Source organism: Aeromonas sp. FDAARGOS 1404, from assembly GCF_019047085.1.
Taxonomy (GTDB): domain Bacteria; phylum Pseudomonadota; class Gammaproteobacteria; order Enterobacterales; family Aeromonadaceae; genus Aeromonas; species Aeromonas veronii.
On sequence record NZ_CP077237.1, the window covers coordinates 3,169,002 to 4,083,588 of the forward strand.

A 914,587-nucleotide genomic window follows, 5' to 3' on the forward strand; every position below is an offset into this window, starting at 1 on the left:
GCGGGGTGCTGACCAGTTATGCCTGCCTGTTGTCGCTGCCAGCGCCACAGTTTGCTCGCCTGTTGGCCGGGGAGGGGAGTCAGGCGCTGTTCTTTGCGCGCCGCCTCTATCACCGTCTCTCGGCCCGCCATCTCAAGGCCTATCGATTGGCGATCGCCACCCCGGATCCGCGCTTTGTCTGCCAGAACGAGCAGGAGTGGTATTACCGGGTGCGGCTGCTGCTCGATTATGTCAGCGGCATGACGGATACCTACGTGCTGGAGGAGTACCGGCTACTCTCGGGGATCTGATGCCCCAAGCTCCCCTTCGGGCAGCATAAAATGCCGTAAAAACGTTTAAAAAGGAGTCGCAAGAGGCTTGTTTTAAATTCGGATATTTTTTAGACTTCTGCAACCTGTTCAACTTTTATCCGGTAAGGAGACGAATATGCAACATCTGATGCTCAATATTGCATTCTCTCGCGGCACTGCGTGCGGCGTGAAATCTCGTGCTCTTTTACCGCGTGGCGTAAACAGGTAACCCCTGTCTTTTTATCACCCGCGGTTCGTCCCGCAGGGTGATATCCACTTTCTCCGGGAGAACCGCATGTTCAACTGGAGAAAGTCATGTCTATCGAACTGGTTTTACTGCGCAGTGTTGAATCCTTGGTCCAGAGAAGGATTGCCCGGGTCGAGCGTCGTCTCGTGCAGGTCAATCTGTCGCCCGCCCTGCTCAGGGATATCGGGCTGGAAGGATATCAGGGTCAAATCGCCCTCGTTCGCGAGCGGGAGTATCAAACCGGCTTCCGCCTCGGGAATCGAATAACCTGATCGCGAAGGGGAGAATAAGATCCCCCTCGCTAGTGAAATGGCAGGCTGCATGCCTGCCATTTTTCCATCTTGCGGTTGATTCCAGGTTCACATGTTGGTGACTCAGTATTATCCTCTCCGCCCTCTTTGTAACAGCTGTGATTGTTTTCTCGCCTTGCGTCGTCAGGATCTGCAAGATTAGAGGTGGCAGCCCTATCTGTTTTACTCATCAGGACAAGACCTTATGCCACTCCTTCGTCAGCTTTTTCTTCCCATTTTGCTGTTGTTTTCAGGCATGTTGGCTGTTGCGGCTCCCCAACCGCAAGATGAGAGCACAAGTAACGAAATTTCTGCACAAAAGGAGCTGCTGGTCGGGGTTCCCCGTGGTGGTTATCCCCCTTTCATCTATCAACTCCCCAACCTGCGTTATGCCGGTCCGCTCAAGGAGCTGGCCTCGCGTATTGCAGCCGAAATGGGCGTGTCATTGCGTTATATCCCCTACAACTCCTACGTAGATGCCCAGATTGCTCTCCAAGGTGGCCAGATCGATGCATTAATCGGGGTCGAACGTAATGCTCTTGAGCTGAAGGGGATAAACCATATCGGCAGTATCGGTTCATATGCCCGCTCCATTTTAATGCATACCCCGGATCAGCAATTGACCCTGGAGCAGGCGCGCAAGTTACGCTGGGTCTGTATTCGCGGGTTTGGCAGTTGTAATGAATTGGCGCGTTTGGGGATCTCTGATGTAACTGAGCTGGAGAGCCGCACTGAGGCGACCTATATGGTCAAGCTGGGCGCTGTCGATGCATATCTTGAGTTGGGGCCAATTGTTACCCTCAAGATGGAGAGAATGCCAGCGTCAATGGGGGTTGTCGCTCCTGGGTGGCTTTCTGGCAGCACGTTGACGATGGCGACCAGTTCCCTCCAGCCAGAACTGAGTGAGAAGCTTTGGCAGGCATATCAACGGATACCCGTTGCAGACTCACGATTACGGTTGCATCAGGAAGATGAACGCGCCAACGCTGGTCTGTTGCTGGAACCAGATGAGGCTAGTTGGCTGAAGCAGAGAAACAAGGTCATCAAGTTCGCCGTTGCCCCCGGATTTGCCGGCATCAGTGAAATCGATGACGAAGGTGAATTGCATGGCTATACGGCAGACCTGATGAAGTTATTGAGTCTGCGCTCCGGGATCCGCTTTGAGCTGGCGTCGACAAATACCTGGCAGGAGTCACTTAAAATGCTGAAAGAGCACAAAGTGGACCTTATTCCCTTGATGACACCGCTCAAGGATCGTCAGTCCTTTGCCTCTTTTACCTCCTCCTATCTGAAGTTCGACAGCTATGTTGTAGCCAGACACGGTGCTCGCCCGCTGAAGTCGTTGGTCGAGCTGAAAGGGCGTCTGATTGGTGGTGTGACGGGCTCTTACGAAGCCTCTCTCATTCACGCGCTGGGCGCCAATATTATCGAAGTAGGCAAAGATGCCGATTTACTGACCTTGCTTGATACTGGGCGAGCCGAATATGTGCTGTTGACCATGACCAATCTGGGACAGCAGGCGATGAAGGGGTTCAATGATAAGTATCAGGTGGTGCTGAGCTCTCCCGAATTTTCCGTACCTATCAGTATGGCCGTCGACAATGCTCAGCCCGAGTTGCTCCGAATCATGGACAAGTTGCTGCTGACCATCACGGATGAGGAGTGGCAACTGCTGGAACGACGCTGGCTCAATGTGTCGGTCAATATCGAGTCTGATTACACCCTGATTTACAAATGGTTGGCCATAGGGGGGGGCGCCTTGCTCGTCAGCGGTTTGCTGGTGATGTTCTGGGCTCGCAGTTTGCGTCGCCAGATTGCGCAGCGCAAAATCGCAGAGGACAAGCTGAACGAACAGTTGCTGTTTGTGCAGACCTTGCTCAACTCACTGCCAACCATGGTGGCGCTACGTGATAGCGAGCAGCGGATCACCTTGTGCAATCAGGCCTATCGCGATGCTTTCCTCGGTGCTGGCAGTAGCAGTGAGGAGCTGCAAAACATGCCAGAGACACTCAGAAACAGTGTGTTGGAAGAAGAGCGTTTGGTGTGGCAGACCGGACAGGATCTGGAGGGGGCAGGCAGTAACCTGCGAGCTGATGGTACGCCCTGCCATGTTATCTATGCCAAACGCCCTTATCGCGATCCCGATGGCAATATGCTGGGGGTGTTGACAGTACTGACCGATGTCAGCCGGATCAAGGAGGCGGAGGAGCGCGCCCGTCAGGCTGAAAATCGCCTTACCCAGATTACCGACAGCATGCCTGGGGTGGTCTATCAGTATTTGTGGCAAGGACCCGGCAAGGGGCGGTTTTTGTATGCCTCTCAGGGGGCCCGCGAGATCCTCGGGGCTTCCCGGCAGGATCTGTTCAATGCCGAATCGGGTGGTGAGGTGTTCGGCTTTACCGAAGAAGCGCTGCAGGATTTTGTCAGCAAGGTGGCCAATCATGCCGAGACTCTGGCGCCCCTCGATCTGGAGGTCAAGGTGGAGCGACCTGATGGAGATCGCTATCTGCAAGTACGTGGCAACTTTGTCAGACAGGAGCAGCAGGCATTGATCCTTAACGGGGTGATTCAGGACATCACTGCCCTCAAGCAACAGGAATATGAGCTGCGCGAAGCTCGCGCCTATGCCGAGCAGGCGATGCAGGCTCGCAGCCGCTTTTTGGCAACCATGAGCCATGAGCTGCGCACTCCCATTTCAGGCATGCATGGCATGCTCGAATTGCTGCAAATGAGCGAGCTCAACGACGACCAGCGTTTTATGGTGCGCAATGTGGTCACCTCGACCAATAACCTGCTCTATCTGGTCAATGACATCCTCGATTTCTCCAAGATAGAAGCGGGTCAGTTGCAGTTGAATTACCAGAGCAGCCGGTTGCAAACGGTGATCTGCGATGCCATTCGTGGCCACGCGGCACTGGCTCATAACAAGGGGCTCAACGTGGTGCTGGAGTGGGAGCATCATGTGCCGGATTGGGCCGACATCGATGGGGTGCGTATCGGTCAGGTCATCTCTAACCTGCTCAATAATGCGGTGAAGTTTACCGAACAAGGGGGGATTACGATTCGGGTCAGCTACCTGAGCGAGCAACTGACCATCAGTGTCAGTGACACCGGTATCGGGATCGCCGAAGAGAAGCAGGCGCTGCTGTTCACGCCTTTTGAGCAGGTGGAGTCAGATATCAACCGTCGTTTTGGTGGCACCGGACTGGGGTTGGCAATCTGTGAGCAGCTGGTATGCAAAATGGGGGGGGCACTGACACTGACCAGCGAGGCAGGAGAGGGCTCCTGCTTCCGCTTCACCGTGCCGCTAACCAATCCGCAGTGGGATCCCCCTGCTCTGGCTGACACAGAATGGTGGTTTTTCAGCGATGACACCAACCTCGAAGCGGCCATGGTACGGCAGGGGGCCAAGCTCAGGTACTTGGGGGCCAATGAGCTCAGTCGCTCACTGGAAGGGTCGCTGTTGGCCGATCAACGGTGGCTTGAGCAAGCGTTGGGGGGGGAATGGCAAAGCTGGCTGCAACACTCTGCGCTGAAGGGGATCATAGCATCACCCGATGAGGCGTTACGGGGTCGGATTGGTGAACAGAAATGGTGGCGCCTGGGTCTATCTCCTCTCTATCCGGATCTTCTGCTGGAGAGCTGCCACGAATTGCTACAGGAGCGGGTCACACCGACCCTCCCTGCGCTTGCAGAGAAGCTGGGTGGCAAAGTATTGGTGGCTGATGATCATCCGGTCAATCGTGCCTTGCTGGCACGGCAGTTGGCCATTCTTGGTATCGAGGCTCAGGTTGTGGAAGATGGCGAGAAGGCTCTGCGGGCCTGGCAGGGACAGCAATTCTCCCTGCTGTTGACTGATTGCCATATGCCGGTGATGGATGGTTATGCCCTGACCAAGGCGCTGCGGGCTGCGGGAGTGACGGCCCCCATCATAGGGGTAACGGCAGATACGTCGGAAGAGGCGAGTGCTCGTATGGTAGAGGCAGGCATGAGTGACATGTTACTGAAGCCCTACCCGCTGGATATCTTGCGCCAGATGCTGGCCCATTGGCTGGCAGAGAGGACGCCAACCAGAAGCGCGGTTGCGCCCGTTGTTGGGGCTACAGGCATGCAGGCTGAGCGCTGGTTGGCGCTGTTTGGTGACGAGCTGACCGCGCGAGCCATGGCGGTGGAGTATCTCGATTCCAACCGGCAGGATGGCGAGGCCATGATGGCAGCACTGATTTGTCATGATGCCAGCGCTTTGGTAGAGACAGCCCACCGGATCAAGGGGGCTGCCCGAATGGTCGGGTTGGAGGAGCTTGCCAGCCAGGCTGCCATGCTGGAATCGGCAGCGCGATTGAAGCGGCTCGACGAGCTCGACGATCTGGTCAGCACAGTGCAGAGGTTGATGACGGCGATTGCCCATGACATTGGATTATGGCTCGATGAAAAAAGCACAACATGAGTTGGTCATCATGGTCGTGGAAGACCATGGATTTCAGCGCAAGGCGCTGCTGCACCAGATCCGCAGCCTGGGTTACCAGAATCTGCTGGAGGCGGTTGATGGTATCGAGGCGTTGGCGCTTAGCCAGCAACACAACGTCGATATCCTGTTTTGCGATCTGCGAATGCCCGGAATGGATGGCATGGCACTGTTGCGCCGCCTGTCGCTGGGTGGTTTTCAGGGCGGCATTATCCTCTCCAGCGCGCTTGAGGGGGATGTGGTGGAAGCCGTATTGCGTATGAGTACCGCTTATGGCTTGCAGGTGCTTGGTCGCATAGAGAAACCCTCAACGCCGCAGCAGCTCCAGCGGCTTATCCAGGCTTGGTCACCCCGGCAGGAACCCGTCAGGGAGGAAGAGGGGCACAGAATAGGACTCGATGAGTTGCGTCGGGCGATCGAGCAAGATCAACTACTGCCCTGGTATCAGCCTAAGGTGAGCTTTGCATCCGGCGAGTGGGTCGGGATGGAGGCGTTGGCCCGCTGGCAACACCCCGAGTTTGGCCTGATCCCTCCCGGGCGTTTTATTTCACTGGCGGAGAGCAACGGGCTTATCGATCCGTTGACCGAGGTGATCATCAGCAAATCTCTGAGTGATGGCCATTTATGGGAGGAAACCGGGTTGTCACTCAATCTGTCGATGAACCTCTCCACCACCTCACTCATTGAAGGGGAGCTTTGCAACTTATTGATTGATCAGTGCAAGCGCTGGAGTATCAATCCTGAGCTCATCACCCTCGAGGTGACCGAGAGCGCATTCGTGCAGGATCTGGGCAAGTCTCTGGAGGTGCTGACCCGGCTAAGGATGCATGGTTTTGGCCTCTCCATCGATGATTTTGGTACCGGCTACTCCTCGATGCAGCAGCTGGCACTGTTGCCGTTCACCGAACTCAAGCTGGATCGCTCTTTCGTCGATCGCTGCCATGCCGATCCGTCACGTTTGGCTATCATCGAGTCCAGTATCGAGTTGGCCCGCAAGCTGGAGCTGAAGTCGGTGGCGGAAGGGGTAGAGGATGAGGCGACCTGGCGAGTGCTGGCCCAACTCGGTTGCGACCTCTGTCAGGGATTTTTCTCTGCCCGCCCGATGCCGCGCAGTGAATTGGCTAATTGGCACCGGACTTGGCAAGATAGATTGCCTACACTGATATCTATCTGATTCTGTTGGCTGGATCCCTCCGTTTGAACAAGGATGTTCATGAAAATCTCAAGCAAGTTGCTGCTCAGCTTCGGTTTTATCAACCTGCTGATCCTGCTCTCCTCCACGCTGGTCTATTACCGGCTGACCCAGATCAATCAGGCCCAACACACCCTGCTGGAGCAGGCGCTGCCCGCCCTGCAGCGGGATGAAACGAGCCAGAAGGCGCTGGTTGCCACCGTTTCCGCCTTGCGTGGCTATCTTATCCTCGGCAAGGATCCGGCTCAGGCTTCCCGCCTCAAGCAGGAGTGGGAGTCGGCCTGGCAGGCCATTGCCCATCAGGCCTTCAGTCCGGCGCTCGCCAAGTCTCTCGAGACCTTCAAAAGCCATCAGGAGAAGGTGTGGACCATCGCCCAGAGTGAAGAGAATCTGCCCGCTCACACCCTGATGCTGCAGGAGGCGGGGCCGCTGGCGGAGGCTGCGCTCGATCAGCTGCAATCCTTTGCCAATGAAGAAGTTGGCACTCCGCAGGATCAACTCTCCGGCGATCGCCGCATGCTGCTCAAACAGGTGGGGGATGCCTACAACAGCCTCGCCAACGCCCTCTCAGCCCTGCGGGATTTTCTTATCTCAGGCGACCCCGAATACCGCAGCAAGTATCAGGATTACTACCAGTTTCATCAGCAGCGTGTGGCTGAGGTTAAACAGCAAGCCGCGCTCTTTACCGACACCCAGCAGAGCCTCTGGCAGCTGTTTGAAGAGATGGCGACCCCTTTCTCCGAGCTGGTGGGGCAGGTGATCGAGAAGCGCCAGGCACCGGATTGGGATCAGGCAAACTACCTGATGGCCACCGACATCGAGCCGATGCAGTCCAGCCTCAGCGAGCAGCTGGTCCAGCAGGTGGGGAAAACCCGTGCCGAGGTGGATCAGATTTCGGCGCAGATGACCGGAGCCGGGAGGGCCATCAACCAGACACTGCTGTTGGCTACCGGCAGCGCCATCGTGCTTGGCATGGTGGTCGCATGGCTCTTTAGTCGCCGTCTGACCCGTGACATTGCCTGTCTGGTGACCCGGGCGGGGCAGGTTGCGGATGGTCGGCTGGCGGCCGAGCCCTTGCCAATCACAGGGCAGGATGAGTTGGGAGAATTGACCGGCTCCATCAACCGGATGTCTGCCCAGTTACATCATCTGGTCGGGGAGTTGCAGGGCGCAGTGGGGCAGGTCGAGGTGGCCTGTCTCGATGTGGGCAGCACCACCAGAGCCATAGTGGCGGATCTGACGGAGCAGGATCAGCGGGTCGATGCGGTGGCGGCGGCTATCGATCAGATGTCAGTGAGTGCTCGTGATGTGGCTGGCAACATTGCCGGTGTGGCGGATGGTGCCCATCAGGTGCGGCAGCAGACCCGTCAGGGAGAGGCCGCGCTGGCACGAATGAGCGATACCATGCAGCAGATTGCCGCCATGATTGGACAGGCCAACGAAGCCATGGGGCTGTTGGAGCATCAGAGTGAACAGGTGGGGCAGATCACCGAGGTGATCGCCACTATAGCCGAGCAGACCAATCTGCTGGCACTCAATGCGGCGATAGAAGCGGCGCGGGCAGGCGAGCAGGGGCGTGGTTTTGCGGTGGTGGCCGATGAGGTTCGCCAGCTGGCAACCCGCACCCATCAATCCACCGCCGAGATCAGCCAGACTATTGCGGCCATCTCCCAGCAGACTCGCCAGACGGTGAGTACCGTCAGCAGCGGCACTCGGTTGGTGGAGCAAGGGCGGGATGCAGTTGGATTGGTGACCGATACCCTGAGTGCCATGAACCAGCTGGTGCAGTCGCTGTCGGGCCAGCTGGAGGCCATTTCGGTGGCAACCGAGCAGCAGTCGCGGGTGGCCGCCGAGGTATCCGGGACGGTCGACGACATTGCCGCGCTCAGTCGGCAATCCTGTCAGCGTAGTCAGCAGGGGGAGGAGATCGTAGCCAGACTGGCTGGCGATACCGGCAAGCTGCAGGCGGTCATCGCCCGCTTTGATCTTGATGCGTGAGATGGCGGGATTATCCCGCCATTGCTATTGCCATTCACCGGGCCGTCTGGCCCGTGGGTTTAGTCCAGACGCCTGAAGGTGTGGTTGTCGAAGCTGCTGGTGGTCTCCCGGTTGAGCAGGCTGACCAGCAAAATCGCCCGTTTCTCTCCATCCGGCTCCATATAGATGGCTTCGAAGCCGGCAAGCGGCCCCTCTTCAATCAGCACCTTGTCGCCCGAGCAGGGCAGGTTAGCGTAGCTGGCTCTCGCCTCATCGCTGTCATCGCGACTCATCAGCTGATAGACCAGCTTGCTGCTGATGGGGGTCCATTCACTGCCAAAGTGGATGATCCGGCTGATGCCGCGGGTCGATTTCAGGGTGACCGGTGTCACCTCTTCCAAATCAACGAAGATAAACAGATAGTTGGGGAACATGGGTTCCCGTACCGGAACTCGCTTGCCCCGGCGCAGCTTCTCGATCTCCACCATGGGGTAATAGGATTCGATACCCTGGGCATCGAGGTGGGCGCGGGCGCGGGCCTCTTCTTTTGGCTTGCAGTAGGCCAGATACCATTTTTTCATGTTATGAGTATGTTCGTGTTGCCGTGCTCGCGGATATGATAGCGGCGCCAATAAAAAAGGCCACGCATTGCGTGGCCTTTTTTGCCGAGTGAGCAATTACCAACCTTTTACCAGGCCGCCTTTGAACAGCTCGAGACCTTTCTTGTAGACATCATCGGTCTGGAAAGCTTGTACGAACTGTTTGACCTTCTCGTCATCCTTGTTGTTGTCGCGGGCGACGATCAGGTTGACGTAGGGGGACTCTTTGTCCTCAACAAACAGGCCGTTCTCGGTCGGGGTCAGACCAATCTGACCGGCGAAGGTGTTGTTGATGATAGCCAGATCCACATCTTCCAGCGAGCGCGGCAGTTGGGCTGCTTCCAGTTCCACAATCTTGAAGTTGCGCGGGTTGCTGGCGATATCCAGCACGGTGGCTTCCAGACCGGCGCCATCCTTCAGGGTGATCAGACCCTGTTTGGCCAGCAGGATCAGGGAGCGGCCTAGGTTGGTCGGATCGTTCGGTACCGCGATCTGGGCGCCATCTTGCAGCTCGCTCAGCGCCTTGATCTTCTTGGAGTAACCGGCGATCGGGTAGACAAAGGTGTTGCCAACCGGAATCAGCTTGAAGCCGCGATCACGCACTTGTGCATCCAGATAGGGTTTGTGCTGGAAAGCGTTGACGTCGATGCTGCCATCGTTCAGCGCCACGTTCGGGGTGACGTAGTCGGAGAAGTTGACCACCTCGACGGTCAGACCGTATTTCTCTTTGGCTACCTTGGCAGCCACTTCAACCAGTTCGGTCTCCGGGCCAGCAATAGCGCCCACTTTCAGAACCTTGCTCTCTTCTTTTTGACCGCAACCGGCCAGAACCAGACCAGCCAGCAGGGCAGCCGCAACGGATTTGATGCCAAATTTCATAAAACCTCCTGTCAGAAATCGACGATTAACGATGATCACATTTGTTGACCAGGCGCTCACCCGCGCTCTGGATAAGTTGAACCAGTACTACCAGGATAACCACGGTCACCAGCATGACGGTCGGGTCAAAGCGCTGATAACCATAACGAATACCCACATCCCCCAGACCACCGCCACCGATGGCCCCGGCCATGGCCGAGTAGTTCACCAGCGTGACGAGGGTAATGGTGACACTGTTGAGGATGCCGGGCAGAGCCTCGGGCAGCAGCACCTTGGTGATAATTTGCAGCGGCTTGGCGCCCATCGCCTTGGCCGCTTCCAGCAGGCCGTCCGGCACTTCCATCAGGGCCCCTTCCACCAGACGGGCAATGAAAGGGATGCAACCGACAGTCAGCGGCACGATGGCAGCGATGGTGCCGATACTGGTGCCGACAATCAGCCGGGTCAGCGGAATGATGGCGACCAGCAGGATGATAAAGGGCACCGAGCGACCCACGTTGACCACCATGCCCAGAGTACGGTTGAGCAAGGGGTTGGCCAGGATCTGGCCCGCCTTGGTCACATGCAGTGCCACGCCGAGCGGCAGACCCAGCAGGCAGCCGAACAGGGCGGAGGCAAACACCATGATCAGGGTGTCGCCCAGGGCCGTGATGAGCAGATTAATCATGGCTTCGGACATAACCCATTACCTCCAGCTGAATGTGGTTGTCGATAAGGAATTGCTGGGTGGCCTCGCACTGGGCTTCATCCCCGAACAGCTCGGCCAGCAGGAAACCGAATTTGACGCCTCCGGCGTATTCGATGTCTGCGCTCAGAATGCTGATGTCGATATTGAAACGGCGGCTCGCCTCGGAGATCAGCGGCGTATCGACCGTGCTGCCGGTAAAGCCAAGCTTCACCAGTGGGTAGCTGCCCGGCACCCGCTCGCTGCTCATCCGATCCTGATACTCCTGCGGTACCTCCAGATGGATGGTGGAGTGGATGAAGTCACGAGCCAGCTGGGTCTTGGCATTGCTGAAGAACCAGGCCACTTCGCCCTGTTCGATCAGACGGCCGTCGCTGATGATGGCCACTTCGTCACAGATCCCTTTCACCACATCCATCTCGTGGGTAATGAGCAAGATGGTGAGCCCCAGCTTGACGTTAATCTCCTTGAGCAGGGTCAGGATCGAGCGGGTGGTCTGCGGGTCGAGGGCCGAGGTGGCCTCGTCACAGAGCAGTACCTTGGGGGCCGGAGCCAGTGCGCGGGCAATGGCGACGCGCTGTTTCTGACCGCCGGAAAGCTCGGACGGATAGGCCTGGGCACGGGCTTCCAGCCCGACCAGCGCCAGCAGTTCGGCAACCCGTTGCTGGATCTTCTCTTTGCTCCAGCCTGCCAGCTCCAGCGGAAAGGCGATGTTGGCAAACACGGTGCGGGAGGCAAGCAGGTTGAAGTGCTGGAAAATCATCCCGATCTGGCGGCGAGCCTGGGTCAGATCCCGTTCGCTCAGAGCGACCAGATCCTGGCCATCAACGATGACTTGACCCTCTGTCGGGCGCTCCAGCAGGTTGACACAACGAATGAGGGTACTCTTGCCGGCACCGGAGGCACCGATCACCCCGAAAATTTTGCCTTGGGGTACATGCAGACTCACATCACGCAGGGCGTGCACGGCGTCACTGCCTGTACCGTAGACTTTGTTGAGACCGATCAACTTAATCATGGATTCTTCCGTGCTAACAGCCTTAAAGCACAGGGCGCTACAGGCGGGGAAATTGGGCAGAGGTTCCACTGGGTTACTCTGTCATCATGGAGGATGATGCTAAGATGTCTGGATGGCCATGTCAACGCATGTTTTTACGTCTAGACGTCTAAAAAAGTGATAAGGATTTCTGTCAGGCGGATAACGATCAGGATGATATTGTTGCTCTTCCAGATCCTGTTTCGTCCCTGCGGCAGATAACCGAATTAAAGATGGTTTATATCGGGTAAATGCTGGTTTTATTAGTGTGTCAGCCCGTTTCTGTCCACATTGGCTATCGAGCCTGATGCTCCTCCATCGTTACACAAATTGCTGCACAAATCGTTCCCTATTCGTGACCGGATCACCTGACCTTCACTTTGTCGGCGTCAACCTTGATGCAGCGCAAGGGGGGCGCGGATAGGGATTGGGTCGGTGGCGCCGGTTTTTTATACTGATGATGTTGACAAGCATGGAGGGCAGTGCGATGAGATTCCAACAGATCAAAGAGTTGCTGCACTATCTTGAGCAGGTTCATCACCAGCTCGGACTCTGTTACGGGCGTTTGACCAGTCAGGTGGACAGCGAACGCAGCCGGATGTTGCTGGTCTATCTGCAAGGGCGTGAGGATGCGGCCAGTGCCCATCTGCACGAATATGCCGCTCAGCTGGGAGAGGCGGTCAGGGAGACCTGGTTGAACCAGAGTTTCAGCGAGGATATGCTGCCTGCCATTACCCACTTCGAGCTGCCGGCATCAGTCCAGACCCAGGATATCGTCACTCAGGTATGTCGCTGGGAAGAGCTGCTGGTAGGCGAGCTGAGTCATCTGGCCAGGGAGTGCCCGACACCGGCCACCACCGCTTTGCTCGAGAATCTGGCCGGGCTGGAGCAGACCCGCCTGACTCGGCTGGTGCACGGGGTGCACCGACTCGACGACATGTAGCGGGTGATAAGCGCCAAACTCGCAAGATGACCGCAAAACAAAAGGGCCCGGCAGCAGTGCCGGGCCCTTTCAATAGGTATCTGCTGATCTGCAGTGAGCGTCGGTCAGCCCTGCTGCTCGGCCGCGTAGAGCGCGGCCCCGATAATGCCCGCCTGATTGAGGCTGGCCGCCGGAATGAGCGGTGCCCGGGTCTCGATGCGATCGACAAATTTATCCAGCTTGGCTGCGCTGCCGCCCCCCAGAATGAAGAGGTCGGGGGAGAAGAGAAACTCGAGGCGCGCCAGATACTTGTTGAAACGCTTGCCCCAGCGGTTCCAGGAGAGATCTTCCCGTTTGCGCGCCGCATCGGAGCAGTAGTGCTCGGCGACCATTCCTTCCAGCATCAGATGGCCCAGCTCGGTGTTGGGCAGCAGATGGCCGTTGACGAAGATGGCGGTGCCGATGCCGGTGCCGACCGTGATGAGGATGATGACCCCCTTGCGATCCTTGCCGGCGCCAAAGCGCATCTCGGCCAGACCGGCGGCATCGGCATCATTCAGCACATAGCAGGGCTTGCCGGTGACATCGGCAAACAGATGCTCGGCATCGGTTTCGATCCAGCTCTTGTCGATGTTGGCGGCACTCTTGGCAACCCCGTTGTGGATGGTGGCAGGAAAGCCGCAGCCTACCGGTCCTTTCCAGTCGAAGTGTTCGACCAGCGCCTTGAGGGTATGGGCGATGGCAGCCGGGGTGGCCGGTTGCGGTGTGGCAATGCGATGGCGCTCGCCAATCAATTCGCCGGTTTTGGTATCGACCAGACAGCCCTTGATCCCTGAGCCTCCAATATCCACTCCCAACATATGCATTTGTGTTGTCCTTGTTGTGTGCCGACCAGCTGGTACTGACTACGGTGTTCTGGTCACTGCGGGTCGGCAGAGCATGAAAAAAGTGCAGCAATCCGGCAAGGGGCAGATCACTTATGCGTGATCCGACAGACCTTTTTCGATGCAGCGGATCAGCAAACGGGTCTTCTTGTTCTCTTCATCCTGACGCCGGGCAAGGGTGGCCAGCGCCCATTCGATATGTTCGGCCACCATGGGCTCGGCCGTGGCCAACCCCTGTTGCAGGGCGGCGATGACCTCGGGGGTTGCCGGGCCATTGCCAAGGGCGACCGCCAGATTGCGGCGCCAGCGTTGATAGCCAATGCGGCGGATCGGGCTCCCCTCGGTCTGCTTGAGAAAATCGCTCTCGCTCCAGTGCCACAGCGCCAGCAGGGGCGGGCGGTGCAGGCTGGGGCGCGGGCTGAAATCGGGTTCCGGGCTGGCATCTGCGTAGCGGTTCCAGGGGCAGATAAGCTGGCAGTCATCGCAGCCGTAGATGCGGTTGCCCATCAGGGGCCGGAACTCTTCCGGAATAGGGCCGTCATTCTCGATGGTGAGATAGGAGATGCAGCGGCGGCCATCCACCACATAGGGAGCGACAATGGCGCCGGTCGGGCAGATGTTGATGCAGGCGACGCACTTGCCGCACTGCTCCTTCTCCACTGGCTGGTCGAGCGGCAGCGGCAGGTTGAGCAACAGCTCACCGAGAAAGAAGAAGGAGCCGGCCGATTCGTTGAGCAGCAGTGAGTGTTTGCCAACCCAGCCGAGGCCCGCCTTGGCCGCCAGTGGCCGCTCGAGGATGGGGGCGGAGTCGACGAAGGGGCGCCACTCACCCAAGGTCTCTTCAGTGCCTTGAAACAGCTCGGCGCAGCGCGCTTCGATGCGATCACCCAGCTGTTTGAGCCGGTTGCGCAGCACTTTGTGGTAGTCGCGACCGAGAGCATAGCGGCTGATATAACCGAGGGTCGGATCGCGCAGGGTAGCGGCGAAGCCCGCCTCGAACGGCAGGTAGTTCATCCGCACCGACAACACCCGCACCGTGCCCGGCAGCAGTTCGTGGGCGCGCGCCCGCATCATGCCGTGGCGCGCCATGTAATCCATGCTGCCGTGATAGCCCGCATCCAGCCAGGCCTGCAATCTCGGCTCTTCGATACGCAGATCGGTGTCGGTGATGCCCGCCTGGTCAAAACCTAGCTCCCGTGCCCAGAGCTTGATATCGTGAGCCAGCTGGTGGAAGTCAGGTGCGCTCATGCGGCTTGGCCTGGCCGGTGTTTGCTGGCGTGGGTCGATTGATAAGAGGCGGGAGCCGTCATGGTAGAGATCATCAGGGGCGCGTTGGGCACAAAAGAGGGGGGCAGTTTACCACAGGGGCTGTGGCAGACTGAACAGATCCGCGCACTGGAGCGCAACTGGGCCGCGCGTGAGGGGCAACCTCTCTATGCCCTGATGGAGCGAGCCGGTGCCGCGCTGCGCACCTATGCCACCCTGCATTGGCCCGACAGTCACTGCTGGTGGATTTTCGTCGGCCCCGGTAATAACGGCGGTGATGGCTATGTGCTGGCCCGCCTTGCCCGCCAGATTGGCATCGAGGTGGTGGTGATTGCCGCCAGAGCACCCGACCAGCTGAAGGGGGATGCCAGGCGGGCCGCCGATGAGTGGCTGGCGGCCGGTGGCCGGGTCTGGCTGGCCGAGCAGTTTGATAAGGACCAGCACTCCGCCCCGGATCTGGTGGTCGACGCCCTGCTTGGCACCGGCGTCAACACGCCCCTCTCGCCACTACTGACAAAGATCGTCGCAACAATCAATGGCTTGGCTGTGCCCGTGCTGGCGGTGGATCTCCCCTCCGGCCTCAACGGCGATACCGGCCGTGCCATGGGGGCTGTGGTGCAGGCCACTCGCACCCTCACCTTTATCGGTATCAAGCAGGGGATGCTCACCGGCGACGGGGTGGATTGCGTCGGCCTGCTCGACTGTGATCCCCTTGGCGTGACGCCTGATGACACTATGCTGCCCGCCGCCTGGCGTATCGATTATCCACTGCTCAGCGCGCAGTTGACCCCGCGCCCGCGCGCTTCCCACAAGGGCTCTTATGGCAAGGTACTGCTGGTGGGGGGCAATCGTGGCATGCAGGGGGCCATCGTGCTGGCGGCCCGTGCCTGCCTGCGGGCGGGGGCCGGGCTGGTGCGGGTATGTCAGCATCCGGAACATCCGCCGGTCAGCCTCTATCAACCTGAACTGATGAGTCTCACTACCGCTGATGACGAGGGGTGGGCGTCGGTGCGGGTCATCGGCCCCGGCCTCGGTCAGGATGAGTGGGGAAGAGCACAAATCGCCCGTTATCTCACCGGACGGCAGCCACTGGTTTTGGACGCCGATGGATTGAATTGGCTGGCGCAATCTCCCCGCCATCAGGATAATTGGGTGCTCACGCCCCATCCCGGCGAAGCGGCGCGCCTGCTGGGATGCACCATTGCCGAGATTGAAACCGACCGGTTTGCCGCCGTGCAGGCGCTGCAGCGGCGTTATGGCGGTGTGGTGTTGTTAAAAGGGGCGGGAACACTTATTTATGACGGCGAGCGGGTCGCTCTCTGTTGTGAAGGCAATCCCGGCATGGCAAGTGGCGGCATGGGCGATCTGTTATCTGGTATAATCGCCGCCCTTTTGGCCCAGGGCTGGTCTGCCACCATGGCAAGCTGGCTGGGCGCCGTGATCCACGGCGAGGCTGCAGATCAGGCCGCCGCTGACGGCGAGCGGGGCATGCTGGCGTCAGATCTGCTGCCGCTGATCCGCAAACTGGTTAATCCCGACACCATTACAAGTTAAAAAGAAGAACATGGCAAAACAGTTGATGATGACACTGCCGGACGAGGCAGCAACCGTGGCTCTGGGTGGCCGTCTGGCACAGGCCTGCCAGCAGGCGACCACAGTGTTTTTGCATGGCACGCTTGGCGCTGGTAAAACCACCCTGACCCGCGGCTGGGTGCAGGGCCTTGGCCATCAGGGCAAGGTAAAAAGCCCGACTTACACCCTGGTCGAGCCCTATGAGCTCGATGGCTGGCAGGTCTACCATTTCGATCTCTATCGCCTGGCTGATCCGGAAGAGCTGGAATTCATGGGCATTCGGGACTATTTTGCCGCCAACACTCTCTGTCTGGTGGAGTGGTCCGAGAAGGGCGAGGGCTGGTTACCGGCTCCCGACCTGGAAATTACCCTCACTTATGTAGGCGAGCAGCGCGAGGTTCTGATAGAGGCCCGCACTGCTATTGGCGAAGCCATTCTGGAACGGTTGTCATCTACGTGCGCTTGATCCTTGTTATTGCTCTCTCTTTGATGGCATTACCCTCCTGGGCGAATCAGCTCAAGAGCGTACGAATCTGGCCATCACCGGATAATACCCGGGTGGTGCTCGATATGAGCAGCGCCCCCAACTTCAACTATTTCACCCTCACCGGCCCGGATCGGCTGGTGATCGATCTGAAAGGGGCGAGCAACGCCGCCAATCTGGCCCGGATCGAGAACAACAGCGAACTGGTGCGCAAGATCCGCCAGAGCACACCGCTGGAGAAGGGCGGTCTGCGGCTGGTGATGGATCTCAGCTCCGCCATCAAGCCGGTGGTCTTTCCGTTGGCGCCAGCCGGGCCTTATGGCCACCGTCTGGTCATCGATCTGCCTTATGAAGAGAAGCGCTCGGCGGCAGCGGTGCAATCCACGCCTGTCGGTGGCAAGGGCAAGGGAGTGGTGATTGCCATCGACCCGGGCCACGGCGGGGAAGACCCGGGCTCCATCGGCCCGCGCCGTACCTACGAGAAGCGGGTCACGCTGGCGGTCTCCCAGAAGCTGGCGGCACTGATCGACCGCGAGCCGGGGATGCGTGCCGTGATGACCCGTCGTGGCGACTATTTCGTTGACCTCAACAAGCGCTCCGAGATTGCCCGCAAGGCGAAGGCGGATCTGCTGGTGTCGGTCCATGCGGACAGCTTCCATAACTCCACTCCGCGCGGCGCCTCTGTCTGGGTCCTCTCGACCAACCGTGCCAACCGCGAGATGGGCAGCTGGCTGGAGAAGCAGGAGAAGCAGGGCGAGCTGCTGGGCGGTGTCGGCAAGGTGTTGGCGGAATCCGATCCTAATCCCTATCTGGCGCAGACCTTCCTCGACCTCTCCATGGACAAGTCCCGTGCCGAAGGGTACGACGTCAGCCGCCAGATCCTGCGCTCCATGGGCAAGGTCGCCCGACTGCACAAGAAGGCGCCGGAACACGCCAGTCTGGCGGTGCTGAAGGCGCCGGATATTCCCTCTGTGCTGGTGGAGACCGGTTTTATCTCCAACCATGCGGAGGAGAAGCTGTTGGCTACCGCCAGCTATCAGGACCAGCTGGCCCGCGCTATCTTCGAGGGGATCCGCAACTACTACCGCGCCCACCCGACCAAGGGGGCCATGCTGACCGGCAAGGGGCAGGTGAGCCAACCTGCCGCTACTCGCCCTGCACCGGTAGCCCGGCAGCCGGTGAGCCAGCCCAGGCAGACACAGTCGCAGCCGGTAGTGTCCAACAAGATGCCCGCCACCGCCCGCGACGGCGGTGCTGGGAGCGGCTCTGGCGCCGGGGTGATCAAGCCTTACTCGGCTGCAGCGCAAGAGAGCGGTGCACCGGTCAGCAGTGTGGGGGACTATGACAAATCGCGGATGCTCCGCCATGTGGTCAAACGGGGTGAGAGCCTCTCCCGCCTTGCCGAGAAGCATGGGGTTAGTCAGTCAACTCTGGTGGAGATCAACCAGCTGCGCAGCCGGGATATTCAGATCGGTCAGACCATCTATATTCCCCAGCAGGGGCAGAGCCGCGCTGCTGCTCCCGTTCGCAGTGACGACAAGTCGCAGATGGTCCGCCATGTGGTCAAGCGGGGCGAGAGTCTCTCCCGCCTTGCCGAGAAACATGGGGTGAGTCAGGCTCGGCTGGTGGAGATCAACAAGCTCAAGTCGCGGAATATTCAGGTAGGGCAGGTGCTCTACATTCCGCAAAACTGACGCACGGGAGCGGGCGATGCCGCTCCCGCTGTTAGCGAATACCATCAGCAAGATTGAAAGTCAGGAGCAAGTGATGCCGATCCGTATATTCCCCCCGATTCTGGCCAACCAGATTCCGGTTGGTGGAGAGGTGGTGGAGCGGCCCTCCTGGAGCCTTAAGAGACTGACCATCCGCAAGATTGAAATTCAGGAGTAAGTGATGCCGATCCGTATTTTGCCACCCATTCTGGCCAACCAGATTGCAGCAGGAGAGGTGGTGGAGCGGCCCTCATCTGTGGTGAAAGAGCTGGTGGAAAACAGCCTGGATGCGGGGGCCGACCGGGTCGAGATCGACATCGACAAGGGGGGCGCCAAGCTGATCCGCATCCGTGACAACGGCTGTGGCGTCGCCAAAGACGAGCTGGTGCTGGCGCTGTCGCGTCATGCCACCTCCAAGGTGGCCACGCTGGACGATCTGGAAGGGATCAACAGCCTCGGTTTTCGTGGCGAGGCGCTCGCCTCCATCAGCTCGGTCTCCCGTCTCACCTTCACCTCCCGTACCGCCGAGCAGTCCGAAGCCTGGCAAGCCCAGGCGGAAGGGCGCGAGATGAGCGTCACCATCAAGCCGGCGGCCCATCCGGTGGGCACCACGGTGGAGGTGGTGGATCTCTTCTTCAATACCCCCGCGCGGCGCAAGTTCATGCGCAGCGAAAAGACCGAGTTTGCCCATATCGACGAGCTGGTGCGCCGCATCGCGCTCTCCCGCTTCGATGCCACCCTGATCCTGCGCCACAATGGCAAGGTGGTGCGCCAGTACAAGGCCGCCAATACCGTGCCGGAGCAGGAGCGTCGCCTCGCCGCCGTTTGCGGCACCCCCTTCATGCACCATGCGCTGGCGGTGGAGAGCGAGCACAGCGACGTGCGACTGTGGGGCTGGCTGGCGACTCCGGAGGGGGCAAGACCGCAGAACGACCTGCAATACACCTATGTCAACGGCCGGATGATGCGCGACAAGCTCATCAACCACGCCATTCGTCAGGCTTATGACGAGCTGCTGCCTCCCGACCGCTTCGCCGCCTATGTGCTCTATATCGAGCTGGATCCCCGTCAGGTGGATGTCAACGTTCACCCGGCCAAGCATGAGGTGCGCTTCCATCAGGCGCGACTGATCCACGACTTTATCTTTCAGGCGCTGTTTACTGCGCTGCGCCGCGAAGGAGTCAGCGCCACTCATCAGGACACTCCGCTGGCCGAAACTCTGGTCGAGTTGCCGGTCAGTCCGCAGATTGAATATCCCGGTCAGGCGCCACGCCCGGAGTGGTACGGTGCCGAGCACAGCTACCGGGCACCTGCACAGGTACGGGAGGGGGCTGGCCGAGCCAGCAATTATCAACCGCCCGAGCCCCCAAGCCGGGAGGCGATGCACGGCATGGGCGCTCTGCTCACTACGCTGCCTATCGCAACTGAGGCTGCTCCTGCGCAGCCCACTGATCCAGTGCCGTCACCCAAACAGGGGGGATGTCGCGCCCTGACACTGGTGGATCAGGCCTACCTGTTGATCGAGCGGGATAATCAGCTGGCGCTGCTCTCGCTGGTGCGCGCCGAGCGGGTGCTGCTGCGCCACTGGCTGCTGGAGACCTGGGGCCAGGGACTGGCGGCCCAGCCACTGTTGCTGCCGGTCTCCTTCAAGCTGCCGAAGAATTTGATCGCGCTGGTGACCGAGCAGGAGCGTTTGCTGAAACGGATGGGGCTGGAGTTGAAAAGCGGGGGGCGCGACACCATGATCCTGACTCGGGTGCCGGCTCTGCTGCGCCAGACCGATCTGGTGCGTCTGTTACCTGAATTGCTGCAAATTATCGAGGGCGGATCTGACAGTGATGCTGGTCAGCAGGCTGAAGTATTATGCCAATGGCTGGTGGAGCAGGGGATAAGCCGCGAGAAGATATACGATTTTTCAACTGCCAGTCGTCTGCTGACGGAACTTGTGACTGATTTCAGTGACCAACTGGCAGACATTCGCATGGTGCGCCCCATTTCGCTGGCGACCGTGCTGGAGGAGTTTGAACATGGCGAGTGACTTGCCGACCGCAATTTTTCTGATGGGGCCGACGGCCTCCGGCAAGACGGATCTCGCCATTGAACTGTGCCAGGCGCTGCCCTGCGACATCATCAGCGTCGATTCTGCGCTGATCTATCGCGGCATGGATATCGGTACAGCCAAGCCGACCGCCGATGAACTGGCACGTGCCCCGCACCGGCTGATCGACATTCTTGACCCCGCCATGAGCTATTCGGCAGCCGATTTTTGCAAGGATGCCCTGCGGGAGATGAAAGAGATCGCCGACCGTGGCCGCATTCCTCTGCTGGTGGGCGGTACCATGCTCTATTTCAAGGCGCTGCTGGAGGGATTGTCCCCGCTGCCCTCTGCCGATCCCGCCATTCGAGCCGGGATTGAGGAAGAGGCTGCCCGCCTCGGTTGGCAGGCGCTGCACGACGAGCTGGTGCGCATTGACCCGGTGGCCGGGGCGCGAATTCACCCCAATGACCCGCAGCGACTCTCCCGGGCGCTGGAGGTCTACCGCATCAGCGGCAAGACACTTACCGAGCTGACGCAGGTGCAGGGGGAGGGCTTGCCCTATCGGGTGCTGCAGTTTGCCATCGCCCCGAGCGATCGCGCCGTGCTGCATCAGCGGATCGAACTGCGCTTTGACAAGATGCTGCAAGGCGGCTTTGAACAGGAGGTTCGTGCGCTGATGGCGCGCGGCGATCTGCACCCGGATCTTCCCTCCATTCGCTGTGTGGGTTATCGCCAAATGTGGGACTACCTGTGCGGTGAAGTGGGGTATGATGAGATGCGTTATCGTGGCATTGTTGCCACACGCCAATTGGCAAAACGACAGATGACCTGGTTGCGCGGCTGGCCCGACGTGACCTGGTTGGAATCTGGTGAGTCTGGCAATCTCGACCGCGTGCTTGCTCGCGCTGGTGCGGCTTGACACTCCCTGTATAATCAGGTTGTTATATTGATATTCGGTGTTTAAAAACAACAAACTATAAGGAAAAGAAAAATGGCTAAGGGGCAATCTCTCCAAGACCCGTTTTTGAATGCGCTGCGCCGTGAGCGGATTCCTGTTTCTATCTATTTGGTGAACGGCATCAAACTGCAAGGTCAGATCGAGTCTTTTGACCAGTTTGTTATCCTGCTGAAAAACACCGTGAGCCAGATGGTTTACAAGCACGCCATCTCGACTGTCGTACCGGCCCGTGCCGTCAATCATCACCAGCCCACTCCGGGTGGCGCGGCTGATGAACAGGGTGATGCCGAGGCGTGATATCCCTGGGCGAGTCGACTCGCCAACTCAGATTCATCATGATTCCTGTTAAGGAGCAAGCGCTTGTTTGACCGTTATGAAGCTGGCGAACAGGCCGTTCTGGTGCATGTCAACTTCAGTGATGAGGGTGAGCGGGAGGATCTGGAAGAGCTCAAGATGTTGGTGAGCTCGGCCGGAGTCAATGCGCTGGGGGTAATTACCACCAGTCGCAGTGCGCCCAGTGCCAAATTTTTTGTCGGCAGTGGCAAGGCTGAAGAGATCGCGTCCCAAGTCCAGATGCTGGATGCCGACGTCGTCATCTTCAACCATGCCCTGACCCCTGCCCAGGAGCGCAACCTGGAGCGTCTGTTCCAGTGCCGGGTGGTGGATCGAACCGGCCTGATCCTCGATATCTTTGCCCAGCGCGCCCGTACCCACGAAGGTAAACTGCAGGTCGAACTGGCCCAGTTGCGCCATCTTTCCACTCGTCTGGTGCGAGGCTGGACCCACCTTGAGCGTCAAAAGGGCGGGATCGGTCTGCGTGGCCCGGGTGAAACCCAGCTTGAAACTGACCGACGTCTGCTGCGGGAACGCATCAAGGCGATTTTGCGTCGGCTCGACAAGGTGGCCAAGCAGCGGGAGCAGGGACGCCGTGCCCGCAACCGCAACGAAGTGCCGACGGTGTCACTGGTTGGTTATACCAACGCCGGAAAGTCCACTTTGTTCAACCAACTTACAGCTGCCAGCGTGTATGCTGCCGACCAATTGTTCGCAACTCTGGATCCCACCCTGCGTAAACTGGTGATCCGGGATGTGGGTGATGTGATTTTGGCGGATACAGTTGGATTTATTCGACACTTGCCCCATGATCTGGTCGCGGCCTTCAAGGCGACCCTGCAGGAGACCCGTGAAGCGGATCTGCTGCTGCATGTGGTGGACTGTGCCGATGAGCAGATGCAGGAGAATATCGACTCCGTGCAGCAGGTGTTGGCCGAGATTGAAGCCGATGACAGGCCCCAGCTGATGATCTGCAACAAGATCGACAAGCTGGCGGATCGTCCGGCAGGTCTGGAGCGAGATGACGAGGGGCGCCCGTTGCGCGTCTGGTTGTCGGCCCAGACCGGTGAAGGTTGTGAGCATCTGTTTACGGCGCTGACCGAATTGCTGGCTGGCTCCATGGTGCATCACACCCTGCAGTTGCCTCCTTCTGCCGCGAGATTGCGCAGTGCGCTCTATCAGCTGAAAGGGATTGAGCAGGAAGGTTTTAGCGAGGAGGGTGATTTCGTGCTGGAAGTCCGCTTGCAAGTGGCCGACTGGAACCGCCTCGTGAAACAGGAAGGTGAGAGTTTACAACGCTTTATCAGGCATTGATTCGTTGATGAAGATGACCCCTTAGGGGCTTCGCGACGTATGACGGCCCGATAGAGATGATATCCATCCGCATGTATTAATGGAGACGCTGATGGCTTGGAATGAGCCTGGTAACAACGGCAAAGACCGTGACCCTTGGGGGAATAACGGCAAGAATCAGGGACCCCCTGATCTGGATGAAATGCTGCGCAAAGTGAGTCGCCGTTTCGGTGGCTTGTTTGGTGGCGGCAAATCTGGCGGCGATGTAGGTCGCTTTGGTATCTCCATCGCGCTGGTTGTGGCTGTGGTGGTGTGGGTCGTCAGCGGCTTCTACACCATTCGCGAAGCGGAGCGTGGTGCCGTGCTGCGGTTTGGCAAGTTTTCCCATATTGTCGAGCCGGGCCTGCGCTGGAAGCCGACCTTTATCGATCGGGTGATCCCGGTGGACGTCGAGTCCGTGCGTTCCCTGCCTGCCTCCGGTTTCATGCTGACTCAGGATGAGAACGTGGTACGGGTCGAGATGGACGTGCAGTACCGTGTGGTCAATCCCGAGCAATATCTGTTCAGCGTGACCAATGCCGACGAGAGTCTGGGTCAGGCCACCGATAGCGCCCTGCGCTATGTAGTGGGTCATACCCGGATGGATGACGTCCTGACTACCGGTCGTGAGAAGGTGCGTCAGGAGACCTGGCAGGTGATCGATGGCATCATCGAGCCTTACCAGATGGGTCTGCAGATCGTCGACGTCAACTTCCTGCCGGCGCGTCCGCCGGAAGAGGTGAAAGATGCGTTTGATGACGCCATCTCCGCTCAGGAAGATGAACAGCGCTTCATTCGTGAAGCAGAAGCCTATGCCCGTGAAGTGGAGCCCAAGGCCCGTGGTCAGGTGAAGCGTCTGGAACAGGAAGCGGAAGCTTACAAATCCCAGATCGTGTTGAAAGCCCAGGGTGAAGTTGCTCGCTTCAACGAGCTGCTGCCCCAGTATCTGGCTGCTCCCGAGCTGACCCGTGAGCGTATCTATCTGGAAACCATGGAAGAGCTCTATCAGCAGGCCAACAAGGTGGTGGTTGACATGCCGGCTGGCAACAACAGCATGATCTACCTGCCGCTCGACAAGCTGTCTGGCAAGCCGAAGGTAACCCAGTCTGATCGTGCCACTGCCGCCCCGGTCACAGAGCAGGTCCCCGTTTCCAACGAGGGTGCCAACTCTACCCCGACAATGCCGCTGCGTAGCGGTGACCGCTTCAGCTCAGGGAGAAACTGATAGATGAAAAAGCTAGCTATTGGTGCAATCGCTGTCGCGGCCATGGTCTGCTTCTCTTCTGTCTTTATCGTTGATGAAGGTCAGAAGGGGATTGTGGTGCAGTTTGGCAAGGTGAAGCGGGTTGACTCCGGTGAACCCCGCCTCTATGAGCCGGGCCTGCACTTCAAGGTGCCGCTCATCGACCAGGTTCGCAAGATGGATGCCCGCATCCAGACCATTGACAGCCAGGCCGACCGTTTTGTCACCTCCGAGAAGAAAGACCTGATCATCGACTCCTACGTGAAGTGGAAGATCGAGGATTTCTCCAAGTACTACCTGGCAACCGGTGGTGGCAACAAGCTGCAGGCGGAAGATCTGCTCAAGCGCAAGATCAATAACGGTCTGCGTTCCGAGATCGGTAACCGCACCATCAAAGACATCGTCTCCGGTGAGCGCAGTACCGTGATGGAAGATGCCCTGAAGAAGATGGCGCGCTCCTCCGAGCTCGGTATCAAGGTGGTGGATGTGCGGATCAAGCAGATCAACCTGCCGGTGGAAGTCTCCAACTCCATCTACCAGCGGATGCGTGCCGAACGTACCGCAGTCGCCCGTGAGCACCGCTCTCAGGGTCGCGAGAAGGCTGAAATCCTGCGTGCCGATATCGACCGCAAGGTGACCGTCATGATCGCCGACGCCGAGAGTAACGCTCGCCAGCTGCGCGGTGAAGGGGATGCGGAAGCCGCCAAGATCTATGCCGACAGCTACAAGAAAGACCCCGAGTTTTTCAGCTTCGTGCGTAGCATGGAGGCCTATCGCAAGAGCTTTGCCGGTGGCAACGACCTGATGGTATTGAAGCCGGACAGCGAGTTCTTCCGTTACCTCAAGTCTCCTCACGGCACCAAGCAGTAATCGCCACGAGGTCACATTCAAAGGGTCTGCATTGTCAGACCCTTTTGTTTTTGGTGCCAACGCCAGCCGTTGACCCGAGGGGCTGGTTGCATTGAAGGAGGTCGGATGCTGACATCCATGCTGATGGGGTTGGGATTGCTGCTGTTGTTCGAGGGGCTCGGCCCGTTGTTGATGCCCAGGGCATGGCAGCAGATGTTGCGGCTGCTGAGCGATCAGCCACCGGAGCAGTTGCGCCGTATCGGCGGCTCGCTAGTGGTGGCAGGTAGCGTGATCCTCTGGATGCTGAGTCGCTGAGTCTGTCGCAATGAACAGTTCAGCAGATAGCAGACAATAAAAAAGAGGCCGAAGGCCTCTTTTTTCATGCATGTCGTTTACTCAGGCACTGCGCTGCACGGCCATGTGGGCCAGTGTTTCCAGCGCGTGCTTGTGCGGGGAGTCCGGCAGGATGGCGAGGGCGGCAATGGCCTTGTCTGCCTCTTCCCGGGCCCGCATGCGGGAGTACTCCAGCGCGCCGGTACGGTCGAGAATCCCGAGGATCTGCTCAAGATGCTCCATGCCGTTGCGGTGCTCGATGGCATCGCGCACCAGCTGGCGCTCTTCCGGCGTGCCCACTTCCATGGCACGCAGCAGCGGCAGGGTCGGTTTTCCTTCGGCCAGATCGTCGCCGACGTTCTTGCCCATCTCTTCGCTCTGGGAGCAGTAGTCCATCACGTCATCGATGATCTGGAACGCGGTGCCCAGATACTTGCCGTAATCGGTCATGGCCTGCTCGACGGGCTCGGGCTGATGGGTCAGCACGGCGGCGAGTCGGGTGGCGGCTTCAAACAGCTTGGCGGTCTTGCAGTAGATGACCGTCATGTAGCTCTCTTCGGTGGTGTCCGGATCGTTGCAGTTCATCAGCTGCAACACTTCCCCTTCGGCGATGGTGTTGGTGGCATCCGAAAGGATCTCCATCACCCGCAGGTTGGAGAGTTCGGCCATCATCTGGAAGGAGCGGCTATAGAGGTAGTCACCGACCAGCACGCTGGCGGCATTGCCAAACATGGCGTTGGCGGTCTCCCTGCCACGGCGCAGGTCGGATTCGTCGACCACGTCGTCATGCAGCAGGGTAGAGGTGTGAATGAATTCGATGATGGCGGCCAGTTTCAGGTGATCCTCACCCTCATAGCCCAGCGCACGCGCAGCCATCACGGTCAGCATGGGGCGCATCCGTTTCCCGCCGGCGCTGACAATGTAGAAACCCAGCTGATTAATCAGACTAACGTCGGACTGGAGTCGGGCCAGGATCAGTTCATTGACCGCCGTCATGTCGGCGGCACAGAGCGCACGGATAGTCTGTTGGTCCATAAGTCTCGTAACGTGACAGCAGCAATAACTGCGATTTTAGTAATGGCAGGGATTCTACACGATTTCACAATGGGTTACAGTTAGGCGTTTATCCACGGCGGCAGATATGCGCACAAAATAAACTTTTTGCTAAATTGGCCTTGCCTGAGCAGATCGATTTGCGTAGAATGCCCGCCCATTGTTATAGGTTTTTGCGCATGTCTAGCCTTGAGCAAAAGACATGCCTTTACGGAGTTAATCAAATGTACGCGGTATTCCAAAGCGGCGGAAAACAACACCGTGTGGCCGAAGGTCAAATCGTTCGTCTGGAAAAGCTGAACGTTGAGACTGGCGCTACCATCGACTTCAACGAAGTTCTGATGGTTGCTGCAGGCGACACTTTTAAAGTAGGTGCTCCTTTCGTTGAAGGTGGCAAGGTTGTAGCTGAAGTTGTGGCTCACGGCCGTGGCGAGAAAGTGACTATCGTCAAGTTCCGTCGTCGTAAGCACCATCGTAAGCAAGCGGGCCACCGTCAGTGGTTCACTGAAGTCAAAATCACTGGCATCAGCGCTTAATTAGAGGAGTCCGATAAATGGCACACAAAAAAGCTGGCGGTTCATCCCGCAACGGTCGCGATTCTGAAGCTAAACGCCTGGGCGTGAAGCGTTTCGGCGGCGAAACAGTTCTGGCTGGCAGCATCATCGTTCGTCAACGTGGTACCAAGTTCCACGCTGGCACCAACGTTGGTCTGGGCAAGGATCACACCCTGTTCGCTACCGCGACTGGTAAAATCCTGTTCGAAGTTAAAGGTCCGCTGAATCGTAAGTACGTTAGCATCGTTGCTGAGTAATTACGGACCGCAAGGATCCGAAGCCCCGCCAACAGGCGGGGCTTTTGTTTTTCTGACGTCTTTCTGATGTCGTTGACGAAAAAACGGAACGCAGCTGACTTTGGCTCTGACGGGCATGATTGGCAAGATGCGTATCGCCCGCAGGGGTCTGTACCACTATAATTGCGTATCGGTTTTTCGAATTAAGGTGACGGTTACCTATGAAGTTTGTTGATGAAGTCCAGATTCGAGTCGATGCCGGTGACGGTGGTAACGGTTGTGTAAGCTTTCGCCGTGAAAAATATATTCCCAACGGTGGTCCGGACGGCGGTGATGGCGGTGATGGTGGCGACGTATATCTGATCGCCGACGAGAACCTCAATACCCTGATCGACTACCGTTTCGAGCGTTTCCATGCTGCCGAGCGCGGTGAGAATGGCCAGAGCGCCAACTGTACCGGTCGCCGCGGCAAGGACAAGATCCTGCGTGTGCCGGTCGGTACCCGAGCGACCGATGAAGATACCGGTGAACTGCTGGGGGATCTGACCCACCACGAGCAGAAGCTGCTGGTTGCCAAAGGTGGTTTCCACGGTCTGGGCAACACCCGCTTCAAGAGCTCCGTCAACCGTGCTCCCCGCCAGAAGAGTAACGGTACTCCGGGTGAAGTGCGTACCCTGAAGCTGGAGCTGCTGCTGCTGGCCGATGTCGGCATGCTGGGTCTGCCCAACGCAGGCAAGTCTACCTTTATTCGCGCCGTTTCTGCGGCTCGCCCGAAAGTGGCTGATTACCCCTTCACTACCCTGGTACCGAACCTGGGTGTGGTGCGTGGTGAAAACTCCCGCTCCTTCGTGATCGCCGATATCCCTGGTCTGATCGAAGGTGCTGCCGAAGGCGCAGGTCTGGGTATCCGCTTCCTGAAACACCTCGAGCGTTGCCGCGTGCTGATCCACCTGGTGGATATCTGCCCGGTTGATGGCTCCGATCCTGCTGAAAATGCCGTGACCATCGTCAAGGAGCTGGAGAAGTACAGCCCGGAACTGGCTGGCAAGCCGCGCTGGTTGGTGTTTAACAAGATGGATCTGATCCTGGAAGAAGAAGCCCAGGAGGTGATGGATCGTGTCAAGGCGGCCCTGAACCACGAAGGTCCGGTCTATGCCATCACTGCCATCAGCAAGGAAGGCACCAAGAAGGTCTGCTACGACATTCTGGATCTGCTGGATACCATGCCCCGTCAGCTGGCGGAAGATGCCAAAGACGCCATCGAGAAGGTGGAGTTTAAGTGGGACGACTACCACAAGAACCAGCTGGCCAAGGCTGAAGCGGAAGCACTGGTTGCCTCTCTTGCCTTCGATGAAGGGCTTGATGATGACGATTGGGATGACGACGAAGATGATGGCGTTGAAGTCATCTACGTCCGTGACTGATCCCCGTCACTCTCATTGAAAACCGGAGCCTGAACAGGCTCCGGTTTTTTTATGTCTATCGAGCAGCAACTCATTAGGTATATTTGTGATGTCACTTATTGCCTGCTACTGATAACCGATTATACTGCCCACCAAAATTAACAATAACGAAACAATCATCTGGCGATGTCGATTGAATCGATATGCGCCGCTGTATCTTATTTTTTTAATGGAAGGTTTACCTGTGGAAATATTTATGCGCAGATTTCTGCCTTAAGGGCTTGTTTGTGCATTTTTTTGGAGTATTCTTGCGCCCGTTTTGCCGGTTAATGCATGAATACGCAGGTTGGCCGGGCTAGGGAAAAGTAACATTAGGGCAGTCATATCATGTTGGAAAAGAGTCTCGAAGCACCTGCGGTCAATACTCGCCGTAATTTGTTGATGTTTCTGGTTCCGTCACTTATCGGGATCCTGCTGTTCATGACGCCGGTCGTCTATGACGGTAACGTCACCATCCCGGTGGCCGTGCTGGCCAAGCTGGTACAGCGCGTTTTTGCCGATTATCTGGTCGCCATGGTCAGTGCGGTGATCACCACCACCATGCTGATGACGGTGATTGCCTGGCTGTTCAAGCCAGCGATTCTGGTGCGTCGTCCTTTCCTCAACAGTTTGTTCAATGTCTCCCCTTTCTGGGCCTGCGTGCGGGTATTGGGCGGTATCTTCGTGCTGCTGACCTTCTTCCAGGTGGGGCCAGAGGTGCTTTACTCCGGCGCAACCGGTGGACTGGTGCTCAACGATCTGCTGCCGGTGCTGTTTTCAGTCTTCATTTTTGCCGGCCTGCTGCTGCCGTTGCTGCTCGATTTCGGGCTGCTGGAATTTGTCGGCACCATGATGACCCGCATCATGCGTCCGGTGTTCCGGTTGCCGGGTCGTTCGGCTGTGGACTGCTTTGCCTCCTGGCTTGGCGATGGCAGCGTCGGCATCCTGCTGACCAGCAAGCAGTACGAAGGGAAGTTCTATACCCAGCGTGAAGCCGCGGTGATTGGCACCACTTTCTCTGCTGTCTCCATCACCTTCTGTCTGGTGGTGATCTCCCAGGTGAAGCTGGAGCACATGTTCGTCCCCTTCTACCTGACCGTCTGTCTGGCGGGGGTGGTTGCCGCCATCGTGGTGCCGCGTTTGCCGCCACTTTGCTGGAAGAAGGACATCTATGCCGATGGCACTCCCCTGTGCCGTAAGCAGGAAGCAGTGCCGCACCAGCACAGCGTGATGAGCTATGGTTTCGAGCGTGCCCTGACCAAGGCTGACAGCATGACTGATCTCGGCGCCGTCGCGCGGGAAGGGGTGAAGAATGCACTGGATATGGTGTTTGGCGTGCTGCCGGTGGTAATGGCTATAGGTACCTGTGCCCTGATGCTGGCCGAACATACCCCTATCTTCAACTGGCTTGGCGCTCCGTTCGTCCCCTTGCTGGAGCTGCTGCAACTGCCGGAGGCGGAAGCGGCGTCCAAGACCATCATGGTCGGTTTTGCCGACATGTTCATTCCGGCAGTGCTGGCCTCGACCATCGAGAGTGACATGACCCGCTTCGTGATTGCCGCCATGTCGGTGACCCAGCTGATCTATATGTCGGAAGTGGGCGCCCTGCTGCTGGGCAGCAAGATCCCGGTCAAGCTGTGGGAACTGTTCGTTATCTTCCTGCTGCGCACTCTGGTTACCTTGCCGGTTATCGCCGGGGTGGCGCACCTGCTGTTCTAAGGACGCAACGCAGTGAAAAACGGTCAACCTCGGTTGACCGTTTTTTTTTCGCAGTGACGGGAGAGAGTACCCCTTCGGTTGGCTCAGCCTGTAGTGATGGGACACTGGATGGTCAGTGAGTGGACTGTGTTGGCGATGCTATAGGGCTTGGCAGCTTGGTAGATTTTCTTCTCCTTGTCATAGCTTCCCCCCAGATACTGGGTGCTGTAGAGCGTCTGCTGACGGCGGTCGGTCTCCTTGTAACCTTGCGGGCAGGTCTGGTTAGCCTGCTGGAAGCAGGCTTTCATGCTGCTGCATTCGATGTAGAAACCGCGCTGGCTGGTATCGGCAAGGTGCACCGGGGTGACGGTGGGGGCGGGGGGAGACAACAGGGCGCAACCGGAGAGCGTCAGTGCGCCCAGCAGAACGAGATGTTTTGACATAGATAACCTGAACAGTGTGGTGTGACAAAAAGTGAGGGGGAGTCTGTTGCTCCCCCTTCGCTATAGGGGCACCGTTATAACCAGCCGGGGGCGATCAGGCCAGCCCGCAAATGTAAGAAAATATGATCCACCCCCGTGCATGCGCGGCCAGCAGGATGATCGTTCGAACAATACTTGCCTGAGATTTGTTCCGTTCGATTGCTGCCGCTTGGCAGGCAGAGTGTGGCAGGAGATAGTGATTCATTCAGGTATCCCGTGCTACATTGCCCCACTTGTTACTGGTGTGTAAATCAATGGAGTGACCCATGTCTGCCATCCCCTATTCCGTGCTCGATCTGGTGCCTGTTGCCGAGGGTTCCGTGCCTGCCGAGTCGTTTCGCCGTTCACGGGATCTTGCCTGCCATGCCGAGGGTTGGGGTTACCAGCGCTACTGGCTGGCCGAACATCACAACATGCCGGGCATTGCCAGTGCCGCCACCTCGGTGCTGATCGGTCATCTGGCCGAAGCCACCACCACTCTGCGGATCGGGGCGGGTGGCATCATGCTGCCGAACCACTCGCCGCTGGTGATTGCCGAGCAGTTTGGCACCTTGGCTTCGCTCTATCCCGACCGCATCGATTTGGGCCTTGGTCGCGCCCCCGGTACTGATCAGCGCACCATGCGGGCGCTGCGACGTATGCGCAGTGGCGAGGTGGATGATTTTCCGGCCGATGTGCGTGAGCTGATGAGCTACTTTGGCGACGAGATCGGCACGGTGCAGGCGGTGCCCGGTCAGGGACTGCATCTGCCCATCTGGCTGCTTGGCTCCAGCCTCTACAGCGCGCAACTTGCAGCGGCGATGGGCTTGCCATTCGGTTTTGCTTCCCATTTCGCGCCCGCCATGTTGCTGCAGGCGCTGGAGATCTACCGCAGCCGGTATCGCCCCTCTGCTCGCTGGCCCAAACCCCATGCGGTGGTCTGTATCAATATGATCGCCGCCGACAGTGAGCGGGAGGCCCGTTTCCAATTCACTACCGTGCAGCAGCAGTTCTTGCGCCTCCATCGCGGTGATGCGGGCAAGCTGCCCGCGCCGGTTGTCCAGCTTGGCGATGAGTGGGCACCTCGTGAGTTGATGGCGATGGAGCAGACCCTGGCCCGATCTCTGGTGGGCGACCCTGAGCAGGTTCGTCACGGCCTCAAGGCGCTGCTGGCGGAAACCCGTGCCGATGAGCTGATGTTCAATGGGCCCATCGTCGATCATCAGGCCCGATTGCGCTCCTTTGAAATTGCCGCCGAGCTGATGCAGAGCCTGTAAGCCATGACGAACCCTACTGTCGCGGTGGATGGGCCGTATTGGAATCCCATGGTACCGGAGCTGTCGGTTACCGATCTGGCTCGATCTCTGGTTTTCTATACCGGTTTGTTGGGCTTCTCGGTCCGCTATCGGCGCGATGACCCTCCTTTTGCTTATCTTGAGCAGCAACAGATACAGCTGATGCTGGAGCAGGTACATCCGGCGGGTTGGCAGGTCGGGGCGCTGGAGCCACCGTTCGGTCGGGGGATCAATCTGCAGATGGAGCTGACCGAGATCCAGCCGCTACTCGACTGCTTGCAGGCCGCCGAGATTGCACTTTTCCGGCAGCCCACTGAGGTCTGGTATCCAGTGGGCGAGATGCTGGCCGGGCAGCGCGAATTTTTGCTGCAGGATCCCGATGGTTATCTGTTACGGTTTGTGCAATATCTGGGGGAACGAGCGGCTGACTGACAAGATAAAAATCTTAACCATCTGATTTTAAAGAACTGTCAGATGTATGTCGGCTATCTGTCGTGTCACCTTTCGCGGCGCAAGCCCTATGCTGGCCCTGTCAATTACCACAAGGAGTTCGAGATGATCGTCAGGAAGTTGAGATTGCAACGGGGTTGGTCTCAGGATCAGTTGGCAACGTTGACTGGTTTGAGTGTCCGCACTATCCAGCGGATCGAGCAGGGGCAGCAACCCGGACTGGAATCTCTCAAGGCCCTGGCCGCCGTCTTTGAACTCGATGTGGCTCAACTGGATGGATCAGAGCAACAGGAGCGCGAGATGAGAGGAAGTGACACTATGGGGCAGGATGCGGTGCAGGTATCGGCAGAGGAGCGGGCGGCAATGCGCTATGTGGAGGAGCTAAAGGGCTTCTATCACCATGTCGCCAGCTACGTGGTAGTGATCTGCGGGCTGTTTGTCATCAACTACCTGAGCAATCCGGAGTACATCTGGGCCTGGTGGCCAACCCTGGGCTGGGGGCTGGGACTTGCCTCCCATGCTGTTCGGGTGTTTCAGCCCTTCAAGCTGTTTGGCCCCGAGTGGGAGCGGCGCCAGATCGAGAAGCGGCTGGGGCGCAAGTTGTAACATCATTCGCCGGAAAACAGGGAACCTAAACAGCAAGCCCGGCAACCAGCCGGGCTTTGTTATTGGAACGGGTTGTAGCCATCCGTGCGGCAGCGATCGCGACCGCCTGATTGCAGTGCTCCCCCTAGCTGGCGTGAACCGGGCAGGGGGTGGCGATCAGGGCATCATCTTCATAACGCCACAGGGTGAGGCTGTTGCCCCAGACACAGCCGGTATCGAGTGCCTTGATATCGCTCTTGCCGGTGTTGCCCATCAGGGCTGCCCAGTGGCCGAACACCAGAATGGGGTCATCCACGTGGTGTTCGCGCTGTTCGAACCAGGGACGCAGCCCCGGGGTCGACTCCTTGGGCCCCTTCTTGCATTTGAAGTCGAGACGACCGTCGAAATAGCAGAAGCGCATCCGGGTGAAGGTGTTGATGATGTAGCGGTAGCGGTCGATCCCGACCAGATCATCTTTCCAGCCATCGGGCTGGTCGCCGTACATGTTGTGCAGCAGCCAGCTGTACTGGTCACCGCGCAGCAGGCTCTCTACCTCGCGGGCGCAGTTGCGCGCGGTGCGGACATCCCATGCGGGGGAGATCCCGGCATGCACCATCATGATGGGGAGATCCGGATGTTCGGCCAGCAGCGGGCGGTGGCGCAGCCACTCCAGCAGTTCATCCCGATCAGGGGCATCCATCAGGCTTTGCAGCTTGTCTTTCTTCTTGAGCGGTGCAACGCCATCGGCGACCGCCAGCAGGTGCAGGTCGTGGTTACCGAGCACGGTGACGGCGCGGTTGCCCAGCCCTTTGACAAAACGCAGGGTATTGAGGGAGTCCGGGCCGCGGGCGACCAAATCGCCGCAGAGCCAGAGCACGTCATTTTCGGGATCGAACGCGGCAAGATCCAGCAGACGGCGCAAGTCGTCGTAACAGCCCTGGATGTCACCAACAAAACAGTTCGCCATGAAACCTCAGTTGATAATATTGGGGATGGCCAGCGTGAAGGGGGCGATAGGCGCCTCGAACTGCTGACCAGAGCCATCTTGCAGGGTATAGCTCCCTTCCATCACCCCGAGCGGGGTCGCCAGCGGCACGCCGCTCTGGTAGCTGTAGGTCTCACCTTCGGCAATGACGGGTTGTTCCCCGACCACGCCCGAGCCTGCCACTTCCAGCATCTTGCCATTGGCATCTGTGATGAGCCAGCGCCGATGCAGCAGTTGCACCGGGCCAGGCCCCAGATTCTCAATCTCGATCAGATAGTGAAACTGGTAAGGGTCTTTGGAGCCCGCCACATACACGGGGTATGGGCGGATCTCGATGTGCGGGAGTGCCACAGGATCAGGCCTGTTGCTGATCCGCCAGCCAGTTGGCGATCATGACAAACTGCTCGAGGGAGAGATTCTCCGGGCGCAGGTTGCCATCGATACCAAGCTCGGTCAGCTGGGCGTCGGTGATGAAGTTGGAGAAGCTGTTGCGGATGGTCTTGCGACGCTGGCCAAAGCCTTCGGTACAGACGCGATTCAGACAACGAATGTCTTTCGCGACTATGGTCGGATTCTTGTGCGGGATCAGGCGAACTACGGCAGAGTCCACTTTCGGCGCCGGTTTGAAGGCGCCCGGGCCCACTTCCAGCACCGGCACCACCTGGCAGTAGTACTGGGTCATCACGCTCAGACGGCCATAAGCCTTGCTGCCCGGACCGGCGGCCAGACGCAACACCACTTCCTTTTGCAGCATGAAGTGCATGTCTTCAACCCGGTCGGCAAATTCGCACAGGTGGAAGATGAGCGGGGTGGAGATGTTGTAGGGCAGGTTGCCGAAGATGCGCAGCGGCCCCTTGCCTTCACCCATCAGGGTGCCGAAGTCGAAACGCATGGCGTCCGCTTCGATGACGGTCAGCTTGTCTTTGAGGGTCGGGTGCTCGCGCAGGCGCGCAGCCAGGTCCCGGTCAAGCTCGACCACGGTCATTTTGTCCATCTGGGCGGCAACCGGCTCGGTCAGCGCGGCCAGACCCGGACCGATCTCCACCAGATTCTGACCCGACTGCGGGTTGATGGCGGCGACGATTTGATCGATCACATACCGGTCGTGCAAGAAGTTCTGACCGAAACGCTTACGGGCCGTGTGGCCCATGTGCACCTTACTGCTCATATCTTTTTTTCTCTACCATCTTGATGGCGTGGTTAATCGCGGTGACAAGGCTGCCCGGATCGGCCAGGCCCTTGCCTGCCAGATCCAGTGCGGTGCCGTGATCCACCGAAGTGCGGATGAAGGGAAGCCCCAGGGTGATATTGACCGAACTGCCGAAGCCCTTGTATTTGAGCACAGGCAGCCCCTGGTCGTGGTACATGGCAAGTACCGCATCCGCATCCTTGAGGTATTTCTCCTGGAACAGGGTGTCGGCCGGCAATGGGCCGACCAGATCGATCCCTTCCTGGCGCAGGATGGCCAGGGCGGGTTCGATCACGTCAATCTCTTCACGTCCAAGATGGCCACCTTCCCCGGCGTGGGGGTTGAGTCCGCAGACGTAAATACGGGGTTTGGCGATACCAAACTTGGTTGTGAGATCCTCGTTGAGGATCCGGATCACCTTGCCGAGGCGATCTTCGGTGATGGCCATCGCTACATAGGCCAGCGGAATATGGGTAGTCGCCAGTGCGACCCGCAGCCCCTCGGTTGCCAGCATCATTACCACATCGGCGGTGTTGGATTGTTGGGCAAAGAACTCGGTGTGGCCGCTGAACGAGACCCCGGCCTGGTTGATGATCCCCTTGTGCACCGGCCCGGTCACCACTGCGGCAAATTCGCCGCTCATGTTGCCATCGCAGGCACGCTGCAGGGTCGCCAGCACATAGGCGCCATTGCCTTCGTTCAGCTCGCCCGGCACCACGGGGGCGCCGAGAGAGACAGAACATACCGTCAGGGTGCCGGCTCGCTGCGGTTGAGCAGGTTTACGGGCATCATAGGGCTCAAGCTCGATGGGCAGTCCCAGCAGGGCCGCCCGCTCGCGCAGCAGCGCCGGATCGGCAATCACCACCAACTGGTGCGGCCAATCCTGCCGGGCAATCTGCAGCACCAGATCAGGCCCAATCCCGGCCGGTTCGCCCGGGGTGACGGCAAGACGACGGCAGCTCATCAGCTACCGGCTCCTTCGATCTGGATGTAGGCCTCGTCACGCAGTTCATCCAGCCACGCCTGGGACTCTTCCACGAAGCGGCGATTGTAGATCAGCTGGTAGGCGCGCTGCTCCTGAGCCTTGTCGGTCGCATCCTGGCTGCGGCGATCTTCCACCTGCACGATGTGCCAGCCATGGCTGGTACGGAACGGGGCACTGATCTGGCCCGGTTGCAGACGGTTGACCATGTCGCGGAACTCGGGGACATAGACGTTGGGATCAGACCAGCCCAGTTCGCCGCCCTGCACCGCAGAGCCCGGATCTTCGGAGTACTTCTCCGCCATGCTGGCGAAGCTGGCCTTGCCGCTCTTGATGTCGTGCAGAATACCATCCAGCATCCCCTTGGCTTTCTCTTCGCTCAGGATAATGGAGGGCTTGATCAGGATATGACGGGCCTTCACCTCGGTCTGCATCACTTGCTGCTGACCCTTGGTGTCGAACACCTTGACGATGTGCAGGCCGGCACCGGAGCGCAGCGGGCCGACGATGTCGCCCTTCTTGGCACCTTGCACCGCTTCCGCCATCAGGGTCGGCATCTCTTGCGGGCTCATCCAGCCCCAGTCGCCCCCTTCCAGCGCCTTGGGACCGTTACTCTCGGCAATGGCCAGTTTGCGGAAGTCGGCACCTTGCTTGAGGGCGGCCAGAATGCGCTCGATCTTGCTCTTGGCGGCATCCAGCTGGGCGGCAGTGGGGTTGTCCGGCAGGGCAATCTGGATATGGCCTACGTGGTATTCGTTCTGCTGTTGACCCTGTTTCTTCAGGATCTCCACCACCTGCTTCACTTCCTGCTCGGAGATGTTGATACGGCGGCGCACCTGGTTGCGGCGCACCTCGTTCATCAGGATCTCGCGGCGAACCTCTTCCCGATACTGGGCATAGGTCATCCCTTCACGGGCGAGCTGGGCCCGCAGCTGATCCAGGGTCATCTTGTTGTCGGCAGCGATGCCCTGAATAGCCTGTTCCAGCTGGGTGTCGCTGATCTTCAGCCCCTGGCGCTCCGCCAGTTGCAGCTGCAGGCTCTCCTGGATCAGGCGATCCAGCGCCTGTTTGCGCAGGGTGGCATCGTCAGGCAGGGACTGGCCGCTCTCCTGGGCGGAGAGTTTTACCTTGTTGACCAGTGCGTCCTGTTGGCTGGACAGCACCACGTCCTTGTTGACCACGGCCAGAACCTTGTCCATCAGCTCGGGCGCTGCCAGTGCGGCCTGGCTCATGGCGCCGAACATTCCCGCGGTCAGCAGGGCAATCAGGGTCTTTTTCATATCCATCTCTCAAGGCTGGGCCAGCATCATTGCTGACCTTTCAGATTAAACGGGCGAACATAGGGCAACAGCTCGGTATCCAGGGTGACGCTGCGGCCACCGGTACCCACGCTGCCAAGTCCCTTCATTTCAAACTGCAGACCAATGACTCTTTCCGAAGTGGGTTTCAGGGTGACGTTGTCAGGCTGATTGTGCCACTCCAGGCTCATGTTGATGCTCCAGCAGCAGGAGTCATATTTGACACCGATCTTGCGGTCAATGTTCACATCCTGCTTGATGTCACGGTAGTAACCGCCATACATCTGCCACTGATCGGCGATCGGCGCCATCATCACCAGACCCGCCTGGCTGAGATCTTCTGCCAGTGCCGTGTTGGTCGGATAGCGATAGTCCAGGTTGCCATCCTTGATGTAGCGGTAGTTGACCTGAGTGGTCAGCTTGCCGGTCCGGTATTCGACCGCACCATTACCAGCCGTAAATTCACCCTCTGAGGTATCGTACTGGGTCCCCGCGTGGGCAAACCACTCATCGGTGATCCGGGCATCCCCCTCAAACGAGAGCAGGGAGCGGGCGTTGGTGCTTTCCGGATCGGACGAGTAGAGGCGCACCTTGGGGGGGGTCATTTCGAAGGCCTGGGCCACTGCCAGACGCAACCGTTCATCACCCACATTGTCATAGACCCGGCTGGTCAGGCCAACGGTGACCCGGTTGGCATCGCTGATGCGGTCGAGACCGGCAAAGCGGCGATCACTGAACAGGCTGTAGTAATCCTGACGGGTGGTGGTGGTGTCGTAGATCCCGATCTCGTCCTGATTTTTGTAAGGGATATAGAGGTACTGGAACTCGGGCTCCAGGGTCTGGGTGCCCTTGCCATCATACCAGTCGAGCGGCCTATCGAAGTTGACGCCCCCCTTGAGACGGAAGGACGGCAGAGTACGGGTAATAGCGCCCTCTTTCAGGGTCAGCTGTTTGCTGTCTGCATCGGTGAAGCGGCTGCGGTCCTGGCTAACCAGATCCTTGGGTACCTCCTGGTTGTAGGAGGTAAACATCAATTTGTACTGACTGGTCAGGTAGTAACCCGGTGCATCCACCAGGGGCACAGTCAAGGTGGGTGCCAGATGCAGACGGGTGGCGGTATAGCGCTCACCGGCCTGCTGGATGGTGGCACTGCCGCTGTTATAGCCAAACTTGGTCAGTTCGCTATTCCAGGCCAGATCGAACCACTTGCCCTGCTGGAAGTAGTTGTAGTCGATACGCGGCAGCATCTCGTGGGGTAGCAGCGCATACGGACTCAGGATCTGGTAGCGGCGCACCTCGGAGGTGAGGTTCCAGTTGTGCTGGTAGTAGCCGGCGGTGAAGGATTGCTGCAACTGGCTGTCGACCTGAGTGCCTACTTGTGGGCTGAAGTCGTTGAAATAGTTGTAATCCTTGTCGCGAACCTGGGTGTAGTCGATGCCCAGACGCAGGGAGCCATCCATCAGGGTGGAACTGTGGCGGACGTTCATCAGGTAACGATGCCCATCGGAGAGGTACGGAGTCCCTGTCGAAGGGTTGGTAAAGCTCGGGTTGCCAGCATCATACTGCTTGTCATCCCTGAGGCTTTCAAAATAGAGGGTGCCGGTGTGGGCGGGGTCCGGCATGTAGCGGAACTCCACCTGCTCCATCAGGCCGCGTTTGTCCATAAAACGGGAGGTGATGGTGGCATCGTAGTTGGGAGCTATGTTCCAGTAGAAGGGCTGGGTGATATCCATGCCGTTGCTGGAGCTTTGCTTGTAACCCGGGTAGAGCAGACCGGTCTTCCGCTCATCCTTGATGGGGAAGTTGATATAGGGGAAGTAGAACACCGGGTAGTCATAGAGCCAGAGGCTGGCGTTCCAGGCTTCGCCAAACACCTCTTTCTGGTCGATGTCGATGCTGCCCGCCTTGAGGGTCCACACTTCCTGACCGGGGGGGCAGGTGGTGTACTGGGCCCCCTCCATGGTGATGTTCTGGTTGTTGTTGGTCATCACCACGCGCTTGGCAAAGCCGCGCACCGGTGAGCCATGCACCTGATACTTGCCCTCTTCCAGTTCGGAGTTCTTGGTGTCCAGATTGGATTTGAGGGTCTTGTCGCTGGTGACGGTTACCTGACCGTCGTTGTAATAGATGTTGCCGATGGCGATGACATCCCGGCTCTTCTGATCGAGCTGGGCATAGTCGGAGTCAAACTTGCGAACACCCTGACGAACCTTGACGTCGCCTTCATAGACGGCGGTGCCGCCCTGTTTGGCCTCGAGACGGTCAGCATCAACCTCGACCGGCTGTGCGTTGGCATCCTGATCCGATGCAGGCTTCTCTATCTTGGGAACATAGTCATAGCAGAGACTATCGAGAATGCCGGTGGCTGGCGGCGCTTCGAACGGAGCCGCCTGCACCATCATAGGGGTGAGTGCGGGGGCCAGGCTGATAGTCAGGGCGATGGGATAGCGGTACCCCAGTGTCCATTTTGTCATGTGAAAGACTCGTGCAATCCGTGATAGATACGGTTGATCCAAAGCATGCATTTTACGACAGGTTTCATCGAGTTGACATTGCATGTCATTGCTTTATGTTAGCCGGCAATGATAAAGCATTATTGCGGCCAGGGCTAACAGCCAAGTGCTGCTTTCCACTTTGGTCCTCTACTTATGCACGATCGCGATTCCCTGCTATTGCAGTGGGCACGCCGTATTTCCGGTGATGCCACTCTCACGCTTACCCTCATTTCCGGTGATGCCAGCTTCCGCCGCTACTCTCGTGGTGGTGGTCTGGTGTGGGTGGATGCCAATCCGAAAACCGAAAAGAATCATGAATTTGTTCGTAACGCGGCGGCCTTGCAGGCGCGTCAGCTGTTGGCGCCAGAGGTCAAGGCGGTGGACTACGAACAGGGTCTGCTGGCGGTCAGTGACTTGGGCGATACCCAGCTGATCAGCTGCCTGAACGAGCACAACGTACTGGCTTGGTATGGCAAGGCGATTGATTTGCTGCCCCGCCTGGGGGCTGTTGAACTGGCGCTTGAACCCTTCGATGCGGCTTTTATGGCGCGGGAGAACAGCATTTTCCCCGAGTGGCTGCTGGGTCATTATCTGCAACTGACTCTGAGCCATGAAGAGCAGCAACTGCTGGACGAGACCTTTGCCTGCCTCACCGCCTGCAATCTGGCCCAGCCGCAGGGGGTGATGCATAGAGATTTCCACAGTCGCAACCTGATGGTGTGTGGCGGGGATACCCCCGAGAGCAGCCGGCTGGCCATCATCGATTTTCAGGACATGGTCATCGGGCCCCTGAGCTATGACCTGGTCTCCCTGCTGAAAGATTGCTACGTGCGCTGGCCGGACGAGGTGATCGATGAAGGGATGCGCCACGGCTTTGCCACCCTGCAACAGGCGGGGCTGCTTGGCGAGCTCGATTATGCCAGTTTCCGTCGTGATGCCGACCTGACCGGCATGCAGCGCCACCTCAAAGCTGCCGGAATCTTTACCCGGCTCTATCATCGCGACGGCAAGTCCGGCTATCTCAAGGATATTCCCCGCACCCTCGGCTACGTAGTGGATGTCTGTCGCACTCACGGTAGCGCCTATCCGGTATTGGCCCGTTTTGGTCAGTGGCTGGAGCAGGTGGTGTTGCCGGGGATCGCCAATGCTGGAGTTAAATCATGAAGGCGATGATCCTGGCCGCTGGCCGTGGCGAGCGGATGCGCCCGCTGACTGACCTGCTGCCCAAGCCACTGTTGGCGGTGGGGGGCAAGCCGCTCATCGTTCATCACATCGAAAAACTCAAAGCTGCCGGTGTGACCGAGTTGGTCATCAACCACGCCTGGCTTGGCCACAAGCTGGTTGAGAGCCTGGGTGATGGCCGTGCGCTTGGTGTGACCATCCACTGGTCAGCCGAGGAGAGCGCACTGGAGACCGCGGGCGGCATCGTGCAGGCGCTGCCACTACTGGGCGCAGACCCTTTTCTGGTGATCAACGGCGATACCTGGCTCGATCTCGATTATCACACTCTGGTCAGCCAGCCCCTTGGCGATGATCTGGCCCACCTCTGGCTGGTGCCCAATCCGCCCCAGCACCCGAGCGGGGACTTTGCCCTTCAAGGGGGGCGAGTCATGGATATGCCAGCGTTTACCTTCAGCGGGGTCGGACTATATGATCCGGCGGCCTTTGCTGGTCTCGCGGGCGGCGCCCGCAAGCTGGCGCCCCTGCTGCGTGACTGGATGGCGCAAGGGCGGGTAGGCGGCAGCCTGCTCGCTGGCGAGTGGCGCGATATCGGCACGGTCGATCGACTGCGCGAGCTGGATGACCAGCTCCAGGCCCGCACTCATTAACTTCAAGAGGTCTTGAACCATGCGTATTTGGGGTAAGGTGCTGGGCGCCTTCTTCGGTTTTCTGCTCGGCAATATCATCGGCGCCCTGATTGGCCTCTGGATCGGCCACCGTTTCGACCGTGGCATGGGGTTGCAGGGGGCGTTTCGTCGCGGCCCGAGTCAGGAGCAGCAAGCCGTCTTCTTCCACGCCACCTTCTCGGTGATGGGTCACATCGCCAAGTCCAGCGGTCAGGTGACCGAACAGGAGATCCGGGTTGCCTCCAACCTGATGGATCGGATGCGGCTGGCGGGTGAACAGCGTGCCCGGGCACAGGAGTCATTTCGTCTCGGTAAAGAGGCCGACTTCCCGCTACGCGAGACCCTGGCCGAGTTCCGCCGTGCCAGTCTGGGGCAGCGCGATATTCTGCGCTTCTTCCTCGAAGTGCAGTTGCAGGCGGCCTTTGCCGACGGGCGGGTGGAGGAGGGTGAGCGCGCCATTTTGCACACCATTGCCGACGAACTGGGCTTCAGCCGCATCGAGTTGGCCCGTATTCTGGCGATGGCCGAAGCGCAGATGAACTTCTTCAATCAGGCCCATGGCCAGTATCAGGGGGGCCATTCCGGTGGCCAGCAGTATCGGCAGGCGGCACCCTCTGCGGATCGCCTCAAGAATGCCTACCAGTTGCTGGGGGTGAGCGAGAGCGACAGCGATCAGGATATCAAGCGCGCCTACCGCAAGGAGATGAGCAAACATCACCCGGACAAGCTGGCTGCCAAGGGGTTGCCGCCGGAGATGATGGAGATGGCCAAGGAGAAGACCCAGGAGATCCAGCAAGCCTGGGAGTGGATCCGCGAGGCCCGCGGCATCCGGTAAGCGCCAACGTCAGGTTGGAACAGACAACAAAAAGCCCCGCAGCAGTGCGGGGCTTTGTTTTGCCGTGTGGCGTAGGCTGGATTATTTGGCCGGAATCGCTTCCAGCACGTGCACCAGCAGTTGCCAGAAACGTTCGACCGCCGGGATATGTACCTTCTCGTCAGGGGAGTGGGCACCGCGGATGGTCGGGCCGAAGGAGACCATGTCCCACTCCGGATAGGCGCTCTTGAACAGACCGCACTCGAGACCAGCGTGGATCACCATGACGTTGGGCATGGTGCCAAACAGGGTCTGGTAGCTGTTGCGTACCAGCTCCATGACGGGGGAGTCCACGTTCGGTGCCCAACCCGGGTAGGCACCGGTGAATTCGCAGCTGGCGCCTGCCAGGGTGAACAGGGAGCGGGTCATCTGTTCGATGCTCTCGCGGCCGGAGTCAATCAGGGAGCGGATCAGGCACTGGACGTACACTTCGCCATCCTGAGTCTTGATGACCCCCAGGTTGGTAGAGGTTTCGGTCACGCCGGGCATGGCATCGCTCATGCGCATCACACCGTTCGGGCAGGCCATCAGGGCATCCTGCAGGCGCTGCTGCAGGGAGACGCTCATCAGCTTGGCCGGTTTGGCGGCGCTGTTGACCAGCACGCTCAGGTTCGGCTCGGTGGCGGCCAGTTCGGTCTGGTAGATCCCGGTGTAGCGGTCAACCAGCGCCTTGAACTCGTTTACGCTGGCTGCGGGCACCAGCAGGGTGGCGCGGGCTTCGCGCGGGATGGCGTTGCGCAGGGTGCCGCCGTGGATCTCGGCCAGACGAACACTCAGCGGCTCTGCTGCTTTGAGCAGGCGCACCAGCAGCTTGTTGGCGTTGCCACGGCCGCGATGGATATCGCAACCGGAGTGACCGCCACGCAGCCCTTTTACGGCCAGTTCGAACGCTTCGCCTTCGCTGGCGTCAACCAGCTCGAGCGGGAAGCGGATATTGGCATCCACACCGCCAGCGCAGCCCATATAGACCTCGCCATCCTCTTCAGAGTCGGTGTTGAGCAGAATTTCGCCCTCCAGCCAGCCCGCTTCCAGACCGAAGGCGCCGGTCATGCCGGTCTCTTCGTCTGTGGTCAGCAGCACTTCCAGCGGACCGTGCTTGATGGTCTTGTCAGCCAGCACAGCCAGGCAACCGGCCATGCCGATGCCGTTGTCGGCACCCAGGGTGGTGCCACGGGCAGTGACCCACTCGCCATCGACATAGGCATCGATGGGATCGTTGGCGAAGTCGTGTTTGGTGTCGGCGTTGGCCTGCGGCACCATGTCGATGTGGGCCTGCAGTACCACGGCTTTGCGGTTTTCCATCCCCGGGGTGGCCGGTTTCTTGATGATGATGTTGCCGACCTTGTCCTGCTTGACCGCCAGACCTTCCCCTTGGGCCCATTGGATGATCCAGGCGCTCAGTTTGGCTTCATGTTTGGAAGGGTGGGGGATGGAGCAGATCTGTTCGAAGAAATGCCAAATCAGTTTGGGAGAGAGAGAGCTAAGCTGTGCCACGTCGGGACTCCTTACCAGCACGGAATTAACAGGGCCCCATCAGCGGGCCGGGGAAGAGGATAACGATAATACAGTCAATCACACAAAAATGTGAGCAATCAGCGCAAATCGCAGGCAGCTTGTGCTGGCTGATGGCAATCAGGCAGTACGATCGTCAGGTTCGGACGACGCTGACCGATAGAAAAGAAAATATGTGACCGAACTCACAAAAACATTGAATTTAATGCACCGACTGGTAAATTAGCTCCCGTGGTTCGCCACCCGTCAGGATGACAATGAAAGCCTCCAGGGAACCGAAGCAAAGCAAGTGCGCCTCCATGGAACCGAGTGTTCGTTCAAGGATTTGAGCCCGCATTAAAGGTACGTAACTTGTTAAGCAATCAGGAGTTTCAATATGCCAGGCAGCAACTCAACCTATTGGTTTGCCCCCTCTTTGTATACCCAGGGTTTCAGCTACCCTAACCCCTTCGTCACTCGTCGCTAAGACGAACTGCCCAACCAGGCAGAGGCGAGAAAGCAGCAGGTGCGTGAGGTAAATCCTCCCCCTGCTATTTTTTTATCTGCGATTTGCCGCACAGCTCATTTGGGCTCGGCAGCAGGGACGGCAGGTTAGTCGTTTGGAGCTCGAGATGTGCCGAATGGAGAGGGTGATGCCGATTTTTCCTGTTTTTGGCATACGTTTGCCAGGCATTTTCTCTGCAAACGGTGCTATCATATCGGCCCAACAGCCTGTCCGCGGTTTGGACACATCATCTAACCGATCGCCGGATAAGCCCATCTTGCTTCCATTGTTATCAGATTTGCTGCCGAGGCTTAGCCCTGAGGCAGCCGAAGTGCAATCTGAATTCAGTCGGGCAAGGGCCACCATTTACTGGCATCCGCAGGGAGAATTGCGGGTGTTGTTATTTTAAGTGATTGTTTTTAAATAACTATTCGAGATCGATAACATGCCGAAAAAGTTCTATGCTCTTTAGTATGGGATTTTTAACATCTTAAAAGGCATTTTATATCAGTGGCTTACGTTGGTTTGCTGGCTCGCTTGTTTCGATAGTGGCGGCAAAATGGCGGCAGGGAAATCTGATGATCGGAAAAGGCGGCAGAGCGTTGGCTCTGCCGTTTTTTTATATCTTGCGCTAATCGTTGACCGCTGGCCCCATAGAATATACGCTGTATATACAACGTAAATGCAGGGGGTGAAGTTGGCACTAATCCTATCGGCTGCGGTGAGAGCCAAACTAAAGGTCAAACATTGTGTTGAAGAGCGCGAGGTCGTCGAGGCCTTTGCTAACAGGGACAAGGGGTTCCTGATTGACACCAGAGAAGATCACCAAACCAATCCCCCTACAGAATGGTTTATTGCTGAAACAGACCGGGGCAGGAAGCTGAAGGTCTGTTTCATGCTTCGAGACGGCGACATTTACATAAAGACCGCGTATGAAGCCAATCCAACAGAGATTGGCATCTATAACAAGTTCGCCGTTTAGTTTGGCTTGCTGAGTGTTTTGCAAGCCGTTTGGTTGTCACGAGTCTGAGGTATAAAACTTGCGAGGGTTAATTGTATGAGCACCCAAGAAAAAGCAATCCTAGGCACAGAAGAAGCGTGGGATTCGGGGGTTCTGGGCAGCGATGAGCAATATGTAGCAGTATCCCACCATTCCACTGATGATTTGATTAACGAAGCCCTCTCATTACAGCCAATCTCGATTAGATTGCAGAAAGGGCTGATCGAAAATCTGAAGACGATTGCGGAGCTGAATGGAATAGGTTATCAACCGCTGGTTCGCCAAGCCTTAACTCGTTTCGTTGACTGCGAAATGAAGAGGATTGCAACCGAAGCTCTGGCCGCCAAGCGTAAAGAAGAGCGGCTGGCGATGGAGATTGAAGCCTCCGAGGGGCATTTAAAAAGGGCCTGATTGATAGACAGATTAAAGTAGAGTCAGAAAGAAGGGAGCGCACATCGGCGCTCCCTTTTGTTTTTGTTATTCCTCGACTTCCGGCAGGTCGTCGATCGCCACTTCGAGGTTGATGGTGTTGGTGTAGCCGCTGTTGGTCAGGCTGTGGCTGACTTTGGTCAGCACCCAGTTGGCCTCGTCGATCTGCGGTTTGAACCCCCTGACTGTGGTGGGTTGTTCCGGGTATAGCTCGGGGCGGCCTTTGGCGAGGGTGATCTCGAACTCGGCAACGCCACGTTGCAGCCGTTCCCACTCGGCGCGGGCGGCGCGCATGGCGTTGGTCTGGTTGGCGTAGATGTGGCGCAGCACCTTGACGTTTTCGCTGTCGCCAATCAGCAGTTCGCGGCCCTCTTTGTCGACGGTGGTGTCACTCGGCAGCGCCTGCTCCAGCTTTGGCTTCTTCTTGCGTTTGCGCTTGAGGGTCGAGCCTTCGGTGGTGGCCTTCTTCGGGTCGTGCCAGTTGGCTGATACGCCGGTGTAAGCGTCACGGTCAGCGACGGCGAAGCGGTGCTGATCGCCGTCATGGCGGGTGATGGTGACGGATGGGAGCGGTTTGCCGCTGGCGGTGAGCCCCTTGCCCTGGCCGATAAAGAGCAGTCGCCCCGATTTGATGGTAGTGATGGCGCCGCATTGACCGGCCAAGCGGGTGAGGAAGGCGGGATCGCTTTCGTTCTGCTGGTCGATGTGGTCAATCTGCATGCCCTTGAAGCGTTCGGCGCAGGCTGGGATCAGGCTGTGGCGCTGGGCGATGGCATCGACAATGCTGCCGACGGTCTGCTGGTGATAGCTGGTCTGGCGCAGCTTGTTGAGGTTGCCGCGCAGATCGGCCGATTTGCCCCGGATGGTGAGCTTGTCCGGGGTGCCGGTGTGCTCCACCTCGTCGATGGTGTATTCCCCCTTATCAACCAGTGGTTGGCCCTGCCAGCCGATCATGACGCGCATTCTGGCGCCACGGCGCGGCATGGCCAGCTTGCCGTCGCTGTCGTCGAGTTCGATGTCGATGGTGTCGGCTTCAAACCCGCGATTGTCGGTGATGTTGAGGCTTATCAGGCGTGGCCGGATGGTGGCGGATACATCCGTGCCGTCGATCAGCAGCTGGTAAGCCGGGGCCGGATGATCGGCCCCGGTGATGCTGAATTGCCCCAGCTGGCTGGTCAGGGTGCTGGTGACAGCCGTCACCACGTTATCTGTCAGGCTCACAGCAGGCCCCCGATCTTGTTGCCGATGGTGCCGACGATGTTGCTGATGCCCAGCCGACTGGCGATGCCACCCACTGCGCGGCCCAGCAGCTTGTTGCCCAGGGTGTTTTCGTCGTCGTCCACCCGCTTGAGGTTCATGGTGAAATCCAGCTTGCGGGCGGCGCCGTCCGAGAAGAATTCGGAGCGGGTGACGCTGGTGCGCTCGATGACGAAATAGCCCCGCATCACGCCATCCCCCTGGATCAGGGGGAAGGCTTTGCCGGTGGCGGCCATTTCGTGGAGCAGGTCGAGGGTAACCGGCCCGCCTGTCAGCTCAGGGTAGAGGGTGCCGGATAGCACGGTGGTTTCATCATCCGGCCCTGTGTACTGGTAGGCCGGACGGGCGCCCACCCGAGGGTTGCCCGGGTGGCGCCATGCGCGGTCATCCTGTTGTGACTGTGGGGCGAAGGTGGAGCGCTGGAACACGAACCAGCCCAAGGTCATCATCATGGTGGTGCCTCCTTAGTTGGTGTCGCGCAGGCTGGCGCGGGAGCGGGCAGATGCCAGCCGTTCGCGGCGGTCCAGTTCGCGGCTTACCTCTTGCGCTACATCGGCGCCGGATTGCCCCGGCTGCTGCACGATGCTGATGGGGGCGTGAATCTGGGTTGTCCCGCCCCCTCTGGCCTGCGCCAGCTTGGGCGGTTGGTACATGGTCGGCCCGTAGCCGGTGGCCATGGCGGGCTGGTTATAGTTGCCCGTCAGGTAACCCGATTGCCGCACGGTGGCCGTGATGGCCGATCCCCCTTTCATCCAGTCCGGCAGAATGTCGGTGATGGATTTCACCTTGGCTTTGAGCTCTTCCCATTTGGCCGAGATACCGCCGATCAGGCCGTCGATGATGGCTTTGCCCGCGTTGAGCGCCCTGGATGGCAGGGTGGTCAGGTAGTCCCAAAATTCACCGGTGGCCGCTTTGCACTGCTCCCAGGTGGATTTGAACCACGGCCCGAGCTGGTCCCAATTCTTGTAGATGAGGTAAGCGCCGGCAGCGATGGCGGCAATCCCCGCGATAATCCAGCCGATGGGGGTGGTGAGGATGGCAAGCCCCAGTTTTACAAAGCCCATGGTTAGCCACTTGATTGGTGCCAGCAGCATAAGGATTGTTTTGCTCAGGAACGTTCCTTTGATCCCCAATATGCCAAATGACAGCCGCATGATAGCTATCGGCCCTAAAATAGCAGCGACAGCCAGCAAAAGCCCGCCAACCGCTATCGTTGCGATTGAGGTGAATGCAGCAACCCTCATCAAGGTATTTGACAGTTCAGGATTGCGCTTTGACCAGTTGCCGATGCGCTCTGATATTTCGCCAATCCACTCGATAACGGATTTCACTTCCGGCGCAATGGATTCGCCAAAGTTGACCATGGTATTTGTGAATGTGCCTGTGGCTGCATCCCATAGGTTTCCCATTGTTCCCAGTTGGGCATTGACCCTTTCTTGCAGCGATGCTTGGGCCTCCATCTTGGCGATAGTCTCTTTGTACCCCGCCAATCCTTTGGTCATCATCAGGGTGAGCGCCTGCTGGGTTTCGCTATCGTCACCCCACACCTGATTGAACACGGCCAGCCGCTTCTGTTCGCTCAGGTTCTTGAGCTTGCCAAGCTGGGCGAACATCTTGTCGAGCCCTCCGAAGTTGCCCTTACCGTCAGTGAAGTCGAGTTTGATGCCATCGGCTTTCAGCAGGTCGTTGGCCTTCGCCATATTCTTGGCGTTCATACTGCGCTGAAATGCTTTGCGATAGGCGTTACCGGCTTTCTCACCGCTCATGCTGGCCTGATCTGCCATCACCAACAGCGGGCTGAGCGCCTTGGCTGCATCGAGACCGTCTTTTTTGAGCAGGTTCAAAACCGGCGACAGGCTGGCGTAGGCCGCTTCTTGGTTGCCAATATCCATGCCCAGATAGTGAGCCCGCTGGATTACATCCATCAGCCCCATCATGTCTTTCTCGGTGGTTCTGGTTGCATCTTGCAGCTTGGATGCTGACTGTGCTGCTTGCTCATATGGCAGTTTTAGCTGCACCCCCAGATAAGCCGTTGCTTCTCCTAAGCCACCAAGAATCGACTTATCCGTCATACCTTGTTTGCTCAAGGTGTTCATCATGTTCTGAAAATCAGCGGTGGTCCCCGGCAGCTTGTTGCCTAGTTGAGTAGCCAGATCACTGATGGCTTGGAACTCTTTTCGAACCTTCCCTCCTTTTTCCATCATGGTGACTTTAAGATCCACGATAGAGGTTTCAGCCTTGGCGAACTCGATCACTGGTTTGAGAGTGGTCATACCCATTGCCGTGCCGGTAGCCAGCGCCGCGGCTCCGTGACCTGCAATCTGTCCGCGCAGTTCTTGGGTCTGGCGGTAGTTGGCTTTGACCTGATTCATGCGCTTTTGCTGGTCGGCTAACTGGCCCAGCTTGGTGCGCTGCGCGTCAAGGTTGGTATTGGCGTTGGCAAGATCGGTTTTGAGGCGGCGCTGTGCTTCGCTCAGGTTGCCCGTCTTGATGCCGGTCTTGCGCATCTCTTCGCCCAGCTGGCCGTGGCGGGTGATCATTTCCCCCTGTTTGGTCTTGAGCTGGTTGAAGGCGCGTTCGGCCTTGTTGAGCTCGTTGATCATCAGGCGGGTTGGTTTGGGGGTGTCGGCAATCTTGCGTTGCAGGTCGTTGAAGGTGCCTTCGGCCTGTTTGAGCTGGGTCTTGGTGACGCCAATCTGGGCGCCCAATTTTTTATATCCGTCAAGCTGGGCGCTCTGGCGTTCCAGATCGCGGACTTTGGCCTTGGTGTCGGCGAGGTCTTTGGCGGTGATGCGGCTTTGGCCGGTGACGGCCTTGAGGGGGGCGGTGAGCTTGTCCACCGCCCCGAGCAGGATTTGTAACTTGAGGGTGCTCATGATTCGTCTGCCCCGTTGATGTGGTTGTATCGCTCAACAAGGCGTTGGTGCCAGCCCATCAGCTCGTCGAGCTCCATGGCTGCCATTTCAGACGGCGGCCAGTGGGCGATGATGGCCAAGTCGGCCATCAGGTCGTCTACGCAGTGAGGTAGGCCAGCTTCTTCGGAACCAAAAAAGAGCCTACCTCATGCCCCAGTTGCACCAGATCAGCCGGATCGAGTGCGCTGGCCTCTGCTTCGGTCAGGGCCGGACTGGTGATGCGCGGCAGCAGCTTGGTGAGGGCGTTGACGTCCATCTGCAGGATGTCGTTCAGGTTGAGGCCGCGCAGTTCGCCGGATTGCGGTTTGCGCACGTTGATCTCGGTGATGGTGGTTTCGCCGCGCTGGATGGGGGTGTCGAGGGTGACAGTGTTCATTTTCATGGTGTTTGTCCTGTTCGGTATGTAGTAACGGGCGGCAGTGCCGCCCGGATGTGGTTTGGTGGATTAGAGGCCCATGGCCTTGCGGTGTTCGGCCATGCGGTCGACGCCATCCGGCCCGATTTCGATCATGTTGACGGTGTCGATTTCGTGGATGACGGCGCCGTTGATGGTCTCTTTGTAGTAGGTGCAGGTCATGCTGACCTTGGCCTGGGTGTTGTCGCCCGCCTTGAAGGTGCCACGGTCGATCTCTTTGACCCGGCCACGGGTGAGGATTTCGACGGCGGAGACTTCACCTGTGTCATCACGCTGGACGGAGCCGGAGAAGCGGATCATGGTGCCGTCTACTTTCGGTTCGCCGACGTAGCCGAGCACCTCGTCGCCATAGCCGCCCAGGGTGAAATCAATATCGAGGGCGCTGTCATCGAGCCCCATGTCGATGTTTGCGACGCCCGGCATGCCGCCGCCGCGATAGGCTTCAAACTTGCGGCTGAGTTTCGGCGGGGTGAACTCTTCGGCAACGCCGATCCAGTTTTCACCCTGACCGAACATGTTGAAGCGCTTGAGTTTGCGAGGTAGTGCCATTGTTGATGCTCCTTATGCTGCGGCCACGCGGGCGGCGAAGTCGACCAGATAGCGGTCGGTGATGCGCTGCTGGAACATGAGGTTTTCAAGCGGCGGCACGGGGGTGTAGTCGTAATCGATGTAGAGCTTGCCCGCCTTGAGGGTGTCTTTGTCGTTGACCTCCTCGTTGTACCAGCAGTTGAAGCCGATGAGGTAACCGAGGGTGACCAGCTCGCGGCCCTTGGCGTTGACACCTTCGACGATGTCTTTGATCAGGGTTGGGGTCATCGGCTTGTCTACCGCCCACATGTGGGCCTCTGCCATGGTGTCGGCGAGGATCTGGGCGGTGCGGGTGTAGTTCTCGAACTGGAACAGGGGGTCTTCCGAGCAGGTGCGGGAGCCCCAGAAGAGGAACCCATTGGACTGGATCAGGCAGGTGATGTCTTTTTCGTTGAGCAGGCCCGCGTCGGTGTCGGGGTCTTGCAGGCTCCAGAACACTTGCTTGGTCAGCCCTTGCACACCAGTGACGGCGACGTTGGAGAGGGTTTTATGCCAGCCAACCTCTTTGTCGATTTTGGCGCGCATGGCCATGGCTTTGGCGGTGGCCCAGACTGGCGCCTCTGCATTGGCTGCGGTATCCCACTTTTTAAAGTCGCCATGGATCAGCATGACTTCGCGCTGGCCGAAGTTCTGGCGGTAGGCCAGCGCCTCGGTCGGTGTGTTGCAGCCGTGGGTTGAGACGTAGGTGAAGGCGCGCAGCTTGACCGCCACGGCGGCCAGTTCAGTGGCAACCGGCAGGGTGTCGAGCCCCGGTGCGCCGATGATGCGCGGGGTGATGCCGGTGGCAGAGCTGGCCCGTTGCAGGGCCTTGAGGCCGGTATAGCTGCCATCCGGCTTGGCGGTGCCGATGACGTTGGAGGTGGTCTCTTCGTCGGTGGCGCCTTTGGGAACGCGCACGACGATGGTGATGGTGTTGACGGTGTCGGCGATCGCTTGCAGCGCTTTAGCCAGGGTGCCCTGGGTTCCTGCCTTGCCAACGGCTTTTTGCACGTCGGTAATGATGACCGGGGTGTTGAGCGGGAAGGTGGTGGCGTCGGCATCTTCCGCATGGCCAAGCAGGCCGATCACGGCGGTGGCTATGGTGCGGATGGTGCGGGTGCCTTCGTTGACTTCGACGACGCGCACGCCGTGGTGGTACTTGTCGAGTGCCATGGTGGCGGTTCTCCTGTGTCCGGACGGAGGTGATCAATATGAGCACGGTCAGGATGCAGGGGCGGCGCAGGTTGGGCGAGTTGGCGCGGGTGTGTGGGGCCACTACACACCCGCAGACGGTGGCGGGCATAAAGAAAACACCCCGCACAGGGCGGGGTGGTTGGTTTGGTCAGATGACCTTTTCCGGTTCGTGTGGCCATTGCGGCGACTCAGGCCATCCGGTTTGTTCTGGCACCAGCGTCAGCTCGTAGCGGTAGCGTTGCCAGTCGGCCAGCAGCTGGGTGTGCTCCGGCTTGGCGTAGCCGCCATCGACGGCTGGCTTGAGGATTGCGATTTGCTGGTTGGCATTGGCTATTTTTGCTGATTGCTCTGTCTGGGCCGCTTGCAGCTTGGCTTGTTGTTCAGCAGCTTCATCCTTTACCCATGCGTCACCATTCCAGTTATCAAATTGCGACCCAGGTGGCAGTAACGTTTTTCCAGCCTGGATAGGGCCTAGTTCAGTCACAACCTCTGGTATTCTGGTTGTGGTGTCATACACAACTTGCCCCCGATGATCTTCAACTACAAGCCAGCCAGCGTCAGTCATTATTACCGCATGCCCGTCTGTTTTTTGCGGTGGTTCATTCAGGAATGCACCAGCAGGCAACCCTGTGCCATAGGATACCCATACCTGCTCGGAGCCCAAGCACTCCATTGTGTTTTGGTTGACTATAAAGGCTGTCAAATAACCTGACTCGGTGGCGAATCCGTTCTTGTCAAAAGTGATTTGTGTATTTTTCATCATGACGCTCTGAATACGTAGTTAACAGCAATGTTATCTGGCCGGTTTTCACCTGCGGTTGGTACAACGCGGGATGCATCAAACGTGATTGTGTCTGATGTGGCGGATTGACCTGTCGTAACTGTTGACACCCCAGGAGTTCCAGCGCCAATTGATACGAGCCCAAATGCACCAGTACCATCAATTACTGCTCCGGCACTCTGGTTGCTAGTCAATGGGCGGGAATACAACTTGGCTGTGATGTTCCTGATTGCGTCGCCTTGATTCGACAACATTGCCCGGCCAGGGTCTACGCCGCGACCATTATCCCATCCGCGAAAAAACTTACCGCGTGGGTCATATGGCACAACTCCGCTTGGCCACAACTTGGCCAGTTTTGGATACTTAACTTTGTCGAATGGCTGGGCCTGTGCCATCAGAAAGCGCTCATTCGGAGGGGCGCTGCCTACCCATGGGATCGGATAACCAATGGGACAGACGATATCCAGCAGCGCTTCCATTGCTGCTTTCATTTCTTTCGGAGCTACGGCTATATCACTCATTAATCCTTCAATGGCTTCTTGTTCAGTTGCCAACCGCAACATTCCTTTCTCTGTTTTTGTTCCAGCTGGATGGTCGCGGCTTTCCTTATGCGCCTTCATCACGTCATCGACATATTTGCGGGATGCCAGCACTACGGCTGGATCAATCTTGAGTTCGACGGCGCTGGTGTCACTGACGATCAGCACCATTCGGATGATTTGGGTGCGGCCCGCGCCACTGGTGAGTAGCGGCTTGTAGGTATCCGGCACATTGGCGACGGCGATCAGAGTGTTGCTGTCATCAAACAGGCCGACGCAGCGGATCCACCATCCGCCCACGTCTTCCGGGATGATCTGCTCGGCTACCAGTTGGGAAGCGGCTAACGGGTCGGCAAACAGGGTGTTGATGGCGGCGCGACGTTTTTCGCCCGGGATGGCTGTCATTGCCGGATCGGGTGTTACTGGTTGGCCGTTGCCATCGCCCACCGCCATCTGGGTGAGCTTGAGCGGAACCCCCAGCGCGATGGCGTTGGCGAGTTTGGCCGCTCCGGCATTGGTCAGGATGGCTCCAAAGTTGCTCATGCTGTCCTCGTGTTGTTGGTAAGTGGGTTGATGGTGATGGTGTCGATGGTGTGGGTGATACCGCCGTGCCAGCTATGACCAGAGACCACAATGGGCCCTGGCTGGTATGGGTAAATGGTCAGTTCCTCCCCCAGATAGCAGGCGGCGCCCAGATAGGCTTTGCCTCTGGTTTCCAGACTGATGGCGAGACCCGTCAGGTGTCTGGTCAGTCCCTTGGCGTCGTCAATGAGCCGTTCCAGTTCGGCGTACATTTCGGCGGTGATGCCGGTGTCGAGCACGCCGACATCGAGCTTGAAGGTGCCCGGCTCGGCGTTCGGGGTTTCTTGGTACCAGTGCAGCACCCTGATCAGGTAGCCGAGTGGTTCGACGGCGCGGCGGATGGCGCCGACTGTGCCTTTATGGCGATGCACGAACGGCGCGTTGGCGATGACCTTGCGCTTGGTTGCCTCCGGCCAGTTTTCATCCCAGCGATCGACCGACCGCTCGGCTGCCAGACTGGGCAGGCGCCAGACCGGGCAGGTGTGCGGGTTCCAGAGGGTGCGCAGCACATCAACCGGCAGATCGCAGGCTTTGGCGTTGACGGTGGCCAGCTTGCGCTCTGTCGGCGTGGCAGATGGTGGCAACAGGTCGGTCATGGTGCGACCTCGACGGTGTAGCCTGTGCAGTAGGCTGCCTGAGTGTCGGTCGGGATGATGTCGGCCCAGCCGACCAGCTCAACCCAGACGACGCCCGGCACATGCAGCACGGCATCAATGCCTGAGCGCGCGATGCGCACGCCGATCCGTTTGCGCGGGTTGACCCATGCGGCCAAGGCGTCGCGGGCGGCGGTCAGTGCCAGTTCTGCCTCGGCACCGGTGAGATCCATGTGCAGTTTTGCGGTGATGGTGTAATGCAGGATCCCCGCACTCTGCACTGTGAGGCGGTCGGCAACCGGGATGCGGTCCTCGTCTCGGCATTCCGCATCGGCTTTGGCGATCAATTCATCGCTGGCGGTGCCGTCGCCCTCGCTGCTGATGATGGTGACCACGGCGACGGCTGGGCTTGGGCTGATTGCTTTGGCGTCGATGATGCGGCCATCTGCCGAGCGGGCCCAAAATTCGTAGGCGCCGCGCGGGCCAGCTGTGCTCATGGCATCCCACGCCATCAGAGAACGTTCGCGCAGAGCTTCGTCGCTTTCCATGATGGTGGGGATCGGCGGGGTGGCGGTGTCGTCACCCTGTTGCACGACCAGCCGTTCGACATCCCAGTTTGCTACCAGCCCATCGAGATCACTGCCTTTTGACCATGCCACCATATTGGCCACGGCGGCACTGTTGATGCGGCCGCGCAGGATCAGCTCACGGTAGGCGTTCTCTTGCAGGTGTTTGGTGATGGGTTCCGATTCGAGCGCCAGCGTGGCGGTGATAGCTGCCTGCTGGTCTGCCGGATAGAGGGCGATTAGGGCCGCTTTACGCTCGGCAAGGATGGCCTCGTAGTCGAGCAGTTCGACGGCATCCGGGGCGGGCAGTTTTGACAGGTCGATGATGTTCATGAGGTTGCTCCGGTCGGTAGCTGGACGGTGCCGGATTCGAGCAGGCCGTTGTCGGCGCGGCGCCATGTGAGGGTGACGGCACAGCCGCCGCCCAGTTCAGGGGCGCCAATCTCGACTTTGGTGATGCGGATGCGCGGCTCCCAGAGGGTGAGCGCGTGAACGGTGGCGGCCATCAGACGCAGGCGCGTCGCGCCGTGCTGGGGCTGGTCGATGAGGCTGAATATCTCGCTGCCGTAGTCGCGGCGCATGACGCGGGTGCCGATGGGGGTGGTGAGAATATCCCGCACCGATTGCAGGATGTGGGCGGTTTCGCTGATGGCGCGGCCATTGGCTGCGTTCATGCCCTGCCAGTTCATACGGGGCCCCCTGATTTATCACTGCCGCGCTGCACGTCTGTGTGTCCGTGGTCGGTCACCTCTATGTCACCCACCTTGGCGGTTTCACTGATGACGCGCTTGGCCTTGAGAAGGTTGGAGCACTCGACCAGCGGGGTGATCAGCTTGACCGCCACGCTGGCGGTGATGGTGGCGGTTTTGATGCCTGATGCGGTGAGTTCACCGGTGCTCGGGTTGTATTCGATGACCGCGCCGTCGGGGTATTCGGTGCGGTCGAGATCGTCGTTGTCATCGTCGGCCAGCGGCTCTGGGTGTTCGTCCTGGTAGATGCCCGCCAAGACAAAGGCATTGCGCAGGTCACCGCCAAGGCTTAACAGGATCACCTGCTCGCCGACGCTCGGGCGCATGCGGCGGCGGGTGCGACCTGCGCGCAGCACCAGATAGGGCCGCCAGTTGGTGTGGTTGCCCTTGGTTTTGACGCGACATTCACCGGATCGCACCTCTGTCACGGTGCCGATGCGGATCAGGTCGTCGATTTTGCTTTGTAGCTCGATCAGGTTTGCGTTCATGTGGGGGAGTGTGTAGCGGCGTCGTTTGCGCTGACCAGCAGCGGCGGGTGTGTGGCGGCGCTACACACCCGCGCTATGTGGTGAGGTGTTTAAGCAGGGCGTCTTCAACGCGGTCAATGTCGGCGTCGGTGATGCCGATCAGTTGACGCTCTGGGTATTGCACCGCTTTGCCGTTGATTTTGTCGCGCAGGCCGAAGTGATGGACGGTGGCGAGCCGGTTGGCGCTGCCTTTGAACTCAACGGCGGCCTCGTTGGTTGTGGCGGTAGCCTTGAACCATGCAGGCTTGACCAGTTTGGCGAACATCTTGCGGCGGGTGCCACCCCGGCGATCGCGCAGCCTTGGCTGTGGCTTGCGCGGGGTCATGGCGGTGCCATCCGGCTGTTTGTTGACGCGGATCCGTTCTGCCTGAGTGGCCCTCATGGTGCGGGCCAGTTCGGCAGCCAGCTTGCGGCGCTCGGTGGCGCTGAGTTGCTGGAGCTGGGCGGCGGCTTGGTCGCCTAGTTGCTGGAGGGCGTCGGCGGCCATGGTTGGTGCTCCCCGCTGATAAAGAGTTCCCAGGTGATGCCGTCATAGGGGTCTTCTGGCGGTTCTGGTACGTGCTGCCAGCCGATCCCCTCTTCTGTCTTGGTGACGATGACCCGCTCGGTGAGGGGGATGGTGATCAGCAGGTCGTAGAGATCACCGGCCAGCAGTTCAGACTCGACCTTGATGGCGTTCTCCCGCTTGTCGGAGTTGGTGAACAGCTCCGGCTGGTGTTGGCGCAGCCATGCCAGCAGCGGCACGACCAGCTGATCTGGGTGGCCCGCAAAGTCGATGACGCCGATGGATAGTGGGTATTGCCACTCGAACGAGAGTGATTTGGCGCCGGTGGCAACGATGCGGCCATCGCCCACGGTGAGGATCAGGCGCTCTGGGTTTTGCGCCAGTTGCGGCGAGCAGCGGGCAAGCACGTCACGGATTGCGGCTGGTTTGAGCATGGTGCCTCCGGTTGCACTGGATCACGTCATCGACCTTGGCCGCGCAGGTTGCCCAAGCGGCCTCGGTGGTGGTCAGCAGGTCGAGCAGATCGCCGTTATTGAGGGGATCCGCTGGCGGCAGTTGGCAGGGGGCCGGAGCGGGACAGGTGAGCCTGATAATCTGCGGCGCCGGTGAGGGCGGGGCGCTGGAGCAGGCCGACAGCAGCAGCAGGCAGAGGGCGATCAGCCCAAGACTTAAGTTCATCATTTTCACGTTTGAGCCTCGCGATGGTTTGTTCACGGGTGGCGGCGGTGGTGGCCAGCTGGTCGAGCTGGCCCTGCAACTGCTGGGCGGCGGTGGCCTGCGCTGCCAGCTCGATGGTGAGGGTGTTGATGGTGCTGTCTTTGGTGCTTTCCCGCCGAGCGGCCTCTTTGGCCTTGTCGTCGGCGGCCTTGAGATCGCTTTGCAGGGTGGAGACTTGCCCCTCAGCCTTGGCGGCAGAGCGGGCCGACAAGCCCCAGCCGCCCAGGGTGACTGCCAAGGCCAGCAGCAGCCAGGCGATTGGTGAGCGCAGTAATTCCATTACAGTCCCCTTCTCGGTATAGGCGGTGGAGGCGGCGGCATTTTCTGAATACCGCCCCTGAACGGGCAGGTCAGACAGCCACCAATCCAACGCAGTTCCAGACACTTCGCATCCAGCTTGGTGCAGGTTTTCCCCACCAAGTGACCGCACTTAGGCCGTGGCATGGCCTACCCCCCAGAAATCCATACCCTCAGCGCGCAGGACGCTGTTGCACGGCATTACCACCACCGTATCAACAAAGGTTTCTGCCTTGGCGAGCAGCTGGTTGATCACTCTGTCGCCCGAGGCGTTCATCAGGTCGAAACCCGGGCGAGGGGTGGTCGTGTAGTAGCCGTTCGGCATGATGGGTATATCAAGCTGGTTTTCATACCAGTCAAACTCGTCAAAGAACCAACAGGCGTCGCTGTCTTTGATGATGGCTTCCAGAATTTCTCGCTCGGCTTTGGGAAGCTCGTTTCGGCGGTTGATGTTGAGCAGGTCGCAGCTGGTGACGTATGCCCCTTTGAGCTTGCTGGCAATGTCCAGAAACACCCACAGGTGATCTTTATCCAGCGGCGACGACAGCACGATGACCACCTTTTTGCCTTCCTGCCGCTTCGAGTTCGCGGCTGCTATCAGGCGGGTTGTTTTGCCCGTCATCCGGCCTGTGATTTCAATGTGCATCTGCCACCTCCTGCACCGGATAGACCTTGGCAAAGTGGTCGTATGCCTCGGCCAGCTTGGTGTCGTAGCGGTTTTCTTTGTAGGCGGGGCCGTTGTAGCGGCGGGCCACCTCGCTCCACTTTCCCGCCTTGAGCACCTTGTGCAACTGCGGGTCCAGCTCGATAAAGCCGACCACGGCGCGCAGGTGCTCGCGCTCGCTTTGCTGCATGGCGGCCAGCCAGTCGTCTGCCGAGGCATAGCCCAGCGCCTGCCAGTGGTAGCCCATCACCTGGAACATGCCCCAGCTTGCCGACTCGATGGCGGCGGCGCGGTGCAGGGTCATGGCGGTTTGCAGGCGGGCCCATTCAGCCGGGCCGCCCTGATAGCCGCCGCGCTTGGTGTTGCAGAGGGCCGGATAGAGGCCCGCGAGGCGGTTGGCCTCGGCTTCGCCTTGCTGCTTGGCGATCTGCTTGAAGAACACATGGCGCTCGAACAGCAGGCGCGGGCGCTGGCAGTCGTCGAACCCTTCGCCAGCGGCCTCGACCTGGGCGAAGGCGGCGAGCTTGGCCAGTTCGACACCGAGGCGATCGGCGGCTTGCTGCAGATCGGTGATGGTGAGCTGGTTGCCAATGGCGGCACCACGCAGGGCGGCCATGGTGCGCGGCCCTGCCTGCCCGATGGCGACGATGAGGTGATCGCGCTGGAAGGCGAGCACGGCTTGCTCGGTGGCGTCACCGAACCAGCCATCGGCGGCCACCTTGTAGCCTGCCCGTGTGAGCAGTTGTTGCAGTTCAGCCACCAGTGCGCCAATGGCGCCTTTTTTGAGGGTCATGGTTGATACCTCCGGTAGATGTCAGCGGCATGGCTGGGGCGCGGGTGGCGGCGCGGTAGCAGGCGCATGACCGAGCCGCGAGAGCCGAGCAGGGCGGTGAGCACCACGGCGGCCAGCAGCACGGCGGCCGGATCCGGTGCAGGCATTACTCCGAGCAGGGCGCGCAGCGGCACGGAGCCCGCCGCCACGGTGATGACCCACGCCAGCAGGGCAGGGAGGGGGCGATAGTCGCCCCCGTTGCGGTTGAAGGTCACCAGCCGGATGGCGATGGCGGCGCAGATCAGGGCATAGAGGATGGTCAGCATGTCAGCCCCCTTTGCGAAGTTTCAGCAGGTCGTCAGGCGCTTTGCGCAAGACCCACTGCAACAGGTGGACGGCCAGCGCCGAGGCAAGCAGGGCGCCGACGGCCTTGGGCACTTCGACGCTTTGCGGCAGGACGCTGGCCAGCATGGCGGCAACCAGCGGGGCCGCCAGCGCACCGGCGACAAAGGCGGCGATGAACAGACCCGCCTTGCGCAGGTTGCCGAGTTCGGCGGTGGTTACGATGAAGATCAGCGCCCCGGCGAATGCGCCAAGGAGCACGCCGGGATCTACGCCGGGGAAGAGTGACAGCAGAGCCAGACCGGTGAGGGCGCTGGTTGCTGCACTGGATGAGATAGGTTCGGGCATCGTGCTCTCCTGGTGCTGTTGTTATCGTCTGCCGCCGAATTGGCGGTCGTGTTGAAATTCGTGGATGGTCTGGCAGTCGGTGCAGCGCTCGCAGCCCCGGATCGCCTCTCTGCGCTCCTGCGGGATCGGGTCGTCGCAGTCAATGCAGTAGTGGGGGCCGGTGCCGCTGATGCGGGCGGCGTGGATTTTTGCCGCGAGCTGTTGCTCGCTGATCTCTGCCAGTCGTTCAAGTTCGTCGTCGAGGCGGCTCATGGTTAGTCCCATAGCTGGATCAGGGGCGCTTCGGCTTGGGTCGGGGTATCCGGCAGGGTGATGAGGGTGCCCATCGGCAGGATGGGCCCCTTGTCTGCCAGCCCCGGATTGAGGGTCAGCACCTGTTCTGTGATGCCCGCGGTGTAGCCGTAGTGCCGGTTGATGATGAGGTCGAGGGTTTCCCCCTGTTGGGCGCGCAGTTGCATCAGATCAGCTCAACCGTGGTGTGGGTTTCGCCAAGGATGTCGCGGATGGCGAAACGGGCGTCGCGGTAGAGGTCGTTTGCGGTCTGGTCGCGGGCGTCGGTGTCTTTGACGGCTTCGGCGGTGGCCGAGCTGTCGAGGTAACGCTCGTAGAGGTTGGCGCGGGCCATGCTGTAGACGGCGCGGCGATACCAGTGAACCAGCACGGATTCGGCGTTGACGGTCTGGGATGGCACGTCGGCCAGCTGTTCGTATCCGTCGCCCTGGCGGTTGATGGCCCAGCCGCTCAGATCGCTGTTGACGGCGGCGACGGCGTCAATCACGGCATGGCGCAGCCGTTCGGTGGTGATGGTGCCGTCGGTGCGCATGATGTCGCGCAGGTCTTTGAGTTTGATGACCGGCCAGAACGGGGCGCTGGATACTTCGCCTTCGCCTTCGTCTTTGTTGGTCGGATTGGTGGGGAGAAATCCTGATGTCATGGCGGCTCCTTGCCCCTGCCCTGTTTGTTGGGCGGTGGTCGGGCCGTCTGGTATGCCGTTGGCATTCGTCAGGCCCGAGCCGCCCAGGGTGCGGGGTACGCTCGGTTAGCTGGTCTCGCCGTCGGCGGGGCCTTGCTGTTCGGTGGTGCCGTTTTCGGCTGCCTGCTGCTCGGCGTCTTTGGCGGCTTGTTCTGCTGCTGCCTGTTCTGCCTCTGCCTTGGCTGCCTGTTCGGCTTCTTTGTCCTTCTTGATTTCGCGCTCGAGCACTTCCAGCTCTTTTTTAATGCCCACCTTGTCGTGCAGTTCGAGGGCGCGGCGGTAGTGCTCGGCTGCCGGCTCTTTGAACCCTTCGGCCAGTGCGGCACGACCCACGGCCTTGTGCAGCTTGGCGTGGACTTGGTCGAACATGTCCGACTCTTTCAGCAGTTCGAGGTAGGCAGAGAGCAGGCCATAGCTCGGGCCGGTGCCCGCCTCTTGCAGTTTGATGGCGGTGTCGGCCACCTCTTCGGCAATTAGGGTGGGGGCGCTGCGGTCGTACTGGTCCGGGGTGTTCAGCTTGTGACGGATCACGTAGTCGGCCATGTCGAAGGCCCCTTCCAGATCGCCGGTGTCGAGGTGCCAGAGCATAATGGTCACCAGCACGTCATCCTGACCGCCGCGATCGGCAGCCAGCAGGCCGTCAATCCACGGTTTGTAGGTGGCCAGCATGGTGCGCTTGGCGTCAATTTTGCGCTCGATGCTCTGGATGCCCTTGAGGGTGCGGCGGTGCTCTGCCAGCTGCATCAGCTGGAGTTCGTAGGCATTGGCGGCGACCTGATCGAACTGAGGATTGGCCGCCCCTTGCAGGGCGGCCAGTTTGCGAGCGCGGTTGCGCAGGGCGGGGCTTGTCATGTCTCCCCCTTATGCGACCGGAGCCGGTTCAACCAGCTGGATGTGTTCGGCCAGCGCGGCGCCTTCGTAGTCTTCGACCACGTAAGCCTCGTTCACTGACTCGTAGTTCTCGATCTGGTCGCGCTTGGCGTTGTCGAGAATGGTGCGGCGGCGGGAGCCTTCCTGCCAGTAGATGGACAGGTTATCCAGACGGGTTACCAGAATGGCGTTGTCCGGGAAGCTGGGCACGCGCACGGCAGGCAAGCCGCCCATGCGTTTCTGGCTGATGATGACATCTGCGGCCATCTTCTCGCTCGGCACCTGGTCTTTGTTGACCATGGGGAAGTATTTGTCGTGCAGCAGTTTGCGACCGACGATGGCCACCAGTTCGGTGTCGTCGCGGTAGGTCGGGCCCAGCAGCTCGGTGAGGTCCATCACCAGTGCATCGAGGTTGTTATAACCGTCAGCCAGCGTTACACCAGCACCGACCTTGATGACATTGGAGCCCGCTTTGACTTCGTCCAGCACGTTCTCTGGCTTGTCTTCACGGATTTTTTGCAGCCAGCCCTTGTTGACATCTTGCAGCAGCGGATTGGTGACCCGGTTGGATTTGGCTGCGCGCTGGATGCCGTTAAAACCGATCATGATGCGGTCGAGGGCCTGACGTTGCAGGATGGCGTCGCGCAGGCGGGTCTGGAAGTCTTTGAACTTGGCCCACGCATCGATCTTGGTGTAACGCAGAGCGGTATCGAAGTTGGTCTGTTCGCAGCGGTAGCGGTTACCGGTCAGGTCAGACGGGTCTACCGCTTGGCGATCTTCTTTGGTGGTGTCGGTGGTACCGGCGATGGTGGTGTTGATGCCAAGGCCCAGTTTCTCGCCTTCCTGCTCCGGCACGCCTGGCATGTTGATCATGCTCAGGAATGCGCTGGATTCCTGGATGCGGGTTTCCAGTGTCTGCTCGACAGACGGGGCGACGGTGAATTTCTCACCGGCGTTTTCAACGTTGTTCAGCTCACAGATTTTCTGGGTGAACTGTTTGAACTTCACGCGGGTTTCGTTACGCATTGGGTATGGTCCTTAGCAGTCGGTGGATAGGGTGGTAGAGCCATCGCCACCGGTGGCGGGATCGCGCTTGTGGCTGAAATCTTCCTGGCGTTCCAGCGAGGCTTTCAGCTCGTTAAAGGCTTTTTCCAGCTCGCTGTTTTTGGCGACGGAGCTTTTCAGCTCGTTGACGGTGTTGGCCAGCTCGTTGAACTTCCCTTTGGTTTTTTCTTCGAGGTTGGTCACTTCGGTGGCTACGGCTTCTACGGCTTGATGCACTTCAGCGAATTGCTCGCCGCTGGCCTGATCGCGGCGGGTGAACATGCCTTTGACCTTTTCGAGCAGGGACTGGCCTTTGTCGCCCTCTTCGGTGAACTCGATTTCGGCTTCGATGGCGCTGGAAAAGAGGTTTGCTTGTTTCTGCTTGCGGGCAGCCAGCGGGCTGTTGGCGCCAGCGCCTGCGCAGAATTGCAGGTATTCGGTGCCAAGGCTGGCCGGACTGTCGGTGACGGCGAGGCCGACCAGATAGGCTTCGCCAGTTCCGGCAAAGTCGAGGTCCAGCTCGATAGAGGTGTAGACCTTCTGACGGGCCTTGGTCAGCTTGATCAGGTCGTCGGTCGGGTCGATTTCGGCAAACAGGGCCATTTTCTTTTCGCCGTCGATTTCGACCTCTTCGGCATAGACGGATCGCACGTCGCCATAGGCGCGGAATGCGCTATCGGGGTAGATGCTGCGGAAGTGTTCGAGGTTGACGCGAGCGCCGTACTTCTCGTGGTTGTAGTTTTTGGCTGCCTGGGTGAGCCATTCCGGTGCGATGGTGCGGCCGTCGGTGGTCTGGCCCGCCACCGCCACCCGCTTGAATTTCGCTTTCTTTGCCATGAGCTGGGATCCCTTTGGTAATTGGGTTTCTGGTCGGGCTCATGGTCTGGCTTGTGCCCCAGATCCTTCAATCGGTTGCGGGTGTGTGGCGCGCCTACACACCCGCGCGGCCATCCTTTCGGCATTGACGGGCGGTAGGCTGTCGCCATGACTACAGCACCCTTACTTTTCCCCCATATCGAACCCAGACGGCAGGCCATGCACCTGTTCTTTCAGGGCTACCCGCTCCGCGCCATTGCTGAATTGCTGCAGACGCCGGAGGGGACAGTTTCGACCTGGAAGAAGCGCGACGGCTGGGATGACATCAAACCGATTGATCGGGTCGATTTCGCCCTTGAGGCGCGGTTGTGCCAGCTGATCGCCAAGGAGATGAAAACCGGCGGCGATTTCAAGGAGATTGACTTGTTGGGCCGCCAGCTGGAGCGGGTCGCCCGGGTCAACAGGTATAGTAACGGCGGCAATGAGGCCGATCTCAACCCGAAGGTGGCGAACCGCAACAAGGGGCCGAAGAAGGCGCCGGTTCGTAACAATTTTGATGAGACCCAATTAGAGAAGCTGGGCGAGTTGTTCCACAGCAATATGTTTGGCTATCAGAAGGTGTGGTATCAGGCAGGCTTGCAGCACACCGAGCGCAACCTGCTCAAGAGTCGCCAGATCGGGGCCACGTTCTACTTTGCGCGGGAGGCACTGATTGATGCGCTTACCACTGGCCGCAATCAGATTTTCTTGTCAGCCAGTAAGGCGCAGGCCCATCAGTTCAAGCAGTACATTTTGGCTTTCGCGCAGGAGGTCGGGGTTGAGCTCAAGGGCGACCCCATCACCCTGGGCAATGGTGCCATTCTCTACTTCCTCGGTACCAACTCCCGCACCGCCCAGAGTTATCACGGCAATCTCTATATCGATGAGTATTTTTGGATCCCCAAGTTTCAGGAGCTCTACAAGGTCTCCAGCGGCATGGCGATGCAAAAGTTTTGGCGGCTGACCTATTTCTCGACGCCTTCAAGCCTGTCGCATGACGCTTACCCGTTCTGGTCTGGCTCGATGTTCAACAAGGGGCGACCGAAGAACGAGCACATCAAGTTCGACGTTGACCATGCGGCTTTACATGGTGGGCGGCTGTGCGGTGATGGCCAGTGGCGGCAGATCGTCACGGTTGAGGACGCGGTACGCGGCGGCTGTGACCTGTTCGACCTTGACCGGCTGCGGCGCCGTTATTCCCCTGATGACTATAACCAGCTGTTGATGTGTCAGTTTGCTGATGACACGGACAGCGTGTTCCCGCTCGCCATGCTGCAACGGTGCATGGTTGACAGTTGGGAGGTGTGGGAGGACTACAAGCCCCACGCGACACGACCAATGGGTAACCGGCCGGTGTGGATCGGCTATGACCCGGCTAAGGGGGTTGGCGGTGATAGTGCCGGTTGCGCTGTGCTGGCTCCGCCTGCTGTGCCCGGTGGCAAGTTCAGGGTGCTGGAGCGTCACCGCTGGCAGGGGATGGACTTCGACGCCCAGGCAAAATCCATTCGCGCTATCTGCTCCCGCTACAACGTGGCCTATATCGGCATCGACACGACGGGGATCGGGGAGGGGGTTTATCAGCTGGTTAAGCAGTTTTATCCGGCTGTGACTGCCATTCAGTACAACCCGAGCGTGAAGATGCGGATGGTGATGAAGGCGCAGGATGTGATGAACAAAGCGCGACTGGAGTTTGACAGCGGGATGACTGACCTTGCGCAGGCATTTATGAGCATTCGCCGCGGGGTGACCGCCGGCGGCAAGATGCCGACGTTTGAGGCGAGCCGTTCCGAGGAGACCAGCCACGCCGATATCGCATGGGCAACCATGCATGCCCTGTTACATGAGCCGCTGGCAGGCGCCAACGGTACCAATACCAGCATGATGGAGATTTTTTCATGACAAAGCGCCGTAATCCGCGCAAGACCCCGCCGGTGACGGCGACCCAAGCGCCCGCCGCTGATGCGATCGAGGCGTTTTCCTTTGGCGAGCCGGTGCCGGTGCTGAGTCAGCGGGAGGTGTTCGATTACCTGGAGGCGATGCACAACGGCCGCTGGTATGAGCCGCCGCTGAGTTTGCAGGGGCTGGCGCGGGTTTATCGTGCCGGGGTGCATCATGCCTCGGCCATTCAGGTGAAGCGCAACATCTTGCGCTCTTGCTTTGTGCCCCATCCCAAACTGAGCCTGACGGCGTTCACCGGGCTGGTGAATGACTATCTGATCTTCGGCAATTGCTACCCCCACGCGGTGCAGAACCGGCTGGGCGGGGTGCTGCGCTATGACCATCTGCGGGCCAAGTATGTTAGGCGCGGGCTGGATCTCGATGCCTATTGGTGGATTGCGCAGCCCGGTAAGGAGCAGCAGATGCCGATCGGGTCGGTGGGCCATGTGATGGAGAGCGATATCAACCAGGAGATTTATGGCATCCCCGATTATGTGGGCGGCCTGAACTCGACGCTGCTGAACGAGTCGGCCACGCTGTTCCGCCGCAAGTATTATGAGAACGGCAGCCATGCCGGATTCATCATGCACATCACCGACGCGGTGCAGAACGAGGACGACATCAAGAAGTTGAAAGAGGCGCTGCGCCAGAGCAAGGGCCCCGGCAACTTCCGCAACCTGTTGCTCTACACCCCAGGAGGCAACAAAGATGGGGTGAAGTTGATCCCGGTGGCCGAGGTGGCGGCCAAGGATGATTTTCTCTCCATCAAGAACGTCTCGAGAGACGACCAGCTGGCGACCCATAGGGTACCGCCCCAGCTGATGGGGGTGATGCCGAACAATACTGGCGGCTTTGGCGATGTTACCAAGGCCGCCCAGGTGTTCGATGTGAACGAGATCGACAGCATGAAGGCGAGTCTACTGCAGATCAACGACTGGGCAGGGGAGGAGGTGATCCGGTTCAACCCCTACAAGCTGGCGGTCGGTACCGATACGGCAGACCATAGCGACCGACTGATCTGACCCCCGCCCCATAGCAAGCAACCCTGCCAGATGGCGGGGTTTTCTTTTGCCCGGCGACCACGCCACCAGAGCGCCTGTACGGCCCGCTGTTGATGCGGCGGCGCTGGGCGTCCTCTTACCCTCGCAGATCCTCACGCGCTCACCCTGAGCGGCTGGCGCAGCCTGCCGACCCCCGCCAGCACCGCTGGCGCGCAATCGGAACCCCGCCCCGCCTGCCCGCTTTATGTGTCGATTTCCATGCAGGTGAAAGACTGGTTCCGGTTATCTGCTCCCCGCGCCAGCACTGGCCGCGCGCAGCTTTTCAGATCCTTTTTGCGATCCTTCAAAATCCGTCAGATCCTTTCACTATCCTGCTCGTATAATTGAACAGGGGGCCGAGGCCCCCTTGTTGGTCGAGTTATGCACAGAATCAGTTAGCAACTATGTGTGCAAGCTGTCGAGTTGGCGGATTCGATACTGACAGGCGGCCCACGATGACAAGGGATCGGATGATGCTTTCTACTCGTCCCTGTTCTTCTGGTGTGCTCGTCTCAGTGATGAGCTTGGCAGTGAACTCGATGTCATCGAAAACAGTATCAACGTCTGGAAACGGCATTCTTAACTCCCGTAGTTTTGATTGTTCGGTTATGGCTTATCGCTGCCACTGGCTTGACCAGTTGATTTTACAAGGTGTCGAATTGCATATCTCTGCATGATTCGGCCCCGATTTGCATAAATGTGAGTTTTTACCTGTCAGATCCTGCAATTGACAGTGTTGTAAACAATAACAACTAGAGCACGGGCGACCCCCTCGATACAGGAGCCGCCCTATGAAACGGAATAGAACTCTCCCCGCGGTGGCTCGGCAGTACCTGCTCGATGCCAAAGCACAACTGAGATCGACGCTCGAGAGCGCCGGTCTCTCTTATGCCGATGCTGCACGGCTTATCAGTGTTCACCCGAGCACGATCGGGCGTTGGCTTGATGACGACACGCCCGGCTTCATCGACCTGGAAGATGCCGTTCTGCTCTGCATGCACCTGGGCATCAGCGTGCAACAGATGATCCCTGCTGCTGGATGGGCGGTGGCAAGCCAAGCTGCTCACGATCAGCGCGCGGTATTCCTGACGATGAGCGACGCCGAGATCGAATGGCTGCTTGCGGTCTGGTCTGGCGCACTCAAGGTTTATCGCTGAGTTATATTTATTTTCAGACAAAATAACTCCCTCCGGCATTGCTGGATTTTTGTTTACGCTGTTTTGGTTGGCGCATCATAAAGTGCAGTCTTATTTATTTGCAAGCGTGTTCATTATTTTATTTTTTCACCTTAACTTTCGTTGCTATAAATTTTGACGACGAAAGAAAATAAAAGCCACCCATCATTGGAAGTACCTCACCCCCTATCTATCCCGCATTGCGCCAAGTTGTTAGAATGTTCACGCAATCTTATCTCGGCAAGTTATTAGGATGTTCACTGCATACTTTCCCGCCTTTTATAAAGGCACAATTTAGAAACTAGCCACCATTGGAAATACCAATTTAATATTTTTTGGCTGGGTGCCCTGCTGATATAAGAAATATATCCTTTGTATATCCTTTTTATATATTTTGGCCTTCATCTGCACAAAAAAGCCCCTGTATGAGGGGCTATTACTGGTTTGCTCGATGGTGATCACTATCTGGCTCGGTACTTTGCCAGCGCCTTGGTGAACACCTCCAGCTCATGGCCTTTGAATGCGCTGCTGTCCAGTTCGGCGGTGGCCAGATGGCCGTTGCGTTCCTTCCACACCGCATAGGCTGCGGCCTTGTCTACCTCTATCAGCGCCTTCTCTGCCGGTGGCAGGTTGCACAGGTTAAAACTCATCGTATCCCCCTTGGTTGTGCTGACATGGTAATTAATGAAATGTGTCCGGTCACGCTTTCGTGACCGGACACATTTTGCAATTACAGCATGGGCACCAGTTGGCAGGTGTTGCGGTTCAACCACTGGCGGCGGCCGGTGCGCAGCTTGCGGACCCACAACCATTCCGGCGCTTTCAGGTGCTCCGGCAATGGCTCGATGACCTTCTTGAAGCCATCAAAGGCCAGCACCTTGTCTGGCTTCTCCAGCACCTCGGCCACAAACTCAACCCGGGCGAAGGTAACATGGCTCCCGTCAATATCCTCGAACGACTCGGCAGGGCGGATCACCCGATAGCGCCCGCCAACGGCGGGCTCGTGTTGTTGTTCCTGTTGCATGTTTCCTCCTTACAGCGCCAGCGTCTTGTCGCCCTGGGTGTGCCAGCATTCGCTCTGGCCATTGAAGGCGCCTCCGCATCCCTTTGGCAGCGCGCAGTTGCAGTGCTGGCAGGTCTGCTTTTGCAGCTCTGCCTCCTGCTCTTGCCACTTCTCCCAGTCGCGGCGGATCAGGGTGCTGATGTACTCGTCGGCAGAGTAGGGTTCATCAGCGCCAGCCCTGGCCGCGCGCAGGGCATCCAGCTGCTCACGCTCGCGGATGGAGAGCCGAACCTCCACCCGCTTGATGCCGAGCACCTTATCGCGCTTGCGCTGGGCCTCTTTGCGGGCCTTGGCATCCTTTGGCGCTTTCATCAGCGGCGCTCCTCATACTTGTTCCGCATCCGCTTGGCGATCAGCTCCAGCTTCTCGGCCATATACCACATGTCGTTATTGTCCTTGCGCGATACTACCTTGCAGCGCTGGACGTTCCGGCCGATCAGTATCTTGGCGGCCAGCAGTACCAGCCATGCCTCGAAGTGGCGACGAACCCAGTCTTTCATTTCGTGGAACATGCGCCCTCCTTCATGTCGAACCGGATGTTATTGAGCGCTCCTTCAACCATATCGCTGACAGACTTCCATTCATCCGGCCCGCAGTCTCTGAGCTCCTTAGCCTGAGCAGTCAGTGCAGCGGCCAGCATCTCAATCTCCTCTTTTGAAGGGCGACCCGCTCTATCTTCAATAGCCTTCATCCCGAACACTACAAACCCCGGCCGCTGGGCGTAGTCTGTGACGTAGGTTATTTGCAATTTTGTAGCCCTGCCTGTATAGCGGGTGCCGTTCCATTCCTTGAGGGTGACAGTGTCACCCTCTTTAAAGTTGCGGTCTGAGTTGTCGCGGATCTCGAACGGCTTGGCGCCGTCCAGTACCGGCTGGAAGTAGCGCGGCATGATTTTCAGTTCGTGGTGCATGCGGCCCCCATTTCAAGCAAGTGCATGGCCTCGGCCCATCCGCCCTGTATCCCGTTGGCAATGGCTACCATGTCCAGAGCTCTTGATAGCTTCAACTCCTTACCCTTCGCTTTCTCTTCCTTCACCAGCTTTTTGGCTTTCTTGCGGCAAAATTCAACAGTATTGCCCGACGGGAATTTCAGGTGATCGTTGTCGTGCTTCATGCCTCACCCCCAACCCGTTGCCGAGCCATCGCCTGCAGCACGCCCAGCGTCATCATTACATCCGCCAAGGCGCGGTGAGCCTGTCCATCAGTCACAACTCCTTGCTGTGCGGCCGCATTAGTCAGGCGCTGCCAACGATATGAACCCTTATAGTCGTTCCAGTCGCCATAGAACTCGGCATAGGCAAGCATTGCGCAGTGAACCCCTGCTGTGGCACTCACTGGCTGTAGCCCATAAAGCGCCGCAGTCTGAGCCATCAGGCGTGTGTCGTAGTCAGCGTTGTAGATGACCAGCGGCTTGCTGCTGACAATCCTGCACACTTCATCATGGATGTCTGCCCAACTCGGGGCGGTAGCTACCATGTCATTGGTGATGCCATGGATGGCGGTGGCCTCTGCCGGGATCGGCTTTTGTGGCTTAACCAGTGAATCAAAAACCACTTTTCCTAACTGGTCGATGATGCTGATTTCTACTATCTCGGCTTGGTCATCAAGTCCGGTGGTCTCGGTGTCCAGAATGTTGCAGTTAAGCAACCAGTTGCTTGCCATCACGCTTGCCTGCTCCTGATCGCTGGTCTGATTCCACTTGAGATGTTGCATACCCTTCTCCTTACTCAACGCCCAGGCGCGCCCGCGCCTTGGCAATCTCTGCGCCGTGGCGCTGGTTGTCGGCTTGCAAGCTCGCGACGCGGGCCTGCTCCTGTTCGGTGGGCTGATAGCGCCCGCGATCCTCTTCGTCATCCACCAAGCGGGTGAGGGTGGCGATCGCCTCATCGGCCTGTTGCAGCGGCAGGCTGGCCAGCCAGTCGGTGACGCTTCCGCCGTTGAGCATCAGCTCGCGGGCCTGCTGTTTCAGCTCGCTGCTGCTGGCGGCACGGTTGCGGGCCAGCTCGGCCTCGACCTCTGCGGTCAGCTGGTCGGCCACCGCATCGCCTGCCCCAGGCCAGTTGCGGGTCACAATCAGCCGATCGCCGACCAGTCGCACATATTGGCCGTCGGCGTTGATGATGCAGCCCCGCAACAGCAGGTCTTCGTTACTCACATCCAGACCCATTCGAATCAGCTCTTTAGCCAGAGCGGATCCTTTAACCCCTGATTTAGATCCTTCCGTACAGTTATTGACAGAACTCCGAGGGGCGCGGCTGCCGCCGCTTGACTGCAACTCGCTGCGCTCGCCAACTGCATGCTCGCGTTGCTCGCCCAAACCCGACACAGCGGCACCCTTGCGCACTATCTGCCAGCCTTCGGTGCGGGTGACGGCGGTGGTCTGGCCCACGTCGGAGATCACCCCCAGCAGGCGCAGCACATCCTCGCCGTATTTGTTGGCGGCTTCGTCCAGACGCTTGGAGAGCTTGATCAGATGGTTTTTGCGCGGGGTTTCGATGCCGCCCATGGCCTCGACAAAACGGCCCCACATCTTGTTATCAGCGGCATAGCGGGCCGCCTCCAGCACGCAATCCCATTCGATCACCTCGTCGCCCAAGCGGCGCAGCTCGCGCCATACCGATACAGACGGCCCGCCGATCTGCTGGAACTGGCGAATGCGCCAGCAGCTCGCCCAGGCGGCGACCGCGATGGTGGTGTGGTCAACCGGCGCCTCGGCTTCGTAGTCCATCCCGACCTTGTGGCCGTCGATGTTCTTGGCGATGTACTTGGCGATATAACCGGTGGCGCTGCCCTTGGTCGGGTCGATCTCCTTCCAGTTCACGCGCGGATTGATGGCCTTAACCACGGCTTGGTCATTCACATCCAGCAGCCACTTGATGCGCGGCATCTTGTTGCGGATTTTCATCTTGGCCAGTGCGTCGAGCTGGTCGCCGTTCGGCATCTTGAGCTCTGCCCGCTCGGCATCGGTGAAGTGGTAGGCCAGCAGGGTCAAAAAGGCGTCTTTGTGTTCCGGGTTGATAAACAGCAGGCAATGCCAGTGCGGCGTACCGTCGTGGTGCGGCTCCACTACGCGAAAGCCAAAGGCCATGATCCCTTCGCGGGCCAGTGCAGCCCGAAAGCGGGCCCACTGCTTGCAGAGCAGGCGATTGGTCTTGGTCGGGTTGCTGCCGTTGAACCCCTCGTTCTGGTAGGTCTTGCTCTTGTCTTGCTTGCCCTGGCGCCATGCGTGATAGCTGGATGGTGCGGTCAGGGTCAGGAATAGCCCCAGCTTGCCCTGCTCCTGCGCCAAATCCTCAAACCCGCGCATCCGCACCATCAGCTCATGGCGGCGGATCTCCGGGTTGGCTACCGACCCCATGATGGCGTCGGCCAGATCGATCTCCTGCCCCAGCTCCTCATTGACGGCGCTCATGCTCTCCATCCATGCCCGCTGGGCCGCCTTGCGCTGGGTGAACTCGCGCACCGCGTGGGCGCTGGCGTAGGGGCTAACCCCCTTGCGCACCTGACCGGTGAGGATGGCGATCAGCTCGCAATAGACTGCCCAGGCTCGGTTTATCTTGCGCAGCCACCACGACTCATCGAGCAGGCGCACCAGCAGGCTGGCTGCAGCCCCTTCGAACTTCTCCACGGCAGGGGCCATCTCGGCCTTCTCTTCTTCATTCAGTTTGCGGCCCAGCAGGCTTTCCGCCTTGTGGCGCGGGTCGGCCGGCAGGGGCGGGCAGAAGTGCCACGCTTGCGCCTGCGCGCCCAGATCGGCCAGCAGCTCTGCAGCTGTTCGCTCGTTCGCACCCAAGGCCAGCATCTGCTGGCAGCGGCGGGCCCACTCGGCAGCGACCAGCTCGCGGCGGATGTCGTTGCGCAGGTGATGCACCGGGATCGGGAAACGGGATTGTGCAGCGGCGCAGGCATCCACCATCCGGCGCAGCCAGATGTTTGCCGTCTTGTGGTTTGCTTGGTAACGGCGCAGGTAGGTCTTGGCCAATGGCTTGGCAACGTGCCACTCGACGCGGGTCAGCTGGTTGGCCGCCTTGCCCATCTGGATGGCATCAAAGCCGGTGCAGTAATTTGGCGGCAGCTGGATGCCGCACAGGTTGGTGAGGGATTCTTTCATGCCACACGCCCCTGTGTCGCTATAGCGCCACTACGCTCAAACACTGGATTGTCACAAAGACCGTATGCGCTGGAGCAACCAACGTCAGGAGCAAGGCGGGCGAACATGTCAAATGTCTTTCCACCCCTGCCAGTCATCGACCACTCAACCACTCGATTTATGTTCAGCAGCTCCTGAGCCTCTTCATGTGTCATCATCTCGACAGACTGACCACCACCCGCGACACGCGGGCCATAGAAGCTGGAGGCGCCGCGCTTGCTGGCCATGCTCACCAGTCGTTCCCACTCTGCGACGCGCTCGATCTCTTCTGGCCAGCGGTTGGCAATTTCACGCAGCTCGTCTTTCCGGCACATGATGCAAGGCATGCAGCCAACACGGCTCAAGCCCTGCTCATAGAGCGGGTTCCATTTCACACCATGCTTGCGGTGAAACTCGAAAACATCCTGCGCAGTCCAGGTCAGGATCGGGCGGTAGTTTATCAGGCCATCACGCACCTCATCTTTCTCAGGCAGTTTTGAACGCGATGTTGACTCATCCGCGCGCACACCTTGCCAGCTCCATACCTCCTCTGTTTTATGGTCTTCCAGCAGAGGGAATAGCACTTGCTGTTGCATTGGGTTGCGCTTCAGTTCTTCGGTGCAGAACCGAGCCATGGTGCTTGGGAAACGCCCTTTCCACAGGCACAAATCCAAGAATGGGTTGCCTGTCGGTTGAAGTGCGACGATGGCACGCTCGATGATTTGTTCACTGACGCCTTCATCTCGCCATTTGGTCAAAACCACATCGCGTTTGCGGATAACCTGTTCAGAAAAGTCAGGCTTAACACGACGAATTACGAGACCAAGCCGAACCTCCAAGTAGTCCAGATAGCCATAAACCTCTGGATGCTCATGGCCGGTATCACAAAAAACTGCTTGCAGGTTTTCGGCGTTCCGCTCGATTGCCAGCAGAAGGGTGGCGGTGGAGTCTTTGCCGCCAGAAACTGAAATAACGTTGTGATTCATTTGCACACCCCACACTTGCCGTTTGTGTATTCGTTCGGTTGCAGATAGCGGCCGCACTGGCCGCAGGTGGGAACTTGCTCCAGCGTGGCCAGACGGTCAGACCAGCAGGCGCGCTCGCAGAAAACGAGACTGGTCAGGCGATCGCCAGACAGGATCACCGGCCGCACATGGCCGAACTCGCCGCAGCAGCTGCACCGCATCAGCGGGCGGCTTGCTGGTTCAACCTTCACCACGGTTTCACTGGCAGCGCGGGCCAGCGGCCAGCAGGTTTCGACACAGTAGGGATAAGCGCGGCGACCATGACGGCCAGCCACCGGCAGGCAAACAGCGGTCTGTTTGCACTTGGTGCAGGGCTCCAGCGTGACCTTGCTTGTGGGGTTGATGCGGAATGCAGGGCGCACGACGCCCAAAGCCGGGGCATGCCCGGCTGTTTTTTGTTGAGTCATTAGATGGCGCCTCCGGTGTGGAGTGAGCGGACTTTGCTGGATGCCGCCTTAACCGAACGGCGGGCCAGACGGCATAGGGTCAGATGGGTTTTTGCCGGAGTGCGCTGGCCGTGTGGGCCGTCTTTGCGCAGGTCGAGCAGGTCACGCTGCAGGTCGCGCAGCTCGTTGCTGGCGTTCAGCATTTTGTTTACCCACACGTCGATCAGCTGTTGATGGCTCATTTGATGATCTCCTCCAGCGTGCGGACTGGGCTGCCAGCTCTAATCCGATATATTTCCTCAATGAGTTTCTCGTCTTGTTCGATTTGATTGATCGCAAAATCAATCCATTGCCGTTCATTGCGGCAGGCAAACAACAAGGCTGATATGGCAAAGCTATTGGTGGTCGGCTTTCGCGACTGGCGCAGGGATACCAGTTGTTTTTGAAGCTGGTGAATAGCTCCTTGCCTTACCTGGATGATGGCCTTACTTGCATCCATGGACGCGATTAACGCCATTTCACTGGTGCTGCCTTCTTGTTCCAACTTGCCCATATCGATCATTTGATGGCTCATGCTGCATCCTCCGCAATCAAATGGCTCAGGCCGTTCGGCAGGTTCACACGACCGCCGTTATCCCAGACAAACCAGCTGTATTCGCAGGAGTCAGACCCGCCATTCACAAAGCGCGGGCGCGGTACCAGGATCGGGGTTTTGTTCGGAAAGCCTACTTCTGCCCAGAACGGCACCCGCTTCTTGCTTCCCAAGAAGTTCACCCGCTGCAAATAAATCAGGGTTCCATCAGGCGCGAGCTCAGACAGGCTCTTTCTCAAAAACTCCTCGGTCAGTGAAAACGGCGGATTGGTGATGATGACGTCGAACTTGCGACCAAAATCCCACGCCAAGTAGTCACGGCCATGGCGGATCTCGGCCCACTCTTTCTGTTCGGCAGGGAGCGGCACAGGGTCAAAGATGTTCCCTTCTGCTCGGCACGGCTCCATAAAGTGATCGCCAGCGCGAAAGCTGATGCGGTTCAGCAGAGCAGCAACGGCGCTTGGCGGGGTAGGGTAGAGCTCGCGCTCGATGACATTGCCGGTTGTGCTGCTCATGCTGCTACTCCTTCCAGAACCCGAGCGCGGCCAGACGGCAGCAGCTCGATGCGGGCGGCGTGACGCTGGCCACGCAGCCAGCTGTTTTTCACGTTGATGTAGCCGTGGCGCACCAGATAGGCGGCGGCAGCGGCCGGTGATTGGGCGGTGTGCTTGGTGGTGATGGCGATCACTTGGCACCCCCTTGCAACTCATGAGCGAAGGGCGGCAGGAACCATGTTTTTGATGCCTCTTCAAAGGCGCGGCGACCGTCTGCACGGCCTTGCTCATAAATGCCTTGGTCGATGCCTGGGAACTGTTTGATTGGGTGAACGGCCGCCTCAGTCCAGCCACGGTTAAACCCCTGGGTGTAGACGGACCCTTCTTTGTTTTCGTGATGGTCTGCGAGCAGGTGCGGCTTGGCTGCGGCCATATCCAGCACCGGCGGCCGCTGGCCACCCTGCAGGATGTCGAGGCGCTTGGTCAGCTCGGCGTAGATGTCGAGCAGGCTCAACTCGTCGGCCAGTTCTGCCAGTGCCTCAAGGCTCGCCTCGACGGCGGTGCTATGGCAGGCGCCCAGCTGGGGGCGATGGGTATTAATGAGGCTGTTCGCTACTTTGCGGATCGCCTGTTCTGCTGTAAGATTGTTCATGAGGGTTACCTCGCTGATTGATTGAAAGCCCCGCTGGTGCGCCAACACCGATAGCGGGGTTTTTTATTGGCCGTTTCCGACCACTTTTCTTGCAACCGCCAAGCGGTTTTCCAATTCGCTGGCTTGAGCGTTCAGCTCTGCCCGGCGCTTATTCTCAAGCTCTGCCTGTTCCAGCTCGCTGCGGGTCGGCCCATCAATGTGGCGGGCGGCGCGGTGCCACTCGCGGCGGTGCAGCACCGAGCCATCAAACTCCCGCAGGGTGGCGAGCAGGTCGCCCAGTGCGAGCCGGATGGCTTCTTGTTGGTCAAACTCGAACTGGCCCAGCTCCTGCGCTGCTGCCGAAGGCGAGATCCCCGCGGCATAGCAGATGACGGCGCGGGCCCGAGTCGGCAGGCGTGACCAGCGGCTGGCCGCCCCATTGCGGCCGAAGCGGGCGCGCATTTCTGCCAGTGCCACTTCTGCGGCGCTTGGCTGTTGAACGAGTGCAATGACCTTTGCTGTGTTCATGGGGTGGCCCTCCGGTTATGCCTGCAGCAGCTGGGTCAGCCAGTGCGGGCGCGGTGTTTTGCCTGGGTGGCGCGGCGCAAAGCGCAGGGTGCCGCGACGGCCTTGATGGTCTTCCAGATAGCTGCCATCAAAGCGGGTGGTGTTGCGCATCACCGGCTCATCGCAATCGCTCACGACGGTGGCGCGGGTCATCAGCAGGAACGGCAGCGGGATCAACCCCGGCTGCTCGGCGCGTAGTCTCATTGGGCAGTCTCCTTTGCCTTGCGTTGAAACTGGGGCAGCACCACGGACGGGTTAGGCATGGCGCTGGGTGAAAGGGTCTCGGTGATCTCGAACAACACCTTGAAGGTGTGGCCGCACTCGACATTGCTGCACTGATAGCGGGCCGAGCCGCTCAGTGGCCCCATATCCCGGCTGGTACGGATGTTGGCGCGGGCGTTGCAGTGGGGGCATTTCAGTCTCATGGTGTTCTCCTATGCTCCCAGGCTGGCGCGCGCGATATCGGCGGCACAGGCGAGGGTGGGGACGGAATTGAATTTCTGTTCGATTTCGGTGGCGAGCAGCACCATGTGCTCGATGCCCGCCATCAATCCGGTCATCACGGCATTGCGATGGTGTTTGGTGACGCGGCCAGTGTTGAGCACCTGGGTAGCCTGAGCCGTCACGCCGAGGATGTTGGCGCCAGCGTTGAGCGCCTGCTGGGCGCGGGCCTCTGGCTGGATCACCGCATCGGAGGAAGGCAGGCGAACGGCGGTGAGCTGGCAATCAAACAGCAGGCCATCAAACAGGGTGTCGTCACCGGTGACGCGGTAGATGTCGATCAGGTCGGTCGCGGTCAGCTTGTGCCGCTCTTGCGCCGGATTGAACTTGTTGCGCAGCACATGGCCGCTCATGCCGATCGCGTGGGCAATGGCCTCAAGGTCGTGCGCTGCTTTAAATCGGTCGCAGGCGCTCGCAAATCCGGTGTGTGCGCTAGGCTTATTGGTAGACACTTTAACCCCCTGTGCTCAATCGCTACCGTTAGGTCAAGCAGCTCGCTGCTGCTTTGACTTGGTGGTTGCAGGTTTGGCTATGCGGTGACGGGAGTTTTCATGTGCCATATGCAGATAGTTGGATGGCTCTTTAGCCATCTCACGCCAGCGCACCAGATTGACCCACGGCTTGTCCTTCGTGCTCAACTTGGGCAGTTGGGGGATGCGGCCATCAGCAATCATTGCCTGAGCGGTACGCACCGGCAGGTCAAACTTGAATTCTTCTCGCAACATCGTCAGGAAGGCTTCCAGCGGAATAGCTGGCAGGACGGAGAGCGCCAAGCTCTGTTTGATGGTCTCCAGCTCGCGCAATACAGCAGCAGCCAGCAGGTCGCCGGATTGGTGAGATTCGTCACCTACTGGTGCGGCAGTGCGCCCTATAGGCTGTTTTTTGATGTCTTGTTGCGTCATACTGCGCTCCTATGCGTCCAATTCTTACCTATCAACAGAAAAACACTCTTAATCCCGACGATTGGTGTGTGTTGCTGATTTAAAGTAAGAATATCCAATGACGCAGAGGTGCGCAACTTAAAAGTGTGAACTTGTGATCAGAGGTGTAATTCCATGAAGATTCTTAACGGCACTGCCTTTGACCTGGAAGCGTTCTCCAGCCGAATGAAACAGCTAGTAGGAAGAGAAACCTACAGTTCTTTCGGGCGTCGGGTGGGTGTTAGTGACGCCGTTGTCAGGAAGTATTGCCTCGGTGAGACCATGCCGTCCGTAGCCTTGGTGTCCCAAATTGCTGGCCATGACCCTGCGCTCTTCGTCTGGTTATGTATGGGTATTGGTGAGGTACCCGAGCAGCTGGCAACATCCCCTATCAGCAAACATTCCTCCACTGATGCAGGCGAGCAGAGCCATGGCAACAGTTCACTTAAAGATGCACAGGCGGCGTACAGCGCCAACGCAGAAGAGATCACCCTCGTCGATAGCTACCACGTATTCGCATCAGCTGGGCACGGTGCCGTTATTGCCGATGAGTTGAAGCTGCCTCCCGAGCCGTTCAGAACTGATGAATTGAAAGGCGATGGTCTCAAGCCTGAGCGACTGGCAATCATCCGAGCTAAGGGTGATTCGATGGAGCCTACCATCAGCAACAACGAGAAGATCCTGATCAGCCTTTGCAACGGTGAGTCATTGAGGGATGGCATTTATGTTTTGCGCATAGGTGAAAGCCTGCTCGTCAAGCGCCTGCAGTTCGACCCGTTTGGCGGCCTCAAAATTATTTCTGACAACCCTGTTTATGGTGAACAGGTGGTCACAAAAGAACAGCGCCAAGATGTTCATATCGTTGGGCGTGTTGTTCGGGTAGGGAAAAAATTCTGATATGTCAGGTGGCTATCTGTGTTTGATATGAAAGGCTTTGCAAAGCGGCTTGAAGCTCTTATTGGCAGGGAAAATTATCGGTCATTTGGCCGTCGTGTCGGTGTCAGTGATGCCGTGCTTCGCAAATACGTCACTGGCGAAACGATGCCATCCGTTGGCTTGGTGGCTCAGATTTGTGGTCATGAGCAGAACCTGTTTCTATGGATGTGTTTGGGGATTGGTGAACGACCTGAGCAGGTTCCCGAACTTCCCGTAGTCCCCTCTTATGTTTCAGGCTCCGCTGATGAAACCTCCGTAGCTGAAGAACCTGCTTCTTTCAACAGCAAGATGCAGGACTACACCCTGGTTGATTGCTATCAGGTGTTTGCTTCTGCCGGTTTCGGGGCGACGGTTTCCGAAGAGCTGAAAACAGAGCCGATGGCGTTCCGCACTGAATGGCTCAAAAAAGAGGGGCTATCCCCCGAACGGCTGGCCGTGATCCGCGCCAATGGCGACAGCATGGAGCCCACCATCAGCAATAACGACATCATCCTTGTTAACCTGTGCAGCAGTGAGGCGCTACGTGATGGCCTCTATGTGCTGCGCATCGGTGACAGCCTGCTGGTGAAGCGGCTGCAATTCGATGTGCTCGGCGGCATCAAGGTCATCTCAGACAATCCCGGCTATGAAACCCAAGTGGTCACCAAAGAACAGCAGGCCGATGTACATATCGTTGGCCGTGTGGCATGGGCTGGGAAAAAGTTTTAATAACTCAAAGAGGGATTTTTTAATGCGCTTGCTACTGGCTACCGTTATCAGCTGCATCCTGTTAACTGGCTGTGATAATTCAACTCACCCCACGGAAACGGCGGCTGCTTCTGAAACCGTTACTGCCCCGGTACTTGATGAGGCGCTGATCTTGAGCGGCTCAGGATTGAAACCGGTCAAAAAATACAGCCTTGATGATGGGCATGGTTTTTACATGCAAGAAAGCCCTGTTGCATCTATAGAGTTCAGAACCTCCCCTGACCGAATCAACCTCTCGCTCAGAACATTTTCTGAGGCCGAGTTCAAAGAAAAAAACGAGATTGCACAAAGCATGGTAACCAAGCTGGCTGCGGTGATAACTGGCACAGATGGTAAGTTCATTGAGCGTGCTTTATCTGGTGACATGACCCCCGGGAAAACAGTGATAAATGGATTGCCCGTCAACGTCTCTGTTGTCGAAAACAGTCTACTTGTAACCATCGATAAGTAATGACAGTCCGCAAACTCGATGACGGCAAGCCGCGCCCCTGGCTTGCCGAAGTCTATCCCCAAGGCCGCGACGGCCCCCGCAAGCGCAAGCGGTTCGCCACCAAGGGCGAGGCGCAGGTGTGGGAAAAGTGGCTACTCGAAGAGAGCAACAGCAACCCCTGGCTGACGGCCAACAAGGTGACCGAAGACAAGCGGCGCCTCTCCGACATCATCGAGCAGTGGTACCGCCTGCACGGCCAGACGCTGGTCGCGGGGGATCAGGTCAGGCGCAAGCTCGACCTGATGGCCGGTGCGATGGGTGACCCCTACGCCGTCGATTTCAACAAGAGCCATTTTGCCGCCTACCGCGAGGGGCGGCTCACTGGGGCCATCATCTTTCCCGGGCGATGCAGAGACAGGGCGGCAGGGCCAAAGACGGTCAACGATGAGCAGCGGCTGCTCAATGCGGTGTTCGGCGAGCTGATCCGGTTGGGGGAGTGGGTCAATCCCCACCCGCTGACCGGGCTGCGCAAGGTGAAGACCCAAGAAAACGAGATGTCTTTTCTGACGGCGGCCGAGATCGACCTGCTGCTGGCCAGCTGTGCCAAGTCCCGCGTTCCGGCCCTGACCACTGTGGTCAAGCTCTGTCTGGCCACCGGCGCCCGCTGGTCTGAGGTGCAGGGGTTGACCCGATCCCAGGTGAGCAAATACCGGCTGACCTTCACCCAGACCAAGAGCAAGCGCAATCGATCGGTCCCTATCTCGCCAGAACTCTATGAACTCATCCCCAAGCGGGGCCTCTATGAGGGCAAACTGTTCCCCCCATGCTATGACGCATTCGAATACGCCGCCGAAAATTCAGGGGTAAAACTGCCCGAAGGGCAACTTTCTCACGTCCTGCGGCATACGTTTGCGAGCCATTTCATGATGAACGGTGGTAATATCCTTGTCCTACAGCGCATCCTCGGTCACAGCACTATCACGATGACCATGAGATACGCCCACTTTGCCCCCGATCACCTTGATGACGCGGTCAGATTAAACCCTCTGGCCAGCCCTCACTCATAGGCAAAAAATGGCGGCAAAGTGGCGGCAGAATTACGTAAGCATTGCATAACACGGCGCACCGTTGCGTCATAACCCTTTGTTTTAACTATAAGTCGTTGAGTTCATTACTATGCCTAAAAAATTCTATGTGTCGTGGGACAACCTGCAACGTGAAGCTCGCCGTCTGGCCCGTCGTCAGCTGCCTGTCAGCCAGTGGAAAGGTATCATCGCGGTCAGCCGTGGTGGTCTGGTGCCCGCAGCCCTGATGGCCCGTGAACTTGGCATTCGTAATGTGGAAACCCTCTGCATCTCCAGCTATGACCATGACAGCCAGCGCGAGCTGGTGGTCGTGAAGGCTGCCACCACCGCCGGTGACGGCGAAGGCTGGCTGGTGGTGGAAGATCTGGTGGACACCGGCACTACCGCCAAGGCGATCCGCGAGCTCTACCCGAAAGCCAAGTTCATCGCGATTTTCGCCAAGCCGATGGGCGAAGCGCTGCTGGACGATTTCGAAGTGGCGATCCCGCAGGATACCTGGATCGAACAGCCGTGGGATATGGCACTGGAGTTCGCCACACCGATCTGCGACGAAAAGTAACGGGATCGGGATGTGACGCTCGCTGCGTCCATTGGTCGCAACCGGCAATAATGGTTTCACAGGGCTCCAATTTGGAGCCCTGTTTTTTTGTGTATCAATCTGTTGCAGGGTGGCTGATGGGCAGTAAAAGTGGTTAAGATGAGCTATTGCCTGATATGAATGGGACACTATCTTGGACTTGAACGAAGACCTAAACCTGACCGAACAGCTCTTTACCCGCGTCAAGAAGGTATTGGAAACATCCGAGATCTCCAACTCCAGTGCGGCTGATCTGGCGCAAGCCGAGTCAGACGAGATGTTTATCGACGGATCCATGTCAAAGAGCTGGTATCGCTTGCTGCGCCGTCCCTCCTGGACCTGGCAGGGGGCAGACCCCATCGAAGTGGAGCAGACCCTGGCCCGTATCGCCATGGCGACTGGCGAGCGCACCCACGATTGCTATCTCGATACCATCAAGGGCTATGTGCCCGGCAACTGGATCTACGAATGGAGTCAGGTGGCTGGCAACTATTTCAAGCAGGGCCGCGAACTGCGCGAGAAGGGTGATCCTTCTGGCGCCTTGAAACAGCTGCTCAAGGCGGTGCGCTACTACTCCATCGCCAGCTATCCCCATCTCAAGGATGACGAGCTGGCGGATCAGGCCCAGTTGCTCGGTAACATGGCCTATCGCGAGGCGGGTCGCCTGTTCAAGGTGCCGCTCAAAGAGATCCAGGTGCCTTTTCGCGGCAAGCATATTCAGGGTTATCTCCACCTGCCGACGACCGAAAAACCGGTGCCGCTGGTGATCATCAGCGGCGGGATCGACTCCCTGCAGCTCGATTTCCTCAACTTCTATCTCAAACGGCTCGAGCCCAACGGTATCGGCATGCTCTCCCTCGATATGCCTGGGGTCGGCTATGCCGAGCATTGGCCGCTGGTGCAGGATACCAGCCGTCTCCATCAGGCGGTGCTCCATTACCTCTCCGAGGTGGCCTGGGTCGATCATCAGCGTATCGCCATGGTGGGAATGCGTCTGGCGGGCAATATCGCAGCCAGACTGGCCTTTATCGAACCGTTCAAGCTGCGCACCGTGGTCTGTGTCGGCGCCGGGGTCAATCAGGTGTTTACCAATCAGGAGCTGTTTGCCAAGTGTCCGCGCATGATGCGGGATAGTCTGGCCAACCGGTTGGGGGCGGATGCGGCGCAGTGGGACGGCATGCGTACCAAGTGCCAGGTATTTTCACTTAAAACGCAAGGATTACTGGGGACTCGCACCTCTGTGCCGATATTAAGTATTGGACACAAGCGAGATTTTATTTGTCCCGAGCAGGATGTACGGGCATTGGCGGCGGCCAGTCGTAACGGCAAGGCCATCGTATTCGACAAACAGCCTTTGCTGGAGGTGTATGACAAGGCACTGGACGAAATCGTCGAGTGGCTGAAACAGCATTTGTGTACCTGACATTGCGCTAAAGAACTGACGCCATCCCGAGGTGGCGCGGCTTGTTTAACAGGGAGGTTAACATGTCTGAAAGAGTGACCTACAAGCGACTGCTGAGGCAGTTTGCTGCCATTGGCCCCTATTTGCGCGAAGATCTCTGCGAAGAGGGGCGTTATCGTTTCGACTGCCTGTCGGTCTGTGTCAGTGCCAAGCCGGCGCCGGACAAACGGGAGTTCTGGGGCTGGTGGCTGGTGCTGGAGCAGGACGATCACCATTTCCGTTACCACTATCAGCTCGGTTTCTACAATGCTGATGGTGAGTGGCTGGACAAGCCGATCCCCAAGAAGCACCAGGTAGAAGTGGAGCGGACCCTCAACCGTTTCTACAAGCTCATCAGCGACAAGCTGGCCGCACTTGAGTGTCACCTGTCTCCTGCCGAGCAGGTCACCAACGAGTTGACCGTAACGGCTGCTTGATCCCTGATGCCCGGCGAGCAGCATCCCGCTGTTTGCCGGGCCATCAGTCAGCCATTTTCCCTTCCGCCCGCAATCATCCGGGCCTTTGCTTCATCTCCTCACCCCGGCGTTAATTGCCTTGCAGGGCTCCATGGCCGTGGGTATAAAGATATTCCTTACTTTTTAGCCTTTATGCTCCCATGGAAAACAGAACCATAGTTGTCAAGTTGGGCACCAGCGTGCTCACAGGGGGGTCTTCCCAGCTCAATCGTGCCCATATGGTCGAGCTGGTCAGACAGTGTGCGGCCTTGCACCGTCACGGCCATCGGGTCGTGGTCGTCACATCAGGGGCTATCGCCGCCGGGCGTGAACATCTGGGCCACCCGCCACTGGCGCCAACCCTGCCCAACAAGCAGATGCTGGCGGCGGTTGGTCAGACCCAGCTTATTCGGGTATGGCAGGATCTGTTCAACCTCTACGGTCTGCATATCGGCCAGATGCTGCTGACCCGCGCCGATCTGGAAGATCGGGAGCGCTATCTCAATGCCCGCGACACCATGCGCACCCTGCTCGATCACCGCATTATTCCGGTCATCAACGAAAACGACGCGGTGGCGACCGCCGAGATCAAGGTCGGCGACAACGACAACCTCTCCGCACGGGCCGCTATTCTGGCGGATGCGGATCTGCTGATCCTGCTGACAGATCAGAAGGGGCTCTTTACCGCCGATCCGCGCACCAATCCAGATGCCCAGTTGATCGAAGAAGTGCAGACCATCGACGATACCCTGCGCTCGCTGGCGGGTGACAGTGTCAGCGGCCTCGGCACCGGCGGCATGGCTACCAAGCTGCAGGCCGCCGATGTGGCGCGCCGCGCCGGCGTCAACGTGGTGATAGCGACCGGCCAGATGCCGGAGGTGATCGGCCGTCTCGCCAAGGGCGAGCGGATTGGCACCCTGTTCCCGGCGCTGGCCTCCCCGCTGGAAGGACGCAAGAGCTGGATCCTGGCAGGCCCGCCCCCTCACGGCGAAGTGCATGTGGATCAGGGGGCTGTCGCCGCCATGAAGGAGAAAGGCTCCAGCCTGCTGCCCAAGGGGATTGTGGCGGTCAAGGGCGACTTTATTCGAGGCGATGTGGTGCGGATCCTCGATCCCAAAGGCGCCGAGTTGGCGCGCGGCATCTGCCGTTACGACCATCTGGAGCTGGACAGGCTGCGTGGCGTCCACTCGGATCAGATTGAGCAGGTATTGGGCTATGGATATGGTTCAGTAGCCATCCATCGAGACGATATGGTGCTGCTCTAATCAGGGCGGCACGGCATGAACAAAGGGAAATGAGATGAGTCTGGAGAAAATGGGACAGGCGGCCCGTGAAGCCGCCTATCAGCTGGCTACCATCAGCACGGCGCAGAAGAATCGGGCGCTGGCCGCCATCGCCGACGAGCTGGAGGCGCGCAGTGAGCAGATCCTTGCTGCCAACGACAAGGATATTGCGGCTGGCCGTGAGGCGGGCTTGTCAGAAGCCATGCTGGATCGCCTGCTGCTCAATCCGGCCCGGCTGGCCGGTATCGTGGCAGATGTGCGCAAGGTGATCACGCTGGACGATCCGGTCGGTGCCGAAATGGATAGTCGGGTGCTGGAAAATGGCCTGCGGCTCTCTCGTCGTCGGGTGCCCATCGGGGTTATCGGCGTCATCTACGAGGCGCGCCCCAACGTCACCATCGACATCGCCAGCCTCTGCCTCAAGACCGGCAACGCCAGCATACTGCGTGGCGGGCGCGAGACCTTCCACTCCAATCTGGAGCTGGTGCGGGTGATCCAGCATGCCTTGGCGGCCTCCGGTCTGCCCGAGGCGGCGGTGCAGTACATCGACAACCCGGATCGGGCGCTGGTGGCCGAGTTGCTGCGCCTCGACCGCTATGTGGACATGATCATCCCCCGTGGCGGTGCTGGCCTGCACAAGATGTGCAAGGAGAACAGCTCCATCCCGGTCATCATCGGCGGGTTCGGTATCAGCCATATTTTCGTCGACGAGAGTGCCGATCTGGTGCGCTCTCTGGCGGTCATCGACAACGCCAAGGTGCAACGCCCCTCCGCTTGCAACGCCCTCGATACCCTGCTGGTACACGAGAAGGTGGCTGCCACCTTCCTGCAGCAACTGGTGACGCTGATGAACGAGCGCAAGGTGACGCTGGTGGCCGCGCCCAACGCCATGGCGCTGCTGGCGGGTGCCGACAACCTGTGCGAGGCGGGGCCGGAGGATTTCGATACTGAGTGGCTCGGGCTGACCCTGGGGGTCAAGTTGGTGGCGGATGTGAACGAGGCGCTGGCCCATATGCGCGAACACAACGCCGGCCACTCCGATGCCATCCTGACCAACGATCTGGCCAACGCCGAGCGTTTCGTCAATGGCGCCGGTTCGGCGGCTGTCTATGTCAACGCCTCCACCCGTTTCACTGATGGTGGCCAGTTTGGTCTGGGCGCTGAAGTGGCGGTCTCGACCCAGATGCTGCATGCCCGTGGCCCCATGGGGTTGACCGAGCTCACCAGCTACAAGTGGGTAGGGCAGGCCGATTACCTCAGCCGCGCCTGATAACCGGTTGTGTCAGATACAAAAATGCCGACTCTTGGGTCGGCATTTTATTTGGTGGATATCGCGAAGATATCAGGCGATCGGGTTATTCCCCGTGATAGAGCGCCTTGTCACCGTGTTTGAGCACATAACCCTTCCAGATAAAGAGGGTGTAGCCGCTGCCCTGCCACGACCAGTTACCCTCCGCACCTTGACGGGTCAGCAGGTGCTGCTCGCCGCTTGGCAGATGCAGTTCGGCCAGCGTCTGGTCGGCATTGAACATCACGAAGGCGCTGCAGGTCTGGCTGGCATCGGTCGGATTGAGCCGGATACCCTCTTCAAACAGGCGCACACATTTGCCAGTCAGCGCTGACCACTGATAGCCCGCACTGCCGATACAGCCGTGGCTGTCACGATCGCCGCCCACCAGATGTTGTTCCGGTATACTGCATGCCGCCAGCAGCAGAGAGGCGGCCATCAGGGTCAAGGTGCGCATGGTTACTCCTGCAGATCCCGTTCGATGACGATGTTGGAGAATCCCAACTCTTTGAAGTAGTTCTCCTGGTAATCCTTCACGCTTTTCTTGTCACGGCGACAAACCTGAGCCAGCTGGGCCTCCATGGCGTGAAAACTGGTGAGATCCAGCCCTTCGGCAGCGGCGATGGCGTCGTAGATGCTGCGGAACTTGTCGTTCGCGTAGCCGATCTCTTTGGCCTGTTTTTTATAGGTGTAGGTAATCTTAAAGGCCATCTTGCCCTTCCTTCTTCGATTTGGCTTGCTTGCGCTGGACGTAGAGGTAGAGGCTTTCGACCTTCTCTCGGGCCCAGGGGGTCTTGCGCAAGAACTTCAGGCTGGACTTGATGCTGGGATTATCGGTGAAGCAGCGGATATTGATCTGCTGCCCCAGCTCTTCCCAGCCGTAGTATTCGACCAGCGCGGTGACGATGGCTTCCAGCGTCAGTCCGTGCAGCGGGTTGTTCTTCTGCGAGGCGTTCGGTTGCTCGCTCATGCCTGCTCCGCCAGCTTGGCAAAGGGCTGACCCATACGGGTGGTGACGCCATTGGCCAGATGGGGCTCGAAACCGGCCAGCATGCCCGGGCCAAACAGGCAGACCACGGTGCTGCCCAGCTTGAACAGGCCCATCTCGGCGCCTTTCTGCAGGGTAATGGCCTCATCGCCGGTGTAATCCCAGCGCACCACCTTCTTCTCTTTGGTCGGCGCAATGTTGCCGGCCCAGATGGTCTCGATGCTGGCCACGATAGTGGCACCGACCAGCACCAGCGCCATTGGGCCGTGCGGAGTACGGAAGGTGGCGACCACCCGCTCGTTGCGGGCAAACAGGTTGGGCACGTTCTCGGCGGTGAGCGGGTTGACGGAGAAGAGATCCCCCGGCACGAACACCATGCTCTCCAGCACGCCGTCCAGCGGCATGTGGATGCGGTGGTAATCCTTGGGCGCCAGATAGATGGTGGCGAAGTCGCCATCCTTGAACGGCGCTACCAGATCCTCATAGCCGCCCAGCAGCTCGCGAGCACTGTAGTCGTGGCCCTTGGCCTGGATGATGCGACCCTGCTGGATGGGGCCGAGCTGGCTGACGGTGCCATCGACCGGCAGCGCCAGAGTCATGGCATCTTCTACCACGGGGCGGATACCGGGCTTGAGCTCGCGGGTGAAGAACTCGTTGAAGCTCTTGTAGTGGGCCGGGCTCTCGTGCAGCGCCTCGCTCATGTCGACCTGGTACTGCTTGATAAAAGCCTCGATCACCTTGGTGGTGATGTTGCCCGCTTCGGCGGCGGCAAACTTGCCGATCAGACGGGAGAGGGCGTGCTTGGGCAGACAGTATTGACCGGCAATTTTCAGGTTGTCAGTAATGCTCATGTTCATCATCAACGTAGGTTTATTAGGGTCACAGGCGCGCTTGCTGGCGACCGTGACGGGCTTCCTGCATGGTTTCCAGGATGCGGTGATAGTTGTGGAAGCGATCGGCGCTGATGGCGCCCGCGTCGACTGCGGCGCGCAGGGCACAGCCGGGATCGTCCTTGTGGGTACAGTCGCGGAACTTGCAGCCACCCAGATAGTCGCGGAATTCGACGAAGCACCAGGTGATGCGGTCGGCCTCCAGATGCCAGAGGGCGAACTCGCGGATCCCGGGGGAGTCGATGAGATCGCCGCCGCTCGGGAAGTGGTAGAGCCGCGCCGTGGTGGTGGTGTGCTGGCCGAGCCCCGAGTTTTCGGAGATCTCGCCGGTCAGTACATCCAGCCCCGGCATCAGGGCGTTGGTGAGCGACGACTTGCCCACCCCAGACTGGCCGACGAAGATGCTGATCTTGTCGGTCAGTGCGGCTTTCAGCTCATCCAGCCCTTCGCCGCTCTCGCAGCTCACCAGCAGCACCTCGTAATCGAGTTTGCGGTAGGTTTCGAGCTGGCTCTCGATGCGCGCTCTGGCGGTATCATCGAGCATGTCGACCTTGTTCAGCACGATGAGGGGGCGGATCTCCACATCCTCGGCGGCCACCAGATAGCGGTCGACGATGTTGGTGGAGAACTCGGGCATCACCGCCGAGACGATGATGATCTGGTCGATGTTGGCGGCGATGGGTTTGACCCCGTCGTAGAAGTCCGGCCGGGTCAGTACCGAGTGGCGCGGATGCACCGCCTCGATGACGCCCGCTGTCGCGGCATTGAGGCCGGGACGCCACACTACCTTGTCGCCACAGACCAGACTGCTGATGCTGCTGCGCCGCAGGTTGCTGCGGTGGATGGTGCCATCGACCGCTTCCACGTCTGCGTGCTGCCCAAAACGGCTGATCACCACCCCTTCGATGGCGGGGCCAAACAGGGTGTCATCCACCATTGTGGTGTGATCTTTTTGCAGCCGCCGTTCGCGGTTGGCCTGGACGCGCCTTTGTTGACCCAGATTGAGTTTTGCTTTCTTTGCCACTCGATTCGCCAGTTTATGAACAGATCCAAAGCCAGTATGATACATGCAAATTGGCAAAATTCCGCCATTCCTCCCAATAGAGAGAGCAATCATGACAGTCAGCGCGCAGAACCTGGTATGGATCGACATGGAGATGACGGGTCTGGACCCCGAAGAGAACGTGGTACTGGAGATTGCCACCATAGTCACCGACAAGGATCTGAACGTACTGGCCGAAGGGCCGGTCATCGCCATTCATCAGAGTGATGAAGAGCTGGCCAAGATGGACGACTGGAACGTCAACACCCATACCAAGAGCGGTCTGGTCGCTCGGGTCAAGGCGAGTCAGCACGATGAGGCGAAAGCCATTGCCGAGACCCTCGAGTTCATTCGCCAGTGGGTGCCGGAGCGCACCAGCCCGCTGTGCGGCAACAGCATCGGTCAGGATCGCCGCTTCATGGTCAAGCACATGGCCGAGCTGGAAGCCTTCTTCCACTACCGCAACGTCGACGTCAGCACCATCAAGGAGCTGGTACGCCGCTGGCAGCCGGAGTTGCTGGATCAGTTCAAGAAGAGCGGCACCCACCAGGCGCTGGACGATATCCGCGAATCCATCGCCGAGTTGCAGTTCTATCGCAGCCACGTCTTCAAGATCTGATTCTCCGGCAAGGGGTTGTCATGCGCTGGCTGCTAAAATCGACAGTTCGGCCAGCTTTTGAGCGAACGCGCGCAACCAGACAAAAAAGCCCTTGCAATTGGAATGACTGCTCTTATAATTCGGCTCCCGTACAGTAGCGCAAGCAACCAAATGCTGTACGGCCTGTTTTAGGTAGTTGCGGGAATAGCTCAGTTGGTAGAGCACGACCTTGCCAAGGTCGGGGTCGCGAGTTCGAGTCTCGTTTCCCGCTCCAAAAATCTGATGATGACACTGGTGCAAACCAGCCCGATGCGGGAATAGCTCAGTTGGTAGAGCACGACCTTGCCAAGGTCGGGGTCGCGAGTTCGAGTCTCGTTTCCCGCTCCAATCATCAGCCAGCCTCAAGACAACCAAATTGTTGCGGGAATAGCTCAGTTGGTAGAGCACGACCTTGCCAAGGTCGGGGTCGCGAGTTCGAGTCTCGTTTCCCGCTCCAAAAAATTTGTAAGTGATATTCCGATGCGGGAATAGCTCAGTTGGTAGAGCACGACCTTGCCAAGGTCGGGGTCGCGAGTTCGAGTCTCGTTTCCCGCTCCAATCACTTGCAGATGACATTCTGTTGCGGGAATAGCTCAGTTGGTAGAGCACGACCTTGCCAAGGTCGGGGTCGCGAGTTCGAGTCTCGTTTCCCGCTCCAAACATTTGTAAGTGACATTCCGTTGCGGGAATAGCTCAGTTGGTAGAGCACGACCTTGCCAAGGTCGGGGTCGCGAGTTCGAGTCTCGTTTCCCGCTCCAATCACTTGTAAATGACATTCTGTTGCGGGAATAGCTCAGTTGGTAGAGCACGACCTTGCCAAGGTCGGGGTCGCGAGTTCGAGTCTCGTTTCCCGCTCCAATCTCTCTTCGAAGTCTTCATAATCCCTCTGAATTGCCCCTCACATCGCACTGCGATGCTTTGTCGTATCTGGCGTTTACTCAGAGTGTCTCAGCCGCCTTCTGCAAACAGGGGGGGGACTCTGTGGGCTGATCGAGGCAAGCGGTTGTAACAGGTGGTGGGAGGCGAGAATTGCGGGCAAAAAAGAGGAGGGGCCTTGGCTCCTCCTGCATGATTCACTGGCGCGGGCTTAGACCAGAGTAACGTTCTCAGCCTGAGGGCCTTTTTTGCCCTGGGTCACAGTGAACTGGACTTTTTGACCTTCAGCCAGGGTTTTGAAACCGGTGCTCTGGATGGAGGAGAAGTGAACGAATACGTCCGGACCCTGGGATTGTTCAATAAAGCCAAAACCCTTGGTTTCGTTGAACCATTTTACCTGGCCGGTGCGAATGTCAGACATGTGCTAAATCCTATCAATAACAAAATGAAACTAAGCCCGTGCTGGGCTGCATTTGCCTTGCAAGCAGGGGTTGGCTCATGACTGACCACGTCTCTTTGTCCCAGTAGCACGTAGAACAATCCCTGTCTAAAGCACAAACGATTGTACGTTAGCGCCGATCCTTGTCAATTTGACCCCTTTCGTTTTTTGAACAAGCTAAAAATATTGTGAAGTCAGTAGCTTATTTGAAGATATTTGACTGAAAAAAACGGGAGGCCAGCGCCTCCCGTTTTTGTTATTCCTTGAGGGCGAATCCTTCGCCCTGCCGGTCGTAGCGGTAAACCGCCTGACCGTAGGAGCGGATCTCCACCCGCTGGATGCGGCGGGTGTCGTCCACCAGGATGAAGATAGAGCGGCCCGATTGCAGGCGGGTCAGGGGGCGATCCGGCCCCTCGATGGCGATCAGGCGGCTCAGCTCGGCACCCGGCAACTCGAATTTACGCCAGATGGAGTAGAGGGTCTCACCCGCCTGCACATCGTGTTGCAGCCAGGTACCGTTGACCTTCTCTTCGACCGGTTTGGCTGCTGCGGGGGCACTGCCTGCCGCGCCATTACCGACAGTTAGAGCTTGAGCAGGCACGGCCAGCGGCACTTCCAGCGAGCCGGAAGGGGCTGCCTTGGGGGCGGATGGTGCCGGCTCCCAGGCCAGCACCAGCAACCAGAGCGGGATCAGGATCAGCAGACCTATGGTGTTTTTGCGGGGCAGCGGGCTGGACAGCTTGAATTTGCCTGCTTTGGCATCCTGGCGACGTTGGCCGAGGTTGCTCATCCCTTGGCCAAAACGTTGGCGCAGGGACAGGGTCGCGGCATTGATGCGATGGAGCAGGGATCCTTGTGATTCGTCTTGGCGACGCTGCTGGGCTCGTCTGTTATGGCCTCGTGGGCGACGGTCCGGGGTGGGCACGGCATTTACCTCTCACTACATTGCCTGCCATCAGGCAAATTCGCCGCCTATGGTAAACGGACTCGCCCCCGAGGGGGAGAGTCCTGAGGCGGAAAATTATCAGCTGAGACGAAATTGACCCAATAATTGCTGCAATTTGTCGGCAGCCTGACGCAAAGCCTGACTGGCTTTGGCCGTTTCGGTCGCATCCTGAGCAATGTCGTTGGCCAGTGCGTTGGTTTTTGACAGGTTGCCCGAGACGGTTTCTGAGACCGAGCTCTGCTCTTCGGCGGCGGAGGCGATCTGATAGGTCATGTCGTTGATGGTGGAGATGGCCTGGTAGATGCTGCCGAGTGCCTCTTCCGCCAGATCCGCTTCGCTCACTGCCTGATGGGTCAGCTGCTGGCTCTGGGTGATGGCATTGACCGCATTGGTGGAGCTGAGGCGGATCTTCTCGATCAACTCCTGGGTGTTCTGTACCGCCTGCTGGGTATTGCCAGCCAGTTTGCGCACCTCGTCGGCCACTACCGCAAAGCCGCGGCCCTGTTCGCCAGCCCGGGCTGCCTCGATGGCGGCGTTGAGGGCCAGCAGGTTGGTCTGGTCGGCAATCCCCTGAATGACGGTGAGGATGCTGGTGATCTGGGCGCTGTCGTGAGCCAGCCCTTCCACCACTTCGGCCCCTTTCCCGGCTTCTGCCGCGACCTTGTGCATCGACTGGATCACCTGCTGGAAGCGCTCCTTGCCCTGATCGGCTGCGCTTTGCGCCTGTTTGGCCGAGTCGGCGGTATTGTTGGCGTGGGTGGCGACCTCCTGACTGACGTAGGACATCTCCTGTACCGCGGTCAGCATCTGCTCCATCTCGGCCTGATGATGCTGCAGGTTGTTGTCGGTCTGACCGGCGATGCGGTCGGTATCACCGGCATAACGGTTCACCTCGCTGGCAGTCTTGAGCACATCCCCGAGCAGCCCTTGCAGCTTGTCGATAAAGCGGTTGATCCCCTTGGCGAGATCTCCCAGCTCGTCCACCGAGCGGGTTGCGAGGCGCTTGGTGAGATCCCCTTCACCATCGGCGATGTCATCCACCAGGCTGACCATCTGACGGATGGGGCCGGTGATGCTGCGGGCAATCACCAGCATGGTGGCCAGCGCCAGCACCAGCACGATAACGGCGCCCACCAATTGCTGGGTCATGGCAGCTTGGTTCATGTCGCTCAGCTGGCTCTCCAGCTGATCGGCCCCCGCCAGTACTACCTTGTAGGGCAGGGTGACGATGATGGCCCAGTTGCGACTCATTCCCGGCACCATGATGGGGACGGAAATACGGAATGACTCGTCCAGCTCCTGACGCTGAACTTCCGGTTTCAGGTACTGCTGCCACTGGTTGCCCAGCACCTTACTTGCGCTGCTACCGAGCAGGCTGGCATCACCGCTGGTGCCTGTGATGACACCGGCGGCGCTGACGATCAGGGTTTCGCCCTTGCCGTCATAGATATTGCTGTTGAGGCTCTTGGCCTGACGGCTGATGGAGTCCACCGCCAGATCCAGCGCGGCGATCCCCCTGAACTGACCATCCACCATGATGGGGGTGGTGATGGTGCTCACCAGCACCTGCTGACCGTTGATATCCACCTGGAAGGGATCGATCAGGCAAGAGCGTCCTTCCCGCTTCGGGCAGGCGTAGTAGTCGTTGGCGGGATTGCCGAATTCGTCCGGGTCGGTTTTTTCGATGGAGAGCAGCAGATCGGTACCGATTTGATCCTTGTCGCGATAGAAGTAGGGCACGAAGCGCCCCTTGTCGTCACTGCCCAGCGCACTCTGGCCAGCAAAGCTGGCATCCTGACCGTCGAAACCGTTGGGCTCGAAGCCGGCGAAGGCGCCATAAAGCTGGGGCTCCAACGCCAACTGTGCCTTGAGCAGGTCGGTGGCCTGCTGGCGATCCAGCGGCAGTTTGCCTTGCTGTTGCAGGGCGAGGGCGCTGGCCATCTGCTGGGTGTAAGAGAGCCCTTTTTGCAGCAGCTGGGTGATGGTGGCCGCCTCGGCGCGGGCATTGGCGCTGACCTTCTGCCATGCCTCCTGCTGCAGCGCTTCACGGCTGGAGCTGATGGTGAGTTGTTGGGTTTGTTTGCCGGAGTATTGGTTGAGCAGGATCAGGATGACCAGGGCTGCGGTCATGGCGATCCCGGCCATCACTAGAATGCGATTCTGGATAGAACGGAACTGCATCGTCTCTTCCTTGTTCGTGAGAAGTGTGGTGAGCGTTATTTGGGTATCGACCGGAGGAGGCAGCTCTCCAGCATTGTGCATAGCAAATCGGAAACGGGGCTTCGGTTTTGCGATCCTCTTCAAATATCAGGCTACAGATGCAAATGGCGACAGATTTAATCCCCTACTTTAGCCCGCAATGGCGTCATGGTTTTCCCATCCGTGATTGTCGGTGCTAAAATGCGACGGTTTTTTCTAACGAATTGGCCCAAGGCCCTCTACACAAGGCTTAAAGATGAAAGTCAAAACCCGTTTTGCTCCCAGCCCGACCGGCTTTTTGCATGTCGGCGGTGCCCGTACCGCACTCTATTCCTGGTTGTTTGCAAAGAACCAGGGCGGTGAGTTTGTGCTGCGTATCGAGGATACCGATCTGGAACGTTCCACTCAGGAGGCCATCGACGCCATCATTGAGGGCATGGAATGGCTGGAGCTGAACTGGGATGAGGGCCCCTACTACCAGACCAAGCGCTTCGATCGCTACAACGGTTTGATCGACGAGATGCTGGCCGATGGCCGCGCCTACAAGTGCTTCTGCTCCAAAGAGCGTCTGGAAGCACTGCGCGAAGGCCAGATGGCCAACGGCGAGAAGCCCCGCTATGACGGCAAGTGCCGCGACCACGCCCACGATCACCCGGCCGATGCGCCGCACGTGATCCGCTTCCGCAACCCGACCGAAGGTTCCGTGGTGTTCGATGACCACGTCCGTGGCCGCATCGAGTTTGCCAACACCGAGCTGGATGACCTGATCATCCGCCGTACCGACGGCGCGCCGACCTACAACTTCTGCGTAGTGGTCGATGACTGGGATATGGAGATCACCCACGTGGTGCGTGGCGAAGACCACATCAACAACACCCCGCGCCAGATCAACATCTACAAGGCGCTGAACGCGCCGGTACCGGAATTTGCCCACGTATCCATGATCCTGGGTGACGACGGTGCCAAGCTCTCCAAGCGCCACGGTGCAGTCTCCGTGATGCAGTACCGCGATGACGGCTACCTGCCGGAAGCGCTGCTGAACTATCTGGTGCGTCTGGGCTGGTCCCACGGCGATCAGGAGATCTTCAGCCTGGAAGAGATGATCAAGCTGTTCAGCCTGGATGCCATCTCCAAGTCCGCCTCAGCTTTTAACACCGACAAGCTGCTGTGGCTGAACAACCACTACATGCGCAGCCTGGATCCGGCTTATGTTGCCAAGCATCTGGCATGGCACATGGAAAACCAGAAGATCGACACCAGCAATGGCCCGGCGCTGGCCGACGTGGTCACCCTGCTGGCCGAGCGCTGCAACACCCTGGTCGAGATGGCTGCCCAGAGCCGCTACCTGTTCGAAGAGTATGAAGCGATCGACGAAGCCGCTGCCAAGAAGCACCTGCGCGGCGTGGCTGCCGAGCCGCTGGCTCTGGCCAAAACCAAGCTGGCTGCACTGGATAGCTGGACTACCGAAGCACTGCACGAGCTGATTGAAGCGACCGCTGCCGAGCTGGATCAGGGCATGGGCAAGGTTGGTATGCCGCTGCGTGTGGCTGTCACCGGTCTGGGTCAGTCCCCTGCCATCGACGCCGTGATGGCGCTGGTCGGCAAAGAGCGCGTCCTGGCGCGTATCGACCGCGCACTGGCTTACATCGAAGCTCGTATGGCTGCCGAGTAAGTGCTGCCGATGTGGCAGACGAGGGGATTACCCCGCTCTGCCACATACTGAATAGCAAAAATCCGAAACCACTGGTTTCGGATTTTTTTATGGCCAGCGCACAGGCCGAGAATAGTTTGGGATAAAAAATGCCAGTCAACTGACTGGCATTTTTATTGGGACAGAGTGCCGCTTAGTGGCTGTCGACCCAGACGAACTTGAGGACGAACAGCAGGGCCACCACCAGCACGCAGGGGTTGATCTCGCGCCAGCGGCCGGTGCCTGCCTTCATCACGCAGTAGGAGATGAAGCCCACGGCGATCCCCTCGGTGATGGAGAAGCTGAACGGCATCATCACCGCAGTCATAAAGGCCGGTACCGCTTCGGTCAGATCTTCCCACTTCACCCGCGTCAGCTCGGAGCACATCAGCACGCCCACATAGATAAGGGCGCCAGCGGCGGCATAGGCCGGCACCATGGCGGCGACCGGAGAGAAGAAGATCGCCAGCAGGAACAGCAGGCCGACCACGATGGCGGTCAGACCGGTGCGGCCGCCAACGGCGACGCCGGAGCTGCTCTCGATAAAGGCGGTAACCGAGGAGGTGCCCATGAAGGCGCCGCCGACGGAGCTCACGCTATCGACCATCAGCGCCTGTTTCATGCGCGGGAAGTGGCCCTTGTCATCGGCCAGCTTGGCGCGGTTGGTGACGCCGATCAGGGTGCCGGAAGAGTCGAACAGGTTGACCAGCATAAAGGAGAAGATGATCCCGGCGAGGCTGATATCGAGCGATCCCATCAGATCCAGCTGGCCGAACACCGGTTCGATGCTGGGGGGCATGGAGACAAAGCCCTTGAAGGTGACATCGCCAAACAGCCAGCCCAGACCCGTGGTGACCACGATGGCGATCAGCACGGCGGAGTGGACGCCGCGAGCGGAGAAGATGCAGATCAGGAAGAAACCGAGCAGACCCAGCAGGCAGGGCAGGGAGGTGAGGTTGCCCACGGTCACCATGGTGGCCGGGCTCGCGACCACAATCCCGGCGTTGTGCAGGCCGAGCAGGGCGATCAGCAGACCGATACCGGCGGTGATGCCGACCCGCAGGGTGAGCGGAATGTTGCCGATCAGCCAGTAGCGCACCCGCAGCAGGGTGAGGATCAACAGACCCATGGCGCCCCAGAAGATGGTGCCCATACCCACTTGCCAGGAGTAACCCATGCCGGCGACCACCACGAAGGCGAAGAAGGCGTTGAGGCCCATGGCGGGGGCCAGCGCGATCGGCAGGTTGGCCAACAGGCCCATCAGGATGCTGCCGATACCGGCGATGAGGCAGGTGGTGACGAACACGGCCTGGGTGTCCATGCCCGCAGCAGAGAGGATCTGCGGGTTGACGAACACGATATAGACCATGGTCAGGAAGGTGGTGATACCGGCGATCACTTCGGTGCGGGCGGTAGTGCCATGGCCTTGCAGGGCAAACAGGCGCTCAAGCAATCCTTGCCCGGCGGCCTGATTGGCAGCTTGGTGTTGTTGATTCATGTTGGATTCCAATAGGTGACGTGAAATAAGCAGCAGAGGAACGGGCTATCCCATCCATGCGGGGTAAATTGCCCTGTTTCTGGCGGTTAAGTAACCAGACTCGTCCTGATACCGTGACAGCGCGCACATTTTTACACAGGCGACGCCGTTTACAAACCCCGGATCTGCGAAGCAGATCAATGAATAGAGCAAAAATTCAAACGTTTGCTTTTTGAGCATGAAAAAAGGTTCTCAGCAGAGAACCTTTTATCGAAAATTGGGGGCTTACAGGGTTTTGAAGTAGCGCTCGACCAGCTGGGCCAGCACAGAATCGAGCCGGTCTTGTACCTCACCCAGCTCGCGGCCGAAGCGGCGCAGAAAGAGACTGGCCTGCTCCTCGCTCAGCTTGAGATCGTTGAGAAAGAACTCCTGCTCCGGCAACTGCTTGTCGTAGCGGGGGATCAGCACCCAGCTCACCAGCTCGGGCTCCACGGCGGCAAAAATCTTGGCGGCAGCGGCACAGAAGGTCTCTATGTGCTCCTTGCCATCCGGCCCGAGGCAACCCGGTTCAACCCGGATCTGGATGGTGAGTTTTTTCTCTATGGGGGTCGTCATCGTGCTACATCCATGCAAAGGCATCCGTCTAGGATTGTAAGTCAAAAGGCAAGAGAAAGGGGAGCCGAAGCTCCCCTCAACACGCAGTCAGCCTTATTTGGCGATGCGCTTGTACTTGGCGCGATGGGGCTGGATCGCCTCGGCGCCGTAGGTCTTCTTCTTCCACTCTTCGTATTCGGTAAAGTTACCTTCGAAGAACTCGATCTTGCCCTCATCCTGATAGTCCAGGATGTGAGTGGCAATACGGTCGAGGAACCAGCGGTCGTGGGAGATGACCATGGCACAACCCGGGAACTCCAGCAGGGCGTTCTCGAGGGCGCGCAGGGTTTCGATATCCAGATCGTTGGTCGGTTCATCCAGCAGCAGCACGTTGCCGCCGGTCTGCAGCAGCTTGGCCAGATGTAGACGACCGCGCTCACCACCGGAGAGTTCGCCAACCCGCTTCTGTTGGTCGGAACCTTTGAAGTTGAAGCGGCCGATGTAGGCGCGGCTCGGGAACTCGTAGTTGCCGATGCGCAGGATATCCTGACCGTCAGCGACCTCTTCGAATACCGTCTTCTTGTCATCCATGCTGTCGCGGAACTGATCGACAGAGGCCAGTACCACGGTTTCACCCAGGGTGATGGAACCGGAGTCCGGCTGCTCCTGACCCGACATCATGCGGAACAGGGTCGACTTACCGGCACCGTTCGGACCGATGATGCCGACGATGGCACCCTTTGGAATGGCAAACGACAGATCGTCGATCAGCACCCGATCACCATAGGATTTGCGCAGGTTGGCCACTTCCACCACCTTGTCACCGAGGCGCGGTCCGGGCGGAATGAACAGCTCGTTGGTCTCGTTGCGCTTCTGGTAGTCGTTGGTGTTGAGCTCTTCGAAGCGAGCCATACGGGCCTTGGACTTGGCCTGACGCCCTTTCGGGTTTTGACGAACCCACTCCAGCTCTTTCTCGATAGACTTGCGACGGGCCGCTTCGGAACTGGCTTCCTGCGCCAGACGGGCGTCCTTCTGCTCCAGCCAGGAGGAGTAGTTGCCTTCCCACGGGATACCTTCGCCGCGGTCCAGCTCCAGGATCCAGCCCGCCACGTTGTCGAGGAAGTAACGGTCGTGGGTGATGGCCACTACAGTGCCTTCGTAGTCGTGCAGGAAGCGCTCGAGCCAGGCCACGGATTCCGCATCCAGGTGGTTGGTCGGTTCGTCCAGCAGCAGCATGTCCGGCTTTTCCAGCAGCAGACGGCACAGCGCCACACGGCGGCGCTCACCACCGGAGAGGTGCTTGATTTTGGCATCCCAGGCCGGCAGGCGCAGGGCATCGGCCGCACGCTCCAGCTGGTTTTCCATGTTGTGGCCACCCTGGGCCTGGATGATGGCTTCCAGCTCGCCCTGTTCGCGGGCCAGCTTGTCAAAGTCGGCATCCGGGTCGGCGTAGGCCGCATAGACCTCGTCCAGACGGGCCATGGCGCGCTTCACTTCGCCAACGGCCTCTTCGACCGCTTCGCGTACGGTCTGCTCCGGATCCAGCTTCGGCTCCTGCGGCAGGTAGCCAATCTTGATGCCGGGCTGCGGACGGGCTTCCCCTTCGATCTCGGTGTCGATGCCTGCCATGATGCGCAGCAGGGTCGATTTACCGGCGCCGTTCAGACCCAGCACGCCGATCTTGGCGCCCGGGAAGAAGCTCAAGGAGATGTTCTTGAGAATATGACGCTTGGGCGGCACTACCTTGCCGACCCGGTTCATGGTGTAAATAAATTGAGCCATTGGCTAATTCTCTTCCTTTTCAGCAGGTTAATGTCTCGGCATTAACAGACTGATGTCGTGGTGGGGCCAGGTCGACACAGGTCAACCGGGTTCCAAAAAACCCGTCGATTGTAAACCAACGGACGAGGGGGGGCAAAGGCGGCACCCGGCTATGTCCCCCCTTTGCCAACGAGGTCACGCCTTGCTGCATCAGCTGTGCAATTTGGGCATGATGTGGGCTGCCATTTTGTTCCGGAGTCCTCATGAACCCATCTCCTCAAGCCCCCCTGCTTGCCACCTTTTTGTGTGCCATGGGATTGGACGCTGCCCTGAGCGAAGCCCTCTGTCAGCGTTTGCCACGGCAGACGCTGCGCGCCGGTCAGGTGCTGTTGGCGCAAGGGGCCGAACAGGAGGCTGCCTTCTATATCGAAACGGGCATCTCTCGTGCCTGCCATTACACCCGGGACGGGCAGGAGCGCTGCAAGGAGTTCTACTTCGAAGGGGAGCTCTGCCTGCTTTACGACAGCTGGCTCACCGGGTCGCCCGCCCGCTACCAGCTGGAGGCGCTGACGGAGCTGCAGGTGGTGCGGGTGCCAATCGCCCTGCTGGATGAGCCCATCTGGCAGCCGGTCTGCATGGCCCTGCTGCGTCAGCAGCTCGGTTACAAGGAGCGCAAGGAGGCGTTTTTGCTGCTCCACTCCCCCGAAGAGCGTTATCGGGAGCTCTGCCACACCTTCCCCCACTGGCCTGCGCGGCTCACTCAGGTGCAGCTCGCTAACTACATCGGTATCAGTCCGGTCACCCTGTCACGGATCCGCAGGCGCATTAACACGGGTTAATGCCGCTCTCCGACCATCCCCTCAAGCTGCGCCATCCAAATGACGGATGAGGTGTGGATGATGTCGCTGTTTCTGTGGTCGCAGCTGGTGGTGAGCCTGGCCTTGTTGCTCGATCTGTTGTCGTTTCAGTTGCGGGATCGCCGCAGGATCCTGGCCTGTCTGGCCCTCTCCTGCGCGCTCAATGCCGGTCACTTTGCCCTGCTCGGGCAGTGGTCGGCCGCCAGCCTGTTGCTGCTGGCCAGTATGCGCTTTGTTGTGAGTATCTGGCTGGTTCGCCGCATCTTGATGTGGTTTTTCATGGGGTTGGCCTGTGCGGCTGCGCTGGCGACCTATCAGGGCCTGCTCTCATGGATCGGGCTGCTGGCGAGCTTGCTGCAAACCCGGGCGGCCTTCTGCCAGGATGATCGCCTGCTGCGGCGCTGGATGCTGCTCGGCACCCTCTGTTGGTTGGCCAACAACTTGCTGGTGGGTTCACCGGTGGCCGCGCTGATGGAGGGGCTGTTTCTGGTCAGCAATCTGGTGGGTTACTACCGCCACTATGGCTTCGATTATTGTGGGCGTGCCCGCCACAGTGGCCGCAGAAAGAGGCGTGTGCCGCCTTCCGATCGGGCGAGCTTCTGATTTTCCGCTCAGGGCTGTTTGTGGCCAGCGAAGTAGAGCACCCGTTTCACATACTCCTGCGTCTCGTCATAGGGTGGGATCCCGCCATAGCGTTCCACCGCTCTTTCCCCGGCATTGTAGGCTGCCGAGATCAGTACCCAGTCGCCATCGAAGCGGCGATCCAGCCATTTGAGATAACTGACGCCACCCTTGATGTTCTGGGCTGGATCGAATGGCCGGGTTACCCCGAACCGTTGCTGGGTTTCGGGGATCAGCTGCATCAGCCCTTGGGCATTCTTGGGGGAAACGGCACGGCTGTTGAGATTGGATTCGGCGATGGCAATCGCTAGTACCAGCCGGGCATCCACCTTATGGTGTTTGGCGGCGTGACGCAGCATGGTGACCAGCTTCTGTTTGCCCGGTGACTGGCGTGCCAGATATGCCTCGACATTGAACGGTGTGCTGGGCAAGGCGGAATAACTCCCTTGTCCGCCGCGCATGCCGACACCGCACTGATCGCCCATGGGGGCATTGCCGACCCGCGGGTTGTAGTAGCGGCTGGCCTGCTGGTTGCCAAGGCGCATTGCCATGGCGAGATAACTGTTAGCCAGCTTGGCGCTGCGAACCGAGGCGGGGCCGGTGGCGAGCAGGCGACCGATCCGGAAATATCCTTCCGGGTTGCCGGTACTGGCGGCCACGCAATAGAGGGCGATGGCTTTTTGCAGATGACCGTGTTGCTGGGCAACTTGACCCTGCTTGATCGCTGTTAGCGCCTTGGGAGCTTGTCTGAAATCCCTGCCTTGTGCCATCGCCCGCGGCGTACCTGCCAGTAACAACGACAAAAAAAGCAGCAAAAACAGTCCGTTTTCGCTGATGTGCCTCATGGGTTATCTCCTGTTTGAGTACAGAAGATATAGAGGAACATGGCTGCTATCGCCACGAACCCAGTGGATCCTGTTGTTATAGCCGGTTGATTTCAGAGAGCAAAACGGTATGGAACTAACGGCATCTCGACAGTTTCACACTATTTTTCATCCGGTTAGAAGTCGTGGTGATACTCCTGCTCATCCAGCACGGCGGGAGGAAGCGTGCGATAGAAGCTGCCAATTTCACTGACAACCCAGAGCGAAAGCAGGGCCAGCAGGCTGAGCAGGGGAAGCAGAGAGTGGCTCTGGGTCAGGGCATAGGCCGCAATGGCGGCACCGGTCAAAAGCAGGGTTCGGATCATGAGGTGGCTCCTTGTCGTCATGGGGGTGTTGCGTGGCCACGGACAGAGCGCCTGGGGTCGGGAGTTGTTCCCGGGTGGCACGAAGCGCGCTGAGTATATCGCGTCATGCCGCTGCCGATCCGTGGTGTCATCACACTTTCCATAGTCATGGGTTTCGTATCGAGTTGAGCCCCGCCAGATGCGGGGCCAGTAATGGTTTGACGGTCAGAAGAAACCGCCGTTGTTATCGTCACTGTCGGCCCAGCCGCCACTCAGGTTATTGTCGTCGAGAAAACTGCTGCCAACATCGGGAGGTGAATCCCAGCCGTCCCAGCGTACCGGTTCCGCATCGACCGGATTGGCGATGGGCGCTGGCTCTATGATGTCGATGATCTCCTCGGGCCGGTTGCTGTGAAACAGTCCGCCGATCATATCGGCCAACATGACGCCACCGGCCACACCCGCGGCGGTTTGCAGGGCGCCGCCCAAAAAGGAGCTGGCACGGGATGCTGGCTGGGCAGGAGCGGATGCCGGTGGCGGCGTAAAGCGCGGAGGAGGGCTGCTTTCGCTACCAAACAGGCCGGAGAGAAAACTGCCACCATTTGGGGCGCTCTGGCTGGCTTCCAGCTCCTTGACCCGCTCGTTGAGGCGGGTAAGGGCAGCCTGCTGAATTAGCAGCGCCTGGGCCATGTAGTAGGGGGCATCGGGCTGCTGGGCCAGATGCTGGTGTATCAGCTGATCCGCTTGTTGGTCTCGCTTGCTATCCCTGGCTTGCGCTTGCTTGAGGCGGTCGAACAGTCCATCGATCAGACCCTGTTCCTGTGATTGCATCTCAAATCCTCGCTATGGTGCGCAGACAGTGCGTTCAGCCATCCTAAAACCCGCGGGGCATCAGTGGTATCTGATTAACTCATCAATGACCGAGGGGTTACCCGCGCTCGTCAGCGGGCGGGCCGGTAGTAGTCGAGATACCAGCGGACAAACTCGGCAACCCCCTGCTTGAGGGGCGTGGCGGGGCGCAGGCCGGTGAGGGTGTGCAGCGGCTCGCTGTCGGCCCAGGTGGCGTGCATGTCGCCTGCCTGCATCGGCAGCATCCGCTTGATGGCGGGTTTGCCGATGGCCTCCTCCAGCGCCTCGATAAAATCGAGCAGCCGTACCGGCTGGCCGTTACCGATATTGAGGATGCGGTAGGGGGCTGCGCTCTTGGCCGCACTCTGCTCGCTGGCGTGCCAATCGGGATTGGGGTGGGGTGGCTGGTCGGCCACGGCGAGGATCCCCGCGACGATGTCATCTATGAAGGTGAAGTCGCGGCTGAGATCGCCGTGGTTGTACACATCGATAGGCTCTCCCGCGAGGATGGCGCGAGTGAACTTGATGATGGCCATGTCGGGCCGACCCCAGGGGCCGTAGACGGTAAAGAAGCGCAGCCCTGTGGTGGGCAGGCCATAGAGGGCAGAGTAGGCGTGGGCCATCAGCTCGCCGCTCTTCTTGGTGGCGGCGTAGAGGGAGACGGGGTGATCCACCTGCTGCGCAGTGGAGTAGGGCATCTGATCCCCCATGCCATAGACCGAGCTGGAGGAGGCGTAGATGAGGTGCTGGATCCCGTGGTGACGACACCCCTCCAGCACCGTCAGCATGCCGGTGAGGTTACTGTCGGCATAGGCGAACGGATTGTCGATGGAGTAACGCACCCCCGCCTGCGCCCCCAGATGGATCACCCGCTCGAAACCATGACGGGCAAAGAGAGCCGCCATCGCTTCGCGATCTGCCAGATCCAGCCGCTCGAAGTGAAAATTGGGGAAACTGGCCAGTTGGGCCAGCCGCGCCTCTTTCAGACTCACCTCGTAGTAGTCGTTGAGGTTGTCGATCCCCACCACCTGATGACCTGCGGCGCACAGCTGGCTGGCCACATGAAAGCCGATAAAACCGGCGACGCCGGTGACCAGATAGATCATGGTTGGGTCTCCGGGTTGCAACTGGTGTTGGCAGGCTGCTTTTTGGCGGGAAGATGTGGCCGCCCGATGGCGTGATAGTCAAACCCGAGCTCGCTGAGCTGGCGCGGATCATAGAGGTTGCGGCCATCGATGATGACAGGCTGGTTGAGCAGCGCTTTCAGCTGCTGAAAATCGGGGGCACGAAACGCCTGCCACTCGGTGCAGATCAGCAGGGCATCGGCCCCTTCCAGTGCCGCTTCCTGAGTCGGGCAGAGCAGCAGATCCGGCCGCTGGCCGTAGATCTGGCGGGCAAGCTCCATGGCTTTGGGATCAAAGGCCTGCACCCGGCCACCGGCAGCCCAGATGGCGGCCAGCAGCGGGCGGCTCGGTGCATCGCGCATGTCGTCGGTGCCGGGTTTGAACGCTAGTCCCCACAGGGCGAAGGTGCGGCCGCGCAGATCCGGGCCGAAGCGGTTTCGCAGGGTTTGCGCCATCTTCTGTTGCTGGCGCTGGTTGACCTGCTCGACCGCCGCTAAAAGCGGGGCGTCGCAGCCGACACTCGCCGCGGTATGGCGCAACGACTTGATATCTTTGGGGAAGCAGGAGCCGCCATAGCCGCAGCCCGGGTAGATAAAGTGGTAACCGATGCGGGGATCGGCCCCCATCCCCTGGCGCACCGCCTCGATATCGGCCCCCAGCTGCTCGGCGAGGGCTGCCATCTCGTTCATAAAGGAGATCTTGGTGGCCAGCATGGCGTTGGCGGCGTATTTGGTGAGCTCGGCGCTGCGCTGATCCATCACCACGATCCGGTCGTGATTGCGGTTGAAGGGGGCGTAGAGGGCACGCAACTGCTCAAGCGCCGCCTCGCTGTCACAGCCGATGATGATGCGGTCCGGCCGCATGCAGTCGTTGACCGCCGCTCCCTCCTTGAGAAACTCGGGATTGGCCGCCACCTCGCAGGCGAGGGTCAGTCCACGCATGGCCAACTGCTGCTCAATATGTTCCCTTACTTGCTGCGCTGTGCCGACCGGTACTGTGCTCTTGGTCACCACCAGCTTGGGGCGGCTCATCAGTCGGCCTATGGTGTCGGCCACCGCCAGCACATGTTGCAGATCGGCCGAGCCATCCTCGTCAGCCGGGGTACCCACGGCGATCAGCAGCAGGTCGGCGTGTGCCACGCCAATGGCGGGATCGACCGTGAAGCTCAGGCGGCCGCTGGCCAGATGGCTCTCGACCAGCGGGGCCAACCCCGGCTCATAGAAGGGGATCTGCCCCAACCTGAGGGCGGCGATCCGTTCATCATCCACATCCACGCAGCAGACCTGATGGCCCACCTCGGCCAGAATGGCGGCCTGCACCAGCCCGACATAGCCTGTGCCAAAAATGGTGACCTTCATGAAAAGTGCCTCGTGCTGTGAATGGGGGATGGCGCGCTTAAACCGCGGCATGCTGCATCTTGGTGCAGCGAGTGTCAATGCCAGATGACAGGCACCAGAATGGGGCGTTCAGCCTGACTGTTGTGATCCTTTTCACAAAAAATAGACTGGACCCCATAACGAAGCCCTGTGGACAGGGCTCGCAGCCCGCCCGCCACGGCAGGCGACAGACACTCTCTCTTTACTTCGCTTGGATACAGGTTATGGACAACACCTCGATTCGCACTGCCCATCCTATTTATGAGGATGTGCTGGCCCTGCTGACGGCGGCCGGCTTTGTTTCCCTCGGCATCTTTCTGTTTCATCAGGTTGGCCTGCTCACCGGCGGGACTGCCGGGCTGGCGCTGTTGCTGCAAAAGGTGACCGGCATCAGCTTCGGCCTGCTGTTTTTCGGCATCAACCTGCCCTTCTATGCGCTGGCATGGCTGCGGATGGGGCCACGTTTTACCTTCAACACCTTTGTCTCGGTGGCGGCAGTCTCCTACATGACCGATCACCTCAACGGTGTATTGCAGATCGGCAAGATAGAGCCTCTCTATGCGGCGCTGATCGGCGGTACCCTGATCGGCATGGGGCTGCTCATCATGTTTCGCCACAAGTCGAGTCTGGGGGGCTTCAACATTCTTGCGCTCTTTATTCAGGATCGCTTTGGCATCCGGGCGGGCAAGCTGCAGATGGGGCTCGATTGCGCCATTGTTGTTGCCTCGTTTTTCGTGGTGCAGCCCTGGATCCTGGCGCTCTCCATCGTGGCGGCGGTTATCTGTAATCTGGTGTTGACACTCAACCACAAGCCGGGCCGCTACCAGATTGCCTGATGAGCGGTAGCCGTGACCCGATAAGACAAGAGTGACCCGATAGCACGAGGCGGCCTGATAGCCGCCTCGTCTGTTTCTACCCTGGGGTTTGTTTGCTGCGCCTAGCTCGCCTGTTCCAGCCTGCTGTCGCTGCTCATGGCGTTGCCACTGATGGCGCTGCCGCTGATAGCGTGATCACCGACGGCGAGCGGGGTGTGGCAGGCCACTTGATGATGGGCCTCATCGCACGCCTCAAGCCTCGGTACCTTGCTCTTGCACAGCTCGGTCGCATGGGGGCAGCGCTGGTGGAAGTGGCAGCCGCTCGGCGGCGAGATGGGGGAGGGCACATCGCCGGTCAGCAGAATGCGCTGGCTGCGCCTGCGCGGGTCCGGCACCGGAATGGCAGAGATCAGCGCCTGGGTATAGGGGTGGCGCGGCGCCAGATAGAGCGACTGGGCATCCGCCAGTTCGACGATCCGTCCCAGATACATCACCGCAATCCGATCCGAGATGTGTTTGACCACCGACAGATCGTGGGCGATGAAGATGATGGAGAGGTTCATCTCCCGCTGCAGGCTGAGCAGCAGGTTGACAATCTGCGACTGCACCGAGACATCGAGGGCCGAGACCGCCTCGTCGCACACCAGCAGCTTGGGCTTGAGGGCGATGGCGCGGGCGATGCCGATGCGCTGGCGTTGACCGCCGGAAAACTCGTGGGGGTAGCGATCCACCGCACTGCCCGGCAGGCCCACTTTCGCCAGCAACTCCTGCACCCAGCCGCGGCGCTGCTCACTGTTGCCTTTACCGTGGATGATAAAGGGCTCCTCCAAAATCTGGCCCACGGTGTGGCGGCTGTTGAGGGATTCCGCAGGATCCTGAAACACCATCTGCATCTCCTGACGCAGGGAGCGCATCTCTTTCGGGCTGAGGGCGGTGATATCGCGCCCCTCGAAGGTGATGGTGCCCGCGGTCGGCTCGAACAGCTTGAGCAGGCTGCGCCCGAGGGTGGACTTGCCGCAGCCCGACTCACCCACCAGCCCCAGCGTCTCCCCCTGTTTCAGGTCGAAGCTGATGCCATCCACCGCGTGAACCGTATATTGCTTGCGCAGGAACCCGCCTCCCAGCCGGAAGTGCTGTTTCAGATCCCTGACCGATAACAGAGTGCTCATACGGTCAACTCCTTCCAGTAGTGACAGGCGACATGGTGGCGCGGATTGAGTTGCTCTACCGCCGGAATGGCGCTGATGCAGAGATCGGTCGCGTGGGGGCAACGGTTGGAGAAACGGCAGCCAGCGGGCATTTCGTGCAGGGCCGGTACCTGTCCCTTGATGGTCTTGAGCAGGCTCTTGGGCTCATCCTCGAGGCGCGGGATCGAGCTCATCAAGCCGTGGGTATAGGGGTGACGGGGGTGGTCAAACAGCTCGAACACGTCGGCCTGCTCTACCGCCCGCCCGGCGTACATCACCACCACCTCGTCGCACAGCTCCGCCACTACCCCCAGATCGTGGGTAATAAAGATGATGGCCATCCCGGTCTGGGCCTGCAGCTCTTTCATCAATTCGAGGATCTGGGCCTGAATGGTGACATCCAGCGCCGTGGTCGGCTCGTCACAGATAAGCAGGTCTGGCTCGCAGGAGAGCGCCATGGCGATCATCACTCGCTGGCGCATGCCGCCGGAGAGGTTGTGGGGATAGACCGCAAAGCGCTGGGCCGGTTCCGGGATCCCCACCTTCTGCAGCATGGCGATGGCCGCAGCTTTGCGCTGGGCCTTGTCATACTCGGGGCGATGGAGGCGAAACACCTCCATCAGTTGCTCCCCCACCGTCTGCACCGGGTTGAGGGCCGTCATCGGCTCCTGAAAGATCATCGAGATGCGGTTGCCGCGCACCTTGTACATCTGATCCGGCGCAAGCGACAGCAGCTCCTCCCCCTGAAAGCGGATGGAACCGGCCACCACCTGACCGTGGGGCTTGGGCAAGAGCCCCATGATGGCGAGCGAGGTAACGCTCTTGCCACAGCCGGACTCACCGACGATCCCTAGTGTCTGACCCGGGGCTACCTTGAAGCTGACCCCGTCGAGGACCTTGATCTTGCCGTCATCGACGGCGAACTCCACCTCGAGATCGCGTACTTCGAGGATTGGGGCTGGGTGCTGGCCGCTATCAGCGGCGAACTCCCCCCCGTTATCCGATACGTCAAGAATGGGGGCCTGGGTGTTGGGCATAACGGCTGCTCCCTTCGCAATGGCCTGAATATCAATGACGTGCATAGGTCTTGTCGAGCAGGTTGATGGGCGCCAGCGCCTCCCCTGCCTCCTTGGCGTTGCGGGTCTCTTCCTTCACCTTGGGATCGAGCCAGAGCAGACCGCCACTACTGTGAGGATAACCGTCCATCGGCCAGTAGAGCAGATCCGGCGTGTTCTTGGTGGCAGGCACTTCCGGCAGCATCACATAACGCCAGCTGCTGGCCCGCACATAGTTGAGCTGCACCCCGGGCACGAAGATGGCGAGGTCATAGATGCGCTGCTGGATCTGCTGGGAGAGCTTGGCCCGCTTGGCCATGTCGAATTCGACGTTGTAGGCATCGATCAGCGCGTCCAGCTCCTTGTCAGCCACGTTGAACAGGTTGTTGGTCTGCGGTTTGTTGGCGTTGGCGGAGTGGAAAAACTCCCAATATTGCGGATAGAGACCGCCGCCGCCCCAACCGAGCCAGGCCGCTTCGTGTTTCTTCTCCAGCATTACCTTGAAACCGGTGGCGCCATCCACCAGATTGAGCTCCAGATCCAGACCCGCCTTCTTGGCCTCCTCTTTCAGCACGGTCAGGCGCTTGGAGTGCTCCTGACTGGTGTAGGTGAGCGCCAGCGTCAGCCGCTCCCCCTTCTCATTTTGCAGGATGCCGTCCGGCCCCGGCTTGTTGTAGCCGCCCTTGGCAAAGTACTCCCGCGCCTTGTCGATGTCATAAGCCCGCTGTGGCAGCGTGATGTCAGTGAACTCGCCAAAGCCCGAGTCGAAGGTTGTGGCTCTGTCGTAATCGCCGCGCAGCACGGTCTCGATCATCTTGTCTATGTTGAAGGCGTGCTGGATGCCGAGGCGCACGTTTACGTCCGCCAGCTTGGGGTTGGCCACATTGAGGTGAACCCCCTGACCGCCCTGTTTGGTATCGGTCATAGCCATCACCTTCTGCACGTAGCCTTTTTTGTACTCCGGGGTGACCGCTTTTTCATGCCACCAGTTGGGCAGGATCATCTCGAAGGTATCGATCTCCCCTTTCAGGAAGTGGCGGAAGGCGATGTTGTGGTCGCGGATCACCTGCACCTTGATGGTGTCGATGTTGAATCTGTGCTGGTTGTAGCGATCGTCTTTTGCCCACCAATCCTTCTGCTTGCTGAAGGTGACCGACTTGCCCTTCTTGACGTCGCTGATCACGTAGGGACCTGTGGTGGGCACCACGGCCCAGTTGTACTGCTTCACCCAGTTGGGGGTCAGCTTGTAGTAGTGCTTGGGCTGGGGCCACAGCTCGGTGGTGTTGAGCAGGTCCATCTTGGCCTTGCGGTTGCCCGCTTTGACCAGGATGGTGTGATCATCGATCTTCTCTACCGCTACCACTTCAGTGGTGTAGTAGTTGTTGAACCAGGGCCCCTTGATGTGTTTGGAGCGCATCATCTCGTAGCCGAAGGTGTAGTCATCGGCATTGACCGGCTTGCCATCCGACCATTTGGCGCGGGGATCCAGCTTGAAGTAGACGGTCTGGCTGTCTGGCGCGATGGCCCAGTGGGTCGCGAGCGAGGGGATGGGGTTGCCGGTATTGGGGTGGAAGCTGATGAGTCGCAACTGGTTATCGAGAATAAAGGAACGGAACGATCCGTTGGAGTCAGGCCCTACGGTGCGGAACGTCAGCGGAAAGCTCTCCACAAACATATTGAGGCTGCCGCCCGACAGCGCCTTGGGGGAGGCGAACACAGGATCCGTGTCGTTGGTCTCCCATTTGAGATCCGCGGGCAGGCTGGCCGCCCAGACCCAGGATCCGTTTACCAGCACAAAGAGAGCACCTATCCATTTGATTTTATTTTTCATGTTTGACTTCCAGGTCTGGCCCCTGCACTGGGGGTCTTGATTGATAACGGGATTATCCCTTGCTCCCGGGACCGCCGATGGCGGCGGCCCGTCCTTCATTTATCACTGTTTGTTATCCGGCGCCAGCCGATGCGCTGGCATCGGCTGGCTTATTGGTAACGGGTAAATTTGCGCGGATCGAACGCCTCGCGGATCGCCTCACCGATAAAGGAGACCATGATCAGCACCAGACTCACCGCGGCCACCACCGAGCTGACGATCCAGATGGCATCCAGATTGTTGATGCCCTGGGAGAGCAGCTCCCCCCAGCTCGGGGTCGGCGGTGCCAGCCCGAAGCCAAGATAGTCGAGCGCCGTCAGGGTGGAGATATTGCCCACCACGGCGAACGGCGCCAGGGTGACGATCATCATCAGGGTGTTGGGCAGGATGTGGTTGAAGATGATCCGCCCGGTGGTCGCCCCTTGTGCCCGCGCCGCCATCACATAGTCCCGCGCCCGCTCCTTGTAGGTGAGGGTGCGCATATACCAGGTGATCCCCATCCAGCCGAACAGCACGTTGATGGCGACAAACAGGCCGAAGTTGGGCTTGGCCAGTGACACCAGGATCATGATGACGTAGAGAAATGGCACCTGGGACCAGATCTCGATAAAGCGTTGCAGGATGAGGTCAAAGCGGCCGCCGAGAAAGCCCATCAGACAGCCGATGGTGACCCCGATGGCGTAACTGGCAGCCAGTGCGATAAAGGCAAAGCCGATGGCGATGCGAAAGCCGTAAACCAGCCGTGCCAGCACATCGCGGCCGCTGGTGTCGGTGCCGAGGAAGTGGCGCTCAGCCGCGCTGGGGGCGTAGGGTGGGTAGGCATCCTCCTTGAAATCCTGCTCGTAGGGGTTCCAGGGTACCGGCGGCAGCAACACCCAGTCGCCCTGGCCCTCTGCGGCAAACTTGGCCTTGAGCTGGCGGTAGTTGGTTTCGTACTCGTAATCGAGCCCGAACTGCTGACCGGGGATCACATCGCCATAGGTGGGGAAATGCAGCTGGCCCTGATAGCTCACCATCAGTGCCCGGCTGTTGACCAGCAGCTCCGCCAGCAGGGAGAGCAGCACCAGGGTGGTGAAGATGATGAAGGAGTAGTAACCGCGCTTGATCGACTTGAAGCGCTTGAGTTTTTTCAAGGTAACCGGATTGAGCTTCATGGTCAGTCTCCAAACCGCACGCGGGGATCAACAAGGGCAACGCAGATATCGGAGACGATATTGCCAATCAGCATCAGCATGGAGGTGATGGCCAGAATGCCCATGACGGTGGGGTAATCCCGCTCGACGATCGCCTCGTAACCGAGCAGGCCGATGCCGTCGATGTTGAAGATGGTCTCGATGAGGAAAGAGCCGCCAAAGAAAACGGTGAGCACAGACCCCAGGTGGCTGGCGATGGGGATCAGGCTGTTGCGCATGGCGTGGTCGGTGACCGCCTTGCGAAATGGCAACCCCTTGGCCACGGCGGTGCGCACGTAATCCGCCGACAGGTTCTCCATCAGGCTGTTTTTCATGGTCATGGTGAGGATGGCGAAATCGCCGATGGCGTAGGCGATAAGCGGCAGCAGGGCGTGGGCAAAGACAGTGCGGATCTGATCCCAGCGGCTCTCCATATATTCAAAATCATCCCCCGGAAAACCGCCCATCGGCAGCCACTCCAGATGGAAGGCGAAGACGGTGATGAGGAAGATCCCCACCACGTAGGCGGGCAGGGCATAGGCCATGTAGATAAGCATGGAGCTCAACGAGTCGAAGCGGCTGTTGTGCCTGAGCGCCTTCGCCACCCCGAGCGGAATGGAGACCGCATAGCTCAGCAGAAAGGTCGCCAGCCCGAAGAAGGCGGTGACCGGGAGCCGATCCTTGATGAGATCCCACACCGGCTCGTAGTAGCGGGTTGATTCGCCCAGATCCAGCACCGCCAGCTTCTGCAGCCACTCCCAGTAGGCGACCAGCATCGGCTTGTCGAGCCCATAGAAGGCCTTGAGCTCCTCGATCTGTTCATCGGAGAGGGCCTGTGCCCCCTTGCTGCCACTGGAGCGGCCAGATTCATTCTGGGAAACCTGGGCTTGCAGCAGCATGCGTTCGACCGGACCGCCCGGCACGAAACGGGTGATGGTGAAGACGAGCAGGGTGATACCGAGAAACGTCGGGATGATCAAAAGCATCCGGCGTAGGAAATACGACAGCATGGTGGAACCTCGTCCTTGTTGTTCTTTTTTGCGGCCAGTCAAATCCGGTGACGGGCCTGTCCTTCCTGGCATTACGCGCTGGATTGGTTGCCAAACAGCAGACAATCCGCTTGGCCACTGTAAAAGCTCTGCAACAAAAATCAAGTACAAGGAAATGGAAAACTGGGACAAATGACCCGCTGAGACCAAAAGCACCGAAAAATGACGTTTTTTATCTGAAAAGTGAAAATCAAAACAAAACGCTACTGCTCAACATTATTTTAAAAAATATAAACAGCTGTTCATTTGAGTTTTAAGTGATTTTAACATGTTGATTTATAATGTTTTTGTTTGTGGTGTGAAATTGAAGGAAAACGATGTCATCTCGACAATTTTATCTGTTATCCCCATGAGAACTGTCAGGTGCAACCCTCATGAAGTTAGTGTTTTATTCTTATTAATGCCAATAAATCAAAATAAGATATAAACAGACAGCACGTTAACTAATAAGTTCATCAATTTTTAATTCAGCGCCATTTATGCCATTTAACAATGTTTTTACATTGTGTGGGTTGTTTTTGGCAGAATTATTCACTAATTATGCCGGGCAAAATTAATACACTCCGCTTATTCTGTGCCTGACTTCGCCATACCCCTGCTCCATTGACGTCGCTAGTCAAAGATTGATAAGCCTTACACATCGCTCCAAAGAGGGCGGTATCAGGAAGCAAACAATAAACAACCAGGAAGGATATAAGCGATGCTTAGGAAGAGCAGAATCTCTGCTGCGATTGCGTTCGCCTTGGCGAGCCTTGCAGCGGCCCCATCCGTATCTGCCGAAGAAGGGCAGAACGTCGAAAAACTGCAGAAAATCAAAGTCACTGGCTCCCGTATCTCCCGTGTTGATGTTGAGGGGGCGACTCCGGTTGTCTCTGTCAGCAAGGCTCAAATTGAACAGTCTGGTCAGCAGACTGTGGCCGATTATCTGAAACAGGCCTCCTACAACTCCTTTGGTGGTTTCTCCCCATCCTCCGGTAGTTCTGCCCAGTCACAAGCCACAGTAGGGCTGCGTGGCTTGGGCTCAGAACGTACCCTGGTGCTTCTCAATGGCAAACGTGTTGCTGGATCCCCCTCCATGGGGGGCACTTCCATCAACCTTAACACCATCCCCATGGCTGCTGTTGAGCGGGTGGAAGTTAACCTGGACGGCGGCTCCGCACTCTATGGTTCTGATGCCATCGGCGGTGTTATCAACGTGATCCTCAAGGAGGGTTTCGAAGGGTTGACATTCCAAGGGCGTCTTGGCTCACCAACCGAAGAGGGCGGTGATGAGAAGAGTGGCTCTGTGGTTGCGGGCGTCAATGGGGAGAAAGGGTCCCTGATGATGGTTTACGAGCACGATGAGAAGGACGTGATCTACTATCGTGACCGTGACTATCTGGCTTTACAAGGTGCAATGTCCCCCAGCGTTGCTGGCCGTAACATCATGGATTTAGATACAGGTGATCTGAAGCAGCTTGCAGGTATCAACTGTGCCAATGTCGGGACCGGCTTTGTTGAGCAGGATGGTTTGTGCAACTTTGATTTCGCCAAGGTCGCAGCTAAAACAGCCTCTCGTTCTCGCGATACTGTCTATGTGAATGGTCGCTATCACATCAATGACAGCGTGGATTTTGTTCCTCAGTTTATCGGCTCTCGGGTGACCAGTTTTGGCCGCTTTGCCCCTGCTGCGGGCTCATTTGTGAGTGATGATCCTGCGTTGTTGGCTGCGAACGGAATCACTGGCGGTCAGGCTGCAATTTTCTATCGATTCAACAATATTGGTCCCCGTGATAACGATGTGACTGACTTTACCGGCAGCATGAACCTGGGCTTTGACGGTGTACTACCTACCGAGGCCGTTGGGGATGTTGAATGGAACGCCGGTTACATGTACTCCAAGACTGACAATACCAGCGATGGTAGCGGTTATATCCTCAAAAGTGCTGCCCGTAATGCAATAAAAGATGGCAAGTTCACCAATGGTGAGTTTGATAAGTCAGTAAATGACCTGTTGTCCTACGATACCTCGCGTACTTCCAAGATGGACTTTTTCCAGTGGTATGGCGGTTTGGGTTGGGAAATGGGCGAACTGCCTGCCGGTCCAATCGGTTGGTACTGGGGCTCCGAGTATAACGACTGGACTTACTCCGATACCTATGACAGTCAGTCTGAAGCAGGCAACGTAATAGGTTCGTCCGGCAACTCCGGTGGTGGTGTACGCGATGTGTTTGCCACCTATATCGAGAGCCTGATCCCCATCACCGAGCAAGTCGAGTTGAACCTGGCGGGTCGTTATGACAAGTACAGCGACTTTGGCAGCGCCTTCTCACCCAAAGCGAGCCTGCGTTACCAGCCGCTAGACAACCTGATGTTCCGGACCTCCTGGTCCCAGTCGTTCCGGGCGCCGGGGCTGGATGATCTCTATGCCGCAGACTCATTCTCTGCTGACTATGCCAAGGACTATGTACGCTGCAATGCTACCGGCACAGCTAACTGTCCTGAGAAACAGTATGACGTTACCCGTCAGTCCAATAAAAATCTGAAGGAGGAGACGGCTGATACCTTCACTATCGGGGCTGCTTACAACCCGCTGGACAACTTGAATCTGTCACTCGATTACTACTACATCAAGATTGATGATGTGATCCAGCTAGCCACGGCACAGACCCAGATTTATCAGGAGCTGAACAGTGGCAGCAACCCGAACGTAATTCGTCTCCCCAACGGTACCATCAAGGAGATCAAGGCTGGCATGGTCAATTTGGGGCAACTCAAGACCAGTGGTGTAGATTTTAAAGCCGATTACAAGTACGACTTCAACACCTTCACCCTGCGTTATGACTTCGGTGGTACTTACATCCTGCAGTACGAAGAGGGGCTGTTTGCCGGTGGTCCGATGATCGACAAGAAGGGCTGGAATGGTAAACCCGACTTGCGCCTTAACTCCGGGATCGGTGCCAACTTCCCGCAGCTGTGGAATCTGGATACCTACCTGAGCGCCAACTATATCGATTCCCAGAGCCAGGACTATGTTGATGGTCAGGAAGAGGGTCATATCGCTTCCAACACCGTCTGGAACCTGAACGTGGCGGTCGATACCAGCTGGAATGGCAAGATCCAGACCGGTGTGAAGAACATGTTCAACCGTGGCCCCTCCCTGTCCAACGATGGCTTCACTTACGATGAAGACCTCTACAGCATCGACGGTCGCATCTACTACATCGATTACACACAGAAGTTCTAATCAACCCCGTTGATATACAACCTCAGCCGGCCCGGTCGGGCCGGCTGTGCCCAACGTCCAAGGAAGTTACGGAGATAGGGTAATCCTATGAAGACAAGGACCATTACAATGAAGAAAGCGCTCCTTGGCAGCCTGGTTTCGGCCGCCTTGTTGACCAGCTTCAATCTGAGTGCCGCCACTGCCGGTCAGGCCGTGGACGCTCAAGCCGCCACCGACAACGCATCCAAAGTTTCCCAGCAGAAGATCGACAGCTATGCCGAATCTGCCGAATCCGCATTGGCTCAGTACAAGGCCGCCCTGCGTCAGGTCGACAGTCTGCGCACCTACAACGAGCAGGTGAGCAAGATGGTCGAGTCCCAGAGCGCCGAGCTGGCGTCGATGCAAAAGCAGATCGCCCAGATTGATCAGACCAGCACCGAAGTGGTGCCCTTGATGCTCAAGATGATCGACTCCCTCGAGCAGTTTGTGGCGCTGGATCTGCCGTTCCAGAAGGTCGAGCGCGAGGACCGCGTGGCGGCTCTGACCGACCTGATGAACCGTGCTGATGTCACCATCTCCGAGAAGTACCGCAAGATCCTGGAGGCTTACCAGATCGAGGAGGGCTTCAGCCGCACCATCGAATCCTACAAGGCGAGCTTGGACAAGGATGGCAGCGAGAAGACCTACGAGTTCCTGCGGGTTGGCCGCATCGCGCTGCTCTATCAATCCCCGGATGGCAATGAGACCGGGATGTGGAACAAGAAGACTCGCCAGTGGGAAGAGTTGCCCCAGGAGTATCGCAGTGCGGTTGAACAGGGCCTTCGCATCGCCAAGAAGCAGGCGCCTCCCGCTCTGATCAAGCTGCCGGTTCAAACTGCGGAGAAAGCATCATGAAAGGAATCAAACTTGCGATTGCCTCCCTGATTGCGGGAGCAACCCTGGTCACCCTGCCGGTGACCGCCGTCGAAAAACCGGTGGATCTCAATGCGCTGCTGAATCAGGTCAAGGCCTCCAGCCTGAGCGAATCCCAACTCAACAAGGAGCGGGAAGCCCGCTTCCTGGCTGACAAGAACGAGCAGGGGGCGCTGCTGGCCAAGGCCAAGGCCGAGCTGGCTGCCGAAACCGCCAAGGGCGAGCAGCTCAAGGCGACCTTTGATGCCAACGACAAGCAGCTGACCGAACTGACCGAAACCCTGCGCCAGCGTTCCGGCAACATGGGCGAGATGTTCGGCGTACTGCGTCAGTTCGCCGGTGAGTTCAAGGGGATCTTCAATGCCTCCGCCCGTCGGGTCGAGCATCCGGAACAGACCGCGCTGCTGACCCGTCTGGCCGAGAGTAAAGAGCTCCCCTCCAGCGACGATCTGGAAGCGTTCTGGACCACCACCCTCAGCCGCATGGTGGACGGTGGCAAGGTGAGCCAGATCCCGGCGACCGTGGTCTACGGCGAAGGCAACCAGGCCGAGAAGACGGTCACCCAGATCGGTGAGTTCAACACTGTCTCCGAAGGCAAGTACCTCACCTTCGTGCCGGAGACCGGCAAGTTCGAGCAGCTTTCCCGTCAACCTGACAAGGGGGTGCTGGAACCGATCGCCGAGTTTGAACAGGGCGGTGACGGGGTCAAACCCATCTTTATCGACCCGTCTCGCGGCGTGATCCTCTCTCTGCTGGTGCAGTCACCGACTCTCAAGGAGCGGATCGATCAGGGTGGTGAAGTGGGTTACGTCATCATGGTGCTCGGTGTGCTCGGTACCCTGCTGGCCATCTTCTGCGGTATCCGGCTGTCGTTGATCGGCTCGTCCATGCGCAAGCAGCTGAAATCCGATCAGATCATCAAGGGCAACCCCATTGGTGACATGCTGGGAGCCTACCAGAGCCATCGCGGTGACAACATCGAGGATCTGGAGTCCAAGCTCGACGAGATCATCCTGCGCAACGTGCCCAAGTTCGAGAAGGGTATCAGCATCATCAAGCTGATCGCTTCCGTCGCGCCGCTGCTGGGCCTGCTCGGTACCGTAGTGGGGATGATCGCCACCTTCCAGGCCATCACATTGTTCGGTACCGGCGATCCCAAGCTGATGGCGGGCGGTATCTCCGAGGCGCTGGTGACCACCATGCAGGGTCTGGTCGTCGCGGTGCCCATGCTGTTCCTCTACACCATTGTGCAGACCCAGAGCCGTCGTCTGATCCAGGTGCTGGAAGAGCAGAGCGCCGGTTTCGTCGCCCGTTATCAGGAACGTCTGCACGCCTCCAAAGCCGCAGCGTAAGGAGTCACCCATGTGGTTCTGGTTGATTGAAGAAGTCGAGTCGGTCCGCCGGTTTTTGGGATTGGGGGGCGATGTACTGGTCGCCCTGTTCTTCCTGACCCTGATGATGTGGGCCCTGTTGCTGGAGCGCTGGTTCTACTTCATGGCGGTCTACCCCAAGCAGGTGAAGCAGACCAAGGCCACCTGGCTGGCCCGCACCGATCATCTCTCCTGGTCTGCCAAGCAGATCCGGCGCGAGCTGGTCTCACGGGTTGCCATGGCGGTGGACAAGGGGATGCCGGTCATCAAGGTGCTGATTGCTCTTTGCCCGTTGATGGGGCTGCTCGGCACCGTGGTGGGGATGGTGCAGGTGTTTGACACCCTGGCCATCACCGGTACCGGTTCGCCGCGGGCGATGGCATCGGGGATCTCCAAGGCAACGGTACCGACCATGGCGGGCATGATCGCCGCCCTTTCCGGCCTGTTTTTTGTCAACCAACTCGATCACAAGGCCAAACTGGCGGTGCAAAAGCTGGAAGACAACCTGAAACACGGTTGATGCAGGATGCATACCCCCGGCGAGGCATGGCCTGCCGGGGGCACAGAACAAGCAAGGAGTTTCTGCTATGAGAAAACGTTACAGCGACAGCGGTGCTGACGAGGCGGCTATCGATTTGACCCCCATGCTGGACATAGTGTTCATCATGCTGATCTTCTTCATCGTCACCACCTCCTTCGTCAAGGAGTCCGGTGTCGAGATCAACCGTCCCAGTGCCAGCACGGCCGAGACGGTGAAGAAGGGCAATATCATGGTCGCGGTGCGCGAAAACGGTCAGGTCTGGGTCGACAAGCGGGTGGTCGAGGTCGGGGCGGTACGCGCCAACATCGAGCGGCTGCGGGCCGAAAACCCGGAGAGCGCCGTGGTGATCCAGGCCGATAACGAATCCCGTTCCGGTCTGGTGGTGCAGGTCATGGATCAGATCCGCATGGCCGGTGTCCAGAACATCTCCATCGCGGCAGACAAGAGCAGCTGATGCCGGAGAGAGACCTATGAGATACCTGATATCGTTGGCGGTCTCCTGTGTGGTGGTGTTCTTTCTGTTTCTGGGAATGAACAAGCTGATCACACCGGATCACCGGGAGCTGGTGGAGAAGGATGACGTCACCATGACCGATTTCATCCGCCTCAAGCCCCAGGAGACCCTGCAAGAGAAACAGCGGGAGCTGCCCAAACCGCCGCCGCCCAAGCGTCCGCCGCCGCCTCCCGAGATGGAAGTGGCCAGCACGGATCGGCCGAAGATGGATAGCGCGCCGATGGACATGCCCAAGCTCGACATCCCGGTCAACATCGGTGGTGGCAACGCGCTGGGTGCCTACAGCACCGGTGGCGGTGGTGGTGGCGTTGGTGGCAACAACGGTGCCATTCCGCTGGCCACCTTCGAACCCATGATGCCCCGCAAGGCGGCACTGGCGGGGCTGGCCTCCGGCAAGGTGCTGGTGGAGTTCACCGTCACCGAGCGCGGCACCGTCAGCAACGTGCGGATCGTCAAGGAAGAGCCGCGCAGCTATGACCTCGGCAAAGAGGCGCGCAAAACCATCGCCAAGTGGACGTTCAAACCGGCCATGGTGGATGGCAAGCCGCAGGCGAGCCGTATGCAGCAAGAGATCGAGTTTGCGGTCAACTAAGGAAGGTGGCGATGAACAAGTTACACAAGATGATCCTCGCCCCGGTCGCCATGGCGGTGCTGCTCAGCACCGCCAGTTGGGCCGCCGAGCAGCCGGCCCTGTCGGATCGGGCTTATCGGGCTGTCAACAAGGCGCAGGAGCTGATCACTGACAAGCAATACGGTCTGGCGAATGCCAGATTGCAGGAGGCACTCTCCAGCGCGGGCGAGCGGGTCTACGACAAGGGGGTCATATTGCAGACTCTCGGTTTCGTAGCCGCCCAGCAGGAGAAATACGGTCAGGCGACCAAGTACTTTGCCGATGCCATCGCGACAGGCGGCTTGCCGCCACAGGTGGCCCAGCAGGTGCGCTACAACCTGGCCCAGCTCTATATGGCGGAGGGCAATTACCAGGGCTCGATCAAGACCATGAAGGAGTGGTTTGCCAACCAGGGCAAGGATGACAAGCCCAACTCCCATGCCTATATCACGCTGGCCAACGCCCACGTGCAGCTCAAGCAGTACCGTGACGCGATCCCGGCGGTGGATCAGGCGATCAAGCTGTCGGCAGGTAAAGCGCCGGAGTCCTGGTATCTGCTGAAGATGGGCGCTCACTACGAGCTGAAACAGTACAAACCGGCGACCGAGGTGCTGACCTCTCTGGTCAACATGTTCCCGGAGAAGAAGAAGTACTGGACCCAGTTGTCGGCCATGCATATGCAGGCAGGCAACGATGCCAAGGCGCTGGCGGCGCTGGAGTCGGCCTACAACCTCGGTATGTTGACCGAGGCCGCCGAGCTGCAGCGCCTCGCCAACTACCTCGCCTTCACCGGCATTCCCCATCGCGCCGCACGGGTGATGGAGAAGGGGATGAAGGACGGGGTGATTGAGCAGAACGCCAGCAACTACAAGACTCTGGCCAACTACTGGCATCAGGCCAAGGAGCTGGATCCGGCCATCGACACCCTGGCCAAATCCTACCAGCTGGCCCCGAGCGCCGAATTGCAGCTGAAAATGGCACGCATGATGATCCAGAGCAAACGCTATCAGGATCTGGTGGCGCTGGCCGCCAAACCGGCCGCCAATGCCAATGGTGAACAGCGTGCTGATCTCAAGTTCCTGACCGGGGTCGCCTATTTTGAGCAACAAAAGCCGAAGGAGGCCCTCAACGCCTTCACCCAGGCGGCTCAGAATGGCAACGTCAGTGGTCGGGCATCCCCCTGGATCAGCTTCCTCAAAGAGCAGAGCGGTGCAGGGGAGGCAGCCGTCCAGTAATTCCAATGACAACTACCTGTAGTCCCTTTTATGGTTGCCTGGTGGCTCCATTAACCGCTCTTCGGAGCGGTTTTTTTATAGCTGAAACCGGCACCGGCTGGTGACCGATGCGCGGTTTTATCCCTCTTCATCCCAATAAAGAGCCTACGTCGACATTGGTTTATCTCCCCGGATGCGACAAACGTTTTAGCTAGGGCTGCAACCGTGAAGCAAGGTGGCGCTGCGCTGTGGTTGACTAGGGCTCGGGTGGCTCGCTGAGAAGCGGGCAGTGCCATTCATCTTTCACTCAGCTGCGACTTGCCAGTGTGGCTTTTGCCCTGTTGATAAGCGTCACACCGAAAACGGCTACTTTTAACAAGAAAAGCAACATATGGAAGTTGAAATTTTGGCCGACTCAGGAAAGAATGCGCGCTCGGTTATTGGCGTCGTGGGGCAGGTTGACCCGCCACCGGCAGACCGAGGATGAGACGGCCCCCGGCCCATTTGGTACAGGAAACCACACAGGAATTTTATGAATCCCCTTCGCACTGCCACTTCGGCCCTTTTATGCACTTTTGCGCTGGTCAGCCAGCAGGCTGCCGCTGTCGAGTACCGTCTGCCTGCGGCCAACAGCCGCCTGATCGGTGAAAACCAGGAATACGTGGTGCCTGCGGACAACCGTCCGCTGGAGCAGATCGCTGCTGACTTCCAGCTGGGTCTGACCAACATCATGGAAGCCAACCCGGGCGTTGATCCCTATCTGCCGAAAGCGGGTAGCACCCTGATCATCCCCCACCAGCTGATCCTGCCCAACGCGCCCCGCGAAGGGATCGTCATCAACGTTGCCGAGATGCGTCTCTACTACTACCCAAAAGGGAAGAACGTGGTGGAAGTGCTGCCCATCGGCATCGGTCAGCTGGGGGTAAACACCCCGGAGAACTGGATCACCAAGGTAGAGCGCAAGCGCGCCAACCCGACCTGGACCCCGACCGAGAACATCCGTCGTCGCTATGCTGCCCAGGGCAAGACCCTGCCGGCAGTATGGCCAGCCGGTCCGGATAACCCCATGGGTCTGCACGCCCTTTACATCGGCAACCTCTATGCCATCCACGGCACCAATGCCACCTTCGGTATCGGTCTGCGGGTGAGCAGCGGTTGCGTGCGTCTGCGCGCTGACGACATCAAGTATCTGTTCGACAACGTGCCGGTCGGCACCCGCGTCCAGTTCGTCAACCAGCCGGTCAAGACCACGGTCGAGCCGGATGGCGGTCGCTACATGGAAGTACACGAGCCGCTGTCGCGCACCGAGGAGGAGTTCAACTCCACCACCTCCGTGCCGCTCCCGATGACACCGGCTATCACCCGCTTCATCGCTCACGCCGAGTCTGACTCCAACGTGGTCAAGCAGGTGCTGGAACAGCGTACCGGTATGCCGACTCGCCTCAATCCCTGATTGAGCAAGTTGGCGGTGCCGCGCGCACTGGCTGAATAAAGAAAACGGCGACCAGATGGTCGCCGTTTTTTTATGGGGCATTCGCCGCTTGCTTACTGCACGCAGACCGGGCAGAAGGCGTAGGTGCCTTGCGGATCGTTGAAGCGGGTGAGCGGGTCAAGACTGCGGTTCACTTCCACCAATGCCTTGCCAAATCCTGCTGGCAGCCAGCTTTGCAACTGGGGGGCCAGCACTTGGGCACTGCTGTCAAACAGCTGGCGCAGGAACTTGTCCTTGGTGGACTCCTCCTGCTCGATGGGGGTCACCTGCCACTCCTTGAGGTTGGCCAGTTCGGCTGCTGCCTTGATGGCGTCATCAAGATTGCCGAACTCGTCCACCAGACCCAAGGCCTTGGCATCTTCGCCGGTCCAGACTCGGCCTTCGGCCGCCTTCTCGGCCTCTTCCGGGCTCAGACCACGACCTTTGCTGACCAGACCGATGAAGCGTTGGTAGGTATCTTCCACGCTCAGCTGGATAGCCTGACCGACGTGATCCGGCAGAGCGCGGGTCGGGCCGACGCCAACGTAATCTGTGGTGCCAACCCCGTCGGTATGCACACCGAACTGGGCCAACGCTTTGTCGATGGTGGCGAACATGCCGAATACCCCGATGGAGCCGGTGAGGGTGGTGGGGGAGGCGAAGATCTTGTCCGCATCGGCGGAGATCCAGTAGCCACCGGAGGCGGCATAGCTGCCCATGGAGACCACTACCGGTTTGCCTGCCTGTTTCAGGGCCAGCAGCTCGGCGCGGATCTGCTCGGCGGCGAAGGCGCTGCCGCCCGGGCTGTCGACCCGCAGGACTACGGCTTTAACCTTGTCATCGCGGCGAGCATCGGCCAGCAGATCGGAGAGGCTATCACCGCCGATAGTGCCGGCAGGCTGGACGCCATCCATGATGGCACCGCTGGCGACCACCAGACCCACCTCATCCTTGCCGCTCTGGGGATATTGTTCCGGAATGGCAGCCAGATACTCTTTCAGGCCGACCCCTTTCCAGCCGTGATCGTCCGCTTCACCCACCTCTTTAATGACCGCCTGGGTCATCTCGTCGCGTGTCGCCAGCTGATCCACCAGCCCGTTGTCGAGGGCGTAGTTGGCGGCATTGCCACCGGCCTTGCGCAGCAGCTCGAGAAAGCGATCCTTGCCCGGCGCGACCGCATCGGGTTCGATCTCCCGCTGCTCGGCTACGTCAGCCACATAGGATTGCCACAGCTGATCCAGCCAGCGCTGGTTCGCCTCCTTGCTCTCGGGGGACATCTCGTCGCGGGTATAGGGTTCGACAAAGGATTTGTAGGTGCCGACCTTGAACACATGCGGGGTGATGTTGAGCTTCTCCAGCGCCGACTTGAAGTAGGTCTGGTAGACCCCAAGCCCCTCGATCACCACGGCGCCGCTCTGGTTGAGCAGCACGTGATCGGCGTGGACCGCCAGCAGGTATTGCCCCTGAGTGTAGAAGTCGGCCATGGCGATCACCGGTTTGCCGCTCTCCCGGAAGGAGTCGATGGCGCTCGCCACCTCCTGCAGTTTGGTGAAGTTGGCTCCCTGCAGCCCTTGTGGCTTGATCACCAGCGCCTTGATGCGCTCGTCATCCTTGGCACTCTTGATGGCCCACAGCAGGTCGGAGAGGACGATCTCGCTCGGCTGCTCGTCGCTGGTGTCCATCTGGCGCAGCAACTGGACTGTGGGATCTGTCTGGGAGCGTTGCTCCACCAGCACGCCGTTGAGATTGAGGGTCAGCGCCCCTTCGATGGGCGCCTTGGGTGCCTCTTTCTGGCTGACGCTGAAGACGATGACCAGCACTACGATGAGAAACAGCAGATTGACCAGCATCAGCCGGGTGAAATTGAGCAGGCGCCACAGGCTGCGGAACAACCAACCCAGACCTTTGAAAATAGACATAGTCGCGTTATCGCCCTGTTAATGGGTAGAGAAGAGCCATTATTAACCAGTTGCGGGCGAAATTGCCATTTCCGACTGGCGGATCCCGCCTATCTTCGTTCAGGGCACGGCTGTTCGCTGAAAAATTGTCCAAACATTTGTTTGAAAAAGAATTTTCGATTCTTTACTCTAGCCTCAGTTTGATAACAAAAAATTAACTGGAGGCATCGTGAGCCGCTATCCGACCCTGCTGACCCCGCTCGACCTTGGTTTTACCCAGCTGCGCAACCGCGTCTTGATGGGCTCCATGCATACCGGCCTCGAAGAGGAGAAGGGCGGTTTTGACAAGCTGGCCGCCTTTTATGCCGAGCGCGCCCGTGGTGGTGTTGGCCTTATCGTCACCGGCGGCATTGCCCCCAACTTGCGCGGTCGGCTGGTACCTCACGGCTCCCAGCTGAGCTTCCCCTGGCAGGTGAGCAAGCACAAGAAGGTGACCAGCGCCGTGCATCAGGAGGGGGGCAAGATAGCGCTGCAGATCCTCCATGCCGGTCGTTACGCCTATCATCCCTTCAGTCTGGCCCCGAGCGCCCTCAAAGCCCCCATCTCCCCGTTCAAGCCACGCGCCATGAGCGAGCGACAGATCCGCGGCACCATTCGCGACTTCGCTGCTACAGCAGCGCTGGCCAAGGCGGCCGGTTATGACGGGGTTGAGGTGATGGGGTCGGAAGGCTATCTCATCAACCAGTTCATCTGCGAGCGCACCAACAAACGCACCGATGGCTGGGGCGGCAGCAGCGAAAACCGGATGCGCTTTCCGGTGGAGATTGTCCGCGCCATTCGCGAGCGGGTCGGCACCGACTTCATCATTATCTTCCGCCTCTCCATGCTGGATCTGGTGGAGCAGGGCTCGACCCTGGAAGAGGTGATCGCCCTTGGCAAAGCGCTGGAAGCGGTGGGGGTGACCCTGATCAACACCGGTATCGGTTGGCACGAAGCGCGTATTCCCACCATCGCCACCAGCGTGCCGCGCGGCGCCTTCAGCTGGGTGACCGCCGAGCTGAAAAAGCATCTCAAGGTGCCGCTTATCACTACCAACCGTATCAACACCCCCGAGGTGGCCGAGCGGATTCTGGCGGGGGGCGAGGCGGATATGGTCTCCATGGCGCGCCCCTTCCTGGCGGATCCCGAGTTTGTCATCAAGGCGGCCGAGAACCGTGCGGACGAGATCAACACCTGCATCGCCTGCAATCAGGCTTGCCTCGACCATGTGTTCAAGCAGAAGCGAGCCTCCTGTCTGGTCAATCCTCGCGCCTGTTTCGAGACCGAGCTTACCTTTGGCCGCGTGCCCCAGCCCAAGAAGCTGGCGGTAGTGGGGGCGGGCCCGGCTGGCCTGGCGTTCGCCTGTTACGCTGCCGAGCGCGGTCATCAGGTGAGCCTGTTCGATCAGGCCAGCGAAATCGGCGGCCAGTTCAACTTCGCCAAGCAGATCCCGGGCAAGGAGGAGTTTCACGAGACTCTGCGTTATTTTGCCAAACGGCTGGAGAAGTGCGGCGTCGAGCTCTATCTCGGCCAGCGCCAGAGTGCCGAGAGTCTGCTCGGCGGCGGTTTTGACGAGGTGATCCTCGCTACCGGTATTCGTCCGCGCACCCCCAATATTCCGGGCATCGAACATCCCAAGGTGATGAGTTATCTCGACGTATTGCGGGATCACAAACCGGTCGGCCAGAAGGTGGCGGTGATCGGTGCCGGCGGCATCGGTTTCGATGTGGCCGAATTCCTTGTGGAGAAAAGGGTCGAGAAGAAGGTGGAGACGGATGCCGATGGGCACCGTGATCACTGGCTCAAGGAGTGGGGCATCGACAAACAGCTTGGCGAGCGCGGTGGCCTCACGGCTCCTGAAATCGACGCCCCCGAGCGCCAGATCTGGCTGCTCCAGCGCAAGGAGAGCAAGGTGGGTGACGGCCTTGGCAAAACCACTGGCTGGATCCACCGTACCGTGCTCAAGAACCGCAAGGTGCAGATGCTCTCCGGGGTGCAATATCTGGGGATCGATGACGAGGGCTTGCACATTCAGGTGGGTGAGACCAAGCAGTGTCTGCCGGTGGATCAGGTGATCGTCTGCGCCGGGCAGGAGCCCCTTAAAGAACTGCAGGCCGGGTTGCAGGCGGCAGGCAAACCGGTGCATATCATCGGCGGAGCCGACGTGGCTGCCGAGCTGGATGCCAAGCGCGCCATCAGGCAAGGGGCCGAGCTGGCTGCGATCATCTAGCCAGCTGTGCCATCCTGCCCTTTATAGTGCGATAAACCCCTGAGCCTCAGGGGTTTTCTTCATTCGGTGCTGTGCTAAGGTAGCGCCATCATTGCCCCAGAGAAGGAATTGCCCATGGATGCCCTCACCCTGTTGCTCAATCGCCACTCCTGTGGCCGTCTCGCCGATCCCGCCCCGAGCGGTGAGGTGCTCGACAATATCCTCAAGGCGGGTCTGCGCGCGCCGGATCACGGTACCCTGACCCCCTGGCAGTTCATTCTGTTTGAAGGGGAGGGGCGTGAGCGGCTGGGCAAGCTGCTGGCCGAGGTGGCCCGTGCCCGTGGCGAAGATGAAGAGAGCATCAAGAAGTGCAGCGAAGCCCCACTGCGGGCGCCCTTGGTCGTCGCCGTGGCAACCCGTTATCAGGATCACCCCAAGGTGCCGAAACTGGAGCAGGAGCTCTCTGCCGGTTGTGCCCTGATGGCGATGCAGATGGCAGCGCAGGCACAGGGCTTCAACGGTATCTGGCGCTCCGGCTGGTTTATCTTCGATGCGCAGATCAACAAGGGACTGGGATTGGCGGCGGAAGATCAGCTGGTGGGTTTCCTCTACCTCGGCACCCCCATGCTGGAAGCGCGTAAACTGCGCGAACTGCCGCTCGATGAGTTTGTCCGCCGTTTCTGACTTTTCGGCCACGTTGCGGTTGAGAGAAGCAAAGCCTCGAGAAATCGGGGCTTTTCTGTTTAACCGTGAATAGTAACCAGAGAAATTGGGGAAAATAAATGGGTCAAAGAGGCTTCGCGCGCCATAGCAGGTAATTATTTAAATAGTGCGATGTACCTCGCAATCCTGTTGTATTTCACTATGTAAAACGTTTGCGCATTCGCTAATATCTTCCTGCCAGTTTAGAAGGGCACTCCTTCTAATTTTTCTGCGATGAGAGTCGCAATTCCGTAGCACCTTTTAACAGCCCAACGTCTTCGTGACATTGGGCTTTATTTTTTATGGGGTGTCAGGGTTGTTGTGAGTTGATGGCGGCATCAAGATGCAGCCAGGTTGGCAGCCTTATACCCTGTTTTTGGCGGGCAGGATCCGGGCCGGATTGCCCGCTACTCTGACCCCGGGCGGTACATCTCTGGTAACGACAGCACCGGCTCCGACGATCGCCTCCCGCCCTATGGTGACGCCGGGCAGCAAGATGGCGCCGCCCCCAATCCAGACCTTGTCTTCAATGGTGACCGGCAGCGCCGTCTCCGCTCCCTGAATCCGTTCATCGGCCTCCAGCGCATGGGCTGCGGTATAGATCTGCACGTTTGGCCCAATCATCACATGGGCGCCGATGCGGATGGGGGCATTGTCCAGCAGGGTGGCCCCCATATTGATGTAGGAGTTCTTGCCAAGCTGGATGTGGCGGCCATAGGTGCAGTAGAGGGGCGGGCAGATAAAGGCATTCTCTGCCAGTTCGCCAATCAGCTCCGCCAGTAGTGCCCGCTGCTCAGCCTCCTCTTCCGCCTGATTGAAACGACGATAGCGCCGTACCGCCTCCCGGCGCAACTGGGCCAGCTCGGGTGTCATGCAGTTGTAAGGTTGGCTGCAAATCATCTTCTGGTATTCGCTCATGAAGGTTGCTTTCCTTTATCTGCCAGGGATTTGGATATTGGCGCCAATACGGCAGAAGTAACGTGATCATCCACCCGATACGGGCAGAACCTGGTTGGCAGGTCTGCCTTCGGCAAAGGCCAGCACATTCTCGAACGCCACGCGAAAGTAGAGTTCGTAGCTGTTTTGCTCCACATAGCCGAGATGAGGTGTCGCCAATACGTTGGGCAGGCGCAGCAGGGGCTCGTTTTGTAGCGTTGCCGGCTCGATGTCAAATACATCGAGCGCGGCCCGTTTTCCAGGATGGGTACTTAGCTCTGCATAGAGGGCTCCCGGCTCGATAAGCTCGGCACGGCTGGTATTGACCAGCAGAGAGTCAACTTTCATGCGGGCCAGATCTGCGCGGGTAACAGCGCCGCGGGTTGTCTCGCTCAGGCGTAGATGCAGCGTGAGGATATCGGCTTGACTGAAGAGCGCCTCCTTGCTGGAGGCGCAGGCATAGCCATCCAGCTCGGCCTGCCTGCGCGAAGCCTCACTGCCCCATATCAGTATCGACATGCCAAATGCCTTGCCATAGCGGGCGATCCGCTGGCCTATCTTGCCGTAGCCCCAGATGCCGAGCGTCAGCCCATGAAGCGTGCGTCCCAAACCGAGGTCACCAGATTGCTGCCATTGGCCTTGGCTTAACGCCTGGCTGTAAGCAGGAATATGGCGGGAGGCTGCCATGATGAGCGCCCAGCAGAGCTCGGCGGGGGCAATAGGGCTGCCGATCCCTTCTGCCACGGCAACGCCGTACCGCTGGCACAGTGCCGGGTCGATATGCTGGCTGACTTTGCCGGTCTGGCTGATGAGTTTAAGGGTGGGAAGCTGTATCAGAAGCTGTTCGTCGATGCGGGTACGCTCGCGGGTCAGCACCAGTGCTTCCATTCCTTCCAGCAGGGCGGCAAGGCGCGTTGTATCGGGTTCGCTCTGGTTGAGGATGGTGACGTCATGACCCGCCAGCAGGGCAAAGCAGGGGAGGTGGCGCACCTGATCCTGATGGTCATCCAGAATGGCAATCCGCATAAGAAATCCTTCTCGGTTGCGTTGGCTCGGACCGCTATCTTACCGGAATAAAAGGTGTCTGTTGTTTTCGAACGAACACTATCAGAAGGGAGGGCGATCAAGCCCATGTCCAAGGACTGGGATGAGCCCGACAGGCCAAAACAATCAGGGCCCCCGAACGGGAGCCCTGATGGCATGAGGTTGGCGTCTATGTTGCCCGCACTTAGCCGTGCTTGCGGCCGGAGAGGCGGCACCACTCCTCCTTGACGGCGGTCGGGTCCATCTCGAACCACTGGCCGTAGATAGTTTCCAGCTCCGGGGCCTGGCTCTCCAGCACGCCGGAGAGGGCCATCAGGCTGCCCGGCTTGCCGTGACCGGCGATCAGCGGTGCCAGTTCGCGCAGCGGGCCGGCCAGGATGTTGGCAACCACCACGTCCGCTTCGACATCTTGCGGCTGGTCGGCGGGCAGATAGAGCTCAATATGGTCGGCGACGCCGTTGCGCGCGGCGTTATCGCGGCTGGCCTGAATGGCTTGCGGGTCGATGTCGATGCCGATAACGCGGGCGGCACCCAGTTTCAGGGCGGCGATGCCGAGAATGCCGGAGCCGCAACCAAAGTCGACCACGGTTTTACCGGTCAGATCCAGCCCGTCCAGCCACTGCAGGCAGAGGGCGGTGGTGGGGTGGGTACCGGTACCGAAGGCCAGACCCGGATCCAGCATCACGTTGACTGCATCGGGGTTCGGCACATCGCGCCAGCTCGGGCAGATCCAGAGGCGTTCGCCAAACTGCATGGGGTGGAAGTGATCCATCCACTCGCGCACCCAATCCTTGTCTTCCAGCTGCTCGACCTTGTAGCCGACGTTTTCGCCGAAGATCTGCTGGAAGAAGGCGATGGTGGGGGTCGGATCGGTTTCGGCATCGAACAGACCCATTACCTCGGTCTCGCCCCAGAGCGGGGTTTCACCTGGCATGGGTTCATAGACGGGCACATCCTTGGCATCCATAAAGGTCACCGCCTGGGCACCACGCCCCAGCAGCATGTTGCTCACCTTGTCTGCGGTCTTGGCAGTGGCGTTGATTCGAATTTGTATCCAGGGCATGGCGTCGACTCTTCATAAATGTGAAACCGCGCGATTCTATCATCATGGGCGTGTGCTGTCGTGGTTTGCCCGTACGGAGCGGGCGATGGCGGTGTCATGAGGAGGCTTTGCCGAATTGGCACGGTTTCTGTATTGCTCTGTAGCGGCGAAGATGACCGGTTTTCGCCGAACGCTTTGCTCAAGTTCCGTCATTTTTCACTGCCACCGTCAGGTGGCATTTTTTATCTGCACTTGTTTGCTTGGTAAACAGTCTGCCAGATAAAAAAAGAGCAAGGTCGGCACCTTGCTCAAGGATGGGCTGACGCCGTTTTGGCGCATTCATGCTGCTGTTGGCACGCCAGATGCAAAGACTAATATGTCCTGCATAAGGATATGTGTGTGATTGTTACCCCAATGTTCAGGTATTCAGGCCATTTCTCGCGAAATGGCCTCTTTTTTGGCTGATTGTCGGACGTTGGCCTGCCACAGGCTGTCATGAGTGTCGTTGGTTGTGCCCGTTTGGGGCATCTCCTTGGTGAACTTATCCCATCATGGTGCGTTGGAGGGCTTAGTTGGCAAAGCCGCTCATGTCGATCACCAGCTTGCCTACCATGCGGCCTGCTTCCACCTCGGCATGGGCCTGAGCCAGCGTGACCGGGGTCAGTGAGGGGATGGTTCTGGTCAGGGTGGTCTGCAATACCCCTTCATCGACCAGTGCCGCCACCCGGCCGAGCAAGCGGTGCTGCTCGATCATGTCCGGCGTCTGGAACAGGGAGCGGGTGAACATGAACTCCTGGCTGAAGGTGACGCTCTTGCTCTTGAGCAGGGAGAGATCCCACGGCTCGCTCGATTCTGCGATGGTGCAGATATGGCCAAACGGACGGATCAGCCCGGCCATGGTGGCCCAGTGTTCGGCGGTGGCGTTGGTGCAGAAGATGGCATCGACCTGGGTGATGCCAAGGGCGGTCAGCTCCTCCTGCAACTTGTGGTGGTTTACGACCTGATGGGCGCCCATCTCGAGGCACCACTCGCGGCTCTCGGGGCGGGAGGCTGTCGCAATCACCTCCATGTCGGTGAGCTGGCGGGCCAGCTGGATGGCGATGGAGCCCACGCCACCGGCGCCGCCGATGATCAGCAGTTTGCCACGGCTTTCGCGGGTAAGAGCGAAGCGCTCGAACAGGGTCTCCCAGGCGGTGATGGCGGTCAGCGGCAGGGCGGCGGCCTCCACATCGCTCAAGGTGGTGGGGGCGATAGCGGCGATGCGCTCATCCACCAGTTGCAAGGCGCTGTTGCTGCCGGGGCGGCTGATATCGCCGGCATACCAGACCCGGTCGCCCGCCTTGAACAGGGTGACTTCGCTGCCGATGGCGATCACTTCCCCCACCGCATCCCAGCCCAGCACCCGGGGCGACCTTTCAATTTTGGCCTTGGGGGAGCGCACCTTGGTATCCACCGGATTGACGGAGGTGGCGGTGACCCGCACCAGCAGATCCCGCGGGCCCGGAACCGGATCGGGCAGGTTGGCGGCGATAAAGCAGTCGGGGTGGTCGCTTGGCAGATAGTGAGTCAGGGCAATGGCTTTCATGGTTTTTCCTTTCAAATCGCTGTGTTCGGGATTGCCACTCACTCTAGTCTGGTTGATTATCAAGATTAAGATGGGTAATCGGTAAAGACTGTTTGAATATATGAACAATGTCGATCTGGAGTTGATGGGGCTGTTTGCCACCGTGGTGGAGCAGGGAAGCTTTACCCGAGCCGCCGAGCTGCTTGGTATGCCCAAGTCATCGGTGAGCCAGAAGATCTCGCGGCTCGAATCCCAGCTCGGGGTGCGGCTGTTGCAGCGTACCACTCGCAGGTTGAGCCTGACCCCGCAGGGGGAGCTCTATGTGGAGCACTGTCAGGGACTGCTGGCTCTGGCCCGCAGCGCCAATTTGGCGATGGCACGGCTGCGCTCGGCCCCGGCGGGGCGGGTGCGGATCACTGCCCCCGAGGCGACCGGTACTCTATTGCTTGGCCGGATCCTCGCCGAGTTTCGCGCCCTCTATCCCGAGGTGGTGCTGGAGCTGACTCTGAGCGATGAACAGCTCGATCTGGTGGGGGAAGGTTATGATTTGGCGCTGCGGGCGGCGCCGCTGAAAGACTCCAGCCTCATCTGTCGGCGTATCGGTCAGGTGGCGCGCCATCTGGTGGCGGCGCCCGCCTATCTGGCGGCCCACGGCATGCCGCAACAGCTGAGCGAGCTGGGCCGCTATGCCTGTCTGGTGCACTCGGCCATGCCGGTGTGGCCATTGCTGGAGGGGGGCTGGCGGCCGCAGGGGGCCTGTGTCAGCAACAGCTTGCTGGCGCTGCGGGAGATGGCGCTTCATGACGGGGGGATTGCCCTGTTGCCCCACCATGTCTGTGAAGGGGATTTGGCGGCGGGGCGATTGCAGAAGGTGTTGCCGGATCAGCCCATTCCGGCCAACCCGTTCTACCTAATCTATCCGAGTCGGGAGCATCTGGCCCCCGCTCTGCGCACCCTGATGGATTTCGTGGCCGAGCGGTTGCCGTTTGCCTGAGTTACCAGCTGCTCTGGCTGGCCGACTCCTGATTAGGTTTGAGGCCGAGCGGGACCGACTGGCGCTCCGCCAGCATGCGGATCTGCCCTTCAATCAGGCTGGCGCTGGGACCCAGCACCAGCACCAGCTGGTGGTCGTTGAGCTGGATCCAGGAGAGGCAGCCCAGGCCCAGCAGGCGAGATTCATCCACCAGTGAAATATCGCGCACCCGCAGGCTGAGGCGGGTGATACAGACACTCATCGCCACCAGATTGTCCATCCCGCCCAGCACCTTGAGGTACTGGATCGCCAGCATCTGCGGGTCTGAGGGGGCAACGCTGGCAAGGCGCGGATGCTCCACCGCGATGGGCTTGCTCGGCATGCTGAGGGGGGCACGCTCCAGCAGTTGGTAAAAGAGCAGGGTGTAGGCGACGAAAAACAGGATACCGACCGGGATTAGCCAGAAGCTGTGCTCCCCTGCCTGATAGCTCAGCACCAGATCCAGCAGACCGGCGGAGAAGTAACTGCCCACCTTGATCCCCAGCCCGCTACAGACCGCCAGTGACAGTCCGGTCAGCAGGGCGTGGGCGAGAAACAGCCAGGGGGCGGTAAAGGCGAACAGAAATTCGATAGGTTCGGTGATACCCACCAGTGCCGAGGTGAGTGCCAGGGTGAGCAGCAGCCCGCCCTGCGGCAGCCGCTGCATCCGCTGGCGGTGCAGCCAGATGGCAAAACAGGCGCCCGGCAGGCCGAACATGATGATGGGGTAAAGACCGGCCACATACCCTTCATGAAGGGGTTGGGCGGTGGCCAGCGCCTGCAGGTTGCTCTCGCCAAGGCCGATGACGCTACCCAATACCTGATGCAGCCCGAGCGGGATCAGCAAGCGGTTGAGGGTGCCGTAGCAGAAGGCGCCAAACGGCGTGGTAAGCAGCTCGGAGGTGAGCAGGGTCAGCCCGCGCTCCAGCGGTGGCCACAGCAGCGAGAGGGGGATGGCGATCAGCAGGCAGGCCAAGGCCGACACCAGCAGGCTGGGAAACTCTCCCCTGGCGATCTGCAGCCAGCGGGGCAGTGTTTGCTGGTGAACCCAGGGATAGATAATGGCGGTGGTGAGTCCCGCCAGCAGGCCGCAGATCATGTCGGCGTGCAGGTTGGGGGCCAGCGTATTGAAGGCGGTGCTGAGCAGCAGGAAGTTGACCGCTCCCGCCAGCGTCTGCCCGCCCAGCTCCTGCCGACTCAGGCCAAAGGCGATCGCCACCGCATAGATAAGCGGCATCTGGCTGAAAATCGCCTGACCGGTGAGGGAGAGCACCGCCAAATCGAGCACGTCGGGTTGACCAAGCCGGTATATCAGCGCCGCCATCGGCAGGATGGAGACGGGCAGCAGCAGGGCATAACCGAGCCGCTGCAGGGCTTGAGTAACGACTTGTCGAGTGGCTTTAACGGGCATACAGCGGCTACGTTCTGTGACTTGGCGCACAGTTTAACCGGAAAACACCTATTTGGGGATAGTTTTGGAACCCCTAATTTATATTTTTATTATTTCTGCCCGAAAAGCTCGCGCACTTCCCGCGAGGGCGGTGCCGTCAGCAGGCTGACCGTGATAAAGACCACCAGTGCCAGCGTGAGGCTTGGCACGATGGCGTGCAGGCCAGCCAGCTTGATCCCCCACTGACTGAGTACCCCATAGCAGACGATGCCGCTGACCATGCTGGCCAGCGCGCCCGGGCCGTTGGCCCGTGACCAGTAGAGACCGAGCACCAGCGGCCAGAGGAACACCGCCTGCAGACCGCCAAAGGCGAGCAGGTTGAGCCAGATGATCATCTCGGGCGGTTGCAGCGCCGCCAGCAGTACCAGGGTGCCCAAGATCAGGGTGCAGAGCAGGGAGAGGCGCGGAATGCGCACTTCCAGCTTCTCCTGCTTTGGACTCAGATAGTTGAGATAGAGATCCTTCACCAGAGTGGCGGAAGCCTGGATCAGCTGGGAGTCGATGGTGGACATGATGGCCGCCATCGGCGCCGCCAGAAAGACCCCGGCCAGCCAGGGGGGCAGCACTTCCATCATCAGAGAGGGCATGATCTTGTCCGGGCTGTCCATGCCGGGCAGGATGGCGCGGCCGAGGGCGCCCGCCAGATGCATGCCAAACATCAGCAGTGCGCTGACCACGGTGCCGATCAGAATGCCGCGATGGAGCGCCTTGCTGTCGCGATAGCCAAAGCAGCGCAATGCCGAGTGGGGCAGCCCCACCACCCCGACACAGACCAGGATCCAGAAGCTCAGCATAAAGGGCTGGGTCAACATGTCGCCGGCCCCCTGCGGGCTCACCAGCTTGGGGTCGATCTCCCTGAGCTGGTGGATGAGGTTCGGCAGGCCGTCACCGGCAATTAAAATCCCCGCCAGCAAGGCGCCGGTGCCGATCAGCATGATGATCCCCTGCAGGGCATCGGTCATCACCACCGCGCGAAAGCCGCCGATGATGGTGTAGAGCAGTACGCAGCTGGCAAACAGCATCAAGCCCTGCTGGTAGGAGAGGCCGGTGGCGGTCTCCAGCAGGCGGGCGCCGCCGATGAATTGCACCACCATGGTCGCGATAAAGGCGAGGATGATAGTAACGGAGCCGAGGATCACCACCGCCTTGCTCTGGTAGCGGGCCCACAGCATATCGTTGATGGTCACCGCATTGACACGGCGGGCGATGATGGCGAACTTCTTGCCAAGCACCCCCAGAGTGAGCCAGACGGTGGGCAGCTGGATCATCGCCAGCAACACCCAGCCCAGACCGATCTTGTAGGCCGCACCCGGCCCGCCGATAAAGGAGGAGGCCGAGGTGTAGGTGGCCACTAGCGTCATCGCCAGCACCAGCCCGCCCATGCTGCGGTTGCCGATGAAGTACTCCTGCACGAAGTTGCCTTCTGCGCGATGGCGGCTGGCCCAGAAACCCACCCCCAGCACCAGTACCAGATAGATGACGAGCGGCAGCATCAGCTCAAGATTCATGGGATGACTCCTTGCCGGAAGGGGTGTGGGTATCGAGGGGGATCTCCACAAACAGCCGGTTCACCATCAGGGCGCAGAGCAGAATGAACAGCAGCGGCATCACCATGCAACTGAGCAGGAACCACAGCGGCAGCCCCCACAACTCCAGCTGGAGCGGGATAAAATAGGCGGTGCCATACCAGGCAAAGAAGTAGAACAGGGTCAGCAGCAGGCAGAAAGCTGCTTCCCGGCGGGCGAGAGCAAAACGGTTCACCTTGGCCTCCGACAAATTTGAGGGGCGCAAGGATAACAAAAAAGGGCCATGTCGCCATGGCCCTTTTTCAGCAGAGGCCCCTTACGGAGCCAACTTCCGGCTGGATTGCAGATAAACAGCTGGCTGCTATCCGGCCAGAAGTGATTGTTCTGCCTGCGAGATCTTACAGACCCAACTTCTTGTGCAGATAGTGGATATTGGTGCCACCGTGCTGGAAGTTTTCGTCTTTCATGATCTCTTTTTGCAACGGTACGTTGGTCTTGATCCCTTCTACCACCAGCTCGTCCAGCGCATGGCGCATGCGGGCGATGGCAATGTCACGATTCTCGCCGTAGCAGATCAGCTTGCCGATCATTGAATCGTAGTGGGGCGGTACCTTGTAACCGGCATAGATGTGGGAGTCCCAACGCACGCCCAGACCACCCGGCGCGTGGAAGCGCTGCACCAGACCCGGAGAGGGCATGAAGGTGGCCGGATCTTCGGCGTTGATCCGGCACTCGATGGCATGGCCACGGATGCGGATATCCTGCTGGGTGATTGACAGGGGCTGGCCGGCGGCGATGCGCAGTTGCTCCTTGATCAGATCGATACCGGTGACCATCTCGGTGACCGGATGCTCAACCTGAATACGGGTGTTCATTTCGATGAAATAGAACTCGCCGTTCTCGTACAGGAACTCGAAAGTACCCGCACCGCGGTAGCCGATCTCGATACAGGCACGCACACAGCGCTCACCGATGAACTTGCGCATTTCGGCGGTGATGCCCGGTGCCGGCGCCTCTTCCACCACTTTCTGGTGGCGACGCTGCATGGAGCAGTCACGCTCGCCCAGATAGAGGGCGTTGCCCTGGCCGTCTGCCAACACCTGAATTTCGATGTGGCGCGGGTTTTCCAGGTACTTCTCCATGTAGACCATGTCGTTCTTGAAGAACTGGCCTGCTTCGGATTTGGTCAGGGCGATGGCGCCCGCCAGTTCCGCTTCATTGCGCACCACACGCATACCGCGACCACCACCGCCACCGGCGGCCTTGATGATCACCGGATAGCCGATGCGCTTGGCAATGGCGGCGTTGTGCTTGGCGTCGTTGTCGACGGGGCCGTCAGAGCCCGGTACACACGGTACGCCCGCTTTCTTCATCGCTTCGATGGCGGAGACCTTGTCACCCATCAGGCGAATGGTCTCGGCGCGCGGGCCGATGAAGATGAAGCCGGATTTTTCGACCACTTCGGCGAAATCGGCGTTCTCGGAGAGGAAGCCGTAACCCGGGTGGATGGCCACGGCACCGGTTACCTCGGCAGCGGCGATGATGGCCGGGACGTTGAGGTAGGATTCAGTACTGGCCGGTCTGCCGATACAGATGGATTCGTCGGCCAGCAGCACATGTTTGAGCTCCCGGTCGGCGGTGGAGTGAACGGCCACTGTCTTGATCCCGAGCTCTTTACAGGCGCGCAGGATCCGCAGGGCAATTTCACCGCGGTTGGCGATGACTACTTTGTCCAACATGGGTGGCGATTTCCCTTATTCGATGATGAACAGCGGCTCGTCAAATTCGACGGCCTGACCATTTTCAACCAGGATCGCTTTGATCACACCGGCCTTGTCAGACTCGATTTGGTTCATCATTTTCATGGCTTCGACGATGCACAGGGTGTCGCCGACATTGACTTGCTGACCCACTTCCGCGAACGGCTTGGCATCCGGGCTGGAGGAGCGGTAGAAGGAGCCAACCATCGGGGAGCGCATCAGGTGACCGCTCGGGGCGGCATCTGCGGCCGGTGCGGCGGCAACTGGGGCGGCAGCGGCAGGTGCGGCAACCGGAGCGGCTTGCTGCATCATCATCTGCGGCATGGCGGTGGTCACCTGACCGGAGAAGTTGCGGCTGATGCGAACGGACTCTTCACCTTCGGAGATCTCCAGTTCGGCGATGCCGGACTCTTCAACCAGTTCAATCAGCTTCTTGATTTTGCGGATATCCATTAGCATTCTCTTTCTTCTTTATCTGATCAGTGATTATCAAGCCGCGCGCAGATGGTGCACGGCCGCGGTTAAAGCGAATTGGTAGCCATCGGCCCCCAGACCACAAATGACCCCTTTGGCGACATCAGACAGATAGGAGTGATGACGGAACGGCTCCCTGGCATGGACATTTGACAGGTGAACCTCGATAAAAGGGATGGCTACACCCAGCAGCGCATCGCGAATGGCGACGCTGGTGTGGGTGAAGGCGGCTGGATTGATGATGATAAAATCCACCTGGCCCATGGCCTGATGGATGCAGCTGACCAACTCATGTTCGGCGTTGGATTGCAGATGTTCCAGAGTGACACCGAGTTCGCTGGCGTTAAGCTTCAGATCGGCGACGATCTCATCAAGCGTCTTGCTGCCGTAGATACCCGGTTCCCGTTTGCCCAGCAGATTCAGGTTTGGTCCGTTGAGCAGGAGAATTCGGTGATTTTGCGACATATTGAGTACATCCTCGATGATAATGCTGCTATCTATCAGCTATCTTGTGGACTACCAGAAATCTAGCCATTTTCTGCGCAAATCGGTGTGCCCTGGCACACAGATTTCGCAATTATATTGATTTCGTGAAAATTAGCAGCATTTTACTGGTCTAATCTCTACATCTGGCTATTTATTGCACGCTTCGGCCTGAGATACTTCGTCGCTGCCACCTTGCTGTTTGCTGGCGGATGAGAAACGACAAAGCCGGCACAGGGCCGGCTTTATTGAGCAACAAACGAAGCGGGATCAGGCAGCTTCCGACTTCTCGCGAATGAGTTTGTCTACTACGCCCGGATCCGCGAGGGTGGAGATATCCCCCAAGCTGTCGGTTTCGCCGGTGGCGATCTTGCGCAAGATGCGGCGCATGATCTTGCCGGAACGGGTCTTCGGCAACCCCTCCGCCCAGTGAATGACATCCGGCGTGGCGATGGCACCGATCTCCTTGCGCACCCACTCCTTCACCTCTTTGTGCAGCTCACGGCTCGGCTCTTCCCCGGAGATCAGGGTGACATAGGCATAGATACCCTGACCCTTGATCTCGTGAGGAACCCCCACCACCGCGGCTTCAGCGATCTTGGGATGGGCCACCAGTGCCGATTCAATTTCGGCGGTACCCATGCGGTGGCCGGAGACGTTCAGTACATCATCCACCCGACCTGTGATCCAGTAGTAGCCGTCCTCGTCGCGACGGGCACCGTCGCCAGTGAAGTAGCGGCCCGGGAAGGTGGAGAAGTAGGTCTGCTCGAACCGCTCGTGATCGCCGAACACGGTGCGCATCTGGCCCGGCCAGGAGTCAGTGATCACCAGGTTGCCCTCGGTGGCTCCCTCCAGCGGCTCGCCCATGTTGTCCACCAGCGCCGGTTGCACCCCGAAGAAGGGGCGGGTAGCCGAGCCCGGTTTCAGGTCGGTGACGCCGGGCAGCGGCGTAATCAGGATGCCGCCGGTCTCGGTCTGCCACCAGGTATCGACGATGGGGCAGCGCTCATCGCCAATGGTGCGGTAGTACCACTCCCAGGCTTCCGGGTTGATGGGTTCACCCACCGAGCCCATGATGCGCAGGCTCTGGCGCGAGGTGCCGGTGACCGCTTCGTTGCCTTTGGCCATCAGGGCGCGGATGGCGGTGGGGGCGGTATAGAGGATGGTGACCTGGTGCTTGTCCACCACTTGACTCATGCGGTTGGTGGCCGGGTAGTTGGGCACCCCTTCGAACATGATGGTAGTGGCACCGTTGGCAAGCGGCCCGTAGACCAGATAGGAGTGACCGGTGACCCAGCCCACATCGGCGGTACACCAGTAGATATCCTCTTCGTGGTAGTCGAACACATATTTGAAGGTGAGGGTGGCGTAGACCAGATAGCCGCCGGTGGTGTGCAGCACCCCCTTGGGTTTGCCGGTGGAGCCGGAGGTATAGAGGATAAAGAGCGGATCTTCGGCGTTCATCGCCTCGGGCGGGCAGTCGCTGCTGACGGTGGCGGTCGCTTCGTGCCACCAGATGTCGCGGTGGTTGTGCCAGGCGACATTGCCACCGGTGCGCTTGAGCACGATCACCTTGTTGACCTGGGTTTCCGGGTTGGTGAGCGCTTCATCCACATTCTTCTTGAGCGGCACCGGACGGCCACCACGCAGCCCCTCGTCGGCGGTGATCACGATGCGCGAGCCCGAGTCGATGATGCGACCGGCCAGCGCTTCCGGCGAGAAGCCGCCGAAGACGATGCTGTGTACCGCGCCGATGCGGGTACAGGCCAGCATGGCGATGGCGGCTTCGGGCACCATGGGCATATAGAGGCAGACCACGTCGCCGCGGTGAACCCCTTGTGCTTTCAAGACGTTGGCGAACTTGCACACTTCGCTGTGCAGCTCGCGGTAAGTGAGTTTGCGATCTTCGGCCGGGTTGTCCCCTTCCCAGATGATGGCGACCTTGTCGCCACGTTCGGCGAGATGACGATCTAGACAGTTGGCCGAGACGTTGAGCTGGCCATCTTCAAACCATTTGATGGAGACATGGCCCGGATCGTAGGAGGTGTTCTTGACCTTGCTATAGGGTTTCATCCAGTCGAGAATTTTTCCCTGCTCTCCCCAGAAGGTATCGGGATCCTCGACGGAGGCCTGATACATGGCGGCGTAGTCGCCCTTGTCCAGCAGTGCATTGCTGCTGATGTGGGGTTTGACCGGGTAGACCTTGCTCTCGCTCATCTGTCACTCCTTTGAATAGATTTTTTAATGGTTTCTTAACAACTTATACCTTTGGTGGCGGGGGGCAATTAGACTTTTGGATAGGCGGCAACAGTTGGTTACAGGACAAAGAGTGACAATTAATCGGCAAGTGGGTAAAAGGGGGCGTGTCGATTAATTGGAGGTCATGATGTTTTCTTTGTTGCTCTGTGCATCCCTCTGGCAGTTTGATGCGCCAGTGCCCGCTGGCGAACCCCCGAAAGAGTTTGCGCTCACCCATCAGGAGGCCTCACCTGCGCTGCGGGATCGGGTGGCCGATCAGCTTGGTCATGCATGGCAGGCCAAAGAGCCTGGTACCAGACTTACCTTCAGCGAGCCAGCCCCCCGTTATGCTGGCGAATCACCGTTGACGCGTATGCTCAATGATCGTGATGATGGTTGGGAATCCCGCTTGCAGATTGAGTGGTAATCCGGTCGGCAGCCAGGAGGCGGATGCCTCCCGGCTGGTGATGATGATTGCCTGCCGCTATGAGACGTAGCGTTGATGCAGGCGATCTCCCATATGTTCTACATGCAGTGGTTTGCTGAACAGATAGCCCTGTCCTTCGCCGCAGTTGAGTGACTGCAAGAAGGCGTGTTGTGCCTTGGTTTCAATCCCTTCGGCGGTGACCTCCATATCCAGACTGTCGGCCAGATTGATGATGGTGCGGCAGAGCTCCCGACTGTTCTTGTCTTCCGGTAATGCCTGCACAAACGCCCGGTCTATCTTGATGCGATCGATCGGCAGGGTCTTGAGCAGACTCAGTGACGAGAAGCCGGTGCCAAAGTCATCGATGGCAATCTGAACGCCGAGATTTTTCAGGCGGGTAAAGAGATCCAGACTCTGTTCGACCCGCTGGATGATGCTCTCCGTCACCTCTATCTCCAGCCGTTCTGGCGGAAATCCGGTCTCGGCCAGAATAGCGGCGACCCGTTCAACGTAGCCCGGGGAGCGCATCTCCCGCACCGACACATTGACCGACAAGCGAGGCACCGGCAGTCCGGCGGCCAGCCAGTTTTGTCCCTGCTCGCAGGCGTTGCGCATCACCCACTCCCCAATTTTCTCTATCAGGCCGCACTCCTCTGCCACCGGAATAAAACGGGTCGGCGCTATCATTCCCTCATTGGGATGCTGCCAGCGCAGCAGGGCCTCCAGTCCACTCAGGTGGCCGTTGGCCAGATTGGTCATGGGTTGATAGAAGATGCAGAGCTGTTCGAGCTCCAGGGCCTTGAGCAGACCCTGCTCAATCTGCATTCGCTCGCGGGCTCGAGCCGCCATGCAGGGGGTATAGAACTGGAATCCGTTGCGCCCCTGACTTTTCGCCTCGTACATGGCGCTGTCGGCGGCACTGACCAGGGTTTCCGGGCTGTCAGCATGATCCGGATAGATGGCGATACCGATACTTGCCGAGATTGCCACCAGCTCATGGGCCAGCTCAACCGGTTCACGCAACACGGTCAGCAGGGTATTGGCAAGGGCTGCCAGCTCGTCAGGCTCCTCCAGATAGGGGATCAGCACCAGAAACTCGTCTCCCCCGAGGCGGGTCGCCAAATCGTTGTGCTGCAGGCAGCCGCGGATCCGCTCTGCCAGCCGCTTGAGCAGCTCATCGCCGACCCCGTGGCCCAGGCTGTCGTTGATCAGCTTGAAGCCATCCAGATCGATAAAGAGCAGCCCCAACCGTTTGCGATTGAGCTGCGCGGTTTTCAGCTCAAGGGCCAGCCGCTCCTGCAACAGATGGCGATTGCCCAGCTCGGTCAGGGGATCGTGATAGGCAAGGTGATTCAGCTCGGCCTCCACCTTGCGAATGGCGCTGATGTCGGAGAGGGCGATCACATAGTGAGTGGTGTTGTTGAAGTTGTCATAGACAGCGCTGATCTGCTGCCAGGAGGAGAAGTAGCTGCCATCCTTGCGCAGACAAACCATCTCGCCATGCCAGGCGTTGTTGCCGGGGCGCAGGTGATACCAGGGATAGTCGAGGTCGGTGTAGCGCCTGGGATGCATGATGATATCCGGGGTGCGGCCTATCACCTCCTCGGCATTGTATTGGGTCAGCATGGTGAAGGCCGGGTTGACCGACAGAATATGGTGCTCGCTGTCGAGGATGATGATCCCCTCGGCAGTGGTATCGAATACCACGTTGGCCTGATGGAGTCGCTCCTCCTGACGGCGGCGGGCGGTGGCATTGTGAATGACTCCCATGACCCGGTGGCCGACCGACTCGGTGGCGGGGACATGGTCGGCATGAATATCGACCCAGTGGCGCTCGTTGAGCGCGGTGAGGTAGCTCAGGGTGAGATGGATGGGGTCATGACTTTGCAGGGCGGCCTTGAGCTGGCTGCCAGATTCCGGTTCAAAACAGTCGACGAACGCTTGCAGCCCGCCGTGGAACTGGTTGGCCTCGATGCCCAGCAGCGGCTCAATCTGGCCGTCGAACAGCAGTCTGTCTTCCGCAACGTGCCACTCCCACACCCCGATTTGGGCCGCTCGCATTGCCAGTTGCAGCCGTTGTTCGGTTTCGTACTGCTCGGTGATGTCCCGCACGATGGCGAGGATGCCGTTCAGCTCCCCTTTCTCATCCCGCATCGGGCTGTAGGTGGCCTGAAAGCGGCGGGAGCTGCTGTCATACGCCGCGGTTTGGCCCGTGATGGCGATATCCACGTAGGGCAGGCCGCTGCGCATGATCTGCTGAAACATGGGCTCCAGGGTCGGGGCCAGCTTGGGAACCACCTCTCTGAGGTGCTTGCCCTGATGCTCCTCGATGCTTTTGCCATTGATGTCGGCCAGCACCTGATTGACTTTACGGTAGCGAAATTCGCAGTCAAAGACGCCGATGCCCAGAGGGGCATTATCCATCAGCTGTTCCAGGACGGTGTGATCTGACAGCTGGGTCAACATTGCCTCGGTGTCGGCGTTGAAAAGCTTCCCATCCATGATGACCTCGGCATTGATTATTTTGTCACTTGCATCAGTTGTCAGTATGGCACGAACTGTTTGCCAGGGAGTCAAGCGGAGTTATCTGGTTGTTTTGACGGCAAGAATAGGTAGAAAAACCTGATAAAAAGGATGTAAAAAGGGGCGAGTGGTTATCCCTTCTGGCGACCAAACGCCTGAATACCGCGCACAAATACCAGCCAGCCGAGCAGATGGAAGGGGAGGGCGAGCAGATAGAGCAGCAGGAAGTGCGACTCGCTGCCACTGCTGTTGATGAAGTCGATCCAGGCGGCCAGCAGCGCCAGCATGCCGGCAATCTGGAAGCGGCGGCGCAACACCACCTCGACGCCGAGATTGGCAAGGTAGAGGGTGAGCAGGATGCCGGCAAAGCCGGTGAGCTGGGCGGTGCCGTAGAGCTCGCGATCAGGGTTGAACAGCAGCGCGATCAGGGGAGTAATGCCCTGATCCAGCGGGATCAGGGCCAGCAGCCAGCATGCAATCAGAAGCAGGGCTGTCTTCATCGCGGGCTCAGTCGGCGGACGGTGCCGGTTTGACCAGAGAGAGGTAGTTGGCATCCATCTTGAGGAAGACCCCCAGCAGACGGGCACTGGCGCCGTAAAAGCCAAACCGGTCGGCGGCGCGACAAGCGCTTTCGAACTTGTCGAACCACCCCAGCAGATGCCCGTGCAGCAGCGCTTCCTGCTCGTCGAGCCAGCGTTCCCGCTCGGCTGCGCTCTTGGCTTCCGCCGCGCGGATGATGAGATTGCCCATCAGATCCAGCTCGATAGCCAGATGGTCGGCAGGCTCTTTGTATTTATCGCTGACATTGATGCCGAGGCGATCGAGGCGGGCCTGCATCTCGGCCATCGGGGCCTGCATCAGCAACTTGGCCTCGCCACGGTAGAGCGATTCGTAGGGCAGGGCGCCCTGCTTGGGATCCACCAGAAACAGACCGGCGAAGTCGGCGGCGAGTTCGAGCTGGCGATCCGGGCGCACCAGCAGGCGGGCGATGGCGTCGTTGAGTTCGGCCACGGCTTCGCGCATCGGATCCAGGGTGGAGAGGCTTTTCAGGAAGCTTCGCACATCATAGGTGTCATATTCGGCGATCTGCTCATCACTGAGTTCGGCGGCGAACAGGGTGGAGAACCACCAGTAGAGTTCGGCCCGGCGTTCGCTGGTAGCCATAAATTCCTGCATTTTTCCTCCGTGGATGGCAATCGGGAGCCTTGATGGCTCCCGATTCTAACGACTTTAAAAATAAAGGAAACTCAAGGGGTCGCTTTCGTCCCCCCGGGGTCAGAGTGCCGGGAACATGGGGTCGATGCCCTTGGCCGATTCCGGCGCGCCGAAGGCAGTGACGGCAGGTGCCTGCCCGCGGAACTTCTCGATCTCCACCAGCGCGGTATGGGCCGTGGTGGCCTGCGCCAGGCTGGAGGAGCCGATGTCGGCGGTCAGCACGTTGGGATCGCCGTAGGTACAGAGAGTCCCTACCTTGCCACCCTCTTGTGGGCCATACCAGGCTCCTTCCTGAATGCGCACCACGCCGGGGGCGTAGTCATCACTCACCACTAGACCAGCCAATACCTGACCGCGGCCGTTGAACACCCGCACCAGATCGCCGTCTTTGAGGCCGCGGGATTTGGCATCCTGCGGATTCATGTAGACAGGCTCGCGCCCCTGCACCGTGTAGGTGGCGCGGTAGTTGTCGGAGGAGCAGAGCTGGCTGTGCAGCCGCTTGTCCGGGTGGCAGGATTGCAGGTGCAGCGGGTACTGTTTGCTGCCCGGCCCGCCGTGAGAGCGCTCGTAGGGTTCGATCCAGACCGGATGGCCCGGGCAATCCCCATAGCCGTAGTCGGCGATGGTCTTGGAGTAGATCTCGATAAGGCCGGACGGGGTACCCAGTGGCTCCAGATCCGGCTCCTGACGGAACGACTCGTGGCGCACCCAGGGTTGGCCCGCCGGGAAGGTGACGAAGCCTTCGCCGTGCCAGAACTGGCTGAAACGGGGCAGTCGAATGCCGATGCCGCGACTCTGCAGGCGGGCATCGTCATAGATGCTCTGGATCCACTCCAGCTTGCTCTTGCCACCGGTGAACTCGGCCTCGCGACCGAATCGACGGCAGAGATCGGCGAAGATGTCGTAGTCATCGCGCGCCTCGAACAGCGGCTCCACCACCTTGTACATGGCCAGAATGCCCGCGTTGGAGTGGGAGCCCCACTGCTCGATGTCGTCCCGCTCATAAGTGGTGGTGGCGGGTAGCACGATATCGGCGAAACGGCAGCTGGCCGTCCACTGGTGATCGATGCTGACCACGGTTTCCAGCTTGCGCCAGGCCGCGACCATCTTGTTGCGATCCTGCTGGTGGTGGAACGGGTTGTTGCCGCAGAACACCGCCATCTTCATGTGGGGGTAGGTGATGGTCTGGCCGTTGAAGGCGATCTGCTTGCCCGGATTGAGGATGCAGTCGACGAAACGGGCCACCGGAATGTATTTGGAGTAGCCCTTCCAGTCGCCGTCATGGAGTGGTTTAACGCCGGGGATGACCGAACTGAAACCTGACATAATGGGGCCGCTGGAGGTGATGGTGCCCGCCCCGTTGTAGTGCCAGCCAAAGCCGTAACCGCCACCTGGTAGGCCGATCTGGCCAAGCATGGAGGCCAGAACCACCAGCATCCAGGCGTACTGTTCGCCGTGGTGCATGCGCTGCACACACCAGCCGCCGATAAGCTGGGTACGGCCGCTGCTCATGGCGCGGGCCAGCTCGCGGATGGTCTCGGCAGGGACGCCACAGATGGCGGCGGCCCACTCGGCATCCTTCACCTGACCATCGCTGGTGCCCAGCAGGTAGGGCAGGAACTTGTCAAAGCCGGTGGTGTAGTTCTTCAGGAACGCTTCGTCGTGGCGCTTCTCGCTGTAGAGGGTGTGGGCGATGCCCAGCATCAGCGGTACGTCGGTCTGCGGATTCAGGGTCACCTGATCGCAATTGAGGTACTTCTGGGTCTTGGATTTGACCGGGTCGACACTGATCACCCTGATCTCACCCTTGGCCACCTTCTCTTTCAGCTGTGCCCAGTAGTCGTAGACGCTGTGATCCGGCACCAGCCAGCCCACCTGCAGGTTTTTGATGGGATCGGAGCCCCAGATAACGATGGTCTTGCTGTGTTCCAGCACCAGCGGCCAGGAGGTCTGCTGCTCATACACCTCCATTGCGCCCGCCACGTGGGGCAGGATCACCTGGGCGGCACCGGTGGAGTAGTCACCAGCCTTGGCCAGATAGGTGCCGTGCAGGTTCATGGCGCGCCCCAGCATGGCACCAGCGGAGTGCAGTTTGCCCACAGACTGCCAGCCGGAGTGACCGGCATAGAGAGCGCTCGGGCCATAGGTCTTCTGCACCCGCTCCAGCTCGTGATAGAAGAAGTCCAGCGCCTGAGACCAGGTCACCCGCACGAAGCGGTTCTGGCCGCGTTCGCTGGTGTTGGACTGGTGCCCCTTGCGCAGCCAGTCCAGCCGCACCATGGGGTAGCGGATACGGGAGGGGTTGTAGACCACTTCACTCAAGGCCTTGAGCATGTCGGTGGGGTGCTTGTCGTGCTCGAACGGCAGGGTCTCGACCCAGCGGCCATTGACTACCCGGGCACGGAAGGCGCCCCAGTGGGAGCCGGACTGCACCAGCTTGTCGCCGGACTCGGCGGCCATCACGGCGCGACCGAGCAGGGAGGGGCCGATCAGGGCAGAGGCACCGCTGGCCAGCAAGCCACCCAGAAAACCACGACGGGAAATATTGATCATCTTGTTATTCCTCTTTCGAATCCGGAGTTAGTGGCTGCCCTGACCACCGGTATCGGCGGCATGGTTTTGCAGGTATTTGAGCAGGGTGCGCTCCTCTTCCTTGCTCAGGCGATAGTAGGCAGACATTGCCTTGAGCCCCGAGATCCAGCCGTTGGCAGTGAAGTGAGCGGGATCCGGCGCGCCGTGGCAGGAGTTGCAGGTGGATTTGTACATCTCGCCGGCGTAATCCCAGATCGGTTTGAGCGAGGACTCAAAGCCCTTGCCATCGACCCAGGCCTGCACCTGAACCTGTTCCCACTTGATATGGGTGGCGCTGTCGGTCTCCTGTTTGAGCACTTTCTCGCTCGCTTTCAGTTCGTCACGGATGGTGGCGACGAAGACCCGCTTGCCCATGTATTCGCTCAGCACCCGGCCCTTGCCGTCGCTCTCGCGCCACCCTTCGATGGTCACCTTGAGGCGATCGCCGCTGCGGTCCACCACGTCGATACGGGAGGCGGGCAGCAGTTTGCCGACCGGGTCGGTGCTCTGTTCGCTGGCATAGAGATCTTTTTCACCCAGGTTGTAGAGGGTCTCGGCGGCTGGCGCCTCTTGCGCGTCGTTGACCAGAGTGGCGTAAGTGGCCCGGAAGCCCCCCGCCATGTTGGGCAGTTCGTGGGCGATGCCCTTGTGGCACTCGATGCAGTTCATGTTCTTCGCCGCCGCATCTTTCATCGCCAGCGCTGCCGCCGGGGACTGCTTGGCGTGATCCATGTTGTCGTAGCTGTGGCAGGACTTGCAGGTCTTGGAGTTCTGGCTGCTCATCCGTGCCCACACCTTCTCGGCCAGATGCAGGCGCCGGTCCTCGAACTTCTCCTGGGTGTCGATGCTGTGGCCTATGTACTCCTGATAGAGGTCGTTGGCCGCCTCCATCTTGCGGGCCACCTTGCCGACGAAATCCTTCGGCTGATGACAGTCGGTACAGACCGCCTGTACCCCTGAGGCATTCTTGAAGTGGATGGACTCCTTGTACTCCGGATAGACGGTGTCTTTCATGGAGTGGCAGGAGATACAGAATTCGAGGCTGCTGGTTTTCTCAAAGCCATAGTGCAGGCCGACGGTGCCCGCTAGGGTGACGCCGACGCCCACCAGAAGCAGCGCCAGTACCGACCAGCGACGGCTGGGGGTGCGCAGGAAGTGCCACAGTTTTTTCATCATGCTCTCTCACATCACTTTTTTGATGGGAGCCATGATAGCGAGGCGTTGTGAACAGGGCTGCCGCCACAAATTAATGAAATAGGGGTATTTATGACAAAATGTGAATAGAATAATCCTCCCTTGTCGACCATCGTGAACCCTGCCCATGAGCTACCACATTCTGGTTGTTGAAGATGATGCGGTTACCCGCGAGAAGCTGACCGGCTATTTCGAGCGGGAGGGCTATCGGGTGACGGCGGTCGAAAATGGCCAGGAGATGCGCGCCGTGCTGGCGGAACAAACGGTCGATCTGGTGATGCTGGATATCAACCTGCCGGGGGAAGATGGTCTGCTGCTGACCCGTGAACTGCGGGCGCGCAGCACGGTGGGGATCATTCTGGTTACTGGCCGCAGCGATGCGGTGGACCGGATTGTCGGCCTCGAGATGGGGGCCGACGACTATGTCACCAAGCCATTCGAGCTCAGGGAACTGCTGGTGCGGGTCAAGAATCTGCTGTGGCGGATCTCGCTGGCGGCCGCCGCGCCGAGCGCGCCTGCGGTGGCTGACGATGCGGTGCGCTTTGGCCCATGGCGTTTTGATATTCCCCGCCGTCAGCTCAGCAAGGACGGGGTGCCGGTTCGTCTGACCAAGGCCGAATATGAAGTGCTGGTGGCCTTTGTCGCCCATGCCGGGCGAGTGCTCAGTCGGGAGCGGATCCTGACCCTTATCAGCCATCGCGGTGATGGCCCGAGCGATCGCACCATAGATGTGTTGATCCGGCGGCTGCGCGGCAAGATGGAAGCGGATCCACGGGATCCCCAGCTGTTTGTCACCGTCCATGGTGAAGGCTATCTGTTTGCCGGCGAGATAGCCTCCTGACCCCGTTGCGGCGGCCTTGACCTGTTTGACCGGGTATCAGACCGGCGGGCGGGTATCAAATTGCGGGCAGTCGTCGCCAATCTGGTGCCAGGGCGCCTTGGAGCCGACAAAGATGTGAAACGCGGGCCGCTGGCTCGGCACATCGTCCAGTACCCCGAGGCGCAGGTTGATCTTGCCGCTGCTGCTCTTCTGGCTGAACAGGCTGGAGCCGCAGTGACGACAGAAGGCCAGGGTGGTCTCTGCCGATTTGCGGTAGCGGCCGATGGCCTCTTCTCCCTTCACTATGGTGACCTTGTTGCCATCCAGTCCGCCGACCGAGGCGTAATCTCCCCCTGAAAACTTGCGGCATTCGCTGCAGTGGCAGTTCCCCATATAGTCGAACTGATCCGGCAGGGTCAGGGCGACGGCGCCGCACAGGCAGCTGGCATGTAACTCTTTCATCTCTTCTCCTTGAGTGTGCTAATCGGATTTGGAACGGCTATTCGACCCGATAGACGGGGCGAAAAGCGCCATCCGAGAGGGAATCGGCGGGGTCGGCCAGCGGCGCAGAGAGCGTCAGAATGGGTGGCCCCATCACCCGCGGGCACTGCTCGGCATTGGCATCAGGGTGTTGCAGCAGGCAGACCGCCTGAGCGACCGCAAGGCGCCCCTGCAGCCGCATCTGATCGCTGTTGGCGGCCAGGATCTTGCCCCGGCGCAGGCCCCGCTGTACCCCATGGCTGAAGTAGGTGCTCAGCACCTGGGGCCTGTCTAGATGGCGCTGCGCCAGCTCGTTGACCGCCACTTCGGCGGCGATGGCCCCTCCCACCAGATAGTCGAGGTCGGGATAGCGGGCCAGCGTCTGCTGCACCAGCGTGCGCTGGATTTCCCGGCTGTTGTCGCCGCGCTCGGTGGTGACCAGCTTGATGGCGCTCCCCTTGATGGCATCGGCAAAGCCCGGCTCGACGAAGTTATTGCCGCCGCTTGCCTGCGGGCCGGGGAAGAGGGCGACCGAGACCGGCTTGCTGCCGGCGGGGTGACGCTGCGCCAGCCAGTGGCCGATTTGCCAGCCCATCTGGTACCAGGAGACCCCCACCTTGGCCTGCACCAGACCGCTGGGCAGATCATTGACCAGACCAAAGACCGGCAGCGGCGTGACCTTGATGGCCTCGCGCAAGCCCTGATAGCTCACTGCGCCGAGCAAGATGGCGTCGCTCCCTTCCTGCACGCAACGCTGCAACTGCTGGCGCTGCTCGGCGAGGGCGCCGTAGCCCCCCGCTTCGTGGATCTGCAGCTTGACTCCCAGCCGCGTCGCCTCGTCCACCATGCCCTGATTGACCGAAAGCCAGTAGGCGTCGCGCAGATGGGGGTAGAGGGCACAGAGGGTCAGCGGTTTGGTTGCCGCAGCGGGTTCCTGCCACTGCTGGCGCAGCGGCTGGCCGCTGAATTCGCCGCCGGGCCAGATATCGACCGCAAAGGCGAGGGCGGCGCGGGGAAGCAGAAGCAACCAGATCAGCAACAACGGGGAGAGATAGACGCTTCGCATGGTCAGGGGTTTTGTTAAAGTGTTGGGCCATATTATCCGGTCAAAGCCGACCACAACCAAGGGACTTCCCGTGAGAATCTTTTCCGGCCTGGGTGGCAAGTTGCTGCTGGCCTTCTCCCTGATGGCGTTGCTGACCCTGAGTGCCTCCCTGCTGGGCTGGGTGGGGCTTAGCCATCTGCGCCAGCTGGAGCAAGGGGTGCAGCAGACCTTGGCCGATCAGGAGCTGGCCCGCACGCTCTCTCGTCTCAGCGGCGAGATCCAGAGCGCGTCGCGACTGCTGGCCACCGCGACCAGCGAGCAGGAGCGGGAGCATCAGGGGCGCTTGCTCACTCTGCAGGGGCAACAGCTGCAGCAGGTGTTGGCGCAACTTGGTCGTGGGCAGGGTTCAACAAGCCTCGATCAGCTCAGTCAGAGCATCATCGGCAATCTGGGTCAGCAGGGCTGGCTGGTGGGGGAAAGATTGACCCTAATGGCGCAGGGGGAGGCACAGCGGGCCCGTCTGGTGGCGGCGGCTGGGCAGATCGCCGAGCTGGCGCGCAGTCAGATGGAGAACGCCGAAACCGTGATGGTGGCGGGATTGGGTTCCCTCTACCAACAGCAAGGTGCGCAGGCGACCCGGACGCTGGATCGCCTGCTGGAGCAGGATCTCGACTGGCTGGAGCAGATGACCGAGCTGCGTCATCGCACCCTGATGCAGCAGCAGCGCATCGAGGAGATGTGGCGCAGCGAACAGCAGACGCAACTGCAAACGCTGCTGCACGATGGGCAACGGGAGCTGGCCATTTTGCAGTTGCGGGCCGGGGCGGTGACCGATCCGGTTCGCCGTCAGGCGGTGGAGCAGGCGCTGATCGTGCTGGCGCAGAGCGACAAACTGGTGCAACTGCGCAGCGACTGGCTCGGCAAGGGGGAGGCGCTGCGGGTGCTGGCCAGCGCCAATGAGGCCCTGATGAGCAACCTCAACCAGCAGGTCGGTGAGCTGGTCAGCCGTGCCCGCGATTCGCTGGGACAGAGCCAGCAGGCGCTAAGCCAGCGTCTCAGGCTGCTGGAGCAGGCGTTGATGGGCATTGGCCTGCTCACCCTGTTACTGCTGATGCTGCTGATGTGGCGCATGGTCTACGGCCGGATCGTCTGGCCGCTGCAACGGGCGGTGGCGGGGATGAGCCGGTTGGCGCGCGGGGATCTGGCCCCCCTTGAGCCGATCGCTGGGGCGGGCCGTGATGAGCTGGCGGAGTTGGGGCGGGCCCTGCAGGTGTTTCGTGACAATGCGGTTGAGCTGGGCCGCTATCAGCGCGAGCTGGAGTCGCGGGTCGAGGAGCGCACCGGCCAGCTCAGCCACGCCAACGAGCGGCTCAATGAGGAGGTGGAGAAGCAGCGGCAAGCCCGCGCCGAGGCCGAACAGGCCAACCGCGCCAAGTCGGTGTTTCTCGCCACCATGAGCCACGAGATCCGCACTCCGATGAACGGCATTCTGGGTGGCCTGACGCTGCTGGAAGATACCCACCTGAGCGATACCCAGCAGCGCTATCTGGCCGCCATCGAGCACAGCGGCGAATCCCTGCTGGAGATCCTCAACGACATTCTCGACTACTCCAAGATAGAGGCGGGCCATGTGGAGGCGCGCCGCGAACCCTTCCCCCTGTTCCAGCTGGTGGATGAGCTCAGCGCGTTGTTCCGGCCAAAGGCAGAGGCCAAGGGGGTCACCCTGGCGCTGGAATATGCGCCCGAGCTGGCGCCTGTGGTCGAGGGGGATCTGGGCAAACTGCGGCAGGTGCTCGGCAACTTGCTCGGCAATGCAGTCAAGTTTACCGCCCGTGGCCAGATTACCCTGACGGTGGCGCCTCTTGCCTGCCAAGGCCCTTGCGCCGAGCCCTGCATCCGCTTCGTGGTGCGCGATACCGGCCCCGGCATTCCGGCCGATGAGCAGGAGGCGGTGTTCGAGGCGTTTCGCCAGCGCAAGCGTGATATAGGCCATCAGGGCGGCACCGGGCTGGGACTGGCGATCAGCCGCAAGCTGGTGACTGCCATGGGGGGCGAGCTGAACCTTGTCAGCGAACCGGGCAAGGGGTGTGAATTCAGCTTCAGCCTGCCCTTGCAACGCTCGAGCGCCCAACTGCCTGCCGAGGCGCAACCGCTGCACCTTGGCCAGTCCCGTGACATCCTGCTGGTGGAGGATAACGAGATCAATCGGCTGGTGGCGCACGGCATGCTGACCCGCCTCGGCCATCGCGTCACCCTGGCAGAGGATGGTCGCAGTGCGCTGGCGCTGGTGACCGAGCGTCCCTTCGAGCTGGCGCTGCTCGATATCAATCTGCCCGATATGGACGGTATGACCCTGCGCGAGGATCTGGCCGCCATCAGTGAGGAGATGCATGAGCGGCCGCTGCCCGCCATCGCCATCTCGGCCCAGATGTATCCGGAGGATATCCGCCACTGCCTTGCCGCCGGGTTTGTCGATTTTGTCGGCAAGCCGGTGCGGCTGGCGGTGCTGGCGAACGCCATAGATCAACTATTTCGGCAAGAAGGGGCCTCTATCGAGCCGCGGGGGCAGTTATCAGTAGCCGTGCCCTCAACTAACCAGCCTGAGTGGGCCAATCCGGTGCTGGATGCCGATCTGCCCCTGCTCGGCATGGCGCGGATCCGCCAGCTGGTCGCGCTGTTTGAGTCGCAAGGGCGGGTGTTGCTGGATAAGTTGGCTCAGGGTGAGGGGAGTGAGCAACGTCAGCTGGCGCACAAGCTCAAGGGGAGTGCGCTGGCGCTGGGGTTGACCGAATTTGCCAACCACTGTGCGGCTCTTGAGGCGGGAGGCGGGGAGCCTGCGGCAATCGGGGCGCAATTTGACGCGGCGGTGAGCGGGTTGCAGCAGTGGCTGGCGGCCAACAGGGATGCGCCGTTCTGATCCCTGCTGGCGATGCACAACGTTTAGGGAGGGGGCCAGTTCCTGCGCTGTTATTCTATTTCGCGAAACAGCACCTGCTTGCACTTGGCGCAGACCCATTCCCGGCGAAAATCGGTCAGGTGCACCATGCCAACCTCCAGCAACTCGTGGTGGCCGCAGTGATAACAGAAGATGATGTCGCCATCGACTGATTCAGGGTGGGCCGCCAGATATTCGGCTTTGGTGGGGAGTTGCTCCCACGAGGTGGTGGGGACATGCTTGCGTTGGCTGGTGTAGTAGACCCAGTAGAACAGAAAAAAGACAGCCAGGATCACGAATGTCAGCAGATGGTCCATCTTGAACTCCTCCGGTTAGGTGCAGCCCCTCGGATGCATGGCTGCAATTAGCTCCATCATTATTAAATTTGTTTCGAATGAGTATGTTACAGGATGGATAAAGAGGGCGTTGTGATCCCCTTCGGGTTTTGCCCGCCCGCGGCGGGATGAAAAATGTGCCGTTTGGCGGGGCGGCCAGGGTATTGAACGGGGAGGGAATCTTGCTTTTTACAACATAAATTCAACATTTTTTTAGGTGGTTGGACTGTCTCTTTGATCCAGCTCACGTTACAATGCCCGCGCCCACTTCACTTAACGCGCAAACGATTTTCAGGAGAGAAACGGATGTTGAAACGTGACATGACCATCGCCAATTATGATCCGCAATTGTGGCAGGCCATCACAGACGAAACCCGTCGTCAGGAAGAGCATATCGAGCTGATTGCGTCTGAGAACTACACCAGCCCCCGTGTCATGGAAGCTCAGGGCTCCCAGCTGACCAACAAGTACGCCGAAGGTTACCCCTCCAAGCGTTACTACGGTGGTTGCGAGTATGTGGATGTGGTCGAAACCCTGGCCATCGAGCGCGCCAAAGAGCTGTTCGGTGCCACTTACGCCAACGTGCAGCCGCACTCCGGCTCCCAGGCCAACAGCGCCGTTTACATGGCTCTGCTGCAGCCGGGCGACACCGTGCTGGGCATGAACCTGGCCCACGGCGGTCACCTGACCCACGGCTCTCCGGTCAACTTCTCCGGCAAGCTTTACAACATCGTGCCTTACGGTATCGATGAGTCCGGCAAGATCGACTACGACGACATGGAGCGTCAGGCTGTCGAGCACAAGCCGAAGATGATGATCGGTGGCTTCTCCGCCTACTCCGGCATCGTCGACTGGGCCCGTATGCGCGAAATCGCCGACAAGGTCGGTGCCTACCTGTTCGTCGACATGGCCCACGTGGCGGGTCTGATTGCCGCTGGCGTCTACCCGAACCCGGTTCCCCACGCTCACGTGGTCACCTCCACCACTCACAAGACCCTGGCCGGTCCGCGCGGTGGTCTGATCCTCTCCGCCGCTGACGACGAGGAGCTCTACAAGAAGCTCAACTCTGCCGTCTTCCCGGGTGGTCAGGGTGGTCCGCTGATGCACGTCATCGCCGGTAAAGCCGTTGCCTTCAAAGAGGCGCTGGAGCCGGAGTTCAAGACCTATCAGGCTCAGGTCGTGAAAAACGCCAAGGCGATGGCCGCTACCTTCATCGAGCGCGGTTACAAGATCGTCTCCGGCGGTACCGACAACCATCTGATGCTGGTTGACCTGATCGGCCGCGAGCTGACCGGTAAGGATGCTGACGCCGCACTGGGCAAAGCCAACATCACCGTCAACAAGAACTCCGTGCCCAACGACCCGCGCTCCCCGTTCGTCACCTCCGGTGTGCGGATCGGTACCCCGGCCATCACCCGCCGCGGTTTCAAGGAAGCAGAGTCCATCGAGCTGACCCACTGGATCTGCGACGTACTGGACAACCACGACAACGATGCAGTGCTAGCCACCGTGCGTGAGAAGGTGCTGGATATCTGCCGCCGCTTCCCGGTTTATGGCTGATAAGCCAGACCGTTCGGTTTGAGACCAATGCCACCTGCGGGTGGCATTGTTTTTTCTGGCTTTTACCGGTTTTGGATGGCCGTGCTACACTGGCCGACCTAGATCCTGGCCCGCCGGGCCGGTCCCTGTTCCATTAACGCCGGAGGTCCGATGCATTGCCCATTCTGTAGTGCGGTTGATACCAAGGTGATCGATTCCCGCTTGGTGGCAGAAGGCCATCAGGTGCGCCGCCGTCGTGAGTGTCTGCTCTGTCACGAGCGTTTTACCACCTTCGAGATGGCCGAGCTGGTGATGCCCCGCGTCATCAAGTCCAACGGTTCCCGCGAGCCGTTCAACGAAGACAAGCTGCGCGCCGGCATCCTGCGGGCGCTGGAGAAGCGGCCGGTGAGCATGGAGGCCATCGAAAAGGCGGTCAACCATATCAAATCCCGCCTGCGTGCCACCGGTGAGCGCGAAGTCGCCTCCGAGCTGGTAGGCAATCTGGTGATGGATGAGCTCAAGAGTCTGGACAAGGTGGCCTATATTCGCTTTGCCTCCGTCTATCGCAGCTTCGAAGATATTCGCGAGTTCGGTGAAGAGATCGCCAAATTGGAGAAATGATGGTATCGGATGGGCAAGTGGATATCCGCTTCGCCCCTCTCTACCTCAGGACACGAAGATATTCGCGAGTTCGGCGAAGAGATTGCCAAGCTGGAGAAGTAAACCGCCATTCTTACCCATGTTGCCGCGTCCGATTACTCTGCGCTAATCGAACCTACGATACTGCGTAAAGCCGAGATGTGTTGTCAAAGGAGCCCGGATGTTTAGTCAAGATGATTACCAATGGATGAGTCGGGCCCTCGAACTGGCCCGCCGCGGCCGCTACACCACGGCCCCCAACCCCTGCGTCGGTGCCGTGCTGGTCAAAGATGGTGTGGTGGTTGGCGAAGGGTGGCATCAGAAAGCGGGCGAACCCCATGCCGAGGTCTACGCCCTGCGCGCCGCCGGTGACAACGCCCGCGGCGCCACCGCCTATGTAACCCTCGAACCCTGCTCCCACCACGGTCGTACTCCCCCCTGCGCCGAAGCGCTGATCAACGCCGGTGTGGCCCGGGTGGTGGCGGCTATGGTCGATCCCAATCCCCAGGTGGGCGGGCGCGGCCTGCGGATGCTCTCCGAAGCGGGGATCAAGACCGATTTCGGCCTGCTGGCGAGTGAAGCCGAAGCGCTCAACCCGGGCTTTTTCAAGCGGATGCGTACCGCCTTCCCGCGTGTGACCGTCAAGCTGGGGGCCAGCCTCGATGGCCGCACCGCCATGGCGAGCGGCGAGAGCCAGTGGATCACCTCCCCGGATGCGCGCCGTGACGTGCAACGGCTGCGGGCCCGCCACGATGCGGTGCTCTCCAGCTCCGAAACCGTGCTGGCCGATGGCGCTTCCCTGACCGTGCGCTGGGACGAGCTGCCCCCCTCGGTCAAGGCGAGTTATCCCAAAGAGACCCTGCGCCAGCCGCTGCGAGTCATCGTCGATTCGCAAAACCGCCTCACACCCGACTTGCCGCTGTTCCAGAGCGAGAGTCCGGTGCTGCTGGCCCGTCATAAGGCGTCCGGCGAGTGGCCCGCATGGGTGCAGCAGTTGGAGCTGCCGCTGCTGGATGGCAAGCTGGATCTGGTCAGCCTCTTCATGCTGCTGGCCAAGCAGAACGTCAATTCGGTACTGGTCGAGGCGGGGCCGCGGCTGTGCGGCGCTCTGCTGGAAAAAGGGCTGGTGGATGAGCTGGTGCTCTATCAGGCGCCCAAACTGATGGGTGACGAGGGGCGTGGCCTGTTCCATCTGCCCGGCCTGACCCGGCTGTTCCAGGCGCCCAAGCTCGCCATCAAGGATGTGCGCATGGTGGGGCCTGATATTCGCATTACCGCCAAAATAGCCTGATCTTTCAATGTTCAAGGGGGCATCTGCTGCCCCCGTCATCAGCAAGGTGATCTGCATGTTTACCGGAATTATCGAAGCGGTGGGGACCCTGGCCGAACTGCGCCGTCAGGGGGAGGACATGGCCCTCACCGTGCACGCCCCGGGCCTGGATTTTAGCGACGTCAAACTGGGCGACTCCATCGCTACCAACGGCGTCTGCCTCACCGTGGTGGCGCTGGGCGACAAGAGCTATACCGCCGATGTGTCGCTGGAAACCCTCTCCCGTACCGGCTTTGCCGCCGCCAGAGTGGGCGATCGGGTCAATCTCGAGAAGGCGCTGATGCCCACCTCCCGCCTCGGCGGCCATCTGGTCTCCGGCCACGTGGACGGGGTAGGGGAGGTGAAAAGCGTCTCCAGCAGCGGCCGCGCCATCGAGTACTGGATCAAGGCGCCGGGGGAACTCTCCCGCTACATCGCCGAGAAGGGCTCCATTGCGGTGGATGGCATCAGCTTGACCGTCAACGCGGTGCAGGGCGACCTTTTCCGCTTGACGATCGTGCCCCATACCGCGCAGGAGACCACCATCGCCAGCTGGAAGCCGGGCCACAAGGTCAACCTCGAGGTGGATCAGATCGCCCGCTATCTGGAGCGGCTGATGATGGGGAAAAGTCAGGAGAGCAGCGCCTCGACCCTGACCATCGAGACGCTGGCCAAGGCCGGTTTTCTCTGACGGTGTGCGCTAAATCTGGCCACCAAAACGATTTTCTGTGATCCCGCTCTGATTGAAATGGAGCCGCTAGCCCCAATCTAGAGCAACATACACTCGCATTTGCGTTGAGCCTGTAGGCTCAACCCCCAAGCACACTGATGGAGTAGCCCATGGCGCTGAGCACAACCCAGGAAATCATTGCCGATATCAAGGCTGGCAAGATGGTGATCCTGATGGATGACGAAGACAGGGAGAACGAAGGGGACCTCATCATGGCCGCCTCCTGCGTCCGTGCGGAGGATATCAACTTCATGGCCCGCTACGGCCGTGGCCTCATCTGCCTGACCCTGACCCGGGATCGCTGCAAGCAATTGGCGCTGCCGCTGATGGTGGATCGCAACAATGCCCAGTTCTCCACCGCCTTTACCGTCTCCATCGAGGCGGCAGAAGGGGTGACCACTGGTATCTCAGCCGCCGATCGTGCGGTGACCGTGCAGGCCGCTGTGGCGCCCAATGCCAAGGCGGCCGATCTGGTGCAGCCGGGCCACATCTTCCCGCTGATGGCGCAGGATGGCGGCGTGCTGACCCGTGCCGGTCACACCGAAGCGGGCTGCGATCTGGCCCGTCTGGCCGGTTTCGAGGCGGCCGCCGTCATCGTCGAGATCCTCAACGAAGATGGCACCATGGCGCGCCGCCCGGATCTGGAGGTGTTCGCCGAGGAGCACGGCATCAAGCTTGGCACCATCGCCGACCTTATCGAGTACCGCAACCAGCACGAGACCACGGTCGAGAAGGTGGCCGAGTGCAAGTTGCCCACCGAGTTTGGCGAGTTCGACCTCATCACCTTCCGCGATACCATCGACAATCAGGTTCACTTCGCCCTGAAAAAGGGTGAGGTGCTGGCCGACCAGCCGACCCTGGTGCGCGTCCATCTGCACGATGTGCTGAGCGATCTGCTGCTGACCGACCGCCACGCCGCCCGCAGCTGGCCGCTGCCCAAATCCATGGCCCGCATCGCTGACGAAGGCGGGGTGCTGGTGATTTTGGGGGCGGAATCCCACGGCGCCGAGCTGCTGGCCCGGGTCAAGGGTTTTGAAGCCGCCGACAAGGGACTGGCACCGGAAGGAGCCAAGTGGCAGGGCACCTCGCGCCGGGTTGGCGTGGGCTCCCAGATCCTCAAGGCGCTCGGCGTGAGCAAGATGCGTCTGCTGAGCTCGCCGAAGAAGTACCATGCCCTCGGTGGTTTCGGTCTGGAAGTGGTTGAGTACGTCGGCGAGTAAAGCTCCACCAGAGAAGTACCATCCCCTTCCGGGCGGTTTCGGTCTGGAAGTCGTGGAATTTACCGGCGAGCAAGTGCGCCGGACTGGTTACATCGCGATCATGGCCGTCTATTGCGGCCATGGTTTTTGTCGTGGGTCTGTTGTGCTAGAATGTGCGCACTTTTGACTCCGGCCCTTTTGATTGCACAGATACAGGATTTCCAATGAAGGTTATCGAAGGAAATATCGCCGCTCCTGAGGCGCGCATTGCTATTGTTGTTGCCCGTTTCAACAGCTTCATCAACGACAGTCTGGTGAACGGCGCGGTGGACGTACTGAAGCGTCAAGGTCAAGTGCAGGACAGCAACCTGACACTGGTAAAAGTGCCGGGCGCGGTTGAAATGCCATTGGTCATCAAGAAGCTGGCCAAGAGTGGTCAATACGACGCCATCGTGGCGGTCGGTACTGTCATCCGTGGCGGCACCTACCACTTCGACCTGGTGGCAAACGAGAACAGCAAGGGCATGGCCCAGGTAATGATGGAATATGAAATTCCCGTTGCCTTCGGTGTGCTGACCACTGAAAACATTGAACAAGCCATCGAGCGTGCAGGTACCAAGGCGGGTAACAAGGGTGCAGAGGCTGCACTGGCAGCGCTCGAAATGATCAACGTCCTGAAAGAACTGGACGTGTAACGAGGAGAAGTACATTGAAACCGTCTGAGCGCCGTAAAGCCCGCCATTGCGCCACCCAGGCCATCTACCAGTGGCAGATGACCAAGGCTAACGTGGGTGACATCGAAGAGCAGTTCAAGATCGATCAGGACACCAAGGGTGTAGACCTGAACTATTTCCGCGATCTGCTGTTCGGGGTAGCCCTCCACTGCAGCGAGCTGGACAAGGTGTTTGCACCTTTCCTCTCCCGTCCGCTGGAAGAAGTGGACATGGTGGACAAGGCGATCCTGCGTCTGGCGACCTACGAGCTGACCCGTCGTGATGATGTACCGCCGCGCGTGGTCATCAACGAAGCGATCGAGCTGGCCAAAGCTTTTGCTGCCGATGACAGCCACAAGTTTGTCAACGGTGTACTGGACAAGGTGATCAAGTCGCTGAACAAGCGTTGATCCTGCTGTCCGTCAGCATCTAAGAGAGGAGCCAGCTTATTGCTGGCTTTTTACTGTATGGGTGAATTTGAGCTGATTGATAAGTACTTCAAGGTCCCCCACGCCCGCAAGGATGTGGTGATGGGCCCCGGAGATGACTGTGCCCTGCTGACCCTGCCCCCCGATACCCAGCTGGCGGTGAGCACCGACACTCTGGTGAGCGGCGTACACTTCTTTCCCGACATGGATCCGGTGGATCTCGGCTACAAGGCGCTGGCGGTCAATCTCTCCGATCTCGCCGCCATGGGGGCCGAGCCGCGCTGGGTGTCGCTGGCACTGACCCTGCCTGCCATCAACGAAGGCTGGGTCGCCGGTTTTGCCGAAGGGTTCCTGGAGCTGGCCGAGTATTACAATGTGGCGCTGGTGGGCGGGGATATGACCCGCGGGCCGCTCTCCATCACCATCTCGGTGAAGGGGTCGGTGCCTGCCGGTCGCGCCCTGATGCGCAGCGGCGCCAAAGCCGGTGACGGCATCTATGTGACCGGCACTCTGGGTGATGCAGCGCTGGCGCTCTCTCACCTGCTGGGCAAACGCACCCTCAACGAGAACCAGCTGGCCGCCGTGCTGCCACGGCTCGACCACCCCCATCCCCGCATTCTGGCCGGTCAGGCGCTGCGCGGGCTGGCGGGCAGTGCGCTGGATCTATCCGATGGTCTGGCATCGGATCTCGGCCATATCCTCAAGGCCTCCGGCGTGCGGGCCCAGATCGATCTCGATCTGCTACCGCGCTCGCCGGTGCTGCAGGATGCGGTGAGCGAGCAGGAGGCGTGGCAACTGGCGTTGGCCGGTGGCGATGACTACGAGCTCTGCTTCACCGTACCGGAGGAGCACCGCGGCGCGCTCGATACGGCGTTGGCCCACAGCGGGGTCAAGTTCAGCCGCATCGGCCGCATCGTGGCGGGCGAGCCGGGCATCGACTATCTGCGTGGCGACCAAGCGGTCGAGCTGCAACTGAAAGGGTGGGATCACTTCGCATGAGTTTGTTCAGGATAAAGCCCGAGCTGACACGACTGGATCTGAAAAATCCGCTTCACTTTTTGGCGGTGGGGTTTGGTTCCGGTCTCAGCCCCAAGGCGCCGGGCACCATGGGCACCCTGGCGGCCATTCCGCTCTATCTGCTGGTGAGCGGGCTGCCGACCCACTGGTTTATCGTCTTGCTGGCGGTGGGTTTTGTCGTGGGGATCCGTATCTGCCAGAGCGCCACCGATGCCATCGGCATGCCGGATCACGGTGCCATCGTCTGGGACGAGGTGATCGGCTTTGGCGTCACCATGATCGCAGCGCCAGCCAGCTGGGAGTGGGTGGTGGCGGGCTTCGCGCTGTTCCGGTTGTTTGATGTGCTCAAGCCCTGGCCCATCTCCTGGTTTGATCGCCGGATCCACGGTGGTCTGGGCATCATGCTGGACGATCTGATCGCCGGCCTGTTCGCCCTGCTTTGTATGCAATTACTGGCATTCTGGCTCGGTTGAGAGCCATCTTCCGGGGGATGACCGTTCTGGCATCCCCCGATTTATATCTGCTTAATTTTCATTCATCGGCATATGCTGCCGTTTATCATCCATTTCACATAAATATTCACTACTCATTCGGGGCTCGTGATTGTTTTGGAAATAGTGATAAATGCTGCTTGTTGCGTTGTTGTTGAAATTAAAGTAATGATACCAATAGAAGTACGGACGCACCGGCCATTTGTGTGATTAAAATCATCATTTATCTCTGCCGAATTGATGATTATCTGCACAAAACATTGCGGAATTGTATAACTCAATCATTTACACCTGTGGTCAAACCGTCTAAGTTACTCGCGGGTTATTCCAAAAAAATGCAAAAAACCCGCCCGGATCGCTGGTTTAACTGCTACATGGATTGAGCATTAATTGCCCTGAGTAGCACCGGCATCTGCGGCTGATTTACGGACGAATTATTTGGGACGGATGTCCCCCGCAGAGGTAAACATGTCCTTGCTCGAAGTAAAGAACTTGCGGATCGAGTACCCCTCCCGCTACGGGGTGCTGGCCGCGGTGAAGGATCTCTCTTTCTCTATCGAAAAGGGTGAGATTGTCGGGGTGGTCGGTGAATCCGGCGCCGGCAAGTCCACCATCGGCAACGCCGTTATCGATCTCCTGAGCCCGCCGGGTCGCATCGCCCGTGGCGATATCTATCTCAATGGCGAGCTCATCTCTGGCAAGAGCCAGAACGAGATGCGGGCCATCCGTGGCTCCCGTATCGGGTTCATCTTCCAGGACCCCATGACCTCCCTCAACCCGCTGTTCACCGTTGAGCATCAGCTGGTGGAGACCATTCTGGCCAATACTGACCTCTCTCGCGAGGCCGCTTTTGCCAAGGCGCTGGAGCTGATGGGGGCGGTGGGTATTCCGCAGCCGGAGCTGCGCATCAAACAGTATCCGCACCAGTTCTCCGGTGGCATGCGTCAGCGGGTGGTTATCGCCATCGCGCTCTCCTGCGATCCGGAGCTGATCATCGCCGACGAGCCGACCACGGCGCTCGACGTCTCCATTCAGGATCAGATCCTCCAGCTTATCCGCGCCCTCTGCAAAGAGCGTCAGGTGGGCTGCATGCTGGTGACCCACGACATGGGCGTGGTCTCCAACGTTACCGACAAGGTGGCGGTGATGTATCGCGGCGATCTGGTGGAGTTCGGCCTGACCGAACAGGTGCTGGGCAGCCCCAATCACCCCTATACCCGCAGCCTCATCTCGGCGGTCCCCCGCTCCGATGTGAAGCTGGTGCGCTTCCCGCTGGTCTCCTATATCGAGGATGCCAGTGCGCCGGATACCAATATCGACCTCAAGACCCACTGGCTCGGCCAGAGTCAGGACGAGCGTGCCTATGAAGGGGCGCTGCTGCGGGTGGAGAACGTCGATCTGAAGTTCGTCACCAAGGACTCCATCTTCCCGAGCCGTCGCCAATATGTGCGCGCCTGCAACAACATCAGCTTCGAGATCTTCGAAGGGGAGACCTTCGGTCTGGTGGGGGAGTCCGGCTCCGGCAAATCGACCATTGCCCGCGCCATCACCGGCCTCTATCCGCCTGATACCGGCAAGATTTTCTTCGAGGGGATCGATCTGACCGCCCTCAAGAGCGAGCGCGAGCGTCGCCCGCTGCGCCGCCAGATGCAGATGGTGTTCCAGAACCCCTATTCGTCGATGAACCCGCGGATGAAGGTGCGCGACATCATTGCCGAGCCGATCCGCTTCCATCAGCTGGCGAGCAGCGAGAGCCAGATTGAGGGGATTGTCGGCGATCTGCTGGATCATGTGGGTCTCGGTCGTGGTGCCGGGGTCAAGTATCCCCACGAGTTCTCCGGCGGTCAGCGCCAGCGTATCTCCATTGCCCGCGCCCTGGCCACTCGCCCGCGCTTCCTTATCTGCGACGAGCCGACCTCGGCACTGGATGTGTCGGTGCAGGCCCAGATCCTCAACCTGCTCAAGGATCTGCAGCAGGAGCTCAAGCTCACCATGCTGTTTATCAGCCACGATCTGCCGGTGATCCGCCAGATGTGCGACCGCATCGGGGTGATGCAGCACGGCCATTTGGTGGAAGTGGCCGAGACCGAGAAACTCTTTACCAATGCCGAGCATGAGTACAGCCGCAAGCTGATCTCCCTCATGCCGGAGTTCAAGGGAATGTCCCGCGAGGGGCTGGAAATCGCAAGCTAGGAGAGCGCCGGTGCGCCGGTCTGCTTGTCAAAAAAAGTGTCATAAGAAAGCCAAAAGCATGGAGAACAAGATGAAGAAAGGATTGTCCAAGATTGCCCTGGCGCTGTTTGCCGCCGGTTTCGCCTTCAGTGTCTCAGCCGCTGATATCAAGGTGGGTGTCGCTTCTGACGCCACTTCGCTGGATCCGCAGGAGCAGCTCTCCGGTCAGACCCTGGAGATGTCGCACCTGGTATTCGATCCCCTGATGCGTTACACCCAGGACTTGCAGTTTGAGCCCCGTCTGGCCGAGAAGTTCGAGCGTGTCGATGACAAGACTGTCCGCTTCCACCTGCGCAAAGGGGTCAAGTTCCACTCCGGTAACGACTTCACCGCAGACGACGTGGTGTGGACCGTCAACCGCCTGAAATCCTCCGTCGACTTCAAGGCGATCTTCGATCCCATCAGCGAAGTGAAGAAGGTCGATGACTACACCGTGGATCTCGTCACCGCCAAGCCGTTCCCGCTGGTGCTGCAGACCGTCACCTACATCTTCCCGATGGACTCCAAGTTCTACACCGGCAAGACCGAAGCGGGCAAAGACAAGGCCGAGATCGTCAAAAACGGCGACTCCTATGCCTCTACCCACGTCTCCGGTACTGGCCCGTTCACCGTCAAGTTCCGCGAGCAGGGTGTGAAGCTGGATTATGCCCGCAACGCCAACTACTGGGACAAGGCCTCCAAGGGTAACGTTGAGAACCTGACCGTGGTGCCCATCAAGGAAGATGCGACCCGTGTTGCAGCCCTGCTGGGTGGCGACGTGGACATGATCTATCCGGTTGCGCCGAACGATCTGGAGCGCGTGAAGAATGGCAAGGACTCCCAGCTGGTTACCCTGTCCGGTACCCGCGCCATCATCATCGAGCTGAACCAGAACACCAACCCGGCGCTGAAAGACAAGCGTGTACGTCAGGCGATCAACTACGCCATCAACCAGGTGGGTATCGTCGAGAAGATCAACAAGGGCTTCGGTACCCCTGCTGGTCAGCTGAGCCCGAAAGGCTATGCCGGTCACAACGAGGCGCTGGTGCCCCAGTATGACCTGGCCAAGGCCAAGGAGCTGATGAAAGAGGCCGGTTACGAGAAAGGCTTCAAGATGACCTTCATCTCCCCGGCTGCCCGCTACGTCAACGACGTCAAGATTGCCCAGGCTGTCTCCGCCATGCTGGCCAAGATCAACATCAAGGTGGATCTGAAGACCATGCCGGTGGCACAGTACTGGCCCGAGTTTGACAAGTGCGCCGCGGACATGCAGCTGATCGGCTGGCACTCCGACACTGAAGATACCGCGAACTTCTTCGAGTTCCTGACCTTCACCAAGGATGCCAAGACCGGTATGGGTCAGTACAACTGCGCCGGTTACGCCAACGCGGAAGCTGACAAGCTGGTGATGGATGCCAACGCCGAGACCGATCCTGCCAAGCGTGCCGAGATGCTGAAGAAGGTCGAAGCCATGCTGATCGAAGATGCTGCCTACGTGCCGTTGCACTGGGAAGATCTGGCCTATGGCGCCAAGAAGAACGTCGACATCAAGCCGGTGGTCAACGTGATGAACTTCCCTTACCTGGGTGACCTGGTGGTCAGCAAGTAAGAGAACGTCGCAAGGAAGGACGGGGCGGGGTGGTCAGCTGGCCACTCCGCCCACTAACAGAAGCCTGTGCCACGACACAGGCCACGTAGAAGGACAAGCATGTTTACATTCCTGCTGAAACGGTTCTATCAGGCCGTGATAGTGATGTTCGTCATCAGCCTGGTCGCCTTCTCCATCCAGGACAACCTGGGTGACCCGTTGCGCGAGCTGGTGGGACAATCCGTCTCCGAAGCCCAGCGTCACGAGTTGCGCGAGAAGATGGGCCTTAACGATCCCTTCCTCATCAAATACAGCCGCTTTTTGAAAAATGCGGTGCATGGGGATTTGGGCACCTCCTATTTCTTCAAGCGACCTGCTCTCGAGGTGATCCTCGACAAGTTGGTGGCTACCCTTGAGCTGGTGTTTGCTGCCGCGCTCATCATCGTGGTGGTCTCCATTCCACTCGGTGTCTATTCGGCGATCCGCCCGCGCAGCATTCCCACCAAGATCATCATGGCGGGGAGCAGTATCGGTATCTCGATCCCGGTATTTTTGACCGCCATCATGCTGATGTACCTCTTCTCCATCCAGCTGGGCTGGCTGCCAGCCTATGGCCGCGGCGAGACTCGCAACCTGCTGGGCTGGGAGTCGGGCTTCTTCACCTGGGATGGTATCAAGCACCTGATCCTGCCGGCGGTGTCCCTCTCTTCCATCATGCTGCCGCTGTTTATCCGGCTGGTGCGCTCCGAGATGCTGGAGCAGCTCTCCTCCGAGTACGTCAAGTTCGCCCGCGCCAAGGGGCTGGACAACAACAAGGTCTACTACAGCCACGCTCTTAAAAACACCATGCTGCCGGTCATTACCGTTGGCGGGGTGCAGATCGGCACCATGGTGGCCTACACCATTCTGACCGAGAGCGTGTTCCAGTGGCCGGGCACCGGTTTCCTGTTCCTCGAGGCGATCCACCGGGTCGATACTCCGCTGATCACCGCCTACGTCATCTTCGTGGGACTGATCTTCGTGGTGACCAACACTCTTGTCGACCTGCTCTACGGGTTGATCAACCCGACCGTTAACCTGACTGCCAAGGGGTAAGCGCATGACTAATGCTGTAACTGCAAGCCCAAGCCGTTGGGCACGTTTCAAGAACTCTGACATCGTCTACTACTTCCTGCGGGACAAGGTAGCCATGTTCAGCTTTGCGGTGTTCGTGGTATTTGTGCTGGCGGCGCTGTTGGCGCCCTGGCTCGCCCCGCACAACGTCTATGACCAGACCAGTTTTGATCTGATGGATGCCGAGTTGCCCCCCTCCTGGCTCGAAGGCGGCGAGGAGCGTTTCTGGCTCGGAACCGACAACCAGGGGCGGGATATCTGGAGTACCATTCTCTATGGTGCCCGTATCTCCCTCACCATCGGCCTGTTTGCGGTGGCGCTGCAGCTGGTGCTTGGTATTGTCATCGGTCTGATTGCCGGCTACTTTGGTGGTCGTATCGACAACCTGTTGATGCGTTTTGCCGACGTGCAGCTGTCGTTCTCCACCATGATGGTGGCAATCATCATCTCCGCCATCTTTCAGGCAACCTTTGGCTCCGAGTTTTACTCGAAGTTTGCCATCATGATGCTGGTTGTGATCATCGGTATCGCCGAGTGGCCGCAGTATGCCCGTACCGTGCGCGCCTCTGTGCTGGCGGAGAAGAAGAAGGAGTATGTGGAAGCGGCCAAGGTGATGGGGTTCCGTGCCCCGCGCATCATGTTCCGCCACATTTTGCCCAACTGCCTGTCGCCGATCCTGGTTATCTCCACCGTGCAGGTGGCCAACGCCATCATGAGCGAGGCGGCACTCTCCTTCCTCGGGCTGGGAATGCCGGTTGATCAGCCCTCGCTCGGTTCGCTTATCAGCGTCGGCTTCAACTACATCTTCTCCGGCTCCTGGTGGATCACCGCCTTCCCGGGCATCTGTCTGGTGGTGCTGGTGCTGGTCATCAACCTGCTGGGTGACTGGCTGCGGGATGTGTTTAACCCGAAGATTTACAAGGGTTAACTCCGGTCAGAAGTAAAGATACAAGAAGGGCGCCATCAGGCGCCCTTCTTGTATCTTCTTTAACTAGCAGCAGGTCAGGCTTGCAGCCAGCTTTCGATACTGCGCTGGATGCCTGTATCGTCCAGACCGAGCAGGGCATAGATCTCCTGCTGGGTACCCTGTTCCACGAAGCGATCCGGCAGGCCGAGGTTGAGCACCGGCTTGCACTGTTTGCTGCGCATCAGCAGTTCGTTCACCGCTGAACCGGCGCCGCCCATGATGGCGTTGTCTTCGATGGTGACGAAGTGATCGTGGCTGGCCGCCAGTGATAGCACCAGTGACTCATCCATCGGTTTGACGAAGCGCATGTCCACCAGAGTGGCATCCAGTGCCTCTGCGGCCGCTTTCGCGTGGTGCAGCAGAGTACCAAAGGCCAGAATAGCTGTACCTTTGCCCTCTCGCAGGATACGCCCCTTGCCAAGCTCCAGCGCCTGCATCTCTGACGAGATGGGAGCATCGCTCAGGCTGCTGCCACGGGGGTAGCGCACCGCGGCAGGCCCCTGATGGAGATAGCCGGTATAGAGCATCTGGCGGCACTCGTTCTCGTCAGATGGCGTCATCACCACCATGTTGGGCACGGTGCGCAGGAAGCTGATGTCGAACGCCCCCTGATGGGTCGGGCCATCGGCGCCCACCAGACCGGCCCGGTCGATGGCGAATAGCACCGGCAGATCTTGCAGCGCTACGTCGTGGATCACCTGATCGTAGGCGCGCTGCAGGAAGCTCGAATAGATGGCGACCACCGGCTTCTTGTCGGCGATGGCAAGACCCGCGGCGAAAGTGACCGCATGCTGCTCGGCAATCGCCACATCGAAGTAGCGATCCGGATATTGCTGGCTGAATTTTACCAGCCCCGAGCCTTCGCGCATGGCGGGGGTGATGCCGACCAGCTTCTCGTCTTTGGCCGCCATGTCGCACAGCCACTGGCCAAAGATGGCGGAGAAGGTGGGTTTGGCACCGCTCGCCTTGGGCAGGGAGCAATCGTCAGGATTGAACTTGGGCACGGCGTGATAACCGATGGGGTCTTTCTCCGCCGGCTCGTAACCCTTGCCCTTCTTGGTCTTGACGTGCAGCAGCTGCGGGCCCTTGAGGTTGCGCATGTTGCGCAGGGTCTCGACCAGCGCCTCGATATCGTGACCGTCGATGGGGCCGATATAGTTGAAGCCGAACTCCTCGAACAGGGTGCCGGGCACCACCATTCCCTTGAGGTGCTCTTCGGCCCGCTTGGCCAGCTCCTTGACCGGCGGCAGACCGGCCAGCACCTTCTTGCCGCCTTCGCGGATGGTGGTGTAGAGCTTGCCGGACATGACCCGGGCCAGATGGTTGTTGAGCGCGCCGACATTCTCGGAGATGGACATCTCGTTGTCGTTGAGGATCACCAGCATGTCTTTATGGACATCGCCGGCGTGGTTGAGCGCTTCAAAGGCCATCCCTGCGGTAATGGCACCATCACCGATCACTGCAACGACCTTGCGACCCAGCCCTTCGCTCTCGGCGGCGACGGCCATGCCAAGCGCCGCACCGATGGAGGTGCTGGAGTGGCCGACGGAGAGCACGTCGTACTCGCTTTCGCCGCGCCAGGGGAAGGGGTGCAGGCCATCCTTCTGCCGGATGGTATGGATCTGATCACGGCGCCCGGTCAGGATCTTGTGGGGATAGGCCTGATGGCCCACGTCCCAGATCAGCCGATCGAACGGGGTGTTGTAGACGTAGTGCAGGGCCACGGTCAGTTCGACCGTACCGAGACCGGAGGCAAAGTGTCCGCTGGAGCGGCTGACAGAGCGCAGCAGATATTCGCGCAGCTCGTTGCACAGCACCGGCAGCCGATCTTTGGGCAAGGAACGCAGCTCGACCGGAGTGTCCGCGAGGGCCAGGTTGGGGAAATTGCTAATATCAACGCTCATATTGTTACTGTTATCCAGCGTTTAGTGGGTTCGCTCGATGATGTAATCGGCAAACGCTTCCAGAATGTCGGTATTGTAGGGCAAGGATTGCAGGGCTGTTAAGGCTTTCCCATGCAGTTCGCGAGCCAGCTCACGGGCATTTTCGAGTCCGAGCAGGGCCGGATAGGTACTTTTTTCCAGCGCCAGGTCAGAACCTTGCGGCTTGCCCAAGGTGGCGGTATCACCTGTGATGTCGAGGATGTCATCCTGCACCTGAAAGGCGAGGCCAATCGCGGCGGCATAGGTTTGCAGGGCAGCCAGCGTGGCGTCATCGACATCGGCTTTGCACAGGGCGCCGAGCGCCACGGCGCATTCAATCAGCGCACCGGTCTTGTGGCGGTGTACCTGCTCCAGTTCGGCAAGCGTGATCTGGCGCCCTTCGGCCTGCAGATCCAGCGCCTGACCGCCACACATACCGAGATAGCCGGAGGCGCGAGCGAGGGTACTCAGCATCCGCACCCGGTTGGCCATCAAGGAGTCGGGCATGGGGTGATCGGCCAGAATGGAGAACGCCAGGGTCTGCAGCGCATCACCGGCCAGAATGGCGGTTCCTTCGTCAAACGCCTTGTGAACGGTTGGCTGACCACGACGCAGGTCGTCGTTATCCATGGCGGGCAGGTCATCGTGCAGCAGGGAGTAGGCGTGGATGCACTCCACGGCAGCCGCAGGGCCATCCAGCAGTTCGCTCTTGACGCCCAGCATCTCGCCGACCGCGTAGACCAGAAACGGGCGAACCCGCTTGCCGCCCAGCAGCAGGCCATAACTCATGGCATCGCGCAGGCGCGGCGCCATGGCGGGCAAGGATTCAAGTTGTGCTGACAAACAGTCGTCAATACGCTGACGATGCAGACGGGAAAAATGGTCCAGCGCCACTCACTCCTCTCCTTGTTCTGGCTGGAAGGGGGCGAGCTGGTCACTGCCATCGGCTTGACTGAGCAGGATCTGGATCTTCTGTTCGGCCAGTTCCAGCTTCTGCTGACCGGCCCGTACCAGATGAACGCCCTGCTCGAACTGCTTGAGTGCCTCTTCCAGGGGTAGGGAACCTTGTTCCAGCTGATGAACGATGGTTTCCAGCTCTTCCAGAGTGGCATCAAAACTCAGACGGTCGATTTTTTTACTGGCCATGTCCATCCTCGGGGATTGAAAAAAACGGCTTATATTAACATCGACCGTCCACAGGGGGGAGGCAGAAAAGCATTGCCCTCTCAAACTCTCGCTAAACTGGCCGATAATGAGCCATCATTCTCAGTGGATGCATGCTTGCCGCATGGGTCGCAATAGCAGAAAATTCAACAGACTATAAATAGACATAAGAACCGGTGACAGGAGTAGGGACGTGGATCTAGGCAGTCTGATAGGGATAGTGCTGGGTTTCGGGGTGGTGGTGTACGGCATGCTGCTGGGTGGCCCCATGAGCATGTATGTTGATATGCCATCGGTCTACATCACTGTATTGGGCTCAATCTTCATCGCCATGATGAAGTTCAACCTTGGCCAGTTCCTGATGGCATTCAAGGTGGCGGGCAAAGCCTTTATGTACAAGGGCGACAAGCTTGAAGACCTGATTACCAAAGCCGTTGAACTGGCTGACGCGGCTCGCAAAGGTGGCTTTCTTGCGCTGGAGGCCGCAGAGATCCCCAATGCATTTATGAAAAAAGGGATCGACATGCTGGTGGATGGTCACGATGCCGAAGTGGTGCGTGCCGTGATGGAAAAGGATATCGACCTGACAGCCGAGCGCCATGTCATTGCCATCAAGGTCTTCCGTACCCTTGGGGATCTGGGCCCAGCCATGGGGATGATAGGTACGTTGGTGGGTCTGGTGGCCATGTTGGCCAACATGAGTGACCCCAAGTCGATCGGGCCGGCGATGGCGGTGGCCTTGCTGACCACCCTATACGGTGCGATAGAGGCCAATATGTTGGCGATCCCGATTGCCGACAAGCTGGAGCTGCGCAGCGGGGAGGAGAAGCTCAGTCGTACCTTGATCCTTGATGCCATTATGGGGATTCAGGATGGCCAGAACCCGCGGGTGATCCAGTCCATGCTGCAAAACTATCTGAACCAGTCCAAACGTAATACTGGCACCGAATAGGGGGCGCTATGTCTGATTGCAAGTGCCCACCACCAGGTCTTCCTGGTTACATGGGAACCTTTGCCGACCTGATGTCACTGCTGATGTGCTTCTTCGTGCTATTGCTCTCCTTTGCCGAGATGGATGTGCAGAAGTTCAAGCAGATAGCCGGTTCCATGGACAAGGCATTCGGGGTACAGAACATCCTTGAGGTGAAAGATATTCCCAAGGGAACCTCGGTGATTGCCCAGGAGTTCAGGCCCGGTCGCCCGGAACCCACGCCGATTGATACCGTGATGCAGCAGACCATCGATCTGACCCAGACCGAACTGGAGTTTCTGCCCGGCGAGTCGGATCAGGCCGGTGGTCAGGACAAGAGTGATGGCAAACAGACGGGGGGCGATACCGCGCAGGATGCGAAGAAGGCGCAAGAACAGTCCAATACCCTGGCCAAAGCACTCGCCGAACAGATGAAAGATCAGATCCAGGATGGCGCTATCGAAATTGAGGCGCTGGGCCAGCAGATCATCATCCGGATCAGGGAAAAAGCATCTTTCCCGGCCGGTTCGGCATTTCTGCAGCCACAGTTCTGGCCGGTCATTCGCAAGGTAGCGACCCTGCTCAAGGATGTGCCGGGTGAAATCACCATCTCCGGTCACACCGACAACGTGGCGACCGAAGATGAGCTGTTCCAGTCCAACTGGGAGCTGTCGTCGCAACGGGCGGTTGCGGTGGCGCACCAGATGCTGAAGGTCCCCGGTTTTGATCAGGGGCGACTGGTGGTGCAGGGGATGGCGGACTCCCAACCATTGGTGCCCAATACGACCCCGGAAAATCGTCGGATGAACCGGCGGGTGGAGATCGCCATCATGCAGGGCAAACCGACTGTTTCGGCCCCCATTTCCGTACCGGAAGGGAAGTAAGTGAAGGGAATGTCGATGACGCAAGTGGGATCTGCATCAGGGGGCTGACGTGGATTTTGTGTTGGCTTCATATTAAGATGCCTCATCCGAACCGATTGCTGCGGCCTCCTTGCAGATGGCCGCAGTTTCTATTTTCAAGCAACCCAGGTTTCGACTATGAATCATACTCCGATGACTGTTCGCGGCGCTGAGAAGCTGCGCGAAGAGCTCGATTATCTCAAGACCGAGCTTCGTCCCCAGATTATCGAAGCGATTGCCGATGCCCGTGAGCACGGTGATCTGAAGGAAAACGCCGAATACCATGCCGCTCGCGAGCAGCAGGGGTTCTGTGAAGGCCGCATTCAGGAGATTGAAGCCAAGCTCTCCAATGCGCAGGTGATCGATGTCACCAAGATGACCAACAACGGCCGCGTTATTTTTGGCGCGACTGTGACTTTGCTCAAGAGCGAGACAGAGGAAGAGGTGGTCTACCGCATCGTGGGTGACGATGAGGCTGATATCAAACAGAACCTCATCTCTGTCAACTCTCCCATTGCTCGCGCCCTGATTGGCAAGGAAGTGGACGATGTCGCAATCGTCAAGACCCCTGCTGGCGATGTGGAATACGAAGTACTGGAAGTCGCTTATATCTAAGCGAATGCTACAGACGATGAAACAGGGGGGCTGGTGCTCCCCTGTTTGTCTTTATCTATATGATTATTGATAAAAATCAGGACAGATACGCCTCGGTAAATGCGTCCTGATGACGCTGAAACAACCAGTGGCGCAGTCGTTCTATGTTGCTCTCGCTCATTTGAAAGCTCAGCGCCCAGGTGGCATGGTCGGCATTGGCTTTGATGCGCCTTACCAGTCGTCCCTGCAGTGGAAGAGGGGCCTCTTGCTCGATGCAGAGCTCGCCGTTGATGGGGGTATCGGCCACCATGTCGATGGGCAAATTTTCCACAATGAGGCCGTTGAGGGAGAGGCTGAGTACCTGAAACAGGCCCAGGTCGCTGCATAGCTTGGCTTTTTGGGTGAGACGCCAGGCGCGCGGTTGCGCAAATCCCAGCTCCCTGATGACCGGTGCCGATAACCGGGGCTCGACGAAGCCATCTTCCCCTTGGGTAAAGCTCAGAGGAAAACGCAGCTGATGGCCTGCGAAGCGGGCTTCGAGTACAAGGTGTTCGGCTTTTTGCAGCAAGCCAAGCATGGGGGCATCGAGGTGACCACTCAGAACATGGGTGTCCTGATTGCTCCCCAAGTCCCGCAGCATGGCCAGCTCATCGTCGGTCAGAATAGGATGGTGAGCCATAATGCGTGTCCGGAAGTATTCATCGCAGGTTAAGGGCTTTGCGACTACTTTGGCAAGCGACTCGGGAAGAAGTGGAATAAGGAAAGAGCGATGCTCTTTCCTTTTACTTGCGGGGCAGCTGGATTTTGGGTTCGTTGGCTTGACGATAGATGGTCAGCACATGACCCATGCTTTGCACCTTGATTGAACCGGTTTCACGGACGATAGCATCCATAACCAGTTGTTTCATTTCGCGATCTTCAGAGGCAACCTTAACCTTGATCAGCTCGTGATGGTTCAGTGCCAGATCGATCTCGGCCAGTACACCTTCGGTCAGACCATGCTGACCCAGCAGGACGACAGGCTTGAGGCTATGGGCAAGGCCCTTGAGGTACTGTTTCTGTTTATTGTTGAGAATCATCGCAATTTCTTCATAAGTCAGGGTTGAAAGGGGCGTATTCTACCCCCACTTAGCCCTTAATACTAATAACCCTTGTGGTTTTTTAAAGTCGATTATCATGACCCAGAAAAAACGTTCCCCCAGTTCAACTCGCTGGTTAAAAGAACATTTCGACGATCAATACGTCAAAAAAGCCCAGAAAATGGGCCTGCGTTCTCGTGCTGTTTTCAAGATTGACGAGATCCAGGGCAAGGATCGCTTGCTGAAACATGGCATGACCGTAGTGGATTTGGGGGCAGCCCCCGGTGGTTGGTCCCAGTTTGCGGTTGAACAGGTTGGTGATTCGGGTCGCGTCATCGCATGTGACATTTTGCCGATGGATCCGATTGCTGGTGTCGATTTCCTGCAAGGGGACTTTCGGGAGGAAACTGTACTCGGCGCCTTGCTGGAACGAGTGGGCCCCGACAAGGTCGATGTCGTGATGTCTGATATGGCGCCCAACATGAGCGGTACCCAGCAGGTGGATCAGGCTCGCGCCATGTATCTGGTCGAGCTGGCACTGGACATGTGCAATCAGGTATTGCGTAGTGACGGCAGTTTCGTAGTGAAGGTGTTTCAGGGAGAGGGCTTTGATGCCTATCTCAATGAAATTCGTAAACTTTTCTCCGCTGTCAAAATTCGTAAACCAGACTCATCCCGCGCCAGATCACGGGAAGTCTACATTGTGGCTACCGGTTTTAAACTGTAGTACCCTAACCTTCATCGTTAACTGTCAGTCTGCGAGGTTACTGATTTGAGTGACATGGCGAAAAACTTAATCCTGTGGCTGGTCATCGCCGTCGTTTTGATGTCGGTGTTCAATAGCTTCAGCCCCAGCGATACCACCAGTCGCCAGCTGGACTATTCCAGCTTCGTTAAAGAGGTGACCCAAGAGCAGATCCGTGAAGTGCGGATGGACGGTAAGGTCATTAATGGCGTCAAGCGTACTGGTGAACGATTCACCACCATCATCCCGGCGCCGGATCCCCAGCTGCTCAACGACATGCTCAATCACAATGTCAAAGTGATGGGCGAGAAGCCGGAAGAGCCGTCTCTGTTGACCTCTATCTTCATCTCCTGGTTCCCGATGCTGCTGCTGATCGGTGTCTGGGTCTTCTTCATGCGTCAGATGCAGGGCGGCGGTGGCAAAGGTGCCATGTCGTTCGGCAAGAGCAAGGCTCGCCTGATGAGCGAAGATCAGATCAAGACTACCTTTGCTGACGTTGCAGGTTGTGATGAAGCCAAGGAAGAGGTGAAGGAGCTGGTCGACTATCTGCGCGACCCGAGCAAATTCCAGAAACTGGGTGGCAAGATCCCGACCGGTGTGCTGCTGGTCGGTCCTCCTGGTACCGGTAAGACCTTGCTGGCCAAGGCTATTGCGGGCGAGGCCAAGGTGCCGTTCTTCACCATCTCAGGTTCTGATTTCGTGGAGATGTTCGTCGGTGTTGGTGCCTCCCGTGTGCGTGACATGTTCGAACAGGCCAAGAAATCTTCTCCCTGCATCATCTTCATCGATGAAATTGATGCGGTCGGTCGCCAGCGTGGCGCCGGTCTGGGTGGTGGTCACGATGAACGTGAGCAGACTCTTAACCAGATGCTGGTCGAGATGGATGGTTTTGAAGGCAATGAAGGCATCATCGTCATCGCAGCCACCAACCGTCCTGACGTACTGGATCCGGCACTGCTGCGTCCGGGCCGTTTCGACCGTCAGGTGGTGGTCGGTCTGCCGGATGTCCGTGGTCGCGAGCAGATCCTGAAAGTGCACATGCGCAAAGTTCCGCTGGCGGATGACGTCAATCCGGCACTGATTGCCCGTGGTACCCCCGGTTTCTCCGGTGCGGATTTGGCCAACTTGGTCAACGAAGCAGCCCTCTTCTCTGCCCGTGAGAGCCGCCGAGTGGTCTCCATGGCCGAGTTCGAGAAGGCCAAGGACAAGATCATGATGGGTGCGGAACGTCGCTCGATGGTGATGAAAGAGTCCGAGAAAGAGATGACTGCGTATCACGAAGCTGGCCACGCCATCATTGGTCGTCTGGTGCCGGATCATGACCCGGTTTACAAGGTCTCCATCATTCCGCGCGGTCGTGCGCTGGGTGTGACCATGTATCTGCCGGAGCAGGATCGCTGGAGCCACTCCAAGCAGCATCTGGAGTCGATGATTTCCAGCCTGTATGGCGGTCGTCTGGCTGAAGAGCTGATCTACGGCGCCGAGAAGGTTTCCACTGGCGCTTCCAACGACATCGAGCGGGCGACCGAGATTGCACGCAAGATGGTCACCCAGTGGGGTATGTCCGAGCGTCTCGGCCCAATGCTCTACGCGGAAGAAGATGGTGAAGTGTTCCTCGGTCGCAGCATGGCCAAGGCCAAGCATATGTCCGACGATACCGCTCGCGTTATCGATGCCGAGGTCAAGCAGGTCATCGACCGCAACTACGCCCGTTCCAAGCAGATCCTGCTGGATAACATGGACGTGTTGCACAGCATGAAAGATGCGCTGATGAAGTACGAGACCATCGACGCCAAGCAGATCGATGATCTGATGGCGCGTCGCGAGGTACGTGCTCCGAGCAACTGGCATGACGAGCACGGTGATACCCCGCAAGGCGGTTCCACCGTGGCTGCCGAGGCCAAGCCGGCCGATGAGGCAGCACCGGTGGTGGATGTCACTATCGACAAAGCCAACGACGCTCCGGCCAAATAATCGTGACTCTCCAAACCCCGGGCTTGCCCGGGGTTTTTCTTTATCAGATGGATGTGAAAATGCAGCTAACCAGCAAGGGGCTCAGCCTCTCTCTCGATCGTCCCCATGTGATGGGGATCCTCAATGTAACGCCCGACTCCTTCTCCGATGGTGGCAATTTCAACCAGTTTGAACGGGCCATGGCCCATGCGCGGCAGATGGTCTCTGACGGTGCAACCCTCATCGACATCGGTGGCGAGTCTACCCGCCCTGGTGCGCCCGATGTGAGCGAGCAGGAGGAGCTGGACAGGGTCATTCCTGCCGTGGAGCAGATGGTCCGTGAGCTGGACGTGATGATCTCCCTCGATACCTCCAAAGCGGCTGTAATGCGGGAGGGTTGCCAGGCGGGTGCCCATCTGATCAACGATGTGCGGGCGCTGCAAGAGCCTGGAGCGCTGCAGGCCGCGGCCGAAGCGCAGGTTCCGGTCTGTCTGATGCATATGCAGGGGCAGCCGAGAACCATGCAAGTCGAGCCGCACTATGACGACCTGATCGGGGAGGTACGCGCCTTCTTTGATGAGCGTATTGCGGCTTGTCTGGCGGTCGGGATCCGTCGTGAAGAGCTGTTGCTGGATCCGGGATATGGCTTTGGCAAAACCCTTGCACACAACTATCAGCTGTTGGCGGCTCAAAAGGAACTGCTTGATTATGGCTTGCCGCTATTGGTGGGGATGTCGCGAAAGTCTATGATAGGCAACCTGCTGGGCCGTCCGGTGGATGAGCGTCTGGCGGGCAGTCTGGCATGCGCCCTTATCGGCATGCAGCATGGGGCCCGCATCATCAGGGTACATGATGTACGGGAGACCATGGACGCATTGCGCGTCGGTTGGCTGGCAATGACGGGACAAGATTTTATTTCCAAATAATAAAGAGAACAGACAATGGCAAGAAAGTATTTCGGTACCGATGGTGTGCGCGGCAAGGTTGGCGAATACCCGATCACCCCTGATTTTGTAATGAAATTGGGTTGGGCTGCCGGCAAGGTGCTCTCCAAGAAGGGCACCAAAAAGGTGCTGATTGGCAAAGATACCCGCATATCCGGTTACATGCTGGAATCCGCGCTGGAAGCGGGGCTCTCTGCGGCAGGCCTCAAGGCCATTCTGATGGGACCGATGCCCACGCCGGCGGTTGCCTACCTGACTCGCACTTTCCGTGCCGAAGCTGGCATCGTCATCAGCGCCTCACACAACCCCTTCTACGACAACGGCATCAAGTTCTTCTCCGCCGATGGCACCAAGCTGCCCGATGATGTCGAGCTGGCTATCGAAGCCGAGCTGGATCACGAGCTCAAGTGTGTCGAGTCTGCCGAACTTGGCAAAGCGGTGCGCATTGATGATGCCGCCGGTCGCTATATCGAATTCTGCAAGAGCACCTTCCCCTCCCACATGAATCTGGATGGGGTGAAAATGGTGGTCGACTGTGGCCACGGGGCGACTTATCACATTGCGCCTTCGGTTTTCCGAGAGCTGGGTGCCGAAGTGATCACCATGGGCTGCGCCCCGGATGGCCTCAACATCAACGATGGGGTGGGTTCGACTGCGCCTGACGCTCTGGTTGCCAAGGTACTGGAGTGCAAGGCTGATCTAGGGGTTGCCTTTGATGGTGATGGTGACCGTCTGATCATGGTTGACCACACTGGCTATCTCATCGACGGTGATGAAGTGCTCTATATCATCGCGCGCGATGCTCTGCGCAATGGTCGCCTCAAAGGCGGTGTCGTCGGCACCCTGATGGCCAACATGGGTCTGGAGCTGGCGCTGCAAACCCTGGGCATTCCGTTTGCCCGTGCCAAGGTGGGTGACCGCTATGTGCTGGAGATGATGGAAGAGAAGGGCTGGCGCATCGGTGGCGAGAACTCCGGCCACATTATCTGTCTGGATCAGACCACTACGGGTGATGGCATCGTAGCCGCCTTGCAGGTGCTTACCGCCATGCGCAGTGCCGAGATGCCGCTGGCCAAGCTGCGCTCCGGCATGAGCAAGTTCCCGCAGGTTCTGGTGAATGTTCGTTTTGCCGAAGGCAAGGATCCGCTGGCCGCTGATGCTGTCATGGCTGAGGTTGCCAAGGTGGAACAGGAGCTGGCTGGTCGTGGTCGCGTACTGTTGCGCAAATCAGGTACCGAGCCGCTGATCCGGGTCATGGTCGAAGGGGAGCATGAACAGCAGGTGCGTGACATGGCTCAGCGCATCGCCAAGCAGGTTGAATCGGCGTTTTAATGAACAACCAGGGCGGCTTTTTAGCCGTCCTGGTTGTATCTTGTTCAAACGATTCAAAAATTTAAAAATAGCACTTGTCAGCTGAGCATCCTCTGGATATTATCAGCCCCGCTTTCGCAAGGGAGTTGCCGATGGGACATCGCAAGCCGTTTGTAGCAGCCAACTGGAAGTTGCACGGTAGTAGGTCGCAGTTAGAGCAGTTTACGAGTCAGTGCCTAAACGGCGTTGACAGAAAAGTAGATGTGGTTCTCTGTCCTTCCCATGTGCATCTCGACTTTAGCGCTTCACTGCTCAATGAGCAGAAAGTAATAAAGTTGGGGGCTCAGAATGTGAGTCAGCACGCTACTGGCGCTTACACTGGAGAAATCTCGTGTCAGATGCTGGTTGAGGCAGGGTGTCGTTACGTATTGGTAGGGCACTCCGAGCGCAGGCGTCTCTTTGGTGAGACCAGTTTTATCGTCGCAGAGAAGTTTGCGGCAGCCAGAGCGGCAGGCTTGATTCCCATCCTCTGTTTAGGTGAGTCAGGTGCAGCGAGGCAGGCGAGAAGAGCCTTCGAGGTGATCGCCGAAGAACTGGATATCGTCATAGAGAAAAATGGCGCGATGGCTTTCGATAATGCTATCATCGCCTACGAGCCGATTTGGGCTGTAGGTACAGGTAAATGCGCCACACCCGAGCAGGCACAAGAGGTTCATTCCTTTATACGTGGTCGCTTGGCGGAGGATACTCCGGTAATAGGTGAGAAAGTTAGAATCATCTATGGTGGGAGCGTAACGCCGACCAATGCGAGAGATTTGTTTGCCCAGCCCGACATTGATGGCGGCCTGATTGGCGGAGCAAGCCTCGATAGCGATGCGTTTTTAGGAATTGTTGAAGCGGCAAAGGGTGCAAGTTAAATGTACGAGATTCTTTTAGTCGTTTATCTGTTGGTGTCACTGGCTCTGATTGGTCTGGTGATGATTCAGCAAGGTAAAGGGGCTGATATGGGCGCCTCCTTCGGCGCAGGGGCATCGAACACAGTATTCGGCTCCGGTGGTTCAGGCAGTTTCCTGACCCGAACAACAGCAATTTTGGCTACTCTGTTTTTCGTTATCAGCCTGGTGCTTGGATCTATGTCCAGCAACAAGGTAAAACAGGGTAGTGAGTGGGAGAATCTGCAACAAACCCAACAGGTTGAGCAGACTAAAGCGCCAGTGAAGAAAGATACTGACGTTCCCGAGTAAGAGTTTTGCCGTGGTGGTGGAATTGGTAGACACGCTATCTTGAGGGGGTAGTGCTCTAGGGTGTGCGGGTTCGAGTCCCGCCCACGGCACCAATTAAGCAGTGAGCTCGGGAAACCGAGTGTATTATAGCCAGTCAGTCTTGTATCGAGAGAGTGAAGTGGCTATAATCTCGCACGATTTCGGACGCGGGGTGGAGCAGCATGGTAGCTCGTCGGGCTCATAACCCGAAGGTCGTCGGTTCAAATCCGGCCCCCGCAACCAAATTTCACGCATTTCCTACGCTCAGGAAGGCGGTCGCTGCGAGGCGACAATCAGGGTAAAGCGCCAAGCCCCGATTTGACATCGGGGCTTTTTGTTATGTGCAATTTACTCTGAATCGATATCTATCTGGGCTTTATGCCCTTTTTTTGTTTTTCGGAGGGTGACTTTGGCTACGTTGGAACAACGTTTGACCGATCTGCTCGAGGCTCCGGTCGTTGCCTTGGGTTTTGAACTTTGGGGTATTGAGTTTATCCGTGCGGGTAAACACTCCACCTTGCGTGTCTATATCGACGGCGAGCAGGGTGTGACTGTCGAGAACTGTGCTGAGGTCAGCCATCAGGTTGGCGCCATCATGGACGTCGAAGATCCCATCACCGAGGAGTACTACCTCGAGGTATCCTCCCCAGGCCTGGATCGTCCCCTGTTCAAGGTTGCCCATTTCGAAAAATACGTTGGCCAAGAGGCGGCGGTAACGCTTCGGATGGCAACAAACAACCGCCGCAAGTTCAAAGGCGTAATCAAAGCTGTGCAAGGCGACATGATCACCCTGACAGTAGATGGTAAGGACGACGTGTTGGCTTTCACCAATATCCAAAAAGCGAACATAGTGCCGAACTTTGGTTAACGAGGCTATCGGATATGAATAAAGAGATTTTGCTGGTCGTTGACGCAGTATCCAACGAGAAAGCGGTACCCCGTGAGAAGATCTTCCAGGCTCTGGAAACCGCGCTGGCGACTGCGACCAAGAAGAAATATGAAGGCGAGATTGAAGTTCGGGTCGAAATCGATCGCAAGACCGGTGACTACGACACTTATCGCCGCTGGGTAGTCATTGCGGATCAAGCCGCGATGGAGAACCCCTATGCTGAAATCACCCTGGAAGCGGCACAAATTGATCAGCCGGAAATCCAGATCGGTGAGTATGTTGAAGACCAGATCGACTCTGTGACCTTCGACCGTATCACTACCCAGACCGCCAAGCAGGTTATCGTGCAGAAAGTGCGCGAAGCCGAGCGTTCACAAGTAGTTGATCAGTTTAAAGATAAAGAAGGCACCATCATCAGTGGTGTGGTCAAGAAGAGTAACCGCGACAACGTCATCCTGGATCTGGGCAGCAATGCTGAAGCCGTGATCTTCCGTGATGACATGCTGCCGCGTGAAACCTTCCGCCCGGGCGACCGTGTCCGTGGCCTGCTGTATGCAGTACGTCCGGAAGCCCGCGGTTCCCAGCTGTTTGTCAGCCGTTCCAGCCCGGACTTCCTGAAAGAGCTGTTCCGTATCGAAGTACCGGAGATCGGTGAAGAGATGATCGAAATCATGGGCGCTGCCCGTGATCCGGGTTCCCGCGCCAAGATCGCGGTGAAGACCAACGATCGTCGTATCGACCCGATCGGTGCCTGTATCGGTATGCGTGGTGCCCGTGTGCAAGCTGTCTCCGCCGAGCTGAGCGGTGAGCGTGCCGACATCGTGCTGTACGATGACAACCCGGCCCAGTACGTGATCAATGCCATGGCACCTGCCGATGTGGCCTCCATCATCGTTGATGAAGACAACCACACCATGGATATCGCCGTGGAAGCTGCCAACCTGGCTCAGGCCATCGGTCGCAATGGTCAGAACGTGCGTCTGGCCTCCCAGCTGACCGGTTGGGAGCTGAACGTGATGACCGTTGAGGACATGCGTGCCAAGCACCAGGCCGAAAACGACCGCATCATGAACCTGTTCACCAGCACTCTGGATATCGACGACGATTTCGCCGGTCTGCTGATGGAAGAGGGCTTCTCTACCCTGGAAGAGATCGCCTTTGTACCGGTCAACGAGCTGCTGGCTATCGACGGTCTGGATGAAGACATGGTCGAAGAGCTGCGCAAGCGCGCCAAAGATGCCCTGACTACCAAGGCACTGGCCAAAGAAGAGTCTTTCGATGGCGTTGAGCCGTCCGAAGAGCTGCTCAATCTGAACGGTCTGAGCCGCGAACTGGCTTACGCTCTGGCGGGCCGTGGCGTGGGCACCCTGGAATATTTGGCTGAGCAAGGTATCGATGACCTTGCTGATATTGAAGGGCTGACTGCCGAGAAGGCAGGTGAGCTCATTATGGCTGCTCGCAATATCTGTTGGTTCGGAGAAGAGCAGTCCGAGTAAGATCAAACGGAGGAAAATGAATGGCAGAAGTATCAGTCAAACAACTTGCCACTGACATCGACACACCGGTTGATCGTCTTCTCCAGCAGTTTGTCGATGCCGGTATCAGCAAGAGCAAGGCCGACGACATGGTCAGCGAGTCTGAGAAACAGGCCCTGCTGGCACACCTGAAGAAACAGCATGGAGGTGACGAGGTCGCCGCTCCTGCCCGCATGACCTTGCAGCGCAAGACCAAGAGCACCATCAGTGTTCAGGGGACTGGCGGCAAGAACAAGGAAGTGCAGGTAGAAGTGCGCAAGTCTCGCACCTATGTAAGACGCTCGGCGCTGGAAGATGAACAGCGTCAGGCGGAAGCCGAGGAAACAGCGCGTTTGGAAGCAGAAGAAAAAGCTCGTCGCGAGGCCGAAGAGAAGGCTCGCCTCGAAGCTGAAGAGAAGGCTCGCCGTGAGGCTGAGCAAGCTCGTCGTGAAGCTGAGGAAAAGGCGCGGATCGAGGCACAATCAAAGGCTCGACAGGCTTTACAGCCCGCCAAAGCAGCCAGTAGCACAGCTCAGCAAGAGGCAGAAAAGATGGCCAAGCGCGAAGCAGAAGAACTGAAGCGCCAACAGGAACAAACAGCTTTGAAAAAAGCTGAAGAACTCGCCGCGAAGAAAGCCGAAGAGGCTCGTCTCATGGCGGAACAGAACGCAGCCCGCTGGGCTGAAGAAGAGGCCGCTCGCGCCAAAGAGAGCAGCGACTACCATCTGACCACCAACAAGCATGCGCAAGCCGCAGAAGACGAGTTGGATCGGAAAGAAGAGACCAGCCGCCGCACTGCTGCAGCTGCCAAGGCACCGAAGAAAGCCGGTCGTCGTGAAGATGATCGCGACTCTCGCAACCCGCGTGCCCGCAAAGGCAAGCGCGGCAAGGTCGCCATGCCGAACGCCATGAAGCACGGCTTCAACAAGCCGGCTGCCGTGGTGAACCGCGACGTCGTCATCGGCGAGACCATCACTGTGGCCGAGCTGGCCAACAAGATGGCCGTCAAGGGCGTTGAAGTCATCAAGGTGATGATGAAGATGGGGGCCATGGCCACCATCAACCAGGTGATCGACCAGGAGACCGCTCAGCTGGTCGCCGAGGAGATGGGTCACAAGGTTGTGCTGCGTCGTGAGAACGAGCTGGAAGAGGCGGTACTGTCCGATCGTGACGAGACCTCCGAAGCCAAGCCGCGCGCACCGGTCGTTACCATCATGGGTCACGTTGACCATGGTAAGACCTCGCTGCTCGACTACATTCGTAAAGCCAAGGTTGCTGCTGGCGAAGCCGGTGGTATTACCCAGCACATCGGTGCTTACCACGTCCAGACTGACAGTGGCATGATCACCTTCCTGGATACCCCGGGTCACGCGGCGTTTACCTCCATGCGTGCTCGTGGTGCCAAGGCGACCGATATCGTTGTTCTGGTTGTTGCAGCTGACGACGGCGTGATGCCGCAAACCATCGAAGCTATCCAGCACGCCAAGGCTGCCGGTGTGCCGCTGGTTGTTGCGGTCAACAAGATCGACAAGCCGGAAGCGGATCCGGATCGCGTCAAGACCGAACTGGCCCGTTACAACGTCATGTCCGAAGATTGGGGTGGAGACTGCCAGTTCGTGCACGTATCCGCCAAGTCTGGCGAAGGCATCGACGACCTGCTGGAAGCCATCCTGATCCAGGCTGAAGTACTGGAGCTGAAAGCGGTGGTTGACGGCATGGCCAACGGCGTCGTGATCGAATCCTTCCTGGATAAAGGTCGTGGTCCGGTTGCTACCGTACTGGTACAAGAAGGTACTCTGCGTCAGGGCGACATCGTTCTGTGTGGTCTCGAGTACGGCCGTGTTCGCGCCATGCGTGACGAACTGGGTCGCGAGATCAAGGAAGCAGGTCCGTCCCTGCCGGTGGAAATCCTGGGTCTGTCCGGCGTTCCCTCTGCCGGTGACGAAGCCACCGTTGTCCGTGACGAGAAGAAAGCCCGTGAAGTGGCGCTCTATCGTCAGGGCAAGTTCCGCGAAGTCAAGCTGGCTCGCCAGCAGAAGGCCAAGCTGGAAAACATGTTCGCCAACATGACCGAGGGCGAAGTGTCCGAAGTGAACGTGGTGATCAAGGCCGACGTACAAGGTTCTGTGGAAGCGATCTGCGATGCGCTGGTCAAACTCTCCACCGACGAAGTGAAGGTGAAGATCGTGGGTTCCGGCGTAGGTGGTATCACCGAAACCGACGCGACCCTGGCTGCTGCTTCCAGCGCCATCCTGGTTGGTTTCAACGTCCGTGCCGACGCATCTGCGCGCAAGGTCATCGAATCCGAGAGCCTGGATCTGCGTTACTACTCCGTCATCTATGACCTGATCGACGAAGTGAAGCAGGCCATGAGCGGCAAGCTGGCCCCTGAGTATCGTCAGGAAATCATCGGTCTGGCTGAAGTGCGTAGCGTCTTCAAGTCTCCGAAGTTCGGCGCCGTTGCCGGCTGTATGGTTACCGAAGGTGTGGTCAAGCGTTCCAACCGTATCCGCGTTCTGCGTGACAACGTGGTTATCTATGAAGGCGAGCTGGAATCCCTGCGCCGCTTCAAGGATGACGTCAACGAAGTTCGCAACGGCTACGAGTGTGGTATCGCGGTCAAGAACTACAACGACGTGCGCGAAGGTGACCAGATCGAAGTTTACGAGACTGTTGAAATCCAACGGACTCTGTAAGCCGAGAGTTAGACAAAATAGGGGGCCGCGGCCCCCTTTTATCGCAGGATAGAATATGGCCAGAGAATTCAGCCGGACCCGTCGGGTCGGACAGCAGATCCAGCGTGAAATCGCGCTGATCCTGCAGCGCGAGGTGAAAGACCCGCGCATCGGCATGGTGACTGTTTCCGATGTGGAAGTGTCCCGTGACCTCAACTATGCCAAGATTTACGTCACCTTCTTGCAGCTGGAAAATGATGCCGAACGTATCAAGGAAGGCTTGCTGGGTCTGACCGAAGCAGCCGGATATATCCGTAGTCTGCTGGGCAGTGCCATGCGTCTGCGCGTGGTGCCCGAGCTGCGTTTCTACTACGACCAGACCCTGGTCGAGGGGATGCGTCTCTCCAACCTGGTGACCAACACTGTGCGTGAAGACAAGCGTCGCATGGCCGAATCCGGCCGTGACGAAGAAGCTGAATCCGCACCGGATGACACGACTGAGGATAAAGCCTGAGATGACCCGAAGACGTCGTTTCAAGGGCCGTGATGTGCACGGCATTCTGCTGCTGGACAAGCCGACCGGCCTGACCTCCAACGATGTGTTGCAGAAGGTCAAGCGCATCTACAACGCCGCCAAGGCCGGTCACACCGGCGCACTGGATCCGCTGGCGACCGGCATGCTGCCGATCTGCCTCGGCGAGGCCACCAAGTTCTCCCAGTATCTGCTGGAAGCGGACAAGCGCTATGAGGTGACCGCCAAACTGGGCGAGCGCACCAACACCAGCGACTCCGATGGTGAGGTTGTCTCTACTCGTCCGGTGAACGTGGCTGTCGGTACCCTGATCGAGGCGCTGGACCAGTTCCGCGGCCCCATCATGCAGGTGCCCTCCATGTACTCCGCGCTCAAGCACAACGGCCGTCCGCTCTACGAATATGCCCGCGAAGGCATCGAGATTGAGCGTGAAGCCCGTCCCATCACCGTATTCGAGCTCAAACTGCTGAGCTTTGAAGGTGATGAAGTGCGCCTTGAAGTGCACTGCAGCAAGGGCACCTACATACGCTCTCTGGTGGATGATCTGGGGGAAGTGCTGGGCTGTGGCGCCCACGTGACTCAGTTGCGCCGTACCCAGGTGGCCAGCTATCCGTACGAGCGGATGCTGACTCTGGAGCAACTCGAGTGTATCTTCGAGCAGGCCAAGGCCGAGAGCATCCCGCCGCGCGAGCAGCTGGATCCTCTGTTGTTGCCGATGGATACCGCCGTAGCAAGCTTGCCCGAGGTGAACATGCTGGCGGTTGTGGCTGCCTATGTGAATCAGGGCCAGGCCGTGCAGGTGGCGGGTGCGCCGCAAAGCGGTCAGGTTCGCATGACGGTCGGCCCGGAGCGCGAGTTCATCGGGGTTGGCGAGATTGATGATGATGGCCGCGTCGCTCCCAAGCGACTGGTGCGTTATCACGACGAGGAGTGATCCTCAGGCGGTATCAGCGCGTCTTTCCCGTTTCGCCTCTTTATCGTTGCGAAAAGGGGCGGGGACGATTATGATACCGCCCTCATTTCACGGCTGAATTAGAGATTGGCTGTGAACCTTTAAACACTCTACTGGAGTATTACCATGTCTCTAAATGCTGAGATCAAAGCTCAAATCGTTGCTGACAACGCTCGTTGCGCCAACGACACCGGTTCCCCCGAAGTGCAAGTTGCCCTGCTGACTGCCCAGATCAACCATCTGCAAGGTCACTTCAAAGAGCACTCCAAGGACCACCACGGTCGTCGCGGTCTGCTGCGCATGGTTTCCCAGCGTCGTAAGCTGCTGGACTACCTGAAGCGTAAAGATTCCGAGCGTTATGCTGCTCTGATCGCCAAGCTGGGTCTGCGTCGTTAATCGACCATCAGATTTCGCGAAAAAGGGGAACCGTCAGGTTCCCCTTTTTTATTGCTCTTCAAGCCGTTGCCTACCTCACAGAATTTGCGTCGCCGCTTACCTTTTGCATCGAATCAAGTATACTTGTGCGCGAATTTAAAGAGCCAAATTGTAAAAAGGAAATTCACGTGAATCCTATTGTAAAGTCATTCCAGTACGGTCAACACACCGTCACTCTGGAAACCGGTGTGATGGCCCGTCAAGCCACTGCGGCCGTTATGGTCAGCATGGACGATACCTGCGTATTTGTGACCGTAGTCGGCAAGAAAGAGGCCGATCACGGCCGTGATTTCTTCCCGCTGACCGTCAACTACCAGGAGCGTACCTATGCTGCTGGTCGTATCCCGGGTGGTTTCTTCCGTCGTGAAGGCCGTCCGAGCGAAGGCGAGACCCTCATCTCCCGTCTGATCGACCGTCCTATTCGTCCGCTGTTCCCGGAAGGCTTCCTCAATGAGGTTCAGGTCGTTGCGACCGTAATGTCCGTGAATCCGGCCGTATCCCCCGACATCGTTGCCATGATCGGTGCCTCTGCTGCACTGGCCATCTCCGGTATCCCGTTTGGCGGCCCGATCGGTGCTGCTCGCGTGGGTTACATGAACGGTCAGTATGTGCTGAACCCGACCACCACCGAACTGCCGCAGAGCGATCTGGATCTGGTTGTTGCCGGTACTGCCAATGCCGTGCTGATGGTTGAGTCCGAAGCGGCCATCCTCTCCGAAGAGGTAATGCTGGGTGCCGTTGTGTACGGTCACGAGCAGATGCAGACCGTGATCAATGCGATCAACGAGTTTGCCGCTGCTGTCGGCACCAAGCCGTGGGACTGGACTCCGCCTGCCGTCAACGAAGCGCTGAAAGCCAAGGTTGCCGAGCTGGCGAGCGCCGAACTGGGTGAAGCCTACCGCATCACCGAGAAGGCTGTCCGTTACGAAACCATCGCAGCCATCAAGGGTCGTGTGGTTGAGCAAGTTATCGCTTCCGGCGTGGAAGAAGATGCCAAGAAGATCGGCGAAGAGTTTCACAGCCTGGAAAGCCGCATCGTTCGTGGTCGCGTAGTACGTGGTGAGCCGCGTATCGATGGTCGCGATCCGGAAATGATCCGCGCCCTGAGCGTAGGTACCGGTATTCTGCCCCGTGCTCACGGCTCTGCCCTGTTCACCCGTGGTGAAACTCAGGCCATCGTGGTCGCCACTCTGGGTACCGAGCGTGACGCCCAGAACATCGACGAGCTGACCGGCAACCGTGCCGATCGCTTCATGCTGCACTACAACTTCCCGCCATACTGTGTCGGTGAGACCGGCATGATGGGTAGCCCGAAGCGTCGTGAAATCGGTCACGGCCGTCTGGCCAAGCGCGGCGTTGCTGCCGTGATGCCGAGCGCCGCCGAGTTCCCGTACGTGGTGCGCGTGGTCTCTGAAATCACCGAATCCAACGGCTCCTCCTCCATGGCGTCTGTCTGTGGTTCCTCTCTGGCGCTGATGGATGCCGGTGTGCCGATCAAGGCCTCCGTTGCCGGTATCGCCATGGGTCTGGTGAAGGAAGAAGAAGGTTTCGTCGTGCTGTCCGACATTCTGGGTGACGAAGATCACCTGGGCGACATGGACTTCAAAGTAGCCGGTACCACCGAAGGTGTGACCGCGCTGCAGATGGACATCAAGATCGAAGGTATCACCAAAGAGATCATGGAGATTGCTCTGAAGCAAGCTCGTGGCGCTCGTCTGCACATCCTGAAAGTGATGGACGAAGCTATCCAGGCTCCGCGTGCCCAGATTTCCGATTTTGCACCGCGTATCCACACCATCAAGATCAATCCTGAGAAGATCAAGGACGTGATCGGTAAGGGTGGTTCCGTGATCCGAGCGCTGACCGAAGAGACCGGCACCAACATCGAGCTGGATGATGACGGCACTGTACGTATCTCCGCTGTGGCCAACGAAGCCGCCATGGAAGCGATCCGTCGCATCGAGGCCATCACCGCCGAGATCGAAGTGAACCGCATCTATGAGGGTAAAGTTGTTCGTCTGGCCGATTTCGGTGCATTCGTCAACATTCTGCCGGGCAAAGATGGTCTGGTACACATCTCCCAGATCACCGACGCTCGCGTGCAGAACGTGGCTGACCACCTGACAATCGGTGACGTGGTCAAGGTGAAGGTACTGGAAGTGGACCGTCAGGGCCGTGTACGTCTCTCCATCAAGGAAGCGAACTCCCCGACCGAAGCAGCTGCACCTGCTGCTGACGCCGCTCCGGCCGCTGAAGAAGCGCCTGCTGCAGAGTAATCTGCTCGCCTGATACCGGATTGGTTCCGGTTGATGTAAAAAGTCCGGCTCCCCTTGGGGAGCCGGACTTTTTTATGGTCAAAACGCGCGATAAGGGATTACTTGCCGAGGATGGCGTATTGCATCTCTTGTAAGGGGAGCACATGGCGGGCAGCTCCCAGCTTGATCGCCTCCTTGGGCATGCCGAAGACCACGCAGGAGGCCTCATCCTGGGCATAGGTGTTGGCACCCGCATCCAGCATCTCGCGCAATCCCCGGGCACCGTCATCCCCCATGCCGGTCATGATGATGCCGGTGGCATTCTTGCCGGCATATTTGGCGACGGAGCGAAACAGCACATCTACCGAGGGGCGATGGCGGTTGATAAGAGGCCCGTCGACCACCTCGACGTGATAGTAGGCACCGCTGCGCTTGAGCAGCATATGCTTGCCTCCGGGGGCTATCAGCGCCAGCCCCGGGATCACCCGGTCATTGTTCCTCGCCTCCCGCACTTCTATCTGGCAGACCCCGTTCAACCGCTCGGCAAACATGGCGGTAAATTTTTCCGGCATGTGCTGCACGATGACAATGCCGGGGCTGACCCGGGGCAAGGCAGTCAGCACGGCTTCTAGCGCCTGGGTGCCGCCAGTCGAGGTGCCGATGGCGATGAGCCGCTCGGTGGTTTGTGCCATGGCGTGCTGGTTGGGCGCCAGCATGGCATCCGCGTTGAGTTTGGTGCTGACCGGCACAGATGAGGGCTTGCCCACGCGTTTGAGGTTGGCCTGGGCCGCAGCACGTACCGCCATGGCCAGGTCGTGGGCAGATTCTTGCAGAAAGCTTTTTATCCCCATGGTCGGTTTGGTGATGATGTCCACCGCGCCGGCAGCCATTGCCTGCAGGGTGGTCTCGGCCCCTTTTTCGGTGAGGGAGGAGCAGATCACCACCGGGGTTGGATGCTCTGCCATGATCTTGGAGAGAAAAGTGATGCCATCCATACGGGGCATCTCCACATCGAGCACGATGACGTCAGGCCACTCTTTCTTCAGTTTTTCCTGGGCAAACAGGGGATCCGATGCCGTGGCTATCACCCGGATATCAGGTTCCTGCTCCAGCACCGCTTGCAATACCTGTCTGACCACGGCGGAATCATCCACCAGCATGACCCGGATCTGCTTCATTCTCGCGACTCCCGTTGATGTGGCAGACGATGATGGCGGAGCCAGACACTGCCGTTGCTGAGCTCAAAGAGCAAGCTTCGGTGGCCGCTATGGCCAAGATGATGGGCTTTGATATCAAGGCCAAGGTGTCGGGTCAGCTGCCAAGCTGCCTGAATATTTTTGGTGGCGACATTGTTGTCGCTCTGTGCGTATTGAGGCTCGGTAAACATGTTGCCCCCCCCGAACAACTTGGCCTCATATTCATGGATGGGGGCGGGATAGTGACTGGCCGCTTGCAGCAGCAAGGCGAGGGCCTCGTCGGCATAGCGCCCATCCAGCTTGGCAGAGGGATTGCGCCGACTTGGAAGCATGTAGTGACACATTCCTCCCTGTTTCTGCTCCGGATGCCACAAGGTGATGGCAATACAGGAGCCCAGTACGGTTCTGACCACCACATCCTCCTTGCCAAAAAAGAGTTCTCCCGGTTGCAGGATCACCTCCCGAGTCATGACTTATCTCTTCTGATATATGGAAGGAGAGACAAGCTGCAGGCCGTGGTGCAGGCCATGCAGGCTCTCGGCGTGGCTCACCAGCAGGTAGCCACCGGGTTTGAGTCTGGGTACCAGCCGCTGCAATACTTGCCCTTTGGTCTCCTTGTTGAAGTAGATCATCACGTTTCTGATGAAGATGACGTCAAACATGCCGATGTCCGGCAGATCCTGATTGAGGTTGATCTGCATGAACTGCACCTTGTCCCGCAACTTGCGATCGATGATGAAGATGCCCTCCTGCAGGCCCACACCCTTGAGGCAATATTTCATCAAAAAGGGCAGTGGAATATTTTGCGCCCGCTCGATGGGGTAGCGCCCGCTCATCGCCTGTTCCAGCACCCGGGACGAGATATCGGAGGCCAGGATCTCCCAGTTGAAGGTGCTGCGTTTTTCCGCGAGGGTCATGGCCAGACTGTAGGGCTCCTCGCCGGATGAGCTGGCAGCGCTCCAGACCCGCAGCGATTGCTCGGGCGGGAGCGCTGAGACTATCTCCCGCGTCAGAAACTCGAAGTGTTTGGGCTCCCTGAAAAAGTAGGTTTCGTTGGTGGTCAGCAGATCGAGCGCCAGCTGCAGTTCGCTGCTGCGATCGTTCATGATGAGCTGGAAGTAGTCGTCATAACTATCCAGCTCATAGTGGCAGAGTCGCTTAGCCAAGCGGCTGGCTACCAGCGCCTTTTTGGCCGGAGACAGCTCTATCCCCGCCGTTTGATGAAGCCAGCGTTGGAAACGGGAGAACTCATCATCATGCAGCTGGGTTTGATACAAAAAACAGTCCCTCTACCTGTGGTGTCGGAGATGGGAGAGGCAACGCCTCTCCCGTGACTAGAACCGGACAAAATCGCCATCGCCGATGGGGCGTTGGACTGTGGCGGCTCGTTCCCGACTGTTGGCATTGCTCTCGTTCATGAAGCGACCTCGGGTATTGGGGTGAAGATGCGAGGTGGCTGCTTTACCTTCTTTGGCGTGGACCTCGAGGGTAAAGAACTCCATGGCCAGCTGCAGCTGTTCAGCCTGGCTGCTCATCTCTTCTGCTGTGGCAGCCAGCTCTTCGCTGCAAGAGGCATTCTGCTGGGTAACCTGACTCAACTGGTTCATGGCCTGATTGATTTGGCTGACACCGGTGGATTGCTCTACCGAAGCGGCACTGATCTCCTGCACCAGATCCGAGGTTTTGTTGATTGAAGGAACCATCTGATCGAGCAGGCGACCTGCTTTTTCCGCCATCTCGACACTGCTGGAGGCCAGCTCACCAATCTCCTGTGCTGCCACCTGGCTGCGTTCGGCCAGTTTGCGCACCTCCGCCGCCACTACGGCAAAGCCTTTGCCGTGATCGCCTGCCCGCGCCGCTTCGATAGCTGCGTTGAGAGCCAGCAGATTAGTCTGGTAGGCGATGTCATCGATGATGCCAATCCGTCTGGCGATCTGCTTCATGGCATCCACTGTCAGTTTGACCGCTTCTCCTCCCTCTACGGCCTCTTTGGCTGCCTTGCTGGCCATGCCATCGGTGACCTGGGCATTGTCGGTATTCTGGTTGATGCTGGCGCTCATTTGCTCGATGGAAGCGCTGGTCTCCTCCATGCTGGAGGCTTGTTCACTGCTGGATTGGCTGATCGACTGGGCGGTCGCGCTTACCTGCTCGGCGGCACTGGAGAGGTTGTCAGAGGCGCCGCGTACTTCGGTGACGATGTTGGTGAGCGAAGCGATGGTCTTGTTGAGCGCATCCTTGGTGGTGCCAAACACACCGGGGTAGTCCGCCTCAATCTGTTGAGTCAGATCACCTTTTGCCAGACATTGCACGACCCGGATGACGTCGTTGAGTGTGCTGTCGATCACTTCGGCAATCTGGTTGATCCCTTCTCCCATCGCCTGAAAGAAGCCGCTCTTGCCAGCAAGTTCCATCCTGCGGTGCAGCTCGCCATTGATAACAGCCTGCACAATGTCGGACATCTCTTTCTCTATCATTACCTCCTTGGTTCTGTCGGCCCATTCGACCACGGATCCCAACCGTTCTCCGGTATCGTTGAAGACCGGATTGGCGATCAGGGAGAAGGTGCGCCCCCCCAGCTGTATCTGGGTGCGGTAGGTGCTGTTGAGTTTGGCCAGCATGGCGCGCTGATGGCCGGGATTTTTATGAAAGCTGTCGATGTTGGCGCCCATCAGCTGATTGGCGTTGAAGCTGTAGAGCTCTTTCTTGATGTCGGTCTCAGCCTGATTGAGCATGCCGGTCACAGCCTCGTTCATATAGATAATGTCGAGGTTGGTATCGGCAATCATCACGTTGGTGCTGGCGCAGTCGAGGGCTTTGCGAACCAATTGGTTCTCATGGAGCAGTACCTGGTTCTTTTTAATGTCGTTGCGGCTCTGTTCCAGCTTGTCGCTGAGCAAGGTGACCACCTCGTTGATGGCATGTCCTACTTCACGAAAGGGACTGTCCATACCGGAAAGATCGAGTTGTGCTGGAACCTGCTCTGCCAGGACTGCGTGTTGCAGCTGGCCAATTGCGTCGAGTAACTGGGTCCGCTGCCTCACTTCGGTGGCATTGTCTCCGAAGAGTTTTCCTAAGAGTGATTGGGTCATGAGCGTTTCCTTATGCTGCATGTCGTGGAGTATGGAGGCCTGTTCAGGAGGGTTGCAGGCTGCCTTGTGGCAACCTTGCCTGTGGCTGGGCCAGTTCGTTGAGTTGAGCCATCTCATCGAGTGACAACACTTTCCCGGTATCGATGAGGATGACAAATTTGCCGTTGACCTTGCCCATGCCGCTGATGAAATCGGCCCGGATGCGGGCACCAAAACTGGGTGGGGGTTCGATATCTGCTTGTGGGATACCCAGTACTTCCGATACGGAATCCACCACAACGCCAATATCCTGACCTACAGGTTCATCGCCCTGTGGGGCCACCCCCTCAATAATGACGATGCAACTGCGGCGAGTGATGACCGAAGGTGCATTGCCAAAGCGGGCATTCAAGTCTACGACCGACACTACCGCTCCTCTGAGGTTGATTACGCCGCGAATAAAACCCGGCATCATCGGAACCGGAGTGATATTGCCGTATTCGATGATCTCTTTGACCCCCAGAATATTGATGGCGAACATCTCGTTGTTGATCAGAAATGTCAGGTACTGGGCATCGCCACTGCTCTCGTCAGCGGCCGCTGATGGCACCGTGATGTCGGTGGATGTATGCATGGTCGCCTCCGGTTAAAAGCGGACAAAATCCGCGTCATCAATGGAATGGGATGATGGTTGATTGGGCTGGCTGGCCCGTTGTGGGGGGGCGATGAAACTGCCTCTGGGAGGCATGCCCTTGTGGCCGGTTTCATTGGGCCTGGTGTTGAGCTGCGCACTTTTCTCCAGAGCAAAAAAGGCCATGGTTTGCTGCAGTTCGCTGGCTTGCGAGCTCATCTCTTCGGCCGTGGCCGCCAGCTCCTCGCTACTGGCCGCATTCTGCTGTGTCACTTGATTAAGCTGGTTCATGGCCAGACTAATCTGGTTGGCTGCGCTGGCCTGTTCACCTGAGGCGGCATTGATCTCTTGTACCAGATCAGAGGTTTTGCGAATGGAGGGGACGATCCTCTCCAGCAGGTTGCCAGCCCTCTCTGCCTTGCTGACGCTGTCGGAGGAGAGCTCGCCAATCTCCTGCGCAGCGATCTGGCTGCGTTCTGCCAGTTTTCTCACCTCGGCAGCAACCACCGCGAAGCCTTTGCCATGCTCTCCGGCGCGAGCCGCCTCGATGGCGGCGTTGAGGGCAAGCAGGTTGGTCTGGTAGGCAATGTCGTCGATGATGCTGACTTTCTTGGCGATTTGCTGCATGGCGGTCACCGTCTGTTGAACGGATTGGCCCCCTTCGGTGGCCTCCAACACCGAGTTGCTGGCCATGCTGTCGGTGATCTTGGCGTTCTCGGTGTTCTGATTGATGCTGGCGCTCATCTGCTCGATAGAGGCGCTGGTCTCTTCAACGCTGGCCGCTTGCTCGCTGGTGGCTTGGCTCAATGCCTGCGCCGTGTTGCTCACCTGATTGGAGGCATTGGTCAGGTTGTCGGCGGCGTTGCGTACCTCTTCGATGATATTGGTCAGCTCAGTGATGGTCCGGTTGAGGCCGTCTTTGGTCTGGCCGAAAATACCTGGGTAGGGCTCATCGATCCGTTGGGTCAGATCACCCTTGGAGAGTGCGGTGGCGATGCGCATCACATCTTCCAGGCTGGTATCTGTCACATGGGAGAGGCGATTCAGCAGCTCTGATACCCGCTTGATGTAGCCCTGACGATCCTCCAGCGCAATCTTGTGGCTGAAGTCGCCCTGTTCGACAGCGGCGGTGACCAGCGTCTCGATATCCGTGATCAAGGCCCCGAGTTTCTTGACCATGTTATCCATCGCCATCAAGAGCTGACCCGCTTCATCGTTGGACTCTATCTGGATCGATACATCCAGATTGCCATCGGCCAGACTATTGGCCACGCGCAGAGCCTGTTCGATGGGGGTGATGATGCTTTTGATCAGCAAGGTGCCAAACCAGGCTGCGAGTGCGATGCCGACCGCGATAACCACCGCCATGGTTAGCAGCATGACGTCATACCAGGATTGCGCTGCGGTATATTCCGACTTGGCCACATTGAGCTGCAGGTTGACCAGCTCGGTGATTTTGTTGCCTATCGGGTCGATGGAGCCATAGAGGGCACCGTCAAAAGTGTTCAGCATGCCAGTAATCATGCCGTGCTGGGTGGCGAGGTATTTCTCCAGCTTGCCAATATCGGTATCGGCCGCGTTGAACAGGGTTGTCGCCTCGGCTGACAAGCGTTGTTCATCCGGTGTGAGGGTGGTGGACTGGTAGTGATGCCACTCGTTTTTGATTGTCTGCTGGGCCTGTTGTATCTGCTTCAAAGCCTCTTCTGCCGGGATCAGCCCCGCATTGGCCTTGTTGAGGTTGTCGATGATCGAGACGGCATAGCTGTCGGAGATGGTCTTCAGCTGCTTGAGGGGAACCACCCTGTCGTTGTAAACGCGCTGCAACCCGGTATTACTGCTCTGCATGTTGTATAACCCGAGGCTGCCAACGGCCAGCAGCAGCAGGCAGAGCATGCAGAGCAGTACAATAAGACGCAATTTGATGGTGGAATTTTTTAACATGATGGTCCCCTCAGTTGATGCTGGATTGAGGCAGGTTGCGCGACACTGTCAACCTGTTGAGCTGATAGGATTCCTGAGTTATTGCGTGCTGGATCAGCGAAGGAATGTCGAGGATCAGGGCGACCTCTCCCCCCCCCAGAATGGTTGAGCCACTGATGCCCTGCAGGCGCTGGAACAATTTTCCCAACGGTTTGATGACGGTCTGGAATTCTCCCAGCAGTTCATCCACCACCAGTCCGGATTTTTTGCCTGCGTGGCTGACCACGACAATGTTCTCGCGCCGCCCCTTGCTGCCATTGGTATCGAAGTAGTGTTGCAGGCGGATAAAGGGCAGCACCTCGCCACGCAAATTGATGTAATTACGACCTTGGGTATCGGCCAGTGCACTCTGGGTCAATTCAACGCACTCGATCACCATATCGAGGGGAATGACGTAGTGGGTATCGCAGACTCGCACCAGGAAGCCGTCGATGATGGCAAGGGTAAGCGGCAGGCGGATCTGCACGCGGGTTCCTTTTCCCGGGATGCTGTCCAGATCGACCGTGCCGCGCAGGGCAGTGATGTTACGTTTGACGACATCCATGCCCACCCCGCGACCGGAGAGGTTGGTTATCGCCTCGGCGGTAGAGAATCCCGGCTCGAAGATCAGGTTGTATATCTCCTGATCAGTCAGCGTGGTGGTTGGGCTGATCAGACCGCGCTCGATGGCTTTTTGCTGGATCCTGGCTTTGTTGAGACCAGCTCCATCATCCCGAATTTCGATGACGATACTGTTGGAGTCGTGATAGGCATTAAGATTCAGGGTGCCACGGGGGGATTTGCCTGCCAGCAGCCGTTGCTCTGCCGATTCGATGCCGTGATCCATCGAGTTTCTGACCAGATGCATCAGCGGATCGCCGATCTTCTCTACCACCGATTTGTCCAGTTCGGTCTCGGCTCCGGAGATCACCAGAGTGATATCCTTGTTCAGTTCCTGACTGACATCGCGCACCACCCGCTGGAAGCGGTTGAAGGTATCGCCGATAGGCACCATTCGCAGGCGCAGTGCACTGTCGCGGATCTCTTCCACCAGCATGGCAATGACCGAGGTGGCTTCCTGCAGTTGGCTTTCGCGGGTGCGTTGGGCCAGCAGATTGGCTCCTGAACTGGCGACTACCAACTCCCCGACTAGATTGATTAGATCGTCCAGCTTGTCGGCATGCACCCTGACGTAACGGCCCTCTTTGCTCTTGCTCTCCTTGGTCTGGTTCTGTTTTTTCAGGGCGGCATCGACGACGGCTTCGTTGACAGCACCCTGCGCAATCAGGATCTCCCCGAGTTTGGGCGCTTGTTCTGCCGAGGTCGCTTGTTGTGCCTGCAGACCGCTGGCTAACTCCTCTGCGGTGAGGGCGCCGGTGTTGACCAACAACTGGCCCAGCATGGTGCTATCTTCCGGTAGCGACTCGATCAGGTTGATGAACTCGGCGATCTTGCTGTGGGGCGGCAAGATGGTGATCTGACAGTCATCTCTGACAAATTCAAAGACATCGCTGATGGCCGTCTTGTCTGCCTGCGAGTCGAAGTCTATCTCGTAGCCGAGGTAGCAATTCTCCGGATCGAACTGTTCCCAATCCGGTAGCGCCTGATGGATGGTCTCCACCGAGCATATGGTTCCTAGTGTGCCGAGATAGCGCAGAAATGCGGCCGGATCCATGCCATTGCGCAGTACATCGGGACCAAAACGCAGTGAGATATGCCACAGGGAGGCGGAGCTGGTAATCCCTCCCTCTTTTTCGATCTTGGGTTCCGGCGTATGTACAGTATCTGGCAGCGTGGCATGGGGGACGCACTGATGACGGGTGAGGGTGAGCCTCAGCCGTTCATCCTGGTTGGCATCGCCCTCGCTTAACGTGCTGCCCTGTTCTGCAACGACACTGATGAGCGTCTGGATATGGTCACAGCTCTCCAGCAGATCCTTGATCAGAGGAGAGGTGACGGTGAGCTGCTGATTGCGGATCTGGTCTAGCAGATCCTCGACGATATGGGTAAACCCGACGATGGGTTGCAGACCAAACAGGCCAGCCGACCCTTTGATGGTATGAGCAGCACGGAAGATGGCACCAATCAGCTCGCTATTGTCAGGGTCAGATTCCAGTGATAGAAGGGCTGACTCCATCTCTTCAAGCAACTCGCGTGCCTCGGCGATATAGGTTTGTAAAGCCTGATCAAGATCGATGCTCACGGTGACTCCTTGTCATGGTAGCTCAGGGCCGTTCGCCATGGGTGATGAGGGTGGGGTCGCCAAAAAAGGCCGAGAGTTGGCAGAGCTCCAGTAGTTCAAGCACAACATGGCTGTGCCAGACCAGCGCCAGGGAGGAGCCTTGCTGCAGAGCGGTTTTCTTCGCGGCCAGCAGCAATTGCAGCCCTGCGCTGTCTATCTCGGATACCGCCGCCAAATTCAGCTCCAGTTCGTTCCCCTGATGCAATAAGGGCGAGAGGGCATCTTTCAGCTCGCTGACTGTATAAATGGTGATCTCGTCCGGCATGGTCACCACTACCTTGTTGTCGAGTAGCTCACTCTGTAGTTGCATGATGCGCTCCGGATCACGGCATGATGAGCTTGGCGACTGCGGCCAGCATCTGTTCGGGCTGGAAGGGTTTGACCACCCAGGCTTTGGCTCCCGCGGCTTGTCCCTCCTGCTTCTTGCTGTCCTGAGACTCGGTGGTCAGCATGATGACAGGGGTAAATTTGTAGTTGGCCAGCTTTTTGGCCTCTTTGACGAAGGTGATGCCATCCATGTTCGGCATATTGACGTCACTGATGATCAGGTTGATCTTCTTGCCATCTAGTTTGTTGAGCGCATCTTTGCCGTCAGAGGCTTCCATGACCTCATAACCGGCGCCCTTGAGGGTCATGCCCACGACTTGGCGAATAGTTGCCGAGTCATCCACGATCAGGATCGTTTTGCCCATATCTCTCCTAGAAAAATGTGATGTCGGCGCTGCTTGGTTGCGCGTTGACAGAACGGGTGGTGCGACCATGGTGAATATTGCGCTGTTCGTCGGTGGCGTATGAGAGTTCCATCTCTGCCAGCCAGCGATTGGCATCGATCTGGATTGGCCCTGTCGCATTGCTGCTCTGCTCCGAAGCAACCAGATGGCTGGAGAGGCTCTCCATGTTTTGTCTGACGTGGCTGAGGATCTGGCTGACCCTGTCTTGAAATTGCAGCGAGACAATGACGCTGGAGATTTCGCGATGGATATCGGTGCTCTCGTTTTGCAGCAGGGAGGCGGATTCCGCCAGGCTGTCAGTGGCATGGCGAAAACGGGCCAGTACCTGTTCGATTGTCTGCTCCGAGTTGAGCGCCGAGGCGTGATCCCGTGCGGCAGCATTTTCGGCAATCTGGAATGCGCGGCCGATAGCAGTATTGATGGTGTCTACCTTGTCGGTCATCTTCTGGGCGGTTTCGCTAGAGAGGCGGGAGAGGTTGCGCACTTCATCCGCGACCACAGCAAAGCCACGGCCTGCTTCCCCTGCACGAGCCGCTTCAATGGCGGCGTTGAGGGCCAGCAGGTTGGTCTGGGAGGCGATTTTGGCCACATCCATGGCCATGGTGTTGAGCTCTATGGTGTAGGTGGTCAGGCTTTTTATCTCACCCAGCATGGCGTCCCGATTAGCCTGGGCGGAATGCAGGATGGCAACCACTTCATTGAGCTGCTGCTGGCTCTCGCTCAAGACTCCTGCCATGCCACGGGAATTGGCATCACCCAATTCTCCGGCTGCCAGATGAGAAGCATTGACTGCTTCTTCCAGCTTGTTGGCCAAGCCGCTGAAGCGTTGAGTCAGGTCAATCATCGCGGCTTCGGTTTGTTGACGAGAGCTTTCAATTTGCTGGGACCAGATAGGTAGAGCCTTCTCGCACACCTGTTCGAGCCCGATGATGGAGTGGGCGAGAGGATCGGTCGCGACGGTTTGTTCCTCTCCTGCACGATGTCGGAGTGTGTGCTGGTGGAAGTGGCTCGATGTCCAGAGCGCGGCGGCAATACCAACTAGCACATTGAGCAGCAGGTAGAGAGGTGACAGCGCATCGGCAAGCTGCAGCAACAGGCAGCTCAGCAGAGCAAGCCCGATGCAGCAAATCCAGCAAACCGGTTCCCAAAGCGGTGTGTTCACGCCACTTTTGTGTTGTGCCATACGTAGCTTATCCCTGTGCAATTATTTGGTAAGAGGTAAAGGCGCGGGACCGAAACAGTCATGGTGCCCCTTGACGCTCTTTTCTTTATTTATAGTTGGCACAATAAGGTTAGCGGAAAAAAATTAATTGGCTGCAAATCGGAGTTGTTTGTATCAGCGATTGCCGTATCAAGCGGCTTGCGAAGTGGGGGGCAGAGCTTGGTGGGGATGAAAAGGAGAGAGGGAGCCTGAGGATTCAGGCTCCTGATGAGGATCAAGCCTCGTTGGCGTGAGCCTTCTGGCAACCTTCCACGGCGTGGGCGATGAGCTCCAGTGCGCTCTTGTCGCACGGGGGCAGTTCGGCATCGCACGCCTTGATGGGGGTGACGCGATCGCCCCACTTGATGATGGCGGCCCCCCAGGTCAGGCCGGCACCGAAAGCGGCGGTCAGCAGATAGGAGTTCGGCTTGACGCGGCCCTGCTCCAGAGCTTCGCAAAGGGCGATGGGCACAGTGGCGGCGGAGGTGTTGCCGTAGTTTTCGATGTTGACCATCACCTTCTCCATCGGCGCATTCATCCGTTTGGCGAGGGTCTCGATGATGCGGATATTGGCCTGGTGCGGCACGATCAGGTCGACCTGCTCCGGCGCAATACCGGCCTGCGCCAGCACAGTGCTGGTGGCTTCCCCCATGCCGCGCACGGCGCGTTTGAAGATCTCCGGCCCTTCGAAGTTGAAGGTGAACAGACCATCGATGTCGGCAAAACGCACCCTATCAGTACCGAAGTTCGGTACGTGCAGGATCTCCCGCGCTTCGCTGTCGCAGCCGAGCTTGTTGGCGATCAGGCCACACTCCTGCTCGCTCGCCTCGATTACCACGGCACCGGCACCATCGCCAAACAGCACGGCAGTATCGCGGCGCGCCCAGTCCAGCAGGTAGGTGAGGCGCTCAGCGCCGATCACCAGCACCTTCTTCATCATGCCGGTCTGCACCAGCGAGGTCGCGACGGAGAGGGAATAGACGAAACCGGTGCAGGCCGCGTTGAGGTCAAACACGGCTGCATTGACGGCGCCCAGCTTCTTCTGCACCGCAGAGGCGGCGCTTGGCAGCAGGTTGTCCGGGGTGGCGGTGGCCAGGATGATGCCATCGAGATCGCTCGCTTCCAGACCGGCACAAGCCAGCGCGCGGCGACCGGCCAGGGTGGCGAGATCCGAGGTGCTGACATGGGAGATCCGGCGGGCCTTGATGCCGGTGCGCGGATAGATCCACTCGTCTGACGTATCCATGATGGTGCTGAGGTCATCGTTGGTCAGCACGGAGGGAGGCAGGCATTTGCCCCAGCCGGTGATATTGGCGTATTTCATCTTGTTACCGCTTCTCAAAGTGGATCGCCCGCGGGCGGAAAATCGTGCAATTATGCCGTACGAGACAACCACTGTCATCTTGTGGTCATGGTTATGTGTAGGGCGAGCGGCTGCGCCATCTGGTCGCAAAGGGCTGCAACGCGCTGAACATGGCAGGAAATTTTGCTTAAAACGCGGGACTCCTCTGTCCTAAGATAGGCATTTCGCCACCGATGAGGGTATCTCCTTGCTCAGAGCCAATCTCAACTTGTTGCCGACCCTCAAGGTGCTGCTGGAGACCCGCAATATCAGCCGCGCCGCCGAGCTGCTGCACCTGAGTCAGCCCTCCATCAGCAAGCAGCTTGGCCAGTTGCGCAGCGAGTTTGATGACGAGTTGCTGGTTCGGGAGGGGCAACGCTGGCTGCTGACGCCACGGGCCGAAGCGCTGGCCGCTCAACTGGCGGATTCTCTCGGTGCGCTGGAGCGGCTCTACGAGGCGCCCGGGTTTGACCCGAGCCGCTGCGAGCGGGTATTTCGGCTCGCCTCCTCCGATTATGTGGCCCAGCATATCCTGCCTGATATCTGCGCCGCGCTCGCCAAAGAGGCGCCGTTGGCGGCGCTGGAGTACAGCCTGTGGGACAAGCGTCAGCTGCCGCAGTTGTGGCAGTCGGAGCTGGATCTGGTCTCTACCATCACCGAGCAGGTACCGGAGCAGATCCGTGGTCTGCATCAGGGGGAAGATCGGCTGGCGGTGCTGATGGGATGTCACCATCCGCTGGCAGGCAAGGCGCTGAGTCTCGATGACTATCTCGCCTGGCCTCACCTGCAGGTGAGTGGCGGTGGTGACAAGGACAGCCCGGTGGAGCAGGTATTGGCGCCGCAGGGACTGAGTCGGCGCTGGTTTGCCAGAGTCCCCTTCTTTCAGGCGGCAGTGGAGGTGTTGCTGCGCACCGATTGCCTGATGACCACCCCGGCTCATATCGCCTGGCAGCTTTCCTGCGGCCTTGAGCTCACCTTTGTCGATCTGCCCTTTGCGACCCGCGACCAGCAGTATCATCTGCTGTGGCACCAGCGCCACCATCAGGATCCGGCCCACCGCTGGTTTCGCGAGCTGGCCTACCCATTCCTGCGGGATCACCTGCAACGTACCGTCGGCGAGAGTCGCAAGCTGCTCGATCTCCGCGGTTAGCCCCGGTCAGTTGTGTGGTGCCATAGCCATTGGTTATGGAATCTATTCATAACTTTCACTACTGGCATAATGGCTCAGCCCGTACCCTGAATGCAGGTCATCATATCGAGCATATAAAGAGGAAATGCATGGAACTGACGAGTTGGCTGGCACTGGCCGCAATCTGCGTGATTGGCGCCATCAGCCCGGGGCCGAGTCTGGCGCTGATCATCCGCAACACGGTGCAGGGCGGGCAAGGGCACGGCGTCGCCACCGCGCTCGGACACGGCCTCGGGGTTGGTATCTATGCGCTGGTCACGGCGCTCGGCCTCTCAATTTTGATCACCCAGACCCCGATCCTGTTTGATCTGATCCGCTACGGCGGCGCCGCATTTCTTGCCTGGCTCGGGGTGAAAGCCCTGCTGGCAAAACCAGCCAGTGACGAAGGGAATGAAGAGGTGCATCAGTTGCGTGGGCGGCAGGGGGCCTTTGAAGGCTTTATGGTGGCCTTCCTCAACCCCCAGCTGGCGGTGTTCTTCATCGCCCTGTTCAGCCAGTTTGTGCGAGCCGATACCGGCTGGAGCGAAGGGGGCATCATGATGCTCACCGCGGGCGGGATCGATGCCGTCTGGTACGTGCTGGTGGCGCTGGTGCTCTCTCGTGGGCCTGTACTGGCGTGGCTTAAAGCCAAATCCTTTGTGATCGATAAGGTGAGCGGCTTGGTGCTGCTCGGGCTGGCACTCAAGGTGGTTATCTAATCCTGCATTTTGCGGATACCTTAAGCGGGATCAAGGCACGCGGGTGGTGAATGGGCTAGAGTAGCGCCCATTTGCTGTCCGCCCTGATCCCGAGACCATGCACCAGAACAAGCACCCGTTAAGCCACAACAACCGGTTGGAGCTGCTGGCTCCGGCCAAGAACCTCGCCTACGGCATCGAAGCCATCAACCATGGTGCCGATGCCGTCTACATGGGGGGGCCGGCCTTTGGCGCCCGCAGTGCGGCGGGCAACTCCATCGAGGATATCGAGGCGCTGGCGCGCCACGCCCACCGTTTCGGCGCCCAGGTCTTTGTCGCCTTCAACACCCTGCTGCACGATCATGAGCTGGAGCAGGCCCGGCGGCTGACCCACCAAATCTATGAAGCAGGAGCAGATGCGCTCATCGTGCAGGATATGGGGCTGCTGGCGCTGGATTTGCCTCCCATCGCGCTCCATGCCAGTACCCAGACCGACAACCGCACGCCGGAGAAGGTGAAGTTTCTGCAGGATGTGGGTTTCTCTCAGGTGGTGCTGGCGCGCGAATTGTCTCTTGCGCAGATCCGCGAGATCAGTGCAGCGACCAATGTGCAGCTGGAGTTCTTTATCCACGGCGCGCTCTGCGTCTCCTACAGTGGCCAGTGCAATATCAGCCATGCCCGTACCGGCCGTAGCGCCAACCGTGGCGAGTGTGCCCAGCTCTGCCGTCTGCCCTGCTCGCTGCAAAAGCCGGACGGTGAAGTGCTGGTGGCCGACAGCCACCTGTTGTCCCTCAAGGACATGGATCAGACCGACAACCTGGAGGCGTTGATCGAGGCGGGGATCCGCTCCTTCAAGATTGAAGGGCGCCTCAAGGGGCTCGACTACGTCAAGAACGTTACCGCCTGGTATCGCCAGAAGCTGGACGCCATTCTGGATAGCCGCTCCGATCTGGTGGCCGCCTCTGCGGGTCGTTGCAGCTACAGCTTCACGCCTGACCCCAAGAAGAGCTTCAACCGCGGCAGCACCGACTACTTCCTCCATGGCCGCCAGCAGGGGGTCGACTCCACCAAAAGCCCGAAATATGTGGGCGAACCGCTGGGGCGTGTCACCAGGGTGACCCGGGACGGTATAGAGATCGATGGCAAACAGGTCCCCCTCAACAACGGCGACGGTTTGGGCTTCTTCAAGCCGAATAACGAGCTGGTGGGTATGCGCCTCAACAAGGTAGAAGGTAAGCAGTTACTCCTGTCAGAACGCATGCCAGGGCTTAAGGTGGGGACCGAAATCTACCGCAACCACGATCAGGCTTTCAGCAAGATGCTGGAGAAGGCGAGCGCGGATCGCCGCATCCGGGTCGATATGGTGCTGGCTGAGTGCGATGAGGGCGTGAGCCTCACGCTCACCGACGAGCAGGGCATTAGTGCCGCGGTGACCCTGCCTTGCGACAAACAGCCTGCCGACAACCCGGAGCGGGCGTTGCAGCAGGTGCGGGATCAACTTGGCAAACTCGGCAATACCCTGTTTGTGGCGCGCAAGATTGAGTTGGCATTCACTCACCCGCTATTTATCGCTGCATCACAGCTCAACGGTTTGCGCCGGGATGGCATCGCCGCGCTGGAGGTCGCACGCGTGGCGAGCTACCAGCGCCCCGAGCGACGCATTGCCCTGCGGGATATCAACTATCCCCAGCACCGTCTCTCCTACCTTGGCAATGTGCTGAACAGCGCGGCCGAGCAGTTCTTCCGCGAACACGGGGTGGAGCGGATTGCTCCCGCCTATGAGGCGAACAAGGAGGAGCGGGAAGTGGTGCTGATGATCACCAAGCATTGCATCCGCTATAGCCAGAACCTCTGCCCGAACGAGGTGCCCGGTCTCAAGGCCGAGCCGCTGGAGCTCAAGATGGGTAAAGACACCTTCCGCCTGCGTTTTGACTGTAACCGCTGCGAAATGCATGTGATGGGTAGCCTGAAACGCTGATCAATTAGCCCCTTTCTCCATCCGGAAAGGGGCAATTTTATATCGCAGGTTCTCTACCCACCTTCCTTTAATTGCCCCTCTCCAGCGCCAGCAGTGCTTTTTTAATCTCCAATCCCCCCGCATAGCCTGTCAGGCTGCCGTTTTGGCCGATCACCCGATGGCAGGGAACGATGATTGAGAGCGGATTGCGGCCGTTCGCCGCGCCCACTGCCCGCACCGCATCGGGTTTGTCGATGGCGCGGGCAATATCGCTGTAGCTGCGGGTCTCGCCGTAGGGGATGTCACACAGCGCTTGCCATACCGCTTGCTGAAAGGCGGTGCCGTGGGCGGCAAGGGGCAGGGAGAAGCGCTGCAAGCGACCGGCAAAATAGGCGTCAAATTCGGCGAGGAAGGGGGCCAGTGCTCCGTGATCTTGCTGCCAGCCACTCATATCGGGCAGTGCCCGCAGGCCCGCCACAAAGTCTACGTGCACCAGACCAGATTCATTGATGGCGACCAGCAGCTCGCCGCAGCGGGTCGGCAGGATATCGTAGCGGATCATGGGGTTATCTCCTGTTGTTGGTTATCCGGCTGGTTTTCGTTGCTAGTGGCATGGATCAGAAAATCGGGCGCTGCACTCATGGCATGCCACAGCCAGCTGGCCGCATAGCTGCGCCACGGCTGCCATGCTGCGCTTTGCGCCAACACCTCCTTCACCGGCAGCTTGGTGCCGCCTCCGAGTGCCTTTTGCAGTACCAGATCGGAGGCGGGGAAAGCATCGGTATCCAGCCCGCAACGCAGCCGCCAGTAAGAGACCGTCCAGGGGCCTATACCCGGCAGCGCCAGCAACTGCTCGTCACTGGCTGTAGTGAGGGGCAGCTCGCCACTGGCCAGCGCCTGCGCCACTCCGCGCAGGGTGCGAATGCGGCTGCCGGGCATGCCGATGCCGTCGAGATCGAGTTCGCACAGCTGGGCGGGGGCCGGTAGTTGCGCCACCCCGAATTGCGCCTCAGTGCGCGCCACCAGTCGCCCGAGTATGGTGATGGCTCCCTTGACCGACACCTGCTGGCCGACGATAGCGCGCAGCATCACCTCGTACTCGTCCCAGCCCCCCGGCAGGCGCACGCCGGGCCAGCGCGCTTGCAAACGGGCCAGTAGCGGATCCCGACCGAGCAGATCACCGATCCGCTGCATGTCGGCATCGAGATCCCACATCCGGCGCACCCGATAGAGCAGATCCGGCAGCGCGGCGAGCGGCAGATCATGGACTGTGAGCAGCAGGCTGTGCCCCTTGCCCTGTGCGATGCGCACCAGCGCGACCTGATCGCCGACCCGGTAGCGCCGCTCATACACCTCGTCATCTACCCGCTCCAGCCTGGGGATCGCCCGCAGCCGATAGAACGCCAGCATGGCCGCCACGTCATACGGAGGGCGGTAGGGCAGTTGCAGCGTCAACCTTGCCCCACGCTGGCCTGAAGCACAGTGGTCGGCCATATCGTCACAACCTTCCTGCTGGCGAAGGGTACGCGGGGCCAGTCCATAGGCGTTGAGCCAGGCGTCATTGAAGCGGCGGATGCTGGCAAAACCGGCGGCAAACGCGATATCAGTGATGGGGAGCCGGGTCTCAGTCAGCAGTCGTTTCGCGAGCAGCAGGCGGCGCGTCTGCTCCACCTGTTTTGGTGAGGCGCCGAGATGTTGCTCGAACTGGCGGCGTAGCGTGCGTTCGCTGATCCCGGCCTCAGCGGCCAGTTTGGCGAGCGTCCCCTCCGCCAGCTCGCCGCGATCGATGCGTGCCAGCATACGTGCCAGTTCAACCGGCAGATCGCCACGGGCGGCGGGGGCCAGCTCAGGGCGGCAGCGCAGGCAGGGTCGCAGCCCATACTGCTCAGCGGCCGCGGCGCTTTGGAAGTAGCGCACATTGTGCTCGTGCGGTGGCCGTGCCGGGCAGACAGGCCGGCAGTAGATGCCGGTCGAGAGCACGCCGGTAAAGAAGCGGCCATCAAAGCGAGCATCGCGGGCGAGCCGTGCGGCATGGCACTGCTCACGGCTGAGGGTGTTGATCACCTCATCTTGTGACGACTCTGGGCTGGGCTTTGCATTCATGGTGTGGGCGGCTTTGCTGGAATAGATGGCAAGAGAGTAAGGGGGCTCAGGGGCTGTGACTAGCCAGAAACGGACAGGGATAGCAAAAATTGGCCAAAGGTTTTTTTGCTCTTTTATTGCACGGCCGGGTTTCACTCTTCGTCACGCTGTTATTCATGTATCGCGGCTCGACAGAAGGGGGCATAACGGACGAGTCGTAGGCACGATTGGCTTAGCTTTATTTGCTTAGCGAGATTAGTTGCGGCGAAAACTGCTTAAAAATTAATAACAGATCACATAACTATCTTTTTTACATTGAGTGTGGTGATTTTGTGTTGTTCAATCGAGTCAGTTAATTTTTGATGATTATTAAGTCATCACATCTGCGGCCTTAGGCCGACCAATAACAACAACACTTGCCAAGGATGATAAGTGAACGACTGTAAGGCATGGCCCCATTGCCGGGGGTTTAGTCTGATCGAGTTGTTGATCGCCATGACGGTTGTCAGCATTCTCGCGGCCATCGCGTTGCCAGCGTATCAGGGTTATCTGCAACAGGGACGTCGTTACGAAGCGCAGCAGCAATTGCTGGAGCAGGCGCTCGCCCTCGAACGTATCTATACCCAACAGGGCCGTTATCCCGATACGTTTGCTACCCCTTCCAACACTGATTTCTACCAGTTCAGCTACAGCCAGCAAGATGCTGGCGACTACCTGCTCAAAGCTATTCCAACGACGCGACAACAGGATGAGTGCGGCACTCTGACCCTCGATCAGACCGGTTATCGCGCGGCCAATCGCCATGACTGCTGGGGATCATAAAATGAATGTGCGCGGATTTACCCTGATTGAGTTGATGATCACGGTCGGCATCGCCGCCATCTTGCTATTGGTCGGGTTGCCCTCCATGAGTCAGCGCCTCGCGGCCGAACGGCTCGATCGCAGTGCGACCGAACTCGCGTCTGCCTATCGCTTTGCCCGCAGCGAAGCGGTCAAGCTGACCCTGCCGGTGGTGCTGCAGGGCACCGAGAACGGTGGCTGGGAGGTGATGGCCGACAGTCAGCGGTTGCGTCAGGCATCGGCTCCCGGTGGCGGCGTGGTGATCAAGCCGTTTGACCCCATCCAGATCGCGCCAACCGGCAGCAGCAGCCACGCCGAGATCATTCTGGCCAATCGCCTCGGTGAGCAGCGGGTCCTCTGCGTGGCCCCGAGCGGCCAGCTGCTGCAAGGGAGCTGCTCATGAAACACGCCGCACTTGCCCGCCAGCAGGGCTTCAATCTGGTGGAGATCATGGTCTCCATGGTGTTGGCGGTGATGGTGTTTCTCGGTCTCGCCAAGGGGCAGGTGGTCTCGTTGCAGCAGGCGCATTACAGCTTGCAGAGCACGCTGGCTACGATCGAGGCGAGCAACAGCGTGGAGCAGATCTGGAGTTCGCTGTGTGAAGTGCAGCGCAAGCCCGAGCGGTTCACCCAGGCCGATTTTCTTGCCCGCTTCACCCTGCACGAGGGCCACCGACTGGTGCTGCCGAACCGTTATAGCGACAACTTTGTGGTCGCTATCGAGTGGCAGGATGAGCGGGTCTCCGGCGCCAAGCGAGTGGAGCTGAACGCAGGATTTCCGCCTTTATGCTGAGCGTCCCCTCACGGCAACGAGGCGTCAGTCTCGTCGAGCTGATGATCTCCATGGTGCTCGGTCTGATGCTGATGCTGGCGATTTTTGCCGGTTACGCCCCGATCAAGAGTACGGTCGAACAGAGCAAGGCGCTGGAGCAGGCGAACGAAGTGCTGCGCTTTGCCACTCTCACCTTTACCAACAGCATCAAGCAGGCGGATCAGCTGATAGCCGTGACCCCTGATCGCCTGACGCTGGCCTTCAAGGTAGAGGGGGGCAATCAGGTGCTCTCCTGCCTTGGCAACCAGAAAACCGCCGATTTTACCGAGCAGTACCGCTTCACGCCGCCGGTACTCAGTTGCGATGACGGAGATGGCCCGCGCCTGTTGCTGGCCCATCTTCAGGATCTTGAATTCGGCCAGCAGGGTGCGTTGGTCAATATCCGCATCTTGCCCGAAGGGCTGCCGAGCTATCTGGCACCGGGAGTAGAGGTGCAGGTGGCCCGTCGCAAAGCGGTCTGGGCAGCAGCGTTGGCCACATCCGGTGCCAACGCCACAGTAGGGGGAGCGGGATGAACAAGGGATTGCAGGGGCAGCGAGGAGCCGTACTGCTGGTTGTGCTGGTGGTGAGCCTGCTGTCGAGTCTGCTGGTGTTTACCAGCATTCAGGAGAACCAGTTGCAGACTCGCCTGAGCGGCAATTTTCACAAGAAGATCAATGCGCAGCTCAGTGCCGAGCAGGGGATGAACGAGAGTTATCGAGCCCTGCATCAGGCCCTTGGCGCTGAACCACGGATAGAGTGGGCTCAACTGGTGCAGAAGGTGCCAAACAAGGGCGAAGGGGCCATGGTGGGCAGCCGCTTCAGCATCGATCAGCTGGATGCCTCCACAGGCAGCAAGCTGGCGTTGCAGAGCCATGGCCGCTATCTGGAGGGCAATGCCAGCCTCAACGCCCTGTTTACCCTCAAGCGCGAGCCCGGCAATCTCATCTTTCAGGATTCGGTGGTGGCATGCGAAGGGCTCAGCCTCTCCGGTAGTGGTTTTATCGACAGCTACGACTCGCGCAAGGGCAAATATGGCGGCACCAACATTAACCAGAATGCCAAGGTGGCGACTGTCAGCGACAAGGCCAATGTGGTGCTCGACGGCAATTCGCCAATTTGGGGCGATGTGCGGGCAACAGGTACCGTGACCCTCAACGGATCTTCTCCCATCTCAGGCAACGTGAATGCCGGGAGTGACGTCATTATCTCCCCCTCTTCGGACAAGATTGTCCGGGTCTCCGGCAATGTGAAAGGTGGCGGTAGTTTGACCCTGAAAGGGGGGCGCATCGGTGGTCAGGTGGCGGTCAATGGCAATGTTTCCATGGACTGGGGTACCAGCATCGACAGCGGCAAACTCAGTTATGGTGGTGCTGGTTTTTTTAAAGATCAGGAGAACAAGAAGTATCTGGATCCCGAGTACCGCAACGATCCTAGGTTGCCACCGGTGGCCGGGCAGGTGTGTGACCCGCTCAATGTGACCGCGCTGCCGAACTCTCCCAAGCTGGCCAATCTGCCGCTGAATGGCCCGTTGACGCTGGGCGCCACCCAGCAGATGGTGCTGACCACGGATCCTGCCACTGGCTCGGTTACCAGCAGCAACCAGCACAAGCCCGGGCTGCCGCTATCCGGCAAGGGGGAGCTGTTTGGCAAGGAGCAGACCATTTATCAGCTCGACAGCCTCAATATGGGGGCCGATGCCAGCCTCACCATCAAGGGGGATGTGGTGCTGCTGATCGACAAGGATTTCACCATGACTGGCAGCAACAAGTTGACGGTGAGCGAGGGGAGCAGCCTGACCCTGATCGTCAGCGGCAAGGTCGATCTCGGGGCCGGTGCTGAGGTGACGGCAGCCAAGCAGGGGCTGACCGCTGGCGGTACGCCTGCTATCTCCATCTATTCCGCCTATAGCGGCAAGGATGGGATCAAGCTGTCGGGCAATACCCCGCTCTATGCCGCCCTCTATGCCCCGCTGACCGAGATGCAGATCAGCGGAAGTGGCGGTCTGTACGGGGCGGTGCGTGCCAAGCACCTGACCGAGAGCGGTGCGGGCGGGGTGCACTATGACGAGGCGCTGGGCATGGCGGATATGGGCGAAGATCAGGGGCCGCCTCCGACGCTGGCACTGCGGCAGTGGCACTTTGTGCAATGAGGCTGGTGAGCCGCTAAAAAGGATCGAACGGGGCGCGCAACTGTGAGAAGGTGGAGATCTGTCCACCCAGCCGTTCACTGTTGAGGAGTGCTCCATGCCAGGCCCCGCTCGCGCCGGTGCCCTGATCTATGCCAAGGATCCGGGCCTGCTGACCCACTTTTACCGTACATTGCTGCAGATGGTGGTCTGCAGTCAGGATGAGCAGTTGGTGGTGCTGGAAAACAGCGATATCCAGCTGCTGATCCACGCCATTCCCGAGCCTTATGCCGAGCAAGTCGTTATCAAGCGGCCGCCAGCACTGCGGGAAGAGGGGGCCATCAAGCTGTTCTTCACCGTCTCCAGCCTCGCCTGGGCAGAAGCGAAGGCGGCGGATCTCGGCGGCGGTTTGCTGCCACAGCAGTGGACGGGGCCCGGCTTTGTGGTGCGCAACGCCTTCGACCCGGAGGGCAATATCCTGCAACTGCGCGAGTTGCTGGGTTCCCCTGATCCTCTCTGAATCCTTTCTTTGTGCAGCATTGCTGTGACGGTGTGCTGTGCCATGCACCGCCATAAAAGCGGGGCCCTGTAGTGGTCAACTAAAAAGGGCCCCGTTCTGTTGTTAGCTTACTGTGCTCATTACTTCAGGTAACGCTGTTCCAGATGCTGGCGCAGCCAGTGCGGGTTGAGCGCTTCACCGGTGGCACGGCGCACCAGCTCGTCGGTGCTGTGCAGGCTCCCCTGTGACCAGATGTTGTGTCCGAGCCAGCCGAAGATCTCCGGCAGGCAGCCCGCCGCGATCACCTCACCCATGCTGCCCAGCTCTTTCTCGAGGGCAAAGCGCAGCTGGGCGGCATACATGGCGCCCAGGGTGTAGCTCGGGAAGTAGCCGAACGAGCCGTCGGTCCAGTGAATATCCTGCATGCAGCCATTGCGGTAGTTGCCCTTGGTGGAGAGCCCCAGCCACTGCTGCATCTTGGTGTCCCACAGCTCGGGGATATCGGCCACCTCGATCTTCCCTTCCACCAGATCGCGCTCCAGCTCGTAGCGCAGGATAACGTGGGCCGGATAAGTCACCTCGTCCGCATCGACCCGGATAAAGCCCGGCTCGACCCGGCTGTAGAGCTTGGCCAGATTGTCCGGCGCAAACGCCGCCTGTTCGCCGAAGTGGTGACGAATGCGTGGTGCCAGCAGCGCGAGGAAGGCCGGATGATGCCCCAGCTGCATCTCGCAAAACAGGCTCTGACTCTCGTGGATCGCCATGGAGCGCGCTTCGGCCACCGGCTGACCCAGCAGATGGCGCGGCAGCCCCTGCTCGTAACGGGCGTGACCGGTCTCGTGCACTATGCCCATCAGGCTGGAGACAAACTCCTGCTCGTTATAGCGGGTGGTGATCCGCACGTCGGTTGGCACGCCGCCACAGAAGGGGTGACTGCTCACATCGAGGCGGCCGTGGGCGAAATCAAAGCCGAGCAGTCCCATCACCTCCTGACCGAGCGCTTGCTGGGTGGGGATGGGGAAGGGGCCTTGCGGCAGCAGCAGGGCATCGCCCTTCTGCTGTTCACTCACGGTCTGGATAAGAGCCGGCAGCCAGCTGGCGAGATCGCCGAAGATCTGATCGAGCCGTGCGCTGGTCATGCCCGGCTCATAGAGCGCCAGCATGGCGTCGTAGGGGCGCACGCCAAGGGCATCGGCCCGCAGTTGCGCCACTTCACGGGAGAGTTTTACCACCTCCTCGAGATTGGGAGCAAAGCCGGCCCAGTCGTTGTTCTTGCGCTGGCTGCGCCAGGCGTGCTCGCACTTGCTGCCAGCGAGCGACAGCGCTTCGACCAGCTCACCGGGCAGCAGGCTGGCATCTTGCCACTGGCGCTTGATCTCGCCGAGGTTGGCCCGTTGCACCTCATCCAGCGGCTCGCTCTCGGCCCTGGCAATCCAGTCACCCAGCTCGGGAGCGGTACGCTTCTGGTGGATTAGCAGACCGAGTTCGGCCATCGCTTCGGCGCGGGCATCGTTGCCCCCTTCCGGCATCATGGCCGCCTGATCCCAGCCGCAGATGGCGGCGAGGTGGCTAAAGCGGTGGATCTGTTGCTGATGTTGTTCAAGCTTTTGATATGACATGGGATTGTCCTTGTTATCGTCCCTGATGGTATGCCGCCCCGTACCTGGCATGCTCGGGGCCGTTCGATGCTAACACCGCCGCTGTATAGTTGACCACCTTCACGCAGGCGGGCCAAAGGCGTGGGGGCGAAACGCGGATTAGCCGAGCCGCTTCTGGTGCCGTTCGCGATTTTCCGCTTTTTTGCGTTCGCTTTTGCGCAGCAGCACGTATAGAGCACCGCTGCCGCCGTGGCGACGCTCGGCGCTGTGGATCGCCATGACGGCGGGCAGTTGCGGCAACCAGGCGCTCACATAGCTTTTCAGCAGGGCGCGCGGGGTGCTGCGCTCCCCCTTGCCGTGCAGGATCAGCAGGCAGCGGATATCCCGGACTTCACAATCTGCAATGAACTGCACTAGCGTCTGGCGCGCCTCATTGAGGGTTTTCTGGTGCAAGTCCAGACTTGCCTGCAGCTCGTATTTGCCGAGCCGCAGCTTCTTGTAGACCCCCTCCTGCACCCCATCGCGTTTGAAGCCGACGATTTCGTGCGGATCGCGCATCTCGATGGCCTCCATGGTGAGGTGGTCGAGGGCGAGTTGTTCGGCGGTGGCAGCCTGACGGCGAGCGAGCTGCGCCTCGGTGGGGGCGGATTTGGCCGCATGGGGATGGATGTTGTCGCTGCGAATGGGCCGCACGTCGGCCACTTCATTCATAAATAGCGAGAGTTCGTCGTTATGAGACACGGCAGGCTCCCCATAAGAAAAAGTGGGGGCCATTATAACGGTCGTAACCGGCACAGAAAACGGGGAAAGGGGGAGGGGATAAGGGGTGCCCAGCATGGACGCTGGTGCAGCCTGGCCCGGGAAGCACAGTCGCGAACCATAAAACAGCACAGGCGGTCAGTGTGAACTGCCGCCTGTGGTCAGAGGATTATTTTCCCTCTTTGGGCTGTTGAGAATGGGGTTGCTGTGAATGAGGCGGTTGCGAGTGCATCACCTTGTAGATGAAGTAGGCCGCGTAAGAGCTGATGAGCAAGAAGGTGCCGATAATCACCAGCATCGACATCAATCCCACGCTGTTGCCAAACATCAGGTCCAGCCAAAAGTCCATTTTATTGCTCCTGTCACCCGGTTGATGACAGGCATGATAAATACCTCTTTGCCCCGTCCGGGATGATCCCGATCAACTCCCTTGCAGGTTGTTTAATAACCAGCGCGATCTGTGATCGTTCTCACTGGACTCCTTGTGACAGAGCCTGCACAGGGCTCGGTGTGGTGAGCGGGGTAATGCGCCACCCTTGCTGCTCCAGCAACGCCAGCAACCCCTGCTCGCCGTAAAGGTGCAGGGCGCCTACCACGATAAAGCTCTCGTTGAGCAGGGTGGACCATTTCTTCAGCCAGTTGTAGTTGCGCTCGGCCAGCAGGGTCTGCTCCATCCAGCTTTGTAGCGCGGGCGGGGCCATCTCCTCCTTGAGCAGATTGATCAGCGTCGCCTCATCTCCCTGCTGCCACGCCTTCATCACGGCGGCGAAACCACTCTCCAGCATCGGTAGCTCATCCAGGGTGCTGGCGAGCATCAGGGTCTGGTTGTCACCCACGCTGGCCAGATAACCGAGCTGCTCCAGCAGGGTTTCAAAACCCACTACCGGTTTGCCCTCTTTGGCGGCCCGGGTAGCGAAGTGCTGGTCTATCCCGAGTTCACTTTTGAAGTCGGAGCGGGCCATGGCGGCCTGGGTCAGGGTAATGGCGGCAAACCAGGGGCGCAGGGTGGCGAGGGTAGCCTCGTCGATGCCATAGTGGGCACCCGCCATCAGGGTGCGTTGATAGAGTTCGGCAGGCAGATGATCCTTGAGCGGTTTGCCATCCACCAGTCGGGTGAGGGAGGCGGTCTGTTGCCACTGATCCGGCGTGATGCTGTTCATGTCCACCTCCATCACCAGTGCGCGACTCTGCAGCCAGGCCCGCTCCACCGGCTCGGGCAGCGGATAGAGGGCAGGCTTGCCCGCATGGATGGAGCCCAGAAGCCAGTGTTGCTGGTTGCCCTTGCTCACCCGATAGAACGCGGGATCGGCAAAAGCGTGCAGCGGTAGCAGCAGGCAGAGCAGGAAGGCAAAGAGGGTGCGATGAAATCTCATGGGGATCCTTAATATGCGCCGGGTGACTTCTCTTGCTGACAATAACTCCTATGATAAGTCCTCATTTCAGATAACCAAGAGGTTTGCCATGCCCCATCTTCGTTTTCGCGCCGTGACGCTCGAGACCCTGCAACAGGTGAGCGGCCCGCTGCTGGCCGAGCTTTGCGAGCTGACCGGCGGCAAGCCGGAGTTTGTCACCATGGAGCGGATTGATAGCTGCTGGATACGCAACGGCGAGCCCGAGGCGGGTTTTCCATTTGTCGAGCTGCACTGGTTCGAGCGGCCACAAGAGATGCAGGACGAAGCCGCGCGCCTTATCACGCGCCATTTGAAACGGGTGCTGGGGGAGCAGACCTATGTTGTGGTGCAGGTGATTCCCTTGGTTAAGAGCGCCTACTACAGCAATGGCGAGCACTATTGAAGAGGGGGGCAAACCAGGTTGGCGGGACAGGTGACGCCGCTACCCGGCTAACGCCACTTGGGCGGCAGGATGCTTGTCGCCCATCACGGGATCAGGCCGATTTGGCCAGCAGTATATCGAGCCAGCGAGTGGGCAATACCCGTCGCAAGAAGGCAAACAGCCGGGTCGGAGTAGTCACTGGATAGCGTGCCTTGGGATGGGCGTGGGTCAGCGCATGGAGCAGCGGCGGGATGCAGGCTTCGCTGGAGAGGGTAAAGCCGCTGGTGGCCCCCTCTTTTTCCAGCCGCGTCAGGGTCTGGCGGTAGGCCGACTGATGACGGCTCTGGGCCGGGTCGATGTGGCGCAAGAAGGCGCTGCGGGCATTGGCACGAAAACGGGTATCGATGGGGCCCGGTTCAATCAGGCTGATATGTACCCCGCTACCCGCCAGTTCGAGGCGCAGAGTGTCGCTATAACCTTCCAGTGCAAATTTGCTGGCGTTATAGGCGCCGCGATACTTCATGGCAACCAGCCCCAGTACCGAGCTGTTCTGCACTATCCGACCCTCTTTGGCTTCCAGCATCGGCGGCAGCACCTGACGGATCAGATGGTGCCAGCCAAACAGGTTGGTATTGAATTGTTCCCTGAGCGCCTCGGTGGGCAGATCTTCCAGCGCCCCGGGTTGGCCATAAGCGCCGTTGTTGAACAGGCCATAGAGGCGCCCGCCCGCCAGATGGAGCGCCGCACTGGCACCCAGCTCGATGGAAGTAGGGTCCGCCAGATCCAGCTGTACCGCCAGCAATCCCTGTTGCTGCAGACGGGCCACATCTTCCGCCTTGCGCGCCGAGGCGATCACGGTAAAACCGTGCTGCCCGAGCGCCTGTGCGGCGGCGAGGCCAATGCCGCTGGAACAACCGGTGATCAGAACAAAACGGGGCATGATGACGTCCTTGTGACTGCTGACAAAAGCGTGCGGGCGGGTGAGTGGATAAAACCCTTATCCGGTTCGCATGTTAGCTTGCCAACCGGTAAAAAGAAAACCGGGCCAAGTGGCCCGGTTTGCTGACATCGTATTGCCTGATTACATGATGGTAAACGGCATGATGATGTGGAACTTGACGTCACGCTCGGAGGTAAACACGTTCGGATAGTCAGTCCAGCCCTTCCAAGTTGATGGCAGGTCATTGTTGTAGTCGGTGTAGTGCAGTTTGAACAGGGTGCCTTTCAGCTTGCCATCCTGCACGGTATAGCTGACATCGAAGTTGGCTGCCCACTCGGTATCGCCTTCAGCAACTTTAGTTCCATCACCTTTCTCCATATCCCAGCCGTAAGCACCGGATACGCCTACAGACCAGCCAGGAGCACCAACCAGGTCATCCAGAGAACGTGTTACACCGAAGAACAGCGCTTTTTCGTTGTTGGCGTTCCAGTCAGAGCGGGAGTCCCACCAAATTTCGTTGGCGCCCTGGGAGTTGCCGTAACCACGGGTCAGACGGGGCAGGTAGTTGCCTTCAACACCCTCAGCTTTGGTCCACATACCTTCCAGACGGAAACCGTACTGCGCATAGTTCCACGCAGCTGTCAGTGCTTGTTGCCATGCCAAGCCATCATAAGTTTCTACATCACGACCAGAGGCGTTTTTGTACGTTTCTGTTTCGGAGCCATAGAATTGGTAGCTGGTTGACAGGCCGCCCAGTACGTCAAACTTGTGAGCCAGTTTGAAGTGGTAGCTATCCATATAATCGGCTGATTGGCCGAAAGAGCCAGTAATGGCTGCGCCATTTTCAAAGGTGTAACGAGCGGCGACGGCATGGATGTAGTCGATCTCGTTTTCTTTATCGAAGGTATTACCCCAAGCTCCGCCCCACGCTTTACTTTTATAAAAGCCTTGGGTTTCTTTGAACCAGGGAGCTTTGTATTCATCTGCGATAGCGTAGGTCAAATAGAGACCACCTACGTTACCTTCAACTTGTCCACCACGATAAGTACCTGGTTGGTAGGACCAGTTAACGCCAATCTGGCCAGGAACATACAATTGGGTATAGCCAGCTTTTGCAGTAAGACCTTCAACCAACTTCAACTTAAGGGCTGCGTTGGTCAGGCTTGCGCCATTTTCTGATTCGGTGTTGCTGGTTCCCCAAGCTCGTCCCCAGAAAGAGAATTCATTCTCGGCGTTGACCGGGTTACTTTCATCAATGGCTAAGTCATAGGCAGTGTATCCGCCCAAGTCCAAGCCAACCACGTCCCATGCATAACCCGAGTTGAAGTTAAGAGCTAATTGAGCGGTCGCATGGCTCAGGTTTGAGCGATATTTTCCGGTGTTATCTGCAGGTACTACACCTGAGTCAACACGGGCGCGATCACGCTGGAAGTAGAACAGACCACCGGTCAGTTTGGAGTCTTTCACGAAGGTTTCATAGGACTGGCCGTATTCCGGGCTCATCATATCCTGAGCAGCCAACGCCATACCGGGGGCGACCAGAGCGGCTACCACAGCGGCACTCAAAGCGGCGCGCTTGAAGATCACTTTTTCCATTTTTATTGCTCCTGATTTTATGGACTTAGCTTTTTTTCCGGCAGTTGGCATCGGGCCTACCGCTCGGTATTGGCATTGCAATCAAAACCCCGAAGGGCAAAAAATCTTGTCTTGGCTACCTGCAAACCCGGATGTCTTGGCACATCTGTAGTTGGCAGTCCTGATCATCACATGTTGTTTTTTTATGTTCCGATTCTTGGCTATCGGACAACCCCAAGAGTACGTTCGCGGTGCGAAATATCAATGAAAAGTTCCCTCAACGTTTCAAAAGTATGACCGAGTGCAAATAATCATGGGCAAGGTCGTAAACAGCCTCATGGCAGGTATCACGGTGATGAGAGCGTTTTCTTGAGGCTGCGGCCAGCGCCAGTGCGGGTTTTCATCCGGTACGGCGGAAGAGGTGTCAGTTAACCTGCCGATAACAGATAATTTTGTGCCACAAAAAAACTTTCCCTCTGGTCGTAGGGAAAGTGATCTGGTGGGGATGCGGGGCGAATAGGGGTCAGCCTTGCTGGCCGAGGATGCGGGGGATCTGCTGCGCCTGATGGTGGATATGGGAGGAGACCTGCACCGAGAGCTGACTCACCTGACGGGCATGCTGATGGATACGGGCGATCAGATCGGCAAAACTGGCCAGCTTGTGTTCCTGACTTTTGGCGTTGTCGGCGCCCTGCAGGGCGATCACTGCGGTGTTGCGGGCGATCTCCCGCACTGCCTGGGTAGTCTGGCGCAGTTGTTCCGCCTGCGCCCGCTGGCGGCTTGATTCGCTGGTGATCCGGTTCAGTACAGTGCCAAGTTGTTCGCCGGATTGGGTCAGGCGCCCCAGAATATCGGTGATCTGGTTGAGGGATTGCTGGGTATTGGCCGAGAGGTGGCGTACTTCATCGGCGACCACCGCAAAGCCGCGTCCCTGTTCCCCTGCACGGGCCGCTTCGATGGCGGCGTTGAGGGCCAGCAAGTTGGTCTGCTGAGCGATATGACCGATTACATCGACAATGGCCGTCACATCGGCAACCGAGCGGGTGAGGGCTTGCAGCGCCTCATCGCTCTCGTCAATCGCCAGTCCGGTCTGATGAGTGGCGTGCAGCATGCTCCCCACCAGATCTTCGCTCTGGCTCATCGCCTGTTCGTTATGGTGGGCATGCTGGGCGATGTCGGCGGCGACCTGATGGACCTCTCCGGCCAGCTGGTTCAGCTCATCCATCATCTGGCCGCTCTCATCGACCACCTGTTCGGTGGTGCGGGTGCTGTGGTGGATCTCGTCAACCTGGCTGACCATCCCTTGCAGACTGAGGGATACCGCCGACAGCTGCCCCTCTTTCTGTTGCTGATCCAGTTGCAGACGACCGATCAGCCGATTGTAGCTGGCAACAATATCGGCCAGCTCGTTGCGATCGCGCCCGGTAGGCAACGGCTCGGCCTGCCCCGTCTGATCGAGTTGCATAAAAGCTCCGCGCAGTCGCAACAAGGGGGTGAGCAGCCAACGTCGTTGCACCAGCGCAAACAGCAGGGCGACTATCACCAGACAGAGCGCTAGCGTGCCGAGGATGGTGGCCAGCTCCTGGTTGACGGCTTGCCGTTCGCGGGCAAGTTGTTCCCCCATCTGTCTGGTCGCTTGCAACATCGCCATGATGTCTTGCTGCACGGTCTGGCGGCCAGCCTGTTGCTGTTGTAGCGCCGTGCGGCTGTTGGCCAGCTCCTGCGGATAGCGGCCCAGCAGCGAGCGTAATTCGCTGCGCGGTTGCTCTCCCAGCTCCTTGCGTACCGGCTCCCCCAGCGTGAACTCATCGGCGGGCGCCTCTTCATACAGGCCGAGCAGCGGCAAGGCTTGCAGCGCTTGGGCCTGTTTTTGCAGTGCCTCCAGCTCGAAGCGGATCCCTTCGAGCAGCTTCTCATTGCCCTGTTCCATATAGCTTTGGCGCAAATGGGCGAGGCGCGGCAGGCCCGCCAGGATCTCGGCTGCGCCGCTGCGATATTGCTCTGCTGCGGCAGATTGTTCCGTGCTGGCGCCTTGCTCCCCATAGCGGATCAGCGCCATGGCCTGGCTGCCCAGCTCACTCTCGGCATTTTGTAGCAGCAACTGGCTGTTGCCCGAGAGCTTGCCTGCTGCCTGATAGTCGTGCGCGATGCGCTGCGCCATCTGTTCGAGTTGCTGCCTGAGCGGGGCCGCCACGGCATCATCCTGAGCGGCCAGCGAGGAGAGCGCTTGCTGGCGGATCTTCTCCGCAGCGGTCAGTTGCTGTGGATCGCCGCTGTTGAGGTAGTCACGCAGGCTGTTTTGCAGGGTCACCGTCACCAGTTGCTGCAGCGTCTCGTGCTGATGCTGGGCCTGATTGGTATGGGCAAGCTGTTGCCAGCCGTGGTAGAGGGCCAGCGCCTGTCCTCCCGCGACCAGTAACAAAATAAGGGAGGAGAGGGTGGCGTAATGGGCGATTTTCACGGGGTAATTCCTGTCAGCACAGACCATGGGGGAGCGTGGCCCGAGCCTAAACAGGGATGATGGCGTTTTTATGACAGCATGGTCAGGTGGCCCTATTTTACCGACTTAACTGGCTGGGGATGCTTGAGCGCTGTTGTGTTGGCCCAGCATACCGAGCAGGGCGCCTCCCATAATAAGTGCCCCGGCCAGCAGATGGCGAGAGGTCAGCTCTTCTCCGTTCAATGCCACTAACAGCAAAGTACTCAGCAGCGGTGTCAGGTAGGCAAGGGCACCGATCCGGCGTGGATCGCCGTCTCGCAGTGCCAGATACCAGGTCACAAAGGCCGCCCCCATCGGGCCCAGCGCCAGCCCGATGATGAGACACCAGTCACTGGTGGGGATCTGCGCGAGTGGCAGGGGCCCCTCCAGCAGACGGGCAAGCAGCAGCGCCAGCAAACCTGCGGGCAGGCAGGCTGCCGCAGTGACGACGGCGGGGGCTGGCGGCAGACGGCGTGATAGCACCGAATAGGCCCCCCAGACGACAGCTGCACCGAGTGCCAACAGGTATCTCGGCAGATAGACCTGCTGCAGTTGCAGCTCGCCATTGACCATCACCAGCATGGAACCCGCCAGACCAAAGGCGCCAGCCAGCAGGTGACAGGCATGGAGTGGATGACCGGGCAACAACAGCGGGGTGAACAGAATGATGCAGAGCGGCCAGAGGTAGTTGATGAGGTTTGCCTCCAGCACCGGGGCATGGCGAAAGCTCATAAAGAGCAGCAGATGGTAGAGCAGCAATGCCGTAACCGTCACCAGCCAGGTAATAGGACGAGCGCGCCATTGGCGCCAAAACGGCAAAGCCCCGCCCCCGCAGAAAAACAGCACCAGCCCGACCAGCACCAGTGGTGACACGCTGGTGACCCGTGACGTCAGCGCCGCCAGCGAGGCCCACAGCACAATGGTCAGCAGTGCAAAACCGGTGGATCTATCCCACCAAGTACATCCGGACATCCAACACTCCTTTGCAAGATGAATGAGCAACAGAAAATTGTGCAGTCTAACAGAGTGACAACCGACAAACAGTTTCGAGGCGAGCGATGACTTGCAAGTTAGTTGTTCTGTCCGAGAATGCTTAGCCAGTGGAAAATTAGCACCGGCAAGGAATTGAAAGCTTGCCCTGCAAAGAGGAAATGATTATTTGGAGCAACTTCTTGCTCGTTGACTGGTTATTTATACTGATTGGGCAAGCAATCACGATTAAATGCACTGCTCTAGGCAATTTATTGCGTGCTTGTGCATTGAATAAGAACTGGTGGATGGTAATTGTTTGATAAATAAGGAATAAAAAAATGGCATGGTCGCTGCTAAAGGTTGGTCGAGTGCTATCTCGTTTAACCAACCTATTTAGGAGCATACACATGCCAACTCCATGTTATATCAGCATCGAAGGTAAAACCCAGGGCAATATCACCGCCGGTGCCTTCACCTCCGATTCCGTCGGCAACATCTTCGTACAAGGTCACGAAGACGAGATGCTGGTACAAGAGTTCCAGCACGTCGTCACCGTCCCGACCGACCCGCAATCCGGTCAGCCTGCTGGTCAGCGTGTCCACAAGCCGTTCAAGTTCACCGTTGCGCTGAACAAAGCCGTACCGTTGATGTACAACTCTCTGGCTTCCGGTGAAATGCTGCCGAAAGTGACCCTGAAGTGGTACCGCACCTCCGTTGAAGGCAAGCAGGAGCACTTCTTCTCTACCGTGCTGACCGATGCCACCATCGTTGACATCGACTGCCAGATGCCGCACTGCCAGGACCCGGCGAAGTCTGACTTCACCCAGCTTATCCAGGTCTCCATGGCTTACCGCAAGATTGACTGGGAGCACACCGTTGCCGGTACTTCCGGTGCGGACGACTGGCGCGCGCCCATCGAGGCGTAAGCCTTGCTTCGGTACTTTGGTATTCCTTGTAAGTAGTAATGTGTCTTTGAGCCGGTTGTTCAACCGGCTTCTTGTACTGTGCATTTTCTCCAGCCTGGCCAACGGGTTGGCTGGAGCTTTTCTGTTTTGCCATCCCCCTGCCGGGGTTTGATGCCCTGCCGGTGAGTGCGGAGGGATGGCAAAGCACTAAAGGGTGTCCTGTGATGCAGACCCGAACCGCTCGTAACCTGTTAACCCCTTTATCTTTGGTGGCCCTTGCGGCACCGGAGAGGGCGGTAGCGTGGCTGCGCGGTGAGGGATTGTATGGGCGCGAGAGTTGGCAAGGGCTCAGGCACTGCTTGGCCGTGACAAGAGGGGAAAGCCATGGCTAATCAAACCGGATTGCAATTTACCGTCAAGGTGGGGGCGTTGCCCGAGAGCACCTTCGTGGTGGCCAGTTTCCAGCTGGATGAGGGGTTGAACCGGCCGTTCAACCTGCAGCTGGAGGTGGCGAGTAGCCAGCCTGATGTCGACTTTGGCGCCGTGCTGGACCAGCCATGCGAGCTGATTGTGTGGTACAACGGCGAGCTGCAACGCCGGGTCTGCGGGGTTGTGAGCGAGTTTGCCCAAGGAGACAGCGGTTTTCGCCGTACCCGCTATCAGTTGCAAGTCAAACCGGCGCTGTGGCGGCTGGGGCTGCGCCAGAACTCCCGCATCTTTCAGGCGCAAAAGCCCGATGAAATCCTCAGTATCCTGCTGCAAGAGCACGGCATCACCGATTACGCCTTTGCGCTCAAGAATGAGCACGCCCAGCGGGAATACTGCGTGCAGTATCGGGAGACTGACCTCGACTTTGTGAACCGCTTGGCCGCCGAAGAGGGCTTGTTCTACTTCCACGAGTTTGAAGCAGGCAAGCACCGCATCGTCTTTGCTGACGATGCGGCAGCCCTGACCGCGGGCCCCGAGCTATTTTTCAACCTCGGCAACCGCTCGCTGGAACAAGGTCCCTATGTGCGCCAGTTCCACTACCGCGAGGCGGTGCGCCCCTCGGATGTGGAGCTGAAAGATTACAGCTTCAAGACGCCAGCTTATGGCCTCTCCCACAAAAAGCAGGGTGCAGAGCTCGAGCACCAACGGGATACCTACCAGCACTTCGACTATCCGGGTCGCTACAAGCAGGACCCGAGCGGCAAGGCGTTTGTCCAGCATCGGCTCGATGCCCTGCGCAATGACGCGGTGGCGGGCAGTGGCAAGTCCAACAGTGCCGCCTTGTTGCCGGGCCAGCACTTTTCATTGACCGAACATCCCAATGGTAGCCTCAACACTGACTGGCAAATCGTTCATATCCGCCACACCGGTGAGCAGCCACAAGCCTTGGAAGAAGAAGGCGGCAGCGGCCCGACCGTCTACCACAACGAATTTGGCGTAGTGAAGGCGAGTACCACCTGGCGCGCCCGTATCGGCAGCCCCGAAGCACCTCACAAGCCGATGGTGGACGGCCCGCAAATCGCGATAGTGGTCGGCCCCGAGGGGGAGGAGATTTACTGCGACGAACATGGCAGGGTGAAGCTGCAGTTCCCGTGGGACAGATATGGCAGCTCCAACGACCAGAGCTCCTGCTGGGTGCGGGTGAGTCAGGGCTGGGCCGGTGGCCAGTACGGCATGATGGCGATTCCGCGCATCGGCCACGAGGTTATCGTCTCATTCCTCGAAGGTGACCCCGACCAGCCTATCGTGACGGGTCGCACCTACCACGCCACCAATCGGCCGCCGTATGAGCTGCCCGCCAACAAGACCCGCACCGTGCTGCGCACCGAAACTCACCAGGGCGAGGGTTTCAACGAGCTGCGTTTTGAAGACCAGGCGGGGCAGGAAGAGATTTATATCCACGGTCAGAAAGACCTGAATGTGCTGATTGAAAACGATGCGGCGTGGCATATCAAGCACGACCAGCACACCGATATCGACAATGAGCGGGTCACCCGCATCAGAAAGATGCCGGGCAAGGATGGCGCTCCGCCCAGCCTCGGTAATGACCACCTGACAGTTGAGGGTGAAAAACGCGACCATATCAAGGCGGACTATTCGCTGACAGTTGATACCTCCCTGCATCAGAAGCTAGGCCAATCTCTCTTGGTGGAAGCGGGTGAAGAGGTGCATATCAAGGTGGGTGACAAGCTGGTGCTGGAGGCGGGCTCCGAGATCACTCTCAAGGGCGACGGTAGTTTTGTGAAAGTTGACCCGAGTGGCATCAAGCTGGTCGGCCCCGCCATCAAGCTCAATGCCGGCGGCAGCCCGGGATCAGGCTCTGGCTGGGCTGGTCAGGCTCCCGTTACTCCCAAAGGGGTTGAGGTGGTCAAAGCCCCAGAACTGGTTGAACTGGTCAAGGCGATTGCCACCGAGAAGGCGATGGAGGCGTTGCTCAAGGTGCTGGAGCCCGATAGCGATTATCAGCCCTCCGCTTGATGTTCGACGAACAACTTAGGATTGAATGACAAAGATGAAAATCGTCTATCCCATGCAACTGGCGGGTGAGAACGGCTCCAGCGAGATTGCATCTCTCGATGAGTTTATCAAGAAGATCAACGGCCTCAAGAGCGGTACCTTCCCGATAGGCCGCAACCGTATCTGGCACGGTGGTATCCACTTCAGTAAAAGCGGAGGCTGGCACCCGAGCGGCGCAGTGCGCGCGATTGCTGACGGGGAGATTGTGGCCTACCGACTGGCGACTAAACCAGCCAAGGCGACCCGTAGCTCCGAAAAGGGCAAACCAGAGGGAAAGATTGACTTGTATACCTCCCCTTCGTTTTGTCTGGTACGTCATCGCTACGAAGCCGGTGAGCAGAGCAAGAATCAGCTGACCTTCTACAGCCTCTACATGCACATCGCCTGTGAGAACAGCTACAACAGTCCCGAGGCTGCGCGAGTAACGGTCAAGGGGACAGGTGTGTCCACCTATAAACCTGTGGTAGAGGGAACACCTCCCAAGCTGATTCGTCGGCTGTCTGGCGATAAACCTGTCTATGCGAAAAGGGGGGCCGAAGTGAAGTTGGTCGGCCAGGAAGTGAAGAGCCTGCTTAACCACAACGATGAGCCCCACGATTACTATCTGGTGCACTACGTTGATGACCCGGACAGCCTGTTCCATATTGCGGCAAGCCAATTACAGCAGGAATTTCCACAAAAGCTGAAGTGGATGACACCACCAGAAGGCAAACCGGCTCGCCATAAGGTCCCAGGTAATACATGGCTACGTAAAAGCGCTGACACCACAGCTGAGAGCTTGGGCTTGCCTGCAGGTAGTGAGGTCGTGATATCTGGTGAGCCGGCACAAATGATAAGCATCAATGGCGGCACGACTGAGTTTCGTAAAGTACAGGTTTTCAAGGTGGGCAGCGGCACTGTCAAAGACAGTGCCAATCAGGTGATGACCAATGCCAGCAAAGGTGCCGTTGGCTGGCTGGCAAAAAGCAAGATGGGGGCCGGACTGACCGCAGAACCGAGTATCCCTGTCGAATTCAAAGACGATGCGGTCGTTGACCGCAGCGCAAACCCGATACCGGTGCAGGCCGGAGAGATCATCGGTCATTGGGGTGAGCATGAGCTAGCCACTGCCGGAGCCAGCGGTTTCGAGAAAGACGCAGACAGCAAAGCCGTGCACTTTGAGGTGTTTGTGGCAGAGAGCGACAAACAGGTGCTTGAAGATTGCATCAATAACAAGGCGCGAGTAACCGGTGGCCAGGGCTACCTGCTGGTAAAGAAAAAGGTCACTACCTATCGTCTCACCAGCGATAGCAAGCATGGTTTTCACGAGGTTGCCAATTTTGGGCCGCTGGTCTTACCGTTGGCGGTGAAAGAGTCTGATATTGTCACTCACGGTGCCAACAACTTTGTGAAGGTACGTGAGCGGACTGCTGCGGACGGGGAGTTGGCTGGCGAGTTCGTATTGCAGGGCGGTGATGTCGAAGTGATCAGTCAGCACGACTGGCACAAGCTGGGCGTCAAGCTGGTCGATGGCAGCAGCGATGACGATGGATTTTTGGACAAGGCTGATACCGAGAGTGAAGAGCCGCAGCAGAAAGAGGCGAGCAAATTTTTTAGTACCCTCTATGACAAGCTGGTGACAGACGGAGACAACGATGGCACCCTGAGCGGCAATGACATCAAGGCCGCGCTGGCCGATGAGGAGTTGGCGGGCAAGTTGCGCATGTTGTTTATCAAGCACAAAAGCGAATGGGTAAAGCCTGGCGATTGGCCGCGTCTAAAGCAGGAGTTAGCCGAGCAGCCGAAGCTCTATGAGTATGCGATGCAGGTACACAACAATATGGCGTGGATGGAAGATGCCAGCGCGATATTGGGTGATACCCAACCCTGGTTTATTCATCCTGCGGGGATGATGGCATTAGTGGGAGAAAGAAAGACATCAAGATCCTGTGATTGTGAAAGGCTTTATGCTGATAAGTTCAAGGTCACTAGATATGGAAGTAAGTATGGTCCTGTCTATTGGGGGACGATAACACTGGCATCGTATTCAGGATGGAGCAATCTCTTAGCTACTGGAAAAATCACTGAAAATGAGAAAGTTATCTTGATCGCCATGTCAGACAATGAAGGAAAAATGGACGCGATACAGTCATATGATAGTGAAGTTGTTACTGCAGGCGCTATGCAGAAAACATTTAAGGATGGCGTTGGCCTTGAGGGGAAAGGGGAGCTTTCAATTCAACTAGCAAAATTTAGAGATAAATATCCTGACTTGTATGCCAATCATATGTCCAACTGCGGTTGGATAGTTGAAGGGACTGGCTCATCCGCAATCACGTATTATGTTGATGATTTGTTGACCGGCGGGGGTAAGGTTACGGGGAGAGATTTGAAAAATCTACTTCGAAAAGGTTGTGATGAAAGTACATTTAATAGTGTTATAAATAGCAAACCTCTCGCTGGTTTATTGAAAGTGATATCCTTGCCAGAGTTTTTAGATATTCAGGTGCTAGATTTTATTGAGCGTCTTCATAGTGCTGAAAGTCATGTTGTTTCTTCTGGCGATATCAGAATAAAGGACTATATTAAAAGCAATTTTGGTCGAGCAGTAGTGTTGGATCACTCGGTAAATAGGCCTGGTTATGTTAAAGACAACTTCAAAATGGCCATCAGTAATTTTCACACTAAAAACCCAAATGTTAGTTTAAATCCTCACGATTGGGCTGGGTCACATGAAATATATGAGAAAAAACTTCTTGAGGAATATAAAATGACAAGAAGCATGACTGACTCAATCAGTAGGTATAATTCTCTAAGGAGTAAGTTACAATGATAAAAAGCATGGCAGTAATTTTTGTTACACCTTTTCTGGTAACTTCAGTTACAGCTCTTGCTGATGTTTCCATTAATTCAAATGATGGCGGTTCATTATTTTTTTCCGGCAAACTAACTGGCGAAAATATTGATGCAAATGCTTGGAGTAAACTTTATTATATATCTGGGAGTAAGAAGGTAGATCTATCTTTACAAGATAGATATTATTTGGAAAATGATGCTGGAAGTATTTCAAAAAAATCTCCAACAGGAAGTTATATATTATTTTATAGTGTTTCAGGTGAAAGGGTAAGCTTGGGGGATGGAACTGAAAAATATGTTGATAGGGCTTACTGTAGCGTAATTGATATGCGTAATGGTTGTATTGTTAGTGACTGGGATGGTGAAGCATGTGGTTATGATTGGTTAAAAAACAAAGACGTATTGGCCAGTTCAGAAGATAAAGATGGTGATGTATTTGATTTTAAAGCAATGCGTCCATCAATAAATATAAAAAGCACCCAGCAGGTGATTGCCAATAAATCCTCATTAGAAAACATGTTGCGTTGCGAACCGCTTAATAAAACTAATGTAAATGCATATCAGTTTTTGCTTAAAGCTAATAAGGAATACTCATCCAGTATAAATGATAACATGCTTGATTACTTATTGTCTCTTTCTGAGAAAGAAGTGAAAAATAAATCAATGCTATTTAGTAAACCTCATGATAATAGTCAGTCTAAAGCATACCTCATTGCCGGTGATAAAGTTAGAATTATCCAAACAAGCACTGATGGTCGATGGGTTAATATTGGTTACATTAATAAAAAAAATAACACGCTGATTGCTTGGATTAAAGCTGTAAACTTGAACTGAGTAATTCAATTATGCTTTCATTCAGAGGTGTACCATTCAAAATAAATACAGTACATCTGCCTTGTGGATAGCTAATGGTGGTCGCCCCCACATTTATATAGGTCTAGATATCACCTGACACCGGCTTAACGTCGGTGTTTTTTTATCGCTACAAATAGTTTTGGTGCAGGATAGCTCGAAGATGTGCTGTATCCAGATGATTTTTCGTTGTGAAGATGGATTTAAGTTTGAATGCGAGATGCAGATCCTGATGATGAAGAAAAGTGATTAGGGGACAAAAAAGAAACCCGCCGTGGGCGGGTGGAAGGATTGCAACACTAACCAGGAGGAGGTGTTACCAGGTAGACCCCACCTCTTCGGTAATAGTTCAATTTTATTGAAGTTTTTTCGTTTTCTGCGCAGGGTTTCCATCGGGATCTGCGGGGGAGGATGGGTTATCATTCTGCTCCCGTCATCCGGTTGCAGAGGATCTATGCCCGCGTTTTCCTGGTTAGCGCTCTTTTTCGGCGCCTTCTATTTTGTCTACGGCGCTTACTTGCCGTTCTGGTCGCTCTGGCTGGAGGGGGTGGGCGTCAGCGCCGAGATGATTGGTCTGCTGCTGGGGGCGGGGATGGCGATCCGCTTTGCCGGCAACCTGATGGTGATGGGGCAGATCAAGGGGGCGGGCCATCTGTTGCCGGTTACCCGGTTGCTCTCCCTGCTCAGTTTGCTGGCCTTTCTCGGTTTCTACCTCAGTCATAACCTCTGGTGGCTGGTGAGCTTGACCCTGCTGGCGAACTTTATCTATCCGACCCTGATGCCAGTGGGGGAGGCGCTGGCGACCCGCATGGTGGTGCAGGCGCACCTCGATTACGGCAAGGTGCGGCTGTGCGGCTCCTTTGCCTTTATTGTCGCCTCGACCTTGGTGGGGGCGTTGGTGGGCAACTTCGGTAGTGACTGGATTTTGCACACCATGGTGGCGGGGCTGGTGCTGATGCTGCTGCTCAGCTGGCTGCCGCTCTATCCGGCGCCACAGGATAGTCAGGGCGAGCGCGCCAAGGCGTCCTTGCTGGCAACCCTGCGCAGCGCACCGGTGCGCCGTTTCCTGCTGCTGACCGCTCTGCTGCAGGGGAGCCACGCCGCCTATTACGGTTTCAGCGCCATCTACTGGAAGGCGCAAGGGTATAGCGGCACCATCATCGGCTATCTCTGGGCGCTCGGGGTGGTGGCGGAGATCTGCATGTTTGCCGCCGACAAGCGTTTCTTGCAGCGCTTTGGCGCCCAGAGTCTCTTTATCGCCGGTGCCATCGGTTGTGTGGTGCGTTGGGTATTGCTGGGTGCCTCGACCGAGTTGTGGGTGCTGGTGCTGGGGCAGCTGCTCCACTCGGTGACGTTTGGCATGAGTCATCTGGGGGCGGTGCGCTTCATGACCCGCCAGCTACCGGCCGAGCAGTTGATCCCGACCCAGGCGCTCTATGCGGCCCTTGGCCTCGGCATGACGGTGGCGGCCCTGATGGCACTTTGCGGTGTGCTGTTCGAGCCTCTCGGCGGCGGCATCTTCTTCTTGATGGTGCTGGTGGTCTTGCCGGTCTTCTTCCTGCGGCTGCGCCCCTTTGCGCCGTCTGCGCAGGAGAGTGTTCCAGCCTGATATTTGTCTATTTGAATCATCACCTAACAAAAGGGAGAGCCACGGCTCTCCCTTTTTCGTTGCTGCGGTTTGCGGCGTTACTGCTGCTCGCCCAGATAGAGGCGGCTGAGGCGGCGCCAGGTGTCCGAGCCGATGGTGCCAGCAAGCAGTTCATTGGAGGCGGCATCAAAGCGGCCATCCGGCAGCCAGCCCAGTTGGGGCAGCAGTTGCGCCAGCGTCACGTCATTGTGCTGCAGCTCCCGCTCCAGCGCTTCCCAGAAGGCGCTCCCCTTGACGTAAAAGAGCGGGTAGTAGGAGCGATCGCCCGCCAGCACCTCGCGAGCCGCCCGATAGAGACCACTCTCGCTATGGGGCAGCTGTTTGCCCCGCTCGGCCAGCTCGTTGACCGCCGTGACCTGATGCAGCCGAAAGCGGCGTAGCGCCTTGATGGCGAGGTACTCGGCGAGGCTCTCGTTGACCCAGGTGGGTTGTGGAGCAGAGTGGCGAGCGCTGAGGATATGCACCGCCTCGTGGGCCGAGGTGCGCAGCAGGCGCAAGGGGGCCTGTGGCGTCGGCTTGCCAGCCTCGGTGGGGTAGTTGGCGACAAACACCTGATTTCCGGCGGCGCCGCCGAGGGAGCGGGTCGCCACATCCCGCCCCAGCCACACCAGTTGCCATGGATGAGCGGGCGGATCCACATCGAGCTGGAAGGCCAGATAGTCGATGATCTCATTCAGTTGCTGCTGCAAGGCCGGCAGATCGAGCTGATTGGCGGTCTCGTCATGGCTCAGCACCAGCCGCGGATCCGGCTTGGTGACGGGCACAGTGTCCATACCAAACGGCAGGATCAGCGGCGGCTGGTTGACATCCGGCAGCGGTTGGCAGCTGCCATCCGGCAGACAGATCTCCCCTTGGCGGCTCCCACGTTGGCGCACCAGATTGCCCCATTCGGTCAATAGCCACTGATTGGGTGCGAACAAAAGCGATTGTTGGGCCGAGGCATCAGCACCCTCTGCCGGAGCCGGTGTGAGCGTGATCTGCCAGCCAACCTCTTTGCAAGAGAAGGGCTGGTTGAGGGCAACCGGCTGGTTGTTTGCAAGGCAGACCAGCGCGGGGGAAACCGGCGTGGCACTGCCCGGCAACTGACGAGCGGGGAGCAGGGTAAAAGGGGGCTTGCCCTGCATGGTGAGGCGCACTTGCAGCACATTGGCGCTGGCGCCCTGCTCGATAAGATAGCGGGGGCCGCTCGCGTCATTGCCAGCGCAGGCCCACAGCGGCAGCAGCCACAGGGCAAACAGGGTGATATGACGACTCATAAGGGGGTTAGCGCTCCTGCTCGTAGCCCAGCAGATCGCCGGGCTGGCAATTGAGTTCACGGCAGATGGCCTCCAGAGTGGAGAAGCGCACCGCCTTGGCGTGGCCATTCTTGAGGATCGAGAGGTTGGCCTCGGTGATGTCGATGCGCTGGGCCAGCTCGCGGGCGGTCATTTTACGCTCGGCCAGCAGGGCATCGAGTCGGATGATAATGGGCATAGGATCCTCACACCGTCAGTTGCTGTTCATCGGCCAGCAGTTTTGCCTCGCGCATGACCAGTGCCAGCGCCAGTACGATCAGTCCCGCCAGCAGTACCCGAAAATCGGAGGTACTCAGCGCTATGGTACCGAGTACTTCCGGGCCTCTCATGGTGAGCACCGTATCCAGCAAGGGGGTCAGGATCAATTCGACCAGGAAGGTTGTACAGAGCAGCAGTCCGATCTGCCGATAGCGGCGGATCTGCTCGAAGGTGAAGAGCAGACCGGCGCGGTAGCCGCGAAACAGCTGACGCAGTTGCCAGAGCATCATCATAAAGACCAGATCCGGCAACAGCTGCACCAGGGTGCCGAGCAGCCGGGTGGAGAAGTGAAGGGGATAGTCGGCAGGATTGATGCCGGGGCGGCTCAAGATGGTGTTGAGCTTTTCCTGCAGAAAATCGGCACCACCGAAGGGGGTCCACACCTCCAGCAAGGTGATCAAAGGGGTCGCCAGCAGTGCCAGCAGCAGCAGCCATTCGATCAGCATGCTCGAGTGTTCGAGTTTGTTGGAGATCATCTCATTCCTCACTGTGATGGTTTTATCTGAAAGGTAAAGTTTATCGTTTATCAAAATTTACATCGGCAATGTTTATTGTTTTGCGATATACAGTCAAGATAAAACTTATTGAAAAACGATAATTTCAATCTGTCCGAAGGGGATGACTTTTGGCTGCAGCCTCTCTAGACTGGCTAGGTTGTATACAAAAAATCAACATGGACAAGGAGTTATCGATGCACCAGGGATGGCTGCTGATCGGATTGTCGCTCACCTATCTGGGGCTGCTGTTTCTGATCGCCTTCGTGGCAGACAAGCACAAACGGCACCGTCTCAAGGGGCAACCGCTGCTCTACAGCCTGTCGCTGGCGGTATACTGCACCTCCTGGACCTTCTTCGGCACCGTGGGGCAGGCGAGCGAATCCCCCTGGTCGCCGGTGCCCATCTACCTTGGCCCCATGCTGGTCTTTCTGTTTGGCTGGCGGCTGCTGGCCCGCCTTATTCTGGTGGCCAAGCGCGAGCACATCACCTCCATCGCTGACTTTATCGCCGCCCGTTACGGCAAATCCCAGCGGCTCGCCATGGTGATCGCCCTCATCGCCATCATGGGGATCCTCCCCTATCTGGTATTGCAGCTTAAAGCCATCGTCACCGGGCTGGATCTGCTGATGGTCAACAGTGGCGGCATCAGCCCGACCAGCAATACCAGCGAGCTGGCGCTCGGGGTCACCCTGCTGCTGGCGCTGTTCAGCATCCTGTTCGGCACCCGCCATCTCGATGCCACCGAGCACCACAGGGGGATGGTGGTGGCCATCGCATTCGAGTCGGTGGTCAAATTGCTGGCCTTTATCGCAGTGGGGGGCTTCGCCCTCTGGCTGATCCTGAGCAAACCGGGCGAGGCTCACGAACAGGTGACCCGCGACTTTTTTGCGCAGGTGGTGGCGGTGAGCCCCGGCAACCTGCTGGAGCTTGCCATCTATACGGTGCTGGCGATGTGCGCCGTTATCTGCCTGCCGCGCCAGTTTCATGTGACTGTGGTGGAGAACAATCAGGGGCAGGACCTGCACTGGGCGCGCTGGATCTTCCCGCTCTACCTGTTCGTGATGGGGCTCTTTATCTGGCCGCTGGCACTGGCGGGCAAGCAGTGGGTCGGTGCTGACATGGCCTCCGACACCTATGTGATCAGTTTGCCGATGGCCCTCGGTTTCGATGGCATGGCAATGCTGGCGTTTCTCGGCGGTACCTCGGCGGCCACCGGCATGGTGATCGTCTGCACCATCGCGCTGGCGATCATGGTGAGCAACGATCTGGTGCTGCCGGTGCTGCTGCGCCGCTTCTGGCGGCAGGGGCGCGACGAGCGGCTGGTACGGCTGCTGTTGCAGGTGCGCCGTGGCGCCATCCTGCTGATCTTGCTGGCGGCCTGGGGGCTCTACCTTTGGCTCGGCGATCTCACCAGCTTGTCGCGCATCGGTTACCTCTCCTTTGGCGCGGTGGCCCAGTTTGCACCAGCCCTGCTGCTCGGCCTCTACTGGCGTCACGGCAATCGCAAGGGGGTCTATCTTGGGTTGAGCCTCGGGGTGAGCCTCTGGTTCGTCACCCTGCTGGTGGAGAGCGGGCTGCTGGCCGGTTCACCGCTGGCCGAGCTGCTGGCGCCGCCGGACTGGCCCGCGTTTCGCGAGCTGAGTCTCGGGGCCTGGTGCATCTTCCTGAGCCTGCTCTTCAACCTGCTCGGCTATGTGGCAGGCTCGCTGCTGTCGCGCCCTGCGGTGAGCGAGCGGTTGCAGGCGGCCAACTTTGTCGGCAAGCCGAGCCGCGATACCGCCGCCCTCTATCAGGCGCGGGTCTCGGTCAAGGAGCTGGAGATGCTGGCGGCCCGCTTTGTCGGTTCAAGCCGGGTCAAACGCGCCTTTGGTCGCTTCGCCGGCGAGCGGGGCGGCACCCTGGCGCCCCAGATGCAGGCCTCGGCCGAGCTGATTGCCCACACCGAGCGGCTGCTGGCGGGGGTGTTTGGTACCTCGTCGGCGCGGTTGGTGCTCGCCTCGGCCCTGCAGGGGCGCAACATGCAGCTCGAGGAGATCGCCACCATAGTCGATGAGGCCTCCGACGTGTTTCGCTTCAACCGCGGCCTGCTGCAGGGGGCGATCGAGCATATCGGACAGGGGATCTCGGTGGTGGACAGGGAGCTTCGGCTGGTGGCCTGGAACCGCCGTTACATCGAGCTGTTCCACTATCCGCCGGGGCTTATTCAGGCAGGGCGCCCCATTGAAGAGATCATCCGCTACAACGCCCAGCAGGGGCTCTGTGGCCCCGGCGATATCGAGGATCACGTGGCGCGGCGGGTCGCCTTTATGAAGCGGGGCAGCGCCCATATCTCGGCGCGGGAGCGCCCGGATGGGCGGGTGATCGAGATGCAGGGCAACCCCATGCCCGCCGGCGGTTTCGTTATGACCTTTACCGACATCACGCCGTTTCGCGATGCGGAGCGGGTGCTGCGCGAAGCGAACGAACATCTGGAGGCACGGGTGGCCGAGCGCACCCGTGAGCTCTCCGAACTCAACCGCCAACTATTGCTGGTGAACCAGCAGGTGGAGCGGGCCAATCAATCCAAGAGCCGTTTTCTGGCGGCGGTCAGCCACGATCTGACCCAGCCCCTCAATGCCGCCAAGCTGTTTACCTCCTCCCTGCTGGAGATGTTGCCCGATGCTGGCGAGCAGGCCCGCATCGCCCGCCATATCGACGATGCGCTGGGGGCGACCGAGGATCTCATCACCGATCTGCTCGATATCTCGCGGCTCGAAGCGGGCAAGTTCAAGGCCAAGAAGCTCGACTTTGCTCTGCGCGATCTGCTCGACAACCTCAAGGCGGAGTTTGGCGTACTGGCACAGGCAGGGGGGATCCATTTCTCGGTGGTGGAGAGCAAGCACGCGGTACACAGCGATGTGCGGCTGCTGCGTCGGGTGCTGCAGAACTTCCTCACCAATGCGTTTCGCTACAACCCGGGGGGCCGGGTGCTGCTCGGTTGCCGCCGGATGGGGGAGAAGGTCCGCATCGAGGTGTGGGACAACGGCCCCGGCATCCCGCAGGACAAGCAGGAGGCGATCTTCGACGAGTTCTCCCGCCTCGATCACTCCCGCACCGCCAAGGAGCAGGGGCTGGGTCTGGGGCTTGCCATCGCCCGCGGCATCTCGCAGGTGCTCGGTCATCAGCTCACATTGCAAAGCTGGCCGGGCAAGGGGTCGGTCTTTGCGGTGACCCTCAATCTGGCGACCCGGCCGGTCACGGCCCATCAGCTGGCGGCGCCGGTGGTGCACGACAGCCAGCTGGAGGGGGTAGCCGTGCTCTGTATCGACAACGAGCGGGACATTCTGACCGCCATGAGCACACTGCTCGGCCGTTGGGGCTGTGAGGTGCGCTGCGCCGTCGATCTGGCCGAAGCCGAGGCGCTGGTGGCAGACGGGTTTGTGCCAAGACTGGTGCTCTCTGACTACCACCTCGACGATGGTAAGACCGGATTGGAGGCGCTCGCTGCCCTCCAGCGAGTGTGTGGCGACGAGCTGGGAGGCATCATCATCAGTGCCGATCGCAAGAGCGAGCTGCAGGCGCAGATCCGCGAGCGGGGGTATGGCTACATCAGCAAACCGGTCAAACCACTCAAACTGCGGGCCCTGATGAACAGTCTGCTGCTGCGCTAGCCACATCCGGGGCGGCTAGCCGTGAACCTGCTCACAAAACCGTACAATGATCCTGTGGCCCGTGGTCATGGATGAATGCCGAAAACAGAGGTTTATTGGCGAAGATCTCTTCATCTTCCTGCGCAATCGCCGCCAGTTACAGTATTGGCTTGCCACTGTCGGTGAACGCCGACAGTGGCAGACCGGATTGGCTCACTCTATAGTCGGGATGCGATTTTTTGCATCGCAAATGAAGTAACCGAAGGGCAAACCGATCGCAAGATCGGGACGCAAAGCTTCCGGTCCAGGGATGAGCCGTACTTGAGATAGCGGGGCCACCACAGGTTGTTGTGCACCTTTGCCAAGAGGCCGCACTGCCGTCTGCGTTACCTGTCAGGGCGTAGCCCTTTTCGTTGCCAACATAACGAAATAGGGAAATATAAAAAATGCTAAGTCCAAAGCCTACCATGCTGGCCCTTGCGGTCGGTCTGTGCTGCGCCTCGTCCGCTTATGCTGCGGCGCCCGGCAAGCCCACCATCGGATGGGGTCCCACCAAGTTTTCCATCGTTGAAGTCGATCAGGCGGCCACTGCCTACAACAATCTGGTCAGGGTAAAGGATGCCGCCGATGTGGAGGTGAACTGGAACCTCTGGAGCGGCGATCTGGGCCAGAGTGCCAAGGTACTGCTAAATGGTCAGGAGGTGTGGTCCGGCCCCTCGGCCGCAGCGGGCAGCGCCAAATTCAAGGTGAAGAAAGGGGGGCGCTACCAGATGCAGGTGGCGCTGTGCAACGCCGATGGCTGTACCCTCTCTGATGCCAAGGAGATCGTGGTTGCCGATACCGACGGCAGCCATCTGGCGCCACTCAAGGCGCCGCTGCAGGAGAACAACAAGCCCTACGCCAACAAGTCCGGCAAGGTGGTGGGGACTTACTATGTGGAGTGGGGAGTCTATGGCCGCAAGTTTACGGTGGACAAGATCCCGGCCCAGAACCTGACCCATATCCTCTATGGTTTCACCCCCATCTGCGGCGGGGATGGCCTCAACGACAGCCTCAAGGAGATCGAAGGGAGCTTCCAGGCGCTGCAGCGGGCGTGTGCCGGTCGCGCCGACTTCAAGGTGGCGATGCACGATCCATGGGCCGCCATCCAGATGCCGCAAGGCAACCTCACTGCTCATGACGAGCCCTACAAGGGCAACTTTGGCGCCCTGATGGCGCTCAAGCAGGCCTATCCGAATCTCAAGATCCTCCCCTCGGTCGGCGGCTGGACCCTCTCCGACCCCTTCTACTTCCTCGGTGATAAAACCAAGCGCGATGTGTTTGTCGGCTCGGTGAAAGAGTTCCTGCAGACCTGGAAGTTCTTCGACGGTGTGGATATCGACTGGGAGTACCCGGGCGGACAGGGCGCCAACCCGAAACTGGGCAGCCCGAGTGATGGTGCCACCTATGTGGCCCTGATGAAGGAGCTGCGGGCCATGCTCGACGAGCTGGAGGCCGAGACCGGTCGCCAGTATGAGCTCACCTCGGCCATCGGGGCGGGGGGCGACAAGATCCAGGATGTGGACTACAAGGCGGCCCAGCCCTACATGGACCACATCTTCATGATGACCTACGACTACAACGGTGCCTGGAGCAACACCGAGCTGGGCCACCAGACCAACCTTTATGCGGCGAGCTGGGATCCCGATACCAAGTACACCACCGACAAGGCGGTCAATCAGCTGCTGGCGCAGGGGGTTGAGCCGGGCAAGCTGGTGGTTGGTGCCGCCATGTATGGCCGTGGCTGGACTGGCGTGAGCGGTTATCAGGGCAACAACCCCTTCACCGGCAAGGCGACCGGCAAGGTGAAAGGCACCTGGGAGGACGGGGTGGTGGATTACCGCGACATCGTCAACAACCGCATGGGCAGTGGCTGGGAGAAGAGCTACGACGAGGTGGCCGAGGCTCCCTACCTGTTCAAGGCGTCGACCGGCGATCTCATCACCTATGACAACGATCGCTCGGTCAAGGCCAAGGGGCAGTATGTGCTGGCCAACAAGCTCGGTGGCCTCTTCTCCTGGGAGATCGATGCCGACAACGGTGACATCCTCAACGCCATGCACGAGGGGCTGGGCCACGGCGAGGGGACGACTCCACCAGCCAACAAGCCGCCGCTGGCCAATGCAGGCAGTGACCTCAAGGTGACCGGCCCGACCGAGGTGACGCTGGATGGGTCGGCCTCCCACGATCCGGAAAACAGCGCGCTCAGCTACAGCTGGAAGCAGATCTCCGGGCCGCAGGCTGGCTTGCTTGATGCCACTCAGGCCAAGGCCCGCGTTGTACTCGATGCGGTGACTGCCGACATCAATCTGGTGTTCGAGCTGACAGTGACCGATGACCAGCAGTTGAGTGCCAAGGATCAGGTTGTTGTCACCAACAAGGCGCCGCAGGCCAATCTGGCGCCGGTGGTGAGTGTACCTGCTACGGCCTCTGTGGAGGCGGGCAAGCAGGTGACCATCAAGGCGACCGCCTCTGATCCGAACGGTGATCCGTTGACTTATCAGTGGAGTGTGCCGGCAGGCATCACCGCAACGGGTCAGAACAGCGCCACTCTGGTGGTCACCGGCCCGAGCGTCACCAGCGACATCGGCTATGACCTGAGCATCACCGTCTCCGACGGCGGGCTGGATGCCAGCGCGGCAACTCGTCTGACGGTCAAACCGGCCAGCAGCGGCGGTGGTTGCACGGCAACCGATCCGGATGCGGCCAACTGGCCAGTCTGGAAAGCAGCCAGCACCTATAACAGCGGCGACAAGGTGAGTCACAACCAGCTGGTGTGGCAGGCCAAGTACTGGACCCAGGGCAACGAGCCTAGCCGCACCGCGGATCAGTGGCTGCTGGTGAGCAAGGTGCAACTGGGTTGGGATGCCAATGTGGCCTACAACGGTGGCGAGCTCACCACCCATAACGGCCGTCAGTGGAAGGCGCAGTACTGGACCAAGGGCAATGAGCCCGGCAAACACGACGTCTGGCAGGATGTGGGAGTCGCCAGTTGTAAATAAGCGTTGAATGGTGGCGGGGCATGCCTGTCATGCCCCGTTTTTTCTCCCCGCTTCGCCACATTCTGGCGGGTCTGCCAACCGGTTTCCCCCAGCTTCTCTCGTGTCCCTGCAAAGTGCTCACTCCTGCCTAGTGATTAATGCTCTCCCCGATAGCTGGCATCTGTGCCGCACGCTGCTCTTTGTGGTAACGCTTGTGTTGGTACATGTCGGCATCGGCTCTGGCAAACGCGGCGGCAAAGTCGCCGCGATAGGGGGCCATCCCCATGCTGCACGAGATAGTGGGGGAGGCGCTGGCCAGCATGGCCGTCAGCCTGGCCATCGCCTGTTGCAGCTCGGTCGGTGTCAGAGTGGTGAGCAGCACAAACTCATCCCCGCCGAAGCGGGCAGCAATCACCCCCTGACCGAAGTGCTGGCGTATGCCATCTGCGATAAGGCGCAGGGCCTGATCACCCGCCAAATGGCCACTGCTATCATTGAGTTGCTTGAGATTGTCCATGTCGATCAGCAGCAGGGTGCCTTCCGGCTGCCCCTGCAGAGCGAGTTCGAATTGCTGGCGATTGGCGAGCCCGGTCAGCTGGTCGGTATTGGCCAGCTGATAGATGCGGCGGGACTGCTGATAGATGGTGATGGCGTGGCGAATATCCCGCGCCAGGATCGCCATCAGGTGGCTGTCGTAGCGGGTAAAGGCATTACGTTTGCTGCTGTCCATATTGATCATGCCGTAGAGCTGACCATCGATATGGATCGGGGTCGCCAGCGTGGCCTGGATGGGCAGGTCGGTGCAGTTGACCAGCAGCTCTCTGTCCTGTTCGGACAGGGGCATGGTGGCATTTATCTTCGACAGGTCGTTGATCAGCAGTGTTTTGTTGCAGCGCCCCTGAGTCAGCTTGTACTGAAAGGTGTGCTCCAGCGGCAGATTGATCCGCCGCAGTTTCACCAGATCCATGCCGATGGCCGCTTCATACCTCAACATGCCTGTGCTCGGCAGCAGCTTGATCAGGCAGCCCATCTCGGCCCCCGGGATCAACATCACGGCTCGTCTGAGCAGGTCCTCCAGAAAGGCCTCTTCGGTCTGGTATTGCGCCGAGTTGCGGGCCAGCTCGGCGGTGGTTTCGTTGATCTTGAGCGCCTCACTCAGATGCTGCCACTGGCGGTGCAGATGGTAGCGGTAGTGGCGATAGAGCCAGAAGGTGCAGATAAGGTAGCTCTGGACTAGCAAGGTGCTGGCAAGCGGCGCCCTTTGCCAGCCATTGAGGCTGTTGATAAGCCAGATCATCCCGGCCAGTGGCAAGGCATAAATCGTCAAACGAACAAATTTGTCGTATCTGGATAACCGGGTGCGTGAGGGCAATTCGCTGGGCATGAAGACACCTGCTGGCCATGCAAAGCGGCGATTATAAATTCATTAGTTGCGATACAGATGGGTCTTTTGTCGCATATTGTTCTTACTCATTGATTTTTCTAAATTTGGTGTGATGCAGATCAAAAAAATGGTGTGAGGTATCTGGTTGGAGGTGATGAGATTATGTCTGCATATCCGGCTGTTTTTTAAACATTAATTTCTTGAAAGTAGGTAATTGTCGGGGTTGGTAACTGGTGGGCTGGCAATGGTCCGATTTGCTTACTTATCAGAATTACCCTACAGTCAATCGGCGATTATTTATCGCCAGAAATAACGTTGTGACAAGGGCAAACCGATTGAAAAGTCGGGACGCAAAGCTTCCGGTCTAAGGGTCAAGACGACCTAGGATAGCGGGGCCACCACAGTAGAATGCAGGCTGCCTTTGCCAAGGGGTGGCCGTTTTTGTGTCACCTGTCGTGTTGCGTTGCCCTTTCGTTTTTCCAATAACGAAAAGGAAAGCAATATGCTAAGTCCAAAACCCGCACTGCTGGCCATGATGGTCGGTACCCTGCTCGCCTCCTCCGCCGCTTATGCGGCAGCTCCCGGCAAACCCGCTATCGGTTGGGGCCCCACCAAGTTTGCCATCGTCGAAGTCAGCCAGTCCGCGACCGCTTATAACGAGCTGGTCAAGGTGAAGGATGGCGCCGATGTGACCGTCACCTGGAATCTCTGGAACGGCGATATCGGCCAGAGTGCCAAGGTGCTGCTGGATGGTAAGGAAGTCTGGTCCGGTCCCTCTTCCGCCGCGGGTACCGCCACCTTCAAGGTGCACAAGGGGGGCCGCTATCAGATGCAGGTCGCGCTGTGCAACGGCGATGGCTGCACCCTGTCTGATGCCAAGGAGATCGTGGTCGCCGATACCGATGGCAGCCACCTCGCGCCGCTCAAGCCTGCCCTGCAGGAGAATAACAAACCCTATGTCAACAAGTCCGGCAAGGTGGTCGGTACCTACTATGTGGAGTGGGGGGTCTATGATCGCAACTTCAGCGTGGATAAGCTGCCGGCCCAGAACCTGACCCATATCCTCTATGGCTTCACCCCGATCTGTGGCGGTGATGGCCTCAACGACAGCCTCAAAGAGATTGCCGGCAGCTTCCAGGCGCTGCAACGTGCCTGTGCCGGGCGCAAGGATTTCCAGGTCGCCATTCACGATCCTTGGGCTGCGCTGCAAAAAGGGCAGGGGTCACTGGTCGCCTGGGATGAGCCCTACAAGGGCAACTTCGGCAATCTGATGGCCCTCAAACAGGCCTATCCGGACCTGAAGATCCTCCCCTCAGTCGGTGGCTGGACCCTCTCCGACCCCTTCTTCTTCATGCATGACAAGGCCAAGCGTGATGTGTTCGTCGCCTCGGTCAAAGAGTTCCTGCAGACCTGGAAGTTCTTCGACGGTGTCGATATCGACTATGAGTTCCCGGGCGGCGACGGTGCCAACCCCAATCTGGGGGACAAGACCAAAGATGGGGAAACCTATGTGCTGATCATGAAGGATCTGCGCGCCATGCTCGACGAGCTGGAGGCCGAGACCGGTCGCACCTATCAGCTCACCTCCGCCATCGGTGCCGGTTACGACAAGATTGAGGATGTGGATTACAAGGCTGCCCAGCAGTACATGGACCACCTCTTCGTGATGAGTTACGACTACAACGGTGCCTGGAGCAATACCTCCCTGGGTCATCAGGCCAACCTCTATCAGGCCACCAACGGCTCGGCCAACAAGCGCTACAACACTGATGCAGCGGTACAGCAACTGCTGGCGCAAGGGGTCGACTCCGGGAAGCTGGTGATCGGTGCCGCCGCCTACGGTCGCGGCTGGAAAGGGGTGAGCGGCTATCAGGGCAACGATCCCTTCACCGGCACCGCCACCGGCAAGATCAAGGGCACCTGGGAAGATGGCGTGCTGGATTATCGCCACATCGTCAACAGCCATATGGGCGCAGGCTGGGAGTACAACTACGACGAGACTGCCGAAGCGGCCACCCTGTTCAAGCCCTCCACCGGCGAGCTGATCACCTATGACGACGAGCGCTCGGTCAAGGCGAAAGGACAATACGTGCTGGCCAACAAGCTGGGCGGCCTCTTCTCCTGGGAGATCGATGCCGACAATGGCGACATCCTTAACGCCATGCATGAAGGTCTCGGTCACGGTGAAGGGGTCACTCCGCCAGCCAACAAGCCGCCGGTCGCCAACGCGGGCAGCGATGTGGCGGTGACCGGCCCGACCGAGGTGACGCTGAACGGCTCCGCCTCCCACGACCCGGAAAATGGCACCCTCACCTATAGCTGGAAGCAGGTCTCCGGCCCGCAGGCTGTCCTGCTAGATGCCACCCAGGCCAAGGCCCGTGTTGTACTCGATGCGGTGTCCGCCGACATCAATCTGGTGTTCGAGCTGACGGTGACCGATGACCATCAACTGACCGCCAGGGATCAGGTGGTGGTGACCAACAAGGCGCCGCAGCCCAACCTGCCTCCGGTGGTCACATTGCCTGCCAGCGTCAAGGTGGAAGCGGGCAAGCAGGTGAGCATCACCGCCAAGGCATCCGACCCCAATGGCGACGAGCTGATCTACCAGTGGCAAGTGCCTGCCGGTATCACGGCGACCGGCCAGAACAGCGCCACCCTGGTGGTCACCGGCCCGGCGGTGGATACCGAAACCGGTTATGACCTCTCTGTGACCGTCTCCGATGGCGCGCTCGATGCCAACGCGGCCACCCGTCTCACCGTCACGCCAGTCAACGAAGGCGGTGAGGGGGGCTCTTGCAGCACCACAGATCCGGAAGCGGCCAACGTTCCCGCATGGCAGGCCAGCAAGGTCTACAACGGCGGTGACAAGGTGAGCCATAACCAGCTGGTATGGCAGGCCAAGTACTGGACTCAGGGTAATGAGCCGAGCCGCGCCGCCGATCAGTGGGCGCTGGTGAGTCAGGTTTATCTGGGTTGGAACGCAGCCGTTGCCTACAACGGCGGGGATCTCACCAACCACAACGGCCGTCAGTGGAAGGCCAAGTGGTGGACTCAAGGCAATGAACCAGGCAAGCACGATGTCTGGCTGGATATCGGGGCAGCAAGCTGTAACTGAGGCCTCCTCACCAATGACGGGGCATGGCGACATGCCCCTCATTCCCGGTAGCAATATGAACGAGAACCCGACAATGACCACAAATGTGACCAGAATCGCAGCCCTCATCATGGCAACCCTGGCGGCTGGCCCCCTGTCTGCCACCACCTCACTCCTGATATTCAATGAGACGACACCGCAAAGCGATCTGGCGGGCAGTCTGGCTGCCAGAGTGCAGTTTGCCCAGAGCCAGATCCTGCCGTCCCATCCCAAAGAGGGGGATCGCCAACCCATCCTGACCAGCCTGCGCAAGAGCCTGCTGCTGGTGAAACCACTCCAGGCCGACGGGGTGACCCCCATGACGGTGGAGGCCCGTGACGGCAGCGACAAGCTGCTGGGCTCCCTGACCTTGTCGCCGCCATCAGCACTGCCCGAGACGGTTTACCACCTCGTGGGGGTTCCCGAAGGCGGAGTGAGCTTCGTCCCTGAGAGCGGCACCACTGCCATCATCAGCAGCAGTGCTGATTTGGCCAAACTGAGCGACAAGAGCGGCTCCTTCCTCAAGGACCGGCTGGCCGGGCGTGCGCTGGTGGAGATCCAGACCGCCGACGGCCGCTGGGTTCGGGATATCTACCTGCCCGTGAGCCCGGAGCTGGAGGGCAAGATGGTGCGGATCCGCTCCAGCGCCGGTTATAACTCGACGGCCTTCTATGGCGAGCGACAGGTGACCGTCTCCCGTGGCCAGACCCTGCAGTTCAAGTTTGCCAATGGGCAGTGGTTCCGCGAGGGGGAGCTGGAGAACAACCGCATCACCTATGCAGCGGATACCTGGAGCGGCGAGCTGCCTGCCGAGTGGATCCAGCCCGGACTGAACCTCTCCGTTCGTCAGGGCAATCTCAGTGGTGAACTGCGTGATATCAAAGTCGGCGCCCCCGGCGAGCTGCTGCTGCACACCATCGACATCGGCATGCTCACCACGCCACGGGATCGCTTTGCCTTTGCCAATGACAAGGAGGCCCATCGCGAATACTTCCAGACCATTCCGGCCAGCCGGTTGATCGTCAGTCAGTATGCACCGCTCTCCCTGCCTGAGGTGATGTTGCCCAATGGCACATTGCTGACCGACTTTGACCCAAGCGAAGGGGGCTGGCATGGCGGCACCATGCGTCAGCGCATCGGCAAGGAGCTTATCTCCCACGGTATCGACAATGCCAACTACGGCATCAACAGCAGTGCCGGTGAAGGGGAGGGAAGCCATCCCTTTGTGGTGGCCCAGCTGACGGCGCACAACAGCCGCGGCAAATATGCCAATGGGGTTCAGGTGCACGGTGGTTCCGGTGGTGGTGGCATCGTCACGCTGGATGATTCGCTGGGCAACGAGTTCAGCCACGAGGTGGGCCATAACTTCGGCCTTGGCCACTATGTGGATGGCTTCCGTGGCTCGGTTCACCGCAGTGCCGATCAGCTCAACTCCAGCTGGGGCTGGGACAGTGACAAACACCGTTTCATCCCCAACTTCTCGCCGACCCGCACCAATGAGGATGCCTGTCTGGATGGCCAGTGCCAGCCACCGTTCGATGGCCGCAAGTTTGGCCACGATGCGATGGCAGGCGGCCGCCCTCTCTCCGGCGCCAACCGTTTCACCCTCTATACCCCCAATTCGGCCGCCATCATCCAGCGTTTTCTGGAGAGCAAGGCGGTGTTCGATGCCAACTCGGCCACCGGCTTTAGCAAGTGGAACAGTGCGACGGCCAGGATGGAGCCCTATCAGCACACAATCGAGGGGATCGAGAAGGTCGATGCCCCCATGGATGCCCTGAGCGAGGCAGGACTGAGTGCCCTGCTGGCGGATTACGGCTTGGTCAGGGTCGCCATGTGGGATGGTCGCTGGACCCGTGATATCCGGGTGCCGATTGCCTCTGCGGACAACCGTGGGCGCAGTCTGACCATCGATCACGGGGCCGGTTACAACAGCCACCTCTTTATCAACGGCAAGGAGACCCTGGTGAGCAGGGGCTTCAAGAAGAGCTTCACCTCGGATGGCCTGAGCTGGGTGGAGGTCTCCCCCATCGATACCAAGGTTGCGCGCAAGCCCGAGCAGTTCGGCGTGCCGGTGACCACCCTGGTGGGCTATTACGATCCGCAAGGAGCCCTGCGCAGTTACATCTATCCGGCTCTGCACGGCGCCTATGGTTTCACCTACCCGGATGACAGCAACACCCTGTCCGGCAATGACTGCCAGTTGCAGGTGGAGACCCGCGATGGTCTGCAGCGCTTCAGGCTGGCCAATCACAGAGCGGCCAGTAGCGTCATGAACAAGTTCCACATCAACCTGCCCACCGCCAGCGAGCCAGGTCGCGCCACCATCCAGTGCCGTGGCCAGACACTGGTACAGCAGAGCTTGTTGCCACCGCAGCAGACCCTCTCCTTTACCGTCAACGGGCGGCCGCTGGAGCAGGGCGTGGTTGAGAACCTGCCTCCTGTGGTGACCGTACCGGCGCAGCTTGGCGGCATCGGCGGTGAGTGGCTGACCATCACTGCCGAGGCGAGGGATCCCGAGGGCGATGCGCTCAGCTACCGCTGGCACTTCCCGGCGGGCTGGCAGGCGGACGGCGAGACCAGTGCCAACCTGCGTCTGTTACCGCCAGTTGTCACCACCAGCGAGCAGCATGAGCTGAGTGTGAGCGTCTCGGACGGGGTACATCAGAGCGAAGGGCGCGTCGTGCTGACGCTGGAGCCCGTGGCCGACGGCTCTTGCAACACCACCGACCCGGAAGCGGCGAATGTTCCCGCATGGCAGGCCAGCAAGGTCTACAACGGTGGCGACAAGGTGAGCCACAACCAGCTGGTATGGCGTGCCAAGTATTGGACTCTGGGCAATGAACCGGGCCGCGTCGCCGATCAGTGGGCGCTGGCGAGTCAGGTTGAGCTGGGCTGGAGCGCTACCGTTGCCTACAACGGCGGTGAGCTGACCAACCACAACGGCCGTCAGTGGAAGGCCAAGTGGTGGACTCAAGGCAACGAGCCGGGCAAGCACGATGTCTGGCTGGATGTCGGGGCGGCAAGCTGCCCCTAGGTTGAGTCCATGATGAAGATGGCGGAGCCTGTTCAGGCGGGCTCCGCCTTTTGCCACAAAACCATAGAGAGCAACAATAATGAAAAAAAACCGCATCACCCTTCTGCTTGCCGGCATGATGCTGAGCGGCCACCTGTGGGCGGCCGAGGCATATGACATCAACAAATCCTATCCGGGCGGCAGCCAGGTCAATTACAACGGCCAGATTTTCGAGGCCAAGTGGTGGGTCAACCCGGGTCAGACTCCCGGCATGGCGGCCGCCAATGAGTGGGATACCCCGTGGAAGCTTGTTGGCGAAGGGGAAGTGACCCCGCCGGATACCGGTGGCGATGACAAGCCCAATCCGCCAACGCCTACCCCGCCGGATGGCAGCACCACCCCCGTCTATATGAGCCAGGCCGAGCTGGATGCCAAAGAGAAGGCGCTGACCGACTTCCCGGCGATGGAAGCGGTCAAGGCCTCCATCGCTACCCGGGACAATCTGGTGGTCGAGGCGGTGCAGCCGGGCCGTGCCGACAACCCGGGCAACGTCAAGCGGGTCGAAAGCCTGCTGAGCGAGAGCCAGTTCAACTACCTGTTCCCGCTACGCGCCCCCGAGTACACCTATCGTGGCCTGTTGCAGGCGGCGGCCAAGTTCCCGGCCCTGTGCAGCGACTACAGCGATGGCCGCGATGCTGACGCCATCTGCCGCAAGACGCTGGCAACTATGTTCGCCCACTTCGCCCAGGAGACCGGTGGCCATGAAAACTGGCGCCCGGAGGCCGAGTGGCGTCAGGCGCTGGTCTACGTGCGCGAGATGGGATGGAATGAGACCATGCGCGGCGGTTACAACGCCGAGTGCCGTCCCGATGTGTGGCAGGGTCAGCAGTGGCCGTGCGGTACGTTCGACAATGGCGAGTTCAAGAGCTACTTTGGCCGCGGTGCCAAGCAGCTCTCCTACAACTACAACTATGGCCCCTTCTCCGAGGCGATGTTCGGCACGGTGCGCACCCTGCTCGACCGCCCCGATCTGGTGGCCGACACCTGGCTGAACCTCGCCAGTGCGGTGTTCTTCTATACCTATCCGCAGCCGCCCAAGCCTTCCATGCTCCATGTCATCGATGGCACCTGGCAGCCGAATGACCATGACAAGCAGAACGGTCTGGTGCCGGGCTTCGGGGTCACTACCCAGATCATCAACGGCGGGGTGGAGTGCGGCGGTCCGGTCGAGCACGCCCAGTCCCAGAATCGCATCAACTACTACCGCGAGTTTGCCAACTACCTCGGAGTGGCGGTGCCATCCGACGAGGTGCTGGGTTGCAAGAATATGAAGGTGTTTGATGACAATGGCGCCGGTGCCTTGCCCATCTATTGGGAGCAGGACTGGAGCTATGTGGCAGAGAACCCCAACGGTGGCAAGAGCTATGCGTGCAAGCTGGTGGGCTACCAGACCCGTTTCAGCGCCTTCAAGGCAGGGGATTACAGCCGCTGCGTTCAGCACTTCTATCCGGAGGTGGTGATCGAGGATAACGGCGGTGGCACCAACCTGCCGCCGGTGGCCAATATCACTGGCCCGGCGCAGGCCGAAGGTGGCAGCAAGGTGACTCTCTCTGGCCAGCACTCTAGCGATCCGGAAGGCAAGCCGCTCTCCTATGCCTGGACTATCCCGGCTGGAGCCTCTGCCCCGGCACTGGATCAGGTCACTCTGGAGTTGACCCTGCCCAAGCCGGCCAGCGATACCAAGCTGGAGATCAAACTGACGGTCACAGATGAAGGTAATCTGAGCCGCAGCACCACCCATAGCCTGCTGGTGAAAGGAGAGGAGGGGGGCGTAACGCCGCCTGACTATCCGGCCTATAAAGAGGGGACTCCCTACAAGGCGGGCGAGCGGGTCAGCAACGGCGGTGCCAGCTACGAGTGCAAACCGCACCCCTACACCGGCTGGTGTGCAGGTGCTGCCTGGGCTTATGAGCCGGGCAAGGGTACGGCCTGGGCCGATGCCTGGATCAAGCTCTGAGCCGTTTCAGGGTTACAAGGCTTGCCGACAAGCCAGCGCACTATTCAGTGCAATGACAATCCGGAGCAATAAAAGATGGGGCCTGCGGGCCCCATTCTTGTTTGGTGGAGTTCAGGTTTGGCCGTGGAACATCTGGCCCGGACAGGACAGCGCCTCGAAAGGGCTGTGTGATGATGTGTGTTGTTTTTTTATTACATTTTCCGTGAAAGGCTTTCAGCAATTACTTGCCGTAGCGGAAGTAGTATTCACGGGTGGAGGGGGCATAGGCATCTTTCTCTACAGCGCCGTTCTTGGTAGTTGCACCGCGCAGGTGGAACAGGACTGCCAGATTCTCAAACATGGTTTACCTCATCGCTCTGTCATTTATGGTTATGGTATGTGACCTGGGTCACGGTTTGATCCTATGGTCATTTGTGAGCCAGATCAACTTTCTGTGTTGTAAATTTACAAAAATCATGGAAAGGGTTTTCAAATGCAATGCCCTTTATGGAAAGGCTTTCCCGAGGTGACGGGGGAGAAGCTGATGATCAGCCTGCAAAAGATGCCTGAGAGCGGGGGCGTTGCACGGGGAAAGAGGCTTGCTGCACGGCCTCTCCTTTATAGGTGCTTGAGCCGATTTATGACATAAAACAGAGAGATAGCACGCGTCTTGCTGGTAAAAACAGCGAACTGCTGCAATTTTGACTAAACGAATCAGTCGCGGTTATTTTAGGGTTGACAGCAAAGCGGGTGATGCCTATCATGCGCCTCCGTTGCCGGAGATAACTTCGTCAGCGCCGAGGTGAGTTGGGGTTATAGCTCAGCTGGGAGAGCGCTTGCATGGCATGCAAGAGGTCCGCGGTTCGATCCCGCGTAGCTCCACCAAATTCTCCTCGAACAATCTGGAATCAAAGGGGTTATAGCTCAGCTGGGAGAGCGCTTGCATGGCATGCAAGAGGTCCGCGGTTCGATCCCGCGTAGCTCCACCAGATTCTTGATTGACATGAAGTACCCAGGGCAGTGTGGTGTGTATCACCCAGGCCGACCTTTGTGGGGTTATAGCTCAGCTGGGAGAGCGCTTGCATGGCATGCAAGAGGTCCGCGGTTCGATCCCGCGTAGCTCCACCATTATTTAGGATGAATGGCTGCCAGAACCATTCATTCAGTACCGAATTTGGGGTTATAGCTCAGCTGGGAGAGCGCTTGCATGGCATGCAAGAGGTCCGCGGTTCGATCCCGCGTAGCTCCACCAAATTCAGAGTGACTGCCGGTCATTCACACAAATCGGGGTTATAGCTCAGCTGGGAGAGCGCTTGCATGGCATGCAAGAGGTCCGCGGTTCGATCCCGCGTAGCTCCACCAAATTCTTGTTACAAGAAGCAGTAAGGCCACCGCATCGCGGTGGCCTTTTTGTTTTCTCCATCATTTATTTTCTCCATACGTCCGCGCCTTTCATTTGTAAATCCAATGACCTGAATGAAAAAGCCCGCGAGACTCGCGGGCTTTGCTTGCACTATTCAAATTCGCTTGTGGTTAACGGCGACGTCGCCAAGCCAGCGGCAACAGGGCCAGCAGGCCGAGTCCCAGCGCACCGCCGCCTGAGGAGGTGTCCGGTTTGGTGGCATCGCTCTCCAGTCTCAGGTCGACGATGATGGGATCATGGTCGGAGGCACTGAAGGGGTTGTCAGACTTGAGCAATGTGCCGGTGTACTGGCTGCCGTATTCGAACAGGGAGCTCTCGAAGGAGTTGATGTGCCAGTCGGCGACACCTGCCACCTTGCTGGCCAGTGCCGGGTTGGCGAGGGCATAGTCCAGGGTGCCCAGCTCCCCGTCGTAGCTGTAGGAGATGGCTTTCTCCTTGTTGAATTTGACGTTGAGATCGATCAGGCCGTAGCTGCGAGTCACTTCGCGACCGAGCTGTTCATAGGACTGCTCACCGATAAAGGTGTGAGAGGCCGATACGATCTTCCGCTCGCTGGTAGCCGGGTTGTAGTCGGTCAGAACCCGGATCGGATCTTCCTTGGCGTAGGAGTTGAAGTCGCCAACCAGCAGCACCTGGCCCGGCAGTTTGCTGACCGCCTCACCCAGCACCTTGGCGGCAGAGACCCGGAACTCGGTGCACTTGCCCTGCAGATCGGCCGGTTCTGTCTTGCCATCGCCATTTTCGTAGCAGCCTGACCCCTTGGATTTGAGGTGGTTGACCACCAGCGTCAGCGGCTCCTTGCTCTTGGCGAGGGTGAAGGTCTGAACCAGCGAGTCGCGCTGACCGGCTGTCTTGGCCACACCACCAGTGGTGTAGCGCTGCTCCGGCAGCTTGATGACGCTGGCATCTCCGCTGGGGGTGAGCAGGGCAGGACGGTAGATCATCGCCACCATGATGGCGTCGCCGCCGAAGAACTTGCCATCGGTAAGGGCAGTGACCGGCAGACGCACATAGGCGTAGTGTTTGCTCGCATCCTTCTGCTGTTCGTTGAGGCGGGTCACCAGATTGTGGAGGGCCGAGTTATCCTCGAAGCCGTTGTTCTCCATCTCCATCAGGCCGAGCAGATCGGCATCCATTGCGGTAATGGCATTGACGATCTTGGTGCGCTGCTTCTCGAACTCGGGCTGGCTCTTGGCACCCCGGTTGCAACCTTTGGCGTTGTCGGCATCCGCCTGATCCTTGCACAGGATATTGAGTGCGCCGCCGATGCTGGAGTGACTGGTGAAGTAGTTGAGCACGTTGAAGCTGCCGATCCGCAGATCGCTGCCAGCGAGGCGAGCCGGCGCGTCTTGACGATCCTCTTCAGGGCTGCGCAGCAGGGCGCCGGCAGTCAGGGTGACATCGCTCGGTACCACCAGACGGAAGGCATCCTTGTTGTATACGATCACCCCCTCCAGCCCGGTCAGTTGATCACCGATACGCAGATATCCCTGATCGGCATCCCAGCTCGGGAACCAGGGCAGTACGCCATCCGGTGCTTTGTAATCAGACTCGACTACCAGACGGTTGCTGCCATTTTTGGTGGCTAGTGCGACAGCGTCCGCACTGTTGGCAACATGAAGTTGGGTCGGTTTGATCAGCGGGGTTTTGTGGGCCAACTCTACGTTGTTGCGATAGACCTTGTAGTCGAAGCCATAGTTGCGGGTCAGGTGCAGGTCACTGCTGCTGTCGAGACGTACCCGCATCCCTTCGTGGCGATTGAGCGCTTGAGCCAGCGTCTCCCCTTCATTGACCAGCAATACGCTGGTCGGCACATTCAGCCCTTGTGCGGTGACTTGCAGGCGGGCTTTGCTGGATTCGAAGGTGGGCTTGAGCTGGGTGCCGCCGTAGTACTCCTCGACCTTGGCTTCGAGGCAGAGTTCAGCCCCCGGTTTGATGTCTTTATATTTGGTCGCGAAGTCCTTGTCGTTCAGATAGACAAAGATGCCATCAGAGGTGGCCGGATTGCCATCGCCCACCGGGTCGGTCAGATAGAACCCCTTGGTCAGGCTTTGGCCCAGCGTCGTCACGATACCGCGAACGTTGAAGGTGCCTGTGCTGATTTTACCGGTCACATTGCCGTTCTTGTCGGTCACGGTCTGGGTGGCCAGCGCGCTGGCGGAGCCTGTGCCCTGAATGGTCGGGATGGGGGTGAGTTGAGCCGGATCGGACGGGCAGACAAATGCCGCATGGGCGCCTGAGGATGCAAGTGCCAGCCCCACGGCCAGCGACAGCAGGGTACGAGTACCTTTCATAGGTGTTCCTTTTTTATTTTTGCCAGTGATTCCATAGCCTTGGCTCGTTGACCAAGGGCGCGCATTGTCACATTTCTGGCATGTCATACCAGTGAGCCAACGCACATTAAATGAATCTGGGAAGGTGCGGGAAAGCGTTTTTATGATCCCAGTAACGATATGATTTTTTTTGATAATTCAATCAATTTTAACCCTGTGATCATGACGCTTTCGTGGCAGGGGATAATTCTCTTTGAGAATAAAGATTGAGGGGATCTTGTCGCCTTCCTATACTGGGTTCGTTCCTCACGGAACCCAGGTAAAGGGCAAACCGGCAGTGATGTCGGGGCGCAATGCTTCCGGTCTCGATCGTGGATCCAGATAGCGGGGTTTCCCTGGGTGAGGGGTGGTTTTTGTGGCAGGTCCATTGCCAGTTGTCTGCGCCCATCATGCAGGTTGCGATTGTTCTTTGCCTTGGTGACCAATGCCAAGACAAAACAAGGAAGATAACAATATGCAACAGCTCTTCAGACCCAGCAGGCTTGCCATGCTGGTCGCCCTTGCGGCTGCGCCCGCCTGGGCTCAGGCCGCTTATCCCGCCTATAAATCCGGTACTGCCTACAAGGCTGGCGATATCGTCAGCAACGTCGGTGCCCTCTACGAGTGCAAAGAATTCCCCTATTCAGGCTGGTGCGGGGCATCCCCCTATCACTATGAGCCGGGGGTAGGTGTGGTCTGGGCAGATGCCTGGAAGCCCTATGGTGGCGAGGTGCCTCCGCCTGCGCTCGGTGTGGCAGTCAGCTCACCGGCTGCTGGTGCCAGCTTCAACGAAGGTACCAGTGTGGCGCTGGCGGTGACCTTGAGCGGCCCGGTAACGGCCTTGGCCCGGGTGGAATATCTTGTCGACGGCAAGCTGGTCGCCACGGCGAGCGCCTCGCCCTGGAGTGCCAGCTGGAGCGCCGCCGGAGTGGGGGCCCATACCCTCAAAGCTCGTGCGCTGGATAAAGATGGCAAGGTGCTGAGCGAGGCGGATTCGCGCTTCAACGTCGCCGCCGTGGTGGCGCCAGAGGCGCCCAAGGTGAGCATTAGCAGCCCGGCCAGCGGCGCCAAGGTGACGCTGGGTCGCAGCGTGGCGGTGAGTGGCAACGTCACCGATGCCAACAACGATGTGGCCAAAGTCGAGCTCTATGTCGACGGCAAGAAGGTGGGCGAAGATACCACTGCCCCCTGGCAGGTGAACTGGACGCCGGATGCCAAAGGGAGTGCCGCCCTCAAGCTGGTGGCCACTGACAAGACCAATCTGAGCGGCGAGTCGGCGGCGGTGACCGTCAATGTCGAGGAGGCCGCGCTGCCGCCCACCGGTGGCAACCTCTTTTGTGACATTCGCCAGATCTATCGCCCGGATGGCTACGAGTGCATGGGGGATGACCATGCCCGCCGGGTTATCGGCTACTTCACCTCCTGGCGCACCGGCAAGAACGGCCTGCCTGCCTATCTGGTGAGCGATATTCCATGGAACAAGATCACCCACATCAACTACGCCTTCGCGGCGGTGGATGAGCAGAGCCACACCATCAAGGTGGACGATGCAGCCACCAAGATGACCTGGGATGGCGTGCCGGGTGCCGAGATGGATCCTGAATTCGCCTACAAGGGCCACTTCAACCTGCTGTCGAAGTACAAGAAGCAGTATCCGGACGTGAAGACCCTCATCTCGGTCGGGGGCTGGGCCGATACCCGCGGCTTCTACACCGCCACTACCAAGGGTGACTGCTCGGTCAATACTGCCGGTATCAACACCCTGGCTGACTCGGCGGTGAGTTTTATCCGCCAGTACGGTTTTGACGGGGTCGATATCGACTACGAATACCCCACCTCGATGAAAGATGCGGGCAACCCCAACGATTTCCCGCTCTCCAACCAGTGCCGGGCCAAGCTGTTTGCCAATTACGAGGTGTTGATGAAGACCTTGCGGGCGCGGCTCGACAACGCCGGTAACGAAGATGGCCGCAAGTATATGCTGACCATCGCCTCACCGGCCTCGGCCTATCTGCTGCGCGGGATGGAGAACTTCCAGGTCACCCAGTACCTCGATTACGTCAACCTGATGACCTATGACTTCCACGGTGCCTGGAACCACTTTGTCGGTCACAACGCGGCCCTGTTCGACAACAATGCCGACCCCGAGCTCTCCCACTGGGGCGTCTATACCCAGACCCAGTTTGGCGGTATCGGTTACCTCAACGCGGCCTGGTCTGCCCACTACTTCCGCGGTGCGCTGGCGGCTGGCAAGATCAACGTTGGCGTGCCCTATTACACCCGCGGTTGGCAGGGGGTGAGCGGTGGCAGTCATGGGCTGGGTGGCAAGGCAGCCCTGCCGAGCCAGAACGAGTGCCAGCCGGGCACAGGTGGCAGCACCATTCCGTGCGGCAATGGGGCGGTCGGCATCGACAACATCTGGCATGATCTCGACAAGAACGGCAAAGAGATCGGCGGTGGCGCCGTGCCCATGTGGCATGCCAAGAACCTGGAGCATGCGGCCAGCCTCGGCATCACCACATTGCCAAGTTATGGCACTGCCTGGGGTCTGGATCCCAACAATCCGGCTCACGTGATGCAGGGCAAGTATGTGCGTTACTACGATGACAAGGCCCACGCGCCCTGGCTGTGGAACGAAGAGAAGAAGGTGTTCCTCTCAACCGAAGATGAAGAGTCCATGGGCCACAAGCTCGACTACATCATCAAGCGCGGTCTGGGTGGCGTGATGTTCTGGGAGATGGCGGGTGATTACGCCTTCGATCCGGCCAAGAACGAGTACGGCATGGGCAGTACCCTGACCACCCTGGCTTATGAGAAGTTTGCCAAGGCAACTCCGTACAACACCAAGCAAAACGATCTGGCCGCGCCGAGCGCCCAGCTCGACATCCAGGTCAGCCTCTCCGGCTTCAAGGAAGGGGACTCCAACTATCCGATCAACCCGAAACTCAAGCTGGTCAACAAGTCGACCCAGACCATTCCGGGCGGCGCGCGCATCGAGTTTCTGGTGCCCACCTCTACCTCTGACACCATCACGGATCAGAGTGGCATGGGCCTGAAAGTGGTGGAGAGCGGTGGCAACGACAACTCGGAAGGTATTGCCAATGAGAAGGATTTCCACAAGGTCGCCATGAACCTGCCGGGTTGGCAGACTCTGGCGCCGGGGGCCGAGATTGAAGTCGCCATGACCTACTACCTGCCCGCTGCTGGCGTGCCGAGCGGTATGCGCATCATCAGCGGCAGCCAGACCATTGGTCTCAAGGCCGAGTTCCCGACCTTGCCGGAGGCTGTGCTGGGTTCGGGGGGCGGCGAGAATCCGGGCACCAGCTGCAGCAGCCAGAACGTCAATCCGGCGGCCTACAAGGCCTATCCGAGCTGGCCGCAGGGGGATCATGCCAATGGCGGCGATCGCATCACCCACAACAAGGTAGTGTGGCAAGCAAACTGGTGGACCAGCAGCGAGCCCAAGGCAACCGATGGCAGCTGGAAGTCTGTCTGTAGCTATTGATTTTAAAATCAATGAGATAAGTGAGGCTTCGGCCTCACTTTTTTTGTCTGGTTGGTCGCTCTGGTTGAAAATGCGCCTGCCTTTCCTGGCGGGCAGCCTCTATAATAGAGTCGATTAATAATCAGATGGATATCAGCGTATGGCGAGTATATTGGATTCCGTTGATCAACGAACTCAACTGGTGGGTGAAAACCGCCTCGAGTTGTTGATGTTTCGTCTCGGCACCCGTCAGATGTTCGCCATCAACGTCTTCAAGGTACGGGAAGTGGTCAAGTTGCCCCATCTGAGCAAGATGCCGGGCTCCCATCACAATATCAGCGGGGTGGCCAATATCCGCGGTACCTCGATCCCGGTGATCAACCTGCGTAGCGCCATCGGCATGCGTCCCATGCCCATCGACAGTGAATCCAACCTCATCATCACCGAGTACAACCGTACCATTCAGGGCTTTCTGGTGGGGCAGGTGGCCAATATCGTCAACATGACCTGGAAGGATATACTGCCGCCGCCGCGATCTGCCGGGCGTGCCAACTACCTCACTGCCATCACCCGCATTCCCGAAGATGGAGTGGATCAGATCGTCGAGATCATCGATGTAGAGAAGGTGTTGGCGGAGATCATCACCTATGACATCCGCATCTCCGAAGAGGTGCTGGATCGGGAGATCCTGCCCGAGATGCATGGCCGCAAAGTGCTGATCGTCGATGACTCCAGCACCGCGCGCAATCTGGTGCGCGAGACCCTGGGCCAGCTTGGACTTGAGGTGATCGAGTGTCAGGATGGCTTGCAGGCGCTGACCCTGCTCAAGGGGTGGTGCGATGCTGGCAAGAAGGTGACTGACGAGATCCTGCTGATGATCACCGATGCCGAAATGCCGGAGATGGACGGCTACCGCCTGACCCACGAGGTGCGCAGCGATCCGCGCATGTCTGACCTCTTTATCACCCTCAACACCTCCCTGAGCGGCAACTTCAACGAAGCCATGGTCAAGAAGGTGGGGTGCGACCGCTTTATCTCCAAATTCCAGCCCGACTTGCTGGTCGGCGTGGCCCAGGAGCGGCTGCGTCAGGTGCTGGAAAGCTGAGAAGTTGCCTGCAGGTTATGCTAAATCAATAACAACACATCCCGCTTCGGCGGGATGTGTTGTTATTGGGTATTGGCGATGGATTGGTTGAATCAAGGTGCCACGCAGAGATCGTCGACCGCTCAAAACATCCGATTTTGGCGGGATGTTTGGTTATGGGACATTGGCGATAGACGGCGGGCTTATTGGCTGAGCAGCGGCTCCATAAAGCGGGCGACTTTATCGCGGATTTGGGGCTGGGCCGCCGGGGTGGGATGAATACCATCGTTCATCATAAGTTCAGGGCGCAGCGCAATATCATCCATAAAGAAGGGCAGCAGCGGCAGATCGTTAGCCTGGGCCAACTCGGGAAAGATCTGTTCGAACTGGCGCAGATAGCGGGCACCGTAGTTGCGGGGTAGCTGGATTTGGGTCAACACCACACGGGTCTGCTGCTCCTTGGCGAGCGCGATCATGCTGGCCAGATTCTGGCGGGTAATGGTCGGTGCGAAGCCGCGCAAGCCATCGTTGCCCCCCAGTTCGATCAGCAGCCAGTCCGGCTTGTGCTCCTTCAGCAGAGCGGGCAGACGGGCCAGCGCCCCCTGGGTCGTTTCACCGCTGATGCTGGCATTGAGCAGGGTGTGTTTGCCCCCCTCCTCCTGCCATTTCTGGTTGAGCAGGGCGGGCCAGCTCTGCTCAACCTGCATCTGATAGCCGGCGCTCAGGCTATCTCCCAGCACCAGCAGGGTCTGGGCCTGAGCCGACGAGAGCAGGCTGCCGAGGCCAACGAACAAGACAAACAGAATACGCACCATCAATTCAACTCCCGCTATGGATTGTCATCAAGGGATTGGAACAAAGGATACAGAGCATGAGTTCAACCCCCATTATTGTCGTCAAGGGCCTCGGCAAATCGGTTCGCCTCGGCCAGGAAAGCCTCACCATCCTTGAAGGGATCGATCTGCAAGTCAATAGCGGCGAGACGGTGGCTCTGGTCGGTGCCTCCGGCTCTGGCAAGTCCACCCTGCTGGGATTGCTGGCCGGGCTCGATCTGCCGAGTCAGGGAGACATCGAAATCCTCGGCAAATCCCTTGGCGAGCTGGATGAAGAGGGGCGGGCCCGATTGCGCGCCGAGCAGATCGGCTTTGTGTTCCAGTCGTTCCTGCTGCTCCCGACCATGACGGCGCTGGAGAATGTGATGCTGCCCGTCGAGCTGCGCGGCGAGCGCGATTGCGAACCAAGAGCCCGCGAACTGCTGGCAGCGGTCGGGCTTGGCGAGCGGTTGCACCATCTGCCGCCACGGCTCTCCGGCGGTGAGCAGCAGCGGGTGGCCATCGCTCGTGCCTTTATGACCCGCCCCAGTCTGCTGCTGGCGGACGAGCCGACCGGCAACCTCGACAGCAAGACCGGCGAGAAGGTTATCGAGCTGCTGTTTGAACTCAATCGCAAGCACGGCACCACGCTATTGGTCGTGACTCATGACCATCAGCTGGCCGAACGCTGCCAGCGGCAACTGGTCATGACGGCGGGCAGACTGGATCGCGAGGTGGCCCATGGTGTGGTGTAACGGGGTGAGCTGCGGGTCAGGCGGGAGATGCAAGGGATGATGCAGTGGCGATTGGGATGGCGACTGCTGCGCCGGGAAGGTTTCAGCGGCGAGCTGCGCTGGTTTGTGCTGGCGCTAGCGCTTAGCGTGGCGTGTGTCTTGAGTGTGGCATTGGTGGCGGATCGGCTCGATGCCGGACTCAAGGCATCGGGCCGCGACTTTATCGGGGCGGATCGGGTGCTGCGTACTGCCGCCGCCCTGCCAGATGGTTGGCTGGAACGAGCGAAACAGGATGGCTTGGCGGTGCAGACCACCGTCAGCTTCAACAGCATGCTGTTTCACGGCGACGCCCTGCAGCTCGCCTCCATTCGGGCAGTGCCCGACGGTTTTCCCTTCTACGGCAAGCTCACTCTGGAACCTGCCCGTGCCCCTGCTCCCGGCGAGATCTGGCTCTCCGCCCGGGTGATGCAGCTGCTTAAGGCCAAAACGGGGGATGAGCTGGAGGTAGGCAATACGGTGCTCAAGGTGGCAGGCCTGCTTGGCGAGGAGCCGGATCAGGGCTTCAGCCCCTTCCTGCTGGCGCCGCGGGCGCTGATCCACAGTGCCGATATCGAGGCGACCGGTGCCCTGCTCCCCGGCAGCCGCCAGCAGTGGCGCTATCTGTTCAAGGGGCCGAGAGAGTCGCTGGCCCGTTACGAGCAATGGTTGTTGCCGCAATTGCAGGCCGGACAGAAGTGGATCAAACCGGATGACAGCGAATCCCAAGTGGGTCGCTCGCTGGCCAATGCCGAGCGTTTCTTCCGGCTTGCCTCGTTAAGCGGGGTGTTGCTGGGGGCGCTGGCGATGGGGATTGCGGTGCGCCACTTTGCCGAGCGCCAGACCAATATGGTGGCGCTGCTCAAGACGCTGGGGGCATCCCGTCGCTCGCTCTGGCAACTGATGGGAACCCTGCTGCTGTCGCTGACGCTGATCGGTGCGCTGCTGGGTCTGGTAGCGGGCACCGTCATGCAGTGGATCACCTTGCAACTGTTGGGGGACCTGCTGCCGCCGGATCTGCCACCCCCCTCCTGGCGCCCCTTTGCGCTGGGGGTGGCGGTAGCGCTCTTTATCACCCTGCTGCTCGCTTTTGTGCCCTTCTTGCGTCTGCTGAAGGTGCCACCGCTGCGGGTATTGCGCCGGGAGCTGGAGGCGGGTATTCCCCCCTGGCTGGCCCTGCCGGTCGGCCTGTTCGGGCTGTTTGCGCTGGTCTGGGGCTTTACCGCCGATGTGCGGCTGGCGCTGGGGCTGGTGGGGGGCATGGGCTTGCTGATGGGGCTGTTGGCCCTGCTGGCAGCCCTGATGTTGCGGCTGGGAGCGAGAGTGAGCGGGCCTCATGCCTTGCGGCTGGCGCTGGCCCACCTGTCGCGCGAGCGCAGCAGCGGCCTGTTTCAGCTGGCGGGCTTTGCGCTGGCATTGATGCTGTTTGGTCTGTTATGGGCGGCCCGGGTCGATCTGCTGGATGAGTTTTCGGCACGTTTTCCCGTCGATGCGCCCAACCGTTTTCTGGTCAATGTGGCCGAGAACGAGCGGGAGGGGATCCTGAGCGAGCTGGCGGCAGCCGGGGCCAACACCTCCGACTTCTACCCCATGGTGCGCGGCAGGCTGACCCATATCGCCGGTGAGGCGGTGGGCGAGGGGGCGAGTAGTGGTCGTGAAGGGGTCGATCGGGAGCTTAACTTCACTACCACGGCGACCCTGCCAATCGACAACAAGCTGGTGGCAGGGAAGTGGCTTGCCGGGCCCGGCGAGGTGTCGGTGGATAGCGAGCTGGCCAAGCGGCTCGATATCAAGTTGGGGGACATGCTCGCCTTTACCATCGAGGGGCGCAGCTTTGGCGCCAGGGTCACCAGTCTGCGCAGCATCAAGTGGGACAATATGCGCCCCAACTTCTACATGATCTTCTCCGAGGATCTGCTGGCACCCTTCTCCCGTACCTGGCTTGGCAGCTACCGGCTGCCCGAGGCGGGGCGCACTGCCGAGGTGGAGTTGATCCGCCGCCACCCCACTGTGAGTCTTATCGATGTGGATGACCTGATTGCGCGGCTCACTCAGGTATCGGAGCAGGTGAGCCGGGCACTGGCGCTGATGCTGGGGCTGGTGACAGTGGCCGCGCTGCTGGTGCTGCTGACCCAGACCCAGGCCAGCATGGCTCAGCGTCGGCGCGAGCTGTTGCTGATGCGTACCTTGGGCGCCAGCAGCGAACTACTGAAAAAGATGCTGCGTTGGGAGCTGGTGGCCAGTGGTGCGCTGGCGGGGCTCTGTGCCGCCATGGTGGTGGAGCTCTGCTCCTTTGGCCTGCAGTGGTGGTGGTTCGAGGGGCAGTGGCAGTTCCACTGGGCCATCTGGCTCGGCCTGCCGACGCTGGGGGCCTTGCTGGTGACGCTGGCGGGGCAGGGGATGCAGCGCCAGCTGCTGGCTGGCACCCTGAGCGATCGGCTGCGGGGTCTGGGCCAGGGGTTGTTGTAATCCCGCCAGCGCGAGCCGATGCACACAAGGCGCAATAGCGCAGCCACAATAAACAAGCAGCCCGGCCATTGGCCGGGCTGCTTGTTATGCGAGGTGCTGACGAGCGGACGCCGCGAGCGGGTGTGAGTTAGCGGGGCTCACGCAGCAGATTGGCGAGGGCGCTCGGCAGCTCAGGATAGCTGAAGTGAAAACCGGCCTGTTGCAGCCGTGCTGGTATCACCTTTTGTCCGGTCAGCAGCAGATCGGCCGCTTCACCCATCACCAGTTGCAGCAGGGGGGCGGGAACGAAAAAGAGGTGCGGGCGGTGCAACGTGGTGGCAAGGGTCTGGCTGAACTCCCGGTTGCTGACCGGATGGGGCGCAGTGCCGTTGAAGATGCCGCTGCACTCTTCGTGCTCCAGCAGGAACAGCATGGCGCGCACCAGATCCTGCACATGGATCCAGCTCATCATTTGGCTGCCCGATCCCATAGGGCCGCCGAGTCCGAGTCGGTAGGGGGGGAGCATTTTGGGCAGGGCGCCGCCATCCATGCCAAGCACCAGCCCGATCCGCACGATACAGACCCGGGTTTGGCGGCTCTGGGCCTCCTGCGCCAGGGTCTCCCACTGCTGGCAGAGCTGGTGGGTGAATTCGTCGTTGGGAGAGCGGCACTGCTCGTCCAGGGTTTCGGTGCCCTGTCTGCCATACCAGCCGATGGCGGAGGCGTTGATCAGCACCTTGGGCGGCGTGCTGGATAGCTTGATGAGATCCACCAGCTGCTCGGTCAGTAGCCAGCGGCTATCGCAGAGCAGCTGTTTGCGCGACTCGCTCCAGCGTCCGGCGGCGATAGGTTCACCGGCCAGATTGATCACCGCATCCACGTCATTGAGGTCATCAAGCCGGTCGAGGTTATCCAATACCTTGATATCGTGACCCAGCAGGGAGTAAGCGCGGCTCCCCTGCCTGCTCAATACCACGACCTCGTGATTGACCTTGAGATGGGCAACCAGCTTGCGGCCGATAAAGCCGGTCCCTCCGGTAATAAGAATCTTCATCGCTGCACGCTCCTGCTGCCGTTTGCTCTACTCTAATGGCGTCGTCCTCCTGCAACAAGTGGACGAGCTTGGCATGTGTTGTTCACTAGACTGGTTTTAACTCTATCTTTTTCTTACCAGATATTGTTCAACAATAGTTTGAATTGATTGATTTTTGTTGGGTGGACATTTGTTGATCAATCGCTATTATGGCGACCCTTTTTGCCTGTCCACCGAGGCTGTCACCCATCATCCGAGCATCAAAGAGGCCGCCATGCCATTTCGTCGTTTGAAACTTCGCCAGCTTTACTCGAGGATTCTTTTGGCGCTGCTGATGGGGGCGGGATCCTGCTGCTGGGGGTTGTTGCCGTTATCTGGCAGACGGTGACGGAGATAGAGCGTGATGCCGATTCACGGTTGCAGCATGCCCGTATGATGTTTGATCGCTCCATCGGCCATGCCCGGCAGGCGGCCATCAATGTGGAGGGGATGCTAGGTCACTCGTGCAAGGAGGCGGCACAACTGCTGCGCGAACAGGTGGCCACTGTGCCCGATGTCCGTTCCGCCAATCTGGCTGTCGGCAGCCACATCTACTGCACCTCGCTCTATGGTGACTATGATGGCCCCTTCAATCCTGACAGTTATGTGGATGGCAGGCTGCAACTGCTGCCTGGCAATGAGGTCACACCGGATCGCCCCTTGATCGTGCTGCGTCATGAAACGGACAAGGGGAGTGTGCTGATCGGTGTAGATGGCTACTACCTGCGCAATACCCTGGAGATCTCCAGCAAGAACTCCCCGATGGCTCTCGTGGTGGGGCAGAGGGCTCTGTTTGGATCAGGTCAGGTCGGGGCGGCGCCCTCTCCAGCAGAAGAGGGCTATATTGCCCTCGCTTCGGCCGATTTCCCCTATCAGGTTGTCACCCGGGTCACGGTACATGACTATTGGAGCCACGCATGGCGCTACTCCAGATATACCTTGTTCCTCTCTCCGTTGCTGGCGCTGCTGATTGGATTCGGTACCTTCAGGCTGATGGGGCGTAGCAGCTCACCAGCGGAAGAGCTCAAGCGGGCGTTGATCGAAGAGGAGTTTATCCCCTACCTGCAGCCGGTGGTCTCAGGTGAGAACGAGCAGTGGCGTGGCTGTGAGGTGCTGATGCGCTGGCAGCATCCCAAGCAGGGGATGATCTCGCCGGATCGCTTTATTCCGCTGGCGGAAGATAGCGGGCTGATCGTGCCCATGACCAGCCTGTTGATGGCGCAGGTGCGCGACTACTTCTCCCCTTATGCCCGCAAGCTGCCGGCAAAGTTCCATTTTTGCTTCAATATCAGCGCCAAGCACTTTCAGGATCTCGATCTGTTGGCTGACTGCAAGGCCTTTCTCGACGCGTTTAAGGACAATCCCGTTGATTTGGGGCTGGAGCTGACTGAGCGTGAACTGCTGGTGGCTGATGAAACAACCGCTCAGATGTTTGCCGAATTGCGCAAGCTGGGCGTGTTGATCTCTATCGATGACTTTGGCACCGGTCACTCCAGTCTCACCTATCTGCAACAGTTTCAGGTCGATGCACTCAAGATTGACCGGAGCTTTGTGGAGATGATCGGCACGGATGCACTCTCCAGCCATATCGTTGAAAACGTGATTGATCTGGCGAAGCGACTTGAATTGATCCTGATCGCGGAGGGGGTCGAGAAGCAGTCGCAGGCGGACTACCTGCGGGCGCGCCACGTTGACTATCTGCAAGGGTATCGTTACAGCCGCCCCATCCCGATGAAGCAGTTTTGCAAGACTCTGTTTGGCTGAACGGGTGAATGGGGAGCATGAAAAACCAGCGATCGCTCGCTGGTTTTTTGTTGATACCGTTTGGCTTGAGAGTTCAGAGCATGCGCTGGAGGGCGCGGGCCAAGCGTTTGACCCCCTCTTCAATGGTCGCTTCATCGACGCAGGAGAAGCTCAGGCGCAGGGTATTCTTGATCTCGGGGCGTACATAGAAGGGGGCGCCGGGTACGAAGGCCACCTTCTCCTTGATCGCCTCGTCAAACAGCGCCATGGCACTGATGTGGGAAGGCAGGGTCAGCCAGAGGAACATACCCCCTTCCGGTCGGGTGTAGCTGACGCCGGGCGGGCAGTGACGGGCCAGCGCGGCCTCCATGGCGGCGCGCTGGCGGCCATAGACCTCCTTGATCTTCTCCAGGTGAGCGTCGAGGGAGTTGTCGGTCAGGAAGCGGTGCAGCACCTGCTGGCTGAAGGCATTGCTGTGCAGATCGGTCGCCTGCTTGGCGATGGTCACCTTCTTGCGCAGCCAGTCCGGCATCACCATCCAGCCCAGACGGAAGGCGGGCACCACGGTTTTGGAAAACGAGCCGAGCAGCACGGTATTGTTTGGCGCCAGCTTGGCAATCGGGGGGAGATGCTCCCCTTCGAAGCGCAGCTCGCCGTAGGGATCATCTTCCACCATCAACAGCTCGTGGCGCACCAGTCGCTCGGCCAGTGCCTCGCGGTTAGCACGGCTGTAGGAGACACCGCTCGGGTTCTGGAAGTTGGGCACGCCGTAGAGCAGCTTGGCATTGGACCCGCTTGCCAGCAGCGCATCCAGCGCCGCCAGATCCAGACCCTCTTCTTCAAGGGTGATCGGCTTGAAGGTGGGCTGGTAGACAGAAAAAGCCTGAATGGCGCCAAGGTAACCCGGCTCTTCGATGATGAGATCCTGAGCCTCGTCGATCAGCACCTTGCCCAGCAGATCCAGCGCCTGCTGGGAGCCGCTGGTGATGAGGATGTTGTCCGGATTGATCTGCATGCCGTGGCGGGCCAGATAGCGGTCGGCAATATACTGGCGCAGCGGGGCGAAGCCCTCGGTCGCCGCATATTGCAGGGCGGCAGCCCCTTGCTCGCGCAGCACATCCTGACAGGCCTGCTCGATCGCCTTGACCGGAAACAGGTGGGGATTGGGCAGGCCACCGGCGAAGGAGATGATCTCCGGATTGGCGGCAACTTTGAGGATTTCACGGATAAAGGAAGGTTCAACCTTCTCGAAGCGCTGGGCAAAAAACGGCTGCATAGACAATTCTCTCGGCATGTGGGCGGTCGCTCCATTCGACCGCCAGGTTATCCGTTTGTATCAGATTTCAGAAATGAGGCAATGATTGTCACAAAAATCGCCAAAAAAGGGCTGGAACGACTCTGCTGCGGATTATATTGGACGGTTAGTCGGTATGGTGATGCCAGTGAAGGCGCAGGGAAGTGGATGGCCGGAATATTTGTTGCGCGAAACACTTGCGCCTTGGGCCTATCTTGGGATAATTCGCTCCCCTGTTTTCGCGGGTCGATGAAATGACGAACCGCGAGCGGTCCCGCTCGGGATCGGACACAAGATGTATTACCCAGATTGATGAAATAACGAGACCATTATGCCTGTGACCCAAGATGTATTTAACGAAGACGGCAAATTCATGCGCAAGATCCGCAGCTTTGTCCGTCGCGAAGGCCGCCTGACCAAAGGGCAGGAGAAGGCCCTGGAAGAGCTCTGGCCGGTCATGGGCATCGATTTCGAGCCAAAGCAGCTCGATCTGGTCGCGCTGTTTGGCCGTGAAGCACCTGTGGTGCTGGAGATCGGCTTTGGCATGGGCGCCTCTCTGGTGGAGATGGCCAAGAATGCCCCCGAGAAGAACTTCATCGGCATTGAAGTGCACTCCCCGGGCGTGGGCGCCTGTCTGGGTACCGCTCAGGAAGCGGGTGTCACCAATCTGAAGGTGATCTGCCACGATGCGGTGGAAGTGCTGGAGCACATGATCCCGAACGGTTCCCTCTCCTGCCTGCAGCTCTTCTTCCCGGACCCCTGGCACAAGAGCCGTCACCACAAGCGTCGCATCGTACAGCCTGCATTTGCCCAGGATATTCGCCAGAAGCTGGCCATCGGTGGCGTGTTCCACATGGCGACCGACTGGGAAAACTATGCCGAGCACATGCTGGAAGTGATGAGCGCCGCCGAGGGTTACGAGAATACCTCTGCCACCGGCAACTGGGTGCCCCGTCCGGACTGGCGTCCGCTGACCAAATTTGAACAACGTGGCCACCGTCTTGGCCACGGGGTTTGGGATCTGATTTTCAAGCGTGTCAGCTAAGCTGGCACGTCAACACACCTAGCGTATCAACTAACTTGAGGAGCTATCATGGCCAATCGTAGCCGCCGCCTGCGCAAGAAACTGCGCGTCGATGAATTCCAGGAAATGGGTTTCGACATCAGTTTCAACTTCCCGGTCGGCACTGCCGAAGAGACCATCGATGCGGTAGTCGATGCGATGATCGATGAGGTTGTTGAACCCCGTAAACTGGCTTTTGCCGGCTCCGGTCACCTGGCCTGGGAAGGGATGATCTGCACCCAGCAACTGGGCAAGTGTACCGAAGAAGACCGCGCTGCCGTCAAATCCTGGCTGGAAGGCAAGGGGATGGAAGCCGTGGTCGTTACCGAGCTGTTCGACCTCTGGTACGGTGAACCGGCCTGATACAAGGCTGCCGCATCTGGCGCCTTGTTGTGGGTAACTGAAAAATCCCGCCGCTGGCGGGATTTTTGTCAGTGGGAATGGGATCTCCACCGCTGTTTTAGTCATGGAATCGCTTATTGCTTATGGTGTTGTCATCCGAATTACTGGCCAGCATCCTTGAAGAGGTGCGCCCGTTGCTGGGACAAGGCAAGGTGGCCGACTACATTCCGGCACTGGCTCAGGTACCGGCCGATCGGCTCGGTATCGCAGTCTGTACCGTCGAGGGGGAGCTGTTCACCGCCGGTGACGCTTTTGAACCCTTCTCCATCCAGAGTATCTCCAAGGCCCTGAGCCTGACCCTGGCACTCACTCTCTATCAGGAGGAGGAGATCTGGGCCCGTGTTGGCAAGGAGCCCTCCGGCCAGCCCTTCAACTCGCTGGTGCAGCTCGAGTTCGAGCAGGGGATCCCCCGCAACCCCTTTATCAATGCCGGGGCGCTGGTGGTGAGCGACCTGCTGGAGACCCGCCTCACTGCGCCCCGTCAGCGTACCCTCGAGCTGGTGCGCCGTCTTTCCGGCAATCCGGCCATCATGGCGGATCAGGTCGTCGCCCGCTCCGAATATCAGCACTCTGCCCGCAACGCCGCCATCGCCTATCTGATGAAGGCCTATGGCAACTTCGAAAACGAAGTGGACAAGGTGCTGCAAAGCTACTTCAATGCCTGTGCCATCCGCATGAGCTGCGTCGATCTGGCGCGGGCATTCATCTATCTGGCCAACCGTGGTGTGCCACTGGGCGAGAGCGTACCGCTGCTGCCCGCCCGTACCACCAAACAGGTCAACGCCCTGCTCGCCACCTGCGGCCTCTATGACGAGGCGGGGGATTTTGCCTATCGGGTCGGCATGCCGGGCAAATCGGGCGTCGGTGGCGGTATCATCGCCCTGATCCCGGGTGAGCTCTGCGTCTGTGTCTGGTCGCCCGAGCTCAACAAAGCCGGCAACTCGCTGGCGGGCACGGCGGCGCTGGAGCTGCTGGCCGAGCGGCTGGGTCGCTCCATTTTTTAACCTTGTTCACTATGAATCGAGAAATCACCATGAAACGACATCTTCGCTTCCTGCAGGCCGCGCTGGCGACCTTACTGCTCTGGTGTGCCCTGCCCGCCGTGGCAGGGGAGTTGCCACCGCTCTCGCTGGCCGATGCCAAGGCCAAACAGGCTGTCATCCTGGATACCCGCGCCAGCTACTTCTATCAGGGGTGGCCGATGGAAGGGGAGAAACAGGGCGGCCATGTGGCGGGCGCCGAGAACCTCTCTGCCGAGTGGAAATACAGCGATGAAGAGTGGCCAAAGGCCCTCGAGATCAAGGGACTGAAGGCCGATCGTCCGGTTGCCCTCTACGGTGCGTCCCGCGAAGTGGCCGAGGTGGCCCGTCTGCTGCGCAAGCAGGGGATCAAGCAGCTGTTCGAGCTGCAAGGGTGGCAAGCCGCACCGCGCGAGTCGCTGGCACGCTGGCAGCAGCTGGTCTATCCGCGCTGGTTGGCTGACCTGCAAGAGGGCAAGCCGGTTGTCGCGGCGCCCAAGGGGGACTGGAAGCTGTTTGAAGTGGATTGGGGTTCACCCAAGGCCTACCTCATCAGCCACATCCCGGGGGCCGGTTATATCGATACCAACAGCCTCGAAGAGGAGCCGCTGTGGAACAAGGTCTCTGACGAAGCGCTCAAGAAGCTGTTGCTGGACAACGGCATCCGTCACGACACCACCGTCATCCTCTATGGTCGCAACACCATGGCGGCCGCCCGTGCCGCGCATCTGATGATGTATGCGGGGGTGGAAGATGTGCGCCTGCTGGACGGTGGTCTGGATGCCTGGTTTATCCAGCACCTGCGCACCGAAACCGGTCTGCCCAACAAATATGAGCCGGTGAAGGAGTTTGGCGTGGCCATTCCTGCTCACCCCGAGTACTACACCACGCTAAGTCAGGCGAAAGAGCTGCTCAAGAAGCCCGATAGCGCCCTGGTCAGCGTGCGTACCTGGGACGAGTTTGTCGGCAACACCTCAGGTTACAGCTACATCAAGCCGAAGGGCGATATCCCGGGGGCCAAGTGGGGTCACGGCGGGGTGGATGCCAACAGCATGAGCGACTTCCACAACCCGGACGGCACCATGAAGCCGGCCCGCGAGATCCTCGCCATGTGGGAGCAGTGGAACATCGAGCCAACTCAGCAGGCTGCGTTCTACTGCGGTACCGGCTGGCGCGCCTCCGAGGCCTTCTTCTACGCCTGGCTGATGGACTGGAAACAGATCAGCGTCTACGACGGCGGTTGGTACGAGTGGAGTTCCGATCCCAAGAACCCGACCGTGACCGGTGAGCGCCAGCCCGCCAAGTCATGATTGCGCTCTTGCGCTTGAAAGAAGAGGCCGGACAGATGTCCGGCCTTTTTGTATCCGCTCGGACCTGCGCCAGCCTGCCACTACACTTTGCTGGTGGCTATCAGGTCGATGGAAGGAGTGGCTGATGAGACGGATATGGACAGGCCTGCTGGTGGCAGGCGTACTGGCACAGGGGGTAATGGCTGCCGAACGGGCTCGTTATCTGGTGCAACTCAAGCCGGGGGCGGAGGCCGCTGTGCTGGCCCAAAGCAAAGGGATGGGGGGCGAGCTGGCCCTGCAACTGCCCGAGCAGCATGCGCTGGCGCTCTGGTTGCCAGCTGCTGCAGCGACAGCGCTGGCGCGCAACCCCAACGTGCTGTGGGTGGAGCCGGATGCCAAGCGTTATGCCAGTGCCGAGACCCTGCCTTATGGCATTCCCATGGTACAGGCGCCACAACTGAGCGATGGTATGGCCGGAGAGGTGCTGGTGTGTATCATTGACTCTGGCTATAGCGGCAATCACCCGGATCTGCCCCATGGGGCGCAGGTGCAGGGTAGTGACAACGCAGGTACAGGCAGCTGGAGCAGTGACGAAAACGGTCACGGCACCCACGTGGCAGGCACCATAGCCGCCATTGGGGGGAACGACATGGGCGTGGTCGGTGTCTTGCCGAATCAGAGTGTCCCGCTGCACATCATCAAGGTGTTTGGCGCCAACGGCTGGGCCTATACCTCCAACCTGGTGGGGGCTCTCAATGCCTGCAAGCAGGGGATGAGCAGTCGTGGCTTTACTCGCATGGTCATCAACATGAGCCTAGGGGGCAATGTGCCCAGCAAGACGGAAGAGCAGGCGTTCAATCAGGCTTACAGCCAGAATGTGTTGAGTGTGGCGGCGGCGGGCAATGCGGGCAACACCAGCAAGTCCTATCCCGCCTCTTACAGCAGTGTGGTGAGCGTGGCTGCTATCGATGGCAGCAAGCAGTTGGCTTATTTCTCGCAACGCAACGATCAGGTGGAGCTGGCGGCCCCCGGTGTTGCTGTGCTGTCGACCGTGCCGAGTGGTTACGCCAGCTACAGCGGTACCTCGATGGCGACCCCTCATGTGGTCGGGGTCGCCACCCTGGCCTGGTCACAGCGGCTGGAGTGCAGCAATGATCAACTGCGCCAGACCCTGCGCAGCAGCGCCCAGGATCAGGGGGCTGTCGGACGGGACAACAGCTATGGCTATGGTCTGGTGCAGGCCAGAGCCGCGGCAGATCGGCTGGCACTTGGCTGTGGTTCCGGTACCGGTAGCAGTGGCAAACCGGGTGGTCGCAAGTAACTGATTTTTGATGGTGATCTCACTTTATTGTGCAAGTTTCCGACTGCCTGCCGGATTGGAGTAGGCTGGATATGACACCCTCGTGGTGAGGGTGAAAGGAGAAGAGTGCGCCTATGAAAAAACTGATGATGATCCTGGTGTGCGCCCTGGGGCTGGTAGCATGCAGCTCCCAATACATCATGAGCACCAAGGATGGCAAGATGATCACCACAGAGAGCAAGCCCAAGCTGGACGAGAGTACCGGTATGTATCGCTATTACGATCATGAAGGGCGTGAGGTGATGATTAATAAAGAAGATGTGACCCAGATCATGGAGCGTTGAGCGCTCATATGCAGTCAGGGCCGCAATATGCGGCCCTTCACATTTTTATCGGCAAATTCCTTCATTTTCTCAGGCAATCGCCCCTCTTTCGCCGCAAATGCGCGTTCGGGTACAGCTTCCGTTATGGTTCGGTCCGTATTATTGCACTCCGTTTTTTATTGGAGGTGTTATGTCCCTGATGTCTATCTGGAATTCCCGTTTTTCCGCGCGCACCCTGCTGGGTGGTGTCTTGCTGGTGGTGGCGTCAGCCAGCCATGCTGGCGATGATCAGTTCACGCTGGGGCGGACTATTTTGCTGGGGGCCGGTGATCATGGTGCGACAATTCCTTTGGTGATTTGCCGTCAGACCAAATATATCAAGGTGAAGGCGGAACGTGATTTGACCCTGGATCGGGTGGTGGTGACCTATGGTGGTGATCGTACCAAAACCATTCGCTTCGATCGGGAGATGAGCAGTGATAAAGAGACCGAGTGGAAATCACTGGGTTCGCGTCGTTGTGTGAAAAAGATCGAAGTGTACGGTAATTCAGAGCGCAGCAAAGCGGGCGTAAAAGTATTCGGCCGTAAATAATCGATGCATTTTGTCTGCACGAACAGATGAGCTAAAAATAATGGCGAGCCGTGGCTCGCCATTATTTTTTATGGTCGGCTTTGCTATTTTTTCGGCCGAAATGGCTTGATGACAGTTTCATCGCACTCAAGATACGGCCCTTCCATCAAATCGATGCAGTAGGGGATGGCGGGGAATACTGCATCCAGACACTCGCGGATCGATTTGGGCTTGCCCGGCAGATTGACGATCAGGGTATCGTCGCGCAGCCCAGCAGTCTGGCGCGACAGAATGGCGGTCGGCACAAACTTGAGGGATTCGGCCCGCATCAGCTCGCCAAAGCCCGGCATCATGCGATCACACACCGCTTCGGTCGCTTCCGGCGTGACATCCCGCTTGGCCGGGCCGGTGCCGCCTGTGGTGACGATGAGACAACACTGCTCTTCATCCGCCAGCCGGATCAGGGTCGCTTCAATCTGATCCTGTTCATCGGGGATCACCTGATAGACAGGTTCCCACTCCGAGGTCAGATAGGCGTTCAGGGTGTCGATGATGGCCTTGCCGGAGAGGTCTTCATAGATGCCCGCGCTGGCGCGATCGCTGACGGTGACGATACCGATTTTTGCCTTGCTCATGGTCTGCTCTTGAATGTCCGATAAAAGTGGCAATTAAAATAACATAATCAGTGAGATATGTTAAATCGTCGGAAGGAGCTACTGGTCATTTTATGGATGATAAAGAGTCGAATGAAGCAAAATTAATTTATCCCGACTTTTATTGGAAATAAAAAACATAAAAAAGCAGCCTAAAATGTCTAAGTGTTTTGCATGCTCTTTCTTTTTTAAGCAAATGTTTGTTTCTGCATGTTATTTCAATGGATGATTTTCATCATGGTTGCCATTTTAATAACGATTACCTGAGTGGTGTGGTGAGCTCTTTGCCGCTCGGTCGTATATAAAGTTTTATATGGCTGGTTCCTCAAGTTGTAGAGCCAGCAATAGTCGCCAAGGAGGGCATATGGAGTTGCCTGATTTTGACACCCTGAAGGAGTTGGCCGCGAGTGAGCCCTCCCGGCTGGATGCGATTCTGGAGCAGCAGATCGACCAGTTGATGGCCCGAGCGAGCCCCGATCAGCAGCGCCGTCTGCGCGGGTTGCAGTTCAAGATTGATGGTCAGCGCAGTCTGGCGAAAAACAATCTTGATAGCTGTATCCGGATTACCAACATGATGCGGGAATCTTTTTATTTGATGCGCAGCGAAATGAGCCAGTTCAGAGAAGAGGGGGACCCTCCGCCTGAAAGCGATGGCAGTGGTAAAATAATCCATCTGGCTGACTATCGACGTCGCAAATAATCTGCAATAACCCCCTTGGTTGATATTTCAGCCAAATCGGTGAGGCCATAATAAAGGGAATTGCTGGCGACCTGATTGTTATGGTTTTTAATGTTAGTCGTAATGTATTTGTGATGTAATTTCTTTTCTCCTTCTTGTAATAACTAATTAGTCAGGTTGTGATAGGGGTGGATGAATAACAGTAAAAGTTAGGCTAATATGGCCGAAATTTTTATTGCTACGACTCGAAGGGATTATGAGAAGTATCACACCAAGACGGGTGTTGTCGCGGGAGCAACAGACAGAGATCACCCGCATTATCGTCAAGGTGGGTCAGATGTTGGCCCAGTTCGGGGCGGAGAGCAGGATCATCGAGCAGACCACGGTGCGGCTGGGGATGGCGCTGGGGCTGGAGAGTGTCGAGATGGCCATCTCTTCCAGTGCCATCGTGCTCACCAGCCTCTATCAGGGGGGCTGTGTTACCACTACCCGGCGGGTGCGCGAACATGGCATCAACATGCAGGTGGTGTGCGAGATCCAGCGGATCTGCATCATGGCGGAGAAAGAGCTGATCGGTGCCCGTGAAGTGCGCCAGCGCCTCGAGGCCATCGTCCCCTTTCACTATCACCCCCGGCTGGTGGTCCCCATGGTGGGGCTCTCATGTGGTGCCTTTAGCCTGCTGTTTGGCGGTGACTGGCCCATCTTCCTGGTGACCTGTTTCTCGTCTGCCGTGGCGATGCGGGTGCGCCAGCTGATGGCCCGCCATCACCATAGCCCGCTCATCAACTTTGCCGCTACCGGCTTTATCGCCACCTTGCTCTCCTCCAGCGCCACCTTCTTTAACTGGGGTGACCAGCCTTATCTCGCCATGGCGGCCAGCGTGCTGCTGCTGGTGCCGGGCTTTCCGCTGATCAATGCGGTCTCAGACATGGTGAAGGGCTACTTCAACATGGGGCTGGCCCGCTGGGGGACCGCGACCCTGCTGACCATCAGCGCCGCCATAGGTATCATTTTGGCCATGTCGGTCACCGGTATCTGGGGGTGGAAAGTATGATGGATTTGCTCTGGCTACTGGCCAAGGATGCCTTCTGGTCCTCCATTCCGGCGGTGGGGTTTGCCATGCTGTTTAATGTGCCACCACGGATGCTGAAGTATTGCGCCATGGGCGGCGCGCTGGCCCACAGCCTGCGTACCTTGCTGATCCACTATGGTATGCCCATCGAGTGGGCGACGCTGGCGGCGGCCACCACGGTCGGCTTTGTCTGCGTCTACTGGTCGCGCCGTCTGCTGGCGCCGCGTCCGGTGTTCAGCGTTGCCTCCATCATTCCGATGATCCCGGGCAGTTATGCCTTCAAGACCATGATTGCGGTGGTAGAGCTCAACATCAACGGCGTGACCATGGAGTTGATCCAGAGTGCGGTGGAGAACGGCCTCAAGGCGCTCTTTATCGTCGGTGCCCTCAGTTTCGGTTTGGCGATCCCCTCTCTGGTCGTGTACCGTAACCGCCCCATAATCTGACAGACGGTGAGAGGCCCCATGAAGATTTCCATGATTGCCGCCATGGCCCACGACAGGGTGATCGGCAAGGACAACCAGATGCCATGGCATATGCCGGCTGATCTGGCCCACTTCAAGCGTGTCACCCTCGGTAAACCGGTATTGATGGGGCGCAAGACCTTCGAATCCATTGGTCGACCGCTGCCCGGACGGCGCAATCTGGTGATCAGCCGCAATCCCGACTATCAGGCCGAGGGCATCGAGGTGGTGGGCTCCGTCGAGGCGGCGCTGGCGCTGTTGGCAGGCAGCTCGGTGGAGGAGTTGATGGTGATCGGTGGTGGTCATCTCTATGCCGAGATGTTGCCGAGCGCAGATTGCCTCTATCTGACGCAAATCGATCTGGCGGTGGAGGGAGATACCCGTTTCCCCGCTTTTGACGATGGCCAGTGGCAACGCGTTGATTGCGAGAGCCACCCTGCCGATGAGAAGAACCCGCACCCCTATAGCTTCGAGACCTGGCAGCGCCGCTGACGGACGAATGCCAATGGGCAAATAACAACAAGGGCATCTTCGGATGCCCTTGTTGTTCTGTTGGGTTTTCAAGACGGGATTAGATGCCTGAGCCGTCGTTCTCGCCATTTTCCTCGTGCAAACCGCACTCGCGCTTGAGGCCGAAGAAGCGGGTCTGCTCCTCGCTCATGCCCGGTTCCCACTTGGCGGTGGTGTGGACATCGCCCACCGAGAGATAACCCTGCTCCCACAGCGGGTGGTAGGGGAGGTCGAACTCCTTGAAGTAGTAGAAGACATCCTTGTTGCTCCAGTCGATCACCGGCAGGAACTTGAAGCGGCCGCGCTGGATGCCCAGCACCGGCAGCTTGCCACGGCTGCCGGACTGCTCCCGGCGCAGGCCGGAGAACCAGGTCTGGGCCCCCAGCTCCCGCAGGGCGCGGTCCATCGGCTCCACCTTGTTGAGCTGGTTGTAGCGGGTGATCCCCTCTACCCCCTGCTCCCACAGGAGGCCAAATCGCGCCTCCTGCCAGGCTGGGCTGAGCTCGGCCCGATAGATCTTGAGATTTAGCGCGAGGCGCTCGGTCAGCTCGTCGATAAAGCGGTAGGTCTCCGGGAACAGATAACCGGTATCGGTCAGCACCACCGGCACATCGGCCCGCTCGCGGCTTACCAGATGGAGCATCAGCGCCGCCTGAATGCCGAAGCTGGAGGAGAGCACATGCTCCCCCGGCAGATTGGCCAGAGCCCAGCGCACCCGCTCGGGGGCGCTCATGGTATCCAGCTCGCGGTTGAGGGGCGCCAGTGCCTCGACTTGCTCCTCACGGCCGAGGGCCAGCAGCGCCTGCAGGTCAAGGCGGCCATCTTCAGTGACATTAAGCGGCAGATTAAGCGGCATAGAAGTCCCTCGCAGAATCGATAACGGGGGCAATTACCCCAACCCGGATCACGAAGTCGCCGAAGCACTCACCCTGATTTCGCTCGGTGGCCCAGCGGCCGATCAACGCGTCCAGTTCGGCCAGGATCTGCGGCTCGGTGATGTTCTCCTTATAGAGGCGCGGAATGCGGGTGCCCTCCAGATTGCCCCCCAGATGGAGGTTGTAGCGGCCGGGCGCCTTGCCCACCAGACCTACTTCCGCCAGCATGGCGCGGCCGCAGCCGTTGGGGCAGCCGGTGACCCGGAAGATGATGGCGTCATCCGCCAGGCCGTGCTTGGCCAGTAAGCCTTCGATGTCGGTGACAAAGGCGGGCAGCATGCGCTCCGCCTCGGCCATTGCCAGCGGGCAGGTGGGCAGGGCCACGCAGGCCATGGACTGCTTGCGCTGCTCGCTCACGCCGTCATCCAGCAGGCCGTATTGGCGTGCAAGCCCTTCGATGCGAGCCTTCTCGCTGGCAGGTACCCCGGCGATGATCAGGTTCTGGTTGGCGGTCAGGCGAAAATCCCCCTGATGCACCTTGGCGATCTCCAGCATGCCGGTTTTGAGCGGCTTGCCCGGGAAGTCAAGGAGGCGGCCATTCTCGATAAACAGGGTGAGGTGGTGCTTGCCGTCGATCCCCTCGACCCAACCGAAGCGATCGCCACGGCTGGTGAACTCATAGGGACGAACCGGCCCGAACTGGATGCCGGCGCGGCTCTCCACCTCGGCCTTGAAGGCTTCGACGCCAACCCGTTCAAGGGTGTACTTGGTCTTGGCGTTCTTGCGGTTGACCCGGTTGCCCCAGTCGCGCTGGGTGCTGACCACGGCAGCCGCCACCTCCAGCACGTGGGAGAGCGGAATAAAGCCAAAGTCGCTCGCCTTGCGCGGGTAGGTGCTGGTGTCGCCGTGGGTCATAGCCAGCCCGCCGCCCACCAGCACGTTGAAGCCCACCAGCTTGCTATGCTCGGCGATCGCCACGAAGTTGAGATCGTTGGCGTGGATATCCACGTCGTTGTGAGGCGGGATCACCACAGTGGTCTTGAATTTGCGCGGTAGGTAGTTGGAGCCCAGGATCGGCTCCTCGTCCTGCCCCAGTTTTTCACCGTCCAGCCAGATCTCCACGTAGGCGCGGGTCTTGGGTAGCAGGTGTTCGGATATCTTCTTGGCCCACTCGTAGGCCTCCTGATGCAGCTCGGACTCCACCGGGTTGCTGGTGCAGAGCACGTTGCGGTTCACATCGCCGGCGGTGGCGATGGAATCGATGCCGGTGCTGTTGAGGGTCTGGTGCATCAGCTTGATGTCGCGCTTCAATACCCCGTGGAACTGGAAGGTCTGACGGGTGGTCAGGCGGATGCTGCCGTAGAGGCTGTGCTCTTCGGCGAACTTGTCGATGATCTGCCACTGGGCCGGGGTGATGATCCCACCCGGCAGGCGGGCACGCAGCATGACGTTGTGCAGCGGCTCCAGCTTCTGGGCGGCGCGCTCCGGGCGGATGTCACGGTCATCCTGCTGATACATGCCGTGAAAGCGGATCAGCTGGAAGTTGTCGCCGTTAAAGCCGCCGGTGAGCGGGTCTTGCAGATCCTGCTCAATGGTGCCACGCAGGAAGTTGCTCTCGCGCTTGAGGCGCTCGTTGTCGGCCAGCGGCCCTTCGACCGGTCCCGCTTTTGGGTGAGAAAGAGGTTGTTTGCTCATCAATAGACATCCCTTTGATAACGTTTGGCACGACGCAATTCGCTCAAATACTCTTCTGCTTCCTCACGGCTCTTGTGACCGTGTTCGGCAATTACATCCAGCAGGGCCTCCTGTACATCCTTGGCCATCTTGTTGGCGTCGCCACACACATAGAAGTGAGCGCCTGCTTCCAGCCACTGGTAGAGCTCAAGCCCTGCCTCGCGCAGACGGTCCTGCACATAAATCTTGTTGGCCTGATCCCGGCTGAAGGCCAGGGAGATCTTCGACAGCAGCCCAGATTTCACATAACGCTGCCACTCCACCTGATAGAGGAAATCCTGGGTAAAGTGGGGGTTGCCGAAGAAGAGCCAGTTCTTGCCCTCGGCCCCCTGCGCTTCCCGCTCCTGCATAAAGGCGCGGAACGGGGCGATGCCGGTGCCCGGGCCCACCATGATGACGGGGATGTCGGGATTGGCGGGCAGGCGAAAGTTGTCGTTGTGTTCGACGAATACCCGTACTTCGCCATCCTCAATCAGCCGATCCGCCAGATAGGAGGAGGCGGCGCCGCTGCGCACTGTGCCATCTTCCTGCGGGTAGCGCACCACGCCGACGGTCAGGTGCACCTCCTCTTCCACCTCGCTCTGGCTGGAGGCGATGGAGTAGAGGCGCGGGGTGAGGGGTCGCAGCTGGCCAACCAGCTGCTCGGCCGTGAGCTCGGTCGGGAAGCGTTTCAGTACATCCACCACTTGGGCAGAGGCGACCAGTGCATTGACCTGGGCCTTGTCGCCAGCCAGATCTTTCAGCGCTGCGTTCTCCGATATGTCAGCGAGTCCTGTGATAAAGCCGCCGTGCAGCCGGGTCAGTTCGAAGTGACCGGTCAGTGCGGCGCGCAAGGTGCCGTGGGCTGTGGCTTCATCGCCGGAGAGGCCGGTCAGGGCCAGCACTTCATTAACCAGTTCTGCATCGTTGTCGAACCAGACGCCGAGGGCATCACCCGGTTGATAGGTGAGGCCGGAGTCGGCCAGATTGATCTCGATATGGCGGATATCCTTGGTGGAATCTCGGCCAGTTATCTTCTGATTGACCGACAGGCGGGCAGGGAAGGGGTTCTCCTTGCTGTACTGGCTGTGGCCAACCGCCTGCTGCACCGCGCTGGCTACGCTGCTGCTGGCTGCTCCGGTAGAGAGGGTTGCGGTGATGGCGTTGAGTGCCTGTTCGCTCCACGCCTTGGCTGCATCCTGATAATCCACATCAAGGCTGGCGAGCTCATAAATGCGCTCGGCTCCAGCGGTGGCGAGGAAGTTGTCAAAATCTTTGCCGGTCTGGCAGAAAAATTCGTAGGAGCTGTCACCCAGCCCCAGCACCGCGAACTTGAGGCCGTCCAGTTTGCCAAGCTTGCCTTTTTTAAGCTGCTCGAACAGATCGACGGCGCTCTCCGGCGGTTCACCCTCCCCGTAAGTGCTCACTACCACCAGCAGGTGGCTCTCTTTCTTGAGCTGCTTGGGTTTGTAGTCGGCCATCGACGCAAGGGTGACCGGTAGACCGCGGGCCTCTGCCTGCGCCTTGATGGCACTGGCGACACCTTTGGCGTTGCCGGTCTGGGAGCCGTAGAGAATGGTCAGGCTGCCGCTGGGTACAGCCACGGCGGCGCTGGCTGCAACGCTCTGCTGACCGGTCTGGGAGAGGCCGTAGAGATATCCGCTCACCCAGGCCAGTTGTTGGGTATTGAGGGTCGAGATTACCTGACCCAGCTGACGTTGCTGCTCGTCAGAGAGGGGGGAGAGGTTGAATGGGGAATCCTTCAATTGCATCACACGCGTCTTCCATGGTCTGATTTTTGGCCAGATTAAAGGGCGTGTTGGATAACAACAAAGAATAAAAATGTCTTCTTTATTCTATTAATGCATTAAAAGGGCAGGGGTACGCCTGCTCCCGCAGCAAAAGAGGGGCGTGGTATAAAGAGCGTTAAATGAGAGCCACTTGATAACACAGGAAGTGCCATGTCGAATATCCGATTGTTTCATGTCAATGCGTTCAGTCAGCAGCCCCTTGGTGGCAATCCCGCGGTGGTCGTATTGGGAGCAGCCCTGCCTGATGCCTGCCAGCTGGCGATGGCGGCCGAGTTCAACCTCTCCGAGACAGCCTTTTTGGTACAACTTGGCAGAGCCCATTATCAGTTGCGCTGGTTCACGCCGAAAGTCGAGGTTGATCTCTGCGGTCATGGCACCTTGGCGGCTGCTCATGTGTTGTGGCAGACAGGGGCGGTAGCTGCACACGAGACTATCCGCTTCGAGACCCGTAGTGGTGAGCTGCTGGCCCAGCGCGAAGATGAGTGGATTTGGCTTGATTTTCCACGTATCGCATTGGCTCCACTGACGCTGGACCTAGCCTATGCTGCCGCGCTCGGCTGCCAACCAAGACAAACCCTAGCGGCCGGAGCCAAGTTCTTGCTGGAACTGGCAAGTGAAGAGGAGATCCGTACGCTTTCGCCTGATTTTCATGCTCTGCGTGCTTTGCCGGGACGGGGGGTGATAGTGACGGCGCCCTCAAACGACTCGAACCATGACTTTGTCTCCCGCTATTTCGCCCCTTGGGTGGGCGTCGATGAGGATCCGGTTACTGGTTCCAACCACTGCGCTCTGGTGCCCTTCTGGGCCGAACGGCTTGGTAAACGGCAACTGCGGGCCCGTCAGATTTCGGCCCGTGGTGGTGAGTTACGGCTTGAACTGCAGGAGGCGCGGGTACTGATGGCCGGTCAGGCCGTCACCTTGTGGCAGGGAGAGTGGCTGCTACCGCCAGCCTCATAAGCGGTAAGCATTCGTCAATTGTTGTGAGCATTATAAAAAAACGCCCCGCAGTGGCGGGGCGTTTTTATTGGCTATCACGCTCGGGATTGACCCAAGGGATGTAGCTGGCTTCTGTGGGCCTTACTTCTGCGGACGCAGGGCCGGGAACAGAATGACGTCACGGATGGTGTGGCTGTTGGTAAACAGCATGACCAGACGGTCGATACCGATACCCTGACCGGCAGTCGGCGGCAGGCCGTGTTCCAGCGCGGTGACGAAGTCGGCGTCGTAGAACATGGCTTCGTCGTCGCCAGCTTCTTTCTGATCAACCTGATCCTGGAAGCGCTTGGCCTGATCTTCAGCATCGTTCAGCTCGGAGAAGCCGTTGGCCAGCTCGCGGCCACCGATGAAGAATTCGAAGCGGTCGGTTACATCCGGGTTCACGTCGTTGCGGCGAGCCAGCGGAGAAACGGCAGCCGGGTACTCGGTGATGAAGGTCGGTTGCAGCAGCATGTGCTCCACGGTCTCTTCGAAGATCGCGGTGATCACGTGGCCCAGCTCCCAGCCCTTCATCAGCTCGATGTGCAGACGCTTGGCAACGGCCTTGGCGCTCTCGAGGGTAGCCAGATCGTCCAGAGTTACATCCGGATTGAACTTCAGGATGGACTCGACCATGGTGAGGCGCTGGAACGGCTGACCGAAATCGATGGTCAGGCCCTCTTCGCCCTCTTTGGCGTAACGGATCTTGGTGTCGCCCAGAATGTCCTGCGCCAGGGTGCGCAGCAGCTCTTCGGTCAGGTCCATCAGATCGATGTAGTCGGCGTAGGCCATGTAGAACTCGATCATGGTGAACTCGGGGTTGTGACGAACCGAGATACCTTCGTTACGGAAGTTGCGGTTGATCTCGTAGACACGCTCGAAACCACCAACCACCAGACGCTTCAGGTAGAGCTCCGGAGCGATACGCAGGTACATGTCGATGTCCAGCGCATTGTGGTGAGTGACGAACGGACGCGCGGAGGCACCACCCGGGATGACTTGCATCATCGGGGTTTCCACTTCCATGAAGCGCTTTTCGTTGAAGAACTTGCGGATACCGGCAACCACCTGGGTGCGGATCATGAAGGTCTTGCGAGACTCTTCGTTGGCGATCAGATCCAGGTAGCGCTGGCGGCAGCGAGCTTCCTGGTCGGTCAGGCCTTTGTGCTTCTCGGGCAGCGGACGCAGCGCCTTGGTCAGCAGGCGGATATCGGAAACGTGAACGGAGAGCTCACCGGTCTGGGTCTTGAACAGGGTACCTTCGACACCCACGATGTCGCCCAGATCCCACTTCTTGAACTGCTCGTTGTAGAAACCTTCCGGCAGGTCGTCACGGGTGACGTAGACCTGGATCTTGCCGGCCATGTCCTGCAGGGTGGCGAAAGAAGCCTTGCCCATGATCCGGCGGGTCATGATGCGACCGGCAATCTTCACCCGTTTACCCAGGCTCGTCAGCTCCTCGGCGCTTTTGTCGTCGAACTCTGCGTGCAGATCGCCAGAGAGGCTGTCGCGACGGAAGTCGTTGGGGAAAGGATTACCCTGGGCGCGCAGGGCGGCCAGCTTGGAACGACGCTCGGTCATCTCGTTGTTGAGTTCGAGAGTTTGGTCGACTTCCGGAGTGATGGTTTGTTCAGACATGGTGATTCCTGCTTGTTTACAGACCTGATTTCAGGCTGGCTTCGATAAACTTGTCCAAGTCACCGTCGAGCACCGATTGGGTATTACGGGTTTCGACGCCGGTGCGCAGATCCTTGATACGGGAGTCATCCAGCACATAGGAACGGATCTGGCTGCCCCAACCGATATCAGACTTGGTCTCTTCCAGGGCTTGTTTCTCAGCGTTCTGCTTCTGAATTTCCAGCTCGTAGAGCTTGGCTTTCAGCTGCTTCATACACTGGTCTTTGTTTTTGTGCTGGGAACGGTCGTTCTGGCACTGTACCACGACACCGGTCGGAACGTGGGTAATACGCACCGCGGATTCGGTTCGGTTAACGTGCTGACCACCGGCACCGGAGGCACGGTAGACGTCGATCCGCAGATCCGCCGGGTTGATCTCGATATCGATATCGTCGTCGATCTCGGGGTAGACGAACACAGAACAGAAGGAGGTGTGACGACGGCCACCGGAATCGAACGGGGACTTGCGAACCAGACGGTGTACGCCGGTTTCGGTACGCAGCCAGCCGAACGCATATTCGCCGGTGAACTTGATGGTGGCGGATTTGATACCAGCCACGTCGCCTTCGGAGCATTCAATCAGCTCGGGCTTGTAGCCGTGGGCATCGCCCCAGCGCAGGTACATGCGCAGTACCATGTTGGCCCAATCCTGTGCTTCGGTACCACCGGAGCCGGACTGGATGTCGATATAGCAGTCGGAGCCGTCGTGCTGACCGGAGAACATACGACGGAACTCGAGATCCACCAGCTTGGCTTCCAGCTGTTCGGATTCGGCGATGGCTTCGTTGAAGGTCTCTTCGTCTTCCCCTTCCACGGCTAGGCTCACCAGCATCTCGACGTCATCCACGCCCTGGGTCAGGGTGTCGATGGTGCCGACCACGTTTTCCAGCGCAACGCGCTCTTTGCCCAGCGCCTGTGCGCGCTCGGGTTCATTCCATACGTCCGGCTGTTCCAGCTCGGCGTTGACCTCTTCTAGACGCTCTTTCTTGGCGTCATAGTCAAAGGTACCCCCTAAGAAGCTCGGTCCGCTCAGACAGCTCCTTAAGTTTATTTAATACGGGATTAACTTCGAACATCGTGAAAACTCTCAGGGTCGATGTGATTTAAAAACGGGATATTCTAGCCAATTGTGGAAGGAATAAACAGGGTTGCCTTGGCTTGTGCGGCTCATGCCGTCAATTTCTGGTGCACTTTTCTCCACCTCGGTAGAAAATATCGCCCGCAGACCCATTTTCAGGTTCAGTTTTGGCCATTCGGGTCGCTAATGACTACGTGTAGTGTTGTGCAATTTAGGGAAAAACCCGCTCCTCACCTCAATAAGAAGAACACATGATGAAAAACCTGTCACTCAAGCAGAAGATACTGTTGTCAGTGGTGATCGCCCTTTCGTTGGTGATTTTGTTGCTCTCCTGGCAGAGCTATAGCAGCCAGAAGTCCCTGTTGCTGCAAGGCAGCCAGGAGCAGTTGCAACGGCTGGGTACCCAGCAGGCCGAGCGTGTCAGCGACTGGCTCGCCGCCCGTCGCGACGTGATCCAGGCGCTCGGCAACAAGGCCGGTGCCGAACCCCTCAATGCCTTGCAACAGGCACAAGTTTCCGGCCGTTTCCAGCTCACCTATTTCGGTGAGAGCAGCGGCAAGATGAATGACTCCGATCCTTCCATCAACCGCGATGGCTACGACCCGCGCTCCCGTGGCTGGTACCAGGAGGCGATGAGCAAAGGTGGCCTGATTGTCACCAAACCCTATCTCGATGTGGCTTACAACATCATGGTGGTGACCCTGGCCCAGCCGGTTTCTGGCGGGGTAGTCGGTGGTGACCTCTCCATCGCCTCGCTGGTGGAAGACGTGACCAAGATGCAGCTGCCTGCCGACGGTTTCGCCATCATGATGCACAAGGATGGCACCATCATCGCCTACAAGGATGCCGCCAAGGCGATGAAACCGGCCAGCGAGATCGACAACGATCTGACCAACGCGCTGATCGAGCAGAGCAAGTCGAGCAAGGATCTGGTGCCGGCCTACTTCGACAGCGAAGGTCGCGACAAGCTGCTGTGGGCGGCTGATATCCCCGACACAGACTGGGAACTGGTGCTGGTGCTGGACAAGGCCGCGCTGGAAGCGCCGCTCTCCTCCCTGCTGATGACCCAGCTGGGGATGGCGCTGCTGGTGCTGGTGGGGAGCATCCTCGCTATCTCCTGGCTGGTCAGCATGCTGCTTGGCCCGCTCACCAAGGTCTCCCAAGCACTGGCCCGCATTGCCGATGGTAATGGCGATCTGACCCAGCGCATCAAGATCGACGCCAACGACGAAGTGGGCCAACTGGCCAACAGCTTCAACCGTTTCGTCGGCAGTCAGCATCAGCTGATCGGCAATATCCGCCAGCTGGCCAACGAGTTGAACGCCGATGCCGAGCGCAGTCTGGTGACCAACCAGGCCGCGGTGGACGAGCTGCAGCGTCAGCAGCAGGAGGTGACCATGGTCGCCACGGCAGTCACCGAGATGGCAAGCGCCACCATGGAGATCGCCGGCAACGCCGAGAACACCGCCGCCGCTGCCCAGCAATCTGCCCAGAGCAGCGAGCAGGGCAAAATGCTGGTCAACAAGACTCGCCAGTCCATCAATGGTCTGGCCGAAGAGGTGGGGCAGGCGACCGAGGTGATCGGCGAGCTGAGCCGCCACGCGCAGGCCATCACCAGCATTCTCTCCACCATTCAGGGGATTGCCGAGCAGACCAACCTGCTAGCGCTGAACGCAGCCATCGAGGCAGCTCGCGCCGGTGAGCAGGGTCGTGGTTTTGCGGTGGTGGCTGATGAGGTGCGTGTGCTGTCGCGCCGTACCCAGGACTCCACCCAGCAGATCCAGTCCACCATCGAGACCCTGCAACAGACCACTGCCCGCGCGGTGAGCCTGATGCAGACCAGTCAGGGGCTGGCGGACAACAGCGTGCAGGATGCCGATCAGGCGGTGCGTGCGCTGGAAGAGATCACCAGCGCCATCTCCCTCATCTCCGACATGGCGGGTCAGATCGCCACTGCTGCCGAGGAGCAGACCCAGGTGACCGGCGAGATCACCCAGAACACCACCGCCATCAAGGATGTGAGTGACGAGATCACCGCCGCTGCCATGCGCGATCTGGATCAGGCACACAGCCTTAAAGGGCGTGCTGCTGACCTGAACCAGCAGGTGTCGACCTTTATCCTGTAAGGTGCACGTCCCGGTCTGTTCCGGCTGAGATAAACAAGCCCCGCCCTCTGTCGAGTGCGGGGCTTTTTGTTGTTTGGAGGAGTGCGGGATGTGGGGATTCCGGGTTTTCTGAGTTGCTCGCGGGCCACCTTGGTGGCGGATGCGAGCCCCGGCTCTGCCTGCGTCAGTTGGCGAGTAGAGAACAAACAAAGAGCCCACCGAAAGGTGGGCTCTGCTCATATACGTCTGACTGAAAGGGAATTACAGGAACGGCATCGCCATAAACAGCTTGATCACCATGGCGTTGATGATGTCGATAAAGAAGGCGCCCACCATGGGCACCACCAGAAACGCCAGGTGGGAGGGACCGAAGCGCTGGGTAATGGCCTGCATGTTGGCAATCGCGGTCGGGGTGGCCCCCAGGCCAAAGCCGCAGTGACCTGCCGCCAGCACGGCCGCATCGTAATTTTTGCCCATCACCCGGAAGGTGACGAAGATGGCGTAGAGCGCCATCGCCACTGTCTGGGCGGCCAGCAGAATGAAGATGGGCAGGGCCAGGCTGGCCAGATCCCACAATTTCAGGCTCATCAGTGCCATGGCGAGGAACAGCGACAGGCTGACGTTGCCCAGCAGGGAGACCTCGCGATCGCTCACCTCATGCCAGTTCAGCAGGGTCAGGACGTTGCGCAGCAGCACGCCGACAAACAGCACGCAGACAAAGATCGGCAGCTCGAAGGCGCCCCCTTTGAGGGAAGCAGAGAGCAGCTCGCCACCCTTGAGGCTGATGGCGATCAATGCCAGCGTTTCGATAACGCTGAAAGTGGTGAGGGGGCGCTCCATATCCGGCATTTCGAAGCCCTGGGGGGCCTCATCCTGATTGTGCTCCTCACCGGGCACCTGCACTTTCTTCACCAGATAGCGGGCGACCGGGCCGCCAATCAGGCCGCCCAGCACCAGACCGAAGGTGGCACAGGCGATGGCGAGCTCAGCGGCGGATTGCACGCCGTACTTCTCGGAGAAGGTGGCACTCCAGGCAGCACCGGTGCCGTGGCCGCCGGAGAGAGTGATGGAGCCGGCCAGCAGCCCCATGTGGGGATCCAGACCGAGCAGGGTCGCCAGACCGACACCCAGACTGTTCTGCACCAGCAGCAGGCCGGTGACCACCATCAGGAAGGTAACCACCGCCTTGCCGCCGCGTTTCAGGCTGGCGAGATCGGCGGAGAGACCGATGGAGGCGAAGAAGGCCAGCATCAGCGGGGTTTGCAGGCTGGTATCAAATTGCAGCTCCATCTGCAGGGTGGAGCGCAGCAGCAGCAGTACCAGCGCGACCACCAGGCCGCCGGCTACCGGTTTGGGGATGTTGAAGGTACGCAGCAGCCCGACTCGGGTAACCAACACCCGGCCAAGCAGCAATACCAGAGTGGCAGCGACCAGCGTTGCGTAGGAATCAAGTTGTAACATTCAGTACTCCCATGTTGATTGGCTGTGTCTTTCATAGCAAAAGACTTACAGATTCAGCCGGGATGAAAACAGTGTGGCTTATGTGCCAGCAAAGAAGGGGAAACATCTCCCCGCCCCAGGAAAGATGGGGCTTGTGCGGGCCTGAAATGCTCAGGCATCCAGATGAGATTTTAGTAAAATCCGGCGGATTGTAGCAAAAAGCATCGTTTAATTCCATCTTTGTCGTATTAATGCTCGTTTTAGTGGTTTATTGTGACATTTAACACTATGTGGGTAGAGGGCAGAAAAGCCGAAAAGGGTGCATGGAACGGCTGTCATTTGGGGCGCCAGTCTCTATAATTCGCCGGTTTCCGCTGCACGCAGAGGCGCTGGCGGGCGTTGACATTGTGGTTCACTCCGACATGGTTCATGTTTTGGCGGTGTTCACTTCATCAAGAGGAGAGGGTGTGAAGAAGTCTATCTACATTGCCTACACAGGCGGCACCATTGGGATGCAGCGTTCCGATCACGGCTACGTGCCGATGGCGGGCTTTATGGAAGACTGTCTGGCGCGGATGCCCGAGTTTCACCGCCCCGAGATGCCGGATTACCATATCCACGAATATGCGCCCCTCATCGACTCCTCCGACATGACCCCGGCGGACTGGCAGCGTATCGCCGAGGATATTCGCGACAACTACGAGAAATACGATGGTTTCGTGATCCTGCATGGCACCGACACCATGTCGTTCACCGCCTCGGCGCTCTCCTTCATGCTGGAAGATCTGCACAAGCCGGTCATCATCACCGGTTCCCAGATCCCGCTGGCCGAGTTGCGCTCCGACGGTCAGCAGAACCTGCTCAACGCCCTCTATATCGCGGCCAACTACCCGATCCACGAGGTGACGCTGTTCTTCAATAACCAGCTCTATCGCGGCAACCGTAGCAAGAAGGTGCACGCCGATGGCTTCCACGCCTTCGACTCCCCCAACTATCCGCCGCTGCTCAATGCCGGGATCGCCATCTCGCTGGAAGCGGGCGAGTTGGGCGTGTCCTCCGCGCGGCCGCTGGTGTTGCACGACATCACCCCCCAGCCCATCGGCGTGGTGACCCTCTATCCGGGGATCTCCAGCGAGGTGATCGCCAACATCCTGCAACAGCCGGTGAAGGCGCTGATCCTGCTGTCGTTCGGGGTCGGCAATGCGCCGCAGAACCCGGCCATGCTGGCGCTGCTCTCCGAGGCTTCGGCCCGCGGCGTCATCATCGTCAACCTGAGCCAGTGCCTGCACGGCAAGGTCAATATGGGGGGCTATGCTACCGGCAACGCCCTGTCGCGGGCCGGGGTGATCTCGGGCTTTGACATGACCGCCGAAGCGGCGCTCACCAAGCTGCACTTCCTGCTGAGCCAGGACTTGCCCTCCCACCGCATTCGCGAGTTGATGCAGCAGTCCCTGCGTGGGGAGCTGACGCCCTGAGAAACTGTCCGCGACCTTACTGCGAAGCCGTGATCAAGGCTCATGTGCTGCTCGCTTGTTTGTGACCAAGAGTGCTCATGTATGCGTATACACTCCGGTTCCTGCGCTGCTCTTCACCTTGCTGACGTCTTCTCGCTACAGGTCGTGAACAGCTTCTGACCTCCCTACCATGGGGAGAGTGGAAAAAGAGGGGAGCCATTATGGCTCCCCTCTCTAGTTGCGGCCGCAGTTGGTGGACTGCCGGATCAGGTTCAGTGGTTGAGGTCGACCCGCACTATCTCTTCCTCGTCGCGATACTGACGCTTGAGCTCGCTCTTGCTCTTCATCACAATCTCGCCGTCACGACCGATGTTCATGTGCTCGGGGTTGTCGAGATGCATCGCCTGCCAGGCCATCACGGCTTGCAGGGAGGTGGCCTTCTGCTCGTCGGTCAGGGGCTTGCCATCGGGCCACTTGCCCAGCTCGACTGCGGTCTTGAGCCGCTCGTACACCTCTTGTGGCATCTGCCTGATAGCTTGTAAAAACTCACCCTGTTGAAACGACATCCGGCCTCTCCTTGAACTATTGAGCCATAAACAGCGGGATCTGATGGGCCATGCAGGTAGACCCTATCGGTCTATGCCGGCAGATCCTGGCGGACTACGCCAGCCATCTGCTCCATCACCCTCACTACCTGACAACTGTACCCGAACTCGTTGTCATACCATACGTAGAGCACACAGTGATCCCCTTCGGCGATGGTCGCCTGGGAGTCGACGATGCCCGCATAACGGGAACCCACCATGTCGGAGGAGACCAGCTCGGTGCTGGCACTGAAGTCGATCTGGCGGTGCAGGGCCGAGCTTAGCGCCATCTGCTGCAGATAGGCGTTGAGGCTCTCCCGATCGGTGGCCTGCTCCAGCGACAGGTTGATAATTGCCAGCGAGACGTTGGGGGTCGGCACCCGGATGGCGTTGCCGGTCAGCTTGCCCTTGAGCTCGGGCAGCGCCTTGGCCACCGCCTTGGCGGCGCCGGTGCTGGTCATCACCATATTGAGGGCCGCGCTGCGACCGCGGCGCTCGCCTTTGTGGTAGTTGTCGATGAGGTTCTGATCGTTGGTGTAGGAGTGGACCGTCTCCACGTGGCCGTGGCGGATGCCAAACCGCTCCTGCATTACCTTGAGCACCGGGGTGATGGCGTTGGTGGTACAGGAGGCGGCGGAGATGATCCTGTCATCCGGGCCTATCACCTCATGGTTGACCCCGAACACCACGTTCTTCATCTCCCCCTTGCCGGGAGCGGTCAGCAACACCTTGCCGGCACCGCGCGCCTTCAAGTGCTCGGAGAGGCCTGCCTCGTCACGCCAGACGCCGGTGTTGTCGACGATCAGCGCATCGTGAATGCCGTAGGCGGTGTAGTCGATGTCGGCCGGGCTATTGGCGTAGATCACCTGAATGAAGGTGCCGTTGGCGATGATGGCGCTGCGCTCCACATCCACCTCGATGGAGCCGTTGAAGGGGCCGTGCACTGAGTCGCGGCGCAGCAGGCTGGCACGTTTCTCCAGATCTCCGTCGCGACCACCGCGTACCACGATGGCGCGCAGGCGCAGCGGATTGGCAGCGCCGGTGCGCTCGATCAGCAGGCGGGCCAGCAGGCGGCCGATGCGGCCAAAGCCGTAGAGCACCACGTCGGTCGGCTGCGGCATCTGGCTGCGGCCAAGGGTCGGTGCCAGTCGCGCTTGCAGATAGTCCTCGATCCCCGCTTCATCCTGATGATCCTGCCAGTAACCAACCGCCAGCTTGCCAAGGTCAACCTCGGCGGCGGTGGGTTTGAGGGCAACGATGGCCTGAAGCAGGGGGAAGCTTTGCTGGATGGGGAGGGGAGCGCCCTGGTGGCGGCGGACGACCCGGTGGGCCTTGAGGATATCGATGGTGGAGGCGTTTTGCAGCGGGCGGCCGTAGAGGGTGATCTCGACCCCTTGTTGTCGGTAGAGGCGACCAATCAAGGGCTGCATGGCTTCGGCGAGCTCCTGGCTCTCCTGCCACGCTTGCAAGTAGTGCTCGTGGGTCATTGACCAGATCCTTTATTTCACGTTGTTGGTGTAAATAGAAAATTCGTCGAATGCAGATCAGTGTAGGGGTGTATATTTCGTTATATTATTCTGCAATCGCGGCCTTATATGGCGCGCGCATTGTAATGGATATGTAACCGGTTTGCTAGCCGGAGGTGGCCCGTAAAGGCGCCAGTTGTTACCAACCCGCGTTACCAACAAGATGTGAACCATGGCCAATTTCCCCCTGCGACAGACCTTCATCATGCTTTCAGTCGGCCTTGCCGTGGCTGGCTGCAATGACGACCGGATCCACAACATCTGCAGCAACCATGCCGAGCTCTGTCAGGATCTGGTGGACGATGGCTGGTGCCGCTACGAGCGTACCGATGTGATCCGCAGTCGCTTCTATCTCAAGGAGGAGGGGACGGATCGGCGCAAGTACGAGCTGATGCGCAACCTTGAGCGCTATCTCAAATGTGCCGAGCGCTCCACCAACATCGAGTACAAGAATGCCCGCGAGCAGAAGAGTCCACGGGTCGAGGGCATGCTGGCGGCCGGGGATCAGTTGGCCCAGCTCGATGCGGCGACCCGCAATTCACAAGATCCCTACCTGCTGCTCTGGCACTGGACCAACAACACCAACGAGTTGGCTCGTCAGCAGTTTATGGCGCTGGAAGGCACCAAGGCGCTGGATGAACCCGAGCTGCAACTGGCGCTCGGCGGTATCTACGCCAAGAGCGACCCCGAAAAGGCCATTGCCACCCTGCAGCACGGTCTCTCCCTCTATCAGGAGGGGGACAAGGTGAACAGCCGCATGTTCACCTCCCTCAGCACCCTCTATATGGGCCAGAAACAGTACGGGCTGGCCTATCTGTGGGGCAAGGTGAGCGAGTCGTTTCAGGATAGCCCCGAGGTCTCAGCCAAACGTTTTGGCATCTACCACACCCTGAGCAAGACAGAGCAGGATGGCTACGATGTGCGGGCGGCTGAAATTGTCGAGCAGCTAAAGCATGGCAACTACCGGCCCTGATACAGTGATGACGACGCTCTCTCCGGCCAGCTGCTGGCCCAATCCGTTCGATCTCTCTTTCGTTCATGGCGAGGTACGTACCGATGGCCGCACCCTGGAGCGCCTCACTGTGCGTGCCGTGGTGCCCCGTGGCGACGAGCTGCTGCTCGTTCACTCCCGGGTCAACGGCGATCTTATGTTCCCCGGGGGCGGCATTGAAGCGGGGGAGAGCCACCATGTGGCGCTCGCTCGCGAGCTGCTGGAGGAGTGCGGTGCCGAGCTGCGGGAAGTGGGGGGCCTGCTTGGCGAGACCCGTGAATATCGCGCCGCCCGCGAGCCGGGGTTCGATGCCTACTGCATCCGCTCGCTCTACTACTTGTGCCGGATTGGCGATCAGCTGGTGGCCCCGCAGCCGCAGCCCTACGAGATCCGCCTTGGCTTCGTGCCCGGCTGGTTTGCCCTCGACGAAGCGCTGCAGACCAACAAGACCCAGCTGGCGGGGCCCTGTCCCCAGTGGACGGCGCGAGAGACCCGGGTGCTGGCCCAGCTGCAACGCTGGCATCAGCAGGGAATCTTCGACCACGGCTACTGAAGTAGATCAAGCCGCAACGGTCAGTGATACCAACAAAAAAGAGCGCCAATGGGCGCTCTTTTTTATTGTGAGGGTGGCGGTTACTTGGCCACTCTGTCGTGCGAGATCATTTGACCTCTTCGCCCTTGGCTTGCAGATCAGCATGGTAGGAGGAGCGAACGAAAGGACCGCAGGCGGCGTGGGTAAAGCCCAGCTCCATAGCGACATCTTTCAGCTCGTCAAACTCTGCGGGCGGCACGTAGCGCTTGACCGGCAGGTGGTGGCGGCTCGGCTGCAGATACTGACCCAGGGTCAGCATGTTGACGCCGTGGGCGCGCAGATCCTTGAGCACCTCGACGATCTCTTCGTTGGTCTCGCCAAGGCCCATCATCAGACCGGATTTGGTCGGTACGTGGGGGTGCATCTCCTTGATGCGGCGCAGCAGCTCCAGCGACCACTTGTAGTCGGCACCCGGGCGGGCGACGCGATACATGCGCGGTGCGGTTTCCAGGTTGTGGTTGAAGACGTCCGGCGGGGTCTCGCGGAACACCTCAAGGGCCTGCTCCATCCGGCCACGGAAATCCGGAGTCAGGATCTCGATGCGGGTCTGCGGGCTGTGCTCGCGGATCTCGCGGATGCAGTCGGCGAAGTGCTGGGCACCGCCGTCGCGCAGATCGTCGCGGTCCACCGAGGTGATCACCACATACTTGAGGTTCATCTCCTTGATGGTCAGCGCCAGCTTCTTCGGCTCTTCCGGATCGAGTGCCAGCGGGCGGCCGTGGGCCACGTCGCAGAAGGGGCAGCGACGGGTGCAGATGGCGCCCATGATCATAAAGGTGGCGGTGCCGTGGTTGAAGCACTCCGCCAGGTTGGGGCAGGAGGCCTCTTCACAGACCGAGTGCAGCTTGTTCTTGCGCAAGGTGCTCTTGATGTGTTCGATCTTCTGGCTGGAGGGGGGCAGCTTGATCCGCATCCAGTCCGGCTTGCGAAGGAGTTCTTCGTTGGGATCCGGCATGAATTTCACCGGGATCAGGGCCATCTTGTCGCCATCGCGCAGCTTGACGCCCGGCTCCATACGAACGGGTTTGCTCATGATTCACTCTCGGTGTTTGTTATTGTTTGATAGCCAATCAGGCGGGCCAGTTCGGCCACCAGAATGGATTGCGCCTCGGCCACGCTTTGCGGGCCGCCCAGGGCGCTGGTCTGGGTCATGGCCATGCCCGCATAGCCGCACGGATTGATGTGCAGGAAGGGGGTCATGTCCATGTTGATGTTGAGGGCCAGCCCGTGGAATGAGCACCCCTTGCGGATGCGCAGACCCAGCGAGGCCAGTTTTGCCTCCATGCCAAGGTCATTTTTCACATAGACCCCGGGGGCATCGGCCTTGGCATAAGCCTGGATATCGCTTTTGGCGAGGGTATTGATGATGGCTGTCTCCAGCGCGGTCACCAGCTCGCGAACCGAGAATTTGCAGCGGCGGACATCCACCAGTACGTAGAGTACCAGCTGGCCCGGGCCGTGATAGGTCACCTGACCGCCGCGATCGCTCTGCACCACCGGGATATTGCCCGGATTGAGCAGGTGTTCGGCCTTGCCGGCCTGACCCTGGGTGTAGACGGGATCGTGCTCGACCACCCAGAACTCGTCCGGGGTATCGCTGGTACGGTTGTCGGTGAAGGCTTTCATGGCGTCCCATACCGGCTGGTAGGGGCGGCGACCCAGCTGCCTGACAATCAGGCTGGACTGGGCGGGGATCTGGGATGACATGGCGTCCTCGCGGCGTGCTGCGGCCAAAAACAGTCGCCCCGCAGAACGGGGCGAGAGAGAAATTACAGTACGTATTTCACCAGCTCGATCTTGCCAAGGGCGTGGTACATCGCTTCGATGTGCTCTTTGCTCTGGGCAGTCACGGTCACGCGGACCGAGTGGTAGTTGCCCTTGGAGCTGGGCTGGACTGTCGGGCTGTAGGTGCCGGGGGCGTGCTGCTGCAGCACTTCAACCACCATTTCCGGCAGTGCCGGGTCGGCAACGCCGAGTACCTTGAACGGGAATTTGCAGGGAAACTCCAGCAGTTCATCAAACTTGGTATTCATTTACTCACCTTTTGCGTCATCACCGGGATGACTTCATCTTGGATGGCTAGTGGCCGATGGCCCGTGGAGGCCGCCATTTCAAGTCTATATGGGCACGGCTCATAACTATATGGGCGCTGCCCGGACCGGGATCAAGGCCAGGATCGGTCAGACAAGGATGGAAGTGCTGCTTTTTACCACAAATCAGGGTAAGGCGGAACCTGCAGTTTACAGGGTTATTCACTGCCTTTGTCCGTCACAGACAGCAGCGGCGCCTGTTGGCGCCGCTGTTTGGTGAGGATTGTGCGTTGGATTACTTGAACCAGCTGGTGACCAGCAGTACCAGGTAGTCCCACAGACGGCTCATCAAGCCACCTTCCTGCACCTCTTCCAGGGCGACCAGCGGCACCTGCTTGATCTCTTTGTCACCCTGTTTCAGGAACACGGTACCGACGCGCTGACCCTTGGCCAGCGGCGCTTTCAGCTCGCTGTCGAGCTGGAAGTCAGCCTTCAGGTTGTTGCCCTGACCGCGGGTGACCAGCACGGAGACATCTTTGTCGACGCCCAGTTTCACTTCCGGTTTGTCGCCCATCCAGATCTTCTGGGTGACCAGCTCGGTGCCTGCCTTGTACGGGGTCAGGCTCTGGAAGAAGCGGAAGCCGTAGGTGAGCAGTTTTTTGCTCTCGGCGGCGCGGGAGGCTTCGCTGCTGGCGCCCAGTACCACGGCGATCAGGCGCATGCCTTCGTTGTTGGTGGCAGAGGAGACCAGGTTATAGCCGACCTGGCTGACGTGGCCGGTCTTGATGCCATCCACCTGCAGGGATTGATCCCACAGCAGGCGGTTGCGGTTGTGCTGGGTGATGCCGTTGAACACGAAGGATTTCTGGGAGTAGATCTTGTACTCCTCCGGCAGGTCGCGGATCAGCGCCTGACCCAGACGGGCCATGTCGTGAGCGGTACTGTAGTGACCTTCCGCATCCAGACCGTGCGGGTTCATGAAGTGGCTGTCGTTCATACCGAGCTTGGCGGCCCAGCTGTTCATCAGGCTGGCGAAGGAGTCGGTGCTGCCCGCCAGGAACTCGGCCATGGCGACGCAGGCATCGTTGCCGGACTGGATGATGATGCCCTTGTTGAGATCATCGACGGAGACCTGCTTGCCCACCTCGATAAACATCTTGGAGGAGTCAGAGTAGTTCTTGGACCAGGCGTTCTGGCTGATGGTCACCATGTCGGTGCGCTTGATGTTCCCCTTCAGCAGCTCCTGGCCGATGATGTAGGAGGTCATCATCTTGGTCAGACTGGCGGGCGGCAGACGCTCTTCGGCGTTCTGCTCGGCCAGCACCTGACCGGAGTAGTAGTCGATCAGAATATGGGCCTTGGCGGAGATCTCCGGCGCGGCGGGAACCACCATGGGCATGGCATTCGGGGTCGGTGTCGGCACCGGCGTATTGGCCTGGGCGGTTACGCTGATCAGTGAGGCCAGAAGAACTGAACGGGCAAATTTGGACATCTTGAAATTCCTGCGAGCCAGATGGGGATAAAATGCGGGCCTAACTATACCAGATGCGCCCGCAGGTTATAGCCTGAGATGGCGATCAGAACTGGTTTTTTATCCATCACTCCCTGTCATCACGCCATAAAACGACGTGATGACAGTGAGTAAGCGGTTAGTCACATCCGCAGCAAAAGGGGACGATCAGGGCACGATAAAGGCCTGTTCCAGCCCGCCCTGACGTACTTTTTCCAGCACACTTGCCTGCTGGTCGGCGGCGACCGGGCCAATCAGCACCCGGAAAATGGCGCCATGGGCATCGATTCGGTAGGGCACGCCGTAACGCTGGGTCATCACCTTGCCCATCGCCTCGGCCCGATCCCGGGAGCCGCTGGCCAGTACCTGGATCATCTTGCCATCACCACTGCTGGCGGGCGCTGCAGCCTTGGCTGGTGCTGGCTTGACTGGTGCCGCTTTGGCGGGCTTGGCGGCGGGAGCCTTGACGGGAGCCTTGACGGGAGCCGGATCGACGGCGGGAGTGGCCATCGCCAGTGCGGTTGGTTCACCCAAGAAGCCATCTTGCGACAGCGTGTTGGAGGCCGCAGCCGGAGTGGTCGGAGTCATTTCGATGGGCTTCATCGGCTCCATGATCACCATCTGATCCGGAGTGTCGCTGATCAGCTCCAGCCGTACTCGGGCCTCACCGCTGTCGACCATCTCCAGCTGCTTGGCCGCTGCGTAGGAGAGGTCGATCAGGCGCGGGCTGTTGAAGGGACCGCGATCGTTGACCCGCACTATGGTCTCCAGCCCGTTGTCCAGATTGGTGACCCTCACATAGCTCGGGATGGGCAGGTTGCGGTGGGCGGCACTGAACAGCTTGCTGTCCAGCACATCGCCGTTGGCGGTCTTCTGGCCGTCCAGATCCGGCGACAGCCAGCTGGCGGTGCCCTCTTCGCTGTAGTGTTTGATGTCGCGCCACACCTCGTGCTTCTGCTTGCCGATCCAGTAGTCCCGGTTGCCGCTGGCACTCAGGGGCTCGGGGCGCGGAATGGCGCCGGTGGCTTGCGGGATCTCGATAACGGGTGGCTTGCTGACCGGTGCTTGTGGCTCTACGGGGGCGCTCTGTTCCGGCTGGCTGCTACAGGCGGCCAGCAACAAGCTCAGGCTGAGCGGGAGGAGTTTGTGACGAAGATGCATACGCTTCCTGAATGGCTTGGCTAAGTTGATACACCGCCATCGCATAGAGTGGGCTGCGATTGTAACGGGTGATCACATAAAAGTTATGCCGTGCGACCCAGTATTCCGGTCCATCGGCTTGGGCAAACGCCAGCAACTTGACCGGCGTCTGTGGGGCCAGCGGCGTGGCGAGCTCAATCCCTGCCGCCGCCAGTTCTGACCACTGTTGTGTTAACTCGGGCTCAGGCCTGAGTAGAGGTTCGACTGCCATCAACCCGATCTGGGCGGGTTCCACCACGGATTCGCCCCAGCGCCACTGGTGGCTGGCAAAATAGTTGGCCACGCTGCCAATGGCATCGACCGGGTTGGCAAACAGATCCCGCTTGCCATCCCCGTCAAAATCGACGGCGTAGTGGCGGTAGCTGGAGGGCATGAACTGCCCCATCCCCATGGCGCCGGCATAGGAGCCCTTGAGGGTATCGAGTTGCCACCCTTCCTCTTTGGCCAGCACCACCAGCTGGGCAAACTCCTTGGCAAAGAAGTCGCTGCGCTCCGGGTAGTGGAACCCCAGGGTGTAGAGGCTATCGAGCACCGGATGACGGCCCATCTGGCGACCGTAGAAGGTCTCGACCCCTATGATGGCCACGATGAGCGAGGCGGGCACCCGATAGGTCTGCTCCGCGCGGGCCAGTGTCTCGGCATGTTGCTGCCAGAACTGCTGGCCGTCACGGATGCGATCCGGAGTAACAAACAGCGGCCGGTAGCGATGCCAGGGTTTGGCCTCCCACGGCTTGCTGATGGTGTCGAGCACCTCCTGCCGTAACTGGGCGCGGGCGACGGCAGCCTGCAATTCCGCCAGCGGCACCTGCTGCTGGTCGGCGAGCAGGGCCAACCGATCCGGCGCCACGGCGGCGGTCGCCATCGTGGTGGCGAGCGAGAGCAGCAATCCGGCCCGTTTCATCAGGCGAGCAGTCTTCTATGAGTCTGGATGGACATCAGGATACCAAAGCCGGCCATCAGGGTCACCATGGAGGTGCCGCCATAGCTCACCAGCGGCAGGGGTACCCCCACCACCGGCAAGATGCCGCTCACCATGCCCATGTTGACGAACACATAGACGAAGAAGGTGAGGGTGATGGCACCGCCCAGCAGCCGCTCGAAGCTGTTCTGGGCCTGCATCGAGATAAACAGGCAGCGGCTGATGACGTAGAGGTAGAGCACCAGCAGTAGGGCAACCCCTACCAGACCGAACTCCTCGCTGAATACTGCGAAGATAAAGTCGGTATGCCGTTCTGGTAAAAACTCCAGCTGGGATTGGGTCCCTTGCAGCCACCCCTTGCCGAAGACGCCGCCGGAGCCGATGGCAATCTTGGACTGGATGATGTGATAGCCGCGGCCGAGCGGGTCCTTCTCCGGATCGAGCAGCATCAGCACCCGCTGGCGCTGGTAGTCGTGCATCAGGAAGAACCAGAGTACCGGCATAAAGGCCAGCATCAGCAGGACCGCCAAGCCGATCAGCCACCAGCTGAGCCCCGCCAGGAAGATGACGAAGAAGCCGGAGGCGGCCACCAGAATGGAGGTGCCAAGGTCAGGCTGGGCGGCGATCAGCAGGGTGGGCAGCAGCACCATGATGAGGGCGATCACCACATGGCTGAACTTGGGTGGCAGCGAGTGGCGACTGAGCCAGGCGGCCACCATGATCGGCATGGAGAGCTTCATCACCTCGGAGGGCTGGAACTTCATAAAGCCCAGATCGAGCCAGCGCTGGGCCCCCTTGCCGATGTGGCCGAATACGTCCACCGCAATCAGCATCAGCACCACCACGGCGAACAGCGGCACCGACCAGCGGGCGTAGAGGGAGGGGGGCAGCTGGGCCAGGCCGATCATCAGGGCAAATGCGAGACCGCCGCGCACCAGCTGGCGCACGATGGAGTCCATATCCTGACCGGAGGCGGAGTAGAGCACCACCATGGAGAGGGTCATCACGGCCAGCAGACCGAGCAGCAGGGGCAAGTCGATATGCAGCTTGTACCAGATGCTCTGCTGGCGGGCAGAATTACTCATTGGGGGCGACCTCACTCGGTTGGGACGGCTTTTCCGGTGCCGGTGGCAGTTGCGGATCAGGGGGCAGCAGATAGGCATCCAGCATCTGGCGAGCAATGGGTGATGCAGCTCGACCACCACCACCTCCGATGGAGTTTTCCAGTACCAGAGCTACCACCGCTTTGGGTGCCTCGAAGGGGGCATAAGCAACGAACAAAGCGTTATCGCGATGCTCCGCCTTGACCGTCTTGATGTTGTAAACCTGATTTTCCTTCAAACCGACTACCTGGGCTGTGCCCGATTTACCGCCTGAGGAGTAAGGCGCCTTGGCAAACGAGTGACGGCCACTGCCTTCACTGCCATGGTTGACTCGCCACATCCCATCCTGCGCCACTTTCCAGAAGCTGTCGTTCTTGAGCTTGAGGGCGATATTGGGGTTGATGGGGGCATCGACCACCCCCGCCTGGGAGGCGGTGCTCTTGAGCAGGTGCGGGGTGACGTCGTGACCATTCTGGGTCAGGATGCTGATCGCTTTGGCCAGTTGGAGCGGGGTGGCGCTCCAGTAGCCCTGACCGATACCGACAGAGATGGTGTCACCCTGATACCAGGGCTGGCGCCAGCGGGCCATCTTCCAGTCACGGGACGGCATGACACCCTTGGTCTCTTCATAGAGATCGACCCCTGTGTACTGACCGAAGCCAAACTTGGTCATGTAGCTGTGGATCTTGTCGATGCCGACCCGATAGGCGAGATCGTAGAAATAGGTATCTGCCGAGACCTCGATGGCGCGATAGACGTCGAGCCAGCCATGACCCCAGCGGCGCCAGTCGCGAAACTTTTTGGTGGTACCGGGAATGGAGAAGCTCGGGCCGCCGAAATAGCGGTAGCCCGGGGTAATGGCCCCCTCGTTGAGACCCATGATGGACATCATGGGCTTGACGGTGGAGGCAGGGGCATAGATGCCCTGAGTGGTGCGGTTCACCAGTGGCCGCGCCGGATCGTTGAGCAGCGCCGAGTAGTTGGCGCTGGAGATGCCGGTCACGAACAGGTTGGGGTCATAGCTGGGGCTCGACTCCAGGGCCAGGATAGCGCCGGTTTTCGGGTCCATCATCACGATGGCTCCGCGCTGGCCAGCCAGCAGTTGCTGGGCCTTGAGCTGCATCCGGACGTCGATATTGAGGTAGATATCCTTGCCCGGAATAGGTGGCTGGAACTTGAGGGTGCGGACAATCCGGCCGCGGTTGTTCACCTCGACCTCCTGATAGCCCGCCACACCGTGCAGCTCATCTTCGTAATACTTCTCCACCCCCTGCTTGCCGATATCCTTGGTGGCCGCGTAGTTGGCGAGTTTTTCTTCCTTCTCGAGGCGCTCTACGTCACGGGTGTTGATCTTGGCCACATAGCCCAAAGCATGGGTGAGGGTGTCACCAAACGGGTAGTAGCGCTTGAGGTAGGCCTCGATGCTGGCGCCCGGGTAGTTATGCTGATTGACCGAGAAGAGGGCCACCTGATATTCGGTCAGCTTCTCGTAGAGGGCGACCGGCTTGAAGCGGCGCTGGCGCTTCACTTCGGCGAGGAACTTCTCCTTGGTGCCTTCCGGCAGACCCAGCAGGGTGATTAGCTGGTCGGCGGTTTTTTCGAGATCTTTGGTCTCTTCCGGCACGATTTCCAGACTGTAGACCGGGCGGTTTTCCGCCAGCAGCACACCGTTGGTGTCATAGATGAGGCCCCGTGGCGGCGCCACCGGTACCACGCGGATGCGGTTGGAGTTGGAGCGAGTCTGGTAGGTGTCGTAGGACTCGACCTGCAGATAATAGAGATTGCCCAGCAGCACCAGCATCAGCACGACGATGCCGATGTAGGCTACCAGGGTGCGCCGGAAGAACAGATTGCCCTCGGCACTGTGATCGCGCATTTCGATGCGTTGTTTCAGCATGCCTTTACCTCAAGACCCTTGGGGGCAATAAGAGCAGGAACTGCATTGTTCACTCTCTGTGATAGGGGTGAATATGAGAGGTGAGACTCCAGAGACGCATGGCTCACTCTCTATGATACGGATGATTGGTGGTGATGCTCCAGGCCCGATAGAGGCTCTCGGCCACCAGCACCCGGACCAGCGGATGGGGCAGGGTGAGCGGTGACAGTGACCAGCTCTGTTCGGCGGCAGCTTTGCACTCGGGGGACAAGCCTTCCGGCCCGCCTACCAGCAGCGCGACATCGCGGCCATCGAGTTTCCACGCCTCCAGCTGGGTCGCCAGCTGCTCCGTGGTCCAGGGCTTGCCCGGAATGTCGAGGGTGACGATGCGCGAGCGCCCCGCAGCCGCCAGCATGGCTTCCCCTTCCTTCTGCAGGATGCGCGGAATGTCGGCATTTTTGCCCCGCTTGCCTGCGCCAATCTCGACGAGTTCAAACGGCATGTCTTTGGGGAAGCGGCGACGATACTCTTCGAAGCCATGCTCTACCCAGGCGGGCATCTTGGTGCCCACCGCAATCAACTGGATCTTCATGGTCGTTACACTTGTGCTCTTATTGCGTATTCATTTGAGCGGCACCGCTCCACAGCTTTTCCAGTTGGTAGAAGTCACGGTGTTCATCCTGCATCACATGCACGATCACCGAGCCCATATCTACCAGCACCCATTCACCGCTCAGTTGCCCTTCCACGCTCAGCAGATCCAGACCCGCGTGGCGGGCCTCGCTGGCCAGATGGTGGGCAATGGCGCTGACGTGACGACTGGAGTTGCCGGAACAGATGATCATGGTGTCAGTAATGCTGGATTTGCCGCGTACATCGAGGGTGATGATGTCGCGGCCTTTCATGTCATCGATCTTGTCGATGATAAAGGCATGCAATTCTTGGCCTTGCAATGAGTCTCTCCTGTATTCCGGCGCGCAGCGTTTGCGTCAGGGCGGCGGATTATATCATGGTCACTCCCGTTTCCCATCGGGTGGGGCGGGATTACGACAGGGGCTAGCGGCGGTTGGCGCGGTAGAGCCCCTGTTGATCAATATAGTGCGCAACCGACTCGGGCAAGAGGTAGCGGGTGTCTTGTCCCGCATCCAGCAAGGCCCGCAGTCGGGTGGCTGACAGTTCGATGGGCTGGTTGTCCGCCAGCCAGATATGACCGGCCAGACGCAGATGCAGCGCGTTGGCATCCGTGGTGTGATGGCGCGCCAGCAACTGCGCCACCTCGGCCGGATAATCCGGTTGCCAGCCCGGCCGTACGTTCACCACCAGATGGGCATAGTCGAGCAGCTCCTGCCAGCGGTGCCAGCTTGGCAGGCTCAGCAGGGAATCCATCCCCATCAGAAAACAGAGCGGGGTATCGGGCAGTTCACGACGCAGCTCGATCAGGGTATCGATGGTGTAAGAGGGCTTGTCCCGTCTCAGCTCCCGCTCATCCACCACAAAGTGGTGGTTCTCCGCTGCCGCCAGTTTGACCATGGCGAGACGCTGTTCGCTGGAGCAGAACGGATTGGCACGGTGGGGCGGGATATGGTTCGGGATCAGCCGCATCTCGGCCAGCCCGAGGGCATCGCGCGCCTCGATGGCCGGGCGCAGATGACCGATATGGATGGGGTCGAAGGTGCCGCCAAGCAAACCGACAGGCGCCTTCAGCATGGCGCACTCTCCATCACCAGCGGCAGCGGGGTGCCATCACGAAAGCCGAGGGCAATGGTCTGCAGCATCAGCCACGCCTGCTCGGTATCGAAGCGGCGCTGGGCATCGTCCAGCTGGGCCATCAGCTGCCACAGTTGCTGCAACTTGGCAAACGGCAGTCGGGTCAGTGCTTGCTGAATGAGCTGCTGGCGGCTCTGCCAGATGCGCAGGCGGCTGAAGTGCTCACCCAGCGGCTGGCCGTTGCGCATCGCCAACGACAGCTCGGTCAGCTGCTCCAGCTCGCGGCAGAGGGTCCAGGCCAGCATCCCTGGCTCGGTACCTTCGGCCCGCAGAGCGGCCAGAATGCGCTGGGCCCGGTTCACCTTGCCCTCCAGCAGGGTATCGACCAGCTGGAACGGGGTGAAGTGGGCGTGGCGGATAATGGTCTCTTGCAGATAGGTGACGCTGATGGGCTGGGGCGGCGAGAGCAGGGTCAGCTTCTCGATCTCCTGACTGGCGGCCAGCAGGTTGCCCTCGTAGGAGTGACACATGAAGTTGATGGCATCCGGCAGCGCCTTGAGGCCGAAACGCGCAAAGCGGGCGCTCATCCAGCGGGGGAAGAACTTGGGCTCCGGATGGTTGACCGGCACATAGGTGCCAATCTGGTAGAGCTTGTCGAACCAGGCTGCCTTCATCTGGGTCTGGTTGAGGCGACCGCCACTCAGCACCAGCAGCAGGTCGGGATGAAGCTGCTTGCCAATTTCGCTGATGCGGGCAGCGAGATCCTTGTCCACCTTGGCGGGCAGCTCCAGCTCGATGATCTGGCGGGCGGAGAAGAGGCTCATCGCCTGACAGGCATCGTAGACCTGATTCCAGTCCAGCCCCTGTTCCACCACGAAGGTGTGGCGCTCATCGAAACCCTGCTTGCGGGCGACCTGACGGATGGCATCGATGGCCTCCAGTCGCAACAGGGGCTCGTCGCCAAAAACGAGATAGCAGGGCCGAAGCCCTGCTTTGAGGTGGTCGCCAAATTGTTCCGGGTAGATCCGCATCAGAAGCTGACCTGACTCAACTGCCGGATCACCTGATTGGCCGCCTGCTCCTGCATTTCGCGGTTGAGCTGCTCCTGCTCACGGGAGGAGGCGAGCGCTGCATCCGGCTTGTTGAGGAAGCTGCGGTTGAAGTTGATGGGGAAGACCTGAGTTGGCTTGCCCGGTACCGAGATAGTGAACTGGGTACCAAAGCCCAGCACATATTCGGTGTCCGTCCCCAGCGCGTTGACCGAGGCGACCTGACTGGTGCTGCCTACGCCGCCCAAAGTGAGCACCGGAATGCCCTCCTTGTCGGCCAGGGTCACGCCAGAGGCCTTCAGGCGGGTGGTGACCATCCGGTAGAAGTCGCTCTTGTTGTCGCCCACGACCTTCATGGTCATCAGCTCGCTCGGAATGCCGTTGCCGCGCATGTGAAAGCCGCAGCCTTGCAGCAGCAGACCAACCAGCACGATGGCCATCCAGCGGGTGAAGATGGTGCCCATAGAAAATCCTCTTTGCATTAAGGGAAAGCGGCGGGCGCAGGGCCCGCCGTTATCATCCGTTTGCTGTTACAGATTGGCAATGATCAGTTGGTAACCAATCAGTTGGCAGCCAATTAGTTAGCGACAATATTGAGCAGCTTGCCAGGTACATAGATCACCTTGCGCACGGTCAGCCCGTCGGTGAACTTCTGTACCGAGGCATCGGCCATCGCCAGCTTCTCGACGTCGGCTTGGCTGATCTCGGCCGGAACGGTCAGCTTGCCGCGCATCTTGCCGTTGATCTGCACCACTACCAGCTTCTCGGTCTCGACCATGGCCGCTTCATCGGCCACCGGCCAGGCTGCGTGATCGATGTCGTCGCCCTTGCCCAGCATCTTCCACAGCTCGAAGCCGATGTGCGGGGTGATGGGGTAGAGCATGACTACCACAGCTTCCAGCGCTTCCTGCATCAGGGCGCGGTCCTGCTCGTCGTTGCCCAGCTTGGAGAGATTGTTCATCAGCTCCATGATGGCGGCGATGGCGGTGTTGAAGGTCTGACGGCGACCCACGTCATCACTCACCTTGGCGATGGTCTTGTGCAGTTCACGGCGTACCGCTTTCTGCTCGTTGGTGAGAGCCGCTACATCGAGTGCGGCAACGGCGCCACCGGAGACGTGCTCGAAGGTGACGCGCCACAGGCGACGCAGGAAGCGCTGGGCACCCTCTACGCCGGAGTCGGACCACTCCAGGGTCATCTCGGCCGGGGAGGCGAACATCATGAACAGACGGACGGTATCGGCGCCATAACGCTCGACCATCAGCTGCGGGTCGATGCCATTGTTCTTGGACTTGGACATCTTGGTCATGCCGGAGTGCATTACCTCACGGCCTTCGTTGTCGATGGCCTTGGTGATGCGACCCTTCTCGTCACGCTCTACCTTGACGTCGGTCGGGCTGACCCAGACGTTGCCGCCCTTCTCGTCTTTGTAGTAGAAGGCGTCGGCAAGCACCATGCCCTGGCAGAGCAGGCGCTTGAACGGCTCGTCGCTGTTCACGAGGCCTGCGTCACGCAGCAGCTTGTGGAAGAAGCGGGCATAGAGCAGGTGCATACAGGCGTGTTCGATACCGCCGATGTACTGATCCACCGGCAGCCAGTGGTTGGCAGCCGCCGGATCCAGCATGCCCTTGTCGTAGTCCGGGGAGCAGTAGCGCGCGTAGTACCAGGAGGACTCCATAAAGGTGTCGAAGGTATCGGTCTCGCGGAACGCTTCCTGACCGTTGTAAGTGGTCTTGGCCCACTCGGCGTCGGCCTTGATCGGGCTCTGGATGCCGTCCATCACCACATCTTCCGGCAGCAGTACCGGCAGCTGGTCTTCCGGTGTCGGCACCACGGTACCATCAGCCAGGGTCAGCATCGGGATGGGGGCACCCCAGTAGCGCTGACGGGAGACGCCCCAGTCACGCAGACGGTAGTTGACGGTGCGCTTGCCCTTGCCGAGCCCTTCCAGCTTGCTGGCGATGGCATCGAAGGCGCCCTGGAAGTCGAGACCGTCAAACTCGCCGGAGTTGAACAGCACGCCTTTCTCGGTGTAAGCGGCTTCGCTCACGTCGACGTCGCCATCAACCGGCTTGATCACAGCCTTGATATCGAGGCCATATTTGGTGGCGAATTCGAAGTCACGCTGATCGTGGGCCGGAACCGCCATTACGGCGCCGGTGCCGTAGTTCATCAGCACGAAGTTGGCGACCCAGACCGGTACCTTGCGGCCATCCAGCGGGTGAATGGCGTAGAGGCCGGTGGCCATGCCTTTCTTCTCCATGGTGGCCAGCTCGGCTTCGGCTACCTTGGTGTTCTTGCACTCTTCGATGAAGGCGGCCAGCTCAGGATTGTTCTGGGCTGCTTGCAGCGCCAGCGGGTGACCGGCGGCGATACCCACATAGGTGACGCCCATGAAGGTGTCCGGACGGGTGGTGTAGACCTCCAGCTGATCAGCATGACCCTCGATATTGAAGCTGATGTTGACCCCTTCGGAGCGGCCAATCCAGTTGCGCTGCATGGTCTTGACCATCTCCGGCCAGCCTTCCAGATTGTCGATATCGCTGAGCAGCTCTTCGGCGTAGTCAGTGATCTTGATGAACCACTGGGGGATCTCTTTCTGCTCCACCGGGGTGTCACAGCGCCAGCAGCAGTTGTCGACCACCTGCTCGTTGGCCAGCACTGTCATGTCGTTCGGGCACCAGTTGACGGAGGAGGTCTTCTTGTAGACCAGACCCTTCTCGTAGAGCTTGGTGAAGAACCACTGTTCCCAGCGGTAGTAATCCGGTTTGCAGGTTGCGACTTCACGATCCCAGTCATAACCCAGACCCAGCATCTTCAGCTGGTTCTTCATGTATTCGATGTTTTCGTAGGTCCAGGGCGCCGGTGCGGTATTGTTTTTGATCGCGGCGTTCTCGGCCGGCAGACCGAATGCATCCCAACCTATGGGTTGCAGCACGTTCTTGCCATTGAGGCGTTGATAACGGGAGATCACATCACCTATGGTGTAGTTACGAACGTGCCCCATGTGTAGTCGACCAGACGGATAAGGGAACATGGACAGGCAGTAGAACTTCTCCTTGTCTACCTTCTCCACGGCCTTGAAGGTTTTCTTGGCATCCCAGTGCTTTTGCACTGCTGGTTCGATTGATTGGGGAACGTATTGCTCTTGCATTGGTGACATCCGGATCTGTGAAATGAATAGATAAATCAGCTGGGAAATCGCAATAGAATACCCATATCCTGCGGCGGCAACAACCGCCAGCGTCCCTTGGGCCTTAAGCCGGGCCAGATCAGGGTTTAGTAGAGGAGTTAGAGCCATGGACAAACGTCAAAAAGGGTACGAAGCCTTCATTGCCGAGCTGCAAAAACAGTGGCAAGAGACTGAAGAGTTCCAGGGGGAGCGCCTCAACCGGATGATTGCCAAGGTGCAGGCCTATCTGGAGGCTGCCAGCGACCTGACTCAGGACGAACTGGCGCTGATCGCCGAGTACGTGAAGCGTGATCTGGGCAACTATGACGAGGGGCGCCATGAGGATAGTGCGCAGGTGGAAGAGTCTGCCTTTATGCTGGCCCTCAAAGACACCGCGTGGTCCTGGCTGGCGGATGTGACCGACCGCGCCCAGGTGGAGTGGCGCGAGCTGGCCGACGAGCTGGAGCACAAGGGTGTTTACGAAGCGGGTGACTGGGTAGGGCTCGGGGTCATGGTGTGCGACCAGTGTGGCTGGCGCCATACCGTGCTACACCCACAGCAGCTCGATACCTGCCCCGAATGCGGCTGCGCCGAGTATCATCGCGAGCCGCTCTCGCCCTGAGTCATACCATCAATGTGGATGAGATATGTCTAGTCCTGAAATATGTTTACACATTTTCAACTAGCATTTCTCCACTCAGAACCTCCTATGTACCGCATCGGGGGTTCTGTATTTCAACGCATGATGCGGTCGCTCCTCGTTGTAAATATCCTGTAGTGGTCTAATCATCCCGGAGACCCTTTTAGGTGGTACAGTCGCCACCATGACCTGAGGTGTCCAATGACAAGATTACGTCGCTCATTTACTGCCGAATTCAAACTCGAAGCCGCATCCCTGGTGCTCGACCAGGGATATTCTGTCCCTGAAGCCAGCCGTTCACTGGATGTCGGTGAAACCGTACTGCGCCGCTGGGTTCAGCAACTGCAATCCGAACGCGGTGGTACAACCCCCACCGGAAAAGCACTGACTCCGGAGCAGTAAAAAATTCAGGAGCTGGAAGCCCGCATCAACCGGCTCGAGCGCGAAAAGGACATTCTAAAAAAGGCTACTGCTCTCTTGATGGCGGACGAGTTCACACGTACGCGCTGAATAGACCGATTAAGGGAGCAAGCCCCCATCACCTTGGTCTGCTGCGCTTTCGATGTTCCCACCTTCTGTTTTTACGATTATCTGGCTCGCAGGCGGACGATTAACCGTGAGCGCATGCAGCAACGCTTTGAGTTGCGCCGGTTGTTCAAAGCGAGCCGGAACTCAGCGGGCAGCCGTGCCTTGATGTCGATGATGCGGGAATTGGGGTATCAGATTGGTCGATTCAAAGTACGTAAGCTGATGAAGGAGGGCGGGTTAGCATCCAAACAGCCGGGCGTACACACGTTATAAGGTGGCACGGTCAGAACGACCGAATATACCCAATCTGCTGGCCCGCGAATTTGATGTCCAGCAACCCAATCAGGTGTGGTGTGGCGATATCACCTACGTCTGGGCCGGTGGTCGCTGGCATTACCTGGCAGCGGTTCTTGACCTGCACACCCGGCGGGTCGTGGGCTGGGCGATGTCTGACAAGCCTGATGCAGAGCTGGCCATCAAAGCACTGGAGATGGCCTATCAGCAGCGGGGTTGCCCATCCGGTGTGCTATTTCACTCCGACCAGGGCAGCCAATATGGTAGCCGGGCATTTCGGCAACGACTGTGGCGTTATCGCATGACCCAGAGCATGAGTCGGCGTGGAAACTGCTGGGATAACGCCCCGATGGAGCGACTGTTCAGGAGCCTGAAGTCAGAGTGGCTGCCGGCTATGGGATATATGAGCTTGCGAGAAGCGAAACGAGATATCAGTTATTACCTGATGGATTACTACAACTGGCGGCGTCCACATTGCCACAATGACGGGATGCCGCCAGCAAAAGCCGAAGATCGGCCTAACCAAGTGTCCGGGTTTAGTTGACCACTACACGTCTGGGCTGCACCAGCAGGCGGTGCTCGGCCAATATCCGAAACAGCCTGTCATGCCCTACCTTGAGCCCGCCATCCTCCTGACCCTGCAGCAGATAATGCAGCTTGCGAGTGCCCACCCGCGGTTGTCGCAGTCGAACCTGACGCACAAAGCGCACCACCTGCAGCCCTTGTGCATGGCGCTCGTCGGCGACCCGATTGCGCTTGTAGTAAGCCTGCCGGCTTATCCCCAGAAACAGGCAAGCCCTGACAATGGTCGGCCTCTCGACTTGCCGCTGCGAGAGGACTTGCCGGGTCGCATTTTTACGATGGAGACGCCGTAGTCGTTCTTCAGTACATCGACGACGGCCTCAAAGAACTGGGCTTTCTGACTCATCAGCGCCAGTTGCTGCTCGAGTTCCTTGATGCGCTGTTCGGGCGTCTGGTTGTCGGGGTCAGGCATGGTGATGCTCCTGCCGGCGCGTACAGAAGCCCCCTGGCTCCAATCTTGCCGACCATGTTTACGCAACCATACCAGAACGGTGGAGCTGCCCTGAATGCCATAACGCACCTGAGCCTGTTTGTAGGTGAGCTCGCCTTTTTCAATCTGCTCGACCAGTGCCAGTTTAAAAGTCAGCGAGTAATCGCGCTGTGTCCGTTTCACACCTTGTCCCATCGGGTTCTCCATTTATGTCGGGGAAAGGTGTAAACCATATTCAGGACGGGACAGTTGAATGAAGAAGCCGCCTCGCAAGAGGTAATGCCAGTCAGTTAAGCACTCTTATGACTAAATATTCGAGATATTGAATATCAAAAGTAGCTCCATGATTAAGGAGTCAAGTTGGCTCCAACCCTTGCTCTGACTGGCATGCAATAAAAGAGGGAGGCATCATGCCTCCCTCACTCGTTAGCCCTTATACCCCGCGGGTTGGGACTCAAATTCTCTTAACTGACTTGTATTACCTCGCAAGAGGCGGCTTTTTTTATGGCTGTTTGGGGCGCAGAGCGGATGCGGTATCGCTATTTCATCAGCTTCTTCACCTCGTCGCTGGCCAGCGCCTTGTTGAATTTGTCCCGCGCCTCTTTCCCCTTGGCGGAGTTGGTAAAGCAGACGTGGAGGGACTTGTCCTCGAGGATCTTGCCGTTGAAACCGAGGTTGGCGGCGACGTCCTTGAGCTGGGGATCGCTTTCCAGCAGATAGGTCATCACATTCTGGTCGATGACCGCCAGATCGAGCCGACCGTTGCCGAGCTTGAGCAGGTTCTGGCTGTCCGAGCTGGTGGCATCAGCCGAGAGTGCCTTGCTGGCCACTTTTTCGTCGAACTCGGTGGTATTCACATAGCCGGTGACGACACCAATTTTCTTGCCCTTGAGGTCATCAAGGCTCTGCCAGGTGACCGGCTGATCGGTTCGCTGGGCAAACCCGAGAGGGCCGTTACCTATGGGGTCAGAGAAGAGGCAGCTGCTCTTGGGGTCGAGATACTCGGGGAAATAACCCAGTACCTCTGGGTTGTTGGTTGCCTCGTCCACGGCCCGTTGCCAGGGGTAGAACTTGATAGTCAGCGGGTCGCCAGCCAGGGCAAAGGCTGCGGTCACCACCTGACTGCTCTTACCCTGTTCAGGCAGGCTGGCGCTGGTGTAAGGGGGCCATTCAAGGCTGGTCAACACCGCCGCCTGAGCGACCGACATGCCGAACAAGGGAAGAGTGGCCAGGGCGAGGTGCTTCCATTTCAGGCTCATAGAGATAACTCCTTGTGGTCAAACACCCCTTAAAGATAGCCCCCGGTGTCGATTGCGGATGCCGGCCATGGCTGACCGGCATCCGTGCCATCTATTTATTGTCGATATTCTCCGACTGCCAGAGGGCATAGCCCTTGCCGGAGGCCGTGGTGGGCAGATCAATCTGCATCAGGTCGTTGCCGATGACGAAGGGGTCCGTGTAGCGGGCGCGCAGATCCTGCGCCAGATCTTTGACCCTGATCTTGCCGTTGAGGCCGATATGGCTGAACACGGTCAGCGCCGGTTTGGCTTCGTTCATTACCCGGGCCGCCTGCTCGGGGGAGGCGAGGTGACCGGCGATCGCCTTGTAGCCGGGGTTGGCCTTCATCTGTTCGGCAGAGGTCATTGAGACGCAGTGCACCAGCAGGTCGGCCCCTTTGGCCTGCTTCACCACTTCGGGGCTGTAGCGGGTATCGCCGGAGAGCACCACGCTGTGGCCGTGATAGTCGATGCGATAGCCGAATGATGGCTTGATGTTGACTCCGTGGTCGTTGTCAAAGGCGGTTACCTTGACCCCGTCATGGTTGTAGACCACCCCGGCGGTGACCTCGTGGCTGTTGATCTCCACCCCGTCCAGCGGCGTTCCCTCATCCTTGACCCGGGTGGCGATGTCGGTGGCGTAGGCCTGCTGCAAGCCACGGGCGAGAGCTGTGGTGCCTTTGGGGCCGTAGAGTTCCATCGGCGTGTGGCGCTGGCCATAGGCCGGTTGCAGCCAACCGGTCAGCCAGAGATCCGCCAGCCCGTTGGTGTGGTCTGAGTGAAAGTGGGTGAGGAAGAAGGCGTTGACCCGGCCGATGGGGATATGCAGCTGCCACAGGCGAGTGGCGGAGTTGCGGCCAAAATCGAACACCAGCTTCTGGTTGCCCGCTTCGACCAGGGTGCTGTAACCGCCCCGGCTGATCTGGGGTACCGGAGTGCCGGTGCCGAGCAGGCTGACCCGAAAGATATCGTGCCGGGCTTGAGTTGCTGAGGCAGGGGCTTGATCGTGGTTGCTGATAAAGCTGCTCTCGGCGGCCTGACTGGCGCCGCTGACCAGCAGACCGACCAGCAGGGCGGCCAGATAGGTGCTTTTCATGGGGATTTATCCTGTGGGGAAGGGACGGCATCACTGTATTGGTAACTAAAAGTTGAATAAATTGGCTAAGATCCATTTCTTACTAAACTTTTGGTTGTGAATTAGGGCCCTTGTCGCGGGCTAAACGGCCTTGAAACGGGCAAAAAGGAGGGGTTGTGGACCGATTGACCAGCATGCGTATCTTCACCCGGGTGGTGGATCTCGGCTCCTACAGCGCGGTGGCGAGCGAAGAGGGGATCAGCGCCCAGATGGTGGGCAAGCATGTGCTGGGGCTGGAGCAGTGGCTGGGGGGAAAGCTGTTTCACAAGACCACCCGCCAGCAGACCCTCACCGAGCTGGGCCAGCTTTTTCTCGCTCGCTGTCAGCGGGTACTGGAGGAGATGGCATTGACCGAGTCGCTCACCCAGAATCTGCTGGCCGAGCCGGCCGGACGGCTGCGCATCGCCGCCCCCCTCAGTTTTGGCCACCACCGGCTGGTGCCGCTGCTGCCTGCTTTTCTCGACCGCTACCCCAAGCTGGATCTGGATCTGCAGCTCACCCCCCGCTGGGTCGATCTGGTGGAGGAGGGGTTCGATGCCGCCATCCGCACCCTGCGCCCGCAGGATGAGGCGCTGATCGCCCGTCCGCTGCTGACCCAGCACTACCGGCTCTGCGCGGCCCCCGACTACCTCAATCGCTATGGCGTGCCCCGTCATCCGGCCGATCTCGCTCGCCACCAGTGTCTGCATGGCAACTGGGGCGAGCACGAGCGCTGGCAATTTGTTGGCGAGGATGGCCAGAGCGAGGAGGTGCGGGTTGCCTCGCGCCTGCGCATCAACCACTGGCCGGCGCTGCTGACGGCGGCGCTCTCGGGGGCTGGTATCACCTTGCAGCCAGCCGAACAGGTGCGTGACCATATCGCTTCGGGGCGTTTGCTGCCGCTGCTTGGCCGCTATCAGAGCCCGGCCAAGACCCTCTACTTCATCTATCCGGCGGCGCGGCGGCAGGTGCTCAAGATCACCCTGCTGGGGGATTTTCTGGCCGAATCCCTGCAAGCTGGGCCCGAGCCTGAATAAAAGGCTGCATATTTTCGCCCCCACGCTTAACCATCGTACTTAACAAAGGGGCGGAGCAGGCCTAACATGGCGGGATGTTTTTTGAGTCAGGACAAAAGGATATGTCTGGGTTGAAAAAGGATCTCGGGCTCTGGCAGGGGATGGGGCTGCTCGCCACCTCGCTGCTCGGCACCGGGATCTTCGTGGTACCGGCGACAGCCGCCTCGCTGGCGGGCGGGGCCTCGCTCTGGGCCTGGTTGCTGCTGATTGCGCTGGTGCTGCCCATCGCCTTTACCTTCGCCCGCCTCGGCCGTCGCTATCCCCATGCGGGCGGCGCGCCGCACCTGATTGGTCTCGCCTTTGGCAACGGCGCCGAGCGCTTCTCCGCCTTCCTGTTTCTGGCAGTGCTGCCGGTGGGGCTGCCTGCCGCCCTGATGATTGCCGCCGGTTTCTGGCACGCCCTGTTCGAGATGGGGGAGTGGACCCTCTGGGCCATCCAGCTGCTGACCCTGCTCGGGGTCTTTTTGCTGGGGCTGCGCGGGGCGCGCTCTTCCGGCAACCTGCAGTTGCTGATCGCGCTCGCCATTTTGGGGCTCACCCTGCTTATCTGGTTCAAGGGGGAGGTGAGCTGGCGCGATGCGGCCCGGCCGCTGCCGAGCGCGGATGAGTGGCCCCCTATGGCCACCGCGCTGGCGGTGATGTTCTGGTGTTTCGTCGGGCTGGAAGCCTTCGCCCATATGGGGGAGGAGTTCAAGCGGCCGGAGCGGGACTACCCCATTGCCCTGCTCGGCGGTGTACTGCTGGCGGGGCTCATCTACTGGGTACACTCGCTGGTGGTGCTCAAATATGGCCTCTACGGCGATGAGGCGAAAAACGCCACCGCCATCCCCTCTCTGCTGGCGCTGCTGTTCGGCCCCACCGCCAAGTGGCTGGTGGCGGTGCTCGGCTACCTTTCCTGCTTTGCCAGCATCAACATCTACATTCAGGGCTTTGCCCGGCTGATCTGGAGCATGGCGCGGGAAGGCAAGTTGCCCCCCTCGCTGGCCGTGCTCACTGCCCGCGGCGCACCGCTGCGGGCGCTTACTCTGGTGCTCGCCATCTGTCTGCTCTGCATCACCCTGATCATCTGGCTGCGACTGCCGCTCGATGAGCTGATCCGCTACGCCAACGGCAACTTCGTGCTGGTCTACCTGCTCTGCATGGCGGCGGGCTGGCGCCTGCTCGGCGGGGTGGGCAAGGGGCTGGCTGTGGTGAGCGTGCTGCTCTGCGCTCTGGTGCTGGTGGCGCTCGCCACTCAGGTGCTCTATGCGGTGGTGCTCAGTCTTGGCTACGGTGGCTTCTCGTTGTGGCGGCGTCATCTGCGCCGCAGTCGTCAGCAGGATGCTCTTCCGGTAGCGAAGTAACGTCTCCCCGATGGTCGAAGAAATGAGAAAGCCCTGATGTTCAGGGCTTTTTGATTCCGGCATATGGGATGTTCATATGAATACTGGTTGGCACGCTATTTGCCGAAAAGTGCGGTGTCGGATCAACTCAACGGCGATTTATAGCCAAAAAAAGTGGGATCCAGCTCCCGTTTTGCTTAAAGTGATCCCTTCCGATCCCGGTGGTCGGAATGCCCGCAAGGATGCCCTTCAGACGTAAACAGGATGGCCTGGCCAGACTGACTCTCAGAGATGTGATTGCTTCGGTTCTCTTTTTATCTGTCACCTGTGGTGATAGCGCCTTGTTCCGTTCAGTCAGCCCGGGTTTTGCGTCTCTCTCATCGTGCATTGTCACCATCTGCAGCGAGTGAATCATGAGCGAATCGGTTTTTGAGATCCACGACTGGACCCTGAGCGTTGACGACAACATGTTGTGTCGCCCCGACCGCGAGGTCTACCTCGAACCCAGACTGGTCAATCTGTTGCGGTTTCTGGCCCACAATGCCGGCACCGTGTTTGGCCGCGATGCCCTGATCAACGAGGTGTGGGATGGCGCCGAGGTGACCGATCAGGTAGTGACCCAGTCCATCTTCGAACTGCGCAAGATCCTCAAAGATGGTCGCACCGATGCGACCGACTATATCGTCACCATACCCAAGCGCGGCTACAAGCTGGTGGCACCGGTGCGGCCGTTGCAGGTGGTTTCTGTGGTGATGGCGGACGAGCAGCCTGCTCCTGCGGTCAATACCGCTCTCTCCGACAACCCGACGCTCTCCGATCTGAGCCCGCCCGCGGCGGATCAGGACGATGATGCACAGCCCAATGTCGCCCCTTTTCCCGCCGGGCCCCTGACCCGCGCCATCTCCACCCATGCCAAGGATGCCCGCAGCCGCTGGAAGATGGTGAGTTTCGATATCTTCGTTGCCATCGTGCTGATCGCCATTGTCAGCATGCTCAGCTACCAGCACACCAGCCCCCAGGTACACTCCATGCTGGATCCCAATCTGCTGGTGTTCCGCTTTCACTCCGGCATGGATGACAACAACGAGAACGTGCGCCTCGCCGATGGCATTACCCGCGCCCTGATGGCCGAGGTGGCGGCGGCGACGCCGCTACGGGTGCAGTACGGCGCCACCACTCTGATGGGGGGCATCATGCCCGGCAAGGAGCTGAGTGTGCGGGTCACCCGCCAGCCGCGCGGCACCTATCTCGATCTGGAGTATCGCAATATCAATACCAACCGGGTGCTGTTCAGCCATCAGTACCAGCTCAGTCGCCACAGTGTGCACGGCGTGTTGCAGGCCAGCAGCCAGGATCTGCTGCGCGCCCTCGACCAACCCGATGCCGAGCCGGGGATGGGCTGGCCGACCGATGATGCCTCCCTGATGGCGATGATGGAGGCGCAGTACTACATCAACAGCCGGGATCCGATCGCCCTCAAGCGTGGGATTGATCTGCTGGAGCAGGCGCTGAGTGCCCATCCGGATCAGCCGCTGCTGTTGGCGGAGCGCTATCTGGCTGGCGAGGCGCTGGCCACCCTGGCGGGCAAATCCGAGAGCGAGCGGCTGCAGGGGATTGGCACTCATCTCGCCAGCGTGGTGCAAAACAGCGGCGCTCTCCCTGCTCGGGTGTGGGAGGCGTTGACCCTGCAGGCGATCCTCAACGGCCAGCAACAGCAGGCCAACTATCTGCTGGAGAAGGCGGCGAGTCGCGGCCGCTCTGTGCTCTACTACATACTGCAGGGCAAGCTGGCGGAGCTGGACGGTCGTCCCGAGGCGGCGGGGGATGCCTACAGTCAGGCCTTTCTGATGGAGGCGACCGAGCAGACCTATCTGCTCTGCCAGCAGCTCGGTTTCTACAGCAATATGGAGAGCCTCACTCCGGCTCTGTTCAATGCGCTGGGCCAGAGCAAGGTGAAGCTCTTCTAACACCGCAGTGTTGGTTCTCCCCCGGTCGGTGCGGTTGCCGACCCCATCCACAGGCTGCCTTCGGGCGGCCTGTGCTGTTTCTGCTTGTTTCAATCCTGCTTGTTTGCCACCGGGGATAGTCGCTCTGGTGCGGCCCGATTTATCCCCCGCAGCTCCCCACTATCCCCATTTGCCTTTGCCTTGCACGCGGCATTCGTTGCACTCGCGTTTGTTCGGCTTCACGCCGCGCACGCAGCTTGTGACATCTGCTCATGGTTGGCGGCGGGATAAGCTGTCCGTCACGACCCATTTCTCATTGCTGACCTGTTATCGCCATTGAGTTTTATCTCTGAGCCTAGATTGTGATGACCCGAGCGGAGGGCCGAACAGGAGGTGAGCGGCCACTCAGGGTGATGATCCGCAGGGCTTCCAAATGGCCGCAAGGGCAGGGGGGCGCAATGGGAGCTGCTTTATCTCGGGTTTATCTGGCCAAAAATATCAAGACGGCGAGATAAGGGGGTTATCAAGGGGCCAAAATGGGGCGGAAGGATATCAAGGTTTTATCAAGGTGGCGGTGTGACCTGATGTCAATTGACTGTTTTTAAATGGTTTTTATCAAAAATAATGAGACAGCGAAAACAGTTGGCTCATATTTTTATCCGTTAGCTGGTCTTTATGTTTTCCGGGGATGAGAGGCCTAGTCTGTGCCCATTCTTTGGCGGGGCGTTCCGCCAAATATGTATGTGACGACCCGACCTTTTATAGAACCGGAGATCTTATGTCCCTAGATACGAGCAAGAAGATTGGCCTTATCGCCTGTACAGGTGTGGTGGCCGGCAACATGATGGGGAGTGGCATCGCGCTGCTGCCTTCGGCACTGGCCACCATCGGCTCCATCTCTGTCTTTAGCTGGGCAATCTGTCTGGTAGGCGCCATGGGCCTCGCCTTCGTCTTCGCCCGCCTGGCTACCAAGAACCCGCAAGAGGGTGGCCCCATTGCTTACGCTGGCGAGATCTCTCCGGTGTTCGGTTTCCAGACCGGTGTGCTTTATTACCACGCCAACTGGATCGGTAACCTGGCCATCGCCATTACCGGCGTCTCCTACCTCTCGGTCTTCTTCCCCATTCTCAACAGCCCAATTCCGGCCGCTGCAGCCACCATCGCTGCCGTCTGGATCTTCACCTTCGTCAACCTGCTTGGCGGTAGCTGGGTGAGCCGACTCTGTACTCTGGGTCTGGTGCTGATCCTGCTGCCGGTTGTCGGTACTGCGGTGATGGGCTGGGGTCATTTTGATGCCACCGTCTACAGCCAGAACTGGAACACCACCAGCGGCAGCGACCTGCATGCGGTCATCAGCGCCGTGCTGATCTGCCTCTGGTCCTTCGTCGGTGTTGAATCTGCCGCCGTCTCTTCCGGCATGGTGAAGAACCCCAAGCGCACCGTACCGCTCGCGACCATGCTGGGTACCGGTATCGCCGGTGTTATCTACATCCTCTCTACCCAGGTGATCAGCGGCATGTTCCCGGCCGGTGAAGTGGCAGCCTCCGGCGCCCCGTTTGCCATGGCCTCTTCCGCCATCTTCGGTAGCTGGTCTGCGCCGTTCGTCTCTGCCTTCACCGCCCTGGCCTGCTTCACCTCGCTCGGTTCCTGGATGATGCTGGTGGGCGAGGCGGGCAAGCGTGCCGCCAACGACGGCAACTTCCCGAAAATCTATGGCGAAGTGGACAAGAACGGCGTAGCCAAGAAGGGTCTGATCCTGGGCTCCCTCAAGATGACTGCCCTGATGGTTGGCCTGACCGCCTTCACTTCCCAGTCCGCTCACGCTGCCGATCTCTTCAACGTGCTGACCACAGATGCGGTGCTGCTGACCATGCTGCCCTACTTCTACTCCAGCATTAACCTGATCCGCTTCGAGGGCATGACCTCCCGCAGCATCGGCGCGATGATCTTCTCCGGTGTGGCCTGTGTCTTCTGTCTGGTGGCCCTGATGGGTGCCAAGGGTTCCAACCTCACCGCTACCTTCGTGGTGTCGCTCATCATCCTGATGTTCTACGCCAAAAAACAGGGTCTGCGTCAGCACGACGCCCTGCTGAGCGAACAACCCAGCAACTAATTCCCCCTTTTATCTTCCGAGCGCTCTTCACTCACCATCCCTGATGGAGAGCGCCCCTTTACGTGTGGAGCATTACGATGAATATCATTGCCATCCTCAACCACCTGGGCGTTTTCTTTAAAGAAGAACCCATTCGCCAGCTGCAAGCCTCCCTCGAGCGCAAGGGTTTCGAGGTTGTTTATCCGGTCGACGTTGCCGACCTGCTGAAACTGATTGAGAAGAACCCCCGCGTTTGCGGCGCCATCTTCGACTGGGACAAATACTCTCTGGGCCTGTGCAAGGAGATCCACGATCGCAACGAGAAGCTGCCGATCTTCGCCTTCGCCAACGACCAGTCCACCCTGGATATTCACCTGACCGACCTGCGTCTGAACGTGCACTTCTTCGAGTACCGTCTTGGCATGGCCGATGACATCGCCCTCAAGATGGGTCAGGCCACTCAGGAGTATCAGGACGCCATCCTGCCGCCGTTTACCAAGGCGCTGTTCAAGTACGTAGAAGAGGGTAAATACACCTTCTGTACTCCTGGTCACATGGGTGGTACCGCCTTCCAGATGAGCCCGGCCGGCAGCATCTTCTATGACTTCTATGGCCCGAACGCGTTCAAGGCTGACGTTTCCATCTCCATGCCGGAGCTGGGTTCCCTGCTGGATCACTCAGGTCCGCACAAGGAAGCCGAAGAGTACATCGCCCGTACCTTCAACGCCGATCGCTCCTATATCGTCACCAACGGCACCTCCACTGCCAACAAGATCGTCGGCATGTTCTCCGCACCGGCCGGCAGCACTGTGCTGGTTGACCGCAACTGCCACAAGTCGCTCACTCACCTGATGATGATGAACGACGTGACCCCGATCTACTTCCGTCCGACCCGCAACGCCTACGGCATTCTGGGTGGTATCCCGCAGAGCGAATTCAGCCGCGACACCATCGCTGCCAAGGTTGCCGCGACACCGGGTGCCCAGGCTCCCCGTTACGCCGTCGTCACCAACTCCACCTATGATGGCCTGCTCTACAACACCGGCTTCATCAAGGAGAGTCTGGATACCCCTTACATCCACTTCGACAGTGCCTGGGTGCCTTACACCAACTTCAGCCCGATCTATGAAGGCAAGTGCGGCATGAGCGGCGAAGCGATGCCGGGCAAGGTGTTCTATGAAACCCAGTCCACCCACAAGCTGCTGGCGGCCTTCTCCCAGGCCTCGATGATCCACATCAAGGGTGACGTGGAGGAAGAGACCTTCAACGAAGCCTTCATGATGCACACCTCCACCTCGCCGCAGTACGGCATCGTGGCATCGACCGAGATCTCCGCTGCCATGATGCGTGGCAACACCGGCAAGCGTCTGATCAAGGACTCCATCGATCGCTCCATCTCCTTCCGCAAAGAGATCAAGCGTCTGCGTGATCAGAGCGAAGGCTGGTTCTTCGACGTATGGCAGCCGGACAACATCGACACCGTCGAGTGCTGGAAGCTTGATCCGAAAGATGACTGGCACGGCTTCAAGGACATCGATGACAACCACATGTACCTGGATCCGATCAAGGTCACCCTGCTGACCCCGGGTATGGGTCGTGACGGCCAGCTGCTGGAGAAGGGCATTCCTGCTTCACTGGTCTCCAAGTTCCTGGACGAGCGCGGCATCGTGGTCGAGAAGACCGGCCCTTACAACATGCTGTTCCTCTTCTCCATCGGTATCGATCAGTCCAAGGCGATGCAGCTGCTGCGCGCCCTGACCGAGTTCAAGCGTGGCTATGACCTGAACCTGACCATCAAAAACATCCTGCCGAGCCTCTATCGTGAAGATCCGAGCTTCTACGAAGGGATGCGCATTCAGGAGCTGGCCCAGAGCATCCACGATCTGACCTGCAAATACCGTCTGCCGGAGCTGATGTTCAAGGCGTTCGACGTGCTGCCGGAGATGAAGATGACCCCGCACGCCGCATGGCAGCAAGAGCTGGCGGGCAATCTGGAAGAGGTGCCGTTGCGTGACATGGTTGACCGCATCAGCGCCAACATGATCCTGCCGTACCCGCCGGGAGTTCCGTTGGTTCTGCCGGGCGAGATGGTGACCCAGGATTCTCTGCCGGTGCTCGAGTTCCTCGAGATGCTGTGCGAGATCGGTGCCCACTACCCGGGTTTTGAGACCGACATCCACGGCCTCTATCGTCAGGCCGATGGCAGCTACACCGTCAAGGTGCTGCGTTAATCGACAGTGACAACAGTCGAAAGTGACAACAACGGGCCGCAAGGCCCGTTTTTCCCTCCGGAATTCCTGTTCTTATTGCGTGAGTCGCCAACCATGAAGCGAGTGCTCTCCATTCAATCCCACGTAGTCTTTGGCTGTGCCGGCAACAGCGCCGCCGTTTTTCCCATGCGTCGCCTCGGGATCGAGGTGTGGCCGATGAACACGGTGCAGTTCTCCAACCACACCCAATACCGTGAAGGCTGGCAGGGGATGGTGATGCCCGGCGGCCATATCCGTCAGCTGGTAAACGGCCTGGCGGAGATCGGCGTGCTGGCCGAGTGCGATGCGCTGCTGAGCGGCTACCTCGGCTCGGCCGAACAGGGGGAGGAGATCCTGGCGGCGGTGGCCCGGCTCAAGGCGCTCAATCCGGCCGCCCTCTATTTTTGTGACCCCGTGATGGGTCACCCCGACAAGGGGTGCATAGTGGCACCCGGCGTCGCCGATTTTCTGAAACATCGGGCACTGGCCTGTGCCGATATGCTGGCCCCCAATCTGCTGGAGCTGGAACAGCTCACCGGCCGCGATATCCGCAATGTGCCGGAGGCCATCGAGGCGTGCCAGCAGCTGCGCGCGCAAGGGGTCAAGCTGGTGATGGTCAAGCATCTGGGCAAGGCCGGCTTTGCCATGGACCGCTTCGAGATGCTGCTGGTGTGCGAGGAGGGGACCTTTCATCTTTCCCGCCCGCTCTACCCTTTTGCTCGCCACCCCATCGGGGTGGGGGATCTGCTGAGCGCCACCATGCTGGCCAATCTGCTGGCCGGTTGTACCCCGGTAGCGGCGTTCGAACTTACCAACGCCAGCGTGGATGCCGTGCTGGCTCGCACCTGGCTGGCGGGGGCCTACGAGCTGCAACTGGTGGCGGCCCAGCACGAGATGGCGCTGCCGCAGGTCTCCATCCGGGCGACTCGCTTCTGAGCTGGTTACGCCAACAGCAGAAACAACAAAGCCCTGATTATCAGGGCTTTTTATATTTCAGATTCGGGGAGAGGGCTTAGTCCTGCGGGCTTTTGAGCGCCTTGACCACATCCTCTTTGGGCTCCAGCTCCTTGACCTGATTGAAGATTTCCAGCTCCCCTTGCGGGCTGACGGTGTAGGCATCGGCATCCTGATAGCTGCCGCTGCCAGCGCTCTCGATGATGACCACCAGCTCGGGCTGCTTGTCGCCATTCAAATCGACCAGTTTCAGCTCCCGGATAAAGCCGTTGCGGGCCATCACCTTGCCATCCTGAAACTCATCCAGTGGAAACTGGGCGTTCTGGCCCGAATAGAGCCGCACGTCATAGCTGCCGATGGAGGCGGGCTCACCGGCCCCCTGCTCCACCCGGATCACCTGCCCGGAGGGGAGGGTCAGTTGCTTGCTAAATCCCTCTTCGGCTTGTGCCGCCAGCGGCAGGGTCAGCAGCCCTGCCATCATCAATGCTCTGTTCATCTTGCAACCTCTTGCTGTCTATTGAGTGCGGGCTCCCGGGGAGCCCGCACTGATGCTGTTACCAGATCTTCACCCGCTTCTGAGGCGGCAGATAGAGTTTGTCCCCCGGCTGGATGTTGAATGCCTCGTAGAAGGCGGGAATGTTCGGCACCACGCCGTTGACCCGGTACTCGGGGGGCGAGTGGGGGTCGGAGCGCAGCAGCATCTGCATCAGCTCGGGGCGATACATCCCCTTCCACACCTGCGCCCAGCCGAGGAAGAAGCGCTGTTCGCCGGTAAAGCCATCCAGCACCGGTGCCTCCTTGCCATCCAGCGACAGCTCGTAGGCCTTGTGAGCTATGGTGAGACCGCCCAGATCGCCGATGTTCTCCCCCAGGGTAAACTGGCCGTTGACGAACTGGCCGTTGATGGGCTCGAAGCGGTTGTACTGGGCCACCAGACGGCTGGTGCGGAAGCGGAACTCCTTGAGATCCTGCGGTGTCCACCAGTCGCGCATCATGCCGTCGCCGTCGGATTTGGCCCCCTGATCATCAAAACCGTGGCCCATCTCGTGACCAATGACCCCGCCGATGGCGCCGTAGTTGACCGCATCATCCGCCGTCATGTCGAAGAAGGGGGGCTGCAGAATGGCCGCCGGGAAGACGATCTCGTTGTTGCTCGGGTTGTAGTAGGCGTTCACCGTTTGCGGCGACATGTGCCATTCGTCCCGGTCGACCGGTTTGCCGAGGCGCACCAGACTGTCTGCGTATTCAAAGGCTTGCGAGCGTTGCAGGTTGCCCACCAGATCATCCGGTTTGATGGCGATGGCGCTGTAATCCTTCCACTTGTCGGGGTAGCCGATCTTGGGGCGGAACTTGGCCAGCTTCTCGAGTGCCTGCGCCTTGGTCTCGGGCGACATCCAGTCGAGCTCCTTGATGCTCTGGCCGTAGGCGGTGCGCAGGTTCTCCACCAGCTGCTCCATCCGCTCCTTGGCCGCCGGCGGGAAGTAGCGGGCCACATAGAGCTGGCCGACCGCTTCACCCAGATGATCGTTCAGCACCCCGAGCGCCCGCTCCCAGCTGGCGCGCTGCTTGGGCGTGCCGCTCAATGTGGTGCCGTAGAAGGCAAAGTTGGCCCGGTCGGTCTCGTTGTCGAGATAGGGGGCGTAGTCGGTCAGCAGTTGCCACTTGAGGTAGGCCTGCCAGTCGGCGATGGGGGTCTGGGCCATCACCTGATCCAGCGCGCTCAGATAGGTCGGCTGGCCGATGATGAGCTCCGGCTGACCAGCAATGCCCGCGGCATTGAGATAAGCCTGCCAGTCGAGATGGGGGGCGAGCCGTGCCAGTTCACTGGCGGGGCGCTTGTTGTAGTTCTTCTCCCGATCCCGCAGGGCCACGTTGTCCCACTGGATGGTGGCGAGCCGGGTTTCGAGGGCCAGAATCCGTTTGGCCTTGCCGCTCGGGTCAGATTCCCCGAGGCGGCTCAGCATGGCGGCGATATGCTGCTGGTACTTCTGGCGCAGGGCCTGACTCTCGGGATCCTGCTTGAGGTAGTAGTCCCGATCCGGCAGCCCCAATCCCCCCTGATAGAGGTAGACCGCATAGTGGTCGGGGGACTTGGCATCGGCGTCGATCCAGATGCCGAACGGTGCGCCGCCGCCCATGCGGCCCGACTGGGCAAAGGCGCGGGCCAGCGCGGCCTGATCACCGATCCGATCGATGTCGGCCAGCGCCGGTGCCAGCGGGGTGAGCCCCTTGGCGTCACGGCCTGCCTGATCCAGATAGCTGGCGTAGAGATCGCGGATCTGCTGGGTCGGCGTGCCGGTGGCGGCCTCCTGCTTGGCCAGCCCCTCGACCAGCACCCGCACATCGGCGAGGGATTTGTCCCGCAGCATGTAGAAAGCGCCATCGGCGGGGCGATCGTCGGGGATCTTGGCGGTGGCGAGCCACTTGCCATTGACGTAGCGGAAGAAGTCATCACCAGGTTTGACCTGGGTGTCCATATTGGCCAGCGCCAGCCCGGAGTGTTTGGGGGAGTCTTGCGGTGCCTGACTGCAGCCAGCCAGCAGGGCCAGTCCAATCAGGCCGGCCAGTAAGCTTTTCTTATTGTTCATCTTGTTTGATTCCAATTCCGATTGTTTGCTTCCCTGCCCATCTTCCTTGCTCCTACCGGTTGTGCGACCGCCTTGCGGCCAGCCTGGTGGAGAGGGCGGGCGAGCCTCACTCTAGCAGCAGGGTTGCAGCTTGATAAGCCCGACTCTGCTAAGATCGGCCGGTCCGTTTTGGGGAAGCCTATGATTTCTCATCTTTATTCTCGCTTTTGTCTGACTATGCCAGCGCCGGAAGGTTCCACCGGTCTGCTGGTGGCCTTCAGTGGCGGCCTCGACTCCACCCTGCTGCTGGTACTGGCGGCGCAGTATGCCCGCGAGCATTGCCTGCCACTTCGCGCCCTGCACGTGCACCACGGCCTCAGTCCCCATGCCGATGAGTGGGTCGCTCATTGTGAAGCCGTGTGTCAGCAATTGGCGGTGGAGCTGCTGGTCGAGCGGGTGACACTGGCCCGTGGCAATGGCGAGAGTCTGGAGGCGCAGGCCCGCACCGCCCGTTACCAACGGCTGACCGCCCGGATGCGGGAGGGGGAGTGGCTGCTCACCGCCCACCATCAGGACGATCAGCTGGAGACCCTGCTGCTGGCCCTCAAGCGCGGCGCCGGTCTGCGCGGTCTGGCCGGCATCTTGCCAAGCCAGCCCTTTGCTGGCGGTCTGCTGCTGCGGCCGCTGCTCGATATGAGTCGCGCCGAGCTGGCCGAGGCGGCGGCGAGCCTCCCCTTTGGCTGGGTGGAGGATGAGAGCAATCAGGACGTGAGCTATGACCGCAACTTTTTGCGCCAGACGCTTATCCCCCATCTCAAGGCGCGCTGGCCCGCCATGGCCCAGACCGCGGCGCGCAGCATGGCCCTGTGCGCCGAGCAGGAGGCACTGCTGGACGAGCTGGCCGAGAGCGACTGGCAGCTGGCGGGCGAGGGGGAGGCGCTCCATATCGGCCCGCTGCACGCCCTTTCACCCACCCGGCGCAACAACCTGCTGCGCTACTGGATCCGCCGTCAGGGAGGCGAGATGCCATCCCGTGAGCAGCTTGCCCGGCTGTGGCAGGAGGTGGCGCTGGCGCGCGGCGATGCCAATCCCCAGCTCAACTGGGGGCGCCAGAGCTGCCGCCGTTTTCAGGAGCGACTCTATCTGGTGAGCCCTGACCTGCAACCCTGCCATCAGCTGTTGCCGCTGACCGTGGGTGAGCCGCTGACCCTGCCGGACGGGTTGGGCGAGCTGGTGGTACGCATGGCGGAGTGCGGCGAGGATCTGCTGCGTGCCCCCCGGCCGGACGAGCCGCTCTCGGTGCGTTTTCAGGTAGCGCCCGGGATCCCCCTCAAACCGGTGGGACGGGGCGGTAGTCGGCGGATGAAGAAGCTGCTGCAGGAGTATGGCGTGCCTTCGTGGCAGCGGGGGCGCATCCCCATCCTCTACTATGGCGAGCAGGCGGCGGCGGTGGTGGGGCTCTTTGTCTGCGACGGTTTTATGGCGCAGGGTGCCGGGCTGGTGTGCCACTGGCAAGGGGGCGGTGCAGCCTCGGTTCTACCCGAGCAGGATCTTGCCTGAGGTGATCGGTGTGAGCGGGGACCCCACAAAAAGAAGCTCCGGTCACATGGCGCGCATGTGCCGGAGCAAAGAAGAGTTCGGGATTATTCGTTAGGGCTGGCCTTGCCTGCTTTCTTGCGGGCGTAGAGGTGGCTGTCGGCCGCCTCGTAGAGGCTCGGCACGTCGACCCCGGATTGCCAGCTGGCGGCGCCAAGGCTGCATCCGACCGAGAAGGTGCTGAGCTCCTTGTTGGTCATCAACATATGCTGCAGTCGCAGCCAGACCGGGCGCCACGCCTCGGGTTCGGCCGGTTGCAGCAGCAGGGCAAATTCATCTCCCCCGAGCCGGAAGGCTTGATCCGTGCTGCGGATGCACCCCTTGAGCAGCTGGGCGAAGCGACTCAGCACCAGATCCCCCACCGGATGGCCCCAGGTATCATTGATCTGCTTGAAGCGATCGAGATCCAGCAGCACCAGCACCAGACCGTGGGGCTCGCGGCTGTGCTGCTCGATGGCGCGACCGATGGCCTCGTCAAAGTAGGAGCGGTTGCCAAGGCCGGTCAGGTGATCGAGCCGGACCAGCTGATCCAGTTTTTCCAGCCGCAGATAGAGGGGCAGCAGCAGGCAGAGCAGCTGATGGTATTGCATCAGTACCCGTTGCTGGCTGCCGCTCAGCGGATGTTCCAGCTCGTAGTGGAGCTGGCCGAGCAGCTGGCCATGCTGACCGCGCAGCTCGAACGGATAGTTGTGCAGGTTGAGGGTGGCCAGCGGCGGGTGCTGGATCAGCACATGGGGCTGGCCACAATCGAGGTAGAGACCGTGGATCCTGACAATTCTTGCCGCACGATCGGCAAAAGTTGTCAGCAGACCGCCGAGATCGCTCTGCCCCAACAACTGCTCGAGCAACTGGTTACGTTCAACGCTGGGCAACGGCGTGAGCCGCTCCATCTGGCGAACCCACTGCTCGATGCCATGGCTAAAGCCATTAAGTGACGACGTATTTTCCATGGTCTTCCACCTGTAACACCTGACTACTGTCTCCTCCTTGCAATTGGCATGCCCAATATATCTTTCCTGCCCGCCAGATCGGCTGACTAAGCTTAAGTCGATAAAAGGAGAGGAAAATTTGTACACCGACCTGTTGATCCTGCTGTTCGCCGCCGTTCTGCTGGTGGCAACTTTCCGGCGCCTCGGCTTGCCGGTGATCCTCGCCTACCTGATTGCCGGCGTCTTGCTCGGCCCCCACGGGCTGGCGGTGATCACCGGCCAGTCGATCATGCAGACCATTGCCGAGCTGGGGATCGTCTTTTTGATGTTCTCGCTGGGGCTGGAGTTCTCCCTGCCAAAATTGCTGGCGATGCGCCGGTTGGTGCTGGGGGTCGGGATGTTGCAGGTGCTGCTCACGTCACTGCTCTTTTTCGCCATCGGCTGGTGGTGGGGGTTGGGTCTGGCCCAGTCGCTGGTGGTGGCGGGGACGTTGGCGCTCTCCTCGACGGCGGTGGTGATCAAGCAGCTCGGCGAGCAGAAGCAGCTCCATACCCGCCGCGCCCAGCTGGGGGTGAGCGTGCTGCTGTTTCAGGATCTGGCGGTGGTGCCGCTGCTGGTGATGATCCCGATCCTCGCCCAGCCGGAAGTGCAGGGGAGCGCCCTTGCCGCCGAGATCGCCTGGGCCACCCTCAAGGGGCTGTTTGCTCTCTTCACTCTACTGGCGGTGGGCAAGTGGTTGCTGCCGTTGTTGTTTCACGAAGTGGCGCGAGCCCGCTCCGACGAGTTGTTCGTGCTGAGTGCCCTGCTGGTGGCGCTGCTGGCAGCCTACATGACCCATTCACTGGGACTGTCGATGGCGCTGGGGGCGTTTCTGGCGGGGATGATGCTGGGGGAGTCCCACTACCGTCATCAGCTGGAGGTAGACATCAAGCCCTTTCGCGACGTGCTGATGGGGCTCTTCTTTATCACCATCGGCATGGCCATGGAGTGGGAACTGGTGGCGCGGGCTTGGTGGCAGGTACTGATCTGCGTAGTGTTGCTGGTGCTGTGCAAATCCCTGCTGGTACTGCTGGCCGGGCGGCTGATGGGGGAGCGCAAGCGCGACAGCATGGCCGCCGGCATCATGCTCAGTCAGGTGGGGGAGTTTGGCTTCGTGCTGCTGGCGCTGGCGCTCCACCACGGCCTACTGGATCAGCAGCTGGTCTCCCTGCTCATCGGCATCGGCATCATCTCCATCGCCATGACCCCCTGGCTGGTGACCCAGGCCCATTCGCTGGCCCGCAGCCTCACCGATCCTGCGCTGCTGACTCGCTCCGAGGTGGCACAGTCGGGCCTGAGCAAAAACCAGCACGTCATCATCGCCGGCTTTGGCCGGGCGGGGCAGACCTGTGCCCGCTTTCTCAAGATCGAGGAGATCCCCTTTCTGGCCCTCGACCTCGACCCTGAGCGGGTGAGCGAGGCCAAGCTGGCGGGGGAGCAGGTGGCCTTCGGCGATGCCAGTCGCCGCGATATTCTGCTGGCCGCCGGTCTGTTGCGGGCACGGCTGGTGATCATCACCTTCGATGACCGCAAGCGGGTTGAGGCGATGCTGGCACTGATCCGCGAACTGGCGGGAGATCTCAAGGTGCTGGTGCGCACCCGGGATGACAGCTTTCTGGAGCAGTACAAGCAGGCGGGGGCCTTCGAGGTGATCCCCGAATCCCAGGAAGGGGCCCTGATGCTGGTCTCCCACCTGCTGCTCAATTGCGATATCCCCATCGGTCGGGTGATCCGCCGGATGGAGCTGGAGCGCAGCAGTCAGTATCGCTTCCTACACGGCTTCTACTGGGGGGATCAGAGTGCCAGCAATCTGGAGGCAGATCAGCTGCTTGAACGCCTCCATCCGCTGTTGCTGCACGATCAGGCGTGGGCGGTGGGCCATGAAGTGCGCGAGCTGCCGCTTGATGAGGTGCGGATCAAGGAGGTGCAGCGCGGGGATCAGAGTCTGGAGCCCAGACCCGAGCTGGTGCTGGCAGCTGGCGATCGGCTGATCCTGTTTGGTACCGTGGTGGCGATGGAGCAGGCGGAGCAGCGTTTGCTGGAGGGGCGCTGAGTCCCCTCGCACTCATCGGCGGCGCCCTTTACTCCCGCTCTTTTGGCAGCCCTTCGATATCGAGGAAGGCGGTGACCCGCTCCCGCTCCCTCAGGGTGTCCTGATAGCCCAGCTTGATCAGCTGCTGACAATAACCCGGATAGAACATCAAAAAGCTGGCCAGACTGCTGGTCTCATCCCCCTTCACACCCAGCACCCGCAACAGGCGGCGCAACTTTAGCGGCAGTTTGCGCAGGTAGGCCAGTGCGATGGTGTCGAGATCCTGACTCGGTTTTAGCACGCAGGTCTCCACCCGTTTCAGCTTGAGGCGATTGCGCTCCCGCTCAGGGATAAGATCCAGAGTCTGGTTGATGCGCCACAGCCGCTCCAAATCAGAGTTGAGGGTGTCGGTAAAGACGGTATCGAGCAGATGGCTGGCGATATTGGAGCTGGTGAGATGGCCGTGATGATGGGTCGGCGCCGAGTGGGCTGGCGGATCCAGGGTGATCAGCAGGATCCGCTCCGCCCCCAGATGGATGGCGGGGCTGAGCGGGCTCAGCTGGTGGATGGAACCGTCGCCGTAGAACTTCTCGCCGATCCGGGTGGCCGGAAAGACAAAGGGGAGCGCCGAGGAGGCGAGCAGGTGCTCCGATGTAAGCACGGTGCGTACCCCGCGCCGTCTGGCCCGCTCCCACGGATGGTGGTCGGCCCGCCCCTGAAAGAAGGTGGTGGAGAGGCCATCGTCGTAATCCGATGCCGTGATGGCCAGCGCCTCCAGACTGCCGTAGAGGATGTTGTCATCAATGCGGTGATAGTCGATGAGTTGATCCAGCAGGCGGTGCAGCGGCGCGTTGTCAAAGAGGTGAAAGGCGTGGTTGGTGTGGGGATTGATCAGCCCCGCCGACCCCTCGTACATCAGCCGCCACAGCAGGCGCCCCGGGTGAAAATCGAAGATGTGGTGAGTCTCGAAGCGGCGCCAGACCCACTCCAGCTTGCGCACCCCCAGATGAAAGCTGGAGGCGTAGCAGGCGAGCGCGGTGACGTTGATGGCCCCGGCCGAGGTGCCGCACAGAATGGGAAAGGGGATGCCGAGATTACGCGGGTAGAGCTCCGCCACGGCTTTGAGGGCGCCGACCTGATAGGCGGCGCGCGCTCCGCCTCCGGTGAGCAACAACGCTGTATTGGGTCTGGCCATATGCTGGCGCCTTATAGTGTTCTGACAAGGATGCTCCCACTGACAAATTAACTATAAGGCGCTGTATCAAATATAAAAACGGGCGCTTGCCCGTTTTTTTCATGGCCCCCGGTCAAAGGGCCCGGAGAGGATTTTCCGGTCGTGCCAGCTGATCGAAGGCGGCGAATACCGGCGCACTGGCAAGAATGCGACCGTGGCCCAGACCCCGGGTGCTTACCAGCCGGGTATGCCCATCCTGGCTGGCACGCAGGGAGTCGCTATGGGGGGCGAATCTGTCCTCCTCGTCGTGCACGATTATCGCCGCGCCGCTGCGACTGGCGAGGCGACCCAGTGGATCGACCGTGCTCAAGGGGTGCTGGTACTCCTGCTCAATCTCCTTGACCACCGCATCGAACAGCCGGATGGAGTAGCCGGAGCGTGCCACCATACCGTAGAGCTGGGGCACATAGTCGAGCACCGGCGAAATCAACAGCAGCGGCAGGGTATCGATACCCGCCTGACGGCTGGAGAGGGTGACGGCGCCTCCCATGCTGTGGGCGATGACCCCGTGCAGTGGGCCTACTTCGCTGGCCAGCTTGGTTGCCAGCTCGTCGAAGGCGCGCACGAAACGGGGCAGGTGGCCAGTGTTGCCTGCGCTCTGGCCGTGGGCCGGATGATCGTAGGCAATGGCGGTGAAACCCTGCGCGGCGATATGGCTCATCAGCGGATAGAACTGGCTGGCGCTGCCGGACCAGCCGTGCATCAGCAGCCACAGCGGCCCCTGACCGAGCCGATAGCTCATCAATACCCCTTCGCTGGTATGGACGGCCTGCTTCACCAGGCCCGCTGGCTCGTGGGCATTCCGCTGGTTGCGCTGGGGGGTGAGCAGCAACTTGCTGGCGGTACGCTTGGCATGGGTGGGGGCGAGTCTGTGGTGCAACCGGGTACCGATCCCCAGCAGCCATTTGCTCGGGCTGAAGCGGCGGGTGTTGAAGTAGATTTTGCTGCTCATGGTCATCCTGTGGTTTTTATGTGCGAACGGTCGTGCTTTTTTGTCGGTTTTTAAAAATTCGTGTTGAACGGATGCCAAAACATCAGCGCCAGCTGCTCAGCAGAGCGTCCACCTCGGGCCAGAAGTGGCGGGCCGGATCCTGACACAGTTCGAGATCGTTGAACACCTGATCCGCCAGATAGAGGCCATAGAGGCGGTAAACGGCGCGCCAGGGATCCATCTCCTGTCGCCACTCGCCTGCGGCCTGACCCTGCACCACCTGACGGGCCAGATAGTCGAGCCAGAAGCGCACCAGTTGACGGGCGGCTTGCTGCACCTGGCTCTTTTGCTCATGGTCATCCTGCACCGAGGTCCAGGCATCGAGGAACATGCAGCGTCCGGCGAAGCAGTGGTTCCACGCCTGCCAGGCGCGCAGCAGGGCGATCAGCTTGTCGTGCTGGCTCTGGTGCTCCTGCTGGCGTACCGGCTGGATCACCCGCAGCCGAAACACTTCGGCGGCGTACTCCAGCACGGCGATCTGCAGATTGTCGCGGGATTGAAAGTGGGCAAACAGGCCGCTTTTGGACATCTCGCAGGCGCTGGCCAGCGAGCCGATGGTCAGGCTCTCCAGCCCTTGCTGGCTCGCTTGCTCAAAGGCGGTCTGCAAAATGTTTTCCCGGGTCAGGCGCCCTTTGCTCATCACTCTCTCCTCGTTGGCGCTGGCAGCATAAAGTACGATCGTGCTAATTGTCGAGCAACAAATAGCCAGCATGGCTGGCTATGTCGTCTCGCACGTGTCGCTATGCGCGGGGGTCAGTTCTCCTTGATATCGAGCTGTTGCAGGGCGATAACCGCCTGAGTGCGGTTTTTGACGCCCAGTTTTCTGAAGATGGCGGTGATATGGGCCTTGATGGTGGCCTCTGAGACGTTGAGCTCCCAGGCAATCTGTTTGTTCAGGCTGCCATCGCGCAGCATGATCAGCACCTTGTACTGCTGGGGGGTGAGGCTGGCTAGCTTGCTGGCGAAATCGGGGCCGTCTTCCGATTCAGGATGTAGCGAGATGCCTTCCGGCACCCAGTTATCCCCCCCGATCACCGTATTGAGGGCGTTGACCAGCTCCTTCATTGGCACTGACTTGGGAATAAAGCCGAGCGCTCCGAGCCGCAGCACCTGCTGGATGATGGCCGCATCTTCCGAGGCGGAGACCACCACGATGGGCAGGTCGGGATATTGGCCGCGCAGGTGGGCCAGCCCCTCGAAGCCATTGGCTCCCGGCATCTTGAGATCGAGCAGCAACAGGTCGACCTCGGGGTGCTCGCCGAGCAGGTTGGTCAGGCTGTCGATGGAGTCCGCTTCCAGCAATTGAGCGTCGTTGATGGCCATGTGCACCGCTTGGTAAAGGGCGCCCCGAAACAGGGGGTGGTCATCTGCGATGACGATGGTAAATTGGCTGTCCATATTTCGGTTAATGGCTCACATTGTTGCTAACTGATTGTTTTGAAAAATCAAACTAGCATCGCTCACCAAGAGGGTCAAACCCGCCGGTGCGCAAATGTGAAGCGAACATCGGATGTTTTGCCATCAGGGCAGATCGGCCGGTCGCAGGCAACTCATGCAGGAGGCAACAGATGGGATCCTTGGTATTGGCGGTGGGCACCGGCTCCACCTGGGCGATGCGGGCGGCACTGGTGCTCGCCATGAGCGGGTTGACGTGGCAGGAGCAGGTGTTCGATCTGGAGGATGCCAAGTCGCTGGCCCGGCTCAAGCGGCTGGCACCGGCCGGTCTGGTGCCCTGGCTCGAACACGATGGCGTGCGGGTTCACGACTCGCTGGCCATCGCCGAATATGTTCACGAGCTCTGTCCCGACCGTCAGCTCTATCCCGTTTCGCTGGCCGAGCGGGCACTGGCTCGCAGCCTCTGCGCCGAGCTGCACGCCGGATTTCGGCAGATCCGTGCTCTGCTCCCCTTCTTTCTTGGGGCGCCAACCCGCAGCGAGCCGCCGGTTGAGGCGGTAGGCGAGCTGGCTCGTTTGCAGGAGATCTGGTCGCAGGCGCGGGGCCCCTTCTACTTTGGCGAGGCGGGCATTGTCGATGCCTTCTATGCGGTGATGGCCTATCGGCTGGCCAGCTACGGCATCCTGTTGCCCGGTCAGGCGGGAGTCTATCAGCAGGCGCTGCTCTCTTGGCCTCTGTGGCAGGAGACCCTGCTCAAGGCGCGGTTGCAGTGGGCGGTGGCGGCGCGCCAGTCACAGTGAGCCTTGGCAGATAGATAAACGAGAGAGGGGAGCCAGTGGCTCCCCTCTCTGTTGCTGGTATATATGGCCTAAGAGTTACTTCTGCCGACCGGCAAAGACCACCACCACCTTGTCATCCCCCTTCTCCCGCACGAAGGCGTAGGGGGCATCCGAGAGTTTCTGGTGGCTGCCTGCCGCAACGGCCGGATGGGCGGCGCGGAACTGGCCCAGTTGCTGCCAGTGCTTGACCAGCTCAGCCTTGTCACCGCTGGCCAGATCCTGCCAGTTCATGTCCGAGCGCAGCGCCTGATCGAATACCCCGCCATCCTTGGCCAGCCCGCGGCCGGACTCGTCGCCGTAGTAGAGCTGGATGCCGCCCGGCAGCAGCAGAAAGCTGTTGGCGACCCGGCGCTGTAGCGGCACATCCTGATAGTCGCCAAAGAACAGCTTGGTGTCGTGGGAGCTGATGTAGCTCAACACGTTGAACTCGGGATCCTGATTGATGCGGCTGGCGTAGCTGGCATAGGTGGGCTCGGCGCTGGCCATGCACTGGGCCTGTGACAGTGCGAACTCGCGCTGATAGTCGAAGTTGATCAGCGAATCGAAGCCGTTCTGATACCAGAAATCCTTGGCTACCCCGTGATCCCACACCTCGCCCACCATGTAGAAGGGCAGATCGTCGAGCTTCTTGGTCGGGTTGGCGGCCTTCCACTCCTTAAGCGCCGCCGTGCCAGCCTGCTTGAGGCGGGCCCATACCTCGGGCTCCAGATGTTTGACGGTGTCGGCGCGGAAGCCGTCGATGCCAAAGCGGCGCACCCAGTCGGTGTGCCAGGCGATGAGATAGTCGCTCACGGTAGCGTTGGGCAGCGCCTTGGCCTTGGTATCTTTTTTTGCCGTCAGCAGCGGTGGCAGCCCCACCGGTTTGGTGGATTCTGTGAGGAAGTCCGGCAGTCCCGCAACCGAGCCGGTGACGTCGTCGGTGCCAGGCTGCGGATAACCGGGCAGACCGGCGCGCACCCAGTCAGCGCTCCACCACTTGTCCCACTTCGGCGACTGGTAGTCGATGAACTGGTTGTAGCCATGCCAGTTGAGGCCACCGCTCGGGCGCCACTGGTTCCAGACGGTTGGCAGTTTGCTGCTGTTCTGGGTCAGTTCGGTGAGCCCGAGATCTTGCAGATCGGCGAGGGTGGCGTAACCGGCGTGGTTCATCACCACGTCGAGGATGATCCGCATGCCGCGCTTGTGGGCCTCATCCACCAGGGTTTTCAGGCTCTCTTCATCGCCGTAGTTGGGGTCGATTTTGGTGAAGTCGAGCGCCCAGTAGCCGTGGTAGGCGTAGAAAGGAAAATTGCCCTGCTCGCCACCGCCGATAAAGCCGTGTACCTGCTCCACCATGGGGGTGATCCAGATGGCGTTTATGCCGAGGCTCTTGATGTAGTCGAGCTTCTCGGTCAGTCCCTTGAAGTCGCCGCCGTGCCAGGTGGCCACCTCATCCTGTCCATCCTTCTGGCGGCCGAAGCTGTGGTCGTTGGCGGGGTCGCCGTTGTGGAAGCGATCGGTCAGCAGGAAATAGACGCTCGCCTGATCCCAGCTGAACGGTGCTGGCTTGGCTGCCTTGACCGGCTCGAGCAGCAGCAGGCCGCCGCTCTCTTTACTCGGGGTCAGGGTCAGTTTGCCCTGTTTGACCACCGCCTCCTGTTTCGAGTAGGCATCCCGCAGTCGGGTGCCGTCGGGCCAGACCCCTTTGAGCGACACAGTGACCGGGCCGCCATCCCAGCTGATGCAGGGCTCTTGTGGTGGCTGGCGTTTGAACTCGCTCTTCTTGGTTGCCCGCAGCACCTTGAGGCTGGGAGTATCCGGGTTGAAGGTGAACTGATACTCCCCGGCCAGCATTACCCGCAGGGTAAAGCTCTGATCCTTGCTGCATTTGTCCATGGGTTGGGCGGTGCCGAAGGGGAGCGGTCTGCTCTCGCTCGGGCCAAAGCTGGTACCGCAACTGTTGCTTGCGTCGCTGATGCGGATCTGGTGGCTCCCCTTGGCAAGGGTGTGGGTCAGCTCCACCGTGCCCTTGTCCAGCACGATCGGGGTCGCCACCGGTTGACCATCCACATAGAGGCGAACCTCGGGGGCGGCCATCGCCTGTTGGATGAACAGAGGGGCGGCCAGCAGGGCAAGCCAGAGAGGGGATAAGTGATGAGCACGACGCATAAGCCATTCCTTGAGCAGGGCAGTTTGGACAAGGGCCCATTCTAGGAGCAGCAAAGCGTGCCTTGGATCGGCAAAATGCCGATTTGTGACTTCAGTTCAAATGGTTACGTTTTCAAGCCGAGGAAAGTGTGACTGAGAGGAGATGGGAGGCTTTGTCGATAAAAATAGCGGCCATAAAAAAATGCCGGTCAGGTGACCGGCATTTGGTGTATCAGGCATCGTCGTCACATCAGACGGTGAAGAACTTGAAGTTGACGAAGGCCACCGCGATGAAGGAGGCCACCATGCCGCTAATGCAGAGCACTGCTGGGCGGATAGCGGGCCAGCGATGGGTCAGCAGAATGATGGCCAGCAGGGTCGGGTAGAGCCCGAACATGTAGCGTGGCATGGCGTTGAGGCCGGTCATCAGCGGGATGGTGCAGCAGATGAACATCAGGGTCGCTTCAGCCCAGCGTTTCTGGCTGAACAGGTAGCCGTTCAGGCACCAGCCGAAGATCACCATGATGGAGAGGTAAGCCTTGCGGCCGCCCAGCTCGAAACCGCTCAGCCACCAGTCCAGCGGGCTGTCCATGTAGCGACCCCATGCCACCTGAATGTGCTTAAAGGCAAAGGCATCGCCGGTCAGGTGATAGAGGTAGACCATGTAGGCAAACAGGCCAAACGGGATCATCCAGAGGGTGAACACCACCTTGAAGGCGCGCTCGGTGAAGCGGAAAAATTCCCGCCAGCCGTAGGCCTGCAGCGCCAGGATCAGCACCGGGAAGACCATCATCACCCCCAGGTTGCGGGTGGCGGAGATACAGACCCCCAGCACGGCCACCATCAGCCACTGCTCCCGATAGGCGAACAGGAACATCCCCAGCATCAGCGCCATAAAGGTCGACTCGGTATAACCGGAGACGAAGTAGGCGGAGAAGGGGGAGAAGGCGAGCAGCCAGACGCCGAAGCGGGCGGTATCGTCCCCCAGCTTGAGCTGACGCAACACCAGCAGCATCAGCGGCAAGCTGGCGAAGAAGGAGAGATTTGTAACAATGATGAGGCCGATCAGGCTCTCGACATTGAACAGGTTGGAGATGGCACCGGAGACCATCGGGTAGAGCGGCATAAAGGCCCAGTTGGCCGCATTGCCCTTGCTCAGCCAGCGCGGGTAGAGGTCGTAGCCGTTTTCGATGATGCGCTGGAACCAGACGCAGTCGAACTGACAATAGGCCTGCAGCGGGCCGATGTCGGGGGAGCCATAGAGCTGGACACCGAAGTAGCCCATGCCATACAGCGCCACCCGGCTCAGCATGAAGGCGGCGATGATCATCAGCCAGTCACGACCGCTGATGCGCAGTGACGGGCGATAGGGAAGTGCAGCCCCGGTTAGCGGGGCAGTATTGGTCATATCATTCATCAGGCAAAAACCCAGACGCGAGAGAGAACGTAAGTGAGGACGGTAACGGTCAGGGTGGCGATGACCACCGGCAGCAGACCGGAGAGCCCCGTAAACAGCAGGCCGCTCAGGATCAGGTTACGCACCGCCAGCGAGAAGAGAGCGACCAGCAGAAACTTGCTGGCGGCTCCCTGCTTCTGGAAGGTGATGTAGCGATGACCAAAGAAGGAGAACCAGAACGCGATGGCAAAAGCCAGCGTGGTAACCAGGTGCTCCGAGATGGTGGGCCAGGTATGAAACAGTGCGATGGAGGTGCCAAGGTCGACGAGGGTAGCCCCCCCGCCGACAAAACCGAAACGTACCAGCCGCCAGAATTCCTCGCGGGAGATCATTGAGGCGCCTGCTCCTGCTGCTCTTGCGGATTGCTGTCAGCGCTCTGCGGTTTGGCCGCATCCTGCTTGGCATACTGGCCATAGACCCCTTCAATGAGGTAGACCGGGCGCTGTTTCACTTCCACAAACATGCGGCCGATGTACTCGCCGATGATGCCGAGCGACAACAGCTGGATACCACCGAGGAACAGCACTACGGACATCAGTGAGGCGTAACCGGGTACGTCGATACCGAAGAAGATCACCTGGGTGATGATTTTCAGGATATAGAGGAAGGCCACCAGCGAGACGCTGACCCCCACATAGCTCCAGACCCGAAGCGGCCAGCTGGAGAAGCTGAGCAGGCCGTCGAGGGCGAAGTTCCACAGTTTCCAATAGTTGAACTTGGTTTCACCGGCGTGACGGGCCGGGCGCTCGTAGGGGACGCCAACGGCACGGAAACCGGCCCAGGCAAACAGACCCTTCATAAAGCGGTTGCGCTCCGGCAGCAGCTTGATCGCCTCGACCACTCGACGGTCGATCAGGCGGAAGTCACCGGCGTTCTCCGGCAGCTTGGTGCTGGTGGAGAGGGCGTTGAAGAAGCGGTAGAAGCCACCAGCAGTCAGGCGCTTCATCGGGGTATCGGCGCTGCGATCGACGCGGATGCCGTAGACGGTGTCATAGTCACCGGTCTGCCACAGTTTGACGAACTCCAGGATCAGGGCGGGCGGGTCTTGCAGATCCACGTCCATCGGCACGATGGCATCCCCTTTGGCCTGATGCAGACCTGCGGTCAGGGCCGCTTCTTTACCGAAGTTGCGTGCCAGGTTGACCAGGGTCACGCGCGGGTCACGGGCGATGGCCTGCTCGACCACTTCACGGGTGCGGTCACGGCTGCCATCGTTGACGAATACAATTTCAAGCTGGTCTTTCAGCGGGGCCAGTTCGTTGTCTATCGCGTTGATGAAGGCATCGATGCTCTCTTCCTCGTTGTAAACGGGAACGACCAGAGAGAGTCGAAAATCTGGATGCGACATAAGAACGTCCTTATTTGGGATAGTTGTTTTTATAAAATGGTATTCGGGGCAAGGATCACTGGGCTACGGTCAAACGTACCGACTGCACATTGATGGGAGTAGGTGCCGAGAGCGCCAGAAAATTGGGGCGCTTGGGATCTGCCGTGAGCGAGTCGCCGGGCAGACTGAGGCGGATTTCGTTGATACCCGCTTTGGCCAGTTTCACCGTGGTGGTGAAGTCGTGACCCAGCGCCACTTTCAACAGGGCACCGGCTTCCGGGCTGTTGATGCGGGCCTGTACGGTAAGTTGATCCGGATTGGCCGCCTGCTTGGGCAGCACAAAGTAGAGACCGCCCTGACCGCTGAGCAGGGTACCTTCGTCGCTCGGCTTCTTGGCCCAGCCTTCGCTTGAGAGAAAGCGGCTCGGCTTGGTCAGATTGAGCTCGTTACCCGGCTGATAGGTCATGCTGGAGTTGTGTTCCCAGAAGCGTGTCTTGCCTTCCAGATAATAGAGTTTGTAGGCCAGGCTCACGTTGGGGTGAGCAGCCAGATAGAGGGTGTAAAGATAAAAACCGCTTAACGCCAGAATGGCAGTCAAAAAACCGAACTTTTTGTACGTCATATCACTCTCTATGCCTGACAGAAGGGGTAGGCCGATGTCGCGCATATGCTAATCCAATTGCAAAAAAAGCATAGTGGATCACAAAAAAATATTTGGTCACATATTAACCCCTTTTTACCCCTGTTCCAAACGTTGCTGTTTCCCGGTTAAACAGGTCTCGCGGGGTGCAGGTTGCCAGTGGCGCTCCGGCGGAGCAATTGGCAAATAGACGTGCTTTGCTGCGTCATTTTCTAGCGGATGCGATAGTCATCTGGCCTCTATCGCCATTTTGCAGGGGGCGATTTATGATGACTCACCTATTCGTCAAGGATGACATATGAAGTGGATCTCTTGCTGTCTGTTGCTTGGATTATGGGCGCCAATGGCATTGGCCAAGGCCCTGTGTCCCGAGCCTATTCAGGTCGGTTACGATAACTGGCCCCCCTACCATTATTACGAAGCAGATTCACCGCAAGAGGTGCGCGGTTATGCCGCCGAGGTGCTGACGGCTGTGCTCACTTCCATGCACTGCAAGGTCCATTATGTGGAGCTGCCCTGGAAGCGGGTACTGCACGAAATGGAGCATGGCGAGATAGACATGGCGATGGAGGCGAATATCAATGATGAACGCGCTCGTTATGCCTGGTTTTCCGACTCCTACAACCCGGGGCGCACTTTGCTGTGGATCCGCAAGGGCAGCCACTATCCCGAGCAGGATCTGGCGAACTGGCTGGCCAGTGGTTACTCCCTCGGCGTCACCAAAGAGTACTTCTATGGCGATGAAGTGATGTCGCTGCTCGCTCGCTATGCCAAACAGGTGAGTGCGGTGAGCGACCAGCAAAATTTTGAGAAGCTGGCCCGCGGCCGGATCGACGGTTTCCTTGGTGACATGCTGGCTACCCCCAGCGCCCTTAACAAGGAGGGGATGAGCGGTCTGTTCACCAGTCACCCCATGGTGGTATCTGAATCGCCGAGCTTCTTTATGTTGGGCAAGCGCAGCTTTTCGCCGCAATTCTTGCAACAATTCAATCAGGCGTTGGCGCGGTTCAAGGAGACAGATGCGTATGACATTATCTGGCAGCGTTATGCCCCCGGGCGCTAGCAAAGTATTGGCCGTTCACGCATCATGAGCGGCCTGAGCATCGGGTCTGCTTGTCAGGCCCGACAGAGTGAACAAACCGTTTTGAGGTACCCATGGGGATGAAGTATTGGCTGGCCCTTGCCAATCTGGTGTGGCTGGGATGTTTGCCCGCTGGCGCGGTACATGCGACCGAAGCACAAGTCGTGGTGGCGGCCAGTGAAACCGGACACGACTGGTATCAGGGCAATCAGGCCGAACAGGCCCGTGTCGAGCTGGAGCAGCAGTTGCAAGAGGCTGTGCTAGCCCAGCTGCACCCCGATTTTTTCACGCTGTGGAAGCGTCTGCAGGCCGCCCCTGCAGACAAGCGTGGTGCCATCTATGACGACATTTTTACCAAGCTGAGCCGTTTCCAGCACGCCTGGCGGGGGATGGATCTGGTCTCTCGCGAGCAGATGAAGACCCTCAAACTCGATTTGAACCGCCCTGTGGTGACCCAGCCCAGCGATGATGACCTGCTCACCCAGGTGAAATCCCTGCGCCCCCAGGTGGCGGAATACGAGGCGGTGCGGGCCAAAGTGCACAAACTGCTGGCGATGCCGATGGCCAGCAAGTGGCCGACCCTCGATATGCCGACCCTGCGTGCCGGAGAGAGCTCCGCCGAGCTCGGCCAAATCCGCGCCATGCTCAACGAGCTGGGCGACAGCGCCCCGAGCCATGGTGATCAGATTTACGATGGTGATACCGAGCAGGCCATCAAACAATTCCAGCGTCGTCACGGTCTCACCGCGGACGGCATCATCGGCCGTCAAACCCGCTCCTGGCTCAATACCGGCCCGCAAGTGCGCGCCAGCCTGCTGCTGCGTAACCTGTGGCGTCGCGATCTGGTGGATCAGCTCGCCGGTGGCCGCTACGTGCTGGTCAATATTCCCGACTACCGCCTGAGCGTGGTGGAGTCCGGCAACGAGGTGTTTACCAGCCGGGTCATCGTCGGCAAGGAGCAGCGGGCCACGCCCATTCTGGCCAGCGAAATTCGCTCCATCGTGCTCAATCCCTCCTGGCATGTGCCGCGCTCCATCCTGAGCAAGGACATCCTGCCCAAGCTGGGTCGGGATCCCGCGTACTTGAGTCGCGAGCAGTTCGAGGTGATCGACAGTGAGGGCAATCCGGTGCAGTTCACCGAAGAGGGGTGGCATCAGGCGCTGGCCGCCGGTTTCCCCTATCGCCTGCGGCAAAAGCCGGGGGATCACAATGCCCTGGGGCGCTACAAGTTCTACCTGCCCAACAATGATGCCATCTATCTGCACTCCACCCCGCGCAAGGCGCTGTTCGAGCAGGGCGCGCGCGCCTTCAGTTCGGGCTGTATCCGGGTGGAGCATGCCGACGATCTGGCCGAGCTTTTGCTGGCCGATTCCCGCTATCAGCCGGACAAGGTGGCCAATATCCTCAAGGAGAGCCAGACCAAATGGTTGCCGCTCACCACGCCGATCCCGGTCTTTACCGTCTACTGGAGCAGCTGGATCGACGAAAATGGTCGCCAGCAACTGCGCAACGATATCTACGGATTTGATCGGGTCAGCTTCCAGAGCCGCCTGCTGTGATCCCTGCCACAGAGTGAAAAGCCCGGCCTGTGCCGGGCTTTTCTATGGGCGATTGAGGTTTGACAGGGCCCCCCGCCGGAGGGTAGTTTCAAGCGCCTGTATCACATTCAATCAGTGATCTTATTCAACTATTTTCGCTTGAATCTGCGATGGACGAACCCCTTATGCTGGAACAAGAGATAAGTCGACGTCGCCTGTTGCTGGGAGCCGGTTGCCTGTTGGGCAGCTCGCTGATCTCCTTCCCTGCACTGGCCAGCCGCAGTACCACCGGGCGTGAACTCAGTTTCTTCAATCTCAATACCGGCGAGCGGGTGCGCGCCAGCTATTGGGAAAATGGCCACTATCTGAACGACGGGTTGGCCGAGCTCAACCACATTTTCCGCGATTACCGGCGCAATGAAGTGTTCAACATCGACAAGAAGCTGTTTGATCAGCTGTTCCTGTTGCAGCACAAGCTGGGTCGGCGCAGCGAAATCCAGCTGATCTCCGGCTATCGCGCACCGGCCACCAATCGCCAGAAGCGTCACAAGAGCCGCGGTGTGGCCAAGCACAGTTACCACACCCTGGGGCAGGCGGTGGATGTGCGGATCCCCGGCGTACAGCTAGCCCATCTGCGCAAGGCAGCGCTCCAGCTCAAGGTGGGTGGGGTTGGTTACTATCCCCGTGACAACTTCGTTCACCTCGATACTGGCCCGGTGCGCAGCTGGTAAAGGGGTTGGCAAGCTGCCAAGCTCTTTCCACCAGAGAGGAGATAGCGATGAAAAAGATAGTGATTGGCGGCCTGATCGCCCTGTTGTTGACCGGTTGCAGCAAGCTCAACCGTGAAAATTACGACCAGTTGAAGATGGGGATGAGTTACGCCGAGGCCAGCACCATTCTGGGCAAGGCGGAGCGTTGTGACGATGCGCTGGGCACCACCAGCTGCCTCTGGGGTGGGGAAGGGAAGAACATCAAGATCCGCTTTATCGCCGACAAGGCGACCTTCTTCAGCTCGGAAGGGATTAACTGAGTCGCAGACCGTCCATGAAAAAAGCGCCGCTCGGGCGCTTTTTTGTTGCTCGCAATCCAACCCGCCTCGCCAGAAGTTGGCGTACTCAGTGGGTCGCGTACTGGTAGTTGAAGGTGGGTAGTCCCCACTTGAAACGTACCGCCAGCAGCCGCAGTACAAAGCCGATCCCGATGGAACCGAACGCGGCCCAGTTGGTCGGCAAGCCCTGATCCAGCGCCAGACAGTAGAGGGCTGCGGTGATCAGCGAAATGGCCGCATAGAGCTCGCGACGAAACACCAGCGGAATGCGCTGACAGAGCAGATCCCGCAGCACACCGCCAAAGACTCCGGTCACTACCGCCATGATGCAGGCAATACCGGCGCCGTGGCCCATATCCAGCGCCCGGGCTGCACCGAAGATGGAGAAGACCACCAGTCCCAGGGCATCAAGGGCCATGAACAGCTTGCCGAGATAGCGCATCAGGGGGGCGGAGACCACTCCTGCCATCGCGGCTGCGGCAACCAGCAGCACATATTCCGGATGTTCAATCCAGAGCAGCGGATAGTGGCCCAGCAGCACATCGCGGATGGTGCCACCACCGATGGCCGTCGCCGAGGCGATGATCACCACACCAAACAGATCCATCCGTCGCCGACCCGCGGCCAGCGCGCCGGTCATCCCTTCGGCCACCAGGCCCACCAAGAAGAGTGCATGTAACATGAGATATCCCAGGGAACGAGAAAGGCCAGAATCCTACCAACTCGTGTCATATGGGACAAGCTATCGAATGCATGCATTAATTTAATTCATGCTAAATGCGAAAAAGGCACCGTTTCGGGTGCCTTTTTCTAATCAATGTTCAAGGGTTAGCGCCCCAACTGCTCTTGCCGGTAGTGATCGACCCACATGGCGGTGGCGCCACAGATGGCAACCGGCATCACGAAGAGGTTCACCACCGGAATGGCGGAGAAGAGGGTCACCAAAGCGCCAAAGCTCAGGCATTTTCCGCGGCGTTGCTTCAAGGCATCGCGCATGGTGATGAAGTCGATCTTGTGGTTGTCGAACGGATAATCCACATACTGGATCGCCATCATCCAGGCGCTGAACAGGAACCAGAGCACTGGCGCCAGGGTCTGGCCCACCACAGGGATCAGAAACAGGATCAGGCAGCCGATGGCCTTGGGCAGGTAATACTTCAGCTTGGTCCATTCGCGGCCGAAGGTGCGTGGCACATCCTTGACGATATCCAGCATGCCGCTGTCATTGGCGGGCTGGCCGGTGAGGATCTGCTCCACCTTCTCCGCCAGCAGGCCGTTGAAGGGAGCGGCTACCCAGTTGGCAACCGAGCTGAAGATAAAGGAGAAGACCACCAGTATGGTGATGAGCGCGATGGGCCACAGCAGATAGTCCAGCCAGTCGAGCCAAGCGGGGATCTGCTGATGGAGCCAGGCGAACAGGCCGTCCAGTTGCAGCAGCAGGGCATAGAAGGCCCCGGCAAACAGCACGAAGTTGACCAGCAGGGGGATCAGCACAAAGGTGCGGATGCCCGGTTGGCGAATGAGGGAAAAACCGCGCAGAAAATAATCTGCACCGCTGATTGAATCTTTGACCATATGGGGTGATTGGCTCATGTGAGCTCCATCTATGCATGGGAGAACTGCCAGCATATTACAAACAAGCCTTTGATTTGGTAAAGTCGCCGACTATTCCTTATTTCGTGCCGCGGCGACCAAAAATCGGGCATGAATGGGGATGATGCCTGCATATTACAAACAAAGCCGGGTCTGGATTTGGTAAAGTCACCTGCCCGCATCCTCTTTATTTAGCCACTGATACAGGTCGCCATGCGTCTGAAACTGATCAAACTCGCCGGCTTCAAGTCGTTCGTCGAGCCGACCCGCATCGAACTGTCGGCAGACATGACCGCCGTGGTGGGCCCCAATGGCTGTGGCAAATCCAACGTCATCGACGCGGTGCGCTGGGTGCTGGGGGAGAGCTCCGCTCGCCATCTGCGCGGTGAGAACATGACCGATGTTATCTTCAACGGCTCCATCAATCGCAGTGCGCACGGGCGCGCCTCGGTCGAGCTGGTGTTCGACAATCCCCACAACCGGGTGCCCGGCGAGTTCGGCCGCTTTACCGAGATCTCGGTGCGCCGCGAAGTGCTGCGCGATGGCTCCAACCACTATCAGATCAACGGCCAGAAGTGCCGCCGCAAGGATGTGACCGACCTCTTCCTCGGCACCGGTCTTGGCCCCCGCAGCTACGCCATCATCGAGCAGGGCACCGTCAGCCGACTGGTGGAGTCACGTCCGGCCGATCTCAAGCTCTTTATGGAAGAGGCCGCCGGGGTTTCCCGTTACAAGGAGCGGCGCCGCGAGACCGAGCAGCGCATTCGCCACACACAGGAGAACCTGGAGCGCCTCGGCGATATTCGCGGCGAGCTGGGTTCGCGCCTTGACCACCTCAAAGCCCAGGCCGAAACGGCCGAGCGCTACAAACAGCTCAAGAGTCGTTCGCGCGCTGCTCGTGCCGAGCTGATTGGCTCCGAGTTGTGGGCGCTGGAGACGCGCCTTGGCGAGGCCAAAACCGAACTGGCGCAGGCCGAGCAGGCGCTGGCGGCGCTCGATGCAAAGCGCACCGCCGATGAGGGGCGCCACGTCACTCTGTCGGTCGCCAGACAAGAGGCGCAAGCCGAGCAGGCGAGCCGTCAGCAACAGATATTTCTCGGCGGGCAGGCCATCGCCCGCCTCGAACAACAGCAACTGCACCAGAGTGAACTGGGGCGCGACTGGCAGGCCCGTGCAGAGGCGCTGGGCGAGCGGATCGCCACTCGCAAGGCGCAGCTGGCCAGCCAGCAGGATCAACTGACCGAAGGGGTATTGCGCGCCGAGCAGGAGAGTGCCCGGTTGGAGCAGTGTGAGCAGTTGCTCACCGAGCAGCTGGAGGCCCGCCAGCACGCCAGCGAGCAGCTGGAGCAGGCCCGCCTGCGCCAGCAGCAGTGGCAACAACAGTTGGCCGGGTTGCAGGGGCAGCTCAACCAGACTCGTACCCGGTTGGGTGGTTTGCAGGAGTTGCAAGCCAAGACCCGGCTGGCCCGCCTCAAGCTGGAAGATGAACGCGCGGGACCCCTCGGCGCTGAGGCCGATGACCTGCAACCGGCCCTCGATGCCCTGAGTGGTGAGCTGGAGCTGACGCGGGCGGCTAATGGCGAGCTGACCGAGCAGCTGGCGCAGGCGGTCGACGCCCATGAACAACTCAAGCAGCAGTATGGCCAGCAGTTGAGCCTGCAGCGGGAACTGGAGGCGCGGCTGGCGACGCTGGATCAAATCCTCGGCGAACAGATGGAGGGGGCGACCCTGGCCGACCGGTTGCAGGTTGCCCCCGAGTGGGCACAGGCACTCGACAAGGTGCTGGGTCGCTGGCTCACCGCAACGCCGGCGGACGAGTGCAATCTGGCGCAAGAGGGGCTCTGGATTGGCCCGGCGCAACCGGCGGTGGCCGGTACGCTGGCGGCGCAACTGGGTGGTGAGCATATTCCTGCCTTCCTCAACGCCATCTGGCTGGTGGAGAGCCGGGAAGCCGCATTGGCCCGTCAGCCAAGCCTTGCGGCCGGTGAGTCGGTACTGACTCCTGCTGGCGACTGGCTGGGGCCAAACTGGGCAGATCTGGGGCAGGGCGCGGCGCTTGGCACCATGGCGCTGCTGGGTGAGCGTGAGCGGTTGCATACCGAGCAGGAGAAGGTTGCCGCGGGGCTGGCACAGCTGAGCGAGCAACTTGTCTCAGCCGATGCCCGGCGCGCCCAGATTGCCAGTGCGCAGGAGTTGTCGCAGCGAACCTTGCGCGAGCAAGAGCAGAAATGGCAACAACTGCGCGAAGCCTGGAGCCTCCAACAGGGTCAGCGGCAGGAGCGGTTGCAGCGGCTCGGTCAGCTCGGCGAAGAGCTGATCCGGCTCGATCAGGAGCAGGCCGAAGAGGCAGAGCGACTGGCCAGCGCCCGTGAACAACTGGAACTCGATGAGGCGCGCCTTGCCGAGTTGCAGGAGCAGGGGGAGCCCCTGACACAAGGGTTACAGGTTGCTCAGGAGCTGCTGACCCGCTGCGAGCGGGCGGTCGACGAGGCCCGTGTGCGCCGCGAGCAGCAACAAGCGGCCTGCCAGCGTTTGCAACTGGAGTTGGGCAATCTGCGCCAACTCATTACCCTGGGTGAAGAGGAGCTGGCTCGGCTCGGGCTGGAGCTGGCCGGGCTGAAAGGGCCGGATAGCGAAGCGGTGCCGGATCTGGCGCCCCTGCTGGCCGAGCAGCGCAATCTGGAGGCGCAGCAGCTCGCCTGTCATCAACGGCTTGCGGAGCTGGAGCGCCAGTTGGGTGAGCTGGAACAGGCCAGAAGTGCCGATCACAAGCAGCTGGTGACGTTGCAGGAGAAGCTGGCAACACTGCGCCTTGAGCGTGAACGCAACCTCACCCGTCGACAGGGGTTGCACGAGCAGTTCGAAGAGCTGGGGGTTCGACTGGTAGATCTCGATCAGGCGGTGCTGATCGCCGCTGATCGCGGCAAGCTGCGGCAGGAGATCCAGACCCTGGAGGCGCAAGTGGAGGCGCTCGGCGCCATCAACCTGGCGGCGCTGGAGGAGTACGAAGAGGCGAAAACCCGGGCAACCTATCTTGAAAATCAGTGTCAGGATCTCGAGCAAGCGCTGGAAACCTTGAGCCAAGCCATTAAAAGAATTGATAAAGAGACACAAATACGGTTCCGGGACACTTTCGATAAGGTCAACGAAGATTTAAAATCCCTGTTTCCAAAAGTGTTCGGTGGGGGCAGTGCCTGGCTTGAGCTTACCTCCGATGATCTTTTGGAGGCCGGAGTGAGCATCATGGCGAGACCTCCGGGTAAGAAGAATGCTACCATTGCCCTGCTTTCCGGGGGGGAGAAGGCGTTAACCGCGCTTGCGCTGGTTTTTGCCATCTTCAGACTCAACCCAGCACCTTTTTGTCTGCTGGATGAGGTGGATGCACCGCTCGATGAAGTGAACGTCGGTCGCTTCTGTTCTCTTGTCAAAGAGATGTCGAGCACAGTACAGTTCGTTTACATCAGTCATAATAAGGTCTCCATGGAGATGGCTGAGCAGCTGGTTGGCGTCACGATGCAAGAGCCCGGGGTTTCTCGCATTGTGTCGGTCGATATCGGTGAAGCCGTCGCTTTGGCTGAGCAAAACTAGAAAGAGAAGCAGCTAATGCAGGAATTGCGTTACATCTTGGTTGCCCTGGGCGGTATTGCTATTGCGGCATTGCTCATTCACGGGTTGTGGAGCAACAAAAAGAATCGTCAGGCACCGATCAAAGAGAAACCGATTGGACGGATGGACTCCAAGTCGCGGGATCGTGATAACGACGCCTTCGACAGCGATGGCATCGGCCAGGTACGCGTGGTCAGTGGTGGCCGTCGTGCCGAGCCCAAGCTGCGCAGTGAAGAGAGCCGCCAGCCGGAACTCGGTCGTCGCCCTGCCGTCCCCGCCTTTGATGATGAAGATGACGAGGACGATCTGCCGCCGCCCGTAGTGCGCAAGCCTGCTGCCCGCCCGGTTCCGCCGCCTCCTGTCTATGAAGAGGAAACATTCGACGAACCGCTGCCCGAGGAGATCGACGAGGCGCCTGCCGCGCCGGTGCGCAAACCTGCTCAGGTCAATCGTCGTACCCCGGTCTACCGTTCCCGTCCCCAGCGCGAGCCCATGATGCAGTCGCTGGATGACGAGCCGCTGGTCGAGCCCGCTTACGCGACCGCCCCGACTTTTGGTGCCCGTGCAGAGACAGTCCGTACCGCCGACACCGTTCGTGCTGAACCGGTGCGTGCTCCCGAGCCGGATTATCAGCCGCAGCCCCGTCATGTTGCTCCCGAGCCTGTTTATGAAGAGCCGGCCTATGTGGCACCTGCACCTGTGGTTGAAGAGCCGCGCATGGCGCCCCAGCCGGTCGAGAAGATCTGGCAGGATGTCTATGTCATCAACCTGATGGGCCGTCCTGGTCACGACTTGCAAGGTGCGACCCTGCTCTCATCCCTGATGGCGCTGGGCTTCAAGTTTGGCGAGATGGATATTTTCCACCGTCACGAAGATCCAAACGGCAAGGGTGAAGTGCTCTTCTCCATGATCAACATGGTCAAGCCAGGCACCTTCAATCCGTACCGGATGGAACAGTTCACCACGCCGGGTGTCTCCCTGTTCATGCAACTGCCGCTGCGCAGCAATGCCGCGTTTGCCTTCGAGGACATGCTGCAGGCTGCCGATCAGCTGGCCAGCGATCTCGATGCCATGCTGACAGATATGGATCGCAGCCCGCTGAGCGACGAGACCATTGCCCGTTACCGTCACGAGCTGGCTGCCTACGAGGCCAGTCGCGACTAATACGCCATGCGGGTCGAGTGAAGAAAAAGTGCGGTACCCTGGTACCGCATTTTTGTTTCTACCCCGGCCGTATGTTCAATCACACTTCGAGACTTTTTCATGAGCGACACCCTCTCCCGCCACCGTCAATTGTGTGAACTGCTTACCGAATATGGTCACCAGTACTATGTGCTGGATAACCCCACAGTGCCGGATGCCGAATACGATCGCCTGATGCGCGAGCTGATCGCGCTGGAGGCTGACCACCCCGAGCTGAAAACCCCGGCTTCCCCTAGCGTGCGGGTCGGCGGTCAGCCGCTGACGGCGTTCAGTCAGGTGCGTCACGAGATCCCCATGCTCAGTCTGGATAACGTCTTTAGCAGCGAAGAGTTGCAGGCGTTCGAACAGCGCATGAGCGATCGCCTCAAGCGGGACGTGCGTTTCACCTTCTGCTGCGAGCCCAAGCTCGACGGTCTGGCGGTGAGCCTGCTCTATGTAAATGGTCAGCTGGTGCAGGCGGCCACCCGGGGCGATGGCGCCACCGGTGAGGAGATCACCGAGAACGTGCGTACCATCAAGGCCATTCCGCTCGCATTGCGGGGCTCTGGTTGGCCCGAGCGGTTGGAAGTGCGTGGCGAAGTCTTTATGCCCAAGGCCGGTTTCGAAGCGATGAACGCCAAGGCGCTGGCAGCGGGCGAGAAGGTATTCGTCAACCCGCGCAATGCCGCTGCTGGCAGCCTGCGTCAGCTCGATTCACGCATCACCGCCAGCCGTCCCCTGAGCTTTTACGCTTACGGTGTCGGTGTTGGCGGCGAGCAACTGGGCGACTCCCACTTTGGCCGTCTCACCCAGCTCAAGGAGTGGGGGCTGCCGCTCAGTCCAGAGGTGAAGCTCAAAGAGGGGGCCGCCGGTTGTCAGGCGTTCCACGACGACATTCTGGCCCGCCGTGGCGAGCTCCCTTATGAGATCGACGGCGTGGTCTACAAGGTCGATGCCATCGCCCTGCAGGAGGAGCTGGGCTTTGTGGCTCGCGCCCCGCGCTGGGCGACTGCCCACAAGTTCCCGGCGCAGGAGGAGATGACTCTGCTTGAGAACGTCGAGTTTCAGGTTGGTCGCACCGGCGCCGTGACGCCGGTGGCCAAGCTTAAACCTGTGTTTGTCGGCGGCGTGACTGTCTCCAACGCCACCTTGCATAATGCCGATGAGATCGAGCGGCTTGGCGTGATGATCGGCGATACCGTGATCGTGCGCCGGGCAGGGGATGTGATCCCGCAGATCGTGGCCGTGGTAGAGGCAGAGCGCCCTGTTGATGCGCGCGAAATTCTCTTCCCGACCGAGTGTCCGGTCTGTGGCTCAGCAGTGGAGCGGTTGGAAGGGGAAGCGGTTGCCCGCTGCTCCGGTGGCCTGTTCTGCGAGGCGCAGCGCAAGGAGGCGATCAAGCACTTCGCTGCCCGTCGTGCCATGGATGTGGATGGCCTTGGCGACAAGATTGTCGAGCAGCTGGTAGACAAGGGGCTGGTGAAGACTCCCGCCGATCTGTTCAGCCTCAATGCCATCCAGCTGGCCGGTCTTGAGCGGATGGGGCAAAAATCGGCCCTCAATCTGGTAGCCGCCATCGATGCGGCGCGCAGCACCACCCTGCCGCGCTTCCTGTTTGCACTGGGGATCCGCGAAGTGGGGGAGGCGACTGCGCTCAACCTTGCCAACCACTTCCTCACCCTGGATGCCCTGCGCGATGCATCGGTGGAGCAACTGCTCGAAGTGGCTGACGTGGGCGATGTGGTGGCCAAGCATGTCTACTACTTCCTGCGTCAGCCGCACAACGTGGAGGTGTTGGAAGCCTTGCTGGCTGCCGGCATCCACTGGCCGGCCATCGAGAAGAAAGAGGCCGCGGAGCAACCCTTTGCCGGCAAGACCTTCGTGCTGACCGGCACGCTGACCACCTTGTCGCGCAACGACGCCAAGGCGGCGCTGCAGGCGCTGGGGGCCAAGGTGGCGGGTTCGGTATCTGCCAAGACCGATGTGCTGGTCGCGGGGGAAGCGGCCGGTTCCAAGCTGACCAAGGCGCAGGAGCTCGGCATTACCATCTGGACCGAAGAGGAGCTGCAACAGGCGTTGCAGGGCTGATAGCCCTCACCAAGCCTGCTAACCGCAGCACCCGATAAAAGAGAACCCGGCATGGCCGGGTTCTCTTTTTTTGTTTCGGCGGTTACTCACGCCAGAGGATCTTGTGGCGCCATTTGTCGGGCACTGTGAGCTGCCAGCGGGCCAGCTCGCTCTTGCTGAAGACATATTCGCCGCGCAGGGCCGCGCGCGGGGAGATGGTACGGGGCAGGGTGCCCGCCAGTATGGTGTTGATGAGGCTGGCTGCCTGTATCCCCTGATCGTGGCCGTCCAGCACCAGCCCACCGATGGCCATCCCCTTGCCGACGGTAAATTCCCAGAAACAGAAGAGCGGCACCGGCGTGTTGGCGCTGGTCCACTCCAGCACCGTCTTTTCGCTCACATGCTTGCCATTGTCATCGACCAGCGTGTGGTAGAGGCCGAGGAAGATCGCCTGATAGCCGTTCTTCTTGGCGTTGAGCACCGCCTCTTGCCAGAGGCTGTAATCCCCCATCAGCTGGCTGTTGATCCTGGTCTGGCCGACTCGCAGCTCGGTCTGGGTCTTGAATTCATCCTCGATGGCGGTGAGGGCCACATTACTGGAATCAAACAGCACCAGTGCCTTGTCGAGCCCCCCCATCATCTGGCTTATTTCGCTGATGTTGCGCTTGAGCAGGGGGCGTTCCAGCACGCCGGTGATCTTGGGGTGGCCGACAAAGCCCTTGAGGCGCGGATTCTCGTTCATGCCAAGAAACACCACCGGGGTACCCAGCGAGGCGATCTCGTTGGCCAGATAGTTGATGGCGTTGTCATCCCCCAGTACCACTAAATCCGGCTTGCTCTTGAGATAAAAGGCGATGGCTTGCTGGGCGATTTCGTCGAACTTCTCCCGTGGATGGCGTTTGGTATCCATATAGAAGTGAGTGATCTTGTGCTCCCCCTGCAAGCCATCGAGCAGCCCTTTGTTGTAGCTTTGGTCCCACAGGTATTCGGGATGGTAGCTGCTGATCACTAGAATGTTGGCAGCCCAGAGCGGCAGAGAGAGGGTGGATAGCAGTAGCAACAGCAGAGAGGTGCGCATGGGTTGTCCCTTGTCGAGGGGGAGAGAGTTCTTGTTCAGTATGGGTGGTTTTGGTTGGCGCTGTCATCTCGAAACCGGTGTGGCGGGGGGCGATTTTTTTCGTGTGGGCGGATCGGACGCCAGCCCGCACCCTGCTTGAGATTGGATTTGAATGGGGCTCTTTTGGGTTGGTCGTGAACTGTCCCGCTCGCTGGAAAACCTGTTCTGGATCAAGAAATGAGGCTTCGCTTTGGTGCCTAATAGACACCACATATAGGGACGCATTCGTTTTTAATCCCTATATGTTGTGTTATTAAGCTGTGTATAAGCTGTTCCTCTCCTATCTTCAGCCCAGGCTTGTCAAGCCTCGGCTGAATTTATTTGCGTCCAGGACGAGATGCCGGGAGGGGAGCCCAACAAGGGTGAGCCAGAGGCAAATGCCTGGCCTTTTAACGGGGAAAATTCATGAAACCGGTTGTGATCAAACGTGACGGATGTCGCGCACCATTCAATGCCCAGCTGATTGCAGAGGCGGTCAGCCGTGCGGCGGAAGCGGTCAATCAGGCCAATCCGGCTCTCGCCTCCCGCATTGCCAATGCGGTGAGTCAGGAGCTGGAAGGGCGTGGTGAAGTTGATATCCACGAGATCCAGAACCGGGTCGAAAACCACCTGATGGCTTCCGACGACAAGGCCATCGCCCGTGCCTATATCGAATATCGCCACGACAGGGATCAGGCTCGCGAGGCGCGCGGCCGTCTGGCGCAGGAGATCCGCGGTCTGGTCGAGCAGACCAACGCCGCCCTGCTCAACGAGAATGCCAACAAAGACTCCAAGGTGATCCCGACCCAGCGCGACCTGCTGGCCGGTATCGTCGCCAAGCACTATGCCACCAGCCACATGCTGCCCCGTGATGTGGTTCAGGCTCATGAGAGCGGTGATCTGCACTTCCACGATCTCGACTACTCGCCTTTCTTCCCGATGTTCAACTGCATGTTGATCGATCTGAAAGGGATGCTGACCCACGGCTTCAAGATGGGCAATGCGGAGATCGATACCCCGAAATCCATCAGCACCGCCACGGCGGTGACCGCCCAGATCATCGCCCAGGTGGCGAGCCATATCTATGGCGGCACCACCATCAACCGCATCGACGAAGTGCTGGCCCCCTATGTGACCATCAGCTGGCAGAAACACCGTGAAGTGGCCGAAGAGTGGGGCATTGCCGATGTGGAAGCCTATGCCATGGCCCGCACCGAAAAAGAGTGCTATGACGCCTTCCAGTCGCTGGAGTACGAGGTCAACACTCTGCACACCGCCAACGGTCAGACGCCGTTCGTCACCTTCGGCTTTGGCTTGGGGGACAGCTGGGAGTCGCGGATGATCCAGCGTGCCATCCTCAGCAACCGTATCGCTGGTCTTGGCAAGAACAAGAAGACCGCTGTGTTCCCGAAACTGGTGTTCGCCATCAAGGATGGCCTTAACCACAAGCAGGGCGATCCCAACTACGACATCAAGCAGCTGGCGCTGGAGTGTGCCTCCAAGCGGATGTATCCGGACATCCTCAACTACGACCAGGTCGTGAAAGTGACCGGCTCCTTCAAGACCCCCATGGGTTGCCGCTCCTTCCTCGGTGCCTACGAGGAGAATGGCGAGCTGATCCACGAAGGTCGCAACAACCTGGGTGTGGTGAGCCTCAACCTGCCGCGCATTGCCCTGAAATCCCGTGACGAAGCGGACTTCTGGGATCGTCTCGATGCCTCCCTGCGGGTCGCCAAGAAGGCGCTGATGTACCGCATCACCCGTCTGGACGGGGTGAAAGCACGGGTTGCTCCGATCCTCTATATGGAAGGGGCTTGCGGCGTGCGGCTGAAGGCGGACGACAACGTCAGCGAGATCTTCAAGAACGGTCGTGCCTCCATTTCCCTCGGTTATATCGGAGTTCACGAGACCATCAACGCCCTGTTTGGTGACAAGGTGCACCTGTTTGACAGCGCCGAGCTGCAACAGAAAGCCATCGCCATCATCGCCCGTCTCAGGGCGGCCATCGATGAGTGGAAAGACGAGACTGGCTACGGCTTCAGCCTCTACTCCACCCCGAGCGAGAACCTCTGCACCCGCTTCTGCCGCATCGATGCCAAGGAGTTTGGCGTGGTATCCGGCGTGACCGACAAGGGTTACTACACCAACAGCTTCCACCTCGATGTGGAGAAGCAGGTCAACCCGTACGACAAGCTGGACTTCGAGGCGCCCTATCCGCCCATCGCCAGCGGTGGCTTCATCTGCTACGGTGAGTACCCCAACATCCAGCACAACCTGGAAGCGCTCGAAAACGTCTGGGATTACAGCTATGACAAGGTGCCCTACTACGGTACCAACACCCCCATCGACGAGTGCTACGACTGCGGCTTCACCGGCGAATTCGAGTGCACCTCCAAGGGCTTCACCTGCCCGCGCTGCGGCAACCACGACCCCGCCAAGGTGTCGGTGACCCGCCGTGTCTGCGGCTACCTCGGCAGCCCGGATGCGCGCCCCTTCAATGCGGGCAAGCAGGAAGAGGTGAAGCGCCGCGTCAAACATATGTAAATCGCTAAAGACTCCCTGTGATACAGGGAGTCTTACTTTATGAAGGTTGAGCTTATGTTTCTAAAACCGATGTCGGAGAAAATGCTGAGGCAATGGGTAGCGCGAGATACTTGGCATGAAGTGCATATTAATGACACCCAATTTTTCTATCGTTTTATTCATGCCTATGTGACAGAGCATGGCTACGCACTAGATGAAGAATTGCTGCGGGATAAGATCTTATTCATGTTGAACCGGAGTGAAGATCAGTATTTCCAGACACTTGCTAGTGAAAGAGTCCGTTTTATGAGTGGTCTGCTGGAATATCTCAAATACACCCAGAACCTTCAGTCATGAATTACCACCAATACTACCCGGTCGATGTGATCAACGGCCCCGGCACCCGTGCCACCCTGTTTGTCTCCGGCTGTGAGCACCAGTGCCCGGGTTGCTACAACCAGAGCACCTGGCGGCTCGATGGCGGCAAGCCGTTCGATGAGGCGATGAGCGATCGCGTCATTGCGGATCTCAACGACAGCCGCATCAAACGGCGAGGTCTGTCGCTCTCCGGCGGCGATCCGCTCCACCCGGCCAATGTTCCCCACGTGCTGGCACTGGTGAAACGGGTGCGCGCCGAGTGTCCGGGCAAGGATATCTGGTGCTGGACCGGCTACCGGCTCGGCGAGCTGTCAGAGGCCCAGCGCGAGCTGGTCGCCCTGCTGGATGTGCTGGTGGATGGCAAGTATGAAAAGGCGTTGGCAGATCCGGGCCTGCTCTGGCGTGGCAGCAGCAATCAGCAGATCCACGACCTCAACGCCTGGCGTGATGCGGGTGAGCGAATTCCCTGTCTGGTTTGCAGTTGAAGTCCGGGATGTTTATGGTTAGCCCATTCCAATCCTGACGACATTCTTGAAGAGGAGAGCCGAGATGAACAATCTGCTCAAGATCCTGCTGGCCATTTTCCTGCCCCCTGTGTGCGCGTTTATCCAGGTGGGCTTTAGCCTGCACTTTTTAATCAACATAGTGCTGACCCTGATGGGCGGTCTGCCGGGCATGGTCCATGCGCTCTGGCTGGTGGTGAGCGACAAGCGCGGCTGATGCCTTCGGCTGGTTAGTGAGCTTATTGACGATAAAAGGACCAACCTCTTGGGGTTGGCCCTTTTGTTCATGTTCATACGAATACTTTTTCGTTAGGATGGGTGACTGACCAAGCGGGCCGCGTTGAGCGCCCTGCAGTCCGGCAACAAGCACCGGCAGAGAACAAGGAGCGTTACATGAATTGGAAAGTCGCAGTATGGTCAGGTCTGGCAGTGACACTGTTGCTGGGGTGCTCATCCCGTCAGGAGGTAGCGCACGAGCGCGCTCCGATCGCTATCCCTCTCGAGCAGTTGTCCAGCTACTGGGTTCAGGAGAAGCAGTGGTCATGGCTTGGCAATGACGAGCCGGCCCTGCCGGCCAAACCGGTCAAGGGGTATGTGGAAGTTCGCTATCAAATCGACGCCAGCGGCACGCCGGTCAAGCCGGAAGTGGTGGCGGCCGAGCCCCCCGGCGAACTGGAACAGAGCGCGCTGGCGACCCTCTCGCGGATCCGCTACAGCCCGGCAGAGGGCAACCCGGATGCCATTCCGGTCGAGGTGACCAACCGCTTCGAGATCGAGATCAACTGATCCCCCATCACTCTTATGCCAGAGAAAGAGAGACCCCGGCCAGGCCGGGGTCACGTTTATTGCTGTTTGCAGTCGTTGTAGGCGGTCTGCCACTCGCCATCCTGATCCCGCAGCTCGACAAAGCCCTCATCCCCCTTGTTCCACCAGACGGCCTCATGTTCGTCCGTATAGCGGGCGCCGGAGGCCGAGACGGCCTGGGGCAGGGTGTAATCCTTGCCGTCCGGCAGTGACAGCTTGATAAAGTTGAGGCTTTCGTCGGAGAGGGAGAAGTAGCGCACCTGCACCTTCTTGCCCTGCTCGCACTGGTAACTGACCGGTTCGCCACCGGTGACTGAGAGGGTATTGCCCTGATTGCAGCCAGCGAGCAGGCCGAGGGCCAGCGCACCAGCGGCCATCATATGTACCTTATTCATGATTACAGCTCCATTGGTGTCATACGGGCGTGAGCCTAACAGGTTGCCGTTATTGTGCAATCCGCACGGCCATTCGGTGCGTCGCTGGCTGTCCGGCATACCGCGCGAGTATGAGAGGGTGCAATCAGGAAGGCATCGCCATCAGTAGAGGCCAAGTCTGGTTTCAAACTGGCGGATCAGCGTCTCATAGATGCCGTTGTTTTTGATCTTCTGCAGCCCCTGCTCGAACTGTTTTGCCAGCGCTTCCCCTTGCGGGTGGTGGCGGGAGAAGGCGAGCCAGAAGCCATCAGTGGAGAGCTTGCCAACCTTGACCACCTTGCCGGTCAGCTGTTTTTGCTGGATCTTGAGGTAGCCCGGCATGCCGTTCATCAGGATGTAGTCGACCCGGCCACGTACCAGCATTTCGAGGATCTGGGCATCGGATTTGGCCTGAAAGCGGGTGATCCTGGGGTTCTCCATAAAATCGGTGGGGTAGGTGTAGCCGAGGGTGATGCCCACCCGCTTGCCCTCCAGCGAGGTGAGCTTGAGATCCCGTTGCGGGTCGCTGGCAAGGGCGAAGATGGCAAGATCCTCCTCGAACATGGGGGTATCGTGCCAATGGTACTGGTAGCGGTTCTCTTCGGTGATGGTGGCGTTGAAGCACCCCGCAAGTTTGCCGCTTTTCGCATCGTGCATGCAGCGGGCGAAGGGGAGGGTGCGAAAGACAATCTCGATCCCTTCGGCGGCGAACACCGCCTTTACCAGCTCAGGCGCCAGTCCGTGGGGCTGGTCATCCTCATTGTCCTTGTCGCGCTCGCAGTAGGGGGCCCAGTCATCTTCGGCACCAATGACAAGCGGGGTGGCCCCGAGCGGGCTGGTAGCCAACAGCATCAGACAAACCAGCCATTTTTTTAACAACGCGACCATAGGTACACCTCATCGACAGCAGCCTTACAAGCATAGCCGTACTTCTGCGCTGAGCTGTGGTGGTGGGGGGATGACAAGGGAGGCACACGAGGGAGAGAAAAAACGCCCCGGCAGGCGACGGGGCGAAAGAGAGCTCATCCATGGGCTGACAACAGTGCTTACAACAGGAAATCAATAACCGAAGCGGGTCGCCTCGAAGCGGTTGAGCAACCGGTGGACGAGGTAGCAGGCCAGCAGGGTGACCACGATGGCAAACAGGATGCTGCTCACCCGGTAGAGGGCGCTGAACACCAGATCGTTGCCCGGGGTGAGGTACTGGCCAAACAGGATGCCGAGGGTAGTGAGGGCGCCAAAGCCGACCCCGGAGCCGCCTGCCTCCTTGACGTGGGCATGGCTGAACAGCATGGCGCCGAGCCACAGCAGTGGAGCGACCAGCAGCAGTTGCCCTGACCAGTCATAGAGCAGCAGTTGGCCGAGCAAGCCGAAGGTGACCCCCAGCAAGGTGCCCATCGCCCGTTTGCGGGCATAACTGAGGGCGCCGTTCCAGTGCATGGGGAACAGCACCAGCAGGGTTGTGGCCTGGGCAGACATGGAGTCGCGCAGGTCAAACACCTGAAATACCAGAAACGACAGGGTGGCCACCGTGGCCCCCAGCAGAGCTTCATGGCGCATCCGGTGCGGCGCCTTGGGGGCCGAGGCGGGCTTGGGTCTGGCCTCCACATCCGGGATCAGCATGGTCATCAGGTAGGCGATCAGCACCGACAGCACGCTCGCCCAGATATTGTTGAGGATCAGGTCGTTGAGGTCGGTCTGCGGATAGCTGGCAAAGTGCAGCATGATGCTGAGGCTCAGCACCCCGTTGGCCCCGAACAGAAACAGGCTGCCCCGCGACATGGCGGCGAAGCGGTAGAGAAACAGCATGAAGGCGATAGGGGTCATCAGCGCCGGGTGGCTGCCAAACAGTCCCCCCAGCAGCCCGACCTCCACCCCACAGACCGCCGCTGCCGCGATCAGCTGGCGCGCGGCATGGCCATTCATCACCGGCACCATCCCCAGCAGCAGCACTGGCGTGACCGTATAGAAGACCCCGTAATTCCAGCCAAACAGCTTGCAGAGCAGAAAGCCCGTGGTGCAGCCAAAGGCGATGCGCAGGCACTGGCGCAACTCGTTGCCGGTGAGGGGCCGATACCAGAGGTGAGTGGCAGCACCACCGGCGGGGTGTGCTGCGGCGGTATTGGCCGACGGGTGAGTGGCGTGGTTAGTAGACATAATGGAGCAGGCTGAGCAGATGGATCTGGCCCCGTGCCAGTATGGCGGTCAGGGCATTGTCCGGCAGCAGTTGTACCGTGGCCCGCGCCCCGGCTGGCAGATGATCGGGGAGCTGCTCCAGCTCGAGGTGCAGCCGCATCCGTTGGGCATCCCGTACCCAGCGATCCGACTCCACCGGCGCCGCCAGTCGACCATTGGCATCAAACTGACCGGCGCTCACTCCGGCATCCAGACTGCTTACCCGAGCAGGATAGAGCTGACCCGGCTCGCCATCGAAGGCGACCAGTGCGCGGGTTTGCGCGCCGACATGGCGCAGGCTCTTCTCCCGAAAATCGGCTATGACGTCCACCTGTTCCGACACCAGCGCCAGCAGCGGGCTGCCGGCGCTGGCGATACTGCCCGGCTTGAGCTGCAGGTTGGTGATGGTGCCATCCTGATCCGCGTGGACCCGGCTGTAAGAGAGGGCCAACTGCGCTTGCGCCAGCTTGTTGCGGGCCTGGCGCAGCAACAGATTGTCCTCACCGGTCACGCCACGACTGGCCTTGATCTGGGTCAGTTTGGCCTGACTGGCGCGCAGGTTGGCCTGGGCGCTGCGCAGGGCGCTGTCAGCCTCATCTTTTTGTTGCAGCGAAACCATGTGACGTTGGTAGAGCGCATCGATCCGCTCAGCCTCGCGCCACTTCTGGCTGGCCAGGGTCTCCTTGGCGTTGATCTCGGCGACGGCGGCGGTCAGGGCGGCATCCAGTTCACTGTTCTGCTGCTCTGCCTGCGCTAGCACAAGGCGGGCCTGCTCCACTGCCAGTTCAAAAGGGGCCGGATCCAGCCTGAACAGCAGATCCCCCTTCTTGACCTGCTGGTTGTTGTGAACGGCGACCTCGATCACCTTGCCGCTCACCTGGGGGGCCAGCTTGGTGACCACCCGGGTCGCCATCGCCTGAGGGGTGAGGGGCATCAGCAGGTCGGCTATCAGAAAATAGGCAAACAGGGTGGCAAAGCCAGCCATGGACCATTTGATCCAGCGGGTAAATTGTTGATCCGGGGTCATCTTATTCTCTCTCTGTGTCGGTCTCGGGAGGGCTTGTATCGCCTCCGGCTTGTCGGTCGTGGTGTTGTTCAATTTTGCTGAGGGCGTTGGCCGAGATCCGCTGCACCGTGGCTTCAAACAGCTGCAGGGTCTGCTCGTCAATGCCCCCCAGCAGCTCCCGGCGGATATTCATGATGCGGTCGGCGATCTGATCGAGCAGGGTCTGGCCAGCCGGGGTCACGCAGACGATGCGGGCCCGCTTGTCCTGACTGCAGCAGTGGCGCTCAATCAGTCCCTGCTCTTCCAGCTGGCCCAGGGTGCGCATCAGGGATGGGAGCTCTATCTCGAGGGCTTCGGCCAGGGTCTTCTGGCTGACATGGTTCCCCATGCGGGAGAGTTTCCACAGCGCGGTCCAGCGGGGATGGGTGAGGCCAAGGGGAGCCAGCTCCAGATCGGCGGCAGTACGCCATAGCCGGTGCATCCGCGCTATCTGCTCGGCGAGCGACAGCTCGCGCAACCTTTCCAGATCCGTCATCTTCTCATCCTCAATGTACTTAGCCTGCTAACTATCATACTTGTTTAGCAGGCTAAGTAAATAGTGTGATACTGATCATGTTTCTGGTCGGATCTTTCGCTGGTGTGAGTTAGCTTCATTCGAGCCCCTAATGTTATTCTCGGGGCTGATCCACTCGAGGCTCTCTTGCCGATTCGGATATTGCGCCGTGAATGGAGGATATTCGGCAGTTATTTTCATGAAATTTTCAGCTTCAGCGAGCAGCTCTTTTTTTATCCGCTAATATTGATGGGGTTATAAAACAAGGGGGAAACGGGTTGTGGATGGATATGACAGTGGATGTGTGTATCTGGCAATTGAAGCGCTGTTGAGTGATGGAGAATATGGTGCAGAGTCACACCATGGCGTGAATCGGGAAGGCGCAATCAGAAGTACCGATATCAGTCATGATTTTGACCCCGCCAATATTCCATTGCTGTTGGCAGAATAGACCTGACCGTGTGTGATCCTTGTGAGTTCAAGCCAGTGCTCTGGTATTCGCTGGCTTGGCTCATCACTATTTCAATCTCCCCTTTTTGCATCTTTCTCCTCACCCTTTTTCATCGTGCGTGCTTCTTGCACGCCGACTCAAACCCTGATGTGGCATGCCGTGGCACTCGCGTCATGGCGATGACATTGCCCGCTGCTTATCACTCACAGGAGCTGTGACGATAAATGGTCGCAGAACTTGTCATCTGGCTCTGTTATTTCCCCGAAGGGGGGAGAACATCGCATCGTTATTACTGCTGATCACCCAAATATCCGCCATTGGGCTCGCTCGTTTTATCGCCCAATTTCCTGGTCAAGCAGGGCATCGATGGTCTGGTGTTCTATTGTGCAGCACGCGTTGGCGGCACCATGATGTTTAAGTTTTTAATGTTTTTATATGGCTTTGCAGTCTGGCTAACCGACAGGAGTGAGGGGGATCAATAAAGTAGCGGTCACAATCACACGCAGAGTACATAACAATGAAAAACCTCTCACCCCTACAAACCACACAAGAAAAGGCCGCCTTGATGGGCGGCCAACAAATTGCCGGTATGCCGCTTTTTATATTTCTGGGGCTGGCGACCTGCGTTCTCTTTTCCGGCTGGAACGGCTCGCTGCCGCTCGGCATGGTCGGTGCGCTGGCACTGATGTTTGTGCTGGGCACCCTGCTGACCGAGTTGGGTGAGCGGATCATGCCGATCCGTGAATATCTGGGGGGGGGCACCATCCTCGCCATCTTCGGCGGCGCCGCCCTGTTCGAATATCAGCTGCTGCCGGTGCAGGCTGGGCAGGTCATCACCAACTTCATGAAGGAGGGAGGCTTTCTCAACTTCTTTATCGCCAGTCTGGTGACCGGTTCGGTGTTCGGTATGAGCGGCGCTTTGCTGAAAAATGCCGCCATGCGCTACCTGCCGGTCATTCTTGGTGGCGTCGCACTGGCACTGCTGAGCGTTGGTCTGGTCGGCTCCCTGATGGGGTATGGCTTCAAGAATGCGGTGCTGCTGATCGGCCTGCCGATCATGGGCGGTGGCATGGGGGCTGGTGCGGTGCCCTTGGTGGAGATCCTCTCCGGCCCGATGCAGATGTCCAGTGCGGATCTATTGTCGCGCATGGTACCGGCGGTGGTGATCGCCAATACCCTGGCCATTTTGGTGGGCTCCCTGCTGGCGCGGCTCGGTCGCCGTTACCCCTCCCTGACCGGCAACGGCAAGCTAATGGTCAAAGAGAATAGCCAGAACATTGCTGACGAGCAGGCCGAAGCGCCGACCCTGCAGAGTCTTGGCATGGGCCTTTTCATCAGCTCCAGCATGTTTGTGCTGGGTTCCCTGCTTGGTAACTTTATCCCCATGCACCCCTTTGCCCTGATGATTTTGGCGGTCGCTTTTATCAAGGTGAGCGGCCTGCTGCCGCGCCGTTATGAGCAGGCGGCGGCCGACTGGTATCAGTTTGTGGTGAGCAACCTCACTCCCTCCCTGCTGGTGGGGATCGGCGTCGCCTATACCAGTATTCCGGAGCTGATCAGCGCTTTTTCCATCAGCTACTTCGTGCTGGTCATGGTCACCGTGATCGGTGGCGCCCTCGGCGCGGCACTGGTGGGCCGGATGATCGGTTTCTATCCCATCGAGGCGGCCATCACCGGCGGGCTATGTATGGCCAACATGGGCGGCACCGGCGACGTAGCCGTGCTCTCGGCGGCCCAGCGGATGAAGCTGATGCCCTTTGCCCAGATCTCCTCCCGTCTTGGCGGCGCCGTGATGCTGATCCTGGCTACTGCTCTAATCTCCCTGTTCGCCTGATACCGGATTGAGGAACAAACAAAATGAACGACATCATGATGGGCACCAGCCTGCCCTATGCTGAACGCAAGCGTCAGGGCGTGCGGGGGCGTATGCCCCACAAGGAGGAGTCCCTCTCCCAGCAGCGGCGCCGGATCTACCGATTGGTCAGCGCCATGCAGAGTCCGTTTGACCAGCATCTGCTGCTGCGTCAGCTGCAGGAGGACAACCCGGTGCTCTTCTACGATCTGGTGCGCCACCACCTGCCGGAGCTGCTGCCGATCATCTACACCCCGGTGGTGGGGGAGGCGTGCCAGCGCCACAGCGATCTCTATCTGCGCAGCCACGGCCTCTACCTCTCCTGGCATGACAGGGACGATCTTGACGACATCCTCGAGTCGGTGGAGCAGGAGGTGGACGTGATCGTCATCTCCGATGGTGAGCGGGTGCTGGGGCTCGGCGATCTCGGTATCGGCGGCATGGGGATCTGTATCGGCAAGCTGGCGCTCTACTCCGCCGCGGGTGGCATCAACCCGGCCCGTACCCTGCCGCTCTGTGTCGATGTGGGCACCAACAATCCCGAGCTGCTGGAGGATGACTCCTACCTCGGTTGGCAATCCCCGCGCATCGACGGCGAGAGCTATTACCACTTTATGGACAAGGTGGTGGCCGCCATTCGCAAGCGCTGGCCGCAGGTGGTGCTGCAGTTTGAAGACTTTGCCGGCAAGCATGCCGCCAACTTGCTGACCCGTTATCGGGACGAGCTCTGCATGTTCAACGACGATATTCAGGGCACGGCGGCGGTTGCCTCCGCCTGCGTGCTGGCCGGGTTGCAGCAGGCGGGTACCACCCTCAATGATGCCCCTGTGCTGATCGTCGGGGCGGGCTCTGCCGGTTGCGGCATCGCCGCCATGCTGGCCCAGCTGGCGGGGAGTCACGACGGCGTCTGGCTGTTTGATCAGGACGGAGTGGTCTGCAGCGATCGTCCCAACCTGACCCGCGCCCAACAGCCATTTGCCCGTGCCGTGGAGGAGGGGAGCAGTTCGCTGCTGGAGACCATCCGCCAGGTGCGCCCGGCGGTCTTGATTGGCGTGAGCGGTCAGGGCGGCCTCTTTACTGGCGAGGTGTTGCAGGCGATGGGGGAGGTGTGCGATCAGCCGGTGATCCTGCCACTCTCCAACCCGACCCGCAGCGCCGAGGCTACCCCCGAGCAGGTATGGGCTGCCACAGATGGCCGCGCCCTGCTAGCCACCGGCAGCCCCTTTGCGCCGGTGACGGTGACGGGGGAGCGGCGGGTAGTCTCCCAGTGCAACAACGTCTATGTCTTTCCGGGCATTGGTCTCGGAGCCTGCGCCGTCAAGGCGCGCCGCATCAGCGATGGCATGTTGCTGGCCGCGGTGCGGGCGGTCGGCGCCTATCCGCTGGTGGCGGGCCGGCTGTTGCCCCCCATCGAGCAGGTGGGAGAGGTGGCCCGCGCCGTCGCCAGAGCGGTGGCGCTCTGCGCCCGCGAGGAAGAATTGGCCGATTTTGTCGGCGATCCGGCTCCTTTGATTGACCAGACCTGGTGGCATCCGCACTATTGGGCAGCGTCCTGACGTTTTAAGGTATGTGCATGAAACTTCGCCACCAGTTGGTCACCCTCTCTCTTGGGCTCTCCCTGCTGCTGATCCTCATTCTGGGCAGCCTGCTGGCCCTCTTTATCCGTCATCTGCTGGAGAGCAACCTGCAGGATAAGGGGAGCGATCTGGCCCGGGTGATGGCGGCGGACACCCGGGTGGTCGAGGCTCTGCGTCAGGGCAGTGATCCTACCCTGCGCGACTATGTGGAGGCGTTCTGCAACCGCACTGACGCCACCTATATGGTGGTGACCGACGAGCATGGTCGCCGCCTCAGCCACCCCAACCCCGAGCTGGTGGGGCAGAAGTTTCGCGGCGAGGATATCTGGCCCGCGCTGCAGGAGCGGCGAAGCTATTGCTCCAAGGATCGGGGCACCATGGGGCCGGCGATCCGCTGCTTCTCCCCGGTGGTGGGCGGTGACGGGCTCGTCATGGGGGCCGTGGTGGTGGGCTACCTGATGCAGCAGGTGGAGGGTATCTATATGGAGCGGGTGGCCCTGCTCATCTGCGCCATAGTAGCGGTGCTGGGGTGCGGCCTGCTGCTGGCACTCTGGGTGCAATACCTGCTGCGCAAGACCCTGCTCGATCTGGAGCCGGAGGCGATCGTGCGCCGTTTCACCCTGCAGGATCTGGTGCTGGAGCACATCACCGAAGGGGTGATTGCCCTCGATGGCCGCGGCAACATCAACATGATCAACAGCACCGCCAGCTATCAGCTGCGGCTGCCGGTCACCGGGCGCCATGCCTTGCAGGGGCAGTCGCTGGCGGAGCTGGTGCCGCCCCTTGTCCCCTGTCTGGAGCAGGAGGGGGGGGAAGTGAGCTTCACCATTCAGGGAGAGTCCTTCGTCGGCCGCTGGCAGGCGGTGCAGGGCAAGGCACCGGGGCGGCTGCTGATCTTCAGCCGTCCGGAGGTGGCTGCCAGTCTGGGGGTACAGGTGACCCACCTGCGCCAGTATGCCGAGATGCTGCGGATGCAGAGCCACGAGTTCGCCAACAAGCTCAGCAGCCTCTCCGGCCTATTGCAGCTGGGCCATGTGGATCAGGCGGTGGAGCTGATCCAGCAGGAGAACGAAGCGTGCCAGACCATGCTGCAGGAGCTGCTGCGGCTGATCGACAACAAGCCGGTGGCGGGGCTTATTCTCGGCAAGTTCAGCCGTGCCCGCGAGCTCGGGGTGACCCTGGAGCTCGATCCCGATTCGGCGCTGGCGGAGTATCCGGCTTCGGTCTCGGCCGATCTCATCACCCTCATTGGCAACCTGCTGGACAACGGTCTGCAGGCGGCCTGGCGCAACCGCCAGCAGCGGCCGCCGCGGGTGCTGCTCTCTCTGTGCGATGTGGGGCGGCGACTGGTGATCGAGGTGGAGGATAGCGGCGAGGGGGTCGACGAGGAGCTGGCCGATCATCTGTTCGATTACGGGGTGAGTCGCCAGAGCGGCGATCACGGGGTGGGTCTGTTCCTGGTCAAGGAGACCGTGGGTCGGCACGAGGGTGTGATAGAATGGCGGCGAACCGCCGAGCAGACCACCCTGTTTGGTATCTACTTGAATAAAAACCAATTAATGTGAGCCATGGACCCAATAATCACGCTTGTTATTGAAGATGACGATCGGATCGGTGCCATCTTGTCAGAACTGGTGGCGGCGACCCCCGGTTTCTCCCTGCTGGGGCGGGCCGGCACCCTGGCCCAGGCCGATGCCATGATGGCCGGTGTGGTGCCCCAACTGCTGCTGGTGGATGTCTCCCTGCCCGATGGCTCCGGCCTTGAGTGGGTGAGCCGCCTGCGCAGCCACAACCGCGAAGCCTACGTCATCATGGTGACTGCCTCGCGGGATGTGGAGACCATCCAGCAGGCCCTCAACCTGGGGGTTCATGACTACGTCATCAAACCATTGCGGCTGTTTCGCATCCAGCAGAGTCTGGACGAGATCCTGCAACTGCACAGCCGTCTGTGCGAGCGGGGTCGGCTGGAGCAGGAAGATCTCGACAAGTTGCTGGGCAAGGGGGGGCGCTCCCAGATCAAGGAGATGCGCGTCACTCCCAAGGGGATCGACAGCATCACCCTGCGTCAGGTGCTGGATCTGCTGGCGGGCGAGCCGGAGAACGTCTTTTCCACCGACACGGTGGCGCTGCGGCTCTCCCTCAGCCGCACCACGGCGCGCCGCTATCTGGAGTATCTGGAGTCGGAAGATCGGGTGGATGTGGATCTCAACTATGGCCAGCGGGGGCGGCCGGAGCGGCGCTACCGCTGGCGCCGGGCGGGGTGAAGTCGGTTCACCGTCGCTAGAACACGATAGAAATGAACAAGGGAGCCAGCGGCTCCCTTGTTGTTTTTTGCATGTTGCCCGTCAGGCCGCATTGCGTTCCGGCAGTGGGACACGCTTTTTCAGCTGGGAGATCATCACGCCCCCCAGAATAAGGCCGCCACCCAGCAGGTGATAGCCGTGGATCGGTTCCCCCAGACCGACGACGGCGATCAGCGCCGTACAGAGCGGCATCAGGTTCATAAAGACCGAGGTGCGCTCGGCGCCCATGCAGGCGAGGCCGCGCATCCAGCAGTAGGCTGCCAGCAGAGAGGAGGCGAGCCCGGCGAAGAGCACCAGTCCCCACCCTTCGGCCGGTACCGCCATCGAGTCGGCGCTGAGGGCGAGCGGCACCAGCAGCAGTACCGCCAGCAGGATCTGCATGTAGAGGTTGAGCCAGGGGCCAAACGGCAGGTGCCAGCGGCGGATCAATAGGCCGTAAAGGGCGTAGCTGGCGGACCCCAGCAGCATCATGCCATCCCCCGGGTTGATGCCGTTATGGAGCAGGGCGAGCGGTTCGCCCTTGCCAAGCAGCCAGAGCACTCCGAACAGGGAGAGACTCATGCCGAGCAGTGCCTGTTTGCCGGGACGCTGGCCGAAGAAGAGCGCCCCTTGCAGCAGGGTAAGCAGCGGAATGAGGGAGCCGATCACCCCCATATTGGTCGCCGAGGTGCTGTGGGCGGCGTAATAGGCGAGGCATTGGTAGAGCACCATACCGAGCGCCGCCAGCACCAGCAGCTTGCCGAGCCAGGGGCGAACCTCGCTACGGCGGCGCCACAGCTGCGGCAGGCAGAAGGGGGTCAGTGCCAGAGCGGCGATCACCCAGCGATAGAAGGAGATAGCCGCGGGGTCGAGCACGCTGGCGGCCGCCTTGGAAACCACGGTATTGGTAGCCCAGATCAGCACAGCCATCAGCGGAAAGAGAAGAGGGGAAAAGATTCGCATCAGAGGCTCCTTATTAACAGGGGGCCAAGTCTACCCTTGTCTTTATATTATCAAGTAGCGTAAAACAGACAGATGACCCAGCAGAAAAGACAACTCTTTCTGATGCACCTTATTTCGGCCCATACGGACTGCGTCTGCCCGCAACTGATGGCTGCTTTTGACCTGTGCCGGAGACCGAGCCAACAGGGCGTTGCATCACGCCTGTTCCTCTCTCTCGCTGACAAGGGGCGCTGATGGCTACTCATCACTTTCAGCCGGTAGATGTCGTTCTGCCCGCACCCAATCCGCTCTATTTCAGTTACCAGCAGATGCTGGCCGACAGCGCGACCGTGCTGCACTCCCACCCCTGGGGCCAGCTCAACATGATCAGCCTGGGGATCATGGAGATAGAGCTGGGGGATCAGCGACTGGTGGCCCCTGCCGACTACCTGATCTGGGTACCGGCGGATCTCGACCATACCTCCTACAACGAGCAGACCCTCGACTACACCTCCATCTACGTCAGCCACGAGCTGGCGGCCAAGCTGCCGCCAGAGCCCAGATTGCTGCTGCTCACCCCGCTGATCCGCGCCCTGCTGAGCGATTTTTGCGAACGGCGGGTAGGCCATATGGTGGATGAGTGGGATCAGCGTCAGGCCGAGTTGCTGGTGGAGCGACTGGCGCGCACCCGCTGTCAGGAGAGCTACCTGCCGATGAGTCAGGACAAGCTGCTGGTTCCCATGCTGGCGGCGTTGCACAGCGATCCTGCCGATCCCCGTACTCTGGCCCAGTGGGCCGGACAACTGCACACCACAGAGCGCACCCTGGCGCGGCGCTGCCTGCGGGAGCTGGGGATGAGCTTCGGTCAGTGGCGGGCGCGGTTACGGCTGCTCAAGGCGCTGGCCTGGCTCAAGGGGGACATGCCCATTCAAGAGATCAGCTGGCGGCTCGGTTACGGCTCCACCTCGGCCTTTATCGCCATGTTCAACCGGGAGCTGGGCTGCTCCCCCCAGCGTTATCGCCTACAGTCAGCCCGATAACAAATCGCCGGACATGTCATCTGATGAAGCAAAACAAGAAGGGCGCCCGCAGGCGCCCTTTCTGATGACGTCTGCTTGCGCTAGAAGAAGCCGAGCGGGTTGATGTCGTGACTCACCAGCAGGTTCTTGGTGTTCTGGTAGTGATCCAGCATCATCTTGTGGGTCTCGCGGCCGATCCCCGACTTTTTGTAACCGCCAAAGGCGGCGTGTGCCGGGTAGGCGTGGTAGCAGTTGACCCAGACCCGGCCAGCCTGAATGCCACGCCCCATGCGCCAGGCCAGATTGCTGTCGAGGGTCCACAGGCCTGCCCCCAACCCGTACTGGGTGTCGTTGGCAATGGCCAGAGCATCGGCCTCGTCCTTGAAGGTGGTGACCCCGAGCGCCGGCCCGAAGATCTCCTCCTGGAACACCCGCATCTTGTTCTGACCGGAGAAGATGGTGGGCTGGATGTAGAATCCCCCCTCCAGCCCGCTCACCTGGGCCGGGCCGCCGCCGATCAGCATCTTGGCCCCTTCGCCGCGGCCGATCTCCATGTAGCCCAGGATCTTGTCGAACTGCTCGCGGGACGCCTGCGCCCCCACCTGAGTGGCGGTATCGAGGGGGTTGCCCTGAACGATGGTGCGAGCACGGGCCAGCACCCTGTCCATGAAGTCGTCATAGATGCTGGCCTGCACCAGCGCGCGGGAGGGACAGGTACACACTTCCCCCTGGTTGAAGAAGGTCATCAGCATCCCTTCTACCGCCTTATCGATGTAGCTGCTCTCGTGCTGCATCACGTCGGCGAAGTAGATATTGGGGGACTTGCCGCCCAGCTCCACGGTGGAGGGGATCAGCTTGTCGGCGGCGCAGCGCAGGATATGGGCGCCCACTTCGGTCGAACCGGTGAAGGCGAGTTTCTGGATCCGGTTGCTGGTGGCCAGAGCCTGACCTGCCTCGGCGCCGAAGCCGTTGACCACGTTGACTACGCCGGGGGGCAGGATGTCCTTGATGAGATCCATCATCAGCATGATGGTGACCGGGGTCTGCTCGGCGGGCTTGAGCACGCTGCAGCAACCGGCCGCCAGCACAGGGGCAAGCTTCCAGGCCGCCATCAGCAGCGGGAAGTTCCACGGGATGATCTGGCCGACCACGCCGATGGGCTCCTTGAAGTGGTAGCTGACGGTGTTCTGATCCAGCTCGGCGGCCGAGCCTTCCTGAGCGCGAATGCAGCCAGCGAAGTAGCGGAAGTGATCCACCACCAGCGGCAGGTCTGCCGCCAGGGTTTCACGCACCGCCTTGCCGTTCTCCCAGGTTTCGGCGATGGCGAGCCGTTCGATGTTCTGCTCGATGCGATCGGCGATGCGCAGCAGCAGGTTGCTGCGCTCGGTGACGCTGGTTTTGCTCCAGCTGGTGAACGCCTTGTGGGCGGCATCAAGCGCCAGCTCGATATCGGCGGCGTCGGAGCGAGCGACCTCGCAGAATACTTTGCCATCCACCGGCGAGATGTTTTCAAAGTAGCGGCCGGCGCGAGGAGCCACCCACTCACCACCGATGAAGTTGTCGTAACGGGACTTGAAGCTGACCAGGGCACCTGCCTGACCGGGAGCGGTATAAATCATCTCATCATCCTTTATGTGTGTGATCCTGACCGGACTGGCTGACAGACCGGTTGCCAGCTGATATCGCAAGGGGCGTGCCAAAGGGTCTGACCAGCAGGCGAAAGGTTACAAAAACGTTACCAAACGGGGTATGGCAGCGTATCTTGGTTAACCAATGACCACGGCTATTGCGATAAAACTGTACCGTTTCTGGACAGTGGCCGAGACAGTCGTGCTGTTTGTGAACAGGAGGCGTGATGAGTGAGTCACTTCAACCCGGTCCCGGTCCGATCCAGCGTTCCTGGCAGCGTTGCCTGCATCAGGGGCTGAGCCGCCAGCAGAGTGCCGATCTGGACTTGCTGCCCCAGGGGGAGCTGTCGGCCCGTCAGGAGCAGCACAGGGCGCTGATTGCCTGCTTCCAGCGCTTCGTGCTGCCGCTGTTTGCCCAGCTGCTGGCGGGTCGCCCCTGTCGCCTGTTGTTGTGTGACGGTGAGGGGGCCATTCTGGCCGCCAGCGGTGATGAGGGGTTCGCCCGCCATGCCGAGCGTATCTTTTTGCGCAGTGGCGCCCGCTGGGGTGAGGCGAGCAAGGGCACCAATGCCATCGGTACTGCGCTGGCCGAGCAGAGCGAAGTGCAGGTGCTCGGCAATCAGCACTTCTTCGCCCAGCACAGCTTCCTCAGTTGCAGCGCTTGCCCGTTGCTCGGGCCGGATGGGCAATTGCTCGGGGTGCTCGACATCTCCACCGATGCGGCCCATCACGATGGCGACATGCTGGGCACGGTGCGGCTGCTGGCCATGACCCTCGAAAACGCACTATTGGCGCGTCAGCCGGGCTGGCTGGTGGATCTCGATCCCCAGAGCCTCTGGTCCGCTCGCCTGTTGCTGGGAGAGGAGGGGGAACTGCTCGGCGCCAACCGGGCAGGCCGACTCTGGCTCGGTCAGCATCCTTTCGATGGCAGGCAACTGCTGCGCGAGGGGCGTGGCTTGCGGCTGTTGCCAGAAGCGGACGCGACATCTTCCTGCACCGCGCTGCCGGGTCACTCAAGCCCGGTGCCACATCCGCAGCAGGTGCCGCTCAAGATGCTGGAGCGCGGCATTTCGCTGCTTATCGAGGGGGAGACCGGCAGCGGCAAGGAGCATCTGGTGCGGGCCCTGCACCGAGCGTCCAGTCGGCGGGAGCAGCCACTGGTGTGCGTCAACTGTGGCGCGTTACCAACAGATCTGGTGGAAGCCGAGCTGTTTGGCTATGTGGGCGGGGCCTTCAGCGGTGCCCGCAGCCAGGGCAGTCAGGGTTATCTGCGCGCAGCCCACGGCGGCATGCTGATGCTCGATGAAATTGGCGAACTGCCGCTGCAGGCTCAAACTCGACTGCTGAGGGTTTTGCAGGAACGCAGCGTGACACCGGTTGGCAGTCACAAGCCGGAGGCGGTGGATTTCTGGCTGGTCAGTGCCAGCCACCGGGATCTGGCGGCCATGGTGCAGAGTGGCGCATTTCGCGAAGACCTCTATTACCGGATCTGCGGCTGGCGCCAGCAGCTGATGCCGCTGCGCCGTTGGCCTGCCGCTGAGCGTCTGGAGCTGATCCAGCGACTGTTGGCGGAGATGGACCCGACCCTGCGTCTGACCCGCGATGCGGAGCAACAGCTGCTGGCCCATCCGCTGCCCGGCAACGTGCGTCAGCTCAAGCAGGCACTGGAAGTGGCCTGTGTGCTGGCAGAGGGGTTGGGTTGGATAGAACCCGCCCACCTGCATCTGCCCAGTGTGGCCAATGAGCCCGGCGCCTTGCCGATGGGGGAGGTGACCTGCTTGCGTGAACAAACCCGGCGGCAGGTACAGCAAACGCTGGCGGCATGCGGCGGAAATGTGAGCGAGGCCGCGCGCCAGCTGGGGATCAGCCGCACCACCCTCTACCGGACGCTGCGCGAAGCGCCTTGAGTGCCACTCCCCCTCATCGGTCGTTTCAAGACGCACATGATGGCTGGAGCCCTGCCCGCCCAGCCGCTATGATGCGCCCTTGCCGGGGCTTTGCGCCCGTTGACTCATCTGTTGAGGTTTTTCTGCCATGTCACAACACATAGGGGCGCTGACCCTGCTGGTGGCTGATTACGATCAGGCTATTCGCTTTTTTACCGAGGGACTTGGCTTTGTACTCCTGGAGGACACTCGGCTCGATGAACCGGGCAAACCGGGCAAGCGCTGGGTGCGGGTTGCCCCCAAAGGCGCCCCCGGTTCCGCGTTGCTGCTGGCACAAGCGGCCAATGCGCAGCAGCAGGCCGCCATCGGCCAGCAGGGCGGTGGTCGGGTATTCCTGTTCCTCGAGACCACTGATTTCTGGGGGGATTACCAGCGTATGCAGGCGTACGGTGTTCATTTTTGTGAACAGCCCCGCGATGAACCATATGGCACCGTGGTGGTGTTTGAGGATATCAGCGGCAACCGGTGGGACTTGTTGCAACGTACTGCTGCCAACTGAATCTGAAAACGTTTATCATCCCGCCTGTCATAAAGTCATAAAAGTGTCACAGAAAATTCTAATAATTGGCGCACCCATCTTCACAGAGGAGAGAGAAGGGATATGGCTAAGCGAATTCTGGTGGTCGAGGACGAAGCACCGATCCGCGAAATGCTCTGCTTCGTGTTGGAGCAGAAGGGATATGAGACGATTGAAGCGGAAGATTACGCCGATGGACTGGCGAAGGTGCGCGAACCCTACCCCGAACTCATCGTGCTCGACTGGATGATGCCGGGCGGCAGTGGCATCCAGTTTATCAAGCAGCTCAAGCAGGATGAGGTGACGCGCCAGATCCCGGTGGTGATGCTCACCGCTCGCGGTGAAGAGGAGGACAAGGTGCGTGGTCTGGAGGCCGGAGCCGACGACTACATCACCAAGCCGTTCTCGCCCAAGGAGCTGACCGCTCGCCTCCATGCGGTGATGCGCCGCGTGTCGCCCACCTCGGTAGACGAGGTGATCGAGGTGCAGGGGCTGAAACTCGATCCTGTCTCCCACCGGGTCAGTGCCGAAGAGAAGGCGCTCGACATGGGGCCGACCGAATTCAAGTTGCTTCACTTCTTTATGACTCACCCCGAGCGGGTCTACAGCCGTGAACAGCTGCTCAATAATGTCTGGGGTACCAATGTGTACGTCGAGGACAGAACCGTGGATGTGCATATTCGTCGCCTGCGCAAGGCGATTGAAGAGACAGGGCACGACAGATTGATCCAGACGGTGCGTGGAGCCGGATACCGCTTCTCAACCCGTCTCTAGAGGCAGTTATGTTGCAACCTTACGCCTGGCGGCGACAGTTGTGGCGAATGGCGTTTTTTTACGCCCCCTTCGCATTGGTTGGCTGGTTGATTGATCATCTTGCCCTCTGCCTGTTGGTGGCGGCAGTGTTGCATCTGGGCTGGCACTATCGCTTCCAGAAGCGGCTCTCTGACTGGTTGTGGCACGACCGCAGCCTGGTGCCCCCCAGCGGCAATGGCAGCTGGGAGTACATCTTCAACGGTATCTACAAGCTGCAGCAGCGTCACCGTGCCCGTCGCCGCGAGCTGGCGGGGCTGATCCGCCGCTTCCGGGAGGGTGCCGAGGCGCTGCCCGATGCCGCCGTGGTGTTTCGCACCGATGGCAGCATCCTCTGGTGCAACCGGCTGGCGGAGCAACTGCTTGGTTTTCGCTGGCCGGAGGATGCCGGCCAGCATATCGGCAACCTCATTCGCAATCCGGCCTTTAACGCCTATCTGGGCAAGGGGGCGTATGACGAGCCTCTCGAGATGCACTCCCCGGTCAACGAGGAGAAGTTTCTCGAGTTTCGCATCATGCCCTACGCCTCCGATCAGGCGATGCTGGTGGTACGGGATGTCACCCGCTTGCGCAGTCTCGAGAAGACTCGCAAGCACTTCGTTTCCAACGTCTCCCACGAGCTGCGTACCCCGCTGACCGTGCTCAAGGGCTATCTGGAGATGACCGAGGAGCCGCCCCCGCCCGCCATGTGGGCCAAGGCCCATCGGGTGATGATGGAGCAGACCATCCGCATGGATAATCTGGTCAATCAGCTGCTCACCCTCTCCCGTATCGAGGCGGCCCCGACCGTGGATCTCTCCCATCTGGTGGACATGCCTGCCATGCTGGGGCTGCTGGAACAGGAGGCGCGAGCGCTCTCGGGCGAACGGGCCCACCAGCTCGAATTTGTGGTGCAGCCCAATCTGTTGGTGCGCGGGGATCAGGAGCAGCTGCGCAGTGCTGTCTCCAATCTGGTCTACAACGCCATTCACTACACCCCGGCGGGGCGAAAAATTACCGTGGAGTGGCGCAAGCAGGGGGCGATGGCGCTGTTTGCCGTGAGCGATGAAGGGGAGGGGATTGCCCCCGAGCATCTGGCGCGGCTGACCGAGCGGTTCTATCGGGTCGACAAGGCCCGCTCGCGCCATACCGGCGGCTCAGGCTTGGGCCTTGCCATCGTCAAGCATGCCCTCAGTCATCACGACTGCCAGCTCGATATCGAGAGCCGGGTCGGCCTTGGCAGCCGCTTCAGCTTTCTCATTCCGAGCCGCATGGTGGTGATTAAATAGTCTTTTATGGCAATGAGTTAGCTGCAAAAGGAGGGCCTTTGAACGGGCCCTCTTTTCATTTGTTCAAATCTGTCGCCATGTCATTAAAGTGTCACATTAAATCCATAAATTTGTCACTGCCAGGTCAGATACTGGCGCCGTCTTAAGAACGGACCTTCTGTAACTTTGGAGAGATTGGATGAAACTCAACAAACTGGCTGGTGTAATCGGATTCACCGCAGCAACCCTGTTTTCTGTCAGCGCCCTGGCTGCCGGTGTGGATAAAGACCTGCCGGATTACACACCGACCAGCGGCATTTCGGGCAACCTGTCCTCTGTCGGCTCGGACACCCTGGCCAACATGATGACCCTGTGGGCCGAAGAATTTAAGCGCTTGTACCCCAACGTCAACGTGCAGATCCAGGCCGCCGGTTCTTCTACCGCGCCGACTGCACTGACCGAAGGTGTTGCCCAGTTCGGTCCGATGAGCCGTGCCATGAAGGCCGGTGAAGAGGAAGCATTCGAGAAGCGTTACGGCTACAAGCCGACTGCCATCCGCGTTGCAGTCGATGCCCTGGCGGTGTTCGTCAACAAGGACAACCCCATCAAGGGGCTGACCATGCCGCAGATCGATGCCATCTTCTCCAGCACCCTGAAGTGCGGCGAAGCCAAGGCTGCCACCAAGTGGTCTGATCTGGGTCTGGACGGCAACTGGTCCTCTAAGGATCTGCAACTGTTCGGTCGCAACTCCGTATCCGGTACCTACGGTTACTTCAAGGAGCACGCCCTGTGTAACGGCGACTTCAAGAGCGGCGTGAACGAGCAGCCGGGTTCTGCCTCCGTGGTGCAGTCTGTCTCTGCCTCCCTGAACGGCATCGGCTACTCCGGTATCGGTTATGTCACCTCCGGCGTGCGTGCAGTACCGCTCTCCAAAGATGGCAAGACCTTCATCGAAGCGACCTCCGATAACGCCATCACCGGCAAGTATCCGCTGTCACGCTTCCTGTACGTTTACGTGAACAAGCATCCGAACAAGCCGCTCTCCCCGATGGAGCAAGAGTTCGTCAAGATGATGCTCTCCAAAGCAGGCCAGAACATCGTTGCCAAAGATGGCTACGTGCCGGTGCCGGCCAAGGTGGTACAGGCTGACCTGAAAAAGCTGGGGATCATGTAACTGCCTGCAGTCAGCATGCCCTGATAAAACGAGCCCCAAGCGGGCTCGTTTTGTTTTTGTCGGCTGTCAGTTTTGTTAATAGCGCTGGATGGATATTTTTCCGCCAGCCGGGGGCCGGCTCCCTTGCGTAGCCGGGCGGCATTTCCGAGAATAGGGCAACGTTATGGCAAAGGATCCCTTCATGATTGCGTCCCTCACCAAGTTTGGCCTGGTAGCCCTCTGTAGTTCCCTGCTGGTCGCCTGCGCCCAGTCGCCGACCGGCCGCAGCCAGATGCTGCTCTACTCTCCCCAGCAGATGAACCAGCTGGGCGCCGACTCCTTCGAGCAGATGAAAAAGCAGGAGAAGGTGAGCAAGGATGCCAAACTCAACGCCTATGTCTCCTGTGTCGCCAAGGCGGTGACCGCCCAGGTGCCGGCCAGCTATGGCATCACCAATTGGGAAGTGGTGGTGTTTGACTCCAAACAGGTCAACGCCTTCGCCCTGCCCGGCGGCAAGATCGGGGTCTACAGCGGCCTGCTCAAGGTGGCCAAGAATCAGGATCAGCTGGCGACCGTCATCGGTCACGAGTTGACTCACGTACTGGCCCAGCACTCCAACGAACGACTCTCGCGCAGCCAGCTGGCGGGGATCGGTCTGGCGGCTGCGGACATTGCCATGGGCACCAGCGAGTATCGCGGCGCCACCATGGCCGCCCTTGGCCTCGGGGTCGAGGTGGGGGTGATGCTGCCCTATGGCCGTACTCAGGAGAGCGAAGCGGATCGGCTGGGGCTTGAGCTGATGGCGCGCGCCGGGTTCAATCCGGCCGAGGCGATCCCCCTGTGGCAAAACATGAGTGCCGCCGCCGGTGGCAACACCCCGCCGCAACTGCTCTCCACCCACCCGAGCAACGAGAACCGGATCGCCGAGTTGCAGGCGCAACAGGCGCAAGTGCTGCCGCTCTATGAGCAGGCCCGCGCCAACGGTCTGGTGCCCCAATGCAAGGCATAAGCCTGCGTATGGCGCGCAGCGACGATGCTGCTGCCATGACGGTGATGCAGCGAGCCAGCTGGCTCGCTGCCTATGGCCAGGTGCTCGGTGCTGACCTGCTGGAGCAGCTCGATGTCACCGCCCATCTGCAGATTTGGCAGAGCCGTCTGGCCGAGCCGGGCCCAAGGCCCATGCTGCTTTGTCTCGATGAGGTGGTGATTGGCCTGCTCTACTGGCAACCACAGCAGGAAGCGGGGCAGAGTCATGCCCTGATCCGCGCTTTTTACCTCCATCCCGACCACTGGCGACAAGGCTATGGTAAACGGCTGTGGCAGGCGGTGGCGATGCAGATGCGCCGCGCCGGTTGCCATAGCGTCAAATTGTGGCTGCTCGATGGCAACCACATCGGCGAGGGGTTCTACCTGCGTCGCGGCTTCGTCTTTGATGGCGAGGAGCGCACCCTGATAAGCCTCGGGCAGCCCTGCCTGCAGCGACAAATGAGCCGTTTGCTCTGATCACTCTCCCGTTTTTCGCCTTCGGTCACTTTATTTTTTTTGCGAATTAATACAATGTCCCCCTTGGAACAGAGTTGGATAAACACGGGCTGACAAGGGAGTGCTGGCATGTATTACGGCTTTGATATCGGTGGCACCAAGATCGCCTTCGCGGTCTATGACGGTGCATTGAACCTCTGCCACGAGGAGCGCATGAGTACCCCGGGCAACGATTACGAGGGGTTGCAGCAGCTGATCCGCTCCCGGGTCGAGCAGGCAGATGCCCGCTTCGGGGCTCGGGGCTCGGTCGGTATCGGTTTTCCCGGTGTCATCAACAGCCACGATCACAGCATAGTGGCGGCCAATCTGCCCTCCATCAATGGTCGCCATCTGGGGGCCGATCTGGCCGAACTGCTGGAGCGGCCGGTCAAGGTGGATAACGACGCCAACTGCTTCCTCTGGTCCGAAGTTCATCAAGGGGCAGCCGATGGCGCTGGCAGTGCGCTTGGTGTCACCATCGGCACCGGCATCGGCGGCGCTGTTTATCTGGCGGGCAAGCTTATTCAGGGGCGCAACTGGCTGGCTGGCGAGATTGGTCACTACCCCTTGCCCGCGACCATGCTGATGAAGTACCCCGAGTTGCCCCGTCCCCGTTGCGGCTGCGGCCGTCTGGTCTGTTTTGAAACCTATGCCTCCGGCACCGGTCTGGAGCGTCTCTATCACCATTTCCATGGCCAGCGCGCCACGGGTCACCAGATTGTGGGGCGCTTCGAGGCCCATGAACCCCATGCGGTCGAGACGGTCGACTGCTGGCTGGAGATCATGGCCGCCGGGCTTGCCACCGCCATTTCGGTAATTGATCCCGAGGTAGTGGTATTGGGGGGCGGCCTGAGCGGCCTGCCCACCCTCTATGAACAGCTGCCGCTGCGTCTGCCCGGTCACTTGTTGCCCGGGGTCGCCCTGCCCGAGATCCGCCAGGCCCGCTTCGGCGGTGCAGGTGGTGTGCGTGGCGCAGCCTTGCTCAATCTATGAGATCAGATGTGGGGTCTGATCTCCCCGAAAAAGGAGTCCTCATGACCCGTCTTGAAATCTGTATCGACAACCTGGAATCCCTGTTTACTGCCCAGCAATCCGGGGCGGATCGCATCGAGCTCTGCTCTGCGCTGGGTCTGGGCGGCCTGACCCCCTCCTACGGTTTTATGCAGCAGGCAGCCCGCCACGCCACCGTGCCGGTTTATGCCATGATCCGCCCGCGTGCCGGGGATTTTTGCTTCAACGACGGCGAGTTCGAGATGATGCTGCAAGATATCGCGGCCGCACGTGCTGCGGGGCTGCAAGGGGTGGTGGTCGGTTTGCTGGATGAGGAGGGGCGGGTGCCTGCCGCCAGGCTCAAACAGCTGGTGGATGCAGCAGGGCCGTTGGGGGTCACCTTCCATCGTGCCATCGACCTCTCCTCCGACTGGCGTCTGGATCTGGAGACCATAGTCGCTGCCGGTTGCGAGCGCATTCTGAGCTCGGGCCATGCGCCGACCGCGTTGGCTGGGTTGGAAACCCTGCAGGAGATGCAACAGGCGCTGGCGGGGCGTGCCAGCCTGATGCCGGGGGCCGGGGTCAATGCCGACAACGTGCGTACCATCATCGAGTTCACCGGAGTGAGCGAAGTGCATATGTCCGGCATGGGCTGGCGCGGTGGCATGGTGCCCCATGGCGTAAATATGGGCACTTCGGATGATGGTCGGGTCAATATCACCGATGGCGCCAAGGTGGCTGCGGTCAGAGCCTTGCTGGATCGCGGTTAATCAGATCGCCGCCGTTGGGCGGCGTTCATCCGCATCTTGTGTGAAGTTCCTCCCACTGACGGGGAAATCAGGGGCGCCCCCGGCAGCACCCCGGCCAAAAGTCTGATATTATCCCGCCTCTTTACTACATGGATCTGGAGCAACATCTCAATGTCCCAATACGACTCTATCGAACAGAAGGCCAGCTATGGCATCGGCCGCAACATGGGTGATCAGCTGGCGCAGCAAGCTTTCGCCGGTCTGGATATCCCGGCCCTGCAACAAGGTCTGGCAGATGCCCTGAATGGTCTGGAGTTCGCGGTCAGCCGTGACGATATCAATGATGCCTTCCAGGTGATCACTGCGCGTATGCAAGAAGAGCAGGAAGCCGCCGCCAAGGCCGCCGCTGCTGACGGCGAAGCCTTCCTGGCTGATAACGCCAAGCGCGCTGAAGTGAAGGTGACCGACTCCGGTCTGCAGTACGAAGTGCTGGTAGAAGGCAACGGTGCCGTTCCGGTAGCCGGTCAGTCCGTGCGTGTGCATTACCACGGTACCTTCACCCACGGTGGCGTATTCGACAGCTCCGTCGCTCGCGGCCAGCCGGCTGAATTCCCGGTGACCGGCGTGATTGCTGGCTGGGTTGAAGCGCTGCAGCTGATGCCGGTTGGTTCCAAGTGGAAGCTCTACATCCCCCACGATCTGGCCTACGGTGCCCGTGGCGCGGGCTCTATCCCGCCTTACTCTGCACTGGTATTTGAAGTCGAGCTGCTGGACATCCTGTGATCCTGCTGGCTTGATGCAAACGGCGACCCTCGGGTCGCCGTTTGTTTTTGGGCTATGTGATAGACAGCATTTGTCGCGACCAGCGGGCTGGAAAGGAGAAAAGGGCTGCTCTTTTGCGCTTTTTACTGGTTTTTTCAGAAACGGGAACAGGCATACTGCGACTCATTAGAGAGGATAAGGAGAACCCGATGAGCAAGAAGATGAAGAAAGTAGCGGGGCTTGCTCTGTTGCTGCTGAGCATTCCGGCCAGTGCTGATGCCATGCGCTGCAAGAACGCCCTGATCACCGAGGGAGACACCACCGCCGAGATGCTGCTCAAGTGCGGTGAGCCGATGTTGCGTGAAGAGCTCAATCGCAACGAGGAGAACCAGTTTGGCAACATGGTGCAGGTCAAATATGGTGAACGCTGGACCTACAACTTCGGCAAGAACGAGTTCATGCGCTTTGTGACGGTGCGCAACGGCATCATTACCGATATCGAAAACGGCCCGCGCGGCCAGTAGCCGGCGGGCAAAGCATGGATGCACAACAGACAGTAGGGCAAGACCCTTTGACTCACATGTCCGGCAAGGGGTCGCGGTGACCAAGTTGTCTGACAGCCAGATTGATCTGGCGAGCCAGTCTTAGCCGCTGGCGGCAGGTCAGGCCATGGAGGCTGATCCTGCCCGCGTTGAATTCAAATGTCCCCAGCGACTCGATGGCAAAATAGCCTCGATGAAAGCTCTTGATGTAGCGAGCGATCTGCCGTGGGGATAACTGCTTGAATACCTTCATCACACGGTTCCCTGATTGCCTGGACAGGGCACACTATGGTGTCGGTCGATGACACTGATATGACGGTTTATAAAGATTTGCATGAATCCTTATTTTGCCAGTGAGCTCGGCAAATTGACGGCATCATCGAAAAAGTTGTGCCATGGCAAACCACCGCACCGATATACTGCGGGCTTGAATGGAACAAATAAAAGGGCCTGTGCGTGGAATGGGTTGATGTGGTGGACGAGGATAACCGGGTGATTGGCGTGGCCGAGCGAGCCAAGGTGCGGCGAGAGAATCTCTGCCATCGCGCCAGCTATATTCTGGTGCTCGACGACGCGGATCGGATCCTGGTGCAGCGGCGAACCCTCAGCAAGGATTTCTGCCCCGGCATGCTGGATGCCTGCGCCGGTGGCGTGGTCACCACCGGTGAGGAGATGGAGCGCTCCGCCCGGCGCGAGCTGGCCGAAGAGCTGGGGATTATGGATGTTCCCCTGCAGGGCTTTGGCAGCTTTTATGCGGAAGGGGAGGGCTACCGGGTCTGGGGCGGCCTCTTCAGTTGCTGTTATCAGGGGCCGCTGCAGTTGCAGGCCGAAGAGGTGAGCGCGGTGCACTGGATGAGCCTGGCCGAGATTGCCGAGCGTGCCAGCGAATTTACCCCCGACTCCCTGCTCGCCATCGCCACCTGGCAGGCGAGACGCTAACGTCTCTCTTTAGATATTTTCTTTTCCAGTTCAGAGACAAGACGGGCAGCCTGATGGCTGCCCGTCTGCCTTTGTGCATTTACTTGGTCTGCTACACCAGCTTGAGGCGCCGGTTGGTGCGCCCGCAAGCGCTCGGCTTGGCGAGCCAGTGCCCTTGCCAGTCGGTGGTCAGACGCAGCAATGGATACTCCAGATCGAGCCGGGTCACCACCAGCTGGCCTGTTTCATCGCCACTCACGGGATTGCCGCTGGCGGGATCGATGATTTCAACGATGCAGCTCTCATTGACGATAAAGCCCTGACCGGGCTGACTCTCGTAGGCCACCACCCCCACATCCTGCCACACCAGACAGTTGAGGGCCGCAATGCCGTGAATGGCGTGCAGTGGTGCCGTTTCGGGATGGGTGGCTTCGCACAATAGGGCGCGGCGCAGCGAGTCGCTCGGGATCTCCGCCGCTTCGGCCGCTTCCAGCAGGTCGAGCAGGGTCACCAGCGGGCCGACATAGCCGGTGGGTTGATAGCGCAGCAGTGCCTCCAGCTGGCGCTGGGTATCGTGGGGGCCGCAGGGTACCACGGGAGCCCCCAGCTGGCGGGCGCCGTTATCGAAGATAAAGGCGGTGGGGCCAGCGTGATAGTCGTGGCCGTTGAGCATCACTTCCCCCGCCTTGAAGCCGGCGGCAAACAGTGCTCGGGCGGCCCCCCACCAGTCTGCCCCCGCATATTCGGGGATGGCCAGCTGGCCCGGACAGGAGAAGACCCGCAACGCCTGACTGGCGGGGCGGCCGGTGAGACCGGCAAAGGGGGGATGAGCCTGCTGGGCGGCAAAGAGCTCTTTGCTGTCCAGCAGTGGCAGGGTGGCCAGCTCTGCCAGATCCTCGAGGCGACACTGGCGATAGGCGCTGGAGTAACCGGCGCAATATTGACTGACATGGGTAAGCTGATGATTGAGCTGCTCCAGTTGCTGTTGTTCGCGCATGGCAGGGGGACGAATTTCCAGACCATCGTAATAGTGTTGCATGGGGCCTCCTGGCGCCGTGAAACCAGCTCAAGAGTAGTCTGCCCAAGGGGAAAATGCCTGCCGCTATCCATGGTCAGGCTCAGAGCCGCTGTTAGGCGGCATCGTCACTCTGGGATAAACTGGCGACTTCCCATCACGACTCAGGACGAGAAATCATGATTGCTGTAGGACAACCCCTGCCTGCTGGCGAATTTACCTTTATCACCGCCGAGGGCAAGCAGCTGCGGGATAGCAAGACGCTGTTCGCCGGTAAAAAAGTGGTGCTGTTTGCGGTACCCGGCGCCTTTACTCCCACCTGCTCCAATGCTCATCTGCCCGGCTATGTGGTGCTGGCCGATCAGTTTATGGCCAAAGGGGTGGATGCCATCTGTTGTCTGTCGGTCAACGACGCTTTCGTGATGCGGGCCTGGCAGACGGCCCAGAATGCCGAGGCGATCACCATGCTGGCGGATGGCGACGGCAGCTGGACCCGGGCGCTGGATCTGGCCAAAGATACCGGCGCCTTTGGTGGCATCCGTGCCCAGCGCTTTGCGTTGATCGCCAACGATGGTGTGGTCGAGCAGCTGTTTGTGGAGGCGCCGGGCAAGTTCGAGGTCTCCGATGCCGCGAGCCTGCTGGCTGCACTGTGAAATGTTAATCACGGTTTGATTTCCCCTTGAAAGGGAAGGTGGCACAGCTACACTGGCGCCACTTTCCCCCATGATGCCTGCCCGTTCGGGCTGGCGCTTCGTTGCAGATAACAAGAGATGAAGATCCTATGACCCTGGCTTTTGTTGCCCTGATTGCCGGACTGGCGCTGCTGGTCTGGAGTGCAGACAAGTTTGTCGACGGTGCCGCTGCCACCGCCCGTTATGCGGGGATGCCGCCGCTGCTGATCGGCATGGTGATCATCGGTTTTGGTACCTCGGCCCCGGAGATGGTGGTCTCCGCGCTGGCGGCGTCACAGGGCAATCCCGGGTTGGCGCTCGGCAACGCCTATGGCTCCAACATCACCAATATCGCGTTGATCCTGGGTCTGACGGCACTGATCAGCCCTATCGCGGTGGCCTCTCAGGTTGTGCGCAAGGAGATCCCGATCCTGCTCGGTATTACCCTGCTCTCCGGCGCCCTGCTGATCGATGGTCATCTGGGCCGGATGGATGCGGTCATTCTGGGGGCCGTCTTCGTTGCTCTGATGGGCTGGTCTATCTGGGCTGGCATGAATGGCAAGGGAGATGCGCTGGATAGCGAGACCACCGAGGATATCGAGAGCGAGGGGATGTCCCTCAAGAGTGCTATCTTCTGGCTGGTGGTCGGGCTGGTGCTGCTGATCGGTGCTTCCCGCCTGCTGGTCTGGGGGGCGGTGACCATCGCTCAGGCACTCGGTATCAGCGATCTGGTGATTGGTCTCACCATAGTCGCGGTGGGAACCTCCCTTCCGGAGCTGGCCTCGTCCCTCATCGCCATTCGCAAGAACGAGCATGATCTGGCCCTTGGCAACGTGCTCGGCTCCAACCTGTTCAACACCCTGGCGGTGGTGGGGATTGCGGCGGGCATCCACCCGCTCGATGTGGCGCCGGAGGTGCTTACCCGTGACTGGAGCATCATGATGGGGCTGACCCTGCTGCTGCTGGTGATGTGTCTGGGCCGCAAGGGCCAAGGCCGCATCAACCGGCTGGAGGGGGGCGTGCTGCTGACCTGCTTCGTCGCCTACACAGGCTGGCTGCTGACCAGTCAGTTTATCTGATAGGGGTTGGTGAAATGAGAGAGGGGGAAGCTCAAGCTTCCCCCTCTTGTTTTTGCCCAGTGAACCTGTTGGCGAGCGAGCGGTGTGCTCAGGCTACTGCCACCAGCTTCTGCCCCTTCTGACTGCTGTCCAGAATGAGGATGCTCGCCTTGGGGAAGAAGTTGAAGGTGGAGGCCGAGGCCCAGGTGTAGGCGCCCATCACCTTGCCAATCACCAGTTCGCCGATAGCCAGATCCGGCAGCATGATGCCATCGCGGATCACATCCACGCTGTCGCAGGTGGGGCCGGAGAGCACCGAGTTGTGCTGCTCGCCGCTGGCATAAGGCGTGCTCACCGGATAGGTGACGTGGTCGTAGAGCTGGCCGTTGTAGCTGCCGTAGAGGCCGTCATCCAGGTAGTACCAGATCTTGTCGCCGCGGTGGGCCTTGCCCATCACGCTTGAAACCGAAGTCATGGCCGGTGCGCTGATAAAGCGGCCCGGTTCGGCAATCTTCTGCACGGTAGCGGGCAACTTGGCCAGCGCTTCGCGGATCGGGGCGCAGAAGCCATCGATATCGAACTCGCCCCCTTCATAATCCACCGGGAAACCGCCGCCGATATCCAGCACCCAGGGCTTGAGCCCGAGCGCCCAGGCCTGCTCCATGATCTCGCGGCAGGCGTCGATGGCCTGCACATGGCGACGGGCATGGGGCACTTGCGAGCCGACGTGAAACGACAGCCCCATCACCTTGATCCCCTTGGCGTGGGCTAGTTGCAGCAGCGGCAGCGCCTGCTCCGGAGTGCAGCCGAACTTCTTGGAGAGATCGACCTTGGTCTCGGGGTTCGGGAAGCTGACCCGCAGCAGCAGTTTCACTTCGTCCTTGTAGGGAATGAACTTCTCCAGCTCCAGCGGGTTGTCATAGACAAACACGGTGCAGCCAAACTCCAGCGCATAACGGATATCGCTGTCGCGCTTGATGGGATGGGTATGAATGCAACGTCCCGGGCGAACCCCCTGACTGCGCACCAGATCCACTTCGCCGTTGGTGGCCAGATCGAAACAGGCCCCCTCTTCCTTCAAGACAGAGACCACCGCCTCATGGGGCAGGGGTTTGAGTGCATAGTGCAATCGTACATCGGGCAAGGCGGCGGCCAGGGCCCGATACTGTTTGCGGACGGCTGCCTTGTCGAGCAGCAGCAGGGGGGAGCCGAATTGTTCAACCAGCTGACGGTAATCTTGTGCGACCACATCTTTTGCAACCAGGGTCTCGTTCATTCTCTTTTGGTCATCCTTAGGGGGCGTGATATGCCCAAGCCATATGCGATTGAACCGGCGACGGCCGGGTCAGGCGAGCGGTCCGGTGGGACCAACCGAACACAGTGCATAAATTGATAACAAAGTGCTTGGTTATGCAGCGGATTATCGGCTTATTGATTCTGTGTGCAAGCATTTTGATTGGATATGTCGGCAAGATTTTCTTGGCGAAACGAGAGGGATCACTGTTCTCTATCCACCATTTTTCCCGTTTGGGCCACATTTGATTCGTGAGAGCCTAACTTGTTGATAGTTAACTAACATTTAACATTCTTGCCGCGGTTTTGGCGGTCACTAAAAAAATATAAATGGGGACGGCCAAGTGCGAGACAGCTCACATTTTTTGGATTAACATGCCGACTTCCTAATCCAAACTAGTTCGGATGAAGGTAGCAGGAGAGCGATGGGCAACCATCCACCGAAGAAGTGAATCTTTCAGGTACCGGGCAACCGGTGTGGACTGCTACTGGACGATACTCTGGAGAGACCCGTTAAATCGGGCGCCGAAGGAGCAAGGCACCATGACTACCCGCAAGGGCAGGCTGGCGCCGGAAACTCTCAGGCAAAAGGACAGAGGGGATGGGATGGTTGTACCTGGGCTTGGCCCGCATCCGATCGCCTTTGGGGATCGCGACACCTATGGGAAGATCATCCTTCTCCTCCTTAATTTCTGTTTCTTAAGGAGGATGCATGTCATCAATTCAATCGGCGTTAACCGCCATCGATAGCTTTATCTGGGGTCCACCCCTGCTGATCCTGCTGGTCGGGACCGGTATCTATCTCACCCTGCGTCTGGGTCTGCTTCAGGTGGTGCGCTTGCCGCTCGCTCTGCGGCTGGTCTTTGGTCGCGATCAGGGGCAGGGCAAGCAGGGGGATGTCTCCAGCTTCGGCGCCCTCTGTACCGCACTCTCTGCCACCATCGGTACCGGCAACATCGTCGGGGTGGCTACCGCCATCAAGCTCGGTGGTCCCGGTGCCCTGTTCTGGATGTGGATGGCAGCGCTGTTCGGCATGGCTACCAAATACGCCGAGTGCCTGCTGGCGGTGAAATATCGCGAGCAGGATGCCAACGGCCAGATGGCGGGTGGCCCCATGTACTATCTGGAGAAGGGGCTTGGCTCCAAGCCGCTGGCCAAGTTGTTTGCCCTGTTCGGCATCGGCGTGGCTTTCTTCGGTATCGGTACCTTCCCGCAGGTCAATGCTATCTCAGACGCCATGAGCCTCTCCTTCTCGGTGCCCCGTGAAGCGACCGCCGTGGTGCTGACCCTGATCGTGGCGCTGGTGACCCTGGGGGGGATCAAATCCATCTCCAGTGTGTCGAGCAAGGTGGTGCCCTTCATGGCCATCTTCTACATCGTCGCCTGTCTGGGCGTGCTGGTGAACAACGCCAGCGCCCTGCCCGATGCCGTCATGCTGGTTATCGAGAGTGCCTTCACCGGCCATGCGGCGACCGGTGGCTTCGTCGGTGCCAGCATCATGCTGGCAATCCAGTCCGGGGTCGCGCGCGGGGTCTTCTCCAACGAGTCAGGGTTGGGCTCTGCACCCATCGCGGCGGCGGCGGCCAAGACCGATTCCTGCGTGGAGCAGGGGCTGGTCTCCATGACAGGTACCTTCATCGACACCATCATCATCTGCACCATGACCGGCCTGACCCTGGTGGTCACAGGCGTGTGGAGCGGCGATGCAAGCGGCGCGGCTATGACCAGTCTGGCCTTTGCCCAGGGGCTCGATGCCCATGTTGGCCAGTATCTGGTGAGCATTGGCCTCCTGTTCTTCGCATTTACCACCATCCTTGGCTGGAACTACTACGGCGAGCGCTGCACCGAATACCTGTTCGGGGTGAAGGCGATCAAGCCCTATCGTCTGGTCTATCTGGCGCTGGTTGCGAGCGGTGCTTTCCTCCATCTGGACATGATTTGGCTGCTGGCCGATATCGTTAACGGCCTGATGGCGGTGCCCAACCTCATCGGCCTGATTGGCCTGCGCCATGTAGTGATCGCCGAGACCCGCGCCTACTTTAGCCGGGATCTGGATAGCGAAGCCGAGCCGGAGCCGCAGACGGCCTGAACGCCTCGGCCCGTTTCACGTTCCCATTGAAAAGAACAAGCCACGACTCCGGTCGTGGCTTGTTTGTGCGCCGTGTCTATGGATGGTGACTTTCCCTCTCCCTTCGGGATAAGGTCAGGATGAGGGGGATAGCCCCTCGCTAAGCAGGTTATCCAGATGTGCTCGCACTTTCTCTACCAGTGCCTGATCGCTACCGCGCCAATCGATGCAGCTTGCCAGCGTGGTGGAGGTTCCCGCCATAAAACGCAGCTCGCCGCCCGCCAATTCGTAGAAGCGGCTCGCCATCCTGGTTCCCTCATCCACATCACCCGCCACCAGCAGCATGGCTTGCGCCAGCACGGCACCCTGGTGATCCTGTCCCGGCGCCAGCCAGCGCTGGGCAGTGCCGGTGATCTTGCGTCCCCCGATCACCAGATTGTACTGACCATCGCAAAAGGAGCCGGGCACGAAGTCATAGCTTCCCTCAAGGCCGTATTCCGCCAGCAGGGTCAGCAGCGGCGCCCCCAGCAGCCGGTAGTAGTGGGCGAGGTCTGTGGTGGTGCGAGGCAGCAGCAGGGATAGGTTAAGGATCCCCGCCCCGTGGGGCACGGCGGTACCGCCACTGTCGCGCACATGCACCGGCCAGCCTTCGTCTGCCAGCTGTTTGCAGGCGGTTTCGTAACGGGGGAGGCGGGTATCTTTGCGAGTGACAATCAGGCATTGGGGCGCCTGCCACAGGTGAGCGCGGGGCTGGCCGTCATGGGCACAGTCGCGCAACCAGCACTGCTCTTGCGCAAGTATTTGTGCGGGTGAAGCGGTATCGGGGAGGGGGGAGTGCAGGCGATAGGACATGGCGGCATCCTCAAAAAAGGCTGCCCAGCACACTACCCGTGGCGACTGGCAAGGTAAAGCCCCGCAGTGCGGGGCTGTTTGCTATCGGTAGGCGGTGTCTCAGGAGTGACGCGCTTCGCGCTTGGGCAGCAGCAGGTTGAGCACGATGGCGGTAATGCCACCGGTGGCGACGCCGTAGGAGAGCACACTCTTGGCCAGCTCCGGCAGGTGTTGCAGCACTTCCGGTACCTGCGCGACTCCCAGCCCCATGGCCAGCGAAACAGCCAGGATCATCAGGGCGCGGCGATCCAGCTCCTCGCGGGCAATGATGCGCACGCCAGCGGCGGCGATGGTGCCGAACATCACGATAGTGGCGCCCCCCAGCACGGGCTCGGGGATCTGCTGTACCAGGCTGGCGACCGCCGGGAACAGGCCGAGCAGGGCCAGCATGGCGGCGATAAAGAGACCGACGTGACGGCTGGCGACACCGGTCAGCTGAATGACGCCGTTATTCTGGGCGAAGGTGGACATGGGGAAGGTGGAGAAAACCGCCGCCAGCATGGAGTTGGCACCATCAGCCAGCACGCCGCCTTTGATCCGCTCCATATAGACAGGCCCTTCCAGTGGCTCGCCGGAGATATCCGAGGTGGCGGTCATGTCGCCGATCGCTTCGAGCGCCGTCACCACGAAGATGATGGCGAGCGGCACGAACAGCTGCCAGTCAAAGCCGAGACCGTAGTGAAGCGGAATGGGCACCATCACCAGCGGGCCATCGAAGGTGGGGGTACTCACTTTGCCCAGCAGCAGGGCCACGGCATAGCCCGCCAGCATGGCGATCATGATGGCGGAGAGGCGCAGCCAGGGGTTGCGACTGCGCTGCAGCAACACGATCAGGCCGAGTACCAGCAGGGAGAGGAAGAGGTTGGTGTGGCTGGCGAAGCTGCCATCAGAGAGGGCTGCATAACCGCCGCCCATGCTGATCAGGCCCACTTTGATCAGGGTCAGACCGATCAGCAGCACCACTATGCCGGTGACCAGCGGGGTGATGATCCGTTTCACCAGATGGAGGAAGCGGCTCATCACCACGATAGTGAGTGCGGCAACCATCATGGTGCCGAACAATGTGCCCAGCAGATCCTCGGTGGGCATGGCGGCCTGCTTGAGGGCGAGACCGGAGGCGATGATGGGGCCGAGGAAGTTGAAGCTGGTGCCCTGTACCGAGAGCAGGCCGGAACCGATGGGGCCGAAGCGACGGGTTTGAATGAAGGAGGCGATGCCGGACATGACCAGCGACATGGAGACGATATAACGGGTGTCGGCGGCAGGGAGGCCGAGGGCATTGGCGATAATCAGGGGCGGGGTAATGATGGCGACAAACATGGCGAGCATATGCTGCAGGGCGGCGAACAGCGTCTGGGGCAGAGGCGGGACATCCTCTATGCCATAGACCAGTTCGCTATGGGCTCGCCTGGGGGGATGGGCCTCTCGATTGGCGCGTGTGACAGCAGCCTGTTCCATAAGTACCTCGAATTGTGTGGGGAGGGGGAGAAAATTGGGCGCTATTGTAGTGATTGAAATGAGGCTTACCAGCGCTAATTATGCAAAAAAAGGTTTATTTTTTGATGGGTTGAAACGTTTGCGCGCTGCGATTATCATCTGTCGGTTTGTGTGATCAACCTCTCCTTTTTATTCTCCCCGCTAATGACATTTTTACCACTTTGTAGGTGTAGAATGAGCCCTCAGTATTCATCGTGGAGACTCTGGATGCTCAAGTTGTCAGAGTTCTGGAGTGCGAGGGTTCACTCCGAAGACTTTACTCGTACTCGCATGGGCTTTATGACGGTGCGTTTGCGCCTGCTGACCTGCTTGCTGATGCTCGGATTGCCCGCCTGGGCCGTGGTGGATTGGTTGACCTTGCCCGCAGTTCATTTCGAGCAGCTATTCCAGGCCAGGATCTTCTGCACCTTGGCGCTCTCGCCACTTATTCCGCTCTCCTACCTCATCCACTTCAAGCGGGAACGGATGAAGCTGGCCCTTGGCTACCTGATGGCCGTGATGATGCTCTTCTCCCTCTTTTGCCTGAACAGCTTTGGCGCCGGACAGGAGTTGCAGGCGGGCTATGCGGTCTTTCCCTATCTGCTGATCACCCTGTTTGCCATCTTCCCCATCCCCCTCTCCCTCGGCTTGCAACTGGCTGGCGTGGTACTGGTGACCATGCTGCTGGGCCACTGGCTGCTGGTGGGCCAGAGCATCTGGAGTCAGGCCACTCTGAATCAGGTGTGGGTGCTCGGCATGTTTACCATGGCCAGTTGCTGGGTGCAGTGTGGCCAGCTCAACATGCTGCTGCGGCTATATCGGGAATCGACCACCGATGAGCTGACCGGCATGATGAACCGCCGCTTGCTGATGAAGCAGCTGGAGCAGGCCAGAATCCGGCTGCAACTCAAGAAGAAGTCCTTTGCGGTGATGCTGCTGGATCTCGATCGCTTCAAGCGGATCAACGATATCTACGGCCATCTGGCGGGGGATGCGGTGCTCAAGGAGGTGGCTACCACCCTGGGGGAGCAGCTGGAGCCTGACATGGTGCTGGGGCGTTATGGTGGCGAAGAGTTTGCCATCCTGATGCATAACTGCGCCGATCCGGCGCTGGCGAGCAAAATGGCCGAGCGGCTGCGCATTGCCGTCGAGGCGCGGCTGGTGAAGAGCCCCACCTCGGACGAATTGCTGGAGGTGACGGTGAGTATCGGGATTGCCATGGCTCGTTCCGATGACACAATCGATATTCTGATCAACCGTGCCGATGAGTGCCTCTATCAGGCCAAGATGGCGGGACGCAACTGCGTGGTGGTCGAGGGGCAGAACCGCGCAAAAACAGATGCCGCCTGAGGGCGGCATCCTGTTGGCAATGAGCTGGTGCGATCAGGCCAGCTTGTACTTGCCGGAGAGCTGCTGGGCCAGCAGCTTGAACATGTTGAAGACCGCCATGGTCTTGCCGGTCGGGGTGCCGTCTTCGGCCAGGAAATACTCCCCCTTGAACACCAGAATATCCCCCTTCTGCTCCACCGAATCGGCGCGCATACCGTGGATGAAGTCTTCATGCTCTTTGATGATCTTGTTGGCCATCTCAAGCAGGGCCGTCTCGGTGATCAGCTCTTTCTGTGGTTGCATGCTCGTCTCCTTAAACGACTACTGGACAGGGAAATCGTGGATCCCTGTCTCTGATTGAAGAGGCGCCCAGCATACTGCAAACAGGGTTTTTCTGTCATTGATATGACCCCGATTTGTGGCTGTTTATCCGATCACCAGATTCTTCAACCAGCAGCGTTGGCGAATACGGCGCTGCACCAGCAACACCTTGCTGAGCTCCTCCAGCAAGACCACCGCCACCACCCAGGAGAGGGGCCAGCCGAGCAGCGTGACCGCCACCCAGGCGAGCGGGATGCCGATGCACCACATGCCGACAATATCGATGAAGATGCTGTAGTTCACATCGCCGCCAGAGCGCAGCACCCCGATGATCCCCACCATGTTGAACACCTTGAGCAGCATCCCGAGGCACATGATGCCGAGCACCTGTCCCGCTTCCGTCATCAGCTCGGGGGGCAGGTTGCCGACCCACTGCAGCAGGTTGGCTTGCAGCAGCCAGACGATGATCCCCACCAGTAGCGCGCCAATCGGTGCCAGCAGCAGGAACAGCTGGGAGTGCTGCCAGGCAATCTCGTACTCCTCGGCCCCGAGCCGGTGGCCGAGCAGGGTGGAGCAGGCCACCGCCAGTCCGAAGAAGAGGGAGATAAGGATGCTCTCCAGCGTACCCAGTGTGGTCATGATGGCCAGCGAATCGGTGCCAAGATGGGCATAGAGAAAGCCGTAAATCAGCATGCCGAAGGCCCAGAGGCCGTCATGGAACAGCAGCGGCAGGGCGATCAGGGTAAAGCGCACCACCTCCTTGCGCTTGAAGGCGGCCAGCCAGTCTGGTGCACGCGGGATCAGGCGCGCCTCATAACGCTTTACGTAGAGCAGCAGCAGGGCTGTCTGCAGCAGCCGGGAAATGGTGGTGCCCCAGGCCGAACCGGCCACCCCCATTGCCTCGAAGCCGAAGTGACCGAAGATGAGGGCGTAGTTGAGGATGACGTTGGCGATGATGGCGATAATGCCGATGCGGGTCGGCGCGGCGGCATTGCCGACCGAGCGCAGGGCTGATTCCAGCGGCACCACGATGGCGGTACAGAGGATGGTGGCGCCGGTGATCATCAGGAATTGATCCGCCAGTGCCCGCAGCGCCGGATCCTGACTGGCAAAGCCGAGTACACTGCCCGGTGATAACACATAGATGAAGGCAAAGGGCAGGGTGACCAGCAGGGCGCCCACTATTGCCAGCGCCAGGGAGCGGCGTACCCCGGCCATCTCCCCGCGCCCAAAGTATTGTGCTGCCAATACCGAGACCCCACCCGCGAGGCCCGCTATCACCAGCAGATTGAAAAAGAAGACCCGGTTACCCAAGCCGACCGCCGCCACAGCCGTGGTGCCAAGCTGGCTCACCATCATGATATCGATGAGGCCGAGCAGGGAGAACATCATGGATTGCAGCGAGACAGGCAGAGCCAGCCGCCACAATCGGGTCATGAACTCGCGATCGGTGGTTTGTTTTAAAATCGCTTGCCAATAATTCATAGTTGTTAACCGGGTATGAGAAAAGCAAGGTTTGTCAGGGGTATGATAGGGGCTGATGAGGCTCTTCTCACTGTGAGTAGCTCTCGATTTTCTTGTGTAAAACTATCCTGTTGAGGTGTTATGCCATTTGCCAGCGAGTGTCTGGAGATAGCGCCAGCCTGTGAAGAGCAGATGCTGGGACGTGAAGGGCTGCCCCTGCTCGGCGAGGCGGGGATCTTCCTGACCGGCCTCTCCCGGGTGCGGGATCACTACCTCATCCGCCGCAATCGCCCCGAGTTTCACATCCTGATGGTGAGTCACGATGAGGGTGGCGCGCTGCTCACCGACGAGGGGGAGCAAGCCATTCCGGCCGGATCGCTGATTTTCCTGCCCGCCGCCGTACCCGGTGGTCTCAAACTGATTGGCGAAAGCTGGCAGATCAGCTGGATTTTGCTCGATGACGTGCCGCGCTGGCAGCACCTGCATCGTCTTGGGCACCGTATCTGGCAAGGGGATGGCGGCGATCAGCTCTACCATCTGCTCAGCCTGATGCAGGGGGAGGGGGTTCGCTCTTCGCTGCAACCTCAACTGCTCAGCCTGTTGCTGGCGCTGCTGGAGCGCACCCTGCAAGGGGAGGTGCGCGGTACCCCTGAACTCAGGTTGCAGGCACTGTTTCGCCGGGTGGAGGCGCGCCTGGACGAACCCTGGAGTGTCGCCCTGCTGGCCCGACAGATGGCCTGCTCCGTTCCCCATCTGCACCGGCTCTGTCAGCAAGCGTTCGGTATGGGGCCGATGGCGAGGGTGACCGAGCTCAGAATGAACAAGGCGCGCCAGCTGCTGCTCTATACCAACTGGCCACTTGGCGAGCTGGCGGCCCGGGTCGGTTACAGCGATGGGGCCAACTTTGCCAACCGCTTTCGTCGTCTGACTGGTCAGACCCCCGGCGCCTTTCGTCGACTGGGTCGCAAACCTTTTGCAACGGATGTGCAAACTCTTTGAAATTAATGAGACAAGCCCCTAGGATCGGCGGGTCCCTGCGTCTAGCTAACCGTTTAGGTACCAAGATCCATGTTTGAAGATAATAACCAGAAACGTCCTCTCTACATTCCCTACGCCGGTCCCGCCCTGCTGGAGACCCCTTTGCTCAACAAGGGCAGCGCCTTCACCAGCGAAGAGCGCAGCAACTTCAACCTCGAAGGTCTGTTGCCCCAGAATATCGAGACCATCGAAGAGCAGGCCGAGCGCGCCTATCGCCAGTTCATGGCGTTTGGCAACGACATGGACAAGCACATCTATCTGCGCAACATCCAGGATACCAACGAGACGCTCTTCTACCGTCTGCTGCACAACCACCTGACCGAGATGCTGCCCATCATCTACACCCCGACCGTCGGTAAGGCGTGCGAGGAGTTCTCCAACATCTATCGCCGCGCCCGTGGTCTGTTCATCTCCTATCCGGATAAAGACAGGATCGATGACATGCTGCAAAACGCCACCAAGCAGAACGTCAAAGTGATCGTGGTGACCGATGGCGAGCGGATCCTGGGTCTGGGTGATCAGGGGATTGGCGGCATGGGCATTCCCATCGGCAAGCTCTCCCTCTACACCGCCTGTGGTGGCATCTCGCCCGCCTACTGCCTGCCGGTGGTGCTGGATGTCGGCACCAACAACCAGCAACTGCTCAATGACCCCTTCTATATGGGGTGGCGCAATCCGCGTATCTCGGGGGATGAGTACGCCGAGTTTGTCGATGCCTTCATTCAGGCGGTCAAACGCCGCTGGCCCGATATCCTGCTGCAGTTCGAGGATTTCGCCCAGAACAACGCCATGCCACTGCTCAACCGCTACAAGAACGAGCTCTGCTGCTTCAACGACGACATTCAGGGTACTGCTGCCGTGACCCTGGGCAGTCTCATCGCCGCCTGCAAGGCCTCCGGTGCCAAGCTCTCCGAGAAGCGGGTTGCTTTCCTCGGGGCGGGCAGCGCCGGTTGCGGCATTGCCGAGCAGATCGTGGCGCAGATGAAGGCTGAAGGGCTGACCGATGCCCAGGCCCGCAGCCGAGTATTTATGGTGGACCGCTTTGGTCTTATCACCGACAAGATCCCCAACCAGCTCGACTTCCAGCGCCGTCTCTCCCAACCGGTGGAGCGCATCGCCGACTGGCCGGTGGGTGACAACATCTCCCTGCTGGAGGTGATGGAGCATGGTCGCCCGGACATCCTGATCGGGGTCTCCGGCCAGCCGGGGCTGTTTACCGAAGAGGTGGTCAAGACCATGCACAAGCACTGTGCCCGTCCCATCATCTTCCCGCTCTCCAACCCTACATCACGGGTCGAGGCGACACCGGCTGACCTTATCCGCTGGACCGACGGTCAGGCGCTGGTGGCCACCGGCAGCCCGTTCGCACCGGTAGAGCACAAGGGCAAGCGCTACGTCATCGCCCAGTGCAACAACTCCTTCATCTTCCCGGGGATCGGCCTTGGCGTCATCGCCTCCGGCGCCACCCGGGTGACCGACGCCATGTTGATGTCGGCCAGTCGCGCGCTGGCAGAGTGTTCGCCGCTGGTGAAAGGGGAGGAGGGTTCTCTGCTGCCGGATCTGGCGGATATCCATCAGGTCTCCCGCTACATCGCCAAGATGGTAGCCAAGACCGCCATGCTGCAGGGCAAGGCGGTGCAGACCCCGGACGAGGTGATCGATCAGGCCATCGACGCCAACTTCTGGCATCCGGAATATCGCCGCTACCGTCGCACCTCGTTCTGATTTCTGCGGGAAGATGCAAAGCAAAAGGGATGCCTCGGCATCCCTTTTTACTGCACGTCTGACATGGTTATCGCCTCAAGATCAACTACTCGCTGCCGCCCTGTACGCCGGTGACGCGCACCTCGACCCGGCGATCCGGCCCAAGGCAGTCGATGAGCGCCGCCTTCGCCTTGATGGCATCACACTGGTTGCCGGTGACCGGATTACTCGCGCCATTGCCCTGGATGCTCACCTTGTCGGCAGGCAATCCCTTGCTGATCAGAAAGTCGGCAACGGTTTGGGCCCGAGCTTCTGACAACCTCTGATTGTTGGCATCCGAGCCGATGCGGTCGGTATACCCCATCACCACCGCACTGCCATCCTTGGGCTGCACGTCGACGATCTGCTGGTAGAGATCGTCCAGCGCACTCATCCCCTCCTGTTTGAGGTCCACTTTGCCAAAGGCGAACAACACATCGGAACTGAGGTTGAAGGTCTGATCCACCACTTCCGGTTCGGCCGGTGGCGGGGGAACCACGACCGGGGCGGGCGTGGGGGCCGCTTCTTTAGGTTGGCTGCGGTTCGGGTGGATCACCAGCTCCAGCGTGGCGGTGCTGATGTCGCTGACCCAGCGCTGGGTACCGCTGTTGGCTTTGCCGTTATCCGGATCATCGCCAACGCGCACTATGTAACGGTAGCGTGCCTGCAGATCGACCCAGTCATGGAGCCGGGCCGTCACTCCCAGACCCGCCAGCGGCGCCAGGTTGTCGTCCCCGCCATTGACCGACTCGACGTGATAGATATAGCCACCGCCCTCGGCAAAGAGCGAGAACATCTCGCTGAGCGGCAGGCGGCCAATGACTGACAGCGTGGCTCCCTTGCTGTTGAAGTCATGGCCGCTGATATCCCAGTCACCGGTGGAGAGATAGCCAATCTCTGCCCCCAGATTTTCCGTGAAGTTGTAGCCGCCAAACAGGGAGAGCGCAGTCGCATCCTTGCCGACATCCTGACTGAAATCATTCAGATTGTGGGCAATGGCCCAGCCACCGCCAATCCCGGCATACCAGTCGTGAACCGGTTCCGCTTGTGCGCCTGTGCTCGCCAATGCCAGTGCAATCCACACAGGTTTTACTCTTATGTTCATCGCGTATCCTCGTCGATGTTTGGTGTAGTGAGGTTGCCTGCTGGTCAAACCCCACACTTATGTATAGGTGACGGGCTGTTTTTAACCACCAAAGAGGTATGGGGGGCGACACGCCGTGAACCATGGATGCGAGACGGGAAGTGGAAGAGCAAAAGAGGGTTACAAGGTGGGCGAATAAGCGGCAAGAAAAAGGAGGCCAGGTGGCCTCCTTGTTATGTCGGACTGCAGGATTATTGTTGTACTTGCTGCACGCCGGTGACGCGTACTTCTACACGGCGATCCGGCGCCAGGCAGGAGATCAGCTGAGCCTTGCCCTTGACGCTGTTGCACTGGGTACCGGTGACCGGATTGGCTTCACCGCGACCTTCGATGGCAACTTTGCCAGCCGGCAGACCTTTGCCAACCAGGAAGTCGGCCACGGTACGGGCACGCGCTTCGGATAGTTTCAGGTTGTAGGCATCAGAGCCGATACGGTCGGTGTAACCGACGACCACGGCGCTGCCATCTTTCGGCTGAACATCAACGATCTGCTGATACAGCGTATTCAGCGCTGCGACACCTTCTGGCTTGAGGGTGGATTTGCCAAAGGCAAACAGCACGTCAGAGCTCAGGGCGAAGTTCTTGTCGACCAGTACCGGCTCGGGAACCGGCTCAGGCGCAGGGGCGGCAACCGGGGCAACATAAGAGGTACGGTTCGGGTGCATCACCAGCTCCAGGGTCGCGACGCTCATGTCGCTCTCCCAGGTTTTCTGCTCGTCACCCAGATTCCACAGATAGCGGTAGCGTGCCTGCACATCGATAAGGTCGGAGAGCTTGGCAGTCAGACCCAGACCCGCCAGCGGTGCAGTGCCGTTGTCGCTGTTGCCATTGCCGTTGACGTGATTGAAGTAGGCACCACCTTCAGCAAACACCGAGAAGATATCGCCCAGCGGCAGGCGGGCGATACCGGAGAGGGTTGCACCCTGGGTTTTGAAATCGGCACCGTCAACGCCCGCTTTACCGGCGTAGAGGTAGCCCAGTTCCGCTGCGTAGTAGTCGTTGAAGTTGTAACCGCCGAACAGGCTCAGCGCGGTGGCGTCTTTGTCAGTGTCTTTGCCAAAATCATCCAGACCGTGGGTATATGCCCAACCTGCACCAACACCGGTGTACCAGTCATCGGCAGCCTGAGCTGTGGTGCCTGCGGCGGCGAGCGCCAGTGCAATCAGGGTAGGAGCCATTTTGAGTTTCATCGGTTTATCCTCGTTGTGTTAGCCCATGTCGGGCAATGCACTTGTTTTTATTGCTGCGAAAAATCGCCAGCAAAGTGGATAGCGAAGGCTTTGGACTCTCATGATGCATTGGCGTCATGGACAACAGACCGGACAAGAAGCGCTTTTTAGTGCTTATCCAATACCTTACAGGCGCAACTACTTTATGCTTTCGAGACGGGGCAGGCAAGGGCAGGGAGGCGGGACTGAGGGATGCAAGCGAGAACGAGACAAACAAAAAGGGATGCCGCAGCATCCCTTTTTTTCGCACTATCTGAACGAGGTCAGATTATTGCTGAACTTCTTGTACGCCAGATACGCGAACTTCTACGCGACGATCCGGAGCCAGGCAGGAGATCAGCTGAGCTTTAGCAGTTACGCCGTTGCACTTGGTGCCGGTAACCGGGTTAGCTTCGCCACGACCTTCGATGGCAACTTTGCTGGCAGCCATACCTTTGCTCACCAGGAAGTTGGCAACGGTACGGGCACGGGCTTCAGACAGCTTCTGGTTGTAAGCGTCGGAACCGATACGGTCGGTGTAACCAACAACAACAGCGTTGCCATCTTTCGGCTGGAACTCAACGATTTGCTGATACAGACCGTTCAGGGCTGCAACGCCTTCCGGCTTCAGGGTATCTTTGCCGAAGGCAAACAGCACGTCTGAGTTCAGGGCGAAGTTCTTCTCTACCACTTGCGGAGCAGGAGCCGGCGCTTCTTCAACAACCGGAGCAGCTACCGGAGCTACGTAGGAAGTACGGAACGGGTGGTATACCGCTTCCAGAGTAGCGATGCTCTGGTTGGCTTTGTAACGCTCACCGTTGGCGTGCAGGTCAGCGACGTCCCACATGTAGCGGTAGCGAGCTTGCAGATCCAGCGCGTCATTTACCTTGTAAGTCACACCAGCACCGGCCAGCGGGGAAACTTTAGTGTCGCTGGTACCCAGACCATCGGTGTGACCCCAGTAGGCGCCGCCTTCAGCGAACAGGGAGAAGTCGTTGCCAACCGGCATACGGGCGATACCGGACAGGGTGGCACCCTGGCTCTCGTAACGGTTGCCGTCGGTGTTGCCACGACCGGTGTACTGGTAGCCCAGTTCGGTACCGAAGTTTTCGGTGAAGTTGTAACCCATGAAGGCGTTGGCAGCAGCCGCGTCTTCCTGGCCTACATTGGTGCTTTCCAGCTTGTTCAGGCCGTTGAAGTGAGTAGCACCGACACCGGCACCGAAGTAGATGTCGTCAGCGGCGTGAGCAGCGGTAGCACCCAGAGCAGCCATGGCGATGGCGATCATGGAAGGAGCCATTTTCATCATAAAAAAATCCTCGTTGAGATCGCACGTTATTCACGTGCTTCACACTTTGTAATTTATGTAAGCTGCAGGCTCCGCCGTACGGCTGGCGTCGAGTCTGGCAGATGACCCGGTATAACCGGGTTGCACACTCTCCTGGTGTGTCGAGTGCGCTGGCATGGCACGCAATGCGTGAGAAACCACTGCCAGGCAACTGATGTCATTCCGATGACGAGGCGCACTCTATGCCGATTTTAAAACATGATCAAGCTCACAAATGAGCCTTGTGGCAAATTGTGTCGTGACCTTAAATGGCTGTTTATCCAGATTAATTAGTGATCCAGATAGGCCCTGTGCAGTTTCTTTTCCAGCTTCATATAAGCCTGAACCCAGTCGCTATGCGGGTTGGCTGGATTCGCTCTGGCGGCAAAGACCGCGAGGTAATCTGTCTGGGTTGCGCTCTGCAGCAGGGGGGTAAATGTCATCAAGAAATGTCGGGCCAGATAGGGGTCAAGGGGCCAGATGTTGAGGATGGCGCGAGCCACAGGCTGAACCGCAGCTGAACAGATGAAATGACGGTGTCCCGCCTCCAGCCAGTCGGCCATCTCGCACATGCCCGATTCGGGCACCAGACCACCATCACCCGAGGTGGTTGCCAGAGCAATTGCCTGACCATTTACCGTGATGAGCTGCCCATTGTTATGCAGGGTGCCGTCGTGGCTGCGCAAGGCCAGGTCCGGGCATGCCTGTTCAAGAAACAGGCTGCAGCTCTCCGGCAGGGCGGCCAGCAGTTCGCTGGCGTGGCTGGACATCAAGGCCGGAAGCCAGAATGCTTCGGCGCGATATTGTTCACCTTGCAGGCGCTGTTGTGCCAGTTCTTCTGTGCTGGATACGGGGTGCAGGCGAGAGATAATGCCGGGAAACGCCATACTTATTCCTCTTAATGGGTATCCGGCGGATTATACGAGTTATTGGGGGGGCCACAATAAAGGTTTCTTTTCGAGACTGTTTACCTGAGGCGGCTGAGCGATTACCATCCCCCCTTGAAGGCAAGGGTTGTCGCCGAAAGGCGCTCATAAGATAGAGGCTCGACCATAACGAGTCCGAACAAAACTGATACACTTGACTACGAGTCGTCGCGAAAAATAAAAGGCGGAGTAAATCCGCCAAACGGAGTATGGAACATTATGAATTCAAATATCGTCACTGTTGGCAAGAAGATCCGTCAGATCCGTGAAGCGGTCGGTTTGAGCCGTCCGAAGTTTGCAGATTTGCTGGGTGTTCCTCCCACCACGCTGAAAAACTACGAGCTGGGTTACCGTGAAGTTGGGGGCGCCTTCCTGGTTGCCCTGGCGCACCACCCGGATCTGCACAAGTTCACCCTCTGGCTGCTGGCAGACAAGAAAGTCGCCGAAATCGGCCAGATTGGCCCGGATGACCTCGCCAAGGCGTGATCATCGATGTGAATAGAAATGCCGCCTTCGGGCGGTATTTTTTTGGGTTGCCGATCGATATTTTGATCTAACACGCTTTGAATTATCCATGCAGGCCAACGAGAATAAGCGGCCCCGAAAAGTGGGCCCCTGGTGGTATCTGGCCACCCGAACACTATTACATTCAGGATGATATGAGCAATCGTATGGAGTATGGGTATGAGCAGTAATGAGTTGGATAAACGCTATGGCCTGATGACTGCCATTGCGATGGTGGTCGGCGTGGTGATCGGCTCCGGTGTCTTCTTCAAGGCCGATGATGTACTGCGTCTGACTGGCGGTAATCTGGCCATTGCGCTGCTGGCATGGGCGCTGGGGGCATTTTCGATGATCTTCGGCGCGCTGGTGTTTGCCGAGTTTGCCCAGCGGATCGAAAAGTCCAACGGTATCGTCGATTATGCCGAAGCGGCATACGGCAAAATGTTTGGTTATCTGGTGGGGTGGTTTAAAGGCGTACTCTATTACGCCCCTCTTTCCGCCATCCTTGCCTGGGTCGCCGCTCTGTACACCATGATCTTGCTCGGTAGTGATAATCCGACCAACTCTGGTGCGACCTGGATACTGGCGGCTGTCTATATGACGGTCACCTATCTGATCAACTTCTATACCCCGGTCCTGGCGGGCAAGCTGCAAGTGGGCTCTACCCTGATCAAGTTGATCCCGCTGATCCTGGTTGCCATTGTGGGCACCATTTCAGGTTTGCTCAATGGTGTCACCGTGACCAACTTTGTGCAGGCAATGGATGGGATAGGAAGCACCGGAGGCACTCTGGCCACGGCCGTGGTTGCCACCGCCTTCGCTTATGAGGGGTGGATCGCCGCCGTGACCATCAACAGCGAAATTCGCGATTCCAAGAAGAATCTGCCCAGAGCGCTGGTGATTGGCACCCTGATAGTCTTTGTGGTCTATGTCACCTATTTTCTGGGGATCGCCAGCGTCTTGCCGACGGACGAGATAGTGGCGCAAGGGGATAACGCGGTCAATCTCGCGACAACCAGCCTGTTTGGCGGGACTGCCTCGACCATTTTGACCGTGTTCGTGATTATCTCCTGCCTCGGCACCCTCAATGGTCTGGTGTTGGCGACCATGCGCATTCCCTACTCGCTGGCGATCCGCAATCAGGGGCCGGCCCCCAAGTGGATGAGCCGTATCGAACCGCATCACCACATGCCAATCAACTCGGCCCTCGCGGCAGCACTGTTGTCGGTGATCTACTCAGTGCTGTGGTACTGCAGCATCAACGAGACATTCGGTCGTTACATCGCCCTGGACGAGATGCCGATCGTGCTGATTTATGGCCTCTATCTGTTCCTCTATGTCTGGTACATGCGCACCTTTACCGAGTTGGGCTGGATAAAGCGGTTTGTGATCCCGACCTGTGCCACCCTGGGCGCGCTCATCATTCTGTATGGCGGTATCACCAATCCCAGTCTGGGACTCTATCTGCTGGTCTCTGTGGGGGTGATTCTGCTCGGGTTGCTCTTCTACCGTAAGGAGTGACCGGGTAAGTGAGTTGAAAAAAAAAGCGCCGAATGGCGCTTTTTTCATGTGTAAACCGCAGCATGTCGACAACTAACTGCCCAGCAACCCGAGGCGGCCCAGTTCATCCTTGAGCTGATCGAGATTGCGCTCGACGCAGGCTTCCCCCTCGTTGATGGCATCGCTGGCGCGATGAAAATCCATGATGGAGAAGCTGCCAAGGCGCGGACAGAGCTGGATCTCCGGCGGATCACCGGCCATCCGGGCGCGGGTGATCCGCTCCTGCATGATGTTGATGGAGCCACTCATCACGCTCCACAGACCCGGGGTGGCTGGCGCGGATTCACCGCGATTGAGCCACTGGCTGAGCAGGCCGCCGCTGCCGGGTTGATCCGGCTCGTCGGTCCAGGGTTGGTGCATATCGGTGTTGAGGTTGACCGCAATCACCACCTCGGCCCCCATGGCGCGGGCCAGCGATATGGGCACCGGATTGACCACGGCGCCATCGACCAGCCAGCGGTCGTTGATCCGGGTCGGGGTGAGGATCCCCGGCATGCCGCAGGAGGCGCGCACCGACTGGCGCAGCGGGCCCTGTTGCAGCCAGATCTCGCGGCCGGTATCGAGTTCGGTGGCGATGCAGGCGAAGGGGATGGGCAGGTTCTCGAGATCGGGATCCCCCAGATGGCTGGCGGCAAGGCCAAATACCTTTTCGCCGCGAAACAGACCGCCGGAGAGGGCCGGGTCGAGCAGGCTGACCACCTGCAGGCGGGTAAAGCCGCGCACCCAGGTTTCCAGTCGATCCAGTTCACCGGCGGCATAGGCGGCACCGACAAAGCTGCCGATGGAGCAGCCAGCGATCAAATCCGGTTTGATGCCGAGACGTTCAAGGGCGCGGATGACGCCGATATGGGCCCATCCTCTGGCGGCGCCGCTCCCGAGAGCGAGCCCTACGCGGGGTTTACGTGGCACGACAGTCCTCCAAAAAAGGGGTTGAGGGCTCAGCTTACTCCGAGAGTCAGGAGGCGTCACCCTGCCATCTTTCGCTGCGGTTGCGACCATTGGCCTTGGCCTGATAGAGCGCCACATCGGCGCGGCGTACCGCTTCGTGCAGGGGAAGGTTCTCCTGGTGGGGCAGATAGTCGAGGCTGATGGTGACCTCCAGCCCGGGTTCGATGGCGGCCCAGTCGTGATCCGCCACCGCCTTTCTCAGCCGCTCCGCCAGCTCGCCGAGCTGCGTTGCATCAGCGCGGCCAATCAGCAGCAGAAACTCTTCGCCCCCCCAGCGGATCAGGCGATCAGTGGGTCTAAGCTGCTGCTGGCAGATCTGCACCAGCCGGATCAACACGATATCGCCGACGGCATGGCCAAAGTTGTCATTGACCCGTTTGAAGTGATCCGCATCGAACATCAGGATCCCCGCTTGCAGCCGGGCCAGATCGCCCGCCTGTTCCAGCAGCACCAGATAGTGGCGGTTGAAGGCACCGGTGAGGGCATCGTGGCAGGAGAGGTAATTGAGCCGCTGGTTGAGGCGGTGGGATCTCAGGTTGGAGAGGGCGGCCAGCAGCATAAAGAGGATGGCGAGCAGGGTCGGCGTGGACTGGCAGAGCATGGCCCACACCAGCGGCAGCAGGGTGACGTTGTGCACCAGTCGCAACGGGGTATCTGGGATTGCCATGGTCAGCTGCAATGCCCCTTGCCGCCATTGGTATTCGTCGGTCGGCTCGGGGTCTTGTGGCACCACGGGCTGGTGTGCGCTGCTGGCCAGCACCTGATGGTACTGATTGAGCAGCAGATACTCACCCAGCGCCGGTGCCAGCTGATTGAGCTGCGATTGCAAGCGTGAGAGCAGGATGTCCATGCTGATCATCCCTACCAGCGAGCCGTCCTTGTAGAGAGGCTGGGACATGGTGACCATGGTGCCCAGTCCGGCAAAATCTTCGTAGGGGCGGGAGAGAATGGTGTCCCGGCTGGGGTTGGGTGACATCAGCGCATCTTGCCAGTAGTGCTTGTCATAGATGCTGCGGGCAAAACGAAACTGGCTGGAGGGGATCCAGGGATAGAGGTAGATAAAGTTGTCCACGCCGGTGAAGTAGGCCCAGGCGATCTCGCTGCCCAGGCGCTGGCTGGCGGTGGACAGCAAGGGGGAGAGGCTCAGGGCCAAATGAAGTTGCGCCTCCCGCGCACTGCCGGGGGGCGGCAGCGGGCCGTCACCGGTGAGGTTGCCCGCCAGTCCGGCTGGTAAATCACCGGGGAGCTTGTCGAGAGCCAGCCCCTCTGGCAGCGCCTCGATATGGCGATAGAGCTGGCGGGTGAGCACCGACTGGGGGTCGCTGCGCAGTCGCTCTTCGGCTTGACCGCGCATCGCCTCCAGAAACACTTCGGTCTGTTTGAACCGATCCCGCAGGTAGATGGCGCTGTTGAGGGTATCGCTCTGGTAGAGGCGTTCTATCTGTTTCAGGCTTTGCCGCAAGGTCAGACCAATCAGCAGGATGACCACGGCGAACAGGAGCCAGGTCAGGCGTGTGAGAAAGCGGTGGTCAGACATTTTGGGCATAGGCAGTCAGTCGGGTTGCGAAGGAAATTGTCGTTAGTGTATGCGATGTGGCGTGAAAACAAACGGCGCGACCTGAAACAGAGTGAGCTTATCCCGCTCTTGTTACGTTTTGTCACATTTATACATAGTCACGGCATAGTCTGGGGCTAAAATGGCCCCAATCTGGATTTACCCTCTCACTCTTCATGGACTGTTCGATGAAAATGCGTATCTGGCTCGGCTTGGGCCTTCTTCTAATCGTGGTTGCCGGCGTCTGGGCGCTGCGTCACAGCGAACCCGCCGCCAAAGCACCGACCAGACAGGTCAATATCCGCACTCAAACCGTCAAGCAGAGTCTGGCCGAGCCGACCCTCAAGCTGGTGGGCAAGCTGGCAGCCAATCGCTCTGTCATCATCAGCCCCGAAGTGACCGGTCGCATCGTCAAGATTGCGGTGCAATCTGGTCAGAGCGTGGCGAAGGGGGAGACCCTGATCGCGCTCGATGCGGGCAAGCAGCAGGCTGAGCTGGCCGAGCAGAGCGCCAGTCTGCGCGACGAGAACCGCAAGCTGGGGGATATGCGCAAGCTGGTGGCCCGTGGCGCCGTGACCCAATCCGAGCTGGAGGGGCAGGAGGCCACCGTGGCCCAGGTGCAGGCACGCCTCGATGCCGCCCGTTACGAGCTCTCCCTGCGTACCTTGCAGGCGCCCTTTGCCGGTACCGTGAGCCTGATTGACTTGAGCGAAGGGGCGCTGGTCAACAGCGGCGATACCCTGCTGCATCTCGATGAACTCGACAAACTGCGCCTCGATCTGGCGGTGCCGGAGCGTTACCTCTCCCTGCTGCGCCCGGGCATGGCGGTTACCGCCACCAGTACCGCCTGGCCGGATCAGCAATTCAACGGCACCCTGACCACCCTAGATAGCCGCGTCTCCAACGATACCCAGAACATCAAGGCGCGGGTGATGATCCCCAATGGCAACGGTCAGTTGCGCCCGGGCATGCTGCTCAATGTGGAGCTGGCACTGCCTGCCCAGCAGCTTACCCTGATCCCCGCCCAGTCGGTGGAGTACGCCGGTGAGCAGCGCTTTGTTTACCGTCTCGAGGCCGATGGCCGGGTCAAGCGGGTGCCTGTGGTACTTGGCGAAACCGAAGGGGAGACCGTCTGGGTCACCGAGGGGCTCAAGGTCGGCGATCGCATCGTGGTCGAGGGGCTGGTCAACCTGCGTGATGGGGTGCAGGTGCGTGATCTGGCCGAGGTGAACGGCTGATGTGGCTCTCCGATATCTCAGTTCGCCGCCCGCTGGTGGCGGTGGTGCTCAGTGCCCTGCTCACCGTGTTTGGTCTGGTCGCCTTCAGCAAATTGACGGTGCGGGAGATGCCGGACGTGCAGATCCCCTCGGTCTCCATCACCACCACCTATGAGGGGGCGGCCCCCTCGGTGATGGAGAGTCAGGTCACCAAGCCCATCGAGGATCAGCTCTCCGGCATCAGCGGCATCAAGAACATCAACTCCATGACCCGCAAGGGGCGCTCGATGATCACCGTCGAGTTCAAGCTCGGCTGGAACATGGTGGAGGGGATCTCCGATGTGCGCGATGCCCTTTCTCGCGCGCGGCCACGGCTGCCCGATGATGTGGACGAGCCGCTGGTGACCAAGGACAGCGGCAACGGCGATGTGGCGATCTGGCTCAACTTCAGCAGCAGCCAGATGGATCGCACTGCCATGACCGACTACGCCAACCGCGTGTTGGTCGACCCCCTGAGTCTGGTGGACGGGGTGAGCGAAGTGGCGCTCTCCGGCGATCTCACCCAGGTGATGTATGTACGGCTGCGGCCTGCGGATATGGCGGCCCGTGGCATCACGGTGAGCGATGTGGAAGAGGCCCTCAAGCGGGAGAATATCGAGCTGCCGGGTGGCGAGATCCGCAATAACTCCATGACCATGGCGGTGCAGATCGCCCGTCTCTATCACACAGCGGAAGATTTCCAGCAACTGCAAGTCACCACAGCCGCCAACGGCCAGAGCGTCTATCTGGCCGATATCGCCGACGTGGAGGTGGGAGCCAAGAACGAAGACAGCGCCTATCAGCGCAACGGCAAAGAGAGTCTGGGTATCGGCATCGTCGCCCAGTCCACCGCCAACCCGCTGGCAGTGGCACAGGGGATCGAGAAGAAACTCGGCGAGATGCAGCGCTTCCTGCCGGAGAGGGCCAAGCTCGAGGTGGATTACGACTCCACCATCTTTATCAAGCAGGCCATCGACGAGGTGTACGAGACCCTGGCCATCTGCGCCGTGTTGGTGGTGGCGGTGCTCTATCTGTTCCTCGGGCAGGGGCGCACCACGCTCATTCCAGCCATTACGGTGCCGGTGTCGCTCATCTCTGCCTTTATCGGCGCCTGGTATTTCGGCTTTTCCATCAACCTCATCACCCTGCTGGCCCTTATTCTCGCCATCGGCCTGGTGGTGGATGACGCTATCGTGGTGGTGGAGAACATCCACCACCATCTGCAGCGGGGTGAACCGCCGCTGCTGGCCGCCTGGCACGGCACCCGCGAGGTGGGCTTTGCGGTCATCGCCACCACCGCCGTGCTGGTGATGGTGTTTGTCCCCATCGCCTTTATGGATGGCATGGTGGGGCGGCTCTTTACCGAGTTTGCGATATTGCTTTCGCTTGCGGTGCTCTGCTCCTCGCTGGTGGCGCTGACCCTGACCCCGGCCATGGGCTCCTGGCTGATGCGCCCGCTGGATAAACCGAACCGACTCACCGCCGGGCTCGATCGCGGGCTGGGCTGGCTGGAGGGGCACTATCGCCACCTGCTGGCGTGGGTGCTGCGTCGCTCCCGCTGGACGCCGCTGGTGCTGCTGCTTTGTCTGGGCGGTATCGGGGCCCTCTTTGCCCAGCTGCCGACCAGCCTTACCCCGACCGAGGATCGCGGCGTCATCTATGTCTTCGTCAAAGGGGCAGAGGGGACCAGCATCGAGCGGATGAAGCGCAACATGCAGCAGGTGGAGTCCGCCATCATGCCGATGCTGGGCAAAGGGGTGGTGCAGGCGCTGAGCTTCAGTACCCCCGCCTTTGGCCGTGGCGGCGATCAGACCGGTATGGTGATCATCCAGCTCACCGATTGGGCGGAGCGCGATGTCACCGCCACCGAGTTCTCCCGCTCGCTGGGTGCCAAGCTCTCCGGCATTCCCGATGTGATGATCCGCACCTTCCAGCCCGGCTTCCGCGGTGGCTCCACCGCACCGGTGCAGTTCGTGCTGCAGGGTAACGACTATGCCGAGCTCTACCAGCAAGGGTTGGCGCTGCAACAGGCGGCGCAGGGCAGCGGCCTGATGCTGAGCCCGGATCTCGACTACGCCGAGAAGACCCCCGAGCTGCAGGTTACCATCAACCGCGACAGCGCCAGCCAGCTCGGCATTCCGGTCTCCACCGTGGCCAACAGCTTGCAGACCCTGCTGGGCGGGGCGAGCAAGACCACCTATGTGGACAGGGGTGAGGAGTATGACGTCTACCTGCGCGGCAATCAGACCGAGTTCAACGGCATCTCGGATCTCGGTCGCATCTATCTAAAAGCCGCTAATGGCGAAATGGTCAGTCTCTCGACTCTGGCCACCGTCAAGCAGGTGGCGACCGCCAATCGCCTCAACCACTACCAGCGGCAAAAAGCGATCACCCTGACCGCCGATGTGCATCCCGACCACACCCTGGGTGAGGCCCTCGATTTCCTCGATGGCTGGGCCAACGCCAATCTGCCCACCGGCATGACGGTGGATTACGCCGGTGATTCCAAGGATTACCGCGACAATCAGGGTGAGATGGTGCTGGTCTTTGGCCTCGCCCTGCTGGTGGTCTATCTGGTGCTGGTGGCCCAGTTCGAGAGCACCCTGACCCCTGCGGTGGTGATGGTGACGGTGCCGCTCGGCATCTTCGGCGGCCTGCTAGGCCTCTGGCTGACGGGGCAGGAGATGAGCATCTACAGCCAGATCGGCATGATCATGCTGATCGGCATGGTGACCAAGAACGGCATCCTCATCGTCGAGTTCATCAACCAGCTGCGCCAGCGCGGCGAAGGGTTCGAGGAGGCGATCATCGCAGGCTCGGTGCGCCGCTTGCGCCCCATCCTGATGACTTCGCTCACCGCCATTATCGGCGCTGTGCCGCTGATGCTCTCCATGGGGGCAGGCTACGAGAGCCGGATGGCGGTGGGGACTGTGGTCTTCTTCGGGCTGTCGCTGGCCACCCTGGTCACCCTGCTGGTGGTGCCCGCCATCTACCATCTGATCGCCCGTCATGCTGGCATGACAGGGGCGCGGGATCAGCAGGTAGACGAAGCGCTGGCCGCCAAGGGGGCAGGGGAGTCGCACCCTCCGGCGCTCTGACCTCAATCCTGACGGAGGCCAGTAAATCAGCCTCATCATCACAAGGGCGCCTGCGGGCGCCCTTGCTATTGCGGGCGGCGGCCTATTCCGCGGGATCTATAGGGACAAAAAGCCATCGCTCCCCTTGGCCGCAATCGGTATAATGCGCGACCCGAATTGTTCCAGGTGGTTAAAATGCAGCCGGTTACCAACCTTTTCTCCTATCCCCGCTATTGGGCCGAGTGCTACGGCACGGCGCCCTTCCTGCCCATGTCCCGCAAAGAGATGGACAAGCTCGGTTGGGACAGCTGCGACGTCATTCTGGTGACGGGGGATGCCTACGTGGATCACCCGAGCTTCGGCATGGCGGTCATCGGCCGGATGCTGGAGGCGCAGGGCTTTCGGGTCGGCATCATCGCCCAGCCGGACTGGTCATCGAAGGATGACTTTATGCGTCTGGGCAAACCGAACCTCTTCTTCGGGGTCACCGCGGGCAACATGGATTCCATGATCAACCGCTACACCTCCGACAAAAAACTGCGCCACGACGACGCCTACACCCCGGGGGATGTGGGTGGCAAGCGGCCGGATCGCGCCACTCTGGTCTATACCCAGCGCTGCAAGGAGGCCTTCAAAGAGGTGCCGGTCGTTATCGGCGGCATCGAGGCATCCCTGCGCCGTATAGCCCACTACGACTACTGGTCCGAGACCATCCGCCGCTCCATCCTGCTCGATGCCAAGGCCGATATCCTCATCTACGGCAACGCCGAGCGGCCGCTGGTGGAAGTGGCCCACCGCATCGCGGCGGGGGAGACCATCGACACCATGCAGGATATTCGCGGCACCGCCGTTATCCGCAAGGAGCCGCTGCCGGGCTGGAAAGGGGTGGATTCGAGCAAGCTCGACCAGATTGGCCGCATCGATCCCATCCCCAACCCCTATATGGAAGGGGCACCCTGCTCGGATGATGCCACTGAAGCGGCCCCTGCCGCGCAGGAGGCCCAGCCTGTGCTGGTGCAGCCGCCCAAGCCCAAGCCGTGGGAAAAAACCTATGTGAAGCTGCCGGCGTTCGAGCGGGTGAAAGAGGACAAGGTGCTCTATGCCCACGCCTCGCGCATTCTGCACCACGAGACCAACCCCGGCTGTGCCCGCGCCCTGTCGCAGGCCCACGGCGATCGCATCGTCTGGGTCAACCCGCCCGCCTTCCCGCTCGAAACCGAGGAGATGGACGGCGTATTCGGCCTGCCCTACCAGCGGGTGCCGCACCCGGCCTATGGCAACGAGAAGATCCCGGCCTTCGAGATGATCAAGACCTCGGTCAACATCATGCGCGGCTGCTTTGGCGGCTGCTCCTTCTGCTCCATCACCGAGCACGAAGGGCGCATCATCCAGAGCCGCTCGGAAGAGTCAATCCTCAAAGAAATCGAAGATATCCGCGACAAGGTGCCGGGCTTTACCGGTGTCATCTCGGATCTCGGCGGCCCTACCGCCAACATGTACAAGCTGCGCTGCAAGAGCCCCAAGGCCGAGCAGACCTGCCGTCGCGCCTCCTGTGTCTGGCCTACCATCTGCCCGCACATGGACACCGACCACAGCCCGACCATCAACCTCTATCGCAAGGCGCGCGACCTCAAGGGGATCAAGAAGATCCTCATTGCCTCCGGCGTGCGTTACGACATCGCGGTGGAAGATCCCCGCTATATCAAGGAGTTGGCCAAGTATCACGTCGGCGGCTACCTCAAGATCGCGCCGGAACACACCGAGGAGGGGCCGCTCTCCAAGATGATGAAGCCGGGCATGGGCAGCTACTACCAGTTCAAGGAGCTGTTCGACAAATACTCCAAAGAGGCGGGCAAGCAGCAGTACCTGATCCCCTACTTCATCTCCGCCCACCCGGGTACCACGGATGAAGACATGATCAATCTGGCGCTCTGGGTCAAAGAGAACCGCTTCAAGCTCGATCAGGTGCAGAACTTCTACCCGTCGCCGCTCGCCAACGCCACCACCATGTATTACACGGAGAAAAACCCGTTAAACAAGGTGAGCCGCGAAGGGGGCGATGTGTTTGTCGCCAAGGGCGAGCGCCGTCGCCGCCTGCACAAGGCGCTGCTGCGCTACCACGACCCCGCAGGCTGGCCGATGATCCGCGAAGCTCTGCTCGCCATGGGCAAGGGCCACCTGATTGGCAACGGCCCGGGTTGTCTGGTGCCGGCAGAAGGTAGGAATGAGCGGCGCAACGAGCGTGCCGCCAGTGGCAAGGGGATGAAACCGGCCCTGACTCGCCACAGTAACATTGCCCATCAGCGAGGCAATGGCACAGGCAACAAGCCGACGGGCGGCAAGCCGGTGGGTTCCCAACTGCAGAAAGGGGCGGCTAATGGCAAACCGGCCGCACAGGGTGAAGGCAAGAATGCTGGCCAGAATGCGGGTAAGAGCAAACCTGCCGGAAAACCCGCCCATAAGGGTAAAACCCCGACCCGCGCTGGCTCTGCCAAGCCGGGGGCCAAACCCGTAGCTCAAGGCGGCAAGCCTGCGGCCAAAGGAAATGGTGCCAAGCGACCGGCTCGGTGAGTGTTTCTAATTGGAAAGCGATAGAAATAAAAAGGCGACCAGATGGTCGCCTTTTTTATTTCAGCTATCTCGGATTTATTAGCTATGGATTATAACGAGTTGTTTTTTACATTCTATGGCCTTATTTTATCTATCACAACTGTTATTGAGCCAAGTACATCATAAGGCTGATGATATCCATAAAATCCTTCTTCATCTGAGTAAAAAATATGACTTATGTCGGGAAATATATCCGGATCAACAGGATGTATTGCATTTGGATTATGATACATGATAAGTCCATCCGACCATGATTCTTCATAATCTTGGTCATCAACATCTTTAGAAAATGGTATTGGGTGAATTGCTTCGGGATCGGGATTATATAGGAATCCATTTCTAATCATTTTCACATTAGCACTTCCTAGTCCTGCAATCTTGCCCATTCGATTGAACTTAGGTATGGTGGCTTGATTGCTAAACATGACTGCACTAATATTTTCAGCTTGTTCTTGATAGAAGAAGCCAGAAGGGATCTCTTTTCCATTCCAACGGTGAGTTTTTATTTTATGAGAGTTTGGTTTGCCATCAATAATTCTATTTCTCATACCATATAAGTATTCAGATAATGCAGTTCTAGACCAAGTCATTGCATTTTCATTATGATAGTCATGAATAGCTAAAACTAATGGGTGGCCTGCAACGTGCTCTTTTTCCCAATATCTTTTTTTTAACTTGCTATAGAGTGGACTTCCAAACTTTATTGGCATGTAATCATTTAATCTTTCCTCTATCTCGTCATATGTTTGAGGTGGTGGAAGATCTGGTCTATTAATGTTTTCTGACGGGTTTACAGTAACAGCTTCTATGAATACTTTTTTACCAAAATAAGAGACTTCAAAGTCTGGAACTGGGTGATTGTTTTCAACCAGTAGGCCTGCATTATGAATATAAACATGTAAATATAATTCCCACAATCTAGCTTGAAAATTTACAGATTGGAACTCTCTTTCGAAATGACCATCATTATCTATAAATGAATTTGCGATCTCTGAAATAATATTTCTTGCTGCCTCATATCTGGGCTCATCTTTAAGTATGAGGTAGCCATTATGTTGCTCTTCTTTGGGTATTTTATCCTTAAACAATTCAAAGCCAGCATCTACTTCATCGTATTGAGGATATATATCCTGTACTTTCCCTAAGTAATTGTTGTAAATCTTGTTAGATAGAGCCTCTCTTGCTTCTTTCGGGGTTGAATAGAATTCTGTTCCAACCTCAATGCAACGAAACAATCTTCTGGTATCTCTACCTAGTAAAATGTATCCATAATCATTGTCGGTTACATCTCTAATTACAGTTCCTAGAAGCTTGTTATCAAAAAATGAATACCACTCAACCTCATCAGCTAAGAATCTGACCATAGGTTGACGGCAATAACAATATGCGTCAAACTGTCTTCTAGTTAAATTTTTACCATAAGTAAAAATGTTTTTAGACTGATTGGCTAGTTTATTTGCTTCATGCAGGGAATGTCTTGATGCTTTTAATTTTGCTTTTAATTTTTTCTTTCTTTTTTCACTTTTAGTGATTTTTGTCATATGTGCCTTCAATATTTTTGATGATTTTTGGGAGCTTGTACTCACAAGGATTTAATCTATAAAAGCTAAATGACTACATGTTTTCTTTTTGCTTTTTTATACTTATCTTTTATCTTATTTGGCTCTAGTGTAAGTCCATATTCCATCAAAATAAAAGAGGCTAGATGCCACATTTTTTCTGGAGTATCTGGTTGTGCTAGCGCATAAGTCCCAAGATCTACAAGAGAAACCCATTTAGCAACATCATCTAGACCTACTGGAGATTGCGCACCATAAATAAGCTTTGTTGATTCTTGCAAATCTAAATCTTGGGATTTGAATACTGGAGGATGCCAACGTCCGCCTTCAAGTGGCATACATACTGCCGGGTCATAAATTAGACCATCAATTTCAATCCAAGAATGATCAAAGTATTTATCACCAGTTTTAACTTCACCAATACATAATGTGTTTTCTATATTTTCTTCATTTAAAATAATATGAAATATAGCTGAGGTATCGTGGCACCCACCTCTATAGTTTATAGCTATTATCCAGTTTAATAACGTGATATATATTTTAGCTACAGTTTTATCTTTCTCAGATAGAGTTTGATTATTTATACCTACTAACCATTTGTGCATGAATTACCCCAATAGTTGTTTATGAGTAAACTAATGATGTCTTTGCTCTGACTAAGATATAAATACGTTTACCCGTGCATTACAGCTTCCAATATGCTCCCTTGACCTGCGCTGGCAGCAACCCATCGCAGCTCAACAGGTTCTGAATGGCCATGGTAAGCCAAACGAAACTGCCGAGGCGAGGCTTAAATTGACTCAACTATCAGAAATTAATCATTTTTTGCGCTTGATCAGCAAATGGAGCCGGAAGGCGGCTTTATAGCCATATCCCGCTTTGGCAAGCAGGGGCGGGGAGTGAATTGGGGCGACCTGCTGGTCGCCCCTTGTTATCGCCATATCCGGCGTGCGAAGGGTTAGCCGTTATAGCCGTAGCAGCGCTTGAGCTCCTCGAAGTCGTAGTAGTGGCTGCCGCTTTGGTAGGGCTGGCAGCCGGTTTTAAAGGCGATCTCCTTTTCGTTATAGAGCATCTTGACCAGCACCTGCCGCTGCCCGTTCTGGTAGATATCCCACTGAATATTGGCGGTATAGGGGGAGACCCAGCCGCCGCGCCACTCGTTGTTCTGCTGGCTGAACAGTTGATCCGGGCTGGCCCCCTGACGGCTCCCTTCCAGCTTCATCAGGGCTGCGAGGGGGATAATGGCTTCGGCGTGGGCAAAGCGCAGGGTGGCCCGTCTGCTCTGCTCGCCTTCCACCACTTGACGTTGCACCTCGCCAAACAGGCCGTCGAGCAGCGGCTGGGCAATGGCGTAGGGGGCGCTCTGGTTGGCAAAGCTCGGCCCCTTCTCGTAGAAATCTTCCGCATCGGAGAGGTAGGAGAACCAGGCAGACTCTTCCGGGGTGAGGAACTGCTCCAGCGCCCAGGGTTCGCTGCCCTGTGCCTGCGCTTCGCGGATCATGCCGGGGCCGATGATAAAGAGGTTGTAGAGCATCAGGGCGGCATCCACCTCGTCGCGCACATAGGTCATGCCGCCATCTTCCGGGTTGACGGCGACAAACTCGACGCCGCCCGCCAGATAGTCGACAAAGCCCTTGCTGTAGATACGCTCCAGCATGCTGCGGGCCATCTCTTTGGTCTTGCTCAGGTTTTTAAGCTGATCCAGCGCCCTGGCCAGCTCGGGGGCTGGGGCGATTGCGGCATCTTCGTCGCCGATAAAGCGCTGGTAGCTCTCATAGGCGGGCAGGTAGCGGGCGTAATCCCCCTCGGGCGTGGTCTTGTGGAAGTAGAGCTCGAACTTGTTGACCAGCTTTTTGTCGATCTTCGAGGGGTCATCCTGCGTGAGGTAGCACTGCGCCGAGTCGCTGACATAGTTCACGTCGCGCTTGAGGCTCTCCATAAAGTAGAAGGCGCTTTCGTTGGCCCTGTCCTTGCCCGAGGTGACCACCTTGATGCAGTGGGGCTCGCTGCTGTTGAGCAGGGACGGCAGCCGCGCCGCCAGCCGGGTGGCGAGATTGGCGTGCTCCTCCTTGCCCAGCGCCGAGAGCAGGCCATAGCCCAGTTTCTGGTTGGCGGCCGTCACCAGATCGACCTTGCCTCCCAGCCCCTGCCCGAGAGTGGTGAGCGCCCCCTGACGCTGTGCCTCTTCCCATACCAGCTTGGTCAGCACGTCATATTTCGGGCTGGAGAGGGAGCGCGAGCCGTGGCGCGCCACCATTTCGGTAAAGACCGGGCTGAATCCCTGAGGCGCTGGCTCGTAACTCTCCGCCTGCTGCTGCGGGCTGTAGACCGCTTTGGTGCTGTATTGGTAGGCGGTTTTGCCCTGGCTGTCGGCAGACGATTCGTTCTCTGACTGGCAGCCGCCAAGCAAGACCAGCGAGACGGCTAAAGCTACATAAGAAGAGCGCGGGAAAGTCATGATGTTCCTTATCTATCCATATGAAAAATAAGTGAAAAACTCTATGGCTTGAAAATGACCGCGGGATGTCAGCCAGATGACAGGCTGATGACTTCTGATAAAGCAGTAAGCAAGGGGAGGGGCAGAGGATGGCTACAGGGAGGGCAATAGAGGCTCAACCAACCACTGCGCCTATCACGGCTGAGTGGTCAGTGAGCGCGTTTGGGATGGGGGCTTATTGTCTTACCTCCTGCCCCTTGGCGTTCTGCAGGGTGTGAAACAGGTAGTGATCGTCCCGATCGTAATAGACGGTAATGGTGTGGCGCTGGGTGTAGTCCGCCGCGACCCCGGCTACTGTCATCGGCACCAGGATCAGCTCCCCCAGCCCCAATGTCACGGCGCTCGCCGTGGCCTGGCCATTGCCGTCAGCGCGCTTGTGGATCTTGCCGAGCACGGTAAAGCGATCGCAGCCCTGCACCTTATCCTCGGTCAGAAAGGCGGCCTGCTGGCAATGCTGGGGCTCGCCCAGCTCGGCGCGAATGGTCGCGCGGGTTTCCCCCGATACAAGGGTGTTGCGAAAGCGCCCCGCGTAGTGATCGATGGCGGCGGCACAGCCGCTTAGTAGCCAAATCAGCAGCAGCGGTGTGAGCCGCAGGCAGGCGCGTATCATGGGCGGGTCCCGCCCTCTGCCAGAGGCGCATCACCCCTCCGCCCGGGTTCGCTGCGATGCAAAAAGGTGGTCAGGGTATCGCGCGGCGGCGTGATGCCACACTGCACCAGAATCCGCCCGATGGCTCCCCTGTGATAGCCGCCATGAGTTACCAGATGGAGCAGCATTTCATCGCGGCTCATCTGCCCCTTGTCACCATCGACAAAGCGAAACGAGAGCGGGGTTGCCCCCTCTTGCGGGCTCAGCGCCGCGACGTAATTCACCAGCCAGTTATCCAGTTCGGTGACTGCGCTGCGCAGGGCGCTGAGGGTCGGTGTCTCCGGCGTATTGGTGGCGGTAAAACCGTGGCGTTCCCCCAGCAGATTGGCCTTGAAGATGGCATCGACCACATGGATATGGTTGAAGATCCTGAGGCAGGTGTGGTGTGCCTCGCCATATTGCTGCGCATCGAGCGTGGCGATGGTATCCAGCAGTTCGCCATCTGCCCAGCGTTTGTAGTGAAAGAGGGATTGCAGTGTCTTGTTGCTCATCGCGTCCTTGCCCTTGTCGCTTCGTGAAGTGCGGCATGGTAGCCAAAATGGGCTCAATACGAAACCCGTTCTGCTGCTGTTCTGCCCCCCGCCATACAAAAAGCCCCGAGAGCAGGGCGCTTTCGGGGAAGAGGAAAAACATCGACAAGGAATTACAAAGGCATTGGGTCAGGCCTGAACGGGAGCAGGCATCGACCTTTTTGACAGCAGTGAGTGCCTAGACTAGCTTGGTTTTCTTATGAGACCCATCAAATCTGTTCACTGTTGACCATAACCGGAAGGATCCGACATGAAAGCGATGACTGCAGCCCTTTTGCTCCCCCTGATTCCCCTTGCCGTTCAGGCGGGTGCGCCCGTGTGGATCACGATTGGGGCCGATAGCGGGGTTGAACTCAAGCAGGTCAATGCCAAGCTCTCCCCCCTGTTCAGTGCCAGCGGGGCGCCCGTCCAGCTGGCCCAGATTGAGGCAAGCGAGCTTGGCTCCCTCTCGCACCTGATGCACGAAGGGCACCAGCGTTGCGGTGGCTATGTGGTGCACACGACCCTGGCCGATGCGCTGCAGAGCATGGCCCAGCCCCTTAGCCAAAACCTGTTCAGCGCACCGCCATTGACCCAGGGGGCCAGTGTCAACCGGCTGCTGTCCCATCTGGATCAAGGCAATATCGCCAGAACCATCAGCAAGCTATCCGGCTGGCGCAACCGCTACTACACCACCCCCACCGGCACGCAATCCGCCGACTGGGTGGCCAGTCAGTGGCAGAGCCTCGGCAGCACCCTGCCATGGGCCAGCGTCAGCCGGGTCAAACATAGCGGCTACCCGCAACAATCGGTGGTGCTGACCCTCAAGGGAAGCCGCTATCCGGACGAGGTGGTGGTGCTCGGTGGCCATCTCGATTCCACCGCAGGCTCGGCCCCCAACAGCAAGACGCTGGCCCCCGGCGCCGATGATGATGCCTCCGGCATCGCCACCCTGACCGAGGTGCTGCGGGTCATCGCCGAACAGGGCCGCCAGCCGGAACGCACCCTGCAATTTATCGGCTATGCGGCAGAGGAGGTGGGCTTGCGGGGCTCCAAGGATATCGCCAGTCGCTACAAGGCGGCTAACACCAGGGTATTGGCCGCGCTCCAGCTGGACATGACCAACTACAAGGGCTCGGCGAACGACATCGTCTTTATGACCGACTACACCGACAAGGGGTTGACCGGCTACCTCACCCAGCTGATCGATGCCTACCTGCCGCAAGTCAGCTATGGCTATGACAGCTGTGGCTATGGTTGCTCGGATCACGCCTCCTGGCACAATCAGGGCTACCCCGCAGCCATGCCGTTCGAGTCACGTTTTAGTGAATACAACCCCAGGATCCACACGGCGCAGGATACGTTGCAAAACTCGGATCCCTCGGCTGGCCACGCTCTCAAGTTTGCCCAGCTGGCGACCAGCTTTGCCGTTGAAATGGGCAAGATAAACTGAATCACAGGCCGCTGCGCAAGCCAAAAGGAAGGAAGTCTCGACTTCCTTCCTTTTTTATCTACCCTGTGCGGCTTTGCCCCTGCCATACAAAAAGCCCCGAGCGCTGGCGCTTTCGGGGAAGAGGAAAAACATCGACAAGGAATTACAAAGGCATTGGGGTCACACCTGAACCGGATCAGGCATCGACATAGAGCACCTGACCGCTAATAAAGCCATCGACGGAGCGCTCAAACGCCTTGCCGACTAAAGCGCCCGGCACCGGCTGGAAGCCCGGCATCATCTCGCCATATACGTCCCACGCCTCTTCCAGTACGGTCGGGTTGACCACATTGATGCGAATGCCGCGGGGTAGCTCGTGGGCCACGCACTGGACAAAGGTATCGATGGCGCCGCTGGTGGTGGCATCGGCAATGGCCAGCGGGATCGGCTTGATATTGAGGATGCCGGAGATCAGGGTGAAGGAGCCCCCCTGATTGATGTAGTTGAGGCCGATATTGACCAGATTGATCTGCCCCATCAGCTTGCTCTGGATGGTTGTTTGCCACTGCTCGTCGCTCATCTCGCCAAAGGGGGCGTATTCGCAAAATCCTGCGGTATTGACCACCGCATCGAAGGAGCCCACGTTTTGGTAGAGCCGCTCGATGGACTCTCTGCTGGTGATATCCACCTGAAAATCACACCCCTTGCCGGAGCGGCTGGCGGTGATCACTTTGTGCTTGCCCAGACCACTGAGGGCGGCTTGCCCCATTTTCCCCTGAGCACCAATCAGAATGACAGTTTTCATCGTTAACCTCGCTTTGCTGGAAGAGCTGCAAGGTTAGAGAGCCACTGATACAATGTAAATCATGGGTGATTTGTATGTGATACAACTGAAATTGGTGAGGTAAGGGTGGAGAAGATCGATATCAGGCAGATGCGGGTGCTGGTGCTGCTGGTGAGATACAAGAGTGTGTCGCGGGTGGCCGAGCTGCTGGAGATCTCCCAGCAGGGGGTGAGCAGCCATCTGAAAAAGCTGCGCGATCTCTTTCCCGCCGAGCTCTTTATCCGCCAGAGCGCTGGGTTGCAGCCGACCGATTACGCCTGCGAGCTGGCCGCCAGGTTCGAGCAGATCCTGGCCGATATCGACGGGGTCTTTGTGGCAACCCCCTTCGATCCCGCCAGCAGCCAGCGTACCTTCAGGGTGATGGCGAACGAATATGCCCAGCTCGCCATTATTCCAAGGTTGGCGAGCGCCCTGCGCACTCAGGCGCCCTCCATCCGGCTCGATGTGGTGGACTTTCAGGCCGAGCAGCATCTGGAGGCGCTGACCAGCGGCGAGGTCGATCTGGTGATTGGCTTTGATGCCTATCTCGACCCGGGGTTGCTGCGCGCCACCCTGCGCCGGGATCACTACTGCTGCGTGCTGCGCCGCGACTCCCGATATCTTCCGGACAACACCCCGCAGGATCTGGCGGCCATCCCCTTTGTGCAGTTTGCCAACAGCGTCGGCAATTTCGAAGGGCAGATGAGCCCGCAGCAGGTTGCCAGCGCGGCGGTGGCGACGCTCCCCTGTTACACCTCGCTGCAAGCTTTTATGTCGGTCAATGACGTGGCGGCTTGCATTCCGTCGGCCATCGCCGCCCTTGGGGATTTTCGCACCGTGGCGATGGCCGGGGCGCCGCAGCCGTTCGAGGTGGTGGTCGGCAGACACCGCAAAAGCCAGGGCAATCTCGCCATCGAGTGGCTGGCCGAGGTGATCAAGTCGGTCTGCGATCTTGCCATGCCTAGATAACATCGCTGTTTGCACAGAGCTGCACACGCCAGCCAGTGCGCTAACGGCAGGCTGGATCTGCGGGACAAATCCTGCGATGGTGCGGGCAGTTATCCGCTTGTCCCGTTATCGAGTGAAAAGGAGTTGAGATGCGCATTGCCATGATTGGTCTGGGGGATATCGCCCAAAAAGCCTATCTGCCGCTGCTTGCAAGCGACGAGCGGGTCACCCCGCTGCTCTGCACCCGCAATCCAGCGGTGCTGGAGAAGCTCGCCCGCCAGTATCGGGTCGCCGAGTGCTTTACCGATGTGGCGGCCCTGCTGGCCAGTCGCCCCGACGCCGTGATGATCCACGCCGCGACCGCCGTTCACCGCGAGCTGGCCGAGCAGTGCCTGCGCGCAGGGATCCCCACCTTTGTCGACAAGCCCCTGTGCGACAATCTGGCCGAAGCCGAGGCGTTGGCCAACCTCGCCATCGCGCAAGATTGCGCCCTCTTTACCGGCTTTAACCGCCGCTATCTGCCCGCCATGGCCGAGGCGCGGGCCCAGCCGCTCACCGAGCTCAACTGGCAGAAACACCGCTTCGCTCTGCCCGGCAAGGCGCGGGATTTTATGTTTGACGACTTTATCCATGTGCTCGACAGCCTCTGCTTCTATGGCGGCGTGCCGGATGGGGAGGTCCATGCGGTATTGCGCCCCTGTGCGCAGGATAACAGCCTGCTGGCCGGGGTGAGCGTCAGCTGGCAGAGCGGCGATCGCGCCATCAGCGGCAGCATGAACCGCAGCGCCGGGATCACCGAGGAGCGCATCGATGCCTATGGCGACAATCTCTCCCTGCACCTTGAGAACTGCACCCGCGGCATCATCGCCCGCGACAAACAGGCGCAGATGCTTAGCCCCAACGACTGGCAGCCGGTACTGGCCCAGCGCGGCTTTGCCGCCATGCTGGATCACTGGTATCAACAGATTGAAATCGGCAAGGCGGATAGCGAGCTGATCGCCTCCTACCTGCATGGTCACCGGCTGGCAGAGCAGCTGGTGGCGCTGGCTGACAAGCGGGGATAAGGCTGGCTGGAAGTCTGAGGGATGTGAATTCGAGGTGCGCGAAGATAGCGCACCAAACACAACGGGGGGCCGCAGTTGCGGCCCCCCGTTGTTATGGGATGAGATGCATGGGATCAGATGCACTTCACCGGTTTGGGCAGGCCACCAATCTTGGTCGCCTGCTTGGCGGGGCCTTCCGGGAACAGCTTGTAGAGGTAGCGGCTGTTGCCCTTCTCGGGGCCGTACTGCTTCTCCATCGCCTTGACCAGTGCGCGGATGGCGGGGGAGGTGTTGAACTCCAGATAGAAGGCGCGCACAAAGCGCACCACTTCCCAGTGCGGCTCCTCAAGCGTGATCCCCTCCTGCGCCGCCAGCACCAGTGCCAGCTCCTCGCTCCAGTCGTTGCTGTTGAGCAGGTAGCCCTTGGCATCGGTCTCGATGAGTTGGCCGTTGAATTCCAGCTGATGTTTTTCGGACGCAGACATGGGGGCTCCTCGCTAATGGGGCTATCAGGATTGGGCGGGCATGGTAGCGCCTTGATCCCCGGTGAGCAACCGGCTCTCGTTGGCCAGATGCAGCAGCTGATCCGCCAGCTCGCTGATCAGGTTGAGCTGCTGGGTCAGCATCAGCTGCTCCTCGCTGCTGTCCGGGCTGCTGTCCGTGCAAAGAAGGGGGCTCTGACCACCGATGGAGCTGGAGGGGTTGCCCGCCAGATGACCGGCGGCCTGCTCCAGGGTGTGGCAGATGTGGTGGCGCACCTCATCCAGCCCGCTGATGGCCTCCAGTTTGTCGCGATGAGCCCCCAGCGCCGAGATGTAGGAGAGCAGGGCGTGGTTGCGCCAGGTGAGGGTAAAGCAGAGATCGAGGAAGCGGCGGCGCTTTTGCGGCTCCACCAGCATGCTCTGCCAGGCGGTAGCCAGTTCGCTGTCCGCCAGATGGGCGCTCTTGCGCGCCACCCGATAGTCGATGGACTCGTCGCGCTGCTGCTTGAGGCTCGCCAGCACCGCCGAGAGGTAGCTGGCGTTGGCCGAGAGTGAATTGGCGATAAGCGTTGGCAGCCGCTTGTACTGCCAGTCCGGCCAGAGCCAGGCCACCAGCCCGTAGGAGATCAGGCAGCCGAGCAGGGTATCGAGCAGCCGTGGCCCCAGAATGGCAAAGCCGATGCCATCGAGCAGGTTGAACGCCATCAGCACGTAGAGGGTGATAAAGCAGACCGCGGCACTGTAGTTGTTGCGCACCTGGGTGAAAAACAGGAAGGCGGCGAGCCCCATCACCACCAGCTGGACGTGCAGCTCGGGGAAGAGCCAGAGCACCGGAATACCCACCAGTATGCCGGCGAAGGTGCCGAGCATCCGCTGCACCAGTCGGCGGCGGGTGGCGCTGTAGCTGGGCTGGCAGACAAACAGCACGGTCAGCAAAATCCAGTAGCCCTTTTCCAGATCAAAGGCTTGCAGTATGCCGTAGCCGATCACCAGACCAAGCGACAAACGCAGCGCGTGGCGAAACACCATGGAGTGCAAGGTGAGGTGCTGCTTGAGCTGGGTCAGCAGCGGCAGGCGGGGTGGCTTGGCCAATGCGGGCAGCTCCTGCTCCGGCTGCTCGGGGTTTTGCAGCACTTCGGCGCTGCCGAGCAGCTGGTTGATGCTGGCCAGATTGCGGCGCAGGAACTTCATCGGCGTCAGCAGGGTTTTCGGGTAGTGCTGCTTGAGATTGGTGAACTCCAGCTGATCGCCGAGGGCCTCCAGCGTCCAGTGAATGCGCTTGTTATGGGCGTAGGGCTTGTGCACCAGAATAGCGTAACCGAGCCGCTGGCACGCCTCTGAGAGCTGCAGGAACACCTCCTGAAATCCTTCCAGTACGATGCCCTGCTTGAGCTCAGCTTCCAGCCGGCTGTAGGGGTAGTGGCTGGAGGTGGCGCGCTCGTGAATTTCCAGCGCCAGCAGGTAGAGGCGCAGCAGGCTGGCAAGCTCGGGGCTCGCAGGATGGCGGCGGCTCAGGCGGGCGTTGAGGGCCGACTTGGTGAGGGTCAGCGCGCTCACCAGATTGATGTTGAGCTGGGCCAGATTGTGGCGAATGGCCTGGGCGCCGTGCTCGTCTGCCGGGAAGAAGCGGGATTTTTCCAGCAGGTAGCGACCAAGGGCGAAGTAGCTCTGGGCCAGCTGCTCGTGCAGGGTCTTGTAGGGCAGCAGCCAGAGCCAGATAAACGAGACCAGTCCGTACCAGAGGGCGCCAGCGCCGAGGGCGAGCGGCTGGTAGAAGAGATCCGGCGCCTTGGCGGCCCCCAGCATGGTGTAGATGGCGATCAGCAGCGAGCCGAAGCTGATGGTGGCATAGCGGGCACCGAGCGCCCCCACCATCACGAAGATAAAGGTGGAGCTGGCGAGCCCAATGGCAAACAGCCAGGGGGTGGGGTAGAGATACTGCACACAGAGGGATGCGAACATGAAGCAGATGAGCGTCATGGCGAGGTTTTTAAGCCGCCCCCACAGGCTGTCGTCGGTTTCGGCGATGGCGCCCGCCACTACCCCGAGGGAGAGCAGCACGGTGAGCTGGATATTGCCGGTGGCCAGGGTGAAGGCGAGCAGACCGAGAATGGCCAGCAGCACCTTGAGGGCGAAGTAGATGTGACTATCGGTCAGCAGTCGGCGCAGCAGGCCAGAGAGATCCATCGGCATGAAACAGGAACAACCCTTGAACGAAACGAGGGCAGGATGTTACCCCGCCAAGCGAGAAGCGGCCCTGATTTGGATCAGGGCCGCTTCGCATCATATCCTTGATTTGCAACTTATCCTGACAGAAACAGGAGCCAATAAAAACCCCGCCGAAGCGGGGTTTTTGATTAGTTGCGGTTGCCGCCAAGCAGGCTCAGCAGGCTCAGGAAAATGTTGTAGATGGAGACATACAGGGTGACGGTGGCGGAGATGTAGTTGGTCTCGCCGCCGCGCACAATCTGCTGGGTGGTCAGCAGGATGGCCCCGGAGGAGAAGAGCATGAACATGGCGGACAGTGCCAGGCTCAGGGCGCTCATCTGCAGGAAGATGTTGGCAATCATGGCCACCAGCAGAACCCAGAAACCGACGAACAGCATGCCGCCGATGAAAGAGAGGTCACGCTTGGTAGTCAGGGCATAGGCCGACAGACCGAAGAAGGTTAGCGCGGTGCCGCCAAGGGCGGTCATCACGATCTCGCCACCACCATTGTTCATGTACATGTTGATGATGGGGCCCAGGCTATAACCCAGCAGACCGGTCAGGGCGAAGGTGAATACCAGGCCCATGCTGTTGTTGCGGTTCTTCTCGGTCAGGAACATCAGACCGTATACGCCGATGAGGAAGATGGCCCAGTGCAACGGCGGCATGTTCATTACGGTCGCGATGCCCGCCACAACGGCAGAGAAGCCGAGGGTGAGGGAGAGCAGCATATAGGTATTACGCAGCACCTTGTTGGTATCGCGTACGGCACTTTGGGTGCCAGTGTAGATAGAACGGGTATCCATCTTGGGTGTCCTCTTGATGTCCGGGTGAGACGGCGAGCAGCCGCCTCGTGATCGCTGTTTGTTACTGCATGTTTACGCATTGTATGTAGAACAAATAGGGATGACGAGGAACAATTTCAAGCCACCTGCCATTTTGCTCCCGCACACTATCCCACAGGAAATATGTATTGCATATGAACAAGGGCTTAGCGTAGTATGCACGCCGTTCGGAGGGGTGGCAGAGCGGCTGAATGCACCGGTCTTGAAAACCGGCGATGGGCGACCATCCGTGGGTTCAAATCCCACCTCCTCCGCCATATTCAAAGAGAAAGCCCAAGCGGTCACCCGCTTGGGCTTTTTTGTATCTGCCGTATCTGGCATTTCAACGGACACGTCACATGGACGATAAAAATGGCTCGGGTTGTCCCTGAGCCATTTTCACCTTGAATGATGGCTAGATCCGCCCCTGATAGCGCAGGGGGAAGCGGCCCTGACTATCGGGCTGGCCGAGGAAGGGGAGCCCTTGTTGCATCTGTGGTGGCAGTGCCGGGCCCGGCTTCAGGGTGCCCTGGAACAGGTATTGGCCATTGGGTTGCAGCTCGAGGCGACCCATGGTCTGCACCGCATCCGAGCCCTGCTTGAGCTCGGCCACCAGTCTGGAGTCGAGGCAGGTGAGTTTCACCTCGGGATCGGCCAGCTCCAGCTTGCCCGCCGGGGTATCGGCGCTGGCGTTGTACCAGTCGAGGTTGCCGTAGAGGTTGTCACACCAGGGGTTGCCCTGGGCAAATTGCTCCACCTTGAGCTGTAGCTGGCCGGTGACGGAGATCGGGATCGGCAGGCGCATCGGCACCCGGCTCAGCAACCAGGGGGCGGGGGCGTTGAGGGTCAGGTCGCGGCCGAAGGCGGCGCCATTCCAGCCGACAACACCCTGACCATTGAGGCCGTTGCGGTCGCCAAAGCGTATGGCCACTTCGGGGGCGAAGCGCAGCAGCGACCAGCCGTTGAGATCCCAGCGCAGCTGGTTCACCGATTCGCTGGCATATTGCAGTCGGGCAATCTGGCCACTCCAGAGGGTGCCGCTCACCCCTTCCAGTTTCAGCAGACTGGCGACGTTGGCAGGCAGCGGCAGATGGCGAGCCACCAGTGCCGCGGGCGGGGTGGCCAGCAGGAAGAGCAGATAGGCGGCCAGAAACAGGCTGGCAATCAGGATGCGTTTTTTCATTGTGGACGACTCAACTGCAAACGTCTGACCTTGACCAGACCCGGGGCCAGATCCTCGCGGGCGATCTCGATGATTTGAACCTGAATGCCGTGCTGCTCCACCAGCGTGGAGAGCCAGAGCAGCAAGTCATCGAACTGGACAGTGTCGATCCACACTTGCAGCTCCTGCGCCTGGGGTTGCAGCCGGGCAATCTTGATCTTGTGGTTGAAGGCGGTGCGGTTGACCACGCCTTCCAGGGTGCCGCTGGTATCGATCTGGCGACCCGAGCCACCCTGCATGGCCAGCACCTCTTCACCCTTCTCCTTGAGCCAGGCGAGGGTCTGCTGCTGGTTTTGCACCTGCCGCTCCCGCTCCGCGATGCGGTTGGCGATGGGCTGCCAGACGCTCCAGTAGAAGAGACCGACCAGCAGCAAAATGCCACCTGCGGCCACCAGCCGCTGTTCCCGTGCGGTGATGCCGTGCCACCAGCCCTGCAATTTTTCCATCATGATGATTTACCCTTGAGCACCAGTGCGCCCTCTACCTTGCCCTCGGTGCTGCGCACCTCGCCTTGCTGTACCTCGAATTGCTTGCCAGCCAGCTCGCGGAACCGCTCGATCTCGGCAAAGCCGGGAGCGGTCACCTGCAGCCTCAGCTCGCGGCGACTGGCATCAAAGCGCATCACCTGTGGTTTCAGACCGGGTACTTCGGCAAAGGTGGGGGCCAGCTCGGTGAGCATCAGCAGCACGCCGTTTTGCGGGGCTTGTCCCATCTGTTGCAGATGCTGGTTCATCTGGCTGCGCACGTTCACGATGCGGCTTTCACCCGGGAAGATGCGGGTATAGACGGCGCGGATCTCCGCTTTCAGCGTCTTGTCCTGCTCGGTGAGCTGATAGAGTTGCACGCCGCGCTGGCCGAGGGCCACCAGCAGCAACAGACCGGCGGTGATGGCTACCTTGCGCCACTGCAACCAGTAGCGGGCATATTCGGTCTGCGGCCGGTAAGGGCCGGTCAGCAGGTTGGCCCGGCAGGTGAGGGCCCCCTTGGCCAGCAGCAGCATGGGGAGTTCGGGCTCCGCCGCCTGCCAGTTGGCGGTGGCAATGGCGGGCACCGGTGTGTGGCTGTGGATGGTGACCGGCTCCGCTTCGGTTGCCAGCAAGATAGCCAGCAGCGGCTCGTCGGCGACGATCCCCTGACAGGGGCCCTGGCGCACCAGCCACTCGCTGCCGAGTTGCAGCGCAGACCAGCCATCAGCGGCCTGTGGCAGCGCCAGCACATCGGGCAGCAGTTGCAGGCTCTTGAGGCCAGCGGCATCGAGCCAGTCGAGCCACTCGGCCATCTTCTGCCGATCCACCGCCATCAGGTCGACCTGTTGACCTTCATGAGCCAGCACCACCAGATGGAGCTCGTCCACGTCGGAGGCGATCTGCTCCTCCAGCAGGTAGGGGAGGGCCGCTGCCGACTGGCGGTTGTAGCGACCCGGCAGGGTGACGCGCCGGAAGATCAGATCGCTGCCCGGCACCAGGGTGACCACGGGGCGGCCACCGGCCCGCTCCTGCAGCTCGCCCAGGGCATCGGCCGAGGGCAGGGTGCCGGAGGCGATGATCTCCTGCTCCTGACCGGACCAGACCAGCCAGGCCACGGGTTGTTGTTTATTGGTCCCCAGTCGGATGACCAGACTTTCGCTCACGCATCTCTCTCCTGCGATACCGGTTTGCAAAGGGCGTTGTGCGCCCTGGCAACCGGTGCGCAGCCCGCAGGCTGCATCCAACATCTCTCGTACCCGCGGGCGATGGCCTGCAGGTGCGCTGTTTATTCGGCGCCACTACTGAGGCGGCGCAGCATCACCAGTTTATTGTCCTTGCCCCGCTGGAACAGGGTTTCGAGCCAGGCCCGGTTGTCGCCGACCTCGGCCACGACTCGGGCTTCGAAGAAGTCGCTCTTGACCACCAGCGCCTCTTTCAGCCCTTTCACCGCATCGACCGGAGCGAGCATGTCCGTCATCAGCTTGCTCTCTTTCCACCCCTTCTGTGGCCGCTCGTTCAGCACCCGCTTGGCGTCATCCAGCCCGATAGTGCCCAGATAGAGGGCGACCAGCAGCTCGGGGCGCTGGGGGGCAAGGGTATTGATATTGATCTTCAACTTGTCGTTGGGCAGGGTGCAGACATAGGGGGCCAGTTTGGCATAGACCCTGGCCGTCACCCCGCGCACCGCCCGCAGCTCATCCTTGCCCAGCATCCACTGATTGGCGGTCAGGTAGGGTGGCTTGAGCCCCTCGTAATAGGCGTCCTCTGCACCAAGGCTGGAGACCAGCACCGTATCCTTGTCGGTCCAGTCACGGATGGCATCGGTGAGCTGGGCCGCCTCGTAATCATCCATCGCCAGCTGCTTGAGCAGTTCGCGAAACACCTGCACCGGATAGGGCTGCTGAGCCAGCTCCTCGCCGCTCCCCGCCTTGGAGGCCACGCTCAGGCTGTTGAGGTTGAAGCAGGATTGCAGGTCGGTCACCTCGCCCTTGAGCTGGCCATCGTCCACCGGAAATACAGTGTTCTTGCGGGCCCAGTTCTGGCTGAGGTTGACCACCTCGGGATTGTCCTTGAAATCCTGCGTCAGCACCTTGCTCACCAGCGCTTCTGCCGAGAGGGCATACCACCACGCCTGTTTGCCGGTGGTGATGTTGGCGGTACGGCGCAGCTCAAGCTGCAGGCGGCCGCTCATATTGCTGGCGATGATCACCATCACCGAGAGGATCAGCAGCACCACCAGCAGCGCCATGCCGCGCTGGCGACCGGGAGCGGCGAGATTAGCCCGCATTGGCGCCCCCTCCGTTCTGGCTGTCACCATTACCGCCATTGGTATTGCCGTTGTTCCCGTTGTTGTTGTTGTTGTTGTTGTTGCCACCTTGGTCGGGGTTGCTGCTCTGGCTGTTCTCTTCGGCGCGCTGGCCGCCGGCGCCAATCAGGAATTGACGGCGAATGGTGCCGTAATCTTCCAGATCCAGCTCCACTGCCAGCCCGTGGGGCAGCACGCTGCGCTGGCTCCACTCCTCTTTCCAGTTGCCTTTGTCGAAGAAGTAGAGGCGAAACGCCGTGACTCCCGCCAGCACCGGCTGGATGCGCGGCTCGGTGCCGATCACCGGATCTGGATAGAGGTAGCTCAGGCGCTCCAGTTTCTGATCCTTGAGGCGCCAGCCGACCCGCTGTAGATGGGAGCGGGGTAGCATGCCGTCCGGGTTGAGCCAGCCGCTGCGCATAAAGGCCATGCCCCAGTCATCGCTCTGCTGGCCGAAGCGGGAGGCCGCCAGCAGCACCTTGTTGTTTTCCCCCTCGATGCGACCGCTGCGCGGCACCATCTGGGTGATATCTCGCTCCAGCAGGGTGAAGGCGAGTTGCAGTTCGTTGAGGCGGGCCTCCTTGCGCTTGGCTACCTCGTCGCTGGTGAGCACCCCTTGCAGCACCTGATAGGCACCCATGCTGAGAGTGGCGAAGATGGCGATCGCCACCAGCATTTCGAGCAGGGTAAAACCGGCGTGACGGACGGGGCGAGGCGTGCGGGCGGATAGCTGGGTCATCGGCTGATATAGGTCCGCATCATGGCGACCGGGTTCTCGGCCTTGGCCTCGGTACGCACTTCCATATCGAGCGCCCGGAAGTTGTTGTCGGCGGTGGCGACGCCGCGATAGCGCCAGTACCAGGTGCTGCCCGCCATCTGCTCATCCCCTTCCACCCAGCTGTCACCTGGCCACTTGTTCTCGAGCTTCTGTTGCACCAGCTGGTTCTCTACCACCCAGGTGGCGAGTGTCTTCTGCTCCAGATAGTTGAGGGCCGAGAGGTGTTCGCTGGCGGTTTTCATTACCGCGAGACCCGCGATGGCAAAGACTGCCAGCGCCACCATCACTTCGAGTAAGGTCATGCCACGCGCGTTCATCGTGCCACCTGTTGAGGGTGTGGTTGACACAGAAGTAGCGCCACCATCACACCTTTCTCAAACAACGTCATGCCGCGGGCGTTCATTCGCTCACCTCTTCATCTTCATCGCCGGTGAGCAGGGTGAGGCGGCCGAACTCGTCCCCCTTGACGATGCGGGTGTAGCGGGCATCCTCATCCTGCTGGGTGAAGGTGAGCACGAACGGGCTCAGCTCGCCGCCTGGGAAGATGAGCAACTGTGGCGTGCGCTCCTTCTCGTCGCGCTTCTGTTCGGTTTTCTCGTCGGAGTCCGGCTGCCAGCCAAAGCCTTCCAGCTCCAGCGCCAGCGTCATGTTCTCGGCCAGTTGCACCGGCCCCAGCTGCTTGTCGCCAGTCAGGGCCAGCCACTTGCGATCTTTGGCCTGACGCTGCATAAACTGCCAGCCGTTATCCTCGATGCGAATGCCTACCAGCCGACCATCCATCACCGCATACTCCTGCGCCAGCTGCAGCGTCGCCATCAGGCGACGCGCCTGCTTGTCCAGCTCCCGATCCCCTCTGGCGCCTCCCATGCTGAGAGTGACGGCGGTGGCCACTAGTCCCATCAGCATAGCGACCAGCAACACTTCCAGCAGAGTAAAGCCGGATTGGCGATGAAAGGAGAGAGAGCGCTTCATGCAGTCAGCTCACAAGGAGTGCGGTGGCGACATATCACTTATTGGAAATCCTTCAGGTTCCAGTTGCCGATGTCGTCATCGGTACCGGCTTCACCATCCAGACCCATGGAGAAGATGTCGATCTTGCCGAACTGGCCCGGGCTCAGCAGCTGGTACGGGTTGCCCCAGGGATCTTGCGGCAGGCGCTTGATGTAGCCGCCATCGCGGTAGCTGCGCGGCGCCGGATCGATAGAAGGCTTGGTCACCAGTGCATCCAGCCCCTGTTCTGTGGTCGGGTAGCGGTTGTTGTCCAGCTTGTACATGTCGAGGGCGTTTTCCAGCGCCACGATATCGGAGACCGCTTTCTGCTGGTCAGCTTTCTCCTTGTTGCCCATCAGGTTGGGCACCACCAGACTGGCCAGAATGCCGAGGATCACGATGACCACCATGACTTCCAGCAGGGTAAAACCGGATTGACGACGTTTGTTCATGAGTTGCTCCGTAACGAATGAGATGGGATAGCCCATCAGAGAGTGATCACTGGGTGGGTTCGACGGGCCGCCAGCGGCGCCACCGAACACCGAAAACTTACATATTCACCATATTGTTGAGCTCGAGGATCGGCTGCAGGATCGACATCACGATAAACAGCACCACCCCGGCCATGGAGACCACCAGCATGGGTTCGAACACCCCGAGGGCGATATTGACCTGGGATTCAAACTCCCGATCCTGGTTGTCTGCCGCCCGCTCCAGCATGCTGTCGAGTTCGCCGCTCTGCTCGCCGGAGGCGATCATGTGCAGCATCATGGGCGGGAAAATCTTGGTCTCGGTCAGCGATTTACGCAGACTGGTCCCCTCGCGCACCCGTTCGGCGGCCTCGAGAATGCGCATTCTGGCAAAGTCGTTGGAGAGCACTTCGCCGGAGATTTTCATTCCTTCCAGCAGCGGCACCGCACTGGCGTTGAGGATGCTTAACGTGCGGGCGAAGCGGGCTGTGTTGAGACCGCGGCTGACCCGGCCAATCACCGGCAGGCCGAGCAGCACCTGATGCCAGCGTCGGCGACGCTTTTCATCGGTGAGCCACCAGCGCCAGACAAAGCTGCCAAGGAATATCAGCAGCAGGAACCAGAGGCCGTAGGCCTGCATCAGTTCGCTGGTGCCGATGAGAAAACGGGTGGTGCCCGGCAGTTGCTGACCCATGTGTTCAAACTGGGCCACCACCTTGGGCACCACGGCGGTGAGCAGGATCGAGATAACCCCGATGGCGACACAGGTGAGCACGATAGGGTAGATCATCGCCTGCAGCAGCTTGGTGCGCATATGCTGGCGCTGCTCGGTGTAGTCGGCGAGGCGGTTGAGCACCTTCTCCAGATGGCCCGATTTTTCACCGGCCGCCACCATGGAGCGAAACAGCTGGTCGAACACATGGGGAAAAGCCCCCAGCGAGTCGGCCAGCGAATAACCTTCCACTACCTTGCTGCGCACGGTTGCCACCAGAGAGCGCAAGTGGGCCTTTTCGCACTGCTCGGCCACCGCCTTGAGCGCCTCTTCGATGGTGAGACCGGCCCCCACCAGGGTCGCCAGCTGGCGAGTGATCAGGGCCAGCTCGGCAGTGCTGGCACCACGCCGAAACAGGGCGAAGCGGGTCGCTTCCCGTTTCGCCTTCTCGGTGGTCTCGTTCACCTCGAGGGGAGTGAGCCCCTGTTCGCGCAGCAGCTGGCGCACCTGACGGGCCGAGTCGCCCTCCATTACGCCGCTCTTGCTGCGCCCCTTGTTGTCGAGGGCCTTGTATTCGAATGCCGCCATCTCAATCTTCCCGGGTCACGCGCAGCACCTCTTCGAGGCTGGTCTGCCCCTTGAGCACCTTGTCGATGCCGTCACGGCGGATGCTGGGGGTGTGGCCGCGGATCAGTCGCTCGATGGCGAGCTCGCCGCTGGCACTGTGAATGGCTTCACGCACTGCTTCGTCGATCACCACCAGCTCGTGAATGCCGGTCCGGCCACGGTAGCCGGTGTGGTTGCACAGCTCGCACCCGACCGGGCGCCACACCTGCTGATCGGGAGCCAGCTCGATGCCCATGGCGAGGCGCTCCTGCTCGGTGATGGGGCGCGGGGCGCGACAATCGGGGCAGAGGGTGCGCACCAGCCGCTGGGCCAGCACCGCCAAGAGCGACGAGGAGAGCAGGAAGGGCTCGATACCCATGTCCCGCATCCGGGTGATGGCGCCGATGGCGGTGTTGGTGTGCAGGGTCGACATCACCAGGTGACCGGTCAGCGACGCCTGCACCGCAATCTGGGCGGTCTCGAGGTCACGAATTTCCCCCACCATCACCACATCCGGATCCTGGCGCAGAATGGCGCGCAGGCCGCGGGCGAAGGTCATGTCCACCTTGGTGTTGACCTGGGTCTGGCCCACCCCTTCGAGGTCATATTCGATGGGGTCTTCCACCGTCAGGATGTTGCGATCCCGCGAGTTGATTTCAGACAGCGCCGCATAGAGGGTGGTGGATTTACCGGAACCGGTCGGGCCGGTAACCAGAATAATGCCGTGGGGCTTGCGAATAAGCTCGCTGATGATGGTGCGGTTGGCCGCGGTCATCCCCAACTGCTTGAGCTCGAGGCGCACGTTGTTCTTGTCGAGCAGACGCAGTACCACCCGCTCGCCGTAGCTGGACGGCATGGTGGAGACCCGTACGTCGACGGCGCGGCCGCCGATACGCAACGAGATACGGCCATCCTGCGGCACCCGCTTCTCGGCGATATCCATCCGCGACATCACCTTGATCCGCGAGACCAGCAGTGAGGCTAGCTTGCGATGGGGGCGCAGGATCTCCCGCAGTACCCCATCGATGCGAAAACGGATCACCAGTGCCCGCTCGAAGGTCTCGATATGGATATCGGAGGCCTCCTCCTTGATCGCCTCGCTCAGCATGGCGTTGATGAGGCGAATGATGGGGGCGTCGTCATCGGCATCCAGCAGATCTTCGCTTTGCGGCAGCTCTTCGGCCAGGGCGAAGAAGTCCATCTCGTTGCCGAGATCTTCCATCAGCTGGCGCGCCTCGGAGGAGTCGCGTTGGTAGTGGGCCATCAGCAGCTCTTCGAAGGCCTCGTTGTCGAGCTGCTCCACCGCGAAGCTGCAACCCGCTACCCGCCGCACCTCCAGCAGGGCCTGCGGGGTGACGCCGGGGCGGCACTGCAGCACGGGGGCGCCCTCCCGCTCAATCAGGATCACCCCGAAGTTGCGGGCAAAGACAAAGGGGAGCTCGGGCAGTGGCGCAGGCCCGACGCTTCCATCCAGATGGTAGGCACTCATCAGGGCTTACTCTGCACAAACGGGGTGGTGGTCTCGACAGTGCTTTGCTGTCTGCTCCGCATCTCGTTGATCTGCTTCTGGATCTCTTTTTGCAGCTCGGGCGACACCATCACATCCTGGCCATAGGCAGGCAATACCTGACGGGCGGGGGAGGTGAGATACCCCTCCTGCGAGGCGGCATTGAGCTGCTCGGCGCGGAACAGGCTGTATTTGTTGCTGGAGACACCGGTATAGACGTCCGCATCACGCAAGATGGTTGGCCGGATAAAGACCATCAGGTTGCGCTTGGAGGTGGTGTTGGAGGTGGAGCGGAACAGATAGCCCAGCACTGGGATATCGCCAAGCAAGGGCACCTTGGAGACCTGCTCCTTGGTCTGTTCGTCCATCAAACCGCCCAGCACCACGGTTTCGCCACTTTTGACCAGCACCGCGTTCTTGACGGTACGGGTGTCGAAGGTGGGGCCAAGGTTGGCAGTACCGGTCGCCTGGGTCTGGGCGACACTGGAGACCTCCTGCTCGATATTGAGCAGCACCGAATCCCCTTCGTTGATCTGCGGGGTCACCACCAGCTTGGTGCCCACCGTCTTGCGCTCGATGGTGTTGAACACCTGATCGCTGGTGGTGGAGCTTTGCGAACCGCTCTGGACCGGGACCTCCTGACCGACGTTGAAGGAGGCCTCCTTGTTATCCATGGTGACGATACTCGGGGTGGAGAGAATATCGTTCTTGGTATTGGAGGCCAGCGCCGTGGCCAGCATGGCCCAGTCGCCGTGATAGAAACCGGCGGCCATGCCGTTGAACTCTTTCAGCAGACCGGCAGCGGTGTCGGTCTTGCCATTCTGGTAATCCTTGCCCGCCGCAATGGCACCGCCGATGGGCAGACCTGAGTTGGTGAACTGGGTGCCACCGCCGTTGGCATTGCCCCACTGGACGCCAAGGGTGAGGCCATCGCCATCCTGCATCTCGACGATGATCGCCTCCACCAGCACCTGGGCGCGGCGGATATCGAGCTTGGCCACCACCTGCTCCAGTTCGGACATCACGTCCGGCTGGGCGGTGATGACCAGCGCATTGGTGGTCTCGTCGGCTGAAATGGCCAGCTTGCCACCGCCGATGCTGGCGCCACCTGTGGTTGCGCCGCCGCCCTTCTTGTCGGCCTCGATGCTGGAGCTGACCCCTTTGAGCACCTCGACCATGTCTTTGGCCTTGCCATATTTGAGGTAGAAGACCCGGGTGTTGCCCTGGCTTTGCAGGTCGCGGTCGAGTTGGCGCACCATCTGGATGATGCGGGCACGCGCTTTGGGCTCACCACTCACCACCACAGAGTTGGTACGCTCGTCGGCCACCACCTTGGGGGATAGCAGCAGGGAGGCGGTGCCGCCCTGGGGGTTGCCATCCTTGTTGAGGTTGGTCACCAGCCGCACCATTTCCCCCGCCGAGGCAAACTTGAGCTTGATGATGTCCACATCCTGATCGCCTGCGCGGTCGACCCGGTTGACCACTTCCACCAGGCGGTTGACCACGGCGGCACGGCCGGTGATCAGCAGCACGTTGGAGGGCTCGTAGTGCACCACGTTGCCACCACCGGCGTTGTCGTTGAGCTGGCGCAGCAACGGCGCCAGTTCACGGACCGAGACGTTGCGCACCGGTACTACTCTAGTCACCATCTCGTCGCCCACCCCCGGGTTGCTGCCATCCACCACCGGAATGGCGGAGGTCTTGGCATCCCGCGAGCGCAGCACCTTGAGCACCCCGTTGTCCATCGGCACCACGGCAAAGCCGTAGACGTCGAGCACGCTCAGGAAGAACTGGTAGTACTGCTCCTCATTGAGCAGGTCGTAGCTGCGCACGTTGATCTTGCCGCGTACCGATGGCTCTATGATGATGGTTTTATTGAGGTTCTTGCCCACCGTATTGATGAACTCTTCAATGTCGGCGTTCTTGAAACTGGCAGAGTATTCGGTGGCCCAGGCTGAGCCCGCCATCATCAGTGCCGCTGCGATAGTGGCCAGACGCCAGCTTTTCCCTTTAGTGGTCATTATTGGTACGACTCCAAATCATTATTCTGACAAGCGCACATAGATGTCGAACTGTTCGCCCTGTCGCTCGACGGTCACTGTCATTTCCGTTGCGCCAGCCATCTGCTGCATCGCCTGCATGGCTTGCATGTTGTCCCGTAAATCCAGCCCGTTGATGCTGATGGCCAGGTCATTGGCCTGCAGCCCGCTCTGGTTGAAAAACTCAGGATTGCTGCCCGGATTGAGGCGATAGCCGGTCATGCGGCCATCCACCTGAACCGGTGAAATATTGAGGTAATCGGTGATCTTGCCCGGATCGGCCATCAGCTCGCTGCGCAGGGAGCCAAGGGGGGCGGCGTTGGTCTGTGGCAGCGGCTTGCCATACTCCTCGCCATCCAGCATCAGGGTCTCGTCGCGGCCATCCCGTTCGATGATCACCCGATCCGGATAGACCTGCCGGATCCGCGCCTGGGTGCCGTCAATCATGTCACCGATCCCGTAGGAGTTCTGGATGCCGGACATGGCGATGATGGCGATGGATTTGGCGGGATCCGAGCTCGCCAACACTCCGTTGAGCTGGGCATTGAGCTGGGTACGCGGCGCATTGGCGGCCACGGCGGCTTTGGCCTGTGCCTTGGGGATCGCCTTGCCAAACAGCGCCAGTCGGCTCACCTCGCCCAGTTCAAGGCGCGGGTTGCTCTGGCCGCTGACCGCCACTGCGGAGGGTTGCCACGGTTGGCTGGTTTGCGGGTTTGCCAGGGTGAGCAGACGCCAGGTGAGGGCGGCGCTCTGTTGGGCCAGTATGATCAGCAGCGCCAGAAAGGCCACCTGGGTGACTCTGGTCATGGGAAGCCGCCGGCACTGGGCCAGCAGCATGGTCAAGATGTCATCCCTGAATCGTAGCGTCATATTAATCAACAAATTCCAGGCTCTGGGGCGGCTGCGTATTGTGTACGGCGGAGTGCTGTGACACAACGGGTCGGGGCGCGCCAAACCGTAAAAATGGATATTTCATCACACCGTAAACCTTTGAATGCTCACAAAAGTGGCACTCAGGTGAGGTGCATCCTGCTTGCCAGCGAACATCAGGGTACGGTGCGTACTCACCCTCGCCAATCCTGCAGCGCCTTGAGGGTCACGCTCTGTCCGGCGACCTGTAGCACTATGTATTGCTGGTCGATGGTGGCGAGCACGACCCCCGGGGCGATTTCGCTCCCTTCCCGGTATTCCCGGCCATTGAGCACCACGGCCCGCTTGGCGGGGTTGGAGGAGAACACATGAGAGCCATAGCTCAATTGCGGTACCTGCTGGCGCACCGACTGGGGTGCCGAGCCCAGCGTCATCAACTGGGCCGGTTGCACGTTCTGGCTGGCGGCGTGTGGCGTCTCCTGCAATGGGGTTTCATTGAGGGCTTTCATCAGCTGCTCGGCCAGACTCAGCGCGGGGGTATTCCCCTGACTGGTCCCTTCGTTTTTGGCCACTGCTCTGGGTTGGGCCACCGGCTCCGGCAGGGGCGGGGGCAGTGGACGGGTCACCATTGCCTTGGGTTCGACCCGCACGAAGGGCGGGGTGATCACCTCTTTCACCTCTACCTTCTCCTCGATGGGGCGCAGGTGGAGCAGATGCCAGCCATAGTTGGCGCCCGCCCCCAGCAGCAGGGCCAGGGGGGCCAGCAACCAGCCGATGCGGCGTGGGCTGCGCTCCTCTTCCCGGGGCATGGGCAAGCCCATGGCTGGAATATGGGCGGAGAGTTGTGGTTGCTGCGCACGGCGCAGCGCCTTGAGCAGGGTAGACATCAGGAGGCCTCCTCCAGTCTGGGCATGGGTTCACCGGAGAGGGCGTTGAGACGCAGCAGGGTGTTGCTGCCCGCGATGCCATCAGGGGTGAGCCCCTGATCCCGCTGGAACTGCTGCAGCTTGTTTTTGAGCTCGCCATCGAAACGGCGCACCTTGCGCTCGGGTTGTTGCAGCGCACGGCTCAGGGCGTTGTCGAGCCACTGGATCTGGGTCTGACCGGCATTGCTGGCGATCAGGCTGACGCCCCCTTTGGGCATGCGCCAGAGCAGGGTGTAGCTGCCGCCCCAGTTGTCGCTGAGCCACTGGCGATCCACCTGCCAGCTCTGGTCACCTATCATCAGGCTGGCCTTGTTCGGCCCCAGATTGACCAGGGTCGCGTAGTAGAGGCCGCCAGTCTGGTCAGTGAGCGTGATCATGGCGGGATACTGCAGGGCGCGCAGCTCGTCAAGGCTTGCCTCTCCTTCCTGGCAGCGCAGACCGGCACGGGGTGCGTTGTCACAGGTTGCCTCGAACGGTTCCGGTTCATAACCCCAGACCCGATAGAGATTCTGCATGGCGCTGTCGGGGTCGATGGCCTGATTGATCGCTTCGGTCAGCTGCTCCTGCTGCTCGGCGGTCTCGTCGATGGTGACCGGCACCTCGACCTTGACTACCGGACGGGTGGGGAACACGCCGAAAAATTGCCAGCCCCACCAGCCTGCGGCCACCAGCAGGGCGCCCGCCAGCGTCACCATCAGACCGGAGGCCCAGCTCCCTTCGTCTCGCACGCCATTGACCTCGAAGGCTGCCTGGCTGATATCGCTGTGGACAATCTTGTAGCTGCCACGGGCGAAGGCGGCGATCAGGGCGCGGTCGCAGATGAGGTTGATGAAACGGGGGATGCCGCCACTCAGGCGATGAAGCGTCTTGATGGCGCGCGGGGTGAAGATGGGTTGTACGCAGCCTGCAACTTGCAGCCGGAAGCGGACGTAGGCATCCACATCGCTGTGAGAGAGCGGCAGCAGGTGATAGCGGGCGGTAATGCGCTGGGCCAGCTGGCGCAGCAGGGGTTGGCGCAGCATCTGTTGCAGCTCGGGCTGACCGATCAGCACCACTTGCAGCAGTTTTCGTTCGTCGGTTTCGAGGTTGGTGAGCAGACGCAGCTGCTCCAGTACGCCGGGCAGCAGGTGCTGCGCCTCATCCACCAGTACCACGCTGCGCTTGCCTGCCGCCAGGTTGGCCAGCAGGTGATCGCGAATAAGGTCGAACAGCCGCTTGATCCCGGCATCTTCGGGATAGGGGAGTTGAAACTCGTCACAGATGGCGGCCAGCAGATCCCGTTCGGTCAGGGAGGGGTTGAGGATGTAGGCGATCTCGGTCTCGGCGGGCAGCTGTTGCAGCAGGCAGCGGGAGACGGTGGTTTTGCCGGTGCCCACTTCGCCGGTCAGCAGCACAAAGCCGCCGCCATCCTGCAATCCATAGTTGAGATGAGCAAGGGCTTCGCCGTGGCGCTCGCTCATATAGAGGTACTTGGGATTGGGCGAGATGGAAAACGGGTGTTCCGAGAGGCCGAAGAACTGTGTGTACATGAGGGTATTCTTTTGTAGCCGGCGACAGATGAAAAATGTCTCCGGATGATAGCAAACCTCGCTTTCATTGGAAGCCATCATTGGCGCCGAAGGGCAAATTGCGGCCTTTTCCTGCCATCTTGTGATCCCGGTTGCGTCATTGGCACGAACTCGGATCACAAAATGACAAAAAACAGCTGTAAATAAAGGGAAATATCAATATGGGCGCGGCGTGGCAAATGCCGCCAGCATGGCGCTGAATCGGCGATCGCCAGACCTGTTTGTGTACAATTTATGACGCCGGTTGCCCTGTCAGCCATCAGGGCAAGCTGGTCGGAATGTACTTGCTCAGTGGTGATCCTGAAACTGCGCGGCAATCTCCCTGAACTGCGCCTCGCAGGCGAGAAACGCCGCGACAATGTCGGGATCAAAATGGCTGCCGCTCCCCTTCACGATGATCTCCTTCGCGTCCTCATGGCTGAAAGCAGGTTTGTAGACCCGTTTCGAGATGAGAGCATCGTAGACATCCGCTACCGCCATCAAGCGCCCGGAGAGGGGAATCGCCTCACCCGCCAGCCCTGCCGGATATCCGCTGCCATCCCACTTCTCGTGGTGGGTGAGGGAGATCTCCCGGGCCAGCCGCAAGAAGGAGTTGGAGCCCAGCTGCGCCTCGGCACTCGCCAGCGCATCGGCGCCGATCTGCGGGTGGCGCTTCATGATGGCGAACTCCTCGTCGGTCAGCTTGCCCGGTTTGAGCAGGATGGCATCGGGAATGCCCACCTTGCCCACATCGTGCAGCGGGGCCGACTTGAACAGCAGATCGATGGTGGCGTCATCGAGCGGATAGCGATCCCAATCACTGCGACTGAGGTATTGCGCCAGCGCCTTCACATAATGCTGGGTGCGGATGATATGGGCGCCGGTCTCGTTGTCCCGGGTCTCCGCCAGCGAGGCGAGGCCAAGGATGGCCACGTCACGGGTCAGGTTGAGCTCGTCGCTGCGGGATTTCAGCTCACCGATCATCTGATTGGTGCTGGCGGCGATAAGGCCAAACTCGTCATCCCGGGTGACCGGCACCCGGGCGTCGAAGTCACCACACTGTACTCTGGCCATTGTGCTGGTCTGCTGGCGCAGGGATAGGCCGAGATTGCGACCATAACCGTGAATAATGAGGGCGAGATAACAGAAGGTCACCGTCATTACGAAGGCGATCTCCCACAGGATGTAGTGCTGTGCATCGACCCTCGGCAGGCTGCGCTCCACCGTCACCAGCCACTCCAGATCCTTGTTGAACAGCAAGAAGAAGACGCCTCCCAGCAGGGTGAGGGTCGCCAGAGTAAAGAGGGTGAACTTGCGTGGCAGCGGCATGGCCAGCGGGTGGCTCAGTGCCAGGCTCTGCTCGGCTTGCCGTGCTCTGGCCCGATGCAAATCTCGCTCCAGAGTCAGGTCGGCCGCTACCAGAAAGCCGAGGGTGGTCATCCCCAGCAGCACCTTGAGGTGACTCTCCAGCGGGAAGTTGTGGGCCAGGGCGTTGTAGCTCGAGAGCAGCAGTGCCCCCAGCAGGTAGAAACCCACCTCCAGTCCAAACCCATCCAGCCCGTTGCGCGGCAGGGGCCGCCTTGAGAGCAGCCAATTGCGTACGGCGAACATGATGGCGAACGTCACCAGGGTCGGCCCCAGCAACTGGGGCAGGGTGAGACTCTCGAGAAACGGGCAAACCTGCCAGCCATAGAGACAAAATAGTGACAGGGTTACCCCGTAGTGCAGGGCGCAGCGCCCCGTGATCCTCTGCATATTCCCACCCATGTTGCTGGTTATTGTTATGTCGGCGGGAGGCCCGCCATTACAGGCGCCGCAGCAGCAGGCTACCGATGGAGTAGCCAGCGCCAAAGGAGCACAGTACGCCGCGAGCCCCCGCAGGAAGGTCGCGATTGTACAGATGAAACGCGATGATGGAACCCGCCGAGCTGGTATTACCATAGCTATCAAGAATGACCGGCGCCTCCTGCTGGCTGGCATCGTGGCCCAGCAGCTTGCGACCGATGAACTGGTTCATGGTGAGGTTGGCCTGATGGAGCCAGAGCCGGTTCAGGCTCTCGGCGGGCCAGCCCTGCTCATCGAGCTGGTTGGCAATCTGATCGCACACCAGCGGCAATACCTCCTTGAACACCTTGCGTCCCTGCTGGCGAAACAACTTGTCGTCGCTGTAGCGGGTACGCGGGCTCAGCCGGTTCAGAAAGCCAAAATTGTTGCGGATGTTGTTGGAGTATTGGGTCACCAGCTTGCTGGCTACCAGCTGCCACGGATTGGCCACCTTGCAATCGGTCTCCCGCTCCAGCAGCACTGCGGTGCAGGCATCGCCGAAGATAAAGTGACTGTCTCTGTCCCGGAAATTGAGGTGTCCCGAGCAGATCTCCGGATTGACTACCAGCGCCAGTTTGGCGGTGCCTGCCGCCAGCATGTCGGCGGCTGTCTTGATACCGAAAGTGGCGGAGGAACAGGCCACGTTCATATCAAAGGCCATGCCGCTCGCTCCCAGATAGTGCTGCAGCTCGATGGCCAGCGCCGGGTAGGGGCGCGGCATGTTGGAGGCGGCGACGATCACCAGATCGATCTCGCCGGGCTCGCGGCCGGCGGCGATCAGCGCCTGCTCGGCGGCGGCTACTGCCATCTCCACCATGATGGAGGGCATCTCATCGGGCCGCTCCGCCAGCAGCGGTTGCATGATGTCGGGGTTGAGCACCCCCTCTCGGCTCACCAGATAACGACTCTTGATGCCGGATGCCTTCTCGATGAACTCGCAGCTGGAGTGCTGCTTGGCGGGGAGCTGGCCGGCGTCGATGGCGGAGGCGTTCTCCTCGTTGTAGAGATCTACGTACTGGTTGAAGGCGGCCACCAGCTCTTCATTGCTGACGGCAAAGGGTGGGGTATAGAGGCCTGAGCCACTGATCACGATAGAGGTCATCTTTGCTCCTCGCCGGGTGCGTTCCCGGCTTGTCGGTTTATAGGGTAGAGAGGGTTACAGCTGGTCGATCGCCGCAGCGAGACCCGCCAAGGTCAGCGGATGCATCCGTCCGCCAACCACGTCATTCATCAGTTTGATGGAGGGATGCCAGAGCCACTCCCGCCGCGGGGTGGGATTGATCCACACCAGTTTGGGAAAGTGCTGCTGCAAGCGGGTGAGCCACACCTGACCCGACTCCTCGTTCCACTGCTCGACACTGCCGCCCGGCCAGGTGATCTCGTAGGGGCCCATGGTGGCATCCCCCACCAGGATAACCTTGTAGTCGCTGCCATAGGTGCGCAGCAGCCGCAGGGTATCGAACCGCTCCTCAAAGCGGCGCTTGTTATCCTTCCAGACGAAGTCGTAGAGGCAGTTGTGAAAATAGAAGTACTCCAGATGCTTGAACTCGTGGCGCAGGGCGGAGAAGAGGCGCTGCACCTCGGCCACGTGGGCATCCATGGAGCCTCCCACATCGAAAAAGACCAATAGCTTCACCCCGTTGTGGCGCTCGGGTCGCAGCTTCACATCGAGCCACCCTTGGCGGGCAGAGCTTTTTATGGTGTCGTCGAGATCCAGCTCGTCCGGGTTGCCCTTGCGCACCCAGCGTCTGAGCTTGCGCAGCGCGAGCTGAATGGCACGCTGGCCGAGCGGTGAGTCGTCGCTGAAGTTGCGATAGTGACGCGCCTCCCACACCTTGGCCGCCTTGCCGTGCAGCCCCTCTCCACCCATGCGAACGCCCTCGGGGTGAAAACCGCCGTGGCCAAACGGGCTGCTGCCACCAGTCCCCACCCACTTGTTGCCGCCGGCGTGGCGCTCTTTCTGCTCGCTTAACCGCTGGCTGAGGGTCTCCAGCAGCTTGTCGAGTCCGCCAAGGGATTTGAGCAGCGCCTTCTCCTCTGGACTCAACAGCCGTTCGAACTCCTTGCGCAGCCACTCCTCGGGCAGGCTCTCCGGCAGCAGGGGGATGGCTTCCAGACCCTCATAGTATTCGGCGAAGGCGCGATCGAAGCGATCGTAGTGGGCCTCGTCTTTTACCAACAGGCAGCGGGAGAGCTGGTAGAACTCGTCCATATCGGCAGCGACCAGCCGGGCTGCCAGCGCGGCGTGCAAGTCCAGCAGCTCGCGCAGGCTGCATGGGAGCTTGTGGCGGCGCAGGTGGGTAAAAAAGTCGATCAGCATGGGTCAGCTGCCGCGTCGGGCCAAAAAGGCGAGCTTCTCGAAGAGATGCAAATCCTGCTCGGTCTTGAGCAGGGCGCCATATAGCGCAGGCACCAGCTTGCCGGGCTCGCGGGCGCGCATCGCCTCGGGGGCGATATCGTCGGCCAAGAGCAGGCGGATCCAGTCCAGCAGCTCCGAGGTGGAGGGCTTCTTGCGCAGCCCCTCTACCTCGCGCAGCTCGAAGAAGAGCTCCATCGCTTCGCCAAGCAGGCTCTCCTTGAGGTCGGGGTAGTGGAGTTTGACGATGGCCTGCATCTCGGCCTTGTCGGGGAAGCGGATGTAGTGGAAGAAACAGCGGCGCAGGAAGGCGTCCGGCAGCTCTTTCTCATTGTTGGAGGTGATGATGACCACAGGCCGCTGGCGTGCCTTGACTCGCTCGCCGGTCTCGTAGACGTCGAACTCCATCCGATCCAGCTCCAGTAGCAGATCGTTGGGGAATTCGATGTCGGCCTTGTCGATCTCGTCGATCAGCAGCACAGGTCGCTGCTCGGCGCTAAAAGCCTGCCACAGCTTGCCCTGGCGAATGTAGTGGCTGATATCGGCCACTCTGGGATCGCCGAGCTGGGAATCGCGCAGCCGGGCCACCGCATCATATTCGTAGAGTCCCTGCTGGGCCTTGGTGGTGGACTTGATATGCCAGGCAATGAGATCGGTGCCAAGATGGTCGGCGACCGCTTCTGCCAGCACCGTTTTGCCGGTGCCTGGCTCCCCCTTGATCAGCAGCGGTTTTTCGAGGGTGATGGCGGCATTGACAGCCATCTTCAATGCATCGGAGGCGAGATACTGGCTGCTTCCTGAAAATCCCATAACGTCGGTTCCTTTGACGATTGGCGCCCGGAGTCAGGGGCCAGAGAGAATAAGCTCTATATGTTGTAATACCATATGGTTATAACGAATAGTCACTTCTCATTCAGAAACCACAGGGTAATCTTGTTTCATCGTCGTAACAAACACAGGGATAGCACCATGAGCAAAATTTTTGAGGACAACAGCCAGACTATCGGTCACACCCCGCTGGTTCGTCTCAACCGTGTTACCAAAGGCCGCGTGCTGGCCAAGATCGAGAGCCGCAACCCCAGCTTCAGCGTCAAGTGCCGTATCGGTGCCAACCTGATCTGGGATGCCGAGAAGCGCGGTATCCTGACCAAGGGTAAGGAGATCATCGAGCCCACCAGCGGCAACACGGGTATTGCTCTGGCCTTTGTCGCGGCAGCTCGCGGCTATCCCATCACCCTGACCATGCCGGCCACCATGAGCCTGGAGCGCCGCAAGCTGCTCAAGGCGCTCGGTGCCAATCTGGTGCTGACCGAAGGGCCGCTTGGCATGAAGGGGGCCATTGCCAAGGCCAACGAGATCCTCGAATCCGAGCCGGGCAAGTATGTGTTGCTGCAACAGTTTGAAAACCCGGCCAACCCGGAGATCCACGAAAAGACCACCGGCCCCGAGATTTGGGATGCCACTGACGGCGAAGTGGATGTGTTCGTGGCCGGGGTCGGTACCGGCGGTACCATTACTGGGGTCTCCCGCTATCTGAAGCAGACTAAAGGCAAGGCGGTGGTCTCTGTCGCTGTCGAACCGGCCGAGTCGCCGGTCATCAGCCAGAAGCTGGCCGGGGAAGAGATCAAACCGGGCCCCCACAAGATCCAGGGGATCGGCGCCGGCTTTATCCCGGGCAACCTGGACCTCTCCCTCATCGATCGGGTGGAGAAGGTGACCAGCGATGAAGCCATCGAGATGGCCCGTCGCCTGATGGAGGAGGAGGGGATCCTGGCCGGTATCAGCTCCGGTGCTGCAGTGGTGGCTGCCAGCCGTCTTGCCGAGCTGCCAGAATTTGCGGGCAAAACCATAGTGGTCATCCTGCCGAGTGCGGCGGAGCGTTATCTCTCCAGCGCCCTGTTTGCCGGGGTGTTCAGCGAGCAGGAACTGCAGCAGTAACTGATCGGAATCTTTCAAAACAGCGGCGCTCCCAGGAGCGCCGCTTCTTTATGGGCTAGACTCAACCCCTGTTAGTGTCACTTGATCCTTATTTTTTGGGGTAAAATAACAAGTTCCGGAGTGAGAAAAAAAGCAGACATTCCGCTCTAAATCTCATATCCTGTGCGGCGTCACGAGGTGTTTGCTGGCTCGGTATCACAAAGTAACAAAGTGTTATTTTTCGTTATAAAATAATTTCAGGCCAGTCCTGATGCGGCTTGTAGCCCAATAACTGAAAATTGCCAACCAGCGCGCCGATTACTGCACAGAAACTTGACCTGGATTAAACCATTGCGGGTCTGCTTTCGTTACTTTACAACATATCCATACTGACACGGTGGGTCAGGTTGCTTCAAAAACGACCAACCCACCAAAAAATATCAATAATATGGGGTGAAACCATGTACGAGAAGTCTGTTGTTATTACTGCTGAAAACGGCCTGCACACCCGTCCGGCAGCTCAGTTCGTGAAAGAAGCCAAAGAATTCCAAAGCGAGATCACTGTGGTCTCCGGTGGCAAGTCCGCCAGCGCCAAGAGCCTGTTCAAGCTGCAGACCCTGGGCCTGACCAAGGGTACCAACGTAACTATCCAGGCTGATGGCCCGGATGCTCAGCAAGCTGTTGAGAAGCTGGTTGCCCTGATGGACGAGCTGGAGTAATCCAGCTTTAGATTCCTCCCCCACAGTCGTTTTAATAGGAAGGATTATGATATCTGGCATTCTTGCGTCCCCCGGTATCGCATTCGGTAAGGCGCTTCTTCTGAAAGAAGATGAAATCGTTATCAATCAGGGCAAAATCTCTGCTGACCAGATTGATGCCGAGATCAACCGTTTCCTCGAAGCACGTACCAAGTCAGCTACCCAGCTGGAAGCCATCAAAGAGATGGCCGGTCGCACCTTCGGTGAGGAAAAAGAGGCCATCTTCGAAGGCCACATCATGCTGCTCGAAGATGAGGAGCTGGAAGGGGATATCAAATCCTTCATCAAAGACAACAAGGCTTCCGCTGACAAAGCCATCTATGAGGTGATCGAACAGTACGCCAAGATGATGGCCGAGCTGGATGACCCTTATCTGCGCGAACGCGCTACCGACTTCCGTGACATCGGTACCCGTCTGGTCAAGAACGTACTGGGAATCGCCGTTGTCAACCTGAGCACCATCGACGAAGAGGTGATCCTGGTCGCCAAAGACCTGACCCCGTCTGAAACCGCTCAGATCAACCTGAAATATGTGCTGGGTTTCGTCACCGACATCGGTGGCCGTACCTCTCACACCTCCATCATGGCCCGCTCCCTGGAGCTGCCGGCCGTGGTAGGCACCAACGACATCACCGAGCGCGTCAAGAACGGTGACATGCTGGTGCTGGATGCGATCAACAACCAGATCATCATCAATCCGACCGCTGAACAGCTGACCGAAGCCAAGAAGTTCCAGGCTCAGTTCCAGGCCGAGAAAGATGAGCTGGCCAAGCTGAAAGATCTGCCTGCCATCACGCTGGATGGTCACCAGGTCGAAGTGTGCGCCAACATCGGTACCGTCAAGGATACCGAAGGTGCCATCCGCAATGGCGCCGAAGGCGTGGGTCTGTACCGTACCGAGTTCCTGTTCATGGACCGTGACGCGCTGCCGACCGAAGAAGAGCAGTTCAAAGCCTACAAAGAAGTGGCCGAAGCGATGCCGGATCAGCCGATCATCGTGCGTACCATGGACATTGGCGGCGACAAAGAGCTGCCCTACATGAATTTCCCGAAAGAGATGAACCCCTTCCTGGGCTGGCGTGCCGTGCGTATCTTCTTCGACCGCGAAGACATCATGCACGCTCAGCTGCGGGCCATTCTGCGCGCCTCTGCCTTCGGCAAACTGCGCATCATGTTCCCGATGATCATCTCTGTCGAAGAGTTCCGTAGCCTGAAAGCCACCGTAGAGACGCTGAAAGCCGAACTGCGTGCCGAAGGCAAAGCCTTTGATGAATCCATCGAAGTGGGTATCATGATCGAGACCCCGGCCGCTGCCGTGATGGCTCATCATCTGGCCAAGGAAGTGGATTTCTTCAGTATCGGTACCAACGACCTGACCCAGTACACTCTGGCTGTCGATCGTGGTAACGAGATGATCTCCGCCATGTACAACCCGCTGTCACCCTCCGTCCTGACCCTGATCAAGATGGTTATCGATGCGTCCCACGCCGAAGGCAAGTGGACCGGTATGTGTGGTGAACTGGCTGGTGACGAGCGCGCTACCCTGCTGCTGCTGGGTATGGGTCTGGATGAGTTCTCCATGAGCGCCATCTCTGTACCGCGTATCAAGAAGCTTATCCGCAACACCAACTTCGAAGATGTGAAGGCAATGGCTGATCAAGCACTGAGCTTTGCCACCGCTGCTGAAATCGAAGCGTGCGTAGATAACTTTATTAAGCAGAAAGCAGTCTGCTAAGATCGGCTGCAAACAGCGACAAATCATCTCTAGGAGCTTTATATGGGTCTGTTTGATAAACTGAAGAAACTGGTTTCCGACGATAGCTCTGACACCGGCGGCATCGAAATCTTTGCTCCGCTGTCTGGCGAAATCGTGCCGATCGAAGATGTGCCTGACGTTGTCTTCGCCGAGAAGATCGTTGGTGACGGTATCGCCATCAAGCCGGCTGGCAACAAGATGGTTGCTCCGTGCGATGGTACCATCGGCAAGATTTTCGAGACCAACCACGCGTTCTCTCTGGAATCCGACTCCGGTATCGAGCTGTTCGTTCACTTCGGTATCGACACCGTTGAACTGAAAGGCGAAGGCTTCAAGCGTATCGCTCAGGAAGGTCAACAGGTCAAGCGCGGCGACACCATCATCGAGTTCGATCTGGCCGTTCTGGAAGCGAAAGCCAAGTCTACCCTGACTCCGGTTGTCATCTCCAACATGGACGAGATCAAAGAGCTGATCAAAATGACTGGTGCCGTGACTGTGGGCGAGACCCCGGTTATCCGTATCAAGAAGTAATGCCCGGCTGGCTCACGCCAGTTGCGCAGTAAAAAACCGAAGCCTTGTGCTTCGGTTTTTTTATGGCCGCGAGTCGGCTTCCCTTTCTGGTGATCACTCTATTCCGTCGAAATGACAACCCGGTTACGGCCCTGATCCTTGGCCTGATAAAGGGCCCGGTCTGCCATCATCAGCAGATAGTCGATGCTCTCCTGCCCCTTCATGCTGGCACACCCCAGACTGATGGTGAGGGAGAGCTGCTTCCCCTGCCATGGCAAGCGGGTGGTACTGACATGCTGGCGCAGCTGTTCGGCGCGCCGTGCCGCCTGTTCAATATCGCAGCCAGGCAGGATCAGCAGGAACTCCTCCCCGCCCCAACGAGCCAGACTCTCCCCCGGCAAGAGCTGGCTCGCCATGGCGTGGGCGACGGCGCAGAGCGCCGCATCACCCGCAGGGTGGCCGTAGCGGTCATTGACCTGTTTGAAATGGTCGATATCTCCCAACACCACCGAGAGGGGCTCACCTTGCAACCAAAGGGCCTGCAGCTGTTGCTGGGCGCCGCGCCGGTTGGTCAGTTCGGTGAGCGGATCGGTGCAGGAGAGGCGGCTCACCTCTTCCACCATGCACTGGAGGTCGTGGATATCGCGAAAGGTGACGATATGGCCGTCCGGGATGGCATCGGCTCCCAGCTGGGCAGTGACGATAAACCAGCGCGACTGACCGCTCTTGCAGCGGATCAGCGCAGGCATTTCGGCGACCTCCAGCCCTTGCGACAAGCTCTGTTCCACCTGGGAGTGCCAGGAGTCGATGATGGTGCGGCGATACCCTTCATCCGGGTAGGCGACCTGAAACCAGGAGGCCATGTCCGGCAGATCGTCAAGGTTGTATCCCAGTTGCTCAATAAAGGCTTTATTCAGGAAGCGGTGGCGCCGCTGCGGGATCATGTCGGGTGAGCAGCCATCGTGACGGGCAATGGATTCGGACACCAGAATAGGCAGCGGGATCACATCGAAGGAGCGAAACAGGATCTGTTGCAGTTCTCGGTCATTCATAGGAAAAGCAGCTCCACGATGCATCTTTTATATGCTTTACCATAGGTCAGACCAGTGTGGTGGTAAACCGATTTATAGCGGTTACGCCGCCGGTTTTTCAGCCAATGGCAAAGGCGAGAAAATGGCGGGGTTGTTTGCCGTGGCCGTATCGGGTGAAAGCTGGGCAGGCTGAGGAGAAGCGGCGGGGCAAAAGGGTCAAAAAAACCCACATGGTCAGGCACATGTGGGTCGGGAAAAACCAGACAGGGTAAAACAGACACTCCCTGTGTCGGTCATCTTCAGCTCAGGTGGAGGTGGTCCATCTGCTGGAGCTTTTCGGGCCAGGGCCCCTGCTGGTGGTCACCAAATCTTCACACGCTCGGAAGGTGGCAGATAGAGCTTGTCTCCCGGCTTGATGGCAAAGGCGTTATAGAAGGCCGGCATATTCGCGACGACACCATTGACCCGGTACTCCAGCGGCGAGTGGGGATCTGTCTTGAGCAGAACGGCAGCGAGCTCGGGCCGGTACTTTCCTTTCCACACCTGCGCCCAGCCGATAAAGAAGCGCTGCTCGGCGGTAAAGCCATCGAGCACCGCTGGCTGGCGGTTGCCCAGGGCGAGCCGGTACGCCTTGTGGGCGATGGTCAAGCCGCCGAGATCGCCGATGTTCTCGCCAAGGGTCAGCTGGCCGTTGACATGCTCCCCCTTGATGGGCTCGAAACGGTCGTACTGTTTCGCCAGTTTTTGCGCTCTGGCGGTGAACTCCTTGAGATCGGCCGGAGCCCACCAGTTGTGCAAGGCACCGTTGCCATCGAATTTGGCCCCCTGATCATCGAAACCATGGCTCAGCTCGTGACCGATGACCGCGCCGATGGCGCCATAGTTGACCGCATCATCCGCCTTCAGATCGAAGTAGGGCGGTTGCAGTATGGCTGCCGGGAAGACGATCTCGTTGTTGTTCGGGTTGTAGTAGGCGTTCACCGTCTGCGGATTGTCGAACCACTCCTCCCGATCCACCGGTTGATGGAGGCGGGCAAGGTGCTCGTTGTAACGCACCGTGGCCGCGCGCTGGGCATTGCCGACCAGATCATCAGGACGGATCTCGATTGCGCTGTAATCCTGCCACTGGTCGGGATAGCCGATCTTGACCCGTACCTTCTCCAGTTTCGCCAGCGCCTGCTGTTTGGTCGGGGCAGACATCCAGTCGAGCCCACCGATCTCCTGGCGATAGGCAGCGATCAGATTGCGTACCATGGTCGCCATCTGTGCCTTGGCTTCGGCCGGAAAGTAGCGCTCCACGTAGAGTTTGCCCACCGCCTGACCCAGATAGTCGTCCAGCACCTCCATGGCCTGCTTCCAGGGCTCCCGCTGCCGGGGGATGCCGCTCAGGGTCGTACCGTAGAAAGCGAAGTGCAGGGCATTGCTCTGGCTGTCGAGATAGGGCGCATAAGTACGTAGCAGATGGAACAGGCAGTAGGATTGCCACTGCGCGATGCTGGTCTCCTGCATCACGGCGGTCAGCTTCTCCAGATAGTCCGGCTCACTGACGATGATCTCCGTTTCCCCGGCGATACCGGCCTCTGCCAAGTAGCGTTGCCAATCCAATGTGGGCAGCAACTGACTGAGGCGGGCGATGGGCAGTTTGTTGTAGGTGAGGTTGTCATCCCGCCGCTTGACTCTGTCCCACTGCAGGCTGGCGAGGCGGGTCTCCAGCGCCAGGATGCGATGGGCCTGTTCGCTCGCCCCCTCGACGCCGGCATGGTTGAGCAGGGCGGTAATGAACTGCTCGTAGTTGGCCCGCACTGCCTTGCTGGCGGCATCAGCTTTCAGGTAGTAGTCCCGATCCGGCAAACCGAGGCCGGATTGCTGCAGGTAGATCCCGTAGCTGTCAGGCTGCTTCTTGTCGGCCATGAACCCGATACCAAAGGGAGCGCCGCCCCCCAGCTTGTTAACACGGGCAAAGTAGGTGGCCAGCGAGGCGTCATCATGGATGGCCATGATCTCGTCACGTAGTGGCTGAATGGGGGTCAGCCCTTTGGTATCCCGCCCGGCCTGATCCAGATAGCTGGCGTAGAGATCGGCGATCTGCTGGCGAGGGGTTCCGGACTGTTGCGGGCGCTTGAGCAGCTCCTCCAGCAACACCTTGCGATCCTCCAGCGACTTGTCCGCCAACAGATTGCCGATGGTCTGCCCCGGCATGTCATCCGGTATCCGGGTCTGTGCCAGCCAGTTGCCGTTGACGTGGCGAAACAGATCGTCCGCCGCGCGCACGCTGTTATCCATGCTGGCCAGATCCACCCCGGAGTGGCCGCTGGCGGCACCGGCGCATGGGGCCAGGCCAAGCAGGGCCAGCGCAATCAGGCTTGCGATCATGCTGCGTTGCTGTTTCATCTTGTGTGTCCTGTATGGGGTGCCAGTAGTGAATTGGCTATACCCGCTGGCCAATCAGCTGCGAACGACCGAGAGGAAGCGACCGTCGTGATTGAAGGTGCAGGTAAAGTCGACCGCATCATCGTCGGTCTCGTACTGGCCATAGACCTTGTATCTGTGGCCGCTCTCTTCTGCCGACTCGGTGGTGATATCGCGCGGGGAGACATGGAATTTGCTGGCCGCTTCCCCCGAGCAGTAACGGGGCATCTTGCTGGTGGCCATATGCTGGTCATCGCTATCGTCATGCTGGCCATCATGCTCGTGTTTGTTATCGCTGTGCTTTTTCCCGGCGTAATAGCCAGCGGCGCCGATGGCACCCAGCGCCGCAGCACCTATCAATACCTTCTTGGTGTCCATATTCTGGCAGCCGCTCAATGCCAGACAGGCTGCTATTCCCATTACCATCAAGGGGTGTTTCATCTCTCGGATCCTTTCAATTATCAAATGAGCAAGTCGGTGTCAGCCGGACGGTGGTCACAGGGCCCGGCGCGGGAATGGCGCCACTTTGCAATGGACAGGATGAAGAGAACACTCAAATAAAATTAAAAAAAGTTATAAAAATCCGGGAGCCTGAGCGAGCGCAGTATGGGGTAAGCGGTGAAGGGAGAAGGGCGCAGGTTTCATCCATGCGGTAAGTAGTGGTGTGGGGCAAGTGTTTGTTTTTAGACTTTTATTTCTCTTTATATTTTATCAAGGGTGATGGCTGTCTGTTATGCGGCGGCCAGCCATGCTGGCAATGGGGAACTGTCTCTATCGCCATAAACCGGGCATAAAAAAGCCGCTCACCTGGGTGAGCGGCTGTTGTCATCAGATCAATGCAGTTCGCTATCAGGCTGGCTGCTTGCCATCTTCCGCGGGCGGCGGCAGAGCGGCGGAGTTGGACTCCACCTTCTGCTCTTCGCCCTGCATGTTCTTGATGTAGACATCCATCTGGTTGAAGGCGATCTCGATGCCGTTCTCGCGGAACAGCTGGTCGATCTTGCGGTTCAACTCGTCCACCGCCGGGTTGCGGTCTCCCAGTTCGCTCACGAAGAAGCGCAGCTCGTGATCCAGAGTACTGGCGCCAAAGGTGAGGAAGTAGACGATGGGGGCTGGGTCTTTCAGCACGCGGCTGTTTTCGTCGGCCGCCTGTTTCAGCAGGGTGCGGGTCAGTTCAAGATCCGAGCCATACGCCACGCCCACCCGTACGATCACCCGGGTGACGGTGTCACTCAGCGACCAGTTGATGAGCCGTTCTGTCATCAGTTGCTGGTTGGGGATGATCACCTCTTTGCGGTCGAAGTCGGTCAGGGTGGTGGCGCGAATGCGGATCCGCGAGACGGTACCGGAGAAGGAGCCGATGGTGACGGTGTCACCGATCCGCACCGGACGCTCGAACAGGATGATGATGCCGGAGACGAAGTTGGAGAGGATCTCCTTCATGCCAAAACCGATACCGACTGACAGACCACCTGCTACCCACTGCAGCTTGTCCCACTGCACGCCCATCATGGAGAGAGCGGTGAGGGAACCGAAACCGATCAGCACGTAGTTGAGCATGGTGGTGATGGCGTAGGCGGTCCCCTGAGCCAGATTGAGCTTGGAGAGCACCAGCACCTCCAGCAAGCCCGGCAGGTTACGCGCCAGTGACCATGCACCGCCGAGCAGCAGAAAGCCGATCAGCACGTCACTCAGGCTGATGGGGAACAGCACGGCGTTGGCGCCAGTGCCTTCACTGCGGTGCCACAGCACCATGCTGTCGAGATAGGAGAAGACCGCGACCAGATCGGACCAGAGCCAGTAGAAGGCGACGCCGAAGATCAGCATCAGCACGGTACGGGTCAGACGCAGGGACTGCTGGCTGACATCCTCCAGATCCATGGGCTGCTCTTCGATGGACTCGCCCCCTTCCGCATCTTCCGAAGATTTGTGCTCACGCTTGGCCACCGCACGACGGTAGGCCAGACGACGGGCCGCCAGCTCCAGACCACGCAGGGCGGTGCGGTAGACCAGGCTCCAGATGATGATGAGGTAGAAGGATTCGATCAGGCGACCGGTCAGCTTCAGCGCGGTGTAGTAGTAACCGAGCACGGCCAGCACGATCAGCGCCACCGGTGCCAGCGCCAGAGCGATGGCGATCAGCGACTTCTGCATGCTCGCCTCGCCCTTGATGCGGGCGCGGGAGATGGGGAACACCAGATAGGCGGCCAGCCCCAGCAGGGTCAGGGTCATGGCCTGGCCGATCACGTCGTTGCCCAGGGTGGAGGGTTCAACCACCGCCTTGGTCGCGAGCATGATGAGCGGCAGCAGTGGCAACCAGATGTAGCGCATGCTGTTGCGCTTGGCCTGCAGCTCCGCTTTCGGGATCCGGAAGTGGGTCTCGGCGATACCGCCCGGGCGCATCACCGCCAGATAGACGCTGAACACCAGATAACCGAGGGCGAGGTTCAGGGTGATCTGGAACATCAGCTTGGGACTGAGCAGACCGCAGTAGGTGAGCAGCAGACCGCCAGCCAGAATGAACATGCTGCCCGGCAGGCGTTGCAGCACGGTATAGAGCAGGGCGCGCGGGGTGTGCCACTGGCTGTCCTGACGGAAACGGCCAAGGTCCTTGGTGATCTTCTTCTCGCGCTCAACCAGCGCCGGACGTTTCCAGACCAGCAGGCCGCCGATCAGCAGCAGCGGGAAGGCGAGCAGGGAGATCCCCAGCAGCTCTTCGCGCCAGCGTTTCCAGTCCGGTTTCAATACCCAGTCGGAGGCCTGTTTGTAGGCCTGGGCGGGCCAGCTGATAAACCACTTGCTGTCGATGGGCTTATTGCTGCTTACCCAGAAGATATGTTGCTGCAGGGTAAACTCGATAGAGGCATAGACCCGTGCCAGCTGCTGCTGGGTCAGCTGCAGGCTGATGGCGTTGGTGAGCTGGCTGTCGAGTTGGCGGTTGAGCTGATCGAGCAGATTGATGCGGGTGTCGAGCAGCTTGGCAAGGCTCTCCTTGTCCTCCTCGCTCACCGGATCCTTGCTGCCGGCGATCAGATTGTCCAGATAGAGGTTTTTCTGGAACAGCTGGTCACGCTGCTGGCTCAGTTCAAACTGGGCCAGATGCAGATCGGCGATCTGCTCTTCCAGGTTTTTGACGGCGATGGTGGGCGCCGCTTCCAGCTGCTGGTAGAGCTGATAGAGGATGCGTGACAGCAGCAGATTGCCCTTGAGCATCTGCACCTGTTCATTGAGGTTGCGCTCGGTCTGGATGCCGCGCTCCAGCCAGCTCTTGGCTTGCAGGTTTTTCTGGACCAGCGAGTTGAGGCTGGTGGTGGCACCGATCAGCTGCTGGCTGAGCTGGTGGTTGAGCTCCTGCTCTTTTTGCACCAGCGGGCTGTCTTCGGTCGCCACCAGTTCACCGGTCTGCTCGGCGGTTTTTTCTGTATCGCCGAGGCGCTTGGCGCTGCTCTGATCCTGCAACAGCTGCAGTTTCTGCTCTTCGCTGGCGAGACGGGCACTCTGGTAGTCGCGCTGCTTGATCGCCAGATCCTGCATGCTGGTACGGTTATCCAGCTCCTTTTGCAGGTGGGCCAGTTGCAGGTCGAGCAGGGCTAGCTCGGCACCGAGCTTCATCTTCTCGGCGCTGGAGACGCTTTCACCGGCGTTGAGGCGGGTACGGATCTCCTGACTGCGCTGGTAGGCGCGGCTCATGCTGGCCTGGGCCCGCTCCGGCAGGGTCTGCAAGCTGGTGAGCTGGCTGCCGATGGCGCCGAGGGCCTCCTGGGCCGCCTGCATGTTGGCCAGCACTTCCGGCTGACGGCTGTCGAGCTCTGCCAGACTCATGCTGGCGTATTCGCTCTTGATCTGCTCGGCACTCTTGCCCTTGGTCAGAGCATCGAGCTTGGCGCTGATCTCTCTGAGTTCGGTGGGCAGGTTGCGGATCCGCTGGGCCTGGGTCTTGGCCTTTGCCTCTTCCTTGTCGATGCTGTCGAGCAGGGCGAGGGTTTCGGTCAGCAACTTCTGATCCGCTTGCTGACTGACGGTCAGGGTCTCTGATTTACCCAGACCATCCAGCGCTCGCTGAACTGCGTTGCGAGAGGGGACATCTTGCGCCATGGCTTGCGGGACGCAGAGGCTGGCGAGGAGACAGAGCAGCGGCAACAAGGTAGCCGAGGCTCTTTTAAAACGTATTGAGGGCATATAACTTCCGGGTTATTACGCGATATTCGGGAGATTTCCCGCATAGATTAAATTCGCGTGGATTCTAACACCGGGCTTGTCAGGTAAGCAGGGGGGAGGGACAAAAAAAACGGCGCCCGCAGGCGCCGTTTTCAACTCGTTCAGCTCTGATTAAAGAACGTGAACAGAAGCGGTGTTGGTGGTGCCGCTCGGTACCAGAGCACCGGAGACCATCACAACCACGTCACCTTTCAGACCCATGCCGATTTCCAGCGCGGCTTCTTTACCGATGCGATAGAAATCGTCGGTAGAGGCGATGCTGTCAACCACGTGAGCAACTACACCCTTGGTCAGAACCAGCTGGGCAGCAGTTTTCTTGTTGGTGGTGATAGCCAGGATCCAGGCTTTCGGGAAGTACTTGCGAATGGCCTTGGCAGACTTGCCGCCTTCGGTAGCGACCACGATCAGCGGGGCGTCCAGCTTCTCGGAGGTCTCTACGGCGCCTTTACATACGGCTTCGGTGATGCGCAGCTTGTTGCTGTCGTTGGCAGCAGACAGGTTGGACGGCATCACGGCATCAGTACGCTCGCAGATGGTGGCCATGATGGTCACGGCTTCCAGCGGGTACTTACCCTTGGCGGATTCACCGGACAGCATGACTGCGTCGGTACCGTCCAGGATGGCGTTGGCCACGTCACCAGCTTCGGCGCGGGTCGGACGCGGGTTCTTGATCATGGAGTCCAGCATCTGGGTGGCAGTGATAACCACTTTGCGGGCTTTGTTGCACTTGGCGATGATCATCTTCTGGGCGAAGATAACTTCTTCAACCGGGATCTCTACACCCATGTCGCCACGAGCAACCATGATGCCGTCGGAAACAGCCAGGATCTCGTCGAAGTTGTCCAGACCTTCCTGGTTTTCGATCTTGGAGATGATCTGGATGTTCTCGCCACCGTGGGCTTTCAGATGCTCACGGATTTCCAGAACGTCTTCTTTCTTACGGATGAAGGACGCAGCAACGAAATCAACGCCTTGCTCGCAACCGAAGATCAGGTCGCGCTTGTCTTTCTCGGCCAGGGCCGGCAGCTTGATGGAGACGCCCGGCAGGTTAACGCCTTTGTTCTCGCCCAGGTCACCGTTGTTCAGCACTTTACAGATAACTTCGCGCTCGGTGATTTCGATAACGTCCAGACCGATCAGGCCGTCATCAACCAGAATGCGGTTGCCGACGCGCAGATCGTTGGCGAAACCTGCATAGGTCACAGCCACTTTGTCTTTGTTGCCAACCACAGTCTGGTCGGTGGTGAAGGTGAAAGTCTGGCCAGCGACCAGCGCAACGTCGTTGCCGCCTTCCAGCTTCATGGTACGGATTTCCGGACCCTTGGTGTCCAGCAGGATAGCTGCGTGCTTGCCGGTCTCGGCCATTACAGCGCGCAGGTTGCTGATGCGGCTGCCGTGCTCGGCGTAGTCACCGTGGGAGAAGTTCAGGCGCATGACGTTCATGCCGGCGTCCAGCATTTTGGCCAGCATTTCTTTGGATTCGGTCTTCGGACCGATGGTGCAGACAATTTTGGTCTTTTTCATGTCAATCTTCATGGTTAAGGAATTTCCGCCGAGCAATATACACCAGTTTTTGGAATCTTTTTATGATCCAGAAACAACGTTTTGACCAGATAACGTTTTCTTTTCAGGGATAACGTTTTCCTGTGAGTCACATTTTAGAGCATACGGCCACAGGTTCGGGCTGAAGGGATACAAATGTTGCCATCTGTGGTTGTTTGGCCGGGTTGAGGTTCAGATGTTGTAAAATGACCACCCGTCCGCTGTCACCGTCTTGTCACCGGCTTGCGCAAAAATGTTAGTTCATTGGCGCAAGGGTGAAGGAGGTCGGGATGAAAAACAGCCATGAAACCGGATGGGCTCTGCTCTTGCTGGGCGCCGCCCTGCTGCTGGTTCAGACACTGCCAGCCCGCTACTGGCCTGATAATGCCAGTCTGCTGGCGATCTTCTCCCATCCAGTGAAAGGGGAGGTGGCCGCCGAGGGATTGGCGTGGCGAGAGTGGCAGGATCACAGTGCAGCGACCCGGATGGCGCTTCGTGTAGCCCGACCGCTGCCGGATGCTCCTCAGCCTTGATATCTATTGCTGTTTACCGGTCGTGAAGGCGTGGAATTATCAACCATTGGTTGATAGTTCTTATCTATCTTGCTGGATTGTTCACCTTTAATGGTGGGAGGATAATCGATTCCAACAGCGATATCCCCTCCGGTATCGCCCCCTGATACTTTGTTGGAGTCCGCTTTATGTCCCTCGCCCCCGTCTGGTTTATCTCTCACGGCGCACCGGATCTGGTGCTGCGTGAGCAACCCGCCACCCGCTTTCTGCGAACCCTGCGTCTGGGTAAGCTCAAGGGGCTGGTGGTCATCTCCGCCCACTGGTTCAGCCGCGAGCTGCAGATCAACGTCGAGTCCAAACCGGCCTTGATGTACGACTTTTACGGCTTCCCCGAGCCCCTCTACCGGATGCGCTGGCCTGCCAGCAGCCCCGAGTGGTTGCAGCAGGGGGTGAGCGACCAGCTGGCACTGGCCGGACTGACCGCCACCCCGGTGCGGCGCGAGCTGGATCACGGGGTCTGGTCGCCCCTATCCCTGATCGACCCAAACAGCGAGATCCCGCTGGTGCAGCTCTCCATTCCCGCGAGCTTCACCCCGGCCCAGTTGTGGCAACTGGGAGAGGTATTGGGGGCGCTGCGTAGTCAGGGGATTGGCATCCTCGCCTCTGGCGCCATCACCCACAACCTGCGGGCGCTGGCACCGGAAGGCTCGCCGGTGCCAGAGTGGGCCAGCCAGTTTGTCGACTGGCTGGAGCAGAAGATGGCCGACGAGGATCGGCTGGCGCTGCTCGACTATCGCCAGCAGGCTCCAGGCGCGGTGGAGTCCCATCCCCACGACGACCACCTGCGCCCGCTCTTTGTGGCGTTGGGGGCGGCCGATGGTGTGGCGCCCACCCGGCTGCACGAGAGCTGGGATGGCGGCAGCCTTTATATGGGCGCTTACCGCTTCGGCTGATAGCCTCTCAACAAGACCCCGCCAATTGGCGGGGTCTTGTTGTTTACGGTGTGGGGGGTGAGCCGAAGGCTCTCAGGGAACCACTACCCGGCTCTCGCCGCCGCCGAGGGCTTCGACCCTGATCTGCACGCCAATCCGCTCCACCAGCGTCTGGACGTGGGAGATGACCCCGATCTGGCGACCGGCGGCTTGGAGGGAGTCGAGGCTGGCGAGCGCCAGATCCAGACTGTCCGGATCCAGGGTGCCGAACCCTTCATCGATAAACAGCGACTCGACCTGGGTCTGCCGTGACGAGAGGCTGGAGAGGGCCAGCGCCAGCGCCAGCGACACCAGAAAACTCTCGCCACCGGAGAGGGAGTCCACCGAGCGCACCTCGTCCCCCATGTCGAGATCCACCACTTGCAGCGCCAGATCGGTGCCGGGTACTCGCTCCAGCCGGTAGCGCGGCGACAGCTCGGCGAGCTGGGCGTTGGCCTCCAGCAGCAGACGCTCGAGGGTGAGGCTCTGGGCAAAGGTGCGGAACTTGGCGCCGTTGGCTTGCCCGATCAGATCGCACAGCTGCTGCCAGTGGTCGGCTACCGCCTGCTGGGCGGCCAGCTCCTGTTGCAGGCTGCCCGCCTTGAGGGCGGCGGCTTCGGCCTGTGCCAGCTTGCTCTTGCACTCGAACAGCTGCTCTTCAAGGGCGCGACAACGGGCATCAAGTGCCGTCAGCTGCTCGCTCAGCTCTGCATCCGGCAGGGCGGCCAGCTCGGGATGGTGCTCCCGATAGCGATCCCGCTTGCTCTCCTCCAGCGCCAGCGCCCGTTGCCGTTCGGCAAGGCGGGTACGCGCTTCACCAAGGGCATCTTCCAGCCCTTGCAGGGCAGAGCGGCGAGCCTTGAGTTCATCGGGGGTGATGGCGAGCAGGCGGCGAAGGTCGTACTCGGCAATGCCAAGGGTGCTGGCGTGGGCAGCCCAGCGCGCCAGCACCTCCCGCTTGCGGCGACTGCTGGTCTGCTTTTCCTGCTCCACATGAGTGAGGCGGGTCTTGAGTTCGGTCTGCCGCTCCCGCAGAGCGCGGGCGCCGCTTTGCATCAGCTCCAGTTCGCTGGCGAGTTGTTGCAGCCGCTGTTGCCAGCGGCTCTCGACCAGCGGGATCTCCTCGCCACCGAGACAGGCGGCGCGGCTGGTGAGCAGCCCCTGACGCTGCTGTTCGTGCTCCTTGTAGTCCCGCTCGAGTTTGTGCAGCAGCTCGCGCTGGGTCTGCAGGCGTGCCTCCTGCGCACTTAGTGTCGGGGTGAGGCTGGCGATCTCGCTGGCCAGTCGCTCCCACTCGCTCTGGCCGTGCAGCCAGGCTTCGCAGGCTCGCTGCCACTCGTGCCACTGCTGGCTGCCGAGCCACTGGCGCCACGGTTGGCCGCCCATCTGCTCGTCGAGGCGGTGGGCGCCTTGCTCAAGGCGCTGGCGCAGGGTCACCTCCTGCTCGCCCATCCCCTTCACTTCCCCTTCCAGTGCGATGCGCTGGCGGTCGGCCTCCTGCCACTGCAGGTCAAACTGCTGGTGCTGGGCAGCCAGTTGGCTCAGTTGCTGACGCACCCCTTGCAGCTGTTGTTGACCAAGCTGGGCCTGACGCAGCTGCTGCTGGCTCTGGGCCAACCCCTGCTCCAGCGCCTGGCCACGGCTAAGCAGGGTGCTCATCAGCTCGTTCCACTCAATGGGGCTCTGGCGCAGCGGCAGCGGATGACCCAGCAGGGTATCGCCCCCCAGCTTTTGCCAGCGCTGGGTCAGCTGCTCGGCGCGGGTTTCCAGCTCCGGCAGATGTTGCTGACGCACCGCCAGCTGGCGGGCCAGCTCCTGACGCTCGCTCTCGCACTGAATGTATTGATGGTTGAGCCGCTCCCACTCCAGCTCCAGACTGCGGGTCCGTTCCGCCAGTTGACCAAGAATGCCGGCCACCTGTGGCTGGCTCTGGCTGTAGGGGTGCTCCCCGGAACCGCACAGCGGGCAAGGTTCGCCATCGCTCAGGATATGGCGATACTGCTCGAAGCTGGCGATGGCACGGGACTGCTCCAGCGCGTGGCGCGCCTCATCCCGCTGCAGAGCGAGCCGCTCGCGGGCGGGGGCCAGCTCTTCGCCAAGGGTGGCGAGCTTGCCCAGCGCCTGCTCCAGCTGGGCAAGCTCCTGCTGCAGGCGGCTATGCTGCTCGCCGTGGTTGCGGCCGTAATCGGCCAGCTCCAGCAACTGGCGCAGCTGACCCAGTTGTTCAGTCTGCTGCTGCCACTGCTCCTGCGCCTTGGCGAGGCGGCTCTCCCACTGCTGCTCTTGCAGCTCGTTCTGTTGCTGTTGCAGCCGAGCTTGTTCATGTTGCCAGTAGTCGCGCTCCTGCTGGCCCTGTTCCAGCTGGCGTTGCAGCTGCTGCAGGGCGCGCAGCTTGTGATCGCGCAGGGTAAGCAGTTGTTGCAGCTTGTCGGCATCCTCGGCCCAATCCTGCATGGCGGTGAGCAGGGGCTGCCACTGGTGGGCAACCGGTGCCAGCTCCTTGTGCTCTTCGAGCCAAAGTCCCCACTGCTGGTGCTGCTGCTTGAGCAGCTCCACCTGTCGGCTCTGCTCGCGCCAGCCCTGCTCGAGGGTGAGCTGCACTTCTCGCTCCTGTGCCCCCTCCTGCTGGATCTTCTGCAACTGCTGCACTTTCTCCCTGATGCGGGTATCGAGCTCTTGTGCCCGCTTGAGTTCGGGTTGCAGGGCGCCCCATTCCCGCTCGGCGGCGATCTTTTCCGCCAGCAACTGCTGTTCGGTCAGCGCGCTCTGCTGGGTCTGCTCTTCGAGCTTGGCAAGCTCCGGCCCAAGCTCGGCGATCACCTTCTCCTGCTGCTGCACTTCCAGAGTGAGACGGGCCAGCTCGTCGTGATCGGCGCGGGCTACCTGGGCCTGTTCGGCACGGGCAAACTCCTCGCGCTCGGGGGCCGCGGCGCCGTGGGCTTGCAGGGCGGCATCGAGCGCCGCCTGTCCCTCGGCGCAGCCCTGCAACTGGGCTGCAATGCGGCTGTTGAGGTCGCGTAAGTCCTGCATCAGCTGCTGCTGTTGCTGCTCGTGCTTGAGGGTGGTCGAGAGGCTTACCTGCTGGCTTACCCACTGTTCGCGGGTCGCTTCGTCCATCAGCGCCACGTCGCCGAGGCGCTGGGCGATGGTGGCCAGCTTCTGCTGCTCTTCCCGCGCCCGTTCATAGGTCTGGATGGAGATGGCGGAGTAGAGTTCGGTGCCTGTCATCCGTTCGAGCAGGGCGGAGCGCTCGTTGGCATCCGATTTGAGGAAGGCGGCAAACTCCCCCTGCGGCAGGATCACCGCGCGGCGGAACTGCTCCCAGGAGAGGCCCACCAGCTCGTCGATGCGATCCTGTAGCTCCCGCTTGCTGCCGGAGAAGACCTGCCCTGACTCCACATCGGTCAGGGTTCTCTCCTGCGCCTGAAAGCGCCCTTCGGCGCGGTTGCGGGCTCGGCGCACCGCCCAGCGGGCCAGCCAGATGCGGCCATCGCAGCCACGAAATTGTACCTCGGCAAAGCCGCTGGCGTGACCGCGACTGAGGATGCCGCGCACGTCGTTGGCCTTGAGCTTCTCCTCGTCATCCATGCGGCCCACTTCGGCCACGTTCTTGCGATTGGCGATAAAGCGCGGCATCTCGTCGTAGAGGGCCAGACAAATGGCGTCGAGCAATGTGCTCTTGCCCGCGCCGGTATTGCCGGTGATGGCAAACAGACCGGCGGCGCCGAGCGCCCCCCTGGTAAAGTCGATGGTGAAGGGGCCGGTCAGACTGGCCAGATTCTCACCTGACAGAGACAAGATTTTCATTGGTTTGACTCCTTCACCTGCTCCAGGATCTCTTCAAACGAGGCAACCAGCCCAGCCTCGGGCTCCCCTTCAAACTGGCGCTGATAGCAGAGGCGAAACACCTCGGTGGGGGAGAGTTCATCGAGCCTGCGCCGCTCGCGACCATCGGCCAGCCCTTCCCCCGAGCCCTGATACTGGGTGCTGATGCGGGCCAGACGCACCGGTTTGTCGGCGATGGCGGCCAGAATGCGCTCGCGGATGCGGGCCTCGGGCTTGGGCAGCAGCAGCCGCACTTCGAGGAAGGGTTGTGCCTCTTGTGGACAAGCTGGCAGCTCGAGCGATGCGATGGCGTTCAGCGCGTCGTCGAGGGTGCTCTGGGGCAGGCGGATCATCTCCACCGCGCGCGGCACCGGGATCCGCTCCAGCCCGGCCAGTTTGCCCTCCGCAAAGGTCACTTCCAGCACCTGATGGTTGTAGTTCGCTTCGGCAAGCGAAAGCGGCAGCGGCGAGCCGCTGTAGTGCACCCCCTCGGCCGGGCTCTGGGCAAGATGGAGGTGACCGAGCGCCGTGTAGTCGGCACCGGCAAAGAGTTCGGCAGGCAGGGCGTGCTGGTTGCCGCCGAGCACCCGCCGCTCCGAAAGCTCGGAGAGCTGGCCCGCCGCCAGATAGGCATGGCCCATGGCGATGAGCGGCAGCGCCTCCCCGCAGCGAGCCCGTCCTTCGGCCAGCACCTCGGCGTAGACCTGTCGAACCCCTTCGATCAGCCTGTCTTGTCCTTCTTCCAACGACTCTACCCGCAGATCGCTGCTGCGCAGGAACGGCACGGCGGCGCACCAGGCGGCAATGTTGCCCTCCTTGTCTTGCAGCGGTACCAGCAGGCGGTCGGTCTCGAGCTTGCCCTCACTGTCGCGGCTGATGCTGCCCACCAGATGCAGGTCAAAGGCGCGCAGCAGCTCGTGGGGAGCATCGAGCTTGGAAGGGGAGTCGTGGTTGCCGCCGATCAGCACCATGTTGAGGTGGGGCATCTCGGCGCGCAGTCTGGCCAGAAAGCGGTAGAGTTGCTGCCAGGCGCTGGCGGGGGGATTGGCGGTATCAAACAGATCGCCCGCCACCAACAGAGCGTCAATCTCGCGCGCCTTGAGGGTGTCGCTCAGCCAGTCGAGGAAGGCATCGTGTTCAAAACGGCGGTCATGACCATGGAGTTGATGGCCAAGGTGCCAGTCGGCGGTATGGAGGATTTTCATTGGAAAGCAGCCCGGTTGCAGGGACGGTGCCTGTGGCACCCGATGAGGACAAGATGAGGATGCCCCGTGCTTTTTTCAAGTAAAACAGGGGGCTGGCATCGATTCAGGCAGGTTCGCAGCACATCCGGTATTGGGGGTGGCCGGTGAGGGGATCGGACTCCTCGGCCTCGATAACGAAGCCGTGGCGGCGATAGAAACGCACCGCCTGATCATTCTCGACAAAGACCCGGGCGTGGAGCGACGCCCCCTGACGCTTGGCCTCCTGCAGCAGGGCGTGGCCGACGCCGCGGCCCTGACGGTCGGGGCGTACGAACAGGGCGGCGAGATAGTTGTCCACCATCGCCATGAAACCGAGCAGATCGCCGCGTTCCTCGAACACCCAAATGGCGGCGCGATCGAGATAGCGGGTACGCAGATCCTCCTGGGCCTGCCACCAGCAAGAGGCATCGACGAAATCGTGGGCCTGCAGGGAGGCCAGCAACCAGATTTCGACGATCTCTTCCATGTCTTCCGGGCGACTGGGCCGCAACATACCTTCATCCTTATTAACAATTTACTTTCGCAGTCTAGGAGAACTTGATGAACAAACAGGTGACATAAATGAGACCCTGTGAGGTCGATCGTCCTTTATTTAGCGAGAATGATTGGCTGATCACAAAGCGCCTCTCTAGTACAATGCCCGCCGGACAATCTAGAGACCGAGGACGCCATGTGGTTTAAAAACCTGCAGATTTATCGCTTTACCCGCCCCTTTGACCTGACCGTTGATCAGCTGGAAACCCAGCTGGAAGCCTGTGCCTTCACCCCTTGCGGCAGTCAGGACATCTCCCGTTTCGGGTGGGTCAAGCCCCTTGGCAAATTCGGCTCAACCCTGACCCACTCTGCCTCCGGTCACATCCTCATTTGCGCCCGCAAAGAGGAGAAGATGCTGCCCGGTACCGTGGTCAAGGAGATGCTGGCCGAGAAGGTAGAAGCGATCGAGTTCGAACAGGGACGCGCCCTCAAGAAGAAAGAGAAGGAAGCGCTGAAAGAGGAGATCCTCCACACCCTGCTGCCCCGTGCCTTCAGTCGTACCAGCCAGACCTTCGCCTGGATCAATCCGGCCGACAATTTGATGGTGGTGGACGCAGGTTCTGCCAAGAAGGCAGACGATCTGCTGGCGCTGCTGCGCAAATCCATCGGCTCCCTGCCGGTGGTGCCGGTGGCCCTCAAGAACCCGCCCGAGATCACCATGACCGAGTGGTTGAACGAGGGCAATCTGCCCGCCTCCTTCACTCTGGAAGATGAAGCCGAGCTGCGCAGTGCCATGGAGCACGGCGGCATCATCCGCTGCAAGCAGCAGGATCTGATGACGGATGAAATCAAGAACCACCTGGCCAACGACAAGCTGGTGACCAAGCTGGCCCTCAACTGGGGCGAGACCGTCAGCTTCGTGCTGGGGGATGATCTCTCCATCAAGCGTCTGAAATTCAGCGAAGAGCTGCGCGAGCAGAACGACGACGTCACCAGCGAAGATCCTGCCGCCCGTCTGGATGCCGACTTCGCGCTGGTGACCGCCGAGCTGTCCCAGTTTATCCCGGCGCTGTTTGCCGCCCTGGGTGGCGAAGAGCAGTCCATCTAAGCGAACTGGCTCTACCTGATTGAAAAAAACCGCCTTCGGGCGGTTTTTTTATGTCTGTTACGGATAGCCATTATTGATAGATGAGTAAGATATTGATCTTGTTCAATAACTTGAGCTACCAGCGCCAATCGTGACATAGTCCCTCTTCATGGTCATAAAACAGACAAGGAGAGTGTCATGTTGCGCAAACCTCTGGGGCTCGCTATCGCCCTTGCCCTGCTGGCCGGTTGTGCCAGTGACAACGGCTTTCACTACACCCCGCCAGCCCAGACCCTGATCGCGCCGGAAGCCGCCAGTGGCTGGACCGACAAGCAGGGTTGGCAGGGCCATGACTTCATGGTGGCGGCCGCCAACCCGCTGGCGGTGGATGCTGGCTACCAGATCATCAAGGCCGGTGGCAGTGCCGTCGATGCTGCCATTGCGGTGCAGCTGGTGCTGACGCTGGTTGAGCCGCAATCCTCCGGGATCGGTGGCGGAACGCTGCTGCTGGTGTGGGATGGCCGCAAGGTGAGTGCGGTGGATGGCCGCGAGACGGCGCCGGCTGCCGCCACCGACCAGCTGTTTATGCAAGATGGCAAGCCGCTGGCGTTTTATGACGGGGTGGTCGGGGGCCGCTCGGTCGGCGTTCCCGGCACCCTGCGCGCTCTGGCTCTGGCCCATCAGCGTTATGGCAAGCTGCCCTGGGCTGCGCTGTTCGAGCCTGCCATCACGCTGGCAGAACAAGGATTTGTGATAAGTCCACGGCTAGCCACATTGCTGGCCAAGGATCCCTATCTGGCACGGGATCCGCAGGCGCGAGCCTACTTCTATCAGGCGGATGGAAGCCCCAAAACGGCAGGCACCCGGCTTACCAATCCGGCGCTGGCCAAGGTGCTGCGCACTCTGGCCACAGAGGGGGTGGATGCCTTCTATCAAGGGCCGCTGGCGGATGCCATGGTGGCCAAAGTTCGCCAGCATCCCACCAATCCCGGGGTACTGGCGGCCACCGATCTGGCCAGCTATCAGGCCAAAGTGCGTGATGGCCTCTGCTTTGACTATCGCCAGAGCAAGGTCTGCGGCTTTCCCACTCCCTCGTCCGGCACCCTGGCGCTCGGCCAGATTTTCGGCATGCTGGAGAGCCGCGATATGGCTGCCCTCAAGCCGATCACCACGAAGGAGGGGGGACTGGCTGCTTCCAGCGAGGCTATCCACCTCTACAGCGAAGCGGCGCGTCTCGCCTTCGCCGATCGCAACCAGTACGTCGCCGACAGCGATTTTGTCAGCGTGCCGGTGAAGGGGCTGCTGGACAAGGGCTATCTGGCCGAGCGCGGCAAGCTTGTCGGTCAGCACTCCATGGGGATTGCCAAGCCCGGTACGCCGCCACTGGCGCTGGCGCGCGGCAAGGATGCGACTCCGGAACTCCCCTCTACCAGCCATGTCTCGATTGTCGACAAGGCGGGGATGGCCATCTCCATGACCAGCTCCATCGAGGATGGTTTCGGATCGCGTCAGATGGTCAACGGCTACCTGCTCAACAACCAGCTCACCGATTTCTCCTTCACCTCGGTGGATGCTGCCGGTCTGCCGGTGGCAAACCGGGTAGAGCCGGGCAAGCGGCCCCGCTCCTCCATGTCACCCTTGCTGGTGTTTGACAAGCCAAGCGGCGAGCTGACCATGACGCTGGGCTCGCCGGGGGGCTCCGCCATCATCAACTACGTGGGCAAGACCCTGCTCGGTACCCAGGATTGGGGCCTGAACCTGCAACAGGCCATCAACCTGCCCAACTTTGGCAGCCGCAACGGCCCCACCGAGCTGGAAGCGGGACGCACCCCCATGTCGGTGGTCGAGGGATTGAAGGCGAGGGGACATGAGGTGGTACTGAACGAGCAAACCTCCGGCCTGCAGGGGGTTGAGCGCAACACTGGCGGCTGGTTTGGCGCAGTGGATCCGCGCCGGGAAGGGATCGCCAAGGGGGAGTGAGGTTCCCATAGCAACAAGGCCAGCATGATGCTGGCCTTGTTGCTGATGGTGCGCTTATTGGATGCCCAACAGCTCCACGTCAAAGATCAGGACTGATCCCGGCGGGATTTTGCCAGCGGCACGGTCGCCGTAGGCGAGGTTGGCGGGGATGTAGAAACGGGTCTTCTCACCTTCCACCATCAGCTGTACCCCTTCGGTCCAGCCAGCGATCACCTGATTGAGGCCAAACTCGATGGGCTCGCCACGGGCGACCGAGCTGTCAAAGACTGTGCCGTCCAGCAGCTTGCCCTCGTAGTGCACCTTCACCTTGCTGGTGGCGGTGGGGTGAACGGTGCCGGTGCCCGGGGTCAGCACTTCGTACTGCAGGCCGGAGGCGGTGGTGGTCACCAGCGGCTTCTCCTTGTTGCTGGCGAGGAACTCGGCGCCAATCCGCACGTTGTCAGCCGCCAGCTTCTTGTTGTTGCTGCTGGAGTAGAAGTAGTAGGCCACACCGGCGATGAGCAGCGCGATCAGTATGAATTTCATCGGTTTTTCCTGTTCCATGAAATGTAAAAAGTGCAATGAGGGCGCCATCTTATCGCGCACCGCCCCTGATGGCGAGCCACAGGGCGGGAGGATGTGAGCGGGCAGGCAAAGCTCGGAGACGCAGACGAAAAAAGGGGCGAGTCGGTGACTCGCCCCTTGTCATGGCGGCTGCGCTTACTTGGCGGCCACCATCATCAAGGCGGGCAGGGCGAAGAAGAGACCCGTCACATAACCCAGAGCCAGCAGCTTGTTCTCGCTGCCTACCCGTGCCAGCCCCTCGGCGGCGCGTACCGGCAGGTCGCGCAGGAAGGGGATGCCATAGATGATGACCACGGCAAAGAGGTTGAACAGCACGTGGACCAGCGCGATGGTCAGGGCCAGCTGGGCACCGGCTCCGCTGATGGCGGTGGCAGCCAGCAGGGCGGTGATGGTGGTACCGATATTGGCCCCTAGGGTGAAGGGGTAGAGCTGACGGGTGCTGAACACGCCGCCGCCGGCCAGCGGGATCATCAGGCTGGTGGTGGTGGAGGAGGATTGCACCATGATGGTCACCAGCGCACCGGAGGTGATGCCGGTCAGCGGGCCACGGCCCAGCGCCTTGTGCAGCAGCTCTTTGGCTCGGCCAACCAGTACCTGTTGCAGCACTTTGCCGAGATAAGTGACGCAGGCAAGGATCAGCAGGATACCGATGATGATGGTCGCGATGGCGGCACCCTTGCCCGGCAGGAAGGCCACGGCGCTGTCAATCAGCTGCTGGGCCGGTGCGGTCAGCGGCTTCATGAAGTCCATGCCCTTCATCGACATGTTGGCGGAGCCTACCAGCAGGTTGGCCAGCCACTCGGCGCTATGTTGCAGCAGACCGAACATCAGTTCCAGCGGCAGGAAGATGAACACTGCCAGCAGGTTGAAAAAGTCGTGCACGGTGGCGGCGGCGAAGGCGCGGCGGAACTCGGCGCGATCCCGCACATGGCCCATGGAGACAATGGTGTTGGTGATGGTGGTGCCGAGGTTGGCACCCATGACCATGGGGATGGCCATGCTGATGGGCAGGCCGCCAGCCACCAGACCAACGATCACCGAGGTGACGGTGCTGGAGGATTGCACCAGCGCGGTAGCGAGAATACCCAGCAGCAGGGCGACAAAGGGGTTGTTGGCAAAGGCGAAGATCTGGGCTGCGCCCTCGGCGCCGCCGGAGAAATCTTTGAAGCCGTGGGAGATGGCGCCCACGGCAACCAGGATCAGGTAGACCAGTACGATGACACTCATCCAGTTGAACAGGGCGCGGGTCGCGGGCGGCTGTGACAAGGAGTGATGGTGTTGCATAAAGCCTCTTGAGACGGTCGTTCCGTCTTGGGTTGTTGATGACCCGCGCATTTAATCAGTGGTTAATGACAGAAATATGACAAGGTGACACTTTTATGATGGTTTTATGACTTGCTTTGGTGGTTTGCTCGCCAATAGATGATGGGGATGGCGAGAAATATGGCTGGTGACGCCATCCGCCCGGTCTGTTCCGTGCCTACCACTACGGGTAGACAGCGGGAGAGTGGCAATAGTCGAGCCCCATTTTCAGCCCGTCAAATAGCAAAAGGGGAGCCATGGCTCCCCTTCTGTCTATCCGTTATCCGCAAAGGATCAGGCGTCAGCCGCTTCCTCGTACTGGCGGAACGGGATACGGAACACCGCCAGACGCAGGAACAGATAGGTCACGCCGAGGCCAGCCCAGATCAGGCCAAGCTCGAGGGAGCTCTGCTCCAGGTTGATCCAGAGGGCGCCGATGGTGGCGGCACCGAGCAGCGGCATCAGCAGATAGACGATGTGGTCCTTGAGGGTCTTGTTGCGCTTCTCGCGCACCCAGAACTGACCGATCACCGACAGGTTGACGAAGCTGAATGCCACCAGCGCACCGAAGTTGACCAGCGCCAGCGCGGTATCCAGATCAAACGACACGGCGGAGAGGGCCAGACCTCCCACCATCAGCACGTTGATGGCCGGAGTACGATATTTCGGGTGGATATAGCCAAACACCCGCTCCGGGATCATCCGGTCACGCCCCATCACGTAGAGGATGCGCGAGACACCGGCGTGAGCCGCCATGCCGGAGGCCAGTACCGCGACCGTGGTGCAGACCAGAACCACGGATTGGAAGAAGGTGCCGCCAACGTAGAGAGCGATCTCCGGCAGTACCGCATCCGGATGCTGGAAGCGGGCGAGGCTCGGGAAGTAGAGCTGCAGGCAGTAAGAGACCACCACGAAGATGATGCCGCCGATAAGGGCAGTCAGCACGATCGCCTTGGGGATCACCTTGCCGGCATTCGGAGTCTCTTCGGAGAGGGAGCTCAGACCGTCAAAGCCCAGGAACGAGAAGCAGAGAATGGTCGCACCGGTAAAGAGCGGTACCAGCTGTGCTGACTCGAAGTGGAACGGACGGCTGCTCATCAGGGTACCAGCCCCTTCACCGTGGTAGATGCCCCACGCCATCAGGCCGATAAAGAGGGTGATGATGGCCAGCTGGATCACCACGATCAGACCGTTGAAGTTGGCCACCAGATTGATGCCGCGCAGGTTCAGGAAGGTCATCACGGTCACCAGACCGAAGATGAACACCCAGGGCTCGACGCCCGGGAACATGGCGGTCAGGTAGATCTTGGCCAGCAGAATGTTGATCATCGGCATGAACATGTAGTCGAGCAGGGATGACCAGCCGACCATGAAACCGACGTAGGGGTTGAACACCTTCTGGGCATAGGTATAGGCAGAGCCCGCAGAGGGGAACTTGCGTACCAGATGTCCGTAGCTGAAAGCGGTGAGCAGGATGCCACCCAGAGCCAGCAGATAGGCGGTGGCGACCCGGCCATCGGTGATGTCACCGACGATGGCGAAGGTGTCGAAGACAGCCATGGGGGTCAGATAGGCCAGACCCATCACAATCACTTGTGTCAGGGTAAGGGTCTTGAGCAGCTTGGCGTTTTGCGATGCCATTACGCTTTCTCCTCAATCAGTGCCGCAGCACGTGCTTGCAACGAGCGCAGGGATACGATGGATTCGCAAGCCTGTACATCAAGGGCGCCGGGGAGGCGCATACCGGGCTGTACCGGCAGGAAAGCATTAAAACGCCCCATTGTTATCCTCTCAACGTCGGGAGATTGTTTGGCAATCTCGAATATCACTTCCGGAAACGTTCCGGCCTCTTGTGGTGGGTTTGTACTGCACTTCAAAAATACAAAAACCGATGTCGCAGTGAACATCGGTCCTTTATTGGCGGCGTATTGTGCATTCGGTCAGCCCCCTTGACAAGCAAAAAAGGGCAGATTAACGCATTTTTTTGCATACGCACGGAGCAGGTAAGTGGTCACTCGCCCCCTGCAGCCGTCCCCGAGCCGCTCCCCCTTTTTCGGGGGGGAAGAGAACCCTGTCATGGCGTATGAAAAATCGGCAAATCGGGGCTGCAGGGTGCATAGCGCCTCAACATTGATCCTGATCATATTTGGTGGCGTTCCCCCGGGCTCGAGTCCTGCGAGCTTATCGGCTGGTGGGGGATGGGAGGGGGTGAAGTGGAAAAAGAGTGGCTGCATATCCATTCACATTAATGACTGAGGATAGAAGGCAACGCGGCTCGGGCCATGGCACGGCGAGCAGTCCAGCTGGGTAGTTATTTGAAATCAGTCACACTTCCTGCAGAAACCGCATTTCTGGCAACCCGTGCTGCTGGCCACCAGAGCACCGCAAAAACAACAAGGAGCCCGCGGGCTCCTTGTTCTCTATCGGGGGGAGGGGCGCCAGCGGTTACTGGGCGATCTCCACCTTGTCGGCGGTATGCAGCGGGATGCGGAACACGGTGAGGCGCAGGAACAGGTAGATGGCCCCCAGCGCCGCCCAGATCAGCCCCAGCTCGAAGGAGGAGGGCTCGAGGTTGAGCCACAGTACCCCGATACAGGCGGCGCCACAGAGCGGCAGCAGCAGATACATCAGGTGATCCTTGAGACACTTGTTGCGGCCCAGCTTCACATAGAAGTGGGCAATCACCGCCAGATTGACGAAGGTGAAGGCCACCAGGGCGCCGAAGTTGATCAGCGCCAGCGCCATCTCCAGATCCAGCGACACCGCAGAGAGGGCCAGCAGGCCGACCAGCAGCACGTTGAACGCCGGAGTCTGCCACTTCGGATGGATGTAGCCGAAGAAGCGGGCAGGCAGGGCGCGATCACGACCCATTACGTAGAGCAGGCGCGATACGCCGGCGTGGGAGGCGAGCCCCGAGGCCAGCACCGCTACTGTGGTGCAGACCAGCACCACCGCCTGGAACAGCTTGCCGCCGACATAGAGGGCGATCTCCGGCAGTACCGCATCCGGATGCTGGAAGCGGGAGATGTCCGGGAAGTAGAGCTGCAGGAAGTAGGAGGTGGTGACGAACAGCACACCGCCAATCAGCGCCGTCAGCACGATGGCGCGGGGGATCACCCGATCCGCGTCCGGGGTCTCTTCCGACAGGGTACTGATGGCATCAAAACCGAGGAACGACAGACAGAGGATGGAGGCCCCCATCAGCAGCGGTGACACCTGGATCTGCTCGGAGAAGAAGGGACGGCTGCTGGCCACGGTCCCCAACCCTTCACCGTTGTGAACGCCCCAGGCGATCAGGCCGATGAAGATGGCGATGATGCTGAACTGCATCACCACGATCAGGCTGTTGAAGTTGGCCACCAGCTTGATGCCGCGCAGGTTGAGGGCGGTCATCACCGCCGCCAGACCGAAGATATAGGTCCAGGGCTCCACGTTCGGGAAGAGGGCTTCGAGATAGATCTTGGCCAGCAGCATGTTGATCATCGGCATGAACATATAGTCGAGCAGGGAGGTCCAGCCCACCATAAAGCCGACATAAGGGTGGAACACCTTCTGGGCATAGGTATAGGCGGAGCCTGCCGACGGGAACTTGCGCACCAGATGGCCGTAGCTCAGGGCAGTGAACAGCATGCCGATGAGGGCAAACAGGTAGGCGGTCGGCACATGGCCTTCGGTGATCTCGGTGACGATGCCGAAGGTGTCGAACACCGCCATGGGGGTGAGGTACGCCAGTCCCATAACCACGACCTGCCACAGTTTGAGGGTCTTTTTCAGACCAACCTGCTGGGCCGCCATTATGCATGTTCCTCATGCAGTGCCAGAGTGGCACGGTCCATCAACGAAACCGGGAGAGAGGCCCGGGAATCAAGGGCGCCAGGGCGGCGCACACCGGCCATGGCCGGTTGGAAAGCATTGAGATGCCCCATGTTGTTCCTCACTAGACTTGGTGTCGGGAGACTGCTGCCAATCTCGCTATCTTTTCCGGGGGTGATCCGGCCTCGTTTATGGGTGTGTTCACTGTCTAAAAAAGAACCGATGCCATTGTTTTACATCGGTTCTTTCAGTGGCGGCGCATTGTGCATTTGCAGGGCCCCCTTGACAAGAAAAAAAGGGGGCAAAATTGCATTTATTTGCACAGGTAAGTGGTCACTTTCCTGCTGGTCAGGCCAGCACGGCCTCCAGTGATTTTTCAAGGAGTTGCAGCCCCTCGTCAATCACTGCCGCAGGGGCTGTCAGGGGGGCGAGAAAACGGATGACATTTGCGCGCACCCCGCATGAGAGCAGGACCAGACCCTGTTTGCCCGCCTCGGCCACCAGTCGTTTGGTAAGGTCGGGATCGGGCTGGCTGGCATCACGGCGTTTCACCAGCTCCATGGCCACCATGGCACCGGGGCCGCGAATTTGACCTATGCAGTCAAAACGCTCGGCTATGCGTTCCAGCCCCGCCTTGATCTGCTCCCCCTGATCCAGCGCTTTCTGGTTGAGTTTCTCTTCTTCGATCACCTGCAAGACCGCCAGCGCGGCGGCGCAGGCGATGGGGGATCCCGCATAGGTACCACCCAGGCCACCCGGCTTGGCCGAGTTCATGATCTCCGCCTTGCCCACCACGGCTGACAGGGGGAAGCCACCCGCCAGACTCTTGGCCAACGTCATGATGTCGGGTTCAACCCCCGAATACTCGGTGGCGAAGGTCTTGCCGGTGCGGCAAAAACCGCTCTGGATCTCGTCGCAGATCAGCAGAATGCCGTGCTGGTCGCAGACGCTGCGCAGCTTCTGCATAAAGCTCGGGGAGGCGGGATAGAAGCCACCTTCACCCTGCACCGGTTCGATGATGATGGCGGCGACGCGATTCGGCTCGATATCGGCGCTGAAGCAGAGCTCGAGGGCGTGCAGGGCATCCTCTTCACTCACCCCGAGATAATCGGCGGGGAAGGGGATGTGGTAGACCTCCCCCGGGAAGGGGCCAAAGCCGGTCTTGTAGGGCACCACCTTGCCGGTGAGTGCCATCCCCATCATGGTGCGGCCGTGAAAGCCCCCCTTGAAGGCGATGGTACCGCTGCGACCGGTGTGGGCGCGGGCAATCTTGATGGCGTTCTCGACCGCCTCGGCGCCGGTAGAGAGAAACAGGGTGCGCTTCGGCGTCGGGCCAGGCACCAGGGCGTTGAGCTTTTCGGCAAGCTCGATATAGCCGGGGTAGGGGGTGACCTGAAAGCAGGTGTGGCTGAACTTTTCCAGCTGCTCGCGCACCGCCGCCACCACTTTGGGGTGGTTGTGGCCGGTGTTGAGCACGGCGATGCCGGAGGCAAAGTCGATGTAGCGGTTGCCCTCCACATCCCACAGCTCGGCGTTTTGCGCCCGGTCGATAAAGACCGGCAGCAGGGTGCCAACGCCATTGACCACTGATGCTTCGCGGCGCGCTTGCCACGCCTTGTTTGATTCTGACTGACTCATCTTTCCTCCCTGAGGGGCCGCAGCCCCCGATATTCCCTGAAAATGTGGCAGGCGTTTTGGCGCCCATCACCGCCGATCAGCCCATCGGGCCAGATCGGCGGCGCCTTGTCTCTCTGTTGCTGCCCTAGCGAATGGCGCCAAAGCAGAGGTATTTGGTCTCCAGATACTCCTCCAGCCCCTCGGCGGCCCCTTCCCGGCCCAACCCCGACTCCTTGATGCCGCCAAAGGGGGCCAGCTCGGTCGAGATGATCCCCTCGTTGATGCCGACCATGCCGTACTCCAGCTGCTCGGCGACGCGCCATACCCGTGCGATATCGCGTCCATAGAAGTAGGCGGCCAGGCCATAAGGGGTGTCGTTGGCAATGGCGATGGCTTCGGCTTCCGTCTCGAAGCGCACTAGCGGGGCGATCGGTCCGAAGATCTCCTCCTGCAGAATGGGGTTGGTTTTATCCACCTTGCCCAGAATGGTGGGGCGGTAAAAAAGGGGACCGGCGGGGTGGGCTTCGCCCCCCAGCAGCACTTCGGCACCGGCGGCGACCGATTGCTGCACCAGCTCGGCCACCTTGCTGGCGGCGGTGGGGTTGATGAGCGGGCCGATCTGGGTGCCCTCCGCCATGCCATCTCCCACCTTGAAGGCGGCGACGGCGGCAGTCAGCTTCTCGGCGAAGGCGTCATAGACGCTGGCCTGCACCAGAATGCGGTTGGCGCAGACGCAGGTCTGCCCGGCGTTGCGGTATTTGGAGGCGAGCGCCCCTGCCACGGCGGCGTCGAGGTCGGCGTCGTCAAAGACGATAAAGGGGGCGTTTCCACCCAGCTCCAGCGACAGCTTTTTCATGGTGTCGGCGCACTGGCGCATCAGCAGCTTGCCGATGCGGGTAGAGCCGGTGAAGGAGAGCTTGCGCACCACCGGATTGCTGCACAGCTCGTTGCCCACCGCACTCGCCTGATGGCTGGTGACGATATTGATGACACCGGCGGGGATGCCCGCCTGCTCGGCAAGCAGCGCCAGTGCCAGCGCGCAGAGCGGCGTTTCGGCGGCAGGCTTGATGACGATGGTGCAACCGGCGGCCAGCGCCGGGCCCGCCTTGCGGGTGATCATGGCAATCGGGAAGTTCCACGGAGTGATGGCGGCGACGACTCCGACCGGCTGCTTGATGGTGGCCAGCCGGCGATCGCCGCTAAAGCCCGGGATGGTGCGGCCATAGGCGCGCTTGCCCTCTTCGGCGAACCACTGGATAAAGCTGGCGCCGTAGGTCACTTCCCCCTTGGCTTCCGCCAGCGGCTTGCCCTGCTCGCAGGTCATGATGCGGGCCAGTTCATCGCTGTGGGCGGTGATGGCGGCAAACCAGGCGTAGAGCTTGTTGCTGCGCTCCTTGGCGGTGAGGGCTGCCCAGGCGGGTTGCGCCGCGTGGGCGGCCGCGATGGCGCGGCGGGTATCCTCTTCATTCATGTCGGGCACCTGAGTGATCACGGCACCGGTAGCCGGATTGGTGACCTCGAAGGTGCGGCCGCTGGCGGCCTCGCACCACTGTCCATCTATATAGGCGCGGGATGTGATCAAGCTGGAGTGGGATGTTGTTCCTGACATGAGAAGCCTCGAGTGTGGGTCAGAGCAGCTGGTTGCCGGAGTGAGCCGGCCCTTCCTGCGCCGCTGCCGTATAAAATAATAAGCACAGGAAGACCATAATTTGAGCTGAAATGTTTTTCAAGTGTTAAATATATTTGAATTGCTGGGGGGCGCCATGCTAGAAAATGGGCTGTGTAGCGCGCTTTCTCCGGTTCACTGGCAGGCTGCAAGTGGGCAGATGACCGGGGGATGGTAAATCAGGTGTGCAAAATAATGAACGGTTTCGCTGTGTAACATAGTGAACGGCAAGGGAAAGCTGGTCGGCTATTTTAACCAGCAGGGTAAACGGGCTGCGCCTGATCCAATGCGATCACGCGCAAGCAGGAGAGGCTGATGATGCAAGGATGCAGACATGGCGCAGAAGGGGGCCTTTCATGAGCGGGCCACAGAGCCGGGAGGACGTGGCTCGACCGGTGAGTGGGACTGACGCCGGGGCGCGCACCATGGGGGAACGGCTGGCGGCGGTACGCCATCAGCTGGGGCTCTCCCAGCGGCGGGCGGCCGAGTTGAGTGGCCTGACTCATGGCGCCATCTGCATGATCGAGCAGGACAAGGTGAGCCCCTCGGTCGCCTCCCTGCAAAAGCTGCTCACCATCTACGGCCTGCCGCTGTCGCGGTTTTTCGCCGAGGAGGAGAGCCGCACTCCGGAGGTGGTGATCAAGGCGGATCAGCTGATCGAGCTAGGCAGTCAGGGGGTCTCCCTCAAGTTGGTGCACAACGGCAACAACCGTCGCCAGCTCGGCTTTATGCTGGAAACCTATCCCCCCGGCACCGACACCGGCGGTCAGGTGACCCATCAGGGGGAGGAGGTCGGCACTGTGCTGGAGGGGTCGGTGATCCTGACGGTGGCGGGCCAGAGTTATCAGCTGGAGGCGGGCGACAGCTATGTGATCGACACCGGCGAGCCCCACAGCTTCAGCAATCCGTCGGGGGAGACCTGTCGCATCGTCAGCGCACACACCCCGGCGAGCTTTTAATCCTGACAGTAGTTTGGCAACCGAACCGGTAAGGAAACAGGGATCATGACCGAACATGTAAACAGTTACTACGCAGCCAGCGCCAATAAACACGCGCCCTATCCGACATTGACCGAGCAGCTGGAGTGCGATGTCTGCGTCATCGGTGCGGGTTATACCGGCCTCTCCAGCGCCCTGCATCTGGTAGAGAAGGGCTACAAGGTGGTGGTGCTGGAGGCCGCACGAGTCGGCTTTGGCGCCAGCGGCCGCAACGGCGGCCAGATCGTCAACTCCTACAGCCGCGACATCGACACCATAGAAGCGAACTGCCCGCCGGATCAGGCCAGGCTGCTCGGTTCCATGTTGTTTGAGGGGGGCCAGATCATCCGCGAGCGGATCAAGCGCTACAACATTCAGTGCGATCTGCAGGAGGGGGGGGTCTTTGCCGCCGAGACCGAGAAGCAGCTGCACGAGCTCAAGGCGCAGAAGGCGCGCTGGGAGAAGTGGGGCAACGACCAGCTGGAGCTGCTCGATGCCAAGGGGGTGCGCGAGGTGGTCGCGAGCGATCGCTACGTCGGCGCCCTGCTCGACAAGAGCGGCGGCCATATCCACCCCCTCAATCTGGCGTTGGGGGAGGCGGAAGCCATCCGCATCCAGGGGGGGCAGATCTTCGAACAATCCGCCGTCACCAGCATCACCCCGGGGCAGCCAGCCTTGGTCAAGACCGCCAAGGGGGCGGTGAAGGCGCGCTTTGTGGTGGTGGCGGGCAACGCTTACCTCGGTAATCTGGTGCCGGAACTGGCCAGCAAGAGCATGCCTTGCGGCACCCAGGTGATCGCCACCGAAGTGCTGGGAGAGGAGCGGGCCCGTTCACTGCTGCCGCAAAACTACTGTCTGGAGGATTGCAATTACCTGCTCGACTACTACCGCACCTCCGGCGATCACCGGCTGCTCTATGGCGGCGGTGTGGTTTATGGCGCGCGGGATCCGGCGGATATCGAGCGGCTGATCATCCCCAAGATGCTCAAAACCTTCCCGCAACTGGCTGACGTCAAGGTGGAGTACACCTGGACCGGCAACTTCCTGCTCACCCTGTCGCGGCTGCCGCAGTTTGGTCGCATCGGGCCCAACATCTACTACATGCAGGGTTACAGCGGCCACGGTGTTACTTGCACTCATCTGGCGGGCAAGCTGCTCTCGGAGGTGCTGAGCGGTCAGGCGGAGCGCTTCGATGCCTTTGCCAAACTGCCGCACTACCCCTTCCCGGGTGGCCGCCTGTTCCGCATCCCCTTCACCGCCGCGGGCGCCGCCTGGTACACCCTGCGCGACCGCTTGGGGGTATAAAGGGCTGCCCAGAGAGAAATGTGGGTTGGTGGGTGCCGCTTAGATAGCGCTGACGTCAACACCAATACCGGAAACAATAAGGCCACCGCGAGGGTGGCCTTATTGTTTATCAAGCAGCAGCGCGCTGATTAGCTGTAGAAGGCTTCAACGGTGCCCTTGAGCTTGATCAGGATGGGCTGACCACGGCGATCCAGCGCTTTGGGGGAGGGGATCTTTACCCAACCTTCGCTGATGCAGTACTCCTCGACATCGGTGCGCTCTTTGCCGTTCAGGCGAATACCGATCGGGTGCTCGAAGCAGGCGGCCACATAGTGAGGGCTGCGGGGATTGCAGGAGAGGTGATCCGGCAGAGCCGGTTTGGTGCTGGTATCGCTCATCGATATAACCCGAAATGAATAAAAAGTGGGTCATTGTAGAGAATGCCGTCATGGCATTCAAGGCGGCCACAAAACAGGCAAAGCGTGCTCGCCATCGCTATGGGAAACCCGCTTAATCCCGTTGCCAATGCATCACCAACTCGGGGTGGCCGCTATGCTCGCATAACTGCTGCTCACCCTCTTTGAAACCGTTGCGGGAATAGAAGCGCCGCGCCTGCTCATTTTCGGCGTAGACCGTCAACTCGAGTCGATCATATTGGGCTTTGAGGTGTTCGATCAGTTGGCGACCCAGCCCGTGTGATTGGTGATCTGGGGAGATAAACAGGGCGGCAACAGACCCCTGATACCAGGAGATAAAGCCCAGTAGCAGTCCATCCTCCTCATAGCCCCAGCTCTGGCTGGCGGGCAGGTAGATATCGCGCATCGCTGCCTGTTGCTCACGCCAAAAGGTGGCGGGAATAAAGTCGTGGGCCTGCACCGATGCCTGATACCAGAGCTCGACGGCGGCATCCAGATCGGTGGCAGATAATGGGCGGATCATATTGGCCTCGACTGTAAAGAGTGGCCGCACGATATGCCCGATCCATGTCGTGTTATCGGGCATATCGTCTATCGCAGGCTGGCTACTATTTGCGGGTCAGCTTGTCGAGGTAGCCCATGGCGAAGGCCGAGAGGACAAAGGTGATGTGGATCAGCAGGTACCACTTGATCTTGTCGTTGGGGAGGTTTTCGGCATTCATAAACACCTTGAGCAGGTGAATGGAGGAGATGGCGACAATGGAGGCGGCGACCTTGTTTTTCAGGGAGCCGGCATCGAGCTTGCCGAGCCACACCAGTTTGTCGCTCTCATCCCCGACATCTAGGCGCGAGACGAAGTTCTCATAGCCGGAAAACATCACCATCACGATAAGTCCCCCCACCAGGGTGATATCGATCAGCGACAGTGTGACCAGCACCAGATCCACCTCTTTCATCTCCAGTATGTTGGGCAGGATATGGAGGATCTCCTGAAAGAATTTCACTCCCAGTGCCAGCAGTATGAGGCTGAGCCCAAGATAAATGGGGGCCATGATCCAGCGGGATGCGTACATCAATCTTTCAAACATGTTTTCCATAGTGCGATTACAGGTCCATCAAATGGTTAACAAACGAGTCGGCCATAGCTTAACCGAGATGCCTCACATCTCAAGCATCTCGATAGCATATTGCTGAATTGGGTGGTGTCAGGCAGGAGTTTTTAACCCTGGGTAGGGCAGTGCAGCGGGTGGCAGAGGGCCCGTGGTCGGGCCTATCCGGTGTCAGGGCAGATCCAGGGTAAAGCGGGCGCCGCCGAGGGGGGATTCATCGACCCGGATCTGGCCGCCGTAGCTGTGGACGATTTCGGTCACCACCGCCAGTCCTATGCCCTGACCGGGTGAACTGTCTGCCCGCACGCCGCGCTGGAAGATCTGCTCCGATTTGGCCGGATCGATACCCGGGCCATCATCTTCCACTTCGATGCGCAGCCGCTCGAGATGGCGGCGTACCGTCACCTTCACTTCGCTGATGGCAAACTTGCAGGCGTTGTCGAGCAGGTTGCCCATCAGCTCCATCAGGTCGCCCTGTTCGCCGTGGAAGAGGGCGTCATCATCGAACTTGAAGTGGGTTTGCAGCTTTTTGTGGCGATAGACCTTGGTCAGGCTGGCCAGCAGTTTTTCAATCAGCGGTACCGGCTCGGTACCCTTGCTGGCAAGGCGCTGGCGGCCGGTTACTGCCCGTCTGAGCTGATACTGGATCATCTGATCCATGGTGAGGATCTGCTCGTTGATGTTGTCGTGGATCTCCCGCCCCAGCTTCACTTCGCGGGTAGTAATCTGGATCAGCGCCAGCCGGGTTTTCAGGCTGTGGGCGAGATCGTTGAGGGCGTGCTGGTAGCGCTGGGTCTGCTGGCGTTCGTTCTCCAGCAGCTGGTTGATGGAGTCGGTCAGCGGGGCCAGCTCCCGCTCAAAATCGCTCGAGAGGTCATCGCGCTTGCCGGCCCGGATATCGTCGATCTGACGGGCGATGGTGCGCAGTGAGCTGAGGCTCCAGAAGGTGGTGAGCAGCAGCAGCCCGGCCAGCAGCATATAGGCGAGCAGCGCCTGTTTGGCGGTCTGGTAGAGATAGGTGCGGGACTCTTCGTGATAGCGTTTGGCCGAGTCGATCATCACCACGTAGTAGGCGGTGGTGCCGCTGCCGGGATTGCGGATAAACCGCAGGCTGTAGACGAAGTAGCTCTCGCCGTTCTTGATGGTGTGCTTCTTGAAGAAGTAGTCGAGATCCATCCCCCCCAGATACTTCATCAGATCGCCGCAGATGGTCTGTTTGGCCTTGATCACCTCCGGCATATGGAGGCTCGACCAGACCAGATCGCCATCGGCGCGGCAGATCAGGGTATCGAGGTTGCGATCCCCTGCACCACGGGATATCCGTCCCAGCTCGACGTTCGACCCCTTGTCATCCGGCTCGGTGGAGGAAAACAGCTTGGCCAGGTTCTCCTGCATCCGGGCGCTGGCCTTCTGGGTCTGCTCCTCGACGTGGCCAAGATAGAGGGCGTAGACGGCAAACCCCATGATCAGCGCGATGACCAGCAGCGAGCTGAGCAGCAGTTTGATGTGCAGTGAGCTGCGGATCATCTTGATGGGGCGCGGCAGATGAAACTGCATCAGTTACAGGAGAGGTTGAAGATATAACCCTGACGCCGGATGGTGGAGATGGGTTGAATCGTCCCCTCCGGATCCAGCTTCTTGCGCAGGCGGCTCACCATCACCTCGATGGTGTTGGGGTCCCCTTCGCCGTCGCCGTAGAGCTGGTCGAGCAGTTGCTGCTTGGAGACCACCTGACGGGCATTGCGCATCAGGTACTCCAGAATGAGGTATTCAAAGCTGGTGAGCACCGCCACTTCTCCGGCGATAGTCAGCTCCTTGCGGGAGAGATCCAGCTCGTAATCACCGGCTTTCACCTTGGGCGAGATAAAACCGGCGCTGCGGCGCACCAGCGCATTGAGTCGGGCCAGCAGCTCATCTTTCTGGAACGGTTTGACCAGATAGTCATCAGCACCTGCTTCCAGTCCTTCGACCTTGTCCTGCCAGTTGCCACGGGCGGTCAGCACAATGATGGGGAAGGGGATCTGCCGTTCACGCAGTTGCCGGATCAGTTGCAGGCCGTCCATATCGGGCAGACCGAGGTCGATGATGGCCACATCAATGGGATAGTCGGCGGCGTAGTGCAGTGCAATCCCGGCCTGGTCGGTGCTGTAGACCTGATTGTCGGCTTCGGTCAGCAGAGAGGAGAGGTGGTGATTGAGCAGCTTGTCGTCTTCGACCAACAGAATTTTCATGATGTGAGCGGTCATAGGGATCCAGGCTGTCAATTAGAAAGTGTATGTCGCTTCGAGTCAATTCGAATCCTAATGCATCCCGGCTGTATCGGGACTGAATCAGCGGGACTTCAGAGTTCGCATCAACTGGTCGTTTAACCATGGTCCGGGTTGTCGATGGCATGCTGGTCGGCAGCCATGTTGCGAAAGGTTTGATGTGATGAGAGAGATGGCCGGAAGGCTGCTGGCGCGACTGCAACAGCGTGAGCGCAGCGACCTCCTCTATATTGTCTGGCTCTGCTGGGGGGCAGCCTTGCTGCTCTACGTGCTGGGGTCGCCCTGTTTTCTGTGGCCAGTGGCGCCGATGCCGCTGGTTCTGCTTGTGTGGTTGGTGGAGAGAGTACGGATGTTTGGAAGAAACAAAGGTGGTGCGGCTACTGCGTCGGCCGGGGCCACTGTGATTGCAGCCGGTGCCCGCTTCAAGGGCGAGTTGCAGGTGGAGGGGGATCTGGAGGTGCGCGGTCAGATCAATGGCACCATCCAGCTCATCGGTGGTGTGCTGCGCATCATGCAGGGCGGCAGTGTTGAGGGAGAGGTGAGTGCGCCCCACGTGATCATCAATGGTCTGCTGGAAGGCACCTGTACCTCCGCCGAGGTGGAGATCCTGGAGAGCGGCAAGATGCAGGGGATCTTCAAGGGGGGCAGTCTCTCCATCTGCAAAGGCGGCAACTTTGTTGGCCAGTCCCAGCCCACCGTGGCCGGCAAGGCCGATCCCGTGTTGCAAGCCTTGTCTGAAAACAGTTCGTCCGGGAGCAAGCAGCCGGAGAGCAAGAACAATGTGAAAAAGCTGCCGCACGAGCCGAAAGGCAAGCCGACTGAGGAGCTGGCCAAGCAGGCGTGATGCCGTTTGCCAGTAGTGCAGATGACGCTTGTTCAGGAAAACAGAGAGGGGGCCACGATGGCCCCCTCTGCATTTCCCCGTTACCCGTTAGCTGCGGCGCGGCGGCAGCATATTGGTGAGGGTGTTGTCTTTGAGAATATGGTGATGATAGAGGGCGGCCAGCGTGTGCAGGCCGATCAGGGCGTAACCGATATTACCCAGCGTCTCGTGCACCTCCTTGATCAGCCCCTTGAGATCCGGACTTGGGGAGAGCAGGGCAGGCAGCTCAAGCCCGAAGAAGGGGATGGGCTTGCCCGCGGCGCTCAGCAGCAGCCAGCCAAACAGCGGGGTGAGAATAAGAAAACCGTAGAGGGCGAGGTGGGCCAGTTTTGCCAGCTTGTGCATGATCGGGGAGAGCTCGGGCACGATACGGGGCGTCGGGCTCATCCAGCGCAGGGCCAGTCTGACAAACACCAGGGCGAAGATAAGCAGCCCCAGCATAAAGTGCCACTCCTTCATCAGGTCCCTGCCAGGGTCCCCTTTGGGGAAGATATCGCGAAATTCGATCAGGGCGTAGACGGCGATCATGGCCCACAGGGTCAGCCAGTGCAGCCCGATATTCAGGGTGCCATAACGTTGTTCACTGTTCATCAGCATAGGTTTGTTCCTTCGAAGTGCTGTCACATCCGTGTGGCATCCCCGCACTCAAACGTGTCGGAGCGAGGCCAGATCCTTTGGCGGCAGCAGCCGGGCTACCATGCTTGCCATACATCGATAGCCTGCTGCTGGCATCAGTCAGAGAGGAGATGCCCTCTGCTGTCTGCATGGTATCACTGGCAACCGGGTGGATAGTCTGATCAATGCCACACAATTTACAGGCTCATTAAGCCCCTTGTGACGTGAAGAAGGCGTGAAATAGCATCCGTGATGTCGGCCCGCCCAGGTTCAGGCGGGCTCGATGGCCAGCACCACGCAATCCGGCTCGCTGATGCGAAAACGGACGTTGCAGTCAAACAACCGCACCCCGTACTCCTTCTCATCGGGCTTGCCCTTCTTGTAGGCGGGGCGCGGATCTTGCGCCAGCACTTCGCTCACCAGCTGGCGCAGCTCGGGGTGAGCCTTGAGCCAGGGTTGCAGCTGTTGCTCTGCCTCGGCACTGAAGCTCACCGCCAGCGGCGGGGTGGGCGCATCGGGGGCAAAACCACCACGGGCATCCGGCAGGCTGTCGGCATAGGGAATATAGGGTTTGATATCGACGATGGGGGTGCCATCGAGCAGATCCACCGCTCCCAGCTCCAGCCACAGCTTGCCACGCTCGCGACCGAGCCCGTGCAGCTCGACCACCGAGAGCCCGAGCGGATTGGGGCGGAAGGTGGAGCGAGTGGCAAAGACGCCGACCCGTTCGTTGCCGCCAAGGCGCGGCGGGCGCACCGTCGGGTGCCAGCCTTGCGCCATGGTCTGGTGAAAGACGAAGCTGAGCCACAGATGGGAGAACTGCTCGATGCCGCGCAGCACATCCGGCTGATCGTAAGGGGGGAGCAGCTCGAGGCGGGCGCGGGCCGATTTGACCAGTCCGGGCTGGCGGGGGATGGCGAACTTCTCCTTGTAGGGAGAGCGGATGATCCCGAGGGTGTCGATTTCGAACTTCATGGCGGATCCTGACTGAAAACCCCGGCAATTTAGCACAGGCGGCCCCAAAACGCAGGTTCGGCCTCACTACGCCCTTTTCTGCGGCGCTGCCGTGATCCCTGTCCCATCCCGGCCAGTCGGGGGCTGTGCCCGCGCGCCAAGTTGCGTAGGGTGGAGGCAACTGGCGTGTCAGGATGAATTATGCGCACTCGCGCCGAAGGGGGAGGGAGAGGGATGAAACTGCTGATTATCGGTGGCACCGGCTTTTTGGGGCGCCACCTCACCGCGCTGGCGCTGGATTGGGGCCATGAAGTGACTCTGTTCAACCGTGGCCTGCACCAGCATCCGGACTGGCGCGATCTGGTGCAGCTCATCGGCGACAGGGACAAGAGGCTGAGCGCCCTGCAAGGGGCCGGGTTGCAGTGGGATCTCGTCATCGATACCTGCTGCTATCGCCCCGAGCAGGCGGCAAGCCTCTCGGCCGCCTTGCTCGGGCGCTGCGCTCGGTTGATCTTTATCTCCACCATCAGCGTCTATCGCGATTTTTCGCTGCCCGGAATGGATGAGTCGGCGCCGCTGCATGCTATCCCCGAAGGGGAGATGCCCACTGACTATGGCCCGCTCAAGGTATTGTGCGAGCAGGAGTATCGCGCCCGCTGGGGCGCTCGGCTCTGCATCTTGCGCCCGGGTGTGCTGTGCGGCCCCCATGATCCCACCGGGCGCATGGCCTGGTGGGTGAGGCGGGTGCAGCAGGGTGGGCCCTGGTTGCTGCCGGGCAGTGGCGAGGATCGCTTGCAGTATCTGGATGTGCGCGACTGCGCCGAGTTTGTGCTGCGCGCGGCCGAACAGCAGTTGTCAGGCATTTTCAACCTGCTCAAACCCGGCATTACCCTGAGTGACTGGCTGGAGCGGCTGAGCGCCCGCTTGCCGCCAGCCAGCCCCATCCAGCCCGAGTGGCTGCCCTGGCCGACCCTGATGGCGGCCGGTATCGAGCCCTGGCAGAGCTATCCCACCCTCTTGCCCTGCGCGCAGGCGGAGTTTGCCGGTTACGGCTCTATAAGTGCCGAGGCGGCCATCGTTAAGGGATTGAACTTTCGGCCGCTGGAGGAGACCGCCGCCGACCTTGCCCACTGGCTGGCCATCGAGCCTGCCGCCGGGGTGGCGGAACATGCCATGACTCAGGCCGAGGAGACTTCGCTGCGGCAGCAGTTGCTGGAACCCAGTCTGCAATAGGAGAGGGGCATCGAGCCGCTGCTGCCGAGCGTGGCGCAGCAGGTGTGAATACAACGAGAGAGGGCATCCCGCGGGATGCCCTCTCTGTCTATCCATGCCTGATGGTTGCCGAATAGAGGCTGACGCGATTCCCCATCACATCGCTGTCGCTCACCGAGTTAGCGAATGGCGGCCCCCGCGGCTACCAGCAGCTCTTTCAAAATGGTGCGATGGCAGCGGGACTCCTGCTCGCAGTAACAGCCCACCGAGAGGTTGGTGGTATGAGAGAGGGCGGCCAGTAGCGCCAGATCGTGCCTGGCGGCAGGTTGCGCCATCTCGGCCTTGTACTGTTTGCCAAACGCCGCCCATTGGGCGGGTGTCTCGGCTGCCTGCCCCAGCTTCATGGTCTCGCAGCTGGGGGCCAGATTGGGGAACCAGACATCGTACCAATGCTGGCTGGCAAATTTGCTCTTGGGTACGCCGCGGGGTGGGCGGCGCACCGTGCCGATCCGCAGCCCCTCATCGGGCAGGCGCGGACTGCCAAGGCGAACGATAGCGAGGGCCATGACAGTGGGTTACTTCTCTTCGGCCACTTTCAGCGCCTGCCCGTAGCAGATCACCTGTTTCAGGCAGCCCGGGGTGTCGCTGAACTCGGCGCACTTGTCGATGGTGACGCCGTTGCCACCCATGTCGGCCGCGCGGCGGCGAGCCAGGGTGCGCGCTTCACCGGCGTTGGGCACCGGCTGGTTGGCATCGGCCTGGCAGGATTCACCCTCGATGGTGCCGAGGTAGAGGTAGTTGAGGTCAGCCAGCTCATCCTGTTCATAGATGCGCACGCTACCGGGTTTGAAGTATTCGTCGAAGTTCTCTTTATCCAGATTGCTGTTGAAGGCGTAGTTGGCACAGCCGGAGGCAATCAGGGGCATCATCAGGATCAGGCGTTTCATCGTCTCGTATCTTGTGTCGGTGATGAGGACAGTAGAAATGCGCAGGCGCTCCATGTCGGCATCTTGTTGAATAATGAGGGGGACATTATAGGGGCCAGCCGCCTGTGGCGACCAGCCCCGTTTTGCGCCCTGTTGTCAGGGTGTGAGCCCCATCAGGCTGATATCAGCCTGATATCAAACAGGAGCCAGTCGCTGATAGAGGCTGCGGTAGTAATCATCCGCCAGCAGCTCGTTGTGAGGGGCGCAGAGGCGGATCTGTCCCTCTTCCATCAGGGCAATCCGGTCCATCTGCTCCATCCCCAGCAGACGGTGGGAGATGAGCAGCAAGGTGCGATCTGCCCCAAGCCGGAACAGCAGATCCATGATCTCCCGCTCGGTCTGGCTGTCTAGCCCTTCGGTCGGCTCGTCCAGCAGCCAGAGCGGCGCATCGTGCAGCAGGGCGCGGGCGATGCCGATACGGCGACGCTCACCACCGGAGAGGGGGCGGCCGCCGTCACCGAGCCAGGCGTCGAGGCCCGCCTCATCTTCCAGCAGATTGGCCAGTCCGACCTGGGTCAGCACCGCAATCAGCTGCTCGTCAGAGGCGGTCGGGGCGGCCAGTTTGAGGTTGCCCCTCAGGGTATCGGCAAACAGGTGCACCCGCTGGCTCACCACCGAGATGGAGGCGCGCAGCGCCCCTTCGCTATAGTCGGTGAGCGGCTTGCCACCCAGCAGGATCTTGCCAGCCTGCGGGCTCCACTCCCGGGTCAGCAGCCCCATCAGGGTCGATTTGCCGCAGCCGGTCTGGCCCAGCAGCGCCAGCTTCTCACCGGCGTGCAGTTGCAGGGTGCAGCCACGCAGCACCGGCTGAGGGTTGCCGGGGTAGCCAAAATAGAGGTCATTGATCTGCAGCGCGCCAGCGGTAGCGTGGGTCTGCTCGTCGCCCCACACGGGGGTTTTTGCCTCTTGCAGGATCTCGTTCAGGCGGCGTGCCGAGGTGAGGCTGGTGGAGAGGTGCTGGAAAGCCCCCGCCAGTGGCATCAGTGCCTCGAAGCTTGCCAGGGTGGCAAAGACCATCAGTGCTGTAATGGGGTCGGGCGCAGCACCCGCTACCCCATGACCGGCCAGCCAGAGCATCAGGGTCAGGGTCCAGCCGCTCAGCAGTTGCACCGAGAAGTTGGCCAGCCCGCTCACCTTGGCCATCCGGGCCTGCGCGACGAGCAGCGCCTGTTCGGCCTGTTGCAGCTCAACCAGCGCCTTGGGGGCGGCGGCAAACATCTGCAGCTCGGCCTGACCATCCAGATAGTCCACCATCCGGGTACGCAGGGTTGATTTTTCCGCAATCAGCGCCTGACCGGGGCGACGGCCGAGGAAGTAGAACACCAGCGGCAGGGCAATCATGCCAAATAGCAGAATGGCACCCAGGGTGAGGGCGAGGCGGCTGTCGAAAAACGACAGGAAGAAGACCAGTCCGGCGGTGCTGAGCAGGGCCGCGCCTATGGGGGTGATCAGCCGCAGATAGACGTGATCCATCGCATCGATGTCGGCCACCAGTCGGTTGAGCAGATCCGCCTGACGGAAACCGGCCAGGGTACCGGTGGATAGCGGCGAGAGTTTCTGCCAGAACCAGACCCGCAGTCGGGTCAGTACCCTGAAGGTGGCGTCGTGGCTCACGACCCGCTCACCCCAGCGACCGGCGGTGCGGACGATGGAGAAGAAGCGCACCCCGCCTGCAGGGGTCATGTAGTTAAAGGCATGGGTCGTCGCAACTGTCATCCCTGCCACGGCGGCGGCGGAGAGGAACCAGCCGGAGAGTGAGAGCAGCCCCATGCCGGCGGCCAGGGTCACCAGCGCCAGCAGCAAACCAATGGTGAGGCTGAGCCAGTGTTGGCGATAGAGGCGCAGAAACGGCAACAGATCACTCATCGAGAGAACCTCCGGAACGTTGGGAGAGCAGGCGGGCAAAAGGCCCCTGCCCAGAACTAAGTTGCTGGAAGTTGCCTTGCTCCACCAACTGGCCGCGGGCCAGCACCATTATCTTGTCCATCTTGGTGAGCTGGTCGAGACGGTGGGTGATCATCAGCAAGGTCTGGCCAGCCATCACTTGCTCAATGGTGGTCATGATGGCGCGTTCGGAGTGGCGATCCAGACTGGCGGTCGGCTCATCGAGCACCATCAGCTGGGTTGATTTGAGCAGGGTACGGGCCAGGGCGAGGCGCTGGGCCTGACCGACCGAGAGGCCGCCCGCCTGATCGCCGACCGGATAGTCGAGCCCCTTCTCCATGGCAAATTCCCACGCCTGTGCCCGTTTCAGGGCATCTTCCAGCTCTGCATCGCTGGCCGTTGGCTTGGCCAGCAGCAGGTTGTCGCGCAAGGAGGCGTGGAACAGCTGCGGGTTTTGCGAGAGCCAGCCCAGTTGCAGGCGCCACTGGCTCATGTCGAGGGTGGCAAGCTCCTGCCCGTTGACCTTGAGCTCGCCGCGATAGGGGGCAAAGCCAAGCAGGGCGTTGACCAGCGAGCTTTTGCCTGCGCCGCTGACGCCGATGAGGGCGGTACGCGAACCGGCTTCCAGGGTGAAGTCGATGGGGCCGACCAGCACCTTGCCCTCGGCACTCAGCACTTCAAGCCCTTTTGCTTCTACCTTGACAGGGCTGTCGGCATGGAACGGCGCCGTGCCTGCGGCCGGTTCGCTCACCTCGGCTTCGAGAAATTCAAGCAGCTGCTCGGCAGCGCCGATAGCCTGCGCCTTGGCGTGGTAGTGGGCACCCAGTTCCCGCAGCGGGGCGTAGAACTCGGGGGCGAGAAACAGCACGAACAGACCGGTAAAGAGGGTGACCTTGACCCCATAGCTACCAAAGTTCAGATGGTCGATATAAGAGAAGCCGAAGTAGACGGCGACCAGCGCGACTGAAATGGCGGCGAAGAACTCCAGCACGGCGGTGCTCAAAAATGCCAGGCGCAGCACCTCCATGGTGCGCTCGCGAAAATCTTCCGAGGCGTCGCGAATGGCGTCACCTTCTGCCTGGGTACGCATAAAGAGTTGCAGCGTGCGCAGCCCCTTCAGCCGATCGAGGAAGTGGCCGGAGAGACGGGCCAGCGCCTGAAAGTTGCGGCGGTTGGCATCGGCGGCGCCCACACCTACCAGGATCATAAAGATGGGGATAAGAGGGGCTGTGCCGAGCAGGATCAGGCCCGCCGCCCAGTTGACCGGGAACACGGCCACCAGAATGACCACCGGAATAAAGACGGCGATGGCCATCTGCGGCAGATAACGGGAGAAGAAATCCTGCATGTTTTCAATCTGTTCCAGCAACAGGCTGGCCCAGCTACCGGCCGGACGGCGCTGGATATAGGCAGGGCCGAGACGACTCAAGCGAGTGAGCACCAGCTGGCGGATGGTCTGGCGCACCGCGCTGCCCGCCTTGAAACTGGCCACTTCGCGGCCGTAGGCCAGCGCCGCTTTGCCAAGCGTCACCAGCAGCAGGGTAATAAAGAGCGTGATGGATTGCTCAGGCGTTGAGCCTTCGATGATAAAGCCGTGCAACAGGGTCGCCAGCAGCCAGGCTTGCGCCACCATCAGAATGCCCTGGCCAAGGCCAAAAGCGATGGATATCGTGATCCAGCGGCGACCGTGACTCGATTGCTTGCGCAACCAGCCATAGAGACGTTTTTGCGTTTTTTTATCCATTACCACCATCCTCGCGTCGAGTGGCGCAAGACTATCCTTGCCGTTTGGCCTTGGCAACCTTGTAAATTATCTGTGTTGAAAATGTTTGATTGAAAAAGCAACCGTCTGTTCAATCCTTGTCCGAACAGATTGATTTATTGAAAAAAGTGGCAAAGGCGCCATTGCGCTCGGCGGCAAAATGCATATAGTAGGAGCCCTGACGCGGGTGTAGTTCAATGGTAGAACGGTAGCTTCCCAAGCTGCATACGTGGGTTCGATTCCCATCACCCGCTCCAAATTTCAGATGCCAGGCGGGCATCGTATAATGGCTATTACCTCAGCCTTCCAAGCTGATGATGCGGGTTCGATTCCCGCTGCCCGCTCCAGCTTCAAAACAAAAAGCCCACTCCTGCGAGTGGGCTTTTTGTTTTTCATCTATCCTGTGCACCGTTCAACGTCACGCTCACGGTTTCTCAGCTTTAAGGCAAACCGCAGAGACAGAAAAGGCGCCCGAGGCGCCTTTTCAGATCAACAGCGTCGCGGGAGCTTATTCCTGCTCCAGCTCACCACAGAAACGGTAGCCTTCGCCGTGGATGGTGGCGATGATCTCCGGAGTATCGTTGACGCTTTCGAAGTGCTTGCGAATGCGACGGATGGTCACATCGACGGTACGGTCGTGGGGCTTGAGCTCACGGCCGGTCATCTTCTTCAGCAGCTCGGCACGGGTCTGGATCTGGCCCGGGTTTTCGCAGAAGTGCAGCATGGCGCGGAACTCGGAGCGCGGCAGCTTGAACATGTCGCCAGTGGGGCTGACCAGGGCGCGGCTGTTGATATCCAGCGCCCAGCCGTTGAACAGGTAGCGCTCAACCAGTTTCTTCTCTTCGCCACCGGCTGCTACGTTCATGGTGCGGCTCAGCAGGTTGCGGGCACGGATGGTCAGTTCGCGCGGGTTGAACGGCTTGGTGATGTAATCATCGGCGCCGATCTCCAGACCCAGGATCTTGTCCACTTCGTTGTCACGACCGGTCAGGAACATCAGAGCGATGTTGTCGTTCTCACGCAGTTCACGAGCCAGCAGCAGGCCGTTCTTGCCCGGCAGGTTGATGTCCATGATCACCAGATTGATGGTGTGGGAAGTGAGGGCTTGATGCATTTCGTCGCCGTTGTTGGCTTCGAGCACGATGTAGCCTTCGGCTTCAAAAATGCTTTTCAGGGTATTGCGTGTGACCAGCTCGTCTTCGACGATCAGAATGTGTGGTGTTTGCATGAGTATTCCCAGATTCTTATCAGTTAATTATCTTAAATTTAACACTCTTTGGCGTTTCAAACCGATTTCCTGACTGATCCTGAAAATTTATTACGTCATCCTGGGTATGAGAGTCAGGTCGGAATATCGCGAATTAGGCATCAGTACCGGCAAGTATCCCTGTGCCACTTATAGGTTCCCGACAAGTCTGGTCGAGCAGAGCCTGGAAAGGTCGTCCATTACGAAAGTGGCCGCATTTTATCAGTTAACAGGAGCATAACAACACTCTTTGCCGTCAGATAGCAACTTTTTAACTCTGATTTGATATAGGTCAAACCCTGGTACAGCTGCATCATACTTGGCCTGAACCGGGTTTTCGCCCCTACAAAATGTAATGGAATGTAACATGTGATTGACATGAATTTGTGGGAAAACTACAAGAAAATCTGCTTTATCGCGCCATTTGAGCCACTAGACTGGTCTGCTTTTGCCATCATCACAGCCTGGAATCCGGCCAGCCAGTGGGTCACACAACGACGCAATATACGGCGGGAACGGGCACTGTGGCGCCATCTGACCGTGGATTTGCAGGTACCCGTGGTGGGGCCGTTTTGGGGATCTGACCCGGACGAACGCTGGCAGGAGTCATCGCTGGCGGTGGCGCTATCCCTGCCACAAGCTCGTCAGCTGGCAGCGAGTTTTGGCCAGAACGCCATCTACTGGGTGGAGGATGGCCAGCTCTGGCTGACACCAGTATTGATGGATAAATCAGCAGTTTGTCTGGGCAATATTGAATCCTTCTGGATTGCCAGAAACCTTGCCTGATGAAAGAATGAACACATTCATGTATCTGAAAGGAATCAAATCATGCTGGATCTCCTGCCCGACCTCTGCGATCAACATGGCGACTTGCTGCAAGTGGCCGACCCGGTGTTTCAGGATTTTGGCGGCAAGGCCCTCTTTTATGGTCGCGCCGTAACGCTCTCCTGTTATGAAGACAACAGTCTGGTGCGGGATCTGGTGACCCGCCCCGGTCACGGCAAGGTGATGGTGATCGACGGCGGCGGCTCGCTGCGCCGTGCGCTGCTTGGCGATCAACTGGCGGTCAAGGCGGTGGAGCAGGGGTGGGAGGGGATCCTGATCCACGGCGCGGCGCGGGATGTGGGCACCCTGGCGACATTGGCGCTCGGGGTCAAGGCGCTGGCGGCCTGTCCGGTCAAGACCGAGAAGCGGGGATTGGGAGAGCTGGGGGCTGTGGTCAGCTTTGCCGGGGTGACCATCCACGAAGGGGATTATGTCTATGCGGATCGCAACGGCGTGGTGGTGAGCGCCACGCCGCTGTTGTGATCATCAGAAATTGAAGCCGACGCCCAGGCTCAGCGCCTGATCGGCAGTGATGGCGCTGACGCCGTAGTTGGCGGTGAGGGAGAGTCTGGGGGTCAGCAGCAGGCTGGAGTTGAGCTCCAGCAGGGTGCTGGCCTTGTTGAGATCGAGATGCCTGATCTGGCTGCCGATATTGAATGCCGGAGAGAGCTGGTAGCGTACCCCCGAACTCATATTGAAACCGGATGTGCGATTCTGATCCGCCACCGCCGGGCCCGCTTCCATAAAGAGGGTCACATCATCCACCACCGGATATTGATAGCCGCTATTGACCAGCCAGAGATCAAAATTGTCGCTGTGATGGCTATGGCCATTGAGCAGCACACCCGAGTAACTTTTGACATAGAGAGACGGGTTGGATTGCGGCTGAACCACTGCCCAGTCGGCGGCCTGTGCGGCCATGCTGGCGCAGGTTGCAAGCAGTGTGATGATGAGTGATTTGACCATTCGTTTCCCCTCCCTGGGTCCGGAACTGAGCCTAAGCATGGCACATGCCAGCTGGTAGTAAAGTGAAGGGAGATCACAATAAAATCCTTTGGCATGGGCGCCAGCCATGATAAACAGGCTGCCGTATTGATGGCTCTAATCATTAAGAGGTGAATCCATGAACAAGAAACTGACTCTGCTGGCCGCGCTGGCACTGGGAGGCTGCGCAATGGCAACAGGTTCCAGCATGGCTCAACTGCAAGCATCCAGCTGGCAGCTGCAAGGCGCCACCGGCGATACCTTCACCCTGCAAGTGGTCGACGGCAAGGTGGCGGGCAAGGGCGGCTGCAACCGCTATTTTGGCGGTATCACCAAGCAGGGGGACGGTGTCTTGACGCTGGGCACCATGGGCTCCACTCGCATGATGTGCATCGGCGACGCCATGAACAAAGAGACCGAGTTCCTGCAAAAGCTGGAGAAGGTGGCAACCTACTCCATCAACGGCAACCAGCTGACTCTGAGCGATGCCAACAAGGCGGCCCTGCTCACCTTTAACGCAGTGCCTGCTGCCAAATAAGGCACGCGTTCGTCTGATTGCCCGACAGCGCTGACTGTGCTGGCGGGTCAAACGCTCTGATACGCCCTCCCTCTTGAGGGCGTCTGTTTATCTGCGATGAACCCTGCGTGGTCGTCCGCTACTGTTGTTCACTCGTGGACTCCCCTTTCTGCCTAGTTTGATGCCAGAACCTCGTATCTTTGCTTCGGTACGTATCTTGATCATTTCAATAATTCTTGTATAGTTGAAATGAAAGGTCGCACCAAGGGGAGTGAAGATGAACAAAGAGATGGCCACCAAGGTCTTTGAATCGCTGGCATCCGGCATCCGGCTCGATGTATGGCGGCTGCTGGTGAAGGCCGGGCTGGAGGGGCGGGTCGCCGGTGAACTGGCCAGCGAGCTCGATATTGCCCCCAATACCCTCTCGTTTCACCTCAAGGCGATGCTCAACACCGGTCTGCTGTCGGTGGAGCAGGAGGGGCGCTTTCTGCGCTACCGCGCCAATATTCCCCTGATGCTGGATGTGATCGCCTACCTTACCGAGGAGTGCTGCGCCGGTCATCCCGAGGCGTGCGGCGTGATGCGTGCCGAGTCAGCCTGCTCCCCCCATGTTCTGCCTGCGCAGCCCTGCTGCAACAAGGAGTAATGCCATGTCCTCCATTCAGATTTTTGATCCCGCCCTCTGCTGCTCCAGCGGTGTCTGCGGTACCGAGGTTGATCAGGCACTGGTCACCTTCGCAGCCGACCTCGCCTGGGCCAAGGAGCAGGGCGTTGCCATCGAGCGTTTCAATCTGGCCCAGCAGCCGATGCAATTTGCCGAGACGCTTGCCGTCAGCGCTTTTCTGACCCACGCCGGGGAGGAGGGGTTGCCGCTGGTGCTGGTGGAGGGACAGGTGGTGTTGACCGGCCGTTATCCGAGCCGCAGCGAGCTGGCTCGTTATGCCGGGCTGCCTGCGCCGCAAGCGGCCATCAAGGGGATCGTCAAGGGCGGCTGCTGCTCTGGCAGCGGTTGCTGCTGAGTCGTGACGCACCATTCGGGAGAGGCTATGTACCATTTTCTGACCAATCCACCGCCGTTTCTCTTTTTCACCGGCAAGGGCGGGGTGGGCAAGACCTCGCTGGCCTGCGCCAGTGCGGTGGCTCTCTGTGATATTGGCAAGCGGGTGCTGCTGGTCAGCACCGACCCCGCCTCCAACGTGGGGCAGGTGTTTGCCACCGAGATCGGTAATCGCGTCACCGCCATCGCTGCTGTGCCCGGTTTGTCGGCGCTGGAGATAGATCCCCCCGCGGCGGCCAAAGCTTATCGGGAGCGGATCGTCGGGCCGGTGCGTGGCAAGTTGCCCGAGAGCGTGGTACGCAGCATCGAGGAACAGCTCTCCGGAGCCTGCACCACCGAGATTGCCGCCTTTGACGAATTCACCGCCCTGCTGACCGACCAAACGCTGCTGGCCGAGTATGACTATATCGTCTTTGATACGGCCCCAACCGGTCACACCATCCGGTTGCTGCAACTGCCGGGAGCCTGGAGCGAATTTCTGGAGCAGGGCAAGGGGGATGCCTCCTGCCTTGGCCCGTTGGCGGGGCTGGAGAAGCAGCGCAGCCAGTATGCCGACGCGGTCGCCGCCCTGGCTGATGCCACTCGCACCCGCTTGGTGCTGGTGGCGCGGGCCCAGCAATCCACTCTGCGGGAAGTGGCTCGCACCCACGAGGAGCTGGCTGCTATCGGCTTGTTGAACCAGCAACTGGTGATCAATGGCCTCTTCCCCGAAGGCGCTATTGCCGGAGATCCGCTGGCAATGGCGCTCTGGCAGCGCGAGCAACGGGCTCTTGCCGATATGCCGCAGGGGATAAAGGGGCTGGCGCAGGATCATATCCCGCTGCTGGCCACCAATCTGGTGGGGCTCGACAGTTTGCGCCAGCTACTGCAACCACAGGATGCTGGTGCGCAGGTATCACTGGCAACGTCAGCTCATCTGCCAACCCAGCCCGAGCTGAGTTCACTGGTGGACGAGCTGGCCGCCGATGGTCATGGCCTTATCATGCTGATGGGTAAGGGCGGGGTAGGCAAGACAACCTTGGCGGCCGCCGTGGCGGTGGAGCTGGCGAGTCGCGGTTTGCCGGTGCACCTCACCACCTCTGATCCCGCCGCACACCTGAGCGAGACGCTGGCAGGTAGCCTGCATCATCTGGAGGTGAGCCGCATCGACCCCCACGCCGAGACCGAGCGTTACCGCGCCCAGGTGCTGGCCACCAAGGGGGCTGTGCTGGACGAGCAGGGGAGGGCACTGCTGGAGGAGGACTTGCGCTCCCCCTGTACCGAGGAGATCGCCGTGTTCCAGGCCTTCTCGCGCATCATTCGCGAGGCGGGCAAGCGCTTCGTGGTAATGGATACCGCCCCCACCGGCCACACCCTGCTGCTGCTCGACGCCACCGGCGCCTACCACAGGGAGATCGCTCGCCAGATGGGAAACAAGGGGCTGCACTTCACCACCCCCATGATGCAGTTGCAGGATCCCAAGCAGACCAAGGTGTTGATTGTGACGCTGCCCGAGCCGACGCCAGTGCAGGAGGCGGCCAATCTGCAGGCCGATCTGCGCCGGGCCGGTATCGAGCCCTGGGGCTGGCTCATCAACCACAGCTTGCAGCAAGCTGCGGTCAGCTCGCCGCTGCTGCAACTGCGGGCCGAGCGCCAGTTGCCCCATATCGAGGCGGTCGAGCAGCAACATGCCAGCCGCTACGCCGTGGTGCCGCTGCTCGCCGAGGAGCCGGTGGGGCCCGATGCCCTGCGCCGCCTCTGCCAGCACCATTGAGTCGCCGTCCCGGTCTGCTGCCGGGGCGGTTTGAATATGCCGTTACTTGTTATAAACCCGTGTTTTGAACCAATAGAAGATGCGGAATTGCGCCGCATCGGGAGCTGTGATGTCTGCAACATGTGATGCCAAGGCCGTGCCTGCCATCGGCTTTTTTGAACGTTATCTGACCGCCTGGGTCGCCCTCTGCATTCTGGTGGGGATTGGGCTTGGGCAGGGGTTGCCGGATCTCTTCAAGGCGATCGGTGCCATGGAGGTGGCCAAGGTCAACCTGCCGGTGGGGCTGCTGATCTGGGTGATGATCATCCCCATGCTGCTCAAGATCGATTTTGGCGCCCTGCATCAGGTGAAGGGCCACATGAAGGGCATTGGGGTCACCCTCTTTATCAACTGGCTGGTCAAGCCCTTCTCCATGGCCTTCCTCGGTTGGCTCTTTATCCGCGTGCTGTTTGCCGACTGGCTGCCGGCTGATCAGCTCGACAGTTACGTAGCGGGCCTGATCCTGCTGGCGGCGGCCCCCTGCACCGCTATGGTGTTTGTCTGGAGTCGCCTTACCAACGGCGATCCCTACTTCACTCTGTCGCAGGTGGCGGTGAACGACCTCATCATGGTCTTTGCCTTCGCGCCGCTGGTGGCGCTGCTGCTCGGGGTCTCCAGCATCATAGTGCCGTGGGATACCCTGCTCACCTCTGTGGTGCTCTATATCGTCATCCCGGTGATCATCGCCCAACTGCTGCGCAAGGCTTTGCTGAAAAAGGGTGAGGCCCATTTTGACGGCGTCATGACCCGCATCCAGCCCTGGTCGGTGGCGGCCCTGCTGCTCACTCTGGTGCTGCTGTTTGCCTTTCAGGGCAACGCCATCATTGAGCAGCCGCTGGTTATCGCCCTGTTGGCGGTGCCCATTCTGATCCAGGTGCTGTTCAACTCGGGATTGGCTTACTGGCTCAACCGCAAGGTGGGGGAGAAGCACTCGGTTGCCTGTCCTTCCGCCCTGATCGGTGCCTCCAACTTCTTCGAGTTGGCGGTGGCCGCCGCCATCAGCCTGTTCGGCTTTCACTCCGGCGCGGCGCTCGCCACTGTGGTCGGGGTACTGATCGAGGTGCCGGTCATGCTGCTGGTGGTGCGGGTGGTTAACGCCAGCAAACCCTGGTACGAAGCGGGGCTGAGCCGTTAACTGATGGCAGCTAACAGATGGCCGCGAACTGATGCTATCCATTTTCTATTCACTTGATTAATGAGAGACACGCAAATGAGTGCAATCACCATCTATCACAACCCGGAATGTGGTACCTCCCGCAACACCCTGGAGCTGATCCGCAACAGCGGCGTCGAGCCCACTGTCATCCACTATCTGGAGACGCCCCCCTCCCGTGACCAGCTGGTGGCGCTGATCGCCGCCATGGGCATGCCGGTGCGCGATCTGCTGCGCAAGAACGTGCCCCCCTACGAGGCGCTCGGGTTGGCGGAAGATCGTTTCAGCGATGATGAACTGATCGATGCCATGCTGGCCCACCCCATCCTCATCAACCGCCCCATCGTGGTCACGCCCCTCGGTACCAAGCTGTGCCGCCCGTCGGAAGTGGTGCTCGATATATTGCCCGATCAGCAAAAAGGGGCCTTCGCCAAGGAAGATGGCGAGCAGGTGGTGGACGCGAGCGGCAAGCGCCTCAAGTAATCATCTGAGTACTCAAGTACGGATTGAAACAGGGCCAGCGTCACGCTGGCCCTGTTTCGTTGTGTAAACAAGTTGAAAAAGTTACTCCGGCCAATCGTTTTACCGCTTTTTCTGTGACGATGATCACTGTACCATCGCCGCCCGACCTGCCACCCGGTCGCATTTCCCCCTGCGACGGCGCTGGCGTCACCCGATACATGCTGTCACCCGGAACGTGAATGACCCCAGGATGGGACCCGCCACTAACCTGTAGGTTTGTGGTCTGCGTGTCGCGTGGGTCGGCACCTCTCCCGCCGGATCGCCCGCGACGCCTGTCTGCAGACTTGCCATATGAAACTCCTCTCTTCATAGGTGCAAGATGACACTGTTATTGAGTCTGGTCGGTATGCTGGCCCTGATGTTTATCGCCTGGCTGGCGAGTGAAAACCGCCGAGCCATCCGCTGGCGAACCGTGCTGGGTGCGCTCGCCCTGCAAACCGGTTTTGCCGCGCTGGTGCTCTATTTCCCCCCCGGACAAATCATGCTCGGTGCCATGAGCAATGGCGTCTCCGCCCTGCTCGGCTTTGCCGACAGCGGCATCCGTTTCGTGTTTGGCGATCTCGCCAGCAACGGCTTTATCTTCGCCGTGCGGGTGCTGCCGCTGGTGATCTTTATCAGCGCACTGATCGCCGTGCTCTACCACTTCGGCATCATGCAGTGGGTGATCCGGGTATTGGGCGGCGCCATTCACCGCCTGCTCGGCACCAGCCGCGCCGAATCCCTGGTGGCCACCGGCAACATCTTCCTGTCGCAAGGTGAGTCACCGCTGCTTATTCGTCCCTTCCTTGCCGGTATGACCCGCTCTGAACTCTTTGCGGTGATGACCTGCGGCATGGCCTCGGTGGCGGGCTCGGTGCTGGGCGGTTACGCCGGTCTGGGGGTGGATCTGAAATACCTCATCGCCGCCTCCTTTATGGCGGCGCCGGGTGGCCTGCTGATGGCCAAACTCTTGGTGCCGGAGCAGCAGCAGGTGAGCGATCAGACCGAGATCACCCTCGACAAGAGCGACTACAGCAACGCCATCGACGCACTGGCGGGCGGCGCCATGGGCGGCATGAAGATCGCCGTGGCCATCGGCACTATCCTGCTCGCCTTTGTCAGCGTGATCACCATGATCAACGCCGGTCTCACCACCGTCGGCGAGTGGTTCGGCTGGGCCGATCTCTCCCTGCAGCAGCTGCTGGGTTATCTGTTTGCCCCGGTGGCCTGGCTGATTGGCGTGCCGGCCAGCGAGATGATGGCGGCAGGCTCCCTGATTGGTCAGAAGGTGATCATGAACGAGTTCGTCGCCTATCTGGACTTTGCCAATATCAAGGCCGATCTGAGCGCCCACACCCAGATCATCATCACCTTCGTGCTGTGCGGTTTCGCCAATCTGGGTTCCATCGCGGTGCAACTCGGCTCCATCGGCACCATGGCGCCGGAGCGCCGTCACGATGTGGCCAATATGGGCTTCAAGGCAGTGTTGGCGGCGACCCTCGCCAACCTGATGAGCGCCACCCTGGCCGGGATCTTTGTCTCCCTCTGATGAGATAAAACGAGGCTGCGCCAGTAAAAAAGCGCCCGCCCCATCTGGGGCGGGCGCTTTGCTTTATGGGCAGGGTGCTAGCGAGCGTTCGCTTCCCCCAGCCGTGGGTTGAGGGAGAGGATCCGGGTCTTGCTGACCCGGTGGCGATAGATCTCCCGCAGATAGAGCAGCGCCTTTTTCACCGACTCACGGCTGAGGCGAATATCGTTGATGGAGACGAACTTCTCTTTCTCGCGGATAAGCTCCCGATATTTCTTCTCATACATGGGCTTGATGGCGTACCAGTTGGTATCGAGGATCTTGGCCGGGTTCTCGAACTCGTTGAGCATGCTGTCGAGCAGCGCATCGTTCCACTCCTCATTGCAGATCATCTCGATCACCGCCTTGTCCAGATGCTCATCGAAGCGATAGTGATCCTTGGCAAAGCAGCGCTTGATAAAGGCCACGATCAGGGTCAGGAAGTCATCGCTCAGGCAGGGGCTCTTGACGATCAGGGTGGTGAGGGAGATGTTGGCCGACGCCCCGATGACCAGCGCATAGCGCTTGAGGGTGGTATTGGGGAAGAGCCCGTTGAGGTGAGACTTGAGCCGGTTGAGATCCATATAGGAGAGCTTGTACTCCTTGGGCAGGGAGATGATCGACACCACCGATGAGCAGTTCTTGAAGAAGTGCAGCTCGTTGAGGTGGGCCGGGTCATGGCCACTTTTCACATAGTCGTCCAGATATTCCCGATAGTTGCCCGCCTCGATGGGCAGCAGACTGATCCCCTCGATGGCCTGGGTCATCTTGTTGAAGTGGGGCAGCTCGATGGAACGGGTGAAGAGATCGTCCACATTGAGCCCGTCTTCCTTGTCAAACAGGCCGCCGGGGGGAGAGATGGACTCGGCATATGCCACCGCCACCGGCCCCGCCAGACTCATAAAGAGGTCGTTGGCATCGAGCCGAATGGTTTCGCTGATATCGATGCCCGCCCGGCGAAAGTAGTTCTCGTCGTAGTCGGTGGTGACGGCCTGAGCGGTAAGAATGTTGAAGATCTGCTGGGAAATGTACTGGTTGGCGTACTTCTCCATGGTGTTGACGTCAACGTGCTGGATCTCGCCATCGTCGCTCTCTTCGGCGTAGCGCATGATGTCGTTGGAGATCAGCATCATGGCATTCCAGGGCCTGATCCGCTTGAGCATGCTGGCATCGCACGCCTGCTCGTTGTCGAAGTGATAGGAGAAGTCCCACTCCTCGGCCAGGTATTTGCACAGCAGGCGCCCCGCGTTGATGTGCAGCGCTTCCGAGATCTCGATACCCCGATCACAGATATTGGGCAGGATGCAGATGCCGCTGGTGAAGATGGGATCGAACATGAAGTGTTCCCCGAGGGAGAGGTGTTCCTCCTCTTCTGACGGGGGCGAAAAGGTCTTGCTCATGTAGGAGTACTGCTGGGCCAGCCCGAACTCGGAGGCCATGCCGGAGCCGGTGCCGCCCCCGGCACTGAAGATGTAGAAATAGAGGCGGGACTGGTTGGCCTTGATGCCGCAGGAGTCGACCAGATAGGTATGAATGGCCTGCCACTCGGAGTTGGCGAAGTAGTGGGGGCTCTTGTTGAGGATGATCTTGGCCAGATACTGGCCCAGGATGGGGGCGTTACCCGCGCCTCCCGCGTGGATCTCCGACAAGTCCATCACCCGCATCTTGGCGTAGTCACGCAAGGAGCCACCTTCGCCGCTGCGATTGGAGTGACGGATGCGGCCATCGATGTCCTTGTCCAGATCCCCCAGCATCACCATGGGCTCGATCAGAAAGACCGGCCGGGCCCCGTTGTTTGGCAGTCGCAGGTTGCGCCGGATCCAGCTCACCGGGCCAAACTCCTTCTCCCGCTTGCGTTGCTCTTCACTGTTGAACTCATTGAGATAAAAGCTGCGGGCGTTGTAGACCAGCGAGGCCACATCCTGCGCGATGTTGGAGCCGCAGCGTCCCAGCCCCACCAGACAGACGGACGGAAAGTTGTGGGGCACGGCGGCGCCCGTTTCGCTCTCTCCGATGGCGGCCGGAAATACCGCGTGGCGCAGCTGCTCCAGATTGGCGAGAATGCGGGCCAGATCCCCTTCGGTGTAGTAGAGGTAACGGTTGCCTGCGTCCTGCTCATCATCCGTGTTGATAGGTAGCAGATCGATATGCTCGGTCATGAAAAAAGATCCCTCTTGGCGGCGAATGTATATAAATCAGCAGCTTTGCACTGCCCGCTAACTCTAGATGATAAAAAGCGGGGGCGCGGTGAGAGGAGGGTGAGAGTTGTGACTGTGTGATCATGGGCACAGCAACACCCCGCAAATCTGCCGGTACTCCTCAACGGACGGATTAGGTGACGGTGCCCCATTCCCCTGAAAAGGGGGACGACTGCACTCAATCATGTGTTGGCCGCGCGCCGGATCATCCCGCTCTGAGCGGACTGTTTCCCTTGCACTGGCGTGGTGGCGCATACATGAAAAAGAATTTTTAGATTGGTTTTAGCACTTCCAATCGATTATTTGATTGGGCAGTAACGGCATTAGCGGTGTCAGATTAGGGGAGCAGGTTGGCCAACGCGCCGTCAGCCAGTCTTTACGCGGTCACACAAGGAGACACTCTGATGGAAACACTTGACCAGAAAATCGACACCATGCGAGAAGCATTTATGCAGCAGGAGCGCAAACAGGCCCACGACAAGTGGCAAGCCAGGGTCGAAGAGCTGCTACAGATACGGGGTGAGGAGAGACAACCGGAGGAGCAGGAAGAGTAGTGCTCGCTCCCGGGCGAAAGTTGAGGTAGCGAACCCTTTGTATCGGCTACCCGTTATCTACCACCGATAAAAAAACCACCGGCATTTTGCAGGTCGGTGGTTTTTTATGGATAGCAGCTGATTGGGTACCCTCACTTCCGGGCCGAGCAATGGGGTCACATCCAGGGGCGTAGGGGCGCGACTACTTCGAATGGGTGACGGGCTTTTCGGAGAGCAACTCGTTAACGAGTCCTGCAGCCAGATGAATATTCGACTCCATCTTGTCGCCATCCACCGCATTCTCTTTCCACGATTCGGGGGCTTCGGGGTGTGGCCCGGAAACGGCCACCTTGCCTTTGCCGTATGAGCTGATCAGCGCGGCAATATGATGGTTTTGAAAATGGGCGATAACCTTGACCTGCTCGGGGCTTGGCACCGGCGTAAATTGCGGGCCAGCTTGGTAATACATCTGGCGCTCTTCACCAAGCCAGCTGATCGGGAAGATCCTGGCGCTAAAGTCGCCGTCATAATCATCGGATGTCGCAGGAACAAGGCCCAGCGCCGGCACAAAGCCCTCTTCTTCAGACCAGCCGGTGGATGCCACAAAGGCACCCCCACAGATCCCGAGGTAGCGGCCGCCGTTCTGCAAATAGGTTTTTAACGCCGAACGAGCGTCCGGGGTGAAGGCGTTGAGGAGCGGCTCAACATCGTCCTCAGTACCGCCAACGATAAACACCCTGGCATGATCGAGCTCTGCAGGCAGCGCCTCGATATTGGAGAGATACCTGACCGGCAAGCCCACCTGCCTGACCACATCTGCAATCGCTCTGGTGCTATCCCCATCAGAAACCGGCCCGTTATAGATCAGCGCATACGGCTCTTGCTGCGGCTGCGCAGAGGCGGCCTCTGCCATGCATCCTGTCATTAACCAAAGGCTGATAACGCTCGCAATCCGCATGACGCTTTTTGATACATTCATCGCTGCCACTATCCCTGTGATGTGAACCGAAGAGACTACTTATCACGATCCCGTTCTGCATGTCAGCCGCTGTTAAATGAACATTTCAAGTTAACGCGCCAACGCTGATTGGCGCTGCGTTTAGCTAACAGCGAACCAATACAGTGGGCGCACTTCACCTTCACTTCACCGAGCGGGGGTAGGGTAGGCTCATGTTTTCAGTTGGAGCTTCATTCTATGCCCACCATAGTCACCCACGCCGCCGCACCTCTCTGCCTTGGTCTCGGACTTGGCAGCCGCATTATCCCGCCGCGCCTGCTGCTGGCGGGGGTCGCCATCGCCATGCTGCCCGATGCTGATGTGCTCGCCTTCAAACTGGGAGTCGCCTACGGCCATGTCTTTGGCCACCGCGGCTTTACCCACTCGCTGCTGTTTGCTTTTGCCCTGCCCACCCTGGCCATGCTGTTTCACCGCCAATTTCGGGCCAGCGCCGCCACCGTCTGGTCATTTTTGCTGGTCTCTCTGCTTTCCCACAGCCTGCTTGATTCCCTCACCACTGGCGGCAAGGGGGTTGGCTGGCTCTGGCCGTGGCGTGACGAGCGTTTCTTTGCCCCCTGGCAGGTGATCCGTGTCGCCCCCTTCAAGCTGGAGGCCTATCTCACCGCCCGAGGTGAAGCGGTGATCCTCTCCGAGCTCTACTGGGTTTGGCTGCCGGGGGCTGTACTGATGCTGGTGTTGATGGGGTGGCGGGTGTGGGGAAGGGGGTCTAGGGGATATTGAGACTGGCGGCCAAGTGATGAAGATAGTCATAACTGTGCCACTGGAGGGCACAGAGGGCGAGCAGGGCTGATGCCCCCAAGGCACCCTGATCTCGGTGTCGGAGCAATACACGCAATGCATGTATTATGCAGAGACCCAGACTCACCAGATATATGAGGGCTAACGCCACTTCAATTAAATCCGATATACCGTAGGGATCATTCGGATTGTGATAAAGCAGGTCATAGCCAAAGGCGCGAAATCCGAGTCTGATCAGATACAGGGAAAAGCAGAGTGTGGACAGTTGTTTTATTTTTCGGCTGATTTCTGTCATGCAACGTCTCAAATATTCCAACACTGATTTTGGGGGCTGAGATGCAGCAGAGCTGGGACATCCATCATTTTGAATGTTGGCTATGTTATGCCTTGTTCAGAAAGGTGGGTGTCCCTGATTTGAGATTTATGTTTTGTCCAGAAAGATGAGCGTTCTAAATTTTGGGGGCCTGATTTAGTGGTTTTGCAATAGAGTTACTTGGTGCATAAGAACGAATAACATTATTTTCACCACTGCTGTATGGCGATTTTTTATAGTCTGAGTGTTTTTTAACTTGAGTAAATTTTGTTCCTTTTAGTTCGAGTGCTGACCAACACTCCTGAGCTCCAGCACCATTGCAGTAGCTACCGTGTAGAGCAAGTATTAGTTGATCTCTACCGCTTTGTTTCTTCCAAGTATGTTCTTGAACTGCAAGTTCACTGTCAAAGGCTATATCCCATTGACCATTTTGTGTTTTAATAAATACGACTAATGGCGTGCCTGCACTACCTCCCAGATAGCAATGTTCACCGTCCTTTTGTGCTGCACCAATATCTAATACGATAATATCATTGCCATCGACCATTTTATGGTAGAGAAATCTTGAATCGTCGATATATTGGTTTGGATAGATTTTCCAGTCATCTAACTTAAGATTGCTACATTCTGTGTAGGCGAGTTGTTCTTTTACCTTTTCTCGGACGATTTGTGGTACTTCTAAGGCTTGCGCGATACCGGGTAATAGCATAATAATAAAAGATATTACTTTGTTCACTTTATTTCCTTTGTTGGTGATTATAATGGGAATTTGAATTTCCTAACTCTCGCGTAATAGGCAGGAAATGCCAAAAAAGCTGAGGCCCTTATTTCGTGTTTTTTGTGATCAGAAAGGTGGACATCCTAATTTTTCACTCGTCTATAATACCATGTTGCTCCAAATAACTAATACCTTGTGTTGTAATGCTTAATTTCTCATTGGAGTACCAGGTTAGTAGGTTTTGATTGCATGCTTGTTCAATGTACTTATCAAGCGTAAATCTATGCATAGATACGTTTAGTATAAGAGATTTATACCATATATAGTCATACTCTCTTCCTTCATAGCATCTAGCTACAGCTTTCATCACTTCTTTAACGCCATCAGCTGATCTATCTGGTCTAGCACTTTCCATTGGTTTGAATGGATTTTCACCGATTGCTGGCTTTTCATATAGCGGGGCATTTAGCAGTGTTCTAAGTAAATCGTCAAAACTATATTCAATATCTGAATTGTTAGAGAAATTGATATATATCTTCGATTTTAAAAACGTTGGACGATAATCAGTTCCTGACTGTCGAATAATTGGTATAACTTTACGGCTATCAATTTTTGATAACAACGAGGATGTCATAATCATTTTTTCATAGCCAACACCACCTTCTCCAGCATTAGCTTTTTCAACATATTTCTCAGTACATATCATAAGAATGTAGTCAGCTGCTTCTAGCTGTGTTTCCATGAAATGGGGTAAATCATCTCCTGGTTTCAAATCCCATTGGTCTAAGACTGCATCAATTCCTCGATTTCTAAGTGTGGTTGCAAAATCTAAAACCCACTCTTTATGTGGGGCTGTATCATGTGAGTATGAAATAAAAGCTCTTGGTGGATTCATTGTCTATCCTGAGGTTTAAACTCGATGCAGTTAGATTTTTCCCTTCACAGGGGAAACGATAAAGCCATCTGCCTTTAGAACTGTGACGCTAGTGCTCTCGCGGTCTGGTTTTAAATATAGAGCATCAGGGGTGCGTAGGACTAGCCATTGCTTGACCGCCTTGTGTCCTTCTACTGGTGAAAATATCTGCTTTGGTTCACTGACTTCAACCATCATTCCCCCAACTTTCATTTGTGCTAATGCGCTAGCAGTGAACTCAGCTGTCGGCTTAGGGGCAAGGATAGGAAGTAGTAGGAGAATTGCCGCCACGCCCAAAGGTGCCCACCAAAATCGAGCCTTGCCCTTTACTCCGCTGGAAAGCCAAAAATACAGATATCCAGCAATGGCTAGGGTGAAGATGATCATTGCGCCGATCAGTACCCATCGGGAGGTGACGTAAGCCACCAGAAGGAAATACGTAAGGAACAACGCGTTGAGTAAAGCGATTAGCCAAAGCATCCACTTTTCAGCTTTTGCGGCAAATAAAATCGCTGCACCGAAAAAACCAAATGAAAGAACTAGATAGTTAACAAAAATATTGCTGGCCAATACACCAAATGCATGTGACTCACTCGTAAAAAGTTCGTACGCGAAGAAGCCTTCTGTTCTCATGTAAACGATCATGCACAGAGATGGGATTGCTGCCACCGTAGCTGAAAGAACTGTTGAGGCCCCCAAGTATTTGATCAGGGGCTCCGCATTGGCAGAAATTGTGCCCTGATTCTCTTTGATTGCAGAAACGATTGCTGTTCTGAAAACCAAAACTAGCATCAGTATGACTATCCCGAGTTCCATGATCGGCTCCAGAAATTTAACAGTAATTAGATAGAAGGCGCTACTAATCAGATAGCAGAGCCTTACATATAACTCCGCTCTGTCCTGATAGTCGCCACGAAAAGTTTAAATTAAATAAAGGTATTATCAGTCATCCTTTGATGCTTGAACGTATTCGGTTTCCCCTTGTTTCTGCCATTGCCACTGTATAAAAAGCTGTTTGGGAGTCAGTTATGGGCAGCGTCGCCAAACCCCGTCTGAGTTCACAGGTCAGGACAGTGATGCGTTTGCATCACTACAGCATCCGTACTGAAAAGTCCTACTGGTACTGGATCCGCAATTTCATACGTTTTAATCAACTGCGACACCCACAAGAACTCGGTGCCATTGAGGTCAATACCATTCTAACTTGGCTTGTTTGTCTCTTCAGGCAAGGCTACCGCCCCTGAGTTTCAGCCCCCAGCCCGCTGCTTTTCACCCGTGAGATAGCAACAATTACTACCATGACACTCTCCCTGGAGATGAATTGTCGTTTGGCTATTTTAAGGGGTCTGATCGAGACTTGGGAAGAGGGGGGTGAGAAAAATCTTAGCTGGTTCAACCAATTAGTGATTGGCTGCTGTTGTAAGTGAGTTTTTGGGTTCGTAGGGAATGTAGAAGTTCCCCTCACCCCAACCCTCTCCCAAGGGGAGAGAGTGCTTGTTCACTATTGCACGGTAGCCTCAGGCGGACACGGTTTTGATCCCCTCTTATTCGCTGAGGCGAGTCCTCTTGTCCAGGCAGCGAGGCAGGATGCCGAGCGAGCGGCACTGGGCCATAGGCAAAATCGGGAGAGGGCGAGCACCGCTCGACCCGATTTGGCGCGAGAACACGGATGTGCGAAGCGGGCTTTGGGCGAAGCCACGGACGGCGGAGGCCAAAGGCCCATCGGCGCGTGCCGTTGGACAAGAGGATGAGCCGAAGGTACCCGACGTCAGTCGGGCGAATAAGCGGGGAGAAGACCTTTGGTGTGATTTGCTAAAGAGAGCGGGTCTTTCCAAAGTCACTCGCCCAGGCCCGAAGGGCGGGCGAAACCCCGTCGAAGGCGGCGCCCTCGTGTCCTGCGTGGCGAAGCCGCGCCATAGCATCAGCATCAATTCCGCGAACGTCTGATTACGCTTCGCTAATCAGACCTACAAGGGTGGCACCAACCAGGGATGGTGGATAACAAAAGGGAGCCCGCTTGGGCTCCCTTGCTTGTCATGGGGGTGGGCGTTTGACTGAACGCTTAGCGCAGGGTCGCGGCCTTCATCCCTTCCACAAACTCTTTCAGGCGGGTGAGCATGTGCTCCGGATTCTGGTGGTGGGTCTCGATGATTTTCACCACGGCAGAGCCGGAGATGGCACCGGCGGCGCCAGCGGCGATGGCCTCACGCACCTGAGCCGGTTCGCTGATGCCAAAGCCGAGCAGGGCGGGGGGGGCGTTGAACTCGCGCAGGGTATTGATCAGCCCCTCCACCGGCATGCCAGCCTTGGTCTCGGCACCGGTGACACCGGCGCGGCTCACCAGATAGGTGTAACCATTGCCGAGCTCCGCCACCTGTTTCAGGGTCTCGGCGTCGCCATTGGGCGGGGCGATAAAGATGCTGTCGATGCCGAACTTGTCGGCGGCCGCCTTGTAGGGGGCGCACATCTGCACCGGCACGTCGGCGACCAGCACCGAATCCACGCCTGCCTGCTGGCACTTCTCGTAGAAGCCGTCAATTTTGCGCACATAGACCAGGTTGGCGTAGACCAGAAGGCCAATGGGCAGCTGCGGGTACTTGGCGCGGATGCGGCCAAGCAGCTCGAAGCAGTCGTCCGGGGTGGTGTGGCTGGCAAAGGCGCGCAGGGCGGCGCCCTGAATGGTGGGGCCATCCGCCACCGGATCGGAGAAGGGAATGCCGAGCTCGAGGGCATCGGCGCCCCCTTCCACCAGCGCATCGACGATGGCCAGCGAGAGTTCAGGAGTCGGGTCACCCAGCATCACGAACGGCACAAAGGCGCCCTGATTGGCTTCATCCAGACGGGAGAAGAGTTGTGCGTAACGGTTCATGACAAGGTTCCTTCTTTCTCGAAAATGTCGGCAACGGTGAAGATATCTTTGTCGCCACGGCCGGAGAGGTTGACGATGAGCACCTGCTCTTTTTCCGGTTCACTGCGGGCCATCTTGAGGGCGTGGGCCAGCGCGTGGGAGGACTCCAGCGCTGGTATGATGCCTTCGGATTTGGCCAGCTCCTGGAAGGCGTCCAGCGCCTCCTTGTCGGTCACCGAGGGGTACTCGGCGCGGCCGATGGCGGCCAGATGGGCGTGCTGCGGGCCGACGGAGGGGAAGTCGAGCCCCGCCGAAACGGAGTAGGACTCCTGAATCTGGCCCTGATTGTCCTGCATCAGGTAGGAGTGCATGCCAAAGAAGACCCCCTTGCTGCCGTGACCGAGCGGCGCACCGTGCTCGCCACTCTCGATACCGTGACCACCCGGCTCGACCCCGATCAGGCGCACCGACGGCTCATCGATAAAGTCGGCAAACATGCCGATGGCATTCGACCCGCCGCCGACGCAGGCGATCACCGCATCGGGCAGTCGCTCCTCCTTCTCGAAGCACTGGGCCTTGGCCTCTTCGCCGATCATCTTCTGGAACTCCCGCACGATAGTGGGGAAGGGGTGCGGGCCAGCGGCGGTGCCGAGCAGGTAGTGGGCCGACTCGTAGTTGGCAGCCCAGTCGCGCAGCGCCTCGTTGCAGGCATCTTTCAGGGTGCTGGAGCCGGAGTGCACTGGAATAACGGTGGCGCCCATCAGCTTCATGCGAAAGACGTTGGGCTTCTGGCGCTCGCAATCCTTGGCACCCATATAGACCCGGCACTTGAGGCCGAGCAGGGCGCAGGCCAGCGCAGTGGCCACACCGTGCTGACCGGCACCGGTCTCGGCGATGATCTCGCTCTTGCCCATCCGCTTGGCCAGCAGCGCCTGACCCAGCACCTGGTTGGTCTTGTGGGCGCCGCCGTGCAGCAGATCTTCACGCTTGAGATAGAGGCGGGTCTTGGTGCCCTTGGTCAGATTGCGGGTGAGGGTGAGCGGGGTCGGGCGACCGGCATACTCGGTCAGCAGGGACTGAAACTCGGCGATAAAGGCCGGGTCATCCTTGGCATCGACGAAGGCTTTCTCCAGCTGGAGCAGGGCCGGGATAAGGATTTGGGGTACATACATACCGCCAAATTCACCGAAAAACGGGTTGAGCAGGGTCATGGCTTCTTCCTTGTATTAGCTAAATCGAAACATCAAAAAGGGTTGCGTTACAGGTTGCGCAGTGCGCCGAAGGCGGCTGCAATCTTGTGCGCATCCTTCTGGCCCGGGGCACTCTCCACCCCGGAGTTGAAATCAAGGCCGAGGCAGCCGACTTGCGCCGCCTGCAGGGCGTTGTCGGGATTAAGGCCGCCCGCCAGCATCAGTTTGCTCTTGTCGAGCGTGGCCAGCATGGCCCAGTCAAATGCCTGACCGGTGCCGCCGCTCTGGCTGCCTACTTTGGTATCGAGAAGCAGGCGATCGGCCGGGTAGTTGAGGGCGGGCAGCGGCTCGCAACTTTCCTTGCCAAGAGAGATTCCGACCGCTTTCCAGATCTGGCAGCCAGTCGGCAGCAGCGGGCGCAAGGTATCGATATAGGCGGCATCCTCATCCCCATGCAGCTGGACTGCGGCGAGCCCCAGCGCATCCACCGTCTTGGCGATGGTGGCGGGCTGGGCGTTGCGAAAAACCCCGACGTAAGAGAGCGGCGCACCCGCCATCACGGCGCGGGCGGCGGGGATGTCCACATAGCGCGGGCTTTTGGCCACAAAAATCAGGCCGCCAAATACCGCACCCGCCTGATGGGCTGCGGCGGCATCTTCGGCACGGGTCAGGCCGCACACCTTGTTCTGACCCAGTACCAGCTTGCGCACAGCCGCTTCCAGATCCGGCTCGGCCATCAATGACGAGCCCACCAGAAAGCCTTTGGCGTGGTGGCGCAGATCCGCCACCTGAGCGCGGTGGTTGATACCGGACTCGCTGATCACCACCCGATCGCTCGGAATATCTTTGGCCAGCTGTTTGGTGCGGGCGAGATCGACGCTCAGGTCGCGCAGATCCCGGTTGTTGATGCCGATGACCGGCGCACCCAGCGCGATGGCGCGGGTCAGCTCCTCCTCGTTGCTCACCTCGGTGAGTACGCCCAGACCCAGCTCCTTGGCCACCGCGAACAGGGCACGATACCCCTCGTCGGTGAGCACCGAGAGCATCAAGAGGATGGCGTCCGCCTGATAGTGGCGGGCCAGATAGACCTGATAGGGGTCAATCATGAAATCCTTGCAGAGCACCGGCTGGCTGACGCGGCTGCGCACCCGCGGCAGGAAGGCGAAATCCCCCTGAAAGAACTTCTCGTCGGTCAGCACCGAGATGGCGGTGGCGTATTTGCCATAGATGTCGGCGATTGCCTCCGGGCTGAAATCGTCGCGGATCAAGCCCTTGGAGGGGGAGGCCTTCTTGCACTCCAGAATAAAGCGGGTGGAGCCCGCCTTGAGCGCGCCGACGAAATCCCGATCGCTTGGGGCCAGCGCGCTCTGGAAGCTCTCCAGCGGTTGGGTCAGCTTGCGGGCGGCAACCCACTCCTGTTTGGCCGCCACGATCTTGCCGAGAATGGTCTGGCTGATGGAGGCCATGTTCAGAAAAGCATGGGGGGCAATAAGGTCTGACATCTCGTTATCCTTGCGAAACTGGCTCTTGCCCTGCGGGCGTTCTGAATGACTGCTGTGCGACGTGGTGGCTGACATCATGCCTCCTGATGGCCCGCTTCCTGATGGCTCAGAGTAGCCAGCCGGGCGGCCAGATCCGCAGCCTTGCCGCTTGCCAGCACCGCCAGCACCTCGGCCGCCGCGCTCTTGAGATCCTTCGCCTTGCCCGCCATCAGCAGCAGCGGTGCCACGTTGGCGGCGATGGCGGCGTTGTGGGCCGGGGTGCCACGCCCTTCCAGAATGGCGGCGGTGATGGCGCGGTTCTCTTCAGGCTCACCACCCTGAATGGCGCTGACCGGATAGGTCTCGAGGCCAAAGTCAGCCGGGGTGATCATAAATTCGCGGATCTCGCCGTCACGGATCTGGGCCACCTGGGTCGGGCCGTGGATGGCAATTTCATCCAGCCCGGCACCGTGCACCACCATACCGGTTTTCAGCCCCAGTGCCAGCAGGGTTTCTGCGATGGGACGCACCAGCTCGGGGGCATAGACCCCCATCAGCTGATAGGTGGGGCGAGCGGGGTTGATAAGCGGCCCCAGCACGTTGAACAGGGTGCGGGTCTTGAGGGCTTGGCGCACAGGCATGGCATGGCGCACCCCGGCGTGGTACTGGGGGGCGAACAGGAAGCAGATGCCGAGCTCATCGAGGCAGCGGCGCGCCTGCGCCGGGCTCATGTCGAGCTTGATGCCCATTTTGTCGAGCAGATCGCTCGAACCCGACTTGCTCGAAACCGAACGGTTGCCGTGCTTGGCCACTTTCAGGCCGCAGGCGGCGGCGACCAGCGCCGAGGTGGTGGAGACGTTGATGGTGTTGAGGCCATCGCCACCGGTGCCGACGATGTCGCAAAACTCGTAATCCGGACGCGGGAAGCCGCGCGCTTCTGCCAAGAGGGCCTCGGCGGCGCCAGCGATCTCCTCCGGGGTCTCTCCCTTGATCTTGAGGGCGGTCAGCAGGCTGGCGAGCACGATGGGGTCCACTTCGCCACGTACCACCTGACCGAAGGCGTCGCGGGTACTTTCACGGCTCAGAGACTGACCCTGATAGAGGGTGTTGAGATGTTGATGCATGTTGGTCTCCTTACCGCACACTGCTTTCTGGACGGGTGATATGGGCGAGCGCCTGGGTCAGCAGACGGGCCCCTTCCGAGGTCATGATGGATTCGGGATGGAACTGGAAGCCCAGCACCCGCTCATCCTGCTGCTCGATGGCCATGGGCATGCCCTGATAGTGGGCAATCACCGTCAGCTCTTCCGGTACATAGGTAGCGACCAGCGAGTGGTAACGGGCTACCGGCAGCGGGCTCGGCAGACCGGCGAAGGCGCCGTGGCCGTTGTGTTCAATCAGGGAACGCTTGCCGTGGACGATTTCGCCCGCCGCACCGACGGTGCCGCCGTAGGCTTCGCACAGGGCCTGATGACCGAGGCAGATGCCGAGGATGGGCACCTGACCGCGGGCCAGCTTGATCAGATCAATCAGGCAGCCCGCCTCGTGGGGGGCGCCCGGGCCCGGCGAGAGCACCAGCACGGCGTCCCCTTCACAGGCGGCGATCTCGCTCATGATGCGGCTGGCCGGCAGGCTGTTGCGGTAGATCCGCACCGGATAGCCGAGGGAACGGAACTGATCCACCAGGTTGTAGGTAAAGGAGTCGAAGTTGTCGAGCAGGAAAATGTTAGTCATGGCTCACGTCCTTATGTTGCTCCTGCTGGGCGCTCAGGGCTTGCAGGGAGGTGCCATGGCTGGCGGCGATGGCAGCCAGCACGGCGGCTGCCTTGGCGCGGGTTTCGTCCGCTTCGGCTTGCGGCTTGGAGTCATAGACCACCCCTGCACCGGCCTGCACATGGGCCACGCCATCTTTGACAAACGCCGAGCGAATGACGATGCAGGTATCCATCTCGCCGGCACCGTTGATGTAGCCGACCGCGCCGCCGTAGCTGCCGCGGCGCTTGCCTTCCACCATGCGAATAAGCTCGCTGGCGCGGATCTTGGGGGCGCCGGTGAGGGTGCCCATGTTCATGCAGGCCTGATAGGCGTGCAGGGCGTCAAGGTCAGAGCGCAAGGTGCCCACCACCTTGGAGACCAGATGCATCACGTGGCTGTAGCGATCCACTTTCAGCAGCTCCTTGACGTAGCGGGTGCCGGGCTCCGAGATGCGGGCGATGTCGTTGCGGCCCAGATCCACCAGCATCAGGTGCTCGGCCACCTCTTTCTCGTCCTGACGCAGCTCCAGCTCGATGCGGCCATCGAGATCCCGGTTGATGCTGCCATCCGGGTTGAAGCCGCGGCGGCGGGTACCGGCGATGGGGTACATCTCCACGTCGCGGCTGGCGGCGCAGAATTTCACCGCGCTCTCCGGCGAGGCGCCAAACAGGGTGAAGCCCTCATCCTGCACGTAGAACATGTAGGGGCTGGGGTTGGTCTGTTTGAGGCGGCGATAGGCGGCCAGGGGGCTCGGGCAGGGCAGGGAGAAGCAGCGGGACGGCACCACCTGGAAGATGTCGCCACGGCGGATAAAGCCCTTGAGCTTCTCCACCTCGGCGCAGAACTGCTTGTCGCTCTTGTCCACGCTCATGCCACCGGTCAGGGGCTGGGTGGTCAGCTCGGCGCAGAGGGGTTGCTGGCAAATCTGTTTGAAGTCGGTGAGCCGTTCGGTCAGGCGGGTGTATCTGTCTTCCACCAGGCTCTCGTCGCTGTCGCCGCCAAAGATGCAGGCCAGCAGTTGAGTGGTGCGTTCGATATGGTCGATGGTGATCAGGGTTTCGGCCACATAGAAGCAGTAGTCGGGGCAGTCGTTGCTCCCTTCCGGCACGTCGGGCAGATCTTCAAAAGAGGCGATCAGGTCGTAGGCGAAGCTGCCGGCCATAAACAGTGCCTCTTTACCCAACTGGCAATCGAGCTCTCGCTGCAGGGTGCGCAGCACGTCCAGCACGCTGCTCCCCTTGAGGCGGGAATCTTCGTCCAGCTCCCGATCGGAGGCCAGGAAGTCGAGTTGCAATTCGCCATCTACCAGCGAGCGAGCCACCACCGCAGGCAGCCGCTCGGCCAGCAGGCTCTGCAACTGGGCACCGTTGTCATTGAGGCTGCGAACCCGCACGGTGCGACCACGGCACTCGATGCGCAGGCAGGCATCCACCAGCAACAGGCTCTGTTTACCCGCCTTGGAGTCGATCTCCACCGATTCCAGCAGCAGGTTGTTGGGGCGGCCCTGACAGAGGCGGGTATAGAGCGCCAGTGGGTAGGCCACATAGGGGGCGTTGAGCTTGAGGGTATCGAATTCACCCAGAGGAAGGCGATGTGTGGCTGTCATAGTGCGTTCCCTTGCGTGTGATGCGTGTTACCGATGTTCATGACGTTGAATTCCTTGAAAATTTAATGGGTCCGGGGTGGCTGGTTCAGGGGCGCCATCGCCAGGTCAGCTTGCTTGTCTGAATTCTCGGTTTCATCACAGGTCCATTTGCCGGATAATAAAAAAGCCCGCTGGGGTCAGCGGGCTTTTTCTTTGGGTTCTTAATTTGCTGTCAGATTACAGGTACAGCAACGACCACACGCCCGCATGTCAGGGAGTGTGCCACCACCAGATGGTCAGGATGGAAGTCGTTTGCATGATAAAGTCCTGTAAAAAGATGTTTGCAATGAAGTGCCTACAGAAAACGATAAAGCCGCGGCCAAGTCAAGTCGCTTTTTAGCCTTCTTTCACCGATTTGCCATGAATGGTGACCTGACCACGAGAGCGGAATAACCTGATGAGATTCGATCTTCACTGCCATACCACTGCCTCCGACGGGGTGCTGAGCCCAGCCGAACTGGTGCGCCGCGCCGCCGAAAAACAGGTCGAAGTGTTAGCAGTTACTGACCACGACACCCTCGCCGGGCTTGATGAGGTGCGTCGCACTATCGAAGCTGAGCAACTGCCGCTGCGACTGGTGAGCGGGGTCGAGATCTCCACCGGCTGGGAGCACCATGAGATCCATATCGTGGCGCTGGGGGTGGATGAAAAAAATCCGCAGCTGTTGGATTTTCTGGCCGGTCAGCTGGCACGCCGTGAGGCGCGCGCGCTGGAAATCGGGCGTCGTCTGGAGAAGTGCCTCATCCACGGCACCTATGAAGAGGCCAAACAGCTCGCCGGTGATGCTGCCGTGACCCGCGCCCACTTTGCCCGGGTGCTGGTGGCACGCGGGGTGGCCGACAACATGCAGAAGGTATTCAAAAAGTACCTGAGCCGTGGCAATAAAGGGTATGCCCCGGCCGAGTGGCCCGAGATGAGCAAAGCCATCGCTGCCATTCACGCCGCGGGTGGGCTGGCGGTGCTGGCCCACCCCAGCCGTTACGATCTCACCGCCAAGTGGATCAAGCGGCTGCTGGTGGCTTTCAAGGCGGCCGGTGGCGATGCCATGGAGGTCTCATTGCCTCAGCAGAGCCCGCAGGAGCGGGCCAATCTGGGCCAGTGGGCCAAGGATCACGACCTCTATATTTCGGTGGGATCGGATTTTCACTTCCCCTCCAACTGGACCGAGCTGGGCCGCCACCTCTGGCTGCCCAAAGAGGGGATGCCCGTCTGGCTGGCCTATCCCGGTCACTTCGGGCTCACCACCGAACAGCATGCCGAGCTGCTGGCAAGCCGGTAACGGCGCCAGCGAAATAGGGAACAAGCCGGGCAAGAGGGGATTCCCATAGTGTGGTTGGCCTATCCCGGTCACTTCGGGCTCACCACCGAGCAACATGCCGAGCTGCTGGCGAGTCGGTAACGGCATCAGCGAAGCGGCCACAAACAGGTTAAGGTAGTGTCATGGGTCTTTGGCCCGTGACCATACGAGCGGGCAGGTATTGCTGCCCCCATTGCGAGAACAAGCTATGAGTCAGCATTTTTACGTACATCCGGAAAACCCCCAGGCCCGTCTGATCGGTCAGGCGGTACAGATCATCCAGAACGGCGGCGTGATCGTCTATCCGACCGACTCCGGTTATGCGCTGGGTTGCCAGATGGGTGACAAGGGCGCGCTGGAGCGCATCTGTCGTATCCGTCGCCTCGATGCCAGCCACGACTTCACCCTGGTGTGCCGCGATCTCTCCGAGATCTCCACCTACGCCAAGGTCGACAACAGCGCGTTTCGCCTGATCAAGAACAACACCCCGGGCGCCTACACCTTCATCTTCAAGGCGACCAAAGAGGTGCCGCGCCGCCTGATGAACGAGAAGAAGAAGAGCATCGGCATCCGGGTGCCGGACAACAAGATTGCCCAGGCGCTCTTGGAAGCCCTCGGCGAGCCGCTGCTCTCCACCACATTGATCCTGCCGGAGTCCGAGATGGCCGAGTTCGACCCGGAAGAGATCTTCGACAAGCTGGGCAAGCAGATCGATCTGGTGGTCAACGGCGGTTATCTGGGCGAGCAGCCCACCACAGTGGTCGATTTCTCTGACGACGAGCCGGTATTGCGTCGTCGCGGCGCCGGAGACCCGACCCCGTTTGAGTGATGTCGCTGAACCGGTGACTGTTCCTTCCGCCGAGACGGGGACTGGCGCCGCACTACCCATCGCGAAAGTCCTGGGGCAGCCCTATCACGAGCTGCCCCAGGACCTGTTCATCCCGCCCGATGCGCTGGAGGTGTTCCTCGATACCTTCGAGGGGCCGCTCGATCTGCTGCTTTACCTCATCCGGCGTCAGCAGCTCGATATCCTCAACCTGCCGATCCTGCAGATCACAGCCCAGTACATGGAGTACGTGGAGCTGATGCAGGGGCTCAACCTTGAGCTGGCGGCCGAATATCTGCTGATGGCGGCCTGGCTGGCGGAGATCAAATCCCGCCTGCTGCTGCCCAAGGCGCCGGAGCTGGAGGATGAAGAGGAGGGAGAAGACCCGCGGGTGACCCTTATTCGCCGCCTGCAGGAGTACGAGCGCTACAAGGTCGGTGCGGAGCGGGTCAATGAGTTGCCAAGGGTGGAGCGGGAGATTTATATCGCAGCCGCCCTGCCCCCCGATTTTGGCGCCCTCAAGCCACTGGCGCCCGATGTTTCGCTGGTTGAGCTCGCCCTTTACATGCAAAGTGTGGTAAAACGCGCGACTCATTTCGAACATCACCAGATCCGCCGCGAGCAGATCCCGACCCGGGTGCGCATGGCGGAGATCCTCGCCATGCTCACCCTGGGGCAGACCCTGCGCCTTGAGCAGGTGCTGCGCGTTGAAGAGGGGCGCATGGGGGTACTGGTGACGTTTCTGGCCCTGCTGGAGCTGTGCAAGGAGCAACTGATCTGGATCCTGCAGGCAGAACCCCTTGGCCCAATCCATTTCGCATTGGCCGAGCAGAGCGAGGAGGGCAACCGTGGCGCTGCCCACTGAACGACTCAAGACCCTGATCGAAGCGGCGCTGTTTGTGGCCGGTCGTCCGCTCAATGTCAGCGAGCTGAAAACCAGCGTGCTGGCCGATTATCCGGTGACCAGTCGCTATGTTCAGCTGCTGTTGGCCGAGATCAGGCAAGATTACAGCTCGCGAGGCGTCGAACTCAAGGAGGTCGCCTCCGGCTGGCGCTTTCAGGCGCGTCAGGAGTATGCCGAGGAGCTCTCAAGGCTCTGGAGTGAGCGGGCGCCGCGCTATTCCCGCGCCGTGATGGAGACGCTGACCCTGATCGCCTATCGCCAACCCATCACCCGGGCCGAGATCGAAGCGATCCGCGGGGTGGCGGTGTCGAGCCAGATAGTGAATACCTTGAAAGAGCGTGGCTGGGTGCGCAGCATTGGCCACAAAGAGGTGGCCGGTCGCCCCGAACTGCTCGCCACTACCAGAGAGTTTCTGGATTACTTTAATCTGCAGAGTCTGGAGCAGCTCCCCGAGCTGGATCCGGAGCTGCAACCCCTGTTGCCCTCTGCGGTGGACGGGGAGAGCGATGCCCGGTGAATGGCGCCCAAGTGTGCCGATGTCACCGAGATATACATTTTTCAACTGTGGCAAACGCTCCAACCGGCGTTTGTTACAGTTAACCCCGTTGCCCCTATTACCTGTGGGCAGCGATCAACAATCAGGTAACCCCGATGAGTGAAAAACTGCAAAAAGTGTTGGCCCGCGCGGGTCACGGCTCCCGTCGTGAGATGGAGGCCCTGATCACCGCAGGTCGGGTCAGTGTGGATGGCAAGGTCGCCACACTGGGGGATCGCGTCGAAGTGAACGCCGTGATCCGGGTGGATGGTCACCAGGTCAAGACCCGTGCCGCAGAGGAAGTGATCTGCCGCGTACTGGCTTACCACAAGCCGGAAGGGGAGATGTGTACCCGTCACGATCCGGAAGGTCGTCCCACCGTGTTTGATCGTCTGCCCAAGATGGAAGGTGCCCGCTGGATCGCGGTCGGCCGCCTCGACGTCAACACCTCAGGTCTGCTGCTGTTCACCACCGACGGTGAGCTGGCCAACCGTCTGATGCACCCGAGCCACGAAGTGGAGCGGGAATACGCGGTGCGTGTCTTTGGCGAGATCACCGAAGCCATGCTGCAGCGTCTGCGCAAGGGCGTGCAGCTGGAAGATGGCACCGCCAAGTTCAACAAGATCAAACCGGCTGGCGGTGAGGGTCTGAACCAGTGGTTCAACGTCACCCTGACTGAAGGTCGCAACCGTGAAGTGCGCCGCCTGTGGGAATCCCAGGAAGTGCAGGTGAGCCGCCTGATGCGTATCCGCTACGGCGACGTCAAGCTGGACCGCGGCATCCCGCGCGGCGGCTGGCAAGAGCTGAAACTGCCGGAAGTGAACTACCTGCGCGGTCTGGTCAACCTGCCGCCGGAGACCGAATCCAAGGTCGATCTGCAGCAAGATGGCAAAACCAGCCGCCACAAGCAGGCCGCCCAGATCCGTCGCGCCGTGCAGCGTCACAAAGAGATGCAGGGCAAAGAGCCCCGTGCCCGCGCCACCACCGCCCGTCGCAAGCCGCAAGCCTCTACCCGCAACTCCGGTACCGGCAGCAAGTAAGCGCCGTTTGCCAGTGACGCACACTGATAGACGTGCAAACTTGCCCAAAAGCCCGTACCAACTGGTGCGGGCTTTTTTATATCCTTAACAATATAACTACCTGGCCAAATAAATATTTATTTGGGTTTTTATCAATAAGGCCGCTTATTTGTTGATCCAAACAGGAAAACGTTTTTCTTGTTTCGTGGTTATTTTTTGTGGCTCAGTTAACAGATAAACGATTCTTTTTTATTCACAACTCCGGATGGATTGGTGAATAATAGGTCAGGGTTCCAAGCGCAGCTTTTCATGCCGGATGCATGCGTTGCTTACGCTGGCAAATAAATCAATATAACTATTTCGGGTTGTTCAGGCTGATGATCTCTTTTCAATTGCGCCCTGTATTGGCAGGGGGCATGTTTTTATTATCACTTTTTTTTACTCTCTATCATTCTCCCTTATTGGCGGTATCACCTGCAGAGCAGCAAGAGATTCAGCAGCGCCAGCGCGCCTTGTTGGAAGAGGCGGCTCGTCAGCGCGAGGAGGTTGCTCGACCTCTGTCACTGCCAACTGAATCTACCGAACAAGTGCCACAAGCCCAAGGCCCCTGTTTCCAAGTGAGCAAGATTCACTTTGAGGGGGCGTCGCAGTTGTCTGCCAGCCAGCAAACCCGATTGGCGTCTCCTTACCTCAATAGCTGCATGGGGCTCATCCACATCAATGCCCTTATTCGCGATGTCAGTCAGTGGTATCTGGCGGCCGGCTTCGTCACCAGCCGAGCCTTTCTGCCTGAGCAGGATTTGGCGAAGGGGACGCTCACCATTGCGGTGCTCGAAGGGCGCATCGAAGCCATTGTGGTTAATGGCGAGCCGGATCCCATCACTCGTACCCTCTTCCCGGGCCTGGTCGGGCAGGTGCTCAATCTGCGTGATCTGGAGCAGGGGGTAGACCATCTTTCTCGCCTGCATTCGCTCTCTTATCAGCTTGATATCCAGCCGGGTCGTGCGCCTGGTCAATCCATCGTCAATTTGAAGGGCACCAAGGGTGTACCGCTACAAGGTGCGCTGGAGTTCGACAACAGTGGTCAGCAGAGCACAGGGGAGGAGCAGGGGAGAATTTCGTTGACTGCCGACAACCTGTTGTCACTGGCCGAGCAATGGACCCTGATGGCTGGCAGTAGCACTGATGGGCGAGCCAGCCACAACGCCACCAACTGGCAAGCCGGTTTCAGTTTGCCCTATGGCTACTGGTTGTTTGATGTCGGTTATCAATTTAGCGATTACCGCAACGATATCGACTCTCGCGGCTATGTCTATGAAAGCCGCGGTGATACCCGTACCACTACTGGCTCTGCCACGCGCACCCTCTATCGAGATGGGCAGAGCAAGATATCCGGTGTGCTGGGCGTGACTCATCGTCAGAGCCGCAACTTCATCATGGAACAGTTACTGGAAACCAGCAGCTACCAGCTCTCGTCCCTGCGGCTTGGCCTTAATCTGGCGACGCGAGTAGACCGTCATTTCTTCACCTTAAACCCTACCTTGACGCTCGGTACCGACTGGTTCGGAGCGGACCGCGACCGTGGCCGCTCGGCTTTGTGGCCGCAGGCCCAGTTTGAGAAATGGGGGCTGTTTGGTAGCTACAGTACGGCGGGTGGTCAGTGGGGATGGCTCTCGACCTTCAATGCCCAATGGACGCCTGACCGGCTCTATAGCGTGGAGCGTTTGTCGCTGGGCGGCGAGGCATCGGTGCGCGGGTTCAAAGAGCAGAGTATCAGCGGGGATGTGGGCGGATATCTTCGAAACGAGCTGAGTTGGCAAGGAACTGCCCCGACCTGGCTCGGTCAATGGCGTACCTGGCTGGCGCTGGATATGGGGCAAGTGGATATGGGCAATCAGGGGGATGAGTGGCGTGGCATGGTGGGCACCGCCGTGGGGTGGGAGCAACGCTATCGCCACTTTACCGGCAACGTCAGCGTGGGCTTTCCGTTAAGTGCCCCCGCCTGGCTCAATGCTGATCCCTGGGTGCTCTACTACCGGGCGAGTGTGGCTTTCTAGCAATAGGATGGCGATGCGTCGAGCGTCGCGAGATGGCAATCAAGACGTGAATGGACGATTGAAGATGGTTGAGATGGATGCAAGCGCAATGAAGAAGCAAGGTGAACCGCGGTTTTCTCTGGTATGTCGGGCCGTGGTGTATCAGCTATGTGCATTGTTGGCACTGCAACCGGCCCACCCGGCATTTGCTGAAGGTATTGCGGTGGCGACTGGCAACACCACCCTCAATCAGGCCGGTAACGGTGTGCCCATCGTCGACATTGCTACGCCCAACGGCGCCGGGTTATCGCACAACCTCTATCAGGATTTCAACGTTGGCCAGGCTGGCGTCATCCTCAATAATGCCACTGGACAGCTGACCCAGACCCAGCTGGGTGGGCTTATTCAAAACAACCCCCACCTCGAAGGCCTAGCAGCCAATCTCATCATCAACGAAGTGGTGGGTGCCAACCCGTCGCAGTTGCAAGGCTATCTGGAAGTGGCTGGTCAGCAGGCTGGTGTGGTGGTGGCCAACCCCAATGGCCTCACCTGTGATGGCTGCGGTTTCATCAATACCCCCAATGTGACGCTCTCGACCGGCAAGCCGGTGCTGGATGTACAAGGCCAGTTGCAGGCACTCGATGTGAAACAGGGCACCCTGACCGTCGGTGGCAAGGGACTGGATGCGACCAGACAGGCATCGGTCGACTTGGTGGCGCGCGCCGTCCAGCTTAATGGCGCACTGCATGGCCAGACCGTCAATGTGGTGGCGGGTGCCAACAAGGTTGACCGCCAGACTGGGGAAATCGTTGCTCAGGCTGGCAATGGCCCGGCTCCGGAAGTGGCCATCGACACCGCCGCTCTGGGCGGCATGTACGCGGGCAAAATCCGGCTGGTTTCGACCGAGCAGGGGGTGGGGGTCAATCTGGCCAACGTGGTGGCCAAACAAGGGGATTTGACCCTTGATGCCAATGGCCGCGTGCGGTTACGTGACAGCAGCAGTGCTGGCAACCTGCAGGTCAGCAGTCAGGGTGATCTGGCGGCCACGGGGACGATCCACAGCGGCGGTGCAGTGAAGTTGGCTGCTGGCAGTGAGTTGACGGCTCAAGATGCCGATATCGCGGCAAAAGGCGATGCCACGTTGAAGGCGCGTGCACAGCAGTTGCAGCAAACCAAGGTCAGCAGTGGTGGCACCTTGGCGCTGCAGGCGAACGATGCGCTGGTGGTGCGAGAAGGCGAGTTGCAGGGTGAGACGCTCCATGCCACGGCGCAACAGTTGGATACCCAGTCGGCACTTACGGCAAAGGATGTGACACTGCAGGCTGAACAATTGCGCCAGGCGGGCCAGGTACAGGGCTCTTCGGTGAAGTTGGCAGCGAGTGCGCTGCGTCATGAGGGCACGACCCGGGCAGCACAGAATCTGACTATCGATGCGACGACGCTGGATAACCAGGGAACGTTGAAGAGTGGGCAAGCGATGAGCGTCGTGCTCGAGGAGCGAGGCTATAACGCCGGCGAGCTGAGTGCGGGCAACAACCTGGCGATACAAGCCGGTACACGATGGGAGCAGGGAGAGCAGGGCAAAAGTCACGCAGGTCAGCGCATCCAGCTGCAGGCGCAGCAGGTGAGCCTGGGGGGGGACCTTGGTGCTCCGACGCTGGATATTAACGCTAATGAGCTGACCGTGGCGGGCAAGGTGAAGGGCAACGCGGTGCAGTTGCAGGCGGGTGTGCTGACCAACCGGGGTGAGGTGCAGGCAGGGCAGACCCTAAACTGGCAGGGTAGCCGACTGGCCAACAGCGGCACTCTGCAAGGGGATAAACAACTGGTGCTCAAGGGGGATGCGTTGCAGAACCAAGGCACTCTGGCGGGAGGCGACAGCCTGACGTTGCAGGCAGACACCCTCGACAACGAAGGGCGTATTGCCAGTCAGCTGGCGACGCTGGCCGGTCGCCAGCTGCGCAGCAGCGGTACCTTGCTTGGGGTCTCCCGGTTGAGCCTGACAGGGGATGAGCTGGCTCTGACGGGGCAGCAACTGACCGACGGTGAACTGGAGCTGGGCAGCCGATTGCTGCAGTTGAGCGGCCAGAGTCTGGTCGGTGGCAAGGCCGAGGTGACGGCCGAGAGAGGCAACTTCGATGGCGTGCTGAAGGCGCAGTCGCTGGTGCTGGCGGTCAAAGAGGCAACGAGCGAAGGCAAGCTGCACAGTAGGGAAGGTATTGCGTGGGAAGGGCAACGGCTTGCGACGGGGAGTGTGAGCGAGCTGCTGGCCAACCATGACGTGAGTCTGAACGGCGACCAGCTGGCACTGGGTGGTACGGTTGGTGCGGGCCAGAATACGGTCATCAAGGGCAAGCAGGTGACACAACATGGTCAGCTTGCCAGTGGCCAGGTGATGAAGGTCGATGCCGATGAACTGGCGTTGGCCGGGCTGGTGCAAGGGGGCTCGATTAACCTGACCAGTGAGCGTGCGACCCAGCAGGGGCGCATCTTGGCCACCGATACGCTGAACTGGCACAGCAAACAGATGGATGGCAATGGCTGGCTGCAGGCCGGCCAGGCCCTGAATTTGAGCGGGGAGCGGTTGACCCACAATGGCACGGCTGTGACAGCCGGCAAGCTGGCGCTCACTTTTGCCGAACTGAACAGCACGGGTGGCCTGTTTGCCAATGAAGTGGCGGTAACGGGGGCCCGCCTGCTGTTGAAGGGGGCGCTGGAAAGCAAGTCATCCGCGCAGATAACGGCCGACGAATTACAACTGGGGGGCGAGCTGCGCACCGGGACTGACCTGGCGCTGGGGGCGACCTTGTTGACGTTGTCCGGGGGGCAGCATGTTGGTGGCGACCTGCAACTGCAGGCCGAGCAGGCCGCAGTGAGCGGAGAGCTGGACGTCGGCAAGCAGCTCAAGCTGGATGCCAAGACGCTTGCCAGCAGTGGCAAGCTGCTGGCAAGCCAGGCTGATATTGCGGCAGTCAACTGGCAACAGCGTGGCGAATTGAGCACCGACAATGCGCTGGTCTGGCGTGGCGATAAGCTGACTCAGGAGGCTGGCGGCGCCCTGCGCGCCGGTGGCGTGTTGAGCCTCAGCGGTGATGACATCACCCTGGCTGGGGATGTGGCAGCCAAAGGGGATGTGGCCGTGGTGGCCAAGGCGTACCAGCAACAGGGGGCCATGAATGCCGCTCAGGAGCTGCGTATCGATGCGACCAAGCTACAACTGGATGGTACTACCCAGGCGAAGGCGGCGCAGCTGCATAGTCAAGTGGGAGGCAGTCGTGGCCAGCATTTGATAGGTCAACAGCTCAACTGGCAGAGCGATACTCTGGCCAATCAGGGGTGGCTGCAAGCGGGGGAGAACCTCGCGCTGACAGGGCGTACGCTTGATAACGAGGGCACGGTCATCGCCGGAGGCGACCACCAACTCAACGCCACGGAACGCCTCAACAATCAGGGCAACTTGGCAGGCAAGACTCTTTCTCTGACGACCAAAGCGCTGCAAAACGGCGGACTATTGCAGGGTAAACAGGGTATTACGCTGCAGGCGGAAGAAGCCACCTTGACCGGGCGTTTGGTCAGTCAGGGGGAGGTCCAGCTGGGGGCAAAACTGCTGGCGCTGGGTGGCAATGCAAACATCGGTGGTGCCCTTACCCTGCTGGGGGATACGCAGCAGCTTGCTGGCGTCTGGCGGGTTGGCGGGTTGCTGCAAAGTACCGGTAAACAACTGACGTTGGCTGGTGACTGGCAAGCGGGGCAATGGCAATTGCAAGCTGATGCGCTCACCAACAAGGGGCGGCTGGCCAGCGAACAGGCAGCCAATTTTAAGGTGACAGAGTGGCACAACGAGCAGGGTGCCACCCTGGTTGCCGCGGGACCGTTGAACCTGACTGGCCAGCGCTTGTTACAACAAGGGAGCTGGCTGGGTAATGGCAGCCAAACCCTGATGGTTGACGAGATAACCCAGCAAGGTCAGTGGCTGGGTGACGGTGCCTTGCAGGTGAAAGGGAGTAAGCTGGTTAACAGCGGCACCTTGCGGGCCGCCGGTCTTGATTTGACCGTGAATGAGCTTGAAAACCGAAGCCGGATGGAGAGCAGCGGTGAGTTTAACTGGCTGGGGGGGCAGTGGCGCAATCTGGGCGCGCTGTTGGCCGGGCATGCCACGCTGACGGGCGATACCTTGCTCAACAGCGGGGATGTGGGTACCCGTCAATTGACCATGAAGGCGGCCACCCGTCTGGACAACCGCGGTGTATTGGTTGGCAAGGAGGGGATAAACCTAGCGGCGGCGACCCTGAACTCGCAGGGTGACATGCTGAGTAATGGTCCCATGCAGTTGGGGGCCTCACTTCTGAATCTGAATGGCCTGACCCAGGCCGACGGTGAGCTCGTTGTGACGGCGGAGCAGGCAGCGCTGGCCGGCAACCTGGCTGCCGACCAACTGCAGTGGCGCGGCAAAACGCTGGTGATGTCGGGCACGGTGGCCGCGCGAGATGTCACCTTGAGTGGTGAACAAGTGACGCTGGATGGCACCCTCAAAGGGGACCATCAGCAGGTGACGGCGACCACCCTCACTACCGGCCAGCAGAGTCAATTGTTGGCCAAAACAGGGCAACAGCTGACGGCTGGCCAGATGACGCTGCAGGGCAGTGCGGTAGCGGGAGGGGCCCAGCGCATCGAAGCCACCCTGTTGTCACAACAGGGGATATTGGCCAGCGGTAGCTCACTGTCACTGCAGGTCGCCGATACCCTGCGCAATGATGGTAAGGTGTCGGCGCAAGCGATAACGTTGACGGCGGCACACATTGACAACGGTGGTGCGCTGGTCAGCAAGGACGCACTGAACCTGAAGACTGGCACCCTGACGAACCGGGGCCACTGGCAATCGGACCAGGGCATCACCTTGACGGCCAACCGGCTACTCAACAGCGGTCAGTGGGTCAGCGGCCTGGGCCAGACATTGACACTGGATGCACTGGATAACAGCGGAACGTTGCTTGCCGGTGCTGACCTTACCATCAACGCTCCCCAGCTGAGCAGCAGCGGCAAGCTGTTGGCCAATAAAGACCTTGTTCTGAATACCAACGAAGCCACGCTGGGCAGTGGCAGCACCACAGCCAGCAATGGCCAGTTGCAACTCCATGCGGGCACATTGACCAGCCAGGGGACACTCTCATCGGCGGGGGATCTGAGCTGGCAAGGCGCGAATTTGGCGCACAGCGGCAGTGCCGTGACCAATGGCGCGCTGACGCTGCAGGGTGAGTCCGTCACCCTGGACGGTGACCTGCAAGGGGAGCGGGTGTTGCTGGACTCCGGCACACTGACCAGTCGCGGCAAGCTGACCAGCCGTGGCGACCTGGCGGTCAATGCCCGTGATGCGGTGCAGCACCATGGCCAACTGCAAGGCAATCAGGTTGTGCTGCGCAGTGCCAGCTGGCAGGGAAGCGGTGGCGTCGGCAGTGGCGGCGCACTTGAGCTACGTACCGGCCAGCTGCAACTGGCCGGTCCGTGGCGAATTCGTGGTGAGGCAGACATTCAGGCCGATACCATGACGCTGGGGGGCTCGCTGGTGAGTGGCGGCAACCTGACGCTTACCAGTCGGGGGGCATTGACCAGTCAGGCGGACAGCCAGCTAGTGTCTGGCGGAGCACTGTCTCTTGATGGCGCTACCCTGACGCAACAAGGGTTGTGGCAGTCGGCGCGTGGCATGAACCTCAAGGGCTCACGGTTCGAGCAGCAGGGTGACTTGCTGGCTGGCGGTGACCTGCGCTTGCGCAGCGGCTATTGGCAACAAGGTGGCAAGACCCGGGCAAACGGGGGGCTGAACGCCGAGCTGACCGAGGGGGCGACCCTTGCAGGTACTGTACAGGCTGATGGCAATGCAACCCTCTCGGCGCCCGCGCTCACCCTCAAGGGGACCCTAGCCGCCAAAGGCAACGTGGCGCTTAGTGCCAATACCCTGATAAGCCAGCTCGGCAACTTGCTGAGCGGCGGCGAACTGGCCATGAATGCCGCTCTCATCGAGCAGCAGGGCCGTATTGAAACGACTCGTCTGCAAAGCGGCGGTGCGCTGCAAAATGATGGGGTGATCTTGGTGACCGGCCAGGGCAGCATCAGCGGTGCGCGGCTGGATAACCGGGGTACCCTGCAGGGGGATGGCCTCACCATCAGCAGTCGCCAGCTCGACAACCGTGGTGCCTTGCTGGGCAATACCCTGACACTGACCCATGACACCCTGCTCAACCGGGGGCGGGTACAGGGCGGCACGCTGAACCTGACGACCCGGCAACTGGATAACAGCCAGGGGGCCGTTCTGCGCGGTCAGCATGTGGGGGACATCACTGCCACAACGCTGACCAACGCCGGTGAGCTCTCCTCGGCCGGCCAACTCTTACTCAAGGGCAGCCAGCTAGACAACAGTGGTCTCATCAGTGCCAATTTACTGGAGGCCTCGCCACTGGCGCGGCTGGCCAACAGCGGCACCCTGTTTGGACAACAGCTGACCCTGCGCAGCGGCGAACTATATGCACCGGGCAAGATTCTAGCGGGGCAGAAGGCGACGCTGGATGCGGGTCGGGTAACGGGCATCGGTGAATGGCTCTCTGGCGGGGACCTGGCACTCAAGGTGGGGTCATCGCTGACCAGCCAGGGCATCCTCAGCGCCAAGGGGTCGTTGGACCTGCAGGTGCAAGGAGACTGGCAACATCAGGGACAGTGGGGGGCTGGGCAGCGTTTCAATGCGGGCGTCACCGGCCAGCTAATCAATAGCGGGGCTCTGGTGAGCAACGGTGTCATGCAGTTGGGTGTCCAGCGGCTGGACAATGGCGGCAGCGTGCAGAGTGGGCAAGGGCTGACGCTCAATACGCAGGGTGAGTTGCGCAACACCGGTATGCTGGCCAGCCAGGGTGACCTGGGGTGGCAGGGTGAGTCGCTGTTTAATGGCGGGACTGTATATAGCGGCGGCAGCCAAATGCTCACCGCAAATAGTAGTATGACCAATGAGTTCGGCACTATCCTAGCGGAGCAAGGGGCTACTCTGCGAGTAAATCATGGAGAGTTAGTTAATGCATCAGGAGTGATGAACACTAAAAATGGAGATTTAAATATATTTTCTGACTCGCTCTTAAATAAACGTCACCATTTTGTTGTTTATAAGACTGGTTCAGGAGAAGAAAATATACCTAAAACCCATGCCGTTACTGGTAAGTCATGGTATAAAGTAATTCCTCGAGGGGGAGACCACTCTGATATTGTGAGGAGTGGTATCGATTTTCCTACGCAGGAGAAGTTAACGCTTGCTGGCAAGTCGGTCAAGGTTGGTGATTTTTCAGAAGCAAGTCAAATAATGTCTGATTCGAATATTTATATATCTTCCGGTCGTATTTTGAATGATGCTTCTAATATATTTTCCTCCGCAGATATTCGTATTGATACCCATGGGATATCGAATGTATCAGTGATTGAAGGTGATTTCTCAATAGAGGCAACTTATCGACGCACTACGGATTATATCTATTACGATCCACGTGGGGCGTATTATAATAATATAATAAAAAAAGAAGAGTATATTCTTTACGCTGTGGAGGAAATTCCTGTTCAAGTAGGTCGAGCATTTAATAGTCTTATATCTGCTGGCGGTAATCTAACCGGTACCGTTGCCGGGATGATCGATAACGTCACCATCAAAGCCCATGCCGGAACGGTCAGCAGCACCACCCAACGCCCCTCCATCTCCTTGCCGCAGGCACAGGGTGCGGGTGCCGCCCCCGGTTTACAGGGCGATGCCCAATACTTGGCGCAGCAGCTAAAACCCGTCGGCCCGGACAACGGCGTGCCCTTGCCTGACTTCCAGTTGCCCAGCGGCGACAAGGGGCTCTTTACCATTAACGGTAATAGCGACAGCCCCTACCTGATTGAAGTCAACCCGCTGCTGGCCAATCTGGGTCAGGCCGGTAACGGTATGATGGATCGCATTGATGCTGCGCTTCAGCAGCAGTTGCAGGGGGCTGGACCGCTCTCCTTCGAGGCGGTTTCAGGCAGTGGTGGCGTTGCTCAGGTTAAAGATCATGGAACGGACTGGACGCTGCCGGGCCGTACAAGTGGTGGGATCAACGCCCCTGATCTGCAGTTGCCAAGCGGAATGACACCGTCAAACAGTGGTCATGTCACCACAGCAGGTCAGTGGCAACAGAGCTTGCAACCGGGATGGCAAGCACCATTGGTCACCGCTGTGACGGTAACGGCGCCTGGCCCGGTTCAAACCGGCCTGCAAACGGTGCCTGCGCTGGCGACCCAGCCACAGATTGAAACCAGCCCGACTCTGACCCAGGTCGACAAATTCCTCGGCTCCAGTTACTTCTTCGGGCAGGTAAATTTTGCGCCGGAAAAAGATATCAAGCTGCTCGGTGATGCCGCGTTTGATACCCGCGTTATCCGCGATGCAGTGCTGGCGCAAACGGGCCGTCGTTTTATCAATGGTGAGATGGGCTCGGATTTGGCCCAGATGCGCTGGCTGATTGATAACGCTGCGCAAAACCGCCGTGATCTGGGTCTGACCCCGGGGGTAACGTTAAGTGCCGCTCAGGTTGCCCAGCTTGGCCGCAGCATGGTGTGGTGGGAGCCGGTCTGGTTCAACGGCCAGATTGTGCTAGCGCCCAAGCTCTATCTGACCGAGGCCGACAAGCGCCATCTCTCAGGTAGCGTAATTACGGCTGCCAATATCGATCTCACTGCTGGTGGCATCAACAACAGCGGCACTCTGTTGGCCGATGGCACACTCTCGCTCAAGAGCGGCACTACCTTGGTCAACCAGGGCCAGATCCAGGCTGGCGGTCGGCTTGAGCTGCTCGCCAAGGGGGATATCCTCAATCAGAGCCTTATCAAGGGTGGGGAGATCGCCATTGCATCGCTGGATGGCTCGGTGCGCAATGAAACCCGGACGGCCCAGCGTCATGTGGATGTCAACGGCATTCTCTCCGATGTATTGAGCGATCAGACCCGCTCTAGCCGCACCGATATCGGCGATATAGCCCGCATTGAATCGGCTGGTAACCTGATGTTGCAGGCAGGGCAGGATATTTCGCTGTCGGCCAGTAACCTGCTGGCTGGGCTGGATATAACCCTCAATGCAGGGCGGGATATCAGCATTGGCAGTCTGGAAGATAGACGCAAATGGGAAGAGGGCAATAGCCGGTTCTCCCGAGTCGAGCAGTTGATGAGCTCCCTTGATGCAGGCCGGGCTCTGCGCCTGTCGGCAGATCGGGATCTCACTATCTCGGCCTCTTCTCTAACTGCAAAAGGGGATGCTTCTCTGACTGCCGGCAATGAGCTCATGCTCAAGACCGCCAATAACGAAGCCAGCCAGTACACCACCCGCCGTAACGGTTACGATAGTGCCCGTCAGCGTGAGGAGGTTGGGGTCAATCTGAGTGCCGATAACATCGCCCTGGGCGCGGTCAGCGATATCGCGATGCGTGCGGCCAAGGTTCAGGCAGAAGGTGAGCTCGCTGTGACGGCTGGTCGCGATCTGCTGCTTGAAGCCGGTGATGCGATGGATTATCGCGAATCCTACACCAGGGAGAGCAAGAAGAAGGCTTTTAGCAAGAAGACCACCACTACCCACGATATCAGCGAGCAGCACATGGCTCAGGCGACCGAGTTGGGAGGCCAGTATGTGTTTCTCAAGGCGCAACAGGATCTGGCAGTCAAGGGTAGCAACGTAGTCGGGGATCTCGGTGCAACACTGCTGGCTGGGCGTGACCTGAACATTGATACCGTGGATCTGCTCAATCGCGAGCTCCATTTCCGTGAAACCAAGCGCTCTGGCCTGATGGGCAGTGGCGGGATGGGCTTTACCATCGGCAAGCAACAGCAGAGCAGCGACATGGTGGGCACCACGCTGATTAGAGAGGGGTCAACCGTTGGCAGTGTGCAAGGGGATGTCACGCTGCAAGCTGGCAACCGGCTGCAGGTTAGCGGCAGCGACATCATTGCTGGCAAGGATCTGCTGCTGGTGGGCAAAAATGTCACCATTGCCTCGTCCGAGCAGCAGGTCACCCGCAAGGAGGAGTTCCAGAGCAAGAGCGGCGGGCTCACAGTGGCCTTGACCGGTGGCGCCGTCACGGCAGTACAGAGTGCCTATGACACCGTCAAGGCCAGCAAGGAGAGCAGCAACGATCGACTGGTCGCCTTGCAGGGAACCAAGGCTGCCATGAATGGTTATCAGGCCTGGCAGGGTATGCAGGCAATGGCTGATGCGGGCGGTGTGCCCGACCCCTCCTTTGTCGGGATTGCTATCTCGGTGGGAAGCCAGCGCAGCCAATCCAATAACCAGAGTAGCGAAACCAATGCGCTGACCTCGGAGCTCAATGCTGGTGGGGATGCGACCGTAGTGGCCAGGGGAGATGCCGACAACAGTACCGGCGATCTGGTCATGGTCGGCAGCAGTATCAAGGGGCAAAGCGTGACACTGGGTGCCACGCGCGATCTGGTGCTGCAATCAGCAGTCAACAGCAGCGATACCAGAGGCAGCAACAGCAGCAGTGGCTGGAATGCCGGTATCAGCTTCGGGTTCACCCAGGGGAGTGCGGGGATCAGCATCTTCGCCAACATGAATGCAGCCAAGGGCAAGGAAAACGGGGATTCTGATCGTTATACCGAAACCAGTATCACTGCCAGCGATACCCTGACACTCAAATCAGGGAGGGACGCCACCCTGCTGGGCGCGCAGGTAAGTGGTGACAAGGTAACGGCCGATATCGGCCGCAACCTGACCCTGACTAGCCAGCAGGATAACGACCACTACCAGAGCAAGCAGAGCAGCATCGCCGCCGGTGGCAGCTTCACAATTGGTTCCATGACGGGGTCCGGCTATATCAACGCCAGCCGTCAGAAGATACGCAGCGACTTTGAGAGCGTGATGGAGCAGACCGGCATCTTCGCCGGTAAGCAGGGTTTCGCCATCCAGGTGGGTGAACACACCCAGCTCAACGGCGCTGTGCTGGCTGGCAGTGATAACGAGAGCAAAAACCGGCTCTCGACCGGCACGCTGGGCTGGAGTGATCTGGTCAACCGTGCCGACTACAAGGTCGAAAGCCAGAGCGTGGGGATCAGTGGCAGTGGTGATAGCACCAAGGGTTTTTCCAGCATTGCAGCCATGGGGTCGCTCGGTGGTAGCAACAGCAGTGGCAGCGCCAGTTCGACCTCCTTTGCCTCGATCAGTGGCGGGACCATAGATATCCGCGACGGCAAGGCTCAGCAGCAGGATCTGGTGACCCTGCACCGGGACCCGACCCAGGCGGCCAACGGTCTCTCTCCTATCTTCGACAAGCAAAAAGAGCTCGAGCGGATGCAAGAGGCTCAGCTTATCGGCGAGGTGGGGCAGCAGGCGACCCAGATGGTGGTAAGCCATCATCTGGATAAAGCCAATCAGAAGGCCAAGGATGACCCCGAGTACGCCAACAGCAAAGAGTACAAGGCGCTGCAGGAAAAATGGGGGATAGGCAGCAACTTCCAGCGTGGCATGCAGGCCGCGACCGCTGCACTGCAAGGCTTGGCGGGGGGCGACCTGACTCAGGCCGCCGCAGGGGCTGCGGCACCCTACCTTGCACAAATGGTCAAACAGCAAACTGATGACGGCCCGTCCCGGGTGATGGCCCACGCGCTGGTACAAGGAGCGTTGGCCGCCGCCCAGAACAAAAATGCCATGGTCGGTGCAACCGGCGCCGCCACTGGCGAACTGGTGGGCATGATGGCCACCCAACTTTACCACAAAGATGCCAGCCAGCTGACAGAGGGGGAGAAGGAGACCGTCTCTACCTTGGCTACCTTAGCTGCCGGATTATCCGGTGGGCTGACCGGAGACAGCACCGCCAGCGCCTTGGCCGGAGCCCAGACCGGCAAGACGGTGGTGGAGAATAATTCACTAGCAGGAGATAAAGCGCGTGAATCTCTGAAAGGAAGTAATGAGTGGTGGAAACAGCGGGTCAGAGACACGCTAGGTGAAAATACCTCATCACAGATCACGAATGGCGTGTTGAATGCATTAGCTGAAGTAGGCGATACAGGGTTACTGGCGGCAGACTCAGCGTTTGACGTTGCAGCTGCATTGGTCACCTGTAGTTTGGGTGAAGCTTATTGCAACCAGGCAAAAAGTGACCTTGGCAAGAAAAATCAAGCAGCCTCGGATGCGATGAATGCGGTCATGAGCGGTGATGCATGGGCTGCAGTAAAAGGTACAGTAGGAAAAGCGGCGCAGGGCGATCAGGTCGCCTTGGAAAATTTGGCGGGTGTCTTGGCCGGTGCACTTGTTCCGGCGAAAGGTACTGGTTTAATTAAAGGTGGTGATCCGGTTGTCACTGTTGTTTCGAAAGAGACTGGTAGTAAGCTGTTAACTGCTGGTGAAAAAGGTGCTGGTCAGGTATTGCGTGAAGTAGAGGTGCGCTCTGGCGGAAAAGGCTCATGGACGAAGGAACTCAATAAACCAGAACCGAATACAATTTATAAGGTTGATGGTAACAAGGTTTATCAAACAGATAGCCTTGGGCGTGTTGAAAAAGTTGAATCCAGTCTCTCGCTGACTAAAAATGACCGAAATACTTATCAGCAATGTGTTACAGGAAAATGTGGTATTAGTGGTGATGAAGGCGGGCACTTAATTGCAAGTGTATTTAATGGCCCTGGTGAGCGCCTGAATTTACTCCCTATGAATGCCAATTTGAATAAAGGGGCCTGGAAGAAGATGGAGAATGCTTGGGCATCTGCTCTTAAAGAAGGGAAGTCTGTTAGTGTTAAGATAGAGCCTATCTACAACGGTTCCTCTGTGCGACCAGATAGATTTACTGTAAGATACTCTATTGGTGGTGATCGTCCAGCAATTATTGATTTTAAAAACTCTCCAGGTGGTATCTAATGACAGATCAAGAAATATATCAAAAAATTGGGCAGCTCTTAGTCGACGCGGGGCCATTAGATGCGAAAACAATAGTTGTCAGAGCAGAGGTTTTTCCTGAAGGTGATGGAGGTAAATACGAGTTTGATTATATTGATGATACAGGTAAGCTAAACTGGTTTGATCCTGATGGTCGCGCCGTGGGAGATTTGACAGAATTATTGGTGGAACTTAGAAAATATTTTATCACCAATGAACTAACTGCTGGCATAGGCATTTGGTCAGGCTGTGAAATTAGTCTGGCTGTAGAGAGAATGAAGCTGAGTGTTGAATTTATATATGATCTTCAGGGCCGCTTGCTCGATTAATGAATCGTAATTGGACATAGGTGAAAGGGGGGGGGCAGGGCCATCGGCTCGATTAGCGCAGCGTGGCGTTGTTTCCCAAATCGATGCCGCTTGAATGGAACTAACTGAGGACTTGGTGATCTGATCACCACCATCCTCTTCAAGTCTGCATCATGGGCATATGGTAAAAGGATAATCTGGGACACCCACCTTTTTGACAGAGGCGTAGTGCTGTTGTTGACTTGAGAGGTCATCGTTGAGGGATGCGCCATGACCATTGCTCGTTCACGTCAAATCAGCTTGCAGGATACGCCTTACTACCACGTGGTCAGTCGCTGTGTGCGGCGAGCTTTTCTGTGTGGAGAGGATCCCCACTCCGGCCAGAGTTACGAGCATCGAGATAATCTGGGACACCCACCTTTTTGACAGCGGCGTAATCCTGTACTTGGCTTAAGGAGTTACTGTCGAGGGATACGCCATGACCATTGCCCGTTCACGTCAAATCAGCTTGCAGGATACGCCTTACTACCATGTGGTCAGCCGTTGTGTGCGGCGCGCGTTTCTGTGCGGGGAAGATGCCCATTCTGGCCAGAGTTACGAGCATCGACGCCAATGGGTGGTCGACAAGTTGGGGCAACTGTCGCGGCTGTTTGCTATCGGCATTTGTGCTTACGCGGTGATGAGCAATCACTATCATCTGGTGCTCAAGGTGGACCCTGATACTGCGGCCAACTGGAGTGAGCGGGAGGTGGCTGAGCGCTGGGCGGCGCTTTTCCAGTGGCCGCTGTTGGTCAGGCGTTGGTATCAGGGGGAGGTGTTGAGCGAGCCTGAACTGGCAGTCGTGCAGCAATTGCTGGCCCAATGGCGGGAGCGGCTTCACTCCATCAGCTGGTTTATTCGGCTACTCAATGAAAATCTGGCCCGTCAGGCCAATCAGGAAGATGGTTGCAAGGGCCATTTCTGGGAGGGACGCTTCAAGAGCCAGGCTTTGCTCACCGAATCTGCCTTATTGGCCTGTATGGCGTATGTTGACCTCAATCCGATACGCGCCGCATTGGCAGATCGGCCAGAGCAGAGTGACTACACCAGTATCAAACAGCGCCTTGACGAGCCTGCTGCTCCTGAGGTTTTGCCACCACTGTTACTGCCGTTTGCCAGCCAGGGGAAGCCTGAAGAACTGCCCTGTGCCTTCACCGACTACCTGATGCTGGTTGATTGGACAGGCCGTGCTATTCGGCCCGACAAACGGGGTCATATTCCGGCTCAACTTGGACCCATTCTGGAACGGTTGGGCCTTGATGGTGTTCTCTGGTTGAAACAGGTGGCGCTATTCAGGCGACAAGGGATCAGAGTGGTGGGAGGCAGAGATCAATGCCAGCAGTTTGCCCGCCACTGTGGCCAGCGGCGATGCCATCAACCACAGATTTGATTGCTTTGCGTTTACCCTGCTGATAGCTCCGGGTATTGCACATAGTCCAGTAAATGGTTGTGCAGGGGCCGTTGCTTTCTAAACCTGAAAATTTCTCCTGCCAGCCGAGTTTTACATGCATCAGTTCGAATGCATACACCCTTATAATGCCTGCAAGCAGTTCGATAGTGGCTTGCTACAAAAGGTGGGTGTCCTAATTGTACTATGAGATCACCGAAGCCATGCTGCAGCGTCTGCGCAAGGGCGTGCAGCTTGAAGATGGCACCGCCAAGTTCAACAAGATCAAACCGGCTGGCGGTGAAGGTCTGAACGAGTGGTTCAACGTCACCCTGACTGAAGGTCGCAACCGTGAAGTGCGCCGCCTGTGGGAATCCCAGGAAGTGCAGGTGAGCCGCCTGATGCGTATCCGCTACGGCGACGTCAAGCTGGACCGCGGCATCCCGCGCGGCGGCTGGCAAGAGCTGAAACTGCCGGAAGTGAACTACCTGCGCGGTCTGGTCAACCTTCCGCCGGAGACCGAATCCAAGGTCGATCTGCAGCAGGATGGCAAAACCAGCCGTCACAAGCAGGCCGCCCAGATCCGTCGCGCCGTGCAGCGTCACAAAGAGATGCAGGGCAAAGAGCCGCGCGCTCGCGCCACCACCGCCCGTCGCAAGCCGCAAGCCTCTACCCGCAACTCAGGTACCGGTAGCAAGTAAGCCGACAACCCGTTGCGAACTGCGCGCCGTCAAAGAGCGCGCAGTCGGCCAAGCAAAGGCCCGCACCAACTGGTGCGGGCCTTTTCATCTCTAGCGGGGGACCTCCAGCTGCCGGCTGGCTCCGGTCATATGGCAATGATTGCTCTCACACTCCTCAGTTGGCCGGTGTAATCCACTCTTTGTTGAAGTCGCGGATAAACATCTCTCCCTCTTCATTGCGGGCGGTGACCAGATAGAAGGTGACGTTCTGGCGAAACAACGAGAGGCGGTAGAGGGCGGCGTTGTCCTCCTCCGAGAGGTTCTTTTTCGAGGTGTCGTTGATGGGCACCAGATCGACTTTGCCCTTTTTCAGCAGCTCAACGCACTGGTTGAGGCGGTTGGTGGTTCTGACTATCAGATTCTGCTCGATGGTCACCCGCTCGATAGCATCGGAGAACCACCCCTTGGGCACGCAGGCGGTTTTCTGCTGCCAGGGTGGGGATTCCAGCCCCTTCTTGTCGGGCGTGGTGTACCAGGACTGGATATCGAAGGCGATGGGGGTACTGAACAACAGGGTGTTGCTGCGCTCGTTGGTCCAGGTAAAGGGGAAGGCGGCGATGGCGTTGCCCAGCTCGATGTTTTTAAGTCCTCTCGGCCAGGGCTGGTAGGAGACCCTCAGATCCGGGTGGCCTGCCGCTTTGAGAGTGGTGAGCACCTTGCTTGCCAGCTCGCCGCCATTGGCCAGCGTCGTTGAAGAGTAGGGGGGCAATTCGCCGGTGATAATCACCGCGCTCTGCACCGTGGCGGCCGGGAGCAGCGAGAGAGCAAACAGGGTGGCAAGAAAGCGAAGGGACGAGCGGAGGCGATAAGTGGCAGAGGGCGTGACCGGATAACGGATGTGCATGGCGGGTGACCTCACCTCTATCGATTGCTGACAGCGTAGCGGTTCTGGCAGGGAAAAAACAGACTCGATAAGTGCTGTTGGTCGCGGCGTATGTCCCCTGGCGTTCCCTTTGGCGGGCGGAAGGGGTTGTGGCGGTTGCTCTGCTCCGGTGAGCTTGTTAGCCTGTGCGGCTCTGATAGAGGAGTGAACGATGAGCAAGGTACTTGATGAGCTGCTGGCGTTGCTGGCGCTGGAAAAAATCGAGGAGGGCCTGTTTCGGGGCCAGAGCCAGGATCTCGGTCTGCGGGCCGTGTTTGGCGGACAGGTAATGGGGCAGGCCTTGTCAGCTGCCAAGCAGACGGTCGAGACCGGCCGTCAGGTTCACAGTTTTCACTCCTACTTCCTGCGTCCGGGGGATGTGACCCGTCCCATCGTCTATGACGTGGAGAATATCCGTGACGGCCAGACCGTCTCCACCCGCCGGGTCAAGGCGATTCAGGGCGGCAAGCCCATCTTCTATCTCAACGCCTCGTTTCAGGTGCCGGCCGATGGTTTCGAGCATCAGGCACAGATGCCCACCGGCATCACTCCGCCGGAGGAGCTCAAGAGCGAGCTTGAGCTGGTGCGCCCCTACGAGAACCTGATCCCGGCCTCCCTGCGCGACAAGATCCTCTGCGAGCAGCCCATCGAGATGCGTCCGGTGACGCTGGTCGACCCTATTCGGCCGACGGTGCAGGATCCGGTGCGCCACGTCTGGTTCAAGGCCAACGGCCAGATGCCGGACGATCTGCGGGTGCACAAATACCTGCTGGCCTATGCCTCCGACTTCAACTTCCTGCTCACCTCGCTGCAGCCGCACGGGGTGTCCTACTGGGAGCCGGATATGCAGGTGGCCACCATCGATCACTCCATGTGGTTCCACCGGGATTTCCGCTTCGACGACTGGCTGCTCTACGTGGTAGACAGCCCGAGCGCCAGCAGCGGTCGTGGTCTGGTGCGCGGTCAGTTCTTTACCCGTGACGGCATGCTGGTGGCGAGCACCATGCAGGAGGGGGTGATCCGCCGTCGCGGCAGTTAAGGCGCAAAGCGGATAGCAAAACGGGGTGGCTTGGGCCACCCCGTTTTCGTTGCTGCCATTCGCGCTGGGCCAGCGGGATCAGCCGCCGCGCTGGTACTTGAAGCGCTTCTTGCGCCGGTAGGGATAGACATCCTCGAACACCCCCACCTTGATGTTGCTCTGAAGCATCTTCCAGTAGTTGGCGTCGAACATCTCCTTGTGCAGCTGCAACATGATCTCGCGCACCTGCGGCTTTTGCAGCAGGAAGGTGGCGAACTCCTCGGGGAAGATGTCGTTGGGGGCCACCGAATACCAGGGCTCGGCGCTCCACTCATCCTCGGGGTAGCGGGGCGGCGGGATCTGGCGGAAGTTGCACTCCGTCATGTAGCAGATCTCGTCGTAGTCGTAGAAGACCACCCGGCCGTGGCGGGTGACGCCGAAGTTCTTGAACAGCATGTCCCCCGGGAAGATGTTGGCCGCCGCCAGCTGCTTGATGGCGTTGCCGTACTCCTCCAGCGCGAGGCGGGTCTGCTGCTCGTCCGCCTTGTCCAGATAGAGGTTGAGGGGGATCATCTTGCGCTCGGTATAGAGGTGCTTGATCACCAGCTTGTCGTCGCTGATGGTGAGTGCCGAGGGCGCCACCGTCTTGAGTTCGGCAAGGAGCTCCGGCGAGATGCGATCCAGCGGAAACTCGAAGTTGGTGAACTCCTGGGTATCGGCCATCCGGCCAACCCGGTCGTGCTGTTTTACCAGCCGGTATTTTGCCTTCACCTGCTCGTGGCTCACATCCTTCGGGGGAGTGAACTCGTCTTTTATCACCTTGAACACCACATCGTAGGAGGGAAGGGTAAACACGCTCATCACCATCCCCTTGATGCCCGGCGCGATGATGAACTGATCCCGACTCTGGGCCAGATGGTGGCGGTAGTGGCGATAGAGCTCGGTCTTGCCGTGCTTCTGGCAGCCGATGGCGTTGTAGATCTCGTAATCGGGCTTGTGGGGCATGATCTGGCGCAGGAAGGCGACAAACAGCGCCGGTTCGCGGGCATAGACCATAAAGTAGGCGCGGGCAAAGCCAAACACGATGGAGGCGAGATCCGGCTCGAAGATCACCGTGTCCACATAGATGCTGTGGCCGGTGCTGAGCAGGGGCAGGATAAAGGGGAAGACCTGATCTTTTACCCGGATCAGCCCTACCAGATAGGCCCCCTTGTTGCGGTAGAACACCTCTTTCAATAGCTCGATGGCAAAGGGCTCATCATGGAGGATTTGCGGGCCGTTCTCGGCAAGATGGCGGTGGATGTCGACAATATCCCGCTGCTTGTCCTCGTAGGGGAGGGTGAAGCTGTAATCCCCCAAAAGCTGGCTCAACGTCTGTGGCAAGTGGGCGAGATCGGTGCGATAGATGCGCAGCAGGGCGCTCAGATCGGGTTTTTCGCCACGGCTGACAAAGGGGTGGATATAGAGGTTCTCGTCGCGGATATTGCGATGGCGAAAGATCCGGCGATAAACGGAGTTGAAGAAGGACTCCGCCACCTCGAAGTTGTCACAACGGGGCAGCAGATCGCTGAAGGCGCTCTTGACCCGCTTGAGCAGCTCCTGGGTGGCGTGGTGCTCCCCCATCATCTGGCGGATGGAGCTGGCGGTAGCCCCCACATGGTGGTCATAGAGGCGAATTCGCTCGCGCCCGGCGAGCTGCACCCCCAGCCAGTCACTGTTCTCGAAGCGGCTCTTGCTGCCCTGGGTTATCTCGAGAAACCGGCTGTAAAACGACTCAAAGCGTTGCAAGATAGTCTCGGCGACGGCCTGTTCCAATGGCTGCTGCATCTCTCTCTTCCTTGTGATCTGTCGGGCCGATAGCGCGAAGGATTGGGTGTAATTTGTTCACACGTCAGGCCACTATCGCAACATTCAAACGTCTGTTCAAGTGGCAATTTTCGGGGATAAACGGTAGATTGCGCCCCTGTTTTGGTGATGGTTTAGCGACTGTTTGCTGTCTGTTTGAGAGGCCGTCCGGCCTGTGAGGAAACCCGATGAAGCTCTATTTTGTCCTGGTGGCACCTGCCCGTCCTGCGAACGTGGGGGCGGCGGCCCGCGCCATGAAAACCATGGGATTCGATGCCATGCGACTGGTGGCGAGCCGGGTACACGAAGAGGAGGAGGCGAGCTGGGTGGCCCACGGCGCCCAGGAGATCCTGACCCAGGCCGAGGCGTTTGACACCCTGTCCGAGGCGCTGGCGGACATGGATCTGGTGATCGCCACCACTGCCCGTGAGCGCGGTCGCTACCAGCACTACCTCACGCCGGGGGAGATCCGCGAGCAGATCCGCAGCAAGCCTTCACTCAACAAGGTCGCCATCGTCTTTGGCTGCGAGGAGTCGGGGCTCTCCAACGAGCAGCTGGCCGAGGTCGACCTCATCAGCTATCTGCCCCTCAAGGTGAGCTACCCCTCCCTCAATCTGGGGCAGGCGATCATGCTCTACGCCTACGAGATGAGTCAGCTGATGGATGAGCTGAACGCCAACGGCGCCGCTGCGGTAGCAGAAAATTTTGATAACGCTGGGCAGGTTCGGGTGCTTAAAAGCAAAACAGCAGAATTGCTGGGTGAACTCGGAGTTTCGCAGGATGAAAAACTGCATCAATGGGTGATGGACCGGGTGCCCATGCTGCCGCAGCGGGATTTGAACATGCTCCACCTGCTCTGCAAAGACCTTGCGCGCAAACTTGGCAAAGAGGTTTAAGTTGACAGCCCATCGCCCGCCGCGGTATTGCTAAAAGCCAGCTTCGTCAACGAGTGTTCGTCATGCAGTTATTCACCAACGTCATCACCACCACCATTATTACCGGTACCACCACAGGTGGCACTGGGGCCGGTTGATGCGCTGACGAACAAGCACAGAAATCAGAAAAGGCCCGTACCCACCCAGTACGGGCCTTTTTGTTGGACTGGTTTTTAGATTGAATTTCATAGATTTACAGGGAGAGAAAGCGATGAGAGTGTTGAAATTTGGCGGGTCTTCACTGGCCGATGCAGAGCGTTTTTTACGGGTGGCCGATATCGCGGTCAACACCCATGGCCAATCTCAGGTAGCCCTGGTGCTGTCTGCACCTGCCAAGGTGACCAATCATCTGGTGGCGCTGGTGGAACAGACCAGCCGCGGCATGGATGCCAGTTCCACCCTGTTTGAAGTGAACGGCATCTTCTCCCGCCTGCTGGCCGGGTTGAAGGCGGCCTATCCGGCGCTCGATGACAAGGCGCTGCTGGCCCGTCTCACCGCCGAGCTGGATCAGGTGGAGCGGCTGATGCAGGGCATCCGTCTGCTGGGCCTCTGCCCGGACAACGTGCAGGCGCGCATTCTGAGCCGTGGCGAGAACCTCTCCATCGCCTTTATGCACGAACTGCTGCGGGTGCGCGGTCTGGATCTGGAGCTGATCGTACCGGAAGAGCTGCTGGTCACCGACGGCGGCTATCTGGAAGCCCATGTCGATATCGAAGCCTCCCGCCTGCGCTTTGCCGCCAAGGGGCTGCGTAGCGACTGTCTTTACCTGATGCCGGGCTTTACCGGTGGCAGCGACAAGGGCGAGACCGTGCTGCTGGGCCGCAACGGCTCCGACTACTCCGCCGCCGTCCTGGCCGCCTGTGTCGATGCCGAGTGCTGCGAGATCTGGACTGACGTCGAGGGCTGCTACAGCTGCGACCCCCGTCTGGTGCCGGATGCCTACCTGCTGAAAACCCTCTCCTACAAGGAGGCGATGGAGCTCTCCTACTTCGGCGCCAAGGTGCTGCACCCGAAAACCATCGCGCCGGTGGCCCAGTTCCATATTCCCTGCCTCATCAAGAACAGCTTCAACCCGCAAGGTCCGGGCACCCTGATTGGCCCGGAGAGCGGCGACGATGACCTGAAAGTGAAGGCCATCTCGGATCTCTCCGGCATGTGCATGTTCAACGTCTCCGGCCCCGGCATGAAGGGGATGGTCGGCATGGCCGGTCGCATCTTCTCCGCCGTCTCCCGCGCCGGGGTCAGTATCGTGCTGATCACCCAGTCCTCTTCCGAGTACAGCGTCAGCTTCTGTATCCACAGCTACGACAGCGAGAAGACCCGCAAGGTGCTGGAGCGCGAGTTCGAGCTCGAATTCAAAAACCAGCTGCTGGAGCCGCTGGATATCATCAGCGATCTTGCGATCATCTCCCTGATCGGTGACGGCATGCGTACCAGCAAGGGGATGGCGGCCCGCTTCTTCACCTCGCTGGCGCAAGCCTCCATCAATATCGTCGCCATTGCGCAGGGCTCCAGCGAGCGCTCCATTTCGGCGGTGGTGCGGGATCGCAAGGTGGCGGAAGCCATCAAGGCGTGCCACCAGAACTTCTTTGGCAGCCAGCAGTTTATCGATCTCTTTGTGGTCGGTGTCGGTGGCGTCGGTGCCGCGCTGGTGGATCAGATCGCCCGCCAGCAACCGGTTTTGGCCGAGCAGGGCACTGGCCTTCGCGTGGTCGGCATCGCCAACAGCCGCCAGATGGCGGTCAACAAGGATGGCCTGAACCTCGCCAACTGGCGCGAACAGTTGGCGGAAGCCCGTGACAGCTTCTCGCTGGAAGGGGTGAAAAAGCTGGTGGAAGATAGCCACATCATCAACCCGGTGATCGTCGACTGCACCTCCTCCGAGGCGGTGGCCGTCCAGTATGCCGACTTCCTCGCCGCCGGTTTCCATGTGGTGACTCCGAACAAGAAGGCCAACACCGGTTCGCTCGATTACTACAAGGCGCTGCGTCGCACCGCCCGCCAGACTCGCCGCAAGTTCCTGTACGAGACCAACGTCGGCGCCGGTCTGCCGGTTATCGAGAACCTGCAAAACCTCATCAAGGCCGGTGACAAGCTGCGTGCCTTCGACGGGATTCTGTCCGGTTCCCTCTCCTTTATCTTCGGCAAGCTGGATGAAGGGATGGCGTTCTCCGAGGCAACCCAAATCGCCCGTAGCAACGGCTTTACCGAGCCGGATCCCCGCGACGATCTCAACGGCATGGATGTGGCGCGCAAGCTGCTCATTCTGGCTCGCGAAGCCGGCATGGCGCTGGAGCTCTCCGATGTCGAAGTCGAGCAGGCGCTGCCGCCCGGATTTGATGTTAGCGGCGACGTGGAAGCCTTTATGGCCCGTCTGCCCGAAGCTGACGGCTGGTTCCGCGACCAGTTCGCCGCGGCCCAGCGTGAAGGCAAGGTGTTGCGCTATGTGGGTTCCATCGAGGGTGGCAAGTGCAAGGTCGCCATCAAGGCGGTCGGTGGTAACGAGCCGCTGTTCAAGGTCAAAGACGGGGAGAACGCGCTCGCCTTCTTCTCCACCTACTACCAGCCGATCCCGCTGGTGCTGCGTGGCTATGGCGCCGGTACCGAAGTGACTGCAGCGGGCGTCTTTGCCGACGTGCTGCGCACCCAGAACTGGAAGCAGGAGCTATAAGCATGAGTTCAGACATGTACCCCTCTTATATGACTGAAGGCGGCAGCGTCGTCGCCTACGCCCCCGCCTCCAGCGCCAACCTGAGCGTGGGATTTGATGTACTGGGGGCTGCGCTCGCCCCCGTGGATGGCTCTCTGCTGGGCGATCGGGTGCAGGTGAAAGTGGCAGACGTTCCGTTCGCCCTCTCAGCCGTGGGCCGCTACGCCCACAAGCTGCCGGACGATCCGAAAAAGAATATCCTGTTCGACTGCTGGGTCGCCTATGGCGAGGCGCTGGAGAAGCGCGGCCTTAAACTCAAGCCGCTTGAAATGGTGCTGGAGAAGAACCTGCCGGTCGGTTCGGGTCTGGGTTCCAGCGCCTGTAGCGTGGTGGCGGCCCTTGAAGGGCTCAACGCCTTTCACGGCGCGCCCCTCGATGAGCACGACATGCTGCTGCTGATGGGTGAGATGGAGGGCAAGATCTCCGGCTCCGTCCACTACGACAACGTGGCCCCCTGTTATCTCGGCGGCATGCAGCTGGTGCTGGAAGAGCATGGCGTTATCAGTCAGGGCATTCCGGTGTTCGATCAGTGGTACTGGGTGGTCTGCTACCCGGGTACCGTGGTTTCGACCGCTGCCGCCCGCGCCATTTTGCCGGCCCAATATCGCCGTCAGGATTGCCTCACCTATGGCCGCCGCCTGGCTGCCTTTGTCCACGCCAGCTACACCGGACAGGAGGGATTGGCGGCGAGCGTACTGAAAGACGTGATTGCCGAGCCCTACCGCGCGGCGCTGATCGAAGGCTTTGCCGAGGTGCGGGCGCAGGCGGCCCAGAACGGGGCGCTTGCTACCGGCATCTCCGGCTCCGGCCCCACCGTGTTTGTGGTGATGAAGGATCTGGCGCAGGCCGAGCGGATGAAAGATTGGATGGAAGCACATTTCGTGCAGAACGAAGATGGATTTGCCCGGGTCTGCAAACTGGACATGGCCGGGGCACGGGTAACAGGAAGCGAGCTATGAATCTTTACAACATCAAGGACAACAGCGAACAGGTGAGCTTCGCGCAGGCAGTGCGTCAGGGCTTGGGTCGCGAACAGGGGCTCTTCTTCCCCGAACAACTCGAGCCGCTCGCCGATGTGGATGCCCTGCTCGATCTGCCGCTGGCCGAGCGCTCTGCCCACATCCTGAGCCACCTGCTGGGGGACGAAGTGCCCGCAGCGAAAGTGAGCGAGCTAATCAATGCCGCCTTCACCTTCCCGGCGCCGCTGGTGAAACTCAAGGATGGCACTTATGCCCTCGAGCTGTTCCACGGCCCGACCCTGGCGTTCAAGGATTTCGGCGGCCGCTTTATGGCCCAGTGCCTTGCGGCCTTTAGAACCAACGACAAAATTACTATCCTCACCGCCACCTCCGGCGACACCGGCGCCGCCGTGGCCCACGCCTTCTACGGGCTGGAGGGGATCGAGGTGGTGATCCTCTATCCCAAGGGCAAGATAAGCCCCTTGCAGGAGAAGCTCTTCTGCACCCTCGGCGGCAATATCCGCACCATCGCCATCGACGGCGACTTCGATGCCTGTCAGGCGCTGGTAAAACAGGCCTTTGACGACGAAGCGCTGAAAAAGGCCATTGGCCTCAACTCCGCCAACTCCATCAATATCAGCCGTCTGCTGGCGCAGGTTTGCTACTACTTCGAAGCGGTGGCCCAGTTGCCCAAGGCCGACCGTGCCAAGGCGGTGATCAGCGTGCCGTCCGGCAACTTTGGCAACCTCACCGCAGGTCTTATCGCCAAGGCGTTGGGGCTGCCGGTGAAGCGCTTTATCGCCGCCACCAACGCCAACGATACCGTGCCGCGCTACCTGAAAACCGGTCAGTGGGAGCCGCACCAGACGGTTGCAACCCTGTCGAACGCCATGGATGTCAGCCGCCCCAACAACTGGCCACGAGTGGAAGAGCTGTGCCGTCGTAAGGGCTGGGCGCTGGAGACTCTGGGCTCCGGCATGCGTGACGATGCCCAGACCCGCGCTGCGCTCAAACGCCTGCACCAGCTGGATTACCTGTGCGAACCCCACGGTGCCATTGCCTGGGATCTGTTGGGTGAACAGCTGGCCGAGGACGAAGTGGGGGTGTTCCTCTGCACCGCCCATCCCGCCAAGTTCAAGGAGTCGGTAGACGAGATCCTCAATCTCGATGTACCGCTGCCCGGCCCGCTCGCCAAGCACGCCGTGCTGCCGCTCTTGTCTCATAACCTGCCAGCGGAGTTTGCCCGGTTAAGGGCATTTTTGGTGGGTTAACTGCCGCTTCGAGATAATCGATAGAAATAAAAATCCCCCGATAACGGGGGATTTTATTTTTTACTTAATGAGATATGAGTTACCCAAATACAACGATGCATCCGAAAATGTTCCAGTGAAGGACTTCTTTAGATAAAACTTAAAATCAGCCCTGAACCTAAATTTTTATGGTTTATTTATATCTACAACGCCAAGAGATAGAGGATTTGATACTTAAATATAAAACATATTAAAGATAGAATTGCGATGAAGTATGGCAATGATATGTCCAAATATTCTGGTCGTCTAAAGATAGCATCTTTTTGGTGTTCAAACTCAACTTTCAATAATTCGTATAAATCTCTTTTTGTCCAACACGCATGGAATTCATTTAAATTAACTTCCTCTGTTGTTATATCATAGCCAGAATCGTAGTCATAAGTTATCCCTCTCTTGAGAATTCCGTTTACTTTATATTTTGGTTCTACTTTGTACTTTTCAAATGAGTGTCCATCAATATTACTTGAACATGAATGATCCTTTAGCTTGCTTAGTAAACCATGAGGTATGTAATCACAGCTATTATCATCAAAGTAATAAACAAGAACCCTTCTGTCTTTCATCATCGCGTTAGCCCAAACATCATATAAGTAAGAGTGATACTTGAAGGCGAACGAGTAGTATCTAATGATTAGAACAATCACACCAAAGAACATCATCCAACCAAACGCTGCTGTGTTTGAGAAATCAATTTTGAAAATGAATGTGTTGGCTTCCTTCAATTGAGCATCGGATAGACTTATAGCCATTAGTAAAATACTCACTACAATCAATTGCTTTCTTTTGGACTGAAATTCACTGTCCTTTTTCATTTTGTCTGTTAGTGAATCTTCCTTTTCTTCTGTTAGTGATACTTTCATTTCTTCTGTTATTCCATATGTTGGGTTAAATCTCGTAGGTTGGTGCTGAACGAAGTGAAGCCCAACGTTTACCGAGAAAGCTAAATTCGGTTTTTGATTTTATATGGTCAAAATTCATCTTGTTTGGAAAGTCATATATCCCGTTTGTTGGGCTTCGCTACGCTCAGCGCCAACCTACAAAACATTCCAAGCCGATTATTCCTGATCCGAGTCACTATCAATGGCCCAATCTGGCGTTATCCATCCTGCGGCGATATGGCGATGAATTGACGAGTAAGGCCAATCGACAGGTTTGGCACAATAACCATGTTTGACCGGATTGAAATGGATGTAATCGACATGGGCTTGCAGCTCCTTGTCATCCCGGATCAGATGCTCCCAATAACGGCGTTGCCAGATACCGCGTTCCCGTTTTCTGACTCGACTCTCCCGTATCCGCTCTGTTTTGGCGAGATTTCGTGAAAATCCTGCCTTGATCAGAGACCAGCGCATGGGATAGTCACTGTCACCCGGCGGTAGTTGCCAAATGGCATGAAGATGATCCGGCATCACCACCATGGCAATAATCTCGAAGGGGTGTTGCTGTTTGACGTGGCGGAGCACTTCGCGCAGCAGGTCGATATGACGTACCAGCAGATCCTGCTTTCGGTCAGCCAGGTTGACGGTGAAGAACCAACATGCCCCACTGGTTGTTGCTCGGCGATAGCGCATGGTTCTCCTTTCCGGAAATATCCAGTCTGTTCGGTTGCACAGAATGGCCACCAACTGACCGAGGACTCGCGTGTTGGGCTTCGCTACGCTCAGCGCCAACCTACGCAATACATCAATCACTGTGCAAAACCCACGCTACCGCCCGTGGATTACAGCTTCCAATATGCTCTATTAACCAGCGATGGCAGCAGCCCATCACAGATGAATAGGCACCGGATGGCTATGTTAAGCCAATCGAATCTGGCCATACCAGTCAAAAAATGACGTAAGTGTCAGTAATGGCTGATTTTTTGCGCTGGCTCAACAAATCGCACTGGCCGGGCACTGGATTCCCATGGCCCTTGATTTTATTGGGGTTGGTGGGTGTGGCGGGAAAGTAGGGGCGGGCTTGCCGCTGAGGAAGGGTTGGCTGGGGGCAATCCCGCTCCGGTAATCGGCGCTATAGTGCGGGCGATGGTTGCCCTGTGCTCCGCTCCCAAGCTGGCGAGGCGGGGGATCTGCAACAACAATCAGCTGTTGCAATCACAGCCATTTGCAACACATCGTCATGCAAATATGACCATGCAAACACATCACCAGATAGAGAGGGGATCTCCCATGAAGCGTACCATCCTGTTCGGCCTGCTCTGCGGCAGCGTGCTGCTGGCCAATCCGGTCTTTGCCAGCGACACAGCCCAGTTGCAGTGCGAGGCGCAGGCCGCAGCCAAAAAGCTTAACGGCGCCGCCAAGACCAGCTTTGTCGGCAAGTGCGTGAAAGATGCTGCTGGCGCCGCGACCGGCGAGTGCGAGAAGGCGGCCGCCGACAAGAAACTGGCCGGTGCGGCCAAGAACAGCTTTATCCAGAAGTGCGTGAAGACGGGCGCGGCGGTGGATCCGGCGGCCAAGTGCGAGAAGGCGGCGGCCGACAAGAAGCTGGCTGGCGCGGCCAAGAACAGCTTTGTCCAGAAGTGCGTGAAGGATAGCGCCGCCAAGTAAGGCATTTTCTCATCCGGTGTGTTTGCGGGGGGCCATCAGGCCCCCTGCGCTTTTTGGGGCGCAGTGATGGCGCAACGCACAAGCCTTGTATCGGGGCGGCAATAGCGACACTATTGACTCCTTTTTGGTTCCGCAGAGGCGCAGCAATGACCTACCGTTACCGGACGAGGCGTTGGCGAGCCCCATTTTTGCGGGATTACGCGGGATAAGGGAGCAAAGCAGGATGATGGAAGGGCAACAATGGCGCTGGCTCAATGAACCAGCCAAGTGGCACCAGACAGACGACGGTTTGCAGGTAGTGACAGACCGGCAGACCGATTTTTGGCGCAGCACCTGGTATGGCTTCGAGCGCCACAGTGGGCATCTCTATGGCTGCGAGGTGGCGGGGGAGTTTACCTTTCAGGTCTGCGTCGAGGGGGAGTTCACCACCCTCTACGATCAGGCGGGGCTGATGCTGTTGCAAGACGACGAGCATTGGCTGAAAGCGGGGATCGAGTACAACGATGCTCAGCCGATGATCGGCAGCGTGCTGACCAATCCGCGCTCTGACTGGGCCACCGGTATTTTTACCGGTAATCCGCGTCGCTTCTGGCTGCGGCTGACCCGGCTGGCGGACTGCCTGCGTTTGCAATACTCCACCGATGGCAAGGTGTGGCCGCTGCTGCGCCTCGCCCCGTTCCCGCCAAGCGAACACTGCTTTATCGGGGTGATGTGCTGCACGCCGGAGCGGCAGGGGCTGGCGGTGCGCTTCTCTGACTTGCGCCTCACGCCGCCTCTTGGCAAGGCGCTCCATGATTTGAGCTAGGCCAGCGGTTTTGCCTGCGCTATTCAGCCAATAAAAAAGCGCCCGCAGGCGCTTTTTTCATTTGGCTGGTAAGGCCTCAATTAGCTGATCAGGCTGGCCCACAGGTCATATTCGTCGGATTCGTCGATCCGCACCTTGACCATGTCCCCCGGCTTGAGGCCGGTTTCGCCGTTGAGGTAGACCAGACCGTCGATCTCCGGCGCATCGGCGAAGGAGCGGCCAGTGGCACCCTCTTCATCCACTTCGTCGATGATAACGGTCATCTCCTGACCCACTTTGCGGGCCAGCTTGCGGATGGAGACCTGCTGTTGCAGCTCCATAAAGCGCTGGAAGCGCTCTTCCTGTACGGCTTCCGGTACCGGATCCGGCAGCTCGTTGGCCAGCGCCCCTTCGACCGGGCTGTATTTGAAGCAGCCGACGCGATCCAGCTCTGCCTTGTCGATAAAGTCCAGCAGCATCTGGAAATCTTCTTCGGTCTCGCCCGGGAAGCCGACGATAAAGGTGGAGCGCAGGGTGATCTGCGGGCAGATTTCGCGCCATTTCTGGATCCGCTCCAGGGTGCGCTCGACCGTACCCGGGCGCTTCATCAGTTTGAGGATGCGCGGGCTGGCGTGCTGCAACGGAATATCGAGGTAGGGCAGTACCTTGCCATCGCGCATCAGCGGGATGACGTCATCTACGTGCGGGTAGGGGTAGACGTAGTGCAGACGCACCCAGATGTCGAGCTTGGCCAGCTCTTCGCACAGGGCGACCATGCTGGTCTTGACCGGCATGCCGTCGTAGAAACCGGTGCGGTGCTTCACATCGACGCCGTAGGCGGAGGTGTCCTGGGAGATCACCAGCAGCTCCTTCACGCCCGCCTCTTTCAGGCGCTTGGCTTCTGCCAGCACGTCGCCGATGGGGCGGCTCACCAGATCCCCGCGCATGGAGGGGATGATGCAGAAGGTGCAGCGGTGGTTGCAGCCCTCGGAAATCTTCAGATAGGCATAGTGGCGCGGGGTCAGCTTGACGCCATGGGCCGGTACCAGACTGGTGAAGGGGTTGTGCTGCGGCTTCTCCACATATTTGTGGACGTGACCCAGCACCTCTTCATAGGCGTGGGGGCCGGTGATCTCGAGCACCTTGGGGTGGATCTCGCGGATCTGGTTCTCTTTGGCGCCAAGGCAACCGGTGACGATCACCTTGCCGTTCTCGGCCAGCGCTTCGCCGATCGCTTCCAGCGACTCTTGCACCGCGCTGTCGATAAAGCCGCAGGTGTTGACGACGACCAGCTCGGCATCGTCATAGCTGGGCACCACATCGTACCCTTCGGTACGCAGCTGGGTCAGGATGCGTTCTGAATCGACCAGATTTTTGGGGCAACCCAAGGAGACGAATCCTACTTTGGGGGCCTGTTTTGTGTTGGACATCGCTCAATCACTCTTAGGTGGCTCTTCTTTAAGGGCGCGGATTTTACCGGAATGGTTAACCAAAAACTATACAGCCAGCATGGCAGAACCGAACAATATCTCCGACCAGGCAAGATTGGGCCGCACCAGCAGTCGGTGATGGCGCGCCCTTGGTAGGGCTATTGCCTCTGCCATGCAGGCTTGTTGTGGGGAAGCTGCTTTGTTGATTTTTCTGTCAATTTTGACGCTGTGGCGGGGAGAGCGTCAAAGGGAGTCACTATACTTCCATCACGGGGTCCCGTTGGAGAAGGCGATGGAAAGTTCATTTGGCGAAAAAATGCAGAGCGTACATGCCACGCTCAGGCAGCGCTTTGACAAGCTGAGTCGGGTGGCCATCGCGATTTACGATCCCCATACCGATCAGCTCAAGACATTTGCCCACAGCACAGAGGGGCCCTCGCCACTGGTGCAGTATGAGGTGAAGCTGAGCGATGTTCCCTCCCTGAGTTATCTGGCGGAGCACAAGCAGCCCCGGGTACTCGGCAATCTGGATGCCCTGCGTGGCTCGGCATCGGAGCACAGCCGCAAGGTGCTGGAGGCGGGTTATGCCTCCAGCTATACCGAGCCGCTGCTCTTCAACAGCAAGCTGTTTGGCTTTCTGTTTTGCGATGCCATGGAGCCGGGATACTTCGAGGAGCCGATCCGCAGCGAGCTGTCGGCCTATGCCCAGGCGCTCTCGGCCATCATTGCGGTGGAGTTTTTCTCCATCCAGACCCTTGGCGGCGCGCTGACCACAGCGCGGGAGTTTAGCCGCTATCGGGATGAGGAGACCGCCAACCACCTGCACCGGATGTCGGCCTACTCTCGGCTGATCGCCAGGACACTGGCACCGAGTTGCGGGTTGAGCGATGAAGAGGTGGAGTTTATCTATCTCTTCTCGGAGCTGCACGACATCGGCAAGATCGCGGTGCCGGACGCCATCTTGCTCAAACCGGGCAAGCTGACCCCGGAAGAGTTCGAGATCATGAAGATCCACCCCGGCAAGGGGCGGGAGATGATCAGTCTGATGATCAACGAGTTTGGTCTCGATGGCATTCACCACACCGACATGCTGACCAACATCATCGCCAGCCATCACGAACGCTTCGACGGAGCCGGCTATCCGCTGGGGCTGGCGGGGGAGGCGATCCCGCTGGCGGCGCGCATCGTGACGGTGGCCGATGTGTTTGATGCCCTGACCAGCGAGCGCCCCTACAAGAAGGCCTGGCCGTTCGAGACGGCGTTTGCCTATCTGGAGGAGCATGCCGGCAGCCAATTTGATCCCGCCTGTGTCGACGCAGCCCTGCACAACAAGGCCGAGTTTTATGCCATCTATCAGCAGTATCAGGATCCGGCCTGCACTGCGAGCGTGGCGGCCAGCGGCGCCGAGCCGGGTTGAGCGCGTGTGATGAGCATAAGGGGGAAAGAGGCGGTTCAAGCATGACGAGGAGTAAATAGAGAGGGGGCACCAGCAGGTGCCCCCTCTCTTTTATACGTCTTTCTATTAAATGCGCCTTTAGTTTGCCGACCTTATCTCTGCGACTATGGCGTTTGCGCTCAGGTTACTGTTTGGGCGTCGGCTCGCTGATTTGATAGAGGTGATCCGCGCAGGCGCTGGAGCAGCCACAGGGGCGTACCTCTTTATCTTCCCGTTTCTGGGCAAGCTGGTATTGGCGCCACCAGATGATGGTGCCCATGGTCAGGATCAGCACGAACGAGGCGAGCAGGCTCAACAACCAGATGGACATGATCTCTTCTCCTTGATGGGGATGACATGCACTGTGATGGCATCAGTGATGATGGCAGCAACCGCCCTGCTGGTTGGCGCCCTCACTGCCGTGGCAACAAGTATGGCCTTGTCGTGAGCTCTCTGCCTGATTGCCACTACTGGCGCAACAGTGATCGGAGCCACTGTTGCAACCACCATGACAATGGCTATGACTCTGGCCTGCGCCGACGGGCTGGATTGCACGGATAGTCGCCTTGCTCTGATGACGGCGAGACGGACGCCCCTGACTGGCCTCGGTTAGAGGTTGCAGATTGACGGGGGCCAGCAGCGCGGGCAGCGGCAGGCGGGCAGAGCGACACTGCAGCACCCGGATATTGGCCGCCAGCAGGCGACTCAGCATCCGCTCGCCGATATTGCGCACCACCACCTGACCCACTTGATGATGGGCGAGGGCGTCGAGCAGCGCTTGCTTGCCGTGGCAGCCTTCGGCGACGGCCGGGTTAGCCAGGGTGGCGATAACGTTCCCTTCGGGGTTAAGAATTTGCAGCTGCTCGGCACGGGTAAAGTGGCCAGCCAGCAGCCCCTGACTCAGCATCAGGGCGCTGTTGCAGGGGTTGGTGGTCATGGTTGTGACAGCATTCATGTCGGATCTTCTCCACTGGTTGGGTGGTCGGGCTCGGCGGGTTGCATCATCAATGCCTTGCCCAGACTCAGACACTCCACCACCTTGTAGCGCCCTTTTTTCAGGATATTGGCCAGGGTCTGGCGGGAAACCCCCATCACCAGGGCGGCCTCCTGCTGCTGCATTCCTTGAAGGTCGACGAGGCGCAGTGCCTCGAACTCGTCAGGGGCCAGCGTGACCTGTTCCAGCTGATGCATGGGGCGGCCGTTGGGTTTGAAGCAGCTGTTGGCGGGGCGGCCACAGATCTGGCGGGCAATCTTGGGTCTTGGCATGGTGGCTCCTAATTGGCATAAGCCATTTATACGCTCATATGTAGCATATGCCAATAATTTTGTCTGATGCAGAGGGTAGCGCCAGTGCTATTCATGGCAGAGAGGGGTAAAGAGGGGGGAGAGGAATACGTACAAACGCTGTGAAGGTGGCAGAAACGACGCAGGCCCGAACATGGTTCGGGCCTGCGGTTTTGCAGAGGATGGTCGGGCAATCCCGGCGAGCTTACGCCTGTTCGGCCTCGGCCACAGGAGCTGCGCTCTCGCTACCGTTGGCGAAGCGATCCGCCCACAGGGCAATCACGCCGTCACCGGTGACGTTGCAGGCGGTGCCGAAGCTGTCTTGCGCCAGATAGAGAGCGATCATCAGGGCGATGGAGGCTTCACCGAAACCGAGCATGGAGGTGAGCAGGCCCAGCGCCGACATCACGCCACCACCCGGGGCGCCCGGGGCGGCGATCATGATCACCCCCAGCATCATGATGAAGGGGAGCATGGTCTCGATGCCCGGAATGGCCAGATGCTCGGAGAGGAACATCACCGCGGTGGCACAGGTGACCAGGGTAATGGTGGAGCCACAGAGGTGAATAGTGGCACACAGGGGCACAGTAAAGTTGGCGATGCCGTCGCTCACCCCGTTGTTCTTGCTCGATTGCAGAGCGACCGGAATGGTGGCTGCGCTCGACATGGTCCCCAGCGCGGTGAAGTAGGCCGGAAGCATGTTCTTGATGAGCTGGGCCGGTGAGCGGCCAAGGGCCAGACCGGTGCCCACGAACAGCACGGAGAGCCAGATCCAGTGCATCAGGATCGCCATCACCAGCACTACGCCGAAGGTTTTCAGAGTGGCGAATACGGTGCCTTCCACCGTCATCTCGACAAAGACGCCCGCGATATAGAACGGCAGCAGCGGAATGATCACCTTGGCCAGCAGGCGGTCGATGATGTCACGACCCTGATCGGCGACTCGGCGCAGATCGGTGGCCTGGGTGGCGCTGATGCCGATGCCAAACACGAAGGCGGCGGCCAGTGCCGACATCACGCCAAACAGCGGCGGGATCTCCAGATTGACGTAGGAGGTAAGCTTGATAGCCGTGGCCGTGGTGGGCTCGGCGGCGGTGGTGAACTGCGGGATCAGGTGGCTCGCCACGGTAAAGGCGAATAGCCCCGCCAGAATGGTGGAGCAGTAGGAGAGGGCCACGGTTTTGCCCAGCAGCTTGCCGGAGTTTTTCGGCAGGCTGGCGATGCCGCTCATGATAAAGAACAGAATGATGAGCGGAATGGTGAAGGTGATCAGCTGACCTATCACTGTCTTGGCCGTAAACAGCACGCGCGCCACCCACTCAGGGGCGTAGAGACCGAGCAAGAGACCGGCAAGGATGCCAGCAATGAGTTTCAGGACAAGTTTCATAAGGAAATCCGGAGTTGGTTGTATTGTCTGTTTTGTTATTAAATTTTGATATTAATCACACTTTTTAACACGTAAGCCGTGTTATGTCTGCCTTTTCTGCGTTAATGCCGAGTTAAATATTGTCGAAAGCCAGGATCGCCGACTAGCTGTCGGCTTGGCGTTGAACGGGAAAATCCGTGATGAATTAGCCCGTTAGGTGGCTTGATGATCGCCACGCAGCAACATGACGTACTGGCTGGCGTGTTGACTTGAGGAATCTGACATACTGGCTGATACGGCTTCCATCGGCGCCAGTTGCAGCGCTATCCCGGATGTGGTGACCAGTTGCTGTAGCTGAGCGTGACTTATCTTGCCGCTTGGCGGCAGGGGGAAGCAGATCGGAGCGCCCGCTTTGAGCAGGGTCGCCAACTGTTGCAACAGGGGAACAAGGGTGGCCGTGTCGCTATCAAGCGGGCGGCTTAGCCAGACGCCATCGTAAGGGAGCACCGAGTGCATCTTCGCCAGCGGGCAGACCCGCACTGCTTGTCCGGATTGCTGCGAAGCAACTCTGGCGTCAGCCAGCACAGCTTCGCAGGCGGTGACCACATACCCTTCTGCACGCAGCCAGCACAGATCCTCCCCCGTACCGCACTGACCATTGAGCAGGTGAGCACCGGATTTGAGGTGCGCCACAAAGGCAGCCCGAGCGTGGGCGTGCTGGTCGTTAAATGGCCGGGAAGCGGGGATGGCGTCAGAGTGTGGCACAGGGGTTACCTCAAGCAGGGGGCGCACAGGGTAACAAATCGGGGCCTGACTGCCAAAGCGTGCGGTCAGGCCCCGATTTGGATGGGTGGGAGTTGCTGGCGCCGGTTAGCGGCCGCAGGCAGGCCCGTGGGGCTGGGCCAGCATGGTGAACATGCTCTCTATCAGGAAGGCGGATTCGCCCTGCAGGTCTATCCGCCCCGGAAAGTGGAGCCAGTTGATGATGTAGCCATCCAGGGTGCAGTGGAGCAGGGTGGCGGCGCGCTGCAGGTTGAGGTTGGCGGGCAGTTGGCCCCGCCGTACCGCATTGGCCAGGGTGGTCTCCAGATCCCGGAAGAAGTTGGCGGACTGGCTGCGGATATGCTCGCGCAGTGAGATGGCTTCCCCCTCCAGCGATTCGAGATTGAACAGTATGGTAAACATCTGCCGCTGGGCCGGATTGTGAATGAAGCTGTGGAGCACCCCTTCGAAGAAGAGGCGCAGTTGCCCGAGCGGATCCGGCTCATCTGGATTGAGGCAGGCATCGAGCTGGTGGGCGAGGGGGCTGCAGAGCTCCTGCCAGAGCGAAATGAAGAGTTCATCCTTGTTCTTGAAGTGCCAATAGATGGCCCCGCGGGTCAGGTCTGCCGCCCTGGCGATGTCGGTCAGGCTGGTCTTGGCCAGGCCCTGAGAGCAGAACAGATCCAGCGCCGTGCTCATGATGTGGCAGCGGGTTTGCTGCGCCTCTTCTTTGGTTCGTCTGGCCATCGAAATTTGTGCCTCATGCAAGCAAAAAGTCACTTACATACATTTATGAATGTATGTATATTGCCTCATCTTTCGACTATTTACCAACAGGGCCCATGCGGCCCTGATTGTTCATTGACTGGCAAAGGCTCAGGTGTTTCATGCATAAACATATTCTTGCTCGTTCAGTTGGTCTTGCCTTGCTGGCTACAGGCTTGCTGGCAGGTTGTGGTGACAAGGGGGGCGCACCCCAGGGACAGGGCGGCATGCCCCCCGCGGCGGTCAACGTGGTGACCCTGCAGAGCGGTCCGCTGATGTTGACCACCGAGTTGACCGGTCGCAGCGCACCGCTGCGGGTGGCCGAAGTGCGTCCGCAAGTGAGCGGCATCATCCTCAAGCGCCTCTTTACCGAGGGAAGCGATGTGAAGGCGGGCGATCTGCTCTATCAGATCGATCCGGCTGTCTATCAGGCGGCGGTTGCCAGCGCCAAGGCCAATCTGGCCAAGGCCGAGGCCAACGAGCAGAGTGCCCGCCTCAAGGCGCAGCGCTATCAGGAGCTGCTCAAGGTCAAATCCATCAGCCGTCAGGACTATGACGACGCTGACGCCAGCTGGAAGCAGGCCAAGGCGGAGATCATGGCGAGCAAGGCGGCCCTGCGCACTGCCGAGATCAATCTCGGTTACACCCGCATCACAGCCCCCATCAGTGGCCGCATAGGTAAATCCGCGGTGACAGAGGGGGCGCTGGTGACCGCCCAGCAGGCTGACAGCCTGACCGCCATTCAGCAGCTCGATCCCATGTATGTGGATGTGCGTCAGTCCACCGCCGATCTGCTGCGCCTCAAGCGACTGGTCGCCGAGGGTAAGCTGACCCAGGACGAGCAGAAGGGGGCCAAGGTGACCTTCCAGCTGGAAGATGGCTCCACTTATGGCGAAGAGGGCTCGCTGCAGTTCTCCGATGTGACAGTGGATGAGACCTCCGGCATGGTGACCCTGCGAGTGATTGTGCCCAACCCTCATCAGCTGCTGCTGCCCGGCATGTTTATGCGCGCGACCCTGCAAGAGGGTGAGCGGGCGCAAGGGCTGCTGGTGCCGCAAACTGCCGTGACTCGCACCCCCAACGGCGGCGCAACCGTGATGGTGGTGACCGCTGATAACAAGGTGGTGCTGCGCAACGTGCAGCTGAGCCGGGTCGTCGGCAGCAACTGGGTGGTGGAGTCAGGGCTCACCTCCGGCGAGCGGGTGATCGTGGCTGGCTTGCAGAAAGTACGACCGGGCGCCGTGGTCAATCCCGCCGAGCAGGGTGCTGATGCACCGTCTGCTCAAGCTGCGTCCAACACCCCGGCCAACAAGTAGGATGGAGTAATCGCCTCATGGCTCGATTTTTTATAGATAGACCCATTTTTGCCTGGGTGATCGCGCTGGTGATCATGCTGGCGGGCAGTCTGGCCATCATCAAATTGCCGGTCGCCCAGTATCCGAGCATTGCGCCGCCCGCTGTCGGTATTTCCGCCAGCTATCCGGGCGCATCCGCCAAAACGGTGGAAGACTCGGTGACCCAGATCATCGAACAGAACATGACCGGGCTGGATCACCTGCTCTACATGTCTTCACAGTCTGACTCCGCGGGGCGGGTGTCGGTGACCCTCACCTTCCAGCCGGGAACCGACCCCGATATCGCCCAGGTACAGGTGCAGAACAAGCTGCAACAAGCGATGTCGCTGCTGCCGCAAGAGGTGCAGCAGCAGGGGATCCGGGTACAGAAGACCTCCAGTAGCTTCCTGATGGTCGCGGCCTTCATCTCCAGCGATGGCAGCATGAACAACGACGACCTGGCGGACTATGTGGTCTCCAACATCAAGGAGCCTCTGAGTCGTCTGGACGGGGTAGGGGACATCACCTTGTTCGGCAGCCAGTACTCCATGCGGGTCTGGCTCGATCCCAACAAACTCAACCGGGTGCAGATGACACCGGGTGATGTGCAGGCGGCCATCAAGGCGCAGAACGCCCAGGTGGCGTTCGGCAAGCTGGGCGGTACTCCGTCGGTGGAAGATCAGCAGTTCACCGCCACCATCATGGGGCAAACCCGGCTCTCTACCGTGGAGCAGTTCAACGACATCCTGCTGCGGGTGAATCAGGATGGCTCCAAGGTACGGCTGAAAGATGTGGCCCGGGTTGAGCTGGCGGGCGAAAGCTATGACGCCGATGCGCTCTACAACGGTCAGTCTACCGCCGCGGTCGCCATCAAGCTGGCGACCGGCGCCAACGCGCTGGATACCGCCGAGAAGGTGCGTGCCAAGCTCAATGAGCTGTCGGATTACTTCCCGGCCAACATGGAGATCGTCTACCCCTACGACACCACGCCGTTTGTGAAGATCTCCATCGAGGAGGTGGTGCAGACCCTGATCGAGGCGATCTTCCTGGTGTTCTGCGTCATGTATCTGTTCCTGCAGAACTTCCGCGCCACCCTGATCCCGACCATTGCGGTGCCTGTGGTGCTGCTCGGTACCTTCGGGGTGATGGCGGCGTTCGGCTTCTCCATCAACACCCTCACCATGTTCGGTATGGTGCTCGCCATTGGCCTGCTGGTGGATGACGCCATCGTGGTGGTGGAGAACGTGGAGCGTCTGATGAGCGAGGAGGATCTCTCCCCGCTGGAAGCCACCCGCAAGTCGATGACCCAGATCACCGGCGCACTGGTGGGGATCGCCCTGGTGCTCTCCGCCGTGTTCGTGCCGATGGCCTTCTTCGGCGGCTCGACCGGCGCCATCTATCGCCAGTTCTCGCTGACCATAGTCTCGGCCATGGTGCTGTCGGTGCTGGTGGCGTTGATCCTGACACCGGCCCTTTGTGCCACCCTGCTCAAGCCGATGAAACATGGCGAGTTTGGTGCCAAGCGCGGCTTCTTTGGCTGGTTCAACCGCGCCTTTGATGCGGGGACCAACCGCTATCAGAGCGGCGTGCGCAAGGTGATCAAGCAGGGCGTGCGCTACAGCCTTATCTACGGCGCCATGCTGGCGGTACTGGCTGTGCTCTTTATGCGGATGCCCACCTCTTTCCTGCCGGAAGAGGATCAGGGGGTCATCATGTCCATGGTGCAACTGCCGGTGGGGGCGACCAAGCAGCGCACCGAGGTGGTGCTGGCGGACATGCGCGACTACTTCCTGAAAAACGAGAAGGATAACGTTGACTCCGTACTGACCGTATCCGGCTTCAGCTTCGCCGGTAGTGGCCAGAACGCGGGGATGGCCTTTATCAAGCTCAAGGACTGGAGCGAGCGCAAGAGCCCGGATCGCAGCGCCAATGCCATTATCGGTCGTGCCATGGGCTATCTGTTCAGCATCAAGGAGGCGCAAGTGTTCGCCTTTAACCTGCCTCCGATCCCGGAGCTCGGGACGGCGACCGGTTTTGACTTCTTCCTGCAGGATCGCGGCGGTATCGGCCACGACAAGCTGATGGCTGCGCGCAACCAGCTGCTCGGCATGGCGGCGCAGGATCCCACTCTGGTGCGGGTGCGTCCGAACGGGATGGAAGATACGCCGCAGCTCGATATCAAGATCGACTACGAGAAGGCGCTGGCGCAGGGGCTATCCATCGCGGATATCAACAACACCCTGGCCACTGCCTGGGGTTCTTCCTACGTCAATGACTTCGTTGACCGTGGCCGGATCAAGAAGGTCTACATGCAGGCGGATGCCCCCTTCCGGATGAACCCGGAAGATCTGAAACTCTGGTATGTGCGCAACAGTGCCGGTCAGATGGTGCCCTTCTCCGCCTTTGCCAGCACCGAGTGGAGCTTCGGCTCGCCGCGTCTGGAGCGTTATAACGGCGTGCCGGCGATGGAGATCGTCGGTGAAGCGGCGCCCGGCAAGAGTACCGGTGATGCGATGGCCGCCATCGAGCAGATGGTGAAACAGCTACCGGAAGGGGTGGGTATCGAGTGGACCGGGCTCTCCTTCCAGGAGCGGCAGGCCGGTTCACAGGCTCCCGCGCTCTACGCCATCTCCTTGCTGGTGGTGTTCCTCTGTCTGGCAGCCCTCTACGAGAGCTGGAGCATTCCGTTCTCGGTGATGCTGGTAGTACCGCTCGGGGTTCTGGGGGCCATTGTGGCTGCCACCCTGCGCGGGTTGGAGAACGACGTTTACTTCCAGGTTGGTCTGCTCACCACCATCGGCTTGTCGGCAAAAAACGCGATTTTGATCGTGGAATTCGCCAAAGAGCTCTACGACAAGGGGATGGGCTTGGGTGAGGCGGTGGTGGAGGCGGCACGCCTGCGTCTGCGTCCGATCCTGATGACCTCGCTCGCCTTTATCCTCGGGGTGCTGCCGCTGGTGATCAGCTCCGGCGCCGGCGCCAGCAGCCGTAACGCCATCGGTACCGGCGTGATGGGGGGGATGATCAGTGCTACCGTGCTGGCCATCTTTTTTGTCCCGCTCTTCTTTGTGCTGGTGATGCGCTACTTCACTAGCCACAAGAGTAAAGAGGCGCGCATGGCTGCAGCAGTTGAGTCAAAAGGTGACTGATGGCATGCAGGTTTAGCTAATTTGAACAGAGTTCAATAAATCGCCAGCCAGCTTTGGTCTGGCTGACAATCAGACAGGGCAACCCCATGGGTTGCCCTGTTTTTTTGTTCAAAAGAGCAACAGACGAAACTAAGTAACAACTTGAAGCTGATGCAATGAAACAGGCATTGTTCATTGAATGGCCTCAATTTGCTCCCTATCAAAACACTTTTAGCTGTTCATCTTCGGGGGAAACGGGATAGAATTCGGCATCAAATCGGGCTGACTCGGTGTGGCAAGCAGTTTCAATTATCGACTGTTTACTTTATCCACACCGCCAAAAACACAATAATGCTGGAGGACATGATGACCAACAGCGTGAGCAATGTGGTGAAAAGCAGCAAACTGGGGGCTGTAACCCAGTGCGGTAGCCATGATCATTTTGATCTTGTGTTTAAAAAACAACCGTTCTGGTTGTTGCTGTTGGGGAAAGTAGTTGATTACTTTGTTAGGTGCATAGACTAGTGCTGCGGCGATGTATCACAGTGTCATCATCATCATCATCATCATCATCATCATCATCATCATCCAGCGATAATGCCTGTAGAGGTGAGTCGCTAAATAGGATTTTCATTAGAGCTACAAGCGACATAAATTCACATTTTCATATAATCATATAAATAAACACGTTTAATCATAAGTATTTTGTTGGGTTTGATAAAACAATTCTTTTCTTAAAGAAAGTGGTATATTTTATTTACTTAATCATTTCTTTTGTCTTTATTGTTAATAGGCGTGGAAACTAACATGGATAAAAAAATAAGAGTAGCAGTAGTTGGTTGTGGTCGTATATCAAAGAATCATTTTGGTTCGATAGAACAGCTTTACAATGAATATGAACTGGTAGCAATTTGTGATAATGACCCAGAGGTGTTAGAGGCGCATCGCAAGCAATATGGGGTTCCAGCCTATCAGTCACTTGATGAAATGTTGCTCAATGAGCAGCTAGATCTGGTGACACTTTGTACTCCTAGTGGTATTCATGCCAACCAAACTATAAAGGCAGCCAAAGCGGGTGTGCATGTCATCACAGAAAAACCTATGGCAACCAAGTGGGAAGATGGTTTGGCAATGGTTAAAGCGTGTGACGAAGCGGGTGTTCATTTGTTTGTTGTTAAGCAAAATCGTCGCAACTCAACCCTACAACTGCTTAAGCGAGCTGCAACAGAAAAACGCTTTGGCAAAATTCATATGGTACACATAAATGTATTCTGGACTAGGCCACAAGAGTATTATGATCGTGCGGCATGGTCTGGCACTTGGGATATGGATGGTGGCGCTTTTATGAATCAGGCAACTCATTATGTAGATTTATTGCATTGGTTGATTGGGCCGGTTGAAAAAGTGCACTCAATGTTATCCACCCATCGGGATATCGAGGTAGAAGATACCGGTGTCGTTAACTTGAAGTGGCGTAACGGCGCGCTTGGTTCCATGGCTGTGACCATGTGCACCTATCCAAAGAATTTGGAAGGCTCTATCACCATTCTTGGAGAAAAAGGCACGGTACGTATTGGTGGCGTGGCCGTTAATGATATTCAAGAATGGAGTTTTGCTGAATCCAAAGACTACGATGCAGAAATTTCAGCAGCTAATTATCAAACCACATCAGTATATGGGTTTGGTCACCCGCCTTATTTTCAGAATGTAGCAGACGTATTGCGTGGCAAAGCGGAACCAGAAACCGATGGACGTGAAGGGTTAAAATCACTTGAGTTGCTTATCTCTATTTATCGTTCAGCAAGAGATAATAAAGAAATTGGTTTGCCTTTAAACGTATAATAGTAGGATTTTGAGATGAATCTGGAAAACTTGAAGATCGGTATAATAGGTTTGGGTTATGTTGGTTTGCCGCTGGCAGTTGAGTTTGGCAAAAAATTTGAGACATTGGGATTTGACATAAAAACAGATCGAGTCAATGAACTACGTAGTGGTCAAGATTCAACATTGGAGTGTTCAGCTGAAGAGTTGCTAGAGGCCACTCACCTTAGCTACACAGATTGTCTCGATGATATCAAACATTGTAACTTTTATATTATTACTGTACCGACTCCTATCACAGAGGAAAATACACCAGACCTGACTCCATTGGAGAAAGCATCGGAAGCACTTGGAAAGATTATTAAACAAGGTGATATCGTAGTTTTTGAGTCAACTGTATATCCTGGTGCAACCGAAGAAGTATGTTTACCGATTATTGAAAAAATATCTGGTCTGAAGTTTAATAATGATTTTTATGCAGGTTATAGCCCAGAGCGCATAAATCCGGGGGATAAGGTTAATCGTTTGACTACTATCGTCAAGATTACCTCAGGTTCAACACCAGCAGTAGCAAATTTCGTTGATGAAGTATATCGTCAGATTGTAACTGTAGGTACCCATAAGGCCTCCTCCATCCGTGTAGCAGAAGCAGCAAAGGTTATTGAAAATACACAACGTGACCTTAATATCGCTGTTATCAATGAGTTTGCCAAAATTTTTAATCGGTTGGATATTGATACTGAAGAAGTGTTAAAAGCTGCGGGAACAAAATGGAACTTCTTGCCTTTTAAACCGGGGTTGGTTGGCGGCCATTGTATCAGTGTTGATCCTTATTATTTGACCCACAAAGCCCAAGAGGTGGGATATCGTCCGGAGGTTATTTTAGCCGGTCGTCGCATCAATGATGGTATGGGTGAATATGTTGCAACGCAACTTGTGAAAAAAATGGCTCGTAATAAAATCAATATTGATGAAGCAAAAGTTTTGGTTATGGGATTCACCTTTAAAGGGGACTGCCCAGATGTGCGTAATACCAAAATAATTGATATCATCAAAGAGCTCAAAGAGTTTAATATGTCAGTTGATGTTTATGACAGTTGGGCGGTAAAGCATGAAGTCCAAGAGGAATATGGAATTATTCTGATTGATGAGCTTGAACCTGCTAAATATGATGCCATTATTCTTGCTGTCGACCATAGTGAGACCAAAGAGATGGGAGCGGCAGCGATTCGAGCATTGGGTAAACCAGCCCATGTGTTATATGACGTTAAATATGTACTGCCATTGGGCGAATCTGATATCCGCCTATAAGTTACATTGCTTTCAATAATATAATATGGCTCGTGTAGATATAATATACTAGCGCGGGTCTATATAATATTCTTCTACATGGGTAGCAATAATGAATTACTTTAAACACGATACCGCTATTGTTGATGAAGGCGCGCGAATCGGTGAGGGCAGTAGGGTGTGGCACTTTGCTCACATTTGCGGTGGCGCCCAGATTGGTGCTGGTGTATCACTCGGCCAGAATGTTTTTGTCGGTAATAAAGTGACCATTGGTGACCGTTGCAAGATCCAAAATAATGTATCGGTTTATGACAATGTATATTTAGCTGAAGGGGTATTTTGTGGCCCCAGCATGGTGTTTACCAATGTGTATAACCCGCGTTCACTAATTGAGCGCAGAGATCAGTATCTTGATACCCAAGTGGGTAAGGGGGCAACGCTAGGTGCAAACTGCACAATAGTGTGTGGTGTGACCATTGGGGAATATGCTTTTGTTGGGGCAGGGGCGGTGATCAATAAAGATGTACCTGCTTATGCGTTGATGGTAGGAGTCCCTGCCAAGCAAATTGGCTGGATGAGTGAGTTTGGTGAGCAGTTGGATTTGCCTATAGAGGGACAAGCACAAATTACTTGTCCTCATACTGGAATCATATACCAGCTTGATGGTAAAAAGTTAAAAAAATGTTAACTCTTATCGGGTTTTAGGAATTGATATGCAATTTATCGACTTGATGGCGCAACAGGCACGGATTAAAGATAAAATCGATGCTGCGATCCAAACCGTATTACAACATGGTTCCTATATTTTGGGACCTGAGGTTGCAGAGCTAGAGCAAAAACTGGCTGAGTTTACTGGGACAAAGCACTGTATCACGGTAGCCAATGGCACGGATGCACTGCAAATCGCGCAGATGGCGTTTGGTATTGGCCCTGGTGATGAAGTGATTACCCCTGGCTTTACTTATATCGCCACCGCAGAAACAGTTGCTTTGTTGGGTGCAAAGCCGGTCTATGTTGATGTATGTCCCAAAACCTATAACCTTGATCCGACCAAGCTTGAAGCTGCTATTACGCCTAATACCAAGGCTATTATACCGGTCAGCCTCTATGGCCAGTGTGCTGATTATGATGCTATTAATACCATTGCAGCTAAATACAATATTCCAGTGATTGAAGATGCAGCACAAAGCTTTGGTGCTAGCTATAAAGGGAAGAGGTCGTGCAATTTGACGACTGTAGCCTGTACAAGTTTTTTCCCTAGTAAGCCGCTAGGATGCTATGGGGATGGAGGTGCTATTTTCACCAATGATGACGAGCTCGCATTGGTTATGCGTCAGATCGCACGTCATGGCCAAGATCGTCGTTATCATCACATTCGTGTAGGCGTTAATAGTAGACTGGATACCTTGCAAGCGGCAATTTTATTGCCAAAGCTGGCTATCTTTTCCGAAGAGTTGAAATTGCGGGATAAAATTGCAGCCCGCTATCAGCGATTGTTAAATAATGTAGGCATCAAGACAACGCCGTTTATTGAGCCACATAATACATCTTCTTGGGCTCAATATAGCATTCGAGTTAAAAACCGTGAGCTGGTTCAGCAGCGATTGCAGCAAGCTGGCATTCCGACTGCGATACATTATCCAATCCCGCTAAATAAACAACCTGCAGTTGAAGATGTCAATGTCAATTTGGTAGTGGGTGATCTAATTGCAGAAGAGATCATCAGTTTACCAATGCATCCATATCTAAAAGACAGTGATATGGATAAAGTTATCGCAGCAATAGCGTTATAAATATCTCTTAAATATTATTAATGATGCAACTATTTTAGCCAATCCAATATTTTGGATTGGCTAAAATCTATGAAAAGATACTTTTTAGAGAAATAAGATGAAATGAAAGTTTTAATAGTCGGGCCTTTATCATCTCCTATTGTTAGAAGAGTTAGAGATGGTCTAATGAGTAAAGGAGTCGATGTCTATGTCGCATCTCACAATGTTGATGATGATGAAAGAATAATAAATCTTGGCGAGCTAAAAAGTTTTTTTAACTATTTTTATTTTTATAAAATAAAAAAAATAATTGATAAAATAAAACCCGATGTGATTCATGCTCACATTGCTAATCATTATGGTTTAATGTGTTTATTTAGCCGTGTTCCTGTTGTGTTGGCGTTATGGGGATCTGAGATTATGATCGACCCATATAAAGGTGGATACATCCGGAAAATGATATTTAGGATGATTAACTTCCTCGTGCTTAGGAGAGCTAATATATGCCATACATCAAGTCAGCATATTCTTGATAAGGCAAATAAGCAGTATCCAAGGACAAAAGAAAAGGGGAAAGTTTTTTATTGGGGATTACCTTTAAATTCTTTATCAAATATTGAATACCACGCGGTTAAAAATAATCTTCTCGTAGAGTTTAAGATTGATGAAGAAAAACTGATCGTTTTCCCACGTGGGCTTGGATGGGTGTATAATCCATCTTTCATGGCAGAGATTATAAATAAACTTACAGAATATAAATCTCTGCCTTATAAAATTGTGGTTTTTTGTGGCTTTGCAGATATAGAGGAAATATCAAAATTCAAATCTATGTTGCTAAACCCTGAAAAAGTATTAATAATAGAAAGGTTATTAAACGATGCGGAGTTATATGTTCTATATTCGAAAGCTAAGTTTCATGTTTCGGTACCTATTTCAGATGCTTTAGGTGGTGGGGTTATTGAACCAGCTATATTAGGAAGTATCCCTATATTAAGTGATTTACCATCATATAATGAGTTTGCCTATGAACATGGGGCATACATTATCAAAGATTGTACTGATAATAGTATAGCCAAGCTATATGATTTTTTACATGATGGCAACGAACGTATAAATTTCAGCTATGTGGACTATACAGATGATGCAGTGTTAGAAAAAATCATTAATTGCTATAGAATGGCGTTGAAAAAGAATGAAACTTAAGTATTTGATGGCTTATTCTTTTGGTGCTGCTGGTAGTGCTGTATTTGGATTTTTAACATTGTTTTTTATGGCTTGGTATATACCCAAGCAAGAAATAGGACTATTCTCATTTTTCCAAACTTTAGTAAATTTACTGGTAATTGTCGTCCCAATGGGGCTAGATCAAGCTTATGTTCGAGAGTATCATGAAAAATACAATAAAAGGAGTTTGTTCTACATTACATTATTTCCAGTCCTTATTGTTTTTTGTATGCTTAGTGTTGGCGGATCATTTTATGCCAATGAAATATCTAGGTATGCATTTTCACGTAATGATCCTAATCTGATTCTCTGGCTTTATATTGCGTCATTTAGCTCAATAATGATCAGATATTTTGCTCTCGTCGTGAGGATGGAAGAAAACGTTATAGCTTATTCACTTAGCCAATTATTACCAAAAATTGTTCTTTTATTATTTGTCATAGTTCTACCATTTTTCAAATTTAGTTATGTTGATGGCTTGACACTGTCCATATTGTATACGGTTTCTTTACTGTTTACGTTGACATACTTTGTCGCAGTCAAGTTTGAATTAATAAAATATGCCGTGAGAGCTGAGATTGGGTCAAGTAAAGAGTTCAGTACGCTTTTTAAGTATTCATTCCCTTTAATGCTTAGTGGGTTGGCATTTTGGGGGCTAACTGCAATGGATCGACTTTTTATTAGTAAACTTAGTTCTTTTGAAGAGCTTGCGTCATATTCCGTTGCTATTACATTTGTATCTGGAGTATTACTCTTACAAACAGTATTCTCAACAGTATGGATACCTTTGGTTTTTAAGGCCGCGGCCAAAAAACGAGAACAAAAAATAATTCAACGTGGTATAGATATCTTCACAGTATTGCTTGTGATTATATGGGGAGTGGTAAGTATACTTTCTTATCTGATACCAAAATTTTTACCATCGGCATATAAAGATATTGATCTTATAGTGATTTCATCACTTAGTTATCCAATACTTCTTATCATGACAGATGTAACATCATTAGGAATAAATTTATCTAAAAGAACATTTTTTTCATTTTTGTCAACTATTGTAGCTGTTTTATTCAATGTTATACTAAATTTCTGCTTGGTCAAAAAATATGGGGCATTAGGAGCTGCCGTCGCAACATCATTATCTTTCTATGTATATTTTGCTACCAAAACATATTTTGCATTTCGATATCATTACAAATTTAGTTTTATTAAAGGCGGGGGAGTAATTACAATTTGTGTGGCATTGTCTTTATCGCCATTAGTATATGATTTATCACCATTGATAATTCTGGTATCTCTATTCTCTATTATTGCGTATAAATACGAGTTAACAAAATATTGGAGCCTATACACCAGGTTCAAACGGTTAAAGAAAATTCGTGCATAGTATCTCAATAATATTGATTTAAATATGTTGGTTGATAACGTTACTACATTATGAGTATTGCAATTGATTTTGAGTGCCATATTTAGTATTGATGAAGTATTCATAGTTAATTAAGGGGGCGGGATGGCTATATTAAGGTTCAGAAGAAGGGGGGGCTATTTTATTTTAGGTTTGTTTCTTATCATCCCTATCTGTGTCATCTCTGAGATCTATGCAGCAACTGAGTATATATCTTTGCTTGCTATGTGCCTTCTTATTTTGATCGTTTTTGCTATATTATTCACTCGTGATGATGGTGTAGTAACTCCATTAACATTATTCTCATTAATGTATTCTGGTTATGCTATTGGCGCAATTTATTATGCGCAAAGTGATGGGTACTTTGGTAAGTTCATTGAGTTCTCTGGCTTGGGGCGACATGTAGTTGAACAATATATGATTCAGTCGCTTCTTCTAGCGATCGCATGCTATTTCACATTTTGGTTTGGGTACGCATTAAATATAAAAAGAGACATTTATTATCTACAGCCCAAGAGTGATGAACTTATAAAGTTCATATCAAAAAATAAAAACCTATTGATATTTCCCTTGATTTTATTTGTGTTTTTATACTGGGTTTGGGTGTGCTTTACAATTTCCGGTGGCGTAATAAATGCTTTGATAGAATTTCAGTTGTTTCCTCATCTGGCAAAAGACAATAATATAACAATAGCTCCATATTTGATTTATTATGCCGCGATTAATATATGGTTTATATGTATGCTTTGTTCACCAAATCAGTCAATTAGTAAGTCGTTTGTTTTCTGGGCTTTAGTAGGGTTTATTATATCCATTTCCACTGCGAGAATAACAATTTCAATATCATATATACTATCGTTATTAGTTTTTGCTTATCTAGTAAAGCGTGAGTATCGAAGTCGTCTTTTAGTTATTGGCTCAACTTTATTGTTGAGCTCATTTGTAATTTATGTGTTAAGAGAATTTAGTAATTACTATTTTCTGTATGGGGATATTAGTAAAGTTGATTTTAATTTTTTGACTGGGCTTATTGGTGGTGGAAATATAACTGATCTGCAGCAGTTAGTTATAATATTGAATGCATTTAGCCTGAATAATAGTTTGCTAGGTAGTAGTTATTTAGATTGGATCAATAATTTTGTTGGTGTATATTTTGGAATGGAACCTAATTCTTTGGGATTGTTAATTCATGAAATGTACATGCCTGATTCTTCTGGAGCGCCTACACCTGGTGCTGTAGGTGAATTATATGCGAATTTTAATATACTTTCACCATTGGTTATATTCTTTATTGGTTTCCTAATGGCTGCGATAAGAAATTTTGTTTTATCAAAAAGCAATATTCTATTATCATTTTGCTATGCTGTATTTTTAGTTTGTTTTGTTTTTATGTATCCTAAAGTGGATTCGACAATGTTTGTGAATTTTATTTGGGGTGTTGTCCCAACATTATTAATTGTTTATTTGTGTTATCCATTATATTTCATTACAGTTAGAATTAATTGCATTAATGCTATTAACCTTAAAAAAGGCGTTTGACAAAATATGGGCAAAAAGATACTCCACTTATCACATACCGATATTAGGACTGATAGCAGAATACTAAAGGAGCTCAAGGCGCTTACGATAGCTGGGTATTCTGTTTTTGCGATTGGTGTTGAGTTAAATGAAAATGTGATCAGAGATAAAAATGTAGCGGGTATAGATATAAAAACAATAAAAATCTGGTCAAAACAACTTACTTTCTTGCCGAAAGCTATATGTCATTTTATGACAGTTATTGAAATTGTATTTAAATTTTTTATCGCTTCAATTCGATTTAGGCCAAATATCATACATTGTCATGATACAGTCGTTTTACCTCTTGGTGTTTTGTGTAAATTATTCACTAGAGCTAAACTCATATATGATGCTCATGAGTTAGAGTCAGATAGAAATGGTCTTTCAAAGACTCTCGGTAAGCTAACTCTTATGGTTGAAAAAAGTCTTTGGTTATTCATTGATGCATTAATTGTAGTGAGTCCCTCAATTGAAAAATGGTACCGTGAAAATGTAGGTGCAAAAAAGTCCATTATCGTAATGAATTCTCCTGAGTATCCCCTATCGGAGAGTAAAGGTGAAAATGCTGATCATGAGTACTTACGTAGGCATTTTGGTATAACAGAGGAATCCAAAATATTTATATATATTGGATTGCTTGCTCCTGGACGTGGAATAGAAATGTTAGTAAATGTATTTTCCTCTGTTGATAATGCCAGTCTTGTTTTTATAGGATATGGTCCTTTATCTGCTGAGCTTAAGACCTATAGTCAAAAAGGAATGAGCATTTATGTCCATGATGCAGTTGCTCATTATGAGGTTGTGCCAATAGTAAAATCTGCAGATTTTGGTTTTTGTCTCATTGAAAATGTATCTTTAAGTGATTACTATTCATTGCCAAATAAATTATTTGAATATGCTTTTTCCGGTATCCATGTGATTGGATCTAACTTTCCTGATATTAAATATGTTATCGAACATTATGGGTTAGGCCAAATATGTAATCTACGTGAGGAGGAGTTAAAAATGTGTGTTGAAGCCGTGATACGTGAGCAACCACCAAAAGTAGATAGACATTCCTTAGTTGAATTAAGTTGGGATAATCAAGCCAGTAAATTAATTTCTCTTTATAAGTATTTTCTAGGTTAGTAATGTTTTGGGGTTTACATTAGGAGGTTTAAAGTGTGTGGTATCTTTGGTATTCTTTCTGAAAAAGCAGTAAATAAAAAAGATTTAACGTTTTTGGCTAATCATGCTAGACAGCGTGGACGTGATTCAAGTGGCCTTTTTGTGCAGAAGTATGAGCAATGTAATATATATAGGGCTGATTATGATATTCTAAAATTAATCTCTAACGTTACTTTTGAACACGCTAAAGTTGCATTTGGTCATAGCCGTCTTATTACTAATGGGCTTTCCGACAACCAACCTGTTGTTAGGGAAAATGTTGCTGTTATTCATAATGGTATTGTTGTTAACGATGAACAAGTTTGGTCGCACATTGATGCAAAGCGAGAGCTAGAGATTGATACTGAGGTTATAGCGGCTATTGCTGAGAAGTATGTTTCTGAGAAGGGGACACTTGTAGGTTTATCGCACGCAGTTCTCTCCTTGTGTAAAGGTGTCGTTGCTACGGCTATCATGCTACCTCAACAAGGAAAAGCGATTTTATTCTCCAATAATGGTAGCTTATACGTAGGTTGGAAAAATAATGATCTTTATTTTTCGTCTGAAGAGTACCCATTAAAGAAGTTAGAGTGTATTAATATAGAGCAAGTTCTCAACCGAGAGATTGTAGTTGATCTTCCTCGCTCTGAGGTGATTGTAGTTCATGATTATAAGAATAGAGACATTAATCTTATTCCTAAATTTAAGATAAATGAATCTGAAAGGAAACAATTGCTATACCCATCTCATCAGTTACAGCGTTGTACAAAGTGTATACTACCTGAAACAATGCCGTATATAAAATTTGATGAGAAAGGAGTGTGTAACTATTGTAATAACTATAAGCCAAGAAACAATCCTAAGCCTAAGGAAGAACTATTTGATTTAGTTGAGCCGTACAGACGTGCGGGTAAATTGGATTGTATAGTCCCTTTTTCTGGTGGCAGAGATAGTTGTTATGGACTTCATCTTATCGTCAAAGAGTTGAAGATGAAGCCTGTAACTTATACTTATGATTGGGGGATGGTAACAGATCTTGGTCGCAGAAATATTAGTAGGATGTGTGCTGAGCTAGGTGTTGAAAACATCATCGTTGCTGATAATATTACTCAAAAGAGACATAATATCGCTAGAAATTTGAAGGCGTGGCTTAATTCGCCACATTTAGGGATGATCAGTATTTTAACCGCTGGAGATAAGCATTTTTTCCGCCATGTTGAATCAGTTAAAAAACAGACAGGTATCAATCTTAATCTTTGGGGAGTAAACCCGCTAGAGATTACCCATTTCAAGTCTGGATTTTTAGGGGTTCCTCCAGATTTTGCTGAAGAGCGTGTTTACAGCCATGGTTGGCAAAAACAGCTGGCATATCAAAAATTACGTTTCAAAGCTATGTTAAAAAGTCCTGGCTATTTTAATAGCTCATTATGGGATACGTTATCTGGTGAGTATTATAGAAGTTTTACAGAAAAAAAGGATTACTATCATATTTTTGATTACTGGCGTTGGGATGAGAAATTAATCGATGATACGCTCATTAATCAGTACGACTGGGAAACGGCTATTGATACTAACACTACTTGGCGTATTGGGGACGGAACCGCTGCATTTTATAACTATATATATTATATGGTAGCGGGCTTTACTGAACATGATACTTTCCGTAGTAATCAAGTTCGTGAAGGACAAATTACTAGAGAAGAAGCGTTGAAATTAGTCGAGGATGAAAATCAACCTAGATATGAAAATATAAAATGGTACTTGGATGTCTTAGGTATGGACTTCACTGAAGTAATTTCTATCATTAATAAAATTCCCAAAACTTATAATCAAAATTGATTTAAATAATTTTATGAAAAAAAATGTTTGGTATATTTCAAAATACTTTGCCACTAAAACTAAAATCGCGCCTGGAGGGCGCGGTTGGTTTTTATTGCAGGGGCTAAAAAGTTTAGGGCATAACGTTGTTGTTGTCACATCTGATTCAAATGCACTAATTGAACCAATTAATTTGAAGCATAAGGTAACAATCAGTGATCATGATGGGTTGACTGTTGTATGGTTGAAAACAATTAAATATACTGTCGCTAAATCTTTTAAGCGCGTACTAAGTTGGTTTGATTTTGAATGGAACATATTTCGTCTTGATAAATCAGAACTCCCAAGGCCTGATGTAATTGTCGTTTCAAGCCTGTCTTTGCTGACTATATTGAACGGTTTTATTCTAAGAAAAAAGTATGGCTGTAAACTGATATTTGAAATAAGAGATATATGGCCTCTTACAATTATTGAAGAGGGGGGGGTTAGTAAGTTTAATCCTTTCGTTTTACTTCTATCTTTTATAGAAAAGCTCGGTTATAAATATAGTGATGCTATTATAGGTACAATGCCAAACCTTAGCTCTCATGTCGTGAATGTTTGTGAAACACCCGCACCAGTTTATTGTATTCCGATGGGTATTTCATCAGAGATGATTGAAAGTGTTGAACCTATAGATGCTGAATATATTAAAAGGTATCTTTCAAGCAATAAATTTAAAGTTGTCTATGCTGGTACTATTGGTATAACCAATGCGTTAGACGTATTGTTTGAAACTGCCAGTCGCTTTAAAGATAACATGGACATTGAATTCCTAATCGTAGGTGACGGGCCCCTTAAATACAGGTACATGGCAGAATATGGTCATTTATCTAATGTGATATTTGCACCTAAGGTGACTAAAAATCAGGTTCAAACACTTCTTGCTTATTGTGATGTTGTTTATTTTTCGGTGTTTCCTTCCAAGGTTTGGGAATATGGGCAATCATTGAATAAAGTAATCGATTACATGTTGTCTGGTAAACCGATAGTCGCATCCTATGATGGTTATCCGTCAATGATCAATGAGGCTGGTTGTGGGGATTATGTTCCTGCTGGTGATGTCGATGCATTACAAGCAAAAATAATTGAATTTTTTACTTTGCCTGATGATATTAGAAATAATATTGGTCGTAAAGGTAGAACTTGGTTGTTAGAACATCGTAGTTATGAAAAGTTATCACGGCAACTTTCTGATATCTTATTTAAATAACTTCTTGGCATTTTTTATTGACAATATGGTGGTAAAGTGAAGCGTTTCTTCGATCTGATAGCCTCCTTTTTTGCCTTGTTACTTCTTTCCCCAATTATAATCTTGGTTGCGTGGAAAATTCGCAAGGATCTCGGTGCTCCTGTCATTTTTCGGCAAGTACGACCGGGGTTGCATGGTAGGCCATTTCAGATGATTAAGTTTCGCACGATGAAAGATGCAGTAGATGCGCAAGGTAACCTGCTACCCGATTCGGAGCGAATGACTCCGTTTGGCAATAAGCTGCGCAATTCGAGCATTGATGAATTGCCTGAACTTTGGAATGTGTTGAAAGGTGAGATGAGCTTGGTTGGGCCGCGTCCGTTGCTGATGCAATATTTACCACTCTATAGCAAAGAGCAAGCTCGACGCCATGAGATGCGCCCTGGTATAACTGGTTGGGCGCAAGTCAACGGACGCAATACGATTAGCTGGGAAGAAAAATTTAAATTGGATATATGGTATATCGAAAACTATTCCTTCAGTCTGGACATTAAAATTATATTGTTAACACTTAAAAAAGTCTTCGCCAAAGAAGGAATTTCTGCTAAAGGACATGTCACCATTGAGCCCTTTACTGGCTCTAAGCAGAAAGGTTGTGACAATGAATAATTTACCTGATTTAAAGTGCGCCATTCTAGGTGCCAGTGGCCATGGAAAAGTGATAGCTGAAATTGCCGAACTCAATGGCTTTCCCGAGATCCATTTTTATGATGATCGCTGGCCAAAGTTATTGCAGGTTGAAAATTGGCCTGTTTCGGGAAACAGCGATACGCTGTTCAAAAAAATTTCGAACTACGCCAATATTGTGGTTGCCATCGGTAATAACGCCACGCGGCTAGAGAAATATCATCGGCTGTTTTCACTAGGGGCATATTGTTTGCCTTTGGTGCATCCCACTGCTGCCGTGAGCCACTATGCTTGTTTAGGACTAGGCACAGTGGTGATGGCTGGAGCTGTGATTAACCCATTTAGCCATATTGGTCGGGCGTGTATCATTAATACTGCTGCCACAGTGGATCACGATTGTTTAATTGCTGATGGGGTCCACATTAGCCCCGGCGCACATCTGGCGGGTGGTGTTGAGGTGGCGGAAGCCAGTTGGTTAGGTATTGGCTGCCAAATTAAGCAACAAGTTAAAATAGGTTCAAACGTTATTGTTGCTGCAGGAGCAACAGTGATTCACGATGTGCTAGCAAATCAGAAGGTCGCGGGTGTCCCTGCTAAATCCATTTGCCGTAAGGAATAATAATTGTGTTAAATACCCCTTTTTCCCCTTGGCCAAGCTTCACTAAAGAAGAGGCCGATGCAGTGAGTCGTATTCTACTGTCGAATAAAGTTAACTACTGGACGGGCAGTGAGTGTCGTGAATTTGAAAAGGAGTTTGCTAGGTGGGTCGGTTGTGAATATGCTATTGCGCTGAGTAATGGCACCCTAGCGCTAGACGTTGCGTTAAAGGCATTAGGAATAGGTATGGGGGATGATGTAATTGTTACACCTCGTACCTTTTTGGCCTCAGCTTCTTCAGTTGTTACTGCCGATGCTAACCCCATATTTGCAGATGTAGATATTAATAGCCAGAATATTACAGCTGAATCGATTCTTGCTGTATTAACTCCTAATACCAAAGCTGTGATCGTGGTACATTTGGCCGGTATGCCTGCTGATATGGACCCCATTATGGCACTGGCGGCCGAGAAAGGCTTCTTTGTGATTGAAGATTGTGCGCAAGCTCATGGTGCCAAGTATAAAGGCCGCAGTGTTGGTACAATAGGGCATGTGGGAGCGTGGAGTTTTTGTCAAGATAAGATCATGACTACCGGTGGTGAAGGCGGTATGGTGACGACCAACGATCACGCATTATGGTCGATTATGTGGTCTTATAAGGATCACGGTAAGAGTTTTGATGCGATTTACAACCGCCAACATGCACCGGGTTTTCGTTGGTTACACGAAAGCTTTGGTACTAATTGGCGAATGATGGAAATGCAAGCGGTAATTGGGCGTATACAGTTAAACCGCATGCCAGAATGGTCAGCGGCACGTATCGCTAATGCTAACAGGTTGGATGCTGTAGCTGCCGATTATCCCGTTTTACGTCTAGTTAAGGTGCCAAATGATGTAGTACATGCAGAATATAAGCACTATTTTTTTGTGCAACCTGAGCTGTTGGCTGAGGGCTGGAGTCGTGATCGGATTATTGATGAAATGTTAGTGCGTGGGGTGCCCTGCTATCAGGGTAGCTGTTCAGAAGTATACTTGGAAAAGGCCTTTGATGATACGCCATGGCGACCACAACAACGTTTGCCTAATGCCAAGTTATTGGGTGAAACCAGTTTGATGATGCTGGTGCATCCCACTTTGAGCGATGATGAAATACAGCGTAGTTGCCAAGCATTGGCTGAAGTGTTGGCATTAGCAAGTCGTTGATATTTCTTATTGGCGATGTTATCCACAGACAGCATCGCCATTTACATAGCACGGTGAATTTATGTTGACGACTTTTATTGGTATACCACGGCTATATAAGCGAATTATTAGTGTATTTGTTGACTTAGTGTTGTTAACGTTGGCTTTTTGGGGTGGCTATTGGGTGCGGTTGGATACCGATATTCCATTGCAGAGTGTGATGCACTGGCAAATGCTGGCGTTGTTACTACCGATCACCATCATAATTTTTATGCGGTTAGGGCTGTATCGCGCTGTATTACGCTATGTAGGTTTCAAGGTGCTGTGGACGGTGTCACTAGGTGTTCTCCTATCTACCATGTCTTTAGTCATGCTGGCGTTTTTTATGGAAGTTCCACTTCCCAGAACGGTTTCGGTTATCTATTTTTCGTTTTCAGTGTTGCTAATAGGTGGTGTGCGACTGTTTTTCCGAGCGTTGGTGCAGCGCAGTGATCCGCTACGCGTGGCTGTGCTGATTTATGGTGCTGGTTCTTCCGGACGGCAGTTGCAACTGGCCTTAAATCAAGGGCAAGAGTACCTGCCAGTGGCGTTTGTCGACGATGATTCCGCATTGGTTAAAACCGTGATCCAGGGGGTTAATGTTTACAGCTCTGACGCTATCGAGGCGTTGATCGAGCGCTTTGATATTAAAAAAATCTTGCTGGCTATGCCGAGTGCTTCGCGTAGTGTCAGGCAAGCGGTGATCAATCGACTTGAGCAGTGCCCATGTGAGGTTCTTTCTATCCCTGGTATGGCAGATCTGGTTGAGGGGAATGCTCATATCGATGAACTTAAAGAGGTCAGTATTGAGGATTTGTTGGGGCGTGATCCGGTTGCCCCAATCCCTGAACTGATAAATGCCAATATATCTGGCAAACGGGTTATGGTGACGGGAGCGGGCGGCTCCATCGGTTCTGAATTGTGTCGCCAGATAATCCGTTGCAACCCTGCGCAACTAGTGTTGTTTGAACTTTCTGAATATGGTCTATATGCCATTGATAAAGAGTTGCAAGAAATAAGCCGGCAAGAAGGGTTGCAGGTTGAGATAGTGCCACTGCTGGGGTCGGTGCAGCGGCAACATCGTTTGCAAGCGGTGATGAGTACCTTCCAGATCCAGACGGTGTACCATGCTGCGGCTTACAAGCATGTCCCTTTGGTTGAATACAACGTGGTTGAGGGGGTGCGCAATAATGTTTTTGGCACTCTTTACTGTGCTCAGGCGGCTATCAGGGCCAAGGTTGAAACCTTTGTTTTGATTTCGACTGATAAGGCAGTGCGTCCAACTAATACCATGGGTACCACCAAGCGATTGGCAGAACTGGTGCTGCAATCGTTGGCAGCTGCGCAGCAGAAAACCCGCTTTTGTATGGTGCGTTTTGGTAATGTTCTGGGCTCTTCAGGTTCTGTTGTGCCACTGTTTCGTAAGCAGATCCGCGATGGTGGCCCTTTGACTTTGACCCACCCCGACATCATTCGTTATTTCATGACCATTCCCGAGGCATCGCAATTGGTGATCCAGGCGGGAGCCATGGGGCAGGGTGGGGATGTGTTTGTGTTGGACATGGGAGAGCCAGTGAAGATCATTGATTTGGCGCACCGGATGATTCGTTTGAGTGGCCTGAAGCTCAAGAGCGACAAATACCCCACAGGTGATATCGAGGTTAAAATCACCGGCTTGCGTCCCGGTGAGAAGCTATTTGAAGAGTTATTAATTGGTGAGCAGGTTGAGGGCACTGCCCATCCCCGGATAATGAAAGCCTCAGAATCGATGTTACCATGGCCACAACTCCGGGTGTTTTTGGCCGAGCTCGATAGCGCGTGTTTCCGCTTTGATCATGAGCAGATCCGTAGCCTGCTGTTAAGTATGCCTACCGGTTTTAATCCTACCGACGGGATCTGCGATCTGGTGTGGCAGGCAAAAAATACTTTGTCGCATGAACCTAGCCTAGGTGTGGTCGAGGACATTGATTTTCTTAATTCAGAGAGTCATCAGCCGATGCATTAAACGGCTTGCCTTACGGCACGCACCATTTTGCGTGAATGATGGGGTTGATAAATGGACAGAGGGACAACATGTTGAGGATCAATAGCTTGTTTGGGCCGACGCTATCCTCCGTCCCCATCAGGGACAATGCGCTTTCAGTGTGTGGCTTTCAACCATGTATTGTAAGTTACCTTTATATTGCAGAAATTCTCGCTTAAATATGTTAAAAATCCTCGTGACCGGTGGTGCCGGCTTTATCGGCTCTGCCGTGGTGCGCCATATTATCCGTGATACCCAAGATTCCGTTATCAATCTCGATAAACTCACCTATGCCGGCAATCTGGAATCCCTGGCCGATGTATCGTCAAGCGAGCGTTATGTGTTTGAGCAAGTGGATATCTGCAACCGTGCCGAGCTAGATCGGGTGTTTGCCCTGCACCAGCCGGATGCCGTGATGCATCTGGCCGCTGAGAGCCATGTTGACCGCTCCATCACAGGCCCAGCTGACTTTATCGAGACCAATATCGTCGGCACCTATATGTTGCTGGAAGCGGCTCGCGCTTACTGGAACGGTCTGGATGATGTGCGCAGGGCGGCCTTCCGCTTCCACCATATCTCCACTGATGAGGTATATGGTGATCTGCCCCATCCGGATGAAGTGGCTGTCGGTGAACCATTGCCGCTTTTCACTGAAACCACCCCCTATGCCCCCAGCAGCCCCTATTCTGCCTCCAAGGCCTCCAGCGACCATCTGGTGCGCGCCTGGCGCCGCACCTACGGTCTGCCGACCATCGTCACCAACTGCTCCAACAACTACGGCCCGTACCACTTCCCCGAGAAGCTGATCCCGCTGGTCATTCTTAACGCGCTGGATGGCAAGCCGTTACCTGTCTATGGCAAGGGCGACCAGATCCGTGACTGGCTCTATGTGGAAGATCACGCGCGCGCGCTCTACAAGGTGGTGACCACTGGCTTGGTCGGAGAGACCTACAACATTGGCGGTCACAACGAGAAGCAGAATCTGGAGGTGGTACACACCATCTGCGATTTGCTGGACGAGATGGTGCCGAAAGCGGGCTCTTACCGCGATCAAATCACCTATGTGGCGGATCGCCCTGGCCACGATCGCCGCTATGCCATCGATGCGACCAAGATGAGCGCAGAGCTGGATTGGCAACCGCAAGAGACCTTTGAATCTGGTATTCGCAAAACCGTGCAGTGGTATCTGGATAACCAGCGGTGGGTGAGTAACGTCAAGAGCGGTGCCTACCAATCCTGGATTGAGCAGAATTACGGGGAGCGTGCCTGATGCATATTCTGCTGTTTGGTAAAAACGGCCAGGTAGGCTGGGAGCTGCAACGCGCACTGGCGCCGCTCGGGCGCATCACTGCCGTTGATTTTGACTCCACTGACTATTGCGGTGATTTCAGCAACCCGGCAGGGGTGGCCGGAACGGTACGTCTGGTCAAGCCGGACGTGATTGTCAACGCAGCAGCCCACACCGCAGTCGACAAGGCAGAAAGCGAGCTGGAGTTTGCCGAGCTGCTCAACGCGACCAGCGTGGCTGCTATTGCCAAAGAAGCGGAAGCATTGGGTGCCTGGTTGGTGCATTACTCCACCGACTATGTGTTTGATGGCAGCGGTGAGCGCCCCTGGGTGGAAACCGATACAACCGCCCCGCTCAACGTCTATGGCGAAACCAAGCTGGCGGGTGAGCAAGGGGCTGCACTTTGTTCCCGTCACCTGATCTTCCGCACCAGCTGGGTTTACGCCGCCCGTGGCGCCAACTTTGCCAAGACCATGCTGCGCTTTGGCAAAGAGCGTAGCGAGATGTCAGTGATCAATGACCAGTTTGGCGCTCCGACCGGCGCCGAGTTGCTGGCCGATTGCACCGCCCATGCTCTTCGCGTGGCGCAGCGCAAACCCGAGGTCGCCGGGCTGTACCATCTGATTGCCTCCGGTACCACCACCTGGTTTGACTACGCCCAGCTGGTGTTTGCCAAAGCCAGAGAGGCCGGGGTTGAACTGGCGGTGACGCAGCTCAATGCGGTGCCGACCAGTGCCTTCCCAACCCCGGCCAAACGCCCCCATAACTCCCGCCTTGATACCGGTAAATTCCAGCGCACCTTCGATCTGGTGCTGCCGGAGTGGACCGTCGGTGTGGAGCGGATGTTGACCGAGATCCTCGGCAAGTAAATCCCTGGTCAGAGATGTGTTGAGTGCATACTTGGCTGGCAAGAGATAAAACGTAAAAGGTGTGGCTGCAAGCCACCTTTTTCTTTTGCAATTTAAAAATAAGAAACAAGCATCATGACCAAACGTAAAGGCATCATTCTGGCCGGTGGCTCAGGCACCCGTCTCTATCCGGTCACCATGGCGGTGAGCAAGCAGCTGCTGCCCATTTATGACAAGCCGATGATCTACTACCCGCTCAGCACCCTGATGCTGGCCGGTATTCGCGATATTTTGATCATCAGCACACCGCAAGATACTCCTCGCTTTGAGCAATTGCTTGGGGATGGCAGCCAGTGGGGGCTGAACCTGCAATACAAGGTCCAGCCAAGCCCGGACGGGTTGGCACAAGCCTTTATTCTGGGTGAAGAGTTCATCGGGTCAGACCCCTGTGCGCTGGTGCTGGGGGACAACATCTTCTACGGTCACGACTTGCAGAGGCAACTGGAGGCCGCAGCGGCCAAAGAGAGTGGCGCTACCGTCTTTGCCTACCATGTGCATGACCCCGAGCGTTATGGGGTGGTGGAATTTGATAAAGAGGGTACCGCTATCTCTCTGGAGGAGAAGCCACTGGAGCCAAAGAGCAACTATGCGGTCACCGGCCTCTATTTCTATGACAACAGTGTGGTGGAGATCGCCAAGAGCCTGAAGCCGTCCCTACGTGGGGAGCTGGAAATAACAGATCTCAGCAATCACTACCTTGCAACAGGGCAATTGACGGTCGCCATAATGGGGCGCGGCTATGCTTGGCTTGACACCGGCACTCACGAAGCCATGATTGAAGCGAGTAACTTTATTCAAACTATCGAAAAGCGTCAGGGATTAAAGGTCGCGTGTCCAGAGGAGATCGCCTTACGCAAGGGATTTATCGATGCCGACCAGTTGAGAGCGCTTGCCAATCCGCTGGCAAAAAATGGATATGGTCAATATCTGCTTCGGTTGCTTGCTACGCGGCCTGATGTGTAAGTCGGGTTGGATTTTCGAGCTGAAGGGGATGTTCGATCTAGGAAGTCAAACAGTAAGCAAGTGGTCATCTGGTTCTTTTTCGCATGGGTTTATCAATGCAATATCGTGCAACATCGCTGGCGGGGGTTATGATCCTTACGCCCAGAACTTTTTCTGATCATCGTGGCCAATTTCGTGAGTGTTTTCGTCAAGATGAGTTTGAGCAACATTGTGGCCATTATCCGCTGGTGCAAGATAATCTGAGCCGTTCGGTCGGGGGTACGTTGCGCGGTTTGCATTACCAACGCAATCGACCACAGGGTAAACTGGTGCAGGTTATCAGCGGGACTATTTTTGATGTGGCGGTTGACATCGGGCCAGCGTCGCCCACGTACGGACAATGGTTGGGTTGTCAATTAAATGCTGAACGTGGCGAGCTTATCTGGATCCCCCCCGGTTTTGCGCACGGTTTCTATGTACTAAGTGACAACGCTGATGTTTTTTACAGATGCAGTGATTATTATCACCCAGATGATGAGGCTGTTATTCGATGGGATAGCCCCAACTTAGCGATAAAATGGCCGTTGTCTGAGCAAAAGCCGTTATTATTGTCTGATAAAGATCGTCTTGCCCCCTGCTTTGCTGGTTACTCTTAGCATCATTCGTCAAAATAGTACTGCGTTGCAGTTGTGAGAGCTTTTACACCTTGATAATCAAGAGAGAACAAATGAACAAAAAAACACCTGTTATTCCTAATCAGTGGGTGCAAGAGTCTCGGTCAGACGAGATCGATTTACGTGAGCTGATGCTGGTGTTGTGGCGCCAAAAGCTGCTTATTATGCTGGTTACTCTGATGTTTTCTGTAGGCGGTATCGCTTATGCGCTGTTGGCTCCACAGCAGTGGTCAGCTTCGGCAGTGGTTGCAGAGCCAAAGCCGGAAGAGATGACACCGATGCTGAAAGTATCAAAGCTGGCAGCGGTATTGGGTCTTGGCGGTTTTCCCAGCGGAAAAGATCTTTACCAGGAATTTATTCTGGAGTTCAACAGTTACGAGAATCGTCGTAACTATCTCAAAGCCAGCCCTTTTTTTGCCGAGGTTGTAAAAAGCCATGGGCTGGATGACAAGGCACAGGTACGCGCGTTGCGCGACTGGAGTAAATCTGTCACGGCTCAGCCTGTAGACAAGAAGGGGGAGATGCCGGGTGTTGAGCTCAAGTTTGCAGCCCCCACCTCCGAGATGTCGCTGGCAATGTTGGAAGGGTATATCGACTATATTGTCAGGCTTCAACAAAAACAGTTGACACACCGACTTGCTGAGCAACGTGATGTGCAGTTGGATGGTATGAAAACTGAGTACCTGATGATGCAGGAGGATACTAAACGTGCCCTGCAACAGGAAATATTAGAATTGGTGATGGCTAACAAAATAGCCAGAGCTGCTGGTGTCAGTGCGCCATTGGAAAACTATAACGTTCAGGATCGTCTCCTCATTTCTCTGGGTTCGAAAGGTTTGGAAGAAAAACTGTCATTACTGAAATCGATCGACCTTGAGGTTTATCAACCAAAATTACAATCTCAGCAGGTAAAGATAGCTCGTTTAAAAGGCATCTCTTTGGACGGTATTGCATTTCGTCCTTTCTCTTATCTGGACGCGCCAGATGAACCTCAGAGTCGCGATAAGCCAAGACGTCCGCTGATAGTTGTGTTGGCTACTCTGCTCGGTGGCATGCTTGGTGTGAGTATTGTGTTGATCAAGCATGCGTTTCGTCGACCTGACGAGGCATAATGCGTTCGGTAATGAAAGCGGAAGTGTAGTGGTCTAATCATCCCGGAGACCCTTTTAGGTGGTACAGTCGCCACCATGACCTGAGGTGTCCAATGACAAGATTACGTCGCTCATTTACTGCCGAATTCAAACTCGAAGCCGCATCCCTGGTGCTCGACCAGGGATATTCTGTCCCTGAAGCCAGCCGTTCACTGGATGTCGGTGAAACCGTACTGCGCCGCTGGGTTCAGCAACTGCAATCCGAACGCGGTGGTACAACCCCCACCGGAAAAGCACTGACTCCGGAGCAGTAAAAAATTCAGGAGCTGGAAGCCCGCATCAACCGGCTCGAGCGCGAAAAGGACATTCTAAAAAAGGCTACTGCTCTCTTGATGGCGGACGAGTTCACACGTACGCGCTGAATAGACCGATTAAGGGAGCAAGCCCCCATCACCTTGGTCTGCTGCGCTTTCGATGTTCCCACCTTCTGTTTTTACGATTATCTGGCTCGCAGGCGGACGATTAACCGTGAGCGCATGCAGCAACGCTTTGAGTTGCGCCGGTTGTTCAAAGCGAGCCGGAACTCAGCGGGCAGCCGTGCCTTGATGTCGATGATGCGGGAATTGGGGTATCAGATTGGTCGATTCAAAGTACGTAAGCTGATGAAGGAGGGCGGGTTAGCATCCAAACAGCCGGGCGTACACACGTTATAAGGTGGCACGGTCAGAACGACCGAATATACCCAATCTGCTGGCCCGCGAATTTGATGTCCAGCAACCCAATCAGGTGTGGTGTGGCGATATCACCTACGTCTGGGCCGGTGGTCGCTGGCATTACCTGGCAGCGGTTCTTGACCTGCACACCCGGCGGGTCGTGGGCTGGGCGATGTCTGACAAGCCTGATGCAGAGCTGGCCATCAAAGCACTGGAGATGGCCTATCAGCAGCGGGGTTGCCCATCCGGTGTGCTATTTCACTCCGACCAGGGCAGCCAATATGGTAGCCGGGCATTTCGGCAACGACTGTGGCGTTATCGCATGACCCAGAGCATGAGTCGGCGTGGAAACTGCTGGGATAACGCCCCGATGGAGCGACTGTTCAGGAGCCTGAAGTCAGAGTGGCTGCCGGCTATGGGATATATGAGCTTGCGAGAAGCGAAACGAGATATCAGTTATTACCTGATGGATTACTACAACTGGCGGCGTCCACATCAACACAATGACGGGATACCGCCAGCAAAAGCCGAGGTTCGGCCTAACCAAGTGTCTGGATTTAGTTGACCACTACATAATTCCCTTGCAATGCCGGTGGACCTAAGGAGGTGGGCTGTAATGTTAACAAGACTCATGATGGTGTCATGCGCACTTTATTGGCTGTTTGGCATGCACTTTTTTATGCATAACCCTGGTGGGGCCGGACTCTATCTACCTTTTAATGCTTGGGGTTGGATCTTCGCCTCACTGGTTATTGGATTGGGATTGTGGCATGTGACCTTGTGCCAGCATCTGATAGTTTCTCCCTTGCAAGCGGGTTTATTAATAGGGGCGAGTTTGCTGCTGCTCCCGATGCTCTATCCTGGTTTTGCATTCAAGGATTATGCCATTCCCAGATTGCTTGGTCTTTTTGCTGGTCTGCTGTTTTTGTTTGGACTCTATCAATGGCGCTTTGATAAGGCGCAGCGTGATCGCTTGCTCTATCTCATCTTTATTGCAATTGCGATGGAGGCGGTATTGGGTCTGGTGCAATTCTATCTGTTGACACCAGGTAACTGGATTGGCTATGACACCAAAGCCAATCGCCCTTACGGGATCTTTCAACAGCCAAATGTGATGGCGACCTTTATGGCCACCGGGATTGCGTTGGCTATTTGGCTGGAGTTACGCAGCAATGAGCATGTCTGGTTGCGTGGGGTTAACTATTGGGTGATTTGGGCCGCCAGTCTATTGTTGATTGTTCTGCAGTCTCGGGTGGGGCAGCTTGGGGGATTGCTGGCGTTTATCCTGCTTGGACCCCAGTTGCATCGTCAAGGTTTATTGGTGCGAATGCTTTGCCTAGTTTTGCTGGGAGCCTTGGTTGGATTAGCTTCTCAGTATTGGGTATCAGGTGTCAGTCGAGGGATGAACGAATATCTCTCTGGTGGTGCTCGGTCAGATATCTGGCCTTTTACATTGTATTTACTCTTTCAAAACTTGTTATTGGGAGTAGGGTATGGTGGATTTGAATCCACATTCTTCCACGCATACACAGAGGTTCGGCAGGTAGATCCAAATATTGGGATGGTAATTTACAATCTAGACCACCCCCACAACGAGTTTCTCTATTGGGCTGTTGAGGGCGGTATTGCCCCCATGGTCGGCATGGTGATCATGGGGGGCGCATTATTATGGCGTCTGGCAAGTGTGCGTTGGGTAAATGCCATGGGACTGCTTGCTCTGGTTACACCGATCTTGCTTCATACCCAGACGGAATACCCGCTCTACCATGCGATCGTGTTATGGTGGCTGTTGCTGACGCTGATTTATATCATCGATACCGAAATTGAAGAGACCAACCTGGCGAGTCAGGGTTTCTCATCATGGTGGGATATGGAGTGCCGCCCATGGTTGTTACTGCGATTTATGGCGATCGCTATCCCGCTGCTGGTCGTTCCCTTTATGCTCACAGCAATTCACACCGCATGGGTAGTCACCAAATATGAACGGGGTGGGTATAAAGAGCCTGCTTTGCTACTTGATATCGTCAATCCCATGGCTTGGTTGACCCGAGTGGAATTTGATGTGAACTCGGTTCGTCTGATGGTGGGCTTGCAGACAAATAACAAGACCGAACTGGAAGCTTATCTGGAGTGGGGGCAGTCATTCGTACGCCATACACCCCGTGCCAACATATACGCCAATATGGTGATCGCGCTTAATGCATTGGGTCGTACAGAGGAAGCCAATACGATGCGAGCGGAAGCGCTCAAGCTCTATCCAACCGAGCCCCTTTTAACTGGATCTGCTTCACAGGCAGTGATTACCGGTGTTGACCAATCAGGCAAGAATATAACCAAAAATAAATAGTGCTATTTGGCTACATAGAAAGCCAGCCCTTAAAAACGGCTGGCTTTTTTATTGTTTACCTTCTGGACGACCAGTATCCGAACAGTCTGTTTTCGGACGCATACGTCTGTCATACGGGCTACGAAAAGCATATTTGAAATGTCATGATTCGCTCTCAACCAATTGATTGATATGTGATTTTATTGGTGGTGTCGAATGGGTTGATAGTCAATTGGGAGTATCCCCCTCATCATCAGGTGAAGGGACAGGTTCTAGACGTGTTCATTGCTAAACAGATAGGCGTAGTCTTGTCACATGATGTTGAACGTACGGTAGAAATGTGCGCTCAGGCTTATAAAGCAGGTTACCGAGTTAGTTTTGTTGGATGCTGAACTGGAAATTAATGAGTCTTGAAATACTGATGTTTCTTGAACACAAGATGGTAATCACCACACTACCCAGAAGATCTGCATTCCAGCCAGTTTGTTATTGATAGTGGCAAGCATTCGATCTTGATGGTGAAATTTAAGAAAAAAAGAACGTTAATATAGAAAAACTGTATGTTCTCGCGAATTGTCCATGCTATTCTGAAACAGTTATCCCTGTAACCGACTTTTTTGTGAGGAAATAATGAACGAGTTTCTGAAAGTTCTGCTGAACATTCGCAGTCTGCGTGCGGCTATTCGTGAGCTGCCGTTTGAGCAACTGCTGGAAGCTAAAGAGAAGTTTGACCTGGTTTACCAAGAGCGCGCCGATTCTGTTGAACAGGAGCGTGCTGAACAGGAAGAGCGTCAGCGCAAGCTGAATGAATTCACCGAAATGCTGCAGCAGGCTGGTATTGATCCTCGTGAGCTGCTGGCGACTGCCGCAGCTCCTGCTGCTGCGGCTGGTGCTGCCAAGAGCAAGCGTGCTCCGCGTCCGGCTAAATACAAGTACGAAGAAGATGGTCAGGAAAAAACCTGGACCGGTCAAGGCCGTATGCCGAAAGCCATTGCTGCTCAAGTAGCACTGGGTAAAGACCTGAACGATTTCCTGATCTAATTCGTCAGGTTCAGAGATTGAATAATGCCGCCCTTGAGCGGCATTATTTTTGCCGTTTTACTCGTGGTTATCCATCCGACCCTTCTCCCCACTGTTATCTACATCCTCGCTTGTATCCTTATTACCGTCGTTTCACTTCACTGTTGCTTTTGTCAATATCACTCATTGTTTGCGATTAATTTTGTCGTGCAGGATTAACTGCGTGATATTGCTATTTGTATGCGTCGTGCAGATATGCGCTTCGGATATGTCTCTCACGATTCACGGGGCGCCGCTCGGCGAGAGTCGAGCTCTCTGCGGATGGAATATCCGGTAATCGTTATCTCCACAGGGTGCGTGAGGGATAGAGATAGCCGCAAGGTATAGCCGGGATATTCTGGGTTGCCGATGCCTGTAATTGGATGGGCTGCCGTAACTGCCCCTGATGATGAGCAATGGCGTTTGTCTGCCGTGTGGGCGAGGGAATTCGGTGCGGTCGATGGCGATGGTATTCCCCACTCTGCCGGCAGAGTGGGGAATGGCCGGGAGAAGCGCTATCGGGGCGTCACGCTATCGCTGCCACCCAGGGCGCGATAGATTTTGGCTGTGGTGGTGAGCTGCTCTTTTTGCTGGGCCAGCAGGCTCTGCTGGGCATCCCACAGCCGGTTCTGCTCATCAAGCCAAGCCTGTACACCGGTCGCACCTGCCTGGAAGCGAGCCTTGGCCAGTCGTTCGGCCTCCTGGGCATAACTCAGCTGTTCCTGCAGATAATCGAGTCGCTGCTGGCCATAGTGGCGTGCGGCCAGATTGTCTTCCACCTCCACCAGTGCGGTGTAGAGCTGTTTGCGAAACTCGGTTTCAGCGATCTGGTAATCCAGCTCTGAGCTTTCGATGGCGAGCTGGGTGCGGTTGTATTCAAGGAAGGGGAGGGCGAGGTTGGCCCCTAGCGTACCAACCGGATTTTGCAGCACCTGCGCTAATCTATCGGATGCGGTGCTGGCGCTGCCGGTCAGGGTCAGGCTGGGGTAGAAGCTGGTGCGGATCTCGTCCCCCTTTGCCAGCGTCTTGCGCAGCCGCAATTCGGCCGCTTTGACATCGGGGCGGCGAGCCAGCACATCGGCTGGAATACCCACCGCAAGTTCAGGAATGGTCTGCTTTGCAAGGGACGCGGGTGCATACTCCAGCGGCCCGCTGCTGCGGCCCAGCAACAGACGCAGGGCATTGCGAGCCTGCTCCTGCTGCGCCTTGAGGGAGGCCAGCTCAGCCTGTTTTCCGGCCAACTGTTGGCGTGCCTGCGCCAGATCGAGCCGGGTGATGGCGCCTGCCTGGTATTTGGTCTGGGTCAGCTGCTCGGTACGGGTCAGGTTGGCCAGCTGCTGTTCCCCAAGGGTGATGGCAGAGCCGAGATAGCCGAGCTGCCAATACTGCTCCAGAGTATTGCCGATCAGCAGCAGTCGGGTGCTGGCGAGATCCTGCTCGCTTGCCGCCACTTCCCAGCTTGCCTGATCTCGCACCGAGGCAAGCTTGCCCCACAAATCTACTTCGTAACTGAGGCTCAGCGAGGGGCCCAGACTGTTGGTGCCTTTGCCGGTTTTCAGATCCTTGTTGCCACTGGCTGCGATAGTGCCATTGACCGAGGGGGTGAGGTTGGTATCGGCCTGCTCGGCGCCCAGTCTGGCGCTGTTGAGCTTGAGGGCCGCCACACGCATGTCCGGGTTGGCGGCCAGTACCGCCTCGACCAATTTGTCGAGTTGGGGATCATGAAATTCCTGCCACCATTGGCCTGCCTGAGCAGCCAGTTGGGCGCCCTCTGCCTGTTGCCATGCGGGGGCGATCGCCAGCTCGGGTCTTTGATAGGTACTGTGCTGACTACAGCCGCTGAGGGCCATAGAGAGAGCCAGCCAGGAGAGTTTGTGCATTGTTATTCCCTCGCCAGTGCGACAACAGGGTCGAGCCGCGCCGCATTGCGTGCCGGCAGGTAACCAAACAGGATCCCGATGAGTGACGAGCAGCCAAAGGCCATCAGGATGGAGAAGAGCGAGAACTGCATCTTGATGGAGTCCACCAGCAGTGAAAAGAGCGCGCCAATGCCGAGCGAGAGGCCAACGCCAAATATCCCCCCCAGCAGGCTCACCATCACAGCCTCAATCAGGAATTGCTGCAAAATATCTGACTGGCGGGCGCCCACGGCCATGCGAATGCCGATCTCGCGGGTACGCTCCACCACCGACACCAGCATGATGTTCATCACGCCCACCCCGCCGACGATCAGCGAGATCACCGCGATGGCCGAGACCATCAGGGTCATGGTGGCTGTGGTTTTCTCCACCGATTTGATGATGCTGTCGCTGCTGAAGGTGAAGAAATCCCTCAACCCGTGGCGCTTGGTGATCAGCTCGATCACCGCCTGTTCGGCCAGCGCCGGTTGTACCCCGTCTTTGACCCGGATGGTGATTTGGCTGAAGTGGTGCTGCGAGATGAGGCGACTCATCACTGCGCTGTAGGGCAGCCAGATATTGACCGACTGGCTGGTGGGGCCGAAGCCGGTCTCCTGCGAAACCACACCGACAATCCGCACCGGCAAGGTGCCGACCAGTACCACCTTGCCGACCGGATCCTCCTTGCCAAGCAGGCTGGTGATGCTCTTCTTGTCCACTACGGCAACGGCGGCACGCTGCTGGATATCTTGCCACTCCAGTAAGCGACCACTGACCAGCGTCATTCCCTTCACCTTGAAATAGTCGTTACCAACCCCGGTCACATTGCCGCTGTTGGTCTTGTTGCGATAGCGCAACTGGCCGGAGCTGCCGATCTCGGGGCTGGCGCCCGCAAGATAGGGTTGTCCCAGCAGAGCATCGAGATCCCCCTTGTTGAGGGTCTGGATGCTGGCCATCTTCTCATCGCCCCATCCCTTGCCCGGGAAGATTTCGATGGTGTTGGTGCCCATCGCATTGATCTGGTCGATCACCTTGGCGCGCGCCCCTTGCCCCAGCGCCACCACGCTCACCACGGCGGCGATGCCGATGATGATGCCGAGCATGGTGAGGAAGGTGCGCATCCGGTGGGCGAGCATGGCATGCATCGCCATCCGTCCCGCTTCCCGATAACGATCCCAGTCGTGACCCATGGCGCCTTTAGTGGGCACTATTTTTTGAGGGGCTACGGCGGTGGCTGGCGCCAACACGGCCGTTTGGCAGGGGCCGCTATCTTGTTCAATCCGACCATCTTTGAGAGTGATGATACGGTCGGCATGGCTGGCCACGTTCATATCGTGGGTGACCAGAATGATGGTGTGGCCCTGAGCGTGCAGCTCCTTGAGGATCGCCATCACCTCCTTGCCGCTCTGGCTATCCAGTGCGCCGGTCGGTTCATCGGCGAGGATCACTTCGCCGCCATTGGCCAGCGCCCGGGCGATACTGACCCGCTGCTGCTGACCGCCGGAGAGCTGGCCCGGGGTATGGTGACTGCGATCGGCCAGCCCCAGTCTACTCAGCAGCTGACGCGCGCGCGCCTGGCGATCCGGGCGGCTGGTACCGGCATAGACAGCTGGGATCTCCACGTTGGCGGCGGCATCGAGATGGGGCAGCAGGTGGTAGCGCTGAAAGATAAAGCCGAAGTGGTGGCAGCGCAGCCGGGCCAGCGCCAACGCATCCATGGTGGCGGTGTCCTGACCGCGAAACAGATACTGGCCGCTGCTCGGGCTATCGAGACAACCCAGCAGGTTCATCAGGGTCGACTTGCCGGAGCCGGACGCGCCGACAATGGCGATCATCTCTCCTGCGGAGATGGTGAGGTCAAGAGGGTGGAGCACGGTGACTTCGCTGTCGCCGCTCTGGTAGCGTCGCTCGACCCCTTTCAGCTGGATCAACGGCAGCTGGTTCAGGGGCTCACTCATAGCATCACCGCCATCTCATCATTGTCGGCGGGGGCTCCGTGATTGAGCTGCACCTCCTCCTTCTCACTCAGCCCGCTGATCACCTCAATGCGGATCTCGTCCTTCATACCGGTCTTGATATGACGGGTTTCGGTTGTCCCATCGTCCTTGCTCACGGTGACTTCATACTCGTTGTCACCCAGCGACTTGCCGAGGGCGGTTTGCGGCACAGTGAGCACCTGCTTGCGCTCGCCGAGCACAATGGTCACCTGGGTGGTCATTGCCACCCGCAGGGTGTGGTCGGGGTTGGGCACATCGAACAGGGCATAGTAGTAGACGGCCGCATTGCTGGTAGTGGTACCGGTTGCAGCCTGATCGTTGATGTTAGTGGGCGCCAACTCCACAGCGCGAAGCGTACCCTGATAGCGGGTATCCGGATCGCCGATCAGGGTGAAGTAGACCGGCATGCCGGCTTTGACCTTGGTGACATCAGCTTCGGAGATCTGCGCCTTGACCGTCATAGTCTCGAGGTTGGCCAGCTTGAGCACGGTCGGCACCGTCTGGCTGGCTGCCAGGGTCTGGCCCTGACGGGTCACAATGCTGATGACGGTGCCATCCATCGGCGCCAGGATCTTGGTGTAGCCCAGCTCGGTCTTGGCCCGATCAACCTTGATCAGGGCGTTGTCGATATTGGCCTGGCTATTTTGCAGTTCGGCGCGGGTGACCGCCAGCAGGGCCTCGGCACTCTCCAGATCGGCCCGTGAGCTCGCCTCCTGCTTGAACATCTGCTGCTGGCGCCGCCAGGCGAGCTCGTTCTGTTTGAGTTGCGCCTGCTTGATCTTGAGCTGGGCGCGGTTGCTGGCAAGCTCCGCCTCGGCCGTCTTGAGGTTGTTCTGGGCAATCAGGGGATCGATCTCGGCCAGCAGGTCTCCCTGCTTGACCTGATCTCCGGCCTCGACGGCCAGCTTGGTAACCTGACCGGAGACCTGGGCCCCCACATCCACCTGCTCCACGGCCTGCAGCACACCACTGGCCAGTACGGTTTGGGCAATATCCTCGCGGGTCACCTGAGCGGTCAGCATCGCCTTGGGTGGTTGACTGGGCCAGAGCAGCCAGCCGAGGAGCACCACGGCGATCAGCATGGTGATGGCCAGTGTTCTCTGCTTGGGGGTTATGTTCATCGATCACCTGAATGGAAACGGAAAAGGTTGTGCGCGGCGATTATCCTGCAGCAAAGCCCTGATAAATAACAGCCGCAAATATGTAAGCAAAGTTATGGCGTTAACTGTCAATAAGCCGAGAAAGGAGTAAGCGAGAGGCCGCAGTCGTGAGCAACATGATCAGCAAGAGGGGGGGAGTGCGGTTGGCGGTGGCGATGAAAAAGCCCTGCGCAGAGGCAGGGCTTTGGAATGGGTGATGGCGAGTGAGGATCAGGCCTTGGCCAGCAGATCCATCACCCAGGGCAGACCCTGCTTCTTGCGGCTGACAAAGCCCGGGTGGTAGCTGGACTCTGCCGGTACTTTGGCGTGCTCGGTAAAGTAGATACGGCTCGCAGCCGCAGTCAGGTCAGTCACCATCAACACGAAGAAGTCGAGCCCTTCGCTCGCCACGCGCTGGGCCATCTCCTGCTGCAGGGCTGGCAGGTGCTCGGCCAGCTGCTGTTCGCTGCCCACTTCGATCTGGCTCATGATGAAGTTCAGACCTTCGGCCTGGAATGCCTTCTCATCCTGCTGCAGCAGTTGAGCCGGAGTCAGGCCGCTCAGGTCGGTTTTCGCCATCAGCAGCTGTTGGCCGAATTCGGCCAGCGATACTTCGGCCAGCGGTGCCAGACGCTCACAGGCGATTTTGTCCTGCTCGGTGGTGGTCGGCGAGGTGAGACAGAGGGTGTCGCTCATGATGGCACCCAGCATCAGGCGAGCCTGGCTGCGGGTCACAGTGCCTTGCTGGCTCAGCAGATCGAAGGCGATGGTACAGGTGCAGCCGACGGCACGGATCCAGGCATCCAGCGGAGACTGGGTGACCAGGGTACCGAGACGGTGGTGATCCACCAGACCCAGTACATTGGCTTGTGCCAGTGTGGCGGGGCCCTGTTCCAGATCACTGAAATCCACCAGCCAGACATCTTCACCGGTCAGATCTTTGGTCAGCAACTCGGGTTCGCTGACGCCAGCCTGCTCCAGAATAAAACGGGTTTCGGTGCGCAGGTCACCCAGACGCCATGAGGTGGCCTGACGGCCCTGGCCATTGAGCCAGTCGGTGATAACCAGCGCACTGCAGATACTGTCGCTATCAGGATTCTTGTGACCAAAAACGTGGATCATAGACAAAGCCTCACAATTGGATACCCATAAAGGGGGGCAACACTATGCGAAATCCGCTACATGAAGGCAACCGGATCCACGCCCATGTTGCTGCCAGCTTCGCCTAACTCGCCATTTTATTGATCTGGGTCGGTAATCCTGACGCGAGTTCAGTTATCACAGTTGGCTATTGGCTATTGGCTATTGGCTATTGGCTATTGGCTATTGGCTATTGGCTATTGGCTATTGGCTATTGGCTATTGGCTGTTGGCTATTGCGGACTGTGCAGGCAATGGTGCCCGCTTGTGCCTGCGCAGTCAGCATGTTCGGTCAGCCCTGTCAGTCGCCATCGCTGCAAAACGCGTTATCACCTGATTCAGCGGCGCAGCAGCTCGCGAGCATTGGCCAGGGTGTTGTCGGTGATCTGGTCGCCACCGAGCAGCCGTGCCAGCTCATTGAGACGGGCATTCTGGTCGAGCGCATCCATCCGGGTTTCGGTGGTTTTGCCATCGGTATGCTTGCTCACCACCATATGCTGGTGGCCGTTGCCTGCCACCTGAGGCAAGTGAGTGACCACCATCACTTGAGTGGACTCGCCGAGCTGGCGCAGCAGGCGACCCACCACGGCGGCAGTCGGGCCGCTGATCCCCACATCCACCTCATCGAAAATCAGGGTCGGAGTGGAGATCTTGCGGGCGCTAATCACCACGATGGCGAGACTGATGCGCGACAGTTCACCGCCTGAGGCCACCTTGCCAAGCGGCTGGATCGGTTGGCCCGGGTTGGTGGTGACCATAAATTCCACCCGATCTATACCCAGCGGAGAGAGGCTGCTCTGGGCATCGGGGCGCACCTCGATGGCAAAGCGGCCATCGGGCATCGCCAGTTCGTGCATGCTGCTGGTCACCTTGGCGCCCAGCTCCTGGGCGTAACGCTGACGGCTCTGACTCAGGGCTTCGGCGGCCTGGACAAAAGCCTGACGGGCCTCGGCCAGCTCATCTTCCATCCCCTCTAACCGCTCTTCATCGGAGTTGAGGCGAGCAAGATCAGAGGCCAGCTCCTGATGGTACTGAGCCAGATCTGCCGGTTTGACGTGGTGCTTGCGGGCCAGATTGATCGCCTTGGAGAGGCGGGCCTCCAGCTCGTTAAAACGCTCGGGATCCAGTTCCAGCCGATCGAGGTAGCTACGCAGTTCGCTGTGGCTCTCCTGCACCCCGATCAGCGCTTCGTTCAGCATCTCCAGTACCGGAGTGAGGCGGCTGTCCATGCTGACCAGCCCCTCGGCCCGATCGACGGCTGATTGCAGCAGCCCTGCGATAGTGGTCTCTTCGTTGTCATAGAGCAGATCGAGGCAAGCCCCGCACTCCTGCATCAACTCGGTACCGTTGGCGAGACGCTGGTGCTCCTCTTCTATCTCTTCGAACTCCCCCGGTTGCAGGGCAAATTCGTCCAGCTCCTGCACCTGGTACTCGATCAGCTGGCGGCGGGCCTCCCGCTGTTGCTGCTCGGCCTTGAGCCGGTTCAGTTCGTTTTGCAGTTGGCGCCACTGCTGATAGTGCTGGCGCACCTCGTCGAGCAGCAGATGGTGACCGGCATAACCGTCGAGCAGGGCGAGCTGGTAGTCGGGTTTGAGCAGCATCTGGTGGGCATGCTGACCGTGTACGTTGACCAGCAGCTGGCCCAGATTCTTGAGCTGGGTGAGGGGGACGGGCACGCCGTTGATATAGCTGCGGGAGCGGCCCTCGGCGGAGATGACTCGCCGCACGATGCACTCACCTTCGTTTTCCAGCTCGTTGGTGGCGAGCCAGGCGCGGGCGGCCGGGTTGTTGTCGAGCAGGAAGCGGGCGCTGACCTCGCTTTTGTCGCTATCGGGGCGCACCATGCCGGCTTCGGCCCGCTCTCCGAGGCAGAGACCGAGAGCGTCGATGGCGATGGATTTACCGGCACCGGTCTCACCTGTGATGCAGGTCATGCCCGGTTGCAGATCGAGTTCGAGAAACTTGACGATGGCGAAGTTGTTGACGGTCAGCTGGGTCAGCATGGTCTCATCCTGTATAGGTCAACATTACTGTGTATGCATCCAGTATATACTGGTCTTATATACAGTAAAGAGGGCTCCGTCATTTTTAACAAAGGAAAGCCGCGCCAGTGCGCTATGGCTATAAGAATGCGGTACTGACCATTGGCACGCGGTACGGATATGAGAGTGCAGGGGCGCGGTTGCTACGAAAGAAAAGAGAAGGGCGCCAGTTCAGGCGCCCTTCTCTGGCAATGCCGTTGTCGGTCAAAGCTGATTAGAACAGCTTGCTGCCCCAGCCGAGCTTGTTGCGCAGCACGTGGAAGTAGCTGTAGTCGAGGGGATGCACCAGATGAAGCTGGTGGTGGCTCTTCTTGATGAGGATCTCGTCCCCCGGGTGGACCGCCAGGGTCACCTGACCGTCACAGCTGACCTGCATGGCATCGTCCTGATTATCCGGCGAGACCAGCAGCCGCACTTCGCTGTCGGCATCGAGCACGATGGGGCGACTGCTGAGGGTATGCGGGAACATGGGCACCAGCGTGATGGCGTTGAGCTTGGGGGTGAGGATGGCGCCGCCCGCCGACAGGGAGTAGGCGGTCGAGCCGGTCGGGGTAGCGACGATGATGCCGTCCGAGCGCTGGCTATACATAAAGCTGCCATCGATATAGACCTCGAACTCGATCATATGGGCGATCTTGCCCGGGTGCAGCACCGCCTCGTTGACCGCAAGATTGCTCGACTTGCGCTCGCCGTGGCGATAGACCGAGGCCTCCAGCAGGAAGCGGTGTTCGCTCTTGTAGTGGCCGGACAGCACCTGCTCCAGCGGCAGCAGATAATCCTGCGGCGAGAGATCGGTCAGAAAGCCGAGGTTGCCCCGGTTTACCCCGATCACCGCCACATCAAAGCGTGACAGTACCCGCGCCGCCCCCAGCATGTTGCCGTCACCGCCGACCACGATGGCGAGATCGGCCTGCTGGCCCAGTTGCACCAGATCCATCACGTTTTCATCGAGGATGCTCAGGGTCTGGGCGACCCGGCTCTCCACCAGTACCCGAAAGCCGCGGGCGGTCAGGTATTGATGCAGGCCGGTCAGCGTCTGGTTGGCCCCCTCATGGTGGGGTTTGCCAATCAGGGCGATGGTTTTGAACGGAGAATCCATAGTCAGTCAGATCTGGGATGGGTATTGCGGGCCAGTATACAGTGCTTTGCTGCGCTTGTGACGCTCTCCCGTGTGACGGGGTTGGCTATCCCCTTGAGGTTACTGGTTAAACGGTGAGCGGCAACCCGGATAAACCGCCGGTTGCGGCTATTCAGCAACCCTGATTGCCCTTTACCCCTTGAAAGCCGGGGATGCATCCCCATAATAGCGCCAACATAGTCGGTCTGTTGTCGTCCGGTCGCTCAACCAGACGTCAGGGCCCTCATAAGTAACCCCGGAATTGGAGATGTCATGAACCACGAAGAGCAAAAGGTTGAAGCGATGGAGCAAGTGGAAGCCCAGCCAGTCGAGCCGACCGATGTAGACAGTGAAGTGACAGCCGAGCAGGCCCGCATTGCCGAACTGGAAGCGCAGCTGGAAACCGCCATCCAAAAAGCGGCGGAAGAGCGTGAACGCGCCCTGCGTACCGCCGCCGAGATGGAGAACCTGCGCCGTCGTACCGAGCTGGATGTGGAGAAGGCGCACAAATTCGCTCTGGAGAAGTTCGCCAATGAACTGCTGCCGGTGCTGGACAACCTTGAGCGTGCCATCGAACTGGCCGACAAGGAGAACGAAGCCCTCAAGCCGATGATCGAAGGTGTCGAGCTGACCCTGAAATCCATGCAGAGCGGCGTGGCCAAGTTTGGTCTGGTGGCGCTTGACCCGATCAACCAGCCGTTTGACCCCAACGCCCATCAGGCGATGAGCATGGTGCCGAGTGCCGATGTGGCCCCGAACACCGTCATTGCAGTGATGCAGAAGGGCTATGACCTCAACGGTCGGGTGATCCGTCCGGCCATGGTGATGATCGCCAAAGCGGTCGACTGATTGGCTGTGGGTGCCCGAGCCCGCCCCGTGGCGGGCTTTTTGTTTCGCAGTGCAGCACCTGTTCATCTTGCCCGGTTTTACGGCTCAACGTGACCGCGCAACCATGACAAAGGGTGTGGTTTTTTAGGGTTGGGGCTTGAAGCTGCGTCCGGCGACCCCATATAGGTAGCAAGGCCACGGCGGCACAAAAAATTTGATGCCGGGAGCTTGAAAGCCAGATTGGCAGCCCCCACCTAGCCGTTAACGCATTAAGGCGAGTTCCTCGCCAGTTTATTCAAAGTATTTGGAGATTCGTCAAATGGGTAAAATCATCGGTATTGACCTGGGTACTACCAACTCCTGCGTCGCTATTCTGGATGGCGACACTGCTCGCGTGATCGAGAACGCAGAAGGCGATCGTACTACTCCGTCCATCATTGCCTATGCCGATGATGGCGAGATCCTGGTTGGTCAGCCGGCCAAGCGTCAGGCCATCACCAACCCGAAAAACACCCTGTTCGCCATCAAGCGTCTGATCGGTCGTCGTTTTGAAGATGAAGAAGTGCAGCGTGACCTGAAAATCATGCCGTACGCCATCGCCAAAGCTGACAACGGTGACGCCTGGGTTGAGGTGAAGGGCAAGAAAATGGCACCGCCGCAGATCTCTGCCGAAGTGCTGAAAAAGATGAAGAAGACCGCCGAAGACTACCTGGGCGAGCCGGTAACCGAAGCCGTTATCACTGTTCCGGCATACTTCAACGACGCCCAGCGTCAGGCTACCAAGGATGCCGGTCGCATCGCCGGTCTGGATGTAAAACGCATCATCAACGAACCGACTGCAGCGGCTTTCGCCTACGGCGTGAACAAGGTCAAGGGCGAGCGCAAGGTTGCCGTATATGACCTGGGTGGCGGTACTTTCGATATCTCCATCATCGAGATCGACGAAGTGGAAGGCGAAACCACCTTCGAAGTACTGGCGACCAACGGTAACACCCACCTGGGTGGTGAAGACTTCGACAACCGCGTCATCAACTATCTGGTAGACGAGTTCAAGCGTGAGCAGGGCATCGACCTGCGCAACGACCAGCTGGCTCTGCAGCGTCTGAAAGATGCCGCCGAGAAAGCCAAGATCGAGCTCTCTTCTGCCCAGCAGACCGACGTCAACCTGCCGTACATCACTGCAGATGCCACCGGTCCGAAGCATATGAACATCAAGGTGACCCGCGCCAAGCTGGAGTCCCTGGTAGAAGACATGGTGAAAGACTCTCTGGAGCCGGTTCGTGTCGCCCTGAAAGACTCCGGTCTGGCAGTTGGCGAGATCGACGACGTGATCCTGGTTGGTGGTCAGACCCGTATGCCGCTGGTTCAGAAGACCGTTGCCGAGTTCTTTGGCAAAGAGCCGCGTAAAGACGTCAACCCGGACGAAGCCGTGGCCATGGGTGCTGCTATCCAGGGTGCCGTACTGTCCGGTGACAAGACCGACGTACTGCTGCTGGACGTTACCCCGCTCTCTCTGGGTATCGAAACCATGGGTAGCGTGATGACTGCGCTGATCGAGAAGAACACCACTATCCCGACCAAGAAGTCCCAGGTGTTCTCCACTGCCGAAGACAACCAGTCTGCCGTGACCATTCACGTGCTGCAGGGTGAGCGCAAGCGCGCCAGCGACAACAAGTCTCTGGGCCAGTTCAATCTGGAAGGCATCCGTCCGGCACCGCGTGGTCTGCCGCAGATCGAAGTGACCTTCGACATCGATGCCAACGGTATCCTGCACGTCTCTGCGAAAGACAAAGAGACCAACAAAGAGCAGAAGATCACCATCCAGGCCTCCTCTGGTCTGTCTGATGACGAGATCGAGCGCATGGTACGCGAAGCCGAAGCCAACGCGGCCGAGGACAAGAAGTTTGAAGAGCTGGTACAGGCTCGCAACCAGGCTGATGGTCTGGTCCACTCCGTACGCAAGCAGATCACCGAAGCCGGTGAAGCCCTGCCTGCCGACGACAAGACCAAGATCGAAGCTGCTCTGAGCGAGCTGGAAGCGGCCATCAAGGGTGACGACAAGGCTGCTATCGAAGCCAAACAGCAGGCTCTGCTGGAAGCGTCCCAGAAGCTGATGGAGATTGCCCAGCAGCAGGCCCAGGGTGCAGCCGGTGCTGATGCCGGTCAGTCCTCCTCTTCTGCCAAGGCTGACGACGACGTAGTCGACGCCGAGTTCGAAGAAGTGAAAGACGACAAGAAGTAAGCCCTACCCAGATGGGCGGAGTCCGCTTCGCCCATCGGCTTGGTCAATGAATTCACGGGCGTTGGGTAACCAACGCCCGTCTGCGTAACCACAGGATGAGTATGTCGAAGCGCGATTTCTACGAAGTACTGGGTGTGGCGAAAGATGCCGACGATCGCGAGATCAAGAAGGCGTACAAGCGCCTGGCCATGAAGTATCACCCGGATCGTAACCAGGGTGATGCCGCATCCGAAGAGAAGTTCAAAGAGGTCAAGGAAGCCTACGAGGTCCTGACCGATGCCAACCTGCGTGCCCGTTACGACCAGTACGGCCATGCCGGTGTCGACCCGAGCCAGGGTGGCGGTGGCCACGGTGGCTTTGGCGGCGGTGCCGACTTCGCCGACATGTTTGGTGACGTATTCGGTGACATCTTCGGCGGTGGCCGTGGTGGTGCCCGTCGTGGCCCGGCCCGTGGCTCCGACCTGCGTTACACCATGGAGCTGACGCTGGAAGAGGCGGTACGTGGGGTCTCCAAGGAGATCAAGGTGCCGACCCTGGTTCACTGTGAAGTCTGTAACGGCTCCGGTGCCCACACCGGCAGCAGTGCCCAGACCTGCCCGACCTGCCACGGCTCCGGCCAGGTGCAGATGCGTCAGGGCTTCTTTGCGGTACAGCAGGCGTGTCCGCACTGTCACGGTCGCGGCAAGATCATCAAGGATCCGTGCCGCAAGTGCCATGGTGAAGGTCGCTACCAGCGCACCAAGACCCTGTCGGTGAAAATTCCGGCGGGCGTCGATACCGGCGATCGCATCCGTCTCTCCGGCGAAGGGGAAGCGGGGGAAGCAGGAGCACCGGCAGGTGATCTCTACGTACAGGTGCACGTCAAAGAGCACGAGATCTTCGTGCGTGACGGCAACAACCTCTACTGCGAAGTGCCCATCAGCTTCACCGCAGCCGCCCTCGGTGGCGAGATTGAAGTGCCGACCCTGGATGGCCGCGTCAAGCTCAAGGTCACTCCGGAGACCCAGACTGGCAAGATGTTCCGCATGCGCGGCAAGGGCGTCAAGTCCGTGCGCTCCGGTCAGGTAGGGGATCTGATGTGCAAGGTGGTGATCGAGACTCCGGTCAACCTCACCGAGCAGCAGAAAGAGCTGTTGCGCCAGCTGGACGAGTCGTTCAGCGGTGCCGCTGCCAAGACCCACAAGCCGAAATCGGAAGGCTTCTTCGAAGGGGTGAAACGCTTCTTCGACGATCTGACCAGCTGATTTCAGCGACCCGAATAAACAGAGCCGGCCTTGTGCCGGCTCTTTTTTTGCCCGCCGTTTAGCCAGGATCCGCCCTATTGAGTGGATCCTGATGAGGGATCCTCCTCACAACTCCCGCCAATTCCTGCTGTACAAATGTTATCCCGCTCACACTGTTGCTGAAACGGTTTAGTTGCTGTATTGAGTTGGCTAAAGCGGTTTAGCTATGCTCTGGCTGTCGATAACAACAGCGCCCGTTCGGGCTACAGATGACAGGTGAGGAAGATGATGATGTTCAAGAGCAAGTTGGCGCTGGCGGTAGCGCTGGGATTGGGGATGAGCAACCCGCTGTGGGCGGCGGATGGCGGTATCGAGGCCCGTCTGGCGGCGCTGGAGGCGCGGGTACAGGCGGCTGAAGCGAGAGCCGAGGCAGCAGAGAGCCGTGCCAGTCAGGCGGAAGTGAAGGCGAGCGCGGCGAGTGAGCAGGCGCAGGTGGCCGACAACCGCAGCCAGAAGGTGGATGAGAAGACCGCCGGTGCCCAAGGCTTCGAATTTCACGGTTACGCTCGCTCGGGCCTGTTGGTAAACAGCAATGGCAACGGTGGGCGCGGCGGCCCCTACATCACGCCAGCCGGTTCGGTGGGCGGGGCTGTCGGTCGTCTTGGCAATGAGGATGACACCTACATGGAGGCCAACCTGCTGAAAACCCAGACCTTCGAGGATGGCAGCTGGGCCCGCTACAAGCTGATGCTGGCAGACGGGGTGGAGACCAGCAACGACTGGACCGCCAGCGATTCGAGCCTCAATACCCGTCAGGTGTTTGCCGAGATCGGTAATCTGGCGAGCTTCGACGGCCCTTTCAAGAATGCGGTGCTGTGGGCGGGCAAGCGCTTTGACCGCGACAACTTCGATATCCACTGGCTCGATTCCGACGTGGTGTTCCTGGCCGGTACCGGCGGCGGCGTCTACGACGTGCAGCTGGCCGACAGCTGGAAGGCCAACTTCTCCCTCTATGGCCGCGATTACGGCGACATCAGCGCCAGTGGCCTCTCCGATATCGAGAGCTACATTCTCACCATGAACAACCGCGTCGGCAACTGGCAGTGGATGGTGAACGGCCTCTCGGCCAAGGACAATGACGCCCGCATCAATGACAAGGGGGCGGGCAGCGAGGCGGCGGACAAGGGGGCACACACCCTGCTGGCCTACCACGGCGAGAGCTTCTTTGGCCTCAACCCCGGTTTTGCGAAGGCGGCGGTGCTGTACGGTCATGGGCTGGGGGCCGAGGTCAAGGGGTTGGGCTCTGACAGTGAGCTGTTGCCGGATGCCGATGCAGTGCGGGTCGCCGTGTTTGGCGCTACCGATCTTAATCCGCGCTGGCGTTTTGCCCCGGCCCTGCTGGCCGAGCAGAGTCAGGATCGCTACGTGAAAGGGGACGAGTACCGCTGGCTTACCTTCAATACCCGGGTGGCGCAGGTGCTGAGCCAGAACGTGGAGCTGGTCTACGAGGCAGCCTGGCAGTACATGGATCTCGACCCCAAGGGTTACAAGGGACGCCAGGCGGTGAACGGCAACTTCACCAAGCTCACCTTCGCCCCCACCTTCAAGGCGCAGACCGCCGGTTTCTTCGAACGTCCCGAGCTTAGGGTATTCGCCAGCTGGATGGACTGGTCCTCCGAGCTCGACAACTACGCCAGCGACGATGCCATGGGCCAGAGCAACTTCACCGCCGGTGGCGAGTGGAACTTTGGTGTGCAGATGGAAACCTGGTTCTAGTTCGTTATCCCGATCACAAAAATGGCAACCGGTGCCGAGATCTGTTGGTTGGCTAAAACGGTTTAGCTGATAATGCCAGCCAATAGAACAGAGTTCGGGTTTGACCGTGGATCCGATGCAGCAGTGGAGTAGCAAGGTGACGAATCGTGTGTGGGTAATGGGGGATGCGGTGGTGGACTTGATCCCGGAAGGGGCGTTGCACTACCTCAAGTGTCCGGGTGGCGCGCCCGCCAATGTGGCGGTTGGCGTGGCACGGCTGGGCGGCGATGCGGCCTTTATCGGCCGGGTCGGTGCTGACCCGTTCGGCCGCTTTATGGCCGATACCCTGAGTGGGGAGGGGGTGGATGTGGCCGCGCTGTGGCTTGATCCTGACCATCGCACATCTACCGTGCTGGTGGCACTGGATGACGAGGGGGAGCGTAGCTTCACCTTTATGGTGCGCCCCAGTGCCGACCAGTTCCTCACGCCGGATGAGTTGCCCCGCTTCAAGGCCGGTCAGTGGCTGCTCACCTGCTCCATCGCGCTAGCCAACGAGCCGGTGCGCACCAGTTGCCTGCAGGCCATGGCAGCCATCAAGGCGGAAGGCGGGCGAGTCTGCTTCGACCCCAACCTGCGTCCCGAGGTGTGGGGCAACCCCGCCGAGCTGCTGCCGCTGGTGCGTCAGGCCATTGCACAGGCGGATGTGGTCAAGCTCTCCATTGAGGAGCTGCAACTGCTGAGTGGCGAGGATGATCTGGCCGCCGGGCTTGCAACTCTCTCTGGCCCGGCGCTGGTGCTGGTGACCAGAGGGGCGGCCGGGGTGGTGGCTCGCCTTGATGGCGAGTTGCTGGAGTGGGTGGGGCAGAAAGTGACGCCCATCGACACCACGGGGGCGGGGGATGCCTTCGTCGCCGGTCTGCTGGCGGCGCTGGCCGGGCGCTCGTCGCTGCCGACGCTGGCCGAGCTACCCGCCATCCTGGCTCAGGCCCACGGCTGCGGGGCGCTCGCCACCACCGCCAAGGGGGCGATGACGGCGCTGCCGACCCGCTCCGAACTGGATGCCTTTTTGCGATCAGACACAAGCGGCCGTTGAGCTGAGGCTAGAAGCCCGGCTCGACAGCCCCTACTCTCATGTGACAAGGGCCCGCCAGCGTGGCGGGTCATAAGAGGAAGAATATGAATATCAGTGCGATAGCCAAGGATCTGGTGCCCCTGCTCGGGGGCAAGGAGAACATCGTCAGCGCTGCCCACTGCGCCACCCGGCTGCGGTTGGTGCTGGCCGATGACAGCAAGGTAAACAAGGCCGCCATCGACAAGCTGGAGGGGGTCAAGGGGTGCTTTAGCAACGCGGGCCAAATTCAGGTGATCTTCGGCACCGGTCTGGTCAACAAGGTCTATGCGGAGTTCGTGGCGCTGACCGGTACCGGCACCGCCAGCAAGGCTGAGCTGACCGACATGGCGACGGCCAAGCTCAACGTGGCCCAGCGTCTGGCGCGGACTCTCTCCAACATCTTCGTGCCCATCATTCCGGCCATCGTCGCCTCCGGCCTGCTGATGGGGCTGCTCGGCATGGTGCGTACCTACGGCTGGGTCAACGCCGACAGCGCCCTGTTCGTCATGCTCGACATGTTCAGCTCGGCGGCCTTTATCATACTGCCGATCCTGATCGGCTTTACGGCGGCGCGTGAGTTTGGCGGCAATCCGTACCTCGGGGCGACCCTTGGCGGCATCCTCACCCACCCGGCGTTGACCAACGCCTGGGGCGTGGCCGGTGGTTTCAAGACCATGGACTTTTTCGGGCTCGATGTCGCCATGATCGGCTATCAGGGCACCGTCTTCCCGGTACTGTTGGCGGTCTGGTTTATGTCCCATCTGGAGAAACAGCTGCGCAAGCGCATTCCGGATGCACTGGATCTGATCCTCACGCCGTTTCTCACCGTCATCATCACCGGCTTCGTGGCGCTGCTCTTTATCGGCCCGGCGGGTCGGGTGCTGGGGGATGGCATCTCGTTCGGTCTGAGCGCCCTCTATGAGCAGGCGGGCTGGCTGGCGGGGCTGGTGTTCGGCGGCACCTATTCACTGATCGTCATTACCGGCATCCACCACAGCTTCCACGCCATCGAGGCGGGATTGCTGGCCAATCCGCAAATTGGCGTCAACTTCCTGCTGCCCATCTGGGCCATGGCCAATGTGGCACAGGGCGGGGCTTGCCTCGCGGTCTACTTCAAGACCCGCGATGTGAAGATCAAGGCCATTACCGTGCCGGCGGCTATGTCCTGCCTGCTGGGCATCACCGAGGCTGCCATCTTCGGGGTGAACCTGCGCTATATCAAACCTTTCCTTGCCGGTCTGTTTGGCGGGGCCTGCGGCGGCGCCTACGTGGTGGCGGCCAAGGTGGGGATGACGGCGGTGGGGCTGACCGGTATTCCCGGTATGGCCATCGTCCAGCCCATGAGCCTTATTCATTACATCATCGGGCTGGTGATCGCCTTTGGCGCCGCCTTCGCCGCTTCCTACCTGCTCAAGTACAAGGTGGAGTGATGAAGGAAAGCGATCTTCTCAACCAGATTGTCCGGTCGTTGCTGGCCGGACAGCTCAAGGCGGCGGCCGATCCCCATCGGCCCCGCTGGCATCTGGCAGCCCCGGTGGGGCTGCTTAACGATCCCAACGGCTTTATCGAGCACGATGGGCGCTACCACCTCTTCTACCAGTGGAACCCGCTTGGCTGCGAGCACCGCAACAAGGGCTGGGGCCATGTCATCTCCACCGATCTGCTGCATTGGCAGCACGAGCCGGTGGCGCTCTTACCCACCGAAGCCTATGAGAGCCACGGCTGCTATTCGGGCTCTGCGGTGAGCGACGAGCAGGGGCGTCTGACCCTTATCTACACCGGCAATGTCAAATACCCTGATGGCAGCCGCACCGCCTATCAGTGTCTGGCTCGGGCCGACGGTGAGGGTGGTTTTGCCAAGCTGGGGCCTGTGCTGGATCTGCCCGAAGGCTACAGCGGCCACGTGCGCGACCCCAAGGTGTGGCACGACGGCCAGCAGTGGCTGATGGTGCTGGGCGCGCGTACCCAGGATGACAAGGGGGAAGTGCTGCTCTATCGTGGCGACACCCTGCAAAGCTGGCAGCGGGTGGGGCCCATCGCCGGTAGCGGTCGAGGGGGGCTGGGTGAGTTTGGCTATATGTGGGAGTGCCCGGATCTCTTCCCGCTGGGGGAGAGTCATGTGCTGCTCAGCTGTCCGCAGGGGATTGCCCCGGCAGGCGAGGATTATCGCAACCTCTACCAGTGCGGCTGGCTTTCTGGCAACTTCGACGGCGAGCGCTTCGAGCACGGGGCTTTTCACGAGCTGGACCGGGGCTTCGAGTTCTATGCCCCCCAGACCACTCTGGATAGCCAGGGTCGGCGCTTGCTGTTTGGCTGGCTGGGTCTGCCGGAGGAGAACGAGATGAGCCAGCCTACGGTCGCTTACGGCTGGATCCACCAGATGAGCTGCCCGCGGGAGCTGTTCTGGCAGGATGAGTGGCTCTGCCAGCGACCGGTAGCGGAGCTCGCTGCATTGAAGGGAGAGTTGACCCGTTTTGAGGGGACGCTTGGCGAATTTCCGGGTCTGGCCATCGACTCGGCCTGGCTCGATCTGGACCTGTGTGGTGAGGGGAGCCTCTGGTTTGGGGCCGTGACCGAGCTGGTGTGGCAGCCGGGGCGCATCACCTTGCGGCGCCAGAACTGGCAGAGCGGGGTGTGGGAGACCCGCAGCAGCCCATGGGCTGGCGGGCGGATCACCGTGCTGTGCGATCGCTCCAGTCTGGAGTGTTTCATCGATGAGGGGCGACACAGCCTGTCTGCGCGCTATTTTCCCGGGGACAAGCCGCAACTATCATCAGGTAACGGCGATGATGGCTGCAAAATTTGCCTCAATCACTGGCCGCTGTCGGCGTGCCTAGTACAATAGCCCGGTTCTAGTCAGCCGGGAGGCCAGGTGGAGAAGAAGAAACGGATCACGATTGCCCAGATCGCCGAACTGGCGGGGGTGTCCAAGGCGACCGCCAGTCTGGTGCTCAACGGGAAGAGTGCGGAGTACCGGATTGCCGATGATACCCGCAAGCGCATTCAGGCGGTGGCGGAGGAGTGTCACTACCTGCCGAGCTTTCATGCCCGCTCCCTGCGCGAGACCCGCAGCTACACCTGGGGGCTGGTGATCCCCGATCTCACCAACTTCGGTTTCGCCCGTATCGCCCGCGCCCTCGAGGCGCACTGCCGGGAGGCGGGCATCCAGCTGCTGATCGCCTGCTCCGAGGATGATCCCGCTCTCGAGCAGCGGGTGGTGGACAACCTCATCAGCCGTCAGGTGGACGGGCTGATTGTCGCCTCCAGCGGCCACAGCGATGACATCTATGCCCGCATCCACGACCGCCTGCCGGTGGTGCAGCTCGACCGCCATATCGGCGAGTCGCGCTTGCCCATGGTGATCTCCGATGCCTGCAAGGCGACCGCCGAGCTGGTGCGGGACATGGCCAGCGAGTGCGGCGAGCAGATCTACTACTTCGGCGGCTTGCTGGATCTCTCCCCCAGTCGTCACCGGCTGGCGGGCTATGAGCTGGGGCTTCATCGCGCCGGTTTTGAAGCCGATGCTGCAAGGGTGCGTCATCGCGACTACCAGCCGAGCTCCGGTTATCAGCTGATGGCTGAGCTGGTGGCCGAGCTGGGAGCGCCCCCCAGGGGGCTCTTTACCGCCTCCTTTACCCTGCTTGAAGGGGTACTGCGCTACCTCAACGAGGCGGGGTTGATGGAAACAGGCATGCGCCTGTGCACCTTCGATGATCACGACCTGCTCGACTGCATTCCCATGCGCATCGACTCGGTGGTGCAGGATTGTCCGGCGCTGGCTCTCGCCGCTTTCGAGCTGATGCAGCAACTGATAGCGGGCAATCCTCCCGCGCAGACTGCCCAGGTGATCCCCCCCAGGGTGCGCTGGCGCAGCCGCAGTTAGTCACATTTCACCCATCCCATATGAGAAAGCCCCACCATTGCTGGCGGGGCTTTTTGCTGTGGGCGGATTGCTCTTTCCTCTGACCAACGGCTCAATCGGTGGTACTGGTGCGCCAGAACACCTGCTTGATATGGGGGTGGATGGCCAGCTTTTGCATCAGGGCATCCAGCTCGTCGCCATCGATGGAGGTAGCCAGCAGCACCGCAGAGATCTCCAGATCCCCCGCGCCAAACGGCTCGATGTCGAGCTCGCTCAGGGGGTAGTTGGCCTGCTCCAGCATCTCTTCGAGCCAGTGCAGCACCTCTTTTTGATGTTCGCGCTGGGTCAGCGCCGTCACCTTGTAGGTGACTTCGGTGTCCAGATTGTCTACCGGGCGACGGTTGATCTGGTTGACCAGCGGTCGCAGCAGGGTGTTGGCGGCGAGCACGAACAGGGCACCCAGAATGGCCTCCATGGCCAGCCCTGCGCCACAGGCGGCGCCGACCGCCGCCACACCCCACAGGGTGGCCGCGGTGTTGATGCCGCGGATGTTGCCGGATTCACGCATGATGACGCCGGCGCCGAGAAAGCCGATGCCGGAGACGATATAGGCCACCACATGGACCACGTTGTAGTTGCCGCCGTGCAGGTCATAGATGCGCTGGGCCAGACTGACGAACAGGGCGGCCCCCACGGCGACCAGCACGTTGGTGCGAAGGCCCGCGGTACGTTGGCGGTACTGGCGCTCCAGCCCGACCAGACTGCCAAGCACAAAGGCGAGCAACAGGCTGGCCAGGGTGTCGAGCAGGGAGATCATGTCGATTTGTTGCCACATCTTCATGGCGTACTCCTTCTGATAAGCGCTGGCTTGGCGCAATCCACGATGAAACGCCGGGAGGCGGATGGATCAGGGGATGATTGCGCGGATGGCCAGCAGAAAAACAATAACGCGGCGTCCCGAGGCGGGAGCATCATCAGATGCCCTGACGCTCGGAGAGGACGCAACAAGCGGGGCCAGCGTGGCTGGCCCCTTTCACTGTGGTTAACGCAGGTGTGCGGTCAGTTGAGTTCGGGATCGCAGTCGATGCGCGGGCGCAGTTGCCAGCGCACCGGATGTGCTACTCCGACCTGATGAACGAACTGCACCAGATAGCGTCGCTGGGGCGGGGTGCACTGCAGGTTGAGCACCAGCTCTCGCCCGCCGCCGCGACCCGGCTTCATCGATTGCATCGGTTGCAGCCCGGCCGGTTGCAACGTGTGGTTCACCATATCCAGCACCTGCTCCATATCGGCGCGATCCTCACAGCGGATCTGCAGCCGGTAGTGGTGCTGACGCGGTTTGCCGCCCAGCCAGCGTGGCAGCATGCCACGGCCGAGCCGGCTCAACAGGGGGTGAGCCCGGGTAGCAACAGAACCTGTTGCGACCGCGCGATCCGCAGCCGGTTTGATTGAGATAAAACGCATAGCAGCCTCCTTGTGGGAAGCAGAAACTATGCAGGCATGGCGACCGTGGCGATTGGCCTCTGGTTGCCAGACGTCAAGTGTAAAAAGGGAGAAGAGGGGAGTGGATTTCCGCTTCTCGCAGGGTTGCGAGTTGCGGCAGAGAAAGACCTGCGGCTAGCTCGCGACCTTGGTACCGACGATGAGGGTCGGTCTACAACTGTCACTTGATGAGTTGCCCACTGATGGTCTCCGCTATTGATAAGAGGCTCGAATGATAGCCGAGGCGGCAGGCAGGGTAAACCCCGCGCCGCCCGCAGCAACATCTTGAAACATAATCGAAAGCCCCGTTTTGCCGCGCAGGGTCGTAAAAAGCAGACCCAGCGAGGGCCGGGTCTGCGGGGTCATTCGGTCTTGTCGATGCCGAGGTATTTGAGCATCAGTTTCTCGTAGATGGGTTCGGTATCCCCCACCTGCATCTTGTGCAGGAAGTACTTCTCAAAGGCGATCTTGGCCAGATGGACCCACTTTCCTTTCTTGAACCAGGCGACGTTGCGCGGCGGGATCTGCGGCATGGCGACGAAGGCGGCACCTGTGTCCCCCATGTCCGCCAGACAGATGGCATTCCACACCGCCTTGGTCACCGGCGGCTGGCCGCTGAGCTCCGCCTTGATGTTGTGGCTCAGGGTGCGCACCATCGCCTCAATCATATAGCCGGTCTTGGGCACCCCGGTCGGTACCGGCGTCTTGTGCGGCGGTGCAATGGCGATGCAGACACCGGCGGCGTAAATCTGCGGGAAGGCGGGATTGCGCTGGTGTTCGTCGACGATGACAAAGCCGCGGGGATTGACCAGCCCCTCGATGCCCCGCAGCGGCGCAATGCCGACAAAGGCGGGCAGCATCATGGCGTGTTTGTAGGGCAGGGTGTGGGTGCGCTTGATGTTGCCCTCATCGTCCAGCTCCTCCACCGTCATCTGGCCATCTTGCGCCGCCACGGTGCGGGCATTGCAGATCCACTGCACGTCGCGCATCCGCAATTCGCTCTCCAGCATCCCCTTGGAGTCCCCCACGCCGTTGAGACCAAGGTGGCCGATGTAGGGCTCGCTGGTGACAAAGGTCATGGGCACATTCTTTCTCACCTTCTTGTCGCGCAGGTGGCGATCGAGGATGAATGCGTACTCGTAGGCGGGGCCGAAGCAGGAGGCGCCCGGCATGGCGCCGACAATCACAGGGCCGGGCTCATCGACCAGTGCGCTGACACTGTGGCGGCACTCTTCGGCGTGGGAGAGGGTACAGACGCTGGTGGTGCCACCGGATTCGGGGCCAGCCCCCGTCACCTCGTCAAAGGCGAGGGCCGGGCCGGTGCAGATTGCCAGAAAGTCGTAACGCAGGGTCTGGCCATCGGAGAGGGTGAGCTGCTGCGCCGCCGGTTGCAGCTCGGTCAGGGCGGCATGGATAAAGCGGATCCCCTTTTTCTTCACATGGGGTTCGATGGGGATCGAGGTCTTCTTGCGCTCCCGCCACTGGACGGCAATCCAGGGGTTGGAGGGGGTGAATTCAAAGTCCGGCTTGTCATTGATGAGGATCACCTCATGCTGCTTGCCCAGTTCGGCCTTGAGTTCGTAGGCGGCAGACATGCCCCCGAGACCCGCGCCGATGACGATTACCGTTGCCATGTTCAGCCTCCTGCGTTTATTACACGCTCATGTGAGCCGGGTCATCCGACCCGTTTATTTAAATCCTATCCGTTTGAGGATCATCGCTGCCGGACAGAAACCGGTGAATGCGCTCTGGATCAGGTTGACCCCGACAAAGGCACTCAACCAGACAAAGCCCGGATGAACCCAGGTGGTAAGGATCAGCGAGAGCAGCAACATGCAACCCGCGACGATTCTGACTCCGTTATCTACTGTCATGGTCTTTCTCCTTCTATACTTTAGATGTTGCTAATTTAGTGTTTTTTTATACAATAGAACAAATATCAGCAATTGCTAATTTACTCTTATGAGCCAATTCGACGAGATGAACAGACATGCGACAGCCGCCGCCTCCCTGCTCAAGGCGTTGGCTCATCCCGAACGCCTGATGGTGCTCTGCCAGCTGGTGGAGGGGGAGAAGGGGGTCGGGGAGCTGCTGGCCCATAGCCAACTCGGGCAGTCGGCCTTCTCCCAGCAACTTTCGGTATTGAAGCGCTACGGCCTGATCCGTTCGCGCAAGGTCTCCCAGCAGATCTACTACTCGCTGGTGAGCGAGGCGGCCGCCGATGTGTTGGGCGCGCTGCAAACCCATTTTTGTCACTCAGAAAATAAGGAATCTTGATGATGGAAAGCCAATGGCTGCTCTCTTTGGGCGGTGGCATGCTGGCGGGGCTGTCGGCCCTGATCCTGATGTTGTTCAACGGCCGGGTGGCCGGGATCAGCGGTATTCTGGCCGGTGCGCTGCAACACCGTGCGCCGTGGCGGGTGCTGTTTCTGCTGGGGCTCGGGGCGGGTGCCTGGTTGGCGCTGACCCTGGGCTGGGCCACCATGCCTGCATTCACCACGCTGCCCGGCTGGCCCGTTGTGCTACTGGCCGGTCTGCTGGTCGGGGTCGGTACCCGTCTTGGCAATGGCTGCACCAGCGGCCACGGCATCTGTGGCATGGGGCGGCTCTCCCTGCGCTCCATCGTCGCCACCCTGACCTTTATGGCGGCAGGCTTTATCACCGTCTTCGTCACTCATCATCTGCTGTAAGGGGCTGATCGCCATGAAGTTGCTGACAAGTTTGTTTGCGGGTGTGTTGTTCGGACTGGGGATGGCCATCTCCGGCATGGTGGATCCCGCTCGGGTCACCGGTTTTCTCGATCTGGCTGGCGCCTGGGATCCCAGCCTCGCCTTCGTGATGGGAGGCGCCCTGCTGGTCTTTATGCCGGGTTACTTCTTGCTGGTGAAACCCCATCGTCAGAGCGTGCTGGGGGAGCCCATCGCCGCCGTACCAGCTCCTCGGCTCGAGCGCAGGCTGATCGGCGGGGCTGCGCTGTTTGGCATCGGCTGGGGATTGGTGGGTATCTGCCCGGGGCCTGCTCTGAGTCTCATTTCCAGCGGGCAGCCCATGATAATGTTGTTTATAGCGGCCATGGTGGCCGGGATCTTGCTGTTTGACAAAGGACTGGCCAGGGTGCTGACCAAGGCGCCAGCTCGGGGAGTGGATAAGGTGCGCCAGTCCCATACCGCCTGATCCCGTGAAGTGACAGATTACGCCAGGGAAGGAGAGTGATGATGGAAAAGATCCGGTTGCTGGGGATCACCATGTTGGTGATGACATCGCAGGCCATGACATCCCCCCTGGCCTTTGCCGCGGACGGGGAGCCAGAGCCCCTGTTGACAGTAGCGCCACAACCGGTGACCGACTGGCTGACGCTGGATGGCACCGTCAGTGCCATCAATCAGGGGACGGTGGCGGCCCAGACCAGCGGTCGGGTCTCCCGCATGCTGGTGGATGTGAACGATCAGGTGCAGGCGGGGCAACCGCTGCTGGAGATCAGCGGCAAGGAGCAGTTTGCCGCCGTCACGGGTGCCGAGGCGCGGCTGGCGCGGGCACAGGCTCAGCAAGTGGAAGCCGAGCGCCAGCTCGCCCGCTTTCAGGCGCTGATTGCCAAGGGGGTGATCACCCGCGCCCAGCTCGATAATGCCCAGGCGACGGATCGCGCCGCCCGCGCCGAGGTGAACGCTGCCGATGCAGCTCTCACTCAGGCCCGCGAGGCCTACGGTTATACCCGCATTCTGGCTCCCTACGCCGGAGTGGTGACCAAACGGCTGGTGGAGTTGGGGGAGACTGTCGCCCCCGGTACCCCGCTGCTCTCCGGCTTCTCTCTCGACACCTTGCGGGTGGAGGTGGAGTTGCCCCAATCCGCCCTGACGCTGGCTCGTGAGCCTGCGGATGTGCAGGTGCTGCTGCCGGATGGCCGGCCTGTTACCCCGGTCAAATTGACCCGCTTTAACTATGCCGACAGCCAGAGCCACGCCTTCAGGTTGCGCCTCGATTTGCCGCCGCAAACTGCCGGGGTATTGCCCGGCATGTGGCTCAAGGTGCAGCTCAAGCAGGGTGAACGTCAGGTGTTGCAGGTGCCGGATCGCGCCCTGCTGCGGCAAGGGGAGTTCAATGGCGTCTATCTGCAGCAGCCCGCTGGCTGGGCCCTGACGCCGGTGCGGGTCGGCCATTGCGTCGAGGGACAGTGCGAGATCCTGGCCGGCCTGCAAGCCGGTGACAAGTTGGCCCCCGATGCCTGGGCGCAGCAGCAGGAGGTGGCCCATGAGTAGCGAGCTGAACGGCAACAAGGAGAGGCTGGGGCCTGCCGGTCGGCTGGCTGCGCTGTTTCAGGGCTCGGCCATCACCCCGCTGCTGGCGCTGGTGGGGCTGTTGCTCGGTCTGTTTGCAGTGCTGGTGACCCCCAAGGAGGAGGAGCCGCAGATCGATGTCACCTTCGCCGATGTCTACATTCCCTTCCCGGGAGCCACTCCGGCTGAAGTGGCCTCTCTCGTTACCACCCCTGCCGAGCAGGTGGTCTCCCAGATAAAGGGAATTGATACCCTCTACTCTTTTTCCCAACCCGATGGCGCCCTGCTGGTGGTGGTATTCAAGGTGGGGGTGAGTCGCGAGCAGGCCATCGTCGATCTCAACAACCAGCTCGACTCCAACCGTGACTGGTTGCCACAGGGGATCGGGGTCGGCCAGCCGCTGGTGAAACCCCGGGGGATCGACGATGTCCCCATCGTCAGTTTGACCTTATGGAGCAAAGAGGGGAGCAAGCAACTGGGGGCCCCCGAGCTAACCCGGGTCGCCCATGAGCTGGAGACCGAACTCAAGCGCATTCCCGGTACCCGCGATATCTACACGCTGGGCAGCCAGAGTGCCGTGTTGCGGGTGATGCCGGATCCGGCGGCCCTCAGCGCCCACGGCATCAGCTGGGGCGAGTTGAGCCAGCGCCTTGCGGCCGCCAATCAGGTGGGCCCGACACAGGCCACCTGGCAGGACAACCGGGAGATCAAGGTGCAGGTGGGGCAGTTCCTGCAAAGCGAGCAGGAGGCCCGCGAGCTGGTGGTGGGGCTGCACGACGGCAAGCCGGTCTATCTGGGGGATGTGGCCAGGGTCTCGCTGGGTCAGGAGACCCCGACCAAGCGCAGCTGGATGGGGCTGGGGGATCGCAGTTATCCGGCGGTGACCCTGGCCATCGGCAAGCAGCCCGGCCAGAACGCGGTCGAGGTGGCCAAGCGGGTGGAGGTGCGGGTTGAGAGCCTCAAGAATCGACTCATCCCGGCTGGGGTCGAGGTGACGGTGACCCGTGACTACGGCGTCACCGCCGAGACCAAATCCAACACCCTCATCGGCAAGCTGATCTTTGCCACCACGGCGGTGGTGCTGCTGGTGCTGGTGAGCATGGGCTGGCGCGAGGCGCTGGTGGTGGGGGTGGCCATCGTTGTCACCCTGGCGCTGACCCTGTTTGCCAGCTGGGCGTGGGGCTTTACCCTCAACCGGGTGTCGCTGTTCGCGCTGATCTTCTCCATCGGCATTCTGGTGGATGACGCCATCGTCGTGGTGGAGAACATTCACCGCCATCGCGGTTTGGGCAAGGGCTCCCTCAAGGATCTTATTCCGGGGGCGGTGGACGAGGTGGGGGGGCCGACCATACTGGCGACCCTGACCGTTATCGCGGCCCTGCTGCCGATGGCCTTTGTCAGCGGCCTGATGGGCCCCTACATGAGCCCCATTCCCATCAATGCCAGCATGGGGATGCTCATCTCCCTGCTGGTGGCCTTTATCTTCTCCCCCTGGCTGGCGAGCCATTTGCTCAAGGGGGAGGCGCACGGTGCCCACGGCGAGGCCAAGGCCAGCCTCTTCCAGCGGCTGATGACCCCTTTTCTGATCGGTGATGGCGCCAGGAGAGCGAGACACAAGCTCTGGCTGGCCATCCTGCTGCTGGTAGCGGCTGCCGCCGCCATGCCCATGGTGCAGTGGGTGGTGCTCAAGATGCTCCCCTTCGACAACAAATCGGAATTCCAGCTGGTGCTCGACATGCCGGAGGGGGTGACCCTGGAGCAGACCGAGCGCACCCTGCTGGCGGTCGGGCGGGAGCTTGCCAAGGTGCCCGAGGTGAAGGATTACCAGATTTACGCCGGCACCGCCGCCCCTATCAACTTCAATGGGCTGGTGCGCCACTACTTCATTCGCAGCGGTGCCAACGTGGGGGATATTCAGGTCAATCTGGTGGACAAACATGAGCGCCATCGCAGCAGCCACCAGATTGCCCAGTCGGTTCGGGAGCCACTGCAGGCCATCGCCAGCGCGGTGGGGGGCAACCTGAAAGTCGTTGAGGTGCCGCCCGGCCCGCCGGTCTGGTCACCCATCGTTGCCGAGGTGTATGGCCCGACTCAGGCCGCCCGTGAGGCAGCCGCTCGCGCCGTTCAGGCCCGCTTTGTGGCCACGGCGGATCTGGTGGACGTGGATATCTATCTGACCGACCCGCAGCCCAAGTGGCGGCTGGTGGTGGATCGCAGCAAGGCGGCCCTGCTCGGGGTCGATCTCGGCGATCTGGTGAACACCCTCAATGGCGGGGTGGGTTATCAGGATGCCAGCTGGCTGCAGGGGCATGGCGCCAAGTATCCGGTGCCGATCCGCATCGAGCTGGCCCCCGGTGACAAACGGGATCTAGCGGGTGTGCTGGCCCTCAAGGTGCGCAGCCTGAGCGGCCAGCTGGTGCGGGTCTCCGAGCTGGTGAGTCGCCGCGATGAGCTGGCCCCCAGCTATATCATGCACAAGAACATGCAGCCCATGGTGATGGTGGTGGCCGACATGGGCGGCCATACCGACAGCCCGCTCTATGGCATGTTTGCCGCCGGTGCCGACATCGACCTGCCCCAATATTATGTACAGCAGCCCGACAAGCTGGGGGAGGTGGCGCTGTTGTGGGACGGGGAGTGGAAGATAACCTACGAGACCTTCCGCGACATGGGGATTGCCTACGGGGTGGGGATGATCCTCATCTACCTGCTGGTGGTGGCCCAGTTTCGCTCCTATCTGGTGCCGCTCATCATCATGGCGCCCATTCCGCTCACCCTCATCGGGGTGATGCCGGGCCACGCCCTGCTGGGGGCCCAGTTTACCGCCACCTCGATGATCGGGATGATCGCCCTGGCCGGGATCATCGTGCGCAACAGCATCCTGCTGGTGGACTTTATCGAACAGCAGCGGGCGAGTGGCGTGGCGTTCGAGCAGGCGGTGATTGCGGCGGCGCAGGTGCGGGCCAAACCCATCATGCTGACGGCGCTGGCGGCGATGATCGGGGCCCTGTTCATCCTCGATGATCCCATCTTCAACGGGCTGGCCATCAGCCTGATTTTCGGGATCCTGGTCTCCACTTTGCTCACCCTGGTGGTGATACCCTTGCTCTATTATGCCCTGCTCTCCCGACGCTCATGACGGGAGTCACTAGCGAAAGGATGCGCGATGAAGATAGGTTGGTTGTGGTGGGGAAGTGGCGCTGTGGTAGCGGTGGCTGCGGCAGCATGGTGGTGGCGACCGCAGCCTACGCCGATCAGGCTGGCAGAGGTCGGGCGGGGGGATGTGCTGGTCACTGTGGTCAACACCCGGGCTGGCACCATCAAGTCGTGCCAGCGGGCCGGGCTCAGTCTGCCCGGTGGCGGCGTGGTGGAGCAGATCGCCGTCAAGGCCGGGGAGCGGGTGGCGCAGGGAGATCTGCTGCTGACCCTCTGGAGTGACGATATTCACGCCGATCTCGCCCGTGCCCGTGCCCAGCAGGCCCTTGGCAAGACCCAGCGCGAGGAGCGTTGCAGCGAGGCGGCCTACTACGAGCGGGAGGCTAACCGGCTGGCCACCTTGCTGGCCAAAAACCTCACCTCCCGCACCCTCGCCGAGCAGGCCCAGAATCTGGCCGATACCCGCCGCTATGTCTGTCAGGCATCCCGTCAGCAGGAGCGGGTTGACGAGGCGCAGGTCGCCCAGGTGGAGGCTCGCTTGAGCGAGCGCCGCCTGCAGGCGCCGTTTGCCGGTGTGGTGGCAGAGGTCAACAGCAAGCTGGGCGAATACATGACCCCCTCACCGCCCGGAGTGGCCATGCCCCCGGTGATCGATCTTATCGACGATCGCTGTCTGTATGTCTCAGCCCCCATCGATGAGGTGGATGCTGCCCGCCTCAAGGTGGGGCAGTCTGCCCGGGTACTGCTCGACGCCATGCCCGGGCGCGATTTTGCCGCCACCGTCACCCGCATCGCCCCCTATGTGAAGGAGCTGGAGAAGCAGGCTCGCACCGTGGAGGTGGAGGCGGCGCTCACTGCCCTGCCCACCGATGTGCCCCTGCTTATTGGCTACAGTGCCGACCTTGAGGTCGAGGTGACCCGCGCCACCGATGTGCTGCGGGTAGCGGCCAGCAGCCGGGCCGACGATGGTAGCGTGTTGCGGCTGGAAGGGGATAAGCTGGTGCGGGTGGTGCCCCGTTGGGGGGTGGAGAACTGGAACTGGATTGAAGTCGCCGAGGGGCTCGCTACCGGTGATCGGCTGGCGGCCCAGCCCGGACAGATTGTCGGGGAGGGCCCTTTCAGCGCCGCCACGGAGCAGACGGATGAGTGATCTCATTCGCCTTGATGCCGTCAGCCGTCGTTTCACTCTGGGGGGGAGCAAAGTGGCCGCCCTCGATCGCGTTTCCCTGCGGGTTGCCGAGGGGGAGTATCTGGCGGTGATGGGCCCCTCGGGCTCCGGCAAATCGACCCTGCTCAATGTGCTGGGGCTGCTGGATCGGCCCGATGAGGGGCGCTACTGGCTGGGAGGGGAGGACACCGCCACCCTGTCAGAGCCAGCGCTGGCCCAGCTGCGCGGCCATCGCATCGGTTTTGTGTTCCAGTCGTTTCACCTTATCTCCCGCCTCACCGCCCGTGAAAATGTCGAGCTGCCGCTGATGCTGTGCGGGATCGCTCCCGCCGAGCGCCATCGCCGCAGCCAGCAGTTGCTGGGAGAGCTGGGGCTGGAGAACCGGGCCGGACACCGCCCTGCCGAGCTTTCCGGCGGTCAGCGTCAGCGGGTAGCCATCGCCCGGGCCATGGCAATGGCGCCGCGGCTGATCTTGGCCGACGAGCCCACCGGCAATCTCGACTCCCGCTCCGGGGAGGAGGTGATTACCCTGCTGGAGGAGCTCAACCGGGAGCAGGGGATCACGCTGGTGGTGGTGACCCACGATCCGCGCCTCGGTGAGCGGGCGGGCAGGCGGATCCTGATGAACGATGGCCACATCAACATTGATAGCGGCGGTGGCTGAATGCGGCGGCCCGATGTGATCCGCTTTGCCGCCGTGGCCTTGTTGCGTCAGCGTTCACGGGCGCTGGTGTTGATCCTGGCGGTGAGTCTGAGCGTCACCTCGGTGCTGCTGCTCACCGCGCTGGGGGAGGGGGCGAGGCGCTATGTGGCCGACCAGTTCAGCTCCCTTGGCAAGGATCTGCTGGTGATGTTCCCCGGCCGCAAGGAGACTACAGGCGGGCTGCCGCCGGTCACCGGCAACAGTCTGCGGCAGATCACTCTCGATGATATGCACTACCTTGGCCAGCATCAGCCAAACGTGCGGCTGGTGCCGCTGGTGATGGGCTTTGCCGAGGCCAAACAGGGGGCGCGCCTGCGCCAGACCATGCTGCTTGGCAGCAGCAACGGGCTGCGCGATACCCACGGGCTGGAACTGCTCTCCGGCCGCTGGCTGCCGGGGGATGCCGCAGAGGATCGCCCGGCCGTTCTGCTCGGGGCCAAGGTGGCCCGTGAGCTGTTCGGTCAGGCCGATCCGGTCGGCCAGTGGCTGCGTTTTGACAATCGCCGCTTTCGGGTGGTGGGGGTCTTCACCAGCCAGAGCAGCAATCTGGGGATGGATATGGCCGAGGCGGCGCTGATCCCGGTCGGTAGCGCCATGCGGCTGTTCAACACCGAGGGGCTGTTTCGGCTGCTGATCCAGCCGCTGGCGGGGCAAGCGGTGCCCCCGCAGGTCAAGCGACTGGAGCAGCTGATGCAGGCGCGCCACGGGGTACTCGATGTGACCGTGGTGCGCCGCGACGCCATGCTGGCCACCTTCTCCACCATTCTCTCGACCCTCACCCTGGCCGTTGCCGGCATCGGTGCCATCAGCCTGCTGGTCTCCGGCATCATGATGATGAATCTGGCGCTGATCAGCACCCGCCAGCGCACCGGCGAGATCGGCCTGCTCAAGGCGCTGGGGGCCGACAGTCGCCAGATCCGCCAGCTGTTTTTGTGGGAGGCGCTGTTGCTGAGCGGCAGTGGCGCGCTGTTTGGCACTGTGTTGGGCTATGCCCTAGTTGGCCTCGCCGGAGTGATTTGGCCCGGATTTCCGGCGGCGGTCCCCTTGCTTGCTACTTTCTGCACCATACCGGCGGCCCTGCTGACCGGGCTGTTTTTTAGCTGGCTGCCCGCCTCCCGGGCGGCACGGCAAGATCCGGTCAGCAGCCTGCGCAGCGGGCAGTGGAGCGGTGGCTGATGCGCGCCGCTGATCTGCTGTTCTGGCTCTGGCGCGCCTTGCTGGCTGGGCGCAGTCGCAGCCTGCTGTCTGCGCTCGGCATTGCCATCGGGATCGCCTCGGTGACCCTGCTCACCGGCATCGGCGAGGGGCTCAGGCTCTATCTGCTCGACAGCTTCTCCCAATTTGGCACCCGGTTGATCGCCGTGACCCCGGGCAAGACCGAAACCGCAGGCGGCCCGCCCGGCATCCTCTCCAGCAGCCGTCCCCTGCTACTGGAGGATGCCGATGCCCTCGCCAGATTGGCAGGGGTAGAGGCGGCGCTCCCTGTGGTACAGGGGCAGGGGGAGGTGCGCAGCCGTGGGCTGACCCGCAGCACCGCTATTCTGGGCACAGGTCCGGCTGCGCTCTCCGGCTGGCGACTCACCCTGGTGCAGGGGCGTTTTCTGCCCGCGGATGACAGTGCCATGCCCCGCGCCTATGCGGTGCTGGGGGCCAAGGTGGCGGCTGAGCTGTTTCCTGGGGGCGATGCACCGGGGAACCTGCTGCGCGCCGGTGATCGCCGTTTTCGGGTGGCCGGGGTGCTGGCCCCCAAAGGGCAATTTCTCGGCTTTGATCTGGACGACATGATCTATCTGCCCGCCGCTCACGCCCAGGCGCTGTTCAACAAGGAGGGGTTGCAGGAGATCGATGTCATCTATCGCACCGGGCAGACGGAGGCCGAGATCACCGCCCAGATCCGGCGGGTGCTGATCGCCCGCCACGGCGCCGAGGATTTCACCCTCACCTCCCAGCAGGACATGCTGACCAGCCTCGACAAGATACTCTCCATCATCAAGCTGGCGGTTGGCGGGCTCGGCATTATCTCGCTGCTGATCGGGGCGGTCGGCATCTTCAGTATCATGAGCATCGCCCAGCAGGAGCGGATCCCCGAAGTGGGCTTGCTGATGGCGCTGGGCTGCCCACGGCGGCGCATTCTATTGCTGTTCCTGCTCGAAGCCGTAGTGCTGGCGCTGCTGGGCGGAGCCATGGGGCTGGCCCTGCTCGGCGGGCTAAAACTGCTGCTCACCCTGCTGGTGGCCGGCTTGCCGCTTACCCTCCATCCTCTCTATCTGCTGCTGGCGCTCGGTTGCAGCGCCCTGGTTGGCCTGCTGGCCGGGGTCGCTCCTGCGCTGCGGGCAGTGCGTCTCGACCCAGTAGTTGCCCTGCGCGGTGACTAGAGCGCCCCTTTCGCAAGAGGCGCGTTACGCTCGGGGCTGAACAGGGGGGGGGCTAGGTGACCACCTCCGCAACCGGCACGCTGCGCTCAGATCTGAACAGAGGGAAGTAGCGGCGATCCGCCTGACTCATGTGGCCGACAACCAGCTCCTGAATGATGAAGTTGAGCAACTCGTCGTTGCCCAGTGTTCCCGCTTTGGCGGCGTGCAGCAGCTGGCCAGCCTTGTTGAGCAGGCGCTGGTGATCCTGACGGTGGCTGACGAGTTCCTGATAGTCGATCTCCGCCAGCATCTGCTCTTCAAAGGCGAAGTGATGGCGGGCCATGTCGAACAGGCTCTCCAGACTCTCCAGAAACGGGGCCGGCTCCTCGTGCTGATCTTTCATCCGCTCCAGCAGCCGGTTAGTCAATACGAAGAGCTGGCGATGCTCGGCATCGATGCGCGGGTGACCGCACTCGTGGCCGGGTTGCCACAGCAGGGCGCCCTGCTCGGGATCAAGGCCTTCGGTATAGAGGCAGACCCGTCCGCGGCCGCGATTCTTCGCCTGATACATGGCCTGATCGGCGTGGTGCATCAGGGTTTTGGCATCCTCCCCGTGCTCGGGATAGAGCGCCAGCCCGATACTGCTGGAGATGAGCAGCTCCTGCCCCTCCAGCTGGAACGGATGGCGCAGCTGCTGGTGCAGCTTGTCGGCCACCGCCAGCACTTCGTCGCCACTCTCCGGCAGCAAGATAACGAACTCGTCGCCCCCCAGCCGCGCCACCAGATCCTGTTTGCGCACGCAGTGGCTCATCCGCTCGGCCACCATATTGAGCAGAATATCCCCGGTCTCATGGCCGAAGGTGTCGTTGATCGGCTTGAAGTGATCGAGATCGATAAACATCAATGCCAGCGGACGGGGTGTCTCCTGCTCCATCAGCTCCTTGAGCCGTTGCTGCAGCAAGCGGCGATTGGGCAACCCGGTGAGGGGGTCGTAGAAGGCGAGGCGGCGCATCATCTCCTCCCGTGCTGCCCGCTCGGTGATATCCCGGGTGACCCCGAGGATCGCCTCCGGCTGGGCATTGTGGTTGCCATGGAGGGTGGTGATGGTTTCGGTGGCCACCAGATGGCCATCCTTGTGGCGCAGTTGGGTGCGAATGACCCGGCGGGTCTGGTCATGTTCTCCCCGTTGCCATGCCTCCAGGGTTGCGGAGATCTCCTCACGCAGCAGTTTCCTTGAGGCATCCGGCAGCAGCTGTTTGAGGGGCAGGGCAAACAGCTCGGGGGCCTCGTAGCCGCTCAGGGGGGCGATGGCCGGGCTGACATAGCGAAAGCGCAAGCTGGCGGCATCCATGGTCCAGATCACATCGGCACTGTTCTCCGCCACGAAGCGATAGTGCTGTTCGCTCTGGGCCAGTTCACGGGTCAGCCGCTGGCGATCTCGCGCCTCCTCGCGCAGGCGCAGATAGAGGTGCAAGAAGATGCCGAGCAGGGTCATCAGGGTAAAGGTGATGAGCATGGCCACCGCCACGCTCTTGTCGAGCAGTTGCCGTTGCTGGCGCAGCCGCTCCTGCGCCGGGTCGTAGATAAAGCGGTCGAGGTTGGGCAATACCGTGAGCATGCCCGCCTCCAGATAGGTTTTGGCGATCTGCAGCCAGCGCTCCTGCTGCATGTAGCCAGGTTCGATCAGATCCGGCTGCATCAGCGTTCTGGTTTCGCGAGCCTCGAACTCCAGCTGTTCACGGCCAGCCCCGGTCGGGTACTGCTCCATGATGAGGTTGATCATCTCTTCGGGGTGGTCCATCGCATAGCGCCACCCCTTGAGGCTGGCCTGCTGGAAGGCGTAGACCCGATCCTGTCGGGTGATCAGCTCCCGCTCTGAGGTAAACAGGTTGTCGCCGTAGAAGTCGAAGTCGATGGTGCGCGGACTGAAAACCCGATAGGGGATCCCTTTTTGTTGCAGATAGAAGGGCTCGGTAGTGCTGTAGGCGCTGATGGCATCCACCTTGCCCGCCAGCAGTGCCTCTATCCCCTGTTTGTATGGGAGGGTGACCCAGTCGCGGCTGCGGGTCTGGTGAGAAAGGTAGGTCAGCAGCTCGTTGGAGCCAGGCTCCAGCATCAGTCGCTTGTTGGCCAGATCGGCCGGGTTGCGAATATCTGGCCGATCCAGCGTGAGCAGGATCAGCGGCGAGTGCTGCAGCAGGGCGGCGAGCACCACCACCGGACGACCGGCAGCCCGATCCAGCAGCAGATCACTGCCGCTGATGCCAAAATGGGCCTTTCCCGAGATCACCTCGCTGACCACATCGGTGCGGGAGTCCGCTTCGCGCAGGGTGACATGCAGACCGGCCTCCCGATAAAACCCTTTGGCGATGGCCGCGTAGTAACCGGCAAACTGGAACTGGTGTTGCCACGGCAACTGGACGATGACCTGCTCGCCGGCTCGCACGGGGGAAGAGGTCAGGGTCGCGATGACCATACCGACCAGCATTGGCATAAACCAGCTGAGGGGCTGGCGGGGGGCTGCGTTCTCCGTCATACAACGTTTCTCTCGGGAGCGGTGTCTAGGCTAGATTCAAGCAATTTTGTGTCACCTGCAAGGGGAGAAAAGGCGTTTGCAATGGGGTATAGGGGGGTTGGAAAGTCATTTTTGTGTCATTCATCACACGGGATGGATACATGCCGTTTTTTTGCAAGTTATGTGACCAATAAGAGAGTCATATGGCCTATCGAAGTGGTCGCATTCTAGCCACTTTTTCCCGTTTTTATTGCTGTCATTGTGGCTTGACTGCATTTTTTCCGTGGTTGCACGTCAAGGTGTGTCGTTATATCAATAGATACTTTTATGGGGCAGTCAGGTGTGACGCAAATGTATCGCGGCTGCTGCGCACCGGTTAATGTGCGACTGCTCAGTGATGGTACCCCGTCAGTGTTATCATGCTGCCCCCAGTTCCGGATAAGGTCTTTTTATGTCCCGCTTGCGTCTGCTTGTCTCCGACTCTCACGATCCCCTGTTCAATCTGGCCGTTGAGGAGTGCATCTTCCGCCAGATGGACCCCGGTCAGCGGGTGCTGTTCCTCTGGCGCAACGCCAATACCGTGGTGATCGGTCGTGCCCAGAATCCGTGGAAGGAGTGCAACACCCGCCGCATGGAAGAAGACGGGGTGACCCTGGCGCGTCGCAGCAGCGGTGGTGGCGCCGTGTTCCACGACCTTGGCAACAGCTGTTTTACCTTCATGGCGGGCAAGCCGGAGTATGACAAGAGCGTCTCCACCGCCATCGTGCTGGACGGGCTCAAGCGATTGGGGATCGAGGCGTTTGCCTCCGGTCGCAACGATCTGCTGGTGGCCACCCCGGACGGGGAGCGCAAGGTATCGGGGTCGGCCTATCGGGAGACTCTGGATCGCGGGTTTCACCACGGCACCCTGCTGCTGGATGCCGATCTCGGCCGCCTTGCCAACTACCTCAACCCCGACTCCAAGAAGCTGGCGGCCAAGGGGATCACCTCGGTGCGCAGCCGGGTGGCCAATCTGTGTGAACTGCTGCCGGGGCTCGACCATCAACAGGTGAGCGAGGCGCTGGTCGAGGCCTTCTTCCACCATTACGGCGCGCGAGTTGAGCCCGAGCATATCTCCCCGGAGCAGATGCCGGATCTGCCGGGCTTTGCCGAGACCTTCGCTCGCCAGCGCAGTTGGGAGTGGAACTACGGTCATGCCCCTGCGTTCAGCCATCTGCTGGAGGAGCGGTTCAGCTGGGGCGGGGTGGAGCTGCACTTTGATGTGGAGAAAGGGGTCATCACCCGGGCACAGCTCTTTAGCGATACTCTGGAGCCGGCCCCGTTTGATCTGCTGGCGGCCGAGCTGGCGGGGTGCGGCTATCGACCGGATGCTGTCGCCACGTGCCTGCAGCCCTGGCTGGCGGCTTTCCCGCAGCAGCAGAGCGAGCTGGCGGAGTTTGCACGGTGGCTGTTGGCCTCCCTGCGTTGAGGGGGCGCCGCGCTGATGGCGGTCTGGTCGTGAGGGCGATGTCAGCCAGGATGGGAGCAAGATCACGAAATATAAAGAGGCGCCTCAAAGGCGCCTTTTTGCCAGCCCTTGTGATGGCTGATACATGACAAAAAGTAGGGTAGGCCATTAGATATTGTCGCTGTCTACCCCGCTGGTACAGGGGTATAACGGCCGCACATTTGCTGTACTAATGGTATAAAAATTAGTGACTTAGTTTATCTGCAAGACGAAAGCGTCAATGCCGTCCACCCCGATTTTTCCGCCCGTTTCGCCACCGTCAAAGCCAACTTTTTCTCGCGCAATCCCGATCTCTGGCCCGTTTTTCGCGAACCCGGATTTGCCACCCTCAACGAATTTCGGGCCCGTGGCCTGGCCCCCAATGCCCGCCTGAACGCCTGGCCAGATGGCCGTGCCCGCCTGGCCGATCTCTGCGAGTCCATGCCAGTGCCCGCCACCATGCGCACCCCGGGCGAGCCGATGGCCGAGCTGCTGTTTGCCGCCGCCCTGTCGAAGGATTGGGAGAACCCCTCCAGCGTCGAGAACGTCATCACCATGTCGGCGGATCCCGCCATCTACGGTGCCCAGCTGGGCATTCTGGCCAACCCCAATCTGGTCTACTCCGAATACGCCGGAGTGGCCGAGGAGCTGGAGAAGAAGGTGGTGCGCCAGATTGCGCTGCTGGCGGGCTACGACCCGGCTCGCGCCACCGGCATCTTCACCCAGGGGGGGACCTTCTGTAACCTCTACGGCTACCTGCTCGGCATTCGCAAAACCTTGCCGGAAGCCAAGCACAAGGGGCTCGGCCACTATCAGGATTACCGCATCATCAACTCCCAGGGCGGTCACTACTCCAACATCACCAACCTCTCCCTGCTCGGGGTCGATATCGAGAACAAGACTATCCGCATTCAGGTGGGGGAGAACAATGACATCGATCTCGACCACCTCGAGCGCACCCTGACCGCCTGTTTTGCCCTGAAACACGTGGTGCCCACCATCATGCTCACCATGGGTACCACCGACACCTTCGGGGTGGATCAGGTGAAACCCGTGTTCGAGCTGCGCAATCGCCTCTGCGAGCAGTTCGAGGTGACGGTCAAGCCGCACATCCACGTCGATGCAGCTATCGGCTGGTCGATGATCTTCTTCCTGGGTTACGACTTTGCTGCCAATCCGCTCGCCATCAACAGCGCCACTCTGGCGGGGATCGAGCGCAACGTGGCACGCTTTGCCGAGCTGAAATATGCCGACTCCTTTACCGTCGACTTCCAGAAGTGGGGCTATGTGCCCTACACCTCCAGTCTGGTGATGATCAAGGAGCAGGATGACCTCAAGGCGATGGAGAATGACCCGGAGAACTTCTCCTACTTCGAGCGGGACATTCAGGGCCAGACCCACCTGCAATCCACCATCGAGTGCTCTCGTGGCGCTAGCGGTCTGTTCGGTGCCTATGCGGCGCTCAACTATATGGGGGTGGAGGGGTATCGCACCGTGCTGGCCCACTGCCTGCAAAATGCCAATTACTTCCGCTTCCGGTTAAGCCAGCTGGGCAACGTCAAGCTGGTGGCGCAGGAGAATCAGGGGCCGAGCGTCGGCTTCAAGGTCTACAACCCCGAGTGGGTGAGTGACCCGGAAGCCGAATTTGCCTTCGAGCTGGCCCGCTCCAGCGATCCCGCCTACAAGGCGCGCTTGCAGCGCAACACCGACTATCACCGCAGCCTGTTCAAGGGGCGCGGCAAGGTGGGGCTCTACACCAACTGGGTGGAGGCGGTGGCCCACTCCGACTATGACGTTCGCGGCAAGTACTCCTATATCGCCGGAGAGAAGGCTGTCTTTATGAACCCCGCCTGCACCCGCGAGCAGATCGACGCCTTTATCGACCATATTCGCGGTTGAGGGCACTCTTCTTGACCACCGATAGTGGCCAGGGTGGTTAGGAACCTCGCCAACAGATAAACAAAGGGCAAGCCAATTGGCTTGCTCTTTTGTTTTTGCAGCACTGTGCGTAATCAGTGGGGAAGGCCTAGTTCAGAGGGCCAGCAGTTGCTCGTTCTCGACAATCTCACACCCGGCGGGCAGTTTCGAGAGGGCGATCATGGCGCGGGCCACCTGACGAGCCTCGATGGCGCGCCAGCGGGCGAGTTTGCCCACCAGCAGTGGCCGAAACAGCGGGTAGATGGTCTGAAAAATCTGCTCGGAGAGGCGCGGTGGCTGGCGATCCCCGAGCAGCATGGCGGGACGCACGATGGCGAGCCGTGGCCAGGATTGGGCCAGCAGGGCCTGCTCCATCTCCCCCTTGGTTCGCGGATAGAGAGCCGGGGACGATGCACTGGCCCCCATGCTCGAGACCACGATAAGGCGCTGACAACCGTGGCGGCGGGCCAGTTCGGCAAAGGCGACCACATAGTCGAGATCGACCCGGCGAAACGCCTCGGCAGAGCCCGCCTCCTTGCGGGTGGTGCCGAGGGCACAGAAGGCGATATCCACCGGGCGGGAGAGGGTGACGCTGGCCAGATCATCAAAATTGACCGGCAGCCAGTGGTGCGCCTCCTTGCCCGGCTTGCGACAGAGCAGGGTCAGTTCATGTTCGGCAGGCAGTTGCTGCACCAGTTCGCGACCGATCAGGCCGCTGGCTCCGGCAATCAGGATCCGGCTCATGGGGATTCTCCCTGTGTCATTCGATGGTGTTGATGCCATGGTGGCTGCTCATCAGCATCAGGCAATTTGCGAGCAGCTGCAATGGGGAGGAATGACTCAGTGTTGTCGGGCAGGATGAATTACGCGGGGCTGGATAAAACAAAACCGGCGCGAGGCCGGTTTTGCGGGATATCAGAGCGGGGTATTGAAGGCTGCTGGCAGTGGGAAGTCACCCGTCACTGTGGTCAGCCTGTCGTTGGCGAAGGTGACAGTGAGCTCTTTGCGCTCCTTGTCGCCGTGGCCCGGCTGGAATTCATAGAGGTAGTACCAGGTGTTGGGATCAAAGCCGTCACGCAGCATGGGGGTCCCCAGCACATAACTGACCTGCTCGCGGGTCATCCCCTGGCGCAGTTTGTCGACCTGTTTTTGTTCCACATAGTTGCCCTGGGGAATATCGATACGATAGACCAGGCTGCAACCGGAGAGGGTGAGGGCGGTCAAAGCCGCGGCAATCAGGTGTTTCATCCGCATATCGAGTTCAGATCATCCATACAGTCTTTTTGGCTCGGCAAATCATACCGACTCCCTCCACGGAAGTAAAAAGCCATTGATCCATCAGCCAATAAAAAGGGCCGCACTGCGACCCTTTCTGGCAATCCGGCAGCCGTTACATCGCCGCGCGGAAGATGGCGACGATCTCTTCGTGGCTCGCCTGTTTCGGGTTGGTGAAGCCACAGGCATCCTTCAGGGCGTTGCTGGCCAGGGTATCGAAGTCATCGGCCTTGACGCCGAGCTGCTCCAGACCGGCCGGGATCTTCACATCCAGCGCCAGCTGCTTGATGGCGGCAATGGCAGCGGCGGCGCCCTGTTCGTCGCTCATGGTGCTCACATCTACACCCATATAGCGGGCTACATCCTTCAGACGAGCAGCGCTCACCTGAGCGTTGAACGCCTGAACGTGGGGCAGCAGCACGGCGTTGCAGACACCGTGGGGCAGGTCATAGAAACCGCCCAGCTGGTGGGCCATGGCGTGCACATAGCCCAGGCTTGCGTTGTTGAAGGCCATGCCGGCCAGGAACTGGGCGTAGGCCATCTGCTCGCGGGCATGCAGGTCATCGCCATGGTGAACGGCGGTGCGCAGGTGCTTGGCAATCAGCTCGATGGCCATCACGGCGCTGGCATCGGTCACCGGGGTGGCGATGGTGGAGACATAGGCCTCGATGGCGTGGGTCAGGGCATCCATGCCGGTGGCGGCGGTGAGACCCGCCGGCTTGGCCAGCATCAGCTCGGGATCGTTGACCGACATCAGCGGGGTAACGTGCTTGTCGATGATGGCCATTTTCACGTGGCGCGCTTCGTCGGTGATGATGCAAAAGCGGGTCATCTCGGAGGCGGTACCGGCGGTGGTGTTGATGGCGATAAGCGGCAACTGCGGCTTGGCGGAGCGATCCACCCCTTCGTAATCCTTGATGTTGCCACCGTTGGCGGCCACCAGCGCGATGCCCTTGGCACAGTCGTGGGGCGAGCCGCCACCCAGCGAGATGACGCAGTCGCAGCCGTTGGCCTTGATCATCGCCAGACCCGCTTCGACGTTGCTGGTGGTGGGGTTGGGTTTGGTCTCATCGAAAACTGCGCTTTCAATGCCATGTTCAGCCAGCAGGGTGGTGAGCTTGGCGACCACGCCGATCTGGTTGAGAATTTTGTCGGTGACGATCAGCGCCTTGCGGTAGCCATAACCCTTGATATCGGCGGCAGCCTCTTGCAGACAGCCGGCACCCATCAGGTTGATTGCAGGAATATAGAACTTGAATGTAGCCATGATGGACTCCCTATAGTTAGCCATTAAGTGGTAATTGGCTGCCACGTTACCATCTTGCTGGGGATGCAAAAGCATCTGTTTTGCAACTTTACGGGGGCGATCACGGGACATTAATTAAGCGTTGAACCGGGCTTGACTTTCCCTGTTACATCCCGATTTCCTGAAAAACGTTTTTCAATTAATTCATCAGGTTAGAAAACGTTTTGCCTGCTCTTTGATGTTGTCAATGCGTGGAAGTGTGAGGCGCTTCAAGGAATTGGAAAGCGCTTTCGACCATAGTTGGCGCCTCCCCGAAGAGGGGGGTAAAGGCTTGAAAGTATCATAAAGAATCATCTTAATTTGCGTCCTGACCATGCTGGCAGGGGGCAACCAGGAGTCCAATATGTCTGATGTATTTCACTTGGGTTTGAAGAAAGCGGATCTGCAAGGCGCCACCCTGGCGATCGTCCCCGGTGACCCCGAGCGTGTAAAGCGTATCGCAGAGCTGTTGGATAACCCGGTACACCTGGCCAGCCATCGTGAATTTACTACCTGGCGTGGCGAGATGGACGGCAAGGCCGTGATCATCTGCTCTACCGGTATCGGTGGCCCGTCCACCTCCATCGCAGTGGAAGAGCTGGCTCAGCTGGGTATCCGCACCTTCCTGCGCATCGGCACCACCGGCGCCATCCAGCCGCACCTGAACGTGGGTGACGTGATCGTGACCACCGGCTCCGTGCGCCTCGACGGTGCCAGCCTGCACTTCGCACCGATGGAGTTCCCGGCTGTTGCCGACTTCGACTGCACCACCGCGCTGGTCAACACCGCCAAAGAGATGGGCTCCAAGCTGCACATCGGTGTGACTGCCTCCTCCGACACCTTCTATCCGGGTCAGGAGCGTTACGACACCGTATCCGGCCGTGTAGTGAGCCGTTTCCAGGGTTCCATGAAAGAGTGGCAAGCCATGGGCGTGCTGAACTATGAGATGGAGTCCGCAACCCTGCTGACCATGTGCTCCAGCCAGGGCCTGCGTGCCGGTATGGTGGCTGGCGTCATCGTCAACCGTACCCAGCAAGAGATCCCGAACGCCGAGACCATGGCGAAAACCGAATCTGATGCCATCAAGATCGTACTGGGCGCTGCCCGCAAGCTGATCTGATAGCACCACAAAGAGTGGGGGGTGGGGGCCGTTGCGAAAGCGCGGCCCCTATCTTTATCCGCCGTTTACCGCTTTTCCTCTCCCGTCACGCCTTTCACTGATCCCGTGGCACTCGCGCTTATTGTTCCTACTTGTTGCACTTAAAAAGGCGCAGCACAGCGCACTTGCATCGGCTCGCCGCTTACCGGATGAGCAAAATCCAGCTCGCTGGCATGCAGCATCAGCCGCGGCGCCTGTTCGCAGCCGGGTGGCAGCAAGCCACCATAGAGATCGCAGCCGAGAATGGGGTGGCCCAGCAGCTGGCTGTGGATGCGCAGCTGATGGGTGCGGCCGGTCTCCGGCACCAGTCGTACCCGGGTCAAAGGCACGTTTTGTCCCTGCATCTGCAACTCCAGCCGCTCAACCACCTGATAGTGGGAGCGGGCGGGTTTGCCACTGGCGGCGCAGATCTTCATCAGCGGAAAGAGGGCCGGATCCTTGGCGATGGGGGCGTCGATAAGCCCTTCGTCGTCAATCAGATGGCCACACAGCAGGGCGCTGTAGGCCTTGCTCACCGCCCGCTGGCTGAACTGCTGGCAGAGCAGGGCATTGATGGCCTTGTTTCTGGCCACCACCATGATGCCTGAAGTGCCAAAATCGAGGCGGTGCACCAGGGTGCAGCCGGGGTAATCCTGCACCAAGCGATAGTGCGCAGAGTCGAGGTTCTGCGGATTCTTGCCCGATAGGCTCAGCAGGCCGCTTGGCTTGTTGATGAGCAGCAGATGCTCATCTTCGAACAGGATCTCGATGGCGGCACTGCAAGGTGGGGCGATAAAGGTGTCGACGATAACAGACATAGGGCACACGGGCTGGAAACGGGGGACGATCATACCCGAACCGGCGCGGCCGGGCGAATGGGCGGTGCGCTGCCTCGGAAAATGAACGGCATGACGCCATGCAAACTTTTGATAGTGAGCCGTGTTGAGCTAGGTGGCGTGCCGTGCAAACCGCCCAGGTCAGCAACAAGGCCCCGTTTTGTGACCCCTTCCCGAGTTCATCCGAGGCTTGCTTGTTAAGGTATGGCTCCCTGTTATGTTGTAAGGACTCATCCCATGGCACTGCCCGTTATTCTTGATTGTGATCCCGGCCACGACGACGCCATCGCCCTCATTCTGGCGCTGGCCAGCCCTGAACTTGACGTGTTGGCAGTTACCACCAGCGCGGGCAACCAGACGCCGGACAAGACCCTCAACAATGCCCTGCGCATCCTCACCCTGCTGGGGCGTGACGATATTCCGGTGGCGGCCGGGGCACCGAAACCGCTGGCCCGCGAGCTGATCATCGCCGACAACGTCCATGGCGAATCGGGTCTCGATGGCCCCAAGTTGCCGGATCCCGCCTTTGCACCGCAGGGGATGACGGGGATCGAGCTGATGGCCAGATGTCTGCGCGAGAGCCCGGAGCCCGTGACTCTGGTGCCGACTGGCCCGCTCACCAATATCGCCCTGCTGCTGGCAGCTCACCCGGAACTAAAGGGCAAGATCGCCCGCATCGTATTGATGGGGGGCGCCGCAGGGGTTGGCAACTGGACGCCGGCGGCGGAATTCAATATTTATGTGGACCCGGAAGCGGCCGATATGGTCTTCAAGTCGGGCATCCCAATTACCATGTGTGGCCTCGATGTGACCCACGAGGCGCAGGTGATGGACGAGGATATCGAACGGGTACGCGCCATCACCAATCCGGTGGCCCAGTGCGTGGCCGGGTTGCTCGACTTTTTCATGATCTACCATCGGGATCCCAAGTGGGGATTTTCTGGTGCACCGCTCCATGACCCCTGTACCATTGCCTGGTTGCTGGCTCCCGAGCTGTTCCACGGGGTCGAGTGCCGGGTCGATATCGAGACCAGAGGGGAGCATACCGTGGGGATGACGGTGGTGGATCGTTATGGTCTGACCGGCAAGCCAGCCAATGCGCTGGTATTGTTGGGGCTGGATCGGGCAGGCTTTATTGATCTGCTGGTGACGCGGCTGCGGGCGTTTGACTGAGCGCCGGTTCATTTTTGCAAGAAGGGGCGGGGAATGTGGAAGAGAGGCTTGGTGCTGCTGGCCGGGTTGCAACTGACAGGCTGTGCGACGCCATTCGAGCGGATGTGGCAGGGGCTGGCGACCTGTGAATTTACCGATCTCTATGTGGATGAGACGGGCAGGCCCGCCAATCTACAACTGGCCAACTACACCCCCTACAAGGTGAGCGACGGCTTTGCCTGGTACAAGGTGCACGAGGAGCTGCACGGCTTGCCGGTGGTCGGCTTTATCGTGCCCGCTTCCAGCTTCGAAGTGCATGCTCTCTTTGTCGATACTCCCATCGCCAATGCCCGCCGGTTGACCCACAACGCCTACGGCAGCGAGTTTGGTGACGAGCAGAAGCATGACGAGGGCTCAGCCCCTCTGCTTTTGCGCGATCCCAACAACCCCAAACGATCCATCATCGACTGCACCCGTGGTGAGTCTGACGGGGAGCTTGAGGATTCGGCCATGCCCGAGTAGGGCGACCTGTTACGCCATCGGCCTGAAAAAAGAGGGGCCAGCCTTGCCGGCTGGCCCCTCTTTAATTTAGAGCAGAGTGTGATTGCAGAGCGGTTCCCGGATCAGGGATAGCTCAGCGTCTCTTTGATAAGCGGCAGTTGAGCCTTGATCCATGCCGGATTGATGGGCCCCCAGTCGCTGATGCGGTAGTGTCCCTGCAGGTGGCGAGCCCCCTCGGTCTGCTCGAAGGCGCAGCTGATGTCGAGCTCGGCCAGCGCCGTCAGTGTATCCTGCGCGGTGCGGCGCGGCATGCCGGTCGCCTCCATGATGGCAGGCACCGTATCCGTGCCCTGACTGATCAGCCAGGCCACGTAGAGTCGCCGGTAAAAGCTGGTGCGGGTCTTGCTCGGCTCACTCATAGCTCGTCCTCAAGACGATCGAAGTAGCGCCAGGTCGCAATGGCTGCCTTGCCCATCACCAGTGCCCAGAGGCCGAACCAGAACCAGCGGAAGAAGCTCCAGGTGGAGGCGTCAGGCTCTGTGCTCTCGATCTTGGTGACGTTGGGGAACATGGAGAACATGTTCACGCGCCAGCCGTAGGAGGTAATGATAGCCAGGCGTTTCTCGAACTCCATCGACTTGGCCTTGGCCTGGACGTCGGCGGCGTTGAACTTGAAGTAGAAGGGCCAGCCCCACTCGGTATCTTCATTGCGAAACACCCGGATCTTCTCGCCGGGGCGCTCGGTGTAGATGTAATAGACGTCGGTGGTGGGGCCGTCAGCCGGGTTTTTCTGGCTGATGGGGCCATCCTTGTCGGTGCGCTTCACCTCGACCCCGGTGATGGTAGCGATGGTGTGCTCCGGCAGGTAGTAGTCGAGCCAGGCGGCGGAAATGAGGGCGATGAGCCCCAGTGCGATAAAAGCGGGTTTCTTGAATCTCAGGCTCATGGTGTGCTCACGTGAGGGGGAGTAACGTGCCTCTACCATACCGATATTTGACAGGGCAGCCCAGCCCCTTATGGCGCCACAAGCCAAAAAATGGCGTTTAAAACAGAGACAAAGCCATTGCTCCATCAACAAGAAAGGCCCTTGCGGGCCTTTTTGTCTGGTTCACTTTGTGCGCTTACAGCTGGAATTGAGCCAGCTGTTTGCGTTGCTGCTCGGCGAGCTGGGAGAGCTCGTTGCTGGCACTGGCGCTCTGGCTGATGCCGGCGGAGCTCTGGCTCACGATCTCGTGAATATTGGTGATGTTGCGGTTGATGTCGGCGGTAACGCAGGACTGCTCCTCGGCGGCGGTGGCGACCTGGGCGTTGGCGTCGTTGATCTGGCGCACGGCACCGGTAATGCCGCTCAGCAGATCCTGCACCTGAGCGGACAAGCGCTGGTTATGGCTGAGGATCTCCAGAGTCTCCTGCACGCCGTTGTTGGCGGATTGGGACTGGCTCTGCAGCCGCTCGATGATGGCCTGGATCTCCTTGGTGGAGTCCTGGGTGCGGGCAGCCAGCATCCGCACCTCGTCAGCGACGACGGCAAAACCGCGTCCGGTTTCGCCGGCACGGGCCGCTTCGATGGCGGCATTGAGCGCCAGCAGGTTGGTCTGCTCGGAGATCCCCTGAATCACTTCAATTACCTTGCCGATCTGCTCGGACTGGGATTTGAGCTGGGCCACGATGGCGGCGGCATCTTCCAGACTGCCTGCCATCCGGCTGTTGGCGGCGATGCTTTCGGTAAAGAGGGCGAGCCCCTGTTCGACCCGGCCATTGGCATCCCGTGCCAGCTCGTCGGCGATGGCTGCATTGTGGTTGACGTTATCAGCGGTGCTGGATAGTTCGGTTACGGCGGAGGCGACCTGTTCGATCTCGCTGTGCTGCTGCTTTGCATTGGCCTCGGACTGGGTCATCACGGCGGCCAGCTCGGTGGCGGCGGAGGCGACGCTGTTGCTGATCCCGGTCAGGTTCTCGATGGTGTTGCCGAGCTGGGTAAGGGTGAGGTTGATATCTTTGGCCAGACGGGTCAGTTCGTTGTTGCCCTCCGCTTTGGCGCGCACGTTGAAGCGCCCTTGCGCCACGGCGTGCATCACCTCTTGCAACTGACCGATGGGGCTGACGATGCGCCCGGAGAGGACCCAGCCACAGATCAGCGCCGCCAGCAGGGTACCGGCGGTGAGCAGCAGGGTACGCAGCAGGGTGGCGTCGTAGTGGGCCTGCTCTTCGACCAGCTCTTGCTGGATCAGCTGGTTGATGTGGGCGGACATGCTGTCTATCTGCTTGATCAGCTGTTCACCCAGCTCGCGGAAATGGAGGCGAGCCGCCTCGTAGGCGACCGGATCGCCGCCACCCTGATGTTTTTGCGCCAGCAGCGGCAGCATGTTGCTGCGGGTATGGCTGAGGTAGGCCTGCAGGGCGGCAGCGACCTGACGGTTATCCTGCTCGGCACCGGGGAGCACCAGACGGCCGAGGATGGCGTTGATCTCCTGCTCGGCGCTGTTGAGGTTTGCGGGCAGAGCGGCAAACAGCTTGGCATCGTAGAGGCCATAGATGGCGCTGGTACGCAGCCGGTAGGTGGCGTGGATCAGTTTGGCAATATCGTCCTTGTGCTGGACCACGGTCTGGGTCGTCTCATCTATGTCATTGATGGCTTCATCCAGACCCTGTTTGCTGATGGCGATCATCACCATCATCAGCAGGCTGGCCAGCAGCAAAGGTATCAAGACCTGGACACGTATTGATAGATTATTCAATGACATAAATGGCTCTAATCCGGAATTGGAGGAGCCGACATCTTACACATGCACGTCAGGAGCTGTCACAGGCTTTTATTGCTGAAATGTGCTGAAGAAAAGGTTTTTTCTTGTGAGAAAGGAGCCATTTAGGAATGATTGAGCGCTTTATCCCCTGAATATGTGGTACAACTGGCTGGGTTGTGTCAATCCTGTCCCGTTTTCGTGATTTCCCGCTCTCGTCATATGGAGGTGTGTTGTGTCCAGCTGGATCGATCCGGCCATTCTGGCTCTGTTTATCCCGACCTTTTTCTTTGTCTCGGTGACCCCCGGCATGTGCATGACCCTGTCGATGACCCTGGGGATGAGCCTGGGGGTGCGCCGTACCCTGCACATGATGTGGGGGGAGCTGATCGGGGTCGGGCTGGTCTCGGTGCTGTCGGTGATCGGGGTGGCAGCCATCATGCTCAACTATCCGGGGATCTTCGCCGCCTTCAAATATGTGGGGGGCGCCTATCTGGTGTGGCTTGGCATCCAGATGTGGCAGGCCAAGGGGAAGATGGCCATTCCGGCGGATCTCTCGGCCGGTCAACAGACCAGCGCCATGGGGCTGGCGCTGCAGGGCTTTGTCACCGCCATCGCCAACCCCAAAGGGTGGGCCTTCATGATCTCCCTGCTGCCCCCCTTTATCTCTGCCGACAAGCCGATGGCGCCGCAGATCAGCGCGCTGGTGGCGCTGATCCTGGTCATCGAGTTCTCCTGCCTGCTGCTCTATGCCAGCGGCGGCCGCACTCTGCGCCACTTCCTCGCCAAGAGCGGCAACGTCACCTTGATGAACCGCATCGCCGGTACTCTGATGCTGGGGGTGGGAGTCTGGCTGGCGCTCGGGTAAGAGCTGTCAGTGACTCTCGCCACAAAAGAAAAATGCCACCGATCGGTGGCATTTTTTATGGGCGCCGAGTGGCTCAGCGAGGCTTGAAACGCTCGACCCAGGGGTTGGCGGTGAGACCGTGCAGGATGACGCTCAATATGATGGTGCAGAGCACGGTGGCGATGATGGGGCGCTGGCCAATCAGGGAGGGCTCGTTTTGCAGCACCATCACCGCAAAGACGATACTGGCAAGGCCCCGCGGGCCGAACCAGCCGATAAAGAGCTTGAGCTCTGGCTTGAGGCCGGTACCGATGAGGCTCAGCCAGACCGGCACCATCCGCAGCAGGGTGAGGCTGGCAATGGCATAGAGCCAGTATTGCCAGTGCAGCAGCTCCGGCAGAATGGGCATCAGGGTCGCGCCAAAAACCATCCAGATCACCACGGAGAGCAGGTCGCCGTAGCCTTCGCAGCTGTCCATATAGGCGTGCTTGTGCTCGCCGAGCCGGTGGCCGATAAAGAGGCCGCCGACAAAGGCGGCGATAAAGCCGCTCCCCCCGAGAGTCTGTGCCAGCGCAAAGCAGAGCAGGGCCAGCCCCGGCATGGTGAGCTGGCGCCAGAGCGGCAGTTGCCAGCCGTTGAGATAGGAGATTTTCAGTAGCCGGATGGTGAGGCTGGTCAATACAAAGGCGACCAGCAGGCCAATGCCGATCTCCTCCAGCATCAGGGTGATAGCCAAGGTGGCGGTGCCTGCGTGCTGCTCTGTGGGGGCGATAAGAGCCAGCAGCAGAAGCAGCACAGGCACGCAGATACCGTCGTTGAGGCCGCTCTCCTGATTGAGCCCTTCACGCACCGGTGCCGGCACCGCGGGGTTGCTTACCACCGCCTTGCCGAGCGCCGCATCGGTGGGGGCAAGAATGGTCGAGAGGATCGCCATCTCCAGCAGTGGCAGGTCGGGGAAGATCCAGTGGCCAAACAGGGCGCCACAAAGCAGGGTGAGGGGCAGGCCAATCAGTAGCAGCCGGATGGGGAGCTGGCGGTTGGCCAGCAATACCTGCCAGTTGGTGTTGGCGGCATCGTTGAACAGCACGATGACCAGCGTCAGCTCGGCCAGCAGCTTGATGCCGGCGCTGTCGATAGAGAGGGAGAGCAGCTCCAGCCCTCCCGGCCCCAGCAGCCAGCCGGTCAGCAGAAATAGCAGGGGGCCGTTGACCAGTTTTGACTCGAAGCGCCCCGCGATCAGGCTGTAGATCAGCAAGAAGGCGGCGATTACCGCCAGATTCTGGTAAAGCAGGTGTGCATCCATACAACCTCCTTTCTGCCCCCGCAGGGGCGGTTTAATCGGTCAGGCAGTCGGGATCGAACACATACTCCCCGTCCAGCCAGCGCACGATTTCGTCGACGCAGGATTGGTCACGAAACGGCAGATAGCGCGCCTTGAGGGCGGCAATCTGCTCGGGGGTGAGCTGTGCCAGCCCCAGATCCTGAAACAGCGGCAGGTCGGCCTCGATCATCGCCGAGATCTGCGGGCCGCAGGTGGCGTTGAGGGCGGCATGCAGCGCCTTGTCGGGGTCGTACTGCTTGCCGAGTCGGTAGCTCATCGGCAGGGTGGCGAGGGGCAGGGCGGAGAGCGCCGCCTGTTTCATCGGGTTGACCGCGTGGCCAGAGACCAGCTCTGCCAGCTCGGCAGGGCGATTCTCGAAGGCGCGCAGGTGCAGGTAGCTGCTCGCCTTGCTGCCATCGTTGACCGGGTAGTTGTCCCACAGGAAGGGCTTGCGGCCGAGCAGTTCGGTCACCTGCTTGAGGTGACTGGCTGGATATTCGCTGGAGCAGACCTTGGGGCCGGTCCAGAAGATCTCGAAACGGCGATCGAGCTGCTCGCCAAGCTCCTCCAGATAGCGGGGAGGCATGGCGCCGAACACCTTCTCCAGCACCGGATCGGTCGAGTAGTAGCTGGGGCAGAAGATGAGGCGGGTCGCCTTGCTGTGGGCCGCGATGTCGTGGGCGATGGTGAGCTGGTGACGGGCCAGATCCGGGGTATCCCCCTTCATGTCGTCAAACAGCACCGCCAGAATATCGGGCTGGAGCATCTCGTCGATGAGGCGCACTTTCTCAAGCAGCGCCGAGCGTTTGCGATCGTAGTCGTGATGAGCCCCCATGGGGCTCAAGCCCACCCCGAAGGCGAGCCCGTTGGCGCGGCACTGGCGCGCCAGTTCGGCGAGATCGGCCAACTGCTGCTCGGGCCAGGGGAGGGCCCAGTGTTTGCGCAGATAGCCATCCTCTTTCGGGGCGTAGATATAGAAACCGTAGCCGTGGCGTGGCAGCCACTGGGCGTAGCGGGCGCGGGCCTGCCAGCTCCATCCCTTGCCAAAAAAGCCTTCAATGACCCCCAGATTGGCTGTGGGGGGCAGGGGGCCGGACAGCAAACTTTGATATGGCATAACACTCTCCCTTCTTGCTGGGGACTTGATACGGGACGGTCGGTCAGACCGGGTCCTCTTCCTGAAAGCGCACCCCGATCTTGCTCGGCACGCTCTCGTCCATTTCGGCCACGGTCCAGATCAGGCCCTGCCATTCGATGTTGTCACCGACCACCAGATTATCGCCCAACTGACTGGCAATAAAATCGCCCAGTGTCTGATCCGCCACCTCGCTCACATCCAGCCCGTAGAGAGGGGCGAGATCCACCAGCCGTGCGGCCGCTTCCAGCAGGAAGTCACCGAAGAAGCGGGGGCCGAGATCCTGCTCCGGCGCCTGACTGAACAGCTGACCGAGGGCTGGGAGGTCACGTTCGTGGCCGATCACGCAGAGGATGTCATCGGCCTGAAGACAGGTACTACCCGAGGGGTGGAGCAGCTCGCGGCCACGAAAAAGGGCGCAGATCCGGGTGCCGGCAGGCATCTGCAGATCCCGCAGTGGCGAGCCGATGCACCACTTCTCCTCCCCCAGCTGGTAGACGAAGGTCTCCCACTGGCTGTCGAGATCGATCTCCAGCCCCGAGCGATTGATGGGCGACGGTGGTGCTGGCACCTCCACCCGCGCCAGTTTTGAGGCCAGCGGCAGCGAGCTGCCCTGCAAAATCAGCGAGACCAGCACCACGAAGAAGGCAACGTTGAAGTAGAGCTGGGCGTTGGGCAGCCCTGCCATCATGGGGAACACCGCCAGAATGATGGGCACGGCGCCGCGCAGGCCAACCCAGGAGATAAACCAGCGCTCGCGGGGGGCGAAGTTCTTGAACGGCAGCAGCCCGATCCAGACCGACACCGGGCGAGCAAACAGGATCATCCACATCGCCAGCGCCAGCGCGGGCAGGGCGATGGGCAGCAGCTTGTGGGGGGAGGCGAGCAGCCCCAGCACCAGAAACATGCCGATTTGGCTGAGCCAGGTCAGACCGTCCAGCACCGACAATGTGGTGCTGCGGCTGCGCAGGGCGAGGTTGCCGAGCAACAGACCGGTGAGATAGATGGCAAGAATGCCGCTGCCACCGACCGCCGTGGTGAGGGCGAAGATCAGCAGACCGCCGCTGACGGTGAGCAGCGGATAGAGTCCCGGCGCCAGACGGGCTGTGTTGATAAGACGCCACAGCAGCCAGCTGCCGCCAAGGCCAATCCCGGCGCCAAGACCAAACTGCTTGACCAGTTGCAGCAGCAGGAAGCCCCCATCCAGCCCTTGTTGGGCGGTGGCGAGCACCTCGATCAGGGTGACGGTGAGAAACACCGCCATGGGGTCGTTGCTGCCTGACTCTATCTCCAGCGTCGCGCTCACCCGCTCGTTGAGGCTGCGTCCGCCAAGCAGGGAGAAAACCGCCGCCGCATCGGTGGAGCCGACGATGGCACCGATCAGCATCCCCTGCATCAGGTTGAGGTCAAACAGCCAGGCGGCGGCGAGACCCGTCAGGCCGGTGGTGATGGCCACCCCGACCGTCGCCAGCGACAGGGCAGGCCAGAGCGCCACCCGGAACGAGGAGACCCGGGTGCGCATGCCGCCGTCGAGCAGGATGATGGCGAGCGCCAGGTTGCCCACCAGATAGGCGATGGAGTAGTCAGCGAAGTGGATGCCACCGGGGCCATCCTCACCCGCCAGCATGCCGACGGCGAGGAAGATAACCAGAATGGGAATACCGAGGCGGGAAGAGAGGGCGCTCAACAGTACGCTGGCTCCCACCAACAGGGCAGCGACAAAAAAGAAACTGTTGATGGTAGCGGCATCCAAGGGCGAACTCCTTCCTGGTAATGTGCAAAGTAGGCACATTATATGCAGTTAGGCCCCCCTTGTGTGGCTTATTTGTGCATCAATTTGCACTTTCTTACATTTTTCATCCCTTTTTTCAGCATGGCCGCGCCATATTCTGACAGTGACGGGGTTAACGAAAGCGGAGTCAAAGGAGCGTCGATTTCAGGATGCGCAGGGAGAAGAAGGTGGAGAAAAGTGAAACGGCACAGCAGAGGGAGAGGGGAGCACAAGGGTGCTCCCCACGGGATGGGGCAGGATTCAGTCGTCCTCGTCATCCTTCACTTCGCGGATCTTGTCCTTGTAGTTGGGCAACTGCTTCTCCAGCCGTTTCATGTCTTTGATGGCATTGAGAAACAGCCCGAGCAGGAACAGCAGCGGCAACCCTATCCACAGCCAGAGATTCATGGGATTTTCCTTTCGTCAGGACAGGTGGTGACATAACGGGCCAAAATTTCATCAAGGTTGGCCAATATGGTCGACTTGCCTTCAATATCCGCCTGTTGCAGGCAAAGCGCCAGTGCCGCGGGATCGAGCCGCAGCTCGTCGGACTCCAGCGAGAAGCTGATATGCCAAGGCTCGTAGGCGACCCCGCTCTCTGCCCCGACCGGTTTGGCATAAGGGAGGAAGAAGCCGAAGTCGCTCATATGGTCGCTGAGCCACTCGCTGAGATCCGCAAACCAGCCCCCGGCTTCATACTCCCACGGCTCCAGTGCCAGCTTGGTGTTGGCGGGCAGACAGTCCGGGTCATAGATGTCGAGATCGGTGCCCCAGTGGTGGCGACTGGTGCCCGGCAGGGCGCTCCAGCGCAGGATGGCGTGCAGTCGCTCTGTCTCGCCCAGTTGTAGGGCATCGATGGGTTGGCTGTTGGCATCGAGCAGCGGCCGTTCGCCACGCCATTTGCCATTCCAGATGGCGAGCTGGCGCTCGAAGCTGCGCCAGCTGGAGGCCGCCTGCAGGTTGAACCCCTCGTAGGAGGCCGCCACCTGCATGTCGTTGAAGGCCGCCGCGGTGGCTGCGGTCAGACGATGGGGGCCGCGCCCCACAACAATAAGGTGGCTCTCATCGAGCCCCATCAGTTGTTCCTGCGTCATGCCAGCAATCTCTCGAGCACCCCTTGGTACATGTCAGCCAGCAGATCCAGATCGTCCACCTTCACGCACTCGTTCACCTTGTGAATGGTGGCGTTGACGGGGCCAAGCTCGACCACTTCGGCGCCGGTGGGGGCGATAAAGCGCCCGTCGGAGGTGCCGCCGGTGGTGAGCAGGGCCGGTCGCTGACCGTTCACCGCCTCGATGGCCGCCACGGCCGCATCGAGCAGCGCGCCGGTATCAGTGAGGAAGGGCTGGCCGGAGAGGGTCCAGCTCAGCTGATAATCGAGGCCATGTTTATCCAGCAGCGCTTCGACCCGCTCACGGATATCTAGGTCGGTCAGTTCGGTACTGAAGCGGAAGTTGAACTGTACCTGCAGCTCGCCTGGAATGACGTTGGAGGCGCCTGTGCCGGCCGAGATGTTGGCGATCTGGAAGCTGGTGGGCGGGAAGTAGGCGTTGCCCTCATCCCACACGGTGGCGGCGAGTTCCGCCAGCGCTGGCGCGGCTTTGTGAATGGGGTTGTCAGCCAGATGGGGATAGGCGACATGGCCCTGCACTCCGCGCACCAGCAAATCGCCGGTGATGGAGCCGCGGCGGCCGTTCTTCACCACATCCCCGACCACGGCGGTAGAGGAGGGCTCGCCGACGATGCACCAGTGGATCTTCTCGTTACGGGCCTCCAGGGTGTCGATCACCCGGGTGGTGCCATTGATAAAGGGCCCCTCCTCATCGGAGGTGATGAGAAAAGCGATGGACCCGGTGTGATCCGGATGCTCGGCCACGAAGCGCTCGACCGCCACCACCATGGAAGCCAGCGAGCCCTTCATGTCGGCGGCGCCGCGCCCATAGAGCACGCCATCCTTGATGGTCGGCTCGAACGGCGGGGTGCGCCATTTGTCCAGCGGCCCGGCGGGCACCACGTCGGTGTGACCGGCGAAGCAGAACAGTGGCCCCTCGCTGCCACGGCGGGCCCAGAGGTTGGTGGTGTCCTCAAACACCATGGGTTCGATAACGAACCCGACACTGGCGAGGCGCTCCGCCATCAGGGTCTGGCACCCTTCATCGAGAGGGGTAACGGAGGGGCGGCGGATCAGATCCTTGGCCAGTGCGATGACATCCGACATCAGTTGTCCTTAGTTGTCCTTAACGGGAAAAGAGGGATTGGTAGTGATCAGCCTTGAAACCCAGAGTCAGTTCGCCGTCACGATCCAGCAGCGGACGCTTGATCATGGCCGGATGTTCCAGCAGCAGGGCGCGTGCCTTGGCGGTGTCGAGTCCTTGTTTGGCCTCATCCGGCAGGGCGCGGAAGGTGGTACCGCGACTGTTGAGCAGGGCTTCCCAGCCGAGTTTTGCCAGCCAGCTGTCCAGATCGTCCGGATTCAGGCCGTCGGCGCGGTGGTCGTGAAAGCGGTAGTCGATACCGGCCTCATCCAGCCACTTGCGGGCTTTCTTGATGGTGTCGCAGTTCTTGATGCCATAGAGGGTGATGGCCATGGGGAGTCCTTCTCTTGTGGGCGCTGGCCGTGGCCGTGCCCGAAAATCCGAATCAACAGAGTGCAAGGGCCCGATTCTGGCATTGTGGCAATCCCATGGCAACGCCGATGGTCTGGCTCGCGGGTTTTACCGGAACTGGTCACACCTGAACGGCGATTTTGAGCACAAGGTCAGAAGCAGTGGGGCTGGCATGCCCAATGAGGTTGGGTATTACGGGAGAAGATCGACTATTGCAGGAGAAAAAGAGAAGGGGGCAAACAGCCAAAACGCGCCAGCGGGCGCGTTTGGGTCGGCATCATCAAGCACCTCAATCAGTGCAGGGTGGTCCACTCATGGTCAAAGACCCGGGCCCGTTCCCAGGGTGCATCAGGCAGGCTGGAAGAGAGGCCAGTGTATTTGCCCACGTCGTCCACCACGATGGCGGAGAGGATCGGCAGGTTGTTTTCGGTGCAGTACATGCGGATGCGTTGCAGCAGGGTGCGCAGTTCATCCTGGCACTGCTCCAGCCCGGCCTGCTTGGCCAGTTTGGAGTAACGAATGGTAGTGCGTTCCTTTGCAGACTCGACGAGGATGTCCCACAGCTTGTAGTCGCAGGTCGAAGCACCTGCGGTGGCTTGGCTTGTCATAACTCTCTCCGGCGCGAAATGGTCGCTATGTGTCGAAGCGCATCTTCGCCAGTTCGGCGCCGTCAGATGTTGATCCAACGCAAAAAAGAGGGGAGTCGCGTCACACAATTCCCGGATATGGGGTGATAAAGGTTTTCCGGCAGTTGAAATAACGAAAAATTGTTACATGGCCGACATATTATGCTAATGAATCACGGTGACGGCACCTTTATTGATAGGGATCAAAGGCAAACAGTGGTCAGATCACTAGATTTCGCTCTTCGATAAATTTATCAGGAGTGAATATTGGAACTTTTATTCGTCTTGCTCGTTCTGGTCGCCGTGGTCTACGGCATCATCAAGGATTACAACCCGCAGGCGGTGCTGGCGCTGGCGGGCATGGCCATTTTTGCAGTGGCCTACTGGTTGGGGCTGCACCCCATTCTCCCCGCTGACAAGAGCACCGGCTTCGCCCTGTTCGACCTGTTCGAAGTGTTCAAGGGGATCTTCTCCTACCGCGCGGCGGGCCTCGGCCTCACCATCATGGCGGTGGCGGGTTTTGCCACTTACATGTCTCATATCGGGGCCTCCCAGGCGCTGGTGCGAGTGGCGGTCAAGCCGGTGGCCGGCATCCAGTCCAGCTACCTGATGCTCTCCATCTGCTATCTGGTAGCGGTATTCGTCTCCCTGTTCGTCACCTCCGCCACCGGCCTTGGCCTGCTGTTGATGGTCACCATGTATCCGGTGATGCGCAACCTCGGCATCAGCCCGGCCTCCGCCTGTGGTGTCATCGCCACCTCCCAGGCGTTTGAAATTGGCCCGACCCAGACCAACGCCATCTTCTCCGCCGGTCAATCCGGCATGGATCCGACCAGCTATTTCGTTGACTACCAGGTCTGGCTGGTGGCTCCCATGCTGCTGGTGACCATGGTGCTGCACTTCTTCTGGCAGCGTCACTGCGATCGCAAGGATGGCTGGGATCCTGCGCTCCATCGCGGCGATCACGCCGAGCTGGACGAACAGGGCACCGAGAGCGTGCAGGCGCCCACCTGGTATGCCCTGCTGCCGATCATCCCCTTCGTGCTGATGATGACCTTCTCCAAGCTGCTGGTGAGCGACATCAAGATGAGCGTGGAGGTGGCCATGCTGCTGTCGGTCTTTATCGGCATGCTGTGCGAGCTGCTGCGTACCCGCTCGGTGCGCACCGCTTTTGCCGGGCTGTCGAGCTTCCTCGACGGCATGGGCAAGGTGTTTGGCCCTGTGGTGGCGCTGATCGTCTGTGCCGAGCTGTTTGCCGAATCCCTCAAAGCGATTGGCGCCATCGACACCCTGCTGCACTCAGCCAGCAATGCCGGCATCGGCAGCGGCCTGATGACCCTGGTGATGGTGGGCCTCATTATGGTGGCGGCGGTCATCATGGGCTCCGGCAACGCGGCGTTCCTCAGCTTCTCGACTCTGGCGCCTGCCGTGGCAGCCAAGTTCGGCGTACCTGCGGTGACCATGCTGCTGCCGATGCAGCTCGCCTCCAGTATCGGCCGCACCGTCTCCCCGATTGCGGCGGTGCTGATCGCCTGTGCGGGCATCGCCAAGGTCTCCCCCTTCGTGGTGGTCAAGCGCACCTGCGTGCCCATGGCGGGGGCGCTGGTGACGGCGTTGACCCTCAACTATCTGCTGTTCATGTAAAAGCTGTGGTTTACAGGGCGGTCGGCCACCCGGATCGGGCTGGCTGACCGCTGTTGGCAAGGCGGGTGTAACAGCCCGCCGTTCCACATTGTTGCAAAAACAATCTGATTTTTTCGCAGATTGTTTCATGGAGAAGATAATGACCAACCTCACGCGCCCGTTTTCCCTCGATACCTATCTGGCCGATCTGGCCCCGCTCATCAACCTCGATTGCGGCACCCGCACCCCGGCCGGGGTGGCCAAAGTGGCCGACATCATGACCGAGAAATATGAGGCCATCGGCTGGCAGGTGACTCGTCACCAGTTCGCCGCCGAGTGCGGCCCCTGCCTTGAGGCAACCAATGCCCCGGGGGCCGATCACTACGACGTGATGCTGGTGGGCCACATGGACACCGTCTTCCCCGAGGGGACGGCGGCCAAGCGCCCGCTCAAGATTGAAGGCAATCAGGCCTTTGGCCCCGGCGTCTCGGATATGAAGAGCGGCCTGCTCTCCACCTGGTATGCCTTAAAAGAGATGGATCCGGCGCAGCTGGCCAAGCTCAGGGTGCTGGTCTGCTGCAACTGCGACGAGGAGATTGGCTCCCCCTGGTCCAAGGATTGGCTGGTGGAGAAGGCCAAGCAGAGCGGCTGCGTGCTGGTGGCCGAAGCAGCGCGCCCGAGCGGCGATCTCATCAGCGCCCGCAAGGGCAATGCCAAGTACCGTATTACCTTCCACGGCAAGGCCTCCCACGCCGGTTCGGCGCTGACCGAAGGGGTCTCCGCCATCACAGAGCTGGCGCACTGGGTGCTGGCCATCAATGAGCAGGTCAATATGGAGACCGGCACCACCATGAACGTGGGGGTGGTGCAGGGCGGCACCGGCGTCAACGTGGTGCCCGACTATGCCGAGGCGATCGTCGATCTGCGCTTCTGGAGCAATGCAGAGGCGGCAGCGGTGCACGAGCGGCTCACCTTTATGGCCAACAACCCCTTCCTTGCGGGCTGTCGGGTCGAGGTGGATCGCCAGACCTTCAAGCCGGCGATGCGCCCGAGTGGCGACACCGAGGCCGTGATGGCGCTGGTGGAGGCGGCTGCGAAAGAGGAGGGGATCACCTTCAACTGGCTGGAGGCCGGTGGCGGCTCGGATGCCAACTTTACCGCAGCGGCGGGTGTGCCGTCGCTGGATGGCTTCGGCCCCATGGGCGGCGGTTTCCACTCGGAGGCGGAATTCCTGCTGCTCGATAGCATAGAGCCGCGCATCCGCCTGCTGCAGCGGGTGCTGGGCAAGCTGGCCAAATAGGTCGGCGTTAAGGACAAGCAAAACGGGAGGCCATCGCCTCCCGTTTTTTATCTGCCGTACCTGCGAAGATTCATCCCGCAGAGCAGTTTTTCTTGCACCCTCAACCCTCATCCTCCAGCAGATAGGCAAGCTGCTCCTGACGGGCAACCTGCCAGTGGCCGAGCACCAGCGGCGCCGCAAAGCCCGGGCCGTCGGTCACCATGGTGTGGTACTCCCCCTGCTCGCCGCAGGCATCGAAGCCCTGGCTTGTCGCCAGTTGCTGCAACTCGGCGAGGGTGGCCGCATCCAGCGTGCGTCCCACCCACTCGGAGGCCAACACTTTGGTATCGACGCAGGAGAGATGGGCGACGATGCCGCGGGTCAGCAGATCCGCCAGCAGCGCCTCGCGGGAGAGTTGCCAGAGAGGGGTGTGAACTTTGATCCCAAGCGGGCGGCAGCGCTCGCGGATCCAGTTAGGCGCGCCGCCCACGCTGTCGATATCGCCGGTGACCACCCCATCGAGTTGCCACTCCTCCTTAAGCTTGGCCAGCGCCCGCTCATAGCCGAGATCGAACGGCGCCTCTATGGTGACCAGCAGATGGGGCAGCGCGAGGGCCGCTGCCTGTCGACGTACTTGCGACAGGGGATGGGCCAGAAAGCGGGGGGCAGGGGGAGCAAAGGTAGCCAGAGCCACCACCTGATGGCCCGCTTCACGGGCATGGCAGAGGGCCTGCATGGCATCCTTGCCGCCGCTCCAGAGCACGATGACGCGAGACATGGGGGTTATTCCGCAAAGAAAAGAGGGGTCATGCTACCCAGAGTGCGGGCGGTTGGCAAAGCAGTATGGTGTGCGCCACCAAAGCACAGGCCCCCGTGCGGGGGCCTGTGGCAGTGATTGAACAGCGATCGCCGGTCAGAGCAGGATGCTGGTCAGGATAAAGCCCAGCGAGCAGGAGGTCACCACCCCGATCAGCCCCGGAATGATGAAGCTGTGGTTGATGATGAACTTGCCGATGCGGGTTGTACCGGAGCGGTCAAAACCGATACAGGCGAGATCGCTCGGGTAGGTCGGCAGCACGAAGTAGCCGTAGCTCGCCGGCAGGAAGGCGATCAGCAGTTTCGGCTCCACGCCCAGCGCCAGACCCATGGGGGCGATGGCGGTGAGGGCGGCGGCCTGGCTGTTCACCAGCTTGGAGATGAGGAACAGCACCAGCGCGTAGGTCCAGGGCTGGGCCTGTACCACGTGGGCCAGGGTCTCTTTGAGCAGCGGCATGTGAGCCTGGAAGAAGGTTTCGCTCATCCAGGCAACCCCGAATACGGAGAAGATGGCGACCATGCCCGCCTTGAAGACGGCGCCGTTGGCGATCTCGCCCGGCTTGACCTTGCAGCGCATCAGGATGATGGCACCGGCGATCAGCATCATCATCTGGATCACCAGGTTCATGGAGAGCGGGCCAGTCTTGTCCTTGATGGTGAAGACGGGACGCAGCGCCTCATCGGCACCCAGCAGCACCACGGCAGCGATGGCGGCGAAGAAGATCCAGGTAGACCAGTAGGCCTCTTTCGGGAACTTGGTGTTGAGCAGGGTCTCGCCACCACCGTAGATGAAGGCGCGCTGCTCCGGATCCTGGATCTTGGCCTGGAACTCCTCGTCCTTGTCCAGATCCTTGCCGCGGCGCAGGCTCCACAGGGCCGCCACGATGACACCTGTCAGGGAGGAGGGGATGGCGACCATCAGGATGTCGAGCAGACCATAGGCCTGACCGATACCGTGGCCGGCCGCCAGAATGGAGACCATGGAGACCACGGCAACCGATACTGGCGAGGCGCAGATGGCCATCTGGGAGGCAACGGAGGCGACAGCCATCGGGCGCTCGGGACGGATGTTCTTCTGCAGCGCGATGTCGGCGATGATGGGGAACATGGTGTAGACCACGTGGCCGGTACCGCACAGGAAGGTGAGGGTCCAGGTGGTGAGCGGTGCCAGGATAGTGATGTATTGCGGGTGACGGCGCAGCAGACGCTCGGCTACCTGCATCATCAGGTTGAGACCGCCGGCGGTCTGCAGGGTGGCGGCACAACCGATCACTGCCAGAATGGTCAGCATTACCTGCACCGGCGGTTCGCCCGGCACCAGACCGAAAACGAAGGTCAGCAGGAAGAGACCGATACCACTGATGAGACCAAGCCCCATGCCACCAAAGCGGGTACCGAGCAGCAAGCAGCCGAGTACCACCAAAAATTCCATCAAGATCATTCCATTACCTCGTGTGATTCAACCCATATTGCCGCGGGTAGCCTGAACCATGAATTGTCATTGTCTGTTTTATTTAGCCCAAAAGGGTTAGTTGCTATTCTGCTCCCCTGAAAAAGTGAAAAAATTGAGTTACTTCAATAACTCGATGAATTTTTGATTAAACCACTTAAAAACCACGTACTAATAAACACATCATTTTTGTCACCAAGTGGTATCACTCGGGGCCAAGCCAGCGGGAGGTCATGGTGGCAGCACAGTGCGGCAACAGGGCTGCAGGGGAGGGGCATAAAAAGGGCTCGATTGCGGCAGAAGAGGGGGAAAAAGCCAGCGCTCAGGCTATTTTTGCCAGCAAGGGCTGACTTCGGTGGGTTGGCTCACTTGGCCGCAGGTGCTTGCTGCAGATAGCGGCGCTGATAATCCTCGCTCAGCTTGGCAATATCCAATCTGGCAATGGCCTGTGCCACCCGTTGCTGCAACGCCTGCTGATCGGGGCGAAACATGATGTGCAGGCTCTTGTGTTCGAGGATCTTCGGGTGAAATTGCAATCCGGCGCTGCTCAGCTTGCGATCATGGTTGATGAGCCAGTGAAAGACATCCCGGTCGATCACCGCCAGATCGAGCCGGTCGCGCTGTAATTTGCGCAGGTTGAGCAGGTCTGCATCGACGGCGGCAGTGTTGAGGCGCTTGCTAGCCATCAGGGCATCGAATTCACGGGTGTTGACGTATCCCTCCACTACGCCGATCCGGTAGGGGGCGAGATCCGTGAGCTGCTGCCAGGGGATGGGGGGGCCTGAGCGCTGCGCCATGCCCAGCACACTGTCGCCTACGCTGGCGGAGCTGCGCCACAGGGTGGGCAGGGTGTCGGAGAGGTACTCGGGAAAATAGCCGCTATAAGGCTGGGTCGGGTCGGCCGCCAGCCGCACTGCCCGTTGCCAGGGGTAGAAGTCGAATGTCACCTCCAGTCCCGCTTCGGCAAAGGCGCGCTTGACGATATGACCGGTAAGGCCGCCATCGGGCAGGCTCTGGCTGGTGTAGGGGGGCCACTCCAGGGTAGTCAGACGAACGGGCTCGGCCCACAGTTGAACAGGCATGCAGGACAGTAGTAGCGAGAGCAGCAGGCGATATCCCATAGGCGACGAGTTCCTTGTGCCGGTTGATCCTGAGTATCATCCATAACGGTGACAATAAAAAAGCCGACCCACAGGTCGGCTTTTGCAATGCAGTGGCAAGATGCCGCTGATCAGAATTCAGCGGTACGCGGAGTACGCGGGAACGGGATCACGTCGCGGACGTTGCCCATGCCGGTCACGTAGACCACCAGACGCTCGAAGCCCAGACCGAAGCCGGAGTGTGGCACGGTACCGAAGCGACGCAGGTCGCGGTACCACCAGTAATCTTCCTTGTTCAGGCCCATCTCGGCCAGGCGGGCATCCAGCACGTCCAGACGCTCTTCACGCTGGGAACCACCGATGATCTCGCCGATGCCCGGTGCCAGTACGTCCATCGCGGCAACGGTCTTGCCGTCGTCGTTGAGGCGCATGTAGAAGGCTTTGATATCTTTCGGGTAGTTCTTCACCACCACCGGAGACTTGAAGTGTTCCTCGGCCAGATAGCGCTCGTGCTCGGAGGAGAGATCGATACCCCAGGAGACCGGGAACTCGAACTTCTTGCCGCAGTTTTTCAGCACTTCGATGGCGTCGGTGTAGTCGATCTGGGCGAAGTCGGAGGAGACGAAACGCTCCAGACGGCCGATAGCATCCTTGTCCACGTGCTGGGCGAAGAACTCCAGATCGTCGCGACGCTCGGTCAGTACGGCGTTGAAGACATACTTCAGCATGGCTTCGGCCAGTGCGGCGTTATCTTCCAGATCGTTGAAGGCCACTTCCGGCTCAACCATCCAGAACTCGGCCAGGTGGCGGCTGGTGTTGGAGTTTTCAGCGCGGAAGGTCGGGCCGAAGGTGTAGACCTTGGAGAGTGCGCAGGCATAGGTTTCGGCGTTCAGCTGGCCGGATACGGTCAGGAAAGCCTCTTTGCCAAAGAAATCTTCGTTGTAGTCCACCTTGCCGGCGTCGGTGCGCGGCAGGTTTTCCATGTCCAGAGTGGAGACGCGGAACATCTCGCCGGCACCTTCGGTGTCAGAGGCGGTGATGAGCGGGGTCGCAACCCAGAGGAAACCCTCTTCGTGGAAGAAGCGGTGGATGGCTTGCGCCAGGCAGTGACGAACGCGGGTCACGGCGCCAACAATGTTGGTGCGCGGGCGCAGGTGAGCCTGTTCACGCAGGTATTCGATGCTGTGGCGCTTGGCGGCCATCGGGTAGGTGTCCGGATCTTCGACCCAGCCGACTACCTTCACCTCGGTCGCCTGCAGTTCGAAAGCCTGGCCGCTGCCCTGAGAGGCGGCAACCACGCCGGTCACTTCCACGGAGCAGGCAGTGGTCAGACGCAGCACTTCATTCTCGTAATTGGCCAGGGTATTGGGGACAACTGCCTGTACCGGATGGAAACAGGAGCCATCGGAAATGGCCAAAAATGAGATCCCCGCCTTGGAATCACGGCGAGTCCGGATCCACCCTTTGACAGTTTGGGTGGTGCCGACCGGATACTTACCGGCCAGCACATCTACTACGGATGCGTGCGTCATCGAAATATTGTCTCCAGCTTGTTCTTGCAGCGCTATTTGCAACACTAGGGAGTCTGGCCCGGGCACAGATGGCCCACCATGGCAGACTAAGCCGTCAATCTTACCCGCGCGGGTTTGATAAACAAGCAAAAATGTCGGACTCTGGTGGGGTTTTCGGCATGGTTCACTCAACAAGAGTGTCACGGGCGCAGGAGAGGTGGGTGAAAGATCGGCGGCATGGGCCAGATTGGCTGACACGGGTGTTGCAGGGGCTGGTGATGCTCTGCTGGGGCGGCTTTATCGTGCTGCTCTCCCTTTACCACTATGCCCGTCCCGAAATTGCCTACGGTTTTCTGGTCTATGGCGGGATCGAGGTGCGCGATTATTGGGACCCGGCCCTTACCCCCTGGCTGGTCTACGGGCTCTGGAGCTGCTGCGCCCTGACGCTGGCGGTGTTGCTGCTGGAGCGCAAGCGCAGCCGCCGTCAGGATGACTCCCGGCATGTCAATCTGGCCATCCTGCTATTGGTGCTGATCGCCAGCTTGCTCTTCTACTACGTCGGTTAAGCGCCCGCCTCAGCGGGGCTGATCCGGCTCCTGCCTGCTGGCCTTGGTGCGCTTGCCGAGCTGGCGCTCCACGCTGTCGAGCATCTGGTTGTAGGCTACCGCCACCCGGCCAATCTCGTCGCCGTCATCCCCCTCCAGCCGGTGGCCGAAGTCGTGCAGGTCGGTGGCCTCTTCCATGGAGCGGGTCAACTGGTTGAGGGGGCGCACGATCCAGGTGCGGATGACCCAGAGGGTCAGCAGCAGTCCCATCCCGAAGATGCCGGTGAGGATCAGCGCCGAGGTGAGGATATTCTGCTCGACCCGGGTAAACAGCGAATCGAGGGAGTAGTCAAAGCGCACCGCTCCAAGCACGGTATTCTCCGGCACCAGATGACAGCTGGTGCAGTCGGTGCCGCGAAAATCCTTCTTGGCCAGCAGCGGTCGGGTGACCACCAGACGGCTGTGCATGCCGTTGTGCACCACCTCCAGACTCCCTTTGCCCACCAGAGCCAGCTCATCAAACTCATCCTTTACCTGTTCGGTCTCCCGTCCCGGCCCAAACTGTTTGCTCACCGCGTCTCCACGGACGATGCGGGCATCCTCCACATGGGCATGGTCGAGAAATTTGCCGCGCAGGGTATCGCGGGCATCCATCTTGCCGGTCAGCATCAGCATGTTGAGGCCGTCGAAATAGGCTTCGGTCTGCTCGCGGCTCTGCTCCTTGATGAGGGTCAGGATGAGATCGCGCTCGCGCACCGCCTGATAGGCTGCGGAGAAGACCAGTACCATGGAGAAGATGAAGAGCAGGAAAAAGTTGATTTTGGCAGCAATGGAGAGGCGCATGAGCAGTCTTTCTTGATGGTAAAACCGCAGCAGTTTACCCCTCTTGGGGCCTCAGGTCTGGTGTTTTGCTCACATTACGGCAAGTGAAACTGCACTGAAGTGGATAAAGTTGCCCTCTTTATATATCAAATGCGGGTAGCCAAACGGGCGGCAGCGATGGCCGCCCGCTGTATGCATTAAAACTCGCCCTCGGTGATGGCCTGACGGATGGCGCCGGTCAATACCCGCAACTCTTCAGGGGTGATGACGAACGGGGGCATCAGGTAGACCAGCTTGCCAAAGGGGCGGATCCAGGCGCCCAGTTCGACAAATTTGCGCTGGATGCGCGCCACATCCACCCGCTCTTTCATCTCCACCACCCCGATGGCGCCAAGCACTCGCACATCCGCGACCGCTGGGTGCAGGGTCAGCTCTACCAGTTCTGTTCGCAGCTGATGCTCGATGGTGCGCACCCGCTCCTGCCAAGGTGAGGTCAGCAGCAGATCGATGGAGGCGTTGGCCACCGCGCAGGCGAGCGGGTTGCCCATAAAGGTGGGGCCGTGCATAAAGACGCCGGCCTTGCCGTCACAGATGGTGCGGGCGACATGCTCGGTGGTCAGGGTCGCCGAGAGGGTGAGGTAGCCGCCGGTAAGCGCCTTGCCCAGACACATGATGTCGGGGCTGATCCCCGCCCAGTCGCAGGCAAACAGCTGGCCGGTGCGGCCAAAGCCGGTGGCAATCTCGTCAGCTATGAGCAGCACGCCGAATTCGTCGCACAGGGCGCGCACCCACTGCAGATAGCGGGGGTGATAGAAGCGCATGCCGCCAGCGCCCTGTACTATGGGCTCAAGCACGATGGCGGCGATCTCCTCGTGATGATCCGCCATGAGTGTCGCCAGCTCCACTACGCACTGCTCATCCCACTCGGCGTGGAAGCGACAGCTCGGCGCATCGACAAAATAGTGTTCCGGCAGAAACCCTTTGTAGAGCTCATGCATGCCGCCATCGGGATCGCAGACGCTCATGGCGCCAAAGGTGTCGCCGTGATAACCGCTGCGCAGGGCGACAAATTTGGCTCTGGGCGTCCCCTTGGCATGCCAGTACTGCTGGGCCATCTTGAGTGCCACTTCCACTGCCACCGAGCCGGAATCGGCCAGAAATACCCGATCAAGCCCCTTCGGAGTGATCTCCACCAGTTTGCGGCAGAGCTCGACCGCCGGGGTGTGGGTCAGCCCGCCAAACATCACGTGAGACATCTTGCCGAGCTGGGCGGTGGCGGCGGCGTCCAACTCCGGCACCTGATAGCCGTGCACGCAAGCCCACCAGGAGCTCATGCCATCCACCAGTTCACGGCCGTCGCTGAGGGTGATGGTCACCCCTTTGGCGCTGGCCACTTCATAGCAGGGCAGGGGGTGAGTGAGGGAGGTATAGGGGTGCCAGATGTGGTGCAGGTCGAATTCTTGATTGGTCATTTGTTGTTCTGTTGTCAATTGGTTTGATCTGGTCGGTGTTGACAGTCTACGCGTGCTCTCTACACTAGCCAACAATTTCAGCCACTTGGCACTGCGCATAACCCTGAGCGCGCGGGCCCGGCGGCGGGTTTTGTGGCCGTCAATCCCAAGATGGCGGGCGCAGGATCCCACTAATAACAACCGGAAGCCATGTATGAATGCTCTCACCGCGGGCGGTCACGCCCTTCGCCATGACTGGACCCTCGCCGAGGTTCAGGCCCTGTTTGCCCTGCCGTTCAACGATCTGCTGTTTCAGGCCCAGACTGTCCACCGCGCTCACTTTGACCCGAACGAAGTGCAGGTGAGCACCTTGCTTTCCATCAAGACCGGTGCCTGCCCGGAAGATTGCAAATATTGCCCCCAGAGCGCCCGTTACCACACCGGTCTTGAGGCCGAGCGGCTGATGGAGGTGGAGAAGGTGCTGGAGCGGGCCCGCGAAGCCAAGGCCAACGGCTCGTCCCGTTTCTGCATGGGGGCCGCCTGGCGCAATCCCAAAGAGAAGGACATGCCCTACATCATCCGGATGATCGAGGAGGTGCGCGGGCTCGGCATGGAGACCTGCATGACGCTGGGGATGCTCACCGCCGATCAGGCGGCGCGTCTTGGCGCTGCGGGGCTCGATTACTACAACCACAACCTCGACACCTCGCCGGAGTTCTACGGCGAGATCATCTCCACCCGCACCTATCAGGATCGGCTCGATACGCTGGAGCATGTGCGTGGCGCGGGCATGAAGGTCTGCTCCGGCGGCATCGTCGGCATGGGTGAGCAGGCCAAGGATCGGGCGGGTCTCTTGATGGCGCTGGCCAACCTGCCGCGCCACCCGGAGAGTGTGCCCATCAACATGCTGGTCAAGGTGAAGGGAACGCCGCTGGAGAACGAGGAGAACCTCGATCCGTTCGAATTTATCCGCACCATCGCCGTGGCACGGATCATGATGCCCGCCTCCCATGTGCGCCTCTCTGCCGGGCGGGAGAAGATGAACGAGCAGATGCAGGCCATGTGTTTTATGGCGGGGGCCAACTCCATCTTCTACGGCTGCAAGCTGCTGACCACCCCCAACCCGGACGAGAACAGCGACATGCAGCTGTTCAAGCGGCTCGGTATTCGTCCCGCCCAGCGCGCCCAGAAACCGGATCAGGTTCAAGAAGAGGAGCTGCTGGCCGAGGTGAGCCGCCAGAGCGAACCTGCCGAAATGTTTTATGACGCCACCCGCCCCCGTGCCGAGGCTGCGCGGTCATGACTGGCCCAGCAGTAACAGGCCCCTTTGGGTTGAGCGCGGCGCTGGCCGGGCGCGAACAGGCCAATCTGCTGCGTCGCCGCATCGCGACCGACGGGGCGAGTGGCGGGCTGCTCAGGGTTGCAGGGCGCGACTACCTCAACTTTTCCGCCAACGACTATCTGGGGCTGGCGGATCACCCCGCCATCAAGACCGCCTTCAACGCGGGGATTGAGCTCTATGGCGCGGGCTCCGGCGCCTCGCCACTGGTGACCGGTTACAGCCGTGCCCACCAAGAGCTTGAGGAGACTCTGGCCGAGTGGCTCGGAGTGGAGGCGGTGCTGCTCTTCAATTGCGGTTTTTCCGCCAATCAGGCGGTGCTCAAAGCCCTGTTCGGCAAGGAGCATCTGCTGTGGCAGGACAAACTCAACCACGCCTCCCTGCAGGAGATCGGCAGCCAGCTCCCTTGCAAGATGAAGCGTTTTGCCCACAACGATATGGCGGCCCTTGAACGGCAGCTTGAGCCAAATCGCGGGCTCATCGTCTCGGAAGGGGTGTTCAGCATGGACGGGGATCAGGGCCCCTGGCGCGAGCTCGCAATCCTCGCCGCCCGGAGCGGCAACTGGCTGATGATCGACGATGCCCACGGCCTCGGTGTGCTGGGGCCTGAGGGGCGCGGCACCCTGGCGGCGCAGGGAGTAAATCCTGCCAACGTGCATATCCAGATGGGCACTTTTGGCAAGGCGCTTGGCGTCGCTGGCGCCTTTGTCGGCGGCAGCCGCGAGCTGGTGGAGTATCTGGTCAACTTCGCTCGCCACTATGTCTACAGCACCCATATGCCCGCCGCGCAGGCCTGTGCGGTCAGCAAGAGTATCCAACTGGTACGCGCCGCCGAGGATGCCCGCGCCCATCTTGGCCAGCTGATCGCCCGCTTCCGGCAAGGGGCAGAGGATCAGGGTTGGCAACTTGGTGCCAGCAATACCCCGATCCAGCCGCTGCTGGTGGGGGAGAGCAGTGTTGCCCTGCAACTGGCTGAACGGCTGCGGGAGCGCGGCGTCTGGGTGAGCGCCATCCGCCCGCCCACTGTGCCAGTCGGTACGGCCCGGCTGCGTATTACCCTGAGCGCGGCTCACCGCGAGCAGGATGTGGATCGCCTGCTCGATGCCTTGGGGGTCTGCCCTGCAGCGACAACGCTTGGGGAGACTCATCATGGCTGAGCGTTTTCAAACGGTCGACAAGGCGCAGCTTGCTCGCCGTTTCGGCGCCGCCGCTCGTCACTACGATGCCCATGCCCGCTTTCAGCAGGAGGTGGGGCAGGCGTTGCTGGAATGGATGCCGAGCAGGCCGGTTGGCACTGATCTGACGGTGAGCGGGCTGGATCTGGGCTGCGGTACCGGCTTTTTCTTGCCCCAACTGGCGAACCGTTGTCAACAGCTGGTGGGGCTGGATCTCGCCCCCGGCATGCTGGCGCAGGCCGCCTTGCGTGACAGCGGTGCTCGCCTGCTCTGCGGCGATGCGGAGCAGCTTCCTTTCGCCGATAACGCGTTCGACTGGGTTTTCTCCAGTCTGGCGCTGCAGTGGTGCGAGCGCCCGGCCCAGGCTTTCGGCGAGCTGCTGCGGGTGGTCAAACCGGGCGGCCAGATCTTTTTCTCGACCCTGCTCGATGAGTCGCTCTGGCAGTTGCGAGCCGCCTGGCAGCAGCTTGATGGTCGCGCCCATGTCAATCGCTTCCTCAGCCTGCCACAATTGGAGCAGGCACTGGCGAGCGCCGGGGTATCTGCTCCCGAGCTGCGTTGTATCACTTGGGATCTCGCCTATCTTGAATTGCCGCAGTTGTTGCGTGATCTCAAGGGGATTGGGGCCAATCAGGTCAATGACAATCAGGGGAGTGCCGCCCCGGCCGGTCTGAGCGGGCGCGCCAGATTGCAGCAGCTGGCGCAGGCGTATGAGGCGTTTCGCCAGCCCGATGGCAGGCTGGTCGCCAGTTATCGGGTGTGCCTCGGCCGTCTCAGCAAGCCTCGCTGAGCGCCGGGAATCGCATTGTGTGCAGGGTAGTCAACGGGCCCTGCCAAGGAGAGAACCGTATGAAATCATTCTTTATCACCGGCACCGATACCGATGTGGGCAAGACGCTGGTGGCGCGCACCCTGCTGCGCGAATTCAGCGCACAGGGAATCAAGTGCGCGGGTTACAAGCCGGTCTCGGCCGGATGTGCTCGCACTCCGGACGGGCTGCGCAACCTGGATGCCGTTCTGTTGCAGGAGGCGGCGAGTCTGCCGCTGCCCTATGAGGTGGTCAATCCGTTCGCCTATGAGCCGCCGATTGCGCCCCACATCGCCGCCAGCGAGGCACGCCAGCCTATCACCATGCAGGGGTTGAGCGAGGGGCTACGCAAGATTGAACAGGCCGGGGCCGAGCTGGCGGTAGTGGAAGGGGCGGGGGGCTGGTATCTGCCGCTCGATCGCAAGCATTTGCTGTCGGACTGGGTGAAACAGGAGAACATGGCGGTGATCATGGTGGTGGGGGCCAAGCTGGGTTGCCTCAATCATGCGCTGCTCACCTTTGCCGCCATTCGCAATGATCAGCTGCCGGTGGCGGGGTGGGTAATTAATCGTCTCCATGGTTCCATGAGCCATTATCAGGAAAATCTGGACACCCTGAGGGGCTTGCTGCCAGCCCCCTTCCTCGGCGAAATTCCGTTTATAAACAATCCGCTTGAAGCCGATTTGCAGGGGCGTCTTGATATCTCGCCGCTACTTTGACGGCATATTCAGCGAACATTCATCGAATCTCCCTAGAATGTCGACATTAACATGATCAGGTGGGGATCCCGAGTGATCCCCGGTCATGTCCCTTATCTTCACAAGGAGTCTATATGAAGCGAATTATGCTATTCCTGGTGACCAACCTGGCCGTCATGCTGGTGCTGGGGGTGGTACTCAATATCCTGTTCTCGGTTCTGGGGATCAACAAGTCCAGCATTTCCGGGCTGTTGGTGTTCTGTGCCGTGTTCGGTTTTGGGGGTTCCTTTATCTCCTTGCTGATGTCCAAGTGGATGGCCAAGCGCAGCTATGGCGTCCAGGTCATCGAGCAACCCCGTAACGAGACCGAGCACTGGCTGGTGAGCACTGTGGCTCGTCAGGCCCGCGAAGCGGGTATCAAGATGCCGGAAGTGGGGATCTACGACTCTCCCGAGATGAACGCCTTTGCGACCGGCGCTCGCCGCGATGATTCGCTGGTGGCGGTCTCCTCCGGCCTGCTCTACAGCATGAGCCGTGACGAGGCGGAAGCGGTACTGGCCCACGAGGTGAGCCACGTGGCCAATGGCGACATGGTGACCCTGACCCTGATCCAGGGTGTAGTGAACACCTTCGTGATGTTCTTCGCCCGTATCGTGGCTGGCGTGATCAGCAACTTCTTCAGCTCCAACAACGAGGAAGAGAGCAGCAGTACCGGCGGTTTTGCCTACATGATCACCGTGTTCGTGCTGGAAATGCTGTTCGGTATTCTGGCCTCCATCATCGTCATGTGGTTCAGCCGTCAGCGTGAGTTCCGTGCCGATGCCGGTGCCGCCAAGCTGGCCGGTCGCGACAAGATGATTGCCGCCCTTGAGCGCCTCTCCCGCGGTGCCGAGCCACAGCTGGAAGGCTCCATGATGGCCTTTGGCATCAACGGCAAGCGCTCCATGAGCGAGCTGTTCATGAGCCACCCGCCCATCGAGCAGCGTATCGCCGCCCTGCGTGGTTGATAGATGCTGAATGACGGGGATACCCTGCATAAAAAACGGCTGCCTTCGGGCAGCCGTTTTGCTTTTCAGCGTTCTTTAAAGCTTGAAGTGCCCCATCTCCTGGCGCAGTACCCGTGACAGCTGCTTGAGCTTGGCCGCCTCTTGCGACACGTGACGGGCGGCATCCCCCGATTGCTCTGAGAGAGAGGTGATGTTGCCGACGGTAGAGACCACCTCGTTGGCGGCGGTGGACTGCTCGCGCAGGGTGTGGCTGATTTCCCCCATCAGGCCGGTGAGGTTGGAGGCGTGGCTCTGGATGCTGGCGATCGCCTCGCCGGTTTGGTTGGCCAGCGTGACCCCGCGAGAGACGTTGTTGACCGTGTTCTCCATGCTGCGAATGGAGGCATCCGCCCCGCTCTGGATCTTGCTGATCATCCCGGTGATCTGCTGGGTTGAGGCCGCCGAGCGACTGGCCAGATTGCGCACCTCGTCGGCGACCACCGCAAAGCCGCGACCCTGTTCACCGGCCCGCGCCGCCTCGATGGCCGCGTTGAGGGCCAGCAGGTTGGTCTGATCGGCGATGCCGCGGATCACCCCGATGATCTCCGAAATCTGCTGGGTATGGCCGTTGAGCTCGGAGATGGTGCTGGCCGCATCCCCCACAGTGGTGGAGATATTCTCGATGCTGCCAAGCGTCTCTTTAATGACCCCCGAACCCTCCTCCAGGGTATTGGCGGAGACCTTGCTCAGCTCGTCGGCATGGGTGGCATTGTCGGAGAGGTGGCTGATGCTCACTACCAGCTCCTCGATGGCGGCGGCCATGGTCTGGGTGCTGGTTTGCTGATCGGTAGCAAACTGGGCGGTCTGCTCGGCGATCTGGGCGATGCTGTCGGCAGAGTGGGATAGCTCCTCGGTGGAGTGGGAGACCTTGGCGATGATCCCCTTGAGGGTGGTCTGCATGCCGCCGAGCAGGCCGATCAGGCTCTCTTTCGATCCTGCCGGCACCTTGATGGGGCGCGAGAAGTCCCCTTCCGCCATCATATGGAGATCGGTCTTGAGCTGTTCGACCGAGGTGCCCACCAGATCGAGCAGGGAGCGATAGGTGCGCCAGAGGAAGAACATCAACACCAGACCGAGGGCGATAAAGAGATAGCGCAGCATATCGGTATTGGCGATGGCGCTCTCGACTGCCTCATGGTTGCGCTGCTCCATCATCACGTAGAAGTCATCGATGGGGGACATGATGCGCCCCTTGTTCTGGTGATAGGCCTTGTCATGCATCATGGCGATGGCTTTTTGCTGGTTGGCAACCGGATCGCCATCGGTCTGCTGCACCAGTTTGAAGGCGGCGACCTCGGTGTTGACCAGCGCATCCGAGTTGTTTTTGGCCTCGTTCAGTTTGGCGAGCTCACCGTCGGTGAAACCGGCATCCTTCATCAGGTCGATCAGGCCACGGCGAACATTGCTGTCGGGGCGGGGATTCTGGCCGTTGGCGGCGACAAAGTCCCAGTAGATACGGTTGTAGCCATCCGGCCTCGGCTGTTCGCCGTTGCGAATGGCCAGGATCCGCATGTACTGCTGCTCGTAGGCTGGATCCTTGGTGATGACATAGGTGCGACCGAGTCGGGTCAGATCATCGGAGGATTGGCGCAGCTCATCGGCCAGCAGGTAGGAGACATATTGTTGTCGATAACTCTCTTCCAGTTGTTTACCCGCCCAGCTGTAGGCGAAAAACACCAGTGACAGCAGGATCAGGGTGATGACGGATAGCAGCAGGTTGAGCTGAAAGGCGGGCTTGTTCTGTTCCATGGTATGGGCGTCCTTTCCCTATGGCTGAGTGTCGTATGGAGCATCGCCAAGTCAATGGCTGGCAAGGCTTTTTGCTCTGAGAGTATAGGAAGGGAAACTCACTGATGAAGGCCGTGGGGACAAATTAAGGGCGGATCAGGTGAACAAGTGTGGATAAAGATGACCGGGGTCAATTCCTCGGTCATCTGGGGGGGGCGTGAGTTAATGCGGCTCGATCACCCGATCATAGGATTTCAAGGTCAGTGAGCGGCACGGCGCAGCAGGTAAGGATCTTGCCCTCGGCCCGCTCGGCGGCGGTGATGGCGGGGGCGTCGGGGTGATCCACCTCGCCCGAGATCAGCGTCTGTTTGCAACTGCCGCAGATGCCGGCGCGGCAGCTCCATGGCAGCTCTACACCTTGCTTTTTGGCCTGATCCAGCACTGTGCCCTGATTGTTGCCGGTAAAGGCTTGGGCGCCGATACGCAGTTGCACCGCCTGATGGGGGCGGGCCACCGAGAGAATGGCGCCGCCAAAACTCTCCTGTCTGATCCGCGCGGCCGGTACGCCGAGGGCTGCCACTTTCGCCGCCGCATCGGCCATAAAGCCGTGGGGGCCACAGATAAAGACCTCTTTTTCGGCCAGCCCTTTGATACGTTGCAGATGCTCATCATTGAGTCGCCCTTGCAGCCCCTGCCAGTGATTGTCCGGCTGGCTCAGGATAATGGTGAGGGCCATACCCTGCTGCGCCATGGCGTGCAGTTCGCTGGCGGCGGGAATGTCCGCTTCGCTGCGGCACAGGTGCATAAAGTGAACCTCTTCGAGCTCCCCGCGCAGGGTCAGGGTGCGGGCTATCGTCAGCATGGGGGTGACGCCGGAGCCTGCGGAGAGCAACAGTAGGTTGCGCTCGGACCCTAAGTGAAACTCACCAGCGGGGTTGGCGGCCAGCAGCCGGTCGCCCACCTGCAGTTGCTGGTGCAGCCAGTGGGAGATGCGGCCACCCTCCACCTTTTTGACGCTGATGCTGTAACGCTCCGGGTGATCCGGCGTGGAGCTCAGGGTATAGCGCCGCTGGATCCGTTCATTTTTGATATCGAGGCTGATGGGCAGATGCTGGCCCGGCAGGTAGTCGGGCAGGGGCTCGCCATCGGTCGCCTCGAACCAGAAGGTCTCCAGATCCCGCGCCAGCGGTTCGCGGGCCACGCAGACCAGCTCCCGCTTCTTCGGCGCGGCGGCGGGATAGACCACCGGACGGGTACGTTCCAGCACCTCGATCTCGCTGCCTGCCTCAATCCATCCCTCGTTCAGCGCCACCAGATTCTGGCCGAAGTAGACCTCGCCATCCTCGCCACGGCGGTAGCGGGTGAGAGTCGCCAGCGGCTCTTTCAGGGCGTTGAAGCGATCGGTGCCCGCTTCCACAGTGGTCATGATGCAGCGGCTGCAGGGCTTGACCACTTTAAATTCCACCTCACCGATGCGGATGCGCACCCAGCTGTCCTCCTCGAAGGGCTGGGTATTGCTTGCCACCAGATTGGTGCGGAATTGGCTCATCTGGTGCAGGGCATCGGAGCGCAGATTGAGATCCTCAAGGGAAGCCTGGCTTATCAGCAGCAGCGGATAACCGTCGGCAAAGCTGACCCGGGTGCCGGTCTTCTCGCGAAAGCGATCAGAGGTTTCACCCAGCCAGAGCAGTTGCACCGTCTCCCCTGCCACCCGGCTCAGCCATCCATCGGCTTTGGGGTCGGTGTGCAGGGCGGTAAAGCGGTCGCTCCAGACTCCGGTAGCTTGCGGGGTGCGGCTGAAGTCGGTCTCTTGCAGGGTGAGCGGTTCAAAGCCCGGATAGCGCAGTTGCAAGCCCCCTTCGATGGGGGTGGCCACGACCTGTTGCAGCTGGGGATGGGTACGGGCTGTGATAAAGGTACCGTCCGGTTTGACCACCATGTAGCGGCGATCCCCTGCCAGTCCCTCTTCGGTCACCCGGGCGCGAGCCAGCGGCATACCTGCAGTCGATTTGATGGGGTAGAGGTGAATGCTGTCTAGCCTGGGCATCTTCATATCCTTGTGACGCGGCGCGATCGCCTGGAAAAAGGGGAACATAACGGTTCCCCGACGATCCGGCAATCCTTTCAAGGGGGCGGTCTATAGTTGGGAAAACAGAACAAGAGGGCATAGGGATGAAAATAAGCTGGTTGCTGGTGGGGAGCCTTTTTTGCCACGGGCTCTGGGCGCAGGAGCTGACCCTGACCACGGGGGAGTATCCCCCTTACTGCTCCGAGACGCTCAAATATCAGGGGCTTATCCCTCATGTGGTGAGCGAGGCATTCAAGAGTGAGGGGGTGAGCGTCAAGTTCCAGTTTCTGCCCTGGAAGCGTGCCTTTCGCTTGTCGGAGGAGGGGGTGGTGGATGGCACAGTCCACTGGTATGAGTCGAGCGAGCGGCGCAAAACCCATCTCTACAGCGATCCCATCCTGAGCGAAACCTACGTCTGGTTCTATCTCAAGTCAGATCCGCTGGAATGGCGTGGCTATCAGGATCTGGCGGATCGCAAGCTGGCTGCGGTCAGTGGCTATACCTACAATGCAGATTTTTTTGCAGCCATCGCGCAGGTGCCGCTGCAGGTGCAGTTCGTCACCCGGCTGCGTCAGAGCTTCGATCTGCTGCTCTCCGGCCGCGCCGACCTGACCCTGGAGAACATCGATGTCGGTTACTACTCCCTGCGTCAGTTCTACCCGGCCAGCACGGTCGATCTCTTTGCAACCCATTCAAAACCCGTGATGAAAGTTGAAGGTCACCTGCTGATCAGCCGCAAGCGCGCCAACGCTGACGAACTCATCAAAACCTTCAATCGGGGGCTCGCCAAACTGAAAGCCAGCGGTCAGCTGGAGAAGATGTTACTTGAGTCACGTTCTGGTCTCTATGAACCATAAAGTGCAACATTTTTTGATCCTGATTCGCTAATCAGTACAAAAAAGCGGCCATTATCGACTCAGTTCCCAGTTTCTAACGCTTTCGCTTCTTCCCCATCCGGCCACCGTCCGCCTCGGCTACACGGTATCAAGCGCCATCGGGTGGGGCCTGTCACACAAAAAGAAGAAAGCAATGTATGAGCAAACAACTGGACATGACCCCATTGCCGGATCTCTCCCTGAAAACGGGAACAGGCCCGGTGCGTACCCGGCTACCCGTCTGGCGGCCGGCCTTGCCACCCTGCAATCACGCCTGCCCGGCCGGAGAAAATATCCAGGCCTGGCTCTCTTTGGCGCAGGCCGGCCGTTTTGAGGCGGCCTGGCAGACCCTGATCGAAGAGAACCCCTTGCCCGCCATTCATGGCCGGGTCTGCTATCACCCCTGCGAGAGCGCCTGCAACCGCGGTCAGGTGGATGAATCCGTCTCTATCCATGCCATCGAGCGTTTCCTCGGCGACGAGGCGCTGGCCAAAGGCTGGCTGCCTGCGCCCCCCGCGCCCGCCAGCGGCAAGAAGGTGCTGGTGATCGGGGCTGGCCCCTCAGGCCTCTCCTGCGCCTGGCACCTCAACCGGCTCGGCCATCAGGTGGAGATCCGCGAAGCGGGGCCGCTGGCGGGCGGCATGCTGCGTTTCGGCATTCCCGCCTACCGTCTGCCCCGCGACGTGCTGGAGCGGGAGGTGGCCCGCATCGTGGCGGCCGGAGTGACCCTCACTCTTAACCACAAGGTGGAGGATGTGCTGCGCGAGCGCGACGAGGGGGGCTTTGATGCCGTCTTTATGGCCATCGGCGCCCATCTGGCCAAGCGGGTCGATATTCCAGCCCGGGAAGCGGGCAAGATCCTCGATGCGGTGAGCTTCCTCGAACAGGCCAGTCTGGCCGAAGAGCAGGGCTTGCCCCCCCCCAAACTGGGACGGCGGGTAGCGATTTATGGGGGTGGCAATACCGCCATGGATGCGGCCCGTACCGCCCGCCGTTTGGGCGTTGAAGAGGCAATGATCATCTACCGCCGCGATCGGGACCATATGCCTGCCCACGCCTTTGAAGCCGACGAGGCCGAGGAGGAGGGGATCAAGATCAACTGGCTGCGCAGCATCCGTCAGCTCGACAACACCAATATCGAGGTGGAGGTGATGGCGCTGGATGCCGAGGGCAAGCCAGTACCCACCGGCAAGTTTGAAACCCTCGAAGCAGACTCCCTTATTCTGGCGCTGGGTCAGGAGGTCGATCTCTCGGTGCTGGAGAGTATTCCCGGCGTGCGGGTCAACAAGGAGGGGGTAGTGCAGGTTGGCGAAAACCTGATGACGGATGTGCCGGGTCTCTTTGCCGGTGGCGACATGGTGCCCTCCGAGCGCACCGTCACCATCGCCACCGGCCACGGCAAGAAGGCGGCGCGCCATATGGATGCCTGGCTGCGCGGTCGCCACTACCACAAACCGCTCTCCTACCCGCTGGTGGGGCCGGAGCAGTTGCAGTTATGGTTCCAGACCCACGCGCCCGCCAGCAGTCAGCCGGTCAAACCGGCGTGGGCGCGGGACGACTTTGGCGAGATCATCGGCGGGCTGGATGAGGTGGCCGCCCGCTTCGAGGCGGCGCGCTGCTACTCCTGCGGCAACTGCTTCGAGTGCGACGGCTGCTATGGCAGTTGCCCCGAACAGGCCATCGCCAAGCTTGGGCCGGGCAAAGGCTATCAGGTGGATGCCGAGCGCTGCACCGGCTGCGGTGCCTGTCACGACCAGTGCCCCTGTCACGCCATCGAGCTGCGCCAACCGGAGGAGTCCCAATGAAACATGAACTGATCATGGTCGACGGCAACGAAGCCGCGGCCCGGGTGGCCTACCAGCTGAGTGAAGTGTGTGCCATCTACCCCATTACCCCGAGCTCGACCATGGCCGAACTGGCCGATGCCTGGGCGGCGGAGGGGCAGACCAACCTGTGGGGCAACATCCCCACAGTGGTGGAAATGCAAAGCGAAGGGGGGGCGGCCGGCACGGTACACGGCGCCCTGCAGGCGGGGGCGCTCGCCACCACCTTCACCGCCAGTCAGGGGCTGATGCTGATGCTGCCCAACATGTACAAGATCGCCGGTGAATTGACCTCGGCGGTGTTCCATGTGGCGGCCCGCTCGCTGGCGGCGCAGGGGCTGTCGATTTTTGGCGACCATCAGGATGTGATGGCGGCGCGCAGCACCGGCTTTGCCATGCTTGCCTCCGGCTCGGTGCAGGAGGCGCAGGACCTGGCCTTGGTCGCCCACAGCGTCACCCTGCAGTGCCGGGTGCCCTTTATCCACTTCTTCGACGGCTTTCGCACCTCCCACGAGGTGAACAAGATCACCGCCCTGCATCGGGATGAAATTCGCGCCCTTATCGATAACGACTGGGTGCGCGCCCACCGTGCCCGGGCCCTCAACCCGGATCATCCGGTGATGCGTGGCACAGCCCAGAACCCGGATACCTATTTCCAGTCCCGCGAGAGCGTCAACCCCTTCTACGAAGCGGTACCGGCGCGGGTGCAGCAATGCATGGACAATCTCGGCGAGCTGACCGGCCGCCACTACCGGTTGGTGGAGTACCACGGCGCGCCCGATGCCACCGACGTCATCGTGCTGATGGGCTCGGGGGCGGCCACCGCCCGCACCACCGTGGATTGGCTCAACCAACAGGATCGCAAGACCGGGGTCTTGGTTGTGCGCCTCTATCGCCCCTTCCCGGTACAGGCGCTGCTCGATGCGCTGCCGCAGAGCGTGCGGCGCATCGCCGTGTTGGATCGCACCAAGGAGCCGGGGGCGGGCGGCGAGCCGCTGCTGCTGGATGTGCAGAGCGCCCTTATCGACGGCTTGCAACGCGGCCTTATCAAGCGGCTGCCTTGGCTCAGTGGCGGTCGCTACGGCCTCTCTTCCAAAGAGTTCACCCCCGCCATGTGCGCGGCGGTGTTCGAGGAGCTGGCATCCGATGCGCCGCGCCCGCGCTTTACCGTGGGGATAGTGGACGATGTGTCGGGCCTCAGTCTTGCCTGGCACCCCATCGGCGATCTGGAGCCTGCCAGCCGGGTGCGGGCGCTCTTCTTCGGTCTCGGTGCCGACGGCACAGTCGGTGCCAACAAGAACAGCATCAAGATCATCGGCGAGCTGGAGGGGTTCCACGCCCAGGGCTACTTCGTCTATGACTCCAAGAAGTCGGGCTCGCGCACCGTCTCCCACCTGCGCTTTGGCCCCGAACCCATCGACGCCCCCTGGCTTATCGAGCAGGCGAGCTTTATCGGCTGCCACCAGTGGGGCTTTGTTGAATCGGTCGATCTGCTGGAGCACGCTGCCGAAGGGGCGACCCTGCTGCTCAATGCCCCCTATGAGGCGGACAAGGTGTGGGGTCAGCTGCCCGAGCGGCTGCGCGCCCGTATCCGTGCCCTCAATATCCGGCTCTACTGCATCGATGGGGATCGGGTGGCCGAGCAAAACGGCATGGGCAATCGCATCAACACCATTATGCAGACCTGTTTCTTCGCGCTAGCCGGAGTCTTGCCGCGGGATGAGGCCATTGCCCTTATCAAGGAGAGCATCGAGAAGAGTTATGCCCGCAAGGGGCCCGAGGTGGTGGCGCGCAACTTCGCGGCGGTGGACGATACCCTGGCTCACCTCTGCAAGGTGGCGATCCCGGCCGGTGAGGAGCAGATCAGCGACTATCCGCTGCCATTGGCTCCCGGCGGCAGCGAGTTTGTCCAGCGGGTGACTGGCGAGATGCTGGCGGGGCGCGGCGATCTGATCCCCGTCTCCATGCTGCCGGTGGATGGCACTTACCCCACCGCCACCAGCCGCTTCGAGAAGCGGGATATCGCCCGCGAGATCCCGATTTGGCATTCGGATATCTGCATCCAGTGCGGCAACTGCGTCTTTGTCTGCCCCCACGCGGCGCTGCGGGCCAAGTTCTACCATCAGGACTGGCTGGCAACCGCCCCCGAGGCAGCGCAGTCGGTGCCCGTCACCGCCAAGGGTTTCCCCGACAGCCGCTACACCTTGCAGCTCTATCCGGAAGATTGCACCGGTTGTGGCCAGTGCGTGCAGGCCTGTCCGGTGCGGGCCGGAGCGGATGAAAGCCATGAAGGCGAGCGAGCCATCGCCATGATGGACAAGGCCCCCCATCTGGCTGGCCAGAAACAGGCACTGCGCTGGTTCGAGAGCCTGCCGTGGCCTGCCCGCGAGCGGGTGGACTTCTCCACGGTGCGCGGCACCCAGTTCCTCGAACCCCTGTTCGAGTTCTCCGGTGCCTGCGCCGGTTGTGGCGAGACCCCCTATCTCAAGCTGCTGACCCAGTTGTTTGGCGATCGCATGCTGGTGGCCAACGCCACCGGCTGCTCCTCCATCTACGGCGGCAACCTGCCGACCACGCCGTGGGCCAAGAACGGCGAAGGGAAGGGGCCGGCCTGGTCGAACTCCCTGTTTGAGGACAACGCCGAGTTTGGCTTTGGCTTCCGTCTCACCGCCGATCAGCATCACGGTCAGGCGGTGGCGGCCCTCGAAGCGATGAAGGGGGAGCTGGGCGCCGAGCTGGTCGATACCCTGATTAGCGCACCGCAGCGGCTGGAGTCGGAGATCCGTGCCCAGCGCACACGGGTGGCGCAAGTGCGGGAGCGGTTGGAGGAGGTGAAATCCGGCAAGGCCCGCGAGCTGCTCTCCTTGATTGATCAGCTGGTGCGCCGCTCGGTCTGGATCATCGGCGGCGATGGCTGGGCCTATGACATCGGCTCATCGGGGCTCGATCATGTGCTCGCCTCCGGGCGAGATGTGAACGTGCTGGTGATGGATACCGAGGTTTACTCCAACACCGGCGGCCAGATGTCGAAATCGACCCCGCTCGGCGCCGTCGCCAAGTTCGCGGCGGGGGGCAAGACGCTGGCCAAGAAGGATGTGGCGCTGCAGGCCATCTCCTACGGCAACGTCTATGTTGCCCGCATCGCCTTTGGTGCCAACCCGCAGCAGGCGCTGCAGGCCTTGCGTGAGGCGGAGGCCTATCCGGGGCCGTCGCTTATCATCGCCTACAGCCACTGCATCGCTCACGGCATCGATATGGAGTTTGGCCTGACCCAGCAAAAACGCGCCGTGGCCTCCGGTCACTGGCCGTTGATGCGCTACAACCCGGTATTGCGCAGATCGGGGCAGAACCCCTTCAGCCTCGACAGCCTGCGCCCCTCCATTCCCCTCGCTGAATATCGGCAGGAGGAGACCCGTTATCGGGTGCTGGCCCAGAGCCATCCGGAGGAGGCCGAGCGGCTGATGCAGGTTGCGCAAAAAGTGGCGTGGCAGAAGTGGGCCACCTACGAGGAGATGGCTACCCGCGAAGCCAGCCATTTCCATCCGCCGGTGTGAGGATGGGGTGAAATCGGTATGAGAAAGCGGGCCACTGGCCCGCTTTGGGGATGCTGAAAAAGCATAATTTTGATTATAGATATACGTATCTATCAATCTGACCGGTAATTATTTGATAACATATTGAATACAAATGATAATTTGTTGATATGTTTGATATCTACAGGCAATATGCTGGGAGCTAAAATATTGTAATGCAACCTGAATATTTAGAGGCCATTTTGGAAACTATTAATTTTTTTATTGAAAACTGGAAAGACGCTATAAGTATTCTTGCTCTGGCTGTAGCAATTATTTCTGCAGTTGCGGCGTTAAAGTCTGCATCTGCGGCAGAAAAATCTGCTCAACTTGCAGAAAATCAACAAAAGTTAATTATTGTCCAGTCAATATCAAGTTCTTTGCAGGCAATATGTCACGGAGTATATGTAGCGAAGGAGATGAAAAAGTCGTTAGATTTTTCTTATGTTGAGTTGGCGGTATGGACTGGTCAAGTTGGTAGTAGCAGATTTAATCTCGCAAAAAGTAAAATAGAGGAACGAGTTTCTGAATTATTACCTTTAGAGGATATTGCACTTGAAAAATTGTCTCAGATCGCCAGTTTATCAAATCTTTCTATGGTTGCTCTGATTTCTGAACAAGCAAATTATGAAGTTTTTAATCAAAGCGTGGCAAGGGAGAATATGTTTTTAAATAAAGAGCTGAACGATGTTATGCAGGCAATAAATACATTTAGAAGTAAGGTTTAATAACTGTGTCTTATATGGGGTTGACTATTATATTATCGATATTTCTTGAGTTTGCCTCAATGTAATTGGAGTAAAGATGAATATTGAACAAGGTGTTTTTCTTATTTACACAGAAGCATTTGAAGAAGACATTTTCCATGACTTTGCTGATGATTTAAATCAGAGTGGAATTCCCACCATGGTCGCATCAAGGCCAGACCCTGGCCCACAAGCTTGTCTTGAGTGGCTGATGCCGACTACTATTGTTGCGGGAATTTCAGCTGGTTTTTTAAGTGAGATGGGTAAGGATTTATATCAACATTTAAAAGTTAAGTTGTCTAATTTAACAATCGAGACAATGAGGAAACCTAAAATTGAGCCGTTCTTAATTGGAACAAAAGGTAAGGTTTTTGATAATAATCCGTACTCGAATGCTTTCTCTATTTATTCTGATGCGACAGACGGAAATAAGTTTAAATTATTGATACCTAAATACTCTCTGGATGCAGATTATAATAAAATAGTTTTTGCTTATTTAGATTTTCTACAAAACTATAATCAAGGTGCTATATCTGCATTAGATATAGGGTATGATGTTTCAAAGAATGGTTATTCTAGTATAGTATTGGTTCACTTTAATGAGTCAACGAATAGAATTGAATGGTTAAGTCCTATACCATCTTATGTTAGAGAGCAGTGAGTTGAAAATATTTTAGTGTAAAATTTCGTAAGGTTAAATGTGTTGTAGTCGAGGTGTAATTGGAGGCGGCATTAATATTCTAGCTGATAATATGTGTCTCCTTTCAAAAGTAAAACATATTAAGTAACTCAGCTTTTGCTTCTTCAACATTTAGTTAGGCTGTGTCAGTGATTTAGGAAAATATGACGTTCTAAGTGTAAATCAGAGACCGCAATTTCATCGGTATTTGTCTATCTACAGACCAAGGCTTCCTTTTCTTTCCAAGGCAGGTAAGCTGCGGGGCACATAGCGTCAAGCAGGAGAAGGGACGATGACAGAACAACATATCGCCGGGACGATCGGCATTCTGGGGGCGGGGTGGCTCGGGCTGCCGCTGGCGCGGGCCCTGTTGGCGGCAGGTAAGCAGGTAGCAGTCACGGTCAGCAGCGCCGAGAAGGCGGCCCGTCTGCGGGGGGAGGGGATCAACGCCTATCCGCTGACGATTTCTGCCCATATGTCGGATGCGTGGCCCATCCCCTGCGAGAGTCTGGTGGTCTGCGTACCGCCCAGCAAGGCCGATGACTATCCGCAGGCGGTAGCCAAGGCCTGCGCGTTGGCCAAAGCGAATGGCACCCGGCGGGTATTGTTTGTTAGCGCCACCTCGGTGTGGGGGGCGGGGCAGCAGGAGGGTGAAGTGCCCCAACCCCGCCATGCCCGTGGCGAGCGGATGCTGGCGGCGGAGCAGGCGGTGCTGGCGGCCGGTTTCGAGGCGGTGATGATAGTGCGTCCCTCCGGCCTTTATGGCCCGGATCGCCATCCCGGTCGCTTCCTCGCGGGCAAGACCCTGGATGGTGGCGCCCAGTCGGTCAATCTGGTCCATCTGGACGATGTGGTGGCGGCTTGCATGCTGCTGCTGGCGCGGGGCAAGGACGGGGATGTTTTCAACCTGAGCGCACCGGTGCATCCGCGTCGCGAGCAGTTCTACCCCTTTGCGGCGCGCCAGCAGGGGCTGCCCGTGCCGGTCTTTATCGAGCCTGCCGGTGAATTTCAGCCCATCGACGGTCAGCTGATTTGCCAGCAGATGGGATTCAACTATCGCTGGCCCGATCCGGCCCACTGGTTTGCCGAGCTCGCCGCCTCGGGCAATTGAGGTTTGCCAAGGGGGAGATCGCCCCCTATCATGCCGCCATCCATGAGAGAGAGGCGGTAATGATGGTAGATACAAAACGTCACCCCGATGGGGAGTTGTTGCTGAGAACCCTGGCAATGCCAGCCGATACCAACCCCAATGGCGACATCTTTGGTGGCTGGATCATGTCCCAGATGGATATAGGTGGGGGCATTATGGCCAAGGAGCTGGCAAAAGGACGTATTTGTACCGTATCCGTCGAAGGCATGACCTTTCACAGTCCGGTCAAGGTGGGCGATGTGGTCTGCTGCTACGGCCGCTGCATGAAGATCGGTCGCAGCTCCATGAAGCTCAAGCTGGAGGTGTGGGTCAAGCCGGTACTGCGGGAGAACGATGCCCAGCGTTACTGTGTGACCGAGGGGATCTTCACCTATGTCGCCATCGACGAACATGGCAAATCCCGCCCGGTTCCGGTGAGTGCCTGATTAAATCAGCCGGGCATTGATGATGGATATTTCCTGCTCAAGCCCGGTTTTTTGCCGTATCATGCGTTCCAGCATCTCTTCCGAGCCCACATATTGCAGGGTGTCAAACAGGCAGAGATCGCATTGAGGGTCCCGTCTTATCTGATAGACGGTGGCCAGCTCCACTTGATGACAATTTCCTTGTTGATCATAAAACGTCACGTTGTACCGAAGTTCTTTCGCCATGAGACAGCGTCCTTCTGGTTGGGTGGAACAGGGACTATCAGCTTAGTCGGCGTGGATGACGTTTGTGATGGTCGCAACAAAAAGCAAAGGCGGGCGGTTGTTAGCCAATGAAAAATAGTTATCGCATTCTTGGCACCTCCCTGCTGACCCTGGGGTTGGTAGGTTGTTTTGAGGTGCCGGATCAGAACCATCTGGTCACAGCTCAAGGGATTGTGCCGGGACTCGACTGCCAGCGTCCGCCGCTGGTAGCGTTGGCGACCACGGCGCTGCCCCGTGAATTCGGGGTGACGGTGTGGAATCTCTACAAGGGCCAGCGTAAAAACTGGCGCGAAGGGATGGACAGTTATGCCAAGGGGCAGGATCTGGTGTTGCTGCAAGAGTCGGCCACCCGTCCCGATATGCTCGACTGGCTGCGCGCCGGTGATTTCCAGTGGCAACAGCTGCAAGCCTTCACCCAGGGCGGCGTGTCGTTCGGGGTAATGACGGTGGCCAAGACCCCGCAGGCGTTCGTCTGTGGCGTGCGCTCCCCCGAGCCCTTGCTGCGCATCCCCAAATCCGGGCTGGTGAGCCTCTATCCGCTGCAGGGCGATCCTGACGGCGTCATGGTCATCAATATCCATGCGGTCAATTTCGAGCTGGGGATGGCCACCTTCCGCGAGCAGCTCAACGATTTGACTGCGCTGGTGCGCCGCCATCAGGGGCCGGTGATCCTGGCCGGTGATTTCAATACCTGGAGCGACAAACGTCAGTTCTGGTTAAGCAAATTGGTGGACGAGCTGGGCCTGCAAGAGGCCGTGCCGGTGCCTGACTTGCGCCGCACCGCCTTCGGTCGCCCGCTGGATCACCTCTACTACCGCAATCTGGATTTGGTCGAGGTGAGTTCACCGGCGACCGACAGCTCGGATCACAACCCCATCATTGCGCGTTTTGCCGCTCAGTCTGTGACTCCCTGACCCCAGTCTGTGACTTCCTGACAAGGGATGGTGCGAGTTCCGTTAATAAAAAATCCGGCGCCTGATGGCGCCGGATTTTTTATATGCTCTGGCGGTCAACCCGCTCGGGATGACCCGCAAGAATTACTGGTAGAGACCCAGATTCGCTTTGGCGTAGGCTTCGAAATCGGTGCAGCCACCGATGTGCTGCTCGTCCAGGAAGATCTGCGGCACGGTATTGACCGGCTTGCCGGCGCTCTTGGCCAGATCTTCTTTGGTGATGCCTTCGGCATGGATATCCACGTAGCGGAATTTGAAGTCATCGCGCTGTTCGGTCAGCTGCTCGGCGATCTGTACGGCACGGACACAGTAGGGGCAACCCGGGCGACCAAAAATCACTGCAAACATATTTTCTCTCCGTTTTTTAAGCCGTTTATGTATGGCCGTTGATATGAGGCAGGCAACAGCATAGCCCTGCCTCGTGGCGACTTGAAGCCGAAATTATCGATACCGTGATTCGAGTGGGCCTATTGGCTCAGCTCTCATCGGCGATCTGGATCGGCTGCTGCTGATAGATGCTCTCCAGCACCCCCTTCTCGAACACAGTCCAGGGCCACGGTGCCTTGCTGGCACGGTAGCGATCATGGGTGGCCGGATCTTGGGACAGGCCACGCTGGAACATCACGAAAGCCTTGCGCTGGCCGCCCGCGGTATCGATAAAGCCCACCAGATTGGAGGTGCCGGTGATGGTGCCGGTCTTGGCGTGCACCTTGTTCTTCATCATGGGGGCGGTGACGCTGCGGCGCCACGCCAGGGTGCCATCCACCTGGGAGCTTGGTAGCAGCTTGATCAGGCCAAGCTCGGCATCATTTTTCTGGATGAAGGTGAGCACCGACATCATCTGACGGGCGCTGATGAGATTGTGAGCGGAGAGACCGGAGCCGTCTGCCAGAGTTGCGTTGCCCAGATCGATGCCGTTCTTGGTCAGGATGGCGCGCACTGCCATGGTGCCGCTGCGATAGCTGCCCGGCTTGTTGTAGTAGTGACGGCCCACGGTTTTGAGGAAGGTATCGGCATAGAGGTTGTCCGATTTCTTCAGCATCTTGGCGAGCATCACCGGCAGGGAGACCGAGTAGTGGGTGCCGAGGGTCTCTGCCCCTTCAGGGGCCTTGTGGGTGACCCGCAGCAGGCCATCATGCTTGATACCGGCACGGTTCATCGCCCAGCGGATGTTGTCCCAGCCCCAGGCTTCCACGTCGTGAATGGCGAAACGCAGCCCCTGCGGCTCCTTGTTCGGGGTGATGCAGCCCTTGAGCTCGTAGAAGTTGCCCTTGGCCATGTCCACTTCCAGTGCGCAGAACTGGCGCGCCATGTCGCCATAGCTCATCACTTCCACGTTGTCGGCACCGATGCCGATGGGGACGCCGGTAGCTACATTGCCCACCGCCGGTTTGCCAATCTGGGTGGCAGTGATGGTGCCGTAGGCGCAGTTCTTGTCGATGATGACCGAGGAGACAGGAGCGGCGAAGCAGAGGGTCTGATCCCCCCACGACCAGCCGTTGCCGCGCTCGTAGCCGTTGTAGGCGCCGGTGTTGACGTAGACGTTGCCCTTGATGCTGGTGACGCCGAGCTGTTTGAACAGGGCCAGCAGGTCCATGCGGGAGAGGGTGGGGTCGCCGACGAAGTTGATCCAGATATCGCCGTTGATGGTGTCACCCTGTTTGGCTCCGGGTTGGGCCTGAATGTCGGTGGCGAAGCGGAAGTCGGCACCCAGCTCGAGGCGAGCTGCCAGTGCGGTGAGCACCTTCATGGTGGAGGCGGGGGCGATCATCTGATCCGCGTGGCGGGCGAACTCGACGCCGTTATTGCCCTGCACCATGATGGCGTACTGGCCACCCTGAGGGGGCGTCAGCGGGGCGGCGTGAGCCGCCAGAGAAGAAAAGAGAGCACAAAAACCAATCAACAGCCGCTGCATAACATCCTCTAACGTGACGAAGGGCCCGGCAGTGGTGCCGACCCTGATAATTCAACCCGCCGATGCGGGATCGACGGGGTAACGCAATTCATGCCATGTATGCCGGTCGCCATCATGCCATCGAGTTGGCGGTACGATAGCGACCCTCATAATCAAAAATTTTCTCTTTTATCTGCCAGAAGCGACCCGATTTGCGGGCGATGACGAAATCGGGATGGCGAAACTGGCTTTCTGCCGCCAGCACGCTCGCCAGGGTGGCAAATTCGGGCTCCAGCCCCGGGGCGGGCCAATGATGACGCACAAAGTGCTGTTGAAACAAGCGCCGTGCGCCCGGGGAGTGAAATCCGAAGTATTCATTGAGGGTCAATCCATCCTCATCGTGGTAAGTCACCTCCAGCCGCTCCCCCTGTTTGCCGCGCCCGGCTGTGAGGGTTAGCCCGGCGCAGCGGATCACCATGCAATCCTTGAGATTGAGCGCCTCTTTGAGCTTGTCGTCAGGGTCCACCAGCAGCTGATCGCAGCTCTGGCAGCGGCGGGCGGCGATGTCGTTCTCCGCACCGCAGCCGGGGCAGATCTTGGCGCGAAAGCGGTAGTCACACTCTTCGCGGTTGCCCTCGTCATCTTCAAACAGCCCCTGACAGCGGCGGCCGTAGTGCTCGATCACCTTGCCATCCTCGTCGGTCTTGCCCCAGAAGGTGTTGGCAAAACCGCAGGCGGGGCAGGGCACCTGCACCGGCTCGGTACCGGCATGGGGGCGGGGCTCCCCCACTTCGGGGGCGAACAGGTTGAAGTTGTTGCCCGCATAGTCGAGCACCAGACAATCTGTCTTGCCCGGCGAGAGGCGCAGGCCCCGCCCGACGATCTGCTGATAGAGCGAGACCGACTCGGTAGGTCTGAGCATCACGATAAGATCGACATGAGGGGCATCGAAACCGGTGGTGAGCACCGCCACGTTGACCAGAAACTTGAGCTCGCGCGCCTTGAAGGCGTTGATGAGGGCATCGCGCTCCGGCCCCGGCGTTTCGCCGGTGATAAGGGCTGCCTGCTGGCCTCTGGCGCCAAGCAGGCCGTGAATTTCGCGGGCGTGTTCGACGGTGGCGGCGAAGATCATCACCCCTTGCCGGTCGGCGGCATACTCCAGCACCTGACTCAGGATATGGGGGGTGACCCGCTGCTGGCGCTTGAGCTCGCCGTTGAGATCCGCCTCGCTAAAGAGGCCGTTCTCCCGTGCCACCAGCTTGCTGAAGTCGTAGTGGACGATGGGGGCATCCACCATGCGCGGCGGCGTCAGGTAGCCGTTTTTCACCATAAAACGCAAGGGCAGCTCGAACACGCAGTCGCCGAACAGCCGCTCGCCGTGGCTTTTGACCATGCCGTGGTAGTGGCGCCGGTAGATCCAGCCCAGCCCGAGCCGATAGGGGGTCGCGGTGAGACCGAGGATCTTGAGGGCCGGATTGGCGGCCTTGAGGTGGTCGATCACCTGATGGTACTGGCTGTCATCATCGAGCGAGACCCGATGGCACTCATCGATGATGAGCAGCGAAAACGCCCCGTCGAAGGCATCCAGATTGCGGGCGACCGACTGCACCGAGCCAAACACCACCTGGGCGCTCGCCTCCTTGCGATCCAGACCGGCGGCGAAGATGTCGGCCTTGAGCCCCCACGCCTCGTACTTGGCGTGGTTCTGCTCCACCAGCTCCTTGACGTGGGCCAGCACCAGTACCCGACCGCGTGCCTTGCGGGCCAGCTCGGCGATCACCAGACTCTTGCCGGCCCCGGTGGGCAGCACCACCACGGCGGGATCCGGGTGTTTGCGAAAGTGGCTGATCACGGCGTTGACGGCGTCGGTCTGATAGGGTCTGAGAACGAACATGAGGGCGTGGCGTTTTGGCATGGTACGGCGCAGGGTGGCGCCATTATAGGGTGCTTGCCGCCACAAAAACAGCGGGCCGGCATGATGCCGGCCCGCTGGGTGCTTTGGTGCTGATCAATGGAACGGGAAGATGTAGTTCATCCAGCTTGCCATGCGCAGCAGCACTTTGCGCATCACAGATACATGGTGGAAGTACTGGGTGTAGACCGCGGCCTGCCCACTGGCACCGGCAATCATCTGATACTTGGCCCACTCGGGGTCGGTGATGGAGATAACCACCGGCAGGCGACCCGGACGCACCGCCGTGGTCTGATCCAGCAGACCGGCGTTGGCCTGCACGTTACCGGCGGCAATGGCCGGAACCACGGCTGTCACCTTGCCTTTGAAGATCTTGCCGGGTACGCCATCGATCACCACTTCGGCCTCATCGCCCACCGCCAGTCGCTGCATGCTGTTTTGCCAGAACCAGCCGACGTAGGCGGTGTCATCCTTGTGGATGAAGGTCATCACCGGACGATACATGAAGGGGGTGGCGATCATGCCGGGGCGCAGGGCCAACTGCACCACATGACCATCGCTCGGGGCATAGACCACGGTTTGTGACTGCTGGTACTTGGCTTCCATCAGCTGGGCCTGCAGATCGTTCAGGGTGGCTTTCTGCTGGTCAATCTGGGCCACGATGTCATCCACGTTGGCCTGGGTGACGTCGAGGTCACGCTGCTTGCCCACGCCACGGCGCATCAGGTCGCTGGCGCGATCCCGATCCAGCCTGGCGGAGCGCAGTCTTGCCTCAATGGACTTGAGGTGCTCGCGGTTGGATTCGACCCGTGCGGTGAGGCTCTCCACTTTCAGGCGGAACGGTTCGTCATCGAGGCGAAACAGCACGTCGCCTTTTTTCACCGGCTGGTTGGCCTGCACCGGAACCTCAACGACCCGGCCCTTGACCAGCGGCACTATGGGGGTGGAGACGTAGTAGTTGCGCGCCATCTCGGAGTAGGGGTGGTTGTAGTTCATCAGCATGATCAGGGTGCCGATGAGCAGCACGCCGCCCAGTGCTGCGGTGGGGACGGTCCACTTGTTGAGTGGGATGCGGAAGATTTTGAATATGGCGACACACAGCGCCGTGTAGGTCAGGATCAGTAGCAGGTCCATGGTTTATCCCTGTTGCTCACTCTGTTCGATAGTGTTGATACGGCTCTTCAGATCCGCTAACTCCTGCTTGAGGGCCGCCAGCTCCTCTTCATCTTTTTGCAGCCGCTGGCTAAAGCCCCAGCCGCGATCGGGGCGATAGATGGTTGCCCAGATCCAGAGGAAGGGCCACAGCACGTGCAGGGTAAACAGGCTGACCCAACCTGCCACGTGAATGGCATCCTGATGAGGGTGATTCCGATGTTTGGCTATCTCGTAAGGAATATCGTGGATAACGATGACTCCATAAAAAATGACCAGCCCGACAAAGACGAGCAGACCAAGTGCAAAATAATCAAGGGCCATTTATAACCTCCACTGGCATGACGCACAGCTTAATCATTGGTTCCAACAAGCACTAAAGCAATTAAGAATCACACATTTATCGTCAGTTCGCCCGGAATCTTAAAGCTATTCGCTGTATTGAAGCTGAAGCCATCCAACAGTTGTCTTATTAGTCTTTTTGTCATTAAAAAAGGCGCCATCAGGCGCCTTTTTGTGCTGCTTTCGCTGCATTTTTTGCTGTTTTTACCCTTCGCTGGTACTGCTGACCAGCGGCTGGCGGAACTTCATCAGGAAGGCCACGGTAATGGCCGCCGTTGCAGTCAGGCCGATGATGGTGGAGGTCCCCATCTCCAGCCCGAACCCGATGGGGGCGTTGGCCAGATAGGTGATCACGACAGCAGTCATGAACATGGCGGGAAGGGTGCAGATCCAGTGCAGCTTGCCCTCTTTGATGAGGTAGGCAGCTGCAGCCCACAGCATGATGACGGCGGTGGTCTGGTTGGCCCAGCCGAAGTAGCGCCAGATCACCCCGAATTCAGCCTTGGAGATGATGAAGCCAAGGATAAACATGGGGATGGCGATCAGCAGACGCTTGGCCAGCGGCTTCTGGGTCATCTTCAGGAAGTCCGCCACGATCAGACGAGCACTGCGAAACGCGGTGTCACCAGAGGTGATGGGCAGGATCACCACGCCGAGGATGGCCAGAATGCCACCGACTGTGCCGAGCAGGCTGGTGGAGACTTCGTGTACCACGGCTGCCGGGCCGCCGTTGGCCATGGTAGCGTTGAGTGCTTCGGTGCTGTCGTAGAAGGATAGACCCAGGGTGCACCAGATAAGGGCGATGATCCCTTCACCGATCATTGCACCGTAGAAGATGAAGCGGCCGGATTTTTCGTTCTGCATGCAGCGCGCCATCAGCGGTGACTGGGTGGCGTGGAAGCCTGATACCGCGCCACAGGCGATGGTGATGAACAGCAGCGGCCAGAGCGGCAGTTCGGTCGGGTGCAGGTTGGAGAAGTCCATCCCGGTGTTGTAGAAGCCTTTGCCGGAGGCGATCAGGCCAACGATGAGGCCGACCGACATGAAGACCAGCAGGGCGCCGAAGATGGGGTAGAAGCGACCGATGATCTTGTCGATGGGGACTATGGTCGCGAGGATGTAGTAGGCAAAGATTGCCACAATCCAGTAGACCAGGTCGGTGGAGGTGAGGTTGGCGAGCAAGCCGGCCGGGCTCAGTACGAATACCACGCCCACCAGCATCAGCAGCACCACGGCAAACAGGTTCATGAAGTGCTTGGCGGCGGTGCCCAGATGCTCACCGACCACGGTTGGCACCGAGGCCCCCTTGGCGCGCACCGACAGCATGCCGGAGAAGTAGTCATGTACCGCACCGGCGAAGATGCAGCCAAAGACGATCCAGAGCATGGCGACCGGGCCGTAGAGGGCACCCAGGATGGGGCCGAAGATAGGGCCGACACCTGCGATGTTGAGCAGTTGAACCAGATAGACTTTCTTGTCCGACATGGGGACATAGTCCACCCCGTCAGCCATGGTGATGGCGGGGGTTTTCAGCTCGGGTTTCGGGCTGAATATCCGTTCGATGAATTTGCCGTATATGAAGTAGCCGGCCACAAGTAAGCCGACACAGAGGAAGAACCAGATCATTGCTACGCTCCTGCATTGTTATTTTTTAGTGTGCAGAGCTAGTCTAAAACGGTTGCGCCTGGCTGGCAGGTGAAACTCCCCGAGCGGCGCTTTGGCGCGCCGAGCGGTCGGCGGCTGTGATCAGGCGCACACTCCGCGGCTCAGTCCAGCCCCAGTTGATCTTTGAGCTCCTTGAGATAGCGACGACTGACCGGCACCCGGGCGCCGCTCGGGGTGACAATCTCTGCCAGCTGGTTATCCAGCAGCCGGATCTCGAAGATGGCGTTGGGGGAGACCAGATACTGGCGGTGGCAGCGCAGCAGCGGGCTCTTTTCTTCCAGCGATTTGAGGGTGAGCTGGGTGTGGAACAGCTCGCCCTGACAGGCCACATGGACCCCGCCCAGATCGGAGAAGGCATATTCCACCTGCGCGATGGGCAGCAGCCTGACCCGATTGTGCAGATAGCCCGGAATATGTTCGATAGTCGGGGCGAGCCGCTCGATGGGCTGCGGGGAGATATCCTGCTTGAGGCGAGCGAGGGTCTTGGCGAGCCGGGCGGGCTCGACCGGTTTTAGCAGGTAGTCGAAGGCGTTCTCTTCAAAGGCCTGAATGGCATATTCGTCAAAGGCGGTGACAAAGACGATGCGGGGCAGGGGGTCGAGCATGGCGACCAGCTCCATGCCGCTCAGCTTGGGCATCTGGATATCGAGGAACACCACGTCGGGCTTGAGGCGCTGAATAAGCGGCAGCGCCTCGATGGCGTTGGCCGCTTCCCCCACGATCTCGATGGCAGGATCGCAGGCCAGCTGTTGCCTCAGCTCTTCGCGGGCGTAGTGTTCGTCATCGACAATCAGGGTGCGGATCATGGTTGCTCCTTGGGGATGGTGATCGAGACCCGGGTCCACTGCTCAGGCTCGCAGGCAATAGTCACGCCATAGCGCTCGCCAAAGGCGCTTTTCAGTCGCCGATCGACAATGCTCATGCCCAGACCGTCGCCAGCGGGGTGTGCTTGCCAAGTGCCTGCATTATCTTCCACATGGATGGTGACGCTGGTGGGATGCTCATCGGTATAAAGGCGAATGTGCCCTTGCTCCAGCAGAGTCGAGATGCCGTGCTTGATGGCATTTTCGATCAGCGGTTGCAGGGTGAAGCTGGGCAGGTGCAGTGTGGCCAGATGGGGCGGGATTTCGTTTATCACCGTCAGCCGATCGCCAAAACGGGCCAGCTCGATCTCCAGATAGGATTGGCAGTGCTCCTGCTCCTCCTGCAGGGTCGCAAGGCCGCTCTGGCGTTTGAGATTTTTGCGAAAGAACAGCGAAAGATGCAGCAGAAGGTCTCGCGCCTTGTCCGGATCGCGCCGGGTGATGGCACTGATGGTGTTGAGGGTGTTGAACAGAAAGTGGGGGTTGATCTGGGCCTGGATCAGCTTGAGTTCGGACTGCACCAGCAGCCGCTGATGCTGCTCCAGCCGACCGGCCAGCAACTGCTGTGACAGCAGGTTGGCAATCCCTTCCCCCAGGGTGTGGTTGATCTTGAGAAACAGCCGCTTCTTCGGCTCGTAGAGCTTGATGGTGCCGATCACTCCTTTGTCCCCCTGCAGCGGGATCACCAGCACAGAGCCCAGCTGGCATGCGGAGGAGAGGCTGCAGCGATAGGGTTGACTGTTGCCATCGGCAAACAGCACCTTGTTCTGGGCGATGGCCTGCATGGTGATGGCTGACGCAATGGGGGTACCCGGCAGATGGTGATCTTCGCCGGTGCCGATAAAGGCGAGGATCTGCTCGGTGTCCGTGATGGCGACCGCCCCCACGCCGGTCTCCTCCTGAATGATGCGGGCAATCTTGTTGCTCGCCTCCGGGGTAAAGCCCTGACTCATGATCCCCACTGTGCGGTTGGCGATATTGAGCGCCTTGGCGGAGAAGACCCGGGAGAACTTCTCATACATCCGCTGCTGGTCGCGGATCATGCTGATAAAGAGCGCCGCGCCGCAGGAGTTGGCCAGAATCATCGGGGTGGCGATGGTGCGCACCAGCAGCAGGGATTTGTCGAACGGGGTCGCCACCAGCAGGATGATGACCATCTGCATGATCTCGGCGTAGAGGGTGGTAAAAAAGGCGATGCGCGGTTCAAACAGGGCATCTGTTCGCCCCGATCGCATCAGTCGCCAGTGCACTATGCCCCCGAGCAACCCTTCACAGGTGGTGGAGATGGCGCAGGCGAGATCGGTAAATCCCCCCAGCGTATAGCGGTGCAGACCGCCGGTCAGCCCCACCAGAAAGCCCACCAGCGGCCCCCCCAATAATCCCCCCAAGACGGCGCCGACCGCCCGGGTGTTGGCGATGGCATCATCGATATCGAGGCCCACATAGGTGCCGAGGATACAAAAGCTGGAAAAGATGATGTATATCAGTATCTTGTGAGGTAGTCTCACTGAATAGTTGGCAAGCGGGCGCAGCAGCGGGCTTTTCGAGAAGAGATAGGCGATCACCAGGCTGACGCTCATCTGTTGCAGCAAGGAGAGGACCAACTGCATAAAAAACGCTCCTCATAAGCCAGCTGAAAAAATAGCCAGCCCGTGAATAAGTGTGATCAGGATCTTGTTCTGTTGGCCCAACTGGGCGTAACGGGCCGTCAGTTTGCCAGAACAAGTGGATAAAACCATATTAAATCAGCATGTTAAATTGATATTTGTGTAAGCGGCAGCGGGTTGATATTGATGGATGGAGCATGAATGTATCCACTGGATACGCCACACGGAGGTGGCATGCTCCGCCCGGCCCCTTGGCTGGGCGTTTTTTATACATGGTCAGTTGGCAACCTTCTGATGGGGGTTTGAGCAATTATTCCGGTTTGTCCAATGAGTTATCCCCAGCTTCTGGGGATAACTCAGAATGCAAAGTAGTAGCAGAAGCGGCGGGTCAGGTTGAAGAACTGCCGTTGTCCCTCATCGAGTTCTTCCTGTTTCAATACTCCGGTAATAATACGCTCGTCTTCCCGCAGGTCGATCATGGCGACCGCTTCAGGCCGCTGGGCCTTGATATAGGGCAGGATCTTCGGCTTGAGGGGCATGGTGGGCTCGGTGGATAGCACCAGCGCAATGCTCTCGTCGGAGAGTTTCACCAGTGATCCCGGCGGATAGACTCCCAGTACTTTGATCAGCAACTTGACCAGATTCTGGTCGAACTTTTTCTGGGATAACTTGTAGAGCTGGCTGATGGCCTGACTCGGCGCGGCCGGGTTGCCGCTGTTGCGGGGATGGAGCAGCTCGTCATAGAAGTCGACCAGCCCGATCAATCGCGCCAGCGGCGGGATCTCGCCCCCCTTGATCCCCAGCGGATAACCGCTGCCATCGAGTCGCTCGTGGTGCAGATGGGCGACCTGACGAATTTTCGGCTCAAAGGCGTTGAGCTGGGTCAGCATCTCCAGCCCGTACTGGGGATGCATATTGAGGAAGTTCTGCTCGGCCTTGCTGAGATCGCCGCGTTTCTGGGTGATTTGACTTGGGATTTTCAGCTCGCCGATGTCGTGGATAAGTCCCGCAAGTCCCGTCTCCTCAATCTCGATGGGGTTCATGCCGAGTTCGCGTGCCATCAGCATGGCAATGAAAGCCACATTGAGGCTGTGTTGCAGCAGGATATCGGTGTGGGGGCTGCGAATAAGGTGGAGCCCGAGAGGCCCTTCGTGCTGACTGAGGGTGAAGGCGGCATTACGGACGATCTGGGCGGTATTGGCCAGCCCTTCATCCGGTTTGAGGTTCAGCGCCCCGAGTGCATCACGCAGCTCGCTCATGGATTGGCCAAAGGCTTTGTCGGCGGCGCGCATGGAGCGGCGAAAGGCTTTCTCGTCAAAGGGGGGCGGGCCCGAGGCAATCAGCTCTTCCAACTCGTCAAGGTCAGGCCCGGCATCCGGGATATCGCCGCGCAGCAGCGGCTCGATGGGCAGATCGCTCTTGTCGGGGTCGACCATCAGCAGGGTGAGGTCAAGATGACGGAGAATGTCGAGTTGCTGCTGATCCTTGATCTTGAAGGTATTGAACATAAACGGGTGGTTAGTCCATCCCGTGGGGAGATGGATATAGTGGCCTACTCTCAATTGCTCTATTGAGGCTTGGATCAGTGCCATCGGTTAACCTGCATTTCGTGAATGCCTACTCAACAAGCTAGCAAAATCCGATGGATAGACAACTAAAAATCCATTTCGGGGCTGCGGAGCACCACGTGCTGTGATGGGGCGCACGAGCGCCGTGCTTCTCCTCTTAATTCGCGCTTAAGTTTTACTTCCTACGCTGGCCCCGTCGTTTTTGTTGGCTTGGCCGGCCCGCTGCACTGCAGGCCGGTATGTAGGAGTTGTTTATGCGTGTAACTCTCGGTGTACTGCAGACCAATCTGTTGCTGGTGCTCTTTTTCGCCCTGGTACTGAACTGGCCAATCTTTTTGCATTTCTATACGGTGCTCAGCGCCCTGACCCATGTCAAAGCCGGATTTGCCATCTCGATCCCGCTGGTGCTGCTCGCTGCGCTCAATGCCGTGTTTATTCCCTTCACGTTCCGGTTTGTGCTCAAGCCCTTTTTTACCGTGCTCATTCTGACTGGCTCCATCGTCAGCTACGCCATGCTCAAATACGGCGTCATCTTTGATGCAGGCATGATCCAGAACATAGTGGAGACCAACAGTGGTGAGGCCGGGGCCTATTTGAATGGCTCGGTTGCGCTCTGGTTTCTGCTGACCGGGCTGCTGCCTGTTCTGGAGCTCTGGTCGCTGCGGATCCGCTATCCGGCTCGCTGGTATCAGGGGTTGGCGTTGCGGGCTGGTGCACTGGCTATCTCTCTGCTGTTTATCGGGGGCGTCGCGGCACTTTACTATCAGGATTACGCCTCGGTCGGGCGCAACAACAAGTCGCTGGCCAAAGAGATTGTGCCCGCCAACTATGTGCACGGCCTCTACAAATATGGGCGGGATGTGCTGTTTGCCACGCCGCTCCCCTACCAGCATCTGGGGACAGATGCCAGGGTGGTGGCCCGGGGAAGCAAGCCGACTTTGATGTTCCTGGTGGTGGGGGAGACGGCGCGCAGCCAGAACTACTCCCTTAACGGGTATGGCAAGGCGACCAACAGCTTCACGGCCAAAGAGCAGGGGGTGGTGTCGTTCAAAGATGTGCGCTCCTGCGGTACTGCCACTGCGGTTTCGGTGCCCTGCATGTTCTCCAACCTCACGCGCCGTGGTTACGATGACCAGCTCGCCAGCTCCCGTGACGGCCTGCTCGATGTGCTGCAACATGCCGGAGTCTCGGTATTGTGGAAAGAGAATGATGGCGGCTGCAAAGGGGTGTGCCGCAATGTGCCGACCATCGAGATCCTCCCCAAATCCTATCCTGCGCTCTGTCAGGGGGAGTCCTGCTATGACGAGGTATTGCTGGAGGGGCTGGATCAGCAGATTGCCGGCATGAAGGGCAACAAGCTGGTGGCTTTTCACCTGATGGGCAGCCATGGCCCGACCTATTTCCGTCGTTATCCTGCCAGCGAGCGCGCCTTTATGCCGGACTGCCCGCGCAGCGACATTGAAAACTGCAGCAACGAAGAGCTGGTCAACACCTATGACAACACCATCCGCTACACCGACAAGGTGGTGGGGCTGCTGATAGACAAGCTCAAGTCGCTGGAGAGCCAGTACGATGTGGGACTGGTCTATCTCTCCGATCACGGCGAATCCCTGGGGGCCATGGGACTCTATCTGCACGGTACGCCATACAAGTTCGCGCCGGATGATCAGACCCGGGTGCCGCTGCTGACCTGGTTCTCGCCTCAGTTACAGGCTGATCGCCAGCTTGATATGGGTTGCCTGGCGGCGGAGGCAAGCAGCCAGCGCTTCTCCCACGATAACCTGTTCCACTCCATGCTGGGGATCATGGATGTGCAGACGAGTGTTTACGACAACAAGCTGGATCTGTTCAAGCCATGTCGGGCGGGCTAAACCGCCAGCAAGCACACAATAGAAAACGGCAGCCAGTGGCTGCCGTTTTGTTATCTCGCAAGATCAGTGTCTTACTTCTGCTCCATGATGATCTGCAGCAGATCTCCCTCCAGCAGGGCGCGCTTGACCAGTGCAAAGCCGCCATAGGTCGGCTGGTTCTGGAAGCGGGCTTTCACGATGGGCAGGCCACGGTGGAAGCTCGGCAGGGATTGATGCTCGACGCAGCGACGGATGGCCGGAAAGAGGATCTCTTCGGCTGCGGTGATTTCGCCGGCGATCAGTACCTTCTGCGGGTTGAACAGGTTGACCGTGATGGCCACCGCTCGTCCCAGATGCTCACCCACGTTCTCGATGACGCTGCGGGCCAGTTCATCGCCTGCCAGTGCCGCCTTGCACACCTCCTGAATGGTGATGTGCTTCTCTTGCAGCGCGCTCTGGTGGCCGCGGCTGATGAGCTCCTTCACCTTGTCGATGATCGCTTCGTTGGAGGCGATGGTCTCGAGGCAGCCGAAGTTGCCACAGTGGCAGCGCTTGCCGAGTGGCTCGACCTGGATATGGCCGATCTCGCCGACGTTGCGGTTCTGACCGAGGAACACCTGACCCTTGGTGATGATCCCCGAGCCCGTCCCCTGGTGGACACTGACCAGAATGGAGTCCATGCAGTCGCGGGACTCGCCGAAGAAGTGTTCGGCCAACGCCAGCGAGCGGGTGTCGTTGCCCACATAGCAGGGGAGGTTGAAGTGGTTCTCAAGCAGCTTCGCCAATCCCAGATTGCGGATCTGGTACTTGGGGGTGTAGATGACCATGCCGGATTCCGGGTTGACCAGACCCGGCATGGTCAGCGCGATGCTGATGAGGTTGCGACAGCGTTCGCGGTTGGCATCGATAAAGGCGCCAATCTCTCGCAGCAGCATGTCGACCACGGGTTGCTGGTCGATCTCGGTCACCTGAATGACGTGCTGGTCGAGCTCCTTGCCATCGAGGTCATAGAGACTCAGTTGCAGGTAGCCGCGGCCCAGCTTGGCGGAGACAAACTGAAAGCGATGTTTGATGGTGGTCAGGGAGATGGCACGCCGCCCGCCTGTTGAGGCTTGCGGAGAGGTCTCCTTGATCAGGCCATGCTCGATCAGTTGCCGGGTTATTTTGGTCACGCTGGCCGGTGCCAGCTGACTCAACTCGGCAATCTTGACCCGGGAGATGGGGCCTTGCAGGTCGATGAGCCGATACACGGCTGCACTGTTGACCTGCTTGATAAGATCTACGTTTGCTATTTGTCCGCCAGTCATGATGTCACTGTTGTGTGTAGTGTCCGTTAACCACGGTCCCACGGACCGTGAAGTCCTGATCGAAGACAGTGAGGTTGGCTACTTTACCGACCTGGATACTACCGAGACGTGAGTCCCATCCAATGGCGCGAGCGGGGTAGAGGCTGGCCATTCTCAGTGCTTCATCGAGCGGTAATCCGACCTGCTTGACCAGATTTTCCACCCCCTCAATCATGGTGAGGGAGGAACCGCCGAGTGTACCATTCTCGTCGACACACTGACCATCGCGTAAAAAGACGGTGGTGCCACAAAAATCAAATTTCTCAAAGCCTTCCGGCGCACCAGCTGCTGCGGTGGCATCGGTGACCAGCACCAGTCGCTCCCCCAGCGCCTTGTGAGCCAGACGCACGTTGGCCCAGTGCACATGGTGGCCATCGACGATGATGCCCGCGTAGACATCCTTGCGATCGTAGATGGCGCCCACGACGCCCGGCTCGCGACCGTTGAGGGTCGGGGTCATGGCGTTGTAGAGGTGGGTCGCAAAGCGAATACCGTTATCGAACCCGGCCATGGCCTGATCGTAACTGGCGGCAGTGTGACCGGCCGAGACCAGAATGCCCGCTTCCACCAGACGGCGGATATGGGCCGGCTCGTTGCGCTCCGGAGCCAGGGTGATTTTGGTGATGGCATCCGCGTTGGCGCAGAAGAAATCGATCATCTCGTCCGCTGGCTGGCGAATTTGCGCGGCAGGGTGGATCCCCTTGCGCTTGAGGTTGGTGTAAGGCCCTTCCAGATGGACGCCCAGCACCTCGTTGGGGTGTGCCGCCATGTAGTCACGGGTCACCGCAACGGCCTGCTTCATATCCGTATCCGGACTGGTGATCAGGGTCGGAAGGAAGCTGGTGGTACCGGATTTGAGGTTGGCCGCCTGCATGGTCGCCAGGGTCTCGACCGTGATCTCGGTGTTGAACATCACCCCGCCACAGCCGTTGAGCTGCACATCGATAAAACCGGCGGTCAGGTTGGCGCCTTTGAGGTCAATCTGCTCGATGCCCGCAGGCAGTTCGGCCAGGTGAGAGATGGCGACAATCTTGTCGCCCTCGATAAGCACCCCGTAGCCGGTCAGCACGCAGCTGCCGGTGTAGAGGGTGCAGTTGGTCAATGCGTACATGACGACTCCTTACAGACGGCCGATGTTGGCGGCTTCCAGCTGCTGGAAGTAGCGAACGGTCTTGACCTTGAGCTCCATGGTGGAGGGCTCGTCGCACACCATCATTCCCTTCGGATGCAGTTGCAGGGTGGAGATGGTCCACATGTGGTTGACGCTGCCTTCTACGGCGGCCTGCAGGGCCAGTGCCTTGCCGTGACCGGTGACCAGGATCATGATCTCTTCCGCATCCATCAGGGTGCCGACACCCACGGTCAGGGCCAGTTTGGGCACCTGCTCCATGTCGCCACCGAAGAAGCGGGAGTTGGCGATACGGGTGTCTTCGGTCAGGGTCTTGACCCGGGTGCGGGAGGAGAGGGAAGAAGCCGGCTCGTTGAATGCGATGTGGCCGTCGTTACCCACGCCACCCATGAACAGGTGGATCTTGCCGTAGGACTTGATCTTGTCTTCGTAGCGCTTGCACTCGGCCACCAGATCCTCGGCATTGCCGTTGAGGATGTTGATGTTTTCGGGACGAATGTCGATGTGACTGAAGAAGTTGTTGTGCATGAAGCTGTGGTAGCTCTCCGGGTGATCTTCCGGCAGGCCGACGTACTCGTCCATGTTGAAGGTGACCACATTCTGGAAGCTCACTTCACCGGCTTTGTGCAACTCGATCAGGCGCTTGTAGGTGTTGAGCGGGGTGCCACCGGTGGGCAGGCCCAGTACGAAAGGGCGATCGCTGGTCGGCTTGAACGCGTTGATGCGGTCAACGATGTAACGAGCAGACCACAGGCCTACTTGGCTGGCAGATTTCAACGGGATCAGGCGCATATGGGATACCTCTGTGTCGGGTTGCGACCGGTTTGGCGGTGGCAATTGGCTAAGACGGATTCAAGTTGTTTTATAGCGTAAATAAAGATTGCGAACTAAGCCACATCTATCCACCACCTTTATCTTGTTTGGGTGATAACGATCACGATTATCGGTTTATTAATTTGCGCAGCGAAATAAAAGCCCTAGACTGCCAATCAAGCCTTGATGGCTTATGCGTCAAACGTGATAAGCACTTAATTTCTAGAAAAACATTAACTAAGGAGAGGAACCGTGAACATTCTCGGTTATTTGCAAAAGATCGGCCGTGCCCTGATGGTGCCGGTAGCGGTATTGCCTGCCGCAGCGATCCTGATGGGGGTTGGCTACTGGATTGACCCGAATGGTTGGGGTGGTGACAGTGCGCTGGCTGCCTTCCTGATTAAAGCGGGCGCAGCCATTATCGATAACATGTCCGTACTGTTCGCAGTCGGTGTCGCTTACGGTATGTCCAAGGATAAAGACGGTTCTGCTGCCCTGGCAGGTCTGGTCGGCTTCCTGGTCGTTACCACCCTGCTGAGCCCGGGCGCTGTGGCCCAGATCAAGAGCATCCCGGTGGAGCAGGTTCCTGCCGCGTTTGCCAAGATCAGCAACCAGTTCGTGGGTATCCTGTGTGGTGTTATCGCCGCTGAGCTGTATAACCGCTTCAGCAGCGTCGAGCTGCACAAGGCACTCTCCTTCTTCTCCGGTCGTCGTCTGGTACCGATCGTAACCTCCGTGGTGATGATCGTCGTATCCTTCATCCTGATGGCCGTATGGCCGGCAATCTACGGTGGTCTGGTCTCCTTCGGTGAGTCCATCGTGAGCCTGGGCTCTACCGGTGCCGGTATCTACGCCTTCTTCAACCGTCTGCTGATCCCGATCGGTCTGCACCACGCCCTGAACTCCGTGTTCTGGTTCAACGTGGCCGGTATCAACGACATCCCGAACTTCCTGGGTGGTCAGGCTACCATCGATGCCGCTCTGGCCGCTGGCAAGAGCCTGGAGCAGGTGAAAGGCGTGGTCGGTATGTACCAGGCTGGCTTCTTCCCCATCATGATGTTCGGTCTGCCGGGTGCCGCGCTGGCCATCTACCACTCCGCCAAGAAAGAGAACAAAGAGAAAGTTGCTTCCATCATGATCGCAGCTGCCTTTGCCTCCTTCTTTACCGGTGTAACCGAGCCGCTCGAGTTCTCCTTCATGTTCGTGGCGCCGGTACTGTATGTCATCCACGCCGTACTGACCGGTATCTCCGTGTTTATCGCTGCCTCCATGCAGTGGATGGCCGGTTTCGGTTTCAGTGCCGGTCTGGTGGATATGGTGCTCTCCAGCCGTAACCCGCTGGCGACCAACTGGTACATGCTGATCCCTCAGGGTCTGGTCTTCTTCGGCCTCTACTACACCGTGTTCCGCGTAGTGATTGCCAAGCTGAACCTGAAAACCCCGGGTCGTGAAGATGACGAAGATACTGCTCCGGCTGCCGCTCAATCTACCAACCGTACCGAGCTGGCCAAGCAATACCTGGAAGTGCTGGGTGGTCAAGAGAACCTGGTCTCCATCGATGCCTGCATCACCCGTCTGCGTCTGACTCTGAAAGACCGCAGTATCGTCGATGAGCGCAAGCTGAAAGCCCTGGGGGCGGCCGGTGTGGTCAAACTCGGTGAGCAGAACCTGCAGGTGATTCTGGGCCCATTGGCCGAAATCATCGCCGGTGAGATGAAAGCCCTGCGTTAATCGAGCGACTCGCTCACCTCAAGTCTAAGTCCATTGTTGACATAACTAAGGGCCCCGCTCAGGGGCCCCATATAAAAAAGCCAAGAAAATCCAACCTTTACTTCAAATGAGAGCAGCAGTTATGAACTTGAAACATTCTCTGTTAGCCATTGCCATGTCTACCGTTTTTGTCAGCCAGGTCCAGGCAGCCGATGCCGCCAAGCAGGCCGTGGTCGACTCCCTCGCCAACAACCTGGTGGTCAAGTATGAGGTGGTCACCAACGACGGTGCCGGTGCCGGCCTCGATTGCCAGGCGCTGGGTTCCGAGTGGGCGAGCTGTGGCGTTGCCAAGCTGCACCTGACCAATACCGGTGCGGACGTGACCTCCAAAGACTGGAGCATCTACGTCTCCTCCATCCGTCGTATCCAGCGTGTGGATAACGACCAGTTCACCATTACTCACCTGACCGGCGATCTCTATCGTTTGACGCCAACCGAGAAGTTCCAGGGCTTTGCCAAGGATGCCACGGTCGAAGTGCCGCTGGTGGTGGAATACTGGGTACTGTTCGAATCTGACATCATGCCGAACTGGTATGTCGCCAGCGAAGGTGCCGAGCCGAAAGTACTGGCCAGCATGAGCAACATCAATGATGCCAGCACCTACGAGAAGCCGATGCCGGCTGATGGCTGGAAGCGTACCAAGGATGACAAGAACATCCTGATGAACAGCGAAACCCGTTTCGCGGCCAACCAGACCAGCACCCTGCTGCCGGCTGGCAAGATTGACAACCAGATCCTGCCGACCCCGATGAAGCAGGTAGTCAAAGCGGGTCCGCAGGTTGACTTCTCCACCATCAAACTCAATGCCCTGGACTTGCCGAGCGATCGCGCCGAGGCCCTGAAGGCTCAACTGACCAAGCTGGGTGTTACCCTCTCCGACACCGGCTACCCGGTGACCATCAAGCTCGGCAGCAAGCTCAAGCAGGCTGAAGGCTATGACATGACCATCGGTCAGAAGGGCACAGTGATCCAGGGTCGCGATATCGACGGGGCATTCTGGGGTGCACAATCCCTGATCTCCCTGCTGGGTGTTGATGACAAGCTGGTGAGCCCGATGACCGTCGAGGATGCGCCGCGCTTTGAATACCGTGGCATGCAGACCGACGTGGCCCGTCACTTCCGCAGTCTGGATACCATGAAGAAGCTGGTTGACCAGATGTCTGCCATGAAGCTCAACGTGCTGCACCTTGGCCTGACCAACGATGAAGGCTGGCGTCTGGAGATCCCGGGTCTGCCGGAGCTGACTCAGGTCGGTAGCCAGCGTTGCCACGACGAGTCCGAAACCAAGTGCCTGATGCCGCAACTGGGTTCCGGCCCGACCAGCGACAACCAGGGTTCCGGTTTCTACAGCAAGTCTGACTACGTGGATCTGGTGCGTTATGCCAAGGCCCGCGGTGTGACCGTGATCCCCGAGATCAACATGCCGGCCCACGCCCGTGCTGCCGTGGTCTCCATGGAAGCGCGCTACAAGCGTCTGATGGCGGAAGGCAAAGAAGCGGAAGCCAACCAGTTCCGTCTGACTGATCCGGCTGACACCTCCAACGTCACCTCCGTCCAGTTCTACGACAAGATGTCCTTCATCAACCCTTGCCAGCCGGGTGCTGCCACCTTCGTGGCCAAGGTAATGGATGAAGTTGCCCAGATGCACCAGGCCGCCGGTCAGCCGCTGACCGCATGGCACTACGGTGGTGATGAGGCGAAGAACATCATGCAGGGCGGTGGCTATCAGGATCCGGCCGTCACCAAGAAAGAAGAGCTGGTCGCCTGGAAAGGTAACGTCGACTCCAGCAAGCAGGACAAACCGTTTGGCAAGTCCCCGATGTGCCAGAAGATGATCGATGAAGGCAAGATCAAGGAAGTGGGCGAGCTGCCGGTTTACTTCGCCAAGGAAGTGGGCCAGATGGTCAAAGACCGCGGCTTCTCTACCCTGCAGGCGTGGGAAGATGGTCTGAAGTACGCCAGCGGTGCCAAGGACTTCGCCACCGACAACACCCGTGTCAACTTCTGGGAAACCCTCTACTGGGGTGGCTTCAACGAAGCGATGAAGTGGGCCCACAAGGGTTACCAAGTGGTGCTGTCCAACCCGGATTACCTCTACTTCGACTTCCCGAACGAAGTACACCCGGCCGAGCGTGGCTACTACTGGGCAACCCGTTTCAACGACACCCGCAAGGTGTTTGCCTTCGCCCCGGAAAACCTGCCGCAGAACGCCGAGACCTCGGTTGACCGCGACGGCAACGCCTTCGTGGCCAAGGGTGACCAGGATCCGGTCAAGTTCAAGGGGATCTCCGGTCAGCAGTGGAGTGAAACCGTGCGTACCGATGCTCAGTACGAGTACATGGTTTACCCGCGTATCTTCTCCGTGGCTGAGCGTGCCTGGCACAAAGGTGGCTTCGAGCTGAACTATGTGAAGGGTCGCGAGTTCTCCGGCGAGACCAAGTTCGTCAACAAGGCCACCCTCAACAAAGAGTGGAACCAGTTTGCCAACGTACTGGGTCAGCGCGTGCTGCCGAAACTGGATCAGGCCGGTGTTGAATACCGCCTCTCCGTACCGGGTGCCAAGGTAGTGAACGGTGTGCTGGAAGCGAACGTGGATCTGCCGGGTCTGCCCATCCAGTACAGCCTGGACGGTACCAACTGGAGTGCCTATGACGCAGCGGCCAAGCCGAGCGTGAATGGCAAGGTCTACCTGCGTACAACCAGCTTCGATGGCAAGCGCACCAGCCGCGTCACCGAACTGAACTGATAGCAGTCAACCGTTAACATGAGGTGGGTCGCAAGACCCGCCTTTCCCAAGGGCGATGGCGCATCGGGTTTGGGAAAGGTTGACTGTGCGTGTGAGCCTTTGTTGTGTGTAATTGTCTGTTTTGTGTTTTTCATCACTTTCAGCCCCGCCTCGTGCGGGGCTTTTTTATGCATTTGGGGTGCAATGTGCCAAGCCACGCCGTTTTTAGCGGCGCAATGGCCGGGAAATGGCCCGGAAGTGCCAAATTCAGGTTGAGACAGCGCCCGTAATAAGGGATCATACCCGGCTTGACGGCGGGGGGATGAGGGTGCCAGCCGGCACAACTTCCGCCAGTGACGCTTTTTTGAGGTGAGCCATGAGTCAGGCGAACAGCCCAACTAACTTTATTCGTCAGATCATTGATGAAGATCTGGCCAGCGGTAAGCACAGCAGCGTGCATACCCGTTTTCCGCCCGAGCCGAACGGTTATCTCCATATCGGCCACGCCAAGTCCATCTGCCTGAACTTCGGCATCGCCCGCGACTATCAGGGCCAGTGCAACCTGCGTTTCGATGACACCAACCCGGTGAAGGAAGATATCGAGTACGTAGAGTCCATCAAGCAGGATGTACAGTGGCTCGGCTTCCAGTGGAACGGCGAGATCTGCTACTCCTCCGACTATTTCGACAAGCTGCACGGCTACGCCATCGAGCTGATTGAAAAGGGTCTGGCCTATGTGGACGAGCTGACGCCCGAGCAGATGCGCGAGTACCGTGGCACCCTGACTGAAGCTGGCAAGAACAGCCCGTTCCGCGATCGCAGCGTGGAAGAGAACCTGGCGCTGTTTGCCAAGATGAAGAACGGCGAGTTCGCCGAAGGCACCGCCTGCCTGCGCGCCAAGATCGATATGGCATCCCCCTTCATGGTGATGCGTGATCCGGTTATCTACCGCATCAAGTTTGCCCACCATCACCAGACCGGTGACAAGTGGTGCATCTACCCGATGTATGACTTCACCCACTGCATCTCGGACGCGCTGGAAGGGATCACCCACTCCATCTGTACTCTGGAGTTCCAGGACAACCGTCGTCTGTACGACTGGGTGCTGGACAACATCACCATCGACTGCCACCCCCGTCAGTACGAGTTCTCTCGTCTGAACCTCGAATACACCGTCATGTCCAAGCGCAAGCTGAACCTGTTGGTGACCGAGAAGCACGTCGATGGTTGGGATGACCCGCGCATGCTGACCGTCTCCGGTCTGCGTCGTCGTGGTTACACCCCGGCCTCCATCCGCGAGTTCTGCAAGCGCATCGGCGTCACCAAGCAGGACAACATCGTCGAGATGAGCATGCTGGAAGCCTGCATCCGTGAAGACCTCAACGAGAATGCGCCGCGCGCCATGGCCGTGCTGCATCCGGTGAAAGTGGTCATCGAGAACCTGGCTGCCGACGAAGTGCTGACTGCCCCGGCCCACCCGAGCAATGCCGAGATGGGGACCCGCGAGCTGAACTTTACCCGCGAGATCTTCATCGACGAAGCGGACTTCAAAGAAGAGGCGAACAAGCAGTTCAAGCGTCTGGTGCTGGGCAAGGAAGTGCGTCTGCGCAATGCCTATGTGATCAAGGCCGAGCGCATCGAGAAAGATGCGGATGGCAAAGTCACCTGCATCTACTGCTCATACGACCCCGAGACCCTGGGCAAGGATCCGGCCGATGGCCGCAAGGTGAAAGGGGTGATCCACTGGGTCAGCGCCACTCACTCCCTGCCAGCGGAAGTACGTCTCTACGATCGTCTGTTCAAGGTGCCGAACCCGGGCGCCGAGGATGACTTCGAAGCCGCGTTGAACCCGGAATCCCTGGTGATCATCGAGGGGGCCCGTGTCGAGGCTTCCCTGAAGAACGCCAAGCCGGAGCAGGCTTACCAGTTCGAGCGTGAAGGTTACTTCTGCGCCGACAACAAGCTCTCCAGCCCGGAGCATCTGGTGTTCAACCGCACCGTTGCCCTGCGCGACTCCTGGGGCAAGGTAGAAGGCTAAGCCGATGGGGCAGGGGAGACCCTGCCCTGTGTGCTGCCAGCGGCCTGCGCCTGACAATAAAAAAGCCAGCTGATGCTGGCTTTTTTATTGTCCGTTATCTGCAAGTCGCGGGCGACTTATTCGTCGTGCTTGCACTCACCGGTAGCACAGTGACCGTAGAGGTAGAGGCTGTGATTGGTGAGACGGATATTGAATTTCTTGGCGATCTCGCGCTGACGCTGTTCGATCACTTCGTCGGAGAACTCGATCACCTTGCCGCAGTCGAGGCAAACTAGGTGGTCGTGATGCTCCTGAGTGGCCAGTTCGAATACCGACTTGCCACCTTCGAAGTGGTGACGGGTAACGATACCGGCATCATCAAACTGGTTGAGAACGCGATAGACGGTAGCGAGACCAATCTCTTCACCCAGGTCGATCAGTCGTTTATAGAGATCTTCGGCGCTGGTGTGCTGGCAGTCCGGCTGTTGCAGGATTTCCAGGATTTTGACCCGGGGTAAGGTGATCTTGAGCCCGGCCTTTTTTAACGCTTGGTTGTTGTCTGCCATATTCTACTTATTCGCATTCTCGAAGGTGGGGTTATTCTGATGGACTGCCGCAGGAATGGCAACCTTGAACTCGCTTGGCCTGTCATTATAGGTCGTAGCCTCCCTAAAAATAAACCCAGCAATTCAAGGGGTTTAGCCATAAATGGCCGGTTGGATTGAAATAATCAATCGTGTCGTCCGACTTGCTGGCATGGCAGATGTTGATAAGATGTAACTTTCATATTTCTGGTCGGATGAGATCCATGGATTGGCTTTTTGACAATGCGGCCTGGGTGCGCCGCGCACTCAACGCCTGGCCCCCTTTCTGGGGCGCTGGTATCAAGATAGAGACCCTGAGCGATGACTTTCGTTATTGCCGGGTGACCCTGAAATCCCGCTGGTGGAACAAGAACGCCAACCGCACCCAGTTTGGCGGCAGCATGTTTGCCATGACGGACCCCATCTATCCACTGATGCTGATGGGCTACTTCAAGAATCGCTATTACGTCTGGGACAAGGCGGGCAGCATCAACTACATCAAGCCGGGCAAGGGCAAGCTGGTGGCCGAGTTCAACCTGACCGAGGGCAAGCTGGCCGAAATCGTGGCGGCGACTGAAGGTGGCAACAAACACTTCCCAGAATTCGAGGTCTCGGTGCAGGACAAGAGCGGCGAGCTGGTGGCGCAGGTCAAGCGCACCCTCTATGTGCGAGCCAAACCGGAGCACAGAGGTGAATAACAGGGAAGAATAAAGGTAGGCATCGCAACAAGCAGATAAAACAAGGGCCCCGTCGGGGCCCTTGTTGTCAGAGGTATGAGGGGAAGCGGATTACTCCAGCTCGCCCAGGCACATCTCTTCGTGCAGCTGCTTGCACCAGCCCTTGACGCGCTCGGCGGTCAGCTCCGGCTGGCGATCTTCATCGATACCCAGACCGATAAAGTGCTTGTCATCGACCAGTGCCTTGGAGGCTTCGAACTCGTAGCCGGCAGTCGGCCAGTGACCGATGATGATGGCGCCTTTTGCTTCGACGATGTCGCGCAGGGTACCCATGGCGTCGAGGAAGTACTCGGAATAGTCTTCCTGATCACCGCAACCGAAGATGGCGACCAGCTTGTTGGTGAAGTCGATTTCGCCCAGATCGGGGAAGAAGTCGTCCCAGTCGGCCTGGGCTTCGCCGTAGTACCAAGTCGGGATGCCGAACATCAGCAGATCAAAGCTCTCGATGTCGGCCTTGCTGCTCTTGGCGATGTCACGGACTTCAATCAGGTTTTTGCCCAGCTCTTTCTGGATCATCTTGGCGACAGCTTCGGTGTTACCGGTATCGCTGCCAAAAAACAGACCTACACTTGCCATAGTGTTTAGTTACCCGTATTTGGTGTTAATGCTCAACGCTCAGACTGCAATGTCCACCGCAAAGGCGGACTCAATCTGTTGTTTCAGGATAGATTGGATCAGCTCGGCTCGGCTGATGTTCTGTTGTAACGCAAGTTGGTTCAGGCGCTCCAGCAACTCGGCCTCCACCTTTAACTCTACCCGCTTCAGCCCATTTTCCCGATCGCGCTTAAGCTGGTTACGCTTGTTGATCTTGAGCTGGGTCTCGCGGGGGAGTGGATTGGTCTTTGGCCTGCCGGGGCGCTTCTCATTTGCGAACAGATCCAGTGTTGTTCGATCAGTTTGCTGTTTGGCCATACATCACAGATGAAAATAAGTTAGCCGAGTCCTGAGCCTTCCCAGCCCAGTTCGATCAGCCCCTTGGCGACAAAACCCGCACAACCCAGAAACAGTACCAACCAGACGATAAAACGACCGAAACGGGGCACGTTGCCGCGCTTGAGCACGTCCTGAATGGCCAGGCCAATCAATATGAAAATGGCCACAAAGAATAACTTGAGGCCCAAACTTTCGATCAGGTCGATATGTTCACTTAGCATGGATTGCGCACACTCCTTATGACGGGCGCACTATATCACAAAGGATTTGAAACTGTTAACCGCCTGTCGACAGGAAATCCACAACCAATTTGTTGAACAGAGCCGGTTTTTCCGCATGCAACCAGTGGCCGGTACCCGCGATGACACGCACCTTTGCCGCCGGGAATTGGGCCAGGGCTGTCTCGCTGTATTGGGGCTGCATATAGTCAGAATCCCCCCCTTTGATAAAGAGCACCGGCCCCTCGAAGCGGCGTTCATCCTCTGGCCAGCCCATGATGTTGGCGTAGTTTTGCTCAAGGGCGGGCACATTGAAGCGCCAACCCCAGCCATGCTCGCCTCTGGCGAAGGATTTGAGCAGAAACTGGCGCACCCCGGCGATCTCGATGTGCTGCGCCAGCATGGCTTCCGCTTCACTGCGGCTTTGCGGCGGCGTGCGCAGTGTAGCGTTGAGTCCGGCAAAGACATTCTGGTGGCGGGAGTGGGGATAGGCGACCGGCGCCATGTCGGCGACGACCAGACGGCTTACCCGCGCTGGCGCCAGCTTGGTGACCTGCATCCCTACCTTGCCACCCATCGAGTGGCCAATCAGGGCCGCTTCGGCAATCTCCAGCCGATCCATCAGGGTCAGGATGTCGGCCGCTTGCGCCGGATAGCTCATCTCGCTGCTATGAAAGGAGGCGCCGTGGTTGCGCAGATCGACGCTGATGACCCGATAGTGCTCGCAGAGGGCACGGGCCAGCAGGCTGAGGTTGTCGAGGCTGCCAAACAGGCCGTGGATCAGAATGACCGCCGGGCCCTGACCCTGCTCCTTGAAGTTCAATATGCTATTTTGTTGCAAAATGACACCTTGTCGGTCGTGGGTGCGTATCGCTGTTTTATTTAACGCACTGGAAAGAAAAGGATTTCGTCCAATGGATTGGGATTTTATGTGGTTTTTTTTCTAAAAAATCCCGTCTGGATCGGCTATCAGTGCGGCTGATCACACACTTGGCCCGCTATTATGCCGTATTCTCGATGAGATTCATGTACATCTGCCAGCCCCTTGCTTGGGCTGTCGGGTTTGCCTATGTATAATCGCCGCATCCGAATTTCGACGAGTCCAGCGCATCCCTATGAAAACCATCGAGCTTGATGACGATCTCTACTTCTATATCGCCAGCCAGACCCGGCACATTGGTGAAAGTGCCTCCGATATCCTGCGCCGTCTGCTGGAACAGCCTGCTCACCAAGGTGTGCCGGTTGCCGAGCCCGTTGCCGTCGCGCAGCCCAGTGCGGTAGCCACCCAACAAGGGCTGCAAGCCCTGCTCGATTCCGGTGAGCTGCAAAAGGAAGAGAAGTCCATCAACCGCTTCATGCAGGTGCTCAGTACCCTCTACCGGGACGATCCGGTCGGGTTTACCCAAGCCACCGAAATCAAGGGGCGCAAGCGCGTCTATTTCTCGCAGGATCCCGAGGCTCTGCGCGCCAGTGGCAGCACCACCAAGCCCAAGCCGGTACCGGAAACCCCGTTCTGGGTGATCACCAACACCAACACCAGTCGCAAGCAGAACATGGTGGCCCAGCTGATGGCCAGTATGGGCTATGGCGAAGAGGTGATCGCGCAGGTGTGTGGCGCAATCTAACGATTCTTCAAGACTCAGGCCTTGCCCGGCAAGGCCGCCATTACGCAAGGAAAACGCCATGGCTCAGCATTCCCACGCCGGTCAACCGGCCCGTTTAAGCGATCTGACCAACATCCCCCGTCTGGTCAGCGCCTACTACCTCAACAAGCCGGACATGAGCCGCCCCGAGCAGCGGGTTGCCTTCGGTACCTCCGGCCACCGTGGCAGTGCCTTGCACAGCGCCTTTACTGAATCTCACATTCTGGCGGTGACCCAGGCGCTGGTGGAGTATCGCCAGCAGGCCGGTATCACTGGCCCGCTGTTTGTCGGCATGGATACCCACGCCCTGTCCGAATCCGCCTTTGCCAGCGCCGTCGAAGTGCTGGCCGCCAACGGCGTTGAAACTCGCATTCAGGCTGGCCTCGGCTTTACCCCGACCCCGGTCATCTCCCACGCCATCCTGCGCTACAACGCCAGCAAGCCTGCCGCGCTGGCAGACGGTGTGGTGATCACCCCGTCCCACAACCCGCCGGAAGATGGTGGCTTCAAGTACAACCCGCCTCACGGTGGCCCTGCCGAAGGGGAGATCACCAAGTGGGTGGAGGACCGTGCCAACGCCATTTTGGAAGCGGGTCTGGCCGGTGTGAAACGGATGCCGTTCAGCGATGCACTCAAGAGCCCGTTCGTGGTCGAGCACGACTATGTCACCCCCTATGTGGATGATCTGAAGAACGTGCTGGACATGGACGCCATAAAGAACGCAGGCATCAAGATCGGTGTCGATCCGCTGGGTGGCTCCGGAGTTGCCTACTGGGACGTCATCGCCAAGACCTATGGCCTGAATATCGAGGTGGTGAACTACAAGGTCGACCCGACCTTCTCCTTCATGACCCTGGATAAAGACGGCAAGATCCGGATGGACTGCTCCAGCCCGTTCGCCATGGCGAGCCTGATTGCCCTTAAAGACAAGTTCGACATCGCCCTTGGCAATGACCCTGACTACGACCGTCACGGCATCGTCACCAAGTCCGGCCTGATGAACCCGAACCACTATCTGGCGGTGGCGATCCAGTATCTGTTTACCCATCGTACCGGCTGGTCTGCCGATGCGGCCGTCGGCAAGACGCTGGTCTCCTCGTCCATGATCGACCGGGTGGCCGGCGAGATTGGCCGCACCCTGAAAGAGGTGCCGGTCGGCTTCAAGTGGTTCGTGGATGGCCTCTACAGCGGCGAGTTCGGCTTTGGTGGCGAAGAGAGCGCGGGCGCCTCCTTCCTGCGCAAAGATGGTACCGTCTGGACCACCGACAAGGATGGTTTCATTCTGGCGCTGCTGGCGGCGGAAATTCTGGCGGTGACCGGCAAGGATCCGCAGGCCCACTACGACGCACTGGAGGCGAAATTCGGCCGCTCCAGCTATCGCCGTATCGACGCCCCGGCCAACAGCGCCCAGAAAGCGGTGCTCTCCAAGCTGGATCCGGCACTGGTAGAAGCCTCCACCCTGGCGGGTGAGCCCATCATCGCCAAGCTGACCAAGGCGCCGGGCAACGATGCCGCCATCGGTGGTCTCAAGGTTGTCACCGAGAACGGCTGGTTCGCGGCGCGCCCCTCCGGCACCGAGTCCATCTACAAGATCTATATGGAGAGCTTCAAGGGCGACGCGCACCTCGACCTCATCCAGCAAGAGGCCCAGCAGATCGTCTCTGCTGCGCTGGCCAAAGCAGGCGTCTAAAACAGGTAGCCACCCTTGAGCCCCTGATGGGGTTGAACGTTGGATATAACAAAGGAGCCATGATGGCTCCTTTTTCATTGTCTGTTTTATGCCAGCGAGTTGTCAGCGTGCTGCCTTCACCGCCAGACCCAGCTGCCACACCGCCATGGCGTAGTGGGTGCTGTGGTTGTAGCGGGTGATGGTGTAGAAGTTGGGCAGGCCGTACCAGTATTGGTAGCCGGTGCCCACATCGAGGCGCAGCAGGCTCGACTCGCTGTGGTTGCCGAGGGTGCTGGTGGGCGTCAGCCCCGCGCGGCGCAGGGTGGCGACCGGGTAGCGGGTCTGAAAGCCATGCTCATAGCCGGGCAGTTGGCCCTGACCGCGCACCGCAACCGGTTGGCCTTTCTCCCAGCCGTGGGCCTTGAAGTAGTTGGCGACGCTGCCGATGGCATCCACCGGGTCCCACAGGTTGGTGTGGCCGTTGCCGTCAAAGTCCACCGCATAGCGCTGGAAGCTGGAGGGCATAAACTGGCCGTAGCCCATGGCGCCCGCATAGGAGCCCTTGGGTTCGGTGGGATCCATCCCCTCATCGCGGGTCATCACCAGGAAGGCTTCCAATTCGCTCGTGAAGAACTCGGCCCGGCGCGGGTAATCAAACGCCAGCGTGGCCAGTGCATCCAGAATGCGGGTCTTGCCCATCACTCGGCCCCAGCGGGTCTCGACCCCGATAATGCCGACGATGATCTCCGGCGGCACCCCGTAGATCTGCTCCGCCCGGTTCAGCTCGCTTGCGTATTCACGCCAGAAGTTGACGCCGTTCTGTACGTTGTCGGGGGTGATGAACTTGGCGCGATAGCGGTTCCAGGCACCGGTCGGGCCGGTGGGTTTGGCGGTGGTCGGTGCCTGGGCATCCATCAGGCGGATGATCCAGTCGTAACGCTCTGCCTGTGCCAGCACCTGATGCAGCTGGGCGTTGTCAAAACCGTGCTTCTCGACCATTTTCTGGACGAACCGGTCCACGTTGGGGCGATTGGCGAAGTCCCCCTTGCTAACCCCTTGTGTATAAACGGGTTTGCTCGATGGCGCCTGATTGATAAAGGCGCTCTTGGGTTGGGGGACGACCACGGGTTTTGGCGCGGGGGCGCTGCTGCAGCCACCGAGCAGGGGGAATAATGACAGAGTGAGAAGAGAGGCAAGGCGACGCATAGGGTTCTCAAAGAGACTGATAAAAGTGTCGCAATGGTAAAACATTGTCATCCCCGTGCAAGTGTTCCGTGCGCCTTGTTTGCCGCCAATTCATCGTGCGATGGATTAGCCCTCCGGTGAGGGCTGTGCTGTTTAGGGCTGGGGGGGACGCAGGGTGTGGTAGCCGCTCCAGAGTCGGGTCAGGGTGGTGATGGCGCAGAGCAGGGCAAAGCCGTAGGCGAGCGGGGCGAAGGCGGCGGGCCACAGGCACATCAGCACAAAGAGGGCGATGGTCTCGCTCCCCTCGGTGAGGCCGCCCAGATAGTAGAGGGATTTGTGGTGGTAGACCGGATTGTCGATCCCCCGCTTGCCCGCCATGATGGCAAACGCCAGAAAGCTCGAGCCGGTGCCCATAAAGGCAAACAGCAGGGTGGCGGCGGGCAGCGCATTGGCAGGGGCGGCGAGGGCAAAGCCCAGCACCACGGCGGCGTAGAAGATAAAATCCAGCGTGATGTCGAGAAAGCCGCCGCAGTCGGTGATGCCGGTTTCCCGTGCCACGGCGCCGTCGAGCCCGTCCAGCAGCCGGTTGAGCAGGATGGCCACAAGCGCCCATGAATAACAGCCAAAGGCCAGCAGCGCCAGCGCCAGCATGCCGATGGCAAAGCCGGTGAGGCTCACCTGATTGGCACTGATCCCGGCGCGACAGAGCGGCTTGGCAAGCTGGGTGAGGGGGCTGCGGATCACGGGGATCAGATGGCGATCAAACAAGGTGAACACTCCTCGGTTAACAGTGGCATTCGGTGAGGTTGAGTATGGTGCCCGGCGCGTCTTCCGCATCGTGGGTCACCAGAATGGCGGGAATGGCCAGCGCCTTGATCTGGGCGAACACCAGCTGGCGAAAGGCGGCCCGCAGCGGCTTGTCGAGGCGGGAGAAGGGCTCGTCCAGCAGCAGGGCGTCGGGTTCCGCCAACAGCGCCCGCAGCAGACTGACCCGCGCCCGCTGACCCCCTGACAGCAACTGCGGCAGCTTGTCAGCCTGATCCGCCAGCGCGACTTGTGCCAATGCGGTCAGTGCCTTTTCCCGCCGTGCGTGTTTTCCCTTGATGGTCGCAGGCATACCGAACATCAGGTTCTCCGCCACCGTCAAATGGTCGAACAGCAGGTCATCCTGAAACAGCATGCCGATGCGCCTCGCTTGCGCAGGCAAGGTGTTGAGTGGCCGCTCGCCGAGCCTTATCTCCCCCTCAAGCCGGATCGGGCCATTTTCTGTCTGCGCGCCCGGCAGTACTCCGGCCAGCCCTGCCAGTAGGGAACTTTTACCGCAACCGCTCGGCCCCATCAGGGTCAATACCTCGCCGGGGGCCACCTGCAGGGCAGGGAGCGAAAGCAGCAGATTTTCATCAAGGTAAAGTCGAAGAGGCGTGGTGCTCAGCATATGGCTGTTTCCATCATCAGAGTTCATCGTGAGCCGCCCCCCTTGAGCGCCGGATTGATCCGCGCCGGCAGCCAGAGTGCCAGCAGGTAGATAATGAGTGGCAACAGCAGTTGCAGCAGGCCGTATAGACCCGCCAGCCGCCGATTGAGGCCGCTGCCGATGGCCACCGCTTCGGTGGTGATGGTGACCACTCTGCCTGCGCCAAAGAGCAGGGTCGGCAGATACTGGGCCAGACTCACCGCCGCCCCGACGCCGAAGGCAAACAGCAGCGGGCGCGCCAGCAGCGGCGCTTTCACTTGCCACCAGGCTCGCCATGGCGTTGCCCCCAGCAGCAGGGCGCTCTGGGTGATCCGTGGATCGAACTGGCGATAGGGGCCGTGCAGACACAAATAGGCATAGGGAAAGACAAACAGCAGCTGGCTCCAGAGCACCCAGCCCCAGCCAATGCCGCTGCTTATCGAGTCATGTGCAAGCCAGTCCAGCCCGAGCCGGATGCCAAACAGCAGGCTCGCCTGCGGCAGCAACAGCGGCAGGCAGATAAGCCAGAGCGGCCAGGGGCGGCGGCCGGCTTGTGCCTCCAGACTCAGCACCGTCATCACCAGTGCAAGGATCCCGCTCGCCAGCGCCAGCAGTGCGCTGGTTGTCAGCAGCGGCGATAGAGTCGGCAGCAGTTCGAGCCAATAGCGGCCGCTCCACTGGCTGGGCCAGAGGGCGGGAAAGGGCCAGCGGCGCGCCAGCGACCAGAGCAGCAGGGCCGCCAGCACCGCCAGATTGAGGGTGATCAGAGTGAATGCAAAGCCCGCTGCGAGCCGGTTGGCAAAGGAATGGGGCGCCGACCGTTTGCCATCGAGCCAGCAGCCTTTGCCCACCTCTTGATGACACCACTCCAGTAATCTGAGCAGGGCGATCAACAGCGCGGTGATGGCTAGCAGCAGCAGGGCGCCGCTGGCGGTGGCGCCGCGCCAGAGCAGATCCGGGTCCTGATACCAGAGCCACAACCGCACCGCCAGCGGGGCGGGGGCATCGGGCCCGAGCAGTTGGGCGAGATCCACCACCGCCACACCGTAGGCCGCCACCGCATAGATGGGCAGGCGCAGGGCAGGCCAGAGCGCCGGCAGCAGCAGGCGCCACCAGGTCTGGGGGGCGCTAAAACCGAGGCTCGCCCCTAGCCACTGCTGGCGTGCCAGCAGGATGGGTTGCTGCGCGGCCATCGCCATCAGCAGCAAAAAGGGGGTCTCCTTGAAAACGAGCAGTGCAATCAGCCCGAGCCCCCAAGGGTCGCGGATGGTCTGCCAATCGGGGGGGAAATCAAACCCCGTCAGCGCTGGCGAGACGAGCCGCAGCAGCCAGCCAGAGGGGGCGAGCAGAAAGGCAAAGCCGATGGCAAAGGCGACGTGGGGCATGGCCAGCATGGGCGAGAGCAGGCGACGGAGCAGCCCGAAAGCCCGGCTGTTGCTGTGGGCCAGCAGCAGGGCGGTCAACAGCAGGCTACCGAGGGTCGAGGCGGCGCCAATCCACAGGCTCAGCGCAGCGGAGTGCCACAGGCCAGGCTGGGCCAGCAGCAAGGCAAGATGAGAGGTGGTCATCCCCTCCATCAGCAGTTGCCACAGCCCCGCCAGCAGAGGGATGACGAAGATCGCCAGATAAATGACCGCCATCCCAATACTCATAATGGGGTGGCGTGTCAACCGGCGCCACGGTCGGGAGCGGGAAAGCGGGTGACCAGCGGCACTCATCAGTGACCGTAACGCTCGGCCCAGGCCGCTTCCAGTTTGAGCTGCCAGCTGGGGTGAGGTTCGGCCACCGCTTTGAAGCGCAGCGCCGGTTGCCCTTTGGCGGAGTCAGGCAGCACATCGGCCCGCAGCACGCTGGGATCACCCCAGAAGGCCGGATTGGCCTTGCGCGCCTGCGCCGCCGGGCTCAGCAGGAAGTTGGCCACCACCTTGGCCCCCGCGCGGGCGTTGGCGTTAAAGGGGATGGCGAGAAAGTGGCTGTTGGTGAGCGCGCCTTTGCTCATGGCGACCGCCTCCACGCTGGGGGGCAGGGCGCCAATCTGGGCGGCACTTTGCGCCTCCTGCGGATTGAAGCTGATGGCCATGGCCAGTTCGCCATCATCGAGCAGTTGGCGGGTTTCGGCGGCGCTGGTGGGGAACAGTTTGCCCTTGCGCCAGAGCGCCGGGTGCAACTCATCGAGCCAGACCCAGAGCGGGGCGGTGAGCTTGGCAAAGTCGCTCTCGGTCGCCTCCCGATAGAGGGGGGCGGGATCCGGGGTCAACTCCAGCAAGATCTGTTTGAGAAAGCTGGAGCCATGAAACTGGGGCGGCTTGGGATAGGTGAAGCGGCCGGGGTGGGCCTTTGCCCATGCAAGCAGGGTCGCTGCCGAGGTGGGCGGGTTGGTGACCTCTTCGGTATCGACCATCAGATTGAGCTGACCGATGCCCCAGGGGGCCTCCAGTCCCTCCACCGGCAGAGTGAAGTCCTCACTCACCGGCAGGCGGTTGTCTACCAGCGCCATGTTGGGCAGCTCGGCGGTAAAGGGGGCGCCGAGCAGCCCCTGCTCCTTGAGCGCCTTGAAGTTCTCGCCGTTGACCCAGAGCAGGTCGATGGGGCCGCCAGTTTGCTTGCCCGCCTGCTTGTTGGCCAGCAGCTGGCTGACGCTCTGGGCGATGTCATCCACCTTTACCTGTACCAGCTTGACCTGATAGTCGCGCGCCAGTTCCTGCCCGGCCCACACCAGATAGGCGTTGATCTCCGGGCTGCCGCCCCAGGCGTTGAAGTAGACGGTCTGCCCCTTCGCCTCCTCAAGGGTCTGTTGCCAGTTGTCATCAGAGCTGGCTAACAGCGGGCCGCTGGCCAGCAGTGGCAGGGCGCACAGCAGGGCATTTAGCCGCTGTTTGAGCTGTGAGTTGAGTTGTGAGAATGGCTTGAGCATAAACGTTTCCCTGATTGTCAGGCGCCACGGCGCCAGCGGTGATAACGGGCCAGCAACGCCAGCACCCGGGTGGGCTGGTGGGCCCGTTTCCATTCACCCGCCACGTATTTGTTCCCCTCCATCAGGGTGGGGTAGGCGTGAATGGTGCCGAGGATCTTGCCTAGGCCGAGGCGGTGACGCATGGCGAGCACGAACTCGGCAATCCGCTCACCGGCGTGAGTGCCCACTATGGTGGCACCAAGGATAGTATCCTTGCCCGGCACGGTCAGCACCTCGACAAAACCGTGGCGCTCCCCATCGGCAATGGCTCTGTCCAGCTCGGCCAGCTCGAAGCGGGTCGCCTCGAAGGGAATTCCCTGCGCCTCGGCCTCCTTGCGATTGAGGCCAACCCGGGCAATCTCCGGCGTGGTGTAGGTGGCCGCCGGAATGACCCGATAGTCGGCCCGAAAGCGCTTGAACTGACCAAACAGGGCATTGACCGCCGCATACCAGGCCTGATGGGCGGCAAAGTGGGTGAACTGGTAAGGGCCCGCTACGTCTCCCACCGCCAGTATGCTGGGGAAGTTGGTGGTAAGAAAACCATCGACCGCTATGGTGCCGAGGGGGGCAAGCTCGACCCCCAACGCTTCGAGTCCGAAGCCGCTCACATTGCCGACTCGTCCCAGTGCCAGCAGCAGTTGATCCCCTTCCACCACCTGTGTCTCATCGCCCCGGCGCAGTTGCAGCCGGATGGGGAGATCCCCCTCGGCGGCGGGCAGATAGTCGGCTCGTTCGGCGCGCCAGCCGGTGAGTAGCTGCACGCCATCGCGGCTCATCTGCCCAGCCAGGGCGTCGGCTACCTCTCTATCTTCGCGGGGCAGCAGTTGCTCCGAGAGTTCCACCAAGGTCACTGGAATGCCGAGCAGGGCGAAGCTCTGGGCCAGCTCGCAGCCGATAGGACCACCGCCCAGCACCAGCAGGCGACGCGGCGGGGTGCGCAGCTGCCAGAGGCTATCCGAGGTGAGGTAAGGCACCTGTTCCAGCCCCGGCAGCTTGGGCTCCAGCGGCCGGGCGCCGGTGGCGATAACGATATGGCGGCTGGCAAGGCGCTGGCCGTTCACTTCTACCTCCCAGGGGGAGACCAGCCGCGCCTCCCCTTCGATGCACTCCACTCCAAGCCCCTGATAGCGTTCGATGGAGTCGTGTGGCTCGACCTCCTTGATCACCTCAGCCACCCGCTCCATCACGGCGGCAAAATCGGCGCGGGAGTGGCTTGGGCTAAAGCCCAGCTCGTCGGCTTTACGCTGCTCTGCGGCAAAGCGGGCGCTTCGGATCAATGCCTTGGAGGGGACGCAGCCGCTGTTGAGGCAATCGCCCCCCATCTTGTGCTTCTCGATGAGCGCCACCTTGGCTTTCACCGCTGCGGCGATATAGCTGGTAACCAGCCCACCTGCACCGGCACCTATCACCAGCAGGTTGTAGTCGTAGCGAGCGGGTTTGCGGTAGGGGGTGAGCAGGCGCCGCTGGGCAAGGTGTGCGGTCAATTTCTTGACCAGCCATGGCATCAGCCCCAGCAGGGTCAGCGCGACCATCAGGCCGGGGGAGAGGATATTGCCGGTGCTGGTTAACTGGCCAAGCTCGCTGCCCGCCAGTACATAGACGAAGGTGCCAGGCAGCATGCCAAGCTGGCTGACCCAGTAGTAGGTGCTGACTCTGATGGGGGTGAGCCCCATCAGCAGATTGACCAGAAAGAAGGGGAAGATGGGGATGAGGCGCAGGCTCAGCAGATAGAAGGCCCCCTCCTTCGCCATGCCGGACTGAAAGGTGGCCAGCTTGTCGCCAAAGCGGACGGTGACCCAGTCGCGCAGCAGAAAACGGGCGCTGAGAAAGGGCAGGGTCGCGCCTATGGTGCTGGCAAAGGAGACCAGCAGCAGCCCCCAGGCGACGCCGAACACAGCGCTGCCACCCAGGGTGAGCAGGCTGGCACCGGGCAGGGAGAGGGCGGTGCTCAGCACATAGATAAGCACGAACAGCAGGCTGGCCGAGACAAAGTGGCTGTCGACCCATTGCGCCACTGCCGCCTGCTGTGCCTGCAAGGCGTCCAGAGTGAGATAACGACCGAGATCGAGGGCAAAAAAGGTGCCGATAAGGCTCCCCATCACCAGTGCAAGCAGCAGGCGGGTCCGGTTCATCAGGCGTCCTTGCTGTCTGGCTGTGCGGGGCGTTCCGGCTGCACCGGCAGCTGACAGAAGCCCTGCGGCGCGATATCGAGGGCGGCGTTGAACTTGGCCGACATGTTCTGGAAGGCGATAAGGCCGGTCAGCTCCACCATGGCGTCGTCATCGAACCAGGGTTTGAGGCGGGCCGCCTGCTCATCGCTCACCCCATCTAGGCCAGTCATCGCTTCGGTATAGTCGAGCACCGCTTTTTCCCGCTCGTCAAACAAGGGGCTTTCGCGCCAGTTGGCCAGCGCCTCCACCTTCTCGCTGGAGCCAGCTCTCTTTACCAGGGTCATGGCGTTGATGTCGACGCAAAAACGACACCAGTTGAGCTGGGAGACCCGCACCGTCACCAGCGAGCGCAGCACGGGATCGATGGGGGAGCGCTTGCGGTTGATGGCGCCGTAGAGGGTGGCGACGGCGGCAAAGAGGCGCGGCGAGCGGCCCCAGCACTTGCCCGGAATAAGCACCTGACCATAGTTGCGCTTTTGCAGCCAGAAAAAGGGGCGGATAAACCAGGCATATTCCCGGTCGGGTTTGACCTCAACGCGCATCAGTTACCTTCTTGTTGTTTCACACTTACGGTTTCAAATTGGGTTTGTAGGCCTGGCCGAGGCGCTCATTCAGGCGGGTCAGGAAATCCTCGATCCGTGCCCGGTTGGTGCCCAGATCGCTTTGCCCCTGACGGGAGGCTGATCGCATATCGATGCGGGTCTCTTTGGGGCCAGCAAAGACCCGCAGCGCCACATCATCCTGAAAGCCGAACCAGCCGGTGGTAACCACCGCATCCAGACCATCCGGGCTGGGTCGCACCTGCCAGCCCAGCTCCTGCATCAGTTCGTTGGCTTCAATCAGCACTTCGGCAGGAGAGGCCCTGGTAAAGAGAGGACCGGGTTTTGCCTCAACTGCTTTCAGCGGTGAGCTATTTATTGGCAGATCCTGCGCCGTTCTGAGCTCTGCCGCCCAGCGTAACTGGGGGGGATTGTAGGGATCTGTGCTCACATCGTTGATCAGCGGCATCCGCAGCGCCTGTGCCACAAAGGTCAGCGGCAGCAGCAGTGGCAAGGCGCCAAGGCCGCTGGCGTAGCGGTTGCGGCTCCAGGGCAGACGCACCAGCAAGATCAGGGAGACAAGGGCTCCGATGAGACAGATCGCAAAACCGATCCACCAGGGCCAGAGATGAAAGCGGCTGCCGAGGGCGCCAGCGAGCGGGAGTAACCAGGCCAGCAGGGGCCACAAGCAAGAGCGGGGCATAGCACGGGATCCATCGTCGAATGTGGACAATGCCGAGAAGGATAAACTTAATTGCCTGATAACGTTAGTAAATTGATGAGAGTTTGGCGTGGTTTTGGTCAGTTTTGCGAGGGAGATGCAGAGGTCGATGAAGCCCGCCTGACGGGAGCTTCACCGAGAAAATGGTCAGTTGCGATGACTTAGTTGCGATAGAGCACTTTGATCAGATGGAAGCCGAACTTGGTGCGCACCGGCCCCAGCACCTTGAGCAGTTCGCCCTTGAAGACTGCATCGTCGAAGGGCTTGACCATATCCCCTTTATTGAACTCCCCCAGATCGCCGCTGCGTTTTGAGGAGGCGCAGGTGGAGAAGCGCTTGGCCATCTGGCCGAAGTCGGCTCCCTTCTCGATCTTCTCCTTGATCTCCAGACACTGTTTTTCGGTCTTGACCAGAATGTGCTGGGCACAGGCTTTTTTCATCGGGGCGCTCCTGGGAGTGATGGCGAAGGTTGTTAACGCCAAGGGTGGTAGCAAATCGGGGCGCAAGAGTACCCCAATTTGCCACCGGCGTCAGCCATCACAGCCCGCCATTTACCGACGCTCGTCAGCCCTGTTATTGGCGAGCGCGGGTGGCCAGCATGGCGCGGGGGCGCGCTTGCCAGATGATCTCCAGCCCGAGCAGGGCGTAGAGGCTCCAGATGGCCAGCGGATTGAGCCATTCACCCCCCAGTTGCAGGGTCATCAGGGCGCAACCTGCCAGCAGCAAGGTGATGCCCGGCAGCCGCCAGTGGACGGGCAGGGGGGCCAGCAGCGCCATCGCCAGCAAAATGCCGAGGCCAAACGGCAGGTTCAGGGCGGTAAAGGCCAGCGCCTGCTGGCCACTCATGCCGGTCAGCAGGGCCAGCAGGGCGCTGCAACAGGCGAGGAAGGTGATGAACTCGAGACGATCGGCAATATAGTCAGCCATCTGTTCGCTACGTGCATGCATGATGTGTCTCCTTCAGTTGATGGTTCAAGTGTGAGGGAGGGACGTCTGCAAAGGCAGCGGGATAATTCGATTGCGCTGAACGAGCAATTCTTAATCACCCGCTACGTCGGGCTTTGGCGTGTGCCGGGCCTGTTAAACGGTGAGGGTGGGGTGATGCCGACAAACTCTGTCGTGGTGGGTTTCTGGTGGTAAAGAGAGGAGGAGAGGTGACAAATGGTGCCTGATGGTGGGGTGAGCCTTATTCAGGGCAGGTCAATTCGCTTCCATCGGGAAAGCGGGCGGCGTCATTGTCACCAAAATGTGTGATTTGTGGTCAACCTCTTAAAAGATATGGCGAATTTGCCAATGGTGCTGCGCTGTCGCTGGCGGATGCCTATGTTAGGATAAGGTTCGCCATTTTTCTGGCGCGCATTTTTGTGTCACGGCCATGCACGGCATGGCGTGCTGCGCCGCATTCGGGGTTGGCCCGAAAGGGCGCTGGTTTCCTTCACCACAGATTCAGGAATATTGACCTTTGACAGGATGCATTTCATCCCTGCTGGCAGGGCGTTCACTGTTCGGCCCTGCGTTTCGCCGCGGCCTGCGGGTTCTGGGAGTGGGCCTGTTGCTGTCGCTGCTGGCTTCGCCCGCGTTTGCCGCCAAGCTCACCTATCAGGTCAAGGGGTTGAAAGGGGAGAACAAGGATAACGTCGAAGCCTACCTCAATGCCCTGCCTGTCTATCAGGAGCGGCAATACCGCCCGGCTCGCGCCAAAATCACCGAGAGCGTGCAAAAGGCGCTGCAGGTTTATGGCTACTACCAGCCGAAAATCACCCTGAGCCGCGACAAGAAAACCCCGTCCAAAGTGGTGATTGAGGTAGACAAGGGGGAGCCGGTCATCGTCTCCCGCCTCGATATTCTGCTGGAGGGGGATGCGGGCAGCGACGAGCTCTACAGCGCCTTGCTGGACAAGTTGCCCCTCAAAGAGGGGGAGCCTCTCAACCACGCCAAATATGAATCCATCAAGGCGGATCTGGGCAGCCTCGGGCTGGCCCGCGGTTACTTTGATGCCAAGCTGAGCAAGAGTCAGGTCAAGGTGTTCCCGGACAAGGGGACGGCAGAGATCTTTATTCTGTTCGAATCGGGCCATCGCTACCGTTTTGGCGAGATCCGCTACGATGCCACCCCCGAAGCGCTTCACCTTATTCGCCCGCTTATCAACATCAAGAGCGGCGACCCCTATCTCGCCATCCGTCTGGCCGAGATGTCGCAGGATGTCTCCTCCACCAAGCTGTTCCGTCAGGTCGATATCAAGCCGGTATTGAGCGAGGCGAGCAACTATCGGGTGCCCATTGCGGTGACGCTGGATAACCGGGTCGATCACGAAATCGAGACAGGTATCGGTTACGCCACCGACGTAGGCCCGCGGATGAGTGCCACCTGGGAGAAGCCTTGGGTCAACCGCTACGGCCACCGCCTGTTTGCCACCGCCAAGGTGTCGGCGCCGGAGGCAGAGCTCAGCTTCGACTATCAGATCCCGGTGGGCAACCCGCTGCGGGACTACTACTCCATCCAGACCGGCTACCAGTACAAGGACAACAACGATACCCGCTCCGATCTCACTACCATCGGTGTGCACCGCTGGACGCGACGGCCGGAGAGCTGGGATCGGGACGTCTTTATCCGGCTGGAGAACGAGATCTATACCCAGGGCGCCGACGAGGGGAACAGCTTGCTGCTGATCCCCGGGGTCTCCTGGTCCCGACTGCGGGTGCGCGGTACCCTGGTGCCCGACTGGGGTGATCGCCAGCAGCTGACGCTGGAGTTCTCCGACCCCAGATGGGGCTCCGACATCAGCTTTATGCGGGTGTGGGGGCGCAGCAAGTGGCTGAGAACTCTTGGCGATAACCACAGATTCCTGATGCGGGCAGAGCAGGGGGCTATTATAGGTGACAGCTTCTCGCTGGTGCCGCCTTCTCTGCGTTTCTTTACCGGTGGCGATCAGACAGTGCGCGGCTTTGGTTACGAGAGCATCTCCCCCACCGGGCCGGATGGCAAGCTGACCGGTGGCCGCTACACCAGCGTGGCCAGTCTGGAATACAACTACCGCTTCAGCGAGAAGTGGCTGGGGGCCATGTTTGTGGATGGCGGCACCTCCACCACCGATTACAGCGAGCCCTGGAAAATAGGTACCGGCGTCGGTGTGCGCTGGGTGACCCCCATCGGTCAGGTCAGGCTGGATCTGGCGGTCGGGGTATCGGAGGAGGACAAGCCCTTGCGGCTGCATTTCGCATTGGGGCCTGAATTATGATGTTGTCTAAACGCTTTTTTCTTTGGCCGCTGCGGCTGTATCTTGCGCGGGGGTCTGCATTGTGATCTGGCTAAAACGTATTTTTCTCTGGCTTATGGGGCTGGTGTTCCTGCTGCTCATCGGCGTCAGCCTGCTGGGCTTTACCCATCAGGGCAACAAGTGGTTGTGGCAACAGGCCAAGGGAGCGCTTCCTTCTCTCAAGGGGGAGCTGGTGGCCGGTCAGCTTGGCTACGGCTGGACCCTGGAAGGGGCCGGCTGGCAGGATGAGCTGGTGGATGTCACGGTGGATCGCGCCGTGCTCGACTGGGATCTCGGCAAGTTGCTGCAGGGCAAGCTCTGGATAAAATCCTTGGCGGTGACCCATCCGGTGGTCAAGGTAGCCGACTCCGAGCCTGCACCGGAAGAGCCTTCCGAACCCTTTGTCTGGTGCCCGCTGCCACTCAAGATCCAGGTCGACAGCCTCAAGGTAGCCGATCTCGATCTGGCAGTGCCCGGCGTGGCCGTGACCCTGGGGTCCCTCGATATCGGCGCCACCCTCAACCGCAAGGGGCTGATTGTACGTGGCCCGGTGCTCGATAACCTGACGGTGACGCTGGACGACGCGGCACCCGTCAACACAGCCAAATCTGCCAAGCAGCCGGCCGCTAACGAGAAGCAAGCCGTGACTGCGGTGGCGCGCAACGACAAGGCCAGCGCCAAGACCGTCAAACAGGGCAAAGGGACGCCAGCTGCGAACACGGCAAAGGCAGCCCCCATTGTCCTGCCCGCCATTCATCTTCCTTTCCCCATCCAGCTGGAAGGGGTCAGCGCGACCCGGGTGCAATATAAGCAGGGCGAGCTGATCGAAGGGCTCGACAAGCTACTGCTGTCGGCCACCGCCGTCGATGATCGCATCGAGGTGCGCGAGCTCTCGCTGCGCCACGCCATGGCCGATCTGGCGCTCAAGGGCCACATCCAGCTCAGTGACGACTACCCGCTGGCGGTGACCCTGGATGCCAAGGCCCGCAAGGGGCTGCTGGATGGCGAGCTGCAGGGTGAGCAGGCCACGCTGGCGCTGAACGGTTCGGTTGGCAAGCTGGGGTTGGCGTTGTCGGCCAAGGGGCCGGTTGCCGCCAATCTCAAGGGCTCGCTGGCCGCCCTCGACCCAGATCTGCCCTTTGATCTGGCCCTCGACTGGAAGATCCTCGGTTGGCCTCTTCACAAGCCAGCCAAAGATGAGCCGAGCTATCGGCTGGACAAAGGGAGCCTGACTGCCAAGGGCAAGCTCTCCGGCTACCAGTTTGCCCTCAATACCTCCGGCAAGGGGACCGATGTCCCCCCCTTCAAGCTTGCGCTGGACGGCAAGGGGGATCTGGAGCGGCTCAGCAAGATAGCCTTGCAGCTCAACGCCCTAAAGGGGGAGCTCAAACTCGATGGCAAGCTCGCCTGGAACAAGGGGGTTGAGTGGCAGGGGACCACCCTGTTCAAGGGGATCAATCCGGCCGAGCTGCTGCCCGAGCTGAAAGGGACGCTGGCCGGTGAGCTGGAGAGCCGTTTCGTGATGAACGACGCGGGTCACTGGGAGCTGAAACTGCCCAAGCTCAAGGTGGATGGCAAGCTCAACCAATACCCGCTGGCCCTCAAGGGGGAGCTTAGCGGCAACGACAAGATGGAGTGGCAGATCCCGGCGCTCTCGTTGCAAAGTGGCCCCAACCAGTTGCAGGCCAAGGGCAGTATCAGCAGCGCCCAGTGGAGGCTTGATGCCAACCTGCAGGCTCCCCAGCTGGGGGGCATCTATCCCGGCCTGAAAGGGGATATCAAGGGACTGGTGAAGGTCAGTGGCAATCAGCAGACGCCAAAAATCGATGCGGATCTCGCCTCCGACCGGCTCTACTATGCCGGCACCGACCTGAAGGGCATTAGTCTCAAGGGCAATGCGGTGATCGGTGCCAAACCGGCCGGTGAGCTCTCGCTGTTGGTGGCGCAGCTGAAACAGGGCGAAACCAAGCTCAGCCAGCTGGCCCTGAACCTCAGCGGCGATATCAGTCAGCATCTGTTGACCCTGACCATGAAGGGTGACCCTGTTGCGGCTAACCTCAAACTGGGTGGCGGCGTGCGCGGGGATCACTGGCGCGGGGCACTTTCCGAGTTGCGGCTGAAAACCCCGCTGCGCCGTTGGGACTTGAGCTCCCCTTGGGCACTGGATCTCGATCTGCCGCGTCAGCGGCTGGCGATGGGGGATCTCTGCCTCGGCTCCCAGGGGGCCAGCCTCTGCGTCAAGGGGAGTCAGGTCTCCGCTGCCCAGGGCACTCTGGAGTTTGCCCTGAGCGAGTTTGATCTCAAGCGGCTGCGCCCCTGGTTGCCGGACAACTTCCGCTGGCAGGCGATGCTCTCGGCCGATGGCCGCGCCAGCTGGCGTGGCAATCAGCCTACCTTGCATGCGGTGGTGCGTACCACACCAGGCACTTTTGTGGCCGATGGCCTCAAGACCGACTATCAGCAGCTGGCTCTGGCCCTTGATTTCGAGCGGCAGCAGGCGGCCATTCGCCTCGATTTTGCCTCCAAGCAGATCGGCAATATCGATACCGACCTGCTGATCAAGGAGCCCGCCGGTCGCGGTCTGCTCGGCGGTCAGCTCAAGTTTGACGACCTCAAGCTTAATACCTTCGCGCCGCTCATCCCTGAGGTGCGCTCCTTGCAAGGAATCATCTCCGCCGATGCCCGTTTCGACGGCACCCTGGCGGCGCCCCTGTTGTTTGGCCAGCTCAACCTGCGTGACGGTGAAGTGCAGACCCACTCCGACATGGTGACCCTGACCAAGCTGGTGACCCGCCTCAAGATCGAGGGCAACCGCGCCGAGCTCGATGGCTCCATGCTGGTGGGCAAGGGGCCGCTGGCGTTGGGCGGCTGGCTCAGCTGGGCCAAGATGCCGGTCAGCGGCAGCCTCACCATTCAGGGCAAGGATCTGGAGGCGCAATATCCGGGCATGGGCCGGGTCAGAGTCTCGCCCGATATCGCGGTGTCGCTGGGGGAGGAGACCCGCATTACCGGTCAGGTTGATATTCCCTGGGCGCGCATTCTGGTCAAGAGTCTGCCGGATTCGGCGGTGGCGGTCTCAGACGATGTGACCGTGGTCTATGACGATCTGCCCCCTGTACCCAAGCAGGCCAGTCTGCCGCTGGCGATGAAGGTGGCGATCCGCCTTGGCAACGATGTGAAGCTCGATGCCATGGGGCTGAAGACCGATGTCTCCGGCGGTCTCAATATCCGTCAGGATCCCGAGAAACCGCTGGCAGGCAACGGCCAGCTGGTGCTGACCAATGGCCGCTTCAAGGCATATGGTCAGAACCTCATCATCAAGGAGGGGCGGATCCTCTTCTCCGGTCCGCTGGATCGGCCCTTCCTCAACATCGAAGCCAACCGGGATCCCGATACCATCGAGGGCCAGGTAACGGTCGGGGTGCGGGTGACCGGCCCTGCCAGCAAGCCTGAGATCACTGTCTACTCCGAACCGCAGATGGCGCAGTCGGAACAGCTCTCCTATCTGCTGCGCGGCAAAGGGTTGCAGACCGGCGGTGAGGATGGCGGTTTCAACGGCCTGCTGGTAGCCGGCGCGGTGAGTCAGGCCAACGGCGTGGTGTCGAGCATCGGCGAGTCGCTGGGGATGAGCGATGTCTCCCTCGATACCGCGGGCAGTGGCGACAACACCCAGGTGACTCTGTCGGCCTATCTGCTGCCGGGCTTGCAGTTCCAGTACGGGGTCGGGGTTTTCAGCCCCATCGCCGAATTCAAGCTGCGCTACGAGGTATTGCCACGGCTCTATCTGCAGGCGATGAGCGGAGTGGCTCAGGCGGTCGATATCTTCTATCGCTTTACTCTGTAACGCTTCATCCCGTAACTGGGCTGATATGAACGTAAACGGGAGGCGCAGGCCTCCCGTTTTTTATTGCGCGATCGGCTGCAGGCAAACGGCGATAAGGGACTGGTGTGCAGAGGAATAACGGATTGGGCAGACCAGAAATGCGAAAACCCGGCGCTAGGCCGAGTTTTCTGAATGATGGTGGAGGGAGAAGGATTCGAACCTTCGAAGGCAGAGCCGTCAGATTTACAGTCTGATCCCTTTGGCCGCTCGGGAACCCCTCCACGGGGTATTGCTTTCAACTGGCTGCACTTGAAATGGTGGAGGGAGAAGGATTCGAACCTTCGAAGGCAGAGCCGTCAGATTTACAGTCTGATCCCTTTGGCCGCTCGGGAACCCCTCCACAAGTGCGAGGCGCATACTAACAGATCTTCCGGTTTTGTGAACCCCCAAGCAGGATTTTTCCATTAAAAGAATTGGATTTGTGGCCGATAACCAGTGAAATCGCCATTTTCGAGAGTTATCTCATGCTGCCCAGTTCAATCCGTAATCACCTGCTCGTCGATGAGGGCCAGTTGGGGCAGCGCCTCAACCGTGACCTGCAACATGGCGATCGCGCTGATTTCCGGTTGCATCTGGCCCTGCTGACCGATGCGGTGGAGGAGCAGCCCTGGTTTGATACCATACCGGCGGCCACTCCCCAGAGCCGTGACTGGCGTCTGCACTTTGATCTGAGACCGGCAGAGGTGCTGGTGACTGAAGGGGCGGGGAGTGACTGCTGTGCCATCAATGAGCGGTTGCAGCAAGGGGGAAGCATGGTGGATGTGCGGCTCTGGCTGGCGCTGCAAACACCGCCGCTGGCGGTCAAACAGCCGCTGCTGGATGAGGCTGTCTACGACAACCTGTCGCCGCTGGCGCGGGAGCGGTTGCAAGAAAAGCTGGCCGATGTGCCGAGGCAGGAGGATCCGCTGGTATTGCTGCCGATCCTCGATCGTTTGCAAGAGGGGGTGGATACCCGGTTGCACTGGCTCAGTTGATGGCGCTTGTTCAGTGGTGTAACGCGATGCTTGTCGGCAAATCACAGGCAACAAAAAGGCGGGTGACCCCGCCTTTATGCTCTTTAGAATTTTTAGCCTTGCGGCATGCAATCAAGCGTCAGCTTCATCCGGTTGCGGCTGCTCTTTGAGGGCGGCATTGGCACGACGGGCAATCGGCTTTTCGGTATGACGGTTGAGTTGGCGCTCCAGTTTTTGCCCCAGTTCGTTGATGGCGGCGTAGAGATCCTCATGCTCTGCCTGGGCAAACAGTTTGCCGTTGGGGATGCCAGCACTGGCTTCGACAGTGAACATCAGACGCTCTTTGGAAACAATCACATGGGGTGTGATGAGAGGCACCTGAAGACGTTCGAGCTTTTCAAAACGGGATTCGATGCGCTCGCGGATAGCCGGGGTGATGTCGATGATTTTGCTGGTAATTTCGATTTTCATATTGGCCCCCTTCGGGTCGTCTTGCTTGTGTCTTCACCTTCAGATTACTCATTGGTAAAGATTGAAATGTGATCCATGTCACATAACCTTCCCTTGGCTATTCAGCAACTTATAAATTGTGATCTTTTCCGGTTTCGTGCCAAAAACAGCTTGAGCTCCATGAAACTGGCAGGCAGTATGACGGGAATAGGATCGTTTCTGTCCCTTCTTGGCAGCACTTCGTGTCGACCTCATGTCCGGTTTCCACTGCTTGATATCGCATGTTTGTACTCTTCCCTCGCAACCTCTGATCTGATGAGCGGATGCAGGGGGCGTTGCTATGCCTGATTGGACATCAAACGTGGTTGGTTGTTGTGTTGGAGTGGTAAATGAAGCAGCAGGCCACGCAAGTCATGTGGTTTTTCGATCGGCAACATGATCAGTGGAGTCTCTCTGATCAGGGGGCCTACCAGCAGTGGCAAGGGGAGGGCAATCATCCCTGGGCCGCTCGCCTGTTACCGGAAGATGAGGCAGGCTTTGCCGACTTTCTCGTCCGGCTTCATGAATCGCATCTGCCCGAGCAGTTTATCGGCCATCTGAAAGATGATCAGGGGCAGCTCAACCATGTGCTCTGGAGCGGCCAGTTTGTGCCCACCCAGCAGATCTGCTGTGGCTGGCTGGCCCCTCTTGATACCGCCAACAGTGCGGTATCCTCCCTCAATCTCTCTTTGCCGTTGCTGCAAACCACCCTGCTTACCCAGTTGGCGCAGGCGCTCTCTGCCCGCACCGGGCTCGATTTCTTCAATACCCTGGTCAGCCAGCTGGCCCATATCCTCAAGGTGGATGCGGTCTGGGTGGGTGAGTTGTGCGGTGCCGACCGGGTCAAAGTGCTGGCCGCCGACGGGCTGGCGCAGAAGGACTATCCGCTGGCGGGCTCCCCCTGTCAGGAGCTCTACAAGCAAGGTGCCATCTGTTTCGAGGTGATCGACGAGTCGCAGGAGTATCAACCCTGGCTGGCGGCCGGGCAGACTTATTATGGTCAGCCGCTATTTGATGCCAGAGGCCAACTTCTGGGCCATCTGGCGCTGCTCTATTCGGCTCCGGCAGATACCAGCAACCTTACCTCGGTGCTCAATACCTTCTCGGTACGGATGGTGGCCGAGCTGGAGCGATTGCAATCAGATGCCCAGATGCGCCTCTCTGCCGTTGCATTCGAGACCCACGAAGGGATCATCATCACGGATCCGGGGTTCAAGATCCTGCGGGTCAACAACGCCTTCAGCCAGATCACCGGCTTTGACAGCCAGTCGGTGCTGGGCCTGCATCTGGAAGAGGATCTCTGGCCAAATCTGGGAGGGCTCGGTTACGAGCTCAACACCCTCAGCCGCTGGCAGGGGGAGACCCAGCGTCGCCATGTCGATGGTCACACCTATCCCCAGTGGGAGATAGTGACGCCGGTGCAGGATGAGAAGGGGGTGATCAGCCACTTTGTCATCTGCTTCGAGGATATCTCCGAGCGCAAGGCGGCCGAGCGACGCATTCAGGATCTCGCCTATTATGACGAGCTGACCGGATTGCCCAATCGCCGTCAGCTCCACGAGACTCTGGTGCAGACCTTCAACGAGGCGACCCGCGATGGCTTGATTGGCGCCCTGCTCTTTATCGATCTCGATCACTTCAAGACCATCAACGACTCCCTCGGCCACGCCACCGGTGACTGGCTGCTCAAGGAGGTCGCCGCCCGTCTCAAACGGTTGGTGCGGCAAGGTGATTGCCTGGCCCGCCTCGGTGGTGACGAGTTTGTACTGCTGCTGCCATCGCTCTCGGCCAGCCCGCCCCAAGCGGAGATGCAGGCCGATATCATTGCCGAGCGGCTTATCACCGAGATTGCCGCTCCTTATACCTATGTGGGGCAGGTGCTGCACATCGGCGCCAGTGTCGGCATTACCCTGTTTCCGGATCGGGAGCAGGGGGTCGATGATCTGCTCAAGCAGGCAGATACCGCTATGTATCAGGCCAAGTCCGCTGGCCGCAAGACCCGTCGCTTCTTCGATGCCTCGATGCAGCAGCAGGCGGATCGCCGTCTGCTTATTCACAACGAATTGCGTAACGCCCTCAGCCAGCAAGAGCTGACCCTCTACTATCAGCCTCAGCATATGGTCGATGGCGGCGATATCATTGGTGTCGAGGCGCTCATTCGCTGGCAGCCGGCCGGTCGCTCGCTGGTCTCGCCGGCAGAATTTATCCCCATCGCCGAGGAGACCGATCTGATTGTCGATATCGGCAACTGGGTGCTGCACGAGGCGTGCGCCCAGTATGTGCTGTGGGAGGAGAACGGCATCCACATTCCGCAGATCTCGGTCAACGTCAGTGCCAAGCAGTTCCATGCCACCGATTTTGTCGAGCGGATCCACGATGTGTTGGCGCAAACCGGCATGGATCCGGCCTGCCTCAATCTGGAGATCACCGAGTCCGTGGTGCTGGGCCATGCCGAGGACACCATCAGCAAGATGACCGAGCTCAAAGAGCTCGGCATCAGCTTTGCCATCGACGATTTTGGCGCCGGTTACTCCTCCCTGAGCTACCTCAAGCGGCTGCCTGCCGATGAGCTCAAGATCGACCGCTCCTTCATTCAGGACATCCCGAAAGATGGTGACAACATGGCCATCGTCGAGGCGGTGATCGCCATGGCGCGACATATGGGGTTCAACGTCACGGCGGAAGGGGTGGAATCCCGCCAGCAACTGGAGTTTCTCAAGGCGCAGGGGTGCAGTTTCTATCAGGGCTATCTCGCCTCCAAGCCGCTGCCGGTGCCCTATCTGGAGAAATATGTACAGCGGCTGACCAGACCGGAGCAACTGCGCGAAATGCAGCTGAGCGAGGCAGAAAAATAGTCCCAGCTCCCCGCTGTAGCGCCGCTCGGCAACGGGTAGAATGAGAAGCAGTAGACCCACCGCCACCGGGCGGTGTATTGCCCTCAATGGAGATGTTCAGTGAAAGCTGTATGGGGAATTGTTTTGTCGGCGCTGTTTGTGCCGACCCTGATGGCGCAGACTGCCGACCAGACGCTCTACCGTCAGGCGTATGACGCCGTACGGGCCAATGATCAGGCCCGTTTCCAGCAAATTCGTGCCCGTTTGACCCATTACCCCCTGCTCCCTTACCTCGATTACTATCAGCTCGCCTTTCGTCCGGGGGCGGCGGATTACAACGATGTGACCCGCTTTATCCGCCAGCATGGGGATACCCCCCAGTCCAACCGACTGGAGCGCAGCTATCTGACCTATCTGGCCCAGAGCCAGCAGTGGTCGCAGTTCCTGCGTTTCTATCCGGCCAAGCCGAGCTCCACCGACCTGCTCTGCATGCACTATCAGGCGCTCTATTACACCGGCAAGCCGAAAGAGGCGTTGCAGGGGGCGGGCAAGATCTGGATGAGCGGTCAATCGCGCCCCGATGCCTGCTCACCGCTGTTCCAGCTGTGGCAGGCATCCGGTCAGCGAACCCAGGAGAAGATCTGGCAGCGGATGACGCTGGCGTTCGAGGCGGAAAATCCCAATCTGATCCGCCACCTTGGTGCGACCCTGGGTAGCGGCTTGCAGAGCTATGGCGATCAGATGGTGACCCTGTTCGAGCAGCCCGCCAAGGCGATGAACCCGGCCTATTTCAGCAGCAATCCCTATTCCCGCAAGCTGCTCTCCCTCGGCTTGACCCGCTATGCCAATCAGGAGCCGGAGTCGGTGCTGCGCCAGCTTGCGCTGTTTCGCAGCCGTTTCGGCCTGACCCAGGCCGAGGTGAAACCGGTAGAGCGTGCCATTGCCCGCCGCCTGCTGCTGGATCGCTCCATTGCCCAGCGTAGCTGGGTCGACAGCACGGTGAAAAAGCTGGCGGATCCCGACATCACCGAGCTGCGGGCGCGACTGGCCATCTGGGAGCAGGATTGGCGTGGCCTCTCCGGCTGGGTGAAGATGATGCCGATGGCCCGTCAGAAAGAGGATCGCTGGCGCTACTGGATGGCGCGCTCCCTTGAAGTGCAGGGGCAGCAAAAACCGGCGCGGGATCTCTATCTGGAGACCGCCAACCTGCGCGGTTTCTACGGCTTTATGGCCGCCCAGCGCACCGGGGTGCCCTATCGCATCAAGAACCAGAGCGTCAAGCATGTACCGGACTGGCGCACGGCCAGTCAGCGCTGGCCCTTCCTGTTGCGGGTGCGCGAGCTGCTGTCGATGAACGAGATTGCGGCGGCCCGCTCGGAGTGGATCCACAACATGGATCGCAATCCGGTGGCCCAGCGCATCGAGTTTGGTCATATCGCCCTCAATCAGGGCTGGCACGAGCTGGCCATTCTCGCCAGTATTCGCGCCGAGGCGTGGGATGCCCTCGACCTGCGCTTCCCGCTGCCGCTCAAGCGCACCTTCTCCCAGATGGCGCAAGAGCGCACCATGAACACCAGTTTGCTCTATGCCATATCCCGTCAGGAGAGTGCTCTCTATCCGCTGGCCCAGTCGCCTGTGGGAGCGCGCGGTCTGATGCAACTGATGCCTGCTACTGCCAAAGAGACTGCCGGCAAGCTGGGGGTGCCCTATCGCAACGAGCAGCAACTGTTTGATCCGACGATGAATATTCGTCTGGGGAGTGCCTATCTCAAGCGCTTGCTGGATGTCTATGATGGCAACCGGATCCTGGCGGCCGCCGCCTACAACGCCGGGCCGGGACGGGTAAAACGCTGGCGAGAGCAGAGTGACAACAAGCCGATGGACGTGTGGGTCGAGAGCATTCCCTACAAGGAGACCCGCAACTACGTACAAAACGTGTTGTCGTTCGATCTCATCTATCAGCACAAGCTGCAGCAGCCGCTGCGCTTCATGTCAGAGCGGGAGCTCAATCACGCCTATTGAGTCGGGGGCCGCCAGCCGGCTCCTGTTTTCAAATTTCCCTGCTGCTGGGTATCATCGGGTAAGGTTTTGTTACCAAAGGAAACATGCCTGGTGACCTGGCTCCGGGAATTGCATCAGGCCGCAGGGTATACTCGGGCGTCGGCACCGACAGGTTCCCCCACAATAAAGGAATGGATAGTGGCAACGATTAAAGACGTTTCTCAGCTGGCAAATGTGTCTATCTCCACCGTGTCGCGGGTTATCAACAACACGGCACAGGTAGCACCGGAAAAGCGTGAGGCCGTACTGGCGGCCATGAAGGAACTGAATTTTCGACCCAACAGTTTTGCCCAGGCACTGGTCAGCAAGCGTTCCAACTGCATTGGCGTGCTGGTTGGCGACCTCTGCGGCGGCCCCTTCTTTGCCCAGATGATGCGTGGCATCGAAACCATGGTCGATCAGGCCAACAAGTTCACCATCGTCATGTCTGGCAACCACGATATCGCGCGCGAGCGTCACGCCATTCAGGCGCTGCTGCAGCGCCAGTGCGATGCGCTGATCCTCCACAGCAAGGCGCTTCCGGACGAGGAGCTGAGCGAGCTGGCGGCAGGCTCTACCCCCATCGTGTTTATCAACCGTCAGGTGCCGGGCGCGGAAGATCGCTGCGTCTGGCTCGATAACCAGGCGGGGATCACCACCGCGTGCCAGCACTTGCTGGATGCCGGTCATCGCAACATCGCCTTTATCACCTCCGATGATGAAGAGTTTGTCGATGGTCAGCAGCGGATGGCCGGTTACACCCAGACTCTGGCGAGAGCCGGGATCGCCTTTGAGCCTGCTCTCGTCAGCCGCGCCTATGCCGACGAAAATGGCGGATATGTGGCGATGAGTGAATTGCTGGCCCGTGGTGTCGAGTTCACGGCCGTGCTCGGTTTCAACGACGGCATGGTGGCGGGGGCTATCTCTTGCCTGCTGGAGCGGGGTTACAAGATCCCGCAGCAGATGTCGGTGGTGGGGTTCGACGATATCCCCTACGCCCGCTACATCTATCCCAAGCTCACCACGGTGCGCTACCCCATTGAGGAGATGGGCAGCCGCGCAGCCGAGCTGGCGCTGCGTCTGCTCGATCACAAGCCGGTGGACGGCTTGGCGCTCAAGTTCGAAGCCCAGCTGGTGGAGCGTGAGTCAGTCGCCTGACGTGCGTCAGACAGTGAACAACAAGGTGGCCCCATCGGGGCCACACTCTTTTCTGCATTATCTCTCTAATCCGCCATTTATCCCGCCAGGGCGATCCGCTGCTGGCGGCGCACCTCCACCCCTTCTGCCACCATATCGAGCAGCTGCCTTGTCTGTTCCCAGCCGATACAGCTATCGGTGATCGACTGGCCGTAGCGCAGCGGTTTGCTGCCGATATCCTGACGCCCTTCGCAGATAAAACTTTCCACCATGATGGCGGCGATGGCATGGCTACCAGCACCCAGCTGGTCGGCAATGTCACGGGCAACCAGCAGCTGGCGGGCATGTTGTTTCTGGCTGTTGCCGTGGCTGCAATCGATCATCAGGCGAGGGGAGAGATGATGCTGGCACAGCAGCTCGCCAGCCTCTGCCACATGACTGCTCTGATAGTTGGGTTGGCGGCCACCGCGCAGGATCAGATGGCAGTCGGGGTTGCCATGGCTGCGCACCAGTGCCAGCTGGCCATCACCGGAAGGCTGGGTATAGAGGTGGGCCGCCCGGCTGGCGAGGATCGCCTCTACCGCGATCCGGATATTGCCATCGGTGCCGTTTTTAAAGCCGATGGGGCAGGGAAGGGCCGAGGCCAGTTGGCGGTGGAGCTGGGATTCGGTGGTGCGGGCGCCGATGGCACCCCAGCTGATGAGATCCCCCAGATAGAGCATGCTGGTGAGATCGAGAAATTCGGTGGCACAGGCGAGCCCTTCCTGTCCAAGTGCCAACAGTAACTCCCGAGCCTGGGATAGGCCCTTTTCCAGTTGATCGCTGCCATCGAGGTCGGGATCGAAGATAAATCCTTTCCAGCCGAGCGTCGTGCGCGGCTTTTCGAAATAGGTGCGCATCACCAGTTGCAGCTGCTCCCCGTATTGGCCCTGCAGTTCAGCGAGCCGGCCACCATAGTCGCGGGCGGCTGCCGGATCGTGAATGGAGCAGGGGCCGATCACCAGCAGCAGGCGAGCATCCTCTCCCTGCAGAATATGGCGGGCTTGCTGGCGGCTACGAGCGATCTGGCGAGCGAGCCGTGCCGGACAGGGTTTGGCCTTTAACATCTCGTCAGGGGTGGGCAGGGTGGCAAGGGGTGAAGCATTCAGAAGTGAGGTGAACATGAGCGATCCTGATGAAAATGGAAATCTGCATGCTCTTTGCTGTCCAGTGGGGATCTTCCCCTTATTCTCTTGGTTAACAGAGCGCGGGCATGGGCCCGCGCTCTGTTATATCGGCCTTGGCTACCTTAGAAGCGGGCTGAGCCGCTGACGTAGTAGCTGCGACCCGGTTCGACGTTCTGGAAGACGGTGTCTTTCTCTTGCAGGCGCACGTCGGTCAGGTTGTTGATCCCCAGTCGCAGGTCAAAGTTCTCGGTGACCTTGAAGCCGGTGCCGAGATCGAAGGTCTGATAGCTGGGCAGCTTGTGCAGTACGACAACCTTGTTGACGGTCTGCTCGGCAAACTGGGTGCCGGTGTAGGTGGTGCCGACAAAGGCATTGACCCGCTCGGTGGCCTGCCAGGTGATCTTGGCGTTGGCCTTGTGCTCCGGGCGCTCGGGCAGAGCCTGACCCTGATCGCCTTCCGCCTTGAGATAGGTGTAGTTGGCGCCAAGGTTGATATTGTCGGTCAGATCGAGCTTGCCTGTCAGTTCCAGCCCCTTGGTGGTGGCTTTCTCCAGGTTGTACCAGGTGCGGTCAGTGGAGTTCGGCAGCTGTTTGAAGGTGAGCATGTCGTCGATGTCGGAGTAGAAGAGGGTGGCGCTGGTTTCCCAGATCCCTTCTCCTGCGATGACACCCAGCTCGTAGTTGGTGCTGGTTTCCGGCTTGACCTTGTCGCTGCCATAGATGCGGCAGCTGCCGCCGCAGCTCTCGATGCTGTAACCGTTGGAGTACTGGTGTGGTGCCGGTGCCTTGAAGGCCTGGCTGACACCGCCTTTCACTGTCACCACATCGTTCATCTCATAGACCAGATAGCCGCGCGGGGTGAAGTGGCTGCCGTAGATCTCGTGGTGATCGTAACGGCCGCCCAGGGTGAAGGTCAGGCTGTCGGTCAGGCCAATTTCGTCCTGAGCGAACAGCGCCTCCTGGGAGTGACTCTCTTTGCCGCCGATATCCTTGTAGCTCACCGCATCCACCAGCTCCCGATCCAGATATTCACCACCCAGGGTCAGGTAGTGGTTGGCCAGCGCCAGGTTGGTATAGCCCTTGAGGGTCAGGGTGTTCTCTTCCAGCTCCCGCTGCTGTGGGGCAGAGTAGCTGGTGTTGAAGTCGTCGATCTGGGAGCTCTCGTAGTTGGCCATGACGGTGGTGTCACCCCAGCTCCAGTTCCCCTTGTGGGTCAGACCAAACAGGTTGCGATCGTTTTGCTGCTGGCGGCTGTGCACCTTGTTGCCGGTTTTGCGGAAGATATCGAGAGGCCGCTCATCCTGGTTGTAGAGGTAATCCAGCTCGAAGCGCTGCTGCTCATCCACCAGCCAGCTCAGGGTAGAGGCGAAGTTGCGGGTCTGCTTGGCTTCGATAAGGGGGATGCCGTCAGCAGCTTCGGTGGGGGTCCAGGCTTGACGGTCATACACCTCGCCGTTCATCCGGATCAGCAGGTTGTCGGTCAGCGGGCCGGTAAAGCCCAGGTTGGTTCTGTGCTGATCGCCGCCATCCTTGCCCTCGATGGCCTTGAAGTCGGCATCGGCCGCCCCTTGCCAGGTTTTGCCCGGCTGCTTGGTGATGATGTTGATGACACCACCGATGGCATCGGAGCCGTAAAGTGCCGACATAGGGCCACGGATCACCTCGACCCGCTGGATCATGCCAAGGGGAACCGGAGTGTTGTCGAAGTTGCCGCCGCGCCACAGAGCATTGGAGGAGGAGAGGCGTTTGCCATCCACCAGCACCAGGGTGTATTTGCCGGACATGCCGCGAATACCAATATCGCTGCGGCCATTGGTGTCAGCCTCAGCCTGAATGCCTACTTCGTGGCGCAGCAGGTCGGCAAGGTCATTGACGGGCGCTGCGGCGATCTGTTCGGCCGTGATGACAGAGATAGAGGCCGGTGCCGAGCGGGTATTGTGCGCCGTGGTGGTGACGGTGATCACCTCATCGACTTGAGGGGCGTTGCTGGCGGCGATCGCTTGCTGGGTCAGCAGGGTGACGATGGTGGTAGCCAGCAGGCTGGGAGCAATAAAACGGGAGGTTGAGGATTTCATTATTTACATCTTCCATAATATACAAATGATAAGCGTTATCATTATCAAGTTGAATTTGCTCCGATCGCAACTCTTTTTTATCGGCGAAGTTCAGTTTCGTTCGTCACCTGCTTTTGACTAAAAAGAAGTTAATGAAATTGATTCTCATTTGTATTGATCGCTTTTTCGCTCCTTGTTAGGATGCCGTTCACCCTGATATCCGGTGAGTCAAATGACTCACCTTAAGTCGTGTCAGGCAGTGATTCATTCCAAGGAGTAGCACCGTCATGTGTGACCATGCACCGGAAGGAGAGTGGCCCGCAGCAACTGCCGGGCTGGATAAAGTGTGCTGTTTTGCCAGCGGTGACCGGGTTCTGGTCGCCTCCGGTATCCACGACAGTTTTACCGGCATCCCACCGGAGAAGCTGCTCGCCCATCTGCGTCAGTTGCGCCAGCAGGGGATGGCCAATCCCATCGCCATCGGCGCCATTCCGTTTGATACCCAATCCCCCTGGCATCTGGTGATCCCGGCGCAATCGCAGTGGGTCGCAAGGGATGCGCTGTTGCCCGCCCGCTGTTGCCAGCTCAATGGTGAGGTGAGTGAAGTGACCGGCTCTGCCCACTATCAGGGGGCGGTGCGGGCAGCGTTGCAGCAGTTCAGCGAGGGGCAGCTCGAGAAGGTAGTGCTGTCGCGCGCCATCGATGTGCAGAGCGCAGAGCAGACCTCACCCGCACACGCCTATGGCTCTCTGCTGGCCCAGAATCCGGGCGCCTATGTGTTCCAGATCCCGCTGCCGGAGGGGGAAACCCTGCTTGGTGCGAGCCCCGAGCTGCTGGTATCGCGCAGCGAGATGGCGGTGGTGAGCAATCCGCTGGCGGGCTCCCGTCCGCACCACGCTTTTCCTGATCAACAGGTGGCCAGTGCCGAACTGCTGGGGGCCCAGAAAGATCGCTATGAACATGCGCTGGTGGCCGATGCGGTCGCTGCGGCCCTCGCTCCCTTCTGCCGCGAGCTGGACGTCCCTCTGGAGCCGCAGGTGATCGCGACCCCTACCATGTGGCACCTCTCGACCCGCATTGCCGGACGGCTCCATGAGCCCTCTCCCGTGCTGGTACTGGCGCTGGCGCTGCACCCGACACCGGCGGTATGCGGCACGCCGCTCTCGGCAGCACGTCAGGCCATCGCCCGGCTTGAGGGGTACGATCGCCGTTTCTACTGTGGCGCTGTCGGCTGGATGGATGCCGATGGCAATGGCGAGTGGGTGGTCACCATCCGCTGTGGCGTGCTGGCCGGCAAGCAGCTGCGGCTCTATGCCGGTGCCGGGGTGGTGGTGGGCTCCTCGCCGGAAGCAGAGTGGCAAGAGACCGCCGCCAAGCTCGGCACCATGCTGCGCGCCTTCGGCCTCGAAAGCCGGGAGCCGGAGGTGACAACATGAAGCCGCTGGTGCCCTTTACCCCCTGGCCCGCCGAGCTGGCGGCCCACTACCGGGCACAAGGTTGGTGGCGCGGACAACCGCTCACTGCCCTGCTCGATGAATCTGCCGAACGTGATCCCGAGCGCACGGCCCTGATCTGCGGTGAACGCACCCTCAGTTATGGCCAGTTAAAGTGTGAGGTTGATGTGCTGGCGGCGCGGCTGGCGGCGCGCGGGCTGGGCCATGGCGATACTGCTCTGGTGCAGTTGCCCAACTGCGCCGAGTTCTATATCTGCTGGTTTGCCCTGATCCGCTGCGGAGTGGTGGCTGTGCACGCCCTCTACAGCCATCAGCGGCGCGAGCTGGTGGCCTTTGCCCGCCAGATTGAGCCCGCCTTGCTGGTACTCAGCCCCTCTCACCCCGGCTTTGCCGGTGAAGGGGGAATCCTCGCGGCCCTTGATGAGCGGGTATCGCCTTCCTGTCAGACACTGCTGTTCGAGCCAGCAGAAGGGGGCGATCTTCAGTCGGGATTTGCATGGCGTCAGTCTGAAACCGTGGCTCATGCTGATGGTTCGCCGCTGGCTGTCATCGCGCCAACTCCTACCCCGGCCGGTCAGGTCGCCTTTTTCCAGCTCTCCGGCGGCAGCACCGGCACCCCCAAACTGATCCCCCGTACCCACGATGACTATGGCTACAGCGTGCGCCAGAGCGTCGCGGTGTGCGGCTGGGATGCGCGGGTGATCTATCTCTGTGCCCTGCCTGCGCCCCACAACTTTCCCCTAAGCTCCCCCGGGGCACTCGGAGTGTTTTATGCCGGTGGCTGCGTGGTGCTGGCAAAGGATCCCTCTGCCGCAACCTGTCTGCCGCTGGTGCAGCGCCATCAGATCAACTGGGCGGCACTGGTGCCACCGGCCTTGGCGCTCTGGCTGGAGGCCGCCAGCCACTATCCGCAGACCTCTCTGGAGTGTGTGCAGGTGGGCGGTGCGCGCCTCAGCCCGGCTCATGCCGATGCGGTGGCGAGCCGCCTTGGTTGCCGCTTGCAGCAGGTGTTTGGCATGGCCGAGGGGCTGGTCAACTACACCCGCATCGAGGATGACCAGTGGCACATCGTCAATACCCAGGGCCGCCCGATGAGCCCGGGCGACGAGGTCGAGGTGCGGGATAGCGACGGACGCCCCTTGCCCGATGGCGAGTGCGGCGAGCTCTGGACGCGTGGCCCCTACACCTTTCGCGGCTACTTCAAGGCTGATGCCCACAATCAGCGGGCTTTTGATCGGGACGGTTTCTACTGCACCGGCGATCTGGTCTGCCGCTTGCCCGGCGGCCATCTGATGGTGGTGGGGCGCAACAAGGATCAGATCAACCGGGGCGGGGAGAAGATCGACGCCCTCGAGATTGAAGAGCTGTTGCTGACCCACCCGGAAGTGCGGCAGGCGGCGCTGGTCGCCATGCCTGATCCCATGCTCGGGGAGCGCAGCTGCGCCTTTCTGATGTGCCGCGAGCCCCTCAATCTGCCTCGCTTGCGCCGTTTCCTGCGCGAGCAGGGGGTAGCCGATTACAAACTGCCCGATCGCCTGGTGCTGGTGGAGCAACTGCCCCACACCCCGGTCGGCAAGATAGACAAACAGACGCTGCGCGAGCAGCTCGCCAAGGAGTGTGCATGACCATTCAATCCCTCGCCGCCTATCCGCTGCCCACTGCTGAGGAACTGCCCAGCGGGCGGGTGAACTGGCCTTTCGAACCGGGCCGGGCTGCCTTGCTGGTCCACGATATGCAGCACTATTTCGTCGACTTCTACGGGCCGGACAATCCGCTGATCAATCAGGTTATCGACCATATCGCCACCCTGATCCGTCAGGCGCGTATTCTTGGCATGCCGGTAGTCTATACCGCCCAGCCCGCCGAGCAGAGTCAGGCCGACCGGGCGCTGCTCAACGACATGTGGGGGCCGGGGTTGACCCGAGCGCCGGAGCGCCAACCCATCGTTTCGGCGCTGGCCCCCGAGCCGCAGGATACGGTGCTGACCAAGTGGCGCTACAGCGCTTTTTGCCGTTCACCGCTGGCCGAGCTGATGGCCGAATGGGGGCGAGATCAGCTGATGATCTGCGGCATCTACGGCCATATCGGGGTGATGCAGACGGCGGTCGATGCCTTTATGCGCGATATCCGCCCCTTCCTGGTGGCAGATGCCATCGCCGACTTCTCCCGCGAGGATCATCTGCTGGCGCTCTCCTACGTCAGCCGCAATGCCGGTCGGGTGATTACCGTGGCCGAGGTGATGGCGGCCAGCAAGCGCCCTCTGACTCGCGAGTCACTGCGTGATCTGGTGTTGGCACGGCTGCCCGCCGAGATGCAGCATGAGCAGCCCACCGAGGATGACAACTTGCTCGACTATGGTCTCGATTCGCTGGCGGTGATGGGGCTGGTGGAAGAGTGGCGTCAGCAGGGGTTGATGGTGGAGCTGGCCGAGCTGGCCCGTAACCCGACCCTGGCCCACTGGTGGGGGCTCCTCTCCCGTCAGCTTAATGTCAGTCAGGGCACGGCTCATCAGGTCAACGAAGGTCATGTCAGCGAACCGGAGTGCACCCCATGAGCGAGTGGCAAGGCAGAACCGTCTGGGTAACCGGTGTGGCACAGGGAATTGGCCATGCGGTGGCACGTACCTTTGCCGAGGCGGGAGCCAGCGTGGTGGCGTTCGATTTGCAACTGGTCGAGGCGCTGCCCGGCAACGTGAAGGGAGTGGTGATCGACGTGAGTGACAGCGAGGCCGTGACCCGCTGCTGCGAACAGCTGCTGGACGAGGGGCTGGGACCCGATGTGCTGGTCAATGTCGCCGGCGTACTGGCAACCGGCAGGATCGATGAGGTGGATGACGCCCTTTTGCAGCGCACCTTCGCCATCAACACCTTCGCCCCCTTCTACCTGATGCGGGCCCTGACCCCCTGGTTTCAGGGGCGGCGCAGGGGCGCCATCGTCAATGTCTCCTCCAATGCCGGTCGGGTGCCGCGAGTGGGGATGGGCATCTATGGTGCCTCCAAGGCGGCGCTGACCAGCCTTACTCAAACGGCAGGGCTGGAGCTGGCCCCCTATGGGGTGCGCTGCAATCTGGTGTCGCCGGGCTCGACCCGTACCCCGATGCTGTACGGCATGTGGCAGGAGGGGGAGGCGGAGCTGCGCGAGGGAGAGCAGCGCACCATCGCGGGTCTGCCCGGGCAATTCAAGCTGGGGATCCCCCTTGGCAAGCTCGGGACACCCAACGAGGTGGCTGCTTGCGTGCTGTTTCTCGCCTCCGATGCCGCCAGCCATATCACCCTGCAGGATCTGGTGGTCGATGGCGGTGCCACCCTGGGGGTCTAGCCCGAGAGCTGCCGACTTGGCAGGCGTGACACTCTCTTTATGGAGGAGGCCTGGCCTCCTCGCTTTTCAGCCATGCGGGCAGGGGCAAGCCGCTGCCCGCTCGATGTTTGCGCAAGGACATTCCCATGGAACAGACAATGGCGATGCGCGCCACCCACCAGCGTGGTGAGCACCCGCGCTGGCCGCTAACCACCGCTCAGGCGGGCATCTGGTTTGCCCAGCAAAAATACCCGCAGAGCCCCGCCTGCAATACCGGCGAGTACTGGCTGCTGGAGGGGGCGCTGGCTCCCCATCACTTCACCCGAGCGGTGCGTCAGACCATCGACGAGATCCCCGGTCTGCACTACGCCTTTGTGGCTACTGCCGATGGCCCGCAGATGGTGACCAACCCCGCCTGCTGGCAACTGACCGAGCGCGATCTGCGCAGCGAAGCCGACCCGCTTGCAGCCGCGCAGGCCGAGATGCGTGCGCAGCTGGCCGTCCCCTTCAATCTGGCTGGGGGGCCGCTGTTTGCCACCACACTCTATCGCCTTGGTGAGGGGCAGTGGGCCTGGTTTATTGCCGTGCACCATATCGCCATCGACGGCTTTGGCCTGAGTTTGCTCTGCCAGCGGGTGGCGAGCTGGTATGAGGCGCTCTGCATCGGCCAGCAGCCTGCCCCCTGTCGTTATGCGACCCAGCAGGAGTTGCTGGCCGAGGAGGCTGCCTATCAGGACTCACCGCGCGCCGCGCGGGATCGCGATTTCTTCGTGCAGCAGCTGGCCGGGGTGGAGAACCCGGCGTCGCTCTCCCGCCGTCCGGCGCAAGGGCCGGGCCCCACATATCGTCTTGAACAGCGCCTTTCTGGCCGCCAGTGGCAGGCACTGGTGGCACGGGCGAGTCGTTCGGCCTGTCACCCCTACAGCCTGCTGCTGGCGGCGGTGGCCAGCTATGTGCAGCGGATGAGCGGTGCTGGCGAGGTAGTGCTGGGTATTCCGCTGATGGGGCGACTGGGCTCAGCGGCGGCCGATACCCCCTGCATGAAGGTCAATGTGGTGCCCCTGCGCATTGAACTGAGCGGCACCAGCCGGGTAGGGGAGTTGCTGGCACAGGTCGAGCGGCAATTTGCCGCCCTGCGCCGTCATCAGGGCTGCCGTCAGGAGTGGTTGCAGCAGCGTCAGCCGGGCCAGCCGCTGTTTGGCCCTCAGGTCAATCTGATGCCCTTTGCCCGCACCCTCAGCTTTGGTGAAGGACACAACGAAGTTCGTGGCGAGGTGCAGGTGCTGGCGGCGGGGCCGGTGGAGGAGTGCGCCTTCTATTTTGCCGAGGAGGCAGGCGCGATGACCCTGACCCTCGAAGCACATCAGGGGCGCTTCAGCCAACAGGAGAGCGAACGTCATCTGGCCCGGCTGGTAGCCTATCTGGCGGCCTGGAGTGAGGCGGATGACGAGGCCGAAGCGGTGCGATTGCCGCTGCTCTTGCCCTGTGAGCAGGCTGAGCTGGCGCGCTGGAACCAGACCGACCATCCGTTGCCGACCACCACCCTGAGCGCACTGCTGGCCGAAGGGCTGGCGGCGGCGGATCAGAGCGCCATCGCGCTGGAGTGTGGCGCCGAGCGCTGGAGTGTGGCCGAGCTGCGCCAGCGAACCCGCCAGCTGGCCAGCTATCTGGCGGGGAGGGGCGTGGGCCCCGGTTGTCGGGTGGCTGTGGTGATCCCGCGCTCTCCCGAGCTTATTCTCGCCCAGCAGGCCATCATGGCGGTGGGAGCCGTCTATGTACCCGTTGATCCGGACTATCCGGCGGAGCGGATCGGCTATATTCTCGCCAGCAGCGAGCCTGCGCTGGTGTTGACCAGTCGCACCTTGCGGATGCCGCTCGATGTGGCCGCGCCACTTGTCTGCCTCGATGCCCCCGGTGTCGCAGAGCAGCTGGCTGCGGTAGAGTTGGCAACGATAGCACCTTGTGAGCTGGCAGCCCCCAAGCCGGAAGATGCGGCCTACATCATCTACACCTCCGGCTCGACCGGTCGGCCCAAAGGGGTGGTGGTGAGCCATGGTGCCATCGTCAACCGGCTGCTCTGGATGCAGCACATGTATCCCATCGGCCCGGCGGATCGGGTGCTGCAAAAGACCCCGGCCGGTTTCGATGTCTCCATCTGGGAGTTCTTCTGGCCCTTTATGACAGGTGCGCGGCTGGTGCTCGCCAAACCGGGTGGCCACAAGGATCCCGCCTACCTTGCCGAGCTGATTGAGCAGGCCGGGATCACCACCTTGCACTTTGTCCCCTCCATGCTGCAGATCTTTGTCACTCAGGCCGAGCCTGCCCGTTGCCGCGCCCTGCGGCAGGTCTTCTGCTCCGGCGAGGCGCTGCCCGCCGATCTGGTGCAACGCTGGTATGGAACATTTTCAGCCCCCCTGCACAACCTCTATGGCCCGACCGAGGCGGCGGTGGATGTCACCTGGTATCCCTGCCGGGCAGACGAGGCGGTGACCAGCGTGCCCATCGGCTATCCGGCCTGGAATACCAGCATCCACATTCTCGACCCCTGGTTGCAGCCGGTGCCCCCCGGTGTGGCGGGGGAGCTCTGGATCGGCGGCGTGCAGGTGGCGGAGGGCTACTTTGGTCAGTCCGAGCTCACCGCCGAGCGCTTTATTGCCAACCCCTTCGGGGCGGGGCGGCTCTATCGCAGCGGCGATCTGGCTGCCTGGCGTGAGGATGGCGCCATCGAGTATCTGGGGCGACTCGATTTTCAGGTGAAGATCCGTGGCCAGCGCATCGAACTGGAGGAGATCGAGCAGGTGCTGCTGCGCCATCCCCGGGTGGCGCAAGCGGTGGTGCAGGCCCCCGAATTTGCCCCCGGCGATCGCCGTCTGGTGGCCTACGTGGTGGCCGCAGATAGCAGAGAGTTGACGCTGGCCGAGTTAGCACCCGCCCTTGGCGCCGCGCTGCCCGACTACATGGTGCCGGGGCTGTTGGTTACTCTGGCCGAGCTGCCGCTCACCCCCAATGGCAAGCTGGATCGCAAGGGGCTGCCGCTGCCCGATATGGCGTCGGCGGTCGGTCAGTCACTGCCGAAAACCCTGCTGGAGGAGCGGCTCTGTCGCCTCTTCGCCGAGGTACTGGGGCTGGCGCGAGTCGGCGCCGACGATAACTTCTTTGCCCTCGGTGGCCACTCCCTGCTGGCGGCGCAGCTGGTGGTGCGCATTGAGGAATCAATCGGACAGGATCTCACTCTGGCCAGCCTGTTCGAAGCGCCGAGCCCAGCCCAGCTGGCGCGTCGTCTTGGTGGTGAGCGGGAGGCCATGCCCATGCTGTTGCCCCTGCGGGCGCCCGGTGCGCCGGCGGGTACATCGGGTCCCACACTCTTTTGCGTCCATCCCGCAGGGGGGCTCGGCTGGTGTTATGCGCCGCTGGTGCCCCATCTGCCGACCGACATGGCGGTCTATGCCCTGCAGGCGCGGGCGCTCTGCCAACCGGATGCGCCGCTGCCCGCCAGCTTCGACGAATTGGCTCTCGACTATGTGACCGAGCTGCGTCGTCAGCAGAGCGAGGGGCCCTACTGGCTGCTCGGCTGGTCGCTCGGGGGCATGCTGGTGCACCGGATGGCCGCCATGCTGCAAGAACAGGGACAAGAGGTGGCCATGGTGCTGCTGCTCGACGCCTACCCCTGCCTGCAGTGGCAGACCCAGCCGCTGCCCGACGAGCAGCGGATGCTCGATGCGCTGCTGCGAATGGGGGGGATTGCGGTTGCGGATGAGGCGCTCGACTCCCTCACTCGAGACGAGGTGGTGGCCCGACTGGGGGCGGAGGGGAGTGCGCTGGCCATGCTCGACGAGCAGGTGGTGAGCGCCATGATTGAGCTGGTGGGCCACAACAACCGGCTGATCCGTCAGCCGGTCGACTATTGCTACCACGGGGAGGTGATCTTTATCGAGGCGTCAGCCTCTCGCCAGCCCTGGCTGGATGGGCGTGGCTGGGTGTCGCTGACAAAAGGGGACATCCACTATGAGCGCTTCCCCTGTCTGCATCAGGAGATGGTGCATCCCGACTGGCTGGCAAAGATCGGCGCCCTTATTTGTGAGCGGGTCGATGGGGTCGGGCAGCAACCGCACATCCGGCAGGAGGAGGACGCATGACCTCGGTTGCCGCCATCCGGGAAGCCTTGCTGGCGGGCAAGCTGGTAGGGCTGGGGGAGCCGCACTGGCACCCGGATTTTATCCGGCGCCAGCACGCCTGGCTGTGTGATCCGGCGCTCTGGGGAATCATGACCGATCTGGTGCTGGAGTGCGGCAACCGCCGCCATCAGGGCTTGCTCGATGCCTGGCTGACGGGGCAGGAGAGCTGGCAGGGTGAGCCGCTGACGCTGGCACGGCTCTATCCGGTCTGGCTCGACTCCTGCGCCTTTCCTGCCTGGATGGCCCCCGAGTTTCCGGCTCTCTTTTCCGCTCTGCGCCAGAGCAATCTGGTGCGCCCTGAACATGTGCGGCTACGGGTGCATCTCTGCGAGCCCTTATTCGAGTGGCAGGAGATGAGCCCGGAGCGGTGGCAGCAACACAACAGGGGGCGGGATCAGGCGCTGGCCGACCATCTTCTTGCACTTCCCCCGCGCGGCGTGGTGGTGCTGGCGGGGGCGCGTCATCTGCTCAAAGCCGCAGGGGATCCCCACTTTGCGCAGCCGACCCTGGGCCAGTTGCTGGAGGTGGCACGGCCGGGCTGGCTGCAGGTGCTTCACCCCTGGCCAATGGCTGATGAGAAGGGCGATGAGGAAGAGGAGCGGGTGTGCGAGTTGGCCGGGATCGCGACTGCCGACCTCTATCCTCACTGGCCGGTGCATCCGCCGCTGGAGACTCTTATCGACAGGCTGGTGCGCGTGGCTGACGGGGGGCGGGAGATGCGAATTTGCCCCACCTTGCTGGCCGAGCCCTGGCGCAGCCGCTTGCTGAGTCGCGCTCACTTGCTGCCAGCTGGCATGGCCAGCCAGCTGCTACACTGGCTGGCGTAACTGCTGGTTGGAGTAACGGCGGACCGAAGTAACAGCTAACTGAAGTAACTGCTGACTTGAGTAACTCAATGGGGGAGCAAGGTTCCCCTTTTTCACATTTGGCATCCTGCATTCAGCGCTGCAAAGTTGCACCATTTACGGCATACCTTGCCACTCATCGCCGAAAATTCAGCTCCTTCGCTACTTTAAAGAAGTTTCTACTGGTCTTACCTGAGTAAATCCCTTTGCTTTTTATTTAACAAGGTATTTACATCTAGGTGTCACCAGCATCGGTGACGCTCACAACGGCAAGGAGCCAGTTATGACCCATGTCGACATCCCTTTCCTTCGTTACCTCGATGCGGAAGGGTGCCCGGTCGCCACCTTACCGACCTGGCTGGACAAGGCGATACTGCACACCTTCTACCGCAATATGGTGATGGTGCGCAGCTATGACAAAAAAGCGATTGCGCTGCAACGAACCGGCAAACTCGGTACTTTTCCCTCCCATCTCGGCGCAGAAGCCGTGGGGATTGGCATTGGTCTCGCCATGCAGCCGCAGGATGTCTACGTCCCCTACTATCGGGACATGCCCACCCTCTATGTGCGGGGCGTGCCGATGGAGAAAAACCTGCAATATTGGGGCGGGGACGAGCGGGGCAGTTATTTTCTCAAACCCGATGGGACTCCCTCTGAAGATCTCCCCATCTGCGTCCCCATCGCCACCCAGATCACCCACGCTTGCGGTATTGCCTCGGCCTTCAAACTGCGTAATCAACCGCGTGTCGCCGTAGTCACTATCGGCGATGGCGGCACCTCCAAGGGGGATTTTCTGGAGGGGCTCAACTGCGCTGGGGTCTGGCACCTGCCGATGGTCATCATCGTCAACAACAACCAGTGGGCCATCTCGGTGCCACGCAAGCTGCAATCGAGCGCTCCTACGCTGGCCCAGAAGGGGATTGGCGCCGGGGTGCGCAGCCTGCAAGTGGATGGCAACGATGTGGTCGCGGTCTACGATGCTGCCCGCAGTGCCGTCGAACGTGCCCGCAGCGGCAAGGGGCCGACCCTGATAGAAGCGGTCAGTTATCGTCTCGGCGATCACACCACGGCCGACGATGCCACTCGCTATCGCGATGGGGCCGAGGTCGAGGCCGCTTGGGCGAAAGAGCCGGTCAAGCGGCTGCGCCAGTTTATGCATAGCAAAGGGTGGTGGGATGAAGAGCAGGAGCAGAGCCTGCTGGCGGAAGCCACCCGGGAGGTAGAGCAGGCGGTCGCCCGTTATGAGGCGATGGCGCCCCAGCCGCCGGAGGCGATGCTCGATTATCACTATGCCAGCCTGCCCGCCGAACTATTGCCTCAGCGCGAGCGAGTGATAGCCAAGGGGATGAAGCAGGAGGTTGGCCATGAGTGAGATCAGTTTGCTGGACGCGGTCAACATGGCCCTTCACTACGAGATGGAGCACGACCCAGATGTGGTGGTACTGGGTGAGGATGTCGGGGTCAACGGCGGGGTGTTTCGCGCCACAGTGGGCCTGCGCGACAAGTTCGGTTTCAAGCGGGTGATCGACACGCCGCTGGCCGAGGGGCTGATCGCCGGGGTGGCGGTCGGTATGGCGACCCAGGGGCTCAAGCCGGTGGCTGAGTTCCAGTTTCAGGGCTTCATCTTCCCCGGGATGGAGCAGATCATCTGTCAGGCGGCGCGGATGCGAAACCGCACCCGTGGCCGTCTCTCCTGTCCCCTCGTCTATCGCTCCCCGTATGGCGCGGGCATCCATTCGCCGGAGCATCACAGCGAGAGCGTCGAGGCGCTGTTTGCCCATATCCCTGGGCTACGGGTGGTTATCCCCTCCAGCCCGAGACGCGCCTATGGTTTGCTGCTGTCGGCCATCCGCGATCCGGATCCCGTGATGTTTTTCGAACCGAACCGTATCTATCGCTCGATGAAATCCGAGGTGGTGGATGACGGTGTCGGCCTGCCACTGGATGTCTGTTTCACCCTGCGCCCGGGCCGGGATATCACGGTAGTGGCCTGGGGGGCCTGCATTCAGGAGGTGATGCGGGCGGCGAACCTGCTGGCCGAGCAGGATATCCAGTGCGAGGTGCTGGATCTGGCCACCATCAAGCCGCTGGATATGGAGACCATCCTCACCTCGGTACGCAAGACCGGCCGCTTGCTGGTGGTACACGAGGCGTGTGGCAGCTTCGGGGTCGGAGCCGAAATCGTGGCGCGGGTGACCGAGCAGGCACTTCCCAGCCTCAAGGCACCGCCCAAGCGGCTGACCGGGGTGGATGCCGCCGTTCCCTACTATCGCAACGAAGCATGTTACCTCATCACCGAGCAGAATATCGCCGATGCGGCTCATCAGCTGATGGAGAACCAGTGGCTATGAAATTTTTCAAATTACCGGATCTGGGTGAAGGGTTGGCCGAAGCCGAGATCGTCGAGTGGAAGGTGAGTGCCGGTGATACCGTTGCGGTCGATCAGGTGCTCTTGTCGGTGGAAACGGCCAAGGCGCTGGTGGATGTGCCCTCTCCGGTGGCAGGGGTGATCGCCCGTCTCTGCGGCGCCGAGGGAGATATCCTCCATATCGGTGCGCCGCTGGTGGAGTTCGAGGGGGGCGAAGATGATGGTACCGTGGTGGGCAAAGTCAGCGCCCATCAGCAACATATCGAGGATCACTTCGTGGTGGGGGCCATTGCCCTGGGGGGATCGCTGGTGCAAGCCATGCCTGCGGTGCGACTGTTGGCACAAAAACTGGGTCTGGATATCGACCGGATCAAGGGAAGTGGCAGCGGCGGCATGGTGACCGAGCTGGATGTGCAGCAGGCATTCGAGGCCCAGCAGAGCAGTGGCAACGAATTCCTCAAAGGGTCACGGCGGGCCATGGCCAAGGCGATGGAGCTCTCTCATCAGACTGTGGTGCCGGTCAGCATCACCGATGAGGTGGATTTGCGTCACTGGCGCCCTGATGAGGATGTGACGGTGCGCCTGATCAAGGCCATTGGCGTGGCTTGCCGCGCCGAGCCCTCGATGAATGCCTGGTTTGATGGCGACACCCTGTCACGGCGGCTGTTCAAAGAGGTCAATGTGGCCATCGCGGTGGATTCAAAGCATGGCCTCTATGTGCCGGTGATGGAGAATGTGGCCGAGCGGGAGGGGGCGGATATCCGGCTGGGGCTGGATCGGATGATCGCCGATGTGAAGGCGCGCGCCGTGCCGCGCGAGATGTTGCAGGGGGCGACTATTACGCTCACCAACTTCGGTGCCATCGCAGGCCGCTATGCGAGCCCCATCGTGACGCCGCCGCAGGTGGCCATCATAGGGGCTGGCAAACTGTTCGAAAAAGTGGTGTTCATCCATGGTGAAGCGCGTCCCGTCAGGGCACTGCCGCTGTCGATGACATTTGACCACAGAGCCTGTACTGGCGGGGAGGCGGCTCGTTTTCTCAGAGCGCTGGTCGAAGCGTTGGAAGCAGCCACCTTATAACGGTTTGTGCCCTGTCATTGGCAGGGCACAAATTTGTTTGCGTAATCTACAAAGCCACGTATAATCCAAACCAGCTTGAAAGGGCGATAGTTATGTCAATGAATACGATGTTTCACATCTTGTCCTGTTGTTCATAAGTTAATCCCGTTTTTTGAGCTTTACCCGCTGAAAAGCATAAGTAATTATTTTGAATACAGGTTTAAAAGATATGTCTAACATGATCACCGGTACCGTTAAGTTTTTCAACGAAACCAAAGGTTTTGGCTTCATCCAGCAAGAAAACGGCCCGGACGTTTTCGTTCACTTCAGCGCCATTCAAGGTAACGGTTTCCGTACCCTGGCTGAAGGTCAGCGCGTACAGTTCTCTGTGACCCAAGGTCAGAAAGGCCCGCAGGCTGAGAACGTAACCGCTCTGTAATTCTTACAGAATTTAAGAAAGCCGTGGTACCTCTGGTGCCACGGCTTTTTGTTTATATGGCTTTTGCTACTAATTCCTATGTGCTGAATCATGCTGCTATCGCTCCTGCTTGCTGCCACCTTGACTCCGACGCCTGATGCGCCGGTACCGGTTCAATCCGCGATGGAAGCGCAGGTGATCTGCCAGCAATTTGTCCAGGTCCGGATGGGCACTGCACAGCAACCCGATGAGGTGAATGCGCGACTGGTGCCTGAAAGGGAGGGGGAGTGGCTGGTGGATGGCAAAGTAAAAGGACCCGAAGGTCCTTTGCTGTTTGCCTGTCATCTTCACCAAGGGGAGCGCTGGGAGCTACTCAACTTTTCACTCTGGGCACCACAGCCGGTCAAAGCGGTTTGAGTGCGACCAACAGATGTTGCAGGTGTTCAACCATGGTCATGCCAAACGGGGTGAGATAGCCGCCATCTTCTGCGCTGATGAGCCCCTGTTGATGCAGACGGGCTGCCGCCTGGCACAACTCTTCAGACATATCGCTGCGTAATTTAATCCCCAGGCTCATGTTGGCCGGATCAAAGCATGCCAGTATTTTCAAATCGTTCACGAATTCGTTAGAAACCTGGTCGATCCCAATCATGGATTTACTCCTTACGCTAAAGATGTATGCAAACTAGCATCCCCGGATCCACTTTAGTGGGCGCTGGCTCAAATTATTGATCTTTGGCTGGATGCTGTGTTTCAAATGCTGTTTTTTTCGGCGTAATCAGATGGTTGGCTGACAGCTTCGCCAAGGGCCGAGCCGGACCAAACGTGGTAGGATAGGGCACTTCTTTATATCGGACGGTCTATTGGTGGCTGTTCGCCCTGTTCAAGGTATCGCTCATGGTCAAGATCACTCTGGTATCCCTGCTGCATTCACTTTGTACCCGCTTTCCGGTTTACCCCGCTGCTTCGTTGACGTCCCTGCTGGATGCCCATCAGGGCGAGGTGTGGTTGCCTGCACGCAAGGGGGCCGACATTGCACTGTTGCGCAAGCATGCCAATGGGGCTCATGAGCTGGCGTCACTCGATGCGGGCTGGTGTGATTTTGCCGCCAGCGACAGCGGTGATACACCCGAGCTGGATGCACTGGCCAACTACGACAGCGAGATGATGGATAACCTGCTGATGTACTGGCACAGCGCCGCCAAGATCAACAGCCCGATCACCGATAACCTGTTCGAGCTGCGTCGCGAAGTGGTGGATGAGGCCCACGGTGCCAAACTCGCTGCCGCCTGGGAGCAACAGCAACAGCAGCGTTTTGAACAATTGATGACGATGGCGGCCAATGGCCGGGATCTGCTCTGCTTTGTCGAGGTGGAGTCCGCCTACTGGCTGCGGCAAAAGCTGAGCGAGCAGCCTGATGTGGAGCTGATCACCCCTGCGCTGTAAAAGGGGCAATATGATGGCTAGCGGTCTCGTTATCGAGGAGGCTGCTCTATCCTTATTTGCGTCATTGTCCTCCCCATCCGGTGCCAAGGGGCTGCAAGCTGGACAAGCTGACGACAAGATGTGAACATGGCGCCCTTTATCGAGAGAGAGACTTGGCCAATGAGCTATGAACTGAGCGACACCGAGCGCAATGCCGCGCTGCAACTGAACGCTGATTACCGTTACGATCACTTCATCAGCAAGCTGGTCGAGCATGAAGAGCTGTTCGTCCTGACTGACGAGCATGGCGTCATGATGCTGACCACCGACGATGAAGATTGCATCCCGGTATGGCCGCACCCGGAGTACGCCAAGGCGTGGGCCGAAGGTGAGTGGGCCGATTGCAAGCCGCAGTCCATCACCCTGAAGGTGTGGCTGGAGCGCTGGGTTGACGGTATGGAGCAGGACGAGCTGTGTGTTGCCGTGTTCCCGACCCCGGATCAGGAAGGCATCGTACTGGAGCCGGCTGACGTGGCTGACGCCATTGCCGAGAAGCAGGCCAAACGCGGCTGATCACCGAGCTATTCGCAACACCGGTTGCCAACAAAGACCCCGCTATCTGGCGGGGTCTTTGTTTTAGGTCTGTTTGCCAAACGAGTTGTGGCTATCAGGGCTGGCGATAGGTGGTGTCGATGATGGGCTCGGCCGGGAAAGTCTTGCCACTCTTGATGGCTGCCCTGGTCTCGGATTTTAGCTCTTCATCGATCCACAGCAGACCGCCATAGCTGTAACCGCTGTTGTCGCCACCGAGGGGCCAGTAGAGCTGCTCGCTCTTGGGCGTTGCTGGTACTTTTGGCAGTTTGATCCAGCGCCAGGACCCTTCCCGGGTGTAGGGCACCTGATAGGCAGGGACGAAGCTCGCCAGCTCATAGAGCCGCTGCTGGATCTGCCGTGACAGGGCCGCCTTTTTGGGAAAGTCGAACTCCTTGTCATACTGCTCCACCAGCGCTGTGATGGCGTCGTCATCGATGTTCATGATGTTGTTGGTCTGGGGCTTGTTGGCGTTGACCTTGTGGAAGAACTCCCAATAGGCGGGATAGCGGCTGCCCGCCCAGGCCATCCATGCGCTCTGGTGCTTTTTCTCCAGCATCGATTTGAAACCAGCCGAGGCATCCATCAGGTTGAGCTCCAGATTAAGCCCCGCCTTCTTGGCCTCTTCCCGTAGCAAGGTGAGCCGCTGGGCGTGCTCCGCCGTGGTGTAGGTGATAGCGAGGGTCAGTGACTGCCCCTTGTCGTTTTGCAAAATCCCCTGCGGCCCCACTTTGTTAAAGCCTGCCTTGGCAAAGTATTCCCGTGCCAGTTTGGGATCGAACGGACGGGCCTTGATCTCGCTGTTGGTAAACTCACCCTGACCTGAGCCATAACTGTTGAGTCGCTGGTAATCCCCCCGCAGCAGGGTGGTGAGCATCTTGTCGAGGTTGAGGGCATGCTGGATCCCGAGCCGCACATCGAGATTATTCAGCTGCGGATCGGCGGTGTTGAGATAGAGCCCCATCGGCGATTGCGGAGTCTGGTTGTAGAACCAGGTGCGCGCGATATACCCCTTCTCGAACTCGGCGGTTTTGGTCTTGTCGTGCCACCAGTTGGGCATCACCAGCGGGAAGGTGTCGAGATCGCCGCGCAGGAAGTGCTGCCAGGCGATGTTCAGATCTCTGAGCACCTTGATCTCGAGCTGCGCGGGGTTGAAGCGATGCTGGAAGTAGCGCTCGTCATCCCCCCACCAGTTTTCAATCCGCTTGAAGGTGACCGATTTACCCTTTTTCACCTGATCGAGCTGATAGGGGCCGGTGACCGGCAACACCTTCCAGTTGTACTCCTTGACCCAGTTGGCGGTGAGCTTGATGGCATGGCTCGGCTCCGGGCTGATGGGCAGTGACTCGAGCAGATCCTGGCGGCTCTTTTCGGTACCGCTGGTGATGGCCAGGGTGTGATCATCAAACTTGGTTATGTCTGCTATCTGGGTGCTGTAGTAGTTGTTGTACCAGGGGTCGTTGATCTCCTTGCTGCGCATCATCTTGAGGGTAAAGAGCCAGTCATCGGCGGTGACCGGCTGGCCGTCTGACCAGCGCGCCTTGGGATTGATGCGAAAATAGAGGGTCTTGTTGTCGGCGCCAAAGGCCCACTCATTTGCCAGCATCGGCATGGGGTTGCCGGTGACAGGGTGGGTGCTCAGCAGTGGCAGGTTGGTTTCCCGCACGTAACCGGCAAAGCCGCCGTTGGAGTCGGGGCCATATTTGCGCAGGGTCAGGGGGAAGCTGGTCATAAAGGTGCGAAAGGTGCCGCCGCGCTTGGCGGCCGGATCGGCATAGAGAGGATCCTGGTTGTTGCTCTCCCACTTCAAGTCAGCGGGCAGCGTGGCACTCCAGCCAAACGGGCTCCAGCACAGGGTCAGGGTGATGGCGGTGGCGCGAATGATAGGGGAGAGTCGGCGCTCCCCGGCGGTGATGGTCGATGGCATGTCCTTGCTCTCCTGAAAATCTGCTTCCTGCAGATCACGCGCTGGTGATGTCAGTCCCGATGGGGACTGGCTCATCATGAAAATTTTATCCTGTCAGGTCAATGAAATAGCGTGAATTAGCGGGTGGCCTAGGCCGCAACGCAGTGCAGGGTGATCCCCTTGGCCGCGATGGCCGCCCGCATGGGGGCGGGCAGGGCATCGTCGGTAACCAGCACGTTGATCTGGCCCGGCGCGCCAAGCTGGCTCGGGTGGATGGCGCCGAACTTGCTGCTGTCGGTGATGACCACATTGGTCATCCCCTTGGCCAGCACACTGTTGACCACGTCGGCCCGCATCATGTCGCGGCCGGTGAACCCCATCTCGGGATGAAAACCATCGACCCCGATAAAGGCCTTGGAGAAGTGCACCTGCTCGATGCAGAGGCGCGTGAGCGGCCCCACCACGCTCTCGCTCTGATGCTGGAAAAGCCCGCCGAGCAGCACCACCTGAGCCGGGGTGTCTTTGAGCAGATGGGCGATATAGCTGCTGATGGTGATGATGGTGACCCGTTTGTGCAGGGCCAGATGGCGCGCCAGCATGGCGTTGGCGCTGCCCCCCTCGATAAAGACCGTCTCGCCATCTTCCACCAGCTGGGCGGCTCGCTCGGCGAGGCGCTCCTTGAGCAGGTAATTGATGTTCATCCGGGCATCCGGGTCATCGGTCTCCAGCGCCATGGCCGAGCCGTGTACCCGTCTGAGCAGTCCCTGTTTCTCCAGCGCGGTGAGGTCGTTGCGCACCGTCACCTCAGACACGCCTGTGTGTCGGGAGAGTTCACTCACGCTCATCTTGCGAGCCTGATGGACCAGAGTGAGGATAAGTTGGTGGCGTGGATTCATGGTGCGCTCACATGCAAGGTGGTGGATAGCGGCAAGCCACCCGAGGGTGGCTTGCCAATCATATGACGTCACAGGCGCCATGGGGAGCGCCCCGTCAGAGACTGTGCTCGGTGCGGGCGATGATATCATCTTGCGCATCCGGGGATAAGGCGGTGAAGAAGGCTGAATAGCCCGCCACCCGTACCACCAGATCCCGGTACTGATCGGGATGGGCCTTGGCTGCCAGCAGGGTCTCCCGCGAGACGATGTTGTACTGCACATGCCACCCCTTGTGCACTTCGAAGAAGGTGCGTAGCAGGCTCATCAGCTTGGCTTTGTCCCGCTCGTTTTCAAGGCTCGCAGGGCTCAGCTTCTGGTTGAGGAGTACCCCGCCGAGAATGGCCGCCGTGGGCAGCTTGCCGATGGAGTTGAATACTGCCGTCGGGCCGAGACGATCCGACCCCGAGGAGGGGCTGGCCCCTTCCGCCAGCGGCGTGCGGGCATGGCGACCATCCGGGGTAGCCATGGTGGCGGCACCGAAGGGCACGTTGGCGGAGATGGAGGAGGTGCCGGCATAGTAGGTGCCGCCGATGGGGCCACGGCCGAAGCGGGTATTGTGCAGCCCCTTGAGCTCGTCGATGTAGCTCTGGTAAGCCTGCACCAGCAGCAGGTCAACCTCGTCCAGATCGTTGCCATATTTGGGGGCGGCGTTGGTGAGGCGCTGGCGCAGCTGCTCCCCCGCCAGTCCGGTAAAATCTTGCTCGAGTGCTTCTGCCAGCTCGTGCTGCTCCACCACGCCCTGCTCGAACACCAGTTTCTTTAGAGCAGCCAGGCTGTTACCAAGGTTGGCGATCCCCACCTGCAGACCTGAGACCCAGTCATAGACGGCGCCCCCCTCCTTGATGGTCTTGCCGCGTTCGATGCAGTCATCCACCAAGGTGCTGCAGAGGATGTCATGGGCTTGAGCCTCCAGCACGCTGTCGACCACGCAGTCGATCTCGATGGATTTGCGGGTGAAGTAGCGCACCTGCTCATCCCAGCGGGCCATCACTTCGTCAAAGTTGCCAAAACTCCCGTCTCGCAGCGACTGGGATTGGGGCAGGAATACCTTGCCGGTGGTGGCATCGCGGCCACCATCGAGGGAGGCCAGCAGGATGCGGGCGAAGTTGATAAAGCTCATGCCGGTGCAGCGGTAGCCCCACTTGCCGGGCACGGCGGTCTCAATGCAACCGATGGCGGCGTAGTGGTGGGCATCCTCCACGCTTACCCCGAGCTTGATGAACTCGGGGATCACCACCTCGTCGTTGTTGAAGGCGGGCATGCCGAAGCCGCAGCGGATCACCTGAATGCAGGCGTCGAGGAAATCCTCGCTCATCCCGGCATGGTAGCGCACCGAGAGGTTGGGCTGGGTGGATCTCAGCTGGCCGCAGGACTCCAGAATCGCGTAGGAGAGGCCGTTGACCGCGTCATGGGCAGTGCCATCCCGCCAGTTCTGGCCGCCGATGGTGACGTTTTGATAGAGCGGGCTGCCGGCGGAGGCCTTGGAGTGGGTGCCGGAGCGGATCTTGTTCACTTCCAGCAATTTCAGCCAGCACCCTTGCAGCAGCTCGATGGCGCGTGTCCGAGGCAGGGATTCCGACAATTCCACCTCGCGGCGATACCAGGGGTAGAGATATTGATCCATCCGGCCGAACGACACCGAGTGGCCATTGGATTCGATCTGCAGGATGAGCTGGATAAAGTAGCAGAGCTGCAGTGCCTGCCAAAAGGTTTCGGGTGGCTGGTGGGCGATGTGGGCACAGTTGAGCGCGATGGTCTCAAGTTCGCTTTGGCGCTCCGGGCGCGGCTCTTGCGCGGCCATGTCACGGGCCATATTGCTGGCGAGAGTGGCGTAGCGCGAGATGTGATCGCTGACTGCCTCCAGGGTGATGGCGACGGCGTGCAGGAACTGCTCGCGCTGCAGATCGGCCCAATCCGCCAAATCCAGCCGACTGCGGCGCTCGGCCACCTTGGCCTTGAAGCCATCGAGACCCAGCGTGAGCAGCTCCTCATAGTTGACCGCGAGGTGGGCATCCCCCGAGGTCATGTTGCCCTCGGCCTTGATGATGCCGCTCTCCAGCAGCGCTTTCTGCTCGTCGGTAAAGAGGCCGAAGCAGCGATCCTGCACCGTCTGGCCGCGCCAGAAGGGGGTGAGGGCGTGGATGATCGCCTTGTCGGTTTCGCTGACTGCAAAACCGGCGCCGGGACGGTCTGCCAGCTCGTCGATCTCCTTCTCAATCCAGCTCACCGTGTACTCAGGAAACAGTGGCGCCGCCCGCACCTGACTGGCCTGATTGCCGACGATCAGCTCGTCGTGCTTGATCCAGATGGTGCGCTCCTTGAGGTGATGAGCCAGCGCAAGAGCGCGGCGCACCGGCAGCGGCCGGGCGAGGTGAGCCTGATAGGCCTCGGTGTAGTGGCGGGCACGCTCGGTGCAGACCGGTGGCTGAACGATGTGGATCAGGCTCTCTTTGTGGGCGCGGATCCGCGGGCTGAGGGTATTGAGGTCGAGCTGGGTCATGATCTTATCCTCTGGTCACAGGGGTCAGCCCCTGACGTTGGGCGTATGCATGGGCAAAGCTGAGTAAATCGGGATCGTCGAGCGGTGTGTCCGGCGCCTGATAGGGCAGATCCAGCAGGGCATATTTGCCCACGCCTAAGGTGTGGTAGGGGAGGAAGTGGATCTCCTGCACCGTGCCGAGGCTGGCGGCGGTGTCGGTGATGGCTTCGATCGATGCGCGGTCGGCATTGAAGCCGGGAATGAGCGGCACCCGGATCTGCATGGGCACGCCGTGCTCGGCGAGGTGTTTGAGGTTTGCGATGGGCAGCTCCACCTTGCCGCGGGTCCAGTGGAAGAAACGTTCTTTATCAACGTGTTTGAGATCCGCCAGCACCAGATCCAGTGAGGGGAGGCTTGGCTCAATCTGGTGCCAGGGCACATGGAGGCAGCTCTCGACCGCGGTGTGCAGCCCTTCGGCCTTGCAGCGGGCCAGCAGGGACGCTGCAAAGTCGGGCTGCATAAACGGCTCGCCACCGGAGAGGGTGACGCCACCGCCGCTGCGCTCGAAGAAGGGGCGATCCCGCAAGATGGTGTCCATCAGGGTGTCCAGGGTTTCATCGCGGCCGCACACCTGCAGCGCTTCGCTCGGACAGAGGCCGCGCAGCCGTTCCATATCATCGGCCTTGAGGGCAGAACGGCTGAGCTGGACACCCTGGCTGTCACGCAAGATTGCCGGACAGGCCTGGCTGCAGAGCTGGCATCCCTCGATGCACTGGCGCCGGTCGAGTAGTATGTCCGGCTTGGGAGAGCGGCTTTCCGGGTTTTGACACCACAGACAGGCCAGCGAGCACCCCTTGAGAAACACCAGGGTGCGAATGCCGGGGCCATCGTGAGTTGAATATCGTTGCAGGTCGAAAATCATACCGCCTCCTTTTGTATTTGCATTCTATTTGCTTTCATTCGAAAGTTGATTTGATTTCGATCAAACTATTTGCGGATGTTTTCTCGCTAGAATGGCGACATATTGAACATCCCGTTAAGGAGTTAGAGATGGAGCTGTATCTCGATACCGCTGATGTGGCGGCAGTGCGTCGCTGGTCACGGATCCTGCCGTTGGCCGGTGTCACCACCAATCCTTCCATTACCGCCGCCGGGGGATTGCCGCTCTGTGAGCTGCTGCCCGCCCTGCGCGACGTGCTGGGGCCCAAGGCGCGCCTGTTTGCCCAGGTGATGGCCAAAACCGAAACCGAGATGGTGCGCGAGGCATTTGCCCTGCGTGAGCTGGACCCAGATCTGGTGATCAAAATCCCGGTGTGCGCAGAGGGGCTGGCGGCCATCAAGAGCCTGACAGCCAACGGTGTGCCGACGCTGGGCACCGCTGTCTATACCCCGCTGCAGGGCTGGTTGGCTGCGGTGGCGGGGGCGGAATATGTCGCGCCCTACGTTAACCGGCTGGATGCTCAGGGGGGCGATGGCATCGCCACCGTGCAGGAGCTGCAACAGCTGCTTGCGCTGCACGTCCCGAACAGCAAGGTGCTGGCGGCATCATTCCGTACCCCGCGCCAGGCGCTCGACTGCCTGCTGGCCGGTTGCCAATCGATTACCTTGCCGCTCGATTTGGCGGAGCAGCTGCTGAACGTGCCGGCGGTGGATGCGGCGCTGGTGAAGTTCGATCAGGATTGGCAGCGCGCTTTCGGTCGCTGATCCCGGTGACAAGCTGATTGCAGTGATTGAGGGGGGAGGGTGAAGACGCGCGGGTGATGGGGATTGACCGACTAGACTGGAAACAGGTGGCCACCTTCGCGGGCCGCCCTGCAGTCTACCGGAGGTATCCCATGAGCGACCATCTGCTACTCCCCCATGGTGAAGATTTGCGTCGTGCGGTGCGTTGGCTCAGCGAGCATCACCAGCACGATATCTCTGCCATTGAAGAGGCCAGCCTGCGTTTTGATCTCTCGCCGCTGGATGAGGAGTTTCTGATCCAGCACTGGCTCGACAGCCAGTGCCAATCATGAAGATCCGAGGTGAGGGATTAGAAGAAGTTGGCGAGGTTGATGCCAAATTCTTTGGGGTCGACCGTGTTTTCGATGCTCTCCTGCACCCCTGACTTGGCCAGATCCAGCCACTGTACCTCGAGGTAGTGACGCTGGGTGGCGTGATAGATCACCTTGACCACTGGCTTGAGCGGCTGCTGCTCGTTGCGCTGCATCACGATAGCCAGGCGCTGGTTTGAGAGCTGTACCAGAGTGCCCACCGGATAGACCCCCATGCACTTGATGAACTTGGTAACCAGTTCGGCATCAAAGTGCTGATTGATCCCCTTGAGCAGAATGCGGAAGGCCTGGGTCGGCTGCATACCTGCTTTGTAGACCCGATCCGCGGTGATGGCATCATAGACATCGACGATGCCGCTCATCCGGGTATAGAGGGAGAGCTGCTCCCCCTTCAGTCGCTGCGGGTAGCCGGAGCCATCGAGCCGCTCGTGGTGGTTGGCGGCCACCTCCAGCATGGTGGGGGTGATGCCAGGGGTATTGCTGAGGATCTCGTAACTGTGCACCACATGCTGGCGCATGATGGCGAACTCCTCATCGGTCAGCTTGCCCGGTTTGTGGAGCACCTCGTCCGGGGTCATGATCTTGCCCACGTCGTGCAGCAGGCCACCCAGGGTCAGCTCCTTGAGTACGCTGCGTTCCAGTCCCAGATAGCGGCCGAAGTTGGCCAGCAGAATGGCCACGTTCATGGAGTGCTCCATCAGGTAGGCATCCTTGGCACGAATACGGGCCAGACAGAGCATGGCATCGCCGTGGGTGAACATGGTATCCACCATCTCTTCGGCGACTTCGGCCAGCGGAGTGATGTCGATGGGCTCACCCGCTTTGAGGTGGCGAATGAACTTGCCTTGCAGCTCGCGCGCTTCCTGATAGAGGCGGCGGATTTTAAGCTCCCGTCCTTCGCCGTTGGCACTGGCCCGGCGTCCCACCTGGGCGCTGTTGGCATTGAGATCGGGGGAGGTAACGGCGTCACTCTCGGCACTGCCCAGTTTGCTGCGGGCCAGATCGATGCGTACCGTGAGCACCCCCTGACGCACCAGATTGGCAATTTGCGCCACGCTGGTCACCAAGCCCATCTGGGCGATCTCCATCCCACCTGTCTGGCTGGCGATAGCAATGACATACATGCCGGGTTTCAGCTGGTTGACGGGAATGACGGGATAGGATGCTTGAGACTTCATGAGGGCTTCCTGACTCTTATTATTATGAGTATCGTTCGGATGGGTCACACCGGAGAAGTGTAACATCGGATGACCAGTTCGTCATAATTGGCAACCCCTTAACAGTGGCGTTGTCGCCTCCGCCCGATATAATGACGCCCCTTTACTTGTTGGACTCCGAGGTTGTGAATGCGGCTTGATAAATTTCTGTGCGATTGTTCCGATTTGACCCGTTCGCTGGCAGGCAAACTGATCCGTCAGGGTGAGGTCATGGTGGATGGCATTGTGGTCAAGCAGCCCGCTTTTCATATCAATGAGCAGAGCCAGATCGAGTTTGACGGCGTGTTGCTGACGCTGGAGCAGCGCAACCGCTATTTCATGCTGCACAAGCCGGAAGGGTATGTCTGCTCCAACGAGGATCCGGACCACCCGACCGTCTTCTTCCTGATGGATGAACCGGCGATGGGCAAGCTGCATGTAGTGGGGCGCCTCGACCTCGATACCACGGGTCTGGTGCTGGTGACCGATGACGGTCAGTGGTCCCACCGCATCACCTCGCCGCGCCACGAGTGTGCCAAGACCTATCACGTCTGGCTGGCCGATCCGGTGAGCCCTGATGCGATCGCGCTGTTCGCCGAAGGGGTCTACCTGCGTAACGAGACCGATAAAACCCGTCCTGCCCAGCTGGAAATTCTCGGCGAGTGCGAGGCCCGACTGACCATCCACGAAGGCAAGTACCATCAGGTCAAGCGGATGTTTGCCTCCATCGGCAACAAGGTCGTTGGCTTGCATCGCGAGCGGGTGGGTGGCTTGACGCTTGACGAAGAGCTGGCACCCGGTGAATACCGCGAGCTGACAGCTGAGGAGATTGCCCTGTTCTGATCTGGGATGGTGCCGGGTATCAGTGAGTGCTGAAACCCAGCACCAGCGCCGTGCCCAGGGTGGCAATCAGTGCCCCCGCCCAGGCGGCAATGGATGGCCGCTCCCCCGAGTGCCACCACAATAGCGGCAGCAGCAGTACCGGCGTGGTAGAGGAGAGAATGGCCACCATGCCCACCTCGCCCTGTCGCAGCGCCATCAGGATCAGCGTCATCCCCAGCCCCATCGCCAGAAAACCGTTGGTGGCAATCATAGCGAGGATATGGCGATTGACCGGTTTGAGCGGCATGGCCAGCGGCAAGCGCCCCAGCCGCAGGACGCAGTGGGCCAGTAGGGCACTGCCCATCCGGATACCCGATGCACTCACCGCATCCACCTCACCACTCATCATCACCGGCTTGGCGATGATGGCTCCCACGCTTTGACACAATGCCGCCGTCAGGCCAAGGCCAATTCCCAGCGCCAGATTGCCACGGATCTGCTCCCACTCATTGCTGCTACTGCGTCTGCCAAACAGGATCGCCAGCATCACGCCGGCAAAGACCAGCACGGCCCCCAGCAGTCGCCAGCCCGTCAGCTGTTCATTAAAGAGCCAGAGCCCAAGCAGGGCGGAAAACAGCGCATGGCAGGAGAAGAGCAGGGCACTGCGTCTTGGCCCCAGCCGATTCATGCAGGCAAACAGCGCCGTGTCGCCCACGAAGATGCCGACCAGCCCCGAGATGGCGAGCAGGGGCAGGGCGCTTGCGGTGAGGGTTTGCCAGCCACCGGTGAACAGACTCATGGTGCCGAGCATCAGGCTGACCAGAAACATGCGCCAGCGGCTGTAGGCAAATGCGCCGAGATGACGGGCCGGTTTGACCGAAATTAGCGCTGCAACTGCCCATAAACTGGCCGACGCGAGGGCCAGCCACTCATAACCCATAAAAACTCCTGAAAAAATTAACCCGAAAGACTCCATCTCCCGGGCAAGCCCGATACAATACGGGGCGTTTTCGGGGATAACAAGAGCGGCATCAGGCATTCATCAGGCGCGCCGTCGGCCTTCCCCTCCTGCAGTGGTTTTATTCGAGGTTTTGTCATGAGGTATGGTTTCTTCCCCAAGCTGGCGCAACGCTGGCTCTCCCCGCTATTGCTTGCCGTGCTGGCAGGGCCCCTGGCCCATGCCACCACCGTTGAGCAGCAGCCTCTGCTTGCCGATCGGCAAACCCTGGTAAAGGGCAACGGTGCCGAGCCGGAGTCGCTGGATCCGGCGCTGGTGCGCTCCGGTTTCCCGGGGGAGGCCGTGCTGGTCGATCTGTTTGAAGGGCTGGTCAGTGATGATGGGCAGGGGAATATCGTTCCTGCTCAGGCCCAGCGCTGGGAGGTGAGTGAAGATGGGCTGGAGTGGCGATTCTTCCTGCGCCCTCAACTGAAATGGTCCAATGGCGAGCCGCTGGTGGCCGCTGATTTCGTCTATGCCTGGCGCCGTCTGCTCGATCCGGCCATCAACTCCCCTTCTGCCGGATTGCTGCTGGCGACGGGGATCAACAATGCGCAATCCATCTATGCCGGTGCGCTGGAGCTCGGCAATCTTGGCATTGAAGCGCAAAGCGATCAGATCCTGAAAATCACTCTGGAGCGGCCGGCTCCCTATTTCCTGCAGCTCATCAGTCAGCGCCCCTTTGTGCCAGTCAATCAGAAGGCGATAGCCAAATTTGGCAAGCAGTGGACCGAGCCCGGCAAGCTGGTGAGCAATGGTGCTTATCGGTTGGCAAGCTGGACGCCGAACGAGCGGATCGAAGCCGAGCGCAATATCCACTACTGGGATGACCTTCACACCCGTATCGGACGGGTCACCTATTTGCCTATCACCTCGCAACATGCCGAACGGCTGCGCTATGAGGCTGGTGAAATCCAGCTCACCAACAAGGTCTCCCTCGGCTATTACCAGAAGATGAAGCGCGAATCTCCGGAGCGGCTCTGGGGCTTGCCGCTGTTTGGCACCTATCTCTATGCGTTCAATCTGAAGCGCCCCGAACTGCAGGATGCACGGGTGCGTCAGGCACTCTCCATGGCGGTTGATCGACAGCAGCTTATTGAATCGGTGAGCGGTCAGGATGAACAGGCGGCATGGTCGCTGTTGCCGGAGATGCCGGGTTACCCCCGGGTGATATTGCCTGTGGCGCTGGAAGATATGCCAACCCGCCAGGCCAAAGCGGCAGCGTTGCTGTCAGCGGCCGGGTATAACAGTGCCAATCCACTCAAGCTGAGCATTACCTACAACAGCGCAGAAACCCACAAACAGATGGCGATGGCCATTGCCGCCATGTGGCAGAAGCTGGGGGTGCAGGTCACCCTCAACAGTCTGGAGTGGGGCGCCTATCAGGTGGTTAAGGATAGCGGTGATTTTCAGGTGGCCAGAAGCTTCCTGTTTGGCGATTACGTGGAGCCGTCTGCCATGCTGGGCAGCTTCCGTTGTCAGGATCTGCGCAACGAGAGCGGCTACTGCAATCCCGACTTTGATCTGTTGCTGGAGCAGGCTGCCAATACGCTGGACAGCGCGAGCCGGGTTGAACTCTACCGGCATGCCGAACAGTTGCTGCTTGAGGAGGCGCCGATCCTCCCCGTGTATCATTACAATCAGATGAGACTGGTCGATCCCGCGCTGCGAGGGCTGCCCAGCCAGAATTTGAAAGGGACGATTGCCACCAAGGATCTCTATTTCAGCCCGCAGTGAGGAGCATTTCATGAAACTTGCCATCATTTCCGACATCCACGGCAGCATCATTGCGTTGGAGCGGGTGCTGACCCAACTTGAGCCCTGGCGGCCGGATCACTATCTGCTGCTCGGCGATCTGCTCAACCATGGTCCGCGCAATCCTCTGCCGGAGGGATATAACCCGGCCGCCGTGGCCGATCGGCTCAACGAGTTTGCACCGCAGATCATCGCGGTGCGGGGCAATTGTGATTCCGAAGTGGATCAGATGCTGTTGCGCTTTCCCATCACCGCCCCCTACAACCAGTTGCTGGTCGATGAGCGGCGCTGGTTTGTCAGCCACGGTCATCTTTATCGCCCGGACGAGGTTCAGCTTCCGGCGGGTAGTTTGTTCCTGAGCGGCCACACCCATGTGCCTGTGCTGGAGTGGCAGGGGGAACGGATATTGATGAACCCGGGGTCAATCTGTTTCCCGCGCGGCGAGTTGCCTGCCAGTTACGGGTGCTATGAGGACGGGGTACTGCGCGTCAATGCGTGTGAGAACGGGCGAGAGCTGTTGCGACTGGAGCTTTAAAACGGACAGCAAAAATGCAAGGCCTGATAAGAGATGTCAGGCCTTGATGCCATAGGAGCGGGTGCCAGAGCGAGTATTACCCTTGGCGTCATAGGTCAGACTGTTGCGATCGCGCAGCTGACTCAGAAAGGTTGCCAGACGACGGTTGGAGACGATGCTCAATTCAAGCAAGCGACCGTTGATATCATTTTGTGCCTGGCAGGCATCCAGTTTTGCACGAAGCTGTGCCATCTCGTCGGGATAGGCTGCCAGCTGCAGTGCCAGTTCCGGCATCTCTGCGAGGGTCTTGTCCAGCGTTTCTATCGCAGCAAGCAACTCTTGTTTGCGCTCGGTCAGTGCGGGCAGGGCCAGTGCCTGATGCTGTTCGAGCAAGCTGAACTCCTCTTCCAGAATGCCTTGCATCTGGCTGAGGTAATCATCTTGGGTGTGCAGTAACGAAGGTAAGTCCATCATCCCAGAACTTTGTCCAGATTGGCCTCGAAACTGAACATCTTCTTGGCCACAGCGTCGCTGTTAACCTGATATTCGCCACTCGCGACGGCTTTTTTCAGCCGTTCGACCTTGCTCTCATTGCCGGTCGAGGCGGTATTGAGGTTTTGTTGCATTTTTTGCAATTGTTGCGCCTCACTGGTCAAGGAGACGGAGTCCAGCTTGACAGTAGCCGCTTTGTTTTCGGGCGATGAGGTGACTGACTTGCTGCCTGTCCCCTGGCTATTAGCGGTATTTTGCAACCGATTATTCGCCAAGTTGTTGATATTGTTGATGGCCATTTTAGTTACCTTCGTCTGCTTTAAGGTTTGCTTACCTGTTTATCGGTGCGGCAGATCAAAACTTTAGAAAAAAGTTGTCAAGGATCCGGATTTAAAAAGTGACCGATACGGCACCTACTGCACTGACTTTACCCTCAACGGTTTTGCCGGAGCGAATATTGACGAGTTTGATGATCTCTCCGAAGCTGCCATCTTGCAAGGCTCGGGCCATGGTTTTGATCTGGAAGTTGCTGTTTTCTGCCGTCAGGGTGACCTGATCCCCTTTGCACACTACACAAACCTGGCTCAAACGGATGGGTTGCCCAGGTTTTAGCTCCCGCTTGCTGCGTACTCCGACAAGAGGGGCTGTGTCAGTCAGGTAGTCACCGCGGATCAGGGTCTGATCCTGATAGGCCAACACCAGCCGGCTTTCACTCAGCAGATCCCCCTTGGCGATGGGGTTGGTTACAGTGACATAGGGCTTTTGAATACTGACCCGCACCGGGAGATAGACGTCCCAGGGTTTGTCTTCTTCACACTTAAGGTAAACTGTTGTATTACGGCGAATTTCCATTTTTGCTGGTAAGCTGATAGTGAGCAGATCTTCGCAGCGGGTCAGTGGGAGCCGTTCATCCAGTGTGGCAGAGGTGACCTCGGCTCTGGCATCCAACGGAATATCCAGCTGGCTGTAAACGAACTCTTGTGCCTTTTCTTGCAGATAAGTAGTGACGTCCGAGGCGTAGCTGGAAGATATGCTGCCAAAAAAGAGGCTGATGAGTAAAAGTCGGTTAATCATTTTCGCTCGTTGGTCGATAAGTTGTTCACGCATATCACCATATTTAACTATGATTGCTTCAGAATCTGTTCGTTGTCACATCGATAGTCTGACGCAATCCATCACGCATGCATGATTAATGCCAAGCGTTTTTAGGGAGTGTTTATGGCCAGTATCCTGGACTCGGTCAACCAACGTACCCAGCTAGTGGGGCAAAACCGGCTGGAGTTGTTGTTGTTTCGTCTCAATGGACGTCAAAGATTTGGCATCAACGTATTCAAAGTGCGTGAAGTGTTGCAGTGTCCCCCCTTGACCGTGATGCCCAAATTGAACTCCTGCATTCGCGGAGTGGCTCATATTCGTGGCCAGACTATCTCGGTTATCGACCTCAGCATGGCGGTTGGCAAACGCCCGATTGATGACCTGAGCAAATGCTTCATTATCATCTCCGAGTACAACCGCTCTATTCAGGGTTTTCTGGTGCATTCGGTCGAGCGCATCATCAATATGAACTGGGAATCCATCCTGCCTCCGCCTAAAGGTGCGGGTCGCATCAACTACATGACAGCCGTGACTGAAGTCGACGGCGAGTTGGTCGAAATTCTTGATGTTGAGCGGATATTGAACGAAATCTCGCCGGTTGCAACGGATGTGAGTGAGGAGTTGGTTCAGGCCAGTGTCGACCACCCTACTCTGGGGCGTCCTGTTCTTGTTGCGGATGACTCCTCAGTGGCACGCAAACAGGTACAACGTGCGCTTGAGGCTATCGGTGTCGAGTGCGTGTTGGCAAAAGATGGCCGCGAAGCATTGAACATGCTGCTGGAAATGACCAAAAATGGTCCTATCAAGGATCAGGTTGCGCTGGTTATTTCGGATATCGAAATGCCGGAAATGGATGGCTATACCTTCACTGCCGAGATCCGGAATAATCCCAATCTCAAGGATTTGCATGTTATTCTGCATACCTCGCTCAGTGGAGTATTCAACCAGGCAATGGTGCAGAAAGTTGGTGCGAACAATTTTATCGCCAAGTTCCAGCCTGATGAATTGGCCAAGGCCGTACAAAACGCACTCTAATAAAGAAGAACAGCTGCATGAAGACACTTTCGGACGACTTATACAAACAGTTCAGCAACTTTCTGGCGGTACAGAGCGGAATTGTGCTGGGGGATAACAAACAGTATCTGGTGAAGAGCCGTCTTTCACCTTTGATGGCTCAGTTTGGCATCGAGAGTCTGTCTGATCTGGTTACCCGTGCAATGAGTGTGCGAGAGCGTGACCTGAAAATGGCCGTAGTAGATGCCATGACGACCAATGAGACCCTCTGGTTTCGTGATACTTACCCGTTTCAGCTTCTTACTGACAAGATTTTCCCCGAGTTGGGGAAAAGTGGCCGACCCATCAAGATCTGGTCTGCCGCATCTTCGTCAGGTCAGGAACCCTATTCCATTGCCATGACGGCACTGGAGCAGCAGATGAAAAAGCCGGGTACCTTGCCTGGTGGCGTGCAGATTGTCGGGACGGATATTTCGACGACCATGCTCAATCAGTGTAAGGAAGGCGTTTACGATAGCCTTGCTCTGGCACGCGGTTTGTCACCGGAGCGCAAGAAGATGTTTTTTGAGCCTTACGGTGACAACAAGATGCGGGTTGCCGAGCGAGTCAGAAAATTGACCACCTTCCGGCCACTGAACTTGTTGGAGAGTTATAGTCTGCTCGGCAAGTTCGACATTATTTTTTGCCGTAACGTGCTCATCTATTTTGCGCCGGAAGTGAAGTCGAAGATCCTCAACCAGTTTGCTGCCAGTCTCAACCCCGGTGGATATCTGATGCTGGGAGCGTCGGAGTCACTGGCCGGGTTGACTGACCGGTTCGAGATGATCCGCTGTAATCCGGGGATTGTCTACAAGGTAAAATAGGCCTGACCGCCTTGATATTCGGGGTCTGCCGGATATTGCCAGTTCATACAAAGAGGGAAGCCGCGAGCTTCCCTCTTTCTTTATCTACAGCACCGTCTTTCTATTTACCTACCATATCTCGCCACTGCAAAAGTGGTTGAAGCCTTAAGGTGGCCAAATGATGCCGTCTGACCCAATGCGCGAGATGCTCCTGCCGTTTTCGGTCTGAAATGTGCTCATACCCAAACCATCGAACTGAGTGATTTGCTTATGGCACACCTCTTGCTAACAAAATATACCAAGCAGGAGGTGTGCTATGGCTCTTTCATTTGACAAGGCATTCGGTGTGCATCAACACACCATAAGCGTTCGCGCCAAGCGTGCTGAGGTGCTTTCCAGCAATATTGCCAACGCAGATACCCCAGGCTTCAAAGCCAGGGATATCAATTTTGCTCAGGCATTGCAGGAGGCTCAGTCGCATCAGGGTTTTGGTTTGGCAACGACCAGCGAAAAGCACTTTGCCTTGAATATGGACGCTCTGGGTACCGTGCAATATCGCAACCCGCTGCAACCGGATACCGGTGACGGCAATACAGTCGATGTGCAGCAGGAGCGCAGCGAATTTCTGCGCAATAGCCTCGAGTATCAAACCTCCCTTGAATTTATGAATAGCAAGATCAGTGGCCTACTCAAGGCACTGAAAGGAGAGCAGTGATGAGTTTGTTCAAGGTCTTTGACATAGCAGGCTCGGCTATGAGTGCACAGTCAGTGCGCCTCAACACGGTTGCCAGCAACATGGCCAACGCGGACAGCGTCAGCTCCAGTGTGGAAAATACTTACCACGCCAGGCGGCCAGTCTTTGCCGCCCAGCTCGATCAGGCGATGTCTGACAAGCAGGGCTCGGTCGGGGTTGAGGTGAAAGGGATTGTCGAGAGCAAGGCGCCACTGCTCAAGGAGTACAACCCCAACCACCCGATGGCGGACAAAGACGGTTTTATCTTCAAGCCAAACGTCAACATGGTTGAAGAGATGGCCGACATGATCAACGCCTCGCGCAGCTACCAGACCAACGTACAGGTTGCTGATTCGGCCAAGAAGATGCTGCAGCAGACGCTCCAGCTTGGCAAATCCTGATAGGAGGGATGCAGCATGGTCGATACAACCAACAGTGCTAACGGTATAAGCCGTACCACGACCCAGACGACAGGCACCACCACGACGCCCAAGAAAGAGCTGGATCAGGCTTCCTTTCTAAAGCTGCTGACCATGCAGCTGTCGTATCAGGATCCTTTCAAGCCTGTTGATAACGCCCAGATGCTCTCCCAGATGGCATCCATGTCGACATCTGAGGGGATCAGCAGTTTGTCCACTCAGATGGGTAAGCTTAATGACCAGATGATCTCCAGTCAGGCACTGCAAGCCTCCGCATTGGTGGGACAAAATGTGCTGTTGCAGAGCAATACCGGCTATCTGGATAAGGAGGGCTCTCTCCCCGGTGTTGTGGCTGTGGGAACGACGAATAAATATTCGAGCGTCAAGGTCACCATCGAAGATGAAAAAGGCCAGGTTATCAAGGAATTCTCTCTCGAAGGGGAGCAGCGAGGCAACGTTGAAGTTGCCTGGGATGGCACAGACAAAGATGGAAAGCGGGTCAAGTCAGGTAAATATGTGATTAAGGCAAGCGGTACTCTGGATGGCAAATCTGAAAGTATTGCTGCTTATGCTTACGGCAAGGTGGATAGTGTGGCGCTGGGCAATGCGAGCAATCCGACAATGCTTAACGTGAAAGGCTTGGGTAGCACGCTGTTGAGTAGCATCTTGCAAATATCAGGAACTAATTCAAACCAGACGGTTACACCGTCAAAAACCACGTCGACAGCATCGATCTAAGGAGCTGGATATGTCATTTAACAATGCCTTGAGCGGTGTCAACGCGGCACAAAAAGACTTGAACGTCACCGCCAACAACATTGCCAACGTTAACACCATGGGCTTTAAAGAGTCCCGTGCCGAGTTTGCGGATGTCTACGCCAACTCCATCTTTGTCAATGCCAAGACCCAGGTCGGTAACGGTGTAGCGACAGGTGCAGTTGCTCAGCAGTTCCACCAGGGGGCGCTGCAATTTACCAATAACGCACTGGATCTGGCTATTCAGGGTAACGGCTTCTTTGTGACCTCTGACGGTCTGACCAACCTGGATCGCACCTACACCCGTGCCGGTGCCTTCAAGCTCAATGAAAACAGCTATATGGTCAACAATCAGGGCCATTATCTGCAAGGTTACGAAATCAACGCTGATGGCACGCCCAAGGCGGTAAGTATCAATGCGACCAAGCCGATTCAGATACCTGACAAGGCCGGTGAACCAATCAAGACAACCAAGATTGACGCCAGTTTCAACCTGCCATCGACAGCGGCGCCCCTGCCCGCAGGTAATGCGGTGGGTGATGCATCTACTTTTGACCCCAAAGATTCGAAAACATATTCCTCTTCAACTTCTGTGGTGATTTATGACTCACTGGGTGAGCCGCATACCATCACGCAATATTTTGTCAAAGAGGCTGACCCGGCAGATCTGACCAAACCCGCCAATCCTACTGCTTGGCGTATGTACCTCTACCAAGGTGATAAGCCTATTGATATTGTCGGTGGTGTCACACCCACTATGGCGACTGGTTTGAGTCAGGCGCCTGCTGGCGCAAGAGTTACCTTCGGGGCTGATGGCAAGATGATTACCCCGACTACACCGGCGACCATCAAGACAGAGCAATTGGGAGCCGCGCCCCCGACAGGCGCTGGCATTATCACCAATGGTGCAGATCCCACTCAGCAGGTGGATATCAACTTCGGAACGGTGACCCAGTATGCTTCACCGTTTGAAGTCAACAAGTTGACTCAGGATGGTTCCACTGTCGGTCGTTTGACCAAGGTGGAGATTACTCCGGATGGTATCGTGTCCGCGACTTACAGTAACGCAACCACCATCAAGGTAGCCATGGTGGCAATGGCCAAGTTTGCCAACTCACAAGGATTGACTCAGGTTGGTGATACCTCTTGGCGTCAGTCTCTGCTCTCTGGCGATGCCTTGCCGGGGACGCCAAACTCAGGGACATTTGGCACCATCAAATCATCCTCCCTAGAGCAGTCCAACGTGGATTTGACCTCGGAGCTTGTGGACCTGATCACTGCTCAGCGTAACTTCCAGGCCAACTCCCGTTCTCTGGAGGTCAATAGTTCGCTACAGCAGACCATCCTGCAGATCCGTTAATTGCACAATACATGATAATGAGAGGGGGCTTGGCCCCCTCTCTGTTTCTGTCGCATTCCAATCCTCCTTCTCCCCCCATATTTCTGCTGTTGGCACTCTAATTGCATTTCTTCTGTCAGAGTCATCTGTTTGACGGAGAATTCCATGGATCACCTGCTTTATATCGCCATGTCCGGGGCCAAAGAGACCATGAACAGCCTGGCTGTTCGGGGCAACAACCTCGCCAATGCCAATACCACCGGCTTCAAGTCCGATTTTGAGCAGGCGAGAAGCATGCAGGCGTTCGGAGAGGGCTTGCCAAGCCGGGTGTTTGCCATGGCTGAGCGCCCGGGGCAGAACCTGCAGCATGGCATGCTGATGACCACCGGACGGGATCTGGACGTGGCGGTGGATGGGCCGGGCTGGATTGCCGTGCAGGATCCCAAGGGCGGTGAGGCCTATACCCGCATGGGGAATTTGCAGGTCAATGCGACCGGCAACTTGCAGACCTCGACCGGACTGAATGTGGTGGATGACGGTGGTCAGCCAATCGTGTTGCCTATGCCGATGGAGAAACTCGAGATCAATCGGGATGGCACCATCAGCGGTCGTCCTGAGGGGGCTGCCGCCAACTTGCCGGAAGATTTTCAGCGGATCAAGCTGGTCAACCCGGCCGCTGATGCGGTGGAGAAGGGCCAAGATGGTCTGTTTCGCCGCAAAGATGGCCAGAATGAACCCGCCTCTGCCAACGTTGGCCTGATTGCCGGCTCCCTTGAGGGGAGCAACGTCAATGTGGTGGATGAGATGACCAACCTGATCCGGCTGCAACGCCAGTTCGAAACCCAGGTCAAAATCATGAAGACGGCCGAAGAGAATGATGAAGCTCAAACCCAACTACTGCGAATCAGCTAATCAAGGAGTTACCTATGAATCCCGCACTCTGGATCAGCAAGACCGGGTTGGATGCACAGCAGACCAATATTTCGGTCACCTCGAACAACTTGGCGAACGCCAGCACCGTGGGCTTTAAAAAGTCACGGGCCATCTTTGAAGATCTGCTGTATCAAAATATCAACCAGCCCGGTGGCCGCTCTTCTGCCGATACCGAGCTCCCCTCCGGCTTGATGCTGGGGGCGGGTGCCAAGGTGGTGGCGACCCAGAAAAACCACAGCCAGGGCAACGTACAAACCACTGACAACTCGCTCGATTTGATGATCAGTGGTCGTGGTTACTTTGAAATTCAGCTGCCGGATGGTAGTGCGGCCTATACCCGCAACGGTCAGTTCACCCTTAACGATGAAGGGACCATAGTGACGCCGGGTAATGGTTACCCGCTGCAACCGGAAATCCAGATCCCGGAAAACGCCCAGAGCGTTACGGTGGGTGAAGATGGCCAGGTCTCGGTGCAGCTCAAGGGCGATGGCGCTTCTCAGGTCGTCGGTCAGATCAACATCTCCGACTTCGTCAACGCCAGCGGCTTGCAGCCGATGGGGGAGAACATGTTCGTCGAGACCCAATCCAGTGGTGCTGCCGCCCAGGGGACTGCCGGTGCCGATGGCTTGGGGGTGATCAAGCAGGGGATGCTGGAGACTTCCAACGTCAACGTGACCGAAGAACTGGTGAATCTCATTCAGGCTCAGCGGGTCTACGAGATGAACTCCAAGGTGCTCTCCGCCGTGGACGGCATGATGTCCTTCCTGATCCAGCGTACCTAATTAGGAGGTGCATGATGAAAGCCGTATGGATGCTGGGATTGTTGGTGCTGGGTGGGTGTAGCAGCACTCCCAATACGCCCAAGCCTGATGATCCCGAGTTTTCCCCCGTCTACGGGGAGTCGGAGCCGGTGTCGGTGCGGCCGACAGGGGCTATTTTCCAGCCGGATCAGGTCAATGGCATCTATTCGGATATCAAGGCGCACAAGGTAGGCGACATCATTACCATCGAGTTGTCGGAGTCGACCTCCGCCTCGAAAAAGGCCAATACCCAGAGTGGCAAGGACAATAAATTCAATCTGGATCCGGTCAAGCTGGGTGGCGTGCCGGTCACCGCCAGCCCCTATGATCTTTCGGCTTCCATTGGTCAGAACAGCGCGTTCAAGGGGCAGGCCAAAGCGGACCAGAGCAACAGCCTGCAGGGCAATATCTCGGTCAGCGTGGCCAAGGTGCTGCCCAACGGCAATCTGGTGGTGCGTGGCGAGAAGTGGATCATGCTCAATAATGGCAATGAATATATCCGGATCACCGGCCTTATTCGCCCGGAGGATGTGACGTCGGATAACAGCGTTTCATCCCAGAAAGTGGCCAATGCCCGCATTTACTACGGTGGTACCGGCGATCTGGCCAATAGCCAGGAGCAAGGGTGGCTTACCAGCTTTTTCAATGGTCCCTGGTGGCCGCTCTAGGAGATGTTATGAAGTCACTCCGTCTTGTCACACTGCTCTGCTGTCTGCTGCCCTTGGGCGTGGCCAATGCGGCCCGGATCAAGGACATCAGCTCGGTTGAAGGGGTGCGTAACAACCAGCTGATTGGTTACGGTCTGGTGGTGGGGTTACCCGGCACTGGCGAGAAGAACAACGCCTTCACCGAGCAGACCTTCCGTACCATGCTCAACAACTTTGGTATCAAGGTGCCGGATAACATCAAGCCCAAGATCAAGGATGTGGCGCCGGTGGCGATCCATGCCGACCTGCCCCCCTTTTCCAAGCCGGGCCAGACCATCGATGTGACGGTCTCTGCCATTGGCGAGGCCAAGAGCCTGCGGGGCGGCACTCTGCTGCAGAGCTTCCTGAAAGGGCTCGATGGGCGGGTTTATGCGGTCGCCCAGGGCAGTCTGGTGGTCGGTGGTCTGGGGGCCGAGGGGGCTGATGGTTCCAAGGTGGTGATCAATACCCCGACCGTCGGGCGGATTGCCAACGGTGCGACCGTGGAGCGAGAGGTGCCCAACTCCTTCAGTCAGGGTGACACCATCACCTTCAACCTTAACCGCCCCGACTTTACTACGGCGCGCCGTCTGGCCGATGTGGTCAACGATCTGGTGGGGCCCAATACCGCTCAGGCGCTCGATGCTACCTCGGTCAAGGTCTATGCCCCGCGGGATCCGGGTCAGCGCGTCTCCTATCTCGCCACCATCGAGAATCTGGAGGTGGATCCGGCCAATGAGGCGGCCAAGATCATTGTCAACTCCCGCACTGGCACCATAGTGATCGGCAGTCAAGTCAAGCTCAAACCGGCGGCCATCAGCCATGGCGGGTTGACGGTGACCATCGCCGAAAACCAGCAGGTCTCCCAGCCCAACCCGTTGGCGGGAGGAGAGACGACGGTGACCAACAACTCGACCATCAATGTCCAGCAGGAGCCGGGGCGGATGTTCAAGTTTGATACCGGTGCGACCCTGGACGATTTGGTCCGGGCGGTCAATCAGGTCGGGGTCGCCCCCGGTGATTTGATGGCCATCCTTGAGGCGCTGCAGCAGGCAGGCGCCATCGAGGGGCAACTGGTCATATTGTAACAAGCGGCAAGTGGTTGCCACGGGTGGCAATGAGGTAAGCAAAATGGCGGAGTTTGACAGCAACAGCGGCATGAATCTCGGGATGGTACAGGACATCAAGAACCTGGACCGTCTGCGCCAGATGAGCCAAAGCAAAGAGGGGCAGGCCGAAGCGCTCAAGAGTGCCTCACGCCAGTTCGAGTCAATCTTTACCCAGATGCTGTTTCAGAGCATGCGTCAGGCCAACGGGGTGTTGACTCAGGACAACCCGATGAACAGCAGCTATACCCAGTTCTATGAAGGGATGCTTGATGAGCAGCGGGTTGCCGACATGTCCAGCAAGGGAGGGCTGGGATTGGCTGACATGGTGGCCAAGCAGCTCTCTCCCGAGACCTTTACCCATCAGGATGGACGGGTGCTCAAGATGCCGCAGCGTACCGAACGGACCTACAAACCCTATCAGCCACCCACGGCCGCTGCCGATGATTTGATCGCGGCATCAAAAGTTGGCAAAGATTTTGCTGAAAGAGAGATGACCGAGGGGGTCAAGGAGAGCCACGCACTCACTATGCCCCGTCGACCGCACCGCAGCATTCCGCCCATGGGACGCATGGCCAGCGAAGAGGGCAGTGCCACCGGTAGTGGGGGCAAAGAGTTCGATACACCGGAAGAGTTCGTTAATCGCCTGATGCCGCTAGCCAAGAAAGCGGCCGACAAGTTGGGGTTAAGCCCGGCGGTACTGGTCGCTCAGGCGGCACTGGAGAGCGGTTGGGGCAAGCGGGTGATCAAGGATGGCGAGGGGCAGGTGACCCATAACCTGTTTGGCATCAAGGCCGATCCACGCTGGGAAGGGCCAAAGGCGGTGGTCAGCACGCTCGAGTATGAGCAAGGCGTCGCCTCCCGCCAGAAAGCGGCATTTCGCTCCTATGAGTCGTTTGAAGAGAGCTTCAACGACTATGTGGACTTCCTCACTTCCGGCTCTCGCTACAAGGGAGCCCTGGCGAAGGTGGATAGTCCCGATCGCTACTTTGAGGCGCTGCAACAGGCGGGTTATGCCACCGACCCGCACTACGCCAGAAAATTGAAACAGGTATTGCGCAGTGATGCCATTGCCCAATACAACGAGATGGAGCTGTAACGTATGGCAAGCGACCTGCTTGGGATTGGTTCATCGGGCGTGCTGGCACAGCAACGCCTGCTGCAGACCACCAGTAACAACATAGTGAACGTCAATAGCCAGGGCTATGTGCGTGAGCGTACGCTGGTGTATACCAATACCATCGGTCTGGGGACCGGTGACATCAAGACCCAGCGGGTGATCAACGACTATATGCAGGGGGAGGTGCGCCGTGATACCTCTGCCTATCATGCCTCCCTGACCCATTATGAACAGCTGGCTGGCGTTGACAGCTTGCTTGGGGATACCAGCAACAGCGTGGGCGCGGCCATCACCTCCTACTTCAAGTCATTTCACTCTGCCAATGAATCGCCTGCCGAGATCGGTGGGCGCAAGGTGGTGATGACGGAGTTGAGTGGCATGGTCAACCGTTTTCATACCCTCTCTGCGCAGCTCGACAAGCAGAGCGATACCCTCAACACCCGCATTGAAGATGAAACCAAGCAGGTCAACAGCCTGCTCACCAGCATCAATGATCTTAATCAGGCCATCATCCGCACCCAGGGGTCACCCGAAGAGAACCTGATGCTGTTTGATCAACGGGATGAGGCGATCCGCCAGCTGTCGGAGAAGATGGATATTCGCACCGTAGCTCAACCCAACGGCAGCATGCTGGTCAATATGAGCACTGGTCATTCGTTGATCCTCGATGGGGGCGTCGCCCAGTTCAAGGTGATTGCAGGAGATCCTGACTCCCGGGATCAGGAGCTGCAGCTGACCCTGGGGGCGAACAAGGCAACCATCGATCACGATACGTTTGGTGGTGCCATGGGGGGGCTGTTCAAGGCGCGTACCGACCTTGAGCCGACCAAGCGCGAACTGGGGCAGCTGGCCGTGGCGATGGCGGATGCGATGAACCAGCAGAACCGCCTCGGGATGGATCTGGATAACGAGATTGGCGGCGATATTTTCACCCTGCCTGCCAGCAAGGGCTTACCCTACGGCAATAACACCGGGACGGTCGGGGCGAATGTCAGCTTCGTGCCGGGCAAGGGGACATCAGTGACCCCGTTTGATTACGAAGTGCAATTTAGCAGTGCCACTGGTTATGAGGTGTTTTCGCTGGACAAGTCTGGCAATCGTACCTTGATCACTGCGGGGGCTACCCCACCAACAACCTTTGAGCTGACTGGGCACGGGATCTCGATCGATCTCACCGGCACGCCGGCTGCGGGTGACAAACTGTTGCTGCAACCCACCAAAAGTGCGGCCGCCGGTCTGGGTCAGCTGATCACTCGACCGGAAGATTTGGCCCTGGCCTCTCCGCTTAAAGCGGAAAAGACCACCAATAATGGCGGCGGGGCGGATATCAAACTGGGTGGCGTATTCAATACAGGTGCGGGGTCAGGTTTTGGTACCAATAGTCTGAGCCCGACAGCGCCTCAGGTGGTCAAAATCGATGGCAGTGGTAACTATCAGGTGTTTCAAGCCGATGGCACTACCTTGATTGGCACGGCCCCCGCGAGCAGCAAGGGGCAAAACCTGATGTCGGCTATCGTTAACCCTTTCCCCGCCGGAGCTGCAGTCTATGCCAACCCGAAACAGGCGCCAGGCTACGAGTTCAGCATCACCGGAACGGTGGATGCCGGTGACAGCTTCAAGCTCAGTTACAACAACAATGGCTTTGCCGATAACAGCAATGGCCTGGTTCTGGCCGAGCTGCAAAACAAGGATCTGGTGCGCAAGAGCACCAATGGTGGGACGACCAACGACAAGATGACCTTCAATCAGGCCTATTCCGGGTTGGTGATGGAAGTGGGTAACAATACCAGTCAGGCAAAAACGCTGCTCAAGGCCAATGAGTCCAAGCTTATCCAGAGCGCCGGCATCTTTGAAAGCGTGTCTGGGGTCAATCTGGAGGAGGAGGCGGCCAATCTGATCCGCTTCCAGCAATCCTATGCGGCATCGGCGCAAATCGTCAGCACGGCCAAAACCATTTTCGATACACTGCTCTCTTCCGTGAGGTAACGTCATGCGCATCACCACCAACATGATCTACGACCGGAATATCTATTCCCTCAACAGTGCCAACGAGCGGTTGAATACTGCCTATCAACAACTGCAAACCGGCAATAAATTTCAGACTGCCGGTGAAGACCCGGCTGGTATGAGCCAGAAGATGGCACTGACCAAGGAGATTGACCTGTTCAAGCAGTACAGTGTCAATGGCAGCTTGCTGGAAAACAGCCTGGGGCATGAAGAGACAGTATTGGATTCTCTGAATACGGCGATGCTCAGTGCCCAGACCCTGATCCAGAAGTCTAATAACGGCTCTATCAGTGACGATGATCGCAAGGCTATTGCCAGCGAGCTTGAAGGGTTGCAGCAGCAGATGTTCGACCTGATGAATAGCAAAAACTCATCGGGTGAATTTATATTTGGTGGCAATCAGAGCAAGACCCAGCCATATATAAAAGACGTCAACGGAAAATATATTTATCAGGGTGATCCAGGTCAGCGAAATATTCAGGTCTCACCCACAGTACAAATCGCTGCCAATGATTCCGGGCAGGATCTGTTTGAAATCGTGGCGACCAGAAGAACTGCCAGTGCAACCACATTAAATATCAAGGTTGGGATAGGCGATCAGGGTAACTTTGATAATTTCTATAAGTCCAATTATAACTCGGCCCTACCCAGCAACACCTATACCGTATCAACCACCATAGGTCCACCGGATACCTATGATATCAAGGATGCCGGTGGCAACACGCTGCAAACGGGTAACTATACTGCTGGCACCAAGATCCCTTTCAATGGGTTGGAATTGACCGTCAGCTCGTCTGCGGGCAGTTCTGAGCAGTTTGCTCTCAATCCACCGAAGAATGACAACATATTGAATGGTATGTCGGATTTTATTACGGCTCTGCGAGATCCGGCTATTTCTGCCGAGGCCTTCGAGCAGAAAATAGCCGATGCCACCGTTCATATGAAAAATGCCCGCCTGAATATTGATCATGGGTTGGGTGAGTTGGGCGGCCGGATGAACAGTCTGGAGCAGGCTATGGGCTCCAATGAGGGATTGAGTACCCTCAACGCCGAGGCGAGAGCCAAGGTGTCGGAAGCGGATCTCTATGAAGTGATTTCCGCGCTGTCAAAAGAGGATGCGGCATTGAGTGCCTCGCAACTCTCTTTCAGCAAAATAAGCCGTCTGACACTATTTGACTATATTCGCTAATTAAAGAAGGGCCCCTTTGGGGCCTTTTCTTTTGTCCAGACTATGAAAATTGGTTCCGTGTCATCTCCTGCCAATTGTAACAAGCTGTTGCCGTTGCCAATTTAATGGTGGTTGCGGGGTTGACCTCCCTGCGGGATTGGATAATCATGCCGCCCGCACAACAGAGGGTTGTGCGAATTATTTGCAGCATCTCGTTAGGCGAGGCTCCTGTATAAACACAGGCCACTGATCTCACGACGTCCAGAGACGCCCAAGATCAGGACAGTTTTCATCGGATTAAGGTGTAAACCCAAGTGGCTTCCGGCATGCCGGATACGTTATACAGTGCTAAAGCTGGTACGTGGGGATGATGACACGCCGAACGGCGTCATTTCCTGCCTATTACTCGTCAATCAAATTGCTGTTTTCTTGTCGTTGCATCCGGCTATTTCCGGAGGCATTCAGGCTCGCCTGAAATCACATGAGGATATCTGTGATGAAGAAAACACATACCATTCTTAACCGTCACCAACTGCTCGATCTGGCCGCCCTGCAGGGTTGGCTGGAACATAATCTGGATCCGGTTCAGCGCGCCGATCAACTGCTGACCCTGCGTCCGGAAGAGCTCAACTGTATCTTTGATACCCTGCCAATTCCGCAAGGTGCCGAACTGCTCGGCTCACTCTCGGCCGAGAGTGCCGGGCGCCTGTTGCAGCGGCTCCATGGCAGCATCGTCAGCGTGTTGCAGGAGGCCATTCCCCGCCGTGAGATGGTCGCCATCCTGCGCAAACTGAGCCGTCAGGATCGCACCATGTTGCTGGCTCGCTTCCCGACCCAGGCGCAGGCCATGTATTACTCCCTGCTGGATTGGCCCACCGAGTCGGTGGGGGCCAACATGCGCCACGAATATCTGGCGGTGCGGGAGGAGGACACGGTCGGTCACGCCAAACAGCTGATCCACGATGCCTGGGACAATGCCCAGCTGTTTCGCCATATCTATGTGGTCAACGGGGATGGTCGTCTGCAAGGGAGCCTCTCCCTCAAGACCTTGCTGATCGCCGACCCGCTGGCCAGTGTCGCGACCCTGATGGATCGGGAGACGGTGCGGATCAACGCCCGTGCGGATCAGGAGTTGGCAGCGCGCCTGCTCATCGACCGCGATCTCTCGGTCCTGCCGGTCGAGGATCAGGGGCGACTGGTCGGTATTTTCCACGTCGATGATGCGGCGGATATTCTGGAGCTCGAATCCACCGAAGATGCCGAGATGCAGGGGGGATCATCACCGCTCGATACCCCTTACTTGCAGGCGACGCCCTGGCAGCTGTGGCGCAAACGGGTGGGCTGGCTGCTCATCCTGTTTGTGGCGGAAGCCTACACCGGCACTGTGCTGCGGGCATTCGAGGAGCAGCTGGAAGCAGCCATTGCGCTGGCCTTCTTCATTCCGCTCCTGATCGGTACTGGCGGTAACAGCGGCACCCAGATCACCACCACCATAGTACGTGCCATGGCGGTCGGGGAGGTGAGTCTGCGCAATCTCGGCACAGTGCTGAAAAAGGAGCTCTCCACTGGCCTGCTCATCTCGGGGGCCATTGCCATGGCAGCCTGGGTGCGGGCATGGAGCCTTGGCGTCGGTCCACAGATTGGCATGGTTGTGACCTTTACCATCATCGCCATCGTGCTCTGGAGTGCCACGGTCGCGTCCATTATTCCCATGGTGCTGCGTCGTTTCCGCATCGATCCTGCGGTGGTCTCTGCGCCATTCATCGCGACACTGGTGGATGGCACCGGCCTTATCATCTACTTCGAGATGGCCAAGTGGTTGTTGCCCGAGTTGCAATAATCGGGAGATTGAGATGAAAAAGGCAGCCAGTGGGCTGCCTTTTTCATTTATCTTTCCGGTTTAGCCGAGCTGGAACAACAGTGGCCAGCCCTGCTCCTGGCAATAACGATGCTCCTTCTCCAGATTCTGCATCAGGAGACGGTTCTCCTCGCACCAGTCGATCGGCAGGGTCACGACCAGCTGATCCCCTTGTACCGCGACTTTCCACTCAGGCAGTAGGTTGTCCTGGCGCTTGTGGTGAGCGGCTACCGCGAGGCGCAGGATGCGGATGCAGCGCAGCACCGTCTGCATGTCGTGGTTGGGCAGGGGCGGCAGCTCGGAGAGCTTGAGCCCCTTGCGCTGAAAGCGTACCAGTGCCGCCAGCAGAGCCTGATCGTCCTGGTTGAAGCCGGGCAGGTCGGTGTGTTGCAGGATATAGGCGGAGTGGCGGTGAATGCCGCTGTAGTTGATGGCAAGGCCAATTTCGTGCAGCCGCGCCGCCCAGCCTAGGATGGCGCGATAGGGCTCTACCTCCATCTGCCATGGCTCTTGCAAGGCATCGAACAGCGTCAGCACGCTCTGCTCCACCCGGGCGGCTTGTTTGCGGTCCATCCGGTAGTGGGTACCGAGCGCCTGTGCGGTACGCTCGCGAATATCGTGGTGCTGCAAGCGCTCCTCGAACTCATACAGCAATCCTTCGCGCAGAGCACCATCGGAGTAGTCGAGCCGCTCGATGGGCAGCGAGGTAAACAGCCCGAGCAGGATGGCGACCGCGGCGGCAAACACCTCCTGACGCTCCTCGGTAAGCCCGACCAGTTTGAGGTTATCGACTCGCTTGCGCTCAATCATCAGCGCCTTGAGCCGCTCCAGCCCTTCCAGCGTAATGCTGCCGTCAGTCAGCCCTTCCCCCTGCAGCACGTCGCGCACGGTGCGGATCGAACCTGAGCTGCCAAGGCAGCTCTGCCAGCCCAGCTTGCGATACTGGTTGACGATGGGGGCGAGCTGGTGCTGTGCCTCCAGCACGGCATTGGTGAAGTGCTTGTCGCTCAGCTTGCCGCTGGCAAAGAAGCTCTGGGTAAAGCTGACGCAGCCCATCTTGCGACTGGTGAGGGCCTTGTGTTCAAACCCTTCACCGATGATGAGCTCGGTGCTGCCGCCGCCGATATCGATGACCAGTACCTGGCCCTCGATATGCTGGGTATGGGCAACCCCCTGATAGATGAGCCGTGCTTCTTCCTGCCCGCTGATGATCTCGATGGGGTGGTTGAGCACCTTGGCTGCTTCACTCACAAATTCGCGCGCGTTGCTGGCACGGCGCAGGGTATAGGTACCTGCGATGCGGATCTGATCCGGTTTGATGTTGGTGAGCCGCTCGGCAAACAGTGACAGACAGGCGAGGCCGCGTTCCATCGCCTCCGGGCTCATTCGTTTCTGCTCATCCATCCCTTCCGCCAGCCGCACTCGCTCCTTGATGCGATCGACGATGCGAAAACGCCCTTCGCTCAGATGGGCGATCACCATATGAAAACTGTTGGAGCCGAGATCCACGGCGGCATAGAGACTATTGTCCATTGTTTGACTCGATACGTTTGAGATAGTCGTAAATCGCCACCTGAGAGCGGATCTTGCGGCGGTTGCCCCGCTTCACATATTCGTTCTGCTGGTCGGCATCAATGACCCGCGCCTTGCAGGTATCACTCAGTTGTAGTTCGAGAATGTCCATGATGCGCTGCTTGAGGCGCTCGTCATAAATGGGGGTACCCACCTCGATCCGGCCGTCGATATTGCGGCTCATCCAGTCGGCGCTGGAGATATAGAGCTGGGGGTTGCCCTTGTTGTGGAACACCATCACCCGCGGGTGCTCGAGGAAGCGGTCGATGATGCTGATCACCTTGATGTTGTCACTGAGACCCGGTACGCCCGGACGCAGGGCGCACATGCCACGGATGATCATCTGGATCGGCACCCCGGCCTGACCGGCGGCATAGAGGCGGTTGATGAGATCCTTGTCCACCAGATTGTTGATCTTGAGGATGATACCGCTCGGCTGGCCTGCCTTGGCGTTGGAGAGCTCGTTGTCGATGAGGCGATAGAGCTGACGGCGGCTGTTGATGGGGGAGACCAGCAGGTGGTTGAATTTGTATCGCTTATAGGGGTACTCGATGTATTCAAACACCCCTTCCACTTCGGCGGTGATATCCGGATTGCGGGTGAGCAGCGAGAAGTCGGTGTAGATCTTGGCGGTCTTCTCGTTGAAGTTGCCGGTACCGATATGGGCATAGCGCACCGCCTCGCCATTTTCGTGGCGGGTGATGAGGCAGAGCTTGGAGTGGATCTTGAGGCTCGGTACCCCGAATACCACCTTGACCCCGGCATCGGTAAGGATGTTGGCCCAGTCGATGTTGGCCGCCTCGTCGAAACGGGCGCGCAGCTCGACCACCACGGTCACCTTCTTGCCGTTGTTGGCGGCATCGATGAGGGAGTGGATGATCCGCGACTTCTTGGCGACCCGGTAGATATTGATGCGAATGGCGCTCACCGCCGGATCGAACGCTGCCTGGCGCACCAGCTCGGTGAAGTGGTGGAACTTGTGGTACGGGTAGTAGAGCAGGATATCCTGCTTGGTAATCGCATCGAAGGCGTTGACGAAGCCGTCAAAATCGCGGCAATCCAGGGCCGGCAGCTTGGGGTTTTCCAGATAGTCACGACCCACGTTGGGGAAGCCGATGAAATCCTTGAAGTTATGGTAACGCCCACCCGGCATGATGGCGTCGTAGGAGCTGATCTGCAGCTTGAGCTTGAGGAAGCTAATCATGGCAGCGGGCATCTCCCGCTCGTAGACGAAGCGCACCGGCATGGCGGTGAGGCGCTGCTTCAAGCCGTCACTCATCTTGTCCACCAGGCTCAAGTCCAGCTGGTCGGAGAGATCATATTCGGCATCCCGGGTCAGCTTCACCGCATAGGCGGCAATCTCGTCGTAGTCGAAGAAGCCTTTGAAAATCTCGTCCAGACAGAAGCGGATGACGTTATCCAGAATGATGATCTGCTTCTTGCGGCGGGTCCCTTCCGGCGGCAGCTGGAAGAAGCGGGGCAGGTCGTCGGTCGGCACTTCCACCAGGGCGTACTGGATCACCTGACCGTTCTTCTTCATCTCGATGGCCAGATAGGTGTACTCATCCTTGAGGAATTTGACCGGATTGACCTCTTTGTTGAGCAGGATCGGGATGATGTGACGCAGCACCTTCTCCTTGAAGAAGACCCGCAGCCATTTCTGAATGGCATCGGAGAGCTGGTTCTCGTTGACCAGAAAGATGTTGTGGCGAGCGAGCGCAATCAACAGCTCCTTGTAGGTGTTGTCGAACGCTTCACCGAGCGCCATCACTTTTTGCTGGATGGCGCGCAGCAGCACTTTCGCTTCATCGTCGCCACCATGTACTTCATTGATGAGGATGCGGCGCTTGACGTCCGATACCCGTACCTTGAAGAACTCATCCTGGTTGGAGGAGAAGATCCCCAGAAAACGAACCCGCTCGATGAGGGGCACCGTCTTGTCCATTGCCTCTTGCAACACCCGTTCATTGAATGAGAGCCAGCTCAGCTCTTTCTCTTCATACTGCTTGTCGGTGCTCATCTTGTGCCTCTGTTTCAGGTCGCGTCTGCGCGGCAGTTATGGCGTTAATATATGACAAATAAATGACAGTATTGTTACTGCTCGCTGAACGCTTCGTCGATGTCTACCACCAGATCGTCGGAGAGGGATTCCAGCGCGGTGATAAGCGTATCCATCGCGAGCCCGTCGGGCAGGGCAACCAGTGCATGGGCATAGAAGAGCGGGGCGCCGGAGTGGGGAGCCGGTTCACAGCCGGTGGTGAGATCGGCCACGTTGATCTCGAGCTGGCGCAGGATGCTGGCTACTTCATGGACGATGCCGGGGCGGTCGTTGCCGGTCACCGTCATCATGACTTGATGGGCTGGCTCGGTGGTCGGTGTCCCTTCGGCAAAGCTGATGGTCAGGCCCGGTAGCAGGGCTAGCGCTTCGCACAGGCTGCGATAGTGCTCATCGGGGACAGAGACATGGAGGATACCGGCAAACTGTCCCGCCAGTTCGCTCATGGCGCTGCCCAGCCAGTTGCCCTGCTCGCGGCTGATGACTGCTGCCAGACTCTCGACGATCCCGGGTTTGTCTGCACCGATCACGGTGACCACCAATTGCTTTTGCATCCTGCTCTCCTTGAAATGGGATTTCTTGCTCTATCCCTATTGTGCCTGCTGGGGCTGGTCATATGAACCCCCGCCTGCTGACAAATAGATAAAAAGACGGGACTTTTCACTTTCTATACACGGGTCTGCTGCCTTGCTTCGTGGCGGCTGTGGTAAAGTGATTCCCCTTTCGTGTCGTGAACTGGATCGTGCTCTCATGAATACCCTTGTCCTATCGGGATTGTTGTTGCTGGCGCTGCTTGTGCTGGCGATCTTCTGGAGCAAAGGCAGACAGCAAAAGCGCCTGCCCTATGATGTGCAGGAGACCCTGTTCAGTCCCGCCGAGCGATCCTTCCTCGGGGTGCTGGATCTGGCGGTGGGTGACAAGGCCCGGGTCTTTGCCAAGGTGCGGGTGGCCGATGTGCTGACGCCGCAGGCCGGGATCGGCAAAAGCAAATGGCAGCAGTACTTCAACAAGATCAGCGCCAAGCATTTCGACTATCTGCTTTGCCACCCCGCGGATCTCTCCTTTATCTGCGCCATCGAACTCGATGACAGCTCCCATCGTCACCAGAAGCGCAAGGCGCGGGATCTCTTTCTGAAAACCGCCTGCGACAGCGCCGGTCTGCCGTTGCTGCAGATCCCGGCAAGTGCCAGCTATCTGGTGGAAGAGCTGCGCGAACAGATCCTGCCGCTGCTGGTCAAAACCAGCGAACCATTGATCGACGATTTGCCGCACGGGGCGCGCCGCGAGCCGACGTTCAACCCTCTGCTGCTGGACGGCGTGGATGTCGGTGCCGGGATGCGTGGCCGTACTGCCCATGCCGAGGCGATCTCGCATGCGTCGCTCCACGAGCCCGCCATTCAGGCCAAGGGGATGGTGGAGGCGCCACAGAGTGAGGGGGAGTTGGTCGATAGCCTGTTCGCCGATGTAGAGGATGACGAGGAGCATGAAGTACACCACTGCCCCCGCTGTGATGCGCCGCTGGTGGAGCGGGAGGCGAAAAAAGGCCCCCACGCCGGTCGGCTCTTTCTGGCTTGCAGCCGTTTTCCCGAGTGTCGGTACGCGGCGCCGCACCACCATAATCGCCACTGAATGCGCTTCACCGTGTCCCATGCTGCCCTCTGACGAGGGCAGTTTTCTTTCCGCTATTGGCGGCGTTTGTTAACGGCGCCAATGCAGAAAATTCCTCGGCAAAATTTATCTAATCTCTCGTTTCTGTCGATACACTTAGCCTGAATACGACAATTTTTGACAATGTGTCGGAATTTTGGCACTTTGTGTGCCAGCAAAAAGACAGTCGGTAGCTGTTTTATCATCAAATAAAACAATAAGTTAGTTCAGGACATCGCGAGGAATGGATATGGTGGAGATGGGCGTGTTGATTGTTGATGCCGATGCGCAGCGGCGCCAACAGTTGGGAACCGTGCTCTCGTTTATGGGGATCCCGTGGCAGGAGGTGGCACAAAGCGATCTGGATGTGGCCATCGAATCCTCCGGACCGCTGCAAGGGGTGCTGGTGGGTGAGCTGACCGACCGTCCCTTGTCAGAGCTGCTGGCAGTCTTCCCCCGTACCCCCTTCCTCTCGCTGGTTGAGGTCGATCTGCCCAACAGCAACTTTATCGGGGTCGCGCTCTCGCCCTTTACCTATGAATCCCTTACCCGTCATTTGCACTTCTGTCAGGCGTTCGTCTCCTTGCATCCCCGTCAGCAGACCCATGACAAGGGGCAGGCCCTGCTGCGCTTGCTGGTGGGTAAAGGGAAGGGGATCCAGGAGGTACGCCGCCTCATCAGCCAGGTGGCCGAGACCGATGCCAACGTGCTGATCCTCGGCGAGTCCGGCACCGGTAAAGAGGTGGTGGCTCGCGCCATCCACGAACTCTCTTCCCGAAGCCAAGGCCCCTTCGTGCCCATCAACTGCGGCGCTATTCCGGCCGAATTGCTGGAGAGCGAACTGTTTGGCCACGAGAAGGGGGCTTTTACCGGCGCCATCGCGGCTCGTCGCGGTCGTTTCGAGCTGGCGCAGGGGGGCACTCTGTTCCTCGACGAGATCGGCGATATGCCGATGCCGATGCAGGTCAAATTGCTGCGGGTGTTGCAGGAGCGGTTGTTCGACAGGGTCGGTGGCGGCAAGCCCATTCAGGCCGATGTGCGCATCATTGCGGCGACCCACCGGGATCTGGAGGCGATGATCCGCACTCAGGGTTTCCGCGAAGATCTCTACTACCGCCTCAACGTTTTCCCCATAGAGACGCCGCCGCTACGGGATCGCATCGACGACATCCCGCTGCTGCTGCAGGAGCTGCTCAATCGCCATGCCGAGCAGCACCACGGCTTTATTCGGCTGACTCAGCGGGCGCTGGAGTCACTGATGCAGTACCCCTGGCCCGGTAACGTGCGCGAGCTCTCCAACCTGCTGGAGCGGCTGTTGATCCTCTACCCGCACCAGATCGTCGATGTGGCCGATCTGCCGAGCCGTTATCGCCTGCTGCCGAGTGAGCCGCGGGATGAGCGGCTGACCGAGATGGATGAACGGGATGCGTTGGCGGCGGTGTTTCAGGATCCGCCCGAGCTGGATCACTCCCTCGCCTCGGCTCGTACCATGCAGTTGCCGGAGGAGGGGGTCAACCTCAAAGAGATGCTGGCCGACCTCGAAGTCGAGCTGATCCGTCAGGCGCTGGAGTCTCAGGACGGGGTGGTGGCCCGCGCCGCCGATCTGCTCGGCATGCGCCGTACCACTTTGGTGGAGAAGATGAAAAAGTACGGGATGAGCAAGGACGTCTAATGGTCAAAGCCTTGACGCCAACATTCAATCTATTGTTTTAATTGAAATAATTTAGTGGCATGGAAATTGAATAACCTGACCCAATAGCCAGTTTGAGGTCAGGTTTATGACAATCCAGCAGCAGGACATGCCACTCCAGTCCCACGAAGTGAGCCAGCTCTATGCCATCTTCAAGGCGCTCCCCACCGGGGTGTTGCTGCTTGACGGGGCAGGGGTGGTCACCCGCGCGAATCCGGCGGCCATCTCCTTGCTGGGAGAGCCGTTGGAAGGGGAGCTCTGGCGCCACATCATTGCCCGCTGCTTTGAGCCGCGGGAGGATGATGGCCACGAGATCTCCCTGCGCGACGGGCGCCGGGTGCAGCTCTCGACCCAACCGCTGCCGGATCAGCCCGGCCAGCTGGTCTTTATCAATGACCTGACCGAAACCCGTAAACTGCAAGACCGCATCAACCACATGAAGCGGCTGTCGGCGCTGGGCAATATGGCGGCCTCACTTGCCCACCAGATCCGCACTCCGCTCTCCGCTGCCATGCTCTATGCCGCCAACCTGGCCAACCGCACCCTCAAGCCGGAATCTCGCACTCAGTTTCAGCAAAAGTTGATGGCCCGTTTGCAGGATCTGGAGAAGCAGATCAACGACATCCTGCTGTTTGCCCGCAATGGCGACAATCAGGTGGTCACCCCCATCTCGGTACAAGGGCTGCTGGCCGAAGTGCAGGCCGGTGCCGAGGCCTTCTGCCAGCAACAGGGCTGCGAGCTGCACATGGAAGCTCCGGAGCCCGATCTCTGTCTGCTGGCCAACAGCAGTGCGCTGGCGGGTGCCATCAACAACCTGATTGCCAATGCCCAGCAGGCAGGGGCCACCTCGCTGCTGGTCAGCGCGGTGCGCAGTGGCGCCCGGGTGGAGATGCGGGTCATCGATAATGGCAAGGGGATCCCTTCCCATCAGCTCGGTCAGGTATTCGAACCCTTCTTTACCACTCGCTCCCAGGGCACAGGTCTCGGGCTGGCGGTGGTGCAATCTGTAGTGCGTGCCCATCAGGGGGAGGTCGGTGTGGCCTCGGTTCCCGGTGAAGGCACCTGCTTTACTCTGTCGTTCCCCCTGCACCAGCAACCGGTGCAGCTTGGAGGTGTAGCATGACACAGGCCAGGATCCTGGTAGTTGAAGATGACAATGGCCTGCGCGAAGCGCTGGTGGATACCCTTTTGCTCGGCGGTTATGAGTGCCGTGAAGCGGACAGCGGCGAGCGGGCTCTGCTGGCCCTCTCCCGTCAGCCGTTTGACATGGTGATCTCCGATATCCAGATGGGGGGAATGGACGGCCTCACCCTGCTGGCGACCATTCGCCAGCAATATCCGCAGATACCCGTGCTGCTGATGACCGCCTACGCTAACATCGACGGTGCGGTGCGCGCCATGCGTGAAGGGGCCATCGACTATCTGGCCAAGCCATTTTCGCCGGAGGTGCTGCTTAATCAGGTCAGCCGCTATGTGCCCGCCCAGAAGGTGGAGAAGCGCGCTGTGGTCTACGGGGATCCCAAAACTGCCGAGCTGTTCCAGCTGGCGACCCGGGTGGCCAGAAGCGAAGCGACCGTGATGGTGACCGGCCCGAGCGGGACGGGTAAAGAGGTGCTGGCCCGTTACATTCATGACAACTCCAGCCGCGCCGAGCAGCCTTTCGTCGCCATTAACTGCGCCGCCATTCCGGAAAACATGCTGGAGGCGACCCTGTTTGGTTACGAGAAGGGGGCCTTCACCGGTGCGGTGCAGGGGTGCCCGGGCAAGTTCGAACAAGCGCAGGGAGGCACCCTGCTGCTCGACGAGATCACCGAGATGGATCAGGGGCTGCAAGCCAAATTGCTGCGGGTGTTGCAGGAGAAAGAGGTGGAGCGGCTCGGCAGTCGCAAGATGATCCCGCTGGATGTGCGGGTCATCGCCACCAGCAACCGGGATTTGAAAAAAGCGGTGCAGGATGGTCAGTTCCGCGAAGACCTCTACTATCGCCTCAACGTTTTTCCACTGCGCTGGTCAGCACTGTGCGAGCGGCCCGGGGATATTCTGCCGCTGGCGGAACATCTGCTGGCGCTTCATGCCAGTCAGCAGGGGCTGCCGACACCACAGTTGACAGATGCCTCGCGGGAGCGGTTGCTGGCCCACCCCTGGCCCGGCAACGTGCGGGAGCTGGACAACGTGGTACAGCGCGCCCTGATCCTCAGCCCCGACGGGGTCATTGATTGTGACCACCTCATTCTGGAGGAGCTGGATGAGCAGGAGATGGAGTTTGTCAGCGTCGAGCGCAGCTATGGTGGCGATCGCCTCGGCAGCGAGCTCAAGCAGCAGGAGCACCAGATCATTCTCGACACCCTGCAAGATTGTAACGGCAGCCGCAAGGCGGTGGCCGATCGGCTCGGCATCAGCCCGCGCACCCTGCGCTACAAGCTGGCCCAGATGCGGGAGGCGGGGATCGACCTGCCAGCCTGAGGCCGGGAGGGAAACCGCACTGTGTGGGGGCTGTCATGGTCTTGACGGCCCGGCTCGATTATCATGGGGCCCTTGGCGCTTTGAGCCTGGGCCCTGTTTTTATTGGTAAAGCAGGGGACCGAGCCTTAATAAGGGACCCCTATGATCTCTCATCGAAAACTCGAAACCGTACTGAACCATCTGCTCGAACCGCACGCTATCAAGGATTACTGCCCCAACGGCTTGCAAGTGGAGGGGCGCGAACGTATTCGCAAGGTAGTGACCGGTGTCACCGCCAGTCAGGCGCTTATCGACGCGGCGGTAGCTGCCGAGGCCGATGCCATCCTGGTCCATCACGGCTACTTCTGGAGCGGTGAACCGGCCCAGATCACCGGCATGAAGCAGCGTCGGCTCAAGACCCTGCTGACCCACGATATCAACCTGTTTGCCTACCATTTGCCGCTGGATGTCCATCCCGAGGTGGGTAACAACGCCCAGCTCGCCAAGCTGCTTGACATCAAGGTACGCCGCGGTCTGGAGCCGTGGAACAGCAAGAGCGTCGCCATGGTGGGCAAGCTGGAAGAGCCGATGAGCGGCAGCGATTTTGCCAAGCTGATTGCCGAGCGCCTTGGCCGCGAACCCCTCTATTGTGGCGATACCGGCCCCGAGCTGATCCGCTCCGTGGCCTGGTGCACCGGCGGCGGTCAGAGCTACATCAATCTGGCGGCGGAGCAGGGCATCGATGCCTTTATCTCCGGTGAAGCCTCAGAGCAGACCATTCACACCGCCCGCGAGATGGGGATGCACTTCTACGCCGCGGGCCATCACGCCACCGAGCGTTACGGCGTCAAGGCGCTGGGGGAGTGGCTGGCGACCGTGCACGGGCTGGATGTGACCTTTATTGATATCGACAATCCGGTGTAGGGTCGCTTGGCCGAGTAATCCGACCTAACCGCAGCCATCGTGCGGTAGGTAGCAATGACAAGGGAGGCCTAAGCCTCCCTTGTTGTATCTGACATGCAGTTGTTGGCGGTTACTCGCAGGCGTAACCAGCGGGGCCCAGCAGGGCTCCATCCAGTTGCACGGCGCCATCTACCATCTGCAGCCTGCCTTCGCAGAACCAGCGCACCACCAGCGGGTAGATGCTGTGCTCCTGCGCCTGTACCCGTGCCGCTACCTCGTCCGCCGTGTCCCCTTCAAAGATGGGGACGTGGGCCTGCAGGATCACAGGGCCCCCGTCCAGCTCTTCGGTCACGAAGTGGACGCTGGCGCCGTGTTCACTGTCACCGGCATCTATGGCGCGCTGGTGGGTGTGCAGGCCCTGATACTTGGGCAGCAGGGAGGGGTGGATATTGATCATCCGCCCGGCGAAATGGCGCACCAGATCGCCGCTCAATATCCGCATAAACCCGGCCAGCACCACCAGATCCGGCTGATAGTCTGCCATCAGCGCCAGCAGGGCGGCGTCATACTCCTCCCTGCTGGCAAACTGCTGCTGGGCCAGAATGGAGGTCGCCACCCCCGCATCTTTGGCGCGAACCAGACCATAGGCATCGGCCTTGTTGCTGATGACGCCGACCACCTCACCGGCGATCTTGCCGCTGGCGCAGTGGTCGAGGATCGCCTGCAGGTTGCTGCCGCTGCCGGAGATTAGGACGAGGATCCGCATCATTTGATGACGACCTGCTCCTCACCGTCTGCTGCCTTGGCGATATGACCGATGTGCCATGCGTTCTCGCCTTCCGCTTTGAGCAGGGTCAGCGCCTTCTCCAGCTGGTTGGCGGGCAGGGCGATGATCATGCCGACACCGCAGTTGAAGGTGCGATACATCTCGTGACGGGTGACGTTGCCAGCCTGCTGCAGCCAGCTGAACACCGCCGGCCACTGCCAGCTCTGCTCGTCGATCACTGCTTGAGTATTGGCAGGCAATACGCGGGGGATGTTCTCCCAGAAGCCACCGCCGGTGATGTGGGAGAGGGCGTGGATCTCGCACTCCTTGATGAGCTTGAGCACAGGTTTCACATAGATGCGGGTCGGCTCCAGCAGGGCGTTGGCCAGGGTGGTGTCACCCAGCGGCTGATGCACGTCGGCTTTGGAGACTTCCAGAATTTTACGGATCAGGGAGAAGCCGTTGGAGTGAGGGCCGCTGGCGGCCAGGGCGATCAGGGCATCCCCTTCACCGACCTTGCTGCCGTCGATGATTTCGCTCTTCTCCACCACACCGACGCAGAAACCGGCGATGTCGTAGTCTTCCCCTTCATACATACCCGGCATCTCGGCGGTCTCGCCGCCCACCAGGGCACAGCCTGACTGCTCGCAACCGGCACCGATCCCGGTGACTACCGCGGCTGCGGTGTCCACGTCCAGCTTGCCGGTTGCATAGTAGTCGAGGAAGAACAGCGGCTCGGCGCCCTGTACGATCAGGTCATTGACGCACATGGCCACCAGATCGATGCCCACGGTGTCGTGCTTCTTCAGGTCGATGGCCAGCCGCAGCTTGGTGCCCACACCATCGGTACCGGAGACCAGTACCGGCTCCTTGTAGCCCGCAGGGATTTGACACAAGGCCCCAAAGCCGCCAAGACCACCAAGGACTTCAGGACGACGAGTGCGCTTTGACACGCCCTTGATACGTTCAACCAGTGCATTGCCGGCATCGATATCTACGCCAGCATCCTTGTAGCTCAGTGAGGTTTTGTCAGTCACGAGTATTCCCCGTCATGTAAAGAAGTGGAGGGTAAAATTCGGGGCGTATTCTAACAGTGGCGGTGAAAAACCAGAAAGGAAATCGTTTGCGCGTTTTTGCGCGGAAATGCTCTACAAGCGGTGGCTTTTGTTGTATGATTCCGCGATTTTTTTTGCGGCAGGTTAGAGGAGATAATAATGAAAGTCGTTGAAGTCAAACACCCCCTGGTCAAACACAAGATCGGTCTGATGCGTGAAGGCGATATCAGCACCAAGCGTTTCCGTGAACTGGCCAAAGAAGTGGGCAGTTTGTTGACCTATGAAGCGACCTCTGACTTCGAAACCGAGAAGGTTATCATCGATGGCTGGAATGGGCCAGTAGAAGTTGACCAGATCAAAGGCAAGAAGGTAACCGTCGTACCTATCCTGCGTGCCGGCCTTGGCATGATGGATGGCGTGCTGGAGCACATGCCGAGCGCCCGCGTCAGCGTGGTCGGTATCTACCGCGATGAAGAGACCCTGCAACCGGTTCCCTATTTCGAGAAGATCGTCAGCAACATCGAAGAGCGTCTGGCGCTGGTCATCGATCCGATGCTGGCCACCGGCGGCTCCATGATCGCCACCATCGATCTGCTGAAGAAGAAAGGCTGCCAATCCATCAAGGTGCTGGTACTGGTTGCCGCGCCGGAAGGGATCAAGGCGCTGGAAGCCGCTCACCCTGACGTAGAGCTCTATTGCGCTTCTGTCGACCAGGGGCTGAACGAGAAAGGCTACATCGTGCCGGGTCTGGGCGATGCCGGCGACAAGATCTTCGGTACCAAATAAGTTTATGCCTTGACCGCTTCCCATGTGGAAGGGGTGATCGGAGCCGGCGCATCGCCGGCTCTGCTGTTTGTGGCCGCTTGTGCCAGCCTTGCCGCAGGATGCGCCTTGCCGCTACCATAAGCACACTCTCCCATTTCGAGACTCTGTTCATGTTCAAACGTGTTGTGACCGCCCTCTGCTGCGGCTTGTCATTTATGGCCTCGGCCGCTCAGGTGGCCGACCTCTATCAGGGCAAGGCCCCGACCAGTGGCGACATGGTGGCCGCTCAAGGGCAGGCACTGGGTCAGGTGCTGATCAAGGTGACCGGCAAGCGCGACATCCTCACCCAGCCGGTGGTGGTCAAGGCGCTAGCGGCCCCGGGCGACTATGTCAAAAGCTATGGCTATCAGGATCAGGACTCCGTCAAGTATCTGAAAGCCGAGTTCAAGAGTGACAAGGTCAACAGCTTGGTCTCCGAGAGCCAGTTTGCCCTGCTTGGCCCGGCGCGTCCCCAGATGGCGATCTGGCTGGTGGTGGATCAGGGGGAGCGTCGCCTGCTGGCGGATCAATCCAGCGATGGTTGGGCGCAAGCCTTGCGCGAGCAGGCCCAGACGCTGGGGCTACCCATCAGCATTCCGCTGATGGATCTCGATGACAACATGGCGGTCAGTGCCACCGACGTCTGGGGACGCTTTGCCGACCCGATTTTGCAGGCAAGCCAGCGCTATGGCGCCGAGATGGTGGTGCTGGGCAAGCTGACTCCTGAAGGTGACAAGTGGAGCATCGATTGGGGACTCTACGGCCCCAAAGCGGCCGGTGAAGTGGCCGAGCTGACCCGTGGCAATAACACCGGCACTCAGGCCGAAGTGGCGCAAGGGTTTGCCGATACCCTGGCGGCCTGGCTAGTGAAAAACTACGGTGCCCGCATTTCTGGTCCGGCAACCAGCCAGACCCTGGTGGTAGATGGCCTCTCCGAAGTGGACAGCATGATCGCCGTGCAGAAGATGCTGCAGGGGATGGCCAACGTCAGCAAGGTGGCGATCGGCAAGCTGGAGGGGGACCAGGTCACCTTCAACTTTACCCTGCAAGGGGAGCAGGCCGAATTGGTGCGGGCGCTGCAACTTGAGAGTCGTTTGCGCAAGGTTGACGATAATGGCAGCGGTTTGCGTTACCAATGGTCGCAGCCCTGATTTTATAAGGCTTTTGTAGACCGCCCGGCTTGCCCGGGCGGTTCTCTATCTGCCTTTGCGATGATACACTTAGCCACAAATGTCACAGTCAAAGCCCAACGAGTGAAGCAACCGGCCCAACTGTCTTTAGCCGTACAACTACCGGATGATGAAACCTTCGTCAGTTTTTATCCCGGCAACAATGCTCATCTGATCACCGCCCTCAAGAATGCGGCCATCGGTCAGGGATCACCTTTCCTCTATTTCTGGGGAGCCAAGGGATCCGGACGCTCTCATCTGCTCCACGCCACCTGTGCCGAGGTCAACGCCCGCGATGCGGCGGCTGCCTATCTTTCCCTCGATCAGTTTGAACAGCTCGATCCCAGTATGCTCGATGCCCTCGAAAGCCTGCCGCTGGTCTGTCTCGACAGCCTTGAGGCGATCGCCGGCAATGCCGTGTGGGAGCGGGCGCTGTTCGATTTCTACAACCGCTGGCAGGAGAAGGGCGAGGGGACGCTGGTGGTCACCGGTTGCAGCGCACCGCGCAAACTGGGGCTGCAACTGCCGGATCTCGCCTCGCGCCTCGACTGGGGGGTGAGTTTCCATCTCGAAGAGCTGGATGATGAAGGCAAGCTCAGTGCCCTGCAACTGCGTGCCGAGTTGCGGGGCTTCAAATTGCCCATCGATGTGGGCCGCTTCCTGCTCAACCGACTCTCCCGCGATATGCGAACCCTGCTCACCACTCTCAATCAGCTCGACAACGCCTCATTTCGCGCCAAGCGCAAGCTCACCATTCCCTTTGTCAAAGAGATCCTCGAGCTTTGATCCTCTCGGTGGTGTGCGGTTGTGCGCCTGACTTTCGTTTGAATGGCAGATAAAAAGAAACCCCGGCTTCAGGCCGGGGTTTTGCTATTTCAAGGCAGCTTTTTTATTAGTGGAACTGATCTTCTTCGGTGGAGCCGGTCAGCGCGGTGACCGAGGATTGGCCGCCCTGAATGACGGTGGTCACCTTGTCGAAGTAACCGGTACCGACCTCCTGCTGGTGGGCCACGAAGGTGTAGCCACGGCTGGCGGCGGCAAATTCCGGCTCCTGCACCATCTCGACGTAGTGCTTCATCCCTTCGCCACGGGCGTACTGGTAGGCCAGCTCGTACATGTGGAACCACATGTTGTGGATACCCGCGAGGGTGATGAACTGGTACTTGTAACCCATATCGGAGAGCGCCTGCTGGAAGCGGGCGATGGTGGCATCGTCCAGATTCTTCTTCCAGTTGAAGCTCGGGGAGCAGTTGTAGGCCAGGATGCGATCCGGGAACTTGGCCTTGATTGCTTCGGCAAATTTACGCGCTTCGTCCAGGTCCGGCTTGGCGGTTTCACACCACACCATGTCGGCGTAGGGGGCGTAAGCCAGACCGCGAGCGATGGCCTGATCGATACCGGCACGCACCTTGTAGAATCCTTCAGCAGTGCGCTCACCAGTCAGGAAGTCTGCATCGTACGGGTCGGCATCAGTGGTCAACAGGTCAGCGGCGTTGGCGTCGGTACGGGCGATCACCAGGGTGGTGGTGCCGCACACATCGGCTGCCAGACGGGCAGCAACCAGCTTCTGCACCGCTTCCTGAGTCGGTACCAGCACCTTGCCACCCATATGGCCGCACTTCTTGACGGAAGCGAGCTGATCTTCGAAGTGCACGCCAGCGGCGCCCGCTTCAATCATTCCCTTCATCAGTTCGAAGGCGTTCAATACGCCACCGAAACCGGCTTCCGCATCGGCCACGATCGGCAGGAAGTAGTCGATAAAGCCCTCATCCTGCGGTCCAACCTTGTTGGCCCACTGGATCTGGTCGGCACGGGCGAAGGAGTTGTTGATGCGCTCCACCACGGACGGTACGGAGTTGGCCGGGTAGAGGGACTGATCCGGATACATGGTGGAGGACAAGTTGTTATCCGCCGCCACCTGCCAGCCGGAGAGGTAGATCGCCTCGATCCCCGCCTTGGCCTGCTGCACCGCCTGACCACCGGTCAGGGCGCCGAGGCAGTTGACGTAGCCTTTCTTGGCGTCGCCGTGGATCAGACCCCACAGCTTGTCGGCACCGCGCTGGGCCAGAGTGTGTACCGGCTGCAAGCTGCCGCGCAGGTTCACCACATCTTCGGCGCTGTAGCCGCGCTTGATCCCTTTCCAGCGGGGGTTTTCCGCCCAGTCTTTCTCGATAGCCTGGATCTGTTGCTCACGGGTCAGTGCCATATCAGTTCCCTCTTTCATTGATTTCACGTTTCCATTGACTTGTTATTGGCGAGCCCCGCCCGGGGCCCGTGATTCAGAGCCGCTCGTAACCGGGCAGCGTCAGAAAATCGATCAGGGTGTCGGCGCAGGTGATCTCTTCCATCAGTTCGCCTGCCTCGGCAAAGCGTCCTGCCTGCCAGCGCGCGGTGCCCACCTCGGCTTTGACCACCTCCAGCTCCTCGGCCAGCATCTGGCGGAACAGCGCCTTGGTCACTACCTTGCCATTAGACAGGCTCTTGCCGTGGCGGATCCACTGCCAGATGGAGGTGCGGGAGATCTCGGCGGTGGCGGCATCTTCCATCAGACCGTAGATGGGCACGCAGCCGTTGCCGTTGATCCAGGCTTCCAGATATTGCAGGGCGACCCGGATATTGGTGCGCATCCCAGCCTCGGTGCGCTCGCCCTCACAGGGGGCCAGCAGGTCAGCTGCGGTGATGGGGGCATCCTGCTCGCGCAGCACGCCAATCTGGTTCTTGGCGCCAGCCGCAATGGTGGCATTGAACACCGCCATGGCGGTGTCGGCGAGGCCAGGGTGGGCGACCCAGGTACCGTCGTGGCCGTTATTGGCTTCGCGCTCCTTGTCCGCTTTGACCTTGGCGAAGACCTGCTCGTTGACGGTCGCGTCCTTGGCCGGAATAAAGGCGGCCATGCCACCCATCGCCAGCGCACCGCGCTTGTGACAGGTCTTGATCAGCAGCCGCGAGTAGGCGGAGAGGAATGGCTTGTCCATGGTCACCACCTGGCGGTCGGGCAGAACGCGATCCGGATGGTTCTTCAAGGTTTTGATATAGCTGAAGATGTAGTCCCAGCGGCCGCAGTTGAGGGCGACGATGTGATCCTTCATCTGATAGAGCAGCTCATCCATCTCGAATACGGCTGGCAGGGTTTCAATCAGCACGGTGGCCTTGATGGTGCCACGGGGCAGACCAAACTTGTCCTCGGTCCAGGCGAACACTTCGCTCCACCAGCGCCCTTCCAGATGGCTCTGCAACTTGGGCACGTAGAAATAGGGGCCCGAGCCTTTGGCCAGCAGCGCCTGATAGTTGTGCAGGAAATAGAGGGCAAAATCGAACAGGCCGCCGGGGATGGGCTCGCCATCGAAAGTGACATGTTTTTCCGGCAGGTGCAGACCGCGCACCCGGCAGATAAGGACGGCCGGATTGGGGTTAAGGGTATAGGCCTTTCCTTCCGGACTGGTGTAAGAAATGGTCTCGTTGACCGCATCGCGCAGGTTGATTTGACCCTCGATCACTTTATTCCAGGCGGGGGCCAGTGAGTCCTCGAAGTCCGCCATGAACACCTTGACGTTGGCATTGAGGGCGTTGATCACCATCTTGCGCTCGACCGGGCCTGTGATCTCCACACGGCGGTCTTGCAGGTCGGCGGGAATGCCGCGAATGGTCCAGTCACCTTCACGGATGTGGGCGGTTTCCGGCAGGAAGTCCGGCAGCTCGCCGCCATCGATACGGGCCTGGCGTGCCACACGTTGTTTCAGCAATTCCCCCCTTTGGGGAGCAAAACGTTCCACCAGTTCGGAGACCAGAGCCACCGCGTCCGGCGTCAGAATTTGCGCGTATTCGGGCAGCATCTCGCCCTGGATGCGAAGGCGGGCGCTGCAGTGGGTCTGAGCCGGTGCCGACATAAGGTTCACTCCTTTGAGAATTACATTTTGAACTTACTAACTACGACTAAAGTCGAATCGCTGTTCCTGAAACGTTCCCGCAACAACGGGATAACACGATTGATAAGGTGCGAAATATTGTTGATTACGTCAACAGTTTTTTTTAAACGCCTGTTTTTACGATGTGGTTAAGTTGATGTTTTTTATTGCTTTATTTGGTTGGTATAAAAACTCTACGCAGATGGTTATGCTCCTGCTTTTTCCCCTCGGACAACGGCTAATTTGGGCCGTTACCTTGCCCCTCGTTCTGTAATTTATTACGTAATAAAATTACAAATGCAAAAACAAATCCCGACCTAACTCCAGGCTTTGCCAAAACAGCTGTATAAATTGCGTTTGAATGTGGCAATGAATGTTTTGCTATTGCTAGACCTGATTGGTGAACGCGTGTTTTAAACTTTATGTGGTGACGCAGGCTCTGTTGGCACCAGCGGTTGCAGCGATGGAAAGTGAAGTGCAATAACGTAGGTTTGTATCAGTTGTCGGGGGGAATGCCGGGGAGGAAAGGGGGAGATACATCAGTCAATAATACTGCCATCCTTGATAGAATTAGCAGTTTGTCGTTTTTTGCAGATTTCTCGCCAAGGGTGTGAAACTGAGTGTGTTGAACAGGCGATGCCCCAGTGATTGAGCGGCCATCTGGCCGGGCTCAATAGTCATCATCCGGTTCGGCAAGATCGATCACATCCAGCTGGATGACCTGTTCATTTTCGCTTTCGGTGTGGCAAGGGGTGTCGTGAGGAACGGAATAAAGCGTAATGGCGGGAGCGAAATCGGTGTTCTGGTTCATGCCTGGTCCTGTGTTGCGCGCAAGCCGGACAGTGATCCCTTCACTCGTGTTTCCACCTCCTTGTGTTGTCTACCGGCGGAAAGTTGCGCATCTTAATGAGTTCGGCAAAAAGATTCAAGTGGTTCTGAGTGTTTTTTGTGCTTGATAGGTAGACATCGTCAGGAGGATAAATCGGAGGCAAAAAAATAGCCCAGTCGTTTGACTGGGCTATTCTCGGGGAAAATGGTCGGTGTGAGAGGATTCGAACCTCCGACCCTCTACACCCCATGCAGATGCGCTACCTGGCTGCGCTACACACCGACGGAGTCAGACTCGGCTGACGGGGAGGAAGTCTAATAGCATGGCCAAACGGGTGCAACTCCTTTTTTATCATAGAGATGCCGATTGCTTCTTTATTGCTCAGTCGGGATGCGGCTTGGGTCTGACGTGCAGATTTGGCATAATCGCCGCCCTGTCACCGCGAGCTATCATGCCTGCTATCTATGGAATCATCTGACAGGTATGGATAGCTGGAATGCAAACTTGAACAATATAAAGAGGGGATGGGCGTGAAACCATCAGAGGTCCCAGAGAGACCGAGTCAAACCGAGCTGGACGAACAGTGGATGCGCCATGCCATGGCATTGGCCGCCCGGGCCGAAGGGATTGGCGAGATCCCGGTCGGTGCCGTACTGGTGCTGGATGGTCAGGTGGTGGGCGAGGGGTGGAACCGCTCCATCAGCGAACACGATGCCTGTGCCCATGCCGAGGTGATGGCGATCCGGGCGGCGGGCAAGCAGCTGGCGAACTACCGCCTGCTCGACACCACTCTTTATGTGACGCTGGAGCCCTGCTGTATGTGTGCCGGTGCGCTGATCCATAGCCGGGTCAAGCGGGTGGTTTACGGCGCCCGAGATCTCAAGACCGGTGCCGCGGGGTCGGTGTTCGAGATCTTGCAGGACCCGCGCCACAATCATAGAGTCGAGCTGACCGGCGGTGTGCTGGCCGATGCCTGCTCGGCTCAGTTGTCGGCCTTCTTCAAGCGCCGCCGCGCCGAGAAAAAGGCGGCCAAACTGGCGTTGCAACAATCAAACGATGCCCTTTCCTGAATCATGCGGGGGCAGCGCAGGCTGCCCTTGCTGATTATCCTCATAAATATCCCTTTATAAACAATATATTGCGTCCATCTTCCTTCGAAAGGATCCCCGCCCATTTTTCCGTTAACAACCTCTGTTAAAGCGCTCTCGATGTAACAAAACTGTCATGCAACCGCCATATAATGCCGCGAAGCCTAGCTTACATTGAGGTCTTGCATGTCATCGGAATCGTTAAACCTGGTCATGGCGGGCAGTAGAAAACGCCGGATCAAGGATAAATTGGCCAAATATGGCGTCACCACAGGCGGAGCCCTGGTACTGGTGGCGCTGCTGCTTATCTTCTTTTATCTGCTCTATGTGGTGAAACCCATCTTCAATGGCGCCTCCATGGAGCCGACCGCCTCGTTTACCCTGCCTGCCGCAGGGAAGACCGCCTGGCTCGGCGTGGAAGAGCAGAACGAGATCGGCTATCGCTTCAGCGATAAAGGGCAGGTCAACTTCTTTGCGGTGCAGGGAGATGACAAGATCAAGGTCGGCCAGTCACTGGGTCAGGCCCAGGTTGCTGGTGACATCACCACGGTAGCGACCCCTGCTCCTGGTCAGCGGCTGATCGCCTACGGCTTTGCCGATGGTAAGGCGCAGGTCGTCCAGCCAGCGTTCAAGGTCTCCTATCCCAACGATGTGCGGGTGATTGAACCCAGCCTGCAATATCCCTTCGGCGAAGAGCCGGTGGTGATCGACCCGCAAGGGAAGGCACTGCAACTGATGGTGTTCGAAGCCACCAAGGACAAGATGGCGACCGCTGCCGTGACCGAAGATGGTCGTGGCGTGATGACGGTGATGAGCGGTGAGGAGAACTTTATCTCCGGGGAGATTGAGTGGAGCAGTGAAAACTACACGATTCCCTCCCTGCCGCGCCATGTGGATCAGATGTTGCTGACCCCCAATCTGCGGATCCTGTTCGTGCGCGAGGGTAATCGCCTCTCCGTCTATGACATTCATAACCTGAGCGAAATCTCCCTGCGCAACGTGTTGGAGATCAATGCCCCCAACGCCAATGTGACCCGGGTTCAGCTGCTCTCCGGCGCCTCTTCACTGCTGGTGGGTAATGACAACGGCGTGATTTCACAGTGGTTCGAAGTGGCGAAGGATGGCAAACGCCAGTTCACCCAAATTCGTGACTTCAAGGGCGATGGCGCGGTAGATCTGCTGACTCCCGAGCACTTTCGCAAAGGCTTCATCAGTGCCGACAAGGACGGCATCATCAGCTTCTTCCACGCCACCGGCGAGACCAAGCTGCTGACCGAGACGGTGGAAGGGGGCGAACTCTCTGCCCTGGCCATCTCCCCCCGTCACAACCTGTTGCTGATGCAGCAAGGGAACAGCTTCAAGCTCTTCTCGGTGGAGAACGAGCACCCCGAAGTGACCTGGTCTGCCCTCTGGCAACAGGTGTGGTATGAAGGCTATCCGGAGCCCCAGTATGTGTGGCAATCCACCTCCGCCAGCAACGACTTTGAAGCCAAACTGAGTTTGGTGCCGCTGGTATTCGGTACGCTGAAAGCCTCTTTCTACGCCATGGTGTTTGCTGTGCCGCTCGGTGTGGCCGGTGCCATCTATACCGCCTACTTCATGTCGGCGGGGCTGCGTAAATACGTCAAGCCGACGGTCGAGATCATGGCGGCGCTGCCGACTGTTATCTTGGGCTTCCTGGCGGGTCTGTGGCTGGCGCCGATCATCGAGGGTGCGTTGCCCGGGGTGATCCTGCTGCTGATATTGCTGCCGATGGGGATGCTGCTGACTGCACTGCTCTGGAACTATCTGCCGGAGCGCGGCAAGTCCTTGCTGCCGGAGGGGTGGCACGCCATCCTGCTGATCCCGGTGCTGCTGCTGATTGGCTGGGGGGCCTTCGCCCTGAGCCCGCTCATCGAGAATGCTTTTATGCACGGCGATTCCCGCATCTGGCTGACTCACGAAATGGGCATCAAGTTTGACCAGCGCAACTCGCTGGTGGTCGGTATCGCCATGGGCTTTGCGGTTATCCCCACCATCTTCTCCATCGCTGAAGATGCAGTCTTCTCGGTGCCCAAGCATCTGACCCAGGGCTCGCTGGCACTGGGTGCCACCCCGTGGCAGACCCTGAGCCGGGTGGTGATCCTCACTGCCAGCCCGGGCATCTTCTCTGCGGTGATGATGGGTCTTGGCCGCGCCGTGGGCGAGACCATGATCGTGCTGATGGCTACCGGCAACACCCCTATCATGGACTTCTCCATGTTCCAGGGGCTGCGCACCCTCGCCGCCAACATCGCGGTGGAGATGCCGGAATCGGAAGTGGGCAGCTCCCACTATCGGGTACTGTTCCTCGCGGCCTTCGTCCTGTTTGTGTTCACCTTTTTGTTCAACACCCTGGCCGAGTTTGTCCGTCAGCGGTTGCGTGAAAAATACAGCTCGATGTAAGGGGCGACTCTGTAATGGACAAGGAATCGACAATGGGTAAGTGGTTTAAATCAGGGGCCCCCTGGATCTGGATGACCGGCGGCGCCGTCAGCCTGAGTCTGGTGGCGGTACTGGGTCTGCTGCTGCTGATCGGCTGGCGTGGTCTGGTCTACTTCTGGCCGCACCCCATCTATGAGTGGCAGCTGGAAGACGCGAGTGGCAACAAGAGCGTACTGATCGGCGAAATCAACGATCGCGAGCAGGTTCCGGTGGAGCGACTGCGCGCCGCAGGTCTGGCGCTGGAAGGGGAAGAGCGCGAGCTGCTGACCCGCTATCTGGTCAAGACCGGCAACCGCGAGTTCGTTGACCTCGATTTTCGCTGGGTGCTGGAGACGGACATCAAGTCCCAGAGCCAGCCAGCCGAGCTGGCCATGGTTGAGCGTGCCACCAACGGCAACTTCTATGGCTATATCGTCGGGGTGAAAGAGGATGGCCGCGAGCTCACCTCTGATCTGCATCCTGCCCTGCAGCGGGTGCTGGCGCGAGCCAATGCCCTTTCAGAACAGGCCAACGATCTGCAAAAAGGGGACATCGGCAGCATCAACTATCAACTGGAGCGGCTGCGCCTGAAAGAGCGCAAGGCCGAGCTGGATGACAAGCTGACCGATCAGCTCAAAGCCGAATTGGCCAGCGAGCGTCAGGCCCTCAACGATCGCTATCAGGTGCTGGAAAAAGAGCTCTTCTCACTGCGTAGCCAAGCGGACCGCGACGCCATCACCGTCAAGGATATGCGTGGCGAGCTGGTGACCATGCCGATGTCCAAGGTACTGGACGTGGTATGGCCCAACGACATGAGCCTGCTTGCCAAGGTGGGTCACTGGTTCCACCAGATCGGCAAGTTCGTCTCTGACGATCCCCGTGAAGCCAACACCGAGGGTGGGGTGTTCCCGGCCATCTTCGGCACCGTGTTCATGGTGTTCCTGATGGCGATCATCGTGACCCCGCTGGGGGTGGTGGCGGCAGTCTACCTGCACGAATACGCGGGCAAGAACAGCCTGACCAAGATCATCCGCATCGCGGTGATCAACCTGGCGGGCGTGCCATCCATCGTTTACGGCGTGTTTGGTCTGGGCTTCTTCGTCTACACGCTCGGTGGCTCGCTGGATCAGCTGTTCTACCCGGAAGCGCTGCCGAGCCCCACCTTTGGTTCACCCGGCGTGATCTGGTCGGCGCTGACCCTGGCCATCCTGACCCTGCCGGTGGTGATTGTCTCCACCGAAGAGGGGCTGGCACGGATCCCGAGCACCATCCGTCAGGGCTCGCTGGCACTGGGCGCGACCCAGGCCGAGACCCTGTGGCGCATCGTGCTGCCGATGGCGAGCCCGGCCATCATGACCGGCCTTATTCTGGCTATTGCCCGTGCAGCCGGTGAAGTGGCGCCGCTGATGCTGGTGGGGGTGGTAAAACTGGCACCGACCCTGCCGATGGATGGCAACTTCCCGTATCTGCATGTGGAGCGCAAGTTCATGCACCTGGGCTTCCACATCTATGACGTCGGCTTCCAGAGCCCCAACGTCGAGGCGGCCCGCCCGCTGGTCTACGCCACCTCCTTCCTGCTGGTGACGGTGATCGTGGGTCTGAACCTGACCGCTATCGGTATTCGTAACCACTTGCGCGAGAAATTCCGGTCGCTGGAGCATTAATCCGGCGCCGCTTGAGTGATACAAGAGTGAGATAACAGAGGGGCGGCCGAGCGCGAGCCGCCATCTCTCTGCACCAATACGTGAGGGGCGCCGGCAGCAGTCCGGCCACTCCAGATAGATTTTGAGGTAACAGATGATCAACGTAACGACCACGTCTACCCAGCACACCGCGCTGGACCTGCTCAACCTGACCCCGGAGCAGACCGCGCTGGAGGTGAAGGATCTCAACCTGTACTACGGCAGCAAGCAGGCGCTGTTCAACGTCAACATGAAGATTCCCAAAGGGCAGGTGACCGCCTTTATCGGCCCGTCAGGCTGTGGCAAATCGACCCTGCTGCGCTGCATCAACCGGATGAACGATCTGGTGGAGATCTGCCGCATCGAGGGGGAAATCCAACTGCACGGCCACAACATCTATGACAAGAGCGTTGATGTTTCCGCCCTACGCCGTCAGGTGGGCATGGTGTTCCAGCGCCCGAACCCGTTCCCCAAGTCCATCTACGAGAACGTGGTCTATGGTCTGCGCCTGCAGGGGATCAACGATCGTCGCACCCTGGATGAGGCCGCCGAGCGCTCCTTGCGTGGTGCGGCCCTGTGGGACGAGGTGAAGGATCGTCTGCATGACAATGCCTTCGGTCTCTCCGGTGGTCAGCAGCAGCGTCTGGTGATTGCCCGAGCCATCGCCATCGAGCCGGAAGTGTTGCTGCTCGATGAACCGACCTCGGCGCTCGACCCCATCTCCACCCTCACCATCGAGGAGCTGATCAACGAGCTCAAGAGCCAGTTCACCGTGGTGATCGTGACCCACAACATGCAACAGGCTGCGCGTGTATCGGATCAGACCGCCTTCATGTATATGGGCGAGCTTATCGAGTACTCGGATACCAACACCATTTTCACCACCCCGGCCAAGAAAAAGACCGAAGATTACATTACCGGTCGTTACGGCTAAGGAGAGGAGAGGATGAATCTCAGCAAACAGATTGGCAGTCGGTTCAACGGCTAAGGCATAATCGGAGCAATCAAGGATTATTTGTATGGACAATATGAACCTCAATAAACACATCTCCGGTCAGTTCAATGCCGAGCTAGAGAGCGTGCGCAACCAGGTGCTGGTGATGGGCGGTCTGGTAGAGCAGCAACTCACTGACGCCATCGCGGCGATCCACGATCAGGATCTCGATGCGGCCCGCAAGATCGTGGCCAACGACCACAAGGTCAACGCGATGGAAGTGGCGATCGACGAGGAGTGCACCCGCATCATCGCCAAGCGTCAGCCGACAGCCTCCGACCTGCGACTGGTGATGGCCATCATCAAGACCATCACCGACTTGGAGCGCATTGGCGACGTGGCCGACAAGATCGCCCGCATGCTGACCGACAACGCCAACAAGCCGCAGCCGCCGCTGGTGTCGCTGGAGAACATGGGCCGTCGCACCATCAAGATGCTGCACGATGTACTCGACGCTTTCGCCCGCATGGATCTGGATGCGGCGCTGGCGGTCTACAAGGAAGATGACAAGGTAGACCGCGAGTACGAGTCCATCATCCGTGAGCTGATGACCTATATGATGGAAGATCCCCGCACCATCCCCCAGGTGCTTAACGTCCTGTGGGCGGCGCGGGCCATCGAGCGGGTCGGCGATCGTTGCCAGCACATCTGCGAGTACATCGTCTACTACGTGAAAGGTAAGGATGTGCGCCACACCAAGGCGGACGATCTGGGCACCTTGCTGGGCAAGGGCTAACCGGAAGTGAATAAAAAGGCGCGTGAAGCGCCTTTTTTGTTGCATAACTGGTCGGAGTAAGATAAAGCCCCCAACTGGCTGTTTTCTGATAGAATACTCCCCCTGTGTGAGTCCCGGATGGGCTCACGGTCCGGTCTCCCGGGCCCAGTTTGCCGTCTTGTGCTAAGGCGGGTGTAGCAATAGGTTAATCATGAGTTTTGCCGATAGTTTGTTCTTTTTAATGCTGCTGGTTGGCGGCAGTGTGTTCTTCTCCCTCTCCGAGATCTCTCTCGCCGCGTCTCGCAAAATCAAATTGCAGGTGATGGCGGATGAAGGAAATCGCCAGGCCGAAAAGGTGCTGGCCCTGCAGGCCCAGCCGGGCAACTTTTTCACCGTGGTGCAGATTGGCCTCAACACCGTCGCCATTCTGGGCGGTATCCTGGGTGAGTCTGCCCTCAACCCCGCCATCAAGGGGATTGTCTCCCAGTTCTACCAAGGGCCCTGGCTTGGCGAGATTAGCTCCGGTGCCTCCTTCGTGTTCGTCACCGGCATGTTTATCCTGATCGCCGACCTGATGCCCAAGCGTCTGGCCATGACCATGCCCGAGCAGATTGCCGTGGTGGTGGTGCGCCCCATGCTCTTCTTCGTCACCGTGTTGATGCCGCTGGTGTGGGTCTTCAACGGATTGGCCAACTCCCTGTTCCGTCTGATGCGCGTCTCCACGGTGCGTAACGACGAGATCACCTCCGACGATATCTATGCGGTGATGGATGCCGGTGCCGAGGCGGGGGTTATCCAGCGCGAGGAGCATCAGCTCATCGAGAACGTATTCGAGTTGCAGTCCCTTGGTGTCACCTCCGCCATGACGGCCCGCGAGAGCCTGATCTATTTCACCCTGCAAGAGAGTGAAGAGAGCATCAAGGCGAAGATCGCCGAGCATCCCCACAACAAGTTTCTGGTCTGTGACCACAACCTCGACAGCATCAAGGGCTTTGTCGATGCCAAAGAGCTGCTGATCCGCGTTATCGGTGGCCAGAGCATCGACCTTATCGGTGGCAACCTGGTGCAGAACGTCATCATCATCCCCGATACCCTGAACCTCTATGAGGCGATGGAGTACTTCAAGAATCATCGTGGTGACTTTGCCGTGGTGATGAACGAGTACGCGCTGGTGGTGGGGATTGTCACCATGAATGACCTGATGAGTACCGTCATGGGCGAGTGGGCGACTCACGTGGTGGAAGAGCAGATCGTCCAGCGCGACGAGAACTCCTGGCTGGTGGACGGTGTCACCCCCATCTCCGACGTGATGCGCGCCTTCGATATCGAAGAGTTCCCCGAGAACCAGAACTACGAGACCATCGCCGGCTTTATCATGTATATGTTGCGCAAGATCCCCAAGCGCACTGACTCGGTCAAATACGCCGGTTACAAGTTCGAAGTGGTCGATATTGACAGTTACAAGATTGATCAGCTGCTGGTTACCCGGGTCGAACCGGCTGTGGCCGAGAAGCCAGCTCAGGAATCGTAAAAGGAGCGACATAAGAGTCATGAAGATGCAGTCTCATTCCCGTGCGCTGGCCTGTGTCGCGCTCGCCCTGGCACTGGGTGCCTGTAGCCAGAGTGCGCCGCGCAAAGCCACAGTGGCAGCCAAGCCGGTTGCCCCCAAGCCTGCCGTGGTGGTGCCGCAGCCGGATCCCGATGCGGTGGTGCAAAGCGGCATGGTCGAGCCGAGCCCGGTCTTTGACGAGCAGTATCACGGCCCGGATCAGGGGTCGCTGGAGTCGGTTACCGCCCTGTTTGCCCGTGGCTACATCGAGTCCGCCATGCGCGAGACCATGCTGGCGGCGGTGCACAACGACTATCCGCTGCTCGGCATGCGGGATGTACGGTTGACCGATCCGGTCTCCAAATTCCTCACCTCCGAGCATGCGGCCACCACGGCCCATGACTACCTCTATGCGGGTGTGCAGCGTCGCCTCGGTCGTCCTCTCAGCCCTGCCCAGTGGGAGCAGATCTGGCGCGGTCTGCCGCAGCAGGGTCGGGTTTCCGACTGGGTCAAACAGATTAAGCGAGTGCTGGCCGGGCGTTAAGTCGCCAGCGGATCAAGATAGTGATGAGGCCACCTTCGGGTGGCCTCTTGCATTTCTGCGTTTGCCTCGCCGTTTGCACGCTGATTTCTGCTGATACTGATTGCCGCCCGTGGCACTTTGTTTTATCTTGCTTTGGCCATCTAAACATCTATATGTTTTTATGGCTGCATAATAAAAGCGCTTCCCAAGATGAAGCTGGACGATCTGCAGCGATTCGATGCGAAACCGCAGATCAACAAAACAAACAGATAAATACGCAAATAAACAACGCACATAACAAAGAGACACGACAGATGAAAACCAGGGAATTGTGGGTGCTGGATGGGGGCATGGGGCGCGAGTTGGCACGGCGGGGGGCACCGTTTCGTCAACCCGAGTGGTCGGCGCTGGCCTTGATGGAGGCGCCAGAGACGGTACGCGACGTGCATCAGGCCTATGTGGCGAGCGGGGCCAGGGTCATTACTACCAACAGCTATGCACTGGTGCCGTTTCATATCGGCGATGAGCGTTTCTTTGCCGACGGGGAGGGGTTGGCGGCGCTGGCTGGTCAGCTGGCCCGTGAGGTGGCTGACGAGCAGAAGGGCGCCGTGCAGGTGGCGGGTTCTCTGCCACCGCTGTTTGGCTCCTACCGTGCCGACCTGTTCAAGGCGAACCGGGTGAGCGAGCTGGCGATGCCGCTTATCCGGGCGCTATCTCCCCATGTGGATATCTGGCTGGCCGAGACCATGAGCCTGATTGCCGAACCACTGGCCCTGAAAGCGCTATTGCCTGATGACGGCAAGCCGTTCTGGGTCTCCTTCACGCTGGAAGATGAGGCGCCTGGCAACGAACCGCGACTGCGTTCCGGCGAGCGGGTGGCCGATTCGGTTAGCGCGCTGGTGGCGGCCGGGGTCGATGCCATCCTGTTCAACTGCTGTCAGCCCGAGGTGATCGAGGGGGCCCTCGAGGTTGCCCGCACCCGATTGCAGGCGCTGGGCCGCGCAGACATTCGCCTCGGTGCTTACGCCAACGCCTTCCCGCCACAACCCAAGGAGGCCACCGCCAACGATGGGCTGGACGAGATCCGCGCCGATCTGGGGCCGCTGGATTATCTCGGCTGGGCCGAGCGCTGGCGTGCGGCCGGGGCGAACCTCATCGGCGGCTGCTGTGGCATCGGCCCCGAGCATATTCAGGCGCTGAGCCGCCGGTTGCGCTAAGGAGCTTCCATGAAAGAGAGCAAGATTGGGCTCTGGTCACTCACCGCGCTGGTGTTCAGCTCCATGGTGGGGGCGGGGATTTTTAGCCTGCCCCAGAACATGGCCGAGGTGGCAGGAGCCCGCGCCGTGCTGATCGGCTGGGGCGTGACGGGTGTGGGCATCCTGGCGCTCGCCATGAGTTTTCTCTATCTGTCGCGACTCAGGCCGGATCTCGACGGCGGTATCTACAGCTACGCTCGCGCCGGTTTTGGCGATCTGGTGGGCTTCTTCTCCGCCTGGGGGTACTGGCTCTGTGCCACCATCGGCGTGGTGGGTTATCTGGTCATTGCCTTTGCGGCGCTGGGCAGTTTTATCGATACCCCCGAGCAGGTCTGGTTTGGCGAGGGAAACACTTTGGCGGCGTTTGTCGGCGAGTCTTGCATCCTCTGGGCGGTGCACCTGCTGGTGGCCCGCGGCGTGCAGCAGGCGGCGCTATTCAATCTGGTGGCGACCCTGGCCAAGAGCCTGCCGCTGCTGCTGTTTATTCTGTTTGCCTGTTACTGGTTCGAACCGGTCACCTTCGCGGCGGATCAGCAGGGCAGTAGCCTGGCGGTGCCGGTTTCCGAGCAGGTGCGCAATACCATGCTGATCACCCTCTGGGTCTTTACCGGTATCGAGGGGGCCGCGGTGCTGTCGGCCCGCGCCAGAAACCGGCGAGATGTGGGCACGGCCACCGTACTGGGGGTCGTGTTGGCACTGCTGCTCTATGTGCTTATCTCGGTGCTGGCGCTCGGAATATTGAGCCGACCCGAGCTGGCGGCGCTGCCCAACCCCTCCATGGCAGGGCTGATGGCCCAGATGACCGGATCCTGGGGCAAGCTGCTCATCAGCGTCGGCCTTATCGTCTCGGTGCTCGCCTCCTACGTGAGCTGGACCCTGTTCTCGGCCGAGGTGCCGTTCAGCGCGGCCCGTCACGGCGCGTTTCCCGCCATCTTCCGGCGCCAGAACCGCAATGGGACGCCTATCGCATCGCTCTGGCTCACCAGCCTGACGGTGCAGACTTGCCTGCTGCTGGTGTGGCTGCTCGGCAAGGGCTACACCAGCCTGCTGCTTATCTCTACCTCGATGATTTTGGTGCCCTACCTGCTGATCGGTCTGTTCTTGCTCAAGCTCTCGTTCAGCAAGAAGGGTGAGGGCGGGCAGGGCCGCGGTCTGATGCGGGCGGTAGCGCTGGTATCGAGTTGTTACGGTTTCTGGCTGCTCTATGCTGCCGGGGTGGAGTATCTGCTGCTGTCGTTGTTGCTCTACGGTCCGGGTCTGCTGCTGTTTCTCTACAGCCGCCGTCAGCTGGGCGCAGATCTTTGCCTGAGTGGTCGCGAACGGCTGTTGGCCGGAGTGACCTTGCTGAGCCTGATCCCCGCCGTCTGGTCGTTCGCCCATCTCTGACATCGAAGATGTGATTGACCATAAAAGAGAGCGCAACTGTGGCGCTCTCTTGTTATCAGGGACTTGCTATCCGGGAGCTGCGATTCGGGGCGAAGGCTCAGCGGCTGGCAGGTCCGGCCGGTTTGCCAAACAGCACCGCGAGTTTTTGTCGCCATGGCAGGCCACGGGCGTCACGCAGCATGTCGCGCCACTCATGGAAGGTGAGAGTGAGGGGGTTGAAGCTGTGGATCGGCTTGGTGATGCCAAAGCGACACGGCTCGGCCGGATCTTCTTCCACAAAGGTGCCGAACAGCCGATCCCAGATGATCAGCACCCCGGCAAAGTTGCGGTCTATGTACTTGGCGTTGCTGGCGTGATGCACCCTGTGGTGGGAGGGGGTGTTGAAGATCCACTCAAGCCAGCCGAGTTTGCCCACTACCTGGGTGTGGACGAAAAACTGAAAACCCAGGCTGAGCAGCACGGTGGCGACCACCGCCTCGGGCGGGAAGCCGATGACAATCATCGGGATCCAGAACAGCCACATGCCGGAGATGGGATACATCAGGCTCTGGCGAAAAGCGGTGGAGAGGTTGAGCCGCTCCGAGCTGTGATGCACCACGTGGGAGGCCCACAGCCAGCGCACATGGTGGCTGGTGAAGTGGAACAGCCAGTAGCAGAGATCCTGCAACAGAAACAGCAGTAGCACACTCCAGAGATTCATCTCGATATCGAACAACCGCCAGCCCCAGAGGGTGTCATACAGATAAGCAATGGCGATGGCCGCCAGCGCATCGCCCCCTTGGTGCATCAGGGCCAGCGCGGCGTTGGCGAACAGATCCCGCCACTGGTAGGTGGCGGTTGGAAAGGCAGCGCCATGTTTGCGCAGGTAGAGCATCTCCCAGCCGACAAAGGCCAGAAAAATCGGGGAGAGGTAGAGCAGAAGCAGTTGCACATCCATATGCGACCATCCATTCAGAGCAATTGCTCTCCAGCATAAAGGATGGTTTTAATATTTCATTAACATTTTTCAGCCAACGAAGAGATGGCATGAAAAATGGCGCACCAGCAGAGGAAGGCGCGGCGGATGGCTATGCTTGATGCAGGCTTTTTCAGGAGGTGCTGGCTTATGCGCGTCTGGTGTTGCTTGTTGCTGGGGTTGTGCATGATGGCGCACGCCAAGACCCGGGTCGAGATCCTGGCGGATGCCGCCTATCCCCCCTACTCCTGGCAGGAGGGGGAGGAGGTCAGGGGGATCTATGCCGACATCATCCGCGAGGTGACCTCTGCCATGCCTGACTATGAGGTGGTGCTCAAGCCCATGCCGTGGCGGCGCGGTCTGAGCATGGTGGAGCAGGGGACCGCCTTCGCCATTTTTCCACCCTACTACATGCCCGATACCCGCCCTTATATGTGGCCCTACTCCCAGCCGATGCTGGATGAAGAGCTGGTGGTGATGTGCGGCGCCAGTGTGGCAGCCAATACCCCACAGGCCAGCTTTCCGCTCGACTATCACGGTTTGCGCTTTGGCATGAACGCCGGTTTTGCCGTCGGTGGCGATGCCTTTTGGCAGGCGGTAAAAGAGAAGCAGATCGACGTGGAGGAGGTGAAAAGCAATCGGGAGAACCTGCTCAAGATTGTCCGCGGCCGGGTCGATTGCACCATCAATGATCGCCTCTCCCTGCTCTATGAGTTGCTCAACATGATAAAGGCCGATCAGCTGGCGGTGGCCGATATGTCCTTGCTCAAACAGGGTCCGGTGCTCAGCAAGGAGCAGGGGTTTCTCGGCTATAGCCGCAAGGGGGAGTACCCCTACAAACAGGTCTTTATCGACCAGTTTGACAAGGAGCTCTATCAGCTCAAAAAACGTGACGGGGTGAAAGTGATCGTGGAGCGCTATCTGGGAAAGTCCCCGCGCTGAGCCGATGAGATGGGCACTCGGGTTCAGCTGGGTTGAGTCTGCTCAGCGTGACAGACAAGAAGAGGGACCTTGCGGTCCCTCTTCGTTTATCCAGCAGAGCATGTTGGCTACAGCACCTGACTCAGGAACTGGCGCAGGCGTGGGGAGGGTGGATTGTCGAAGAAGTCGGCCGGTTTTTCATCTACCAGCAGTTCGCCACTCTCCATAAAGAGCACCCGATCCGCCACCTCGCGGGCAAAGCCCATCTCGTGGGTCACCACCACCATGGTCATTCCTTCGCGGGCCAGCCCCTTCATCACATCCAGCACTTCCCCCACCATTTCGGGGTCGAGCGCACTGGTGGGCTCGTCAAACAGCATGATGCGTGGCTGCATGGCGAGTGCCCGGGCAATGGCCACCCGCTGTTGCTGACCGCCGGAGAGCTGGGACGGATAGCTGGCCGCTTTCACCGACAGCCCCACTTTCAGCAGCAGCGCCTTGGCTCTGTCTTCGGCCTCACGGCGCGACAGGCCGCGCACCTTCTGCGGGGCGAGGCAGATATTATCCAGCACCGTCAGGTGGGGAAAGAGGTTGAAGGACTGAAACACCATGCCCACCTCTTCCCGCAGCTTGTTGACATCGCCCGGCTCGGTCAGGCAGATGCCGTCGACTACTATGTTGCCGTCGTTGATGGTCTCCAGCTGGTTGAGGGTGCGCAGGAAGGTGGATTTGCCGGAGCCGCTGGGGCCGACGATCACCACCACTTCCCCTTCGGCCACTTGGGTGCTGACATTTTTCAAGGCGTGCACTTCGCTGCCGTAGAACTTCTCTACGCCGGTCGCTTTGATGATGGGATCAGTTGCTGCGCGCATATTTCACCTCCAGAAAACGAACCGGGAAGGCGAAGGGGGTGCCGGTGATGGCTGCACTTATCGACGCCCGTTGCACCTTGATGATGGGATCAGTTACTGCGTGCATATTTCACCTCTAGACGGCGTACCAGGAAGGAGAGGGTGCCGGTGAGCACCAGATAGAGCAGGGCGACGGTAAACCACACCTCGAACGGGCTGAAGGTGGAGCTCACCACCTCGCGACCGGCCTTGGTCAGATCGGTGATGGAGATGACCGAGACCAGCGAGGAGTCCTTGATCAGGTTGATGAACTGGCCTGCCAGCGGTGGCAGTACCCGCTTGAACGCCTGCGGCAGGATGACATAGCGCATGGTCTGGGCCGAGGTCATACCCAGGCTGCGACCCGCCTCCATCTGCCCCTTGTGGATGGAGCTGATACCGGCGCGGACGATCTCCGCTACATAGGCGCCGGTAAAGACCGCCAGCGCGGCGACCCCGGCGGTGAAGCGATCGAGGTTCAGCACGGTACCGATAAAGAAGTAGACAATAAAGATCTGCACCAGCAGCGGCGTGCCGCGGATCAGCTCCACATAGGTGATGGCCAGATTGCGCAGGGCCGGATTGGGGGAGAGACGCGCAAGCCCGGCCAGGGTGCCGAGCAGGATGGCGAAGATGCCTGCTACCAGCGAGAGCTTGACGGTGACCCAGACGCCCCAGGCGATGGGGCCTGCGGTCCAGCTCAGTTGGGTGTCGAGGGTATCGCCACGAAAAACGGTATCCCCTTCGGCGACTTGTATGCCGGTACTGGCAATGGCTTGCCGCACATTGGGGTCGAGATCGTCTTGCAGGAACAGCTTGCCCTTCTCGGCCTCGCTGGTGCCCGCCATCACGGTGCCGTCAAATTCGGCCAGATTCTTCTGCTCCGCCTGATAGGCGATGTATTGGGGAATGCGTTCCCAGCGCCAGGTGTAATCCACTGACTGGACAGCCTTGTAGATGCCGAATACGGCAACCAGCAGCATCAGCAGGAAAACCCCATGCCAGAGTAGCTGATTGGGCTGTTTTTCCATCTGTCTTGTCGGTTTGGGTGTGTGCACAGTCACAACCTCTTCTCGTTATTGTGTGGGGAGCTGCGTGGTGCAGGGGCGGCATGTGCCGCCCCCCGGAGGTTATTTGAGCTGGTTCAGCCAGGCGTTGGATTCGAACCACTTCTTGTAGAGACGGTCGTAGCTGCCATCGCCCTTGATCTGGCGCAGGTAGTTGTTGAACCAGTTGAGGGTGTCCTGATCCCCTTTGCGGATGGCCCAGGCCAGCGGCTCGAAGGTGAACGGCTTGTCGAGGTGCACCACGGCGCCCTGATTCTGGGAGGCGAAAATAGCGTTGTAGGGCAGGTCATAGACGAACGCATCGACCTTGCCATTGATCACTTCCAGCTTGGCGTCATCCTGGGTTTCAAACTGCAGCAGGGTGGCTTTGGGGATCAGGCGCTTGACTGCCTGCTCGCCGGTGGTGCCGAGCTTGACCGCGATCTTGTATTTCGGGTCGTTGAGGTCGGTGAAGGATTTGATTTCGCCCGCCTTCTCTTTGCGCAGGACGATGGTCTGGCCGACCACGATGTAAGGATCGGCGAAGTTGACTCGCAGGTTGCGCTGGGGAGTGACGGTCATGCCGCCCATGATGACGTCGAACTTGTTGGTCAGCAGCGCCGGAATGATGCCATCCCAGGCGGTGTTGACGAACTCGACCTTCACGCCCATCTCTTTGGCGACCATCTTGGCGAGATCCACGTCAAAGCCGATGTATTGGCCCTGCTTGTTGGTCATCTCGAAGGGTTGATAGCCTGCATCGAAGCCGACTCGCAGCACGCCGCGTTCGAGCACGGCATCCAGGGTGGAGGTGGGGGCAGGGGTCGGGGCCGCCGTGGCGATCCCGCAAAACAGCAGGGTAGAAAGAATCAGTTTTTTGATCATAAGTGACGTCTCTGTCGGTGGTGTGTTCGGCCTTGAACCTGATCCCGTGCGACTCCGTGGCACAAGAGACTGCTGCATCCGGCAACAGGCAAGACAGGATGAATGTCTTGAGCGGGACAAAAGCCCCATATGAGATGCTATGAATAGTGGTTGAGTGAAAAATGTACCAAAAACAGATTGTGTCAGAAGACTCAACAGGTTAGAGACATTTATTGCTCATGGCTTCATTCATAAAATCACACGAAAACAACATATCTATCTAATTGAGTGGGTTCAAGCCCAAATTATCCCCAAGACATTTTGTTACAAAGTCAGGGCGCCGCTTGCGGCTCTTATTGAGTTTCTGGGCTCCGTAAGAGGCTTTTTATGGGGTTAATACGAATACACATTGGCGGGATATCACACGCATTGCTCTGTTTGTCAGCAAACGAACGGGCTTTATTGTGAAAACCATCAAGTCGTACTGGGTCTTGGCAAACGCTTCTCATATACTCAGTTACCCTCTCTGCATGGCTTTGGTATGGACGCCTCACTACTGCTTAAGCTGGATATTTTTACCTTGATGATCATGGCCTTGTGTGGCTATTGTCTCGGTTTCCTCACTCTCACCATCATTCGCGTTACCCACAACGATATTCCCGGCGTCGGGGTCTGGTGGTGGTCCAGTCTGTTTGCCATGCTGGGTCAGGCGGGATTTGCCAGCCTGCTGTTGACACCCACCCCCTATGGCTCCTGGGTGGGCAATGTCTTCCTGATTTTTCATGTGTCGTTATTGCTGGTCGCCCAACGCTGTTTCTTCCGTCAATCGCCGGGCTGGCCTGTCTGCTGGGGATTCATCTTGCTGTTTGCCGCCGTCATGACTTGGTCGGTCGCCATCGATGGCCGGATTGCGGTGCGGGTGATGATCAGCAGCGCCACCTTCCTCATGCTCAGTTCGCTCATCATCTGGCAGCTCTGGCGTCACGGCCGCCCTGATTATCAGGTGGCGGTCTGGGTGCTGATTGGCCTCAATCTGGTGCTGATCGCCATGACCCTGATGCGGATGTTTACCGTGTGGGGCGAGGTGATCGAAAGCCCGTTCCAGCGTCAGCTGTTCAACGTGTTGCCCTATGTCTCCATGCTGGTGGGCAGCTCCATGCTCACCTTCGGGGTGCTGCTGCTCTGCAACCAGCACCGGGCGCTGGAGCTGCGCTATCAGGCCAGTCATGACCCGCTGACCGGGTTGTTCAATCGCCGTGGTTTTATGGAGCGTCTGGCCCGGGGACGCCCTGCACAGCAGGGGGCGTTGGTGGTGCTCGATCTGGATGACTTCAAGCAGATCAACGATCGGTATGGTCATGAGGTGGGGGATCGGGTGTTGGAGCGGGTCGGGTTGGCACTGCGCGAGCTGGAGGGCGTATTGGCCAGTCGCTTTGGGGGCGAGGAGTTTGTGCTGCTGTTTCGCCATGCCACCGCAGAGGAGGCGATCGCCCGTTGCCAATCACTGCGGGTTCAGCTTGCGGCCAGCGAGGTAGAGGGGATCCATATCACCGTCAGCATGGGTATTGCTCACTGGCAGGGGGAGTGGCACTTTGACAGCCTGTTCAGCCGTGCGGATGACGCTCTCTATCGGGCCAAGCGGGAAGGAAAGAACCGGGTCTGTCAGGCTGCCTGATGCAGGAATAGGTTCAGGAATAAAATCAGGGCGCGGTGATCCGCGCCCTGGCTGTTTCTGTTTGCCGGATATGGCTCGTCAGCTGCCACCCGCTACTCAGCATTCGCTTGAGCGGTTCTCGGTGCCTGCGCCTTGAGGAAGGGGAGCAGCAGCAGGGCCGAGACGCCCGCCGCCACCGAGATCACTACGAAAAAGCCGTTCCAGTGCCAGATCTCCATCACCTTGGCCAGCGGATAGCCCGACAGCGCCGCCCCCATGTAGGCAAAGAGACCGACAAAGCCGGTGGCCGCCCCCGCCGAGTTTTTGTGGGAGCACTCCGCCGCCGCCATGCCGATCAGCATCTGGGGGCCAAACACGAAGAAGCCGATGGTGAAGAAGCAGGCCGCCTGCATCACATAGCTGAAGAAGGGCATCAGCCAGAGCGACCCCACCGCCAGCAGGATCCCCACCGCAAAGATGAGGTTCATTGGGCCACGGTTGCCATTGAACAGCTTGTCCGATCCCCAGCCTGCCACCAGAGCACCGATAAAGCCCCCCACCTCGAACATGGAGATGGCCGAGTTGGCGCTCATCAGATTGAAGCCGCGCTGCTCGGTCATGTAGAGGTTGCCCCAGTCATTGATGGCGGTGCGCACCACATAGACCAGTACGTAACAGCAGGCGAGCAGCCAGATATAGGGGTTGCCCAGCACATATTTGCGCAGGATCTGGCGATGGGAGAGGCCCGCATCCTGAGTCTGCTGGGCCAGCTCCATGGCATCCTTGCGCCACTCGCCCACCGTTGGCAATCCCATGGCACTCGGGGTATCCCGCAGCCGCCAGCAGAGGAACAATCCCGCGATGATGGCGATAAGGCCGGGCACTATCATGCCGTAGCGCCAGCCATGTTGCAGAGCGATGGTGCTGACGATAAGGGGAATGAGCGCCCCGCCGACGTTGTGGGCAGTGTTCCAGGCCGACCACCAGACCCCGCGCTCGGTGCGCGAATACCAGCTGGTAAGCAGCTTGGAGCAGGGGGGCCAGCCCCAGCCCTGGAAGAAGGCGTTGGCGACCCAGAGGGCGGCAAACATCCAGAGTGCCGACGAGAGGCCGAACAGTATGTTGATGACGCCAGTGGCCATCAGTCCGACACCCATAAAGTAGCGCGGGTTGGCGCGGTCACTGATGATGCCGGAGAAGAACTTGGAGCAGCCGTAGGTGATGTAGAACAGAGTCCAGAGCATGCCGATATCGGACTTGTCCAGCATGCCGCTCGCCAGCATGTCCGGCATGGCGAAGTTGAAGCTCTTGCGGGTGAAGTAGAAGACCGCGTAGCCCAGATACATGGTCAGCAGCAGGTGCAGCCGCCAGTGGCGATAGGTGGCATCGATCTCGGCCTGATCCCGGATAAGGGGCCGGGGCGGCGCGCTTCTCATAAAACTCAGCACAGGCAGGCCCTCTGGTGGTGATTAGCCATGACTCTCCTCCCGTCTGCGACTGGGCAGGTTGACCGTCAGCTGGGTGCCGTGGATGCAGGAGAGTTGCAGACTGCCCCCGAGGGCCTGTACCCGCTCGCGAATGCCGAGCAGGCCATAGCCCTGTTGCGGGCGGCTTTCCGGCAGACCGCGGCCATCATCTTCCAGTACCAGTTGCAACTGCTCGCCGCTGGTTCGGGCGCGAATGGTGACCGAGTGGGCGTTGGCATGTTTGACCACGTTGTTGAGCCCCTCCTGACAGACCCGAAACAGGGTGACCCGCTGGGCATCCGAGAGATCCCCATCCGCCAGCTGCCACTCCAGCCGGGTGACGATGCCGTGACGCTCCAGCTCCAGCTCCCTCAGCAGTGCCCGTACCGCCTGTTCCAGAGTCATGTCGTCGAGCTGGCGCGGGCGCAGCCGCCCGAGCAGGCCGCGCACCGCGTCATAGATCCCGAGCGACAGTGTATCGATGAGGGCACTGCTCTGGCCTACCCCGGCATTATCGGGGGCGAGGCGGCGCACGATCCCTGCCTGGGTACGAATGGCGGTGATGGTCTGGCCGATGTCGTCGTGCAGCTCGCGCGCCACCTCCTTGCGGATGCTCTCCTCGGTCTCCAGCAGCCGCTCGGTGAGCTGGCGATTGTGGGCGAGCTGGCGGGTCAGCGCCTGATTGAGTTCGCGCTGGCGCTGGATCCCGGCACCCAGCAGCAGGCCGGTGAGGCTCTGGGCCAGCAGGGAGAGCAGCAGATCGAGGGGGTGATCGTGCCAGGCCTGACTGGCCAGCAGGGCGATGGTGTTCATCAGGGTGGCGAGCAGCGCCCCTTGCCAGCCGTAGCGCCACGCCATGGCGATGATGGGGATGGCCAGACAAAACGGGGTAAAGCGTACCAGCGAGTTGGGCAATCCCAGTTGCAGCCAGAGGCTCAATACGAACAGCAACAGATACCAGACCAGATGGCGAAAGCGCCACTCCACCGGTTGATCCACCAGCGCAGGCCCCAGCGGCACCCAGGTGGCGCGGGTGAGGTAGTGCCAGATCAGCATGCAGGTGGAGGTCAGCGTCAGCCCGCCGGTCAGGCTGAGCAGCAGGGCCGAGAGGCCATCTTCCCCGGCCAGATGCCAGAGCAGGGCTTGCAGCAGCGCCGCTGCCGTGACGGTGGCGAGCAGCAGCAACAGTTGCTGCCAGTCGTTGCGCACCTGCTGTCGACGGGCAATCAGCAGCGGTATCAGGGTCAGCAGACTGCCCGCGACCAGCCAAGGCCAGTGGGGCAGCCCCACCTCCAGATTGAGCCAGTAGAGCAGCAGTCCTTCGCACAGCAACAGCGGCGGCCAGTAGTGGCCGGGACTTTGCAGCAGCAACCCGAGGCGCAGGCCGAAGGGGAACAGCAGCACCGCCAGCGCCGGGCCACCCGCCAGATGCAGGCTGATGCTCCAGAGGCAAAACCAGCCAGCGGCAAAGATGAAGCAGGCCGCCAGCGCGATGGCGACATAGCTGGCAAAACGGGAGATCACCAGCTATCCAGCATGCGGTGGGCCAGCTCGACGTTGTTGCTGACCTTGAGCTTGTCCATCAGGTTGGCGCGATGTACGTGGACGGTTTTGGGGGAGAGGCCAAGCTGCTCGGCGATGGCCTTCACCTCCAGCCCCTGTGCCAGCAACTGGGCAATCTCCCGCTCCCGATTGGTAAGGGGATCCCGGCTGCTGCTGGCCAGTTTCTGGGCGATGTCCGGCGTAAGATAACACCCCCCCTGGGCGGCGGTACGCACAGCGGCGATCAGCTCGTCCGGACTGCAGCGTTTGGAGAGAAACCCCTTGGCGCCGGTTTGCAAGGCCTGCTCGATGAGGGCCGGGCTGTCGTGCACCGAGAGCATCACTACAGCCAAGCCGGAGGGGAGCTGCTTGAGCAGCTCCAGCCCCGACCGGTCGGGCATCGAGATGTCGCAGACGCAGACCCGCGCCCCGCTGCCGGGCAGGCCGGCAAGGGCATCGCTGGCGGAGCCGAATTCGGCGACCACCTGCAGGTCGGGCTCCAGATTGAGCAGTTGGGCAAAACCGGATCGGACGATCTGGTGATCGTCGATGAGGGCAATTTTTATCATGATGTCAGCCTGAAATTCGGTGCGTCATGACCATGACGCGGCCAACAAGATACCTGCCCCCCGAGTCAGGCTCAAGCAGCAGCAGGAAAAGGGGCTAAAAACCGGGGGGCAAGGTGCGCAAAGCTTGATCGGGATCAGCTGGCAAGGGCGAGCAAGCGGGCTGATCAACAGGGGGATGACCAGCCCGTGGGACTCAGCGGTGCAGCTCGCCGGCGCGCTCCGGCTGATAGACCACTTCCAGAATTTCGACCTCGATGGTGCGACCGGCCGGGCCCGGCCAGGCGATGCTGTCGCCCACTTTCAGACCGAGCAGGGCGCTGCCCACCGGCGCCAGTACCGAGATGTTGCTCTCGTCGCCCTTGGCATCGCGCGGGTAGACCAGGGTGAGGCAGAACTCGTTGCCGCTGCTCTGCATCTTGAAGCGTACCTTGCTGTTCATAGTGACCACGTCCGGCGGCATGTCGGCCGGTTCGCGGATCTCGGCGCGGTCCAGCTCCTCTTGCAGGGCCTGATGCTGCGGGTGGTTACCAAGCAGTTGTTCGATACGGTCCAGATCAAGGCTGGAGATAACCAGATGAGGTTGTTTCATAAGATATTCCTTATCAATAGCGGATAGGCCCATACCGGCGGGTGCAGGTTGGCCATCACACTGGGTGTTACAAAAATGGATTCAACAGGTTCAATCGATTGAAAATGCCATGCCCCCAAGCGACTCGCGGCCGAAGGAGCGAGGCGGGGGCTCAGCAGGGTGTGAGCAAATGCGAGGAAATAGCGAGTATTTTCATGGGGCTACCATAACCATTCTGGCTGGCCTTGGCAACCGTGATTGAGTGACTACTCAGGAGCCTGATAGTTGTACTGACGGATGATCCGCGCCAGTGTGCCATCATGGCGCATCTCGTCTATCACGGCTTGCCAGCGCTGCGCCTGTTTGAAGGGGAAATCCTTGTGAGCGGCCAGGAACAGTTGGGTGTTCATCAACACTTCCCCGCGAACCAGCTGTTGTGATGAGCGTTTGTCTTGTTGTTGGGCATACAGGATGACATTCCATGCTGCGACCCAGGCATCAATGCGACCGCGATGGAGTTTATGAGCGTTTAGTTGCTCATCTGCCACTGTCTCTCCCCGGATCCCGATGCGTTGTTTGAGTAGGTGTTGACCAAACGAGTAGCGCAGCACGCCCACATCAAGGTTCTTCAAATCGCTGCTTTTCAGTGCTTTTGGGTGAAACCGGCGATCGCTGACGATCAAAAACTGCTCATCGAGGATGGGCGTTACCCACTGATAGAGGTGCTCTCGCTGACTGCTTCGCACGGGCGGGATCATCAATACATCGGGGCGATGAATTGTCTGGGTCAGTGCACGTGGAAGTGGCATCAGCTCGATGGTAAGCGGCTCGCCTAGACGGCGGGCTGCTTCCTCCATGATCTCGATACCCACCCCGCTGGGTTTACCATGGGAGGACTGAATGACGTAAGGGGGCAACTCGGCCGCCACCAGCACAATAGCCTGGGCACCGGTGTTCACCAGCAATAACAGCAGGGCAAAAAAGGGCAGGCAGAGAGCGCGCATCAAGGTCGTGAGCCAGAGTCGAATATGCAGAGTGTAACATTCCTGCCTGCGTTGTCGTTGTGCCCGCTGAGGGGTTGGGATCTCAGTCGAAGAAATCCCGCAGATCGCGCACTTCGTAATCAGCGAGTTGCTGCCAGGGGAGCTGAGCAGGCAGCTTGCGCAGGGTCACCTCCATCCGGTAGCTGCGATAGCCATCGAGACTGGCCGACTCGACCACCAGCGGGATCTGCCACTGACTCGACCAGAGAATCCGGGTTCGTTGCTGCCCTTCGCGCTTTTCATACCAGCGGGCCTGCTCGGGGGCGGCCTCATCCAGCGGGGTCATTCCCTCGAGCAGCGCCGGGTTGACGAGATGGCGGATCCGCGGCCAGTCGGGCTTGAAGGCCACCTGGCCATACTCTTCCACCGGCACCTCAACCAGCTGGTTGTGCCAGCTGTCGGCATAGCGCAGCTGAATTTCACCCTCATCACTGCGGCTGACCCAGCGGGCTGCCATCTGGTGGGTAAAGTGCTTGTGGCCGGGCGTGGCGTCGTGAGTGGCGTGATAGGCACGGGCAAGGGGGAGGGGAATGAGCCGCTGGCTCCACACCTGATTGCCCACCCGCAGCCACTTCTCTTGCCAGACACTCTCTCTGGCGATGCCATCGCTGCCGGTGTTCCGGTCGTGATAGCTGATCCGGGCGGCGAGGTCCGGGGGCGTGTCGTCAGCATGCAGGGGGACGGCGAGGGTGCTGCCAAGCAGCCATAACGAAAGCAAAAGTCGCATCATCATCTGTCGCTCGAAAGAGCCGGGGCCCGGGCCGCTGAGTCGATTGCTCAGATGCACCCGGGCCCCTGCTGCTTACAGGCCGAGCGCCTCCCGCAGTTTGCCAAACACCTTGGTGTTATCCAGCGTGCCTTTGAAGCGGTTGCTGCCGGCGCCATCGGCAAACAGCATCACATCGCCGCCGCCGTGGGTTTCCGATGTCAGTTTGACGCCGGTCTCCTGCAGGTAGTCATTGGCCATCACCTGATCGCTGGTGAGGACGGAACGCACATCGGGGCGGTTGGGGCCGTTACCGAACACCAGGGTGGTGAAGGGCTTGCCATCCACGTCGTTCTGGGTCGAGCCATCGCCATTTTTCACCAGATCCAGCACCGGATTGCCCTTGGCGGAGTAGCCGTTAATGGTCATGGTGTGGTCATGGTCGGCGGTGACCACGATCAGGGTATTGTTGAGATCCACTTTACCCAGCGCCGTCTTGACCGCCTCATCCAGAGCCACCGCGTCGGTGAGCGAGCGCTTGGCGTTGGTGCCGTGCAGGGCGTGATCGATCCGGCCGCCTTCTACCATCAGAAAGTAACCCTGACTGTTCTTGCTCAGCAGGTCGATCGCCTTGGCGGTCATTTCGGAGAGGGACGGCTGGGTATTGGCTGCCCCCTTGGCGACCCGATCCAGCTCGTAGTCCAAGTGGGATTTGCTGCTGAACAGACCGAGCACCTTGCCACTGGTGACCTTGGCCAGTTCACTTTGGGTAGTGACATAGCTGTATCCCTGCGCCTTCATCTCGGCGGTCAGGTCGCGGTTGTCATTGCGACCGCTCTTGTTGCTGGCGCTGTAGGGGGTCCAGTGGTTGGCACCACCGCCCATCAGTACATCGACCCCATCTTTGAGGGCACTGTTATAGCCAGCGCCCCCCGGAACGGCCTGTGCGGCGATGTCATAAGCGGCATCCCGATGGCAGATGTGGGCGTAGGTAGCCGCCGGGGTCGCGTGGGTCAGCTCGGTGGTGGTGACGGCCCCGACCGATTTGCCTGCCGCCTTGGCCAGCTCCAGTATGGTGGGCACCGGCTTGCCGTTATCGCTGCTGCAATTGTTGACGGTTTTGTTGCCATTGACATCTTTGCCAGGAGCAACGGCTTTGGTGTCGCTGCTCATGGCGATCACCTCGTTGTTCATCTTGACCCCGGTGGTGTAGGCCGCCATGGAGGGGGCCGAGTCGGTGGTCTGGGCATCGTTGGAGAAGGTCTTGATGCGGGCACTGCGCGGCAGTTTCATCATCTCCAGATTGCCCTCCTCCCCCACCTTGAACAGGCGGGTGGCGGTGAGCACGGTGGGGCCCATGCCATCACCGATAAAGAGAATGACGTTTTTGGCATCACCGGCCTGTGCCTGGGAGGTTGCGCCCAGCGCACTGAACAGGGCGGCGCAGACCAGCGTGTGCTTGATGGATGTGTTCATCTGTTTGCTCATGAAAGTGCTCCTTACAGCTTGGCCGCAGCCTTGATCTTGCCGAACACGGCGGTGTTATCGAGAGAGCCATGGAAGCTGTCAGCCCCCTTGCCGATGGCGCCGAGGAAGACATCGGTGCCGCCGTGGGTCTCGTTGCCGATCTCGCCCACCTTGACCACCACTTCCTGGTGGTAGTCATTGGCGGAGACGGTGGAATCGTCGAGCGGGGCGACGCTGCTGCGCGGGCCATCTACCCGGTTGTAGCCGTTGCCAAAACCTATGATGGTGTAGGGCATGCCCTCGCTATCCTTGCTTGGCTCGCCAGTCTCGTAGTTCTTCACCAGCCCGAGTACGCCGGGATTGTCGGCGGTGGTCTTGCCGGTGCGCTTGGCATAGCCGTTGAGCACGAGCGTATGGTCGTGGTCGGCGGTGACCACGATCAGGGTGTTTTTCAGCTCGGGGTCGCTCTTTTTCACCTCGTCGATGGCGGCCTTGATGGCGTTGTCGAAGGCGATGGTGTCCTGCAGCGCCCGCTTGGCGTTGGTGTCGTGCAGGGCGTGGTCGATGCGACCCCCTTCCACCATCAGGAAGTAACCCTTCTCCTTGCCCTTGAGCTGTTTGATGGCGGCCAGGGTCATCTGGGCCAGTGACGGCTCGCTGGCGGGACGGTCCAGGTCATATTTCATGTGGCTGGAACCAAACAGACCCAGCAGCGGCTTGCCCGCATCGGCCTTGTTCAGCTCATCCAGATTGCTGGCAAACTGGTAGCCCTTGGCCTGCATTTCGCTGATGAGGTTGCGGCCATCCTCCCGCTTGCCCTTGTCGGCTTTGGGCAGGAAGAAACTGCTGCCGCCACCGAGCACCACATCCAGCCCCTCCTTGAGGGCGCTGTTGTAGCCTTTGCCGCCCGGCACCAGCTGGACGGCGATATCTGCCTCCAGATCCCGGTTGCAGATATGGGCATAGGTAGCCGCCGGGGTGGCGTGGGTTACCCGGGTACTGGTCACCACGCCGGTACCGCGGCCATCGGCTTTGGCCAGCTCCAGCAGGGTGGTCACCGGCTTGCCGGCGCTCTTGCTGCAGTCACTCTCATAGGTGGCGTCGCCGTCCATGCTGATGACGCCGTTGTTGCTCTTGACCCCGGTCATGTAGGCCGCCATGGAGGGGGCCGAGTCAGTGACCTGGGCATCGTGGGAGAAGGTCTTGATAAAGGCCGTCTCTGGCAGGGTATCGATGGTGAGATCACCCTCTTCGCCGACACCGTAGATGCGGGCGGCCGTCAGGGTGTTGAGGCCCATGCCGTCACCGAGGAAGAAGATGACGTTGGTGGGTTGGGCTGCGGGCTTGGTCGCCACCGTGTCATTGTCTGATTTGCAGCCGGCAGCCAGGGCGGCGCCGATCATCACTGCAAGTCCTGCCATTTTTCTCATTGGGGTTCGCTCCTTGTAAAACCTGAGCGCAGCCTAGAGGGGGCAGATGACACTTTTACTGACTATCGGTGACGGTTGTGTGAAAAAGTGATAAAAATGTTACACTATATCAATGTGTTATCTATCAATTGAGCCAGTTGGCCCGGTCGCTTCCGGCAAGGTTGTTACGCCTCGGCGGTTTGCTGATTTGATGAGGTGATGGCTAGAATGACCTGTCAAAAGAGGCCCGCAGCAGGTAAAATGCGCCCCCTTCGTTCGATGCCCGCGGCAGAGCGCTTGTTGTTCCATGCGCGCGCCCGCAGCCCCCACAGAGAGTAACGGATATGTCCATCAACTGGTTCCCCGGTCACATGCACAAGGCCCGCAAAGAGATTGCCGAGGTCATGCCCCAGGTCGATGTGATCATCGAGATGCTCGATGCCCGCATCCCCTTCTCCAGCGAAAACCCGCTGGTGTCCGAGCTGCGTGGTGATACCCCGGTGATCAAGGTGCTGAACAAGGCGGACCTGGCCGATCCGGCGATCACCGATCTGTGGGTGGCGCACATGGAAAAAGAGAAGGGGATCAAGGCGCTGCCGCTGACGCAACAAGAGCCGGAGAAGATCAAGCAACTGCTGACTCTCTGCCACGAGATGCTGCCGGAGCGCAATTTTGAGCTGCGCGGCGTGCGGGCGATGATCATGGGGATCCCCAACGTGGGCAAGTCCACTCTGATCAATACCCTGGCGGGGCGCATCATCGCCCGCACCGGCAACGAGGCCGGGGTGACCAAGTCCCAGCAACGGATCAAGCTGGATAACAACGTTATCCTGACCGATACCCCGGGTTTCCTCTGGCCCAAGCTCAATCCGCCCTCCTGCGGTTATCGTCTGGCCATCACAGCGGCCATCAAGGACACGGTGTTTGACTATGCCGATATCGCCATGTTCGCCGCTGACTACTTCATCAAGGCCTATCCGGAGCGGATCAAGGCGCGCTACCAGATTGACGAGTTGCCCGAGACCGAGATCGAGCTGCTGGAGATGATCGCCCGCCAGCGGGCGTTTATGCGCAAAGGGGGGCTGGCCGACCTGCACAAGGCGTCCGAGATCCTGATCAACGAGTTCCGCTCCGGCTTGCTTGGCCGCATCTCGCTGGAGACGCCGGAGATGGTGAGCGTCGAGATTGTCGAAGCCGCCGCAGAAGCCGAGCACAAAGCCAAAGAGAAGGCCGAGCGGGAAGAGGAGCGTCAGGCCCGCGCCCGTCGCAAGTACGCCCGCAAGCGTCAGAAATAGTTATCCTCAGGTGTCCCGAGCTTACCTGACAACGAGCGAGCTTGTGTGACCCAGATGACGAAACACGAAGAGGCGGCCCCAGGGTCGCCTCTTCTGTTTTATCTGGCGAAGTGTACGCCCGACTCTGATGGCGTGTCCGCGCTATAAAGCCATGCCATCAACCAAAACGGTGGAGCGCCGCCTCAAACAGCGACATATGAAGCGGGATCAGCTGCTGCCAGTCGCGGCGATAGCCGCCACCGGGCACCGCCGCGATGGGCACGCCGTGCAGCAGTGCGCAGTCAAACACCATGGCATCGCGCAGGCGAACCCCTTCATCGCTCAGGAAGAGATAACCAAGCTCGTCGGTATGATGCACATCGACGCCTGCCTGATAGAGGATGAGATCCGGCGAATAGAGCCGCAGTGCCAGTGAGAGCGCCTGTTGCAGTGTGGTGAGATAGGCATCGTCCGTCATGCCGCTTGGCAGCGGAAAGTCGAGGTGAGAGGTGGCTTTGTGATGGGGAAAGTTGTGCTCCCCATGGAGGGAGAGGGTGATGATATCGCGCCGTCCGGCGCACAGGGCCGCACTGCCATCTCCTTGATGCACATCGAGATCGACGATCAGCACCTGTTCACAGTGCCCCTCGTCGAGGCAAGCCTGGGCGGCAATCACCAAATCGTTGAACAGACAAAAACCGCTGCCGTGATCCCGATGGGCGTGGTGGTAGCCGCCTGAGATTTGCAAGCCGCAGCCCTGCTCAAGAGCATGGCGGCTGGCGGCAATAGTGGCACCCACCGAGCGCAAGGTGCGCTCTATCAGCATGGGTGACCAGGGAAAACCGATCTTGCGGATGGCGCGATCTTCCAGCTGGCCGTTCAGGGCTGCCGCGACATAATCGGCATCGTGAATGCGACAGATTTGCTCCTGGGTAGCGGCGGGCGCTTCGCCCACGGGGTAACCCTGCACCTGCAGGCGTTCAAACAGCCCCTGATACTTGGCCAGCGGGAAGCGATGGCGCTCGGGTAGCGTCAGGGAGGAGTAGAGGGGGTGATAGAAAATGCGCAACGACATGGTGCCATTCTCCCTGGCAAGGTGGCGCTTTCTATATATGAAATCAGCAGATGAATCCATATATGTACTCCCTATATAAAGGGGAAGTGGCAGCGCATAAATCAAGACGCGTCGTGAGTAAGACCGCAAGATATGGAAAAGGGGAGCTTGGCTCCCCTTTCAGTCAATCTCTCAGCCCGGCTTATTGCTGCTGGATAACCCAGATCTGGAAGGCTTTGCGGGTTTCCGCATCGGCCTTGTTGTACCAGTTTTGCAACTGGGTCAGCGCTTCCGGATTGCTTTGAGCCTTGCTGGGGGCAACCTGAACCGGTGCGCTGGCGGCAGCCATCACGGCAGCAGAAGAGACGGCCACTGCTTTTGGCTGGTTGAAGGCTTTCCCCATGTTGATCAGCTCTTGCTGATAGTCACGGGTCAGCTGGAAGCCCTCTACTTTCGGCATCACGAACTGTTCGCTGCTCACTTGCTGACCACTGACCTTGTCTTTCAGCGCCACTTTTTGATCTTTGACAAACTGCTTGGCTTCGGCTTCGTTGCGGGGCTTTTTATAGTCCAGCACCAGCTGCTGATTGTCGGCGGCGGTGAAGTTCAGCACCAGCGGCTCGGCGGTCACCAGCTTGATTTCGTTACGGCTGGAGTAGTTGCCTTCAAAGGCGACGACCAACTGGTGTTTGCCGGCAGAGAGGGGGAAGGTGCTGGTTTTGTCGAGCAGCTTGGGGTTGATGGATTGACCATCGATCAGCTGGACGACATACGGGGTGGTCACTTCCAATTGGGCATCAGCAAGGGCGCTACCGGCCCACAACAGACCAGCCAGCGCCGGTACCAGAACAGTCAGTTTCATTTCATCTCCTTGAACAGTCAGGCGATTGCCCACTGAAAACAGGGGCTCATTTTTACAGGTTTGGCCTACTGCGGCAATGGCTCTTTCTGGTGGTCGATGTTCGCGCTGCTGTCAGTTTGTTTATCAATAGCGACCGACTTATTTATTCGATCCGCCGTGTAAACGGGGGGAGGGCGTCGAGCAGCCCCTTGCCATAACGCTTGGTCAGCAGACGCCGGTCAAGAATGGTGACTCGCCCCCGATCGGCCTCCTTGCGGATGAGGCGGCCACAGGCCTGGATCAGTTTGCGCGATGCCTCCGGCACTGTCAGTTGCAGGAAGGGGTTGCCGCCTCGTTGCTCCACCCACTCGGCGGTGGCCTCCTCGACCGGCGAGTTGGGCACCGCAAAGGGGAGTTTGGTGATCACCAGATTGGTGAGATAGTGACCCGGCAGATCCAGCCCCTCCGAGAAGCTGCCGGTACCAAACAGGATGCTGGCCTGACCGCCATCGCATTTTTGTTTGTGCAGGGTGAGCAGGGCATTGCGGGAGGCTTCCCCCTGCACCAGCAGTGACAGTCCCTTGGCTCGCAAGCCAACAGCCACCTCATTCATCTGGCGGTAGGAGGAGAAGAGCACCAGACTCGCCTCCTTGCCCGCCAAAATGCGTGGCAGCACGCTGATGAGTTCGTTGGTAAAGGCCGGCGAGTTGGGTTCGTGCTCCATCTTGGGCAGATAGAGCTCGGCTTTCTGATAGTCAAAGGGGGATCGCAGGCGCAGATAGCGGGTACCGTCGTGCTCCTTGAGCCCCACCTGATGACGAAAATAACTAAAGGAAGAGAGGGCGGTGAGGGTCGCGGAGACTAGTACGGCTCCCAGACATTTCGACCAGAGCCACTCTTCCAGCAGATAGCCTACCTCAATCGGTGAGGCGTGCAGCCAGATATCGCCGTCATCGCTCTTGGCCATCCAGCGGGCGAGCGGGGTTTTGCCGGTCGGCACATGGCGCCCCAGCATCTCCCAGAGGGCGCAGAAACTCTCCAGCCGCTGCAGATGAAAACCGCTCTCTGCCAGCAGAGGTTCGGCCTCCTTGCGGCGGATCTCGCCATCTTTCAGCGCTTCACCGATGGCCCCTTGCATCCGATCCAGCGCTCGCAGCGCCTTCTTGCTCGACTCTTTGAGATTCTCCGCCAGCATGGGCAGGGGATCAGGCAATACCCCTTCGGCGAAGCGGTAGTGAGGTTCCGTGCCAAACAGCCGATCGTTGGCGCTGAGCCACTGCTCGACCGCCTTCAGATCGGGCTGGATGGAGGCCAGTGCATCCTGCAGTTTGAGTTGGGGGTCGAGCAGGCTCTCCTTATTAAAACTCCGCGCCAGCTTGCCTGCACTTTGTACCAGCTTCTCCAGCCAGCGGCGGGAGCCTTTGACGCTGGCCGACGCCGCGCCGTGATCCCGGGCGATAGTGGGCAGGTGATGGGCCTCATCCAGCACATAGATGCACTCATCAGGGGGCGGCAGAATGATGCCGCCGCCCATGGTGAGATCGGAGAGCAGCAGCGCATGGTTCACCACCAGCACATCGGCGCTCTCCATGTCGTTGCGGGCGCGATGAAAGGGGCAGTGCTGGTGATGGTTCAGCGCCTTGTTGCAGGTGTGGCGGTCGGCGGCGATGCGATCCCAGCAAGTGTCGGGAATGGGCTCTGGCCAGTTGTCCCGATCCCCGTCCCACTTGCCATTGGTATAGGCCTGCCACAGGGCCTGGTAGCGATCTTTGTCGCTGTCAGATGGTTTGGATTTGCTCAGACTGCCAAAGTCGAGCTCGAAGTTGGCCATCTCGGCGCCACTGGCTGCCTGCTCCAGCAGATGCTCGCAGCAGTAGCGCTGACGCCCCTTGACCAGCATAAAGCGAAACGGCAGCTCGCTGTGGCGATGGTAAAAAGGAAGGTCTTTGTGGATCAACTGCTCTTGCAGGGCCACGGTGGCGGTGGAGATCACCAGCTTCTTCTGGGTGAGCCGCGCCACCGGGATGGCACCCTGCGCATAGGAGAGAGATTTGCCGATACCGGTTCCCGCTTCGGCCACCAGGATCCGGCGCTGTTTGTCGTACTCGCCGGTCAGGGTTTTGGCTATCTCTGCCACCAGAAAGTTCTGCTCTTTGCGCGGCACAAAACCGGGTAATCCATCCGAAATCTGACGATAGGTTTGACGAATGGTGGCTTTAAGGCGAGTAGAGAGCATGAAGAGAAGGCCAGTTAGGGGTTAATCGAAGAACAAGGATACCCGCAACACCTTGGTGAGGTCGAGGCAACAGCCATTATCACGGCAGTTTTACGCTGATCAGACCACTTTGGTTGTTTATCAGGTAGTTAGCGTTATTTGCATGCAAAATAGACTATTTGAGTCCAAATAATCAGCAGGATTCATTGTAAACGTTTTCCTTTTGCCTTGCCGTCAGGTGAGACTTGGCTCACATTTTTGCCTCCATGACTATGGTTTCCATAAAAAGTTCCAAGTTTTTTCATTGCGGTTCAAAAAATCCGGTGCTAGTCTCGGCGGCATAGTGATGCAAAGAACATCGCTAACACAGGGAATAACAACAACTTAGTGTTTAATTACAGTAGGCATTGGAAACTATGAAAAAGACAATTCTGGCTATTGCTATCCCGGCTCTGTTTGCATCCGCTGCTAACGCCGCAGTGATCTATGACAAAGACGGTACCACTTTCGACGTATACGGCCGTGTACAGGCTAACTACAACGGCGAGCATGACGATAAAGATGGGACTTTGGTTGGTACCTCCCGTCTGGGCTGGTCAGGCAAAGTTGCACTGAACAACACTTGGTCTGGTATCGCAAAAACTGAATGGCAGGTTGCTGCAGAAAACAGTGATAACAGTAAAACTCGCAAAGTTGTTGATGCTACTGGTAAGGAAATTGGTACTGCCGAGGATGACAGTGGCAAATTCAAAGCTCGTCATATCTATGCCGGTTTTGATGGCTCCCAATACGGTCAAGTCATTTTTGGTCAGACTGATACCGCCTTCTACGACTCTATCGCTGCAACCGATATCTTTAACGAATGGGGTAGCCGTGGTAACTACTACGAAGGTCGTCAAGAAGGTCAAGTAATTTATTCCAATAAAGTTGGTGGCTTCACCGGTAAAGTTTCTTATCAAACTAGTGACGACAAGTTCTTCGTCGATACTGATGCAGCAGGCGATATCAAAGAGCTAGTTATCACTGATGTTAAGCGTAAAAATGCTTACAGTGCCGCAGTAGGTTATGCTTTCGACTTCGGTTTGGGTGTAAATGCAGGCTATGCCTATTCAGATTTGGAAGGTAAGACTGCCCCAGCTGACAAAGGTGAGAAAGAAGATTGGGCACTGAGTGCTAACTATGGCATTGCAGGTTTCTACTTTGCTGGCATGTACACTGAAGGTGAAATCAAGAATAAAACTAACGGTGCAAAAGTTGATGGTAAAGGCTACGAGTTGGCAGCTTCTTACAATGTAGATGCATGGACCTTCTTGGCCGGTTATAACTTTGCTGAGGCTCGTCAGACTGGTGGTGAGTACAAAGATCTGGTAGAAGATACCCTGCTGGGCGTTCAGTATGCTTTCACTCCGAAGTTGAAAGCTTACACCGAATACAAAATCGAAGGTCTGGATAAGAAAGACGATCAGTGGACTGTTGCTCTGCAGTACAACTTCTAATAAGTTGAACATGAGTAATATCCTGGCTTGAGTCTTTGACCAGGCTACGAATGGCCGAGATGATATCTCGGCCATTTTCTTTTTTGGCGACAGCGGATTGGCGTCATGATAAATCGCCGGATGGCTGTGTTAAGTGATGTTTGGCAAACCATCTGTCTTAGTTAATCTCTCCTGCTTCCTGCTTCCTGCTTCCTGCTTCCTGCTTCCTGCTTCCTGCTTCCTGCTTCCTGCTTCCTGCTTATCTCTTTGATGGGGAGGGCACTGCTCTCCTCTACGCCATACAGTCATTGCTCGCAGCAGCTTGGTTTGACTGTGAGAATCTGGCAGCCCTTGCAAGGGGCGGTGCTATTTGCGCGGATTGTGCGGATATTGAGGGGGCATACTTGGGATGTGATGCATCACAGTAGGGGGAGATTGTGAGGCCAATCAGCGGTAGGTACTTGATGTGTCGCCGCTCGCGACTGAGTTAGCGTTGAAATCGGTAATAAACAAAAAAGGGAAGATGCCTGAGTATCTTCCCTTTTTGGTGATATGAGCGGTGACTGCTTTTGCAGGATCAGCCGTGTTGGCGGCGGTCGTTGGCCTGGGCGAGTAACATGCGGCTTTCGCGCAGGAACTGGTCGGCATGTTCGCCGAAGAAACCGGAGACTTGCGAGAAGGCCTCTATGAAACCGTCCCTGTCCCCCCGCTCCAGCAGCCCCAGCGCTTCGCCGAAGTTTTGGTAGTAGCGGCGGATCATCGCCAGATTCTGCGGTGACGACAAAATGATGTCGGCATAGAGGTGGGGATCTTGGGCAAACAGCCGCCCCACCATGGCCAGCTCCAGCCGGTAGATGGGGGAGCTCAAACTCAGTAGGCGATCCAGATTGGCCTGCTCCCGGGAGAGGTGCCAGCCATAGGCAAAGGTGGCGAAGTGACGCAGCGCCTGAATGAGGGTCATCGCCTCATCGTGGGCCTTAGCTTCCACCTGTTGCAAGCGGGCGCCCCAGATGGTCATCTGATCCAGCAGCCATTGGCTGGCTGCGGGGTTACGACCCTGACAGCAGACGATCACCTGCTTGGCGAGGCTTGCCACATCCGGCCCGAACATGGGGTGTAGTCCCAGTACCGGCCCCTGATGTACCGCCAGCATATGTTCGAGCGGCGCCGCCTTCACGCTGGTGACATCCACCAACAGGCAGTGGGTGGGCAGGTTGCCGAGGCGGTCGATGATCTGGCAGGTGATATCGATGGGCACCGCCACCATCACCAGACCGGCTCCGGCGAGGATCTCGTCAGCGCGCGGCCAGTCGGCTTGTTCCAGCGTCTCGACCCAGTAGCCTGAGAGGCTGAACATATGACCGAACAGCCGACCAAGCTGGCCCTGACCACCGATGATGACCACTTTGCCAAGGTCCGGCTTTATGCATTTGAAGCCGGTATCTTTCTCGCTGGCGTAAGATTCGCGCATCACCCGGCGCAGTACGTCTTCGATGAGATCGCCGGGCACTCCCAACTGCTCGGCCTCGGCGCGGCGGCGGGCCAGCATGCTCGCTTCCCGATCCGGTGCATATATGGGCAGGCCGTGGCGGCTCTTTACCTCACCCACTTCTCCCACCAGGGCCAGACGGGCGGCCAGCAGATCGATCAGCTGCTTGTCCACCGCATCTATCTTGTCCCTGAGTACATTCAACTCTTCAGCCATATCCAGTCCCTGCTGGCGCCGCGAGCGGCGCCCTGAAAATCAAGATGCAACAAGGTATCACGGCATGAGCGGTTTGATGCCACCAGCGGTGATACCTCGATTGTTCAATAGGTTACGACAAGATACCACGGCTTACCGTGCAGTTCTGCCCTTGAGGGGGTCAGCCAGCTGGTTGTGGCAGCGGGCCAGCAGGGTAGCGGTGGTGTCCCAGTCGATGCAGGCATCTGTGATGGAGACCCCGTAGTGCATCTGCTCCTTGGGCTGCTCGCTGGACTGGTTTCCCTCGAACAGGTTGGATTCGAGCATCACCCCGATGATGGAGCGGTTGCCCTCCTGGATCTGGTGGATGACGTTGTCGGCCACCTTGGGCTGCAAACGGTGATCCTTGCTGGAGTTGCCGTGGCTGCAATCCACCACAAGGCTCGGCAGCAGGCCCGCTTTCTCCAGCGCCTCTTCCGCCAGTGACACGTTGACCGAGTCGTAGTTGGGATGTTTGCCGCCGCGCAGGATCACGTGGCCATCCGGGTTGCCCTGGGTCTGCAGCAGCGCAACCTGGCCCTGCTGGTTGATCCCCATAAAGGCGTGAGGGGAGGAGGCCGCTTGCAACGCATTGATGGCAGTCCCCAGGTTGCCGTCGGTGCCGTTCTTGAAGCCGACCGGCATGGAGAGGCCGGAGGCCATCTCCCTGTGGGTCTGGGATTCGGTGGTGCGGGCGCCGATGGCTGACCAGGAGAAGAGCTCGGCCAGGTATTGCGGGCTGATGGGGTCGAGCGCTTCGGTGGCCAGCGGCAACTCCAGCTCCGCCAGCCAGCAGAGCAGCTCGCGGGCACGGTGCAGCCCCAGCTCCACATCGAAGGTGCCATCCAGATTGGGGTCGTTGATAAAGCCTTTCCAGCCGACCGTGGTGCGCGGCTTCTCAAAGTAGACCCGCATGACAATGTAGAGAGAGTCCTGATAGGCATCATGCAGCGCTTTGAGTCTGGTTGCGTACTCTTTGGCGGCGTCCATGTCGTGGATGGAGCAGGGACCACAGATCACCAGCAAGCGGTGATCGCGACGGTGGATGATGTCGGCGATGGTATTGCGGGCCCCTTGCACGAATGCCAGCGCCTTGTCGGAGATGGGTAACTTCTCCTTGAGCTGGGCAGGCGTGATCATCACTTGTTCGGACTGGATATGGATGTTGTTCAGGGGGTCTCTTTGCATGATTTCATTCTCTCTACTGTATTAAGCCAAAAGCAATTGTACCTATATGTTTACATTGGTACCTGCTTTGTTACGCAACCGCCCTCACCTTACCAAGGAAAAACAAACAATCAAGTGAAACTAGTGGATTCACCGCTAAAAATTCAGATAAAGGAGCTGCTATATAGCGCGAACAGGAATAATACAGAGGGTTTTTCGGAGGTTTAATGGTTGTTTTGTAATTTAATGTTTACGGTTTGAGGCGTAAAGGCTGCATTGTCCAGCTGTTTATCCACAGTAAATGGTATCTCTGGGAGACTGCAACGCGATGGCAATGATGGTGTGAGGTGGCTATCTGGTCAGCCATAGAAAGAGGGAGCGATTATGGCTCCCTTTGCGGTAGGAAGGGGGATCCCGTCTGGCTGCGGATCAGCGCTTTTGTTTTCCCTGCAGCTCTTTGTTCAGGCGAGTGAGCATCCCCTGGGTGACCAGCACTATGCCCTGCTCGGAGCGGTGGAAGCGACGTGCATCTTCATCGGCGTTTTCACCGATCACCGTGCCTTCCGGCAGTTTGCACCCCTTGTCGATCACCACCCGGCGCAGTCGGCAACCGGCACCAATCTCCACACCCGGGAAGATAACGGCCTGATCCAGGGTGCAGAAGGAGTCGACCCGCACATTGGTAAAGAGCACCGAACTCAGGATGAAAGAGCCACTGACGATGGTGCCCCCGGCAAACATGGAGTTGATGGTCATGCCGTGCTGGCCGTTTCGGTCCTGCACGAACTTGGCGGGAGGAGTCATGTTCTGACTGGTCCAGATGGGCCAGTCCTGATCGTAGATATCGAGCTCCGGCGTGACGGAAGCGAGATCCATGTTGGCTTCCCAGAAGGAGTCCACGGTGCCCACATCGCGCCAGTAGGGGCGGCGATCCGGACAGCAGCCGACACAGGACATGCCAAACGGGTGAGCGAATGCGGTGCCCTCTTTCACCACGCGGGGGATCACGTCCATGCCGAAATCGTGATGGGACTGCTCGTTGGCAATGTCCTCTTCCAGCAACTGATAGAGATACTCGGCATCGAAGATATAGACGCCCATGGAGGCCAGCGCGGTGTCGGCCTTGCCCGGCATGGCGGGCGGGTTAGCAGGCTTTTCGACGAAGGCATTGATCTTGCGATCATCATCCACCGCCATTACCCCGAAGGCGCTTGCTTCACTGCGTGGCACCTCGATGCAGGCAACGGTCACCTTGGCGCCCATATTGACGTGATCGAGCAGCATGGCGGCGTAATCCATCTTGTAGATGTGGTCGCCTGCCAGCACCACCACATATTTGGGGGCGTGATCGCGGATGATATCCAGATTCTGGTAGACCGCATCGGCGGTACCCCGATACCAGTTCACCTCATCCACCCGCTGCTGGGCAGGGAGCAGATCGATAAACTCGTTCATCTGGTAGCGCAGGAAAGACCAGCCCGATTGGAGATGGCGCAACAGGCTGTGGGATTTGTACTGGGTCACGACACCGACCCGACGGATGCCGGAGTTGATGCAGTTGGAGAGCACGAAATCGATGATGCGGAATTTGCCGCCGAAATGAACGGCAGGTTTTGCACGGTTGTCGGTTAACTGTTTGAGGCGACTACCCCGCCCTCCTGCGAGTACCAAAGCCATGGTCTCGTTCAGCAACTGTCTGGATTTTGCTGTATTGGCAGGTTGTAACAACATCTCATATCCCTTTGTAGATAAATCACTACAATGTTGCCTCCTTTGAGCCCTCAAGAAAGTGCTTTCAGTCACATTTTATGGTTTCTGACGTAATAAAATGACCTTTTTGTTATTAAAAATGACGGGTTGATCCGTCATTGCTTTCAATATGGTCAGTTGTCAATTGAGGCGAGCCGAACGACAAAATGGGCGGCGAGAGAGGAGGGATGAAAAAGCCCCTGCCAATGGTTGGCAGGGGCCCGGTTTGTTGAGACCCTGAGCCGGGTCTGATTAACAAGGTTCAGGCTGCGTTGGCCAGTGGCTCCTCGCTCTTCTTCTGGTAGGCCTGCGGGGTGAGCCCAAGCAGCTCCTGCACGGTCGAGGCGACGGTAATGGAGGAGACGGTGCCCACCAGGATCCCGGCAAACAGGGTGAAGGAGAAGCCGTAGAGAGCGTCACCGCCAAACAACAACAGAGCGCCCACGGTAAACAGGGTGGTGCCCGAGGTGATCATGGTGCGACTGAAGGTCGCCTTGATGGCCACATCGGAGCACTCGTGGATGCCCATCTGGGTACGCGAGCTCAGCAGATCCCGCAGCCTGTCCGAGATGACGATGCTGTCGTTGAGGGAGTAGCCGATCACCGCCATCAAACCGGCGATGATGTTCAGATCGAATTCAATCTGAAAGAGTGACAGCAGCCCCAGCGCCACGATGGCGTCATGGACCACCGAGAGCAGGATGCCGATGGCCTGACGCCACTCGAAACGAAACGCCAGATAGGCCGACATCGCCAGCGAAGCGACCAGTACCGCCAGCATCCCCTGCTGGAACAGTTCTGCACCCACCTGAGGGCCGACGATGGTGGTGCGCAGCAACTCGACCGGCATCCCCAGCTGTTGGGTCAGCATGGTGGCGAGATCTGCCGCGGGCCAGGGAAGTTCGTGGGGGGGCAGCTTGATCAGCCACTCGCCGGGAATACCGGCCGAGCTCAGCTCAACGGCTCCCGCCAGCGGGGAGACCAGCATGGCATTGAGCTCATGGGCCTCTTTCAGGGTCTGGATATGAAACTCCAGCAGGATCCCGCCGGTAAAATCGAGCCCCAGTGTCAGGCCGTTCACCAGCAAGATGGCAACGCTGGCCACGGTCAGCAGGATGGAAGCCCACAGGCCAATATAACGCCAACGGGTCAGCCCCATGGCAACGATCATTCTCAACATAATTCTCTCCTTGGCCAGCCAGCACCAGGCTGTTGGCCCATCACGACGTGTCGCGACACGCCGGGAAATAGTGTTCTGCTTTGGCCGCTCCGGCCATATCCATGGCCGATGGCGCAGCCAAAGCCGCTCATCAGAGGGACTGCTGTCCCGTTACACCTTCAGCGTGCGCTCGCTGCTGCGTCCCCAGAGGGGGTTGATGATGGCGCGCGTCCCCCAGATCCCGGTGATCATGCTGGAGAGCAGACCCAGAATGAGGGTGATGGAGAAGCCCTGCAGCGGCCCGGAGCCGATGGAGTAGAGCACCACAGCGCAGATGAGCGTAGTGATGTTGGCATCGAAAATGGTGTGGAAGGCCGAGCGATAGCCAAAGTCGATGGCGTTGGCCAGTGAGCCCCCTTCTCGCAGCCGGTCCCTGATCCGCTCGAAGATCAGCACATGGGTATCCACAGCCATGCCCACCGTCAGCACCAGACCGGCGATCCCCGGCAGGGTCAGCACGGCGCCCGGCAGCACTGCCAGCATGCCGACCTGCATCAACAGGTTGGCGACCAGCGCCGTGATGGCAACCCAGCCGAATTTGCGGTACCAGGCCATCATGAACAGCATCATGCCTGCCATGCCGAAGGCCAGCGCGGTGAAGCCCGCCTCGATATTCTGCATCCCCAGCGTCGGGCCAATACTGCGTTCTTCCAGGATCTTGAGAGGGGCGGTGAGGGCGCCGGCACGCAACAGCATGGCCAGCTCTTGCGCCTCCGGCAGACTGCCAATCCCGGTGATGCGGAACTGGTTGCCAAGGGCGGTCTGGATGGTGGCGACGTTGATCACCTCGCTCTGGGCGCGCAGTTTGCCCTGAGCGTTGGTCTTGTACTCGGTGAAGACGGTCGCCATCGGCTTGCCCACATGCTGGCGGCTGAACTGGTTCATCTTGCTGCCACCCAGGGTGTCGAGCACGATATTGACCTGGGGTTGACCCATCTCGCCCATATTGGCGCGGGCATCGACGATGTGCTCGCCGGTCAGTACCGGCTTGCGTGCCATGCCGACGGCCTGACCGTTGCGATCGGCGATATAGAAGTGGCTGTCGGCTTTGGCCTCGTAGAAGGCCAGCGAGGCGGTGGCCCCGATCACCTCTTTCGCCTGCTTGGGGTTGTGTACCCCGGGCAGTTCGATACGGATGCCATCCTGCCCCTGACGCACCACCGAGGCTTCGACGATGCCGAGCTCGTTGATCCGTTTTTTCAGGATCGACAGGTTCTGGGTCACGGCGTTGTTGACCAGCAGGGTACGCTCCGCCTCGCTCAGCACCAGTTTCAGATCATTGCCGGAGCGGGTCAGCTTCCACTGATCCTGACGGGTACCGGCACTCTCCTTGATGATAGAGAGCCAGCTCTCTTGTTCGGCCACCTCCGGCAGGGTGACGGCTACGGCGCCCTGTGCCGTGCGCACGACGCTGGCGCCGCGCAGGTTGGCTTCACGGAAACGGGTGCGCAGGGTATCCACCAGATTCTTGGTCTGATTGTCGATGACAAAGTCTACGTCCACCCCGATCAGCAGTTGGGAGCCGCCACGCAGATCGAGCCCCAGCCTGATGGGGTCGGCGCCGAGGCGGGTGATCCAGGCCGGCGCGTTGGAGTGAAACTCCAGGGTCAGGGCGGCACTGTCGACCCCTTGCTGCTCCAGCAACTGCTTGGCGCGCTGCTGTTCGCCCTGGCTGGCAAAGACCAGCTCGACTCGCTCGGGTTGCTCAATTACCTTGATCGGGGTCAGGTGTTTGTCGTTCAGCAGCATCTGTTGCTGGGTGGTCAGGCGCTGCTGTCCGTGCAGACCAAGGGAGGGCTGCTCACCGAAAAAGGTGGGCAGGGAGTAAAAGGTAAAGGTCAACAGCATCAACAGCAGCAGTGCGTACTGCCACTTGCTCATGCGGTTGAGAACGGTGCGATTGCTCTTTCTCATGGCAAACAAGCCTCTGTCAGGAGAATGGTGCCTAGGCCGATAGCAACAAGGCTCGGCAAGGCGCAAAAAATGGGATGCATCAGATGCGGATCAGGCAGCCGCCGGATCCGTCAGGAAGAGGAGATGAGCAAACAGTGGATGTGCCAGCCCCTCCGGGGTCAGGCGTTCAGATAGCTCTGGGTGAAGCGGTACTGCAGATGTTGGCGCTGTAGATGGCGTCGGTGGATCGCACCGAAGCGATCGCGAAAACTCTGTTTGTGATAGAGCTCGGGTGCCAGCATCAGCCAGCCGAGCAGCAACAGCAGGATGGCTTGGGCCGACCAGCTCTGGATCAGCTCGTAGACCACACTCTTGGGCTGGTTGTCACTGCGCAGGGATTGTTCGAGACGCAGCAGGTGATTCTGATGGCTGCCGACAAACTTGATGATGCCATCATCGCTGTCGCTAAGCTGATTGAACACCTGAGTCTGCTGCTGTTCACTCTGGGGAGATGCGGGTATCAGCGGGCCTTCCATTCGGGCGATGGAACAAAGCAGGGTGAGGGCGATAACCAGAGTTACCAGCACCAGTTTTACTTTGTCGATAAGGCGCAAAAAGTTAATTCCCGATAAATAGAAAGGGCAAACTACCATAAGCGCCCTGTTTGAACAAGGTTGCTCGGGCGCATGGCACCATTCGGTGCCGCTCGTCAGCTGCCGCTCATCTGCTTGAAGTCGCGGGCGTAGCCCTTGAGCAGGGAGTAGAGATGGGCTCGCTGGGAGATATCCAGCGACTGGCTCATGGCGCTCAGCCAGTTGACGGTACGTTGGCGCGACTGCTCGGTATAGCCGGTAAAGCGGCCATCCATCAGCCCATCCCCCTCGGCTAGCAGGTCAGTCAGCTCGCGGGTAAAGTCGGGACTCTGGCGCTGCTTCATCAACCTGTCCAGCTCCTGGGTCCATGACTCCTGAAACTCGAGCCAGGGGGGCATCAGCTCGTATTGCCATTCGGCCCACTGTGCCACCAGTGGCGCCTGTGCCGGTTTCACCTCGCCAATCCAGAATTCCAGTCGCTTGTTCATCTTGTCGCGAAACTCCGCCAGCATCTGCTCTTTGGGCTCAGTGGCAAAGTCCTTTTGCCGCTCCTGTTGCCGCTTGACCCGATCGGTCATAAAGCGGGCCACCTGCTCGTCGGTCAGGGTGCGCGCCAGCCTGACCGCACGGGGGATAGTGTTTTCCAGCGTGCGGGTCAGGCTCTGCTGCACCGCATCGAGATTGGTCGAGATCTGCTCCGGCGTCATGGGGCTGGCTACTGCCTTGGCCAGCGCGTCGAGATCCCTGGCGTAGCGCGGCAGCTCGTGCTGGCGATGCCAAGCCATCAGCCCCTTCACTTCGCGGCTCAGCAGATCCTTCTGCGAATAGGAGAGGGCAAAGTAGTCATCCAGCTGCCAGATGATAGCGGTATCGAGCCAGTAGTAGATCACCCGGGTGGAGCAGCCGGTCAGCAGCAGGCCGATCAGCAGCAGACCCCAGGTTTTCGGCTTGTGCCAGCGCACCTTGTTTATCATCTGTTACTCCAGTCGTTGCCGGTTGATGGCGATCAGGGTGTCATAGTCGAGTGAGGGCTGTTGCTCTGCCATCAGCAGGGCCCAGAGCAGGCCGATATAGTCGACCCAGGGTAAAAATGCCTCGCTCTGAAAATCGGGCCACTGGTGGCGCGGCACGGCCTGCAGATAGTGCGCTTCCAGCTCGTCACGCCGCTCGGCGGGCCACTCATGGGTGCGCTGGATGCTGGCGAGCTCAAAGCCGGGGTGACCTGCCGCGCCATACTCCCAGTCGATGACCCAGGGTTTGCTTCCCAACAAGTTAGCCGGATTGAGATCATGGTGGCAAGGGCGCCAGCAATCATTTGGCTCACTGCTGGCGAGCAAGCCCCGCTCCAGGGCGGGCAGCCAGGAGGGAATGTGGGCCAGCCGGGCGCGATAGCCTGCCGCGTGGGCCCGCACCGCCATCACCACCGAAGGTAGCGGCAGGCGATGGAGCTTGCGCAGCACCTCTGCCAGCAGACGGGGCTGATCGGCTGTTGGTGGCGCCGCGTGCACCCAGTTTGGCTCATCGCACCACTCCAGCAACATCAGGCCGCTGGCGGGATCGCCATAGTGGCAGGGCAGCGCCAACCCTTCTGCCATCGCCCCCTGATAAAGCTGCCACTCGGTGGGACGGTCGATGCCCAAGCGCAGTGGGTCGGAGTGGCCCTGACGCAAAAAGTAACTGTGCCCCGAGGGGAGGCGCAGTCGATAGTTGCAGTTGGTCAGACCTAACCCGAGTGGTTCCAGCAGCCCCTCCCGCCAGGGGGCGGGCAGGCTGGCCAGTAGCGGATCACCGTTGCCTGTCACCAGGAGCCTGTTACCAGCCAAAGGTGGACTTCTTCGCCTGCTTGCGGATCTCTTTCTGGTCAGCCCAGAGCAGCTCGCCGCTTTGCAGGTCCATCAGGTTCATGGTCATCTGGTAGTAGACATCCTTCACCTTGCCATTGTCCTTGACGATGCTCGCGAGGTTGCCATAGACCATGTAGCGGGCACCGGTCTGCTTGCCCAGACGTACCATGGAGGCAGGATCCACCATGCCGCTGCTCTGCTGGTATTCGAGCTGCTGCTTGACGGCGGCCACCTTGCTCATGTCGACGAAGCGGAACTTGCCGGCCCGCAGCAACTTGGTGCGGATGGTATCGGTGATGGCTTCGGTATCAATGTGCTCGGAGGTCTTGTTGCGGATGGAGTCCATAAACATCACCGGACGACCGCCTGCGGTGATCTCGCTGGTGGCAGGGGAGGCGAGCATGGAGTCCGCCATCTTGTCGGCGATGGCCTGCAGGTCGCTTGAGCCGTAATCGACGGTGACGGTTTCGGTTTCGGTCGGATCACCATAGCTGACGGTGGTGCTGGAGCAGCCGCCCAAGAGCAATGCAGAGGTCAATATCAGCAGGGCATGATTCATTTTCATCAGTAGGATTCCTCAATCACTTCGCGTACGTAAATCCGGTAACCCTGCGCAGCCGGGCTGGGCGCCAGGGCCGAAAGGGTGCGGGTCTGATAGCCATGCAGCTTGATGGGGGTCCAGCCGCGGCCATCGCTGGCGACCTCCTGACCGGCCTCATCATACCAATAGAAGATATATTGCAGCTTGTTATCGCCGCGCTGGGTGCTGGCGGCGGCCACATTGACCTGCAGCAGGCCATTTTGCTGGCGGCGGCTCAGCTCGGTCAGGGTGACGTTGACGTTTTGATGCTGCTCCGCCACTGGTGCACCGCCCGCCGGGCCATAGAGCGCCACGCCGGAGGTGTTGGTGGCGCAGCCGGTCAGCAGCGCGAGCCCGAGGGCCAACCCGTATGCTTTCATCTTGCTCTCCTTGATTGGAGGGATTGGGGCAGCACTGAGGGGCTGCCCGTTAATGGTCTTGCTCATATCTCTTTGCCATCGGCTCAGAGCGGCATCACCCGGGTGGTCAGACCGGCGCCGAGGCGCTGTACCCAGACCAGGGTGATGCGTCCCTTGTGGATGGTGAGCGGCAATTGCCGCTGGGCTGCCCCCGCGCCCAGGGTGAGATTGATGTCACCTGCCGGCACTATTCCCTGCCAGCTCGATGCCTGAGCTGGCAGCGTCAGCCAGCTGCGGGTATCGGCCCGCTCGGAGAGGGTGTTGAAGATCCCCACCAGAATATTGCCCACATCCCCCCCCTCTTTGGCGGCGGTGCGGCGCATCTGCTCCTTGGCCACCAGTCGCAGCGCCTGGCGTGTCAGCATGCCGGGCAGCCGCTCCTGCAGATCTTTGGCGGCCAGCGCTTCCAGCCTGACCAGCTCGCTGGTTTGCTCGACCCGCTTGCCGACTTCCACCGTCAGCGGGCCGGTGTCGCTGGCCCGATTATCGTAATAGGGGATGGCCACGGTAAAGGTACGAAAATCGCCGCGAGAGGTGGAGATGGGCAGCGGCAGGAACAGTTCGCGCCGCGCCGGGATCAAACCATCTTCAAACAGCACCACCAGTTGGCCCTGATTTTTAGCTGGTAATGGTGCTTTGCGGCCCACCTTTTTCTCTGTTTCGCGGATCTCGTCCGGCGCGCCACGCAGCACAGCCAGACGCAGCAAGGCATCTTGCAGGCTGCGGTTGTCCGGCGCTATCTGGTAGCCGCGCTGATAGTCGACCCAGGCATCGTTGAGATCCCCGGCCGCCTCATAGAGCACTGCGGAAAAATAGAAGGTGTAGGCGTTCTGGAAACCGTTTTTGACCTTGCCGATCAACCGGTCGAGATCCGGTGCGCCGCGCGACATCAGCTGGCGCATCTCGCCTTCTGCTTCGGCCTCTTCGCTCTCATCCTTCGCCTTGCGCACCTCGTCAGCTCGTCGTTTCAGGGCCTGCTCCTGCACCTGATTGGCCCGGCGTACCTCCACCAGGGCGCCATAGGCATCTCCCCGTTGCAGGTAGTTGAGGGCCAGATAGTGGTGCAGCATGGTGCGTTCGTAATCGGGAGTGAGATAGGCCATCGACTGATCGTTGGTGAGCAGACTGCTCACCTGATCCAGACCGTGGCTCAGCCGGTATTCGGCCTGATTGTCTTCCCACTCAAGGCGGCTGTCGGCGGCGGTGAACGCCTGCTTGCTGCCCGCATCCTGACCGGCGAGCCAGGCAATGCGCCCCTGTTCGAGCCGATCCAGCACAAAGGTGTCATCCCCAAGGGTGGAGTCGCGCACCTCGGGCAGCGCCTCGGCGGCATGGCCCAGCAGCAGCTGGTTGCGCAGGGGCACCATCTGATCGGAGTAGGAGACGAACATATCCTGCCAGCGGGAGGCGCAGCCTCCCAGCAACAGCAGGGCGCCGCAGAGCAACAGGGCGCTGCGGCAGGTTGAGGCGTTGCGATTCATTACAGGCTGAGCAGCGGTCCCAGCGGCTGGCCACCGACCAGATGCATGTGGATGTGGTAGACCTCCTGCCCACCGTGGCGGTTGCAGTTCATGATGAGGCGGTAGCCATCTTCGGCGATGCCAGCCTCGGCGGCCAGTTTGCGGGCCACGGTGAACATCCGGCCAAGGGCCAGTTCATGTTCGGCTTCCACGTCATTGACGGTGGGGATCAGCACATTGGGGATGATCAGAATATGGGTCTTGGCCTTGGGCTGGATATCCCGGAATGCGGTGACCAGATCGTCTTGATAAAGGATGTCGGCGGGGATCTCTTTACGGATGATTTTGCTGAAAATGGTTTCTTGCGCCATGGCTAACTCCCTTATATGAAACAGAAAATTGAACTAGAACCCCAAGCGGCTCCCGAAAGGGGGGCGAGCAGCACGCCAAGTGTGACACAAGCCGACATTTGACACAGCTGATGTCCCATTCCCTTCAGTTATTGTTAAAAATACCGACAGCCAGAGGGACGTCATCTGCAGCGCCTGTTCAGGGTGGTCTGCAGGGTATCAAAAGGACGGGGTACTCAGGCAAGGGACTTTTGCATATAGGGCGGAATTATCATGAAACAGTTGATGTCCAGTCTGCATCTGCTTGGCTTAATTGTTTCAAGCTCTTTTTTCTCAGTCAATACAAGTAGCTACAACGCAGGGCTGCGGGGTTGCGGTCACCCTGCGCCAATTCTTAACCAGAGTATGGAGATGGTATTCACCTTTGGACAGTTGCCCACAAAAGGGAGTGGACATACTGCTTCAAAGCGGATAACAAACATCTCCATCGTAAAAAAGCGACCCGGCAAGTCCTCTCGCAGCGGCAAGTCGAGAGGCTGACCATTGTCAGGGCTTGCCTGTTTCTGGGGATAAGCCGGCAGGCTTACTACAAGCGCAATCGTGTCGCCGACGAGCGCCATACACAGGGATTGCAGGTGGTGCGCTTTGTGCGTCAGGTTCGACTGCGACAACCTCGGGTCGGTACCCGCAAGCTGCATTATCTGCTGCTGGGTCAGGATGATGGCGGGCTCAAGGTCGGGCGTGACAGGCTGTTTCGGATATTGGCCGAGCACCGCTTGCTGGTGCTGCCCAGACGGGCGTATCACAAGACCACCCACAGTTTTCACCGTTTCTACCGTCATCCCAACTTGCTCAAGGCGGGGCCAGAGCAGGTCACGCCGGTGGCCCCGGAGCAGGTCTGGGTCGCATATATCACCTATCTGCCAGCCAGGAGCGGGCCGCTGTACCTGAGCCTGGTGACGGATGCCTACTCACGCAAGATAGTGGGCCATCACGTGCACGAAGGGATGCACGCCAAGTCGGTGGCGATGGCGTTCAAGAAAGCACTGAAGCAACGACGTGGCAGCGGTGAACTCATCCATCACTCGGACCGCGGCGTGCAGTATTGCTCGGGGCTGTATCAGTCATTACATGAGCGGTACGGGGTGAAATGCTCGATGACGGATGGGTATGACTGTTACCAGAATGCGTTGGCGGAGCGGGTGAACGGGATTTTGAAAGGAGAGTTGTTGTTACAAAGCCCGCAGGATTTGACACAAGCGCGGGAAATGGTGCGTGAAGCAGTAGATATTTACAACGCAGAGCGGCCGCATCATGCGTTGAAATACAGAACCCCCGATGCGGTACATAGGGGGTTCTGAGTAGAGAAATGCTAGTTGAAAATGTGTAAACCTATTTCAGGACTAGACAGTCCTTTTCACGTTCGAGCCGGTTGATGCGGGCTTCCAGCTCCTGAATTTTCTGCTGTTCTGGTGTCAGCGCTTTACTAGTTGGGGTTGTGCCACTGCGTTCGGATTGCAGTTGCTGAACCCTGCGACGGAGCACTGTTTCACCGACATCCAGTGAACGGCTGGCTTCAGGGACAGAATATCCAAGGTCGAGCACCAGGGATGCGGCTTCGAGTTTGAATTCGGCAGTAAATGAGCGACGTAATCTTGTCATTGAACACCTCAGGTCATGGTGGCGACTGTACCACCTAAAATGGTGTCTGGGATGATTAGACCACTACAAAGGTATTTGGTGAAGGCGAGTGGAAGGTCAGAAAACACGGCGCCGAGAAACGGCGAGTCTGGCGCACGTTGCATCTGGCAGTAGACCCAGTGACCCACGATATCGTGGCTGCGGAAATCTCGCTGGAGAATGTCCATGATGTCGAGGTGTTGCCGACTCTGCTCAAGCCACTGCGGCGCAAACTGGGACGTGTTTATGCGGATGGTGCCTATGACAGCAAAGCTAGTCATCAGCTTATCTCGCGCAAAAGGGCGACAGCCTGTATCCCGCCTCGTAAGAGCGCGGGGTTATGGAAAAAGGGGCATCCAAGAAATGAGACCGTGCTGGTGATGCGCAAAGAAGGGCTGGCGCACTGGAAGAAGATATCGGGGTATCACCGTCGCTCGCTGGCAGAGACGGCAATGTATCGGTTCAAGCAGTTGCTGGCGGGGAAAATCCGTCTGCGTAACTACAACGGCCAAGTGGGAGAAGTCATGGCGTATGTAAGCGCCATAAACAAACTGAATACCCTTGGCCTACCTGTCAGAAAGCCCCGAGTTTAGCGGTCACTTGGGGCTGGAGCAGGTGCAGCTTGATGGTTGATTTGGGAAACAACGCCGAGATCACACAAACTGGACTGAGTTCCCTACCTCCGGTGACCTACTATCCGGAGCAGCTAATTGATCAGCACATCGCTCTTTGTATATGTAATCGCCTATATTTCCGTCTATAAAGTCTGCTTCAATTTCACGGCAAGTTTCAACAAGTTGCTCATCCTTGATGCTGAAATTTCGTTGGGGAAAAGTTTTCTGTAACAGCACATGGAAAACTTGTGCTTAAATTAGTAAAAACACGGCAGACTATTTAATGCATTATTTCTCAGGCTATTAATATTGTATGTTAGCGTGAGTGTTTTTCTGACTTTCCCCGTTTCTGTTAAACTACCGCTATGAATGCAGCGAGTGTTCAGCAAGATAAGTTGGTCTTGCTGTGCTAAAGCAGTACATTCTTTTTTTGCTAAAGTAGTGGTCAGACTAGTTGGAAGGAAATTTGCTATGGTGGTTTTCATGCCAGAGTAAATAAAACTATGGTGTAGATGAGATCGAGGTTTTTGTTTTCCAATAAGAGCATCTGGTGTTGTACCTTCAAGCCAGCGTAAAGGTCCGTTGCCTTCGCTAATAGTGTCTAAGGGAATCATTATTTTTATCTGATCAGCCAATTTATCAATATGCCAATTCCTACCATGATGGAACAGTAATGGTGTGGATAGTTCTTCACATAGTAAAGATTCACAAAAAGCAGGTGCATTAGCTTGCCGTTCTGCTATATTTTTTAAATAAGTACTATTCATTAATTGATAGAATACCTCTGGGGCTGAATTTGAATTAAGCCAATAAGCCCGACGTCGTCCTTCGTTCTCAAAGGATTTGACCCATATTCTGCCTTTTTCCCTGTCTGTAAGATAAACTGCGTTAGGATGTTTTTCACAGTATACGTCATTATCAGCTAGTGCTTTTTCATACTCTAATATGTGTTGTTGGGTTATTTTAAGGTTGTGATTTACAACTTCAACATCAGAATTTTTTGATGTAGGGTACAGGAAGTATTGGTTAAGTTCTGGCAAGATATGGGGGGCGTTATACCATTGCTCTGTATTTTGAAAAATATTAGACAAATACTCATGATTTCCTAAGCAGTAATAAAGTTTTTCGAATATCTGGCAGTTGCTATCAAGCAAACTTTTTATCAAGTTTGGTGCTGCGATAAACGGATTTTCTCGGTTTCGCTTTGGTGAGCGGGTTGCATACTCTGCAGCGCAGATAACCAACATATTAAGTAACTTAGTTTCTCCCATTGGTAAGAGGGATTTACTAAACTGCTCGCAAAGGATTGCTGTTGGATTTTTCATGTTTTATTTCCGCCTCATGCATTCGAGTCGTATCGGGTGAGATGTTTTATAGAATTGCTCACTACGATTTTCAGATAATGCGAGCTGATAAGCATGATAATCTGTTGATTGTTTTGTAAATTCGTAATAATTATGTGCTATATCCTTTAGCATTGAATCATCTCTACTGAAAATCATATTGACCATATCTTTCCAGTACCCATTTTTTATTCTCGTATCTTCAGTTAATTGTAAATGCGTTTTAAATCCATGTCCATGGAGAATAGCGACTACTTCTCTATGCTCTGACAGTGTCAAGTTTAGCTCCACTAATAGAGACTTACAATTATTTTTGAGTGTGTTGTGCAAGCCGGAAATAATTAAGTGCTCGATGCCATCCACATCAATTTTAATATGCTGAGGAGAGCTAAAACCTTTTGAGTTCGCGAGCTCATCTCCAGTAAACGTTATAACGGTTTGTTTTGAAAGTGATTTTTTTGGTCTTAAATGTGCGTCAACTTCTTCTCCTACTGAATTGATTCCGGAGGATTCAAAGTCACAATACTTGAATAAAGTACGAATGCTATTTTCATTGCTAAGTCCACAACACAGAGCTGTTACTTTGTTGGCTAGATTATTTAATTGGATATTTCGTGTTAGTAAGGAATAATTAGATGCCTCGGGTTCAAAGCTACAGACCTGAATGCCTCTTATAATGGCAGCGTATAAGCTGAATATACCCATGTTTGCTCCTACATCCCATAATACTTCATCTGAGGGTATAGCATTTAACCAGGCAATAGTTTCTGGTTCTGCAACTTCTAAAGTACAAACCCGTTTTAGTGGATAAGGCGAATTCGTCAGAAATTTGAGTATTTTTCCAGAATATTCTAATGATGTAATTACATCTTTCTGTTGCTCAATCAGCTCGGCAATTGAATGTACTGTTTCCATAATTTTCTCGATTATTAATTTTTTGGTGGACTGCCAACTTGTCTATAAATACTTATTGGCAAGATATCTATTGAATTTTGCTTGTAAATTCCTAGTTATGCAGATCGTCAATATGGCCCAGTGAGATACATTTTAAGTATGTTTTCTTAATCCTTCAAGAATTCTTAGCCACGGTGACTTGGTCAACCGGATGGTGACAGACCTCATTTTTGTCATTAGTAATCGTGGGGGGGAGATAGGCCATCGACTGATCGTTGGTGAGCTGACTGCTCACCTGATCCAGACCGTGTCTTAGCCGGTATTCGGCCTGATTGTCCACCCACTGAAGGCAGCTATCGGCGGCATGGCCCAGCAGCAGCTGGTTGTGCAGGGGCACCATCTGATCGGAGTAGGAGACGAACATATCCTGCCAGCGGGAGGCACAGCCTCCCAGCAACAGCAGGGCGCCGCAGAGCAACAGGGCGCTGCGGCAGGTTGAGGCGTTGCGATTCATTACAGGCTGAGCAGCGGTCCCAGCGGCTGGCCACCGACCAGATGCATGTGGATGTGGTAGACCTCCTGCCCGCCGTGGCGGTTGCAGTTCATGATGAGGCGGTAGCCATCTTCGGCGATGCCCGCCTCGCTTGCCAGCTTGCGGGCCACGGTGAACATCCGGCCAAGGGCCAGTTCATGTTCGGCTTCCACGTCATTGACGGTGGGGATCAGCACATTAGGGATGATCAGAATATGGGTTTTGGCCTTGGGCTGGATATCCCGGAATGCGGTGACCAGATCGTCTTGATAAAGGATGTCGGCGGGGATCTCTTTACGGATGATTTTGCTGAAAATGGTTTCTTGCGCCATGGCTAACTCCCTTATATGAAACAGAAAATTGAACTAGAACCCCAAGCGGCTCCCGAAAGGGGGGCGAGCAGCACGCCAAGTGTGACACAAGCCGACATTTGACACAGCTGATGTCCCATTCCCTTCAGTTATTGTTAAAAATACCGATAGCCAGAGGGACGTCATCTGCAGCGCCTGTTCAGGGTGGTCTGCAGGGTATCAAAAGGACGGGGTACTCAGGCAAGGGACTTTTGCATATACAGCGGGACAATAATGAAACAAACAATGTCGGATCTCTCCATCTTGCAGCGAGTCTACCTTGGCTTCGCGATCCTGGTGGCCGTGATGGTGGCCAGTTCACTGCTCACATTTCGTAGTCAGGAGACCCTGGGGAACGCACTGGAGCAGGTTACCCAGCAGTCTATGCCGCTGGTGATTGCCAGCAGTCAGACCCAGATCACCCTGCTCAGCGCCAACAAGTGGCTGGGGGATGTGCTCACCGAGCAGGATCCCAAACAGCTGCCGGCCGAAGTGGCCGAACTGAAACAGGCCAAGGCTGCGGTGGGCAAGAGCCTCGACGTCTTGCGCCAGCAGGTGGCCCACCACCCCGAACTGCAAGGGGAGATGAGCAGCCTCAGTCAGCAGGTCGACAGCTACCTGCAACTGACCGATACCCTGCCCGGCGAACACGAGGCGCTGCTCACCCGACTGCACAAGGTCAATCTGGCCAAGGGGCAGTTTCAGGTCAGTCTGCCCCAGTTCAAGAAGAGTCTGGGTGACATGATGGTCACCATCGACGACAGCTTTATCAAGATGCTCTCCGAGACCCTGACCACCAAGCTTTCCGCCATCGAACTCTCCACCATGGACGCCCTCAATCAGACCATTCCGGCCCCCATCGAAGGGGCGCTCAAGCGAAACAAGATGCAGATCGAGGGGTTCAACAGCACCATCAAGGATCTGCAGGGGGAGCTGAAGAACTTCGAAAACGACATGGGTCACTATGTTCACGGCTTTGTGCGCGACACCACTGCAAGCGAAGGCGTGCTCTCCCAATATCTGGCGCTGATGAAGCAGCAGGAACAGATGCGGGAGAAGAGCAAGCAGGCAAGCGCCCTGATCGTCGAGATCCAGAACCAGCTTGAGCGGATCACCGGCCAGAGTCAGCAGCTGATGAGTCAGAGCATTCAGCACGCCAAAGCCACACAGAGCCAGAGCACCTTGACCCAGGGAACCAGCATCGTCGTCGCCATTCTGATCGCCATGCTGGTGGCTTATACCCTCGGCAAGGCCATTCGCCGTCCGCTCAGGGAGTTGCTGCGGGTGCTGACCGAAGTGACCCAGGGCGACATGACCCAGCGCATCGGTTTTCAGAGCAAGAACGAATTCGGCCAGCTGGGCAGCCAGATTAACCTGCTGATTGCCCAGATGGGGGAGGTGCTGGCACAGCTTTCACAAGCGTCTGCCCAGCTTAACGATGCCGCCCACGGCAATCGCCACACCACCGAATCGGTGCGGGCTGATCTGGAGAAACAGCGGCAGGAGACCGCCTCGGTCGCCGCCGCCATGACCCAGATGGAGGCCTCGGTGCGGGAGGTGGCGCAGGCTGCCAACCAGACCCTGGAGCGGGTGCAGGATGTGGAGAAGGCCTCCGAGATGGGACGCAAGGTGATGGCAGGCAATATCACCACCACTCATCAACTGGCGGGCAAGCTGCAACAGACCGGCAAGGTGATTGGTGATGTGAGCGCCATGAGCAGCCAGATCGGCAATATCCTCGATGTCATTCGCGGCATTGCCGAGCAGACCAACCTGCTGGCCCTCAACGCTGCCATCGAAGCGGCGCGGGCCGGCGAGCAGGGTCGTGGCTTTGCGGTGGTGGCGGATGAGGTGCGCAGTTTGGCGGGTCGTACCGCCCAGTCCACCAGCGAGATCCAGACCATGATCGAGAACCTGCAGCAGGGGGTTGCCAAGGCAGTGACCGTAATGCAGGAGTGCTCTCGCGAGATGGACAGCTGCGTGGATCAGAGCTCTCACGCCAACAACGCCATGGAGGAGGTGCAGGGGATTGTGGTGCTGATCAGCGACATGTCGAGCCAGATTGCCTCTGCCGCCGAGCAGCAGCAGGCCACCAGCGCCGATATCGCCACCAACCTCAACCGCATCTCCGATATCTCGGATCTCAACTATCAGGGGATTGAGCGGGTAGCCGAGACCAGCCAGCAGCTGGACTCCCTTGCCGAGCAGCAGGAGAGCCTGGTCAAGCGCTTCCGCCTCAGCGCCTGATGGTTGTATGTAAAAATAAAGAGAAGGCCCCGCAGATGCGGGGCCTTGTTATTGCGGTAGTCAACGCAGAAATCACGCGTAGGCGATAGCACCCTTGCCGACCCCTTCATAGGCGACAATCTTGACGAACTTGTCGCCCACCATCTTCTTCACTTTGCGAGCGATGTAGCAGGCCAGCAGCTCGACCGTGGTGTCGGTGTCGATCATCTCCACCTCGGCGGTGGGAATGGCCAGCTGGAACAGCCCTTGCGGCGCCACATATTTGAAGCCGCAGTGATGCTCGCCAAGCTGGGCATTGGCGCGGGGGCTCAAAGCGAGCTCGGTCAGCGCCACCTTGTCCTCCTCGGTGCCAAGGTAGATATCGCCCCAGCGTTCGGCCCAGTTGAGCTCAAGCTCTTGGTCGCGCTCGCCATCGACGTGGATCTCGATGGGAGAGCGGTGGCCGTGGGCGATACGCTGGCAGTTGCCATCGTGCTTTTTCAGGCCATGGCTGTAGTGGTAGAAGGCACCGGTGATCGCCTCCTGACGCAGGGTCAGGGAGAGATCCTTGATATTGCCCGGCAGCCGTTTGGCCAGCACCGCCAGCAGGTAGCGGGTCACCGACTCTTTATCAACTTGCGGGGCAGGGATAAAGGCAAAGCCCTGGGATGGGCAGCGCAGATGGATGGAGCGACCCGGGCGCAGCAGATCCACTGTGCTTTCGTCACCATCCAGTGTCTCGACGTGGATCAGCGGGCACTCGGTCGGCACCAGCAGCTTGTGGTCCACCTCTTCATCGATGATCGACTTGATCAGCTTCTTTACCCGGCCAAAATCCAGCAGCATGCTCATTTCGTTGAGCTCACCGCTCATTTCGATATCTACCAGCCAGCTCTCGCCCACCATGCCGCGGCGTTCGCACAGGTAGCTGGAGTCGATCACGGTCAAATCTCTTACAAATAACTTCATCAGTCAGGCCTTGCTACAGAGAAAGGGCAGTTTTGCGCTATTATGACCCGCGATTATCGGCAAAGGAACTGGAACCCCCCATGAACAAACTGCTTATCAAGAATGCCACCCTGGTCAACGAAGGCCGTATCTATGCCTCCGATGTGTTGATCGAGGGGGAACGGATTGCCCGCATCGCCCCGGATCTCGAGGCGCCCGATGCGCTGGTTATCGATGCCGCAGGTCGCCATCTCATCCCCGGAATGATCGATGATCAGGTCCACTTCCGGGAGCCGGGATTGACCCACAAGGGGACTATCGCCAGCGAATCCCGCGCCGCCGTCGCCGGTGGCACCACCAGTTTCATGGAAATGCCCAACGTCAATCCCCAGACCACCACCCTCGACGCCCTCGAAGCCAAATACCAGATCGCCGCCAACTCCTCCGTCGCCAACTACAGCTTCTATCTCGGTGCCACCAACGACAACCTTGAAGAGATCAAGCGTCTCGACCCCAAGCAGTCCTGCGGGGTCAAGGTGTTTATGGGCTCCTCGACCGGCAACATGCTGGTGGACAATCAGGAGACCCTGGCGGCCATCTTCCGCGAAAGTCCGGTGATGATCGTGACCCACTGCGAAGACACTCCGACCATCGCCAAGGCCGAAGAGGCGGCGCGGGCCAAGTGGGGCGAGAATGTGCCGATGGGCGAGCACGGCCGCATTCGCAGCGACGAAGCGTGCTACAAATCCTCCAGCATGGCGGTGGCGCTGGCGAAAAAATACGGTGCCAAGCTGCACGTGCTGCATCTGACCTCGGCCAAGGAGCTGTCGCTGTTTACCGCCAGCCACGATCTGAGCGAGTTGAAAGACAAGAACATCACCGCTGAGGTGTGCGTTCACCACCTCTTCTTCAATGAAGCCGATTACGAGACCCAGGGCAGCCTGATCAAGTGCAACCCTGCGGTGAAGAGTGCTGCCGACCAGCAGGCGCTGCTGGATGCGGTACGCAACGATGTGCTCGACATCATCGCCACCGACCACGCGCCCCACACCTGGGAAGAGAAGCAGAACAGCTACTTCAAGGCGCCGTCTGGCGTACCGTTGGTGCAGCACTCTTTGCAGGCGCTGCTGGAGCTCTACCACAACGGCGTGTTTACCCTGGAGACTATCGTCAAGAAGACCTCCCACGCGGTGGCCGAGCGCTTCCAGGTGCAGGATCGCGGTTATATCCGCGAGGGCTACTTCGCCGATCTGGTGCTGCTGGATCTGGGCAAGCCCTATGTGGTCAACGATGACAACATCCTCTACCACTGTGGCTGGTCGCCCTTCAACGGCTACCGCTTCCACAGCACGGTGGAGATGACGCTGGTGAACGGCCAGATCGCCTGGCAAAACGGGCAGGTGACTGACCAGATCCTGGGCAAGCGGCTGACCTTTAACCGTTGATTGTTCGCAAAGCAGGCGAACGCACCGTGGCCGAGGAATTGGCGGCGTTTCCCTGTTGACAGGGCAGGGTCATCTCCATAAACTCTGCCCCCGTCAGCCGAGCTGACTCCGTCGGTGTGTAGCGCAGCCAGGTAGCGCATCTGCATGGGGTGTAGAGGGTCGGAGGTTCGAATCCTCTCACACCGACCAAATTCCCCGGTAAAGGCCTTGTCAAACGACAAGGCCTTTTCTTTTGCCTGCGATTTGCCGCACAGGCGCGAAGCCAGTAGTGATGCACGCTGGTCGCTGTTGGCGCGAGCGGATTGTGCAGCCACCGCGCTTTATGGTGTAGTAACGACTCTGTTGCTCATTTGCCTGGCGAGGCCTCTCGTGTCTGCATCCGTATCTAAACCCTGTTGTCTGCTGATGCTCACCCTGCTGCTGCTGGGCTGCGCCACCCCTTACGAGAGTGAAAAGTCATTCTGGAACGGCCAGACCGGTTTTTCCCAGACCCGGCTTGGCCCGGACAAGTGGCAACTGGAGTTTGTCGGCAACGATCTGGTGGACAGGGAGACCGCCCGCAAATATGTGCTCAAGCGGGCAGGGGAGCTGGCACTGGCAGAGGGTTACTCCTGGCTCAAGGTCGATGAGCTGACCATTAACCGCGATGCCGTCAGGGTGTCCCCATCACGGCCGATCTTCGGCTTTGACGAGGATGAACCGGATCTCTTTATGGCCCAGATGCAGGTGCAGCATACCATCTCGGCGCTGCTCACTTTTCGCCTGTTGCCACGGGCACTCGATGAGCGAACTCTGAGTGCGAAATATCTCGCCGAAATCAAAATAAACAGTGATTAATATTGGTGGTTTGCAAGATTCATATCACATACACCTAATGGCAGGATAAAATTCTGGAGAAAGCCTCTAGATTTACCCCCTGCTTTTAGGCATTCTCCCAGCATACCAGCCGCCAGGAATCAACGGCTCGGATCACAAAAACGGACTGTAGTGGCTCCCACGCCACTGTTTACGGCTTGCACCAATCAAAACCGGGACTCCCCCATGAAAATGAATAAACTGACGGTCGCCATCCTCATCTCCATGATGTTTGGCATCCTCACCGGCCAGGGCTATCGGATGTTTGCCGCAGATCAGGCTGCGGATTTCGCCAATAACATCACGATCCTGACCGATATCTTCCTGCGCCTGATCAAGATGATCATCGCTCCCCTGGTCTTCACCACCCTGGTGGTCGGTATCGCCAAGATGGGCGACACCCGCACCGTGGGTCGTATCGGTGCCAAGACCCTCGGCTGGTTCATGCTGGCCTCCCTGATGTCCCTGAGCCTGGGTCTGGTGATGGTGACCCTGATGCAGCCGGGTGTGGGTCTTTCACTATCCCTGCCCAATGACACCGCCAGCTCGGGTATTGCTGCCGGTGCCATTACCCTGAAAGATTTTGTGACCCACGCCATCCCCAAGAGCGTGGTCGAGGCGATGGCCACCAACGAGATCCTGCAGATCGTGGTCTTCTCCCTCTTCTTCGGTCTGGCTGCCGCCGCGCTCGGCGATCTGGCCAAGCCGGTAGTGGTGCTGATGGCCAGCGCTGCCGAGATCATGCTGAAAGTGACCGGCTACGTGATGAACTTTGCGCCGTTCGCGGTGTTTGGTGCCATCGCCGCCATGGTGGCCAAAGAGGGGCTGGGTATTCTGGTCACCTACGGCAGCTTTATGGCCCAGTTCTACATCGCGCTGGCCTGCCTCTGGCTGCTGCTGATCGCCATGGGCAGCGTCTTCCTGCGTGGTCGCGTCATCAAGCTGTTGGCGATGATCCGCGAGCCTATCCTGCTCGCCTTCTCGACTGCCAGTTCTGAAGCGGCCTATCCGAAGACCCTGGATCGTCTGGAGAAGTTCGGTTGTGACAAGCGCATCGCCAGCTTCGTGCTGCCGATGGGGTACTCCTTCAACCTCGACGGCTCCATGATGTACTGCACCTTCGCGGTGATGTTCATCGCCCAGGCGTATGGCATCGAGCTCTCCATGGCCCAGCAGATCACCATGCTGCTGCTGTTGATGGTCACCTCCAAGGGGATGGCCGGGGTACCGCGCGCCTCTCTGGTGGTGATTGCCGCTACCCTGAACCAGTTCCATATTCCGGAAGCGGGCATCCTGCTGCTGCTGGGGATCGACCACTTCCTCGACATGGGCCGTTCAGCCACCAACGTGCTGGGCAACGCCATCGCCGCCAGCGTGGTCGCCAAGACCGAAGACAGTCTGGGTGAAACCGTCGCGCTGGGCGAGAGTGAGCCAGCCAAAGCCTGATCACAACGCCATGAAAAATAAACAACAACGGCCCGCCAATGCGGGCCGTTGTTGTTTATGGCTCGTCTACACTGCTAGATAGTTTCCATCTGGAGTGTACGGTTATGAATATTGCTCGCCGACTGCAACTGATAGCCCTGCTGGTTATCCTTGCGCTCATTTTTCTCAGCTGGTTCAGTATCAACCGCCTTGGGGCAGGCAACCGTGATTTGAGCTATGTGACGGACAATACGGTGCCCAGTATTTCGCTGATTAAGGAAGTGCAGGCCGATTTCTATGAATTGCACTCGCTGGTACAAACACATGTGCTCAATACCGACTCAAGCAGGATGCAGCAGATTGAAACGGGTATCACCGAGATACGGGGACAGATCAATTCGCTGCTCGACAAATATAAGGCAGAGATGCTCTCCAATGATGAAGATCGGCGCCTGACTGACGATGATCAACGCATAGTCGCGCAATATTATCAGGAGATAGACAAGGTTCTGCAGCTCTCCCGCCAAAACAAGAATGATGAAGCCAGAGACATGCTGGCGGGAGAGGCATACGGACTGTTCAAGCAATTTGCCAAGGCAATCGAGCTTCACGTCAACTTCAATATAGATTTGGGACTGGCGCTCAAGAAGCAGGGCCAGGAGAACTACGACAACAGCCTGCAAACCCTGTTGTTGATCGCCGGTGGTGCCACCGTGCTGACGATGGGGCTGTTTGTCTGGTTGTTCAATCAGGTGGCCAATCCCCTTCGCACCGCCATGGATACCCTGACCCGGATCCAGCGTGACCTCAACTTTACCCTGAGAGCTGATGTGAAACAGCAGGATGAGATTGGCCTGACCCTCAATGCGGTCAACCGGCTGCTCGATACGCTGCAACAGACATTTACCGAATTTTCCGTCGGCAGCTTGCAGATCAAGAGCACTGCCGAATCCCTCTCTCAGGCAGCGCAACACTTGGCCAGCTCGGCTAATCAGGCCAATGATGCCACCAGTCTGATAGCCGCCGGTGTGGAAGAGATGACGGTCAGCATCACAGATATCTCCCAGCGTACCCAAGAGACGAGCCGTATCACCAATGAGTCGGGGCAGCTGGCGACCGAGGGGGGCCGGACCATCGAGCGCACCGTTCATGCCATCAACGAGATCGCCGACTCCATTCGGCAGGCCTCGGCCGAGGTCATTGCGCTGGGTGAGGGCATTTCGCGCATTGGCGGTGTGGTCAACGTGATCCGTGATGTGGCGGGGCAGACCAACTTGCTGGCCTTGAACGCGGCCATTGAAGCGGCGAGGGCCGGGGAGTCCGGCCGTGGCTTTGCGGTGGTGGCGGATGAGGTGCGCAAACTGGCGGAGCGGACGGCACAATCCACCCAGGAGATCTCCGCCACTGTAGAGGCGATCCAGCAGGAGTCGAACAATACGGTCTCCCGCATGCATCTGGTGGAGGAGAAGGTGAGTCAGGGGGTCACCATGGCGACCGAGAGTGGCGCCATTATTGCCGAGATCCGCAGTGCGTCGCACCGGGTGATGGATCAGGTGGGCGAGATCACCAATGCCATCCGCGAGCAGAGTTCGGCCGCCGAGTCGATTGCCCATCAGGTAGAGCAGATTGCTCAGGTCGTGCAGCAAACCAGCAGCACAGCGGAAGAGACCTCAGCCGCCGCCGAGGAGCTCAATGTCACCACAGAGAGCATCCACCAGCAGATATCCCGCTACCGCATTCAGTAACGTCGACGGTTGTTATCCATCTGCTATCCCCGCCAGCTGGCGGGGATTTTTTATATGGCTTGCTTAGAAGCCTGAGCCCGGTTGCTGCAAAAATGCCGCCTCTTCCGGTGTGCTGGTGCGACCCAGTATGTCGTTGCGGTGGGGGAAGCGGCCAAAGCGTTCGATGATCACCTGATGGCGGCGTGCAAAGTCGGCAAAGCCCGCGAAGGTCGCCTGCGCCGGTGTGCCAGCCTGCTCGGCAGCCAGTGCCTCGAACAGGGCCACACTTCTGGCCTGCTGTTCGCGGGATTCGGCATGCTCCAGCGGCAGATAGAAAAAGACCCGCTCCAGTGGCGAGAGGGATTTGTCCGCCCCGATGGATAGCCCTTTCAGGCAGAGATCCCGGGCCAGCGGATCCTGGGCAAAGGCCGCAGGCGTGCCGCGATGGATATTGCGGGGCAGCTGGTCGAGCAGCAGGATCAGCGCCAGCCTGCCGTGGTGCAGATCGGCCCAGTCGGCCAGCTCCCCGTTGGCGGCCGCCTCTGCTTGCGCGCCAAATTGCTTGGCCAGCAGGGCATCCGTTTCGCTGCTTTTCCCCCACCAGAGGGGGGCTTGCCGTGTGGCCCGCAGGACATCATCGGCTTCGTCGCCAAACCAGAAATCGAGCAGAGGTTGCCAGGGTTGCATGGGAACTCCTTGAGGTGATTCAGAGGGAACCAGGAACAAATGGCTCAGGGGGGCTGCCGAAACGGCGGCTTCTCGTTACACTGTGCCATCTTTTGCCCGCAAGACGTAACCCCCGATGGTGAGCGCCGGATTCTTGGCGCGGCCGATGATGGCCTGCGATCGCCATGAGGTGGTCCTGTTGACCCTGGTGGTTATCGGGACGTACACCTCTCTCCCGGGGTTGTTCTCACAGATATAAGGAATCTTTGATATGGCCGGAACCAGTTTGTTGGCCCTGCTCGATGATATCGCCAGCGAGCTTGATGACGTGGCGCTGATGACCAAGGTCGTGGTGAACAAGCGCGAGACATTTTTCGGGAAGACGTTTCTCACTGATATAAGGGATCTTTGATATGGCTGGAACCAGTTTGTTGGCCCTGCTCGACGATATCGCCAGCGTGCTTGATGACGTGGCGCTGATGACCAAGGTGGCGGCCAAGAAGACCGCCGGGGTGTTGGGCGACGATCTCGCCCTCAACGCGGAGCAGGTCTCCGGGGTGCGCGCCGAGCGGGAGCTGCCGGTGGTGTGGGCGGTGGCCAAGGGCTCATTTCGCAACAAGCTGATTCTGGTGCCCGCCGCCATCGCCATCAGTGCGCTGGTGCCCTGGCTTATCACGCCACTCTTGATGCTGGGAGGCGCCTACCTCTGCTTTGAGGGGGCCGAGAAGCTGGCCCACAAGTTCCTGCCTCATGAAGTGAGTGAAGGTGAGGCACATACAGCCCCCATTCCTGATGATCTGGTGGCCTTCGAGCAGCAGAAGGTAAAGGGAGCGATCCGCACCGATTTTATTCTCTCTGCCGAGATCATCGTCATCGCCCTTGGCACGGTGCAGGGGGCGAGCATTGCGCTGCAGCTCTCGGTAGTGGCGGGCATCGCCCTGCTGATGACCATCGGGGTCTACGGGTTGGTGGGGCTGATCGTCAAGCTCGATGACATCGGTCTGCATCTGCTGCAAAAGCCCGATGGCAGCGCCCTGCGCCGCGCGGTGGGGCAGGGACTGCTGGTGACGGCGCCCCGCCTGATGCACCTGCTGGCACTGGTCGGAACCATCGCCATGTTTATGGTGGGCGGTGGCATTCTGGTGCATGGCTGGCCTTTTGCCCATCACCTGATTGAAGGCGCAGCCGCAGTTGTCGCCACCCTGCCCACAGTAGGGGCCGTACTGGCGGCGGTGACACCGACGCTGCTCAACGCCGTGGCCGGTGTGGTGGCGGGTCTGCTGCTGGTTGCCGTGATGACGCTGGTGAGCCGTCTTGCCCCGGCCAAGGGATAAGCGAGCTTGCGGGCCATTTCTCTTTTTCCTCTCTTCATTTTTTGGCCAGTGGGATGCTCGGTCTCTGACTTGCTGCCCGCAGGTCTGTTGCACCTCCCGATAAAGGCCTTTGCGAGAAGCTATGTATCAACAACAGTGGAATAACGACCATATCTACCCGGGCCTCGACAGCACCGAGCTGGAAGCGGACATGCGCGCCGCCCGCCACGCGCTGGAAGAGCTGGCCAGCTATATGGCGGGTCTGGACGGGGTGCGCGACGCTGACGCTGCGCTGCTGGATTTCTTGCGGGAAGTGCGGCTGCGCGCCCGTGATATTCGCCATATCGGCTGGAACGTCGCCATTCTGGCCGCGTGCCGCGGCAGTCAGGATGCGCGGGATCCGCAGGCCAAACAGCTGGCGTCCCGTGCCCGCGCCCTCAACGTCGATCTGTTCAAGACCCTGGCGCCGGTGGAAGATCTGATGCTGGCGTTGCCGGAAGAGAAATTCGCCGCGCTGATGAGTGATCCGCTGCTCGGCGAGGAGGCGTACCGCTTGGGCCATGAGCGTCGTTTGCAGGATCAGCGCCTGCCGGTGGCGGCGGAGCAGCTGGTGATTGGTCTGGGCACCGATGGTCTGCACGCCTGGGGCAACCTCTACAACGATCTGGTGGGCAAGATCCGGTTAACTATTGATGGCCGCGAGATGGGGCTGGCCGAGGCGAGCAATCTGCTCTCCAGTCCGGTGCGTGCGCTGCGTTTAGAAGCCTTTGATGCCATCAGCGCCGGTTGGGAAGGTGAGCAGGAGACGGTTGCTGCTATCCTCAATGCCCTCAACGGCTGGCGGCTGGAGCTGGCCCGTCAGCGCGGCAAAACCCGTGTGCTCGATGCGCTGGATCTCTCCTGCCACCAGAGCCATATCGAGCGCGCCACCCTCGATGCCCTGATGAGCGAAACCTGGCGAGCCCGTGGGTTGGGTCAGCGGGCGCTGGAGCTGATGGCCGAGCGCCTTGGTCTCGACGATCTGGGGCCGGAGGATCTCTTTGCGCCGCCGCCTGCTTCCAGCAGCCGCGACATTCCTTTTGATGAGGCGATCGCGCTGATTGCCGATGCCTTTAGCCGATTCGATCCCGAGATGGGTGCATTTGCCCGCATGATGGCCGAGAAGGGTTGGATTGATGCGGCCCCCACGCCAAATCGCCGCACCGGCGCCTACTGCACCAAGTTTGCTGAACCGGTCGAACCGCGGGTCTTCGTTACCTATGCCGGTACCATGGACAACGTCATTACACTGGCCCATGAGCTGGGTCACGCCTGGCACAACTGGGTGATCCGCGATCTGCCGATGAGTCAGCGCAGCTACCCCATGACGCTGGCGGAGACCGCCTCCATCTTCGCCGAAACCCTGGTGCGCAGCGCCCTGTTCGAGCAGGCGCAAAGCCCGGAAGAGCAGCTGGCCATCATCTGGGCCGAGGCCGACGGCGCGGCCACCTTCCTGGTCAATATCCCGGCTCGCTTCGATTTCGAGCAGGCCTTGGTGGCCGAGCGGGCGCAGGGTTATGTGTCGGCAGAGCGGCTCAAGGCGTTGACTGACGAGGCGTGGGGACGCTGGTATGAGGGGAGCCTGACCCGCTATCACCCCATGTTCTGGGCGGCCAAGGCGCACTTCTCCATCGCGGGGCTGGGCTTTTACAACTACCCCTATCTGTTCGGTTATCTGTTCAGCCTCGGGGTCTATCAGCAGTTGATGAGCCGCAAGGCGGCGGGGGAAGAGGGCGTGGCCGAGGCCTATCGCGCCTTGTTGCGCGATACCGGCCGGATGAGCGCCGAAGATCTGGTAGCCAAGCATCTGGGGCAGGATATCCGTGAGGCCGCCTTCTGGCAGGGGAGTCTGGCACAAGTAGCGCAGGCGGTAGAGCGCTTCACGCAGTTGCCTGCCTGATTGGGTCTGCGGTGATATGAACAACAGGCCCCCGGACAGTCTCGCTGTCCGGGGGCCTGTTTGTTATGCCTGCTTTTGTTGCGGTTTGATGGGGCCAACGAGCAGTGGACGGGTCTGGTGAGTCAGATCTGGCTGATAGCCGTTGAAGAAGAGGTTGAGCAGCACCGAGCTGATGGTGGCCAGCAGGATACCGCTATGAAAAAGCGGTTGTATCTGCGCCGGAAGCTGCTGGAAAAAATTCCCGGAGACCGTCGGGATCATGCCAATTCCGAGACTGATGGCGACGATATAGAGGTTGTGGCGGTTGCTGTTGTAATCGGTGCGCGCCAGGATGCGAATGCCGGTTGCCAGCACCATACCGAACATGACGATACCGGCGCCCCCCAGCACGAAGGGCGGGATGGAGGCGACCAGCACCGACATCTTGGGGATGAGGCCAAAGGCGAGCAGGATCCCCCCCGACATCACGCAGACCCAGCGACTCGATACCCCGGTCACGCTCACCAGGCCGATATTCTGGGAGAAGGAGGTGTGGGGGAAGCTGTTGAATATCCCACCAATAATGGTGCCGATGCCATCCACCCGCAGCCCGCGTACGATATCACCGCGCCTGGCCGGATGGCCGACGATGTCGCCAAGGGCCAGAAACATCCCCATCGACTCGATAAAGGTGATGAGCATGATCACCGTCAGAGTGGCGATGGAGATGGGATCGAAGGTGGGCCAGCCGAAGGCGAAGGGCACTATGGGGGCAAACCAAGCTGCCTCGCCGAGGCCATCTAGGCTCACTTCGCCCATGGCGATGGCCACCACGAAACCGAAGATGATCCCGAGCAGCACCGAGATATTGCTGAAAAAGCCCTTGGTGAAGCGGGTCACCAGCAGGATAAAGACGAGCACCAGAAAGCTGGTGCCGATATAGCGCAGGCTGCCATATTCCGGATTGCCCTTGCCCCCCGCCATCCAGTCGATCCCCACCTGCATGATGCTGATCCCGATGGAGGTGATAACCACCCCGGTTACTACGGTGGGGAAGAGCGGCATCAGCCTACCTATCAGCGGCACCAGCAGGGTCGAGATGATACCGGCGGCGATGGTGGCGCCGAAGATGCCCGTCAGCCCCAGATCCGGGTTGGCTCCGATGGCCAGCATGGGCATCACGGCGGCAAAGGTGACCGACATGATGACCGGCAGCCGGATCCCGGCAAAGCGGCCAATCCCGACACATTGCAGTAGGGTGACGATGCCGCAGCAGAAGAGATCCGAACTGATGAGGTAGGAGATTTGATCCTTGGGCAGCCCCAGACTGCCGCCAATCACCAATGGCACCGCCACGGCGCCGGCGTACATCACCAGCACATGTTGCAGGCCCAGGGTAAAGAGTTGGCCCATGGGGAGCATGCGCTCCACTTCATCCACCGGGCGCTTGCGCACACCCGGTCGGGGGGAGGGGGGATTGGTCTCGTTCATGAACAGATCACTCCTTGAAGCCCGCGCAACTGCTACAGGCAAGATAGTGAAAGCCGCAGCTTTCCCGGTCATTGATCTCGTGTATTGACAGAGGTGCCAGATCCCTCGGCAGTAGTGAGAGGGATCCGGTGCAGCACGGGTCAGTGCACAAAACATGCACAACGCCGCTCACGAGAGAAAACGTTTGGTGATAACGCCTTGTTTTTGCGGGATGAGTCACATACCGGCCAGATAAGTGTCCGGCTGCTGGCAGGGGAAGGAGGTGAGGGCATCTCAGATTGGTAAGGGGTTTATCATTATCGGTCTGGCGATCTCACTTTGATAGCCGGGCACCATAACGTTGCTCGCAATGCGCCCCTCTGCATGTGACGCCGCTCGCGGGCCGTAGGGCACAATCGGGGGCGGGGGCGTGATCCAAAGCAAGAAAGTTGGATGTTTTGGTGGCGCACGGGGCCGCCGCTGGGGTAGTTTCGATAAAACCGACACAGATCCTGAGGTCTTATCCATGATCATCTATCTGCATGGCTTTGATGCCACCAGCCCAGGCAATCACGAGAAAGTGCTGCAGTTGCAGTTTATTGATGATGATGTGCGTTTCGTGCACTACAGCACGGTTCACCCCCGTCATGATATGAGCCATCTGCTCAAGGAAGTGAAAAAACAGCTCGATATGAGTACCGATCCCAAACCGCTGATCTGCGGCGTGGGTCTTGGTGGCTACTGGAGCGAGCGGATCGGCTTTCTGTGCGGTATTCGCCAGGTGATCTTCAACCCCAACCTCCATCCGGAAGAGAACATGCAGGGCAAGATCGACCGGCCGGAAGAATATGACGATATCGGTACCAAGTGTGTAACTGAATTTCGTAAGAAAAATTCAGGAAACTGCCTGTGTATCCTTTCCGTTCAGGATGAAGTGCGCGATAATCGGGACACTGAACGTGAATTGAAGAACTATTACGACATCGTGTGGGATGAGCGCGAGACTCATAAGTTCAAAAATATCTCGCATCATCTGCAGCGGATGAAGGCCTTCAAAGAAGCCTGATCCATCACGTCGACCGATTTCGTTTTAGGGAGCCAATGGCTCCCTTTCGTTTTGAGGAACCGAGGAAAATCATCATGATGAATATTGTCGTTGTAGGCGGCGGCGCCGGTGGCCTGGAGCTGGCCACCAGTCTGGGTCGCAAGCTTGGCAAGAAGAACAAGGCCAAGATCACTCTGGTCGATCGCAACCGCACCCACCTGTGGAAACCCCTGCTGCACGAAGTAGCCACCGGCTCCATGGATGCGGGCATCGATGCCCTGAGCTACCAATCTCACGCCAAGAACCACGGTTTCGACTTCCAGCTCGGCACCCTGACCGACATCAAGCGTGACGATAAACGCATCGTGCTGGCCCCGATCCACGACGACAATGGCGACATCGTGGTCAACGAGCGCGAGCTGCCCTACGACTATCTGGTGATGGCCATCGGTTCTGTCTCCAACGACTTCAACACCAAGGGCATCAAGGATAACTGTATTTTCCTCGATAGCCCCTCCCAGGCGCACCGTTTCCACAACAGCATGATGAACCGCTTCCTGCAGTTCGCCACCGAATACCAGCCGGGCGACAAGGTGAAGATTGCCATCGTTGGCGGCGGCGCCACCGGCGTCGAGCTCTCTGCCGAGCTCTACAACGCGGTCGAGCAGCTCTATGCCTACGGCTTCAAGAACCTCACCACCGACAGCCTGAAGGTGACCCTGGTGGAAGCGGGCCCGCGCATTCTGCCGGCTCTGCCGGAGCGCATCAGCGGCGCCGCTCATCAGGAGCTGGTCAAGCTGGGTGTGGATGTGCGTACCGCCACCATGATCACCGAAGCGACCGCCGAAGGTCTGCATACCAAGGATGGCGAGCTGATTGAAGCTGACCTGATGGTGTGGGCTGCCGGTATCAAGGCGCCGGATTTCATGAAGGATATCGCTGGTCTTGAGACCAACCGCATCAACCAGCTGGTGGTGAAAGAGACCCTGCAGACCACCCGTGACGAGAACATCTTCGTCATCGGTGACTGCGCCGCTTGCCCGCAGCCGGATGGCAAGTTCGTGCCGCCGCGCGCCCAGTCTGCCCACCAGATGGCCAGCCAGGCGTTCAAGAACATTCTGGCCAAGATGAACGGCGGCGAGATGAAGCCCTACCTCTACCACGACCACGGTTCGCTGGTATCCCTCAGCCGCTTCTCCACCGTGGGCAGCCTGATGGGCAACCTGATGCGCGGCTCCATGATGGTGGAAGGCTATATCGCCCGTCTGGTGTACATCTCCCTCTACCGGATGCACCAGATCGCCCTGCACGGCTACGTCAAGACCGGCCTCATCATGCTGGTGGGTCGTATCAACCGTGTGCTGCGTCCGACCCTGAAGCTGCACTAAACCGGGATTTGTCACAATTCGGAATAGCACAAAAGGAGAGGCCATGGCCTCTCCTTTTTTATGCGCGCAGATAGGGGAAAAGGAGTTATTTGCCCAGATAGGTGCGATCGAAGAAGGTGTTGACCCAGTGGGGACGGTAGATGGCGAGCACCGTCATCGCCATGCCGTTGAGCAGCGCTTCCGGAAAGAGCAGCAGCGGCCAGATGGAGAGGTAGTCTGCCGTGATGGTATGCCAGGGGTAGCTGCCGCTTATCCCCATCAACAGGGCGCTGGCTGCAACCTTGACCGAGATGGCGAGGGCGCCGCCAAGAAAGGCGGCAACGAAGATATAGACAAAGAGATGGCGCGGCAGCCAGGCCCAGCTGGCCAGAAACAGCAGCCAGCTGGTGGCTACTGGCAGGGCAATGCCAACCAGCGCCTGCCAGCCAAAGTCGGCCAGATTGGTGACGCCAAAGTAATCGAGTACCAGCAGGGTCAGGCAGGGGGCGAGCAGGGCCAGCCGCCAGCCCAGCAGCAGGGTGAGGGAGGTGAGCCCGAGAAAATGGACCTCCAGCCCCTCATGCAGACCGGCCCTTAGATACCAGAGCGGCACCAGCGCGATGGCACTACCCAGCAACAGGTGCTGATAGAGGGGGTTGTCATGGAGGGTCTGCCACAGAGAGCGGCGCAGGCTGAAGGCCAGCAGTACCAGCCAGATCAGGAGGGCGGCGAGTTGTCCTTCACTCATCTTGTCGTCCATTCATGCAGTAGAGTCCGGGCGGCCTTCCCGACCGCCCCATAGCAGAGCAGGCTGACGAATCAGCCTGCTTTTACCATCAATATTTGACGTTGTTGTGGTACTTGCCGAGGATGCCCTTGACCCGTTCCATGGTCTCCTTGCTGGGGGGCTTGATCCCGCTCAGCTCGTACGGGTCGCCCAGTACGTCCCACTTGTGTTTGCCGAGCTCATGGTAGGGGAGCAGCTCCACCTTCTCCACGCTATCGCCCAGCTCGGCGATAAACTGGCCCAGCCCTTCGGCGCTCTCGTCGTCGTCGCTCCAGGTCGGTACCACCACGTAGCGGATCCACATGGTCTTGCCTTTGGCTGCCAGATAGCGGGCAAACTCCAGGGTGTATCTGTTGCTGACGTGGGTCAGCGGAATGTGTTTCTCGTCATTGATCTGTTTGATGTCGAGCAGCACCAGATCGGTCTGGTCGAGCAGTTTGTCCACCTGTTCGTCGAGATGGCGGACGAAGCCGTTGGTGTCGAGACAGGTGTGGATCCCTTTCTCTTTGCAGGCAGTAAAGAGTTCGGTAATGAAAGCGGGTTGCAGCATGGCTTCACCGCCGGACGCTGTCACGCCACCGCCGGAGGCATTCATGAAGTGGCGATAGCTGGTGATGTCACTCATCAACTCCGGTACGGTCACTTCGCGGCCACCTTCGGTATCCCAGGTATCGCGGTTGTGGCAGTACTTGCAGCGCATCAGGCAGCCTTGCATGAATACGATAAAGCGTATTCCCGGGCCATCGACAGTGCCGCAGGTTTCGACGGAATGGATCCGGCCAACGGTGCCGTGAGCTCCGGCTGGCTGGCTGATTTCAACGGCAGGGATCCGATTAATGACAGACATAAACAACTCCAACAATTCGAGCAGGCCGTTATTTTATTACATAAACCCCTATTGATCCTACACCTTTAGTCCGTCGCCCGGCTGCCAAGCAGCTGCTCCAGCCCCTTGACGGTGAGCGGCCGACTGGTGAGAAACCCTTGATAATGCTGGCATCCCAGCGCTTTGAGGATGGCCAGCTGCGCCTCCTCTTCCACCCCTTCGGCGGTGACGGTAAAACGGAAGACCTGGGCCAGATCGAGTATTGCCTTGACGATGGCTCTGTCCTGTTCGCTGTGTACCAGGGTCTGAATGAAGCTTCTATCCAGCTTCACCTCATCGGCGGGCAGATCCCGCAGATAGGCCAGCGACGAGTAGCCTGTACCGAAGTCGTCGATGGAGATGAGGATGCCGAGCTCCTTGAGTTGGCGCATTCTGGCAATACTCTCCTGCCTATTCTCCAATACTACCGATTCGGTCACCTCCAGCAGCAGGCGGGAGGGGGGCACACCGGTATCGCGCAAGATGTACTCCACCTGTTGTACGAAGCCCTGGGTGTGGAACTGGCGGGCACTGACGTTGACCGACAGATGGGGGATCTGCAGGCCACGGTTGAGCCAGAAGCTGTATTGGGCGCAGGCGGTCTTCATCACCCAGTAGCCGATCTCGAGGATCAGGCTGGTCTCTTCGGCGATGGGGATAAACTCCCCGGGCGGCACCATGGTGCCGTCGCTGCGCTGCCAGCGCAGCAGCGCCTCGATACCCGACAGCGAGCCATTGTCGACCCGGTATTGTGGTTGATAGTGGAGTTGCAGCTCGTGGTGACGCAGGGCATCGCGCAGCTCATTGGTGAGGGTCAGCCGGTTCTTCTCATGCTGGGCCATCGCCTCGGTAAAGAAGACGTAGTGGCCCTGACCGGCGCGCTTGGCCATGTGGGTCGCGGTGTCGGCCTGTTGCATCAGGACCAGATGATCCGTCTCGTTGCCGGAGAAGAGGCTGATCCCCACCGAGGCGCTGCAGTGCAGTTTGTGATCGCCGATGTCGAACGGGGTGCGAAACAGCCCCATCAGCTCGCGGGCGAAGTGCTCTGCCAGAATTTTGGCGGTGACTTCCCCTTGTCCCAGCTGGGTAAAGAGCAGGGCAAACTCATCCCCCGAGATACGCGCCTGCACCAGATTGTCCTGGGGCAGCTCCCTGAAACGCTGCACCACGGACTGCAGCAACAGATCGCCGCAGGCGTGACCGAGGGAGTCGTTGATCGACTTGAAGTTGTCGAGATCCACCAGCAACAGGGCGCCCCACTGGCCGTTGGAGGCGCTCAGGGTCTGCTGCAAAATATGGTTGAGGCTGCGGCGGTTGTGCAGACCGCAGAGATCGTCGTAGTAGGCGAGCTGCTCGATATGTCTGGCCGCCTCTTTTTCCTGGGTGATGTCGTAGAAGCTGCAGATAAAGTGGCTGAGCTCCCCCTGCTCATCCTTGACGCCGTTCACCATCAAGCGCACCGGAAAGAGGTGCCCATCCTTGTGCAGACAGCGCTCTTCACCGAGCCAGAACTCCTGCTCGTTGACGGTGCGGCTGACATCTTCCTTGAGATGATCCCCGTAGTAGGTGGGACGCAGCTTGCGAATGGAGTGACCGATCACCTCTACCTCGCCAAATCCGGTGATCCGGCTGAAGGAGTGGTTGACCTTGAGGATGATGCCGTTGTGATCCATCACAATCAGCCCATCGTGGGTATTAAAGGCTACCTCGGCCAGCCGCAGGGCATCGTCGGTGGCGAGGCGCTTGAGTTCGATGGCGGCCCGCTCGTGCTGGCTGCTCAATAGATCCAGAAGCTGTTCGGGCTCCTCAAGTGGGGTATCGAGCAGCAGGGTGATCTGGCCAATGGGGGCGCCGCTCTGGCCATGGAGCGGAATGCCGATGTAGGCGCTGGCATTGAGAGCAAGCAGCCGGGTCGCTTTGGGATAGCGTACGGGCAGATCTTCCACATAGATGGCCTGACCGTGCTGGAACAGCTCCTGAGCGGGGCCGGGGTCGAGCTGGATGGGCTTGAGGGTGGAGCAGATCTCCTCGTTGATGACGCAGCGGGGGATGATCCAGAGATCCTGACCGCGGGGCTGGAACTCGCCGATCCAGCCCACCCGGGCACCGCTGGCGCTCATGGCCCAGCTTACCAGCGTCTTGCAGTAGTCGATGCCGGTCTGCTGGTGCAGCTCGGGCGGGAGGGCCAGCTCGGCGCGGTGCTCTTCCGGTTGCGGTTGCCAGTGGCCGAGCAGCTGGGCGCTGCTGCGCACCAGCTGCAACATCTCCTCGCTAAGCGGGGTGGGATCGAGATACTCCAGACTCAGCACCCCGAACAGCTTGTCCTGCTCCAGCAGGGCACCATCGAGGCGTGAGCGCACACCGGCACTGGTCAGATAGAGGTGATTGCTCAGCATCGGCTGGTGGGCCGCTTCCGAGAAGCTTAAGGATTTGCGGGTACGCAGGGCGCGGATATAGCGGCTGTCACCGCGAATGGGGTAGAGCGCCTCGACCCCCAGGGTGAACACCGGGGTGAGTTGCTCGCTGCCGAGATCGCCGTTGGCCTGATAGTGCCAGAGTATGAGCCGATCGGCCCCCAAGCTCTCTTTAAGGGCCTCGAGCAGGGGCGCATACTGTTGCTGGCTCGCCATCTGGCTGAGGCGCGGCAGTTGCAATGCCAGATCGGCGATGGGCTCCTGACGAAGGTTCTGCAGACAGATGAGCCAGAAGCCATCCTGCTCGTGAGCGAGTGCGATATGCCAGAGCTGGCTGGCAAAGCGCACGGTGATCTTGCCGCCATGGCCGTTGGCCAGCAGTTGTTCGATGGGCAGGCGCAGGGCATCGGGCAGCTGGGCAGGCCAGGGGGCGCGCGGTTCGTCGAGCCAGTAGAGCGGGGTTTGCATCACGTCGGTCAGGGCGACCAGCCGTTGACTGCGCAGGTCCAGACGGAAAAAGAGTGGCGTCTGGAGGGCAGGAGGAAGATGACTGAGTGCGGTAGACGACATGAACAAACAACATCCTGTTAAGCAACCGTCGGGGTTGCAAGAATACTGCAAAATGGTGTGAAACAAAATTTCATTGAATTCTAAATTAGAAAAGTCTAATTTATTGCCCATTATCATGTATGAGGAGTCTTGCAGATGAAACGGATCCTGATTATCGGTGGTGTCGCGGGGGGCGCATCGGCGGCGGCTCGTGCTCGTCGTTTGAGTGAAGAGGCAGAGATCGTGATGTTCGAGCGGGGCGAGTTTGTCAGCTTCGCCAACTGCGGTCTGCCCTATCACATCGGGGGCGATATCCCCGACCGGGATGCCTTGCTGCTGCAGACTCCCCAGAGTTTCAAGCGCCGTTTCAACGTCGATGTGCGGGTCTTCCACGATGTGATTGAGATCGACAAGGCGGGCAAGACCTTGCTGGTGCGCAACCTGCAAACCGGTGAAGAGCAGCGCGAGCATTACGATGTGCTGCTGCTGAGCCCGGGGGCTGCGCCGATCCGTCCTCCCTTCCCCGGTATCGACAGCCCCCATGTCTATACCCTGCGCAACATCCCGGACATGGATCGCATTCTGGCGGCTCTGCATCACGATCAGCCGCGCCACGTCACAGTGGTGGGCGGCGGCTTTATCGGGCTGGAGATGATGGAGGCACTGCACCAGCGCAAGCTGGATGTCACCCTGCTGGAGCTGGCCGATCAGGTGATGGCGCCGGTGGACAAGGAGATGGCCAACATGCTCCATGCCCGCATCCGGGAAGAGGGGATCGACCTGCGCCTGCGCACCGGCCTCACCGCCATCGAGAGTCTGGATCTGCCTGCCGAGAAAACCTCCGCCGTGCCGACCGCCAAAAGTGGTGGCCTGCGCCTGACCCTCAATGACGGCTCCCATCTTGATACCGGTCTCTTGATCCTCGCCATCGGCGTCAAGCCGGAAACCCTGCTCGCCGCCAAAGCGGGGCTGGAGCTGGGCCCACGGGGCGGCATCAAGGTCGATGCCGGGATGCGTACCTCGGATCCCTTTATCTACGCGGTGGGGGATGCGGTGGAAGAGATAGATTTCGTCACCGGCGAATCTGTGCTGATCCCGCTGGCGGGCCCGGCCAACCGGCAGGGGCGCATCGCCGCCGACAACATGCTGGGCCGAAGCGAAACCTACAAGAAGACGCAAGGGACAGCCATCTGCAAGCTGTTCGATCTGGCGGTGGCCAGCACTGGCCTCAACGAGAAGCGACTGGTGCAACTGGGATTGCCGTTCGAGAAGGTTTATGTCCATCCGGGCAGCCACGCCGGTTACTACCCGGGCGCCCATCCGGTCAGCCTCAAGCTGCTGTTTGCCCCGGATGGCAAGATTTACGGTGCCCAGGCCATCGGCAAGGATGGCATCGACAAGCGCATCGACGTGCTGGCGGTGGCCCAGCGCGCCGGTCTCACCGTGTTTGACCTGCAGGATCTGGAGCTTACATATGCGCCGCCGTTCGGCTCAGCCAAGGATGTGATCAACATGGCGGGCTTTGTGGCAAGCAACCATCTGAAAGGGGACACCCTGCTCTGCCACGTGGCCGAGGTGCAGGCTCGTAACCCCCATCAGCTGGTGGTGGATGTGCGCAATGGCCCGGAGCTCGACAAGCTGGGCCGCATTCCGGGGGCGCTGCATATCCCCCTCGACGAGTTGCGTGGTCGCCTCCATGAGTTGCCCAAAGAGAAAGAGCTGCTGATCAGCTGTCAGGTTGGGCTGCGCGGCCATGTCGCCTGCCGCTTGCTGAGTCAGCTCGGCTTTAAAGTGAAGAATCTCTCCGGCGGCTTCAAAACCTGGCAGATGGCCACCGCCGAGTAACCGTTTTATTTCTGTGCCTGTTTGCCCCTCTCCCTTGTGCGTGCAAGATGAGGGGCTTTTTGTTTCTGCTTGTCCCGTCTGACGGATGGGTATGACTGTTACCAGAATGCGTTGGCGGAGCGGGTGAACGGGATTTTGAAAGGAGAGTTATTGTTGCAAAGCCCGCAGGATTTGACGCAAGCGCGGGAAATGGTGCGTGAAGCGGTGGATATTTACAACGCGGAGCGGCCGCATCATGCGTTGAAATACAGAACCCCCGATGCAGTACATAGGGGGTTCTGAGTAGAGAAATGATAGTTGAAAATGTGTAAACCTATTTCAGGACTAGACACCAACGGCTGATTGCCAAACAAGGGTAAGGGCGGCTCAGTGGTGGCGGGCACCTTGCCACAGCTTGCGCAGTTGCAACAGCAGCGCGGTCAGGACGCCGCCGCTCAGGGCGGTGAGTACCGCCAGCAGCAGGCTGCCGAGCAGGAAGGGGGGCACCAGGGTCGCAGCCTCCTGCTCCAGCCAGTGCAGGGTCCAGCTGAGGTGGAAAGGCTCCGGCGTCTGGTGCAGTACCAGACAACCGGTGCGATAGGCGTAGAGGTACATGAACGGCAGGGTCAGCGGATTGTTGAACCAGACCGCCAGCAGCGCCAGTGGCAGGTTGAGGCTGAATGCCAGCGCCAGACCGACTGCGATGAGCGAGTGCATCGGGATGGGGAACCAGCAGGCGAAGATCCCGGCCGCCACCGCGCCACTCAGGGCGCGGGTGCCCCCTTGCCAGAGGGCAGGGGCAAGCAGTCGCTCACCAAACAGGGCAAACCACTTCTGTTGGCGCAGGGTATCGGGATCTAGCTTGAAGCGGGCAAACCAGCGACTCAGCATGGGCGGGCCATCTTGCGTTTTTGCCACTGGCGCACCGTGCTGATCCGCCAGAAGGTGCGGATCAGGGTGTAACCGATAAGAGAACTGAGCAGGGCCAGGATCAGCGAGCCCAGCAACAGCGGCGGTGCCACTGTGCCCAGTACCGAGACCAGCCACTCCCAGGTGAATTCAATCTCTATCTGCTGCGCCGAATGTCCCAGCAACTGGCAACCCACCAGATAGGCTCCATAGAGCAGGGGCGGCATGGTAAAGGGGTTGGAGAGCCAGACCAGCGCCACCGAGAGCGGCAGATTGACCCGGCACAGGATGGCGCCACCGGCGGCCAACAGCATTTGGCAGGGGAGCGGCACCCAGGCCATGAAGAGGCCCACCGCAAATGCCCCGGCGGCCGAGCGGCGGTTGAGGTGCCAGAGGTTGGCATCGAGCAGCAGTTTGCCGAACAGCCGCAGGTGCTTGTGTTCTTTCAGGGTTTGCTGATCGGGCATCCAGCGTTTAATGAGTCGTTTGGGCATATTGAAACCTTGCTAAATACTTGCTCCATGGATCTGCGTCTGTTGTCGTTTGCCCTAGGGGCAAGCTCCTCACTGCTCTGGCCATGGTTACCTTCACTCGCATGGGGGGGCCTGTTGCTGTCCCTGCTGATCCCCCTTGCATGTTGCCGTGCCTGGCGGTGGCTGTTTCTCCTGCTCGGCATCCTCTGGATGCAGGCCAATCTTGCCTATCGGCTGGCCTGGCTGGAGCGGTTGGGCGATCAGACGAGCCACATGATAACCGCACAGTTGCAAAGTGCAGAGCCCGAGGGGGATAAATTTGTCCGGCTGCTGCTGCGGGTGAGCTCCCTCGACGAGCAACCGGTGACGCCTGAGCCCCTGATCAGGGTCAATGCCTATCAGGCATTACCAGCCATGACGGTAGGCAGCCGGATCACCCTGGTGACCTCGTTGAAACCGGCTCACGGTCTTGCCAACGAGGCGGGGCTGGATGGGCGGCGTCTGCTGCTGGGCAAGGGGATCACCGCCACCGGCAATCTGCGTCGGGTGATCGACATTCAACAGGTACCTGCGGGTTGGCGTGAACGTTGGTTGGGGGCCGCGACCGAGAGTTGGCGCCCACTTGATCATGTCCCCTTGCTGGCGGCGCTCACTTTTGGCGAGCAGAGCGGCATCACGGATGCCCAGTGGGAGCTGTTTCGCGGCAGCGGCCTGACCCATATCATCGCCATCTCAGGGCAACACATCGCGCTGGTGGCGGTGCTCGGGTGGTGGCTGGGCAGGCTGTTTGGTCTGCGCGGCGCCATCATCACCTCCCTGCTGTTTGCCGCCGTCTACAGCGCGTTGGCCGGATTTGCGGTGGCCACCGAGCGGGCCCTGATCATGGTGCTGGTGTGGAGTGTGCTGCGCTGGAGCCGGCGAGAGTGGCCGGCTTGGCGCATCTGGTTATGGGCCTTTGTGGTATTGACCCTCTGGGATCCCTTCGCCCTCTATTCGGCCGGCTTCTGGCTTTCGTTTCTGGCGGTGGCCATCCTGCTGCTGGTGGGATATGTCCACGACAAGCCGGGGCTCTGGCAGATCCAGCTCTGGCTGCTGCTCGGTCTGCTGCCGTTGCAACTGACGTTGTTCGAGGGGATAGCGCCCCTTGCCATGGTGATCAACCTGTTGGCGGTGCCGCTCTTTTGTATCGCCATCATCCCGCTGGCCCTGATCGGTGTGCTGCTGGCGCCGCTTTCCACCTCGCTTGCCTATGTCCTGTTCTGGCTGGCGGATCTGGGGCTCGGGTGGGTGCTGACGCTCCTGAACTGGCTGGCCGATCAACTGCAACTGTGGTGGCCACTACCCGCCTGGTGGCTGCCACTCTGCACCCTGCTGTTGCTGCTCTGGTTCGCCGCACAGTGGCGCCCGGCACGCTGGCTCTGGTTACCGGGCGCCCTTGCGCTGGTGTTGGCGTGCTGGCAAACGCCTGCCCGCTGGCAACTGCGGGTGCTGGATGTGGGGCAGGGGCTGGCGGTGCTGATCAGCAAGGGGGAGCGCGCCATCCTCTATGACACTGGTGATCGCTATCCCGGAGGCTACAACATGGCGGATGCTGTGATCCTGCCCCAGCTGAGCCATCTGGGGATCCGGGTCATCGATCGCCTCATCATCAGCCACAAGGATCGGGACCATGCCGGCAATCGCAAGCGACTGCTCAGCGCCATGCCGGTGCGTCACGAGCTCTCCTCTTATCCCTTCAGTGAGGGAACGACGCTCTGCGAGCGTGGGCAACAGTGGCGCTGGCAGGGGCTCTCGTTTGCAGTGCTCTGGCCCGAGCGCCCCGGTGGCGGGCGCAATAACGATGGCTGCGTGGTGCGTATCAGCGATGGCGAGCTCAGTGTGCTGCTCAGTGCAGATATCGAGCGGCAAGCCGAGCAGCGGCTGGTGGCGCTGGATGGTGAGGGGTTGGCCAGCACCTTGCTGGTGAGCCCCCATCATGGCAGTCGCACCTCCTCCACACCCCCGTTTGTCGCGGCGGTGGCGGCAAAGGATGTGATCCACAGCGCCGGCTTTATGAATCAGTGGGGCTTTCCCCGTCCCGATGTGGTGGCCCGCTATCGGGATGCCCGCCAGTGGATCACCGGTCAGCAAGGGGCGATTCTGGTCGACCCCACCGCAGCGGGCTTGAGCGTCACCGCCGAGCGAGGTCTGGGGCCCTGGTACCGGCGCAGTGGTGAGTGGTGGCGACCGCGAGTGTGGTTTGAGCAATAATCCGCCATTTCTGCCGTGTAGGAATGCGATATAGGTGGCGGCGCTTGGTGTAAGCCTGCGCTTTGGCTAGAATAGCCCGTCATTTCCATTACTAACGGCTATTCATGCAACAAGAAACCTCACAAGAGAGCTGGCCAGTATTCAAACGCCTGCTCGGTTATGTCCGTGATCGCAAGCTGGGCCTGGTCGGTGGCATCATAGGGATGCTGGGCTACGCCGCCGTGGATACCACCTTTGTCTACTCCATCAAGCCGCTGATCGATCAGGGCATCAATGGCAACGACAGCACCGTTTTGAAATGGATGCCCTTCTTCGTCCTCGGCATCGTGGCCCTGCGCGGTGTCGCCAACTTTCTCTCCAACTACTGCATGGCCTGGGTCGGCAACCACGTCGTGATGCGTCTTCAACAGCAGGTGTTCAATCACATGGTTGCAATGCCGATGAGCTTCTTCGACCGCCAGAACACCGGTCATCTGCTCTCCAAGGTGACCTATGACGCCAGTCAGGTCTCCTCGGCGGCGAGCACCACGCTGGTGACCCTGGTGCGGGAAGGGGCGACCGTGGTCGGTCTGCTCGGCCTGATGTTCTGGCACTCCTGGCAGCTGTCGGTAATTTTCCTGGTGGTTGGCCCGCTGGTGGGGGTCATCATCGGCCTTATCAGCCGTCGTTTCCGCCAGATCAGCCGTCACATTCAGCAGGCGGTGGGGGATATCACCACCTCCACCGAGCAGATGCTCAAAGGGCACAAAGAGGTGCTGATGTTTGGTGGCCAGAAGGTGGAAGAGAAACGCTTCTTCCAGGTCAGCAACAACATGCGCCAGCAGACCATGAAGATGGTCGCTGCCGATGCCATCGGCAGCCCTGTGGTGCAGATGGTTGCCTCCATCGCGCTGGCTGCCTTCCTCTACGTCGCGACCATTGACAGCGTCAAATCAACCCTGACTGCCGGTACGTTTACCGTCATGATCACCTCCATGATGATGCTGCTCAAGCCGCTGAAAAGCCTGACCGACGTCAACAACCAGTTCCAGCGGGCCATCACCGCCTGCCACAGCCTGTTTGGCCTGCTCGACAGCGAGCCGGAGCAGGATACCGGCACCCGCACTCTGGGGCGTGCCCGCGGCGAGATCGAGTTTCGCAACGTCACCTTCACCTACCCGACCAAGGATACCCCGGCGCTGCACAACGTCAGCTTCAAGGTGGAGGCGGGTAAATCGGTGGCGCTGGTGGGCCGTTCCGGCTCTGGCAAGAGTACCATTGCCAGCCTGTTGACCCGTTTCTACGACATCGATCAGGGCGAGATCCTGCTGGACGGCATCAACATCCGCGAATACAAGTTGAGCGAGCTGCGCAAGCAGTACGCGCTGGTCTCCCAGCATGTCCACCTGTTCAACGACTCGGTGGCCAACAACATCGCCTACGCGGCAGAAGACAAATACAGCCGCGACCAGATCGTGCAGGCCGCCCGTATCGCTCATGCCGACGAGTTCGTCAGCAAGATGAGCAACGGGTATGACACTGTGGTTGGCGAGAACGGTGCATCCCTCTCCGGTGGTCAGCGCCAGCGTGTTGCCATTGCGCGGGCTTTGCTGCGCGATGCGCCGGTTCTGCTGCTGGATGAGGCCACCTCGGCCCTCGATACCGAGTCCGAGCGCCACATTCAGGCGGCTATCGACGAGCTTTGCAAGGCGCGTACCTCGCTGGTGATCGCCCACCGTCTCTCCACCATCGAGAAGGCGGACGAGATCCTGGTGATCGACGAAGGCCATATCGTCGAGCGCGGTAACCACGAAGCACTGATGGAGCAGCGCGGCACCTATGCCCAGCTGCGCGCCATTCAGTTTGGCAACGCGGGAAGCAAGGCTTGATGCTGGAACGGCTCTGGTATCGCAAAAGTGGCTGGCGCTGGTTGCTGGCCCCCTTTGCCCTGCTGTTTGCCATCATCAGCGGCAGCCGCCGCTACGCCTATCGTCACGGCTGGCGCAAGGGGTATCGCGCCTCCTTGCCGGTCATTGTGGTGGGCAATATTTCGGTGGGGGGCAACGGCAAGACGCCGGTGGTGGTCTGGCTGGTGGAGCAGTTGCAAGCCCGCGGCTATCGCCCCGGGGTGGTGAGCCGTGGTTATGGTGGCAAGGCGCCCCATTACCCCTATCGGCTGGATGAGACCAGCACCACGGCGCAGGCCGGAGATGAGCCGGTGCTGATTGCCCGGCGCTGCGGCTGCCCCGTGGTAGTTGCCCCGAAACGGGCCGACGCGGTACGACTGCTGGAGCAGAGCGGTGAGGTGGATATCATCATCACCGACGATGGTCTGCAGCACTATGCGCTGGCCCGCGACATCGAGCTGGTGGTGGTGGATGGCGCTCGCCGTTTTGGCAACGCCTGCTTGCTGCCGATGGGGCCGCTGCGCGAGCCGATCACTCGTCTCAAACGAGTGGACGCCATCATCTGCAACGGCGGCGAGCCGGGCAAGGGGGAGTACCCCATGCAACTGGTCGCCGACACCCCGCGCCGGGTGCGCGACGATGCACCGCTTGCCGCCCCCTTGTCGGGGCAGGTTGATGCGCTGGCGGGGATCGGTCATCCACCCCGCTTCTTTGCCACCCTAGAAGGGCTCGGCTATCAGCTGGATCAGCAGGCCGCCTACGGCGATCATCACCCCTTCGATCGGGATGAGCTGGTGGGCCGCTTTGCCAGCAAGCCGCTGCTGATGACCGAGAAGGATGCGGTCAAGTGCCGCCCGTTTGCCTTCGATAACTGGTGGTATCTGCCGGTCAGCGCCGAGTTGCCCGCCTCCTTGCTCGATACCTTGTTGCACAAGCTGAACACGAGTGGAAAGGCGCAAGGCGTAACCAAGGCACAAGATTAATCTCTCTCGCCTCGGCGGGGGAGCTGGGGGTTGATATGCCCCGTATGGAATATCTGGTTGCTCGACATCCATCGCTGGTGTGATGAAGCCGCCAGCGCGACATCGTTGAAGGAGTATCGTTTTGGCTTTGGACATCAAGTTGCTCGACATCATCGCCTGCCCGGTCTGCAAGGGTAAGCTGCACTACAACAAAGCAGTTCATGAGCTGGTCTGCCGCTTTGACAAGCTGGCCTATCCGCTGGAGGAGGGGATCCCGGTGCTGCTGGAGAACCGTGCCCGTCCGCTCAACAGTGATGAGCTGCCGTCATGAGTTTCGTCGTCGTCATTCCGGCCCGCTATGCGTCAACCCGTCTGCCGGGCAAGCCGCTGGCGGATATCCATGGCAAGCCCATGGTGCAGCACGTGGTGGAGAAAGCCCTGCAATCGGGTGCCGATCGGGTGATCGTTGCGACCGATGACGAGCGGGTACAGCAGGCACTGCAGAGCACCGGCGTCGAGGTGTGCATGACCTCACCGGATCACCAGTCCGGCACCGAGCGTCTGGCCGAGGTGTGCCGTCACTACGGCTTTGCCGCCGATACCATCATCGTCAATGTGCAGGGGGATGAGCCGCTCATTCCGCCCGCCATCATTCGTCAGGTAGCGGATAATCTGGCCGCCGCCACGGCGCCGATGGCGACCTTGTCGGTGCCGATCAAGGATGCCGAAGAGGCGTTCAACCCGAACGCAGTGAAAGTGGTGACTGACAAGGATGGTTACGCCCTCTACTTCAGTCGAGCCAGCATTCCCTGGGATCGGGATCGCTTTGCCAACAGTCACGAGCAGATTGGTGACCACTACCAGCGTCATATCGGTATCTACGCCTATCGCGCCGGCTTTATCCAGCGTTACGTAGACTGGGCACCGAGCGTGCTGGAGCAGGTCGAGGCACTGGAGCAGCTGCGGGTGCTCTGGTACGGGGAGAAGATCCACGTCGCCCAGGCCCTTGAAGCGCCGCCGGTCGGGGTGGATACCCAGGCCGATCTGGAGAAGGTGCGGGCCTTTTTGGCCAAGTGATGGCCACAGCACTAACATCATGAAAAACGGTGTCGCAAGACACCGTTTTTTGTTTTGAAAATTTATATAATTATTTGATTTTAAACGCTAAACATGGGTTTTCTCAAACTTTTGGCGTGCATGGTTTGCCAAAGCGACGAGTTTGGTTATGATGCAAGACGCCCTGTTAACCCTAACCGGGCGGCTAAAACGAGATAAAACGGGGTGTTTGGGTGATAAATGTATTCCTGGTCGATGATCATGAGCTGGTGCGTACAGGGATAAGACGCATTCTTGAAGATGTGCGCGGGATCAAGGTGGTGGGTGAGGCACAGAGCGGCGAGACTGCAGTTACGTTCTGTCGCCAACACCATCCGGACGTGATCCTGATGGACATGAACATGCCGGGTATTGGTGGTCTGGAAGCGACCCGCAAAATTCTGCGGATCCGCCCCGATGTGCGCATCATAGTGCTGACCATTCATTCAGAAAATCCGTTCCCCACCAAGGTGATGCAGGCAGGCGCCGCCGGTTACCTGACCAAGGGGGCTGCTCCCGACGAGATGATCCAGGCGATCCGGTTGGTGCACTCCGGTCAGCGCTACATCTCCCCAGAGATTGCCCAGCAGATGGCCCTCAGCCAGTTTGCCTCCGCTGACGAGAATCCCTTCAAGTCCCTTTCCGAGCGCGAACTGCAGATCATGATGATGATCACCAAGGGGCAGAAGGTGACCGATATCTCCGAGCAGCTCAACCTGAGCCCGAAGACGGTCAACAGCTACCGCTATCGTCTGTTCAGCAAGCTGGGGATCAACGGTGACGTGGAACTGACCCATCTGGCCATTCGCTATGGCATGCTGGATGCCGATACCCTCTAATCGGGTGGCGTGTGGTCACAAAGGCGGCGCGTGCCGCCTTTTTGCTTTTCTGCCCCTTTGCTTTTCGGGCGGCGAGGGCAGTATGCTCTGCCCGTCAATTTTTGCCTTTGTGTGAGCCGAGTAGCTGATGACCCTCTCTCCCGAACCTCTCTTCGACAGCAAGGCGTTTCTGAGCGCCGTCACCCATCAAAGTGGCGTCTACCGCATGTATGACAGCGGTGGCACCGTGATCTACGTGGGCAAGGCCAAGGATCTGAAAAAGCGGCTCGCTTCCTACTTTCGCACCAACGTCGACAGCATCAAGACCCGCACCCTGGTGCGCCAGATCGCCGATATCCAGGTCACCGTTACCCACACCGAGACCGAGGCGCTGATCCTCGAGCACAACCTGATCAAGCAGTACCAACCCCGTTACAACGTGCTGCTGCGGGATGACAAATCCTACCCCTGGATCATCATCACCGCGCACCAGCATCCGCGCATCGGCGTGCATCGCGGTGCCCGCAAGATCAAAGGAGAGTACTTCGGCCCGTACCCCTCTGGCGGCGCGGTGCGCGAGAGTTTGCATCTGATGCAGAAAATATTTCCGGTACGCCAGTGCGAGGATGCGGTCTATGCCAACCGCACCCGTCCCTGCCTGCTCTATCAGCTCAAGCGTTGCGCCGGCCCTTGCGTGCCCGGGTTGGTGAGCGAGGCCGAATATGCCCAGCAGGTGGAGCTGGCCAAACTGTTTCTGGCGGGCAAGAACCAGCAGGTGATTGGCGAGCTGGTGGGCAAGATGGAGTCCGCCAGCGGCGATCTGCGCTTTGAAGAGGCGGCCCGCTACCGGGATCAGATCCTGGCGCTGCGCCGGGTTACCGAACAGCAGTCGGTGAGCGGCAACGTGCTGGACGAGCTGGATGTGGTGGGGGTCGCCTTCCAGCAAGGTGCGGCCTGCATCCACGTGCTCTTTATCCGTCAGGGCAAGGTGCTCGGCTCGCGCAGCTACTTCCCGAAAGTGCCGGCCGATACCCAACTCGACGAGGTGGTGCAATCCTTCCTGCTGCAGTTCTATCTGTCGGGGCAGGGGGGGCGGCAGATCCCGAGCGAGGTGCTGCTCGATGTGGCCCTTGAGGACGAGAGCGTCATCGCCGAGACTCTGAGCCAGACCGCAGGCTACAAGGTGCGGGTGGTGAGCCGTACCCGCGCCGAACGGGCCCGCTTTATCAAGCTCGCTTCCATCAACGCCGAGACGGCGCTGCGATCGCGGCTGGCTCACAAGAGCACCATCACCGCCCGCTACGACCAGCTGGAAGAGCTGCTGGAGCTGGAGCGCCCCATTGCCCGCATGGAGTGTTTCGATATCTCCCACACCATGGGGGAGCGCACCGTGGCCTCTTGCGTGGTGTTCAACCGGGAGGGGCCGCTCTCATCGGAATATCGTCGTTTCAATATCGACGGTATCACTGGCGGTGATGACTACGCGGCCATGGAGCAGGCGCTGGAGCGCCGCTTTGGCAAGCAGCAGGAGCCGGACAAGGTGCCTGATGTGCTGTTTATTGACGGCGGCCTCGGCCAGTTGCGCCGCGCCGAAGAGATCCTGGCCCGTCAGCTAGAGTTTCTCGGCGGCAAATATCCGCTGCTGGTGGGGATTGCCAAGGGGGTCACCCGCAAGGCGGGGTTGGAAACTCTCATCATGGGGGAGAGCCATGAAGAGCTGCATTTGCCGGCAGATATGCCCGCTTTGCACCTTATTCAGCATATTCGCGATGAATCCCACCGTTTTGCCATTACCGGCCACCGGGCCAGACGGGCCAAAGCCCGCACCAGCAGCAGTCTGGAGGATATTCCTGGGGTGGGGCCGAAACGGCGGCAGGCGCTGCTCAAATATCTGGGCGGCCTGCAGGAGGTCAAAAAGGCGAGCGTGGATGAACTGGCCAAGGTACCCGGCATCAGTCAGGAGCTGGCCCAGACCATCCACGATGGCTTGCACAGCGCCTGAGCAGGGTTAGCAGCATAGCAAAATCGCTAACTCCTTGATGCACAAGAGCCGTGACGCGGGGGGGCCGTAAATGCCATAATGGCCCTCGCATTTTGAGAAGATTGATGGATTAAAAAGACCAAGACGGGCGCCAGTGCGGTTGCATCGCAAATCGGCTTTGGCGCACTATGTAGCGACGTACAAGAAGTGGCTGAAAATAATGACAAACATACCTAACCTGTTGACGTTTTTCCGGATTTTGCTCATTCCCGTCTTCGTCATCCTGTTCTATCTGCCTTATCAATGGTCCTATCTGGCTGCCGCCATCATCTTTATTCTGGCCGCCGCCACTGACTGGTTTGATGGCTATCTGGCCCGTAAGCTCAATCAGTCCACCGCCTTTGGCGCCTTCCTTGACCCGGTTGCCGACAAGATCATGGTCGCCGCCGCACTGGTGGTCATCGTCGAACACTACAACACCATCTGGGTGACCATCCCCGCCATGACCATGATTGGCCGCGAGATCATCATCTCCGCCCTGCGTGAGTGGATGGCCGAGCTCGGCAAACGCTCCTCGGTGGCGGTCAGCTGGATTGGCAAGTGGAAGACCATGATCCAGATGGTGTCGCTCACCGGTCTTATCTGGCAATACAACGTCTGGATGGTGTGGCTCGCCTATGTGATGCTCTATGTCGCTACCGTGCTCACCTTCTGGTCTATGTTCCAGTACATGAAGGCTGCCTGGGGCGATTTGACCCACCACGCCAACCTGTGAGTCACTTGCGCCGTAAGGTGAGGTTTCCGCTGATTTGAGGCAGGAAACGGCCAAAGGCGCTAAAACTGTTCAAAAAGGGCAAAAAATGCCCGAACGATCAGGGTATTAAACATTTCTGGTTGACTGGGCGAGGAACATCGCTAGAATGCGTCCTCGTAGTCAGGCAGTCAGCCAGACCAATGCGGGAATAGCTCAGTTGGTAGAGCACGACCTTGCCAAGGTCGGGGTCGCGAGTTCGAGTCTCGTTTCCCGCTCCAAATTCAGACAATAGAGAGCCAACTCTCTTTTGCATGGCGCGTTAGCAAAGCGGTTATGCAGCGGATTGCAAATCCGTTTAGTCCGGTTCGACTCCGGAACGTGCCTCCATATTGACAAGCCCGCCACGCGAGCTTGATACCGATTGCGGTGCCCGAGTGGTGAAATCGGTAGACACAAGGGATTTAAAATCCCTCGACGTTCGCGTCGTGCCGGTTCGATTCCGGCCTCGGGCACCATTAAAATCAAAGAGTTACAGAAGGCCACTAGAAATAGTGGCCTTTTTCTTTTGCCTAAGTGGCGACAAAGTGGCGACAGCGTTTTTTTGAGTGGCTCACCTCTTCTTGTAATGGGTAGTGACACGGTCTTCTTGTATGATGCCGCTCTGCCTGACGGCGCACTTCATGCGGCGCCTTTCCCTGGCCATGTCTCGGTGCGTTGTCAGGCAGAATGAGAAGGGCCCCACATTGTGGGGCCCTTCTCGCATCCAGACATCACTCCGGCAGCGCTTCCAGTTTCACTTCGAGTTGCAGGCGGTTGGTGTAGCCCTGGTCGGTGAGGTCGTGAACGACCTGGGTGAGTAGCCATTCGGCCTCGTCGATTTGTGGTTTGAAGCCCCTGACCTTGGTGGGTTGTTCCGGGTAAAGTTCTGGTCGGCCTTTGGCCAGGGTGATCTGGAACTCGGCCACGCCACGCTGCAGCTTTTCCCACTCAGCCCTGGCTGCCCGCATAGCGTTGCTCTGGCTGGCGTAAACGTGGCGCAGCTCCTTGACGTTCTCACTGTCACCAACCAGCAGCTCGTTCTCCTTCTTGTTGACCACCACCCCAGGCGGTAATGGTCGTTCCTCCTTCGGTTTGGTCTTTCGCTTGCGCTTCACCTCGATTTTCTTTTTCTCGGCGGCCTTGTTGTCTTGCCAGTAGGCGATGACACCGGTGTAGGCATCGCGGTCTGCCACCGAGAACTGGTGCTGATCGCCGTCTTGGCGGGTGATGGTGATAGCAGGGAGTGGCTTGCCACTGGCGGTGGTGCCGTTGCCTGCCTTGATGAACATCAGACGGCCAGATTTGACGGTGGCTATGGCATCCTGCTCGGTGGCCAAGCGGGTGAGAAAGGCCAGATCGCTCTCGTTGGTCTGGTCGATGTGGTCGATCACTATCCCCTTTAAGGCTTCACCGACGCTCGGGGTCAGGCCATAGCGGGCGGCAAGCTGCTCGACAATGGCGCCGATGGTCTCGAAGTGCCAGCTGCGCTCGCGCAGTTTGTTCATGCCCCCGCGCAGGTCTGCCGATTTGCCTCTGATGGTGAGCACATCCGGCGCGCCGCCATGCTCCACCTCGTCAATTTTGAAGGTGCCTTTATCGACCAGGGCGCCGCCTTGCCAGCCGATGCTGGCTTGCAAGGTTGCCCCACGGCGCGGCATGGCCAGCTTGCCGTCGCTGTCATCGAGGGCGATCTCGATGGTGTCTGCCGAAAAGCCCCGGTTATCGGTGATGGTCATGTGCATCAGGCGCGGGCACAGGGAGTCGGAGATGTCAGAACCATCGACCCGCACCTGATAGGCGGGCGCCGGATGCTGCTGGCGCAGGGCATCCAGCTGGCTGGTGATACCAAGGTTTTCAGCCAAGCGGGTACCGAACTGGTCGAATGCCCCCATCAGAGCAGCCCCCCGAGTTTGCCGCCCACGGTGTTCAGCAGCTTGCCAACGCCCAAGCGACCGAGCAGGTTGCCCGCGGTGCGGCCGAGCAGGGTATTGCCGAGGGAGCTGTCGTTGTCATCGACCCGCTTGAGCTTGATGCTGAACTCGATTTTTCTGGCGCAGCCATCCTGGAAGAACTCGCTGCGGGTGGTGCTGATCCCCTCTATCACGAACGAGCCGCGCATCACGCCATCCCCTTGGATTAAAGGGAAGGCTTGGCCGCTGTCACCCATGCTATTGAGCATATCGAGGGAGACTGGGCCGCCGGTGAGCTCTGGATAGAGCACCCCGCTTAAGTGACTGAGCTCGTCATCTGGCCCGAGGTACTGGTATGAGGGGCGGGCGCCGACCCGGTTATTGCCCGGGTGGCGCCATGATTTTTCGTCTTGTTGAGATTGCGGGGCCACGGTCGAGCGCATAAACACGAACCAGCCCAGGGTCATCATCATGGTGGTTGCTCCTTAGTTGCGGTCGGTCAGGGAGGCACGGCCACTGGCAGCCGCCTGCCGTTCGCGTCGGTCCAGTTCGCGGCGCACCTCTTGCGCCACATCGGTGGCTGATTGTCCCGGCTGCTGGGTGATACTGATCGGGGCGTGGATCTGGGTGGTGCTGTTGCCTCGGGCCACTGGTCGCACCGGGGTGACGATGCGTGGGCCGTAACCCGAACCGCCCGCCATGGTCGGGGTGTTGTAGTTACCGGTGAGGTAGCCGGACGGATTGACGTTGGCGGTGACCGAGCCGCCCCCCTTCATCCAGTCCGGCAGCAGGTCGGTGAGGGCTTTGATCTTGTTCTTCAAGCTCTCCCACTTGGCACTGATGCCACCAATCAGGCCGTCGATGATGGCCTTACCCTTGTTCGCGGCCCCTGCTGGCAGGGTATCGAAGAAGGCCCAGATCTCGTTCCAGTGCATGATCAGCATGCCGATGGGGGTCCATGAGAAGAGCTCTTTCAGGAGTTCCCAGAAGGCGAGAGCAGGGGCCTTGCACTGGGCCCATAGGCCGCTGAACCACTTGGTGACCCCATCCCAATGTTTATAGAGCAGGTAGGCCCCGGCCGCGATTGCCACAATCCCCATGATGAACCAGCCGATCGGGGTGGTGAGCATGGCAATCCCGAGCCGGACCATGCCCATGGTCAGCGCCTTGACGAAGGTCAGCAGCGGCCCACCATAAACCAGCAGGGTTGAAAGCCCCATTTTGATGGCGGCCAGCGGCCCCAGAAGACCGGCCACAATCAGCAGCAGCGATCCCCCAGCAGCAGCCGTTACGGCGGTGACCGCCGCGATACGGGTCAGGGTCGAGGTCAGCTCTGGGTTGGCCCGCATCCAGTCACCACTGACCTGGATGATCTCGGTGACGCGCTGGATAATGCCACGCAGTGGGCCGTTCTCGGTCTCCATCATCTGGATGCCTACATCGTCCCAGGCGGATGTAAGGTTGTCCAGGTCACCGATGGCGTTATCAGCCATCACCTTGGCGACCTTGCCTGCTTCCCCCCGGGTTTGCTTCAAGGTGGCGATCAGCTCCTGCAGCTTGCCGGAACCGGCCTGCTCGGTCAGCACGGTCAGGGCGGCGAATGCCTCTTCGCCGGCGATGGCCTTGAAGTAGCCCGAGCGGGTGGCGTCCCCCATCTTGCTGGTTTTCTTGTAGAGCTCGTCCAGGATATCTGGCAGCGAGCGCAGGTTGCCCGCCGCATCGGCGGTCTTGACGTTGAGGGCAGCCAACGCATCGTTCGCCGCCTTGGGCGGGGAGGCCAAACGGCCGAGAATGGCACGGATGGCTGTCCCGCCCATGCTGCCCTGAATCCCTGCATCCCCCAGCTTGCCCGCCATGGCGGAGGCAGTTTCAAGGTCGACTCCGAGCCCTGCCGCCACCGGCCCCACGTATTTCATGGTTTCCCCCAGCATCTGCAAGTCGACGTTGGCGCGGGTGAAGGTGCCGACCATCACATCCCCCAAGCGGGTCATCTGGTTGGCCGGCAGCTTGAAGCCGGTCAGGATGTTGGACCCGATGTCAGCGGCGGCAGCAATCTCGACGCCGCCCGCCTTGGCGATATCGAGTACCCCTGGCATGGCGTCACGGATTGCCTTGGGGGTGAAACCGGCCATGGCCAGAAAGCCCTGACCCTGCGCCGCTTCGCCCGCCGTGAAGGCGGTATTGGCGCCGAGCTCCCGTGCCTGAGCCCGCAGGGCGGCCAGTTCGCGGCTCTCTTTGCTCAGCCGGGTGATCGCCTGCACCTTGGACATATCGACATCAAAGCCCATCGCCTTGCCGGCGATATTGGTGCCCTTGTAGATGGCGGCGGCCCCGGTGGCCATGCCCGCAGCGCCATAGCCCGCCAGAGTGCCGCGCATCGACATGGTTTTGTCGTAGTTGGTTTTGATCTGGTTGAGGCGCTTTTGCTGGTCGGCCAGCTGGCCCAGCTTGGCCCGCTGCTGGTCGAGCTGGCTGTTGGCGGCGGCAAGGTCGCTTTTGAGCTGGCGCTGATGCTGGCCCAGCTGTTTGGTGTTGATGCCTGCCTCGCCCATGGCCCGTTTCAGGCTGCCGTGACGGGCGACCATTTCCCGCTCTTGCTGGGATAGGTCGCGCACCTTCTGCTTGGCTTGCTCCATAGCCCGGGTCATGGCCTTGGTCGGTTGCTCGACCTTGGCGAACTGCTGGGCCATCTGTTGGGCGTTGCGCTGGGCTTGGGTCAGCTGGGCGCGGGTTGCGCCAATCTGCTGGCCGAGGGTGCGATAACCATCAATCTGGCCGCTCTGGGCTTCCAGCTCCTTGATGCGCTTTTTCGTGTCGACCAGGTCTTTGGCGGTGATGCGGCTCTGGCCGCTGGCTGCCTTGAGGGGGGCGGTCAGCTTGTCGATCCCGTTAAGCAAGATTTGAAGTTTGAGAGAGTTCATTGTTGTTCTGCCCCGTTGATGCGGTTGTGAGTCTCAACGAGGCGTTGGTGCCAGCCCATCAGCTCGCTGATCTCCATGACGGCCATCTCGGACGGCGGCCAGTGGGCGATGATGGCCAGATCGGCCATCACCTCGTCTACGCAATGAGGTAGGCCATTCTCTTCGGTACCAAAAAAGCGCTTACCTCGCTGCCCAGTTGCATCAGGTCAGCCGGATCCATGTTGCCGATCTCGGCTTCGGTCAACATGGGGGTGGTGATGCGGGGCAGCAGTTTGGTGAGGGCGTTGACGTCCATCTGCACCACATCGGTCATATTGAGGCCGCGCATTTCGCCCGCCTTGGGCTTGCGCAGCTGGATCTCGGTGAGGGTGGTGTCGCCGCGCTGGATGGCTTGGTCGAGGGTAACGGTTTTGTTTTCCATGGTCTGGGTTCCTGGTGATGTGGTGAGGGCGGCACTTATTGGTTGGATAAGGACCGCCCATTGGATGAGGGAAGGGGTTAGAGGCCGAGGGCTTTGCGGTGCTCGGCCATGCGGTCGACGCCATCGGGGCCGATCTCAATCATGTTGATGAGGTCGATTTCATGGATCACCTGACCGTTGATGGTCTCCTTGTAGTAGGTGTTGAGCATGCCGACCTTGGCCTGGGAGTTATCACCGGCTTTGAGGGTGCCGCGGTCGAGTTCTTTGAAGCGGCCACGGCAGATGATCTCGACGGGTACCACCTCGGCGGTGTCGTCGCCCTGCACCGAGCCGGCAAATCGCACCATGGTGCCGTCGGCCTTGGGTTCCCCCATGCAGCGCAGCAGGGGCTCGCCATAGCCGCCGAAGGTGAACGAGACATCGAGGGCGCTGTCATCGAATCCCATGTCTATGTTGACGGCGCCGCCCATGCCGCCGCCGCGATAGGCTTCAAACTTGCGGGTCAATTTGGCCGGGGTGAAATCTTCCGCTTCACCCACCCAGTTCTCGCCGTTGAGAAAGATGTTCAGGCGTTTGAGTTTGCGTGGCAGTGCCATGGGGGCTCCTTATGCTGCGGCCGCGACGCGGGCGCCGAAGTCGATCAGGTAGTGGTCGGTGATGCGCTGGATGAAACCGAGATCTTCGAGCGGTGGCACCGGGGTGTAGTTGTAATCAATGCGCAGCTTGCCCGCCTTGAGGGTGTCCTTGTCGTTGAGCTCCTCGTTGTACCAGCAGTCAAACCCGAGCAAGTACCCGCCGTTCACCAGCTCGCGTCCCTTGGCCTTGATCCCTTCGACGATGTCTTTGACCAGGGAAGGATGCAGCGGCTTGTCGTTGGCCCACATGTGGGCCTCTGCCATGCTGTCAGCCAGGATCTGCGCGGTGCGGGTGTAGTTCTCGAAGGCGAACAGGGGATCGTCTGAGCAGGTGCGGTTGCCCCAGTAGCGAAAGCCGTCAGAGCGGATCAGGGCGGTGACTTCGTTGGCGTTGAGCAGGCCGACCTCGGTGTCGGGGTCTTGCAGATCCCAGAACAGGTTTTTGGTGATGCCATCGACCCCGGTCACACCGACGTTCGACAGGGTCTTGTGCCAGCCAATCTCTTTGTCGATGAGCGCCCTCATGGCTGCGGCCTTGAGGCAGGCATCAAGCTTGATGCTGGCATTGGTGGCAACGTCCCACGCCGTCCAGTCGGCATGTACCAGCATCAGCTCACGGCTGGAGAAATTTTCACGGTAGGCCAGCGCGGCTTCAACGGTCTCGGCGATGGTCGGCACGTAGGCAAAGGCGCGCAGTTTCTTGGCCATGCCCGCCAGCGCAGTGGACACCGGCAGGGTGCAGTTGTCCGGCACGCAGAGGATGCGCGGCTTGACGCCGGTGGCCGGGGTGGCCCGTTCCAGCGCCTTGAGGCCGGTATAGCTACCATCGGGCTTGATGGTGCCGATGATGTTGCTGGTGAGGGCCGCCGCGTCAGCCCCCTTGGCTACGCGCACGGCGATAACGATGGTGTTGACGGTGTCATAGATGGTTTGCAGCGAGCGCTTCAGGTTCCCCTCGCTGCCTGCTTTGGCGATGGCCGCTGGCAGGTTGGCGATCAGCACAGGCTTGTCGAGGGGGAAGTAGGTGGCGTCGGCGTCTTCGCTGGTGCAGACCATGCCGATCACCGCCGTGGCGACGGTGCGGATGGTACGGGTACCGTCGGTCGCTTCGACGACGCGCACGCCGTGGTGGAATTGGTCCAGTGCCATAGGTTCTCCTGTTGTCCGGACGGAGCATTCTTTGCGTAGGTAATGCAGGTGATGTGAACAGGGTCAGCATGCAGGGGCAGGGGATCGCAGGCGAGCGGCGGCCAGTGTATCTGGCGTGGATACACTGGATGGGCGGTGACAATGGATTGATGTGCGGCAGTAACGAAACACCCCGCACTGGGCGGGGTGTTGGTTTCATGCTAGGTCAGGCAGGCCACGGGTACATATCTGCTATCTCTCGTGCTCTAGCCACTCCTGCATCTTTCAGTCTGGTCACTTCATCAGCGGGCTCACCCATTGCTTCTGCTCGCGTTGCCTCTGCGAAATAACGGTCCGACCCGGTGAGGGGATCTGCATAGGATATTTGGCGAAGCGCTTCAATATCTGCTCTGGTTGGGGATGGTGGGGCAATATGCTCAGCAATTTCTTGCTGTGACATCGCGGTCAAATCACTCGATATCAAGTGGTCTTGTGTACCATCGCCATCAAATGAGAAGACGGTCCCATGTTTGTCTTTGAAATACTTCATCGGTTACCTCAGCTCATACCATACAGAAATTGATCCAGTGCCAGCGCTCAGGGCCACTGAATACGTGGAGTCAGCAGGGATGATGGCCGAATTGGATGTGCTGGCGTTGCCGTTATAGTTGTATGTTCCTCGTGAGATAGCCACGCCATCTATCGAGATCAGGATAGAGGCACCTACCCCCGTCGCTTGCACAGAAACTGATAGTGCGATCGGCTTGCCCGTAGAGTTGGTGTAAACCGTGTTCATTGCTCTCGATAACAGCATATCCGTCCAGCGCTGCCCAACGGCCAGTTCACGCAGCTGATTCGGCCTGACTGCGGCCGATACTTGTGCTCTAGAATCGATCTCTTCTTGGGTAGCGAGCCTGATAAAACCGGCCATGGTTTCTGATGCCTGACGTAACCATTTCCAGAGCATCTCTACCGTGATGACCTTATTGGAGCGTTTCGCCTCGTCCGGTTTGTTTACTTCTTGCTCTGTAGCCAGTTGTACAAAGCCTTTTGCGGCTTCGCTGGCATCAGGGTGATCGCGGCTCTCCTTGTGCGCCTTCATTACATCATCAACATATTTGCGGGTGGCCAGCACCACGGACGGGTCAATTTTGAGCTCGACCGCGCTGGTGTCGCTTACGATCAGCACCATGCGGATGGTCTGGGTACGGCCAGACCCTTCCGATAACTGGGGCTTGTAGGTGTCCGGGCTGTTAGCAATGGCGATCAGCGTGCCCGTTTCGTCATAGAGACCAACCTCGCGGATCCACCACCCGCCAACGTTCTCGGGGATGATCTGCTCGGCCACCAGTTGCGCTGGGTTGAGCGGGTCTTGAAACAGGGTATTAAGGGGCGCGCGGCGTTGCTCCCGCACCAGTGCGGTCTGTGCCGGGTTGGGGGTGACTGGCTGGCCGTTACCATCGCCCACCGCCATCTGGGTGATTTTGAGCGGTACGCCCAGCGCGATGGCGTTGGCGATTTTGGCCTGTCCCGCATGGGTGGGGATGGCGAAATAGATGGCACTCATTAATGGGCACCTCCTGTCTGTTGCGGGTGAATGGTCAGGGTGTCGAGGGTGTGCAGGGCGCCGCCGTGCCACTGCTGGCCAAGGATCTCGATGGCCTCGGGGCTGTAGGGGTAGATGGTCAGCTCGTCGCCCAGGTAGCAGGCTGCCCCCAGATAGAGCGGGCCACGGGTTTCCATGCTGATGGCCAGCCCCGTCAGATGGCGGGTCATGGGTTTGGCGTCGGCGATAAGCCGTTCAAGCTCCTGATACATCGCCTCGGTGATGCCGGTGTCGAGTACTCCGATATCGAGTTTGAAGGTGCCCGGGGTGGCGGTCGGGGTCTCTTGCCACCACTCCTGCACCCGGATCAAATAGCCGAGTGGTTCCACCACCCGGCGGATTGCACCGATGGTGCCCTTGCGGCTATGGACGAAGTAGCTGTTGGCGATCACTTGGCGCTTGGTAGCCTCTGGCCACTTGTCATCCCAGCGATCGACGCTCCAGCTGGCGGCCAGATAGGGCAGCAGGTGGGTGGGGCAGGTCCAGGGTGACCAGAGTGAGCGAAACGGGATCGGTAACTGCATCGCTTGGTCACCGATGGCAGCCAGATTGCGCTCGGTGCGGGTGGAGCTGGGTGGCAACAGGTTATTCATACGGCCAGCTCCACGGTGAAGGCGGTGCAGTAGGCAGCTTGGGTTGGGCTCGGGGTGATATCGCTCCATCCCGGCAGATCGACCTTGGTCACCCCCTGCACATGCAGGGCGGCATCGATAGCTGAACGGGGTACTTCAACCCCGATACGGCGGCGCGGGTTGATAAAGGCGGCGAGCCGATCGCGGGCGGCCTGCAGGATCACATTCGCCTCAGCTCCCTGACTGCTGACGTGCAACCGAGCGTTGATGGTGTAGTGAATAATTCCGGCGCTTTGTACGGTAAGCCGGTCGGCCACCGGTCGCTTATCTTCGTGGCTCAGTGCCTGATCCACCTTGGCGATCAACGCCGTGTCAGCGGTGCCGTCCCCTTCTGTGCTGAGGATGGTGACGATGGCCACTGCTCCCGATGGGCTTGAACCTTTGGCGTCTGCCACCTTGCCATCAGCCGAGAGGGCGAAATACTCATAGGCCCCGGTCGGACCGGCGACACTCAGCCCATCCCATGCCATCAGGGCACGCAGGATCAGCGCCTCGTCATCTTCCTTGATTTCTGGTACCGGCGGAGTTGCACTCGGGTCACTTTGCCGGATGGTGAGGCGTTGCACATTCCAGTTAGCCACCAGATTATCGAGGTCGCTCCCCTTGGCCCACGCCAGCATATTGGCCACGGCGGCATCGTTGATTCGCTGGCGCAAGATCAGCTCCCGATAAGCATTCTCCTGCAGCAGCTTGGTGATGGGCTCGGATTCGAGCGCCAGGGTGGCGGTGATGGCTTGCTGCTGGTCGGCCGGATAGAGGCTGATGAGGTACGCCTTGCGCTCGGCGAGGATGGTCTCGTAATCGAGTAGTTCGATCACGTCGGGTTGTGGCAGTTGGGAGAGGGTAATGGTGCTCAACTGGCTGCTCCTGTAGGGATGGTGATGGAGGCACTTTCTGTTTTTGAATCGGGCGCTCCGCCATCTTTGCGCTGCCAGGTGATCTCGATGGTGAGGGCGCCATCCATGCCGCCGCCCAGCACATCGACGTGGGTGATGGTGATGCGGGGTTCCCAGTTGATAAGGGCCTGCACGGTGGCGGCCATCAGGCGCAGGCGGGTGGCCTGATGCTGGGGCATGTCGATGAGGTAAAAGAGCTCGCTACCGTAGTCGCGGCGCATCACCCGAGAGCCCACCGGGGTGATCAGGATGTCACGCACCGACTGGATGATGTGGTCAGTGGCGCTGATGGCGCGGCCGGTGGCTGCATTCATGCCGAGCCAGTTCATTGCGGGCCCCCGGAAGTGCCGCTGCCGGTACTGACGTTGCCGTGCTTGTGGGTGGTCACCTCGATGCCGCCAATCTTGGCGCTGGGGGCGGTGATCTTGCCGCCCGCCTCGATGGTCGAACCGACCTTGAGTGCCTGGGTGCATTCCACCAGGGGGGTGATGAGCTTGACGGTGACTGAGGCCGAGAGGGTGGCGGTCTTGATGCCGCTGGCAGTGAGCGACCCGGTTGTCGGGTTGTACTCGATGACGGCGCCATCGGCGTATTCGGTGCGGTCGAGGTCTGGATTGTCATCATCGCTCAGTGGCTCGTCTGCGGCGGCTGCGTTGAGGGAGCCCACGATGTACGCATTGCGCAGATCGCCACTGACTGACAACAACATGACCTGCTCGCCGATGGAGAGGCGATGGCGGGTGCGGTTATTCCCGGCCCGTTCGGTGATGTAGGGCCGCCAGTTGGTGATGATGTCGCCAGTTTTGACGCGACATTCCCCGGATCGCACGGCAGTGATGGTGCCGATGCGGATCAGGTTGTCGAGCTGGCGTTGGAGTTCGATCAGGGTCAGTTGCATGGGGCCATTGTTTTGGGCAATGGCGAGTAAGGCGAGGGACGGCCAGTGTGTACGGCGCTGGCACATAGAAGATGGATATTGTTGTTTGAAACTTATCTAGGGAAGGCAATCATGATAAAGTTTCCATGATATTTTCATAAAAATCAGCACTTAAGGGAGTGAAAATTAATGGCTCGCCGTCCCGACCATAATCAGCTTTATTGGGCCGCTCAAGAGCGACAAACTCTGAGGCAGGCATTTGAGCACTTTTTGAATGAAGAGAATCGTGAGCCTGATCCTAATTCAGCTCATTTGTTTGCTATTCGGTGGAGAAATGCTGGCAATATTCAGCTTTCTGAACGTGATATTATTCTCCAGTTGGTTGGAGCACTTCCTCCATTCTTTGACTAAAAAGGCTCGTAAGAGCCTTTTTTTTATGGATTTTATTCAATTCCAACCAATAGCTTTGGGTTCGCGGCGCAGGTGGGGGATCAGCTTGGGCCAGTCACTGTCGCCGTGGGTGTTGGGTTGGATATGGCGGGTGCGGTCGGCCAGGATCTTGCGGGCCTGGTTCAGGGTGTAAGGGTACTCGTGGATGATGGAGTAATAGCGGCCGGCGTCGCGATGTTCGGCGACCTCGAGCAGTGGATAGATGCTGCGGGCGGCTTCCATCATCCGGTCGGCGGCGCGCCAGCACCAGGTCAGGGTGCAGAGTTCGTCATCGGTCAGGCTGATCTCTGGTTGTGAGCGCTGGACGGCGAGCTGTTCGGCCATCCAGTTGAAGGCGTTGATATAGGCCTCTTTGGTCGCCGCGGCCTTGGCGCCGGTGAAGCCCATCACCACAAAGATAAAACCGTCTTTGGTCATCTCCCATACCAGCGATTGTTTCGATGCACCTTTAGGCATGGTGACGGTTTGGAACGTCTCCGCAAAATTGCGGAGACGAAAATCTGAGCTGCATTCGAGGTTACGGATCTTCTTCAACACGTCGTCATGACGCTTGCCAAAGAGCTCGGCCACTTTCAGGGAGGTGGTGACAGGTTGGCCTTGGTGCAGGCTGATAATCTCGGCAGGGGTAAGGCTGGTAATGTTGCCCATGGTGTGATTCTCCGGTTCGGTTAATCGCCACCATCGACGCCAATCTCTGGTGACGAACTGGACAAGGTTGGCGTACCGGCGAACCAAAGGAAACCGGCGCCCCGAAGGGCCCCTGCCCAGCCCGCCATAACTGAGATTGCGGGTACTACTGGGCCGCACAAAAAAACACGCAGGCGCGTGTTGTGCGCTTTAGTTCAAGTCGGGACGCCAATCCCGGCAACGGATTTTGCCGTTGCCCGCGCAGTATCGCGCAACCAACCGCAACCAATCAACCACCAATCGACACAAACCCGCCCGACCGCACACAACACCAGCAGCAGGGTAGCGATTTCGGTCAGGGCAGGGGACGTCTGTTTTGCGGGGGAGTAAACACAGGGCCACCACAGTGGTGCGGCCCTGTGCCGGGCTGTCAGGGCTTCTTGGCCTTTTTAGGGGGGAGTAGCAGAGTCTGGTTTACTTGGTCATGGCGTAGGAGATGGGTCCCGGTTTTGTTCCAAAAGGCACAATGACTCGAGTTACAAGTAACGCGTAAATATGGGCCATCATTCAACAATGAAGATACGACCATAATATTGGCAGAGTTAGGTAAGTAAAGCTCCTTTTTTTGTCGCGCGGCATCGGTAATTCCACTTTGTAATGATAGTGATAATATAAATAGAAAGCAGAAAACTGAAACACTTAAAACAATAAGCTGCTCGATGATTGGTGAAAACTTATTAAGTCGCGATCTGGTTTTATTTATCTTTTCCTCTGTTAACTCGAGTAACATCCGAATGTTTTTGTTTCGACGGTATTTGGGGGGTAGATCTATGCTGGTCGTCTTCACACTTCTGGGCGAGAGAGTAGAATAGAAAATGATCGTTAGCAGTGAAAATACCAAGAAAAATGCAGGGATAATAGGATTGCTAACCGCTGAAGAACTAAATAATGAATATCCACCCCTAACTAAGAGAAGGTCTGCAGGCTGTTGAAACTCATACGGGTTCAGACTGAATTCACTTAGGTAACCGATGTGATACGTTAAACCAATAAAATAAATGGCTGCGTAAATAACAGGTAAAAACAACAGTGTTTTTTGCCAAAACGGAATGGCTGGATTTGGATTGTCACTATCTATTAATTTTGGCTCCATACGATTAAGGCGTTGTTGGTTTCGTTGTTCCCGTAGACTCAAAGCAGCTTGCCTGTTCATTCCACCGTCCTAAGTTGATTTGTTAGTGGGGTCGTATAAGTCCCTGATTCTACAGGCCATGCTGAAGTGATGTCATGTGCTTAAATGGGCCAGCAATAGCTCCTCCAACTTTTCCACCTCCTGGTTGGTGATGCCCAGCAGCTCTCGCGCCGGATAGCGGATCTCGCGGCCCTTGATGCGGTCTTTGAGGCCGTATTGGTGGATGGTGGCGAGCCGGTTGGCGGTGCCGACAAACTCGACCACGGCCTGCTGTTCACTGGCGCGGGCCTTGAGCCAGGTGGGGTTGCTTATCTTGAAGAACATCTTGCGGCGAAGGCGCCCCCGGCCCTTCTTCAGTTTGGGTTGTGGCTTGCGCGGGGCCATGGGGCTGCCATCAGGCTGGCGGTTGGTGCGGATCCGCTGGGCCTGGCTGGCGCGCAAGGTGCGGGCCATCTCGCCCGCCAACTGACGGCGGGCGGCGGGTTCCATGCTGGCAAGCAGGCCATCGGCCCAATGGGTCAGGCGGTTCAGGTCGTCGGCGGCCATGGCTGAGGCTCCCCGTTGATAAAGAGTTCCCAGGTGATGCCGTCGTAAGGGTCTTCTGGCGGCTCTGGCAGGTGCTCCCAGCCAATCCCCTGTTCGTTTTGCCACACCCTGACCCGCTCGGTCAGCTTGACGGTGATGATGAGGTCCATCAGGTCGCTCGCGAGGTATTCCGCCTCGAAGGTGATGCCCTCCTTGCGCTGCTCGTCGTTGGTCATCAGCTCGGGCTGGTGTTGGCGCAGCCAGGCCAGCAGCGGCACCATGATCTGGTCCGGGTGGCCGGCAAAGTCCTCGATGCCGATGGTGAGCGGGTATTGCCACTCGAACGAGAGCGAGCGGGCGCCGGTGCTTTCGACATTGCCCGGGGCGATGAAGATGTGCAGCTTGTCCGGGTTGGTCTTGAGGTGCGGCACGCAGCTGGTCAGTACCTCACGGATCTGTTTTGGCTTTTCCATTTTCCCTCCCATTTTGGTGCCGTTGCTGGCAGGCGATGATGCTGTCGACCTGGGCGGCGCAGGTGGCCCAGGCGGCCTCGGTCTGGGTCAGCTGGTCGAGCAGATCGCCGTTATTGGCCGGGCTGGCCGGCGGCAGCTGGCAGGTGGTCAGGCCCTGACAGGTGAGCCTGATAATCTGCGGCGCCGGTGATGGTGGGGCGCTTGAGCAGCCTGACAACAGGATCAGGCAGAGGGCGATCAGCCCACTCCTTGAGTTCGGCATTTTCACGTTTGAGCCTCTTGATGGTGTCGGCCCGGGTGGCGGCCGTGATGGTCAGATCGCCAAGCTGGCGCTGCAGCGTGGCGGCGGCGGTTGCCTGCGCGGTCAGTTCGCCGGTGAGGTGGTCAATGGCCCCGTCTTTGAGCTTTTCCCGTTGCTCAGCCTCTTTGGCCTTGTCGTTGGCGGCCTTGAGGTCGGTTTGCAGGGTATCGACCTTGCCCCTGGCGGTCGCTGCCGAGGTGGCCGACCAGCCCCAGCCGGCCAAGGCGATGGCCAGCGCCAGCAGCAACCAGGTGAGGGGGGAGCGCAGCAGGTTAAGCCACATCCGCAACCCCCTTCACCGGGTAGACCTTGGCAAAGTGGTCGTATGCCTTGGCCAGCTTGGTGTCGTAGTCGTTGTCCTTGTAGGCCGGCCCGTTGTAGCGGCGGGCGAAGTCGGCCCATTTACGGCCCTGCAGCGCCTTGTGCATGGCTTGGTCTTGCTGGATGAAACGGCACAGGGCGGTGAGGTGGTCTACCTCGCTGCGCTGCATGGCGGCCTGCCAGTCGCTGGCTGAAGCAAATCCCAGCGCCTGCCAGTGGTAGCCCATGATCTGGAACATGCCCCAGCTGGCCGACTCGATGGCGGCATCCCGGTGCAGGCTGATGGCGAGTTGCAGCCGCTCCCACTCGGCCGCCCCGCCCGCATAGCCGCCGCGCTTGGGGTTGACCAGGTTGGGGTAATGGGCGGCCATCTGGTCGGCGGCGGCCTTGCCCAGGTGCTGGGTGAGCTGCTTGTAGAACACATGCCGCTCGAACAGCACCACCGGGCGCATGTCGGTGGTGAACCCCTCGCCGATGCTCTCGACCTGGGCGACGGTGGCCATGGTGGCCAGCGGCATGCCCAGCAGGTCAGCGCCAGCCTGCATGTCGCCGATGCGCAACTGGTTGCCCTGCTCGCTGCCGAGCAGGGCGGCCAGGGTGCGGGGGCCAGCCTGGCCGATGGCGGTGATCATATGGTCCCGCTGAAAGGCGAGCAGGGCTCGCTCTGTGGCATCGCCAAACCAGCCATCCGGATCGAGCGGATAACCGGCTTTGGTCAGGCGCCGCTGCAAATCGGCGACGGCGGCGCCGGTATCCCCTTTTTTCAGGCTCATGGTTGAAACCTCCCGTTCAGGTGGCTGGCGGAGGTCGGTTGCTGGCGACGGCGTGGCAGCAGGCGCATGACGGATCCGCGAGAGCCGATCAGGGCGGTGAGCAGGACGGCTGCCAGCAGCACCGTGGCCGGGTCTGGCGCTGGCATGACTCCGAGCAGGACGCGCAGCGGCACGGACCCGGCGGCGACGGTGATGACCCATGCCAGCAGTGCCGGCAGGGGGCGATAGTCGCCCCCGTTGCGGTTGAAGGTGGCGATGCGCATGGCGATCGCGGTGCAGATCATGGCGTAGAGGATGGTCAGCATGTCAGCCCCCTTTGCAGGCTTGGCGCTTACGCCGAGCCCATTTGATGAACCGGATTACCACTCGCGGTAGTTCAATTACGAATGCGCAAGCCAATGCGCAAACGACCGACGTTACGAAGGAGTTCAGCGGGTTGAACGGTGCGCCTCTCACAAATTCAACCAACATCAACAACAAGCAGACTGCAGCCCATTGCCACGCTGATTTCTCAACAACTTTCAGGAGTCCCACAAGCCACAAGACCCCGTAGAAGGCTTTACTGTCCTGTTGGTGCATATCAGCCCCCTTTGCGGAGTTTGAGCAGGTCTTCCGGCGTTTTGCGCAGGATCCACTGCAACAGGTGGACGGCCAGCGCCGAGGCGAGCATTGCGCCGACAGCCCTGGGGACCTCGACGCTGAGCGGCAGCACGCTGGCCAGCATGGCGGCAACCAGCGGCGCCGCCAGTGCCCCCGCCACGAAGGCGGCAACGAACAGGCCCGCTTTGCGCAGGTTGCCCAGCTCGGCGGTGGTGGCGATGAACACCAGCGCCCCGGCGAATGCACCGAGCAGGACGCCGGGGTCTACGCCCGGGAAGAGGGACAGCAACGCCAAGGCGCTCAGGGTGCTGGTTGCGGCGCTGGAGGAAATCGGTTCTGGCATCGTGCTCTCCTATCGTTTGCTGCCGCAGTGGCGGGCGAGTTGGAATTCGTGGATGGTCTGGCAGTCGGCGCAGCGTTCGCAGCCCCGGATCGCCTCGCGGCGCTCTTGCGGGATCGGGTCGTCGCAGTCGATGCAGTAGTGGGGGCCAGTGCCCGCAATGCGGGCGGCATGGATGCGGGCAGCCAGTTGCTGCTCGCTGATGTTGGCCAGTCGTTCGAGTTCGTCGTCGAGGCGGCTCATGTCGGAATTCTCTTTTGTCGCATGACAGTCAGTCCCATAGCTGGATCAGCGGCTGTTCGGCCTGAGTGGGGGCCGCTGGCATGTTGATGAGGGTGCCGGTTGGCAGGATGGGGCCGAGTGCTGCCAGACCGGGGTTGAGGTTGAGCACCTGCTCGGTGATGCCTGCGGTGTAGCCGTAGTGACGAAACAGGATGAGATCGAGGGTGTCGCCCTGCAGGCTGCGCAGTTTCATCAGATGAGCTCCACTGTGGTGTGGGTGGTGCCGATGATGTCGCGGATGGCAAAGCGGGCATCGCGGTAGAGGTCATCCGAACTTATCTCTTTGGCATCGGCCCCTTTGATGCCGTCACCGGTGGCGCTGTAGTCGGTATAACGCTCCAGCAGATTGGCGCGGGTCATGGCGTAGACAGCGCGTCGGTAGCTGTGCAGATGTACCGATTCGCCATTGATGGGCTCGGCGGGGACTGTGGCCAGGGTGGCGTGGCCTTCACTTTCTCTGGCGCTGCGCCACTGGGCCAGATCCCGGTTGACGCTGGTGATGGCGTCGATCACCGCATGGGTGAGGCGGGCGGTGGTGACGGTGCCATCGAGCCGGACGGTGTCGCGCAGCGCGCAGAGCGAGATGGCCGGCCAGAAGGGGGCGCTGGTGATGTCGCCCTCTTCTGTGGCGGCCGGGGTCGGGTTGGTGGCTAAAAATCCGGTGCTCATGGTGCTCCTGATTTGAGGTGGCGCCGCATATTGGGCGGTGGTCGGGCCGTCTGGTATGCCGCTGGCATTCGTCAGGCCCGAGCCGCCCAGGGTGCGGGGTTCGCTCGGTTAGCTGGCCTCGCCGGGGGCGGGGTCAGGCTGTTCGGGTGGCTGTGATTCGGATTGGGGCTCAGCGTCTGGCTGCGGTGCCGGTTCGTTGGCGGGCTGGCCGGCGGCGGCTTTCTCCTTTTTGATCTCGCGCACCAGATCTTCCAGCTCTCGCTTGATGCCCACCTTGTCGTGCAGTTCGATGGCGCGGCGGTAGTGGTCGGCCGCTTGCTCCTTGAGCCCTTCGGCATAACAGGCGCGCCCCACCGCCTTGTGCAACTTGGCGCGCACCTGGTCGAAGATGTCGCAGTCAGCCAGCATGTTCATGTAGCTGCTGAGCAATGGCAGGGACGGGCCATTGCCCGCCTCTTGCAGCTTGATGGCGGTGTCGGCCACCTCTTCGGCGATGAGGGTGGGCGCGGTGCGTTCGTACTGGTCAGGGGTATTGAGGCCGTGGCGGATCACGTAATCAGCCATCGGCAGGGCTCCTGCCAGATCGCCGGTGTCGAGGTGCCACAGCATCACGGTCACCATGACGTCATCCTGACCACCGCGATCGGCGGCCAGCAGGCCATCAATCCACGGTGTGTAGGTGGCCAGCATGGTGCGTTTGGCGTCAATCTTGCGCTCGAGGCTCTGGATACCCTTGAGGGTGCGGCGGTGCTCGGCCAGCTGCATCAGCTGGAGTTCGTACTGGTTGGCGGCGGCGCGATCCTGCTCGGGGTTGGCCGCCCCTTGCAGGGCGGCCATGATGCGGGCGGTGTGTCGTTGTGCAGGTGTCATCGTGGCTCCTTAACCGCCTGCAGGCGCAGGTTTGGCGCCCAGCGTGATGTTTTCTGCGACGGCGATGCAGTCGTAATCCTCGACCACGTAGGCATCGTTGGAGGATTCCCAGTTGACGATGCGGTCGAGGCTCGGCTGCTCTTCCAGGTGGCGACGGCGGCCGCCGAGCTGCCAGTAGATGGAGAGGTTGTCGAGGCGGGTGACGATCAGGGTGTCTTCCGGGACGAAGGGAACGCGGATCGCCAGCAGGCCGCCAATCTGCTTCTGGCTCACCAGCACCTGACCGGCCAGCTTGTTCTGGTTGTCTCGGGTCTCGTTGAGGATGGGGAAGTATTTGTCGGCCAGCAGTTTGCGACCGCAGATCACCACCAGATCGGTGTCGTCCTGGTACCAGGGTTTGATCTTGCTGTTGACCAGATCGAACACCAGGGCGTCGAGGTTGCCGTAATCACCCTCTTTGGTGTCGGCTTCACTCTTGGGCTGGTAGATGTAGATATGACCGGTGCCCGCATCCCCTTCGCTCATCACCTGGGCGGGAGCATCATTGCGGGTGTGCTCAATCCAGCCGATGTTGACATCCTGCAGCATGGGGAACTGGACGCGATCGGTGTCTTTCGCGGCAAGTTTGCCGTTCCAGCCGATCATGATGCGGTCCAGGCCCTGGCGCTTGACGATGGCATCGCGAATGCGGATCTGGAAGTCTTTGAACTTGGCCCAGGCATCAAGCTTGGCGTAACCGATGCTGGTGTCGTAGTTGGTCTTTTCGCATTCGTATTTGGTGTTTTGCAGTCCGGTCGGGTCGAACGGGACGCGGGCCTTGCCGCCACTGGTATCAGTGCGAGAGGCGATGGTGCCATTGATGCCGATGCCGACCTTTTCCCCCTTGAGTTCATCCACCGGCACGATGTTTATCATGCCGAGGAAGTCGACGGACTCCTGCATTTTGGTTTCCAGCTTTTGCTGGATGCTGGGCTCGACACTGAATTGCACCATGGCCGAGCTGACGGCATTCAGGCTCGCCAGTTGGCTGGTGTACTTCTCGAATTGCTGACGGGTATCGTTGCGCATTATCGGGGTCCCTTAAAAATCGGTGGAAGTTGGCTTGGTGCCATCGTCACCGGTGGCAGGCTGGCGCTTGTGGCTGAAATCTTCCTGGCGCTCGAGCTGGGTGGTCAGGTTGGCCAGGGCTTTGGCAGTCGCCGTTTGCCGGGCTGTCAGTTCGTTGAACTTGGTTTGCAGGTCGGTATCGAGGCTGGTCACCTCTTTGGCCACGGCTTCGACTGCCTGATGCACCTCGCTGAAATCGGCGGTCGATTGCTGCTTGTGGCCGGTGAAAATGGCGCTGATCCGTTCCAGCAGGCCCGGGCCTTTCTCTTGCTCATCTTCAAACTCGATGACGGTTTCGAGGGCTTCGGTAAACAGGCATTCCGGATGGTATTTGCGGTCGGCCAGCGGGTTGACCGCGGCTTTGCTGCAGAACTGCAGCATCTCGGTGCCAAGACTCGCCGGGCTGTCGGTGACGGCCAGCCCCATCATGTAGGCCCCTTTTTCGTTCAGGTTGGGGTGGATCTCGATGGAGGTGTAGACCTTCTGGCGCTTCTTGTTCAGCGCGATCAGCTCCGGCGTCGGGTCAATCTGGACGAACAGGGCCAGCCGCTGTTCCCCCTCGATGGTGACCTCTTCGGTCTTGGCGGCGGTGATGTCGCCGTACATCTTGAACAAGCCGTTGGGGTCGAGGCCCCGGATATGCTCCATATTGACCCGTGCGCCATAGGTGGCCTGGTTGTAGCGCTGGGCCATCTGCTCAATCCATTCGCGGGTGATGGCGCGACCGTCGGTGGTGCCCCCCTCAACCGCAACACGGAAGAATTTGGACTTAGGCATGTGCTGGGATCCCTTTGGTAATTGGGTAGTGATGTCGCGGTTATGGTCTGGGTGAGCGGCGGGATCGTGCAATCCGGGGCCAGTGTGTGATGGCGCTACACACTGGCAGTGGGGCGTTTGGGGTGGTAGCGGCTGGGTAGACTGGCGCCATGACAACAGCACCCATCATCTTTCCCCATCTCGACCCCAGACGGCAGGCCATGTACCTGTTCTTTCAGGGGTACCCGCTGCGCGCCATTGCCGAGTTGCTGCAAACGCCGGAGGGTACCGTCTCGACCTGGAAGAAACGCGACGGCTGGGAGGACATCAAACCGATAGACCGGGTGGATAGCGCCATCGAGGCGCGCATGATCCAGTTGGTGATGAAGGAGACCAAGAGCGGCGGCGACTTCAAGGAGATTGATCTGCTGGGTCGCCAGCTTGAGCGTATCGCCCGGGTCAACAAGTACAGCAACGGCGGCAACGAGGCCGACCTCAACCCCAAGGTGGCCAACCGCAACAAGGGGCCGAAGAAGGCCCCCGAGCGCAATGTGGTGGAGCCCGAGCAGCAAGAGCGGTTAATCGAGCGGTTCGAGTCGACCATGTTCGGTTACCAGCGCACCTGGTACGAAGCTGGCAAGCTGCACCGGATCCGCGACCTGCTCAAGTCGCGCCAGATTGGGGCAACCTATTTCTTTGCCTTCGAGGCGTTCATCGACGCCCTGGTCACCGGGCGCAACCAGATTTTCCTGTCTGCCAGCAAGGCGCAGGCTCATGTGTTCAAGCAGTACATCATCCAGTTTGCCAAGGATGAAGGGGTTGAGCTCAAGGGCGACCCCATGGTGCTGCCGAACGGGGCGCACCTTTACTTCCTCGGTACCAATGCCCGCACCGCCCAGAGCTATCACGGCAATATCTACATGGACGAGTATTTCTGGATCCACGGCTTTCTGGAGTTCCGCAAGGTGGCCTCCGGCATGGCGATGCACAAGAAGTGGCGCCAGACCTACATCTCCACCCCTTCCAGCCTTTCTCATCCCGCTTATGGATTCTGGTCTGGCGCCAACTTTAACCGCGGTAAGGCCAAGGCCGACCGGGTCGAGATTGACCTGAGCCACGCCAACCTGTCTGCCGGCAAGTTGTGTGCCGATGGGCAATGGCGGCAGATCGTCACGGTGGAGGATGCGGTGCGCGGCGGTTGCAACCTGTTCGACCTGGATCAGCTGCGCAGTGAGTATTCCGAGGATGAATACCGCAACCTGCTGATGTGCGAGTTCATGGATGACACCGAGAGTCTGTTTCCGCTGGCGACGCTGCAGCGCTGCATGGTCGACAGCTGGCTGGTGTGGGAGGACTACAAGCCCCACACCTTGCGGCCGCTGGCCAACCGAGCTGTGTGGATCGGCTATGACCCGGCCAAGGGGGGCAAAGGTGACAGCGCCGGCTGCGCGGTGCTGGCCCCGCCATTGGTGCCGGGCGGCAAGTTTCGGGTGTTGGAGCGCCACCGCTGGCAGGGGATGGACTTTGACGCCCAGGCCAAATCCATTCGCGCCATCTGCGATCGCTACAACGTCGCCTATATCGGCATCGATACCACCGGGATCGGGGAGGGGGTCTATCAGCTGGTGAAGCAGTTTTATCCGGCGGTGACCGCCATCCAGTACAACCCCAACGTGAAGATGCGGATGGTGATGAAGGCGCAGGATGTGATGAACAAGGGGCGGCTGGAGTTCGACAGCGGTTGGACCGACTTGGCCCAGGCGTTTATGAGCATCCGCCGCGCAGTGACCCAAAGCGGCAAGCTGCCCACCTTCGAGGCCAGCAGATCTGATGAGACCAGCCACGCCGATATTGCCTGGGCAACCATGCAAGCTCTGTTACACGAGCCCCTTGAGGGGCAGACCGGCACCAATTCCGGCTTTATGGAGATTTACTGATGAGTGAGCAGATCAACTCGCCTGCCGGTGTGCAGGCGTTTACGTTTGGCGAGGCTATCCCGGTGTTGTCCCAGCGGGAGGTGTTCGATTACCTCGAGTCGATGCACAATGGCCGCTGGTATGAGCATCCCCTGAGCCTGCACGGGTTGGCGCGGGTCTATCGGGCGGCAGTGCATCACGCCTCTGCCATCCAGGTGAAGCGCAATATCTTGCGCGGCTGTTTTATCCCTCATCCGAAACTGAGCCTGGCCACCTTCACCGGACTGGTGATGGACTACGAGATCTTCGGCAACGCTCACCTGCAGCGGGTGCGCAACCGGCTGGGTGGCACGTTGCGCTATGACCAGATGCCGGCCAAGTACACTCGCCGCTCCCTCGACCTGGATCGCTATTGGTGGGTGCCAAGGCCTGGGGATGAGGTGGAGTTGCCCGTCGGTGATGTGGGGCATGTGATGGAGGCGGACGTTAACCAGGAGATTTACGGCATCCCTGACTACGTGGCCAGCCTGAACTCGGCGCTGCTCAACGAGTCGGCCACCCTGTTTCGCCGTCGCTACTACGAGAACGGCAGCCATGCGGGGTTCATCCTGCACATCAGCGATGCCTTGCAGAACGAGGGCGACATCACCGCGCTCAAGACGGCGCTACAAAACAGCAAGGGGCCGGGCAACTTTCGTAACCTGCTGCTCTACACCCCGGGTGGCAAGGCGGATTCGGTGAAGCTGATCCCGGTGGCCGAGATTGCGGCCAAGGATGACTTCCTGTCTATCAAGGGGGTGAGCCGGGATGACCAGCTGGCGGCCCATCGGGTACCGCCGCAACTGATGGGGGTGGTACCGAACAATACGGGCGGGTTTGGGGATGTGACCAAGGCGGCCCAGGTGTTTGACGTCAACGAGATCGACAGCATGAAGGCGAACTTTGCGCAGTTCAACGAGTGGGCAGGGGAGGAGATAATCCGATTCACCTCCTATCGACTGTCAGATTTGACAGTGCAAAGCTGAAAACCTTGGCTATCTTCAAATTGGAATTCCTCCAAATTCCTCCATGATTTAATTCAAAGCCCCCTATCCAGGGGGCTTTGTTTTGGCTGAGCTCCCATCCAGCCAGGGCTCACCAGTCGCGCTACAGGCCACCCTCGGCCAACCCTTCGCCCATCACACTCCCGAGATCCTTCACGCGCACCTGCGAGCATGAGCTGAGCCTCGAAAGGTCCCTCAACACCCAGCGCGCGCAATCGGGACCCCGCCTCGCCTGCCCGCTTTATGTGTGGAAAATCATGCAAGTGAACGAGGGGGGGAAGGGAACGGCTCCCCGCGCCAGCGCTGGCCGCGCGGGGGATAGCGGATCCTTTTTGCGATCCTTCACTATCCGTCAGAACCGTTCATTTTCTTGCAGAACATTGTGATCATAAGATCCAACGATATACCCCACCTAAACAAGAAAATTATCCTCTACATTTTGGAAAAATTTTGGTTGAGGATGCAATTATAATTAGCATTAGTCATCAGTATTTTGTGCTAGTGCTTTATTTACCATCAATTCTTGTTTGAATTTATATAGGCTGTCTTTGTATTCATTTTTGCGTCGTAAGAAGTTAATAAACGCCTCTATGACTAAAAGCCTTTCATCTAACGCAATTAGATTTTCATTTTCTTGCCTTAGGAAGCCTCTATTTATTAGTTCGGTTTTTATATCTTGTTCTATCTCAACGATGCTTTTGCCTTTTGTTTCGCTTGAAATAAAATAGTCTATATGTATTTTTTTATTTGGCTTTTTGATCGTTTCATACGCATATTTTAATGAACTCCTATGCCCGTTTATATATAGGTCAAAGAAGTAGTCATCACTTTCTGCTAATTTCTCCCCATCAAACTCTTTAAATGTTTTGACTAGCGCCTTTCTTCTTGATTTATCTTTTAGTTCATCAAGGCTAGATGCTAATGCTATCATTGCACCCAATAAAAGAATAAATATAGTCCCATATGTTGTTGTTCTTATTATGTTTTTTAGGAGGCCGCCTCCAAATGTCGAGCTGAAAAAAGATCTTTCATCTACAGGATTTTCTCCTGACACTACATTAATAGTACGAACTCCCGCTATTTTTCCTATACTTTGTATTTCAGGGGTAGTACCAACGGGGTGTAGAACTAGAACTTTTATTTCAAAGTATTCATTGCTTTCAAGTATGACATTTGAAAATAAAATTGAGTTTTTGGTTTGAGTTATCAATAATTTATCTTCAAGATATTTGTTGCTGGCTGACACTAATGACGGCTTTTCTGCAACATCACCATTAATTATGTTGAATCCAAGAGGGTCGGTTGGGTCGTAAAGGCTAGGGATAACTGCGCTATCACCAGTGTTAATTACCTTGAATGTAATGATTCTAAGGTCTTTTTTTTCTTTGCTTAGGCTTCCACCTTGATATAAAACATCAAGGTTTCCTACTTCTTCTTTGATATCAAGAACGCTTGAGTTTGTAGTTATTACATAGCTAATGTTTGGTGTGTTGTTTTTATAAAATCCTAGATATATGGATAACAATCCAAAAACAATGGCCAAAATAAAGCCAAAGAATGACCATGAAAATTTTTGATCCATACTTTTTAACGTGCTCATTATCGTCATATCAAACCTTGAGTTTTAAATTAGTGCTTCTTGATTGTTGTTGATCATATCTTTCCGACGGAATCTGGTCACGCACTGCGGTGCGTGACCGGTCACAATTACCAACTTTTTGCTGTTGGCAGGCGGGGGAGCAGCCTGTTCCAGTCGCGGTTGCCGTGGGTGGTGGGCTGAACATGGCGGGTCTTGTCGGCCAAGATGCGCTGGGCGGCGGCCAGGGTCATCGGGTATTCATGAATGATGGAGTAGTAGGTGCCGGCTTCGCGGTGTTCGGCGACATCCAGCAGGGGATAGATTGCCTTGGCGGCGATCATCATCTGGTCGGCGGCGCGCCAAAACCAAGCCAGCGAATGCAGCTCATCGTTGTGAAGCATAACTATTTTTCCATGGCAGCCAGTGAGGACTCTGACTGCCATGGCCATTCATTTACGCACCACAAGTCTTGCTAACATTTGCTGATACTAGAGTTGGTGTGCCAAAAAGCTCCATTTCGTCAGCTTCTTTGTTGTGTGAGTCACACAATGGAATGATGTACCAGGACTGGTCTGTAGTGCTGTCCTTCCTGACGTGGGCTCCGACTGTAGCCACTGACATACATCCCTTCTCAACACAAAGTCCAGCTTTTGTTTCGCTATATTTTTCCCAATGCTTCAACCAACTACCACATTTACATATGTTATCTGAAGTTCCCTTAATATTTTTTACTTTCATTGTTACACCTTGCTAGTTACGGCTTACTGGGGATTCATCCAGCTTGGAGAGACTCATAATTATCTTGCCTATCTTTTGTTTCAACTAGTTTGGCTACGTCTATTGGAAAGTTTGATCTCTCGCACATAGGCAGCACGATAGCAAAGTGGGTGGAGCCAAACGCCGAACGGTGATCCGATTTCTGCGCCTTGCTATACTGTTTATCTATACAGTGCATTTCGAGATTGCCAGCATGTTTGCTCAACCCACCCCAGATGCTCCCTTGTTGGAGTTGCCCCTGTTCCTCTCCCCTGTGGCCTGCGGCTTTCCATCGCCGGCGCAGGACTACACCGAGCAGACCATCGACCTCAACCAGCTGTGCGTGGCCCACCCGGCGGCCACCTACTTCGTGCGGGCGGCCGGCGACAGCATGGTCTACCACGGGATCCGCGATGGCGACCTGCTGGTCGTCGACCGCAGCCGCAAGGCCAGGCACGGCAGCGTGGTGGTCGCCGCTGTCGATGGCGAGTTCACGGTGAAGAAGCTGCAGCTTGTACCGACAGTGGCTTTGCTCCCTGGTAACTCAGCCTATCAGCCTATCCATTTCAACGATGGGCAGGAGCTGGAGATTTTCGGAGTGGTGGCCTTTGTCGTACACAAGATGGATACCCCATGAACAAGCGCTGCGCCGTCGCCCTGGTCGATGTGAACAATTTCTACGCCAGTTGCGAGCGGCTGTTCCGCCCCGACTTGAAGGTGCGGCCCATCGTGGTGCTCTCTAACAACGACGGCTGCGTAGTGGCCCGCTCGGCAGAGGCCAAGGCGCTCGGCATCAAGATGGGGGTACCGTACTTCCAGATCTGTCAGTTCTTCGAGGCCATGGGCGGGGTATGGTTCTCCAGCAACTACGCCCTCTATGGCGACATGTCGAACCGGGTGATGACCATTCTGGAAGGAATGGCCCCGGCGGTAGAGGTCTACAGCATCGACGAGGCCTTTATCGAACTGAGCGAGTCCTGGGCGGGCGACTTGGTGGCCTATGGCCGCCAGATTCGCGAACGGGTGCAGCAGTGGACGGGGCTGACCGTGGGGGTCGGCATCGGCCCCACCAAGACGCTCGCCAAGCTCGCCAACTACGCCGCCAAGAAGTGGCCCGCCACCGGCGGCGTGGTCGATCTGCGGGATGAAGGGCGGCGCGCCCGGCTGATGGCGATCACCCCGGTGGATGAGATATGGTGCATTGGCCGGCGGCTCACCGCCAAGCTGGAAGCGCAGGGCATCAAGACCGTGGTCGAGCTGGTCGCCGCTGACCCCAAGGCCCTGCGTCGCCGCTATGGCGTGGTGATCGAGCGCACGGTGCAGGAGCTGCGAGGCATTCCCTGCGCCGAGCTGGAGCAAGAGGCCCAGGCCAAGCAGCAAATTATCTGTTCGCGTTCCTTCGGCGAGCGCATCACCCAGATAGACCCCATGCACCAGGCGTTGGCCGGCTACATGGAGCGGGCCGCCGAGAAGCTGCGGGGGGAGGGGATGTGCTGCCGGCACGTGACCCTGTTCATTCGCACCAGCCCATTCAGCGACCGGGAGCCCTATTACGGCAACCAGGTGAGCACCAAGCTGGCCATGCCCACCCATGACACTCGGGCGCTGCTGGCCCTGATCCCCGGGCTGCTCCCCCGCATCTGGCGCGATGAGCAGCGATACCAGAAAGGGGGCGTCATGCTGGCCGACTTCACCCCCACCAACATGCAGCAGGGCGACCTGTTCGCCGACCAGCAGCAATCCCCGCGCAGCGAAGCGCTGATGCAGGTCATCGACAAGATCAACCGAGGAAGACTGGGAAAGGTCTACTTCGCGGCCCGCGGCCGAGATACCCGAGAGTGGATGATGAAGCGGGAGCAGTTAAGCCCCCGTTATACCACCGCGCTCGGCGAGCTACCGGTGGTGAAGTGAGCGGAATGACAATGAAATGGGTTGTATCAAAAACATGTCGTGGGACAAAAATAAAATGTGGTACATCATCGGGACAGATGCTATTGTGTGTGACACAGCAAAAATGTTTCACAAGGTGTTTTATGAAATGTAATAAAGATGCTTCAATCCGGGTTCGAATCGATAGTGATGTTGAGGCTAAGCTGAAGACGTTGTGTGAGTTTGATAACACAAACCCTAGCGTTGTAATAAGACGTTTAGTCGATGCTTATGTGAATCTCCACCCGCAAAGGAATTCTATGCTCAACATAACTTTCAAAATTACGAAACTGCCAGAAGAGAACCCTCATTCATGGTATATGTTTATAATCGAAGCGACACTGCAAAGTAATATTGTGGGTTATGACTTGGATTCTGTAGAAATTCCTTTTCTACTTCCAGAGTTTTTTGATGATATGCGTGAGCCATTCAGGGTAGACTCAGTTTATTACCATCGAATGTCTTTCCCCAATTGTATTGGTGAAAAGGGGCGTTTTATTGGTGCGAAAATGGTTGGTTGTAAATGGAAGGGAGCTATTTACGTATATAAGGACTCCCTGCTAGAGACTCCAGAAGTGTACGAGGACATGGTGAAAGATGCGCTTGACAATAAAATTAAGTTTGGTGTGAGCCAATATATAAGGCATCAATGTTATACGGATCTAGAAATTAATGTGGCAGAAGAGATTTTTGAGTCGGATTTAGATGTTGAGCATTATTAATTAACCTAGTTATGTATTTATCTTTTTCAGCTCGGGGTTAGATAAGGCTCTACCCCCGAGAATTCTGATGAATAGAGTCTTCAGTTGGTCTGAAATCAGAATTTTCCGCTAAAACTATGACCGATATAACCTTTTGTTTACCTAGTACAACACTACTCACAGACTGACTACGTTGGCTGATCAATCCTGTTGCAGGATACAGGTTACCTGATTATCCAGGTGGCGGTACTCTTCGCTGCTGATAATCCGCGTGATATTCAGGCTAACTCCTCGCTATAGTCTTCCTGTTCCTGCATCCACTCTGGGGTGTCCAGCCCCTCTAACACACGCCACATTTCTGACTGATAGGGCTCGTGCAGCATCTCGATCCAGCTGTGCGTGCCAGCATGGCCCTGCGCCTGGTAAACCTTGCCGCACAGTTCAACCAGCATCGGCCAATCCTCATCCCCCTCCGGTACCGCGTATTCATCAGGTTGGTCCTGTTCGGCAAGCTGTAGTCCCTCCAGCTGCCAATCCGGCTCGCTTGGGAGCGATCTGCACGACTGCACCTGCCCGTTCTCCAGCCAGAGGGTGAAACCATCGGCCCTGACATTGGCACCAGCCCGCATACGTTCAATGGAGAAGGGTGATAACCCCCATTGTTCCCTCATGATCTGGTCTGCGAAGGCCTCAGGATCCGGCCGCGTACAGTTATTGTCAGAGCTCCAAGGTGCCGGGCTGTCGCCCGTCTTAACCCCAACCCCCCTCGCTGCAGCCTCGGCGGCTTTCCTGGCTTCATGGGTACCGGCAGGCACAATTTCCCACCCTTGCAGGCGGGTTTTGATGCCAAGGCGAGCGGAGGTAATGCCCATCAGGCGTTTGATGTCTTCGCCATAGCTGTTGGCCTGCTCCTCGATGAGGTGGGCCAGCTTGATGGGGTGTTCGGCACGGGTCGCCAGTGCGCCACCCATGGCGTGCAGGTAGCAGCGAAAGATGCCGTTATCAGCGGCAAATCGGGCTGCCTCAAAGCGCGGGTCTTGCAGCACTGGCTTGGGTGGGCCCACCAGATCGGCATTTTTCTTGGCGTTGCTGATGCGGCGCAGCTCGCGCCATACCCCGACCGGGGCGCCTCCGATCTGCTGGAAGGTGCGAATGCCCCACCAACTGGCCCAGGCCACGGCATGCTGGGCAGCTTCATTTGCGGTGGTGCCAGCCTCTTCGTCGTCGTCCAGGTAGGCGCCGTCGATGTTCTTGGCAATGTATTTGGCGATATAGCCTGCGGCATCACCTTTAGTTGGATCGATTTCCTCCCAGTCAAAGCGGGGAGTAAAGTCGGTAAAGGGTGGGGCGCCCTTGATATTCCGTACCAGCTCGTCGTGGTCATCGGTCAGGGCATAGCGTCGTAGGATCCCGATCACCCGGTTGCGATCTTCCGGGCGCATAAATAGCAGCAGGTGCCAGTGCGGGGTGCCGTCGTGGTGGGCCTCGCACACGCGAAATCCATAGACGGGCGCGTTCCACCGTTTGAGGGCTGCCCTAGCTCGGCTCCATAGTTTGGCCAGATAGGCGCAGGTCTCCCGCGGCGTGGCCCCTTGATATCGCTTGTTCTCTACCGCTTTGCCATTGTGCTTTTGTGCCCAGGCATGAAAGCGGCTCGGCGCTGTCCAGGTGAAGAACACCCCCACATGCCCCAATTCCTTGGCATAGTCACTGAAGCCCCGTGCCCGCACCATCATTTCGTTGCGGCGGTTCACCGGGTTGGCGTTGCTGGCCTCCCAGCAATCCTTCATCGACACGACCAGGTCATATTGCTCGTTGATCACTTCCGACTCGGCCAGCCAGCGCATCATGGCCCGCTTGCGTTCGCGCACCACCTTCATGGTGGCGTTTGATACAAAAGCCGACACCCCCTTGCGTACCTTGCCGAGCAGAATGTTGATATGCTCTTGTAGCCTGTCCCAGCAGCGGTTGATGCGCTTCTCCCACCATTTGGCAGAGAGCAGGCGCACCAGCACGCTCAGGATCCAGTTATCCCGCACCTCGTCGGATTTGAACTTCGGCAGCTCGCCGATAAACCCCCACAGGTCTGCAGGCTGGCGCATCAGCTCCCAGGTCAGCAGCAGATCCGGCTCGGCGCCCTCTTTGATGTCCTGTTCGATGTGCTTGTAAATGGCTGCAGTCTGGTTGGCGAACTGGTGGGCAATCTGTTTGCGGCCGGTGTCATCGCGCATCTGTTTTGGATCGACTGGGATGGTCTGGAGCTGCATCCGCACCCACTTGGTTTGCTCCCTCAACCAGATGTTGGCGGAGCGGCAATGGGTAAAGCTGCAATCCTTGCGGCGGCGGATGTACTGCTTGAACAGGTTCTTGGTCAACTCGGTGGAGAGCCCATCGAGCAGTTGCATGGCCCAGATCAGATCGTACTGGCCGCGGTCACCAGCAAAAGCGGCGTCAAAGTTGACGCCGGGCAGAGAGTTGCAAAGGGTATCGATGCGCTGCCGCAGTGTTCTTTTCGACAGCGGCAGGCGTTTGGTCTTGCTGGTCATGCAGAGAGATAACCGGATAGCTGTTTGATGCGGAACTGGCAGCCACGAACGCTGATTTGGGCATGCTCTTTCAATCGGCGAGCGGCCGCACATTGGCGCAGCAACTGCTTGATGCTGGCGTGGGGGCGGGCAGGTAGCCGGCGCGCATGGGCCAGCTCCCGTTGATAAAGACGCAACCGCGCTGCGTCCTCCCGATAGGTCTCTTGCCAGCGATACATCTGGCTGGTCAGTTCCTGCTGCAGGTGATGGGTCACTTGATCACCTCACCTTGCCCATGCAGTGGCGCGCACTCCTGCCACCACTCGCCGATCTCTTTGGCTAGCGCGGTTTCGCCCTGACCCAGTGCCAGCCAATAGACAGAGCGCACCGCACCGAGTGCCAGCAGCTCCCGGGGTATATTCCGATCACCTCTGGCCTCACCGCCGGCGGCGATAAATTCGGCGCGGGCTGCAAGCCAGTGGGTGGTCAGCTGGTTGTGAGCGGGGAGTGATGCCGCCTCTTCATCATATTCGTCGCCGTCATCATCGAGCTGGTCAGCCGGGTTGCTGGTTGCAACCAACTGCAGTTGGATGTACTGCTGGCCGGAGTAAACCCCGCCAAGAGCGATGCGGTTATCTTCGGCATTGGCGGCAAACATATCGGCCAGCAGCCCTTCGACCACCTTGGGCGCCTGGCGGGCAATCTTGATGATGTCGCTCATTGGCAGGCCCTCCGGTTGATGCTGACAAACAGCTGGTGCCAGAGCAGGGCGCGCTGTGCCTGGGCCACAAGGGATTTCCCCTCAGTGCCACGATACTGATGTGAGTGCCGTGCTTTGGCCGTGAGGCGTTGGCGCAGGCGCGGCAACTCGGTCAGCGCCTCCTGCTCGGATATGGGATGGAAGATTTTGCTCATGCCTGCACCTCCGGTGTGGCGATGCCGTTCAGCAGCCAGTCGACATGGCGCTTCAGTTCCGGGTGGTTGGCGATCAGCAGGAACAGGCCACCACCGATCTCGCGGTATCCCAGCTCGTAGTTCTTGAGCGTGGTGGGCGGAATGCCGAGCAGGGCAGCAAACTTGGGACGGCTTAGCCTCAACTGTTCCCGCAACTGACGCAGGCGTTTGGCGGCATGGTGGTTGAGCAGATTGATTTGGGTTGGCTGTGCGGTCATGGTCAGGCTCCTTGTTGAGGTGTGCAGGGGTTGATGCAGCTGAACAGAGAAGCCCAAGCCAGGGCGGTGGAACGCTCGAGCAGCGCCACACCGTCCGGGTGTTGGCTCAGACGGGCGCCATAGCGGCCCGTCAGCTTGCGTTGCTGGATGCGAAGGTTGCGCAGTGCGCAGGGGATCGCTAAAGTTGCCATGTCGACTTCCTCATGCGTTGTTGATAAAGGCCCGCTTGGAGTTGCAGCTCCGTTAAGCGGGCTTTTTAGTGCCCGATTGCTCTCGGGCCTGCTTGGCCAATCTGGCCAGCGACATTCACCGCATGATCCAGTTGCTGGCGTTTGGCCTGTTCTCTCTTCTTCCGCTCGGCCAGTTCTGCCGGCATCACCTTCACCGATGGGTGCCACACCTTGGGATCACACCCGCTGTGAAACAGCGACTGATAATCCAGCGCAATCACCGCAAGGCGGATCGCTTCACGCTGCTGATAGGGCAGGGCAGAGAGGGTCGCCATCATCAGCGAATCCCACGGCTGGCGGGCGATGGTGCAAATGGCGACGCGCTTGGTCTTGGGCGCATTAAGCCAATCACCGTCGAGGTTTGAACCCGCCCGATTGAGGTGCTCACGCAACAGCGCAATGCCGGCGGTATTCATCAGCACCTGCTCCTCGGCGGTCAGACCGGAGATGTTGCGGGGCTCTGGCTGGGTGTGTTGCATGCTGGTTTCTCCTTCACCTGTGCGCAGAATTT

General features: G+C 59.0%; 813 protein-coding genes, 24 tRNA genes, 10 pseudogenes and 5 riboswitches (1 of these 852 running past the window's edge). Of the genes and pseudogenes, 407 read left to right on the forward strand and 440 right to left on the reverse strand.

The window, feature by feature from the left end:
• The 5 genes from dgt to I6L34_RS14805 all read left to right on the forward strand — a co-directional run.
• Positions 1-290: the final stretch of a dGTPase gene (gene dgt, locus I6L34_RS14785; protein WP_216954895.1), read on the forward strand. The gene continues 1,075 nt to the left of window position 1, outside the view; the window shows 290 of its 1,365 coding nt (coding positions 1,076-1,365); its start codon lies beyond the left edge, outside the window; it ends in the stop codon at positions 288-290.
• 315 nt (positions 291-605) lie between these two features.
• A complete protein-coding gene (locus tag I6L34_RS14790; protein ID WP_005349248.1) occupies positions 606-809 on the forward strand; it encodes a hypothetical protein in 204 nt (67 codons plus the stop codon).
• Between the two features lie 223 nt (positions 810-1,032).
• Positions 1,033-5,274 carry a transporter substrate-binding domain-containing protein gene (locus I6L34_RS14795; protein WP_058057232.1) on the forward strand — a complete coding sequence of 1,414 codons (4,242 nt, stop codon included), beginning with the start codon at positions 1,033-1,035 and terminating at the stop codon, positions 5,272-5,274.
• A complete protein-coding gene (locus tag I6L34_RS14800) occupies positions 5,255-6,466 on the forward strand; it encodes an EAL domain-containing protein (protein WP_058057233.1) in 1,212 nt (403 codons plus the stop codon). Before I6L34_RS14795 ends, I6L34_RS14800 begins: the two co-directional genes overlap by 20 nt.
• A gap of 39 nt (positions 6,467-6,505) precedes the next feature.
• Positions 6,506-8,482 (forward strand): methyl-accepting chemotaxis protein, encoded by a 1,977-nt coding sequence (locus I6L34_RS14805; RefSeq protein ID WP_058059479.1) that lies wholly within the window; start codon positions 6,506-6,508, stop codon positions 8,480-8,482.
• A 59-nt stretch (positions 8,483-8,541) separates the two neighbouring features.
• Here I6L34_RS14805 and rfaH read toward each other — a convergent pair whose 3' ends face one another.
• The 4 genes from rfaH to metN all read right to left on the reverse strand — a co-directional run bounded on the left by rfaH (position 8,542) and on the right by metN (position 11,642).
• The gene (gene rfaH, locus I6L34_RS14810; protein WP_058057235.1) at positions 8,542-9,042 is read right to left on the reverse strand and encodes a transcription/translation regulatory transformer protein RfaH; all 501 of its coding nucleotides are present in this window, start codon (positions 9,040-9,042) and stop codon (positions 8,542-8,544) included.
• Between the two features lie 96 nt (positions 9,043-9,138).
• Positions 9,139-9,939: a methionine ABC transporter substrate-binding lipoprotein MetQ gene (gene metQ, locus I6L34_RS14815; protein ID WP_058057236.1), complete on the reverse strand. Its 801-nt coding sequence runs from the start codon at positions 9,937-9,939 to the stop codon at positions 9,139-9,141.
• A 25-nt stretch (positions 9,940-9,964) separates the two neighbouring features.
• Positions 9,965-10,618, reverse strand: coding sequence for a methionine ABC transporter permease (locus I6L34_RS14820; RefSeq protein ID WP_005339070.1), 654 nt, complete (start codon positions 10,616-10,618; stop codon positions 9,965-9,967).
• On the reverse strand, positions 10,599-11,642 hold the full coding sequence (metN, locus tag I6L34_RS14825) for a methionine ABC transporter ATP-binding protein MetN (protein WP_005339067.1): 1,044 nt from the start codon (positions 11,640-11,642) through the stop codon (positions 10,599-10,601). Before metN ends, I6L34_RS14820 begins: the two co-directional genes overlap by 20 nt.
• 505 nt (positions 11,643-12,147) lie before the next feature.
• Between metN and I6L34_RS14830 the strand changes: the two genes are divergently transcribed.
• Positions 12,148-12,603, forward strand: a complete 456-nt coding sequence (locus I6L34_RS14830; RefSeq protein WP_058057238.1) for a hypothetical protein — start codon at positions 12,148-12,150, stop codon at positions 12,601-12,603.
• A gap of 104 nt (positions 12,604-12,707) precedes the next feature.
• Here I6L34_RS14830 and ppgK read toward each other — a convergent pair whose 3' ends face one another.
• Entirely contained in the window at positions 12,708-13,448 is a 741-nt protein-coding gene (gene ppgK / locus I6L34_RS14835) for a polyphosphate--glucose phosphotransferase (RefSeq protein ID WP_005339062.1), read from the reverse strand.
• A gap of 111 nt (positions 13,449-13,559) precedes the next feature.
• The gene (gene queG, locus I6L34_RS14840; protein WP_216954896.1) at positions 13,560-14,714 is read right to left on the reverse strand and encodes a tRNA epoxyqueuosine(34) reductase QueG; all 1,155 of its coding nucleotides are present in this window, start codon (positions 14,712-14,714) and stop codon (positions 13,560-13,562) included.
• Between the two features lie 60 nt (positions 14,715-14,774).
• On the opposite strand from queG, the gene I6L34_RS14845 reads away from it, so the two are divergent.
• The 11 genes from I6L34_RS14845 to I6L34_RS14895 all read left to right on the forward strand — a co-directional run bounded on the left by I6L34_RS14845 (position 14,775) and on the right by I6L34_RS14895 (position 25,568).
• Positions 14,775-16,286 (forward strand): NAD(P)H-hydrate dehydratase, encoded by a 1,512-nt coding sequence (locus I6L34_RS14845; RefSeq protein WP_216954897.1) that lies wholly within the window; start codon positions 14,775-14,777, stop codon positions 16,284-16,286.
• Between the two features lie 10 nt (positions 16,287-16,296).
• Entirely contained in the window at positions 16,297-16,770 is a 474-nt protein-coding gene (gene tsaE / locus I6L34_RS14850; protein ID WP_005339056.1) for a tRNA (adenosine(37)-N6)-threonylcarbamoyltransferase complex ATPase subunit type 1 TsaE, read from the forward strand.
• Positions 16,771-16,793: 23 nt separating this feature from the next.
• Positions 16,794-18,482 (forward strand): N-acetylmuramoyl-L-alanine amidase, encoded by a 1,689-nt coding sequence (locus I6L34_RS14855; protein ID WP_254202868.1) that lies wholly within the window; start codon positions 16,794-16,796, stop codon positions 18,480-18,482.
• A 16-nt stretch (positions 18,483-18,498) separates the two neighbouring features.
• Positions 18,499-18,678, forward strand: coding sequence for a hypothetical protein (locus I6L34_RS14860; RefSeq protein WP_216954899.1), 180 nt, complete (start codon positions 18,499-18,501; stop codon positions 18,676-18,678).
• A 3-nt stretch (positions 18,679-18,681) separates the two neighbouring features.
• Positions 18,682-20,538 carry a DNA mismatch repair endonuclease MutL gene (mutL, locus tag I6L34_RS14865; RefSeq protein WP_058059477.1) on the forward strand — a complete coding sequence of 619 codons (1,857 nt, stop codon included), beginning with the start codon at positions 18,682-18,684 and terminating at the stop codon, positions 20,536-20,538.
• Positions 20,528-21,457 (forward strand): tRNA (adenosine(37)-N6)-dimethylallyltransferase MiaA, encoded by a 930-nt coding sequence (gene miaA / locus I6L34_RS14870; RefSeq protein ID WP_075115381.1) that lies wholly within the window; start codon positions 20,528-20,530, stop codon positions 21,455-21,457. Before mutL ends, miaA begins: the two co-directional genes overlap by 11 nt.
• A 72-nt stretch (positions 21,458-21,529) precedes the next feature.
• Entirely contained in the window at positions 21,530-21,793 is a 264-nt protein-coding gene (gene hfq, locus I6L34_RS14875; RefSeq protein WP_005339045.1) for an RNA chaperone Hfq, read from the forward strand.
• Positions 21,794-21,856: 63 nt separating this feature from the next.
• Complete coding sequence (gene hflX, locus I6L34_RS14880) at positions 21,857-23,143, forward strand: ribosome rescue GTPase HflX (protein WP_005339043.1); 1,287 nt, start codon at positions 21,857-21,859, stop codon at positions 23,141-23,143.
• A gap of 91 nt (positions 23,144-23,234) precedes the next feature.
• Positions 23,235-24,386: an FtsH protease activity modulator HflK gene (gene hflK / locus I6L34_RS14885; protein WP_216954900.1), complete on the forward strand. Its 1,152-nt coding sequence runs from the start codon at positions 23,235-23,237 to the stop codon at positions 24,384-24,386.
• Positions 24,387-24,389: 3 nt separating this feature from the next.
• The gene (hflC, locus tag I6L34_RS14890) at positions 24,390-25,274 is read left to right on the forward strand and encodes a protease modulator HflC (RefSeq protein WP_005339038.1); all 885 of its coding nucleotides are present in this window, start codon (positions 24,390-24,392) and stop codon (positions 25,272-25,274) included.
• A gap of 105 nt (positions 25,275-25,379) precedes the next feature.
• On the forward strand, positions 25,380-25,568 hold the full coding sequence (locus tag I6L34_RS14895) for a DUF2065 family protein (RefSeq protein ID WP_005339036.1): 189 nt from the start codon (positions 25,380-25,382) through the stop codon (positions 25,566-25,568).
• Positions 25,569-25,649: 81 nt separating this feature from the next.
• Here the strand turns inward: I6L34_RS14895 and ispB are convergent, their stop codons facing one another.
• Positions 25,650-26,621: an octaprenyl diphosphate synthase gene (ispB, locus tag I6L34_RS14900; RefSeq protein WP_005339034.1), complete on the reverse strand. Its 972-nt coding sequence runs from the start codon at positions 26,619-26,621 to the stop codon at positions 25,650-25,652.
• A 242-nt stretch (positions 26,622-26,863) separates the two neighbouring features.
• Between ispB and rplU the strand changes: the two genes are divergently transcribed.
• The 4 genes from rplU (at position 26,864) to I6L34_RS14920 (ending at position 30,590) form a co-directional block, all read left to right on the forward strand.
• Entirely contained in the window at positions 26,864-27,175 is a 312-nt protein-coding gene (gene rplU / locus I6L34_RS14905; protein ID WP_005304210.1) for a 50S ribosomal protein L21, read from the forward strand.
• 17 nt (positions 27,176-27,192) lie between these two features.
• Positions 27,193-27,450, forward strand: a complete 258-nt coding sequence (rpmA, locus tag I6L34_RS14910; RefSeq protein ID WP_005339028.1) for a 50S ribosomal protein L27 — start codon at positions 27,193-27,195, stop codon at positions 27,448-27,450.
• Positions 27,451-27,650: 200 nt separating this feature from the next.
• Positions 27,651-28,853 (forward strand): Obg family GTPase CgtA, encoded by a 1,203-nt coding sequence (gene cgtA / locus I6L34_RS14915; RefSeq protein WP_216954901.1) that lies wholly within the window; start codon positions 27,651-27,653, stop codon positions 28,851-28,853.
• A gap of 366 nt (positions 28,854-29,219) precedes the next feature.
• Positions 29,220-30,590: a YjiH family protein gene (locus I6L34_RS14920; protein ID WP_005339025.1), complete on the forward strand. Its 1,371-nt coding sequence runs from the start codon at positions 29,220-29,222 to the stop codon at positions 30,588-30,590.
• Between the two features lie 83 nt (positions 30,591-30,673).
• Here the strand turns inward: I6L34_RS14920 and I6L34_RS14925 are convergent, their stop codons facing one another.
• Complete coding sequence (locus tag I6L34_RS14925) at positions 30,674-31,012, reverse strand: hypothetical protein (RefSeq protein WP_201992313.1); 339 nt, start codon at positions 31,010-31,012, stop codon at positions 30,674-30,676.
• Positions 31,013-31,317: 305 nt separating this feature from the next.
• Here I6L34_RS14925 and I6L34_RS14930 point away from each other — a divergent pair, with 305 nt between their 5' ends.
• From I6L34_RS14930 to I6L34_RS14940, 3 genes are all read left to right on the forward strand, one after another.
• Complete coding sequence (locus I6L34_RS14930) at positions 31,318-32,307, forward strand: luciferase-like monooxygenase (protein ID WP_216954902.1); 990 nt, start codon at positions 31,318-31,320, stop codon at positions 32,305-32,307.
• Between the two features lie 3 nt (positions 32,308-32,310).
• On the forward strand, positions 32,311-32,757 hold the full coding sequence (locus I6L34_RS14935; RefSeq protein WP_216954903.1) for a VOC family protein: 447 nt from the start codon (positions 32,311-32,313) through the stop codon (positions 32,755-32,757).
• 123 nt (positions 32,758-32,880) lie between these two features.
• Positions 32,881-33,381 carry a 2TM domain-containing protein gene (locus I6L34_RS14940; RefSeq protein ID WP_021231934.1) on the forward strand — a complete coding sequence of 167 codons (501 nt, stop codon included), beginning with the start codon at positions 32,881-32,883 and terminating at the stop codon, positions 33,379-33,381.
• 124 nt (positions 33,382-33,505) lie between these two features.
• Here I6L34_RS14940 and I6L34_RS14945 read toward each other — a convergent pair whose 3' ends face one another.
• Genes I6L34_RS14945 through lptD form a run of 6 tightly spaced genes read right to left on the reverse strand, consistent with a single transcriptional unit; the run spans position 33,506 to position 40,288 of the window.
• On the reverse strand, positions 33,506-34,327 hold the full coding sequence (locus I6L34_RS14945) for a symmetrical bis(5'-nucleosyl)-tetraphosphatase (RefSeq protein WP_005358331.1): 822 nt from the start codon (positions 34,325-34,327) through the stop codon (positions 33,506-33,508).
• A gap of 6 nt (positions 34,328-34,333) precedes the next feature.
• The gene (gene apaG / locus I6L34_RS14950) at positions 34,334-34,696 is read right to left on the reverse strand and encodes a Co2+/Mg2+ efflux protein ApaG (protein WP_058059471.1); all 363 of its coding nucleotides are present in this window, start codon (positions 34,694-34,696) and stop codon (positions 34,334-34,336) included.
• A 4-nt stretch (positions 34,697-34,700) separates the two neighbouring features.
• Positions 34,701-35,513 carry a 16S rRNA (adenine(1518)-N(6)/adenine(1519)-N(6))-dimethyltransferase RsmA gene (gene rsmA / locus I6L34_RS14955; protein ID WP_058059470.1) on the reverse strand — a complete coding sequence of 271 codons (813 nt, stop codon included), beginning with the start codon at positions 35,511-35,513 and terminating at the stop codon, positions 34,701-34,703.
• A complete protein-coding gene (gene pdxA, locus I6L34_RS14960) occupies positions 35,503-36,498 on the reverse strand; it encodes a 4-hydroxythreonine-4-phosphate dehydrogenase PdxA (protein WP_216954904.1) in 996 nt (331 codons plus the stop codon). Before pdxA ends, rsmA begins: the two co-directional genes overlap by 11 nt.
• Positions 36,498-37,796, reverse strand: a complete 1,299-nt coding sequence (gene surA, locus I6L34_RS14965) for a peptidylprolyl isomerase SurA (RefSeq protein ID WP_005349338.1) — start codon at positions 37,794-37,796, stop codon at positions 36,498-36,500. Before surA ends, pdxA begins: the two co-directional genes overlap by 1 nt.
• 26 nt (positions 37,797-37,822) lie before the next feature.
• Positions 37,823-40,288, reverse strand: a complete 2,466-nt coding sequence (gene lptD / locus I6L34_RS14970; protein WP_058057251.1) for an LPS assembly protein LptD — start codon at positions 40,286-40,288, stop codon at positions 37,823-37,825.
• A 174-nt stretch (positions 40,289-40,462) separates the two neighbouring features.
• Here lptD and I6L34_RS14975 point away from each other — a divergent pair, with 174 nt between their 5' ends.
• From I6L34_RS14975 to djlA, 3 genes are read left to right on the forward strand one after another with little or no spacing between them, the layout of a single operon-like run.
• The gene (locus I6L34_RS14975; protein ID WP_058057252.1) at positions 40,463-41,473 is read left to right on the forward strand and encodes an aminoglycoside phosphotransferase family protein; all 1,011 of its coding nucleotides are present in this window, start codon (positions 40,463-40,465) and stop codon (positions 41,471-41,473) included.
• Entirely contained in the window at positions 41,470-42,138 is a 669-nt protein-coding gene (gene murU / locus I6L34_RS14980; RefSeq protein WP_058057253.1) for an N-acetylmuramate alpha-1-phosphate uridylyltransferase MurU, read from the forward strand. The genes I6L34_RS14975 and murU overlap by 4 nt, the downstream gene beginning before the upstream one ends.
• 19 nt (positions 42,139-42,157) lie before the next feature.
• Positions 42,158-42,991, forward strand: a complete 834-nt coding sequence (djlA, locus tag I6L34_RS14985) for a co-chaperone DjlA (protein ID WP_005358354.1) — start codon at positions 42,158-42,160, stop codon at positions 42,989-42,991.
• A gap of 81 nt (positions 42,992-43,072) precedes the next feature.
• Here the strand turns inward: djlA and I6L34_RS14990 are convergent, their stop codons facing one another.
• A complete protein-coding gene (locus I6L34_RS14990; protein ID WP_058057254.1) occupies positions 43,073-44,524 on the reverse strand; it encodes an aminoacyl-histidine dipeptidase in 1,452 nt (483 codons plus the stop codon).
• A 1,199-nt stretch (positions 44,525-45,723) separates the two neighbouring features.
• On the opposite strand from I6L34_RS14990, the gene I6L34_RS14995 reads away from it, so the two are divergent.
• Both I6L34_RS14995 and I6L34_RS15000 read left to right on the forward strand, forming a co-directional pair.
• Positions 45,724-46,008, forward strand: coding sequence for an ADP-ribosyl-(dinitrogen reductase) hydrolase (locus tag I6L34_RS14995; protein WP_108572650.1), 285 nt, complete (start codon positions 45,724-45,726; stop codon positions 46,006-46,008).
• 75 nt (positions 46,009-46,083) lie between these two features.
• The gene (locus I6L34_RS15000; protein WP_216954905.1) at positions 46,084-46,437 is read left to right on the forward strand and encodes a hypothetical protein; all 354 of its coding nucleotides are present in this window, start codon (positions 46,084-46,086) and stop codon (positions 46,435-46,437) included.
• A 66-nt stretch (positions 46,438-46,503) separates the two neighbouring features.
• Here the strand turns inward: I6L34_RS15000 and I6L34_RS15005 are convergent, their stop codons facing one another.
• Genes I6L34_RS15005 through I6L34_RS15015 form a run of 3 tightly spaced genes read right to left on the reverse strand, consistent with a single transcriptional unit; the run spans position 46,504 to position 50,315 of the window.
• A complete protein-coding gene (locus tag I6L34_RS15005; protein ID WP_216954906.1) occupies positions 46,504-47,676 on the reverse strand; it encodes a phage late control D family protein in 1,173 nt (390 codons plus the stop codon).
• A complete protein-coding gene (locus I6L34_RS15010) occupies positions 47,673-48,164 on the reverse strand; it encodes a phage tail protein (RefSeq protein WP_216954907.1) in 492 nt (163 codons plus the stop codon). Before I6L34_RS15010 ends, I6L34_RS15005 begins: the two co-directional genes overlap by 4 nt.
• A gap of 12 nt (positions 48,165-48,176) precedes the next feature.
• Positions 48,177-50,315 carry a phage tail tape measure protein gene (locus tag I6L34_RS15015; protein ID WP_216954908.1) on the reverse strand — a complete coding sequence of 713 codons (2,139 nt, stop codon included), beginning with the start codon at positions 50,313-50,315 and terminating at the stop codon, positions 48,177-48,179.
• A gap of 36 nt (positions 50,316-50,351) precedes the next feature.
• On the opposite strand from I6L34_RS15015, the gene I6L34_RS15020 reads away from it, so the two are divergent.
• The gene (locus I6L34_RS15020) at positions 50,352-50,573 is read left to right on the forward strand and encodes a hypothetical protein (protein WP_216954909.1); all 222 of its coding nucleotides are present in this window, start codon (positions 50,352-50,354) and stop codon (positions 50,571-50,573) included.
• Positions 50,574-50,584: 11 nt separating this feature from the next.
• Here the strand turns inward: I6L34_RS15020 and I6L34_RS15025 are convergent, their stop codons facing one another.
• The 24 genes from I6L34_RS15025 to I6L34_RS15140 form a co-directional block, all read right to left on the reverse strand.
• Entirely contained in the window at positions 50,585-50,716 is a 132-nt protein-coding gene (locus I6L34_RS15025) for a GpE family phage tail protein (RefSeq protein ID WP_108572652.1), read from the reverse strand.
• A gap of 8 nt (positions 50,717-50,724) precedes the next feature.
• Positions 50,725-51,009 carry a phage tail assembly protein gene (locus tag I6L34_RS15030; RefSeq protein ID WP_139461251.1) on the reverse strand — a complete coding sequence of 95 codons (285 nt, stop codon included), beginning with the start codon at positions 51,007-51,009 and terminating at the stop codon, positions 50,725-50,727.
• Between the two features lie 63 nt (positions 51,010-51,072).
• On the reverse strand, positions 51,073-51,591 hold the full coding sequence (locus I6L34_RS15035) for a phage major tail tube protein (protein WP_215803082.1): 519 nt from the start codon (positions 51,589-51,591) through the stop codon (positions 51,073-51,075).
• Between the two features lie 12 nt (positions 51,592-51,603).
• Entirely contained in the window at positions 51,604-52,782 is a 1,179-nt protein-coding gene (locus I6L34_RS15040) for a phage tail sheath protein (RefSeq protein WP_216954910.1), read from the reverse strand.
• Positions 52,783-52,951: 169 nt separating this feature from the next.
• Positions 52,952-53,566 carry a tail fiber assembly protein gene (locus I6L34_RS21865; RefSeq protein ID WP_254202870.1) on the reverse strand — a complete coding sequence of 205 codons (615 nt, stop codon included), beginning with the start codon at positions 53,564-53,566 and terminating at the stop codon, positions 52,952-52,954.
• Complete coding sequence (locus I6L34_RS21870; protein WP_254202872.1) at positions 53,563-54,666, reverse strand: phage tail protein; 1,104 nt, start codon at positions 54,664-54,666, stop codon at positions 53,563-53,565. The genes I6L34_RS21865 and I6L34_RS21870 overlap by 4 nt, the downstream gene beginning before the upstream one ends.
• Positions 54,663-55,289, reverse strand: coding sequence for a phage tail protein I (locus I6L34_RS15060; RefSeq protein ID WP_254202874.1), 627 nt, complete (start codon positions 55,287-55,289; stop codon positions 54,663-54,665). Before I6L34_RS15060 ends, I6L34_RS21870 begins: the two co-directional genes overlap by 4 nt.
• Positions 55,290-55,297: 8 nt before the next feature.
• On the reverse strand, positions 55,298-56,197 hold the full coding sequence (locus I6L34_RS15065) for a baseplate J/gp47 family protein (RefSeq protein ID WP_216954912.1): 900 nt from the start codon (positions 56,195-56,197) through the stop codon (positions 55,298-55,300).
• Positions 56,194-56,553 (reverse strand): GPW/gp25 family protein, encoded by a 360-nt coding sequence (locus I6L34_RS15070; protein ID WP_216954913.1) that lies wholly within the window; start codon positions 56,551-56,553, stop codon positions 56,194-56,196. Before I6L34_RS15070 ends, I6L34_RS15065 begins: the two co-directional genes overlap by 4 nt.
• The gene (locus I6L34_RS15075; protein ID WP_216954914.1) at positions 56,550-57,101 is read right to left on the reverse strand and encodes a phage baseplate assembly protein V; all 552 of its coding nucleotides are present in this window, start codon (positions 57,099-57,101) and stop codon (positions 56,550-56,552) included. The genes I6L34_RS15070 and I6L34_RS15075 overlap by 4 nt, the downstream gene beginning before the upstream one ends.
• Positions 57,102-57,174: 73 nt before the next feature.
• A complete protein-coding gene (locus tag I6L34_RS15080) occupies positions 57,175-57,627 on the reverse strand; it encodes a phage virion morphogenesis protein (protein ID WP_216954915.1) in 453 nt (150 codons plus the stop codon).
• The gene (locus tag I6L34_RS15085; RefSeq protein WP_216954916.1) at positions 57,600-58,079 is read right to left on the reverse strand and encodes a phage tail protein; all 480 of its coding nucleotides are present in this window, start codon (positions 58,077-58,079) and stop codon (positions 57,600-57,602) included. The genes I6L34_RS15080 and I6L34_RS15085 overlap by 28 nt, the downstream gene beginning before the upstream one ends.
• Positions 58,054-58,290: an Rz1-like lysis system protein LysC gene (gene lysC / locus I6L34_RS15090; protein WP_254202972.1), complete on the reverse strand. Its 237-nt coding sequence runs from the start codon at positions 58,288-58,290 to the stop codon at positions 58,054-58,056. Before lysC (I6L34_RS15090) ends, I6L34_RS15085 begins: the two co-directional genes overlap by 26 nt.
• The gene (gene lysB, locus I6L34_RS21875; protein ID WP_254202974.1) at positions 58,175-58,642 is read right to left on the reverse strand and encodes an Rz-like lysis system protein LysB; all 468 of its coding nucleotides are present in this window, start codon (positions 58,640-58,642) and stop codon (positions 58,175-58,177) included. Before lysB (I6L34_RS21875) ends, lysC (I6L34_RS15090) begins: the two co-directional genes overlap by 116 nt.
• A 150-nt stretch (positions 58,643-58,792) precedes the next feature.
• Positions 58,793-59,305 (reverse strand): hypothetical protein, encoded by a 513-nt coding sequence (locus I6L34_RS15095; protein ID WP_216954918.1) that lies wholly within the window; start codon positions 59,303-59,305, stop codon positions 58,793-58,795.
• Positions 59,295-60,116 carry an N-acetylmuramidase family protein gene (locus tag I6L34_RS15100; protein WP_216954919.1) on the reverse strand — a complete coding sequence of 274 codons (822 nt, stop codon included), beginning with the start codon at positions 60,114-60,116 and terminating at the stop codon, positions 59,295-59,297. Before I6L34_RS15100 ends, I6L34_RS15095 begins: the two co-directional genes overlap by 11 nt.
• Positions 60,113-60,421 (reverse strand): phage holin family protein, encoded by a 309-nt coding sequence (locus tag I6L34_RS15105; protein ID WP_216954920.1) that lies wholly within the window; start codon positions 60,419-60,421, stop codon positions 60,113-60,115. Before I6L34_RS15105 ends, I6L34_RS15100 begins: the two co-directional genes overlap by 4 nt.
• 1 nt (position 60,422) lies before the next feature.
• Positions 60,423-60,785 (reverse strand): putative holin, encoded by a 363-nt coding sequence (locus I6L34_RS15110; RefSeq protein WP_215803096.1) that lies wholly within the window; start codon positions 60,783-60,785, stop codon positions 60,423-60,425.
• Between the two features lie 21 nt (positions 60,786-60,806).
• Positions 60,807-61,037: a TraR/DksA C4-type zinc finger protein gene (locus tag I6L34_RS15115; protein ID WP_159144636.1), complete on the reverse strand. Its 231-nt coding sequence runs from the start codon at positions 61,035-61,037 to the stop codon at positions 60,807-60,809.
• A gap of 2 nt (positions 61,038-61,039) precedes the next feature.
• Complete coding sequence (locus I6L34_RS15120; protein ID WP_159144500.1) at positions 61,040-61,243, reverse strand: tail protein X; 204 nt, start codon at positions 61,241-61,243, stop codon at positions 61,040-61,042.
• On the reverse strand, positions 61,243-61,719 hold the full coding sequence (locus I6L34_RS15125) for a head completion/stabilization protein (RefSeq protein ID WP_216954921.1): 477 nt from the start codon (positions 61,717-61,719) through the stop codon (positions 61,243-61,245). The genes I6L34_RS15120 and I6L34_RS15125 overlap by 1 nt, the downstream gene beginning before the upstream one ends.
• Before the next feature lie 105 nt (positions 61,720-61,824).
• Positions 61,825-62,610: a phage terminase small subunit gene (gpM, locus tag I6L34_RS15130; protein ID WP_216954922.1), complete on the reverse strand. Its 786-nt coding sequence runs from the start codon at positions 62,608-62,610 to the stop codon at positions 61,825-61,827.
• Between the two features lie 9 nt (positions 62,611-62,619).
• Complete coding sequence (locus I6L34_RS15135; RefSeq protein WP_216954923.1) at positions 62,620-63,654, reverse strand: phage major capsid protein, P2 family; 1,035 nt, start codon at positions 63,652-63,654, stop codon at positions 62,620-62,622.
• Between the two features lie 12 nt (positions 63,655-63,666).
• Positions 63,667-64,509 carry a GPO family capsid scaffolding protein gene (locus I6L34_RS15140; RefSeq protein ID WP_216954924.1) on the reverse strand — a complete coding sequence of 281 codons (843 nt, stop codon included), beginning with the start codon at positions 64,507-64,509 and terminating at the stop codon, positions 63,667-63,669.
• 147 nt (positions 64,510-64,656) lie between these two features.
• Here I6L34_RS15140 and I6L34_RS15145 point away from each other — a divergent pair, with 147 nt between their 5' ends.
• From I6L34_RS15145 to I6L34_RS15155, 3 genes are all read left to right on the forward strand, one after another.
• Positions 64,657-66,426, forward strand: coding sequence for a terminase ATPase subunit family protein (locus I6L34_RS15145; RefSeq protein ID WP_216954925.1), 1,770 nt, complete (start codon positions 64,657-64,659; stop codon positions 66,424-66,426).
• Positions 66,423-67,487 (forward strand): phage portal protein, encoded by a 1,065-nt coding sequence (locus I6L34_RS15150; protein WP_216954926.1) that lies wholly within the window; start codon positions 66,423-66,425, stop codon positions 67,485-67,487. Before I6L34_RS15145 ends, I6L34_RS15150 begins: the two co-directional genes overlap by 4 nt.
• Before the next feature lie 809 nt (positions 67,488-68,296).
• Positions 68,297-68,662 (forward strand): helix-turn-helix transcriptional regulator, encoded by a 366-nt coding sequence (locus tag I6L34_RS15155; RefSeq protein WP_164536542.1) that lies wholly within the window; start codon positions 68,297-68,299, stop codon positions 68,660-68,662.
• A gap of 479 nt (positions 68,663-69,141) precedes the next feature.
• Here the strand turns inward: I6L34_RS15155 and I6L34_RS15160 are convergent, their stop codons facing one another.
• The 20 genes from I6L34_RS15160 to I6L34_RS15255 all read right to left on the reverse strand — a co-directional run bounded on the left by I6L34_RS15160 (position 69,142) and on the right by I6L34_RS15255 (position 78,969).
• On the reverse strand, positions 69,142-69,330 hold the full coding sequence (locus tag I6L34_RS15160) for a DUF3283 family protein (protein WP_167565871.1): 189 nt from the start codon (positions 69,328-69,330) through the stop codon (positions 69,142-69,144).
• Between the two features lie 80 nt (positions 69,331-69,410).
• Positions 69,411-69,704 (reverse strand): hypothetical protein, encoded by a 294-nt coding sequence (locus I6L34_RS15165; RefSeq protein ID WP_216954927.1) that lies wholly within the window; start codon positions 69,702-69,704, stop codon positions 69,411-69,413.
• Positions 69,705-69,713: 9 nt separating this feature from the next.
• Positions 69,714-70,055, reverse strand: coding sequence for a hypothetical protein (locus tag I6L34_RS15170; RefSeq protein WP_216954928.1), 342 nt, complete (start codon positions 70,053-70,055; stop codon positions 69,714-69,716).
• On the reverse strand, positions 70,055-70,255 hold the full coding sequence (locus I6L34_RS15175; protein WP_216954929.1) for a hypothetical protein: 201 nt from the start codon (positions 70,253-70,255) through the stop codon (positions 70,055-70,057). The genes I6L34_RS15170 and I6L34_RS15175 overlap by 1 nt, the downstream gene beginning before the upstream one ends.
• The gene (locus I6L34_RS15180; protein ID WP_216954930.1) at positions 70,240-70,653 is read right to left on the reverse strand and encodes a DUF3850 domain-containing protein; all 414 of its coding nucleotides are present in this window, start codon (positions 70,651-70,653) and stop codon (positions 70,240-70,242) included. Before I6L34_RS15180 ends, I6L34_RS15175 begins: the two co-directional genes overlap by 16 nt.
• Positions 70,638-70,856 carry a hypothetical protein gene (locus I6L34_RS15185; protein ID WP_139731343.1) on the reverse strand — a complete coding sequence of 73 codons (219 nt, stop codon included), beginning with the start codon at positions 70,854-70,856 and terminating at the stop codon, positions 70,638-70,640. Before I6L34_RS15185 ends, I6L34_RS15180 begins: the two co-directional genes overlap by 16 nt.
• Positions 70,853-71,455 (reverse strand): 3'-5' exonuclease, encoded by a 603-nt coding sequence (locus I6L34_RS15190; RefSeq protein WP_216954931.1) that lies wholly within the window; start codon positions 71,453-71,455, stop codon positions 70,853-70,855. The genes I6L34_RS15185 and I6L34_RS15190 overlap by 4 nt, the downstream gene beginning before the upstream one ends.
• A 10-nt stretch (positions 71,456-71,465) precedes the next feature.
• Positions 71,466-73,853: a replication endonuclease gene (locus I6L34_RS15195; protein WP_216954932.1), complete on the reverse strand. Its 2,388-nt coding sequence runs from the start codon at positions 73,851-73,853 to the stop codon at positions 71,466-71,468.
• Positions 73,850-74,857, reverse strand: a complete 1,008-nt coding sequence (locus I6L34_RS15200) for a phosphoadenosine phosphosulfate reductase family protein (RefSeq protein WP_216954933.1) — start codon at positions 74,855-74,857, stop codon at positions 73,850-73,852. Before I6L34_RS15200 ends, I6L34_RS15195 begins: the two co-directional genes overlap by 4 nt.
• Positions 74,854-75,303, reverse strand: a complete 450-nt coding sequence (locus I6L34_RS15205) for a hypothetical protein (RefSeq protein WP_254202876.1) — start codon at positions 75,301-75,303, stop codon at positions 74,854-74,856. The genes I6L34_RS15200 and I6L34_RS15205 overlap by 4 nt, the downstream gene beginning before the upstream one ends.
• Positions 75,303-75,524 carry a hypothetical protein gene (locus I6L34_RS15210; RefSeq protein WP_042031720.1) on the reverse strand — a complete coding sequence of 74 codons (222 nt, stop codon included), beginning with the start codon at positions 75,522-75,524 and terminating at the stop codon, positions 75,303-75,305. Before I6L34_RS15210 ends, I6L34_RS15205 begins: the two co-directional genes overlap by 1 nt.
• Positions 75,521-75,856 (reverse strand): hypothetical protein, encoded by a 336-nt coding sequence (locus I6L34_RS15215; protein ID WP_209297911.1) that lies wholly within the window; start codon positions 75,854-75,856, stop codon positions 75,521-75,523. The genes I6L34_RS15210 and I6L34_RS15215 overlap by 4 nt, the downstream gene beginning before the upstream one ends.
• Positions 75,853-76,389: a DNA methyltransferase gene (locus tag I6L34_RS15220; protein WP_216954934.1), complete on the reverse strand. Its 537-nt coding sequence runs from the start codon at positions 76,387-76,389 to the stop codon at positions 75,853-75,855. The genes I6L34_RS15215 and I6L34_RS15220 overlap by 4 nt, the downstream gene beginning before the upstream one ends.
• Positions 76,386-76,562: a hypothetical protein gene (locus I6L34_RS15225; RefSeq protein WP_181364321.1), complete on the reverse strand. Its 177-nt coding sequence runs from the start codon at positions 76,560-76,562 to the stop codon at positions 76,386-76,388. Before I6L34_RS15225 ends, I6L34_RS15220 begins: the two co-directional genes overlap by 4 nt.
• Positions 76,559-77,020 carry a hypothetical protein gene (locus I6L34_RS15230; RefSeq protein ID WP_216954935.1) on the reverse strand — a complete coding sequence of 154 codons (462 nt, stop codon included), beginning with the start codon at positions 77,018-77,020 and terminating at the stop codon, positions 76,559-76,561. Before I6L34_RS15230 ends, I6L34_RS15225 begins: the two co-directional genes overlap by 4 nt.
• 63 nt (positions 77,021-77,083) lie before the next feature.
• Positions 77,084-77,527, reverse strand: a complete 444-nt coding sequence (locus I6L34_RS15235; RefSeq protein WP_216954936.1) for a hypothetical protein — start codon at positions 77,525-77,527, stop codon at positions 77,084-77,086.
• A 15-nt stretch (positions 77,528-77,542) separates the two neighbouring features.
• Positions 77,543-77,770, reverse strand: coding sequence for a hypothetical protein (locus I6L34_RS15240; RefSeq protein WP_216954937.1), 228 nt, complete (start codon positions 77,768-77,770; stop codon positions 77,543-77,545).
• Positions 77,767-77,991 carry an ogr/Delta-like zinc finger family protein gene (locus I6L34_RS15245; RefSeq protein WP_139461216.1) on the reverse strand — a complete coding sequence of 75 codons (225 nt, stop codon included), beginning with the start codon at positions 77,989-77,991 and terminating at the stop codon, positions 77,767-77,769. Before I6L34_RS15245 ends, I6L34_RS15240 begins: the two co-directional genes overlap by 4 nt.
• A 9-nt stretch (positions 77,992-78,000) precedes the next feature.
• On the reverse strand, positions 78,001-78,519 hold the full coding sequence (locus I6L34_RS15250; protein ID WP_216954938.1) for a phage regulatory CII family protein: 519 nt from the start codon (positions 78,517-78,519) through the stop codon (positions 78,001-78,003).
• Positions 78,520-78,552: 33 nt separating this feature from the next.
• Positions 78,553-78,969: a hypothetical protein gene (locus I6L34_RS15255; protein ID WP_201907686.1), complete on the reverse strand. Its 417-nt coding sequence runs from the start codon at positions 78,967-78,969 to the stop codon at positions 78,553-78,555.
• Between the two features lie 153 nt (positions 78,970-79,122).
• On the opposite strand from I6L34_RS15255, the gene I6L34_RS21880 reads away from it, so the two are divergent.
• The 9 genes from I6L34_RS21880 (at position 79,123) to I6L34_RS15300 (ending at position 87,211) form a co-directional block, all read left to right on the forward strand.
• Positions 79,123-79,884: a S24 family peptidase gene (locus I6L34_RS21880; protein ID WP_254202877.1), complete on the forward strand. Its 762-nt coding sequence runs from the start codon at positions 79,123-79,125 to the stop codon at positions 79,882-79,884.
• A gap of 27 nt (positions 79,885-79,911) precedes the next feature.
• Positions 79,912-80,631, forward strand: a complete 720-nt coding sequence (locus I6L34_RS21885) for a S24 family peptidase (RefSeq protein ID WP_254202975.1) — start codon at positions 79,912-79,914, stop codon at positions 80,629-80,631.
• 22 nt (positions 80,632-80,653) lie between these two features.
• Complete coding sequence (locus I6L34_RS15270) at positions 80,654-81,121, forward strand: hypothetical protein (RefSeq protein ID WP_216954939.1); 468 nt, start codon at positions 80,654-80,656, stop codon at positions 81,119-81,121.
• Positions 81,121-82,167 carry a tyrosine-type recombinase/integrase gene (locus tag I6L34_RS15275; protein ID WP_216948056.1) on the forward strand — a complete coding sequence of 349 codons (1,047 nt, stop codon included), beginning with the start codon at positions 81,121-81,123 and terminating at the stop codon, positions 82,165-82,167. Before I6L34_RS15270 ends, I6L34_RS15275 begins: the two co-directional genes overlap by 1 nt.
• A gap of 109 nt (positions 82,168-82,276) precedes the next feature.
• Entirely contained in the window at positions 82,277-82,744 is a 468-nt protein-coding gene (gene gpt / locus I6L34_RS15280) for a xanthine phosphoribosyltransferase (protein WP_005339007.1), read from the forward strand.
• A gap of 172 nt (positions 82,745-82,916) precedes the next feature.
• Entirely contained in the window at positions 82,917-84,185 is a 1,269-nt protein-coding gene (gene frsA / locus I6L34_RS15285; RefSeq protein WP_005349360.1) for an esterase FrsA, read from the forward strand.
• 62 nt (positions 84,186-84,247) lie between these two features.
• On the forward strand, positions 84,248-84,640 hold the full coding sequence (gene crl / locus I6L34_RS15290) for a sigma factor-binding protein Crl (RefSeq protein ID WP_040065087.1): 393 nt from the start codon (positions 84,248-84,250) through the stop codon (positions 84,638-84,640).
• A 179-nt stretch (positions 84,641-84,819) separates the two neighbouring features.
• Positions 84,820-85,923 (forward strand): glutamate 5-kinase, encoded by a 1,104-nt coding sequence (gene proB / locus I6L34_RS15295; RefSeq protein WP_058057255.1) that lies wholly within the window; start codon positions 84,820-84,822, stop codon positions 85,921-85,923.
• A gap of 34 nt (positions 85,924-85,957) precedes the next feature.
• Entirely contained in the window at positions 85,958-87,211 is a 1,254-nt protein-coding gene (locus I6L34_RS15300) for a glutamate-5-semialdehyde dehydrogenase (protein ID WP_216954940.1), read from the forward strand.
• An 85-nt stretch (positions 87,212-87,296) separates the two neighbouring features.
• Here I6L34_RS15300 and I6L34_RS15305 read toward each other — a convergent pair whose 3' ends face one another.
• The 5 genes from I6L34_RS15305 to rsgA are packed head-to-tail and all read right to left on the reverse strand — an operon-like array spanning position 87,297 to position 90,131.
• Positions 87,297-87,686 (reverse strand): hypothetical protein, encoded by a 390-nt coding sequence (locus I6L34_RS15305; protein ID WP_216954941.1) that lies wholly within the window; start codon positions 87,684-87,686, stop codon positions 87,297-87,299.
• A 2-nt stretch (positions 87,687-87,688) separates the two neighbouring features.
• Positions 87,689-87,940 (reverse strand): DUF2960 domain-containing protein, encoded by a 252-nt coding sequence (locus I6L34_RS15310; protein WP_005338984.1) that lies wholly within the window; start codon positions 87,938-87,940, stop codon positions 87,689-87,691.
• Positions 87,930-88,199: a VF530 family DNA-binding protein gene (locus tag I6L34_RS15315; protein ID WP_005338981.1), complete on the reverse strand. Its 270-nt coding sequence runs from the start codon at positions 88,197-88,199 to the stop codon at positions 87,930-87,932. Before I6L34_RS15315 ends, I6L34_RS15310 begins: the two co-directional genes overlap by 11 nt.
• On the reverse strand, positions 88,196-89,068 hold the full coding sequence (gene asd, locus I6L34_RS15320; protein ID WP_026034874.1) for an archaetidylserine decarboxylase: 873 nt from the start codon (positions 89,066-89,068) through the stop codon (positions 88,196-88,198). Before asd ends, I6L34_RS15315 begins: the two co-directional genes overlap by 4 nt.
• 28 nt (positions 89,069-89,096) lie before the next feature.
• Complete coding sequence (rsgA, locus tag I6L34_RS15325) at positions 89,097-90,131, reverse strand: small ribosomal subunit biogenesis GTPase RsgA (RefSeq protein ID WP_216954942.1); 1,035 nt, start codon at positions 90,129-90,131, stop codon at positions 89,097-89,099.
• A gap of 91 nt (positions 90,132-90,222) precedes the next feature.
• On the opposite strand from rsgA, the gene orn reads away from it, so the two are divergent.
• From orn to I6L34_RS15365, 8 genes are all read left to right on the forward strand, one after another.
• Complete coding sequence (gene orn / locus I6L34_RS15330; RefSeq protein WP_042080584.1) at positions 90,223-90,768, forward strand: oligoribonuclease; 546 nt, start codon at positions 90,223-90,225, stop codon at positions 90,766-90,768.
• 177 nt (positions 90,769-90,945) lie between these two features.
• A tRNA-Gly gene (locus I6L34_RS15335) sits at positions 90,946-91,021 on the forward strand.
• Between the two features lie 37 nt (positions 91,022-91,058).
• Positions 91,059-91,134, forward strand: a tRNA-Gly gene (locus I6L34_RS15340).
• A gap of 33 nt (positions 91,135-91,167) precedes the next feature.
• Positions 91,168-91,243: transfer RNA gene (locus tag I6L34_RS15345), tRNA-Gly, on the forward strand.
• Positions 91,244-91,268: 25 nt separating this feature from the next.
• Positions 91,269-91,344, forward strand: a tRNA-Gly gene (locus I6L34_RS15350).
• A gap of 24 nt (positions 91,345-91,368) precedes the next feature.
• Positions 91,369-91,444, forward strand: a tRNA-Gly gene (locus I6L34_RS15355).
• 24 nt (positions 91,445-91,468) lie between these two features.
• A tRNA-Gly gene (locus I6L34_RS15360) sits at positions 91,469-91,544 on the forward strand.
• 24 nt (positions 91,545-91,568) lie between these two features.
• Positions 91,569-91,644 (forward strand) — tRNA-Gly (locus I6L34_RS15365).
• Between the two features lie 229 nt (positions 91,645-91,873).
• On the opposite strand, the gene I6L34_RS15370 is transcribed toward I6L34_RS15365, so the two are convergent.
• From I6L34_RS15370 to I6L34_RS15380, 3 genes are all read right to left on the reverse strand, one after another.
• Entirely contained in the window at positions 91,874-92,083 is a 210-nt protein-coding gene (locus I6L34_RS15370) for a cold-shock protein (RefSeq protein WP_005338972.1), read from the reverse strand.
• 274 nt (positions 92,084-92,357) lie between these two features.
• Positions 92,358-93,026 (reverse strand): LysM-like peptidoglycan-binding domain-containing protein, encoded by a 669-nt coding sequence (locus tag I6L34_RS15375; RefSeq protein WP_103250429.1) that lies wholly within the window; start codon positions 93,024-93,026, stop codon positions 92,358-92,360.
• Positions 93,027-93,125: 99 nt separating this feature from the next.
• Positions 93,126-95,228 carry a methyl-accepting chemotaxis protein gene (locus I6L34_RS15380; RefSeq protein ID WP_058057261.1) on the reverse strand — a complete coding sequence of 701 codons (2,103 nt, stop codon included), beginning with the start codon at positions 95,226-95,228 and terminating at the stop codon, positions 93,126-93,128.
• A gap of 274 nt (positions 95,229-95,502) precedes the next feature.
• Between I6L34_RS15380 and gltX the strand changes: the two genes are divergently transcribed.
• A complete protein-coding gene (gltX, locus tag I6L34_RS15385) occupies positions 95,503-96,918 on the forward strand; it encodes a glutamate--tRNA ligase (RefSeq protein WP_216954943.1) in 1,416 nt (471 codons plus the stop codon).
• A gap of 172 nt (positions 96,919-97,090) precedes the next feature.
• On the opposite strand, the gene I6L34_RS15390 is transcribed toward gltX, so the two are convergent.
• The 3 genes from I6L34_RS15390 to ettA form a co-directional block, all read right to left on the reverse strand.
• The gene (locus I6L34_RS15390) at positions 97,091-98,434 is read right to left on the reverse strand and encodes an NCS2 family permease (RefSeq protein ID WP_005343409.1); all 1,344 of its coding nucleotides are present in this window, start codon (positions 98,432-98,434) and stop codon (positions 97,091-97,093) included.
• A gap of 264 nt (positions 98,435-98,698) precedes the next feature.
• Positions 98,699-99,028 (reverse strand): hypothetical protein, encoded by a 330-nt coding sequence (locus tag I6L34_RS15395; RefSeq protein WP_058059461.1) that lies wholly within the window; start codon positions 99,026-99,028, stop codon positions 98,699-98,701.
• 93 nt (positions 99,029-99,121) lie between these two features.
• Positions 99,122-100,789 carry an energy-dependent translational throttle protein EttA gene (gene ettA / locus I6L34_RS15400; RefSeq protein ID WP_058059460.1) on the reverse strand — a complete coding sequence of 556 codons (1,668 nt, stop codon included), beginning with the start codon at positions 100,787-100,789 and terminating at the stop codon, positions 99,122-99,124.
• Between the two features lie 242 nt (positions 100,790-101,031).
• Here ettA and I6L34_RS15405 point away from each other — a divergent pair, with 242 nt between their 5' ends.
• Both I6L34_RS15405 and I6L34_RS15410 read left to right on the forward strand, forming a co-directional pair.
• Complete coding sequence (locus I6L34_RS15405; protein WP_075115391.1) at positions 101,032-101,607, forward strand: Crp/Fnr family transcriptional regulator; 576 nt, start codon at positions 101,032-101,034, stop codon at positions 101,605-101,607.
• A gap of 57 nt (positions 101,608-101,664) precedes the next feature.
• Positions 101,665-102,228, forward strand: coding sequence for a YgjV family protein (locus I6L34_RS15410; RefSeq protein WP_040068684.1), 564 nt, complete (start codon positions 101,665-101,667; stop codon positions 102,226-102,228).
• A gap of 8 nt (positions 102,229-102,236) precedes the next feature.
• On the opposite strand, the gene I6L34_RS15415 is transcribed toward I6L34_RS15410, so the two are convergent.
• The 5 genes from I6L34_RS15415 to I6L34_RS15435 form a co-directional block, all read right to left on the reverse strand.
• Positions 102,237-103,091, reverse strand: a complete 855-nt coding sequence (locus I6L34_RS15415; RefSeq protein ID WP_058057264.1) for a lytic transglycosylase domain-containing protein — start codon at positions 103,089-103,091, stop codon at positions 102,237-102,239.
• 155 nt (positions 103,092-103,246) lie between these two features.
• Positions 103,247-103,435: a hypothetical protein gene (locus I6L34_RS15420; RefSeq protein ID WP_042054915.1), complete on the reverse strand. Its 189-nt coding sequence runs from the start codon at positions 103,433-103,435 to the stop codon at positions 103,247-103,249.
• Between the two features lie 204 nt (positions 103,436-103,639).
• On the reverse strand, positions 103,640-104,245 hold the full coding sequence (locus I6L34_RS15425; protein ID WP_058057265.1) for a DUF2076 domain-containing protein: 606 nt from the start codon (positions 104,243-104,245) through the stop codon (positions 103,640-103,642).
• A gap of 110 nt (positions 104,246-104,355) precedes the next feature.
• Positions 104,356-105,369, reverse strand: a complete 1,014-nt coding sequence (locus I6L34_RS15430; RefSeq protein ID WP_216954944.1) for an NAD-dependent epimerase — start codon at positions 105,367-105,369, stop codon at positions 104,356-104,358.
• Positions 105,366-106,745: a UDP-glucose/GDP-mannose dehydrogenase family protein gene (locus tag I6L34_RS15435; protein WP_216954945.1), complete on the reverse strand. Its 1,380-nt coding sequence runs from the start codon at positions 106,743-106,745 to the stop codon at positions 105,366-105,368. Before I6L34_RS15435 ends, I6L34_RS15430 begins: the two co-directional genes overlap by 4 nt.
• A gap of 242 nt (positions 106,746-106,987) precedes the next feature.
• Between I6L34_RS15435 and I6L34_RS15440 the strand changes: the two genes are divergently transcribed.
• Positions 106,988-107,599, forward strand: a complete 612-nt coding sequence (locus I6L34_RS15440; protein WP_005349421.1) for a YitT family protein — start codon at positions 106,988-106,990, stop codon at positions 107,597-107,599.
• A 101-nt stretch (positions 107,600-107,700) separates the two neighbouring features.
• Here the strand turns inward: I6L34_RS15440 and I6L34_RS15445 are convergent, their stop codons facing one another.
• From I6L34_RS15445 to I6L34_RS15465, 5 genes are all read right to left on the reverse strand, one after another.
• Positions 107,701-108,747, reverse strand: a complete 1,047-nt coding sequence (locus I6L34_RS15445) for an ABC transporter ATP-binding protein (protein ID WP_216954946.1) — start codon at positions 108,745-108,747, stop codon at positions 107,701-107,703.
• On the reverse strand, positions 108,744-109,802 hold the full coding sequence (locus I6L34_RS15450; protein ID WP_194496614.1) for an ABC transporter ATP-binding protein: 1,059 nt from the start codon (positions 109,800-109,802) through the stop codon (positions 108,744-108,746). Before I6L34_RS15450 ends, I6L34_RS15445 begins: the two co-directional genes overlap by 4 nt.
• Before the next feature lie 31 nt (positions 109,803-109,833).
• Positions 109,834-111,651 carry an extracellular solute-binding protein gene (locus I6L34_RS15455; protein ID WP_216954947.1) on the reverse strand — a complete coding sequence of 606 codons (1,818 nt, stop codon included), beginning with the start codon at positions 111,649-111,651 and terminating at the stop codon, positions 109,834-109,836.
• Between the two features lie 149 nt (positions 111,652-111,800).
• Positions 111,801-112,844 (reverse strand): ABC transporter permease, encoded by a 1,044-nt coding sequence (locus tag I6L34_RS15460; protein ID WP_013724081.1) that lies wholly within the window; start codon positions 112,842-112,844, stop codon positions 111,801-111,803.
• A gap of 2 nt (positions 112,845-112,846) precedes the next feature.
• A complete protein-coding gene (locus I6L34_RS15465) occupies positions 112,847-113,872 on the reverse strand; it encodes an ABC transporter permease subunit (protein ID WP_081043483.1) in 1,026 nt (341 codons plus the stop codon).
• Between the two features lie 739 nt (positions 113,873-114,611).
• On the opposite strand from I6L34_RS15465, the gene I6L34_RS15470 reads away from it, so the two are divergent.
• The 8 genes from I6L34_RS15470 (at position 114,612) to I6L34_RS15505 (ending at position 123,730) form a co-directional block, all read left to right on the forward strand.
• A complete protein-coding gene (locus tag I6L34_RS15470; RefSeq protein WP_058057271.1) occupies positions 114,612-117,137 on the forward strand; it encodes a TonB-dependent receptor in 2,526 nt (841 codons plus the stop codon).
• A gap of 108 nt (positions 117,138-117,245) precedes the next feature.
• Positions 117,246-118,010 carry a DUF3450 domain-containing protein gene (locus I6L34_RS15475; RefSeq protein WP_005343435.1) on the forward strand — a complete coding sequence of 255 codons (765 nt, stop codon included), beginning with the start codon at positions 117,246-117,248 and terminating at the stop codon, positions 118,008-118,010.
• Positions 118,007-119,380 carry a MotA/TolQ/ExbB proton channel family protein gene (locus I6L34_RS15480; RefSeq protein WP_058057272.1) on the forward strand — a complete coding sequence of 458 codons (1,374 nt, stop codon included), beginning with the start codon at positions 118,007-118,009 and terminating at the stop codon, positions 119,378-119,380. The genes I6L34_RS15475 and I6L34_RS15480 overlap by 4 nt, the downstream gene beginning before the upstream one ends.
• 10 nt (positions 119,381-119,390) lie before the next feature.
• Complete coding sequence (locus I6L34_RS15485; protein WP_005338936.1) at positions 119,391-119,918, forward strand: MotA/TolQ/ExbB proton channel family protein; 528 nt, start codon at positions 119,391-119,393, stop codon at positions 119,916-119,918.
• Positions 119,919-119,985: 67 nt separating this feature from the next.
• Positions 119,986-120,393 (forward strand): biopolymer transporter ExbD, encoded by a 408-nt coding sequence (locus tag I6L34_RS15490; RefSeq protein ID WP_005338933.1) that lies wholly within the window; start codon positions 119,986-119,988, stop codon positions 120,391-120,393.
• Between the two features lie 16 nt (positions 120,394-120,409).
• Entirely contained in the window at positions 120,410-121,045 is a 636-nt protein-coding gene (locus I6L34_RS15495) for an energy transducer TonB (RefSeq protein ID WP_042656692.1), read from the forward strand.
• Between the two features lie 11 nt (positions 121,046-121,056).
• Positions 121,057-122,298, forward strand: coding sequence for a lipopolysaccharide assembly protein LapB (locus tag I6L34_RS15500; protein WP_216954948.1), 1,242 nt, complete (start codon positions 121,057-121,059; stop codon positions 122,296-122,298).
• A gap of 511 nt (positions 122,299-122,809) precedes the next feature.
• A complete protein-coding gene (locus I6L34_RS15505) occupies positions 122,810-123,730 on the forward strand; it encodes a L,D-transpeptidase family protein (protein ID WP_216954949.1) in 921 nt (306 codons plus the stop codon).
• A 92-nt stretch (positions 123,731-123,822) separates the two neighbouring features.
• Here I6L34_RS15505 and sppA read toward each other — a convergent pair whose 3' ends face one another.
• Positions 123,823-125,667: a signal peptide peptidase SppA gene (sppA, locus tag I6L34_RS15510; RefSeq protein WP_216954950.1), complete on the reverse strand. Its 1,845-nt coding sequence runs from the start codon at positions 125,665-125,667 to the stop codon at positions 123,823-123,825.
• Between the two features lie 208 nt (positions 125,668-125,875).
• On the opposite strand from sppA, the gene I6L34_RS15515 reads away from it, so the two are divergent.
• Positions 125,876-127,915: an NADPH-dependent 2,4-dienoyl-CoA reductase gene (locus I6L34_RS15515; RefSeq protein ID WP_113739071.1), complete on the forward strand. Its 2,040-nt coding sequence runs from the start codon at positions 125,876-125,878 to the stop codon at positions 127,913-127,915.
• Positions 127,916-128,029: 114 nt separating this feature from the next.
• Positions 128,030-128,578: an NAD(P)H nitroreductase gene (locus tag I6L34_RS15520; RefSeq protein WP_216954951.1), complete on the forward strand. Its 549-nt coding sequence runs from the start codon at positions 128,030-128,032 to the stop codon at positions 128,576-128,578.
• A 381-nt stretch (positions 128,579-128,959) separates the two neighbouring features.
• Here I6L34_RS15520 and I6L34_RS15525 read toward each other — a convergent pair whose 3' ends face one another.
• From I6L34_RS15525 to I6L34_RS15540, 4 genes are all read right to left on the reverse strand, one after another.
• A complete protein-coding gene (locus I6L34_RS15525) occupies positions 128,960-129,514 on the reverse strand; it encodes a sugar O-acetyltransferase (RefSeq protein WP_157161298.1) in 555 nt (184 codons plus the stop codon).
• Between the two features lie 66 nt (positions 129,515-129,580).
• On the reverse strand, positions 129,581-130,558 hold the full coding sequence (locus I6L34_RS15530) for a D-2-hydroxyacid dehydrogenase family protein (RefSeq protein WP_216954952.1): 978 nt from the start codon (positions 130,556-130,558) through the stop codon (positions 129,581-129,583).
• A gap of 202 nt (positions 130,559-130,760) precedes the next feature.
• A complete protein-coding gene (gene prmA, locus I6L34_RS15535; RefSeq protein WP_075115401.1) occupies positions 130,761-131,639 on the reverse strand; it encodes a 50S ribosomal protein L11 methyltransferase in 879 nt (292 codons plus the stop codon).
• A 547-nt stretch (positions 131,640-132,186) separates the two neighbouring features.
• Positions 132,187-133,203, reverse strand: a complete 1,017-nt coding sequence (locus I6L34_RS15540) for a zinc-binding alcohol dehydrogenase family protein (protein ID WP_216954953.1) — start codon at positions 133,201-133,203, stop codon at positions 132,187-132,189.
• Positions 133,204-133,303: 100 nt separating this feature from the next.
• Between I6L34_RS15540 and I6L34_RS15545 the strand changes: the two genes are divergently transcribed.
• Positions 133,304-134,176, forward strand: coding sequence for a LysR family transcriptional regulator (locus I6L34_RS15545; RefSeq protein WP_075115403.1), 873 nt, complete (start codon positions 133,304-133,306; stop codon positions 134,174-134,176).
• Position 134,177: 1 nt separating this feature from the next.
• Here I6L34_RS15545 and I6L34_RS15550 read toward each other — a convergent pair whose 3' ends face one another.
• From I6L34_RS15550 to acs, 7 genes are all read right to left on the reverse strand, one after another.
• Positions 134,178-135,605: a PTS transporter subunit EIIC gene (locus I6L34_RS15550; protein WP_042080616.1), complete on the reverse strand. Its 1,428-nt coding sequence runs from the start codon at positions 135,603-135,605 to the stop codon at positions 134,178-134,180.
• Between the two features lie 89 nt (positions 135,606-135,694).
• The gene (gene panF / locus I6L34_RS15555; protein ID WP_058057281.1) at positions 135,695-137,152 is read right to left on the reverse strand and encodes a sodium/pantothenate symporter; all 1,458 of its coding nucleotides are present in this window, start codon (positions 137,150-137,152) and stop codon (positions 135,695-135,697) included.
• Positions 137,142-137,405 carry a YhdT family protein gene (locus I6L34_RS15560; RefSeq protein WP_058057282.1) on the reverse strand — a complete coding sequence of 88 codons (264 nt, stop codon included), beginning with the start codon at positions 137,403-137,405 and terminating at the stop codon, positions 137,142-137,144. Before I6L34_RS15560 ends, panF begins: the two co-directional genes overlap by 11 nt.
• A 163-nt stretch (positions 137,406-137,568) precedes the next feature.
• Complete coding sequence (accC, locus tag I6L34_RS15565) at positions 137,569-138,909, reverse strand: acetyl-CoA carboxylase biotin carboxylase subunit (RefSeq protein WP_005338910.1); 1,341 nt, start codon at positions 138,907-138,909, stop codon at positions 137,569-137,571.
• Between the two features lie 15 nt (positions 138,910-138,924).
• Positions 138,925-139,383 (reverse strand): acetyl-CoA carboxylase biotin carboxyl carrier protein, encoded by a 459-nt coding sequence (gene accB / locus I6L34_RS15570; RefSeq protein WP_005338908.1) that lies wholly within the window; start codon positions 139,381-139,383, stop codon positions 138,925-138,927.
• Between the two features lie 36 nt (positions 139,384-139,419).
• The gene (gene aroQ / locus I6L34_RS15575) at positions 139,420-139,869 is read right to left on the reverse strand and encodes a type II 3-dehydroquinate dehydratase (protein WP_058057284.1); all 450 of its coding nucleotides are present in this window, start codon (positions 139,867-139,869) and stop codon (positions 139,420-139,422) included.
• Positions 139,870-140,157: 288 nt separating this feature from the next.
• Positions 140,158-142,104 (reverse strand): acetate--CoA ligase, encoded by a 1,947-nt coding sequence (gene acs, locus I6L34_RS15580; RefSeq protein WP_058059445.1) that lies wholly within the window; start codon positions 142,102-142,104, stop codon positions 140,158-140,160.
• Between the two features lie 166 nt (positions 142,105-142,270).
• On the opposite strand from acs, the gene I6L34_RS15585 reads away from it, so the two are divergent.
• Positions 142,271-142,552: a hypothetical protein gene (locus tag I6L34_RS15585; protein WP_234781322.1), complete on the forward strand. Its 282-nt coding sequence runs from the start codon at positions 142,271-142,273 to the stop codon at positions 142,550-142,552.
• 57 nt (positions 142,553-142,609) lie between these two features.
• Here I6L34_RS15585 and I6L34_RS15590 read toward each other — a convergent pair whose 3' ends face one another.
• The 5 genes from I6L34_RS15590 to torC all read right to left on the reverse strand — a co-directional run bounded on the left by I6L34_RS15590 (position 142,610) and on the right by torC (position 150,037).
• Complete coding sequence (locus tag I6L34_RS15590; protein ID WP_234781323.1) at positions 142,610-145,018, reverse strand: EAL domain-containing protein; 2,409 nt, start codon at positions 145,016-145,018, stop codon at positions 142,610-142,612.
• A 188-nt stretch (positions 145,019-145,206) separates the two neighbouring features.
• Positions 145,207-145,575 carry a hypothetical protein gene (locus I6L34_RS15595; RefSeq protein WP_042080620.1) on the reverse strand — a complete coding sequence of 123 codons (369 nt, stop codon included), beginning with the start codon at positions 145,573-145,575 and terminating at the stop codon, positions 145,207-145,209.
• Between the two features lie 7 nt (positions 145,576-145,582).
• Positions 145,583-146,251 (reverse strand): molecular chaperone TorD, encoded by a 669-nt coding sequence (gene torD / locus I6L34_RS15600; RefSeq protein WP_058057287.1) that lies wholly within the window; start codon positions 146,249-146,251, stop codon positions 145,583-145,585.
• Between the two features lie 99 nt (positions 146,252-146,350).
• Positions 146,351-148,843: a trimethylamine-N-oxide reductase TorA gene (gene torA, locus I6L34_RS15605; protein WP_216954954.1), complete on the reverse strand. Its 2,493-nt coding sequence runs from the start codon at positions 148,841-148,843 to the stop codon at positions 146,351-146,353.
• A 27-nt stretch (positions 148,844-148,870) separates the two neighbouring features.
• Positions 148,871-150,037 carry a pentaheme c-type cytochrome TorC gene (torC, locus tag I6L34_RS15610; protein ID WP_005343495.1) on the reverse strand — a complete coding sequence of 389 codons (1,167 nt, stop codon included), beginning with the start codon at positions 150,035-150,037 and terminating at the stop codon, positions 148,871-148,873.
• A gap of 145 nt (positions 150,038-150,182) precedes the next feature.
• On the opposite strand from torC, the gene torR reads away from it, so the two are divergent.
• The gene (gene torR / locus I6L34_RS15615; protein ID WP_042060063.1) at positions 150,183-150,896 is read left to right on the forward strand and encodes a two-component system response regulator TorR; all 714 of its coding nucleotides are present in this window, start codon (positions 150,183-150,185) and stop codon (positions 150,894-150,896) included.
• A gap of 36 nt (positions 150,897-150,932) precedes the next feature.
• Here torR and I6L34_RS15620 read toward each other — a convergent pair whose 3' ends face one another.
• Positions 150,933-151,337 carry a GFA family protein gene (locus I6L34_RS15620; RefSeq protein WP_005338893.1) on the reverse strand — a complete coding sequence of 135 codons (405 nt, stop codon included), beginning with the start codon at positions 151,335-151,337 and terminating at the stop codon, positions 150,933-150,935.
• 37 nt (positions 151,338-151,374) lie between these two features.
• Entirely contained in the window at positions 151,375-152,421 is a 1,047-nt protein-coding gene (gene torT, locus I6L34_RS15625; protein WP_216954955.1) for a TMAO reductase system periplasmic protein TorT, read from the reverse strand.
• A gap of 70 nt (positions 152,422-152,491) precedes the next feature.
• On the opposite strand from torT, the gene torS reads away from it, so the two are divergent.
• A complete protein-coding gene (torS, locus tag I6L34_RS15630; protein WP_216954956.1) occupies positions 152,492-155,317 on the forward strand; it encodes a TMAO reductase system sensor histidine kinase/response regulator TorS in 2,826 nt (941 codons plus the stop codon).
• 50 nt (positions 155,318-155,367) lie between these two features.
• Here torS and I6L34_RS15635 read toward each other — a convergent pair whose 3' ends face one another.
• Positions 155,368-155,652, reverse strand: a complete 285-nt coding sequence (locus I6L34_RS15635) for a hypothetical protein (RefSeq protein WP_019445934.1) — start codon at positions 155,650-155,652, stop codon at positions 155,368-155,370.
• 324 nt (positions 155,653-155,976) lie between these two features.
• Here I6L34_RS15635 and glyA point away from each other — a divergent pair, with 324 nt between their 5' ends.
• From glyA to I6L34_RS15700, 13 genes are all read left to right on the forward strand, one after another.
• Complete coding sequence (glyA, locus tag I6L34_RS15640) at positions 155,977-157,230, forward strand: serine hydroxymethyltransferase (protein WP_005338884.1); 1,254 nt, start codon at positions 155,977-155,979, stop codon at positions 157,228-157,230.
• 150 nt (positions 157,231-157,380) lie between these two features.
• On the forward strand, positions 157,381-157,830 hold the full coding sequence (nrdR, locus tag I6L34_RS15645; RefSeq protein WP_005338880.1) for a transcriptional regulator NrdR: 450 nt from the start codon (positions 157,381-157,383) through the stop codon (positions 157,828-157,830).
• A gap of 199 nt (positions 157,831-158,029) precedes the next feature.
• Positions 158,030-159,139: a bifunctional diaminohydroxyphosphoribosylaminopyrimidine deaminase/5-amino-6-(5-phosphoribosylamino)uracil reductase RibD gene (gene ribD / locus I6L34_RS15650; RefSeq protein WP_216954957.1), complete on the forward strand. Its 1,110-nt coding sequence runs from the start codon at positions 158,030-158,032 to the stop codon at positions 159,137-159,139.
• Between the two features lie 55 nt (positions 159,140-159,194).
• Positions 159,195-159,848 (forward strand): riboflavin synthase, encoded by a 654-nt coding sequence (locus I6L34_RS15655; protein ID WP_075115600.1) that lies wholly within the window; start codon positions 159,195-159,197, stop codon positions 159,846-159,848.
• A 149-nt stretch (positions 159,849-159,997) separates the two neighbouring features.
• Positions 159,998-161,107 (forward strand): bifunctional 3,4-dihydroxy-2-butanone-4-phosphate synthase/GTP cyclohydrolase II, encoded by a 1,110-nt coding sequence (gene ribBA / locus I6L34_RS15660; protein ID WP_216954958.1) that lies wholly within the window; start codon positions 159,998-160,000, stop codon positions 161,105-161,107.
• 203 nt (positions 161,108-161,310) lie between these two features.
• Entirely contained in the window at positions 161,311-161,781 is a 471-nt protein-coding gene (gene ribE / locus I6L34_RS15665; RefSeq protein WP_019445931.1) for a 6,7-dimethyl-8-ribityllumazine synthase, read from the forward strand.
• Between the two features lie 14 nt (positions 161,782-161,795).
• The gene (nusB, locus tag I6L34_RS15670; RefSeq protein ID WP_005343514.1) at positions 161,796-162,209 is read left to right on the forward strand and encodes a transcription antitermination factor NusB; all 414 of its coding nucleotides are present in this window, start codon (positions 161,796-161,798) and stop codon (positions 162,207-162,209) included.
• 57 nt (positions 162,210-162,266) lie between these two features.
• Positions 162,267-163,226 (forward strand): thiamine-phosphate kinase, encoded by a 960-nt coding sequence (gene thiL / locus I6L34_RS15675; protein WP_075115601.1) that lies wholly within the window; start codon positions 162,267-162,269, stop codon positions 163,224-163,226.
• Positions 163,223-163,717 (forward strand): phosphatidylglycerophosphatase A, encoded by a 495-nt coding sequence (locus tag I6L34_RS15680; protein WP_216954959.1) that lies wholly within the window; start codon positions 163,223-163,225, stop codon positions 163,715-163,717. Before thiL ends, I6L34_RS15680 begins: the two co-directional genes overlap by 4 nt.
• Before the next feature lie 486 nt (positions 163,718-164,203).
• Entirely contained in the window at positions 164,204-165,928 is a 1,725-nt protein-coding gene (locus I6L34_RS15685; protein ID WP_005358467.1) for an ABC transporter ATP-binding protein, read from the forward strand.
• A gap of 70 nt (positions 165,929-165,998) precedes the next feature.
• Entirely contained in the window at positions 165,999-167,555 is a 1,557-nt protein-coding gene (locus tag I6L34_RS15690; RefSeq protein ID WP_021230378.1) for an ABC transporter substrate-binding protein, read from the forward strand.
• A 99-nt stretch (positions 167,556-167,654) separates the two neighbouring features.
• Positions 167,655-168,629 carry an ABC transporter permease gene (locus I6L34_RS15695; protein WP_005338853.1) on the forward strand — a complete coding sequence of 325 codons (975 nt, stop codon included), beginning with the start codon at positions 167,655-167,657 and terminating at the stop codon, positions 168,627-168,629.
• A gap of 4 nt (positions 168,630-168,633) precedes the next feature.
• Positions 168,634-169,575: an ABC transporter permease gene (locus I6L34_RS15700; protein ID WP_019445927.1), complete on the forward strand. Its 942-nt coding sequence runs from the start codon at positions 168,634-168,636 to the stop codon at positions 169,573-169,575.
• 74 nt (positions 169,576-169,649) lie between these two features.
• Here I6L34_RS15700 and dxs read toward each other — a convergent pair whose 3' ends face one another.
• Genes dxs through xseB form a run of 3 tightly spaced genes read right to left on the reverse strand, consistent with a single transcriptional unit; the run spans position 169,650 to position 172,682 of the window.
• Positions 169,650-171,518, reverse strand: coding sequence for a 1-deoxy-D-xylulose-5-phosphate synthase (gene dxs, locus I6L34_RS15705; RefSeq protein ID WP_216954960.1), 1,869 nt, complete (start codon positions 171,516-171,518; stop codon positions 169,650-169,652).
• A 21-nt stretch (positions 171,519-171,539) separates the two neighbouring features.
• The gene (ispA, locus tag I6L34_RS15710; RefSeq protein WP_064338656.1) at positions 171,540-172,430 is read right to left on the reverse strand and encodes a (2E,6E)-farnesyl diphosphate synthase; all 891 of its coding nucleotides are present in this window, start codon (positions 172,428-172,430) and stop codon (positions 171,540-171,542) included.
• Positions 172,431-172,682, reverse strand: coding sequence for an exodeoxyribonuclease VII small subunit (gene xseB / locus I6L34_RS15715; RefSeq protein WP_005338838.1), 252 nt, complete (start codon positions 172,680-172,682; stop codon positions 172,431-172,433).
• A gap of 211 nt (positions 172,683-172,893) precedes the next feature.
• On the opposite strand from xseB, the gene pomA reads away from it, so the two are divergent.
• The 3 genes from pomA to greA all read left to right on the forward strand — a co-directional run bounded on the left by pomA (position 172,894) and on the right by greA (position 175,187).
• On the forward strand, positions 172,894-173,652 hold the full coding sequence (gene pomA, locus I6L34_RS15720) for a flagellar motor protein PomA (protein ID WP_005349525.1): 759 nt from the start codon (positions 172,894-172,896) through the stop codon (positions 173,650-173,652).
• A gap of 8 nt (positions 173,653-173,660) precedes the next feature.
• Complete coding sequence (locus tag I6L34_RS15725) at positions 173,661-174,554, forward strand: flagellar motor protein MotB (RefSeq protein WP_005349528.1); 894 nt, start codon at positions 173,661-173,663, stop codon at positions 174,552-174,554.
• A 156-nt stretch (positions 174,555-174,710) separates the two neighbouring features.
• Complete coding sequence (gene greA, locus I6L34_RS15730; RefSeq protein WP_005343528.1) at positions 174,711-175,187, forward strand: transcription elongation factor GreA; 477 nt, start codon at positions 174,711-174,713, stop codon at positions 175,185-175,187.
• A 76-nt stretch (positions 175,188-175,263) separates the two neighbouring features.
• On the opposite strand, the gene I6L34_RS15735 is transcribed toward greA, so the two are convergent.
• A complete protein-coding gene (locus I6L34_RS15735) occupies positions 175,264-175,845 on the reverse strand; it encodes a hypothetical protein (protein ID WP_058057301.1) in 582 nt (193 codons plus the stop codon).
• Between the two features lie 103 nt (positions 175,846-175,948).
• Positions 175,949-176,245, reverse strand: a complete 297-nt coding sequence (gene yhbY, locus I6L34_RS15740; protein WP_005338829.1) for a ribosome assembly RNA-binding protein YhbY — start codon at positions 176,243-176,245, stop codon at positions 175,949-175,951.
• Positions 176,246-176,342: 97 nt separating this feature from the next.
• On the opposite strand from yhbY, the gene rlmE reads away from it, so the two are divergent.
• The 15 genes from rlmE (at position 176,343) to pnp (ending at position 191,733) form a co-directional block, all read left to right on the forward strand.
• A complete protein-coding gene (gene rlmE / locus I6L34_RS15745) occupies positions 176,343-176,972 on the forward strand; it encodes a 23S rRNA (uridine(2552)-2'-O)-methyltransferase RlmE (protein WP_005338828.1) in 630 nt (209 codons plus the stop codon).
• A 45-nt stretch (positions 176,973-177,017) separates the two neighbouring features.
• Positions 177,018-178,964, forward strand: coding sequence for an ATP-dependent zinc metalloprotease FtsH (gene ftsH, locus I6L34_RS15750; RefSeq protein ID WP_058059433.1), 1,947 nt, complete (start codon positions 177,018-177,020; stop codon positions 178,962-178,964).
• Positions 178,965-179,023: 59 nt separating this feature from the next.
• A complete protein-coding gene (folP, locus tag I6L34_RS15755) occupies positions 179,024-179,869 on the forward strand; it encodes a dihydropteroate synthase (protein ID WP_216954961.1) in 846 nt (281 codons plus the stop codon).
• 15 nt (positions 179,870-179,884) lie between these two features.
• Positions 179,885-181,219, forward strand: a complete 1,335-nt coding sequence (gene glmM, locus I6L34_RS15760) for a phosphoglucosamine mutase (RefSeq protein WP_005338823.1) — start codon at positions 179,885-179,887, stop codon at positions 181,217-181,219.
• A gap of 131 nt (positions 181,220-181,350) precedes the next feature.
• Positions 181,351-182,115, forward strand: coding sequence for a triose-phosphate isomerase (gene tpiA / locus I6L34_RS15765; protein WP_075115417.1), 765 nt, complete (start codon positions 181,351-181,353; stop codon positions 182,113-182,115).
• Positions 182,116-182,442, forward strand: a complete 327-nt coding sequence (gene secG, locus I6L34_RS15770) for a preprotein translocase subunit SecG (protein WP_005338811.1) — start codon at positions 182,116-182,118, stop codon at positions 182,440-182,442.
• Between the two features lie 7 nt (positions 182,443-182,449).
• Positions 182,450-182,534: transfer RNA gene (locus tag I6L34_RS15775), tRNA-Leu, on the forward strand.
• Between the two features lie 92 nt (positions 182,535-182,626).
• Positions 182,627-182,703: transfer RNA gene (locus tag I6L34_RS15780), tRNA-Met, on the forward strand.
• Positions 182,704-182,869: 166 nt separating this feature from the next.
• Positions 182,870-183,328 carry a ribosome maturation factor RimP gene (rimP, locus tag I6L34_RS15785; RefSeq protein WP_005338809.1) on the forward strand — a complete coding sequence of 153 codons (459 nt, stop codon included), beginning with the start codon at positions 182,870-182,872 and terminating at the stop codon, positions 183,326-183,328.
• 14 nt (positions 183,329-183,342) lie between these two features.
• Positions 183,343-184,845, forward strand: coding sequence for a transcription termination factor NusA (nusA, locus tag I6L34_RS15790; protein WP_216954962.1), 1,503 nt, complete (start codon positions 183,343-183,345; stop codon positions 184,843-184,845).
• A gap of 20 nt (positions 184,846-184,865) precedes the next feature.
• Entirely contained in the window at positions 184,866-187,559 is a 2,694-nt protein-coding gene (infB, locus tag I6L34_RS15795) for a translation initiation factor IF-2 (protein ID WP_216954963.1), read from the forward strand.
• 55 nt (positions 187,560-187,614) lie between these two features.
• Positions 187,615-188,052 carry a 30S ribosome-binding factor RbfA gene (gene rbfA, locus I6L34_RS15800; RefSeq protein WP_042060105.1) on the forward strand — a complete coding sequence of 146 codons (438 nt, stop codon included), beginning with the start codon at positions 187,615-187,617 and terminating at the stop codon, positions 188,050-188,052.
• A gap of 1 nt (position 188,053) precedes the next feature.
• A complete protein-coding gene (truB, locus tag I6L34_RS15805; protein ID WP_005338798.1) occupies positions 188,054-189,004 on the forward strand; it encodes a tRNA pseudouridine(55) synthase TruB in 951 nt (316 codons plus the stop codon).
• 144 nt (positions 189,005-189,148) lie between these two features.
• Positions 189,149-189,418 (forward strand): 30S ribosomal protein S15, encoded by a 270-nt coding sequence (gene rpsO, locus I6L34_RS15810; RefSeq protein ID WP_005338797.1) that lies wholly within the window; start codon positions 189,149-189,151, stop codon positions 189,416-189,418.
• Between the two features lie 167 nt (positions 189,419-189,585).
• On the forward strand, positions 189,586-191,733 hold the full coding sequence (gene pnp / locus I6L34_RS15815; protein ID WP_058059430.1) for a polyribonucleotide nucleotidyltransferase: 2,148 nt from the start codon (positions 189,586-189,588) through the stop codon (positions 191,731-191,733).
• 98 nt (positions 191,734-191,831) lie between these two features.
• On the opposite strand, the gene I6L34_RS15820 is transcribed toward pnp, so the two are convergent.
• The 11 genes from I6L34_RS15820 to I6L34_RS15870 all read right to left on the reverse strand — a co-directional run bounded on the left by I6L34_RS15820 (position 191,832) and on the right by I6L34_RS15870 (position 204,064).
• Entirely contained in the window at positions 191,832-192,890 is a 1,059-nt protein-coding gene (locus tag I6L34_RS15820) for a chemotaxis response regulator protein-glutamate methylesterase (protein ID WP_042080649.1), read from the reverse strand.
• Complete coding sequence (gene cheD, locus I6L34_RS15825) at positions 192,887-193,378, reverse strand: chemoreceptor glutamine deamidase CheD (protein ID WP_058059429.1); 492 nt, start codon at positions 193,376-193,378, stop codon at positions 192,887-192,889. Before cheD ends, I6L34_RS15820 begins: the two co-directional genes overlap by 4 nt.
• Positions 193,379-193,381: 3 nt before the next feature.
• Positions 193,382-194,185 (reverse strand): protein-glutamate O-methyltransferase CheR, encoded by an 804-nt coding sequence (locus I6L34_RS15830; RefSeq protein WP_005349557.1) that lies wholly within the window; start codon positions 194,183-194,185, stop codon positions 193,382-193,384.
• Positions 194,186-194,242: 57 nt separating this feature from the next.
• On the reverse strand, positions 194,243-195,997 hold the full coding sequence (locus tag I6L34_RS15835; RefSeq protein ID WP_058059428.1) for a methyl-accepting chemotaxis protein: 1,755 nt from the start codon (positions 195,995-195,997) through the stop codon (positions 194,243-194,245).
• 43 nt (positions 195,998-196,040) lie between these two features.
• On the reverse strand, positions 196,041-196,610 hold the full coding sequence (locus tag I6L34_RS15840) for a chemotaxis protein CheW (RefSeq protein ID WP_005358506.1): 570 nt from the start codon (positions 196,608-196,610) through the stop codon (positions 196,041-196,043).
• 12 nt (positions 196,611-196,622) lie between these two features.
• Entirely contained in the window at positions 196,623-198,548 is a 1,926-nt protein-coding gene (locus I6L34_RS15845; protein ID WP_058059427.1) for a methyl-accepting chemotaxis protein, read from the reverse strand.
• Between the two features lie 10 nt (positions 198,549-198,558).
• Positions 198,559-200,769 carry a chemotaxis protein CheA gene (locus I6L34_RS15850; RefSeq protein WP_216954964.1) on the reverse strand — a complete coding sequence of 737 codons (2,211 nt, stop codon included), beginning with the start codon at positions 200,767-200,769 and terminating at the stop codon, positions 198,559-198,561.
• Between the two features lie 22 nt (positions 200,770-200,791).
• On the reverse strand, positions 200,792-201,118 hold the full coding sequence (locus I6L34_RS15855; RefSeq protein WP_005358513.1) for an STAS domain-containing protein: 327 nt from the start codon (positions 201,116-201,118) through the stop codon (positions 200,792-200,794).
• Positions 201,119-201,131: 13 nt separating this feature from the next.
• Entirely contained in the window at positions 201,132-201,500 is a 369-nt protein-coding gene (locus I6L34_RS15860; protein ID WP_005338778.1) for a response regulator, read from the reverse strand.
• 7 nt (positions 201,501-201,507) lie between these two features.
• The gene (locus tag I6L34_RS21990) at positions 201,508-202,722 is read right to left on the reverse strand and encodes a methyl-accepting chemotaxis protein (RefSeq protein WP_021230363.1); all 1,215 of its coding nucleotides are present in this window, start codon (positions 202,720-202,722) and stop codon (positions 201,508-201,510) included.
• 253 nt (positions 202,723-202,975) lie between these two features.
• Entirely contained in the window at positions 202,976-204,064 is a 1,089-nt protein-coding gene (locus tag I6L34_RS15870; RefSeq protein WP_021230362.1) for a ketoacyl-ACP synthase III, read from the reverse strand.
• Between the two features lie 226 nt (positions 204,065-204,290).
• On the opposite strand from I6L34_RS15870, the gene I6L34_RS15875 reads away from it, so the two are divergent.
• From I6L34_RS15875 to I6L34_RS15885, 3 genes are all read left to right on the forward strand, one after another.
• A complete protein-coding gene (locus tag I6L34_RS15875; RefSeq protein ID WP_216954965.1) occupies positions 204,291-205,232 on the forward strand; it encodes a LysR family transcriptional regulator in 942 nt (313 codons plus the stop codon).
• 128 nt (positions 205,233-205,360) lie between these two features.
• Positions 205,361-205,969 (forward strand): LysE family translocator, encoded by a 609-nt coding sequence (locus tag I6L34_RS15880; RefSeq protein ID WP_216954966.1) that lies wholly within the window; start codon positions 205,361-205,363, stop codon positions 205,967-205,969.
• A gap of 97 nt (positions 205,970-206,066) precedes the next feature.
• On the forward strand, positions 206,067-207,926 hold the full coding sequence (locus I6L34_RS15885; protein WP_216954967.1) for a U32 family peptidase: 1,860 nt from the start codon (positions 206,067-206,069) through the stop codon (positions 207,924-207,926).
• Positions 207,927-207,993: 67 nt separating this feature from the next.
• On the opposite strand, the gene I6L34_RS15890 is transcribed toward I6L34_RS15885, so the two are convergent.
• Together I6L34_RS15890 and I6L34_RS15895 are read right to left on the reverse strand one after the other, a co-directional pair.
• The gene (locus I6L34_RS15890; protein WP_216954968.1) at positions 207,994-208,467 is read right to left on the reverse strand and encodes a methylated-DNA--[protein]-cysteine S-methyltransferase; all 474 of its coding nucleotides are present in this window, start codon (positions 208,465-208,467) and stop codon (positions 207,994-207,996) included.
• Entirely contained in the window at positions 208,464-210,008 is a 1,545-nt protein-coding gene (locus tag I6L34_RS15895) for an AlkA N-terminal domain-containing protein (RefSeq protein WP_075115426.1), read from the reverse strand. The genes I6L34_RS15890 and I6L34_RS15895 overlap by 4 nt, the downstream gene beginning before the upstream one ends.
• 411 nt (positions 210,009-210,419) lie before the next feature.
• On the opposite strand from I6L34_RS15895, the gene I6L34_RS15900 reads away from it, so the two are divergent.
• From I6L34_RS15900 to I6L34_RS15925, 6 genes are all read left to right on the forward strand, one after another.
• On the forward strand, positions 210,420-210,809 hold the full coding sequence (locus I6L34_RS15900; RefSeq protein ID WP_005343572.1) for a type IV pilin protein: 390 nt from the start codon (positions 210,420-210,422) through the stop codon (positions 210,807-210,809).
• A 1-nt stretch (position 210,810) separates the two neighbouring features.
• The gene (locus I6L34_RS15905) at positions 210,811-211,230 is read left to right on the forward strand and encodes a GspH/FimT family pseudopilin (RefSeq protein WP_005349592.1); all 420 of its coding nucleotides are present in this window, start codon (positions 210,811-210,813) and stop codon (positions 211,228-211,230) included.
• Entirely contained in the window at positions 211,227-211,619 is a 393-nt protein-coding gene (locus I6L34_RS15910) for a prepilin-type N-terminal cleavage/methylation domain-containing protein (RefSeq protein WP_075115427.1), read from the forward strand. Before I6L34_RS15905 ends, I6L34_RS15910 begins: the two co-directional genes overlap by 4 nt.
• The gene (locus I6L34_RS15915) at positions 211,613-212,173 is read left to right on the forward strand and encodes a PilW family protein (RefSeq protein ID WP_042054204.1); all 561 of its coding nucleotides are present in this window, start codon (positions 211,613-211,615) and stop codon (positions 212,171-212,173) included. Before I6L34_RS15910 ends, I6L34_RS15915 begins: the two co-directional genes overlap by 7 nt.
• The gene (locus I6L34_RS15920) at positions 212,170-213,789 is read left to right on the forward strand and encodes a hypothetical protein (protein WP_216954969.1); all 1,620 of its coding nucleotides are present in this window, start codon (positions 212,170-212,172) and stop codon (positions 213,787-213,789) included. Before I6L34_RS15915 ends, I6L34_RS15920 begins: the two co-directional genes overlap by 4 nt.
• 94 nt (positions 213,790-213,883) lie before the next feature.
• The gene (locus I6L34_RS15925; protein WP_058057319.1) at positions 213,884-214,285 is read left to right on the forward strand and encodes a VOC family protein; all 402 of its coding nucleotides are present in this window, start codon (positions 213,884-213,886) and stop codon (positions 214,283-214,285) included.
• 119 nt (positions 214,286-214,404) lie between these two features.
• On the opposite strand, the gene I6L34_RS15930 is transcribed toward I6L34_RS15925, so the two are convergent.
• The 4 genes from I6L34_RS15930 to I6L34_RS15945 form a co-directional block, all read right to left on the reverse strand.
• Entirely contained in the window at positions 214,405-215,883 is a 1,479-nt protein-coding gene (locus I6L34_RS15930) for a carboxypeptidase M32 (RefSeq protein ID WP_058057320.1), read from the reverse strand.
• 138 nt (positions 215,884-216,021) lie between these two features.
• The gene (smrA, locus tag I6L34_RS15935; RefSeq protein WP_005338734.1) at positions 216,022-216,603 is read right to left on the reverse strand and encodes a DNA endonuclease SmrA; all 582 of its coding nucleotides are present in this window, start codon (positions 216,601-216,603) and stop codon (positions 216,022-216,024) included.
• A 187-nt stretch (positions 216,604-216,790) separates the two neighbouring features.
• Positions 216,791-216,970, reverse strand: coding sequence for a DUF3149 domain-containing protein (locus I6L34_RS15940; RefSeq protein ID WP_005338733.1), 180 nt, complete (start codon positions 216,968-216,970; stop codon positions 216,791-216,793).
• Between the two features lie 121 nt (positions 216,971-217,091).
• Positions 217,092-217,994, reverse strand: coding sequence for a TraB/GumN family protein (locus I6L34_RS15945; protein WP_058057321.1), 903 nt, complete (start codon positions 217,992-217,994; stop codon positions 217,092-217,094).
• A gap of 88 nt (positions 217,995-218,082) precedes the next feature.
• Between I6L34_RS15945 and I6L34_RS15950 the strand changes: the two genes are divergently transcribed.
• Entirely contained in the window at positions 218,083-218,415 is a 333-nt protein-coding gene (locus I6L34_RS15950; protein WP_042060150.1) for a DUF1904 family protein, read from the forward strand.
• Between the two features lie 91 nt (positions 218,416-218,506).
• On the opposite strand, the gene I6L34_RS15955 is transcribed toward I6L34_RS15950, so the two are convergent.
• From I6L34_RS15955 to I6L34_RS15970, 4 genes are all read right to left on the reverse strand, one after another.
• Complete coding sequence (locus I6L34_RS15955; RefSeq protein WP_042060149.1) at positions 218,507-219,334, reverse strand: SDR family oxidoreductase; 828 nt, start codon at positions 219,332-219,334, stop codon at positions 218,507-218,509.
• 141 nt (positions 219,335-219,475) lie between these two features.
• Positions 219,476-220,930, reverse strand: coding sequence for an OprD family outer membrane porin (locus tag I6L34_RS15960; RefSeq protein WP_058057322.1), 1,455 nt, complete (start codon positions 220,928-220,930; stop codon positions 219,476-219,478).
• Positions 220,931-221,432: 502 nt separating this feature from the next.
• Positions 221,433-223,370, reverse strand: a complete 1,938-nt coding sequence (locus tag I6L34_RS15965) for a methyl-accepting chemotaxis protein (protein ID WP_058059411.1) — start codon at positions 223,368-223,370, stop codon at positions 221,433-221,435.
• A 105-nt stretch (positions 223,371-223,475) separates the two neighbouring features.
• Complete coding sequence (locus tag I6L34_RS15970) at positions 223,476-224,360, reverse strand: DMT family transporter (RefSeq protein WP_216954970.1); 885 nt, start codon at positions 224,358-224,360, stop codon at positions 223,476-223,478.
• Between the two features lie 407 nt (positions 224,361-224,767).
• Here I6L34_RS15970 and hcp1 point away from each other — a divergent pair, with 407 nt between their 5' ends.
• From hcp1 to I6L34_RS15995, 5 genes are all read left to right on the forward strand, one after another.
• Positions 224,768-225,286 (forward strand): type VI secretion system effector Hcp1, encoded by a 519-nt coding sequence (hcp1, locus tag I6L34_RS15975; protein WP_005332563.1) that lies wholly within the window; start codon positions 224,768-224,770, stop codon positions 225,284-225,286.
• A gap of 363 nt (positions 225,287-225,649) precedes the next feature.
• Positions 225,650-227,731, forward strand: a complete 2,082-nt coding sequence (locus I6L34_RS15980; RefSeq protein ID WP_216954971.1) for a type VI secretion system tip protein VgrG — start codon at positions 225,650-225,652, stop codon at positions 227,729-227,731.
• A 34-nt stretch (positions 227,732-227,765) separates the two neighbouring features.
• Positions 227,766-230,582, forward strand: coding sequence for a hypothetical protein (locus tag I6L34_RS15985; protein ID WP_234781320.1), 2,817 nt, complete (start codon positions 227,766-227,768; stop codon positions 230,580-230,582).
• Positions 230,579-231,439, forward strand: coding sequence for a hypothetical protein (locus tag I6L34_RS15990; RefSeq protein ID WP_152985878.1), 861 nt, complete (start codon positions 230,579-230,581; stop codon positions 231,437-231,439). Before I6L34_RS15985 ends, I6L34_RS15990 begins: the two co-directional genes overlap by 4 nt.
• A 472-nt stretch (positions 231,440-231,911) precedes the next feature.
• Positions 231,912-233,066 carry a 3-phenylpropionate MFS transporter gene (locus I6L34_RS15995; protein WP_058060596.1) on the forward strand — a complete coding sequence of 385 codons (1,155 nt, stop codon included), beginning with the start codon at positions 231,912-231,914 and terminating at the stop codon, positions 233,064-233,066.
• Positions 233,067-233,143: 77 nt separating this feature from the next.
• On the opposite strand, the gene I6L34_RS16000 is transcribed toward I6L34_RS15995, so the two are convergent.
• Genes I6L34_RS16000 through I6L34_RS16010 form a run of 3 tightly spaced genes read right to left on the reverse strand, consistent with a single transcriptional unit; the run spans position 233,144 to position 235,134 of the window.
• Positions 233,144-234,361 (reverse strand): hypothetical protein, encoded by a 1,218-nt coding sequence (locus I6L34_RS16000; protein WP_058059139.1) that lies wholly within the window; start codon positions 234,359-234,361, stop codon positions 233,144-233,146.
• 7 nt (positions 234,362-234,368) lie between these two features.
• The gene (locus I6L34_RS16005; RefSeq protein WP_005348179.1) at positions 234,369-234,578 is read right to left on the reverse strand and encodes a helix-turn-helix transcriptional regulator; all 210 of its coding nucleotides are present in this window, start codon (positions 234,576-234,578) and stop codon (positions 234,369-234,371) included.
• 7 nt (positions 234,579-234,585) lie between these two features.
• Positions 234,586-235,134 (reverse strand): DUF2975 domain-containing protein, encoded by a 549-nt coding sequence (locus tag I6L34_RS16010; protein ID WP_058059138.1) that lies wholly within the window; start codon positions 235,132-235,134, stop codon positions 234,586-234,588.
• Positions 235,135-235,349: 215 nt separating this feature from the next.
• On the opposite strand from I6L34_RS16010, the gene I6L34_RS16015 reads away from it, so the two are divergent.
• On the forward strand, positions 235,350-238,805 hold the full coding sequence (locus I6L34_RS16015; protein ID WP_216954972.1) for a PAS domain-containing hybrid sensor histidine kinase/response regulator: 3,456 nt from the start codon (positions 235,350-235,352) through the stop codon (positions 238,803-238,805).
• Positions 238,806-239,039: 234 nt separating this feature from the next.
• Positions 239,040-239,127, forward strand: a riboswitch (cyclic di-GMP riboswitch).
• Between the two features lie 103 nt (positions 239,128-239,230).
• Complete coding sequence (locus I6L34_RS16020; RefSeq protein WP_216954973.1) at positions 239,231-241,825, forward strand: glycosyl hydrolase family 18 protein; 2,595 nt, start codon at positions 239,231-239,233, stop codon at positions 241,823-241,825.
• A gap of 127 nt (positions 241,826-241,952) precedes the next feature.
• Here I6L34_RS16020 and I6L34_RS16025 read toward each other — a convergent pair whose 3' ends face one another.
• Entirely contained in the window at positions 241,953-243,188 is a 1,236-nt protein-coding gene (locus tag I6L34_RS16025) for a sensor domain-containing diguanylate cyclase (RefSeq protein WP_216954974.1), read from the reverse strand.
• A gap of 315 nt (positions 243,189-243,503) precedes the next feature.
• Positions 243,504-243,591: riboswitch (cyclic di-GMP riboswitch) on the forward strand.
• A 99-nt stretch (positions 243,592-243,690) separates the two neighbouring features.
• Here I6L34_RS16025 and I6L34_RS16030 point away from each other — a divergent pair.
• The 8 genes from I6L34_RS16030 to I6L34_RS16065 all read left to right on the forward strand — a co-directional run bounded on the left by I6L34_RS16030 (position 243,691) and on the right by I6L34_RS16065 (position 252,695).
• Complete coding sequence (locus tag I6L34_RS16030; protein WP_216954975.1) at positions 243,691-246,303, forward strand: glycosyl hydrolase family 18 protein; 2,613 nt, start codon at positions 243,691-243,693, stop codon at positions 246,301-246,303.
• Positions 246,304-246,376: 73 nt separating this feature from the next.
• On the forward strand, positions 246,377-249,358 hold the full coding sequence (locus tag I6L34_RS16035; RefSeq protein ID WP_302054749.1) for a M66 family metalloprotease: 2,982 nt from the start codon (positions 246,377-246,379) through the stop codon (positions 249,356-249,358).
• Between the two features lie 79 nt (positions 249,359-249,437).
• Positions 249,438-251,354, forward strand: coding sequence for a glycoside hydrolase family 19 protein (locus tag I6L34_RS16040; protein ID WP_216954976.1), 1,917 nt, complete (start codon positions 249,438-249,440; stop codon positions 251,352-251,354).
• A gap of 788 nt (positions 251,355-252,142) precedes the next feature.
• Positions 252,143-252,218 (forward strand) — tRNA-Ala (locus I6L34_RS16045).
• A gap of 28 nt (positions 252,219-252,246) precedes the next feature.
• A tRNA-Ala gene (locus I6L34_RS16050) sits at positions 252,247-252,322 on the forward strand.
• A gap of 63 nt (positions 252,323-252,385) precedes the next feature.
• Positions 252,386-252,461 (forward strand) — tRNA-Ala (locus I6L34_RS16055).
• Between the two features lie 48 nt (positions 252,462-252,509).
• A tRNA-Ala gene (locus I6L34_RS16060) sits at positions 252,510-252,585 on the forward strand.
• A 34-nt stretch (positions 252,586-252,619) separates the two neighbouring features.
• A tRNA-Ala gene (locus tag I6L34_RS16065) sits at positions 252,620-252,695 on the forward strand.
• A 171-nt stretch (positions 252,696-252,866) separates the two neighbouring features.
• On the opposite strand, the gene I6L34_RS16070 is transcribed toward I6L34_RS16065, so the two are convergent.
• Positions 252,867-255,050: an ExeM/NucH family extracellular endonuclease gene (locus tag I6L34_RS16070; RefSeq protein ID WP_216954977.1), complete on the reverse strand. Its 2,184-nt coding sequence runs from the start codon at positions 255,048-255,050 to the stop codon at positions 252,867-252,869.
• A 294-nt stretch (positions 255,051-255,344) separates the two neighbouring features.
• A riboswitch (cyclic di-GMP riboswitch) is annotated at positions 255,345-255,427 on the forward strand.
• 149 nt (positions 255,428-255,576) lie between these two features.
• Here I6L34_RS16070 and I6L34_RS16075 point away from each other — a divergent pair.
• Together I6L34_RS16075 and I6L34_RS16080 are read left to right on the forward strand one after the other, a co-directional pair.
• Positions 255,577-258,573 carry a glycosyl hydrolase family 18 protein gene (locus I6L34_RS16075; protein ID WP_216956934.1) on the forward strand — a complete coding sequence of 999 codons (2,997 nt, stop codon included), beginning with the start codon at positions 255,577-255,579 and terminating at the stop codon, positions 258,571-258,573.
• 139 nt (positions 258,574-258,712) lie between these two features.
• Positions 258,713-259,657 (forward strand): chemotaxis protein CheV, encoded by a 945-nt coding sequence (locus I6L34_RS16080; RefSeq protein ID WP_005335238.1) that lies wholly within the window; start codon positions 258,713-258,715, stop codon positions 259,655-259,657.
• A 182-nt stretch (positions 259,658-259,839) separates the two neighbouring features.
• Here the strand turns inward: I6L34_RS16080 and I6L34_RS16085 are convergent, their stop codons facing one another.
• Complete coding sequence (locus I6L34_RS16085; RefSeq protein ID WP_106842862.1) at positions 259,840-260,451, reverse strand: arylesterase; 612 nt, start codon at positions 260,449-260,451, stop codon at positions 259,840-259,842.
• A 56-nt stretch (positions 260,452-260,507) separates the two neighbouring features.
• On the opposite strand from I6L34_RS16085, the gene I6L34_RS16090 reads away from it, so the two are divergent.
• The gene (locus I6L34_RS16090; protein ID WP_216954978.1) at positions 260,508-261,203 is read left to right on the forward strand and encodes an ABC transporter ATP-binding protein; all 696 of its coding nucleotides are present in this window, start codon (positions 260,508-260,510) and stop codon (positions 261,201-261,203) included.
• Positions 261,204-261,239: 36 nt separating this feature from the next.
• Complete coding sequence (locus tag I6L34_RS16095) at positions 261,240-263,687, forward strand: ABC transporter permease (RefSeq protein WP_216954979.1); 2,448 nt, start codon at positions 261,240-261,242, stop codon at positions 263,685-263,687.
• A 127-nt stretch (positions 263,688-263,814) separates the two neighbouring features.
• Here I6L34_RS16095 and I6L34_RS16100 read toward each other — a convergent pair whose 3' ends face one another.
• Complete coding sequence (locus I6L34_RS16100; RefSeq protein WP_058059126.1) at positions 263,815-264,720, reverse strand: TIGR01777 family oxidoreductase; 906 nt, start codon at positions 264,718-264,720, stop codon at positions 263,815-263,817.
• Positions 264,721-265,131: 411 nt separating this feature from the next.
• Between I6L34_RS16100 and I6L34_RS16105 the strand changes: the two genes are divergently transcribed.
• Positions 265,132-266,502 carry a cyclic diguanylate phosphodiesterase gene (locus I6L34_RS16105; RefSeq protein WP_230848170.1) on the forward strand — a complete coding sequence of 457 codons (1,371 nt, stop codon included), beginning with the start codon at positions 265,132-265,134 and terminating at the stop codon, positions 266,500-266,502.
• A gap of 73 nt (positions 266,503-266,575) precedes the next feature.
• On the opposite strand, the gene I6L34_RS16110 is transcribed toward I6L34_RS16105, so the two are convergent.
• Positions 266,576-267,757, reverse strand: coding sequence for a PLP-dependent aminotransferase family protein (locus tag I6L34_RS16110; RefSeq protein ID WP_058057128.1), 1,182 nt, complete (start codon positions 267,755-267,757; stop codon positions 266,576-266,578).
• A gap of 349 nt (positions 267,758-268,106) precedes the next feature.
• Here I6L34_RS16110 and trmB point away from each other — a divergent pair, with 349 nt between their 5' ends.
• The 7 genes from trmB (at position 268,107) to I6L34_RS16145 (ending at position 273,763) form a co-directional block, all read left to right on the forward strand.
• Positions 268,107-268,820: a tRNA (guanosine(46)-N7)-methyltransferase TrmB gene (gene trmB, locus I6L34_RS16115; RefSeq protein ID WP_005335228.1), complete on the forward strand. Its 714-nt coding sequence runs from the start codon at positions 268,107-268,109 to the stop codon at positions 268,818-268,820.
• A 48-nt stretch (positions 268,821-268,868) separates the two neighbouring features.
• Positions 268,869-269,201: a YggL family protein gene (locus tag I6L34_RS16120; RefSeq protein WP_005348158.1), complete on the forward strand. Its 333-nt coding sequence runs from the start codon at positions 268,869-268,871 to the stop codon at positions 269,199-269,201.
• A 122-nt stretch (positions 269,202-269,323) separates the two neighbouring features.
• Complete coding sequence (gene glsB / locus I6L34_RS16125; RefSeq protein ID WP_005348151.1) at positions 269,324-270,244, forward strand: glutaminase B; 921 nt, start codon at positions 269,324-269,326, stop codon at positions 270,242-270,244.
• A gap of 29 nt (positions 270,245-270,273) precedes the next feature.
• Positions 270,274-271,569: a sulfurtransferase gene (locus I6L34_RS16130; RefSeq protein WP_216954980.1), complete on the forward strand. Its 1,296-nt coding sequence runs from the start codon at positions 270,274-270,276 to the stop codon at positions 271,567-271,569.
• Positions 271,570-271,693: 124 nt separating this feature from the next.
• A complete protein-coding gene (locus I6L34_RS16135) occupies positions 271,694-272,869 on the forward strand; it encodes a S8 family peptidase (RefSeq protein ID WP_216954981.1) in 1,176 nt (391 codons plus the stop codon).
• 113 nt (positions 272,870-272,982) lie between these two features.
• Entirely contained in the window at positions 272,983-273,192 is a 210-nt protein-coding gene (locus tag I6L34_RS16140) for a YgdI/YgdR family lipoprotein (RefSeq protein WP_129503426.1), read from the forward strand.
• A 169-nt stretch (positions 273,193-273,361) separates the two neighbouring features.
• Positions 273,362-273,763: a DUF2541 family protein gene (locus I6L34_RS16145; protein ID WP_129503427.1), complete on the forward strand. Its 402-nt coding sequence runs from the start codon at positions 273,362-273,364 to the stop codon at positions 273,761-273,763.
• Between the two features lie 83 nt (positions 273,764-273,846).
• Here I6L34_RS16145 and mog read toward each other — a convergent pair whose 3' ends face one another.
• Positions 273,847-274,377 carry a molybdopterin adenylyltransferase gene (mog, locus tag I6L34_RS16150; protein ID WP_005354170.1) on the reverse strand — a complete coding sequence of 177 codons (531 nt, stop codon included), beginning with the start codon at positions 274,375-274,377 and terminating at the stop codon, positions 273,847-273,849.
• A 382-nt stretch (positions 274,378-274,759) separates the two neighbouring features.
• Between mog and I6L34_RS16155 the strand changes: the two genes are divergently transcribed.
• The 4 genes from I6L34_RS16155 to folA all read left to right on the forward strand — a co-directional run bounded on the left by I6L34_RS16155 (position 274,760) and on the right by folA (position 277,102).
• The gene (locus tag I6L34_RS16155) at positions 274,760-275,095 is read left to right on the forward strand and encodes a DUF3135 domain-containing protein (protein ID WP_216954982.1); all 336 of its coding nucleotides are present in this window, start codon (positions 274,760-274,762) and stop codon (positions 275,093-275,095) included.
• A gap of 235 nt (positions 275,096-275,330) precedes the next feature.
• Positions 275,331-276,128: a threonine/serine exporter family protein gene (locus I6L34_RS16160; RefSeq protein ID WP_216954983.1), complete on the forward strand. Its 798-nt coding sequence runs from the start codon at positions 275,331-275,333 to the stop codon at positions 276,126-276,128.
• The gene (locus I6L34_RS16165) at positions 276,125-276,592 is read left to right on the forward strand and encodes a threonine/serine exporter family protein (protein WP_026035076.1); all 468 of its coding nucleotides are present in this window, start codon (positions 276,125-276,127) and stop codon (positions 276,590-276,592) included. The genes I6L34_RS16160 and I6L34_RS16165 overlap by 4 nt, the downstream gene beginning before the upstream one ends.
• 18 nt (positions 276,593-276,610) lie before the next feature.
• A complete protein-coding gene (gene folA / locus I6L34_RS16170) occupies positions 276,611-277,102 on the forward strand; it encodes a type 3 dihydrofolate reductase (RefSeq protein ID WP_216954984.1) in 492 nt (163 codons plus the stop codon).
• Positions 277,103-277,181: 79 nt separating this feature from the next.
• Here folA and I6L34_RS16175 read toward each other — a convergent pair whose 3' ends face one another.
• Genes I6L34_RS16175 through I6L34_RS16185 form a run of 3 tightly spaced genes read right to left on the reverse strand, consistent with a single transcriptional unit; the run spans position 277,182 to position 281,480 of the window.
• Complete coding sequence (locus I6L34_RS16175) at positions 277,182-277,976, reverse strand: phosphoadenylyl-sulfate reductase (protein WP_005335204.1); 795 nt, start codon at positions 277,974-277,976, stop codon at positions 277,182-277,184.
• Positions 277,966-279,690 (reverse strand): assimilatory sulfite reductase (NADPH) hemoprotein subunit, encoded by a 1,725-nt coding sequence (gene cysI / locus I6L34_RS16180; RefSeq protein ID WP_216954985.1) that lies wholly within the window; start codon positions 279,688-279,690, stop codon positions 277,966-277,968. The genes I6L34_RS16175 and cysI overlap by 11 nt, the downstream gene beginning before the upstream one ends.
• Positions 279,690-281,480, reverse strand: coding sequence for an assimilatory sulfite reductase (NADPH) flavoprotein subunit (locus tag I6L34_RS16185; protein ID WP_216954986.1), 1,791 nt, complete (start codon positions 281,478-281,480; stop codon positions 279,690-279,692). Before I6L34_RS16185 ends, cysI begins: the two co-directional genes overlap by 1 nt.
• 189 nt (positions 281,481-281,669) lie before the next feature.
• On the opposite strand from I6L34_RS16185, the gene I6L34_RS16190 reads away from it, so the two are divergent.
• Positions 281,670-282,476 carry a PhzF family phenazine biosynthesis protein gene (locus I6L34_RS16190; RefSeq protein ID WP_216954987.1) on the forward strand — a complete coding sequence of 269 codons (807 nt, stop codon included), beginning with the start codon at positions 281,670-281,672 and terminating at the stop codon, positions 282,474-282,476.
• 120 nt (positions 282,477-282,596) lie between these two features.
• On the opposite strand, the gene lysS is transcribed toward I6L34_RS16190, so the two are convergent.
• The gene (gene lysS, locus I6L34_RS16195; RefSeq protein WP_223849333.1) at positions 282,597-284,075 is read right to left on the reverse strand and encodes a lysine--tRNA ligase; all 1,479 of its coding nucleotides are present in this window, start codon (positions 284,073-284,075) and stop codon (positions 282,597-282,599) included.
• Positions 284,076-284,148: 73 nt separating this feature from the next.
• A protein-coding gene (gene prfB / locus I6L34_RS16200) for a peptide chain release factor 2 (RefSeq protein WP_100645262.1) occupies positions 284,149-285,247 on the reverse strand; the annotation gives its coding sequence in 2 pieces (ribosomal slippage) (positions 284,149-285,171 and positions 285,173-285,247; 1,098 coding nt in all).
• Positions 285,248-285,503: 256 nt separating this feature from the next.
• On the opposite strand from prfB, the gene I6L34_RS16205 reads away from it, so the two are divergent.
• Positions 285,504-287,375, forward strand: coding sequence for a methyl-accepting chemotaxis protein (locus I6L34_RS16205; protein WP_058057175.1), 1,872 nt, complete (start codon positions 285,504-285,506; stop codon positions 287,373-287,375).
• A gap of 240 nt (positions 287,376-287,615) precedes the next feature.
• Here the strand turns inward: I6L34_RS16205 and gltS are convergent, their stop codons facing one another.
• On the reverse strand, positions 287,616-288,815 hold the full coding sequence (gene gltS / locus I6L34_RS16210) for a sodium/glutamate symporter (protein ID WP_005348115.1): 1,200 nt from the start codon (positions 288,813-288,815) through the stop codon (positions 287,616-287,618).
• 446 nt (positions 288,816-289,261) lie between these two features.
• Between gltS and ansA the strand changes: the two genes are divergently transcribed.
• A complete protein-coding gene (gene ansA, locus I6L34_RS16215; protein ID WP_021229726.1) occupies positions 289,262-290,269 on the forward strand; it encodes an asparaginase in 1,008 nt (335 codons plus the stop codon).
• Positions 290,270-290,520: 251 nt separating this feature from the next.
• On the opposite strand, the gene I6L34_RS16220 is transcribed toward ansA, so the two are convergent.
• Positions 290,521-290,814, reverse strand: coding sequence for a YeaC family protein (locus I6L34_RS16220; protein ID WP_042061025.1), 294 nt, complete (start codon positions 290,812-290,814; stop codon positions 290,521-290,523).
• Positions 290,815-290,885: 71 nt separating this feature from the next.
• A complete protein-coding gene (locus I6L34_RS16225) occupies positions 290,886-292,319 on the reverse strand; it encodes a glyceraldehyde-3-phosphate dehydrogenase (RefSeq protein ID WP_075115447.1) in 1,434 nt (477 codons plus the stop codon).
• A gap of 211 nt (positions 292,320-292,530) precedes the next feature.
• On the opposite strand from I6L34_RS16225, the gene I6L34_RS16230 reads away from it, so the two are divergent.
• Together I6L34_RS16230 and I6L34_RS16235 are read left to right on the forward strand one after the other, a co-directional pair.
• Entirely contained in the window at positions 292,531-293,331 is an 801-nt protein-coding gene (locus I6L34_RS16230; protein WP_058057173.1) for a DUF2989 domain-containing protein, read from the forward strand.
• A 7-nt stretch (positions 293,332-293,338) separates the two neighbouring features.
• Positions 293,339-293,902, forward strand: coding sequence for an NUDIX domain-containing protein (locus I6L34_RS16235; RefSeq protein WP_058059287.1), 564 nt, complete (start codon positions 293,339-293,341; stop codon positions 293,900-293,902).
• 106 nt (positions 293,903-294,008) lie between these two features.
• On the opposite strand, the gene lipA is transcribed toward I6L34_RS16235, so the two are convergent.
• The 14 genes from lipA to leuS form a co-directional block, all read right to left on the reverse strand.
• Positions 294,009-294,974 carry a lipoyl synthase gene (gene lipA, locus I6L34_RS16240; protein ID WP_005335190.1) on the reverse strand — a complete coding sequence of 322 codons (966 nt, stop codon included), beginning with the start codon at positions 294,972-294,974 and terminating at the stop codon, positions 294,009-294,011.
• Positions 294,971-295,648, reverse strand: a complete 678-nt coding sequence (lipB, locus tag I6L34_RS16245) for a lipoyl(octanoyl) transferase LipB (protein ID WP_040066806.1) — start codon at positions 295,646-295,648, stop codon at positions 294,971-294,973. The genes lipA and lipB overlap by 4 nt, the downstream gene beginning before the upstream one ends.
• A 62-nt stretch (positions 295,649-295,710) precedes the next feature.
• Positions 295,711-295,974, reverse strand: a complete 264-nt coding sequence (ybeD, locus tag I6L34_RS16250) for a DUF493 family protein YbeD (protein WP_005335178.1) — start codon at positions 295,972-295,974, stop codon at positions 295,711-295,713.
• A 292-nt stretch (positions 295,975-296,266) separates the two neighbouring features.
• The gene (locus I6L34_RS16255) at positions 296,267-297,463 is read right to left on the reverse strand and encodes a D-alanyl-D-alanine carboxypeptidase family protein (protein ID WP_005335176.1); all 1,197 of its coding nucleotides are present in this window, start codon (positions 297,461-297,463) and stop codon (positions 296,267-296,269) included.
• Positions 297,464-297,649: 186 nt separating this feature from the next.
• Positions 297,650-298,642, reverse strand: a complete 993-nt coding sequence (locus tag I6L34_RS16260) for a septal ring lytic transglycosylase RlpA family protein (protein WP_216954988.1) — start codon at positions 298,640-298,642, stop codon at positions 297,650-297,652.
• Positions 298,584-299,582, reverse strand: a complete 999-nt coding sequence (gene mltB / locus I6L34_RS16265) for a lytic murein transglycosylase B (RefSeq protein ID WP_075115450.1) — start codon at positions 299,580-299,582, stop codon at positions 298,584-298,586. The genes I6L34_RS16260 and mltB (I6L34_RS16265) overlap by 59 nt, the downstream gene beginning before the upstream one ends.
• Positions 299,582-300,685, reverse strand: coding sequence for a rod shape-determining protein RodA (gene rodA / locus I6L34_RS16270; protein ID WP_005335170.1), 1,104 nt, complete (start codon positions 300,683-300,685; stop codon positions 299,582-299,584). Before rodA ends, mltB (I6L34_RS16265) begins: the two co-directional genes overlap by 1 nt.
• Positions 300,678-302,600 (reverse strand): penicillin-binding protein 2, encoded by a 1,923-nt coding sequence (gene mrdA, locus I6L34_RS16275; RefSeq protein WP_005335168.1) that lies wholly within the window; start codon positions 302,598-302,600, stop codon positions 300,678-300,680. The genes rodA and mrdA overlap by 8 nt, the downstream gene beginning before the upstream one ends.
• 103 nt (positions 302,601-302,703) lie before the next feature.
• Positions 302,704-303,171: a 23S rRNA (pseudouridine(1915)-N(3))-methyltransferase RlmH gene (gene rlmH, locus I6L34_RS16280; protein ID WP_005335166.1), complete on the reverse strand. Its 468-nt coding sequence runs from the start codon at positions 303,169-303,171 to the stop codon at positions 302,704-302,706.
• Between the two features lie 19 nt (positions 303,172-303,190).
• Positions 303,191-303,532 carry a ribosome silencing factor gene (gene rsfS, locus I6L34_RS16285; protein ID WP_005335165.1) on the reverse strand — a complete coding sequence of 114 codons (342 nt, stop codon included), beginning with the start codon at positions 303,530-303,532 and terminating at the stop codon, positions 303,191-303,193.
• A 103-nt stretch (positions 303,533-303,635) separates the two neighbouring features.
• On the reverse strand, positions 303,636-304,286 hold the full coding sequence (nadD, locus tag I6L34_RS16290) for a nicotinate-nucleotide adenylyltransferase (protein WP_075115451.1): 651 nt from the start codon (positions 304,284-304,286) through the stop codon (positions 303,636-303,638).
• The gene (gene holA, locus I6L34_RS16295; RefSeq protein ID WP_075115452.1) at positions 304,280-305,317 is read right to left on the reverse strand and encodes a DNA polymerase III subunit delta; all 1,038 of its coding nucleotides are present in this window, start codon (positions 305,315-305,317) and stop codon (positions 304,280-304,282) included. Before holA ends, nadD begins: the two co-directional genes overlap by 7 nt.
• A complete protein-coding gene (gene lptE / locus I6L34_RS16300; protein WP_075115453.1) occupies positions 305,317-305,799 on the reverse strand; it encodes an LPS assembly lipoprotein LptE in 483 nt (160 codons plus the stop codon). The genes holA and lptE overlap by 1 nt, the downstream gene beginning before the upstream one ends.
• Positions 305,800-305,912: 113 nt before the next feature.
• On the reverse strand, positions 305,913-308,489 hold the full coding sequence (gene leuS / locus I6L34_RS16305; RefSeq protein WP_075115454.1) for a leucine--tRNA ligase: 2,577 nt from the start codon (positions 308,487-308,489) through the stop codon (positions 305,913-305,915).
• 145 nt (positions 308,490-308,634) lie between these two features.
• On the opposite strand from leuS, the gene I6L34_RS16310 reads away from it, so the two are divergent.
• Together I6L34_RS16310 and I6L34_RS16315 are read left to right on the forward strand one after the other, a co-directional pair.
• Positions 308,635-309,129, forward strand: coding sequence for a zinc ribbon-containing protein (locus I6L34_RS16310; RefSeq protein WP_058059281.1), 495 nt, complete (start codon positions 308,635-308,637; stop codon positions 309,127-309,129).
• Positions 309,130-309,348: 219 nt separating this feature from the next.
• Positions 309,349-310,513: pseudogene (locus I6L34_RS16315) on the forward strand (IS3 family transposase).
• 7 nt (positions 310,514-310,520) lie between these two features.
• On the opposite strand, the pseudogene I6L34_RS16320 reads toward I6L34_RS16315, so the two are convergent.
• The 3 genes and pseudogenes from I6L34_RS16320 to I6L34_RS16330 all read right to left on the reverse strand — a co-directional run.
• Positions 310,521-311,176: pseudogene (locus I6L34_RS16320) on the reverse strand (IS3 family transposase); the annotation flags it as partial.
• A gap of 344 nt (positions 311,177-311,520) precedes the next feature.
• Positions 311,521-312,240: an ABC transporter substrate-binding protein gene (locus tag I6L34_RS16325; protein WP_058056743.1), complete on the reverse strand. Its 720-nt coding sequence runs from the start codon at positions 312,238-312,240 to the stop codon at positions 311,521-311,523.
• A gap of 91 nt (positions 312,241-312,331) precedes the next feature.
• On the reverse strand, positions 312,332-313,354 hold the full coding sequence (locus I6L34_RS16330) for an MBL fold metallo-hydrolase (RefSeq protein ID WP_058059959.1): 1,023 nt from the start codon (positions 313,352-313,354) through the stop codon (positions 312,332-312,334).
• 155 nt (positions 313,355-313,509) lie between these two features.
• On the opposite strand from I6L34_RS16330, the gene I6L34_RS16335 reads away from it, so the two are divergent.
• The 6 genes from I6L34_RS16335 to pdxY all read left to right on the forward strand — a co-directional run bounded on the left by I6L34_RS16335 (position 313,510) and on the right by pdxY (position 322,993).
• The gene (locus I6L34_RS16335; RefSeq protein WP_058056741.1) at positions 313,510-314,409 is read left to right on the forward strand and encodes a LysR family transcriptional regulator; all 900 of its coding nucleotides are present in this window, start codon (positions 313,510-313,512) and stop codon (positions 314,407-314,409) included.
• A gap of 101 nt (positions 314,410-314,510) precedes the next feature.
• Positions 314,511-315,791: an L-methionine/branched-chain amino acid transporter gene (yjeH, locus tag I6L34_RS16340; RefSeq protein WP_216954989.1), complete on the forward strand. Its 1,281-nt coding sequence runs from the start codon at positions 314,511-314,513 to the stop codon at positions 315,789-315,791.
• 392 nt (positions 315,792-316,183) lie between these two features.
• Positions 316,184-317,737 (forward strand): lysine decarboxylation/transport transcriptional activator CadC, encoded by a 1,554-nt coding sequence (cadC, locus tag I6L34_RS16345; RefSeq protein ID WP_216954990.1) that lies wholly within the window; start codon positions 316,184-316,186, stop codon positions 317,735-317,737.
• Between the two features lie 757 nt (positions 317,738-318,494).
• Positions 318,495-319,829, forward strand: coding sequence for a cadaverine/lysine antiporter (gene cadB, locus I6L34_RS16350; protein WP_005338486.1), 1,335 nt, complete (start codon positions 318,495-318,497; stop codon positions 319,827-319,829).
• 77 nt (positions 319,830-319,906) lie between these two features.
• Positions 319,907-322,039 (forward strand): lysine decarboxylase CadA, encoded by a 2,133-nt coding sequence (locus tag I6L34_RS16355; protein WP_216954991.1) that lies wholly within the window; start codon positions 319,907-319,909, stop codon positions 322,037-322,039.
• Between the two features lie 93 nt (positions 322,040-322,132).
• Positions 322,133-322,993, forward strand: coding sequence for a pyridoxal kinase PdxY (gene pdxY, locus I6L34_RS16360; protein ID WP_216954992.1), 861 nt, complete (start codon positions 322,133-322,135; stop codon positions 322,991-322,993).
• A gap of 76 nt (positions 322,994-323,069) precedes the next feature.
• Here the strand turns inward: pdxY and I6L34_RS16365 are convergent, their stop codons facing one another.
• Together I6L34_RS16365 and I6L34_RS16370 are read right to left on the reverse strand one after the other, a co-directional pair.
• Complete coding sequence (locus I6L34_RS16365; protein WP_058059044.1) at positions 323,070-323,507, reverse strand: PliI family lysozyme inhibitor of I-type lysozyme; 438 nt, start codon at positions 323,505-323,507, stop codon at positions 323,070-323,072.
• A 58-nt stretch (positions 323,508-323,565) separates the two neighbouring features.
• Entirely contained in the window at positions 323,566-325,599 is a 2,034-nt protein-coding gene (locus I6L34_RS16370; protein WP_216954993.1) for a M13 family metallopeptidase, read from the reverse strand.
• A 180-nt stretch (positions 325,600-325,779) separates the two neighbouring features.
• Here I6L34_RS16370 and tilS point away from each other — a divergent pair, with 180 nt between their 5' ends.
• Positions 325,780-327,138, forward strand: a complete 1,359-nt coding sequence (gene tilS, locus I6L34_RS16375) for a tRNA lysidine(34) synthetase TilS (protein WP_216954994.1) — start codon at positions 325,780-325,782, stop codon at positions 327,136-327,138.
• 83 nt (positions 327,139-327,221) lie between these two features.
• Here the strand turns inward: tilS and I6L34_RS16380 are convergent, their stop codons facing one another.
• A complete protein-coding gene (locus tag I6L34_RS16380; protein ID WP_005347848.1) occupies positions 327,222-328,124 on the reverse strand; it encodes a GGDEF domain-containing protein in 903 nt (300 codons plus the stop codon).
• A 118-nt stretch (positions 328,125-328,242) separates the two neighbouring features.
• Between I6L34_RS16380 and I6L34_RS16385 the strand changes: the two genes are divergently transcribed.
• A complete protein-coding gene (locus I6L34_RS16385) occupies positions 328,243-330,195 on the forward strand; it encodes a monovalent cation:proton antiporter family protein (protein WP_005358805.1) in 1,953 nt (650 codons plus the stop codon).
• A gap of 28 nt (positions 330,196-330,223) precedes the next feature.
• On the opposite strand, the gene I6L34_RS16390 is transcribed toward I6L34_RS16385, so the two are convergent.
• The 4 genes from I6L34_RS16390 to I6L34_RS16405 all read right to left on the reverse strand — a co-directional run bounded on the left by I6L34_RS16390 (position 330,224) and on the right by I6L34_RS16405 (position 333,797).
• Positions 330,224-331,369: a patatin-like phospholipase family protein gene (locus I6L34_RS16390; protein WP_216954995.1), complete on the reverse strand. Its 1,146-nt coding sequence runs from the start codon at positions 331,367-331,369 to the stop codon at positions 330,224-330,226.
• A 112-nt stretch (positions 331,370-331,481) separates the two neighbouring features.
• On the reverse strand, positions 331,482-332,360 hold the full coding sequence (locus tag I6L34_RS16395) for an alpha/beta hydrolase (protein ID WP_216954996.1): 879 nt from the start codon (positions 332,358-332,360) through the stop codon (positions 331,482-331,484).
• A gap of 82 nt (positions 332,361-332,442) precedes the next feature.
• Positions 332,443-333,039 (reverse strand): TetR/AcrR family transcriptional regulator, encoded by a 597-nt coding sequence (locus I6L34_RS16400; protein ID WP_216954997.1) that lies wholly within the window; start codon positions 333,037-333,039, stop codon positions 332,443-332,445.
• A gap of 113 nt (positions 333,040-333,152) precedes the next feature.
• The gene (locus I6L34_RS16405) at positions 333,153-333,797 is read right to left on the reverse strand and encodes a response regulator transcription factor (protein ID WP_100654298.1); all 645 of its coding nucleotides are present in this window, start codon (positions 333,795-333,797) and stop codon (positions 333,153-333,155) included.
• Positions 333,798-333,967: 170 nt separating this feature from the next.
• On the opposite strand from I6L34_RS16405, the gene I6L34_RS16410 reads away from it, so the two are divergent.
• A complete protein-coding gene (locus I6L34_RS16410; RefSeq protein ID WP_216954998.1) occupies positions 333,968-334,594 on the forward strand; it encodes a glutathione S-transferase in 627 nt (208 codons plus the stop codon).
• Between the two features lie 75 nt (positions 334,595-334,669).
• On the opposite strand, the gene I6L34_RS16415 is transcribed toward I6L34_RS16410, so the two are convergent.
• The 5 genes from I6L34_RS16415 to I6L34_RS16435 form a co-directional block, all read right to left on the reverse strand.
• Positions 334,670-336,781 (reverse strand): alpha-amylase, encoded by a 2,112-nt coding sequence (locus I6L34_RS16415; protein WP_216954999.1) that lies wholly within the window; start codon positions 336,779-336,781, stop codon positions 334,670-334,672.
• 229 nt (positions 336,782-337,010) lie between these two features.
• On the reverse strand, positions 337,011-338,177 hold the full coding sequence (locus I6L34_RS16420) for a hypothetical protein (protein ID WP_040066657.1): 1,167 nt from the start codon (positions 338,175-338,177) through the stop codon (positions 337,011-337,013).
• Positions 338,177-338,548, reverse strand: coding sequence for a GtrA family protein (locus I6L34_RS16425; RefSeq protein WP_058056732.1), 372 nt, complete (start codon positions 338,546-338,548; stop codon positions 338,177-338,179). The genes I6L34_RS16420 and I6L34_RS16425 overlap by 1 nt, the downstream gene beginning before the upstream one ends.
• Entirely contained in the window at positions 338,545-339,564 is a 1,020-nt protein-coding gene (locus I6L34_RS16430) for a glycosyltransferase family 2 protein (protein ID WP_058056731.1), read from the reverse strand. The genes I6L34_RS16425 and I6L34_RS16430 overlap by 4 nt, the downstream gene beginning before the upstream one ends.
• Positions 339,565-339,619: 55 nt before the next feature.
• Positions 339,620-340,165, reverse strand: a complete 546-nt coding sequence (locus I6L34_RS16435; protein ID WP_041202288.1) for a hypothetical protein — start codon at positions 340,163-340,165, stop codon at positions 339,620-339,622.
• Positions 340,166-340,481: 316 nt separating this feature from the next.
• Between I6L34_RS16435 and I6L34_RS16440 the strand changes: the two genes are divergently transcribed.
• From I6L34_RS16440 to I6L34_RS16455, 4 genes are all read left to right on the forward strand, one after another.
• Positions 340,482-341,246 carry an ABC transporter substrate-binding protein gene (locus I6L34_RS16440; RefSeq protein ID WP_058059038.1) on the forward strand — a complete coding sequence of 255 codons (765 nt, stop codon included), beginning with the start codon at positions 340,482-340,484 and terminating at the stop codon, positions 341,244-341,246.
• A 92-nt stretch (positions 341,247-341,338) separates the two neighbouring features.
• A complete protein-coding gene (locus I6L34_RS16445; RefSeq protein ID WP_058059037.1) occupies positions 341,339-342,823 on the forward strand; it encodes a murein L,D-transpeptidase in 1,485 nt (494 codons plus the stop codon).
• 164 nt (positions 342,824-342,987) lie between these two features.
• Positions 342,988-343,533: a DUF882 domain-containing protein gene (locus I6L34_RS16450; RefSeq protein WP_058059049.1), complete on the forward strand. Its 546-nt coding sequence runs from the start codon at positions 342,988-342,990 to the stop codon at positions 343,531-343,533.
• A 47-nt stretch (positions 343,534-343,580) separates the two neighbouring features.
• Positions 343,581-343,832: a hypothetical protein gene (locus I6L34_RS16455; protein WP_005338457.1), complete on the forward strand. Its 252-nt coding sequence runs from the start codon at positions 343,581-343,583 to the stop codon at positions 343,830-343,832.
• Positions 343,833-343,917: 85 nt separating this feature from the next.
• Here the strand turns inward: I6L34_RS16455 and I6L34_RS16460 are convergent, their stop codons facing one another.
• Positions 343,918-344,532 (reverse strand): trimeric intracellular cation channel family protein, encoded by a 615-nt coding sequence (locus I6L34_RS16460; protein WP_005338456.1) that lies wholly within the window; start codon positions 344,530-344,532, stop codon positions 343,918-343,920.
• A gap of 146 nt (positions 344,533-344,678) precedes the next feature.
• Positions 344,679-345,443 (reverse strand): sulfate transporter CysZ, encoded by a 765-nt coding sequence (gene cysZ, locus I6L34_RS16465; RefSeq protein ID WP_005338455.1) that lies wholly within the window; start codon positions 345,441-345,443, stop codon positions 344,679-344,681.
• A 213-nt stretch (positions 345,444-345,656) separates the two neighbouring features.
• Between cysZ and I6L34_RS16470 the strand changes: the two genes are divergently transcribed.
• The 3 genes from I6L34_RS16470 to ligA all read left to right on the forward strand — a co-directional run bounded on the left by I6L34_RS16470 (position 345,657) and on the right by ligA (position 352,319).
• Positions 345,657-349,031: an AAA family ATPase gene (locus I6L34_RS16470; protein ID WP_075115711.1), complete on the forward strand. Its 3,375-nt coding sequence runs from the start codon at positions 345,657-345,659 to the stop codon at positions 349,029-349,031.
• Between the two features lie 15 nt (positions 349,032-349,046).
• Positions 349,047-350,213, forward strand: coding sequence for a cell division protein ZipA (gene zipA / locus I6L34_RS16475; RefSeq protein WP_075115712.1), 1,167 nt, complete (start codon positions 349,047-349,049; stop codon positions 350,211-350,213).
• Between the two features lie 99 nt (positions 350,214-350,312).
• Positions 350,313-352,319, forward strand: a complete 2,007-nt coding sequence (gene ligA / locus I6L34_RS16480; RefSeq protein ID WP_216955000.1) for an NAD-dependent DNA ligase LigA — start codon at positions 350,313-350,315, stop codon at positions 352,317-352,319.
• Between the two features lie 82 nt (positions 352,320-352,401).
• Here ligA and I6L34_RS16485 read toward each other — a convergent pair whose 3' ends face one another.
• Positions 352,402-353,376, reverse strand: a complete 975-nt coding sequence (locus I6L34_RS16485) for an ABC transporter substrate-binding protein (protein WP_005338444.1) — start codon at positions 353,374-353,376, stop codon at positions 352,402-352,404.
• Positions 353,377-353,820: 444 nt separating this feature from the next.
• On the opposite strand from I6L34_RS16485, the gene nrdD reads away from it, so the two are divergent.
• The 5 genes from nrdD (at position 353,821) to I6L34_RS16510 (ending at position 357,584) form a co-directional block, all read left to right on the forward strand.
• Complete coding sequence (gene nrdD / locus I6L34_RS16490) at positions 353,821-355,938, forward strand: anaerobic ribonucleoside-triphosphate reductase (protein WP_216955001.1); 2,118 nt, start codon at positions 353,821-353,823, stop codon at positions 355,936-355,938.
• A 39-nt stretch (positions 355,939-355,977) separates the two neighbouring features.
• Complete coding sequence (locus I6L34_RS16495) at positions 355,978-356,274, forward strand: hypothetical protein (RefSeq protein ID WP_230599605.1); 297 nt, start codon at positions 355,978-355,980, stop codon at positions 356,272-356,274.
• Positions 356,271-356,780 (forward strand): anaerobic ribonucleoside-triphosphate reductase-activating protein, encoded by a 510-nt coding sequence (gene nrdG, locus I6L34_RS16500; RefSeq protein ID WP_216955002.1) that lies wholly within the window; start codon positions 356,271-356,273, stop codon positions 356,778-356,780. Before I6L34_RS16495 ends, nrdG begins: the two co-directional genes overlap by 4 nt.
• A gap of 64 nt (positions 356,781-356,844) precedes the next feature.
• Positions 356,845-357,015 (forward strand): YqaE/Pmp3 family membrane protein, encoded by a 171-nt coding sequence (locus I6L34_RS16505; RefSeq protein WP_005338440.1) that lies wholly within the window; start codon positions 356,845-356,847, stop codon positions 357,013-357,015.
• Positions 357,016-357,191: 176 nt separating this feature from the next.
• Complete coding sequence (locus I6L34_RS16510) at positions 357,192-357,584, forward strand: TonB family protein (protein WP_005349872.1); 393 nt, start codon at positions 357,192-357,194, stop codon at positions 357,582-357,584.
• Positions 357,585-357,640: 56 nt separating this feature from the next.
• Here I6L34_RS16510 and I6L34_RS16515 read toward each other — a convergent pair whose 3' ends face one another.
• From I6L34_RS16515 to I6L34_RS16535, 5 genes are all read right to left on the reverse strand, one after another.
• Entirely contained in the window at positions 357,641-357,997 is a 357-nt protein-coding gene (locus I6L34_RS16515) for an MliC family protein (RefSeq protein ID WP_005349873.1), read from the reverse strand.
• 141 nt (positions 357,998-358,138) lie between these two features.
• Positions 358,139-358,867, reverse strand: coding sequence for an ABC transporter substrate-binding protein (locus I6L34_RS16520; RefSeq protein ID WP_223849344.1), 729 nt, complete (start codon positions 358,865-358,867; stop codon positions 358,139-358,141).
• 207 nt (positions 358,868-359,074) lie between these two features.
• Positions 359,075-360,172 (reverse strand): DUF2955 domain-containing protein, encoded by a 1,098-nt coding sequence (locus tag I6L34_RS16525; RefSeq protein ID WP_216955003.1) that lies wholly within the window; start codon positions 360,170-360,172, stop codon positions 359,075-359,077.
• Entirely contained in the window at positions 360,162-361,217 is a 1,056-nt protein-coding gene (locus I6L34_RS16530; RefSeq protein WP_181222810.1) for an HlyD family secretion protein, read from the reverse strand. Before I6L34_RS16530 ends, I6L34_RS16525 begins: the two co-directional genes overlap by 11 nt.
• A 1-nt stretch (position 361,218) precedes the next feature.
• Positions 361,219-361,731, reverse strand: coding sequence for a MarR family transcriptional regulator (locus tag I6L34_RS16535; RefSeq protein WP_005349886.1), 513 nt, complete (start codon positions 361,729-361,731; stop codon positions 361,219-361,221).
• A gap of 298 nt (positions 361,732-362,029) precedes the next feature.
• Between I6L34_RS16535 and I6L34_RS16540 the strand changes: the two genes are divergently transcribed.
• The 5 genes from I6L34_RS16540 (at position 362,030) to I6L34_RS16560 (ending at position 367,893) form a co-directional block, all read left to right on the forward strand.
• A complete protein-coding gene (locus I6L34_RS16540) occupies positions 362,030-362,200 on the forward strand; it encodes a hypothetical protein (RefSeq protein WP_162838752.1) in 171 nt (56 codons plus the stop codon).
• A gap of 517 nt (positions 362,201-362,717) precedes the next feature.
• Entirely contained in the window at positions 362,718-364,034 is a 1,317-nt protein-coding gene (locus I6L34_RS16545; RefSeq protein WP_216955004.1) for a 2-hydroxycarboxylate transporter family protein, read from the forward strand.
• A 23-nt stretch (positions 364,035-364,057) separates the two neighbouring features.
• On the forward strand, positions 364,058-365,608 hold the full coding sequence (locus tag I6L34_RS16550; RefSeq protein ID WP_216955005.1) for an NAD-dependent malic enzyme: 1,551 nt from the start codon (positions 364,058-364,060) through the stop codon (positions 365,606-365,608).
• A gap of 17 nt (positions 365,609-365,625) precedes the next feature.
• Positions 365,626-367,194: a sensor histidine kinase gene (locus tag I6L34_RS16555; RefSeq protein ID WP_216955006.1), complete on the forward strand. Its 1,569-nt coding sequence runs from the start codon at positions 365,626-365,628 to the stop codon at positions 367,192-367,194.
• Positions 367,195-367,197: 3 nt separating this feature from the next.
• Positions 367,198-367,893: a response regulator gene (locus I6L34_RS16560; RefSeq protein ID WP_005338420.1), complete on the forward strand. Its 696-nt coding sequence runs from the start codon at positions 367,198-367,200 to the stop codon at positions 367,891-367,893.
• Between the two features lie 81 nt (positions 367,894-367,974).
• Here the strand turns inward: I6L34_RS16560 and I6L34_RS16565 are convergent, their stop codons facing one another.
• The gene (locus I6L34_RS16565; protein WP_201986924.1) at positions 367,975-368,874 is read right to left on the reverse strand and encodes a DMT family transporter; all 900 of its coding nucleotides are present in this window, start codon (positions 368,872-368,874) and stop codon (positions 367,975-367,977) included.
• A 233-nt stretch (positions 368,875-369,107) separates the two neighbouring features.
• Between I6L34_RS16565 and I6L34_RS16570 the strand changes: the two genes are divergently transcribed.
• Positions 369,108-369,893: a helix-turn-helix domain-containing protein gene (locus I6L34_RS16570; RefSeq protein WP_216955007.1), complete on the forward strand. Its 786-nt coding sequence runs from the start codon at positions 369,108-369,110 to the stop codon at positions 369,891-369,893.
• Between the two features lie 80 nt (positions 369,894-369,973).
• Here the strand turns inward: I6L34_RS16570 and I6L34_RS16575 are convergent, their stop codons facing one another.
• Positions 369,974-371,491, reverse strand: a complete 1,518-nt coding sequence (locus I6L34_RS16575) for an aldehyde dehydrogenase family protein (protein ID WP_216955008.1) — start codon at positions 371,489-371,491, stop codon at positions 369,974-369,976.
• 236 nt (positions 371,492-371,727) lie between these two features.
• Here I6L34_RS16575 and I6L34_RS16580 point away from each other — a divergent pair, with 236 nt between their 5' ends.
• The 11 genes from I6L34_RS16580 to I6L34_RS16630 all read left to right on the forward strand — a co-directional run bounded on the left by I6L34_RS16580 (position 371,728) and on the right by I6L34_RS16630 (position 381,719).
• Positions 371,728-373,407 (forward strand): sigma-54-dependent Fis family transcriptional regulator, encoded by a 1,680-nt coding sequence (locus I6L34_RS16580; RefSeq protein WP_216955009.1) that lies wholly within the window; start codon positions 371,728-371,730, stop codon positions 373,405-373,407.
• 127 nt (positions 373,408-373,534) lie between these two features.
• Positions 373,535-373,945 (forward strand): VOC family protein, encoded by a 411-nt coding sequence (locus tag I6L34_RS16585; RefSeq protein ID WP_120415021.1) that lies wholly within the window; start codon positions 373,535-373,537, stop codon positions 373,943-373,945.
• 102 nt (positions 373,946-374,047) lie between these two features.
• Positions 374,048-374,737 carry a phosphate regulon transcriptional regulator PhoB gene (gene phoB, locus I6L34_RS16590; protein WP_005338414.1) on the forward strand — a complete coding sequence of 230 codons (690 nt, stop codon included), beginning with the start codon at positions 374,048-374,050 and terminating at the stop codon, positions 374,735-374,737.
• An 8-nt stretch (positions 374,738-374,745) separates the two neighbouring features.
• A complete protein-coding gene (phoR, locus tag I6L34_RS16595; RefSeq protein WP_005338413.1) occupies positions 374,746-376,041 on the forward strand; it encodes a phosphate regulon sensor histidine kinase PhoR in 1,296 nt (431 codons plus the stop codon).
• A 178-nt stretch (positions 376,042-376,219) separates the two neighbouring features.
• A complete protein-coding gene (locus I6L34_RS16600; protein WP_005338411.1) occupies positions 376,220-377,194 on the forward strand; it encodes a PstS family phosphate ABC transporter substrate-binding protein in 975 nt (324 codons plus the stop codon).
• Positions 377,195-377,375: 181 nt separating this feature from the next.
• Positions 377,376-378,182, forward strand: a complete 807-nt coding sequence (locus tag I6L34_RS16605; protein WP_005358873.1) for a M48 family metallopeptidase — start codon at positions 377,376-377,378, stop codon at positions 378,180-378,182.
• Positions 378,170-378,676, forward strand: a complete 507-nt coding sequence (locus I6L34_RS16610) for a GNAT family N-acetyltransferase (protein WP_005338408.1) — start codon at positions 378,170-378,172, stop codon at positions 378,674-378,676. Before I6L34_RS16605 ends, I6L34_RS16610 begins: the two co-directional genes overlap by 13 nt.
• Positions 378,677-378,784: 108 nt before the next feature.
• Positions 378,785-379,687, forward strand: coding sequence for an ROK family protein (locus I6L34_RS16615; protein WP_193859576.1), 903 nt, complete (start codon positions 378,785-378,787; stop codon positions 379,685-379,687).
• Between the two features lie 41 nt (positions 379,688-379,728).
• A complete protein-coding gene (locus tag I6L34_RS16620) occupies positions 379,729-380,454 on the forward strand; it encodes a copper homeostasis protein CutC (RefSeq protein ID WP_110302688.1) in 726 nt (241 codons plus the stop codon).
• Positions 380,455-380,604: 150 nt separating this feature from the next.
• Positions 380,605-381,216 (forward strand): FKBP-type peptidyl-prolyl cis-trans isomerase, encoded by a 612-nt coding sequence (locus I6L34_RS16625; RefSeq protein WP_005338405.1) that lies wholly within the window; start codon positions 380,605-380,607, stop codon positions 381,214-381,216.
• A gap of 188 nt (positions 381,217-381,404) precedes the next feature.
• Entirely contained in the window at positions 381,405-381,719 is a 315-nt protein-coding gene (locus I6L34_RS16630) for a DUF2845 domain-containing protein (RefSeq protein ID WP_005338404.1), read from the forward strand.
• Between the two features lie 52 nt (positions 381,720-381,771).
• Here I6L34_RS16630 and I6L34_RS16635 read toward each other — a convergent pair whose 3' ends face one another.
• The gene (locus I6L34_RS16635) at positions 381,772-381,990 is read right to left on the reverse strand and encodes a DUF1107 family protein (protein WP_005338403.1); all 219 of its coding nucleotides are present in this window, start codon (positions 381,988-381,990) and stop codon (positions 381,772-381,774) included.
• Positions 381,991-382,193: 203 nt separating this feature from the next.
• Here I6L34_RS16635 and yfcD point away from each other — a divergent pair, with 203 nt between their 5' ends.
• Positions 382,194-382,676 (forward strand): NUDIX hydrolase YfcD, encoded by a 483-nt coding sequence (gene yfcD, locus I6L34_RS16640; protein ID WP_101529834.1) that lies wholly within the window; start codon positions 382,194-382,196, stop codon positions 382,674-382,676.
• Between the two features lie 91 nt (positions 382,677-382,767).
• Here the strand turns inward: yfcD and I6L34_RS16645 are convergent, their stop codons facing one another.
• Complete coding sequence (locus I6L34_RS16645) at positions 382,768-383,694, reverse strand: phenylacetate--CoA ligase family protein (protein WP_216955010.1); 927 nt, start codon at positions 383,692-383,694, stop codon at positions 382,768-382,770.
• A gap of 155 nt (positions 383,695-383,849) precedes the next feature.
• On the opposite strand from I6L34_RS16645, the gene I6L34_RS16650 reads away from it, so the two are divergent.
• Both I6L34_RS16650 and I6L34_RS16655 read left to right on the forward strand, forming a co-directional pair.
• The gene (locus I6L34_RS16650; RefSeq protein ID WP_124929956.1) at positions 383,850-384,323 is read left to right on the forward strand and encodes a peroxiredoxin; all 474 of its coding nucleotides are present in this window, start codon (positions 383,850-383,852) and stop codon (positions 384,321-384,323) included.
• Between the two features lie 128 nt (positions 384,324-384,451).
• Positions 384,452-385,420 carry a calcium/sodium antiporter gene (locus I6L34_RS16655; RefSeq protein ID WP_216955011.1) on the forward strand — a complete coding sequence of 323 codons (969 nt, stop codon included), beginning with the start codon at positions 384,452-384,454 and terminating at the stop codon, positions 385,418-385,420.
• A gap of 88 nt (positions 385,421-385,508) precedes the next feature.
• Here the strand turns inward: I6L34_RS16655 and I6L34_RS16660 are convergent, their stop codons facing one another.
• The gene (locus I6L34_RS16660; protein WP_047435963.1) at positions 385,509-386,675 is read right to left on the reverse strand and encodes a type III PLP-dependent enzyme; all 1,167 of its coding nucleotides are present in this window, start codon (positions 386,673-386,675) and stop codon (positions 385,509-385,511) included.
• A 507-nt stretch (positions 386,676-387,182) separates the two neighbouring features.
• Positions 387,183-387,298, forward strand: a riboswitch (glycine riboswitch).
• Between the two features lie 106 nt (positions 387,299-387,404).
• Between I6L34_RS16660 and I6L34_RS16665 the strand changes: the two genes are divergently transcribed.
• Positions 387,405-388,781 carry a sodium:alanine symporter family protein gene (locus I6L34_RS16665; protein ID WP_005338391.1) on the forward strand — a complete coding sequence of 459 codons (1,377 nt, stop codon included), beginning with the start codon at positions 387,405-387,407 and terminating at the stop codon, positions 388,779-388,781.
• Between the two features lie 114 nt (positions 388,782-388,895).
• Here the strand turns inward: I6L34_RS16665 and I6L34_RS16670 are convergent, their stop codons facing one another.
• Both I6L34_RS16670 and I6L34_RS16675 read right to left on the reverse strand, forming a co-directional pair.
• Positions 388,896-389,612 (reverse strand): protein ligase, encoded by a 717-nt coding sequence (locus tag I6L34_RS16670; protein ID WP_216955012.1) that lies wholly within the window; start codon positions 389,610-389,612, stop codon positions 388,896-388,898.
• A gap of 99 nt (positions 389,613-389,711) precedes the next feature.
• Positions 389,712-391,109, reverse strand: a complete 1,398-nt coding sequence (locus I6L34_RS16675; protein WP_058056701.1) for a nucleobase:cation symporter-2 family protein — start codon at positions 391,107-391,109, stop codon at positions 389,712-389,714.
• A gap of 246 nt (positions 391,110-391,355) precedes the next feature.
• Here I6L34_RS16675 and I6L34_RS16680 point away from each other — a divergent pair, with 246 nt between their 5' ends.
• Positions 391,356-392,477 (forward strand): GGDEF domain-containing protein, encoded by a 1,122-nt coding sequence (locus I6L34_RS16680; RefSeq protein WP_216955013.1) that lies wholly within the window; start codon positions 391,356-391,358, stop codon positions 392,475-392,477.
• 33 nt (positions 392,478-392,510) lie between these two features.
• On the opposite strand, the gene I6L34_RS16685 is transcribed toward I6L34_RS16680, so the two are convergent.
• Positions 392,511-392,759 (reverse strand): YciN family protein, encoded by a 249-nt coding sequence (locus tag I6L34_RS16685; protein ID WP_005338382.1) that lies wholly within the window; start codon positions 392,757-392,759, stop codon positions 392,511-392,513.
• 123 nt (positions 392,760-392,882) lie between these two features.
• Positions 392,883-394,262 carry an MATE family efflux transporter gene (locus I6L34_RS16690; protein ID WP_047435970.1) on the reverse strand — a complete coding sequence of 460 codons (1,380 nt, stop codon included), beginning with the start codon at positions 394,260-394,262 and terminating at the stop codon, positions 392,883-392,885.
• Between the two features lie 120 nt (positions 394,263-394,382).
• On the opposite strand from I6L34_RS16690, the gene I6L34_RS16695 reads away from it, so the two are divergent.
• Positions 394,383-395,240: an AraC family transcriptional regulator gene (locus I6L34_RS16695; protein ID WP_005338380.1), complete on the forward strand. Its 858-nt coding sequence runs from the start codon at positions 394,383-394,385 to the stop codon at positions 395,238-395,240.
• 69 nt (positions 395,241-395,309) lie between these two features.
• Entirely contained in the window at positions 395,310-397,004 is a 1,695-nt protein-coding gene (locus I6L34_RS16700; RefSeq protein ID WP_005338379.1) for an NAD-dependent malic enzyme, read from the forward strand.
• A gap of 85 nt (positions 397,005-397,089) precedes the next feature.
• Here I6L34_RS16700 and I6L34_RS16705 read toward each other — a convergent pair whose 3' ends face one another.
• From I6L34_RS16705 to I6L34_RS16720, 4 genes are all read right to left on the reverse strand, one after another.
• Positions 397,090-398,127 carry an OmpA family protein gene (locus tag I6L34_RS16705; protein WP_075115728.1) on the reverse strand — a complete coding sequence of 346 codons (1,038 nt, stop codon included), beginning with the start codon at positions 398,125-398,127 and terminating at the stop codon, positions 397,090-397,092.
• A 230-nt stretch (positions 398,128-398,357) separates the two neighbouring features.
• On the reverse strand, positions 398,358-399,356 hold the full coding sequence (gene ompA, locus I6L34_RS16710) for a porin OmpA (protein WP_216955014.1): 999 nt from the start codon (positions 399,354-399,356) through the stop codon (positions 398,358-398,360).
• Between the two features lie 307 nt (positions 399,357-399,663).
• Entirely contained in the window at positions 399,664-400,683 is a 1,020-nt protein-coding gene (gene ompA / locus I6L34_RS16715) for a porin OmpA (RefSeq protein WP_013723997.1), read from the reverse strand.
• 308 nt (positions 400,684-400,991) lie between these two features.
• A complete protein-coding gene (locus tag I6L34_RS16720; protein ID WP_216955015.1) occupies positions 400,992-401,588 on the reverse strand; it encodes a hypothetical protein in 597 nt (198 codons plus the stop codon).
• Between the two features lie 258 nt (positions 401,589-401,846).
• Between I6L34_RS16720 and I6L34_RS16725 the strand changes: the two genes are divergently transcribed.
• A complete protein-coding gene (locus tag I6L34_RS16725; protein ID WP_005338367.1) occupies positions 401,847-402,113 on the forward strand; it encodes a DNA-binding transcriptional regulator in 267 nt (88 codons plus the stop codon).
• 198 nt (positions 402,114-402,311) lie between these two features.
• On the forward strand, positions 402,312-403,652 hold the full coding sequence (locus I6L34_RS16730) for an APC family permease (protein ID WP_005338365.1): 1,341 nt from the start codon (positions 402,312-402,314) through the stop codon (positions 403,650-403,652).
• Between the two features lie 72 nt (positions 403,653-403,724).
• On the opposite strand, the gene I6L34_RS16735 is transcribed toward I6L34_RS16730, so the two are convergent.
• Positions 403,725-404,600, reverse strand: a complete 876-nt coding sequence (locus I6L34_RS16735) for a patatin-like phospholipase family protein (protein ID WP_005338362.1) — start codon at positions 404,598-404,600, stop codon at positions 403,725-403,727.
• A 46-nt stretch (positions 404,601-404,646) separates the two neighbouring features.
• Positions 404,647-406,185: a sensor domain-containing diguanylate cyclase gene (locus tag I6L34_RS16740; protein WP_216955016.1), complete on the reverse strand. Its 1,539-nt coding sequence runs from the start codon at positions 406,183-406,185 to the stop codon at positions 404,647-404,649.
• A gap of 197 nt (positions 406,186-406,382) precedes the next feature.
• Between I6L34_RS16740 and I6L34_RS16745 the strand changes: the two genes are divergently transcribed.
• The 3 genes from I6L34_RS16745 (at position 406,383) to I6L34_RS16755 (ending at position 413,098) form a co-directional block, all read left to right on the forward strand.
• On the forward strand, positions 406,383-407,432 hold the full coding sequence (locus tag I6L34_RS16745; RefSeq protein WP_040065810.1) for an efflux RND transporter periplasmic adaptor subunit: 1,050 nt from the start codon (positions 406,383-406,385) through the stop codon (positions 407,430-407,432).
• A complete protein-coding gene (locus tag I6L34_RS16750; RefSeq protein WP_216955017.1) occupies positions 407,432-410,548 on the forward strand; it encodes an efflux RND transporter permease subunit in 3,117 nt (1,038 codons plus the stop codon). Before I6L34_RS16745 ends, I6L34_RS16750 begins: the two co-directional genes overlap by 1 nt.
• Before the next feature lie 174 nt (positions 410,549-410,722).
• Positions 410,723-413,098, forward strand: coding sequence for a YgiQ family radical SAM protein (locus tag I6L34_RS16755; protein ID WP_216955018.1), 2,376 nt, complete (start codon positions 410,723-410,725; stop codon positions 413,096-413,098).
• A 113-nt stretch (positions 413,099-413,211) separates the two neighbouring features.
• Here I6L34_RS16755 and I6L34_RS16760 read toward each other — a convergent pair whose 3' ends face one another.
• The 5 genes from I6L34_RS16760 to I6L34_RS16780 form a co-directional block, all read right to left on the reverse strand.
• A complete protein-coding gene (locus I6L34_RS16760) occupies positions 413,212-414,678 on the reverse strand; it encodes a glycosaminoglycan attachment protein (protein WP_216955019.1) in 1,467 nt (488 codons plus the stop codon).
• A 65-nt stretch (positions 414,679-414,743) separates the two neighbouring features.
• Positions 414,744-415,301, reverse strand: coding sequence for a hypothetical protein (locus tag I6L34_RS16765; protein ID WP_216955020.1), 558 nt, complete (start codon positions 415,299-415,301; stop codon positions 414,744-414,746).
• Between the two features lie 353 nt (positions 415,302-415,654).
• Complete coding sequence (locus I6L34_RS16770; RefSeq protein WP_216955021.1) at positions 415,655-417,154, reverse strand: histidine-type phosphatase; 1,500 nt, start codon at positions 417,152-417,154, stop codon at positions 415,655-415,657.
• Between the two features lie 214 nt (positions 417,155-417,368).
• Positions 417,369-417,803 carry a hypothetical protein gene (locus I6L34_RS16775; RefSeq protein WP_064337011.1) on the reverse strand — a complete coding sequence of 145 codons (435 nt, stop codon included), beginning with the start codon at positions 417,801-417,803 and terminating at the stop codon, positions 417,369-417,371.
• Complete coding sequence (locus tag I6L34_RS16780) at positions 417,800-418,333, reverse strand: DinB family protein (protein WP_216955022.1); 534 nt, start codon at positions 418,331-418,333, stop codon at positions 417,800-417,802. Before I6L34_RS16780 ends, I6L34_RS16775 begins: the two co-directional genes overlap by 4 nt.
• Positions 418,334-418,622: 289 nt before the next feature.
• Between I6L34_RS16780 and I6L34_RS16785 the strand changes: the two genes are divergently transcribed.
• Positions 418,623-419,804, forward strand: a complete 1,182-nt coding sequence (locus tag I6L34_RS16785) for a M28 family metallopeptidase (protein ID WP_216955023.1) — start codon at positions 418,623-418,625, stop codon at positions 419,802-419,804.
• 175 nt (positions 419,805-419,979) lie between these two features.
• Here the strand turns inward: I6L34_RS16785 and I6L34_RS16790 are convergent, their stop codons facing one another.
• Positions 419,980-420,588, reverse strand: a complete 609-nt coding sequence (locus I6L34_RS16790) for a short chain dehydrogenase (protein ID WP_216955024.1) — start codon at positions 420,586-420,588, stop codon at positions 419,980-419,982.
• A 105-nt stretch (positions 420,589-420,693) separates the two neighbouring features.
• Between I6L34_RS16790 and I6L34_RS16795 the strand changes: the two genes are divergently transcribed.
• Both I6L34_RS16795 and I6L34_RS16800 read left to right on the forward strand, forming a co-directional pair.
• A complete protein-coding gene (locus I6L34_RS16795) occupies positions 420,694-421,575 on the forward strand; it encodes a LysR family transcriptional regulator (protein ID WP_216955025.1) in 882 nt (293 codons plus the stop codon).
• Positions 421,576-421,703: 128 nt separating this feature from the next.
• A complete protein-coding gene (locus I6L34_RS16800; protein WP_216955026.1) occupies positions 421,704-422,618 on the forward strand; it encodes a Gfo/Idh/MocA family protein in 915 nt (304 codons plus the stop codon).
• 113 nt (positions 422,619-422,731) lie between these two features.
• On the opposite strand, the gene I6L34_RS16805 is transcribed toward I6L34_RS16800, so the two are convergent.
• The 3 genes from I6L34_RS16805 to I6L34_RS16815 all read right to left on the reverse strand — a co-directional run bounded on the left by I6L34_RS16805 (position 422,732) and on the right by I6L34_RS16815 (position 426,093).
• Positions 422,732-423,082: a TusE/DsrC/DsvC family sulfur relay protein gene (locus I6L34_RS16805; RefSeq protein ID WP_019446869.1), complete on the reverse strand. Its 351-nt coding sequence runs from the start codon at positions 423,080-423,082 to the stop codon at positions 422,732-422,734.
• A gap of 24 nt (positions 423,083-423,106) precedes the next feature.
• A complete protein-coding gene (gene yccS / locus I6L34_RS16810; RefSeq protein WP_216955027.1) occupies positions 423,107-425,272 on the reverse strand; it encodes a YccS family putative transporter in 2,166 nt (721 codons plus the stop codon).
• 164 nt (positions 425,273-425,436) lie between these two features.
• Positions 425,437-426,093, reverse strand: a complete 657-nt coding sequence (locus I6L34_RS16815; RefSeq protein ID WP_216955028.1) for a Bax inhibitor-1/YccA family protein — start codon at positions 426,091-426,093, stop codon at positions 425,437-425,439.
• A 208-nt stretch (positions 426,094-426,301) separates the two neighbouring features.
• Here I6L34_RS16815 and I6L34_RS16820 point away from each other — a divergent pair.
• Positions 426,302-426,389 (forward strand) — tRNA-Ser (locus tag I6L34_RS16820).
• 137 nt (positions 426,390-426,526) lie between these two features.
• On the opposite strand, the gene exeN is transcribed toward I6L34_RS16820, so the two are convergent.
• The 18 genes and pseudogenes from exeN to I6L34_RS16910 all read right to left on the reverse strand — a co-directional run bounded on the left by exeN (position 426,527) and on the right by I6L34_RS16910 (position 445,540).
• Positions 426,527-427,294 carry a GspN family type II secretion system protein ExeN gene (exeN, locus tag I6L34_RS16825; RefSeq protein ID WP_216955029.1) on the reverse strand — a complete coding sequence of 256 codons (768 nt, stop codon included), beginning with the start codon at positions 427,292-427,294 and terminating at the stop codon, positions 426,527-426,529.
• Positions 427,291-427,782, reverse strand: a complete 492-nt coding sequence (gene exeM / locus I6L34_RS16830; RefSeq protein WP_216955030.1) for a GspM family type II secretion system protein ExeM — start codon at positions 427,780-427,782, stop codon at positions 427,291-427,293. The genes exeN and exeM overlap by 4 nt, the downstream gene beginning before the upstream one ends.
• Positions 427,779-428,963: a GspL family type II secretion system protein ExeL gene (exeL, locus tag I6L34_RS16835; RefSeq protein WP_216955031.1), complete on the reverse strand. Its 1,185-nt coding sequence runs from the start codon at positions 428,961-428,963 to the stop codon at positions 427,779-427,781. The genes exeM and exeL overlap by 4 nt, the downstream gene beginning before the upstream one ends.
• A gap of 122 nt (positions 428,964-429,085) precedes the next feature.
• Positions 429,086-430,087 (reverse strand): GspK family T2SS minor pseudopilin variant ExeK, encoded by a 1,002-nt coding sequence (gene exeK / locus I6L34_RS16840; protein WP_005359007.1) that lies wholly within the window; start codon positions 430,085-430,087, stop codon positions 429,086-429,088.
• Positions 430,088-430,196: 109 nt separating this feature from the next.
• A pseudogene (gene gspJ, locus I6L34_RS16845) lies at positions 430,197-430,844 on the reverse strand (type II secretion system minor pseudopilin GspJ); the annotation flags it as partial.
• Positions 430,841-431,200, reverse strand: coding sequence for a GspI family T2SS minor pseudopilin variant ExeI (exeI, locus tag I6L34_RS16850; protein ID WP_005338301.1), 360 nt, complete (start codon positions 431,198-431,200; stop codon positions 430,841-430,843). The pseudogene gspJ and the gene exeI, both read right to left, overlap by 4 nt.
• 82 nt (positions 431,201-431,282) lie before the next feature.
• Positions 431,283-431,855 (reverse strand): GspH family T2SS minor pseudopilin variant ExeH, encoded by a 573-nt coding sequence (gene exeH / locus I6L34_RS16855; RefSeq protein ID WP_182939152.1) that lies wholly within the window; start codon positions 431,853-431,855, stop codon positions 431,283-431,285.
• A gap of 38 nt (positions 431,856-431,893) precedes the next feature.
• Positions 431,894-432,325: a GspG family T2SS major pseudopilin variant ExeG gene (gene exeG / locus I6L34_RS16860; protein ID WP_005338297.1), complete on the reverse strand. Its 432-nt coding sequence runs from the start codon at positions 432,323-432,325 to the stop codon at positions 431,894-431,896.
• A 97-nt stretch (positions 432,326-432,422) separates the two neighbouring features.
• Positions 432,423-433,643: a GspF family T2SS innner membrane protein variant ExeF gene (exeF, locus tag I6L34_RS16865; protein ID WP_005338296.1), complete on the reverse strand. Its 1,221-nt coding sequence runs from the start codon at positions 433,641-433,643 to the stop codon at positions 432,423-432,425.
• A gap of 1 nt (position 433,644) precedes the next feature.
• Positions 433,645-435,150 (reverse strand): GspE family T2SS ATPase variant ExeE, encoded by a 1,506-nt coding sequence (gene exeE, locus I6L34_RS16870; protein ID WP_058057784.1) that lies wholly within the window; start codon positions 435,148-435,150, stop codon positions 433,645-433,647.
• Complete coding sequence (exeD, locus tag I6L34_RS16875; protein WP_216955033.1) at positions 435,150-437,189, reverse strand: GspD family T2SS secretin variant ExeD; 2,040 nt, start codon at positions 437,187-437,189, stop codon at positions 435,150-435,152. Before exeD ends, exeE begins: the two co-directional genes overlap by 1 nt.
• A gap of 21 nt (positions 437,190-437,210) precedes the next feature.
• Positions 437,211-438,044: a GspC family type II secretion system variant ExeC gene (gene exeC / locus I6L34_RS16880; RefSeq protein ID WP_139406527.1), complete on the reverse strand. Its 834-nt coding sequence runs from the start codon at positions 438,042-438,044 to the stop codon at positions 437,211-437,213.
• Positions 438,045-438,271: 227 nt separating this feature from the next.
• Positions 438,272-438,964, reverse strand: a complete 693-nt coding sequence (exeB, locus tag I6L34_RS16885) for a GspB family T2SS assembly factor variant ExeB (RefSeq protein WP_139406035.1) — start codon at positions 438,962-438,964, stop codon at positions 438,272-438,274.
• On the reverse strand, positions 438,964-440,532 hold the full coding sequence (locus I6L34_RS16890; RefSeq protein WP_040065846.1) for an ExeA family protein: 1,569 nt from the start codon (positions 440,530-440,532) through the stop codon (positions 438,964-438,966). Before I6L34_RS16890 ends, exeB begins: the two co-directional genes overlap by 1 nt.
• A 327-nt stretch (positions 440,533-440,859) precedes the next feature.
• Positions 440,860-442,305, reverse strand: coding sequence for an HD domain-containing phosphohydrolase (locus I6L34_RS16895; RefSeq protein WP_058058334.1), 1,446 nt, complete (start codon positions 442,303-442,305; stop codon positions 440,860-440,862).
• Between the two features lie 49 nt (positions 442,306-442,354).
• Complete coding sequence (locus I6L34_RS16900; protein ID WP_058057779.1) at positions 442,355-443,476, reverse strand: beta-ketoacyl-ACP synthase III; 1,122 nt, start codon at positions 443,474-443,476, stop codon at positions 442,355-442,357.
• Positions 443,477-443,530: 54 nt separating this feature from the next.
• Positions 443,531-444,694 carry a VWA domain-containing protein gene (locus I6L34_RS16905; RefSeq protein ID WP_216955034.1) on the reverse strand — a complete coding sequence of 388 codons (1,164 nt, stop codon included), beginning with the start codon at positions 444,692-444,694 and terminating at the stop codon, positions 443,531-443,533.
• 3 nt (positions 444,695-444,697) lie between these two features.
• Complete coding sequence (locus I6L34_RS16910) at positions 444,698-445,540, reverse strand: MoxR family ATPase (RefSeq protein WP_005359032.1); 843 nt, start codon at positions 445,538-445,540, stop codon at positions 444,698-444,700.
• A 159-nt stretch (positions 445,541-445,699) separates the two neighbouring features.
• Between I6L34_RS16910 and cysK the strand changes: the two genes are divergently transcribed.
• The 4 genes from cysK to crr all read left to right on the forward strand — a co-directional run bounded on the left by cysK (position 445,700) and on the right by crr (position 449,692).
• Positions 445,700-446,668, forward strand: a complete 969-nt coding sequence (cysK, locus tag I6L34_RS16915) for a cysteine synthase A (RefSeq protein ID WP_005338267.1) — start codon at positions 445,700-445,702, stop codon at positions 446,666-446,668.
• A gap of 440 nt (positions 446,669-447,108) precedes the next feature.
• A complete protein-coding gene (locus I6L34_RS16920; RefSeq protein WP_005338266.1) occupies positions 447,109-447,366 on the forward strand; it encodes an HPr family phosphocarrier protein in 258 nt (85 codons plus the stop codon).
• A 46-nt stretch (positions 447,367-447,412) separates the two neighbouring features.
• Complete coding sequence (gene ptsI / locus I6L34_RS16925; protein ID WP_058058331.1) at positions 447,413-449,140, forward strand: phosphoenolpyruvate-protein phosphotransferase PtsI; 1,728 nt, start codon at positions 447,413-447,415, stop codon at positions 449,138-449,140.
• Between the two features lie 42 nt (positions 449,141-449,182).
• Positions 449,183-449,692, forward strand: a complete 510-nt coding sequence (crr, locus tag I6L34_RS16930; protein ID WP_005338264.1) for a PTS glucose transporter subunit IIA — start codon at positions 449,183-449,185, stop codon at positions 449,690-449,692.
• Between the two features lie 98 nt (positions 449,693-449,790).
• On the opposite strand, the gene I6L34_RS16935 is transcribed toward crr, so the two are convergent.
• From I6L34_RS16935 to pykF, 5 genes are all read right to left on the reverse strand, one after another.
• Positions 449,791-450,723 (reverse strand): GGDEF domain-containing protein, encoded by a 933-nt coding sequence (locus I6L34_RS16935; protein ID WP_139429278.1) that lies wholly within the window; start codon positions 450,721-450,723, stop codon positions 449,791-449,793.
• A gap of 339 nt (positions 450,724-451,062) precedes the next feature.
• Complete coding sequence (locus I6L34_RS16940; RefSeq protein ID WP_216955035.1) at positions 451,063-453,093, reverse strand: M13 family metallopeptidase; 2,031 nt, start codon at positions 453,091-453,093, stop codon at positions 451,063-451,065.
• 54 nt (positions 453,094-453,147) lie between these two features.
• Positions 453,148-453,552, reverse strand: coding sequence for a hypothetical protein (locus tag I6L34_RS16945; protein WP_106842474.1), 405 nt, complete (start codon positions 453,550-453,552; stop codon positions 453,148-453,150).
• Between the two features lie 408 nt (positions 453,553-453,960).
• Entirely contained in the window at positions 453,961-457,290 is a 3,330-nt protein-coding gene (gene mscK, locus I6L34_RS16950; RefSeq protein ID WP_139443284.1) for a mechanosensitive channel MscK, read from the reverse strand.
• A gap of 150 nt (positions 457,291-457,440) precedes the next feature.
• Positions 457,441-458,853 (reverse strand): pyruvate kinase PykF, encoded by a 1,413-nt coding sequence (gene pykF, locus I6L34_RS16955; RefSeq protein ID WP_031227651.1) that lies wholly within the window; start codon positions 458,851-458,853, stop codon positions 457,441-457,443.
• A gap of 308 nt (positions 458,854-459,161) precedes the next feature.
• On the opposite strand from pykF, the gene I6L34_RS16960 reads away from it, so the two are divergent.
• Together I6L34_RS16960 and I6L34_RS16965 are read left to right on the forward strand one after the other, a co-directional pair.
• Positions 459,162-459,404 (forward strand): hypothetical protein, encoded by a 243-nt coding sequence (locus I6L34_RS16960; RefSeq protein ID WP_058058326.1) that lies wholly within the window; start codon positions 459,162-459,164, stop codon positions 459,402-459,404.
• A 167-nt stretch (positions 459,405-459,571) separates the two neighbouring features.
• On the forward strand, positions 459,572-460,336 hold the full coding sequence (locus I6L34_RS16965; protein ID WP_058058325.1) for a class III extradiol ring-cleavage dioxygenase: 765 nt from the start codon (positions 459,572-459,574) through the stop codon (positions 460,334-460,336).
• A 72-nt stretch (positions 460,337-460,408) separates the two neighbouring features.
• Here the strand turns inward: I6L34_RS16965 and I6L34_RS16970 are convergent, their stop codons facing one another.
• The 3 genes from I6L34_RS16970 to I6L34_RS16980 all read right to left on the reverse strand — a co-directional run bounded on the left by I6L34_RS16970 (position 460,409) and on the right by I6L34_RS16980 (position 465,916).
• Positions 460,409-464,161, reverse strand: coding sequence for an AAA family ATPase (locus I6L34_RS16970; RefSeq protein WP_075115649.1), 3,753 nt, complete (start codon positions 464,159-464,161; stop codon positions 460,409-460,411).
• A complete protein-coding gene (locus I6L34_RS16975; protein ID WP_075115650.1) occupies positions 464,158-465,384 on the reverse strand; it encodes an exonuclease SbcCD subunit D C-terminal domain-containing protein in 1,227 nt (408 codons plus the stop codon). The genes I6L34_RS16970 and I6L34_RS16975 overlap by 4 nt, the downstream gene beginning before the upstream one ends.
• A 103-nt stretch (positions 465,385-465,487) precedes the next feature.
• On the reverse strand, positions 465,488-465,916 hold the full coding sequence (locus tag I6L34_RS16980; protein ID WP_040065867.1) for a GNAT family N-acetyltransferase: 429 nt from the start codon (positions 465,914-465,916) through the stop codon (positions 465,488-465,490).
• Between the two features lie 177 nt (positions 465,917-466,093).
• Here I6L34_RS16980 and rdgC point away from each other — a divergent pair, with 177 nt between their 5' ends.
• Positions 466,094-467,005, forward strand: a complete 912-nt coding sequence (gene rdgC, locus I6L34_RS16985) for a recombination-associated protein RdgC (protein ID WP_005347467.1) — start codon at positions 466,094-466,096, stop codon at positions 467,003-467,005.
• A 177-nt stretch (positions 467,006-467,182) separates the two neighbouring features.
• Positions 467,183-468,964, forward strand: a complete 1,782-nt coding sequence (gene ggt / locus I6L34_RS16990) for a gamma-glutamyltransferase (protein WP_216955036.1) — start codon at positions 467,183-467,185, stop codon at positions 468,962-468,964.
• Between the two features lie 54 nt (positions 468,965-469,018).
• On the opposite strand, the gene I6L34_RS16995 is transcribed toward ggt, so the two are convergent.
• The 7 genes from I6L34_RS16995 to I6L34_RS17025 form a co-directional block, all read right to left on the reverse strand.
• Positions 469,019-469,489 (reverse strand): FKBP-type peptidyl-prolyl cis-trans isomerase, encoded by a 471-nt coding sequence (locus tag I6L34_RS16995; RefSeq protein WP_005347462.1) that lies wholly within the window; start codon positions 469,487-469,489, stop codon positions 469,019-469,021.
• A gap of 174 nt (positions 469,490-469,663) precedes the next feature.
• Positions 469,664-470,812: a sodium:phosphate symporter gene (locus I6L34_RS17000; RefSeq protein WP_064338447.1), complete on the reverse strand. Its 1,149-nt coding sequence runs from the start codon at positions 470,810-470,812 to the stop codon at positions 469,664-469,666.
• 312 nt (positions 470,813-471,124) lie between these two features.
• A complete protein-coding gene (locus I6L34_RS17005; protein ID WP_216953175.1) occupies positions 471,125-472,471 on the reverse strand; it encodes an APC family permease in 1,347 nt (448 codons plus the stop codon).
• Positions 472,471-472,737 (reverse strand): hypothetical protein, encoded by a 267-nt coding sequence (locus I6L34_RS17010; protein WP_021230505.1) that lies wholly within the window; start codon positions 472,735-472,737, stop codon positions 472,471-472,473. The genes I6L34_RS17005 and I6L34_RS17010 overlap by 1 nt, the downstream gene beginning before the upstream one ends.
• A gap of 538 nt (positions 472,738-473,275) precedes the next feature.
• Entirely contained in the window at positions 473,276-474,625 is a 1,350-nt protein-coding gene (locus I6L34_RS17015; protein WP_005359067.1) for an APC family permease, read from the reverse strand.
• A gap of 366 nt (positions 474,626-474,991) precedes the next feature.
• Entirely contained in the window at positions 474,992-476,281 is a 1,290-nt protein-coding gene (gene gabT / locus I6L34_RS17020) for a 4-aminobutyrate--2-oxoglutarate transaminase (protein ID WP_216955037.1), read from the reverse strand.
• A 124-nt stretch (positions 476,282-476,405) separates the two neighbouring features.
• A complete protein-coding gene (locus I6L34_RS17025) occupies positions 476,406-477,869 on the reverse strand; it encodes an NAD-dependent succinate-semialdehyde dehydrogenase (protein WP_216955038.1) in 1,464 nt (487 codons plus the stop codon).
• A 413-nt stretch (positions 477,870-478,282) separates the two neighbouring features.
• Here I6L34_RS17025 and puuR point away from each other — a divergent pair, with 413 nt between their 5' ends.
• Together puuR and I6L34_RS17035 are read left to right on the forward strand one after the other, a co-directional pair.
• Positions 478,283-478,885: an HTH-type transcriptional regulator PuuR gene (puuR, locus tag I6L34_RS17030; RefSeq protein ID WP_216955039.1), complete on the forward strand. Its 603-nt coding sequence runs from the start codon at positions 478,283-478,285 to the stop codon at positions 478,883-478,885.
• Between the two features lie 45 nt (positions 478,886-478,930).
• On the forward strand, positions 478,931-480,208 hold the full coding sequence (locus I6L34_RS17035; protein WP_216955040.1) for an FAD-binding oxidoreductase: 1,278 nt from the start codon (positions 478,931-478,933) through the stop codon (positions 480,206-480,208).
• Between the two features lie 128 nt (positions 480,209-480,336).
• On the opposite strand, the gene I6L34_RS17040 is transcribed toward I6L34_RS17035, so the two are convergent.
• The 5 genes from I6L34_RS17040 to I6L34_RS17060 form a co-directional block, all read right to left on the reverse strand.
• Positions 480,337-480,585, reverse strand: a complete 249-nt coding sequence (locus I6L34_RS17040) for a DUF3297 family protein (protein ID WP_005338226.1) — start codon at positions 480,583-480,585, stop codon at positions 480,337-480,339.
• Between the two features lie 112 nt (positions 480,586-480,697).
• A complete protein-coding gene (locus I6L34_RS17045) occupies positions 480,698-481,126 on the reverse strand; it encodes an N-acetyltransferase (protein ID WP_216955041.1) in 429 nt (142 codons plus the stop codon).
• Positions 481,127-481,211: 85 nt separating this feature from the next.
• On the reverse strand, positions 481,212-481,700 hold the full coding sequence (locus tag I6L34_RS17050) for a TIGR00645 family protein (RefSeq protein ID WP_040065876.1): 489 nt from the start codon (positions 481,698-481,700) through the stop codon (positions 481,212-481,214).
• A gap of 183 nt (positions 481,701-481,883) precedes the next feature.
• Positions 481,884-483,269 carry an ATP-binding protein gene (locus I6L34_RS17055; RefSeq protein WP_005338217.1) on the reverse strand — a complete coding sequence of 462 codons (1,386 nt, stop codon included), beginning with the start codon at positions 483,267-483,269 and terminating at the stop codon, positions 481,884-481,886.
• On the reverse strand, positions 483,269-483,943 hold the full coding sequence (locus I6L34_RS17060; protein WP_040066247.1) for a response regulator transcription factor: 675 nt from the start codon (positions 483,941-483,943) through the stop codon (positions 483,269-483,271). Before I6L34_RS17060 ends, I6L34_RS17055 begins: the two co-directional genes overlap by 1 nt.
• Before the next feature lie 199 nt (positions 483,944-484,142).
• Between I6L34_RS17060 and I6L34_RS17065 the strand changes: the two genes are divergently transcribed.
• Positions 484,143-484,823, forward strand: coding sequence for a polymer-forming cytoskeletal protein (locus I6L34_RS17065; protein WP_201904013.1), 681 nt, complete (start codon positions 484,143-484,145; stop codon positions 484,821-484,823).
• An 87-nt stretch (positions 484,824-484,910) separates the two neighbouring features.
• On the opposite strand, the gene I6L34_RS17070 is transcribed toward I6L34_RS17065, so the two are convergent.
• Together I6L34_RS17070 and tsaA are read right to left on the reverse strand one after the other, a co-directional pair.
• The gene (locus tag I6L34_RS17070) at positions 484,911-485,459 is read right to left on the reverse strand and encodes a cytochrome b (protein WP_042052684.1); all 549 of its coding nucleotides are present in this window, start codon (positions 485,457-485,459) and stop codon (positions 484,911-484,913) included.
• A gap of 288 nt (positions 485,460-485,747) precedes the next feature.
• A complete protein-coding gene (gene tsaA, locus I6L34_RS17075; RefSeq protein ID WP_216955042.1) occupies positions 485,748-486,452 on the reverse strand; it encodes a tRNA (N6-threonylcarbamoyladenosine(37)-N6)-methyltransferase TrmO in 705 nt (234 codons plus the stop codon).
• Positions 486,453-486,665: 213 nt separating this feature from the next.
• Here tsaA and I6L34_RS17080 point away from each other — a divergent pair, with 213 nt between their 5' ends.
• Complete coding sequence (locus tag I6L34_RS17080; protein ID WP_216955043.1) at positions 486,666-487,664, forward strand: NAD-dependent epimerase/dehydratase family protein; 999 nt, start codon at positions 486,666-486,668, stop codon at positions 487,662-487,664.
• A 158-nt stretch (positions 487,665-487,822) separates the two neighbouring features.
• On the opposite strand, the gene I6L34_RS17085 is transcribed toward I6L34_RS17080, so the two are convergent.
• The 4 genes from I6L34_RS17085 to cydD all read right to left on the reverse strand — a co-directional run bounded on the left by I6L34_RS17085 (position 487,823) and on the right by cydD (position 492,257).
• Positions 487,823-488,209, reverse strand: coding sequence for a DUF488 domain-containing protein (locus I6L34_RS17085; protein WP_216955044.1), 387 nt, complete (start codon positions 488,207-488,209; stop codon positions 487,823-487,825).
• Between the two features lie 9 nt (positions 488,210-488,218).
• Entirely contained in the window at positions 488,219-488,590 is a 372-nt protein-coding gene (gene rcsF, locus I6L34_RS17090; RefSeq protein ID WP_013723982.1) for an Rcs stress response system protein RcsF, read from the reverse strand.
• 174 nt (positions 488,591-488,764) lie between these two features.
• Complete coding sequence (gene cydC, locus I6L34_RS17095) at positions 488,765-490,495, reverse strand: cysteine/glutathione ABC transporter ATP-binding protein/permease CydC (protein WP_216955045.1); 1,731 nt, start codon at positions 490,493-490,495, stop codon at positions 488,765-488,767.
• A complete protein-coding gene (cydD, locus tag I6L34_RS17100; RefSeq protein ID WP_216955046.1) occupies positions 490,488-492,257 on the reverse strand; it encodes a cysteine/glutathione ABC transporter permease/ATP-binding protein CydD in 1,770 nt (589 codons plus the stop codon). Before cydD ends, cydC begins: the two co-directional genes overlap by 8 nt.
• 201 nt (positions 492,258-492,458) lie before the next feature.
• Here cydD and I6L34_RS17105 point away from each other — a divergent pair.
• Positions 492,459-492,532 (forward strand) — tRNA-Gly (locus I6L34_RS17105).
• 15 nt (positions 492,533-492,547) lie between these two features.
• Positions 492,548-492,622 (forward strand) — tRNA-Gly (locus I6L34_RS17110).
• Between the two features lie 161 nt (positions 492,623-492,783).
• Here the strand turns inward: I6L34_RS17110 and arcA are convergent.
• Positions 492,784-493,503 carry a two-component system response regulator ArcA gene (gene arcA, locus I6L34_RS17115; protein WP_005338193.1) on the reverse strand — a complete coding sequence of 240 codons (720 nt, stop codon included), beginning with the start codon at positions 493,501-493,503 and terminating at the stop codon, positions 492,784-492,786.
• A 396-nt stretch (positions 493,504-493,899) separates the two neighbouring features.
• Between arcA and I6L34_RS17120 the strand changes: the two genes are divergently transcribed.
• Both I6L34_RS17120 and I6L34_RS17125 read left to right on the forward strand, forming a co-directional pair.
• Positions 493,900-494,307: a DUF3293 domain-containing protein gene (locus I6L34_RS17120; protein ID WP_118854787.1), complete on the forward strand. Its 408-nt coding sequence runs from the start codon at positions 493,900-493,902 to the stop codon at positions 494,305-494,307.
• Positions 494,308-494,349: 42 nt separating this feature from the next.
• Positions 494,350-494,829, forward strand: a complete 480-nt coding sequence (locus tag I6L34_RS17125) for a putative 4-hydroxy-4-methyl-2-oxoglutarate aldolase (protein ID WP_118854119.1) — start codon at positions 494,350-494,352, stop codon at positions 494,827-494,829.
• A 3-nt stretch (positions 494,830-494,832) separates the two neighbouring features.
• Here I6L34_RS17125 and I6L34_RS17130 read toward each other — a convergent pair whose 3' ends face one another.
• Positions 494,833-495,312 (reverse strand): hypothetical protein, encoded by a 480-nt coding sequence (locus I6L34_RS17130; RefSeq protein ID WP_058057750.1) that lies wholly within the window; start codon positions 495,310-495,312, stop codon positions 494,833-494,835.
• Positions 495,313-495,469: 157 nt separating this feature from the next.
• Between I6L34_RS17130 and I6L34_RS17135 the strand changes: the two genes are divergently transcribed.
• The 7 genes from I6L34_RS17135 to I6L34_RS17165 all read left to right on the forward strand — a co-directional run bounded on the left by I6L34_RS17135 (position 495,470) and on the right by I6L34_RS17165 (position 501,899).
• Complete coding sequence (locus tag I6L34_RS17135; RefSeq protein ID WP_216955047.1) at positions 495,470-495,868, forward strand: META domain-containing protein; 399 nt, start codon at positions 495,470-495,472, stop codon at positions 495,866-495,868.
• Between the two features lie 256 nt (positions 495,869-496,124).
• Positions 496,125-496,493, forward strand: coding sequence for a helix-turn-helix transcriptional regulator (locus I6L34_RS17140; RefSeq protein ID WP_005338181.1), 369 nt, complete (start codon positions 496,125-496,127; stop codon positions 496,491-496,493).
• 4 nt (positions 496,494-496,497) lie between these two features.
• A complete protein-coding gene (gene arsD / locus I6L34_RS17145) occupies positions 496,498-496,866 on the forward strand; it encodes an arsenite efflux transporter metallochaperone ArsD (RefSeq protein WP_167564785.1) in 369 nt (122 codons plus the stop codon).
• Positions 496,867-496,893: 27 nt separating this feature from the next.
• Positions 496,894-498,657 carry an arsenical pump-driving ATPase gene (arsA, locus tag I6L34_RS17150; protein WP_216955048.1) on the forward strand — a complete coding sequence of 588 codons (1,764 nt, stop codon included), beginning with the start codon at positions 496,894-496,896 and terminating at the stop codon, positions 498,655-498,657.
• A gap of 109 nt (positions 498,658-498,766) precedes the next feature.
• Entirely contained in the window at positions 498,767-499,831 is a 1,065-nt protein-coding gene (gene arsB / locus I6L34_RS17155) for an ACR3 family arsenite efflux transporter (RefSeq protein ID WP_005338173.1), read from the forward strand.
• Positions 499,832-499,906: 75 nt separating this feature from the next.
• Positions 499,907-500,332, forward strand: a complete 426-nt coding sequence (arsC, locus tag I6L34_RS17160; protein ID WP_042054966.1) for a glutaredoxin-dependent arsenate reductase — start codon at positions 499,907-499,909, stop codon at positions 500,330-500,332.
• 358 nt (positions 500,333-500,690) lie between these two features.
• On the forward strand, positions 500,691-501,899 hold the full coding sequence (locus tag I6L34_RS17165; RefSeq protein WP_216955049.1) for a NupC/NupG family nucleoside CNT transporter: 1,209 nt from the start codon (positions 500,691-500,693) through the stop codon (positions 501,897-501,899).
• Positions 501,900-501,976: 77 nt separating this feature from the next.
• Here the strand turns inward: I6L34_RS17165 and I6L34_RS17170 are convergent, their stop codons facing one another.
• Positions 501,977-504,076: a hypothetical protein gene (locus I6L34_RS17170; RefSeq protein ID WP_042080991.1), complete on the reverse strand. Its 2,100-nt coding sequence runs from the start codon at positions 504,074-504,076 to the stop codon at positions 501,977-501,979.
• Positions 504,077-504,519: 443 nt separating this feature from the next.
• Between I6L34_RS17170 and I6L34_RS17175 the strand changes: the two genes are divergently transcribed.
• Positions 504,520-504,669 carry a hypothetical protein gene (locus I6L34_RS17175; protein WP_005338159.1) on the forward strand — a complete coding sequence of 50 codons (150 nt, stop codon included), beginning with the start codon at positions 504,520-504,522 and terminating at the stop codon, positions 504,667-504,669.
• Between the two features lie 181 nt (positions 504,670-504,850).
• On the opposite strand, the gene I6L34_RS17180 is transcribed toward I6L34_RS17175, so the two are convergent.
• A complete protein-coding gene (locus tag I6L34_RS17180; protein WP_216955050.1) occupies positions 504,851-505,627 on the reverse strand; it encodes a BPL-N domain-containing protein in 777 nt (258 codons plus the stop codon).
• 216 nt (positions 505,628-505,843) lie between these two features.
• On the opposite strand from I6L34_RS17180, the gene I6L34_RS17185 reads away from it, so the two are divergent.
• The gene (locus tag I6L34_RS17185; protein ID WP_216955051.1) at positions 505,844-506,386 is read left to right on the forward strand and encodes a metal-dependent hydrolase; all 543 of its coding nucleotides are present in this window, start codon (positions 505,844-505,846) and stop codon (positions 506,384-506,386) included.
• Positions 506,387-506,853: 467 nt separating this feature from the next.
• Here I6L34_RS17185 and I6L34_RS17190 read toward each other — a convergent pair whose 3' ends face one another.
• The 3 genes from I6L34_RS17190 to I6L34_RS17200 form a co-directional block, all read right to left on the reverse strand.
• Positions 506,854-507,453 carry a hypothetical protein gene (locus tag I6L34_RS17190; RefSeq protein WP_216955052.1) on the reverse strand — a complete coding sequence of 200 codons (600 nt, stop codon included), beginning with the start codon at positions 507,451-507,453 and terminating at the stop codon, positions 506,854-506,856.
• 133 nt (positions 507,454-507,586) lie between these two features.
• A complete protein-coding gene (locus tag I6L34_RS17195; protein ID WP_216955053.1) occupies positions 507,587-508,330 on the reverse strand; it encodes a toll/interleukin-1 receptor domain-containing protein in 744 nt (247 codons plus the stop codon).
• Between the two features lie 30 nt (positions 508,331-508,360).
• Positions 508,361-509,164, reverse strand: a complete 804-nt coding sequence (locus I6L34_RS17200) for a hypothetical protein (RefSeq protein ID WP_216955054.1) — start codon at positions 509,162-509,164, stop codon at positions 508,361-508,363.
• 260 nt (positions 509,165-509,424) lie between these two features.
• Here I6L34_RS17200 and I6L34_RS17205 point away from each other — a divergent pair, with 260 nt between their 5' ends.
• Positions 509,425-509,592, forward strand: coding sequence for a phage integrase N-terminal SAM-like domain-containing protein (locus I6L34_RS17205; protein WP_254202978.1), 168 nt, complete (start codon positions 509,425-509,427; stop codon positions 509,590-509,592).
• 818 nt (positions 509,593-510,410) lie between these two features.
• On the opposite strand, the gene trpA is transcribed toward I6L34_RS17205, so the two are convergent.
• Genes trpA through I6L34_RS17235 form a run of 6 tightly spaced genes read right to left on the reverse strand, consistent with a single transcriptional unit; the run spans position 510,411 to position 517,228 of the window.
• Positions 510,411-511,217 (reverse strand): tryptophan synthase subunit alpha, encoded by an 807-nt coding sequence (trpA, locus tag I6L34_RS17210; protein WP_139411126.1) that lies wholly within the window; start codon positions 511,215-511,217, stop codon positions 510,411-510,413.
• Entirely contained in the window at positions 511,214-512,407 is a 1,194-nt protein-coding gene (gene trpB / locus I6L34_RS17215; RefSeq protein WP_005347359.1) for a tryptophan synthase subunit beta, read from the reverse strand. Before trpB ends, trpA begins: the two co-directional genes overlap by 4 nt.
• A gap of 47 nt (positions 512,408-512,454) precedes the next feature.
• Positions 512,455-513,963, reverse strand: a complete 1,509-nt coding sequence (gene trpCF, locus I6L34_RS17220) for a bifunctional indole-3-glycerol-phosphate synthase TrpC/phosphoribosylanthranilate isomerase TrpF (protein ID WP_216956935.1) — start codon at positions 513,961-513,963, stop codon at positions 512,455-512,457.
• Positions 513,963-514,991: an anthranilate phosphoribosyltransferase gene (trpD, locus tag I6L34_RS17225; RefSeq protein WP_216955055.1), complete on the reverse strand. Its 1,029-nt coding sequence runs from the start codon at positions 514,989-514,991 to the stop codon at positions 513,963-513,965. Before trpD ends, trpCF begins: the two co-directional genes overlap by 1 nt.
• 10 nt (positions 514,992-515,001) lie before the next feature.
• Positions 515,002-515,601 carry an aminodeoxychorismate/anthranilate synthase component II gene (locus I6L34_RS17230; protein WP_005359135.1) on the reverse strand — a complete coding sequence of 200 codons (600 nt, stop codon included), beginning with the start codon at positions 515,599-515,601 and terminating at the stop codon, positions 515,002-515,004.
• Positions 515,594-517,228, reverse strand: a complete 1,635-nt coding sequence (locus I6L34_RS17235; protein ID WP_216955056.1) for an anthranilate synthase component 1 — start codon at positions 517,226-517,228, stop codon at positions 515,594-515,596. The genes I6L34_RS17230 and I6L34_RS17235 overlap by 8 nt, the downstream gene beginning before the upstream one ends.
• 436 nt (positions 517,229-517,664) lie before the next feature.
• Between I6L34_RS17235 and I6L34_RS17240 the strand changes: the two genes are divergently transcribed.
• The 10 genes and pseudogenes from I6L34_RS17240 to I6L34_RS17285 all read left to right on the forward strand — a co-directional run.
• Complete coding sequence (locus I6L34_RS17240; RefSeq protein ID WP_216955057.1) at positions 517,665-518,546, forward strand: PHP domain-containing protein; 882 nt, start codon at positions 517,665-517,667, stop codon at positions 518,544-518,546.
• 226 nt (positions 518,547-518,772) lie between these two features.
• Complete coding sequence (locus I6L34_RS17245; RefSeq protein ID WP_033137085.1) at positions 518,773-519,393, forward strand: L-threonylcarbamoyladenylate synthase; 621 nt, start codon at positions 518,773-518,775, stop codon at positions 519,391-519,393.
• Positions 519,386-520,255 carry a ScpA family protein gene (locus I6L34_RS17250; protein ID WP_075115673.1) on the forward strand — a complete coding sequence of 290 codons (870 nt, stop codon included), beginning with the start codon at positions 519,386-519,388 and terminating at the stop codon, positions 520,253-520,255. Before I6L34_RS17245 ends, I6L34_RS17250 begins: the two co-directional genes overlap by 8 nt.
• The gene (gene scpB / locus I6L34_RS17255) at positions 520,239-520,811 is read left to right on the forward strand and encodes an SMC-Scp complex subunit ScpB (RefSeq protein ID WP_075115674.1); all 573 of its coding nucleotides are present in this window, start codon (positions 520,239-520,241) and stop codon (positions 520,809-520,811) included. The genes I6L34_RS17250 and scpB overlap by 17 nt, the downstream gene beginning before the upstream one ends.
• Positions 520,812-520,945: 134 nt before the next feature.
• Positions 520,946-521,869 carry a 23S rRNA pseudouridine(2605) synthase RluB gene (gene rluB / locus I6L34_RS17260; protein WP_005347347.1) on the forward strand — a complete coding sequence of 308 codons (924 nt, stop codon included), beginning with the start codon at positions 520,946-520,948 and terminating at the stop codon, positions 521,867-521,869.
• Between the two features lie 596 nt (positions 521,870-522,465).
• On the forward strand, positions 522,466-523,905 hold the full coding sequence (locus tag I6L34_RS17265) for a ShlB/FhaC/HecB family hemolysin secretion/activation protein (RefSeq protein WP_160320557.1): 1,440 nt from the start codon (positions 522,466-522,468) through the stop codon (positions 523,903-523,905).
• Positions 523,906-523,993: 88 nt separating this feature from the next.
• A complete protein-coding gene (locus I6L34_RS17270; protein ID WP_216955058.1) occupies positions 523,994-536,788 on the forward strand; it encodes a hemagglutinin repeat-containing protein in 12,795 nt (4,264 codons plus the stop codon).
• Positions 536,788-537,135, forward strand: coding sequence for a hypothetical protein (locus I6L34_RS17275; RefSeq protein ID WP_058057731.1), 348 nt, complete (start codon positions 536,788-536,790; stop codon positions 537,133-537,135). Before I6L34_RS17270 ends, I6L34_RS17275 begins: the two co-directional genes overlap by 1 nt.
• 457 nt (positions 537,136-537,592) lie before the next feature.
• Positions 537,593-538,543 carry a transposase gene (locus I6L34_RS17280; RefSeq protein ID WP_058057730.1) on the forward strand — a complete coding sequence of 317 codons (951 nt, stop codon included), beginning with the start codon at positions 537,593-537,595 and terminating at the stop codon, positions 538,541-538,543.
• Between the two features lie 197 nt (positions 538,544-538,740).
• A pseudogene (locus I6L34_RS17285) lies at positions 538,741-539,241 on the forward strand (ribosomal large subunit pseudouridine synthase B); the annotation flags it as partial.
• Between the two features lie 154 nt (positions 539,242-539,395).
• Here I6L34_RS17285 and I6L34_RS17290 read toward each other — a convergent pair.
• On the reverse strand, positions 539,396-540,124 hold the full coding sequence (locus tag I6L34_RS17290; RefSeq protein ID WP_216955059.1) for a transporter substrate-binding domain-containing protein: 729 nt from the start codon (positions 540,122-540,124) through the stop codon (positions 539,396-539,398).
• A gap of 190 nt (positions 540,125-540,314) precedes the next feature.
• On the opposite strand from I6L34_RS17290, the gene tesB reads away from it, so the two are divergent.
• The gene (gene tesB / locus I6L34_RS17295) at positions 540,315-541,181 is read left to right on the forward strand and encodes an acyl-CoA thioesterase II (protein WP_019445657.1); all 867 of its coding nucleotides are present in this window, start codon (positions 540,315-540,317) and stop codon (positions 541,179-541,181) included.
• Between the two features lie 78 nt (positions 541,182-541,259).
• Here the strand turns inward: tesB and aceK are convergent, their stop codons facing one another.
• On the reverse strand, positions 541,260-542,987 hold the full coding sequence (gene aceK / locus I6L34_RS17300) for a bifunctional isocitrate dehydrogenase kinase/phosphatase (RefSeq protein ID WP_101531469.1): 1,728 nt from the start codon (positions 542,985-542,987) through the stop codon (positions 541,260-541,262).
• A gap of 206 nt (positions 542,988-543,193) precedes the next feature.
• Between aceK and I6L34_RS17305 the strand changes: the two genes are divergently transcribed.
• From I6L34_RS17305 to thrC, 4 genes are all read left to right on the forward strand, one after another.
• Entirely contained in the window at positions 543,194-543,901 is a 708-nt protein-coding gene (locus I6L34_RS17305) for a tRNA/rRNA methyltransferase (protein WP_216955060.1), read from the forward strand.
• Positions 543,902-544,151: 250 nt separating this feature from the next.
• A complete protein-coding gene (gene thrA / locus I6L34_RS17310; protein WP_216955061.1) occupies positions 544,152-546,611 on the forward strand; it encodes a bifunctional aspartate kinase/homoserine dehydrogenase I in 2,460 nt (819 codons plus the stop codon).
• A 2-nt stretch (positions 546,612-546,613) separates the two neighbouring features.
• Positions 546,614-547,609: a homoserine kinase gene (gene thrB / locus I6L34_RS17315; protein WP_216955062.1), complete on the forward strand. Its 996-nt coding sequence runs from the start codon at positions 546,614-546,616 to the stop codon at positions 547,607-547,609.
• Positions 547,606-548,880 carry a threonine synthase gene (thrC, locus tag I6L34_RS17320; protein ID WP_216955063.1) on the forward strand — a complete coding sequence of 425 codons (1,275 nt, stop codon included), beginning with the start codon at positions 547,606-547,608 and terminating at the stop codon, positions 548,878-548,880. Before thrB ends, thrC begins: the two co-directional genes overlap by 4 nt.
• 182 nt (positions 548,881-549,062) lie before the next feature.
• On the opposite strand, the gene I6L34_RS17325 is transcribed toward thrC, so the two are convergent.
• Complete coding sequence (locus tag I6L34_RS17325) at positions 549,063-549,779, reverse strand: hypothetical protein (protein ID WP_213386852.1); 717 nt, start codon at positions 549,777-549,779, stop codon at positions 549,063-549,065.
• A gap of 195 nt (positions 549,780-549,974) precedes the next feature.
• Complete coding sequence (locus I6L34_RS17330; RefSeq protein ID WP_216955064.1) at positions 549,975-550,490, reverse strand: transposase; 516 nt, start codon at positions 550,488-550,490, stop codon at positions 549,975-549,977.
• Between the two features lie 597 nt (positions 550,491-551,087).
• On the opposite strand from I6L34_RS17330, the gene I6L34_RS17335 reads away from it, so the two are divergent.
• On the forward strand, positions 551,088-551,465 hold the full coding sequence (locus tag I6L34_RS17335; RefSeq protein WP_216955065.1) for a hypothetical protein: 378 nt from the start codon (positions 551,088-551,090) through the stop codon (positions 551,463-551,465).
• A gap of 223 nt (positions 551,466-551,688) precedes the next feature.
• On the forward strand, positions 551,689-552,270 hold the full coding sequence (locus I6L34_RS17340; protein ID WP_216955066.1) for a DUF1349 domain-containing protein: 582 nt from the start codon (positions 551,689-551,691) through the stop codon (positions 552,268-552,270).
• A gap of 80 nt (positions 552,271-552,350) precedes the next feature.
• Here I6L34_RS17340 and rimO read toward each other — a convergent pair whose 3' ends face one another.
• Positions 552,351-553,679: a 30S ribosomal protein S12 methylthiotransferase RimO gene (rimO, locus tag I6L34_RS17345; protein WP_058057718.1), complete on the reverse strand. Its 1,329-nt coding sequence runs from the start codon at positions 553,677-553,679 to the stop codon at positions 552,351-552,353.
• A gap of 292 nt (positions 553,680-553,971) precedes the next feature.
• Here rimO and I6L34_RS17350 point away from each other — a divergent pair, with 292 nt between their 5' ends.
• Entirely contained in the window at positions 553,972-555,096 is a 1,125-nt protein-coding gene (locus I6L34_RS17350; protein WP_058059849.1) for an HD domain-containing phosphohydrolase, read from the forward strand.
• Between the two features lie 163 nt (positions 555,097-555,259).
• Here the strand turns inward: I6L34_RS17350 and I6L34_RS17355 are convergent, their stop codons facing one another.
• The 6 genes from I6L34_RS17355 to I6L34_RS17380 form a co-directional block, all read right to left on the reverse strand.
• A complete protein-coding gene (locus tag I6L34_RS17355; protein ID WP_058059850.1) occupies positions 555,260-555,445 on the reverse strand; it encodes a hypothetical protein in 186 nt (61 codons plus the stop codon).
• A 42-nt stretch (positions 555,446-555,487) separates the two neighbouring features.
• Complete coding sequence (locus I6L34_RS17360; protein WP_058059851.1) at positions 555,488-556,069, reverse strand: NifB/NifX family molybdenum-iron cluster-binding protein; 582 nt, start codon at positions 556,067-556,069, stop codon at positions 555,488-555,490.
• Positions 556,066-556,380: a DUF134 domain-containing protein gene (locus I6L34_RS17365; protein WP_058059852.1), complete on the reverse strand. Its 315-nt coding sequence runs from the start codon at positions 556,378-556,380 to the stop codon at positions 556,066-556,068. Before I6L34_RS17365 ends, I6L34_RS17360 begins: the two co-directional genes overlap by 4 nt.
• 223 nt (positions 556,381-556,603) lie before the next feature.
• The gene (locus I6L34_RS17370) at positions 556,604-557,785 is read right to left on the reverse strand and encodes a dicarboxylate/amino acid:cation symporter (RefSeq protein ID WP_058059853.1); all 1,182 of its coding nucleotides are present in this window, start codon (positions 557,783-557,785) and stop codon (positions 556,604-556,606) included.
• 192 nt (positions 557,786-557,977) lie between these two features.
• Positions 557,978-558,529, reverse strand: coding sequence for a hypothetical protein (locus I6L34_RS17375; protein WP_216955067.1), 552 nt, complete (start codon positions 558,527-558,529; stop codon positions 557,978-557,980).
• 105 nt (positions 558,530-558,634) lie between these two features.
• Positions 558,635-559,273 (reverse strand): TetR family transcriptional regulator, encoded by a 639-nt coding sequence (locus tag I6L34_RS17380; protein ID WP_040065945.1) that lies wholly within the window; start codon positions 559,271-559,273, stop codon positions 558,635-558,637.
• A 140-nt stretch (positions 559,274-559,413) separates the two neighbouring features.
• Between I6L34_RS17380 and I6L34_RS17385 the strand changes: the two genes are divergently transcribed.
• From I6L34_RS17385 to I6L34_RS17500, 24 genes and pseudogenes are all read left to right on the forward strand, one after another.
• Positions 559,414-560,607 (forward strand): efflux RND transporter periplasmic adaptor subunit, encoded by a 1,194-nt coding sequence (locus I6L34_RS17385; RefSeq protein WP_058059855.1) that lies wholly within the window; start codon positions 559,414-559,416, stop codon positions 560,605-560,607.
• 17 nt (positions 560,608-560,624) lie between these two features.
• Entirely contained in the window at positions 560,625-563,774 is a 3,150-nt protein-coding gene (locus I6L34_RS17390) for an efflux RND transporter permease subunit (RefSeq protein WP_058059856.1), read from the forward strand.
• Positions 563,775-564,560: 786 nt separating this feature from the next.
• Complete coding sequence (locus I6L34_RS17395) at positions 564,561-565,595, forward strand: Gfo/Idh/MocA family protein (protein WP_019445303.1); 1,035 nt, start codon at positions 564,561-564,563, stop codon at positions 565,593-565,595.
• 15 nt (positions 565,596-565,610) lie between these two features.
• On the forward strand, positions 565,611-566,885 hold the full coding sequence (tviB, locus tag I6L34_RS17400) for a Vi polysaccharide biosynthesis UDP-N-acetylglucosamine C-6 dehydrogenase TviB (RefSeq protein ID WP_019445302.1): 1,275 nt from the start codon (positions 565,611-565,613) through the stop codon (positions 566,883-566,885).
• A gap of 91 nt (positions 566,886-566,976) precedes the next feature.
• Positions 566,977-567,552 (forward strand): acyltransferase, encoded by a 576-nt coding sequence (locus I6L34_RS17405; protein ID WP_058057709.1) that lies wholly within the window; start codon positions 566,977-566,979, stop codon positions 567,550-567,552.
• A 25-nt stretch (positions 567,553-567,577) separates the two neighbouring features.
• The gene (locus I6L34_RS17410; RefSeq protein ID WP_019445300.1) at positions 567,578-568,657 is read left to right on the forward strand and encodes a DegT/DnrJ/EryC1/StrS aminotransferase family protein; all 1,080 of its coding nucleotides are present in this window, start codon (positions 567,578-567,580) and stop codon (positions 568,655-568,657) included.
• A 102-nt stretch (positions 568,658-568,759) separates the two neighbouring features.
• Positions 568,760-569,839, forward strand: coding sequence for a glycosyltransferase (locus tag I6L34_RS17415; protein ID WP_026034927.1), 1,080 nt, complete (start codon positions 568,760-568,762; stop codon positions 569,837-569,839).
• Positions 569,829-571,244, forward strand: coding sequence for a lipopolysaccharide biosynthesis protein (locus I6L34_RS17420; RefSeq protein WP_075115691.1), 1,416 nt, complete (start codon positions 569,829-569,831; stop codon positions 571,242-571,244). Before I6L34_RS17415 ends, I6L34_RS17420 begins: the two co-directional genes overlap by 11 nt.
• 123 nt (positions 571,245-571,367) lie before the next feature.
• A complete protein-coding gene (locus tag I6L34_RS17425) occupies positions 571,368-572,801 on the forward strand; it encodes an O-antigen polymerase (RefSeq protein ID WP_075115692.1) in 1,434 nt (477 codons plus the stop codon).
• A gap of 6 nt (positions 572,802-572,807) precedes the next feature.
• Positions 572,808-573,950, forward strand: coding sequence for a glycosyltransferase (locus I6L34_RS17430; protein ID WP_075115693.1), 1,143 nt, complete (start codon positions 572,808-572,810; stop codon positions 573,948-573,950).
• A gap of 33 nt (positions 573,951-573,983) precedes the next feature.
• Positions 573,984-575,807 (forward strand): glucosamine 6-phosphate synthetase, encoded by a 1,824-nt coding sequence (locus I6L34_RS17435; RefSeq protein WP_058057707.1) that lies wholly within the window; start codon positions 573,984-573,986, stop codon positions 575,805-575,807.
• A gap of 13 nt (positions 575,808-575,820) precedes the next feature.
• Complete coding sequence (locus I6L34_RS17440) at positions 575,821-577,038, forward strand: glycosyltransferase family 4 protein (RefSeq protein WP_075115694.1); 1,218 nt, start codon at positions 575,821-575,823, stop codon at positions 577,036-577,038.
• 36 nt (positions 577,039-577,074) lie between these two features.
• Positions 577,075-577,686, forward strand: a complete 612-nt coding sequence (locus I6L34_RS17445) for a sugar transferase (protein ID WP_019445296.1) — start codon at positions 577,075-577,077, stop codon at positions 577,684-577,686.
• On the forward strand, positions 577,679-578,323 hold the full coding sequence (locus I6L34_RS17450) for an acetyltransferase (protein ID WP_058057706.1): 645 nt from the start codon (positions 577,679-577,681) through the stop codon (positions 578,321-578,323). The genes I6L34_RS17445 and I6L34_RS17450 overlap by 8 nt, the downstream gene beginning before the upstream one ends.
• Before the next feature lie 5 nt (positions 578,324-578,328).
• Entirely contained in the window at positions 578,329-579,504 is a 1,176-nt protein-coding gene (locus I6L34_RS17455) for a DegT/DnrJ/EryC1/StrS aminotransferase family protein (protein WP_019445294.1), read from the forward strand.
• Positions 579,505-579,565: 61 nt separating this feature from the next.
• A complete protein-coding gene (locus tag I6L34_RS17460; RefSeq protein ID WP_019445293.1) occupies positions 579,566-581,527 on the forward strand; it encodes a nucleoside-diphosphate sugar epimerase/dehydratase in 1,962 nt (653 codons plus the stop codon).
• A gap of 199 nt (positions 581,528-581,726) precedes the next feature.
• Entirely contained in the window at positions 581,727-582,815 is a 1,089-nt protein-coding gene (gene rfbB / locus I6L34_RS17465; protein WP_019445292.1) for a dTDP-glucose 4,6-dehydratase, read from the forward strand.
• Positions 582,815-583,702: a dTDP-4-dehydrorhamnose reductase gene (gene rfbD / locus I6L34_RS17470; protein WP_058057705.1), complete on the forward strand. Its 888-nt coding sequence runs from the start codon at positions 582,815-582,817 to the stop codon at positions 583,700-583,702. The genes rfbB and rfbD overlap by 1 nt, the downstream gene beginning before the upstream one ends.
• Before the next feature lie 114 nt (positions 583,703-583,816).
• The gene (gene rfbA, locus I6L34_RS17475; protein WP_058057704.1) at positions 583,817-584,704 is read left to right on the forward strand and encodes a glucose-1-phosphate thymidylyltransferase RfbA; all 888 of its coding nucleotides are present in this window, start codon (positions 583,817-583,819) and stop codon (positions 584,702-584,704) included.
• Positions 584,705-584,799: 95 nt separating this feature from the next.
• Complete coding sequence (gene rfbC / locus I6L34_RS17480; protein ID WP_041201829.1) at positions 584,800-585,339, forward strand: dTDP-4-dehydrorhamnose 3,5-epimerase; 540 nt, start codon at positions 584,800-584,802, stop codon at positions 585,337-585,339.
• 71 nt (positions 585,340-585,410) lie between these two features.
• Positions 585,411-586,469, forward strand: a complete 1,059-nt coding sequence (locus I6L34_RS17485) for an LPS O-antigen chain length determinant protein WzzB (protein ID WP_058057703.1) — start codon at positions 585,411-585,413, stop codon at positions 586,467-586,469.
• Positions 586,470-586,561: 92 nt separating this feature from the next.
• Positions 586,562-587,726 (forward strand): annotated as a pseudogene (locus tag I6L34_RS17490) (IS3 family transposase).
• 51 nt (positions 587,727-587,777) lie between these two features.
• Positions 587,778-589,508, forward strand: a complete 1,731-nt coding sequence (locus tag I6L34_RS17495) for a PglL family O-oligosaccharyltransferase (protein ID WP_254202881.1) — start codon at positions 587,778-587,780, stop codon at positions 589,506-589,508.
• Between the two features lie 609 nt (positions 589,509-590,117).
• A complete protein-coding gene (locus I6L34_RS17500) occupies positions 590,118-590,528 on the forward strand; it encodes an H-NS family nucleoid-associated regulatory protein (RefSeq protein WP_040065985.1) in 411 nt (136 codons plus the stop codon).
• A 533-nt stretch (positions 590,529-591,061) separates the two neighbouring features.
• Here I6L34_RS17500 and I6L34_RS17505 read toward each other — a convergent pair.
• From I6L34_RS17505 to nadK, 6 genes are all read right to left on the reverse strand, one after another.
• On the reverse strand, positions 591,062-592,426 hold the full coding sequence (locus tag I6L34_RS17505; protein ID WP_216955068.1) for an efflux transporter outer membrane subunit: 1,365 nt from the start codon (positions 592,424-592,426) through the stop codon (positions 591,062-591,064).
• 2 nt (positions 592,427-592,428) lie between these two features.
• Positions 592,429-594,402 carry a MacB family efflux pump subunit gene (locus I6L34_RS17510; RefSeq protein WP_216955069.1) on the reverse strand — a complete coding sequence of 658 codons (1,974 nt, stop codon included), beginning with the start codon at positions 594,400-594,402 and terminating at the stop codon, positions 592,429-592,431.
• A complete protein-coding gene (gene macA / locus I6L34_RS17515) occupies positions 594,399-595,562 on the reverse strand; it encodes a macrolide transporter subunit MacA (RefSeq protein ID WP_216955070.1) in 1,164 nt (387 codons plus the stop codon). Before macA ends, I6L34_RS17510 begins: the two co-directional genes overlap by 4 nt.
• A gap of 249 nt (positions 595,563-595,811) precedes the next feature.
• Entirely contained in the window at positions 595,812-596,702 is an 891-nt protein-coding gene (locus I6L34_RS17520; RefSeq protein WP_167564756.1) for a manganese-dependent inorganic pyrophosphatase, read from the reverse strand.
• 355 nt (positions 596,703-597,057) lie between these two features.
• Complete coding sequence (gene recN / locus I6L34_RS17525) at positions 597,058-598,722, reverse strand: DNA repair protein RecN (protein ID WP_058057368.1); 1,665 nt, start codon at positions 598,720-598,722, stop codon at positions 597,058-597,060.
• A 253-nt stretch (positions 598,723-598,975) separates the two neighbouring features.
• On the reverse strand, positions 598,976-599,860 hold the full coding sequence (gene nadK, locus I6L34_RS17530) for an NAD(+) kinase (protein ID WP_005338038.1): 885 nt from the start codon (positions 599,858-599,860) through the stop codon (positions 598,976-598,978).
• Between the two features lie 291 nt (positions 599,861-600,151).
• On the opposite strand from nadK, the gene grpE reads away from it, so the two are divergent.
• The 8 genes from grpE (at position 600,152) to I6L34_RS17570 (ending at position 610,920) form a co-directional block, all read left to right on the forward strand.
• Positions 600,152-600,727, forward strand: coding sequence for a nucleotide exchange factor GrpE (gene grpE, locus I6L34_RS17535; protein WP_005338036.1), 576 nt, complete (start codon positions 600,152-600,154; stop codon positions 600,725-600,727).
• A 298-nt stretch (positions 600,728-601,025) separates the two neighbouring features.
• Positions 601,026-602,948: a molecular chaperone DnaK gene (dnaK, locus tag I6L34_RS17540; protein ID WP_058057369.1), complete on the forward strand. Its 1,923-nt coding sequence runs from the start codon at positions 601,026-601,028 to the stop codon at positions 602,946-602,948.
• A 101-nt stretch (positions 602,949-603,049) separates the two neighbouring features.
• Positions 603,050-604,192, forward strand: a complete 1,143-nt coding sequence (gene dnaJ, locus I6L34_RS17545) for a molecular chaperone DnaJ (protein WP_005338032.1) — start codon at positions 603,050-603,052, stop codon at positions 604,190-604,192.
• A 264-nt stretch (positions 604,193-604,456) separates the two neighbouring features.
• Positions 604,457-605,947, forward strand: coding sequence for a carbohydrate porin (locus I6L34_RS17550; protein ID WP_152985341.1), 1,491 nt, complete (start codon positions 604,457-604,459; stop codon positions 605,945-605,947).
• Positions 605,948-606,062: 115 nt separating this feature from the next.
• Positions 606,063-607,019, forward strand: a complete 957-nt coding sequence (locus I6L34_RS17555; protein ID WP_081042815.1) for an aminoimidazole riboside kinase — start codon at positions 606,063-606,065, stop codon at positions 607,017-607,019.
• A gap of 83 nt (positions 607,020-607,102) precedes the next feature.
• Positions 607,103-608,467, forward strand: a complete 1,365-nt coding sequence (locus I6L34_RS17560; RefSeq protein WP_058057999.1) for a sucrose-specific PTS transporter subunit IIBC — start codon at positions 607,103-607,105, stop codon at positions 608,465-608,467.
• Positions 608,467-609,882: a sucrose-6-phosphate hydrolase gene (locus tag I6L34_RS17565; protein WP_058058000.1), complete on the forward strand. Its 1,416-nt coding sequence runs from the start codon at positions 608,467-608,469 to the stop codon at positions 609,880-609,882. Before I6L34_RS17560 ends, I6L34_RS17565 begins: the two co-directional genes overlap by 1 nt.
• Before the next feature lie 27 nt (positions 609,883-609,909).
• The gene (locus tag I6L34_RS17570; RefSeq protein WP_058058001.1) at positions 609,910-610,920 is read left to right on the forward strand and encodes a LacI family DNA-binding transcriptional regulator; all 1,011 of its coding nucleotides are present in this window, start codon (positions 609,910-609,912) and stop codon (positions 610,918-610,920) included.
• A gap of 91 nt (positions 610,921-611,011) precedes the next feature.
• On the opposite strand, the gene I6L34_RS17575 is transcribed toward I6L34_RS17570, so the two are convergent.
• From I6L34_RS17575 to I6L34_RS17590, 4 genes are all read right to left on the reverse strand, one after another.
• Positions 611,012-611,740, reverse strand: a complete 729-nt coding sequence (locus I6L34_RS17575; RefSeq protein WP_075115459.1) for an MgtC/SapB family protein — start codon at positions 611,738-611,740, stop codon at positions 611,012-611,014.
• A 218-nt stretch (positions 611,741-611,958) separates the two neighbouring features.
• Entirely contained in the window at positions 611,959-612,363 is a 405-nt protein-coding gene (locus tag I6L34_RS17580; RefSeq protein WP_075115460.1) for a hypothetical protein, read from the reverse strand.
• 380 nt (positions 612,364-612,743) lie between these two features.
• Positions 612,744-614,015 carry an NAD(P)/FAD-dependent oxidoreductase gene (locus tag I6L34_RS17585; protein WP_216955071.1) on the reverse strand — a complete coding sequence of 424 codons (1,272 nt, stop codon included), beginning with the start codon at positions 614,013-614,015 and terminating at the stop codon, positions 612,744-612,746.
• A gap of 54 nt (positions 614,016-614,069) precedes the next feature.
• Positions 614,070-614,255, reverse strand: a complete 186-nt coding sequence (locus tag I6L34_RS17590; RefSeq protein ID WP_005344304.1) for a DUF2892 domain-containing protein — start codon at positions 614,253-614,255, stop codon at positions 614,070-614,072.
• An 88-nt stretch (positions 614,256-614,343) separates the two neighbouring features.
• Between I6L34_RS17590 and I6L34_RS17595 the strand changes: the two genes are divergently transcribed.
• From I6L34_RS17595 to I6L34_RS17635, 9 genes are read left to right on the forward strand one after another with little or no spacing between them, the layout of a single operon-like run.
• Positions 614,344-614,658, forward strand: coding sequence for a helix-turn-helix transcriptional regulator (locus I6L34_RS17595; RefSeq protein WP_005338008.1), 315 nt, complete (start codon positions 614,344-614,346; stop codon positions 614,656-614,658).
• The gene (locus I6L34_RS17600; protein ID WP_069554757.1) at positions 614,658-615,071 is read left to right on the forward strand and encodes a YeeE/YedE family protein; all 414 of its coding nucleotides are present in this window, start codon (positions 614,658-614,660) and stop codon (positions 615,069-615,071) included. The genes I6L34_RS17595 and I6L34_RS17600 overlap by 1 nt, the downstream gene beginning before the upstream one ends.
• Before the next feature lie 13 nt (positions 615,072-615,084).
• Complete coding sequence (locus I6L34_RS17605; protein ID WP_075115461.1) at positions 615,085-615,555, forward strand: YeeE/YedE family protein; 471 nt, start codon at positions 615,085-615,087, stop codon at positions 615,553-615,555.
• 41 nt (positions 615,556-615,596) lie between these two features.
• On the forward strand, positions 615,597-616,637 hold the full coding sequence (locus tag I6L34_RS17610) for an efflux RND transporter periplasmic adaptor subunit (protein ID WP_075115462.1): 1,041 nt from the start codon (positions 615,597-615,599) through the stop codon (positions 616,635-616,637).
• On the forward strand, positions 616,630-619,794 hold the full coding sequence (locus tag I6L34_RS17615) for an efflux RND transporter permease subunit (RefSeq protein ID WP_216955072.1): 3,165 nt from the start codon (positions 616,630-616,632) through the stop codon (positions 619,792-619,794). The genes I6L34_RS17610 and I6L34_RS17615 overlap by 8 nt, the downstream gene beginning before the upstream one ends.
• 27 nt (positions 619,795-619,821) lie before the next feature.
• Positions 619,822-620,961, forward strand: a complete 1,140-nt coding sequence (locus tag I6L34_RS17620) for an efflux RND transporter periplasmic adaptor subunit (RefSeq protein WP_216955073.1) — start codon at positions 619,822-619,824, stop codon at positions 620,959-620,961.
• Positions 620,954-621,643 carry an ABC transporter ATP-binding protein gene (locus I6L34_RS17625; RefSeq protein WP_216955074.1) on the forward strand — a complete coding sequence of 230 codons (690 nt, stop codon included), beginning with the start codon at positions 620,954-620,956 and terminating at the stop codon, positions 621,641-621,643. The genes I6L34_RS17620 and I6L34_RS17625 overlap by 8 nt, the downstream gene beginning before the upstream one ends.
• On the forward strand, positions 621,644-622,858 hold the full coding sequence (locus tag I6L34_RS17630; protein WP_216955075.1) for an ABC transporter permease: 1,215 nt from the start codon (positions 621,644-621,646) through the stop codon (positions 622,856-622,858).
• Entirely contained in the window at positions 622,858-624,057 is a 1,200-nt protein-coding gene (locus I6L34_RS17635) for an ABC transporter permease (RefSeq protein WP_216955076.1), read from the forward strand. The genes I6L34_RS17630 and I6L34_RS17635 overlap by 1 nt, the downstream gene beginning before the upstream one ends.
• 52 nt (positions 624,058-624,109) lie before the next feature.
• Here I6L34_RS17635 and I6L34_RS17640 read toward each other — a convergent pair whose 3' ends face one another.
• The gene (locus I6L34_RS17640; RefSeq protein ID WP_254202980.1) at positions 624,110-626,524 is read right to left on the reverse strand and encodes a diguanylate cyclase; all 2,415 of its coding nucleotides are present in this window, start codon (positions 626,522-626,524) and stop codon (positions 624,110-624,112) included.
• A 478-nt stretch (positions 626,525-627,002) separates the two neighbouring features.
• Between I6L34_RS17640 and I6L34_RS17645 the strand changes: the two genes are divergently transcribed.
• Positions 627,003-628,019, forward strand: a complete 1,017-nt coding sequence (locus I6L34_RS17645; RefSeq protein WP_216955078.1) for a lipoate--protein ligase A — start codon at positions 627,003-627,005, stop codon at positions 628,017-628,019.
• A 222-nt stretch (positions 628,020-628,241) separates the two neighbouring features.
• Positions 628,242-629,936, forward strand: a complete 1,695-nt coding sequence (locus tag I6L34_RS17650) for a pyridoxal-dependent decarboxylase (protein ID WP_216956939.1) — start codon at positions 628,242-628,244, stop codon at positions 629,934-629,936.
• A 132-nt stretch (positions 629,937-630,068) separates the two neighbouring features.
• Here the strand turns inward: I6L34_RS17650 and I6L34_RS17655 are convergent, their stop codons facing one another.
• The 3 genes from I6L34_RS17655 to yiaY all read right to left on the reverse strand — a co-directional run bounded on the left by I6L34_RS17655 (position 630,069) and on the right by yiaY (position 632,496).
• Entirely contained in the window at positions 630,069-630,698 is a 630-nt protein-coding gene (locus tag I6L34_RS17655) for an NAD(P)H-binding protein (RefSeq protein WP_088869760.1), read from the reverse strand.
• 171 nt (positions 630,699-630,869) lie between these two features.
• Positions 630,870-631,208, reverse strand: coding sequence for an outer membrane protein assembly factor BamE (gene bamE, locus I6L34_RS17660; RefSeq protein WP_005337980.1), 339 nt, complete (start codon positions 631,206-631,208; stop codon positions 630,870-630,872).
• Between the two features lie 136 nt (positions 631,209-631,344).
• On the reverse strand, positions 631,345-632,496 hold the full coding sequence (yiaY, locus tag I6L34_RS17665; RefSeq protein ID WP_216955079.1) for an L-threonine dehydrogenase: 1,152 nt from the start codon (positions 632,494-632,496) through the stop codon (positions 631,345-631,347).
• A gap of 382 nt (positions 632,497-632,878) precedes the next feature.
• On the opposite strand from yiaY, the gene udp reads away from it, so the two are divergent.
• Entirely contained in the window at positions 632,879-633,634 is a 756-nt protein-coding gene (gene udp / locus I6L34_RS17670; protein ID WP_005337975.1) for a uridine phosphorylase, read from the forward strand.
• Positions 633,635-633,774: 140 nt separating this feature from the next.
• On the opposite strand, the gene I6L34_RS17675 is transcribed toward udp, so the two are convergent.
• Positions 633,775-634,503 (reverse strand): RluA family pseudouridine synthase, encoded by a 729-nt coding sequence (locus tag I6L34_RS17675; RefSeq protein WP_216955080.1) that lies wholly within the window; start codon positions 634,501-634,503, stop codon positions 633,775-633,777.
• Between the two features lie 222 nt (positions 634,504-634,725).
• Here I6L34_RS17675 and rihA point away from each other — a divergent pair, with 222 nt between their 5' ends.
• The gene (gene rihA / locus I6L34_RS17680) at positions 634,726-635,661 is read left to right on the forward strand and encodes a pyrimidine-specific ribonucleoside hydrolase RihA (RefSeq protein ID WP_216955081.1); all 936 of its coding nucleotides are present in this window, start codon (positions 634,726-634,728) and stop codon (positions 635,659-635,661) included.
• Between the two features lie 33 nt (positions 635,662-635,694).
• Complete coding sequence (locus I6L34_RS17685; RefSeq protein ID WP_005350434.1) at positions 635,695-636,162, forward strand: hypothetical protein; 468 nt, start codon at positions 635,695-635,697, stop codon at positions 636,160-636,162.
• 101 nt (positions 636,163-636,263) lie between these two features.
• Here the strand turns inward: I6L34_RS17685 and I6L34_RS17690 are convergent, their stop codons facing one another.
• The 3 genes from I6L34_RS17690 to I6L34_RS17700 form a co-directional block, all read right to left on the reverse strand.
• On the reverse strand, positions 636,264-636,560 hold the full coding sequence (locus tag I6L34_RS17690; protein ID WP_005337957.1) for a helix-turn-helix domain-containing protein: 297 nt from the start codon (positions 636,558-636,560) through the stop codon (positions 636,264-636,266).
• Positions 636,557-637,087 (reverse strand): DUF1523 family protein, encoded by a 531-nt coding sequence (locus tag I6L34_RS17695; protein WP_005350438.1) that lies wholly within the window; start codon positions 637,085-637,087, stop codon positions 636,557-636,559. The genes I6L34_RS17690 and I6L34_RS17695 overlap by 4 nt, the downstream gene beginning before the upstream one ends.
• A gap of 175 nt (positions 637,088-637,262) precedes the next feature.
• Positions 637,263-638,885, reverse strand: a complete 1,623-nt coding sequence (locus tag I6L34_RS17700) for a methyl-accepting chemotaxis protein (RefSeq protein WP_216955082.1) — start codon at positions 638,883-638,885, stop codon at positions 637,263-637,265.
• A gap of 232 nt (positions 638,886-639,117) precedes the next feature.
• On the opposite strand from I6L34_RS17700, the gene I6L34_RS17705 reads away from it, so the two are divergent.
• Positions 639,118-639,750 (forward strand): LysE family translocator, encoded by a 633-nt coding sequence (locus I6L34_RS17705; protein WP_005344345.1) that lies wholly within the window; start codon positions 639,118-639,120, stop codon positions 639,748-639,750.
• A gap of 73 nt (positions 639,751-639,823) precedes the next feature.
• Here I6L34_RS17705 and I6L34_RS17710 read toward each other — a convergent pair whose 3' ends face one another.
• From I6L34_RS17710 to I6L34_RS17745, 8 genes are all read right to left on the reverse strand, one after another.
• Positions 639,824-641,032: a sodium:proton antiporter gene (locus I6L34_RS17710; RefSeq protein ID WP_013723945.1), complete on the reverse strand. Its 1,209-nt coding sequence runs from the start codon at positions 641,030-641,032 to the stop codon at positions 639,824-639,826.
• Between the two features lie 31 nt (positions 641,033-641,063).
• On the reverse strand, positions 641,064-642,167 hold the full coding sequence (locus tag I6L34_RS17715) for a beta-N-acetylglucosaminidase domain-containing protein (RefSeq protein ID WP_216955083.1): 1,104 nt from the start codon (positions 642,165-642,167) through the stop codon (positions 641,064-641,066).
• Between the two features lie 43 nt (positions 642,168-642,210).
• Positions 642,211-643,938, reverse strand: a complete 1,728-nt coding sequence (locus I6L34_RS17720) for a potassium/proton antiporter (protein WP_216955084.1) — start codon at positions 643,936-643,938, stop codon at positions 642,211-642,213.
• 279 nt (positions 643,939-644,217) lie between these two features.
• Positions 644,218-644,364: a hypothetical protein gene (locus I6L34_RS17725; protein ID WP_005337933.1), complete on the reverse strand. Its 147-nt coding sequence runs from the start codon at positions 644,362-644,364 to the stop codon at positions 644,218-644,220.
• Positions 644,361-645,050, reverse strand: a complete 690-nt coding sequence (locus I6L34_RS17730; RefSeq protein ID WP_216955085.1) for a M15 family metallopeptidase — start codon at positions 645,048-645,050, stop codon at positions 644,361-644,363. Before I6L34_RS17730 ends, I6L34_RS17725 begins: the two co-directional genes overlap by 4 nt.
• Positions 645,047-646,174: a succinyl-diaminopimelate desuccinylase gene (gene dapE / locus I6L34_RS17735; RefSeq protein WP_216955086.1), complete on the reverse strand. Its 1,128-nt coding sequence runs from the start codon at positions 646,172-646,174 to the stop codon at positions 645,047-645,049. Before dapE ends, I6L34_RS17730 begins: the two co-directional genes overlap by 4 nt.
• 19 nt (positions 646,175-646,193) lie before the next feature.
• Entirely contained in the window at positions 646,194-646,544 is a 351-nt protein-coding gene (locus tag I6L34_RS17740) for an ArsC family reductase (RefSeq protein ID WP_005337930.1), read from the reverse strand.
• A 311-nt stretch (positions 646,545-646,855) separates the two neighbouring features.
• Entirely contained in the window at positions 646,856-647,170 is a 315-nt protein-coding gene (locus I6L34_RS17745) for a hypothetical protein (protein WP_005337929.1), read from the reverse strand.
• A gap of 285 nt (positions 647,171-647,455) precedes the next feature.
• Between I6L34_RS17745 and dcuC the strand changes: the two genes are divergently transcribed.
• The gene (gene dcuC / locus I6L34_RS17750) at positions 647,456-648,832 is read left to right on the forward strand and encodes a C4-dicarboxylate transporter DcuC (protein ID WP_216955087.1); all 1,377 of its coding nucleotides are present in this window, start codon (positions 647,456-647,458) and stop codon (positions 648,830-648,832) included.
• Between the two features lie 139 nt (positions 648,833-648,971).
• On the forward strand, positions 648,972-650,111 hold the full coding sequence (locus I6L34_RS17755; RefSeq protein WP_216955088.1) for a M20 family metallopeptidase: 1,140 nt from the start codon (positions 648,972-648,974) through the stop codon (positions 650,109-650,111).
• A 100-nt stretch (positions 650,112-650,211) separates the two neighbouring features.
• On the opposite strand, the gene I6L34_RS17760 is transcribed toward I6L34_RS17755, so the two are convergent.
• From I6L34_RS17760 to asnS, 4 genes are all read right to left on the reverse strand, one after another.
• Complete coding sequence (locus I6L34_RS17760; protein ID WP_216955089.1) at positions 650,212-650,868, reverse strand: hypothetical protein; 657 nt, start codon at positions 650,866-650,868, stop codon at positions 650,212-650,214.
• A 135-nt stretch (positions 650,869-651,003) separates the two neighbouring features.
• Positions 651,004-652,347 carry an anaerobic C4-dicarboxylate transporter gene (locus tag I6L34_RS17765; protein WP_041208381.1) on the reverse strand — a complete coding sequence of 448 codons (1,344 nt, stop codon included), beginning with the start codon at positions 652,345-652,347 and terminating at the stop codon, positions 651,004-651,006.
• Between the two features lie 374 nt (positions 652,348-652,721).
• On the reverse strand, positions 652,722-653,477 hold the full coding sequence (locus I6L34_RS17770; RefSeq protein WP_075115474.1) for an ABC transporter substrate-binding protein: 756 nt from the start codon (positions 653,475-653,477) through the stop codon (positions 652,722-652,724).
• 110 nt (positions 653,478-653,587) lie between these two features.
• The gene (gene asnS / locus I6L34_RS17775) at positions 653,588-654,988 is read right to left on the reverse strand and encodes an asparagine--tRNA ligase (RefSeq protein WP_043818544.1); all 1,401 of its coding nucleotides are present in this window, start codon (positions 654,986-654,988) and stop codon (positions 653,588-653,590) included.
• A gap of 200 nt (positions 654,989-655,188) precedes the next feature.
• On the opposite strand from asnS, the gene I6L34_RS17780 reads away from it, so the two are divergent.
• Positions 655,189-655,533 carry a hypothetical protein gene (locus I6L34_RS17780; RefSeq protein WP_005359354.1) on the forward strand — a complete coding sequence of 115 codons (345 nt, stop codon included), beginning with the start codon at positions 655,189-655,191 and terminating at the stop codon, positions 655,531-655,533.
• A gap of 9 nt (positions 655,534-655,542) precedes the next feature.
• Here the strand turns inward: I6L34_RS17780 and I6L34_RS17785 are convergent, their stop codons facing one another.
• Together I6L34_RS17785 and bioA are read right to left on the reverse strand one after the other, a co-directional pair.
• Positions 655,543-656,355, reverse strand: a complete 813-nt coding sequence (locus I6L34_RS17785) for a HAMP domain-containing protein (protein ID WP_075115475.1) — start codon at positions 656,353-656,355, stop codon at positions 655,543-655,545.
• Positions 656,356-656,531: 176 nt separating this feature from the next.
• The gene (bioA, locus tag I6L34_RS17790; RefSeq protein WP_075115476.1) at positions 656,532-657,806 is read right to left on the reverse strand and encodes an adenosylmethionine--8-amino-7-oxononanoate transaminase; all 1,275 of its coding nucleotides are present in this window, start codon (positions 657,804-657,806) and stop codon (positions 656,532-656,534) included.
• 193 nt (positions 657,807-657,999) lie between these two features.
• Here bioA and bioB point away from each other — a divergent pair, with 193 nt between their 5' ends.
• The 5 genes from bioB to htpX all read left to right on the forward strand — a co-directional run bounded on the left by bioB (position 658,000) and on the right by htpX (position 662,812).
• Entirely contained in the window at positions 658,000-659,088 is a 1,089-nt protein-coding gene (bioB, locus tag I6L34_RS17795) for a biotin synthase BioB (protein ID WP_216955090.1), read from the forward strand.
• Entirely contained in the window at positions 659,085-660,281 is a 1,197-nt protein-coding gene (gene bioF / locus I6L34_RS17800; RefSeq protein ID WP_216955091.1) for an 8-amino-7-oxononanoate synthase, read from the forward strand. Before bioB ends, bioF begins: the two co-directional genes overlap by 4 nt.
• Entirely contained in the window at positions 660,274-661,089 is an 816-nt protein-coding gene (bioC, locus tag I6L34_RS17805) for a malonyl-ACP O-methyltransferase BioC (protein WP_216955092.1), read from the forward strand. Before bioF ends, bioC begins: the two co-directional genes overlap by 8 nt.
• 59 nt (positions 661,090-661,148) lie before the next feature.
• Positions 661,149-661,826 (forward strand): dethiobiotin synthase, encoded by a 678-nt coding sequence (gene bioD, locus I6L34_RS17810; protein ID WP_005337893.1) that lies wholly within the window; start codon positions 661,149-661,151, stop codon positions 661,824-661,826.
• 113 nt (positions 661,827-661,939) lie between these two features.
• A complete protein-coding gene (gene htpX / locus I6L34_RS17815) occupies positions 661,940-662,812 on the forward strand; it encodes a protease HtpX (protein WP_005337890.1) in 873 nt (290 codons plus the stop codon).
• Positions 662,813-662,887: 75 nt separating this feature from the next.
• On the opposite strand, the gene I6L34_RS17820 is transcribed toward htpX, so the two are convergent.
• Together I6L34_RS17820 and I6L34_RS17825 are read right to left on the reverse strand one after the other, a co-directional pair.
• Positions 662,888-664,600: a methyl-accepting chemotaxis protein gene (locus I6L34_RS17820; RefSeq protein WP_005350493.1), complete on the reverse strand. Its 1,713-nt coding sequence runs from the start codon at positions 664,598-664,600 to the stop codon at positions 662,888-662,890.
• Between the two features lie 223 nt (positions 664,601-664,823).
• Positions 664,824-666,674: an MOSC N-terminal beta barrel domain-containing protein gene (locus I6L34_RS17825; RefSeq protein WP_216955093.1), complete on the reverse strand. Its 1,851-nt coding sequence runs from the start codon at positions 666,672-666,674 to the stop codon at positions 664,824-664,826.
• A 77-nt stretch (positions 666,675-666,751) separates the two neighbouring features.
• Here I6L34_RS17825 and I6L34_RS17830 point away from each other — a divergent pair, with 77 nt between their 5' ends.
• From I6L34_RS17830 to yciA, 7 genes are all read left to right on the forward strand, one after another.
• Complete coding sequence (locus I6L34_RS17830; RefSeq protein ID WP_181224408.1) at positions 666,752-667,504, forward strand: ABC transporter substrate-binding protein; 753 nt, start codon at positions 666,752-666,754, stop codon at positions 667,502-667,504.
• Between the two features lie 176 nt (positions 667,505-667,680).
• Entirely contained in the window at positions 667,681-669,327 is a 1,647-nt protein-coding gene (locus I6L34_RS17835) for an NAD(P)-binding protein (protein WP_216955094.1), read from the forward strand.
• Entirely contained in the window at positions 669,324-672,899 is a 3,576-nt protein-coding gene (gene nifJ, locus I6L34_RS17840; protein ID WP_216955095.1) for a pyruvate:ferredoxin (flavodoxin) oxidoreductase, read from the forward strand. The genes I6L34_RS17835 and nifJ overlap by 4 nt, the downstream gene beginning before the upstream one ends.
• Positions 672,900-673,093: 194 nt before the next feature.
• Entirely contained in the window at positions 673,094-673,645 is a 552-nt protein-coding gene (locus I6L34_RS17845; protein WP_216955096.1) for a hypothetical protein, read from the forward strand.
• Positions 673,646-673,721: 76 nt separating this feature from the next.
• Positions 673,722-674,324: a hypothetical protein gene (locus I6L34_RS17850; RefSeq protein ID WP_216955097.1), complete on the forward strand. Its 603-nt coding sequence runs from the start codon at positions 673,722-673,724 to the stop codon at positions 674,322-674,324.
• A 310-nt stretch (positions 674,325-674,634) separates the two neighbouring features.
• Positions 674,635-675,453 (forward strand): NAD-dependent epimerase/dehydratase family protein, encoded by an 819-nt coding sequence (locus I6L34_RS17855; RefSeq protein ID WP_216955098.1) that lies wholly within the window; start codon positions 674,635-674,637, stop codon positions 675,451-675,453.
• A 59-nt stretch (positions 675,454-675,512) separates the two neighbouring features.
• The gene (gene yciA / locus I6L34_RS17860; RefSeq protein WP_033113469.1) at positions 675,513-675,917 is read left to right on the forward strand and encodes an acyl-CoA thioester hydrolase YciA; all 405 of its coding nucleotides are present in this window, start codon (positions 675,513-675,515) and stop codon (positions 675,915-675,917) included.
• Here yciA and I6L34_RS17865 read toward each other — a convergent pair whose 3' ends face one another.
• The gene (locus tag I6L34_RS17865; protein WP_005337874.1) at positions 675,918-676,142 is read right to left on the reverse strand and encodes a hypothetical protein; all 225 of its coding nucleotides are present in this window, start codon (positions 676,140-676,142) and stop codon (positions 675,918-675,920) included.
• 107 nt (positions 676,143-676,249) lie between these two features.
• On the opposite strand from I6L34_RS17865, the gene I6L34_RS17870 reads away from it, so the two are divergent.
• Positions 676,250-677,095, forward strand: a complete 846-nt coding sequence (locus tag I6L34_RS17870) for an endonuclease/exonuclease/phosphatase family protein (RefSeq protein ID WP_005350508.1) — start codon at positions 676,250-676,252, stop codon at positions 677,093-677,095.
• A 123-nt stretch (positions 677,096-677,218) separates the two neighbouring features.
• Here the strand turns inward: I6L34_RS17870 and I6L34_RS17875 are convergent, their stop codons facing one another.
• The 9 genes from I6L34_RS17875 to I6L34_RS17915 all read right to left on the reverse strand — a co-directional run bounded on the left by I6L34_RS17875 (position 677,219) and on the right by I6L34_RS17915 (position 688,161).
• On the reverse strand, positions 677,219-677,482 hold the full coding sequence (locus I6L34_RS17875; RefSeq protein WP_005337870.1) for a GrxA family glutaredoxin: 264 nt from the start codon (positions 677,480-677,482) through the stop codon (positions 677,219-677,221).
• A 127-nt stretch (positions 677,483-677,609) separates the two neighbouring features.
• Positions 677,610-679,049: a D-alanyl-D-alanine carboxypeptidase/D-alanyl-D-alanine-endopeptidase gene (gene dacB / locus I6L34_RS17880; protein WP_216955099.1), complete on the reverse strand. Its 1,440-nt coding sequence runs from the start codon at positions 679,047-679,049 to the stop codon at positions 677,610-677,612.
• 112 nt (positions 679,050-679,161) lie between these two features.
• Positions 679,162-680,922 (reverse strand): DEAD/DEAH box helicase, encoded by a 1,761-nt coding sequence (locus tag I6L34_RS17885; RefSeq protein WP_216955100.1) that lies wholly within the window; start codon positions 680,920-680,922, stop codon positions 679,162-679,164.
• A 114-nt stretch (positions 680,923-681,036) separates the two neighbouring features.
• Entirely contained in the window at positions 681,037-682,074 is a 1,038-nt protein-coding gene (locus tag I6L34_RS17890; protein ID WP_144712432.1) for an HlyD family secretion protein, read from the reverse strand.
• 3 nt (positions 682,075-682,077) lie between these two features.
• A complete protein-coding gene (locus I6L34_RS17895; RefSeq protein WP_005337862.1) occupies positions 682,078-682,416 on the reverse strand; it encodes a DUF3302 domain-containing protein in 339 nt (112 codons plus the stop codon).
• A 222-nt stretch (positions 682,417-682,638) separates the two neighbouring features.
• Positions 682,639-684,060, reverse strand: a complete 1,422-nt coding sequence (locus tag I6L34_RS17900) for a carbon starvation protein A (RefSeq protein WP_047437562.1) — start codon at positions 684,058-684,060, stop codon at positions 682,639-682,641.
• A gap of 140 nt (positions 684,061-684,200) precedes the next feature.
• The gene (btsR, locus tag I6L34_RS17905) at positions 684,201-684,905 is read right to left on the reverse strand and encodes a two-component system response regulator BtsR (protein WP_005350523.1); all 705 of its coding nucleotides are present in this window, start codon (positions 684,903-684,905) and stop codon (positions 684,201-684,203) included.
• On the reverse strand, positions 684,902-686,572 hold the full coding sequence (locus tag I6L34_RS17910; RefSeq protein ID WP_216955101.1) for a sensor histidine kinase: 1,671 nt from the start codon (positions 686,570-686,572) through the stop codon (positions 684,902-684,904). The genes btsR and I6L34_RS17910 overlap by 4 nt, the downstream gene beginning before the upstream one ends.
• A 353-nt stretch (positions 686,573-686,925) precedes the next feature.
• Positions 686,926-688,161, reverse strand: coding sequence for an HD-GYP domain-containing protein (locus tag I6L34_RS17915; protein WP_058058044.1), 1,236 nt, complete (start codon positions 688,159-688,161; stop codon positions 686,926-686,928).
• A gap of 230 nt (positions 688,162-688,391) precedes the next feature.
• Between I6L34_RS17915 and I6L34_RS17920 the strand changes: the two genes are divergently transcribed.
• Positions 688,392-690,008 (forward strand): phosphoethanolamine transferase, encoded by a 1,617-nt coding sequence (locus I6L34_RS17920; protein WP_216955102.1) that lies wholly within the window; start codon positions 688,392-688,394, stop codon positions 690,006-690,008.
• Positions 690,009-690,079: 71 nt separating this feature from the next.
• Here the strand turns inward: I6L34_RS17920 and I6L34_RS17925 are convergent, their stop codons facing one another.
• The 3 genes from I6L34_RS17925 to nagB are packed head-to-tail and all read right to left on the reverse strand — an operon-like array spanning position 690,080 to position 693,254.
• Positions 690,080-691,294, reverse strand: a complete 1,215-nt coding sequence (locus I6L34_RS17925; protein ID WP_005334312.1) for an ROK family protein — start codon at positions 691,292-691,294, stop codon at positions 690,080-690,082.
• Between the two features lie 4 nt (positions 691,295-691,298).
• Positions 691,299-692,444 carry an N-acetylglucosamine-6-phosphate deacetylase gene (gene nagA, locus I6L34_RS17930; RefSeq protein ID WP_058058046.1) on the reverse strand — a complete coding sequence of 382 codons (1,146 nt, stop codon included), beginning with the start codon at positions 692,442-692,444 and terminating at the stop codon, positions 691,299-691,301.
• A gap of 9 nt (positions 692,445-692,453) precedes the next feature.
• Entirely contained in the window at positions 692,454-693,254 is an 801-nt protein-coding gene (gene nagB, locus I6L34_RS17935; RefSeq protein WP_005334308.1) for a glucosamine-6-phosphate deaminase, read from the reverse strand.
• Between the two features lie 273 nt (positions 693,255-693,527).
• Here nagB and nagE point away from each other — a divergent pair, with 273 nt between their 5' ends.
• The 3 genes from nagE to glnS all read left to right on the forward strand — a co-directional run bounded on the left by nagE (position 693,528) and on the right by glnS (position 699,808).
• A complete protein-coding gene (nagE, locus tag I6L34_RS17940; protein ID WP_021231106.1) occupies positions 693,528-695,006 on the forward strand; it encodes an N-acetylglucosamine-specific PTS transporter subunit IIBC in 1,479 nt (492 codons plus the stop codon).
• 121 nt (positions 695,007-695,127) lie between these two features.
• Positions 695,128-697,791 (forward strand): beta-N-acetylhexosaminidase, encoded by a 2,664-nt coding sequence (locus I6L34_RS17945; protein WP_005334304.1) that lies wholly within the window; start codon positions 695,128-695,130, stop codon positions 697,789-697,791.
• Positions 697,792-698,146: 355 nt separating this feature from the next.
• Positions 698,147-699,808: a glutamine--tRNA ligase gene (gene glnS, locus I6L34_RS17950; RefSeq protein ID WP_005350535.1), complete on the forward strand. Its 1,662-nt coding sequence runs from the start codon at positions 698,147-698,149 to the stop codon at positions 699,806-699,808.
• A 116-nt stretch (positions 699,809-699,924) separates the two neighbouring features.
• On the opposite strand, the gene fur is transcribed toward glnS, so the two are convergent.
• Positions 699,925-700,353 carry a ferric iron uptake transcriptional regulator gene (gene fur / locus I6L34_RS17955; RefSeq protein WP_005334301.1) on the reverse strand — a complete coding sequence of 143 codons (429 nt, stop codon included), beginning with the start codon at positions 700,351-700,353 and terminating at the stop codon, positions 699,925-699,927.
• A gap of 242 nt (positions 700,354-700,595) precedes the next feature.
• Here fur and I6L34_RS17960 point away from each other — a divergent pair, with 242 nt between their 5' ends.
• Positions 700,596-701,069 carry a DUF4442 domain-containing protein gene (locus tag I6L34_RS17960; protein ID WP_058056010.1) on the forward strand — a complete coding sequence of 158 codons (474 nt, stop codon included), beginning with the start codon at positions 700,596-700,598 and terminating at the stop codon, positions 701,067-701,069.
• Positions 701,070-701,159: 90 nt separating this feature from the next.
• On the opposite strand, the gene fldA is transcribed toward I6L34_RS17960, so the two are convergent.
• Genes fldA through I6L34_RS17980 form a run of 4 tightly spaced genes read right to left on the reverse strand, consistent with a single transcriptional unit; the run spans position 701,160 to position 703,100 of the window.
• Complete coding sequence (gene fldA, locus I6L34_RS17965) at positions 701,160-701,684, reverse strand: flavodoxin FldA (RefSeq protein WP_058056011.1); 525 nt, start codon at positions 701,682-701,684, stop codon at positions 701,160-701,162.
• A 39-nt stretch (positions 701,685-701,723) separates the two neighbouring features.
• Complete coding sequence (ybfE, locus tag I6L34_RS17970) at positions 701,724-702,020, reverse strand: LexA regulated protein (RefSeq protein ID WP_005334297.1); 297 nt, start codon at positions 702,018-702,020, stop codon at positions 701,724-701,726.
• 20 nt (positions 702,021-702,040) lie between these two features.
• Positions 702,041-702,262, reverse strand: coding sequence for a DUF2788 domain-containing protein (locus tag I6L34_RS17975; RefSeq protein WP_005334296.1), 222 nt, complete (start codon positions 702,260-702,262; stop codon positions 702,041-702,043).
• A gap of 55 nt (positions 702,263-702,317) precedes the next feature.
• A complete protein-coding gene (locus I6L34_RS17980) occupies positions 702,318-703,100 on the reverse strand; it encodes an alpha/beta fold hydrolase (protein ID WP_081043440.1) in 783 nt (260 codons plus the stop codon).
• Positions 703,101-703,374: 274 nt separating this feature from the next.
• Here I6L34_RS17980 and seqA point away from each other — a divergent pair, with 274 nt between their 5' ends.
• Positions 703,375-703,884, forward strand: coding sequence for a replication initiation negative regulator SeqA (seqA, locus tag I6L34_RS17985; protein ID WP_058056013.1), 510 nt, complete (start codon positions 703,375-703,377; stop codon positions 703,882-703,884).
• 58 nt (positions 703,885-703,942) lie between these two features.
• Positions 703,943-705,592, forward strand: coding sequence for a phosphoglucomutase (alpha-D-glucose-1,6-bisphosphate-dependent) (gene pgm, locus I6L34_RS17990; RefSeq protein WP_058056014.1), 1,650 nt, complete (start codon positions 703,943-703,945; stop codon positions 705,590-705,592).
• A gap of 102 nt (positions 705,593-705,694) precedes the next feature.
• On the opposite strand, the gene mltB (I6L34_RS17995) is transcribed toward pgm, so the two are convergent.
• The 10 genes from mltB (I6L34_RS17995) to I6L34_RS18040 form a co-directional block, all read right to left on the reverse strand.
• Positions 705,695-706,777, reverse strand: a complete 1,083-nt coding sequence (gene mltB, locus I6L34_RS17995; RefSeq protein ID WP_058056184.1) for a lytic murein transglycosylase B — start codon at positions 706,775-706,777, stop codon at positions 705,695-705,697.
• A gap of 132 nt (positions 706,778-706,909) precedes the next feature.
• Entirely contained in the window at positions 706,910-707,524 is a 615-nt protein-coding gene (locus I6L34_RS18000; protein ID WP_216955103.1) for a CDP-alcohol phosphatidyltransferase family protein, read from the reverse strand.
• Between the two features lie 16 nt (positions 707,525-707,540).
• Positions 707,541-708,191 (reverse strand): ATP-binding cassette domain-containing protein, encoded by a 651-nt coding sequence (locus tag I6L34_RS18005; protein ID WP_058056015.1) that lies wholly within the window; start codon positions 708,189-708,191, stop codon positions 707,541-707,543.
• Positions 708,192-708,214: 23 nt separating this feature from the next.
• Positions 708,215-709,849: an ABC transporter permease gene (locus I6L34_RS18010; protein WP_141108850.1), complete on the reverse strand. Its 1,635-nt coding sequence runs from the start codon at positions 709,847-709,849 to the stop codon at positions 708,215-708,217.
• A gap of 77 nt (positions 709,850-709,926) precedes the next feature.
• Positions 709,927-711,123, reverse strand: coding sequence for an ABC transporter substrate-binding protein (locus I6L34_RS18015; protein ID WP_058058053.1), 1,197 nt, complete (start codon positions 711,121-711,123; stop codon positions 709,927-709,929).
• A 17-nt stretch (positions 711,124-711,140) separates the two neighbouring features.
• Positions 711,141-713,294, reverse strand: a complete 2,154-nt coding sequence (locus tag I6L34_RS18020; RefSeq protein ID WP_216955104.1) for an FAD-dependent oxidoreductase — start codon at positions 713,292-713,294, stop codon at positions 711,141-711,143.
• Positions 713,294-713,875 (reverse strand): carboxymuconolactone decarboxylase family protein, encoded by a 582-nt coding sequence (locus I6L34_RS18025; protein ID WP_216955105.1) that lies wholly within the window; start codon positions 713,873-713,875, stop codon positions 713,294-713,296. The genes I6L34_RS18020 and I6L34_RS18025 overlap by 1 nt, the downstream gene beginning before the upstream one ends.
• 25 nt (positions 713,876-713,900) lie before the next feature.
• Positions 713,901-714,575, reverse strand: coding sequence for a DUF1499 domain-containing protein (locus I6L34_RS18030; RefSeq protein ID WP_058058055.1), 675 nt, complete (start codon positions 714,573-714,575; stop codon positions 713,901-713,903).
• A 179-nt stretch (positions 714,576-714,754) separates the two neighbouring features.
• Positions 714,755-715,033: a peptidylprolyl isomerase gene (locus I6L34_RS18035; protein ID WP_033136755.1), complete on the reverse strand. Its 279-nt coding sequence runs from the start codon at positions 715,031-715,033 to the stop codon at positions 714,755-714,757.
• Positions 715,034-715,166: 133 nt separating this feature from the next.
• On the reverse strand, positions 715,167-715,541 hold the full coding sequence (locus I6L34_RS18040; RefSeq protein WP_005334267.1) for a hypothetical protein: 375 nt from the start codon (positions 715,539-715,541) through the stop codon (positions 715,167-715,169).
• 514 nt (positions 715,542-716,055) lie between these two features.
• Here I6L34_RS18040 and I6L34_RS18045 point away from each other — a divergent pair.
• Together I6L34_RS18045 and I6L34_RS18050 are read left to right on the forward strand one after the other, a co-directional pair.
• Positions 716,056-717,831 (forward strand): autotransporter assembly complex family protein, encoded by a 1,776-nt coding sequence (locus tag I6L34_RS18045; protein WP_043818463.1) that lies wholly within the window; start codon positions 716,056-716,058, stop codon positions 717,829-717,831.
• Between the two features lie 61 nt (positions 717,832-717,892).
• Positions 717,893-721,693: a translocation/assembly module TamB domain-containing protein gene (locus I6L34_RS18050; RefSeq protein ID WP_058058056.1), complete on the forward strand. Its 3,801-nt coding sequence runs from the start codon at positions 717,893-717,895 to the stop codon at positions 721,691-721,693.
• Positions 721,694-721,868: 175 nt separating this feature from the next.
• Here I6L34_RS18050 and I6L34_RS18055 read toward each other — a convergent pair.
• Positions 721,869-721,953 (reverse strand) — tRNA-Tyr (locus tag I6L34_RS18055).
• A 34-nt stretch (positions 721,954-721,987) separates the two neighbouring features.
• Positions 721,988-722,072, reverse strand: a tRNA-Tyr gene (locus I6L34_RS18060).
• A 124-nt stretch (positions 722,073-722,196) separates the two neighbouring features.
• Between I6L34_RS18060 and I6L34_RS18065 the strand changes: the two genes are divergently transcribed.
• Positions 722,197-722,706 carry a VC2046/SO_2500 family protein gene (locus I6L34_RS18065; protein ID WP_058056185.1) on the forward strand — a complete coding sequence of 170 codons (510 nt, stop codon included), beginning with the start codon at positions 722,197-722,199 and terminating at the stop codon, positions 722,704-722,706.
• A gap of 111 nt (positions 722,707-722,817) precedes the next feature.
• Here the strand turns inward: I6L34_RS18065 and raiA are convergent, their stop codons facing one another.
• Entirely contained in the window at positions 722,818-723,156 is a 339-nt protein-coding gene (gene raiA / locus I6L34_RS18070; protein WP_005334257.1) for a ribosome-associated translation inhibitor RaiA, read from the reverse strand.
• Between the two features lie 368 nt (positions 723,157-723,524).
• Here raiA and I6L34_RS18075 point away from each other — a divergent pair, with 368 nt between their 5' ends.
• The 3 genes from I6L34_RS18075 to I6L34_RS18085 all read left to right on the forward strand — a co-directional run bounded on the left by I6L34_RS18075 (position 723,525) and on the right by I6L34_RS18085 (position 729,206).
• Positions 723,525-726,029, forward strand: a complete 2,505-nt coding sequence (locus tag I6L34_RS18075) for a bifunctional diguanylate cyclase/phosphodiesterase (protein WP_040066125.1) — start codon at positions 723,525-723,527, stop codon at positions 726,027-726,029.
• A gap of 99 nt (positions 726,030-726,128) precedes the next feature.
• Positions 726,129-728,030, forward strand: a complete 1,902-nt coding sequence (locus I6L34_RS18080) for a transglycosylase SLT domain-containing protein (protein WP_040066126.1) — start codon at positions 726,129-726,131, stop codon at positions 728,028-728,030.
• Positions 728,031-728,207: 177 nt separating this feature from the next.
• Positions 728,208-729,206 carry a LacI family DNA-binding transcriptional regulator gene (locus I6L34_RS18085; RefSeq protein WP_216955106.1) on the forward strand — a complete coding sequence of 333 codons (999 nt, stop codon included), beginning with the start codon at positions 728,208-728,210 and terminating at the stop codon, positions 729,204-729,206.
• A 77-nt stretch (positions 729,207-729,283) separates the two neighbouring features.
• Here the strand turns inward: I6L34_RS18085 and I6L34_RS18090 are convergent, their stop codons facing one another.
• On the reverse strand, positions 729,284-730,348 hold the full coding sequence (locus tag I6L34_RS18090; protein WP_216955107.1) for a 3-deoxy-7-phosphoheptulonate synthase: 1,065 nt from the start codon (positions 730,346-730,348) through the stop codon (positions 729,284-729,286).
• Between the two features lie 125 nt (positions 730,349-730,473).
• A complete protein-coding gene (locus I6L34_RS18095) occupies positions 730,474-732,426 on the reverse strand; it encodes a TonB-dependent receptor (protein ID WP_216955108.1) in 1,953 nt (650 codons plus the stop codon).
• A 266-nt stretch (positions 732,427-732,692) separates the two neighbouring features.
• On the opposite strand from I6L34_RS18095, the gene I6L34_RS18100 reads away from it, so the two are divergent.
• The 11 genes from I6L34_RS18100 to I6L34_RS18150 all read left to right on the forward strand — a co-directional run bounded on the left by I6L34_RS18100 (position 732,693) and on the right by I6L34_RS18150 (position 746,438).
• Positions 732,693-733,841 (forward strand): isochorismate synthase MenF, encoded by a 1,149-nt coding sequence (locus I6L34_RS18100; RefSeq protein WP_216955109.1) that lies wholly within the window; start codon positions 732,693-732,695, stop codon positions 733,839-733,841.
• Complete coding sequence (locus I6L34_RS18105; RefSeq protein WP_216955110.1) at positions 733,838-735,484, forward strand: (2,3-dihydroxybenzoyl)adenylate synthase; 1,647 nt, start codon at positions 733,838-733,840, stop codon at positions 735,482-735,484. The genes I6L34_RS18100 and I6L34_RS18105 overlap by 4 nt, the downstream gene beginning before the upstream one ends.
• On the forward strand, positions 735,481-736,413 hold the full coding sequence (locus I6L34_RS18110; RefSeq protein ID WP_216955111.1) for an isochorismatase family protein: 933 nt from the start codon (positions 735,481-735,483) through the stop codon (positions 736,411-736,413). Before I6L34_RS18105 ends, I6L34_RS18110 begins: the two co-directional genes overlap by 4 nt.
• The gene (gene dhbA, locus I6L34_RS18115) at positions 736,410-737,177 is read left to right on the forward strand and encodes a 2,3-dihydro-2,3-dihydroxybenzoate dehydrogenase (RefSeq protein WP_216955112.1); all 768 of its coding nucleotides are present in this window, start codon (positions 736,410-736,412) and stop codon (positions 737,175-737,177) included. The genes I6L34_RS18110 and dhbA overlap by 4 nt, the downstream gene beginning before the upstream one ends.
• Positions 737,178-737,302: 125 nt before the next feature.
• Positions 737,303-741,292: a non-ribosomal peptide synthetase gene (locus tag I6L34_RS18120; RefSeq protein WP_216955113.1), complete on the forward strand. Its 3,990-nt coding sequence runs from the start codon at positions 737,303-737,305 to the stop codon at positions 741,290-741,292.
• The gene (locus I6L34_RS18125; RefSeq protein ID WP_216955114.1) at positions 741,289-742,158 is read left to right on the forward strand and encodes a hypothetical protein; all 870 of its coding nucleotides are present in this window, start codon (positions 741,289-741,291) and stop codon (positions 742,156-742,158) included. Before I6L34_RS18120 ends, I6L34_RS18125 begins: the two co-directional genes overlap by 4 nt.
• 301 nt (positions 742,159-742,459) lie before the next feature.
• Positions 742,460-743,548 (forward strand): pyruvate dehydrogenase (acetyl-transferring) E1 component subunit alpha, encoded by a 1,089-nt coding sequence (pdhA, locus tag I6L34_RS18130; RefSeq protein WP_064338306.1) that lies wholly within the window; start codon positions 742,460-742,462, stop codon positions 743,546-743,548.
• Positions 743,541-744,527 (forward strand): alpha-ketoacid dehydrogenase subunit beta, encoded by a 987-nt coding sequence (locus I6L34_RS18135; RefSeq protein ID WP_216955115.1) that lies wholly within the window; start codon positions 743,541-743,543, stop codon positions 744,525-744,527. The genes pdhA and I6L34_RS18135 overlap by 8 nt, the downstream gene beginning before the upstream one ends.
• Entirely contained in the window at positions 744,524-745,624 is a 1,101-nt protein-coding gene (locus tag I6L34_RS18140) for a dihydrolipoamide acetyltransferase family protein (RefSeq protein ID WP_058056034.1), read from the forward strand. The genes I6L34_RS18135 and I6L34_RS18140 overlap by 4 nt, the downstream gene beginning before the upstream one ends.
• Positions 745,625-745,832: 208 nt before the next feature.
• Entirely contained in the window at positions 745,833-746,042 is a 210-nt protein-coding gene (locus tag I6L34_RS18145; RefSeq protein WP_005302803.1) for a cold-shock protein, read from the forward strand.
• Between the two features lie 90 nt (positions 746,043-746,132).
• Positions 746,133-746,438: a hypothetical protein gene (locus tag I6L34_RS18150; protein WP_058056035.1), complete on the forward strand. Its 306-nt coding sequence runs from the start codon at positions 746,133-746,135 to the stop codon at positions 746,436-746,438.
• Here the strand turns inward: I6L34_RS18150 and I6L34_RS18155 are convergent.
• The gene (locus tag I6L34_RS18155) at positions 746,425-746,673 is read right to left on the reverse strand and encodes a TIGR02647 family protein (RefSeq protein WP_005334209.1); all 249 of its coding nucleotides are present in this window, start codon (positions 746,671-746,673) and stop codon (positions 746,425-746,427) included. The genes I6L34_RS18150 and I6L34_RS18155 overlap by 14 nt on opposite strands.
• Before the next feature lie 245 nt (positions 746,674-746,918).
• On the opposite strand from I6L34_RS18155, the gene I6L34_RS18160 reads away from it, so the two are divergent.
• Both I6L34_RS18160 and I6L34_RS18165 read left to right on the forward strand, forming a co-directional pair.
• The gene (locus I6L34_RS18160) at positions 746,919-747,467 is read left to right on the forward strand and encodes a hypothetical protein (protein ID WP_058056036.1); all 549 of its coding nucleotides are present in this window, start codon (positions 746,919-746,921) and stop codon (positions 747,465-747,467) included.
• Positions 747,468-747,626: 159 nt separating this feature from the next.
• Complete coding sequence (locus I6L34_RS18165) at positions 747,627-748,019, forward strand: DUF2750 domain-containing protein (protein ID WP_005334204.1); 393 nt, start codon at positions 747,627-747,629, stop codon at positions 748,017-748,019.
• Positions 748,020-748,113: 94 nt separating this feature from the next.
• Here I6L34_RS18165 and I6L34_RS18170 read toward each other — a convergent pair whose 3' ends face one another.
• From I6L34_RS18170 to I6L34_RS18185, 4 genes are all read right to left on the reverse strand, one after another.
• Positions 748,114-749,964, reverse strand: a complete 1,851-nt coding sequence (locus I6L34_RS18170; protein WP_058056186.1) for an extracellular solute-binding protein — start codon at positions 749,962-749,964, stop codon at positions 748,114-748,116.
• A gap of 128 nt (positions 749,965-750,092) precedes the next feature.
• Entirely contained in the window at positions 750,093-750,839 is a 747-nt protein-coding gene (locus I6L34_RS18175) for a DNA-binding transcriptional regulator YciT (protein ID WP_005350628.1), read from the reverse strand.
• A gap of 94 nt (positions 750,840-750,933) precedes the next feature.
• On the reverse strand, positions 750,934-753,378 hold the full coding sequence (locus I6L34_RS18180; RefSeq protein WP_058056037.1) for a formate C-acetyltransferase/glycerol dehydratase family glycyl radical enzyme: 2,445 nt from the start codon (positions 753,376-753,378) through the stop codon (positions 750,934-750,936).
• A gap of 4 nt (positions 753,379-753,382) precedes the next feature.
• The gene (locus I6L34_RS18185) at positions 753,383-754,279 is read right to left on the reverse strand and encodes a glycyl-radical enzyme activating protein (RefSeq protein WP_058056038.1); all 897 of its coding nucleotides are present in this window, start codon (positions 754,277-754,279) and stop codon (positions 753,383-753,385) included.
• 128 nt (positions 754,280-754,407) lie between these two features.
• On the opposite strand from I6L34_RS18185, the gene fsa reads away from it, so the two are divergent.
• Positions 754,408-755,061 carry a fructose-6-phosphate aldolase gene (gene fsa / locus I6L34_RS18190; protein WP_058056039.1) on the forward strand — a complete coding sequence of 218 codons (654 nt, stop codon included), beginning with the start codon at positions 754,408-754,410 and terminating at the stop codon, positions 755,059-755,061.
• Positions 755,062-755,192: 131 nt separating this feature from the next.
• Positions 755,193-755,372: a hypothetical protein gene (locus I6L34_RS18195; RefSeq protein ID WP_058056040.1), complete on the forward strand. Its 180-nt coding sequence runs from the start codon at positions 755,193-755,195 to the stop codon at positions 755,370-755,372.
• 17 nt (positions 755,373-755,389) lie between these two features.
• Here the strand turns inward: I6L34_RS18195 and I6L34_RS18200 are convergent, their stop codons facing one another.
• Complete coding sequence (locus I6L34_RS18200; RefSeq protein WP_019446125.1) at positions 755,390-756,589, reverse strand: HD-GYP domain-containing protein; 1,200 nt, start codon at positions 756,587-756,589, stop codon at positions 755,390-755,392.
• A 168-nt stretch (positions 756,590-756,757) separates the two neighbouring features.
• Here I6L34_RS18200 and rsuA point away from each other — a divergent pair, with 168 nt between their 5' ends.
• Positions 756,758-757,450, forward strand: coding sequence for a 16S rRNA pseudouridine(516) synthase RsuA (gene rsuA, locus I6L34_RS18205; protein ID WP_021231067.1), 693 nt, complete (start codon positions 756,758-756,760; stop codon positions 757,448-757,450).
• A gap of 19 nt (positions 757,451-757,469) precedes the next feature.
• On the opposite strand, the gene I6L34_RS18210 is transcribed toward rsuA, so the two are convergent.
• Positions 757,470-758,369: a DMT family transporter gene (locus I6L34_RS18210; RefSeq protein WP_216955116.1), complete on the reverse strand. Its 900-nt coding sequence runs from the start codon at positions 758,367-758,369 to the stop codon at positions 757,470-757,472.
• 156 nt (positions 758,370-758,525) lie between these two features.
• Between I6L34_RS18210 and I6L34_RS18215 the strand changes: the two genes are divergently transcribed.
• The gene (locus I6L34_RS18215; RefSeq protein WP_216955117.1) at positions 758,526-760,163 is read left to right on the forward strand and encodes a peptide ABC transporter substrate-binding protein; all 1,638 of its coding nucleotides are present in this window, start codon (positions 758,526-758,528) and stop codon (positions 760,161-760,163) included.
• A 10-nt stretch (positions 760,164-760,173) separates the two neighbouring features.
• A complete protein-coding gene (gene yfcE, locus I6L34_RS18220) occupies positions 760,174-760,716 on the forward strand; it encodes a phosphodiesterase (protein ID WP_216955118.1) in 543 nt (180 codons plus the stop codon).
• 36 nt (positions 760,717-760,752) lie between these two features.
• Here the strand turns inward: yfcE and I6L34_RS18225 are convergent, their stop codons facing one another.
• From I6L34_RS18225 to flgA, 3 genes are all read right to left on the reverse strand, one after another.
• Positions 760,753-761,169, reverse strand: a complete 417-nt coding sequence (locus I6L34_RS18225) for a flagella synthesis protein FlgN (protein ID WP_216955119.1) — start codon at positions 761,167-761,169, stop codon at positions 760,753-760,755.
• Positions 761,166-761,486, reverse strand: a complete 321-nt coding sequence (gene flgM, locus I6L34_RS18230) for a flagellar biosynthesis anti-sigma factor FlgM (protein ID WP_005334177.1) — start codon at positions 761,484-761,486, stop codon at positions 761,166-761,168. Before flgM ends, I6L34_RS18225 begins: the two co-directional genes overlap by 4 nt.
• 91 nt (positions 761,487-761,577) lie before the next feature.
• Entirely contained in the window at positions 761,578-762,261 is a 684-nt protein-coding gene (gene flgA, locus I6L34_RS18235; RefSeq protein ID WP_216956941.1) for a flagellar basal body P-ring formation chaperone FlgA, read from the reverse strand.
• Between the two features lie 144 nt (positions 762,262-762,405).
• On the opposite strand from flgA, the gene I6L34_RS18240 reads away from it, so the two are divergent.
• From I6L34_RS18240 to mgtE, 14 genes are all read left to right on the forward strand, one after another.
• The gene (locus I6L34_RS18240) at positions 762,406-763,317 is read left to right on the forward strand and encodes a chemotaxis protein CheV (protein WP_005334174.1); all 912 of its coding nucleotides are present in this window, start codon (positions 762,406-762,408) and stop codon (positions 763,315-763,317) included.
• Between the two features lie 17 nt (positions 763,318-763,334).
• Positions 763,335-764,159 (forward strand): protein-glutamate O-methyltransferase CheR, encoded by an 825-nt coding sequence (locus I6L34_RS18245; protein WP_005350656.1) that lies wholly within the window; start codon positions 763,335-763,337, stop codon positions 764,157-764,159.
• A 295-nt stretch (positions 764,160-764,454) separates the two neighbouring features.
• Positions 764,455-764,853 carry a flagellar basal body rod protein FlgB gene (gene flgB, locus I6L34_RS18250; protein WP_064338293.1) on the forward strand — a complete coding sequence of 133 codons (399 nt, stop codon included), beginning with the start codon at positions 764,455-764,457 and terminating at the stop codon, positions 764,851-764,853.
• Positions 764,853-765,272, forward strand: coding sequence for a flagellar basal body rod protein FlgC (gene flgC, locus I6L34_RS18255; protein ID WP_005350658.1), 420 nt, complete (start codon positions 764,853-764,855; stop codon positions 765,270-765,272). Before flgB ends, flgC begins: the two co-directional genes overlap by 1 nt.
• Before the next feature lie 15 nt (positions 765,273-765,287).
• Positions 765,288-766,028: a flagellar hook assembly protein FlgD gene (locus I6L34_RS18260; protein ID WP_019446133.1), complete on the forward strand. Its 741-nt coding sequence runs from the start codon at positions 765,288-765,290 to the stop codon at positions 766,026-766,028.
• 10 nt (positions 766,029-766,038) lie between these two features.
• Positions 766,039-767,406: a flagellar hook protein FlgE gene (flgE, locus tag I6L34_RS18265; RefSeq protein WP_019446134.1), complete on the forward strand. Its 1,368-nt coding sequence runs from the start codon at positions 766,039-766,041 to the stop codon at positions 767,404-767,406.
• A gap of 144 nt (positions 767,407-767,550) precedes the next feature.
• Positions 767,551-768,297 carry a flagellar basal-body rod protein FlgF gene (flgF, locus tag I6L34_RS18270; RefSeq protein ID WP_005334159.1) on the forward strand — a complete coding sequence of 249 codons (747 nt, stop codon included), beginning with the start codon at positions 767,551-767,553 and terminating at the stop codon, positions 768,295-768,297.
• Between the two features lie 14 nt (positions 768,298-768,311).
• Positions 768,312-769,100: a flagellar basal-body rod protein FlgG gene (gene flgG / locus I6L34_RS18275; protein ID WP_005334158.1), complete on the forward strand. Its 789-nt coding sequence runs from the start codon at positions 768,312-768,314 to the stop codon at positions 769,098-769,100.
• A gap of 14 nt (positions 769,101-769,114) precedes the next feature.
• Entirely contained in the window at positions 769,115-769,786 is a 672-nt protein-coding gene (gene flgH, locus I6L34_RS18280) for a flagellar basal body L-ring protein FlgH (RefSeq protein WP_005334152.1), read from the forward strand.
• Between the two features lie 8 nt (positions 769,787-769,794).
• Entirely contained in the window at positions 769,795-770,892 is a 1,098-nt protein-coding gene (locus I6L34_RS18285; RefSeq protein WP_005350664.1) for a flagellar basal body P-ring protein FlgI, read from the forward strand.
• 43 nt (positions 770,893-770,935) lie between these two features.
• The gene (gene flgJ / locus I6L34_RS18290) at positions 770,936-772,009 is read left to right on the forward strand and encodes a flagellar assembly peptidoglycan hydrolase FlgJ (RefSeq protein WP_069527143.1); all 1,074 of its coding nucleotides are present in this window, start codon (positions 770,936-770,938) and stop codon (positions 772,007-772,009) included.
• A gap of 3 nt (positions 772,010-772,012) precedes the next feature.
• Positions 772,013-774,016 carry a flagellar basal body rod C-terminal domain-containing protein gene (locus tag I6L34_RS18295; protein WP_216955120.1) on the forward strand — a complete coding sequence of 668 codons (2,004 nt, stop codon included), beginning with the start codon at positions 772,013-772,015 and terminating at the stop codon, positions 774,014-774,016.
• A gap of 4 nt (positions 774,017-774,020) precedes the next feature.
• Complete coding sequence (flgL, locus tag I6L34_RS18300; protein WP_058056048.1) at positions 774,021-775,226, forward strand: flagellar hook-associated protein FlgL; 1,206 nt, start codon at positions 774,021-774,023, stop codon at positions 775,224-775,226.
• A 183-nt stretch (positions 775,227-775,409) separates the two neighbouring features.
• Positions 775,410-775,579: riboswitch (M-box (ykoK) riboswitch) on the forward strand.
• A gap of 122 nt (positions 775,580-775,701) precedes the next feature.
• Positions 775,702-777,045: a magnesium transporter gene (mgtE, locus tag I6L34_RS18305; protein ID WP_058056049.1), complete on the forward strand. Its 1,344-nt coding sequence runs from the start codon at positions 775,702-775,704 to the stop codon at positions 777,043-777,045.
• 60 nt (positions 777,046-777,105) lie between these two features.
• On the opposite strand, the gene ppx is transcribed toward mgtE, so the two are convergent.
• The 3 genes from ppx to I6L34_RS18320 all read right to left on the reverse strand — a co-directional run bounded on the left by ppx (position 777,106) and on the right by I6L34_RS18320 (position 781,245).
• Complete coding sequence (gene ppx, locus I6L34_RS18310; RefSeq protein WP_204483821.1) at positions 777,106-778,596, reverse strand: exopolyphosphatase; 1,491 nt, start codon at positions 778,594-778,596, stop codon at positions 777,106-777,108.
• Positions 778,586-780,655: a polyphosphate kinase 1 gene (ppk1, locus tag I6L34_RS18315; RefSeq protein ID WP_005350671.1), complete on the reverse strand. Its 2,070-nt coding sequence runs from the start codon at positions 780,653-780,655 to the stop codon at positions 778,586-778,588. Before ppk1 ends, ppx begins: the two co-directional genes overlap by 11 nt.
• A gap of 74 nt (positions 780,656-780,729) precedes the next feature.
• Positions 780,730-781,245: a glycine cleavage system protein R gene (locus I6L34_RS18320; RefSeq protein WP_005350673.1), complete on the reverse strand. Its 516-nt coding sequence runs from the start codon at positions 781,243-781,245 to the stop codon at positions 780,730-780,732.
• A 196-nt stretch (positions 781,246-781,441) separates the two neighbouring features.
• Between I6L34_RS18320 and I6L34_RS18325 the strand changes: the two genes are divergently transcribed.
• The 5 genes from I6L34_RS18325 to I6L34_RS18345 all read left to right on the forward strand — a co-directional run bounded on the left by I6L34_RS18325 (position 781,442) and on the right by I6L34_RS18345 (position 787,394).
• Positions 781,442-782,320 (forward strand): DUF2726 domain-containing protein, encoded by an 879-nt coding sequence (locus I6L34_RS18325; protein WP_216955121.1) that lies wholly within the window; start codon positions 781,442-781,444, stop codon positions 782,318-782,320.
• A 268-nt stretch (positions 782,321-782,588) separates the two neighbouring features.
• Positions 782,589-784,010, forward strand: coding sequence for a sigma-54 dependent transcriptional regulator (locus I6L34_RS18330; protein WP_216955122.1), 1,422 nt, complete (start codon positions 782,589-782,591; stop codon positions 784,008-784,010).
• A gap of 106 nt (positions 784,011-784,116) precedes the next feature.
• Entirely contained in the window at positions 784,117-785,151 is a 1,035-nt protein-coding gene (locus I6L34_RS18335) for a PAS domain-containing sensor histidine kinase (protein WP_005334126.1), read from the forward strand.
• On the forward strand, positions 785,148-786,491 hold the full coding sequence (locus I6L34_RS18340; RefSeq protein WP_058056053.1) for a sigma-54 dependent transcriptional regulator: 1,344 nt from the start codon (positions 785,148-785,150) through the stop codon (positions 786,489-786,491). Before I6L34_RS18335 ends, I6L34_RS18340 begins: the two co-directional genes overlap by 4 nt.
• Before the next feature lie 141 nt (positions 786,492-786,632).
• The gene (locus I6L34_RS18345) at positions 786,633-787,394 is read left to right on the forward strand and encodes a Nif3-like dinuclear metal center hexameric protein (RefSeq protein WP_040066185.1); all 762 of its coding nucleotides are present in this window, start codon (positions 786,633-786,635) and stop codon (positions 787,392-787,394) included.
• Positions 787,395-787,503: 109 nt separating this feature from the next.
• On the opposite strand, the gene purN is transcribed toward I6L34_RS18345, so the two are convergent.
• Together purN and purM are read right to left on the reverse strand one after the other, a co-directional pair.
• Entirely contained in the window at positions 787,504-788,142 is a 639-nt protein-coding gene (purN, locus tag I6L34_RS18350) for a phosphoribosylglycinamide formyltransferase (RefSeq protein WP_058058076.1), read from the reverse strand.
• Complete coding sequence (purM, locus tag I6L34_RS18355) at positions 788,139-789,176, reverse strand: phosphoribosylformylglycinamidine cyclo-ligase (protein ID WP_021231046.1); 1,038 nt, start codon at positions 789,174-789,176, stop codon at positions 788,139-788,141. The genes purN and purM overlap by 4 nt, the downstream gene beginning before the upstream one ends.
• A 177-nt stretch (positions 789,177-789,353) precedes the next feature.
• On the opposite strand from purM, the gene upp reads away from it, so the two are divergent.
• The 3 genes from upp to hda all read left to right on the forward strand — a co-directional run bounded on the left by upp (position 789,354) and on the right by hda (position 791,953).
• Positions 789,354-789,980: a uracil phosphoribosyltransferase gene (gene upp, locus I6L34_RS18360; protein WP_005334115.1), complete on the forward strand. Its 627-nt coding sequence runs from the start codon at positions 789,354-789,356 to the stop codon at positions 789,978-789,980.
• Positions 789,981-790,129: 149 nt separating this feature from the next.
• Positions 790,130-791,149: a DUF2066 domain-containing protein gene (locus I6L34_RS18365; protein WP_216955123.1), complete on the forward strand. Its 1,020-nt coding sequence runs from the start codon at positions 790,130-790,132 to the stop codon at positions 791,147-791,149.
• Positions 791,150-791,251: 102 nt separating this feature from the next.
• A complete protein-coding gene (gene hda, locus I6L34_RS18370) occupies positions 791,252-791,953 on the forward strand; it encodes a DnaA inactivator Hda (RefSeq protein ID WP_013723920.1) in 702 nt (233 codons plus the stop codon).
• A 106-nt stretch (positions 791,954-792,059) separates the two neighbouring features.
• On the opposite strand, the gene aceA is transcribed toward hda, so the two are convergent.
• From aceA to I6L34_RS18390, 4 genes are all read right to left on the reverse strand, one after another.
• Entirely contained in the window at positions 792,060-793,373 is a 1,314-nt protein-coding gene (gene aceA, locus I6L34_RS18375; protein WP_088869417.1) for an isocitrate lyase, read from the reverse strand.
• Positions 793,374-793,446: 73 nt separating this feature from the next.
• Positions 793,447-795,054: a malate synthase A gene (gene aceB, locus I6L34_RS18380; protein ID WP_021231043.1), complete on the reverse strand. Its 1,608-nt coding sequence runs from the start codon at positions 795,052-795,054 to the stop codon at positions 793,447-793,449.
• Between the two features lie 688 nt (positions 795,055-795,742).
• A complete protein-coding gene (locus I6L34_RS18385; RefSeq protein ID WP_005334106.1) occupies positions 795,743-795,883 on the reverse strand; it encodes a hypothetical protein in 141 nt (46 codons plus the stop codon).
• A 223-nt stretch (positions 795,884-796,106) separates the two neighbouring features.
• Positions 796,107-796,183, reverse strand: a tRNA-Pro gene (locus I6L34_RS18390).
• 305 nt (positions 796,184-796,488) lie between these two features.
• Between I6L34_RS18390 and tadA the strand changes: the two genes are divergently transcribed.
• The 9 genes from tadA to I6L34_RS18435 all read left to right on the forward strand — a co-directional run bounded on the left by tadA (position 796,489) and on the right by I6L34_RS18435 (position 807,536).
• Positions 796,489-796,971 carry a tRNA adenosine(34) deaminase TadA gene (gene tadA / locus I6L34_RS18395; protein ID WP_230848148.1) on the forward strand — a complete coding sequence of 161 codons (483 nt, stop codon included), beginning with the start codon at positions 796,489-796,491 and terminating at the stop codon, positions 796,969-796,971.
• Positions 796,972-797,175: 204 nt separating this feature from the next.
• A complete protein-coding gene (locus tag I6L34_RS18400) occupies positions 797,176-799,413 on the forward strand; it encodes an ABC transporter permease subunit (protein WP_058056059.1) in 2,238 nt (745 codons plus the stop codon).
• A gap of 32 nt (positions 799,414-799,445) precedes the next feature.
• Positions 799,446-801,095 carry a phosphate ABC transporter permease PstA gene (pstA, locus tag I6L34_RS18405; protein ID WP_005359546.1) on the forward strand — a complete coding sequence of 550 codons (1,650 nt, stop codon included), beginning with the start codon at positions 799,446-799,448 and terminating at the stop codon, positions 801,093-801,095.
• A 133-nt stretch (positions 801,096-801,228) separates the two neighbouring features.
• Complete coding sequence (pstB, locus tag I6L34_RS18410; RefSeq protein ID WP_005334102.1) at positions 801,229-802,047, forward strand: phosphate ABC transporter ATP-binding protein PstB; 819 nt, start codon at positions 801,229-801,231, stop codon at positions 802,045-802,047.
• Positions 802,048-802,132: 85 nt separating this feature from the next.
• A complete protein-coding gene (gene phoU, locus I6L34_RS18415) occupies positions 802,133-802,843 on the forward strand; it encodes a phosphate signaling complex protein PhoU (RefSeq protein WP_005334097.1) in 711 nt (236 codons plus the stop codon).
• 190 nt (positions 802,844-803,033) lie between these two features.
• Positions 803,034-804,353, forward strand: coding sequence for a hemolysin family protein (locus I6L34_RS18420; RefSeq protein WP_005334094.1), 1,320 nt, complete (start codon positions 803,034-803,036; stop codon positions 804,351-804,353).
• A 19-nt stretch (positions 804,354-804,372) separates the two neighbouring features.
• The gene (locus tag I6L34_RS18425) at positions 804,373-804,915 is read left to right on the forward strand and encodes a hypothetical protein (protein ID WP_167558049.1); all 543 of its coding nucleotides are present in this window, start codon (positions 804,373-804,375) and stop codon (positions 804,913-804,915) included.
• Positions 804,916-805,208: 293 nt separating this feature from the next.
• A complete protein-coding gene (locus I6L34_RS18430) occupies positions 805,209-806,111 on the forward strand; it encodes a homocysteine S-methyltransferase family protein (RefSeq protein WP_058058079.1) in 903 nt (300 codons plus the stop codon).
• Between the two features lie 9 nt (positions 806,112-806,120).
• Positions 806,121-807,536, forward strand: coding sequence for a basic amino acid/polyamine antiporter (locus I6L34_RS18435; protein WP_058056062.1), 1,416 nt, complete (start codon positions 806,121-806,123; stop codon positions 807,534-807,536).
• Positions 807,537-807,633: 97 nt separating this feature from the next.
• On the opposite strand, the gene I6L34_RS18440 is transcribed toward I6L34_RS18435, so the two are convergent.
• On the reverse strand, positions 807,634-808,473 hold the full coding sequence (locus tag I6L34_RS18440; protein ID WP_216955124.1) for a sterol desaturase family protein: 840 nt from the start codon (positions 808,471-808,473) through the stop codon (positions 807,634-807,636).
• Between the two features lie 168 nt (positions 808,474-808,641).
• Here I6L34_RS18440 and I6L34_RS18445 point away from each other — a divergent pair, with 168 nt between their 5' ends.
• Positions 808,642-809,433, forward strand: coding sequence for an ABC transporter substrate-binding protein (locus tag I6L34_RS18445; protein WP_216955125.1), 792 nt, complete (start codon positions 808,642-808,644; stop codon positions 809,431-809,433).
• A gap of 107 nt (positions 809,434-809,540) precedes the next feature.
• Here the strand turns inward: I6L34_RS18445 and I6L34_RS18450 are convergent, their stop codons facing one another.
• The 4 genes from I6L34_RS18450 to I6L34_RS18460 all read right to left on the reverse strand — a co-directional run bounded on the left by I6L34_RS18450 (position 809,541) and on the right by I6L34_RS18460 (position 812,233).
• Positions 809,541-810,284: an amino acid ABC transporter ATP-binding protein gene (locus tag I6L34_RS18450; RefSeq protein WP_005350722.1), complete on the reverse strand. Its 744-nt coding sequence runs from the start codon at positions 810,282-810,284 to the stop codon at positions 809,541-809,543.
• Positions 810,268-810,390, reverse strand: coding sequence for a hypothetical protein (locus I6L34_RS21965; protein WP_265184880.1), 123 nt, complete (start codon positions 810,388-810,390; stop codon positions 810,268-810,270). Before I6L34_RS21965 ends, I6L34_RS18450 begins: the two co-directional genes overlap by 17 nt.
• Positions 810,374-811,333 (reverse strand): amino acid ABC transporter permease, encoded by a 960-nt coding sequence (locus tag I6L34_RS18455; RefSeq protein ID WP_216955126.1) that lies wholly within the window; start codon positions 811,331-811,333, stop codon positions 810,374-810,376. Before I6L34_RS18455 ends, I6L34_RS21965 begins: the two co-directional genes overlap by 17 nt.
• Before the next feature lie 99 nt (positions 811,334-811,432).
• Entirely contained in the window at positions 811,433-812,233 is an 801-nt protein-coding gene (locus I6L34_RS18460) for a transporter substrate-binding domain-containing protein (protein ID WP_005334079.1), read from the reverse strand.
• A gap of 520 nt (positions 812,234-812,753) precedes the next feature.
• On the opposite strand from I6L34_RS18460, the gene I6L34_RS18465 reads away from it, so the two are divergent.
• Positions 812,754-813,887, forward strand: a complete 1,134-nt coding sequence (locus I6L34_RS18465; protein WP_058058081.1) for a GGDEF domain-containing protein — start codon at positions 812,754-812,756, stop codon at positions 813,885-813,887.
• 92 nt (positions 813,888-813,979) lie between these two features.
• Here the strand turns inward: I6L34_RS18465 and I6L34_RS18470 are convergent, their stop codons facing one another.
• From I6L34_RS18470 to I6L34_RS18505, 8 genes are all read right to left on the reverse strand, one after another.
• Complete coding sequence (locus tag I6L34_RS18470; RefSeq protein ID WP_058058082.1) at positions 813,980-815,314, reverse strand: MFS transporter; 1,335 nt, start codon at positions 815,312-815,314, stop codon at positions 813,980-813,982.
• Between the two features lie 21 nt (positions 815,315-815,335).
• Positions 815,336-816,856: a signal transduction histidine-protein kinase/phosphatase UhpB gene (uhpB, locus tag I6L34_RS18475; RefSeq protein ID WP_058056068.1), complete on the reverse strand. Its 1,521-nt coding sequence runs from the start codon at positions 816,854-816,856 to the stop codon at positions 815,336-815,338.
• A complete protein-coding gene (gene uhpA, locus I6L34_RS18480; protein ID WP_058056069.1) occupies positions 816,853-817,443 on the reverse strand; it encodes a transcriptional regulator UhpA in 591 nt (196 codons plus the stop codon). The genes uhpB and uhpA overlap by 4 nt, the downstream gene beginning before the upstream one ends.
• A 193-nt stretch (positions 817,444-817,636) precedes the next feature.
• Positions 817,637-818,032: a nucleoside diphosphate kinase regulator gene (gene rnk, locus I6L34_RS18485; RefSeq protein WP_058056070.1), complete on the reverse strand. Its 396-nt coding sequence runs from the start codon at positions 818,030-818,032 to the stop codon at positions 817,637-817,639.
• Positions 818,033-818,277: 245 nt separating this feature from the next.
• The gene (locus tag I6L34_RS18490; RefSeq protein ID WP_058056071.1) at positions 818,278-819,015 is read right to left on the reverse strand and encodes an ABC transporter substrate-binding protein; all 738 of its coding nucleotides are present in this window, start codon (positions 819,013-819,015) and stop codon (positions 818,278-818,280) included.
• Between the two features lie 82 nt (positions 819,016-819,097).
• A complete protein-coding gene (locus I6L34_RS18495; protein ID WP_058056188.1) occupies positions 819,098-819,784 on the reverse strand; it encodes a hypothetical protein in 687 nt (228 codons plus the stop codon).
• A gap of 72 nt (positions 819,785-819,856) precedes the next feature.
• Complete coding sequence (locus I6L34_RS18500; protein WP_058058083.1) at positions 819,857-821,248, reverse strand: alkaline phosphatase; 1,392 nt, start codon at positions 821,246-821,248, stop codon at positions 819,857-819,859.
• 11 nt (positions 821,249-821,259) lie between these two features.
• A complete protein-coding gene (locus I6L34_RS18505) occupies positions 821,260-822,657 on the reverse strand; it encodes an alkaline phosphatase (protein WP_216955127.1) in 1,398 nt (465 codons plus the stop codon).
• A 323-nt stretch (positions 822,658-822,980) separates the two neighbouring features.
• Between I6L34_RS18505 and ylqF the strand changes: the two genes are divergently transcribed.
• Positions 822,981-823,931: a ribosome biogenesis GTPase YlqF gene (gene ylqF / locus I6L34_RS18510; protein WP_216955128.1), complete on the forward strand. Its 951-nt coding sequence runs from the start codon at positions 822,981-822,983 to the stop codon at positions 823,929-823,931.
• Positions 823,932-824,088: 157 nt separating this feature from the next.
• On the opposite strand, the gene I6L34_RS18515 is transcribed toward ylqF, so the two are convergent.
• The 3 genes from I6L34_RS18515 to dinG all read right to left on the reverse strand — a co-directional run bounded on the left by I6L34_RS18515 (position 824,089) and on the right by dinG (position 828,041).
• On the reverse strand, positions 824,089-824,985 hold the full coding sequence (locus I6L34_RS18515) for a histone deacetylase (protein WP_216955129.1): 897 nt from the start codon (positions 824,983-824,985) through the stop codon (positions 824,089-824,091).
• Between the two features lie 181 nt (positions 824,986-825,166).
• Complete coding sequence (locus tag I6L34_RS18520; protein ID WP_042655856.1) at positions 825,167-825,826, reverse strand: DUF2057 domain-containing protein; 660 nt, start codon at positions 825,824-825,826, stop codon at positions 825,167-825,169.
• A 142-nt stretch (positions 825,827-825,968) separates the two neighbouring features.
• Positions 825,969-828,041: an ATP-dependent DNA helicase DinG gene (gene dinG, locus I6L34_RS18525; RefSeq protein ID WP_216955130.1), complete on the reverse strand. Its 2,073-nt coding sequence runs from the start codon at positions 828,039-828,041 to the stop codon at positions 825,969-825,971.
• 395 nt (positions 828,042-828,436) lie between these two features.
• On the opposite strand from dinG, the gene I6L34_RS18530 reads away from it, so the two are divergent.
• Positions 828,437-829,516, forward strand: coding sequence for a porin (locus I6L34_RS18530; protein ID WP_019445279.1), 1,080 nt, complete (start codon positions 828,437-828,439; stop codon positions 829,514-829,516).
• Positions 829,517-830,072: 556 nt separating this feature from the next.
• On the opposite strand, the gene tyrA is transcribed toward I6L34_RS18530, so the two are convergent.
• The 12 genes from tyrA to hinT (I6L34_RS18590) all read right to left on the reverse strand — a co-directional run bounded on the left by tyrA (position 830,073) and on the right by hinT (I6L34_RS18590) (position 842,513).
• The gene (gene tyrA / locus I6L34_RS18535; protein ID WP_058056077.1) at positions 830,073-831,200 is read right to left on the reverse strand and encodes a bifunctional chorismate mutase/prephenate dehydrogenase; all 1,128 of its coding nucleotides are present in this window, start codon (positions 831,198-831,200) and stop codon (positions 830,073-830,075) included.
• 132 nt (positions 831,201-831,332) lie between these two features.
• Entirely contained in the window at positions 831,333-832,406 is a 1,074-nt protein-coding gene (locus I6L34_RS18540; RefSeq protein ID WP_058058089.1) for a 3-deoxy-7-phosphoheptulonate synthase, read from the reverse strand.
• 408 nt (positions 832,407-832,814) lie between these two features.
• Positions 832,815-834,116 carry a glucose-1-phosphate adenylyltransferase gene (glgC, locus tag I6L34_RS18545; RefSeq protein WP_005334047.1) on the reverse strand — a complete coding sequence of 434 codons (1,302 nt, stop codon included), beginning with the start codon at positions 834,114-834,116 and terminating at the stop codon, positions 832,815-832,817.
• 280 nt (positions 834,117-834,396) lie between these two features.
• Positions 834,397-835,314: a protein translocase subunit SecF gene (gene secF, locus I6L34_RS18550; RefSeq protein ID WP_005334046.1), complete on the reverse strand. Its 918-nt coding sequence runs from the start codon at positions 835,312-835,314 to the stop codon at positions 834,397-834,399.
• A gap of 150 nt (positions 835,315-835,464) precedes the next feature.
• On the reverse strand, positions 835,465-837,267 hold the full coding sequence (gene secD / locus I6L34_RS18555) for a protein translocase subunit SecD (RefSeq protein ID WP_058056080.1): 1,803 nt from the start codon (positions 837,265-837,267) through the stop codon (positions 835,465-835,467).
• Between the two features lie 158 nt (positions 837,268-837,425).
• Positions 837,426-837,860 (reverse strand): hypothetical protein, encoded by a 435-nt coding sequence (locus I6L34_RS18560; RefSeq protein WP_081043441.1) that lies wholly within the window; start codon positions 837,858-837,860, stop codon positions 837,426-837,428.
• Positions 837,861-837,955: 95 nt separating this feature from the next.
• The gene (locus tag I6L34_RS18565) at positions 837,956-838,813 is read right to left on the reverse strand and encodes a DUF6279 family lipoprotein (RefSeq protein ID WP_005361577.1); all 858 of its coding nucleotides are present in this window, start codon (positions 838,811-838,813) and stop codon (positions 837,956-837,958) included.
• Between the two features lie 3 nt (positions 838,814-838,816).
• On the reverse strand, positions 838,817-839,641 hold the full coding sequence (locus I6L34_RS18570; RefSeq protein ID WP_230848142.1) for a phosphotransferase: 825 nt from the start codon (positions 839,639-839,641) through the stop codon (positions 838,817-838,819).
• Between the two features lie 10 nt (positions 839,642-839,651).
• Positions 839,652-840,248, reverse strand: a complete 597-nt coding sequence (gene lpoB / locus I6L34_RS18575) for a penicillin-binding protein activator LpoB (protein WP_021231012.1) — start codon at positions 840,246-840,248, stop codon at positions 839,652-839,654.
• The gene (locus I6L34_RS18580; protein ID WP_058056083.1) at positions 840,248-840,643 is read right to left on the reverse strand and encodes a YcfL family protein; all 396 of its coding nucleotides are present in this window, start codon (positions 840,641-840,643) and stop codon (positions 840,248-840,250) included. Before I6L34_RS18580 ends, lpoB begins: the two co-directional genes overlap by 1 nt.
• 83 nt (positions 840,644-840,726) lie before the next feature.
• Positions 840,727-842,163: a COG3014 family protein gene (locus I6L34_RS18585; protein ID WP_058056084.1), complete on the reverse strand. Its 1,437-nt coding sequence runs from the start codon at positions 842,161-842,163 to the stop codon at positions 840,727-840,729.
• Positions 842,163-842,513, reverse strand: a complete 351-nt coding sequence (gene hinT, locus I6L34_RS18590) for a purine nucleoside phosphoramidase (protein WP_005334033.1) — start codon at positions 842,511-842,513, stop codon at positions 842,163-842,165. Before hinT (I6L34_RS18590) ends, I6L34_RS18585 begins: the two co-directional genes overlap by 1 nt.
• A gap of 252 nt (positions 842,514-842,765) precedes the next feature.
• Between hinT (I6L34_RS18590) and I6L34_RS18595 the strand changes: the two genes are divergently transcribed.
• Positions 842,766-843,032 (forward strand): hypothetical protein, encoded by a 267-nt coding sequence (locus I6L34_RS18595; protein ID WP_152985349.1) that lies wholly within the window; start codon positions 842,766-842,768, stop codon positions 843,030-843,032.
• Positions 842,984-843,853 (forward strand): annotated as a pseudogene (locus I6L34_RS18600) (IS3 family transposase); the annotation flags it as partial. The gene I6L34_RS18595 and the pseudogene I6L34_RS18600, both read left to right, overlap by 49 nt.
• Positions 843,854-843,902: 49 nt before the next feature.
• Here I6L34_RS18600 and I6L34_RS18605 read toward each other — a convergent pair.
• Positions 843,903-844,154: pseudogene (locus I6L34_RS18605) on the reverse strand (transposase); the annotation flags it as partial.
• 68 nt (positions 844,155-844,222) lie between these two features.
• On the opposite strand from I6L34_RS18605, the pseudogene I6L34_RS18610 reads away from it, so the two are divergent.
• Positions 844,223-844,765 (forward strand): annotated as a pseudogene (locus I6L34_RS18610) (IS5 family transposase); the annotation flags it as partial.
• A gap of 278 nt (positions 844,766-845,043) precedes the next feature.
• Here the strand turns inward: I6L34_RS18610 and I6L34_RS18615 are convergent.
• From I6L34_RS18615 to hinT (I6L34_RS18630), 4 genes and pseudogenes are all read right to left on the reverse strand, one after another.
• The gene (locus tag I6L34_RS18615) at positions 845,044-846,111 is read right to left on the reverse strand and encodes a hypothetical protein (protein WP_146163479.1); all 1,068 of its coding nucleotides are present in this window, start codon (positions 846,109-846,111) and stop codon (positions 845,044-845,046) included.
• 3 nt (positions 846,112-846,114) lie between these two features.
• Positions 846,115-847,044, reverse strand: coding sequence for an FkbM family methyltransferase (locus I6L34_RS18620; RefSeq protein WP_081042811.1), 930 nt, complete (start codon positions 847,042-847,044; stop codon positions 846,115-846,117).
• A 235-nt stretch (positions 847,045-847,279) separates the two neighbouring features.
• Positions 847,280-847,537: pseudogene (locus I6L34_RS18625) on the reverse strand (hypothetical protein); the annotation flags it as partial.
• Positions 847,537-847,887, reverse strand: a complete 351-nt coding sequence (gene hinT / locus I6L34_RS18630; RefSeq protein ID WP_021231009.1) for a purine nucleoside phosphoramidase — start codon at positions 847,885-847,887, stop codon at positions 847,537-847,539. The gene hinT (I6L34_RS18630) and the pseudogene I6L34_RS18625, both read right to left, overlap by 1 nt.
• A 252-nt stretch (positions 847,888-848,139) precedes the next feature.
• Between hinT (I6L34_RS18630) and I6L34_RS18635 the strand changes: the two genes are divergently transcribed.
• Positions 848,140-850,152 (forward strand): methyl-accepting chemotaxis protein, encoded by a 2,013-nt coding sequence (locus tag I6L34_RS18635; protein WP_005361571.1) that lies wholly within the window; start codon positions 848,140-848,142, stop codon positions 850,150-850,152.
• Between the two features lie 72 nt (positions 850,153-850,224).
• On the opposite strand, the gene I6L34_RS18640 is transcribed toward I6L34_RS18635, so the two are convergent.
• The gene (locus I6L34_RS18640) at positions 850,225-851,100 is read right to left on the reverse strand and encodes a 6-carboxytetrahydropterin synthase (RefSeq protein WP_216955131.1); all 876 of its coding nucleotides are present in this window, start codon (positions 851,098-851,100) and stop codon (positions 850,225-850,227) included.
• 80 nt (positions 851,101-851,180) lie between these two features.
• On the opposite strand from I6L34_RS18640, the gene I6L34_RS18645 reads away from it, so the two are divergent.
• The 5 genes from I6L34_RS18645 to I6L34_RS18665 all read left to right on the forward strand — a co-directional run bounded on the left by I6L34_RS18645 (position 851,181) and on the right by I6L34_RS18665 (position 856,549).
• Positions 851,181-852,524 (forward strand): dihydroorotase, encoded by a 1,344-nt coding sequence (locus tag I6L34_RS18645; RefSeq protein WP_139432173.1) that lies wholly within the window; start codon positions 851,181-851,183, stop codon positions 852,522-852,524.
• Positions 852,525-852,636: 112 nt separating this feature from the next.
• A tRNA-Pro gene (locus I6L34_RS18650) sits at positions 852,637-852,713 on the forward strand.
• 216 nt (positions 852,714-852,929) lie between these two features.
• Entirely contained in the window at positions 852,930-853,361 is a 432-nt protein-coding gene (locus I6L34_RS18655; RefSeq protein WP_216956943.1) for a hypothetical protein, read from the forward strand.
• A gap of 204 nt (positions 853,362-853,565) precedes the next feature.
• The gene (locus I6L34_RS18660) at positions 853,566-854,825 is read left to right on the forward strand and encodes a dicarboxylate/amino acid:cation symporter (RefSeq protein WP_005334018.1); all 1,260 of its coding nucleotides are present in this window, start codon (positions 853,566-853,568) and stop codon (positions 854,823-854,825) included.
• 104 nt (positions 854,826-854,929) lie between these two features.
• Entirely contained in the window at positions 854,930-856,549 is a 1,620-nt protein-coding gene (locus I6L34_RS18665; protein WP_058056091.1) for a methyl-accepting chemotaxis protein, read from the forward strand.
• Between the two features lie 63 nt (positions 856,550-856,612).
• On the opposite strand, the gene I6L34_RS18670 is transcribed toward I6L34_RS18665, so the two are convergent.
• Positions 856,613-857,215 carry a DUF924 family protein gene (locus tag I6L34_RS18670; protein ID WP_058056092.1) on the reverse strand — a complete coding sequence of 201 codons (603 nt, stop codon included), beginning with the start codon at positions 857,213-857,215 and terminating at the stop codon, positions 856,613-856,615.
• A gap of 250 nt (positions 857,216-857,465) precedes the next feature.
• On the opposite strand from I6L34_RS18670, the gene I6L34_RS18675 reads away from it, so the two are divergent.
• The 3 genes from I6L34_RS18675 (at position 857,466) to I6L34_RS18685 (ending at position 860,446) form a co-directional block, all read left to right on the forward strand.
• Positions 857,466-857,606, forward strand: a complete 141-nt coding sequence (locus I6L34_RS18675) for a hypothetical protein (protein WP_162838753.1) — start codon at positions 857,466-857,468, stop codon at positions 857,604-857,606.
• 1 nt (position 857,607) lies between these two features.
• Positions 857,608-858,528, forward strand: a complete 921-nt coding sequence (locus I6L34_RS18680) for a DUF808 domain-containing protein (protein WP_058058101.1) — start codon at positions 857,608-857,610, stop codon at positions 858,526-858,528.
• Positions 858,529-858,649: 121 nt separating this feature from the next.
• A complete protein-coding gene (locus I6L34_RS18685; protein WP_216955132.1) occupies positions 858,650-860,446 on the forward strand; it encodes a M3 family oligoendopeptidase in 1,797 nt (598 codons plus the stop codon).
• A 63-nt stretch (positions 860,447-860,509) separates the two neighbouring features.
• On the opposite strand, the gene I6L34_RS18690 is transcribed toward I6L34_RS18685, so the two are convergent.
• Positions 860,510-861,916: a nucleobase:cation symporter-2 family protein gene (locus tag I6L34_RS18690; protein ID WP_058056095.1), complete on the reverse strand. Its 1,407-nt coding sequence runs from the start codon at positions 861,914-861,916 to the stop codon at positions 860,510-860,512.
• A gap of 505 nt (positions 861,917-862,421) precedes the next feature.
• Here I6L34_RS18690 and ycfP point away from each other — a divergent pair.
• Positions 862,422-862,961 (forward strand): alpha/beta hydrolase YcfP, encoded by a 540-nt coding sequence (gene ycfP, locus I6L34_RS18695; RefSeq protein ID WP_005334000.1) that lies wholly within the window; start codon positions 862,422-862,424, stop codon positions 862,959-862,961.
• 74 nt (positions 862,962-863,035) lie between these two features.
• The gene (locus I6L34_RS18700; RefSeq protein WP_058058103.1) at positions 863,036-864,328 is read left to right on the forward strand and encodes an NAD(P)/FAD-dependent oxidoreductase; all 1,293 of its coding nucleotides are present in this window, start codon (positions 863,036-863,038) and stop codon (positions 864,326-864,328) included.
• 85 nt (positions 864,329-864,413) lie between these two features.
• On the opposite strand, the gene I6L34_RS18705 is transcribed toward I6L34_RS18700, so the two are convergent.
• The 3 genes from I6L34_RS18705 to I6L34_RS18715 form a co-directional block, all read right to left on the reverse strand.
• Complete coding sequence (locus I6L34_RS18705) at positions 864,414-865,055, reverse strand: energy-coupling factor ABC transporter permease (protein WP_058056189.1); 642 nt, start codon at positions 865,053-865,055, stop codon at positions 864,414-864,416.
• A gap of 88 nt (positions 865,056-865,143) precedes the next feature.
• Positions 865,144-865,941, reverse strand: coding sequence for a pyruvate formate lyase 1-activating protein (gene pflA / locus I6L34_RS18710; protein ID WP_080768686.1), 798 nt, complete (start codon positions 865,939-865,941; stop codon positions 865,144-865,146).
• Positions 865,942-866,006: 65 nt separating this feature from the next.
• Entirely contained in the window at positions 866,007-868,943 is a 2,937-nt protein-coding gene (locus I6L34_RS18715; RefSeq protein ID WP_058056097.1) for an EAL domain-containing protein, read from the reverse strand.
• A gap of 135 nt (positions 868,944-869,078) precedes the next feature.
• Here I6L34_RS18715 and I6L34_RS18720 point away from each other — a divergent pair, with 135 nt between their 5' ends.
• Positions 869,079-870,767, forward strand: a complete 1,689-nt coding sequence (locus I6L34_RS18720) for an FAD-dependent oxidoreductase (protein WP_058058105.1) — start codon at positions 869,079-869,081, stop codon at positions 870,765-870,767.
• A 78-nt stretch (positions 870,768-870,845) separates the two neighbouring features.
• Positions 870,846-871,049 (forward strand): annotated as a pseudogene (locus I6L34_RS18725) (integrase core domain-containing protein); the annotation flags it as partial.
• A gap of 84 nt (positions 871,050-871,133) precedes the next feature.
• On the opposite strand, the gene I6L34_RS18730 reads toward I6L34_RS18725, so the two are convergent.
• Together I6L34_RS18730 and I6L34_RS18735 are read right to left on the reverse strand one after the other, a co-directional pair.
• Positions 871,134-871,637: a DUF2062 domain-containing protein gene (locus tag I6L34_RS18730; RefSeq protein WP_216956945.1), complete on the reverse strand. Its 504-nt coding sequence runs from the start codon at positions 871,635-871,637 to the stop codon at positions 871,134-871,136.
• Positions 871,631-872,149: a DUF2062 domain-containing protein gene (locus I6L34_RS18735; RefSeq protein WP_005350890.1), complete on the reverse strand. Its 519-nt coding sequence runs from the start codon at positions 872,147-872,149 to the stop codon at positions 871,631-871,633. Before I6L34_RS18735 ends, I6L34_RS18730 begins: the two co-directional genes overlap by 7 nt.
• A gap of 27 nt (positions 872,150-872,176) precedes the next feature.
• On the opposite strand from I6L34_RS18735, the gene I6L34_RS18740 reads away from it, so the two are divergent.
• From I6L34_RS18740 to I6L34_RS18790, 11 genes are all read left to right on the forward strand, one after another.
• Entirely contained in the window at positions 872,177-874,378 is a 2,202-nt protein-coding gene (locus tag I6L34_RS18740) for a DNA internalization-related competence protein ComEC/Rec2 (RefSeq protein WP_216955133.1), read from the forward strand.
• Between the two features lie 104 nt (positions 874,379-874,482).
• Positions 874,483-876,246, forward strand: a complete 1,764-nt coding sequence (gene msbA, locus I6L34_RS18745) for a lipid A ABC transporter ATP-binding protein/permease MsbA (protein ID WP_216955134.1) — start codon at positions 874,483-874,485, stop codon at positions 876,244-876,246.
• Positions 876,246-877,247 carry a tetraacyldisaccharide 4'-kinase gene (gene lpxK / locus I6L34_RS18750; protein WP_216955135.1) on the forward strand — a complete coding sequence of 334 codons (1,002 nt, stop codon included), beginning with the start codon at positions 876,246-876,248 and terminating at the stop codon, positions 877,245-877,247. Before msbA ends, lpxK begins: the two co-directional genes overlap by 1 nt.
• 121 nt (positions 877,248-877,368) lie before the next feature.
• Positions 877,369-877,557, forward strand: a complete 189-nt coding sequence (locus I6L34_RS18755; protein ID WP_005347033.1) for a Trm112 family protein — start codon at positions 877,369-877,371, stop codon at positions 877,555-877,557.
• Positions 877,554-878,303 carry a 3-deoxy-manno-octulosonate cytidylyltransferase gene (gene kdsB / locus I6L34_RS18760; protein WP_021229372.1) on the forward strand — a complete coding sequence of 250 codons (750 nt, stop codon included), beginning with the start codon at positions 877,554-877,556 and terminating at the stop codon, positions 878,301-878,303. The genes I6L34_RS18755 and kdsB overlap by 4 nt, the downstream gene beginning before the upstream one ends.
• A gap of 212 nt (positions 878,304-878,515) precedes the next feature.
• Positions 878,516-879,160: a UvrY/SirA/GacA family response regulator transcription factor gene (uvrY, locus tag I6L34_RS18765; protein ID WP_005337448.1), complete on the forward strand. Its 645-nt coding sequence runs from the start codon at positions 878,516-878,518 to the stop codon at positions 879,158-879,160.
• A 127-nt stretch (positions 879,161-879,287) separates the two neighbouring features.
• Entirely contained in the window at positions 879,288-881,141 is a 1,854-nt protein-coding gene (uvrC, locus tag I6L34_RS18770) for an excinuclease ABC subunit UvrC (RefSeq protein ID WP_139472809.1), read from the forward strand.
• 199 nt (positions 881,142-881,340) lie between these two features.
• Positions 881,341-881,895 carry a CDP-diacylglycerol--glycerol-3-phosphate 3-phosphatidyltransferase gene (gene pgsA / locus I6L34_RS18775; protein ID WP_031227442.1) on the forward strand — a complete coding sequence of 185 codons (555 nt, stop codon included), beginning with the start codon at positions 881,341-881,343 and terminating at the stop codon, positions 881,893-881,895.
• 181 nt (positions 881,896-882,076) lie between these two features.
• A tRNA-Gly gene (locus I6L34_RS18780) sits at positions 882,077-882,152 on the forward strand.
• Positions 882,153-882,187: 35 nt separating this feature from the next.
• Positions 882,188-882,261: transfer RNA gene (locus tag I6L34_RS18785), tRNA-Cys, on the forward strand.
• Positions 882,262-882,302: 41 nt separating this feature from the next.
• Positions 882,303-882,389 (forward strand) — tRNA-Leu (locus I6L34_RS18790).
• A gap of 255 nt (positions 882,390-882,644) precedes the next feature.
• Here the strand turns inward: I6L34_RS18790 and I6L34_RS18795 are convergent.
• The 13 genes from I6L34_RS18795 to I6L34_RS18855 all read right to left on the reverse strand — a co-directional run bounded on the left by I6L34_RS18795 (position 882,645) and on the right by I6L34_RS18855 (position 892,960).
• Complete coding sequence (locus tag I6L34_RS18795; protein WP_216955136.1) at positions 882,645-883,805, reverse strand: phage late control D family protein; 1,161 nt, start codon at positions 883,803-883,805, stop codon at positions 882,645-882,647.
• Entirely contained in the window at positions 883,805-884,296 is a 492-nt protein-coding gene (locus tag I6L34_RS18800) for a phage tail protein (RefSeq protein ID WP_216955137.1), read from the reverse strand. Before I6L34_RS18800 ends, I6L34_RS18795 begins: the two co-directional genes overlap by 1 nt.
• A gap of 12 nt (positions 884,297-884,308) precedes the next feature.
• Positions 884,309-886,744: a phage tail tape measure protein gene (locus I6L34_RS18805; protein WP_216955138.1), complete on the reverse strand. Its 2,436-nt coding sequence runs from the start codon at positions 886,742-886,744 to the stop codon at positions 884,309-884,311.
• Positions 886,741-886,872: a GpE family phage tail protein gene (locus I6L34_RS18810; RefSeq protein WP_041202707.1), complete on the reverse strand. Its 132-nt coding sequence runs from the start codon at positions 886,870-886,872 to the stop codon at positions 886,741-886,743. Before I6L34_RS18810 ends, I6L34_RS18805 begins: the two co-directional genes overlap by 4 nt.
• Before the next feature lie 8 nt (positions 886,873-886,880).
• The gene (locus I6L34_RS18815; RefSeq protein WP_019445430.1) at positions 886,881-887,165 is read right to left on the reverse strand and encodes a phage tail assembly protein; all 285 of its coding nucleotides are present in this window, start codon (positions 887,163-887,165) and stop codon (positions 886,881-886,883) included.
• A 77-nt stretch (positions 887,166-887,242) separates the two neighbouring features.
• Entirely contained in the window at positions 887,243-887,761 is a 519-nt protein-coding gene (locus tag I6L34_RS18820) for a phage major tail tube protein (RefSeq protein ID WP_216955139.1), read from the reverse strand.
• A 9-nt stretch (positions 887,762-887,770) separates the two neighbouring features.
• Positions 887,771-888,943, reverse strand: a complete 1,173-nt coding sequence (locus tag I6L34_RS18825) for a phage tail sheath protein (RefSeq protein ID WP_216956947.1) — start codon at positions 888,941-888,943, stop codon at positions 887,771-887,773.
• Positions 888,944-889,154: 211 nt separating this feature from the next.
• Positions 889,155-889,478, reverse strand: coding sequence for a hypothetical protein (locus tag I6L34_RS18830; protein WP_058056108.1), 324 nt, complete (start codon positions 889,476-889,478; stop codon positions 889,155-889,157).
• Between the two features lie 3 nt (positions 889,479-889,481).
• Positions 889,482-890,495, reverse strand: a complete 1,014-nt coding sequence (locus I6L34_RS18835) for a phage tail protein (protein ID WP_230848144.1) — start codon at positions 890,493-890,495, stop codon at positions 889,482-889,484.
• On the reverse strand, positions 890,495-891,127 hold the full coding sequence (locus I6L34_RS18840) for a phage tail protein I (protein ID WP_216955140.1): 633 nt from the start codon (positions 891,125-891,127) through the stop codon (positions 890,495-890,497). The genes I6L34_RS18835 and I6L34_RS18840 overlap by 1 nt, the downstream gene beginning before the upstream one ends.
• Positions 891,124-892,023, reverse strand: a complete 900-nt coding sequence (locus tag I6L34_RS18845) for a baseplate J/gp47 family protein (protein ID WP_216955141.1) — start codon at positions 892,021-892,023, stop codon at positions 891,124-891,126. Before I6L34_RS18845 ends, I6L34_RS18840 begins: the two co-directional genes overlap by 4 nt.
• Positions 892,020-892,391, reverse strand: a complete 372-nt coding sequence (locus I6L34_RS18850; protein WP_216955142.1) for a GPW/gp25 family protein — start codon at positions 892,389-892,391, stop codon at positions 892,020-892,022. Before I6L34_RS18850 ends, I6L34_RS18845 begins: the two co-directional genes overlap by 4 nt.
• Complete coding sequence (locus I6L34_RS18855; protein ID WP_216955143.1) at positions 892,388-892,960, reverse strand: phage baseplate assembly protein V; 573 nt, start codon at positions 892,958-892,960, stop codon at positions 892,388-892,390. The genes I6L34_RS18850 and I6L34_RS18855 overlap by 4 nt, the downstream gene beginning before the upstream one ends.
• 168 nt (positions 892,961-893,128) lie before the next feature.
• Between I6L34_RS18855 and I6L34_RS18860 the strand changes: the two genes are divergently transcribed.
• Positions 893,129-893,350, forward strand: a complete 222-nt coding sequence (locus tag I6L34_RS18860) for a hypothetical protein (RefSeq protein ID WP_216955144.1) — start codon at positions 893,129-893,131, stop codon at positions 893,348-893,350.
• 36 nt (positions 893,351-893,386) lie between these two features.
• Here the strand turns inward: I6L34_RS18860 and I6L34_RS21900 are convergent, their stop codons facing one another.
• The 15 genes from I6L34_RS21900 to I6L34_RS18930 all read right to left on the reverse strand — a co-directional run bounded on the left by I6L34_RS21900 (position 893,387) and on the right by I6L34_RS18930 (position 902,246).
• Positions 893,387-894,037 carry a Rha family transcriptional regulator gene (locus tag I6L34_RS21900; RefSeq protein ID WP_254202888.1) on the reverse strand — a complete coding sequence of 217 codons (651 nt, stop codon included), beginning with the start codon at positions 894,035-894,037 and terminating at the stop codon, positions 893,387-893,389.
• Between the two features lie 409 nt (positions 894,038-894,446).
• Complete coding sequence (locus I6L34_RS18870; protein WP_216955145.1) at positions 894,447-895,229, reverse strand: hypothetical protein; 783 nt, start codon at positions 895,227-895,229, stop codon at positions 894,447-894,449.
• Positions 895,230-895,301: 72 nt separating this feature from the next.
• Complete coding sequence (locus I6L34_RS18875; RefSeq protein ID WP_216955146.1) at positions 895,302-895,754, reverse strand: phage virion morphogenesis protein; 453 nt, start codon at positions 895,752-895,754, stop codon at positions 895,302-895,304.
• On the reverse strand, positions 895,736-896,206 hold the full coding sequence (locus I6L34_RS18880) for a phage tail protein (protein WP_216955147.1): 471 nt from the start codon (positions 896,204-896,206) through the stop codon (positions 895,736-895,738). Before I6L34_RS18880 ends, I6L34_RS18875 begins: the two co-directional genes overlap by 19 nt.
• Positions 896,181-896,423, reverse strand: a complete 243-nt coding sequence (lysC, locus tag I6L34_RS18885) for an Rz1-like lysis system protein LysC (protein WP_254202889.1) — start codon at positions 896,421-896,423, stop codon at positions 896,181-896,183. The genes I6L34_RS18880 and lysC (I6L34_RS18885) overlap by 26 nt, the downstream gene beginning before the upstream one ends.
• Complete coding sequence (gene lysB, locus I6L34_RS21905) at positions 896,317-896,790, reverse strand: Rz-like lysis system protein LysB (protein WP_254202890.1); 474 nt, start codon at positions 896,788-896,790, stop codon at positions 896,317-896,319. Before lysB (I6L34_RS21905) ends, lysC (I6L34_RS18885) begins: the two co-directional genes overlap by 107 nt.
• Complete coding sequence (locus I6L34_RS18890) at positions 896,780-897,601, reverse strand: N-acetylmuramidase family protein (protein WP_216955149.1); 822 nt, start codon at positions 897,599-897,601, stop codon at positions 896,780-896,782. The genes lysB (I6L34_RS21905) and I6L34_RS18890 overlap by 11 nt, the downstream gene beginning before the upstream one ends.
• Positions 897,598-897,906, reverse strand: a complete 309-nt coding sequence (locus I6L34_RS18895; protein WP_216955150.1) for a phage holin family protein — start codon at positions 897,904-897,906, stop codon at positions 897,598-897,600. Before I6L34_RS18895 ends, I6L34_RS18890 begins: the two co-directional genes overlap by 4 nt.
• Before the next feature lie 275 nt (positions 897,907-898,181).
• A complete protein-coding gene (locus I6L34_RS18900) occupies positions 898,182-898,544 on the reverse strand; it encodes a putative holin (protein WP_041214915.1) in 363 nt (120 codons plus the stop codon).
• Between the two features lie 9 nt (positions 898,545-898,553).
• Entirely contained in the window at positions 898,554-898,784 is a 231-nt protein-coding gene (locus I6L34_RS18905) for a TraR/DksA C4-type zinc finger protein (protein WP_019445413.1), read from the reverse strand.
• A gap of 28 nt (positions 898,785-898,812) precedes the next feature.
• Positions 898,813-899,016 (reverse strand): tail protein X, encoded by a 204-nt coding sequence (locus I6L34_RS18910; RefSeq protein ID WP_216955151.1) that lies wholly within the window; start codon positions 899,014-899,016, stop codon positions 898,813-898,815.
• Positions 899,016-899,492: a head completion/stabilization protein gene (locus I6L34_RS18915; RefSeq protein ID WP_139746581.1), complete on the reverse strand. Its 477-nt coding sequence runs from the start codon at positions 899,490-899,492 to the stop codon at positions 899,016-899,018. Before I6L34_RS18915 ends, I6L34_RS18910 begins: the two co-directional genes overlap by 1 nt.
• A 108-nt stretch (positions 899,493-899,600) precedes the next feature.
• Positions 899,601-900,362 (reverse strand): phage terminase small subunit, encoded by a 762-nt coding sequence (gpM, locus tag I6L34_RS18920; protein ID WP_216955152.1) that lies wholly within the window; start codon positions 900,360-900,362, stop codon positions 899,601-899,603.
• Positions 900,363-900,371: 9 nt separating this feature from the next.
• On the reverse strand, positions 900,372-901,430 hold the full coding sequence (locus tag I6L34_RS18925; RefSeq protein WP_216955153.1) for a phage major capsid protein, P2 family: 1,059 nt from the start codon (positions 901,428-901,430) through the stop codon (positions 900,372-900,374).
• A 12-nt stretch (positions 901,431-901,442) separates the two neighbouring features.
• On the reverse strand, positions 901,443-902,246 hold the full coding sequence (locus I6L34_RS18930) for a GPO family capsid scaffolding protein (RefSeq protein WP_216955154.1): 804 nt from the start codon (positions 902,244-902,246) through the stop codon (positions 901,443-901,445).
• A 149-nt stretch (positions 902,247-902,395) separates the two neighbouring features.
• On the opposite strand from I6L34_RS18930, the gene I6L34_RS18935 reads away from it, so the two are divergent.
• Entirely contained in the window at positions 902,396-904,162 is a 1,767-nt protein-coding gene (locus tag I6L34_RS18935) for a terminase ATPase subunit family protein (RefSeq protein WP_216955155.1), read from the forward strand.
• Positions 904,162-905,166 carry a phage portal protein gene (locus I6L34_RS18940; protein ID WP_216955156.1) on the forward strand — a complete coding sequence of 335 codons (1,005 nt, stop codon included), beginning with the start codon at positions 904,162-904,164 and terminating at the stop codon, positions 905,164-905,166. The genes I6L34_RS18935 and I6L34_RS18940 overlap by 1 nt, the downstream gene beginning before the upstream one ends.
• Positions 905,167-905,662: 496 nt before the next feature.
• Here I6L34_RS18940 and I6L34_RS18945 read toward each other — a convergent pair whose 3' ends face one another.
• From I6L34_RS18945 to I6L34_RS18955, 3 genes are all read right to left on the reverse strand, one after another.
• The gene (locus I6L34_RS18945) at positions 905,663-906,793 is read right to left on the reverse strand and encodes a hypothetical protein (RefSeq protein WP_216955157.1); all 1,131 of its coding nucleotides are present in this window, start codon (positions 906,791-906,793) and stop codon (positions 905,663-905,665) included.
• A 98-nt stretch (positions 906,794-906,891) separates the two neighbouring features.
• Positions 906,892-907,164 (reverse strand): P22AR C-terminal domain-containing protein, encoded by a 273-nt coding sequence (locus I6L34_RS18950; protein ID WP_254202891.1) that lies wholly within the window; start codon positions 907,162-907,164, stop codon positions 906,892-906,894.
• Positions 907,165-907,216: 52 nt separating this feature from the next.
• Positions 907,217-907,501 (reverse strand): hypothetical protein, encoded by a 285-nt coding sequence (locus tag I6L34_RS18955; protein WP_216955158.1) that lies wholly within the window; start codon positions 907,499-907,501, stop codon positions 907,217-907,219.
• Positions 907,502-907,733: 232 nt separating this feature from the next.
• Here I6L34_RS18955 and umuD point away from each other — a divergent pair, with 232 nt between their 5' ends.
• The 3 genes from umuD to I6L34_RS18970 all read left to right on the forward strand — a co-directional run bounded on the left by umuD (position 907,734) and on the right by I6L34_RS18970 (position 910,170).
• Positions 907,734-908,156, forward strand: a complete 423-nt coding sequence (gene umuD, locus I6L34_RS18960; RefSeq protein WP_216955159.1) for a translesion error-prone DNA polymerase V autoproteolytic subunit — start codon at positions 907,734-907,736, stop codon at positions 908,154-908,156.
• A complete protein-coding gene (umuC, locus tag I6L34_RS18965) occupies positions 908,153-909,430 on the forward strand; it encodes a translesion error-prone DNA polymerase V subunit UmuC (RefSeq protein ID WP_216955160.1) in 1,278 nt (425 codons plus the stop codon). Before umuD ends, umuC begins: the two co-directional genes overlap by 4 nt.
• 122 nt (positions 909,431-909,552) lie before the next feature.
• The gene (locus tag I6L34_RS18970; RefSeq protein ID WP_216955161.1) at positions 909,553-910,170 is read left to right on the forward strand and encodes a hypothetical protein; all 618 of its coding nucleotides are present in this window, start codon (positions 909,553-909,555) and stop codon (positions 910,168-910,170) included.
• A gap of 257 nt (positions 910,171-910,427) precedes the next feature.
• Here I6L34_RS18970 and I6L34_RS18975 read toward each other — a convergent pair whose 3' ends face one another.
• The 7 genes from I6L34_RS18975 to I6L34_RS19010 all read right to left on the reverse strand — a co-directional run bounded on the left by I6L34_RS18975 (position 910,428) and on the right by I6L34_RS19010 (position 914,555).
• Complete coding sequence (locus I6L34_RS18975; protein ID WP_216955162.1) at positions 910,428-912,695, reverse strand: replication endonuclease; 2,268 nt, start codon at positions 912,693-912,695, stop codon at positions 910,428-910,430.
• Positions 912,692-912,949 carry a hypothetical protein gene (locus I6L34_RS18980; RefSeq protein ID WP_216955163.1) on the reverse strand — a complete coding sequence of 86 codons (258 nt, stop codon included), beginning with the start codon at positions 912,947-912,949 and terminating at the stop codon, positions 912,692-912,694. The genes I6L34_RS18975 and I6L34_RS18980 overlap by 4 nt, the downstream gene beginning before the upstream one ends.
• Positions 912,946-913,395, reverse strand: a complete 450-nt coding sequence (locus I6L34_RS21910; RefSeq protein ID WP_254202893.1) for a hypothetical protein — start codon at positions 913,393-913,395, stop codon at positions 912,946-912,948. Before I6L34_RS21910 ends, I6L34_RS18980 begins: the two co-directional genes overlap by 4 nt.
• On the reverse strand, positions 913,392-913,589 hold the full coding sequence (locus I6L34_RS18995; protein WP_216955164.1) for a hypothetical protein: 198 nt from the start codon (positions 913,587-913,589) through the stop codon (positions 913,392-913,394). The genes I6L34_RS21910 and I6L34_RS18995 overlap by 4 nt, the downstream gene beginning before the upstream one ends.
• A complete protein-coding gene (locus I6L34_RS19000) occupies positions 913,586-913,846 on the reverse strand; it encodes a DNA-binding transcriptional regulator (protein ID WP_216955165.1) in 261 nt (86 codons plus the stop codon). The genes I6L34_RS18995 and I6L34_RS19000 overlap by 4 nt, the downstream gene beginning before the upstream one ends.
• A gap of 2 nt (positions 913,847-913,848) precedes the next feature.
• Positions 913,849-914,037 carry a hypothetical protein gene (locus tag I6L34_RS19005; protein ID WP_005352007.1) on the reverse strand — a complete coding sequence of 63 codons (189 nt, stop codon included), beginning with the start codon at positions 914,035-914,037 and terminating at the stop codon, positions 913,849-913,851.
• 65 nt (positions 914,038-914,102) lie between these two features.
• Positions 914,103-914,555, reverse strand: a complete 453-nt coding sequence (locus I6L34_RS19010) for a hypothetical protein (RefSeq protein WP_216955166.1) — start codon at positions 914,553-914,555, stop codon at positions 914,103-914,105.
• Positions 914,556-914,587: the final 32 nt, after the last annotated feature.

Excerpts from the sequence above, each read along its gene's own strand:
- uhpA (WP_058056069.1), bottom strand. The coding sequence starts at position 817,443 with ATGATAAAAATTGCCCTCATCGACGATCACCAGATCGTCCGATCCGGT.
- fldA (WP_058056011.1), bottom strand. The coding sequence starts at position 701,684 with ATGGCAAGTGTAGGTCTGTTTTTTGGCAGCGATACCGGTAACACCGAA.
- I6L34_RS16165 (WP_026035076.1), top strand. The coding sequence starts at position 276,125 with ATGATGGATTTGCTCTGGCTACTGGCCAAGGATGCCTTCTGGTCCTCC.
- pflA (WP_080768686.1), bottom strand. The coding sequence starts at position 865,941 with ATGTCTGTCATTAATCGGATCCCTGCCGTTGAAATCAGCCAGCCAGCC.
- I6L34_RS16140 (WP_129503426.1), top strand. The coding sequence starts at position 272,983 with ATGAAAAAACTGATGATGATCCTGGTGTGCGCCCTGGGGCTGGTAGCA.
- I6L34_RS16780 (WP_216955022.1), bottom strand. The coding sequence starts at position 418,333 with ATGAGCAACAAGACACTGCAATCCCTCTTTCACTACAAACGCTGGGCA.
- I6L34_RS14945 (WP_005358331.1), bottom strand. The coding sequence starts at position 34,327 with ATGGCGAACTGTTTTGTTGGTGACATCCAGGGCTGTTACGACGACTTG.
- I6L34_RS17685 (WP_005350434.1), top strand. The coding sequence starts at position 635,695 with ATGTGGAAGAGAGGCTTGGTGCTGCTGGCCGGGTTGCAACTGACAGGC.
- I6L34_RS18910 (WP_216955151.1), bottom strand. The coding sequence starts at position 899,016 with ATGAAACTGCGCAGCCTGCAGGGCGACACCCTCGATCTCATCCTGTTT.
- I6L34_RS16455 (WP_005338457.1), top strand. The coding sequence starts at position 343,581 with ATGAAAAAGATAGTGATTGGCGGCCTGATCGCCCTGTTGTTGACCGGT.
- I6L34_RS18660 (WP_005334018.1), top strand. The coding sequence starts at position 853,566 with ATGAAAATGAATAAACTGACGGTCGCCATCCTCATCTCCATGATGTTT.
- I6L34_RS15120 (WP_159144500.1), bottom strand. The coding sequence starts at position 61,243 with ATGCAACTGCGCGCCCAACAGGGGGAAACCCTCGACCTCATCATCAAC.
- I6L34_RS17165 (WP_216955049.1), top strand. The coding sequence starts at position 500,691 with ATGACACTGTTATTGAGTCTGGTCGGTATGCTGGCCCTGATGTTTATC.
- I6L34_RS18105 (WP_216955110.1), top strand. The coding sequence starts at position 733,838 with ATGAAGCCGCTGGTGCCCTTTACCCCCTGGCCCGCCGAGCTGGCGGCC.
- cydC (WP_216955045.1), bottom strand. The coding sequence starts at position 490,495 with ATGAGTGATCTGTTGCCGTTTCTGCGCCTCTATCGCCAACACTGGCTC.
- I6L34_RS17270 (WP_216955058.1), top strand. The coding sequence starts at position 523,994 with ATGAAGAAGCAAGGTGAACCGCGGTTTTCTCTGGTATGTCGGGCCGTG.
- I6L34_RS14855 (WP_254202868.1), top strand. The coding sequence starts at position 16,794 with ATGGCATTACCCTCCTGGGCGAATCAGCTCAAGAGCGTACGAATCTGG.
- I6L34_RS18090 (WP_216955107.1), bottom strand. The coding sequence starts at position 730,348 with ATGTTCACCTCACTTCTGAATGCTTCACCCCTTGCCACCCTGCCCACC.
- I6L34_RS16145 (WP_129503427.1), top strand. The coding sequence starts at position 273,362 with ATGTCCCTGATGTCTATCTGGAATTCCCGTTTTTCCGCGCGCACCCTG.
- I6L34_RS15195 (WP_216954932.1), bottom strand. The coding sequence starts at position 73,853 with ATGAAAGAATCCCTCACCAACCTGTGCGGCATCCAGCTGCCGCCAAAT.
- gpM (WP_216954922.1), bottom strand. The coding sequence starts at position 62,610 with ATGACAAGCCCCGCCCTGCGCAACCGCGCTCGCAAACTGGCCGCCCTG.
- I6L34_RS18740 (WP_216955133.1), top strand. The coding sequence starts at position 872,177 with ATGGATCTGCGTCTGTTGTCGTTTGCCCTAGGGGCAAGCTCCTCACTG.
- I6L34_RS17845 (WP_216955096.1), top strand. The coding sequence starts at position 673,094 with ATGCAACCTGAATATTTAGAGGCCATTTTGGAAACTATTAATTTTTTT.
- bioF (WP_216955091.1), top strand. The coding sequence starts at position 659,085 with ATGACTGGCCCAGCAGTAACAGGCCCCTTTGGGTTGAGCGCGGCGCTG.
- I6L34_RS16725 (WP_005338367.1), top strand. The coding sequence starts at position 401,847 with ATGAATTCAAATATCGTCACTGTTGGCAAGAAGATCCGTCAGATCCGT.
- yccS (WP_216955027.1), bottom strand. The coding sequence starts at position 425,272 with ATGCCGATGGATCTCTCTGGCCTGCTGCGCCGACTGCTGACCGATAGT.
- lptD (WP_058057251.1), bottom strand. The coding sequence starts at position 40,288 with ATGACAAAATGGACACTGGGGTACCGCTATCCCATCGCCCTGACTATC.
- I6L34_RS16520 (WP_223849344.1), bottom strand. The coding sequence starts at position 358,867 with ATGCTGTTGGCTACCAGCCCGCTCGGGGCCACCCCGCTTGTCATTGGT.
- I6L34_RS15010 (WP_216954907.1), bottom strand. The coding sequence starts at position 48,164 with ATGATGATGACCTTGGGCTGGTTCGTGTTCCAGCGCTCCACCTTCGCC.
- lipA (WP_005335190.1), bottom strand. The coding sequence starts at position 294,974 with ATGAGCAAACCCGTTCGTATGGAGCCGGGCGTCAAGCTGCGCGATGGC.
- I6L34_RS17550 (WP_152985341.1), top strand. The coding sequence starts at position 604,457 with ATGATGATGTTCAAGAGCAAGTTGGCGCTGGCGGTAGCGCTGGGATTG.
- cydD (WP_216955046.1), bottom strand. The coding sequence starts at position 492,257 with ATGGATAAAAAAACGCAAAAACGTCTCTATGGCTGGTTGCGCAAGCAA.
- I6L34_RS15465 (WP_081043483.1), bottom strand. The coding sequence starts at position 113,872 with ATGCTGTCGTATTTCCTACGCCGGATGCTTTTGATCATCCCGACGTTT.
- I6L34_RS17630 (WP_216955075.1), top strand. The coding sequence starts at position 621,644 with ATGCGGCGGCCCGATGTGATCCGCTTTGCCGCCGTGGCCTTGTTGCGT.
- truB (WP_005338798.1), top strand. The coding sequence starts at position 188,054 with ATGACCCGAAGACGTCGTTTCAAGGGCCGTGATGTGCACGGCATTCTG.
- I6L34_RS15495 (WP_042656692.1), top strand. The coding sequence starts at position 120,410 with ATGAGATACCTGATATCGTTGGCGGTCTCCTGTGTGGTGGTGTTCTTT.
- torT (WP_216954955.1), bottom strand. The coding sequence starts at position 152,421 with ATGCGAAGCGTCTATCTCTCCCCGTTGTTGCTGATCTGGTTGCTTCTG.
- yfcE (WP_216955118.1), top strand. The coding sequence starts at position 760,174 with ATGAAACTTGCCATCATTTCCGACATCCACGGCAGCATCATTGCGTTG.
- I6L34_RS17340 (WP_216955066.1), top strand. The coding sequence starts at position 551,689 with ATGATGGAAGGGCAACAATGGCGCTGGCTCAATGAACCAGCCAAGTGG.
- I6L34_RS19010 (WP_216955166.1), bottom strand. The coding sequence starts at position 914,555 with ATGCAACACACCCAGCCAGAGCCCCGCAACATCTCCGGTCTGACCGCC.
- tadA (WP_230848148.1), top strand. The coding sequence starts at position 796,489 with ATGCGCCATGCCATGGCATTGGCCGCCCGGGCCGAAGGGATTGGCGAG.
- rlmE (WP_005338828.1), top strand. The coding sequence starts at position 176,343 with ATGACCCAGAAAAAACGTTCCCCCAGTTCAACTCGCTGGTTAAAAGAA.
- I6L34_RS18445 (WP_216955125.1), top strand. The coding sequence starts at position 808,642 with ATGCGCGTCTGGTGTTGCTTGTTGCTGGGGTTGTGCATGATGGCGCAC.
- I6L34_RS17585 (WP_216955071.1), bottom strand. The coding sequence starts at position 614,015 with ATGGCAACGGTAATCGTCATCGGCGCGGGTCTCGGGGGCATGTCTGCC.
- I6L34_RS18365 (WP_216955123.1), top strand. The coding sequence starts at position 790,130 with ATGTTCAAACGTGTTGTGACCGCCCTCTGCTGCGGCTTGTCATTTATG.
- I6L34_RS15180 (WP_216954930.1), bottom strand. The coding sequence starts at position 70,653 with ATGCACCACGAACTGAAAATCATGCCGCGCTACTTCCAGCCGGTACTG.
- glyA (WP_005338884.1), top strand. The coding sequence starts at position 155,977 with ATGTTGAAACGTGACATGACCATCGCCAATTATGATCCGCAATTGTGG.
- ribBA (WP_216954958.1), top strand. The coding sequence starts at position 159,998 with ATGGCGCTGAGCACAACCCAGGAAATCATTGCCGATATCAAGGCTGGC.
- I6L34_RS15000 (WP_216954905.1), top strand. The coding sequence starts at position 46,084 with ATGAGCACCCAAGAAAAAGCAATCCTAGGCACAGAAGAAGCGTGGGAT.
- I6L34_RS15700 (WP_019445927.1), top strand. The coding sequence starts at position 168,634 with ATGACTAATGCTGTAACTGCAAGCCCAAGCCGTTGGGCACGTTTCAAG.
- I6L34_RS16545 (WP_216955004.1), top strand. The coding sequence starts at position 362,718 with ATGAAAAACCTCTCACCCCTACAAACCACACAAGAAAAGGCCGCCTTG.
- I6L34_RS21965 (WP_265184880.1), bottom strand. The coding sequence starts at position 810,390 with ATGCACGCAGTAACTGATCCCATCATCAAGGTGCAACGGGCGTCGATA.
- I6L34_RS17615 (WP_216955072.1), top strand. The coding sequence starts at position 616,630 with ATGAGTAGCGAGCTGAACGGCAACAAGGAGAGGCTGGGGCCTGCCGGT.
- I6L34_RS16800 (WP_216955026.1), top strand. The coding sequence starts at position 421,704 with ATGCGCATTGCCATGATTGGTCTGGGGGATATCGCCCAAAAAGCCTAT.
- I6L34_RS17140 (WP_005338181.1), top strand. The coding sequence starts at position 496,125 with ATGAACAAAGAGATGGCCACCAAGGTCTTTGAATCGCTGGCATCCGGC.
- I6L34_RS19000 (WP_216955165.1), bottom strand. The coding sequence starts at position 913,846 with ATGACCGCACAGCCAACCCAAATCAATCTGCTCAACCACCATGCCGCC.
- I6L34_RS15585 (WP_234781322.1), top strand. The coding sequence starts at position 142,271 with ATGATGTTTTCTTTGTTGCTCTGTGCATCCCTCTGGCAGTTTGATGCG.
- I6L34_RS16660 (WP_047435963.1), bottom strand. The coding sequence starts at position 386,675 with ATGAACGAGACCCTGGTTGCAAAAGATGTGGTCGCACAAGATTACCGT.
- I6L34_RS16685 (WP_005338382.1), bottom strand. The coding sequence starts at position 392,759 with ATGCAACCACAGAAAGAGCTGATCACCGAGACGGCCCTGCTTGAGATG.
- I6L34_RS17555 (WP_081042815.1), top strand. The coding sequence starts at position 606,063 with ATGCAGCAGTGGAGTAGCAAGGTGACGAATCGTGTGTGGGTAATGGGG.
- I6L34_RS17915 (WP_058058044.1), bottom strand. The coding sequence starts at position 688,161 with ATGGCACTGATCCAAGCCTCAATAGAGCAATTGAGAGTAGGCCACTAT.
- I6L34_RS16935 (WP_139429278.1), bottom strand. The coding sequence starts at position 450,723 with ATGAATGACCGAGAACTGCAACAGATCCTGTTTCGCTCCTTCGATGTG.
- I6L34_RS15840 (WP_005358506.1), bottom strand. The coding sequence starts at position 196,610 with ATGCATACATCCACCGACATCACGGTGCCATCAGCGGCCGCTGACGAG.
- I6L34_RS15245 (WP_139461216.1), bottom strand. The coding sequence starts at position 77,991 with ATGAGACTGAAATGCCCCCACTGCAACGCCCGCGCCAACATCCGTACC.
- I6L34_RS17185 (WP_216955051.1), top strand. The coding sequence starts at position 505,844 with ATGCCCACCATAGTCACCCACGCCGCCGCACCTCTCTGCCTTGGTCTC.
- I6L34_RS17050 (WP_040065876.1), bottom strand. The coding sequence starts at position 481,700 with ATGGAAAACATGTTTGAAAGATTGATGTACGCATCCCGCTGGATCATG.
- torD (WP_058057287.1), bottom strand. The coding sequence starts at position 146,251 with ATGCAGGAATTTATGGCTACCAGCGAACGCCGGGCCGAACTCTACTGG.
- I6L34_RS17485 (WP_058057703.1), top strand. The coding sequence starts at position 585,411 with ATGAACAAAAAAACACCTGTTATTCCTAATCAGTGGGTGCAAGAGTCT.
- I6L34_RS16940 (WP_216955035.1), bottom strand. The coding sequence starts at position 453,093 with ATGAAACAGCAACGCAGCATGATCGCAAGCCTGATTGCGCTGGCCCTG.
- I6L34_RS15895 (WP_075115426.1), bottom strand. The coding sequence starts at position 210,008 with ATGAATGCAAAGCCCAGCCCAGAGTCGTCACAAGATGAGGTGATCAAC.
- I6L34_RS16615 (WP_193859576.1), top strand. The coding sequence starts at position 378,785 with ATGTATTACGGCTTTGATATCGGTGGCACCAAGATCGCCTTCGCGGTC.
- I6L34_RS16815 (WP_216955028.1), bottom strand. The coding sequence starts at position 426,093 with ATGGATACCCGTTCTATCTACACTGGCACCCAAAGTGCCGTACGCGAT.
- I6L34_RS17830 (WP_181224408.1), top strand. The coding sequence starts at position 666,752 with ATGAAAATAAGCTGGTTGCTGGTGGGGAGCCTTTTTTGCCACGGGCTC.
- I6L34_RS17600 (WP_069554757.1), top strand. The coding sequence starts at position 614,658 with ATGATGGAAAGCCAATGGCTGCTCTCTTTGGGCGGTGGCATGCTGGCG.
- I6L34_RS16600 (WP_005338411.1), top strand. The coding sequence starts at position 376,220 with ATGAAACTCAACAAACTGGCTGGTGTAATCGGATTCACCGCAGCAACC.
- I6L34_RS16095 (WP_216954979.1), top strand. The coding sequence starts at position 261,240 with ATGATGCAGTGGCGATTGGGATGGCGACTGCTGCGCCGGGAAGGTTTC.
- I6L34_RS14820 (WP_005339070.1), bottom strand. The coding sequence starts at position 10,618 with ATGTCCGAAGCCATGATTAATCTGCTCATCACGGCCCTGGGCGACACC.
- upp (WP_005334115.1), top strand. The coding sequence starts at position 789,354 with ATGAAAGTCGTTGAAGTCAAACACCCCCTGGTCAAACACAAGATCGGT.
- I6L34_RS17180 (WP_216955050.1), bottom strand. The coding sequence starts at position 505,627 with ATGAATGTATCAAAAAGCGTCATGCGGATTGCGAGCGTTATCAGCCTT.
- I6L34_RS17745 (WP_005337929.1), bottom strand. The coding sequence starts at position 647,170 with ATGACAAGCCAAGCCACCGCAGGTGCTTCGACCTGCGACTACAAGCTG.
- I6L34_RS16790 (WP_216955024.1), bottom strand. The coding sequence starts at position 420,588 with ATGAAAACTGTCATTCTGATTGGTGCTCAGGGGAAAATGGGGCAAGCC.
- I6L34_RS15980 (WP_216954971.1), top strand. The coding sequence starts at position 225,650 with ATGGCTAATCAAACCGGATTGCAATTTACCGTCAAGGTGGGGGCGTTG.
- I6L34_RS18850 (WP_216955142.1), bottom strand. The coding sequence starts at position 892,391 with ATGAACTGGCTCGGCATGAATGCAGCCACCGGCCGCGCCATCAGCGCC.
- I6L34_RS15905 (WP_005349592.1), top strand. The coding sequence starts at position 210,811 with ATGAATGTGCGCGGATTTACCCTGATTGAGTTGATGATCACGGTCGGC.
- I6L34_RS14935 (WP_216954903.1), top strand. The coding sequence starts at position 32,311 with ATGACGAACCCTACTGTCGCGGTGGATGGGCCGTATTGGAATCCCATG.
- I6L34_RS16380 (WP_005347848.1), bottom strand. The coding sequence starts at position 328,124 with ATGGAAAATACGTCGTCACTTAATGGCTTTAGCCATGGCATCGAGCAG.
- I6L34_RS16505 (WP_005338440.1), top strand. The coding sequence starts at position 356,845 with ATGAACAATCTGCTCAAGATCCTGCTGGCCATTTTCCTGCCCCCTGTG.
- I6L34_RS15475 (WP_005343435.1), top strand. The coding sequence starts at position 117,246 with ATGAAGAAAGCGCTCCTTGGCAGCCTGGTTTCGGCCGCCTTGTTGACC.
- I6L34_RS17895 (WP_005337862.1), bottom strand. The coding sequence starts at position 682,416 with ATGGCCCTTGATTATTTTGCACTTGGTCTGCTCGTCTTTGTCGGGCTG.
- nrdG (WP_216955002.1), top strand. The coding sequence starts at position 356,271 with ATGAATTACCACCAATACTACCCGGTCGATGTGATCAACGGCCCCGGC.
- nadD (WP_075115451.1), bottom strand. The coding sequence starts at position 304,286 with ATGCTGAAGGCGCCTGTCGGTTTGCTTGGCGGCACCTTCGACCCCATC.
- I6L34_RS17035 (WP_216955040.1), top strand. The coding sequence starts at position 478,931 with ATGACCGAACATGTAAACAGTTACTACGCAGCCAGCGCCAATAAACAC.
- I6L34_RS18150 (WP_058056035.1), top strand. The coding sequence starts at position 746,133 with ATGCTGCTATCGCTCCTGCTTGCTGCCACCTTGACTCCGACGCCTGAT.
- I6L34_RS16510 (WP_005349872.1), top strand. The coding sequence starts at position 357,192 with ATGAATTGGAAAGTCGCAGTATGGTCAGGTCTGGCAGTGACACTGTTG.
- I6L34_RS17080 (WP_216955043.1), top strand. The coding sequence starts at position 486,666 with ATGAAACTGCTGATTATCGGTGGCACCGGCTTTTTGGGGCGCCACCTC.
- I6L34_RS17420 (WP_075115691.1), top strand. The coding sequence starts at position 569,829 with ATGAAACTTAAGTATTTGATGGCTTATTCTTTTGGTGCTGCTGGTAGT.
- ybfE (WP_005334297.1), bottom strand. The coding sequence starts at position 702,020 with ATGGCCAAACAGCAAACTGATCGAACAACACTGGATCTGTTCGCAAAT.
- I6L34_RS18735 (WP_005350890.1), bottom strand. The coding sequence starts at position 872,149 with ATGCCCAAACGACTCATTAAACGCTGGATGCCCGATCAGCAAACCCTG.
- I6L34_RS17025 (WP_216955038.1), bottom strand. The coding sequence starts at position 477,869 with ATGTCAGGAACAACATCCCACTCCAGCTTGATCACATCCCGCGCCTAT.
- lysS (WP_223849333.1), bottom strand. The coding sequence starts at position 284,075 with ATGACCGAGCGTCGTTCCAAGCTGGCCGCCCTGCGCGCCCAGGGTAAT.
- aroQ (WP_058057284.1), bottom strand. The coding sequence starts at position 139,869 with ATGTCGCAAAATCACCGAATTCTCCTGCTCAACGGACCAAACCTGAAT.
- I6L34_RS18970 (WP_216955161.1), top strand. The coding sequence starts at position 909,553 with ATGAAATGTAATAAAGATGCTTCAATCCGGGTTCGAATCGATAGTGAT.
- I6L34_RS16260 (WP_216954988.1), bottom strand. The coding sequence starts at position 298,642 with ATGCATCTTCGTCACAAACTCCTCCCGCTCAGCCTGAGCTTGTTGCTG.
- torA (WP_216954954.1), bottom strand. The coding sequence starts at position 148,843 with ATGATCAATATTTCCCGTCGTGGTTTTCTGGGTGGCTTGCTGGCCAGC.
- ompA (WP_216955014.1), bottom strand. The coding sequence starts at position 399,356 with ATGAAACTCAAAATGGCTCCTACCCTGATTGCACTGGCGCTCGCCGCC.
- flgB (WP_064338293.1), top strand. The coding sequence starts at position 764,455 with ATGGCTCTTTCATTTGACAAGGCATTCGGTGTGCATCAACACACCATA.
- I6L34_RS18435 (WP_058056062.1), top strand. The coding sequence starts at position 806,121 with ATGAAAGAGAGCAAGATTGGGCTCTGGTCACTCACCGCGCTGGTGTTC.
- rfbD (WP_058057705.1), top strand. The coding sequence starts at position 582,815 with ATGCATATTCTGCTGTTTGGTAAAAACGGCCAGGTAGGCTGGGAGCTG.
- I6L34_RS17640 (WP_254202980.1), bottom strand. The coding sequence starts at position 626,524 with ATGCTGGTCGGTATGGTCATCGCGACCCTGACCTCTTCCCCCGTGCGA.
- I6L34_RS17325 (WP_213386852.1), bottom strand. The coding sequence starts at position 549,779 with ATGAAAGTATCACTAACAGAAGAAAAGGAAGATTCACTAACAGACAAA.
- I6L34_RS15395 (WP_058059461.1), bottom strand. The coding sequence starts at position 99,028 with ATGACGACCCCCATAGAGAAAAAACTCACCATCCAGATCCGGGTTGAA.
- I6L34_RS17385 (WP_058059855.1), top strand. The coding sequence starts at position 559,414 with ATGCATAAACATATTCTTGCTCGTTCAGTTGGTCTTGCCTTGCTGGCT.
- pdxY (WP_216954992.1), top strand. The coding sequence starts at position 322,133 with ATGAAGCGAGTGCTCTCCATTCAATCCCACGTAGTCTTTGGCTGTGCC.
- rdgC (WP_005347467.1), top strand. The coding sequence starts at position 466,094 with ATGTGGTTTAAAAACCTGCAGATTTATCGCTTTACCCGCCCCTTTGAC.
- I6L34_RS18645 (WP_139432173.1), top strand. The coding sequence starts at position 851,181 with ATGAACAAACTGCTTATCAAGAATGCCACCCTGGTCAACGAAGGCCGT.
- I6L34_RS16230 (WP_058057173.1), top strand. The coding sequence starts at position 292,531 with ATGGCCAATTTCCCCCTGCGACAGACCTTCATCATGCTTTCAGTCGGC.
- bioC (WP_216955092.1), top strand. The coding sequence starts at position 660,274 with ATGGCTGAGCGTTTTCAAACGGTCGACAAGGCGCAGCTTGCTCGCCGT.
- I6L34_RS16670 (WP_216955012.1), bottom strand. The coding sequence starts at position 389,612 with ATGTCCTATCGCCTGCACTCCCCCCTCCCCGATACCGCTTCACCCGCA.
- exeG (WP_005338297.1), bottom strand. The coding sequence starts at position 432,325 with ATGAACAAACGTCGTCAATCCGGTTTTACCCTGCTGGAAGTCATGGTG.
- I6L34_RS18295 (WP_216955120.1), top strand. The coding sequence starts at position 772,013 with ATGGCAAGCGACCTGCTTGGGATTGGTTCATCGGGCGTGCTGGCACAG.
- cysI (WP_216954985.1), bottom strand. The coding sequence starts at position 279,690 with ATGAGCAAACAACCTCTTTCTCACCCAAAAGCGGGACCGGTCGAAGGG.
- I6L34_RS17710 (WP_013723945.1), bottom strand. The coding sequence starts at position 641,032 with ATGGATGCACACCTGCTTTACCAGAATCTGGCGGTAATCGCCGCCTTC.
- I6L34_RS16645 (WP_216955010.1), bottom strand. The coding sequence starts at position 383,694 with ATGCAACACTATTACGATGGTCTGGAAATTCGTCCCCCTGCCATGCGC.
- I6L34_RS18925 (WP_216955153.1), bottom strand. The coding sequence starts at position 901,430 with ATGCGCAACGATACCCGTCAGCAATTCGAGAAGTACACCAGCCAACTG.
- hcp1 (WP_005332563.1), top strand. The coding sequence starts at position 224,768 with ATGCCAACTCCATGTTATATCAGCATCGAAGGTAAAACCCAGGGCAAT.
- I6L34_RS17495 (WP_254202881.1), top strand. The coding sequence starts at position 587,778 with ATGTTAACAAGACTCATGATGGTGTCATGCGCACTTTATTGGCTGTTT.
- I6L34_RS15725 (WP_005349528.1), top strand. The coding sequence starts at position 173,661 with ATGTCTGATTGCAAGTGCCCACCACCAGGTCTTCCTGGTTACATGGGA.
- I6L34_RS18340 (WP_058056053.1), top strand. The coding sequence starts at position 785,148 with ATGACACAGGCCAGGATCCTGGTAGTTGAAGATGACAATGGCCTGCGC.
- I6L34_RS18155 (WP_005334209.1), bottom strand. The coding sequence starts at position 746,673 with ATGATTGGGATCGACCAGGTTTCTAACGAATTCGTGAACGATTTGAAA.
- I6L34_RS18855 (WP_216955143.1), bottom strand. The coding sequence starts at position 892,960 with ATGCAACTGACCCTGATCGAACTCCAACGCCAGCTCGACAACCTGATC.
- I6L34_RS18680 (WP_058058101.1), top strand. The coding sequence starts at position 857,608 with ATGGCTGGAACCAGTTTGTTGGCCCTGCTCGACGATATCGCCAGCGTG.
- gltS (WP_005348115.1), bottom strand. The coding sequence starts at position 288,815 with ATGTTACAACTTGATTCCTACGCAACGCTGGTCGCTGCCACTCTGGTA.
- cysZ (WP_005338455.1), bottom strand. The coding sequence starts at position 345,443 with ATGAGCCAATCACCCCATATGGTCAAAGATTCAATCAGCGGTGCAGAT.
- I6L34_RS17765 (WP_041208381.1), bottom strand. The coding sequence starts at position 652,347 with ATGATCTTGATGGAATTTTTGGTGGTACTCGGCTGCTTGCTGCTCGGT.
- I6L34_RS14795 (WP_058057232.1), top strand. The coding sequence starts at position 1,033 with ATGCCACTCCTTCGTCAGCTTTTTCTTCCCATTTTGCTGTTGTTTTCA.
- I6L34_RS15930 (WP_058057320.1), bottom strand. The coding sequence starts at position 215,883 with ATGTCATATCAAAAGCTTGAACAACATCAGCAACAGATCCACCGCTTT.
- I6L34_RS17060 (WP_040066247.1), bottom strand. The coding sequence starts at position 483,943 with ATGAAAATTCTGTTGGTCGAAGACGACAAGCTGCTCAATCACCACCTC.
- I6L34_RS15525 (WP_157161298.1), bottom strand. The coding sequence starts at position 129,514 with ATGAGCGAATACCAGAAGATGATTTGCAGCCAACCTTACAACTGCATG.
- fsa (WP_058056039.1), top strand. The coding sequence starts at position 754,408 with ATGGAGCTGTATCTCGATACCGCTGATGTGGCGGCAGTGCGTCGCTGG.
- I6L34_RS17760 (WP_216955089.1), bottom strand. The coding sequence starts at position 650,868 with ATGTCTCGCGTCATCGTGCTCTGGAGCGGCGGCAAGGATGCCATGCAG.
- exeD (WP_216955033.1), bottom strand. The coding sequence starts at position 437,189 with ATGACCACTAAAGGGAAAAGCTGGCGTCTGGCCACTATCGCAGCGGCA.
- I6L34_RS16690 (WP_047435970.1), bottom strand. The coding sequence starts at position 394,262 with ATGAATTATTGGCAAGCGATTTTAAAACAAACCACCGATCGCGAGTTC.
- I6L34_RS17575 (WP_075115459.1), bottom strand. The coding sequence starts at position 611,740 with ATGAAGATGTGGCAACAAATCGACATGATCTCCCTGCTCGACACCCTG.
- exeM (WP_216955030.1), bottom strand. The coding sequence starts at position 427,782 with ATGATGGAAAAATTGCAGGGCTGGTGGCACGGCATCACCGCACGGGAA.
- I6L34_RS18810 (WP_041202707.1), bottom strand. The coding sequence starts at position 886,872 with ATGGCCGATCTGGCCATCATCGCCCACTGGCCGCCGTCCGAGATGGCC.
- I6L34_RS18685 (WP_216955132.1), top strand. The coding sequence starts at position 858,650 with ATGTATCAACAACAGTGGAATAACGACCATATCTACCCGGGCCTCGAC.
- I6L34_RS18690 (WP_058056095.1), bottom strand. The coding sequence starts at position 861,916 with ATGAACGAGACCAATCCCCCCTCCCCCCGACCGGGTGTGCGCAAGCGC.
- I6L34_RS15135 (WP_216954923.1), bottom strand. The coding sequence starts at position 63,654 with ATGCGTAACGAAACCCGCGTGAAGTTCAAACAGTTCACCCAGAAAATC.
- I6L34_RS18975 (WP_216955162.1), bottom strand. The coding sequence starts at position 912,695 with ATGACCAGCAAGACCAAACGCCTGCCGCTGTCGAAAAGAACACTGCGG.
- I6L34_RS18515 (WP_216955129.1), bottom strand. The coding sequence starts at position 824,985 with ATGTCGTTGCGCATTTTCTATCACCCCCTCTACTCCTCCCTGACGCTA.
- I6L34_RS21880 (WP_254202877.1), top strand. The coding sequence starts at position 79,123 with ATGAAGATTCTTAACGGCACTGCCTTTGACCTGGAAGCGTTCTCCAGC.
- dapE (WP_216955086.1), bottom strand. The coding sequence starts at position 646,174 with ATGTCGGATGTCATCGCACTGGCCAAGGATCTGATCCGCCGCCCCTCC.
- holA (WP_075115452.1), bottom strand. The coding sequence starts at position 305,317 with ATGCGGATCTACCCGGAACAATTTGGCGACCACCTCAAAGCAGGGCTT.
- I6L34_RS16560 (WP_005338420.1), top strand. The coding sequence starts at position 367,198 with ATGGACCCAATAATCACGCTTGTTATTGAAGATGACGATCGGATCGGT.
- I6L34_RS18110 (WP_216955111.1), top strand. The coding sequence starts at position 735,481 with ATGACCATTCAATCCCTCGCCGCCTATCCGCTGCCCACTGCTGAGGAA.
- I6L34_RS17890 (WP_144712432.1), bottom strand. The coding sequence starts at position 682,074 with ATGGACCTGCTACTGATCCTGACCTACACGGCGCTGTGTGTCGCCATA.
- I6L34_RS15960 (WP_058057322.1), bottom strand. The coding sequence starts at position 220,930 with ATGGAAAAAGTGATCTTCAAGCGCGCCGCTTTGAGTGCCGCTGTGGTA.
- I6L34_RS15595 (WP_042080620.1), bottom strand. The coding sequence starts at position 145,575 with ATGAAGACAGCCCTGCTTCTGATTGCATGCTGGCTGCTGGCCCTGATC.
- I6L34_RS15925 (WP_058057319.1), top strand. The coding sequence starts at position 213,884 with ATGCCAGGCCCCGCTCGCGCCGGTGCCCTGATCTATGCCAAGGATCCG.
- I6L34_RS18490 (WP_058056071.1), bottom strand. The coding sequence starts at position 819,015 with ATGCGCGCTCTCTGCCTGCCCTTTTTTGCCCTGCTGTTATTGCTGGTG.
- I6L34_RS14790 (WP_005349248.1), top strand. The coding sequence starts at position 606 with ATGTCTATCGAACTGGTTTTACTGCGCAGTGTTGAATCCTTGGTCCAG.
- I6L34_RS18285 (WP_005350664.1), top strand. The coding sequence starts at position 769,795 with ATGAAGTCACTCCGTCTTGTCACACTGCTCTGCTGTCTGCTGCCCTTG.
- I6L34_RS18030 (WP_058058055.1), bottom strand. The coding sequence starts at position 714,575 with ATGCCCCGCTCTTGCTTGTGGCCCCTGCTGGCCTGGTTACTCCCGCTC.
- ribE (WP_019445931.1), top strand. The coding sequence starts at position 161,311 with ATGAAGGTTATCGAAGGAAATATCGCCGCTCCTGAGGCGCGCATTGCT.
- I6L34_RS18615 (WP_146163479.1), bottom strand. The coding sequence starts at position 846,111 with ATGAAAAATCCAACAGCAATCCTTTGCGAGCAGTTTAGTAAATCCCTC.
- I6L34_RS18210 (WP_216955116.1), bottom strand. The coding sequence starts at position 758,369 with ATGGGTTATGAGTGGCTGGCCCTCGCGTCGGCCAGTTTATGGGCAGTT.
- I6L34_RS16625 (WP_005338405.1), top strand. The coding sequence starts at position 380,605 with ATGTCCCAATACGACTCTATCGAACAGAAGGCCAGCTATGGCATCGGC.
- tyrA (WP_058056077.1), bottom strand. The coding sequence starts at position 831,200 with ATGGCTGAAGAGTTGAATGTACTCAGGGACAAGATAGATGCGGTGGAC.
- cadC (WP_216954990.1), top strand. The coding sequence starts at position 316,184 with ATGAGCGAATCGGTTTTTGAGATCCACGACTGGACCCTGAGCGTTGAC.
- I6L34_RS18795 (WP_216955136.1), bottom strand. The coding sequence starts at position 883,805 with ATGGGGGCATTCGACCAGTTCGGTACCCGCTTGGCTGAAAACCTTGGT.
- I6L34_RS17605 (WP_075115461.1), top strand. The coding sequence starts at position 615,085 with ATGAAGTTGCTGACAAGTTTGTTTGCGGGTGTGTTGTTCGGACTGGGG.
- I6L34_RS17645 (WP_216955078.1), top strand. The coding sequence starts at position 627,003 with ATGTCCCGCTTGCGTCTGCTTGTCTCCGACTCTCACGATCCCCTGTTC.
- I6L34_RS15520 (WP_216954951.1), top strand. The coding sequence starts at position 128,030 with ATGGATGCCCTCACCCTGTTGCTCAATCGCCACTCCTGTGGCCGTCTC.
- I6L34_RS14845 (WP_216954897.1), top strand. The coding sequence starts at position 14,775 with ATGGTAGAGATCATCAGGGGCGCGTTGGGCACAAAAGAGGGGGGCAGT.
- I6L34_RS18160 (WP_058056036.1), top strand. The coding sequence starts at position 746,919 with ATGGTCAAGATCACTCTGGTATCCCTGCTGCATTCACTTTGTACCCGC.
- lysB (WP_254202890.1), bottom strand. The coding sequence starts at position 896,790 with ATGTGGCTTAACCTGCTGCGCTCCCCCCTCACCTGGTTGCTGCTGGCG.
- I6L34_RS15680 (WP_216954959.1), top strand. The coding sequence starts at position 163,223 with ATGAGTTTGTTCAGGATAAAGCCCGAGCTGACACGACTGGATCTGAAA.
- I6L34_RS18720 (WP_058058105.1), top strand. The coding sequence starts at position 869,079 with ATGAAACGGATCCTGATTATCGGTGGTGTCGCGGGGGGCGCATCGGCG.
- I6L34_RS18875 (WP_216955146.1), bottom strand. The coding sequence starts at position 895,754 with ATGGCCGCCGACGACCTGAACCGCCTGACCCATTGGGCCGATGGCCTG.
- rplU (WP_005304210.1), top strand. The coding sequence starts at position 26,864 with ATGTACGCGGTATTCCAAAGCGGCGGAAAACAACACCGTGTGGCCGAA.
- ppx (WP_204483821.1), bottom strand. The coding sequence starts at position 778,596 with ATGGACAATAGTCTCTATGCCGCCGTGGATCTCGGCTCCAACAGTTTT.
- I6L34_RS15170 (WP_216954928.1), bottom strand. The coding sequence starts at position 70,055 with ATGAAAGCGCCAAAGGATGCCAAGGCCCGCAAAGAGGCCCAGCGCAAG.
- I6L34_RS16015 (WP_216954972.1), top strand. The coding sequence starts at position 235,350 with ATGCACCAGGGATGGCTGCTGATCGGATTGTCGCTCACCTATCTGGGG.
- I6L34_RS15015 (WP_216954908.1), bottom strand. The coding sequence starts at position 50,315 with ATGATCAACGAGCTCAACAAGGCCGAACGCGCCTTCAACCAGCTCAAG.
- I6L34_RS17230 (WP_005359135.1), bottom strand. The coding sequence starts at position 515,601 with ATGACTAACATTTTCCTGCTCGACAACTTCGACTCCTTTACCTACAAC.
- hfq (WP_005339045.1), top strand. The coding sequence starts at position 21,530 with ATGGCTAAGGGGCAATCTCTCCAAGACCCGTTTTTGAATGCGCTGCGC.
- rfaH (WP_058057235.1), bottom strand. The coding sequence starts at position 9,042 with ATGAAAAAATGGTATCTGGCCTACTGCAAGCCAAAAGAAGAGGCCCGC.
- fur (WP_005334301.1), bottom strand. The coding sequence starts at position 700,353 with ATGGCAGACAACAACCAAGCGTTAAAAAAGGCCGGGCTCAAGATCACC.
- sppA (WP_216954950.1), bottom strand. The coding sequence starts at position 125,667 with ATGTCTATTTTCAAAGGTCTGGGTTGGTTGTTCCGCAGCCTGTGGCGC.
- I6L34_RS15635 (WP_019445934.1), bottom strand. The coding sequence starts at position 155,652 with ATGGACCATCTGCTGACATTCGTGATCCTGGCTGTCTTTTTTCTGTTC.
- I6L34_RS17390 (WP_058059856.1), top strand. The coding sequence starts at position 560,625 with ATGGCTCGATTTTTTATAGATAGACCCATTTTTGCCTGGGTGATCGCG.
- I6L34_RS18010 (WP_141108850.1), bottom strand. The coding sequence starts at position 709,849 with ATGGCGGTCATTTATCTGGCGATCTTCGTCATCCCTCTGCTGGCGGGG.
- I6L34_RS15860 (WP_005338778.1), bottom strand. The coding sequence starts at position 201,500 with ATGGGCAAAACGATCCTGATCGTGGATGACTCGGCAACTATTCGCCAA.
- I6L34_RS17070 (WP_042052684.1), bottom strand. The coding sequence starts at position 485,459 with ATGCTGATGAACAGTGAACAACGTTATGGCACCCTGAATATCGGGCTG.
- I6L34_RS16605 (WP_005358873.1), top strand. The coding sequence starts at position 377,376 with ATGATTGCGTCCCTCACCAAGTTTGGCCTGGTAGCCCTCTGTAGTTCC.
- I6L34_RS14975 (WP_058057252.1), top strand. The coding sequence starts at position 40,463 with ATGCACGATCGCGATTCCCTGCTATTGCAGTGGGCACGCCGTATTTCC.
- I6L34_RS18580 (WP_058056083.1), bottom strand. The coding sequence starts at position 840,643 with ATGAAAGCATACGGGTTGGCCCTCGGGCTCGCGCTGCTGACCGGCTGC.
- flgF (WP_005334159.1), top strand. The coding sequence starts at position 767,551 with ATGGATCACCTGCTTTATATCGCCATGTCCGGGGCCAAAGAGACCATG.
- I6L34_RS17395 (WP_019445303.1), top strand. The coding sequence starts at position 564,561 with ATGGATAAAAAAATAAGAGTAGCAGTAGTTGGTTGTGGTCGTATATCA.
- I6L34_RS16980 (WP_040065867.1), bottom strand. The coding sequence starts at position 465,916 with ATGTTGCGGCCCAGTCGCCCGGAAGACATGGAAGAGATCGTCGAAATC.
- folP (WP_216954961.1), top strand. The coding sequence starts at position 179,024 with ATGCAGCTAACCAGCAAGGGGCTCAGCCTCTCTCTCGATCGTCCCCAT.
- prmA (WP_075115401.1), bottom strand. The coding sequence starts at position 131,639 with ATGCCCTGGATACAAATTCGAATCAACGCCACTGCCAAGACCGCAGAC.
- acs (WP_058059445.1), bottom strand. The coding sequence starts at position 142,104 with ATGAGCGAGAGCAAGGTCTACCCGGTCAAACCCCACATCAGCAGCAAT.
- hflK (WP_216954900.1), top strand. The coding sequence starts at position 23,235 with ATGGCTTGGAATGAGCCTGGTAACAACGGCAAAGACCGTGACCCTTGG.
- I6L34_RS18185 (WP_058056038.1), bottom strand. The coding sequence starts at position 754,279 with ATGATTTTCGACCTGCAACGATATTCAACTCACGATGGCCCCGGCATT.
- I6L34_RS18145 (WP_005302803.1), top strand. The coding sequence starts at position 745,833 with ATGTCTAACATGATCACCGGTACCGTTAAGTTTTTCAACGAAACCAAA.
- aceB (WP_021231043.1), bottom strand. The coding sequence starts at position 795,054 with ATGTCGGCACCGGCTCAGACCCACTGCAGCGCCCGCCTTCGCATCCAG.
- hflC (WP_005339038.1), top strand. The coding sequence starts at position 24,390 with ATGAAAAAGCTAGCTATTGGTGCAATCGCTGTCGCGGCCATGGTCTGC.
- I6L34_RS18820 (WP_216955139.1), bottom strand. The coding sequence starts at position 887,761 with ATGGCACTGCCACGCAAACTCAAACGCCTGAACATCTTTCTCAACGGC.
- flgG (WP_005334158.1), top strand. The coding sequence starts at position 768,312 with ATGAATCCCGCACTCTGGATCAGCAAGACCGGGTTGGATGCACAGCAG.
- I6L34_RS15545 (WP_075115403.1), top strand. The coding sequence starts at position 133,304 with ATGAACAATGTCGATCTGGAGTTGATGGGGCTGTTTGCCACCGTGGTG.
- I6L34_RS18440 (WP_216955124.1), bottom strand. The coding sequence starts at position 808,473 with ATGGATGTGCAACTGCTTCTGCTCTACCTCTCCCCGATTTTTCTGGCC.
- I6L34_RS16450 (WP_058059049.1), top strand. The coding sequence starts at position 342,988 with ATGCTGGAACAAGAGATAAGTCGACGTCGCCTGTTGCTGGGAGCCGGT.
- I6L34_RS15145 (WP_216954925.1), top strand. The coding sequence starts at position 64,657 with ATGACTACAGCACCCTTACTTTTCCCCCATATCGAACCCAGACGGCAG.
- I6L34_RS18955 (WP_216955158.1), bottom strand. The coding sequence starts at position 907,501 with ATGAAAGTAAAAAATATTAAGGGAACTTCAGATAACATATGTAAATGT.
- I6L34_RS18325 (WP_216955121.1), top strand. The coding sequence starts at position 781,442 with ATGAATACCCTTGTCCTATCGGGATTGTTGTTGCTGGCGCTGCTTGTG.
- I6L34_RS18640 (WP_216955131.1), bottom strand. The coding sequence starts at position 851,100 with ATGAAGTTATTTGTAAGAGATTTGACCGTGATCGACTCCAGCTACCTG.
- I6L34_RS15885 (WP_216954967.1), top strand. The coding sequence starts at position 206,067 with ATGCACCAGAACAAGCACCCGTTAAGCCACAACAACCGGTTGGAGCTG.
- I6L34_RS17635 (WP_216955076.1), top strand. The coding sequence starts at position 622,858 with ATGCGCGCCGCTGATCTGCTGTTCTGGCTCTGGCGCGCCTTGCTGGCT.
- mog (WP_005354170.1), bottom strand. The coding sequence starts at position 274,377 with ATGAGCAAGGCAAAAATCGGTATCGTCACCGTCAGCGATCGCGCCAGC.
- I6L34_RS17430 (WP_075115693.1), top strand. The coding sequence starts at position 572,808 with ATGGGCAAAAAGATACTCCACTTATCACATACCGATATTAGGACTGAT.
- I6L34_RS16920 (WP_005338266.1), top strand. The coding sequence starts at position 447,109 with ATGTACGAGAAGTCTGTTGTTATTACTGCTGAAAACGGCCTGCACACC.
- I6L34_RS18260 (WP_019446133.1), top strand. The coding sequence starts at position 765,288 with ATGGTCGATACAACCAACAGTGCTAACGGTATAAGCCGTACCACGACC.
- I6L34_RS16705 (WP_075115728.1), bottom strand. The coding sequence starts at position 398,127 with ATGAACATAAGAGTAAAACCTGTGTGGATTGCACTGGCATTGGCGAGC.
- I6L34_RS16220 (WP_042061025.1), bottom strand. The coding sequence starts at position 290,814 with ATGTCGTTTCAACAGGGTGAGTTTTTACAAGCTATCAGGCAGATGCCA.
- I6L34_RS17850 (WP_216955097.1), top strand. The coding sequence starts at position 673,722 with ATGAATATTGAACAAGGTGTTTTTCTTATTTACACAGAAGCATTTGAA.
- I6L34_RS17580 (WP_075115460.1), bottom strand. The coding sequence starts at position 612,363 with ATGCGTTTTATCTCAATCAAACCGGCTGCGGATCGCGCGGTCGCAACA.
- I6L34_RS16650 (WP_124929956.1), top strand. The coding sequence starts at position 383,850 with ATGATTGCTGTAGGACAACCCCTGCCTGCTGGCGAATTTACCTTTATC.
- dnaJ (WP_005338032.1), top strand. The coding sequence starts at position 603,050 with ATGTCGAAGCGCGATTTCTACGAAGTACTGGGTGTGGCGAAAGATGCC.
- I6L34_RS17335 (WP_216955065.1), top strand. The coding sequence starts at position 551,088 with ATGAAGCGTACCATCCTGTTCGGCCTGCTCTGCGGCAGCGTGCTGCTG.
- I6L34_RS15305 (WP_216954941.1), bottom strand. The coding sequence starts at position 87,686 with ATGCGCACCTTGACCCTGATGGCCGCCTCTCTGCTGCTGGCGGCATGC.
- flgH (WP_005334152.1), top strand. The coding sequence starts at position 769,115 with ATGAAAGCCGTATGGATGCTGGGATTGTTGGTGCTGGGTGGGTGTAGC.
- infB (WP_216954963.1), top strand. The coding sequence starts at position 184,866 with ATGGCAGAAGTATCAGTCAAACAACTTGCCACTGACATCGACACACCG.
- pstB (WP_005334102.1), top strand. The coding sequence starts at position 801,229 with ATGATCAACGTAACGACCACGTCTACCCAGCACACCGCGCTGGACCTG.
- I6L34_RS16610 (WP_005338408.1), top strand. The coding sequence starts at position 378,170 with ATGCAAGGCATAAGCCTGCGTATGGCGCGCAGCGACGATGCTGCTGCC.
- lptE (WP_075115453.1), bottom strand. The coding sequence starts at position 305,799 with ATGGGCACCATCTTCACCCGCTGGATGGCCATCGTGCTGGTTGGTCTG.
- flgL (WP_058056048.1), top strand. The coding sequence starts at position 774,021 with ATGCGCATCACCACCAACATGATCTACGACCGGAATATCTATTCCCTC.
- I6L34_RS18880 (WP_216955147.1), bottom strand. The coding sequence starts at position 896,206 with ATGGAAAAGCCAAAACAGATCCGTGAGGTACTGACCAGCTGCGTGCCG.
- thrA (WP_216955061.1), top strand. The coding sequence starts at position 544,152 with ATGAGAGTGTTGAAATTTGGCGGGTCTTCACTGGCCGATGCAGAGCGT.
- lipB (WP_040066806.1), bottom strand. The coding sequence starts at position 295,648 with ATGTCATCCCAGATCCCCGCCCAGTCCAGCCTGATTGTCAGGCAGCTG.
- exeE (WP_058057784.1), bottom strand. The coding sequence starts at position 435,150 with ATGAGTGCCTACCATCTGGATGGAAGCGTCGGGCCTGCGCCACTGCCC.
- pdxA (WP_216954904.1), bottom strand. The coding sequence starts at position 36,498 with ATGAGCTGCCGTCGTCTTGCCGTCACCCCGGGCGAACCGGCCGGGATT.
- I6L34_RS17055 (WP_005338217.1), bottom strand. The coding sequence starts at position 483,269 with ATGCAGTTTCATCTGCCGCGCCCCATCAAGATGATCCGCAGCTCACTG.
- I6L34_RS18700 (WP_058058103.1), top strand. The coding sequence starts at position 863,036 with ATGATGAATATTGTCGTTGTAGGCGGCGGCGCCGGTGGCCTGGAGCTG.
- I6L34_RS16030 (WP_216954975.1), top strand. The coding sequence starts at position 243,691 with ATGCTAAGTCCAAAACCCGCACTGCTGGCCATGATGGTCGGTACCCTG.
- I6L34_RS17240 (WP_216955057.1), top strand. The coding sequence starts at position 517,665 with ATGAGATTCGATCTTCACTGCCATACCACTGCCTCCGACGGGGTGCTG.
- I6L34_RS16085 (WP_106842862.1), bottom strand. The coding sequence starts at position 260,451 with ATGGTGCGTATTCTGTTTGTCTTGTTCGTTGGCCTCGGCAGCCTGCTC.
- I6L34_RS18730 (WP_216956945.1), bottom strand. The coding sequence starts at position 871,637 with ATGCTGAGTCGCTGGTTTGCCCGCTTCAAGCTAGATCCCGATACCCTG.
- I6L34_RS15025 (WP_108572652.1), bottom strand. The coding sequence starts at position 50,716 with ATGGCCGACTTGGCCATCATCGCCCACTGGCCGCCGTCTGAAATGGCA.
- mutL (WP_058059477.1), top strand. The coding sequence starts at position 18,682 with ATGCCGATCCGTATTTTGCCACCCATTCTGGCCAACCAGATTGCAGCA.
- msbA (WP_216955134.1), top strand. The coding sequence starts at position 874,483 with ATGCAACAAGAAACCTCACAAGAGAGCTGGCCAGTATTCAAACGCCTG.
- nadK (WP_005338038.1), bottom strand. The coding sequence starts at position 599,860 with ATGGATTCTCCGTTCAAAACCATCGCCCTGATTGGCAAACCCCACCAT.
- umuC (WP_216955160.1), top strand. The coding sequence starts at position 908,153 with ATGAACAAGCGCTGCGCCGTCGCCCTGGTCGATGTGAACAATTTCTAC.
- I6L34_RS17280 (WP_058057730.1), top strand. The coding sequence starts at position 537,593 with ATGACCATTGCCCGTTCACGTCAAATCAGCTTGCAGGATACGCCTTAC.
- bioD (WP_005337893.1), top strand. The coding sequence starts at position 661,149 with ATGAAATCATTCTTTATCACCGGCACCGATACCGATGTGGGCAAGACG.
- I6L34_RS14800 (WP_058057233.1), top strand. The coding sequence starts at position 5,255 with ATGAAAAAAGCACAACATGAGTTGGTCATCATGGTCGTGGAAGACCAT.
- I6L34_RS17235 (WP_216955056.1), bottom strand. The coding sequence starts at position 517,228 with ATGACAGCCACACATCGCCTTCCTCTGGGTGAATTCGATACCCTCAAG.
- bioB (WP_216955090.1), top strand. The coding sequence starts at position 658,000 with ATGAATGCTCTCACCGCGGGCGGTCACGCCCTTCGCCATGACTGGACC.
- I6L34_RS16485 (WP_005338444.1), bottom strand. The coding sequence starts at position 353,376 with ATGCGCACCTCTCTGCTGTTGCTACTGCTATCCACCCTCTCTCTGCCG.
- I6L34_RS15080 (WP_216954915.1), bottom strand. The coding sequence starts at position 57,627 with ATGGCCGCCGACGCCCTCCAGCAACTAGGCGACCAAGCCGCCGCCCAG.
- I6L34_RS18065 (WP_058056185.1), top strand. The coding sequence starts at position 722,197 with ATGCTGCCCAGTTCAATCCGTAATCACCTGCTCGTCGATGAGGGCCAG.
- I6L34_RS18870 (WP_216955145.1), bottom strand. The coding sequence starts at position 895,229 with ATGAACAGGCAAGCTGCTTTGAGTCTACGGGAACAACGAAACCAACAA.
- I6L34_RS16075 (WP_216956934.1), top strand. The coding sequence starts at position 255,577 with ATGCTGGTCGCCCTTGCGGCTGCGCCCGCCTGGGCTCAGGCCGCTTAT.
- I6L34_RS17770 (WP_075115474.1), bottom strand. The coding sequence starts at position 653,477 with ATGGGATATCGCCTGCTGCTCTCGCTACTACTGTCCTGCATGCCTGTT.
- I6L34_RS16720 (WP_216955015.1), bottom strand. The coding sequence starts at position 401,588 with ATGGCGTTTCCCGGCATTATCTCTCGCCTGCACCCCGTATCCAGCACA.
- I6L34_RS16970 (WP_075115649.1), bottom strand. The coding sequence starts at position 464,161 with ATGAAAATCTTGTCTCTGTCAGGTGAGAATCTGGCCAGTCTGACCGGC.
- I6L34_RS15275 (WP_216948056.1), top strand. The coding sequence starts at position 81,121 with ATGACAGTCCGCAAACTCGATGACGGCAAGCCGCGCCCCTGGCTTGCC.
- I6L34_RS16995 (WP_005347462.1), bottom strand. The coding sequence starts at position 469,489 with ATGAAATTCATACTGATCGCGCTGCTCATCGCCGGTGTGGCCTACTAC.
- I6L34_RS18655 (WP_216956943.1), top strand. The coding sequence starts at position 852,930 with ATGCTCACCCTGCTGCTGCTGGGCTGCGCCACCCCTTACGAGAGTGAA.
- I6L34_RS16675 (WP_058056701.1), bottom strand. The coding sequence starts at position 391,109 with ATGGAACAGGCTGCTGTCACACGCGCCAATCGAGAGGCCCATCCCCCC.
- I6L34_RS17925 (WP_005334312.1), bottom strand. The coding sequence starts at position 691,294 with ATGACTGGCGGACAAATAGCAAACGTAGATCTTATCAAGCAGGTCAAC.
- lysB (WP_254202974.1), bottom strand. The coding sequence starts at position 58,642 with ATGGAATTACTGCGCTCACCAATCGCCTGGCTGCTGCTGGCCTTGGCA.
- I6L34_RS16235 (WP_058059287.1), top strand. The coding sequence starts at position 293,339 with ATGACGACGCTCTCTCCGGCCAGCTGCTGGCCCAATCCGTTCGATCTC.
- I6L34_RS15095 (WP_216954918.1), bottom strand. The coding sequence starts at position 59,305 with ATGCACATTGAAATCACAGGCCGGATGACGGGCAAAACAACCCGCCTG.
- I6L34_RS15880 (WP_216954966.1), top strand. The coding sequence starts at position 205,361 with ATGGAACTGACGAGTTGGCTGGCACTGGCCGCAATCTGCGTGATTGGC.
- I6L34_RS15655 (WP_075115600.1), top strand. The coding sequence starts at position 159,195 with ATGTTTACCGGAATTATCGAAGCGGTGGGGACCCTGGCCGAACTGCGC.
- I6L34_RS16110 (WP_058057128.1), bottom strand. The coding sequence starts at position 267,757 with ATGCAGCCGTTTTTTGCCCAGCGCTTCGAGAAGGTTGAACCTTCCTTT.
- tsaA (WP_216955042.1), bottom strand. The coding sequence starts at position 486,452 with ATGAAGTTCGAAATCGACACCCTCGGGATCATCCGCTCTCCCTACAAG.
- zipA (WP_075115712.1), top strand. The coding sequence starts at position 349,047 with ATGCAGGAATTGCGTTACATCTTGGTTGCCCTGGGCGGTATTGCTATT.
- I6L34_RS18330 (WP_216955122.1), top strand. The coding sequence starts at position 782,589 with ATGGTGGAGATGGGCGTGTTGATTGTTGATGCCGATGCGCAGCGGCGC.
- proB (WP_058057255.1), top strand. The coding sequence starts at position 84,820 with ATGGAAAACAGAACCATAGTTGTCAAGTTGGGCACCAGCGTGCTCACA.
- I6L34_RS15425 (WP_058057265.1), bottom strand. The coding sequence starts at position 104,245 with ATGCAATCACAGGAACAGGGTCTGATCGATGGACTGTTCGACCGCCTC.
- trmB (WP_005335228.1), top strand. The coding sequence starts at position 268,107 with ATGCCTGTGACCCAAGATGTATTTAACGAAGACGGCAAATTCATGCGC.
- I6L34_RS18040 (WP_005334267.1), bottom strand. The coding sequence starts at position 715,541 with ATGCATGCACGTAGCGAACAGATGGCTGACTATATTGCCGATCGTCTC.
- crl (WP_040065087.1), top strand. The coding sequence starts at position 84,248 with ATGTCTGAAAGAGTGACCTACAAGCGACTGCTGAGGCAGTTTGCTGCC.
- I6L34_RS17135 (WP_216955047.1), top strand. The coding sequence starts at position 495,470 with ATGAACAAGAAACTGACTCTGCTGGCCGCGCTGGCACTGGGAGGCTGC.
- I6L34_RS16680 (WP_216955013.1), top strand. The coding sequence starts at position 391,356 with ATGCTCAAGTTGTCAGAGTTCTGGAGTGCGAGGGTTCACTCCGAAGAC.
- I6L34_RS17785 (WP_075115475.1), bottom strand. The coding sequence starts at position 656,355 with ATGCGCCTCTCCATTGCTGCCAAAATCAACTTTTTCCTGCTCTTCATC.
- I6L34_RS17330 (WP_216955064.1), bottom strand. The coding sequence starts at position 550,490 with ATGCGCTATCGCCGAGCAACAACCAGTGGGGCATGTTGGTTCTTCACC.
- rfbA (WP_058057704.1), top strand. The coding sequence starts at position 583,817 with ATGACCAAACGTAAAGGCATCATTCTGGCCGGTGGCTCAGGCACCCGT.
- I6L34_RS18945 (WP_216955157.1), bottom strand. The coding sequence starts at position 906,793 with ATGACGATAATGAGCACGTTAAAAAGTATGGATCAAAAATTTTCATGG.
- I6L34_RS18400 (WP_058056059.1), top strand. The coding sequence starts at position 797,176 with ATGTCATCGGAATCGTTAAACCTGGTCATGGCGGGCAGTAGAAAACGC.
- I6L34_RS17885 (WP_216955100.1), bottom strand. The coding sequence starts at position 680,922 with ATGTTCGTTCTCAGACCCTATCAGACCGACGCCGTCAACGCCGTGATC.
- I6L34_RS16025 (WP_216954974.1), bottom strand. The coding sequence starts at position 243,188 with ATGCCCAGCGAATTGCCCTCACGCACCCGGTTATCCAGATACGACAAA.
- I6L34_RS15735 (WP_058057301.1), bottom strand. The coding sequence starts at position 175,845 with ATGGCTCACCATCCTATTCTGACCGACGATGAGCTGGCCATGCTGCGG.
- leuS (WP_075115454.1), bottom strand. The coding sequence starts at position 308,489 with ATGCAAGAGCAATACGTTCCCCAATCAATCGAACCAGCAGTGCAAAAG.
- I6L34_RS14940 (WP_021231934.1), top strand. The coding sequence starts at position 32,881 with ATGATCGTCAGGAAGTTGAGATTGCAACGGGGTTGGTCTCAGGATCAG.
- I6L34_RS18935 (WP_216955155.1), top strand. The coding sequence starts at position 902,396 with ATGACAACAGCACCCATCATCTTTCCCCATCTCGACCCCAGACGGCAG.
- I6L34_RS16310 (WP_058059281.1), top strand. The coding sequence starts at position 308,635 with ATGGACAAACGTCAAAAAGGGTACGAAGCCTTCATTGCCGAGCTGCAA.
- ispB (WP_005339034.1), bottom strand. The coding sequence starts at position 26,621 with ATGGACCAACAGACTATCCGTGCGCTCTGTGCCGCCGACATGACGGCG.
- I6L34_RS15240 (WP_216954937.1), bottom strand. The coding sequence starts at position 77,770 with ATGAGACTACGCGCCGAGCAGCCGGGGTTGATCCCGCTGCCGTTCCTG.
- I6L34_RS16020 (WP_216954973.1), top strand. The coding sequence starts at position 239,231 with ATGCTAAGTCCAAAGCCTACCATGCTGGCCCTTGCGGTCGGTCTGTGC.
- I6L34_RS17195 (WP_216955053.1), bottom strand. The coding sequence starts at position 508,330 with ATGAATCCACCAAGAGCTTTTATTTCATACTCACATGATACAGCCCCA.
- arsA (WP_216955048.1), top strand. The coding sequence starts at position 496,894 with ATGTACCATTTTCTGACCAATCCACCGCCGTTTCTCTTTTTCACCGGC.
- I6L34_RS16975 (WP_075115650.1), bottom strand. The coding sequence starts at position 465,384 with ATGAAAATCCTCCATACCGCCGACTGGCACCTTGGCCATCAACTCCAT.
- grpE (WP_005338036.1), top strand. The coding sequence starts at position 600,152 with ATGAACCACGAAGAGCAAAAGGTTGAAGCGATGGAGCAAGTGGAAGCC.
- I6L34_RS16750 (WP_216955017.1), top strand. The coding sequence starts at position 407,432 with ATGTGGCTCTCCGATATCTCAGTTCGCCGCCCGCTGGTGGCGGTGGTG.
- I6L34_RS15185 (WP_139731343.1), bottom strand. The coding sequence starts at position 70,856 with ATGAAGCACGACAACGATCACCTGAAATTCCCGTCGGGCAATACTGTT.
- I6L34_RS16755 (WP_216955018.1), top strand. The coding sequence starts at position 410,723 with ATGCAGCCGGTTACCAACCTTTTCTCCTATCCCCGCTATTGGGCCGAG.
- asd (WP_026034874.1), bottom strand. The coding sequence starts at position 89,068 with ATGAGCATTACTGACAACCTGAAAATTGCCGGTCAATACTGTCTGCCC.
- I6L34_RS21990 (WP_021230363.1), bottom strand. The coding sequence starts at position 202,722 with ATGGCACAACACAAAAGTGGCGTGAACACACCGCTTTGGGAACCGGTT.
- I6L34_RS16105 (WP_230848170.1), top strand. The coding sequence starts at position 265,132 with ATGATGTTTGATCGCTCCATCGGCCATGCCCGGCAGGCGGCCATCAAT.
- I6L34_RS18800 (WP_216955137.1), bottom strand. The coding sequence starts at position 884,296 with ATGATGATGACCCTGGGCTGGTTCGTGTTTATGCGCTCGACCGTGGCC.
- rlmH (WP_005335166.1), bottom strand. The coding sequence starts at position 303,171 with ATGAAGATCCAGTTGATTGCGGTGGGCACCAAGATGCCCGCCTGGGTA.
- I6L34_RS16745 (WP_040065810.1), top strand. The coding sequence starts at position 406,383 with ATGAAAATGCGTATCTGGCTCGGCTTGGGCCTTCTTCTAATCGTGGTT.
- I6L34_RS17130 (WP_058057750.1), bottom strand. The coding sequence starts at position 495,312 with ATGGTCAAATCACTCATCATCACACTGCTTGCAACCTGCGCCAGCATG.
- I6L34_RS18675 (WP_162838753.1), top strand. The coding sequence starts at position 857,466 with ATGGCCGGAACCAGTTTGTTGGCCCTGCTCGATGATATCGCCAGCGAG.
- I6L34_RS15030 (WP_139461251.1), bottom strand. The coding sequence starts at position 51,009 with ATGAAAATGAACACTGTCACCCTCGACACCCCCATCCAGCGCGGCGAA.
- I6L34_RS21910 (WP_254202893.1), bottom strand. The coding sequence starts at position 913,395 with ATGAGCGACATCATCAAGATTGCCCGCCAGGCGCCCAAGGTGGTCGAA.
- I6L34_RS18815 (WP_019445430.1), bottom strand. The coding sequence starts at position 887,165 with ATGGAAAACAAAACCGTTACCCTCGACCAAGCCATCCAGCGCGGCGAC.
- yjeH (WP_216954989.1), top strand. The coding sequence starts at position 314,511 with ATGTCTGGGTTGAAAAAGGATCTCGGGCTCTGGCAGGGGATGGGGCTG.
- phoB (WP_005338414.1), top strand. The coding sequence starts at position 374,048 with ATGGCTAAGCGAATTCTGGTGGTCGAGGACGAAGCACCGATCCGCGAA.
- I6L34_RS14830 (WP_058057238.1), top strand. The coding sequence starts at position 12,148 with ATGAGATTCCAACAGATCAAAGAGTTGCTGCACTATCTTGAGCAGGTT.
- ppk1 (WP_005350671.1), bottom strand. The coding sequence starts at position 780,655 with ATGAGCACCGACAAGCAGTATGAAGAGAAAGAGCTGAGCTGGCTCTCA.
- I6L34_RS18995 (WP_216955164.1), bottom strand. The coding sequence starts at position 913,589 with ATGAGCAAAATCTTCCATCCCATATCCGAGCAGGAGGCGCTGACCGAG.
- tsaE (WP_005339056.1), top strand. The coding sequence starts at position 16,297 with ATGGCAAAACAGTTGATGATGACACTGCCGGACGAGGCAGCAACCGTG.
- I6L34_RS18905 (WP_019445413.1), bottom strand. The coding sequence starts at position 898,784 with ATGAGCCGCCTCGACGACGAACTCGAACGACTGGCCAACATCAGCGAG.
- I6L34_RS16255 (WP_005335176.1), bottom strand. The coding sequence starts at position 297,463 with ATGTCCAAATTTGCCCGTTCAGTTCTTCTGGCCTCACTGATCAGCGTA.
- mltB (WP_058056184.1), bottom strand. The coding sequence starts at position 706,777 with ATGCGTCGCCTTGCCTCTCTTCTCACTCTGTCATTATTCCCCCTGCTC.
- yhbY (WP_005338829.1), bottom strand. The coding sequence starts at position 176,245 with ATGATTCTCAACAATAAACAGAAACAGTACCTCAAGGGCCTTGCCCAT.
- I6L34_RS16740 (WP_216955016.1), bottom strand. The coding sequence starts at position 406,185 with ATGCCCAAAATGTCTGACCACCGCTTTCTCACACGCCTGACCTGGCTC.
- rfbC (WP_041201829.1), top strand. The coding sequence starts at position 584,800 with ATGCAATATCGTGCAACATCGCTGGCGGGGGTTATGATCCTTACGCCC.
- I6L34_RS17045 (WP_216955041.1), bottom strand. The coding sequence starts at position 481,126 with ATGATCCGCCCATTATCTGCCACCGATCTGGATGCCGCCGTCGAGCTC.
- I6L34_RS17290 (WP_216955059.1), bottom strand. The coding sequence starts at position 540,124 with ATGCACATCCGTTATCCGGTCACGCCCTCTGCCACTTATCGCCTCCGC.
- I6L34_RS16425 (WP_058056732.1), bottom strand. The coding sequence starts at position 338,548 with ATGATCTCCCGCGAGGAATTCTGGCGGCTGGTACGTTTCGGTTTTGTC.
- rluB (WP_005347347.1), top strand. The coding sequence starts at position 520,946 with ATGAGTGAAAAACTGCAAAAAGTGTTGGCCCGCGCGGGTCACGGCTCC.
- I6L34_RS17380 (WP_040065945.1), bottom strand. The coding sequence starts at position 559,273 with ATGGCCAGACGAACCAAAGAAGAGGCGCAGCAAACCCGCTGCCACATC.
- I6L34_RS17655 (WP_088869760.1), bottom strand. The coding sequence starts at position 630,698 with ATGAGCCGGATCCTGATTGCCGGAGCCAGCGGCCTGATCGGTCGCGAA.
- I6L34_RS17620 (WP_216955073.1), top strand. The coding sequence starts at position 619,822 with ATGAAGATAGGTTGGTTGTGGTGGGGAAGTGGCGCTGTGGTAGCGGTG.
- pgm (WP_058056014.1), top strand. The coding sequence starts at position 703,943 with ATGGCTCAGCATTCCCACGCCGGTCAACCGGCCCGTTTAAGCGATCTG.
- trpD (WP_216955055.1), bottom strand. The coding sequence starts at position 514,991 with ATGCATCAACATCTCAACACCCTCTATCAGGGTCAGTCTCTGAGCCGT.
- lpoB (WP_021231012.1), bottom strand. The coding sequence starts at position 840,248 with ATGAAAATGAATCATGCCCTGCTGATATTGACCTCTGCATTGCTCTTG.
- I6L34_RS15450 (WP_194496614.1), bottom strand. The coding sequence starts at position 109,802 with ATGCCCAACACCCAGGCCCCCATTCTTGACGTATCGGATAACGGGGGG.
- hinT (WP_021231009.1), bottom strand. The coding sequence starts at position 847,887 with ATGGCGCAAGAAACCATTTTCAGCAAAATCATCCGTAAAGAGATCCCC.
- exeN (WP_216955029.1), bottom strand. The coding sequence starts at position 427,294 with ATGAAAAAACGCATCCTGATTGCCAGCCTGTTTCTGGCCGCCTATCTG.
- I6L34_RS15040 (WP_216954910.1), bottom strand. The coding sequence starts at position 52,782 with ATGGCACTCGACAAGTACCACCACGGCGTGCGCGTCGTCGAAGTCAAC.
- I6L34_RS15200 (WP_216954933.1), bottom strand. The coding sequence starts at position 74,857 with ATGAATCACAACGTTATTTCAGTTTCTGGCGGCAAAGACTCCACCGCC.
- mscK (WP_139443284.1), bottom strand. The coding sequence starts at position 457,290 with ATGCCCTCAATACGTTTTAAAAGAGCCTCGGCTACCTTGTTGCCGCTG.
- I6L34_RS15435 (WP_216954945.1), bottom strand. The coding sequence starts at position 106,745 with ATGAAGGTCACCATTTTTGGCACAGGCTATGTCGGGCTGGTGCAGGCC.
- I6L34_RS18595 (WP_152985349.1), top strand. The coding sequence starts at position 842,766 with ATGAAACAGTTGATGTCCAGTCTGCATCTGCTTGGCTTAATTGTTTCA.
- I6L34_RS15140 (WP_216954924.1), bottom strand. The coding sequence starts at position 64,509 with ATGGCAAAGAAAGCGAAATTCAAGCGGGTGGCGGTGGCGGGCCAGACC.
- I6L34_RS17065 (WP_201904013.1), top strand. The coding sequence starts at position 484,143 with ATGAGAGAGATGGCCGGAAGGCTGCTGGCGCGACTGCAACAGCGTGAG.
- rnk (WP_058056070.1), bottom strand. The coding sequence starts at position 818,032 with ATGAAACAACCTCATCTGGTTATCTCCAGCCTTGATCTGGACCGTATC.
- I6L34_RS17450 (WP_058057706.1), top strand. The coding sequence starts at position 577,679 with ATGAATAATTTACCTGATTTAAAGTGCGCCATTCTAGGTGCCAGTGGC.
- I6L34_RS17245 (WP_033137085.1), top strand. The coding sequence starts at position 518,773 with ATGAGTCAGCATTTTTACGTACATCCGGAAAACCCCCAGGCCCGTCTG.
- I6L34_RS15870 (WP_021230362.1), bottom strand. The coding sequence starts at position 204,064 with ATGAAATACGCCAATATCACCGGCTGGGGCAAATGCCTGCCTCCCTCC.
- nagA (WP_058058046.1), bottom strand. The coding sequence starts at position 692,444 with ATGTACGCATTGACCAACTGCACCCTCTACACCGGCAGCTGCGTGCTG.
- I6L34_RS16775 (WP_064337011.1), bottom strand. The coding sequence starts at position 417,803 with ATGATACGCGCCTGCCTGCGGCTCACACCGCTGCTGCTGATTTGGCTA.
- I6L34_RS18335 (WP_005334126.1), top strand. The coding sequence starts at position 784,117 with ATGACAATCCAGCAGCAGGACATGCCACTCCAGTCCCACGAAGTGAGC.
- I6L34_RS16330 (WP_058059959.1), bottom strand. The coding sequence starts at position 313,354 with ATGAAAAGCACCTATCTGGCCGCCCTGCTGGTCGGTCTGCTGGTCAGC.
- I6L34_RS18665 (WP_058056091.1), top strand. The coding sequence starts at position 854,930 with ATGAATATTGCTCGCCGACTGCAACTGATAGCCCTGCTGGTTATCCTT.
- I6L34_RS15370 (WP_005338972.1), bottom strand. The coding sequence starts at position 92,083 with ATGTCTGACATTCGCACCGGCCAGGTAAAATGGTTCAACGAAACCAAG.
- mgtE (WP_058056049.1), top strand. The coding sequence starts at position 775,702 with ATGAAGAAAACACATACCATTCTTAACCGTCACCAACTGCTCGATCTG.
- ycfP (WP_005334000.1), top strand. The coding sequence starts at position 862,422 with ATGATCATCTATCTGCATGGCTTTGATGCCACCAGCCCAGGCAATCAC.
- I6L34_RS15390 (WP_005343409.1), bottom strand. The coding sequence starts at position 98,434 with ATGAATCAACAACACCAAGCTGCCAATCAGGCCGCCGGGCAAGGATTG.
- arsD (WP_167564785.1), top strand. The coding sequence starts at position 496,498 with ATGTCCTCCATTCAGATTTTTGATCCCGCCCTCTGCTGCTCCAGCGGT.
- flgC (WP_005350658.1), top strand. The coding sequence starts at position 764,853 with ATGAGTTTGTTCAAGGTCTTTGACATAGCAGGCTCGGCTATGAGTGCA.
- torC (WP_005343495.1), bottom strand. The coding sequence starts at position 150,037 with ATGATGAAAAAACTGTGGCACTTCCTGCGCACCCCCAGCCGTCGCTGG.
- raiA (WP_005334257.1), bottom strand. The coding sequence starts at position 723,156 with ATGAAAATCGAAATTACCAGCAAAATCATCGACATCACCCCGGCTATC.
- I6L34_RS18240 (WP_005334174.1), top strand. The coding sequence starts at position 762,406 with ATGGCCAGTATCCTGGACTCGGTCAACCAACGTACCCAGCTAGTGGGG.
- I6L34_RS15915 (WP_042054204.1), top strand. The coding sequence starts at position 211,613 with ATGCTGAGCGTCCCCTCACGGCAACGAGGCGTCAGTCTCGTCGAGCTG.
- I6L34_RS15190 (WP_216954931.1), bottom strand. The coding sequence starts at position 71,455 with ATGCAACATCTCAAGTGGAATCAGACCAGCGATCAGGAGCAGGCAAGC.
- dxs (WP_216954960.1), bottom strand. The coding sequence starts at position 171,518 with ATGAGCGTTGATATTAGCAATTTCCCCAACCTGGCCCTCGCGGACACT.
- exeB (WP_139406035.1), bottom strand. The coding sequence starts at position 438,964 with ATGTCTACCCTGCTCAAGGCGCTGCGCCGTGCGCAGCAACCACAACTC.
- I6L34_RS16945 (WP_106842474.1), bottom strand. The coding sequence starts at position 453,552 with ATGAAACACCCCTTGATGGTAATGGGAATAGCAGCCTGTCTGGCATTG.
- I6L34_RS18165 (WP_005334204.1), top strand. The coding sequence starts at position 747,627 with ATGAGCTATGAACTGAGCGACACCGAGCGCAATGCCGCGCTGCAACTG.
- I6L34_RS18495 (WP_058056188.1), bottom strand. The coding sequence starts at position 819,784 with ATGATGCGACTTTTGCTTTCGTTATGGCTGCTTGGCAGCACCCTCGCC.
- yiaY (WP_216955079.1), bottom strand. The coding sequence starts at position 632,496 with ATGGCTACATTCAAGTTCTATATTCCTGCAATCAACCTGATGGGTGCC.
- I6L34_RS14925 (WP_201992313.1), bottom strand. The coding sequence starts at position 31,012 with ATGTCAAAACATCTCGTTCTGCTGGGCGCACTGACGCTCTCCGGTTGC.
- I6L34_RS17875 (WP_005337870.1), bottom strand. The coding sequence starts at position 677,482 with ATGTTTGCAGTGATTTTTGGTCGCCCGGGTTGCCCCTACTGTGTCCGT.
- cysK (WP_005338267.1), top strand. The coding sequence starts at position 445,700 with ATGAGCAAAATTTTTGAGGACAACAGCCAGACTATCGGTCACACCCCG.
- I6L34_RS16000 (WP_058059139.1), bottom strand. The coding sequence starts at position 234,361 with ATGAGTCGTCATATCACCCTGTTTGCCCTGTGGCTGCTGCCGCTGTGG.
- I6L34_RS16460 (WP_005338456.1), bottom strand. The coding sequence starts at position 344,532 with ATGTTACATGCACTCTTCTTGGTGGGCCTGGTGGCCGAAGGGATGACC.
- pykF (WP_031227651.1), bottom strand. The coding sequence starts at position 458,853 with ATGAAAAAGACCAAAATTGTCTGCACCATCGGTCCGAAGACCGAATCC.
- I6L34_RS14920 (WP_005339025.1), top strand. The coding sequence starts at position 29,220 with ATGTTGGAAAAGAGTCTCGAAGCACCTGCGGTCAATACTCGCCGTAAT.
- I6L34_RS16325 (WP_058056743.1), bottom strand. The coding sequence starts at position 312,240 with ATGAGCCTGAAATGGAAGCACCTCGCCCTGGCCACTCTTCCCTTGTTC.
- I6L34_RS16410 (WP_216954998.1), top strand. The coding sequence starts at position 333,968 with ATGGGATCCTTGGTATTGGCGGTGGGCACCGGCTCCACCTGGGCGATG.
- exeH (WP_182939152.1), bottom strand. The coding sequence starts at position 431,855 with ATGAAGCGCTCTCTCTCCTTTCATCGCCAATCCGGCTTTACTCTGCTG.
- djlA (WP_005358354.1), top strand. The coding sequence starts at position 42,158 with ATGCGTATTTGGGGTAAGGTGCTGGGCGCCTTCTTCGGTTTTCTGCTC.
- I6L34_RS16395 (WP_216954996.1), bottom strand. The coding sequence starts at position 332,360 with ATGAGCAGCAAAATCTACTTCAACACCCGCCGCTTCAGCCCGAGCAAA.
- nrdR (WP_005338880.1), top strand. The coding sequence starts at position 157,381 with ATGCATTGCCCATTCTGTAGTGCGGTTGATACCAAGGTGATCGATTCC.
- I6L34_RS16785 (WP_216955023.1), top strand. The coding sequence starts at position 418,623 with ATGAAAGCGATGACTGCAGCCCTTTTGCTCCCCCTGATTCCCCTTGCC.
- ybeD (WP_005335178.1), bottom strand. The coding sequence starts at position 295,974 with ATGAATACCAAGTTTGATGAACTGCTGGAGTTTCCCTGCAAATTCCCG.
- nagB (WP_005334308.1), bottom strand. The coding sequence starts at position 693,254 with ATGCGCCTGATCCCGTTGAAATCTGCCAGCCAAGTAGGCCTGTGGTCT.
- mrdA (WP_005335168.1), bottom strand. The coding sequence starts at position 302,600 with ATGCTGAAACAACGCATCGAAATGCGCGATCACAGTGCCGAGGGCAAT.
- I6L34_RS15105 (WP_216954920.1), bottom strand. The coding sequence starts at position 60,421 with ATGCTGACCATCCTCTATGCCCTGATCTGCGCCGCCATCGCCATCCGG.
- crr (WP_005338264.1), top strand. The coding sequence starts at position 449,183 with ATGGGTCTGTTTGATAAACTGAAGAAACTGGTTTCCGACGATAGCTCT.
- I6L34_RS17820 (WP_005350493.1), bottom strand. The coding sequence starts at position 664,600 with ATGGAACAGAACAAGCCCGCCTTTCAGCTCAACCTGCTGCTATCCGTC.
- I6L34_RS21885 (WP_254202975.1), top strand. The coding sequence starts at position 79,912 with ATGAAAGGCTTTGCAAAGCGGCTTGAAGCTCTTATTGGCAGGGAAAAT.
- rpmA (WP_005339028.1), top strand. The coding sequence starts at position 27,193 with ATGGCACACAAAAAAGCTGGCGGTTCATCCCGCAACGGTCGCGATTCT.
- I6L34_RS17675 (WP_216955080.1), bottom strand. The coding sequence starts at position 634,503 with ATGATCGTCCCCCGTTTCCAGCCCGTGTGCCCTATGTCTGTTATCGTC.
- flgE (WP_019446134.1), top strand. The coding sequence starts at position 766,039 with ATGTCATTTAACAATGCCTTGAGCGGTGTCAACGCGGCACAAAAAGAC.
- I6L34_RS18540 (WP_058058089.1), bottom strand. The coding sequence starts at position 832,406 with ATGCAAAGAGACCCCCTGAACAACATCCATATCCAGTCCGAACAAGTG.
- I6L34_RS16445 (WP_058059037.1), top strand. The coding sequence starts at position 341,339 with ATGGGGATGAAGTATTGGCTGGCCCTTGCCAATCTGGTGTGGCTGGGA.
- aceA (WP_088869417.1), bottom strand. The coding sequence starts at position 793,373 with ATGGCACTGACCCGTGAGCAACAGATCCAGGCTATCGAGAAAGACTGG.
- I6L34_RS21900 (WP_254202888.1), bottom strand. The coding sequence starts at position 894,037 with ATGGGCAACATTACCAGCCTTACCCCTGCCGAGATTATCAGCCTGCAC.
- I6L34_RS17405 (WP_058057709.1), top strand. The coding sequence starts at position 566,977 with ATGAATTACTTTAAACACGATACCGCTATTGTTGATGAAGGCGCGCGA.
- I6L34_RS16405 (WP_100654298.1), bottom strand. The coding sequence starts at position 333,797 with ATGGACAGCCAATTTACCATCGTCATCGCAGATGACCACCCCCTGTTT.
- I6L34_RS16695 (WP_005338380.1), top strand. The coding sequence starts at position 394,383 with ATGCCATTTGCCAGCGAGTGTCTGGAGATAGCGCCAGCCTGTGAAGAG.
- I6L34_RS16700 (WP_005338379.1), top strand. The coding sequence starts at position 395,310 with ATGTTTGAAGATAATAACCAGAAACGTCCTCTCTACATTCCCTACGCC.
- I6L34_RS15945 (WP_058057321.1), bottom strand. The coding sequence starts at position 217,994 with ATGAGATTTCATCGCACCCTCTTTGCCTTCCTGCTCTGCCTGCTGCTA.
- thiL (WP_075115601.1), top strand. The coding sequence starts at position 162,267 with ATGGGTGAATTTGAGCTGATTGATAAGTACTTCAAGGTCCCCCACGCC.
- I6L34_RS15205 (WP_254202876.1), bottom strand. The coding sequence starts at position 75,303 with ATGACTCAACAAAAAACAGCCGGGCATGCCCCGGCTTTGGGCGTCGTG.
- I6L34_RS18530 (WP_019445279.1), top strand. The coding sequence starts at position 828,437 with ATGAAAAAGACAATTCTGGCTATTGCTATCCCGGCTCTGTTTGCATCC.
- ettA (WP_058059460.1), bottom strand. The coding sequence starts at position 100,789 with ATGGCTCAATTTATTTACACCATGAACCGGGTCGGCAAGGTAGTGCCG.
- I6L34_RS17700 (WP_216955082.1), bottom strand. The coding sequence starts at position 638,885 with ATGTCATTGAATAATCTATCAATACGTGTCCAGGTCTTGATACCTTTG.
- I6L34_RS16435 (WP_041202288.1), bottom strand. The coding sequence starts at position 340,165 with ATGACGTACAAAAAGTTCGGTTTTTTGACTGCCATTCTGGCGTTAAGC.
- I6L34_RS16035 (WP_302054749.1), top strand. The coding sequence starts at position 246,377 with ATGACCACAAATGTGACCAGAATCGCAGCCCTCATCATGGCAACCCTG.
- rbfA (WP_042060105.1), top strand. The coding sequence starts at position 187,615 with ATGGCCAGAGAATTCAGCCGGACCCGTCGGGTCGGACAGCAGATCCAG.
- gabT (WP_216955037.1), bottom strand. The coding sequence starts at position 476,281 with ATGAGTCAGTCAGAATCAAACAAGGCGTGGCAAGCGCGCCGCGAAGCA.
- I6L34_RS17910 (WP_216955101.1), bottom strand. The coding sequence starts at position 686,572 with ATGCAGTTGGTCCTCTCCTTGCTGCAACAGATGAGCGTCAGCCTGGTG.
- I6L34_RS17855 (WP_216955098.1), top strand. The coding sequence starts at position 674,635 with ATGACAGAACAACATATCGCCGGGACGATCGGCATTCTGGGGGCGGGG.
- arcA (WP_005338193.1), bottom strand. The coding sequence starts at position 493,503 with ATGCAAACACCACACATTCTGATCGTCGAAGACGAGCTGGTCACACGC.
- I6L34_RS15420 (WP_042054915.1), bottom strand. The coding sequence starts at position 103,435 with ATGATCCGAACCCTGCTTTTGACCGGTGCCGCCATTGCGGCCTATGCC.
- I6L34_RS17725 (WP_005337933.1), bottom strand. The coding sequence starts at position 644,364 with ATGAATCTCTGGCTGTGGATAGGGTTGCCGCTGCTGTTCCTGCTCGGG.
- xseB (WP_005338838.1), bottom strand. The coding sequence starts at position 172,682 with ATGGCCAGTAAAAAAATCGACCGTCTGAGTTTTGATGCCACTCTGGAA.
- I6L34_RS17125 (WP_118854119.1), top strand. The coding sequence starts at position 494,350 with ATGCTGGATCTCCTGCCCGACCTCTGCGATCAACATGGCGACTTGCTG.
- tilS (WP_216954994.1), top strand. The coding sequence starts at position 325,780 with ATGATTTCTCATCTTTATTCTCGCTTTTGTCTGACTATGCCAGCGCCG.
- I6L34_RS17730 (WP_216955085.1), bottom strand. The coding sequence starts at position 645,050 with ATGACGCAGGAACAACTGATGGGGCTCGATGAGAGCCACCTTATTGTT.
- hinT (WP_005334033.1), bottom strand. The coding sequence starts at position 842,513 with ATGGCGCAAGAAACCATTTTCAGCAAAATCATCCGTAAAGAGATCCCC.
- I6L34_RS16770 (WP_216955021.1), bottom strand. The coding sequence starts at position 417,154 with ATGACTTTCCCGCGCTCTTCTTATGTAGCTTTAGCCGTCTCGCTGGTC.
- I6L34_RS16555 (WP_216955006.1), top strand. The coding sequence starts at position 365,626 with ATGAAACTTCGCCACCAGTTGGTCACCCTCTCTCTTGGGCTCTCCCTG.
- I6L34_RS18830 (WP_058056108.1), bottom strand. The coding sequence starts at position 889,478 with ATGAAGTATTTCAAAGACAAACATGGGACCGTCTTCTCATTTGATGGC.
- I6L34_RS18420 (WP_005334094.1), top strand. The coding sequence starts at position 803,034 with ATGAGTTTTGCCGATAGTTTGTTCTTTTTAATGCTGCTGGTTGGCGGC.
- I6L34_RS17350 (WP_058059849.1), top strand. The coding sequence starts at position 553,972 with ATGGAAAGTTCATTTGGCGAAAAAATGCAGAGCGTACATGCCACGCTC.
- pdhA (WP_064338306.1), top strand. The coding sequence starts at position 742,460 with ATGACCCATGTCGACATCCCTTTCCTTCGTTACCTCGATGCGGAAGGG.
- I6L34_RS16010 (WP_058059138.1), bottom strand. The coding sequence starts at position 235,134 with ATGATCTCCAACAAACTCGAACACTCGAGCATGCTGATCGAATGGCTG.
- I6L34_RS15855 (WP_005358513.1), bottom strand. The coding sequence starts at position 201,118 with ATGCAACTACAGAGTGAGCTACTCGACAACAAGGTAGTGGTGACCATG.
- I6L34_RS17945 (WP_005334304.1), top strand. The coding sequence starts at position 695,128 with ATGAACTTGAAACATTCTCTGTTAGCCATTGCCATGTCTACCGTTTTT.
- nusA (WP_216954962.1), top strand. The coding sequence starts at position 183,343 with ATGAATAAAGAGATTTTGCTGGTCGTTGACGCAGTATCCAACGAGAAA.
- I6L34_RS15820 (WP_042080649.1), bottom strand. The coding sequence starts at position 192,890 with ATGAAGCAGATCCGGGTCATGCTGGTGGATGATTCCGCCGTGGTCAGA.
- I6L34_RS17825 (WP_216955093.1), bottom strand. The coding sequence starts at position 666,674 with ATGTTCCCCTTTTTCCAGGCGATCGCGCCGCGTCACAAGGATATGAAG.
- I6L34_RS18930 (WP_216955154.1), bottom strand. The coding sequence starts at position 902,246 with ATGCCTAAGTCCAAATTCTTCCGTGTTGCGGTTGAGGGGGGCACCACC.
- I6L34_RS16160 (WP_216954983.1), top strand. The coding sequence starts at position 275,331 with ATGAGAAGTATCACACCAAGACGGGTGTTGTCGCGGGAGCAACAGACA.
- cadB (WP_005338486.1), top strand. The coding sequence starts at position 318,495 with ATGTCCCTAGATACGAGCAAGAAGATTGGCCTTATCGCCTGTACAGGT.
- greA (WP_005343528.1), top strand. The coding sequence starts at position 174,711 with ATGAATCATACTCCGATGACTGTTCGCGGCGCTGAGAAGCTGCGCGAA.
- exeC (WP_139406527.1), bottom strand. The coding sequence starts at position 438,044 with ATGCTGCTGGCCCAGTGCCGGCGGCTTCCCATGACCAGAGTCACCCAG.
- I6L34_RS15445 (WP_216954946.1), bottom strand. The coding sequence starts at position 108,747 with ATGAGCACTCTGTTATCGGTCAGGGATCTGAAACAGCACTTCCGGCTG.
- I6L34_RS15310 (WP_005338984.1), bottom strand. The coding sequence starts at position 87,940 with ATGGCCTTTAAGATTACCTACACCTATAAAAAACAGGCCAAAGAGATC.
- I6L34_RS17695 (WP_005350438.1), bottom strand. The coding sequence starts at position 637,087 with ATGAGCCTGAGATTCAAGAAACCCGCTTTTATCGCACTGGGGCTCATC.
- surA (WP_005349338.1), bottom strand. The coding sequence starts at position 37,796 with ATGAAAAAGACCCTGATTGCCCTGCTGACCGCGGGAATGTTCGGCGCC.
- I6L34_RS18940 (WP_216955156.1), top strand. The coding sequence starts at position 904,162 with ATGAGTGAGCAGATCAACTCGCCTGCCGGTGTGCAGGCGTTTACGTTT.
- I6L34_RS16175 (WP_005335204.1), bottom strand. The coding sequence starts at position 277,976 with ATGCCGCTTAATCTGCCGCTTAATGTCACTGAAGATGGCCGCCTTGAC.
- I6L34_RS17920 (WP_216955102.1), top strand. The coding sequence starts at position 688,392 with ATGCGTGTAACTCTCGGTGTACTGCAGACCAATCTGTTGCTGGTGCTC.
- I6L34_RS15150 (WP_216954926.1), top strand. The coding sequence starts at position 66,423 with ATGACAAAGCGCCGTAATCCGCGCAAGACCCCGCCGGTGACGGCGACC.
- glmM (WP_005338823.1), top strand. The coding sequence starts at position 179,885 with ATGGCAAGAAAGTATTTCGGTACCGATGGTGTGCGCGGCAAGGTTGGC.
- purN (WP_058058076.1), bottom strand. The coding sequence starts at position 788,142 with ATGATGCGGATCCTCGTCCTAATCTCCGGCAGCGGCAGCAACCTGCAG.
- gpM (WP_216955152.1), bottom strand. The coding sequence starts at position 900,362 with ATGACACCTGCACAACGACACACCGCCCGCATCATGGCCGCCCTGCAA.
- thrC (WP_216955063.1), top strand. The coding sequence starts at position 547,606 with ATGAATCTTTACAACATCAAGGACAACAGCGAACAGGTGAGCTTCGCG.
- thrB (WP_216955062.1), top strand. The coding sequence starts at position 546,614 with ATGAGTTCAGACATGTACCCCTCTTATATGACTGAAGGCGGCAGCGTC.
- I6L34_RS16550 (WP_216955005.1), top strand. The coding sequence starts at position 364,058 with ATGAACGACATCATGATGGGCACCAGCCTGCCCTATGCTGAACGCAAG.
- I6L34_RS16100 (WP_058059126.1), bottom strand. The coding sequence starts at position 264,720 with ATGAAGATTCTTATTACCGGAGGGACCGGCTTTATCGGCCGCAAGCTG.
- dacB (WP_216955099.1), bottom strand. The coding sequence starts at position 679,049 with ATGCAGCGGCTGTTGATTGGTTTTTGTGCTCTCTTTTCTTCTCTGGCG.
- udp (WP_005337975.1), top strand. The coding sequence starts at position 632,879 with ATGTCTGATGTATTTCACTTGGGTTTGAAGAAAGCGGATCTGCAAGGC.
- I6L34_RS15685 (WP_005358467.1), top strand. The coding sequence starts at position 164,204 with ATGTCCTTGCTCGAAGTAAAGAACTTGCGGATCGAGTACCCCTCCCGC.
- I6L34_RS15990 (WP_152985878.1), top strand. The coding sequence starts at position 230,579 with ATGATAAAAAGCATGGCAGTAATTTTTGTTACACCTTTTCTGGTAACT.
- I6L34_RS16655 (WP_216955011.1), top strand. The coding sequence starts at position 384,452 with ATGACCCTGGCTTTTGTTGCCCTGATTGCCGGACTGGCGCTGCTGGTC.
- accC (WP_005338910.1), bottom strand. The coding sequence starts at position 138,909 with ATGTTGGACAAAGTAGTCATCGCCAACCGCGGTGAAATTGCCCTGCGG.
- I6L34_RS18450 (WP_005350722.1), bottom strand. The coding sequence starts at position 810,284 with ATGCGCGCAGCAACTGATCCCATCATCAAAGCGACCGGCGTAGAGAAG.
- torR (WP_042060063.1), top strand. The coding sequence starts at position 150,183 with ATGAGCTACCACATTCTGGTTGTTGAAGATGATGCGGTTACCCGCGAG.
- I6L34_RS18950 (WP_254202891.1), bottom strand. The coding sequence starts at position 907,164 with ATGCTTCACAACGATGAGCTGCATTCGCTGGCTTGGTTTTGGCGCGCC.
- secF (WP_005334046.1), bottom strand. The coding sequence starts at position 835,314 with ATGTTGAGAATGATCGTTGCCATGGGGCTGACCCGTTGGCGTTATATT.
- I6L34_RS15155 (WP_164536542.1), top strand. The coding sequence starts at position 68,297 with ATGAAACGGAATAGAACTCTCCCCGCGGTGGCTCGGCAGTACCTGCTC.
- tpiA (WP_075115417.1), top strand. The coding sequence starts at position 181,351 with ATGGGACATCGCAAGCCGTTTGTAGCAGCCAACTGGAAGTTGCACGGT.
- macA (WP_216955070.1), bottom strand. The coding sequence starts at position 595,562 with ATGAACATAACCCCCAAGCAGAGAACACTGGCCATCACCATGCTGATC.
- I6L34_RS16005 (WP_005348179.1), bottom strand. The coding sequence starts at position 234,578 with ATGCCCATTATCATCCGACTCGATGCCCTGCTGGCCGAGCGTAAAATG.
- I6L34_RS18585 (WP_058056084.1), bottom strand. The coding sequence starts at position 842,163 with ATGAATCGCAACGCCTCAACCTGCCGCAGCGCCCTGTTGCTCTGCGGC.
- I6L34_RS15115 (WP_159144636.1), bottom strand. The coding sequence starts at position 61,037 with ATGAGCCGCCTCGACGACGAACTTGAACGACTGGCAGAGATCAGCGAG.
- I6L34_RS16565 (WP_201986924.1), bottom strand. The coding sequence starts at position 368,874 with ATGCGAATCTTTTCCCCTCTTCTCTTTCCGCTGATGGCTGTGCTGATC.
- I6L34_RS16575 (WP_216955008.1), bottom strand. The coding sequence starts at position 371,491 with ATGATTTATACCGCTCCCGGTCAGGCAGGTGCCCTGGTCAGCTTCAAG.
- rcsF (WP_013723982.1), bottom strand. The coding sequence starts at position 488,590 with ATGAAACGCCTGATCCTGATGATGCCCCTGATTGCCTCCGGCTGTGCC.
- I6L34_RS17900 (WP_047437562.1), bottom strand. The coding sequence starts at position 684,060 with ATGATCTGGTTCTTCCTCTGTGTCGGCTTACTTGTGGCCGGCTACTTC.
- I6L34_RS18705 (WP_058056189.1), bottom strand. The coding sequence starts at position 865,055 with ATGAGTGAAGGACAACTCGCCGCCCTCCTGATCTGGCTGGTACTGCTG.
- I6L34_RS15405 (WP_075115391.1), top strand. The coding sequence starts at position 101,032 with ATGAACCCATCTCCTCAAGCCCCCCTGCTTGCCACCTTTTTGTGTGCC.
- I6L34_RS15220 (WP_216954934.1), bottom strand. The coding sequence starts at position 76,389 with ATGAGCAGCACAACCGGCAATGTCATCGAGCGCGAGCTCTACCCTACC.
- cheD (WP_058059429.1), bottom strand. The coding sequence starts at position 193,378 with ATGACTCGGGAGGTGATCCTGCAACCGGGAGAACTCTTTTTTGGCAAG.
- pgsA (WP_031227442.1), top strand. The coding sequence starts at position 881,341 with ATGACAAACATACCTAACCTGTTGACGTTTTTCCGGATTTTGCTCATT.
- uvrC (WP_139472809.1), top strand. The coding sequence starts at position 879,288 with ATGACCCTCTCTCCCGAACCTCTCTTCGACAGCAAGGCGTTTCTGAGC.
- I6L34_RS15085 (WP_216954916.1), bottom strand. The coding sequence starts at position 58,079 with ATGCTCAAACCAGCCGCAATCCGTGACGTGCTTGCCCGCTGCTCGCCG.
- I6L34_RS18075 (WP_040066125.1), top strand. The coding sequence starts at position 723,525 with ATGAAGCAGCAGGCCACGCAAGTCATGTGGTTTTTCGATCGGCAACAT.
- I6L34_RS17690 (WP_005337957.1), bottom strand. The coding sequence starts at position 636,560 with ATGAGTGAGCCGAGCAAGACCCGCACCAGCTTTTACCGGCGACTCTAC.
- I6L34_RS18635 (WP_005361571.1), top strand. The coding sequence starts at position 848,140 with ATGAAACAAACAATGTCGGATCTCTCCATCTTGCAGCGAGTCTACCTT.
- I6L34_RS18565 (WP_005361577.1), bottom strand. The coding sequence starts at position 838,813 with ATGATAAACAAGGTGCGCTGGCACAAGCCGAAAACCTGGGGTCTGCTG.
- yciA (WP_033113469.1), top strand. The coding sequence starts at position 675,513 with ATGATGGTAGATACAAAACGTCACCCCGATGGGGAGTTGTTGCTGAGA.
- I6L34_RS18175 (WP_005350628.1), bottom strand. The coding sequence starts at position 750,839 with ATGAATCCACGCCACCAACTTATCCTCACTCTGGTCCATCAGGCTCGC.
- bioA (WP_075115476.1), bottom strand. The coding sequence starts at position 657,806 with ATGACCAATCAAGAATTCGACCTGCACCACATCTGGCACCCCTATACC.
- I6L34_RS18215 (WP_216955117.1), top strand. The coding sequence starts at position 758,526 with ATGAGGTATGGTTTCTTCCCCAAGCTGGCGCAACGCTGGCTCTCCCCG.
- I6L34_RS17305 (WP_216955060.1), top strand. The coding sequence starts at position 543,194 with ATGAAGCTCTATTTTGTCCTGGTGGCACCTGCCCGTCCTGCGAACGTG.
- tviB (WP_019445302.1), top strand. The coding sequence starts at position 565,611 with ATGAATCTGGAAAACTTGAAGATCGGTATAATAGGTTTGGGTTATGTT.
- nifJ (WP_216955095.1), top strand. The coding sequence starts at position 669,324 with ATGAAACATGAACTGATCATGGTCGACGGCAACGAAGCCGCGGCCCGG.
- orn (WP_042080584.1), top strand. The coding sequence starts at position 90,223 with ATGACAGTCAGCGCGCAGAACCTGGTATGGATCGACATGGAGATGACG.
- I6L34_RS16190 (WP_216954987.1), top strand. The coding sequence starts at position 281,670 with ATGTCGAATATCCGATTGTTTCATGTCAATGCGTTCAGTCAGCAGCCC.
- flgA (WP_216956941.1), bottom strand. The coding sequence starts at position 762,261 with ATGATTAACCGACTTTTACTCATCAGCCTCTTTTTTGGCAGCATATCT.
- I6L34_RS18465 (WP_058058081.1), top strand. The coding sequence starts at position 812,754 with ATGGACGCCTCACTACTGCTTAAGCTGGATATTTTTACCTTGATGATC.
- I6L34_RS18425 (WP_167558049.1), top strand. The coding sequence starts at position 804,373 with ATGAAGATGCAGTCTCATTCCCGTGCGCTGGCCTGTGTCGCGCTCGCC.
- bamE (WP_005337980.1), bottom strand. The coding sequence starts at position 631,208 with ATGCGGATGAAACACCTGATTGCCGCGGCTTTGACCGCCCTCACCCTC.
- I6L34_RS18620 (WP_081042811.1), bottom strand. The coding sequence starts at position 847,044 with ATGGAAACAGTACATTCAATTGCCGAGCTGATTGAGCAACAGAAAGAT.
- I6L34_RS17370 (WP_058059853.1), bottom strand. The coding sequence starts at position 557,785 with ATGAAACTTGTCCTGAAACTCATTGCTGGCATCCTTGCCGGTCTCTTG.
- recN (WP_058057368.1), bottom strand. The coding sequence starts at position 598,722 with ATGCTGACCCAGCTGACCGTCAACAACTTCGCCATCGTCAAGTTTCTC.
- I6L34_RS15415 (WP_058057264.1), bottom strand. The coding sequence starts at position 103,091 with ATGAGGCACATCAGCGAAAACGGACTGTTTTTGCTGCTTTTTTTGTCG.
- I6L34_RS15480 (WP_058057272.1), top strand. The coding sequence starts at position 118,007 with ATGAAAGGAATCAAACTTGCGATTGCCTCCCTGATTGCGGGAGCAACC.
- exeF (WP_005338296.1), bottom strand. The coding sequence starts at position 433,643 with ATGGCGGCATTCGAATACAAGGCCCTCGACAACAAGGGGCGCAGCAAG.
- I6L34_RS16090 (WP_216954978.1), top strand. The coding sequence starts at position 260,508 with ATGAGTTCAACCCCCATTATTGTCGTCAAGGGCCTCGGCAAATCGGTT.
- I6L34_RS17205 (WP_254202978.1), top strand. The coding sequence starts at position 509,425 with ATGCGTTTGCATCACTACAGCATCCGTACTGAAAAGTCCTACTGGTAC.
- dnaK (WP_058057369.1), top strand. The coding sequence starts at position 601,026 with ATGGGTAAAATCATCGGTATTGACCTGGGTACTACCAACTCCTGCGTC.
- I6L34_RS17595 (WP_005338008.1), top strand. The coding sequence starts at position 614,344 with ATGAGCCAATTCGACGAGATGAACAGACATGCGACAGCCGCCGCCTCC.
- I6L34_RS15070 (WP_216954913.1), bottom strand. The coding sequence starts at position 56,553 with ATGAACTGGCAGGGCATGAACGCAGCCAATGGCCGCGCCATCAGCGAA.
- secG (WP_005338811.1), top strand. The coding sequence starts at position 182,116 with ATGTACGAGATTCTTTTAGTCGTTTATCTGTTGGTGTCACTGGCTCTG.
- I6L34_RS16365 (WP_058059044.1), bottom strand. The coding sequence starts at position 323,507 with ATGAACAGAGCATTGATGATGGCAGGGCTGCTGACCCTGCCGCTGGCG.
- I6L34_RS15505 (WP_216954949.1), top strand. The coding sequence starts at position 122,810 with ATGAATCCCCTTCGCACTGCCACTTCGGCCCTTTTATGCACTTTTGCG.
- I6L34_RS15890 (WP_216954968.1), bottom strand. The coding sequence starts at position 208,467 with ATGATCCGCTACGATATCCTGCCGACCCGCTGCGGCGAGCTGCTGGTC.
- I6L34_RS17015 (WP_005359067.1), bottom strand. The coding sequence starts at position 474,625 with ATGGCGGCCCAGCAGGTTGGTCTGAAAAAGACCCTCAAACTGTGGCAG.
- secD (WP_058056080.1), bottom strand. The coding sequence starts at position 837,267 with ATGAGAAAGAGCAATCGCACCGTTCTCAACCGCATGAGCAAGTGGCAG.
- I6L34_RS16570 (WP_216955007.1), top strand. The coding sequence starts at position 369,108 with ATGGCTACTCATCACTTTCAGCCGGTAGATGTCGTTCTGCCCGCACCC.
- I6L34_RS15315 (WP_005338981.1), bottom strand. The coding sequence starts at position 88,199 with ATGAGCGAGCAACCGAACGCCTCGCAGAAGAACAACCCGCTGCACGGA.
- I6L34_RS16895 (WP_058058334.1), bottom strand. The coding sequence starts at position 442,305 with ATGCAGAGGATCACGGGGCGCTGCGCCCTGCACTACGGGGTAACCCTG.
- I6L34_RS18455 (WP_216955126.1), bottom strand. The coding sequence starts at position 811,333 with ATGGAAAAACAGCCCAATCAGCTACTCTGGCATGGGGTTTTCCTGCTG.
- I6L34_RS18020 (WP_216955104.1), bottom strand. The coding sequence starts at position 713,294 with ATGAACCGGACCCGCCTGCTGCTTGCACTGGTGATGGGGAGCCTTATC.
- I6L34_RS16205 (WP_058057175.1), top strand. The coding sequence starts at position 285,504 with ATGAAAAACCTGTCACTCAAGCAGAAGATACTGTTGTCAGTGGTGATC.
- I6L34_RS17740 (WP_005337930.1), bottom strand. The coding sequence starts at position 646,544 with ATGGCCATCACCCTCTATGGCATCAAGAACTGCGACACCATCAAGAAA.
- I6L34_RS17625 (WP_216955074.1), top strand. The coding sequence starts at position 620,954 with ATGAGTGATCTCATTCGCCTTGATGCCGTCAGCCGTCGTTTCACTCTG.
- I6L34_RS16415 (WP_216954999.1), bottom strand. The coding sequence starts at position 336,781 with ATGCGTCGTGCTCATCACTTATCCCCTCTCTGGCTTGCCCTGCTGGCC.
- ggt (WP_216955036.1), top strand. The coding sequence starts at position 467,183 with ATGTTGCGCAAACCTCTGGGGCTCGCTATCGCCCTTGCCCTGCTGGCC.
- glnS (WP_005350535.1), top strand. The coding sequence starts at position 698,147 with ATGAGTCAGGCGAACAGCCCAACTAACTTTATTCGTCAGATCATTGAT.
- I6L34_RS16225 (WP_075115447.1), bottom strand. The coding sequence starts at position 292,319 with ATGACCCACGAGCACTACTTGCAAGCGTGGCAGGAGAGCCAGGAGCTC.
- I6L34_RS16620 (WP_110302688.1), top strand. The coding sequence starts at position 379,729 with ATGACCCGTCTTGAAATCTGTATCGACAACCTGGAATCCCTGTTTACT.
- rimO (WP_058057718.1), bottom strand. The coding sequence starts at position 553,679 with ATGTCCAACACAAAACAGGCCCCCAAAGTAGGATTCGTCTCCTTGGGT.
- I6L34_RS16515 (WP_005349873.1), bottom strand. The coding sequence starts at position 357,997 with ATGAATAAGGTACATATGATGGCCGCTGGTGCGCTGGCCCTCGGCCTG.
- I6L34_RS15100 (WP_216954919.1), bottom strand. The coding sequence starts at position 60,116 with ATGACCCTCAAAAAAGGCGCCATTGGCGCACTGGTGGCTGAACTGCAA.
- I6L34_RS18225 (WP_216955119.1), bottom strand. The coding sequence starts at position 761,169 with ATGATGGACTTACCTTCGTTACTGCACACCCAAGATGATTACCTCAGC.
- exeI (WP_005338301.1), bottom strand. The coding sequence starts at position 431,200 with ATGAACGCGCGTGGCATGACCTTACTCGAAGTGATGGTGGCGCTGGCA.
- I6L34_RS17365 (WP_058059852.1), bottom strand. The coding sequence starts at position 556,380 with ATGCCAAGACCCAAGATTGCCCGCCAGATCTGTGGCCGCCCCGCCAAC.
- I6L34_RS16525 (WP_216955003.1), bottom strand. The coding sequence starts at position 360,172 with ATGTCTACTAACCACGCCACTCACCCGTCGGCCAATACCGCCGCAGCA.
- asnS (WP_043818544.1), bottom strand. The coding sequence starts at position 654,988 with ATGACGCACGCATCCGTAGTAGATGTGCTGGCCGGTAAGTATCCGGTC.
- I6L34_RS16635 (WP_005338403.1), bottom strand. The coding sequence starts at position 381,990 with ATGAAGGTATTCAAGCAGTTATCCCCACGGCAGATCGCTCGCTACATC.
- I6L34_RS18520 (WP_042655856.1), bottom strand. The coding sequence starts at position 825,826 with ATGAAACTGACTGTTCTGGTACCGGCGCTGGCTGGTCTGTTGTGGGCC.
- I6L34_RS18715 (WP_058056097.1), bottom strand. The coding sequence starts at position 868,943 with ATGTCGTCTACCGCACTCAGTCATCTTCCTCCTGCCCTCCAGACGCCA.
- panF (WP_058057281.1), bottom strand. The coding sequence starts at position 137,152 with ATGAATCTTGAGCTGATGCTGCCGCTCGTCATCTATCTGGTACTGGTG.
- I6L34_RS15165 (WP_216954927.1), bottom strand. The coding sequence starts at position 69,704 with ATGCAACAGGAACAACAACACGAGCCCGCCGTTGGCGGGCGCTATCGG.
- I6L34_RS18835 (WP_230848144.1), bottom strand. The coding sequence starts at position 890,495 with ATGAGTGCCATCTATTTCGCCATCCCCACCCATGCGGGACAGGCCAAA.
- I6L34_RS18245 (WP_005350656.1), top strand. The coding sequence starts at position 763,335 with ATGAAGACACTTTCGGACGACTTATACAAACAGTTCAGCAACTTTCTG.
- I6L34_RS15175 (WP_216954929.1), bottom strand. The coding sequence starts at position 70,255 with ATGTTCCACGAAATGAAAGACTGGGTTCGTCGCCACTTCGAGGCATGG.
- I6L34_RS18430 (WP_058058079.1), top strand. The coding sequence starts at position 805,209 with ATGAAAACCAGGGAATTGTGGGTGCTGGATGGGGGCATGGGGCGCGAG.
- rodA (WP_005335170.1), bottom strand. The coding sequence starts at position 300,685 with ATGAGTAATTCTGCCCGCCAGCAGAGCATCTGGTACAAGCTGCATATC.
- I6L34_RS17960 (WP_058056010.1), top strand. The coding sequence starts at position 700,596 with ATGGATTGGCTTTTTGACAATGCGGCCTGGGTGCGCCGCGCACTCAAC.
- I6L34_RS17835 (WP_216955094.1), top strand. The coding sequence starts at position 667,681 with ATGAGCAAACAACTGGACATGACCCCATTGCCGGATCTCTCCCTGAAA.
- I6L34_RS18005 (WP_058056015.1), bottom strand. The coding sequence starts at position 708,191 with ATGCTGAGCACCACGCCTCTTCGACTTTACCTTGATGAAAATCTGCTG.
- I6L34_RS16040 (WP_216954976.1), top strand. The coding sequence starts at position 249,438 with ATGAAAAAAAACCGCATCACCCTTCTGCTTGCCGGCATGATGCTGAGC.
- I6L34_RS15455 (WP_216954947.1), bottom strand. The coding sequence starts at position 111,651 with ATGAAAAATAAAATCAAATGGATAGGTGCTCTCTTTGTGCTGGTAAAC.
- I6L34_RS17500 (WP_040065985.1), top strand. The coding sequence starts at position 590,118 with ATGAACGAGTTTCTGAAAGTTCTGCTGAACATTCGCAGTCTGCGTGCG.
- I6L34_RS16400 (WP_216954997.1), bottom strand. The coding sequence starts at position 333,039 with ATGAGCAAAGGGCGCCTGACCCGGGAAAACATTTTGCAGACCGCCTTT.
- I6L34_RS17610 (WP_075115462.1), top strand. The coding sequence starts at position 615,597 with ATGGAAAAGATCCGGTTGCTGGGGATCACCATGTTGGTGATGACATCG.
- I6L34_RS17120 (WP_118854787.1), top strand. The coding sequence starts at position 493,900 with ATGAATTTGTGGGAAAACTACAAGAAAATCTGCTTTATCGCGCCATTT.
- I6L34_RS21870 (WP_254202872.1), bottom strand. The coding sequence starts at position 54,666 with ATGAGCAACTTTGGAGCCATCCTGACCAATGCCGGAGCGGCCAAACTC.
- I6L34_RS15255 (WP_201907686.1), bottom strand. The coding sequence starts at position 78,969 with ATGACGCAACAAGACATCAAAAAACAGCCTATAGGGCGCACTGCCGCA.
- exeK (WP_005359007.1), bottom strand. The coding sequence starts at position 430,087 with ATGCGGGCTAATCTCGCCGCTCCCGGTCGCCAGCGCGGCATGGCGCTG.
- I6L34_RS18505 (WP_216955127.1), bottom strand. The coding sequence starts at position 822,657 with ATGAGAAAAATGGCAGGACTTGCAGTGATGATCGGCGCCGCCCTGGCT.
- I6L34_RS15835 (WP_058059428.1), bottom strand. The coding sequence starts at position 195,997 with ATGACCCAATCACTCTTAGGAAAACTCTTCGGAGACAATGCCACCGAA.
- I6L34_RS15210 (WP_042031720.1), bottom strand. The coding sequence starts at position 75,524 with ATGAGCCATCAACAGCTGATCGACGTGTGGGTAAACAAAATGCTGAAC.
- trpB (WP_005347359.1), bottom strand. The coding sequence starts at position 512,407 with ATGACCCTGCTCAACCCGTTTTTCGGTGAATTTGGCGGTATGTATGTA.
- I6L34_RS18840 (WP_216955140.1), bottom strand. The coding sequence starts at position 891,127 with ATGAATAACCTGTTGCCACCCAGCTCCACCCGCACCGAGCGCAATCTG.
- I6L34_RS15950 (WP_042060150.1), top strand. The coding sequence starts at position 218,083 with ATGCCCCATCTTCGTTTTCGCGCCGTGACGCTCGAGACCCTGCAACAG.
- rfbB (WP_019445292.1), top strand. The coding sequence starts at position 581,727 with ATGTTAAAAATCCTCGTGACCGGTGGTGCCGGCTTTATCGGCTCTGCC.
- I6L34_RS17275 (WP_058057731.1), top strand. The coding sequence starts at position 536,788 with ATGACAGATCAAGAAATATATCAAAAAATTGGGCAGCTCTTAGTCGAC.
- I6L34_RS15590 (WP_234781323.1), bottom strand. The coding sequence starts at position 145,018 with ATGTTGACCCAGCTGTCAGATCACACCGTCCTGGAACAGCTGATGGAT.
- I6L34_RS17510 (WP_216955069.1), bottom strand. The coding sequence starts at position 594,402 with ATGAGTGAGCCCCTGAACCAGCTGCCGTTGATCCAGCTGAAAGGGGTC.
- I6L34_RS15470 (WP_058057271.1), top strand. The coding sequence starts at position 114,612 with ATGCTTAGGAAGAGCAGAATCTCTGCTGCGATTGCGTTCGCCTTGGCG.
- I6L34_RS14895 (WP_005339036.1), top strand. The coding sequence starts at position 25,380 with ATGCTGACATCCATGCTGATGGGGTTGGGATTGCTGCTGTTGTTCGAG.
- I6L34_RS18140 (WP_058056034.1), top strand. The coding sequence starts at position 744,524 with ATGAAATTTTTCAAATTACCGGATCTGGGTGAAGGGTTGGCCGAAGCC.
- btsR (WP_005350523.1), bottom strand. The coding sequence starts at position 684,905 with ATGATCCGCACCCTGATTGTCGATGACGAACACTACGCCCGCGAAGAG.
- flgJ (WP_069527143.1), top strand. The coding sequence starts at position 770,936 with ATGGCGGAGTTTGACAGCAACAGCGGCATGAATCTCGGGATGGTACAG.
- I6L34_RS17175 (WP_005338159.1), top strand. The coding sequence starts at position 504,520 with ATGGAAACACTTGACCAGAAAATCGACACCATGCGAGAAGCATTTATG.
- gltX (WP_216954943.1), top strand. The coding sequence starts at position 95,503 with ATGAAAGTCAAAACCCGTTTTGCTCCCAGCCCGACCGGCTTTTTGCAT.
- I6L34_RS15160 (WP_167565871.1), bottom strand. The coding sequence starts at position 69,330 with ATGAGTTTTAACCTGTGCAACCTGCCACCGGCAGAGAAGGCGCTGATA.
- I6L34_RS16890 (WP_040065846.1), bottom strand. The coding sequence starts at position 440,532 with ATGTACACACAGTTCTTCGGCCTCTCGGAACACCCGTTTTCCATCTCG.
- I6L34_RS16530 (WP_181222810.1), bottom strand. The coding sequence starts at position 361,217 with ATGACCCCGGATCAACAATTTACCCGCTGGATCAAATGGTCCATGGCT.
- ppgK (WP_005339062.1), bottom strand. The coding sequence starts at position 13,448 with ATGCATATGTTGGGAGTGGATATTGGAGGCTCAGGGATCAAGGGCTGT.
- trpA (WP_139411126.1), bottom strand. The coding sequence starts at position 511,217 with ATGAACCGTTACGCACAACTCTTCTCCCGTCTGGATGAAGCCAATCAG.
- I6L34_RS17715 (WP_216955083.1), bottom strand. The coding sequence starts at position 642,167 with ATGCCATATCAAAGTTTGCTGTCCGGCCCCCTGCCCCCCACAGCCAAT.
- I6L34_RS18900 (WP_041214915.1), bottom strand. The coding sequence starts at position 898,544 with ATGCCAGAACCGATTTCCTCCAGCGCCGCAACCAGCACCCTGAGCGCC.
- I6L34_RS21865 (WP_254202870.1), bottom strand. The coding sequence starts at position 53,566 with ATGATGAAAAATACACAAATCACTTTTGACAAGAACGGATTCGCCACC.
- I6L34_RS17040 (WP_005338226.1), bottom strand. The coding sequence starts at position 480,585 with ATGAGCGATACCAGCACCAAACCGGCTCTGCCGGATCACCTCTCCTGC.
- rsuA (WP_021231067.1), top strand. The coding sequence starts at position 756,758 with ATGCGGCTTGATAAATTTCTGTGCGATTGTTCCGATTTGACCCGTTCG.
- murU (WP_058057253.1), top strand. The coding sequence starts at position 41,470 with ATGAAGGCGATGATCCTGGCCGCTGGCCGTGGCGAGCGGATGCGCCCG.
- I6L34_RS16155 (WP_216954982.1), top strand. The coding sequence starts at position 274,760 with ATGGAGTTGCCTGATTTTGACACCCTGAAGGAGTTGGCCGCGAGTGAG.
- I6L34_RS17425 (WP_075115692.1), top strand. The coding sequence starts at position 571,368 with ATGGCTATATTAAGGTTCAGAAGAAGGGGGGGCTATTTTATTTTAGGT.
- I6L34_RS18460 (WP_005334079.1), bottom strand. The coding sequence starts at position 812,233 with ATGATCAAAAAACTGATTCTTTCTACCCTGCTGTTTTGCGGGATCGCC.
- I6L34_RS14930 (WP_216954902.1), top strand. The coding sequence starts at position 31,318 with ATGTCTGCCATCCCCTATTCCGTGCTCGATCTGGTGCCTGTTGCCGAG.
- I6L34_RS14860 (WP_216954899.1), top strand. The coding sequence starts at position 18,499 with ATGCCGCTCCCGCTGTTAGCGAATACCATCAGCAAGATTGAAAGTCAG.
- I6L34_RS15125 (WP_216954921.1), bottom strand. The coding sequence starts at position 61,719 with ATGACATCAGGATTTCTCCCCACCAATCCGACCAACAAAGACGAAGGC.
- I6L34_RS16370 (WP_216954993.1), bottom strand. The coding sequence starts at position 325,599 with ATGAACAATAAGAAAAGCTTACTGGCCGGCCTGATTGGACTGGCCCTG.
- I6L34_RS17565 (WP_058058000.1), top strand. The coding sequence starts at position 608,467 with ATGAAGGAAAGCGATCTTCTCAACCAGATTGTCCGGTCGTTGCTGGCC.
- accB (WP_005338908.1), bottom strand. The coding sequence starts at position 139,383 with ATGGATATCCGCAAAATCAAGAAGCTGATTGAACTGGTTGAAGAGTCC.
- I6L34_RS16120 (WP_005348158.1), top strand. The coding sequence starts at position 268,869 with ATGGCCAATCGTAGCCGCCGCCTGCGCAAGAAACTGCGCGTCGATGAA.
- I6L34_RS15620 (WP_005338893.1), bottom strand. The coding sequence starts at position 151,337 with ATGAAAGAGTTACATGCCAGCTGCCTGTGCGGCGCCGTCGCCCTGACC.
- I6L34_RS15920 (WP_216954969.1), top strand. The coding sequence starts at position 212,170 with ATGAACAAGGGATTGCAGGGGCAGCGAGGAGCCGTACTGCTGGTTGTG.
- I6L34_RS18170 (WP_058056186.1), bottom strand. The coding sequence starts at position 749,964 with ATGCCATCGACCATCACCGCCGGGGAGCGCCGACTCTCCCCTATCATT.
- I6L34_RS16080 (WP_005335238.1), top strand. The coding sequence starts at position 258,713 with ATGGCGAGTATATTGGATTCCGTTGATCAACGAACTCAACTGGTGGGT.
- I6L34_RS17460 (WP_019445293.1), top strand. The coding sequence starts at position 579,566 with ATGTTGACGACTTTTATTGGTATACCACGGCTATATAAGCGAATTATT.
- I6L34_RS18095 (WP_216955108.1), bottom strand. The coding sequence starts at position 732,426 with ATGAAATCCTCAACCTCCCGTTTTATTGCTCCCAGCCTGCTGGCTACC.
- I6L34_RS17975 (WP_005334296.1), bottom strand. The coding sequence starts at position 702,262 with ATGCTAAGTGAACATATCGACCTGATCGAAAGTTTGGGCCTCAAGTTA.
- I6L34_RS16135 (WP_216954981.1), top strand. The coding sequence starts at position 271,694 with ATGAGACGGATATGGACAGGCCTGCTGGTGGCAGGCGTACTGGCACAG.
- I6L34_RS15540 (WP_216954953.1), bottom strand. The coding sequence starts at position 133,203 with ATGAAAGCCATTGCCCTGACTCACTATCTGCCAAGCGACCACCCCGAC.
- I6L34_RS15065 (WP_216954912.1), bottom strand. The coding sequence starts at position 56,197 with ATGAACATCATCGACCTGTCAAAACTGCCCGCCCCGGATGCCGTCGAA.
- I6L34_RS15695 (WP_005338853.1), top strand. The coding sequence starts at position 167,655 with ATGTTTACATTCCTGCTGAAACGGTTCTATCAGGCCGTGATAGTGATG.
- I6L34_RS17000 (WP_064338447.1), bottom strand. The coding sequence starts at position 470,812 with ATGCAACACCATCACTCCTTGTCACAGCCGCCCGCGACCCGCGCCCTG.
- I6L34_RS17415 (WP_026034927.1), top strand. The coding sequence starts at position 568,760 with ATGAAAGTTTTAATAGTCGGGCCTTTATCATCTCCTATTGTTAGAAGA.
- I6L34_RS18385 (WP_005334106.1), bottom strand. The coding sequence starts at position 795,883 with ATGAACCAGAACACCGATTTCGCTCCCGCCATTACGCTTTATTCCGTT.
- I6L34_RS16470 (WP_075115711.1), top strand. The coding sequence starts at position 345,657 with ATGCGTCTGAAACTGATCAAACTCGCCGGCTTCAAGTCGTTCGTCGAG.
- I6L34_RS15215 (WP_209297911.1), bottom strand. The coding sequence starts at position 75,856 with ATGAGCCATCAAATGATCGATATGGGCAAGTTGGAACAAGAAGGCAGC.
- gpt (WP_005339007.1), top strand. The coding sequence starts at position 82,277 with ATGCCTAAAAAATTCTATGTGTCGTGGGACAACCTGCAACGTGAAGCT.
- I6L34_RS15550 (WP_042080616.1), bottom strand. The coding sequence starts at position 135,605 with ATGCCCGTTAAAGCCACTCGACAAGTCGTTACTCAAGCCCTGCAGCGG.
- I6L34_RS15380 (WP_058057261.1), bottom strand. The coding sequence starts at position 95,228 with ATGCAGTTCCGTTCTATCCAGAATCGCATTCTAGTGATGGCCGGGATC.
- dinG (WP_216955130.1), bottom strand. The coding sequence starts at position 828,041 with ATGCTCTCTACTCGCCTTAAAGCCACCATTCGTCAAACCTATCGTCAG.
- I6L34_RS16805 (WP_019446869.1), bottom strand. The coding sequence starts at position 423,082 with ATGTCTGCGTCCGAAAAACATCAGCTGGAATTCAACGGCCAACTCATC.
- I6L34_RS15490 (WP_005338933.1), top strand. The coding sequence starts at position 119,986 with ATGAGAAAACGTTACAGCGACAGCGGTGCTGACGAGGCGGCTATCGAT.
- I6L34_RS16730 (WP_005338365.1), top strand. The coding sequence starts at position 402,312 with ATGAGCAGTAATGAGTTGGATAAACGCTATGGCCTGATGACTGCCATT.
- I6L34_RS17870 (WP_005350508.1), top strand. The coding sequence starts at position 676,250 with ATGAAAAATAGTTATCGCATTCTTGGCACCTCCCTGCTGACCCTGGGG.
- I6L34_RS18035 (WP_033136755.1), bottom strand. The coding sequence starts at position 715,033 with ATGAAAAAAGCCTGTGCCCAGCACATTCTGGTCAAGACCGAAAAACAG.
- queG (WP_216954896.1), bottom strand. The coding sequence starts at position 14,714 with ATGAGCGCACCTGACTTCCACCAGCTGGCTCACGATATCAAGCTCTGG.
- ligA (WP_216955000.1), top strand. The coding sequence starts at position 350,313 with ATGAGCGACACCCTCTCCCGCCACCGTCAATTGTGTGAACTGCTTACC.
- I6L34_RS15970 (WP_216954970.1), bottom strand. The coding sequence starts at position 224,360 with ATGTCCGGATGTACTTGGTGGGATAGATCCACCGGTTTTGCACTGCTG.
- ylqF (WP_216955128.1), top strand. The coding sequence starts at position 822,981 with ATGTCCATCAACTGGTTCCCCGGTCACATGCACAAGGCCCGCAAAGAG.
- flgM (WP_005334177.1), bottom strand. The coding sequence starts at position 761,486 with ATGGCCATCAACAATATCAACAACTTGGCGAATAATCGGTTGCAAAAT.
- phoU (WP_005334097.1), top strand. The coding sequence starts at position 802,133 with ATGGACAATATGAACCTCAATAAACACATCTCCGGTCAGTTCAATGCC.
- I6L34_RS16185 (WP_216954986.1), bottom strand. The coding sequence starts at position 281,480 with ATGCAATTGAAGGATTCCCCATTCAACCTCTCCCCCCTCTCTGACGAG.
- I6L34_RS15440 (WP_005349421.1), top strand. The coding sequence starts at position 106,988 with ATGGACAACACCTCGATTCGCACTGCCCATCCTATTTATGAGGATGTG.
- phoR (WP_005338413.1), top strand. The coding sequence starts at position 374,746 with ATGTTGCAACCTTACGCCTGGCGGCGACAGTTGTGGCGAATGGCGTTT.
- I6L34_RS15300 (WP_216954940.1), top strand. The coding sequence starts at position 85,958 with ATGAGTCTGGAGAAAATGGGACAGGCGGCCCGTGAAGCCGCCTATCAG.
- I6L34_RS18895 (WP_216955150.1), bottom strand. The coding sequence starts at position 897,906 with ATGCTGACCATCCTCTACGCCATGATCTGCACCGCGATCGCCATGCGC.
- I6L34_RS18180 (WP_058056037.1), bottom strand. The coding sequence starts at position 753,378 with ATGACCCAGCTCGACCTCAATACCCTCAGCCCGCGGATCCGCGCCCAC.
- lpxK (WP_216955135.1), top strand. The coding sequence starts at position 876,246 with ATGCTGGAACGGCTCTGGTATCGCAAAAGTGGCTGGCGCTGGTTGCTG.
- I6L34_RS15940 (WP_005338733.1), bottom strand. The coding sequence starts at position 216,970 with ATGGACTTTTGGCTGGACCTGATGTTTGGCAACAGCGTGGGATTGATG.
- I6L34_RS16585 (WP_120415021.1), top strand. The coding sequence starts at position 373,535 with ATGTCACAACACATAGGGGCGCTGACCCTGCTGGTGGCTGATTACGAT.
- I6L34_RS16765 (WP_216955020.1), bottom strand. The coding sequence starts at position 415,301 with ATGCACAAATGGTTAGTAGGTATAAATAATCAAACTCTATCTGAGAAA.
- umuD (WP_216955159.1), top strand. The coding sequence starts at position 907,734 with ATGTTTGCTCAACCCACCCCAGATGCTCCCTTGTTGGAGTTGCCCCTG.
- I6L34_RS18670 (WP_058056092.1), bottom strand. The coding sequence starts at position 857,215 with ATGCAACCCTGGCAACCTCTGCTCGATTTCTGGTTTGGCGACGAAGCC.
- I6L34_RS16130 (WP_216954980.1), top strand. The coding sequence starts at position 270,274 with ATGAAACGACATCTTCGCTTCCTGCAGGCCGCGCTGGCGACCTTACTG.
- miaA (WP_075115381.1), top strand. The coding sequence starts at position 20,528 with ATGGCGAGTGACTTGCCGACCGCAATTTTTCTGATGGGGCCGACGGCC.
- tesB (WP_019445657.1), top strand. The coding sequence starts at position 540,315 with ATGAGCAAGGTACTTGATGAGCTGCTGGCGTTGCTGGCGCTGGAAAAA.
- I6L34_RS17410 (WP_019445300.1), top strand. The coding sequence starts at position 567,578 with ATGCAATTTATCGACTTGATGGCGCAACAGGCACGGATTAAAGATAAA.
- I6L34_RS18120 (WP_216955113.1), top strand. The coding sequence starts at position 737,303 with ATGGAACAGACAATGGCGATGCGCGCCACCCACCAGCGTGGTGAGCAC.
- I6L34_RS17200 (WP_216955054.1), bottom strand. The coding sequence starts at position 509,164 with ATGGAACTCGGGATAGTCATACTGATGCTAGTTTTGGTTTTCAGAACA.
- I6L34_RS17360 (WP_058059851.1), bottom strand. The coding sequence starts at position 556,069 with ATGAATGCTGTCACAACCATGACCACCAACCCCTGCAACAGCGCCCTG.
- I6L34_RS18805 (WP_216955138.1), bottom strand. The coding sequence starts at position 886,744 with ATGAACTCTCTCAAACTTCAAATCTTGCTTAACGGGATCGACAAGCTG.
- I6L34_RS17170 (WP_042080991.1), bottom strand. The coding sequence starts at position 504,076 with ATGACCGAGCATATCGATCTGCTACCTATCAACACGGATGATGAGCAG.
- arsB (WP_005338173.1), top strand. The coding sequence starts at position 498,767 with ATGTCTGCAACATGTGATGCCAAGGCCGTGCCTGCCATCGGCTTTTTT.
- seqA (WP_058056013.1), top strand. The coding sequence starts at position 703,375 with ATGAAAACCATCGAGCTTGATGACGATCTCTACTTCTATATCGCCAGC.
- I6L34_RS15530 (WP_216954952.1), bottom strand. The coding sequence starts at position 130,558 with ATGCGGATTGCCATTCTGGATGACCATCAGGATCAGGTGCGCCACCTC.
- I6L34_RS16905 (WP_216955034.1), bottom strand. The coding sequence starts at position 444,694 with ATGCTGATCGACTTTTTTACCCACCTGCGCCGCCACAAGCTCCCATGC.
- I6L34_RS16665 (WP_005338391.1), top strand. The coding sequence starts at position 387,405 with ATGTCATCAATTCAATCGGCGTTAACCGCCATCGATAGCTTTATCTGG.
- I6L34_RS15845 (WP_058059427.1), bottom strand. The coding sequence starts at position 198,548 with ATGTTAAAAAATTCCACCATCAAATTGCGTCTTATTGTACTGCTCTGC.
- I6L34_RS17085 (WP_216955044.1), bottom strand. The coding sequence starts at position 488,209 with ATGGCCCTCGCTATCGTTCGCCTTGGCAGTCCGCGCCTGCCCGATGAG.
- I6L34_RS18500 (WP_058058083.1), bottom strand. The coding sequence starts at position 821,248 with ATGAGCAAACAGATGAACACATCCATCAAGCACACGCTGGTCTGCGCC.
- I6L34_RS18345 (WP_040066185.1), top strand. The coding sequence starts at position 786,633 with ATGATCTCTCATCGAAAACTCGAAACCGTACTGAACCATCTGCTCGAA.
- I6L34_RS17505 (WP_216955068.1), bottom strand. The coding sequence starts at position 592,426 with ATGCACAAACTCTCCTGGCTGGCTCTCTCTATGGCCCTCAGCGGCTGT.
- I6L34_RS16535 (WP_005349886.1), bottom strand. The coding sequence starts at position 361,731 with ATGACGGATCTGGAAAGGTTGCGCGAGCTGTCGCTCGCCGAGCAGATA.
- I6L34_RS15430 (WP_216954944.1), bottom strand. The coding sequence starts at position 105,369 with ATGATCTATCTGGTCACCGGCGTCGCCGGTTTTATCGGCTTTCATGTG.
- I6L34_RS18915 (WP_139746581.1), bottom strand. The coding sequence starts at position 899,492 with ATGAGCACCGGATTTTTAGCCACCAACCCGACCCCGGCCGCCACAGAA.
- htpX (WP_005337890.1), top strand. The coding sequence starts at position 661,940 with ATGAAGCGAATTATGCTATTCCTGGTGACCAACCTGGCCGTCATGCTG.
- I6L34_RS17005 (WP_216953175.1), bottom strand. The coding sequence starts at position 472,471 with ATGGCATCGCAAAACGCCAAGCTGCTCAAGACCCTTACCCTGACACAA.
- pstA (WP_005359546.1), top strand. The coding sequence starts at position 799,446 with ATGGGTAAGTGGTTTAAATCAGGGGCCCCCTGGATCTGGATGACCGGC.
- I6L34_RS15235 (WP_216954936.1), bottom strand. The coding sequence starts at position 77,527 with ATGAACACAGCAAAGGTCATTGCACTCGTTCAACAGCCAAGCGCCGCA.
- metQ (WP_058057236.1), bottom strand. The coding sequence starts at position 9,939 with ATGAAATTTGGCATCAAATCCGTTGCGGCTGCCCTGCTGGCTGGTCTG.
- dhbA (WP_216955112.1), top strand. The coding sequence starts at position 736,410 with ATGAGCGAGTGGCAAGGCAGAACCGTCTGGGTAACCGGTGTGGCACAG.
- I6L34_RS15110 (WP_215803096.1), bottom strand. The coding sequence starts at position 60,785 with ATGCCCGAACCTATCTCATCCAGTGCAGCAACCAGCGCCCTCACCGGT.
- I6L34_RS19005 (WP_005352007.1), bottom strand. The coding sequence starts at position 914,037 with ATGGCAACTTTAGCGATCCCCTGCGCACTGCGCAACCTTCGCATCCAG.
- rsmA (WP_058059470.1), bottom strand. The coding sequence starts at position 35,513 with ATGAGCAGTAAGGTGCACATGGGCCACACGGCCCGTAAGCGTTTCGGT.
- aceK (WP_101531469.1), bottom strand. The coding sequence starts at position 542,987 with ATGCAGCAGCCATTGGAACAGGCCGTCGCCGAGACTATCTTGCAACGC.
- I6L34_RS16580 (WP_216955009.1), top strand. The coding sequence starts at position 371,728 with ATGAGTGAGTCACTTCAACCCGGTCCCGGTCCGATCCAGCGTTCCTGG.
- I6L34_RS17560 (WP_058057999.1), top strand. The coding sequence starts at position 607,103 with ATGAATATCAGTGCGATAGCCAAGGATCTGGTGCCCCTGCTCGGGGGC.
- nrdD (WP_216955001.1), top strand. The coding sequence starts at position 353,821 with ATGAAACCGGTTGTGATCAAACGTGACGGATGTCGCGCACCATTCAAT.
- rpsO (WP_005338797.1), top strand. The coding sequence starts at position 189,149 with ATGTCTCTAAATGCTGAGATCAAAGCTCAAATCGTTGCTGACAACGCT.
- I6L34_RS15955 (WP_042060149.1), bottom strand. The coding sequence starts at position 219,334 with ATGCCCCGTTTTGTTCTGATCACCGGTTGTTCCAGCGGCATTGGCCTC.
- I6L34_RS15995 (WP_058060596.1), top strand. The coding sequence starts at position 231,912 with ATGCCCGCGTTTTCCTGGTTAGCGCTCTTTTTCGGCGCCTTCTATTTT.
- I6L34_RS18125 (WP_216955114.1), top strand. The coding sequence starts at position 741,289 with ATGACCTCGGTTGCCGCCATCCGGGAAGCCTTGCTGGCGGGCAAGCTG.
- I6L34_RS16390 (WP_216954995.1), bottom strand. The coding sequence starts at position 331,369 with ATGGCCAGACCCAATACAGCGTTGTTGCTCACCGGAGGCGGAGCGCGC.
- I6L34_RS16960 (WP_058058326.1), top strand. The coding sequence starts at position 459,162 with ATGAAAAACAGCCATGAAACCGGATGGGCTCTGCTCTTGCTGGGCGCC.
- rihA (WP_216955081.1), top strand. The coding sequence starts at position 634,726 with ATGGCACTGCCCGTTATTCTTGATTGTGATCCCGGCCACGACGACGCC.
- I6L34_RS18135 (WP_216955115.1), top strand. The coding sequence starts at position 743,541 with ATGAGTGAGATCAGTTTGCTGGACGCGGTCAACATGGCCCTTCACTAC.
- I6L34_RS17010 (WP_021230505.1), bottom strand. The coding sequence starts at position 472,737 with ATGTTCACTGCGACATCGGTTTTTGTATTTTTGAAGTGCAGTACAAAC.
- I6L34_RS18195 (WP_058056040.1), top strand. The coding sequence starts at position 755,193 with ATGAGCGACCATCTGCTACTCCCCCATGGTGAAGATTTGCGTCGTGCG.
- ompA (WP_013723997.1), bottom strand. The coding sequence starts at position 400,683 with ATGATGAAAATGGCTCCTTCCATGATCGCCATCGCCATGGCTGCTCTG.
- trpCF (WP_216956935.1), bottom strand. The coding sequence starts at position 513,963 with ATGTCAGCCACCACGTCGCACAGCAGTCATTCAGAACGCCCGCAGGGC.
- I6L34_RS18860 (WP_216955144.1), top strand. The coding sequence starts at position 893,129 with ATGGCTCGCCGTCCCGACCATAATCAGCTTTATTGGGCCGCTCAAGAG.
- I6L34_RS18320 (WP_005350673.1), bottom strand. The coding sequence starts at position 781,245 with ATGCAAAAGCAATTGGTGGTCACCGTGATCGGTGCAGACAAACCCGGG.
- I6L34_RS15460 (WP_013724081.1), bottom strand. The coding sequence starts at position 112,844 with ATGAAGCTCAATCCGGTTACCTTGAAAAAACTCAAGCGCTTCAAGTCG.
- cgtA (WP_216954901.1), top strand. The coding sequence starts at position 27,651 with ATGAAGTTTGTTGATGAAGTCCAGATTCGAGTCGATGCCGGTGACGGT.
- I6L34_RS18890 (WP_216955149.1), bottom strand. The coding sequence starts at position 897,601 with ATGAGCCTGAAAAAAGGGGATACCGGCGCCGCCGTCGCCGATTTGCAG.
- I6L34_RS15230 (WP_216954935.1), bottom strand. The coding sequence starts at position 77,020 with ATGAACAATCTTACAGCAGAACAGGCGATCCGCAAAGTAGCGAACAGC.
- I6L34_RS16430 (WP_058056731.1), bottom strand. The coding sequence starts at position 339,564 with ATGTCGCATCCAGATTTTCGACTCTCTCTGGTCGTTCCCGTTTACAAC.
- mltB (WP_075115450.1), bottom strand. The coding sequence starts at position 299,582 with ATGAAACGGGCCGGATTGCTGCTCTCGCTCGCCACCACGATGGCGACC.
- I6L34_RS14805 (WP_058059479.1), top strand. The coding sequence starts at position 6,506 with ATGAAAATCTCAAGCAAGTTGCTGCTCAGCTTCGGTTTTATCAACCTG.
- I6L34_RS15500 (WP_216954948.1), top strand. The coding sequence starts at position 121,057 with ATGAACAAGTTACACAAGATGATCCTCGCCCCGGTCGCCATGGCGGTG.
- I6L34_RS15985 (WP_234781320.1), top strand. The coding sequence starts at position 227,766 with ATGAAAATCGTCTATCCCATGCAACTGGCGGGTGAGAACGGCTCCAGC.
- kdsB (WP_021229372.1), top strand. The coding sequence starts at position 877,554 with ATGAGTTTCGTCGTCGTCATTCCGGCCCGCTATGCGTCAACCCGTCTG.
- I6L34_RS16440 (WP_058059038.1), top strand. The coding sequence starts at position 340,482 with ATGAAGTGGATCTCTTGCTGTCTGTTGCTTGGATTATGGGCGCCAATG.
- I6L34_RS15410 (WP_040068684.1), top strand. The coding sequence starts at position 101,665 with ATGATGTCGCTGTTTCTGTGGTCGCAGCTGGTGGTGAGCCTGGCCTTG.
- I6L34_RS17440 (WP_075115694.1), top strand. The coding sequence starts at position 575,821 with ATGAAAAAAAATGTTTGGTATATTTCAAAATACTTTGCCACTAAAACT.
- I6L34_RS18200 (WP_019446125.1), bottom strand. The coding sequence starts at position 756,589 with ATGAAGTCTCAAGCATCCTATCCCGTCATTCCCGTCAACCAGCTGAAA.
- I6L34_RS18015 (WP_058058053.1), bottom strand. The coding sequence starts at position 711,123 with ATGCTCAAGCCATTCTCACAACTCAACTCACAGCTCAAACAGCGGCTA.
- I6L34_RS16900 (WP_058057779.1), bottom strand. The coding sequence starts at position 443,476 with ATGACCTCTATCGTGATCAGTGGCTCAGGCCTCTATACCCCACCCTTT.
- I6L34_RS17755 (WP_216955088.1), top strand. The coding sequence starts at position 648,972 with ATGACCAACCTCACGCGCCCGTTTTCCCTCGATACCTATCTGGCCGAT.
- folA (WP_216954984.1), top strand. The coding sequence starts at position 276,611 with ATGAAGATTTCCATGATTGCCGCCATGGCCCACGACAGGGTGATCGGC.
- I6L34_RS16760 (WP_216955019.1), bottom strand. The coding sequence starts at position 414,678 with ATGACAAAAATCACTAAAAGTGAAAAAAGAAAGAAAAAATTAAAAGCA.
- I6L34_RS17520 (WP_167564756.1), bottom strand. The coding sequence starts at position 596,702 with ATGATCCACGTTTTTGGTCACAAGAATCCTGATAGCGACAGTATCTGC.
- I6L34_RS15270 (WP_216954939.1), top strand. The coding sequence starts at position 80,654 with ATGCGCTTGCTACTGGCTACCGTTATCAGCTGCATCCTGTTAACTGGC.
- I6L34_RS16965 (WP_058058325.1), top strand. The coding sequence starts at position 459,572 with ATGTCCCTCGCCCCCGTCTGGTTTATCTCTCACGGCGCACCGGATCTG.
- I6L34_RS15035 (WP_215803082.1), bottom strand. The coding sequence starts at position 51,591 with ATGGCACTACCTCGCAAACTCAAGCGCTTCAACATGTTCGGTCAGGGT.
- ptsI (WP_058058331.1), top strand. The coding sequence starts at position 447,413 with ATGATATCTGGCATTCTTGCGTCCCCCGGTATCGCATTCGGTAAGGCG.
- I6L34_RS15690 (WP_021230378.1), top strand. The coding sequence starts at position 165,999 with ATGAAGAAAGGATTGTCCAAGATTGCCCTGGCGCTGTTTGCCGCCGGT.
- I6L34_RS16910 (WP_005359032.1), bottom strand. The coding sequence starts at position 445,540 with ATGGGATTTTCAGGAAGCAGCCAGTATCTCGCCTCCGATGCATTGAAG.
- puuR (WP_216955039.1), top strand. The coding sequence starts at position 478,283 with ATGAGCGGGCCACAGAGCCGGGAGGACGTGGCTCGACCGGTGAGTGGG.
- I6L34_RS16495 (WP_230599605.1), top strand. The coding sequence starts at position 355,978 with ATGAAGGTTGAGCTTATGTTTCTAAAACCGATGTCGGAGAAAATGCTG.
- I6L34_RS18100 (WP_216955109.1), top strand. The coding sequence starts at position 732,693 with ATGTGTGACCATGCACCGGAAGGAGAGTGGCCCGCAGCAACTGCCGGG.
- metN (WP_005339067.1), bottom strand. The coding sequence starts at position 11,642 with ATGATTAAGTTGATCGGTCTCAACAAAGTCTACGGTACAGGCAGTGAC.
- arsC (WP_042054966.1), top strand. The coding sequence starts at position 499,907 with ATGAGTGCAATCACCATCTATCACAACCCGGAATGTGGTACCTCCCGC.
- ribD (WP_216954957.1), top strand. The coding sequence starts at position 158,030 with ATGTTTAGTCAAGATGATTACCAATGGATGAGTCGGGCCCTCGAACTG.
- I6L34_RS16630 (WP_005338404.1), top strand. The coding sequence starts at position 381,405 with ATGAGCAAGAAGATGAAGAAAGTAGCGGGGCTTGCTCTGTTGCTGCTG.
- I6L34_RS16420 (WP_040066657.1), bottom strand. The coding sequence starts at position 338,177 with ATGAATGATATGACCAATACTGCCCCGCTAACCGGGGCTGCACTTCCC.
- glsB (WP_005348151.1), top strand. The coding sequence starts at position 269,324 with ATGGTGTTGTCATCCGAATTACTGGCCAGCATCCTTGAAGAGGTGCGC.
- I6L34_RS15485 (WP_005338936.1), top strand. The coding sequence starts at position 119,391 with ATGTGGTTCTGGTTGATTGAAGAAGTCGAGTCGGTCCGCCGGTTTTTG.
- I6L34_RS15075 (WP_216954914.1), bottom strand. The coding sequence starts at position 57,101 with ATGAACGCAAACCTGATCGAGCTACAAAGCAAAATCGACGACCTGATC.
- I6L34_RS17590 (WP_005344304.1), bottom strand. The coding sequence starts at position 614,255 with ATGACAGTAGATAACGGAGTCAGAATCGTCGCGGGTTGCATGTTGCTG.
- I6L34_RS15910 (WP_075115427.1), top strand. The coding sequence starts at position 211,227 with ATGAAACACGCCGCACTTGCCCGCCAGCAGGGCTTCAATCTGGTGGAG.
- glgC (WP_005334047.1), bottom strand. The coding sequence starts at position 834,116 with ATGTTGTTACAACCTGCCAATACAGCAAAATCCAGACAGTTGCTGAAC.
- I6L34_RS18025 (WP_216955105.1), bottom strand. The coding sequence starts at position 713,875 with ATGCGCGTTGAGGTCAAACCCGACCGGGAATATGCCTGGTTTATCCGC.
- I6L34_RS17865 (WP_005337874.1), bottom strand. The coding sequence starts at position 676,142 with ATGGCGAAAGAACTTCGGTACAACGTGACGTTTTATGATCAACAAGGA.
- I6L34_RS16070 (WP_216954977.1), bottom strand. The coding sequence starts at position 255,050 with ATGAAAGGTACTCGTACCCTGCTGTCGCTGGCCGTGGGGCTGGCACTT.
- I6L34_RS16355 (WP_216954991.1), top strand. The coding sequence starts at position 319,907 with ATGAATATCATTGCCATCCTCAACCACCTGGGCGTTTTCTTTAAAGAA.
- I6L34_RS17355 (WP_058059850.1), bottom strand. The coding sequence starts at position 555,445 with ATGTCCATCTGGTTGTTGAGCCTGCTCGCCTCGTTCGTGCTGATCCTG.